General features: G+C 52.4%; 665 protein-coding genes, 21 tRNA genes, 3 rRNA genes, 1 other RNA gene, 7 pseudogenes, 1 CRISPR repeat array and 3 riboswitches (2 of these 701 only partly in view). Of the genes and pseudogenes, 422 read left to right on the top strand and 275 right to left on the bottom strand.

Features of this window, described 5'->3' with window-relative positions; translation table 11 throughout:
- Positions 1 to 477, bottom strand: the beginning of a protein-coding gene (gene gdhA / locus PORAS_RS06675; protein ID WP_004330596.1) for an NADP-specific glutamate dehydrogenase. It extends 861 nt beyond the left edge of the window; only the first 477 of its 1,338 coding nucleotides appear in the window; its start codon is at positions 475 to 477; the stop codon falls past the left edge of the window.
- Positions 478 to 1,107: 630 nt separating this feature from the next.
- Between gdhA and PORAS_RS06670 the strand changes: the two genes are divergently transcribed.
- Together PORAS_RS06670 and PORAS_RS06665 are read left to right on the top strand one after the other, a co-directional pair.
- Positions 1,108 to 2,883, top strand: a complete 1,776-nt coding sequence (locus PORAS_RS06670) for an ABC transporter ATP-binding protein (protein WP_013760663.1) — start codon at positions 1,108 to 1,110, stop codon at positions 2,881 to 2,883.
- Between the two features lie 3 nt (positions 2,884 to 2,886).
- Positions 2,887 to 4,617 carry an ABC transporter ATP-binding protein gene (locus PORAS_RS06665; protein WP_013760662.1) on the top strand — a complete coding sequence of 577 codons (1,731 nt, stop codon included), beginning with the start codon at positions 2,887 to 2,889 and terminating at the stop codon, positions 4,615 to 4,617.
- 261 nt (positions 4,618 to 4,878) lie between these two features.
- On the opposite strand, the gene PORAS_RS06660 is transcribed toward PORAS_RS06665, so the two are convergent.
- The 4 genes from PORAS_RS06660 to PORAS_RS06645 are packed head-to-tail and all read right to left on the bottom strand — an operon-like array spanning position 4,879 to position 10,791.
- Positions 4,879 to 5,475, bottom strand: coding sequence for a GNAT family N-acetyltransferase (locus PORAS_RS06660; protein WP_013760661.1), 597 nt, complete (start codon positions 5,473 to 5,475; stop codon positions 4,879 to 4,881).
- Positions 5,465 to 6,736 (bottom strand): phosphoglycerate kinase, encoded by a 1,272-nt coding sequence (locus PORAS_RS06655; RefSeq protein WP_013760660.1) that lies wholly within the window; start codon positions 6,734 to 6,736, stop codon positions 5,465 to 5,467. Before PORAS_RS06655 ends, PORAS_RS06660 begins: the two co-directional genes overlap by 11 nt.
- Before the next feature lie 35 nt (positions 6,737 to 6,771).
- Positions 6,772 to 9,018, bottom strand: coding sequence for a tetratricopeptide repeat protein (locus PORAS_RS06650; RefSeq protein WP_013760659.1), 2,247 nt, complete (start codon positions 9,016 to 9,018; stop codon positions 6,772 to 6,774).
- A 21-nt stretch (positions 9,019 to 9,039) separates the two neighbouring features.
- Positions 9,040 to 10,791: a phospho-sugar mutase gene (locus PORAS_RS06645; RefSeq protein WP_013760658.1), complete on the bottom strand. Its 1,752-nt coding sequence runs from the start codon at positions 10,789 to 10,791 to the stop codon at positions 9,040 to 9,042.
- 132 nt (positions 10,792 to 10,923) lie between these two features.
- On the opposite strand from PORAS_RS06645, the gene PORAS_RS06640 reads away from it, so the two are divergent.
- From PORAS_RS06640 to PORAS_RS06630, 3 genes are all read left to right on the top strand, one after another.
- Entirely contained in the window at positions 10,924 to 12,444 is a 1,521-nt protein-coding gene (locus PORAS_RS06640; RefSeq protein WP_004330598.1) for a PhoH family protein, read from the top strand.
- A gap of 63 nt (positions 12,445 to 12,507) precedes the next feature.
- Complete coding sequence (gene queF, locus PORAS_RS06635) at positions 12,508 to 12,999, top strand: preQ(1) synthase (RefSeq protein ID WP_004330585.1); 492 nt, start codon at positions 12,508 to 12,510, stop codon at positions 12,997 to 12,999.
- A 12-nt stretch (positions 13,000 to 13,011) separates the two neighbouring features.
- On the top strand, positions 13,012 to 13,908 hold the full coding sequence (locus PORAS_RS06630) for a diacylglycerol/lipid kinase family protein (protein ID WP_004330591.1): 897 nt from the start codon (positions 13,012 to 13,014) through the stop codon (positions 13,906 to 13,908).
- A 314-nt stretch (positions 13,909 to 14,222) separates the two neighbouring features.
- Here the strand turns inward: PORAS_RS06630 and PORAS_RS06625 are convergent, their stop codons facing one another.
- The 5 genes from PORAS_RS06625 to PORAS_RS06605 all read right to left on the bottom strand — a co-directional run bounded on the left by PORAS_RS06625 (position 14,223) and on the right by PORAS_RS06605 (position 23,610).
- A complete protein-coding gene (locus PORAS_RS06625; protein WP_013760657.1) occupies positions 14,223 to 15,863 on the bottom strand; it encodes a hypothetical protein in 1,641 nt (546 codons plus the stop codon).
- Positions 15,864 to 16,225: 362 nt separating this feature from the next.
- Positions 16,226 to 17,458 (bottom strand): peptidase T, encoded by a 1,233-nt coding sequence (gene pepT, locus PORAS_RS06620; protein WP_013760656.1) that lies wholly within the window; start codon positions 17,456 to 17,458, stop codon positions 16,226 to 16,228.
- A 15-nt stretch (positions 17,459 to 17,473) separates the two neighbouring features.
- The gene (locus tag PORAS_RS06615; RefSeq protein WP_013760655.1) at positions 17,474 to 18,736 is read right to left on the bottom strand and encodes an HAD hydrolase family protein; all 1,263 of its coding nucleotides are present in this window, start codon (positions 18,734 to 18,736) and stop codon (positions 17,474 to 17,476) included.
- A gap of 11 nt (positions 18,737 to 18,747) precedes the next feature.
- Positions 18,748 to 20,556 carry a hypothetical protein gene (locus PORAS_RS06610; RefSeq protein ID WP_013760654.1) on the bottom strand — a complete coding sequence of 603 codons (1,809 nt, stop codon included), beginning with the start codon at positions 20,554 to 20,556 and terminating at the stop codon, positions 18,748 to 18,750.
- Between the two features lie 42 nt (positions 20,557 to 20,598).
- A complete protein-coding gene (locus PORAS_RS06605; protein ID WP_013760653.1) occupies positions 20,599 to 23,610 on the bottom strand; it encodes a tetratricopeptide repeat protein in 3,012 nt (1,003 codons plus the stop codon).
- A gap of 694 nt (positions 23,611 to 24,304) precedes the next feature.
- Between PORAS_RS06605 and PORAS_RS06600 the strand changes: the two genes are divergently transcribed.
- The 7 genes from PORAS_RS06600 to truA all read left to right on the top strand — a co-directional run bounded on the left by PORAS_RS06600 (position 24,305) and on the right by truA (position 31,150).
- Complete coding sequence (locus PORAS_RS06600; RefSeq protein WP_013760651.1) at positions 24,305 to 24,703, top strand: hypothetical protein; 399 nt, start codon at positions 24,305 to 24,307, stop codon at positions 24,701 to 24,703.
- A 270-nt stretch (positions 24,704 to 24,973) separates the two neighbouring features.
- Positions 24,974 to 25,201, top strand: coding sequence for a 4Fe-4S binding protein (locus tag PORAS_RS08895; protein WP_004331567.1), 228 nt, complete (start codon positions 24,974 to 24,976; stop codon positions 25,199 to 25,201).
- 13 nt (positions 25,202 to 25,214) lie between these two features.
- Positions 25,215 to 26,294 (top strand): 3-methyl-2-oxobutanoate dehydrogenase subunit VorB, encoded by a 1,080-nt coding sequence (locus PORAS_RS06595; RefSeq protein ID WP_004331587.1) that lies wholly within the window; start codon positions 25,215 to 25,217, stop codon positions 26,292 to 26,294.
- Positions 26,295 to 26,334: 40 nt separating this feature from the next.
- Entirely contained in the window at positions 26,335 to 27,138 is an 804-nt protein-coding gene (locus tag PORAS_RS06590) for a thiamine pyrophosphate-dependent enzyme (RefSeq protein ID WP_004331602.1), read from the top strand.
- Positions 27,139 to 27,157: 19 nt separating this feature from the next.
- Positions 27,158 to 27,703 (top strand): 2-oxoacid:ferredoxin oxidoreductase subunit gamma family protein, encoded by a 546-nt coding sequence (locus PORAS_RS06585; RefSeq protein ID WP_004331637.1) that lies wholly within the window; start codon positions 27,158 to 27,160, stop codon positions 27,701 to 27,703.
- 162 nt (positions 27,704 to 27,865) lie between these two features.
- Entirely contained in the window at positions 27,866 to 30,340 is a 2,475-nt protein-coding gene (topA, locus tag PORAS_RS06580) for a type I DNA topoisomerase (protein WP_013760650.1), read from the top strand.
- A 21-nt stretch (positions 30,341 to 30,361) separates the two neighbouring features.
- Complete coding sequence (truA, locus tag PORAS_RS06575) at positions 30,362 to 31,150, top strand: tRNA pseudouridine(38-40) synthase TruA (RefSeq protein WP_013760649.1); 789 nt, start codon at positions 30,362 to 30,364, stop codon at positions 31,148 to 31,150.
- Between the two features lie 240 nt (positions 31,151 to 31,390).
- On the opposite strand, the gene asnS is transcribed toward truA, so the two are convergent.
- The 16 genes from asnS to PORAS_RS06490 form a co-directional block, all read right to left on the bottom strand.
- Complete coding sequence (gene asnS, locus PORAS_RS06570; protein ID WP_004331619.1) at positions 31,391 to 32,806, bottom strand: asparagine--tRNA ligase; 1,416 nt, start codon at positions 32,804 to 32,806, stop codon at positions 31,391 to 31,393.
- 28 nt (positions 32,807 to 32,834) lie between these two features.
- A complete protein-coding gene (locus tag PORAS_RS06565) occupies positions 32,835 to 34,247 on the bottom strand; it encodes a pseudouridine synthase (RefSeq protein ID WP_013760648.1) in 1,413 nt (470 codons plus the stop codon).
- A gap of 171 nt (positions 34,248 to 34,418) precedes the next feature.
- Positions 34,419 to 35,753 carry an adenylosuccinate lyase gene (gene purB / locus PORAS_RS06560; RefSeq protein WP_004331644.1) on the bottom strand — a complete coding sequence of 445 codons (1,335 nt, stop codon included), beginning with the start codon at positions 35,751 to 35,753 and terminating at the stop codon, positions 34,419 to 34,421.
- A 213-nt stretch (positions 35,754 to 35,966) separates the two neighbouring features.
- Positions 35,967 to 36,314 carry a 50S ribosomal protein L20 gene (rplT, locus tag PORAS_RS06555; RefSeq protein WP_004331643.1) on the bottom strand — a complete coding sequence of 116 codons (348 nt, stop codon included), beginning with the start codon at positions 36,312 to 36,314 and terminating at the stop codon, positions 35,967 to 35,969.
- A gap of 57 nt (positions 36,315 to 36,371) precedes the next feature.
- Positions 36,372 to 36,566, bottom strand: a complete 195-nt coding sequence (rpmI, locus tag PORAS_RS06550; RefSeq protein WP_013760647.1) for a 50S ribosomal protein L35 — start codon at positions 36,564 to 36,566, stop codon at positions 36,372 to 36,374.
- Between the two features lie 158 nt (positions 36,567 to 36,724).
- A complete protein-coding gene (infC, locus tag PORAS_RS06545; RefSeq protein WP_004331669.1) occupies positions 36,725 to 37,354 on the bottom strand; it encodes a translation initiation factor IF-3 in 630 nt (209 codons plus the stop codon).
- Between the two features lie 112 nt (positions 37,355 to 37,466).
- On the bottom strand, positions 37,467 to 39,419 hold the full coding sequence (gene thrS, locus PORAS_RS06540; RefSeq protein WP_013760646.1) for a threonine--tRNA ligase: 1,953 nt from the start codon (positions 39,417 to 39,419) through the stop codon (positions 37,467 to 37,469).
- A 444-nt stretch (positions 39,420 to 39,863) separates the two neighbouring features.
- Complete coding sequence (locus PORAS_RS06530; RefSeq protein ID WP_004331660.1) at positions 39,864 to 41,108, bottom strand: DUF1015 domain-containing protein; 1,245 nt, start codon at positions 41,106 to 41,108, stop codon at positions 39,864 to 39,866.
- A 95-nt stretch (positions 41,109 to 41,203) separates the two neighbouring features.
- The gene (locus tag PORAS_RS06525) at positions 41,204 to 42,124 is read right to left on the bottom strand and encodes an NAD(P)-dependent oxidoreductase (protein WP_013760645.1); all 921 of its coding nucleotides are present in this window, start codon (positions 42,122 to 42,124) and stop codon (positions 41,204 to 41,206) included.
- A gap of 108 nt (positions 42,125 to 42,232) precedes the next feature.
- Positions 42,233 to 43,315 (bottom strand): 3-phosphoserine/phosphohydroxythreonine transaminase, encoded by a 1,083-nt coding sequence (serC, locus tag PORAS_RS06520; protein WP_004331663.1) that lies wholly within the window; start codon positions 43,313 to 43,315, stop codon positions 42,233 to 42,235.
- 485 nt (positions 43,316 to 43,800) lie between these two features.
- Entirely contained in the window at positions 43,801 to 44,916 is a 1,116-nt protein-coding gene (recF, locus tag PORAS_RS06515) for a DNA replication/repair protein RecF (RefSeq protein ID WP_004331673.1), read from the bottom strand.
- The gene (gene dapA / locus PORAS_RS06510) at positions 44,913 to 45,857 is read right to left on the bottom strand and encodes a 4-hydroxy-tetrahydrodipicolinate synthase (RefSeq protein WP_013760644.1); all 945 of its coding nucleotides are present in this window, start codon (positions 45,855 to 45,857) and stop codon (positions 44,913 to 44,915) included. Before dapA ends, recF begins: the two co-directional genes overlap by 4 nt.
- A 21-nt stretch (positions 45,858 to 45,878) precedes the next feature.
- Complete coding sequence (locus PORAS_RS06505) at positions 45,879 to 46,835, bottom strand: NAD(P)H-dependent flavin oxidoreductase (protein ID WP_013760643.1); 957 nt, start codon at positions 46,833 to 46,835, stop codon at positions 45,879 to 45,881.
- A gap of 195 nt (positions 46,836 to 47,030) precedes the next feature.
- Positions 47,031 to 48,659, bottom strand: a complete 1,629-nt coding sequence (locus PORAS_RS06500; RefSeq protein WP_013760642.1) for a fimbria major subunit — start codon at positions 48,657 to 48,659, stop codon at positions 47,031 to 47,033.
- A 341-nt stretch (positions 48,660 to 49,000) separates the two neighbouring features.
- A complete protein-coding gene (locus PORAS_RS06495) occupies positions 49,001 to 49,915 on the bottom strand; it encodes a dihydroorotate dehydrogenase (protein ID WP_013760641.1) in 915 nt (304 codons plus the stop codon).
- Positions 49,909 to 50,727, bottom strand: a complete 819-nt coding sequence (locus tag PORAS_RS06490; protein WP_245528012.1) for a dihydroorotate dehydrogenase electron transfer subunit — start codon at positions 50,725 to 50,727, stop codon at positions 49,909 to 49,911. The genes PORAS_RS06495 and PORAS_RS06490 overlap by 7 nt, the downstream gene beginning before the upstream one ends.
- 661 nt (positions 50,728 to 51,388) lie before the next feature.
- Here PORAS_RS06490 and PORAS_RS06485 point away from each other — a divergent pair.
- Positions 51,389 to 51,886 (top strand): helix-turn-helix domain-containing protein, encoded by a 498-nt coding sequence (locus tag PORAS_RS06485; RefSeq protein WP_013760639.1) that lies wholly within the window; start codon positions 51,389 to 51,391, stop codon positions 51,884 to 51,886.
- Positions 51,887 to 52,677: 791 nt separating this feature from the next.
- On the opposite strand, the gene PORAS_RS06480 is transcribed toward PORAS_RS06485, so the two are convergent.
- Together PORAS_RS06480 and PORAS_RS06475 are read right to left on the bottom strand one after the other, a co-directional pair.
- Positions 52,678 to 53,733, bottom strand: a complete 1,056-nt coding sequence (locus tag PORAS_RS06480; protein WP_013760638.1) for an IS3 family transposase — start codon at positions 53,731 to 53,733, stop codon at positions 52,678 to 52,680.
- Positions 53,720 to 54,109 (bottom strand): transposase, encoded by a 390-nt coding sequence (locus PORAS_RS06475; RefSeq protein ID WP_013760637.1) that lies wholly within the window; start codon positions 54,107 to 54,109, stop codon positions 53,720 to 53,722. Before PORAS_RS06475 ends, PORAS_RS06480 begins: the two co-directional genes overlap by 14 nt.
- 238 nt (positions 54,110 to 54,347) lie before the next feature.
- Between PORAS_RS06475 and murG the strand changes: the two genes are divergently transcribed.
- The 8 genes from murG (at position 54,348) to PORAS_RS06435 (ending at position 64,788) form a co-directional block, all read left to right on the top strand.
- Complete coding sequence (gene murG, locus PORAS_RS06470; protein ID WP_013760636.1) at positions 54,348 to 55,460, top strand: undecaprenyldiphospho-muramoylpentapeptide beta-N-acetylglucosaminyltransferase; 1,113 nt, start codon at positions 54,348 to 54,350, stop codon at positions 55,458 to 55,460.
- 38 nt (positions 55,461 to 55,498) lie between these two features.
- Entirely contained in the window at positions 55,499 to 56,872 is a 1,374-nt protein-coding gene (murC, locus tag PORAS_RS06465) for a UDP-N-acetylmuramate--L-alanine ligase (protein ID WP_013760635.1), read from the top strand.
- A 9-nt stretch (positions 56,873 to 56,881) separates the two neighbouring features.
- Positions 56,882 to 57,634, top strand: a complete 753-nt coding sequence (locus tag PORAS_RS06460) for a cell division protein FtsQ/DivIB (RefSeq protein WP_013760634.1) — start codon at positions 56,882 to 56,884, stop codon at positions 57,632 to 57,634.
- Between the two features lie 54 nt (positions 57,635 to 57,688).
- Positions 57,689 to 59,155, top strand: a complete 1,467-nt coding sequence (locus PORAS_RS06455) for a cell division FtsA domain-containing protein (protein ID WP_004331617.1) — start codon at positions 57,689 to 57,691, stop codon at positions 59,153 to 59,155.
- Between the two features lie 49 nt (positions 59,156 to 59,204).
- Complete coding sequence (gene ftsZ / locus PORAS_RS06450; protein ID WP_004331640.1) at positions 59,205 to 60,626, top strand: cell division protein FtsZ; 1,422 nt, start codon at positions 59,205 to 59,207, stop codon at positions 60,624 to 60,626.
- Positions 60,627 to 60,655: 29 nt separating this feature from the next.
- The gene (gene mtnN, locus PORAS_RS06445) at positions 60,656 to 61,396 is read left to right on the top strand and encodes a 5'-methylthioadenosine/S-adenosylhomocysteine nucleosidase (RefSeq protein WP_013760633.1); all 741 of its coding nucleotides are present in this window, start codon (positions 60,656 to 60,658) and stop codon (positions 61,394 to 61,396) included.
- A gap of 79 nt (positions 61,397 to 61,475) precedes the next feature.
- Positions 61,476 to 62,645 carry a DUF5074 domain-containing protein gene (locus PORAS_RS06440; RefSeq protein WP_013760632.1) on the top strand — a complete coding sequence of 390 codons (1,170 nt, stop codon included), beginning with the start codon at positions 61,476 to 61,478 and terminating at the stop codon, positions 62,643 to 62,645.
- Between the two features lie 118 nt (positions 62,646 to 62,763).
- Positions 62,764 to 64,788: a TonB-dependent receptor gene (locus PORAS_RS06435; RefSeq protein ID WP_013760631.1), complete on the top strand. Its 2,025-nt coding sequence runs from the start codon at positions 62,764 to 62,766 to the stop codon at positions 64,786 to 64,788.
- 216 nt (positions 64,789 to 65,004) lie between these two features.
- Here the strand turns inward: PORAS_RS06435 and PORAS_RS06430 are convergent, their stop codons facing one another.
- The 3 genes from PORAS_RS06430 to PORAS_RS06420 all read right to left on the bottom strand — a co-directional run bounded on the left by PORAS_RS06430 (position 65,005) and on the right by PORAS_RS06420 (position 68,362).
- Positions 65,005 to 66,060 (bottom strand): YeiH family protein, encoded by a 1,056-nt coding sequence (locus tag PORAS_RS06430; RefSeq protein ID WP_013760630.1) that lies wholly within the window; start codon positions 66,058 to 66,060, stop codon positions 65,005 to 65,007.
- A 38-nt stretch (positions 66,061 to 66,098) separates the two neighbouring features.
- Complete coding sequence (locus tag PORAS_RS06425) at positions 66,099 to 66,683, bottom strand: LysE family translocator (RefSeq protein ID WP_245528073.1); 585 nt, start codon at positions 66,681 to 66,683, stop codon at positions 66,099 to 66,101.
- Between the two features lie 236 nt (positions 66,684 to 66,919).
- On the bottom strand, positions 66,920 to 68,362 hold the full coding sequence (locus PORAS_RS06420; protein ID WP_013760628.1) for a C69 family dipeptidase: 1,443 nt from the start codon (positions 68,360 to 68,362) through the stop codon (positions 66,920 to 66,922).
- Positions 68,363 to 68,612: 250 nt separating this feature from the next.
- Between PORAS_RS06420 and PORAS_RS06415 the strand changes: the two genes are divergently transcribed.
- Positions 68,613 to 68,689, top strand: a tRNA-Ile gene (locus PORAS_RS06415).
- A gap of 251 nt (positions 68,690 to 68,940) precedes the next feature.
- Entirely contained in the window at positions 68,941 to 70,482 is a 1,542-nt protein-coding gene (locus tag PORAS_RS06410) for a right-handed parallel beta-helix repeat-containing protein (RefSeq protein WP_013760626.1), read from the top strand.
- A gap of 400 nt (positions 70,483 to 70,882) precedes the next feature.
- Here the strand turns inward: PORAS_RS06410 and PORAS_RS06405 are convergent, their stop codons facing one another.
- Complete coding sequence (locus PORAS_RS06405) at positions 70,883 to 72,763, bottom strand: IS1634 family transposase (protein ID WP_013759745.1); 1,881 nt, start codon at positions 72,761 to 72,763, stop codon at positions 70,883 to 70,885.
- 647 nt (positions 72,764 to 73,410) lie between these two features.
- Here PORAS_RS06405 and PORAS_RS06400 point away from each other — a divergent pair.
- A complete protein-coding gene (locus PORAS_RS06400; protein ID WP_013760625.1) occupies positions 73,411 to 78,330 on the top strand; it encodes a translocation/assembly module TamB domain-containing protein in 4,920 nt (1,639 codons plus the stop codon).
- Positions 78,327 to 80,669 carry a translocation and assembly module lipoprotein TamL gene (gene tamL / locus PORAS_RS06395; RefSeq protein WP_004331661.1) on the top strand — a complete coding sequence of 781 codons (2,343 nt, stop codon included), beginning with the start codon at positions 78,327 to 78,329 and terminating at the stop codon, positions 80,667 to 80,669. Before PORAS_RS06400 ends, tamL begins: the two co-directional genes overlap by 4 nt.
- A gap of 42 nt (positions 80,670 to 80,711) precedes the next feature.
- Here the strand turns inward: tamL and gmk are convergent, their stop codons facing one another.
- From gmk to PORAS_RS06355, 8 genes are all read right to left on the bottom strand, one after another.
- Entirely contained in the window at positions 80,712 to 81,278 is a 567-nt protein-coding gene (gene gmk, locus PORAS_RS06390) for a guanylate kinase (protein ID WP_013760624.1), read from the bottom strand.
- 20 nt (positions 81,279 to 81,298) lie between these two features.
- Entirely contained in the window at positions 81,299 to 82,192 is an 894-nt protein-coding gene (locus PORAS_RS06385) for a YicC/YloC family endoribonuclease (RefSeq protein ID WP_013760623.1), read from the bottom strand.
- 131 nt (positions 82,193 to 82,323) lie between these two features.
- The gene (secA, locus tag PORAS_RS06380) at positions 82,324 to 85,656 is read right to left on the bottom strand and encodes a preprotein translocase subunit SecA (protein WP_004331574.1); all 3,333 of its coding nucleotides are present in this window, start codon (positions 85,654 to 85,656) and stop codon (positions 82,324 to 82,326) included.
- Between the two features lie 11 nt (positions 85,657 to 85,667).
- On the bottom strand, positions 85,668 to 87,224 hold the full coding sequence (locus PORAS_RS06375) for an alkaline phosphatase family protein (RefSeq protein WP_004331629.1): 1,557 nt from the start codon (positions 87,222 to 87,224) through the stop codon (positions 85,668 to 85,670).
- Positions 87,224 to 88,456 carry a lipoprotein N-acyltransferase Lnb domain-containing protein gene (locus tag PORAS_RS06370; RefSeq protein ID WP_245528072.1) on the bottom strand — a complete coding sequence of 411 codons (1,233 nt, stop codon included), beginning with the start codon at positions 88,454 to 88,456 and terminating at the stop codon, positions 87,224 to 87,226. The genes PORAS_RS06375 and PORAS_RS06370 overlap by 1 nt, the downstream gene beginning before the upstream one ends.
- 56 nt (positions 88,457 to 88,512) lie before the next feature.
- The gene (gene dnaJ, locus PORAS_RS06365) at positions 88,513 to 89,667 is read right to left on the bottom strand and encodes a molecular chaperone DnaJ (protein ID WP_013760621.1); all 1,155 of its coding nucleotides are present in this window, start codon (positions 89,665 to 89,667) and stop codon (positions 88,513 to 88,515) included.
- A gap of 35 nt (positions 89,668 to 89,702) precedes the next feature.
- Entirely contained in the window at positions 89,703 to 90,311 is a 609-nt protein-coding gene (locus PORAS_RS06360; RefSeq protein ID WP_004331593.1) for a nucleotide exchange factor GrpE, read from the bottom strand.
- A gap of 288 nt (positions 90,312 to 90,599) precedes the next feature.
- The gene (locus PORAS_RS06355) at positions 90,600 to 91,373 is read right to left on the bottom strand and encodes a response regulator transcription factor (protein WP_013760620.1); all 774 of its coding nucleotides are present in this window, start codon (positions 91,371 to 91,373) and stop codon (positions 90,600 to 90,602) included.
- Between the two features lie 963 nt (positions 91,374 to 92,336).
- On the opposite strand from PORAS_RS06355, the gene PORAS_RS06350 reads away from it, so the two are divergent.
- The 8 genes from PORAS_RS06350 to PORAS_RS06315 all read left to right on the top strand — a co-directional run bounded on the left by PORAS_RS06350 (position 92,337) and on the right by PORAS_RS06315 (position 105,738).
- Entirely contained in the window at positions 92,337 to 92,954 is a 618-nt protein-coding gene (locus PORAS_RS06350) for a TetR/AcrR family transcriptional regulator (protein WP_004331624.1), read from the top strand.
- A 330-nt stretch (positions 92,955 to 93,284) separates the two neighbouring features.
- Positions 93,285 to 95,498, top strand: a complete 2,214-nt coding sequence (locus tag PORAS_RS06345) for an outer membrane beta-barrel protein (RefSeq protein WP_004331628.1) — start codon at positions 93,285 to 93,287, stop codon at positions 95,496 to 95,498.
- A 20-nt stretch (positions 95,499 to 95,518) separates the two neighbouring features.
- Complete coding sequence (locus PORAS_RS06340; protein ID WP_013760618.1) at positions 95,519 to 97,933, top strand: outer membrane beta-barrel family protein; 2,415 nt, start codon at positions 95,519 to 95,521, stop codon at positions 97,931 to 97,933.
- A gap of 358 nt (positions 97,934 to 98,291) precedes the next feature.
- Positions 98,292 to 99,206, top strand: coding sequence for a hypothetical protein (locus tag PORAS_RS06335; RefSeq protein ID WP_013760617.1), 915 nt, complete (start codon positions 98,292 to 98,294; stop codon positions 99,204 to 99,206).
- Between the two features lie 26 nt (positions 99,207 to 99,232).
- On the top strand, positions 99,233 to 100,294 hold the full coding sequence (locus PORAS_RS06330; protein ID WP_013760616.1) for a DUF4837 family protein: 1,062 nt from the start codon (positions 99,233 to 99,235) through the stop codon (positions 100,292 to 100,294).
- Between the two features lie 7 nt (positions 100,295 to 100,301).
- Positions 100,302 to 101,375, top strand: a complete 1,074-nt coding sequence (gene pdxA, locus PORAS_RS06325; protein ID WP_013760615.1) for a 4-hydroxythreonine-4-phosphate dehydrogenase PdxA — start codon at positions 100,302 to 100,304, stop codon at positions 101,373 to 101,375.
- Positions 101,376 to 101,396: 21 nt separating this feature from the next.
- The gene (locus tag PORAS_RS06320; protein ID WP_013760614.1) at positions 101,397 to 102,362 is read left to right on the top strand and encodes a hypothetical protein; all 966 of its coding nucleotides are present in this window, start codon (positions 101,397 to 101,399) and stop codon (positions 102,360 to 102,362) included.
- Positions 102,363 to 102,366: 4 nt separating this feature from the next.
- The gene (locus PORAS_RS06315; protein WP_013760613.1) at positions 102,367 to 105,738 is read left to right on the top strand and encodes a UvrD-helicase domain-containing protein; all 3,372 of its coding nucleotides are present in this window, start codon (positions 102,367 to 102,369) and stop codon (positions 105,736 to 105,738) included.
- A gap of 321 nt (positions 105,739 to 106,059) precedes the next feature.
- Here the strand turns inward: PORAS_RS06315 and rplI are convergent, their stop codons facing one another.
- The 3 genes from rplI to rpsF are packed head-to-tail and all read right to left on the bottom strand — an operon-like array spanning position 106,060 to position 107,265.
- Positions 106,060 to 106,623, bottom strand: a complete 564-nt coding sequence (rplI, locus tag PORAS_RS06310) for a 50S ribosomal protein L9 (protein ID WP_013760612.1) — start codon at positions 106,621 to 106,623, stop codon at positions 106,060 to 106,062.
- Between the two features lie 25 nt (positions 106,624 to 106,648).
- Entirely contained in the window at positions 106,649 to 106,915 is a 267-nt protein-coding gene (gene rpsR, locus PORAS_RS06305; RefSeq protein ID WP_004331634.1) for a 30S ribosomal protein S18, read from the bottom strand.
- Between the two features lie 2 nt (positions 106,916 to 106,917).
- The gene (rpsF, locus tag PORAS_RS06300) at positions 106,918 to 107,265 is read right to left on the bottom strand and encodes a 30S ribosomal protein S6 (RefSeq protein ID WP_004331666.1); all 348 of its coding nucleotides are present in this window, start codon (positions 107,263 to 107,265) and stop codon (positions 106,918 to 106,920) included.
- Positions 107,266 to 107,722: 457 nt separating this feature from the next.
- Between rpsF and pstS the strand changes: the two genes are divergently transcribed.
- The 10 genes from pstS (at position 107,723) to PORAS_RS06250 (ending at position 119,214) form a co-directional block, all read left to right on the top strand.
- Positions 107,723 to 108,796 (top strand): phosphate ABC transporter substrate-binding protein PstS, encoded by a 1,074-nt coding sequence (pstS, locus tag PORAS_RS06295; RefSeq protein ID WP_013760611.1) that lies wholly within the window; start codon positions 107,723 to 107,725, stop codon positions 108,794 to 108,796.
- 223 nt (positions 108,797 to 109,019) lie between these two features.
- Positions 109,020 to 109,910 carry a phosphate ABC transporter permease subunit PstC gene (gene pstC / locus PORAS_RS06290; protein ID WP_004331605.1) on the top strand — a complete coding sequence of 297 codons (891 nt, stop codon included), beginning with the start codon at positions 109,020 to 109,022 and terminating at the stop codon, positions 109,908 to 109,910.
- 7 nt (positions 109,911 to 109,917) lie between these two features.
- Positions 109,918 to 110,796 (top strand): phosphate ABC transporter permease PstA, encoded by an 879-nt coding sequence (gene pstA, locus PORAS_RS06285; RefSeq protein ID WP_013760610.1) that lies wholly within the window; start codon positions 109,918 to 109,920, stop codon positions 110,794 to 110,796.
- Between the two features lie 22 nt (positions 110,797 to 110,818).
- Positions 110,819 to 111,607, top strand: a complete 789-nt coding sequence (locus tag PORAS_RS06280) for a phosphate ABC transporter ATP-binding protein (RefSeq protein ID WP_004331615.1) — start codon at positions 110,819 to 110,821, stop codon at positions 111,605 to 111,607.
- 72 nt (positions 111,608 to 111,679) lie between these two features.
- Complete coding sequence (locus PORAS_RS06275) at positions 111,680 to 112,417, top strand: phosphate signaling complex PhoU family protein (RefSeq protein ID WP_013760609.1); 738 nt, start codon at positions 111,680 to 111,682, stop codon at positions 112,415 to 112,417.
- Complete coding sequence (gene phoB, locus PORAS_RS06270; RefSeq protein WP_013760608.1) at positions 112,398 to 113,099, top strand: two-component system response regulator PhoB; 702 nt, start codon at positions 112,398 to 112,400, stop codon at positions 113,097 to 113,099. Before PORAS_RS06275 ends, phoB begins: the two co-directional genes overlap by 20 nt.
- A gap of 40 nt (positions 113,100 to 113,139) precedes the next feature.
- Positions 113,140 to 114,960 carry a sensor histidine kinase gene (phoR, locus tag PORAS_RS06265; RefSeq protein ID WP_013760607.1) on the top strand — a complete coding sequence of 607 codons (1,821 nt, stop codon included), beginning with the start codon at positions 113,140 to 113,142 and terminating at the stop codon, positions 114,958 to 114,960.
- 187 nt (positions 114,961 to 115,147) lie between these two features.
- Entirely contained in the window at positions 115,148 to 116,194 is a 1,047-nt protein-coding gene (gene ruvB / locus PORAS_RS06260; RefSeq protein WP_004331566.1) for a Holliday junction branch migration DNA helicase RuvB, read from the top strand.
- Between the two features lie 22 nt (positions 116,195 to 116,216).
- Positions 116,217 to 117,716 (top strand): exodeoxyribonuclease VII large subunit, encoded by a 1,500-nt coding sequence (xseA, locus tag PORAS_RS06255; protein WP_013760606.1) that lies wholly within the window; start codon positions 116,217 to 116,219, stop codon positions 117,714 to 117,716.
- A 16-nt stretch (positions 117,717 to 117,732) separates the two neighbouring features.
- A complete protein-coding gene (locus tag PORAS_RS06250; protein WP_013760605.1) occupies positions 117,733 to 119,214 on the top strand; it encodes a bifunctional metallophosphatase/5'-nucleotidase in 1,482 nt (493 codons plus the stop codon).
- Between the two features lie 121 nt (positions 119,215 to 119,335).
- On the opposite strand, the gene PORAS_RS06245 is transcribed toward PORAS_RS06250, so the two are convergent.
- Together PORAS_RS06245 and PORAS_RS06240 are read right to left on the bottom strand one after the other, a co-directional pair.
- A complete protein-coding gene (locus PORAS_RS06245; protein WP_013760604.1) occupies positions 119,336 to 119,593 on the bottom strand; it encodes a DUF1858 domain-containing protein in 258 nt (85 codons plus the stop codon).
- Positions 119,586 to 120,824, bottom strand: a complete 1,239-nt coding sequence (locus tag PORAS_RS06240) for a DUF438 domain-containing protein (RefSeq protein WP_013760603.1) — start codon at positions 120,822 to 120,824, stop codon at positions 119,586 to 119,588. Before PORAS_RS06240 ends, PORAS_RS06245 begins: the two co-directional genes overlap by 8 nt.
- 225 nt (positions 120,825 to 121,049) lie before the next feature.
- Between PORAS_RS06240 and PORAS_RS06235 the strand changes: the two genes are divergently transcribed.
- The 8 genes from PORAS_RS06235 to yihA all read left to right on the top strand — a co-directional run bounded on the left by PORAS_RS06235 (position 121,050) and on the right by yihA (position 134,472).
- A complete protein-coding gene (locus PORAS_RS06235) occupies positions 121,050 to 121,418 on the top strand; it encodes a DUF488 domain-containing protein (protein ID WP_013760602.1) in 369 nt (122 codons plus the stop codon).
- 748 nt (positions 121,419 to 122,166) lie between these two features.
- Complete coding sequence (locus PORAS_RS06225; protein WP_004331580.1) at positions 122,167 to 122,721, top strand: pyruvoyl-dependent arginine decarboxylase; 555 nt, start codon at positions 122,167 to 122,169, stop codon at positions 122,719 to 122,721.
- A gap of 28 nt (positions 122,722 to 122,749) precedes the next feature.
- A complete protein-coding gene (gene rpiB, locus PORAS_RS06220) occupies positions 122,750 to 123,187 on the top strand; it encodes a ribose 5-phosphate isomerase B (RefSeq protein WP_004331585.1) in 438 nt (145 codons plus the stop codon).
- A 19-nt stretch (positions 123,188 to 123,206) separates the two neighbouring features.
- The gene (locus tag PORAS_RS06215; protein WP_013760600.1) at positions 123,207 to 123,695 is read left to right on the top strand and encodes a hypothetical protein; all 489 of its coding nucleotides are present in this window, start codon (positions 123,207 to 123,209) and stop codon (positions 123,693 to 123,695) included.
- 95 nt (positions 123,696 to 123,790) lie between these two features.
- On the top strand, positions 123,791 to 127,240 hold the full coding sequence (gene porW / locus PORAS_RS06210; protein WP_013760599.1) for a type IX secretion system periplasmic lipoprotein PorW/SprE: 3,450 nt from the start codon (positions 123,791 to 123,793) through the stop codon (positions 127,238 to 127,240).
- Between the two features lie 339 nt (positions 127,241 to 127,579).
- On the top strand, positions 127,580 to 133,270 hold the full coding sequence (locus PORAS_RS06205; RefSeq protein ID WP_245528011.1) for an alpha-2-macroglobulin family protein: 5,691 nt from the start codon (positions 127,580 to 127,582) through the stop codon (positions 133,268 to 133,270).
- The gene (locus PORAS_RS06200) at positions 133,263 to 133,823 is read left to right on the top strand and encodes an HD domain-containing protein (protein WP_013760597.1); all 561 of its coding nucleotides are present in this window, start codon (positions 133,263 to 133,265) and stop codon (positions 133,821 to 133,823) included. Before PORAS_RS06205 ends, PORAS_RS06200 begins: the two co-directional genes overlap by 8 nt.
- 37 nt (positions 133,824 to 133,860) lie before the next feature.
- Positions 133,861 to 134,472, top strand: coding sequence for a ribosome biogenesis GTP-binding protein YihA/YsxC (yihA, locus tag PORAS_RS06195; RefSeq protein WP_004331577.1), 612 nt, complete (start codon positions 133,861 to 133,863; stop codon positions 134,470 to 134,472).
- On the opposite strand, the gene PORAS_RS06190 is transcribed toward yihA, so the two are convergent.
- Complete coding sequence (locus PORAS_RS06190) at positions 134,469 to 135,053, bottom strand: outer membrane beta-barrel protein (RefSeq protein ID WP_004331621.1); 585 nt, start codon at positions 135,051 to 135,053, stop codon at positions 134,469 to 134,471. The genes yihA and PORAS_RS06190 overlap by 4 nt on opposite strands.
- Positions 135,054 to 135,691: 638 nt before the next feature.
- Here PORAS_RS06190 and PORAS_RS06185 point away from each other — a divergent pair.
- On the top strand, positions 135,692 to 138,265 hold the full coding sequence (locus tag PORAS_RS06185; protein ID WP_013760596.1) for an adenosylcobalamin-dependent ribonucleoside-diphosphate reductase: 2,574 nt from the start codon (positions 135,692 to 135,694) through the stop codon (positions 138,263 to 138,265).
- 164 nt (positions 138,266 to 138,429) lie between these two features.
- On the opposite strand, the gene PORAS_RS06180 is transcribed toward PORAS_RS06185, so the two are convergent.
- The 8 genes from PORAS_RS06180 to PORAS_RS06145 all read right to left on the bottom strand — a co-directional run bounded on the left by PORAS_RS06180 (position 138,430) and on the right by PORAS_RS06145 (position 147,873).
- The gene (locus PORAS_RS06180; RefSeq protein ID WP_013760595.1) at positions 138,430 to 138,828 is read right to left on the bottom strand and encodes an OsmC family protein; all 399 of its coding nucleotides are present in this window, start codon (positions 138,826 to 138,828) and stop codon (positions 138,430 to 138,432) included.
- Positions 138,829 to 138,876: 48 nt separating this feature from the next.
- Positions 138,877 to 139,887, bottom strand: coding sequence for a tetratricopeptide repeat protein (locus PORAS_RS06175; protein ID WP_013760594.1), 1,011 nt, complete (start codon positions 139,885 to 139,887; stop codon positions 138,877 to 138,879).
- A gap of 3 nt (positions 139,888 to 139,890) precedes the next feature.
- The gene (locus tag PORAS_RS06170) at positions 139,891 to 141,111 is read right to left on the bottom strand and encodes a class I SAM-dependent rRNA methyltransferase (RefSeq protein ID WP_013760593.1); all 1,221 of its coding nucleotides are present in this window, start codon (positions 141,109 to 141,111) and stop codon (positions 139,891 to 139,893) included.
- Between the two features lie 37 nt (positions 141,112 to 141,148).
- Positions 141,149 to 141,769, bottom strand: a complete 621-nt coding sequence (locus PORAS_RS06165) for a 3'-5' exonuclease (protein WP_004331631.1) — start codon at positions 141,767 to 141,769, stop codon at positions 141,149 to 141,151.
- 18 nt (positions 141,770 to 141,787) lie between these two features.
- Positions 141,788 to 142,357: a DUF5063 domain-containing protein gene (locus PORAS_RS06160; protein ID WP_013760592.1), complete on the bottom strand. Its 570-nt coding sequence runs from the start codon at positions 142,355 to 142,357 to the stop codon at positions 141,788 to 141,790.
- 22 nt (positions 142,358 to 142,379) lie between these two features.
- Positions 142,380 to 143,396 (bottom strand): aspartate-semialdehyde dehydrogenase, encoded by a 1,017-nt coding sequence (locus PORAS_RS06155; protein ID WP_013760591.1) that lies wholly within the window; start codon positions 143,394 to 143,396, stop codon positions 142,380 to 142,382.
- A 507-nt stretch (positions 143,397 to 143,903) separates the two neighbouring features.
- Positions 143,904 to 144,095, top strand: a riboswitch (cobalamin riboswitch).
- A 1,165-nt stretch (positions 144,096 to 145,260) separates the two neighbouring features.
- Positions 145,261 to 145,337 (bottom strand) — tRNA-Ala (locus tag PORAS_RS06150).
- Positions 145,338 to 145,452: 115 nt separating this feature from the next.
- Complete coding sequence (locus PORAS_RS06145) at positions 145,453 to 147,873, bottom strand: TonB-dependent receptor (protein ID WP_013760590.1); 2,421 nt, start codon at positions 147,871 to 147,873, stop codon at positions 145,453 to 145,455.
- A 256-nt stretch (positions 147,874 to 148,129) separates the two neighbouring features.
- Between PORAS_RS06145 and gcvT the strand changes: the two genes are divergently transcribed.
- The 5 genes from gcvT (at position 148,130) to dprA (ending at position 157,246) form a co-directional block, all read left to right on the top strand.
- A complete protein-coding gene (gene gcvT, locus PORAS_RS06140) occupies positions 148,130 to 149,221 on the top strand; it encodes a glycine cleavage system aminomethyltransferase GcvT (protein ID WP_013760589.1) in 1,092 nt (363 codons plus the stop codon).
- Positions 149,222 to 149,354: 133 nt separating this feature from the next.
- On the top strand, positions 149,355 to 151,550 hold the full coding sequence (locus tag PORAS_RS06135; RefSeq protein ID WP_013760588.1) for a DUF262 domain-containing protein: 2,196 nt from the start codon (positions 149,355 to 149,357) through the stop codon (positions 151,548 to 151,550).
- Positions 151,551 to 151,566: 16 nt separating this feature from the next.
- Positions 151,567 to 152,289: a 2-phosphosulfolactate phosphatase gene (locus PORAS_RS06130; RefSeq protein ID WP_013760587.1), complete on the top strand. Its 723-nt coding sequence runs from the start codon at positions 151,567 to 151,569 to the stop codon at positions 152,287 to 152,289.
- 72 nt (positions 152,290 to 152,361) lie between these two features.
- Positions 152,362 to 156,063 (top strand): phosphoribosylformylglycinamidine synthase, encoded by a 3,702-nt coding sequence (gene purL, locus PORAS_RS06125; protein ID WP_013760586.1) that lies wholly within the window; start codon positions 152,362 to 152,364, stop codon positions 156,061 to 156,063.
- A 28-nt stretch (positions 156,064 to 156,091) separates the two neighbouring features.
- Complete coding sequence (dprA, locus tag PORAS_RS06120; protein ID WP_013760585.1) at positions 156,092 to 157,246, top strand: DNA-processing protein DprA; 1,155 nt, start codon at positions 156,092 to 156,094, stop codon at positions 157,244 to 157,246.
- A 398-nt stretch (positions 157,247 to 157,644) separates the two neighbouring features.
- Here the strand turns inward: dprA and PORAS_RS06115 are convergent, their stop codons facing one another.
- Positions 157,645 to 160,101 carry a T9SS type A sorting domain-containing protein gene (locus PORAS_RS06115; RefSeq protein WP_155811476.1) on the bottom strand — a complete coding sequence of 819 codons (2,457 nt, stop codon included), beginning with the start codon at positions 160,099 to 160,101 and terminating at the stop codon, positions 157,645 to 157,647.
- 638 nt (positions 160,102 to 160,739) lie between these two features.
- Between PORAS_RS06115 and PORAS_RS06110 the strand changes: the two genes are divergently transcribed.
- From PORAS_RS06110 to PORAS_RS06050, 12 genes are all read left to right on the top strand, one after another.
- Positions 160,740 to 161,120, top strand: coding sequence for a transposase (locus PORAS_RS06110; RefSeq protein WP_013760378.1), 381 nt, complete (start codon positions 160,740 to 160,742; stop codon positions 161,118 to 161,120).
- Positions 161,117 to 162,157: an IS3 family transposase gene (locus PORAS_RS06105; protein ID WP_013760460.1), complete on the top strand. Its 1,041-nt coding sequence runs from the start codon at positions 161,117 to 161,119 to the stop codon at positions 162,155 to 162,157. Before PORAS_RS06110 ends, PORAS_RS06105 begins: the two co-directional genes overlap by 4 nt.
- 560 nt (positions 162,158 to 162,717) lie before the next feature.
- A complete protein-coding gene (locus tag PORAS_RS06100) occupies positions 162,718 to 164,124 on the top strand; it encodes a hypothetical protein (RefSeq protein WP_013760583.1) in 1,407 nt (468 codons plus the stop codon).
- Positions 164,125 to 164,976, top strand: a complete 852-nt coding sequence (locus tag PORAS_RS06090; RefSeq protein WP_013760582.1) for a T9SS type A sorting domain-containing protein — start codon at positions 164,125 to 164,127, stop codon at positions 164,974 to 164,976.
- 469 nt (positions 164,977 to 165,445) lie between these two features.
- Positions 165,446 to 167,239, top strand: a complete 1,794-nt coding sequence (locus PORAS_RS06085) for an Omp28-related outer membrane protein (RefSeq protein WP_245528010.1) — start codon at positions 165,446 to 165,448, stop codon at positions 167,237 to 167,239.
- Between the two features lie 602 nt (positions 167,240 to 167,841).
- Positions 167,842 to 168,435: a hypothetical protein gene (locus PORAS_RS06080; RefSeq protein ID WP_013760580.1), complete on the top strand. Its 594-nt coding sequence runs from the start codon at positions 167,842 to 167,844 to the stop codon at positions 168,433 to 168,435.
- Positions 168,436 to 168,515: 80 nt separating this feature from the next.
- A complete protein-coding gene (locus tag PORAS_RS06075; RefSeq protein ID WP_013760579.1) occupies positions 168,516 to 169,502 on the top strand; it encodes a DUF2764 family protein in 987 nt (328 codons plus the stop codon).
- Between the two features lie 8 nt (positions 169,503 to 169,510).
- Positions 169,511 to 171,280, top strand: coding sequence for a V-type ATP synthase subunit A (locus PORAS_RS06070; RefSeq protein WP_013760578.1), 1,770 nt, complete (start codon positions 169,511 to 169,513; stop codon positions 171,278 to 171,280).
- A 23-nt stretch (positions 171,281 to 171,303) separates the two neighbouring features.
- On the top strand, positions 171,304 to 172,644 hold the full coding sequence (locus tag PORAS_RS06065) for a V-type ATP synthase subunit B (protein WP_004331569.1): 1,341 nt from the start codon (positions 171,304 to 171,306) through the stop codon (positions 172,642 to 172,644).
- 8 nt (positions 172,645 to 172,652) lie between these two features.
- Positions 172,653 to 173,273, top strand: a complete 621-nt coding sequence (locus PORAS_RS06060; RefSeq protein WP_004331622.1) for a V-type ATP synthase subunit D — start codon at positions 172,653 to 172,655, stop codon at positions 173,271 to 173,273.
- Positions 173,270 to 175,099, top strand: coding sequence for a V-type ATP synthase subunit I (locus PORAS_RS06055; protein WP_013760577.1), 1,830 nt, complete (start codon positions 173,270 to 173,272; stop codon positions 175,097 to 175,099). The genes PORAS_RS06060 and PORAS_RS06055 overlap by 4 nt, the downstream gene beginning before the upstream one ends.
- Positions 175,100 to 175,136: 37 nt before the next feature.
- Positions 175,137 to 175,616 carry an ATP synthase subunit C gene (locus PORAS_RS06050; protein WP_004331671.1) on the top strand — a complete coding sequence of 160 codons (480 nt, stop codon included), beginning with the start codon at positions 175,137 to 175,139 and terminating at the stop codon, positions 175,614 to 175,616.
- A 600-nt stretch (positions 175,617 to 176,216) separates the two neighbouring features.
- Here the strand turns inward: PORAS_RS06050 and sov are convergent.
- Both sov and ruvA read right to left on the bottom strand, forming a co-directional pair.
- Positions 176,217 to 183,692, bottom strand: a complete 7,476-nt coding sequence (sov, locus tag PORAS_RS06045; protein ID WP_155811475.1) for a T9SS outer membrane translocon Sov/SprA — start codon at positions 183,690 to 183,692, stop codon at positions 176,217 to 176,219.
- Between the two features lie 174 nt (positions 183,693 to 183,866).
- Positions 183,867 to 184,475, bottom strand: a complete 609-nt coding sequence (ruvA, locus tag PORAS_RS06040; protein ID WP_013760575.1) for a Holliday junction branch migration protein RuvA — start codon at positions 184,473 to 184,475, stop codon at positions 183,867 to 183,869.
- A gap of 419 nt (positions 184,476 to 184,894) precedes the next feature.
- Here ruvA and PORAS_RS06035 point away from each other — a divergent pair, with 419 nt between their 5' ends.
- The 8 genes from PORAS_RS06035 to nagB all read left to right on the top strand — a co-directional run bounded on the left by PORAS_RS06035 (position 184,895) and on the right by nagB (position 192,921).
- On the top strand, positions 184,895 to 185,377 hold the full coding sequence (locus PORAS_RS06035) for an SPOR domain-containing protein (protein ID WP_004331044.1): 483 nt from the start codon (positions 184,895 to 184,897) through the stop codon (positions 185,375 to 185,377).
- A gap of 88 nt (positions 185,378 to 185,465) precedes the next feature.
- Positions 185,466 to 186,509: a UDP-N-acetylmuramate dehydrogenase gene (murB, locus tag PORAS_RS06030; RefSeq protein ID WP_013760574.1), complete on the top strand. Its 1,044-nt coding sequence runs from the start codon at positions 185,466 to 185,468 to the stop codon at positions 186,507 to 186,509.
- 5 nt (positions 186,510 to 186,514) lie between these two features.
- A complete protein-coding gene (lipB, locus tag PORAS_RS09145; RefSeq protein ID WP_013760573.1) occupies positions 186,515 to 188,086 on the top strand; it encodes a lipoyl(octanoyl) transferase LipB in 1,572 nt (523 codons plus the stop codon).
- Positions 188,083 to 188,943, top strand: a complete 861-nt coding sequence (gene ypfJ, locus PORAS_RS06020; protein WP_004331059.1) for a KPN_02809 family neutral zinc metallopeptidase — start codon at positions 188,083 to 188,085, stop codon at positions 188,941 to 188,943. The genes lipB and ypfJ overlap by 4 nt, the downstream gene beginning before the upstream one ends.
- Positions 188,944 to 188,972: 29 nt before the next feature.
- The gene (locus PORAS_RS06015) at positions 188,973 to 189,881 is read left to right on the top strand and encodes a diaminopimelate dehydrogenase (protein WP_013760572.1); all 909 of its coding nucleotides are present in this window, start codon (positions 188,973 to 188,975) and stop codon (positions 189,879 to 189,881) included.
- Between the two features lie 39 nt (positions 189,882 to 189,920).
- A complete protein-coding gene (gene lgt / locus PORAS_RS06010; RefSeq protein WP_013760571.1) occupies positions 189,921 to 190,835 on the top strand; it encodes a prolipoprotein diacylglyceryl transferase in 915 nt (304 codons plus the stop codon).
- Positions 190,836 to 190,868: 33 nt separating this feature from the next.
- The gene (locus PORAS_RS06005; protein WP_004331047.1) at positions 190,869 to 192,083 is read left to right on the top strand and encodes an FprA family A-type flavoprotein; all 1,215 of its coding nucleotides are present in this window, start codon (positions 190,869 to 190,871) and stop codon (positions 192,081 to 192,083) included.
- 31 nt (positions 192,084 to 192,114) lie between these two features.
- Positions 192,115 to 192,921: a glucosamine-6-phosphate deaminase gene (nagB, locus tag PORAS_RS06000; RefSeq protein WP_004331041.1), complete on the top strand. Its 807-nt coding sequence runs from the start codon at positions 192,115 to 192,117 to the stop codon at positions 192,919 to 192,921.
- A 303-nt stretch (positions 192,922 to 193,224) separates the two neighbouring features.
- On the opposite strand, the gene PORAS_RS05995 is transcribed toward nagB, so the two are convergent.
- The 3 genes and pseudogenes from PORAS_RS05995 to PORAS_RS09140 form a co-directional block, all read right to left on the bottom strand.
- A complete protein-coding gene (locus tag PORAS_RS05995; RefSeq protein ID WP_013760570.1) occupies positions 193,225 to 194,709 on the bottom strand; it encodes a leucine-rich repeat domain-containing protein in 1,485 nt (494 codons plus the stop codon).
- A 73-nt stretch (positions 194,710 to 194,782) separates the two neighbouring features.
- Positions 194,783 to 194,977, bottom strand: a complete 195-nt coding sequence (locus PORAS_RS05990) for a hypothetical protein (RefSeq protein ID WP_013760569.1) — start codon at positions 194,975 to 194,977, stop codon at positions 194,783 to 194,785.
- 285 nt (positions 194,978 to 195,262) lie between these two features.
- Positions 195,263 to 195,864 (bottom strand): annotated as a pseudogene (locus tag PORAS_RS09140) (tyrosine-type recombinase/integrase); the annotation flags it as partial.
- Between the two features lie 494 nt (positions 195,865 to 196,358).
- Between PORAS_RS09140 and PORAS_RS05980 the strand changes: the two are divergent.
- The 8 genes from PORAS_RS05980 (at position 196,359) to PORAS_RS05945 (ending at position 206,830) form a co-directional block, all read left to right on the top strand.
- The gene (locus PORAS_RS05980) at positions 196,359 to 197,027 is read left to right on the top strand and encodes an HmuY family protein (protein WP_013760568.1); all 669 of its coding nucleotides are present in this window, start codon (positions 196,359 to 196,361) and stop codon (positions 197,025 to 197,027) included.
- A 130-nt stretch (positions 197,028 to 197,157) separates the two neighbouring features.
- A complete protein-coding gene (locus tag PORAS_RS05975; RefSeq protein ID WP_013760567.1) occupies positions 197,158 to 199,119 on the top strand; it encodes a TonB-dependent receptor plug domain-containing protein in 1,962 nt (653 codons plus the stop codon).
- Positions 199,120 to 199,155: 36 nt separating this feature from the next.
- Complete coding sequence (locus tag PORAS_RS05970) at positions 199,156 to 203,409, top strand: cobaltochelatase subunit CobN (RefSeq protein ID WP_013760566.1); 4,254 nt, start codon at positions 199,156 to 199,158, stop codon at positions 203,407 to 203,409.
- Between the two features lie 3 nt (positions 203,410 to 203,412).
- Positions 203,413 to 204,117, top strand: coding sequence for a hypothetical protein (locus PORAS_RS05965; RefSeq protein ID WP_013760565.1), 705 nt, complete (start codon positions 203,413 to 203,415; stop codon positions 204,115 to 204,117).
- A 24-nt stretch (positions 204,118 to 204,141) separates the two neighbouring features.
- Positions 204,142 to 204,759, top strand: coding sequence for a MotA/TolQ/ExbB proton channel family protein (locus PORAS_RS05960; RefSeq protein ID WP_013760564.1), 618 nt, complete (start codon positions 204,142 to 204,144; stop codon positions 204,757 to 204,759).
- On the top strand, positions 204,743 to 205,081 hold the full coding sequence (locus PORAS_RS05955; RefSeq protein WP_004331057.1) for a DUF2149 domain-containing protein: 339 nt from the start codon (positions 204,743 to 204,745) through the stop codon (positions 205,079 to 205,081). The genes PORAS_RS05960 and PORAS_RS05955 overlap by 17 nt, the downstream gene beginning before the upstream one ends.
- A gap of 316 nt (positions 205,082 to 205,397) precedes the next feature.
- A complete protein-coding gene (locus tag PORAS_RS05950) occupies positions 205,398 to 205,778 on the top strand; it encodes a transposase (RefSeq protein ID WP_013760378.1) in 381 nt (126 codons plus the stop codon).
- The gene (locus PORAS_RS05945) at positions 205,775 to 206,830 is read left to right on the top strand and encodes an IS3 family transposase (protein ID WP_013760377.1); all 1,056 of its coding nucleotides are present in this window, start codon (positions 205,775 to 205,777) and stop codon (positions 206,828 to 206,830) included. The genes PORAS_RS05950 and PORAS_RS05945 overlap by 4 nt, the downstream gene beginning before the upstream one ends.
- A 411-nt stretch (positions 206,831 to 207,241) precedes the next feature.
- Here the strand turns inward: PORAS_RS05945 and PORAS_RS05940 are convergent, their stop codons facing one another.
- The 6 genes from PORAS_RS05940 to PORAS_RS05915 all read right to left on the bottom strand — a co-directional run bounded on the left by PORAS_RS05940 (position 207,242) and on the right by PORAS_RS05915 (position 214,813).
- A complete protein-coding gene (locus PORAS_RS05940) occupies positions 207,242 to 208,198 on the bottom strand; it encodes an NAD-dependent epimerase/dehydratase family protein (RefSeq protein ID WP_004330960.1) in 957 nt (318 codons plus the stop codon).
- Between the two features lie 64 nt (positions 208,199 to 208,262).
- Positions 208,263 to 208,922: a DedA family protein gene (locus tag PORAS_RS05935; protein ID WP_013760563.1), complete on the bottom strand. Its 660-nt coding sequence runs from the start codon at positions 208,920 to 208,922 to the stop codon at positions 208,263 to 208,265.
- A 20-nt stretch (positions 208,923 to 208,942) separates the two neighbouring features.
- A complete protein-coding gene (locus PORAS_RS05930; RefSeq protein WP_013760562.1) occupies positions 208,943 to 210,640 on the bottom strand; it encodes a glutamine--tRNA ligase/YqeY domain fusion protein in 1,698 nt (565 codons plus the stop codon).
- A 138-nt stretch (positions 210,641 to 210,778) separates the two neighbouring features.
- Positions 210,779 to 212,629: an ATP-binding protein gene (locus PORAS_RS05925; RefSeq protein WP_004330954.1), complete on the bottom strand. Its 1,851-nt coding sequence runs from the start codon at positions 212,627 to 212,629 to the stop codon at positions 210,779 to 210,781.
- A 66-nt stretch (positions 212,630 to 212,695) separates the two neighbouring features.
- Positions 212,696 to 213,331: a hypothetical protein gene (locus tag PORAS_RS05920; RefSeq protein WP_013760561.1), complete on the bottom strand. Its 636-nt coding sequence runs from the start codon at positions 213,329 to 213,331 to the stop codon at positions 212,696 to 212,698.
- Between the two features lie 15 nt (positions 213,332 to 213,346).
- On the bottom strand, positions 213,347 to 214,813 hold the full coding sequence (locus tag PORAS_RS05915) for a CCA tRNA nucleotidyltransferase (protein WP_004330941.1): 1,467 nt from the start codon (positions 214,811 to 214,813) through the stop codon (positions 213,347 to 213,349).
- A 367-nt stretch (positions 214,814 to 215,180) separates the two neighbouring features.
- Between PORAS_RS05915 and PORAS_RS05910 the strand changes: the two genes are divergently transcribed.
- Complete coding sequence (locus PORAS_RS05910) at positions 215,181 to 215,441, top strand: RNA recognition motif domain-containing protein (RefSeq protein ID WP_013760560.1); 261 nt, start codon at positions 215,181 to 215,183, stop codon at positions 215,439 to 215,441.
- Positions 215,442 to 215,589: 148 nt separating this feature from the next.
- Here PORAS_RS05910 and PORAS_RS05905 read toward each other — a convergent pair whose 3' ends face one another.
- Positions 215,590 to 216,471 (bottom strand): fructose bisphosphate aldolase, encoded by an 882-nt coding sequence (locus tag PORAS_RS05905; protein ID WP_004330958.1) that lies wholly within the window; start codon positions 216,469 to 216,471, stop codon positions 215,590 to 215,592.
- Between the two features lie 551 nt (positions 216,472 to 217,022).
- Between PORAS_RS05905 and rnpB the strand changes: the two genes are divergently transcribed.
- The 9 genes from rnpB to tgt all read left to right on the top strand — a co-directional run bounded on the left by rnpB (position 217,023) and on the right by tgt (position 229,232).
- An RNA gene (gene rnpB, locus PORAS_RS08600) (RNase P RNA component class A) lies at positions 217,023 to 217,418 on the top strand.
- Positions 217,419 to 217,519: 101 nt separating this feature from the next.
- The gene (locus PORAS_RS05900; protein ID WP_013760559.1) at positions 217,520 to 218,974 is read left to right on the top strand and encodes a YihY/virulence factor BrkB family protein; all 1,455 of its coding nucleotides are present in this window, start codon (positions 217,520 to 217,522) and stop codon (positions 218,972 to 218,974) included.
- A gap of 11 nt (positions 218,975 to 218,985) precedes the next feature.
- Positions 218,986 to 219,903, top strand: coding sequence for a patatin-like phospholipase family protein (locus PORAS_RS05895; RefSeq protein WP_013760558.1), 918 nt, complete (start codon positions 218,986 to 218,988; stop codon positions 219,901 to 219,903).
- Positions 219,904 to 219,906: 3 nt separating this feature from the next.
- Positions 219,907 to 221,604: an alpha-amylase family protein gene (locus PORAS_RS05890; protein ID WP_013760557.1), complete on the top strand. Its 1,698-nt coding sequence runs from the start codon at positions 219,907 to 219,909 to the stop codon at positions 221,602 to 221,604.
- Positions 221,605 to 221,695: 91 nt separating this feature from the next.
- Positions 221,696 to 222,481 (top strand): sulfide/dihydroorotate dehydrogenase-like FAD/NAD-binding protein, encoded by a 786-nt coding sequence (locus tag PORAS_RS05885; protein ID WP_004330938.1) that lies wholly within the window; start codon positions 221,696 to 221,698, stop codon positions 222,479 to 222,481.
- Positions 222,482 to 222,512: 31 nt separating this feature from the next.
- A complete protein-coding gene (gene gltA, locus PORAS_RS05880; protein WP_013760556.1) occupies positions 222,513 to 223,988 on the top strand; it encodes an NADPH-dependent glutamate synthase in 1,476 nt (491 codons plus the stop codon).
- Between the two features lie 25 nt (positions 223,989 to 224,013).
- Complete coding sequence (locus PORAS_RS05875) at positions 224,014 to 226,617, top strand: primosomal protein N' family DNA-binding protein (RefSeq protein ID WP_013760555.1); 2,604 nt, start codon at positions 224,014 to 224,016, stop codon at positions 226,615 to 226,617.
- A gap of 86 nt (positions 226,618 to 226,703) precedes the next feature.
- Positions 226,704 to 228,089 carry a DUF3078 domain-containing protein gene (locus PORAS_RS05870; RefSeq protein ID WP_013760554.1) on the top strand — a complete coding sequence of 462 codons (1,386 nt, stop codon included), beginning with the start codon at positions 226,704 to 226,706 and terminating at the stop codon, positions 228,087 to 228,089.
- Between the two features lie 12 nt (positions 228,090 to 228,101).
- The gene (gene tgt / locus PORAS_RS05865) at positions 228,102 to 229,232 is read left to right on the top strand and encodes a tRNA guanosine(34) transglycosylase Tgt (RefSeq protein WP_004330973.1); all 1,131 of its coding nucleotides are present in this window, start codon (positions 228,102 to 228,104) and stop codon (positions 229,230 to 229,232) included.
- Positions 229,233 to 229,519: 287 nt separating this feature from the next.
- Here tgt and PORAS_RS05860 read toward each other — a convergent pair whose 3' ends face one another.
- From PORAS_RS05860 to PORAS_RS05755, 22 genes are all read right to left on the bottom strand, one after another.
- Positions 229,520 to 229,840: a DUF4387 domain-containing protein gene (locus PORAS_RS05860; protein ID WP_004330985.1), complete on the bottom strand. Its 321-nt coding sequence runs from the start codon at positions 229,838 to 229,840 to the stop codon at positions 229,520 to 229,522.
- A gap of 24 nt (positions 229,841 to 229,864) precedes the next feature.
- On the bottom strand, positions 229,865 to 231,253 hold the full coding sequence (locus PORAS_RS05855) for an acyclic terpene utilization AtuA family protein (RefSeq protein ID WP_013760553.1): 1,389 nt from the start codon (positions 231,251 to 231,253) through the stop codon (positions 229,865 to 229,867).
- A gap of 119 nt (positions 231,254 to 231,372) precedes the next feature.
- The gene (locus PORAS_RS05850) at positions 231,373 to 232,617 is read right to left on the bottom strand and encodes a methylaspartate ammonia-lyase (protein WP_044211379.1); all 1,245 of its coding nucleotides are present in this window, start codon (positions 232,615 to 232,617) and stop codon (positions 231,373 to 231,375) included.
- An 84-nt stretch (positions 232,618 to 232,701) separates the two neighbouring features.
- Positions 232,702 to 234,150 (bottom strand): methylaspartate mutase subunit E, encoded by a 1,449-nt coding sequence (locus tag PORAS_RS05845; protein WP_004331018.1) that lies wholly within the window; start codon positions 234,148 to 234,150, stop codon positions 232,702 to 232,704.
- A 45-nt stretch (positions 234,151 to 234,195) separates the two neighbouring features.
- Positions 234,196 to 235,581: a methylaspartate mutase accessory protein GlmL gene (gene glmL, locus PORAS_RS05840; protein WP_004330963.1), complete on the bottom strand. Its 1,386-nt coding sequence runs from the start codon at positions 235,579 to 235,581 to the stop codon at positions 234,196 to 234,198.
- 1 nt (position 235,582) lies between these two features.
- The gene (gene glmS, locus PORAS_RS05835) at positions 235,583 to 235,996 is read right to left on the bottom strand and encodes a methylaspartate mutase subunit S (protein WP_004330983.1); all 414 of its coding nucleotides are present in this window, start codon (positions 235,994 to 235,996) and stop codon (positions 235,583 to 235,585) included.
- 952 nt (positions 235,997 to 236,948) lie between these two features.
- Complete coding sequence (locus PORAS_RS05830) at positions 236,949 to 237,449, bottom strand: OmpH/Skp family outer membrane protein (protein ID WP_013760552.1); 501 nt, start codon at positions 237,447 to 237,449, stop codon at positions 236,949 to 236,951.
- A 40-nt stretch (positions 237,450 to 237,489) separates the two neighbouring features.
- Positions 237,490 to 238,008, bottom strand: coding sequence for an OmpH/Skp family outer membrane protein (locus PORAS_RS05825; RefSeq protein ID WP_013760551.1), 519 nt, complete (start codon positions 238,006 to 238,008; stop codon positions 237,490 to 237,492).
- Between the two features lie 97 nt (positions 238,009 to 238,105).
- Positions 238,106 to 240,826, bottom strand: a complete 2,721-nt coding sequence (locus PORAS_RS05820) for a BamA/OMP85 family outer membrane protein (protein ID WP_013760550.1) — start codon at positions 240,824 to 240,826, stop codon at positions 238,106 to 238,108.
- Between the two features lie 42 nt (positions 240,827 to 240,868).
- A complete protein-coding gene (locus PORAS_RS05815) occupies positions 240,869 to 241,585 on the bottom strand; it encodes an undecaprenyl pyrophosphate synthase (RefSeq protein WP_013760549.1) in 717 nt (238 codons plus the stop codon).
- Positions 241,582 to 242,316: a hypothetical protein gene (locus PORAS_RS05810; protein ID WP_013760548.1), complete on the bottom strand. Its 735-nt coding sequence runs from the start codon at positions 242,314 to 242,316 to the stop codon at positions 241,582 to 241,584. The genes PORAS_RS05815 and PORAS_RS05810 overlap by 4 nt, the downstream gene beginning before the upstream one ends.
- Before the next feature lie 38 nt (positions 242,317 to 242,354).
- On the bottom strand, positions 242,355 to 243,728 hold the full coding sequence (locus tag PORAS_RS05805) for a DUF6242 domain-containing protein (protein ID WP_013760547.1): 1,374 nt from the start codon (positions 243,726 to 243,728) through the stop codon (positions 242,355 to 242,357).
- A 165-nt stretch (positions 243,729 to 243,893) separates the two neighbouring features.
- Positions 243,894 to 245,009, bottom strand: a complete 1,116-nt coding sequence (locus PORAS_RS05800; protein ID WP_013760546.1) for an Mrp/NBP35 family ATP-binding protein — start codon at positions 245,007 to 245,009, stop codon at positions 243,894 to 243,896.
- A 29-nt stretch (positions 245,010 to 245,038) separates the two neighbouring features.
- Entirely contained in the window at positions 245,039 to 245,833 is a 795-nt protein-coding gene (gene trmB / locus PORAS_RS05795) for a tRNA (guanosine(46)-N7)-methyltransferase TrmB (protein WP_004330974.1), read from the bottom strand.
- A gap of 19 nt (positions 245,834 to 245,852) precedes the next feature.
- Entirely contained in the window at positions 245,853 to 246,185 is a 333-nt protein-coding gene (locus PORAS_RS05790) for a hypothetical protein (RefSeq protein WP_013760545.1), read from the bottom strand.
- Between the two features lie 42 nt (positions 246,186 to 246,227).
- Positions 246,228 to 247,331 carry a methylmalonyl Co-A mutase-associated GTPase MeaB gene (gene meaB / locus PORAS_RS05785; RefSeq protein ID WP_004330971.1) on the bottom strand — a complete coding sequence of 368 codons (1,104 nt, stop codon included), beginning with the start codon at positions 247,329 to 247,331 and terminating at the stop codon, positions 246,228 to 246,230.
- Positions 247,332 to 247,429: 98 nt separating this feature from the next.
- Positions 247,430 to 248,527: a DUF1573 domain-containing protein gene (locus PORAS_RS05780; protein ID WP_013760544.1), complete on the bottom strand. Its 1,098-nt coding sequence runs from the start codon at positions 248,525 to 248,527 to the stop codon at positions 247,430 to 247,432.
- A 124-nt stretch (positions 248,528 to 248,651) separates the two neighbouring features.
- Complete coding sequence (locus PORAS_RS05775; RefSeq protein ID WP_004330988.1) at positions 248,652 to 249,053, bottom strand: DUF1573 domain-containing protein; 402 nt, start codon at positions 249,051 to 249,053, stop codon at positions 248,652 to 248,654.
- Positions 249,054 to 249,729: 676 nt separating this feature from the next.
- Positions 249,730 to 250,101: a fluoride efflux transporter CrcB gene (gene crcB / locus PORAS_RS05770; protein ID WP_013760542.1), complete on the bottom strand. Its 372-nt coding sequence runs from the start codon at positions 250,099 to 250,101 to the stop codon at positions 249,730 to 249,732.
- Between the two features lie 168 nt (positions 250,102 to 250,269).
- Positions 250,270 to 251,025, bottom strand: a complete 756-nt coding sequence (locus PORAS_RS05765) for a succinate dehydrogenase/fumarate reductase iron-sulfur subunit (RefSeq protein WP_004331016.1) — start codon at positions 251,023 to 251,025, stop codon at positions 250,270 to 250,272.
- Positions 251,026 to 251,049: 24 nt separating this feature from the next.
- On the bottom strand, positions 251,050 to 252,993 hold the full coding sequence (locus PORAS_RS05760) for a fumarate reductase/succinate dehydrogenase flavoprotein subunit (protein WP_013760541.1): 1,944 nt from the start codon (positions 252,991 to 252,993) through the stop codon (positions 251,050 to 251,052).
- A gap of 58 nt (positions 252,994 to 253,051) precedes the next feature.
- The gene (locus PORAS_RS05755) at positions 253,052 to 253,765 is read right to left on the bottom strand and encodes a succinate dehydrogenase cytochrome b subunit (protein ID WP_004330972.1); all 714 of its coding nucleotides are present in this window, start codon (positions 253,763 to 253,765) and stop codon (positions 253,052 to 253,054) included.
- Between the two features lie 421 nt (positions 253,766 to 254,186).
- On the opposite strand from PORAS_RS05755, the gene PORAS_RS05750 reads away from it, so the two are divergent.
- The 18 genes from PORAS_RS05750 (at position 254,187) to mutY (ending at position 274,979) form a co-directional block, all read left to right on the top strand.
- Entirely contained in the window at positions 254,187 to 255,539 is a 1,353-nt protein-coding gene (locus PORAS_RS05750; RefSeq protein WP_013760540.1) for an MATE family efflux transporter, read from the top strand.
- 7 nt (positions 255,540 to 255,546) lie between these two features.
- Positions 255,547 to 256,431: a 50S ribosomal protein L11 methyltransferase gene (gene prmA, locus PORAS_RS05745; protein WP_013760539.1), complete on the top strand. Its 885-nt coding sequence runs from the start codon at positions 255,547 to 255,549 to the stop codon at positions 256,429 to 256,431.
- Positions 256,432 to 256,643: 212 nt separating this feature from the next.
- Positions 256,644 to 258,617 carry a DNA topoisomerase (ATP-hydrolyzing) subunit B gene (gyrB, locus tag PORAS_RS05740; protein ID WP_013760538.1) on the top strand — a complete coding sequence of 658 codons (1,974 nt, stop codon included), beginning with the start codon at positions 256,644 to 256,646 and terminating at the stop codon, positions 258,615 to 258,617.
- 9 nt (positions 258,618 to 258,626) lie between these two features.
- Positions 258,627 to 259,472, top strand: a complete 846-nt coding sequence (locus tag PORAS_RS05735) for a glycosyltransferase family 2 protein (RefSeq protein ID WP_013760537.1) — start codon at positions 258,627 to 258,629, stop codon at positions 259,470 to 259,472.
- Between the two features lie 22 nt (positions 259,473 to 259,494).
- Positions 259,495 to 260,511, top strand: coding sequence for a glycosyltransferase family 2 protein (locus PORAS_RS05730; RefSeq protein WP_013760536.1), 1,017 nt, complete (start codon positions 259,495 to 259,497; stop codon positions 260,509 to 260,511).
- A gap of 21 nt (positions 260,512 to 260,532) precedes the next feature.
- Complete coding sequence (locus PORAS_RS05725) at positions 260,533 to 261,642, top strand: glycosyltransferase (protein WP_013760535.1); 1,110 nt, start codon at positions 260,533 to 260,535, stop codon at positions 261,640 to 261,642.
- 59 nt (positions 261,643 to 261,701) lie between these two features.
- Entirely contained in the window at positions 261,702 to 263,702 is a 2,001-nt protein-coding gene (locus tag PORAS_RS05720) for an LTA synthase family protein (RefSeq protein ID WP_013760534.1), read from the top strand.
- Positions 263,703 to 264,138: 436 nt separating this feature from the next.
- Positions 264,139 to 266,607, top strand: coding sequence for an endopeptidase La (gene lon / locus PORAS_RS05715; RefSeq protein WP_013760533.1), 2,469 nt, complete (start codon positions 264,139 to 264,141; stop codon positions 266,605 to 266,607).
- 29 nt (positions 266,608 to 266,636) lie between these two features.
- Complete coding sequence (locus tag PORAS_RS05710) at positions 266,637 to 267,173, top strand: DUF1599 domain-containing protein (protein WP_013760532.1); 537 nt, start codon at positions 266,637 to 266,639, stop codon at positions 267,171 to 267,173.
- Between the two features lie 31 nt (positions 267,174 to 267,204).
- Positions 267,205 to 268,506, top strand: a complete 1,302-nt coding sequence (locus PORAS_RS05705; protein WP_013760531.1) for a BT_3928 family protein — start codon at positions 267,205 to 267,207, stop codon at positions 268,504 to 268,506.
- A 15-nt stretch (positions 268,507 to 268,521) separates the two neighbouring features.
- On the top strand, positions 268,522 to 269,286 hold the full coding sequence (tpiA, locus tag PORAS_RS05700; protein WP_013760530.1) for a triose-phosphate isomerase: 765 nt from the start codon (positions 268,522 to 268,524) through the stop codon (positions 269,284 to 269,286).
- Positions 269,287 to 269,330: 44 nt separating this feature from the next.
- Positions 269,331 to 269,753 carry an SPOR domain-containing protein gene (locus PORAS_RS05695; protein WP_004330986.1) on the top strand — a complete coding sequence of 141 codons (423 nt, stop codon included), beginning with the start codon at positions 269,331 to 269,333 and terminating at the stop codon, positions 269,751 to 269,753.
- A 67-nt stretch (positions 269,754 to 269,820) separates the two neighbouring features.
- A complete protein-coding gene (folE, locus tag PORAS_RS05690; protein ID WP_004331001.1) occupies positions 269,821 to 270,444 on the top strand; it encodes a GTP cyclohydrolase I FolE in 624 nt (207 codons plus the stop codon).
- Positions 270,445 to 270,486: 42 nt separating this feature from the next.
- Positions 270,487 to 271,032: an IS1096 element passenger TnpR family protein gene (locus PORAS_RS05685; RefSeq protein WP_004330977.1), complete on the top strand. Its 546-nt coding sequence runs from the start codon at positions 270,487 to 270,489 to the stop codon at positions 271,030 to 271,032.
- A gap of 18 nt (positions 271,033 to 271,050) precedes the next feature.
- On the top strand, positions 271,051 to 272,025 hold the full coding sequence (miaA, locus tag PORAS_RS05680) for a tRNA (adenosine(37)-N6)-dimethylallyltransferase MiaA (protein ID WP_013760528.1): 975 nt from the start codon (positions 271,051 to 271,053) through the stop codon (positions 272,023 to 272,025).
- Positions 272,025 to 272,828 (top strand): RadC family protein, encoded by an 804-nt coding sequence (radC, locus tag PORAS_RS05675; protein WP_013760527.1) that lies wholly within the window; start codon positions 272,025 to 272,027, stop codon positions 272,826 to 272,828. The genes miaA (PORAS_RS05680) and radC overlap by 1 nt, the downstream gene beginning before the upstream one ends.
- A gap of 65 nt (positions 272,829 to 272,893) precedes the next feature.
- Positions 272,894 to 273,877 carry a 6-phosphofructokinase gene (pfkA, locus tag PORAS_RS05670; protein ID WP_004330957.1) on the top strand — a complete coding sequence of 328 codons (984 nt, stop codon included), beginning with the start codon at positions 272,894 to 272,896 and terminating at the stop codon, positions 273,875 to 273,877.
- Between the two features lie 13 nt (positions 273,878 to 273,890).
- A complete protein-coding gene (gene mutY, locus PORAS_RS05665; protein ID WP_013760526.1) occupies positions 273,891 to 274,979 on the top strand; it encodes an A/G-specific adenine glycosylase in 1,089 nt (362 codons plus the stop codon).
- Positions 274,980 to 275,306: 327 nt separating this feature from the next.
- On the opposite strand, the gene PORAS_RS05660 is transcribed toward mutY, so the two are convergent.
- From PORAS_RS05660 to PORAS_RS05630, 8 genes are all read right to left on the bottom strand, one after another.
- A complete protein-coding gene (locus tag PORAS_RS05660) occupies positions 275,307 to 275,765 on the bottom strand; it encodes a transcriptional repressor (RefSeq protein ID WP_004331015.1) in 459 nt (152 codons plus the stop codon).
- A gap of 33 nt (positions 275,766 to 275,798) precedes the next feature.
- Positions 275,799 to 277,088 (bottom strand): methionine adenosyltransferase, encoded by a 1,290-nt coding sequence (metK, locus tag PORAS_RS05655; RefSeq protein WP_013760524.1) that lies wholly within the window; start codon positions 277,086 to 277,088, stop codon positions 275,799 to 275,801.
- Positions 277,089 to 277,924: 836 nt separating this feature from the next.
- Positions 277,925 to 278,227, bottom strand: a complete 303-nt coding sequence (locus tag PORAS_RS05650; protein ID WP_013760523.1) for a PG0541 family transporter-associated protein — start codon at positions 278,225 to 278,227, stop codon at positions 277,925 to 277,927.
- A 3-nt stretch (positions 278,228 to 278,230) separates the two neighbouring features.
- Positions 278,231 to 281,350, bottom strand: a complete 3,120-nt coding sequence (locus PORAS_RS05645) for an efflux RND transporter permease subunit (protein WP_013760522.1) — start codon at positions 281,348 to 281,350, stop codon at positions 278,231 to 278,233.
- A gap of 34 nt (positions 281,351 to 281,384) precedes the next feature.
- A complete protein-coding gene (locus tag PORAS_RS05640; RefSeq protein WP_013760521.1) occupies positions 281,385 to 282,437 on the bottom strand; it encodes an efflux RND transporter periplasmic adaptor subunit in 1,053 nt (350 codons plus the stop codon).
- A gap of 35 nt (positions 282,438 to 282,472) precedes the next feature.
- Positions 282,473 to 283,924 carry a TolC family protein gene (locus tag PORAS_RS05635; protein WP_044211375.1) on the bottom strand — a complete coding sequence of 484 codons (1,452 nt, stop codon included), beginning with the start codon at positions 283,922 to 283,924 and terminating at the stop codon, positions 282,473 to 282,475.
- Between the two features lie 555 nt (positions 283,925 to 284,479).
- Positions 284,480 to 284,644 carry a rubredoxin gene (rd, locus tag PORAS_RS08855; protein ID WP_004330944.1) on the bottom strand — a complete coding sequence of 55 codons (165 nt, stop codon included), beginning with the start codon at positions 284,642 to 284,644 and terminating at the stop codon, positions 284,480 to 284,482.
- 38 nt (positions 284,645 to 284,682) lie between these two features.
- A complete protein-coding gene (locus tag PORAS_RS05630) occupies positions 284,683 to 284,934 on the bottom strand; it encodes a GlsB/YeaQ/YmgE family stress response membrane protein (protein ID WP_013760519.1) in 252 nt (83 codons plus the stop codon).
- A 272-nt stretch (positions 284,935 to 285,206) separates the two neighbouring features.
- On the opposite strand from PORAS_RS05630, the gene bioD reads away from it, so the two are divergent.
- Together bioD and PORAS_RS05620 are read left to right on the top strand one after the other, a co-directional pair.
- Positions 285,207 to 285,884, top strand: coding sequence for a dethiobiotin synthase (gene bioD / locus PORAS_RS05625; RefSeq protein ID WP_245528009.1), 678 nt, complete (start codon positions 285,207 to 285,209; stop codon positions 285,882 to 285,884).
- Between the two features lie 42 nt (positions 285,885 to 285,926).
- The gene (locus tag PORAS_RS05620; RefSeq protein ID WP_013760517.1) at positions 285,927 to 288,185 is read left to right on the top strand and encodes a RelA/SpoT family protein; all 2,259 of its coding nucleotides are present in this window, start codon (positions 285,927 to 285,929) and stop codon (positions 288,183 to 288,185) included.
- 86 nt (positions 288,186 to 288,271) lie between these two features.
- Here the strand turns inward: PORAS_RS05620 and ribB are convergent, their stop codons facing one another.
- Positions 288,272 to 288,907 (bottom strand): 3,4-dihydroxy-2-butanone-4-phosphate synthase, encoded by a 636-nt coding sequence (ribB, locus tag PORAS_RS05615; RefSeq protein WP_013760516.1) that lies wholly within the window; start codon positions 288,905 to 288,907, stop codon positions 288,272 to 288,274.
- A 103-nt stretch (positions 288,908 to 289,010) separates the two neighbouring features.
- A riboswitch (FMN riboswitch) is annotated at positions 289,011 to 289,131 on the bottom strand.
- Positions 289,132 to 289,239: 108 nt separating this feature from the next.
- Between ribB and nspC the strand changes: the two genes are divergently transcribed.
- From nspC to dnaB, 17 genes are all read left to right on the top strand, one after another.
- Positions 289,240 to 290,406: a carboxynorspermidine decarboxylase gene (nspC, locus tag PORAS_RS05610; RefSeq protein WP_013760515.1), complete on the top strand. Its 1,167-nt coding sequence runs from the start codon at positions 289,240 to 289,242 to the stop codon at positions 290,404 to 290,406.
- 28 nt (positions 290,407 to 290,434) lie between these two features.
- On the top strand, positions 290,435 to 291,394 hold the full coding sequence (ftsY, locus tag PORAS_RS05605) for a signal recognition particle-docking protein FtsY (protein ID WP_004330994.1): 960 nt from the start codon (positions 290,435 to 290,437) through the stop codon (positions 291,392 to 291,394).
- Between the two features lie 18 nt (positions 291,395 to 291,412).
- Entirely contained in the window at positions 291,413 to 292,744 is a 1,332-nt protein-coding gene (gene rimO / locus PORAS_RS05600; RefSeq protein ID WP_013760514.1) for a 30S ribosomal protein S12 methylthiotransferase RimO, read from the top strand.
- A complete protein-coding gene (locus tag PORAS_RS05595; protein ID WP_013760513.1) occupies positions 292,741 to 294,036 on the top strand; it encodes a LysM peptidoglycan-binding domain-containing protein in 1,296 nt (431 codons plus the stop codon). The genes rimO and PORAS_RS05595 overlap by 4 nt, the downstream gene beginning before the upstream one ends.
- 62 nt (positions 294,037 to 294,098) lie before the next feature.
- On the top strand, positions 294,099 to 297,095 hold the full coding sequence (locus tag PORAS_RS05590; RefSeq protein WP_013760512.1) for a leucine-rich repeat domain-containing protein: 2,997 nt from the start codon (positions 294,099 to 294,101) through the stop codon (positions 297,093 to 297,095).
- A gap of 485 nt (positions 297,096 to 297,580) precedes the next feature.
- On the top strand, positions 297,581 to 297,952 hold the full coding sequence (locus tag PORAS_RS05585; RefSeq protein WP_004330945.1) for a CidA/LrgA family protein: 372 nt from the start codon (positions 297,581 to 297,583) through the stop codon (positions 297,950 to 297,952).
- Positions 297,949 to 298,662, top strand: coding sequence for an LrgB family protein (locus PORAS_RS05580; protein ID WP_004330937.1), 714 nt, complete (start codon positions 297,949 to 297,951; stop codon positions 298,660 to 298,662). The genes PORAS_RS05585 and PORAS_RS05580 overlap by 4 nt, the downstream gene beginning before the upstream one ends.
- 152 nt (positions 298,663 to 298,814) lie before the next feature.
- Positions 298,815 to 301,556: a T9SS type A sorting domain-containing protein gene (locus PORAS_RS05575; protein ID WP_245528068.1), complete on the top strand. Its 2,742-nt coding sequence runs from the start codon at positions 298,815 to 298,817 to the stop codon at positions 301,554 to 301,556.
- Between the two features lie 159 nt (positions 301,557 to 301,715).
- The gene (gene sppA, locus PORAS_RS05570; RefSeq protein ID WP_013760510.1) at positions 301,716 to 303,500 is read left to right on the top strand and encodes a signal peptide peptidase SppA; all 1,785 of its coding nucleotides are present in this window, start codon (positions 301,716 to 301,718) and stop codon (positions 303,498 to 303,500) included.
- A 43-nt stretch (positions 303,501 to 303,543) separates the two neighbouring features.
- Entirely contained in the window at positions 303,544 to 304,677 is a 1,134-nt protein-coding gene (lpxK, locus tag PORAS_RS05565) for a tetraacyldisaccharide 4'-kinase (RefSeq protein WP_013760509.1), read from the top strand.
- Positions 304,678 to 304,680: 3 nt separating this feature from the next.
- Complete coding sequence (thiL, locus tag PORAS_RS05560) at positions 304,681 to 305,715, top strand: thiamine-phosphate kinase (RefSeq protein WP_013760508.1); 1,035 nt, start codon at positions 304,681 to 304,683, stop codon at positions 305,713 to 305,715.
- A 428-nt stretch (positions 305,716 to 306,143) separates the two neighbouring features.
- Positions 306,144 to 308,705: a leucine-rich repeat domain-containing protein gene (locus PORAS_RS05555; RefSeq protein ID WP_013760507.1), complete on the top strand. Its 2,562-nt coding sequence runs from the start codon at positions 306,144 to 306,146 to the stop codon at positions 308,703 to 308,705.
- A 211-nt stretch (positions 308,706 to 308,916) separates the two neighbouring features.
- Entirely contained in the window at positions 308,917 to 309,843 is a 927-nt protein-coding gene (locus PORAS_RS05550; RefSeq protein ID WP_013760506.1) for a mechanosensitive ion channel family protein, read from the top strand.
- Between the two features lie 62 nt (positions 309,844 to 309,905).
- Positions 309,906 to 312,395 (top strand): phenylalanine--tRNA ligase subunit beta, encoded by a 2,490-nt coding sequence (pheT, locus tag PORAS_RS05545; protein WP_013760505.1) that lies wholly within the window; start codon positions 309,906 to 309,908, stop codon positions 312,393 to 312,395.
- A 57-nt stretch (positions 312,396 to 312,452) separates the two neighbouring features.
- Positions 312,453 to 313,184, top strand: coding sequence for a YebC/PmpR family DNA-binding transcriptional regulator (locus PORAS_RS05540; RefSeq protein ID WP_004330949.1), 732 nt, complete (start codon positions 312,453 to 312,455; stop codon positions 313,182 to 313,184).
- 110 nt (positions 313,185 to 313,294) lie between these two features.
- Positions 313,295 to 315,082 (top strand): translation elongation factor 4, encoded by a 1,788-nt coding sequence (gene lepA, locus PORAS_RS05535; protein WP_004331022.1) that lies wholly within the window; start codon positions 313,295 to 313,297, stop codon positions 315,080 to 315,082.
- 104 nt (positions 315,083 to 315,186) lie between these two features.
- Positions 315,187 to 316,779, top strand: coding sequence for a replicative DNA helicase (gene dnaB, locus PORAS_RS05530; protein WP_013760504.1), 1,593 nt, complete (start codon positions 315,187 to 315,189; stop codon positions 316,777 to 316,779).
- 262 nt (positions 316,780 to 317,041) lie between these two features.
- Here the strand turns inward: dnaB and PORAS_RS05525 are convergent, their stop codons facing one another.
- The 8 genes from PORAS_RS05525 to PORAS_RS05490 all read right to left on the bottom strand — a co-directional run bounded on the left by PORAS_RS05525 (position 317,042) and on the right by PORAS_RS05490 (position 325,541).
- Positions 317,042 to 317,323, bottom strand: coding sequence for a DUF4834 family protein (locus PORAS_RS05525; RefSeq protein WP_013760503.1), 282 nt, complete (start codon positions 317,321 to 317,323; stop codon positions 317,042 to 317,044).
- Between the two features lie 23 nt (positions 317,324 to 317,346).
- Positions 317,347 to 318,114, bottom strand: a complete 768-nt coding sequence (locus tag PORAS_RS05520; protein ID WP_013760502.1) for a CDP-alcohol phosphatidyltransferase family protein — start codon at positions 318,112 to 318,114, stop codon at positions 317,347 to 317,349.
- Positions 318,115 to 318,153: 39 nt separating this feature from the next.
- Positions 318,154 to 318,828 (bottom strand): phosphatidylserine decarboxylase family protein, encoded by a 675-nt coding sequence (locus tag PORAS_RS05515; protein WP_013760501.1) that lies wholly within the window; start codon positions 318,826 to 318,828, stop codon positions 318,154 to 318,156.
- Between the two features lie 702 nt (positions 318,829 to 319,530).
- The gene (locus PORAS_RS05510) at positions 319,531 to 320,049 is read right to left on the bottom strand and encodes a hypothetical protein (RefSeq protein WP_155811474.1); all 519 of its coding nucleotides are present in this window, start codon (positions 320,047 to 320,049) and stop codon (positions 319,531 to 319,533) included.
- Positions 320,050 to 320,654: 605 nt separating this feature from the next.
- Entirely contained in the window at positions 320,655 to 323,150 is a 2,496-nt protein-coding gene (locus tag PORAS_RS05505) for a TonB-dependent receptor domain-containing protein (protein WP_044211367.1), read from the bottom strand.
- Positions 323,151 to 323,161: 11 nt separating this feature from the next.
- Positions 323,162 to 323,968, bottom strand: coding sequence for an ABC transporter permease (locus PORAS_RS05500; RefSeq protein WP_013760497.1), 807 nt, complete (start codon positions 323,966 to 323,968; stop codon positions 323,162 to 323,164).
- 7 nt (positions 323,969 to 323,975) lie between these two features.
- A complete protein-coding gene (locus PORAS_RS05495; RefSeq protein ID WP_013760496.1) occupies positions 323,976 to 324,878 on the bottom strand; it encodes an ABC transporter ATP-binding protein in 903 nt (300 codons plus the stop codon).
- Between the two features lie 33 nt (positions 324,879 to 324,911).
- Positions 324,912 to 325,541 (bottom strand): TetR/AcrR family transcriptional regulator, encoded by a 630-nt coding sequence (locus PORAS_RS05490; protein ID WP_013760495.1) that lies wholly within the window; start codon positions 325,539 to 325,541, stop codon positions 324,912 to 324,914.
- A gap of 457 nt (positions 325,542 to 325,998) precedes the next feature.
- Between PORAS_RS05490 and PORAS_RS05485 the strand changes: the two genes are divergently transcribed.
- From PORAS_RS05485 to PORAS_RS05340, 30 genes are all read left to right on the top strand, one after another.
- Positions 325,999 to 327,600 carry a CTP synthase gene (locus PORAS_RS05485; RefSeq protein WP_004330831.1) on the top strand — a complete coding sequence of 534 codons (1,602 nt, stop codon included), beginning with the start codon at positions 325,999 to 326,001 and terminating at the stop codon, positions 327,598 to 327,600.
- A 52-nt stretch (positions 327,601 to 327,652) separates the two neighbouring features.
- Positions 327,653 to 329,533 (top strand): membrane protein insertase YidC, encoded by a 1,881-nt coding sequence (gene yidC / locus PORAS_RS05480; RefSeq protein WP_004330829.1) that lies wholly within the window; start codon positions 327,653 to 327,655, stop codon positions 329,531 to 329,533.
- Between the two features lie 24 nt (positions 329,534 to 329,557).
- Positions 329,558 to 331,462, top strand: a complete 1,905-nt coding sequence (locus PORAS_RS05475; protein WP_013760494.1) for an amidophosphoribosyltransferase — start codon at positions 329,558 to 329,560, stop codon at positions 331,460 to 331,462.
- A gap of 28 nt (positions 331,463 to 331,490) precedes the next feature.
- A complete protein-coding gene (gene carA, locus PORAS_RS05470; RefSeq protein WP_013760493.1) occupies positions 331,491 to 332,597 on the top strand; it encodes a glutamine-hydrolyzing carbamoyl-phosphate synthase small subunit in 1,107 nt (368 codons plus the stop codon).
- A gap of 21 nt (positions 332,598 to 332,618) precedes the next feature.
- Positions 332,619 to 335,843 carry a carbamoyl-phosphate synthase (glutamine-hydrolyzing) large subunit gene (carB, locus tag PORAS_RS05465; RefSeq protein WP_013760492.1) on the top strand — a complete coding sequence of 1,075 codons (3,225 nt, stop codon included), beginning with the start codon at positions 332,619 to 332,621 and terminating at the stop codon, positions 335,841 to 335,843.
- A gap of 388 nt (positions 335,844 to 336,231) precedes the next feature.
- Positions 336,232 to 336,966, top strand: coding sequence for a tRNA1(Val) (adenine(37)-N6)-methyltransferase (locus tag PORAS_RS05460; RefSeq protein WP_013760491.1), 735 nt, complete (start codon positions 336,232 to 336,234; stop codon positions 336,964 to 336,966).
- A gap of 811 nt (positions 336,967 to 337,777) precedes the next feature.
- Positions 337,778 to 337,851: transfer RNA gene (locus PORAS_RS05455), tRNA-Asp, on the top strand.
- A 176-nt stretch (positions 337,852 to 338,027) separates the two neighbouring features.
- Positions 338,028 to 338,111, top strand: a tRNA-Leu gene (locus PORAS_RS05450).
- Positions 338,112 to 338,168: 57 nt separating this feature from the next.
- Positions 338,169 to 338,255, top strand: a tRNA-Leu gene (locus PORAS_RS05445).
- A 320-nt stretch (positions 338,256 to 338,575) separates the two neighbouring features.
- The gene (locus tag PORAS_RS05440) at positions 338,576 to 341,605 is read left to right on the top strand and encodes an ATP-dependent Clp protease ATP-binding subunit (RefSeq protein WP_013760490.1); all 3,030 of its coding nucleotides are present in this window, start codon (positions 338,576 to 338,578) and stop codon (positions 341,603 to 341,605) included.
- Between the two features lie 36 nt (positions 341,606 to 341,641).
- Positions 341,642 to 343,711: a molecular chaperone HtpG gene (gene htpG / locus PORAS_RS05435; RefSeq protein ID WP_013760489.1), complete on the top strand. Its 2,070-nt coding sequence runs from the start codon at positions 341,642 to 341,644 to the stop codon at positions 343,709 to 343,711.
- 23 nt (positions 343,712 to 343,734) lie between these two features.
- Complete coding sequence (locus PORAS_RS05430) at positions 343,735 to 347,022, top strand: S41 family peptidase (RefSeq protein WP_013760488.1); 3,288 nt, start codon at positions 343,735 to 343,737, stop codon at positions 347,020 to 347,022.
- 401 nt (positions 347,023 to 347,423) lie between these two features.
- A complete protein-coding gene (locus tag PORAS_RS05425; protein WP_004330817.1) occupies positions 347,424 to 348,359 on the top strand; it encodes a GIN domain-containing protein in 936 nt (311 codons plus the stop codon).
- A gap of 64 nt (positions 348,360 to 348,423) precedes the next feature.
- Positions 348,424 to 349,149 carry a Bax inhibitor-1/YccA family protein gene (locus tag PORAS_RS05420; RefSeq protein ID WP_013760487.1) on the top strand — a complete coding sequence of 242 codons (726 nt, stop codon included), beginning with the start codon at positions 348,424 to 348,426 and terminating at the stop codon, positions 349,147 to 349,149.
- A gap of 19 nt (positions 349,150 to 349,168) precedes the next feature.
- On the top strand, positions 349,169 to 350,170 hold the full coding sequence (gene porQ / locus PORAS_RS05415) for a type IX secretion system protein PorQ (protein WP_013760486.1): 1,002 nt from the start codon (positions 349,169 to 349,171) through the stop codon (positions 350,168 to 350,170).
- Complete coding sequence (gene cmk / locus PORAS_RS05410) at positions 350,160 to 350,846, top strand: (d)CMP kinase (RefSeq protein ID WP_013760485.1); 687 nt, start codon at positions 350,160 to 350,162, stop codon at positions 350,844 to 350,846. Before porQ ends, cmk begins: the two co-directional genes overlap by 11 nt.
- Positions 350,847 to 350,870: 24 nt before the next feature.
- Positions 350,871 to 351,773 (top strand): 4-hydroxy-3-methylbut-2-enyl diphosphate reductase, encoded by a 903-nt coding sequence (locus PORAS_RS05405; RefSeq protein ID WP_044211542.1) that lies wholly within the window; start codon positions 350,871 to 350,873, stop codon positions 351,771 to 351,773.
- 12 nt (positions 351,774 to 351,785) lie between these two features.
- Positions 351,786 to 352,826 carry a hypothetical protein gene (locus PORAS_RS05400; protein WP_013760483.1) on the top strand — a complete coding sequence of 347 codons (1,041 nt, stop codon included), beginning with the start codon at positions 351,786 to 351,788 and terminating at the stop codon, positions 352,824 to 352,826.
- Positions 352,819 to 354,372: a YifB family Mg chelatase-like AAA ATPase gene (locus PORAS_RS05395; protein ID WP_013760482.1), complete on the top strand. Its 1,554-nt coding sequence runs from the start codon at positions 352,819 to 352,821 to the stop codon at positions 354,370 to 354,372. Before PORAS_RS05400 ends, PORAS_RS05395 begins: the two co-directional genes overlap by 8 nt.
- Before the next feature lie 60 nt (positions 354,373 to 354,432).
- The gene (porV, locus tag PORAS_RS05390; RefSeq protein ID WP_004330832.1) at positions 354,433 to 355,614 is read left to right on the top strand and encodes a type IX secretion system outer membrane channel protein PorV; all 1,182 of its coding nucleotides are present in this window, start codon (positions 354,433 to 354,435) and stop codon (positions 355,612 to 355,614) included.
- Between the two features lie 12 nt (positions 355,615 to 355,626).
- A complete protein-coding gene (ispF, locus tag PORAS_RS05385; protein ID WP_013760481.1) occupies positions 355,627 to 356,103 on the top strand; it encodes a 2-C-methyl-D-erythritol 2,4-cyclodiphosphate synthase in 477 nt (158 codons plus the stop codon).
- 185 nt (positions 356,104 to 356,288) lie between these two features.
- Positions 356,289 to 359,228 carry an excinuclease ABC subunit UvrA gene (uvrA, locus tag PORAS_RS05380; protein ID WP_013760480.1) on the top strand — a complete coding sequence of 980 codons (2,940 nt, stop codon included), beginning with the start codon at positions 356,289 to 356,291 and terminating at the stop codon, positions 359,226 to 359,228.
- A 37-nt stretch (positions 359,229 to 359,265) separates the two neighbouring features.
- Positions 359,266 to 360,648, top strand: a complete 1,383-nt coding sequence (locus PORAS_RS05375) for a hypothetical protein (protein WP_013760479.1) — start codon at positions 359,266 to 359,268, stop codon at positions 360,646 to 360,648.
- Position 360,649: 1 nt separating this feature from the next.
- On the top strand, positions 360,650 to 363,019 hold the full coding sequence (locus tag PORAS_RS05370) for an ATP-dependent helicase (protein ID WP_013760478.1): 2,370 nt from the start codon (positions 360,650 to 360,652) through the stop codon (positions 363,017 to 363,019).
- A 79-nt stretch (positions 363,020 to 363,098) separates the two neighbouring features.
- Positions 363,099 to 363,554: a DUF6078 family protein gene (locus PORAS_RS05365; protein ID WP_013760477.1), complete on the top strand. Its 456-nt coding sequence runs from the start codon at positions 363,099 to 363,101 to the stop codon at positions 363,552 to 363,554.
- A 554-nt stretch (positions 363,555 to 364,108) separates the two neighbouring features.
- Positions 364,109 to 366,118: a DUF349 domain-containing protein gene (locus PORAS_RS05360; RefSeq protein ID WP_013760475.1), complete on the top strand. Its 2,010-nt coding sequence runs from the start codon at positions 364,109 to 364,111 to the stop codon at positions 366,116 to 366,118.
- 256 nt (positions 366,119 to 366,374) lie between these two features.
- A complete protein-coding gene (gene mltG / locus PORAS_RS05355) occupies positions 366,375 to 367,376 on the top strand; it encodes an endolytic transglycosylase MltG (protein ID WP_155811473.1) in 1,002 nt (333 codons plus the stop codon).
- A gap of 21 nt (positions 367,377 to 367,397) precedes the next feature.
- Positions 367,398 to 368,141 (top strand): tRNA threonylcarbamoyladenosine dehydratase, encoded by a 744-nt coding sequence (locus tag PORAS_RS05350; protein WP_013760473.1) that lies wholly within the window; start codon positions 367,398 to 367,400, stop codon positions 368,139 to 368,141.
- A gap of 15 nt (positions 368,142 to 368,156) precedes the next feature.
- Positions 368,157 to 368,849: an ABC transporter ATP-binding protein gene (locus tag PORAS_RS05345; protein ID WP_004330820.1), complete on the top strand. Its 693-nt coding sequence runs from the start codon at positions 368,157 to 368,159 to the stop codon at positions 368,847 to 368,849.
- Entirely contained in the window at positions 368,842 to 369,570 is a 729-nt protein-coding gene (locus tag PORAS_RS05340; RefSeq protein ID WP_013760472.1) for a ComEA family DNA-binding protein, read from the top strand. Before PORAS_RS05345 ends, PORAS_RS05340 begins: the two co-directional genes overlap by 8 nt.
- Positions 369,571 to 369,587: 17 nt before the next feature.
- Here PORAS_RS05340 and PORAS_RS05335 read toward each other — a convergent pair whose 3' ends face one another.
- The 10 genes from PORAS_RS05335 to PORAS_RS05290 form a co-directional block, all read right to left on the bottom strand.
- Positions 369,588 to 370,292 carry a phosphatase PAP2 family protein gene (locus PORAS_RS05335; RefSeq protein WP_004330838.1) on the bottom strand — a complete coding sequence of 235 codons (705 nt, stop codon included), beginning with the start codon at positions 370,290 to 370,292 and terminating at the stop codon, positions 369,588 to 369,590.
- Positions 370,293 to 370,351: 59 nt separating this feature from the next.
- Positions 370,352 to 371,191 carry a hypothetical protein gene (locus PORAS_RS05330; RefSeq protein ID WP_044211361.1) on the bottom strand — a complete coding sequence of 280 codons (840 nt, stop codon included), beginning with the start codon at positions 371,189 to 371,191 and terminating at the stop codon, positions 370,352 to 370,354.
- Between the two features lie 216 nt (positions 371,192 to 371,407).
- A tRNA-Arg gene (locus PORAS_RS05325) sits at positions 371,408 to 371,481 on the bottom strand.
- 979 nt (positions 371,482 to 372,460) lie between these two features.
- Positions 372,461 to 372,571 (bottom strand): 5S ribosomal RNA (rrf, locus tag PORAS_RS05320).
- A gap of 129 nt (positions 372,572 to 372,700) precedes the next feature.
- Positions 372,701 to 375,577, bottom strand: a 23S ribosomal RNA gene (locus PORAS_RS05315).
- Positions 375,578 to 375,767: 190 nt separating this feature from the next.
- Positions 375,768 to 375,841, bottom strand: a tRNA-Ala gene (locus tag PORAS_RS05310).
- Between the two features lie 46 nt (positions 375,842 to 375,887).
- Positions 375,888 to 375,961 (bottom strand) — tRNA-Ile (locus PORAS_RS05305).
- Between the two features lie 363 nt (positions 375,962 to 376,324).
- A 16S ribosomal RNA gene (locus PORAS_RS05300) occupies positions 376,325 to 377,853 on the bottom strand.
- Together the 16S, 23S and 5S rRNA genes with 2 tRNA genes alongside form the textbook arrangement of a ribosomal RNA operon.
- Positions 377,854 to 379,430: 1,577 nt before the next feature.
- On the bottom strand, positions 379,431 to 379,772 hold the full coding sequence (locus PORAS_RS05295; RefSeq protein ID WP_013760470.1) for a hypothetical protein: 342 nt from the start codon (positions 379,770 to 379,772) through the stop codon (positions 379,431 to 379,433).
- 743 nt (positions 379,773 to 380,515) lie between these two features.
- Positions 380,516 to 381,298, bottom strand: coding sequence for an ADP-ribosylglycohydrolase family protein (locus PORAS_RS05290; protein ID WP_013760468.1), 783 nt, complete (start codon positions 381,296 to 381,298; stop codon positions 380,516 to 380,518).
- A gap of 808 nt (positions 381,299 to 382,106) precedes the next feature.
- Between PORAS_RS05290 and PORAS_RS05285 the strand changes: the two genes are divergently transcribed.
- The 9 genes from PORAS_RS05285 (at position 382,107) to PORAS_RS05245 (ending at position 398,527) form a co-directional block, all read left to right on the top strand.
- Positions 382,107 to 382,178 (top strand) — tRNA-Arg (locus PORAS_RS05285).
- Positions 382,179 to 382,307: 129 nt separating this feature from the next.
- Positions 382,308 to 382,625 carry a 50S ribosomal protein L21 gene (rplU, locus tag PORAS_RS05280; RefSeq protein ID WP_013760467.1) on the top strand — a complete coding sequence of 106 codons (318 nt, stop codon included), beginning with the start codon at positions 382,308 to 382,310 and terminating at the stop codon, positions 382,623 to 382,625.
- Between the two features lie 19 nt (positions 382,626 to 382,644).
- Complete coding sequence (gene rpmA / locus PORAS_RS05275; RefSeq protein ID WP_004331204.1) at positions 382,645 to 382,902, top strand: 50S ribosomal protein L27; 258 nt, start codon at positions 382,645 to 382,647, stop codon at positions 382,900 to 382,902.
- Between the two features lie 320 nt (positions 382,903 to 383,222).
- On the top strand, positions 383,223 to 383,720 hold the full coding sequence (locus tag PORAS_RS05270) for a ribosome assembly cofactor RimP (protein ID WP_013760466.1): 498 nt from the start codon (positions 383,223 to 383,225) through the stop codon (positions 383,718 to 383,720).
- A gap of 66 nt (positions 383,721 to 383,786) precedes the next feature.
- A complete protein-coding gene (gene nusA / locus PORAS_RS05265; RefSeq protein WP_013760465.1) occupies positions 383,787 to 385,196 on the top strand; it encodes a transcription termination factor NusA in 1,410 nt (469 codons plus the stop codon).
- A gap of 110 nt (positions 385,197 to 385,306) precedes the next feature.
- Positions 385,307 to 388,486, top strand: coding sequence for a translation initiation factor IF-2 (infB, locus tag PORAS_RS05260; protein ID WP_013760464.1), 3,180 nt, complete (start codon positions 385,307 to 385,309; stop codon positions 388,484 to 388,486).
- A gap of 423 nt (positions 388,487 to 388,909) precedes the next feature.
- Entirely contained in the window at positions 388,910 to 390,328 is a 1,419-nt protein-coding gene (locus PORAS_RS05255; RefSeq protein ID WP_013760463.1) for a leucine-rich repeat domain-containing protein, read from the top strand.
- Between the two features lie 91 nt (positions 390,329 to 390,419).
- Positions 390,420 to 392,543: a T9SS type A sorting domain-containing protein gene (locus tag PORAS_RS05250; RefSeq protein WP_013760462.1), complete on the top strand. Its 2,124-nt coding sequence runs from the start codon at positions 390,420 to 390,422 to the stop codon at positions 392,541 to 392,543.
- A 125-nt stretch (positions 392,544 to 392,668) separates the two neighbouring features.
- Positions 392,669 to 398,527, top strand: coding sequence for a C10 family peptidase (locus tag PORAS_RS05245; RefSeq protein WP_013760461.1), 5,859 nt, complete (start codon positions 392,669 to 392,671; stop codon positions 398,525 to 398,527).
- A gap of 387 nt (positions 398,528 to 398,914) precedes the next feature.
- On the opposite strand, the gene PORAS_RS09010 is transcribed toward PORAS_RS05245, so the two are convergent.
- The 3 genes from PORAS_RS09010 to PORAS_RS05235 all read right to left on the bottom strand — a co-directional run bounded on the left by PORAS_RS09010 (position 398,915) and on the right by PORAS_RS05235 (position 400,678).
- Positions 398,915 to 399,178, bottom strand: a complete 264-nt coding sequence (locus PORAS_RS09010; protein WP_155811472.1) for a hypothetical protein — start codon at positions 399,176 to 399,178, stop codon at positions 398,915 to 398,917.
- 82 nt (positions 399,179 to 399,260) lie between these two features.
- Positions 399,261 to 400,301: an IS3 family transposase gene (locus PORAS_RS05240; protein ID WP_013760460.1), complete on the bottom strand. Its 1,041-nt coding sequence runs from the start codon at positions 400,299 to 400,301 to the stop codon at positions 399,261 to 399,263.
- A complete protein-coding gene (locus PORAS_RS05235; RefSeq protein ID WP_013760378.1) occupies positions 400,298 to 400,678 on the bottom strand; it encodes a transposase in 381 nt (126 codons plus the stop codon). Before PORAS_RS05235 ends, PORAS_RS05240 begins: the two co-directional genes overlap by 4 nt.
- Before the next feature lie 1,110 nt (positions 400,679 to 401,788).
- Between PORAS_RS05235 and PORAS_RS05230 the strand changes: the two genes are divergently transcribed.
- From PORAS_RS05230 to PORAS_RS05130, 22 genes are all read left to right on the top strand, one after another.
- Positions 401,789 to 404,305, top strand: coding sequence for an InlB B-repeat-containing protein (locus tag PORAS_RS05230; protein ID WP_004330282.1), 2,517 nt, complete (start codon positions 401,789 to 401,791; stop codon positions 404,303 to 404,305).
- Positions 404,306 to 404,470: 165 nt separating this feature from the next.
- Positions 404,471 to 407,527 (top strand): sensor histidine kinase, encoded by a 3,057-nt coding sequence (locus PORAS_RS05225; protein ID WP_245528008.1) that lies wholly within the window; start codon positions 404,471 to 404,473, stop codon positions 407,525 to 407,527.
- Between the two features lie 4 nt (positions 407,528 to 407,531).
- Positions 407,532 to 408,311, top strand: coding sequence for a LytR/AlgR family response regulator transcription factor (locus tag PORAS_RS05220; protein WP_004330288.1), 780 nt, complete (start codon positions 407,532 to 407,534; stop codon positions 408,309 to 408,311).
- Between the two features lie 250 nt (positions 408,312 to 408,561).
- On the top strand, positions 408,562 to 409,167 hold the full coding sequence (locus PORAS_RS05215; RefSeq protein WP_013760458.1) for a sugar O-acetyltransferase: 606 nt from the start codon (positions 408,562 to 408,564) through the stop codon (positions 409,165 to 409,167).
- A gap of 27 nt (positions 409,168 to 409,194) precedes the next feature.
- Positions 409,195 to 412,041 carry a DNA polymerase I gene (polA, locus tag PORAS_RS05210; protein WP_013760457.1) on the top strand — a complete coding sequence of 949 codons (2,847 nt, stop codon included), beginning with the start codon at positions 409,195 to 409,197 and terminating at the stop codon, positions 412,039 to 412,041.
- 22 nt (positions 412,042 to 412,063) lie between these two features.
- Positions 412,064 to 413,089 carry a radical SAM protein gene (locus tag PORAS_RS05205; RefSeq protein ID WP_013760456.1) on the top strand — a complete coding sequence of 342 codons (1,026 nt, stop codon included), beginning with the start codon at positions 412,064 to 412,066 and terminating at the stop codon, positions 413,087 to 413,089.
- Between the two features lie 111 nt (positions 413,090 to 413,200).
- On the top strand, positions 413,201 to 413,428 hold the full coding sequence (locus PORAS_RS09005) for a hypothetical protein (RefSeq protein ID WP_155811471.1): 228 nt from the start codon (positions 413,201 to 413,203) through the stop codon (positions 413,426 to 413,428).
- Positions 413,429 to 413,941: 513 nt separating this feature from the next.
- Complete coding sequence (locus PORAS_RS05200; protein ID WP_013760455.1) at positions 413,942 to 414,850, top strand: leucine-rich repeat domain-containing protein; 909 nt, start codon at positions 413,942 to 413,944, stop codon at positions 414,848 to 414,850.
- Positions 414,851 to 415,422: 572 nt separating this feature from the next.
- Entirely contained in the window at positions 415,423 to 416,139 is a 717-nt protein-coding gene (gene clpP, locus PORAS_RS05195; RefSeq protein WP_013760454.1) for an ATP-dependent Clp endopeptidase proteolytic subunit ClpP, read from the top strand.
- Complete coding sequence (clpX, locus tag PORAS_RS05190) at positions 416,123 to 417,442, top strand: ATP-dependent Clp protease ATP-binding subunit ClpX (RefSeq protein ID WP_013760453.1); 1,320 nt, start codon at positions 416,123 to 416,125, stop codon at positions 417,440 to 417,442. The genes clpP and clpX overlap by 17 nt, the downstream gene beginning before the upstream one ends.
- Before the next feature lie 101 nt (positions 417,443 to 417,543).
- A complete protein-coding gene (recQ, locus tag PORAS_RS05185) occupies positions 417,544 to 419,745 on the top strand; it encodes a DNA helicase RecQ (protein ID WP_013760452.1) in 2,202 nt (733 codons plus the stop codon).
- 24 nt (positions 419,746 to 419,769) lie between these two features.
- Positions 419,770 to 421,188 (top strand): peptidylprolyl isomerase, encoded by a 1,419-nt coding sequence (locus PORAS_RS05180; protein ID WP_013760451.1) that lies wholly within the window; start codon positions 419,770 to 419,772, stop codon positions 421,186 to 421,188.
- A gap of 65 nt (positions 421,189 to 421,253) precedes the next feature.
- Positions 421,254 to 423,395: an OstA-like protein gene (locus tag PORAS_RS05175; protein WP_013760450.1), complete on the top strand. Its 2,142-nt coding sequence runs from the start codon at positions 421,254 to 421,256 to the stop codon at positions 423,393 to 423,395.
- 208 nt (positions 423,396 to 423,603) lie between these two features.
- On the top strand, positions 423,604 to 425,544 hold the full coding sequence (gene mutL, locus PORAS_RS05170) for a DNA mismatch repair endonuclease MutL (protein WP_013760449.1): 1,941 nt from the start codon (positions 423,604 to 423,606) through the stop codon (positions 425,542 to 425,544).
- 265 nt (positions 425,545 to 425,809) lie between these two features.
- Positions 425,810 to 428,086, top strand: a complete 2,277-nt coding sequence (locus PORAS_RS05165; RefSeq protein ID WP_245528067.1) for a TonB-dependent receptor — start codon at positions 425,810 to 425,812, stop codon at positions 428,084 to 428,086.
- Between the two features lie 240 nt (positions 428,087 to 428,326).
- A complete protein-coding gene (ahpC, locus tag PORAS_RS05160; protein ID WP_013760447.1) occupies positions 428,327 to 428,896 on the top strand; it encodes an alkyl hydroperoxide reductase subunit C in 570 nt (189 codons plus the stop codon).
- A 269-nt stretch (positions 428,897 to 429,165) separates the two neighbouring features.
- Positions 429,166 to 430,719: an alkyl hydroperoxide reductase subunit F gene (gene ahpF / locus PORAS_RS05155; protein ID WP_013760446.1), complete on the top strand. Its 1,554-nt coding sequence runs from the start codon at positions 429,166 to 429,168 to the stop codon at positions 430,717 to 430,719.
- A 658-nt stretch (positions 430,720 to 431,377) separates the two neighbouring features.
- Entirely contained in the window at positions 431,378 to 433,384 is a 2,007-nt protein-coding gene (locus tag PORAS_RS05150; protein WP_013760445.1) for a glycogen debranching enzyme N-terminal domain-containing protein, read from the top strand.
- On the top strand, positions 433,381 to 434,637 hold the full coding sequence (locus tag PORAS_RS05145; protein WP_013760444.1) for a glycosyltransferase family 4 protein: 1,257 nt from the start codon (positions 433,381 to 433,383) through the stop codon (positions 434,635 to 434,637). The genes PORAS_RS05150 and PORAS_RS05145 overlap by 4 nt, the downstream gene beginning before the upstream one ends.
- A 30-nt stretch (positions 434,638 to 434,667) precedes the next feature.
- A complete protein-coding gene (locus PORAS_RS05140) occupies positions 434,668 to 435,924 on the top strand; it encodes a glycoside hydrolase family 57 protein (RefSeq protein WP_013760443.1) in 1,257 nt (418 codons plus the stop codon).
- A 35-nt stretch (positions 435,925 to 435,959) separates the two neighbouring features.
- Complete coding sequence (locus PORAS_RS05135) at positions 435,960 to 438,089, top strand: M3 family metallopeptidase (RefSeq protein WP_013760442.1); 2,130 nt, start codon at positions 435,960 to 435,962, stop codon at positions 438,087 to 438,089.
- 12 nt (positions 438,090 to 438,101) lie between these two features.
- Positions 438,102 to 440,516 carry a lamin tail domain-containing protein gene (locus tag PORAS_RS05130; protein WP_013760441.1) on the top strand — a complete coding sequence of 805 codons (2,415 nt, stop codon included), beginning with the start codon at positions 438,102 to 438,104 and terminating at the stop codon, positions 440,514 to 440,516.
- Positions 440,517 to 440,705: 189 nt separating this feature from the next.
- On the opposite strand, the gene PORAS_RS05125 is transcribed toward PORAS_RS05130, so the two are convergent.
- From PORAS_RS05125 to PORAS_RS05115, 3 genes are all read right to left on the bottom strand, one after another.
- Positions 440,706 to 441,743 (bottom strand): IS110 family RNA-guided transposase, encoded by a 1,038-nt coding sequence (locus PORAS_RS05125; protein WP_013760440.1) that lies wholly within the window; start codon positions 441,741 to 441,743, stop codon positions 440,706 to 440,708.
- 622 nt (positions 441,744 to 442,365) lie between these two features.
- A complete protein-coding gene (gene holA, locus PORAS_RS05120; protein ID WP_013760439.1) occupies positions 442,366 to 443,415 on the bottom strand; it encodes a DNA polymerase III subunit delta in 1,050 nt (349 codons plus the stop codon).
- 18 nt (positions 443,416 to 443,433) lie between these two features.
- The gene (locus tag PORAS_RS05115) at positions 443,434 to 444,210 is read right to left on the bottom strand and encodes an AMP nucleosidase (protein WP_013760438.1); all 777 of its coding nucleotides are present in this window, start codon (positions 444,208 to 444,210) and stop codon (positions 443,434 to 443,436) included.
- A gap of 54 nt (positions 444,211 to 444,264) precedes the next feature.
- On the opposite strand from PORAS_RS05115, the gene PORAS_RS05110 reads away from it, so the two are divergent.
- From PORAS_RS05110 to PORAS_RS05100, 3 genes are read left to right on the top strand one after another with little or no spacing between them, the layout of a single operon-like run.
- Positions 444,265 to 444,741 carry a type I restriction enzyme HsdR N-terminal domain-containing protein gene (locus PORAS_RS05110; RefSeq protein ID WP_013760437.1) on the top strand — a complete coding sequence of 159 codons (477 nt, stop codon included), beginning with the start codon at positions 444,265 to 444,267 and terminating at the stop codon, positions 444,739 to 444,741.
- A gap of 27 nt (positions 444,742 to 444,768) precedes the next feature.
- Complete coding sequence (locus tag PORAS_RS05105) at positions 444,769 to 445,719, top strand: ABC transporter ATP-binding protein (RefSeq protein WP_013760436.1); 951 nt, start codon at positions 444,769 to 444,771, stop codon at positions 445,717 to 445,719.
- 14 nt (positions 445,720 to 445,733) lie between these two features.
- Positions 445,734 to 447,077 (top strand): ABC transporter permease, encoded by a 1,344-nt coding sequence (locus PORAS_RS05100; RefSeq protein ID WP_013760435.1) that lies wholly within the window; start codon positions 445,734 to 445,736, stop codon positions 447,075 to 447,077.
- Between the two features lie 658 nt (positions 447,078 to 447,735).
- Here PORAS_RS05100 and PORAS_RS05095 read toward each other — a convergent pair.
- Genes PORAS_RS05095 through PORAS_RS05080 form a run of 5 tightly spaced genes read right to left on the bottom strand, consistent with a single transcriptional unit; the run spans position 447,736 to position 453,730 of the window.
- The gene (locus PORAS_RS05095) at positions 447,736 to 449,181 is read right to left on the bottom strand and encodes a fimbrillin family protein (RefSeq protein ID WP_013760434.1); all 1,446 of its coding nucleotides are present in this window, start codon (positions 449,179 to 449,181) and stop codon (positions 447,736 to 447,738) included.
- Between the two features lie 34 nt (positions 449,182 to 449,215).
- Positions 449,216 to 450,637: a fimbrillin family protein gene (locus PORAS_RS05090; RefSeq protein WP_013760433.1), complete on the bottom strand. Its 1,422-nt coding sequence runs from the start codon at positions 450,635 to 450,637 to the stop codon at positions 449,216 to 449,218.
- A gap of 36 nt (positions 450,638 to 450,673) precedes the next feature.
- Positions 450,674 to 451,144, bottom strand: a complete 471-nt coding sequence (locus PORAS_RS09095) for a choice-of-anchor J domain-containing protein (protein ID WP_245528007.1) — start codon at positions 451,142 to 451,144, stop codon at positions 450,674 to 450,676.
- Complete coding sequence (locus PORAS_RS05085; protein WP_013760431.1) at positions 451,062 to 452,135, bottom strand: fimbrillin family protein; 1,074 nt, start codon at positions 452,133 to 452,135, stop codon at positions 451,062 to 451,064. The genes PORAS_RS09095 and PORAS_RS05085 overlap by 83 nt, the downstream gene beginning before the upstream one ends.
- A 20-nt stretch (positions 452,136 to 452,155) precedes the next feature.
- Positions 452,156 to 453,730 (bottom strand): DNA/RNA non-specific endonuclease, encoded by a 1,575-nt coding sequence (locus PORAS_RS05080; RefSeq protein ID WP_013760430.1) that lies wholly within the window; start codon positions 453,728 to 453,730, stop codon positions 452,156 to 452,158.
- Positions 453,731 to 454,246: 516 nt separating this feature from the next.
- Between PORAS_RS05080 and PORAS_RS05075 the strand changes: the two genes are divergently transcribed.
- From PORAS_RS05075 to PORAS_RS05065, 3 genes are all read left to right on the top strand, one after another.
- Positions 454,247 to 454,624, top strand: coding sequence for a hypothetical protein (locus tag PORAS_RS05075; protein ID WP_013760429.1), 378 nt, complete (start codon positions 454,247 to 454,249; stop codon positions 454,622 to 454,624).
- A gap of 302 nt (positions 454,625 to 454,926) precedes the next feature.
- Positions 454,927 to 457,059, top strand: a complete 2,133-nt coding sequence (locus PORAS_RS05070; protein ID WP_013760428.1) for a TonB-dependent receptor — start codon at positions 454,927 to 454,929, stop codon at positions 457,057 to 457,059.
- A gap of 11 nt (positions 457,060 to 457,070) precedes the next feature.
- Positions 457,071 to 457,595: a DUF4625 domain-containing protein gene (locus PORAS_RS05065; protein ID WP_013760427.1), complete on the top strand. Its 525-nt coding sequence runs from the start codon at positions 457,071 to 457,073 to the stop codon at positions 457,593 to 457,595.
- Positions 457,596 to 457,803: 208 nt separating this feature from the next.
- Here PORAS_RS05065 and ltrA (PORAS_RS05060) read toward each other — a convergent pair whose 3' ends face one another.
- Both ltrA (PORAS_RS05060) and PORAS_RS05055 read right to left on the bottom strand, forming a co-directional pair.
- Positions 457,804 to 459,084 carry a group II intron reverse transcriptase/maturase gene (gene ltrA / locus PORAS_RS05060; protein ID WP_013759989.1) on the bottom strand — a complete coding sequence of 427 codons (1,281 nt, stop codon included), beginning with the start codon at positions 459,082 to 459,084 and terminating at the stop codon, positions 457,804 to 457,806.
- A gap of 585 nt (positions 459,085 to 459,669) precedes the next feature.
- Positions 459,670 to 461,133 carry an aminoacyl-histidine dipeptidase gene (locus PORAS_RS05055; RefSeq protein WP_013760426.1) on the bottom strand — a complete coding sequence of 488 codons (1,464 nt, stop codon included), beginning with the start codon at positions 461,131 to 461,133 and terminating at the stop codon, positions 459,670 to 459,672.
- Positions 461,134 to 461,296: 163 nt separating this feature from the next.
- On the opposite strand from PORAS_RS05055, the gene PORAS_RS05050 reads away from it, so the two are divergent.
- Genes PORAS_RS05050 through PORAS_RS05025 form a run of 6 tightly spaced genes read left to right on the top strand, consistent with a single transcriptional unit; the run spans position 461,297 to position 465,515 of the window.
- Positions 461,297 to 461,512, top strand: a complete 216-nt coding sequence (locus PORAS_RS05050; protein ID WP_013760425.1) for a hypothetical protein — start codon at positions 461,297 to 461,299, stop codon at positions 461,510 to 461,512.
- 42 nt (positions 461,513 to 461,554) lie between these two features.
- Complete coding sequence (locus PORAS_RS05045; RefSeq protein WP_004330313.1) at positions 461,555 to 462,175, top strand: OmpH/Skp family outer membrane protein; 621 nt, start codon at positions 461,555 to 461,557, stop codon at positions 462,173 to 462,175.
- 55 nt (positions 462,176 to 462,230) lie between these two features.
- The gene (dapB, locus tag PORAS_RS05040) at positions 462,231 to 462,956 is read left to right on the top strand and encodes a 4-hydroxy-tetrahydrodipicolinate reductase (protein WP_013760424.1); all 726 of its coding nucleotides are present in this window, start codon (positions 462,231 to 462,233) and stop codon (positions 462,954 to 462,956) included.
- A 30-nt stretch (positions 462,957 to 462,986) separates the two neighbouring features.
- The gene (lepB, locus tag PORAS_RS05035; RefSeq protein WP_044211346.1) at positions 462,987 to 464,399 is read left to right on the top strand and encodes a signal peptidase I; all 1,413 of its coding nucleotides are present in this window, start codon (positions 462,987 to 462,989) and stop codon (positions 464,397 to 464,399) included.
- Positions 464,383 to 464,868 (top strand): S26 family signal peptidase, encoded by a 486-nt coding sequence (locus PORAS_RS05030; RefSeq protein WP_004330320.1) that lies wholly within the window; start codon positions 464,383 to 464,385, stop codon positions 464,866 to 464,868. The genes lepB and PORAS_RS05030 overlap by 17 nt, the downstream gene beginning before the upstream one ends.
- Entirely contained in the window at positions 464,862 to 465,515 is a 654-nt protein-coding gene (locus PORAS_RS05025) for a WbqC family protein (protein WP_013760422.1), read from the top strand. The genes PORAS_RS05030 and PORAS_RS05025 overlap by 7 nt, the downstream gene beginning before the upstream one ends.
- Here the strand turns inward: PORAS_RS05025 and PORAS_RS05020 are convergent.
- The gene (locus tag PORAS_RS05020; protein WP_013760421.1) at positions 465,512 to 465,856 is read right to left on the bottom strand and encodes a hypothetical protein; all 345 of its coding nucleotides are present in this window, start codon (positions 465,854 to 465,856) and stop codon (positions 465,512 to 465,514) included. The genes PORAS_RS05025 and PORAS_RS05020 overlap by 4 nt on opposite strands.
- Positions 465,857 to 466,096: 240 nt before the next feature.
- Here PORAS_RS05020 and PORAS_RS05015 point away from each other — a divergent pair, with 240 nt between their 5' ends.
- The 11 genes from PORAS_RS05015 to PORAS_RS04965 all read left to right on the top strand — a co-directional run bounded on the left by PORAS_RS05015 (position 466,097) and on the right by PORAS_RS04965 (position 482,669).
- Positions 466,097 to 468,574: a choice-of-anchor J domain-containing protein gene (locus PORAS_RS05015; protein ID WP_013760420.1), complete on the top strand. Its 2,478-nt coding sequence runs from the start codon at positions 466,097 to 466,099 to the stop codon at positions 468,572 to 468,574.
- 520 nt (positions 468,575 to 469,094) lie between these two features.
- Positions 469,095 to 469,676, top strand: coding sequence for a TetR/AcrR family transcriptional regulator (locus tag PORAS_RS05010; protein WP_013760419.1), 582 nt, complete (start codon positions 469,095 to 469,097; stop codon positions 469,674 to 469,676).
- A 16-nt stretch (positions 469,677 to 469,692) separates the two neighbouring features.
- Positions 469,693 to 471,075: a TolC family protein gene (locus tag PORAS_RS05005; RefSeq protein WP_013760418.1), complete on the top strand. Its 1,383-nt coding sequence runs from the start codon at positions 469,693 to 469,695 to the stop codon at positions 471,073 to 471,075.
- A 34-nt stretch (positions 471,076 to 471,109) separates the two neighbouring features.
- On the top strand, positions 471,110 to 472,171 hold the full coding sequence (locus tag PORAS_RS05000) for an efflux RND transporter periplasmic adaptor subunit (protein ID WP_013760417.1): 1,062 nt from the start codon (positions 471,110 to 471,112) through the stop codon (positions 472,169 to 472,171).
- A gap of 16 nt (positions 472,172 to 472,187) precedes the next feature.
- The gene (locus tag PORAS_RS04995; protein ID WP_013760416.1) at positions 472,188 to 475,295 is read left to right on the top strand and encodes an efflux RND transporter permease subunit; all 3,108 of its coding nucleotides are present in this window, start codon (positions 472,188 to 472,190) and stop codon (positions 475,293 to 475,295) included.
- 423 nt (positions 475,296 to 475,718) lie between these two features.
- Positions 475,719 to 475,820, top strand: a riboswitch (TPP riboswitch).
- Positions 475,821 to 475,948: 128 nt separating this feature from the next.
- Positions 475,949 to 476,149, top strand: a complete 201-nt coding sequence (thiS, locus tag PORAS_RS04990) for a sulfur carrier protein ThiS (protein ID WP_004331952.1) — start codon at positions 475,949 to 475,951, stop codon at positions 476,147 to 476,149.
- Positions 476,150 to 476,204: 55 nt separating this feature from the next.
- Complete coding sequence (thiC, locus tag PORAS_RS04985; protein WP_013760415.1) at positions 476,205 to 477,977, top strand: phosphomethylpyrimidine synthase ThiC; 1,773 nt, start codon at positions 476,205 to 476,207, stop codon at positions 477,975 to 477,977.
- A gap of 22 nt (positions 477,978 to 477,999) precedes the next feature.
- Positions 478,000 to 480,021 (top strand): thiamine phosphate synthase, encoded by a 2,022-nt coding sequence (gene thiE / locus PORAS_RS04980; RefSeq protein ID WP_013760414.1) that lies wholly within the window; start codon positions 478,000 to 478,002, stop codon positions 480,019 to 480,021.
- A 25-nt stretch (positions 480,022 to 480,046) separates the two neighbouring features.
- The gene (locus PORAS_RS04975; protein ID WP_013760413.1) at positions 480,047 to 480,829 is read left to right on the top strand and encodes a thiazole synthase; all 783 of its coding nucleotides are present in this window, start codon (positions 480,047 to 480,049) and stop codon (positions 480,827 to 480,829) included.
- Entirely contained in the window at positions 480,829 to 481,935 is a 1,107-nt protein-coding gene (gene thiH, locus PORAS_RS04970) for a 2-iminoacetate synthase ThiH (protein WP_013760412.1), read from the top strand. The genes PORAS_RS04975 and thiH overlap by 1 nt, the downstream gene beginning before the upstream one ends.
- Entirely contained in the window at positions 481,926 to 482,669 is a 744-nt protein-coding gene (locus PORAS_RS04965; protein ID WP_013760411.1) for a HesA/MoeB/ThiF family protein, read from the top strand. Before thiH ends, PORAS_RS04965 begins: the two co-directional genes overlap by 10 nt.
- 472 nt (positions 482,670 to 483,141) lie before the next feature.
- Here PORAS_RS04965 and PORAS_RS04960 read toward each other — a convergent pair whose 3' ends face one another.
- The 4 genes from PORAS_RS04960 to PORAS_RS09090 form a co-directional block, all read right to left on the bottom strand.
- Positions 483,142 to 483,594 carry a PepSY-like domain-containing protein gene (locus tag PORAS_RS04960; RefSeq protein WP_013760409.1) on the bottom strand — a complete coding sequence of 151 codons (453 nt, stop codon included), beginning with the start codon at positions 483,592 to 483,594 and terminating at the stop codon, positions 483,142 to 483,144.
- 145 nt (positions 483,595 to 483,739) lie between these two features.
- Positions 483,740 to 484,549, bottom strand: coding sequence for an abortive infection family protein (locus tag PORAS_RS04955; RefSeq protein WP_013760408.1), 810 nt, complete (start codon positions 484,547 to 484,549; stop codon positions 483,740 to 483,742).
- 44 nt (positions 484,550 to 484,593) lie between these two features.
- Positions 484,594 to 487,662 (bottom strand): type III restriction-modification system endonuclease, encoded by a 3,069-nt coding sequence (locus tag PORAS_RS04950; protein ID WP_013760407.1) that lies wholly within the window; start codon positions 487,660 to 487,662, stop codon positions 484,594 to 484,596.
- Positions 487,663 to 487,676: 14 nt separating this feature from the next.
- Positions 487,677 to 489,800, bottom strand: a complete 2,124-nt coding sequence (locus tag PORAS_RS09090; protein WP_013760406.1) for a site-specific DNA-methyltransferase — start codon at positions 489,798 to 489,800, stop codon at positions 487,677 to 487,679.
- A 474-nt stretch (positions 489,801 to 490,274) separates the two neighbouring features.
- On the opposite strand from PORAS_RS09090, the gene PORAS_RS04940 reads away from it, so the two are divergent.
- From PORAS_RS04940 to PORAS_RS04890, 11 genes are all read left to right on the top strand, one after another.
- A complete protein-coding gene (locus PORAS_RS04940) occupies positions 490,275 to 490,919 on the top strand; it encodes a nitroreductase family protein (RefSeq protein WP_013760405.1) in 645 nt (214 codons plus the stop codon).
- Positions 490,920 to 491,403: 484 nt separating this feature from the next.
- Positions 491,404 to 492,090 carry an outer membrane beta-barrel protein gene (locus PORAS_RS04935; protein WP_004330876.1) on the top strand — a complete coding sequence of 229 codons (687 nt, stop codon included), beginning with the start codon at positions 491,404 to 491,406 and terminating at the stop codon, positions 492,088 to 492,090.
- 6 nt (positions 492,091 to 492,096) lie between these two features.
- A complete protein-coding gene (locus PORAS_RS04930; protein WP_004330868.1) occupies positions 492,097 to 492,624 on the top strand; it encodes an NAD(P)H-dependent oxidoreductase in 528 nt (175 codons plus the stop codon).
- A 25-nt stretch (positions 492,625 to 492,649) separates the two neighbouring features.
- Positions 492,650 to 493,399, top strand: a complete 750-nt coding sequence (locus PORAS_RS04925; RefSeq protein ID WP_004330869.1) for a cell division ATP-binding protein FtsE — start codon at positions 492,650 to 492,652, stop codon at positions 493,397 to 493,399.
- Positions 493,396 to 494,772, top strand: coding sequence for an aspartate kinase (locus PORAS_RS04920; protein WP_013760404.1), 1,377 nt, complete (start codon positions 493,396 to 493,398; stop codon positions 494,770 to 494,772). The genes PORAS_RS04925 and PORAS_RS04920 overlap by 4 nt, the downstream gene beginning before the upstream one ends.
- The gene (gene menA / locus PORAS_RS04915) at positions 494,769 to 495,650 is read left to right on the top strand and encodes a 1,4-dihydroxy-2-naphthoate octaprenyltransferase (RefSeq protein ID WP_013760403.1); all 882 of its coding nucleotides are present in this window, start codon (positions 494,769 to 494,771) and stop codon (positions 495,648 to 495,650) included. Before PORAS_RS04920 ends, menA begins: the two co-directional genes overlap by 4 nt.
- A 23-nt stretch (positions 495,651 to 495,673) precedes the next feature.
- Positions 495,674 to 496,900 carry an aminotransferase class V-fold PLP-dependent enzyme gene (locus PORAS_RS04910; RefSeq protein WP_013760402.1) on the top strand — a complete coding sequence of 409 codons (1,227 nt, stop codon included), beginning with the start codon at positions 495,674 to 495,676 and terminating at the stop codon, positions 496,898 to 496,900.
- 6 nt (positions 496,901 to 496,906) lie between these two features.
- Positions 496,907 to 497,521 carry a ribonuclease HII gene (locus PORAS_RS04905; RefSeq protein ID WP_004330878.1) on the top strand — a complete coding sequence of 205 codons (615 nt, stop codon included), beginning with the start codon at positions 496,907 to 496,909 and terminating at the stop codon, positions 497,519 to 497,521.
- A 41-nt stretch (positions 497,522 to 497,562) separates the two neighbouring features.
- The gene (locus PORAS_RS04900) at positions 497,563 to 498,282 is read left to right on the top strand and encodes an SIR2 family NAD-dependent protein deacylase (RefSeq protein ID WP_013760401.1); all 720 of its coding nucleotides are present in this window, start codon (positions 497,563 to 497,565) and stop codon (positions 498,280 to 498,282) included.
- An 18-nt stretch (positions 498,283 to 498,300) separates the two neighbouring features.
- Positions 498,301 to 499,416, top strand: coding sequence for a peroxiredoxin family protein (locus tag PORAS_RS04895; RefSeq protein ID WP_013760400.1), 1,116 nt, complete (start codon positions 498,301 to 498,303; stop codon positions 499,414 to 499,416).
- Positions 499,417 to 499,418: 2 nt separating this feature from the next.
- Positions 499,419 to 499,880 carry a nucleoside deaminase gene (locus tag PORAS_RS04890; protein ID WP_004330874.1) on the top strand — a complete coding sequence of 154 codons (462 nt, stop codon included), beginning with the start codon at positions 499,419 to 499,421 and terminating at the stop codon, positions 499,878 to 499,880.
- 373 nt (positions 499,881 to 500,253) lie between these two features.
- Here PORAS_RS04890 and panB read toward each other — a convergent pair whose 3' ends face one another.
- The 25 genes and pseudogenes from panB to PORAS_RS04765 all read right to left on the bottom strand — a co-directional run bounded on the left by panB (position 500,254) and on the right by PORAS_RS04765 (position 528,029).
- Positions 500,254 to 501,075 carry a 3-methyl-2-oxobutanoate hydroxymethyltransferase gene (panB, locus tag PORAS_RS04885; RefSeq protein WP_004330871.1) on the bottom strand — a complete coding sequence of 274 codons (822 nt, stop codon included), beginning with the start codon at positions 501,073 to 501,075 and terminating at the stop codon, positions 500,254 to 500,256.
- A 36-nt stretch (positions 501,076 to 501,111) separates the two neighbouring features.
- Positions 501,112 to 502,632, bottom strand: coding sequence for a glutamine-hydrolyzing GMP synthase (guaA, locus tag PORAS_RS04880; protein WP_013760399.1), 1,521 nt, complete (start codon positions 502,630 to 502,632; stop codon positions 501,112 to 501,114).
- Between the two features lie 42 nt (positions 502,633 to 502,674).
- Positions 502,675 to 503,778, bottom strand: coding sequence for a redox-regulated ATPase YchF (ychF, locus tag PORAS_RS04875; RefSeq protein ID WP_004330877.1), 1,104 nt, complete (start codon positions 503,776 to 503,778; stop codon positions 502,675 to 502,677).
- Between the two features lie 179 nt (positions 503,779 to 503,957).
- Positions 503,958 to 504,440 carry a hypothetical protein gene (locus PORAS_RS04870; protein ID WP_013760398.1) on the bottom strand — a complete coding sequence of 161 codons (483 nt, stop codon included), beginning with the start codon at positions 504,438 to 504,440 and terminating at the stop codon, positions 503,958 to 503,960.
- A gap of 69 nt (positions 504,441 to 504,509) precedes the next feature.
- A complete protein-coding gene (locus PORAS_RS04865; protein WP_013760397.1) occupies positions 504,510 to 506,501 on the bottom strand; it encodes a DUF4954 family protein in 1,992 nt (663 codons plus the stop codon).
- 61 nt (positions 506,502 to 506,562) lie between these two features.
- Entirely contained in the window at positions 506,563 to 508,377 is a 1,815-nt protein-coding gene (locus PORAS_RS04860) for a 4-alpha-glucanotransferase (protein WP_004330863.1), read from the bottom strand.
- Between the two features lie 191 nt (positions 508,378 to 508,568).
- On the bottom strand, positions 508,569 to 509,135 hold the full coding sequence (gene efp, locus PORAS_RS04855) for an elongation factor P (protein WP_004330866.1): 567 nt from the start codon (positions 509,133 to 509,135) through the stop codon (positions 508,569 to 508,571).
- Positions 509,136 to 509,276: 141 nt separating this feature from the next.
- Positions 509,277 to 509,930, bottom strand: a complete 654-nt coding sequence (locus tag PORAS_RS04850) for an HNH endonuclease (protein ID WP_013760396.1) — start codon at positions 509,928 to 509,930, stop codon at positions 509,277 to 509,279.
- A complete protein-coding gene (locus PORAS_RS04845; protein ID WP_013760395.1) occupies positions 509,914 to 511,173 on the bottom strand; it encodes an AAA family ATPase in 1,260 nt (419 codons plus the stop codon). Before PORAS_RS04845 ends, PORAS_RS04850 begins: the two co-directional genes overlap by 17 nt.
- Positions 511,174 to 511,208: 35 nt before the next feature.
- Positions 511,209 to 512,252: a coiled-coil domain-containing protein gene (locus tag PORAS_RS04840; RefSeq protein WP_013760394.1), complete on the bottom strand. Its 1,044-nt coding sequence runs from the start codon at positions 512,250 to 512,252 to the stop codon at positions 511,209 to 511,211.
- Positions 512,253 to 513,226: 974 nt separating this feature from the next.
- Positions 513,227 to 514,369 (bottom strand): DegT/DnrJ/EryC1/StrS family aminotransferase, encoded by a 1,143-nt coding sequence (locus PORAS_RS04835; RefSeq protein WP_013760393.1) that lies wholly within the window; start codon positions 514,367 to 514,369, stop codon positions 513,227 to 513,229.
- A gap of 76 nt (positions 514,370 to 514,445) precedes the next feature.
- Entirely contained in the window at positions 514,446 to 515,087 is a 642-nt protein-coding gene (locus PORAS_RS04830; protein ID WP_013760392.1) for a sugar transferase, read from the bottom strand.
- 3 nt (positions 515,088 to 515,090) lie between these two features.
- Complete coding sequence (locus tag PORAS_RS04825; RefSeq protein ID WP_013760391.1) at positions 515,091 to 516,095, bottom strand: glycosyltransferase family 2 protein; 1,005 nt, start codon at positions 516,093 to 516,095, stop codon at positions 515,091 to 515,093.
- Positions 516,096 to 516,118: 23 nt separating this feature from the next.
- On the bottom strand, positions 516,119 to 517,357 hold the full coding sequence (locus PORAS_RS04820) for a nucleotide sugar dehydrogenase (protein WP_013760390.1): 1,239 nt from the start codon (positions 517,355 to 517,357) through the stop codon (positions 516,119 to 516,121).
- Between the two features lie 6 nt (positions 517,358 to 517,363).
- Positions 517,364 to 518,518, bottom strand: coding sequence for a glycosyltransferase family 4 protein (locus tag PORAS_RS04815; RefSeq protein WP_013760389.1), 1,155 nt, complete (start codon positions 518,516 to 518,518; stop codon positions 517,364 to 517,366).
- Positions 518,519 to 518,530: 12 nt separating this feature from the next.
- Positions 518,531 to 519,763 (bottom strand): hypothetical protein, encoded by a 1,233-nt coding sequence (locus PORAS_RS04810; RefSeq protein WP_013760388.1) that lies wholly within the window; start codon positions 519,761 to 519,763, stop codon positions 518,531 to 518,533.
- Positions 519,760 to 521,190 (bottom strand): lipopolysaccharide biosynthesis protein, encoded by a 1,431-nt coding sequence (locus tag PORAS_RS04805; protein WP_013760387.1) that lies wholly within the window; start codon positions 521,188 to 521,190, stop codon positions 519,760 to 519,762. The genes PORAS_RS04810 and PORAS_RS04805 overlap by 4 nt, the downstream gene beginning before the upstream one ends.
- 2 nt (positions 521,191 to 521,192) lie before the next feature.
- Positions 521,193 to 522,083: an ATP-grasp fold amidoligase family protein gene (locus PORAS_RS04800; RefSeq protein ID WP_013760386.1), complete on the bottom strand. Its 891-nt coding sequence runs from the start codon at positions 522,081 to 522,083 to the stop codon at positions 521,193 to 521,195.
- 101 nt (positions 522,084 to 522,184) lie between these two features.
- Positions 522,185 to 523,417, bottom strand: a complete 1,233-nt coding sequence (locus PORAS_RS04795; RefSeq protein ID WP_013760385.1) for an NAD(P)-dependent oxidoreductase — start codon at positions 523,415 to 523,417, stop codon at positions 522,185 to 522,187.
- 46 nt (positions 523,418 to 523,463) lie between these two features.
- Positions 523,464 to 523,751 (bottom strand): annotated as a pseudogene (locus tag PORAS_RS04790) (NAD-dependent epimerase/dehydratase family protein); the annotation flags it as partial.
- 111 nt (positions 523,752 to 523,862) lie between these two features.
- The gene (locus PORAS_RS04785; RefSeq protein WP_013760383.1) at positions 523,863 to 524,444 is read right to left on the bottom strand and encodes a Maf family nucleotide pyrophosphatase; all 582 of its coding nucleotides are present in this window, start codon (positions 524,442 to 524,444) and stop codon (positions 523,863 to 523,865) included.
- Complete coding sequence (locus PORAS_RS04780; RefSeq protein ID WP_013760382.1) at positions 524,441 to 525,223, bottom strand: DUF2520 domain-containing protein; 783 nt, start codon at positions 525,221 to 525,223, stop codon at positions 524,441 to 524,443. Before PORAS_RS04780 ends, PORAS_RS04785 begins: the two co-directional genes overlap by 4 nt.
- Before the next feature lie 123 nt (positions 525,224 to 525,346).
- The gene (locus tag PORAS_RS04775) at positions 525,347 to 526,552 is read right to left on the bottom strand and encodes a DUF6080 domain-containing protein (RefSeq protein ID WP_013760381.1); all 1,206 of its coding nucleotides are present in this window, start codon (positions 526,550 to 526,552) and stop codon (positions 525,347 to 525,349) included.
- Positions 526,536 to 527,126 carry an HAD-IB family hydrolase gene (locus tag PORAS_RS04770; protein WP_044211338.1) on the bottom strand — a complete coding sequence of 197 codons (591 nt, stop codon included), beginning with the start codon at positions 527,124 to 527,126 and terminating at the stop codon, positions 526,536 to 526,538. Before PORAS_RS04770 ends, PORAS_RS04775 begins: the two co-directional genes overlap by 17 nt.
- A gap of 12 nt (positions 527,127 to 527,138) precedes the next feature.
- Positions 527,139 to 528,029 (bottom strand): decaprenyl-phosphate phosphoribosyltransferase, encoded by an 891-nt coding sequence (locus tag PORAS_RS04765; RefSeq protein WP_013760379.1) that lies wholly within the window; start codon positions 528,027 to 528,029, stop codon positions 527,139 to 527,141.
- A gap of 274 nt (positions 528,030 to 528,303) precedes the next feature.
- Here PORAS_RS04765 and PORAS_RS04760 point away from each other — a divergent pair, with 274 nt between their 5' ends.
- The 13 genes from PORAS_RS04760 (at position 528,304) to PORAS_RS04700 (ending at position 546,144) form a co-directional block, all read left to right on the top strand.
- A complete protein-coding gene (locus PORAS_RS04760) occupies positions 528,304 to 528,684 on the top strand; it encodes a transposase (RefSeq protein WP_013760378.1) in 381 nt (126 codons plus the stop codon).
- The gene (locus PORAS_RS04755) at positions 528,681 to 529,736 is read left to right on the top strand and encodes an IS3 family transposase (RefSeq protein ID WP_013760377.1); all 1,056 of its coding nucleotides are present in this window, start codon (positions 528,681 to 528,683) and stop codon (positions 529,734 to 529,736) included. Before PORAS_RS04760 ends, PORAS_RS04755 begins: the two co-directional genes overlap by 4 nt.
- Before the next feature lie 330 nt (positions 529,737 to 530,066).
- The gene (locus PORAS_RS04750) at positions 530,067 to 531,941 is read left to right on the top strand and encodes a heavy metal translocating P-type ATPase (RefSeq protein ID WP_013760376.1); all 1,875 of its coding nucleotides are present in this window, start codon (positions 530,067 to 530,069) and stop codon (positions 531,939 to 531,941) included.
- Positions 531,942 to 532,022: 81 nt separating this feature from the next.
- Complete coding sequence (locus tag PORAS_RS04745) at positions 532,023 to 534,506, top strand: TonB-dependent receptor (protein ID WP_013760375.1); 2,484 nt, start codon at positions 532,023 to 532,025, stop codon at positions 534,504 to 534,506.
- A gap of 341 nt (positions 534,507 to 534,847) precedes the next feature.
- Positions 534,848 to 536,767: a molecular chaperone DnaK gene (dnaK, locus tag PORAS_RS04740; protein ID WP_004331036.1), complete on the top strand. Its 1,920-nt coding sequence runs from the start codon at positions 534,848 to 534,850 to the stop codon at positions 536,765 to 536,767.
- 253 nt (positions 536,768 to 537,020) lie between these two features.
- Positions 537,021 to 537,446, top strand: a complete 426-nt coding sequence (locus PORAS_RS04735) for a Fur family transcriptional regulator (protein WP_004331034.1) — start codon at positions 537,021 to 537,023, stop codon at positions 537,444 to 537,446.
- Between the two features lie 271 nt (positions 537,447 to 537,717).
- Positions 537,718 to 538,494 carry a threonine/serine exporter family protein gene (locus PORAS_RS04730; protein WP_013760374.1) on the top strand — a complete coding sequence of 259 codons (777 nt, stop codon included), beginning with the start codon at positions 537,718 to 537,720 and terminating at the stop codon, positions 538,492 to 538,494.
- Positions 538,494 to 538,982 (top strand): threonine/serine exporter family protein, encoded by a 489-nt coding sequence (locus tag PORAS_RS04725; RefSeq protein WP_044211538.1) that lies wholly within the window; start codon positions 538,494 to 538,496, stop codon positions 538,980 to 538,982. The genes PORAS_RS04730 and PORAS_RS04725 overlap by 1 nt, the downstream gene beginning before the upstream one ends.
- A 15-nt stretch (positions 538,983 to 538,997) precedes the next feature.
- Positions 538,998 to 539,726 carry a DUF6064 family protein gene (locus tag PORAS_RS04720; RefSeq protein ID WP_004331030.1) on the top strand — a complete coding sequence of 243 codons (729 nt, stop codon included), beginning with the start codon at positions 538,998 to 539,000 and terminating at the stop codon, positions 539,724 to 539,726.
- A 123-nt stretch (positions 539,727 to 539,849) separates the two neighbouring features.
- Positions 539,850 to 541,463 (top strand): phosphoenolpyruvate carboxykinase (ATP), encoded by a 1,614-nt coding sequence (gene pckA, locus PORAS_RS04715; protein WP_013760372.1) that lies wholly within the window; start codon positions 539,850 to 539,852, stop codon positions 541,461 to 541,463.
- A gap of 497 nt (positions 541,464 to 541,960) precedes the next feature.
- The gene (locus PORAS_RS04710; RefSeq protein WP_013760371.1) at positions 541,961 to 543,127 is read left to right on the top strand and encodes an NAD(P) transhydrogenase subunit alpha; all 1,167 of its coding nucleotides are present in this window, start codon (positions 541,961 to 541,963) and stop codon (positions 543,125 to 543,127) included.
- A 138-nt stretch (positions 543,128 to 543,265) separates the two neighbouring features.
- The gene (locus PORAS_RS04705; protein ID WP_004331037.1) at positions 543,266 to 543,574 is read left to right on the top strand and encodes an NAD(P) transhydrogenase subunit alpha part 2; all 309 of its coding nucleotides are present in this window, start codon (positions 543,266 to 543,268) and stop codon (positions 543,572 to 543,574) included.
- Positions 543,571 to 546,144, top strand: coding sequence for an NAD(P)(+) transhydrogenase (Re/Si-specific) subunit beta (locus PORAS_RS04700; protein ID WP_013760370.1), 2,574 nt, complete (start codon positions 543,571 to 543,573; stop codon positions 546,142 to 546,144). Before PORAS_RS04705 ends, PORAS_RS04700 begins: the two co-directional genes overlap by 4 nt.
- A 179-nt stretch (positions 546,145 to 546,323) precedes the next feature.
- Here PORAS_RS04700 and PORAS_RS04695 read toward each other — a convergent pair whose 3' ends face one another.
- The 8 genes from PORAS_RS04695 to PORAS_RS04660 form a co-directional block, all read right to left on the bottom strand.
- Entirely contained in the window at positions 546,324 to 546,713 is a 390-nt protein-coding gene (locus PORAS_RS04695) for a GntR family transcriptional regulator (protein WP_025883318.1), read from the bottom strand.
- A gap of 19 nt (positions 546,714 to 546,732) precedes the next feature.
- Positions 546,733 to 547,608: a hypothetical protein gene (locus PORAS_RS04690; protein WP_013760368.1), complete on the bottom strand. Its 876-nt coding sequence runs from the start codon at positions 547,606 to 547,608 to the stop codon at positions 546,733 to 546,735.
- The gene (locus PORAS_RS04685) at positions 547,605 to 548,522 is read right to left on the bottom strand and encodes an ATP-binding cassette domain-containing protein (protein WP_013760367.1); all 918 of its coding nucleotides are present in this window, start codon (positions 548,520 to 548,522) and stop codon (positions 547,605 to 547,607) included. Before PORAS_RS04685 ends, PORAS_RS04690 begins: the two co-directional genes overlap by 4 nt.
- 243 nt (positions 548,523 to 548,765) lie before the next feature.
- The gene (locus PORAS_RS04680; RefSeq protein ID WP_013760366.1) at positions 548,766 to 550,118 is read right to left on the bottom strand and encodes a TolC family protein; all 1,353 of its coding nucleotides are present in this window, start codon (positions 550,116 to 550,118) and stop codon (positions 548,766 to 548,768) included.
- Positions 550,119 to 550,372: 254 nt separating this feature from the next.
- Positions 550,373 to 551,485: an efflux RND transporter periplasmic adaptor subunit gene (locus PORAS_RS04675; RefSeq protein WP_013760365.1), complete on the bottom strand. Its 1,113-nt coding sequence runs from the start codon at positions 551,483 to 551,485 to the stop codon at positions 550,373 to 550,375.
- Between the two features lie 45 nt (positions 551,486 to 551,530).
- Complete coding sequence (locus PORAS_RS04670) at positions 551,531 to 552,790, bottom strand: ABC transporter permease (protein ID WP_013760364.1); 1,260 nt, start codon at positions 552,788 to 552,790, stop codon at positions 551,531 to 551,533.
- A 28-nt stretch (positions 552,791 to 552,818) separates the two neighbouring features.
- The gene (locus PORAS_RS04665) at positions 552,819 to 554,099 is read right to left on the bottom strand and encodes an ABC transporter permease (RefSeq protein WP_013760363.1); all 1,281 of its coding nucleotides are present in this window, start codon (positions 554,097 to 554,099) and stop codon (positions 552,819 to 552,821) included.
- A 15-nt stretch (positions 554,100 to 554,114) separates the two neighbouring features.
- A complete protein-coding gene (locus PORAS_RS04660) occupies positions 554,115 to 554,834 on the bottom strand; it encodes an ABC transporter ATP-binding protein (protein WP_004330419.1) in 720 nt (239 codons plus the stop codon).
- Between the two features lie 1,406 nt (positions 554,835 to 556,240).
- On the opposite strand from PORAS_RS04660, the gene PORAS_RS04655 reads away from it, so the two are divergent.
- The 8 genes from PORAS_RS04655 (at position 556,241) to PORAS_RS04620 (ending at position 566,208) form a co-directional block, all read left to right on the top strand.
- Complete coding sequence (locus tag PORAS_RS04655; protein ID WP_013760362.1) at positions 556,241 to 557,338, top strand: chorismate mutase; 1,098 nt, start codon at positions 556,241 to 556,243, stop codon at positions 557,336 to 557,338.
- A gap of 24 nt (positions 557,339 to 557,362) precedes the next feature.
- The gene (locus PORAS_RS04650) at positions 557,363 to 557,743 is read left to right on the top strand and encodes a 2-amino-4-hydroxy-6-hydroxymethyldihydropteridine diphosphokinase (RefSeq protein WP_013760361.1); all 381 of its coding nucleotides are present in this window, start codon (positions 557,363 to 557,365) and stop codon (positions 557,741 to 557,743) included.
- Positions 557,744 to 557,871: 128 nt separating this feature from the next.
- A complete protein-coding gene (locus PORAS_RS04645; RefSeq protein ID WP_013760360.1) occupies positions 557,872 to 560,070 on the top strand; it encodes a RelA/SpoT family protein in 2,199 nt (732 codons plus the stop codon).
- Between the two features lie 135 nt (positions 560,071 to 560,205).
- A complete protein-coding gene (locus tag PORAS_RS04640) occupies positions 560,206 to 561,345 on the top strand; it encodes an isochorismate synthase (RefSeq protein ID WP_044211331.1) in 1,140 nt (379 codons plus the stop codon).
- A 24-nt stretch (positions 561,346 to 561,369) separates the two neighbouring features.
- The gene (gene menD, locus PORAS_RS04635) at positions 561,370 to 563,088 is read left to right on the top strand and encodes a 2-succinyl-5-enolpyruvyl-6-hydroxy-3-cyclohexene-1-carboxylic-acid synthase (RefSeq protein ID WP_245528006.1); all 1,719 of its coding nucleotides are present in this window, start codon (positions 561,370 to 561,372) and stop codon (positions 563,086 to 563,088) included.
- Entirely contained in the window at positions 563,085 to 563,915 is an 831-nt protein-coding gene (menB, locus tag PORAS_RS04630; RefSeq protein WP_013760357.1) for a 1,4-dihydroxy-2-naphthoyl-CoA synthase, read from the top strand. Before menD ends, menB begins: the two co-directional genes overlap by 4 nt.
- A gap of 6 nt (positions 563,916 to 563,921) precedes the next feature.
- Positions 563,922 to 565,019 carry an o-succinylbenzoate synthase gene (locus PORAS_RS04625; protein ID WP_013760356.1) on the top strand — a complete coding sequence of 366 codons (1,098 nt, stop codon included), beginning with the start codon at positions 563,922 to 563,924 and terminating at the stop codon, positions 565,017 to 565,019.
- A gap of 73 nt (positions 565,020 to 565,092) precedes the next feature.
- Positions 565,093 to 566,208 carry an AMP-binding protein gene (locus tag PORAS_RS04620; RefSeq protein ID WP_013760355.1) on the top strand — a complete coding sequence of 372 codons (1,116 nt, stop codon included), beginning with the start codon at positions 565,093 to 565,095 and terminating at the stop codon, positions 566,206 to 566,208.
- Positions 566,209 to 566,527: 319 nt separating this feature from the next.
- Here PORAS_RS04620 and PORAS_RS04615 read toward each other — a convergent pair whose 3' ends face one another.
- Genes PORAS_RS04615 through cysS form a run of 4 tightly spaced genes read right to left on the bottom strand, consistent with a single transcriptional unit; the run spans position 566,528 to position 573,235 of the window.
- The gene (locus PORAS_RS04615; RefSeq protein ID WP_004330414.1) at positions 566,528 to 568,216 is read right to left on the bottom strand and encodes a tetratricopeptide repeat protein; all 1,689 of its coding nucleotides are present in this window, start codon (positions 568,214 to 568,216) and stop codon (positions 566,528 to 566,530) included.
- A 24-nt stretch (positions 568,217 to 568,240) separates the two neighbouring features.
- The gene (locus PORAS_RS04610; protein WP_013760354.1) at positions 568,241 to 570,733 is read right to left on the bottom strand and encodes a YfhO family protein; all 2,493 of its coding nucleotides are present in this window, start codon (positions 570,731 to 570,733) and stop codon (positions 568,241 to 568,243) included.
- A 28-nt stretch (positions 570,734 to 570,761) separates the two neighbouring features.
- The gene (locus PORAS_RS04605; RefSeq protein WP_013760353.1) at positions 570,762 to 571,727 is read right to left on the bottom strand and encodes a glycosyltransferase; all 966 of its coding nucleotides are present in this window, start codon (positions 571,725 to 571,727) and stop codon (positions 570,762 to 570,764) included.
- Between the two features lie 26 nt (positions 571,728 to 571,753).
- The gene (cysS, locus tag PORAS_RS04600; RefSeq protein WP_174258535.1) at positions 571,754 to 573,235 is read right to left on the bottom strand and encodes a cysteine--tRNA ligase; all 1,482 of its coding nucleotides are present in this window, start codon (positions 573,233 to 573,235) and stop codon (positions 571,754 to 571,756) included.
- Positions 573,236 to 574,681: 1,446 nt separating this feature from the next.
- Between cysS and PORAS_RS04590 the strand changes: the two genes are divergently transcribed.
- Positions 574,682 to 575,995 carry an oligosaccharide flippase family protein gene (locus tag PORAS_RS04590; protein WP_013760351.1) on the top strand — a complete coding sequence of 438 codons (1,314 nt, stop codon included), beginning with the start codon at positions 574,682 to 574,684 and terminating at the stop codon, positions 575,993 to 575,995.
- 314 nt (positions 575,996 to 576,309) lie between these two features.
- A CRISPR array of direct repeats spans positions 576,310 to 578,296; the repeat unit is 33 nt; unit sequence GTTTCAATTCACGCACCCCGTGCGGGGTGCGAC.
- Between the two features lie 198 nt (positions 578,297 to 578,494).
- Here PORAS_RS04590 and cas2 read toward each other — a convergent pair.
- The 11 genes from cas2 to PORAS_RS04535 form a co-directional block, all read right to left on the bottom strand.
- Positions 578,495 to 578,785 carry a CRISPR-associated endonuclease Cas2 gene (cas2, locus tag PORAS_RS04585; protein WP_007364789.1) on the bottom strand — a complete coding sequence of 97 codons (291 nt, stop codon included), beginning with the start codon at positions 578,783 to 578,785 and terminating at the stop codon, positions 578,495 to 578,497.
- Positions 578,785 to 579,816: a type I-C CRISPR-associated endonuclease Cas1c gene (gene cas1c / locus PORAS_RS04580; RefSeq protein ID WP_013760350.1), complete on the bottom strand. Its 1,032-nt coding sequence runs from the start codon at positions 579,814 to 579,816 to the stop codon at positions 578,785 to 578,787. The genes cas2 and cas1c overlap by 1 nt, the downstream gene beginning before the upstream one ends.
- Positions 579,813 to 580,490 (bottom strand): CRISPR-associated protein Cas4, encoded by a 678-nt coding sequence (gene cas4 / locus PORAS_RS04575; protein ID WP_013760349.1) that lies wholly within the window; start codon positions 580,488 to 580,490, stop codon positions 579,813 to 579,815. The genes cas1c and cas4 overlap by 4 nt, the downstream gene beginning before the upstream one ends.
- Positions 580,491 to 580,567: 77 nt before the next feature.
- Positions 580,568 to 581,437: a type I-C CRISPR-associated protein Cas7/Csd2 gene (gene cas7c, locus PORAS_RS04570; RefSeq protein WP_013760348.1), complete on the bottom strand. Its 870-nt coding sequence runs from the start codon at positions 581,435 to 581,437 to the stop codon at positions 580,568 to 580,570.
- Between the two features lie 11 nt (positions 581,438 to 581,448).
- Positions 581,449 to 583,296, bottom strand: coding sequence for a type I-C CRISPR-associated protein Cas8c/Csd1 (cas8c, locus tag PORAS_RS04565; protein ID WP_013760347.1), 1,848 nt, complete (start codon positions 583,294 to 583,296; stop codon positions 581,449 to 581,451).
- Positions 583,293 to 584,009, bottom strand: coding sequence for a type I-C CRISPR-associated protein Cas5c (gene cas5c / locus PORAS_RS04560; RefSeq protein WP_013760346.1), 717 nt, complete (start codon positions 584,007 to 584,009; stop codon positions 583,293 to 583,295). The genes cas8c and cas5c overlap by 4 nt, the downstream gene beginning before the upstream one ends.
- A 4-nt stretch (positions 584,010 to 584,013) precedes the next feature.
- Complete coding sequence (locus PORAS_RS04555) at positions 584,014 to 586,317, bottom strand: CRISPR-associated helicase/endonuclease Cas3 (RefSeq protein WP_013760345.1); 2,304 nt, start codon at positions 586,315 to 586,317, stop codon at positions 584,014 to 584,016.
- 133 nt (positions 586,318 to 586,450) lie between these two features.
- Entirely contained in the window at positions 586,451 to 587,326 is an 876-nt protein-coding gene (gene fic / locus PORAS_RS04550) for a protein adenylyltransferase Fic (protein WP_013760344.1), read from the bottom strand.
- A gap of 52 nt (positions 587,327 to 587,378) precedes the next feature.
- On the bottom strand, positions 587,379 to 588,395 hold the full coding sequence (locus PORAS_RS04545; RefSeq protein WP_013760343.1) for an SPFH domain-containing protein: 1,017 nt from the start codon (positions 588,393 to 588,395) through the stop codon (positions 587,379 to 587,381).
- A 21-nt stretch (positions 588,396 to 588,416) separates the two neighbouring features.
- Positions 588,417 to 588,872: an NfeD family protein gene (locus PORAS_RS04540; RefSeq protein ID WP_013760342.1), complete on the bottom strand. Its 456-nt coding sequence runs from the start codon at positions 588,870 to 588,872 to the stop codon at positions 588,417 to 588,419.
- Positions 588,873 to 588,887: 15 nt separating this feature from the next.
- A complete protein-coding gene (locus tag PORAS_RS04535; RefSeq protein WP_004331275.1) occupies positions 588,888 to 589,373 on the bottom strand; it encodes a glutathione peroxidase in 486 nt (161 codons plus the stop codon).
- Between the two features lie 289 nt (positions 589,374 to 589,662).
- Between PORAS_RS04535 and PORAS_RS04530 the strand changes: the two genes are divergently transcribed.
- Positions 589,663 to 590,034, top strand: coding sequence for a DMT family protein (locus PORAS_RS04530; RefSeq protein ID WP_007364795.1), 372 nt, complete (start codon positions 589,663 to 589,665; stop codon positions 590,032 to 590,034).
- Between the two features lie 37 nt (positions 590,035 to 590,071).
- On the opposite strand, the gene PORAS_RS04525 is transcribed toward PORAS_RS04530, so the two are convergent.
- The 17 genes from PORAS_RS04525 to PORAS_RS04445 all read right to left on the bottom strand — a co-directional run bounded on the left by PORAS_RS04525 (position 590,072) and on the right by PORAS_RS04445 (position 613,577).
- A complete protein-coding gene (locus tag PORAS_RS04525) occupies positions 590,072 to 591,091 on the bottom strand; it encodes a glycosyltransferase family 2 protein (protein ID WP_013760341.1) in 1,020 nt (339 codons plus the stop codon).
- A gap of 8 nt (positions 591,092 to 591,099) precedes the next feature.
- Positions 591,100 to 592,464 (bottom strand): tRNA (N(6)-L-threonylcarbamoyladenosine(37)-C(2))-methylthiotransferase MtaB, encoded by a 1,365-nt coding sequence (gene mtaB, locus PORAS_RS04520; RefSeq protein ID WP_013760340.1) that lies wholly within the window; start codon positions 592,462 to 592,464, stop codon positions 591,100 to 591,102.
- Positions 592,461 to 593,063 carry a chromate transporter gene (locus PORAS_RS04515; protein WP_004331261.1) on the bottom strand — a complete coding sequence of 201 codons (603 nt, stop codon included), beginning with the start codon at positions 593,061 to 593,063 and terminating at the stop codon, positions 592,461 to 592,463. Before PORAS_RS04515 ends, mtaB begins: the two co-directional genes overlap by 4 nt.
- 12 nt (positions 593,064 to 593,075) lie before the next feature.
- Positions 593,076 to 593,606 (bottom strand): chromate transporter, encoded by a 531-nt coding sequence (locus PORAS_RS04510; protein ID WP_013760339.1) that lies wholly within the window; start codon positions 593,604 to 593,606, stop codon positions 593,076 to 593,078.
- An 18-nt stretch (positions 593,607 to 593,624) separates the two neighbouring features.
- Positions 593,625 to 593,822 carry a hypothetical protein gene (locus PORAS_RS04505; RefSeq protein ID WP_004331278.1) on the bottom strand — a complete coding sequence of 66 codons (198 nt, stop codon included), beginning with the start codon at positions 593,820 to 593,822 and terminating at the stop codon, positions 593,625 to 593,627.
- A gap of 12 nt (positions 593,823 to 593,834) precedes the next feature.
- Positions 593,835 to 594,731 (bottom strand): MlaD family protein, encoded by an 897-nt coding sequence (locus PORAS_RS04500; protein ID WP_013760338.1) that lies wholly within the window; start codon positions 594,729 to 594,731, stop codon positions 593,835 to 593,837.
- A 16-nt stretch (positions 594,732 to 594,747) separates the two neighbouring features.
- The gene (locus PORAS_RS04495) at positions 594,748 to 595,854 is read right to left on the bottom strand and encodes an N-acetylmuramoyl-L-alanine amidase family protein (protein WP_013760337.1); all 1,107 of its coding nucleotides are present in this window, start codon (positions 595,852 to 595,854) and stop codon (positions 594,748 to 594,750) included.
- A gap of 266 nt (positions 595,855 to 596,120) precedes the next feature.
- Positions 596,121 to 596,193, bottom strand: a tRNA-Lys gene (locus PORAS_RS04490).
- Positions 596,194 to 596,384: 191 nt separating this feature from the next.
- Positions 596,385 to 596,744, bottom strand: coding sequence for a DUF2023 family protein (locus PORAS_RS04485; protein ID WP_004331257.1), 360 nt, complete (start codon positions 596,742 to 596,744; stop codon positions 596,385 to 596,387).
- 54 nt (positions 596,745 to 596,798) lie between these two features.
- Positions 596,799 to 597,299: a flavodoxin gene (locus PORAS_RS04480; RefSeq protein ID WP_004331260.1), complete on the bottom strand. Its 501-nt coding sequence runs from the start codon at positions 597,297 to 597,299 to the stop codon at positions 596,799 to 596,801.
- A gap of 156 nt (positions 597,300 to 597,455) precedes the next feature.
- The gene (gene hemW, locus PORAS_RS04475) at positions 597,456 to 598,571 is read right to left on the bottom strand and encodes a radical SAM family heme chaperone HemW (RefSeq protein ID WP_013760336.1); all 1,116 of its coding nucleotides are present in this window, start codon (positions 598,569 to 598,571) and stop codon (positions 597,456 to 597,458) included.
- A gap of 3 nt (positions 598,572 to 598,574) precedes the next feature.
- The gene (locus tag PORAS_RS04470) at positions 598,575 to 600,158 is read right to left on the bottom strand and encodes a glycoside hydrolase family 10-like protein (RefSeq protein ID WP_004331262.1); all 1,584 of its coding nucleotides are present in this window, start codon (positions 600,156 to 600,158) and stop codon (positions 598,575 to 598,577) included.
- Between the two features lie 948 nt (positions 600,159 to 601,106).
- Complete coding sequence (gene ltrA / locus PORAS_RS04465; protein ID WP_013759989.1) at positions 601,107 to 602,387, bottom strand: group II intron reverse transcriptase/maturase; 1,281 nt, start codon at positions 602,385 to 602,387, stop codon at positions 601,107 to 601,109.
- 642 nt (positions 602,388 to 603,029) lie between these two features.
- The gene (locus PORAS_RS04460) at positions 603,030 to 605,951 is read right to left on the bottom strand and encodes a T9SS type A sorting domain-containing protein (protein WP_013760335.1); all 2,922 of its coding nucleotides are present in this window, start codon (positions 605,949 to 605,951) and stop codon (positions 603,030 to 603,032) included.
- Between the two features lie 138 nt (positions 605,952 to 606,089).
- On the bottom strand, positions 606,090 to 608,384 hold the full coding sequence (locus PORAS_RS04455; protein WP_013760334.1) for a T9SS type A sorting domain-containing protein: 2,295 nt from the start codon (positions 608,382 to 608,384) through the stop codon (positions 606,090 to 606,092).
- A gap of 92 nt (positions 608,385 to 608,476) precedes the next feature.
- Positions 608,477 to 610,213, bottom strand: coding sequence for a leucine-rich repeat domain-containing protein (locus PORAS_RS04450; protein WP_013760333.1), 1,737 nt, complete (start codon positions 610,211 to 610,213; stop codon positions 608,477 to 608,479).
- Between the two features lie 271 nt (positions 610,214 to 610,484).
- A complete protein-coding gene (locus PORAS_RS04445; RefSeq protein WP_013760332.1) occupies positions 610,485 to 613,577 on the bottom strand; it encodes a thiol protease/hemagglutinin PrtT in 3,093 nt (1,030 codons plus the stop codon).
- Positions 613,578 to 614,319: 742 nt separating this feature from the next.
- On the opposite strand from PORAS_RS04445, the gene PORAS_RS04440 reads away from it, so the two are divergent.
- The 10 genes from PORAS_RS04440 (at position 614,320) to rlmN (ending at position 627,134) form a co-directional block, all read left to right on the top strand.
- Entirely contained in the window at positions 614,320 to 615,279 is a 960-nt protein-coding gene (locus PORAS_RS04440) for an OadG family transporter subunit (RefSeq protein ID WP_013760331.1), read from the top strand.
- Between the two features lie 32 nt (positions 615,280 to 615,311).
- A complete protein-coding gene (locus PORAS_RS04435) occupies positions 615,312 to 616,466 on the top strand; it encodes a sodium ion-translocating decarboxylase subunit beta (RefSeq protein ID WP_013760330.1) in 1,155 nt (384 codons plus the stop codon).
- A 436-nt stretch (positions 616,467 to 616,902) separates the two neighbouring features.
- Positions 616,903 to 619,014 (top strand): ATP-dependent zinc metalloprotease FtsH, encoded by a 2,112-nt coding sequence (gene ftsH / locus PORAS_RS04430; protein WP_013760329.1) that lies wholly within the window; start codon positions 616,903 to 616,905, stop codon positions 619,012 to 619,014.
- Positions 619,015 to 619,118: 104 nt separating this feature from the next.
- Positions 619,119 to 619,964 carry a phosphatidate cytidylyltransferase gene (locus PORAS_RS04425; RefSeq protein WP_013760328.1) on the top strand — a complete coding sequence of 282 codons (846 nt, stop codon included), beginning with the start codon at positions 619,119 to 619,121 and terminating at the stop codon, positions 619,962 to 619,964.
- 4 nt (positions 619,965 to 619,968) lie between these two features.
- Complete coding sequence (locus PORAS_RS04420; RefSeq protein WP_013760327.1) at positions 619,969 to 621,255, top strand: lipopolysaccharide biosynthesis protein; 1,287 nt, start codon at positions 619,969 to 619,971, stop codon at positions 621,253 to 621,255.
- A 191-nt stretch (positions 621,256 to 621,446) separates the two neighbouring features.
- Complete coding sequence (gene pyrH, locus PORAS_RS04415; RefSeq protein ID WP_013760326.1) at positions 621,447 to 622,172, top strand: UMP kinase; 726 nt, start codon at positions 621,447 to 621,449, stop codon at positions 622,170 to 622,172.
- A 33-nt stretch (positions 622,173 to 622,205) separates the two neighbouring features.
- Complete coding sequence (frr, locus tag PORAS_RS04410; protein ID WP_004331190.1) at positions 622,206 to 622,766, top strand: ribosome recycling factor; 561 nt, start codon at positions 622,206 to 622,208, stop codon at positions 622,764 to 622,766.
- Positions 622,767 to 622,928: 162 nt separating this feature from the next.
- Positions 622,929 to 623,873 (top strand): ribosome small subunit-dependent GTPase A, encoded by a 945-nt coding sequence (rsgA, locus tag PORAS_RS04405; RefSeq protein WP_013760325.1) that lies wholly within the window; start codon positions 622,929 to 622,931, stop codon positions 623,871 to 623,873.
- 34 nt (positions 623,874 to 623,907) lie between these two features.
- A complete protein-coding gene (rnr, locus tag PORAS_RS04400; protein WP_013760324.1) occupies positions 623,908 to 626,085 on the top strand; it encodes a ribonuclease R in 2,178 nt (725 codons plus the stop codon).
- A 23-nt stretch (positions 626,086 to 626,108) separates the two neighbouring features.
- Positions 626,109 to 627,134: a dual-specificity RNA methyltransferase RlmN gene (gene rlmN / locus PORAS_RS04395; protein ID WP_013760323.1), complete on the top strand. Its 1,026-nt coding sequence runs from the start codon at positions 626,109 to 626,111 to the stop codon at positions 627,132 to 627,134.
- An 86-nt stretch (positions 627,135 to 627,220) separates the two neighbouring features.
- Here rlmN and PORAS_RS04390 read toward each other — a convergent pair whose 3' ends face one another.
- The 3 genes from PORAS_RS04390 to PORAS_RS04380 are packed head-to-tail and all read right to left on the bottom strand — an operon-like array spanning position 627,221 to position 630,203.
- Positions 627,221 to 627,820, bottom strand: a complete 600-nt coding sequence (locus tag PORAS_RS04390; RefSeq protein ID WP_013760322.1) for a DUF3575 domain-containing protein — start codon at positions 627,818 to 627,820, stop codon at positions 627,221 to 627,223.
- 30 nt (positions 627,821 to 627,850) lie between these two features.
- Positions 627,851 to 628,474, bottom strand: coding sequence for a hypothetical protein (locus PORAS_RS04385; RefSeq protein ID WP_013760321.1), 624 nt, complete (start codon positions 628,472 to 628,474; stop codon positions 627,851 to 627,853).
- 34 nt (positions 628,475 to 628,508) lie between these two features.
- Positions 628,509 to 630,203, bottom strand: a complete 1,695-nt coding sequence (locus PORAS_RS04380; RefSeq protein ID WP_013760320.1) for a SulP family inorganic anion transporter — start codon at positions 630,201 to 630,203, stop codon at positions 628,509 to 628,511.
- An 866-nt stretch (positions 630,204 to 631,069) separates the two neighbouring features.
- Here PORAS_RS04380 and rho point away from each other — a divergent pair.
- Positions 631,070 to 632,941, top strand: coding sequence for a transcription termination factor Rho (gene rho, locus PORAS_RS04375; RefSeq protein ID WP_013760319.1), 1,872 nt, complete (start codon positions 631,070 to 631,072; stop codon positions 632,939 to 632,941).
- Between the two features lie 199 nt (positions 632,942 to 633,140).
- Positions 633,141 to 634,175 carry an HU domain-containing protein gene (locus tag PORAS_RS04370; RefSeq protein WP_013760318.1) on the top strand — a complete coding sequence of 345 codons (1,035 nt, stop codon included), beginning with the start codon at positions 633,141 to 633,143 and terminating at the stop codon, positions 634,173 to 634,175.
- Between the two features lie 50 nt (positions 634,176 to 634,225).
- Here the strand turns inward: PORAS_RS04370 and cls are convergent, their stop codons facing one another.
- Genes cls through PORAS_RS04355 form a run of 3 tightly spaced genes read right to left on the bottom strand, consistent with a single transcriptional unit; the run spans position 634,226 to position 637,466 of the window.
- Complete coding sequence (cls, locus tag PORAS_RS04365; RefSeq protein WP_013760317.1) at positions 634,226 to 635,632, bottom strand: cardiolipin synthase; 1,407 nt, start codon at positions 635,630 to 635,632, stop codon at positions 634,226 to 634,228.
- Positions 635,633 to 635,634: 2 nt separating this feature from the next.
- On the bottom strand, positions 635,635 to 636,081 hold the full coding sequence (locus PORAS_RS04360; protein WP_004331176.1) for an acyl-CoA thioesterase: 447 nt from the start codon (positions 636,079 to 636,081) through the stop codon (positions 635,635 to 635,637).
- A 44-nt stretch (positions 636,082 to 636,125) separates the two neighbouring features.
- On the bottom strand, positions 636,126 to 637,466 hold the full coding sequence (locus PORAS_RS04355; RefSeq protein ID WP_013760316.1) for a U32 family peptidase: 1,341 nt from the start codon (positions 637,464 to 637,466) through the stop codon (positions 636,126 to 636,128).
- 146 nt (positions 637,467 to 637,612) lie between these two features.
- Here PORAS_RS04355 and PORAS_RS04350 point away from each other — a divergent pair, with 146 nt between their 5' ends.
- The 3 genes from PORAS_RS04350 (at position 637,613) to nifJ (ending at position 645,573) form a co-directional block, all read left to right on the top strand.
- On the top strand, positions 637,613 to 640,099 hold the full coding sequence (locus PORAS_RS04350) for a patatin-like phospholipase family protein (RefSeq protein ID WP_013760315.1): 2,487 nt from the start codon (positions 637,613 to 637,615) through the stop codon (positions 640,097 to 640,099).
- Between the two features lie 614 nt (positions 640,100 to 640,713).
- On the top strand, positions 640,714 to 641,898 hold the full coding sequence (locus PORAS_RS04345; RefSeq protein WP_013760313.1) for an AAA family ATPase: 1,185 nt from the start codon (positions 640,714 to 640,716) through the stop codon (positions 641,896 to 641,898).
- A gap of 45 nt (positions 641,899 to 641,943) precedes the next feature.
- A complete protein-coding gene (gene nifJ / locus PORAS_RS04340) occupies positions 641,944 to 645,573 on the top strand; it encodes a pyruvate:ferredoxin (flavodoxin) oxidoreductase (RefSeq protein ID WP_013760312.1) in 3,630 nt (1,209 codons plus the stop codon).
- A 150-nt stretch (positions 645,574 to 645,723) separates the two neighbouring features.
- On the opposite strand, the gene PORAS_RS04335 is transcribed toward nifJ, so the two are convergent.
- From PORAS_RS04335 to PORAS_RS04270, 13 genes are all read right to left on the bottom strand, one after another.
- Entirely contained in the window at positions 645,724 to 646,611 is an 888-nt protein-coding gene (locus tag PORAS_RS04335; protein ID WP_013760311.1) for a glycosyltransferase family 2 protein, read from the bottom strand.
- A 346-nt stretch (positions 646,612 to 646,957) separates the two neighbouring features.
- Positions 646,958 to 648,136 carry a DNA/RNA non-specific endonuclease gene (locus tag PORAS_RS04325; RefSeq protein WP_013760310.1) on the bottom strand — a complete coding sequence of 393 codons (1,179 nt, stop codon included), beginning with the start codon at positions 648,134 to 648,136 and terminating at the stop codon, positions 646,958 to 646,960.
- 137 nt (positions 648,137 to 648,273) lie between these two features.
- Positions 648,274 to 649,878 (bottom strand): DUF5689 domain-containing protein, encoded by a 1,605-nt coding sequence (locus tag PORAS_RS04320; RefSeq protein WP_013760309.1) that lies wholly within the window; start codon positions 649,876 to 649,878, stop codon positions 648,274 to 648,276.
- Between the two features lie 55 nt (positions 649,879 to 649,933).
- Complete coding sequence (locus PORAS_RS04315) at positions 649,934 to 650,752, bottom strand: DUF5689 domain-containing protein (protein WP_013760308.1); 819 nt, start codon at positions 650,750 to 650,752, stop codon at positions 649,934 to 649,936.
- A gap of 23 nt (positions 650,753 to 650,775) precedes the next feature.
- A complete protein-coding gene (locus PORAS_RS04310; protein WP_044211314.1) occupies positions 650,776 to 653,526 on the bottom strand; it encodes a TonB-dependent receptor in 2,751 nt (916 codons plus the stop codon).
- 232 nt (positions 653,527 to 653,758) lie between these two features.
- Positions 653,759 to 653,833 (bottom strand) — tRNA-Val (locus PORAS_RS04305).
- 643 nt (positions 653,834 to 654,476) lie between these two features.
- Positions 654,477 to 655,163 carry a hypothetical protein gene (locus tag PORAS_RS04300; protein WP_013760306.1) on the bottom strand — a complete coding sequence of 229 codons (687 nt, stop codon included), beginning with the start codon at positions 655,161 to 655,163 and terminating at the stop codon, positions 654,477 to 654,479.
- A 248-nt stretch (positions 655,164 to 655,411) separates the two neighbouring features.
- Positions 655,412 to 657,217, bottom strand: a complete 1,806-nt coding sequence (locus PORAS_RS04295) for a hypothetical protein (RefSeq protein ID WP_013760305.1) — start codon at positions 657,215 to 657,217, stop codon at positions 655,412 to 655,414.
- Positions 657,218 to 657,385: 168 nt separating this feature from the next.
- Entirely contained in the window at positions 657,386 to 659,197 is a 1,812-nt protein-coding gene (locus PORAS_RS04290) for a hypothetical protein (RefSeq protein ID WP_013760304.1), read from the bottom strand.
- 534 nt (positions 659,198 to 659,731) lie between these two features.
- Positions 659,732 to 661,102, bottom strand: coding sequence for a FimB/Mfa2 family fimbrial subunit (locus PORAS_RS04285; RefSeq protein ID WP_013760303.1), 1,371 nt, complete (start codon positions 661,100 to 661,102; stop codon positions 659,732 to 659,734).
- Between the two features lie 220 nt (positions 661,103 to 661,322).
- Positions 661,323 to 662,423 (bottom strand): hypothetical protein, encoded by a 1,101-nt coding sequence (locus PORAS_RS04280; RefSeq protein WP_013760302.1) that lies wholly within the window; start codon positions 662,421 to 662,423, stop codon positions 661,323 to 661,325.
- A gap of 14 nt (positions 662,424 to 662,437) precedes the next feature.
- Complete coding sequence (locus tag PORAS_RS04275; RefSeq protein ID WP_169309395.1) at positions 662,438 to 664,042, bottom strand: DUF3868 domain-containing protein; 1,605 nt, start codon at positions 664,040 to 664,042, stop codon at positions 662,438 to 662,440.
- Between the two features lie 419 nt (positions 664,043 to 664,461).
- On the bottom strand, positions 664,462 to 665,049 hold the full coding sequence (locus PORAS_RS04270; RefSeq protein WP_013760300.1) for a DUF3575 domain-containing protein: 588 nt from the start codon (positions 665,047 to 665,049) through the stop codon (positions 664,462 to 664,464).
- 1,200 nt (positions 665,050 to 666,249) lie between these two features.
- Between PORAS_RS04270 and PORAS_RS04265 the strand changes: the two genes are divergently transcribed.
- From PORAS_RS04265 to miaA (PORAS_RS04240), 6 genes are all read left to right on the top strand, one after another.
- Entirely contained in the window at positions 666,250 to 667,188 is a 939-nt protein-coding gene (locus tag PORAS_RS04265) for a ribose-phosphate pyrophosphokinase (protein ID WP_004331179.1), read from the top strand.
- A gap of 153 nt (positions 667,189 to 667,341) precedes the next feature.
- A complete protein-coding gene (locus PORAS_RS04260) occupies positions 667,342 to 668,154 on the top strand; it encodes an outer membrane protein assembly factor BamD (RefSeq protein WP_013760298.1) in 813 nt (270 codons plus the stop codon).
- Positions 668,155 to 668,225: 71 nt separating this feature from the next.
- Positions 668,226 to 668,564: a DNA-directed RNA polymerase subunit omega gene (locus PORAS_RS04255; RefSeq protein WP_004331169.1), complete on the top strand. Its 339-nt coding sequence runs from the start codon at positions 668,226 to 668,228 to the stop codon at positions 668,562 to 668,564.
- 31 nt (positions 668,565 to 668,595) lie between these two features.
- On the top strand, positions 668,596 to 669,057 hold the full coding sequence (locus PORAS_RS04250; protein WP_013760296.1) for a DUF4293 domain-containing protein: 462 nt from the start codon (positions 668,596 to 668,598) through the stop codon (positions 669,055 to 669,057).
- A 71-nt stretch (positions 669,058 to 669,128) separates the two neighbouring features.
- Entirely contained in the window at positions 669,129 to 670,631 is a 1,503-nt protein-coding gene (locus tag PORAS_RS04245; RefSeq protein ID WP_013760295.1) for an IMP dehydrogenase, read from the top strand.
- 77 nt (positions 670,632 to 670,708) lie between these two features.
- Positions 670,709 to 671,650 carry a tRNA (adenosine(37)-N6)-dimethylallyltransferase MiaA gene (miaA, locus tag PORAS_RS04240; RefSeq protein WP_013760294.1) on the top strand — a complete coding sequence of 314 codons (942 nt, stop codon included), beginning with the start codon at positions 670,709 to 670,711 and terminating at the stop codon, positions 671,648 to 671,650.
- Positions 671,651 to 671,663: 13 nt separating this feature from the next.
- Here the strand turns inward: miaA (PORAS_RS04240) and PORAS_RS04235 are convergent, their stop codons facing one another.
- On the bottom strand, positions 671,664 to 672,296 hold the full coding sequence (locus tag PORAS_RS04235) for a DUF4294 domain-containing protein (RefSeq protein WP_013760293.1): 633 nt from the start codon (positions 672,294 to 672,296) through the stop codon (positions 671,664 to 671,666).
- 117 nt (positions 672,297 to 672,413) lie between these two features.
- Between PORAS_RS04235 and PORAS_RS04230 the strand changes: the two genes are divergently transcribed.
- Genes PORAS_RS04230 through PORAS_RS04210 form a run of 5 tightly spaced genes read left to right on the top strand, consistent with a single transcriptional unit; the run spans position 672,414 to position 677,251 of the window.
- A complete protein-coding gene (locus PORAS_RS04230; protein ID WP_013760292.1) occupies positions 672,414 to 673,262 on the top strand; it encodes a head GIN domain-containing protein in 849 nt (282 codons plus the stop codon).
- A 54-nt stretch (positions 673,263 to 673,316) separates the two neighbouring features.
- A complete protein-coding gene (locus tag PORAS_RS04225; protein WP_013760291.1) occupies positions 673,317 to 673,688 on the top strand; it encodes an FtsB family cell division protein in 372 nt (123 codons plus the stop codon).
- Positions 673,689 to 673,732: 44 nt separating this feature from the next.
- Positions 673,733 to 674,110: a hypothetical protein gene (locus tag PORAS_RS04220; RefSeq protein ID WP_013760290.1), complete on the top strand. Its 378-nt coding sequence runs from the start codon at positions 673,733 to 673,735 to the stop codon at positions 674,108 to 674,110.
- A 9-nt stretch (positions 674,111 to 674,119) separates the two neighbouring features.
- Positions 674,120 to 675,133 carry a pseudouridine synthase gene (locus tag PORAS_RS04215; RefSeq protein ID WP_013760289.1) on the top strand — a complete coding sequence of 338 codons (1,014 nt, stop codon included), beginning with the start codon at positions 674,120 to 674,122 and terminating at the stop codon, positions 675,131 to 675,133.
- Positions 675,134 to 675,169: 36 nt separating this feature from the next.
- The gene (locus PORAS_RS04210) at positions 675,170 to 677,251 is read left to right on the top strand and encodes a protein-disulfide reductase DsbD family protein (protein WP_013760288.1); all 2,082 of its coding nucleotides are present in this window, start codon (positions 675,170 to 675,172) and stop codon (positions 677,249 to 677,251) included.
- Positions 677,252 to 677,845: 594 nt separating this feature from the next.
- Here PORAS_RS04210 and PORAS_RS04205 read toward each other — a convergent pair.
- The 5 genes from PORAS_RS04205 to dnaG form a co-directional block, all read right to left on the bottom strand.
- Entirely contained in the window at positions 677,846 to 678,394 is a 549-nt protein-coding gene (locus PORAS_RS04205; RefSeq protein ID WP_004331181.1) for a nitroreductase family protein, read from the bottom strand.
- A 12-nt stretch (positions 678,395 to 678,406) separates the two neighbouring features.
- Positions 678,407 to 679,009, bottom strand: a complete 603-nt coding sequence (locus tag PORAS_RS04200; protein ID WP_004331156.1) for a riboflavin synthase — start codon at positions 679,007 to 679,009, stop codon at positions 678,407 to 678,409.
- Between the two features lie 78 nt (positions 679,010 to 679,087).
- Positions 679,088 to 680,104 carry an acyltransferase gene (locus tag PORAS_RS04195; RefSeq protein ID WP_013760287.1) on the bottom strand — a complete coding sequence of 339 codons (1,017 nt, stop codon included), beginning with the start codon at positions 680,102 to 680,104 and terminating at the stop codon, positions 679,088 to 679,090.
- Positions 680,105 to 680,115: 11 nt separating this feature from the next.
- Positions 680,116 to 681,204 carry a DNA polymerase III subunit gene (locus PORAS_RS04190; RefSeq protein ID WP_013760286.1) on the bottom strand — a complete coding sequence of 363 codons (1,089 nt, stop codon included), beginning with the start codon at positions 681,202 to 681,204 and terminating at the stop codon, positions 680,116 to 680,118.
- Positions 681,205 to 681,270: 66 nt separating this feature from the next.
- Positions 681,271 to 683,301 (bottom strand): DNA primase, encoded by a 2,031-nt coding sequence (gene dnaG, locus PORAS_RS04185; RefSeq protein ID WP_004331178.1) that lies wholly within the window; start codon positions 683,299 to 683,301, stop codon positions 681,271 to 681,273.
- Positions 683,302 to 683,843: 542 nt separating this feature from the next.
- Here dnaG and PORAS_RS04180 point away from each other — a divergent pair.
- The 10 genes from PORAS_RS04180 (at position 683,844) to mscL (ending at position 696,435) form a co-directional block, all read left to right on the top strand.
- Entirely contained in the window at positions 683,844 to 684,176 is a 333-nt protein-coding gene (locus PORAS_RS04180; protein ID WP_044211304.1) for a hypothetical protein, read from the top strand.
- 75 nt (positions 684,177 to 684,251) lie between these two features.
- Positions 684,252 to 684,644 carry an ISAon1 family transposase N-terminal region protein gene (locus PORAS_RS04175; protein WP_013759848.1) on the top strand — a complete coding sequence of 131 codons (393 nt, stop codon included), beginning with the start codon at positions 684,252 to 684,254 and terminating at the stop codon, positions 684,642 to 684,644.
- Positions 684,645 to 684,681: 37 nt separating this feature from the next.
- Positions 684,682 to 685,734, top strand: coding sequence for a transposase (locus PORAS_RS04170; protein ID WP_245528033.1), 1,053 nt, complete (start codon positions 684,682 to 684,684; stop codon positions 685,732 to 685,734).
- Between the two features lie 66 nt (positions 685,735 to 685,800).
- Positions 685,801 to 687,762: a porin family protein gene (locus PORAS_RS04165; protein ID WP_245528060.1), complete on the top strand. Its 1,962-nt coding sequence runs from the start codon at positions 685,801 to 685,803 to the stop codon at positions 687,760 to 687,762.
- Between the two features lie 20 nt (positions 687,763 to 687,782).
- Positions 687,783 to 688,760 carry an OmpA family protein gene (locus PORAS_RS04160; RefSeq protein WP_013760285.1) on the top strand — a complete coding sequence of 326 codons (978 nt, stop codon included), beginning with the start codon at positions 687,783 to 687,785 and terminating at the stop codon, positions 688,758 to 688,760.
- A 246-nt stretch (positions 688,761 to 689,006) separates the two neighbouring features.
- Entirely contained in the window at positions 689,007 to 691,601 is a 2,595-nt protein-coding gene (gene clpB, locus PORAS_RS04155) for an ATP-dependent chaperone ClpB (protein ID WP_013760284.1), read from the top strand.
- A 167-nt stretch (positions 691,602 to 691,768) separates the two neighbouring features.
- Positions 691,769 to 692,443: a 16S rRNA (guanine(527)-N(7))-methyltransferase RsmG gene (gene rsmG, locus PORAS_RS04150; protein ID WP_013760283.1), complete on the top strand. Its 675-nt coding sequence runs from the start codon at positions 691,769 to 691,771 to the stop codon at positions 692,441 to 692,443.
- A 13-nt stretch (positions 692,444 to 692,456) separates the two neighbouring features.
- The gene (locus PORAS_RS04145) at positions 692,457 to 693,110 is read left to right on the top strand and encodes an MBL fold metallo-hydrolase (protein WP_013760282.1); all 654 of its coding nucleotides are present in this window, start codon (positions 692,457 to 692,459) and stop codon (positions 693,108 to 693,110) included.
- Positions 693,111 to 693,115: 5 nt separating this feature from the next.
- A complete protein-coding gene (gcvP, locus tag PORAS_RS04140) occupies positions 693,116 to 696,001 on the top strand; it encodes an aminomethyl-transferring glycine dehydrogenase (protein ID WP_013760281.1) in 2,886 nt (961 codons plus the stop codon).
- 8 nt (positions 696,002 to 696,009) lie between these two features.
- On the top strand, positions 696,010 to 696,435 hold the full coding sequence (mscL, locus tag PORAS_RS04135) for a large-conductance mechanosensitive channel protein MscL (protein WP_004331163.1): 426 nt from the start codon (positions 696,010 to 696,012) through the stop codon (positions 696,433 to 696,435).
- Between the two features lie 342 nt (positions 696,436 to 696,777).
- Here mscL and PORAS_RS04130 read toward each other — a convergent pair whose 3' ends face one another.
- The 4 genes from PORAS_RS04130 to PORAS_RS04115 all read right to left on the bottom strand — a co-directional run bounded on the left by PORAS_RS04130 (position 696,778) and on the right by PORAS_RS04115 (position 702,302).
- Positions 696,778 to 699,417, bottom strand: coding sequence for a fimbrillin family protein (locus tag PORAS_RS04130; protein ID WP_013760280.1), 2,640 nt, complete (start codon positions 699,415 to 699,417; stop codon positions 696,778 to 696,780).
- 121 nt (positions 699,418 to 699,538) lie between these two features.
- Positions 699,539 to 700,618 carry a fimbrillin family protein gene (locus tag PORAS_RS04125; RefSeq protein ID WP_013760278.1) on the bottom strand — a complete coding sequence of 360 codons (1,080 nt, stop codon included), beginning with the start codon at positions 700,616 to 700,618 and terminating at the stop codon, positions 699,539 to 699,541.
- Between the two features lie 53 nt (positions 700,619 to 700,671).
- On the bottom strand, positions 700,672 to 701,604 hold the full coding sequence (locus PORAS_RS04120) for a DUF5119 domain-containing protein (RefSeq protein WP_245528059.1): 933 nt from the start codon (positions 701,602 to 701,604) through the stop codon (positions 700,672 to 700,674).
- Positions 701,605 to 701,618: 14 nt separating this feature from the next.
- Positions 701,619 to 702,302 (bottom strand): DUF3575 domain-containing protein, encoded by a 684-nt coding sequence (locus tag PORAS_RS04115; RefSeq protein WP_245528058.1) that lies wholly within the window; start codon positions 702,300 to 702,302, stop codon positions 701,619 to 701,621.
- A gap of 571 nt (positions 702,303 to 702,873) precedes the next feature.
- Here PORAS_RS04115 and PORAS_RS04110 point away from each other — a divergent pair.
- From PORAS_RS04110 to PORAS_RS03980, 27 genes and pseudogenes are all read left to right on the top strand, one after another.
- Positions 702,874 to 705,681 (top strand): TonB-dependent receptor, encoded by a 2,808-nt coding sequence (locus tag PORAS_RS04110; RefSeq protein ID WP_052306462.1) that lies wholly within the window; start codon positions 702,874 to 702,876, stop codon positions 705,679 to 705,681.
- 22 nt (positions 705,682 to 705,703) lie between these two features.
- Positions 705,704 to 707,020: a DUF4876 domain-containing protein gene (locus PORAS_RS04105; protein ID WP_013760274.1), complete on the top strand. Its 1,317-nt coding sequence runs from the start codon at positions 705,704 to 705,706 to the stop codon at positions 707,018 to 707,020.
- Positions 707,021 to 707,100: 80 nt separating this feature from the next.
- Positions 707,101 to 708,630 carry a DUF6850 family outer membrane beta-barrel protein gene (locus PORAS_RS04100; RefSeq protein ID WP_245528057.1) on the top strand — a complete coding sequence of 510 codons (1,530 nt, stop codon included), beginning with the start codon at positions 707,101 to 707,103 and terminating at the stop codon, positions 708,628 to 708,630.
- A gap of 31 nt (positions 708,631 to 708,661) precedes the next feature.
- Positions 708,662 to 711,103: a hypothetical protein gene (locus tag PORAS_RS04095; protein WP_013760272.1), complete on the top strand. Its 2,442-nt coding sequence runs from the start codon at positions 708,662 to 708,664 to the stop codon at positions 711,101 to 711,103.
- 121 nt (positions 711,104 to 711,224) lie between these two features.
- Entirely contained in the window at positions 711,225 to 711,812 is a 588-nt protein-coding gene (locus tag PORAS_RS04090; RefSeq protein ID WP_013760271.1) for a hypothetical protein, read from the top strand.
- Between the two features lie 24 nt (positions 711,813 to 711,836).
- Positions 711,837 to 712,418 carry a PepSY-associated TM helix domain-containing protein gene (locus tag PORAS_RS04085; protein WP_004331443.1) on the top strand — a complete coding sequence of 194 codons (582 nt, stop codon included), beginning with the start codon at positions 711,837 to 711,839 and terminating at the stop codon, positions 712,416 to 712,418.
- Positions 712,419 to 712,484: 66 nt separating this feature from the next.
- The gene (locus PORAS_RS04080) at positions 712,485 to 713,369 is read left to right on the top strand and encodes an ABC transporter ATP-binding protein (RefSeq protein ID WP_013760270.1); all 885 of its coding nucleotides are present in this window, start codon (positions 712,485 to 712,487) and stop codon (positions 713,367 to 713,369) included.
- Between the two features lie 10 nt (positions 713,370 to 713,379).
- Positions 713,380 to 714,051, top strand: coding sequence for a hypothetical protein (locus PORAS_RS04075; protein ID WP_013760269.1), 672 nt, complete (start codon positions 713,380 to 713,382; stop codon positions 714,049 to 714,051).
- An 11-nt stretch (positions 714,052 to 714,062) separates the two neighbouring features.
- Positions 714,063 to 715,097: a DUF4857 domain-containing protein gene (locus tag PORAS_RS04070; protein WP_013760268.1), complete on the top strand. Its 1,035-nt coding sequence runs from the start codon at positions 714,063 to 714,065 to the stop codon at positions 715,095 to 715,097.
- Between the two features lie 210 nt (positions 715,098 to 715,307).
- The gene (locus PORAS_RS04065; RefSeq protein ID WP_013760267.1) at positions 715,308 to 716,738 is read left to right on the top strand and encodes a DUF4270 domain-containing protein; all 1,431 of its coding nucleotides are present in this window, start codon (positions 715,308 to 715,310) and stop codon (positions 716,736 to 716,738) included.
- 32 nt (positions 716,739 to 716,770) lie between these two features.
- Positions 716,771 to 718,046: pseudogene (locus tag PORAS_RS04060) on the top strand (nucleoside permease).
- A gap of 42 nt (positions 718,047 to 718,088) precedes the next feature.
- Positions 718,089 to 718,844, top strand: coding sequence for an MlaE family ABC transporter permease (locus PORAS_RS04055; RefSeq protein WP_013760266.1), 756 nt, complete (start codon positions 718,089 to 718,091; stop codon positions 718,842 to 718,844).
- A 22-nt stretch (positions 718,845 to 718,866) separates the two neighbouring features.
- Positions 718,867 to 719,586, top strand: coding sequence for an ABC transporter ATP-binding protein (locus tag PORAS_RS04050; RefSeq protein ID WP_425357266.1), 720 nt, complete (start codon positions 718,867 to 718,869; stop codon positions 719,584 to 719,586).
- A 36-nt stretch (positions 719,587 to 719,622) separates the two neighbouring features.
- Entirely contained in the window at positions 719,623 to 720,537 is a 915-nt protein-coding gene (locus PORAS_RS04045) for an HlyD family secretion protein (protein WP_004331436.1), read from the top strand.
- 10 nt (positions 720,538 to 720,547) lie between these two features.
- Positions 720,548 to 721,483: an ABC transporter ATP-binding protein gene (locus tag PORAS_RS04040; protein WP_013760265.1), complete on the top strand. Its 936-nt coding sequence runs from the start codon at positions 720,548 to 720,550 to the stop codon at positions 721,481 to 721,483.
- A 10-nt stretch (positions 721,484 to 721,493) separates the two neighbouring features.
- Positions 721,494 to 722,240 carry an ABC transporter ATP-binding protein gene (locus PORAS_RS04035; protein ID WP_013760264.1) on the top strand — a complete coding sequence of 249 codons (747 nt, stop codon included), beginning with the start codon at positions 721,494 to 721,496 and terminating at the stop codon, positions 722,238 to 722,240.
- Between the two features lie 145 nt (positions 722,241 to 722,385).
- Positions 722,386 to 722,817: an Hsp20/alpha crystallin family protein gene (locus PORAS_RS04030; protein ID WP_013760263.1), complete on the top strand. Its 432-nt coding sequence runs from the start codon at positions 722,386 to 722,388 to the stop codon at positions 722,815 to 722,817.
- A 627-nt stretch (positions 722,818 to 723,444) separates the two neighbouring features.
- Positions 723,445 to 724,134, top strand: a complete 690-nt coding sequence (locus PORAS_RS04025; RefSeq protein ID WP_155811467.1) for a hypothetical protein — start codon at positions 723,445 to 723,447, stop codon at positions 724,132 to 724,134.
- A 962-nt stretch (positions 724,135 to 725,096) separates the two neighbouring features.
- A complete protein-coding gene (locus PORAS_RS04020) occupies positions 725,097 to 725,876 on the top strand; it encodes a ParA family protein (protein WP_004331357.1) in 780 nt (259 codons plus the stop codon).
- Positions 725,877 to 725,900: 24 nt separating this feature from the next.
- Entirely contained in the window at positions 725,901 to 726,797 is an 897-nt protein-coding gene (locus PORAS_RS04015; RefSeq protein WP_013760261.1) for a ParB/RepB/Spo0J family partition protein, read from the top strand.
- Between the two features lie 15 nt (positions 726,798 to 726,812).
- The gene (locus PORAS_RS04010; protein ID WP_013760260.1) at positions 726,813 to 727,667 is read left to right on the top strand and encodes a DUF5683 domain-containing protein; all 855 of its coding nucleotides are present in this window, start codon (positions 726,813 to 726,815) and stop codon (positions 727,665 to 727,667) included.
- A gap of 80 nt (positions 727,668 to 727,747) precedes the next feature.
- Complete coding sequence (locus tag PORAS_RS04005; RefSeq protein ID WP_245528056.1) at positions 727,748 to 729,046, top strand: lytic transglycosylase domain-containing protein; 1,299 nt, start codon at positions 727,748 to 727,750, stop codon at positions 729,044 to 729,046.
- 42 nt (positions 729,047 to 729,088) lie between these two features.
- Complete coding sequence (locus PORAS_RS04000; RefSeq protein WP_004331350.1) at positions 729,089 to 729,559, top strand: PaaI family thioesterase; 471 nt, start codon at positions 729,089 to 729,091, stop codon at positions 729,557 to 729,559.
- 142 nt (positions 729,560 to 729,701) lie between these two features.
- The gene (locus tag PORAS_RS03995; protein ID WP_004331342.1) at positions 729,702 to 730,652 is read left to right on the top strand and encodes a YitT family protein; all 951 of its coding nucleotides are present in this window, start codon (positions 729,702 to 729,704) and stop codon (positions 730,650 to 730,652) included.
- 3 nt (positions 730,653 to 730,655) lie between these two features.
- Positions 730,656 to 731,333, top strand: coding sequence for a peptidylprolyl isomerase (locus tag PORAS_RS03990; protein WP_004331336.1), 678 nt, complete (start codon positions 730,656 to 730,658; stop codon positions 731,331 to 731,333).
- A 13-nt stretch (positions 731,334 to 731,346) separates the two neighbouring features.
- Complete coding sequence (locus PORAS_RS03985; RefSeq protein ID WP_013760258.1) at positions 731,347 to 732,732, top strand: methyltransferase RsmF C-terminal domain-like protein; 1,386 nt, start codon at positions 731,347 to 731,349, stop codon at positions 732,730 to 732,732.
- Between the two features lie 31 nt (positions 732,733 to 732,763).
- Positions 732,764 to 733,735, top strand: coding sequence for an NAD(P)-dependent oxidoreductase (locus PORAS_RS03980; RefSeq protein ID WP_013760257.1), 972 nt, complete (start codon positions 732,764 to 732,766; stop codon positions 733,733 to 733,735).
- A 102-nt stretch (positions 733,736 to 733,837) separates the two neighbouring features.
- Here the strand turns inward: PORAS_RS03980 and xseB are convergent, their stop codons facing one another.
- Positions 733,838 to 734,071, bottom strand: a complete 234-nt coding sequence (xseB, locus tag PORAS_RS03975; protein ID WP_013760256.1) for an exodeoxyribonuclease VII small subunit — start codon at positions 734,069 to 734,071, stop codon at positions 733,838 to 733,840.
- A 109-nt stretch (positions 734,072 to 734,180) separates the two neighbouring features.
- Between xseB and PORAS_RS03970 the strand changes: the two genes are divergently transcribed.
- A complete protein-coding gene (locus PORAS_RS03970) occupies positions 734,181 to 736,301 on the top strand; it encodes a M3 family metallopeptidase (RefSeq protein WP_013760255.1) in 2,121 nt (706 codons plus the stop codon).
- 145 nt (positions 736,302 to 736,446) lie between these two features.
- On the opposite strand, the gene ltrA (PORAS_RS03965) is transcribed toward PORAS_RS03970, so the two are convergent.
- Together ltrA (PORAS_RS03965) and PORAS_RS03960 are read right to left on the bottom strand one after the other, a co-directional pair.
- Positions 736,447 to 737,727, bottom strand: coding sequence for a group II intron reverse transcriptase/maturase (gene ltrA / locus PORAS_RS03965; protein ID WP_013759989.1), 1,281 nt, complete (start codon positions 737,725 to 737,727; stop codon positions 736,447 to 736,449).
- A 1,029-nt stretch (positions 737,728 to 738,756) separates the two neighbouring features.
- Positions 738,757 to 739,464, bottom strand: coding sequence for a hypothetical protein (locus PORAS_RS03960; protein WP_044211294.1), 708 nt, complete (start codon positions 739,462 to 739,464; stop codon positions 738,757 to 738,759).
- Between the two features lie 192 nt (positions 739,465 to 739,656).
- Here PORAS_RS03960 and PORAS_RS03955 point away from each other — a divergent pair, with 192 nt between their 5' ends.
- From PORAS_RS03955 to PORAS_RS03920, 8 genes are all read left to right on the top strand, one after another.
- Positions 739,657 to 741,240 (top strand): lipopolysaccharide biosynthesis protein, encoded by a 1,584-nt coding sequence (locus tag PORAS_RS03955; RefSeq protein WP_044211292.1) that lies wholly within the window; start codon positions 739,657 to 739,659, stop codon positions 741,238 to 741,240.
- A gap of 14 nt (positions 741,241 to 741,254) precedes the next feature.
- Positions 741,255 to 742,364, top strand: a complete 1,110-nt coding sequence (locus PORAS_RS03950) for a polysaccharide pyruvyl transferase family protein (RefSeq protein WP_013760251.1) — start codon at positions 741,255 to 741,257, stop codon at positions 742,362 to 742,364.
- A gap of 185 nt (positions 742,365 to 742,549) precedes the next feature.
- Positions 742,550 to 743,371, top strand: coding sequence for a polysaccharide biosynthesis/export family protein (locus PORAS_RS03945; protein WP_013760250.1), 822 nt, complete (start codon positions 742,550 to 742,552; stop codon positions 743,369 to 743,371).
- A gap of 43 nt (positions 743,372 to 743,414) precedes the next feature.
- A complete protein-coding gene (locus tag PORAS_RS03940) occupies positions 743,415 to 745,919 on the top strand; it encodes a GumC family protein (protein WP_013760249.1) in 2,505 nt (834 codons plus the stop codon).
- A gap of 28 nt (positions 745,920 to 745,947) precedes the next feature.
- A complete protein-coding gene (locus PORAS_RS03935; RefSeq protein WP_004331338.1) occupies positions 745,948 to 746,691 on the top strand; it encodes a tyrosine-protein phosphatase in 744 nt (247 codons plus the stop codon).
- A gap of 113 nt (positions 746,692 to 746,804) precedes the next feature.
- Positions 746,805 to 748,832, top strand: a complete 2,028-nt coding sequence (locus PORAS_RS03930) for a UDP-N-acetylglucosamine 4,6-dehydratase family protein (protein ID WP_004331333.1) — start codon at positions 746,805 to 746,807, stop codon at positions 748,830 to 748,832.
- A gap of 788 nt (positions 748,833 to 749,620) precedes the next feature.
- Positions 749,621 to 749,986, top strand: a complete 366-nt coding sequence (gene rplS / locus PORAS_RS03925; RefSeq protein WP_004331354.1) for a 50S ribosomal protein L19 — start codon at positions 749,621 to 749,623, stop codon at positions 749,984 to 749,986.
- Positions 749,987 to 750,329: 343 nt separating this feature from the next.
- A complete protein-coding gene (locus tag PORAS_RS03920; RefSeq protein ID WP_245528055.1) occupies positions 750,330 to 750,494 on the top strand; it encodes a hypothetical protein in 165 nt (54 codons plus the stop codon).
- Positions 750,495 to 750,582: 88 nt separating this feature from the next.
- Here PORAS_RS03920 and PORAS_RS03915 read toward each other — a convergent pair whose 3' ends face one another.
- Together PORAS_RS03915 and PORAS_RS03910 are read right to left on the bottom strand one after the other, a co-directional pair.
- Positions 750,583 to 751,488 carry a hypothetical protein gene (locus tag PORAS_RS03915; RefSeq protein WP_013760247.1) on the bottom strand — a complete coding sequence of 302 codons (906 nt, stop codon included), beginning with the start codon at positions 751,486 to 751,488 and terminating at the stop codon, positions 750,583 to 750,585.
- Entirely contained in the window at positions 751,485 to 752,081 is a 597-nt protein-coding gene (locus PORAS_RS03910; protein WP_013760246.1) for a hypothetical protein, read from the bottom strand. Before PORAS_RS03910 ends, PORAS_RS03915 begins: the two co-directional genes overlap by 4 nt.
- Before the next feature lie 1,107 nt (positions 752,082 to 753,188).
- Here PORAS_RS03910 and PORAS_RS03900 point away from each other — a divergent pair.
- On the top strand, positions 753,189 to 755,069 hold the full coding sequence (locus tag PORAS_RS03900) for an IS1634 family transposase (RefSeq protein WP_013759745.1): 1,881 nt from the start codon (positions 753,189 to 753,191) through the stop codon (positions 755,067 to 755,069).
- 126 nt (positions 755,070 to 755,195) lie between these two features.
- Here PORAS_RS03900 and PORAS_RS03895 read toward each other — a convergent pair whose 3' ends face one another.
- Together PORAS_RS03895 and PORAS_RS03890 are read right to left on the bottom strand one after the other, a co-directional pair.
- Positions 755,196 to 756,248 (bottom strand): transposase, encoded by a 1,053-nt coding sequence (locus PORAS_RS03895; protein WP_245528033.1) that lies wholly within the window; start codon positions 756,246 to 756,248, stop codon positions 755,196 to 755,198.
- A gap of 37 nt (positions 756,249 to 756,285) precedes the next feature.
- Positions 756,286 to 756,678: an ISAon1 family transposase N-terminal region protein gene (locus PORAS_RS03890; RefSeq protein ID WP_013759848.1), complete on the bottom strand. Its 393-nt coding sequence runs from the start codon at positions 756,676 to 756,678 to the stop codon at positions 756,286 to 756,288.
- Positions 756,679 to 756,891: 213 nt separating this feature from the next.
- On the opposite strand from PORAS_RS03890, the gene PORAS_RS03885 reads away from it, so the two are divergent.
- From PORAS_RS03885 to PORAS_RS03770, 24 genes are all read left to right on the top strand, one after another.
- Positions 756,892 to 757,545 (top strand): PASTA domain-containing protein, encoded by a 654-nt coding sequence (locus PORAS_RS03885; protein WP_013760245.1) that lies wholly within the window; start codon positions 756,892 to 756,894, stop codon positions 757,543 to 757,545.
- The gene (locus tag PORAS_RS03880; RefSeq protein ID WP_004331356.1) at positions 757,529 to 758,653 is read left to right on the top strand and encodes an RluA family pseudouridine synthase; all 1,125 of its coding nucleotides are present in this window, start codon (positions 757,529 to 757,531) and stop codon (positions 758,651 to 758,653) included. The genes PORAS_RS03885 and PORAS_RS03880 overlap by 17 nt, the downstream gene beginning before the upstream one ends.
- Positions 758,654 to 758,683: 30 nt before the next feature.
- On the top strand, positions 758,684 to 759,673 hold the full coding sequence (locus PORAS_RS03875; RefSeq protein WP_013760243.1) for a D-alanine--D-alanine ligase family protein: 990 nt from the start codon (positions 758,684 to 758,686) through the stop codon (positions 759,671 to 759,673).
- Positions 759,670 to 760,848 (top strand): hypothetical protein, encoded by a 1,179-nt coding sequence (locus tag PORAS_RS03870; protein WP_013760242.1) that lies wholly within the window; start codon positions 759,670 to 759,672, stop codon positions 760,846 to 760,848. Before PORAS_RS03875 ends, PORAS_RS03870 begins: the two co-directional genes overlap by 4 nt.
- 133 nt (positions 760,849 to 760,981) lie before the next feature.
- Positions 760,982 to 762,424 (top strand): trigger factor, encoded by a 1,443-nt coding sequence (locus tag PORAS_RS03865; RefSeq protein WP_013760241.1) that lies wholly within the window; start codon positions 760,982 to 760,984, stop codon positions 762,422 to 762,424.
- Positions 762,425 to 762,729: 305 nt separating this feature from the next.
- Positions 762,730 to 766,548: a DNA polymerase III subunit alpha gene (gene dnaE, locus PORAS_RS03860; protein WP_013760240.1), complete on the top strand. Its 3,819-nt coding sequence runs from the start codon at positions 762,730 to 762,732 to the stop codon at positions 766,546 to 766,548.
- A gap of 57 nt (positions 766,549 to 766,605) precedes the next feature.
- A complete protein-coding gene (gene trxA, locus PORAS_RS03855; protein ID WP_004331359.1) occupies positions 766,606 to 766,923 on the top strand; it encodes a thioredoxin in 318 nt (105 codons plus the stop codon).
- Positions 766,924 to 767,068: 145 nt separating this feature from the next.
- On the top strand, positions 767,069 to 767,449 hold the full coding sequence (locus tag PORAS_RS03850; protein ID WP_013760239.1) for a transposase: 381 nt from the start codon (positions 767,069 to 767,071) through the stop codon (positions 767,447 to 767,449).
- Entirely contained in the window at positions 767,446 to 768,501 is a 1,056-nt protein-coding gene (locus PORAS_RS03845) for an IS3 family transposase (protein ID WP_013760238.1), read from the top strand. Before PORAS_RS03850 ends, PORAS_RS03845 begins: the two co-directional genes overlap by 4 nt.
- 468 nt (positions 768,502 to 768,969) lie before the next feature.
- Complete coding sequence (locus PORAS_RS03840; RefSeq protein WP_013760237.1) at positions 768,970 to 770,733, top strand: T9SS type A sorting domain-containing protein; 1,764 nt, start codon at positions 768,970 to 768,972, stop codon at positions 770,731 to 770,733.
- Positions 770,734 to 770,862: 129 nt separating this feature from the next.
- Positions 770,863 to 772,428 carry an Ig-like domain-containing protein gene (locus PORAS_RS03835; RefSeq protein WP_013760236.1) on the top strand — a complete coding sequence of 522 codons (1,566 nt, stop codon included), beginning with the start codon at positions 770,863 to 770,865 and terminating at the stop codon, positions 772,426 to 772,428.
- A gap of 253 nt (positions 772,429 to 772,681) precedes the next feature.
- Complete coding sequence (locus tag PORAS_RS03830; RefSeq protein ID WP_013760235.1) at positions 772,682 to 773,203, top strand: dihydrofolate reductase; 522 nt, start codon at positions 772,682 to 772,684, stop codon at positions 773,201 to 773,203.
- Positions 773,196 to 774,575, top strand: a complete 1,380-nt coding sequence (gene hisS, locus PORAS_RS03825) for a histidine--tRNA ligase (protein WP_004331328.1) — start codon at positions 773,196 to 773,198, stop codon at positions 774,573 to 774,575. Before PORAS_RS03830 ends, hisS begins: the two co-directional genes overlap by 8 nt.
- Positions 774,576 to 774,643: 68 nt before the next feature.
- Complete coding sequence (gene bamJ, locus PORAS_RS03820) at positions 774,644 to 775,234, top strand: BamJ family beta-barrel-assembly machinery protein (protein WP_004331329.1); 591 nt, start codon at positions 774,644 to 774,646, stop codon at positions 775,232 to 775,234.
- 13 nt (positions 775,235 to 775,247) lie between these two features.
- The gene (gene bamJ / locus PORAS_RS03815; protein ID WP_013760234.1) at positions 775,248 to 775,973 is read left to right on the top strand and encodes a BamJ family beta-barrel-assembly machinery protein; all 726 of its coding nucleotides are present in this window, start codon (positions 775,248 to 775,250) and stop codon (positions 775,971 to 775,973) included.
- A 44-nt stretch (positions 775,974 to 776,017) separates the two neighbouring features.
- On the top strand, positions 776,018 to 776,875 hold the full coding sequence (gene bamJ, locus PORAS_RS03810; RefSeq protein WP_004331340.1) for a BamJ family beta-barrel-assembly machinery protein: 858 nt from the start codon (positions 776,018 to 776,020) through the stop codon (positions 776,873 to 776,875).
- A gap of 204 nt (positions 776,876 to 777,079) precedes the next feature.
- On the top strand, positions 777,080 to 778,288 hold the full coding sequence (locus PORAS_RS03805; protein ID WP_013760233.1) for an aminotransferase class I/II-fold pyridoxal phosphate-dependent enzyme: 1,209 nt from the start codon (positions 777,080 to 777,082) through the stop codon (positions 778,286 to 778,288).
- Positions 778,289 to 778,293: 5 nt separating this feature from the next.
- On the top strand, positions 778,294 to 779,007 hold the full coding sequence (locus PORAS_RS03800) for a pimeloyl-ACP methyl esterase BioG family protein (protein ID WP_013760232.1): 714 nt from the start codon (positions 778,294 to 778,296) through the stop codon (positions 779,005 to 779,007).
- A 42-nt stretch (positions 779,008 to 779,049) separates the two neighbouring features.
- Positions 779,050 to 779,826, top strand: a complete 777-nt coding sequence (locus tag PORAS_RS03795) for a methyltransferase domain-containing protein (protein ID WP_013760231.1) — start codon at positions 779,050 to 779,052, stop codon at positions 779,824 to 779,826.
- Complete coding sequence (locus PORAS_RS03790) at positions 779,823 to 780,854, top strand: TlpA disulfide reductase family protein (protein WP_013760230.1); 1,032 nt, start codon at positions 779,823 to 779,825, stop codon at positions 780,852 to 780,854. The genes PORAS_RS03795 and PORAS_RS03790 overlap by 4 nt, the downstream gene beginning before the upstream one ends.
- A 428-nt stretch (positions 780,855 to 781,282) precedes the next feature.
- Positions 781,283 to 782,707: a DNA adenine methylase gene (locus PORAS_RS03785; protein ID WP_004331341.1), complete on the top strand. Its 1,425-nt coding sequence runs from the start codon at positions 781,283 to 781,285 to the stop codon at positions 782,705 to 782,707.
- 13 nt (positions 782,708 to 782,720) lie between these two features.
- A complete protein-coding gene (locus tag PORAS_RS03780; RefSeq protein ID WP_245528054.1) occupies positions 782,721 to 783,569 on the top strand; it encodes a Dam family site-specific DNA-(adenine-N6)-methyltransferase in 849 nt (282 codons plus the stop codon).
- Positions 783,570 to 783,617: 48 nt separating this feature from the next.
- Positions 783,618 to 785,231, top strand: a complete 1,614-nt coding sequence (locus PORAS_RS03775) for an AlwI family type II restriction endonuclease (protein ID WP_004331330.1) — start codon at positions 783,618 to 783,620, stop codon at positions 785,229 to 785,231.
- A 188-nt stretch (positions 785,232 to 785,419) separates the two neighbouring features.
- A tRNA-Thr gene (locus PORAS_RS03770) sits at positions 785,420 to 785,492 on the top strand.
- 435 nt (positions 785,493 to 785,927) lie between these two features.
- Here the strand turns inward: PORAS_RS03770 and PORAS_RS03765 are convergent.
- Entirely contained in the window at positions 785,928 to 788,963 is a 3,036-nt protein-coding gene (locus tag PORAS_RS03765) for a leucine-rich repeat protein (protein WP_013760229.1), read from the bottom strand.
- Between the two features lie 586 nt (positions 788,964 to 789,549).
- Here PORAS_RS03765 and PORAS_RS03760 point away from each other — a divergent pair.
- Positions 789,550 to 790,326: a murein L,D-transpeptidase catalytic domain family protein gene (locus tag PORAS_RS03760; RefSeq protein WP_013760228.1), complete on the top strand. Its 777-nt coding sequence runs from the start codon at positions 789,550 to 789,552 to the stop codon at positions 790,324 to 790,326.
- Here the strand turns inward: PORAS_RS03760 and PORAS_RS03755 are convergent.
- Genes PORAS_RS03755 through PORAS_RS03735 form a run of 5 tightly spaced genes read right to left on the bottom strand, consistent with a single transcriptional unit; the run spans position 790,323 to position 796,015 of the window.
- Complete coding sequence (locus PORAS_RS03755; RefSeq protein ID WP_013760227.1) at positions 790,323 to 791,951, bottom strand: glycosyltransferase; 1,629 nt, start codon at positions 791,949 to 791,951, stop codon at positions 790,323 to 790,325. The two genes, PORAS_RS03760 and PORAS_RS03755, sit on opposite strands and share 4 nt — an antisense overlap.
- A complete protein-coding gene (locus PORAS_RS03750) occupies positions 791,944 to 792,540 on the bottom strand; it encodes a peptidase (RefSeq protein ID WP_155811466.1) in 597 nt (198 codons plus the stop codon). Before PORAS_RS03750 ends, PORAS_RS03755 begins: the two co-directional genes overlap by 8 nt.
- Positions 792,533 to 793,348: a purine nucleoside phosphorylase I, inosine and guanosine-specific gene (locus PORAS_RS03745; RefSeq protein WP_013760225.1), complete on the bottom strand. Its 816-nt coding sequence runs from the start codon at positions 793,346 to 793,348 to the stop codon at positions 792,533 to 792,535. Before PORAS_RS03745 ends, PORAS_RS03750 begins: the two co-directional genes overlap by 8 nt.
- A gap of 30 nt (positions 793,349 to 793,378) precedes the next feature.
- The gene (locus tag PORAS_RS03740; RefSeq protein WP_013760224.1) at positions 793,379 to 794,650 is read right to left on the bottom strand and encodes an amidohydrolase; all 1,272 of its coding nucleotides are present in this window, start codon (positions 794,648 to 794,650) and stop codon (positions 793,379 to 793,381) included.
- A 6-nt stretch (positions 794,651 to 794,656) separates the two neighbouring features.
- Positions 794,657 to 796,015, bottom strand: coding sequence for a dipeptidase (locus PORAS_RS03735; RefSeq protein WP_013760223.1), 1,359 nt, complete (start codon positions 796,013 to 796,015; stop codon positions 794,657 to 794,659).
- 118 nt (positions 796,016 to 796,133) lie between these two features.
- Here PORAS_RS03735 and PORAS_RS03730 point away from each other — a divergent pair, with 118 nt between their 5' ends.
- From PORAS_RS03730 to PORAS_RS03660, 15 genes are all read left to right on the top strand, one after another.
- Complete coding sequence (locus PORAS_RS03730; RefSeq protein WP_245528065.1) at positions 796,134 to 796,820, top strand: hypothetical protein; 687 nt, start codon at positions 796,134 to 796,136, stop codon at positions 796,818 to 796,820.
- Positions 796,821 to 796,893: 73 nt separating this feature from the next.
- Positions 796,894 to 798,117 carry a tyrosine-type recombinase/integrase gene (locus PORAS_RS03725; protein WP_013760221.1) on the top strand — a complete coding sequence of 408 codons (1,224 nt, stop codon included), beginning with the start codon at positions 796,894 to 796,896 and terminating at the stop codon, positions 798,115 to 798,117.
- A gap of 243 nt (positions 798,118 to 798,360) precedes the next feature.
- Positions 798,361 to 798,443 (top strand) — tRNA-Tyr (locus PORAS_RS03720).
- Positions 798,444 to 798,454: 11 nt separating this feature from the next.
- Positions 798,455 to 798,526, top strand: a tRNA-Thr gene (locus PORAS_RS03715).
- A gap of 83 nt (positions 798,527 to 798,609) precedes the next feature.
- The gene (gene tuf / locus PORAS_RS03710; protein ID WP_004331700.1) at positions 798,610 to 799,797 is read left to right on the top strand and encodes an elongation factor Tu; all 1,188 of its coding nucleotides are present in this window, start codon (positions 798,610 to 798,612) and stop codon (positions 799,795 to 799,797) included.
- 274 nt (positions 799,798 to 800,071) lie between these two features.
- Positions 800,072 to 800,144 (top strand) — tRNA-Trp (locus PORAS_RS03705).
- Positions 800,145 to 800,163: 19 nt separating this feature from the next.
- Positions 800,164 to 800,364 (top strand): preprotein translocase subunit SecE, encoded by a 201-nt coding sequence (gene secE, locus PORAS_RS03700; RefSeq protein WP_004331705.1) that lies wholly within the window; start codon positions 800,164 to 800,166, stop codon positions 800,362 to 800,364.
- Positions 800,365 to 800,597: 233 nt separating this feature from the next.
- A complete protein-coding gene (gene nusG / locus PORAS_RS03695; RefSeq protein WP_004331707.1) occupies positions 800,598 to 801,140 on the top strand; it encodes a transcription termination/antitermination protein NusG in 543 nt (180 codons plus the stop codon).
- A gap of 186 nt (positions 801,141 to 801,326) precedes the next feature.
- Positions 801,327 to 801,770 carry a 50S ribosomal protein L11 gene (gene rplK / locus PORAS_RS03690; protein ID WP_004331712.1) on the top strand — a complete coding sequence of 148 codons (444 nt, stop codon included), beginning with the start codon at positions 801,327 to 801,329 and terminating at the stop codon, positions 801,768 to 801,770.
- Positions 801,771 to 801,785: 15 nt separating this feature from the next.
- Positions 801,786 to 802,490, top strand: coding sequence for a 50S ribosomal protein L1 (gene rplA, locus PORAS_RS03685; protein ID WP_004331701.1), 705 nt, complete (start codon positions 801,786 to 801,788; stop codon positions 802,488 to 802,490).
- Positions 802,491 to 802,518: 28 nt separating this feature from the next.
- Positions 802,519 to 803,049: a 50S ribosomal protein L10 gene (rplJ, locus tag PORAS_RS03680; RefSeq protein ID WP_004331710.1), complete on the top strand. Its 531-nt coding sequence runs from the start codon at positions 802,519 to 802,521 to the stop codon at positions 803,047 to 803,049.
- A gap of 50 nt (positions 803,050 to 803,099) precedes the next feature.
- Positions 803,100 to 803,474: a 50S ribosomal protein L7/L12 gene (rplL, locus tag PORAS_RS03675; RefSeq protein WP_004331709.1), complete on the top strand. Its 375-nt coding sequence runs from the start codon at positions 803,100 to 803,102 to the stop codon at positions 803,472 to 803,474.
- A gap of 280 nt (positions 803,475 to 803,754) precedes the next feature.
- Positions 803,755 to 807,648, top strand: a complete 3,894-nt coding sequence (gene rpoB / locus PORAS_RS03670) for a DNA-directed RNA polymerase subunit beta (RefSeq protein ID WP_425357264.1) — start codon at positions 803,755 to 803,757, stop codon at positions 807,646 to 807,648.
- 44 nt (positions 807,649 to 807,692) lie between these two features.
- Positions 807,693 to 812,042 carry a DNA-directed RNA polymerase subunit beta' gene (rpoC, locus tag PORAS_RS03665; protein ID WP_004331713.1) on the top strand — a complete coding sequence of 1,450 codons (4,350 nt, stop codon included), beginning with the start codon at positions 807,693 to 807,695 and terminating at the stop codon, positions 812,040 to 812,042.
- Positions 812,043 to 812,504: 462 nt separating this feature from the next.
- Entirely contained in the window at positions 812,505 to 814,064 is a 1,560-nt protein-coding gene (locus PORAS_RS03660; protein ID WP_013760220.1) for a S41 family peptidase, read from the top strand.
- A 375-nt stretch (positions 814,065 to 814,439) separates the two neighbouring features.
- Here the strand turns inward: PORAS_RS03660 and PORAS_RS03655 are convergent, their stop codons facing one another.
- Positions 814,440 to 816,047 (bottom strand): InlB B-repeat-containing protein, encoded by a 1,608-nt coding sequence (locus tag PORAS_RS03655; RefSeq protein ID WP_013760219.1) that lies wholly within the window; start codon positions 816,045 to 816,047, stop codon positions 814,440 to 814,442.
- Positions 816,048 to 816,642: 595 nt separating this feature from the next.
- On the opposite strand from PORAS_RS03655, the gene PORAS_RS03650 reads away from it, so the two are divergent.
- The 9 genes from PORAS_RS03650 (at position 816,643) to hydF (ending at position 825,705) form a co-directional block, all read left to right on the top strand.
- Entirely contained in the window at positions 816,643 to 818,031 is a 1,389-nt protein-coding gene (locus PORAS_RS03650) for a hypothetical protein (protein WP_013760217.1), read from the top strand.
- Between the two features lie 19 nt (positions 818,032 to 818,050).
- A complete protein-coding gene (locus tag PORAS_RS03645) occupies positions 818,051 to 819,685 on the top strand; it encodes a leucine-rich repeat domain-containing protein (protein ID WP_013760216.1) in 1,635 nt (544 codons plus the stop codon).
- 166 nt (positions 819,686 to 819,851) lie between these two features.
- Positions 819,852 to 819,923: transfer RNA gene (locus PORAS_RS03640), tRNA-Gln, on the top strand.
- A 147-nt stretch (positions 819,924 to 820,070) separates the two neighbouring features.
- Positions 820,071 to 820,141 (top strand) — tRNA-Gln (locus PORAS_RS03635).
- A 57-nt stretch (positions 820,142 to 820,198) separates the two neighbouring features.
- Positions 820,199 to 820,273 (top strand) — tRNA-Val (locus PORAS_RS03630).
- A 265-nt stretch (positions 820,274 to 820,538) separates the two neighbouring features.
- Positions 820,539 to 822,038: a monomeric [FeFe] hydrogenase gene (locus PORAS_RS03625; protein WP_013760215.1), complete on the top strand. Its 1,500-nt coding sequence runs from the start codon at positions 820,539 to 820,541 to the stop codon at positions 822,036 to 822,038.
- Positions 822,013 to 823,062, top strand: a complete 1,050-nt coding sequence (gene hydE / locus PORAS_RS03620; protein WP_013760214.1) for a [FeFe] hydrogenase H-cluster radical SAM maturase HydE — start codon at positions 822,013 to 822,015, stop codon at positions 823,060 to 823,062. Before PORAS_RS03625 ends, hydE begins: the two co-directional genes overlap by 26 nt.
- A gap of 12 nt (positions 823,063 to 823,074) precedes the next feature.
- On the top strand, positions 823,075 to 824,493 hold the full coding sequence (hydG, locus tag PORAS_RS03615; RefSeq protein WP_013760213.1) for a [FeFe] hydrogenase H-cluster radical SAM maturase HydG: 1,419 nt from the start codon (positions 823,075 to 823,077) through the stop codon (positions 824,491 to 824,493).
- A 12-nt stretch (positions 824,494 to 824,505) separates the two neighbouring features.
- Positions 824,506 to 825,705, top strand: coding sequence for a [FeFe] hydrogenase H-cluster maturation GTPase HydF (gene hydF, locus PORAS_RS03610; protein ID WP_013760212.1), 1,200 nt, complete (start codon positions 824,506 to 824,508; stop codon positions 825,703 to 825,705).
- Between the two features lie 265 nt (positions 825,706 to 825,970).
- Here the strand turns inward: hydF and PORAS_RS03605 are convergent, their stop codons facing one another.
- From PORAS_RS03605 to PORAS_RS03580, 6 genes are read right to left on the bottom strand one after another with little or no spacing between them, the layout of a single operon-like run.
- Complete coding sequence (locus PORAS_RS03605) at positions 825,971 to 827,827, bottom strand: ABC transporter ATP-binding protein (protein WP_013760211.1); 1,857 nt, start codon at positions 827,825 to 827,827, stop codon at positions 825,971 to 825,973.
- A gap of 22 nt (positions 827,828 to 827,849) precedes the next feature.
- On the bottom strand, positions 827,850 to 829,808 hold the full coding sequence (locus tag PORAS_RS03600; protein ID WP_013760210.1) for an ABC-F family ATP-binding cassette domain-containing protein: 1,959 nt from the start codon (positions 829,806 to 829,808) through the stop codon (positions 827,850 to 827,852).
- Positions 829,808 to 831,787 (bottom strand): tetratricopeptide repeat protein, encoded by a 1,980-nt coding sequence (locus tag PORAS_RS03595; RefSeq protein ID WP_013760209.1) that lies wholly within the window; start codon positions 831,785 to 831,787, stop codon positions 829,808 to 829,810. The genes PORAS_RS03600 and PORAS_RS03595 overlap by 1 nt, the downstream gene beginning before the upstream one ends.
- Positions 831,788 to 831,792: 5 nt before the next feature.
- Positions 831,793 to 832,359: a peptide deformylase gene (gene def, locus PORAS_RS03590; RefSeq protein ID WP_013760208.1), complete on the bottom strand. Its 567-nt coding sequence runs from the start codon at positions 832,357 to 832,359 to the stop codon at positions 831,793 to 831,795.
- A 26-nt stretch (positions 832,360 to 832,385) separates the two neighbouring features.
- Positions 832,386 to 832,811, bottom strand: a complete 426-nt coding sequence (ruvX, locus tag PORAS_RS03585) for a Holliday junction resolvase RuvX (protein WP_013760207.1) — start codon at positions 832,809 to 832,811, stop codon at positions 832,386 to 832,388.
- A 15-nt stretch (positions 832,812 to 832,826) separates the two neighbouring features.
- Entirely contained in the window at positions 832,827 to 834,449 is a 1,623-nt protein-coding gene (locus tag PORAS_RS03580; RefSeq protein WP_013760206.1) for an ABC-F family ATP-binding cassette domain-containing protein, read from the bottom strand.
- A 542-nt stretch (positions 834,450 to 834,991) separates the two neighbouring features.
- Between PORAS_RS03580 and PORAS_RS03575 the strand changes: the two genes are divergently transcribed.
- The 3 genes from PORAS_RS03575 to prfA are packed head-to-tail and all read left to right on the top strand — an operon-like array spanning position 834,992 to position 838,281.
- Complete coding sequence (locus tag PORAS_RS03575) at positions 834,992 to 835,933, top strand: glucosaminidase domain-containing protein (RefSeq protein WP_044211280.1); 942 nt, start codon at positions 834,992 to 834,994, stop codon at positions 835,931 to 835,933.
- A 49-nt stretch (positions 835,934 to 835,982) separates the two neighbouring features.
- The gene (locus PORAS_RS03570; RefSeq protein ID WP_013760204.1) at positions 835,983 to 837,143 is read left to right on the top strand and encodes an AIR synthase related protein; all 1,161 of its coding nucleotides are present in this window, start codon (positions 835,983 to 835,985) and stop codon (positions 837,141 to 837,143) included.
- A gap of 31 nt (positions 837,144 to 837,174) precedes the next feature.
- On the top strand, positions 837,175 to 838,281 hold the full coding sequence (gene prfA / locus PORAS_RS03565; protein WP_013760203.1) for a peptide chain release factor 1: 1,107 nt from the start codon (positions 837,175 to 837,177) through the stop codon (positions 838,279 to 838,281).
- 157 nt (positions 838,282 to 838,438) lie between these two features.
- Here the strand turns inward: prfA and nth are convergent, their stop codons facing one another.
- The 3 genes from nth to PORAS_RS03550 all read right to left on the bottom strand — a co-directional run bounded on the left by nth (position 838,439) and on the right by PORAS_RS03550 (position 840,587).
- Positions 838,439 to 839,098, bottom strand: coding sequence for an endonuclease III (gene nth, locus PORAS_RS03560; protein ID WP_013760202.1), 660 nt, complete (start codon positions 839,096 to 839,098; stop codon positions 838,439 to 838,441).
- A 15-nt stretch (positions 839,099 to 839,113) separates the two neighbouring features.
- A complete protein-coding gene (pheS, locus tag PORAS_RS03555; RefSeq protein ID WP_004330886.1) occupies positions 839,114 to 840,139 on the bottom strand; it encodes a phenylalanine--tRNA ligase subunit alpha in 1,026 nt (341 codons plus the stop codon).
- Between the two features lie 115 nt (positions 840,140 to 840,254).
- Positions 840,255 to 840,587, bottom strand: coding sequence for a T9SS type A sorting domain-containing protein (locus PORAS_RS03550; protein WP_013760201.1), 333 nt, complete (start codon positions 840,585 to 840,587; stop codon positions 840,255 to 840,257).
- Positions 840,588 to 840,836: 249 nt separating this feature from the next.
- Here PORAS_RS03550 and PORAS_RS03545 point away from each other — a divergent pair.
- Positions 840,837 to 841,986, top strand: a pseudogene (locus PORAS_RS03545) (ISAs1 family transposase).
- A gap of 351 nt (positions 841,987 to 842,337) precedes the next feature.
- On the opposite strand, the gene PORAS_RS03540 reads toward PORAS_RS03545, so the two are convergent.
- From PORAS_RS03540 to PORAS_RS03490, 10 genes are all read right to left on the bottom strand, one after another.
- Positions 842,338 to 842,970, bottom strand: a complete 633-nt coding sequence (locus PORAS_RS03540) for an LPD23 domain-containing protein (RefSeq protein WP_013760200.1) — start codon at positions 842,968 to 842,970, stop codon at positions 842,338 to 842,340.
- A 4-nt stretch (positions 842,971 to 842,974) separates the two neighbouring features.
- A complete protein-coding gene (locus PORAS_RS03535) occupies positions 842,975 to 847,369 on the bottom strand; it encodes a strawberry notch-like NTP hydrolase domain-containing protein (RefSeq protein WP_013760199.1) in 4,395 nt (1,464 codons plus the stop codon).
- Positions 847,370 to 847,602: 233 nt separating this feature from the next.
- Positions 847,603 to 847,848, bottom strand: a complete 246-nt coding sequence (locus PORAS_RS03525) for a hypothetical protein (RefSeq protein ID WP_013760197.1) — start codon at positions 847,846 to 847,848, stop codon at positions 847,603 to 847,605.
- A complete protein-coding gene (locus PORAS_RS03520; protein WP_013760196.1) occupies positions 847,841 to 848,668 on the bottom strand; it encodes a hypothetical protein in 828 nt (275 codons plus the stop codon). The genes PORAS_RS03525 and PORAS_RS03520 overlap by 8 nt, the downstream gene beginning before the upstream one ends.
- Positions 848,669 to 848,925: 257 nt before the next feature.
- Positions 848,926 to 849,348 carry a DUF6557 family protein gene (locus tag PORAS_RS03515; protein ID WP_155811464.1) on the bottom strand — a complete coding sequence of 141 codons (423 nt, stop codon included), beginning with the start codon at positions 849,346 to 849,348 and terminating at the stop codon, positions 848,926 to 848,928.
- Positions 849,349 to 849,413: 65 nt separating this feature from the next.
- A complete protein-coding gene (locus tag PORAS_RS03510) occupies positions 849,414 to 850,937 on the bottom strand; it encodes a GmrSD restriction endonuclease domain-containing protein (RefSeq protein ID WP_155811463.1) in 1,524 nt (507 codons plus the stop codon).
- A 186-nt stretch (positions 850,938 to 851,123) separates the two neighbouring features.
- Complete coding sequence (locus tag PORAS_RS03505) at positions 851,124 to 852,176, bottom strand: transposase (RefSeq protein WP_245528033.1); 1,053 nt, start codon at positions 852,174 to 852,176, stop codon at positions 851,124 to 851,126.
- 37 nt (positions 852,177 to 852,213) lie between these two features.
- A complete protein-coding gene (locus PORAS_RS03500; RefSeq protein ID WP_013759848.1) occupies positions 852,214 to 852,606 on the bottom strand; it encodes an ISAon1 family transposase N-terminal region protein in 393 nt (130 codons plus the stop codon).
- 75 nt (positions 852,607 to 852,681) lie between these two features.
- Positions 852,682 to 852,993: a DUF262 domain-containing protein gene (locus PORAS_RS03495; protein ID WP_044211272.1), complete on the bottom strand. Its 312-nt coding sequence runs from the start codon at positions 852,991 to 852,993 to the stop codon at positions 852,682 to 852,684.
- A 1-nt stretch (position 852,994) separates the two neighbouring features.
- The gene (locus tag PORAS_RS03490; protein WP_013760194.1) at positions 852,995 to 854,845 is read right to left on the bottom strand and encodes a DUF262 domain-containing protein; all 1,851 of its coding nucleotides are present in this window, start codon (positions 854,843 to 854,845) and stop codon (positions 852,995 to 852,997) included.
- Between the two features lie 160 nt (positions 854,846 to 855,005).
- On the opposite strand from PORAS_RS03490, the pseudogene PORAS_RS08765 reads away from it, so the two are divergent.
- Positions 855,006 to 855,857, top strand: a pseudogene (locus PORAS_RS08765) (DUF4372 domain-containing protein).
- 333 nt (positions 855,858 to 856,190) lie between these two features.
- Here the strand turns inward: PORAS_RS08765 and rpsA are convergent.
- The gene (rpsA, locus tag PORAS_RS03485; RefSeq protein ID WP_013760193.1) at positions 856,191 to 857,987 is read right to left on the bottom strand and encodes a 30S ribosomal protein S1; all 1,797 of its coding nucleotides are present in this window, start codon (positions 857,985 to 857,987) and stop codon (positions 856,191 to 856,193) included.
- Positions 857,988 to 858,325: 338 nt separating this feature from the next.
- Between rpsA and PORAS_RS03480 the strand changes: the two genes are divergently transcribed.
- From PORAS_RS03480 to PORAS_RS03370, 23 genes are all read left to right on the top strand, one after another.
- Positions 858,326 to 858,961: a 50S ribosomal protein L25/general stress protein Ctc gene (locus PORAS_RS03480; RefSeq protein WP_004330883.1), complete on the top strand. Its 636-nt coding sequence runs from the start codon at positions 858,326 to 858,328 to the stop codon at positions 858,959 to 858,961.
- Positions 858,962 to 859,524: 563 nt separating this feature from the next.
- Positions 859,525 to 860,106 (top strand): superoxide dismutase, encoded by a 582-nt coding sequence (locus PORAS_RS03475; RefSeq protein ID WP_004331502.1) that lies wholly within the window; start codon positions 859,525 to 859,527, stop codon positions 860,104 to 860,106.
- A gap of 133 nt (positions 860,107 to 860,239) precedes the next feature.
- Positions 860,240 to 861,238, top strand: a complete 999-nt coding sequence (locus PORAS_RS03470) for a malate dehydrogenase (protein WP_013760192.1) — start codon at positions 860,240 to 860,242, stop codon at positions 861,236 to 861,238.
- Between the two features lie 255 nt (positions 861,239 to 861,493).
- On the top strand, positions 861,494 to 863,011 hold the full coding sequence (gene purH / locus PORAS_RS03465; RefSeq protein ID WP_013760191.1) for a bifunctional phosphoribosylaminoimidazolecarboxamide formyltransferase/IMP cyclohydrolase: 1,518 nt from the start codon (positions 861,494 to 861,496) through the stop codon (positions 863,009 to 863,011).
- Between the two features lie 24 nt (positions 863,012 to 863,035).
- Entirely contained in the window at positions 863,036 to 864,058 is a 1,023-nt protein-coding gene (mreB, locus tag PORAS_RS03460) for a rod shape-determining protein (protein ID WP_004331494.1), read from the top strand.
- Positions 864,059 to 864,096: 38 nt separating this feature from the next.
- The gene (gene mreC, locus PORAS_RS03455; protein WP_013760190.1) at positions 864,097 to 865,026 is read left to right on the top strand and encodes a rod shape-determining protein MreC; all 930 of its coding nucleotides are present in this window, start codon (positions 864,097 to 864,099) and stop codon (positions 865,024 to 865,026) included.
- Positions 865,023 to 865,541, top strand: coding sequence for a rod shape-determining protein MreD (mreD, locus tag PORAS_RS03450; protein ID WP_013760189.1), 519 nt, complete (start codon positions 865,023 to 865,025; stop codon positions 865,539 to 865,541). Before mreC ends, mreD begins: the two co-directional genes overlap by 4 nt.
- Positions 865,542 to 865,552: 11 nt before the next feature.
- Positions 865,553 to 867,409 (top strand): penicillin-binding transpeptidase domain-containing protein, encoded by a 1,857-nt coding sequence (locus tag PORAS_RS03445; RefSeq protein WP_004331478.1) that lies wholly within the window; start codon positions 865,553 to 865,555, stop codon positions 867,407 to 867,409.
- Between the two features lie 15 nt (positions 867,410 to 867,424).
- Entirely contained in the window at positions 867,425 to 868,882 is a 1,458-nt protein-coding gene (gene rodA / locus PORAS_RS03440) for a rod shape-determining protein RodA (protein WP_013760188.1), read from the top strand.
- Positions 868,883 to 869,389: 507 nt separating this feature from the next.
- Positions 869,390 to 870,478 carry a mannose-1-phosphate guanylyltransferase gene (locus tag PORAS_RS03435; protein WP_004331465.1) on the top strand — a complete coding sequence of 363 codons (1,089 nt, stop codon included), beginning with the start codon at positions 869,390 to 869,392 and terminating at the stop codon, positions 870,476 to 870,478.
- A gap of 16 nt (positions 870,479 to 870,494) precedes the next feature.
- Complete coding sequence (locus tag PORAS_RS03430) at positions 870,495 to 871,838, top strand: DUF2851 family protein (RefSeq protein ID WP_013760187.1); 1,344 nt, start codon at positions 870,495 to 870,497, stop codon at positions 871,836 to 871,838.
- A 192-nt stretch (positions 871,839 to 872,030) separates the two neighbouring features.
- Positions 872,031 to 872,855: a hypothetical protein gene (locus PORAS_RS03425; protein ID WP_004331498.1), complete on the top strand. Its 825-nt coding sequence runs from the start codon at positions 872,031 to 872,033 to the stop codon at positions 872,853 to 872,855.
- Positions 872,852 to 873,241, top strand: a complete 390-nt coding sequence (locus PORAS_RS03420) for an HIRAN domain-containing protein (protein WP_013760186.1) — start codon at positions 872,852 to 872,854, stop codon at positions 873,239 to 873,241. The genes PORAS_RS03425 and PORAS_RS03420 overlap by 4 nt, the downstream gene beginning before the upstream one ends.
- A gap of 92 nt (positions 873,242 to 873,333) precedes the next feature.
- Positions 873,334 to 874,212 carry an NAD(+)/NADH kinase gene (locus tag PORAS_RS03415; RefSeq protein WP_004331490.1) on the top strand — a complete coding sequence of 293 codons (879 nt, stop codon included), beginning with the start codon at positions 873,334 to 873,336 and terminating at the stop codon, positions 874,210 to 874,212.
- 190 nt (positions 874,213 to 874,402) lie between these two features.
- A tRNA-Glu gene (locus PORAS_RS03410) sits at positions 874,403 to 874,474 on the top strand.
- A gap of 80 nt (positions 874,475 to 874,554) precedes the next feature.
- A complete protein-coding gene (gene rpsT / locus PORAS_RS03405; RefSeq protein ID WP_004331479.1) occupies positions 874,555 to 874,806 on the top strand; it encodes a 30S ribosomal protein S20 in 252 nt (83 codons plus the stop codon).
- 77 nt (positions 874,807 to 874,883) lie between these two features.
- Positions 874,884 to 874,955: transfer RNA gene (locus PORAS_RS03400), tRNA-Glu, on the top strand.
- Between the two features lie 254 nt (positions 874,956 to 875,209).
- Positions 875,210 to 875,482: an HU family DNA-binding protein gene (locus tag PORAS_RS03395; RefSeq protein WP_004331463.1), complete on the top strand. Its 273-nt coding sequence runs from the start codon at positions 875,210 to 875,212 to the stop codon at positions 875,480 to 875,482.
- A gap of 762 nt (positions 875,483 to 876,244) precedes the next feature.
- Entirely contained in the window at positions 876,245 to 877,828 is a 1,584-nt protein-coding gene (locus PORAS_RS03390) for an Rne/Rng family ribonuclease (RefSeq protein WP_004331477.1), read from the top strand.
- A gap of 207 nt (positions 877,829 to 878,035) precedes the next feature.
- Complete coding sequence (locus PORAS_RS03385; protein ID WP_004331492.1) at positions 878,036 to 878,359, top strand: hypothetical protein; 324 nt, start codon at positions 878,036 to 878,038, stop codon at positions 878,357 to 878,359.
- The gene (locus tag PORAS_RS03380; protein WP_004331468.1) at positions 878,359 to 878,691 is read left to right on the top strand and encodes a cell division protein ZapA; all 333 of its coding nucleotides are present in this window, start codon (positions 878,359 to 878,361) and stop codon (positions 878,689 to 878,691) included. The genes PORAS_RS03385 and PORAS_RS03380 overlap by 1 nt, the downstream gene beginning before the upstream one ends.
- A 172-nt stretch (positions 878,692 to 878,863) precedes the next feature.
- Positions 878,864 to 880,492: a ribonuclease Y gene (gene rny, locus PORAS_RS03375; protein WP_425357265.1), complete on the top strand. Its 1,629-nt coding sequence runs from the start codon at positions 878,864 to 878,866 to the stop codon at positions 880,490 to 880,492.
- Positions 880,493 to 880,597: 105 nt separating this feature from the next.
- Complete coding sequence (locus PORAS_RS03370; RefSeq protein WP_013760183.1) at positions 880,598 to 881,683, top strand: LptF/LptG family permease; 1,086 nt, start codon at positions 880,598 to 880,600, stop codon at positions 881,681 to 881,683.
- Positions 881,684 to 881,690: 7 nt separating this feature from the next.
- Here PORAS_RS03370 and PORAS_RS03365 read toward each other — a convergent pair whose 3' ends face one another.
- The 8 genes from PORAS_RS03365 to feoB form a co-directional block, all read right to left on the bottom strand.
- The gene (locus PORAS_RS03365; protein ID WP_013760182.1) at positions 881,691 to 883,145 is read right to left on the bottom strand and encodes a TrkH family potassium uptake protein; all 1,455 of its coding nucleotides are present in this window, start codon (positions 883,143 to 883,145) and stop codon (positions 881,691 to 881,693) included.
- Between the two features lie 52 nt (positions 883,146 to 883,197).
- Positions 883,198 to 884,541, bottom strand: coding sequence for a Trk system potassium transporter TrkA (gene trkA, locus PORAS_RS03360; RefSeq protein ID WP_004331481.1), 1,344 nt, complete (start codon positions 884,539 to 884,541; stop codon positions 883,198 to 883,200).
- The gene (dxs, locus tag PORAS_RS03355) at positions 884,532 to 886,433 is read right to left on the bottom strand and encodes a 1-deoxy-D-xylulose-5-phosphate synthase (protein ID WP_013760181.1); all 1,902 of its coding nucleotides are present in this window, start codon (positions 886,431 to 886,433) and stop codon (positions 884,532 to 884,534) included. Before dxs ends, trkA begins: the two co-directional genes overlap by 10 nt.
- Before the next feature lie 640 nt (positions 886,434 to 887,073).
- The gene (locus PORAS_RS03350) at positions 887,074 to 887,238 is read right to left on the bottom strand and encodes a DUF362 domain-containing protein (protein ID WP_004331495.1); all 165 of its coding nucleotides are present in this window, start codon (positions 887,236 to 887,238) and stop codon (positions 887,074 to 887,076) included.
- 230 nt (positions 887,239 to 887,468) lie between these two features.
- Entirely contained in the window at positions 887,469 to 888,821 is a 1,353-nt protein-coding gene (gene miaB, locus PORAS_RS03345; RefSeq protein WP_013760180.1) for a tRNA (N6-isopentenyl adenosine(37)-C2)-methylthiotransferase MiaB, read from the bottom strand.
- Between the two features lie 24 nt (positions 888,822 to 888,845).
- Positions 888,846 to 890,066: an MFS transporter gene (locus PORAS_RS03340; protein ID WP_004331475.1), complete on the bottom strand. Its 1,221-nt coding sequence runs from the start codon at positions 890,064 to 890,066 to the stop codon at positions 888,846 to 888,848.
- Positions 890,067 to 890,219: 153 nt separating this feature from the next.
- On the bottom strand, positions 890,220 to 890,378 hold the full coding sequence (locus tag PORAS_RS08755; protein WP_081452002.1) for a FeoB-associated Cys-rich membrane protein: 159 nt from the start codon (positions 890,376 to 890,378) through the stop codon (positions 890,220 to 890,222).
- A 10-nt stretch (positions 890,379 to 890,388) separates the two neighbouring features.
- Positions 890,389 to 892,908 carry a ferrous iron transport protein B gene (gene feoB, locus PORAS_RS03335; RefSeq protein WP_004331469.1) on the bottom strand — a complete coding sequence of 840 codons (2,520 nt, stop codon included), beginning with the start codon at positions 892,906 to 892,908 and terminating at the stop codon, positions 890,389 to 890,391.
- A 255-nt stretch (positions 892,909 to 893,163) separates the two neighbouring features.
- Here feoB and recA point away from each other — a divergent pair, with 255 nt between their 5' ends.
- The 5 genes from recA to PORAS_RS03310 all read left to right on the top strand — a co-directional run bounded on the left by recA (position 893,164) and on the right by PORAS_RS03310 (position 898,628).
- Positions 893,164 to 894,300 carry a recombinase RecA gene (gene recA / locus PORAS_RS03330; protein WP_004331486.1) on the top strand — a complete coding sequence of 379 codons (1,137 nt, stop codon included), beginning with the start codon at positions 893,164 to 893,166 and terminating at the stop codon, positions 894,298 to 894,300.
- Positions 894,301 to 894,427: 127 nt separating this feature from the next.
- A complete protein-coding gene (locus PORAS_RS03325) occupies positions 894,428 to 894,907 on the top strand; it encodes an A1S_2505 family phage non-structural protein (protein WP_013760178.1) in 480 nt (159 codons plus the stop codon).
- A complete protein-coding gene (locus PORAS_RS03320; protein ID WP_004331473.1) occupies positions 894,904 to 895,926 on the top strand; it encodes a GNAT family N-acetyltransferase in 1,023 nt (340 codons plus the stop codon). The genes PORAS_RS03325 and PORAS_RS03320 overlap by 4 nt, the downstream gene beginning before the upstream one ends.
- A gap of 31 nt (positions 895,927 to 895,957) precedes the next feature.
- Positions 895,958 to 897,349, top strand: a complete 1,392-nt coding sequence (gene vimE / locus PORAS_RS03315; RefSeq protein ID WP_013760176.1) for a UDP-2,3-diacetamido-2,3-dideoxy-alpha-D-glucuronate deacetylase VimE — start codon at positions 895,958 to 895,960, stop codon at positions 897,347 to 897,349.
- Between the two features lie 13 nt (positions 897,350 to 897,362).
- A complete protein-coding gene (locus PORAS_RS03310) occupies positions 897,363 to 898,628 on the top strand; it encodes a glycosyltransferase (RefSeq protein WP_013760175.1) in 1,266 nt (421 codons plus the stop codon).
- Positions 898,629 to 898,731: 103 nt separating this feature from the next.
- On the opposite strand, the gene rbr is transcribed toward PORAS_RS03310, so the two are convergent.
- The 4 genes from rbr to PORAS_RS03290 all read right to left on the bottom strand — a co-directional run bounded on the left by rbr (position 898,732) and on the right by PORAS_RS03290 (position 900,701).
- Entirely contained in the window at positions 898,732 to 899,313 is a 582-nt protein-coding gene (gene rbr, locus PORAS_RS03305; protein ID WP_013760174.1) for a rubrerythrin, read from the bottom strand.
- A 178-nt stretch (positions 899,314 to 899,491) separates the two neighbouring features.
- Positions 899,492 to 899,674 (bottom strand): 50S ribosomal protein L32, encoded by a 183-nt coding sequence (gene rpmF, locus PORAS_RS03300; RefSeq protein WP_004331464.1) that lies wholly within the window; start codon positions 899,672 to 899,674, stop codon positions 899,492 to 899,494.
- A 15-nt stretch (positions 899,675 to 899,689) separates the two neighbouring features.
- Positions 899,690 to 900,220 carry a YceD family protein gene (locus PORAS_RS03295; protein ID WP_004331457.1) on the bottom strand — a complete coding sequence of 177 codons (531 nt, stop codon included), beginning with the start codon at positions 900,218 to 900,220 and terminating at the stop codon, positions 899,690 to 899,692.
- A 396-nt stretch (positions 900,221 to 900,616) separates the two neighbouring features.
- Positions 900,617 to 900,701, bottom strand: a tRNA-Ser gene (locus tag PORAS_RS03290).
- Positions 900,702 to 901,300: 599 nt separating this feature from the next.
- On the opposite strand from PORAS_RS03290, the pseudogene PORAS_RS03285 reads away from it, so the two are divergent.
- The 3 genes and pseudogenes from PORAS_RS03285 to PORAS_RS03275 all read left to right on the top strand — a co-directional run.
- Positions 901,301 to 902,230 (top strand): annotated as a pseudogene (locus PORAS_RS03285) (IS256 family transposase, variant Zn-binding type); the annotation flags it as partial.
- A 292-nt stretch (positions 902,231 to 902,522) separates the two neighbouring features.
- Complete coding sequence (locus tag PORAS_RS03280) at positions 902,523 to 903,833, top strand: hypothetical protein (RefSeq protein ID WP_013760173.1); 1,311 nt, start codon at positions 902,523 to 902,525, stop codon at positions 903,831 to 903,833.
- 269 nt (positions 903,834 to 904,102) lie between these two features.
- A pseudogene (locus tag PORAS_RS03275) lies at positions 904,103 to 905,032 on the top strand (IS256 family transposase, variant Zn-binding type); the annotation flags it as partial.
- 328 nt (positions 905,033 to 905,360) lie between these two features.
- Here the strand turns inward: PORAS_RS03275 and PORAS_RS03270 are convergent.
- Positions 905,361 to 907,133 (bottom strand): InlB B-repeat-containing protein, encoded by a 1,773-nt coding sequence (locus PORAS_RS03270; protein ID WP_013760171.1) that lies wholly within the window; start codon positions 907,131 to 907,133, stop codon positions 905,361 to 905,363.
- Between the two features lie 525 nt (positions 907,134 to 907,658).
- On the opposite strand from PORAS_RS03270, the gene PORAS_RS03265 reads away from it, so the two are divergent.
- From PORAS_RS03265 to PORAS_RS03200, 14 genes are all read left to right on the top strand, one after another.
- Positions 907,659 to 908,975 (top strand): glycoside hydrolase family 3 protein, encoded by a 1,317-nt coding sequence (locus PORAS_RS03265; protein WP_013760170.1) that lies wholly within the window; start codon positions 907,659 to 907,661, stop codon positions 908,973 to 908,975.
- A 40-nt stretch (positions 908,976 to 909,015) separates the two neighbouring features.
- Complete coding sequence (locus PORAS_RS03260) at positions 909,016 to 910,041, top strand: aminotransferase class I/II-fold pyridoxal phosphate-dependent enzyme (protein ID WP_013760169.1); 1,026 nt, start codon at positions 909,016 to 909,018, stop codon at positions 910,039 to 910,041.
- Positions 910,042 to 910,169: 128 nt separating this feature from the next.
- Entirely contained in the window at positions 910,170 to 910,592 is a 423-nt protein-coding gene (locus PORAS_RS03255; protein ID WP_013760168.1) for a SoxR reducing system RseC family protein, read from the top strand.
- Positions 910,593 to 910,608: 16 nt separating this feature from the next.
- On the top strand, positions 910,609 to 911,544 hold the full coding sequence (locus PORAS_RS03250) for a Fe-S cluster domain-containing protein (RefSeq protein WP_013760167.1): 936 nt from the start codon (positions 910,609 to 910,611) through the stop codon (positions 911,542 to 911,544).
- 9 nt (positions 911,545 to 911,553) lie between these two features.
- A complete protein-coding gene (gene rsxC, locus PORAS_RS03245) occupies positions 911,554 to 912,906 on the top strand; it encodes an electron transport complex subunit RsxC (RefSeq protein ID WP_013760166.1) in 1,353 nt (450 codons plus the stop codon).
- Positions 912,907 to 912,958: 52 nt separating this feature from the next.
- Positions 912,959 to 913,948, top strand: coding sequence for an RnfABCDGE type electron transport complex subunit D (locus PORAS_RS03240; RefSeq protein WP_004330708.1), 990 nt, complete (start codon positions 912,959 to 912,961; stop codon positions 913,946 to 913,948).
- Positions 913,945 to 915,093 (top strand): FMN-binding protein, encoded by a 1,149-nt coding sequence (locus PORAS_RS03235; RefSeq protein ID WP_004330705.1) that lies wholly within the window; start codon positions 913,945 to 913,947, stop codon positions 915,091 to 915,093. Before PORAS_RS03240 ends, PORAS_RS03235 begins: the two co-directional genes overlap by 4 nt.
- 9 nt (positions 915,094 to 915,102) lie before the next feature.
- Complete coding sequence (locus PORAS_RS03230; RefSeq protein WP_004330749.1) at positions 915,103 to 915,693, top strand: RnfABCDGE type electron transport complex subunit E; 591 nt, start codon at positions 915,103 to 915,105, stop codon at positions 915,691 to 915,693.
- A 65-nt stretch (positions 915,694 to 915,758) separates the two neighbouring features.
- Positions 915,759 to 916,340 carry an electron transport complex subunit RsxA gene (rsxA, locus tag PORAS_RS03225; RefSeq protein WP_004330724.1) on the top strand — a complete coding sequence of 194 codons (582 nt, stop codon included), beginning with the start codon at positions 915,759 to 915,761 and terminating at the stop codon, positions 916,338 to 916,340.
- A gap of 350 nt (positions 916,341 to 916,690) precedes the next feature.
- A complete protein-coding gene (gene trxB, locus PORAS_RS03220; protein WP_013760165.1) occupies positions 916,691 to 917,638 on the top strand; it encodes a thioredoxin-disulfide reductase in 948 nt (315 codons plus the stop codon).
- Between the two features lie 54 nt (positions 917,639 to 917,692).
- Entirely contained in the window at positions 917,693 to 918,433 is a 741-nt protein-coding gene (locus tag PORAS_RS03215) for an SIMPL domain-containing protein (RefSeq protein ID WP_004330706.1), read from the top strand.
- Positions 918,434 to 918,729: 296 nt separating this feature from the next.
- Positions 918,730 to 921,699, top strand: a complete 2,970-nt coding sequence (locus PORAS_RS03210; protein WP_013760164.1) for a putative LPS assembly protein LptD — start codon at positions 918,730 to 918,732, stop codon at positions 921,697 to 921,699.
- 35 nt (positions 921,700 to 921,734) lie between these two features.
- The gene (locus tag PORAS_RS03205; RefSeq protein WP_004330745.1) at positions 921,735 to 922,454 is read left to right on the top strand and encodes a rhomboid family intramembrane serine protease; all 720 of its coding nucleotides are present in this window, start codon (positions 921,735 to 921,737) and stop codon (positions 922,452 to 922,454) included.
- On the top strand, positions 922,426 to 922,746 hold the beginning of the coding sequence (locus PORAS_RS03200; RefSeq protein WP_013760163.1) for a rhomboid family intramembrane serine protease. 483 nt of this gene lie beyond the right edge of the window; the window shows 321 of its 804 coding nt (coding positions 1-321); the start codon lies at positions 922,426 to 922,428; its stop codon lies beyond the right edge, outside the window. Before PORAS_RS03205 ends, PORAS_RS03200 begins: the two co-directional genes overlap by 29 nt.

Genomic DNA, 922,746 nt, shown 5'->3' with positions numbered 1-922,746 from the left:
ATCCATGTCCGGCCCAATGTACTTGTAGAGCTCTGTGACATAAGCCTGGCAGAAGCGCATGATCTCGCGCTCGCTCTTTCCCTTTGGAGAGAAGTCAGAGCCACCCTTGCCACCACCCATAGGTAGCGTAGAGAGGGCGTTCTTGAAGGTCTGCTCGAAGCCGAGGAACTTGAGGGTAGAGAGGTTCACCGTGTGGTGAAAACGTGTACCACCCTTGTACGGGCCAATGGCGTTGTTGAACTGTACGCGGTAACCGAGGTTGATCTGTACCTCACCCTTGTCGTCTACCCAGGGGATACGGAAGGTGAAGATACGGTCGGGCTCGACGAGACGCTCGACGATCTTGTTCTTCTCAAACTCTGGATGCTGGTTGTAAATGTCCTCGATAGAAAGGAGGACCTCACGGACAGCCTGGATGAACTCCGGCTCGCCTGGATGCTTTGCCTCTAGCTGGGCAATGATCTCACTTGTCTTCATTTGAATTAATGATTAGGATTATCAGATATGTACCACAAAGTTACGCCTAATTTCCCAATGAAGCAAGCCCTCAGCATACCAAAGTCTAAAAAGCTGAGTCAAGTCCCTCCATTCCTACTTGGGGTGCAGGAAAGAAGCCGTCTGGAGCTGACATCTTGTGCCGACAACTTTGGGGTCATACGAACTATTTGCCAAATAACTCACTAGGAAATCTCAAATCTCTACCGAGAAAAGCCGAAATAGATCGGAAGAGTCAAATAAAACTTCGGAAGAATGAAATGAAACTTCGGAGGAATTTGCCGATTGCTCCCTGAAGAATTTCAATTTCCTCGTGAGAAATCAGTATCTGGGCGCATCTCTCTACTTATAGTATTCAGAATTTAACTAATCGAAGGGAGGAGGCATGATAGGCCTCGAACGATGGATGCTGAACGTTCACATTGCTTTGATATACAATAGATTACCGACTATTTGGTATTGCTGTTCTAACGATTACGCTCTACCTTTGCACAGTGTAAGGGTGTCCATAGGGAGATGCTTTTCACCTCCTCTCTAAACGCTCTTGCACATAGGGGCTATTTCAGTAAAACGGCTCCAAGTATATAACAACGTATATAACAACAGATCAATATGAGACAATCAAACAATCAATCCCTAGGCGCATTGGGACGCCTAGGACGCTCCATGGGGAGCAAGCGACCGCTCGCTTATCTAGGGCTGGTCTGCTCTGCTGTGGCGCACGTGGTGGCACTGGTGCCATTCATCTTTATTTGGCTTATCCTGCGGGAGCTGCTCGGAGGCTCTGTGGACTCAGGCACCATCACGCGATGGGCTTGGTGGGCAGTCGGGACGGGACTGCTCCATATACTCCTCTATGCGGTGGCGTTGGTGCTGACGCATGTGGCAGCCTTTAGGGTAGAGCGTACTCTGCGAGGGGATGCTATGAGGCGTATGCTGGAGATGCCCTTGGGCTTCTTCGATCAGCAGAACCTAGGCAAGCTCAAGAACGTCATCGACGACAATGTTGGTCTGACCCACACTTTCTGCGCTCACCTCTTGCCAGACCTCGTTGGGACGCTGGTCTGCTTTGCTACGCTCTGCGTGATGATGTTTGTCCTAGAGTGGCGGATGGCTCTGCTCTGTCTCATACCAGTCTTGATACAGCTCCTAGCGATGGGCTCGATGATGACCAACAAAGCGTACCGTGAGAGTATGGGTGCCTATATGAATCACCAGCAAAGGATGAGCAGCGAGGCGGTTGAGTATGTGCGTGGTATGCCTGTGGTGAAAGCTTTCCAGCAGTCGATCTACTCCTTCAATGCTTTTCACCAGACGCTCTTGGACTATGCTAAGTGGGCGAAGGTCTATGCCCGTAGTTGTCGGCGTATGTTTAGCATCTACACGGTAGCTTCCTTTGGCTATGCCTTTATCTTGGTACCCTTTGCCTATTATCTCTTGAGCCGAGGCGAAGATATGGTCGGTGTGGTGAGTAGCTTGGTCTTCTTTATCCTCGTGACGCCCTTCATCGGTGAGTGTACGATGCGGCTCATGTATGTGGTCAGTGGCAAGCGTGAGGCTGTGCAGGCTTTGGATAGGCTGGATGCCCTCTGCGATGCCTCTTTGGGGGCAAAGGACAGTACGCCTCTCAAGCTTTCTAGTCATACGATCCAGCTGGAGGGGGTATCCTTTAGATATACTCCAGAGGCTCCTCTGGCGGTGAGTGATGTGACGCTCACAATCCCTGAAGGTGCATGCGTGGCTCTCGTAGGAGCTAGCGGTAGTGGCAAGACAACGATGGCTCGTCTCGTGGCTCGCTTTTGGGATGTGGAGACAGGGCGGATTACTATCGGGGGGGAAGATATAAGTCAGGTTGCCGTCGAGGAGGTGCTACGGCACATCTCTTTCGTCTTCCAGAATGAAAGGCTCTTTAAGAAGTCCATCCGTGACAATGTAGCCTACGGATCTGCTAAAGCTACGGACGAAGAGATCTATGCGGCTCTCGACAAAGCGCACTGCCTAGATCTGGTGCGTAGTCTGCCACAAGGGTTGGACACGGTCATCGGCTCTAAGGGCGTCTACCTCAGTGGGGGAGAGCAGCAGCGGATAGCTCTGGCGAGAGCTTTCCTCAAGGATGCGCCGATACTGCTCCTGGACGAGGCTACCTCTTTTGCCGACCCTGAGAGTGAGCATGCGATCCAGGAGAGCCTGCATCGTCTGATGGCGCACAAGACCGTCCTGATGATAGCGCATCGTCTCTCCTCGGTGGTCAATGCGGATCTTATTGTGGTGATGCAGCAGGGACGCATCGTAGAGCAAGGCACCCACACGGAGCTACTGGCTCGTACTAATGGACTCTACGCCTCTATGTGGCAAGAGTATCAAGAATCTATCAAATGGACTATATAAGCTATGAAGCATCTAAATCTAATCAACTGGATGGAGCGCAAGATGGCGCTCTCGCCTAGAGGAGCGCATAACTTCCTCTCGGCTTGTCTCTGGACTGGTGCGCAAAACCTCTCCTTCATGCTCCCCGTGATGCTCGTCTACCTTCTAATGATGGAGCTCTTTGGCGAGAGCAGAGACCTCACCCTCTGGGGGCTGATAGGGATGGCACTCCTATCTATAATAGGTATGTATCTCATCACTCGCAGACAGTACAACAGTACCTTCCTAGCCGTCTACAGCGAGAGTGCTACTATGCGCATACGACTAGCGGAGAAGATGAGACGACTACCGCTCTCCTTCTTCGACCGCCACGATGCGAGCGATCTGACAAGTCGTGTGATGTCTGACGTCTCATTTCTTGAAAACGCCTATTCGCATGCACTACCGCAGATGGTTGCTTCCTTTATCGTCCTCATCTTGGCGGGCTGTGGATTAGCCTTCTTAGATTGGCGGTTAGCCGTGGCTCTCTTTTGGGCAGCGCCCGTGTCGCTCTTGATCCTATGGGGGTGTATGGCTTCGCAAAAGCGCTCCTTCGTCAAGGTATCCAAGTCGCAACTCTCTGTGAGCGAAAAGGTCGAGGAGGGGCTACAGCTACATCAGACGATCAAGGCATACGGTGGCGAAACGCTCTATATGACAGAGCTGGATACCGTCTTGGCGAGTTATGAGCGCACTTGCTTTAACACCGAGTTGGCTAGCTTCGTCGTGGTCAATGGACTACGCTCTTTGCTACAGCTGGCTATACCGACGCTGGTCATCGTGGGGAGCCACCTTTACCTAGCGGGAGAGGTGTCGCTCGGCATCCTCCTCTTCTTCCTGCTCATCTCTGTGTCGGTCTATACCCCGCTGACTATGCTGATGGCGAATGCGCTCCTAACGCTCTTTGCCTCTGTGCGGATAGATCGTATGAATGAGATCTACAATATGCCGACGCAGGAGGGGCGGACGGACTTTACGCCTAAGAGCTTCGACCTAACGTTTGAGGATGTATCCTTTTCTTACAATGAGGATGCGCAGGTGCTGAATAATGTCTCCTTTACCGCCAAGCAGGGCGAGGTGACGGCTCTCGTCGGTCCGAGCGGTGGTGGCAAGAGTACCTGTGCACGACTAGCCTCCCGCTTCTGGGACTGTCAGAGTGGTACCGTATCGCTCGGGGGCGAAGACTTAACAGCAGTCGAACCAGAGACACTCCTCAAGTACTACGCCATCGTCTTCCAAGATGTGGTACTCTTTAATAATACGGTGATGGAAAACATTCGCATCGGACGCAAAGAGGCGACAGATGCCGAGGTCCTCGAGGCAGCTCGGCTGGCGCAGTGTGACGACTTTGTAGCGCGGCTGCCCGAGGGGTACCAGACGCAGATAGGGGAGAATGGCAGTCGCCTCTCTGGCGGTGAGCGTCAGCGCATATCGATAGCTCGAGCTATCCTCAAGAATGCTCCGATCATCATCCTCGATGAGGCGACTGCGAGCCAAGATGCGGAGAGTGAGACGCAGATACAGCGGGCTCTCTCACAGCTTACGACGGATAAGACGGTGCTAATCATTGCCCATCGTATGCGCACGATACGCAATGCGGACCGCATCGTAGTACTCTCTGGGGGCACGGTCGCTGCCTCTGGTACGCCTGACGAACTGTACGATGTGCCGGGCTACTACCGCACCGCTTGTGACCTGCAGCGGGTAGAGAGCTAGGCAAAGGCAACTTAGCCCTGCAGCTCTTACTGTCCCCCCTTTGGCGAAATCTGAGGAGCGGACTTGGGATCTCTTTGTATCGTGCTGGCTTAGTAGTACATACGAGTTCCAAAAACAGTTCCCCGTTTGGAACTTTTTAGTTCCAGCGGAGGAACTTTTTAGTTCCAAGGGAGGAACTGGGTATCAAAGAGACAAGAAAAGAGGAGACGACCAACTTGTGTGGCCGTCTCCTCTTGTGTTGATTGGGGATGTTGTATCTGTCTAGAAGTGCGGGTAGACTCGATCGACGAGTGTCTGGCAGACTCGCTCGATGAAGTCTCTCTCGCCCATCTCGGACGACATGATGTAGAGCGGGACGCCCTGCTCCTCACGGTGATACGGGGGCTGTAGGTAGTCCCGCTTGACGACTTGGAAGCCGTTGCGCTCGTAGTAGTTGATGCGTCGCCCTGCGATCTCGGAGAGCGTCTCTGGCTCCACCTCAAAGTAGATTGGCTCGTGACCTATGTACTCTTTTATGGTGTGCAGTGTCTGCTCGCCAAGGCGATGGTTACGTAGCTGTGGCAGGATGGCAAAGTGCTCTCCGTAGTAGAAGTCGTCAAAGTGCCACAGTGTGACGAAGCCTACGACTCCTAGCTCGGGATGCTCTAAGATGAAGAAGTGGTAAGCTCCCTGCTCCCCGATGAGCTGCTCTAGGTCACTCCAAGGACGTCGCTCACTATGAGGAAAGGCCTCCTCGTAAAGCTGTCTGAGCGTAGGCAGATGGCTCTGGTGCATCTCATTGCAGAGGTCACACCGCGTCATGCGAACTAGCGAGACGAATGGGGTAGAGGAGGAGCTATCCGGCGAATTACTTGCCATAGTTCGGATCGATGGCTACGATGCCGGGGAGTGCTTTCCCCTCGATAGCCTCTAGGAGTGCACCACCACCGGTGGATACGTAAGATACTTCGTCGCCTAGACCGAGCTTGTTGATGCAGGCGACACTGTCACCACCTCCGACGAGCGAGTAAGCGCCTTGTCGTGTAGCCTCAGCGACTGCCTGGGCGATAGCCTCGGAGCCACGAGCGAAGTTGTCAAACTCAAAGACTCCCGCGGGTCCATTCCACAGGATCGTCTTGCTGGTCAGGATGACCTCACGGTAGTCTGCGCAAGCCTGAGCACCGATGTCCATACCCATGCGGTCGGCAGGGATCTGATTGGTTGGGTAAGTCTCGGCAGGCGCATTGTTGGCAAAGTCACATGTGGCGACCGTATCTGCAGGTAGGAGCAGTCGCACACCCTTAGCTTTAGCACGCTCCATGATGTCTCGTGCCACGTCGATCTTGTCCTCCTCACAGAGGGAGCGACCGATCTCGCCACCCTGTGCCTTGACAAAGGTATAGGCCATGCCGCCCCCGATGATGAGGTTGTCCACCTTGTCCATCAGGTTGAGGATGATGTCGATCTTGGAGGAGACCTTAGAGCCTCCTAAGATGGCGGTAAAGGGGTGCTTAGCACCATGTAGGACACGCTGCACAGCCTCGACCTCTTGTAGCATGAGCATGCCAAACATTTTCTTGTCTGCGGCAAAGTACTGAGCGATGAGAGCTGTCGTGGCGTGTGCTCGGTGTGCGGCACCAAAGGCATCGTTGACGTAGACATCAGCTAGTGTAGCCATCTCCTTGGCGTAAGCCTTCTGACGCTCCTTGAGATCAGCCTTAGCAGCTTTGAGGTCCTCTTCGTTGGTGTATTGGTCAGGGTTGTTTAGCTTGCCTTGCTCCTCTTCCTCGAAGCGTACGTTTTCCAATACAAGGATTTCGCCCGGCTGAAGTGCTTGCGCCATCTCTTTTGCCTGAGCACCACGGCTCACAGGGCAGTGGATGACGGGTACATGGGTGAGCTCCTTGAGATGTGGCACGATGAGCGCAGTAGAGAGCTTGGGATCACGACCCTTGGGGCGACCGAGGTGCGTAGCGATGATGACGCTACCACCATCGGATAGAATCTTGCGTAGCGTAGGCAGGGCGGCACGCATGCGGGTGTCGTCGGTGATCTGCCCCTGATCGTCAAAGGGAACGTTGAAGTCTACACGAACGAGTGCGCGAAGACCTGAGAAGTCGAACTGATGAATATTTGTCATGAATAGAGGTATGTAATTAGTCTGTGTGAATGAACTTAGAAAGTGTTTATGCGCTGATGAAGCCAAGTCTGTATCAGCTCCAGCAGATGACTCGGCACGCCTAGCTGCTGCAGGTCGTACATGCACTCTCCGTAGACGGAGATAAGTCTCTTCTGCTGATGCTCGTCAGCAGTGGCGAGGAGCTTACCTAGAGCTTGTAGCGTGCCCTGTAGGTCTCCACCGATGAGCGTAAAGAGAGCAGGCAGTAGGGGAGTGAACTCTTTGTATTGAAGCTCGAGAGAGTCTTTGTCCAGCTGGTCGTATGAGGTGACGGGGCGACTGGCATAAGCCTTTGCCTCATCCCATCGCTGCGCCATCATGAGGCACCAAGCGATGAGTGGATAGAGCGTGTCGGGATGCTCGTCCTCAAATTCGCATTGTAGCAACAACGGGAGTGCCTTGTCGTAGAGACGGAGCTTCACATAGAGTACGCCGAGTAGTCGTAAGATAGCGAGTGAAGGCTTCGCTGGCTCTGCATGCTGGCGCACTTGCTCTAGCAATGCGATCGCAAGACCTGGTTGCTCCATGCGGTAGAGTATCTGTGCAATAAAGAGCGGACTGGTCTCGCCCGATAGTAGCTGCGGAGGAATCTGCTGCATGACGAAGTAAGCCTGCATGTACTTCTCCTCCTCGTAGTAGGTCTGTGCGAGGCGGTACATGAGCTGAGCACGAGCCTCAGGTTCTGAAGTGCGTCCGAGCTGAAACTGTATGGCAGCTTGCTCGCCGGCATACTCTTTCGTCTGAACGCAATAAGCTCGTAGCAAGTCGAGATGCTTGTCGTATAGCTCCTCTGTTTGCTTTTGGGCAAAGGGGTTGAGCTTGCCAAAGCGTATCTCAAAGGGAGTCTCTGCTGCCACCTTTGCTCCAATGAAGCTATAGATGCGTGCCAGCTGACAGATATACCCTTGCAATGCTTTCGTATAGTCTTCCGCTGCTAGCAGTCGCCGCTCTTGTGGACGGAGGTAAGGGGTACGGTTGATCACATTCTCCATAGCTAGGACGCCCTGCGAGATGCCTTGTAGCACCTGACCAGGCAACTGGCTAATCCTAAAGATGGAGCCGTAGAAGTCTATGTCTACCTGCTGGAAGATAGACTCCCGCAGTAGCGTCATCAGCTGATCCTCACCGAGCTGGTACTCATTGCTAAACTGAGCCATCACAGCTCCTAGCGAACTGTGCTGCAGGTCAAACGGGATGAGCCAGTGCGCCTCATCGTCAAAGAAAGGCCCCTGCAGGAGCGAGCTAGTCGCAAAGGCATTGACATCGAAGCCTCGTGCCACGAGCCGCTTTAGCGCTTCGTACCCATCCTGTACATCGTCTACGAGGGGCAGTAACTCCTCCTCATCCCCGAAGACACTCTCGAAGGTGGCTGGACCCTCTCTATCACCTGTTGAGGAGATAATCTCCTGAAAGCGTTGCTGAAACTCAGGGCTGTTGAATCGCCCGAAGAGCTTCTGCACATACTCTACAACCTGTGGCGTATACTTCATGCGCAGGCGATGGCTCCAGACCATGTCATACTCCTCGAGGGTAATCGCCTCGCCGATCTGCTGGAGCGTATAGGGAAGCTGCTCCTCGTAGAGTGCTAGACGGCTACTATATAGTTCACCAACGAGTAGCACCCCGACGACGGTACGAATGCGCACCATCGTCTGCTCGCCTTGTGTCTTCATGAGCTTAGCGAGGAGCCAGCAAAGCTTGCCCCAATGCCACGAGCGTAGCAAAGATAGGGTGACAGCTGTGAGTGCTGCCTGCTGTACATAGTCGTCGAGCTGATCTAGTGAAGAGGAGATCTCATCGCTCCACTCCTGTGTGTAGAGTAGTCCCATCGAGAGCCTTGTAACCAGCTCGTCGTAGCGCGGACGGTCTACTGTGGCCAGGTTGGACTGAAGTGTCAGTTGCTCGACAACCATCGAGAGCCCACCATTGTCCAGCAGTAGGGAGTAGTACTTCGACTGCTTTTCGTACTGAGGCGATTGAGCTAACCACTCGGTATCTCTCAGAGCATCGGTCACCTCGTAGAGCGTCCGGAGCAGGTAGCTGTAGTTAGTCTCCAGTTCTGGATCTTGTATCGGCGACTCTAGGTATTGCAGCATCGTCTCTAGGATACGCTTTGCCGAGTGGTAGCGATCACGCTGCTCCACAGGAATACGCACATGAGACTGCATCTGCTCGCCTAGTAGCTTGACGGCTGCGGCGATCTGATGCTCAGAGATGAGCTGGTAGATGTCGTCTGTAACCATATATATAATGTGTACCTGCTCTTAGATGCTTAACTGCTCACGTATAGCCTTGATGCGGTCGCGAAGTAGCTGCTCCGGATGATCGCAAGCGGGATCGGAGCCACGCTTGTAGGTGACACCGATGTAGTACTTGATCTTAGGCTCCGTACCTGAGGGACGTATCGAGAGCACTGTTCCATCGGCCGTGTGATACTGTAGTACATTGCTGGTTGCAGGCATCTTGATCGGGAAGGTCTCGCCACTCTTGAGGCACTTACCCTCAAGCGACTGATAGTCTAGGATCTTAACCACGGGACTGCCCGCCAGCTCCTTCATTGGGTTGGAGCGGTAGTCGACCATCATCTGGCTTATCTCCTGAGCCCCCTTGATGCCCTTGCGTACTACACTGACGCCCTGCTCGAGGAAGTAGCCATGCTCGTAGTAGATCTTCTCAAGAAGCATATCAATGGTCAACCCCTTGTCCAGAGCCCACGCCGTCAGCTCTGCAAAGATAGCACAAGCCGACACCGAACTCTTGTCTCGTACGAATGTCTCCCAGAGGTAGCCGTAGCTCTCCTCGCCGCCACCTATATAGCGCCGCTTGCCCTCCTGCTCGCGTATTTCATTAGCGATCCACTTAAAGCCTGTGTAGCAATCCATATAGTCCACTCCGTAGTCCTTCGCAATGGCGGGGATCAGCTCCGTGGTCACAATTGTCTTGACCACAAAGTCATCGGGACGTAGGTCGCCCAGCTCTTTGCGGCGGGCTATTGAGTAGTAGGTCAGCAGAGCGCAGATCTGATTGCCATTGATTAGGTGCATCTCACCCTGCTCGTTACGTACAGCGACACCGATGCGATCGCCGTCGGGATCACTCGCTAGGACTAGGTCAGCACCCGTAGCCTCGGCACGCTCTATCGCCAGCTTCATAGCTGCTGGCTCCTCGGGGTTTGGCGATACGACCGTGGGAAAGTTGCCATCGATCACATCTTGCTCCGGTACATGGATGATGTTCTTAAAGCCAAAAGCCTCTAGCGCACGAGGCACGATGCGCACGCCTGTACCATGAATAGGTGTGTAGACGATCCCCATATCACGATGACGCTCTACCGACTCAGGCGAGAGCGATAGACTACACACATCGTGGATAAAGCGGTCGTCCATCTCGGCACCGATCATCTCGACGAGCGCTGGATTGCCCTGCCACTTCACTTGGTCAATGTTTGTGATGCTCTTTACCTCGTTGACGATTGCTTTGTCGTGCGGGGCTATGATCTGAGCGCCATCGCTCCAGAAAACTTTATAGCCGTTGTACTCCTTGGGGTTGTGCGAGGCCGTCACCATGACACCGCTCTTGCATCCCAGCTGACGGATCGCATAGGAGACCATCGGGGTAGGGCGAAGTGCGTCGTAGAGGTAGACCTTGATGCCGTTTGCCGTGAGCACGTCGGCTGTCGTCTGAGCGAAGAAGGGGCTGTTGTTGCGCCCATCGTAGCCGATAGCGACGGAGATCTCTTCGCCAGCGAAGCATTGCAGGAGATAGTTGGCCAGTCCCTGGGTAGCCATGCCGACGGTGTATTTGTTCATACGGTTGGTGCCAGCGCCCATGATGCCGCGCAGACCGCCCGTGCCAAACACTAGTACTTGGTAAAATGCCTCCACGAGAGGCGTCTTATCCTCAGCTGCAAGGAGAGTCTCTACTTGCTGACGAGTCTCACTGTCGAAGGCGGGTGCGAGCCATTGCTTGGCACGATCTTGTGCCTGTTGTATTAGTTCGGGAGATAAAGTTGCCATAGAATGTTCTGTTGTTAGATTGGTTCTTATTCGATAGTACAAACTTACCAAATATATTTCAAACCAGCGACATCTTTCGCTTGCTCTCTCAGGAAGAACCAGCCTATCTAGACAAAAGATTCTCTCTCCTAGATGCTGGCCGTTTGGAGCAAAATAGCTAACTTTGGGACGAGCAAGAGACAAGCTTGCGAATATGAACTAGAAAAACAGACCAATATGCCAACAGCTCAAAAGAAGACCTCCTCTGCCACTACAGAGCGAAAGAAGACTACCAACAAGAGTCAATCCAAGACGACGCCCCGCTCCAGTGCTAAGAGCAAGGCTACAAGTGTTTCGCACAGTAAGAACTTTGTCCTGGACACCAACGTCATCCTGCACGACTATGAGTGCATCGATAAGTTTGAGGACAACGACATTTATATCCCTATCGTAGTCCTCGAAGAGCTGGACAAGTTTAAGAAAGGCTCTGATCAGATCAACTTCAATGCACGAGCCTTCGTTCGCAAGCTTGATGAGCTGACGGGGGCTGACTTCTTCGAGCATGGAGTTGATCTAGGAGAGGGGAGAGGACGCCTCTACGTCTACCTAGGCAATAAGCCTCATGAGCGTGTGGCGCATGCCTTTGGGGAGAACATCCCAGACCACAAGATCCTGAGCGCCACACTGCACATCTCTGAGGCGAACGAGGGTGAGCAGACGATCCTCGTGAGCAAGGACATCAACCTCCGTATGAAGGCTAAGTCGCTCGGCATCCCTGTCGAGGATTACTTCAACGATAAGGTGCAGACCTTCGACCTCTTTGAGGAGGCTCAGCCAGTCTTCGAGGGGATCGATGCAGAGCTTATCAATCGTCTCTATAACAATGAGCAGGGAGTCCCACTTGATGAGTTTGAGTTTGGTAGCAAGATACTACCTAATGAGTGCTTCGTCCTCAAGAGTGACCAGAGCAGTGTGCTGGCGCGTTACAACCCCTTTGAGGCGATGGTGCGACGGGTCGATAAGTACACCCACATGGGCATCACGCCTAGAAATGCGGAGCAAGCTTTTGCCTTCGACGTGCTGATGGACCCCAACGTGCTCCTCGTAGCACTCTCGGGCAAGGCCGGTACGGGTAAGACGCTCCTAGCGCTTGCCGCAGCTCTAGACCAAGCTGACCGCTATGGGCAGATCATGCTGGCGCGTCCTATTGTGGCTCTCTCAAATAAGGACCTCGGTGCTCTGCCAGGTACGGAGCAGGAGAAGATACGTCCCTATATGCAGCCCCTCTTTGACAATCTGAATGTGATCAAGTCGCAATTTAAGGGCGGTAAGCAGCAGGCTGAGCTGGAGAAGCTACAACAGGACAATAAGCTCATCATCGAGGCTCTGGCCTATCTGCGTGGTCGTAGTCTGGCGGACGCTATCGTGATCGTCGACGAGGCGCAAAATCTAACCCCGAACGAGGTCAAAACGATCATCACACGTGCCGGTGAGGGAACGAAGATGATCTTCTGCGGTGACGTGGAGCAGATCGATTCGCTTTATCTAGACAGCCAGAGCAATGGTCTGGCCTACATGATCGATAAGATGCGTGGCGAGACGCTTTTCGCACACGTCAACCTGATCAAGGGTGAGCGCAGCGAACTCAGTGAGCTGGCTTCGCACCTACTCTAATGCTATAGATACTAGTGCTACTAGAGGCTTAGTAGCACTAGTACAATATCCTAAATCTGTAATATGAAAGAAACTATATCTTCCTCAGGAGCTCGTGACAAAGCTGTCGAGGGGCTCTCCCTCCTAGGCAATAAGCGCACAGTCTACGCACAGGACTACGATCCGAGTGTGCTGGAGGCTTTTGAGAATAGGCATCAAGACCGAGACTATCACGTACGCTTCGAGTGCCCTGAGTTTACAGCTCTCTGTCCTATCACCGGGCAGCCGGACTTCGCCACTATATATATAGAGTATGTCCCAGACGTGCGTATGGTCGAGAGCAAGAGTCTCAAGCTCTATCTCTTTAGCTTTCGCTCGCATGGCGCCTTTCATGAGGATTGTGTGAACATCATCATGGATGACCTGATCCGTCTGATGGACCCGAAGTATATCGAGGTGACGGGCGACTTCTCTCCACGAGGGGGTATCAGCATTGTGCCTTTTTGCAATTACGGTCGTCCAGGCACGCCCTACGAGTCGTATGCTCGTGAACGTATGCTCGCCTTCCACCACTAGAGATCTAGTCGTATGCTAAGCTCTCAAAAGAAGTATCTTGTCATCATCAATCCTATCTCTGGCACCTCTAGGAAGACGAGTCTGCCAGAGCTCGCATTTAATATGCTCTCGGACAATGACAGTGAGTTATACTTCGTCTATACCAATGGAGAGGGACATGCCGATCGCATCATCAAGGATATAGCTGGTCAAGGCTTTGACACGGTTATCGCGATCGGTGGGGATGGTACGATCAATGAGGTAGCCAACGCAGTGCGTCCTACGGATATGTCTCTCGGTATCGTCCCGATGGGTTCGGGCAATGGATTGGCGCGCTCACTAGACATCCCGCTGGACCCCGAAGCTGCCCTAGAGGTTATTCGCCGAGGGTATGTCAAGCGGATTGACTGCTGCGAGGCCGATGGAGTTCCCTTTTTCGTGACCTTCGGCGTGGGCTTTGATGCGCAGGTGACCGCTAGCTATGATCAGAAGAACTTTCGAGGGCCGCTCTCCTACGTTCTCTCGACGGTCGATCAGTTTATCAAGCACAAGTCCTCGCTCTATCGTCTACATCTCAATGGTGAGGTGATCGAGCAGAAAGCCTTCCTCGTGACCTGCGCTAATGCGGATCAGTATGGCAATAATGCGATCATCGCACCTGATGCCGAGCTAGATGACGGACTCTTTGACGTGGTGGTCATTAGAGATATGTCTTTACTCAAAGCTCCTCAAGTGGCCATCAGTCTCTTCACAAAGCGTGTGGATGAGAGTGCCTCTATCGACATTTATCGCACGGATCATCTCATCATAGAGCGTGAGAAGGAGGACTATGCGCAGGTCGACGGTGAGCTCATCGAGCTGGGACGTCGCATCGAGATCACAATCCAAAAGCAGCAACTGCCCATCTTAGTCCCGCTGCCCAAAAGCTAGTATAAGAGCTAGCACTAAGCACTACACCTATCTTTCGTTGTTTAGTTGGGACGTGTAAACGTCTCAACAGAGGTCAGCTTCCTTTCCTCTGTTGGAACGAAACATTTCCTCCCTTGGAAAAGAAAGTTTCCTCCCTTGGAAATTTATTTTTCCAAGCTTGGAAGCTTTTTGGAAAGTTAACAAACGAAGCGCCCGATAGGTGGCTGACGTAGAGAAATAGCGAGATAAAACAAGAGCCTGCCCGCTGATTAGCGAGTAGGCTCTTGCTCTGTTTAGTGCGCTGGAAGTGTCGTACTGGGACGACAGGCTCTTGCTTAGCGGCGTAAGTAGCGCGTGTTTAGGCGGATTTGCTTGCCCGCTTGTGGCTTGTAGTCATCGCCAGGGAAGAAAGACGCAGACATAGTAGAAGATCCTAGCCCCGAGAGCTTCACTATATGTAGTGATACATTCTCCTTGGCGTTGTAGTAGTACCAATATTCGTTGCCTAGACTACTTGTATCCGTACCAGTGTATTGGTAGCCCGCTTTCTCGAGGACAGCTTTGAGCTCCTTGTCGATACCCGTCTTAAACTTCTTAGCGTGGTTGATGGCTAGTCCACCATTATCGTAAACGTGCATAGTGGCCTCGGTGGCATTGTAAGAGGGGTAGTAGTAATAGCCATTAATGGCGGCGGAAGAATCTTTTTGAGGGCTTTTAATTAAGACTTGCAGGTAAGTAGAGGAATAGTCTATCTTGCCATCATCGCCTTTTCCAGGAGCGTTGTAGGTGACGTTCTCCCCCTTAGCCATCTCACTGGTGTAGATAGAGCCTGCGGGTGTCCCCGGGGTAGGCACGTCAGCGGGGTTGAACTTCTCGCCAAAGTTGTAAGAGGGGAAGATGCTGGTGTCCTCTGCGGGGGGTGGTGTGGGAGCCTCCTCCTTGGCAGAGAAGCTAAAGGCGATACCCTGACCACCCTCCATGATGAGGAGCGTGTAGTAGTCGTTTTCGCTGGTGAAGGTCTTGTCGCTAATGTCTGACTTCTGAGGCTTGCTAAAGCCGTTGCGTACAAACCACTCGGCTACATCGGGATTGCTCTCGACCATATCTAGGGTGAGTGCATAGCTGAGTGCCAGGATACCAGGCTTGTAAGTTTCTCCCTTGGACGTGTAGCCCTGTGGGTAGTAAGCGACTAGGTCGAAGTTGCCCTTCTTCTTGTCCTTCGCGATGAAGTTGGCACGCTTGGGATCACTCTGTGCCTTCTCCTGTCTGAGTCCTAGAGCAGCCTCATACTTGCGGATCTCATCGAGAGAGGTCTCCTGAGCTTTCTTGCTGGCGAAGGGGAAGTCCTTGAGACTCTTGTCAAAGTTGCCCGTAGCAACCGACCCAGGCATCGGGATAAATGAGAGCTGCGCAAAGCCTGGAGTGTCAGCTAGAGAGACACCCACGACAAGGTTGCCCTTGCGGTACATAGGCGTCTTACTGGAGTTCTTATCTAGTGCCTCAAAGCCGTCATTGATGGTCATAATGTCGAAGTCTTGTCTGATGGTGCCATCTTCGGCGTAGACAAGCTTTTTGTCTAGAAGTAGGGTGGATACTTGCAGTTTGCCCTGACCCGCATCGCCGACGAGATAGATGCGTAGCGGCTGCTTGCCACTCTTGTCCTGGGTGTTGAAGACGTAGCTCTTGACTTTTTTGTCTTTGAACTCGGATACCTTCTCCGTTTGTAGTATGGCTCCGTGGGCGGCCTCCCACTTCTTGAGCGGCAATTCCCCCGCCGTAAAGTCTACGAAGGGTATCGGCAGATGCTTCAGATTGCCGTCAGCATCTAGCTCATAGATAGGTGTGTACTCGCCCATCGGGATCGTGTCCTTTTTGTTGGGATCGCCACCATCATCTGGAGAGCTGGGGCTACAACTGACTAGCCCAAAGCAAGTTGACAAGATCAATGCAAGGGCCAAATAGATTTGCTTATTCATAGTATTCTAACCTTGTTAGTGTATATATCAGAGCTAAATAGCAAAGGGAGGCACCCACAGCAGATGATCATTGTCATCAAACTGAAGAAATCGACCTCCCCTGCGGACAAAGGTACGAAAACAAAGAGACTCCCCCCTGGTCTGATCAACGGTTCCTCCCTTGGAACTAAAAAGTTCCTCCGTTGGAACTAAAAAAATCCAAAAGGGCAACAACTTTTGAAACTCGTATCTGTCACAAGTTCAGCATGATATGAAGGCTCTTTGACAGCACCTTATTGTAGCAAGGGGCTGCTAAAAAAGAATGTAGCCCGCTGGTAGGAGGGGAGACCTACTAGCGGGCTACAGATTTAATGCGTTGGCTCTTAGTCTAAGGCCTGCGATGCGGCATAGCGACGGACTAGCTGCGTCAGGATGGCGAGGCAGCGCTCCATAGCATCGAGCGAGCAGTACTCGTGGAGGGAGTGGAAGTTGCCCCCACTGGTGAAAATGTTGGGGCAGGGGATGCCTCGCTCCGAGAGAACCGCCCCGTCGGTGCCGCCCCGTATCGGCTGGATGATAGGCTTGACACCGACCGCCTCATAGGCTGCGATAGCGTGCTCGATGACCTCTGGGTGCGGAGCGATGTAGTCGTACATGTTGCGGTACTGGTAGGAGACTTCGACCGCTAGCTGTGCGGTGTGTGGCTCTTCGTTGATCTGCTGAGCTACCTCTCGGATGCGTGCTATGCGCTGCTCTAGGAGCTGGCGGTCGTGGTCGCGAATGATGTACTCAGCAGTTGCGAACGAGACATCGCCCGACATGTGACATAGGTGCAGGAAGCCTTCCCGTCCCTGGGTCACCTCGGGTCGCTCGTGCGTGTAACCTAGTCTGTAGTCGAGCTTGATGAGCGACTGAAGTGCGTGACGCATCGTGTGGTAGGCGCTGCCTGGGTGGACGTTGTGTCCCGTAGCGGTGATGCGTGCAGAGGCTGCGTGAAAGCATTCGTACTCAAACTCGCCCTCGAGTCCTCCGTCGATGGTGTAGGCATAGGTCGCCTGAAGCTGGCTCTCGTCAAAGGTCTCTAGTCCTCGCCCGACCTCTTCGTCTGTCGTGAAGGCTAGTGCGATAGGTCCGTGCGCTAGCTCGGGCTTGCTCTGAAGCTCCGCAGCAAGGGTCATCAAAATAGCGACGCCTGCCTTGTCATCGGCTCCGAGGAGCGTCGTCCCATCGCTCGTGATGAGCGTATGCCCCACATAGCGCAGCAGGTCGGGGTAGTTGCTGGGGTTCAGTGTGCTGCCCTTGAGCTGGATAGTTTTGCCGTCGTAGTTGGGGTGGAGACAGGGTGAAACCCTTTCGCCAGGAGCTTCGGGCGAGGTGTCTACATGAGCGAGGAGAGCGATGCGGGGCACCTCTTCGTAGCCAACGGTGGCAGGGATTTGCGCTATCAGATAGCCTGCATCGTAGCAGGTGGAGGGTATCTGTAGCTCCGTTAGCTCGGTGTGAAGCAGGTGGAGCAAGTCCCACTGACAGGGTGTCGAGGGCTTCGTCGGACTATTCGGATCGGAGGTGGTGTGCACCTTTACGTAGCGGAGAAATCGCTCTAGGAGTTGGCTCATAGCGTGTGCCGATGCTTAGCGCTGCTTGATGATACTGTTGATGACACGGCAAGTGCAAATGAGCTTGCCACTCTGGGTGGAGTAGATGTCTACGTTCCAGACATGCGTGCTGCGCCCCTTGTGAAGTATCGTGGCGACGCCGCGCACGGTGTCTCCGACGACTGTCGAAGAGACGTGGTAGCCACTCACCTGCATGCCGACTTGTATCTCGCCTTCGTTAGCTATGGCTACTGATCCTAGTCCTGCAAGGGTCTCTGCAAAGGCTAGCGAAGCCCCTCCGTGCAGTATGCCCATCGGTTGTCGCGTGCGATTGTCCACGGGCATCGTACCCGTGACATAGCCACGGGCTATCTCCGTGCAGCGCATACCGAGCGTACCCATGAGCGTGTTGGGCATGATCTCGTTGGCATCTTCTGGATCAAAGGGGACTCCGTCGTAGCGCAGCTTGATCTGCTTGGTGATCATGTGGGCTAAGCCCGCAGCATCGCAAGAGGTGGTGATGTAGTCGGCGCAGCTCTTGAGTGGCTCGGGAGCGTTTGCCATAGCTACGCCTAGTCCAGCACGCTGTACCATGGCGACATCCTCTAGGGTAGTGCCGACGGCGATGATGTTTTGCTGGTTGAGGTCTAGTCGGTCGAGGATAAAGTCGAGCGCTCCTCGCAGGCTGACGCCAGAGGCTACGATCGAGAGCTCATTCATCGGCTCATCGTAGAGGGTGGCGGTCAAACCTTGTCCTGCGTTGAGCTGGTCGCTCAGCTTAGCCAGGCGATCTTGTCTGGCTAAGATGAGGGCTCTAAAGATTGGCTCGGCGGGAGCTTTGAAGGGCTCATCTGCCTTGGTCAAGTCTAGGATCGGCATGCTCCAGAGCTTGGCTAGCTGGAGGATACGTGGCTGATGGGTCTTGGTGGCGTAGAGTGCTTTCTCGCCTATGAGCGCCAGCGTATAGTCGCTATCGACCAGCTCATAGAGATGCGTGAGCTGCTCCGCACGGAGAGGACGAGAGGCTAGCTCACGACCCGTGCGACAGTTGTGAATGCGTGCGCCTAGATGGGAGATGATGTAGCCACTGTTGCGTGGTAGCTGCAGCTGCTCCGAGATATTCAGGAGACTAGTCATAGGAGCTTCGCTGGCGACCGCCACACGCAGGGCATACTCCTCCTGCACCTCTAGGAGAGCTTCGCGATCCTCTAGAGCGATCTCGCCATTGCTCCCGAGTAGGCAGTCACGATCTTTGATGGCGAGGAACTTATAGCCGCCACTCTTTGCTTGATTCATCATATTACTCCTTATTATAAAGCGGACCAGTTAAACTGTACACCAATGCGCCCACTGTAGGGCTGTGACATGTCGTAAGCACCTAGTCCATAGTGCTGACTGTCGAAAGTGGCAAAGAGCGTCCACATCTTTGTCAAGCGATACTGCGCCGTCACCTCAGCGGTGAGTCTTGTGAGCGAACCCCTAGCAGCACCCTCGCGAAGCCCTGTTTCGGGAGCTTGGGCGGGGTGCAGGATCTTGGTCGTGAGACTGGTGTCGTAGTAGACCACCCCACGAAGGTCTAGGCGCTTCGTAGGACGGACGGCCAACTTCGCATAGCCTTGGAAGTAAGGCTTGGGGACGCGGAAGGTGTAGTTAGCAAGACGGTTAAACTGCGCTCCGAGGCTTAGCTCACAGACTCGTGCGATGACGGTAGAGAGGTCTAGACCAGCATAGAAGATGTCGAGCTTCGTGTACTCATTGCGCTGCGACTGTAGCCACGAGCCGTAAAGCTCTTCGCCCGTGTAGTAGGGTAGGAGGTTGAAGCCGTAAGTGCGGGCATAGTGATCGTATCCGCCGTACAGTTCGTAAGTGCCTGAGCCAAGCTGGAGCTTGACTCCTGTGCGAGAGCCTAGCTGCTGACGCTCGGGTCTAGGTAGTGCGTCGAGCATGATGCCTGGTATGCGGGCTAGATAGTCAAAGGGGTTGACATCCTGTAGTCCGCCTGACGCCTGCAGGTACCACTCCCAGCTTCTCTGGTCAGAGAGCGATAGACGAACCTCTGGATAAACTAGCACCTCTTGGTTGGCAAAGTCCACGCCCACACCGCCTGAAAAGTCTAGATCGGCAAAGTTAACGAACCCACGATAGCGGAACTGTGGGTGCGCTCCTAGGAGGAAGAGCTGTGACGGCTGGCCTGTGCGGATACGCATATCGGCGCCTAGTCCTAGAGACCAGTCGTCAGAGAGCTGCACAGCGGTGGCTCCATCAGCATCGATCACGTGCATGTACTCGTTAGCGATGAGATCCTTTTGGGCTGGACTGGGCAACGAGTGGGATAGGAAAGCATAGCGCGCACCAAGGTCGAAAGACCAGTTCTGCGCCTGTAGGTTGTCTATGCGTCCCGTCAGACTGTACTCGCGCAGCGCATCTTGCCAGCGGGTGCGGTCTAGTAGGGGTATCGTGCCTAGCTCCATCCTCTGCTGTGTAGGCGTATGCGCAAAGATGTGGCTGCGTATGCCTCCCTGCAGCTTGATCATACTCTCTCGCCAGTGATAGCTGTAGCCTAGGACTCCCTCAGTAGCGTGACGGTACATATTGGTTTGGTCGGGGACTTCCTCGAGGTAGTGATAGTCCGCATCGGACTCATCAATCGGCCCATGCACAGAGCGGTTTGGCCAGTTCTTGCTGAGCGAGAAAAGCTCCGATCGATGCGTCAGATCGAAGGAAAGAACGTTGTGCTGGCTCCCGAAGTGCCACTGACCCGCCAGATCCCCACCGAAGGCAGGCGCATAGCCTCCGAAGAGGCGAGCCATAATGCCATTGTAAGGCTGAGGCACCTCACGGGCAAAGCCCGACAGCTGAGGCGTCGGTGCTGGCGAAAGGGTCGGCGTGAAGTCTCTCGTGGAGCGAGGTGTGGCTGGATTGTAGCGCTCTACCTGAGGCTTCGTCAGAGGTATAGGGGTAAAGATAGGATTGGTGTCATCGATCTGTCTCACCTTGTCGCTCACCACGGTAACCTCACGGCTGATCGTGTCACGCTCGGCCAATGTTTTGGTGTTTTGAGCTAAAGCTGGGAGTAGTGTGCTGAGCAGGATTAGGAGGAGACTATATAGTCGTTTCATCGCTTGTAGACTTAATCGTTGGAATAGTAGGGTAGAGGGATATTAGCGAGCGGTGCTCTGGCGAAGCTGTGCGAGCTTCTCTGCAGCGCGCTGACGTATCGGGGAGGTCTCGTCGGTGTAATTCTTGAGTAGGCTCTCTAGGTATAGTCTTGCCGTGTCGGGGTCTCCCTTGGTGAGGTACCAATCAGAGAGCGTTATGATTGTCTCGGCAGATAGTTCGGGGTCTGGGTAAGCATCGTTGACCAACTTGTCGAGTAGCTGCTTCGAGTAGCTCTGCTGGATCTTGTTGGAGACGTAGTATTGCGCCAATAGAAGCGTCCCCTGAGTGCCGGCGTAGGTCTCTATGCGGGCGACAAGCGGCTTCAGCAGCGACTCGATCTGGTTGCCCCGACCTGTCTTCAAGTAGCTGGTCGCTAGGCGACAAGTCAAGAGGTCTAGTTGCTCTTGGCTCCAACCCTTAGCCTTGTCTAGCTGAGGAGCCACGACCTTGATGACCCATTCATACTGTCCCGCTTGGAGCGCACTCTCAGTAGCCGAAAGCAGTGTCGTCTGATAGCTCGCTGGCTCTAGCGGTAGCGTGAGTAGCTCCTGCTGCAAGGGCAATGCCTGAGCATAAGCTCGCTGCTGAATGCGCATGGCAGACATCTTCTGAAGCAAACCTATGTGCAGCTCTTGCGACAGTTGCTTGCGACTGGGGTAGATGCGCTCATAGAGTGCTAGAGCCTCCTCTTCCTTACCAGCACGATCGTAGATGTCTGCCAGGTAGTAATGCGCTAAGAGCGAAGAGGCTCCCTGCGGCTTCAGAGCTAGATACTCTTTGAGCAAGCGCTCCGCCTGTGGCTGTCGGGACTGGTAAGCACGCTCAGCTGTCTCGAAGGAGATGCTCATCGCCTCACTCTCATTGATGGAGTAGCTTCCGCCAATGCTGTTCGCATACTGGACAAACTCTGTGGAGCGACCCTCCTCGATGTAGATACTCTTGAGGGCTTCGTATGCCTGCTTCGCCTCGCCACTCTGTGGTGCCTCGGCTAGGAGTGCTTTGTAGGTCTCGATGGCTCGGCTCGTCTCATTCCTATTATAATATAGTAGTGCCAACTGCAAGGCAGCCTTGCGTCCATACTCGCTCTGCGGGTACTCTTGTGTCAGGCGTGTGAAGGCTCCGATAGCCTCCGCCTGCTGTCCCGACAGCTCCATAGCACGTCCCTGATCGTACATAGCACGAGGCTTGTAGAGACTATTGGGGTGGCGAGCAACTAACTTATCGAGGGCAGCTATCTGTGCCTTGTAGTCCTTCTTGAGACCCTCAATGTCTGACAGCATATAGAGCGCATAGACCTGATTATCAGGTGCGAGTCTATAAGCCTCCTCGTAGTAGCGTACGGCTGGCGTGTAGTGACCCTGCATGTAGTGCGCATCGCCTAGACGGGCGTGGACATCTGCTTGTAACGTATTGTCGAGCGTGCCCTCTTGGAGTAATATAGAGAGCGTCTGCGTAGCAGCTCCGTATTGCTGCTGCCTGATCTGACTGTAGCCTAGTAGGTAGCGAGCGATCTGTAGCTGCTTGCTAGAGGCTGCGCGCTTACTGAGGATAGCAGTGAGGGCTTGTGCTGCTTGCTTGTAAGCTCCTTGCTGAGAGAGAAGCTGCGCCCCTAGTAGCTCTGCTTCAGTGTGGTGAGCAGACTTTGTGGTAAGCTGCTGCGCCTGCTGGTTATAGCGTTGTGCTAGGGCTAGGTCTCCCGCTTGTTGCGCCTGCTGCGTGAGCTGATTGAGCAGATAGCACTGCGCCTCCACGATAATTGTCGAAGGTCTCTGGATACGTCCTATCGAGGCTAGACTAGTCAAGTAGTCTGGACTGCGGTAGTAGCTCTCAATGAGAAAGTGCTCCATAGCCTCACGGTGTGCCGACTGGGAGAATGTATTGAGAAACTCCTCGCAGAGCCTCACCTCCTGACCAAACGAACCGCTCGCCTTGCTGCGCATCAGCAATACCTGCTCATACATGGCAGCCTCACGGATCGTAGGTGCTACGGCTCTATCTGCCGCCACCTGATAGGAGGCAAGGGCTTCGGAGTAAAGCCCCATATCTCTACGAGCACGTGCTAGGTAAAGGTTGGCCACGCCACTCGTCTCTGCATCGCCACGGGTCGCTAGGAGTAGGTGCGGGATCGCTTGCTCCGTGCGCTCCGTCTCCATATAGGCAGCCGCCAGGATGAGTTGGTCTTCGGGGGTAAGGAGACTAGCATTTTGGTCTGATAGCGGGGCAAGACGTTCGATAGCTTTGCTCGGCTCCTCAAGACGATACCAAGCATTTGCCTCTATGATCTGACTCTCCGCACGCTGCTCCTCCGAGAGACGTGCCGTAGCAAGCGCTTCGGTGTGCGTGAGCACTGACTGATAGTTTTGCCGATAAAGTGCTATCCGTGCCAGTCCTAGACGAGCATCGTACTGCAGATCCCCCTGATCCTGTATCGGGAGGAGCGTGCGCTCAGCCTTGTCTAGGTCGTTTTGCGCTATGTATAGCTGCGCTAGATAGAGTCTAGCCACATCGCTCCAGTAGTCATCACCTGCAGCGGTCATCTCAAAAAGCTGCTCCACCTGCTCCACAGGACGACCAGACAGCAGGAGTGCGTAGGCCATCTTGACCTGCCACTCGCTCCGCATCTCGCTTGTCAAGGTCTGCTCACGTACCTGCTCTAGCGTATGGCGTGCACGATTGTACTCCTTATTATATAGGTAGTGTGTAGCACGAGCTATACGAGCTACTTGCGCCTGACGGGAGATGGGATCTGTGGTGATATACTCCTCCAGCTCGGCAGCAGCGCTAGGACGACCCAGCAGATGCGCCCCGTAGGTGGCAAACCACCCATCAGCCTTGCTCAGACGTTGTGTAGAGGAGAGGAGCGTCGTGGTACGCAGGGGCGAGCCAGCTGCGAGTGTCACCTCGATAGCATGCTGCTCGGTGGGTATGCTAAAGGTCTCTTGCGCCTGCAGTTGGTAGGCTAGTGGCAACTGCCCGCATAGAAGTAACGTATATAGGTATCCTTTGTAGTTCATCGGTAAATGGTCTTACTTAGGGGGCTCAGTCCACTGGATGCGCCCGATCGATTCTAACGCAAATCTACTGAAATAACTGCTGAGAGCAAAATATGCCACCTTCCGCATATTCCACTCACTAGTGCCTTATGAACAGAATCTCTTATCCTCGATACGCTTTTGCCACAAAAAAGCTGATCCCCACGTGGAAATTCTCAAATCCCCACGTGGCAAATAAAAAATCTCCACGTAGGCGAGAAATAAAACTTCGGAGGAATCAAATAAAACTTCGGAGGAATCATTTCGTCTCCACGTGGAGAATGAAAAATATCCACGTGGAGAATGAAAAATATCCACGTGGAGAATGAAAAATATCTACGTGGATATCGAATTAGAGGTTAGAGATTAGAGACGAGTAACCCTGTGTAGGGACGCACGGTTCGTGCATCCGTCCCCGTTAAAACACAGACGCTGTTCCCTTTGACACAACGGACGCACCAAGGTGCGTCCTTACAAAGGGTTGCACGTTTCGTAACCCGCTGTCAAGCGTTTTGCTGTGTGCAACAAAAAAAACTATCTTTGCGACATGGTGATTGTTTCTTGCTTGTTTCATCTTCTGGTACAAGGTGTTGAAGCAACGAGAGACTTCAACGAGAGATCTAAAGAGAGCGAAATGACAACAAACCAACAATACAAACTTCTAAGCTTTATAATTATGAAACATACGACATGGTTATGCGCTTTGCTCCTATTCCTGCTACCACTCGTGGCAAAGGGACAGCAGCAGGTGGTGCTGGATGAATCTCAGCAAGAGATCGTAAAGGTCATAGAGACCGTCATGCATCTATCTGAGCAGGAGGCTATCCTCGATCAGGCGGATGCTACGACACGTAAGGCTGTCGAGGTGGTGCGAGCCCTCACTGGCCAAAAAGAGTACAGCGAGAAAGAGGCTACAAACCTAGCCTCTGCACTTACGCTTGAAGACAATCACATCGTTCTCCTCCCAAAGTATCAGCATCTAGCAGAGACTGCCACGTGGGATGGCGTATCCCTCGCGGAATTCGTGAAGGCGATAGACGACTTTCGCTCGGCTGGGCTAACAAGTCAGCCATAATCGACGGTGTAGTCTGCATCTTTCGCTCTTATCCTTCTAGAGACTGTCGCTTGTCAGCTGCAGTCTCTAGTCGTTTTTTTAGGGGCCTACACATCATCTAAAGAGCCTCTTTATGGAGAACATATCATGAAAACAACCTTTTTCTCTACCCAATGGTAGGTATTCCGAATATTCTTTGTAACTTTGAGGTCGAAGAAAACTAATTGTATCACAGTACTCGACTTTTGTCAGCTGACGGGAGGAGAGTGCAATATCTATAAAGTACTACACATGGCAAAATTTAGAGGAGCAATCGTAGTCAACGAGCAACGCTGCAAGGGGTGCAACCTCTGCGTTGTAGCGTGTCCTACTACGAGTATCTCACTTCACCCAGACGAGGTGAACGACAAGGGGTATCACTACTGCTATATGAGCAGCCCCGAAACATGCATTGGCTGCGCAAACTGTGGCGTGGTTTGTCCCGACGGCTGTATCAGCGTCTATAAAGTAACCCTTTAATCCTATAGCTATCATGGCAGAAGTAAAACTGATGAAGGGCAACGAGGCCCTGGCACACTCGGCAATCCTCAACGGACTGGATGGCTATTTCGGATATCCTATCACACCTCAGTCTGAGGTGCTCGAGACTCTTATGTCGCTACGCCCTTGGGAGAAGACCGGTATGGTCGTCCTACAGGCTGAGAGCGAGGTCTCTTCTATTAACATGGTCTATGGAGGTGCTGGCGCTGGTAAGCGTGTTATGACCTCCTCCTCTAGCCCTGGTATCAGCCTGATGGCTGAGGGTATCAGCTACATCGCTGGTGCTGAGCTACCCGCACTAATCGTCAACGTGATGCGCGGTGGACCTGGTCTAGGTACGATCCAGCCAAGTCAGGCCGACTACTTCCAGACCACCAAGGGTGGTGGACACGGTGACTATCGTCTCATCGTACTAGCTCCTTACTCTGTACAGGAGATGGTCGACTTCGTCGGTGTCGGTATGGATATGGCGTTTAAGTATCGTAACCCAGTTATGATACTGAGCGATGGTATCATCGGACAGATGATGGAGAAGGTGGTTCTACCCGAGCAGAAGCCTCGTCACACCGATGAGGAGATCGCAGCTTCCTGCCCCTGGGCTACTACAGGTCATACACCTGATAAGCGCTCTATCATCACATCTCTCGAGTTAGACTCAGCTGTGATGGAGCAAAACAACCTACGCTTCCAGGAGAAGTATCGCAAGATCGAGGAGAACGAGATACGCTACGAGGAGACGATGACGGAGGATGCTGACTACGTACTAGTAGCTTTCGGCTCTTCTGCACGTATCTGCCAGAAGGTCGTTCAGGTAGCTCGCCAGGAGGGTCTCAAGGTAGGTCTCGTACGTCCTATCACGCTATGGCCTTATCCATACGAAGTGATCACCAAGCTCGCTGAGCGTGGTGTCAAGGGCTTCCTCTCTGTCGAGCTCAATGCTGGTCAGATGGTCGAGGATGTCAGACTTGCCGTCAACGGTCGCTGCCCTGTAGAGCACTTCGGACGTATGGGTGGTATGCTATTCTCTCCAGACGAGGTCCTCAACGCTTTGCGTACGAAGCTCGTCAAGTAAGCTTACCCTTATCAATAACCAGTAATAGACAACAAATATCATGGATATAAAGGATATAACTAAACCAGAGAACTTGGTCTATCAGAAGCCAAGTTTGCTCAACAATAACACGATGCACTACTGCCCAGGCTGTAGCCACGGTGTCGTGCACAAGCTGGTTGCAGAGGTCCTCGAGGAGATGGGCATGGGCGACCAGACTGTCGGTGTAGCTCCTGTGGGTTGCTCCGTCTTCGCTTACAACTATATAGACATAGACTGGCAGGAGGCTGCTCACGGACGTGCGCCTGCTGTAGCTACTGCTATCAAGCGTCTATACCCTAATAAGCTCGTCTTCACTTATCAGGGTGATGGTGACCTAGCCGCTATCGGTACCGCTGAGACAATCCACGCTGCAAACCGTGGTGAGAACATTGTCATCATCTTCATCAACAACGGTATCTATGGTATGACCGGTGGTCAGATGGCTCCTACCACACTACTCGGTATGAAGACTGTCACCTGTCCTGATGGTCGTACGCCAGAGCTCAACGGCTATCCTCTCGTCATCTCCAAGATCCTCTCTGAGCTAGACGGTACTTGCTACGTTACACGTCAGAGTGTACACACAGCGCCTGCTGTACGTAAGGCTAAGAAGGCTCTACGCAAGGCTTTTGAGAATTCACTTGCAGGCAAGGGTACCAGCGTCGTTGAGTTTGTCTCAACCTGCAATACAGGCTGGAAGATGAGCCCTGCTAAGGCTAATGAGTGGATGTCGAAGTTTATGGTCGACAAGTACGCTCTTGGTGACATCAAGGATGTCGAGTCTAAGGGTAGCAACGATGAGGTGGTTACAATGAAAATCTAATCAGACGAAAGGAACAACTATGAATTACGAAATAGTCATATCTGGCTTCGGAGGTCAGGGTGTACTCTCTATGGGTAAGATAATTGCTTACTCTGGTATCATGGAGGACAAGGAGGTATCCTGGATGCCTTCTTACGGACCTGAGCAGCGTGGTGGTACGAGTAACGTTACGGTCATCGTGAGCGATGAGCCTGTTAGCTCGCCAGTTGTCAACGAGTATGATGTCGTCATCGTACTCAATCAACCATCACTCGACAAGTTCGCTCCTCGTGTCAAGAAGGGCGGTATCCTCATCTACGACCCAGCTCTCATCCAGCACAAGTCTGACCGTAAGGATATCAACATCTACGAGGTACCTGCTACTGAGCAGAGCCTAGAGATGGGTAATGATAAGATCTTCAACATGATCATCCTCGGTGGTATGCTCAAGGCTGCTCCTATGCTAAAGCTCGAGAGCATCATCGCAGGACTCAAGAAGTCTCTGCCTGAGCGCCACCACAAGCTGATCCCCCTCAACGAGGAGGCTATCAAGCGTGGTATGGATAGTCTGATCAAGGTCAACTAGTCTAGGGAGAGACCCTCGCACTAACAATGACAAGGCGTCTGTCGATCTACTGTTAGATTGACGGACGCCTTCCCTTTTTTCTGCTAAAGCCTTTGTTTCCTTATAAAAGAGTACCTTTGCACCAATTGAGACTATGGCAATAGTCTCTGATAGCGTGAGATTATGGCAAACCAGAAGAACTTAGTAATAGTAGAGTCCCCCGCAAAGGCGAAGACGATTGGCAAATTCCTCGGTGCTGACTACAAAGTGCTCTCGAGCTATGGACACATACGTGACCTCAAGCCGAGCAGCTTCAGTGTAGACGTGGAGCATCACTTCGCACCTATCTATGAGATCCCCGCAGATAAGCAGCGTCTTGTCTCGGAGCTGCGCAAAGCTGCTAAGGGGAGCGACATCGTATGGCTCGCATCCGATGAGGACCGCGAGGGAGAGGCGATCGCATGGCACCTCTATCAGGTGCTAGACCTTAAGGACAAGGAGACACATCGTATCGCATTCCACGAGATCACTAAGAGCGCCATACAACATGCTATTCAGAATCCACGATCGATCAACGAAAACCTTGTAGATGCCCAGCAGGCGCGTCGTGTCTTAGATCGTATCGTGGGCTTTGAGCTCTCACCTGTCCTCTGGAGACGTGTCGGGCCCTCGCTCTCGGCAGGACGTGTGCAAAGCGTCGCTGTGCGTCTGATTGTAGAGCGGGAGCGCGAGATATTAGCCTTCCAGCCAGAGACCTCTTTTGCTATCACGACACGCCTAGAGACCAAGGGTGGAGACACTTTCTCTGCCACACTCCCTGAAAACCTTCCCTCCGAAGAAGCTGCTCGCCAGCTTATGCAGCGAGCTATCGATAGTCAGTCCACCTTTGCTGTACAGCAGGTAGAGCAAAAGCCTGGACGTCGCTCTCCGTCGGCACCTTTTACCACCAGTACGCTCCAGCAGGAGGCTTCTCGCAAGCTCGGTATGAGCGTCTCCAATACGATGCGTGTGGCGCAGGCTCTCTACGAGCGAGGTCTCATCACCTATATGCGTACCGACTCGGTCAATCTTTCTAGCCTTGCACTCCACGATGCAGAGACAGTGATCCTAGAGCAGTGGGGGGCTGACTACTATCAGCGCCGACACTATCACGCTAAGAGCAAAGGGGCGCAGGAGGCGCACGAAGCTATTCGTCCGACTTATCTGCGCAACGCTACGATACAGGGTACCAAGCAGGAACAAGCCCTCTACGACCTCATACGCAAGCGCACACTCGCTAGTCAGATGGCCGATGCTCGCATCGAGCGGACGATAGCGCAGATCGCTTCGCAAGGCGCTGATTCTGTTCGTTTAGAGGCTCGTGGCGAGGTGATTGTCTTCGACGGTTTCATCAGCGCTTACACGGAGAGTCGTGATGACGAGGAGGATACTAGTGGCAATGTGCTTCCCAAGCTGAGGGAGGGTGACTCGCTACAGCTACGAGAGATAGAGGGGCGGCAATCCTTTACCAAGCCTAAGCCCCGCTACACGGAGGCATCCCTCGTTCGCAAGATGGAGGAGCTAGGCATCGGTCGTCCGTCAACTTATGCTCCGACTATCCAGACGATCCAAAACAGAGAGTACGTGCGTCGTGGCGAGAGCCAAGGCGAGAGTCGCGATGTGCTATACCTTAACTGGCAGCACGGAGCAGGAAATACAACCATCAAGTCGCACAAGCAGAAGGAGCGCTATGGAGGCGATCGCGGACGGCTTGTCCCCACCGATATGGGGATTGTCGTGACCGACTTCCTGATGGAAAACTTCTCCCGTGTCGTCGACTATAACTTCACGGCAGATGTCGAGGAGCACTTTGACAAAGTTGCCGAGGGAGAGGCTCACTGGCAAGATCTGATCGGCACGTTTTACGATAAGTTCCACCCGATCATCGAGGAGCAGAGCCAGTCTGGAGCTAAGCGCTATACAGGCGAGCGACTGCTCGGCACTGATCCTGTAAGTGGTAAACCAGTTATTGCTCGCATCGGACGCTATGGTCCGATGGTGCAGATCGGAGAGGCTCCCGACAGTTCTCTGCCTGAGGAGGAGCGGGAGCGTCTCAAGCCTCGCTTCGCCAGCATCCCGAGCAATCTGCTCATAGAGACGATCACGCTAGAGGAGGCGCTCAAGCTCTTTGACCTGCCCCGCACGGTGGGTGAGTTTGAGGGTGGCGATGTGGTTGCTGCTGTGGGACGCTTTGGCCCTTACTTGCGTCACAAAGGTGCCTTTACCTCAATCCCCAAGAGCAGTGGTCTGACACCCGAGGAAATCACGCTCCAGGAAGCGATCGAGCTCATTGAGGAAAAGCGTCGTAAGGATGCCGCCAGTCTGCTCAAGAGCTTCCCCGAGGACCCTGATATTGTGATCCGTGACGGACGCTGGGGCGCTTACATCAAGGTGGGCAAGAAGAACTACAAGCTCACCAAGGAACAGAAAGCCGAGCCCACGAAGCTGACATACGCCGAGGTCGTCGCTATCATCGCTGAGCAAGATAACGAGACTCCTAAGAAGGGTCGTGCAACAGCAAAGAAGGCTACTAGCACATCTAAGAAGAGTACGACCAAGAAGACGACTAGCACTGCTAAGAAGGCTGCGCCTAAGCGTAGTGCGGCCTCTAAGTCGTGATAGCTATCTACCTTTAAAGCCATGGAGGCTCCCGTACAGCGTGTATTCCTAGAGGTCGCTTACGACGGCACCAACTATTGTGGCTGGCAGGTACAGCCTCGTGGTGTCTCGGTGCAGTCTGAGCTAGAGCGCGCCCTCTCGATGCTCTTCCGCCAGTCGATCTCGGTCACAGGCGCAGGGCGCACAGACGCTGGGGTACACGCCTACAGTATGATGGCGCATGCTGACTTGCCGATCCCGCACCCTCCGCTAGCGCAAATACAGAGAGGCTTGTGCGGCATACTGCGTGGAGGTATATCCGTTCGCTCTGTCACTCCAGTCATCCCGACAGCTCACGCCCGCTTTGACGCCACCTCACGAAGGTATCACTACTACATATCCGCTTGTAGCAACCCCTTTTGGAGCGACTACTGCTGGGAGCGACGCACGCTCCCTGATATGGCGCTGATGAACGAAGCTTGTCGCCACTTCATCGGTGAGCACGACTTCACCTCCTTTAGCAAGCTACACACGCAGACGAAGCACAACCGCTGTACCGTCTACACAGCGCATTGGGAGCAGGTCGAGATGCCTGGTCTGTGGGATGCGATGCGCTACGAGGTGTGTGCCAATCGCTTTCTCCACGGCATGGTGCGTACGATGGTGGGAACGCTCCTCGAGGTGGGCTACGGACAGCGCACGCCAGACTCTATCGCAGAGTTGATTCAGAGCGAAGACCGCTCGCTGGCCGGCTCGGCAGCTCCAGCCCGTGCGCTCTTTTTCGTTGAGGCGACCTATCCCGACTCGATCTACAGCACAGATCCCGAGTAAAAGATTCGTCGGCTACTCACGCTCTCTATACATTGATCCACTACACCTACCAAGGGAGTGTCGTATCTGCGGCAACTCCTTTTTTATTTTACCAATCTATAGTTTCACCCGAGTGGAACTGATAGTTAGCTCATTTCTGCAGGGCAACAAATAGAAAAGGCTGCAGCACCATACGTGGAGGTGCTACAGCCTTGAACGGATAAGATATGATTGCTAGTCCTCTAGCGAGTGGGGAAGGGACTAGAAGTTGGCGTTGTTTGGCGTGCGGGGGAAGGGGATCACGTCACGGATGTTGGTCATGCCAGTGACGAAGAGGAGGAGTCTCTCGAAGCCTAGCCCGAAGCCCGCATGTGGTGCTGAGCCATAGCGACGCGTGTCGAGGTACCACCATAGATCCTTGTCCTTGATGCCGACCTCCTGGGCACGTGCTGTGAGCTTGTCGATGTCGGTCTCTCGCTCGCTACCTCCGATGATCTCGCCAATGTGCGGGAAGAGAACGTCCATACCGCGGACGGTCTTGCCGTCGTCGTTTTGCTTCATATAGAAGGCCTTGATCTCCTTCGGGTAGTCGGTCATGATGACGGGCGCATTGTAGTGCTGCTCGACGAGGTAACGCTCATGCTCGCTGGCGAGGTCAGCACCCCAGTAGACGGGGAACTCGAACTTCTTGCCGCCACGGACGGCCTCCTCGAGGATCGCCACACCCTCGGTATAGGTGGTGCGTACGAATGGACGCTCCACGACGAAGCGGATGCGCTCGATGAGCTCCTTGTCATAATGCTCGGCTAGGAACTCGAGGTCGTCCATACAATGATCTAGAGCCCACTGCAGACAGTGCTTGGTGAATGCCTCTGCGAGGTCTTGGTTGCCTTCATTATCCATAAAGGCGACCTCAGGCTCGACCATCCAGAACTCAGCCAGGTGACGAGGTGTGTTGGAGTTTTCAGCTCTAAAGGTAGGACCAAAGGTATAGATACCGCCTAGAGCCATGGCTCCTAGCTCACCCTCTAGCTGTCCCGACACGGTCAGCGAGGTGTGCTTGCCAAAGAAGTCTTTGCTATAGTCCACACTCCCGTCTTTAGCAAGGGGGAGCTTGTTCATGTCTAGCGTGGTGACGGTAAACATTTGCCCAGCCCCCTCGGCATCGCTTGAGGTGATGATCGGGGTGTGAAGGTAGAAGTAACCACGCTCGTGAAAGAAAGTGTGGATCGCATAAGCCATGTTGTGGCGAATGCGGAGAACGGCTGCGAATGTGTTGGTACGTGGACGCAGGTGAGCGATCTCACGAAGGAACTCTAGTGTGTGCCCTTTCTTTTGCAGTGGATAGCGAACGGGATCAGAGGTACCGTAGATGGTTATTTCGTCAGCTTGGATCTCGTACTCTTGCCCTTGACCCTGTGAAGCGACGAGCGTACCGACGACACCGATAGCGGCGCCTGTGGTGATCTGCTCGAGGAGCTTGGGGTCGGTCTGAGCCTTGTCAATGACAATCTGTATGTTATGTACTGTCGAGCCATCGTTGAGCGCAACGAAGCAGACAGCCTTGTTGCCTCGCTTGGTGCGTACCCATCCCTTGACACAGACGGGCTGGGGGAGCTGACGCTGAGCAAGTTGGGGGAGCTCCTTGATAGTAGTGCGTGGTAGTGAGTTATTCATAGTATCTGCTGATATGGTTTATACCTATTTAGTCTTCTATCTCTTCGGATGCAAAGGGATGATCTGGTGTCTCTTGGTGCTTATGGTAGACTTTGGTGGTGGGTGCTACGCCGTTGTCCTCTTGCTCCTTGACACCCATGCGGAGGTAGCGTACTTCCTCGGGCGTAAGGTAGCGCCAGCGTCCTCGTGGTAGATCTTTCTTGGTGAGACCTGCGTAGTAGACACGGTCTAGGTGCACAACGCGATAGCCTAGATGCTCGAAGATGCGACGCACGATGCGGTTGCGACCCGAGTGGATCTCTATGCCGACCTTGTCGTGGGTCTGTCCTGTGATATAGCTGATGGCATCGGCGTGGATCTCTCCATCTTCTAACTCGAAGCCATGAGCGATCATCTGCATGTGCTCTACGGTGACCTCCTTGTCGAGGGCTACCTCGTAGATTTTCTTCTTGCGAAAGGCGGGGTGCATCAAGCGTACCGCTAGATCGCCATCATTGGTGAGAAGGAGTATGCCGGTCGTGTTGCGGTCTAGGCGACCGATGGGGTAGATGCGCTCGGTGCAAGCGTTGTGCACGAGATCCATGACGGTGCGTCGCCCCTCGGGATCGGTGAGCGTGGTGACGCAGTTCTTCGGCTTGTTGAGTAGTACGTAGACCTTAGCCTCTAGAGAGACCAGCTTGTCATCGACCATCACTTGATCAGTCGGCAGCACCTGCGAGCCAAGCTCGGAGATAACGGCACCATTGACCTTGACACGTCCTGCAGCGATGTACTGGTCTGCCATGCGACGCGAACATAGCCCAGAGTTGGAGAGGAACTTATTAAGTCGTATCGGTTCGCCAGCCTCGACTAGGGGAGAGGCGTAGCGTACGGGCTCGACAGGCGCCTTAGGTGTGCGAGGCTTTGCTTCGCCCTTACGTTGCTTATTAGACCGTTGACCAGTGTTCTTGCGAGGAGCTGAGGAGCGCTTATCTTTACGATCGGTTGTATTGGCTCCTCTCTTGCGTCGTGGTGATGAGGTGCGAGCTTCTTCGCTATGTGCTTTAGGGCGGGTAGCCTTTCCTCTCTGCTTGGCGTATGGGTATATGACAGGGTCATCCTGATTACCTTCGCTTACTACAGACATCGGTGCCGAAACTTTGTGAAAATTGCGCCCTTCATTATGTTGATCGTCGAAGTTATGTCTTCGCTCTAAAGCTTTTTCTGCATTGATGTCACGGGGCTTGACCATCTCGGAGGCATCTATGTTGCGATGCGTCACGGTGGCACTCTCTTCACCACTGACCTTGACACGGATCAAGGACTCACTGACAGCGGGTCGCGCTATGCGCTGACGTTTTCGCTTGCCAGTAGATGCTGACGAGGGCACCTCCGCAGAGGAGTCGGCAGAGGGACTCTTCTTGTGCTGTGCCTCTGATGTAGGATTGCTGTCTATAGACATGAAGCTGTTTAATGACTACACAACAAGCGTGGTCTGTTGCGTGGTAGTGTTCTGTATCAAGGGGTCTCTGTTGTTGCTAAAACAGTATCAACAGACTTTCCTTCGGATCTTACTAACTATGGATCGTACTGTTTGATCGAGCTGAGGCAAAGGTACTAATTTATTGGCAGACTAGAGCCCTACATAGTTATGTGGCGTGATCTGACGAAGCTCTGCCTTGACCGCCTCATCAACCTCTAAGGTGTCGATAAAGTGGGCGATCGTCTCTTGGCTTATCTCCTCACCCGTGCGGGTCAGTGCTTTGAGTGTCTCATAGGGGTGCGGATAACCCTCACGGCGCAGAATCGTCTGGATAGCCTCGGCGACCACGGCCCAGTTGCACTCTAGATCATGAGCGATGCGCTCGGGGTGGATGACAAGCTTGCCAAGACCCTTAGAGAGGCTACTGAAAGCTATCAGCGTGTAGCCCATCGGAACAAGCTGATTGCGTATCACCGTCGAGTCGGTCAGGTCCCGTTGCAGACGAGATATGGGAAGCTTAGAGGCTAGGTGCAGAGCCACTGCATTAGCTAGCCCGAGATTGCCCTCAGCATTCTCAAAGTCAATGGGATTAACCTTGTGAGGCATAGCACTAGAGCCGACTTCTCCCGCCTTGATTTTCTGTCCGAAGTAACCCATAGAGATGTAGCTCCAGAAGTCTCGAGCGAGATCGATGAGGATCGTGTTGATACGAGCCATCGCCTCAAAGAGGGCGGCGAGGTTGTCGTAGTTGGAGATCTGTGTCGTGTACTGCTCACGCTCTAGCCCTAGAGATGAGAGGAAACTATTGCCAAAAGCGACCCAGTCAATGGTAGGGTAGGCGACATGGTGTGCATTAAAATTACCCGTAGCACCGCCAAACTTGCCCGTGATAGGCACCCTCTCTAGAGCTTTGGTCTGCTGCTCCAAGCGGTAGACGAAGACCATGATCTCCTTGCCTAGACGTGTGGGGCTAGCGGGCTGACCATGCGTGCGCGCTAGCATAGCGACATCGTGCCACTCATTAGCGAGCTGACGTAGCTGCTCGATGAGCTTCTGAAGCGTAGGAAGGTAGACCTCGTGCAGTGCCTCGCGCAGCATAAGCGGGAAGGCGGTATTGTTGACATCTTGTGAGGTTAGTCCGAAGTGGACAAACTCCTCAATCTTTTCTAGTCCCAACTGAGGTAGATGACGCTTGATGTAGTACTCGACAGCCTTGACATCATGATTGGTCGTAGCCTCGATATCCTTCACCTCTTGTGCGGCCTCTGCGGACCACTCCTTGTAAAGCTTTCTTAGAGCCTCTTGCTTAGGCTCTGTGAGGGCTTTGCTCAGTGCGGGTATCGCTTGGGTTAACGCTATGAGGTACTCTACCTCGATACGTACACGGTAGCGGATGAGCGCTGACTCGGAGCTGTAAGCTGCTAGGGGAGCCGTTTTGCTCGCATAGCGTCCATCTAGAGGTGAGATTGCTTGAAGAGCTGACATACTATTATGGATTGAAGAGAGTTGTAAGATGACAAAAAGGGGCGTGTCGCTACGCTAGGTCTGCCACAGCTGACGCGATGTGCTGAGCATAACTATAGCGACTCGATAGAAAACAGATTAATGACTAGACGCAAGACTCAAGATCGTGATGCCGTAAAGGAGACATCGTGCGTCCTGTGTCTTGCGCCTAGGCTTTGTTAGAGAGCTGCTCGTTTAGCCTCTAGCCTTTTCGCAGATAGACTTAAAGGCTTCGGGGTTGTTCATCGCGAGGTCAGCGAGGACCTTACGATTGATCTCAATCCCCTGCTTATGTAGGGCACCCATAAGTGTAGAGTAGGTCATACCCTCCAGGCGTGCAGCAGCGTTGATACGCTGTATCCATAGAGCGCGGAAAGAGCGCTTCTTATTCTTACGGTCACGGTAAGCGTACTTCAGACCCTTCTCCCAGCCATTCTTGGCTACGGTCCATACGTTACTGCGGGCACCGATGTATCCGCGTGTTAGCTTGAGTATTCTCTTGCGCTTAGCTCGTGAAGCGACGTGATTTACTGATCTAGGCATTTCTTGTGTCGATTAGTGTGTGTAATTAGTACGTACTAAACTCTGTTAAGTCCTCGATTAAAGGTTGAGCATCTCCTTGACACTCTTCTCATTGTGTGGGTGCACGAGAGCTGTGTAGGTAAGATTGCGCTTACGCTTCTTGCTCTTTTTGGTGAGGATGTGACTCTTGTACGCATGCTTACGCTTGACGCGTCCGCTACCTGTCAGGAAAAAACGCTTCTTAGCGCCTGATACTGTCTTCTGTTTAGGCATTTTGTTTGGATTTTGAATTGTGTGAAACTATTGTTAGATGCACCCTCCTGACCAACTACCTAGAGGCACGCCTATGCCTGTTTGGATAGTCTGCTACGCACTGAGCGAAACTGGTAGGGTAGGTGATTTACTTGCTTATTAATGAGTCTATGTTAGGACTACTCGTCTTCGTTCTTCTCCGATACTTCTTGATCTGTCTGCTCCTCGTTGGTCTGCTTGGGTTCCTTTTTCTTACCCTTAGCAGAGGCTGGCTTAGGAGCTAGCATGATCGTCATGCGCTTGCCCTCTAGCACTGGCATACTCTCGACACGCGCCAGATCTTCTAGATCGTTGGCAAAGCGTAGGAGGAGTATCTCGCCTTGATCCTTAAAGAGGATACTGCGACCACGGAAGAAGACGTACGCTTTCACCTTAAAGCCATCCTTAAGGAAGCCCTCAGCGTGACGAAGCTTGAAGTTGTAGTCGTGGTCATCCGTCTGAGGTCCGAAGCGGATCTCCTTGACGACCACCTTAGCCTGCTTAGCCTTTTGCTCCTTCTGTCTCTTCTTCTGCTGGTAGAGAAACTTCTGGTAGTTAGTCACACGACATACGGGCGGCTCCGCATTGGGAGAGATCTCCACAAGGTCTAGTCCTTGTAGCTCGGCTATACGACGAGCTTGCTGGATAGGGTAGACCCCCTGGTCTACATTGTCACCGACGAGACGTACCTCGCGATGAGGTATCTGCTCGTTGATCCGGTTCGGTTGCTCTTTGATGGGTGGACGTCTGAAATTTCTACTGTTTGCCATTCGTCTGCAATTAGCAGTTAGTGATTTGTTAGCAGTTTGCTAGGTTTGGGTTATTTGATCAAGTGCTTAGATTGATACGACTTATCTTTCTCTTGAGATAAAAGGTAGATGACTACCCCTTGGCATTCATCTGACTCTCTATCTCCTGAAGGATACGCTCGGCAAAGGTACTAATTTTTTCCGTACCAACATCACCCTCGCCTTGCTTACGCACCGAGACAGTGCCGTCAGCCTGCTCCTGCTCACCCACGATCAGCATGTAGGGGATGCGCTTGAGCTCATTGTCACGTATCTTGCGACCGACCTTCTCGTTGCGGTCATCGATCGATACGCTGATGTCATGCTCGCTTAGAGCAACTGCCACCTCATTTGCGTATTCGTTGAAGCGCTCCGAGACTGGCAATATGACGACTTGGTCTGGAGCCAACCATAGGGGGAACTTGCCCGCCGTGTGCTCTATGAGCACCGCTACAAATCGCTCCATCGAGCCAAAGGGTGCGCGGTGTATCATCACGGGGCGGTGCTTCTGATTGTCCTCGCCCGTGTACTCTAGGTCAAAACGCTCTGGTAGGTTGTAGTCTACCTGGATCGTACCTAGCTGCCAGCGTCTACCGAGAGCATCCTTGACCATAAAGTCAAGCTTCGGGCCATAGAATGCTGCCTCATCGTACTCAACATGTGCCGGTAGACCAGCCTCTTGACAAGCTTCGATAATGGCCTGCTCAGCACGATCCCAGTTTTCCTCGCTACCGATGTACTTGCTACGGTCAGTCTGGCTGCGTAGAGAGATCTGTGCCTCAAAGTTCTCAAAGTCCAGTGCTCTAAAGATGATGAAGATAATGTCCATCACCTTGAGGAATTCCTCTTTGACCTGATCAGGACGGCAGAAGATATGTGCATCGTCTTGCGTAAAGCCACGTACGCGCGTCAAGCCGTGTAGCTCACCGCTCTGCTCGTAGCGATAGACCGTACCAAACTCAGCCAGACGTACGGGTAGATCTCTGTAGGAGTGAGGCTTGAGCCTATATATCTCGCAGTGGTGGGGGCAGTTCATTGGCTTCAGCATGAAGGCTTCTCCCTCCTGAGGTGTCGTGATCACTTGAAATGAGTCAGCACCATACTTAGCATAGTGACCGCTCGTCTTGTAGAGCTCCACATTGCCGATGTGAGGCGTCATCACCTGCTGATAGCCGTAGCGCTTTTGGATACGCTTGAGAAAATCCTCTAGCTTGAGTCTCAGCTGCGTACCACGTGGTAGCCATAGAGGCAGCCCCTGTCCGACACGTTGTGAGAAGGCAAAAAGCTCCAGCTCCTTACCTATCTTGCGGTGATCACGTTTCTTTGCCTCTTCGAGCAGCGCAAGGTACTCGTCAAGGAGCTTCTTCTTGGGGAAAGTGATACCATATATACGAGTCAATTGCTTGCGTGTCTCATCACCACGCCAGTAAGCACCAGCCACGCTCAGTAGCTTGACCGCCTTTATAGGCGCTGTGGAGGGGAGGTGTGGTCCACGGCAGAGGTCGGTGAAGGCACCCTGCGTATAGGTCGTGATGGTGCCATCCTCCAGATCGTTGATCAGCTCTAGCTTGTAGCCCTGACCTGTTTTCTTGAAGAAGTCTAGGGCATCGCTCTTGGAGATAGCTTTGCGCTCGAGCGTCTCCTTGCGACGCGCCAGTTCCAGCATCTTAGCTTCGATCTTAGGCAGATCCTCCGACTTGATCACCTCATCACCAGTATCTATGTCATAGTAGAAGCCCGCATCGATAGCAGGTCCTATGCCAAACTGTACGCCAGGGTAAAGCTCCTGTAGAGCCTCCGCCATAAGGTGAGCCGAGGTGTGCCAGAAGGCGTGCTTGCCACCCTCGTCCTCCCACTTGAGGAGCTTGATGTGGGCATCATGCATGAGCGGAGTACGCACATCGATGAGCTTGCCATCGCACTCGGCCGCTAGGACCTCCTGTGCCAGTCGCTCGCTGATGCTATTCGCTATATCTAGCGGGGTCACCCCCTGCTTCATTTCCTTAACACTGCCATCGGGTAGCGTGATATGTATCTGATCAGACATAAGTGGTGTGTTGTAGTCGACTAATTAAAGAGACTGTTGCCATCGGCAACACGCTCCAAAAGGTATATACACCACAAAGGTACAAAAAAAGCTCTCAACCCTCAGGGCTGACGCAGTATAAATTCATTTTGAAAATTTCCTTTGAGGTCATCTATGCTAGTTTTTTCTTCAAATGAAGTGTTGATGAAGCTTTGAGCTCGTCTTTAAGCCTTTGAATTACAGTCAGATTTATTCTGTTCATGATGTTCATGCCCTGAGTTGCGCTGCACGTTCTCTTGGTAGAGTAGACCGTCCTAAAAAGCATATCCAGCATATAGTGTAGCTTGTTTTCCATCTCCCAATGCTTACTGAGCAATCTTGAGTAGCGATTGCCACATAAGAGTAGAAAAGGGGACCGCACCACAAAAGGTACAGTCCCCCCATCGTCTATAGATAAGTTGTGCTCTAGCTGAGCTCGTGGATGACGATACCGGAGCGGAGCTTAGGCTCGAACCACGTAGTCTTAGGTGGCATGATGTTGCCCGTGTCAGCGATGTCCATGATTTGCTTCATCGTGACGGGATAGAGAGCTAGTGCTACCTTCATCTCGCCTGAGTCGACACGCTTCTTGAGCTCGCCAAGACCGCGGATACCACCAACGAAGTCGATGCGCTTGTCACTACGTAGATCCTTGATGCCGAGGATCTCATCGAGGATGTGATTCGATGAGATGGTGACGTCTAGGATGCCGATAGGATCGTTGTCATCGTAGGTGCCTGGCTTAGCGGTGAGCGAGTACCAGTTGCCATCTAGGTAGAGTGAGAAGTTGTGCAGCTTAGCGGGCTTGTAGATCTCTGTGCCCTTCTTCTCGACGACGAAGTCCTTTTCGAGCTTCTTGAGGAACTCCTCGCTGCTTAGCCCATTGAGATCCTTGACGACACGGTTGTAGTCGATGACAGTGAGCTGGTTGGCGGGGAAGGCGACAGCCATAAAGTAGTTGTACTCCTCATCACCACGGTGATTGGGGTTTTGCTTAGCCTTCTCAGCACCTACGAGTGCTGCAGCAGCACTACGATGGTGACCATCAGCGATGTAGAGTGCAGGCATCTGGCCAAATAGCTCGGTGATGCGCTTGATATCCTGATCGTTGTCGATGATCCAGAACTGATGCTGGAAGGTATCGTTGGCAACGAAGTCGTAGACAGGCTTCTCGGCTGTATACTTAGCGACAATCTTGTCTAGCTCATCATTGTCAGGGTAAGCGAAGAAGACCGGCTCAATGTTCGCATTGTTGATGCGGACGTGCTTCATACGATCCTCCTCCTTGTCACGGCGTGTGAGCTCGTGCTTCTTGATGACACCGTTGAGGTAGTCCTCGACATAAGCGCCGATGACGAGACCATACTGTGTCTTGCCGTTCATCGTCTGAGCATAGACGTAGTAGCACTCCTTGTCGTCCTGTACGAGCCAGCCCTCCTTCTTGAAGTGCTGGTACTGCTTGACAGCCTCGTCGTAGACCTTGGGGTCGTGCTCGTCGGTACCTGCGGGGAAGTTGATCTCCGGCTTGATGATGTGGTATAGAGACATAGGATTGCCCTCTGCCTCCTTGCGTGCCTCGTCAGAGTTTAGCACGTCGTAGGGACGAGAGTTGACCTTCTCGACAAGATTCTGTGGTGGTCTGTATCCTTTGAATGGTTTGATTATAGCCATAATAGAGAGTCTTAGTGGGGTGAGAATGAAAAAGAAAGAGAGACTTCAGTCCCCTCAAGTTGTGAGGAGACCAAAGTCTCTAAGTCATTTAGTGATTAGTTGACGCGGAAAGTCTCACAACCATCCTTGATGAAGCCAACGATCTGGTTAGCAGCAGCAAGACCAGCGTTGATGTTTGCCTCAGCTGTCTGAGCACCCATCTTCTTAGCGGTAGCTAGGTAGCGATCCTGTAGCTCCTTCTGGTACTCCTCGTGCATGTCAGGCGCGATATCGGTAGCGTAGCGTACGTCCGTGCGCTCCTTGAGAGCTGCTAGGAAGCACTCCTCATCGATGATCTCCTTACGAGCCGTATTGACGATGAGACCACCCTTAGGCATCATCTTGACATACTTGCCGTTGATGCTCTTGACAGTCTCAGCGGTCTTGGGCGTATTGAGCGATACGATGTCGCACTGCTTGAAGAGATCCTCCTGGCTGCAGTAGGTGAGCCCGAGCTCCTTCTCCTCAGCTGCATCGAGGCGGTGACGCTTGTTGTAGTAAACCTCCATGCCGAAGCCCTGAGCGATCTTAGCTAGGCAACGACCGATGTGTCCGAAGCCCTGGATACCGAGCTTCTTGCCCTTGAGCTCAGAGCCAGACTTGCCGTTGAAGTGGTTGCGAACCATAGCGAGCATGAGCGCAAAAGCAAGCTCAGCAACAGCGTTGGAGTTCTGTCCAGGAGTGTTCATCACGCAGACGTTGTGCTTGGTAGCAGCCTCTAAGTCTACGTTGTCATAGCCAGCACCAGCGCGTACGACGATCTTGAGGTTCTTAGCAGCCTCAAAGACATCAGCCTGGATTTTGTCGCTACGTACGATGATAGCGTCTACATCCTTGACAGCGTCGAGGAGCTGCTGACGCTCTGTATATTTCTCTAGGAGTACTAGCTCAAAGCCAGCACCCTCTACAATCTTGCGAATGCCATCTACAGCGACTGGTGCAAAGGGCTTCTCAGTTGCGATAAGTACTTTAGTCATAGTATTGTGAGTGATATCTTTATTTAGGAGCCTACCCCGTAGACCCCCTATTGGTGTGAGGTGCTGCGGGGTAGGACAGATAGAGTTATGTAAGTGATGAGAGAGAGATTAGTGCTTCTTCTCGAAGTCTTGCATAGCCTTGATCAGAGCCTGTACGCTCTCCATCTCGAGGCCATTGTAGAGAGATGCACGGAAGCCACCTACAGAGCGGTGACCCTTGATACCTACCATACCACGCTCGGTAGCGAAGTTGAAGAAGTCATCCTGTAGCTCTGCATACTCATCGTTGAGGACGAAGCATACGTTCATGCGAGAGCGATCCTCAGCCTCGACAGTACCACGGAAGAGCTTGTTGCGGTCGATCTCTGTGTAGAGAGCGTCAGCCTTCTCCTTAGCACGCTGCTCCATAGCCTTGACACCGCCCATCTCCTTGTACCACTTCATGGTCTGGAGGCAAGTATAGATAGGTAGGACAGGAGGCGTATTGAACATAGAGCCCTTCTTGACGTGCGTCTGGTAGTCGAGCATCGTAGGTAGTGGACGATCGATCTTGCCTAGCGCATCCTTGCGGATTACTACGAAGGTCGTACCGGCAGGACCCATGTTCTTCTGAGCTCCACCGTAGATACAGTCGTACTTGCTGACGTCTACTGGACGAGAGAAGATATCACTACTCATATCGGCAACAAGAGGTACCTTGCAGTCGAAGTCCTTGCGGATCTCTGTACCGTAGATGGTATTGTTGGAGGTGTAGTGGAAGTAGTCCACATCCTCGGGAATGGTGAAATTCTTGGGGATGTAGGTGAAGTTCTTATCCTCTGAAGAAGCGACAACAACTGTCTCCGTACCGAATACCTTGTCTACGAAGCCTGCCTGCTTGATAGCGTTAGTAGACCACGTACCCGTGTTGAGGTAAGCTGCTTTCTTGCCCATGAGGTTGAGCGGTACCATGTAGAACTGGAGGCTAGCACCACCTCCGAGGAAGAGTACCTCGTAACCCTCGGGGATGTCCAGTAGCTCCTTGAAGGTAGCTACGGCCTCGTCCATTACAGCTTGGAATTGCTTGCTGCGGTGAGAGATCTCAAGGAGTGAGAGATCCATGTCAGCAAAGTTCAGCACCGCATCAGCAGTGCGCTCGATCACGCCACGGTTCAGTACCGAGGGACCAGCATAGAAGTTGTGCTTTTTCATCTTACTATATTTATTGTTTTGGGATTATATGCTTGTCTATGTGTGCAATAGGTGGTCTGTGCGACTGCCATTTGCTTTGTTTAGAAGGAGCAAAGAGAAAGCTTTTTAGAGTCTCCTCTCTTTGCCCCTACAAAGATACGCAATTAAAGTTGAGAAACAAACTATTTCGACGGTTCCTTGTGCTAATGTTCGGATAATTCCTGTTTTGAAGTGCTTGGAGACTCAGGTCTGATGCGTTGTATGCAGGGTCTCTTATGCCTTGCAGCACATTTTCCTTCAGAAGGGAGGAAATCCCTACGTGGAGATTTTTAAATCCCTACGTAGGAAATGAAAAATCCCTACGTAGGAAAGAAATGAAACTTCGGAGGAATCAAACGAAACTTCGGAGGAAATGTTTTTCCCCTACGTGGAGAATGAAAAATAGCCACGTGGAAAATTAACGTTTTCCACGTGGCTATCATATGTTATAGTGTCGCCTGACTATATTACCCCGCTGTGACTTCTGTGGGGGAGCCTTTTTGGATCTGGAAGAGGCGGTAGGGGACTTGCTTCGAGGAGATGATCTCATCGAGATACTTGCGATTTGTGTCAGTGATGAAAATCTGCCCGAAGGTGTCCGTAGCGACGAGCTCGATGATGCGCTCTACACGATCGCTGTCTAGCTTGTCAAAGATGTCATCGAGGAGCAGTAGGGGAGCGGTCTGATTCGTCAGGTGCTGCTGCAGATAGCGGTACTCGGCCAGCTTGTAAGCGATGAGGTAAGTTTTGTTTTGCCCTTCGGATCCTATCTTGCGCATGAGGATCTCCCCGAGGAGCATCTCAAAGTCATCTCTGTGGCAGCCGGTTGCTGTGAAGCCATACTCGTAGTCTCTCTGGCGACCATTACGTAGTATGCGTAGCTGCTCCTCGGCGGTGCTGGCACTGCCTGCGCTAAAGGATAGAACCGCACGCTCTACGCCCGCAGCTAGATGCTGATAGATCTGGTCGAAGGTAGGGACGAGCTCCTCGACATAAGCTTGTCGCATCGTGGTGACCGCCAGTCCAGTCGTTGCTAAGGTCTCCTCGAGGATATCCATCAGAGCAGGCTCGTGGATCTGGTTGCGCAGCATATTGTTGCGCTGATCGAGTGCTCTGTTGTAGTTGATCAAGTTCGCCAGATAGGTTGCGTCTTGCTGTGAGAGAATACGATCCACGGAGCGTCTGCGCTCGTCACTACCTCCACGTATGAGCCTCTGGTCATGTGGCGATATGATGACCAGCGGATAACGTCCTATGTGATCACTGTGACGCTTGTAGAGACGACCATTGCGAGAGAGTTGCTTGCTTCGCTCGGTAGAGATACGCAGACTGATCTTGTCCTCCTGACCATCGTCCCATAGGTACTCGCCCTGGATGATCGCCTCCTGTGCCCCCTGGCGTATGGCGTAGCGATCGGTCGTGCCTAGATGCCCACGCACCACCGAGAGGTAGTGGATAGCATCTAGGAGGTTGGTCTTGCCCATGCCATTGCCCCCGAAAAAGCAGTTGAGCTTAGGGGCGAAGTGACAGTTTGCCGTGGCGACATTCTTAAAGTTGATGACACTCAGCGAGCTTAGTATCATAGTCGGGGCTCTATTCCTAACTGCTGCATGGGTACGAGGAGCTCCTCGTGAAGCTTATGTAGTCGGCTCGTGAGTTGCTCCGTAGCATGACACAGAGGCAGGCGCACCGCACTGGTCTCTATGAGCTGAATGGTATGGAGCAACCCCTTGATGCCCACGGGGTTCCCCTCCTTAAAGAGCAACTGATACATCTCCGTAAAGAGTGCATCAATCTCATCCGCCTGCTCTCGCTGCTCCGTAATCAGAGCTGAGACAAGTGCTTTGATCGCTTGAGGATAAGCATTTGCCACGACAGAGACGACTCCATCGCCTCCAGCACGGATGATATCTTTCGTCAGGTGGTCGTCGCCCGAGTAGACGAGCAGATCAGGACGGCATAGCTCACGAATCTCTCCGATTCGCTCCACATGCCCCGAAGCCTCCTTGATACCGATAATCTTTGCCGAGTCACGCTGCAGTCGTGCTACTGTCTCGGGCAGTAGATCGCACCCGGTACGCGAGGGGATGTTATATAGTATGATAGGCTTCTTGCTCGCCTCGGCAACAGCCATAAAGTGCAGATACAGCCCCTCCTGCGTTGGCTTATTATAGTAAGGTACCACTGAGAGGATGGCATCGACATTGTCATAGATCGGGTCACTCATACGCTGGCAGAGATCCTGCGTATTATTACTTCCGACTCCGATCACCAGCGGGCAGCGACCATCGATGGCTCGTCGCACCACATCGATCAGTAGCAGTCGCTCAGGGTAAACGACCGTAGGCGACTCGCCCGTAGTGCCGAGGAGCACCACAAAGTCGCACCCGCCTGAGACCACATGCTCTGTCAGACGACTCAGCGAAGCCGAGTCCACCTGCCCATTCTCTAGAAAAGGAGTAATCAACGCCACACCAGCACCCGTCAGATGGCGATAAGGATGGTAAGTATACTTGTCGTACATATATATAATAAGGTATAGCCCTTAGCAATTTGTCCAGTTCATATCGATCAGCTCCGCACGAGCTGCATTGTACTCAGCAATAAGATTTTCGAAGATCTGAGCCACTGGTTGCACCTGCTCTATCTGTGCAGCCACCTGACCTATCTCTAGCTCACCCTCCTCGAGATCCCCCTCGAAGATACCCCGCTTAGCCCTAGCTCGCCCTAGTAGCTCTCGCAGCTCATCGGCAGAGGCTCCCCGAGCTTGCAGGGTAGCCACCTGTTGGTAAAAGTCGTTCTTCAGCAAGCGTGTAGGAGCGAGCTCCTTGAGGGTCAATATCGTGTCTCCCTCGTCACTCTTGACACACGCCTCCTTGAAGTCTTCATGCGCACTACTCTCCTCACTTAGCGCAAAGAGTGTCCCAATCTGCACGCCATCGGCACCTAGGCTCTGAGCAGCCAATATGGAGCGTCCCGAAGCAATTCCACCAGCCGCTACTAGGGGTAGGTCAATAGCCTGAGCCACAGCTGGTATCAGAGCCATCGTTGTCGTCTCCTCACGGCCGTTGTGACCACCCGCCTCAAAGCCTTCTGCGATCACGGCATCGACACCTGCCTCTTGGCACTTGACCGCAAACTTCGTACTGCTGACCACGTGCATTACCTTGATACCATGCTCATGGAGAAGCGGAGTAAAGCGCTTGGGACTACCTGCCGAGGTGACCACGATAGGCACCTGCTCCTCGACGATGATCTCTATCAACGTATCGATATCCGGGTAAAGCAATGGTACATTGACCCCAAAAGGTCGATCCGAAGCCTCACGGCAGCAAGCTATATGCTCTCGCAGCACCTCTGGGTACATAGAGCCAGCCCCAAGGAGACCCAGCCCCCCCGCGTTGCTCACAGCCGAGGCTAGTCGCCAACCGCTACACCAGACCATGCCGCCGGCGATGATCGGGTATTGTATGCCTAGTAGGTTGCAGAGTCTATTCTTCATATTGTCTTAATTGCAAATTCAAACTTCTTGTACAAAGCTACGCAAATCACGCCACATATCGTTCCCATTGTTTCAAGGAAAAGCATCGAAAGAGTGTAAGCGGTCCGGCAGATCAATGGTTTTACAAAAGAAACGCTACGCTTAGGTACCTAAGCGTAGCGTCTATAATTAAGTATGATGTATTAATAGGGGAGACTACAAATTGGCTTTATTATCGTGCTCTTCAAGGGGCGTGAGCGTTAGCGTAGCAGTGATGGGTTGCTTAGGTATGTACTCATTAGGATGATCCGCTGGTTTCATCAAAACCGGAGTGCCAAAGTCTGAAATGCTTGTGATCTCGATGCGGTAATCGTTGTTTCGAACGATGCCGTAGTGCCCATAACGCTCTTGAGTGGGTGCGTGCTGAACGGGTAAGTAATAGTAGTTGTAGCTCTTCAGGTAGTAGCGCAATCCTTTGTAATCGATAGGATACAATTCTCCCTGGTATTTAGTTCCTGGAATGATCATCTTATCACCTTGAGTAGCTACAAAATCTTCGCATACATCTTGTAAACTCTTTGGATAACCTACTGGTGCAGTTACGGTAGGCTTAGAACTTCCCGTAGTCTTCTTATTGCGCTCGTAGATGGCTTTTAGATAAGTGACAAAGTCACGCCCACGATAGTAGTTTCCATTAAAGCTAACCCATCCCTCGTCTGACTTAAAGTCTCCAATGGCATCCAAGCTAGCAGGATAAAGCTTGTACCCAATGAGCACGGCTGGCAGGAAGTAATAAGTGTTGTGATCGGGATCAACCGTTGTTTCGGAAACGTAATATCCAGATTGAGCAAGATCACACTCATTGATTGTCTTGGGCACGAGCTTGAGAGTCTCTATATTGAAGATCGAGTTACTCCCATTGACAGATCTGTAAGTTTTAAAAAGATCCTCTTGATTACTCTTATTACTACTGGCGATCTCGTGATAACCTGGGGAATAAGCGTATCGATTGGCAAAACTAGAAGCATCTCCAGGCTTTTCCATAGTATTTCCCGCACCTCCGATGAGTGGCGCTAGCTCACGCATCAAAAACGCTACACGAGCTTGACATCCAACCCTAAACGTTCCGCCATTGGTTAAGTCAATCGACATATACTGAGGAACTTTAGGCTCTCCAAACAATCTTACACGGGCGATCGCTCGTGTGAGCGTTACTTGTACCGAAGAGGCTCCTTTGTCAAAGGCACGCTCTTCAATCTGTATAGGGCCTTGATCATTACTCCACACGACAGACGTAACTTTGTTTCCTGACTTTGTGTATAGATCGACAAGTTTGTATGTTGGTTCAAAGAGTTTACTCCACGATAGCCCCTGACCAAACGTACTTTGAATAGCTGGCGTGCCATTAAGTACGGCGACTAAATAATAAGAAGATACGGGCAACGATATAGATAGGGGAGCCTTAGTTGTTACTTCAGCTTTGCTAAATGTGCGGTGAGCCACCATAGTTCGCTCTGCTGGCTCAGACTCGCTCGAAAAAAAGTATAAATCTAATTTCTCAACAGCGGACATAGGATCGTTTTCATCAGCTCTGAGATCTGCCCCTAAGCAGTTCAGCCGTATCGTCAAGTTGCCTTCTGTAGCTACAGGATTGATAGCCTTGGGCGACTTACGACATGATCCCAGTAGCAGTACACTCATACACACCACTAGTGAGATGAGTCTAAGCGTTACATAGTCGTTGAGCCTTTGATGCTTGGGCGTTGCTTTTTGCAAAATGTTCATCGCCATTTGTTGATGAGACTTTTGTTTCTGACTGTCTTTAGTCTTTGATAGTAGCTTCATAGTGTATCCATTGTTCGCGTTAAAAGAGTGGCATTTTATTTGACAGTGCGAAGTTAAACAAAAAACTGAGATTACAAGCACCTTTTCCTCCTATATTGATGATTTTTCGAACTAAACATAAAACTCATTCTGAAATCAGCGTGGATGTCCAACAAAATCTACCCATATTGCTCCATGATCTGTGAAGATCCTGCTGGACAGCCTGAAGAGTTCTTGTAGCACGCCTGGTATAGATGTGTAGATCTGGATGGATTCTGTAGATCTAGATAGATTTGGTAAATCTAGATAGATTGTTCGAAGAGTCTGGTAGCACATATTATAGCCAGAGCCTTTCGGAGTCGTTAAATCGATAAGGCTCCGATCAGTTCTTGGACATCTGAGATGTGATTTTCTTCGAGATAGTTAGATAGCTGGAGAACAAGCTTAGAGGCTATGTCAGGCTCGACGAAGTTGTAGGTGCCAACTTGCACGGCTGTAGCACCTGCTAGTAGGAATTCGATTACATCTTCGATAGTAGCGATACCTCCTAATCCTATGACTGGTATCGATACCGCCTGCGCCACTTGCCACACCATACGAACGGCTATAGGTTTGACAGCAGGGCCGCTCAGTCCTCCAGTGATTGTAGATAGTTTAGGTTTGCGCGTCTTGACATCAATAGCCATACCGAGGAGCGTATTGATAAGCGAAAGACTGTCAGCGCCAGCTTCTTCGGCAGCACATGCGATCGCTGTAATGTCGGTGACATTGGGCGAAAGCTTGACCATCAGATGCCCCTTGTAAGCCTTTCGCACTGCAGAAATCACCTCGTAGGCACTCTCGCAATTGACACCAAAAGACATGCCGCCCTCTTTTACATTCGGACAGCTGATATTTAGCTCGATAGCACGCACCTTCGGGTGATCATTTAGTCGCTCAGCACAAGCGACATAATCTTCGATCGTAGAGCCACTCACATTGACCAGAATCTCTGTATCATAGTGACTTATCTCAGGTAGGATATGCTCTATCAGGTAGTCCACGCCCTTGTTTTGTAGACCTACACAGTTAAGCATACCAGCCGTTGTCTCTGCCATACGAGGGTATGGATTTCCTTGTCGCGGGTGCAGTGTAGTCCCTTTGACTATAAATCCACCTAGCTCATTGAGATCTTGAAATGGAGCAAACTCCAACCCATAACCGAAAGTACCAGAAGCTGTTAGAATGGGGTTCTTAAGCGTAATTCCCCCTCCTATATTGACAGATGTGCTTACCATAATAGTTGATCAAAGTTAAATACAGGACCATCCGTACAGACGCACGTATTGCCCTGGTTTGCAATATTCTCTACACAGCAAAGGCATGCACCCACACCACAAGCCATCAGATTTTCGAGCGAAGCTTGACCAGGCACGTTATGCTTCTTTGCCCAGCCATGGATAGCTCGCATCATAGGACGAGGGCCGCAAGTATAGATCATCGAGTAGTCACCTTGCTCTAGCTCAGGAGCAGCCAAGACGGCTCCTCGAGTACCATAAGACCCATCGTCAGTCGTATAACTATAGGAGCAACCGATCTGCTCAATTTCATCGCGAAGTATCAGTAAAGAAGAGGTGCGAGCTCCTATGATCAAGTGGGGGTGCACTCCTAACAGCTGCTGCAAATGGTGAGCTAGCATAATAATGGGAGCCATACCGACCCCTCCAGCGATTAGGAGCGGACGCTTTCCAGCAATGGCAGGATCTGTTGCAAAGGGCGTGCCTAAAGGTCCGATTATATTGATCTTATCACCCGTTTTTAGATCGCACATATAGCTACTCCCACGTCCCACTCGCTGCACTAGGAGAGTCAGACAGAGCTCTTCGCTAGACCACTTATATATAGATATGGGGCGCCTCAAGAGTATTCCTGCTGGACGACAGTCTATTTGTACGAACTGTCCAGGTTCCACCCCTTTTAGCCACGACACACTAGAGCTAGAGGTGATCTCTAGTCTTAAGTAAAGTAGGTGATAGCGTGGAGCTACCTGCTCATTATTGATGACAATAGCATCAACGCTAACAGGCTGTGATGATTTGGTCCGATCCATATCCATTCATTTGTATGCGTATAAGAAACTATCGAGAGCCACTCTTTGAGACTCCTTGCTTCTGCTGAGACAAAAGTACAGCTTTTTTGCCGTTTGCCCATATAGGCAAACAGTCGAGAGAAGAGGTAATGGCAATTCACAAATGAACTCATAAGCAACTACAAATGAAATTCAATACAATTACACCCGCATAGATACCCAATACAAACGTATTGCGCAATACTTCGCACAAGTAAATCTTCTATTGCGAGCACGCATACGGCGTCGTCGATTTATTTGTAAAACAATCCGTTTCACAATATTATTATTCTGTCCAAATGTTGTATTACTACCTATATATGAGGTTGATATAGCTCGATTGCTAAGTAGATCTTTGCTACTGTATTGAAATATATAGCTATCTAATAATCTCTCCCTACCCTACTCCATCAGGAATATCCGTAACGATCATATACCCAATCAATAGATACCAATATGAGTAGCTGAAGTACAAGTAGAAAACTAGCTGCTTACTGAACAATCCCCTATTTGGATCCTATTTATCCACCATGTTTCTTATTATCTCAATTGTATTTACTACATTTGTATTGCGAAGATGCTTGACACAATTCAATCGCCTGTATTTTCGCATGTCACAAATGTATTACTAAGGGAAAAGACTATGCTAATAGAATCTGAGGGAATTATAGAGCGTGTCCGCTATATGATGGACTCTATGGAGCTAAACGCTACAGCTTTTGCTACAGAGGCGGGGATTACGCCGTCTGTTATTAGTCATATGCTCAACGGGCGCAATCGACCCACCATAGAGACACTCAATAACATCATAGCCGCTTACCCATCGTGGAGCTATGAGTGGTTGCTCTTTGGCAAGGGGACACCTAAGCGTGAGACGCAGAGCACCTCGCTACCCATAGAGAGCAGTCTCTTCGGGAGTTATGAGACCAGTGCATCATCTTCACAGACGGCACAGAGTACCCCCTCTCCCGAGCCAACTTTACAAAGTGGACAGATGTCCATACCATTTACTCCAGAGGAGGTAGAGCAGATACGTCAGATGCTCCTTCAGCAGCATACTGCAGCTCGTGAGGTGAGTGAGATACGTATCTTCTACAGCGATGGGAGCTATGAGATATTCGTTCCTCAGAGCAATCGGTAAGGACGCACGGCTCGTGTTTACTAAGAGGGCGTCTGAGCCCATCAAAACCACAACGCTGTAACCTTTGATACAACGGACGCGCGAGCCCTACAACTGGTTACACGTATCATTGTTATACGGTATCGATGTGGCGCAACAGACGGTCTCTCCCGAGCCGTGTGTCCACCTTGTGAGAGCTTCTAGTAAGTGAAGACCATGCAAAGGTAATATGGAACGACCATCGGGATCGCACTCAAGTGTACTCAAGATCCGTCTGTAGCCTGCAAGCGTTTTAACAGTCCACAAAGAGGCGCGACACAATGATTAGTCTGAGGATATAGAGCACAAAGTCCATAGCGCCAGGTCGGAGTCAGACCAGTCTACCTACCCGAGCGTAATAGTCGGACGCCTACAGCATGATAAGATATTCTCCTACAAAGGGTTACACGTATGATCGTTATACGTCTCGGGTTACTCGTGTCGACTAGGCTACGTATATAATATGGTAAATAGTCCGGAAGAGTCGTCCCATACTTATGGGACGAATTTGTCCCATCCGCATTGGGACGAAAAAATCCCCACCTGGGGATTTTGAAATATCCACGTGGAAAAAGAAAATTCTCCACGTGGAGAAGAAATAAAACTTCGGAGGAATCAAATGAAACTTCGGAGGAAATGATTCACGCCCACGTGGAAAATAAAAAATAGCTCCGTGGAGAATGTCCTCTTCCTGAAAAAAGTACACAGTTGGGGAGGTATTACTGAGATGGTACACGGGCTATTTTTGTTAGTCCTGTGAGTGTACTCATTTGTTAGTTTTGCTCCTGCTGGGGTACACGACTTGGGGTCGTTTTTACTGCGGAGGTACACAAAGATAGGTCTTTGTGTGGAGTTAAGCGGCATGAGCTCGGAGATTTGAGGCTCAGAGCTTTGGGAGAATTGTTCTTAGCTATCTGGTTCTTAGAGGGTTGTGATGTTAGAGGGTTGGGGTAATCTGGTATGAGCATCTGCATCGGAGTCTTCTTGTTGATGGCTCGATGAGGTCGCGCTGTGTTATAGAGAGCAATCGTTTGAGAGAGGATCTCTCGAACTTCATCTATGGGCTTATCCTCGAAGTTGTAAAGCCAGTCGTTCTTGATGATCCCGTTAAGTCGCTCAGCCATAGCGTTGTGAAGGGGGTTACCGGTCTGGGTGACACTGGTTACGATGCCTAGGCTGGCCTCGTAGTCGGTCATCTGCTTGGAGACATATTGACAGCCTCGGTCGCTATGGAAGATAAGCCCTTTGAGGTCAAAGCCATGCTTCTGATAGAAGTCAACGGTCTGTCTTAGTGCGTTGTAGGGACCCTCTGTGGAGAGCGTGGGCTGCAGGTCAAAGCCGGTGATGATGCGGCTATAAGCGTCCATCGTCAGGGATAGATATGCGAAGCCCCCTAAACATTTGACGTAGGTTATGTCTGAGACGGTGAGCCGGCAATGGTCGGTAGCGATGTACTTAGGGATGGTGTTCAGGTGGTCTTGGAAGCCGTGATTAACCACTCCATTGGTCGTCTGGGGTGGACGCTTGCGCTTGCGACTTCTCAGCAGCATGTTGTTGGCTCCTAACACTTTGTACAGCCAGTCTCGACCTACTTGAAAGGTCCCTTTGAAGTATTCGTTGGCACACTGCTGGAGGGTGTCTACGCCTGCTTTGGGGAGCTGACCGCGCACATACTGGCAATAGTGTAGGACGGAGGCTACTTTGACATCTTCGTCTTGCTCGGTGAAGGTGTGCTTGTAGTAGCCTTTGCGGCTGACTTCCAACAGCTGACAAAGGTAGGTTATGGAGAGCTTTTGATCTCTCACTTTGGCGGACTCAAGCTGTCTCACGGCTGCAAATCGGTCTTTTTTTTAGATCAATGTGGTAGCGATTCAAGACCACTTCGAGTAGTGTCTTGTTGACTAATGCCTTGCTCTCAGCCTGGAAGAGGGCTGCTTTGAGACGAGCGTTTTCACGCTTGAGTTCTGCGTACTCTGGATCTACGTCTTTGTTTTTGTTTGTCTTGCTCATAGTGCTACTGCTGCTTTGGTTGGGTAACTCTACACCAAAGGTACGCAACCAATTTCGAATGGTGCGTGTGGTAATGCCGTAGCGCTGGCTGGTGGTGGCAATACTGTCACCTGTGGCTAGGAGGTCGTCAATGACTCTCCACTTGAAATCTAGGGGATATCCCTTTCGTCCTCGGGTACTTTTTTCTTCTTTCATTGTTGTTGGGGTTGGCTTCCCAACTGTGTACTATTTCAGGAGAGGACAGAATTGAAATTTTCCACGTGGATATTGGCGATTAGCCGTTAGCCAGCCAGTGACCAATCGCCAATAGCTAACGAAAGTGGGCAGTTGTGTGCTTTTTCGTACATTTGTAAGCGATTGCGGTCGGGCTATGTGGAGCCGACTGCGACAGACCATTTTTATTTCAGTAGACTTTTATCGATCTCATCGTGCTATGCAAGAGCCAAACAAACCTAGAGTGATCATCAGTGGAGGCGGTACGGGTGGACACATCAACCCCGCCCTAGCTATTGCCGACGAGGTGCGTCGACGCTATCCCGAGAGTCAGATACTCTTCGTGGGAGCCTTGGGACGCATGGAGATGGAGCGTGTCCCCGCTGCTGGTTATGAGATCATGGGGCTGCCTGTCATGGGGATGGATCGTAAGCGTCTCTGGCGCAACTTTAAGGTGCTGCGCTCTCTCATCAAGAGCCGCCTGATGGTTCGCAAGACTTTGACAGAGTTTCACCCCGATCTAGCGGTCGGTGTGGGAGGCTATGCGAGTGCCCCTACGCTCAAGGAGGCACAGCGTAGCGGCATCCCTACCCTCCTACAAGAGCAAAACAGCTATGCCGGTGTGACCAATAAGCTCCTAGCTCGTGAGGCGAAGTGTATCTGCGTCGCTTACCCAGGTATGGAGCGCTTCTTCCCGAGTGATCGGATCATCTTAACGGGCAATCCGGTACGTCACGCTATCGAGTATAACCATACGACTCGTGAGGAGGCTTGTGCGTACTTTGCACTCCCCTCTTCACTCTCGCGTACGATCCTAGTCATGGGCGGTAGTCTCGGGGCTAGGACGATCAATGAGTCGGTCGTGGCTGCGCTACCTGAGTGGAGCAAGCTGGGCTATCAGTTGATCTGGCAGACGGGACGGAGCTATGAGCATGAAGCACAGGAGCTGATCAAGGAGTATGATATTAGCAAGCGAGCTTATGTATCTGCCTACGTAGAGCGTATGGATCTAGCTTACAGCCTCGCCGATGTGGCTGTGTCTCGTGCGGGCGCGCTGAGTGTCTCGGAGCTTTGTCTCTCGGAGCTTCCTGCTATACTGATCCCCTCGCCCAATGTGGCTGAGGATCATCAGACGAAAAACGCTCGTGCACTCTCTACTCGTGGTGCTGCGATCCTTCTCCCCGACAGCGAAGCGGTAGGTCAGATGGGGCTCACCATCACCGAGCTACTCAAAGACGAGACGCGAAGGGATGAGATGAAGGCTGCGCTCCGTGATCTCGCTACACCGCAAGCGGTGGAGCGCATTGTGGATCAGATGGAGCTGCTGTGGTAGTCTCTTATATTACTTTGCAAAGACCCTTTCTCTAACGCATGAATTACGTTTATCTTATAGGTATCGGAGGTGCAGGCATGAGTGCTCTAGCACGTTACTATCATCTCAAGGGGTGCAACGTGTCAGGCTACGACCGCTCGCACAATATGTACACGGACGAGCTGGAGCAGCTAGGCATCGCTATACACTACAACAGTGATGCGGCGTGGCTGGAGACAGCTCCGATGACTCCTGACAATACCCTAGTCATCTACACGCCTGCTATACCGCACGACCACCCTGAGCTGTGCTATCTGCGTAGTCATCACTTCCGTGTCTTGAAGCGCGCTGAGGCGCTGGGGGTCATAGCTGAGAACTATCGTACACTGGCTGTTGCGGGTTCGCATGGTAAGACCACGACGACCAATATGCTGTCACATATCCTAGATGGTGCCCAGGAGGTGGGGTGTACCGCATTCATCGGTGGACTGGCTGTAGATACGGGCTCTAACTTTATCTACTCCGATCACTCCGACCTGCTGGTGGTAGAGGCGGATGAGTATGACCGCTCGTTCCTACATCTGAACCCCTATATGGCTGTCGTGACCTCGACCGATGCGGATCACCTAGACATCTACGGAGACTATGCGGGTTACCTGGCAGGCTTTGAGCAGTTTTGCAGTCAGATAGAGCCAGAAGGTACGCTGCTGATGAAGGAAGGGCTTCCGATCAAGCCACACCTAGCCGAGGGGGTACGCACATTGACCTATGGTCATGCCCCGACGGCGGACGCTTACTACGACCATGTGACGGTCGGCGATGGTACGATCCGCTTCGACTGGCACTACCCAGAAGCGGGGCTTCATCTAGAGCAGGTGCGTCTTGGGGTGCCTGTACGTACTAATCTAGAGAATGCTACGGCTGCTATGACCATCGCTTATCTCAACGGGGTCGCACCGGATGACATCGTACGAGGTGTGGAGAGCTTCCGAGGCACCAAGCGACGCTTCGAGCTGGTACTGCAGACGGATCGTCACCTACTCATCGACGACTATGCGCATCACCCTGTAGAGCTAGACAGCTCCATTCGCTCGATCAAGGAGATCTACGGCTCGGAAGATGTGCTGGCTATCTTTCAGCCACACCTCTACTCGCGTACGGCAGACTTCTATAAGGAATTTGCCCAGAGCCTCTCGCACGTGGATCAGGTGATCGTGCTAGACATCTACCCAGCCCGTGAGGAGCCTATGCCTGGCGTCACATCGGAGCTTATATATAAGGAGTTGACAGCGCCACACCGCTGGCTATGTACCAAGGAGGAGCTACTCCCCTTACTGCGACAGATAGAGCTGCCACGAGTGGTGGTCACGGTCGGTGCGGGAGACATTGACAAGTTGGTCCTACCTATCAGAGATTATCTAGCTACACTATAATAATAAGGTATGCGCTACCTATATCTCTCCTTAGCTTGTCTTCTCGTAGGACTACTCTGCTTCATGGCGGTCTCATCACCACGGACAGCTCCAGTACGTGTCGTCGACGTGAAGGCTGATATTAGCTATGAGGGTGATCGCCCGTTGATGCCTGAGCGAGATCTGGTGAATGAGTTGAAGGCTCTAGGCTTTCGCCCCATAGGTCAGTCGGTAGACTCACTCTCTACGATGGCTATCGAGTCGCAGCTGATACGCAACGGACTCTTTAGTCACATAGATCTCTACACGACACCAGGAGGCGTGCTACATGTATCGATGCTCCAGCGTGAGCCACTCTTCACGCTCCTCACGCCTCAGGGTAATTACTTCGTCTGCAAGGATCAGACGGTGGTGCCGATAGCACGTAGCGAGGATTACTATACGACTTTTCTACCCGTCAGCGGTAGCATATCTGTGGAGAAGGCCTCTCACGAGCTTTACCCGCTGATGCAGCTGATCCTCTCGGACCCTCTCTGGCGCGATCTATTCATACATATCTATGTAGATCCACTCCGAGGGGTTATCGCCACGCCACGAGCTAGCAATACGGAGATAATCCTAGGCACTGGCTCTAACTGGGAGGAGAAACTGGATAATCTAAGACTCTTCATAGAGCAGGTGATCCCCATATTTGGCTGGAATAGCTTTATTTCTGTACATTTGGAGTACAAAAACCAAATAGTAACCGTCCCGTCAGAGGAGGGAGCTTTGCAAAGACCTTGATAAAGTCTCTCGAATCTGCCTTAACATATAATCGAACACGCTCAACGCACTCTAATGTCATACAACGAAGATCTCTACACTGCCATAGACTTAGGTAGTGCTACCATACGGGGTATGGTAGGTACCAAGAAGGATGGCAAAGTCCTCCCTATCGCAATAGCCGAGGTGCCCACAAGCAACGCAATCCGCAAGGGGGTCGTCAACAATATGGAGGAGCTACACAACAAGCTCAAAGTACTCATAGATCGTCTCAACGAGCAGCTCCCAGACCAGCATACAGAGATCAAAAAGGTCTACGTAGGCTTCGGAGGTAAGTCTCTTATGTCACGATCCTACAAGATCAATCATAAGATGGACAACCCAGACGGAGAGGAGATCAGCGACTACCATATCAACCTTATCAATGAGCGAGTCAAGAACTACCGACTCAATGCTCATGAGGTACTGGACGTCTCTGACCCTTACTGTCTCGTCGATGGACGTGTGGAGAGAAATATCAAGGGACTGCTCTGTACGGAGTTTTCGATCCACTTCAATCTGATCACGACTCGCTCTAGCAATGTCAACTTCATCCGTATGGCTATCGAGGATCGTCTAGGACTCGAGCTAGAGGCTATACTCCCCTCTCCATGCTGTGAGGCGGACGTACTACTCTATCCCGATGCTAAGACGCTCGGCGTAGCGCTAGTCAACATTGGCGCTGGCACGTCCTCTGTCGCTATTTATAAAAACGACACGCTCAAGTGTCTACGGGTCATCCCCTTTGGTTCGAAAAATATCACCAACGACTTGATGTCTCTCCATATCACCTACCCCGAAGCAGAGAAGATCAAGCTGGAGGAGGCTCACCCCTTTACCGATGCTTACGACGATGAGTCTATCACGCTCCGCACTGCCGATGGTAGTCGTGAGCGCGAGATCAAGATGCGTGACATCAACAGCCTCGTGACAGCCCGTATGAAGGAGATCACCGCCAACGTATTTCGAGTGATCCGTGACTTTGAGGCTGGTGCTCGACTGGGGTCAGGCATTGTCCTAGCTGGGCAAGGAGCACTCATGAGAGGCTTCATAAACTACCTACAGAACGAGAGCAAGTTTGTCTCACTAGCTCGGGAGTTCAACGATAAGGTGTACAAAGACGATACACCCCTCTCTAGCGATGTGGACTATGCTGGCTGCGCAGGACTTATCTATCGCGCTGATGTCAACTGCGTTGGATCTATCGACATACCTCAGACTACGGTCTCTCCCTCGAGCAAGGTCTCTAGACCGGCTCAGCCTGCAGCTGTACAAGCTGATAGCCCCAAGGAGGCTCCCGAAGAGACGACTAGCACCGCTGCACCTCAGGAAGCTCCTGAGCAGCACCCACAGCAGCAGGCTCAGACATCGCTCTTTGACTTGCCCGATATAGATCAGCCACATAAGGCTACAAAGCGAGAGCCTAAGAGTGCCAAGCGCAAGAAGTCCTTCAACTGGTTCTCCAAGATTAAGGACGTACTGACCAACGACGACATCGACTAGTCCTCCCCGCTCATCTTCAATTTATCTAACCTCTTACCTCTTTCGACAAATGGATAACGCAGACAAGCTCGTCAACTTCAAATACAATAAAGCGGTCGCTCAGAGAAAGCTCATCAAGGTGATCGGCGTAGGTGGCGCTGGAGGCAATGCCGTTAAGCACATACACGCTTCCGGACTCCAGGGGGTATCCTATCTGCTCCTCAACACAGATGAGCAAGACCTCGCCAAGAGCGGGCTAAAAGATGTAGCCGTCATCGGGCAGAAGCTAACCCAAGGACTAGGTGCCGGAAGTAAGATCGAGGTCGGCGAAGAGGCCGCCTTAGAAGATCAAGAGCTCATCCACTCCCTCCTGGACGACAATGAGACGCAGATGGTCTTCATCTGCGCTGGCATGGGCGGTGGCACAGGTACTGGAGCTGCGCCTGTCATTGCGAAGATAGCACGCGACATGGGACTGCTCACGGTGGGCTTTATCTTCATGCCTTTCGTCCGTGAGGAGAGACAGCGTATGATCAAAGCTGCGCAAGGTGCCGAGCGTATGCGACAAGAGGTTGACTCGCTGGTTATCATTGCCAACGAAAACATCAACCAAGTCTACGGAGAGCTACCCTGGAACGAGTCTCTCAACAAGGCAAACGAGATCCTTGCCAATGCGGTACGAGCCATTACGATGGTGATCACCAACGAGATGGAGATGAACCAAGACTTTGCCGATGTGCGTACCACGCTCAAGGACGGAGGCATCGCACATATCAGCATTGGCTACGGTGAGGGAGCCGACCGTGTGAGCAAAGCTATCGACTCCGCTCTCCGATCTCCCCTACTCAACAATGACGATATCACGACAGCCACAAGGCTTCAGCTGGCGATCTTCTACGATCCGTCTGATGCGCTAACGACTGACGAGATGGACGAGATCAAGAAGCTGACCTCCTCCATCCGCAATCTACAGAACAATAAGTCGGGACACGCTTTTAATGAAGAGCTGGGAAACAAGGTGATGGTAGTCATCATCGCTTCAGGCTTCCAAAAAGAGGCGCACATGCCTATGACCGCTATGGACGTAGAGGACTATGTGCGTCAGACGGAGATCGAGAAGGAGCAAAACAAGCTACTCAACCAGTACTACTCTGATTTTGACCTAGAGCCACGCAGCTCCCTGCCTACCTTTGTGCCTATCGTGCTGACCGATGATGAGCTAGACCGTGACGACCTGATAGACTACCTCGATGAGGAGCCCGCTAAGAATCACAGCTACTCAGAGGTCGAGGAGCGACGTGCTAAGTACAAGTACGGCAACCAGACGCCTGCTATGTCGCAGACGCTCGACACGTCAAAGGTCGCTCAGCGCTCCACAACTACGAGGATGCCTAGTGCAGATGTAGAGGAGCTCCCCAACGTCGATCCTACAAAAGAAGGGACAGAGCCTACCACCCCACCAGTCAACCAGCCCAAGATCATCAAGTTCTGAGACAAAGCTCTAGTAGCATGTCCTACTCTATGGTTTTATTGTGCGCTATGGGCAAGGAGCACATGGCGATACAGTCTGCTCTGCAAGCTCTAGCTCCCACTGTCGAGCTGGTAGAGCGCGCCTTGGTCGAGAAGGCCCCTTTTGCCGTCTACCGGTACACTTTACGACTAGAGGAGCGTGCTACTGAGTGGACCTTTCACCTCATTGAGACAGGCATCGGTAAGGTGCACGCAGCTCTTGCCACACAGCGAGCCATAGAGCTTTACCATCCTAAGCTCTTAGTCAATGTCGGTGTGTCGGGAGGACTTTACGCAGGCGCACAGGTTTGCGACCTCTGTCTCTCGACAGCTTATCGCTACCACGATGTGTGGTGCGGTGAAGGCAACGAGCGTGGACAAGTACAAGGCATGCCCGCCCAGTTCTCCGCAGATGTGACAGCCGTTGAGACTATGGCAAAGCAGCTGCACATACCGCTACATCAGGGGTTGCTCCTCTGTGGTGATACATTCATTCCCGATGCGGAGCACCTAAGAGCATTCGCACAGCAGTATCCCGACTTAGTCGCCGTGGATATGGAGAGCGCAGCCATCGCTCAGACTGCTTATCTATACCAGACGCCGCTCGTCAGCATACGCATCGTCAGTGACACCCCACTCACGAGTCAGGACCATGGAAAGCAGTATGCCGATTTCTGGCGGCAGAGAGACTTTTTCTTAGCCCCCTTTGCAGATGCTATGCGACTCGTCTGCTCACTCGCAGAGCGTCTCTAGCAGTAATCTCCACTCAAAAAGTATCTAAACCAATTCGTTTCACTATCTTTGCGACAAAGCAAATTAATCCAATCAAACTATGAATCACTTATATCGCAACTTACTCCTACTCTGCATCCTCAGTCTAGGACTTCTGAACTCTTGTCAAGAGCCAGACGCTATCGTACCCGCCGACTCGGAGGAGATAGCCAATAGTCAGCAAGTCAGTGGTGGAGTCGTAGGCTTCTACCTGCTTAATGAAGGCAACTTCCAGTCAAACAATAGTTCGCTGGACTACATGGATCTCGTCAGTGGTACCTACACACGAAACATCTACGCTACGCTCAACCCCAACGTAGTCAAGGAGCTTGGCGACACTGGCAATGATCTACAGATCTACGGTTCTAGACTATACGCCGTACTCAACAGCTCTAACAAGGTTGAGGTCCTCAACGCTCAGAGTGGCAAGCGCATCGGTCAGGTCAATATACCCAACTGTCGCTACATCTGCTTCGAGGGTGACAATGCTTACGTCTCTAGCTACGTCAGCACCTCAGATACACGAGACGCTCAGGGTCAAGTCCGTGGAGCCGTCTATCGCTTCGACCTCAAGACGCTAGCTATCACGGGGCAAGTCGTCATAGGCTATCAGCCTGAGGAGATGGTCCTCACTGGCGGCAGACTATACGTTGCTAACTCTGGTGGCTATATGAAGCCTAACTATGAGCGTACCGTATCGGTCATCGATCTCAAGAGCTTTACCGAGGTGGATAAGATCGAGGTCGGTATGAACCTTCATCGCCTCAGAAAGGATCACAACGGTAGACTCTGGGTTACCTCTCGTGGTAACTATGGCAATGTACCGTCCAACCTCTACTATATAGACATCGATCCAAGCACTCAAAAGGTTGCGAAGCTCGACTCGCTCAATATACCTTGTGCTGAGATGGCCTTCTATGGCGACAAGCTCTACTACTACAGCAGCGTCTGGGATAGCGCAACTAATAAGATGAAGACAGGCTTCGGACTCGTCGACATCAATGCTGCTAAGCCTCTCTCCGAGAGCTTCATCACCGATGGTACGGATGCAAACATTCAGACCGCCTATGGTCTTGCTATCCATCCCGCCTCGGGCGACATCTACATTATGGATGCCAAGGACTTTGTCTCTAGCGGTACGCTATACTGCTACACACCTGATGGTAAGCTCAAGTGGCAAACAAGCCGCACAGGTATGCTACCTGCTCACATTGCATTCGTAAAGCAATAACTAGACAGCAACAAGGCACACGAGAGGTGCCCATTTCTGTCCGTTTTTTAGACAGTTGCGTAGGGGCGGACTCTAGAGAGTTCGCCCCTACTTTTTTTATATACAGGTCTCTATCTCGATGACTACTCTCATCTTCTCACTCATCCTCCTCTGCGCTGCCACACCTTATATATATGGGCAGCAATATACTTCTCAAGATAGCGTATCCACACACCAACTGGAGACAGTTGTCGTCCGTGCTCCCCGTGAGCCAGACTACAAGCGAGGAGTCATACCCGCACAGCAACTCTCAGGTCAAGAGCTCAAGGCGCTCAGTGCCTTCTCCATAGCAGATGCACTACGCTCCTTCTCAGGCGTTCAGGTCAAGGACTTCGGCGGAGTCGGTGGGCTCAAGACGGTCAACATACGCAGCATGGGTACCCACCACGTTGGCATCTTTTACGATGGCGTCGAGCTGAGTAATGCGCAAAACGGGCAGATAGACCTCGGCCAGTATTCTCTCGACAATATGGAGGCGATACAGGTCTTTAATGGACAGAAAGGCAGCTACCTACAGCCCGCTAAAGACTTTGGCTCTAGCGGTACCGTCTACCTTCAGACACGCAAGCCGATCTTTACAGATGGTGCACAGACCAATCTGAGAGCGAGCCTCAGGACTGGCTCCTTCGATCTCTTTAACCCTGCCATACTGATCGAGCACCGACTGGAGCCCAGGGTCTCCATGTCCTTCAATGCAGAGTGGATCAAGAGTAGTGGCAGGTACAAGTTTAGATACCAGAAGGTCCTTCCCCTCACCCACGAGATAGCTTACGACACCACTGCCGTCCGGCACAACGGCGACATCAACGCCACACGACTAGAGGGCAATCTCCACATCGGTCTACCCGATGGACAGATGCTCGTCAAGGTGTACAACTACAACAGTGAGCGAGGCATACCTGGAGCTATCGTCAATAATGTGTGGCGTCGTGGCGAGCGTCTCTGGGACAACAACAGCTTCGTCCAGACCACCTATGAGCAGCAGCTCTGCGACCGCATACGACTACATGCCATCGCCAAGTATGCCTACTATCAGACCCACTTCGTGCGCAACGAGGCGACAGCGGCTTTTAAGGTAGATAATCTATATAAGCAGCAGGAGCTATACGGCTCCATCGCCTCAGCCTTCCAACTGATCGACCACTGGTACCTCTCCGCTGCCTATGACCTACAGTGGAACAAGCTCGATGCCAACCTCTATGACTTCGTCTATCCGCATCGCTTCACTCATCTACTAGCCCTCGCATCGACCTATACCAACGACTGGATCAATGCACAAGCCAGCATTCTCGGCACGCTAGCTCAGGACAAAGCGCAGCTGCTCACACAGGCTCCCCTCTTTCGCAAGCTCACGCCGGCAGCGATCCTTTCGATCAAACCGTGGCAGGCGGTAGACCTGCGGTTCAACGCTTTCTACAAGCAAAGCTTTCGCCTACCCACCTTCAACGATCTGTACTACACCGAGATAGGCAACATCAAGCTCGACCCAGAGCACACGACCCAGTACAACCTTGGGCTGCAATACCAGCTCGCACCGCAGAGGCCGTGGCTCTACACCCTAGACTTCAAGGTAGACGCCTACTACAACCTCGTGACCAACAAGATCATCGCCTACCCCAAGGGACAGCAGTTCCGCTGGACCATGATCAACCTCGGCAAGGTAGACATACGTGGCATCGATGCGCAGTGTACTTGGAGCCTCGTGCCTGTCCGTGACCTACAGCTATCGCTACGCACCCAGTACACCTATCAGAGAGCTATCGACATCACAAACCCTAAGGATAGTTACTACCAACATCAGATCCCCTACATCCCCTGGCATAGTGGCTCCGCCACGGCAATCGTTCAGTACAAGGGGTGGCAGCTCAACTACAACTTCATCTACGCTGGCGAGCGGTACAGCCAGCTGGAAAACTTCCCCGAGAACCACCTCCAGCCGTGGTACACCAACGACTTAGCCCTCGCCTACGAGCACTCCCTACGAGGGTATAACCTGCGCTTGCAGCTCGAGTGCAACAATCTCCTGAGCCAAGCCTACGACGTCATTGCCAACTATCCTATGCCTCTGCGCAACTACCGCCTCACACTCGTCGTCAGCCACTAAGCTCGCGTCTCTATTAGTGCAAAACTTATGATGCAGATGCATCCATAGCCACGTGAAGAATAGAAAACGCCCACGTGGAAAATAAAAAACGACCACGGAAGAATTTCAAAATTCTTCTGCAGTCGTTTTAGCAGCTTTTATCTATATTGTGAGTAATCTTCTAACTACTTGCCTTATAAGAGTATATTAGAGCTTGGGATCGACTACGCTAGGAGCCTATCCTATTAAGCGGATCAGGCAGTAGCCTCCGATGGTCAGCCAAAGATAGAGCGCACCAGCTAGAAGGAAGGGTTTGCCACCAGCTTTTCTGAAGCGAGCAAACGAAGCATCGCTACCGAGAGCCGCCATAGCCATACAGAGTCCGAAGTCGTCCGCCCAGCGAATACCGCCACAGATCTGCTGGTAGAGTGTGGTCAGACTCTGCTGCTCAGCAAGGTAAGCGATCAGCGTATTGACACAGATCATGATGAGAAACCAAATAGCGAACCAAGGTATCGACACCTTGCGCTGCGCTGTAGCGACTCCACGCCCACCACGATGCAGGACGGAGGTAAGGATCAATAGGAAAGGAGCCAAAAGGATCACTCGTATCATCTTCGTAATGGTGGCTGTCGAGGCAATAGCTTCCCCCATAGCACCACCAGCACCAGCCACGTGAGCCACCTCATGGAGCGTTCCTCCAGTGTAAATAGCCATCTGATGATCCGTCAGTCCGAGCCACCCTGTCGCATGAACGAGTGGATAGACAAACATACTGAGCGTACCAAAGAGCACCACGGTAGCGACGGCTATGACCGTCTTCTCCGAGCTAGCACCCAGCACAGGCTCCGTGCCTAGCACCGCAGCAGCACCGCAGATAGCGCTACCCGAAGCGGTGAGTATAGCGGTGTCTCGATCCATCTTGAGCCAGCGACCGATGAGCACCCCAAGGAGGATCACTGATGAGACGATAATGAGATCATAGACGAAGGCTGTAAGCCCTGCAGCATAGATATCTGTCAGTGTGAGCCGGAAAGCGTAGAAGACGATTGCCAGGCGCAAGATACGCTTCGATGAGAAGGCTAGCCCTGGCACCCATGCGGGATTAAGCTTGTGCCGTAGCGTATTGGCATAGATCATGCCTATCAGGACGCTTATGATGAGTGGAGATATACGGAGCGTCTCTTTAAAGAGTGGTAGCTGCGCTAGTAGGACAGCCACAGCAGCGAAAGCCGCCATCAGGAGTAGACCACACCAGAAACCTTGTGTAGGGCGTGAGATTGCTTTTGTCATAATAAAAAATAAGGTACAGATTAGGTATAGTGCAGCTTTTACAAAGCTACAAATGTGTAGCATAGCGAGACGATCGCTATCACAGCAAAGATAAGGGCAAAGATGCGGTTGAAAGTGCGCAGATTACGCTGACTCACCAAGTCTCTGAGACGAGTCGCTATGTAGGTGATAAAGAGCCACCAAATGAGAGCCCCTAGGGCAATGGAGATGAGTCCGAGAGCAAACATCCCATAGGGAGGCTCGCCGAGCGGATAGACAAAGTTGAACTGACTGAAGAGGACCACATAAACGGGGACAATAAGCAGATTGGGGATGGTCAGCAAGAAGCCACTACCTAGATGAGAGAGGTTACGCTGATTGATGCGCCCGACGACACGCTGCGACACCTCGAGGCGAGGTTTACTGAAGTATAGGTATATAGCAAATGCTAAGAAGAGGAGACTCGCTACAATACGCAGAGGAACCATATTACGATCTATATAGTCCAGCAAAATACCTGTAAAAAGGTAAGTCATAATCGCATAAACAAGATCCCCCAGCGTGGCTCCTATACCTGTTATAACCCCTGCACGTCGACCTTGCTCGAGAGCTCGTCGTAAGCAGAGAATCCCTGCAGGACCCATAGGTGCGGAGATGCAGAGACCTATGATAATCCCTCCAAACAGCTGTAGTATGTACTCTGTAATCAACATGTGTCTATAGAATAAGCAAGGAGAAGAGCCCCACGAAGCCAGCTCCTACTTATCACCGTGCAAAGATACAAAAAGCATAGCGTTACGACGGATTAGAGGTTAGAAAAAGGAGGCCTCTCTCCAATGGTGAGCGGTCTCCTTTGTTCTATATAAGTGAACTCTATCGGCTAAGCTCCGTGGAAGAGGTACTCAGCCTGTATGTCGCGAGTCATCTGCGTGAAGAGTTCCTCGATCAGCGCATCAGCCAGATCGAGCGCACGCCACAAGATCGCATCCGAAGCTTCTTGTAGCATGTCCTGCGCAGCGTGCGTCATACCCTTGTCTAGCATGTGACAGTAGCGACGCTGTATCTCCTCAATGCGCTCATCGCACTCCTGCTCGAAGGCGTGGTAGCGAGCCTTGATCAGCGGAGCATACTTATTATAGTTCGTCATACCGAGTACCTGCACCTTGCGGAAGGTCCAGTAAGCCGACTCCTGAGAAGACTCTCCTCCACCCTTTGTATAAGGCTCTGGATAGGAAGTAACGCCCTGGAAGAGTGGCACGAAGAGACCTAGATCAGCCATACCTAGGCAAACGTGGTTGATGCGACCGACAGCTACAGGGAGCTTAGGCTGCACCTGTAGGATGTGCGTCTGAGTAGTACGGAAGATAGAGACAGGACGGTACACCTCGTGCGGATTGCTGTGAAGGTAAGGATCATGCTCCGTGTCATCGTAGTGAAAGCGGAAAGCGTGTCTCATAGCCTCCATCGTGATCGGTTTCTCAGCCTTAGCATAGACGGGGAAGTCGTTGACAGACACATCTTGCTTCATCGCGGGGGTAAACATCTGCTGAAGTCCCCATACGCGTGGATAGTTGTAGGTAGTGTCTAGCTCCACGTCACGGATGTAAGCTTTGTGAAAGTCGAAGGCGCCCTCCTTCGGATCATACAGTCCATGCTCCTGAGCAAAATCGATGAGGTCGCTGGATGCCATAAAGTGCTCCTTGTCCTTAGGATCATACTGGCGGAAGCGGCTCTGATTGCCCGTGACGAAGTACTGCTCCTCAGGTATGCGACAAGCTAACCAGCGATGCCCCGAGGCGGTCTCTAGATACCATATCTCATCGCTATCGACGAAGCCGATGCCAAAGCCCTCGCTGACGCCATACTCCTCGATAAGCTTGCCGAGACGCTCCACGCCCTCACGAGCCGTGTGGATGTACGGGAGGACGATGTTGAAGACTGAGTTCTCAGCCACGCCATCCTCTACTAGGGGATCGACAGCTAGCGCAGCGTCACTACTAAAGATCGACTCCGTAGCACTCATGCCGACACCAGACTCGTTGAAGCCCGCACTCCCCCAGTGACCTTTCAAGTGGTAGGGAGGTAGAGCCGAGTAGCTCTGCGCTTCGCCAGGCAGATCGCAAGCGAAGGGGCTATCGAATGCGTCAAAGCGCATAGGATCGACAGACCCTGGCTCACCTGGACGATAGATGGTGAGGTTCTTGGCAAACATTGCGTCCCAGTCTTCTGAGCGCGCTACGATGCGTGATCCATCAGCACTCATCCGACTGCCGACGATGATGGTCGTGCACTCAGAGGGTAGATTAGAATTCTTCTTGTTCATAGTAGTTGTGTCTTGATGTATTACTCTAAAGACAAAGGTACCTATTTTACTTCACCTGAGATAGTGCCCGCCATACCCACTCTCAGTGAGTTTTTTTTCTGTGAGGAGGCTCTTATATCAGAAAAAAGCATTACCTTTGCACCACGACAGAGCGAACGGCACTTTCCTACCGCTAGGAATACAGACCACTAGCTCTGCAACGAGGCTCCTCAGAGCCTACAAAGAGACACGCCTCAGAGGCAGGATCTCGGGTCCTATAGCTCAGTTGGTTAGAGCACCTGACTCATAATCAGGGAGTCCTTGGTTCAAGCCCAAGTGGGACCACCACAAGGCACGCTTTGCATCCAGTCCTAGCGAGTGCAATCCAATAATTGTTTGGGTTGCACTCGTTTTTATTTGGAGTAATCTGAATGATCTGAGCCGTCGGAGGAGGTGAGCGGCCCGCAGAGTGAAACGTATGGGAGGTTGCGCCGATCGCTATTTTCAGTACTTTTGTCCGTAGGAGCGTAGTTGCAAATGGCTCAGCGACCTTGAGTTTGCTTTGCTCCACACTTTCTACCCAAGATTACCACTGCCAGATGAACGAAATAAGAAGATCTACCCGTCCTCTGTCAAGGCTGACTAGCATATCCATCTGCGCACTTTGCGCTGCGCTCTTGCTGATAGCATGCGTGCGGTCACCTTGGCAATATGACCGCTCAGAGGGTAACCAGCCCTATCTATCTGTCGACACGATACGACTAGACACGCTCTACAGCTCACTCTCCTCAGCGACCTATGTAGCGATGATCTACAATCAGCACGACCAGCCACTACTTCTTGATGAGGTGGCACTCTTGAGTGGTGGCAATAAAGGGTATCGCATCAACGTAGACGGACGTAGCGGCTCGAAGATGCAAGATATCACGCTGCCTCCTCGTGATAGTATCTATATCTTTATAGAGGCGACCTTTATGGCTGGTGACTCTGATCTGCCGACGCTAGTAACCGACTCGCTCCTTTGGCGCTGTAATGGGGTCACCCACTATACCCGCATCGAGGGCTATCGGCAAAACATCTCTACCCTACCTGCCAACTTGCACATCGCGAAAGACACACTCTGGAGTGGCGAAAGGCCTTACTTGATCGCCGATAGTGTCACCATAGAGCCTGGTGTGCGACTAACGATTGCCGAGGGAGGGCATCTGTTGCTACCTCAGGGGGGCAGGATCATCGTGCGGGGCGCCTTGACACTAGCGGGCTCCGCCTCTCGCCCTATCCTTATAGAGGGTATCAGACGAGACAACCTCACTTCAGATGTCTCCTATCGTCTCCTACCGAACCAGTGGGACTACATACAGTTTACAGCAGAAAGCCAGGGCAATGAGATCCGCTACACGACCATTCGCAATGGACGAGGAGGAGTGACCTTCGTCCAGGGAAACGATCCTCTAGCAGATCGACTACTTCTTCAGTCCAGCACGATAACCAATATGGGCGGAGATGGCTTGACCCTCGCCGGAGGGAGCTATACTCTACGAAACAGTGAGCTAAGCAACGTGGGCGGGACATGCCTATCTATGAAAAAAGCCTCTGTGCAGGCAGAGCACCTAACGGTGGTGAGTGACTACCTATTTGACCACAGACGCACTCCTGTACTCTATGTAGGTGAGGGGGGCAAGCTCCAGATGATCAATAGCATTGTAGATGGGCGGCAGACGATCACACTGCAGAGCGATACGCTTCGTCGCTCAGGCGAGCTAGCGTGGCACCCCTCGGCTCAGTCGCAGCTAGATCTACAGCATTGCTACCTACGACTAGAGCAGGACTCTATTGTAGCTAAGCGGATTATCGAGCAGCTTTTTCCAACTTGTCATCGAGCTACCGTACCCTTTGTAGACAGCTACTGGATGCTAGGCAAAGATTACAAGGATCGCAACAACAGGCAGGTACCATATCACTTTCACTTTGACTTTCATCCTGTGGAGACGGCTGGCTTGCAAGATCTCTCACCTATCGCTCCTACGACCTGTGATCTCGATCGTATGGGCCTGCCACGACGCAAAAATCGACTAGGTGGCTATACCGTGGGAGCCTACGAGGCGGTCACACCGCCTGAGGAGAAGGAGCGGAAGCCATAATCCTGCTAATTCTTATTCTGAAGAATTGGGCGAGCTAGGTCTGATCTGTGACCAGCTAGATCTCTTTTGCGACAGAAAAACAAACGCCCCACGTGGGGTTTGTGTCAAGAGCGATTATAATGTCTTAGCCTTGGCTGGAGACTATTGACTTTTGCAACAGTCTCGCCTGGGCAAATTCAACACTGGCTCATTACAATAATTTAGAGCCAACTACATATCGAAACGGAACCGTGTCGGGGGAAACTGATTTCCACGTGGATATTTCGAAATCTCCACGTGGGGAATTTTTATTTTCCACGTGGGGAAGAAAAAATTCTTCGGAGGAATCAAATGAAACTTCGCCCAAGTTTCACGGGAGGGGACGTGTAACGGCTGCTGGGAGCGGGCGGTAGCGTTTGTGTTATGGACTTTGTGTCCTACAGATTTTGATTTTCCTAAAGGGGGCTTCTCGTAAGCCTAGCTTTTGGTAGATCTCGGTGGCTTGTTTCGAGGGCTTGCTACATTGTCGCATTTCGACCTTTTCGCCCAGCGGATTGACGCCTTCGGTGGTGACTAACTTCTGTGTAGACATACGTCGGACGATCTCCCGCCAGTAGCAGTTCTCGCCCTGCGCTTTGAGTCCACAGCGTATGGTATTGACAACCCAGTAAGCGAGCAGGCCAAAGAAAAGATGGGCATCGCTGCGCTGATCCGTCTGATGAAAGAGCGGGCGCAAGTGTAGATCCGTCTTGAGCTGACGATTCGTGCACTCTATCTCTCGGATCAAGTTGTAGTAGTCCCAGGTGGTGCGCTCGTCTAGTGTACGGACGTTGGTGCGCAGGAAGTAACCGCCGTGACCGCCCTCTACCTTGGAGAGGTCTTTGATCTTCCAAGCCACCTCTTGCATCTCTAGGGGCTTCTCCTCACTGCGGATGTAGTTGATCTCGTAGTAGCGTGCAATCGACGGATAACGCTCTATGGCTCTGCCTGTTCGCTCCACGACCCTTTCGTACTTCTTCGTGCCTCCCTTCTTCTTGATCGCCTCGTTTATCTTGATCAACTCAGCCTCAAAACGACTGCGCCATTGCCTGTTCATAGAGGCTTCGGTCATCGCTTTTGAGGGGGAGGTAATCTCTAGAAAATAGTCCTCATCGGGAGCCGTGTGCACCTCACGAAGCTTGATCTCTCGCTTGCTGGAGTCCTGCACGACGATACACTTGTGGTTCTCTCGGAGGGTGTACTCCTTCAGCCTCGTACGCGAGACGCAGAGGTAGTTGTAGCCCTTCGCTTTGATTTTCGTTAGGTTCTCCTCAGTGGCAATGCCCGCATCCATAACGATCAGCGTCTTTTCCTTTCTGGCAGGGCTTTTCTGAGCCAAGCTCTCAATCATATCGGGCAAAGACTTCGGGTCTGCCGTATTGCCCTCGAGGATCGAAGAGTAGCGAATGAACCCCTCTTTGTTGATGCACAGTGCCAAGACGAGGAGTTTGCAGTCGGAGCGTTTTTCTTTGGATCGACCAAACTTGCTCTTCTGGCTATTGCGCTTGCTTCCCTCAAAGTAGAAGTTAGTCAAGTCAAACAGCATCAGCTTATTGTCTATGTTAAAGAGGTGGTCGGTCATCATGCAGAGATGATGCTCAAGTTGCTCCTTGAGGGCAAAGAGCTGGTCGGTAATCGTGTAAAGCGCATTCCTACCTGGGAGCCAATCGGGGCGACCTGAGTAGAGTTCAGTAGCCGCCGAATTGTCACGCATAGTGAAGTAGGAGGCGTGCTCAGAGGTGGCATAGACGGTGCGAACGATCAGTGCAGAGAGAGCCGTGTGGATGGCCTGCTCCGACCAACCTTGACGCTTCAAAAAGCTCTCCAGCTCTAGCTTATCAATGGTTTGCTTGCAGAGCCACTCGGCTCCCACATTGCGAGCATCGGTGTGCTTGGCGGAGTCCAAGTCGATGTAGTGCTCCGCCTCCTTGCGAGCAGCCTGCTCTCGCTTGTCAAAGCGATCTATCCCGCCCTCCTGAACCATCCTATTCCACCATTCGTCAGCCTTAGCTTGTTCGTGTTCGGTCAACCCATTGAGTCGTTCGGAGAAGAGCGTCGTGGCGTGACGATTCTCAAACCTATTCGTCAGTGCACGAGCGATCTTCTTAGCCTGCAGAGCATCAATGGAGGGGTCGAAGCCGACGTTGAGCAGGATCAGCGAATGGACATTTCCCCGCACATCACGATAAGACTCCTTCAGTCGATAATAAGGAGCCTTCTCGCCGATTGTAGGGTTGAAACGGGTCTGAACATTTGCGTGCATGGCGCAAAGTAACAACAAATATTTCACCCAAAAGTGTCCTACAAATCGGAATCAGCTCCGATCGCCAAAAGCCCCCTTTGACACTCAGCGAGTTACGACTCTCGCCCCCTCAAGTTTCGGGGCAAAACGTCCCGAAATTCATTTTTGCCGTGAAACTTGGGTTCGGAGGAAATGAATGACGCCCACGTGGAAAATAAAAAATATCCACGTGGAGATTTGAGATTTTCCACGTGGATATTCGAGAAAGGAGAGAATCGGACAAATTTCCCCGTAAAGATATGTAAATGGAGATTAGAGGTTAGAAATTAGAGAGAGTCGGAAGTGTCTGAGGTATCGGAGTGGGTCGGAGTGGATCGGAGGGCGCAGTCAGGTGGTGACGTGGACGGGCGGACACATAGGTCCGCCCCTACCGAGGGTTACTCGTCTATGATTTCTAATCTCTAACCACTAACTTCTAATCTCTAACCACTAACCACTAACTTCTAAACTCTCCCCTCTAACCTCTAACTTCTAATATCTAACATCTAATCTCTAACTCCTATTTTCGTACCTTTGTACGCATCTATCCATTTCGTCCTAGGGTGGCTCCACGCAGATCAGACACCGAGGATGTTTTTGGATTATTCAGATGGCACCAAACTTAGCTTATGAACTCCGTACGAAGACGTCGTAAACTCTTTTGGATCCTACTCCTCGTCCCACTGACAGTACTGCTACTATTGGTGGGGTCGATCTACCTGCCTAGTGTACAGCGCTGGGCTGTCGATCGTCTCGTACATACCCTCGAGGAGCAGACAGGCTGGAAGATCACCGTCGAGGAGATGCGCATTAGCTTCCCGCTGCGGGTACGTGTCGACAAGTTACTCGCCACGGAGGGCAGTGACACGATTATATGGGTTGATGAGCTACGCACCAGTCTGCCGCTGATGCCTCTCTTTAATAAGCGCATAGAAGCTCCTCACCTGAAGCTACAAGATGCCGTCGTAGCGATGCCTCTAGATAGTCTCAATCGTAGCCGTATCGATGCTCGTCTAGGTAATATGGAGGCGGGGCATGTGCAGGTAGACTTGAGCTCGATGGATATAGATATCGCAGCAGTCTCGTTGGCAGATGGGTTCTTTGCGTACACTCAGACAGATACTACTGAGAGTAGCGAGCCTGGACCTCCTATGAGTATCAATGTCAATCGTGTGGATCTCACGCGCTTTGCTAGTTATATACACCTCTACCCCTCTGGTGTACATACAGATGCTCTGATCGATCGTGGTGCTATTGACAAGGTGATGGTGGAGATCCCAGACTTTAACCTACTCATAGATCATATTGATGTAGACCTGACTAGGGCAACCTATGCAAGAGATACAGCTACCGTAAGACTCCCCTATGTGGATTACAGTCACATGTCTTATCATGATGCTCATGCAAATATAGACGGACTCGCTATCAACAAGCATGGGTTGGTACAGATGGACATTAACCAGCTGAGTCTACAAGAGCAGAGCGGAGCTCAGATGGAGCAGTTTAGTGGGTACTTTAAGCTAGAGGACAAAGTGATCAGCATGCGCAACTTCTCGCTAGCTACGCCTACGAGCGAGCTGACGGGCGATCTGATCCTGCCCCTAGATCTCTTCTCTGGTGATGAAGAGGCGGTTGTCACAGCTGAGCTCAAAGGGACCTTAGCGCCACAAGACCTATACTACTACACACGCATTAGTCTAGACAGTATGCTCTATAGCCCGGGCGCTCACAAGCAACTGGCCGATGTGCCTCTGTCGATAGACTTACGCTCGCGAGGCTCGCTGAGGACCTTGGATATATACAATCTAGAGTTACAGCAAGAGGGCTTCATAACACTCTCTGCTAGTGGCAAGGCCACAGACATCCTCGATGAGAAAAAGCGCACAGCCTCTCTGCAAGGCAATATACAGACAGAGCCTGCGGCTAAACTGCTCCTAGCCTTAGCTGGGATAGACGAGGCGTCAGGCTCTGTGACGCTACCAGATAGGATGGATCTCGACCTAGACGGCACACTACACGGAGATCAGATCACCGCAGATCTGCATCTAGGCACTCCTAGGGGGGCGCTATCCCTCAAGGGACTATATGCCCTGAATCAGCAGCGCTACAAGATCGACGGCCAGCTCGATGGTCTTGATGTCGCTCAGTTTATGCCACGAGACTCGATCGGTGTGATCTCGGGAAAGATCAAGGCAGATGGCACAGGCTTGTCCCTGAAAACGAAAAACAAGAATGGACTCATTGCTGTAGACCTCGATGAGGTCAACTATCGAAACTATACGCTCCACAACCTCGCACTCGATGGCTTTCTGCGTGGGGACTCCGTTGCGGTCTCTCTACAGGCTAACGACCCTTCGGCACAGCTCGCGGGGGACCTTGCAGGGACGCTTATCACAGCTGGTGGGCAGCCCTCCTTCGGTGGTAAGATAGATCTAGATGTCTCTCATTTAGACCTACAAGCTATGGGGCTGAGCGATAGTATCATGGAGGGTCGCATGAGGTTGACAGCAGATCTCTACAGCGACTTTGCAGAGACTCACATGATCGATGGCAAGCTCTCAGGTCTACACCTTGCTGTCGGCTCACAGCGAATAGATAACGAGCAGATCGACCTACGCCTAGCTAGTGACACAACACAAGTCTTAGCACAGCTCGGAGGCAACGATATCGACTTGAGTGTCACTACGCAGGAGGGTCTAAGCCACCTCTTGACCTCCATATCGGGCATCTCCAAGTGGGCCGGGGAATATCAATTTGACACACCCCGATTGACCGCTTACAGCGACTTAATAGGCGTCCTACCCAATGCTCACATAGCTCTACACATGGGTTCAGAGCATCCGCTTCGATCACTACTAGAGAAGTACAATGTCTCTGTAGAGTCTCTCGATGCGGATCTACTCACCAGTCCTAAGCTAGGGATCAATGGACGTATCGAGCTGCACCAGCTACAGTACGACACGATACAGTGTGACAATGCCCTTCTCCAGCTGACGACACTCTCCCCGAGTCGTCCTATACTCCTAGACCATCTTACCCATGTAAGCCAGCAGTTGCCCTCTGAGGCTATGCGACCGCTGCTCCTGTCGGACCTTTCCGATCAGTTTAGCTCTGAAGAACTCGCCCAGCGATATGTGCATCCGTTGCTACAAATAGATCTAAGCCTCGAAGGGGAGCGACAAGACAAGCGTCCACCATACAAGATCATCGGATCGGCTCAGACAGACCTTGTGGCCATGAATCTAGACTTCGACTGGCTACGAGACCATGAGCTTTACTACAGTTTAGGAGCTAGTGGCTATTACAATGCCCAGGGCTTTGGTGTAAGCCTATCCAACAAGGATATCTATCTCGCTGGTGAGCGGCTTCGTGCGAATGAGGACAATGCGCTCTTTTACTTCCATGAGGACAACCAGATCTTTGCCAACCTCGAGCTGACGAATCCTCAAGGAGCCAAACTCACACTGCATAGTGATCTGGATGAGCCGAGCGATGTACAGAGCTTGCTCTGCAACGTACAGCGACTAGAGCTGAGCGACCTAGCGCGTATCCTGCGCCTACCAGATATGAGTGGACGTACCTTTATGGATCTGCGCATAGAGCGTGTGGACAACGTCTACCGTGCCACGGGCGACCTTTCGGTCAATGACATGACTTACATGGATGGAGATCTAGGCAACGTGAGTGTCGCTTTCTTCTATGAGCCTCGTGACAACGCTTCGCAATATGTCACAGCTCAGGTAAGTAGCAATGGTAATCTAGCACTAACCGTAGACGGTATCTACCATAGCCGTAAGGGTGCAGAGGCTCTCGATATGAAGGCTTCTTTCGAATCCTTCCCGCTACGCCTAGCGAACCCCTTCATGGGTGGCAATCTCATTAGCTTAGCTGGTGCACTTGACGGCTCCATTGCTGTGACAGGGACACCTAAGAGTCCTATTCTCAATGGAGCACCACACATTACCGACGGATCTGTCGCACTCTCTCTGACGGGTAATCAGTACACGCTTGATAGTCGTCCGCTGAATATCGAGCAGAGCCGACTAAACCTCACGGACTACAAGCTAACGCTACAAGGCAAGGAGACCTCTCTCTACCTCGATGGTTGGCTATACCTCTTTGGTCCAGAGGCTCTCAAGAGCGACCTCCGTCTCTATGCCGACCATGCACAGGTGATCGACAGCAAGTATCACAACAAGCAGTCGATCTATGGCCGGGCTATCCTCTCTGCAGACCTACGCCTGCAGGGCTATCTGACAGCACCTCAACTACTTGGATCTGTCACGCTACATGGAGGTACCAATGCGACCTACGTCATGTCTCAAGCAGCTATTAAGGCGCAGGATAATATGTCGGGCGTTGTAGAGTTTGTCAATCTCTCCGACACTACCAGTGTAGAGGAGCCTCAAAAGAGTCGGTCTCAATCTCTCGGTCGTATGGATCTATCTGTGGCGCTCCATATCGAGCCCGCAGTACAGATAGGTGTCGACCTCTCCTCTCGTGGACAAGACTACGTACGCATACAGGGCGGTGGTGACCTCCGTCTGAAGTATCCACCACTCGGCACGATGAGTCTCGTAGGGCGATACGACTTCAATGGTGGTGAGGTACAGTATGAGTTCCCCGTGGTGGGACGTCGACACTTCGACATTAATCCCGAGAGCTACCTTGTCTGGAGTGGAGAGCCCCTAGATCCTTACTTACACTTCATCGCTTCGCAAAAGCTACGTGCCGACGTGACTAGAGGAGAGACAACCAATAAGGTAGACTTTGAGGTATCCATCAAGGCTGATGAAAACTTGAAGGATATGTCACTCGCCTTCGACCTGGCAGCACCCGAAGACCTAGAGACGCAGACTCAGCTCTCCTCCATGAGCGAAGAGGAGCGTGGCAAGCAGGCAGTAGCTATGCTCGTGTCGGGTACCTACCTCGCCTCTGATATGGGACAAATGTCGATGGAGAAAGTACTCAGCAACGTCGCCATGAGTGAGCTTAACAACCTAACGGGCAAGCTACTCCAGGGGACGAATCTATCTCTCGGTATGGAGCTAGGAGGCTACAATCAGTCGCAGCTACAGCAGACGAACTATACCTACAGCTTCAGCCGTCGCTTCCTCAATGATCGCATACGCTTCGTCATCGGCGGGCGCGTAGCTTCGGGCAATCTACCGACCAACTACGAGCAGACCTTCATCGACAACGTAACCTTTGAGTATCGTCTTGATGAAGCGGGCAGACAGTATGTCACGCTCTTCCATAGACGTAACAACGACAATATGCTCGAGGGCGTAGTAACCGAGACTGGTGCTGGTTATTTGGTCAAGCTCAAAGCGCGTCGCTTCGTGGATCTCTTCGATCCTCGCAACTATATGTGGTGGCAAAAGAAGAAAAAGTCCGAAAAGCCTTCCGATCCCAAGAAGCAGCCTGACGAACTAGATAAGATACCGTCAGACAGCACCTCTGTATCGGTCGCCTCGGATAGCCTATCACACGCTACGCCCATCGTACCTGATACCGTAACCTCAACCTCCCAAACTCCACAGCTATGAACCGTAATCTCTACAGCAGAACAAGCATAGCTCATGCGCTACTCCTACTCATCGGCACCATACTGGCTCTGAGTAGTTGCTCTGTGACACAGCACATACCCGAGGGTGAGCTACTATATATAGGTATCGGCAAGACACGCATCAACGGAGACGACGGTAGTGACGCAGCAGATCGCGCTATATCTCACATGGAGAAGGTTCTTAATGTACCGCCCAATGACGCATTCTTCGGAAGTGCTCGCTCTCGCTTTCGCATCCCTATCGGACTTTGGTTTTACAATGGCTTTGTCAACGACAGTACTTGGGTCGGTAAGCGCCTTTATAAACTCTTTGCTGAAGAACCCAAGCTCATTAGCGATGTACGTCCTGATGTTCGTGCCAAGCAGTCTCAATTTATTCTGCACGAGCACGGCTACTTTAATGCAGTCGTGACCGATAGTATAGCACGCTCCTCTAGCGACTCGCTGCAGGCACGTGTCTACTACAAAGCTGATCTAGGAGCACCCTACCTCTACGACAGCATTAGCTACATGGAGCCATGGCTCCTAGGCAGTGGGGAAATACTCAATCATGCTGAACTGTCGAAGATACACAAGGGAGACCAGTTCAACTTCGCTCAGATCCTCCAAGACCGCAACATGCTGGTCACGAACCTGAGAGACCGTGGCTACTACTTCTACGCTCCCGATCTGCTCGTCTATCAGGTAGACACCCTACTCACCCCAGGCAAAGTCTATATGCAGGTACGAGAGCAGAGTGGCTACCCCAACTACACCTTCGAGCCATGGCGCATAGGCTCCGTACACGTCTTACTCACAGAGGACGATCGGCTCGCACTGACGGATACGATGCAGTTTAAGGGGATCACACTGCACTACCGAGAGCATCCGAGGGTGCGTCCCGCAGTCTTTGCCAATAGAGTACAGCTACGCTCGGGCGAACTCTACTCGCAGTCTCTCGAGCAGTCTACCCGTCAGTCTTTGCTGGGGCTAGGAGCCTTTTCCTACGTCGACATGCAGTTTGTCGCTAGTGATACGCTGCACAACCTCCTCGACCTCTACATCACCGCTGAGCTAGACAAGCCGTGGGACTCCTCGCTCTCTGCGGTCTTCACGACCAAGTCCAACAACTTCATCGGTCCAGGGCTCAACCTCTCACTCGGACGTCGCAACCTCTTCGGGGGTGGCGAGCGTCTCTCGCTCGATCTCTACGGATCCTATGAGTGGCAGACCAATCGTACTCGTAGCAATCAGGACGTATCTATATCCGACATCAACAGCTACGAGGTAGGCTCTAACCTCAACCTACAGGCTCCACGCATCTTGCTGCCGTGGCTCTACGATCTGCACCTTACGCACGACGTGCAGACCACCTATACCCTATCTGCCTCTATGCTCAATCGTGCACGCTACTTCCAGATCACCTCTCTAGGACTGACCGCCAGCTATAGCGTACGCAATGCGCAGCATCAGCACATGATCACCCCTCTGAGGATACACTACAACCGACTCTCTCGCCAGTCCGAAAACTTTCAGAAGGTCATCACAGACAATCCTATCTTGGGTCTAAGCTTGCGGAGCCAACTCATTCCTCAGATGAGCTACCAGTACACCTTTGACAATATCTTCACAGGGCTAGGCAGTCATCACCTACACATCGATCTAGGTATCTCTCAGGCTGGCAATATCCTCAACGGGATCTACTCGCTAGCAGGTCGCAACTACCATGAGACTAAAAAGCTCCTCGGCGTCCCCTTCGCACAGTTTGTCAAGGGTACAGCAGAGCTACGCTACACCTACGGCATCGATCGCAACCAGAGCTTAGCCCTGAGAGCCGGCGTGGGGGCTATCTACAGCTATGGCAATATGACGGTGGCACCGTATAGTGAGCAGTTTTACGTAGGTGGAGCAAACAGCATTCGCGCCTTCACCGTACGTAGTATAGGTCCAGGGCGCTTCGTGCCACGCAATAGTCGCTATGCCTTTATGGATCAGATCGGTGAGTTTAAGCTGGAGATGAACGCTGAGTACCGCTTCCGTCTTGCGGGGGATCTGCATGGCGCACTCTTCCTCGACTCAGGCAACGTGTGGTTGCTTCGTCCCGACGAAAACCGTCCTGGAGGATCACTCCAAGAGATCACCGATGCTAAGGACTTCTTCAAGCAGCTAGCCCTCGGCTCTGGCGTAGGACTACGTTACGACCTCAACTACCTAGTCATCCGCTTTGATGTTGGAGTAGGGCTACACCTACCCTTCGAGACCACACGCCAGGGCTATTACAACCTACCCAAGTTTGCCAATTCCATTGGATACCACTTTGCAGTAGGCTATCCCTTCTAATTTCATTCTCGCTGTAAAACTTAGGTTGTAAAGCTTGTAGAGTTACTGGCTGATCGTGTCACGGATGATCTTTGCGACCTGCGAGACGCAAAGCTTGAGGTCATCGTTGACCACCGTATGGTCAAACTGCTCGGCAAAGTTGATCTCATACGAAGCACGACGCATGCGCTCCTCGACCAGCTCGGGGCTCTCAGTGCCTCGAGACTCAAGCCGGCGACGTAGCTCCGCAAAGGTGGGTGGCATGAGGAAGATGCTGACGACCTTGTCTCTATAAGCCTCTTGGATGCGCATCGCCCCAACGGCATCTACGTCAAAGAGGATGTTGCGTCCCATACTAGCCAACCGATCGACCTCGCTACGAAGCGTGCCGTAGTACTTGCCGGGGTAGACCTCCACATACTCTACGAGGCGATCCTCGGCGATCAACTGCTTGAACTGCTCGGGCGTGTAGAAGTAGTACTCCACACCATGCTGCTCATTGCCTCGTGGTGGACGGCTCGTGGCGGATATGCTGAAGGAGAGTCGCAGGCTCTCGTCTTGCATGAGCTGCTTGATGACGGTACTCTTGCCAGAGCCTGAGGGGGCAGAGATAAGGATGAGATGTGACATAACTTTTGGCACTTAGGTTTTTATAGTACGTTGAGGACTTGCTCCTTGATCTGCTCTAGCTCGTCTTTCATCCGGACGACGAGTTGCTGCATGGCGGCATTGTTGCTTTTGGATCCTAGGGTGTTGATCTCGCGCCCCATCTCCTGAGCAATGAATCCGAGCTTCTTACCTCTAGAGGGATCAGGCTCACCTGTCTGGACCAGCACCTCACGGAAGTAGCGGATATGATTGGCAAGACGGTTCTTTTCCTCGCTGATGTCTAGCTTCTCGATGTAGTAGATGAGCTCCTGTTCTAGCCTAGCCTCGTCGTACTGTATGGAGGTGAGCTGGGCTAGTCGCTCCTCGAGCTTGCTCCGTAGGTCTGTGATGCGGCTCTGCTCGTAGGGATCGACCTCTGCGAGTAAGGTCGCTATGCGGTCTAGCTTCTCCACGAAGATGCGCTCGAGCGATGCGCCCTCTTGCTCTCTAAAAGCGTTAAACTGATCAACCGCCTCCCCGATAGCTTGGCGCAGCAGCTGCATATCTTCATCGGTGAGAGGCGTCTCGCCCTGCTCTACGATGACGCCTGGGTAGCTGAGCAAGAGACGTGTCAGATCTTCGGGCTGAGGAATCCCTTCTGCCTCTATGGCGCTATGGATCTGATCGTAATAAGCACGTAGGAGGGGCGCATTGATCTGTACCTGAGGGGTGGTGCCTAGCGAATTATCTGCTGTGCGAATGGTCACGTCGACCTTGCCTCTGAAGAGTGCAGGGATCAAGATACCACGAAGCTCTATCTCTCGGTCTCGTAGGATGGAGGGGAGTCGGAGCGAGAGGTCGAGCTGCTTGCTATTGACGGAGCGGATCGAGACCTCGTAGGTGACACCCTCTAGGAGTAGCTGACTGCTACCATATCCTGTCATGGAGTAAATCATAGTCTTTTGCTGTGTGGGTGGATCAAAGTAAAGGTAGCGTACACACTACCCTACTGCGATCTTGTTGACTTTTTGGGAATAGCTAAAAGGGGCAAAGCTTTATACCAAAGCCTGCCCCTATATGATGATGCCTAGGCGTTGCGCCCGTGACAATTCTTATACTTCTTACCGCTACCACAAGGGCAAGGGTCGTTGCGACCGATCTTCTTATCCTTGACAATAGGCTGAGCCTTAGGCTGTGAAGCCTCTGTGGCGGCTTGTCCAGCTTGACGCTGTGCCTCTTGCTGGCTAGCGATCTCGTCCTTGGTCTCGCGGTACTGAGTACGGTCTGTATGACGCTCCGTCTGCGCCTCACGGACGGAGAGACTAGAGCCGGTCTCATCATTTTCGGGTAGCGGTATGCGACCACGCGTGAGGATCGTAGCGGTCTTACGGTTGAGCCCGTTAAGCATATCGCTAAAGAGATCGTAAGACTCTAGCTTGTAGATGAGGAGTGGGTCCTTGTTCTCGTAGCTAGCGTTTTGCACGGAGTTACGCAGCTCGTCCATCTCACGGAGGTGCTCCTTCCAAGCGTCATCCAGGGTGTAGAGCATGATCGTCTTGTGAAATTCCTTAACGATGCTCTTGCCCTCGGTGCGGTCTGCCTCGGCTAGGTCGCAAGGGATGTTGTATACCTTATTACCATCCGTGATCGGTATGATGATACGCTTGAACTTGTCGCCCTGCGTCTCGTAGAGATTGTGCAGGATCGGGTAAGCGACTGTAGCGATCTTCTCGCCCTTGTGGTTGAGTGCCTGATAGACCGTCTCAAAGGTCTTGTCGACTACCTCATTCGTGTGGGTCGACTTGAAGGCTTCTGGAGTCAGCTCAGTCTCTACGGCTAGCACCGAGAGGAGTTCGTTGCGGAATCCTTCGTAGTCGTCTGCCTCCTTATTCTTATTGACAATCGCCTCGGTCACGTCGTAGAGCATGTTGAGGACGTCCATACCGATGCGCTCGCCCATCAAAGCGTGGCGACGCTTCTCGTAGATACCCTTACGCTGTGAGTTCATCACATCGTCGTACTCTAGGAGGCGCTTACGGATACCGAAGTTGTTCTCCTCGACCTTCTTCTGCGCACGCTCTACAGAGTTGCTGAGCATCTTGTTCTCAAGCGCTTCACCTTCGCCAAAGCCCATACGATCCATCAGCGAAGCAATACGATCACTCGCAAAGAGTCGCATCAAGTGATCCTCTAGAGAGATGAAGAAGACAGAGCTACCAGGATCTCCCTGACGACCTGCACGACCACGCAACTGCCTATCCACACGGCGTGACTCATGTCGCTCCGTACCGATGATAGCTAGTCCACCAGCCTCACGCACCTCTGGCGAGAGCTTGATATCGGTACCACGACCTGCCATGTTGGTTGCGATGGTCACGGTGCCAGCTTGACCAGCCTGAGCAACGATTTCGGCCTCCTTCTGGTGTAGCTTAGCATTGAGCACCTGATGGGGGATCTTGCGCAGCGAGAGCATACGACTGAGTAGCTCACTGATGTCGACCGAAGTCGTACCTACTAGCACTGGACGACCAGCCGCTATGAGCCTCTCGATCTCCTCGATGACTGCGTTGTACTTCTCGCGAGCCGTCTTGTAGATACGGTCGTTCTGATCATCACGGATGACGGGGCGATTGGTCGGAATGACCACCACATCAAGCTTGTAGATGTCCCAAAACTCTCCCGCCTCCGTCTCAGCCGTACCAGTCATACCCGCCAGCTTGTGGTACATACGGAAGTAGTTTTGCAGGGTAATGGTTGCAAAGGTCTGCGTAGCAGCCTCGACCTTGACGCGCTCCTTAGCCTCGATAGCTTGGTGCAGACCATCTGAGTAGCGACGGCCATCCATAAGACGACCCGTCTGCTCATCGACGATCATCACCTTATTGTCTATCACCACATACTGATCATCACGCTCGAAGAGGGCGTAAGCCTTAAAGAGCTGATTGACCGTGTGAACACGCTCGCTCTTGATAGCGTAGTTGGTGATTAGCTCGTCCTTCTTAGCAGCGTACTCAGAGGGAGCGAGCCCCTCACCCTCCAGCTCTGCTAGCTGAGAGGCAATGTCTGGGAGGACAAAGAAGGAGGCATCCTCTGCACCCTTCGAAAGCATCTCGATACCCTTATCGGTGAGGGTGATGCTATTCATCTTCTCGTCGATGACGAAGTAGAGCGGATCGGTCACGATGTGCATCTGGCGCATGTTCTCCGCCATATAGATCTCCTCGGTCTTGAGCATAGAGGCCTTGATACCTGGCTCACTGAGGTACTTGATGAGAGGCTTGTACTTAGGTAGTCCCTTGAAGACCCGGAAGAGCAGTAAGAAGCCCTCGTCTACCTCTTTCTTGTCTTCGCTACCTATCTTCTTCTTCGCCTCTACGAGTAGCTTAGAGACGAAGTCCTTCTGAGCATTGACCACCTTCTCGACATTGGGCAGGTACTCCTCAAAGAGCTGATCCTCTCCCTGAGGCGTAGGACCAGATATGATCAGAGGCGTACGAGCATCGTCGATAAGGACCGAGTCCACCTCATCCACAATGGCGTAGTTGTGCGGACGCTGAACGAGGTCTGAGGGGGCTGTTGCCATATTGTCTCTCAGGTAGTCAAAGCCGAACTCATTGTTCGTACCGAAAGTGATGTCCGCATTGTAAGCCTTGCGGCGCCCCTCGCTATTGGGCTTGTGCTTGTCGATACAGTCGACGCTCAGCCCGTGGAACATATAGAGCGGTCCCATCCACTCGGAGTCACGCTTAGCCAGATAGTCATTGACCGTAACCACATGGACACCATTGCCTGGTAGCGCATTGAGGAAGACTGGCAGAGTAGCTACGAGCGTTTTACCCTCACCTGTCGCCATCTCGGCTATCTTACCTTTGTGCAGTACGACACCACCGATGAGCTGTACATCGTAGTGTACCATATCCCAAGTGATCTCGTTGCCTCCTGCTACCCAGTGGTTGTGGTAGATCGCCTTGTCGCCATCGATCTCCACGAAGTCGTGATCTATCGATAGATCTCTATCCATCTGCGTGGCAGTGACGGTGATCGTCTCATTATTGGCAAAGCGTCGTGCAGTCTCCTTGACAATAGCAAAAGCCGTGGGGAGGATCTCGTCAAGCTTGACCTCGATCTTCTCTAGCACGTCCTTTTCTATCTTATCAATCTTAGACCAAGCCTCCTCACGAGCGTCTATGTCGAGATCTTCGATGTCCTCTTTGAGCTTAGCAATCTCGGCACGCTCCGAGGCGACATACTCGTTGATCTCGTTGCGTAGCTGCTGTGTGCGATCTCTCAGAGCATCATCGCTGAGAGCCTGTATGGAGGGTTCGACCTCCTTGATTTTCTTAATGTAGGGTGTTATCTCCTTGAGGTCTCGCTGAGACTTACTACCAAAGAGCTTTGTGATGATATTACTGAGAGCCATAAAGTGGTTGATTATTTCTGATTGAATAGGGTAAAGAGTGGCGTTCCGTCAGCACTCATCGGCTGAGGGACACAGAGGAGATAAGCGAGCGAAGGCGCAACCGCATCGTACGATATAGGCTCCGTAAGCCTCTGCGAAGCTACGCCAGGAGCCATCAGGATAAAGGGAGCCGTGACACGTCGCTCTCTCTGCTGCTCGACACCTGGCTTCTCTCCTGCCACCTCTGCAAAGGGAGCTAGAGCCAGTAGCACATCGCCCGCATAGCTACGATAACTATGCGAGTACAGAGGCTTAGCCCAGGCAGGCTGTGAGAGTCCCCTCTGTAGTTGATATGCGGGGATTGCCCCGATGACACCTTCCATCTCGGATACAAAAGTAGCAAGATTATTGCTCATATCCTGCATATCGACCTTCTTATCTGCTATCTCCTTCTTATTTAGATGGAGCGTCTGATGGCTGTAGGCGATGACCCAGTCGTTGCGCCCATAGATGGCCGAGAGGTAGAGATTAGCCAGTGCGATACACTTAGCGGGGTCAAAGGTGACGACCGAGCGACGAGAAGGAGCCTTCGGCTGAGCTAAGTTCGCAACAGGGACTCCAACGATATTGAGCGCATAATGGTCTGCACCATATAATTCTTGCAGTAGAGCAGTGATCTGATGTATCTGCTCATTAAGCCGAGCGTAGGCGTCCTGCTGCTCTGGCGAATAGTCCGCATAGGCTACCCCACGAGTGCCTACCTCTAGGTCTAAGACCATAACGAGGAGCGTAGGCGACGTGCGACGTGCTTTGTGAGCGTAGCGTATGAACTCCTTAGATAGGTCCGTGATGGCATCATTAGCAAAGGGCGATGTCAAGAGGTCGCTCATACGCCATGCGCCCTCGAAAGTGTGAGCAAAGCTACCCTCCTTCGAGCCTTTCGAGAGAGGCTTCCAGACGGTCGGTGTAGTGCGTCCGCCCAGCGTGCGCTGCTCATTATTTGCTTTAAGAGCTAAGGCGGGCAAACCGCCGTAGAAGTTGGTCGTAGCCCACCAGCCGCTATGCTTATCGATCCATATAGCGCCCTCGGCATCGTGTCCCGCCACAGCAATGGCATCGTTGGCACGGCTCGCTATGGCATAGACAATCGCATCGCCCTGCGAAGAGCCCCTGAGTACGTCTGTGAGCAGTTCGCTACGTAGGACAGCGGGAGCTAGCTGCTCTGCGCTGTTGATGCCCCGATAGTCTCTATTGGCAAAGGTAGACTCCGACCGCTGTGTCTCCGCGTCATATCGCTCAGCTTGGTACACGCCATGTATCTCCGGCATAGCACCTGCCGAGAGCGAAGCAAGCTGCGCCACCTCGTCTAGTAATGGGTATGGATAGCGAATGTCGGGTGCTACCGTCCCTTGCTTCATCACCCCGTTCAGGCCATTACCACCCCACCCTGCCCGATAACTATCCAGCAGGTCGGTGCGTAGTCCCTTGACATAGATTTGCACCAGTATGTCAGGTCTCGTGCGCTGTGCCGAGAGTGCCAGCGGCAGTAGACAACTTAATGTGAGGAGGAGATAGCGAATAGGTCTCATCAGCGCTGTGTTTGTCGTTTAGAATAGGTCAAATAGGCTACCGAAAGGATAGCTGAGTTAATGGCAAGCAAGATGATGGGCAGCGAAGTGGTCTGCACGGCACAGACGACCAAGATCAGGAAGACCGCTACTGCCAAAGCATTTGCCGAGTGGAAGTACCGTGCGATGCGCTGAGCTTTGCCTCCCCTACCCAAGGCAAACCAAGCCAAGAGGAGGAGTGGATGAAAGACCAGCAAGTTGTAGTTAGGATCGGTGCAGGGATGTATCGAGACAAAGGTTAGGAAGCCCAAGATGCAGCCAGCACAAGCGTAAAGCGTCATCCAGAGCAATGTCCAGTAGCGGCTACGACGCAAGTAGCACAGCACGCCCGAGACGACCATTAGGAGCGACATCCACAGGACAGGCTCCAGCCACCAGTGAGCCACAGGCTGTGGAGCTGGTGTCGGTGTCTCATAAACGATCCGATTGCTCACGAGTGGCTTCGCACCTATCGGAGAGACGAGTGTCGCTTGCTGTAAAAGACGATCCATCTCCATCGGTAGGAAGAGACGATCCTCGACCGTCATAATTGTGTCGGCAGGCGCTCCCAAGGCTAGTTGTGTACCGAGACGATACCACGGATGATAGTCCGCATAGGCATCGATAAGACTGCGTAGCGACTCTTCTTTTGCCACTTGAGGCAGCTCTATGCGCCACCCCTGAGGGAGCGTTTGCTTGACAATAGAGTATGGTCGTGTAGCACAGTTGTCAAAAGCAAAGTTGTAGAGGTAGTACTTATTCTCCTCCTTGATGTTCCACGCTAGGTAGCTGCGTATCGCCTCTTCCTGCTCGGGAGAAAGGTCTAGCTCTAGCTCGTAGATGTTTTGCCCATAGGCATGGTAGCGGTAGAGGAAGTAGTCCCACGGCTCCTGCTGGACAAAGTAGCCGTCCGTCTCACCCTTGATAAACTTCGTGTAGAAGCCTGGTTGGTCGAAGTCAAAGACCCCATAGTTGTACACATAGTCGTCCTCCAGATCCTCTAAGCTACGCACACGCATCGCTGCGTGTCCATAGATCGTGTAGGCATCTGCCTGCGAGGGGGTGCAGAGTAGTATACTGATACGATGACATCCATCGGCAGTCGCACCAATCAGCGAGTCTGTACTGAGCGGCTCCTGCGCCGAGGCTGTGCTGCTCAGAGCGATACAGAGCGATGCTATAAGTAGTGTGAGTCTAGTCCACACAGTGTTCATTCGTACCATACGATTAGCGGTCTTTGTTACCCATACATATAAGGTATAGGAGATGCTTACTCAAGCATCTCCCTATACTTCTTGTCTATAGCCTTACGATCGGCTTCCGTCGGATTAAAGTGCTCCGACTGTGCCAATTGGTCGATCAACTTCTCGTCCTCTGCTGAGGTATGCTGTGGGATGAAGACATTCACATTGACCATCAGGTCGCCACGTCCATAACCCTGTACTGAGGGGAGACCCTTGCCACGCATACGGAGCACCTTGCCGGGCTGCGTGCCTGGCTCTATCTTGAGTCTTGCACTACCGTCGATCGTTGGAACCGTCACCTGTCCACCACGTATCGCTGTGTGGATGGGTATGAGGAGGTTGTAGATCAGGTCATTGCCATTGCGTATGAAGTCCTTGTGCTGCTCCTCTTGGATCACGACGAGTAGATCACCTGGTATACCTTCTTGGGGAGCTGCATTACCCTTGCCCTGCAGCGTGAGCTGCATACCGCCCACGACACCTGCTGGGATGTGAAAGGAGATAACCTCCTCACCCTGCACGACACCCTTGCCGTGACACTTAGCGCAAGGCTTCGTGACCACCTCGCCAGCGCCTCCACAGGTGGGGCAAGTGGTCTGCGTACGCATCTGACCGAAGATCGAGTTCCTCACGTCATACACGACACCAGCGCCTCCACAAGTCGAGCAGCTACGCTTGCCGTCGCTCTCTGTAGTGCCCTGACCATGACAGCCATCACACTGGATTAACTTCTTGACACGTAGCTTCTTGTCTACCCCGCTATTGATATCCTCTAGCGTGAGACGCACCGTAACGCGCAAGTCGCTACCCATAGGACGCTGTGCCCTACCGGAGCCAGTGCCGCCGCCGAAGTAATCGCCAAAACCACCTCCGAAGATGTCGCCAAAACGGGAGAATATATCATCTACCGTAAAGCCGCCACCTCCACTAAAGCCTCCGAAGCCACTAGCTCCGTCTACGCCACTATGTCCAAACTGGTCATAGCGACTCCGCTTGTCGGGATCGCTCAGCACATCATAAGCCTCCGCAACCTCCTTAAAGTGCTCCTCCGCCTCCTTGTCTCCAGGGTTGCGATCGGGGTGATACTTTAGGGCTTGCTTGCGGTAAGCCTTCTTTATCTCATCTGCCGAAGCGTCTCGTGAGACGCCCAGCAGCTCATAGTAGTCTTTCTTCGTTGCCATATATCTATCTTGTGCAGATCAAAGCTTTAAGCCTCTTAGTTGCCGACGACCACATGCGCGTGGCGTAGCACCTTATCGTGAAGCATATAGCCTGTACGGACGCAATCGATCACCTGCCCCTTCTGCTCTGGAGTAGGTGCCGGAATCATTGCCACAGCCTCGTGTAGGTTATCGTCAAAGGGACAGCCCGTCGCCTCAATCATCACGACACCCTGCTTCTCTAGGTAACCGATCAGCTTATTATATATAAGGAGTAGCCCCTCTACGATCGGATCCTCCTCGCTCTTGCTCTCACGGGCATGCTTGACCGCTAGCTCGAAGTCATCCACGATCGGGAGTAGCTCCTTGAGGACACGCTCCCCCCCATTCTTGATCAGGTCGCTCTTCTCCTGTAGCGTACGCTTGCGGTAGTTATCGTACTCAGCCAGCATACGGAGATGCTGATCATTGAGCTTGTCTAGTGACTCCTGTAGCTCAGCAATCTTCTGCGTCTCCTCACACTCAGGCGCCGCAGTGTCCGTCTCAGTAGCTGCGGCCGCATCGCATGCCTGCTCTGGTGTCTCTTGCTTCATCTGATCCTCTGAAGAGGCATCTATATGTTGTGGCTCTGTATGGTTGCCACCCTTCTTATTGTCCTTTTTCATATTAGCTCTATATTTCTATCACGAGACTATACAATAACCCTGCCAAAGAGCAACTACAAGCGTACTTGCCTAGCCAGACAAGTCATTCTGTCACCAAGCCGTAGCGACATATCTCGTAATGCAGGACAAAAGTACAACTAAATTTCAAGCTTCTCCATAAGCCAGACGTTAAGGTTGATCATGCTCTATGAGTATCATCATAAGCGAGCATAGCCTTTTGTCTCGTGAGCGGGCTCTCTGCATACATCATTGTACGCATAGTCTAACGATTAGTCAGACTATGACGACTCAGATTAATCTGCGACTGGTGACTACAGCTATAGCCTCGGAAATATTGCTCACACCAAGCTTCTGAAAGAGAGCCTTGCGGTACCCCTTGACAGAGTCCTCTGAGCGGTGGATGATCTGTGCTATCTCTCCAACGGACAAGCCTTGGTGTGCTAGACTGATTACGGCTTTTTCCTGTTCACTGAGTGTGAGGTCTTCGATCTGCTTCCAGCGACCACTTTTTGAGGAGAGCCTCCATCGCTTACCTGAGTTGACCGCAGAGATATACGCCTCCCCTACCTCTCGTGTGTGAGCTAGAGAGACGAGACAGAGCGACAGCCAAATGTTACCCTCTGAGTCTAGCTTGAGTGGCGTGAGCTGATGATTGATCAAGAGCGGCTCTTTAGACTCGGCGGGTATGATCCGAAAGTTGTAAGCGATGGTGTAGTCAGTACGCTCCGAGACGGCTATCTCCTTAAAGAATTCGAAGCCTGCCCGATTGACACGCTCGAGGAATGCTAGATCCTCCTCAGGCACATGACGATAGTAAAACTGATACCCCTCGCTCATCACTTCGTCTACAGACTCGCCACAGAGGAAGAGCGGGTTACTAGAGATATAGAGGAAGTTCAGCTTGTTGTAATCAATGATATAGAGAGACTTGTAAGTAAGCCGAGCCAAAGCCTTGGCAGACTCCACATAGGGGTGTAGCCCCTGATATAGAGCTTCGTCTACTCGGGGACGTGTTTCTGCTGGAGGACTCAGTCGATCGTTTTCGTTACAAGGGAGACTCATATTAAGGACCACTCTTCTTATGAGCAAGCGACGCAAAGGTACTCATTTCGCACCAGACCCATTACCCGAAAGGGTGAAAAGTACAGGGATGACACATTATATCATTCATTCCTCGCTCATCGCTCATGTGTCGCTCCTAAAAAAACGATTATGATACGTCAGCCATCTCTGGGGAAATTCAACGACGACTCGTTACAATAATTTAGAGCAGCCTACATATCGAAACGGCATCGTGTCGGGGAAAACTGATTTCCACGTGGATATTTCGAAATTTCCACGTGGAGAATTTTTCTTTTCCACGTGGGGAAGAAAAAATTCTTTGGAGGAATCAAATGAAACTTCGGAGAAAATGAATGACGCCCACGTGGAAAATAAAAAATATCCAGGTGGAGATTTGAGATTTTCCACGTGGATCTTCGAGAAAGGCGGGAATCGGACAAATTTCCCCGTAAAGATATGTTATTAGAGATTAGAGGTTAGAAGTTAGAGATTAGGGGGGTGACGCACTAATCGTGCGCTCATCTACCTCTCTATGGAAGAAATCGAAAACACCTCGGTGGAGATCTCTGATTATCCAGTGAGGCGCAGAAAAACTCTTCGGACTTATGATTTCTTTCTTCCGAAGTTTCATTTCATTCTTCCGAACTTTTATTTCGGCCCTCCGTGGAGCTTAAATTCCTCCAATCTCACGAGTGCCCCGATGTAGGAACGCACGGATAGTGTTGAGTCCGAGGGCATCCATTTCCGTTAAAACCGACAGACGCTGTAACCTTTGACCCAACGGACGCCCTCCCGCTAGACACGACCGTGCGTCCCTACAAGTCGCTACACGTCAGCGTGTTGAGTCGTATTTCATGAGATTTGCGAAATTGAACCGCAGGGGTACGCTTTGTCAGTTCGTTTTTTATTTGTAATATTGCGCCTAGAAAGAAAAACCAACCGATACGTATTTGTCTGATCGCTATGGAAGGAAAAGAGACTAAAAAGAAAGCGGCAATAGTCCGAGAGAGCTTTAAGCTCTTTCTCGCACGGGGATACGATGCTGTCAGCTTTACAGATATTGAGCGCGCTGCTCAGGTCACTCGAGGTGCTATATTTCATCATTTCAGTGGCAAGGAGGATCTGTTTAAGCATGTCGCTGACCAATTCATCGATGCATTCCTCGAGGAGGTGGATTATGGTGCGGAGTACTTGACTAGTCCGACGCCCCTCAAAGACTTTATAGACACATGCTTGGCTCTCATAGAGCGACGGATGACCTATTTCCTCAGGGAGGTCGATGTGCGTGTCACGTCTGCCAGCTTTATGAGCTTCATCTTGTACCTAAAAGATCATCACGAGACCTGGAGCGAGCAGGTCCAGGAGTACGAAGCGAAAAAGATAGAAGCTTGGAGCAAGGCGATCAACCTCGCGAAGGATCGTGGCGAGATACGTCCCGACACAGATACGACAATGCTCGCAGAGACCTTTCACCACCTCTACCTAGGGCTCTCTTTCGAAGGAGCGATGATTGACACGCTCTCTATCGCAGCACTACGCAAGCAATGGGAGTACCTATACACCCTACACCATATAAACTGAAAGAGCTAGGAGCTACACCCGAAACCCTGTCAGAGCAGGGGCAAACGGCTTCGGTAGCTCTATGATTACTCTAAAAATGGCTTTCTCGTTTATACACCCCTAATTATGCAGTATATCAATAAAGCTTCCATGTCAAAAGTAACTTCCACCATAGCTATAATACTGTGTTGCCTTGGCCTGTCTCTACAAGCCACAACTGCACAGGAAGTAATAGGTAGAGTCCTCTCAAAGGAGCGTACTCCACTGGAGAATGTGCATGTGTTGCTATATAGTAACCAAGACTCCACATTGCTTACGATGGCTGTGACGGATAGTTTAGGTAGGTATGCGATGAAACTTCCAGAGAAGGCGTTCAGCGTCACCTATTCACTCATTGGAGCTAAGCAAGTCACTATCCCATACGATGTCACACTAGAAGCTTACCGAGAGGTGATTATGGAGGATGATGACACTGCACTCGGAGAGGTAGTCGTCTTAGCGCATCAAGTGCGTACTAAGCCGATCGTAGGTGGCATCGAGTGTCGTATTCTTAATCAAGACTTGATCAGCAATCGTACTGCCGTAGATCTTCTTGCCTATGTGCCGATGATCTCAAAGAAGGGATTGGATAGCTATTCCGTGGTGGGAACGGACGATGTCGTGTTCTTTATCAATGGTCGTCGCTCCCTCATGTCCATGTCGGCCTTAATGAGCTATCTAAAAACGCTATCAGCAAGCCAGATCAAATCGATGAAAGTCCTTTATCAGCCATCACCAGAGTATGGCGTCGGTGAACGTACGGCAGTCATCGACCTTGTCATCGAGGACAACAATGTGGGGTTCCAAGGGAGTCTGCGTGGAGAGGTGATCCGCACTAGAAGGTGGAAGGAGACGCTTAGCACGACACTCGTCTATCAGGCACCCAGATGGCAAGTGCAGCTCTACGCTGGGGCTCGTAACTTGAGAGACTATGAGCGGTCTGAGGGAGAGACTCACTACTTGCAGTCGGGAGTGATCAATACCTCCGAGCAGCTCCGAGACACCCGTCGTCATCAATATGACCTCAACTTGACGGGAGAATACAAAATTGCAGAGGGACATACGGTGGGAGCCTCAATAGATCTCTATCGCTATGGAGGCAAGCCGCGTACTACTATAACCGACCGTTATAGTTCCGTCGGCATAGACTCGACCTTCACGGGACACATCAACAGAGACTACGTGGATAGCTACCTAGGGAGCATCATCTACTACCAAGGCAAGCTCCCCCATGGTATGTACTTGACGGCAGAAGTTAGCGGTCTCTGGAGTGACTACCGCCAGACGATGAGCCAACGCTATAATAGGAGTGACCTGCCAAGTCATCCATCCTACTTGGACTACCAGTCTAACCTCCCGATGGCAACGAGTGGCTACTCCTCTAAGACGCAACTATCGATCCCGCTCTCTGAGAAACTATACCTCTATTTAGGCAACAATAGTTCGCTGAATCGGGCTCGCTACAGTGAGACCTACGACATCCGTGTGATCCCAGGCAGCTTTCGTCCAGCAGACCGCACATTGCATTACAGCGAGATGCTGCATCTCCCTTATCTCTTGGCATACTATCAGCTCCCGTATAATATCTCGCTGTATGGTGGGCTGTATGGACAGTATCATAGTACATCGGGGGCTTATGATGATGGTGCGAGGCAACACTATTCCGGGCGATGGTACCTGCTCCCCTATGCCAGTGTATCTTGGCGGCGAGGTGCATTGAGTCTCTCGTATGGCTTCTCCATGAGTAATAACTACTCCTCCTTTGCATCGTACTCTCCCTTTGTCAAGTGGACTGCAATGAATGCCTACACGCAGGGCAATCCAGAGTTGAGACCAGCTCGCTCTATGTTTCACTCCTTGACGGCTCGCTACCGCAACTTTTATGCTCAAGCTTATTACGGAGAGACGCGAGACAACATCGGTAGCTTTGCTATACTGACTCCTGATCGAGTAATTGCGACTAAGAGCTACAACTACGGTGTCGGTCGGTCGCTGAGCCTTTCTATGGGATATGGAGGTAACATCACCTCGTGGTGGTATGCCAATGCTAATGTGTCGGGACGATACACTCGTAATGAGGTGACCATAGCGGGGCTTCCTCAGTATGGGCACAACTACCGAACCTGGATGGCGGACGGCTCCTTCAACAATGCCTTCACGCTTTCAGACCGCTACGACTGGACAGCAGATGTCAACTTCAGCTACTCATCTCCTTACCACTATCTCTACACCACACAGGATGGGATGATGCAATGCAACATCATGATGAGCAAAGGCATTGGTTCCCGTGTGATGCTGACTTTATGGGCATACAAGTCTTGGAGGCAAAGCCTCAGACACGGCATCCACTCGTGGGGCTTATCAGAGAGTCACACACCGGACTTCGATCGGTGGACGAAGTCGTGGGGTGAGGATATGGGCATCTCGCTATCCATCGCATACTACTTCGGCAAGTCATCGCTCAATCAGAAGATCCAAGCGAAGCGATCTGACGCCTCACGCATTATTTCCAGCGATGATAAATAGACACATACACACGACACACTATGCGACATACACGAACGATCAAGAGACTACTACATCTAGCCATCGGACTCCTCCTGTGGAGCGTCATCGCCTCGGCGCAGACGACTGGGGGTGTCATCACGGGAACTATTAGAAATGCAGAGGGAGTGCTCGAGGGAGCCTCTGTCTTCCTTGTCAAGGATCGGGAGACGCAAGAGATCGTGCAGTTTGCTGTGAGCGATGCTGCGGGGGGCTTTACGATGAATGCGCCTGCGGGGAACTATATCTTCGGCGTGAGCTACCTCGGCTATGCGATGCACACGGAGGAGATTAGTCTCACGCCCGATCCGCTCGACCTAGGCACCATTACCCTAGAGACGAGTGCTGAGGAGCTGCAGACGGTGGTCGTGCGGGGGCAGATCGTTGGGGTGCGAACGCAGCCCGACGGCTTTACAGTCGATGTGCGCGAGATCAGGGAGCGCAGCAACGATGCCTTAGACTTGCTCAAGCATATACCGAAGGTGCAGGTGAAGGGTAACCAGCTCGGTATCCTAGGCAAGGAGCAGGTCTTGGTCAAGATAGGCAACGTCTTGCAGCGGGTCGATGCCTCGGAGATTGCCGGTCTCCTCAAGGGTTATGATGCGGGGCTGATAGACCGTGTGGAGGTCATCACGCAACCACCGCTTAGGTACGACCCCGACGGCAATACGGCTATGATCATCTTGCACACCTCCTCTCTCTTTAAGGAGTATATGGGCGGGGTGATTGGCACGGAAGGCATGTATGCCAACAAGGATAGCTATCGCTACGGAGGCTACGGCTCACTGCTTTACAATCGGCGAGGACTCTTCGCATCGATAGCTCCTTCGATCAATTTCAACGGCTCAGACAATCTAGAGGATGTCACCTACGAGGCAAAAGATTATCGCTACCATACTTACACACCCTCGGTGGGGCGCTATGACTATATGGGTGTGCGTGGCACGCTGCAGTACGCCTACGGGGAGAAAAGCCTGCTGGGCGTGGCGCTCTCGTGGAATAGGAAGAAGTACCATAACATCTTCGAGAGTCAGGAGACGACCACGCAGCCGGGTACCCCAGAGCGGGTCGTGGAGAATAGCAACGGCTACCTAGCTACCGAGCCACGCATCACAGCGACCGCTTACTGGGAGGCAACCTTCGGGGAGCGGGGCGGACAGCTCTGGAGTGAGCTATCTTACTTTAACCTAACGAATGACTCGCAGACGACTTACGTAGGTCAGGAATTGCCACAGAGCGACCCTTTCTTAGCTTATAGTGAAGAGCGGGACCTGCGTACCTCGGGGGCGCATCTGAGTAGCGACTACGCTATTTATCTAGATAGTGACAACCGCTACCTCTTAGAGACTGGTATCAAGGGGGCTTGGAGTAGCTCCGCCAACCACCGAGCGCACAACGATGCGGTGAGTCCGTACCCGCTCATACAGCAGCGCAACGACATCGTCTGGCAGGAGTGGAGTCTCTCACCTTATGTCAGCGGTACGCTTCGCCTCAGCGAACAGTGGTGGATGCGCCTAGGTGTGCGCTACCTCGGGGTCAAGTCGCACCTAGCACAGCAAGGGCAATCGATGACCACAATCCCTGAGCTAGACCGCTATGACGACGCTTGGCTCCCAATGCTACACACCAGCTACACCCCCTCGTCGAGGCATCAGCTGACGCTCACGGTCAATAGCTCCATCGTGGAGCCTAAGTTTAGAGACCTCAACCCTTTCGTCTGGCAGGTCAACGAGCGCACCTTTTATCAAGGGAATGCGCAGCTTCGTCCTGAGCTGCGCTACTTACTGGGTGTCGGCTACACCTTCGACCAAGCCCTCTCTATCCGCGGACGCTTGCGGAGAGGACTGCGGCTGATGACTCCTATATCGACTCTGCAGGGCGAGCGGGTCTACACGCAGATGGAGAATGCGCAAAACAGTCTCTTCCTAGGAGCTGAGGCTGGCTACTACTTTGACAAGCTGCGCTGGGTGAGTGCCAACCTTGAGGCGTACTATGGCCGAAGCATCTACACCTCCACACTGCCACAGCTTCCTCCTAAGATGACGGGCAGCGAGTGGGGCTGCAGCGGCTACCTGGACTTTACCTTCAACGAGAGCCGCACCTGGACTGGCTTCCTCTCGGGCGAGTACACGGGACGGCAGAAGACGACGGTCGTCACCCTAGAGCCGCAGTACAATGTAGGACTCGGCATGAGCTACTTCCTCTTGAATAGACGGCTCGCGCTCTCCATCGCTGGACTAAACCTCCTAGTCTCGAATTATAAGGGAGTGAGCCAGTACGACGGCTACAGCGTCACCTTCGACAATAGCTACGACGACCCGACGCTCTACATATCAATCTCGTACAAATTCTCCAACGGCAAGGACACCTCCTCCACCCGCAGCCAAGGTGCACGAGACATCGAGCGCCGCTTCTAGCACACTTTGGACCTTTACAATGCCTATCAACGTAAGAATACAACAAAGAAACCTAGGATAGGATATACGAAGACTCTTTTTTAGCTCATTGAGCAAGTCAGCGAGGATACATTCCTCCTCTGACTTGCTCAATTGCTTTTTACTCCTTTTTTCTTGTTTCATCGCTGTTGCAGTTGGCTTCTCCAACTGTGTACTATTTTAGAAGAGGATAAATTGGAAAGAATGTGGCACAACATTGCAAAGGAGTCAAAGAATTCACTATCTTTGTGTATCCACATGAAAGATCTGCCACGACGAAGTACGAGCCAAGCAGACTCACCTGTGGCATATAGATTACAGACCAATAGACATATCGATTATGAAAAATGATTTCGCAAGTTGGCTGACACCAGGTCAGAGTGTTCTTATCGTATCGAAGGATAGATCCTTCAGAGGTACCTTCCAAGCAGTTTGTGGCGACTACATAGTCCTCGAGAGTCGTCGTGGTGACCAGCATTTCATCCGTGAGGAGCTGATCGAGTCCTTTACGGTTTACAATAGGAGAGAGAAGACTGCTACCAAAGAGATAGAGGTTATCGAAGAGGAGGATCTTCAGCCCGAAGCAAGCACCGAGACAACGCAATCAGATGAAGAGGCGATAGAGAGTCTGCTCTCCCCGCTTGAAGGCTCGATAGACAAGGACAAAACCTACATCTACAAGCCTGGCGATCGCATCCCGCTACCTAACAAGAATCAGCTCAAGTCACACACCTCTAAGCAACAGAAAGCGGGTTCAAATCGATACCCTCGTAACTCTGCCGACAAGCCTACCCTAAGCGAGATCCTAGACGAGATAGAGGCTAATGAGGATCGGAGCATAATACCTGCCGAAGACCTGCTCTTGGTACGTCCTGCAGGAACGATCAAGATGCGGGAGAACATGAAGAAGTACGGCTTTATTGAGGCTTTTGATGAGGAGAAGACAAACTATTGGTTCCCCTTTAATGCACTGACTGACGAAGATCTCAGCGTGACGGACGAGGTAGTTTTTTGCAAAGGGTCTAACGAAAAGGGCTACACCGCCAGTGGTATCGCTTCGCCAGGTACTATACACCGTCTGCTACTCCTCGTAGACCATATCTTGAAGACGAGATACTACAACTTCCCGATCGTATTACCGCTTCTCGAGACGATGCGGGAGCAGTACCCCGAGAATAAGAGCATTCAGGATAAGTATCAGGAGGTCAAGGAGAGACAGGATAGCTACAGTAAGCGCAAAAACAGCGCTGAGTGATCTACTCGCTATAACGCTACAGACTTATGAGACCCTTATACCAATTTACGTCACTCTTTGCGGCACTACTCACATTACTTGCTATGAGTAGTTGCTCGGGGGGAGGCGGTAGCACTTTTACCCAAGCCAGTGGCAAGCCAAACGAGGTGATGCTCGTCATGGATCGTGACTACCTAGCAGACTCTGTCGGCACGGCTGTCAAGGCGATGCTGCGAAGCTACGTACCTGCCATGCCTCAGGTCGAGGAGCAGATGGACGTGACGACGGTCGATCCGAAGGACTTTGACACCTTCCTCCGCTATGTACGCAACATACTGATTGTCGACATCGATGCGGGACGATATACGCAGAATAGTGTCAAGTACGCTTACGACCAGTGGGCACACGGACAGATCGTGGTGACGATACAAAGCCCTTCGCCAGACTCTGTCTGCTTCCTTATGGCAGATCGTGGACGAGCTGTGCTCAACTTATTCGTACGCCACGAGCTAGCGGTACAAGCGAGTAACTTGGTGAAGAACTTTAGCCGCACGGCTGACCAACTAGCCGTGAAGCATATCGGCTACCATCTCAATGCGCCCGAAGACATCGTCTCCTACAAGGTAGGCGAGAACTGTCTTTGGCTTTCCAACAATACGATGCGTCGGCGCACCGATATGTTGCTCTACAAGGTGCCCTACCATGGCGAGGCACTGACTGTGCCTTACCTTGTAGCCCTACGTGACTCGGTCCTCGCAGCTAACGTGCCTGGTCCTGTCGAAGGGAGTCATGCGGTCACAGCTCCTCATATCTTGATGACGAGACGAGTCGCCATCGAGGGGCAGCCGATGCGTACCGAGCTGCGTGGACTATGGGAACTGCGTGGCGGTGGAGCTATGGGCGGTCCATTTGTACAGCATGCTTTCGTCACTCCTAGCGGAGACGAGCTGGTCGTTGCTGAGGCGTTTGTTTACCACCCCAATGAGGCTAAGCGTGATGTGATGCAGCAGGTCGAGGCAGCACTCTTCTCCGTAAGAGCTGACACGGTCGAGCAGTGGGATGCTGATCAAGTAGCCCAGGCACGCTGGACGGCTTATACAACCTATTGAACATTTTATGACTGACAGAAGAATTGTAGTCGGGATAACCCACGGCGACATCAACGGGACGAGCTATGAGCTACTGCTCAAGCTCTTCAATCGCCATGGCGTGACCGACCTCTTTACACCTATTATATATGGATCTCCACGTATCGCCGCTTACTACAGCAAGGCTCTGGAGATGGAACGTGTCTCGTGGCATCTGATCACTAACGCCGAGGAGGCTGAGCCCAACGTGGTCAACGTGATTGACGTGGTAGGGGATGATATCGATGTGACGCCTGGCAAGGTGACCGAGGCAGCGGGAGTAGCCGCTCTGGCTGCCCTAGAGCGAGCCACGAGCGACATAAACCGTGGAGCTATTGATGTGCTGGTCACTTGCCCGATCAATAAGTCGGCTATGCCTCAAGACCGCTTCCCCTACAAAGGGCACACTGCCTATCTAGGCGTGGCTTGCGGACAGGGCAAGGAGCCGCTGATGATCCTTGCAGCATCTTCGGGTCTGCGGGTTGCTTTGGTCTCGACGCATGATCCGATCAGCCAAGTGTCTCAAGTGATCACTCAGAGAAAGGTGATCAAGACTTTGGAGATCCTAGACGAAGCGTTGCGACGTGACTTTTTGATCTCTTCGCCTCGCATAGCAGTCCTCGGACTCAATCCACACGCTGGTGACAACGGACTGATCGGCTCCGAGGAGCTTGAGGTCATCGCACCATCTATTGCCATTGCGCAGCGTGAGATGGGGATCTATGCGTTTGGACCTTTCTCGGCCGATGGCTTTTGGGGGTCGGGAGCTTATCAGCAGTATGATGCAGTCTTGGCTATGTACCATGATCAGGGCTTAGCGCCCTTCAAGTTACTACACCTACACGATGGGGTCAACGTGACGGCGGGTCTACCGATCATACGCACCTCGCCAGATCACGGCACGGGCTACGACATCGTGATGCAGGGCATCGCCAACGAGCAGGCACTTATGGAGTCTATCTACATGGCTATCGATCTCTATCGCCATCGCATAGCTGACGAGGAGGCTCGCAGTAATGTGCTGCCTAAGCTCTACAAGAACAAACGAGGAGATAACGAGTAAATGCAAAGAGCGACAAAGGATATGGAGCGCATCAATGGACTCATAGCTCGCAAAGGGATCAGACCTATGACAGATCGCATAGCCCATGAAGTGCTGGCGCGTACAGACTTTGCCGAGGCTCACTACATGTCTATGCTGGCGATGCTTATGGGCGTCGTCGCAGCTTTCACACTGATCGATCCGATCTCCCTATGGAGTAGCATCGTCGGCTCGGTAGTCATACTGCTGGCTCTGATACTCAACGAGACCGCTTGGTCGATAGAGCGGCAACGTGTCGCGAGACGTACGATCCCGACGCTCGGCAAGCAGATCGTCTTATGGTACACAGCTACCCCGATTGTCATACAGCTGGCTCTCCTCGTCTCCTTGCCGATACGTATCAGCACTTATCCGCCACAAGAGGCAGAAGCTGCGGGAGTGTCGGGTTGGTGGTACGCAGGGCTAGCACTTAGCATCGTCGTACTTTACCTCTATCAGCTACTCATCGAGTACTTCATCAGGTACTATCAGCGCAGCATGTCTGTACAAGTAGAGGCACAGCACTACGCCCCGCTCTTCGCCTACCGATACCAACGAGGATATCAAGCAACCAATCCTAAGGGACCAGAGAGTCTGCGGACCAGGCGTGCGCTCTATCGCTTGCTCACGCTCTGGGAACTCATTCTCCCGTGGCATTATCGTCTGCAGTCCCTACTCTATCGGCATGCGCATCAGAGCGGCGTGCCAGCTCAGTTTGTTCAGCAGATGCCCCAGTATAAGCGCAGCATCGGTGTCACGCTAGGTCTGCTCAGCAACTACAACCGCTGGATACTGCTCGTCCTCACCCTAGCCTTCCGTTGGGAGCTTTGGTATCTAGTTGTGACAGGCGTCGTCATGACGCTGATGACCCTAGGGGTGCAGCTTTACCTAGAGTCGGAGTATCGCAAGCTCTACGAGGGACTTCTCAGCAACCTACATCGAGAGGAGCAACAAGAGTCTCCACAATAGAGCTATGAGTACAGAGGAAAAGCGACTACATATCTACAAAGCTTCGGCAGGAGCGGGCAAGACCCACACCATGACGGAAGCTTTCCTGCGCCATGTCCTGGAGAAGCCTAGGAGTAGTTACCAAGAGGTGCAGGCGGTCACCTTTACCAACCTAGCGACTAGAGAGCTCAAGGAGCGATTCTTCAAGGAGCTCTACACATTGGCGACAAAGCCTCAAGAGTCGCCTTTCTACGACAGCTTTAACAAGGAGGGTTACAGCGATGCGCAGCTATCCACAAAAGCACGCACGGCACTCCAGTCCATACTCTTCGACTATGGCGGGCTACGAGTCAAGACGATCGACTCCTTCTTCCAAGACATCATCCATGCGCTAGCGATCGAGCTCAAGCAGCGTCCCTCGATGCGCATCGAGCTCTCCACAGATCAGATACTAAGTCTAGCTGTGGAGCGACTCTTTGAGCAGCCCTCCCCCATCGCTCAGCAAGCTATCAAGAGCTTTCTGGTCAATCGCAAGGAGAAGTCTATCTACGCCCTGCGAAAGAGCTTGAAGCTCTTTGCCAAGCAGCTATACAACGAGCAGATACAAGAGCACGCCTTCAATGGGGAGAGGCTTTTTGAGCCTCAGACCTACGACAGCTTCGTTCGTGCTGTCGAGAAGCAGATCGTGGTGGTGCAGGAGCAGATCAGGGATCAGGTGGCAACAGCCCGATCGCTCGTCCCCGAGGGGACCAAGCTCCCAGGTGGCAAGAACTCGCCACTGACGAGGCTCACGGATACAACAAAGGATGAGCCGACGATCGGTGCTACAAACTCCTATATAACCGCTACCACCTGGGATAAGTACTTGAAGAACCTAGATGTCACCGAAGCCCTTGACGATCGCTACACCAAAGGCATCGAAGACTCCCCGCTGATCAGCATCTTTCAGACGATACTCCGCCTCTACACAGATCTCTTTACCCTACGTACTGCGATCAGAAATGGATACGAGCTACAGCTCCTCGGAGAGATACAGGAGAATGTCTACAAAGTATCTGAAGAGCTAGGCATCACGCTCCTAGACGATGCTAAGCGACTCATACGTACCCTTGTGAGCGGCGAGGGGAGCACCGCTTTTATCTATGAGCGGCTAGGCACCAAGCTGACGCATCACATGATCGATGAGTTTCAGGACACTAGTCGCTTTCAGTACGAGAACTTCGTTCCACTCCTTGAGGAGGCGCTGAGTAGTTCTGGTGAGATCTTCATCGTGGGTGATGTCAAGCAGAGCATCTACCGCTTTCGCAATAGCGACCCGATGCTCCTGCAAAACGATCTTAGCAAAGACTTCCCCAAGGACCAGCAGACACTAAACCTACCGAACAACTGGCGTAGCGCTCCAGCGATCGTCTCCTTCAACAATCGCTTTTTCTCGCTTCTACCCTACGCCTCCGAGCTCAAGCTAGAGAGTTCTAACCTGATCCAAAAGGTCTACGATCCTGAAGAGGTACACCAAGAGGTCCCCGATCCAAACCAAAATAAGATAGGTGGAGTCTTCATACATCAATGGGAGAAAACGCCCGAGATATCACAGCCAACAGCAGCAACGGAAGAGGACGACAACGCTGAGACGACTCCTCCAAGTCAGCTCCAGACAAAGATCGACTATCTCCTCCGCCATGTCATCCCCTCCATACGAGAGCGTGGCTATAAGCTCTCGGACATCGCCATCCTAACGCCAAATAACGACACCCTCCAGCGCATCGCTCAGGCTATCATCCTGTACAACAAAGAGCTCGAGAACGACAAAAACAAGAACCAGCACCTGCAGCCGCTTGCCTTCGTATCCCGTGAGATGCTCTCACTAGATGCCAACCCGCTCTACCGTCTCATCGTAGAGATCATGCAGAGCGTCCTAGTCAATGCGGGAGCCAGCGAGGAGCTTTACAGCAAGAGCTTCGAGCACCGACTAGCCGTAACGCACTATGCCGAGCTAGCTCGCAGCCTCAGTGACTCACCCGCCTTAGACCTCGCACGTTGCTACCAGGAGGGACTCAGTGCCTCGCTCTATGAGCTAACCTTACTGATCGTAGAGATCGTACGTCCCCTCATCACCTCCGCCGACCAGTCCTACATAGACGCACTCCTAGACACCGTCCAGGACTACAGCCAGGACAACTACGTAGACCTGCAGGGCTTCTTAGAGTGGCTAGAGACTCACACCCCCAGACTAAGCTTAGAGACACAAGACGCCCTGCAGCTCCTCACCATACACTCGGCCAAGGGACTCGGCTTTCCCGTCGTCTGCCTCCTAGAGTACCAGATGAGGCTACTAGAGCATACGGATACCATCTGGTGTCGCGATGAGGAGATAATGGCCGAACTACATAAGCTCCTAGGCGGAAACGTCGAAATCCCCACCCTACTCCCTATCTCCCCCACCAAAGAGGCTCGAAGCACCCTCTTCCGCGAGAAGATTGTTGCCGAGGAGCATCTTGCTCTCCTAGACCGCATCAATGCGTTTTATGTAGCGATGACACGTGCCAAGAGCGAGATGCACCTCATACTCAGTGAGAACAAGGGGCAGTCGGGGACGAGTATCAACTTCGAGCGACTCATTTCTGAACTAGTCACACAAATCCAAGAGCCCGGCCATAATCAAAAACCTGATTTATTGTCACAGGAGACGATCGACCTCCAATGCTCGGAGCTCAAGGCCTCGCCGTCAGAAGATGCGGAGATTAAGCAAAGGATCTTTTACTATCAGACCGATCCTACCACCGCACCGCCTAAGCCTACGACACCCTCCAGCGACACCTCACGGCTCGTCAGCATACCTGGCAGAGAGCAGATAGGAGCTCTAGCCCAGCTACGTGTGCGTCGCTCCCAGAGCGTCTCCTATCAGGCGCAAGATGCCGTGCGCAATGGTCTCTTCCTCCACGCCTTGCTGAGTGAGATCGACTACCTAGAGCACGATGAGCTAGTGAAGCTACTCGATATGAAATGCCTTCAGGGACTCATCCCCCAAGATCAGCGAGACGCTCTCGCTAAGCTACTAGAGCAGGCACTCACAGACCCGAAGATAGCCGAATACTACGATCGAAGTAGCGGGTGGCAGGTGATCAATGAGCGAAGCATCGTCAGACTCTCACAAGACACCGAGAGCGAGACCAGACAAGCCCGCATAGAGCGTCCCGATCGTATCCTGTACGACGAGGAGCAGCAAGCAGTCATCATAGACTACAAGAGCGGTGGCGAGGCGCAGCAGTACACTGAGCGCCACAAGCGCCAGCTGCGTAGCTACCGCAAGGCACTCCTAGAGAGTGGCTTCAAGAGGGTATGCGCCTACCTCCTCTACCTCTCTGCCGATGGGCACCATATCGTCGAGGTAGACTAACCGGAGACCGTTGCATAAAGGCAAATCGCTGTGTTGCTTTCGGGATTCGGCTTCGGTCACATACGGAGGTATGCTCCCTTCAGACCTCACCCTCAGCGCCTTGCGCTTCATCCTTTCTGCAAAATCTGGACAATCTTGCAAGCAAGATTGTGAGACTGTTGACTTTTGCAACAGTCTCAACCGCATCAAGCCACCGTCTTATCTCCTAGCGGCAAGCACTATGCAATAGGTCATAGCAAAAGGTCGCCACGTATATACTACGTGACGACCTTTTGCTATATATTGTACTGCTCTAGAGTACCCGTAGAGCATACGATTGATTTACTCGGCAGCCGTAGCTGTCTCCTCAGCCTGAGCCTTTGGAGCCTCCTCAGCGCCCTCCTCAGCAGGTGCTTCAGCAGCAGGTGCAGGAGCGGGATTCTCAGACTCGATGACGGCGTGATTCTCCGAGATGACGGTAAAGGTGATCGGAACGATCACATCGCGGTGCAGACGTACCTGAGCATCGTAGTCGCCGACCTCCTTGACAGCCTTCTTGATCTGGATGATCTTGCGATCGATCTCGAAGCCCTTCTCAGCGAGTGCCTCAGCGAGCTGGATGTTCGTTACAGAGCCAAAGATGACACCATACTTAGATGTCTTAGCCTTGATCTCTAGGTGTAGACCATCGATCTTCTCGCCAAGAGCCTGCGCCTCCTGCTTGATAGCTTCGAGCTTGTGAGCTCTCTGGCGTAGCTCCTCAGCAAGCATCTTCTTAGCGCTCTCGCTAGCGATGACAGCCTTCTTCTGAGGGATCAGATAGTTGCGTCCGTAGCCGTCCTTGACGGTTACGATATCATCCTTAAAGCCTAGGTTGATAATGTCTTCTTTCAGTATTACTTCCATTGTCTTATCGGTCTCTAGGTGATGATTACTTCATAAGGTCCGTTACGAAGGGTAGCAGAGCTAGGTGACGAGCACGCTTGACAGCCTGAGCTACACGACGCTGGAACTTAAGGCTATTGCCTGTGATACGACGTGGGAGGATCTTACCCTGATCGTTGAGGAACTTCTTAAGGAACTCGGGATCCTTGTAGTCCACATACTTGATGCCAGCCTTCTTAAAGCGGCAGTACTTCTTCTGCTGTACCTCTCCTGGGAGTGGTCTGCTATAACGACCTCTTCTTGTTCTTGCCATGATTACTTCTCTGCTACAGGGTTACTTTTCAGTGAGCGACGCTTCTCAGCATACGCATGGTGGAACTTGTCCTGAGCGATCGTTAGGTAGCGCAGGACCGTCTCGTCACGTCTCAAGAGTGTCTCAAAGGGCTTGATCACTGAGGGCTCAGCGTCAAACTCTATGAAGTGATAGAATCCGGTAGACTTCTTCTCGATGGGATAGGCGAGCTTCTTGAGCCCCCAGTGCTCATCGTTCACAATCGTGGCACCTGCAGAGGTGAGATGTGAGGTGAACTTATCTACCGCTTCCTTCATCTGAGCATCAGACAAAACGGGAGTTAAAATGAAAACGGTTTCGTAGTGGTTCATATATAGTTAGTAAAAACGCTATTGCCTGCAAAGGTACACATTTTTATTGGATAAACAAGCGATCCATTCTGCCGACCCTTAAGAAAATGTTTTGGTTCAAGCGACTCTTATCCGATATCCACGTGGAAATTCTCAAATCTCCACGTGGATATTTTTCATTTTTCACGTGGGCGTGAATCATTTCCTCCGAAGTTTCATTTGATTCCTCCGAAGTTTTATTTCTCGCCTACGTGGAGAATTTTTATTCTTCACGTGGGGATTTGAGAATTTCCACGTGGAGATCGACACTTTCTAAAGCAAAGGCACCCGATCGCTTAACATCTTCACAGCGCCGTAACATTTTCGTCACAGGGGAATAATCCATTGGCCGTAATATTGCAAACGAAAAGGGAGGTCTCCCCGATAAGATCAGAAGGGACCTCCCATTAAGATAGACAACTAACTTACTGATAGAACTATGAATAAGAGTACACTCAAGGCTTTAGCCTTCATCGCCATCGCCGTCATGACTGCCAGCTGTGCAGGCAAAGGTGGTCAGGTGAGAGAACTAGATGCAGCAGGAGCAACCTTCCCACTACCCTACTATACCGAGGCGTTCAAAGCCTATGAGGAGCAGTCAGGTATACATATTAATTATGGTGCTGTAGGCAGCGGTGGTGGTATACGTAGCCTCAAGGACGAAGTGGTGCACTTTGCTGCTACTGATGCTTTTCTATCCGATGAAGATATGGCCGAGATGCCTCGTCCTGTGGTACATATACCGACCTGCATGGGAGCTGTCGTCATCGCTTATAATTGTCCTGAGATCTCACAGCTGAACCTCACGGGCGAGATCATCGCCAACATTTATCTAGGCAAGATAACACGCTGGAACGACCCCGCTATTGCTGCGATCAACCCCGATCAAAAGCTCCCCGACAAGGAGATCTCACCCGTCTATCGCTCCGATGGTAGTGGCACGACGAACGTCTTCAGCGACTATCTAACGAAGGTGAGCACCGACTGGGCTACACAAGTGGGCAAGGGCAAGTCGCTCAAGTGGCCTACTGGTATGGCTGCCAAGGGCAATCCAGGCGTCGCTGGCGTAATCGCGCAGACGGATGGTGCGCTCGGATATGTAGGTAGTGAGTACAGCTTCTCACTAGACATACCGACAGCCATGGTACAGAATCAGGCTGGCAACTTTGTCCTCCCCTCGCTCGAGTCTATCTCTGCAGCAGCTGCTGGCGAGGTTGCACCCGACACACGTCAGATGATCACCAACTCGTCGCACCCTGAGGCTTATCCTATTAGCTGTCTCACCTGGCTCATCGCCTACCAAGAGATGCAGTACGACAACCACTCAGAGGCTGAAGCTGTCGAGACGGCTCGTCTACTCAACTGGATGCTAAGCGATGAGGCGCAGGCTATCACTTCGCAGATCCACTTCGCACCGCTATCCGCTGAGATGATCGCAGCAGCCAAGGCGCAGCTAGCTAAGCTGACCTATGGAGGTAAGCCAATAGACCTAACTAGCTCTCCTAAGAAGTAGCCCCCCCCTTATACACCAGAAAAACAAAAGAAGAGGCTGCTACGGTCTCTGTAGCAATCTCCTCACGCCAAAAGAACGTCTCTCCTCCCCTCTCAACAGTAGTGCCGTCTGGATAGCTCCGATTAATTAGTGAGTCGCATCCGACCTGTACCGCTCTCTATTCGGAGGAGAGATGTCTCTTTACCTTTCTCTCCTACTCCTTATAAATATAAGCTCTGCCTATATGTCTACCCTCGTCCGTAAAGCGTCACGCCCTATCGGTGACAAGATCTTCCGAGGTCTACTCATGAGCTCGGGGCTCCTCATGCTACTGATCTGCCTAGCGATGCTGATCAGTCTGATTAGTAACAGCATGGAGGCCTTTAGTGAGTTTGGCTTCTTTCGCTTCATCTGCTCCTCCGAGTGGGACCCCACGGCTGGGCGAGAGCAGTATGGAGCGTTGCCCTTTATCGTAGGGACCGTGGTCACCTCGATACTAGCCTTGATCCTGTGCATCCCCTTTTCGCTACCAGTGGCGCTTTTCATCGGGGAGTACTTCAAGGGTAAGCGCATCGCTGGCGTCATCCGTTCGCTGACTGACCTACTGGCGGGCATCCCCTCTATCGTGTATGGTCTGTGGGGCTTCTACACCCTTCGTCCACTCATTGATATGATCGATGGTCCTCAGGGCAATGGCTACGGGATCCTCACTTCGGTGCTGATACTGACCGTCATGATCATCCCCTACGCCTCGTCGCTCACGGCGGAGTTTGTCATGCTCACCCCTAAGTCGCTCAAGGAGGCTGCCTACAGTCTCGGCGCCACCCGCACGGAGGTGATCGGATCGGTCATCCTGCCCAACGCACGGAGCGGTATCGTCGCAGCTTATATCCTCGCTCTGGGACGAGCTCTCGGTGAGACGATGGCGGTAACCATGCTGATCGGCAACACGGACAAGGTGCCTACATCGATCTTTGACACAGGACAGAGCATGGCTTCGCTGATCGCTAATCAGTTCAACGAGGCGCACGGACTCAAGCTCAGTTCGCTCATAGCGATCGCTCTAGTCCTCTTCCTCATCACAGCCATCATCAACGGCATTGTGAAGATTATCCTAAACAAGAAACGAGCCTAAACAGACCATGGCATCACTCAAAGTAAGACAGGGCTGGGACCGCACGGTCTATCTAGTCAATATCGTACTCGCCTGCATCACCGTCATACCGCTCTTTCTCATCATCGGCAAGATCGTCCTAGAGGGGTACCAGCAGATCAACTGGGACTTCTTTACTAGGACGGCACCGACAGCTGTCGAGGCGATGATGGCTAAGCGCGCCAACACGATCGAAGGCTCTCACACGATACTCCCAGGCGGTATCGCTAATGGTATCGTCGGCACCCTTATCATGACCCTCGTAGCCTCTATCATCGCTATTCCTATAGGACTCCTAGGCGGTATCTATCTTTCGGAGAATAGATCCACACGCCTCGCCAATGTAGTACGCTTCGTCACTGACCTACTACAAGGCACCCCCTCGATCGTCATCGGTATCATCGTATACGCTTGGGTGGTACTACCGATGCGAGGCTACTCGGCTCTAGCGGGTGCTGTGGCTCTGGCGATCATGATGCTACCGCTCATCATACGCTCTACCGAGGAGACGCTGGCGCGACTGCCTAAGTCCTTCAAAGAGTCGGCGCTCGCTCTCGGATGCTCTTACCGCAAGATGGTGCTTAAGATCCTCCTCCCCTCTGCTATGGGTGGTCTGCTGACAGGCGTCCTGCTAGCTGTGAGTCGTATCATCGGCGAGACGGCACCACTCATCATGACCGCTCTAGGCAGTGCCCGCATATCGTGGACGCTCGACACGCCTTCGTCGGCCGTGCCGCTACTCATCTGGGAGTTTTACAGTGATCCCAACCTTCAGGAGATGATCTGGAGCTCTTCGCTCTTTCTCCTACTCCTAGTGCTACTTCTAAACTTTATCGCCAAGCGTATCTCCGACCGGACACGCTACTAGTAACTTCTTTTTTGTCCAAAGCATGACTCCAAACTCTATACAGACGACAACGCCCGAAGTGGTCCTCCAGCTAGACAACGTAAGCATCTGGTACACTCCTGAGAAGAGTGCCGTGACCAAGGTCTCTGCGGAGATCTACGACCACGAGATCACCGCCATCATGGGCCCTAGTGGTTGTGGCAAGAGTACCCTGCTACGTGCCATCAACCGCATGCACGAGCTTTACCCAGGTATACGTACCGATGGGCGCATCCTCCTACAGGGAGAGAATATCTTAGAGAAAGACCCGATGGTCGTCCGTCGTATGGCGGGAATGGTCTTCCAGCAGCCGAACCCCTTCCCGACGATGAGCATCGCCGACAATGTGATGGCGGGCTACAAGCTCAACGGCATCAAAGTCTCCAAGGCGCAGCGCGAAGAGATCCTCACCACCTCTCTGCAGTCGGTCGGACTCTGGGAGGAGGTCAAGGACAGACTAGACAAGCGTGGCTCCTTCCTCTCGGGCGGACAGCAGCAGCGACTATGCATCGCTCGCGCCTTGGCTCTGCGTCCTCGGCTACTCCTGATGGACGAACCTACCTCCGCACTAGACCCGATAGCGACCAATTGCATCGAGGAACTGATCCTAGAGCTCAAGAAGGAGATAGCCATCCTCATCGTCACACACAATATGGGGCAGGCCGCACGCATATCCGACCGCTCGATGTTTATGTACCTCGGTGAGCTGGTCGAGTATGACCGCACCGACAAGATGTTTACCAACCCCAGCGATCAGCGCACCGAGGACTACCTACAGGGCAACTTTGGATAAAACATCGTACCTTAGATCTGCCATACAGACAGACACTCACACTATCAAGTAAAAACGTAACTGTCACAACCTATGTCACCCAATATGGATCACCACGTCGTCCTGATCAAGGAAGACTTCAACGTACTCAACAAAGTGATCGCTCGCCAAGTAGAGATCATACAGCAGCTCCTCAGCGGGATCGTCGAGCCTGACGACTACGAGCACATCGAGATGAATGAGACGATCATAGATAGCCTAGAGGTCAAGATAAGGAGCGAGGTCATCAACGGGATCGTACTCTATACCCCTCGTGCCTCTGAGGCCAGACGTATGTTTGCCCTACACGATATGACCAGCTACCTAGAGCGCATAGGTGATCTGCTGCTCAATGTAGCCAACTTCACCCGTACGATCGACTCTAGTAATGGACTCTACCTTCAGTACACTGAGACGCTACAGGAGATGCTCTCGGAGACTTATCAGATGGTCACCGACGCGGTCACCTCGTTCTTTGCCGGAGACTCAGACCTCTCACGACGAGTCATCAGTCGAGATACACATATAGACGATCTACACTATCAGATCAATGACTCACTGCCTCAAGCACTCCTAGACTCGGAGCTAAGCCCCGATGTAGACTCCATACAGGCTTCACTAGCGATCAGCAGCATAGCCTACAATCTAGAGCGCATCGGAGACAATGCGACAAACATTGCCGAGGCTGCTATCTTCCATTCAGAAGGCAAGAACCTGCTGCACGCTAAGAATCAAAAAGTAGAGATCCCCACCGAACAAGAGCTAGAGAACTATGGACAAGAAGAAGTTTAAACTCCTCCTCGTTGATGATGAGGAGGATCTCCGTGAGATACTTACCTTCAACCTTGCTGGCGAGGGATACCAAGTCTCCACAGCAGCCAACGCTGAGGAGGCACTCAAAATGCCGCTCGAGGAGTATCACCTACTCATCCTCGATGTGATGATGCCTGGCATGAGCGGCTTCAAGCTTGCTGAGCTCATACGACGGGATAAGAAGCTCACCACGCCCATCATCTTCCTCACTGCCAAGGGTACTGAAAACGATCTTCTCACGGGCTTTAACATCGGAGCCGATGACTATATGGCGAAGCCCTTCTCCATCAAAGAGCTACAAGCACGCATTCAGGCTATCCTCATGCGCTCCCTGCAGGGCGGACTAGACTTCGAAGAGAGTCAGATAGAGATCGGCACGCTCCTCATTGACCTAGATGCCAAGCAGGTCTTCATCAATGGCGAGCCTATCGATCTAACCAAGAAGGAGCTCGAGATACTCATCCTACTGGCACGCGACCCCAGCAAAGTCTTCTCACGCGAAGAGATTCTCGATCGCATATGGCGGGAAGATGTATTCGTTATGGAGCGCACCATCGACGTACATATCACCCGCATACGCAAGAAGCTACGTGGTAGCGGGATCAAGATCATCAACCGCTCAGGCTTCGGCTATTGCCTCGTCGAGGAGGAGGCACAGTAGTTCCTATTTACCTAACACACCCTATCGTTATCGTCCTACTATGAGTCAGTACAACTATAAGTCCAAAGTCCTTATCTCCGCAGCTCTGCTCTTTATCATCTTTGGCGGGATTATCTACTTCGTACAGCGGGCCTCCGAAAAGGAGATCAAGACCAAAGCGCTCGTGTCATACCTTGAGCAGACCGCTGACTGTGTCGATAGTTACATTGCAGACTACGAAGCGAACCCGCAGGTGCCAGGGCGTGACTCGCTCTCAGCCTTTAGCAACTGGCCAGATCAGGACGATCTAAGACGCTTCCTATCCTACCTCCCGCACAATCTACGCTTTACGATCATCAACCTAAAGGGCGACGTCTACTTTGACAACGTCACCCAGGGGCCAATCCCTGAGAACCACCTCTCACGCGTAGAGCTACAACAAGCTAATTTCAATGGCACTGGCACCTCCAAGCGGTATAGCGAGACGCTCAAAGAAGACTTCTACTACTTTGCCAAGCAGTACCAAGATCAGGGCTACTACATACGTGTAGCCATACCCTATCATATAGACTATGTCAACTACTTTCGCTCCAATCACTTCTTCCTCCTCCTCATCGTCGGTATCTTCAGTCTAGCACTGCTGGCGGTCGTCTTCTTTACCGACCAATTCTCTCGCTCCGTGCGTAAGCTTCACGACTTTGTAGCGAAGGCACAAGCTGGTGAGGAGTACGAGTCCGTCACTTTTCCTAAGAGTGAGATCGGGGAGCTAGGAGAGCAGCTCAAGAAGATCTTTAAGATGCTCGAAGAGAGCAGAAGTCGCTATGAGATCGAGCGCGAGAAGCTCATACAGCACTTCGCCAGCTCCGACGCCGGCATATCTTTCTTTAGTGAGGAGAGCAAGTTTATCTATGCCAATAGCCACTTCATACAGAATCTCAACACCCTCGTCGACACCCCCACCTTTATCATCGATGAGCGCATCCTCGACTACCCAGAGCTTCATCAGGTCAAGACTCTTCTAGCCGACCAAGAGGCTCACCCAGGTGCCGCTCCGCGCTCCACACGATACATCATCGACAAGGATGGGGCGCATATAGAGGTGCGCGCACAGCTCTTCCCCGACAATAGCTTTGAGATCGTCCTGACCAATGTAACTAAGAAGGAAAACGATCGTCGCCTCAAGCACGACATGACCAATAGCATAGCCCACGAGCTACGCACGCCGGTCACTTGCGCCCGTGGTTACCTCGAGACAATACTCAACCAGCCACTTCCTGAGGAGAAGCAGCGCTACTTCATCGAGCGCACTTACAATCAGATGATACGTCTCTCACAGCTTATCAGCGACGTCTCTATGATCACCAAGCTGGAGGAGGCGAGCGACCTCTACGCCTTGCAGGAGCTCACCCCGTACAGTGTCGTCGAAGAGGTCAAAGCAGCCCTAGAGATCAAGCTTCAAAAGGAGCAGATGACCATCTGCAATCGAATTCCTGAGCAAACCACCGTACAGGCCAACCACTCGCTACTCTATGCTGTCTTTGCCAATCTGACGGAGAATAGCATTCGCTACGCTGGCGCTGGCAGTACCATAGAGATCGAGCAGACGATGGAGGACGAGCGATACTACTACTTCACCTTTGCCGACAACGGCCCTGGCATCCCCGAGAGCGAGAGCCTGGCTAAGATCTTCGACCGCTTCTACCGCATCGATGAGGGACGCAGTCGTGAGATGGGCGGATCGGGACTGGGACTCTCTATAGTACGAAATGCTATACGCTTCCACGGCGGTGAGATCTCCGCAAAGAACAGACCCACGGGAGGTCTCGAGTTCTTCTTCTCGCTAGCCAAGAGCGTACCCGACAAGGCAACCCGAGAGGGCTAACACTTCTTTCCGACATAAGTCATAAAAGGCATCCCCAGAGAGCTCAATCGCTGAAGAGAAGCGGTTGAGCTTTCTATTTTTGCTATCCCAGCCCCCTTTTGAGCAAACGAGCCCTATAGGGGCATTTCACCATCCAATTTCACCTTTACGCCTGGGCTATGCCCTTTTTCGCTAACTTTGCTGACGTATGAACGGAGATCCATTTGATATACGCGAGGAGCGTACGCCCCCGCAGAGTTTGTCTGACCTACAGCAGGAGGAGCAGTTGCGCCCCTCCTACTTCGATAGTTTCCGAGGTCAGGGGCATGTCGTGGACAATCTGAAGGTCTTCGTCGAGGCGGCTCGTCGCCGTGACGAAGCACTCGACCACGTCCTCCTGTACGGTCCTCCCGGACTAGGCAAGACGACCCTCTCGCACATCATCTCGCATGAGCTAGGGGTCGGTATGAAGATTACTTCGGGTCCTGTGCTGGAGAAAGCGGGAGACTTAGCGGGACTGCTCACTTCTCTGGAGCCTCGTGACGTGCTTTTCATCGATGAGATCCATCGCCTGAGCCATACTGTAGAGGAGTACCTCTACTCGGCTATGGAGGACTTTCGGATCGATCTCATGATCGACAAAGGGCCAGGGGCGCGTTCCATACAGATAGACCTCAACCCCTTTACACTGGTAGGGGCGACCACGCGCAGCGGTCTGCTGACGGCTCCGCTACGAGACCGCTTTGGCATCAACCTACATCTAGAGTACTACGATGTGGATACGCTTACGGACATCGTGCTACGCTCGGCTCGCATCCTAGAGGTGCCGTGCGAGGAGGAGGCTGCTCGGGGCATTGCGCTGCGTAGTCGTGGCACGCCTCGTATCGCTAACGCGCTCCTGAAGCGTGTGCGAGACTTTGCACAGGTCAAGGGTAACGGTGTCATCGATAGCGACATTACGACGGTGGCGCTCGAAGCGCTGCACATAGATAAGCATGGGTTAGATCATACGGATCACAAGCTGCTGAAGACCATCATCGATAAGTTTGACGGAGGGCCTGTCGGACTGACCACCATAGCCACGGCAATGGGTGAAGACCCAGGCACGATCGAGGAGGTCTATGAGCCGTTTCTCATTCAGGAGGGCTTCATACAGCGGACCCGTACGGGACGGCAGGCGACACGCTTGGCGTATGCTCACTTGGGACGTACCTATCGGCAGGAGTTGCCCCCAGAGGTATCCCTTTTTGACTAAATAAAAGCCGTTTTCCTGCGCCATGTCCTCACTAGAGATGCAAGCTTCAGACCTAGTAGCCAAGCGGTACACGCTAACCGAGCTACTGGGTTCGTTGCAGCGCTGCATTGACCACTATTACAATCGGCTCTATTACGTAACGGGTGAGGTGAGTGGCTACCGTGGACGTAGCCAACGGGGGCATTGCTACTTTAACTTGATAGATAAAGCATCAGACCCGCTACATCCTGAGTTGGGTGGAGGAGAGCTATCGGCGCAGATCTCAGCTGTGATCTGGGCCAGTCGCTACAATCAGATCGCTCAGCACTTTCAGCAGGTGACGGGTCAGCCGCTCACGGACGGGATCAAGATATTGGCGCTCGTGGAGCTCAAGTATGACCCACGCTACGGGCTACAACTAGACATACAGGATATTGATCCAAGCTACACACTGGGTGAGGTGGCACGACAAAGACGTGAGACGCTCCAGCTCTTAGAGCGTATGGGGCTGATGGAGCGTAACAAGCAGTACCCGATGCCGAGACCTTTGCGACGCATCGCCATCATCTCCTCGCCAACGGCTGCCGGCTACCAAGACTTCACGAGACATCTGGAGGAGAGTGCGGTGGCTCCTTTTATAGAGAAGGCTCTCTTTCGGGCGACGATGCAGGGCAAGAGTGCTCCGCAGTCCATCGTCGCAGCACTCGAAAGGGTGCGTCAGCACGAGACGCTCTTTGACCTTGTAGTCATCATACGAGGTGGGGGTGCCACGGCTGATTTGGGTACCTTCGATGACTTTGCCGTAGCTCGTGCCGTGGCGGAGTTTTCGCTCCCTGTGTGGAGTGGTATCGGTCACGATCGGGACGAGAGCGTCGTGGACTTAGTTTCGCACAGAGCCTTCAAGACCCCTACGGCAGTGGCTACCGCTGTGATCGATGCTTGGTGTGCAGAGTACACGCTCCTCGAGGAGGCACATCAGCGACTGGAGCGCGCTTGGCAGGAGGCTAGACAGACGGCGCAAACGGGGCTAGAGCGCTTGGCTCAATTGCTCAGGCAGACAACGCTAGAGCAGCTACATCGTGAGGAGCGCCAGATGCTCTTGCTACGTGAACAGCTCTCCGTCTCTCCTCATACGCTACTGCGCGATCAGCACGCACTGCTGGAGTCGCAACGGGAGCGCCTAGCAGGTGCTGCTCGCTACTTGCCTATGCGCTATCAGCTTCAGTGGGATACGCTCTTAACCCAGTTTAGGCATCGCTATGCGAGTTACCTCACGGCTCAGCTCAACCAGTGGCAAGCTAGGCAGCAGAGCCTGCAGGAGCAGCGCAAGATTACGACCACGCAGCGCACGCAGATAGAGCATCTGGCGCAGATCATCCGAGCGATGGACCCGCAGACGATCCTGCAGCGTGGCTACGCTATCGTGCACCATAAGGGCGAGCTAGTCAAAAGCCCATCGCAGCTCCGTGAGGGCGATGACATAGAGCTACGCCTAGCTAAGGGTACGCTCTCGGCTACGCTGAGCCAATTGAAAGAACCATAAAAAAGCAATCCATATCATGAGAAAGACCTTTAACCATGCACTTTACAGTGCGCTGCTTCTACTCCTCGTGGGGAGCCTGTCGTCTTGCCGTGTCAAGCAGCAGGCGCAGCCGAGTGGCGTGTCAACGCTTGCTGTCGTAGGGCTCAATGACATCCACGCCAACATCGACCAGTTGCCCCGCATCGCCTTTATGGTCGATAGTATGCGGGCGATCTATCCCAATCTGCTCCTACTGGCTGCGGGTGACCTACAGACGGGCAACCCAATCAACGACAACTTCCAGCCAAAGGGGCTACCGATCATCGAACTGATGAATGAGATGCGCTTTGACGCTTCGGCTCTGGGCAATCATGAGTTTGACTTGGGGCAGCACGGGTTGGGTGACATTTCGCATCGGGCTAAGTTCCCTTTCCTTTCGGCCAATGTCTTCCCCTCGCCCTCCTATGGTATTGCGCTGAAACCCTACAAGATCTTCACGATGCCTGACGGCACGAGGGTCTCTGTCGTGGGGCTGCTTCAATTGGGCGAGCTAGGCATTCCCGATTCGCACCCGAAAAATGTACGGGGCGTAGCTTTCACCCAACCACTCGAAGAGGTTAAGAACTACCGCTATCTAGCGGGCTGCTCGGATCTGCAGATAGCTCTTACGCACATTGGCGTGCAGAAGGATACGCTACTGGCGCAGGTGGCTCCTTACCTAGATCTCATCGTGGGGGGACACTCGCACACGCTCATTGATCACCCGAACAACCTGCACGCTGCGGTACCCATCGTGCAGTCTGGCTACAAGGCACACTACATCTCCCTCGCACTGATACAACATAGAGGTGGGCAGGTGCTCTCACACCAAGAGATGCTTCTCCCCGCAGATCCGCACGCTGGTGGGGTCAATGAGAAAATGCAGCGCATGGTAGAAGGCTACAATGCTAATCCGCTTTTTGCCGAAGTGGTGACGACCAATCCAAAACCTATCCAAGACAAATACACGCTGGGGGCTATCTTTGCCGATGCGCAGCGCTGGTATAGTCATGCGGACTTTGCGATGCAAAACCCTGGAGGCGTACGCATTGGTGAATTGCCCCAAGGCAATATCACGCTCAAGGATATCCTGCGTCTAGACCCCTTTGGTAATGAACTGACCGTGCTCACGATGACGGGTCGACAGCTTAAGGAGTTTTTCGTCCATGCCTGGACAACTGACAATAATACGCCAGCTCATACATCGGGGCTACGTGTGGACTATCTGCTTGATGACACAGGCGTGCTGCTGGATTGCACTGTCTATCCCGCTGGTAGCGATCAGCCAGTTGATCCTGACAAGCTCTACACGCTAGCTACTAGCTCTTATGTGCAGGCAGCCTACACCTACCATACTTCGGCTCCTGACAAGAACCAAGGCATCACGACTGCCGAGGTGATCGTCCAGTACCTTAAGTCACTTCCCGAGATGCCCCAGGTGGACTACAAGAGTCGCTACAACATCAGAGTGGCTCGCTAAGGCAACACGCATCATTGCTCTCACGCCACTACTGGCAAAACAAGAGGAGACTCAACCGCTTCGAGCTGCGTTTGAGTCTCCTTTTTCTAAATCTCGTTCCAAGTAGACGAACGTATAAGCCCTACTTTGGCAAGTCAAGCAGAGGCTGTCCGACGGCTTGGCGTAGCGTATTAACCAGTAGGGCTAAGTCCACACCGCCCATCTGAGCTGCGAGCTTGAGCGGAGTACGAGGTGCCACACTCTTGCGCAGTATCGGATTGGTCAGATTTCTATACCGATCCGAGAGCGATACAAGCGTATCGATGAGCTCTGGGTAGCGGTCCAGCATCGTCCCCACTTTGGTTTCAGGGGTGATGAGTAGAGGTGTCGTATCAGTCATAATTCAGAAGAGTCCTAGAGCCTTCCAGTTGCCGTAGCTCAGTAATATCCTGAGAGCACTCGACGACCCCTAGATAGTTACCCTCGGGATCACGCACAGCCGTGTACTCTATATAGATAAATCGCCCACGGAAGTTGCCAATCCAAAATTTAGCACAATTCTGGCGACCACTCTTGAAGTCCGCAAGGATAGTCTCTACGACATGGACACTTTCGGGCGGATGACACATACGCACATCTCTACCGATGATGGATCTATTGCGTACGAAGACTCGCTTGGGGCTGTGAGAGTAGAAGCGCACCTTATCGTCTTTGTCCACAAAGGTGATGTCTATCGGGAGGTGGATGAGTAGAGCCTCTAGCTCCGCTACGCTAAAGGCTCCAGTGGACAGCCGTATAGCATCATGACTCTCGTACTGAAAGTGCAGGTCGTCCGCCTCCACGTCTGCTTGCCATACAGTCTGTGGGTCATATAGGCAGTATCCAAACTCTGGGGTCTCCTGATAGATGTGATACCACTCAGCCTCCGACAGTAGGTCCAGTGTCATTGGGAAGAGGATCATCTCCTCTTTGGTGATCATACTGTCCAGCATCTCCACTGCGGGGTCAAAGGTCTCCACGATGTGAGCTCTCAGAGATGCCATATCTGAAGTCTCCCCAGAGAGTACTGCTATGGCACTCTTGAGTAGCTTCCTAATCTCATCGTGCTTGCCCCACATGACTACAGGAGGTCCAGTCACTCCATGTTGCTCTAAGTATGGGAAGAGGAGGTACTCTTTGCGCAGATAGTGCTTGTCTACATCCATCAGTCGGTTGAAGATAGATCTCAGACTTAGCAAGAGTTCCGAGAGAGGACGCTCGCAGTGCTGCTCTTTGACCTCCTTTGCCAAAGCATAGTACTCGGCGACTACTTCTCCTAGAGCTACATTCTCTGCTCTAAAGGTGTCTATGGGATGCCCCGCAGGCACCTCTTTAGCCCCACTCACATCAATAGCTCCATCTAGGATCTCCGAGTGGTGATCGCAAAAGAGCTGTATCTCATCTGTCGATAGTAGTCCATGAGCTATTAGCTCCTCCTCCACGGCAACGACCTCTTGGTAGGGAATAGCGTGGAGGAGTGTGGAGAGTTGCCGCTTTAGAGTTTCGGGTTGTTCTCCTTGATGTAAGCGCAGGAGTATCTCCTTGAGCATCGCCTTGCGCTCATCAGGTGTGTTATGTAAGAATTCGCTCATACTTCACAGGTTGTTTAAAGTGAATTTATATCAGCCTAATCAAGACTGGCTGGTCACCCCCTTAGGGCTAACCAGTCGCCAGCAAATGTACACATTTTGGTCAGATTATAAGACATACTATCCCGTAGCGTAGATTCAATCAGCAACGCCGTATTATGATGACTTATTCGTACATTTGCCTTTGACCACGAATGAATGAATTCACCTTAAAGGCGACAATACATAATGAATGAATTGAGATACAAGCGAATCTATCAAACTCCAGTTGAAGCAGATGGTTTTCGTGTTCTTGTGGACAAACTATGGCCACGAGGAATGAAAAAGGAAAATGCTGAAATTGATTTATGGGCTAAGGAGATTGCACCATCAGATGGACTTCGAAGATGGTTTTCCCATACTCCTGAAAGATATGATGAGTTTAAACAGAGATACAGACAGGAATTGTCCGAGAACTCAGCATCACAGGAGTTTAAAGATTTGTGTGCGCAGAAGTTGCAAGATCATAATGTGACCCTGCTGTATGGCGCAAAAAACGAGAAATACAATCATGCTGTTGTCTTGAAAGAATGGTTGGCAGAACAGATGCCTCAGTAAGCAACAGTTGATGTGTTTGAGACTGGAGACATAGATGGGGAAAACAAATGTGTAATCAGTGATCATAATGACTGTGTAAGAGGTGCTGTCAAAATGTAGCTTCTCCCTCAGCACCTCAAAATAGGAATTAGCCGTTGTAATCAGGGCTGACGCATTATAATTAGGAGCTACACATTAGCGACAAGTGAGAAATAGATGAGGTCATTAGAATGTAATGTGTCAGCCCATGGATTCTCGCGATCCTCACCTCTTGTGGCTTTACATATATTTACGAAGGAACTCGTCCGATTCCCTCCTTTCTCGAATATCCACGTGGAAAATCTCAAATCTCCACGTGGATATTTTTTATTTTCCACGTGGGCGTGATTCACTTCCTCCGAAGTTTCATTTGATTCCTCCGAAGAGTTTTTTCTTCCCCACGTGGGAAATAAAAATCCTCCACGTGGATATTTCGAAATCTCCACGTGGAAATCAGTTTTCCCCAACATAGCTCCGTATCGATATGTAGTTGGTTATAAATTATTGTAACGAGCCAGCGCCTAATTTGCCCAGTCAGGGCTAACGCATCATAATCGTTCTTTCAGAAGCTACACATTAGCGACAAGCGAGAAATAAGGCGATAGATGAACTCACTGTATATAATGCGTCAGCCCTGCCGTTGTAATGCGTCACCCTGGCTATGTCCTCTTACTTTCGTATATTTGCCAGCGCAAATTAGATATTTTCTAACCCATAAATAACTATCACGATGAGCAACAAGTACTACGGGAACTTGATCCCCAATACATTCTTCACGACAAAAGGTAGCGGTGAGTCCGACCTTGAGAAGCATGCAGGCTCCTACCACATGGCACTCTACGATGCTGGTATCGCCGACTATAATATAATGGTCTACTCCTCCGTCCTCCCAGCTACGGCTCGACTCGTATCTCCCGATGAGGTAGATATGCCTCCCTTTGGCTCAGAGCTCAAGACGATTATGTCTGTCTCGCACGGTATACAAGATGAGTTCGTCAGCGCTGGTGTCGTCTACGCCTGGATGTACAAGGATGAAAACTTCGACGAGAAGGCTGGTGGACTCGTCTGCGAGGTGAGCGGTCGCTACCGTATCGAGGAGCTAGAGTCTCGTCTGATACGTGTCATCAACGATCTGCACCAGAACACTTACAGTCAGTACTACCTTGGTGAGCTCAACTTCATCACGGAGGGTATCACGGTAACTAAGCGCTACGGTACGGCACTGGCAGGGCTTTGCTTCGTGGACTTCGTACTTCCTGAGTCTCCTATGAAGGATGAAGATTAATCAAAACAATATAGAGAATTAGTAGCTTATGAAACTAGGTATTTGCTCTGACCACGCTGGCTATCAACTCAAAGAGCAGGTCAAGGAGTGGCTCGCCGCTATGCAGATCGAGTGTGTCGACTATGGCACTCATTCGGAAGAGCGTTGTGACTATCCAGACTATGCGCACCAGCTAGCCTTTGCGGTACAGATGGGGACGGTAGATCGTGGTATCGCTATCTGTGGCACGGGCAATGGCATGGCTATGACGCTCAATAAGTACAACGTCATCCGTGCTGGGCTCGCTTGGAGCGAGGATATTGCTAAGCTAATCCGGGCGCACAATGACGCTAATGTGCTGGTCATGCCGGCACGCTTCATAGAGACTGCAGAGGCTGAGCGCTGTCTGCATGCGTTCCTCGACACGCCCTTCGAGGGCGGTCGTCACAAGGAGCGTATCGACAAGATAGCACTACCCAGTTGCTAGCTACTGCTGACGCTGAGCTATGGAGGCTCTAGAGATCTTTTTTCTATCTATAGCGATAGGACTGATCGTGCATCTGCTCGTTCGATGGTCTGAGCGACAGAAGTCTCGTGGCACCGACGATGCTTCACAGCAAAGCTCGCAGACGACTGGGAAGTCAGCTCTAGGCTCTGCCCTTGGTGAGGTGGAGCGTGAACTGAAAGAGTCACTCTCTGGCGAGTCGGCTACGAGTCGCTGTGCTGATGATGCGACCGCTTGTGCCAGTTGTACGGACTCTTGCTCCGAAGCTGAGAGAGCGATAAGACGCGCCCCCCGAATCGTCTACTACGATGATGAGGAGCTCGACGTCCTGGCGCACCGTCCTATAGAGAGCTACACCGATGCGGAGCTAGCGATGCTCCGCGAGGTGGCCGAGACGCTCCTCGAGACCGACTATGAGGGGTGGCTCAAGAGTCTCTCGATGCGTGGCATCTTGCTCCCGCCTGAGATCTTGCAGTTGGTCACGCCGTAGGCGCACAGTACAATATATACGAGGTCTGGTACGTTTGTGAGAGTAAAGGTTGTAGCATAGATACGCTCCCTAAGGATTAGAACTTAATTGTAAGCGTGGCAGACAGAGACACATCTTATCGTGGTAAGCTACCACTGCGCTCTAAGCGATGTCTAGGCGTAGTGGTAGCTTTGCTGTGCGTCTTGGGCAGTGCCGTGGGCTGTAGCACCAAGCGCAATGATAGTGCTTCACGCTTTTACCACAATCTGACCACACGCTATAACGTCTATCACAATGGTCAGCTCGCCTTTAACGAGGGGTACAAATCTCTCTACCAAGACCTATCGGAGAGCTACACCGAGCTGCTGGTGCCCGATCCTATCACACGCACAGCTGGGCCGGAGTCATCGGAGGAGACAGCCGTGGGCGGTTCGCTAGGCAAAGCGATCGAAAAGGGGCAGAAGGCAATCCGTGAGCACTCAATACGTACGAAGCCAAAGGTATCGCGAGAAGACCTCCTGCGCAATCCTAAGAAGAAGGCTTTCTACAACAAGATGGAGTACAACCCCTTCCTGCACAATGCCTGGATGATGGTAGGTGAGGCTCAGTTTTACGGTGGGCACTTTATGGAGGCTCTGGCGACCTTCTCCTATATGACGAGGCTTTACAGCACGGAGGATAAGGTGCGGGACGAAGCGCGCATTTGGCAGGCTCGCTGTTACCTTGCCTTGGGCTGGGTAGGCGAAGCAGACGAGATCCTGAACAACCTACCCGAAGAGGGCATCTACAAGAGTCGCAGTAAGATCTATCCACTAGCGGAGACAGAGCTAGCGCTCAAGCAGGGCGACACGCTCTCAGCCATCTCTTACCTGCAGCAGACGATCGATCGCAAGCCTATCAAGGCTCAGCGAGCCAGGCTCTACTACCTCTTAGGGCAGCTCTACAGCAATGAAGGTCGGTGGAGCGACGCCTCTCAAGCTTTCGGGCGTGTGATACGTCTGGCGCCACCTTATCCGCTGGAGTTTGCCGCCACGATGCGCCGCCTAGAGATCGAGGCGCAGGGTAATCCGCAGCGAGTCATACAGCGTCTAGAGCGTTTGGCACATAAGGACAAGAACAAAGAGCTCGTCGACCAGATATACCTCACGCAGGGACGCCTTTACTTGGCGATCCCTGATACGACACATGCCGTCACCGCCTTTACACATGGGGTGGAGCAGAGCACGCAGCGCAGCTTCGACTATATGCTTTGTCAGCTTCATCTAGGCGACATTTACCTAGCGCAAAACAACTACCTCAAAGCACAAGAAGCCTATGCAGGTGCAGCAAGTGTTATTGAGAAAAGCCATCCACGCTACGAGGCTGTGACCAAGCTATCGGCCGATCTAGACCAGCTAGTCTCCTTTGCGCAGCAGGTCTACGAGCAGGACAGCCTGCGGCGCATTGCGGCGCTCCCAGAGACGGAGCGGTTGGCCTATGCGGACAGTCTCATCACCGCTTACAAGAAGGCGCAAGAAGAGGCTCGTAAGCAGGAGCTACTCGCTGAGCAGCAGGGTCAAAACGAAGCGCTCAACCAGCAGGCCGACATCAATATGCCTGGCGGTGGTCGCCCTGGCGGTGTCGGCACACCTCCCTCGATGTCGGGTGGTGGCAATGGCAAGAGTTACTTCTACAATCCTACGCTGGTAGCTCAGGGTAAGGATCTATTCGAGCGCAAGTGGGGCAAGCGTCCACTAGCGGACGACTGGCGGAGACGTAATAAGCAGATCTCCTTTGATGCGAGCGACCCCACGGCTCAGATGGGTGAGACTGGCGAAGAGCCCACAGACTCGTTGTCTTCTGTGGCATCCGCTACGGACAGTCTCTCCTCTGCCACCGATAGCCTGTCTGCAGACCAAGATCCCCTCCAGAGGGAGTATTACCTCTCCAAGCTTCCCACCACGCCTGAGCAGATTGCCGCTTCGGATGAGATTATCCAGACGGCGCTGGTCGGTATGGGCAAAGCGTTTAACGAGCAGATGGAGCGCTTCGAAGAGGCGGTCAAGAGCTACGAAGATCTCCTCAGACGCTATCCCGAGTACGCTGACAGAGCCTCCATATACTACACGCTCTACATGCTCTATCAGCGACTAGAGCGGGCAGACCGGGCTGAGCCGTGGCGACGCAAGTTGCTCGCCGAGCTACCCGAAGACCCACTTGCCGTCACACTACAAGATCCTAACTACATAGCCAAGCTACGCGCCAACATCGGGGCTGACGAGCGACTCTATGACCAAGCCTTCAATGCTTACTTAGCAGGCAGGTCACGAGAGGTGCAGCGGCTATATCGTGAGACGGCTGAGTCCTATCCGCTCTCAGAGACCTTGCCGCAGTTTGCCTTTGTCAATGCGCTCAGCTATGTCTTGCAGGGTGACGAAGCCGCCTTTAGAAAGGGGCTGGAGTCGCTCACCGCATCTTATCCTAAAGAGGAGGTAGCTGTCCTCGCTCAGGAGATGCTCCAGCGTCTATTGCGTGGAGCGCACATCGCTCAGGGTGGCTACCAAGGTATCGCTTGGGATCTGCGCCTTGCATCGCAGGATAGCGTCGCAGGAACATTGGCGGAGCAACCTTTTGCTATCGGAAAGCGTAGCGACAAGTACCAAGCGCTGCTCATCGTGCCACAACGAGGTGACGCTTTGGAGCGCTCTCTGCGCTTCGCCGTCGAGAGCTTCAACTACGCTCAGTTCACCGATTACATCTTGCCCGTAGCTTTTGCACCCTCGGAGCATGAGACCCTCGTGACCATCAGCGACCTACCCTCGGCCACTGTCGCATGGCAGTACGTGACTCGGGCTTATAGTCCTGAGGGCTATCTCTCCGCTTTGGATAGTTCGGCGTTGCTGCTCGTTATGACCGACGACAACTACCATCAGGTCGCTACGGGCGCCAAGAGCATCGGCGACTATATGACCTTTGTAGCTGATAGCTTGGTCGAGCTTTACCCCGCAGCGCACTATCTCGTAGATCGCTGGCTCCTCCTCACAGGCTTGCAAGAAGAGAAGACGGTGAAGAGCGATACGGTCGCTACGCCCGTCATGCCAGCCGTCGATAAGCCGATCACCTTCGAGATAGATCGCTCGCGGATCGCTCTGCCTGCGGTGGAGCTGCAGCTTGACAGCTTACTGCAAAAGCCTGAAGATACGATGCCTGTACAGGATCAACGCACCACGATCCAAAAGGCACGACAAGTGACTCCCGAGGACCTGAAGCAGATGGAGCGCGAGCGCAAAGCGCAAGAGCGTCAAGCGAAGCGCGATCGTGAGGAGCAACTCAAAGAGCGTCAGCGCCAGCGCGATGCGGAGCTCAAGGCTCGCCGTGAAGAGCAGCGCCGCCAGGAGCAACTGCGTCAGGAGCAGATCAAGCGTGTGGAGGCAGAGCGTCGTGCTCAGGAAAAAGCACGCAAGGAGCAGCTGCGACAACAGGAAAAAGAGCGTCAGAAGCGTCTCAAGGCACTCGAGGAGGAGCGTCGTCGTAAGCTCAAAGAGCGAGAGGCGCAGCAGAAAGAGCAGCAGAAGCAGCGCCGCTAACCGCCCCTGATGTGCCACTCCACTAAGGTTACAGCTAAACAATAGACTATAGCTGTACTTCGTCAACGAGGTACAGCTCTTTTTCGATTGTCTCTATCAAATACGATAGCGATCTCTCTAGAGGATCGGCAGTTTTGGAAGTATTCCTAAGCTCTTCAACAAGCAACTGCAGAAGTTCAGAATCATAACTATCAAAGAGAGGCCGTTGCAAAAGTCCTCCTCTTGTTTGTTTATTTCTTTTCGAGTAACTTCGGGGTATCAAAGAAACTAGATTGTATTATGAGACTTCGCACCACACTATGTATATTGTTTGCCACCTTACTATCTGTCACTATGACTATGGCACAGCAACCAGCTACCTCTAGCCAAGCTCTCTACAAGGAGCTACAGGATTTACAGAAGAAGCGTCTGCCCACACAGACGCTCTCCTGCGCTGAGCGACTCGCTACACAGGCTCTCCGTGAGGGCAATCTCTACTACACAATCGAGGCTCTGGAGGCGCACAAGACGGCTCTTCGCAGACTGGACTACAACCGTCTGCTGGAGCAGTTTCCCCTACTCCACACCACATGGCAAGGACGAGATAAGCTGTCGGTGCGGGATCAGCGCTTCCTCGCTCTATACATAGCGAATCAGTATATCAGTCGGAGCTACAGTCAGCGCCTGAGGTCAGAGGGACTAAGCCTCACGACCCAAGAGCAAGACAGTGTCACGCCTCGCTACTGGAGCGATGCGGACTATATGAAAGCTATTGATCCATTGATGGAGATAGCTTTCGCTCCCAGTGCTGAACTCTACAAGGTGATCCCACGACAAGAGGCGAAGCAGCTACCCGATGCGCTTTACGCTAATCGCCTTCCCGAAGAGGGTAGCTATACGCTCATAAGCCACCTGCTGAAGGTTCTTCCGATCTCTCTGTTGCATCAGCTAGAGCAGCAAGTCGGACGCATACCCACTTGGTCGGATCGGCTCGGTGCGCTCCTAACGGAAGATCAACTCCAGCAAGCAGACGAGGGGGCTAGGCTCTATGCCCTTTATCAAGCGGTGACGCTCGAGGAGACAACCCGTGGCACAGCTTCCAGTACCGTAGCGAAGCGGCTAGAGGGCTTACTCCAGCAGAGCCAGCAGATGCACCTTGAGACGATGGAAATATACAAGCGACTCTTCCACTACTACTATGCCAACGGCTCTGACCCTCTGCGTGCTTACCACTTCATCACGCCTTACCTGGAGTGGCTAGACAAGCAGGGCAAGTACCCTGAGTTCTGTAAGGGGATCCGCCGACAACTCTTTACCCCACATCTAAATATCTTCTTCCCTAACTTTATTTTAGCTGACCATCTAGGGTTTGTAGAGGTTCAAATGAGCAATGTGGAGCGACTAGAGCTAAAGCTCTTTGCGCTTACGCCACAAGACGCTATCAAGGCGGAAGGACAAACTATTCCCGAGCAAGCTAAGCTCGTCTGGAGTCACACATATCAGGGGAAGCAAGGTTTGGAGGCGATGGTGCTACAGTGTGACTCGATAGAGCTCCCCACCCTACCAACGGGACACTATCGCCTGCAAGCGGTCGCTCATCACACGACAGAGGCAAAACAAGTAGAGTATATAAAAAAGACCAATACAACTATCCACGACTGCACCATAAGCGACCTATGGACGCTGAACCTCGGCAACGGAAAGACTCAATTGCTGAATGCCCTCACGGGGCAAGCTCAGACGGAGTCCATACAGCTGTGGAGCTATGGGGACAAGCGCTCAGGGTGGCACTCGAACTATAAGCCTACACTGGACAAGATTGGCGAACGAACACCCGACAAGCTCGGTATCTTTGCAACGCCTCAGCCGGCGAAGCGAGATCGTTCTGAAATTTTTCTGGTGGAGAGTGCAGACAATCGGTTGCTCTTACCCACTTGTGGCTACCAGTACAACTACCGTGGCAAGCGTGGCACTTTTCAGCTATCCAAGACGTTAAGCACGGCGCTCCTACAGACCGATAGAAGTATCTACGAGCTGGGTGATGAGATTCAGCTTTACGCTGTCGCTTACCGAAGGGGCTACGACCCGAAGCAAGCGACGGTGCTGCCCAAGCTTGACCTGACCATCAAACTATACACGCCACAGGACGATATGATCGACTCTATCATAGTCCAGACTGATCAGTGGGGACGTCTTCATACGACCCTCCAGCTGCCCAAAGAGGCGATGACGGGCGGCTACACCATTGAGGTCTCTTGTGATAGCGATCTAGATGATTTCGACGAATATGAGACAACCATTCATGTAGCGGAGTATAAGCGTCCGAGCTTTAAGGGTGCCTTGACCCTGCCCGAGGTGGCGATGAAGCTGGAAGACACGATCTCCGTCCGTGGCTCTGCGATGACTTACAGCGGCTATCCGCTCGCAGAGGCTTCTATAACCTACAGCGTGACGGGAAGCTATAGAAACTGGTGGTTCGGTGAGGATGTTCCCGATCAATTACTCACCTCTGGCACGCTCCAGATCAATGAGCAGGATGGGAGCTTTGAGTTTCCGATTACCCTCTCAGACTTACGCACCGAGGCTATGCGTCAGAACCCGCAGCCTTGGAGCCTACACACCTACCATATAGAGGTAACCATCACGGCGCCTAGTGGCGAGACGCAGCGACTAGAGCGATCTATTTGGATCGGCTCGACACCTGTATCTATGGAGTACGAGGGGGCGGAGACCTTCTTCAAGGATGGGCCAGAGGAGGCTCAGACTTTTACCATTCGTGTGACCAACGATGACGAAGCTCCCATAGCCACGATGCTAGAGCTACGACTCACATCGCTCGCTGACACGACAAGCTCTTGGTCGGTGGAGGTGCCCGCCAACGAGAAGCAGCACCTGCCCGCTGAGTGGCTTCGCCTACCCTCGGGTTCCTACCGCTTGACTTACATTTACCACGATAAGACGGGCGAAACGCTAAAGGAAGAGCAAGAGATTGTCCTCTTTGCAGAGCGTGACAAGCGTCTACCGATACAAAGTACGCTCTGGGCAGCTTCGCCCTCGGAGGAATATCCACGAGGTGGCGCACCTACGATATACTACGCCAGCAACGAGAGCGAGCAGTCGATCTACTACGTCATCAATACGGTAGACCAGCCCGCTATCTACGGACAGCTTCCCGCGCTCCCTGCCCAGCAGGTGGGTCGCTGGCAGCCGACGCTCCCCAAGAGTGTCGACCCCAAGGGGCAGATCCGCATAGAGCTCTACTGCGTACGCGACGGACGCTACAGCTCTCAGAGCTTCGAGTATCGCTATACGGCAGACCAGCCGACCCTGCAACTCTCGTGGATCGAGATACCCGACAAGCTCCTCGCTGGCGAGACCCACACATGGCAAGCTCGCCTCACCTACAGTGATGGCACGCCGGCGCGTCGCATCCCCGTCATAGCGTGGATGTATGACGCTGCCTTGGAGAGCCTACGTTCGCACAGCATCGATCGCTTGGCTCAATACATACCACTCTACCTTCATGATGTCAGTCCGAACCCTTGCTTTGGCTTCGATATGAAGGATTACTACCCGATGGCTTATGGCTATGGAGGAGGCGCTTATCCGGAGATGGCTCTTGCTAAGAGCGCCTCCATAGAGGGTGAAGTGATGGGGCTAGCTAATGATGAAGTCTTAGTGGAAGATATGAGCGAAAACAGACTAGCCGAGGAGAAAGTCACAGACGTTACGCCTAATCTGCGAAAGGACTTCTCTCAGACCGCCTTCTTCTTAGCTAACCTCTACACCGATGACGAGGGCGTTGTCACCTTTACGGGCAAGATGCCCGAGGCGCTCTCCAGCTATCGCCTAGCGCTCTTTGGCTACGACAGCCGACTGACGGACTGCGCTGCGACGGCCGACATCAAGAGCTATCGCCAGCTGATGGTCGAGACGCTACAGCCACGCTTCCTCATGCAGGGAGACCAAGCTTACCTGACGGGGTCGATTCGCAACCTCACCGAAGAGGCTCTCAGTGGCAACCTCCGACTAGTCCTCTACGATGCTCTAGCGACGGACAGCACAGCGACACCACTTGCCGACGGCACACGGGAGCTGGCTCTCACCGTTCCAGCCAGTGGCGTGACGCCCTACACCATCGCTCTACCTGCTCTGCCTGACCTCTCGGCACTGCGGGTGCAGGTCTACTTCGTCAGTGGCTCACTCAGCGATGGCGAGGAGTACGTCATCCCCGTACAGCCAGCGACGGTACGCACCGTCGAGAGTATCCCCTTCGCGTGGGACAAGCAGGCGAGCTACTCCTATCCGCTCAGCGCATTGCTAGGGCAGGCAAGCGATCCGTCAGCTTCGCTACACCTACAGCTCTGGAGCAATCCACGTTACTTCGCCTTGCAGCAACTGCCGATCCTCTTTAACAATGAGGAGCGAGACGCTATCAATACGGTCCTCCGCATCTACACTTTGACCCGCACGCAGCAACTGCTACGCCAGTCGGAGATAGCTCAGTGGGTTCAGGCACAAACTCAGGCAACCGAGGGCGCCAACAAGTTGACCAGCAATCGTGAGACCACACTCCTACCGCTAGACGAGACTCCTTGGCGTGCTACCGAGCGGTGGCTCGATGGTGCGCAGGAACAGCTCTGGACACTCTTCAAGGCACCCAATGAGCGCACCACAACTAAGGACATAGCGCAGCTGCGCAACCTACAGACTGCTTCGGGAGAGTGGTCGTGGTACCCCGATATGCCTAGCTCCTCTTACCTCACGCCGCTCATTCTCGACTATCTCGCAGCGGTCAGTGAGCTAGAGCCAAACGAAGAGATAACCTCTATGCTCGCTCGTGGCTGGCAGGCTTACGACCGCACCACGACCAAGCAGATGCAAGAGATGAAGAAAGAACTAGCCAAGAGCAAGCGACAGCCCACCCTCCCCGCATGGGGTGCCGAGTGGCTCTACCTATCCTACCGCTGGCGTGACGCTAAGGCTCTGCAAAAAGACCCGACCACGAAGGCACTCATCGACTACCTCACGCCACTTCTCGTCAAAGAGGCGCAGCAGCTCCCCCTCTACGTCCTGCCACAAGCAGCCTACACGCTCTACAAGCAGGGCAACGTAGCGCAAGCACGACAGCTCGCTGAGATACTGCATGACCATCTATCGTACGAAGTGGCGCAGGGAGCTTTCTTTGCCAACACCCTCGTAGGTGGTTACTTCTGGCGAGACCGCTCTATGTCGCTACAGCGAGAGACTATCGAGCTCTTCAAACTGCTCGACCTCTACCCCGACACGGTACAGCAGATGCGTCGCTGGGCGATGGAGTACCTACGCACCAATCTGCGCGCCTCCAACCTCACGCAGCTAGAGCTCCTGCTCACACTCCTAGAGGAGAGCGCTGAGGAAACAGCTAAGCACGACCAAGTGACCATCTCCATACCTCTTGCCGATGGCACGACCGAGCGCATCGAGACCGACTCCTACTGCGGACTACAGTACAAGCCTAGCCAACTAGACCGCACGGGTAGCATCGTCATCACACACAGCGACCCGCAAGCGATCCTCTGGGGTGGCATCCTAAGCGTTGGCGAGAAGCCACTTAGCGAAGTGTCCGAGCGACAAGGTGAACTGATGATCGAAAGCAAGACTTACGTTCGCGAAGAGATCAACGGTCAACTGCAAGAGCGTCCCATCCAGTCTGGCGAGGAGCTCACCATCGGGACTGTACTCATCACAAAGCTTCGCATCACCACCCGTCGTGACCTAGACTTCGTCACCATACGAGACATGCGTCCCGCATGCTGTGAGCCACTAGAGCAGCTCAGTCACTACGAGTGGCAGAGCGGTCTAGGATACTATGTCGAGGCGCGCCACTATGCGCAGATATACCATATTAATAGCCTACTCCGTGGCTCCTACGAGATCAGCTACGAGCAGAGCGTCGTGCGTCCAGGCACCTACCAGCGTGGTATCACGCAGGCTCAGTGCGCTTACGCTACCGAGTACTCCGCTCAGACCGCTATGCCAACCCCTTACATCGTAATAGCAAATGATTGACCCCATACAGATCATCGAGCGTTACTACCCTACCGACACGCTCGGCTACCGCATCCTGCTAACCCACAGCCAGCAGGTTGCCGAGCTGGCACTTGAAGTTGTACGTCAGCACCCCGAGCTAGCGTGCGACGAGCGATTTGTCTACGAGGGAGCTATGCTCCACGACATCGGCATCTACCTCACTGACGCCCCCACGATCGGTTGCTACGGCACCGAGCCTTACTTACGTCACGGCTACCTAGGCGGCGAGCTACTACGTGAGCTAGGTCTGGAGCGGCATGCGCAGGTTGCCGAGCGGCACACCGGCACAGGACTAGACAGCGAGACCATCCGTGCTCGGGGACTAGATCTCCCGACCGACCGCCTCTATATGCCCCAAAGCATCGAGGAGCGGGTCATCTGCTATGCCGACAAGTTTTACTCCAAGACTCAACTAGAGCATCAGAAGCCCTTAGAGAAGGTACGCACCTCGCTCGCCAAGTATGGCGCCGAGTCCTTAGCCCGCTTCGACCAAATGCACGAGCAGTTTCAGGTGTCCAGCACATTAGTCTAAAGCACCTATCCATTCATCCACCAAGACCCAAACCACAATGTTAATACACTCCGCCACCTTCGTACAGAGTAGTCCTTCAGTAAAGTCTTGCCCTCAAAGTACACTACCCGAGTACGCCTTCATAGGGCGCTCCAACGTGGGCAAATCCTCGCTCATCAATATGCTCACAGGGCACAAAGGGCTAGCGATGACCTCGCAAAAGCCTGGTAAGACGCAGCTCATCAACCACTTTCTGATCAATGAGTCGTGGCACCTCGTCGACCTGCCCGGCTACGGCTACGCACGCAGGAGTCTAGAGCAGCGGGAGCAGTTTCGCAAGCTGATTGACCAGTACGTCACGAAGCGTGAGGCCTTGGTCAACCTCTTCGTCCTTGTAGACATACGCCATGAGCCGCAGCGCATCGACCTAGAGTTTATCAATGAAATGGGCGAAAAAGGCATCCCCTTCAGTATCGTCTTCACCAAAGCAGACAAGATCGGCAAGCAGGTACAGCGGGATGCTGTAGAGGCTTACCAATCTCGTCTACTAGAAGATTGGGAGGAGCTGCCGCCCCTCTTCGTGACCAGTGCATCGACTGGCTTGGGGCGTGACGAACTCCTAGATTATATCGAGCAGCTCAACCGTATGATAGCTGAGCTAGAGGCCTAAAACTCTAGCTCCAATCCGATCATCAGATGCTCTGGGGTGAAGGATAGCCCGAAGCCATTCGAAGGCACACTAGGCTCCTCTCCGTGGAAGCTCTTGCGATAGCCCAAGAAGCCCAAACGCATGCAGAGGCACAATCCCTCCGCAAGATCTACGCAGGCACCAGGACGCAAGCCCACCTCATAACCGTGGTGGCTATTACCCTTAGATGTCTCGTAGCTGTAGCCCACATTGCCGTCTACATAGAGATTGATTGGACCTCTATGCAGGTAGTAGTAGCGGACGAAAGGAGAGAGCGATACCTCGTGTTGTAGTACCTTCTCACCAGTTACCTCGTGCGACTCCAGTCCATAGCCTGCAATGAGTCCCACGGCCCACGTGTCGTTTAGAAAGTAACCGAATTCAGGTTGAAACTCTAGCGATGTCTTCCCGGCATCACTGTCGATCCAAAAACTAGCGACACCACCTACAAACCACGAAGCCTGGTGGTCGTGCTCATCCGTTGTGGTCTGTGCCTGTAGAGAGCCACAGCTCCAGAGGAGGGCAAGTAGTAGCCCTGCGAAAAGTGTAAACAGTTTCTTCATGTTTAATCGTATCTGTGATTATTCGGGGGCAAAGGTCGGAATCTTTCAGAAGATACGCAATACCAATACCCTAGGATCGGTGGCACTCTCGCAAGCAAGAAGCCGATCTCCACGTGAATATTTGGAAATATCCACGTGAGGAAAAATTATTCTCCACGTAGGCGAGAAATAAAACTTCGGAGGAATCAAATGAAACTTCGGAGGAAATGATTCTTGCCCACGTGGCAAATAAAAAATCTCCACGGAGATTTTTAAGATTCTCTACGTGGAAATCTACTGAACGCCTGAGCAAGATCGAGATATTCTTAGAGAGAAGACCTAGACAACCCTAATTGAAAGACCATTTTAAGCCACATAGCCAACCATTTACGCAAGTATTGTGCAGTTTCCCACAAAGGTGAGTTTTCAAAACAGTCAACTTGCGAACACGCACAATATACGTATAAGTCTACATATGAAGTAATTACACTTTTAATACGGACAACTTTTCAACAATTGATGCTTTTCCAGTTGATTTATTTGCCCACGTCAATTATTGGTTGTAATATTGCAGAGGATTTCGCGGAGTCAGATTTAATTTATTTACGATTTGACTTCTAAACAGATTTAATCTTGTAACCCTTCATACACCTATTCAAGTGAAGCAAAAGACATATTCCTTTGATGAGGCTTATCAAGCCACATTGGAGTACTTTGGCGGTGATGAGCTGGCCGCCAAAGTGTGGGTGACCAAGTACGCCCTTAAGGACAGCTATGGCAACATCTACGAGCAGACCCCTCGTGACATGCATCAGCGCATCGCACGAGAACTGGTTCGCATAGAGCACAACTACCCCAACCCGCTCTCTGAGAGTGAGCTGATGGATCTGATGGATCACTTCCGCTACATCGTGCCTCAGGGCAGTCCCATGACTGGCATTGGCAATAATTACCAGATTGCCTCGCTCTCGAACTGCTTTGTCATCGGTCTAGATGGTGAGCCAGACTCTTACGGAGGCATCATCCGCATCGATGAGGAGCAGGTACAGCTGATGAAGCGACGTGGTGGCGTGGGGCACGACCTATCGCATATACGCCCTAAGGGGTCGCCAGTCAAGAACTCGGCCCTCACCTCTACAGGCTTGGTACCCTTTATGGAGCGTTACTCCAACTCCACTCGTGAGGTAGCGCAAGATGGTCGTCGTGGTGCGCTCATGCTGACGGTATCGATCAATCACCCTGACAGCGAGTCCTTTATCGATGCTAAGATGACCGAGGGTAAGGTCACGGGTGCCAATGTCTCAGTACGCATCGACGATGCCTTTATGCAGGCAGTTGTGGATGACAAGGAGTATGTGCAGACCTATCCTATACACTCGAAGGAGCCTAAGTTTACCCGCACCATTCAGGCACGCCAGCTATGGGACAAGATCATCTACAACGCTTGGCGGAGTGCTGAGCCTGGGGTGCTCTTTTGGGACACGATCATCCGCGAGTCTGTGCCCGACTGCTACGCCGATCTAGGCTTCAAGACTATCTCGACCAATCCTTGCGGTGAGATCCCGCTCTGTCCGTACGATAGTTGCCGTCTGCTGGCGATCAACCTGTACAGCTACGTGCGCAATCCTTTTACGGCAGAGGCTTCGTTTGACTTCGACCTCTTCCGTGAGCATGTTGCCAAGGCGCTACGCATCATGGATGACATCATTGACCTAGAAGCAGAGAAGATCGATGCAATCCTCATGAAGATCGCCTCAGATACGGAGACCGAAGAGGTCAAAGCAGCTGAGCGTGAGCTGTGGCGCAAGATCAAGCGCAAGACGCTCCTCGGGCGTCGCACGGGTGTCGGCATTACCGCCGAGGGCGATATGCTCGCAGCTATGGGCATGCGCTATGGTTCGGACGAGGCTATCAGCTTTGCTGAGGAGGTGCAGAAGACACTCTGCCTATCAGCTTACGCAAGTTCAGTAGAGTTGGCTAAGGAGCGCGGAGCCTTTGACCTCTATGACACAGAGCGTGAGAAGGACAATCCCTTTATCCAGCGCGTTGCCAAGGCTGATCCGAAGCTCTATGAGGAGATGAAGAAGTTCGGTCGTCGTAATATAGCGATGCTCACCATCGCACCCACGGGTTCGACAAGCCTTATGACGCAGACTTCGTCAGGTATCGAGCCGGTCTTTATGCCTGTCTACAAGCGCAGACGCAAGGTCAATCCCAACGACAAGAATGTTAAGGTGGACTACACCGACGAGACGGGCGACACCTTCGAGGAGTACACGGTCTACCACCACAACTTCCTCACCTGGATGAAGGCCAACGGCTACGACCCAAACCATAACTATTCGCACGAAGAGCTACAAGAACTAGTCGCTAAGTCACCTTACCACAAGGCTACTGCCAACGATGTGGACTGGGTTGCCAAGGTCAAGATGCAGGGACGCATACAGCAATGGGTGGATCACAGCATTAGCGTGACGATCAATCTCCCCTCCGACATTTCGCAGGAGATGGTTGCTACGCTTTACATTGAGGCATGGAAGGCTGGTTGCAAGGGTTGCACCGTATATCGTGAAGGTTCTCGCTCTGGCGTACTAATCTCGGAGGAGCAGCAGAAGAAGGAGCAGCAAGCGAAGAGTGAGCAGGAGTCAGCGCCCGAAGTTCCCGTAGAGCCCACACCTTTGTCTCAGACGGTACGCAAGCGCCCTAAAGAACTAGAGGCTGACATCGTACGCTTTCAAAATAATAAGGAGAAGTGGATCGCCTTCGTCGGCTTGCTCGACGGCAAGCCTTACGAGGTCTTCACAGGTATCGCTGACGATGACGAGGGGATCATGCTCCCCAAGAGCGTAACGAAGGGTAAGATCATCCGCAGCTACGATGAGGACGGCACGAAGCACTACGACTTCCAGTTTCACAACAAGCGTGGCTTCAAGACCACGGTGGAGGGTCTAGACACGAAGTTCAACCCTGAGTACTGGAACTATGCCAAGCTCATCTCAGGCGTCCTACGCTACCAGATGCCGATAGATCAGGTCATCAATCTTGTCCAAGGCATGGAGCTCAACGATGAGAGTATCAACACCTGGAAGAATGGTGTGGCTCGCGCTCTCAAGAGTTACCTACCCAGTGGTACAAGCGTCTCTGCCGCCTGCTCTAACTGCGGACAGCACACGCTAGTCTACCAGGAGGGTTGTCTTATCTGCACCAACTGCGGCTCCTCAAAGTGTGGCTAGCCAGAGAGGCTCACTCCCCTTTACACTAGGCTCTTGAGAGTCGCTTGACAAGCTTTCCAGAGCTAACCCCTCTAAACTACAAAACCCCACCATTGTACAAACACGATGGTGGGGTTTTGCTTTGACTTGCCGCAGCCTTGCTCTAGATGAAAAAAGCGCGCTCCTTATAGTCGCTCGATGCGATGAGTGAAGGGGACACCAGCACGGTGAAAGAGTCGCCCTACGGGGCAGACCTTCTCGGTCAGCTCGAGGCACTTCTCCAGCTCCTGATCTGTGGCGGTCGTCTTGACTCGTAGCGTGTAGTCGATCGCATCCATCTCGCCCTCTGTGGTCTGTGCCTCTAGATCTATCTCTAGATGCTCGATGGTGAGACGCTTCTTCTCGGCCATCGTGGTAAAGATCGTTGCAATGCAACCATTGAGCGACATGGCGAGAAGCTCGAAGGCGGTGGGGCCCTGATTCGTACCGCCAGAAGTGACTGGGAGGTCGACCGTTACGCTGCTGCCTCGTTGATTATCGATTTGCGAGAGATAAGCTCCCTGCTTGACTAAGTGCGTTTTCATATTCGTTTGTTCGGTTAGCTTGTTATTAAAGTAAGACTTCCTTAGGACTCAAAAGAGCATCTGCTCCTCAGCGACATACTCCGAGAGCGACTCACGAAGCATACCGATGTAGCGTCCACTAGCGTCGTAATGATGTCGATAGAGTAGCTGATTCGCCAGAAAGACACCGCCCTGCGCTGCTTGGCACAAGTAGCGAATAGCCTCCGTACGGCGATTGGGTTGTAGCGAATCTGTTAGGAGCATTCGCCCTATCTCATAGCACGCCTCGGGGATACCCGCCTCGGCAGCTCGCTCCCACAAGGAGACGACACGAGAGCTATAGCAATCTCCATCTTGGTGATACCACAGCTTGCCTAGCAGGTAGCACGCTTCGGGAGCATCTTGCCTAAAAGCTGCCGTGAGCCAGTACTCAACTCGATCCATCTGAACGAAGAGCCCACCCTGAGCATAAGCCCTAGCGAGAGCTATCTGTGCCTCCACGAGCCCCGCCTCGGCAGCCGTCTCTAGGTGATAGAGATACTGCTCGTGACTACGCACCACGCCCAAGCCTCGCTGATACATTTGCGCTAAGAGGAGATGAGACTTCGGATGCCCTAGCTGTATAGCCATACGCAAGCAGTCGCTCGCCTCTCGGTAGTTCTTCCTCAGTCCCGTCTGCGGGCTTGTCAAGTGTAGTGCCAGAGCATAGAGATCCTCGACATTTCCTCGCAATGCTACTCTTTGGCGCAGGTAGCGTCTCAGACAAGTTTGCGCAACCCTATCGGAGTGCGGCTGATAGAGCTTAACTAGGTAGTCGATCGCTGGGAGTGAGTCGTGACGAGCCACACGGTGTAGCCAGTGTAGTCCCTCTGTCTGAAGGAACTTGAGATGATCGGTCGGAGCTTCGAGCTCTTTCTGCAGAAGTCTATAAAGCTTGCCAGAGCGCCGCGTGTCAACGACGAGAGTAAGCTGCTGTGTCATCAAGGCAAAGAGCTGCTCGCAGTCGATACCACCAGCCACGGCACTAGTCGTCTGTGGCGATAGTAGGTCTGAGGTGGGCTCTTTGGGCTTAGGCGACATGGATCAAGAGACATAGAGGAGCAGCCCCTTGAGATACTCCCCCTCTGGGTAAAAGATGTTGATCGGATGACAAGGACTCTGTCCCAAACGCTTGAGGATGCGCACCTCTCGCCCCGCAAGTGTGGCAGCCGTCATCACTGCTAGGGTAAACTCCTCCATCGTAACAGCTTGCGAGCAGCTAAATGTGAAGAGCAGTCCACCACGGGCGATCGCTCTGAGTGCTAATTCGTTTAATCGGCGATACCCGCCCAGACCTTGCTGCTTATGGTTGCGCTGCTTGACAAAGGCGGGGGGATCTAGGACTATGAGGTCGTAAGCACTCGTCTCGATCGCAGATAGGTAGTCGAAAGCATCAGCTACGACCGCCTCGTGTCTCTGGAGCGTCTCTGGGTCAGAAGAGAAGTTGATCGCCACACTTTCCTCGCAGAGTGAGATAGCTCGTGCAGAGCTATCTATTGAGACGACACGCTGGGCACCCCCTCCGAGTGCGTAGACGGAGAAACCACCCGAGTAGCAGCAGATATTGAGGACATTGCGCCCCCGAGCGTACGACTCGACAAGACGTCTATTGTCACGCTGGTCCACGAAGAAACCGGTCTTCTGTCCTCGCTCCCAGTCTGGCAGAAAGCGGTAACCGTACTCCTGCACCGTCCGATCGTACTCTGCCGAGGGAGCCTTGCCTAGGTAGCCATTGGGCATAATCCACTCGCTAGGGGTCTGTGCTGGAAGCGTCTCGACAGACTTGTCATAGACGTAGTGCACGCCTAGCTCTGGCAGCTCGCACAGTACCTCAGCAATCAACTGACGCAGTGGGTAGAGACTCAGCGCATGTATCTGTATCACAGCCACCTCTCGATAGATGTCAATGACTAGTCCAGGTATGAAATCGCTCTCGCCATAACACAAGCGCCAGCAGTCTGTCTGCCTACCATCTTGGCTCTGGAGGAGCGTCTTGCGTAGCTGATGCGCTTGGCTCAGACGTGTGGTAAAGAATGTGCGCCACTCCCCTATCTTCTCCTCACCAAAGGTCAGCATGCGGACGGCTATCGTCCCACCCTCGTAGACTCCCTGCCCGAGTTGCTGAGAGCCATCGTGGTTGAGGATAGTCACTATCGATCCTAGCGGTATGCTCTCCTTGGTGCGCTGCAGTGCGCCCGAAAAGACCCATGGATGATGTCTGAGGAGAGGCTCCTCACGGTGAGGCTTGAGGTATAACTGGTACATAGGGGTGGTGGTAGGTTGTAACTCTTGTGGTAAAGTCCTAGGATGGCTGCTCAGGACAGAGCCCGAAGTGGTGCAGTAGTGGCATTGGCTCCGACTCTAGACGATGATAGATGCGGAGACAAGCGTATGCGTCGAGCGCTGCGTAGCTTTGCTGCGCAGGCGTTAGCGTAGCCGCCTCCCAATTGGTCAGCTGAGCACGCTTGCTAATCTTCTCCCCGAAGAGTATCGCATAGATCTTCTGCAGACCCAAGTCATGGATGCCGTAAGCTGGGGTAAGTCGCTGCAAGTCTACAAAGCCTTGTGGATGTAACTCTGGCGAAAACCTTCTCAGCTGTCTCCGATCACCGCAAAGGTCTAGTCCCACCTTGAGTATGTCCTCACGCTCCAGTAAACCTTGTAGCCGAGGCGGAATGCCTATTTTGTTGATCCTAAAGAGGTAGCAGCAACTCTCGCTCGATAGCTGAATAAGAGCTACAGACTGACGCTCATACTTCTTAAAGACAGGCTTAGACTCTGTGTCCATACCGATTATAGCACACTGCTCTAGAGCTGCTACGGCAGACTCCACTTGCGGGAGCGAGTCCACGACAACGATTTCACCAGTGAAGGTCGCTTTGGCTAGTTTGCCTATCTCCTCTTTAGTAATTGATGACAGCACGATTGTTTACTCTATATATTATTGTATGCTTTCTGTAGCCCAGCGGTCAGTATCCTCCTCTAGCCCCTCGGCATGCTTGTGATAGTGCAGCACACGCAGGGCAGAGAGGAGCGCATCACCCAGGTATGTGTCAAAAGCGTATTGCAGTATCGAGAGCGTCGCAACGAGTAGCTCGCCAGCATCCTCTCTAAGCACCAGCAGCGGCGTACCCAACTCACGGGAGATCAGTACCAGAAGGCGTGAGAGTCGCTCCGGCTGTAGCTCGCCATCTTGCGCTATACCCACAGGGTAGTGAAGGAAGAGATCTAGCTCCTCGCCCAGTAGCGCACGCACCTGCTCCTCGTAGTAACTCACTGTCTCATCTGAGATCACCTGCGTGTAGCCCGTAAGCCAATCCTCCAGCTCCTCCGTAGAGGTCGCTGGCATCTGCGATAAGTAGCTAAAGATCTCTGGGAGGTAGCCGTAAGTGCGCTTTATAAAGTCCGCCCGACTATACTCGGACGCATGCTCTACGAGCGCGCAGTAGTCCTTGCACAGCGTGAGGAAGGCAACTAGCTCCTGCGGATTGCTCTCGGTCATTTGCTCCATATGCACTCTAATGGATCAAGGCTTACTTAGCAAAAGCACCCTCCTGAATCAGGTACTCCGCAATCTGAATAGCATTGAGCGCAGCACCCTTCATGATCTGGTCAGCCACGCACCAGAAGGTGACACAGCCTGGCTCGGCAAGATCAGCCCTCAGACGTCCCACATAGACAGGCTCCTGCATAGAACAGTGTAGAGGCATCGGGTAGCTACGCTTGGCGGGATCATCCATCAAGAGTAGTCCCTTCTGCTTTGACATTGCTTCGCGTACCGCCTCGACCGTAAGTGGCTCAGCACACTTCACCCAGATAGCCTCGCTATGAGCTCGTAGCACGGGGACGCGTACGCAGGTGGCACTGACACGTATCTCATCGTTGTGCAGGATCTTGCAGGTCTCATTGTACATCTTCATCTCCTCCTTCGTGTAGTCATTGTCCGTAAAGATGTCGATCTGCGGAATGAGATTATATAGGAGTTGATTGCCGAAAGCCTTCGTCTGAAGCGGCTTGCCCATCGCTTGGTCACGCACCTGTCCCTCCAGCTCTAACATCGCATCGTGACCCGCACCGCTAGCAGCCTGGTAGGTAGCCACATGAACTCGCTCTATGGGACTCAGAGCGTGGATCGGAGCCAGAGCCACGATCATCTGGATCGTACTGCAGTTCGGGTTAGCGATGATCCTCTTGGCAGGGTGTAGCGCATCAGCCCCATTAACCTCGGGTACGACCAGCGGCACCTCGGGATCCATACGGAAGGCACTCGAATTGTCGATCATCAGAGCGCCATGCTTCGTGATCGTACTGGCGAAGTCTAGTGCCGTCTGCCCCCCAGCAGAGACAAAAGCGATGTCAATATCCTTAAAGTCATCGTTTTGAGCTAGGAGCTTTATCTTGTATTCCTTACCACGGAAAGTGATCTCACTGCCTGCACTGCGAGACGAGCCAAAGAGTCGTAGCTCATCAATCGGGAAGTCTCGATGCTCTAAGAGACGTAGGAACTCACGTCCCACAGCTCCACTGGCACCTACTATAGCTATCTTCATATTATTATCGTTCTGTAAAGTTAGAAATTAAGGTCTATACGATCGTAAGCTCAGAGAGTTGTCTCTAGCTCCAGTGCAAAAGTACCCAATCTACACCAATCGGCAAAAAGTAACCCACCATACATCACCTCGCGCAACTAAGAAAAAGGATCCGTAGACACGACCTTCACTCCGCACACACATCAGAAAGATATCCACGTAGGAAATAGAAAATCCCCACGTGGAGAAAAAAAATTCTCCACGTAGGCGAGAAATGAAACTTCGGAGGAATCAAATGAAACTTCGGAGGAAATGAATCACGCCCACGTGGAGAATTTTCATTTCTCACGTGGAGAATGAGAAATATCCACGTAGGGATTGCATTACTGCACCAATATCTTGCGAGCTCTCCACTTGGAGCGTGTTGGTCCCTTTGAGGAGAGGTTTTCATTTTTCGTCAAAAAAAGGTGCCCGAAGCTTTGATATATTCGAAAGTTATCGTACCTTTGTGGTGGCTTTGTGCTGAGAGTACTCTTTCAACCCTCGAGTAGGGGCTCGGAGTCCTCAAGGCTTAAAAGGGAATCAGGTGAAACTCCTGAACAGTCCCGCTGCTGTAATCCTCGCAAAGCAGGCATCATAACCACTGCACCATGTCTAATTGGTGTGGGAAGGGATGTCTGTATGAGGTAAGTCAGAAGACCTGCAAGGCTTGAAGCGCTACGAGGTATAGCATAAGGAAATAACCGTCACTTTTCAGATCCTAGTCTGAGACTTCTATTCCCTCAGCTGTACGCTCCTCGCTACTCCGAGTCGAGCGCGACAGGAGATGTATGTTACAATGCGAGCGATGCATCTAGGCATCACACCACGATGAGTATTGAATGGGACATCTTGAGTGCCTACCGGCTTTCTTTGATACGAGCAGTAGCTGTGACACAACCTTCCGAGTCAAAAAGCTTTGATCACAGCGATGCACCTAGGAGACTCTTTGGATGCTTATACGAGACTAGATAGGAGGACATTTACTTTAAATAGGGGAACGTTTTCGATAAAGTGATTGAGCAATGTCTTGCTGCTGCGATCTCTATGAGTACCATAAAAGTATGCGTGCTATCACAGCACCCATGCCGCACGAGATCAATTAGGTGTCTGATCGTCACAATAAGAGGAAGCATAAGAGCAGGCTCTCGTCTATGCCGTTGTCCCTATATGCAACTACGCTAGTGCGTGCGAACTAGATCAGTCTGTGTCACCGCAGACTCCGAGCAGAGCGACCACTGTACATACTTACCACTTGAGGAGAAGCTGTAGGTTCTAGTTCGTCTACCCAAGGCTAGGTGATAGACCAATAGATCCTCTTGCCACCCCGAGCAAATCATGATGCGAGTCCTAAGGTGAGGTCACAGCCTCACACTCTCAAGTCGAGAGGATCCACTACTAAGAGACAGGTATGGTGCGTACCACTGGTTACAGGTTAAGTGTGTGTTGAAAAAGACCAGCGACTACCACCCTACTCTCCCACGAAGAGAGTCTCACGTAGCCCAATACCCTCTCCAGACAAGCATCGTGGTCACTGTTCCGCTCTAGGAGAGTCCTGTTGACCAGTTTAACAGACTCTAGGGAGGTCGCTGCAAGGCGCACTACCCTGCTAGAAGCTATTCCACACTATCGTGATGGTATAGCTACCCAAAGAGCATTCGAATAGTTGAAGTCCACACGCAGTACGCTGAGTACTTGTCGTGTGGACTTCTCTTTTTTTTTGATCCCGCAAGTCTTGCGAGTAACGATGATACGTGTAAGCCTTTGACGACTGCATCTGCACGAAGTCCTCTATCGTCACACAAAAAGAGGATGACGCTATATATAATATAGTACCATCCTCCCGTGGTGGAGCATATCGGACTTGAACCGATCACCTCGACACTGCCAGTGTCGCGCTCTAGCCAGATGAGCTAATGCCCCAAGAGTCAGCTCCCAAACAAGGGGGCTTCTGCGAAGTGCTACAAAGGTAATGAAAACTTTTCACTTAACCCAGCACGAGTTTTTTGCCCGATAAGGGAGGCTGACTGTATCCTCGTTATTTTGCGGAGAAAAAGAGCTTGTAAGTAACCATCGGCATAAAGCCCTGCGTGTACATCGTCGAGTACTCACCATTATCGAAGAGGATCGACATAACATTCTTACGATTCGTCACATTCTGCAGGTCTATGGCCCACTCTTGGGTGATGCGCTGACCTATCTGGCGAGCACCTATCTTTAAGTCTGCTCGAAGGTAATCCTTGGCTTGACGAGCATTGACTTGCGTCTTGTCAAGCTCAATGTACCCACTCTGCTTATATAGATCTTCTCGTATCGGTGTATAGCGAATCCCTCCTGCATAGGAAGCCTTGAGATCGGTAAAGAGAGCCCAGTGCTTCGGTAGCTTCCACTCATATCCACCCGTCATATTGACAAGGTATCGACCATCGAAGACAGTACTCCACCACTCTTTCTGAAATCCTGTCGTATAGGTCGAGCTGTAGAGTGATGCGTTGAAGAGCAGGTAGTAGTTGTTGCTATAAAACTTCTCCACCGTAAGCTCTACACCGTAGTTTCTACCACGTCCCTTATTGACTAGATCGCTCTGACGCTCTATGTAGTTTTGTCCAGCACCTCCTATCTCTAGGAGTGTCCATATAGAGTTTGGGTCATTGACCACTGGCACCCTGTATAGCTCCTGATAGTATCCCTCTATCTTAGCATGCCAGTTGGGCGCAAAAGCCCAGTCGTAGTAGAGATCCACCTGCGCACTGCGTGTGAAGTCGACCTGCTTATTGCGATACTCTATACCCTCTGGCGTATAGTGCCGTATGAAGTAGAAGGAGCGAGGGAGCATCTGACTATACAGCCCCGCAGCAAGACCGATGGTGTGAGAGCGAGCTGGCTGATACTGCATGCCCATACGGGGCTCGACAGCATAGCGATCATTGATCGTAAGATACATACCATGTAGCCCCAATGTGGCTGTCCAGTAACTTCCCAGACGATGACGATACTGTCCATAGGCTCGGATTAAGCCATAGAGCGGACTCTCCTCAGCAATCGTTCGCACGCCTTGAGCGAAGGTGCTATCAGCCGTTTGCTCCATATAGTGCGCATCAAAGAGATCACCTCTGATGCCTGCCACGAGTAGCCCCTCCCGACTGGGATGCCATGTAAGATCTGAGTGAAGCGACCACCTATTCTCCTGTGCAGCCTCCGACCACATGACATGCCACTGAGGATTCTGCTTGTCCCCTTGGAGGTTCATCGTATCAACAGGCATACCAGTATCAGAGCGTACGAAGGAGAGCTGCGTACGGAGTGACGTGCGAGAAGAAAATTGTACGCTATGTGTCAGCCCTGCAATGTAAGCTGTCGAATTGATTGCTATGCGCTGTGCGAAAGAAAGCTTACTAAAGTCGTAGTCGGCATATTCAAAATTGTCTCCTAGTTCGTTTGTGGCAAAACCTATATGACTCTTGCTAAATAGTCCAACGAAAGAGAGTGTATGCCCATGCCCTAGGTCGAAGTGGAGCTTCGTCGTGAAGTCTTGATAGCGTGGCACCACTGGCATCTTAAAGCCTAGAGCATGCATGATGTCAGGAACTGAGTAGCGATAAGAAGCAAGGTAAGACGATTGACTCCCCTTACGCAGGTACCCCTCAGCACCTAGCTCTAGTCCAGTGAAGCCTGACTGTATCCAAAACTCATGTCGCTCTAGATTTCCCTGACGCAGATGCAAGTCGAAGATGCCTGAGAGTGCATTGCCATAAGGGGCTGGCCAAGCACTCAGGTGAAAGTCCGAGTTGGTCAGCAGATTGGTATTCAGATAGCTTACCTGTCCACCAGTCATACCGACACCTGTATTAAAGTGGTTGGGGTTACTAATCTCGATACCATCTAGGATCCACTGCACCCCAACGGGCGAATTACCTCGTATGATGATATCATTGCGAGAGTCGTTGACAGGCATGATGCCAGCAAAGCTACGCACCATACGAGCAGGGTCACCTAGAGAAGCAGCGAAGCGATACGCCTCATCAACGCTAAAGCTACGCGCTCCAGCCAAGCTGAGTCTATTCGTAGGAGTACTCTTGTCATACGGAGCTGTCACGACCACGGCATCGAGCTTGGTATCAGATGGTGTCAAAGCTATATGAAGCACGCTCTGCTTGCCCGCTACAACGAGGAGGTCTACCTCCTGTGATTCATAGCCTACACAACTAATCTGCAAGGAGCAACGACCGACTGGTAGCCGTAGAGAGAACTTCTGATCCGCACCTGTCGTTGTCCCTACGAGTGGATCACTACCGACTAATACGATTGAGGCTCCAACAATCGTATCGTCAGGGAGTGTGGAGATGACCTCTCCGCGCACCTCTTGTGTAAAGGGCTCCTGAGCATTCAACCGAGCATTTAGATAAGCGGTAAATGCAAGGGTAATGATAAGTAAGACGAGCTTAGTAAGATGTTTCATACGAGTTTGAGATGATTGATTTCACCCGCAAAGGTACTCCAAAGATGTTAACGATGTGTGACACATACACTTCGGCAGTTTCTATCCTAAAAGGTCTTCATCGCACAAAAAGCATGACACAGATCATCGTTGCATATACATTTCGCTATATGGACTTGTTCCTAAAAGGTTAGTATCTCCATTTTCACTATCTTTGGGGAGCGAACGAGCTTAGCTCACTAATTCAATACAGATCAATCAATAACATCATACCATTATGAAGACTACTCCATTTACAGATCGACACATAGCACTGGGTGCTAAGATGCACGACTTCGCAGGCTACAATATGCCTATCGAGTATCCTACGGGGATCCTTGAGGAGCATATGAATGTGATCAACGGCGTCGGCGTCTTTGACGTGTCACACATGGGAGAGTTTTGGGTCAAGGGACCGAAGGCTCTCGAATTCCTCCAGAAAGTATCTAGCAACGATGCCTCCAAGCTAGAAGTGGGGCAGATACAGTACAGCTGCTTCACGACAGAGCAGGGTACACTCCTAGACGACTTCCTCGTATACCGCTACGAAGAGAACAAGTACATGCTCGTCCCCAACGCTGCTAACGTCGTCAAGGACTGGGCATGGTGCCTCAAGCAAAACGATATGGGTGCTGACCTAGAGGACGGCTCCGCAAAGATCGGACAGCTAGCCGTACAAGGCCCCAAGGCTACACAAGTACTACAGCGTCTGACGGACATCAACCTGCTCGACATCCCCTACTACCACTTTAAGGTGGGCACTTTCGCAGACTGCCCCAACGTGATCATCTCCAACACGGGCTACACGGGTTGCGGCGGCTTCGAGCTCTACTTCTTCCCTCAATATGCAGACAAGATCTGGGACGCTATCTTTGAGGCTGGCAAGCCCGAGGGCATCATGCCGGCTGGTCTGGGTGCACGTGACACGCTTCGTCTGGAGGCTGGCTTCTGCCTCTACGGCAATGACATCGACGATCAGCACACGTCACTGGAGAGTGGCCTAGGCTGGATCACCAAGCTCACGGACAATAAACCCGACCTAGTAGGTCGTGAGGCTCTGCTCAAGCAGAAGGCTGAGGGCTTGACACGCAAGCTCGTCGCTTTCGAAATGGTCGACAAGGGCATCCCCCGTCAGCACTACGACATAGTCAACGAGGCTGGCGAGAAGATCGGTGTCGTCACCTCTGGTACTATGTCTCCCGCACTCAAAGTGGGCATTGGTATGGGCTACGTCTCTACGGAGTACAGCAAGATAGACAGCAAGATCTACATCGCCGTCCGCAAGCGCAACCTAGAGGCGAAGGTGGTCAAGCCCCCCTTCCGCAAGTAATCACACGCTGCGCTAAGCTACTCAAGCTACAAGCAGCACGCTAAGCAAAGCCCTCCACTGAGCATCTCTGCCTCACTCGTGGAGGGCTTTGACAATACGACCTACTCCCCTACCAATTCGCTAATTCCATCCGATGAAGGCCTCAGATACTTCCATTTTTAACGCTCTTAGCCCCAACACGGCGCTATTCTTCATACCTCCCTACCAGAGAGCTTACTCCTGGGAGAAGGAGCAGATATATCGATTCTTCGATGATGTCATGCGACTCGTCCACTCCGAGCTAGACCCCAAGCAGAAGGATAAGCAAGAGCACTTCTTCGGAACGCTCGTCTACAAGTCGGAGCCGACGGGCTCCTTTATCAATCTCAATGTCATCATCGACGGACAGCAACGCCTCACCACCTCACTCCTCTTCTGCATCGCTCTGCGCGACCTCTCCACAGATCCACAAGAGAGGGCTGACATGACCAATACATTGCTAACGAGTAGCAACTCCTCGTTTGAAGATCATGTCAAGCTCAAGCAGGTCACGGCAGACTTCGATGCTTATCGAGCATTGGTGAGAGGCGACGAGGAGCGAGTCCCAGGTAAGGTAACCGATGCCTACAAGCTTTTCATCAAGCTCTTGACTCCTAAGCTACAGATCGAGGGGCTTACCATACGGCACTTCATCACAGCTCTGCAGCGGATCAACGTGGTCACCATCCTGCTTGATGAGAGACCCTACAAGGGCGAGGACCCACAGGTTATCTTTGAGACGCTTAATTCGCTCGGCAAGCCACTCACCCTATCGGACCTTATCCGCAACTACATCTTACTCGGGATGCCTAGCAAGGAGCAGACGAAAACTTACGATAAGGAGTGGCAGCCTAAGATAGAGCAGCCACTGGGAGAAGCTTATCTCTCTAAGTTCTTTCGTGACTACCTCCAGTGCCGAGACAAGAAGCCCTACAAGGTGGTCAACGACAACAACACCAAAGAGCTCTACTACCAGTTCAAAGGGTTCGTCGAGCAGACCTTCACCAGCCGAGACGCCTTTATAAAGGATATACAGTCCTATGTGCCATGCTACCTAAGCATCATAGACCCATCGCACTACGAGGACGCGACCTCGTACAGCGAGACGATCCGAGAGCTCCTGTGCAACATCTTCGAAGACATCACGAGCGAAGCCTTTAAGCCTGTAGTCCTAGAGCTACTGCATATGTATCAAGCCAAGGCTCCAGCGACCACCATCAGTGGTGCCTTGCTGATAGAAACCCTAGAGAGCATACGTACCTACCTGATCCGTCGGCGTGTCCTAAGCTTGACGATTGGGGAGAATATGAACATTCCCCTACTGACCTCTTATCTTCCAGCCGTAGCGAACCAGCAGACATCGCTCATGGATGTTTTAGCCAACCAGTTCTACCACCTACGTTTTCCCAATGACAAGGAGGTGCGAGACACCTTGGAGCGCATCGCTTTTTACAAAGGACTAAATAAATACAGCAAGTTCATCCTAGGCAAGATGGAGGAGCAACACACAAAGGTAGCGGTACCCTTTAAGGACAAGGCTGTCACCATCGAGCACATTATGCCACAGACGCTCAACGAGGTGTGGCGCTCCGAGCTGGGCGAGGAGAAGGCTGAGGAGGTACATCAGCACTATCTGCACAATATCGGCAACCTGATACTCACGGAGTTCAATAGTGAGATGGGCAATAAGTCTTTTGCCGACAAGAAGTCAAGACTCGCCACCTCGACCATACGATACAGCCATGACATCTGTCAGTATGAGCAGTGGTGTGAGGAAAGCATCCTCGACCATCAAGATCGTATGATCAGTCTCTTCTTAGACACCTTCTCACTGCCCGATGAGTACAAGCTAGCTAACAATTGGAGGGACGCCAACAAGCAGGCAACAGAGACACTCTTCTACCCACTGGAGTCTGATCCGACGATCCTCACGGGGCGCAAGCCGAAAGCGGTCGTGCTATTTGGAAGTACAGTTGAAGTCAAGTCTTGGAGGACGCTCTTACTTCTTTTTTTCAAGAATCTCTTCGATCAACACCCTCAGGCCAAGAGTATCTTGTTTGACAATCAAAAAGAGGTTCTTGGGAGAGCCGATGCTCTAATCCTTTGGAAGGATTTAAAGTCAAAGCCGGTAAGCTATAGGCACCTCTACAAGACAATAGATAATAAGGATTGCTATAAGGAAACGAGCGACATTGCTGATGACTGCATTTGTATCAATGCGACGTTGAATACGCAAGCCCTCATCGATCGCATCGCTAGAGTGATGCGACTGCTAGACTTAGACTCCGAGGAGGTCATCATTAAACTATAAACGAGCAGACACACTTATGAGAGAAGTAACTTTTGATATTTGTCCGTGTCCCGCACTCTACCCCTACTACCATCAGGAGGACAGCGTAGTGGTCGTTGTGGACATACTGCGTGCTGGCACCTCGATGGTGGCAGCCTTTGATCATGGCGCTAAGGAGATCATACCCGTGGCGACGACCGATGAGGCGGAGAGCTTTCTCGGCAAGGGCTACGTGGTAGCTGCCGAGCGCAATGCGATGCGTTGCCCGTGGGCTGACCTAGGCAACGATCCCTCCGAATTTACAGCTGAGCGGATCGGCGGACGTAGCATCGTCTTCACGACGACCAACGGCACCCAAGCCATTCACGCAGCTCGGGAGGCTGGCGCAGCGGAGATCATCGTAGGCGCCTTTAGCAATCTCACCGCCGTGGCGCGCCACTGCCAAGCTTCGGGACGTGCCGTGACGGTACTCGCTTCTGGTTGGCAAAACAGCTTCTGCATCGAAGACACGCTCTACGGTGCTGCGCTCCTAGACAAGCTAGAGGAGCTGGGTGCCACCTACCGACTCACCGATAGCAGCCGCACGGCGCTAGAGCTTTACCGCCAGCACCGGGCGCATCTCTACGACTACCTCTACAATTGCGATCACAACCAGCGTCTGATACAGCGTGGCTACCCCGAGAGCTTACGTCTCTGCCTCGAGCAAGACAACTCGACACACATTCCCACGCTCAACGAAGCTGGGCAACTATATGTCTAAACCGCTGCCCTCAACGCTAATTTCCGTACATTTGCACGTAAGTAGTTTCAGACCCATTATACACAACCCGCTATGATTAGTTACTTTGTCCTTGGTGATACGATTTATGCAGTCTCACATACCTCAGCACTCAGCGAGGAGACCTGCGAGCGTCTCTCGTGGCTCTTTGGCGGAGCGCAGCTGGCTCCCGAGTCTCAGCTCGAGGGGACCTTTGTGGGACCTCGTCCTACGCAGGTGACTCCATGGAGTACCAACGCTGTGGAGATAACTCAAAACATGCGCATCTCTGGCATCGACCGTATCGAGCAGCTCACACGTACCCACGAAGCGAAACCGCACTATGACCCGATGCTCCAAGCGATCTACAAGGGGCTAGGTCAGGAGAGCTTCGCTATGACCGCTGAGCCACAGCCGATCCGTGAGATAACGGATCTAGCAGCGTACAACGAAGAGGAGGGACTAGCCCTAAGCGAGGAGGAGATAGCCTACCTACAGAGCGTCTCGGCACGCATTGGTCGTCCGCTGACAGACTCTGAGGTCTTCGGCTTCTCACAGGTCAACTCGGAGCATTGTCGCCACAAGATATTCAACGGCACTTTCGTCATCGACGGTTTGCGACAAAACGATTCGCTCTTTGCGATGATCAAGCAAACCTCCAAGGAGAACCCCAACGGCATCGTATCGGCTTACAAGGACAATGTGGCTTTTGTCAAGGGTCCACGCGTCTGGCAGTTTGCGCCAACGAGCGCGACGGAGCCTTCGCTCTTTACACTACGGGAGCGCAACACAGTCTTGGCACTAAAGGCTGAGACGCACAACTTCCCCACGACGGTCGAGCCCTTCAACGGAGCAGCGACAGGCTCGGGAGGTGAGATCCGAGACCGCATGTGCGGTGGCAAGGGGTCGCTACCACTCTCAGGTAGTGCCGTCTACATCACCTCCTACCCACGCCTAGAGAAGGATCAGAAGCTTAGCCCCGCCAAGCTAGATCCACGTCCTTGGCTTTACCAGTCTCCGCAAGAGATCCTGACGAAAGCGAGTGACGGAGCTAGCGACTTTGGCAATAAGTTCGGACAGCCATTGATCAATGGTTCGCTACTTACCTTCGAGCATCAGGAGGGTGCCGACAGTACGCTCTACGGCTACGACAAGGTGATCATGCTGGCGGGCGGTATGGGCTACGCTCCCCAAGAGGATGCTAAGAAGGAGACCCCACAGCCTGGCGAGACGGTCGTGCTACTCGGTGGCGACAACTACCGCATCGGTATGGGTGGCGGTGCCGTCAGCTCTGTTGCTACGGGCGAGTACAGTAGCGGTATAGAGCTTAATGCGGTACAGCGTGCCAACCCGGAGATGCAAAAGCGTGTTCTCAACGTGGTTCGCGCCATTAGCGAGCAGGGCGACAACCCGATCGTGAGCATCCACGACCATGGTGCTGGCGGACACCTGAACTGTCTCACAGAGCTCATCGAGGAGACAGGAGGACGTATCGACATTGACGCACTACCCGTAGGCGACCCGACGCTCTCCGCTAGAGAGATCATCGGCAATGAGAGCCAAGAGCGTGTAGGTCTGCTCATACAGGAGCGTGAGTACGCGCAGATGGAGCAGATAGCACGACGTGAGGGTAGTCCTATATATAAGGTAGGCGAGACGACCGATGATGAGCGTCTCCTCTTTAGTACAGAGCGGGAGGGACGCGCAGCCATCGACCTAGCCGTGTCCGACCTGCTGGGACAGTCGCCCAAGACGGTTATGGAAGACGAGACGGTCGCTCACAAGTTTGCCCCAGTAAGCTATGACAAAGAGCTGTGGCGCGAATATCTAGACAAAGTCTTGACCCTCGAAGCGGTCGCCTCTAAGGATTGGTTGACCAACAAAGTGGACCGCTCCGTGACGGGTCGTGTGGCACAGCAGCAGTGTGTCGGTGCGCTCCAGCTACCGCTCTCCGACCTCGGTGCTATGGCACTAGACTACGACGGCAAGAGTGGTATGGCTACTGCCGTTGGGCATGCGCCTCAGGTCGCACTCATTGATGCTGGTGCTGGCTCTCGTATGGCTATCGCAGAGGCTCTGACGAACATTGTCTTCGCTCCCATCGAGGGTGGCATACGTGGCATCTCGCTCAGTGCAAACTGGATGTGGCCTTGTCGCAACAAGGGCGAGGACGCACGTCTCTATGAGGCGGTGCAGGCTTGTAGTGAGTTTGCTATAGATCTAGGGATCAATATCCCGACGGGCAAGGACTCACTCTCTATGACGCAGAAGTATCCCGACGGAAAGCAGGTGATGAGCCCAGGCACACTGATCATCACCGCAGCGGCTCCCGTGAGCGACGTCAGGGGTATCGTAACGCCTGAGCTCAAGGCTGCTAAGCAGAGCCGTCTGCTCTACATAGACTTTAGCTTTGCTCCGATGGCACTCGGTGGCTCAGCTTTGGCACAAGCATTGGGACAGCTGGGTGATAGCTTCCCCACAGTCGGCGATACCGACTACTTCGCCACCGCCTTTGAGGCCGTTCAGGAGTTGATCCATAAGGGCTTAGTCCTCGCTGGTCACGACATATCGGCAGGCGGTATGGTCACAACGCTCTTGGAGATGTGCTTCGCCAACACTCATGGCGGTGCTGAGATCTGTCTCGATGAGCTCTCCAATGTGGACCTCGTCACGGCACTCTACAGTGAGAACCCAGGCATCATCCTACAGGTTTCTAAGGCAGAGCAGGCAAAGCGTATCCTCGAAGAGTATGAGATCGCTTATGCCGACCTCGGCGCACCTACAGAGTCTCGCCTGCTGATGATCCATAAGGAGAGCAAAACGTACGAGATCGACATCGATGCTGCGCGCAAGTGCTGGGCAAACAAGTCTTACTTGCTAGACTGCTTCCAGAGTGGCGAAGCTCCAGCAACGAGCCGCTACGAGAACCTAGGCAAGCAGCCTGTACAGTGGCGCTTCCCGCACGCTTTCGCTGGCACCTACGCGGGTCTCGGTCTAGAGCCTCATCGCACGAAGGCTTCAGGCATCAAAGCGGCTATCCTACGTGACAACGGAACCAACGGTGAGCGTGAGATGGCTTACGCACTGCACCTCGCAGGCTTTGACGTGGAGGACATTCATCTGACCGACCTCATCGAGGGACGTACAGACCTAGCCGACGTGCGTATGCTCGTCTACTGCGGTGGCTTCTCGCACTCCGATGTCTTAGGCTCTGCTAAGGGTTGGGCTGCGGGCATTCTCTACAACGAGCGTGCTCGCAAAGCTATCGAAGCTTTCTACGCACGTCCCGACACACTCTCACTCGGTATCTGCAACGGCTGTCAGCTCATGGCTCAGCTGGGTCTCCTCGGCAAGGATGCTCAGGGCAAAAGCCTCTTCAAGCTGGAGCACAACGCTTCGCACAAGTTTGAGTCCAACTTCCTAACCGTAGACATAGCCGACACGGGCGCTATCTTGACACAAGGTCTCGAGGGGTGTCAGCTCGGAGTATGGGTGGCTCACGGCGAGGGACGCTTCGTCTGCCCCACGATACCTGATGAGCAGATCGCAGCGCGCTACCATTACGACACCTACCCAGGTAATCCCAATGGCTCCGAGCGCAGCATCGCAGCGCTCTGCAGTAGCGATGGCCGTCACCTAGCTATGATGCCTCACCCAGAGCGTGCTACGCTCACCTGGCAGTGTGGCTTCTACCCCGAGGAGCGTCGCCAGGAGGATCAAGTCTCTCCGTGGATACAGTTCTTCCGCAACGGCTACGAGTGGCTCGCTAAGCAGTAGCCCCAGCTAGGAGTAGACCAGCTAGCCAATGCCTGAGATAAGCCGTGAGCATCTCTGTATCTACGCCTTGACACAGCTCAAGGGCGTATCGCTACAGCTCGCTCGCCATCTGATAGAGTTTGCTGGATCAGCCACAGCACTATGGGCTGATCCACAAGCTCTGGCAAGGCTCAACGGACATATCTACACGCATCTCTACCCGCTCCTGCGAGATCGGGCTAAGCTCGAGGAAACACAAGCTCAGTTCCAACACACAGCCGACCTAGGCATACGAATGGTCAGCATCTACGATGCCGACTACCCACCCCTACTCCTTCAGTGTGCCGATGCGCCGCTGATACTCTTTTACCTAGGCGACTTAGCACCACTTCATGCGGAGCAGACGCTCAGCATCGTCGGCACGCGCAAGCCTTCGCAGCATGGCGTCGAGGATCTGCAGGCGATCATCAGTCACCTGCCCAACGTAACCGACCGCGTGACCATCGTCAGCGGTCTGGCACTCGGGCTAGACGCTGTCGCACACAAAGCAGCGCTGCAGGCGGGCTTGCCCACCGCTGCCGTGCTGGCTCACGGGCTTCATATGATCTATCCGAGCAATCACCGCAACCTCGCTCGCAATATCGTAACCCACGGTGGCGCTCTGCTCTCCGAGTACCCAGCGGGTGTCAAGCCACAGCGACATCAGTTCGTCTTGCGCAATCGTATCGTGGCGGGGCTCACGCAGGCGACCCTCGTCGGTCAGTCTGCCGAGCGTGGCGGGTCGCTCATCACAGCGCACCAAGCTTTTGACTACGACCGGACCGTCTACGCACTCCCAGGTCGTCCCTCAGATCGTGAGAACGAAGGGTGCAACAACCTTATCTACAACAACATCGCCAAGCTCATCACCTCTGCTGCTCACCTCTGCGAAGACCTCGAGTGGCACAAGCCCGACCATGAGGCGCGCAGTGCCGTCGGCTCCATGTCTCACGAGAGCAAGCTCAATGCTCTGCGTGCTCGCCTAGAGCCTGAGACGCGTTCTCTCCTCGACCTACTCATCGAGAGCGGTGATGGGCTCTCGATCGATGCCTTCTGTGACCAGACGCTCATGGGGGTCGACGAGGTGAGCTTCCGACTCTTCCTCCTCGAGAGCGAGGGCGCCGTCTCGCTCCAGCCCGATGGGCGCTACAAGCTACAGATCTAGCCGCATCTCCATCACAAACAACGCAGAAGTCTTGGAAAGAGCTGTGGACTCTTACCAAGACTTCTTTTTTGTATTGACTCCTGTCCGACAAAAAACTGAAACGACAAAGCGAGAAAACTGTTCCCCACGTAGGAAATCGAAAATTCTCACGTGGAAAAGAAAGATTTCCCACGTGGAGAAGAAATAAAACTTCGGAAGAATCAAACGAAACTTCGGAGGAAATGTTTCTCCCCTACGTGGAAAATCTTTTTTCTCTACCAAGGCATTTGAAAATATCCACGTGAGTATGGTTGCATCGCTCTTCTATGCCAGCACACCCTATGACTAGATACAGCAAGAGGACCTATCTGATGACACGTCCTCTCTGTTGATCCATGAGGCGCCTATGAGTGATCGAACTAGTGTGTCACGATCACCTTGTGCATTTGACCAGCGATCTGCAGGTAGTAGTAGCCACTAGGGAGGTCTCCAAGAACTAGTCGTGCGGTACCCTGAGCATCTGTCTCTGCCTGCAGGACGATCTGCCCGTCAAATGTGTAGAGAGCCACTAGAGTCTGCTGCGTAGCGCCCTCTATGCAGAGGTAATCTGTCACTGGATTAGGATAGAGCTTGATGCGCTCATCAGCACGGGTTGAGACGATATCGATCCCCTCAGGTATCTCGGGCTCGACAAGCCACCCCTTTTCCGTAGCTGTGGCGTGATGAGCTGTGGCTGCCCCTGGAGTCGCATAGACTAGGAGCTTCTTGTGATCCTTGATGTCTGGATCGACCGCTATAGCACTGAGGTCTGGCAGAGCTTCATAGATCGCATCGAGCTGATCAGCTGCTAGCGGGTTGTGGTGGAGCGATACAATGATGAGCTTAGGTAGCCCCGAGAGAGTGAGCTGTGCAAACTGATTGTTATCGAGATAGAGCTTCGTTAGCTTGACATTCTTCGAGAGATCTATCGTCTGTAGCTTATTGCCTGAGAGCTCTAGGATCTTAAGTCGCTCATTGACCTTTAGGTCGATTGACTCCAACATGTTGTCGCTAGCCTCTAAGGTAGAGAGACGCTGCTGCTTGGTGACGTCTAGGATACTCAATCCACAGGCGGCAACATGTAGTCTAGAGATCGAAGCATTAGGAGCAATGTCTAACTGACCGATCTGGTTACCATTGAGTATGAGCTCTATCAGGCTCGTATTATGGCTTAGGTCAATGGATGTCAGAGCGTTGGCAGCAAGGTTTAGGTTGCGGAGTGCCTTTAGCGCCGAGAGGTCTACCTGAGCGATCTGATTGCCCTCGAGATATAACCAAGTGAGCTCCGCATTGTGCTGTAGATCTAGAGATGTGAGCTGGTTAAAGTCTAGGTCTAAGTCTGTGAGCTGACTGTTTTTAGTAATGTCTAGCTCTGTCAACTTATTATTGTCCGCTTGTAGCTCCTCTAGGTTTGTAAGACTCTGGACATTTAGCTGGTTCAGTTCATTGTCAGATAGGACTAGGTTCTTCAACTGGGGGGTGTGAGACAGCTCTAGTGTCGAGAGCTTGTTGCCATTGGCTCTCAGGAGTGTCAGCTCCTTTTGAGCCGAGAGGTCGAGCGAGCTTATGTCGTTCTTATCGATATAAAGTTGTAGCAGAGCGGTCTGACTGCTGAGGTCTATGGCAGATAATTTGTTTTCCGTGAGGTAAAGCTCCTTGAGTGCTGTTAGGGCTTTGAGATCTATCTGAGAGACTCCCTGCTGCGCTAGATTGAGCTTCGTAATAGCCTGAGGATTGCCCTTGATGCGTATCTGCTGCCCCTTGATGGTTCCCTCCTTGCGCTTAGTAATCTGGGCAAAGTCGCCAGCCTCATAAGAGACATAGTTGCCATCACCCCAATCTATATCAAAGGGCTCTGTAGAGGCGATACCGATGTAGCCTGGTGTGCCAGACTGGAGCGTGGTAGTCCACGAGATGGTGTAGTCTGTCACGGGTGCTTCCAGCCGCTCATAGCTGTACGTATAGTTGGCATGCTCATTTTCCTTCTTGTTAATGTCTAGGAGCAGAATCTGCTCAGAGAGACGAGCATAGCGATCTACGGGCGTCTCAGGGAAGTAGCTCTGCGGGAAGCCATAGGGCAGGCAGTCCTCTTGAAGTAGCGTCTTGTCGGAAGTGTATTTATAGATAACCGTCGGAAAGTCAATACCTACCTCATAGACTTCCATTTTGCTGCAAGCGCCATCAGCATCATACTGATAGCGTTTGGTCTTATCGAGCTGGAGCGTAGAGCCTTGTCGTGTATAGACTTTGATCTCTGTGAGCTGACCCTCTGCGGTATAGCTGTAGTCACTCCGTATGGCCTCAGTTAGGCCTTCGGAGGATAGCACCTTGTAATCAGAGAGACGGCTGAGCAGCCCTTGCTCAGTATAGCTATACTCTATACGGCGCATAGTCATATCTCGGCTATAGTCGTAGACCTCGACGGAGCTCTTGCGTCCCTGCTCATCGTAACTGTACTCATAGTCTTCGAGTGGCGTGAGGTCTGCACCATAGTAGACACTCTTGGAGTAACCTGTGAGGAGACCCTGGGCATTGTACTTATAGTCGTAGTGATTAGCTAGGTACCACTGCTTCTTATAGTTACTAAACTGCCACTCGTCAAGCTTGACAAGTCGCTTAGAGGCATCGTACTCAGGGACCTCCTTGAGCATCCACGCTCCCTCCTGCTGGGTGGTGATCGAGTCGAGGAGACGATCCGAGTAGTAGTACGTATAGATCTCCTCTTTGTTGTCTCTAGTGCCAGAGATCTTGGAGAGCTGATAGGCTTGTCCCTTCGTGATGCTGGGACAGAGGAGGGCTCCAAGTAGGAGCGTGAATAGAGTAATGTTTCTAGGCATAGGTGTGCTATTGAGATTATTAGTTAGATGTGTAGCATTCGCCAAGTTCTTTACGACCTCCACGAAGGTAGATATATTTTTTTGATCTAACGGCCAACCAAGTTTCATCTCTGAGCAGCTGACTACCTTCTAGGCTAATTTTTATTTTGAAGTACTGAGAGAGAGAACTAGTCTAGCGCATTCTAATCTGTACCATTTTCAGGAAGAGGACAGGGCAGAGACTATCAGACACGATATAGCCACGTGGGGATTTGACATTTTCCACGTGGCTATTTGGAAATCCCCACGTGAGGAAATCTGACAAGTGACGTTGTGTCAAAACCTGACGTGTAGCGATCTGTAGGGAGGCACGGATAGTATCTAGCTACCCAATGTGTATGCGCAAAAAAAAAACTCAGGGCTGACGTATTATAATCGCTCTTTCAGGAGCTAGATATGAGCCACAAGCTAGGCTTAGATGAGGTTACTATATATAATGTGTCCGCCCTAATCTCTAATCTCTAACCTCTAATCCCTGTTTACATATCTTTACGGGGGAATTCGTCCGATTCCCTCCTTTCTCGAATATCCACGTGGAAAATCTCAAATCTGTCCTCTCCTGAAATAGTACACAGTTGGGGAAGCCAACCCCAACAACTATGAAACAAGAAAAAAGTAAACTAGGACGAAAGGGATATCCCCTAGATTTCAAGTGGAGAGTCATTGACGACCTCCTAGCCACCGGTGACAGCATTGCCACCACCAGCCAGCGCTACGGCATTACCACACGCACCATTCGAAATTGGTTGCGTACCTTTGATGTAGAGTTACCCAACCAAAGCACCAGTAGCACTATGAGCAAGACAAACAAGAACAAAGACGTAGATCCAGAGTACGCAGAACTCAAGCGTGAAAACGCTCGTCTCAAAGCAGCCCTCTTCCAGGCTGAGAGCAAGGCATTAGTCAACAAGACACTACTCGAAGTGGTCTTGAATCGCTACCACATTGATCTAAAAAAAAAGACCGATTTGCAGCCGTGAGACAGCTTGAGTCCGCCAAAGAGAGAGATCAAAAGCTCTCCATAACCTACCTTTGTCAGCTGTTAGAAGTCAGCCGCAAAGGCTACTACAAGCACACCTTCACCGAGCAAGACGAAGATGTCAAAGTAGCTTCCGTCCTACACTATTGCCAGTATGTGCGCGGTCAGCTCCCCAAAGCAGGCGTAGACACCATCCAGCAGTGTGCCAACGAATACTTCAAAGGGACCTTCCAAGTAGGTCGAGACTGGCTCTACAAAGTGTTAGGAGCCAACGATATGCTACTAAGAAGTCGCAAGCGCAAGCGTCCACCCCAGACGACCAAGGGAGTGGTCAATCACGGCTTCCAAGACCACCTGAACACCACCCCTAAGTACATAGCCACCGACCATTGCCGGCTCACCGTCTCAGACATAACCTACGTCAAATGTTTAGGGGGCTTCGCATATCTCTCCCTGACGATGGACGCTTATAGCCGCATCATCACCGGCTTTGACCTGCAGCCCACGCTCTCCACAGAGGGTCCCTACAACGCACTAAGACAGACCGTTGACTTCTATCAGAAGCATGGCTTTGACCTCAAAGGGCTCATCTTCCATAGCGACCGAGGCTGTCAATATGTCTCCAAGCAGATGACGGACTACGAGGCCAGCCTAGGCATCGTAACCAGCGTCACCCAGACCGGAAACCCCCTTCACAACGCTATGGCTGAGCGACTTAACGGGATCATCAAGAACGACTGGCTTTACAACTTCGAGGATAAGCCCATAGATCAAGTTCGAGAGATCCTCTCTCAAACGATTGCTCTCTATAACACAGCGCGACCTCATCGAGCCATCAACAAGAAGACTCCGATGCAGATGCTCATACCAAATTACCCCAACCCTCTAACCACCCAACCCTCTAAGAACCAGATAGCTAAGAACAATTCTCCCAAAGCTCTGAGCCTCAAATCTCCGAGCTCATGCCGCTTAACTCCCAACAAAGACCTATCTTTGTGTACCTCCGCAGTAAAGACGACGACAAGTCGTGTACCCTAGCAGGAGCAAAACTAACAGATGAGAACGCTCACAGGATTAACAAAAACAACCCGTGTATCATCTCAGTAACACCTTCCCAACTGTGTACTTTTTTCAGGAAGAGGACAATCTCCACGTGGAGATTCTTTATTTTCTACGTGGGCGTCATTCATTTCCTCCGAAGTTTCATTTGATTCCTCCGAGGAATTTTTTCTTTCCCACGTGGAAAAGAAAAAATATCCACGTGGAGATTTCGAAATATCCACGTGGAGATCACTTTTCCCCGACATAGTGTCGTTTTGATATGTAGCCAGCTCTAAATTATTGTAGCGAACCAGCGTTGAATTTATCCTGCTAGGGCTGATGCATCATAATCGCTCTATCAGGAGCTGCACATGAGCGACAAGCGAGGAGTAGAGAGGTCGATGAGTTCATTGTATATAATGCGTCAGCCCTGAAAAATCACTGTACCGATGATCCTATGTCTAGAAAAAGCATTATATTTGTCTCACCTAGGTCGAAGATGTGCATTAGCACCTTCCAATCTAAGCCCCCATTCAAAACTTACTAGTTATACGCTTATGAAAAAGATAATTACCCTTCTTCTAGCATGCATCGCTGGGATCCTTTCCCTCCATGCCCAAAGCATCACCCATCCCTTTGAAATCATTGTCAAAGAGGGGGCCACAGAGGTCTCCTTCGAGCTGGGTGGTAAAGCATCCGTTGCCATCGACTGGGGTGATGGCACTAGCGAGACTATTGAAGTCGACGCCGATGCTACCCAAACCATCAACCACACCTATGCCACGCCACTTGCTAAGAATAGCGTCGTCTCCTTCGAAGCAGAAGGCATCGAGCGCTTCAAAAACAGCTTCAAAGAGTCTGGCTCCATCATCGGTGTAGGCAAGGTAGATGCTCCCGACCTTCTCAGCTTCTACTATATGTCGTACAAGGGTGGCACACTAGCACACTCCACAGATGGTGTGGTAGACCTCTCTCTCTGCCCCAAACTCCAGTACATCAGCATTCAGGATGCCCCACGGCTCAAGATAGGGTACCACCCTCAGCTCAAGCACATCATGATCCAGTCGAACTGGAAGAAAGATAGCCCAGCCTACGCTACTCTTGCCAATACCGATCTCGACCTCTCACGCTACCCCGACCTGGAGTATGTGTGGGTAACCGACCAGAAAGAGATCAAGGAAATCAACCTTACTGGTCTTACGAAGATCAACTTCTTCCGGTGGCAAAACGGAGGTATACAAAATGGCATTGGGCTAAGAGAGATCACTCTCAACAACGAAGGGCTCAAGAGACTCAATATCTCGGGGCACCAGCTCCCGCTTAGCAGCCTTCCGCCCAAGAACCCCAACGTCGAATACGGAGAGTACAACTTTACCTATGCCCCAGCGGGCTACTCTATCCCCGAGGAAAACATTGTCGGCACACGCATAGACCTCTCGCAGATGGCGACAGAGTACGACTTCAGCGGTCAGCCACACCACCCCACCATTATATGGAAAGATGCTAATAGTGGAGAAGTGATAGCGGATGATCACTACACCTCGGAAGAGGGGATATTTAAGTTCAAGAAATCACTCTTCGCCGACAAAGATAGCATTACCCTGCAAGCCACCTTCGAGCCCGCTTTCTTCTCCCTCGAAGAGCTTACTGGCTCCGCCACCATTCCTCTCAAGTCCAACGAGGTGGTGCTACACAAAAGCGATATTCAGAATGAAGAGATCAACATCGTACTGAAGACCGAGCTCCCGATTGGCGCACAAATTGCCCTCAACTTGGGAGACAGCAAGGGAGTCGTACTCAATGGTGTCAAAGAGGCCTATCAGCAAGGCGACTACGAAGAGGGACGCTACCTCTACACGATCACGTCGCAGTCCATCTCTATCTCTGGAGATATCACCGAGCTAGACTGCAACGGACAGCAGCTGACAGCAGCACACCTCAAGAACCTCCCCAACCTCAACTAAGTGGAGCTGCACACCAATAAACTTGCCCAATTTACTATCCAAAACTGCCCTGCCATAGAGGAGCTATATATTGGGAAGAACCAACTGGAAAGGCTCGAACTAAGCGATCAAAAAGAACTCTCCACTCTCGACTGCTCCGAGAATGGTCTCGTATCGCTGCAGCTCGGTGACTGTCCAGCACTTAGCAGTCTCTGGTGTCACCGCAATAGGCTCTCCACACTTGACCTCTCTGCTTTTCCCGAGCTCAGCGAACTGATGGCCTACGCCAATCGACTCACTTCGCTCGACCTGGCTCATAACTCAAAGCTCAAGACCCTCAATGTGGCAGACAATCAGCTCCAAGAGCTAGACTTCACCGCGACTCCTCTCCTTATGACCGTGGTGTGCCATACCAATGCGATCAAAGGGGAAAAGATGACCGCTACGATGCAGTCGCTCCCACAAAGAGAAGCCAACGCTATGGGAAAGATAACCATCGTCGACACTAAGGCGAATAACGAAGAGAACATATGCCTCGTGAGCGACGTGACCATAGCAAAAAACAAAAACTGGACTTGCTACGACTTTAGAGGAAGCGTCAACAATACTGTAGAGTACGAAGGAGATACAACCGCTATCGACAAGGTACTCGCAAGTAATCCATCCGTTGTAATCTATCCTAATCCAGCTACAGACTTCGTCTACATTCGCACAAGTGATGCCGCTGTATGGACTCTATACTCCATCACGGGCGAACTGCAACTGACTGGGAGTGGCACTATAGTAGACCTTCGTAGCCTCTCGCAAGGAGACTACTTGCTAGTAATAGAACACAATGGTCTGAGAGAATCCTTACCTCTCTTCAAACGATAAAGAGAGACTAGCGAGCTTGACGCATATGGTACTCTAGAGTACTCGCCCAGGAGACTGTAGCTTTTTTGCCTATTGGTCTATCGCGTAGCAGACTCTACCTATGTTGCCAAGCTCGCTATCCCCACCATAAGGAAAGGAACTAATTGGAACTTACGATATGAGAACTATGAGCAACCTTTGGAGGAGCATAGCTAGCCTTCTCTTATTTACCCCCTTGGTGCTTCTTGCTCAGGGGGAAGCTATGACAGGCTACCCTTCTCAAGGGCTATGGCCCTCCTCACACTCTATCAAGCAATTATTCGATCTTCGCACGACTCCGCATGTTTTCGGTAGAGGGGTAGCTTGCGAGACGTCGGTAAACCTTGTGCCCCTCGTCAAAGGTTTTGGCTATGCTTCTATCGAGCCGTCTCTCACTCACCAAGCACTGGAGTTTGAAGAGGGCGTTGAGGGCATAGTTACACCTTATATTATGCTTCCACTCTTTGACGATATAACGATCAAAGGGATCGAGTGCGTCGTAGACGAAGCGGTTGCGGACGCCCGCGTGGTCGTAGCACGTGTGAGGCAAGACGATACGAATGGCCTGAGTCAAGAGATCCTGGTGAGCCAGCCTGTTACTCTCCAAGAGGGATACAATCAAGTGTTACTGGATGAGCCGCAAAAGGTCTCTGCAAAGGATCTTGTGCTGGTCGGATACTCTTGCCCCGCCACTAGCGTGAAGGAGAGCAAATCCTCGCCTGTATTATACGATGGCGATAATGAGAATAGTCTTCCAGAAGCCAATCTAGTAGCCGTATCCCCCGCCTATTACGAGAAAGGGAAGAGCTACAGTTTCAGCCAGGTGCAGGATACGGAGCCTCTCGAGTTGGGCTCGGCGCTCATTTACGCACTTGTGGACGACCCCCAGGGGCACTACGATTATGTAGTTTATCCTCTTAAGCAGCCACGTTATAGTCTCCTTACTAGCAAAGAATATTTCCGCTACGATATCTTAGTTCGCAATATCGGCTTTAAGGAGATAACAAGTATGACTTTCCTCGAGAAGTACCATCATGCTAACTACGGGATGCGCGAGAAGCAGTATCCCCCCTTTGAGATCCCTGTACCTGTAAAAGGGATTTGCGAGGTTGCCTGGACGCATCCTCCTTATCCAGAAGGTACCTCCAAGGGGTCGGTCGAATTGCTGAGTATCAACGACCAGTCGGTAATCGAAAAAGGAATGATAAAGTGGGTATTTGATGCCTTCAATCCTACTGAAAAGGGCAGTGTGGAGCGCAAGTCGGTACTTGTAGAGTACTACACCTCCGAGAGTGCTCCCGATGCACCGAGGTACAATGCTATGATCAATCAAATGGCAGAGGATCTAGTGGCGAAGGGCTACGAAGTCTCTTGCGTGGCATATCCCGTGGGTGGTGAAGAGGTCGCCTTTGCCAAAGAAGCTTGCAACGAGGAGCTTGCTACGCTCCTAGGGCAAGTCCCGTATCCCACACCTTCGCAGCTCCCCTATTTCTCCATCAATAGGGCTCCCTATCTTTCGGAGCGTAGAGCCTTTGCCTTTGTGTCGAAGGACCGGCTTTTTGGCAAAGATCAAAAGGCTGATGCCGATTTACTGGAGCCCTTCCTTCAAGAGAAGGAGAGAGCGCTCATCTCAGATATCGTATGCCACGACCTACCTGAAGGTAAGACCACTCTAGAGGTAAAGGGGAAACTTCTCTATGACGCCGACCCAGACGACCTCTACCTTACAGCTGTCGTGACCGAAGACAACGTGAAGGCAGAAGACCAAAAAGGTATAGGCACAGGGGAAGAGTATCTGCACCAGCATATGGTGAGAGCTTACTACACGAGCAATATCGGTACTAAGATTATGCCCGAGGCTGACGGGACCTTCGATTATAAATCTCCAGAAATTGCCCTTGATCCCTCGTGGAAGAAAGAGAATCTGAAGGTGGTACTCTTCCTGCATCGCAATGCAACCTACGTCAATAAGATTAGCTGCCATGTCTACAGTAGCAAAACTATACCCTTTGGTGGCTCCTTCTCTGGGGCAACAGCTCCACAAGTCAAAGAGAGCTCTACAAGGCTCTATCAAGATGCCTCGGGACTGCTGCAAATCGAAGGAGATCACGAGAGAGTAGTGGTTTATAGCCTCGAGGGACAATGTGTAGCGGAGAGCCTACCCGCACAGCTACCCCGTGGCAGCTATGTGGTAGTAGTGAGTCACGCCCAAGGTACCACACTCCATAAGGTAGTGGTAAAGTAAAGAACGAAGCATAAGCCCCTAAAGGGCTTCTTCCATCAGAATAGACAGAAAAGGATGTATCCCTGCTTTTGAGGGGATGCATCCTTTTTGACTTTTAGGTCTAAACAGTTGGTCAGGGTGGTCAATCGCAGGCTTGCCTTCGTAAAGCGCAGATATGCTCCATCACCACTGATAACGGGACTGAGTTCACCTACTTCAAGTCTATAGAGCGGGCGCTAGATATCCCTGCACTCTTTGCTAAACCTTACAGCTCTTCTGACAAACCTCTCATCGAAAATATGAATGGATTGATGCGGCAATACATCACCAAAGGGAAAATCCTTTGACGAGATCTCTGACGATGAAATCAGATATATTCAGAATCAACAAAACAATAGACCACGTAAAAAACAAGGCTATAAAACTCCCTACGAAGTCTTCTCACCTACATTTATAACCGTATTGCACTTGACACTGGAATGTGCAACCCCAATTTAGAGGGTCAAATCGTTGTGACTCTTAAATCAAATTATTACCTTTGTCCTCGTAAGCGTAGACGCCTGTGCAGAGACTCGCTGCTGGTGTATTCTACAAGGCAAGCAAAAAACATAGACTACATATAGATGGACTCCAAGATTAAGGAACTCACCGATAAGATCTACCATGAAGGGGTAGAAAAGGGAAATCAAGAGGCTGCTCAGATCTTAGCCAAGGCTAAGCAGCAGAGCGACGAGATGCTCGCTACCGCACAGGCCGAGGCACAGCGCATCGTGAATGATGCCCAGCGTCAAGCAGCGGATCTAACTAAAAACACCCAGTCTGAACTAAAGCTCTACGCTGAGCAGGTGGTTAGCTCTACGCAGAGTACCATCGCAGACAGTCTGACGGATCGCATCGTACGTGACAATGTCAAGGCGATGACGACTGATGCCGACTTTATGCAGAAGTTGATGCTCGCTATCGTACAGCAGTGGACTGTCGGTGAGCCGATGGTCATCGAGACAGCCAATGCCGAGGCTCTAGAGAAGTATATGCTCGGCAATGCTAAAGCACTACTCGATAGCGGTCAGGTGACGATCCGTACGGGAGCGGCTCAGGGAGCTGGCTTTTCTGTAGCACCTGCTGATGGCTCGTACAAGGTCAACTTCGGTGAGGAGGAGTTTGTCAACTTCTTCAAGAGCTTCCTACGTCCTCGTCTCGTGGAGGAGCTTTTCTAAGCAAGCTATATATAAAGTATAGTTAAGGGTGCCTACAGAGCCTCTCTGCACACCACTTGCTGTGCTATAACGACAACATTATGGCAAAGTACTACGCTACCATCGCAGGTCTGCCAAACATTGGTGTAGACGACCGCAAGCTACCGATACAGACGGATGCGCTGCAGGCGGAGCTACGACAGGAGCTCACCAAGCGTGACAGACAGCTCCTAGACCTACTCCTCATGGAGCAGGAACTACCGCAGATCTTGGAGACGATCAATGCGTGGCTCTCGGACGACTCGATCCACTGGGAGGATGACCCCTCAGAGATCGAGCTAGAGCCTAAGGAGCCACTAGAGACGATCGATGCTAAGGAGCTCGCTGACTATATCATAGCTGTACAGCAGCGCACGAAGCGCCCCCGCACGAAGCATCTACCCGACTTCATCAAGGAGTACATCGAGATGCGCCTCCCCGACCCCGAGCTGGAGGAGGAGCTAGAGGAGGAGCGAGCTGAGATGCGCGAGGAGCTACAGCAAGCAGAGGAGCCCTACACGATCTGGCAGCTACGCCTAGAGCAGGATAAGCTCATGGCGATGTACTACGACTATTTGATGCATCAGAAGAATAGATTCGTAGCCGAGTGGGCGGAGTTCAATCTTAACATCAAGAATATCCTGGCCGCCTACACCAGTCGGCAGCTGGGCTTTGACCCTAAGGAGTATATCATCGGAGGAGGCACGCTGCAGCATCATCTGCGTACTTCGCAGGCTGCGGACTTTAGCATCACGGAGGAGCTTTTTCCTCAGATACAGCAGTTGGTCAATATCAGTCGCGAGGAGGACATTGCTCGTCGCGAACAACTGATAGACCGGCTTCGCTGGGATTGGCTCGAGGAGCAGACCTTCTTCAAGCCCTTTGACATAGAGTATCTCCTAGCCTACTACTTAGAGCTAGAGATCCTAGAGCGCTGGGTATCACTCAACGAAGAGACGGGCGAGCAAGTCTTCCGTCAGATAGTCTCTCAGCTCAAGCATGAGAGCACCACCTCGCTAGAGGAGTTCAAACGCAAACAAAAGAAATAATAGATACAATGACAAACGGTGTGGTAAAAGGAATCGTCTCTAACCTCGTCACGGTAGAGGTCGATGGTCCCGTATCGCAAAATGAAATATGCTACATCACCGTACGCGGGGTGGAGCTGATGAGCGAGGTGATCAAGGTGATCGGTGCAAGCGTATATGTACAGGTCTTCGAGAGTACTCGTGGTATGAAGGTGGGCGACAAGGTCTCTTTCACTGGGCACATGCTTGAGGTGACACTGGGACCAGGTATGCTCTCCAAGAACTATGATGGTCTACAGCACGACCTAGATAAGATGGATGGCGTCTTCCTCAAGCGAGGTGACTACACCCACCCACTAGACACGACTAGGAAGTGGGACTTTACGCCTATTGCTAAGGCAGGCGACACGGTACAGGCTGGGTCGTGGCTGGGTCAGGTGGACGAGAATCACCAGCCACACCGCATTATGGTACCCTTCGTTATGGAGGGGAGCTACACGGTCGAGAGCGTCAAGCCTGCGGGTCAATATACTATCGAGGAGACGATCGCTGTCATCGTTGATGCTGAGGGCAAGAAGCATGATATCACGATGATCCAGCGTTGGCCGGTCAAGGTGCCTATCCAGGTCTACAGTGAGAAGCCTCGTCCCTTCAAGCTTCTAGAGACGGGCGTACGAACCATTGACACGCTGAACCCAATCGTAGAGGGCGGTACGGGCTTTATCCCTGGTCCTTTTGGTACGGGCAAGACGGTCCTCCAGCACGCTATCTCTAAGCAGGCGGAGGCTGATATCGTCATTATGGCAGCCTGCGGTGAGCGTGCTAATGAGGTGGTGGAGATCTTTGCCGAGTTCCCTGAGCTCGAAGACCCACACACGGGACGCAAGCTGATGGAGCGTACGATCATCATCGCTAACACGAGTAACATGCCAGTGGCTGCTCGTGAGGCTTCGGTCTACACCGCTATGACCATCGCTGAGTACTACCGCTCGATGGGTCTCAAAGTACTCCTAATGGCTGACTCGACCTCTCGCTGGGCACAGGCACTGCGTGAGATGTCTAACCGTCTAGAGGAGCTGCCTGGACCAGATGCATTCCCGATGGACTTGTCGGCTATCGTGGCAAACTTCTACGCTCGTGCCGGCTTCGTCTATCTCAACAACGGTGAGACAGGTTCTGTAACCTTCATCGGTACGGTCTCTCCAGCAGGTGGTAACCTTAAGGAGCCTGTCACGGAGAATACGAAGAAGGTGGCTCGATGCTTCTACGCTCTAGAGCAGGAGCGCGCTGATAGTAAGCGTTACCCCGCTGTCAACCCGATCGACAGCTACTCTAAGTATATCGAGTACCCCGAGCTTAAGGAGTACATCACAGCAGACCTAGGCTCTGATTGGCTAGACAAGGTAAACGAGATCAAGACACGCATGCAGCGTGGCAAGGAAATCGCAGAGCAGATCAACATCCTCGGTGATGATGGCGTACCCGTAGAGTACCACGTAACCTTCTGGAAGTCTGAGCTGATAGACTTTGTGATCCTACAGCAGGATGCCTTTGACGATATTGACTGCAACACACCTCTAGAGCGCCAGAAGTATATGCTCGACAGAGTGATCAAGATCTGTCATACGGACTTCAACTTTGAGGACTTCAACGAGGTGAGCACTTTCTTCAAGACGCTCATCAACTACCTCAAGCAGATGAACTACTCGGAGTTTCAGAGTGAAGACTTCAAGAAGTACCAGCAGCAGTACGAGCAGCTGATTGAGCAGCAGTCTACGCACGCCACCTCTAATATCTAACCTCTAGTATCTAACGTCTCACAATGGCTACACAAGCTTTTCAAAAGATATATACACGCATCACCAACATTACCAAGGCTACCTGTATGCTCCACGCTACGGGGGTGGGTAACGACGAGCTAGCAACAATCAATGGCAAGCTCGCTCAGGTGGTTAGAATCAATCATGACGAGGTGACTCTACAGGTCTTCGCAGGCACAGAGGGCATCCCAACCAATGCTGAGGTTATCTTCCTCGGTGAGGCGCCAGCTCTCAAGGTGAGCGACCAATTGGCTGGACGCTTCTTCAACGCTTATGGGGAGCCTATCGATGGCGGTCCACAGCTAGAGGGCGAGGATGTAGAGATCGGTGGTCCCTCGGTCAATCCTGTACGTCGTGACCAGCCCTCCGAGCTGATCGCCACAGGTATCGCTGGTATCGACCTCAACAACACGCTCGTGACGGGACAGAAGATCCCATTCTTTGCGGACCCTGACCAACCCTTTAACGAGGTGATGGCACTCGTAGCTCTCCGTGCCGAGAGCGACAAGATCATCCTCGGTGGTATGGGTCTGACGAACGATGACTACCTTTACTATAAGAAGACATTTAGCAATGCGGGAGCTCTGGATCGTATCGTGAGCTTTATCAATACGACCGAAGACCCCTCTGTGGAGCGTCTGCTGATCCCCGATATGGCTCTGTCGGCTGCTGAGTACTTTGCCGTGCAGAAGCATGAGAAGGTGCTGGTCCTTCTGACCGACATGACCAACTACGCCGATGCGCTCTCGATCGTCTCGAACCGTATGGACCAGATCCCCTCTAAGGACTCCATGCCAGGCTCACTCTACTCCGACTTGGCAAAGATCTATGAGAAGGCGGTGCAGTTCCCCGACGGCGGCTCTATCACGATCATCGCTGTGACGACCCTCTCGGGAGGCGACATCACGCACGCTGTGCCAGATAATACGGGTTACATCACCGAGGGTCAGCTTTACCTACGTCGTGACTCTTCTATCGGTAAGGTGATCGTAGACCCCTTCCGCTCGCTCTCTCGTCTGAAGCAGCTAGTTATTGGCAAGAAGACTCGCGAAGACCACCCGCAGGTGATGAATGCAGGCGTACGTCTCTATGCCGATGCGGCCAATGCTCAGACCAAGCTGGAGAACGGCTTTGACCTGACAGACTACGACCAGCGTACGCTAGACTTCGCGAAGGACTATGCCAACGACCTCCTAGCTATCGACGTCAACCTCAATACGACCGAGATGCTCGACCATGCGTGGAGTCTCTTTGCCAAGTACTTCACACCCGCTGAGGTGAGCATACGTCAGAGTCTTGTGGATAAGTATTGGCCTGCAGATAGTAAGGTCGACAAAGCTTAAGGAGAGAGATGGCGATCAAGTTTCAGTACAACAAGACCTCGCTACAGCAGCAGCAGAAACAGCTTAAGATGCGAGAGCGCACCCTGCCCACGATCAAGAGCAAGGAGAGCGCCCTTCGTCTAGAGGTCAAGAAAGCTCGCCGTGAGATAGATGCTCTCAATGAGCAGCTAGAGCAGGGCATACAGGGCTACCAAGATATGGTGGCTCTGTGGGACGAGTTTGACCCTACGCTGGTCAGCGTCACCGATGTGAAGCTATCGACAAAGAAGATAGCCGGTGTCGTTGTCCCTGTGCTAGACAATATAGACTACGAGGTGAAGCCCTTTAGCCTCTTTAGCCATCCCTCCTGGTTTGCTCAGGGTGTCGAGCTACTCAAGGCGCTAGCCACGCTGGGCATCGAGGCGGAGTTTCTCAATCTCAAGCTAGAGTATCTCGAGTATGCTCGTCGTAAGACTACGCAAAAGGTCAACCTCTTTGAGAAGGTTCAGATCCCCGGCTACAAAGACGCTATACTCAAGATCAAGCGTTATCTAGAGGATGAGGAGAGTCTCTCCAAGGCTTCGCAAAAGATCATGCGCACCAATCTAGAGATTCGTGCTGCCAAACAAAAAGAGCGACTAGCACAATGATAGAGAAAATAGATAAGTACCTCTTCCTAGTCTATCACCAAGACTACGACAGCTTCCTCCTCAAGCTACGCGACCTAGGAGTCGTGCATATTAAGGAGAACAAGCCGACCAGTGAGAGCGAACAGATCAAAGAGATCGTTGTGTCGCGTCGTCATCTGTCAGATCTCATCCGTACTCTCTCTCGCAAGCGCTCCGAAGAGCAGCCCATCGGCGCTCCCCGCAAGCCCGCTAGCGCAGAGGAGGGCGAGGCTCTGCTACAGCAGATCGAGACTCTCCTAGAGGATCGTCGCCAGATAGCCTCTCAGATCGAGAGCCAGCAGCGGGAGAATGACTACTGGGAGCCGTGGGGCAAGTATGACGTCCAGCAGCTAGAGCGGCTCCAGCAAGCGGGTTACCCGATACGCTTCTACATCATCCCCACAGCTCAGTATCAAGAGCACTGGGAGGAGGAGCACAACGCCATCATCATCGACACCCGACGCTCGCATCACTACTTCATCACCGTTGGCGACAAGAGCACAGAGCGCATCGAGGCGGAGCAGATCAAAGCCCCGACCCACACTGCCAGCGAACTGGCCGAGCGACTAGCCTCTTTCGAGCAGCGTGCCGAGCAGATTGAGACGGAGATACAGAAATTTATCGATCAGCACCTAGAGGACTTGCAGGGCTACGACCTCCTCCTCCAGGACAAGTATCAGATGAGCAACGCCTTCCTACAGGCTACTGGCGAGGCGGATGACAAGGTCATGCTCCTCGAGGGGTGGATACCGAGCAAGATCGTCCCCGAGGTGCGACAAGAGCTAGATCAGCTCCCCTGTTACTATGCTGAGCAGGAGATACTCGATGAGGACAAGATCCCCATCAAGCTCCAGAACAACCGCTTCAGTCGACTCTTTGAGCCGATCACGCGGATGTACTCTCTGCCGAACTACTCGGAGCTCGACTCGACGCCACTCTTCGCACCCTTTTTCATGCTCTTCTTCAGCTTATGCTTTGGAGATGCAGGCTATGGACTCGTCATCTTCCTTTTGGCGACCCTCTTCAAGCGCAAGGTCAAGGGACAATCGACGAAAGACATTTGCTCTCTAGCGCAGTGGCTCGGAGGCACCACCGTCGTGGTCGGTTCGCTACTAGGCACCGTCTTCGGTATGGTCATGCCATGGGCCAACGATGGCTCCGTACTAGGCAGTGTCCGCAACGACTACTTCCTCAATCAGGACAACCTCATGCTCCTCTCGGTCGTGCTGGGTATCATTCAGATCCTCTTTGCCAAGACCGTGGCAGCCGTCAAGATACAGAAGCAGCGAGGACTCAAGTATGCACTCTCTTCGTACGCCTGGGTCATCGTCATCTTTGCCCTCATCATGGCAGTAGCACTGCCGATGGCTGCCACAGGTATACCGAGCTACGTCACCACCATATTCTACGGACTGGCGATAGCTGCAGGACTCGTTGTGGTCTTCTACAACAGCCCTGGCAAAAACATCTTCCTCAACATCGGCTCCTCACTCTGGGCAAGCTACAACACCGCCTCGGGACTACTCGGAGACACGCTCTCCTACATCCGTCTCTTTGCGATCGGACTGACGAGTGGCGTGCTGGGAGGTGTCTTCAACAACCTTGCAGTCTCTATGTCTGAGGGACTTCCCATCGGGCTTAACTGGCTCGTGATGGTCTTCATCCTACTCTTCGGACACGGGCTCAACTTCGGACTAGCTATCATCAGCTCGCTCGTACACCCGCTACGTCTCACCTTTGTGGAGTACTACAAGAACAGCGAGTTCGAGGGTGGCGGTAAGCCTTACACCCCCTTTAAGGTCAACTAAACAAGCAATAATCAAATCAATAACAGATATACATAACATGAACGAACTAATTGCATACGGAGGCGTAGCCCTCATGGTCATCCTAACGGGTATCGGCTCCTCTATTGGAGTCACCATCGCAGGTAATGCGACCATCGGATCTATGAAAAAGAACCCCGATGCCCTCGGTCAGTACATCGGTCTCTCCGCTCTACCCTCTTCTCAGGGTCTGTACGGCTTCGTCGGCTTCTTTATGGCCAACACCCTCATCAAGGATCTTCTCACCGCTGGTGCACTCGGTGCTGGTGCTGCGTGGGCTATCTTTGCCGCTGGGCTCAGCCTAGGCATAGTAGGTCTCTACTCAGCTATCCGTCAGGCTCAGGTCTGCGCCAACGGTATCAAGGGTATCGGTGCTGGCAACAACCTCTTCGGAGCAACGATGGTCATGGCCGTCTTCCCTGAGCTGTACGCCATCCTAGCCCTACTCGTATCGATCCTAACCTTTGGTGTCGTCAGAGGTCTATTCCTCGCCGCATAGAGACACCCCGTCAGAGTCCCCGTTGCTTTAGCGACATACTCTACACATAGGGGCTACTAGATAGCCCCAACCAACTATCGGACAAGTCCCCGGCAGAGCTATCTCTGTCGGGGACTTGTCTTATGTCTATAGCCCGCCAAGCTCAATAGCAGCTATCCGCTCCCATCCAGTGTTGAATCTCGTATATATAATGGAGTCAGTGCAATACGAGTAACCCTTTGCTTTCTAAGTTCATATGCAAGTAAAATGCGAAGTTTTTTCTCGTTTCGGAAACTCAGTCGACTTCTCTTCGGGTGAACCGCTCGGCGGGGTGGAAGCTTCCACCGTAGGGGCGGACCTGTGTGTCCGCCCGTCCTCACCTGAGCGCAGTCTATTCTGCGGGCGGACACGTAGGTCCGCCCCTACACAAGCTACGTCAGCACGACAATTCCATTCATCAAACGCTGTAACCTCGATCTGTAGGGACGCTCGGTCGAGCGTCCGTCCCCGTTAAAACCACGATGCTGTAACCCTTGACACAACGTTACTCGTCTTGCTTTAACGGAAACGGACGCACGAGCCGTGCGTTCCTACATATCATTATTCGTATCGAGGTGGGTGTTACTGCTGGGTGAGGCTGATGCGGAGGGCGACGCCGAAGGAGGTATTGTTCACGGGGAAGGAGGCGGTGCTCACGAGCGGGTGATTCATGTTCCAGTCGAAGTAGCCTCGTATGGTGAGCATACGGCTGAGGGCGTAGTCGGCACTGAGCTTGATGACGTGCGCCACGTTGCCATTGGTCGCCTGCGTGAAGGCCTCCTGTATCTTGCGAATGAGCATCGAGGAGTGATTGTACGAGTACTCGCAGCGCAGCGTCATAGCACCGCCCGAAGCAAAGAGCGGATTCTCCTTTTTGCCTTCTTGTGCCTGTGCTCCCGTGCGCTGAGGTGCTCGACGCTTGATGCCGATGAGCTTGCTAAAGTCATCGATCTTGTAGTTGATCCCGACAGAGATCTCGTTACGACTGTTTTCGATAACCTGGAAGGAGGTGAGGTTGAGCATCAGGTCTCGCGACTTGTTCCAGCGGGCGTTGAAGCCAAGTCCACTCTGCAGAGTCATCTCGACCCCAATGAGCGGCGCAAAGGACTCACGGATAGAGACCTGCGTGATGTCGTAGGGCGATGAAGCGACACGACGCATCCCATTTGCTCCAGCAGTAGCATCGTCGGCGGGCATCTCTATGTAGCCCATGCGTTGCTCCTGTGCGATCGGTTGCCACGAGATGAAGGAGTTGTAGTTTGCCACACTATAACTATTGCGATAGGTGTGGGAGAGGGAGAAGTTGCGGAAGAGGTCTGCCAAGACGGGGATCTTAGTTAGCCCCGTGTAGGTGATGCTCCAGTTGGGGAGGGTGCGCCAGATCGAGTGGAAAGGCGTCGCCCCGTCTAGACCACGAGCCGTATAAGCTGCAATGAAAGCAGGAATCAACACGTCGGGACTGTTGGGCCGCACCTCGGGCGCATCAGATCCAGCGATAGCGTTGTACTGGTTGGTCAGTCGCTGCACCATCTCCTGCTGGTAACTGAGGAGGTTGTCAAAGGTACTGGTCTTGTAGCCATTGCTGGCATTAGCACTAGCGAAGAAGCCCTTGAGACCGATGGTTCCGGCGGTAAAGGTACCGCTGTAAGTCTCGGGAGCACCCTCAAACATATACTGTGTCTGCACCGCCCTATTGGTATGGTAGTCCCAGGTGAGCGTTACTTTGAGCTCTTTAAGTGGCTCGAGGTTGAGACGTGCCGTGGCATCTTCCGCGAGGGAGTACATAGCGGGGTTGATGTTTTCCGCCTGCTTGAGGAGCCAACCACGCTGTGCTGCCTCACGAACGAAGTCATTGTCTGTAAAGCCAAAAGCAAAGGCAAGGCCAGGAGCCATCACGCCCTGCATCGGGTAACCCTGCCCGCCCGCAGCCTTGATGTCGGGGAGGAAGCCAGGCAAGTGCAGCGACGAAGTGCGGGTGTAAGTGAGCGAGATGTCACGCAGGAAGGTGAGCAAGGAGATACCCGCATCAATGTAGGGATAGATGCGCTCCATACGCATCTCACGAGCTTTGTCGGCAGCATAGACGTTGACCCGTATCGTGACGGAGTCAGTGCCTGTGACGGTGATGCTGTTGGGATTGACCACGGCATACTTGACGGGGTAGTTGTGTCCGAGCGAATCCTTGGCGGTCACCTCGGGCTTAGCACTACCGAGCTGGTGGTTGATGGTAATCGTCGTGTCAGGGCGTAGGACCACCTCCTTAGTAAAGCGCAGTGGCGCAGGCTTCTTGCGCTGTGCTGCTGCGGGAGCTTTGTCCGCAGGCTCCTGATCTGGACGACTGACACGAGCATCTCGGCGAGAGGCGGAGCGGTTGTCACGATTGTTGCTCTTGTTCTGTCGCTTCTCGTAATCTTTGTACCAGTCGAACTTACGGTAGAGAGTCTGGAAGAGGATGTTGACCCGTCCATCGAGCTTCATCTGATTGCGTACCACATTGCCCATGGAGGCACCCTGCTGTGTCAAGGCTCCGCGGTCCCAATTGTACGAAGCCATATAGGTGGCGGTGGCTGAGACGAAGTCCATAAAGGGTATGAGGGCAAGCGGGAGCGTGTAGGTCGCATTGGCAGTCTGGTTGTACTGCATCGGGAGTCCCCAGCTACGTATACTCTGCCAGACGGAGTCGCGCCATAGCGTGTAGTCGTCGGGAGCTAGCTCACGATTGACCTGTACGTGTGGCTCTACGATGCGGGCGTTGGTGCCAGAGTTAAAGGAGAGCTTGAGATTGGTCGTGGGGTTCCAGACAATGTTTGCGGCACGCTGCCAGACGAAGTTCTGCACGAAGGTAGCAGGTAGTGACCAGTCAGCCATAGCACCGCCACCAGGCATGAGGTTGCGCACCTGATGCTCGCTGTAGTTGCGCAGTATGGAGCTGTTGAAAGCAAGTCGTGAGGGGAGGTAGTTGATCTGGTAACCTCTCAGCGTCGAGGAGACCGTGCGGATCGCCTCGGAGGAGCCTTTGCCTTGTTTTAGCTTGGCAAAAGGCTTCCACGGAGCCACCACGGGCGTATACTGATACTGCACCGTAGCTTGCCACGTACGATTGCGGTCGTAGACAATCTCGGGGCTGTTCTTCTCGTCCCAAGACATCGAGTAGCCAAGCGTGAAGTTGGCTGGGTCGTACGGCATCGGGGTCTTGCTCTGTATGTTGACCCCCACGTTGGAGAGCGACAGCGCATGAGCCTGTGTCCGTGTCAGCGCCATCGTCTTGATGGAGTCGCGTACCGACTCGTTGGCGGCATTGTCGAGCGCCTCCGTGAGGAGCAGGTCTTGGTCTAGCGGGTTGTACTGCGGACGGATCACTTCGTCTTGGTAGCTGTAGTAGAGCGGTATGCGCACCTTCGCTTTCTCGGGGAAAAACTTACCGAGCTCCACCTGCGTCGAGAGGTTGAGGAAGCCTGTATCCTCTAGCTGTCTCTGCGCGAGTGACTGATCGAGTGCGCCAAAGCCTGCGGTACGGTAAGAGCCTCGAGCGTTAAACGAGCCTAAGTCACTCAGCTGTACCTGCAGATCGGCATTGGTCGCCCAGCCGCCCTGCTCTTGGTACTCGCTCAGGCGTAGCTCATTGACCCAAATCTCGGCACTCTTGATCTGCCCAGCACTGTTTCGCACACCGATCATGATGGTCTTTACATTGCTCAGCGAGGGATTACCCATCACGGTGATCGTGTTGCGTGGACGCTCAGCATCGGGCACCGAGTAAGGCGTGTAGAGGTCGGTCTCGCCATTAGCCTGCGCAGCGTTGCGTCGCATCTTGAGTCCCGTGAGAAGGTCAAAGCGGAAGTCCACCTTGTTATCCCGTGGCCACACCATCTCTCTATCCTTAGCATTGTCACTGTAAGTGCCGAAGGGGGTCAGCTCTAGAGGGACGCTGTACTCGTAGTAGTTGTTCGTGTAGTCAGAGCCTAAGCGGAGGAAGGCGGTCATCTCGCCATTGCCCGTGGGTGTCCCCTCCTCGGGAAGCTCCTCGGCATGGACAAACAGCTCGATGCGCTTGTAGCGACGTAGGTCTAGCCCCGTATTCTTGTAGACAGCTCGTGCATCGCCTGGAGCTAGTCGCTTGATGCGTAGGCTGAGTGCCTGCTCGTTCTGACGAATGGCTTGCGCCTGACTAGGGCTGACGCTACGAGAGACGCCCGGCGGGAGGATGTAGTTGATCGGCTTGCGGTCACCATTTTCCTCGATATTGACCGTATTGACCTCCATCGTACCATTAGATATAGGCGTTACGGAGGGAGCGTGTAGCGGGCGGTCATACTGTCGCCACTCGCCACGCACCATCTTGAAGGTACCGAAGCGCAGCACGACAGGCTTGTCCCACTGCGTCAAGTAGAGGCGCATAAAGCGGATACTCTTGAGGTCGGCTATGCCCCCTACCCTGCGGGTCGGCTCTCGTACGGGGATCTTGAACTGATACCACTTGACCGTCTCTTGCTTGCCGTTGGCCAGCTTCACATTGACCGAACGCTCATCAACGATGTAGTTGCGCCCCACCTGCATCTCGGCAGGCGAGAGAGCTAGCTCGTACTCGAAGTAACGCTCCTGCTCGTTGAGCGTGTTGTCCTGGTTGATGTCCTCCACATCAGGCACAACACGGCTCGCCACGCTGTAAGAGCCAGTCTCATTGGTCGCCTCAGCACTATTGCCCTCGACTCCGTTGTAATACTTGTAGCGCTCGAGGATAGAAGCCTGAAGCTGGTCATACCGCTCGTCACGATAGTGGCGGAAGCTATCACCCGCTGGATCGTTCAGCGGACTCATAGGATCGCCCTGCCACTGCTCGAGCACCTCGCCCGACACCTTGCCACGGATCGCGGAGAGGTAGTCAGCATAAGCGGGGAAAGCCTTCTCCTGCTCAGAGCTTAGTCCATTGAATCCCACATCTTGCTTGCTACGAGCCCCAGCGGCATTGTCAAAGGAGTAGCCCGCCGTCTGACGAATAGGCACGCGCCCCCAGACTGTCTCGATAGTTGCCGAGGGATCATCGTTGAGCGGCATACCGTTCTCAAAAAACTTCTTCTCATCCTTCAGCACCTCCTCCGATACCTCGCCCAGGTTGAAGAAGAGCTTGCCACTCGTTGGTGCCGTCTCGGGATAGATAAAAGGGTCCATCATCCAGAACTCGATATACTCGATATTGGCCGCCTCAAAGTCGCTCTGGTCTATCTTGCGCATCATACCGCCCCAGTTCTCAGTTGGGTTCATCAGCTTACCATCGCTGCCGATCTGATCGCTATTGAGGTTGTACGGACCACGCTCATTGGGATAGTAAGCGAGGCAGAGCGTCTGGAGGTAGGACTGCTGGGCAAAGTTCTCATCTCTATAGGGGAATAGCTCCGCCATACGCACCTCTCGCGAGTAATGGTTGGAGAGCATATCGGGATTATTGCGCAGGTAAGAAGGCGTCAGCGAAGAGCCAGCACGGTTCAGCATCGGGTCTATATAAAACCAGTTGAGCAAGGCTCGCCGATTGCCGTAGCGCAGATCATTGACCATTCGAGCCTCGGGGAAGAGATCCGCCGCTCCATCTGCCGGGTCGTGCCACGGCGTAGAGCTCAGCATCCAGGCGTAGGGATTGAGCAGATCAATGCTACTCTGCGACGTCTCAAAGTCGTCGATATAGCTATGCCCCTTGGTGTAGCGCCCCTCGTAGTGCCCTGGGATCAGGTGAGCAAACTCCATATTGAGCGCGACCTCCGACGGCTTGGTCAAGTCTAGGAGCGGAATGTAGTCGAGGATACGCGTCAGCCACTGAGACTCGGTGCGCCACGAGAGATTGAGTCCCCAAAGGCTGTTTTGCATCGACTCACGCCCCATGACCGGTTTGGCAGTCAGTGGCATCTCGCTAAGGTACATAAAGGTACCGCCCAGCGTTAGGTCTGGCGTAAAGTGGTAGTTGAGGTCCAAGCCCAGCACCGTCTTGCGCTGCAAGTTGAGGAAGCCCCTATTCTCCAGAGATACATCGACACGCGTGCCACTGTTGAGGATTGCCTCGTTGAGGATCGTGACGGTTCCCATGGCATAGTTGACCGTGTAGTCCACATTCTCCACGAGCGTCGCTCCGCCAGCCGTCACACGCACCGACCCTGGGGTCACATTCATCGCTCCGAGCGAGATCTGCCCGCTATTTGCCGCTTGGTACTCACCTCGCAAGATAAACTTATCGCGCTCAGCGACCTGCTGCGCTGCGACCATCGTCGTGTCGTAGATCTCTCGATAGACGTAGCGCTCGGCAATGGCGGGGTCACCTATCTGCTCAACCAAGTAGCTACCAAAAGGTTCCGTAGAGGTAAAGATGACGAGCCCACGCTCCGCATCGACCGTAAAGCCTGGAACAAAGTCAAAGACACCATCCGGGTGTGGTTCATTGCGTGCATCCAGACGGTCCATACCTAGAACCCGTGTGAGGAGCTGCCCCGCTACCTTGCCCTCATTAATATAAGGTACAGCGGTGCCCGTGCTATCATTGCGGTAGAAGACATCGAGCTTGAAGTGCTCCGCCTTGAGATTGTAGACGCTGCTCCCGAGGCTGTAGACGTTGCGCATCATAAACCGCCAGTAAGGAGCCGTCGGGGTCATCGATGCGCCCTTGAGCAGCTTGACAAAAAGGTTGTCAGCCGTACGATCCGAGCGGTCCGAGCTAAACTCCCCCACCTGATAGACCTTGCCCTGATAAGTGTACTCAAAGGCGACGCCCACCACCTCATCTGGCTGGAGACGCACCTGCAGCGAGAGCGTACCGAGCTGGTCGTTGATGCGGTACTCATTAGCATTCAGACGGCGTGCACTCTCTATCTTCGCATAGTCTACACCACCACGCAGCTGCCCCTCCAGTAGCTGGCTCACCTGATCCACTTGGCGTAGGGCAGGCTGTCCGAGTAGCCAGTTGTAGAGCGAGTTCGCCTGATTGGCGGGCAATCCTTGCGTCGAACCATTCGTCGTAACGCCACGAGCCGTCACACGCTCCGCCTCACCCATATCGGTAAAGGCGACAATGTTGCGCGCCTCGTCAAAGTTGCCTCGCTTATTGGTCACCCACACCTCGATACGATTGATCTTAACGCCCGACGAGATAAAGGGCAGCGTAGACATTGCCTTGTCGTAGTGGTCTCGGAAGTAGTGTCCTAGGTAAAAGTGCCTATTCTCGTCATACTGATTGGCCGAAAACTCAAAAGGTGTCGTCTGCGCCCCACGATCTGTCGAGACACGCTTCGTCTCCGCCTCTTGCTGGCTCACCACGAAATCCACATCAAGCTTGCCAAACTGCAATTTGCTATGGATACCGAAAAGCGATGCACCACCCTGTATCAGCGAGTTCTTAGACTGTAGCGACACATTGCCCGCCTCTAGCACTTTGATGATGTCATCTTCCTCGCCCTCATAGGCCAGCTTGAGTTTCTTACTGTCGAAGTCAAAGGTAGCCTGCGTATTGTAATTCAGATTGAAGTTAAGCTTCGTACCCACTGACGCCTGCACATTGGCCTGGATCTTCTGGTCAAAGTCAAAGAAAGTATGTCTCCGTGAGCGAATCGGTATGGAGGGATTGTCCGTGGCATTGCTCTTGACACCCATCGATACCTCCGCAGAGCCTTGCGTCCGCACCCGCACGCCACCAGGGCCAAAGATCTTCTCTGCAGGTCCCAGTTCGAAGCCAAAGTCAAACGGGTTGAACCCCTTCCCCTCCTGCTCCTTCTCATCTTGCGCAGCACGCTCTAGGAAGTAGCTCTGCACGCCATTACGCTCCACATAAGCGACGTACTGCTCCAGTGTGTAGGGGATCGGCGTGCCTACCTGCTTGCCACCCACCTTAGTGACCAGCAGATAAAGCCCCGTGGCGGGATTGTAGACGAATTCGTGCGTCACCACGCTCGGCGTACGGAGATCGACCGCCGACTCCTGCTCGAGCCACTCATACGACTCAGGCGCTGTCGGCTGCACTGGATAGCGCAGACTATCCGGCTGCGCAGGATGCTCCGTAGCAGATACAGAGAGAGGAGGCATAGCGAGTAACCTCACCACACCTACCAATGCACAGAGCAACGCAAGCCATGCACATAGTATCCTGCGCCTAGGGATCATCTAGTGTCTATCTATATTATAGAGTCAGTTATGTAACGCTCGGGCGTCCGTTTTGTTGTACCAAAGCCCCTAACGTCTAACTTCTAACCTCTAATCTCAGAGCTTCGCCAGCGCCTGCTTGATCACCTGCTCTACAGGCGTGTCGGGCTTGACAGACATAATCTGCTTCACCACCTTGCGCACATTGACCTCCGCAAAGCCCAGCATCTTGAGTGCTGAGATCGCCTCCTCAGCCACCTCACGAGCTGCCCGCGAACCGATACCGGCCGTCACATCGTCACGATCTGTCAGTGTCTCAGGGAGCTTGCCCTTGAGATCTACAATGATGCGCTGCGCCGTCTTGAGTCCGATGCCCTTGACCATCTTAAGCCGCTTATCATCGCCACTCTCGATCACCTCCGCCAGTTCTAGCGGGGCCAGACTAGAGAGGATCACACGAGCCGTAGCGGGGCCCACACCGGAGACGGTGATCAGCTTTGTAAAGAGTGCCTGCTCCTCCCTCGTGTAGAAGCCGTACAGATCACACACCTCGCCTTGACGCATCACCTCCGTGATCCAGAGTCGCACAGGAGCATCACGCTCCAGTCCATGCAGCGTGTCATAAGTAGAGAGGGATATATTGACATCGTAGCCCACCCCACTACAGTCCACATAGGCGTTGGTCGGTGTGAGCGTATCTATCGTGCCACGTAAGTATGCAATCATAATCTTTTCGTACTAAGTAAATATCTACTCTAGAGCTCACGCATCGTAATCTGGGATCTCTCACCAAATCGCTACTAAGGAAATTCGAAATTCCTCCGTAGCTATTTTTTTATCTCCACGTGGGAAATAAAAAATTCCTCGGACTTATCATTTGATTCCTCCGAAGTTTCATTTGATTCCTCCGAAGAATTTTTTCTCGCCTACGTGGAGAATTTTCTTTTTCCACGTGGAGATTTGGAAATTTGTCCGTAGGAATTTACCTCTCCTAAGTCGAAATGCATCGATATACACCCGCAATAATTGGCTTTGCAATGCATCTGCTCTAGTAAGTGACCACAAAGGTAGTGGTATTTCCGCAAAAACTACTACCTTTGTCGTATAGAATACAACGAATCAACAAGTTCAAACAACATACAGATATGAAAAAGGCATTAATCATCCTATCCTCCGCACTACTACTCCTATCAGTGGGTGCTTGTGCCCCCAAGCAGAGTGCTTATCGTCAGGTGTACGAAAAGGCTAAGCAGCGTGAAGTCGCTACTAATCAACAAACTCCTGCACAGACCCCTCCCGCTAGCGTCGTCGTCTCTCGTGAGCCAGCCGCTGACATCCAGCTGCGTCGTGAGCGTCTAGAGGCCGTCAAGGGTGAGGACGCAAACATGCTCAAGACCTATAACGTGGTCGTCGGCTCTTTCCAAAACCACACCAACGCTTACTCCCTCAAGGAGCGTCTACAAGCTCAGGGCTATACACCTGTACTGGGACAAAATGAGGCTGGCATGCTTCGTGTCATTATCACCAGCTTTGACAACCGCAGCGATGCTGAGAGATCTCGCGAAGAGGTCAAGGGTCGCTTTGCTCCTGATTTCCAGGATGCTTGGATTCTAGAGAAGATCCGCTAATCGCTTCTCTGTATCGAACCCACAATCTAAGGAGTCTTAGAGTTTCTATGGATAGACTCTAAGGCTCCTCTTCGGACACTATAAGACTATGGAGATCATACAGCACCACCCGCTTCGGGAGTACCATACCTTCGCCATCGATGCCACCGCCGACTGGTGGATCAACTATAGCAGTGCTGAGGATCTTCAGACTCTGGCACGTGACGAGTACTTTGTTTCGCAGCCCTATCTACCGATAGGTGCGGGGAGCAACCTACTCTTTACGCAGACGCAGTACCGTGGCGTCATCCTCTACTCGCAGATCGATGACCTCCACTACTACGATGAGACCGAGAGTGCACTGACCCACCCAGGGCAGCAGCATGTGCGGGCTGGTAGTGGCATCGTGTGGGATCACTTTGTGGAGCTGATGCTCAGCCGTGGGCTCTATGGCGTGGAGAACTTATCGCTTATTCCTGGCACCGTAGGCGCTGCTGCCATACAGAATATCGGAGCCTACGGGAGCGAGGTCTCTCAGTACATCGTGGCGGTCGATGTGGTCGACTTAGCGACAGGGATGAAGCTCCGCATACCGAGCGCCCTGTGTGACTATAAATATAGGTACAGCATCTTCAAAGACCCGCAGTACCACTCCTACATTGTCACACACGTACACTTCATACTAAGCACCGAGCCAACCTGCAATCTGAGCTACGCCTCCTTAGCAAAAGCTTTCGAGGGTCGCGACACGCTACCTACTCCCGAGGAGATTCGCCAAGAAGTGATACGCATTCGCCGTGCTAAGCTACCAGACCCTGAGGAGATACCAAATGGCGGGAGCTTCTTCATGAATCCGATTGTGCCTCTAGCACAGTACGAGGAGCTGGCGAAGCTATACGACACGCCCGTGCCTCACTACCCTACGCACAACGAAGGGGATGTCAAACTCTCAGCAGCGTGGCTCATAGACCAGGCGGGGCTCAAAGGTTACCGCTCAGGGGCCGTGGGAGTCTACGAGAAGCAACCGCTCGTCCTAGTCAACTACGGCGGAGCGACAGGCCAAGAGGTGGTCGCACTGGCAGAGCATGTGCAGCAGGAGGTGTGTCGTAAGTTCGGCATCTCACTACGTCCCGAGGTGCGCTATATAGACTGAGTCCTATGCTCTCTCGCCTCAACTCCCCCTCGCCACAGATCATCGAGCTACTTGGCTCAGGTACCAGCACAGGCGTACCTGAGGTGGGTTGCTACTGTCGCACCTGTCTCAGCCTAGACCCTCGCGATCAGCGCACCCGCACATCGACTCTAGTGGTCTCACCTTCGGGCAAGCGAATACTGATCGACTGTAGTGCAGACTTCAGACAGCAAGCGCTCCTAGCCGGCATAGACCATCTAGATGCGATCATCCTAACGCACCAGCACTACGACCATATCGGAGGACTAGACGACCTGCGCACTATCTCGTGGCGCACCGAGCTACCGATCTACGCAGAGCCTAACGTACTGGAAGCGATCAAGTCACGACTGCACTACTACTTCGGGCCACATCGCTATCCAGGCACGCCACACTTGACGCTGCACCCCATCTCGTCACTAGAGCCATTTACACTCTACGACCTAACTATAGAGCCGATACGGGTGATGCACGGCAAGCAACCAATACTAGGCTATCGCATCGGAAATTTTGGCTTCCTAACAGACCTCAAGAGCATCGCCCCAGAGGAGCTAGAGAAGCTCCGAGGTGTGGAGCTACTCTTTGTCAATGGGCTGCGCTACACCAAGCCTCACCCGACACATCAAACGATCGAGGAGGCTATTGAGCTGACCGCACGGGTTCAGCCACAGCGCAGCTACATCATTCACCTTTCGCACCATGCGCCACCCACGGCGGAGCTACAAGAGCGACTGCCCAAGTGGGTCTACGTGGGTTACGACGGACTGACCCTGCGCTATACGGAGGGAGCTGGCTATACTGAGGAGGCAGGCTACGCGCCACAGACTATGCAGGGCAAGCTGTCAAGGAGCGGTGCCGAACCTTTTGCCTACAAGGATTGTGGCAGGATCGATTACCAAGAGGCACTGGAGATGCAGTTGCGGCTTTGGCAGGAGCGTATCGATGCCAAGATAGCGCATCAGACAGTGCCTGAGGACGTGCTACTCTTTTGCGAGCATGAGCCGGTGCTGACGATCGGCAAGCATGGCAAGCAGACGAACTTGCTCGTCTCGGAGGCTTTGCTCAACTCTAAAGGCATTCAGCTTGTCCAGATAGAGCGTGGTGGCGACATCACTTACCATGGTCCTGGTCAGATCACGGGCTATCCGATCTTTGACCTAGAGCATTACGGCGTGGGGATCAAGGAGTACATCCACACGATGGAGCAGTGCATCATCGATCTGCTCTACCTCTACGGCATTCGTGCGGAGCGTCTCGAGGGCGCTACGGGTGTCTGGATCGATGCGCACACACCGCAAGCTCGCAAGATATGCGCTATCGGCGTGCACACCTCTCGCTATGTAACGATGCACGGCTTCGCGCTCAATGTCAATACCGACCTGAGCTACTTCCAGCTCATCAATCCGTGTGGCTTTACCGACAAGGGTGTTACTTCGATGGAGCTAGAGATCGGTCGAGGCGAGGTTTACTTTCCCCTAGTCAAGCATCAGCTGGAGGGACTCTTTCGCAAGCACTTCACGCACCTTATGTACCACCTACCTAACGACGATATATTATGAAATGGCTTAGACCCAACGATAGCTCAGCAAACTATCAAGATAGACGTGGACGCATCTCCGGCAGAGGACTAGCCCTCGGAGGCGGCATCGGCGGTATCGTCATCGTCCTCGCCAGTCTCTTCTTCGGCGTGGACCTCACGGGACTAATGCGGGTAGCAGACAATGTCTTGCCCAGCTCACAGACGGAGCAGGTAGACCCCTCGCGCGTCAACGAAAACGAAGAGTTCAAGGTCTTCACGCTACGTGTCTTCAACAGCTGCAACGACGTATGGACAGACCTTTTCACCTCCGAGCTACGACGCTCCTACACGGCACCCACACTCGTGACCTTCACCGATCAGGTGCAGAGCCGTTGCGGAGGAGCCACCAGCGAGGTAGGACCTTTCTACTGTCCGGCCGACCAGACAGTTTACATTGACTTAGACTTCTTCAATCTACTCGCCTCTCGCTTCAAAGCGCCTGGAGACCTGGCCATGGCTTACGTCACGGCTCACGAGGTAGGGCATCATGTGCAGAACCTCCTCGGCATCTCCGACAAGCTGCACCAGCAGCAAGGGCGTGTCTCTCAGGAAGCGTACAACCGCGCCAGTGTACAGCTAGAACTGCAAGCCGACTACCTAGCAGGCGTATGGGCTTATCACGCACAGCGACTCGGCATCATACTCATCGAGCCTGGAGACCTCGAGGATGCACTCACAGCCGCCAACGCTATCGGCGATGATACTTTGCAGAAAGAGGCGCAAGGCTACGCCGTACCAGACTCATTCACACACGGTACCTCAGCACAGCGCATGCAAGCCTTTCGCTCTGGCTTTGAGTCGGGCAGCTTGGATGGTGCGAGCCGTTACCGCTTGTAAGCAACAACCAATTCTATAGCAGATTACAGATGAACCAGAAGATAAAAGTACTCGTCGTAGGCTACGGACACGTAGGCAAGCAAGTTGTGACCACCGTACACACCGCTCCCGACATGGAGCTGGTCGGTGTAGTCCGTCGCTCTAAGAATGATCCTCAAAGCCAAGTATTGACCGCTCACGGCATTGCCGTTTACGGAGAGGATGAAGCCCTCCCCAAGGCAGACGTCGCTATCTTAGCCGTACCGACACGCTCCGTGCCTGACTACGCCAAGCGTTACCTCGCACAGGGCATTTGCACGGTAGACAGCTTCGACATCCATACCCAGATAGCCACACTACGCCACGACTTGATGGCGATAGCTCAGGAGCACCAAGCGGTCTCCATCATCAGCGCTGGCTGGGATCCCGGGAGCGACTCGATCGTCCGCACCTTGATGCAGGCGATGGCACCCGAAGGGATCACCTACACAGACTTCGGGCCAGGCATGAGCATGGGGCACTCCGTGGCAGCACGTGCCATTGCAGGTGTCCGAGACGCACTCTCTATGACCCTACCTGTAGGCTATGGTCAGCACCGCAGACAGGTCTATGTAGAGCTAGAGGCAGGAGCCAACGAGGAGCAGGTGCGCCAAGCGATCCTCGCCGATGATTACTTCGCTCATGACGAGACGATCGTCACCTTCGTCCCCTCAGTCGCTGCCCTAGAGGACGTAGGCCATGGCGTACACATGATGCGCAAAGGGGTCTCGGGCGTAACGCACAACCAGCGTCTCACCTTCGAGATGCAGATCAACAACCCCGCCCTAACCGCCCAAATGATGGTCGCCTCCGCCCGTGCTACGCAGCGCCTCACGCCAGGAGCCTACACGCTCCCTGAGGTGCCAGTCATAGACCTCCTCGTAGGCGACCGCGCTGACTGGATCGCCCATCTAGTCTAATCTCTAACCTCTAAGGTCTAATCTCTAACCTCTAACGACATGTCCAGCACATTACCCCTACTAGCCATCACATGGGACGTCAACCCCGCCATCTTTACCATCGGCTCCTTTGAGTTACGCTGGTACGCCATACTCTTTGCCGTGGGGCTCTTCGTCTTCGGTCCGTGGATCGTGCATCGCATCTGGCAGAAAGAAGGCTTGCCCGAGCCATGGTTTAACAAGCTCTTTTGGTACGTAGCTATCGGTACGATCGTAGGTGCTAGACTGGGGCACTGCCTCTTTTACGATCCCCTATACTACCTCGCCAATCCCGTTGAGATCTTGAAGACGTGGGAGGGTGGACTAGCAAGTCACGGCGGTGTGATCGGTCTCATCATCGTCATGTGGATCTACGCACGCAAAGTGTCGCACAAGCCTATCCTCTGGGGTATGGATCGACTCTGCGTACCCGTAGGTCTCGTGGCAGCCATGATACGTCTTGGCAACCTGATGAATAGCGAGATCTTCGGCTACCCTACCGATGTCGCATGGGGCTTTCGCTTCATACGCTCAGCCGAGTGGCAGACCTTAGCAGGTGGTATGCCTTGCCACCCGACAGCCATATACGAGGCACTCGCTTATCTACTCGTCTTCGCCATCTGCATGTGGCTCTACTGGCGTCGCAATGCGGGCTACAAGTATCAGGGACTCATCGTCGGGACGCTCCTCACGCTCACCTTCATAGCACGTATGCTTATTGAGACGGTCAAGTTCGTTCAGGAGCCGTGGGAGCACAGGTTGATCGACTCCATCGGACTCAACCAGGGGCAATTGCTCAGCATCCCCTTTATCCTCATTGGAGTTGGCATGATCATCTACGCCCTACGCCACCCAGTGCCTCAGGCAGAGGTGGATCGTCTACTCGCTGAGGAGGCACGGCGCAAGGAGCAAGCCACTCATCAGAACAAGAAGTAAATCTATTCACTACTATAAAGCAAGCATTCTATTATGGAATATCGTAATCAGATTACCGATTCAATATACTATATCGGAGTCAATGACCGCACGAAGCGCCTCTTCGAGAGCTCCTGGTCACTACCCCATGGCGTCAGCTACAACTCTTATCTGCTCGTGGGTGAGCAGGTCGTACTCATCGATGGTGTCGAGATAGGCACCGCCGAGAAGCATCTTAGCGAGATCAAAGCGATCATCGGCGATCGCCCCATCGACTACCTCATCGTGAATCATATGGAGCCTGATCACAGTGGCTCTATTGGTCTCCTACGCACCCTCTATCCTGAGATGAAGGTCGTGGGCAATACCAAGACCTTCGGTATGCTCGACTCTTATTTCGCACCAATCCCTCAGGAGCAGCGCGTAGTCGTCTCGGAGAAAGAGCCTCTAGAGGTAGGCGGATTCTCCTTCCAGTTCATCATGGCACCGATGGTACACTGGCCCGAGGTCATGTTTACCTACGAGAGCTCAAACAACGTCCTCTTTACGGCCGATGCCTTCGGCACCTTTGGCGCGCTCAACGGGGCTATCATAGACCGAGATATGAATCTCGACCTTTACTACGAGGAGATGTACCGCTACTACGCCTGCATCGTGGGTAAGTTTGGTTCGTTCGTACAGAAGGCTCTGGAGAAGTACAGCTCTCTAGGTCTGTCGCCACAGTACATCTGTCCGACCCATGGTCCCGTATGGACGGAGCACGGCTTCCCCCAGGCGCTCGCCATCTACGACCAGCTCAGCAAGTACGATACAAGCTGTGGCGCAGTCATCCTCTACGGCAGTATGTATGGGCATACCGAGCAGATGGCCGAGGCTGTCGCCCAGGGACTAGCACAGAGTGGTATCAAGGAGATCGTCGTGCACAACGTCAGCACGGCCGACCCTTCCCATATGCTTCGTGACATCTTCAAGTATCGCGCCCTCATCGTCGGTGCTCCTACCTATAGCAACGACCTCTTTCCCCCAATGCGTGAGATACTCAACAAGGTAGCCCTTCGCGAGGTCAAGCATCACCTCATCGGCTACTTCGGCGGATGCACCTGGGCAGGCAAAGCTGTCAAGATCATGCCCGAGATCCTGGAGAAGCTAGCCTTCGAGCAGGTCACCGATCCTGTAGAGATCAAGGGTGCCGCCACCCCAGAGCAGCTCGCTCAGGGTCGTGACCTTGGAGCAGCTATTGCCCAGAGACTACTAGAACTTTACCGTTAATACCTAAATACCAACAACCAACAAATAATCTATGAGACTTGTTATCGAGCAAGATTATGCTGCCATGTCTACATGGGCAGCAGAGCATGTGATCAAACGCATCAATGAGTTTGCCCCCACAGCTGACCGCCCCTTTGTGATCGGTCTGCCCACAGGCTCTACCCCTATTGGTATGTATCAAGAGCTGGCCAAAGCCTGTCAGGCTGGACGCGTCAGCTTCAAGAACGTAATTACAGTCAATATGGACGAGTATGTCGGTCTAGAGCCCTCACATCCCGAGAGCTATCACTACTTTATGAAGAGCAACTTCTTCGACCACATCGACATCGACCCAAAGAATACACACCTCCTCAATGGTTTGGCTGAAGACACTACCGCTGAGTGCCAAGCTTACGAAGAGATGATCCAGTCTCTCGGAGGTATCGACCTCTTCATCGGAGGTATAGGCTCTGATGGGCATATCGCCTTCAACGAGCCAGGCTCCTCGCTAGCCTCTCGAACCCGTGAGGTGCGTCTGATGCCCGAGACGATCCGTGATAATAGCCGCTTCTTTGACAACGACCTCTCGAAGGTACCCACACGCGCCCTCACCGTAGGTGTCGGCACCGTGACAGACGCCCGTGAGGTGATGATCCTTATCAATGGTTCGAACAAGGCGCGTGCCCTCTGCAAGGCGGTCGAGGGACATATCACCCAGATGTGTCCTATCTCTGCACTGCAGCTCCACTCCGACAGCATCATCGTCTGCGATGACGATGCAGCCGTAGAGCTACAGGTGAAGACCTTCCGCTTCTACAAGCACGAAGAGGAGCTAGCCCGTGAGGGTCTAGCCTACTAAGAGGTAGAGGCTCACACATAGATCGGCGGATGCTCTCGTAGCATACGCCACGACCAGAGAAGGTCGAGAAGCACTCGTTGCTCCTCGACCTTCTTTCTTTATCTCCACGACCCAATCAAACTTTCCTACCTTGGAAAACAAACTTTCCTCCGTTGAAAAGTAAAGTTTCCAGCGTTGGAAAAATAAATTTCCTACCTAGGAAAATTGGAATCCCTCCCTAGGGATTGTCCTCTTCCTGAAAAAAGTACACAGTTGGGTTGGCTTCCCCAACTGTGTACTATTTCAGGAGAGGACAGAGGATTGTTATAGTGATATTTTGCAGACAGTTTTTCCTATATGTACAACATAAACTCCATTGGGTAGGGAGATTGTTGTATGATTGGTTATCTGCCCTTTCCAAACAAGAGTTCCGCTGATGTCATATACATTGACAGATGCAGGCTCATAGTTCACGTTGCCGTTTGCCTCGATATGTAGCGTGCCATCCTTTCCGTACACTTGGTATGCATCGGTCGACATGGTTGGCGTACTGATGGAAGTCGGCCATTGCCAAGCCTCCAACTCTACAATATTCTTGAACTCCGAAAACACCATGGATGTGCGGTAGGCATCGGCAGAACCCTTTGGAACATAAAGAATAGCAGTTTCCATCGGACAAGAGTCGAATGGCAGATATGGGCCATCGCCATTTGTCCATTCTGTAGTCACTGGAGGAACGATAGGACGTGAATAAACTTTCTTTAGATTGCTATTATTCCAAAACGCATTTCTGCCAATAAAGGTCACCCCGGCCGGTATGTCAATGGAGTCCAAAGGTGCGCTGTCAAAGGCGTGTTTCTCGATACGCGTGACAGTGGAAGGAATGTTTATTTTACGGAGCCTGAGATTCCAGAAGAAAGCATGGTCTCCAATTCGTGTGATTTTATCTGGAATATTGACCTCCTCCAAAGCACTGCACCAAGAAAAAGCAAAGTCTCCAATCTCTGTCAATTTATCCGTTAGAATTGTTGCTTTGCGCAACCCTGCCATGCCATGAAATGCATCTCTTAACACTTTCACATTCTTGGGGACCACCACTTCTTCAATTGTACTAATCCCATAATATGGCGAGCCATCCAATATTTCAACCGTTTCGGGTAAGATAGCCACAGAAGGCGAGACTTCAAGGCAATTATAAAAAACACAATCATACATTTCCCGAAGTTTGGAAGGGATATTCACTTCTTTGAGTTTTCTGCATTCTGCAAATAGCAAATCATTCATTACTTCAAGATTGTCTGGAAGTTTCACCTTCTCTATTTCGACACTAAAGAAAAGAAAATTTCGACCAATCTCTTCCACGCTTTCAGGCACAATTAACTCTTTAAGAAGCACATTAAGATAAAAGGCCTCGTTGCCTATTTTTTTGAGCGTTTTGGGTAGCTTACAGTCTCTTAGATAGCTTCCTGCAAAAGCCCTATCAGGCAACGCATCATTCACCATACGAGCATCCTCCATATCCAGATGTCGCAGGCATGTTTTGAGGGTATCTTCCTTCTCCATCGCTATTTTCAGATAACTCTCATCTTTCATGTCTGTGGGCTTTGGAGCAATGGGCCAACACAGGTAATGAAGGAATGCGATGTCTCTGTCGTTAAGTGTTCCTGTCACCCGAATGCGGGTGAGTTCTTCGGCTCCCGGTCCTATCACCTCTTGCAACGTTCCCGGAGTTTCCACATAATATTCCTGTGCTTTGGCTATTGTTGTGAATATCAGCAACAATAATATTGGGTAAAGCTTTGATTTCATCAGTCATCGAGCTTATGATTAATATAAAGGAAGAGAGGAGGTGTTATCAAACACTCCTCTGCTTCGAAAGAATTTATTCCTTAATGAACTTTACGGACTCTCTCGCAAGGATGCCAGATATGTTCCTCGACTCGTCTGTGCTGAATGAGAGGACTGTCTCGTCCTGTGACAAAACCTTCATAATATCTGTCTCAAGGTTCTGTGCCTGCATCTTCAAAACACAGACAAAGACGAAAGCTAAGGTTAAAAACACGTATCTCTTTTTCATAATGACATTAATTGAAAGGTGAAATAGTCAAGTTAACCATAATGATATATCCTCCTTTCTTGAATCATAGTTTTGAGATGAAACGTTCATAATCCATATGTACTACGAGTTTATTTGCTTCAATAATTCCCATCTAGATACGTGAAGTTTCTTCGGCTTCTGCAATCGACCAAATGTTCGTTTCTATCTTTACATTACGCAAATGGCAGAATGATTACCAAATAACATCAAGACAGGGCAAATGTACACATTTGAAAGCATCTCTGCAATACCTGTAAATGAGTGTTTTGCCTTGCGGATATACCGCTTCCCCTCGCTGTTCGTCTCGATTTGCGAAGCTCGTAGCCCTCGTAAATCAACAAATGCCAAGTCTGTAAAGACGGAGAAAAGGAACATTCTTCGGCTTAGTTCTGCCCCTTCATCCTGCAACGGAAATGCCAAGAGCTTTGACACATCGCCCTTACTCAGAAAACGAGGTTTGCGCTCTACGACTTCATACTTCACCTCTTCAAACGGATTGAAGCGTATCGTCCCCTGACTGACGGCTCGATACATCAATCGACTCAACCAACAGAGATGGTTATTTATCGTTGCGGGCGCATATAGCCCTCCCTCTTCAGATAGAAGCGATAATCTTCAAAGAACTCAATCGTAAGAGCCGAAAAGGGGACATCCTGCTCACTGCGACTGCGCACAAAAGAGTTAAGCAGCCTATCGGCATACCGATTGTTTCTATACGTGCCCGCACTACTGCATTCTCGTTGGGCTTTGAGTTTTTCCGCACTAAGAGCAAGCAGGGTCGTTGGAGTTTTCCCGCCCCCCTGCAAGTAGTTCTTCAGCAACTCGGCACTTACTGCTCCATATTTGTAAAGCAAGGTATTGTAGCCTTATATTCTTCCATCAGTTACCTGCTCCTACCTCTTCGTTACCATTCGGAGAATGGGCTAACGATTTGGTAACGGGACTTCTGCATAAATCCACGCTTTCTGCACTTTACCTCGCAGCGCAAATCACTGAGATATCGTGCAAATCCCTCTCATTTCCATTTACTTACACGCAATCCTCTCCCTAATGCCCTTCCCCCTAATAGTTCCTCCCTTGGAACTAAAGAGTTCCTACGCTGGAACTAAAGAGTTCCTCCCTTGGAACTAAAAAGTTCCAAGGGAGGAACCATTATGGAACTTTTACAAAAGCACCCGTCTCCCCACACGAAGCAGCTAGCGATAGCACTACTGACTGCACCGTGCCATAGGACGATTATGGCTAACATTTGGGGGGAGATAAACTTAAATACCGACGTTTGGGTATTGATTTGCGTAGGCTCTCCTTCATACCTTTGCAGTGCAATCAGACAACCAGTTTTTCTAAGCAACCAAAGTATATGAAGAAAACAATCCTACTCTCTCTAGCGGCACTTATGACGCTGCTACTATGCGCTTCGTGCGACAAGGACAATAACAAACCGAAGCCTAATCCCTCACAAGGGGAGTGGGTGACCAAGAAGATCGTCGTAGACGCTTCCGACTACACGAAGTGGGTCTACATCAACTTTGCCAAGGGCGAAGTGGTCAGCGTATCCGCTCCAGAGACGGATCTATCGTGGGATCTAGGTCTGCACCGCTACGACTTCAAGACCAACGGTGGTACCTCTGGTAAGGGCAAGGGGGCTGCCGCTCGCTCGACACAGCAAGACATAAAGGCAGACATCCCTACGCCTAAGGATAGCGAGTGGACTCTAGACCGTGAGGGTATGCTCCTGATGAGGTTTGGTGCCAACCAGGAGGGCAAGCACGATATGGAGTACAAGAAGCAGTCGGCCAACTTCCTGCTCACCTCAGAGCCTAAGGGCGATGGGAAACCTGGCTACCTAAACAAGGGTATCATCAGCATGGCCGGTATGCCTCCCACGGTGACGATAGATCCATCTGTCTATCTCGTCCGCTCGGCAGCTGGTGAGATCGTCCGCATCCGTGTCCTAGACTATCAGAGTGCTACGAAGAAGACGGGACACATCACCCTCGAGTATGCCATGCAGGCAAACAAGAAGTAATCACCCCTTACTAGCTCGGAGCTACTAGAGAGTAAGCATACAGCACTCTCTGTGGCTCCGAGTTTGCTTGGCTCTAAGCGTCTCTTAAGCGCACTGAGCCTATTTCCTTTTACTCCCTAAGCTTCACTATATGAAAAGGTCTCTATACATCCTCCTCTTCCTACTTACCCTCGCAGGAGCTCTCTCCGCTACCCCACTGCTCCCTCAGGACTCGACACTCGTAGATAGTACGAGAGTCAAGTGCCTCGACGCAGTGGTCGTCACGGGTACCCGCACACGCTGTCCGATGAAAAACATCTCCATACCGATCCGCGTTGTCTCGCCCAAAGAGATCGAGGCGGTGCAGGCACGATCTGTAGAGGATCTGCTGCAGATGGTAATTCCAGGCGTGCAGACGAGCACCCACGGCACGCAAAACCGGATGAGCATACGGGGTCTCTCGGCAGACTACTACCTCTTCCTCGTAGATGGTGAGCGCATGACCAACGAGGGCTCGGCCAGTAGTGTAGACCTGGAGCGTATAGACCCCTCCTCGATAGAGCGCATCGAGATGCTACAAGGCTCTAGCTCGGCTCTCTATGGGAGCAATGCCATAGGCGGCGTGATCAACATCATCACGAAGCGGAGCCACAAGAAGCTCGGGGCAAACATCTCTAGCCACTACGACACAGAGAGCATACAGCGCTACAACGGTCGTCTGGTGATGAGACTGGGTCGTGTGACCAGCACCACGACGGGCGGCTATGCCAAGCAGCATGACTACGAGCTCCCAGGCGTCAGTGCCGATAGACCACGCACGATGCCAGGCTTCTACACCTTTCACATGGGAGAGAAGCTCCGCTACCTCTCCCCAGACAAGCGTCTCTCGATCACCGCTACAGGACGCTTTCACTCACGCATGCAGAACTTTGACGATAAGGAGAAGAACCGCTACCAAAGCCCTACCGGCAATCTGCAAGTACTCTACAAACCCACTGATGGACACTCTATAGAGACCAGCTACCACATCGAGGGGTACAAGCGAGACAAGTACTTCTTCCTCGCCACAGAGGAGGAGGGTCCCTGGGAGCCTCAGTTTAACTACCTGACGCAGACGGCGCGCATGCAGTACAACTACGACCCCTCGGAAGATCCCTACAAGCCTACCTTCAATGCGGGCGTCGAGATCCTCCACGAGAACCTCCGTAGCGTACAGGTGACCAATCTCAATGACGTACACCGCGCCTCGACCAAGACGCTCTACGGGCAGATGCTCTGGCGTATGAACAATAACTGGAGTACTACCGTGGGACTCCGTCAGGATATGCACTCGACCTATGGCACGCACCTGACACCTCGTCTATCGATCATGTGGCGCAATCGCAACTATGCCCTACGCATTAGCTATTCCGAGGGCTTTAGGTCGCCTTCGCTCAAGGAGCTCTTTATGGATTGGGACCACAGAGGTATGTTTCGCATCAAAGGCTCTAGCGACCTCAAGCCAGAGATCAGCCACCTCGTGATGATCGCGCCTGAGTACAACAACTCCTTTATGAATCTCTCCCTCTCTGCCTCCTACAATCGTATCAACAACCGTATCTATACGCGTCCCGAGCAGGAGGGCAGTGTACTCCAATATCGCAACGGGGAGAAGCCCCTAGACCTATGGAGCGGTACGGCGATGCTACGGGTCACACCCTTTGCAAACTTTGATATCAATGTCAACTACGCCTTCGTCTTAGAGCAGATGAAGGTGCAGGGCAAGACGCAGTCCTTCCATATCCGCAATACGAGACCTCACCACATCAATGGGTCCATACAATATGGTCATCGCTGGGGCTCGTACACCCTCTCGGGGCAGGTCTCGGGACGCTACCTCAGTGGCGTGACCTCCGCCGTCTACGACAATGCCAGTGACGACTATAAGTACGCCTCCTATCCTGGCTACGCGCTCTTTAGGGCAAGCGTCACGCAGCGCTGGCAGACTGTTCTAGACCTTAGCCTGACACTGGGCTGCGACAACCTTTTCAACTATATGACCCCGATCATCGAGCAGGGCGCTTCGCTTTCGCCTGGACGTAGCTACTTCGTTTCGCTCTCACTGAACTACTAAAAAGGGCTTCCCCCCACCTACTAAGACTCTCTCCCTATGACTTTCTCTAAGAAGCATCTATATTACATCGGTGCCCCGCTACTGCTGGGCATCATCATCCTCTGCGCCTATCTCTTGTGGCCTAAGCCTGTGCGGGTGGCTCTGGTCAATATGCCAGACTTCGTCGCCTCTCGTATGGCGGAGGCTGCCGACAAGAAAAATGTGCGTCTCACAGCCGTCACGGAGCTCTCGGAGCTGAAAAACTACGACGCCATGATCGCCTTCGGCATGGGGCTCAAGTGGACCGACGAGGACCGCGCGCTGATCAAGCAGCTAGGCGAAGAGAAGGGGCTGAAGTACCTCGCCTACATGACCACGACGCCAGAGAATAATATCTCTAACCTAAACTCGCTACAGCAGGAGACGCTGGTGTCTTATCTGGCCAATGGCGGTACGAGCAACTACCGCTCAGGCTTTAACTACATCCGTAAGGAAGTCCTCGGCAAGTCGCTCCGCACGGGGACTATCGAGGAGCCGATAGAGTACGGCTACGACCTGCTCTTTACGGACGAAGACCCCGACCTCGCCTTCGACAGCGTCGAGAGCTTTCAGAAGTTCTACAACGAGCATGGCTACAAGGAGGGAGCTCCTCGCATTGCGCTCTTTACGGGCATCGCAGGCCCCTTCGGATCGAGCCGAGATTACTTAGACGAGTTGATCGGAGCGCTGGAGGAGTCAGGCTTTAACGTCTACCCCATCAGTGCGATGACACGCCGACTGGAGTTCCTCTCGGAGATCAAGCCACAGGCGGTCATCTACTTCGCCCACGGACGCTTCGGCGGCGACCCCGCCATCGCTTGGCTCAAGGAGCACAACGTACCGATCTTCTCTCCGCTCATCGTGTCGGAGGAGTATAGCGACTGGCTACAAGACAAGCAAGGCATGTGGGGCGGCTACCTCAGCCAGACTGTTGTAACGCCTGAGATAGATGGTACAATCCATCCCTTTGCGCTGGTGACACTGCGGGAGAACAAGCAGGGCTTTAAGGAGTTTCACACGATCCCCGAGCGTCTGCCCGACTTCTGTTCACTACTCCACCGCTATGTCAAGCTACAGACGATGAGCAACGCGGACAAGCGGATAGCACTCTTCTACTTCAAGGGCCCTGGGCAAAACAGTCTCGTGGCGCAAGGCATCGAGGTAGTGCCATCGCTCTACAATGTCCTGAAGTATCTACAGAGCCAAGGCTACGACCTGACCGGCTTGCCCGACACTGAGGAAGCTTTTGCCAAAGATCTGATGTCTCGTGGCGCACTCTACAACAACTATGCGGAGGGCAACAAGCAACTGATGCTACGTAGCAACTACCCCGCCTTTGTCTCAACGCAAGAGCTGACGCAGTGGATCGACGACACCTTCCCCCCAGCACTCAAGGACAGCATAGAGACTCGCTACGGCGCAATCCCTGGGCACGACCTTGTCTTAGAGCGTGACGGCGTCGAGGGCATTGCCGTGACCCGACTCACTTATGGTAAGGTAGCACTCCTACCTCAACCTGGTTCTGGTAGCGGAGAGCTAGACTTCAAGATGGTACACGGCTCTACCTCCGTACCCGCTTACCCATACATAGCCAGCTATCTGTGGGCTCGTAACGGCTGGCAGGCTGACGTCTTGATGCACTTCGGCACCCACGGCAGTCTGGAGTTTATCCCCGGCAAGCAGGTAGCTCTGAGCAACTACGACTACACCGACAGACTCGTGCGTGACCTGCCACACATCTATTACTATACGACAGCAAACGTTGGCGAGTGTATGATCGCCAAGCGTCGCTCCTACGGTCAAGCGGTCTCTTACTTAGCTCCGCCCTTTATCGATACGCAACTAGACAAAGAGATGCAACCGCTGCGCGACTTGACCGATCGCTACCTAGCTTCGGAAAAGGATGACGACGCGCTCTCCAAGCGTATCAAAAAGATGACCGTCGCCCAGGGCTTCCACAGAGACCTCAAGCTAGACTCTACGATGAGCAAGCCCTACACGAGAGACGAGATAGAGCTAGTCGCCAGCTTCATTGACGAGCTAGCCAATGCTAAGATCGTAGGCGGTATGTACACGACGGGTGTCCCCTTCAGCTCAGAGAAGATCCGCTCTAGTGTCCGCCTCCTCTCGGTCGACCCGATAGCCTATGCACTGGCTCAGATAGACAAGTCTCGCGGACGGATCACCGATGCTCAGATCAAGGACGATGTCTACTTCAACGCTCGCTACCTCCGTCCTGCCGACCACTTCGTGGCTCGTGTTCAGGATCGGGAGATTGCTTCGGGAGAGGTCGATGCGCTCCTTCAGTCGCTAGGCGTCAGTGGCACCGAGCTGGCTCGTGTCGATCAGTTCCTCAAGGCGCAACAAGAGGAGAGCGCACAATCCGGTATGATGGGCGGAATGCCTGCCGGCATGATGGGTGGCAACAAGGCAAAAGCTAAACCACAGGGCAAGCCTAGCGGTCACCCAGGCGGTATGCCCAAGGGAATGATGGGTGGCAGTATGCCTCCTCACAGCAAGCCCGCCAGTGCCGAGACGAAGCAAGATCCCAAGCTAGTGCTCCTCGCCGAGGGTGTCAGCCTGTTGCGTCGCTCCGTAGCTCAGATACCATATTATAGGCGTATGCTGGCCACTTCGCCACAGCTCGAGCTCGCTTCTCTAGCCAATGCGCTCAATGGAGGCTACACGGCACCTTCGCCAGGCGGAGACTTCATCGCTAGCCCCTCCGTACTACCCACCGGACGCAACCTATACGCCATCGATCCCGAGATGACGCCCACAGCAAAGGCATGGGAAGACGGACAGCAACTAGCCGATGCGCTCCTAGCCGACTACCGCTCTCGTCACAACGACTCGATACCGCGCAAGGTGAGCTTCACGCTCTGGAGCAGCAGCTTCATCGAGAGCGAGGGCACGACCATTGCAGAGATCATGGCACTCCTCGGTGTCGAGCCCGTACGTGACCGCCGTGGCAAGGTGATCGATGTGCGTGTCATCCCCATCAAGGAGCTCGGCAGACCCCGTGTGGATGTGGTCATACAGACCTCCGGCCAACTCCGAGACATCGCAGCCTCTCGACTCTTCCTCTTGCAAAAGGCTATGGACCTCGTCGCAGAGACCAAGGATGGCAACACGCCTAACCAGATAGCCCTCGGACGTGTCGAGGCAGAGCGTGTGCTCCTAGAGCATGGCGTACCCCCCGAGCAGGCTCGTAAGCTCAGCGGTAAGCGCATCTTCGGTGGTCTTAATGGTGCCTACGGTACTGGCATTCAAGAGATGGTCGAGAGCGGTGACCGCTGGGAGAAAGAGAGCGAGATTGCCGAGGTTTACATGAACAATATGGGCGCCATCTATGGCGACGAAGAGCTCTGGGGCGATACTGCCAAAGGAATCTTTGAGGCAGCACTGCAAAACACAGACGCCGTCGTCCAGCCTCGTCAGAGCAATACGTGGGGCGCGCTAAGCTTGGATCACGTCTATGAGTTTATGGGCGGGCTCACCCTCTCCGTGCGTCACGTTACGGGCAAGGACCCCGAGGGCTACTTCACCGATCTGCGCAACCGTCGTCGTGTCAAGACGCAGGAGATCAAGCAGGCTATCGGCATAGAAGCTCGCACCACCATCCTTAACCCCACCTATGTGCGTGAGCAGCTCAAAGAGGGCGCTGGAGCAGCAGACGCTATCGACGAGACCATCCGCAACACCTATGCGTGGAACGTTATGAAGCCCTCTGCCATCGACAAGGAGCTTTGGGATGCTCTCTACGATATGTATGTCGTGGACAAGCATCAGCTCGGCACGGTCGACTTCTTCGAGCGAAACAACCCCGCAGCCCTGCAAGACCTCACCGCCTCCATGATGGAGACCATTCGCAAGGGCTACTGGCAGGCGACTGCTGAGCAAAAGCACACCATCGCTCAGCTCCATGCCGAGAGCTTGTCAAAGGCTGGTGCGGGCTGTAGCGGTATGGTCTGTGACAATGCTAAGCTACGTAAGATGATCCAGGAGCAGCTCCCCCCCGAGCAGCAACAAGAGTACACCGCCGCCCTAGACAAGGCGCTCAAGGTGACCTCTCAGTCTGATCAAAAGCAGCAAGTACTCTCGAAGGACTCAGACAAGGACCAAGGCAAGAAGCAGTCCTCTGGCTCCGCCTCTACAACGGATAGCGAGCAGCTCTACACGACCGAAGTGGTCATCATCGGAGGCGTCATACTCGTCCTCATACTGGTACTCTCCATCCTTTACAGCAGACGTAAGAAGCGTACGAAGTAAGAGATGATACTCATCGTTGCGATCTTTGCGCTCCTAGTGGCGCTCACCACCACAGCCGTACGATCTGATCGTAGGGTGCGACTAGCACATGCGCTCCTTTACATCGTCGGCTTGGTGGCGACTCATCAGGCGACCCTGCGGGTGAGCAAGCTTGCCCTCGACGCTATGCTACGTCAGGCGGAGCAGCTCTCTACACTAGCCATGCTGGTTTCGCTAGAGCTACTGCTCACGATGGCGGTCGTCACCTACCGACCCGCGCGCCGACCTCTGCGTATGATCTATCATCGAGAGGGACTAGTCGTAGCGGTCATGACCGCCTGCCACCGGATAGCCGTATGGCTTCCATCACTACTGATGCTACCTGCGCTATGCTACCTGAGGAGCTTTGTCATCTACAGCATGCCTGGGGTCAATTACTGGGCAGTGACCATAACCTTTGCTGTGGTGCTCCTCCTACTCATCGAGCTGACACCTCGCCTGATACGTGATCGGGAGTTTCTACGTCTGCTCTCGATGCTCTTGGCTGGGGTGCTAGCCGTGGGTAGCGTCGTAGCCTACATGCTCATACCAGGGGGCTCAGCCGTACCAGATGTCCAGCTAGATAGCTCCTCGCCTAGAGAGCTTGGCATACTCCTAGCAACCCTCGCAGGTGGTGTCCTCATCGGCTATGTAGCCATGCTCATTAAGGCAAAGGGCTCACACAAATAAGACAGTTACACACAACAGATTACTATGAAATTCATTTCAGACACCATGTTTCTCCTCTCCAATGGTCTCCTCATACCGGTGATCATTGGGCTACTCCTACTCTTCCTCCTAGCCCTCCTCATGCTAGGCGGACTCATCGAGCGGGCACAGCGCTACAAGCGACTACAGCAGCGATACTTCTCCCATCAGCGTGAAGACGCCAGCGCACTACTCGGCAGACTGCGTCAAGAGCTGGGCGGTGAAAGTCCAGAGACAGCACGGCTAGACCTCTTTGAGGAGCTCCTGCGCTCCCTCCTCGTGGCTCCCGCGGCTGAGCGCAACCTACTCATTGGCGAGTATGAGCTACGCCTCGACAAGCGACTCGTCTACCCACAAGTCTTGACCAAGTTCGGTCCGATCCTCGGACTGATGGGTACCCTGATCCCAATGGGACCGGCACTCGTCGGGCTGAGCAGTGGCGATATGGGTACCATGGCGTACAATATGCAGGTCGCCTTTGCGACCACCGTGCTGGGGCTCTTCGTCTCTGCCATTGGCTACCTGACCTTGCAGAGACTTCACCGCTATCACCACCAAGAGCTCATCTACATCGACTACATCGACGAACTCCTAACCCAAGCTGAAGATGAGACGAAGAAGTAAGCGACGCACCCTGCGCCACGACGACACCGATCCATCATCGCTCGTGAGCAACCTCTTTGACGTGGCGATGGTCTTTGCCGTGGCACTCATGGTGGCCCTAGTGACGAAGTTTAGCATGACCGAGATGCTCACGCAGGAGGACTTTACCATCATCAAGAACCCCGGCAAGGACAATATGGAGATCATCTCCAAGAAAGGCTCCACCATCGAGCGGTACACCCCGACAGACAGCGAGGATGCCTCCAATCAGCGCCGCGGCAAGCGCGTCGGCATCGCCTACGAGCTAGAGAATGGCGAGGTCATCTATATCCCCGAGGAGTAAAACGGACCAGACAGTTCACAGACCGCTAAGCCGCCCCTAACCTATCGCTAAAAGGGCTCTAACCAGCCGCTAAATAGCTGCTAAATCACAACAGCCCCCACGGGACTCTAGTCGTAGAGAGCCGTGGGGGCTGTCGTTTGTGCCGACGCTTCGCTCGCTCTCCATAGAATTAACCGCAAGCCCCTCGGCTGAAAAACTTCGTTTCCCCGTATGCCCATTTAGTTTCATACCTAAGAAACTGGAGTTTCATACCTAGGAAACTGGAGTTTGTCCTCTCCTGAAATAGTACACAGTTGGGAAGCCAACCCCAACAACTATGAAACAAGAAAAAAGTAAACTAGGACGAAAGGGATATCCCCTAGATTTCAAGTGGAGAGTCATTGACGACCTCCTAGCCACCGGTGACAGCATTGCCACCACCAGCCAGCGCTACGGCATTACCACACGCACCATTCGAAATTGGTTGCGTACCTTTGATGTAGAGTTACCCAACCAAAGCACCAGTAGCACTATGAGCAAGACAAACAAGAACAAAGACGTAGATCCAGAGTACGCAGAACTCAAGCGTGAAAACGCTCGTCTCAAAGCAGCCCTCTTCCAGGCTGAGAGCAAGGCATTAGTCAACAAGACACTACTCGAAGTGGTCTTGAATCGCTACCACATTGATCTAAAAAAAAAGACCGATTTGCAGCCGTGAGACAGCTTGAGTCCGCCAAAGAGAGAGATCAAAAGCTCTCCATAACCTACCTTTGTCAGCTGTTAGAAGTCAGCCGCAAAGGCTACTACAAGCACACCTTCACCGAGCAAGACGAAGATGTCAAAGTAGCTTCCGTCCTACACTATTGCCAGTATGTGCGCGGTCAGCTCCCCAAAGCAGGCGTAGACACCATCCAGCAGTGTGCCAACGAATACTTCAAAGGGACCTTTCAAGTAGGTCGAGACTGGCTGTACAAAGTCTTAGGAGCCAACGATATGCTACTAAGAAGTCGCAAGCGCAAGCGTCCACCCCAGACGACCAAGGGAGTGGTCAATCACGGCTTCCAAGACCACCTGAACACCACCCCTAAGTACATAGCCACCGACCATTGCCGGCTCACCGTCTCAGACATAACCTACGTCAAATGTTTAGGGGGCTTCGCATATCTCTCCCTGACGATGGACGCTTATAGCCGCATCATCACCGGCTTTGACCTGCAGCCCACGCTCTCCACAGAGGGTCCCTACAACGCACTAAGACAGACCGTTGACTTCTATCAGAAGCATGGCTTTGACCTCAAAGGGCTCATCTTCCATAGCGACCGAGGCTGTCAATATGTCTCCAAGCAGATGACCGACTACGAGGCCAGCCTAGGCATCGTAACCAGCGTCACCCAGACCGGCAACCCCCTTCACAACGCTATGGCTGAGCGACTTAACGGAATCATCAAGAACGACTGGCTCTACAACTTCGAGGATAAGCCCATAGATCAAGTTCGAGAGATCCTCTCTCAAACGATTGCTCTCTATAACACAGCGCGACCTCATCGAGCCATCAACAAGAAGACTCCGATGCAGATGCTCATACCAGATTACCCCAACCCTCTAACATCACAACCCTCTAAGAACCAGATAGCTAAGAACAATTCTCCCAAAGCTCTGAGCCTCAAATCTCCGAGCTCATGCCGCTTAACTCCACACAAAGACCTATCTTTGTGTACCTCCGCAGTAAAAACGACCACAAGTCGTGTACCCCAGCAGGAGCAAAACTAACAAATGAGTACACTCACAGGACTAACAAAAATAACCCGTGTATCGTCTCAGTAATACCTTCCCAACTGTGTACTTTTTTCAGGAAGAGGACAGTTTCACCCCTAGGGAACTGAGTTTCCTACCGAGGAAAACAGAAATCCCTCCCTTGGGATTGAAACTTTCCTCCGTTGGAAAAGGAACTTTCCTACCTTGGAAATTTTATTTTCCACCGTTGGAAAAAAAGTTTTCCAAGGTAGGAAGCGTTTTGGAAAGTTAACAAAAGCACCCGCCTCCCCACAGAAGGCGGCTATGCGTTCGCTCTAACCGAGCCTTCTCTAGAGGCACAAAAAAAAAAGCGTCACCCCTGAGCTAACTCAAGAGTGACGCATATGGAGGAGACTGTATCAGTCTCTGGAGATCTGTACGGAGGGGTTACTTGCCGTAGCGAGCACGTAGCACCTGGATCATATCCTGACTCATGGTGTCGAGGTCGTAGTGTGGCTGCCAGTCCCACTCACGGCGAGCGCAACTGTCGTCGAGCGAGTTAGGCCACGACTCAGCGATAGCCTGGCGCAGTGGATCGACGTCGTAGGTCATCTCGAAGTCGGGGATGATGCGCTTGACAGCGGCTGCGATCTGGCTAGGCTCGAAGCTCATCGAGGCAATGTTGAAGGAGTTGCGATGTACCAGTCTCGTAGGATCGGCCTCCATGAGCTGCACCATAGCGTGCAGTGCGTCTGGCATATACATCATATCCATATAGGTACCCTCCTTGATGGGGCAGACGAACTTGCCCTCCTTGACAGCTGCGTAGTAGATCTCTACGGCATAGTCCGTAGTACCACCGCCAGGTAGCGTCACATTGGAGATAAGCCCTGGGAAGCGTACCGAGCGGGTGTCTACACCGAAGCGCTTGTGGTAGTAGTCGCTGAGTAGCTCACCAGCTACCTTGGTCACACCGTACATAGTCTTAGGACGCTGTATCGTGTCCTGAGGGGTCTTGTCCTTAGGAGTCTCATTGCCAAAGGCTCCGATAGAGCTGGGAGTAAAGACGGCACAACCCTTCTCACGAGCTATCTCTAGGACGTTAAAGAGTCCACCTAGTCCGATGTGCCATGCAAGCTGAGGCTTGGCCTCTGCCGTAGCGCTCAGGAGAGCTGCTAGGTTATAGATGGTATCGATCTTGTACTTGTCGACGATGGCTGCTAGCTGAGCTGAGTCGGTGATGTCGGCAAGCTCTGCGGGACCACTCTCGAGGAGCTCGCCCTTGGGAGGCATTGCAGCGATGTAACCGGCTACGACTGAACCATTCTGGTACTCACGACGTAGTTTCATTGTCAGCTCGGAACCTATCTGACCGGTCGAGCCAATGATCAATATATTCTTCATGTCTTTATATAGTTGAGCTTGTTTTGCTGTGCAAAGGTACCTAAAATGAGATGATTAAGAGCTTTTAGTCTATGATCAGATTGCGGCGACGCTTACGCTGGACCTGCTTGACGATGTAGATCGTCAGCAACAGAACCACGATGGCTAGTATGGAGTAGCCGATGATGTGGCTGTACTCGCTCGCCTTAGCGACCACCTGCTCCTTAGTTTCGATGCCTGGGACACGTGAGAGGAGCACGCCGATGAGCGTGAGGATACCATTCCACACACCAGCCCCCAGAGCTGTATAACCCACAAAAGCACCTAGCGGCATACGGGCTAAACCAGCGGGAATAGAGATGAGCTGACGGATGCCAGGCACCAGACGACCTACGAAAGTGGAGACAGCTCCCTTGCGAACGAAGTAGTCGTTGGCACGATCGAGCTTCTCGGGACTCAGCAGGAGCATATGCCCTACCTTACTGCCGGCAAAACGGTAGACGATAGGACGCCCCAGCCACATAGCTAAGTAATAGTTGATGAGCGCCCCCACGATCGCTCCACAAGTGGCAAAGAAGAGCACACCCACGATGCTCATCTGCCCATCCGTGGCGGCTAGGAAGGCTGCGGGTGGCACGACCACCTCACTAGGAAAGGGGATAAACGAACTCTCGATGGCCATCAAGAGGAAGACCGTCCAGTAGTTCAGGTGTTCGAAGAACCAAAGTGTCAGTTGCTCCAGCATAGCGTCTTACAGTCTCCTCTCTAGCGACGATCCTTGAGCGATACGGTTCGGTTGAAGACTAGTGCATCAGGACAGCTATCAGGATCGACCGTAAAGTAGCCGACTCTCTGGAACTGCAAGTGATCTCCCACCTGAGCGTCTCGTAGGCACTCCTCGACAAAGGCGTGCTGCACGATGAGCGAGTCGGGATTGAGGTGATCCTTGAGCTCCTCGGCAGGTACACCTGAGGGGTCCTCCTCTAGGAAGAGCCGGTCATAGAGACGTACCTCAGCATCTAGCGCATATGCCGTAGAGACCCAGTGTATGGTAGCCTTGACCTTGCGATTGCTACCCTCCATGCCTGTCTTGCTGTCGAGGTAGACTTCGGCAAGGACGGCAGTCACGTTGCCCTCGGCATCCTTTTCGCAACCAGTACACTTGATGATGTAGCCACCACGTAGGCGCACATCTCTGCCACCAGGGCTCAGGCGGTAATACTTCTTCGAAGCCTCCTCCATAAAGTCGCTCCGATCGATCCATAGCTCACGCGTAAGGTGCTGAATATGCGTACCCTCCGATAGATCTTCCGGGTTATTGACCATCTCTAGCTCTTCGTCGTGACCCTCGGGGAGATTGGTCAGGATGAGCTTGACAGGATCTAGGACAGCCGAGACACGTGCTGCGTGCTTGTTCAGGTCATTGCGCACAGCATGCTCTAGGAGCGAGAGATCTATCGTACCCTCATAGCGGGTGTAGCCGATCATACTGACGAAGTCACGGATCGACTGCGGCGTGTAGCCTCTACGACGCAGACCACAGAGGGTCGGCATACGCGGGTCGTCCCAGCCAGTGACTAGCCCCTGCTGCACGAGACTGAGGAGCTTACGCTTGCTCATCATCGTGTAGGTGAGGTTGAGGCGATTGAACTCAAACTGATACGGTCTGTAAGTGGTGCCCTCGGGCATCAAGAGCTCCACAAGGTAGTTGTAGAGCGGACGATGCGGTACGAACTCCAAGGTACAGATCGAGTGAGTCACCCCCTCGAAGTAGTCGCTCTGTCCATGCGCGAAGTCGTACATAGGATAGACCTGCCACTCTGTACCGGTGCGGTGATGCGGACGCTTGATGATGCGGTAGATGATCGGGTCGCGGAAGTGCATGTCGTCCGAAGCCATATCGATCTTAGCCCGGAGCGTCATAGCGCCCTCGGGGAATTCGCCCGCATTCATACGATGGAAGAGATCCAAGCTCTCCTCAGCAGGACGATCACGATAAGGGCTATTGATACCAGGGGTCGTGGGCGTCCCCTTCTGCTGGGCAATCTCCTCAGCGCTCTGCTCGTCGACATATGCATGTCCCGTCATGATAAGACGCTCAGCAAAGGCGTAAAGCTGAGGGAAGTAGTCCGAAGCGTAGCACTCCTTACCCCACTCGAAGCCGAGCCAGTGTATGTCCTCACGGATAGCGTCTACGTACTCCACATCCTCTTTGATCGGATTGGTATCATCAAAGCGTAGATTGCACACGCCTCCATACTTCTGTGCGATGCCAAAGTCAATGCAGATAGCCTTGGCGTGACCTATGTGTAGATAGCCATTAGGCTCTGGAGGGAAGCGTGTCTGCACACGTCCATCATACTTACCGCTCTGGATGTCCGCTACGACAACCTGCTCTATAAAGTTTAGTCCCGTGCTTTCTGCGCCATTGCATGCAGCATCCTCTAGTGGAGTCTTGTTCATTGCATCTATATCTTATCGGAGACCCTTGCGCCGTGAGGCAGTCTCCCTCGGTTATCTATTTGAGTACAAAGGTAGATAAAAAAAGCACGCTACTCGACGTTGCTGGGCATTTCTACTCTATAGGAGCGAGATGAGCAACTAAGGTTTTCGATGAGCTATCGTTCTATACTTCTGCATAGGGTCATTCTTTTCAGTTGAAGACATAGACAGAGCACACCCCAATAGTGGGTCTATATAGACTCTCTTCATGCGATACCTATCTCTGAAGCCAAGCATTGTAGATATTTCTATAAGCGTCCTAGGCGTTTCGCAAAACTCTAGTATCTGCAGAGCAATCTTCTTCGTACGACCACTCCATGCCGACATCTCTATCTCAGAGCCGTCCGCTCCATACCATACGGCATCAAGGTAGTCCTTGACTTCTACTCCTTGACTTTTACTCCTTGACTTTGTGGTTACTCCTTGACTTTTACTCCTGGACTCTGTCTCCTCTACGTAGCGAGTATTGATAGAGTAAGTTGTCCACCTAGCCTTGCCCGATGAGATGAGCAGGCGCTTATTCACCATCGCATAGAGTAGCTTGCCTGCATCTAGTGGATTCATATCCAATTGCAACTGGACAATATAGTTCGTTACACTACCCTCAGACAGCGCAGATGCGAGTACAAACTGTTCTTTCTTAGGAAGCGTGTTATACAGCTCTCCATATATGCTGACCAACTTCTTTTCTATCACTGGCGATATGAGAGAAACCATCGAAACTGTCAAGTCAACCGACCTCATGTCTGAGTGCTCTATAAGAATGGGTTTATACCAATTCTCTTTTTTGCACGCCTCTATCATTGTCGGAAATCCTGATCCTATGTTCTCCCCCATACCTATCATGCGTAGCATCGTTTGAATCTTAGGATTACGTGCTCGCGAATTGCCCCCTCTATAAATCTCTTCTATCGGTATCTTGAGCGAGCCTGGATTAGAGAAGACTAGACAATCATTGTTTCTCTCGACTTTCAGAACTCCAACATCCATATAGTCTGCATGGATTATCATATTGGTTAGAGCCTCTCGAATGAGCTTATGGACGGGAGAGTCATCTACTCTTACTACACCAGACAATTTAAATGGGCGCTTGATACCATCAAACAGCTTAGACATCACCAGCATGAAGAAGTTGTACAGGTTGTTCTCCCAGCGCCCGTCATACGTAAGTCGATCACTCCAGCGACTACCTTGCTCCAAGCCTGTTCGATCAATATAATCCATACGGATATTATCAAGCCGATCCCGGATAGAGAGCCCTGTGCCAAACATAAGGAGACCCGCCAGAGTCAGCCCCTCTTGAGATGTAGCTCTATCTATGGTATATCCACCTATGTTGAGCAAGAAGGTTCTATCATCATAGCCATTCCACACATGGTCGGGGTTTTGAAGAGCAAATCTATTTCTATAAGACGCTAGAGTGGGAGCATCTATATCGTCCATTCCGTAGTTTTCGACTAAAAGGCCATCGTTACCCTGCTCATTTGAGTCTCGTATCATCGCTCGGATTTCGTCCTCTGCGCAGTGATAGTCTCCCTCGTAGTTCCTCTTAAAGGTACCTTTCAATGGGTTCCCGTTTATATAAATAGGGCGTTGCCTATAGTCAGCTTGAGGGATGGTGATACATAATACAACCTTGTCATCAAACGGGACTTCCACGACCTCCTCGTCGGTGAGTATATTTCGACTCACCTTATCACTGTTCAACGTATCAAAGAGTTCTTTCCTAATCTTTGAGACGCCTTGAACTCCTACGACTTCAAATCTTTCTCTTCTATCTGATACCGTTACGTCCTCCTTAACTCCTAAAAGCACTATGCCCCCAATAGTATTTGCAAACGAAGAATATGTCTCCCAAAAAGACTTCGGAAGACCTTTCTCAGATCTCTTACACTCTAGAGAGATGCGCTCTCCGACTTCCAGCAAAGACTCAATGTCAGACTTGTTCATAACAGACTCTTACACGCCACTAATAATATGTGACCATCGCAGGACTAGGATGATCAGCAAAGCACGCTACTCGACGTCACTGGAGGTGTGCCCCACTAAGGTTAGGCTAAAGCCGTAGCGATAGCGGTCAGCGCCATCGCTCTTGCGGATCATCTCTTGCGTCTGCTCCCACTGCTTGACCCAGAGAGGACATACCTCTTCGCTCTCCTCCTCGGCAGCGTCATGTGGCATCTCCACTAGAGCGACCTCGACCTGTTCATCAGGAGCTATCTCCGTCCGCAGGATATACTGTATCAAGCTCATAGCGAGCATATCGAGCCACAGCTCTTTTGGCACCTCAATGGGTAAGCCTTCGAGCCTTTGATCCAAGCTAGGATCTGTCACGATGAGCGTCAGATAGCCCTCACGCACCTCCTCTACGGGTATGCCCATAGGGTACTGCAGAGACACCTCCATGTGAAAGTCCTCGTCCGCCACTAGCTTAGCAAGGCGTCGTGAGAGTACCTCAAAGAGGGCGTCCGCTAGACTATTTGTATAGAGAAGTTGAGGATAGACTCCCTCGAAGGGAAGCTGCTCGTAGAGCGTGCGCCAAGGGTAATAAGGGAGAAAGTGCCCCACGGGAGCCGTGGGCATATAGATATTATGTGAGCCAAAGTGATGTGGCTCAGCTAGCTCTTCCGTTATCTTCGTCTGATCTGTCATAGTTTTATCTGTCTGTCATTCATTAGTCGGTTGTACGGGCTCACCCTCTTGTAGCTTGAGTCCACGCTCTGCAGCCTCCTTGAGTAGTAGCTCACGAGCTGGCTCATATTCGTTGGGGATCTCACCGTCGAGGATCGCATTCTTGATCCGCTCCTTGAGTGTCCCCACGATCTGCGAGGGCGGGAGACCAAAGAGACGCATGATCTCGTCACCATCGATCGGAGGAGCGAAGTTGCGAATGCGATCCTTCTCCTCCACCTCTTGGAGCTTGCGTCGTATCAACTGATAGTTGTCTAGGACCTGCTGTACGCGCTTGGGGTTCTTGCTCGTCACATCGCTCTCCACCAGCGTCATCAAGTCCTCTATATCATCGCCTGCATCAAAAAGTAGACGGCGTATAGCCGAGTCGGTCACTCCCTCATCAACGAGCGAAGAGGGACGCATGTGTAGGTCTACGAGCTTAGCAACATACTGCATGTGGCTATCCAGCGGGAGCTTGAGGCGGCGAAACATGCGCGGCACCATCTTAGCTCCTATATAATTATGGTTGTGAAAGGTCCACCCCTGCTGCGCATCCCAGCGCTTCGTCTTAGGCTTCGCAATGTCGTGCAGCAGAGCCGCCCAGCGGAGGTAGAGGTTGTCACTCTTTGCGGCCAACTGGTCGACCACCTGATAGGTGTGCGCTAGATTATCCTTATGCCCCACCCCAACGACCGTCTCGGTACCACGCAGTAATTGAACCTCTGGCAGAATCAGCTCGAGTAGTCCCGTCTGCTCCATCAGGGATAGCCCCACACTAGGACGAGGTGAGAGCATGATCTTGTTTAGCTCCACAATGATACGCTCCGCAGAGACTATCTTGATGCGCTCTCGGAGCTTCACAATAGCGTCAAAGACAGCATCATCGATAAAGAAGCCTAACTGCGAGGCAAAGCGCACCGCACGCATCATCCGAAGCGGATCATCATCGAAGGTAACCTGTGGATCGACCGGAGTACGGATCATATAGTCTTGCAGATCCTCCAGTCCGTAGAAGGGGTCTACCAGCTCGCCATAGGTACGTTCGTTGAGCGAGATAGCCATCGCATTGATGGTGAAGTCTCGTCGCTCCTGATCATCTTCGAGCGTACCATCCTCGACGATCGGCTTGCGACTATCTCGCTGATAGCTCTCACGACGAGCTCCGACGAACTCCACCTCTACGCCTTTGTAGCGCAGTTGCGCCGTACCAAAGTTCGCAAAGAGATGCACCTGGCACTTCGGTCCTATCTCCCGAGCCACCGCTTTAGCTAAGGCTATTCCACTACCAACGCAGACTATATCTATATCATCGCTAGGACGCTGCAAGAAAAGGTCACGTACCCATCCACCGACCACATAGGTCTCTAGATCGAGCGTATCAGCCACACGCCCCACCAGCGCAAAGACGGGATGGCGCAGGTACGAGCTGTAGTCGGCATAAGGGTCAAAGGGTATTGGCATATTTATTTATCTATATCATAGTACGAAGGCTGTCGCACAAGGACTAAAGCCTCCAGTGAAGCGTTACAAAGGTAATACAAATTAGAGACTGTTGCCTTGGCAATAATGTCAAAAATGTTGCCACGTCAATAATTATACTTACATTTGCACTCAGCAAACGGAAGAAAGCATCGACGGCTATGGCACACATTAAGAATTTGGATAGTCGCTCTTTCTTGCCTACTATATCATGACGACAGATATCGCCGTAACAATAGATGGCAGTATGGTAGCAAATCAGACAGTTTGAGATCTGTATCACACTCGTGTGATGTCTCTCTCTCCCAATGCTTCACTAATTATTTTCCCTTTTTCCCTTTTTCCCTTTATGACCCTATATTTAGGCAACTTAAGCTACCGAGTTCGTGAGAACGACTTGGAGCAACTACTCAGCGAGTTCGGAGAGGTCTCCAACGCTCGTGTCGTCATGGATCGCGCCACTGGGCGTTCACGCGGGTTCGGCTTTGCCGATATGGCTGACGAGGATGCTCGTCGTGCTATCGAGGCTCTTAGCGAGCAGGAGTTCGAAGGTCGTCGTCTCCTCATCCGTGAGGCAGAGGATCGTCCTCGCCGTGAAAGAAAGTTCTAAAGAGCATTCTGAGCAAAGTCGAGCCGTAGTGAAGCGAGACTAGATATCTCTATCTCACGATACGGTACGGTCTAAACCAATCCAAGTTAAAGAGGAGCTACCACCCATACGGGCGATAGCTCCTCTTTTTTCGTATCTATAATTAGGTTTACTTGATAGAAGCCTGATAGACATCATCGACCGACTTCTCGATCGTAGCGTTGAACTCCTCATCGCTCTGCTGTGCGGACAGACCCTCAGCGAGTGCGCGAGAGAAAGATGCGATCACGCCCTTATTGCGAGCAAGTAGCTCATTAGCGTGCTCACGGCTATAACCGCCAGATAGAGCCACTACACGAAGCATATTAGGATGCTCGATGACCTCCTTGTAGAGATTGTCCTCAGTGGGGAGTGTGATCTTGAGCATGACAGGACGATCCAGCTTATCTAGGTGTGCGAGGATCTCACGCTTGAGGATCTGCTCAGCCTCAGCCTTGTCGGGGCAGTGTATGTCCACCTCAGGCTCTAGGATAGGCACGAGATCGTGAGCTAGGATCTGCTTACCCCACTCAAACTGCTGATCGACGATAGCCTTGATACCCTTCTCATTAGCCTCCTTGATGACACTACGCATCTTAGTGCCGAAGATATGGTATTTGGTAGCATCATTGAGCAGATCATCGAGTCCTGGGAATGGCTTCATCAGCTGTACGCCATCCTGTAGCTCCTGTAGTCCCTTGTCTACCTTGAGGAAGGGGACGATGCTCAGCTTCTCCCAGAGATAGTCAGCCGTATTCATGCCATCGATCTGACCACGCATCGTGCGCTCAAAGAGGATCACACCCACAAGCTTGCCCGTAGCAAAGGCGGGACTCTTGATCATACGCGTACGCATCTGGTGGATCAGATCAAACATCTCATCCTCATTCTTCCAGGCATCCTCTGTTAGACCGTAAGCCTTCAGAGCCTTGGGCGTTGAGCCACCACTTTGGTCGAGCGCTCCGACGAAGCCACGACCATTTTTCATCTGTTCTAATTGCTTCTGATTCATATTGTGTAAAAAGTAAGTTAGACGCTTATCAATCGCTTGGCTCTTCTCTAGTAAAGAAGTTCGAAATGCGACCCATTGCCACCATCTCGGCCTTAAGCTCCTCAAAGGTAATAAAAATATGTCACATAGGTCAATCGATCTTTTCCACCTCACCTGGCTAATTCCTATTTTGAGATGCTGGGAAAGCTTTAGGATGAAGTATTCTAATCAACTGAGACTATAAAACAGAATATCCACGTGAAGATTTTCGATTTCCCACGTGGATATTTTTTATTCTCCACGTAGGGACGAAACGATTCCTCCGAAGTTTCGTTTGATTCCTCCGAAGTTTCATTTCATATCCACGTGGAGATTTTTTATTCTTCACGTGGAGATTTGAGAATTTCCACGTGGGGATCGACCTTCTCCCCAGCACATCAAAATAAGAATTAGCCGATCACCTCTTATCGTAAGACTGAGCGATCACCTCTAATCGCTTCATTTTGTATCTTTGCACAGTGAGAGCGTGCTGCTCTAAAGTGACAGGCTCTCGGTGACGTATCATGGATATGGCAGTAGATCGGCTTGTCGCTGTCGTAAGAGGGTGAGAGCCTCGGCTCCGCCCGCAAGCGAGAGAGGAAAGTCCGGGCAACGCAGAGTACCATACTCCCTAACAGAGAGCTATCCGCGAGGGTAGGTGACGTGTAGAAGAGAATGACCGCCTAGAGCTGCCTACGGCACGCTAGGTAAGGGTGAGAAGGTGAGGTAAGAGCTCACCAGCAGTGTGGGTGACCCACTGGCTGTACACACTATGGGTTGCAAGATCAAGTATACCGACGCTATGAGGGCTACTCGTCCTAGTCGGAGGGTAGATTGCTAGAGGCACTCGGCAACGGGTGTCGTAGATAAATGACAAGCGCCACTCCTCGTGACTGGCACAGAACCCGGCTTATAGACCTACTGTCCTCTCCGTGACTCGCTGCGTGAGCGCAAGGTGAAGCCATGCCCAGCAAAGCACACCTTCCTTTCGCACCAAAATACATACATATAATATAGTATCGCTAACTTCATGCCACAGCACTCCAACTCTACACATCATAAGCACGAAGGCTCTAAGCAGGCTACAACCGTAGAGCACGCCGCTCGCAAGCCCTCCACCTGGGTGCGCAAGCTCAAGGTGGGAGCCTATAAGGTGGTTCGCTTCGTCACGAGCGATATGTGGCACATACAGCCACAGGAGGTGCGAGGCTTTCGACGGCTCTACATCAATACGCTCAAGGCTCTCTATATGGCCATCAAGGGCTATATAGACCAACGATTGAGTCGCCATGCCTCGGCGCTAACCTATAGGACGTTTCTTTCTATCGTGCCGATGCTGGCACTTCTTGTAGCTTTTGCCAAGGGGTTTGGTTTTCAAGACACCATCTATGACTTTCTGATGACCTATATGCCAGGGCATCAGAACGAACTGGACACGATGATGGGCTTTGTGGAGAACTATCTAGGACAGGTACAAGGAGGGCTCTTCTTAGGGGTCGGCTTGGTACTGTTTCTCTACACGATCTTCCTCCTTTTGGACACGATCGAGCAGACCTTCAACGTCATCTGGGGAGTGCCTCGAGGGCGTTCGATAGGACGCAAGCTAACAGACTACATCACGATGGTCGTGCTACTGCCTATCTTGATGACGCTCTCATCGGGACTGACCGTGATGATGGCGACGATAAAGAATACTTGGTTCAACGACTACATCTTCTTCACGCCTGTATGGGAGTTTATGCTCAAGTTGTTCCCGTACGTCATCCTCATCTTCATGTTTGCAGGTATATTCATGGCACTCCCTAACACTCGGGTCAAGTTCCTCCCAGCACTCATCTCTGGAGCCATAGCAGGTAGCGCCTTCCAAATCCTACAGGCACTCTACGTTAGCGGTATCTTATGGATCTCTAAGTACAATGCTATCTATGGTGGATTTGCAGCTATACCGCTCTTGCTCTTATGGCTACAGGTGGTCTGGTCGATCACCCTCTTTAGCGCTAAGCTATGCTTCTCCATACAGAATGTGGTGAACTTCACCTATGCCAAGGATGCGACCAATGTCTCCCCTCGCTACTCAGACTTCCTGACGGTTCTAGTGATGGGACACATCGTGCAGCGCTTCCTCGATCACACCGAGCCTGAGCCTCATGATATACCTTCGCTCTCAGAGGCTTGTCACCTGCCGATCAATCAGACCAGTGAGATCATCGCTAAGCTACTCGAGGAGGAACTCATCATCGAGGTAGTCTATAGCTCTCGTGACAAGGAGCTACACTACAACCTAGCCGTCGATCCCGACCTGCTGACCGTGGGGTACCTCCTCGATCGTATGGATCGCTCGGGACATCGTAACCATATGCTCACGCAGCAGCAGTTTGCCGAGGAGTGGGAGCTGGTGGTCGCCTCACGTCGTGCCTTTACTGAGCCACCGCTGACGACACTCCTGGCAGAACTACCTCTGGGCAGAAAACCCTCAACCATCTAAACAAACCAGATATGGCACTCAATCCTTCTGACCTAAAAGCTCAGGGAGAGCGGCTCATCGAGCGCGGCTCTGCCCTCATATCCACTTCGCTCGATAAGCTGGTAGAGCGTGTCCGCACATGGACTTACGGCAGTAGACCCACCTTCGGTCTAGCTCTCTGTGGGGGTAGTGCTCGTGGGCTGGCCTATATAGGTGTCTTTCGCTTTCTAGAGGAGCATAACGTGCGGCCTGACATTATCGCTGGGACTAGTGTAGGTTCGCTCATGGGTGCTCTCTATGCAGACGGCTACAGCAGTGAGGAGATCTATGACCTGTCGTCACATTTTGGCTTCATGAATATGACCTCGCTGACCACTCCTAGGCTCTCTCTACTCAAAACCAATAAGTACCGACAATTCCTCAAAGAGACCCTACGCCATGAGCGTATTGAGGATCTACCGATCCCCATGCATATCATCGCGACGAATCTCAATAGAGCCGAGGCGCGTGACTTTACAGAGGGAGATCTAGCCTCTGCCGTGGTGGCCTCCTGCTCGATACCGATCCTCTTCGAGCCCGTTGTCATCGATGGCGAGCAGTATGTCGATGGAGGGGTCTTTATGAATCTACCCGCACGTCCTATCCGTGAGTCGTGTGACTTCCTCCTTGGGATCAATCTAAGCCCCGAGGTGGACAATACGCCTACAAAAAATATACTTCGCCTCTCCGACCGTCTCATACGCATCATGATGCGTGCCAATGTGACTATCGACCTAGAGCTATGCGACGTCGTGCTCCAGTCTCCCCTACTCTCTCATTTTGGTGCCTACGATGTCTCTCCCGTAGACATCATCTCAGACATTGGCTACCAGCTCATCAGCAAGGCGTACGAAGAGGAGGAGCAGTTTAGAGAGATCATCGATCTACTCTCACAAAAGGGCAAAGCGTAGGCTATGCGCACCATAATCTACTCCACACTAGTACGTCTATGGGGTAATAAGAAGGCGCACGCTCAGCTGACGCCTCATGGCACTCTAGAGCAAAACGGCACGGGCACGCTCGAAGACTTTGACGATGCAGCACTTGACTACCTTGCTTCGCTAGGAGTCTCTCACCTATGGTCGATCGGGATCATACGCCACGCCATCCAGACACCTCTGAGTGGCTGGACTGACTGTCCTAATCAGCACCCCGACATTGTCAAGGGACAAGCGGGGTCACCGTACGCTATCACTGACTACTACGACGTACACCCGACCATCGTGCGAGAGCCGATGGGGCGGCGAGAGATTTTTCGCTCTTTCGTAGACCGCTGCCATCGTCATGGGTTGAAAGTGATCATAGACTTTGTCCCCAACCATGTCTCACGACAGTATGATGGGGCTCACACGCCCCTAGGGACTACACCCCTAGGGGCTAAGGATGATAGGAGCAAAGCATTTGATCCAGACAACAACTTCTACTACCTACCTGGCTCCTCGCTCCAACTACCCAATCGCTCCTCTAGTTATCTCGAAGAGCCAGCTCGTGTCACGGGCAATGACTGCTGGTCTGCCGCTCCCTCTGCCAACGACTGGTACGAGACGATCAAACTGAACTATGGCGTAGACTACCGCCCCGATGGCTCTCGTGTCTCACACTTTGACCCGATACCTGCCACGTGGATCCAGATGCGAGACATCCTCTGCTACTGGGCTGCCGAGGGGGTAGACGGCTTTCGCTGTGATATGGTCGAGATGGTGCCGGTGAAGTTTTGGCACTGGGTCATACCGCAGGTGCAGGAGCAGTATCCCGTCACCTTTGTCGCAGAGATCTACCAGATAGATAACTACCATAGATACTTAGAGGAGGGAGCCTTCGACCTACTTTATGACAAGAGCGGACTCTACGACACGCTCTATCAAGTAATCACCCAAGAGCACTCGGTCTCTGCTATCGAAGAGCAACTCATCCATAATAATAAGGAGTACGCTCCCGACACGCTACTCTACTTCCTAGAAAACCACGACGAGGTGCGTCTTGCCTCGCCTTACTTTGCCGACTCAGCACAACGAGGGCTCACCGCCATGACGCTGCTTGCGCTCGCTACCCCTAGCCCATTACTTCTCTACGCTGGGCAGGAGTATGGAGAGAGAGGCGTCGATGCCGAGGGATACAGCGGTACTGACGGGCGTACCACGATCTTTGACTACTGGAGCATCCCCGCTCTAGGTCATCGTGACCCTGCCGACCCGATCTTTCAGAGCTATCTTCGGCTGATGCAATGGGCGCAGCACCCAGTCATACTGAGGGGAGCTTTTCACTCGATACAGGAGCAGGCTCGTCGGTGGGGAGGCTTCAATGCTGAGCGCACCTATGGTTACCTACGACTACTAGATCCCGCAGAGCAACAGACCAGCGACACGATCGGGATAGCCGTCCTAAGCAACTTTACGGCCGACCTACAGCGCTATCCACTCTTCCTCCCAGTCTCGAAGGAGCGTGATGACCCGCAGCAACTGATGCGTGTGACGACACACACCTATCTAGAAGCTCCCCAAGAGCAGCTCTACGCCTTCCAGCCATGGGCTCCGCTGACTATAGAGCTAGCCCCTTACAGTGTGCGGATCATCGAGCTACGAAATGCAAACTCTAGTAGAATTAGTGGCTAGGTGGTGAAAAAGTCGTACCTTTGGCAATACCTACCTCTAGGTACCCTATCGAGACCATTCTTGATTAGCTTATATCATATCACACAACGCTATGAATCGTATAGTCAGTAAGACTTTTCTCTCCGAAAAAGTAGCCAAGCTGGTTGTCGAGGCACCTTTGATTGCCAAGTCACGCCGTGCTGGACACTTTGTCATCGTACGTGTCACCGATCACAGTGAGCGCGTACCCTACACTATTGCCGATGCTGATGTAGATGCCGGCACAATCACGCTGATCGTTCAGGCGGTCGGTGAGTCCTCTCAGCGACTAGTCGCTCTAGAGGCTGGGGACATGATCCACGACATCGTGGGACCCCTAGGACAAGCTACTCACATTGAAAACTTTGGCACCGTAGTCTGTGCTGGTGGTGGTGTCGGTATGGCTCCACTCTACCCTATCGCTCGTGCACTCAAGGCTGCTGGCAATAAGGTGATCGTCGTCGCTGCGGCACGTACTAAGGAACTCATCATCCTAGAGAAGGAGTTTAGAGAGTTTGCTGACGAGATCATCATCATGACTGATGATGGCTCCTATGGGACTAAGGGACTTGTGACCGATGGGGTCGAGTCTGTCATCAAGCGTGAGAAGGTAGACCTCTGCGTAACGATTGGGCCCGCCATCATGATGAAGTTTGTCGCTCTGCTAACTAAGAAGTACAACATCCCCACCACCGCCTCTCTCAATACCATCATGGTTGACGGCACTGGCATGTGCGGTGCTTGTCGTATCACCGTCGGAGGCAAGACACGCTTCGTATGCGTCGACGGACCTGAGTTTGACGCTCACCAGGTAGACTTTGACGAGCTACTGATGCGTCTGAATACCTATAAAAAATAATCGTATCACACTGAGCTAACCACATATTACAATGTCAGAACAAAAGGATCTGATCACTGCTCGTCGCAACGAACCTTGGCGCGAGGAGCTTCGCAAGGCACATACCGGCAAGGAGCGCATGGCTATACCTCGAGTCAAGATGACTGAGGTCGATCCACACGAGCGTGCGCACAGTCTAACCAAGGAGGTCAACTGTGGTCTCACCGAGGCTGAGGCTCGTCAGGAGGCTATTCGCTGTCTCGACTGTGCCAATCCCTCTTGTATGGAGGGTTGCCCCGTATCAATCAATATCCCCTCATTCATTAAGAATGTAGAGCGTGGAGACTTTGCCGCAGCTGCGCACATCATCCGTGAGAGTAGTTCTCTGCCCGCCGTCTGCGGTCGTGTATGCCCTCAGGAGAAGCAGTGTGAGAAGCATTGTATCTACACGGAGAAGATGAAGCGCGATGCCGTAGCCATCGGTTATCTAGAGCGCTTTGTAGCAGACTATGAGCGAGAAAATGGGCTATACGAACTACCCGAGATGGCTCCCGCCAATGGGAAGAAAATTGCTGTCATCGGGAGTGGTCCCGCCGGACTCTCTTTCGCTGGCGATATGGCGCGCTGGGGGTACGATGTGACCGTCTTCGAGGCTCTGCACGAGGTCGGTGGCGTGCTGAAGTATGGCATCCCCGAGTTCCGCCTCCCGCTACGTGTCGTCAACGCCGAGCTCAAGATCTTAGAGCAGATGGGTGTACACTTTGAGACCAACGTCGTCGTAGGTCGTACGCTCTCTTACGAGCAGCTACAGGAGATGGGCTTCGTAGGCATCTTCGTGGGTAGTGGCGCTGGCTTGCCAAACTTTATGAATATCCCTGGGGAGAACCTCGCCGGTGTCATGAGCTCTAACGAGTACCTCACCCGTGTCAATCTAATGGGTGCTGGCACTGAGGGCTCTGAAACGCCTATCTATAAGGGAGACGTGGTCGCTGTCATCGGAGGTGGTAACACCGCTATGGACTCAGTCCGTACGGCACTCCGTCTTGGAGCTAAGCGTGCTATGATCGTCTATCGTCGTAGCGAGGAGGAGATGCCTGCACGTCGTGAAGAGATCCTGCATGCTAAGGCTGAGGGCGTCGAGTTCCTCACCCTACACAACCCCATCGAGTACGAAGGCAACGAAAAGGGCAAAGTGTGCCGTATGAAGCTACAGCGCATGGAGCTAGGCGACCCCACACCCGATGGTCGTCGCAAGCCTGTACCCATACCAGGAGCTATCGATGAGGTAGATGTGGATGTGGTTGTCGTGAGCATCGGTGTCTCGCCGAACCCACTCATACCACGCTCTTTCCAAGGTCTGGAAGTCTCTCCTAAGGGGACCGTCATCGTCAACGAGCAGAACCAAAGCTCTATCAATGAGGTCTACGCTGGTGGCGACATCGTCCGTGGCGGTGCGACAGTCATCCTCGCTATGGGTGACGGACGCAAGGCTGCTGCCAATATGCACGCAGCTCTAAGCCAGCAGTAACTCAGCATAGCCAGTAGCTCTGCCTATGCTGGCTCGCATCATCCTACCCCTAGCCCTCGAGGAGGAGTACACTTATCGTGTGCCCGAGGCGCTGTGTGAACAGGCGAGGGTGGGTATGCGTGCGCTAGTGCAGTTTGGCAGTAAGCGCTACTACTACGCTATCATATCTCAGCTGATCGAGGAGTCGGATAGACCTCTCGGTCAGCTGAAGTCTATTATAGCTCTACCCGATCGTGAGGCGATAGTGACCCCAAGAGAGGTCGACCTCTGGCGCTGGGGAGCCTCCTATTATATCTGTTCGCTAGGAGCTTGGCTCACGGCAGCTATACCAAGTAGCTACCTACCCTCCAGTGAGACGCAGGTAGCGTGGCGAGAGCCTGACGAGACGACCGAGGGCGATCAAGCGACCGACTACAAAGCAACCGAACTATCAGAAGCGATACGCTGTGAGCTAATCTCCATGCGAGGTCATCAGGCGAAGGTGAGCAAGCTGGCGAAGATCCTTGGCGACCGCATCTACCCTGAGATAGACCGGCTTCTTCACGCTGGCGTACTCATCGGTAGCGAGTCTATACCACGTTACAGCCGATCTGTGCAGGTCGGCTCGCCAGCCGTGCAGTTGGCTGAGGAGCTATGCTCCGAGGAGGCACTCTCCGAGGTTGTCGAGAGCCTCTCCCGGGCCAAGGCGCAGAGAGCTATGGTAGAGCTGCTGATAGACCTTCTCTACCAGCATGAGTTGCCTCTAGACACACCCCTACTCAGAGAGACTCTCGTCGGGAGAGACAGTAATAAGCAGGCTACACTTCGCACGCTCATCAAGCGGGGCATATTACGAGAGACCGCTACACTCTTCGATCCGCTCATACGCCCCACGACACAGAGCATTACTTCGACAGATGGGGACAACGGACAAAGCCAACTTTTCGAGAGTCTCATCGGCGAAATGACTCGCCCCGTACTCTACCAAGCTACAAGCAATGAAGAGCAAATAGAGATGGTCGTCTCGATGGTCGAGCAGATGCTCCAGCGCAACCCTGCAGCACAGGTAACTATCTACGTGCCACAGCTCTTTCTCTTTGACCAAAGCCTTCTCTATAGTGCCCTGCAGCAGCTAGCCAGGAGCAGCAGAGAGAGACGACTGGCAACTCCCTTCGATCTAGTCCTCTACAGCTCCTCCACGACAGACGCTGAGCGGATGGCGCTTCGAGCTAGACTCCTCGGGCTGACACACCGAGAGCGTGGACTCATCGTCCTCACCTCTCGCATGGGCAGTCTCCTACCCCTCTCACGCTGTGATTTAGTCATCGTCACCGACGAGGAGAGCAGTCGCTACAAGCAATCCGAGCCAGCCCCGCGCTATCATGCTCGTGACCTAACAGTAGTCGCCTGCAAGAATAGTCAGACGCCTCTCCTACTGACCACCGTCGCACCCTCTGCCGAAGCTCTATACAACGTAGAGCGGGGATACTACCATTCGCTCAATCAGCTTGATACACAGACCACTGCCACCCCAAGAACACCACGCCCCTTCGAGCTGATCGACCTATCCCTACAGCGCAAGCAGGGCAAGCTCCCGTGGGGGCAAATGCTCTCCATCGAGCTACGCAAAGCTCTCCTAGACCAGTGCCAGGCGGGACGAAAAAGCATCCTCCTACTCAATCGTCGTGGGTACGCACCGCACCTAGTCTGTAGACATTGTCAGAAGACGCTCCAATGTCCCAACTGTGATGTGGGGCTTGTCTACCACAAGTCCACGCAGAGCGTCAGCTGTAGCTACTGCGGCTTCACAGCATCGGCTCCTCGCATCTGTCCCCATTGTCATCAGAGTGACCAGGTGCCTCTAGACAAAACTGAAGTTGCGATAGACAACAGCCGGGGAGCCTTTAGCATACAGGGTTATGGTGTAGAGCGTATCGCTGAGGAGCTCACGCTCTTCATTCCACCAGAGATCCCTATCCTAGAGCTAAGTGCCTCGCAATACTATAATAAGGAGGCACAGCAACAGATGCGCCAGCTAATACGCAGCGACGAGCCTGCCATACTGGTCGGCACCTCAAGTCTTATCTACCTAGATGCCATTCGCAACGTAGGGCTCATTGGCTTAGCAAATCTAGACCAGCTGATCGTTGGCGATGACTTCAGAGCCAACGAGCGAGCCTATGCAGCGCTCCGTCGCTTCGGAAGTAACTATCCGACAGCACAACTCTACATACAGAGCTACCAGACCGACACACCCCTCCTCGACAGCCTGCAGGGAGGAGCCACTGCAGAGCCTTATGGCATAGGCGAGCTGGCAGAGCGTGAGTACCTCCACTTCCCCCCCTACGTACGCCTCATCTACGTTTACGTACGAGGAGCCTCCGAGGGGGATGTCTGCTATACCGCAGCGGCTCTATCACGCACGATGCAGACCGAGCCGTTTCACTCACTCTGGCAAGCCTCTGAGCCCAATGCTCCCTACGTTTCCTGGGTACGTATGCGCCATATTCGTTATATTTGCATGAAAATTCGTCCTTCTACCCCTTGGCGGGAGGTACGAAGACAGATTTCTCATATTATCTCTACGATACAAAAGAGTGCTCTCCAAGCTCGGAGGGTGCAGATCTACTGCGATGTAGATCCTCTTTAGCGCCGTAACGAATCAACACCTCAGCCTATCGTGCGGGATTGTGAGATCTTTGTATTATACCCATTAGAGATCCCTGAGTAGTATCCATGTATCACTATCACCTTACTTTCTTATTATCACTCATCGCCCTTATCGGGGCATACCCCTTAACAGCTCAGACAACTCTCTCGACAGAGATCCAGAGCGAGACTGACAGCGTTACGGCATCCACCGTCGAGCTCACGACCCTCAAGGTGCAGTATCTCCTCAACCGCTCCAACCCCGTGGCACCACTGCCCAAAGAGGTCCTCCCCACCACTCTACTGCTACAAACTCCCCTCTCATCAGCCGTAAGCGTCATCCCCACTATCCAGAGCCCTGAGCTATCTATAGACTTAACCCCGAGCCTAGTAAGCAACGGCGATCCACTCGCCACAGCATTGCACAGAGAGGAGCTACAGCTACCCATCCTACAGCAATATTATGAGCGTAGCTTGCAAAGCGTCAATCAGCTCAAGCTTGCGATCCCCACACTCATCACACGCCGGGAAGGTGACCTACTGGCACACCGTATAGATATGACCACCGTCGGGAGCTCGAAACCAGCCGTTGATGCAGCTATCAATACCCCCTTTGCTGGCGTTAATGCGTCAGACCAGCTCCACGGAGTAACCTTAGGCAGGAAGTATTGGTTCCCAGGACTAGAAAGCAATATACAGTTTAGCCAAACCTATATCTCGCCCAACTGGCATAAAGGTGGTAACAGCGCCCTTGCTCTCCATAGCAAGCAGCTCCTCCGCCTTAGCTATGAAAAGGACAAAGTCAACTGGCTCAACGAACTGGAGTGGCGCATCGGGCTCAATGCCGAGATACGTGACTCACTCCAAGGATACAACATCTCCGACGACCTCCTCCGCCTACGTAGCAACCTAGGTATCAAAGCCTTCAAGGGGTGGTACTACTCACTAGACGTAGAAGCTCGCACGCAAGCCTTCGAGCAGAAATCAGAAGACAAGACGGTGATCTACTCTGCCTTTGCCTCGCCACTCACACTCACCGCTGGTCTCGGTATGAAGTGGGTCGTAGACAACAAGTCCAAGACACACTATGGGCGCCGCTTCCGACTAGATCTCAACATCGCTCCCCTAGCCTATGACTTCAAGTGGTCCGCTCGCAAGGATATAGATATGACCCGACATGGATTTGAGGAGGGCAAAAACATCTACAGTGCCATCGGATCTATGCTACGTGCCAATATGATCTGGGACTTTACCGACACCTTCGCTTGGGAGTCTCGGCTCTACTACAACACCAGCTACAAGCGTGTCGAGACAGAGTTTGAAAATTCTCTCATCTTTGCTTTCAATCGTTACTTCTCCACCCGTGTCAACGTCCTACTACGCTACGACGATGCCGTACCACTCACTCCAGAGAATAGATCCCGCCTACAGATCTATGAGATGCTGACCGTTGGCTTCGACCTTAAGATTTAACCAGCTAGCCCTATGCAGTTTACCATAGACCACACCTGCCCTCATAGCGATGCACGCACTGGAGTCATCAAGACTGACCACGGAGATATACAGACCCCCGTCTTCATGCCTGTGGGTACCGCTGGAGCGATCAAAGCAGTCACGATGGAGCAGATGGAGCAGGAGACCGATGCACGGATCATCCTCGGCAATACTTACCACCTCTACTTACGTCCTGGCATAGAGATACTCAAAGAGGTAGGAGGTCTGCACCGCTTTGGTACATGGAGCAAGCCCATCTTAACTGATAGTGGCGGCTACCAAGTCTTCTCGCTAGCAGCCATGCGACGCATCACCCCCGAGGGTGTCACCTTCGCCTCGCACATCGACGGCTCCAAGCACCTTTTCACACCCGAGCGGGTTATGGAGATAGAGCGCGCTATAGGAGCTGACATTATGATGGCTTTCGACGAGTGCTGCCCTGGAGATGCCAGCTACGCCTATGCCAAGCAGTCGCTAGACACCACCGAGCAGTGGCTCGACCGCTGCATCAAGCACCTCGAACATACCCCGCCACTCTATGGCTACGAGCAGGCTCTCTTCCCGATCGTGCAGGGATGTGTCTACCCTGACCTAAGACGTCGAGCTGCAGAGCACATAGCTTCGCTAGGAGCCCCAGGCAATGCCATTGGCGGACTGGCCGTTGGCGAACCTACCGACAAGATGTACGAGATGATCGAGCTGACCAATAGCATCCTCCCCAAGGATAAGCCACGCTACCTCATGGGCGTCGGTACACCAGCCAACATTCTAGAGGGCATCGCACGAGGTGTCGATATGTTTGACTGCATCATGCCCACACGCAACGCCCGCAATGGTCAGCTCTTCACGTGGCAAGGTACTATCAACATACGCAATGCTAAGTGGCGCACCTGTCACGAGCCGATAGATCCCGAGGGCACAGCCTCGACCGACCACCGCTACACCCGCGCCTACCTCTACCACCTATTTAAGGCGCAGGAGATCACGGGACTCACACTGGCTAGTATCCACAACATCGCCTTCTACCTTGACCTGGTCAACCAAGCACACGACCACATCGTAGCAGGCGACTACACCGACTGGATGCGCAGCGTCCTTCCCGCCCTCACCCGCCGTCTCTAGCCTCATAACTTCCTGCAGCTACCAGGGTACTGTCGCAATCTTTGTCAAAACATACTTACATAGCTACGTAGCCCAAGTTTTTGCCGTAAAACTTGAGCTAGAGCTGATTGTGCCATCGGAGCTTCTTTTTCTTTTCTGAAAAGTCAGCAATGTCGCTCTAATTTAGCTCGAGGACTTAGTCTCAAGAGATAAATGAAAGCCCCCACACGACTCTAAGAGCGTGCGGGGGCTAACGCTATATTTAGGAGCTATTAAAGCTCTATTTAATCTGATCTAAATGGTCAGGTTTAGTACTTGATGGAGAGACCCATCAGAGGCGCATGCTGCTGCGCACCATAGACGTCACGCTCACCGAGGTTGCCCGAAGGGATAGGACGGACGATGGTACACTTGATCGCCTTGGCAGGATCAAAGTAGACAATCTTGACGATGTGGTCAGGCTTGATGTGATAGAGATCACAGAAAGTCTGCTCAGTAATCGCCTTAGCTGCCTTCACCTGATTATATATATCGAAGTCCTTGAAGATGATATCGAAGGTGATCTCATAGGGACCCGAGTTCTTGCTCCGGATGACGGAGGCTATATCCATTAACTTGTGCTGTGTCATTGCTTGATACAATCTAAAGGTTCATTATTTACGCTGACCATCAGCATACTCTATATACTCGACGGGGAAGTACTGCGTAGGATCCTCCGCCTTGAGCAGGTGATAGAGGCTAAACTCGTAGACCTCACCCATGTGGCAGTCTGAGGGCGAGAAGGGGAAGGCGAGGTTGCCCGCCGTAGCGATACGTCCCTCGTAGCCGAAGTGTAGCATCGTACTACGTGCGAAGCTACAGATCGTGTCGGCCTCCTTCTGCGTCTTAGCAACAGCCTCGATGACGACCATAAGCTCTGAGCCTATATGACCATCGATGCCCTCGAACATGCTCATGACGCCGTTCTTGCCGTAGATCTTAAAGTCGAGGTAATAGTCCTTGATCCCGTAGTTGTCGAAGTTGTCCTTGACACGAGCCTTGACACTCTCGATGATGGAGTCGATCTTGCTGATCATGATCGGGTCTGTCGTAGCCGCAACAGAGATGGTGCGGTAGCCTACAAGACGGGTACCCTCGAGCTTGAGGAAGTAGCCATCGGTGGGCTCGAAGACGGTACCAGAGATCTTGACCTTGTTGTCGTCAATCTGCTCGAAGTGACATCCGTGCAGATCGAGCGCACCACCAGGACCAGGGAGATGGTAAGGATCGGTCTTCTCATAGAGCGTGTGACCAGCTACGGAGAGGGTCGTACACTTACGATCCTTGGAAAGTGGCTCAAGGACAAAGTGATCCTTGCGCAGATAGCCAAACATACAGTCACTACCGCTACCGGGCAATGCGCAGATAGCAGCGCACTCGAGGATCTTACCCATGTGCAGTGCGAGTGCACGGTCAAAGCCCTCCTTGATCGGTAGACAAGCGAAGACGCTAGGATCGTACGAACGGCCTGCGATGATAACGTCAGCGCCACCCTTGAGAGCCTCTACAAAAGGCTCCTCGCCCATCTGAGCGACGATGCGGACGGACTCTTCGATGTCCTTCTTTGTAGCCTCGGGAGCTGGTGCCAGGGGCGTGATGTGTCCCTTGTCAAACTCACGGAGGATGGTCTCTTTGTCAAACTCAGAGCGGATGACGGCTAGGCGTAGCGAGAGCTTCTTGTCAGCAATGATCTCTCGTACGATCTCTAGCACCCAGTCCACATGAGCATTGGCGCCAGAGCCACCGGCAGAGCCGACGACTACGGGGACCTTGTTCTCGACACCAGCCTGGATCATGATCTCTAGGTCACGCTTCACGGAGTTGCGATCGGTGAAGCTCACGCCAGCCCCTAGGTAGTAAGGACCTGGATCTGTCGAACCAGCATCTGCTGCGATGACGTGGGGCTTGCGCTTCATTCCCTCACGAAAGGATGCCTCGGGAAATCCATATCCGAGGATCGCTGTCGTGGAGAGTACTCTTATTTCGTCTGTTATTGGAGTCATATCTCGATATTATATTTTACTGTTAGCTAGGGACACTAGTGGCTCTAGTGATTCTAGTGGCACTAGCGACCCTAGGTAGAGGCTCTAACTTCTAAAGTCTAGCCTCTAACTTCTAAAATCTACTTCAGCACATCCTTGAGAGCGAGTACACGGCTCATCTCGTTGAAGATGATCATGTATCCCTCATCGACACCCATACCAGGCTTAGCTAGGCACTGGCAGGGAGAGGTAGCCATAGCGATATTGGCACAAACCTCTGCTGAGCGGTTGGTCTCATTGCAAGTACCACCTAGATAAGCGCGCATATTGTGCTGCTTGCAGTAGAGGACAGCCTCGATAGCATTATTGACACCACCGAGGTCAGGCGTCTTGATCTGAACCATGTGTCCAGCCTTGCGCTCAGAGAAAGCGATGATATCCTCGAGCGTGTTGCACCACTCATCAGCGACGATCTGGCACTTAGAGCCCTTGGCATCAAGTAGCTCACGGATCTTAGCCAGTGCCTCGATCTGTGGCTCACGACCGTCCATATCTACAGGACCCTCGACACGAAGCTCGAAAGGAGCAACGATCTCAGAGAGTTCGTTCAGATAGTCAGCGATGCGCTGGAAGTCGTTGTTGAAGACGATGCTCAGCGTACCATATACGTCGATATGGATAGCGGGCTGGTAGTTGGGGTTCTGACGCTTCGTGACGATACGGTCGCGGAGCCACTGGAGGTACTCCTTGATCTTCTCACCTTTGAGGCCGACCTTGGTCTCTACATTATTGAATAGAGCGTGTGGCAGTACGCCTACCTCCTTCATGATCATCTTATCGACGTTGAGATAGCGGTCGTCGCCACTCTGCGAGAAGATGGGCACCATCGTGTCAGAGATCTTCGTACCATACTCATCAGCGACTACCTGCGCCATCAGCTTGTGCTGGCTCTTAGCGACAGCATCTAGACAAGCCTGTGTGACACCGTAGCGGATTGCCGTGTGGTACTTCTTACCGTCTGCATTGACGTGCTTGTCAACGAGGTCGGCCATCTTGCGGAACGTCGTGATCTCCTTGCCCTCATAGAGCGGAGCGATCTCCTTCATGATGACTGGAATAAAGCTCTCGGCGAGGAACAGTGGATCACGACCACCAGCCCCTGAGTACTGTACAGCTGCACAGTCACCGTGAGCTATCGAACCATCCTCTAGGATAAAGAGGACAGAGATAGACTCACCAGCCTGACGTACAGACGTAAAGCCTGGGGTTACGGGGTCTCCAGAGTAAAAGGCTCCATCATTTTTAGCGCCCTTCTTGATGGCCTTCTGGTCGTCAAAGAAGAATCCTGTCTTGCCTGGGGCACAGACTACCTTCTTGATCTTCATATTATTAGGATTTATTGGATTGTTAGAATTGATTGCTAGAAATAGTGCTACCCCCATGGGAATAGCACTGTTATAGATTGAGGGTTAGGGTCTACCGACGAGGAATCCCTTGCCGATGGCGTAAACATCATCGATAACCATCTGGAAGCTCACGGGACGATTCTCAAAGCGTGAACGCTCCTCAAGTCTCTCACGGTGGAACGCCTTGAGATCCTCCGTAAAGGGTAGATTACCGGTGTCGAGGATACGTACGGCACCATTGTCATCACGAGCTGGTAGTACCTTGCCCGCATTGTAGCGACTAGGCGCAAAGGGGATGTCCAGTACGCCTGCCTCAAAGGCAGCGACCGTACCGAGAGCTAGATCGCCCTTGCCCAGCTCAAAGACCTTGTCCAGGATGCACTTCGTCTCTCGGACGATCACATCTGACTCTTGCTCTACCACGGGGATGTCTATGAGTGACTGGTCACGAAGCATAGAGATAACCTGCTTAGTAGCACGTAGTCCGGCTGCGTTTGCTTCCTTCGTGGGGACACCCATCGCCTCGTGTGGCGTCTTGACAATAACCTTGGTAGCCTTCGCCAGAGCAGCCGTAGCCGAGCCCCACGAGATGACGCCAAAGGCCTTTGCCTCATCCTGTGGGAAGCCACCCATCCACTGGTGGAAGACGGTCGTAATACGCACGTCGTCGTAGCCATACTGCTTGAGGTAGCTATTGGTCAACTCACGGAGCGAGCGAATAGCAGCGACATCCTGGATGATGTTACCGCACTGGCCATAGCCGACGGTGATATCCTTAACTCCCTGCTCAGCAGCGAGAAGCGTCTCAATGACGGCGACTGCGTTGGAGATACAGGGAGGAATGAGCGTACCTGTCAGAGGTCCAAACGGCTCGCGATTGATGCTTACGCCAGCCTCCTCGTACATACCGACAAGGCGATCCGTGTACTGCCAGTACATGATAGTCTTCTCGAGGGAGAAGTTCTTAGAGTAAGGGATATTGTATGAGATACCGCCACCCTCATAGGAGGTAAAGCCACCAGCGATAGAGATCTCAGTCAGCAGACGTGCATCAGGCGTACCGTGGCGCACCTGTACCGGGTTCTTGAGTGCAGAGGTGACCGTACGGCAGATCTTCGTACCGTAGTTGACGATCGGGAAGCCGTTGAGCATAGATCGTCCCGACTCCTTACTCTTGATGATGCCGTTCTCAGCCTCGTGGTAGCGGTTGAGACGTGTGTAGCTATCGACCGTCGAGGGGAGCAGATCAGCACCGCCCTCCTCTTCTAGAAACTGCAAGAGCTTGATATGCTCCGTATATAGAGCCACACCAGCACGAGGCTGTATGAGCGTGCGCCCCTCAGCGTCTGCCTGAGCCAGTTTACGACCGAAGATCTTCTCCTCGGGAATTGATTTTTGAAATTCGACAGCCTCTTCAAAGTTGACATCTTTGCCCGTAGGCCATGAGGCGAGTACCTCCTTACGCTCCTTGTAGAAGGTATCGTTGTCTATACGCTTGTTCCTAAGTTCCATGTAATAGGGGAATCTGTATGAGTGATTGAGTCTTTTGTATGTCTGTTATATAGGTAGTACCTCTCGCTGGAGAATCGTGAGAGCCACCTCGGGAGCTACCTGACTGAGTAGTCCCATGCTCGCTATGATGTAGCGCTTGTCCAGGTAAAAGTCTGGCTCCTTGGGCTTCGCATACTCGTATCTCTGAGGATTAAAGCGACTTCCCGAGAGAATACGAGCTGGGTCAGAGCTATTGATCAGCGCACCGCCGATGCCAATGAGTCGTGGCACTTGCGTCAAGTCTTTGCCAACGAGGGTAAACATCTCACCTATCGGCGTGTAAACCTTGCTAATGACGCCTGCATGTCGCTCCACGGCTATGTCTACAGCACTATATGCTAGAGCCTCCTCGATTACCTGCTCTTGCGAGCCAGGCTCTGCGACCGTATCAGGATTAGCTGCACAGCGCTCTACCCAGTCGACGATAGCCTCAGGCGTGACCCCGTAAGCTCGTGCTAGAGCCTTGACGTCGGTCTCGTCCTCTAGAGCCTTCAAGCTATAGCGCATTCCGAGGTCACCCTCTACGGTGCGCTTGCTGTAAGGCTCGGGGATGCCTTTGATCAGGACATTGTCCATCGACGGAGCTCCGTCAGTCATCGAGTAAATATCGGTCGTAGCTCCACCTAGATCCACAGCCATCAAGTCGCCCCATCCTGGGTGCTCCTCGTCGATGCCTTTGCTCAGTAGCTCGCACGCCTTGAGGACCGCAAAGGGAGTCGGGATAATCTCTAACTCGGCACGCTTCTGCACCTCGCCCAGTCCCTTAGCATCGATGATGCGACTGATGAAGAGATCCATAATGCACTGGCGAGCGGGCAGAATGTTGATCTGCCCAAACTCAGGCATCACATTCTCCGTGACGACGCACTTCTTGTCACACTGCGCAAAGATACCCTCGAGGTCATAGGAAGCGGACTTATTGCCCGCAGCGATAATTGCAAAGGGTCTATCAATCTCTGCCAGACGACGCGCATTAGCAAGAATCACCTCCTTGTTGCCGCCATCAGTACCACCGCATAGGAGTACAAGGTCAGGATTGATCTCATAGATCTCCTCCTGCTCGGCGTGAGAGATCTCATAAGCATAAGTCTTGACCACCTTAGCGCCCGCTGAGGAAGCTGCCATCTTGGCCGCTTTAGAGGTGAGCGAGGGGACCAGCCCCAAAGCTACCATTTTGAGTCCTCCAGCCGCACTACTACAAGAGAGCAGGCGATCGTAGTGAGCATCAGGGTGCTGCGCTAGTATCTTCTGCCAGGCGTTGTTAAACCCCTCCAGCACATCTGTCGTGATGGTAGTGAAGGCAGAGGCTGTCGCCACTATCTGCGCATTGGCTACATCTATCAGAGTCAACTTCGTGTAGGTACTACCGAAGTCTACCGTAAGATAGTGCATATTACTTATCTGCGAGTATTGAATCTAGATAAGCGATGGTAGTCTCGATCGGTGTGCCAGGAGGATAAACCTTGGTAAAGCCCATCGCCATAAAGCGAGACTCTACATCAGCAAAGTCTTGCTTACCCACGACTAGGTTGCCTCCAGCAACTAGTGGGATACCCTTGAGACCAGCCTCATCGCACTTCTCGCGCAGACCCTGACAGTCTATCTCTCCGTGTCCATAGAGTGAGGAGACGAGGATAGCATCTGCTTTAGTCTCGAGAGCGGCCTCTATGTACTCTTCTTGAGAGACCATGACACCGAGGTTAACCACTTTGTACCCTGCATTGTTGAGGGCATAGGCGATGATCTTGTTGCCGACAGCATGCGCATCAGCACCAATCACACCTGTGACTATAGTTTTTTGATTCATAATAGGGGAAATACGTATACCACGTTTTTGATGATTGAGCTATAGTTAGTATATAGGAACAAGGGGTAACTCTTGGGGATGAGCCACCACCTCTGCCTACACAGTACATAATCTTACTGCCTAAATGTGCAGTAATCCTATGTAAAACGACCTCTCAGAAGGGAAAAAGAGAGTCAATCTTTCACTCTTCCTCAAAACCGCTCTACAAAGGTACTTAATAATTCTGTAATGGCCATTGTGGAGTGATAAAACTCACACAACATAGGGCTAATTCCTATTCTGAGGTGCTGGGAAAACTTTAGGATGACGTGTTCTAATCAACTGAGACTATAAAACAGAATATCCACGTGGAGATTTTCGATTTTCCACGTGGATATTTTTTATTCTCCACGTAGGGACGAAACGATTCCTCCGAAGTTTCATTTGATTCCTCCGAAGTTTCATTTCATATCCACGTGGAGATTTTTTATTCTCCACGTGGAGATTTGAGAATTGCCACGTGGGGATCTACCTTCTCTCCAGCACCTCAAAATAAAAATTAGCCCAACATAGCACTGTAAGCTGATTAAGGATTGAGACTTGCAAAGTTCTTATGGTGTGATAACGGGTAGTCTTCACGGGGAAACCAAAAAATATCCACGTGGAGAAAAAACATCTCTCACGTGGACGAGGAATAAAACTTCAGAGGAATCAAATGTAAAGTCCGAAGAAACTTTTCTTTCCTCCGTGGGAAATCTTTTTTTCTCACATACGTATTGGAGAATTCTCACGTGGAGAAAATTGAAGAGCATGACAGTCTTCATCATTGGCAACGAAGGGCTCTTCCGGTTACTACCGTGTAAGTGTGAAAGAAGCCCCACGTCTGACAAGCAGAGCGTGGGGCTTCTGATAGTTACAGCTTTACGAGACTATTACTTAGTTCGCAGTCTCTCTAGGCTGGTCTATTGGTATGCTAGATGCCTAGCTGCTTCTTGACCTGAGCCGTAATGTCTACCGCAGAGGGTCCTGAGTAGAGCATCATCGTCGCCTCCATGACGTAGGTGTAGCCCCCCGCATCGCCGACCTTCTTGATAGCTTCGATGATCTTCTGCTGGATAGGAGCCATCAGCGTGCCTTGCTGCTTCTCCATATCTTGTTGCATAGCTTGATAAGAGCGCTGGATGCGATTTTGCAGATCGGTAAGCTCCTGCTCGCGGCTCTTGAGGAGGGCATCGGAGAGACCCTCCTTATCCTTCATATAGAGCTCGAGCTTCTTCTGATACTCGTCGTTCATCGTCTGCATCTCTGCCGTATACTTTTTGTCCAGCTCTTGGAGGCGATCCTGAGCTGACTTCATCTCAGGCATAGCCGTGATAAGCTCCTGTGAGTTGACAACTGCTATCTTCTGCTGAGCCGTAGCTACTACAGGTAGCAAGAGTAGGAGTAGGGTTAGAAACAGATTGTTTGTCTTCATTGTTCTGTATTTAAGTTATTGATGATGCGTATGTATATCATTAGTGTGCACGACCATAGCCTAGTTTCTCTAGAACCTGATCGCTGATGTCGATAGATGGATTGGCAAAGACGATGCCTGCCGTGGAGCGGTCGAGGACTAGCTGGAATCCACTCTGCGAGGCGATCTCCTTGATTGCTTGCCATATCTCGTCCTGTAGAGGCTTGACCATCTTAGAGCGACGCTCGAAGAGCTCACCTTCAGGGCCGAAGTACTTGCCCTGTAGCTCGGTGGCCTGCTGCTCGGTCTTGACAATCTCCTCCTCACGCTGACGCTTCTGCTCGGCTGTGAGGAAGACAAGATCGCTTTGATACTTCTTGTAGAGCGTCTCAGCCTTGTCTTGAAGTGTCTTGACTTCCTGCTGCCAACGCTTAGAGACGGTCTCGAGCTGCTCATTCATCATCTCGTAGTTGGGGATGTTCTTGAGAATATACTGCATATCCACAAGCGCAAACTTCTGTGCAGATGCTCCCAGCGTAAGGGCTAGGAGGAGTGTGAGGAGATATAGATGCTTTCTCATAATATTGATGTTTAAAAGGTCTGTACTAATATATATAGATGGCTTGGAGACTTATTTGTTTAAGAAAGACAAGCCACGTACTCACACGCTAAGAAGGCTAAAACTCCTGACCCATGACAATATGTATGTTGCTACCGCCACGCTGTGAGGAGCCGTCGGGCTTGTCAAAGCCGTAACCCCAGTCAAGTCCTAGCATTCCAAGGAAAGGCAGCGTGATACGGAAGCCAACACCTGCCGAGCGCTTGAGGTTGAAGGCGTTAAAGCTACTGATATCTCGCCACGCATTACCCGCCTCAAGGAAGGCAACTCCCCACACATTGTACTGCCCCTCGAAGAGGATCGGCACGCGCAGCTCAGCCATCATACGCATATAGGCATAAGCGTAGTCATAGTTACCACCAGCGATCGATCCGTTGCTATATCCACGGAGCGGAATAGTTTCGTTGAGGAAGTTGCCTACGTATCCACTCATATTGTCTCCACCCATGTAGTAAGTACCAAAGGGTGAGCGCTTGAACGGTGTATAGTGACCGATAAAGCCTGCATCGAGACGCGTCATAAGGACTGGCGTATACTTCACCGTAACTGGGTTCATGAGCGGTGTAAAGACCTTGCCTGAGAACTTCCACTTGTGATACTCCACAAAGCGGTAGCGATCCTCCGACTTGAGGTTGATATTGGAGTAGTCGATGCCGTCCCAGAGGGAGTATGGAGGAGTGGCACTGACTGATAGCGTAAAGGATGACCCACGACGGGTATAGATCGGATTATCGATCGAGTTACGCGATAGAGCCAGTGTGAGACTTATGTCGTTAGCATGACCATTGTGAAAGCCCTGGAAAGTCTCGTAGACCCAATCACGGAGATAGTAGTGGGTATAGTTGAGCGTAGCATTGACATTGAACCAATTGTCAGGCCAGTTGAGACGCTTACCAAACCCGACCGTGGCTCCGAAGATGTGCATCGACTGATTAGGATTGTAAGAGTTTTCCATCAGCGACTGCCTATACCCCCCATCGTAACCATAGCCTCCGTAACCGCCATAGCCTCCATAGCCGTAACCACCATAGCCACCGTATCCGCCATAGTAGCCTGGATAGTAGCCCATACCCTGCGTACGATTGTTATAGTAGCGAGTATCGATAGCGGTCTGCATAGAGTAGAAGAGCGACGCTGTAAAGAAGTTCGGACGCTTACCTCCAAACCAGGGATCGGAGAATTGTAAGCTAAACGAGTGATAGTAGCGACCATTACTCATCGCATTGAGTGAGAGGGTCTGCCCATCGCCCTGCGGTATGAGACCACGGTATGCCTTCGGGTGGAAGAGGTTGTAGATCGAGAAGTTGGTAAAGTTGATACCTGCACGCCCGATGATACCCGCCTGAGACCAACCGAAGGAGAGCTCAAACTTGTCATTGTTTCTGCGCTGCAGCGAATACTCTATATCTACGGTACCCTCTTGCGGGTTGGGGATTGGCGTGGGGAAGCTCTTTTCCGGATCAAAGTGCCCGAGCTGGTTGAGCGTCATCCAGGAGTTCATCATATCCTCCTTGCTGAAGAGCTTACCCGGCTTCGTAAAGAGCTCACGACGCACTACCTCCTCGTAGATGTCATGGTTACCACGTATGATCACCTTATCGATAGTAGCTTGCGGCCCCTCGACAATGCGTAGGTCAAGCGATACAGAGTCGCCCTCGACGTAGGTCTCTACAGGATCTATGCCTGAGAAGATATATCCATTGTTGTAGTATAGGTTGGCGACAGCATCATCCTCGACGTAGAGACGCTTCGTAAGACGATCCTGATCATACACATCACCATGCTGCATACCGAGCATAGCCTCTAGGAGCGGCGTGGGAAACTTCGTATTGCCCACGAAGTTGATATCCTTGATGTAGTAGCGGTGCCCCTCCGAGAGGTTGATAAAGATGTCGATCTGCTTGTCATTTTTCGGATTGCGAGCGATGGAGTCTGATAGGATCTCTGCATCACGATAGCCTGCTTTATGGTACGCCTCTAGGATGTTGTGCAGATCCTCACGATAGACATCCTGGATAAATTTCTTGCTCTGGAAGAGCTCTAAGAAGGAGTTCCACAGATTACCACGATTGAGACGGAAGGTCTCGTTCGTCTTCTTCATCGCCTTGCGCAGGTCCGTGTCAGAGAGGGCCTTGTTGCCAGAAAAGTAGATGTTAGCGATCTTCGTTTTGTACTTCTTATCGACCGAGATGCCGAGCTTGACATACCCCTCACGAGATAGGTCTGGCTGCTGATCGAAGGTCACCTCCATCTCGCTATATCCCTTCTCATTGTAATACTTCTGTATCAGCTGCTCAGTGCGATCTAGGACGTTGGGCGAGAGCTGCATACTCTCTCGTAGACCTGTCTTAGTCTGTAGGTCTTCCTGCTCCGACTTCTTGATATTGTGGAAGGTCACCGAAGCAATACGAGGATGCTGCTCCAGCTGCACCTCTAGCCATACCTTGTCTCCCACATACTTAGTCACGAGTACGCGTGCATTGGCAAAAGTACCATTGCGTGTGAACTGCTGCACTACAGCAGTTGTAGCAGCTCCTGGTATCTCTATGCGCTCCCCTACCTTGAGACCGGTATAGCCTAGCAAGACCTCCTGATCATATCCTTGTGCACCTGTTATGGTCACACCTGCGATGGTCTTGGTGACGGGACGAGCGTAATCGATCGAGGGGGCATAGATCGTGTCAGCAGGAGTAGTAGCAACTTGTGCGCTCACGGAGGTGGACGCAAGGAGCACTATAAGTGCGAAGAGTATGTTGTGGTATCGTTGCATTGTCATCATTAAGAGGTCAGAAGGGGTCTGTGATATATGGGTCTGTGTTTTTTACTGTAGCACTTTGCCAAAGCGTCGCTGGCGTGAAGCATAGTCTGCCAGTGCCTTGTCGAGCTCTGCCTCATCAAAATCGGGCCATAATGTATCTGTGAAGTAAAGCTCTGTGTAAGCAGATTGTAATAGGAGGAAGTTCGAGAGTCTCTGCTCTCCACCTGTACGAATGAGCAGATCGGGCATTGGCATGCCACTGGTATATAGGTAGTCATTGATCAGCTCGGGACGTGACAGATCGTCGCTGCTGAGTCGTCCGGACTGCACATCTGCGACGATATGTCGTATCGCATGGCTAACCTCCGTGTAGGAGGAGTAGCTGAGTGCGATGCATAGCGTGATCCGCTGCCCATCCTTAGTCTGCTCCATGGAGTCTCTAAGCTGCGCCGCTGTCTGAGCGGGTAATTGGTCTATATCTCCGATAGCTCGTAGTCGCACGCCCTCCTTGATGAAGCGTGGCGTATACTCGTGTAGTCCCTCTGCGAGGAGCTGCATGATATAGTTAACCTCGGACTCTGGGCGACTCCAGTTTTCTGTACTGAAGGCATAGACTGTCAAGTACGGGATACCTCGATCTGCTACAGCTGAAAGAGTCTTCTCTAGCACATCGGTACCCTGCTTATGGCCGTAACTGCGAGACAAGTCTCTGCGCTGAGCCCAGCGACCATTACCATCCATGATGATGGCTATATGCTGCGGTGTCTGTTGTTTCATCATTTTGGTATCTGCCAGTTAGGGTAGCTATCCGATCCGTGACAGGGTTCGCTACGCTTGCCAAACTCATAGGTGATACTCACGATCAAGCCTATCGTGGCATCGCCACCCTTGATCCAGTCCACCGGCATCCCGTAGGGGTTGTTGAGCCAGCCCGACTGCTCTGTGGGGGTGTCCAAATGAGAACTAAGATAATAGATCCCTTGCAGTGCGGCGATCAGGTTAAGCCTATTGCGGAGCTTGTACTTGATGCCTGTCTTGATGCCAGCTCCTGGCAGGAAGGCCATCTTATGAGCTGCTAAGGACGTTCCGACACTGAGACCGGCACCTATATAAGGTACCAGAGAGCGTGTCTGCAGATAGCGAAACTTGTCACTATAGTGAGCAAAGTTATACTCCACCCAGCCATTCAGCGCTAACAGATGAGAGGCTCCACGGGTAGCTTGATCAGCCTCCCTAGCCTGCGGATAGTCCGTCTGTGCATAGCGACAGTCGAAGGGAAGAAAGCTGTAGCCGAGTTCACCCGAAAAGGCTAGTCTGAAGTTGTGATTATAGCGAAAGACCGCTCCTCCCGTCCCACCTATCGGCACAAAAGGGATACGTCTATTAGCATTCCCTAGATAGGACGCAGCACCTACAGATCCTCCCATCTCATAGCGATACTCCTGCGCAGTGAGTGTGACTGCACAGAGCATCAACGTGATGAGTAGTGGCTGACGTAGGGTTAGCTGCATAGATCAGTGAAAACGCCTAGATAGCGTGCTACGTAATATTACTGAAAGCGTATCGGCTGTCCGATCCAAAGCGTAGGAGCACCGCCCTTGATTCCTCCGAAAAGGTAAACTCGTCCATCATCGCCACGGTAGAGTGCTAAGCCTTGCTGATGCTTCTGACCCTTTTCATAGTAGGACGATGGAAGTATAGACTCTTCCGTAAGCTGCTGCCAAATGGCGCCATAGTCTAGCGATACGTAAGCACGCATCGCAGGCTGCTCAGCTTGCTTAGGACGAGCCGCAGGCTTGACGAGTAGTATGGTCTGGTCTTGTGGCTCGTAGATCATCGCTCCAGGCAAGTCGCTCGGCCAGATTTTGCTCACGACACCGGCATCGTGAGGTGTGAGCCAATCAAGTCCATTGGAAGTGCTGTAGACAAGTGCCGTCGTATCAGCGACAGAGCCTCCGACCACGAGTCCTACTGGATGATGCTCTACAATAAACGAGAGACGTGCATTCTGCTCTAGAGGAAAATCCGCTGGGACTCGTATGCCTCCCTCACTATTGAAGTGTACCCCATCAGCAGACTTCACAGCTACGAGGAGCTTATTCTCCCCTCTATGGTATAGATTGCCCAAGAGATAGGATGCTCTACCTGGCAAAGCATTACTCTGCCCCCAGTCTCCTCCATTCGCATGGTCGTAGTAAGCGTACTGACCACTTTCTTGTAGGCAGAGGATCGCATCTCTACCCCCCTGCTCCACGATGTCTATGATGGGAGAGTCGAGCGTCTTAGGTATCGTAACCTCTTGCCATAGCTCAGGCTCCTTGTGAGAGGCACGCCATAGATGACTCTCACTAGTAGTACGTGTGAAGTAATAGTAAGCCTCTCCATTGTCCACAAGACGACTCAACACGATGCCATCACTCGTAGCAGAGGCTGGCGCTGGGTGTGCGGACTTCGTCCAAGTGTGGGTGTAGGGATCACGATCATAGATGTTGATCTTGAGCTGATACTCCTTAGTCAAGGAAGCGTTCTTTCGATGTTGCATGACAATACGCACCCCCTCAGCATGATTGGACATATTGACCGTATCTAGACCTGACATAGAGGGCTGCTCGACACCTCCTATGTAAATCTTAGGAAAAGCATCGGGCGAGGCTACAATCTGTAGCTTGACCGTTCCTATTTTAGTTCCCTTAGGTAGCGGACGAGCATTGTATATCAGTCCTTTGCGCTGATCTATAGAGAAGAGTGTCTTCTCCAGCTCAGGGACAGACTTGTCACTCATCTTGAGCTCTGAGATAAGTACGCTCTCTATCTGAACATCCTCGACAATCGACTTGCGCTGGCAGCTAGGCAAGCTGATAAGCGGTAGCAGAGCTACGACGAGGAGTAGGTATCTATGGAGTGATTGTATAGTGCGAGTCATATAGAATTGTTGATATGAAGACAAAGATACTACTTCCCACGAAATTAGAGGTTAGACTTTAGAGATTAGAGGTTAGAGAGACTACACGCCAAAGGATACGAGAAGAGGTCTAACTTCTAACCTCTAATTTCTAATCTCTAACCTCTAACTTATTATCTCTAACCTCTAATGCGACACATGTACCCGTTTTGTGGCGGGAGCCATCGACAGTCTCTCCTGCACTCTCTCCGTTACAGCCGTAGCTAGCTCAGCAAAATAATGGCTCATCACTTGGTCACTCTGCGCTGCTATCGGCTCGCCCGCATCGCCCGCCTCGCAGACACTCTGTACGAGCGGGAGCTGACCCAGGAGCGGTATGTTAAATTGCTCAGCCAACCGCTTACCACCGTCACGACCGAAGATGTAGTACTTATTGTCGGGCAACTCGGCAGGCGTAAACCAAGACATGTTCTCCACCAAACCGAGAATAGGCACATTGACCGGGTCAGTCTGGAAAAGGTTAATTCCTTTCATCGCATCAACGAGAGCGACCTCCTGCGGTGTGGTCACCACGATAGCGCCTGTGAGTGGTAGCGTTTGGACCAGCGTCAGAGCTATATCTCCCGTCCCAGGAGGCATATCAATGAGTAGATAATCTAGCTCTCCCCAGTGCCCCTCTGTAAGGAGCTGTTTAAGCGCATTCGAAGCCATCGTACCGCGCCATAAAAGTGCTTGATCAGGACGTACGAAGAAGCCGATCGAGAGCATCTTGATACCCTCTGTCACAACAACGGGTGCAATACGATCCTTGCCATCGACTTCCTCAGCGACAGGACGAGCATCCTCACAGTGAAACATCTTCGGCATCGATGGCCCATAAATATCGGCATCGAGGAGTCCCACTCTATACCCTTGGCGAGCTAGAGCCACCGCTAAGTTGCTCGTGACCGTACTCTTACCGACCCCGCCCTTGCCACTGAAGATGGCGATGGTATTAGAGACCATTGGGAGCGGATTCTCCACCTCAGGTTGCTCAGGCTCTTCTCTAAAAGTTGCCTTGATACGCCCCGTCACATCTGCCTCTGCATCGAGGAAAGTGAGGATGGCGGTCTCAGCTGCTTTGACCACGGAGCGAGCAAAGGGATCTCGCACACGGGGGAAGTGCAGCGTCAGAGAGATCTGTCGTCCCTCTATCTGTATGTCGTCTGTCACGATGCCCGAAGAGACAATGTCTGTACCCGTACCAGGGTAACGCACATTGCGCAGCGCATCGAGTACTTGCTCGGTTGTATAGCTATTCATATCTTGTTTCTATTTTTTGATCTAAGCTTTTATTCCTCCTGAGCAAAGGCTTGCTCCACCTGGTGCAAGAGACCACCAGGGACTTGCGACCAACTGGTATAGTCGTCATGCTCTGGCTCACACTCGGGCTCCAACCATTGCGCTCGCTCTGGCAGAGCAAATCGGATATATTTAATCATCTTACCCCTACCCAGCCACTGCTTCTCATAGTGGGTCAGGACGCGCGGTATGTCATACTGTGTCAGCACCTGCTCCTCTTGGTATAGATCAGGCAGAGCCACTAGGGGGTGGATATCATTCACCTCTAGCAGACTCAGAGTATACTCATAGAGGAAGGTGCTATCCGTCTTAAGATGCACCACCCCGTCAGGCTTGAGATAGCGATTGTAACTAGCGAAAAAAGCTGATGACAGCAGCCTGGATCGTGTACGCTTCATCTGCGGATCGGGGAAGGTGATCCACAGCTCACTCACCTCACCTGGAGCAAAAGCCAGCGGGAGGAGATTGATATCGGTACGTAGGAATGCAGCGTTGGAGAGTCCTTTGTCCAAGGCCTCTGTGGCTCCATGCCACATGCGTGCGCCCTTGCGGTCTACACCAATATAGTTGTGCGTGATATCTTGCTGAGCTAGGGCGACCGTGTATTCGCCTCGTCCGCAGCCCAACTCTAAGATGAGCGGGCGATCCGCATCAAAGGCTCGCTCGCTCCACCTACCAGCTATTTGTCTTGCCACTTCAGGAGAAGAAAGCTCTGCATAGCCATACTCATACACATTGGGATAGCTATGCAGATCGGCAAATTTCTCTAGTTTACGTCTAGCCATAGGCGTACCTCAGCATCGATTACTTCTGCTCCTCATCAGCATCGAGGATGTCGACTAGCCCCTCCTCGGCATAATAGTCATAGAGCGTGGAGATCAGATCATACGCATCATCTTCGTGCATCTTGACACCCATATCCTCGCTCAGACGATCAGAGACAAAGTCAGCCATCTCATCTATGTTAAGATAGCCCTCCTCATCATCTATTCCCTCGGAGTACTCGTCACAGAGATCCATGACGTAGAGAAAGATCTCGTCATCATTATACTCCTTGACAAAGGAGGGATCTAGATGGTTGCGCAGATACTGGATCGCATTCCGATCGAGCTGCTCAAAGTCTAAGTCTGCCATCATACTATATTATCGTGTAAGTTATAAGTCTGCAGCCAATTCATATCACTTCAGCGACTGGTAGAAAGCCTCTAAGAGTCGTCCCGCCCCCACAAAGGGTGTGATACGATTCTCCAAGACCTCTCGCTCGACAGTCTCTTGAAGCTGCTTGACCTGCTCATTGTCGTAGAAGGAGCGGCGCAACTCTTCGTTGACTGTCTCGTACATCCACCACTTCTCCTGGCGGCGACGATTATAATCAAAGTAACCACTCTCCTTAGTCGTCTGACGGTACTCATCGATCATATCAAAGATCTCCTTGATACCTATCCCCTTCAGTCCTGAGTAGGTCATAACCTTCGGCTCCCAGCCCGACTCGGTAGCGGGAAAAAGCTGTAGCGCATTACGAAAGTGCTGTGCAGCAAGACGAGCTTTGTCTACATTGTCGCCATCAGCCTTATTGATAATGATTCCGTCGGCCATCTCCATGATACCACGCTTGATGCCTTGTAGTTCATCGCCCGTACCTGCCAGCTGGATTAGGAGGAAAAAGTCGACCATCGAGTGCACAGCCGTCTCACTCTGCCCTACTCCCACCGTCTCGACGAAAACCGTATCAAAGCCTGCTGCCTCACAGAGGATAATGGTCTCACGGGTCTTGCGCGCTACGCCACCTAGAGAAGAGCTACTAGCACTAGGACGGATGAACGCACGCTCCTCACGAGAGAGTCGCTCCATACGTGTTTTGTCGCCTAGGATACTTCCCTTAGAGATCTCGCTACTAGGGTCAATCGCCAGCACAGCCAGCTTGTGCCCCTGCTTGATGAGATGCATTCCGAAGGCATCTATCGACGTACTCTTACCCGCCCCAGGCACGCCAGTGATACCTACACGCATTGAGTGCCCACTGTAAGGGAGGCACCCCTCTAGTATCTGCTGTGCCTTGAGCTGGTGGTCATGACGTGTGCTCTCAACAAGCGTCACGGCACGAGCGAGAAAAGTGCGATTGCCCGCCAAGATCTCCTCAATATAACGCTCAGCGGAGTAGTCCTCGCGTAGCACCCGTTGCTGGCGCAGATAAGGATTGACCATAGGCTGAGCAGAGACACCTTTATTCACCTTGAGACCTGCGTACTGAGGGTCATTTTCAGGATGATCATTCGTGAGCATGAGGAGAGAGATTAGAAGTTAGAGATTAGAGGAACTAAGTATTTCTAGGAGCTCTAGTGGCACTAGGAGCACTAGAAGTGCTAGCTAACAGCCAAGAGCTACCGCTTAGGTATGACGATCAGGACATTGCGTAGCGGCGCGTTCGGATCATTCAGCAGCAGGTCAAAGTTTGCCTTCAAAGCTCCACGCGAGCGATCAACTTCCTCCAGATTAAGCCGATAACGTATCTCAGCACGCTCTCCGGGAGCAATCGTCTCGGGATACTCTAAGATCGTTAGGAAAGCTGTATTACTCTCCGCCGAGTAGATATGCATCGGTGCCTTGCCATCATTCTTTAGAGCAACTGCACCCTCATACACCGTTGCTTCTGGAGATAAGTCTGTAAGACGCTGATAAGTCTTTAGATCCGCAAGCGGTGCTGCGGCCCCCTTGTCAAAATGCGGGGGCATCACAAGGCGTACCATCACCCCACCAGAGAGATCTGGCTCGCTATTCTGCGTTCGTACCGTGATGCCTATCCACCCTTTATGAATGCCAGGAGCCACCGTCCCATCAGTATGCGCCGTCAGGAAAATTTCCTCAGGCTCATAAGCAGCCAGTGTAGCGTGACGTACACTACTAGATAGGAAGCTAGGAAGCGTGTCCAGTGACACCTCTAGGGGGCTATTGGTCGGATTGTTGAGCATCAGACGAATCGTGTTCTCTTCGCCAGCAGGCTGCAAGGGGAAGTCTAGAAAGAGATTACTCACTTGCAGTGCACCTATCTCTTGCTGGTAGCGTGCATTCGTTGGGGTCTGTCTGCCTAGTGTAGCTACATTCCCCTTGATCGTCAGCTTGATAGGCTTACTCGGATCTACAGAAGTGTAGACACGCGTATACTTAACGAAAGAACCTGGACGATTTAGCGGATTATAGGTGATCAAGATAGGTATCGAATCACCAGGAGCTACAGCAGTACGATCATAGGTAGGCGTCGTACAGCCACAATCCGTATTGACACGCAGTATGACCATCTGCTGGTCAGACACGTTTCTCAAGGTAAAGCTGTGCGACACAGTCCCCCGCTCTTCAGCAATCGTGCCGAAGTTATGTATTGCCGAGAGCGAGTCGATCATCTCCTTAGGCTGCTGCGCACACACTACACTTAGAGTCGCAGTGAGACATATCAGGAGAGCCAACAATCTTCTTGTAGCCATAACTATCTCTTTTAGTTCACTTGAGACACGCCCCTACAACCCATCGCCTTCATAATGAAGGCTCTGAGGTCGTAGCGTATGTTTCATCAAGAGACTATAAGACCTTCTCTTTAGTAGTACGATTTTACTCGACAACGCCCTTAATGCGTAGGATATAGCTACCATCCTTACCATTGCTATAGATAGAGATGGTCTTGACAAATTGTCCAGGGCGTCCGGCTGGATTATAGGTCACCTTGACCGTTGTAGTCTTACCTGGAGCGATAGGAGCTGTCTCGAACTCAGGCTTCGTACAGCCACAAGAGGCTACGACACGAGTGAGGACAAGCGGAGCTTTACCTGTATTTTTGATCGTGAAGGTATGACTGACAGGTCCGTCCACCTCCTTGATGGTGCCAAAGTCAAACTCAGTCTCCGTTGCTGTGATCTGAGCGCCAGACTGCTTGCCTGTGGCCTGCTTGTTCTGAGCTCCAGCTAGCGTAGCACAGAGTAGGAGGATCGTTGTAAGGATTGCAATGCGTTTCATAACTTTGTCGTTTAAGATTATGTTCATAGTTAATGTGTTAAGCAAGGGGGATGTCTACACTACACAGAGCTCGCTCGCTCCATACGTGCAGACCCCTCTGCCCTGCAAATGTACTCTTTTTTAGTCATACAAAGGCTATACCAGTTGATAAATCACTACTTAGACACGCTAAAGTGTCAATCTGAAGCAAAGAGATAACCTCTCAAAAGCTCGCAGACGTCGACGAAGATCAGAGGCTTCGAAAGAGATCGGACTCCACTGACAACTCCCCCCCTTCCCCATTATTTGAAGACAACGTCCTCCATCTCGACGATCCGATCTATTCCCCACGTGGAAATTCTCAAATTCCCACGTGGAAATTCTCAAATTCCCACGTGGAAATTCTCAAATCTCCACGTGGAGAATGAAAAATATCCACGTAGGCGAGAAGTAAAACTTCGGAGGAATCAAATGAAACTTCGGAGGAAATGTTTCTTCCCTACGTGGAGAATAAAAAATAGCCACGTGGATATTTGAAATTTTCCACGTGGCTATCGAATTAGAGGTTAGAAGTTAGAGATTAGAGGTTAGGGACGGATAGTGATATGTAGATACGCACTGCTCGAACATCCATTGTATCAAAGCACGACAGCGCCACTCTCATCTCCTATGAGCCTTTGGCTTCAGCCACCTCCTATCAAGGAGTGATGGTGCGCGACAAGCACACACCAGCCCAGAGAGCGAGCAGACCGATCAGCACGCTACCCACAATATAAAGGACGGCTAACCCATAAGTGCCCTCACGAAGCATTGCGTAACTCTCTGCTGTAAAAGTCGAGAAAGTGGTGAACCCGCCGCAAAAGCCTGTGATAAAGAGCAACCGAAGATACGCTGTATCACTACATAAGCCGATCAATAGACCTATGAGAAAGCAGCCCAAGACGTTGACCACAAGCGTAGCCAAAGGTATAGAGCCCGTATAGTGACGAGCTAGCAGAATGGCTGTAAGGTAGCGTAGAGCACTCCCGAGAGCACCGCCTAGAGCTACGAGAAGAAACTGTTTGAGCATACTACATTCTGAGTCGAAGTCTATAACCTTATCGACCTACCTAGACGAACCTATTGCCTGTGCCGTAGTCGCAAGATCCTATAGACACTGATAATCAAAAAAAGGTAGCACTCTCTCTGAATGGGAGAGTACTACCTATATATTTATAGGATGAGACATCCTGTCTCGCTAATCGCTCAACTTAGCGCCTATGAACTGACGGTTGAGGCGTGCTATGTGGCTGATGGAGACGCTCTTGGGGCACTCCATCTCGCAGGCACGTGTATTCGTGCAGTTGCCGAAGCCTAGCTCATCCATCTTGGCGATCATCGCCTTAGCACGCTTGTGTGCCTCAGCTCGTCCCTGTGGCAACAGGGCCAACTGACTTACCTTGGCAGAGACAAAGAGCATTGCGGAGCCGTTTTTGCAGGCAGCAGCGCAAGCGCCACAGCCGATGCAAGAGGCAGCATCCATTGCTTCGTCAGCCTTGTGCTTGGGGATGGGGATCGAGTTAGCATCAGGTACACCTCCCGTATTGACAGAGACGTAACCACCAGCCTGTATGATCTTGTCATAAGCAGAGCGGTCGACCATCAAGTCGCGAATGATCGGGAAGCCCGCAGATCTCCATGGCTCGACAGTGATGGTGTCACCATCCTTAAAGGTACGCATGTGTAGCTGACAAGTGGTGATGGCGCTGACAGGACCATGTGGATGCCCATCGATGTACATAGAGCACATACCGCAGATACCCTCACGACAGTCGTGGTCGTAGATAACGGGTTCCTTATCCTCGGCAATGAGCTGCTCGTTGAGTATGTCGATCATCTCAAGAAAAGAAGCGCTCTGAGGCACATCCTTGAGTGCATAGGTCTCAAAGTGGCCCTTTTCGCGGGGACCTCTCTGACGCCATACCTTGACTTTGATATTTATATTGTGATCCATTGCTATGATTATCTACAGGGTTGCTTAGTTCTTATAGTTACGCTGGAGACGCTCGGTGAATTCGTATACCAGTGGCTCCTTGTGCATGACAGGGTCTTGACCCTCACCTTGATACTCCCAGCAGGAGACGTAAGCGAAGTTCTCATCGTCACGCTTTGCCTCACCTTCCTCAGTCTGATGCTCTATGCGGAAGTGCCCACCACAGCTCTCCTCACGATCGAGGGCGTCGTGTGCCATCAGCTCACCGATCTCTAGGAAGTCTGCTAGACGCAGAGCCTTCTCTAGCTCGATGTTAAGATCATCTACCTTACCTGGTAGGTGGAGGTCACTCCAAAAGACCTTGCGTAGTGCCTTGATCTTCTCAATACCTGTCTGCAGGCTCTCCTTAGAGCGTGCCATACCGACATACTCCCACATGATATGTCCTAGCTCCTTGTGGATGCTATCGACCGAACGCTTACCATGCATTGAGGCAATGCGCTGGATGCGCTCCTTGAGCGCCTTCTCAGCCTCGTCAAACTCCTTGTGGTCTACGCTAAAGTGCGGTACCTGAATCTGATCCGAGAGGTAGTTCTGTATCGTATAGGGCAGGATGAAGTAACCATCTGCTAGACCCTGCATAAGGGCTGAAGCACCGAGACGGTTAGCCCCGTGATCGGAGAAGTTTGCCTCACCAATGGCAAAGAGTCCAGGGATAGTGGTCTGTAGCTCGTAGTCGACCCATAGACCACCCATCGTGTAGTGGATGGCTGGGTAGATCATCATCGGAGTCTCGTAGGGATTGTCGGCAGTGATCTGCTCGTACATCTGGAAGAGGTTGCCGTACTTGTCCGCAACGACATCACGTCCCATACGCTCGATGGCATACTTAAAGTCTAGGAAGACGGCAAGGCCCGTATTGTTGACTCCAAAGCCAGCATCGCAGCGCTCCTTGGCGGCACGGCTAGCGACGTCACGAGGTACTAGGTTACCGAAGGCGGGATAGCGACGCTCGAGATAGAAGTCACGATCCTCCTCGGGGATATCATTTGCCTTTTTAGTACCAGCCTGTAGCGCCTTAGCGTCCTCCAGCTTCTTGGGGACCCAGATACGTCCATCATTACGGAGAGACTCCGACATAAGCGTTAGCTTGGACTGGAAGTCTCCGTGCTCTGGGATACAGGTCGGGTGGATCTGCGCCATACAAGGATTGCCGAAGTATGCACCCTTCTTATAGCACTGCCAAGCGGCTGATCCATTGGAGGCGATAGCGTTTGTGGTGAGGTAGAAGGCGTTGCCATAGCCACCTGTAGCAATCACTACAGCATGAGCAGCAAAGCGCTCGATAGCACCTGTAACTAGGTTGCGAGCGATGATACCTCTCGCACGACCATCGATGATGACTAGGTCTAGCATCTCGTGGCGGGTGTAGAGCTTGACACTCCCCTTGTGTACCTGACGGCTGAGTGCTGAGTAAGCTCCAAGGAGTAGCTGCTGTCCCGTCTGACCACGGGCATAGAATGTACGGGAGACCTGCGCACCACCGAAGGAGCGGTTGTCTAGCAGACCACCGTACTCACGTGCGAAGGGGACTCCCTGAGCGACACACTGGTCGATGATTGCGTTTGACACCTCTGCAAGGCGATAGACGTTCGCCTCACGAGCGCGATAGTCGCCACCCTTGATAGTGTCGTAGTAGAGACGGTAGACGGAGTCACCGTCGTTCTGATAGTTCTTTGCAGCGTTGACACCACCCTGTGCTGCAATGGAGTGTGCACGTCGTGGAGAGTCCTGTATACAGAAGTTTAGCACGTTGAAGCCGAGCTCTCCTAGAGAAGCTGCTGCAGAGGCTCCAGCTAGACCAGTCCCCACGACAATAACGTCGAGTAGACGCTTGTTGGCGGGGTTGACCAGCTTCTGATGATCCTTATAGTTAGTCCACTTCTCAGCTAAGGCACCTGCTGGGATTTTGGCATTTAGTTCGCTCATATCTCTGATAGTTAAGATAGTTCGTAGATTAGATGATAGGAAGAGTTGCTAAACCAGCCTAAGCGTAAGGGATAGCCTCTGTAAGGCTCTCGGGACCTGAGTAAATGAAGCCAAAGTAAACGACTACAATGGCAAAGATAAGGACCAAGAGTGTGGCAACGATGTAGCTGATGACATGTAGGCGGTTGAACCACTTCTTATTGTTCCACCCAAGCGTTTGGAAGGCACTCCAAAAGCCGTGCGTGAGGTGAAACCAGATGGCTGCTAGCCATACAAGGTATAGGATAGATACCCATACGTTGCTAAAGGTTTGCACGACGAGCTGGTAGCCCTCGGCACTCTCTCCGCCGGTCCACTCTTGTAGCTGCATCTTGCTCCAGAAGTGTGTCAGGTGAAAGACCAGTAGCCCCAAGACGATGATGCCTAGGACAAACATGTTCTTGCTGGCCCAGTCTATCTTAGCACGTGTGAAGATGGCATAGCGATCATTACCACGCGCCTTACGATTTAGTAACGTCAACCAGGCCGCATAGATAATGTGTACGATGAAGCCCAGCGCTAGGACGGGCACCATGATCTGTACCAATATGTTGGTACCCATGACGTGACAGGCTTGATTGTACAGCTCCGTAGGGAACTCGCTATTCACATTGATAGCATCGTAGACGGCTAGTAGGTTGATACTGCCATGTAGCAATAGGAAGATGATCAGGAAGAGCCCCGAGAGACTCATGATGAACTTTCTCCCAATCGATGATTTAAAGATCCACATATTTGTTCGTTTGGTTACTTAAGTGAAGTTATCAGTTACTATTGGTCTGTCTAGACACGGCAAAGAGCTACATAAAAGTGCTCTTGAGAGCGCTCTCCTAAGTCTTTACGATGTGAGACTTGTCCTTTGCTCCACAAAGATACAAAATACCTACAATTAACTACCATCGGAAATTTGGCTAATTTCTATTTTGAGGTGCTGGAGGAGAAAACCATCCCTAGAATTCTAACTGATTTGCACGCATCTTTGATGTCGGCACAAGCAGGTTGTCTAAGAGTATCCGGCTAGTTTTCTAGGAGTAGCTTCTTCCCCATCACCTCAAAAGGGTGGCATGCTGTGCTGCCCCCTTTTTTGATACCTTTGCACCGAGTTTGTAAACGGGGCTATCGCTCTAGACGACGCTCCTAACAAGAAGGCAGAAGTGACCAAAACAGAGACTATAAACTTTACTCAAGGACCAATCCGCAAGCAACTGCTGCGACTGGCAGCTCCTATTGTCGCCACCTCGTTTGTCCAGATGGCGTACAACTTTACCGACATGGCGTGGCTCGGACGTCTCGGCAGTCGGGAGGTGGCCGCCGTCGGGGTCATCGGCGTACTCCTATGGATTGCCACCTCGATCGCTCAGCTCACCAAGACTAGTGCCGAGGTGTGTGTCTCGCAGAGCCTTGGAGCACGAGACAAACCACTAGCGATCAAATACGCCCGTCACTGTACCACCTGGGCACTCATCGTCGGTACTCTCCTTGCACTTGTCTATCTGCTCTTTGGCTCTCCCATCGTGGGGATCTACAACCTAGAGGCAGACGTGCACCATATGGCACTCAGCTATCTACGCATCGTATTGATCGGCTTGCCAGGCTACTTCCTGACTCTATCCATGAGTGGCATTTACAATGCTCATGGACGGAGCATGACCCCATTCAAGATTAATTCACTGGGTCTACTGCTCAATATGATCCTCGACCCACTGCTTATCTTCGTCTGTCACCTAGGAGTCGTCGGAGCAGCTTTCGCTACACTACTCTCTCAGCTGGCCGTCTGCGCTATCCTCTACTATCGTATGCAGCACCAAGACAAGATACTCGAGGGGGGCTCTATCGTCACAAAGCTGGCAAGAGATCAGAGCCGGCGCATCTTCGCTATTGGTGTACCGGTGGTGCTCCTCAACTCGCTCTTCGCTCTGATCAGCATATTTATGGGTCGCTTAGCCTCTGAGCAGGGTGGTGCCATCGGCGTAGCGGTCATGACGACTGGCGGACAGCTAGAGGGCGTGACGTGGAATGCATGCCAAGGCTTCTGCACAGCCCTAGCGACCTTCGTAGGGCACAACTATGCGGCACGTCAGTTCGATCGTGTGTGGCGGGGATACAGAACGACTATCTTCATGACGCTATCGATAGGTCTCTTCGGGACGCTGCTCTTCCTCTTTCTGGGCGAAGCCTTTTTTGCATTGATCGTACCAGATCCTGAGACTTACATAGAGGGTGGACGATACCTTTACATCGCTAGCTTCTCTCAGCTCTTTATCATGACCGAGATCACTACGCAGGGGCTTTTCTATGGTGTAGGCCGGAGCAACACGCCAGCCGTGATCAGCATCGTGGGCAATCTGCTACGTATACCGCTAGCTCTCCTACTGATATACCTAGGATGGGGACTGCCTGCTGTCTGGTGGGCTATCTCCCTCTCATCGATCGGCAAGGGGATCACAGCCATCATCGTACTACTTATCAAAAGGAACAAACTAACCCCAATGAGCTTAGTCGCTTAGCACCTTTATGTATCACCACTACACCTTTACCACAGAGCAACTTAGCGAGACGGAATGGGCGATGCCTTTGCTAGCTCAGACGCTAGCCGACTGGGGCTTCGAGAGCTTTCAAGAGGAGCCAGACAAGGGGCTGCTTAATGCCTACATATCCGATGACGCTTGGCATGAGAGCAAGGAGATCTCCACTCAACTTGCCACAGATGCGGGTGTCTTGACACTATATAATATAGCATGGCACTATCACCACAAGCTGGCGTCCTCTAGTGACTGGCTAGCAGCGTGGCGCAGCACGACCTTCGAGCCTATATCGCTACGGGGACGCATGCTGGTCACCACCCCTGAGCTGGTACCGACCCCACAGACGCATGAGCTACAGCTACTCATCGAGGCGTACAATGCCTTTGGCTCGGGTGAGCACCACACGACACGTATGATCCTAGAGCATCTACTTGATTACGATGTGAAGGGAGCTCAAGTGATCGACATGGGATGCGGTACGGGCATCCTCGGCATAGCGGCTCTGCTACTCGGTGCCGGCTCGCTCGTAGCAATAGATACCTCGTCTGAGTGCGTGACCAATACAAGACACAATCTCCAGCTCAACGGCTTCGCACCATCGGAGCACATTAGCGTACTGCATGGTGACGCTGCGCAACTCTCCGCCTACCCCGGTGAGGCTGATCTGCTCTTTGCCAATATACATCGTAACATCATCTTAGAGGATCTGCCCCGTTACGTAGCAGCGGTACGATCAGGTGGCGAAGTGTGGCTCAGTGGCTTCCTCCTCTCCGACCGCACGGTCATCTATCAAGCCCTAGAGGCTGTGAAGCTTGAGGTCGTTGATGAGGCTACCTCCGAAGAGTGGATCTTCGTGCGTACCCGCAAAGGATAACGAGAGATTCTCCCTAGATTTCCCCGATGGAAAGTGACCTAGAGACGCTGTAAAGTGAGACGAAAACAGCAACCGTATAAAGCTTCAAAGTAAAGATTGAGAGATTATCCTCGCATTTTCTGTATCTTTGTAGAGTTCAAGACACTTAACGGGAGGAAGAGCTGGTTCACTAGATAGCCCTTTTCACTTCCATTGACGATAAGCCAATAACAATGAGCGAACAAGAGAAAGACATCATGACTACACCTCAGGAAAAAGGTGCTTACTCAGCCAGTAGTATACAGGTACTCGAAGGACTAGAGGCGGTGCGCAAGCGTCCCGCCATGTATATCGGAGACATCAGCGAGAAGGGACTCCACCACCTTGTCTACGAGGTGGTCGACAACTCCATCGATGAGGCTCTGGCAGGCTACTGTACCGAAGTGCTGGTTGAAATCCTATCAGATAATTCAATCCAAGTGACTGACAATGGTCGTGGTATCCCTGTCGATATGCACGCCAAGGAGGGCAAGAGTGCCCTCGAGGTGGTCATGACGGTACTGCACGCTGGTGGTAAGTTTGACAAGGGGTCCTACAAAGTCTCAGGAGGTCTCCACGGTGTGGGTGTCTCCTGTGTCAATGCGCTCTCCGAGTCGCTCATTGCCGAGGTACATCGTGACGGCAAGATCTATCGTCAGGAGTACAGCCGAGGTAAACCTCTGACGGGCGTTGAGGTGGTCGGTAAAGCCGACGACACAGGTACCCGCATCACCTTCAAGCCTGACGACACAATCTTTCGTGAGACAATATATAGTAGCGAGACGCTCTCACACCGTTTGCGTGAGCTCTCCTATCTGAATGCTGGACTTCATCTCAAACTCATCGACCACAGAGTACACGATGAGGAGGGACAGCCAAAGTCCTGGATCTTCTACTCGGAGAATGGACTGAGCGAGTTCGTCCGCTACGTAGATGGTGCTAAGGAGTCGCTCATTCATGATGTCATTCATCATACGACGGAGAAGCAGGGCGTACCCGTAGAGGTAGCACTTACCTACAACACCTCTTATCAAGAGAATGTCTACACCTACGTCAACGACATTCACACTATCGAGGGCGGTACGCACTTGACAGGTTTCCGTCGTGGACTAACTCGCACACTCAAGAAGTATGCGACCGACTCGCACCTTCTAGACAAGATCAAAGAAGAAATATCGGGCGATGACTTCCGTGAGGGCTTGACCGCTATCGTCAGTGTCAAAGTCGCTGAGCCACAGTTTGAAGGACAAACAAAGACGAAGCTTGGTAACAGTGAGATCGTTGGTGTCGTCGACGCAGCCGTTAGCGAGGCTCTAGAGATCTACCTCGAGGAGCACCCCACAGAGGCTAAGCTCATCGTAGACAAGGTCATCCTAGCAGCCCAAGCACGTCACGCAGCACGACGAGCTCGTGAGCTGGTACAGCGTAAGTCTCCCCTCACAGGAGGAGGACTACCGGGCAAGCTAGCAGACTGCTCGAGTAAAGACCCTAGCGAATGCGAGCTATTCATCGTGGAGGGAGACTCCGCAGGTGGTACCGCCAAGCAGGGACGTGACAGCAAGTACCAGGCGATCCTACCCTTGCGTGGTAAGATCCTCAACGTAGAGAAGGCTATGCAGCACCGTATCCTAGACAATGCGGAGATCAAGAACATCTACACAGCCCTTGGCGTGACGGTCGGTACGGAGGAGGACTCCAAAGCTCTCAACCTTTCCAAGCTCCGCTACCACAAGATCATCATCATGACCGATGCCGATGTCGATGGAGCCCACATTGCGACGCTGATCCTCACTTTCTTCTTCCGCAATATGCGTCCGCTTATTGAGAACGGCTATGTCTACATTGCCAATCCGCCCCTCTACCTCTGCAAGAAAGACCGTATCGAGGAGTACTGCTGGACAGACGAGCAGAAGTCAGACTTCGTCACTAAATATGGTAATGGACAGGAGAACCGCATCAAGATACAGCGATACAAAGGTCTCGGTGAGATGAACGATGTACAGCTCTGGGATACAACGATGAATCCACAGACGCGTACCCTTCGCCAGGTGACCATAGACAACCTTGCGAGTGCCGACTCTGTCTTCTCCATGCTGATGAGCGAAGATGTCGAGCCACGACGCGAGTTCATCGAGGAGAACGCTACCTACGCCAACATTGACGCCTAGCACCTAGCTATGAAAACCAAGCGTGTCGCAGCCCTGACCATGGTGCGCAACGATGACTTCTACCTGCGCAAGTGGACAGCCTACTACGGCCGAGAGCTGGGCGAGGAGCATCTATACATCTATCTAGATGGTAAGGATCAGCCTCTACCCGATTGGTGTCCTCAAGCTACGATCGTAGCGGTAGATAAGATTCAAGGGCAGGTGGTCTCTGCTGAGAAAGAGCGACTAGCCTTCCTCTCCGAGCGTGCTAAGGAGCTACTCACCACTGGTGGCTACGACCTCGTCATCGGAGTCGATGCTGACGAAATACTCGTCGTCGACCCACTCGTTGGGGTGGGACTTAAGGAGTACCTAAGCCAGCGTCATATAGGTGTCAGCGTCTCAGGACTGGGCGTCGATGTAGGGCAGCATCTTGAGAAGGAGGAAGACATTCGAGAGGATCTACCCTTCCTCCAGCAGCGTCACTATGCGCGGCTATCGACACGCTACACGAAGCCATGCGTCATCGCACAGCCAGTTGTCTGGGGTTCGGGCTTTCATCGCATCAAGGGACACAACTTCACCATTGACCCGCAGCTTTACCTATTTCATTTTGGCTACTTCGATATGAAGCGTATCGAAGCGCGCTTTGCCGATCCAGATCGACGAGAGGCAGGCTGGACTAAGCACATAGCCAAGCGGTCGAAGACCATCCAGCAGGTGACCAAATACAAGGCTCGCTCGTGGGACTCCACAGCACGCCTAGCACGCGCGCTTCAGACCTATATACGTCCTCCCTATGCGTGGAATAAGCCCGCTATGCTGGGGCTCTGTCTCATTGTTGAGATCCCTGAGCGCTTTCGCAATATCGTCTGAACCATCTACCGAATAGTCTTTTATGCCTAAGATCTCCGTCATCATCCCTATATATAATGTAGAGAAGTACCTACGACGCTGTCTAGACAGTGTCGTGGCGCAGACCTTCACCGACTGGGAGGCTATCTGTGTTAATGATGGGAGCCCTGACAATAGTGCGCAAATCTTAGCAGAGTACGCTGAGAGGGACCCACGCTTTAAGATCGTCACGAAGGAGAATGGCGGACTTTCAGACGCTCGCAATGCGGGCATGGCCGTTGCTAAGGGTACTTACGTCAACTTCTTAGATTCAGACGATCTGATCCATCCACAGACCTTTGAGATCGCCTACGCTTTGATCCAGCAAGAGGATGCCGATATCGTCTCTTGGTACAAAGATCCGCTCTTCCGCCCTCGGCTACTCGTACGTCATGCTCTAGGCTTTAACATTGATAAGACGATGCCTCGTGGTCTCAAGCGACGCTTCACACTAGACAAGGTGAAGTATCACACGACCGATGATGTCTTCGCTCACGTCACAGAGTATAGCCATACGAGGATCGAGTACCCGATCAAGCACTTTTACGTGTGGCGACACTTGCTTCGGAGAAGCCTGGTGGAGGATGTCCATTTTCTCAAAGGAGTGATCTTCGAAGACTTCCCCTGGTGGAGTGAGGTGATCCTCAAGAATCCCCGGACGGTCATCACGGATCTGCCCTTTTACTACTACTTCCCCAACATCGGATCGATAGACCGCTCTGCTCACCGAACTAAAAAAGTCAAGAACTGGATCAAGGGTTTGGAGCACTCTTACCAGCTCTATGAAGAGCGCGCTACGCCCTACCAAAAGGAGCATTGGCAGCGTGAGTGCATGTGGGCTGTGATTGGCAAGCAAATATGCTCTAAGTTAGAGCGACGTGTCACCGATCCCGCAGATCGACAGGAGCTGGCTCAGGATCTAGATAGACTGAGCAAGCTGGGGGTCTTTGACCATCCCCTTACGATCGAAGGTGTCAAAGCTCGTCAGCGCATCCTGCGTTTTATCGATCGATACCAGTAGTCCCCTAATCGCACCAAAGAGATGAACATAGCTTTCTTCAATTGGTATGCGATCGATCTGCTCTTTAGTGGCATCGAGAAGGTCTCTCATCGTATAGCTACAGCTCTGGAGCAGCGAGGACATCATCTCTGCTACGTATGCGTAGACCATGGCGATAAGGCTTCTGTCAGACAGGACACCCTCATACTCCCCAATCCCTCTAAGATCAATTCGGAGGAAAACCGCATCGCCCTCTGCGACTTCCTATGCGCTCACGAAGTCTCCATCTTAGTCTCACACTCTGCTTATAGTCGTAGACTAGCAGTTATGCTCCGAGAGGCGACCGATGAGGCAGGAGCCAAGCTCGTACAGGTACTACACACCACCCCCGACTCGTATCACTATCGACACTGGAGGCACAAAGTGGTCAATCGGGTCGTCAGAGCCTTTATGAATCGCAAGTGGGGCAACTCTTGGCGAAAGATCTACGATCTCTCCGATGCTTTTGTTGTGCTGTGCAAACCTAGTGCTGACTTTATCGCACAGATTGCTCACATCAAAGACACCTCGAAGTTTGTCGTCATACACAATGCCAATACGTATCTCCCTACAGAGCTAGCCCCCGCCTATGACAAGGAGCCTATCGTACTCTACGTGGGTCGTCTCGTCAAGGGCAAAGGTATAGAGCACATCCCCGCTATCTGGCGGCAAGTATCAGCAGCGCATCCAGACTGGCGACTGGTCGTACTCGGTGATGGTCCCTACCGAGCTACTCTAGAGCAGGCACAATTGGAGCACTGTGATATCTTAGGCACGCAAGAGCCTAAGCCTTACTACGAGCGGGCTGCCATCTCGATCTTAACCAGCGATGCTGAGGGGTGGTCGATGGTTCTCACAGAGGCCATGCAGCACGGAGTCGTTCCCGTTGCTTTTGACTCCTTTTTAGCCACTGGAGTAGTCCTAGATGAAGGGCGTGCTGGCGTGCTGGTGCCTCCGTTTGACCTCAACCTCTTTGCTCGGGAGGTCTCCTCGCTGATAGCAGATTGCGATAGGCGCAAAGCTATGGCAGCACACGCTACACAGTATGTGCAGACCTTTGATATAGGCCATATTATTACAGACTGGGAGAGACTCTTTGAGAGCTTATCATAATCCGTAGAGCTGGGAACACTCTACTAGTAAATCCGAACTTAAAGCTTCTATCATATCGAATGATTACAACCAAATCACGTTGGGTAGCGATCGCCTGTCATACCCTCTGGGCGATTGTCCTAATGCAGCTGTGTCGACTGCTCTACTTCTTCTACAATCAGTCCTTCTTTCCCTCGGTAGATGGCTGGCAATTGCTCCATCTTATGCAGGGTGGCTACATACTAGACATGGTCGCCATCGCATACGGACTGCTACTCTACTACCTGATGATGATCGTAGGTGCTTACCTACCTAGGCGGATCGAGATGAGTAGCTGGTATCGCTGGATACGCCATATAGCATATATCTTGCCACTCGGATTCTTCATCTTCCTCAATGTCTCAGACACTGGCTACTATCCGTTCGTATTGAGGAGAGCAAATAGTGACATCTTCCGAGAGTTCCAGGGGAAGAGTATGTTTAGTTTCTACAAAGACTTCGTTGCAGAGTTTTGGCCTCTCACGGTAGCTTTCTTCGTCTTACTAGCTCTAGCCATAGCCGGCTATTGGCTGGTACAGTATCAGCGCGAGGAGCGCTCCTCTCGCCGCTCTTATTGGGTAGACGGCACCTGTACACTAGGTGTGGTCATATTTCTCTTTTTCAGTATGCGAGGACGTTGGGACTTCGTTGGTAAACCGGTATCGACGATGCAATTCTTCTCCTATACGACAGATCCACAGCAATTTCCCATACTGCAAAATACTCCCATCGCCCTGACAAAAGATGCCGCCTCACGACAGCTCTTCACCTTCTATACAAACGAAGAGCTGCCTACCATCTTCACACCCTACTATCAGGCGGCCCCACTCTCAGAGAGTGATACACTCTTTGGCTCTATGCAGGGGCGCAACGTGGTCGTGATCATCTTGGAGAGTATGGCGCGAGAGTACACTGGCTACCTCAATAGGTATATCGATGGGTACCCGAGCTACACTCCCTACCTCGATAGCCTGATGCCACACACGCTCTATGCGCAGTACGGCTTTGCCTCTGGCAAGCGGTCCGTTGAGTCCTTCCCCTCGATCTTCGTCTCACTACCCTCGTTTGGTGGCACCTTTGACGATGAGGCGTGGACTATGGATAACTACCAGCACTTTAACTCCTACGACACTGGACTACCACTATCACTAGGAGATTACGGCTATCACCTCAAGTTTTATCATGGTGATGAGGCGGGAGCTATGGGCTTCTACTCATTTCTCAATCGTCTAGGTGTCCAGGATCAATACACCGCTCAGGACTATCTAGCAGCATACCCCGATAAGTCTAAGACTAATGTCTGTGCATGGGGTATCCACGACCTACCCTTCGAGCAGGCTATGGCTGAAGATGTGAAGTCGCTCCAGGAGCCCTTCGGAGCTTTCTTCTTCTCGCTCTCTAATCATAGTCCTTTTGATATGCCCATAGACTACAAAGGTCACTTGAAGCAAGGTACGCTCCCGATCCATCAGACAACTCAGTATGCCGATGAAGCTCTCCGAGAGTTTTTCGAGCGGGTCAAAGATGAGCCGTGGTATCGCAATACGCTCTTCGTCATCACGGCCGATCACACAAGCCTTAGTGATCACCCTATGTATGCCAACTTAGCGGGACATGCTGCAGCACCTATCTTCTTCTTTGACCCTCAGGGCAAGCTACAAGGAGAGGTCAGCAACTATGTCGTGCAGCACATAGACATCCTCCCCACCCTCCTCTACCTGCTCGGTATCACGGAGCCAGTACTGAGCTACGGGAGTAACATCTTCGACCAGCAGGCTGAGCACTATGCCCTCAACTTCTACCACAACCAGTACCTCTTCTTCACGAAGACACTCACGCTCACGATGACCGCCGACGGTCAGATTAGCGTTCAGAAGCCAGCAGCTTACCTGCAGACGGAGCCTGATCGAGCCACCGCCCCCACCCCGCCAGAGGTAGCGCACTACACAGCACTCTTTAAGGCGATCGTACAGGACTATAACTACCGCGTCCTCAAGAGCTCCTTCTCAATCAGAGATGTGACACCAAAGTCATCAAACTAGCCCGGCGACATCTTCTTATTTTGAGGTGCTGAAAGGGGATCGTACTGACATATGATCGACACGATCTCTTAGGTCCCGATGCGATCTTCCTTTAGAAGGGGTAGATCCCCACGTGGAAATTCTCAAATCTCCACGTGGCAAATTAAAAATGCCTACGTAGGAATGAAATGAAACTTCGGAGGAATGAAATGAAACTTCGGAGGAATCGTTTCGTCCCTACGTGGAGAATAAAAAATATCCACGTGGAGATTTGAGAATCCCCACGTGGATATTCTGTTTTATAGTCTCCGTTGATTAGAATACGTCAGTCTAAACTTCTCCCAGCACCGCAAAATAGAAATTAGCCCTCTTCCTCCCTTCCACCTAGTCGGATAAATGTGGTATATTTGCAGAGAATACAAGCAGATTTGCGCAATAGATAGTTGATATCGCTCATATGAAAGAAGACAATTACGACTTTGCAGAGACATCTTTACCTAACGTAGGTTCTGGAGGCATGGCCATCCCTCTGCCGAGCGTTATAGATGAAGATGAGCTACTTGACGATGAACGAGAGGCTCTTATATCACCACTGTTAGGAAACACCTATCCCGTGCTACCAGTCTTTAACACCGTCATCTTTCCTTGCGTCTTACAGGCCGTTATGCTGACTGATGATAAACAGATAGACGCAGTGAATAATGCGATGTCCAAGGGGCAATACATTGTCGCGACAACAGCTATATCAGACGATCCCGATGATCCCATCACGCCAAAGTCACTCTCTAAGCAGGGCGTGCTGTGTTATGTCGAAGATGTGATCCACCCATCGCCAGACAATGTCGTAGTGATCTTACGAGGCATCATACGTGTCCATACCAGCACCTATACGCAGACAAATCCTTACTTGCGCTGCAGAGTCGAGTCGCCACTTCCACTACCTCGTTCGGAGAGGGATCTGACGAGAGACACAGAGCTTTTTGTAGCTTTCAACAAGCTACGCTATGAACTGGTCGAGCTGGTCAAAATACGACGCATGGAGGGTGCTGAGGACTTCATCAATACAATCAATGCGCAAAACAACCTCCCCTTCCTGATCAACTTTACGGCTGCTTATCTCTCCTTAGTGCCTAAGGCTAAGCTGGAGCTCCTCAAGATCTCCGACACGAAGCATCTCGTCATGGAGCTAATCACCTACGTACGTCAGACGACCGAGTTGGTACAGATCAATGAGAAGATCGCAAAGCAGACTCAGTCTGACATGGACGAGATGCAGCGCAAGCACTTTCTAGAGCAGCAGATACGCACCATACGAGAGGAGCTGGGCGAGGGTGACTTTGCAGACCAAACCATTGAGGAGCTGCGAGAGGCTGCTACGAAGAAGCAGTGGAGCGAAGCGGTGCAGAAGGCCTTCGATCGTGAGCTAGGCAATCTAGAGCGTATCCCGACACAAGCTCCTGAATACTCCATACAGCTGCAGTACCTGCGCCTGATGATTGACCTGCCGTGGCAGGAGTATAGCCAGGATCAGTTTGATCTACAGCATGCTGAGGAGATACTGAATCGTGACCACTTCGGTCTGGAGCGTGTCAAAGAGCGTATCCTAGAGCATCTAGCAGTCATCAAGCTCAAGAATGATCTCAAGTCCCCAATCCTCTGTCTCTATGGCCCCCCAGGAGTGGGTAAGACTTCACTAGGCAAGAGCATAGCCGAGAGCCTGGGACGTAAGTATGTACGCATCTCCCTCGGAGGTCTACACGATGAGGCGGAGATACGTGGACACCGACGTACCTACATAGGAGCGATGTGCGGTCGTATCATAGACAGCATCAAGAAGGCAGGCACAAGCAATCCAGTCTTCGTGCTAGACGAGATCGACAAGATTTCTTCGGACTACAAGGGCGACCCCGCAGCTGCACTCTTAGAGGTGCTAGATCCAGAGCAGAATGTGGCCTTTCACGACAACTATCTAGACATAGACTATGACCTGAGCAAGGTACTTTTTATAGCTACCGCCAATACGCTTAGCACCATCTCACGTCCGCTCCTAGATCGTATGGAGCTGATACAGGTGTCGGGCTATCTGCTGGAGGAGAAGGTCGAGATAGCTCATCGTCATCTAGTGCCCAAGGAGCTGGAGGCACACGGACTGACAAGCGATCAGTTTGACATAGACACAGCTGCCTTAACCTATCTCATCGAGGGCTACACCCGGGAGAGTGGTGTGAGAACGTTACAGAAGAGCCTTGCAGCACTCATGCGCAAGCAGGCTAAGCGGGTAGCTATGGGGCAAGAATACAGTGTGCAGATTACACCTGAGATCATACAGCAAGACCTACGCACACCACCCTACACGCGAGATATATGGCAAGACTTTGGTATGCCAGGCATCGTCACGGGTCTAGCGTGGACCGAGGTGGGGGGCGAGATACTTTTCATCGAGAGCTCCACACATCGTGGTAAAGAAGGCAAAGTAACACTCACTGGCAACCTAGGAGATGTGATGAAGGAGAGTGCCGTCATCGCTCTAGACTATATCAAGGCACACTGTGAAGAGCTAGAGATACCTGAAGACACATTTGACAAGTTGGAGATACATCTACACGTCCCCGAGGGGGCTATTCCGAAGGATGGTCCGAGTGCAGGTATCACGATGGCGACATCGCTCGTCTCTACCTTGACCCGGCGCACGGTGAAGCCTCGCATTGCTATGAGTGGAGAGATAACGCTCACAGGGCGTGTGCTCCCCGTGGGAGGTATCAAAGAGAAGATTTTAGCAGCTAAGCGGGCTGGCGTCAAGACGCTGATCCTGAGCAAAGAGAATGAGAAGGATATCTTAGACATCAAGCCTATATACATTGAGGGCTTGACCTTCTCTTATGTAGAGACGATCAAGGAGGTACTAGACCTCGCGCTCAACGATTAGCCCCACCGCACCCTAAAGCTTTAGAGCCTATGAATACAGAGCAGCAGTACCATGAAGTAGTCGCAGAGTGTAGGACGCTTTTTGCCCAAAAGCTACACGACTATGGAGCTTCGTGGCGCATACTACGTCCTTCATCACTCACAGATCAAATGATGATCAAGGCGCTACGCATACGCTCCCTCGAGATCAAAGCGGAGCAGCGTGTCGATGAGGACGTGGACAACGAGTATATCGGCATCGTCAACTATGGCATCATCGGTCTCATACAGCTAGAACGCACTCCGAGCGACAAGCCCGACCTATCTTCCGAAGAGGCACTTGAGCTGTATGATCAGCTCATCGAGGAGACTTACCAGCTGATGATCGACAAGAACCATGACTACGATGAGGCCTGGCGCAAGATGCGCATTAGTTCGATCACTGACATCATACTGACGAAGATCTTTCGCACCAAGGAGATCGAAGATCTCGCTGGTAAGACCCTTGTGAGCGAAGGCATAGCGGCTAACTATCAGGATATGATAAACTACGCTATCTTTGCACTGATCAAGTTACGCTTTGACTAGGCATAGCAAACTTTCATTTATAGATAATCCTATGAGCCGTCAACGAGTCCAATATATCCTATCCGAACTCTCTCGCATCATACTAGTGGCTCTGCTACTCTTCTCAGGCTTTGTCAAGGGAGTAGACCCTATGGGAGGTGCTATCAAGATTGAGGAGTACCTCAGAGTGATGGAGCTGGGGAGTTTGAGCGTTATGGCACCAGCATTTTCAGTCGCACTCTGCTCCTTTGAATTTCTCCTCGGTGGTCTCCTCTTAATGGGATTGTGGAGGAAGATTACAGCATGGGCTACCACCATCTTTATGGGTGTAATGACGCTCTTGACACTCTATCTAGCCCTCTTTAACCCTATTAGCGATTGTGGCTGCTTTGGAGATGCACTCAAGCTCACCAATTGGCAGACCTTTGGCAAGAACGTCTTCTTCATGGCGATCACGATAGTTTACCTCCTGACCTATCGCAGGGTGAGTCATCCTTTGCGAGGCACAACGGGCTTTGTGGCAGCTACCATACTACTCTTAGGCTGGGGTATTTTCGTCGGTGGTAACCTAAGGCATCTACCACTTATAGACTTTCGTCCTTACAAGATCGGAGCTTCGCTGCGAGAGTTGACGATGATCCCTGAAAACGCTCCTCAAGAGGAGATCGAGTACCTTTTTATCTATGAGAAGAATGGACTGCGGGAGACATTCAACATGGAGGATCTCCCCGACTCCACATGGACTTACATTGACCGCCAAGAACGAGTCATCAAGGAGGGTTACGAGCCTCCCGTCATGGACTTTGCGATCTATGCGGGGGGAAGCTCACAGCAAGCGACAGAGCGAGAGGTAACCCAGACGATGCTACTCAATGAGAGTCCGCAGATATGGGTTATAACGCCAAACTGGGAGACGACGCCCATACAGATCGGGCGCAAACTCAATGCGCTCTACGAGTGGGCTGAGTCTGTCGGTGTCGCTATGTACGGCATCTCTGGCAGTAGCCCCGAAGAGCGCGGACGCTGGCGCAATAAGACGGCAGCAGCCTACCCCCTTTACTTTTGTGATGGTACAACCATCAAGACCATGGCACGGGCTCAGCCCTCTGTCATGCTTATCTCTGACGGAGTTATATTAGACAAGAGAGCGGTTAGAGACCTGCCTGACAAGTACACAAATCAGGATTACGAAAAGCTCTCCTCACTACTACGACAAGCACCTCACGCTAGACTACACATAGAGCGTTGGGGACTTCTCGCTGCTTGGATCGTATTTTGCCTTGTTATGCTGATCCAAAGCATCCAGTGGGAAGACAAAAGCAAGTACTCAGAATATCAAATCAAGACTAAATAATCAAACACATATATCATGGACAAGAGAACACTCATCGTAGCCGGGAACTGGAAAATGAACATGACCCTGGACGCCGGGCTCCGACTCATCACGGACATCAAAGAGCAGGTGGCAAAGCTCAGCAACCCTTGTAAGGTTATCCTAGCTCCTCCCTACATTCACCTAGGTGCGATGAAGGGACTACTCGCTGGGAGCGACATCGAGTATGCTGCACAGGACTGCTCAGCACACGATGCTGGAGCTTACACAGGTGAGGTATCTGCTGAGATGATACGTTCCTGCGGCTGCACCTACGTCATCATCGGGCACAGTGAGCGTCGGGCTTATCACAAAGAGAGTGCCGAGCTACTAGCCCAAAAGATTGATCAGGCTCTCGCTCATGGTCTGAAGGTCATCTTCTGCGTTGGCGAGCAGCAAGCAGAGCGTGAGGGCAATCGCTACTTCGAGGTGGTCGATGAGCAGCTGCGTGGATCCTTAGGACATCTCTCACACGAGCAGATGGAGCAGATAGTCATAGCTTATGAGCCTGTATGGGCTATCGGCACAGGCTTGACAGCAACGCCAGATCAAGCACAGGAGATGCACCAACATATTCGCCAAACGGTAGCATCGCTCTTTGACCAGAAGCTAGCAGATCTCACCACAATCCTCTACGGAGGTAGCTGTAAGGCTTCGAATGCTGAGTCTCTCTTCTCACAGCCCGACGTCGATGGCGGACTCATCGGAGGAGCTGCCCTCAAAGCCGATACCTTCTTACCTATTATCACAGCAAACAAATGAGGCTCTCATCGCCCATAAGGCATTCACTAGTCCTACTCTTGAGTGTGACCATACTCTCTGGCTCGCTTGTGGCTCAGGAGCGCGCTCAAGAGCAGGACATCTTTACCCATATAACCACGCAAAGCAGTGGGGGTCAAGTAACTATCACTCAGCCCAACTGGTTACGATCTGTCGTAGGCAAGTCCTTCCATACCCCAAGTGGCATCATCACGGGGTATCGCATACAGGTCTATACGAGCAATATGCGCGGTGCTAAGCAGGAAGCATATCGCTTAGCTAGCCAGCTAAGGGGAGCAGCACCTGAACTCTCTTCTTACGTCACTTATAGCGCGCCATTTTGGCGTCTATCACTAGGTGACTACGCTTCACGACATGAAGCTCAGCAACAACTCAACGCCCTGCGTGCATCCCATCCACGCTTAATGAGAGAAGCTTACATAGTGCGGGAGAAAATACGAGTGCGTTAAGATTTACCCGTAACCATTTCCATAGACTTATCAATCAATCCCTTTTTCTGAAAACCATCTTACATACATGGAAGAGCCCCAGCAGATACTACATACCAATCAAAACTACGAGGTCAACGACTTTCTACCCGAGACACAGCTAGAGCGGATGAAAGATCACGTCAAGGAACTCCTCACAGAGCTAGGCGAAGACCCAACTCGTGAAGGGCTACTCAAGACTCCCGAGCGAGTCTCCAAGGCACTCCACTTCCTCACCAAGGGCTACCAGGAAGATCCCTTAGCGATCCTACGCGCTGCCACATTTAGAGAGGATTATCAGCAGATGGTCATCGTACGGGATATAGACTTTTACTCTCTCTGCGAGCATCACATGCTACCTTTCTTTGGTAAGGTGCATGTAGGCTACATTCCCAACAAGTATATCACGGGACTGAGCAAGATACCTCGCATTGTCGAGGTCTTCGCCCGTCGTCTACAAGTGCAGGAGCGACTGACTACACAGATCAAAGACTGCATCCAGCAGGCACTCTCACCACTAGGCGTCATTGTCGTCATCGAGGCACAGCACATGTGTATGCAGATGCGTGGTGTCCAGAAACAAAACTCGCTCACTACGACGAGTGACTTCACGGGAGCCTTCAAAGAGTCGAAGACTCGTGAGGAGTTTTTCAACCTAGTACGTAAGGGTTAGCTTGGCATATTCATTTAGTTCACACGGCACGACATTCTCTTTATGATACATCACTATCACGTAAGCTCCGAGGTTGAGGAGACCTTCTCTCTAGACTTTGAGATACAGGCTGATGCTACCTTTGCACAGCTTATGGATCTGCTGATCGATACTCTAGACTTCGATCCTGCATCGATTGGTATGTTTTACCTTTGCGATGATCGCTGGCAGAATATAGGACAGGTAGCCTCCAGTGACTTCTTTGAGACTGACGCAGGCAATCAATATAATATAGAGAGCTCTCGTTTAGAGGATCTACTTGACGAGACTGGAGCTCGAGTGCGTTATCTTTATGACCTCTTTGAGGATCGCTATCTACGCCTTCAGCTGGTCAAGATACATAGTGGCTCTCTGTCTACTCCTCAGATCATCTCTCTAGAAGGCAAGAAACCACGACAGACTGACCCAGACGAATTTGTCGGAGGTTTGGGCGGTGACGCACTCTCTGTCGATACTCCCTTAGGAATGATGGACGAAGCCTTCGATGAGGAACTCTTTAATGCGGACGAGCTCTCCAGCGATGGCTTTAGCATCGTAGATGAAGAGTAAGACCTAGCGTCCTCTCCGATGAGCTGCTGCACAGGCAAACTAAAGGAGGTCTCCCCTACACTGATTGTACTCACAGGAGCTACAGGCGTAGGGAAGACCTCCTTTGCTATAGCACTGGCACGTTATCTAGGCTCCGACTCTAATCCCCTACCTATCCTCTCGGCAGACTCTCGGCAGATATACCGTGGCATGCCGATCGGCACCGCCACCCCAACGGAAGAAGAGCAACGCTTAGCTCCACATTACTTCGTCGCTACCCATGAGATCACCGAGCTGTATAGTGCCGGACGCTATGAGCTAGAGGTGATGGAGCTCCTAGAGCGACTCTTTCGGGAGCAACCAGTCGTCATCCTTTGCGGAGGCTCTATGCTCTACATTGACGCTATCTGTAGTGGCATAGACGACATTCCTTCTGTTGATCCAGAGGTACGAGCGCAGCTTCACGAGCGTTATCAGAAAGAGGGTCTAGCAGGTATCCTAGCAGAGCTACAGCTCGTCGATCCGCTATACTATGATAAGGTAGATCATTGCAACCACCGTCGTGTGATGCATGCCCTAGAGGTGTACCTCAGCAGCGGGGCTCCACTCTCCTCGTACCACTCAGGCGAAGATGCCGAGCGCCCCTTCCGTCTGCTTACCTATGCCCTGACACGACCCCGTGAGGAGCTGTACCAGCGGATCAACCAACGCGTGGAGATGATGATCGAGGAGGGCTTGGTCGATGAGGCTAAGGCGCTCTACCCTCATCGACACCTTAATGCGCTCAACACCGTAGGATACAAAGAGCTCTTCGCACACTTCGATGGGCAGTACGATCTGACAGAGGCTGTACGTCTCATACAGCGCAATAGTCGTCACTTCGCTCGCAAGCAACTCACCTCGCAGCGACGCCATCACGAATTCGCTCCGCTTGACCTATCCACACCCTGGGAGCCCCTCCTAGAGCGTATCCAGCAAGACTTACTCACCCCCAGCTCTCTACAGACTAATTGATGAAAGCAGATACTCCCCTTCAGCCAGCCAAGCTATTGTCCAAAAGCACTACCAAAAACACCATCAAGCAGTGGAGCGAGGAGGATCGCCCTCGGGAGAAGCTCCTCAGACTTGGCGCTCGTCATCTCTCAGATGCTGAGTTACTGGCTATATTCATCAATTCCGGTACTGAACAAGACACCGCTCTAGACTTAGCAAAGAGACTCATGACTGGCCTAAACAACGAACTGGGTCGGCTCCTAGAGATAGATCATGCATACCTCACAGGTTGCGAACCTGGGGAAAAGAAAAAGCGATTTGCAGGACTAGGCGATGCACGCGCCTGTACCATACTGGCAGCCATCGAGCTGGGACGCAGACTACGAGACACACCACCACCTCTGCGCACTCCTATCACTTGTAGCCTAGACGCATACCGCGTTTTAAGACGTCAACTAGAGAGTTTAGACCATGAGGAGCTAAGGTGTCTTTACCTAGATGCTTCAGGGCGGGTCATCAAGGACGAACTAGTCTCCTCAGGAGGGGTCAGCCACGCTGTAGCCGATCTGCGACTCATATTGGCTCCCGCTATCACACACTACGCCTCTGCTATCATCCTAGCACACAATCACCCGACAGGTCACCTACAGCCTAGTGCCGAGGATATAGACCTCACCAAGCGAGTCAAGCAGATAGCCTCTGTCTGCAACATACGTCTCAATGATCACCTCATCCTCGGCCGTTACCACGCCTCGGTAACCTCTGACGGTGAGCGCTCCCACTTCTTGAGCTTTGCAGACAATGGTCTACTCGCATCGCTCTAGCTCCTCACTTGACGTAAAAAGTGCTACCTTTGTAGCATAGATCACTATCTAACTAACACTTGAGCATGAATCGCATCAAACGCATTGGCGTACTCACTTCGGGCGGTGATGCCCCTGGCATGAACGCAGCTATACGGGCCGTCGCTAGAGCCTCTCTGTATCACGGCATCTCCGTATGTGGCATCATAAAGGGCTATACAGGACTTATCGAAAACAATATCATCGAGCTCACCGTCGAGAACGTAAGCAATATCATACAGCGTGGAGGCACTATCCTCAAGACAGCACGAAGCCATGAATTTGAGACTCCCGAAGGTCGTGCTCGTGCCTACCAAGTTATCCAGGAGAATGAGATAGATGGTCTCGTTGTCATCGGAGGTGACGGCTCTCTCACGGGCGCACGACTCCTAGCCAATGAGCACAACCTACCCATTGTAGGCATCCCTGCCACCATTGACAATGACCTCGCAGGCACCGACCTCACGATAGGTTATACGACAGCTCTCAACACCATTATGGATGCTGTCGACAAACTAAGAGACACAGCCTCAAGCCATGAGCGCATCTTCTTTGTTGAGGTGATGGGACGTGAGTCTGGATTCTTGGCACTCAATGGTGCCATTGCTACTGGATCAGAAGGAGCTCTAATCCCCGAAGACCCAACCAGTACCGAGTCCCTCAAGAAGATGATCGAGAGTGGCTTCCGCAAGACCAAGAGTAGTAGCATCATCCTCGTCACTGAGAGCGGTGAACGCGAGGGGCAAACACTCTTCATCGCAGATGACTTCAAGCGTCGCTACCCCAACTTTGACATTCGTGTCACCATCTTAGGGCACCTACAGAGAGGTGGTATACCGTGCGCTACCGACCGCATCATGGGTAGTCGTATGGGCGCCGCTGCCGTACAGGCACTCCTCGATGAGCAGCGCAATGTAATGATCGGCTATGACAACGATGAGATCGTCTACGTCCCATTTGTCAAGGCGACAAAAAAGCAAAAACGCATCGACCCAGACCTCATCGACTTGCTACATATGCTCTCTATCTAAAGAAGCGCCTCTTTTGAGTACACTACTCAACAAGCTACACTGCTGGTACCAAGAGAATCATCGTAAGCTACCCTGGCGAGACATACACGATCCCTATCGTATATGGCTCAGTGAGGTGATCCTACAGCAGACACGGATAGATCAGGGGACGAGCTACTACTTACGATTTGTCGAGCACTACCCCACCGTCTCAGACCTCGCCGCAGCACCTCTTGACGAGGTTCTTAAGCTCTGGGAGGGTCTGGGCTACTATAGCCGTGCACGCAATCTGCATCGTGCGGCTCAGATTATCGTTCAGGATCTGGGAGGCACCTTCCCGACAGACTATAAGTCAGTGCGCGCTCTCCCAGGTATTGGAGACTACACAGCTGGAGCCGTCCTCTCCTTTGCCTATGATCAGCCATACCCCGCCGTCGATGGCAATGTGCTCCGTGTCCTGAGTAGGCTCTACGCCTCTGAGGAGCCGATAGACACCACTCAGGGAAAGAAGTACTACACCGCCCTAGCCAAACAATTGGTCGAGAAGGCTCCGCATCCAGGGCTACACAACCAAGCGATGATCGAGCTAGGCGCACTCATCTGCACCCCTCAGCTATGTGACTGCACCCGCTGTCCCATCCGCAGCGAATGCCCCTCTGCCGATAGCCCTGAGCGAGCAGGCTTACCACGCAAAGCGCTCAAGCTCTCCGTCCAGCCCCGACACTTAGGCTACCTCTTTGTACTCAAGGGGGGACCAGACCATTGGCAGACGATACTCTACCAGCGTCCTACGGGCGATATATGGGCCAAGCTCTACCAGCCCACACTACTGTACGACCAGCCTGCAGCTCCGCAAGAGGAGCTACTCCTACAATCACTGCCTGCGCTACCTGCCGCATTAGAGCAATGCCAGCTACACCCCTTCAGACGTTATAAGCATCGACTCACACACCGACAGCTCTACATCGACTGTTACTACACCATAATACCCCACAGTAGAGCCCTATCGCTACCCGATGGTGGCACATGGGTACCACTATACGATGAGAGCGAGTGGCTGGCACTCCCCATCACGCTCAAGGAAGCACTCCAGCAGCTCACCACCCTTATCGACACTATGTAGCCCAAGCTTCACGGCAGAAACAAGTTTCGGGACATTTAGCCCCGATAGTTGAATAGGAGATAGTCGTAACTCGTTGAAAGTCTTAGAAAGCTCTTCACTGAGTCGGTCGGATTTTGATCTGTAGGACACAAAGTCCATAATTCAAGCGCCACAGCTCGCTACCAGCGACAATTATACGACCCCTTCCGTAAAACTTGGGTTAGATAGACATCAGTCTTCATATAGAAATTGCAAAGGGGCTCTTTATGAATCTGATAAATGGATGGTTGCTTTAACTTCTCCACGCGCCCCCCGTACTACATTGTATAGTCGTACTGACGGGTAGCTCTACCGTCTTCCAATACGGTAGCACTGAGGACATACTCCCCAGTAGAGCAGTAACGGCGTGACATCACTATAGCGAGGAGGTGTGACCGTCTGTAGCTCCGTCAGTGCCGCAGTACTACGATAAAGCAATGCAGAGCCACAGTGCCGGCAAAGCAGCAAAGCCTTGCTATGACACAGTGACTTCCGCACCAATGATCCTGCTAGCCCCATTGGCAGAGGCAACAGGATCCCAATCTTGACAAAAAGGTCTACGCAAGTATAGATCGTCGTCTCTCCGATAGCCATCTCGCGCTCCTTAGCGAGAGCTATCAGATCCTCTGGCGAGAAGATCCCCATCTGCTCCCCTATCAACTCTAGGATAGCTTCGCGTGTGCGGCTACGATTCAGCCCCTGCTCCTCGATATAGTTTTGTAGCAAGAGGCGCTCCTTAGCCTTGAGACTCTCTGAGAGACGAGACATAGACCTAGCAGTGATTAGAGTTCAAACTAGAGATCATAGTCCAAACTCTTGCCTTATCCGCTCCACATAGTCCAGCTTCTCCCAGGGGAATAGCTCGACCTCCATCTCTATGGTACCTCTGTGAAAAGTCTCAAAGCTCTTCTTGACCCAACGCACATCACGTCCGAAGTGACCATAAGCTGCGGTCTCCTCATAGATTGGCTTGCGCAGATCAAAGCGCTGCTCGATAGCATAGGGTCTCAAGTCAAAGATGCGCAAGACGTGCTGCGCTATCTCGCCATCGCTCATGTCTATGGTCTTGCCCGAGGTACGGACGTAGATACTCACAGGCTCTGCGACACCGATAGCATATGAGAGCTGTACCAGCATCTCTGAGCAAACGCCTGCAGCGACCATGTTTTTGGCGATGTGACGTGCGGCATAAGCACCAGAGCGGTCTACCTTAGAGCAGTCCTTGCCCGAGAAGGCTCCACCACCATGGGAAGCGCGCCCACCGTAAGTATCCACGATGATCTTACGTCCTGTGAGTCCCGTATCTCCGTGAGGGCCACCGATGACAAACTTACCCGTGGGGTTGACCAGCAGTCGATACTCCTGCACCTCAAAGAGGTTGGCGTACTGCGGGTAGTACTTCTCCACACGAGGGAGCAGGTAGCGGCGTATATCCTCTGTGATTTGCTCCTGCATCTTAAGGTCGGCAGCATGCTGCGCCTCGTAAGAGCTATCGGCAGGCTTGATGAACTCATCGTGCTGCGTGCTCAAGACAATCGTATCGATACGCACGGGGTGATTTTGCTCATCATACTCTACCGTCACCTGACTCTTAGCATCAGGTCGTAGGTAAGGCATCAGCTCAGGCTCCTTCTTGCGTATCTCTGCAAGCTCGAAGAGAAGCGCATTGGAGAGGTCTAGGGGCAGAGGCATATAGTTGGCCGTTTCTGTCGTTGCATAGCCAAACATCATCCCCTGGTCGCCAGCTCCCTGCTCCTCAGGGTTGCCGCGATCCACACCACGGTTGATATCGTTACTCTGATCATGGATAGCGCTCAGTATGCCACAGCTACGAGCGTCAAAGCCATACTCAGGCTTGTTGTACCCGATACGATCTACCACACGTCTCACGGTCGCATCTAGATCGACATACGCATTGCTGCGCACCTCGCCCGACACGATCACCTGTCCCGTAGTGACAAGCGTCTCACAGGCGACGCGCGAATTAGGATCACCAGCCAGTAGCTGGTCTAGGATGGCATCGGATATTTGGTCTGCCACTTTATCTGGATGTCCTTCAGACACCGACTCGGATGTAAAGAAGTAATTCATACTACTGATATACTATTGATATAAAATATATTGAGTCGAGGCGACTTGACTACACAAGGACCTCTCGCCACAACAAGAAAGCACCCCACCAGTCTGACGGATCAGCTCGTAGGGTGCTTTGATATCTCTATGCTTGCTTAAAAAGATCCTCCTGCTACGGTCTCTATTAAAGAGCGGCTAGGAGGTAAGTTTTTAGCATTTTTCTAAGTGGTTGCAAGCTTATCAAATCCATCCACTACGATCCCAAGACCTCTTTGGAGCTTCTTGTCATCACGTGGGTGCAAAGGTAAGACAAACTTTTCAATTTCGCAAATGCGCACTTCGCACATTCAGGACCATCGCATTATCCGTATCGGCTAATTCCTATTTTGAGGTGCTGGGGAAACTTTAGGATGACGTGCTCTAATCAACTGAGACTCTAAAACAGAATATCCACGTGGAGAATTTCGATTTTCCACGTGGATATTTTTTATTCTCCACGTAGGGACGAAACGATTCCTCCGAAGTTTCATTTGATTCCTCCGAAGTTTCATTTCGTCTCCACGTGGAGAATTTTTATTTCCTCCGTGGGGATTTAGAAATCTCCACGTGGAGATCTACCTTCTTCCCAGCGCCTCAAAATAAAAATTAGCCTCCGTATCAACACTAAATTGGAGTGTAAGCGACAAACTCGCTACCTATGTAATACAGATAGCCAGATGAGGATATGTTGAGACATATACGACATCTGATGGATCAAGGGGAAGCTACCCGCTCACCTTCCTCTACAAGACGAAGAAAGCGTCAGCCTCGCTCGTGCGAGACTGACGCTTTGTGTTGTGCTAGTGCTGTATTCGTTAGATCATATCGGTGACCTCCCAGGCGAAAGCTCTCAGCCCTTGCTTCGGATTGTCTTGGTCGATCTGATGCAGTGCTGCAAGGAGTCGCTCGGCTCGCTCAGCATTCGTGATAACCATCATAGCGCCATTGGTCGTTGGCCAGGCGTGGCTACCGAGATGCGGTTCGCCCGTCGCGGAGCCACGTCCGTAAACTTCGCTCCACTCGGTATAGCCCTTGGAATTGTGCTGCTCGAGGGTGCGCAGGACGAGCCCATGCAGGGCGCTGTTGTAGACGATGAAGATTGCCTTTTGTCTATTCATAGCTTAGTGGTGGTTTTTGAGACTTTTCTTGCGCCGACGCCGTATCTGACGGCGAGAGACCAGCGCATAAACACAGGGGATCAAGAGGAGCGTGACCAGCGTCGAGATGGTCAGTCCGAAGGCTACCGTGACACCCATCGGCTGCCACATCTCGCTACCCTGTCCGATGCCGATAGCCATCGGGATCATACCGAAGACGGTCGTGAGGGTCGTCATCAGCACGGGGCGCAGACGCGACGCTCCCGCATGGAGTAGCGCTGTGCGTACGGACATGCCACGCTCACGATTGAGTATGGCGTAGTCGATCAGGACGATACCATTCTTCACCACGATACCGACGAGCATGATCGCTCCGATGAAGGCGATGATACTCAGGGGGACTCCCGTCACGAGCAAACCGATGATAACGCCCGTAAAGGCAAAGGGCACGGAAAACATAATGACAAACGGGGAGGCCAAACTCTCAAACTCCGCAGCCATCACGATGAAGACTAGGAAGACAATGAGGAGCAGAAGCGTCCCTAAGTCTGCAAACGCCTCTTGCTGCTGCTCGAAAGCTCCCGTGATCTCGTAACTCACGCCCTCGGGCATATCAATTTCGTCAAGGGTCTTCCGAGCCGTGCGGACGAGGTCTGAGAGCGCAGCCTTGGGCGCTGGCGTAAGCGCAATGGTAACGACACGAGAACGGTCTTTCTGGTAAATGGCGGGAGGCGCAAAGTGCTCCACGACATTGCCCAGTTCGCCTAGTCGTACGCTCGTTCCTTGCGGGGTGCGTACGAGTGTCTGAGCGACGTCGTCTAGCGAGCGTCTGAACTCAGGCGCCAAGCGCACACGGATCTCATACTCCTGGCCATCCTCACGATAGAAGGAGGCGGTGGCTCCGTAGATACTGTTGCGCAGATAGCTCGCTGCCATACTATTGGTCAGCCCATGCTCAGCAAGTCGCTGCGGGTCGAAGATGACCTGGTACTCAGGCATAAACTCGTCCCGATTGCTCAGTGCCTGAGCACAAGCGGGAGACTTACTAATCTCTGCCATAAACGCTTTGGAGATCTGATCGGTGACGGCAAAGTCGTGTCCATAGATATCAACATTGACAGTGCTCTGCTGTCCTCCGCCACCTGTCTGAGCAGAGACATTGTACTGCTTGATGCCAGGCATGACGCTTAGATCACGACGCATCTCGGCAGCAACCTCCTTAGAGGAACGCTTTCGCTCGGAGGCATCGACCAACTTGATATTGAAGGAGAGGATATTGTCGCCATTATCCTGAGCCAGCGTCGAGGCACCAGACTGAAAAGCATCCGCCTGCCCCGTGGAGAACTGCAGCATCTCTATCTCGGGGTACTTCTTGTGCCACTCCTCGGTGAGGCGATGCCCCTCAGCGAGCGGACGATCTATAGTAGTGCCTACGGGGTAGTACGCCTTGACAAATATATAGCCACCGTCTCCCTGCGGCATGAACTCGGTCTTAACCAGCGAGCCGAGCGTGAGCGATAGTGCGAAGATGCCTAGAGACAAGCCTACCGTGAGCCACTTGTGTCGTAATACCCAGGCGAGCGTGCGCTGGTAGAAGACCGTCAGTCGCTGGATGAAATCGTTGAAGGGACGTAGGATCTTTTGGGATACTTTTCCCTCCTGGCGCTGACGATTAGCTCGCAGCATGTGGGCGCAGAGCGTAGGTGTCAGGGCGAGCGCACAGATGGTCGAAACGATCATCACGATACTAACGATCCAGCCGAGCTGACGGAAGAGTAGTCCCGCCATGCCCTGCATCATCACCATCGGGAGGAAGACGGCCAGCATCGTCAGCGTAGAGGCGATGACTGAGAGCGCGACCTCATTGGTCGCATGAACGGCCGCTTGCTTGGGATAGCTTCCCCGCTCGATGTGGTTGGTAATATTTTCAAGCACCACGATCGCATCGTCCACCACCATACCGATGGCTATGGAGAGCGAGCTGAGCGAGATGATGTTGAGCGAGTTGCCCGTCAGCAGTAGGTATATGAAGGCCGAGAGCAGCGATATCGGGATCGTCAGAACGATGATAAAGGTGGCGCGCCATCGGCCTAGGAAGAGCAGTACGATGAGCATCACGACGCAGAAGGTGATGCCGATCGTCGAGCTCAGACTATTGATCGAGCGCACGATGAAGTCGCTCTGATCCATAATCACCTCTATCTTGATGTCCGTGGGGAGGTTCTTCACGATCTGCGGGAGTGCCTTGAGGACACGCTTATTCACCTGAACCGTGTTAGCACCCGACTGCTTCATCAGCATGAGCATGGCGCCCCTCTGGTTGTCCACATAGGCGAGCGTTTGCTGCTCAGGGTCTCCATCTACGACGCTCGCCACGTCTCGCAGATAGATGGTCCGGCCAGCGAAGCTCGTTATGGGTAGCTCCTCTAGCTGCTTCGGTTCAACGATCTCACCGATAGCTCGTAAGGAGATTTTACTCGTTTCTAGGTTCATCGACCCAGCCGAGATGTTGCGGTTTGCGACCGCTATGAGGTTGCTCACATCACTGACCGTGATGCCGTAGCTCTCGAGCTTGTGCGGATCACAGTAGACGTTGATCTGTCGTTGTCTAGCGCCTAGCAGGTTGACGCCTCCCACCCCGTCAATGCGTCCTAGAGGGGTTATCAACTGATCATTTAGGATTTTGTAGAGCGACTTGGAGCTAGCGTCCGACTTGATCGAGAGCATGAGGATAGGCAGGTCATCCATGCCAAACTTGATAATGTTTGGCGTGCCAGCTCCGTCGGGGAGCACCTCCGTGATAGCACTGATCTTGTCGCGAGTATCGTTGATCGCATTCTCTATGTCCAGTCCCTCTCGGAGCTCCAGCGTTACGACAGAGACATTTTCCTTGCTTTGCGAGGTAATGTGCTTGACTCCGTTGATGCCGTTGAGGACGTTTTGGATGGGCTTAGTAACGTTGTTCTCCACCTCTTCAGGAGCTGCTCCCGAGTAAGAGGTGACGATCATGACCCGATTGATCTGCATATCGGGCAGTAGATCTATCGGCAGGCGTGTCAGGGCAAAAAGACCCAAGACGACCACCCCGACAAAGATCATGATCGTGGTGACAGGACGACGTACGGCTGATTGATAAAGACTCATAAGCTAAAGGCGAGGATCTGTGTGATGGGAGAGATTACTTCTGAGCCTGCGAAATCTGTACAGGCATCTGATCGGATAGGATGCTGGCTCCAGTGGTGACTACGACATCGCCTGAGGAGACACCCTCGCTGATCGCTGTGTACTTGCCGACGGTACGCTCTACGACGACTACCTGCCGATGGGCGATGCCGTCTCGTACGATGTAGACGCACTGCTCAGCGCTGCCTATCTGCTTAACAATGCTCTCTGTGGGGACTACCGTGTACTCCTTGTCACCTAGGTTGATCGAGACGCGAGCGTACTGTCCAGGCACCAGCTTGCGCTCAGGATTGGTTGCCTCGACTTCCATCGTAAAGGTGTGAGTCTGTGGATTGATCGTCGGATACTTCAGCGAAATCTTACCAGCAAAAGTCTCGTCAGGCAGGGACTCCGAAGTGATCGTCACCGGCATCCCTTTGGTCATTTGCCCGTAGTAACGCTCCGAGGGATTGACCCGTAGCACCACTGGGTTGACCTGCTCCACGACGAGCAGAGGCATCTGTGGCGACATCATATCGCCCGCATCGTAGTTGCGCGCTGTGACCACCCCTGAGATAGGGCTACGAAGCTGTGTATTCTCCCTTATATTATTGTAGCTCGTCTGAGCCAGTGTGAGGGCTCGCTGCGTCGCCTCCCAGTCCGACTGGGAGATACCGCCTATCTTGTATAGTTCGTCTATACGAGCCAGTGCACTCTTGCGCTCCTCGAGCTGCAGACGTGCCTGCTCCAGCTGACTGTGATCCATCTCAGCGAGGAGCTGACCACGAGAGACCTGCTGCCCCACCTCTACATAGATGCGCTTGATGCGGGAGGCCATCTGCGGAGCTATCTTGTTAGTCACCTTAGCCTCGACCGTGCTGGTGTACTCTTGCAGGTCTGGGAGCGTCTGCACCGATACGGTCGCCACCTCTACATGCTTGATGTCTGTCGAGTCGATCGTGTGCGAAAAGGTCGTCTTGCCCTCCTTGCTCGCCGACTGACAACTGGTAAGAGAGACAAGTGCTAGGCTCAGTGCTATCGGAGCAAGTGTACGTATAGAGAGAAACATAGGATATTGTTTTTGGCTTAATAGGATATATGGCGTTAGAAGTATCGTGTCATTCGTTTGATCGAGTTGAGACGCTCCTCGTAATCATCGCTTCTGTCGGAGGAGAGTGGTGTCTCGGGGGCTATGAGCTGCTCTATCTCCACACCCGCTATTAGGTAGTCGTAGAGCGCTTGTGTCTGGTTGAGACGAGCTTGTAGTAGTGCCAGCTCAGCATCGTTGACCTCTAGGAGCGTACCCATGCCCTTGTCGTACATACGCTGCGCGATGGTGTAGCCCCGCTCGGCTGTCGCCTGTATCTGTGTCGCTGTACTGTACTGCTCCTGCGCCTTACGTGCTTTGTCTCGCTGGCTCTGCATACCGAGCGTGAGCGACCGCTCAGCATCTTGTCGCTGGAGCTTCAAGAGCAAAGCGCGCCCCTTAGCTTGTCGCGTCGTGTAGTAGTTCTTCAGCCCTGTAAAGATGGGAAATTGAAACTGCAGGCTCACGACGGAGAAGGGAACCCAGAGACGACTCTTCGAGAGGTCAAAGTCGTTTGACGAGAAGTTGTAATTGTAGTTTGCTCCTAACGATATCGAAGGCACCCAGCTCAGCTTGGAAAGCTTGATACTCTCGTCCGCTATCTGCTGCTGTAGCTCTAGTGCTCGCAAGGTTGGATTGGTCGTAAGCCATAGCGAGTCGGTCGTTGGCACCTGCGCTATGAGTTGCTGGCTCTCGGCTTGGTAGTCCTCGAGGTGCCCCACCAGTCGCAGACCTGTGTGAGGGTCTAGTCCTAGTAGCACCGCCAACTGCATATAGGCTAGGTCAACGCCCTGCTCTGCCTGCAGCACTGAGGGCTTGATGTTGGCGTACTGTACCTCAGCGCGCATCTTGTCGTACTCCGCCACGAGCCCCGCTTCGTACCGCTGCGTGACGCGCTCGAGGTTCAGCTCCGCATTGCGCATGCTCTGCTGCAATGTCTCACAAGACTCCTGTGCGAGGAGCACTGTATAGAACGCTTTCTTGATCTGCCCGACCAACTCCTGACGAGACTGAGTAGCTTGCTGTAGTGCTAAGTCAACTTGCTTGCGGTTGATCTGCAGTGCCTTCCAGAGCGTCGCATTGACGAGTGGCATACCAGCTTGTAGCCCCAGCTGTATATTGTGCGTACGTCCCACCTCAATACCATCTTCCATACCAGGCATAGAGCCCATACCAGGCATCCCGTCGAAGTAGATGCGCTGCTTCTTGAGCGTATAGCCGTAGTTGCCCGAGAGCGATAGCTGCGGGTAGAGTGCACTCTGCGCCTCCCGCTCGGCATACATCTGATTGACCAGAGCGACATCCTTACCCAGCACCATGGGGCTCTGCTCCAGTCCGAGAGCGATGCTCTCGTCTAGCGTCAGCACGAGTGTGTCAGGTTGCTGCGCCGAGAGCGTCAGCGTCAGCAGTAATAAGTACGGTAGCATCATATAGCGCCACCCAGAGATGAGATGTGTCTGTTGTCTCATATATATAATAAGGTGTATAGCGAACCCCTCTCCAGAGCTAGAACGCCCGAGTCGGGTTCTTCAAGAATATCAACTTAGAGGGGGATAGGACTTTTTCGTTTAATCTGGGAACAACCTTTTGATGCTTCCGTAGTGTTTCCTTAATCAACCAATGCCCCTAAACTCATCTTAGAGTTTCCATCGTGCAAGGTTTGACTATTCAGTAACACTTCCGTATAAAACGCTCACAGCCACGTGGAAAATCTCAAATCTCCACGTGGCTATTTTTTATTCTCCACGTGGGGACGAAACGATTCCTCCGAAGTTTCATTTGATTCTTCCGAAGTTTCATTTCATATCCACGTGGAGATTTTTTATTCTTCACGTGGAGATTTGAGAATTTCCACGTGGGGATTTCATAAAGTGTCGTTAAGGAGGAGCCTATCTAACCTTTTTTCAGAATTAATCTTCGACTCTTACTCGACAACAAAAAAGAGCGTGTCCTACGAACCAGTCTGTTCATAGGACACGCCTCTCTTGGATTATGTCATCTAGAGGTGATGACGTTGGCTAGAATTAGTCCTCCATTGGAGAGAACTGATCCTTTGATACGCCACACAGTGGGCACTCCCAATCATCGGGCAAATCCTCAAAAGGTGTGCCTGGAGCTATACCGCTATCGGGATCGCCCTCTGCAGGGTCATATACATGGCCACATACATCGCAAACGTACTTTTTCATAATTTCTTGGTTGAGGTAATTGTGTGTATGGAAGAGGACTACTTTTTCTTCTTATTAAATAGCCCTACGACAAATAGGATGACACAGGCTCCTACGACAGCACACACGAGTTGTGCCCACCAGGAGGTTCCTTCAGTTGCCCCAAAGAGCGTGTAGACCCAGCCTCCGACGACACCACCGAGCATACCGATGATGATGTTCCATAAGAACCCTAGAGACTGTCCACGCATGATCCAACCTGCGATGGCTCCCGCAGCTAGACCTATTAGTAAACTCCAAAGTAATCCCATAATATTGTGTTTTAATTGTTAGTGTGCATTTGTATGACAGTGTCGCAGTAGATGCTTCTAGTAACCTATAAGAATCCTCTGCATTGGCAAAGTTAATCTAATCTTGTGACATAGACAACCCTTAAGCCAGTCCTCAATTTCGCAAATCATTATTCGTAAGCTTTACGGCATTTAAGCCCGTCTAGATTTGCACGGTACATTCGCCGATTGAAAGCTATTCTGTACCTTTGTAGATGGAGGAGATTGCCCTCCCCCACTTAGTAACTAATACTATGAAGAGTAACACACGACAATTACTATCCCCTCCTGATCGGCTCTACGTATGTGGTATCGACACAGACATCGGCAAGACCTATGGCACAGCCTTCCTTATACGTACGCTCAGAGAGGCTGGCTATACAGCCTGTACCTCTATGAAGTTGGTGCAAACGGGATGTCACGAGATAAGTGAAGATATAGAGACACATCGTCGTCTACTCGGAGAGCCTCTCTCGGAGTGGGACCATCAGGGGCTCACCTGCCCCTATCTCTACAGTTACCCCTGCTCGCCACATCTTGCAGCACGTATGGATGGTGGAGAGATAGACCCCAAGCGACTCAACGAAGCTACCCGTCATCTGCAAGAACTGGGAGCTAAGCCACTACTCGTAGAGTGTGCTGGCGGACTGATGGTACCACTCACTGAGCAGCTCCTCACGATAGACTACATAGCGCAGCAGGAGGATCCACAGGTAGCACTCGTCACCAATGGCAAGCTGGGTAGCATCAACCACACGCTACTCAGTATCGATGCTTGCATGCACCGGGGCATTGAGGTGCGATACCTTATGTACAATGTGTATCCTGAGCAAGACGCAACGATAGAGCATGAGACCATCACCTATCTCCAGGGATGGCTCGAGGAGCATCTGCCCTCTTGCCTCTTTATGAAGATGCCTATAGTTGGCTAAATGTATAGAGCTACTGTCTAACCCTTTTTTGTTCCCCTTACTATGGAAGACATTTACCCTGTAGATTATAGTAACTCGACACTCTCCGATGAGGAGATGATACAGCGAGAGTACGATGCGCTGATCTATGACTATGAGCACTCAAATCACCGCAAGAAGGTGGAGGTGATACAACGTGCCTTTACCTTCGCACGGATGGCTCACGAGGGGGTTAGGCGCAAGAGCGGAGAGCCTTACATCATGCATCCGCTCGCAGTAGCTCGTATCGTGTGCCGTGAGATAGGACTCGGCTCTACATCTATCGTCTCTACCCTACTCCACGATGTGGTAGAGGATACAGAGTACACGGAGGAGGATATAGAGCAGCTCTTCGGTCCCAAAGTGGCACAGATCGTGATCGGACTGACCAAGATAAGTAGCGAGATACTGGCCGAGAGAAACATAGAGAGCCTCCAGGCGGAGAACTTTCGCAAGCTAATCCTAACGATGAATGCAGACATTCGTGTGATCCTTATTAAGATTGCCGACCGTCTGCACAACATGCGTACCCTGAGCTCAATGCCTGAGCATAAGAAGCTCAAGATAACGGGGGAAACTCTCTACATCTATGCTCCGCTAGCTCACCGTCTAGGGCTTTTCGCTATTAAAACGGAGTTAGAAGAGCTAGTCTTCAAGCATGAGCACCCGAAGGCTTACGAGGATATCTGCAACCAGATTATCGACACGGAGCAGTCTCGTGCTGAGCTATTCAAGCAGTTTAGCACGCCTATTCACCCCCTTCTCAAAGCTCGTGGACTAGACTATGAGATGAAGACGCGTGTCAAGTCTTGCTACTCGATCTGGAAGAAGATGCAGAAGAAGCAGATCCCCTTTCAAGAGATATATGACCTCTATGCGGTACGTATTATCTTTGAAGAGACGCCTGGACTCAATGTCAAGGAGACTTGCTGGGGTATCTACACCGACATCACGAGCCTCTATCGTGTCAATAATGAGCGGACTCGTGACTGGGTCGCGCAGCCTAAGAGCAATGGCTACCGAGCATTACACTTTACGGTCATGGGACCCACGGGTAAGTGGATCGAGGTACAAGTGCGCAGTCGCAGGATGGACGAGATAGACGAGCGTGGACTAGCAGCTCACTGGAAGTATAAGTCCGATGGTGTGGAGGAGGATCAGGAGATCACCAAGTTCCTAGACCAAATCAGCGAGCTTCTAGAGAACCCCGACTCGAGTGCTATGGACTTCCTCGATACGATCAAGCTCAATCTCTACGGAGATGACATCATGGTCTTTACGCCTAAGGGGGATCCGATCACGCTTCCTCACGAAAGTACCCCGCTAGACTTTGCCTATGCTCTCCACTCGACACTCGGACAAACTTGTATCGGTGCCAAGGTCAATCATAAGCTGGTACCTCTCAGTCATACATTGCAGAGTGGAGACCAAGTGGAGATCATCTCTAGTAACAACCAAAAACCATCGGCTCTATGGCTCAAGTATGTCAAAACGGCCAAGGCTAAGAGCAAGATCAATGAGTTCCTCCGCATAGAGCGTCGTAAGCTAATCAGCCAAGGTGAGGAGAGTGTGATCAACTACTTCGAGCAGCACGATCTCTCTGTCGATGCGGGACATATGGATCTCGTCGCATCTCTCTTTGGCTTTCACAAGCGTGAGGACCTTTTCTACGCTGTCGGCTCTGGCACGGTCAATCTTGTGGACTCGCTCTACAAGCGGATTAAGTCGAGCAAGAGCAATCGCTTCTTCAAGTCGGTCAAGGAGGCGCTCATGGGCAAGCAAGACGCTATACCCAAACCTACAGAGTCCATCTCTCAGATCAGTGAGATAGACTACAAGAAGCCTTACCTCCTTCAGAGCGACGCCATCAAGAGCAACTACGTCATGGCTGACGACTGCAATCCCCTACCGGGAGATGAGGTGGTAGCCTTCGTCATAGACAACCAAGTCGTAGTACACCGACGCACCTGTACCGAGGCTATGCGCCTCAAAAGCAGCACCGGCAATAAGCTCCTCTCGACTATCTGGGGCGATCAGGGCGCTACCCTCTTCACGGGCTCTATAATGATCGAGGGTATCGACTCTAAGGGTATCCTCAATGGGATCGTACAGGTGATCACGGAAGACTTTCTGATCAACATCGCCTCCGTACAGCTTCAGACGCAAGATGGCATCTTCGGAGGAAAGGTGGGACTGGAGGTGCACTCAGCTGAGCAAGTGGAGCAACTGTGCAATGCGCTCAAGCAGGCTCCAGGCATTAGCAATGCCTACCGTATCTACTGATACGCGGCGAGACTACAGAGCAAAGAAGGAGACTATCACTCGTGGGCGATAGTCTCCTTCTTTATTGGTTTTGCTGACAAGTAGTTTTAGCTTTGCTGACGATAGGTGACGATATCCTCAATCGTGAGGACAGGCATATTGTGCGCTGCGCCAAACTTCTGGATCTCTGGCATACGTGCCATGGTTCCATCCTCGTTGGTTAGCTCGCAGAGGACGGCCGTATCGCCTAGCCCTGCAATGGAAACTATATCTATACTGCCCTCTGTGTGTCCTCGGCGCTCTAGCACGCCACCCTCTCTGGCTTGTAGCGGGAAGACGTGTCCTGGATGCACTAAGTCCTCAGGCTTGGCGTCAGCTCGTGCAGCCGTTGTGATGGTCACGTAGCGGTCATGTGCTGAGACACCTGTCGTGACCCCTTCCTTGGCCTCTATAGAGATCGTGAAAGCGGTGTTGTTGACACAAGTGTTGTGCTGTACCATCTGAGGAAGATTGAGCTCTTGGCACTTCTTCGACTTGAGGCAAAGGCAGATGATGCCACTGCACTCACGGATCATCAGCGCGATGTTTTGTGGAGTAAGTCTCTCTGTGGAGAAGATGATGTCGCCCTCGTTCTCACGGTTTTCATCATCTACGAGTAGGATGCCACGCCCATCTCTGAGGGCTTGGACGGCAGCTTGGATGCGAGCCTCTACGGCTGGGGAAATTGTTTTGGTCTGTCCCATTTCCTTGTTACTTTGAGATTATATAAAAAGCACGAGGATCTGTGGTACACAAAAGTAGATGCGTCGACCTGTAGAGCCGAAGCCCCGATAGGGTCAGCGGCATCTTGATTCGAATACCATCCGGACTATCACCGTCGGTTATGGAGTTACACCATATCAGTCCCGCTATGGGAGTTGTGGACTATACCACCGGTAAGGAATTGCACCTCTCCTCTTGAATCAGGCGCAAAGGTACAAAAAAGCCTCCTATCGTCATAGTCAGTAGCAAGGAGGTCGTGGCGCTTTTTGGTGCTACACTTGCTATTTAGTACCTTTGCAGGAGATTAAGTACTATGCTCCGTATGCAACCCCACAAGATGACCACACCCTACTACCTCCTAGAGGAGTCTCTCCTGAGACGTAACCTCGAGCTGATACGATCCGTAGCAGAGCGGGCGGGCGTGGAGATTATCTTAGCCTTCAAGGCGTACGCCCTCTGGCGCACCTTCCCTATATTTAAGGAGTACATCCACGCTAGCACAGCTAGCTCGCCGTGGGAGGCTCGCCTAGGCTACGAGGAGATGGGAGCTCCCGTACACGCCTACACACCAGCTTACAGCGAGGACAATATCACGGACTTTGTACACTACAGTAGTCACATCACGCTCAACTCGCCCACCCAGTGGCAGCGCTTCGGACCAGCTTCGCCTTACGCAGCCGAGCAGATCTCTTACGGTCTGCGGCTAAACTTAGCCTACTCGCCTGTCAAGACGGAAATCTACAACCCCGCCCTGCCAGGGACACGCTTCGGCGTGAGTGCCGAGACGCTAAGACAAATGGAGCAAGAGGGCGCTTTGACAGGACTAGAGGGTGTGCATCTGCATGTTCTTTGCGAGGGTGATGACGAGCAGCTGGAGTTAGTGCTAGAGCGTCTCGAGGAGCGCTTTGGCTTTATCCTAGACAAGGTGCAGTGGCTCAACCTTGGTGGTGGACACTTGATGACGCATCGTGAGTACGATACGGAGCATCTGGTGGCGTTGCTACGCGCTTTCCGTGAGCGTCACCCGAATCTGCGAGTTATTATGGAGCCAGGCAGTGCTTTCGCTTGGCAGACGGGAGATCTCTACGCTCAGGTGGTGGACATTGTGACCAACGACGGCATCAAGACAGCGATTATGAACGTCTCCTTCGCCTGCCACATGCCTGACTGTCTCGAGATGCCCTACCATCCAGTCGTGGAGGGAGCGACACAGTGCGACACGCCCGAGGCAGGCACGCACAGCTACCGCCTAGGGGGCAACAGCTGTCTGAGTGGTGACTATATGGGCTACTGGACCTTTGACCATCCGCTGGAGATTGGCGAGACGCTCGTCCTGAAGGACATGCTACACTACACGACAGTCAAGACAAACATGTTCAACGGCGTACAGCATCCCGCCATTGCGCTACGTCATCTCGATGGCTCGGTGGAGATGCTCCGCAGCTTTGACTATTCGGACTACAAGTCTCGCATGGACTAATCATTAAACCTAAAGAAAGAGACCAACTATGGGACTATTCGGACTATTCTCAAAAAAGAAGAAAGAGACACTCGACACAGGTCTAGAAAAGAGCAAGACCTCGATGGTAGACAAGCTGACTCGTGCCGTAGCTGGCAAGAGCAAGGTCGATGATGAGATCCTCGACGACCTGGAGGATATACTCGTGACGAGTGATGTGGGTGTGGACACGACGCTCAAGATCATCAAGCGCATCGAAGAGCGTGTGGCTCGAGACAAATATGTCGGCACGAGCGAACTCAAAAGCATCCTGCGTGACGAAGTGGCGGCACTCCTTGCGGAGAATGGTACGACCGATGGAGAGAGCTTCACACTCCCCGCAAATGCGCATCCCTACGTAATCATGGTGGTCGGTGTCAACGGCGTGGGCAAGACAACCACCATCGGCAAGCTCGCCTATCAGTTTAAGCAGCAGGGCAAGCGCATCGTACTAGGCGCTGCAGATACCTTCCGTGCAGCCGCCATCGAGCAGCTAGAGATCTGGGGAGAGCGTGTCGGCGTGCCAGTCGTCAAGCAGCAGATGGGCTCGGACCCCGCTTCGGTAGCCTTCGACACGCTACAGTCGGCTGTGGCGCAAGACGCCGACGTGGTTATCATCGATACGGCCGGTCGTCTACACAACCAGGTGAGCTTGATGAACGAGCTCTCTAAGATCAAGCGTGTCATGGCAAAGGTGGTCCCCGATGCTCCACACGAAGTACTCCTCGTACTCGACGGCTCTACGGGTCAGAACGCCTTCGAGCAGGCGAAGCAGTTCACCGCAGCCACCGACGTCTCTGCGCTTGCCATCACGAAGCTCGATGGCACGGCAAAGGGCGGTGTCGTCATCGGCATCTCTGACCAGTTTAAAGTACCTGTCAAGTATATCGGACTAGGCGAGAAGATTGAGGATCTACAGGTCTTTCGTAAGCGCGAGTTTGTCGACTCCATCTTTGGCGATGAGCTTTAGTCCAGTAGCAGCTCCGCGATGATTGCCAACCAAATAGATGTCATCAGTCTAGGTTGCTCTAAGAACCTCGTTGACTCCGATGCGCTCATGCGTCGGCTCGCTCAGTACGGCTACACGCTACGACACGATCCCGAGGAGCTGACTGGCGAGATAGCCGTCGTCAACACCTGTGGCTTCATACAGGCAGCTCAGGAGGAGTCGATCAACCTCATCCTCTCCCTCATTGAAGCGAAGAAAGAGGGACGCATCCGGGCTATCTATGTGATGGGCTGTCTTGGCGAGCGCTTTCGTGAGGAACTAACCGCCGAGCTTCCTGAGGTGGACAAGATCTATGGTAAGTATGACTGGAAGCAACTTATCACCGACCTAGGACCCGCACTCAGCGCAGACGATGCGACACCACTATCCTACCGAACGCCTCCGCCTAGCGTCACGCCACAACACTACAGCTACATCAAGATCTCCGAGGGGTGTGACCGCACCTGCTCTTACTGCGCTATACCGCTCATCACTGGCCGTCATCACTCCCGTCCCATGGAGGAGATCGTCCGAGAAATCGAAAAGCGCGTTGCCACAGGCTGTCGGGAGTTTCAGATCATCGCTCAGGATAGCACTTATTATGGTGTAGACCTTTACCAAGAGCAAGCCATAGCCACCCTACTCGATCGCCTAGCTCAGGTAGAAGGCGTTCACTGGCTCAGACTACACTACGCCTATCCGAACCACTTTCCCATCGAATTGCTTGATGTGATGGCGAAGCATGACAACATCTGCAAGTACCTCGACCTCGCGCTCCAGCACAGCAGCAATCATATGCTTCAGCTGATGCGTCGGCAGATAACCCGTGAGGAGACTATTGCCCTACTAGAGCGCATCCGCAAGCAAGTGCCCGGCATCGCCTTACGCACCACGATGATGGTTGGGCATCCAGGAGAGACAGACGAAGACTTTGCCGATCTCCTTGACTTCGTCAGCCAGATGCGCTTCGAGCGACTTGGCGCTTTCCAATACTCACACGAGGAGGGGACCTATGCCTACAAGCATTACCAGGACGATGTCCCGCCAGAGGTCAAGCAAGAGCGATACGATGCCCTGATGTCTATCCAAGAGACCATCTCCACCAGCATTAATAGCCGTAAAGTCGGCACCACACTCGAAGTAGTCGTTGACCGTGAGGAAGAGGACTACTACGTCGGGCGCACCCAGTACGACTCCCCCGAGGTAGACGGCGAGGTGATCCTCAGTAGCGACAGCCCGCTCCGTGTCGGCTCCTTCTACCAAGCCGAAATCACAGGCATAGAGGAGTACGACCTCATCGCGACCACATCCCCAGAGCACCTCATCCTATGATTACGACCGAACAGTGGATTCTAGAGGTCTCCGAGCAGAGCCAGCTCGCACAGACCACCTGCCAGCAACTATGGAGCGATCTCACCTCGCTCCTCATTGGGCGACTCACTCAGGGGAGTACCAGCTATATGCGTAGCGTCGGCTTGTGGTCCGCAGAGAGCCACAGTGCCTCCATCGTCTTATTGCCTAGTGGTGAGCGCTACTTGATGCCCCCAAGCGTCACGCCACGCATCACCAACCAAGAGCAACCGCTCTCTGCCGAGGAGATCGGCGAACTCCTAGCAAAAGGAGCGACCCAGATACCGCAAACGATCCAGAGCTTCTACAGTTGTGTCACGAAGCTCTTTGAGATGCACGAGCGACTAGGTCACACCCTAGAGTGGGCTTCTCTAGGGACCTTTGCCCCACAGTCCATAGATAGCGAAGGAGCACGTAGCGAGACCAGTTACGCCTTCACCCCTTCCGACGAATTGCTCAAGCAGGTCAACAAGCCCTTTGAGATGTTTGCGCCCACACTCCTCAAGGAGGGCGTTCACTGGCCCGATGTTGAGGAGCACCCAGCCGAGAGCCTTGAGAAGGCTTACCCGTCCACCATCTCCAGCCGTATCGCCGAGCGCATAGTCGCACCCCAACCCGCAAGTACGCCACCCGCTTGGACGCCTCAGCCCCAAGCCGAAACTCCCGCGACGCCACCACCTCCCCCACCCCCCATACCAACGAGCGAAAGCAGCGAGCCAGAAGCCGTCGTCGCCACGCCACCACCTTACAGGAGAGAGGAGCCACAAGAGAGTCAGCCCACCCCTTCCGAGCGAACGAACCGCAGGCTGTGGCTTTGGATCGTCATCCCGCTAGTCACTGTCCTACTGATGGCTCTACTGCTGTGGTTCTTCGTCTTCGGCAGAGAAGAGAGGACTCAGTGCCCTATCGCCACGCCAGCTCCCAGTACTACGGCACCCATTGAGACGGTCCCAACAATAGATACCATCGCCCCCATCGATAGCGTCGCACCACCTGCAGACACGACCGCTCAGCAGGAGATCCTCACTACCGTGACACTTGGCTCTGGCGACTATCTAGCGCGCTATGCACGTCGCTACTTAGGTCGTAGTGAGTACTGGATATACATCTACCTCGCTAATAAGGAGCAGATCGAAGACCCCGACAACATTCCCCTTGGCACCGAGATCCAGATTCCCTCGCCCCCAAGCGTAGGCATCACGGGTGACGAAAAGGCCGACCTCACCGAGGCAAAGCGCCTCATCCACGACTACTACAGCAGCAAGGTCAAGTAGCCTGCCATACCTCATATTACACACAATCCCCTATAATACAAATCACCCTATACAGAAACAGAATGAAGAAAACCAACTTCCTACTCTTCCTCCTGCTGTCTCTCTGCGGTGTAAGCCTACTTACAGCTCAAACGTCCGAGATACAGATCAAAAGCGACAAAGCCTTTGGTTCTGAGGTAACAATCTACCCCAAAACCAATTCTTATGATACCCCCATCATCGTCGACTGGGGAGATGGCAATACCGAAAGCTACAACGTCGATCCTAACACCTCTGGATACTTTGCCAAAGTCTCTGGAAGCATCAAGGGCAAGACCATCCGCATCCTCTCTAGCCTCACCAGCTTAGAGGCCGATGAGCTCGAGATAACCTCCTTTGTCGCTATAGGACAGACAGAGCTGAAGTATCTAGATCTCTCTAAGAATAAGCTGACAAAAGATAACTTTGCACTCAACGAAGATGCTCCACTAGAAAATCTAAACCTCAAAGAGAACGACTTCACAACCCTAGATCTACGTTCCTATACAAGTTTAGCTTCTATCGACATCTCTGGGAACCCACGACTCGGTACCATGCTTGTGTCTGATGGCAGTCAGACCATCGAGCGCATCTATGCAAACGACTGTGACATCAGTCACTTCTACCCCGTCTCTCTGCCAGCACTTACGACGCTATCGCTAGAGAATAACTCGCTGATGGATCTAGAGATCGGTGACAACTACCCCAAGCTCTCTTCGCTATCTATCTCTCACAATGAGATCTCTGAGATCGATGTCACCAAGCTTCCCCTGCTATATAAGCTAGAGATAAACTATAACAACATCTCTAGACTAAACCTCAAGAACAATACTGAGCTGACCAACCTCTTCTGTAGCAAGAACAAGCTAACAAACCTAGATCTCTCAGCAAATAGTAAGTTGACCAGCATAGCTTGTGACAGCAATGCTCTGACTGTTCTTGATGTGTCCATGCTTACAAAGCTCACCACGCTAAGCTGTGCTGGTAATCAGATCACGCTACTAGACCTCACACAGGCGCCCTATATGAGTCGCCTCACAGCTCATAGCAATCAGCTTACCTTCCTCGATTTTAGCGCTTGCTATCAGCTTCAATATCTAGACATTCGCTCTAACCCTACGATGACACCCTGTGCCATCAACTATATGCTACGCTCTATGTGGGATAATCCACGCAAGCCATATGGAGATAATTTTAATCTACTACTCAAAGGGTCTAACGCAGAGACCTCTGATGCAGGCCTTATCAAAGAAAACTGGAAGGCAGACGTCGAGGGCGATGGCTCCGCAGAGTGTGCTAATGTCTCTGTGACACTCATTCAAACCGAAGGCAAGATCACACTCCAAGAGCGTATGATAGACACTGATCAGTCACTCAAGGCCATCGGTGATAGCGTGCTCGCTGGCACTCCGCTCTACGTTCAGATTGATGAGATACCTGAGGGCAAGGAGTACCTCGGAGTCAAGGTGAACGGCACACTCATCAAGGAGCATGTATTTGTAGTCACCCAAGATCCTACCACCGTAGAGCCTGTTTTTACCAAGCCCTCTATGATGCAGATGGGTACCAAGGTAGGTCATGAGATATCTTTCGCAATAGCAGCTCCGCAAGAGGGCACTGAGATCCTCATTGACTGGGGTAACGGTGTACCAGAGCGCAACATCATCGGGCAGACGACCAAGCGTCTCGACGGAAAGGCTCTAGGAGACTATATCAAGGTCTCTGGACCGATCATCGAGGCTGACCTCTCTAGCTATCCAGGGCAGGGAATTTGGGACAACGAGTTCTCCAGTCTTCAGCTCGTACAGCCCGATCTACAGATCCTCTACACCTATATGAACCCGATCGGCGACATCGATCTTAAGGATTGTCCTAATCTAACCCTCCTCGATGTAGCCTATACAGGGATTTCTGAGCTCGACCTCACTAACTGTACTCAGTTAGACACGCTCCTATGCTATGGGAACATTCTCTCTAAGCTAGATCTATCTAAGCTCACAGGTCTACGAAAGCTAGACGCCAAGAAGAATCAGCTCACCAGCATTGATCTATCTTCGTGTGTCAATCTTGGCTACCTAGACCTGCAGGGCAATCAGCTCTCTGAGATAGACCTATCTATGCTCACGGGACTGCATACACTAGCACTCGGAGCCAACAAGCTCTCCAAGATAGACCTAGCCAACCTGCCCGAGATCGAGACGCTCCTCGTCAATGACAATCAGCTCAAGGTGCTAGAGCTCTCGAAGCTTACCCAGCTAGCCACGCTATACTGCAATGGGAACCAGCTCACCAAGCTCGATCTATCGAATCAACCTCTGCTTCAGATGCTACAAGCCTACGGCAACCAGCTCACAGCTTGTGATGTCAATGATCTATACGCCTCTCTCTGTAGCTATCCCAAGGGTGTCACACTTCAGATGCCCTACAGCCTCTACATCACCAACGACAAGAGCAATCCTGACAATGATGCTCAGCATGCTGATCCGACGATTGCAACGATCAAGGGGTGGCGCGTGAATACAGAAGGAGATGCCTCTGGCTGTGATCAGGTCTACGTAGAGGTCGCACCCACCACACATGGTAAGATCCAGCTCGCAGACAAGCAGGGCAACGTGATCAAACCTGTATGGAGCACGCTTCCTACGCACCTGGGCTACCACAAGGTCAATAAAGATCAGGAGATCAGTCTCATCATCAAGCCCGAAGAGGGTTACACGATAGACCGACTCACCGCCAATGGCGAGCAGATCTCTGGCACCAGCTTGACACCACAGCGCTACACACGTATCAATGCTCTGTTCAAGTTAGACAACGCCGTGATTGCGCCAGCACAGAGCCGCTGCATAGCTATCTCCTCTGAGGGTATCACTACGCTAGCTGACCTAGCTATGCTGACCATCTTTACCATAGATGGACAGACATACTACCACCAGCCCATCGGCCGTGGAGAGCTAGTCACCTTACCACAAGGCAGCTATCTTGTCACCGCACAGGCTGTCGCAGCTGATGAGACTGAGGTGATGCAGGTGCTAATTCCATAAGAACTCATCGGAGACTGCCGAATAACTCAGTAGTCTCAGAAGATTAGATTCAAGTAATAACAGAATAGCCACCGAGGAAATTGGATTTTCCTCGGTGGCTATTTTTTATTCTCCACGTAGGCGCGAAACATTTCCTCCGAAGTTTCATTTGATTCCTCCGAAGTTTCATTTCACGCCCACGTGGATATTTTTTATTCTCCACGTGGAGATTTACGATTTCCTACGTAGGAATCGCAGAGTTCCTCCCTTGGAACTAAAAAGTTCCTCCCTTGGAACTCGAAAGTTCCCCCCTTGGAACTAAAAAGTTCCAAAAGGAGAATTACTTTTGCAACTCGTATGTGCGACAAAATCAACATAATAGAGTAACATCTTCTATATGAACTCACGGCTCTAACTTCTACCCTCTACCCTCTAATCTCTAACTTCTAATCTCTAATTTGCTACCTTTGCAGGCAAGTTTTTGAGTTTAGATTGATTTTATAGAGATGAAGTCTCTTGTACAATGCTTTTGGGTGCTCTTTTTCTTTGCCGTGGGTGAACTGATCGGCATGATGATCGGGCACTTTCTACCAGGGAGTGTGATCGGGCTGATACTGCTCTTTCTAGCCCTAGAGACTAAGCTGATCAAGCCTGACAAAGTGGACAGCGTCGCTAAGTTTCTCACCCTCAACATGGGTCTCTTCTTCGTACCAGCTGGCGTGGGGCTGATCACCCAGGTGGAGCTTATCCAGCAATATTGGGCTGCTATCGTGATCTCGATGGTGGTCAGCACGGCACTAGTCTTGGTGGTCGTGGGACGTATGCAGCACCGCTTCGAGCGGCACCATAAGGGACAGATACCTAACGACAACGCATGATGGATCTCGTCACACAACTACTGAGCAAGCCTATCTACTGCTTGCCGCTCACCATAGGCGTTTACTTCCTCAGTTTGCTCCTATACCGCAAGGTGCGGATCGGTCTCTTTCATCCTCTGATTGTTACCATAGGGCTCATCATCTTAATGCTTGACCTATCGGATACAACGTATGAAGAGTATAAAGAGGGTAGCCAACTGATCGACTTCCTCTTAGGTCCCTCAGTCGTCTCACTGGGCTACATCCTATACGAGCAGTCTAAGTACCTCCGAGGACGCGTCGTCTCTATCATGGTCTCGCTCTTTGTAGGCTCTCTAATCGGCATACTCAGTGCCGTAGGACTAGCTTATGCACTAGGCGCAGGCGACGCGATCGCCTACTCGATGGAGTCCCGCTCGGTCACGACCCCTATCGCTATCGCACTCTCTGAGCAGTCGGGAGGTATCCCCGCCTTGACCGCAGTGGTGGTCGTCATCTCAGGCATCATCGGAGGCGTGATGGGGCCTCCACTCTTTAAATGGCTCCACATAGAGAGCAGTATCGCTAAGGGACTGGCTCTAGGTGCTGCAGCGCATGGTGTAGGCACCTCGGTAGCTATTCAAATGGGGGCTCTAGAGGGGGCTATCGGTGGCTTGGCTATTGGTATCATGGGAGTTTTTACCTCCATACTGATACCTATCATCCACTATATCGCTCAGATCTTTGTTTGAGATCGTATGTTGTTGGAAAAGGGTACCTTTACAACATCAAAAACAGTATATCCATGATTAGTATTACTCGAAAAATACTCTTAGCAACGCTTTGCTTGCTCTGCGGTATTACCTTGGGGCAGGCGCAAATCTCTTTCGGTGGGGCACCTGTGATGACATCTCAATCACATCGTGTGGTCGAGGTCGTTCCACCGTTCAATGCTCAAGACTTGCGCGCAGCAGAGCATTGGCATCAAGTGGACGATGGTGCGCCGCTCATCGTGGGGCGCATGCTACCGCTCTCGGGAGACTTCTACCAGCAGGCAACCCACGAAATGATCCAGGGGCGGAGTATCTATCATCTAGAGTTCACAGCTCCTGATGCACAAGGCTTGTCGCTCTCATTTGACAAGCTAGCACTGCAGCCTGGTGACCGCCTCTACCTCTTTGATCCTACTAGAAAGCAGATTTTGGGAGCCTTCACGAGTGAGAGCAATCCCGATGGTGGAGTCTTCGGCACCAACCCTATTGCGGGCAATTCACTGGTCATACAGTATGAGCCAGCGGGAGCTTTGGCCGATATACGTCTGAAGCAACTCGGCTACTTCTTTGAGTCGGTTGCGGCTCCTCAGAACATCTCTGGCGAGGGAGCTTCAGGTGTCTGCAACGTCAATGTCAACTGTCCTGAGGGAGCTGATATGCAGGATGTCAAGAATGGTATCGCCCAGATTATCGTTGTACTCAATGGCAACATTGGCTTTTGTAGTGGCACACTGGTCAACAACAGCAACGAAGATTGGCGACCACTCATCATGACCGCTTACCACTGTACCTTCGCCAAGAGTCCTCTGACGGGCAAGGTCATCAATGCGACTGAAGAGGACTTTCGTCAGTGGGTCTTTAACTTCCACTATGAGCGTCCCGAGTGTGCTAACAATCAGTGGATAGGCGAGCCAGCTTACTCCATCAGCGGTGCTAAGCGTCTGGCTGCTGTGCCGATGGATCACGGGAGCGATGCATTACTCGTGGAGACGCTAAACCCGATACCTGACTACTACGGGGTCTACTACAACGGCTGGGATCGCTCGGGTACCCTAGAGCCTACCGCTAAGGGCCTACACCACCCTAGTGGCGATGTAATGAAGATTTCGACGATCACCGAGCCGCTCAAAAACGGCACTTGGTTGACAGATAACAATGCTGGAGCACGTGATGCACACTTTGCGGTGCGCTATGCCAAGACGGAGAATGGGCACTGCGTGACTGAAGGAGGTAGCTCTGGTTCGGGACTTTTTAATGATAAGGGGCTACTCATCGGAACCCTCTCAGGCGGAGCTGCCGAGTGTGACAAGGGGATCAATGCTCTAAACATGTATGGCAAGCTGAGTGAGCACTGGGCACGATCCACGCAAGATAACTCACAACAGTTACAGCCACTCGCACAGATACTAGACCCCAAGGGAGATGGCACAGCTATGACGCTGCGTGGCGCTTACAAGCCTGGTGCCACGCTGATAGCTTCTGTGACTAAGCTACAGGGCGTCTATCAGGATGGTCAGGCAGCTCTATCGTGGCAGCCGATGACAGTCCTGCCTACGGGCGTCACTGCTGAGGTGCAGATCTTGCGCAATGGCAAGGAGCTAAAGCGTCTACCCGTGAACACGGGACACTACACAGATAGTCAGGCAGGAGACGAGAGCGGTATCGTGACCTACACGCTACGCTACCAATATACCATCGGAGAGGAAGCTACACAGCACTACACGGCTCCTCGTCATATCTCTTTCCTCACCTCAGACCTAGCGGGAGTCTCGCAGTTTGACCAGAAGAAGGAGGGAAGCCAAGTGACTCTCACCTGGCATAAGCCAGTGAATCGTCAGCTGATCTCTCAGCTGACACTCTCTAGCGAAGGGGAGGCTCAGGCAGTTGCTCCCCTAGAGTACCCTGGCTTAAACCCTGAGTACAAAGAGGTCTACCTTGGCGTCCGCTACGATGGACGAGACTTTGCTTCCTTAGGACAGACTCGCTTGGCAGCAATGCGCTTCATCCCAGCACGTACACCTCGTATGCACACCTACACACTCTTCGTGCGCAATGGGCAGAACATAACTGTGACCTCTGCTGGTCTAGAAAAGGATTGCTACGAGGTGATTGCAGACGATGCCACCACGACACTAAACTATCCTATAGGAGATAAATTCGAGCAGAAGAAGTGGCTCTGGGTGCAGGGCTTTACGCCAAAGGTGATACGACCCGAGGAGATGCTCATCGTAGGTTATAAGATCCAGACACGCACTGACTTCACACGTGATGTAGCTATGATCGACCCAACGCCTGCGACTGAATGGAGCAGTCGTCACAATGTACTATCCTTTGATACGCACTACTGGATGCCCGCAGATATTGAGCGATCCCTCCCTACAAAGGATGGCGCTTTTGCCATTGAGTTTATGATAGACGATGGAGAGCCTGGAGCACCTGTTGATGTAACGGGTACGATAGCTCGCGGCTTCCACCCAGCGCAGTGGCCCGTAGTCAAGGAGTATATCATCTATGCCGACGGCAACGAGATAGGACGTACACAAGACCTCAGCTACATAGTCACCAATGCGACAGGCAAGGAGTACAGCGTCAAGCCACTCTACGAGAATGGTTTGATCTCAGCCGTCGAAGCTCTGTCTACTGCACCTGATGCCGTCCATGTCTACCCGACGATCTGCACGGATCATCTGACTATTCAGACGAATGGCCTGACAGGTAGTTACCAGCTCTACACGCTCGACGGCACGCGTATCTCCGAAGGCGTACTAACGGATCGCTCTATCGATACCTCATCGTGGGCAGTCGGCAGCTACCTCCTACAGGTAACCCTCTCAGACGGCACGACGACGCTCCACCGCATCGTCAAGCGATAGCTTCTACAGATCCGTCATCCCCAAAAAGCAAAGGCACTCCTCTCACGAAGAGTGCCTTTACTACTATAAAGGGAGAAGCAAATGTAGCTTATTCAATATCTATTTGTTACCTTTGTGGTGCTAACACTCGCTAATGGACATATTATACGTAAACACTTTATGAATTCATTCTGGAAGACCTTCTTTGCAACACTATTAGCTATCGTCGTAAGCTGTGTCATCTTTGCTTCTCTAGCGGTCATCGTACTGATCAGCTTTATAGCGGCTCTGAGCGCTAACATAGCTAATAACACACAGCAGATCAAGGATGGGAGCATCCTCAAGATCGAACTAGCACACATCTCTGACACTTATGTGTCAAACCCTTGGTCTGATCTCGGATTGAACAAAAGTGATGGTAGTCGCGATCTGCCTCTCTCTTATGTCCTTGAGGCTATTGATGAGGCTAAGAATGATGATCGTATCAAGGGTATCTATCTCAATGTGACGGATCCAGGCTGTGGCTATGCTTCGGCAGAGGCGCTCAGAGGGGCTCTAGAGGATTTCAAAGAAGATGGCAAGTTCATCGTTTCATACTCAGACTTCTACTCACTCAAGGGGTATTACCTTGCCTCTGTCGCTGACCAACTCTATGTCAATAAGGAGGGGTCTATCGCTTTCGATGGCTTAGCTGGTGGGGCTGTTTTCTTCAAAGACTTGCTAGACAAGATCGGAGTGGAGATGATGGTCTTTAAAGTAGGTACATTCAAGAGTGCTGTCGAGCCTTATATACTCAATAGTATGAGCGAGGCAAATCGCACTCAGATCACCTCTTACCTTGGCGATATCTGGGGACGCATCTTAAGCGAGGTCGGTGCCAGCCGCAACTTAGACAGTGTACGCCTGCAGTCTCTAGCAGACAGTATGCAGTCTGTACGACCGACCGACTCTTACCTAGCTAATGGACTCATTGATGGAGCACTTTATCAAGATCAAGCTTTAGAGACCCTCTGCTCACTGGTAGGAGTAGATGAGAAAGATGATCTACACTTCGTATCTCTAAGCGATGTGTATGCGACGCGTGGCTCTGGCCGTAAGGGAGGAGCTAATGTGGGCGTCCTCTTTGCTGAGGGCGAGATCAATGTCGAGGTCGCTGACTCTCCCTTTAACACCAAGAAAGTGGTCTCCGACCGACTCGCTGACCGTATCCTCGAGATGGGCGAAGATGACGACTACGACGCACTTGTAGTACGTGTCAACTCGCCTGGTGGTAGCAGCTACATCTCTGAGCAGCTCTGGTACGCAGTCCATAAGGCTAGCGAAAACAAGCCAGTCGTCATCTCTATGGGAGACTACGCAGCCTCGGGAGGCTACTATATGTCTTCGGGCGCTAGCTACATCTTTGCAGAGCCCTCGACGATAACGGGGTCTATCGGTATCTTTGGCGTTGTGCCTAATGCGACCAAGCTCGCTAACAAGATCGGTGTACACCAAGATGTGGTCAAGACAGGTCAGCATGCTGACCTGGGCGCTCCCGATCGTCCATGGACAGAGGAGGAGCGCGCGCTCTTCCAGCAATATGTCAACCGAGGCTATGCACTCTTCCTCAAGCGAGTCTCTGAGGGACGCAATATGACCACAACTCAGGTCGACTCTATCGCTCAGGGACGCGTATGGACAGGTGCTCAGGCTTTAAGTCTAGGGCTCGTCGATGAGCTTGGCGGTCTACAAGATGCAATCGCTTATGCTGCTTCGCAGGCTGGATATGACACTTACCATGTGACTTACACAAAACGTGAGGTCAATGTACTCCAAGAACTATTTAGCTCATCAACGCAAGCTGTACGTATGAAGCTGATGACCTCATGGTTTACCGATGAGGAGATCCGCTACATCGACCAGATGCGCGAGCTACGTGCTATGTCGGGTCTTCAGGCTCGTCTACCCCTAGTAGTGGATCTCTAGTCTCTGGGAGCAACACAGACTATCCTCTCGACTCTCTTACAGTATGGATCAGACACCCAAGATCAATAGATGGCTGCTACCGCTCTCAGGTATTTATGGAGTGGGCGTATCGCTACGCAATAGCCTTTATAATATGGGGCGTCTGAAGAGTTACGCCTTCCCCATTCCCATCATCTGTGTAGGCAATCTAGCCGTAGGAGGTACAGGCAAGACCCCGATGATAGAGCATCTCATACGGATGCTTATGGGCGATCTGCGGATTGCTATCGTCTCGCGTGGATATAGGCGCAAATCATTTGGGCTTAAGGTTGCTGAGCTAGGGGATAGTGCCAGTCGCATAGGTGATGAACCAGCACAGCTCCTACGTAAGTTTGGCGACAAGATACAGATCGTCGTAGATGGCAATAGGGTGCGAGCGATCAATCACTTAGTCAATCAGCCCTACTCGCAGCGTCCCGATGTAATTCTGATGGACGATGGCTTCCAGCATCGCTCTGTGCGGCCCTCCCTCTCGATCCTTCTGTCCAGTTACAACAGACTTATAACAGATGACGTGCTGCTCCCCGCCGGGCGCCTGCGTGAGCCTGCACGTGCACGCTATCGTGCCGATGTGGTGGTCGTGACCAAGTGTCCTACCCTACTTAAGCCGATAGACTGCACCTTTACGGAGCGCAGGTTAGATCTCTACCCGCATCAGAAGCTCCTCTTTAGTGAGGTAAAGTACGACAATCCTGTCCCCATCTTTCAGAGAGATGCAGAGCCTACTAAGATAGACACCAATGCGGTTGTTATTGCCATATCCGGGATTTCTCACCCTGAGGAGTTCTTTGCCTACGTAGAGCGCGGCTTCTCACGTGTAGTGACACTACCCTATGGAGATCATCATCACTACTCTAGACGCAATGTCACCACGTGGGAAAACATCTTGACAGACTATCTATTGCGTGGTGCAGAGGTAGTGTTTCTTTGTACAGACAAGGACGCTGTCAAGATCTTCGAGCTAGAGTCTTATATGAGTCGTGAGCTACGTGAGCGATTCCTCCGACTACCTATACAGGTACGCTTTAGGGCTCATGGTGAGGAGGATCTGCGCGAGTTAGTCATGAACCATATAGCTCAGTTTACATCAGAGCAAGCTCAAAAAGAGGAGCAGGAGGGGAACGAGGAAAAGGAATAATCTATGAATACACCGATCTCTGACTTGGGTGAGTTTGGACTAATCCGAAAACTCACCGAGCAGTTTGCCATTACATCTCCCAACCGTGTCCGCATGGCTGTAGGAGACGACGCAGCTATCTTACAGATGCAGCCTGACGAAGAGCTGTTGGTCACGACCGATATGCTCCTCGAGGGGGTACACTTTGACATGACCTATATGCCGCTCAAGCACCTAGGCTACAAAGCGGTCGTGGTCAACGTCTCCGACATCTGCGCTATGAATGGCATCCCTCAGCAGATCACCGTCTCTCTAGGGATCTCAGCAAAGTACACAACTGAGATGATCGAAGAGCTCTATAAAGGGATCGAACTAGCCTGTCAGCACTACCAAGTCGACCTAATCGGTGGAGACACCTGCGCCTCACGAAACGGACTCGCCATCAGCATCACATGCCTAGGCTCCGTGCCTAAGGGAGAGGCTGTCCTGCGCTCTGGCGCTCAGCTTAACGATCTCATCTGCGTGACGGGTAATCTAGGGGCAGCCTACATGGGCTTCCAATTGCTAGAGCGTGAGCATCGCACCTTCCTCAGCGCACCGACAGAGGAGTTTGAGCCACACTTCGAAGGGTACGAATATCTCATCGAGCGTCAGCTCATGCCGTCAGCACAACGCTGGTTGCGTGACAAGCTAGCCGAGCAAGGTGTCACACCGACGGCAATGATAGACATCAGCGACGGTCTAAGCTCCGAGTTGCTCCACATAGCAGAACGATCACAGGTAGGTGTACGGGTCTATGAAGATCGACTACCTCTCGATCGTGAGACGCTAGCTCTCTGCGAAGAGATGAATATGTCGCCCATCACGGCGGCTTTCAATGGTGGTGAGGACTACGAGCTCCTCTTCACCGTGCCACTGGCTCAGGTCGGTCAAGTATCGACCATCGAGGGAGTCTCTATCATAGGGCACGCCACAGAGGCCTCTGAGGGCTGTCGCTGGATCTCGACCGATCGTGCCGAGCATGAACTCAAAGCCCAGGGCTGGAACGCCTTCTCCTAGCCCCCACCCTCCTGAGTTCGTCTCAAGTCATAAGCTTGTTCTAAAGCTCACACAGGGGGTGTCTATCCTACTTTGTCAATAAGGAACCTCCTCTATAGGTTTCCAAAAACTTTCCAGCCTTGGAAACTTAGTTTTCCACCCTTGGAAATTCCAAGCTCCTCCCTTGGAACTCGATATTTCCTCCCTTGGAACTAAAAAGTTCCAAGAGGGAAATTGTTTTTGGAACTCGTACGTATAACATATTCAGCACGATACAGACGGCGCGGACAACATCCCCGCTTGATGACTCCTCTCAGACAAGGGTTAGCAGGAGGGCGTCCCTATAGATCGTTACTCGTAAGGTTTGCGGAGTTGAGGGATAATTGCGTTGTCGTATGGGAGGAGTAAAATTCGTACCTTGGCGCTCTCAAACTTTTATGTTACATTTTATGAAGCGACTTCTACTCCTTCCCGTACTCTTCTTGAGTATCCTAACCTCCATGGCGCAAGAGGCGACAGTCCGTCTGCTTATCAAGCCCGATGCGACAGAGGTCACGTTTGTCTATCGCCTCGCTCAGCAAGGAGCGACCGCGCAGATAGACCTAGGTGGCGGTGAGACCGCTACGCTAGAGCAACCCGAAGCTGAGAAGCTACAAACCTTTAAGCACACATTTGCAGAGCCTAGTAGCACACAGCGCACTATTACCATTTCGGCAGATCAGCTAGTCACACTACGCTTTACAAGTAGCAAAGCTATCTGCGGAGTCACACAGATTGCTGCGCCCCTCCTAGAGCGCTTTAACTGTGACTTCACACCTCTGATGGAGAGCGAAGAGCTAGACTTCTCCGCTTGTCCTAAGCTTGAGGAGATCACACTCAATGGCGCCGAGGTCTCTCGAGTCATCCTACCTCCCAATAGAGGCTTGCTCAAGACCTTCCAGTGGGCTACGCCACTACTACCCACCCCTGACAGTAGACAGCTAAAGGAACTAGACCTATCTGGCTGCACAGCTCTGGAGAGTCTATCTCTACAAGGTACCACGCTGCGTACCATCGATCTAACCGATACGCCACTTCTCAAGCAGCTAGTCATCACAGGTCTCAGTAACAAGGCATATCCTCGTCAATTGATCGGGGGCAAGGCTTTGACTCATCTAGAGATGGTGACTCTGCAGTTCTGCGCCTTCACCTATGATATGCTTCCAGACCTCAACGAGACGCCATTGGACAACTTTAAGGTCTCGAAGATGTACTACGCTCATGTCGATCGCTCGCAGTATCGAGACATGACAGTCGACCTCTCCAACATGGCCTCTGCTAAAGGTATCGCGCAGGCACCGACACCCACGACCTTCACATGGTTCTATAAGGATGCAGCCAATAAGTGGCAGCCCATACCTACCGACAAGGTGGTAGCTGGCGACAAGCCTGGGGTCTATACCATTGACGAGTCCTTGCTAGACCCTACCACGCACCAGATTACGGTACGTGCCAAGCTCTTTAATGCTGGCTATCCCGACTTAGCCTTCTATAAGGGAGGACTGCACACTTATAACATCACGCTACCCTACAAGCCCACGACGATGTCTCTATCTGTGACTACGGAGTCTCCAGGTCAAGATGAGGATGGCTATGACATTGATGAGATAGATCTGTCTCTCCAGATAGCTGCTGCTAAGGCCCAGACCAAGGTGCAGATCGACTGGGGCAGTGGCCAGCTTAGCGACTATACAATTCCCAAGGCTAATGAGCCTTTTACCGTCCCCCAAACGGTAGACCTTGGGGCTAAGATCAAGCTTTATGGTCCCGTGACTCTCGTAGACGCTACGGCTAGCAAGATCGTCGCAGTAGCCTTTGAAGATGCCGCAACAATTGAGACACTCCGTCTCTCTCGCAACAAGATTGAGCAGATAGACCTCTCTCGTCTGCCCAACCTCAAGGAGCTGCAAATCACGGACAATAAGCTCGCCGAGCTATCACTCTCTGCTACTCCCAAGCTTGAGGAGCTGTACTGCGGGTACAACAAGCTCACGCAGCTACATGTAGAGCAGACTCCACTCCTGAGCGTCCTAAACTGCAACGACAATCAGATCTCCGCTCTAGCTCTAGCATCTCTGCCTAAGCTGGAGATAGCTGTACTGAGTGGCAATGCCTTTGGCGAAAGTCTAGATCTCTCGGCCAACGAAAAGCTACGTGTACTAGACATTGAGAATTGTCAGCTCTCTAAGGTAAAGCTCGAGAGCGAGTACCTAGAGCGCATCAAGGCTAATGGCAATAAGCTCACTGAGCTACAGCTCATCCCCTACCCAGGACTGGCTCTCAATCTGCATAGCCTAGACGTACGAGACAACAGCTTCACCGCTTGTGATCTCAACGACCTGCTCATACAGCTACCCCCCGCAGGTGACACCAGCGAGGGTCTCTATCGAGTTCAGCTCAGTGGCACGCCAGGAGCAACGACCTACGACAAAGTTCTGCTCAATGGTTGGATCGCTGATAGCGAGAGCACCAGCGAAGGGTGTGAGACAGCGAAGATTTTTGACGCCTCGACGAAGTCTCATGGACATGCTTACATAGCAGTCGGAGACAAGAAGTTCAACTTTGCAGAACCTATCAAGAGGTCAGTAGGAGGCTCTATCGTACTGGTCCCAGACGAAGGCTATATACCCGATTACTGCAAGTGGAGTACGAGCAAGCTCACAGCAGAAGATGAGGCTGGGACTATATACTTCTTCGTCCTGTCCAACAACATCTTCGTCTCTTACGCCTTTAAGAAAGATACTGGCGTCGCTCCTGTGACCGACCGTCCTAATGTTTGGGTGATTACTCCGACAGCTACGGGCTGGGATATAGAGACGCCCTACAGCCAGACGAGCTATGAGCTGTACGACCTGGCAGGACAGCTCCGAGCACATGGCGTAACGGACCAGACGGGACGTCTCTCTTGCGAGCTCCCCGCAGGAAGCTATATACTCTCTATCGCAGGAGCTACGATCAAGCTGATACGCTAAGCATCTAAATAGCTCCAAAGCAAGCGAAGCCCCATACTCCGACCCTGTGAGTATGGGGCTTTTATATGCACACACCGAATGTGTTACGCCTTGCAGGTCTATCTACGCTATGCTTTGCGGTGAGGTTAGGTTGTCGCTTTTTTGTACCTTTGGCTCTGCTAACTGAGTGCTATCGCAAATAAAAGCGACAGCGTCAACTGTGTAGAAGCATATGCCTGAAATAAATCCAGAAAACATTATTCTCCCCGACTCGACGGCTCTCACGAAGGAGGAAATCGTCGATAGTATCGTCAACTTTAACCTCGCTGACACCCTAGGATCATGGGTCGATAAAGCACTTGACATAGGTATCCGCGTACTGCTAGCTATCCTAATATTTTATGTAGGTCGCTGGCTGATAGGTCTTATCATGAAGGGCGTCACTCGACTCCTTGATAGGCGTGTCGAGGCGCTTGGCTTGCGACACTTCATCCGATCGATAGCTCGTGCTGGTCTTTGGATCGTACTGATTATCGTGGTGATCAATATCCTGGGCTTTGCCGCTGTATCCTTTGCGGCCTTGCTTGCTTCTGTTGGTGTCGCCATTGGTATGGCACTCTCAGGACAGCTACAGAACTTTGCGGGTGGTGCTATCATCCTGATCACGCACCCCTTCCGCATTGGCGACTACATCGTCTACCAAGATGTCGAGGGTACGGTACAGGACATCGGAATCTTCCACACTTCTATCACTACTACGGACAATACAAAGATTTACCTGCCTAATGGTAATCTAAGTACGAACATAATCAAAAACACCTCTGAGATGTCCACTAGACGGTGTCAGTGGAAGTTTCTCGTGGACTACGACGTGCCGTTCGAGCGTGCTAAGAGCATCCTCATGACGGAGCTACTCAAGGATCCACGCATCCTACAGGATCAAGGCGTGCTAGCCGTGATCTCTGATATGACGGAGAGCAACTACACGATCATGATCCGTGTATGGTGTACTAATGCGGATATGTGGGATCTCTTCTGGGACTTCAACGGTAGAGCTACCGAGCTCTTTGCTGGCGAAGGCTTTCCACGTCCATACTCCAAGGTCGAGCTGCGCAACAGCACACCATATAATAATAAAGAGACTGAGTCTCACGACTAGTCTCTTCTGTATCGCTTTATAACTCTATTCATCGGCTCCTAGAGAGCCTATGTCTGATTCGTATGAATATATCTTTCAACTGGTTACAGCAATACCTACCTCGTCTAGAGGGTTATAATCCAAATGAAGTGGCGGAGACGCTCACAGCCATCGGTCTTGAGGTGGCTGGCGTCGAGCAGACGGAGTCTGTACGAGGCGGTCTGCGTGGTGTCGTCATAGGGCGCACACTCACTTGCATCCCCCACCCTAACTCCGACCACCTGCACGTCTGCACGGTCGATCTCGGCGAGGAGGAGCCTGTGCAGATTGTTTGTGGAGCACCTAACGTGGCTGCAGGCCAAACGGTCATCGTCGCAACTGTCGGCACGACTCTATACGGGCCCGATGGCGAGTCTTTTAAGATCAAGAAGTCCAAGCTACGTGGCGAGCCTAGTATGGGTATGATTTGCTCGCAAGTCGAGATAGGTATGGGAGCCGACAGCTCTGGCATTTGGGTGCTAGACGATGAGACGGTGAAGCCTGGGACACCGGCGGCTGACTACTTTGACCTAGCCAGTGATACCGTCATAGAGATAGACATAACACCTAACCGTGTCGATGCGACCTCACACTATGGCGTAGCACGCGACCTAGCGGCTTACTACTCCTATCGTGAGGGGCAGGTAATCCGTGCGGAGCGTCCGACCCTGACGAAGCCTCAGTCGGTCGATGCGAGGGCTTCTGCCATTCAGGTTGAGATGGAGGTATCCGCTGAGGACTGCCCCCGCTATCAGGGAGTGACCATACGTGGCCTGAAGTGTGTCGAGAGTCCTGACTGGCTCAAGGAGCGACTTCAAAGCATCGGTCAGCGTCCCATCAATGCGGTGGTAGATGTAACCAACTTCGTCTTACACGAGATCGGGCAGCCACTACACGCTTTTGACGCTCAGAAGATCGCTGGCGGTCTGCTGCGCATAGCTCATCTACCTGCAGGCACGCCTTTTACCACCTTGGATGGCGTAGAGCATAAGCTCACAGGTATGGAGAATATGATCTGCGACAGCCAGCTCACACCGCTCTGCATAGGTGGTGTGATGGGTGGACTCGACTCGGGCGTGACGATGGAGACGACAGACATATTTATAGAGGCAGCGAACTTCAATCCGACGATCACACGTCGAGCTGCTAGAAGCCACGGACTGAGCACCGACTCCTCCTTCCGCTTCGAGCGTGGGCTAGATCCCGAGGCGACCGACTGGGCGCTCCAGCGTGCTGTATCGCTCATTTTGGAGATTTGCGGGGGAAAGTTAGCAGAAGAGACGGTGGATCACTATCGTATGCACCTTGATCCCGTAGAGTTGACGATCTCTACGGACTATGTCTCTCGGGCTATCGGTCGTGAACTGACGGCTGACCAGCTACAACTCATTTTAGAGGCTCTAGAGATGTCTCCTAAGGCTGTGGAGGGTGATGCTTTTGCCATTTCTGTGCCTCGCTATCGCTACGATGTGACACGTCCAGTAGATGTCGTCGAGGAGGTACTACGCATCTACGGCTACAACGCTGTCCCGCTATCGGGCTATGTGCATGCGAGTCTCTCTAAGCAGAGCGACCAAGACCATATCTATCACGCTCAGCTCAAGCTTTCGGAGCTACTCACAGGCTTTGGCTATCGAGAGATATTGAACAATTCGCTCACCTCTCGTCAATACTTTGAGGGGCAAAAGGCTTTTGACCCTAACCAGCTCGTCCCGATAGAGAATCCGCTAAGCCAAGAGCTCAACGTGCTACGCCCCACCCTGCTCGTGGGCGGTCTAGAGACGATCTCTGACAATGTGCACCGCAAGCAGCCCTACTGCGCGCTCTATGAGTGGGGCAACGTCTACCGCTACAAGCAAAACGATCTGGCGGCTACTCCCCTGGACCAGTACACCCAAGCTCACAGACTAGGATTGTGGCTCTCGGGGACGCTCATGCCCAATAGCTGGACGACCGCTGGCGAAGCTACCTCTCCTTACATGCTACGAGGGGTTGTCGAGAAGCTCCTAGCGCACATGGGCTTTACGACAGAGGACTACTCGGTGACTACACCAGCCGAATGCCACGACCTATGGAGCGACGTAGTTTGCTACACCGATCGAGAGGGCAAGAGCCTCGCTTACGTAGGTGTCGTGAGCAACTATTGGCTCACCAAGTGCGACATCAAGCAGTCGGTCTACTATGCTGAGCTATACAGCGACACTTTGATGGCATATCTACTACAGCACAAAGTGGTCAGCACGGAGCTAAGCAAGTACCCAACGGTGAAGCGTGACCTAGCTCTCCTCATCGACAACGACATCTCCTACGAAGCATTAGCTCGCACCGCCAGCAAGGCCGAGCGCAAGCTACTTCAGCGTATCGAGCTCTTTGACGTTTACACAGGCAAGGAGCTACCTAAGGGCAAGAAGAGCTACGCACTCAGCTTCTACCTACGTGACGACAAGGGCACCCTACGAGACGCACAGATCGATGCTGCCATGAAGCGCATCTGGCAAGCCATCGAGCAGGAGTACCACGCCACGCTACGCTAGCCTATCCAATCATCAGACATATAAATCAACTAACATAGTTAAGTATCCAATCCAATCATGGGAAGAGCATTTGAATATCGTAAAGCACGCAAACTAAAGCGTTGGGGCAACATGGCTCGTGTATTCACTAAGCTAGGCAAGGAGATTACCATTGCCGTTAAGGCCGGCGGTCCCGATCCTGATACCAACCCACGACTACGCGTCCTCGTCCAAACGGCAAAGAAGGAGAACATGCCTAAGGAGAACGTAGAGCGTGCTATCAAAAAAGCTACCGACAAGGACAGCAACACCGACTACAAGGAGATGAACTATGAGGGCTATGGTCCGCATGGCATCGCTATCTTTGTAGAGACAGCAACAGACAATACGACTCGCACGGTCGCCAACGTGCGTAGCTACTTTAATAAGTTTGGCGGCAACCTCGGTACGACTGGTAGCTTGGAGTTTCTCTTTGATCACCGATGCGTCTTCCACGTCCAGCCCAAGGAGGAGATAGACCAGGAGGAGTTGATCTTAGACTTGATCGATTACGGTGTAGAGGATCTAGAGCAAGAGGAAGAGGAGTGGGTCATCGAGGGAGACTTCTCTCAGAATGGCGCTCTCCAAGCCAAGCTCGAGGATCTAGGATTTGAGATTAGCTCGGTCGAGTTCATCCGCGTACCCAAGGATACACGTCCAGTCTCAGCTGAGGAGCGCGAAGAGCTCAACAAGCTCATCGAGAGACTTGAAGAGGATGAAGATGTGCAGAACGTCTTCACCAATATGGAGGACGAGGAGGAGGAAGAGTAATCGACTCCTCTACGCTCCTCACAGCTTCGCACCGCCCTTTATTTCCTTTCTTACAGCAGATAGACTGTAGCACTGTTGCCCTTTATTTAGCGCACGAATCCCTTTAGCACATGCAGCACATACGTAACTTTTGTATCATAGCTCACATTGATCACGGCAAGAGTACCCTCGCCGATCGCCTTTTGGAGTACACAGATACCGTCCAAAAGAAAGATCTGCAGGATCAAGTCCTTGACAATATGGATCTAGAGCGTGAGCGTGGCATCACGATCAAGAGCCACGCTATACAGATGTCCTATACTAAGGATGACGTAGAGTACACGCTCAACCTAATTGACACACCAGGACACGTGGACTTCAGCTATGAGGTGTCTCGCTCCATAGCTGCATGTGAGGGAGCATTGCTCATCGTGGACGCTTCGCAGGGCATACAAGCACAGACCATCAGCAACCTCTATATGGCGATCGAGCATGACCTGACGATCATACCAGTAGTCAACAAGATCGACCTGCCTGGAGCTTCTCCCGAAGAGGTACAAGACCAGATCGTCAGCCTGCTGGGAGTAGATCCAGACGAGGTGCTCTTTGCCAGTGGTAAGACGGGACAAGGTGTCAACGAGATCCTGGATGCCATCGTAGAGCGTGTGCCAGCCCCTGTGGGAGACCCCGACGCTCCGCTACAAGCACTCATCTTTGACTCCGTCTTCAACCCCTTCCGTGGGATCATCGCCTACTATAAGATTGTCAACGGGTCTATAGCCAAGGGAGACAAGGTCAAGTTCATCAATACAGGCATGGAGTACGACGCCGATGAGGTGGGCGTGCTCAAGCTTGACATGATGCCTAGAGATCGGGTCAACACGGGTGACGTGGGCTACATCATCTCTGGTATCAAGACCAGCAAAGAGGTCAAGGTAGGTGATACGATCACACACATACAGCGCCCTGCCTCAGCAGCTATCGCAGGCTTTGAGGAGGTCAAGCCGATGGTCTTCGCGGGTGTCTACCCCATTGACACGGAAGACTTTGAAGACTTACGCGCTTCACTCGAGAAGCTACAGCTCAACGATGCTTCGCTCACCTTCACGCCTGAGAGCTCGGCAGCACTAGGCTTCGGCTTCCGCTGTGGATTCCTTGGTTTGCTCCACATGGAGATCATTCAGGAGCGTCTCGACCGTGAGTTCAATATGAACGTCATCACGACTGTTCCCAACGTCTCCTACCTCGTTTACGACAAGAAGGGCGGCGTGACCGAGGTACACAACCCGTCAGGTCTGCCCGATCCGATGCAGATTGATCACATCGAGGAGCCGTACATACGAGCCACGATCATCACAGATACCGCCTACATCGGTCCTATCATGACGCTCTGCCTCGACAAGCGCGGCATCCTCATCAAGCAGGAGTACATCAGTGGCAACCGTGTCGAGATCTACTTCGATCTGCCTCTCGGTGAGATCGTCATCGACTTCTATGACAAGCTCAAGAGCATCTCACGAGGCTACGCTTCCTTTGACTATCACCTGAGCGACTTCCGTCCCTCTAAGTTGGTCAAGCTAGATATCCTCCTCAATGGCGAGCCCGTCGATGCGCTCTCGACGCTGACGCACTTTGACAATAGCGTCCCCTTCGGCCGTCGTATGTGCGAAAAGCTCAAGGAGCTCATCCCGCGCCAGCAATTTGACATAGCTATCCAAGCCGCTATCGGTGCTAAGATCATCGCTCGTGAGACCGTCAAGGCGGTGCGCAAAGATGTGACTGCCAAGTGCTACGGCGGTGATATTAGCCGTAAACGCAAGCTACTAGAGAAGCAGAAAGAGGGTAAGAAGCGCATGAAGCAGATCGGCAACGTAGAGATCCCACAGAAAGCCTTCCTCGCTGTCCTCAAGCTCGACTAAAGCCACTATTACAGCTCCTTCCATCTCCACAGCCTAGGCTCCTCGTCTAGGCTACCCGCTTGCCCCCTACACGTAACAATTCACCTAGCCAAACGAACTAACGCATGCCACCCCTAAAGACGACACAACAGAAGCAGCTCCGCAGGCCACAAGCCTCGCTCGATCGCACGACCGAGGGACGTGTGCCACCTCAAGCGACAGACATAGAGGAGGCTGTACTAGGTGCCATACTACTGGAGAAAGAAGCCTTCTCTGAGATCAGCACGATCCTGGAGCCCGAGAGCTTCTACGTCAATGCGCATCAGACCATCTTCGAGGTCATGCGCGACCTAAGTCTGGAGGAGCAGCCCATAGACCTGCACACGGTCAGTCAGAGACTACAGCGTGAGGGCAAGCTGGATCAGGTAGGGGGAATGCCCTTTCTCGTCGAACTAAGCAACCGTGTCATCAGTGCGGGCAACCTAGAGTACCACGCCATGATTGTGGCGCAGAAAGCACTGAGCCGCAATCTCATCAAGTTCTCTACCGAGGTACTTACCTCTGCGTACGAAGACACCATCGACATCGAGGATCAGATGGAGAGTGCTGAGGGGGCTCTCTTTGCGCTCTCGCAGAAGCATCTACGCAAGGATGTGCAGCCCATTGATACCGTACTCAAGATTGCTATCGACGACATCAAGGCTGCTGCCAATAGTGCCGAGGGTATCAGTGGTATCTCCTCAGGCTTTGACGGCATCGATGCGATGACCGCCGGGTGGCAGAAGTCAGACCTCATCATCATCGCAGCGCGCCCCGCTATCGGTAAGACAGCCTTCGTCCTATCTATGGCTAAGTATATCGCGGTGGACAATAAGATCCCCGTTGCCCTCTTTAACCTTGAGATGAGTAGCGTGCAGCTGGTCAAGCGTCTTATCAGTAACGTCTGTGAGCTCCCGGGTGAAAAGCTCAAAAGCGGTCAACTCGAGAACTTTGAGTGGACACAGCTTGACGAGCGTATCAGCGTCTTGGAGAATACGCCCCTCTACATTGACGATACGCCTAGTCTCTCCGTCTTCGAACTACGTACTAAGGTGCGCCGGCTCGTGCGGGAGCACGACATCAAGATCATCATCATCGACTACCTCCAGCTGATGAACGCTAGTGGTATGAACTTTGGCAATCGTGAGCAAGAGGTCAGTACCATCTCGCGCTCGCTCAAGATGCTTGCCAAGGAGCTAGACATCCCCATCATCGCCCTCTCACAGCTCAACCGTGCTGTCGAGCTGCGCAAGAACGATAGCGGTACAAATAGTAAGGTGCCACAGCTCTCCGACCTGCGTGAGTCAGGAGCTATCGAGCAGGATGCCGATATGGTTTGCTTCCTGCACAGACCCGAGGTCTATGGCATTATGCAGGATGACAACGGAGATACAAAGGGTATCGGTTACTTCATCATTGCCAAGCATCGTAACGGACCGATCGGCGATGTGCGTATCGGCTTTCGTGGCGAGTTTGCTAAGTTCTACCCTCTCGAGGAGGCTAACATGCACTACACCTCTCAGATCAATGGCGGTAGACCTCGCTCCGCTGCTACATCGACACCTGGTGGCTCTTCTACGGGCAGTGCACCCCACCCCTTCGATCAGTCGTTTAACGCTGGAGCCTCAGACTTCAACCCGATGGGCACTGACGACGAGGAGAGAGACTTCCCCTTCTAAGACTGTTGCAAAAGTCAACAGTCTCGCAATCTTGCAAGCAAGATTGTCTAGACTTTGCAGAAAGGATGAAGCGCAAGGCGCTGAGGGTGAGGTCTGAAGGGAGCATACATCCGTATGTGACCGAAGCCGAATCCCGAAAGCAACACAGCGATTCGCCTTTATGCAACAGTCTCCCTACTAAGACATTTAGTCCGCTACTAAAGCAATCCATTGACGAGACTGTCACCTTACCGTGGCAGTCTTTTTTTGTTTGCACTCCCTCTTACTCCTCCTCAAAGTCTATGTACTCCCCTTGGTCCTTCTCAAACTTCTTCTTCGCTATATCCTTCATGTCTAGCTTGCCCTGCTGTGACTGTGCGTCCGCTGAGCTTTGCTGTGAAGCGGCTGAGTGCCACCCCTTGCGAGGAGCTTGTCGTGACTTAACGTGCGGATCAGCCTGCTGTATATAGCGCTTCACCATCCACTGTAATATGCGAGGCGCAAAGTATCTCAGGAGCAGGTACGTAAGCCCTATGACAACGATCAGACCAAGTAAGAATTCCATATCGGGGTTAGATTAAGGGGTTATTATTGTTGAGCCGCAGCATCGATAGCGTCCGAGTTACTCTTGATCTGGCGACCGATGACCAGCGAGACGAAGATGTAGAGCATCATCACTAGGCGCAGGGTACTCGCTACAGAGCCTAGCCACATATAGAGACAGCCCGCAGGAACTAGGATCACGCCCCATGCGATGAGGATGATCCTACCGTGGGGCGCTTTCATCTGTGCGCTTAGATGCTTCAGCGAGAGCATTGGCATACGGCTCACCATCAAGATACAGGAGAGAAGCAGCAATCCGTAGCTAGTCACCAGCGAAAGGGTATCCACCGCACAGGCGCAAGTGGAGAGCGATATGCCGATCCACAAGAGCGCAGAGGCAGGTACCGGTAGCCCACGAAAGTAGTTGCTCGACCCCATATCATTATTAAAGAGTGCCAAGCGGTAGGCTGCAAAAGGTAGGATCAGGAGAAAAGGTAGCGACATCATCAGAGCCGTAGACGCTGCATAGCCACTCGCCAAGAGTCTCCCCTCCATCGTGCAGAGAGCCAGGAGTGCCGGTGCTAAGCCAAAGGTCACCACATCTGAGAGCGAGTCTAGGTCAGCGCCTATTGGAGAAGTCGCATGCAGGAGACGCGCCACCATACCATCGAGCAGGTCAAAGAGAGCACCCACAGCAATCCAGATGGCACCCATCTGGTACTCCTTATAGTATAGGATTGAGATGATAGCTGCCGCCCCCGAGAGGATATTGCACAGCGTTAGGAGATTGGGGATAAATTGTCTTATCTTCATCACAGCGTTGTTTTGATCATCATACAGCAAGAAGCGTGCCTACTGGGGCAGATAGCCCAGCGTGGTCTCACCGCCCACCACTTCGTCGCCTATCTTGATCGCTATCTCCGTACCCAGTGGCAGGTAAAGGTCGATGCGTGAGCCAAACTTGATGAAGCCGAGGAAGTCCTCGACCGTCACCTCATCGCCCACCTTCGGATAAGTGACGATACGACGTGCCACAGCACCAGCGATCTGACGCTCTAGCACCTCATGACCACCATCTGTACGAATGATCACCGCCGACCGCTCATTGAGCACGCTACTCTTAGGGAGAAAAGCCTTGTAGTAAGCACCGCTCTGATGCTCCACATGGGTGATCGTGCCATTGCAGGCGACCCAGTTAGCATGCACATTGTAGAGCGACATAAAGATCGAGAGCTTGAGACAGCGGCGTCCCAGCAGCTCAGGCTCTTCGACCTCCTCCATGACCACCACTTTGCCATCGGCCGGTGCTACGATGACACGTCTATTGGCCGCCTCGCTGTTGCTACGCCTAGGGAAGCGAAAGAAGTTTAGCGCTAGCCCCATCACCACGAGCGACACCAGTAGAGTCAAGATAAATACCCCCTTAAAGGGCACAAAGACAAAGGTTGCCCAGCAAGCCAACGTCAGTATGAGGAAGAATGAAATGAGGAGCCCCACCCCCTCGCGATGTAGTCGTACCTTTTTCATTATAATAGGAATCGGCAGTAATTATGATAGGCAAAGATACAAAATAGCCCCCAAAGCTCTACCCCACTCCCCCATCCACAAAGTCGTGGAGCCCGCTGAAACGTGTAGCCCGCTATAGGGACGCACGGCATCCGACTCCTGTAGGGACGCACGGGTGTGTTAAGTCGGAGGGCGTCCGTTGTGTCAAAGCGAGACGAGTAACGATGTGTAGGGACGCACGGCTCGTGCGTCCGTTGCATCAAATGTTACATTGTTAAGATCGGTCGACAATGGAGGCGACCGCTTGCGGTCGGACGCATCGTAGCCCCCAGTCGGAGGGGCGACAGCCCCGAACGACTGGAGGGTAAGGAGTATCACACGAAGCAAGCGACCACCCCTTGTGGGAGGTCGGACTGAGACTGTAAGCTTCGTCTAGTCCGACCCACAAGGGGTCGACCTTCTACCTCTTTCGCCTATCCATCGGTCGTTCGGGGCTTGTGTCCCTCCGACCGACGGCTACGATACGTCGGACCTCTTGCGAGGTCCTTTCTTATCAGAGTGATCGAAGGGGTTTAGAGGTTAGAGATTAGAGCGAGACGAGTAGCGATGTGTATGTGTAGGGACGCACGGCAAGATGATAACAACAAGGAGAAGTGTTCCCTTCTATCTAGACACTTCTCCTTGTTTTTACAGACAATCCGATAGAGGATTGCTCACCTCAGATTATAAGGTCTCTGCGTATCTTGCTATAGTTTCGTGCGTTTTCCCGCTCTCGCTTATCACGACCTTGATCTGCGAATCCTTCTCGAACTTATAGGGGGCAATAGGAATAAGCTCGAAGAGGTAACTGAAAGACTGATAGTCAAGTAAAGTCAGGTCTTCCACCGTCAACGACGAAAGAGTCTTATTGACAAGATAATCTCTCGGACCATACTTACTCGGCATGCCATCAGTTTTTGGCATCTCTACAGATTCCCGATCTTTGTACCCGCTCTTTATATAGGGCAAGAAGGTCAAAGCTCTCAGTACTACCTTGGAAGAAACATCGACCAGCTCTCCCGTTGATGACATTTCATAGCACTGCACTTTAGATAGAGGTTCAGCTAAGGCTCCATTGCTATTAGGCGCTGGAATCGGACGATTATATGACAAGTCGTTGTAACGCTTGGCATAAGTAAGGAATCGTTCAGGCTCTCTCTTGTAATTAACTACGTGAGTTTCAGCTCCCTCGTCTTCATTCACTTTGACCACCACGACAAATTGCCCAGTGGAGGTTTTGCTTTCGGCTTAAGATGGGACGGCCCAAATTGCCGACTTGAACTCAGGCCTCTCTACATATTGTTGAATGTAGTGAGGTTGGGGAGATTCGGATCCTTTGACAGCAGAGGATTTTTGGCAGGAAAAGAAACTCACAAGCACGGATAGTGCAATGAGAGCCAATCCCATAAAGGACACTACTGAAGACTTTCTTCTATTCATAATGTTTTTGAGTTTAGTCGGTTAGTATATTCTGTTCCTGTTTAGTTGAGCGTAGCTGTCAGGCGCAACCTTGTTTGCCCCTACTCTGATAAGGGGCTCGGGTGCTACTGTCTTACAAAGGCAAAGGTCGGCATCTTTTGTCCCCTTCACAATACCCGAAAGGGTAATTCTGCTCCTGCGATCTGTTTTTACCGAGACGGAAGAGCCGACGAACAGCGTCGCTACAAGACGGGTCGCTCGAGTGAGAGCGTCGCTGCGCCTTCCTGTGCGCTAAGCCATTGTCCTGCGATAACGAGCAGGAGGACGAAAACTACCTTCTTCATTTGAAAGCTTAACTTATTATTATCTACGAGTTGCTCACAATGATACTACTGCACACCAGTCCTCTGGTCTAGGTCGGAGGTGGCGAGAGACTCGTTGCGCGTCACCTTGCGGCTCTTGCCCGAGTTGAAGTTGTACGTGATCTTCAGACCGATAGCACGCGCTTGGATCATATTCCTTTGGTTATACTCGAAGTCATCACCCCACTGCTTCGTCTCGAAGCGTATGTATTTCGAGAAGGGGTGCTGAGCCGTCAAGGTTAGATCCAGCTTGTCGTCCCAGAAGCTCTTCTTCAGGTAGAAGCTGTACCCGTGGTTGTATGAGTAGGTCGTGCGGAGTGTCGGCGGATTGGCATAGTAGTACCACGAAGCTCCTAGGTACCACGACTTGGGGAGCGTGACATCCACATTGGCGGAGAGCATATGCTCCCAGTTCCGCTGAGAGAGTCCTTCGATAGGATAGTCGAAGAGGTGATACCTAGAACTTCCAAAGAACGTAAGCGAGAGGGGCATGATAGGACGCCAGTTTAACCAAAGCGAAGCGTTCGGCACACGGTGCAAGCCAGCATTAGCAAAGGTATGATACAGTATCTCTGGACTCTTGGGGTCTCTATACCTTACGGGCATAATCGCATTGTTGGTTTGCTCATAGCCCGTCGTTAGACTGAGGTAGAGTTGGTTCGAAAAGAATGTATAGGAGAGGTCTACATTGTGATGTAGCTCCGACTGCAAGTAAGGATTGCCAAAAGAGATGTCGTATGTTGTCATCTGACTTCGATAGGGATTGAGACGCCAGATGGAAGGACGGATAGGGTTCATCTTGTAAGAGAGGGAAAGTTGCTGGCGCTCAGTCAGCATATAGGAGAGCGTAGCCGTAGGGATCAGGTCTACGCCTGTCTTGTGAAAGTCTCCCTCACTGTTTTGCGAGAAAGTTATCTTGTCATAGACCAGCGTGCCTCGTGCCCCAGCGGAGAGAGCGAAGCGTTCACCCTGCCAAGCGTAGTTGGCATAAGCTGACGTAAGGCTCTGCAGCTGACTCATGTCTCCCTGACGGTAGAGCGGATTATTCACCTCTTGCCAGTCGCCCTTGCCTTCGTTCCAGAGATGGTACTCAGGGCGAGAGCTACCCAGTCGTAGCACTTCCTTGACACCTACCTGCAGAGCGTGTCCTCCGCTCCAGATAAACTGATAGTCGCTCTGTAGAGCATGCTCGCTCAGACCTCCGCGTGAACGCTCCATACGTCGTGTCTCATCATAGAGAGAACTCTCCCAGCTGGTGAAGCCATCTCGGTACTGACGCTCAGTCCACTCCTTGTACCTCTGGTCTGGGTTGTAAGCGTAGCGATAACCTATCGAGAAGCGGGGCTGCTTGTCCGCAGCATAGAGATTGCGATAAATAAGGTTACCCTCTACAGAGCCAGAGGTCAAGCGCATCTGATTGAGCGACGTGGCATATCGTGTAGGCTCATTAGGACGATCGAAAGTCTGCTGAGACAGCCCTGTGGTGTAGACCGATGAGACGAAGAGGTGCCCATCAGCATAGAGGCTATTCAGGCTATCTATGGCGTACTCTCCCATCAAGCTACCGACATGGTTTTGGAAGACACCATCATTGTTACTACCAGCTACCTCGGAGGACTTGAAGAGGCTGGTCGTCTTATCCCCTTGGAATGTACGTCTAGACACATCCACAGGCTGATCCTTATGACGCGTATAGTCATAGTTGTAGTTGAGCGCTACGCTAAGCTTACCCTTAGTGAGAGTCAGACTTGAGGTGCCATTGATATTGGGGATTGTAGAGCCCATCAGAGAGACTAGGCCACTGTACCCATCTAGGCTCTTGCTCTCAGTGATGATATTGATGATAGCATCTCCAGCAGAGGCATCGTAGCGAGCATCCACCTGTGTGATCACCTCTATACCCTTGACACTACTGGCGGGGATACCTCGCAGGACCTCCGTGGGGTTCATCGAGGCAACACGAGAGGGCGATCCATTGATGTAGACGGAGAAGTTTGACGACCCCTTGACACGTATATTTCCCTCTCCATCTACAGTGACGAGAGGCACCTTGCGCAGGGCAAAGAGGAGATTGTCGGTCTGAGCCAAGACGTCGTTTTTCATATCATAGGTCAAGCCTTTGGGAGAGAGTTTGATGAGCTTGCGACGCGCCACCACCTGCACCTCGTCTAGAGTCTGAGCATCGGGTGCTAGGTAGATCGTGTCTAAACTGTTCTGTCCCGCCTGCGTCGTGACCCGCATTTGTTTAGTCTGAAAGCCAACCGACCTAATCGTCAACTGGTAGCTACCCATACGGGGCAATGTCATCTCGAAGTGTCCCTGCTCATTGCTCACCGCACCGCCTGTCAACTGCTCGTCTAATAGTTTGTACTCAATCGTAGCGTAGGCTATCGCCTCGTGACGTGTGGAGTCTATAACGACGCCACTGATCTGACAAGGAGATGTCTGCGCCGTGGCGGATAGTGCGACAAGCAATAGCCCCGTCACTAGGAGGGCTTTGCGGATAAGGGTTGATTTCATCATATTGTGTGAGTTTAATGTTTGCCCCATAGTTGTTTCTTCTCAGGAGTAAAGCAGAGATAACCTATCACTAAGGCAATCCCCCAAGAGAGGAGGTTTACCACATCTCTCAGAGCGAAGCTTGTAAGCTCCTCCACAGGTCGTATCGAAGCTAAGTATGTAAAGGTAGCAAAGGGAAGATAGGCTCCCGAAGGTTCGTTGGTCATAAAAACAGCAAAGGCGGTCAAGAAGAATCCCAGCAGGATAGGTAGCGTGAAACTACGCGTTAGCAAGCTAACAATAAGTCCCAATGCTCCAACGCTGAGCGATGCGAGTAGAATGCGTCCCAATAGCTGTATCGAGCCAATCCAAATGGAGTAGTCTGTAAACTTGTAAGCAGGTATCAAAAGCCCAAGTAAGTATCCTCCCAAGATGAAGCCAAGCCAAGTAACTAGACACAAGATTACCGTGAGTAGCGAGAGCGAAAGGACTTTGGATAGATAGAGTTTCCACTTAACAATAGGGAGTGCAAAGAAGGTTCTGATATTATCGTTTTGAAACTCCAACTCGCATACCATATAAGATAGGATCACGATGGCTGGTGGTAGCACGAAGGATAGTAGAGGAAGTGTATAGCGAGACCAAATCATCAGCCACGGATTACCATCATAGACAATCGCCGTAGCATCTAAAAGCCCCGTCCGTCCCTTGTAAATAGCATAGAGGAGTATCAGTAGATAGAAAACTAGTGGCGATAGCAAAATCGTCACAATGCGTCTATTGCGCAGAGTCTTATAAACCTCTGCTTGTAGTATGTTGGATAGTGATATGAGAGACTTCATAGTGGCACTATTCGGTAAGGTGGATAAAAGCATTTTCAAGAGCCGAACCCCTATGCGTTACGTTGTAGATAGAGACGCCGTCTTGACTAAGTGTTGCGAGTAGGCGAGCAAATTCCTCTTCGTCCTTTACCTCAAACTCGACATGATGCGTATCACATACCCGCAGCAGTGTGAATCTAGAGTCGTATCCTAGTTGCGTCATCAGTGCGCTATCGCCCAGCTTGAGACATACGATATCGGGTTGCTTTTGGGTAAGCGCTTCGATGCCTCCTTGATAGAGTATCTTACCCTCCTTAATGATTGCGACTTGATCAGCCAACTTCTCCAGCTCCTCTAGGATATGACTAGAGAGAAAGATGGTCACCCCCTCCTCTTGATTAAGTCTAGACAAGATATTCCTAAGCTCATAGATCCCCTGAGGATCGAGTGCATTAAGAGGCTCATCGAGGATCAGCATCTCAGGACGCTTGAAGAGACACATAGCCAGGCCTAGACGTTGCTTCAGACCCGACGAGAGTGCTTGTGCCTTCTTGTCGGCATGCTCGCTGAGACTAAGGAGAGACAAGACTTCGTCCTTTCGCTCCCGTCCCATTCGAAAGATTTGGTCTAGATAGTCAAGGTTCTCAGAGACGGTGAGAAAAGGATAGTAAGAGGGGTGTTCAATCATGCCACTAGCACTGGAGCGTAGCAGTAAGGGAGAGTTCTTAAGGTTTACACCCTTAAAAAGTATCTCCCCCTCATCCAATGGGAGCAGTCCCAAGAGTAGTTTAATCGTCGTAGACTTGCCCGCTCCATTTTTACCCAAGTAGCCGAATATAGAGCCCGCAGGGATCTCTAGATCCACCCCTCGGAGTATTGGATTGCCTTGGTAACCAAAGCGCAAGCCTCTTATAGAGAGTATACTGTCCATTATCTGTTTTGGTTATTGTAGCTCCTAGCTCTTTCAGTTTATATGGTGTAGGGTGTATAGGTACTCCCATTGCTTGCGCAGTGCTGCGATAGAGAGCGTGTCAATCATCGCTCCTTCGAAAGAGAGCCCTAGGTAGAGGTGGTGAAAGGTCTCTGCGAGCATTGTCGTATCTGTGTCGGGACGTATCTCGCCTCGCTCCTTCGAGAGGTTGATCGCCTTGCTCCAAGCTTCTATCTTTTTGGCTTCGTACTCCTGCAGTTGCTCGCTCCAGGTCTCGTGATGATCTTTTAGGTACAAGATGAAGCTCATAAAGCTGGCAGAGGTGACACGCACATCGACATCCTTGAGGAAATAGGTCATCCGTCGCTCTATGAGAGCTAAGCCGGTGTCCATAAAATCCTTGAGGGGCGTCTGACTAGTCAAGTATTCCGCACCATAGTCCACCTCCTCGAGGAATGTATCGAGGAATGCATCGATGAATTGGTCAGCGACATGCTTAAACAGATCCTCCTTGCCACTGAAATGATGAAATATAGCACCTCGAGTGACCTGTGCTGCGCGCTCGATATCTGTAAAGCTGACAGCATCATATCCCTGTGCGAGGAAGAGCTTAAAGCTCTCTCTGACTATTGCCGCTTTCTTTTTAGTCTCTTTTCTTTCCATAGCGATCAGACAAATACGTACCGGTTGGTTCTTCTCTTTCTAGGCGCAATATTACAAATAAAAAACGAACTGACAAAACGTGCCCCTGTGACTCCTGTCGGGGAAACACGATATATCTTCGCTTATAAAGCAGAAAAAGATTAGAGGCTCTTCAGAAAACGACAATCTCCACGTGGAAAATTTCAAATACCCACGTGGATATAAAATATTCTCCACGTGGAGACGAAATGAAACTTCGGAGGAATCAAATGAAACTTCGGAGGAATCGTTTCTTCCCTACGTGGAGAATAAAAAATAGCCACCGAGGAATTTGGGATTTCCTCGGTGGCTATGCCATCATAAGGAGAGCGCACAGATTTATATAGAAATGGTGAGGTCGTAGTGGTCACTATTTAGTACCTTTGCACAGACTTCAGTTTTAATGGAGTATAGTACCTCTATATTATATAGCACTGTTATGACCGATACACGATACATCTTTGTGACAGGAGGCGTGGTCTCCTCGCTTGGCAAGGGCATTGTAGCCGCCAGTCTTGGTAAACTGCTTCAAGCTCGTGGATACAAGGTTACGATCCAGAAGTTTGACCCTTACATCAATATAGACCCAGGGACGCTCAATCCTTACGAGCATGGCGAGTGCTATGTGACGGAAGATGGCCATGAGGCGGATCTAGACCTGGGACACTATGAGCGCTTCCTCAATATCCGCACCTCTCGGGAGAACAACATCACCACGGGACGTATCTATCAGAGCGTGATCAATAAGGAGCGTCACGGTGACTACCTTGGTAAGACGGTGCAGGTGATCCCGCACATCACGGATGAGATCAAGCGGAGCGTACGTCGTCTAGGCATGAAGCATCACTACGACTTTGTCATCACCGAGATAGGTGGTGTGGTCGGAGACATCGAGTCACTCCCCTTCCTAGAGAGTGTACGTCAGCTCAAGTGGGAGCTCAAGAACCATTGCGTCTGCGTCCATCTGACTTATGTACCCTTTATCGCAGCGGCCAAGGAATACAAGACGAAGCCTACGCAGCACTCGGTCAAGCAGCTCCAAGAGGAGGGTATACAACCCGACATCTTGGTGCTTCGTACGGAGCATAAGCTGAGCGAAGAATTGCTAGACAAGGTGGCGCTCTTCTGTAATGTATCTAAGGAGAGTGTCTTCCAGAGTATCGATATGCCATCGATCTATGAGATACCACTACTCCTACAGGAGCAGGGTCTAGACCGTCAGGTGATCCAGCAGGCTGGTCTAGAGGTAGGCGAGACGCCTAAAATGGAGGGATGGCGCAACTTCGTTCACCGGATGAAGTCGGCGACCAAGGAGCTACATATAGCTCTCGTCGGCAAGTATGTAGAGCTGCAAGATGCCTACAAGTCTATCGATGAGGCTCTGCTCCAGAGTTGTGTGTACCATGATCGCAAGCTCAAACTAACCTCGATACATAGCGAGAGCATCACAAAGGATAATGTGGATAAGCTGCTAAGTGGCTACGATGGTGTCGTGGTGGCTCCAGGCTTTGGCTCTAGGGGTGTAGAGGGCAAGTTGATCGCCCTAGAGTATACCCGTACGCATCAGATCCCGACGCTCGGTATCTGCCTGGGTATGCAGTGCATGGCTATTGAGTTTGCCCAAAATGTACTGGGTCTAGAGGATTGCAATACGACCGAGATCAAGCCGACAGCGGCCAATAAGATTATCGATCTGATGGATGAGCAGAAGGCTATATCAGACTTAGGCGCCTCTATGCGACTAGGGGCCTATGAGTGCGAACTCAAGGAGGGCTCTAAGCTGGCAGCCGCTTATGGTAAGCTACTGATCTCGGAGAGACATAGACACCGCTATGAGTTCAATAGTCAGTACCGCGCAGCCTTTGAGGAGGCTGGCTTTAAGTGTGTAGGTACCAATCCCGAGACAGGTCTCGTCGAGGCTCTGGAGCTAGAGGGTCACCCTTGGTACATCGGTGTGCAGTACCACCCAGAGTACAGCAGTACGGTCCTGCAGCCTAGTCCGATCTTTATGGCCTTTATCTCAGCAATTAGCAATCGATAGGGGCACACTTCTCAAGCAGTTTCTTTTACACCCGACATACTCTATACTTTAGATGAATAAATCAAACCTCATAGGTATCGTTCTGATTGGCGTGGTCATCGTCGTCTACTCAGTCTTCCTACTACCTAAGCAGAAGCCTGCCTCCACACCTACCTCTACGACTGATACCACTCAGGTCCAGACAAATACAGCTGTAGCCGCTACAGAGGAGAGCCAAACGACTTCAGATGCAGTAAAGCCTGCCCCTGTTGACTCGCTCTACGCTTTTAGTCAGTTGATGAGCCAGCCGGTTAAGGAGTACACGCTACAAAATGAAAAGCTGTGCGTTACCTTCTCCACGCAAGGAGCTATGCCTGTCTCGGCTGAGCTGGCAGACTATCTGAGCTACGACAGCACACAGGTGCGACTCTTCGCTCCTGGCGACTTTATGCTCAACTTGCCTATACGGACGAACCAAAACCAAATTTTAGAGACGAAAGATCTGATCTGGCAGGCAAATCAGCCTAACGACTCAACGCTCTTGATGACGCTACCGATAGACTCATCGAGCTATCTGCGCATCATCTACACGATGCCTCACGAGGGCTATATGCTCGGTATGGCTATCGAGGCGCAGGGCTTAGGCTCGCTACTGCAGAGCAACAATGCGATACAAGATCTAGAGATGAGCCTGCGCATACCGCGGCAGGAGCGCTCTTGGAAGTTTGAGAATCAGTACTCCACTATATATTATAAGTATCCTGCAGACGATGTTGAGAAGCTGAAGGAGACCAAAATGGAGCAGGAGAAGGATGTCCGCGAGAAGATCCAGTGGGTGGCAATGAAGGATAAGTTCTTTAGCACCGTACTCATAGGTCTGGGAGATACCCGACTAGAGGGGAATAAGATGTCCTTCAAGACTGAGCCTAAGGAGACGGACTATATCAAGGTTTGTAACTATAAAGGTTCTTTTGCCATGGACATACGTGATGGGCGCAAAGCGGACTTTGCACTCTTCATGGGGCCTCTAGACTACAACATGCTCAAGGGGATGGACGCTGGTGTAGACAAAGCACAGCGACTAGACCTCAAGCGCATGATCTATGTGGGTGGCTCGCTCTTTAGATGGATCAATGTCACCCTGATTCGTCCGCTGATTGACTTCCTTCAGGGCTTTATCTCTAACTGGGGTATCATCATCCTTTTGCTGACACTCATTATCAAGCTGGTCCTCTCGCCACTTACCTTCAAGAGCTATATGTCGCAAGCTAAGATGCGTGTCTTGAAGCCGCAAGTGGAGGCGATCAATGCTAAGTATGCGGGTGATGATCAGCAGATGATGATGAAGCGGAGTCAAGCGACGATGCAGCTTTATCGCAATGCGGGAGCTAGCCCGATGAGTGGTTGCTTGCCGATGTTGCTGCAGATGCCTTTCTTGATAGCACTCTACATGTTCTTCCCGACGGCTATAGACCTACGTGGGGAGAGCTTTCTCTGGGTCAAGGACCTCTCGACCTATGACCCGATCATCTCGTGGAGCACGGACATACCCTTTATCACGGGGCTGCTGGGTGGTAACCATATCAGTCTCTTCTGCTTGCTATGGGCTGTCACCAACATCATTTACTCCCGCTATACGATGAGCATGTCCGCAGGCGCGGACAATTCGCAGATGAAGATGATGCGCTTTATGCCTTACATCATGACGATCATGTTCTTCATCTTCTTCAATAGCAATGCAGCTGGTCTGACCTACTACTACTTTATCTCTACGCTGATCACGATCTTGCAGTTTGTTGCTAGTCGACTACTGATCAATGAGGAGAAAGTGCTGGCACGTCTCGAGGAGAACCAAAGAAAGCCCAAGAAGAAGAAAGGCTTTATGGCGCGTCTCGAGCAGATGCAGAAGGAGCAAGAGAAGCTCATGCGTGAGCAAAACAAGAAGCGTCGCTAACTAAGATATAACCCCTGCGGATCTATGGAACCTCTCAAGCACGAGTGCGGGATAGCACTCATACGACTACGCAAACCCCTAGAGTACTACGCAGAGCACTATGGTACGACCCTCTACGGGTTGAACAAGCTCTACCTCCTGATGGAGAAGCAGCACAACCGCGGTCAAGATGGTGCTGGGCTGGCTGTGGTCAAGACTCAGGCACCTCCAGGTGATGAGTATATCTATCGAGAGAGAGCTCTCGGCAGTAACGCTATTACGGAGATCTTCAAGACGGTACATGAGACCATAGCCATGGCTCACGATGGTACGACGCCTACTGTAGAGCAGGCGACGCAAGCTGAGCGCTATACGCCTTTCCTCGGTGATTGCTACATGGGTCATCTACGTTACAGCACGACAGACTTGGCGGGCTTGACTTTCGTACACCCGATGATACGCCGTAGCAACTGGAGAGCGAAGTCGCTCGCCGTGTGTGGTAACTTCAACCTGACCAATGTGTCGGGTATCTTTGACGAAATCACAGCCATCGGTCAGCACCCTCGTACCTCTAGCGACACACATATTATATTAGACCAAGTGGGTCACCGTCTAGACCGTGAGGTGGAGCGTCTCTACAAGATCGCTCACGAGGAGCAGGGGCTAGAGGGGATGGATATAACGCACTTCATCGAGGACAATCTTGATCTGACCAACGTGTTGCATCGTACCAGTCCTATCTGGGATGGGGGCTTTGTGATGTGCGGTATGACGGGATCGGGAGATTCCTTCGTCCTGAGAGATCGCAACGGCATCCGCCCCGCATTCTACTACATCGATGACGAGATCATCGTCGTAGCTAGCGAGCGTCCCGTGATCCAGACGGTGATGAATGTGACCTACGACAAGGTTCTCGAGCTAAACCCTGGCGAGGCGCTCACCATAGACAACAAAGCTAATCCGAGTATCACGCAGATCCTGGAGCCTGGCGAACTGAAAGCTTGCTCCTTCGAGCGTATCTACTTCTCTCGTGGTAGTGATCGAGACATCTACCGGGAGCGTAAGATGCTAGGGCAACTCCTCACGCCAGCTATCCTCAGAGAGATAGACGGCGACTTGACTCATTCGGTCTTCTCCTTTATCCCCAACACCGCCGAGGTCGCTTACTTCGGTATGCTGGAGGGACTAAACTTAGAGCTTAACAAGCGCAAGGCGGAGCAGATCGAGCAGGTGCTGGGAACTCCCGACTTTGACGCACAACTAAAGCATATCCTCTCGCAGCGCATACGTAGTGAGAAGGTCGCCATCAAGGATATCAAGCTACGCACCTTCATCTCCGAAGGCAATACGCGCAACGACCTAGCGACGCACGTCTATGACGTCACCTACGGCTCCATCGAGCGTGGCGTGGACAACCTCGTGGTCATCGACGATAGTATCGTACGAGGCACCACGATACGTCAGAGCATCCTCACGATCCTAGACCGCTTAGGACCGCGCAAGATAGTCTTCGTCTCTAGTGCTCCACAGATTCGCTATCCCGACTACTACGGCATCGATATGCGTCACGTGGATGAGTTTATAGCCTTTAGAGCTATGATCGCACTCCTTCAGGAGCGAGGCCAGCAGCGTATGCTTGACGAGGCATACCGTGAGGCGATAGCTCTCAGGGAGCGTCCGCTCACGGAGTATGTACCCAACGTGATCAAGACTCTTTATGCGTCCTTTACGGAGGAAGAGATCTCTGCTAAGATCGCTGAGTTAGTCAAATCAGACGGCATCAAGGCAGAGGTTAGCATTGTCTACCAGACAGTCGAGACACTACACGAAGCTATCCCACATCATCCTGGCGACTGGTACTTTACGGGCGACTATCCTACGCCTGGAGGGTCCCATCTCGTCAACGATGCTTTCATTGCTTATTACGAGCAGCAGTACAATCGCAAATAGACATAGACGCTCTTTTCAACTAATAATCATGCAAACATCCACACAGCGCAAAGCTACGCTCACGCTACAAGACGGATCTACCTACACGGGCTGGCACTTCGGTGCGACTAGACAGTTGGCCGGGGAGGTAGTCTTTAATACAGCCATGAATGGTTACACCGAGTCGCTCACCGATCCCAGCTATATGGGGCAGATCTTGGTGATGACCTATCCGATGGTGGGCAACTATGGTATCCCCGCTGCTACCCGAGATGAGTACGACATCCCAAAATACTACGAGAGTGACGGCTGTCTCATGCGTGCTCTGATAGTCAATAGCTACTCGCCTGAGTACTCACACTGGAATGCGGAGCAGTCTCTAGGAGACTTCATGGCAGAGCAGGGCGTCGTGGGGATTACGGGCATCGATACACGAGCTCTGACCAAGCATCTGCGTGACCATGGTATCCAGGTCGGCACAATAACTATCGAGGGCGAGACCTCTCCCATAGAGCCTGCCATCGGAGAGCAAAACTTAGTTGCCCAAGCCTCTTGCTCCGAGCCGCGCATCTACGGATCGGGCGATTGTCATATAGCTCTGATCGACTGTGGACTCAAGGACAACATCCTTCGCTCGCTCATCGATGAGCGCTTCACCCTCCATCGCGTTCCTTGGGACTATCCTTTGGAGCAGATCGAGGGGCTGCGAGGTGTCTTCATCAGTAATGGTCCTGGCTCGCCGACTTGCTGCAAGGAGACGATCAGACAGATACAGTATGCCTTCGAGCGTCAGCTCCCCACTTACGGCATCTGCATGGGCAATCAGCTTATGGCGCTCGCCTCTGGTGCCAAGATCTATAAGATGAAGTACGGACACCACGGGCACAATCAAGCTGTCCAGTTGGTCGGCTCACCCCAGTGTCTCATCACCAGCCAGAACCACAGCTACGCTGTCAACTCAGCGACACTCCCTCAGGGATGGGAAGAGTGGTACACCAACCTCAACGACGGCACCAACGAGGGGCTAATGCACACCGACCTGCCATTTCGCTCGGTACAGTTCCACCCAGAGGCAAAGGGCGGTCCACTAGATGCGCTCAACTTCTTCTCAGACTTTCAGGACACCGTCTTGAACTACCCACAATTGTCGAAATAACCCATCAAGCTCGACCAAACCATGACTCAGCGTAAGCAATACAATAAGATACTCCTACTCGGATCTGGCGCACTCAAGATCGGAGAGGCTGGCGAATTTGACTATTCAGGCTCACAAGCTCTCAAAGCTGTCAAAGCGGAGGGTATCAAGACCGTTCTCATCAACCCCAATATCGCTACGGTACAGACCAGCGAAGGCGTTGCTGATGCGGTCTATTTCTTACCCGTCACGCCTTACTTCGTAGAGCGTGTCATAGAGCGTGAGCGTCCCGACGGCATCATGCTAGCCTTCGGTGGGCAGACAGCGCTCAATTGTGGTGTCCAGCTCTTTCAGTCGGGCGTCCTAAAGCGTTACGGCATCGATGTACTCGGCACACCCGTCGAGACCATTATGGCGACCGAAGACCGCGAGCTCTTTGTCGAGAAGCTTGACGAGATAGAGGTCAAGACGATCCAGAGCCACGCCGTCACTACGATGGCGGACGCTCTCGTCGCTGCCAACCAACTAGGCTACCCCGTCATCGTACGAGCTGCCTACGCCTTGGGAGGATTGGGTAGTGGCTTCTGTGACAATGATGAGGAGCTTAGAGTCCTTGCTGAGAAAGCTTTCGCCTTTTCCCCACAGCTACTGATCGAGAAGAGCTTGCGCGGCTGGAAAGAGATCGAGTACGAGGTGGTGCGAGATGCTTATGACAACTGCATCACCGTCTGTAATATGGAGAACTTTGATCCGCTCGGCATCCACACCGGCGAGAGTATCGTCATCGCGCCCTCACAGACCCTCTCCAACGATGAGTATCACAAGCTCCGCACGATCGCTATCAAGATCATCCGTCACCTCGGTGTCGTAGGCGAGTGCAATGTGCAGTACGCCCTCGACCCCTACAGTGAGGACTACCGCGTCATCGAGGTCAATGCGCGTCTCTCTCGCTCCTCGGCACTAGCCAGCAAAGCTACCGGCTATCCCCTCGCACACGTTGCTGCCAAGCTAGGACTAGGCTATGGACTCTTTGAGGTGCAAAATGCGGTGACAGGCTCCACGCCAGCCTTCTTCGAGCCTGCACTAGACTACTGCGTCTGCAAGATACCACGCTGGGATCTCGGTAAGTTCCATGGTGTGTCTCGTCAGCTCGGCAGTAGCATGAAGTCTGTCGGCGAGGTGATGGCTATCGGTCGCACCTTTGAGGAGGCAATCCAAAAGGGACTCCGCATGATCGGGCAGGGTATGCACGGCTTCTGCGAAAACAAAGAGCTCGTCATCCCCGACATCGATACAGCTCTGCGGGAGCCAACAGACACCCGCATTTTCGTTATCAGCAAAGCGTTCCGTCAGGGATACAGCGTGGAACAGATCCACGAGCTTACGAAGATCGACCGTTGGTTCCTCTATCGCCTCAAAGGCATCCTAGAGACCTCCGAGACACTAGGCACTTGTGACTCCATCGAGAGTCTCCCCGCCGAGCTACTACGACAAGCTAAGGAGCAAGGCTTCACCGACTTCCAGATCGCTCGTGCCGTCACCAAGGAGTACAAGAAGCCCCTACACAAAGAGGCTGACCAGGTACGCCAGCACCGCAAGAGCCTCGGCATACTACCTTATGTCAAGCAGATCGACACGCTAGCCGCCGAGGTACCTGCCGAGAGCAACTACCTCTACCTCACTTATCATGGCGAGGAGCACGACATAGCCACAGAGCAGGACGGCAAGTCGGTCATCGTGCTAGGCTCGGGAGCTTATCGTATCGGTAGCTCCGTCGAGTTCGACTGGTGCGGTGTCAATGCGCTACACACCATTCGCAAGGCGGGTCTGCGCTCTATCATGATCAACTACAATCCAGAGACCGTCAGTACAGACTTCGATATGTCAGACCGTCTCTACTTTGACGAGCTCACCTTCGAGCGCGTCATGGATATCATAGACCTAGAGGCTCCCAAGGGTGTCATCCTAGCTACGGGTGGTCAGATCCCCAACAACCTGGCACTACGTCTTGCCGCCAATGGGGTCACCATCCTAGGCACGCAAGCCGAAGATATAGACCATGCGGAGGATCGTCATAAGTTCTCCGCCATGCTAGACGAGCTAGGCATCGACCAGCCCGAGTGGAGCGAGCTCACCACCATTGAGGACATCGACCGCTTCGTGGATCGTGTGGGCTATCCCGTCTTGGTGCGTCCTAGCTACGTCCTCTCAGGAGCTGCGATGAATGTCTGCTCCAATCAGGAGGAGCTACTCCGCTTCTTGCAGCTCGCAGCCAATGTGTCTCAAGACCACCCCGTGGTCGTGTCACAGTTTGTCGAGCATGCCAAGGAGATCGAGATGGATGCCGTTGCTGACCATGGCGAGATCGTCGCCTATGCGATCAGCGAGCATATCGAGTTCGCTGGTGTCCACAGTGGCGATGCGACCATTCAGTTCCCCGCACAGAAGCTTTACGTCGAGACCGTACGACGCATCAAGCGCATCTCGCGCCAGATTGCCGAAGCACTACACATCTCAGGCCCGTTCAACATTCAGTTCCTCGCACGAGGTAACGAAATCAAAGTAATCGAGTGCAACCTCCGCGCTTCGCGTAGCTTCCCCTTCGTGAGCAAGGTGCTGCGACTCAACTTCATCGACCTAGCAACCAAGATCATGCTAGGACTGCCCTATGAGCACCCGACGAAGGATGCCTTCTCGCTAGACTATGTGGGGATCAAGGCTTCGCAGTTCTCCTTCTCCCGCTTGCAAAAGGCTGATCCCGTGCTAGGTGTCGATATGGTTTCCACGGGCGAGGTGGGTTGTATCGGTGAGGACACCGAGGAGGCTATCCTCAAGGCGATGCTCTCCGTAGGGCATCACATACCAGAGCGTGGCGTCCTCCTCTCGACAGGTGGCGCCAAGCAAAAGGCCGACCTCCTCGAGGCATCACAGCTCCTCCACAAGAAAGGCTACAAGCTCTACGCTACGGCGGGCACGCAGCACTTCCTAGAGGAGAACGGAGTCCCTGCTACGCTCGTTCACTGGCCCGACAGCACCGAGCAGCCACAAGCACTCGACCTGTTGCACCGGCATGAGGTAGACCTCGTGGTCAACATCAATAAGAACCTCTCTACGGGTGAGCTGACCAATGGCTACAAGCTACGCCGTGCAGCAATCGATCTCAACATCCCGCTGATCACCAATGCTCGCCTTGCTGCTACCTACATCAAGGCGTTCTGCACGCTCTCGCTAGAAGAACTCGAGATCAAGAGCTGGCAAGAGTACTAAGAGGTTGTAGAACAGCGAGACGAGTAACGATTTGTAGGGACGCACGGCTCGTGCGCCCGTTGTATCAAAACGAGACGAGTAATGATGATACGTGTAACCCTTTGTAGGGACGCACGGATAGTGTTTAGTGGGAGGGCGTCCGTTGTATCAAAGCGAGACGAGTAATGATGACACGTGTAACCCTTTGTAGGGACGCACGGATAGTGTTTAGTGGGAGGGCGTCCGTTGTCGAACGATCTTAATGATGTAACCTTTAACGGGGACGGACGCACGAGCCGTGCGTCCCTACATATCGTTACACGTCAAGTGTCTCCGTTGTATCAAAACGTAACGAGTAACCCGATTTGCAGAATTGAGAAGAGCTAACAGCCAACAGCCAAAAAAAACTATGGACAAGCCCTTCTGCATGCGACACTACGCTCTCATGCAGGGGGCTTGTGCTATGCGTATCTCTACCGATGCGCTCTTCCTCGGAGCGTGGGCTAGGACGGCTCACACGGCCAGCCAAGTCTTAGACGTGGGAACAGGCACTGGCATCCTATCACTGATGCTCGCGCAGACCTATCCCAGCGCCATGGTCACCGCCATCGACATCGATGACGAAGCGGTCCGAACCGCTCAGGACAACTTCTCACGATCTCCCTACGGCGATCGGCTCACGGCACTGTCGTGTGACATCACCGCGCCTGAGCTAGCTTTGCCGCCCCGTACCTACGATCTCATCATCTCCAATCCCCCTTACTACGACGGACTCCAGCCCGCTACTGCACCGCTCCGCCAGGCGCGCCACACGGAAGAGGGCTTTGCGCCACACCTGCTCTTTCGTTACCTAGAGGCATTCGTGGCGCCTGAGCCAACGCTCTGCCTCGTCACGCCCGTCGAGGCGTTGCCTCTCTTGCGTCGGGAAGCGGTGCTGCATCGCTACAACCTCACACGTCTCTGCGGGCTGCACCACCACGTAGGGCAGCCCGCCATACGACTCCTGACGCAGTGGCACCGCTCCGCGACACCTCCACCACCCTGTCGCTCCGAAAGTTTAGCCATACGCACCGCGCAGCAGCACTACACAGCCGAGGCGCAAGACCTCCTGCACCCATACTTACTCGACGAGTACCTTACGTAAGGAACTCGTTAGCCCCAGACCTTACTCTGGTCAGTATCACGTATCCCCCCGTACTTATGTGGACAACTTTTGATCTTAAGATTCGTCCCCACATGAGCCACAACTCGTTTCGGAATATATTTGACACAGTGCTCTGCTCGGTCTACACGTTGGTGCGTTGAGCTATTCTGAGATTGTTGCAACAGTCGACAGGCTTTCTCCATGCAAACAAAATTGTCCTGACTTTTATCAGACACCAGTAGATCTTTTTGTCAGCTTCTCTTTGCGTTGAACTATATCCACGTGGGGATTTTGAAATATCCACGTGGAAAATAAAAATTCTCCACGTGGATATGAAATGAAACTTCGGAGGAATCAAATGAAACTTCGGAGGAAATGATTCGTCCCTACGTGGAGATTTCTTTTTCTTCACCTGGGAATTTTGAAATATCCACGTGGACGTCTCTAATTTCAGTTTATGAGGCGACAAAAGCACCGCCAATAAAATCTTTCTATCACAAGAATAGATGTTTCATCACCACAGGGTCAATCGATAAAAGTCTATTTAACAGAGATCTAAGTCGCAAAGATAGCGTACGCTCTTATCACGGTCGTAACTTACGGAGTAGAAATTGACGAGGAAGCAGTTGTTAGTTTCAAAAATTGTCGTACCTTTGTCACCGCTAAGGAGCAGAGGAGCGTTGCTCTCACTTTCTATACCTAGGCTAGTGAGCCTATTTTGAAAGGTCTCATTTGGAGCTTCGCAAAAAAGATCACCTCAGCTATTGCAGTGTTGATATTTTTTTGTACCTTTGCAGAGCAAAACAACCGAGGTGCGGTAGTTCAGCTGGTTAGAATACCTGCCTGTCACGCAGGGGGTCACGGGTTCGAGTCCCGTCCGCACCGCTCTGATTCCTCATACGAGGTCACAACTTCTTGACAAGATGGTCAGCAAGTGTGACGGAGTAAGAGGATTCTTAGTCTTAAGGAGGTAGCGATCTCCTGATTACAGCACTCTTTTTAGACTCCCCATTACTACTATGGAGAGTTTATTATATGTACACAGGTAGTCACTGCTACAAGCCCAAGTGGCGGAACTGGTAGACGCGCTAGTTTCAGGTACTAGTAAACGCAAGTTTGTGCAGGTTCGATTCCTGTCTTGGGCACCTAAGATTACTTTAGGCGTAGTAGTTGCTGTAAGAGACTATAATAATATATTGTATGCGCAGGTGGTGGAATTGGTAGACACGCTACTTTGAGGGGGTAGTGCCAGCAATGGTGTGTGAGTTCGACTCTCATCCTGCGTACCACGAGAGAGACCTATTGGATGACCTTATGCAGATGAGGCTTCAGTAGGTCTCTCTCTTTTTACCCTACCTTTGCCTACATCATTGGGTCAATTTGTCCTATCCGCTTTCTCGTCTGTCTATTTAGTCTATCGACGACATGAAGCGAGTTGATACCAGCTGTATTCCTTGCCGTGGTACAGTTTTTGAGTACCTTTACACAGCGAGACTATTACATTAGGGTGCCTAGCTGTGCTGTGCACCTGCATATATCGCCCAGTGCTAGTACCCTTGAAGCGGTACCAAGCATAACATAATTCACTCTCAAGAGATAATATATACGCATGAATTTCACGCCATACCAAATAAGTAATCAAGTGGTCAGAGCTTTTTCTAGAGCTTGCGCTATCGGACTACGTTCGGGGGAGCAACTAGACATCTCTAGACCGCTTTTTATCGACTTAGCTCGCAGTAAAGACACCTTTCCTAGTGCCTTCATCTTGCGAACTCTGAATATACCGCTCTCTCAACTCCAATACACGCTCTTTGAGGAGCCTGCGAAGAGTGGGTACTACAAGCAGATCCAGAGCATCTTCGACCAGGGTCACTACACGATGCCTAGTGCAGAGCTCATACGCTACTACCACGATCAGGTAAAGTCTATCCTTGAGGGGGCGTGGGAGATCTTCCCCAATCATGATGACTTTCCCGTGATTGACGCACCGCGTATTGTCGCTTACATGCTACACGAGGGGCGACTGGACATCTACCCATGGCCATACATCACCTCTCGTCCCGCTAAGGAGGAGATCCTAGCTAGCTATGTACAGAACAGTCTAGAGCATAGCTCTAAAGCGACCTCTGTCGAGGTGCAGGCGATAGCCAGTGTCGAGGCGGAGGAGCAGATGCTTCAGACGATCCTCTCCGCAGCTATGACGGGGATGCCTGATGCATTGACAGAGGAGATGCGCCAAGAGCTAAATGTCGCTGCATGGCAAGCTCCCTTTGAGAAGATTTTCTCAGGCGTATTAAGCTCAGACGCTACCCAGACGAAAGAGCCTGCTAGTGAATTGGATCCTAATTCCATTGTAAAGCAAGTAGAGGTCTTCGTATCTCAAAATGATCCCAATGGGGATACGGACAAAAGCTCTATGCGCGCTGTGCCACTAGAAGAACTGCCCGAAGAGATACAAGAGCATATCAAGGCGATCATACGTCACGAGCAGCGCAAGGTAACGCAAAACTCGGGAAGCAACCCCTTCGACCTAAATGCCGATGATGAGGGCGACAAGGAGGAGAAAGCCTCTAACAAGTCTAGCAAGCGCTCTAAGACACCTGCGCTAGATGCCTTTGCGACCAACCTTAACCAGCTCGCTAAGGATGGCAAGCTAGACCCGATGATTGGTCGTGCTAAGGAACTAGAGCGTATCACACATATACTCTGTCGCCGACAGAAGAACAACCCCGTGCTGATCGGCGAGGCGGGTGTCGGTAAGACAGCCGTCGCCGAGGGCTTAGCACAGCTCTTAGCGCGCGACGAGGTGAGCTACAAGCTTCGTGGCAAGGTGCTCTACAGCGTAGACTTGGCACAGATGCTAGCCGGCACACGCTACAGAGGAGACTTTGAGGAGCGATTTAAGGCACTACTCAAGGAGGCTGAGATGCTGGGTAATACGATCCTACTCTTTGACGAGATCCACACGCTGATGGGCGCTGGCTCGACAGAGGGCAGTATGGACGCTTCCAATATGCTCAAGCCGGCTCTGGCGCGTGGCACGATACAGGTGATCGGCGCCACCACACTAGATGAGTATCGCAAGAGCATTGAGAAGAACGGAGCCTTGGCGCGTCGCTTTCAGAAGGTGATGATCGAGCCAAACACACCCGAGGAAACGCTTGAGATACTGCGTCAACTGAAGGATCGATATGAAGAGTTTCACCATGTACACTACAGCGACGAAGCTTTGGTCGCTATGGTGCGCCTGACCAATAGATATATCTACGACCGCTACTTCCCCGACAAGGCTATTGACGTCCTGGACGAGGTGGGCGCGAGTATGCACCTCAAGGGCAAGATGGGTGAGAGCGACAAGGTCGCTTCGCTCCGACAGCAGCTGCGTACCTATCGCGCTTCTCGTGACAAGGCAGTGCGTGAGAGCAACTACGACACCGCTATGACCCTCAAAGTGCAGGAAGACTTAGTCCAGAAAGAGGTGGACGAGGAGCTGGAAAAAGCACATGCCCAGGAGGCTGCCATCTATCTACCTGTAGATGAGGAGGCGGTCGCCAAGACGGTCTCTATGATGAGCGGGGTGCCTATCTCCAACATTAGTCAGGAGGAGCACGCTAAGCTACGCCAGATGCGCCAGACGCTTAAGGATATAGTGATCGGTCAGGATGATGCGATCGACAAGGTGGTCAAAGCGATACAGCGTAACCGCCTCGGCTTGGGTAGCGACAAGCAACCCATCGGGAGCTTTCTCTTCCTTGGTCCAACAGGTGTCGGTAAGACCTATCTAGCTAAGAAGCTTGCCGAGCTACTCTTTGACGATGAGGACGCACTCATACGTATTGATATGAGTGAGTATATGGAGTCGTTCAACGTCTCTCGTCTCGTGGGCGCCGCTCCTGGCTACGTCGGCTACGACGAGGGCGGACAGCTCACAGAGCAGGTAAGACGCAAGCCTTACTCGGTCGTACTCTTTGACGAGCTAGAGAAGGCGCACCCGGACGTTTATAATATACTCCTGCAGATCCTCGACGATGGCTTTATCACCGCTGCCGATGGTACGCACGTGAGTTTTAAGAATACAGTCATCATACTGACGAGCAACATTGGTACGCGCCAGCTCAAGGACTTTGGCGCTGGCGTCGGCTTCCGTCAGGAGGTGCAGCTCACCCAGACGGAGCAGGAGGCTTTGCTGAGCAAGCAGCTCAAGAAGCACTTTAGCCCTGAGTTCCTCAACCGTCTTGATGAGACGATCTACTTCGCCAGCCTAGAGAAGGAGGACATCCGCAAGATCGTAGATGTGGAGCTTCGTCCTATCATGGCGCGTATCACCGAGCAGGGGTACAACCTCGTAGTCACGCCCTCGGCAAAGGACAAGCTCGCCGATGTGGGCTTTGACCTAGAGTACGGTGCTAGACCGCTGAGACGTGCTCTACGTCACTGGATCGAGGACAAGCTAACGGATCTCATCCTCGATGGTGAGGCAAATGTAGGCGACACGGTGCGTCTGCGTGTCTCTGAGGGCGAACTCCTCATGGAGGTGGACAAGCGTGTACCGCAAAAGGAGTCGCAAGCAAAGAGCGATGAAGCAACACTAGGCTTCGCCCTACCCTCGTTCACCTCTTCTAGCCAGAAGGGCGACTAGCGGTAACCATTCAAATCAGACAAATAATTCAAGCTTATGAATAGTAATAAAGGACAAATCGGGGTTACGAGTGAAAACATATTCCCCGTCATCAAGAAGTTTCTCTATAGTGAGCATGATATATTCCTTCGTGAGATCGTATCCAACGCAGTCGATGCGACAACCAAGCTACGCGCTCTGATAGCTCGTGGCACGGAGGTAGGCAGCACTGAGGATCTCCGTGTAGAGGTCCTACTAGATAAGGAGGCGCGTACACTCACCGTACGAGACTACGGTATCGGTATGACTGCCGATGAGGTAGAGCGTTACATCAATCAGATAGCTTTCTCTGGAGCAGAGGACTTCCTGGAGAAGTACAAAGATGCTTCCGGCAATATCATCGGGCACTTCGGACTAGGCTTTTACTCAGCCTTTATGGTCTCCGAGCGTGTCGAGATAGACACCCTCTCCTACCAGCCAGATGCACAGCCAGTCCACTGGAGCTGTGACGGTTCGCCTGCCTACGAGATGAGTACGGGTATCCGCACCAAGCGTGGTACCGACATTATCATGCATCTGGACGAAGAGAGCAGCGAGTTCCTCGAGCAGGCACGCATCGAGGAGCTACTGACGAAGTATTGTCGCTTCCTCCCGATCCCCATTATCTTTGGTAAGAAGCAGGAGTGGAAGGACGGCAAGATGCAGGATACCGAGGAGGACAATGTGATCAACGACACCAACCCGCTCTGGCTCCGCAAACCTCAAGACCTTACGGACGAGGACTATCGTGAGTTCTACCGCAAGCTCTACCCAGGAGCTGACGAGCCGCTCTTTTGGATACACCTTAATGTGGATTACCCCTTCACCTTGACAGGAGTACTCTACTTCCCCAAGGTGAGCAACAAGGTGGATCTGCAGAGCAACAAGATCAAGCTCTACTGCAATCAGGTCTTTGTGACTGACGAGGTGGAGAGCATCGTGCCTATGTACTTGACCTTGCTCCATGGTGTGATCGACTCACCAGACATCCCGCTCAATGTGTCGCGCTCTTACCTACAGTCTGATAGCAATGTCAAGAAGATCAGCAGCTACATTACTAAGAAGGTGGCCGACAAGCTGGAGGAGATCATGAAAAATGACCGCCCCACCTACGAAGCTAAGTGGCCCGATCTCTCCGTCTTCATACATTATGGTATCCTCACCGATGAGAAGATGGAGGAGCGTGCGCTCAAGTCACTACTCCTCCTGGAGGATGTGGCGGGAAAGTTCTACACGCCCGAGGAGTATCGTGAGCTGGTCAAGAGCAATCAGACCGACAAGGACGGCAAGCTCGTCTACCTCTACGCCACCGATCCTGAGGCGCAGTACAGCTACATACAGGCTGCCGAGGCTAAGGGGTACAACGTACTCCACATGCACGGCATGCTCGACACGCCCCTACTCAACCATCTAGAGCAGAAGTGGGAGAACACACACTTCGTACGTGTAGACAGTGACACGGTCGACCAATTGATCCAGCGTGACGACACGACGACCGACGCTTCCGCACATGAGACCGAGATCATGCGTAGTCTCTTTGCCAAGGCGCTCCCCACAGGCGAGGTCAACTATCAGATCTTCCTGCGTAATATGGGTCAGGATGCTCAGCCAGCAGTGGTCACGCGTATGGAGTGGATGCGCCGTATGAAAGAGATGTCGCAGTATCAGCCTGGGGCTTCCTTCTACAACTCACTCCCCGACAGCTATTCACTCGTACTCAATGCGGATCACCCGCTCATCAAGAGCTTGCTAGAGGGTGAGGGCAAGGAGCTAGAGCCACAGCTTGCGTCCCTGCGCTCCCAGCTCGCCACGCTCCAAGAGCAAGTCACAGAGCTAGACAAGGAGGCCAAGGAGCAAACCGAGCCTACCGAGGAGCAAAAGAAAGAACTACAAGAGAAGAAGGAGGCTCTCCACAAGCAGCAAGAAGAGCTACACGGCGAGATGCAAAGCTTCTTCGACCAGTATGCCGAGAAGCAGCCTATGATACGTCACATCGTCGAGCTGGCTCTACTCTCTGCTGGTGAACTACGAGGCGTTGCCCTACAAGAGTTCATCAAGCGCACTACCGAACTTCTATCGTCTAAGTAAATACCCCTAAGAATATCCGTTTTATGAAGAGGAACACTTCCCTTTGCAAGCGTCTCCTACTCCTACTAGCCCTCTCAGCCACCTGGCTCGTGGGGGCTGTAGCGCAGGAGACACCCCGTTGGCTACGCTACGCCCAGATCTCACCAGATGGTAATCAGATAGCTTTTTGCTACCAAGGCGACATCTACATTGTCGACGCGATCGGTGGCGAGGCTCGTCTCCTGACCGGCTCCGATGGGTACGAGTCACACCCTACATGGAGTCCCGATGGCAAGCGTATCGCCTTCATGAGCAATCGTGATGGGCACCGCTCCATCTACACTATGTCAGCCCTCGGTGGCGATGTCAAGCGCATCACGCACCACTCGGGCAATAGCCATACCGTCGAGTGCTACACACCCGACGGTCGCTTTATCATTATGTCCGAATCTCTCCAGCAGCCTGCTACCAGTGCGCTCAATCCTTCGGGCATCCTCTCGCAGCTCTATATGATCCCTGTCGATGGCGGCACGCCTATGCTCTACAACGCTCGTCCTCTGGAGGCTGTCACCTTCAGCCATCGTGGCGACCGCTACGTAGCGCAAGACATCAAGGGCTTTGAGAATAAGTGGCGCAAGCACCACACCAGCTCCGTCACACGAGACATTTATATAGTAGACCCCAAGACAGGAGCCACCACCGCCTGCACACTAGAGCCAGGCGAAGACCTCTCACCCGTCTTCGGACCTGATGACCAGACCGTCTTCTTCATCAGCGAGCGAGGCAAGAGCAATTCGCTCAACGTCTGGAAGCAGCGCATCGGCGAGCAAACCGCTCAGCAGGTGACCAGCTTCCGCAATCACCCCGTACGCTTCCTCAGTATCTCACGCTCCGGACGGCTCTGCTTCGCCTACGATGGCGATCTCTACACCATGACCGAGGGACGCTCCCCGCAAAAGGTGCAGATCACCCTCCGCACCGAGGGTCCTAAGGACAAAGTGTACCGCCGCACAGCCAGCAGTGGAGGGAGCTCCTTCACGCCCAGCAGTGACGGCAAGCAGCTAGCCTTCATCATGCGTGGTGATGTCTACGTCACCTCTGTCGAGCATGGCACGACGAAGCGCATCACCCAGAGCGCCGGCGCCGAGGAGAGTGTCACCTGGAGTCCCGACAGCAAGACGCTCGTCTACGACTCACGCCGTGACGGCAAGCATATCCTCTACAAGGCGACCATCGCCTCAGACAAGGAGCTAGACTTCGCCTCTGCTACCATTATCAAGGAGGAGCCCCTCATGCCCGAGTGCAAGATGGAGCAAGCCCTCCCCCAGTACTCACCCGATGGCAAGCTGATCGCCTTCGTTGGAGACCGCAAGCGCATCTATACATATAATGTCGAGAGCAAGAAGCTCACACAGGTTACCAGTGGCAAGGATCAGCCCGAGATGCACGGCTACATAAGCTACGAGTGGAGTCCTGACAGTCGCTGGATAGCCTTCGGATATACACCCAATGTCCATGCACCCTTTGGTGACGTAGGCTTGGTAAGAGCGACTGGTGGCGAGGTGATTAACCTGACCAATACCGGTTACTTCAGCGACCTCACGGGCTGGGTTATGGAGGGCAATGCGATCCTCTTTACCTCAGACCGATATGGTATGCGCAACCACGCTTCGTGGGGCTCCATGAGCGATGCTTTCCTCGTTTTCCTCAATCGCAAGGCGTACGAGAAGTTTAGCATGACACCCGAAGAGCGCGACCTCTACGACCGTGCTGGACTAGACACGCTACAGTATGGATCTGATCCCGTTCCCACTGATAGTGCTAAGAAGGACGAGACCAAGCCTATCATCGTTGAGGTCAAGGGCATCGAGGACCGCATCGTACGGCTCACGCCCAATTCGAGCGACCTAGCAGACGCTTATGTAGATGCCGATGGTAAGAACCTCTACTACCTCTCAGCCTTTGAGGGTGGGTACAACCTCTGGCAGACAGACCTACGCGAGGGCAATACCTCCATGCTACGTCAGCTAGACCTCTCGGGCAGTGCCTATATGCGCCCCACTCCCAAGGGGGATAAGATCTTCGTCATATCCTCTGGACGGGTGCAGTGCTTTACGCCCGCCTCGAAGAAGTTTGAGCCAGTCAACTACCGTGCTCGTGTGGAGCTAGATAGCTACGCCGAGCGTGAGGCGATGTACGACTTTATGGTTCGTGAGGAGGGGCTACGCTTCTACCGCACAGATATGCACGGCGTAGACTGGAAGGGGCTGACTGACCACTACCGCCAGTTCTTGCCCCATATCGCGACGAACGAGGACTTCTCCGAGATGCTCAGCGAGATCCTGGGCGAACTCAACGTATCGCACACCGGCTCGGGTTACAGACAGAGCTCTAGCGAGCCAGCTACGGGACATCTGGGACTACTCTACAACTGGTACTCCCTACCCCTCGAGGGGATCATCGTCGATGAAATCGTTACGGGCGGTCCCTTTGACACCTACCTAACCAAGCTACAGCCTGGCGACCGCATCGTCGCGATCAATGGCACACGCATCGACCACCACACCGACTGGCGTGACCTCCTCGCAGGCACTACGGGCACGCTCACAGCTGTCACCTTCTATAGTAATAAGGAGCAAAAGGAGATCACCGAGGCCGTTCGTCCGATCTCTTCGGGCCGTTTCTCGGGACTACTCTACAAGCGCTGGGTCAAGGCTCGCGAAGCTGAGGTACAGCGTCTCTCAAACGGTCGTCTCGGCTATGTACACATTCCGAGCATGGGCGACGACGAGTTCCGCACCGTCTATAGTGAGGTGATGGGCAAGTACTACCAATGCGATGGTATCGTCATCGACATCCGCTACAACGGTGGTGGTCGTCTGCACGAAGACCTCGAGACCTTCTTCAGCGGCAAGGCTTATCTGCAGCAAGAGGTTCGTGGGCAGGACTACTGCACGATGCCTAGCAAGCGATGGACCAAGCCCTCAGTCATGCTCGTCTGCGAGGCTGACTACTCCAATGCACACGGCTCTCCATGGGTCTACCAGACCCTCGGCATGGGCAAGGTCGTCGGCATGCCAGTACCAGGTACTATGACCTCGGTCAACTGGGTCACCATGCAGAACCCGCTGCTCTTCTTCGGCATCCCCGCCGTAGGTTATCGCACCCAGCAGGGAGACTTCCTCGAGAATAAGCAGCTCGAGCCCGATGTCGTGGTACCGCTCGACTACAACCGCGTCCTCGAGGGACATGATAGTCAGCTAGAAGCAGCCGTACGCGTACTCCTGGAGGAGGTCAAGGCGCATCCGCAGCCTACCTTCCCCAAGCGATAAGCAGCAAACGGAGCAAGCACCGCCTAGCCTGCGGTACAAGCCAACATACACAGTGAGGAGCATCGCATCTCCCCACTAAATCCCCCAAGAGAGGAGATGTCATCATCGGCATCTCCTCTCTTTTTGTTGTCTCGTCTGCCTCTTCCCTTGGTTCCATCTAGTGAAAATCCAGTGCCAACCCCTATTGGCACTCCAGTTTCATACGGGAGAAACTACAGCTCCATATGGGAGAAACTACAGTTTCATGGGGAGGGAACTCCAGTTTCATGAGGAGGGAACTGTTGGCGTCTCTACTCTTTTTTGTATCTTCGTAGCTACAAATGAGGAGCTTCGTATCTTGATGTGGAGTCATCCTCATGGCAATACTGGCAAACCAACACCTACAAACATCCAGCATCTCTATGAAAAAACGCAATATATCCCTCTCTCAGTTCACCCCTAAGCTCTCAGACATACCGATTCCCGAGCGTCTGCGCAGATGGCGACAAGGAGCTGTCGCTGGTGGCACCCTCGCCTCAGGCGTGGCTGTGACCGCCCTGGCTCTCGTTTACTGGCAGCGTCATAAGCGTAGCAAGAGTTATAGCTACGCTACTAGGACCTTTGACACGTTAGAGGTGGGGACGGGCGTTCAACTACAGATCAAGTTTGACACCGTATCACACGCCTCGCTCAGAGTCTCCTATCCCAATGCGCTACGACGTCGTGTGAAGGTACGCATAGCGGACAAGACGCTATCCATCAGACGTCTACCCTATCGCAATCGTTGGGTACCCGGAGAGGTCTTTGCCGAGCTCACATTACCCTCGATCAACCAGCTGCGCGTGGTCGGGGATGCCAAGGTGGTAGCGACGGGATGCAACAAGCTCGATACGCCCTTTGACCTGCTACAGATTGGTGGGCAGGTAGAGGGTTTGACCATCGATGCGCACTATGCAGAGGTACAGCTGCGTGGCAATGCAAAGGCAGATCTTTACCTCTCGTGTGACCAATCCTTCATAAGCTATAGTGGCTCTCCGGAGGTACGTGCGGTGCTACAATCTGAGGGTCAGGCTCATATCACAGCGACTGGCTCAGGAAGTGCTACACTCCTCGGACAGACCAAGGAACTCACCCTGACAGCCTCCGATCGCTCTGTGGTGCGGGCTGACACACTGACTGTCGAGGCGGCTAACGCACTGCTCTCTGACAGCGCTGAGTGCTACCTACAAGTGACTGATCGACTCTCCTATACACTCTGCAACGACTCCAAGCTAGGACTCATCCAGCAGCCCAAACGCATAGTGAAAGCGGAGGTCCTAGACTCGGCAACACTGGAGACACTAGATGGGAAGCGTTAAACTTCTCTCTCGCTATCCTATCTGATACTGACGAAACAGTATAACACTTTGATATCACAATCTTATGACAACACCCCCTCCCTACAATCCCTCTGACTATACGACACCACAAGGGCAAACCTATATGGTCACTCCTATGGTTGGCAAGGTGATGCGCAAGACCTTCGGCTGGATGGCTATGTGTCTGCTGATCACAGCGCTGACCGCTATGGGAGTCGTAAACTCAGGACTCTTCTACCAAATAGCTTCATCGGGAGCTATGTGGCTACTCATCATCGCTGAGCTAGTACTGGTCTTCGTCCTCTCGGCTCGCATCAACAAGATGAGCGTGACGACTGCTACCATTATGCTGATTGTCTACTCGGCACTCAACGGTGCAACGCTCTCTTTCATCTTCCTGGCGTATAGTCTCGGGTCTATTGCGAAGACCTTCTTCATAACCACTGGTATGTTTGGCGTGATGGCGCTTGTGGGTGCTACCACCAAGCGGGATCTATCTAAGATGGGCTCTATCTTACTGATGGCGCTGATAGGTCTCATCATCGCTTCGCTGGTTAACATATTCCTTCGCTCGAGCGGTCTGGACTGGATCATTAGCCTCATCGGAGTGGTACTCTTTACCGCTTTGACCGCTTATGATGTGCAGCGGGTGAAGCGTCTAGCTACTGAGAGCGACCTCTATGACGATACGCAGGTGGGACGATTGGCGGTGATTAGCGCACTGTCGCTCTATCTAGACTTTATCAACCTATTCCTATACCTCTTGAGGTTCTTCGGACGTAACGACTGATAGCCCCTACTGCAGATCTATGCCTCGAGCATCTCACTGGAGTCCAATACTCCTATTACTTTTCGGCCTCCTCCCCTATACTATTGTACGGGGACAGGAGGCTCATACTTTTGGCTTCCTACTACAGCCCCCCTCGGCACAGTCGCTCGCTATGGGCGGCAAGGTGATCTCCTATATAGATGCGAACCCAGGGTTAGCTCTAGACAACCCCGCACTCTACGGGCATGAGGTGGCGGGACGAATGTTTCTCTCCTACTTCAACTACATGCGTGGCACGCACAGTGCCAATGCGCTCTACGGACTACCTGTCGGTGAGCGTGGCGCTTGGGCGGTCGCTCTGCGGAGCACCTACTACGGTAAGATGCAGGGATACGATACGCAGGGGGTAGCGACAGCTCCTTTTCAGGCGATGGAGATGGCGCTCTCGGGGCTGTACAGCTACGACTTGACCGACAGACTGCGTGGTGGATTGGCTCTTAAGATGCTCTACGGACAGATTGAGCATTACTCAGCCTTTGCCCTCGTAGCCGACGCAGGGCTGAGCTACTACCGCTCCGACTGGGGCACCTCGCTAGGGATGACGATCTCCAATGTGGGCGGCATGCTCAAGAGCTACGGACTCTCCCGTCGTATGCCGCAGTGGGACGTACGTCTCGGCATGTCACAGCGGCTGGCACATGCTCCGATACGCTTTCACCTCACGATACAGGGGCTGACTCCTTATAATATACAGACGTGGGGTGCGGGGCGGTCGACGGGCATACGTATAGCGAGTCACTTTGCTGGTGGCGTGGAGTTTGTGCCGTCTGAGCAGTTTTGGGTAGGCATCGGGTACAATGCGAAGCAAGCGGTAGACCTCTCAGAGCGAGGCGCCAAGAGCCTAAGTGGTCTGTCCGCTGGCGTGGGTTTTAACCAGAGGCACTACCGCCTAGCACTTGGCGCGACTTATTATAATCCACAGATGTTGGGGCTGATGTTTTCATTCTCCACAACCTTTGGCAATGACAAGTATGTCTACTAAAAAGATACAGATAGCGATAGATGGTTATAGTGCCTGTGGCAAGAGTACGCTAGCACGTGCGCTCGCCAAGGATTTGGGCTATACATACGTGGATAGTGGTGCGATGTACCGTGCCGTGGCTCTCTTTGCGATGCGCCGTGGACTATGGGATGGCGATCAGTTTGACCTAGATAAGCTACGTGAGGAACTGGAGGGGGTGCAGGTAACCTTCGATCCTAAGACGGGACACACGCTCCTCAATGGTGAAGACGTGGAGTCTGAGATCCGCACGCTAGAGGTATCTCGTCCGGCTAGTGTCGTAGCGAGCTATGACTTCGTACGTACGATGCTTGTGGCTCAGCAGCGTCGTCTGGGCGAGGCAGGCGGTATCGTGATGGATGGTCGGGATATTGGGACGGTTGTCTTTCCAGAGGCTGAGCTCAAAATCTTTCTCACAGCAACCCCAGAGGTGCGTGCACAGAGACGATACGATGAGCTACGTGGCAAAGGCGATCAGACGACAACGATCGATATGGTATCGGCTGACCTAAAGGATCGCGACTACCGAGACTCACACAGAGCGATCAATCCGCTCCGCCAAGCTGAGGATGCAGTCGTTATAGATAATAGTGTACTCTCTATAGATGAGCAGGCTGCAATGGCTCTAGCTCTAGCACGACAGAGAGAGCAGAAATAGATAAGTGTGAAAGCAAATAATCAGATAGGTCGTGTCGAGATAGACCCCGAGTCGGGCTTTTGCTTTGGGGTCATCAAGGCGGTCTCTCGTGCGGAGGAGATCTTGCGTCAGGAGCAAGGCGAGCCTCTCTACTGTCTAGGAGACATCGTTCACAATCGTGCTCAAGTGGATCGCTTGGAGTCTCTCGGCATGCATACGATAGATCACGAGCAGTTTAGCCGTCTGAGCAATGCCCGGGTACTATACCGAGCTCACGGCGAGCCGCCCTCCTCTTATACTTACGCCGCAGAGCATGGCATAGAGGTGGTCGATGCAACTTGCCCTGTCGTGCTGAGACTACAGCAGAAGGTGAGACAAGCGTACCTCCAGCACTTAAAGGATGATACGCAGATTGTCATCTTCGGCAAGCCTGGTCATGCGGAGGTCAATGGGTTGGTCGGGCAGACCGATGGGAAAGCGATTGTAGTGCGAGAGCCTAAGGACTTAGACTTGATTGACTTCTCACACGCTGTCGAACTCTTTTCGCAAACTACCATGCAGGAGGATCAGCTCGAGGAGATGCTTTCGCTCATCAAGAGCCGTCTGAGTGGCACGGCAACGCTCATTTATCACAACACCATCTGCCAGCAGGTAGCGCGTCGCATTCCCAATATCCGAGCCTTTGCCAAGAGCCACGATCGCATCTTTTTCGTTTCCGATCAGAAGAGCTCCAACGGGCGTGTCCTCTATCAGAACTGCCTCGAGGTCAATCCTAATACGACCTTTATAACCTATCCCTCCGAACTGACCTACGACTTAGTTCCCTCACACGAGGAGTCTGTCGGCGTGTGCGGAGCCACCAGTACCTCGCGAGAGCAACTGCAAGAGATCGCTGAGATCATCGAGCGCTGGATGCGACAAAGACAAGATGCTAATCAGTCTAACTAAAATACACACCCTATGAGACGACTGCTCCACACCTTTAGCATACTATTGCCGACCCTCACCTGCCTGCTCCTACTCGTATCTTGTGGTGGTCAGGTGAAGATTGAGATCGACAGCGGCAAGGCGGACAACACGGGTTACACAGCGCTTCTCTACACGCTACAGAGTGGCGGAGCACAGATTGACACACTCACCTTTACCAAGGTCGGGGAAGCTTTTTCCTACACCTTCGACCGGGACTCTATCTATGAGGCGTACCTCGTTGTGGGCTCCTTCGAGCAATACTATCCGCTAGACTTGCATAGCCGGAGCAAGGTACGCTTTCACCTAGAGGTCGCTTCACCGCACAACTGCTACGACCTTGATGAAGCTAAGAGGACCGGCTACAAGGACTTTCTAAAGGAAGCTGCACCGCTCCTACGCTCTTATGACAAAGCGGTCGCTGACAACGACTTCGACAATGCCAATAAAGAAGCAAAGTTGGTGATGCAGCAATTCATCGCCTTTGCGTCAAACCTCAAAAAGAAGGAGCAGACACGCTATGCGGGACAGATGGACTGGGCGCTAGAGATCATGTCGCTTTATGAGGACGGCATGTCGCAGTTTCGTCAGGCACTCACGGATGGCACCATAGACTCAGGGCTTTTCACGCCTGAGATCTATCAGTTTGTCGTTACCTCCTCGTCCGCTGCACAAAAGGAGTACCCCACGCTACGCGCTATCAACAAGCAGGACACGATCACATGGCAAGCCACCAGCTATCCACAGGGGCGCATACTCTTTGGCGCAGATATCGAGTGGCGAAAAGTGCGCGTACCGCAAGGCTCCCAGCAGTCGATCACACTTCTGCTGCCCCTAGGGAGCGTAGACTCGCTAGCTCAAATAGCCAATCGCCTTGGCGCTTACAACTATATCATTGATGCGCCTGAGCCTCTCCGTGTGCAACTCTACAGAGCTTTAGCTCCAGACAGACAGGCTGGCGTGATGCACTACCGTACCGACAGTAACCACACGCTGGTTGTAGACTCCATCTCTTATTTTCAGTACAATGAGTAAGCTCGTCAAGACCTATTCCTCAGCCCTCGTCAGCCTCGATGCGCTCCTCGTCACTGTCGAGCTCAGTGTCTCCAAGGGGTTTAACATCAGCATGGTAGGACTGCCCGATGCCGCCGTACGGGAGTCGCTCTCGCGTGTCTACACTGCCTGCGATTCCAGCAATGCACATCCCAAGAGCCACAACACGGTCATCAACCTAAGTCCAGGCGATGTGCGCAAGGAGGGGACAGTCTTTGACCTCCCCATCGCTGTGGCACTCCTTGCTGCTAATGAGATCATCCCCGATGAGCCTCTGGCAAACTTTGTGATGGCTGGCGAACTATCTCTCGATGGCACCCTACAGCCTGTCAAAGGAATACTCCCGATGGCTATTATGGCGCGAGAGCAGAAGTTCAAAGGAGTCATCGTGCCCAAAGAAAACGCTCGCGAAGCGGCTGTCGTCAACGACCTAGAGGTGTACGGTGTCGAGTCGCTCAGAGAGGTGATAGACTTCCTCGCAGGGAGAGCTAAGCTAGAACCGACGGTAGTCAACACCCGCGAGGAGTTTGCCCAGCAGCAGTGCGTCTCTTCGGTAGACTTCAGCGAGGTCAAGGGGCAGCCCGCCCTCGTTCGAGCCATGGAGGTCGCAGCTGCAGGAGGGCACAACATCATCATGATCGGCTCGCCTGGATCGGGTAAGTCAATGGTCGCCAAGCGTCTCCCCACGATCCTACCGCCGCTCACCCTCCACGAAGCACTCGAGACGACCAAGATATACTCCGTAGCGGGCGCTCTCAAGGGAGGTGTATCCCTGATGAAGAGTCGCCCCTTCCGTTCGCCGCACCACACCATCTCCAATGTAGCGCTTGTTGGAGGCGGTACGACCCCACGTCCAGGCGAGGTGAGCTTGGCACACAACGGGGTCCTCTTCCTCGACGAACTGGCCGAGTTCAATCGTGTAGCCCTCGAGCTGCTACGTCAGCCGCTTGAAGACCGCACCATCACCATCTCTCGTGCCAAGGCGACCTTTAGCTATCCCGCCTCCTTCATGCTGGTGGCGGCGATGAACCCCTGTCCTTGTGGCTACTACAACGACCCCAACCGTGAGTGTACCTGTCCTCCTGGTGCACCCGCTAAGTATTTGCAAAAGCTCTCTGGTCCTCTTCTAGACCGCATAGACATACAGATCGAGACCCGTCCCGTAGACTTTGACGCTCTCTCAGACCGTCGCCCCTCTGAGAGCAGTGCTGCGATCCGAGAGCGGGTCATCAAGGCTCGAGAGATACAGCTCCGACGCTTCGCTCCCTACCCGGGCATCCATTGCAATGCACAGATGACCCCACGCTTGATGAAACAGTTCGCCTACGTCGAGGGCGACGCTATGAAGATACTGCGTCAGGCGATGATACAGCGCGACCTCTCTGCGAGAGCCTACGATCGCATCCTCAAGGTGGCCCGCACCATTGCCGACCTCGACGGCTCTGAGCAAATATCGCTCAAGCATATCAGCGAGGCGATCAACTACCGCAACCTCGACCGCTCCTCCTGGGGCATCGTATCGGTCTAACAACAAGTAATACAATAAACAGCCTTCCTCCGCCGTTAGTTCAGTAAATCAATAGACTCTATGAAACTTCGCAATCTACGCATAACTACCCTCCTACTCCTAGCCTTGGGGGCGCTAAGCTCTCACCTCACAGCTCAAGAAGTGAGCCAAGACAGACGCTTCAATCCAGTCCTCACCTCAGTACCCTCACTCAATATCAACCCGAGTGCCCGTGCTGCAGGTCTAGCCGATATGGGTGTCTCGACCACACCTGACGTACAGTCTCAGTACTTCAACCCTGCTAAGTACGCTTTCCTCAGTAGCAAGGCGGGGATCAGTATGTCCTACACACCTTGGCTCGCTAAGCTGGTCAAGGATATCAAGCTCATGGAGCTAGTCGGCTACTATAAGATAGGTCGTGAGAGTAACCAAGCGCTGAGTGCCTCGGTACGCTACTTCTCTTTTGGTGCTATCGAGCAGTTTGGACCTATGTCCGAGTCTCTCGGTGAAGCGCACCCCAATGAGTTTGCCGTAGACTTTGGCTATGGTCTACAGCTCTCTGACAGTTACTCGATGGCGGTCGCTCTGCGCTACATACGTGCTGACAACAACCTTGCAACGGGTGAGAAGAGCGCAGGCAATGCCTTTGCAGCAGACATCGCGGGTTTCTACAATCGTTACTTTGACCTAGGCTCTGCCGAGAGCTTGTGGACCTTCGGCTTCAACATTAAGAACATCGGTACCAAGATCTCTTACGACAACGGCGGCACCAGTATGTTTATCCCGACCAATCTATCGCTCGGTACAGGACTCCTCTACCCCTTTGATGAGTACAATGCACTAGCCTTCAATGTGGAGGCGAGCAAGCTACTCGTCCCAACCCCTCCGGTAAAGGATCAAGCTAACCCCGAGGCGTACGATGCTGCTCGTGAGAAGTATCTCAACACCTCCTCCATCGCAGGTATCTTCACCTCGTGGGCCGATGCTCCTGGCGGCTTCAAGGAGGAGCTACAAGAGGTCTCCCTCCGACTCGGTGCTGAGTACAGCTACAACAACCGCTTCTTCCTACGTGCGGGTTACCACTACTTACACCCTGACAAAGGTAATCTGCAGTACTTCACCGCTGGTGCGGGCTTCAAGATGAACGTCTTCAGTATCGACGCCTCTTACCTCGTCTCGACCGTCCAAAGCAACCCGCTCGACCAGACGCTCCGCTTCACCATCGCCTTCGACTTTGACGGCATTCGTGAACTACTCAAGTAACCCATCGCAAGCATGACCTGCAGCTATCGCATAGGCTCTGGTTACGACATCCATCGTACCACACCAGACCGACCGCTCGTCCTCTGTGGCATACGCATCCCCAGCCCGCTAGGACTCCTCGGTCACTCCGATGCAGACGTAGCACTGCACGCCTTGATGGATGCTCTCCTCGGGGCTATCGGTCAGCGAGACATCGGCTACCACTTCCCCGACACCGATGAGCAGTACCGAGGAGCCGACAGCACTCAGCTCCTCGCCACCGTCATGCAGATGGTTCGCGAGGCGGGCTATCAAGTGGTCAATGCCGACCTCACCATCATCGCTCAGCAACCTAAGCTATCAGGTCATATACCGCAGATGATAGCGCGCCTTGAGGAGCTACTCGACACTCCTTGCGTCAATGTCAAGGCGACGACCCATGAGCATCTCGGACCGCTAGGCAATAGCGAGGGTATCGCAGCGCAAGCTGTCGTACTGCTTACTCGCTGATCCCCACGCCATATTAGAACCCCAATAGCCACGAAGGAGATACCGACATCCTTCGTGGCTATTCTGTTTTATCGTCTCTGATGATCAGAGCCGCTAACAGCCAACAGCCAACAGCCAATAGCTAACCACCTCCTTGTCGTAGAAAAGCACTATATTTGTAGGCTATGAACCGCATCTCTAGATAAATGGATCAGAATAAGCAGATAGACGCTCACACCGATAGGCCTAACGACAGCAACACACACGCCTCAGCTTCTGAGCAGGAGCTATGGGCGATGGGTGCCATCGAGGTACATGGAGCTCGTGTACACAACCTGAAGAATATCGAAGTCTCGCTGCCTCGCCATAAGTTGACCGTCGTGACAGGACTCTCAGGGAGTGGTAAGTCTTCGCTTGCCTTTGACACGCTACTAGCTGAGGGACAGAGACGCTATCTAGATACTTTCTCCTCCTATGCGCGTAGCTTCATCGGGGGCGGTGGCGGGCGACCCGACGTCGACGAGATCGTGGGGCTTAGTCCCGTGGTAGCTATCGAGCAGAAGAGTGCCTCGACCAATCCTCGCTCTACCGTTGGCACCGTGACGGAGATCTACGACTACCTACGTATCCTCTATGCACGTGTCGGCACCCCTTACTCCTACCTCACGGGCAAGGAGATGGTGCGCTACACCGAGGAGCAGGTCGTGGAGCATATTATGGAGCAGTACGCTGACGAGGGGATCTACATCCTGGCTCCCGTCGTGGTCGATCGCAAGGGTCACTACCGCGAGCTCTTCGAGCAGATGAGGCGTAGAGGCTTCCTACACGCTTACATTGACGGTGAGGTATGCGAGCTGACGCCTGGCATGCGACTCAACCGCTTCTCCATACACTACGTCAGTGTCGTGGTGGACAAATGTACCGTACGGGAGAGCAATAAGCAGCGCATCACCGAGGCGGTGGGCATAGCGATGAAGCTCGGAGAGGGGGTCATCGATGTGATGCGACGTGATAGCACAGAGATACAGCATCTGAGCAAGCGACTGATGGACCCCGAGAGTGGTATCGCCTATCCAGACGCTTCGCCAGCCGACTTCTCGTTCAATTCGCCTCGTGGCTACTGTAAGCGCTGTAAAGGCCTAGGGCGTGTGGGCGTACTAGACATAGACAAGGTGGTGGCCGATCCGAAGATCTCCATACGTGAGGGTGCTATCGTACCCATCGGGCGCTACAAGAAGCGCAGCCTACTCTTTACCTCTATTGAGGAGATCTTGAAGGAGTATGGCTGCACGATAGACACACCATTTGAAAAGATCCCCGAGGAGGCGGTCGAGCAGATATTCTTTGGGGTCGACTCAGACGAAGAGGACGACGAGGGCGAGGCACACTTCACCTTCGATGGGGTCTCTCAGTATGTGCGGGAGCTGGCGGAGGATGACGACGCTACGGCATCTATGCGCAACTGGGCGGAAGAGTTCCTGACGGAGCAAATCTGTCCCGAGTGCAACGGACAACGCCTCAACCCGATAGCCCTCAGCTACAAGCTCGCGGGCTACACCATCGCCGACCTGACGGAGCTAGACCTAGACCGTCTGGTAGAGCGACTACGTGAGATCGAGGGGCAGCTAACGAAGAATCAGCAGAAGGTAGCCCACGAAGTGATCAAAGAGATCTTGCTGCGGGTCAACTTCCTACTAGATGTGGGGCTCTACTACCTCACACTCGCTCGTCCCTCCGCTTCGCTCAGTGGTGGCGAGTCACAGCGCATACGTCTCGCCACGCAGATCGGTACTGGGCTGGTTGAGGTACTCTATATACTAGATGAGCCAGGCATCGGCCTGCATCAGCGCGACAACCGCATGCTCATAGATGCCCTCAAGAAGCTTCGCGATGCGCAAAACACGGTCCTCGTCGTAGAGCACGACCGCGACATGATGCTCGCAGCCGACTACCTGATCGATATGGGACCAGGAGCGGGTCGTCTCGGCGGGCATGTGACCTATCAGGGGCCGCCCTCTGCGATTGGCGACACGCATACGCTCACCTGCGACTATCTGACCAATAGGCTAGCTATCCCGCTACCAGCAGCCTACCGACAGCCTACCGAAGAGGCATGGCTACGACTCAAGGGCTGCGCGGGTAATAACCTTAAGAACGTGGATGTCTCTATACCGCTAGGACTCTTCGTCTGCGTCACAGGCGTGTCGGGGAGCGGTAAGTCTTCGCTCATCAACGGCACCTTGGTGCCGATCATCTCACAGCACCTCTATCGTAGCAAGCAGGCACCGCTCCCCTATGCTTCTGTCGAGGGCTTGGAGCTGATTGACAAGATAGCTTTCGTCGATCAGTCACCACTAGGACGCACCCCGAGGAGCAATCCAGCCACCTACACCGGTCTTTTTAGCGAGATCCGCAACCTCTTTGTCAAAGTTCCCGAGAGCCGTGCGCGAGGGTACAAGCCAGGGCGCTTCTCCTTTAATGTCAAGGGCGGAAGATGCGAAGAGTGCAAAGGCAACGGCTACAAAACCATCTCAATGAACTTCCTCCCCGACGTGACCATCCCGTGCGATGTGTGCCGTGGCAAGCGGTACAACCGTGAGACCCTCGAGGTGCGCTACAAGGGTAAGAGCATAGCCGAGGTGCTAGACATGACCTTCAATCAGGCGGTCGAGTTCTTCGAGCATATCCCCGCCCTCTACCGCAAGCTCTCTACGCTGCAGCGGGTCGGGCTGGGCTATGTCAAGTTAGGTCAACCCTCCACAACGCTCTCGGGCGGTGAGAGCCAACGTGTCAAGCTGGCGACCGAGCTGTCGAAGCGAGACACGGGACGCACCCTCTACGTCCTCGATGAGCCGACGACAGGTCTACACTTTGAGGACATACGTGTCCTGCTCAAGCTGGTCAATGAGCTCGTAGACCGTGGCAATACGGTACTCATCATCGAGCACAATCTAGATGTGATCAAGAGCGCTGACTACCTCATTGATATGGGACTAGAGGGCGGGCGCAATGGCGGCGAGGTCATCTTTGCGGGCTCGCCACAAGAGATGGCGCAGAGCCCCGACACGCAGAGCTACACAGCGCACTACCTCAAGGAGGAGATGCAGCGCACCCCAATGACAGAATCAGACGAGCAGGCTTCCTAAGCCGCTCAATCATCTATACCTATTTATCTACTAAACTATGCAACAGACAGATCCCAAGAAGCTCTCCAACCGCTATTGCCCCGAAGGCATGAGCGTCGAAGCCTGGCAGATAGCGCTCCGCAAGCAGTTTGCCGAGCAAAACGACTTTACCGTCACCCACTTAGACAAGAATCGTATCTGGGGAGACTACATGGTGCAGAGCGGATCAAACCACTACCGTGTCGCCTTCCGAGGCGTACGGAGCGACCGCAACTACTGCGCTTGTCTAGACTTTCGCACCAGCGGGCTAGGCACTTGCAAGCATATCGAGGCGGTCGCCAACTACCTCTCGGAGGTGGTGCCAGGCTACCCCTGGGGCACCACGCCCTTCCAGCCCGACCGCACCTCTATCTTCATCAGTTACAAGGGGGGACGCACCATCGAGTGCAGTATAGGCAAGGGCAAAGAGGAGCTGTACGCCGATTGGCAGGCGCGCTACTTCGAGGGGACCCTGCTCCCACCCAAGCATTACCATCTCATCGATCAAATAACCCGAGAAGCAAAGGAACTCTCCAGTACCTTCCAGTGCTACGACGATGTCTACGAGATGATACGTGGCTACCTGCGTCTCAGCAATTGGCGTGAGCTAGTAACCAAAAAGCTCCCCACGGGCGAATTGTCACAGCCTTACGTACAGGCTGAGAGTAGCCTCGAGATGCGACAGACACTCTACCAGCTCCTGTGGCAGAGCTACGGCATCATCCCAGCGCCTCACAGCGAGACCATCATCGAGCCTATGATAGCGATGATGCGCTTCGTCTCCGTTCACGAGCCAGGGCGTATGCTCATCATCGTACATGACGAGGAGGAGCAGAGCCTGTGGCACGAAATACTAGAGATGCGCGGTGTGACTGAGGGAGTCTCCGTAGCGCTCGCCTCCGAGGTGACTAGACAAAACGCAAGCATCTCAGGCGCCTACAGCTTTGTCTACGTAGCTTGTGGCGAAAAGCTCAGCAAGTGGACCGATCCCGTCTCCATAGCGATCAAGCGACTCGTGATCAGCCACCTTTACATCTCTGTGCCGCACCTATCGCTCTTCACGCCCCTGCAGTTCTCCTCCGTAACGCAGCATATCGACCCCTATCTGTTGGGACCGACTTACCTCTTTATAGAGGATGCCAAGCAGTTCTTCCCGATGACCGACCTGCCCGAGCGATTGCCGCAGCGGTTAGAGGGCTTGATCACCTTCCTGCCCGACGACCCCACCATACGCACCTACGAGCCACAGCAGCCGACCACACCGAGCGAGGAGCCTGTGTACGACGATGAGGCACTCCCCCACCAGCTTCTGCAGGCGCTACGAGACGCCATCGCCGACCCCAAGCGACGCATACGCCTGCTCGAGACGCTAGACGCAATCCTCCAGGAAGAGCAAGAGTAATATGGTAGACCTCACTGCACTCAACGAAGCACAGCGAGCTGCCGTCGTCTATAACGAAGGACCCGCCCTAGTCATCGCTGGGGCAGGCTCAGGCAAGACCCGCGTCATCACCTACAAGCTGGCACACCTCGTAGACCAAGGGTGGAACCCCCAGCGACTCTACGCCCTCACCTTTACCAACAAAGCAGCCGGCGAGATGCGTTCACGTGTTAGCGACATGCTCGGCGAGAGCATCGCTTATAGGCTACGCATGGGTACCTTTCACGCCATCTGCGGACGTATCCTGCGGCGCTACGCCCCACTGCTTGGCTATAGCCAGGACTACTCCATCTACGATACCAGTGACACCAAGGCACTCATACGCAACTGCATCAAGGAGCTAGACCTCAGCGACAAGAACTACACCCCGACACGTGTCCTCAAGCGCATATCCGATGCGAAAAACATGCTCATCTCCCCACAAGCCTATGCCGCCAATCAGGAGATACGCAAGTACGATACGATGAATCATGAGGGTGAGCTCTACAAGCTCTACAGCCTCTACACGCAGCGATGCAAGGAGAGCAACTCGATGGACTTCGACGACCTCCTCTTCCTCCTCAACGTCCTCATACGCGACTTCCCCGAGGCGCACCAAGAGATCAAGAGTGGCATAGACTTCCTCCTCATCGATGAGTATCAGGATACAAACACCTCACAGTTTGAGCTAGCCCGTCACCTCGTCGCCGACCACAACCGCATCTTTGCCGTGGGCGACGATGCCCAGAGCATCTACTCCTTCCGAGGGGCGCGCATTGCCAATATTCTGAGCTTCAAGCAAGCTTTCGCCGGTGCCAAGCTCTTTAAGCTAGAGCAAAACTACCGCTCCACGGGCCATATCGTGAGCAGTGCCAATGCTCTCATCGAGCACAACCAGCAGCGCATCCCCAAGGAGGTCTACACCGACCTCGGCGAGGGCGAGAAGCTACAGCTCTACCACTACACCTCGTCCGACGAGGAGGCGACACGACTCATCGACATCATCACCCAGCGACACGATGAGGAGCAGATACCGCTCTCTGACCAGACCATCCTCTACCGCACGAACGCTCAGAGCCGTAAGTTCGAGGAGGTCCTTCTCTCGGAGGGCATCCCCTATGTCATCTACGGAGGTATGGCCTTTTACGCTCGTGCCGAGATCAAAGATGCCATAGCTTACCTCCAGCTCATCATCAACCCGCACAACGAGCTGGCACTGCGCCGAGCCATCGCCTATCCACGCAAAGGCATTGGCGACAAAACCCTCGAGAAGGTAGCTCTCTATGCCAAGCAGCAAAGCCCGCAGCTATCCCTCTACGACGCGCTCTGCGCCGCTATCGACAGTGCCGACCCCGTCGGTCTCAGCCGAGGCGTGCGCAACAAGATAGCCTCCTTTGTCAATCTCATCGACTCGCTCGCCACCGCTTATCAGCACTATGCCAAGCTGGAGGAGTGGATCGCACACATACTACGTGAGAGCGGTATCGTCGCTGAGCTCACACGCGAAGACACCGTCGAGAGCCAGGCGAAGCTCGACAACCTCAAGGAGTTTGTCAGCAGTGCCTCCGAGTTTGAGGCTCGCTACCGACAGGACCCGCTCAACCTCTTTGCCGAGGAGCCACTAAGCACCGAGATCCTCAGCGCCTTTGCCCAGCAGATCCCCCTCTTGACCAACCAAGATCAGGACAACGTCGAGCAGCATAGCGGAGCCACCCCGCAGGATCGACTACAGCTCATGACCATCCACGCCGCCAAGGGACTCGAGTTCCCCTACGTCTACATCGCGGGTGTCGAGGAGAACCTCCTCCCCTCCTCACGCAGCCTCGACACCGCCGAGATGATCGAAGAGGAGCGCCGACTCCTCTACGTCGGCATCACACGAGCCCAAAAGCTCTGCACCCTCAGCTATACCAGCATACGCACGCGCAACGGTAAGACCGAGCTCATGATCCCCAGCCGCTTCATCGCCGAGCTACCACGGGCGCACTACACCCTCCACGAGGAGGCAGACCCCATCGGGACCAGCGTGAGCAGCTATGCCACAAGCTACCAGCCGACCAACTACAGCTCACCCGCCACAGCACAGCGACCCACCACCAGCGCAACTAGCACCAGCACCAGCTCCAGCTCCAGCACCGCCACGGCGCAACAGATGCTCGCGAAGAGTTCGCCCGTCAACGCCCTCGAGAGCATCGACGGCTACCACGTCGGTGACCGCGTGCGCCATCCACGTCATGGCGACGGCAAGATAGAGCGCATCGAGAGCGCTATGGGCGGCAAACTCACCATCCACTTCGACGACGGCAGGACCCGCGAAGTACTCATCCGCTACACCCACCTAGAGCATATATAGGAGCCTCTAACTAACCCCAGACTAACCCTAATCTAACCCTGAAAGCACAATAAACTGATTTACTAAACACAAAAAACTTATGGAACACGCTAGTTGTTACACACCACGATGCACCCGACGAGAGCAGTGCACCCTCTGGCACAACGCTCTCAAAGAAGTCGAGCACAGCAATAGCTTGCTCACCATCACCAATCCCCAGCTCATCGACAAGGCAGGCGGATATGACCACTGCCCCAACTACCACGAGCACAAGCTCAGACGCTATGCCCGTGGACTCGTATGGAGCTACAACGATCTGACCCTAGGGCAAAAGGAACAAATAGAGGCGCAACTCAATGCTCACTTCGGCAAGAGTGGTGTCATACGTATGCGCTGTGGCTACGAGGCGATCAGCCCCGAGGAGCAAGGCTTCATAGCAGAGACCTTCGCCACCCACGCTCCCGCCGTCGAGCCACGGTACCAAACATACGAAGAGCATTACGTCAAGCCCCCACGCATAGAGGGTCGCGCAGCTCACAAGCTACTCAAGGGCTAGCCACTACACGCACACACACTCGTAGGGACGCACGGTCTAGACATTGACCGTGCGTCCTTTTTTTCGTCAAAGCGAGACGTAATCCTGTAGGGGCGGACCTATGTGTCCGCCCATTGTCGTCGGAGCGTTGTATGCCATGTGGGCGGACACGCAGGTCCGCCCCTACACAAACCACATCAACACAAAAAGTCTAGCCATCAGACGCTGTAACACCAGTAACGGACGCACAGACCGTGCGTCCCTACAGCCGTTACACGTCTCCCGACCATACGTTCCGATCGTTACTCGTCAAGTGTCTCAACCTTTCCAACGGTGGAAAGAAAAGTTCCCTCCGTTGGAAAAAGAAATTTTCAGCGTTGGAAATTTTATTTTCCAAGGCTGGAAAGTTTTTGGAAAGTTGACACTTTGCGCAAATAGTCCCCCAATCGCGAAGAATTAGTTATCTTTGCATTCAGAGCAGCATTAGCTGAATGAGCAAACGAGGAGCCTGTACGCTGCGCTGACGCATACGGCGACTCCTCGATATTAGTTATACATCTAGAATCATCTCGAAAATGAATCTTATCCCACAAGAAGAGAACAACACAGAGCAGACCTCTGCTCTCGACCAGACGACTACTACACCATCGACGCAGGAAGCGACGACATCCCAGGCTAACACTCCAGAGACCTCTCCATCGCCCGAGGCGGTGGCTGAGACGACTCCAGAGAAGTCTGTCGCTACGGAGGAGACCACCGAGACGATTCAAGCTGAGACGACGGCACCGGCCGAGCTATCGGAGGAGGAGCGACAGTATCAGGAGCTACTCAACAAGAGCGACGCAGACATTGCTAAGATGAGCTGCGCACAGATCACTGACGATGTGGTTCTCCTCCTGCAGAGCGGTGAGCTGCCTCCACGCTCTATCATCGATCGCTACAAGAATGTCTTCTACAGCAAGATGAATAGCTACCTGAACACGGTCTCTGAGGAGAATGCTAAGCTACGTGCTGACGCTGAGGCACAGGAGATACGTCTCAAGGAGCTACTCAATGACTTTAAGGAGCGGAATCGCAAGCGCCAAGAGGAGATAGCTGAGGAGCAGAAGGCTAATCTAGCTACCAAGCGTGACCTTGTGGAGCGTCTGAGTAAGCTGCTCACGTCGAGCGAGAGCTTTAGCATCATCAGCAAGGAGTATCGTGAGATCACGGAGAGCTGGCGCAACACGGGTGCTGTGCCTCCTGGTGATATGCGTCAGATACAGGGTGAGTTTGAGCATCTGAGGGAGCAGTTTTACGATCTGCAGCAGATCAATAACGAGTTTCGCGACTATGACTTCAAGAAGAACCTTGAGGCTAAGGAGGCAATCATACAGCGTGCTAAGGAGTTGGCAGAGTCTACCGATGTAACGCAAGCTGCTCGCGAATTGCAAGATCTACACCACCGCTGGCGCGACGTGGGTCCTGTGGCTAAGGAGCTTCGCAAGGATCTGTGGAAGCAGTTTCAGGAGCTTTCGGCAAAGATCAACAACAACAACCAGGAGTATCGTAACCAGCAGCGCACGCAGGAGGGTGAGAACGAAGCGATCAAGCGGGGTATCATCACGCAGATCGAGGCGATCAATCCGAACGATATACATACCTTCAAGGATTGGCGCACCTACACGGATCAGATCAAGGAGCTGCAAGATCAGTGGCGTAAGACGGGTCGTGTGCCTCGTGCGGTGAGCGAGGAGCTATACCTGCACTTTAGGACGGCGTGTGACATCTTCTTTGACAAGCGCAAGGAGTTCATGCGTGATCGCAACAAGCTGATCAGTGAGCAGGGCGACCGCAAGCGTGCGATCATCGAGGAGATCGAGCAGATCGTCGCTGAGGAGCGCTGGCCTGAGGGACATAGTCGCATACAGGAGCTTCAGACGGAGTGGAATGAGATGATCCACACGAACAAGCACCAGGCTCTCTTCAAGCGCTTCCGTGCTGCTTGCGACACTTACTACACGCATCACAAAGCGCTCTATCAGGCTCAGCGTGAGGAGAGCAAGGAGTCGGTGGCTACGGCTAAGCAGCTCTTAGCTCGTGCACATGAGCTGGCCGCTATCGAAGCACCGAGCGATGCTGATCGTGAGGAGGCGGTGACCCTGCAGAGAGACTTTAACCAGCTGGGCTACATGCCTCGCAAGACGCGCCGTAAGCTACAAGATGAGCTGAAGGAGCAGATGGATGCTTTCTTCAATAAGCTGAGAGCTAGCGACAAGCCTCGTGGCGACAGACGTGGTAACCGCAACAATAACCGTCGCAACTTCGGCCCCGCTAGTCCTTATGGTGAGGAATACGATCGTATACAGCGCCGCAAGGAGCAGCTGGAGAGCGACCTGCAGACTTACAGCAACAACAAGGAGCGCCTGAGTGTGACGAGCCGTGCGGGCGAGAATCTGCTCAAGATGCTTGAGGAGCGTTGTGACTCGATGCAGCGAGAGATCGACGAGCTAGATCTCAAGCTACGTGATATACGTAAGGAGCAGAGAGCACAGCAAGGGGCTGATGAACCAGCTGACGCTCCTGAGCAGAGTAAGGAGGAGTAAAGCCTTACTGCTCTCCCCTATGATATGACAAAAAAGAAAGTACCCACAAGAGACTACCCCACTCCTCTATGAGTGTGTATCATCCCTTGTGGGTACTGCTTTACCTGCTCGTCTTTACTAACTGATTAGACTCTTACTCTATATGTCCCGCAGTCGCAGATCTAAATCTAAACAATGGCGTCCTTCATACTTCAACGACACTTCGCACAGGAGTCATCACCATGGGTCGTCTAGACGCATACGTACGTGGATACGCTTGACGCTACTCATTGTCATACTGCTCTTACTCTCGTGGGCAGCTTACCTCTTGCTGCGTCCTGCGGGGCGCACGAGTCAGCAGGAGTGCTACGCCTACATCACGGACACGACTAGTAGCGAGGCGCTGATAGCGACTATCACGAAGGAGCTAGAGGTCAAAAACCCCACACTGCTCCGTAGCGTGGCTCGTCTCGTACGCATTGAGGAGAGACTGCGCCCAGGCCGCTACCGGCTAAGCCCCGACATGAGCATCCTCTCCATCTGCAAGACGATCAAGTATGGAGCTCAGTCTCCGGTCAGACTCTCTTTCTCCTCTATCCGTACGCAGGAAGAGCTGATCGACAAGCTGACGGCTCCCCTAGAGATGAGCGCCGATGAGCTACGCACGCTACTGCGAGACTCTGTCTACTGCGACTCGCTAGGGTTCACGACCGAGACGATACGCTGTATGTTTCTCCCAGACACGCACGAGGTCTACTGGACGGTCTCCCCTAAAGAGCTACTGCACAAGTATGAGCAGAGCTACCACAAGTTTTGGGATCAGAAGCGTACCGCACTGGCTCAGGAGATAGGGCTCACGCCGGTAGAGGTCTCTATCGTAGCTTCGATCGTCGAGGAGGAGTCGAGCAAGACGGACGAGTACAGCGACATCGCGGGGCTTTACATCAATCGTCTGCGCAAGGGCATGGCACTGCAGGCTGACCCGACGCTTAAGTTTGCCTCGGGCAACTTCACGGCGCAGCGTATCGGTGGAGAGCTACTCAAGGCTGACTCGCCCTACAACACCTATAAGTATAAGGGTCTCCCCCCAGGTCCTATCCGCTATCCACAGATGACGACGCTGGATGCTGTGCTGCATCACACGGCGCACGACTACCTATACATGTGTGCTCGGGCAGACTTCTCGGGGTATCATGCTTTCGCGGCTAATTACGCAGATCATATGCGCAATGCTAGAGCTTATCAGAAGGCTCTAGATGAGCGGGGCATCACAGAGTAACGACACTTGATAACGACACCTATGGACGACGTACCACACTGGCTGGAGCGTACGGAGCTACTCCTCGGGAGCGAGACGTTGCGAGGCTTTGCTGACAAGCATATCCTGGTCGTGGGGCTAGGCGGTGTGGGGAGCAAGGCGTGCGAACTGCTAGCGCGCTCTGGCATCGGTCGCTTTACGCTCGTAGATCACGACAAGGTCGATGAGACGAATATCAATCGCCAGGTGATCGCCTTTAGAGATACCATAGGGCGTCCTAAGGTGGAGGTGGTGGAGGAGCTACTGCATCGGATCAATCCTACCATAACGGTGGAGACTCACGCTGCCTATCTCTCTGGCGACAACATCCCCACGCTCCTCTCGACACATCACTACGACTATATACTGGACTGCATCGATACGCTCACGCCTAAGTGCGAACTGATCCTCGCTGCGCATCAACTGGGCATCCCGATCATCAGCGCTATGGGTGCGGGTGCTAAGCTAGATCCACGGCAGGTCTCCGTAGCTCCGATGAGTAAGACGCATATCTGTGCCTTGGCACGCTTCGTACGCAAGCGACTTCGCCAGCTAGAGGCACCGCGTGCCGTCTTTGCCACGCCCTGTGTCTACAGTAGCGAGCCGTCACACGAGGAGGCTATACGTGCCCTACCCCACAGCGACCAGAACAAGCGTAGCATCGTCGGGACGATCTCTTACATGCCCCAGCTCTTTGGGCTCCATATGGCAGCCTACGTACTACAAGACCTCTCTACGCCTCAGTAAAAAACGACAAAGCCTATGCCCACGCCTCTCGTCACCCTAGACTCTATCTGCAAGTCCTTTGGCTCGCTGCAAATACTCAAAGAGATAACTCTCTCGATACATCAGGGGGAGATAACCTCTATCGTCGGTCCTAGCGGTGCAGGCAAGACGACGCTCCTACAGATCATCGGGACGCTGCTTAAGCCGGACAAGGGAGAGCTATCGATCAACGGGGTCAATCCTTTTACCCTCTCAGCTCAGAAGCAGGCGCACTTTCGCAATAAGCAGATAGGCTTCGTCTTTCAGTTTCACCAGTTGCTGCCCGAGTTCACAGCTGCTGAGAATGTTGCCATACCTGCTATGATCGCAGGCATGAGCAAGCGACAAGCACTCAGCGAAGCGGAGCAGCTACTCACACAGCTGGGGCTGGCCGATCGTCTTAAGCACCGCCCGGCACAGCTCTCGGGTGGTGAGAAGCAGCGCACGGCCGTAGCACGTGCCCTGATCAATCGCCCCACGCTGATCCTAGCCGACGAACCGTCGGGGAGCTTAGACACACAGCGCAAGGAGGAGCTCATAGAGCTATTCTTCGAGCTACGAGATCAGCTCGGACAAACCTTCCTGATCGTGACACACGACGAAGACTTTGCACAGCGAGCCGACCGCACCATCTCACTACAAGATGGGCGCATCATAGCCGATACGTACGCTCCTGACCAGCATGAATAGCTTCAAGAGAGGACGCACAGAGACCTGGGTGCTGATAGCCGTTAGCCTGATCATACTCGCTGCCATCGGCAAGATACTCTGGGACAATAATTACCAGGCTCAGTCGCTCGCCCCACTGGCGGGACAGACGATAAGCGAGCAACTAGTCTCTCTCCCCACAGACTCCATACAAAGGCGAGCTAGCGGAACCTACGCGCCTCCTCTACAGCCTGACAAGTCACAAAAAGATGTAAGCGGGGCCTCACAGGGGGTCGAGCTTTCGGCAGACTATGTCGGTGCGCCTGAGCAGCAGAAGTACAGCTCCCAGCCGAAGCTCCGCAAGGGACAACGCATCGATCTCAACAGTGCCGACACGCTTACACTGCAGCAGGTCCCAGGCATTGGACCTAGCTTTGCTAGACGCATTGTTAAGTATCGTGATCAGCTAGGCGGGTACTACACGGTACTGCAGCTGCAAGAGATCTACGGCATGGAGCCTGATCGGTACCAGCGCATCAAGCCTTTCTTCTATATTGGTGTAAGGAATTACAGTACCCCCTTTGACGCTCTGCGTAGTGACAGCATCCCTTCACATCCCTACCTCAACTACCGGCAGCAAGCAGCACTAGCACGGAGCATTCGTAAGAACGGCACCATTGATTCGTGGCACCGCATTATGAGCTTAGAGGAGTTCAATCGGGATGACAGTGTGCGTCTCTCCCACTACTTTCACTTTAAGTGAGCCGGCTTACGACCTCACTACCAGCCAGCCTGCCCTTTCATCACGCCCATCAGCTCGCCAGCAAAAGCAAATAGGAAGAGGATAAAGACGCAAAGGAATGAGGTCAAATATCCGATCGTTGAGGCGCAGAGACGACTCTGAGACTCCGAGGGGTGTACGTTGTATAGCTTCACACGCAGCCAGCGATAGAGTAGATAGACTAGATACCCCAGCAAGAGCCCCACACAAGCCCCAGGCACCACATCTGTGATAAAGTGCACGCCGAGATAGATGCGACTATAAGCTGTGGTCAGTGCCAGCACGAAGACCACCACCGTATACCAACGATTGCGGAAGGCCAATGCGGTAAACATCGCTAGTGCCATAAAGTTCGTCGCATGCCCTGAGATGAAGCCGTAGCCCCACGCTTTATATCCGTAGACCGACTGCACTAAGTCTGCCGTAAGTGGATGATAAGAGGGTCGCAGCCGCTCGAAGTAAGGCTTGATCAAGCCACTAGAGAGTTGGTCGGCTACGGTAATCAAGAGAGCAATCATCAAGACGAGAAGGATCGACTCACGAAGCGGCTTTTTGACAAAAAGAAAGATGACCAGTCCAAAAGCAACGGCGATCCACGGCCAGCGCGAAGAGATGAGATACATAAAAGCGTCCCAATAAGGCGTGTGCGCTGCATTGATGGCTAAAAAAGCGTCCCGCTCCCAGAGTGCTAACTGCTCAACCATAGTTTCTAACCTTTCATCACCATAGGGAGTGCTTTACCAGCTGGGGCACTCCTGTGTTTTTACTTTTGAGCACTGACGACCTTTTCTATAGCCGTACGTGCTATCTGTCCGGAGATGCCATCAGGCAGAGTCACAGCTAGATAAGCTTGCCCACGATCCTCGACATCGATACACATCTCAGCACCGTCATAAAGCTCCATCATCGGGGTAGCTACTGACGGATCATCCTCTAGAGCATAGAGCGGAGCCTTGACACTGCAGAGTACCGCCACATCTGTCTGCTGATCGTAGTGACGACGATGTAGTATCATGAGTAAGGTACAGCCCCACAAGACGATCAGGGCTAACATCGCATAAAACGATCCTCGTCGCACCCGCCTAGAGTGTCCCAGGAAGAAAGCCAAGCAAGTGACTATGCTCGCCACAAAAAGCACAATTGATGCAACGAGCCACCCATTCATCGGGACCGCATAAGCGCATGCATCAGACCAGCGACGCACGATCGGGTACTCCATAGCGGGCATATTCATCCTCGCCTCCTCGACCAAACGCAGATTGTGCCGCGCCTCTGAGTAGTCAGGAGCCAGTAGCAAGGCTCTGCGATAGTTCACTATCGCTCTCCCCCTTTGCTCCACATCATTGTAAGCAACGCCAGCACGATAATAGCAGAGACTCTGCAGACTCTCTTGTTCCTCAGACTCCTGAGCCAGATGACTATACATCTCGGCAGCTTGCTCGTAGCGACCATTAGCATACGCAGCATCAGCCTGAACAAGAGCTTCAGGCTGTGCACCCTCTACGAGATCTGCACGACTACAAGAGCATAGCACGAGGAGCTCCACAAGAAGCATCATCATCACACCACACCCTAACCTACAGCCTCTATGTCGTACTATCATATCCTTTTACTCTTCAAACTGCACACAGGCACACATAGCCTCCGTTGCTCGGACTCAAGACAGATCGTCCACCATCAACACCTTAGTATGAGAGCGTGAGAGAAGCCCCTAGCTTATGACCTTATATAGATATGGTGAAGCACAACCCACTGGGAGGAAGAGCCTTTGATACAGGGCAATAAGAAGCGCGCTCAAGACTAGAGTCTACGCAACGTGTGATCGAGTTGGGATTCGAACCCAAGACCTACTGCTTAGAAGGCAGTTGCTCTATCCAGCTGAGCTACTCGACCTATTATTAATGGTATCACACAGCGACCTCTGATCTGTCGTGTCAAGAGGTAGCTGATACGCCTTGCACATGCGCACTACCGCTACGGCTCGACAAAGGTACAAAAAACTATTCGCCCCCCAAAATAGGAATTATCCACACTACCCTTTTATCAGAAAAAGCGGAGGTTGTCCTAAACGTTTTTAAGCGAATAAGTGCCTAGTGTAGCAGTCAAGAGCAATTGAGATCCTTGGCGAAATGCTCAAAAAGAGGGGATCCCCTCTATATGTTAACAAGTTCTCCCGAAGGAGGCGTAAATGGTTCGTTTTAGCCACTTCTCAAAGTTCATTTTGGTAAAGGTGTTTAACCGAAGGGAGACAATAAGATTGGCAAGCCCTCCATTTGTATTTGGCAATATCCTTAAGCCAACTGATCACGCCTTTGGTCGTCTAGGGTGGACGCTTGCTTCTTGTTTCATTACTGTTGGATTTGACTTCCCCAACTGTGTACTATTTCAGGAGAGGAGAGAGCGTCCGCCCTCGTCCTTCCTCGTCAAAGCAATACGTCACCCAGTAGAGACGCACCGCTCGTGTCTAGCCAGAGAGCGTCCGTCCCCATCAAAGCAACACCGCACCCTGTAGGGACGCACCACTCGTGTCTAGCCAGAGAGCGTCCGTTCCCGTCAAAACAACACCGTACCCTGTAGGGACGCACAATCTGTGCGTCCATCCTCGGCAAAGCGAAACGTCGTCAAGATCGTTCGACAACGGACGCCCTTCGGCTAGATACTCTCGTGCGTCCCTACAGGACTCAGTCACGGCTAGTGTCGAGTCATAGTGCGTCCATTGCTTCAAAAGTTACAGCGTCGTAACCCTTAACGGGGACGGACGCTCAGACCGAGCGTCCCTACAGGGCGCAGTAGTAGCTAACAGCCAAAAGCCAACAGGACAAAAAAAGAGTCCCCAGACAGGTGTCATACCTATCTGAAGACTCTTCAATGGGAAAGGCGGTTACCTACTCTCCCGGTTTTACTCAGTACCATCGGCGCTATTGGGCTTAACTGCTCTGTTCGGAATGGGAAGAGGTGGATCCCCAACGCTATAACCACCTTAATGGGTGACATACGTAGACTTATATAGTTACTCTAGATAATTTACGAGTCAGCGAGTCTATCAAACTCTCGAATACGCTGCTTCGTTTTTAGGCGTACACTCTAAGTAAGTCGTATAACTCAACTCTCTTAGCGAATCGTTCGGGTAATTAGTACTACTCGGCTTTGACATTACTGTCTTTACACCTGTAGCCTATCAAGGTCATCGTCTTTGACCACCCTCAATGAGATCTTATCTTAGGGTCGGCTTCGTGCTTAGATGCTTTCAGCACTTATCCTAGCCCGACTTAGCTACTCGGCATTACACCTGGCGGCATAACCGATAGACCAGCGGTCGGTCCAACACGGTCCTCTCGTACTAGTGTCAGAGCCCTGCAAATCTCTACGCCCACAACAGATAGAGACCGAACTGTCTCACGACGTTCTGAACCCAGCTCGCGTGCCACTTTAATGGGCGAACAGCCCAACCCTTGGAACCTTCTCCAGCCCCAGGATGTGACGAGCCGACATCGAGGTGCCAAACCGCTCCGTCGATATGAGCTCTTGGGAGCGATCAGCCTGTTATCCCCGGAGTACCTTTTATCCTTTGAGCGATGGCCCTTCCATACGGAACCACCGGATCACTATGCTCTAGTTTCCTACCTGTGCGACTTGTTTGTCTCCCAGTCAAGCACCCTTGTGCCATTACACTCTACGACCGGTTACCAATCGGCCTGAGGGTACCTTTAGAAGCCTCCGTTACGCTTTTGGAGGCGACCACCCCAGTCAAACTACCCACCATACAGTGTCCTTGCTATTCGCAAGTTAGTACCCAAACATCAAAAGGGCCGTATTTCAACAGCGACTCCTGAAGCACTGGCGTGCCCCACTCTCAGTCTCCGGCCTATCCTACACATCTGATACCCAAGTACAATGTAAAGCTATAGTAAAGGTTCACGGGGTCTTTTCGTCCCGTTGCGGGTAATCGGCATCTTCACCGATACTACAATTTCACCGAGATCGCGGTTGAGACAGTGCCCACATCGTTACACCATTCGTGCAGGTCGGAACTTACCCGACAAGGAATTTCGCTACCTTAGGACCGTTATAGTTACGGCCGCCGTTTACTGGGGCTTCAATTCAATGCTTCTCTTGCGATGACATCTCCTCTTAACCTTCCAGCACCGGGCAGGTGTCAGGCTGTATACTTGATATTTCTATTTCGCACAGCCATATGTTTTTGTTAAACAGTCGCATGGGCCTATGCTCTGCGGCCAGTGTCGCCACTGGCGTCCTTTATCCCGAAGTTACAGGACCATTTTGCCTAGTTCCTTAACCGCGAATCTCTCGAGCGCCTTAGTATACTCAACCCAACCACCTGTGTCGGTTTGTGGTACGGGTAATATATCAATTGTTTAGCGGGTTTTCTTGGGAGCTGGCTTACCTACATTATCACTTTGTGCATGCACGCAGTGTACTCTCAGGTTCGACTCGGTCTGCGGATTTGCCTACAAACCAATTATCTACACCCTTTAACCAACTATTCCGTCAGTCGGCAGTAGTGTCACTTCTCCGTCTCCACATCACTCAATATATTAGTACTGGAATATTAACCAGTTCTTCCATCGGAATCGCCATTAGGCTTATCCTTAGGCCCCGACTAACCCTGATCCGATTAACGTTGATCAGGAATCCTTAGTCTTTCGGCGAGGGGGTTTCTCGCCCCCTTTATCGTTACTTATACCTACATTTGCTTTTCCTATCGATCCAACACAGGTTGCCCCTGTATCTTCTGCTCAATAGGAATGCTCCCCTACCGATGTATTCACATCCCACAGCTTCGGTACACCACTTATGCCCGATTATTATCCACGCCAAAATCCTCGACTAGTGAGCTGTTACGCACTCTTTAAATGAATGGCTGCTTCCAAGCCAACATCCTAGCTGTCTTCGCATCTTGACTTCGTTTGTCCAACTTAGTGGTGATTTCGGGACCTTAGCCGATGGTCCGGATTGTTCTCCTTTAGGACATGGACCTTAGCACCCATGCCCTCACTCCTTGGCTTTGACTTGTACGCATTCGGAGTTTGTCTGGACTTGATAGCCGGTGAAAGCCTCGCATCCAATCAGTCGCTCTACCTCATACAAGAAACACCAAAGGCTGCACCTAAATGCATTTCGGGGAGTACGAGCTATCTCCAAGTTTGATTAGCCTTTCACCCCTACCCTCAGTTCATCCGAAAGCTTTTCAACGCTTACCGGTTGGGTCCTCCAGATAGTGTTACCTATCCTTCAACCTGACCAAGGGTAGATCACTTGGTTTCGCGTCTACCTCTACCGACTAATCGCCCTATTCAGACTCGCTTTCGCTCCGGTTCCGTACTTACCTGTACTTAACCTCGCCGGCAACGGTAACTCGTAGGTTCATTATGCAAAAGGCACGCAGTCACCCCTCAGGGGGCTCCTACCGCTTGTAAGCAGATGGTTTCAGGGTCTATTGCACTCCTCTTATCGAGGTTCTTTTCACCTTTCCCTCACGGTACTTGTTCACTATCGGTCTCTTGGAAGTATTTAGCCTTACGGGATGGGCCCCGCAGATTCACACAGGATTTCTCGTGTCCCGCGCTACTCAGGTGGTAGCTCTGTCTACAAACATGTTTCAAGTACGGGACTGTCACCCTCTATGGTCGGACTTTCCAATCCGTTCTTCTACACGTTTACAGTACATTAGTGCTACTCCTACAACCCCGTAGATGCCGAAACATCTGCGGTTTGGGCTACTCCCCGTTCGCTCGCCACTACTAAGGGAATCACTTTTGTTTTCTTTTCCTGAGGGTACTGAGATGTTTCAGTTCCCCTCGTTGACCTCTCTTGCGAGATACTAGACCTCCAGTCTAGTGGGTTGCCCCATTCGGATATCTGCGGATCAATTCGTATGTGCCAATCCCCGCAGCTTTTCGCAGCTTATCACGTCCTTCTTCGCCTCCAAGAGCCTAGGCATCCGCCATCTGCCCTTATAACTTTTCGCCTTGAGCATTGCATCAACTTACGTCGATACAATCTCTGTTGAGTTATACTACTTAGCGCACGATCTAAAATCGTTACTCGCTTTGTATTCTTTATTTGTTCGTACTTATTTCTAAGCACGCTCGTTACTCGTTTCTATTGTTTCTATTGCTACGTATGTCAAAGATCACTTGATGCTGTTAGCATCCGTGTGGAGAATATCGGATTCGAACCGATGACCCCCTGCTTGCAAAGCAGGTACTCTAGCCAGCTGAGCTAATCCCCCGTCCATCTTGCTTAAGATATACTAGCCCCGTGGTGCCGCCCTATCGTAGTCCCAGGCAGAGTTGAACTGCCGACCTCTACATTATCAGTGTAGCGCTCTAACCAACTGAGCTATAGGACTCTCTCGACAACCATACCGCAGTATGATCTGAGCCGTATATCCTATCATGGGTTTATCGCTCTACACGTGGACGACGTCTCGAGACCGCTCTCTATTCCTGCCTGCCTAGCTTAGACCGACAGCCTCTGAGCGTTGCCTCAGGGTCGCTCTCGCTTCATCGATTCTCCATGTTATATGGATTTCATAACTAATTCTACCTTCATCGTGTGTGTTACCTACTGACGATCTCCTATCCGTGCCTCACTGCGTCTGATAGACTTGTAAGAAAAAATAGCACCAATCTTAGAGATAGGTCTTGACGAGAGCTCTAGACGAAGGATCAACCCTCTTGTCTAAACCTCTCAGAGAGCCTCGTGTCTCCAGAAAGGAGGTGTTCCAGCCGCACCTTCCGGTACGGCTACCTTGTTACGACTTAGCCCCAGTCACCAGTTTTACCCTCAAGCGCTCCTGTGACGGTCACGCTCTTCAGGTACCCCCGACTCCCATGGCTTGACGGGCGGTGTGTGCAAGGTCCGGGAACGTATTCACCGCGCCATGGCTGATGCGCGATTACTAGCGAATCCAGCTTCACAGAGTCGAGTTGCAGACTCCGATCCGAACTGGGATAGGGTTTATAGATTAGCTCTCTGTCACCAGATGGCTGCTCGCTGTCCCTACCATTGTAACACGTGTGTCGCCCCGGATGTAAGGGCCGTGCTGATTTGACGTCATCCGCTCCTTCCTCACGTCTTACGACGGCTGTCTCGATAGAGTCCTCGACTTGACTCGTTAGTAACTATCGACGCGGGTTGCGCTCGTTATGGCACTTAAGCCGACACCTCACGGCACGAGCTGACGACAACCATGCAGCACCTACATAGAAGCCCCGAAGGGAAGAGACCTCTCAGCCTCATGCATCTACATTTCAATCCCGGGTAAGGTTCCTCGCGTATCATCGAATTAAACCACATGTTCCTCCGCTTGTGCGGACCCCCGCCAATCTCTTTGAGTTTCACCGTTGCCGGCGTACTCCCCAGGTGGAATACTTATCGCTTTCGCTTAGACCCATACTGTATATCGCATAGATCTAGTATTCATCGTTTACTGCGTGGACTACCAGGGTATCTAATCCTGTTGGATACCCACGCTTTCGTGCTTCAGTGTCAGTTGTAATGTAGTACGCTGCCTGCGCAATCGGAGTTCTGTGTGATATCTATGCATTTCACCGCTACACCACACGTTCCACGTACCTCCAGTACACTCTAGCTAGAGAGTTTCAAAGGCAAGACCATAGTTGAGCTACAGCTTTTCACCCCTGACTTCCCTTGCAACCTACGCACCCTTTAAACCCAATAATTCCGGATAACGCTCGCATCCTCCGTATTACCGCGGCTGCTGGCACGGAGTTAGCCGATGCTTATTCGTATGGTAACTGCAAACACCTACACGTAGGTGACTTTAATCCCATACAAAAGAAGTTTACAACCCTTGCGGGCAGTCTTCCTTCACGCGACTTGGCTGGTTCAGGCTCTCGCCCATTGACCAATATTCCTCACTGCTGCCTCCCGTAGGAGTTTGACCCGTATCTCAGTGTCAATGTGGGGGGTCAACCTCTCAGTCCCCCTATCCATCGTTGCCTTGGTAAGCCGTTACCTTACCAACTAGCTAATGGAACGCAGGCCCATCTCTTAGCGATTAATCTTTCCTCCTCTTCTCATGGGATCTAAGGAGTATATGGTGTATTAGTCCGACTTTCATCGGGTTATTCACCACTAAGAGGTAAGTTGCATACGTGTTACTCACCCATTCGCCGGTCGCCGACGACGTATTGCTACATCTCGCTGCCCCTCGACTTGCATGTGTTAAGCCTATCGCTAGCGTTCATCCTGAGCCAGAGTCAAACTCTCCATTGTTAGTATTTTGTTTGTTTGTTCTCTGTTATAACACAAGACCCTATTATCAGTAGCTTTCGCTACCGCAAGCCTTGTCTCTAAGATGATTATTGTGCTATTATGCTTATTGTCCTCGCAGTGTAGACCTAGATTGGATTGTCTTAGGTATTGTTTCATCTAGAGCATCGCAGCTCTAGATCACTACACTTTGATTGTTTAGTTATGAAATATATCAAAGATCGCTTCTATTATCCCCGTAAGCGTAGCCCTCTTAAGAGCCCCAGATCAACGCCTCTTCACCTGTGAAGAGCGATCTGCTTTTTCTTGCGGGTTGTGAGTGCAAAGGTACGACAAGTTTTTGAAACCACCAAATATTTGGAGAAGTTTTTTTTTTCGCCGATCGTTTTTTGTCAGTCGATGAACACTCATACGAGCAAGTGCTTCATTGAGTCTCTAAATCAACCTGGCAAGCGAGTCATCACATAGACTCAGCAAGCGTTTCGATCAGCTACCATCGTAACCAAACCCCAATCGTGCGCCGGACACTTCCGACCACCCTTTCTTTGAGGTTGCGAATGCAAAGGTACGACAACTTTTTGAATCCACCAAATTTTCGGAGAAGTTTTTTTTCGAGCTCCTCGCTCGTGCGTCTTACACCTATTATATATAGGGTCGCCAAGCGATGCTCTTAACATCAAAAACCTACTCGCCTCTCATGAGGCTCAGACACTTCCGAAACCCCGTTCTTTTGAGTTGCGAGTGCAAAGGTACTACAACTTTTCCAATCCACCAAATGTTTGGCAAACTTTTTTCGGCGAAGGACACAACGAGCCAACTCAGTATGCTGATGCATAGGGATTTGTATGCGTTGCGGGACAGGTGACGGACGCTCAGGCCGAGCGTTACTATAGGAGTCGTTTCGCTGTGATACAACGGACGCCATCTTGCTGTGATACAACGGACGCTCAGACCGAGCGTCCCTACAAAGGGTTCTCGTCTCATCGTTACTCGTTTCGCTTTGACACAATGGACGCACGACCATGAGTCCATACAAATACTGGCATTACAGCATTTGATGGCTGGATTTGTCGTGTTGATGTGATTCGTGTAGGGGCGGACCTGCGTGTCCGCCCGCAGAATAGACTACGCTCAGGTGAGGACAGGCGGACACATAGGTCCGCCCCTACGGTGGAAGCCCCCACCCCGCTGAGCGGTTCACCCGAAGAGCAGTCGACCGAACTTCCGAAACGAGAAAAAACTTCGCTTTTTACTTGCATATGAACTTAGAAAGCAAAGGGTTACTCGTTCGAGAAGTCGAGATGAGAAGAGATGACGTTTACCCCGACACTGACCTGACACGTACTCAGGAGCCGTAGATATAACTATCACCTCTCCATCGCAAAGGTCCGAACTAACGAGCGACAGACAGTATGGACGAACTCAAAAAGGGTTTGCACTAAACATCCTAAAGATGTTGTGAACTCGTATAGCTTCACTAGGCTAGCTTAAGCGAAGAGATTTTTAAGGGGATTAGGCAGGGAGGAGTCAAACGCACTACTTCATATAGGCTCTGCTAGGTGAAGGCGTTCGCTCGATAGTCATTCTTGTAGATAGGTCCTTTGGAGCCAAGTCACAAAACTAGCGACATCTTCCTCCAAAGACTGATAGCCTCCGAGCCAATGCACATAACGATTGAAGAGCAGTTGCTGAAGAGATACGGGGACAGAAGAGAACTCTCCCCTATTAGCCATCGCGACAGGCGGGAAGGCAAGGTAACTAGACTGAGTCATTTGCTCGTCAATATAGTCTCCCTTAAATTTATTCACCCAGATATATTCATACGACCAAAAGGCAGTCTTGTCTTGGTCTACTCCGTCAAAGGGGCACTCTTCCTCTCCTTTGTAGTATCGGCATTGCTTGATCAGTTCGTCTCGTGTCATAGTTTATCGTGTCTTGCACTCCAAAGGTACGAACTTGCTATAGACACCGCAATTATCCAAGCTAAACAAGTCGACGAGTTATCAGCTGTACGAGCACTCGCCTCCCTCAACAAGTAAGAAACTCTTATGAGCTAACTAGGCAATGTCTGTCGTCAAGGAAGTACTGAGAGCCGCTCAAAACTGAGCGACAAAAGAACAGCCCCTACTGAGAGAGTAGAGGCTGTGTGCTTTTGAGACTTCGGACTGCAACCGCTATCGTCTCGGGTGAAGAAGACCGCCAATGGCGATGAACTCCACTGCAAAGATACAGACCAACGAGCTACTGAGCAAGCGACCGCACACTTGCGAACCAGCCATCAGTTGACTGCTGTATCTTTATTGTAGGTTAGAGATCTGAGAAGAACTGAAGCCTTTGTAGCACGTGAAGGCAAGCAACGTAGGATATTAAGACGATACTCCGCTCTCAAGATAACCATCAACTAGTTCGTAAAAGGTCGAAAGACTTTTCTTTAAGTCATAGGTGTATTTTCCCCATGATGTGAACATCACAATGAGAAGAGCGTATGGAATACTCTTATATCTTTTTCCGCCAATGCATTCATAATCTAAATGCATCGGAAGTAAGAGACCTTCATTCTCCACGAATACGCGCTCCATATCCCAATACCAAGTTATCTCTTGAGGATATTTTGAATCATCAAAGGGGCACCCTTCCTCGCCTTTGTAGTATCGGCATTGCTTAATCAGTTCGTCTCGTGTCCTCGGATCGTCTGGCGGAAGCTGTCGATGACCTGGCGCATATCCTCGGGGAGATAAGCGAGGGTACGCTGCTCTATCTCGGAGGGTATACCGAAGTGCGCCTCGGCGAGGCTCCCCGCGATAGCGCCTATGGTGTCGCTGTCGCCACCAATGGAGATGGCTAGGCGAATAACCTCCTCGAAGGTGCGCCCCGCTAAGAAACAGACGATCGCTTGCGGCACGGTCACCTGACAAGTCTCGTCAAAGCTGTTGTGCTCCCGGATGTAGTCGACCCGCTGTGTGAGGTCATAGTGATAGGTCTCCTCGATATGCTTCTTGAGGTTGGTTTTGCTCGCCCCACCTCTGAGCTGGTAGATGGCGTCTGCGATAGAGACCGCCCCTTTTATCCCCTCGGGGTGGTTGTGGGTGCACTCGGCGCTGGCCTTAGCTTGTGAGAGGACGGTATCGCGAGTGGAGAGCCAGCCACAGGGTGAGACGCGCATGGCACTGCCATTGCCAAAGCTGCGATACGGCACTGGTGGGGTCGTGTAGATCCACTGATGAAAGCGTCCGCCGTAAGCCCCCTTAGGATGGGGGTAGCGTCTGCACCACGCCTGCAAGGTATCAGCAAAGTTCGCTCCTCTCAGCAGCGCATCGGCAACGGCTACGGTGCAGATTGTGTCGTCCGTATAGTCGCACCCATCGGCAAAGAGCTCGAAGTCTGTGCGGTAGGTATTTGCAAACTCAAATCGTGAACCGACGATGTCTCCTACTATTGCTCCTAACATAACTTGCTTGTTGTTTGGCACAAAGATAATGTTTCTCTGCGAGTAATGGAGTGTCTACGCTCTGGGCTAGATTTGGGCTTTTGCGAAGAGGGCTGACGCATTATAATCGCTCTGTCAGGAGCTACACATAAGGACAAGCGAGGCATAGATGAGTGCACTATATATAATAATGTGTCAGTCCTGCCCTCTAATCTCTAATCTCTCCCCCTCCGAACTCTCCGATTCCTCCGATGCTCTCCGATCCCTAATTTCTAATCCCTAATTTCTAATCTCTAACTTCTAATCTCTACTCTCTATTTACATATCTTTACGGGGAAATTCGTCCGATTCCCCCCTTTCTCGAATATCCACGTGGAAAATCTCAAATCTCCACGTGGATATTTTTCTTTTTCCACGTGGGCGTCATTCATTTCCTCCGAAGTTTCATTTGATTCCTCCGAAGAGTTTTTTCTTCCCCACGTGGAAAATAAAAATTCCCCACGTGGAGATTTTGAAATATCCACGTGGAAATCACTTTTCCCCGACGCAGTGCCGTTTTGATATGTAGTCAGTTCTAAATTATTGTAGCGATCCGGCATCAACTTTTCTCAGCCAGGGATGACGCATCATAATCGGATTTTCAAGAGCCACACAGAACGATAGACGAGGAATAGATAGGTAAACGAGCTCATTGTACATAATGCGTCAGCCCTGGCTTTTGCGAAGCAAAGGTGCGGCGGTACGTTTTTATTGCGTACCTTTGCGGAGGCGATTGTACAAGGCAGTTTGCAGAGAGCTGTGGCACACGCTATGGTGCAAGTATGCAGAAGCCCCTGTAGTTCAACGGATAGAATAGAAGTTTCCTAAACTTTAGATCTGAGTTCGATTCTCAGCGGGGGTACGCTTGCGGGGTGTCAAGTTTTTTGTACCTTTGCAGTCGGTTTACTTCCTAAGTAAGGTTTGTCAAGCGCTAGTCGATAGTAGGCAGCCACCTTACGGGACTATATAATAATAGTAACAGACAAACGTAATGTACGCAATTGTTGAAATCCAAGGTCAGCAGTTTAAGGTAGAGGAGGGTCGCAAGCTCTTCGTGCATCATATCCGCGAGGTGGAGCAGGGTGCAGAGGTTACCTTTGACCGGGTTATGCTCCTCGACAAGGACGGAGCAGTCGCAGTAGGTGCCCCGACGATCGAGGGCGCACAGGTAGTATGTGAGGTGGTATCTCCACTCGTCAAGGGTGAGAAGGTGCTGATCTTTCATAAGAATCGGAGAAAGGGCTATCGCAAGCTCAGAGGGCATCGCCAGCAGTTCTCCGAGATACTAGTAAAGCAAATCGTAGGATAATTAAAGACTCTAAGGAATCATGGCACATAAGAAAGGTGTAGGAAGCTCCAAGAACGGACGCGAATCCGAAAGCAAACGCCTAGGCGTTAAGATCTTTGGAGGCGAAGCCTGTAAGGCTGGTAACATCATCGTACGTCAGAGAGGTACGCAACACCACCCAGGTGAGAACGTGGGCATGGGCAAGGATCATACCCTCTATGCACTGACAGACGGTACGGTCGTCTTCACTCAGACGAGAGGAGATCGTAGCTTCGTCTCTGTAGCGACACACGAGTAGTCATCACTTAGTGACACATCGCTAAGCTCTACGCTACACGATACAGCAGCCCCTCCGCCTCCTATCCCTTCGTTTGATAAGGGTTATGAGGTAGAGGGGCTTGGCATTTTTCATTCTTCCATCATTACCTAGGCGGATCCTCTAGATTATTTACCGTGCATCGGGTAGACAGTGTGCTATCTAAAGAAATATTACTATCTTTGCATCGTAATGAACCGGTTGAGGTCGTACGGCTCACAAGCAGTTATCTCAGCTTAGGTATGGAGGAGGAAGCCATGCGACAGCGGTTCCCTCCTTTTTGTATATAATCATCGAGTATCATGATAGATCTAGCAGTACTCCGCACAGAAATAGAGCAGATGCTCCACGAGGACGAGTTTGTCGTGGAGATAACTAGTAGTCCAGGGGATCAGATCCGAGTAGTGGTTGATGTCATGGGTGGCTTGCCCATCTCTCGTTGTGTCGAGATCTCTAGGGCCATCACGCAGCTACACGATCGTGACGAGGAGGAGGACTACGCCCTAGAGGTGTCATCGCCGAGTCTCTCCGATCCGTGGCAAGTCTACGAGCAGTACACACGTCATCTAGAGGCACCCGTGCAGGCGGTCGATGCGTCAGGTATGAAGTGGCACGGCAAACTCATAGAGGTTGGTGCCCGAGGTGCTGATCAGCTCCCTGAGTATGTCGTCCTAGAGATAGAGCGCACAGAGACCGTACAGGATGGTAAGAAGAAGAAAAAGAAGCAGGTCATCGAGCCACACCGCATCGACCATGATCAGCTCAAGCGCATCTCATACGATCTAGACAAAGCACTCTGATAGAGATCCCCTCCCCCATCATTACTTAGATATACTAGTCCCACAGAAGAGACCCAACATACATATATGGCTAGAAAGAAAGAATCAACGAGCTTAAAGGTTCTACTCACCGAATTCAAAGAGCTGAAGAACATAGACGAGGAGACGATGCTCCACGTATTAGAGGACTCCTTCCGGAGCATCCTCGCTAAGATGTTTGGCTCAGACGACAACTTTGACGTAATCATCAATGCGGATAGCGGAGACTTTGAGATCTGGCGCACCCGCGAGGTGGTTGCTGACGATGCTGTCGAGCGGGAGAACGAGCAGGTAGCCTACACAGAGGCTCGTGAGATAGATCCCGAGGCTGAGATCGGAGATGATGTGACCGACTCGGTAGACTTCCTCTCCTTCGGTCGGCGTGCCATAGTCAATCTACGCCAGACCCTCTCAAGCAAGATCTTGGATCTGCAGAAGGAGCACTTCTACCAAACCTTTATAGAGCGTGTAGGAGAGCTGATCACGGCTGAAGTCTATCAGGTATGGAAGCGTGAGACTCTACTCGTTGACGAGGATGGCAACGAGCTCATCATGCCCAAGAGTGAGCAGATCCCTGACGAGTACTTCCGCAAGGGTGATAGCGTTCATGCCGTCATAGCTCGCGTGGATAATGAGAACAACAACCCTCGTGTCACGCTCTCACGCACTAGCCCAGAGTTTCTCAAGCGTCTCTTCGAAATCAATGTCCCCGAGATCGCTGATGGTTTGATTACGATCAAGCGTGTAGCACGCATTCCTGGTGTCCGCGCCAAGATTGCCGTCGAGTCTTACGATGATCGCATCGATCCTGTAGGTTCTTGTGTCGGCATGAATGGTAGCCGCATACGTGGCATCGTCCGGGAGCTACATGGGGAGAACATTGACGTCCTCACCTACACGGCAAACGATAGTCTATTCATACAGCGTGCACTGAGCCCTGCGAAGATCTCTTCGATCGAGCTTTATCCAGAGACTGCCAAAGCAGAGGTTTACCTACGTCCAGAGGATGTACCTCTAGCTATCGGTAAGAACGCCAGCAACATCAAGCTAGCGTCCGTTCTGACAGGCTTTGAGATTGAGGTATTCCGTGATGCAGCGGATACGACTGAGGAGGATATCTACCTCTCCGAGTTTAGTGATGAGATCGAGGACTGGGTCATCAAGATGCTTCTAGACATTGGGCTCAACACGGCTCGTGCCGTCCTAACCACTTCACGCACAGAGCTTCTTAAGAAGACTGATCTCGAGTTAGAGACCATCGACCGTGTCCTCCGCATCCTCTCGTCCGAGTTTGACCTTGAGGAGCTAGAGGAGATGGGACTACCACAGGAAAACATTGACCTGCTCAAGAGCCCTGTACCTACGCAAAAGGAGATCGCGCAGGCGATCATCGAAGACCTCAAGGAGGACGAGACGACCGCTGAGCCTCAGCCAACAGACGAAGCTACTGAGGAGTAAGCAGAGCACACTACCAGCTAGTCACAGTATAGGGGTTACAGTGACTGGGACTATTCATAACGATAAGAAATACCGAACCCCACCCGTAGACGAGCAATCAAGAGAAATATATGTCCATAAAACTGTTTAGCCTAGCCAAAGAACTCAACATCGGAGTCAATTCGCTTGTCGCCTTCCTTCACGACAAGGGAAAGGAAGTCGACAACAACCCTAACACACGCATCACGGAGGATGAATTTAATCTGATCCTGCGTAGCTTCACGCCGACCTTTGATGAGGAGACTGTAGGAAGAGCCAAGAAGAAGTTCCTTCGCAGCAAGAGCGCTCCTAAGGCTAAACCAGAGGAGCCTACGAAGACTGCAAAGTCTGAAGCTAATAACGCCGAGGCGCAGTCCACAGAGGCAAAGACTCCAGCAGCTAAAAAGGGGCAGGCAGAGCCAGACATCCCCACCACGGCCAGCACCTCGCAGGTCAACGTAGTGGGGCGGATAGAGCTCGATAAGCACAATAACCCAGTCTCAACCTCTACATCCAAAGCCTCTACGGCTACTCAAGAGGAGCCCACCAAGACGAAGGTAGCAACTAAGGCTAGCAAGCCAAAAAGCACGAGCACAACTAAGCAAAAGGCAGCTACTCAGGAGGAGCCTACCAAGACGCAGGCAAGCACGACAGCTGAGCAGCCGAAGGTCGCTACGCCTGCCAAGGAGACCAAGGAGACGAAAAAGGCTCCCGAGACTAAAGAGACAAAGAGCGAGGCTAAGCCCGTAGAGAGCGCTAAAACCTCTACGAAGGTCTTGTCTAAGGAGCAGGACACATCTAAGGCAGCACCCGTTGTTTCTAAGGAGCCTGCACAGAGCGAGGTCAAGCCAATCGCTGCTAAGGAAGAGCCAGTGAAGGAAGAGCCGAAGCAGAAGGCTACCGAGCAGCCAACCGCTGCCGCATCAGAGCCTGCAGCCCAAGAGCCAGCCGTCAAAGAGCCAGCAGTCCAAGAGCCCCACACCCCTACGCCCAAAGCAGGTGTGCCCACCGAGACTACTCCCGAGACCAAGGGTGAGGATGCGACAGAGATCTTTCGCATTGCCAAGAAAGAGGACGAGCCACAGCTCAAGGTGGTCGGCAAGATCGACCTCAGTAGCTTTAGCAACTCTCGCAAGTCTAGCAAGTCTAGCAAGGACAAAGAGAGCAATCGTCGCAAGCGCAAGCGCATCTCCTCAGGAGCTGTCGATGTCAAGAGCGAAGGCGCCAAGATACAGGATGATCGCTCTGGCAAGAAAGGCAGTCGCACAGCAGCTCCACAGCGTAATGAGCGCGGAGGACGCAATGAGCGTCGTAATGGACGTAAGAGCAAGCGTCAGGAGCCAGTCTTGACCCCCGAGGAGCAGGACGAGCTAAGAGCTAAGCAGGTCAAAGAGACCCTAGCGCGGCTCAACAATAAGCAGACAGTCTTCGGACGTGCTGCTAAGTCTAGACGTGAGAAGCGCGAGGCACGTCGTGCCGAGTTTGAGCGTGAGCAGGAACTCTCCACGCAAGACGACAAGGTACTCAAGCTGACCGAGTTCGTCACCGTCAGCGATCTTGCCAACATGATGGACGTGCCCGTCACCGACGTCATCTCGACTTGTATGAGTATCGATATGATGGTGTCGATCAATCAGCGTCTTGATGCCGAGACGATCAATATCGTTGCCGAGGAGTTTGGCTACGAGACCGAGTTCGTATCGGCCAACGTCGTCGAGGCTATCTCAGCCGACGAAGAGCCAGACAAGCCTGAGGATCTAGAGCCTCGTCCACCTGTCATCACCATCATGGGTCACGTAGACCACGGTAAGACTTCGCTGCTCGACTGCATCCGTCGTTCGGACGTTACTGCAGGCGAGGCGGGAGGTATCACACAGCACATCGGTGCGTACAATGTGACCCTCTCCGATGGTCGTCGCTTGACTGTCCTAGACACACCAGGTCACGAGGCCTTTACCGCTATGCGTGCTCGTGGTGCGCAGATTACAGACATTGTGGTCATCGTCATTGCAGCAAATGATGCTGTGATGCCCCAGACCATCGAGGCGCTCAACCATGCGAGCGCCGCAGGTGTGCCGATCATCTTTGCGATCAATAAGATCGATGTCAACGGGGCCAACCCCGATAAGATCCGCGAGCAGCTCGCTGGAATGAACTACCTCGTCGAGGATTGGGGTGGTAAGTACCAGGTACAGGAGATCTCTGCTAAGAAGAATATCGGCATCCCCGACCTGCTAGACAAAATTTTCCTTGAGGCTGAACTTCTCGAGCTTAAGTCCAACCCTCATCGTCGTGCCTCTGGCTCGGTCATCGAGTCTTCACTAGACAAGGGCAAGGGTTACCTCGCCTCCGTCTTGATCCAGCGAGGCACCCTTCACATCGGAGACTTCATCCTAGCTGGTAGCTACTACGGACGTGTCAAGGCTATGTACAACGAGTACAACAAGCGTGTCGACACCGCTGGGCTATCCTCGGCAGTCTCCATCCTCGGCTTCAATGGAGCACCGACAGCAGGCGATGACTTCAACGTTATGGAGAGCGAGCAGGAGGCGCGTGAGCTAGCGGTCAAGCGTGAGCAGTTACAGCGCGAGCAAGGCTTGCGTACGCAGAAGATGCTTACCCTCGACGACATCGGTCGTCGTATCGCTGTGGGCAACTTCCAGCAGTTTAACCTCATCATCAAGGGTGACGTGGACGGCTCCGTACAGGCACTGGCCAACTCACTCATCGAGCTCTCGACGAAGGAGATCCAGGTGAGCGTCATCCATCAGGGTGTTGGTCAGATCACCGAGTCAGACATCCAGTTGGCGACAGCTTCAGAGGCTATCATCATCGGCTTCCAGGTTCGTCCTAGTGCTCAGGCTCGTAAGCTAGCAGAGCAGGAAGGTGTCGAGATCCGCACCTACTCTATCATCTACGATGCTATCGAGGACGTACACGATGCGCTCGAGGGCATGCTCTCGCCAGACATCCGCGAGCAGGTCACGGCCAATCTGGAGGTGCTTCAGACCTTCAAGGTAAGCAAGATCGGTACCATCGCAGGCTGTATGGTCACCGATGGCAAGATCAAGCGTACCGACAAGGTGCGTGTCATTCGCGACGGTGTGGTCATCCACACAGGCGAGCTAGAGTCGCTCAAGCGCTTCAAAGACGAAGCCAAGGAGGTGGTCTCTGGACTTGAGTGCGGTATCAACATCAAGAACTACAACAACCTAGAGGTAGGCGATATCATCGAGTCCTTTGAGGAGATCGAGGTACGGCGCAAGCTCTAGGCCCCTACCCCAACATATTTGTCCAGGTGGCGACTGCTTCTCACAGAGGAGCCGTCGCCACTTTTCTTTTGCCGCTCCCTCACTTCAGCTAGGTTCATACGGGTGAAACTACAGTTTCATAGGTAGGGAACAACAGATCCACGTACATCCGAGTGTCATGTAGACCACGAAACAACGTTTTGGTTTGCGATTGATCCTAAATTCTGCCAAATCTTGGAGAAACCATATCGGATTCTGCTGTATTTGGACAAATCCCGAGAAGTGCCCTTTTTGCTCTTGATTGATAGCCCTTAAGGCTTGTAACTTTGTGCTGTCTATAAGCCTCTTCTTTAGTATCCCCTAGAGGGTATTTATGCACTCTCTAGGGGGTATTTAGAATCGCTAGAGCCTGGACAACGACACTAATCAAAACCAAATATAACAATGAAGAAATCCAAACTACACCTGATGTCTTGGCTCCTACTACTAGCCAGCATCCTACTCATCTCATGCAAGAAGGATGAGCCAAATCAAAAGAAAGAGACCCCTCGCAATCCCGAGGTGGTAGCACAGGAGCAGGAACTCCTCAAGCTCCTCGGAGAGGACGAGGGCATCGCCTTTGCCTCTGGCATGAAGGTGGGTGACACCATCTCTATGGGCATCTGGGCTGAGGGAAAGCTTGAGTTTAAGGGGATGAAACCCTCGGAGTACCCCTCACGCTATCCTAACATAAAGGAGTGGGTCTGCTATACCATCACCGACCCTAATGTAGTCATCAAGGGTAATGTGATCGGGTTCAATATTCATGAAGCTCCACTCACTGCATTTGTGGCATCTCAGGCTCCTAACTTGAAGCACTTTTATATGATTGGTTGTCCTAATATTACCGATCTAGACTTCTCTCAGTGCAAGGGTCTTGGATCTATACGGACAAGCAAGCTCAACAACCTAACTAGGATAGCACTACCTACAGAGCCTATTCTCAAGGAATTAAGTTTGTGGACTTCTCCCAAATTAGAGCAACTAAATCTATCTAAGGCTACTGAACTAAAGGTTCTTAACTTAGTTAGAACGTCTCTCAAAGAGCTAGACCTCACGCATTGTAATAAGCTCATAGAGCTATATCTAGAAGAATCCTCTACTCCTATACCCGACATAAGTCATCTCAAGCTAGAGGCTCTATCCCTCAGAAATAAAAATCTGACTTCACTAGATGTTTCTAAGCTCCCTGCGACATTAATCGGTTTAGACCTTGGAAAAAATAAGCTCCAAAGCTCTCTAGATCTCTCGCTTCTGAAGCGCCTCAACGTCTTATACATATCAGATAATCAACTATCTACGCTCAAGCTCCACCATGTCCCAGCTCAGCTCTATGCTCAGAGAAATCAGCTGACATCCATTGAGGTAGCCGAAGCAGAAAATAAGTACTACGAAGAGGACTGGTATGATGAAAAGCAACAGAAACAAAGGTGGTACACTACTCTTTTTGTGGATCTGACATTCAATAAGATGTCAGAAGAGGCTATCACACAGTTCCTCGACAAGCTCTTTACAAATGAAATCCCTAATAAATTGCAAGGACTCTTTCTTGTGGCAACTCGTGAGAATGAGAACGATGAATTCTCTTTTGGTGAGAATGCTTTCACTTCCCAACACTTAGAGCTGATTAAAGCCAAGGGATGGATGACCGTAGGGTATACAAAGAGTACAGGAGACCTCTATTTCGTTAGTCCCGCAGTATACACAGCAGAGCTGCCCACTCCTATGATGTCACAGGGCTACCCCTCTCTAGAGCTGATGCGAGAGAACCCGATTGATGCTAGCAATGAGTCCGATGCTAGAGCGTTTACTCCTCATCTCTAAGCTCTCCTAAACGAATAGACAAGACACAGCTCCTCGGGGCGTGTCTTGTCTCATATCATCATCTATCAACTCCTCTAATATGACAAGTAATATGACAAGAAGACTACACCACTGGGCGTGCGTCCTACTCTGCACGCTACTCACCACGATAGGGCTACAAGCCGAGGTGACACCCTCTATTACCAACCTCCCCTCTGAGTCCCTCCGCACTGGTAGTGACGGTGTCATCACGATGACCACCTCTGGGGCAGTAGGCGAGCAGATTATGCTGGCGGTGAGTCCCGTCGAGGGGCAGAATGTCATCGCTGAGGGTCTCAAGGAGCCGCTGGTACTCGATGGCACGGAGCATCTCTATACGCTCACGAGCCAGACAGTCACCCTTCGGGGTAACCTTACACACCTAGCATGTGATGAGATGAAAGATTCAAGTATCCCAACTGGTCATAGGAATCAATTGACCAGTTTGGATGTGTCAGGATGTAAGACGTTGACTTACCTCGACTGCTCCAACAATCTCCTCCAGAGCTTGGACATTACGCACAACGAAGCTCTTACCGAGCTATTCTGTATGGACAATCAGCTGACCAGTCTAGACCTGTCACAGGCTCGTGGCTTGGAGATGTTCGCTTGCAGTGGCAATGCATTGACACAGCTAAATCTGTCTCAGTGTACTAATCTAGTGGGTCTAGGAGTAAGTCGTAACCAACTGACCGACATAGATGTGTCGCAACTCAAGAAGTTGAAATTCCTCGAGTGTGACGATAACCAGCTGACCCGCCTTGATGTGTCGCACAATGGTGAGTTGCAGGGTCTTGCTTGTTATGGTAATCAGATTAAAGATGAGGCGATGACAGAGCTAGTCAATGGTCTACCTAGTCGCATAGGCAAGGACCCTCATGGTCAGTTTGTCGTAGTAGGAGAGGATGCTAAGGCAGATGGCAATATATGTCTCAAGAGTGATGTACTCATTGCTAAGCTTAAGAACTGGAGTGTCCTAACCAGCGATTTCAGAACCGAATACGATGGGGAACCTGATCCTGCTCCTAATCCTAACACTCCAGTCGGTGACGGTGTCATCACGATGACCACCTCTAGGGCAGTAGGCGAGCAGATTATGCTGGCGGTGAGTCCCGTCAAGGGGCAGAATGTCATCGCTGAGGGTCTCAAGGAGCCGCTGATACTCGATGGCACGGGGCATCTCTATACGCTCACGAGCCAGACAGTCACCCTCCGGGGTAACCTGACACTCCTATGGTGTGATGGTGCTGTAGATATGGATACGCCCCCCTCGCATGAGAATCAGTTGACGAGCTTAGACATAAACTGCGAGACGCTTACACTGTTGTCCTGTTCGGGTAATCCGCTGACCAGTCTAGACCTGTCACATGCTCGTGCATTGACTACCTTGGCGTGTTATGAAAATAAACTGACGCAACTCGATCTTTCTTCGTGTACTAAGCTGACTGGATTAGGTGTCGGGGAGAACCAGCTGACCCACCTTGATGTGTCACATAATGGCGAATTGGAGATCCTTGATTGCTATGGTAATCAGATCAAGGGTGAGGCGATGACAGAGCTAGTCAATGGTCTACCCGATCGTAGGGGCAAGGAGCCTGGCATATTTCAAGTTATAGGCATGGATGCTCAGACAGATGGCAATATATGTCTCAAGAGTGACGTAGCCATCGCCAAGGGTAAGAATTGGAGTGTCCAGTCCTTCTCTGGCGACTACGAGGGAGAAGACCCTACCTACAGCGTCACGCTCACGAAGGAAGGAGAGGGTACCCTCACAGTCACAGGAGCAGACGACCTCGATGCAGTACCCTACGATACGGAGCTTACCGTCATTGCTACTCCAGCTGAGGGGTACGAGCTTACGGCACTTACTGCCAATGGCACAGACATCCTCGCTACGAAGAAGTTCGTTGTAAAGGGTGCTACCGAAGTGAAGGCCACCTTTGTCGATCATACCTCTGTCGGGGAAGTAGGTACAGAGACTATGCGCCTCTACCCCAATCCTGCTAGAGAGTACATTATCGTAGAGGGTACACTCCCCGCTACATTAGTGACCTTATATAGTATGGAGGGTATGCGCCTCTACGAGGATGAGACCGATGCCGAGGGGACGCTTCGCATAGATCTCTCTGCTTATGCTGAGGGTACTTACCTCCTCCGCATAGCCGACCAAATACACCGTATCATAGTCCAGCACTAAGGATTAGGTGACGACCTGTAGAGGCGGACATATTGCTTCGTCTCTACAGGTCATCACCTTGTCATATAAAGCGATGCGACTAGCCTCATTCTAATCAATCTCGACAACATTCTAATCAATCATATATGAACTCTCTACAAATTCGTTGGCGACATTTGCTTGCCCTCTCGCTCATACTACTCTGTAGTGTGAGTGCGCTCTTTGCTCGGCCTCTGAGCGAGCGTGAAGCTCGACACCTCGCCGAGCAGTTTTTCCATCAAGTTGCCTATGCACATAAGGTGTTGGCTCCTGCGCAACAACCGCTCAGTCTCGTATCAGCTCCGATACGTCAGAGTGCTGGTGTAGAGCTACGCACCCTATCGGGCGACAAGGCTCGCTACTACTATATTTATAATAGAGGTAGCAATGCTGGCTTCGTCATCATCGCTGGTGATGATGAGCTGACACCCTATATCGGCTACGCTACGACTGGACAAGTCCTTGAGCAGGATATGCCCGAACAGCTCCGAGCCTTTCTCAAGGCTTGTCAGGAGCGTATCGATGAGCTTACCTCTAGTGTAGGTTTGCGTAGCTCTCTCAGACCTACACCCCTAACCGCTACAGAGCCAGCACAGATTGCTCCTTTGTTGGGAAACATACAGTGGAATCAGAGTGCCCCGTGGAATAATCAGACTCCTACCGACAATCAAGGAGAGCATATGCCAGTCGGTTGTGTCGCAACCGCCTATACGCAGGTGATGCGTTATTATCAGTGGCCTACGCAAGGTGAGGGATCTTTCTCCTATACGGAAGAAAGAAGTAACCGCCAGCATAGTGTAGACTACGGGGCTACTACGTATGACTGGGCGCATATGCCTGAGCGGTATAACGACCCATCGTCTGCGACCTCTGAGGAGACCCAAGCACTCTCTACGCTTGCCTACCATGCTGGTGTCGCTGTCGAGATGATGTACGCACCCAGTGGTAGTGGCTCCTATACGCCCCTTGTAGCACGAGCTTTGGCAGATCACTTCCGCTATGACAAGAGGGTGAGCTTCAAGAGTCGAAGCAATTATACTCAGTCCTCTTGGGAGCAGATGCTACGTGCCGAGCTGATAGCCGCTCGTCCTGTAGTCTATAGTGGTACTGGTAGTGGCGGTGGTCATGCTTTTGTCTGTGATGGTTACGATATGGAGGGACTCTTTCATATCAATTGGGGCTGGGGAGGCATGAGCGATGGCTACTTCAACCTCAACTACCTGGTCCCTTCAGACCTAGGCATCGGTGGTGGAGCCGGTGGTGGCTTTAGCCTAGGGCAGGGAGCGGTCATCGGGATTAAGCCTGATCGTACGGGTACCTCTCAGCGGACGGCGTCTTCCGTAGTCACCACTTGGCGCTTCAGTATGCGCTTTGACGAAGGCACACTAGACGCCACTGCAAACTACGAAGTATTTCTCGCAGACGATGCGACACCTTATGATGACCTCATTACCTATGGTGTCACACGTCTAGGCTCTGCCGATACGACTTACCTAGATCAGTATGCACTCAATGCACATATAGAGACTCTCTATAATGGTGCAAATGTTGAATCTCAAAGACTCCAGCTCAGTCGCTATATAAACGAGGGTACGTGGGACTTCTTCCTCGCCTATCGAGCTAAAGACGCAGCTGGTTCTGCTTCGTGGAGACCTTGTGGGCAGCATGAGCGTGCCAAGGATCAGTATCGTCGCACCTTCACCATCTCACGAGAGAGCGATGGCTCCTATACAGTTACCGAAGATGCTAGCTCCAATCAATCTAAGCTAGAGTTCGTTGCAGGATCTGATCAGAACCGTATCGTAGGCTATGAAAAGAGTCAAGTCTCCCTCCAGCTACGAAATACGGGACGCTTTGAGTACTTTAATCAGTTATACCTCTTCGCAAGAAAGGCGGGCGAAAATCAGTATCAACCGCTCCTCAATATCCTACCAGCCATTGAGGCTGGAGGTCAGGAGCGTGTGACCTTTGACATAGATCGCTTCCCCTATGGCTCAGGAGATGTAGAGCTAGAGGTGGGCTATTTCGTGGGAGGGAGCTTTACCTCTGTTTGGTCTAATACGGTTTCCATTCAGCCAGCTACCGAGGTACGCACGGCTTACGTCCTCTCATCGGATCAGCCCGTCACAGCCAACCTATCTACTGGAGACCTCTCACAGATACGCATACGCAATGTCGGGACGACAACGCCTTCTTCGCAAGGTCGCTTTTTCTATCGCTGGGAGCTTAGCAAGGGTGATAATAAGCAAAGCACTCGGTGGACAAAAACAACTTCTATCCCAGCGGGAGACGAGGTCACCTTTACACCTAATCTAAAGGACGAGCTTCGTTATATCAATGCTAAGGTTGGCGATGAGCTCACCCTCACAGCGACCTTTATTGAGGTAAACGATGAGGGATCTCCAATTGGTCTCATCCCTATGCTAGAGCAGGGCTCACTCGCAGTCACCTGTACGAAAGACCTCATTGTTGGCGACGGCGTCATCACGATGACCACGGCGAAACCTGTCGGAGAGAGCATCAAGCTTTATTACGATGCAGATGGAGATGTCTCTATCGAGGGAGCAGAGGGCACCCCTAGACCAAGCGATTTTGTAGACTACAAACTCACCAATCAGCAAGTGACTATGCGTGGAGATATCACAGCATTGTATTGCTTTGAAAATAGATTGACAGATCTAGATGTTTCCCAATGTAGCTCTTTAAGTGTTCTTCTCTGCATTGCCAACGAGATCAAAGGGAAGTCAATGCTACAACTAGTCAATAGCTTGCCTGATCGCACAGGTCTAGAGAATGGACTCTTCGTTGTCTACTCAGACGGTTCTTTGGGACCAGACGACAATGTGTGTCTGAATAGTGATGTCGCCATAGCTAGGGCTAAGAATTGGGAAGTAGCTCAGGCAGTATGGGAAAACGGAAAACTGAAACTATACCGCTACGATGGCGAGGATCCGACAAAGACCTTTGCCGTAACGCTCACAAAGGATGGCGAAGGTACGCTCACAGCCATCGGAGCTGACGATCTCAACGCAGTCCCCTACGGTACGGAGCTCACAGTTGAAGCAACACCAGCCGAAGGCTACGTGTTGACCGCTCTAACGGCTAATGGCAAAGACATCCTAGCGACGAAGAAGCTGATCGTCAGGAAAGACACCGAGATCAAGGCAACCTTTGCGAAGGGCGACGGCGTCATCACGATGACCACGGCGAAATCTGTCGGAGAGAGCATTAGGCTTGCTTACTCTGCATATGGAGATGTCTCTATCGAGGGAGCAGAGGGCACTCCTAGACCAAATTATTATTATGTAGAGTACGCACTCACCAACCAGCAAATTACTTTGCGTGGATATATTACAGAATTGGATTGTTCTACGCAGCTATTGACAGATCTAGATGTTTCCCAGTGTAGCTCTTTAAGATTTCTTTTCTGCTCTGCCAACGAGATTAAAGGGGAGTCAATGCGACAACTGGTCAATAGCTTGCCTGATCGTACAGGGCTAGAGGGTGGCATCTTCGTTGTCTACTCAGACGGTTCTTTGGGGCCCGAAGGCAATGTGTGTCTGAAGAGCGATGTCGCCATAGCCAGGGCTAAGAATTGGGAAGCAAATCTGGCAAGAGTGGAAAACGGAAGGCTGTACCTATCCAGCTACGATGGCGTGGACCCAACAAAAACCTTTGCCGTAACGTTCGCGAAGGTAGGCAAAGGGACGCTCATAGCTACGGGAGCTGACGATCTCAACGCAGTCCCCTATGGTACGGAGCTCACAGTTGAAGCAACACCAGCCGAGGGCTACGAGTTGACTGCTTTAACGGCTTATGGCGAAGACATCCTAGCGACGAAGAAGCTGACCGTCAGGGAAGACACCGAGATCAAGGCAACCTTTACGAAGGTTGGCGACGGCGTCATCACGATGACCACGGCGAAATCTGTCGGAACGAGCATCCGTCTTGCCTACTGGGCAGACAGTGATGTCTCTATCGGGGGAGCTATTGGTGACCATAGATCATCGATCTCGGTTGACCTCACACTCACCAACCAGCAAGTGACTATGCGTGGAAATATCACAACATTGTATTGCAATGCAAATAGATTGACTGATATAGATGTTTCCCAGTGTAGCTCTTTAACAACTCTTCTCTGCTATGTCAACGAGATCAAAGGGAAGTCAATGCTACAACTAGTCAACAGCTTGCCTGATCGCACAGGGCTAGAGAATGGATTCATCATTGTCTCCTCAGACGGCTCTTTGGGGTCCGAAGGCAATGTGTGTCTGAAGAGCGATGTCGCCATAGCTAGGGCTAAGAATTGGGTAGTAGGTCTAGCAACAGTGGAAAACGGAAAGCTGGAAGTATACCGCTACGATGGCGAGGACCCGACAAAGACCTTTGCCGTAACGCTGACTCAGAGCGACAACGGTACCATCTCAGCCACTGGCGCAGACGATCTTAATGCCGTACTGGAGAGTACCGAGCTAACCATCACAGACAGCCCCAAGAGGGGTTACGAGCTGATCGCTCTAACGGCTAATGGCGAAGACATCCTAGCGACGAAGAAGCTGAGCGTCAGGGAAGACACCGAGATCAAGGCAACCTTTGCGAAGAAGAAGAACTACACCGTGACATTCACGAAGGAAGGTGAAGGGACGCTCACAGCTACGGGTGCGGACGATCTCAACGCAGTCCCCTACGGTACGGAGCTCACAGTCGAGGCTGCACCAGCCGAGGGCTACGAGTTGACTGCTCTGACGGCTAATGGCGAAGACATCCTAGCGACGAAGAAGCTGAGCGTCAGGGAAGACACCGAGATCAAGGCAACCTTTACGAAGAAGAGCTATACCGTGACATTTACGAAGGAAGGCGAAGGGACGCTCACAGCCACCGGCGCTGACGATCTCAACGCAGTCCCCTACGGTACGGAGCTCACAGTCGAGGCTGCACCAGCCGAGGGTTACGAGTTGACCGCTCTAACGGCTAATGGTGAAGACATCCTAAGCTCCAAGAAGTTCACCGTGAAGGAGACGGTTGAAGTGAAGGCAACCTTTACGAAGAAGACTTTTGCCGTAACGTTCACAAAGGAGGGCGAAGGTACGCTCACAGCCACCGGCGCTGACGATCTCAACGCAGTCCCCTACGGTACGGAGCTCACAGTCGAGGCTGCACCAGCCGAGGGCTACGAGCTGACCGCTCTGACGGCTAATGGCAAAGACATCCTAAGCTCCAAGAAATTCACCGTCCAGGGAGCCACCGAAGTGAAGGCAACCTTTACGAAGAAGACTTTCGCTGTCACCTTCGACAAGGAGGGTGAGGGTACGATCACCGCTACGGGTGCGAGCGACCTCAACGCAGTCGCTTACGGCACAGAGTTGACCATCAACGCTACACCTGCTACGGGCTACGAGCTAACAGCGCTTACTGCCAACGGCACGGACATCCTCGCTACGAAGAAGATCGTTGTCACGGATAATGTGACCGTCAAAGCGACCTTTGAGAAGAAGACGTTTGCAGTGACGCTGACGAGTAACGAGCATGGCGAGATCACGATCGTTGAGCCAGTAGACCTCAAGGCAGTGCCGTATGGTACGACTCTGACGGTGAAGGCTACGGGCAAGAATGCGCAGTGCGTCCTGACGGAGCTGACGGCCAACGGCGAGGATATCCTCGCTACAAAGAGCTTTGTGGTCACAGATGTGACGGAGGTCAAGGCGACGTTTGTGGATCATACGGGCGTGGAGACGACCGTCACGCAGCAGGTGAAGCTCTACCCGAACCCAGCGACTGACTATGTCATCGTGGAGGGTATAGCACCTGCTAGCGAAGTGACGCTGCACAGCATGACTGGCGAGCTACTGTGCGCTATGCAAGCAGATGCAGAGGGGCATCTACAGATTGACCTGACAGCTCTCAGCGATGGTGTCTACCTTCTCGTAGGCACTGGGTGGCAGGAGCGACTAGTGGTCAAGAAGTAGGGCTACCCCCTTTTCTATAGTAGAGACTGCGGCATGGTGGCAAGCGATTAAGCTCACCATCGTGTGGCAGTCTCTTTTAGTTTCTCCCGTATGAAACTGGAGGGCTGACGCATTATGAGACTGTTGACTTTTGCAACAGTCTCACAATCGTGCTTGCAAGATTGTCTAGACTTTGCAGAAAGGATGAAGCGCAAGGCGCTGAGGGTGAGGTCTGAAGCTCACATACCTACGTATGTGACCGAAGCCGAATCCCGAAAGCAACACAGCGATTCGCCTTTATGCAACAGTCTCATCATAATCGCTCTGTTAGGAGCTACACATGAGCGACAAGCGAGGAATAGATGAGGTCACTATAATATAATGTGTCAGCCCTCTAATCTCTAACCTCTAATAACAGATCTTTACAGGGAAATTCGTCCGATTCCATTCTTTTTCGAATATCCACGTGGAAAATCTCAAATCTCCACGTGGATATTTTTTATTTTCCACGTGGGCGTGATTCATTTCCTCCGAAGTTTCATTTGATTCCTCCGAAGAATTTTTTCTTCCCCACGTGGAAAATAAAAATTCTCCACCTAGATATTTCGAAATATCTACGTGGAAATCAGTTTTTCCCGATACAGCGCTGTCCTCTTCCTGAAAAAAGTACACAGTTGGGAAGGTGTTACTGAGATGATACACGGGTTGTTTTTGTTAATCCTGTGAGCGTTCTCATCTGTTAGTTTTGCTCCTGCTAGGGTACACGACTTGTCGTCGTCTTTACTGCGGAGGTACACAAAGATAGGTCTTTGTTGGGAGTTAAGCGGCATGAGCTCGGAGATTTGAGGCTCAGAGCTTTGGGAGAATTGTTCTTAGCTATCTGGTTCTTAGAGGGTTGGGTGGTTAGAGGGTTGGGGTAATTTGGTATGAGCATCTGCATCGGAGTCTTCTTGTTGATGGCTCGATGAGGTCGCGCTGTGTTATAGAGAGCAATCGTTTGAGAGAGGATCTCTCGAACTTGATCTATGGGCTTATCCTCGAAGTTGTAAAGCCAGTCGTTCTTGATGATCCCGTTAAGTCGCTCAGCCATAGCGTTGTGAAGGGGGTTTCCGGTCTGGGTGACGCTGGTTACGATGCCTAGGCTGGCCTCGTAGTCCGTCATCTGCTTGGAGACATATTGACAGCCTCGGTCGCTATGGAAGATGAGCCCTTTGAGGTCAAAGCCATGCTTCTGATAGAAGTCAACGGTCTGTCTTAGTGCGTTGTAGGGACCCTCTGTGGAGAGCGTGGGCTGCAGGTCAAAGCCGGTGATGATGCGGCTATAAGCGTCCATCGTCAGGGAGAGATATGCGAAGCCCCCTAAACATTTGACGTAGGTTATGTCTGAGACGGTGAGCCGGCAATGGTCGGTGGCTATGTACTTAGGGGTGGTGTTCAGGTGGTCTTGGAAGCCGTGATTGACCACTCCCTTGGTCGTCTGGGGTGGACGCTTGCGCTTGCGACTTCTTAGTAGCATATCGTTGGCTCCTAACACTTTGTAGAGCCAGTCTCGACCTACTTGGAAGGTCCCTTTGAAGTATTCGTTGGCACACTGCTGGATGGTGTCTACGCCTGCTTTGGGGAGCTGACCGCGCACATACTGGCAATAGTGTAGGACGGAAGCTACTTTGACATCTTCGTCTTGCTCGGTGAAGGTGTGCTTGTAGTAGCCTTTGCGGCTGACTTCTAACAGCTGACAAAGGTAGGTTATGGAGAGCTTTTGATCTCTCTCTTTGGCGGACTCAAGCTGTCTCACGGCTGCAAATCGGTCTTTTTTTTTAGATCAATGTGGTAGCGATTCAAGACCACTTCGAGTAGTGTCTTGTTGACTAATGCCTTGCTCTCAGCCTGGAAGAGGGCTGCTTTGAGACGAGCGTTTTCACGCTTGAGTTCTGCGTACTCTGGATCTACGTCTTTGTTCTTGTTTGTCTTGCTCATAGTGCTACTGGTGCTTTGGTTGGGTAACTCTACATCAAAGGTACGCAACCAATTTCGAATGGTGCGTGTGGTAATGCCGTAGCGCTGGCTGGTGGTGGCAATGCTGTCACCGGTGGCTAGGAGGTCGTCAATGACTCTCCACTTGAAATCTAGGGGATATCCCTTTCGTCCTAGTTTACTTTTTTCTTGTTTCATAGTTGTTGGGGTTGGCTTCCCCAACTGTGTACTATTTCAGGAGAGGACACGCCGTATCGATATGTAGTCAACCTTAAATTATTGCAACAAGCCAGCGTTGAATTTCCTAGCCAAGGTGAAGCATCATAATCGTTTTTTCAAGAGCTGCACATGAGCGACAAGCGAGGAGTAGAGAGGTAGATGAACTCATTGTGTATAATGCGTCAGCCCTGTATGAAACTAGAGTTTCTTTCCTATGAAACTAAACATGTCTCCCTTCAAAAAATGATTTCCCTAGATTCCACAAATCTTACGAGTAGTGACCAGTAGGAACGCTCGGCTTAAGTGTCCGCCCCTACAGATCGGGGTTACAGCGTTTGATGAGTGGAATTGTCGTGCTGACATAGCTTGTGTAGGGGCGGACCTACGTGTCCGCCCGCAGAATAGACTGCGCTCAGGTGAGGACGGGCGGACACACAGGTCCGCCCCTACGGTGGGAGCTTCCACCCCGCCGAGCGGTTCACCCGAAGAGAAGTCGACCAAGCTTCCGAAACGAGAAAAAAACTTCGCTTTTTACTTGCATATAAGCTTAGAAAGCAGATCGGGGTTACAGCGTTTGATGAGTGGAATTGTCGTGCTGACGTAGCTTGTGTAGGGGCGGACCTACGTGTCCGCCCGCAGAATAGACTGCGCTCAGGTGAGGACGGGCGGACACACAGGTCCGCCCCTACGGTGGGAGCTTCCACCCCGCCGAGCGGTTCACCCGAAGAGAAGTCGACCAAGCTTCCGAAACGAGAAAAAAACTTCGCTTTTTACTTGCATATAAACTTAGAAAGCAGGTCTTTACTCGTTTAGATATCCCTACTCGTGAGCGTTACGGCATCGAGTCCAAGAGAAGAATTTCGTCCAAATCTTGGAGAAACCATATCGGATTCTGCTGTATTTGGACAAATCCCGAGAAGTGCCCTTTTTGCTCTTGATTGATAGCCCTTAAGGATTGTAACTTTGTGCTGTCTATAAGCCTCTTCTTTAGTACCCCCTAGAGGGTATTTATGCACTCTCTAGGGGTATTTAGAATCGCTAGATCCTAGCCAACTACACGAAGCAATCATCTATCAACTACCAATTAATATGACAAGAAGACTACACCACTGGGCGTGCGTCCTACTCTGCACGCTCCTCACCTCGATAGGGCTACAAGCCGAGGAATCCTCCCAGCCCTCGTCTACTACCTCCGATGCACTCCGCACTGGTAGCGAGGGTGTCATCACGATGACCACCTCCAAGGCCGTCGGAGAGAAAATCACATTAGAAATTTGGGGTGGCAACGTCACCATCGAGGGTGTCAAAGAGCCGTTTTCCAGAGGCTCCGCTCCCTACACACTTACCAGCCAAACTGTCATCATTCGAGGCAATGTCACAAAGTTTAACGGTTGGAACAACAAACTGACCAATTTGAACGTGTCTAGTTGCACTATCTTGACATCGCTTAAATGCTTCGGCAACAAACTGACCAGCTTGGATGTATCGGGCTGTACCGCCTTGACAGAGCTTAAATGCAACGACAATCAACTGACCAGCTTGGATGTCTCGAGCTGTACCGCCTTGAAAGACCTTTACTGCCACCGCAACAAACTGACCAGCTTGAACGTCTCGGGCTGTACCGCCTTGACAGAGCTTAAATGCTACGACAATCAACTGACGGCATTGGATGTTTCCCAAAACACCGCCTTGACAAGGCTTGACTGCTACGACAATCAACTGACGGCGTTGGATGTTTCCCAAAACACCGCATTGACAAGGCTTGACTGCTACCGCAATCAACTGACGGCGTTGGATGTTTCCAAGAAAACCAAATTGGAAACACTTAACTGCCAGCAAAATCAACTGACCGCATTGGATGTTTCCAAGAATACCAAATTGGAAACACTTAACTGCCAGCAAAATCAACTGACCGCATTGGATGTATCCCAAAACACTGAGTTGACAAATCTTAACTGCCAGCAAAATCAACTGACTGCATTGGATGTTTCCCAAAACATCGTGTTAACAAAGCTTTCCTGCTCTGACAATAAGCTGACGGCATTGGATGTTTCCGAAAACACCGTGTTAACAAAGCTTTTCTGCGGCATCAATCAGCTGACTGCGTTGGATGTATCCCAGAATACCGCACTGATATGGCTTGACTGCTTCAACAATAAGCTGACCATGTTGGATCTATCAAAGAATACGGCTTTGACAACCCTAGGTTGCTTCAACAATAAGCTGACCGCATTGGATGTATCCCAGAATACCGCACTAGAAAAGCTTTACTGCTCTGACAATCAGCTGACCGCATTAGACGTATCAAAAAACACTGCGTTGACAGAACTTTTCTTCGACGGCAATAAGCTGACCGCATTGGATGTCTCCCAAAACACCGCATTGATATGGCTTGTATGCTACAACAATCAACTGACGGCATTGGATGTTTCCAAAAATACCAAATTGGAAACACTTAACTGCCACGGCAATCAAATCAAAGGCAAAGAGATGACCCGCTTGGTGAACAGTCTACCAGACCGTACCGGAAAGAATGCTGGTAAATTTACCGTAGTGCAAGAACCGGCTCCTGAGGGCAATATTTGCCTTAAATCCGATGTCGCTATTGCCAAGGGAAAGAACTGGAATACGCTAAAGTACAAATCCAATACCCAAAAGTATGTTGCCTACGAGGGCGAAGAGGAGACACAACCCTTAAAGGTAACGCTGACTAAGGAGGGCGAAGGCACGCTCACCGCTACCGGTGCGGACAACCTCAACGCCGTTCCGGAGGGTACCGAGCTGACCATCGTAGCGACACCGGCTGACGGCTACAAGTTGACAGCTCTCACGGCCAACGGCACAGACATCCTCGCGACGAAGAAGTTCGTTGTAAAAGGTGCTACTGAAGTAAAGGCAACCTTTACGAAGATGGCGTTTGCCGTGACGCTGACTAAGGAGGGCGAAGGTACGCTTACCGCTACGGGAGCCGACAATCTCACAGCTGTCCCCTACGGCACAGAGCTAACGATTGCCGTTACTCCAGCCGAGGGATATGAGCTTACTGCTCTTACTGCCAACGGTGAGGATATCCTCGCTACGAAGAAGTTCGTCGTCAAAGGTGCTACTGAAGTAAAGGCAACCTTTACGAAGATGGCGTTTGCCGTGACCTTAACGAGCAATGAGCATGGTACGATTTCGATTGTCGAGAACGTAGATCTCAAGGCTGTACCCTATGGGACTCCCTTGACAGTTCAAGCTACGGGCAAGAACGATCAATGCGAGCTGACCGCCCTCACAGCCAACGGAGAGGATATCCTTGCCACGAAGAAGTTTGTCGTCAAGGGTGCTACCGACGTGAAGGCAACCTTCGTAGACCATACGAATATAGCGGAAGTCAATACCGAAGCTATTCGCTTTTACCCCAATCCTGCTAGAGAGTACATTATCGTAGAGGGAGTAGACCCTGCTAGCGAGGTCACGCTCTACAGTATGACTGGCGAGCTACTGTGCGCTATGCAAGCAGATGCAGAGGGGCATCTACAGATTGACCTGACAGCTCTCAGCGATGGTGTCTACCTCCTCGTAGGCACTGGATGGCAGGAGCGACTAGTGGTCAAGAAGTAAACGATCAATCCTGCTTATTAGACTGCTGCATTGAAGTGAATGAGTATCACGTCAGTGTAGCAGTCTTTTTTGAGACTTTTGCAACAGTCTCTTTTTTATCTCTTCTCTGCGACACAAGAGCTTCTGAGCTTAAAGTCAAAATCTTAGTCGCTCTAGTCTCTAAATATGTATCTTTGTGAACCGATGAAGTCTTATCATCTACAACAATACACTCCTATTATGACAATCCTAGCCCTATGGCTACTAGTCATAGGAACTCTTCAGGCACAAAGCTTGGAGGGGGTGCAGAGCATACGCTACTCCAAGGAGCAGGGATTGCCACAGTGTCAGGTGACTAAGTTGATGCAAGATAGTCGCGGGTATATATGGGCTGGGACGAAGGCTGGTGTGGGTCGATTTGATGGCGTGCGGTTTCACCCCTTTACGGCATCTAGGGAGGGGTTGTCAGCTGGAGAGGTCGTCCATCTTGAGGAGGATGAAGATGGCTTTGTATGGATCATTACGACGCAAGGTGTCTCAAAGATCAGTGGCGATAGTGTACAGACACTCCCTGTACCTCTGGCGGGACTATATGCCGCAACCTTAGGTGGAGAGCGTACCCTGTGGTATGCCAAGCGGGATGCATCGTCTCGCTTTGTAGTCGGTCACTATGCAGAGGGGAGGCTGCAAGAGACGCCTCTCTCTCCAGGGGTCACCTCGGTACACTCTCCGATGCGCTATGATAAGCTACACCACGACCTCTACCTCGTAGGTTCGTATGATGATGACTCTGAGAGGCTATTGCGGGTGACGAGAGAGGGGCGTATCACAACCGTTGACCTCCCTAAGCAACTACAGCAACAGTCTAAGCGTCTGCTCTATGGGCCTCGGGGCGAGGTCTGTATAGCCTTTAGCCGAGAGGTGGGGACGGTGGAGCTTTATGCTCTCTCTGCTAAGGGGCTTAGTCGTATAGCTTCTTCTGTAGGAGGGCGTTGGGTAGAGCCACTCCCGATAGCTTGGTATGGGGTAAGCAATGTCATACTGCCGGGCTTACATTTAGGAGAGTTACAGTTCCTAAATTATGGCGAGCTGATAAATCTTAGTAAGTATATATCGCAGTGGGGGTATATCACAGATATGGTCGTTAACCATCAGGGGGGCATCTATCTTGGTACAGAGCGCGGTATGCTACAGGTATTGCCTGATGCGATTCAGCTCTACGATGCGAAGCTACTGCCTGAGGTGTGGGGCTGTGTCGCTGGCGATGATGGCACAATATACGCTAGCTCCTTTACGCACGAGATCAAGCGCATCCGTGGCGATCAGGTAGAGTCGCTCTCACTTACTAGCGAGCTAGATCAAGGGTACTACTTTCATCCTGTACGAGATAGCCGTGGGGTGCTTTACTTTCCACACTCTAAAGGAGTGATACGTTATAATCCGAAGAGTGGTAAGGTCTCAGAGCTAGAGCGTACAGGGGTGCATGAGCAGCTCTGCTTCTATACCTATTACGACGCTCAGCGTCGGCTTATATGGGGAGGAGGTATGGGTAGCTTTGCTATATGGGACGAAGAGGGTAAAGTACAGCGTACAGTCACACAATATAAGAGTGTCACAATACAGGGTAATATACTCTCCATCACACGGGACTCTGTCGGGAGCTACTGGCTGGGTGGTAGAGAGATTTACCGCTATGACTACGACACAGGAGCGTTAGTTAGGTATGCTAACGAGCGAGGCGCCCCATACTTCTGTATGGAGATGGCGACAGATGCGTATGGCACGACTTGGTTTGCCACTGATATGGGACTATGCTACTACGATGCTAAGCAAGATCAAATCTGCGTAGTAGATGATCCCGAGTTCCAAGAGGTGACCGCCCTCGTCCTACCGATAGATAGCGAGCGACTACTGGTGTCGCAGGGCGATCGGCTCTGTATCATCGATCTCAAAGCATTTCATCATACGAGACGAGTGAAGCTGTGGGGCTATATCGATGCGTCCAATGGTTTTCGTGTAGAGGAGCCTGGGCAGGCTGGCGCATATATGGACTCTCAGGGCAACATTTGGGTGACTAGTAGTTCGCAGCTAGCGTCTATTCGCCCCAAACTATTAAGACCGACAGCTACGCACGGAGCCAAGCTCTTCTTCTCCTATTATAATAACACGCCTATACTATATAATCAGCGACGAGTGAGCCTCCCGACCAATAGATCGTCTGTGACCATTTCGCTTACGACGCTGGCCTATAGTCGTCCCTATCCGCTGGTGTATCGCTATCGGACGAGTAGCACAGCACCTTGGAGCAAGGCTCAGGATGAGGATTATATCGTCTTGACCAACTTGCCTCATGGCACGACGACACTGCAGGTGCAGGTGCTATACAAAGGGACTGATAAGGTCTGCTCAGAGCAGGAGCTATATGAACTAGAGATATCGGTAAGGCGAGCCTTCTATAATCAGGTGTGGTTTGTCCCGAGCATTGTCCTCTTACTGCTGCTAGCCATCGTGGGGAGTGTGCTCCTCCTGCTACGTACTAAGCGACGCCTCTCTGAGACTATTACGCAAGCTCAGGTAGCTGAGATGGATACGATACAAGCTCAACTCAATCCACACTTTGTATACAATGTCCTGACCTCGGTACAGGCTAAGGTACACTTACAGAAAACCGAAGAGGCAGAGCGACAGTTGGTCAGTCTGAGTCGGCTCATACGAGCATTCCTCCATAGTTCGATACAAAGCTCTGTAAGTGCGCTAGACTCTACACTAGCACAGCACTGGACTACGCTACAGCGAGAGCTAGAGCTGACGGAGCAGTTTGTGAGCTTTCAGCAGGAGCTACACCCAGATGCTTTTGCCTTTCAGATTACCATTGAGGAGGCTATATCTTCCGATCAGGTTTGTATACCTCCGATGCTCCTGCAGCCCTTTGTGGAGAATGCTATAAGTCACGGACTACTGCCTCTCAATGATGCCCGTAGAGCGATGCTACAAGTCTCCATCTCTCTAGACCAACAGGGTGGAGCCATATCCATCCAGATAGCTGACAATGGTATCGGCATACAGCAAGCCCAAAAGCTACAACACAAGTCCAAGCTCAGCTATCACTCCTATGGTCTGGAGCTAACGAAGAAGCGTATCCACCTCCTCAATCGACTAGGCTATGCGATAGACCTCGGTATAGACTCTTCGGAGCAAGGAACCACCATCACACTACGCTTACCACCTCATTATCGCCTATAAATCTATGTTTACAACTATCCCACCACTACGGACCATAATCGCTGACGACTCTCCCGAGATCTTGGCTCTGATGCGTTCTCTAGTCGAGGAGGTAGCCCCAACGCTAGAGATTGTTGCGACTTGTACCTCTCTGGCAGAGGTAGATCTAGCCATCAAGAAGTTTGCCCCCCAGCTACTCATCTTGGACATACAGTTTGCTCCTGAGGGGCGGACCGCCTTTGACCTACTAGAGGAGTGGCAAAACTTCCGACAGTTTCAGCTCATCATCTTCTCTGGGCACTGTGAGTTTAAGTATGCGCAACAAGCAATCTATGAGGGAGCCGTTGCCTTTCTCGACAAGCCTATAGACAAGGAGTCGCTACACTCAGCTATCGAAAAGGCTGCTCAGCGTATCTATCAGTCCCAAGAGACGAGTACTGCATCTACCCCAAGCGACCAGACTGGTAAGTGGCTACAAATCTCCACAGCGGTAGACACGCGCATCTTCCATAGTAATCAGATCGTATACATACAGTCTAGTGACGGGGGGTGTAAGATCTATCTGTCTGATGGTGAGGAGATCTACAGCTCTAAGAACATAGGTGTCTACGATAGAGAGCTACAGGGACTACACATCTTCGTTAGGACGCATCAGAGCTACATCGTCAATCTTAACTACATCCAGGGCTACACAAATCGCACCGAACGCAAGCTCATACTGCGCTCTCCTTTTCCTCAGTTACCCAGCTCCAAGACTGGCTTCAAGAACCTCAATCATTTCTTCTCCCAAAACCGAGAAGACTAGCGATAAGTCGTAAGCTCCTTTTTGCCGTGAAGCTCCAGTGCCAATCCCTATTGGCACTCTAGTTTCATGCGGGTGAAACTGCAGTTTCATCTAGGAGGAACTACAGTGCCAGCGAGAGGAAAAAGAAAGGAGAGGGGATTTATTGTTACCTTTGTGCTAGGAGACTGTTGCCATAGTCTCCGCAGAGGATTGCTCTGCAGGCTCCGTGGCGGAGATGATCAGCTCCTCTCTGCTTTTATCGATTTACCATATGTCTCACACGACTCCCCCATTATCGTTTGTGCCCTCTCCGCAGCCCGAGGGTTACCGCTACTATAATATACAGAGCGACACCGACCGTCAGCTCTTGGCTAGTCGGTGCAAAGAGCGACTGCAAGCCCTGCACCGCATACCCGTCGAGGAGCGGGCACAGTATCATCGTGCGCTGCAGGAGCTACTCGGAGCGCTAGGCGAGGAGAGTTGGCTGGTGACCCCATTCTTTTGCGACTATGGGAGCGAGATTGAGGTGGGGAGTCATACCTTCATCAATAGTGGCTGCACCATGCTCGATGGCGGACATGTGACCATAGGCGACCATGTGCTCATCGGCCCCTCCGTGTCGCTCTACAGTGTGGGGCATCCGCTCGACCTCGAGGAGCGCGCTGCCGGCTGGGAGTTTGGCATCCCGATCATCATCGAGGATCATGTCTGGATCGGCGGTGGCTGTACGATCCTCCCCGGCGTAACCATCGGCCGAGGCTCCGTGATCGGCGCTGGTAGTGTCGTCACCAAGAGCATCCCCCCGATGAGCCTGGCCGTGGGCAATCCCTGCCGTGTCATTCGCTCGCTCAGCAACCCCACCGAGCCTCAAGATTAACCCGTTACTTTTTACCCTATTTGAACTATGCCTACGCTCTATCTGCTTGACGCTTATGCCCTGATTTACCGAGCTTACTACGCCTTCATCAACCGTCCCCTCGTTGACGCGCAGGGACGCGACACGAGTGCACTCTACGGCTTCGCCTCCACGCTACAAGACATCATTGACAAGGAGCGACCCGACTACATTGCCGTGGCTATAGATATGCCGGGGGGAACCTTTCGCCACAAGGAGTACCCTGAGTACAAGGCCAATCGCCCCGAGACGCCCGAGACGATACGCTTTTCCATGCCTTATATCAAAGAGTTGGTGCAGGCTTACCAGATACCTCTGCTAGGGGTCGAAGGGTACGAGGCGGACGACCTGATCGGCACGCTGAGCCGCCAAGCTGTCGAGGCAGGCTACGAGGTCCGCATGGTCACACCAGACAAGGATTACGGGCAACTCGTCGGACCGCATGCGCAGATGTTTGCGCCACAGCGCACGGGGTCAGGCTTTGAGCTACTCGGTGCTGAGGAGATTACCGCTAAGTACGGCATACGCTATCCGCTACAGATGATTGACTACTTGGGACTGGTGGGCGATAGCTCAGACAATGTGCCCGGCTGTCCAGGCATCGGCAAGGTAGCAGCGCAGCGACTCCTCGAGGAGTTTGACTCGATCGAAGATATCTACGCACGCATTGACCAGGTGAAGCCGACCTATGCGAAAAAGCTCCTCGCAGCCAAGGAGCAGACGATTCTCTCGCGGCATCTCGTCACCATCGTGACTGACGTACCAGGAGTCACCTTTGACCCAGATCAGATGAAGTGGCGGGGGCCCGACCATGCCGCTGTGGAGCGCATCTTCAAGGAGTTTGCCTTCACCTCACTGCTCAAGCGCATAGGCAAGCCCGCAGAGAGCACCCCTCAGGTGGGTCTCTTTGACCTTGGCGGTAGTTCGACGCCAGCTAGTTCGCCAGCCACGATTGAGGTGACGGGCCCAGTTAGCGCTGCAGCTCCTCTAGAAAACTACAAGACAGTCGGCGCGACCTTTACCGAGGTGCAGGGTTACGAGGCTGTGAGCCAGCTCGCTAAGCAGTTGGCGGGCATCTCCGTTGTCGCCTTTGACACCGAGACCGATGGCCTCGATGCGCTCTGTGCGGGCATCGTCGGTATGTCGCTCTGTGCCGATGAGCAGCAGGCTTACTTTATTCCGCTACCTGAGTCCGCTGAGGAGGCTGCGCATATACTTTCTCCGCTTAAGGATCTGATGCAGGACGAGCGTGTGCTCAAGGTGGCGCACAATGCGAAGTTTGACCTAGAGGTGCTGACACGCTACGGACTGCCCGAGGCGCACCCACTCTACGACACCATGCTGGCGCACTACCTGATCGACGCCGACCAGGGGCATAGTCTCGACGAACTGGCAGGCGGCTTGCTCCGCTACGACACAATACGCTACAAAGACCTCGCGCCTCAGGAAAGCTTTGCGCTACGCACCGACGTAGACCCCAAGCTCCTCTGTGATTACGCTAGCGAAGATGCCTACGTGACGCTACGCCTCTACCACGCCCTGCACAAGCAGCTCTCCCCTACCGAGCAACGACTCCTCACCGAGGTGGAGATACCGCTCCTCTACGTGCTGATGCACATGGAGCAGCGTGGCATCGTCCTCGACATCGAGGCACTGCAGCGCTCCCGTCAGGAGCTTCTCGAGAGCGTCCTCCGCCTAGAGAAAGAGATACAGAGCTACTCCTCACGAGGGCTTAACCTCAAGGTCAATAGCCCGAAGCAGATCGGCGAATTGCTCTTTGATGAGCTTAAGATTATGGAGAAACCTCGCAAGACCAAGACGGGCAACTACGTGACCAACGAAGAGACGCTCCTCCCGCTTCGCTCGCTCCACCCCGTCGTCGCGCTCATCCTAGACTACCGCGAGGCGCGCAAGCTGCTCAACACCTATATAGATCCGCTGCCCAAGATGTGCTATCCCGATGGTAAGCTGCACACTTCGTACAATCAGGCGGTCACCGCCACGGGCAGGCTCTCCTCGAGCAATCCTAATCTGCAAAACATCCCCATCCGTAGCGACCTCGGGCGTCCCCTACGTCGTGCTTTTGTCGCTGATCCGTACTACACCCCACGCCTTTCGGCTTGCACTCCTGTGGATCACACCCATGAGGAGCCGATCGGCGCTGTCCTGCTCAGTGCGGACTACTCGCAGGTGGAGCTGCGTGTTATGGCACACCTAAGCCAAGACCCAGCGATGATACACTCCTTCCTCTCGGGCGACGATATCCACACGGCGACAGCCGCTAAAGTCTTTAAGGTGGCCCCCGAGGAGGTGACCCCACTGATGCGCAGCAAGGCGAAGACGGCCAACTTTGGTATCAACTACGGCATCACGCCCTATGGTCTGAGCCAGCGTCTCAACATCCCCGTTGGCGAGGCTGCCGAGCTGATCAAGGAGTACTTCGCCACTTTTACTCATATACAGGCCTTTATGAATGAGGCTATAGCGCTGGCCACCGAGCGAGGCTATACGGAGACCGCCTTCGGTCGTCGTCGGCAGCTGCGCAACCTCCGCACGGCGCGTGGAGCCCAGCGTGGCAATGAAGAGCGCAATGCGATCAACGCACCGATCCAAGGCACCGCCGCTGACATCATCAAGATCGCTATGATACGTGTCGAGGAGGAGCTGACGAAGCAGCAGCTACGCAGCTACCTCGTCCTGCAGGTGCACGACGAACTGGTCCTCAACGTCTATCTCGACGAACTAGATCGTGTCACTGCCCTCGTTCGCGAAGCGATGGAGGGCGCCTGGCCCGAGTGCTCCGTACCGCTCGTCGTCGAGATCGGCACCGGCAAAGATTGGCTCGCAGCGCACTAATTCGCCCGAGACAGAGAGGACAATGAACCCGCTCACCCACGCCACACAGCGTCTAGCTCGCACCCTGAGCCGTAAGGGAGGAGATCGCCTTAAGCTCCTCTCCGTCCTCGGTATGCACCTCTTGAGGAGACGCTACATAGGCGTTTTCATCGACCCTATCTTAGCCTGCAACCTCCGCTGTCAGATGTGCTACTTTAGCGATCCTGAGTATAGAGCTACGCTGCGTGGCAAGCTGACCACGGACGACTGCGAGGCGATAGCGCCTCACCTCTTTCCCCAGGCACTCAGGCTACAGATCGGTTGCGGTGCCGAGCCGACGCTCACCCCAGAGACGATGCTTCGCCTCGTACAGCTGGGCCAGGAGTACCACGTTCCTTGGATCTCTGTCATAACAAATGGCAATGCCCTGACCGAGGAAACCCTGCGGGCACTCGTGACAGCGGGACTGAGCGAGCTGACGCTCTCGCTGCATGGCACCACGCAAGCGACTTATGAGCGGCTGATGGTAGGTGCCGAGTGGCAACGATTTGTCACGCTACTAGAGTGGTTGAAGGCGCTAGACAACCCACCCGCCGTACGGCTCAACTACACGGTCAATCGAGACAATCTGGAGGAGCTAAGCCGTCTACCCGACTTAATCCGTGACTATCCCGTCCGAACGGTGCAGATACGCCCCGTACAGAAGATCGGCGAGAGTGCCTACAAGGAGTTCGACATGACTCCCCTCGTAGCGGCCTACGAGCGGGTCATAGCGACTACCGTAGAGCGGCTTCGTGCTGAGGGGATAGAGGTCATTTGCCCCAGCAGTAAGAAGATGAGCCAGACAGCCAAGCCGCCCCGACGCTTGGCAAAGCTCTTTGAGGAGGCGACCTATTACTACATCTCACCGCAAAGCTTCGGGCCTCATGGTGTGGACTTTCGCGCGGTCTCGCTCAAGAGCTATGCTCGCCAGTCGCGCCTCGTCGGGCGGCTGCTTCGCGCCATCTTCACCCAGCGCAATGCCTACGCCGAGCGCAATACGCACACGACCAAAAAGCTAAACTACTAGCCACCCACTCCGCTCCTTCAACCGAAAGCGTACGGGTCACGAAAGACGATATACACCCCCAAAACCAATAGTCTCATTAGGGCAAAGTCACCACCGACCTGTTACAATAATTTGAAGTCGACCACATATCGAAACTATGCTGTGTCGGGAAAAACTGATTTCCACGCGGGGATTTTGAAATATCCAAGTGGAGAATTTTTATTTTCCACTTGGGGAAGAAAAAATTCTTCGGAGGAATCAAATGAAACTTCGGAGGAAATGAAAGACGCCCCCGTGGAAAATAAAAAATATCCACGTGGAGATTTGAGATTTTCCACGTGGATATTCGAGAAAGGATAGAATCGGACGAATCCCCCCGTAAAGATATGTGAATAGAGACTAGAGGTTAGAAACTAGAGAGGAGATGATCGGAGCTGTCGGCAAGTAAAAAGCAAAGGGTTACTCGTATCATCGTAATACGTCTCGCTTTGACACAACGGACGCACACACCTACGACTCCTATAGGGACGCATGGTCGTGCGTCCGTTGTCGAACCAGCCGACGAGTAACGGTTGTAGGAACGCACGGCTCGTGCGTCCGTTGTCGAATCAGCCGACGAGTAATGGTTGTAGGGACGCACGGTCGTGCGTCCGTTGTGTCAAAGCGAAACGGCGTCAGGGTTTTAACGGGGACGGACGCCCTCCCGCTAGACACTCCCGTGCGTCCCTACTGGGTAACGTCTCCCCCCTAACCTCTAATTTCTACCCCCTTGCACAATTCGAAACAAAGGTATAACTCCGCAGGAAACATCACTCACACGTCAGAGTCCTCACAGCTTCCCCCCACTTCTACCCCCTAATCTCTAGCTACATTATGAGCAAACATCTACGCATCTGGCTCTTCGCCCTTCTCGGCACGCTTCTAGCGTCCACCACTCTCCTCGCCCAAGGCGTCATCACCATGACCACATCCAAGGCCGTCGGAGAGACAGTCAAACTGAGGATTGAGGCCAATGGTAACGTCACCATCGAAGGTGTCAAGGAACTACCTCAGCTAGGCAAGGATAAAAAAAACTATACCCTTACCAGCCAAACGATCACCATCCATGGCGATGTAACAAAGCTTGACTGCTCCGACAATCAACTGACCAGCTTGGACTTGCCAAAGAGTACCGTCTTGACATGGCTTTGGTGCTCTGGCAATCAACTGACCAGCTTGGATCTGTCAAATAACACCGCCCTGACAACGCTTGGCTGCTCCAACAATCAGCTGACCAGCTTGGACTTGCCAAAGAACACCGCCTTGACAACGCTTTACTGCGACAGGAATCAACTGACCCGATTGGACGTGTCAAAGAACGCCGCCTTGACAGAGCTTGGGTGCTCCGAGAATCAACTGACGAGCTTGGACGTGTCAAAGAACACCGCCTTGACAACGCTTTTCTGCTTCGAGAATAAACTGACCAGCTTGGACGTGTCAAAGAACATCGCCTTGACAGAGCTTTACTGCTCCAACAATCAACTGACCAGCTTGAACGTGTCTAGGTGTGCTAGATTGAATACTCTTTATTGCGACAGTAATCGTATCAATGGCAAGGCTATGAACAAGCTAGTGAATAGTCTTCCCAATCGAAGGAGAAAGAGTAGTGGTGCTATTTTACTAGTAGATAACTCCCCTGAGAAAAGGGATAAAAACAGGTGTAGCCCTGCTGACGTAACTACTGCAAGGAGGAAAAATTGGGAAGTTCTAAAACTGGAAAGTTCTAAAATAAGAGCGTTCTAACTGGGGCTGTAGCCGTTGTCTAGTCCGACCCGCAAGGGGTCGACTTTCTACCACGTCCGCCTTTCCATCGGTCGTTCGGGGCTGTAGCCCCTCCGACCGACGGCTACGATGCGTCGGACCTCTTGCGAGGTCCTTTTTATCAGAGCTATCTGAGGTATCAGAGTAATCGGACGTGTAACCTGGGGTAGGGACGCACGAGACGAGTAACGAAGTGTAAGGACGCACAGACGTGTAACGGTTGTAGGGACGCACGATCTGTGCGTCCGTCCCCATTAAAAGTTACGATGTCCAGTTTGTATGATGACTGGGTTATGCGTCTCGCCTTGACACAACGGACGCACGAGCCGTGCGTCCCTACAACCGTTACTCGTCCCGGGAGTCCCCACGAGTCGCACACTCGTGATATTTGCGGGATCTACGACGTGAGGGGTGTGGCGTATGTGCAGAAATAGCGTTATCTTTGTTTCTGAATCAAACTAGGAGCGCTTCACTCGCTTAGCTGTTAACTTTCGAATGTGAGGCTTAGCTCCCCTTTTAATCTATAGTAAATCTTTCAACTCTGCTTCATCAATATGACAGACTACAATAAGGACTTCGTCCACTATGCACACGCTCATCTTCGGATGAATACCAATGCACTCAACGACTACATAACCGCCTCCACTGGCTACATCAACCCCACGATCATTGAGGAGCGCCAGCTCAACGTGGCGCAGATGGATGTCTTCAGCCGCCTGATGATGGATCGTATCATCTTCCTCGGCACGGAGGTCAACGACTACACCGCCAATGTGATACAGGCTCAGCTCCTCTACCTAGACAATGCAGATCCGGGCAAGGATATCTCGATCTATATCAATAGCCCTGGTGGGTCAGTCTATGCGGGCTTTGGTATCTACGATACGATGCAGTATGTGGGTTGTGATGTCTCGACGATGTGTACCGGTATGGCTGCCTCGATGGCCGCTGTCCTCCTCGTAGCGGGCGCCGAGGGCAAGCGCTACGCACTGCCCCACTCACGGGTGATGATTCACCAGCCGATGGGCGGTATGCAGGGTCAGGCGAGCGACATAGAGATCGCTGCTAAGGAGATCCTCAAGGTGAAAGCCGAACTATACAAGATCATTGCTGATCACTCAGGTCGCTCTGTCGAGGATATCGAGCGAGACAGCGATCGTGACAAGTGGATGACCGCCTCTGAGGCTCTAGAGTATGGTATGATCGACAAGGTACTCACATCTACTAAGCAAGTAGCGAAGGACAAGAAGGCAGATGGCAAAGAAAAGTAACTCGATAGAGCGTCGATGCTCTTTCTGCAATCGCCCTGAGAGCGAGGTGCCTATACTAATAGGTGCCGAGGGCTCCGCGCAGATCTGTAGTGATTGCGCAGAGCAGATCTACACGTTGCTCTATCAGAACGGGCTGGTCTCTGCACCTAAGCTTGACCCTAATGAGCCGAGGAAGCAGGGAGACAAGAACTCTACCTTTGCGCCACTCACCTATGAGTCGCTGCCTAAGCCGCAGGAGATAGCTGCCTATCTAGATCGCTACGTGATCGGGCAAACTGATGCTAAGAAGTATCTCTCGGTAGCTGTCTACAACCACTACAAGCGTATCTTAGCTAGCCAAGAGAAGGGCGAAAAGAGCGACGAGAGCTCTAAGCTAGACGATGTAGAGATTGCCAAGAGCAACATCATCATGGTGGGGCCGACTGGGTGCGGTAAGACGCTCCTAGCACAGTCGATAGCTCGTATGCTGCAGGTGCCCTTTGCGATGGTCGATGCGACCGTCCTGACACAGGCTGGCTATGTGGGAGAGGATATAGAGAGTATCATCTCTCGCCTACTGCAAAACTGCGACTACGACGTAGCAGCCGCAGAGCGTGGCATCGTCTTCATCGATGAGATTGATAAGATAGCGCGCAAGGGCGACAACCCCTCCATCACCCGTGATGTGAGTGGCGAGGGTGTGCAGCAAGGCCTTCTGAAGCTGCTCGAGGGGAGTGTCATCAATGTACCCCCTTATGGAGGTCGCAAGCATCCCGAGCAGAAGTTTATCCAGGTCAATACGCAGCAGATCCTCTTCATCTGCGCTGGCGCCTTTGACGGCATAGAGCGAATCATTGGCTCTCGCCTCAACACCCGCGTGGTGGGCTACAAGGAGCAGCAGATGGACTATCAGACGATCCAGAACAACCTGCTGGCACACATTACTCACCAAGACCTCCGACGCTACGGGTTGATCCCCGAGATCATCGGACGTCTACCTATCCTCACCTATCTAGACGCACTAGATAGTGATTCGCTCCTGCGTATCCTCGTCGAACCTAAAAACGCTATCACAAAGCAGTACCAGAAGCTCTTTGAGATGGATGGCGTACGACTGACTTTCGATGAAGACGCACTCAAGTATATCGTCCATGTCGCTGTCGAGACAAAGCTAGGGGCTCGCGGACTACGCTCGATCGTGGAGAAGATTATGATCGACGCTATGTACGAGATACCCTCTCTCAAGCGTAAGACGCTACGTATCACAGAGCAGTATGCCCGCTCTAAGGTGACCCCGAGCATGACTGCCTCTCTAGCAAACTAAATCTACCTCTGACACAACCCAGTGCATCCTCTTATGTAATCGTTAATCCACCTATGGAGAGCGCATCTCAAAGACTCTCCTGACGACCAATCTCACAAACCATGACACACAATCTGACAGAACTACTGAGTAAGATCTTCGGCTTTGAAGAGTTCAAGGGTAATCAGAAAGAGATCATCCAAAGCCTGCTAGAGGGTCATGACACTTTTGTCTTGATGCCTACGGGTAGCGGTAAGTCTCTATGCTATCAGTTGCCTGCACTCATCATGGAGGGGACGGCTATCATTGTCTCCCCGCTGATTGCTCTGATGAAGAATCAAGTCGATGCCCTGCGAGAGACGACTGGATCTAACGATATAGCGCACGTACTGAACTCTTCGCTCAATAAAGCACAGCTCGATCAGGTCTACCACGATGTCTCCTCTGGTGATACGAAGCTGCTCTATGTGGCTCCCGAGTCACTCGGCAAGGCTGAGAACATAGAGTTCTTCCGTCAGGTCAAGATCTCTTTCTTTGCGATCGACGAGGCACACTGTATCTCTGAGTGGGGACATGACTTTCGCCCTGAGTATCGCAAGATACGCCCTGTGGTCGATGAGATAGGACGTAGACCTATCATCGCACTGACAGCGACAGCTACACCTAAGGTGGAGCACGACATTCGCAAGAATCTGGGCATCCTCGATGGTCGGATCTTTAAGTCCAGCTTCAACCGTCCTAACCTGTACTACAGTGTAGAGAAGAAGGGCGAAGATGTCAATGCGCGCATCATCCGATTTATCCGCAAGAGACCCAATAAAAGCGGCATCATCTACTGTATGAGCCGTGAGAAGGTGATGAACCTCTCCAAGCTGCTTCAGATGAACGGCATCAAGGCGCTCCCCTACCATGCTGGGCTAGACGCTAAGGAGCGTTCGGCCAATCAGGATGCTTTCCTAAGCGAGGAGTGCCGTGTGATCGTTGCCACGATAGCCTTTGGCATGGGTATCGACAAGCCCGATGTGCGCTACGTCATACACTACGACATGCCTAAGAGCCTCGAGGGCTACTATCAGGAGACGGGACGTGCAGGTCGTGATGGTGGCGAGGGATATTGCTTAGCCTTTTATAATGAGAAGGATATACAGAAGCTGGAGAACTTTATGCAGGGAAAACCTATCGCCGAGCAGGAAATAGGTAGGCAATTACTCGCAAAAACTTCTACCTTTGCACTCACGCCCATGTGTCGACGGGCATATCTGCTCTATTATTTCGGAGAGAGATATGACCAGGAGAACTGTGGAGCGTGTGACAATTGTGCAAAAAACAGACAAACAATGGAGGCTAAAGAGCTTTTGAAACAACTGCTCCAAACGGTCTTGGAGCTCAAAGAACAATTTAAGAAAGATCACGTCATCGACGTGATCCTAGGTTGCGACACCGCTCCTATTGAGGACTTTCATCACGACAAACTTGATTCTTACGGCATAGGTAGCGACTACTCACGAGATGTATGGGAGCTGGTCGTAGAGCGAGCATTGGTGCTACAGTACCTCACCGAGAGTACAGAGACATATGGTATCCTGAGCGTCACACCGAGTGGTAAGAAGTTTATCAAGAAGCCGACCTCGTTCAAGATTGTGACTCCCGATGAGGAAGATCTGGATGACGATGAGGATCTTGATGATGATGAGGAGATGGATAGCTCCGTATCTGGAGGACGTGGTCGTACAGCCTCTACAGACCCCGCTCTATACAATATACTCAAGGACATGCGCAAGAAGCTCAGCATCAAGCTCGGGCTGGGACCCAATGGGGTCTTCCCTGATTCAGCTCTTGAGGAGATGTCTACCCTATACCCGATTACGTTGCCTGAACTTAAGAACATATCGGGCATCAACGTAGAGCAGGCTGATCGATATGGAGAGGATTTCGTCCGTGTCATACGTAACTATGTCGAGGAGTATGAGATCGAGAGACCCGAGGACTACAAGATCCGCACACTACCTAACAATACCAAGCAGCATATCTCTATCGTACAGCAACTAGACCGTCAGGTGATCCTCGAGGACATTGCTATCTCGCACTCTATCAGTACCGATGATCTGCTCACCGAGCTGGAGCGTATCGTCAAGTCTGGTACCAAAGTCAAGCTCAACTACCTCATAGCCTCCGAGCTAGGCGAGGATAGCTATGATGAGCTGAAAGAGTATCTAGAAGATCACCCAGGATGTACTCTAGACGACCTCATCAGCGAATACGAAGACTTCTATAGTGAAGCGGAGCTACGACTCGCTATGATCATCTTCTCCTGCAATCAATAAGACCACTTTAGCAATACAACTCTTATGTCTATCTATAGATCATCTACATCACCCGCACGCTGGATGATAGCATCCATGCTCTTGTCTTTGTTGGCTAGCCTCCCTCTGACGGCTCAGACTCCACAGCAAAAGACTTCCGCAGGATCTGTCGTCGATGAGGTTATATGGACCGTGGGCGATGAGCCTATCCTCAAGTCTGAGATAGAAAACCAGAAGCTCTACATGCGATCTCAGGGAATGCCTCTCGAGGGAAACCCTGACTGCTATCTCACGGAGCAACTAGCTGTCCAAATGCTCTTCCTCAATCAAGCTAAGATCGATAGTATCTCGGTGGATAATACTAAGGTAGACAGATTTGTGGACAACTTTATGGAGAGCCTCGTGCAGCAGATCGGCTCCCGTGAGCGTCTTGAGGAGTACTTCAATCGCCCCTACTCCAGCATTCGTGAGCAGCAGCGCATCATGGCGGTCAATAATGAGATCGTCCGACAGATGCAGCAGAAGATTATCCAGGGAGTGGCGGTAACACCTACAGAAATCCGCTCTTACTACGCTCAGATACCACAAGACAGCTTGCCATACATACCAGACGTCGTCGAGGTACAAGCGCTTCGGATCACTCCTGACATCGAGCTAGCAGCTATCGATCAGATCAAGGAGCAACTCAGAAGTTACTCCGACGATATAGTCGCTGGGCGTCGTGACTTCTCTACGATCGCACGACTCTACTCACAGGACTCCCGCACCTCTCTTCGTGGTGGTGAGTATGGTTTCGTGGCTCGTAGCTCTCTAGAGCCTGAGTTTGCTCAGGTAGTCTTCGCACTATCCGACACCAAGCAGGTCTCTCCTATCATACGCACCGCCACGGGCTATCACATCGTACAGCTTATCGAGAAGCGTGACAACACGATCAACTTCCGTCACATACTCCTCAAGCCCAGTGTGGCTCCTGACAAACTCCAGCAAGCCGTCAACAAAGCAGACTCTGTCGCTGTGCAGGTACGCAATGGCAAGACCTCCTTTGACGAGGCGGTCGTACTATGCAGTAATGTCGATGAGACGAAAAACAACTTTGGTCTCCTCCTCAACGAAGACTACGAGAGCGACCGATACGGTACGGCTCTCTTTACCATGTCCGAGCTACAGCAAGACTTTGCCTCTTATGTGGACAAGATGCAGGTAGGCGATATTTCTCCAGCATTCGTATCACAGGATGCAAACGGCAATACGCAGGTAGTACTTCTCAAGCTCAAGCAGCGCATCTCTGGTCATCGTGCGGACATGGCTACCGACTTTCAGCTCATCAAGCAGCTAGCTCTGCAGGACAAGAAGCAGAAAGAACTCGACAAGTGGATCGTCCAGCACCAGAAGAGTACTTATATACGCATCAGCCCTGACTATCAGCAGTGCGACTTCAAGTATCCAGGTTGGATCAAGAAGTAGTACCTACTCTTCTACAGGGAGACGATAGAGTACACACATCTCTGCCCATTAGACTATAAAGTTTCATGTCTTATCAGCCTAGCGAAGTGACCACCACACGGCGACTACTACTCACCCTCAGCGGGTTGCTAGCGGTCGCTGTGCTACTCTTTGTGGGGCTGCCTCTATGGGGCGGGACGGCAAGACTACACCCCTCGACTCATATAGCGGACGCTCCAGCACCTCCTCCTACGATGGTGCGAGGCAAGCGTCTTATCGTCCTCGATCACGCCGATGTACTCAGTCACGATCAGGACATACACCCAGACATTGTCATCCTAACGGGCAATGTGCGTCTCAGGCATGGCAGTTGGATTATGACCTGCGATAGTGCCAATCTCAACGAGACGACCAATTCCTTTGATGCTTTCGGTCATGTGCATATACAAGAGGGAGACTCGATCTCGATCACTGCTGGAGAGATGCTATACGATGGTATGACCGCCCTCGCGGAGCTGCACGACAATGTGATATTGACGAAGAATGTGACGACACTTTTCACCGAAAGTCTCTTCTACGATCGCAACCAACAGGTCGGTTACTACGACAACTTCGGGACCCTTGCCGACTCAGTCAACACGCTCACCTCTATCTATGGTGAGTACAATACCAGCTCTGATGAAGCGCTCTTTCAGAATGAAGTACACCTAGAGAACGACCGCTTTACCCTCGACACCGACATACTGCACTACAATACGAAGACCTCAATCTGTCGTATCGTCAGCCCCACCCTTATAGAGACCAAAGACTCTGTCAGGATAGAGACCGACCGAGGCTTTTACAATACAAACACCGAGCAGAGCATCCTCCTCGACCGCTCTCTCATTACGCATCCCGATGGTACCATGACGGGCGACTCGATACTCTATGACAAGAAGAGACAGATCAGCCAAGCCTACTATGATGTGGTAATAGACAACCAAGAGGACAAGGTAACCTACTTCGGTGACTATGGCTATATGGACGAGGCAAACGGCTATGTCTACGCCACAGGACGAGCCTACGTCATGGACTACTCCGAGAAGGACACACTATATATGTCTGCCGAGATCATGGAGGGGATCAAGCGTAACCTGCCCCCGTCCCCAGGCACTACCGACTCGCTAGAGGTCAAGTACACCAAGGGGTACCACGATGTGCGCCTGTACCGCAGGGATATACAGGCCATCGGGGACTCTATACACTACTTTTCCGTTGACTCGCTCATCAAGCTCTTTGGCAGTCCTATCTTGTGGAACGACTCGACACAGCTCAAGGGAGACACCATCTATGCCCACCTTGCTAACGACACGATCGATCATGCCTTCGCTTGGCAAAATGCCTCGACAGTGCGCTGGATCGATAATATCAAGCAGGATCGTGTCAAGGCCGATACGATCCAAGCCTACTTTTGCGAAGGTACTCTTGACCACGCTTTCTATCGCTCCAATGTAGAGTCACGCTACTACCTTCAGCAGGAGAAGACGAAGCATTACTATGCCCTCGCTCAGGTACAGAACCCGCAAATGGACGTTTACATTGTCGATGATAAGCTCGATCGTATCTTCTGGCATGGTAAAGCGGAGGGGACGATTCACCCGATCCAAGACCTCACCGATGCTTTGCGTCAGATGAGTGGTGCCGAGTGGCATGGCGACCAGCGTCCGCTCACGCCCGAAGATGTTATCCCTGACCGCACAGCACCGCTACAATCTACCGACTCGCTCGCTACCCTGCAGAATCAGAACAGCAAAATGAGCCAAGGCTTCGACGGACTAGCCGCATGGCAAGCCTTCTACAAGGAGTACCAGCAAGCCATCGAGAAGCCTAAGCCAGCAGACGTTCAGATGACAGTCCCCGACACGACTGCCGTAGCCGAGACGCCACTCTCCATCTACATACGTCGCCCGCTAGAGAGCGACACCAGCTCCGTACAGTCTCTTGCAGACTCGCTACAGAGCTACATACACCTTTTACCACTATACTCATGGGACTCATATTCAGACCACGACAACCGCGCAGCTTCAACCACCAGCCCATCTATTGGGATCCTAAGAAGGAGCAACTCCAGCGACGCATCGAGCAGATCAGACGAGAGCTCGAAGCTGCCGAAGGCTCCGAGACCGAAGCCCACACCGACAGCAGCACAGCTTGCGACGATACCGACAGAGCCCGCAAAGAGCAAGTAGAGGCCGACTATGGTTCTGGCGAAGCGTTTCGTGAGAGCCTCTCGGAGAGTCTCTACGGAGGCACACGTCATCTCAAGAAGCAACGCGATCGAGGCATAGATAACTACGCTCGCTCGGGCATCATCCTGCGCTCTATCCTGACACTCATCCTCTTAGGCTTCATCGTCTGGGTACTATACTACAGACAGGGTCCCCTTTTCTCCTTCCTATGAGCGAAATCATACACCTCCTCCCCGATAGCATCGCCAATCAGATAGCCGCTGGTGAAGTAATCCAGCGACCAGCCTCTATGCTCAAAGAGCTAGTCGAAAACGCTATCGATGCCCATGCCACACAGATAACCATCGAGCTACAAGATGCAGGCAAAGAGCTCATGCGTGTCATCGATGATGGCGTCGGTATGAGTCCACTAGATGCTCGCATGGCCTTCGAGAGGCACGCTACCAGCAAGATCTCCTCCGTCGACGACCTCTTCACGCTTCGCTCCATGGGCTTTCGCGGCGAGGCGCTTGCCTCCATCGTGGCAGTAGCTCAGATCGAGCTAGTCACACGACAGGTCGACAGCGACATAGGCTACAAGCTCCTGATCAACGGCTCGGAGGTTATCAGCTCCTCCCCCACCGTTGCCGAGGTAGGCACCTCTATCACGGTGAAGAATCTCTTTTATAACGTCCCCGCACGGCGACGCTTCCTCAAAGGCTCCGAGACAGAGCTGAGACACATCTACCGCCAGTTCGAGCGGATTGCATTGGTCTACCCCGAGATCGCCTTCACCCTCTACTCCGAGGGCAAGCTCATACGCAACCTCCCCAAGAGCGACCTGCAGCATCGCATCGTAGACCTACTAGGCAAGAGCTACTCCAAGCAGCTCATTCCGATCGAGTACCAAGGGCCGCTAGCAAACGTCTCAGGCTTCATCACCCTGCCACGAGATGCTAAGCGCAGAGGCGCCCAGCAGTTCTTCTTTGTCAATGGACGCTATATGAAGCACCCCTACTTCCACCGTGCGGTCATGAACGTCTTTGAGGATCTCATCGCGCCAGGTAGCCAGCCCAACTACTTTATCTACTTCCAGGTAGACCCCAGTCGCATCGATGTCAATATACATCCGACGAAGACGGAGATCAAGTTCCTCGATGAGCAGGCTATCTTCAAGCTCCTCATGGTAGTGCTACGCGAGCACCTCAGCACCACCAGTGCTATGCCCGCCATCACCTTTAGCACCGACCAGCTCATCGAGATACCAGCCTACGATGCCACACGACAGAGTAGCAGTACGCTCCAGCCACCGCCCGTGCAGATAGACCCTGAGTACAACCCCTTTAAGGCGATCTCTACAGACGATCAGCGACCCCTCGACCCGCTCTCCTCGATGAGTAGTGGCTCTCCCGCTCATTGGGAAAACTTCATCGACGACTTCCAGCAACGACGAGGCGAGTCAACGCTTTCCACAAGCCAACCCACGGGAGCAGCCCCCACAGCGATAGATCCACTCTTTACGGTATCTCCTAGCTCCCCTCAACCGGCTGCCAATAGCACCAACCTGGTCTACACCTTTCAGGAGCGCTACCTCTTTACCACGATGAGTGACCGTCTTGCAGTCATACAGATTGATCGCGCGCTGCTACGCATCTACTACGAGCAGCAGATAGCCACCCTCACGCTCGAGCCCGATCAGGCGCAGCCGCTACTCTTTGCCGAGGAGCTATCGCTACCCAGCGAAATCTACCCGATGCATCACGAGTTGGTCGAAAGCCTGCGACAGATTGGCTTCGAGATCACACCGCAAGAAGAAGCCTCCGCAGGCACAGACGAAAACGTCTACCTCATCACCTCTGTACCCAAGCCGCTCCGCCCCATCGGCGTCGCTGATATGATCACCCAGACACTCGGTGAGTACCTCGATCAGCTGGAGCGTGAAGAGACCGATACAGAGCTCTCTCAGGCGACGCAGCTCGCGCAGCTCTTCCTCTCCAGCGAAGCCCTGCGCCAAGCCAGCGAACTGGTGCGCCACACACTCCACGCACGTGCAGCGCAGCCCAGTCAGATCATCTCCGACCTCTTTCTGACGCCCAACTCGCAGTTCGATCCGCTCGGACGCTCCATCATGGTCTCGCTCACCTCCGAGGAGATCGACAAGTGGTTCTAATCCTCCCCCTGCAAATCTCACGAGCAACGTGTTACTCATGAGATTTGCAGAATTTCAGAAAGTCGTAAACATTGTATAGAGACACAGAATTACCCTTTCGGGTATTGTGCAGAGCGTAAAGCCTATCTAACTTTGCAGGCGTATAAAGAAAGTGTCCTGGGGTGGGGTCTGTTCTTTGCGTAAGCCCCCCTCAGATACCTATAGCTCTCTATCAAGACAACAAGAAGCGATGACCGAAAGCCCTTTCCCTGCGAAGGATCGTAAGATGACGTTCGTGAGACTCATACTTTCACTTCTCCTCGTGGTGGTCTCAGCCGTGGCATCGCTCGCACAAGAGCGCATCGGCACCGTGACTGGGGAGGTAACCACGACAACGGGCGAGGCACTGGTCAATGCTGTGGTTCTCTTCACCAGCAGTCAGGACTCCACGCACTGCTTCCCCGCTGTCTGTGATGGGCAAGGGCGCTTTTACCTAGAGCTCCCCCTAGGAGCTTATTCGTATAGAGTCTCTTCCCTCGGCTCCAATTACACCCCTGAGCGAAATCATGTAGAGGTGAGCAAGGAGCCTACAAACCCTCTGAGCATCGTCATAGCGCCTGCCGCTCAAGCACTCGATGAGGTGGTCATAGTTGCCAAGCGTCCGTTTGTCACATACAGTAGCGGCGTGGCTCGCTATAACCTTTTGGCTAATCCTGCAGCCATCGGCGGGAATCTTTTGGACGGGCTTAAGCTAATCCCGGGGGTACAGGTGGAGGAGCGTGGAGGGCTCTCTGTCTATGGCTTCTACACACTCACGGTAGCTGTCAATGGTCGTATACTGCGTCTCTCCCCTGAGGAGGTCCAAGCTTACCTCAGCTCTCTGAGCGTGGAGGATGCCGAGCGGGTGGAGCTCATTCGCCATCCAGGGCCCGAATATGGCGTGCAGAGCGGTGCCGTCCTCAACATCGTCACAAAGGGGAACCCTCGAGAGGGTCTCAATGCTTTCATCTCTGCCGACGCGAGCTATCGGAGGAGGGTGTCGGAGGGCGGTCGGCTCAGACTCAACTACAATAAGGATAATAAGCGAAGCTACATAGCGTACCAAATCTTTGACAATCGTCGTATAGAGTCCCTCACGACTACACTGGGTGCTGACACGACGAGCACATCGCCTCATCGTGGACAGGCTATGCAGGCGGGCTTTGAGTGGCAGATCTCTCCGCAGCAGCTCTTTGACATACGGCTTCACGGATCACTCTCAGATGAGCATATAGACTATAGTCGAGGGTATCACACCGATATGAGACGTATGGTCGGGGCTGTCAATCTCTATCACACCCTCTCTGCTGATCGCTGGGCCTGGAAGAGCTATGCCGACTACACCTCCAGTAGCAATCATCGCACCTACTCTCACAGTGACAGCGAGCTACAAGATCGGTATCACTACCTTCGTCTATCGACAAACTATACCTACCGCTTTACCCCTTCACTACTGGGACTCCTCGGGGTAACGCAAAACAATATCTGGTTTGCAACACAAGCCCCCACAGCTTCCAGCGGAGTCAATGAGCGGTACTATGAGAGCAACAGCTCTGCTTACGTCACGCTGCGCTACCACAAAGGAGCACTCGACAGCTACGGTGGAGTACAGCTCAACTACGACCACCGCACGAGCCAAGCTCAGGGGACTCGCCTACTATCTGACCAAGCGGTGCGCTGGCAACCTTACCTCAACGTGGCCTACGATATAGCGCGCAACCATCGTCTAGCACTCTCCTTGCAAACCTACTACCAGCGTCCTGCGCTAAGAGATCTGATGCCGTATGCCTCCTATGCGGGATTTCTCTATCGTGTCGGCAATGATCGTCTGCAGAGTAGTATGCGCCACAACCTTGCGCTCAACTACAGCTACCGACGGGCTGCGATGCTAGAGGTAAACCTCTCCAACGAGCAGCGCCCCATCGTTGAGTACTTGACACCATATCAAGGAGGCTATGCCATTACCAAAGGGAACCTGGACTACAGTCGCTACCTGCGCATCGTAGCGGGGGCACCCATACCTATCATCTACCGAGACAACGGCTTGCAGTGGATCGTCACCACTTATCTAGCTTGGCACTTGCAGCGTGACAAGGGGACTATAGACAGGAGCGAGTGCGACCGCACCTTTCACGCATACTATCTCCAGCACAAGCAGTCGCTCAACCTCCCTGCTCAGTGGTACCTTGACGCTCAGGTTACCTATTACAGTCCGCTATTTGTCGGAGTCTACAAGACTCAGAGCCAGTGGTGGATCAATCTATCTATTAGCAAGCGCATCGCCTCCTGGAAGCTCTCCCTCTCGTGCTACGACCTACTGAATAGCAATGTAGCACGGGGCGAGATCATGGGTCTCTCCCAGCCGATAGCCTTCGTCCAGGACTGGTACAGTCCGAAGGTCACGCTCAGCATCAGTTGTACGCTAGGCAATAAGCGCCTCAAGAGCTCTAGCCGTCAGACGATCAATAGCGAGTCTCGTCTCACCGATTCCGCCAACGAAGGGCTCTCATTTAGCAAACCTTAAATAGCCATTTAGGAGGCTCTACGGGAGTAGAGCTTTCCTCTCCGTGGGCACAGTCTATGTCCATACGGAAGAACCTTCAGTTTCATACGAAGGGAACTACTCGCCTTAGGGGGAAATACCTTGTTCTAGGTATGTGTTTTACTTTTTATTTCAAGTGCTTACGCCTATCTTTGTGACTGTTGGTGGGGATGTCCGACCAACGTCAATCAATCTTTATCTAAAACTCAAATGCAAATGACTATGCAACCTATTATCAATAGCAGCTTACCAGAATTCAAAGTACCCGCATATACCAAGTCCAAGGGCTTTCACGAGGTCTCTAACGAGGATCTCAAGGGGCGCTGGAGTGTACTCTTCTTCTATCCTGGCGACTTTACCTTCGTATGCCCTACGGAGCTAGCTGACCTCGCCGACAACTATGCTGAGTTTCAGCAGATCGGCGTAGACATCTACTCTGTGAGCACTGACTCGCACTTCGTTCACAAGGCTTGGCAGGATGCCAGCGAGGCGGTCAAGAAGGTGCAGTACACGATGCTCGCTGATATGCGCTTCGAGCTGGCTCGTGCCTTCGGCGTGATGATCGAGGAGGCTGGACAGGCTTACCGTGGCACTTTTCTCATTGACCCAGACGGCAAAGTGCGTGTGGCTGAGATCCATGACAACGGCATAGGCCGTGACGCTCAGGAGCTACTGCGCAAGGTGCGCGCGGCTCAGTTTATCTATGAGCACCCAGGCGAGGTGTGCCCCGCTAAGTGGAGACAAGGCGATGCCACTCTCAAGCCTAGCATAGACCTAGTTGGTAAGATCTAACACATAGATCCACAAGAGACTGTTGCATAAAGGCGAATCGCTGTGTTGCTTTCGGGATTCAGCTTCGGTCACATACGTAGGTATGCTCCCTTCAGCCCCCACCCTCAGCGCCTTGCGCTTCATCCTTTCTGCAAAGTCAGGACAATCTTGCAAGCAAGATTGTGAGACTGTTGACTTTGCAACAGTCTCACATATCAAGACGAGAGGGTTGTGTCGTATACTCACACGAGCGGCACAGCCCTCTACTCTTTCTAAAAAACAGCACAACCATGAGACTAGACCAAGATACCTTACAGCAACTGCAAAGCATCTTTGCCTCGCTAAAGCATCGATACACACTTAGAGCGAAGGCTCCCGAGGGTGACCACTACGGGGAGCTAGAGCAGCTCCTCGGCGACTTCGCCTCGACCTCTCCGCAAATATCGCTAGAGATGAGCGTGGGCGACAAGCTGAGCGTGGAGATACTGTGTGACGACCAGCCCACGGGGATAACCTTTAGAGCAATCCCCTCGGGGCATGAGTTTAGCAGTCTGATACTGGCCATATACAATGCGGATGGTCAGGGGAAGAACCTCCCCGATGTGGCTATCTGCGACAAGATCCGTTCACTACGCAAACCTATTCATCTACGCAGTTACATTTCGCTCAGCTGTACCAACTGCCCCGATGTGGTGCAGAGCCTTAACCTAATCACGCTCATAGCGGGTGAGGGGGTGACCCACGAGATGGTCGACGGAGCTCTCTACACGGAGGAAGCTAAGGAGCTAAGCATATCGGCCGTACCGACGGTCTACCTGGGAGATCAGGTGCTACATATAGGTAAGAGTTCGCTGGGTGAGCTACTCGGCAAGCTAGCCGAAGCTGTCGGAGTGGAGCCATCGTCCGTCACGGCAGAGCGCAAGGAGTACGACCAGATCGTCATCGGTGGTGGTCCTGCGGGTGCAGCTGCTGCACTATACTCTGCTCGCAAGGGACTGCACGTGGCACTTGTGGCAGACCGCATGGGTGGTCAGGTGAATGAGACAACGGCTATCGAAAACGTCCCCTCCGTGCTTCACACCACAGGGACGCAGCTTGCCGAAGATCTGCGCCAGCATGTGCTACACTACCAGGTAGAGATACTAGAGCAGAGACATGTCGAGCAGATCAAGCTTGTCGACACCCAGAAAGAGGTAGTCACCTCGCTCGGCGAGACGCTCGTGGCACCGCAAGTGATCATTGCCACTGGAGCCTCCTGGCGCAAGCTAGGTGTGCCAGGTGAGGCGGAGCATATTGGTCGCGGGGTAGCCTTCTGTCCGCACTGCGACGGGCCGTTCTTCAAGGGACAAGACATAGCGGTCGTGGGCGGTGGTAACTCAGGCATTGAGGCTGCTATCGACTTAGCGGGCATCTGCAAGCATGTGACCGTCTTGGAGTTTATGGAGAGCCTCAAGGCAGACACTGTACTGCAGGAACAGCTGGCTAAGCTACCGAACGTGACCGTCCACACGAACGTGGCAACGGAAGAGGTCATCGGCGACGGCAGCAAGGTGTCCGCACTGCGCATAGCTCCTCGTGACGGGAGTGCTCCCTTCGAACTCGCTGTCGCTGGGGTCTTTGTGCAGATCGGGCTCAAGGCTAATACGGATGTCTTCGATGGTCTGGTTGAGCGCAACCGCATGGGCGAGATCATCATCGACGACCACTGCCGCAGCTCCGTAGCGGGTATCTATGCCGCAGGCGACTGTGCCAGCATCCCCTACAAGCAGGTGGTGATCGCTATGGGCGAGGGTGCCAAGGCTGCTCTCTCGGCCTTCGACGATCGCATTCGCACGAAAGGATGAAGCATGCTCCCCAACACGAAAAAAAGGAGACTCCCCCACAGCTGGACACGATCCAACCGAGGGGGAGTCTCTCTTATTGTTTTTATCGCAGGGAGGGAGGCTTACCCTTCCGCTAGCAGACCTAGATCTTTCATTTCATAGACTTATTCCTATTTTGAGGAGTTCGAAGGGGACCGCTCTGAGATGTGATCGACAGGATCTCTTAGGCTCCGATACGATTTTCCTTTAGAAGGGGTAGATCCCCACGTGGAAATTCTCAAATCTCCACGTAGCAAATTAAAAATGCCTACGTAGGAACGAAATGAAACTTCGGAGGAATCAAATGAAACTTCGGAAGAATTGTTTCGCCCCCACGTGGAAAATAAAAAATATCCACGTGGGAAATCGAAATTCTCCACGTGGATATTCTGTTTTATAGTCTCAGATGATTAGAATATGTCATCTTAAAGTTCTCCCAGCACCTCAAAATAGGAATTAGCCGTTTCATAGGGAAACGATTCGTTTAGCGGGAATTTAACCTCCATTCAGCGGTTAATTCGTATCTTAGCAACGCAGAGAGGACTATCCTCTAGACCGCTCACCACCTCGCTAGACTACGCTTGTCTCTGGCGCGCGTCGAGGAGCGATCGCATCATAACTCCCAAGTAATTTACTATCTATGAGTTATCTCAAGTTTGACCGCACGACACTCTCTAATCTAGACCGCTCGCTACAGCTGGAGCATATACGCTCGAACCGTGGGGGGGCCTTCAACTGTACGACCCTCGTGGGGTGCAACACGCGCAAGTATCACGGTCTGCTCGTGGTGCCACTGCCTCACCTGAGCCATCACAACCACGTCCTCCTCTCGTCGCTAGATGCTACAGTGATACAGCATGGGGCAGAGTTTAACCTCGGGGTGCATCTCTACGGTGATGGCACGGTCTATCCCAATGGACACAAGTACATACGAGAGTACAACATAGACAAGATGCCCCGCACGATATACCGTGTGGGTGGGGTGGTCCTACAGCGGGAGTCGATCTTCTGCCACTACAAGAATCAGGTGATTATCAAGTTCACGCTCCTCGACAGCCACAGCGAGACCACTCTGCGGTTGCGCCCTGTGGTCGCCTTTAGGGATGTGATCCTCCTATCGCATGAGAACGAGACCGCCCACACGACCGTCTACCCTGTCGGCACGACGGGTGTGCGGACCTGTCTCTATGAGGGTTACCCCGATTTATATATGCAGGTGGATGCCCCCTCGCATTGGGTCGATGAGGGCTACTGGATCAAGAATCTGCACTACCCTAAGGAGCAGATACGAGGGTACGAAAGCTGCGAAGACCTCTATTCGCCGGGCTACTTCGAGATGGAGCTACGCAATGGTGAGTCAGTCTACTTCACCGCACAGCTAGAGGAGGTAGACGTAACCACGTTGCCCGCACTCTTTGACTCAGAGGTGGCGCACCGCAAGGCGCGGGTGGGCCTACGGAGCTGTCTGCGCAATGCTTGTAGCCAGTTTTACTACAAGCCTGTCTCCAATCGGCACTATATCTTAGCGGGCTTCCCCTGGTATGGGGTGCGGGCGAGGGATGAAATGGTCGCTTTGCCTGGGTGCTCGATCTACAGCGATCACCCAGAGCGCTTTCACAATGTGATGAGCACCTTCATACGGAGCAGCATCAACTTCATCAAGCAGATAGCGCTCCCGCTAGATATGGAGGGGGTGCGCGACCCCGATGTGGGACTCTGGGCAATACGTGCTATACAGCTCTTCCTCGCTGAGTATCCAGACGATAGCCACCGCTCCTTCTACCTAGACTTCGTGGGGCGCATCATCGACTACTACCTGAGCGACCGCCACCCGATCCTGCGCATCGAGCCTAATGGACTGCTCTATGCCGAGGGTAGTGGCACGCCTCCAGTCACCTGGATGGACTCAACGATAGCGGGGCAAGCGGTCGTACCACGACGGGGCTATCTGGTGGAGGTGAACGGCTTGTGGTACAATGCGCTCTGTTTCTATCGTGAGGCACGTGGCGAAGAAAACTTTCCCGAGGAGCTGGCGGGTGTGATCGAACGCTTAGGACCGGCCTTCGAGCAGACCTTTGTCAATCCCTATGGCTACCTATATGACTACGTGACCAAGGAGGGGTATCGTGAGCGGGCTGTCCGACCCGATATGCTGATAGCTATCTCGCTACCGTTCTGTCCGCTGAGCCGTGCTAAGCAGCGACAAGTGCTAGGGATCGTAACCTCTGAGCTACTCACGCCAAAGGGGATTCGCTCGCTGAGCCCCCGCAGTGAGGGCTATGTGGAGCAGTGCAGCGGACTTCAGGAGCAGCGAGAGCATGCTTACTACAACGGCTCCGCTTGGCCGTGGTTACTGGGAGCCTACACGGATGCCTATCTGAAGATAAATGGTCGTAGCGGTGTGACCCACCTGGCGCGCTTGCTCGGGGATATACAGGATGAGCTACAGCATCACGGCATCTCGACACTGAGCGAGCTGTACGATGGCAACCCGCCCTACGATAGTCACGGCGGTATCTCCTTTGCGATGAGCTGCGCAGAGGTCTTGCGCGCCTTGGTGACCCTGGAGCGGTACAACAGTGAGGAGACCCCTCTAGCTAACTACCTATACTATACAACCAGCAACGAAGAGCGTCCTACAAGATGAGAGTATTGATGTACGGGTGGGAGTTTCCCCCACACATTTCAGGCGGGCTAGGCACGGCTAGCTACGGCTTGACCAATGGTATGGCCGAGCAGAGCGATATGGATATAACCTTTGTCGTGCCTAAGCTGTATGGCGATGAGGACACTTCGCACATAACGCTGGTTGGCGCTGACCGCACGCCGATTGTTTACCATGATCATAGTACCGACTACCTGCGCTCACGGCTACACAATGAGGCGGAGGTGAACTACTACCAAGCTGCTAGAGAGCATATCTACGATGACTTCCGCTATCGCTGTCCCAACGACTTGGGCTGTCTGGAGTTTAGCGGAGCTTACCCGGACAACCTGCTGGAGGAAATCAACAATTACTCGATCGTGGCGGGTGTCATAGCGCGAACAGTGCCATGCGACATCATTCACTCGCACGACTGGCTCACCTACCCAGCGGGGATCCATACGAAGATGGTGACGGGAAAGCCGCTGGTGATCCATGTGCATGCGACCGACTTCGACCGCAGTCGTGGCAATGTCAATCCGCAGGTCTATGCGATCGAGCGACAAGGGATGGACTACGCAGACGCTATCGTCTGTGTGAGCAACCTGACCCGACGTACCGTCATCGACAAGTATGGTCAGAGCCCCGACAAGGTCTTTACGGTCCACAACGCTGTCGAGCCGCTTAGTCCAGAGCTACTAGCCCTGCCCAATGAGCAGCATACGGGCGACAAAGTAATCACCTTCCTCGGGCGTATTACGATGCAAAAAGGGCCTGAGTACTTCGTCGAGGCAGCCCACAAGGTGCTACAGCATACCGACGGCATTCGCTTTGTGATGGCGGGCAACGGCGATATGATGGACAAGATGATCGACCTCGTGGCTCGCAAGCGTATAGCCGACCGCTTTCACTTCACAGGCTTCCTACGGGGGCGGCAGGTGTATGAGATGCTTCGCTCGAGCGATGTCTATGTGATGCCCTCGGTGTCGGAGCCTTTTGGCATCTCGCCGCTAGAGGCTATGCAGTGTGGCGTGCCGAGCATTATCTCCAAGCAGAGTGGCTGTGCCGAGATCCTGCGCTACGCGATCAAAACCGACTACTGGGACGTAGACGCTATGGCCGACGCTATGCACGCACTCGTCTCCTATCCGACCCTCCACCAGCATCTCAAGCAAAAGGGCATCGAAGAGGTCAACAACATCGTTTGGAGCAAAGCTGGACTGCGCCTCAGAGCTATCTATGACCGACTTGTATAACCCTTTGATAAACGACTTCTCCACCTTCCTATGATACAGATTATACTTCACTTCTACCTACACCAACCGTTTAGGCTCAAGAACTACCCTTTCTTCAATATCGGTAGCGACCACTACTATTACGACGACTTTGCCAATGAGGAGATACTGCGTCAAGTGGTAGACCGCTCCTATAGACCCGCACTCGAACTGATCGAGCAATTGATCGAAGCGCATCCCGACTTTAGGGTTGCTCTCACACTCTCAGGCTCGGTGCTCACGCAGATGGAGCTGCACACACCGGACATGATTCAGCTGCTCAAGCGACTGGTCAAGAGCGGGCGCATAGAGATACTTGGCGAGCCGATCTCGCACGGACTCTGTGGACTGTACGATGAAGAGGAGTATGCGAACCAGCTGCGCATGTATCGCACCCGTATCAGTTCGCTCCTAGGCGTTGCTCCCGTGACGCTCTCCAATCCTGAGCTAATCTACAGCGACCGCATCGCACAGATAGCTCACAGCCAAGGTTACAAAGCAATCGTCACTGAGGGCGCCAAGCACCTCCTAGCGTGGAAGAGTCCCAACTACCTGTACAACGCTACGACCGATGGCGTAGCGCTCCTGATGCGTCACGCGGCGCTCTCCGATGCGATCGCTCACGACTTCGCACGGTACGACAGTCCACTCTATCCCTACACGACGGAGCGCTTCTTTGCGACGCTGGAGGCTGAGCAGGGCGACTATGCGCTGGTCTCTCTACCTCTGGAGACGCTTGGATCGATATGGAGCCGTGAGACTGGCATCTTTGAGTTCCTCCGCGCTCTTCCCGAGCAGGGTTCTAAGCGTGGCTTCACCTTTACAACGCCCCAAGAGGTTGCCACGCACTGCACCCCGCAAGACACGATACAGGCGACCTATCCAGTGAGTCGTATGGGCGAAGAGCGAGACACCTCGCTATGGACAGGCAATGAGCTGCAGCAATGCGTCATACAGAAGCTCGAGGAGTGGGGCGAGCGCATCCGTCTCTCACGAGACCAGCGACTACTGGAGGACTGGATCAACTTGCAGGGCTCCGACCACCTCTTCTACATGACCACTAAGTTGGGCGGTCCAGGCGCATTCTCGCCATACGAGACGCCTTACGCGGCTTTTACCAACTATATGAATGTCCTGAGCGACTTCCTCCTCCGTGTCTCTGCCGAGTACCCCACCTCTATGGGCAATGAGGAGCTCAGCGCACTCCTGCAGACGATCGAAAACCAAAACAAGAAGATAGCTCAGCTGGAGGATCAGCTGGCTAAATAGACCAAACGAACCCAACTCTACCCGACTCCTTATATATGACCGCAACCACGCCTCAGGCGACAGCACTGCTAAGCAAACTCTTCACCGCTCCCGAGACACCCTACGGGAGCTTCCCCTTTGATCAGTTTTTCGACATCTCCTCCTCCACCGCCATAGAGCAGACGATGAAGACCTTTCGCACGGCTATGCAGGAGGCGATCACGTTACATCGTGCGGAGATTGATGCGATCACGGCACAGAGCGAGCCGGCAACCTTTGACAATACGATCCGCCGCTTCGAGGAGAGTGGAGAGGCACTAGAGGCGGTCACGGCAGCATTCTACAATCTGCTCTCTGCCTACTCTTGTCCCGAGATGATGCAGCTCTCGGAGACTTTTTCCGACTGGCTTAGCAAGCTGTCAACAGATACGCTCCTCAACGAAGCGCTCTTCGCCCGCATTCGCTCCGTCTATGACCAGCGCAAGGAGCTACACCTAGACGAGATAGACCTGCGTCTTCTGACCGAGAGCTACGAGGGCTTTGCGGACAATGGCGCTCTGCTCGTGGGTGCCGAGCGGGAGCGATTTAGAGAGATCAATGAGCAGCTCAGTCAGTTGACCACACGCTTTGCGCAAAACAAACTTTGCGACGAGGAGTCCTGGACACTCTTCGTGCCTGCTGACGAAAGCGACCGACTACGTGGCTTGCCCCAGCAGATCCTAGACGATGCCCAGGAGAAGGCACGCACCGCCTCCGAAGCGCATGGCGAGGGCTACCTCTTTGATCTGTCGGCTCCGCATGTGGGTGCCATCATGAAGCATTGTGCCGACAGAGAGCTGCGCTACAAGATGTACCTAGGACGGGGCAGCGTGGGCAATCGAGACAACGAACAGAACAACCGGCAGATCGTTCGCCAGATAGCTACACTTCGTGGCGAGCTGGCACGACTACTAGGACACCCCAACTACGCGACCTACCGCCTCAAGCATCGTATGTGCAACACTCCTGAGCAGGTGGAGCAACTCCTCGACGACCTGACGAAGTATTACCGACAGACTGCGCTCGATGAACTAGACGAGCTGGACCATGAGGCGGGCTTCGAGCTAGAGTCGTGGGACCTATCTTATTATATGGAGCGGCACAGCGAGCAGACCTTTGGGGTCAAGGAAGAGGAGCTACGTCCCTACTTCCCGCTCTCGCAGGTCCTCTCGGGCGTCTTTGCCATTGCCACACGGCTCTACGGCATCACCTTCGCACCCGCCGAGGATGTCGCCGTTTACCATCCCGACGTGCGTCCCTATCAAGTGCTAGACAGTGACGGAGCGCATCTCGGACTACTCTACCTAGACTTCTTCCCCCGCAAGGGCAAGCGCAGCGGTGCCTGGATGAATAACTTACGGGAGTGGACGCCCACGCAGCGCCCGCATATCCTCCTCGTGATGAACTTCACCCCGCCGACGGCTGGCAAGGAGGCTATGCTCACCCTCTCGGAGGTGCATACGCTCCTCCACGAGTTCGGTCACTCGCTCCACGGCTTGCTCACACAGACGCGCTACAGCTCCATGTCGGGGACCAATGTGGAGCGTGACTTTGTGGAGCTACCGAGCCAGTTTATGGAAAACTATCTCCTCCAGCCCGACGTGGTCACCGAGCTGCTCTCTAAGCACTACCAAACGGGCGAACCGCTCCCCGCTAAGCTCCTCAACAAAGCAATCCAGGCGACTCAATACCCCGTTGGTTACAGCACCATCAGACAGGTGATCTTTGGCAAGCTTGATATGGCTTACCACACTTTAGCCGAGGGCGAGAGCCTACCCGATGACCTCTACACCTACGAGCGTGAGACCCTACGAGGCACCACCCTGCGAGACAAGGAGCGAGACCCAGAACATCCGAAGCATATCATCGCTACCGCCTTCAGTCACATCTTCGCAGGAGGCTATGCCGCTGGCTACTACGGATACAAGTGGAGCGAGATGCTCGCCACAGACGCTTTCGAGCGATTTAGCGAGGAGGGTATCTTCTCTCCTACAGTCGCTACCGACTTCCGGCATCAGATTTTGGAGCGGGGTGATGAGCTAGACCCGATGGAGCTTTATGTACGCTTCCGAGGGCGCAAGCCTACGCTCGCCGCAATGCTCAAGCGTGATGGCATTACGCCGCAAGAGGAGGTCCCTGCTAACTAAAGGAGAGAAGCTATGCGCCTTCACTGGATCTGGTTCGCTCTCATCTTAGGAGTGCTCAGCAGTTGGCCCGTCATGGGGCAGTGGCAGGCGCACTTTGCCGATAGCGTTTCGCTCTCTTCCTCCGTATGGCAGGGGACGCTCGACAAGTTTCGCTGCGATCCTATCAGAGGGCTACAGCTCAACGACAGCAAGGCTAGTGGCACGACCAACTATGCCTACATCAAGGCGGACGTTTTCCTCAGCAAGCAGATGACCTGGCATGGCAAGGTACAACTAGACTACACCCCGACCAAGGACAACAAAGTAAAGCTCCTCCTCTACTGCTACGAAGCTCTGACAGACGGCACCTTCAACTATGTGGTGCTCAACATGAAGGACAATCAATACTTGCGTCTCTCTGAGTGTAACCTTTCGCTAGAAAGCACTGGGCGGGTGAAGATCATCTCGACCAACGAAATCTTAGCCTACAACTACTTTGATGAGATGCGCCAAGGTGGCGGAGTCGTTGACTTTGTCATTCAGTATGATCCGACGGCTGAGGCTCGCTGGTCGATGTGGGTGCGGCACCGAGCGAGCGATCTCTACAAGTATGTGGGGAGTGCAGGAGATACGCCCTCGACTCCTAGCAAATACAAGCAATTTTCGCTCCTCTTCGCTTGCGAGTACAGCAAGTCTCGTGCACAGAGCAGTTCGCTAGAGTTCCTAGACGTTTACCCCTCATTGGTCTCTCCTGAGGATTTGAGTCGTGAGCGCAACGTGATACCAGCGAGCCAATTTTACAAAGAGTTTCGTCAGAGAGATCCGCACACGGTCGAGATGCTCTGCTCCGAGCCGGCCGACCTCTCGGAGGCAATCATTACTGTAGCTCCCTCGTGGGGCAAGCTCACCACCGCTACCGAGGGCAAAAGCATCTATATAAGGAGTGAGGCAGCAATTCCTGCGGGAGAGTATGCGCTCTCCTTACGCGGTGTACGGACTGCCAGCGCCACTAAGGTCGAGAATGCGATCTACAAGATAGCTATTGAGTATGACCAGCCGCAGCCTCGTCCAGATAGCATGGTGCTCACCTTCAGCGAATTTATGGCCAACCCGCTCTCGGGTGCCTCTGAGTATATCGAGCTGCACAACCCCACGGGTCAAACGCTCGATGCCAGTGACTACTCGGTCGGTATGCTGCGACAGGGCAAGGTGTCCACATGGTACCCGCTAAGTAGTCGTCCCTGTCCAATCCCTGCGGGCGGGTACCACGCCTTCACCACTTCGGTAGAGGGCATCACCGCCTTCTATGAGGCACCGCGCGACAGCCTGACGCAGAGCAAGACGCTGCCACAGCTCGCCAACAAAGGCTTCACCATCGAGTTACTACGTCATGCCGACTCAACGGTTGTAGAGACCTTTCGCTACGACCCGGGGCTCCTGGGTCAGCGACGCAATCAGCGTGGCGTAGCCCTCGAGCGATACTTCTCCCCCACGGGCGACAAGACTCAGGAACAGTGGGGCGCAGCCACCCCGCAGGCGCACTTCGCTACCCCGGGGCAGCGAAATAGCATACAGACCGCAGGCAGTTCGCCTAGTGAAACGACCCACAGCGAAGCTCCCCTACCGCTCTACATCACCGAGATCATGGCGCGTCCTACGGTCGACGGCTCCGAGTACATCGAGCTCTACAACCCCAACGACACCACGGTCAAGACGGACCACCTCGGACTGGTCATCGTACGGTCGGGGCACCCCTCCAAGGTCTATCCGCTCCCGCCTCACCCCACGGGTGGCATCCCCCCACGGGGCTACCTCGCACTCACTCCCAGCACGCATCCGCTCGAACGTCTGTACTATGCCAAGCCCGACAGCTTGCTTCTCTTCCCCGAGATGCCTCAGCTCCCTGATAGCGAGTGCGCTATACGGCTCGTACACTTGGCAAACGACAGCATCGTTGAGGAGGTTTACTACGATATCAAGACCTTTCCCAAGGCTCTGCAAAAGGTTCAAGGGGTAGCTCAGGAGCGCATCATCCCAGACAAACAGTCACAAGACTTGAGCAACTGGACGGCTGCTGAGGCGTGGGCTAACTACGGTACGCCAGGGCGGCAAAACAGTGTCTACGGACGCACCGCCACCTCTGACGACAGTCTAGACCTTCCGAAGCGACGCACGCTCCTATCGCTACCGCAGCTCGCCAGACTGGTACTCCAAGAGATCTCAGACGGTGAGACCCGCTGCACAGCAACGCTATACGCCGTGGCGGGCTATCGGCTGGTACAGTATGACCACGCCGGTACCGAGGCCCTCTGCCGAGCCATCGTAGAGCGGCAGAGCCTCGCGGAGCTCTTGCCTGCGACACTCACTACACGCGCTATCCTCCTCGTCGAGCTACGCCACCCCGACCGCAAGCGCGCCTACCCGCTCGTCAGCATTATTGTCAACTAAACACGCCCGTTGTGTCAAAACGAGACGAGTAACGATTTGCTTTCTAAGTTCATATGCAAGTAAAAAGCGAAGTTTTTTCTCGTTTCGGAAGTTCGGTCGACTGCTCGTCGGGGAACCGCTCGTCGGGGTGGGGGCTCCCACCCCTTGCCGCGGAGGCGCTCCCCGAGCGGAGACTTTCCTTCCCTTGGACTAGGCTCGAGCAGTTCTCTTCGTCTCGTGGTCTAGCTCAAAGTCGCAGTCGTGCAGAACCAAAGAGAAGAGAATGTGTACGAGCTTGTTGTTGACATTGTTGAGGATAACCCCGTAGGGCTTGCCTTGGGCTTTCATGCGTAGGTAGTATTGTCTTAATGTTGGGTTATGCGTTATGGCACTTCGGGCTGCTTGGGTCAAGATTCCTTTTAGCCGTCGGTTACTGTAGCCACCTGTGTTGGCCTTGTGAAAAACTGAGCTCCCAGAGCTCTCGTAGAAGGGCGCTATACCGCAGTAGCTAGCCATCTTCTTGGCATTCCAGCCCTTGAAGTTGTCGGTATAAATGATCAGCATGACGGAGGTGACGAGACCCACTCCTTTGCAGGAAGTGAGGTGCAGGTAGTTGCGGTACATCTCCTCGTCTTCCTTGATGATTTCAAGCATTCGGTGCTCGCACTCTTTGATGCTTTTGGTCAAGATGTCGATGGCCTTTTGGGCATCTCGGTAGATGAATTTGTCGACTTTAGACTTGCTAGAGATGTGCCGTTTTTCCTTGGCACTAACTAGCTTGGCCTGCCTATCGGCAACCAGTGACTGCCTATAGAGAAAGAGGTCACGTAGGCTGCGCATGTTCCCGTCCAGAGGTTTATAGAGAGTGGCTTTGGAGCGGAAGCGTAGGGCATAGTAAGCGATCATCTCAGAGTCGGCTTTGTCGTCTTTGCCTTTGCGGAGACCCATGCTGCGCTTGATCTGCAAGGCGCTCTCGCGCCAGATGTTTAGACCGTTGCCGTAGAGCCAGTCGCAGAGTGCACGATCGTATCCTCCTGTAGTCTCACAGCAGAAGAGCATGGCATCGGTCTTGACTCCTCGACCAGCGTTCTTCTTGCTCCAAGAGACGAGGCTCCGGAACCCTTTAGGGTTGTTTTCTACAGTGGTGTAGGCGAGCTGTTGCTCGCTGTCTGATTTGGATTCGTAGTGAATCAGGGTGGCGTCCAATTTTTCTTTGGAAACGTCGATGCCAATGAAAAAGTATTTCATAACTTTGTACTTGAATCTTGATAAGGCAGCTAGGCTACATTAGGCTATTACTTTAATTAGGCTCTGAGCCTTCCTTTCTAATAAGTCTCGAGTAGCTGAACTCCAGAGGGTCTCTAACAGAGCTTAGGCTCAAGGCCTCGTAGGGACGATAGATTACCCTCTGGTTGCTGTCCTTACCTTACTACAACAAAGGTAAGAACAACCCGTTCAACTGACCTATTCTCGGGTCGATTCCTTTTCACTCTGCAAACTTAAAGTAGGGGCGGACCTATGTGTCCGCCCGTTCTTGTTGAAGCACAGTATGACCTGTGGGCGGACACGCAGGTCCGCCCCTACAACGAGTTACTCCTATCTCTTTGACACAACGGACGCCCTCCCACTAGACACAATCCGTGCGTCCCTATATGACGATGTCTTCACTATTCGTATCATGCTGAACTTATTGTACATACGAGTTCCAAAAGTTGTTCCTCCTTTGGAACTTTTCGGTTCCAACGTTGGAAAACAAAATTTCCTCCGTTGGAAAAGAAACTTTCCAAGAGAGGAAAACAAAATTTCCAGCCTTGGAAATTTATTTTTCCAAGGCTGGAAACTTTTTGGAAACCTGAGAGAGCAACTTCGTTTAGTACTTCAGCGCAAAGATCTGCGTCAAGAGGTCTAGGTAGATGGTGCGTGCTGAGGCATTGACCCCATGGGCGCCTTTGGCGTCGCCGTCGGCACGTCGTATGGCGGAGATGATGTTGAGCGTCTGCTGCTTAGAGTAGAGGCGCATGGCCGACTGGTACATGCGTGCCATCGACTCATACTTCAGGTTGAGCGCTTCCTGTATGTTTTTCTGGCTATTGGACGGTAGGTAGTGCGCTACCATCAGATTGGCAAAGAAACCGTAGAGCGAAGCGATGATCTGCGGTACAGGGTATCGCTTTTCGTCCTCCGCCATGGCTAGTGCTATCTGCAGTGCCTCATCGTCCTTGCGTCGCTGCACCGCATTGAGCAGATCGTAGGGACCGTACTTGCGCGACTTGCTCACCACCTGCTGCACCATAGCACGTGAGATGAGTCCGCCGGCGCTCTTGGCTGGTATGGCGAGCTTTTGCAGCTCCGAGTAGAGCGTCTCTAGGTCATATCCGACCCGCTCGATCAGCGTCGAGATCGCTTGCGGAGCCAGCTGCAAGCCTAGCCCCTCAGCCATATGGATCATCGCCTCTCTCAGTTCGTTGTCACGCCTGACGGGTGTCGACTCGATAAGCGCCACCTGCGACTTGAGCGCCTGCGCATTCTTCTTAGCAGCTGCTGGGAGCGCATCGTGGTATAGGATAAGGAGTGTGGTGCCCTCGGCAAAGGTTGTCGCATCGCGTATCAGCTCGGCAATGCCGTACGGCTTCTTGAGGACGCTGCTCTTCTTGAGATCCTGCGCATCACGCAAGACGATGAGACGCTTCGGTGCAAACATCGAGAAGGTCTGCGCCTGCTGAAGCACCTCGGGAGCCGTCGTCTCGGAGCCGAAGTAGACGACCAGCTGGGTCGTGCGCTCCTCCTGAGGAATGTAGTTCTCGACAACCAGTTCCTCTAGGCGATTGATATAGTAGCTCTCCTCCCCGTAGCCAAGCACGAGAGGCGGGAGCGGTTGACCCGATCGGATCAGGTCACTAATCTGTACGAGTTCAGTCATAGCTGTTTGGAGTCTCTATTACCAGTCAAAGACGATACTCTTCATTTCCTCGGGAGATTGGAGGAGGCTCTCGACGGTGCGAATGCCGAGCTGGAGATGCTGCTCGGCGAAGTGTGCCGTCACGTAGCTATCGCTCTCGTCACTTTTGACCCCCTCGGGTGTCATCGGCATATCACTCACCATCAGGAGAGCTCCCGTCGGGATACGGTTCGCATAGCCCACGGTAAAGAGCGTAGCCGTCTCCATATCGATGGCGTCCGCATGGGTCGTGCGGAGGTACTCCTTGAAGTGCTCGTCATGCTCCCAGAGCCGTCTATTCGTCGTGTAGACCGTCCCCGGCGCATACGATATGCCCGCCTCGAGGAGCGCATTGCTACAAGCTTTGAGCACATTAAAGGAGGGGAGCGACGGCACCTCACGAGGCATATAGTCATCGCTCGTTCCCTCGCCACGTATCGCTGCAATCGGGAGAACGTAGTCCCCCAGCGTCAGCTGTGACTTAAGCCCGCCACACTTACCGAGGAAGACTACCGCCCGGGGCTCAATGGCCGAGAGCAGATCCATGATCGTCGCCGCATTGGGACTCCCCATACCAATGTGTATCATCGTCATCTCCGCATTGCCACAGTTTGGCATCGAGGCACTCTCGCCTAGGATCGGCTCGCCGATCTTCTTGGCAAAAGCTTGCAGGTAGCTCGTGAAGTTGGTCAGGAGTATGTGTGGCGCAAACTCCTCGAGGCTCCGTGTGGTGTACCTCGTTAACCAATTGGTAGCAATCTCTTTCTTTGTTTTCATTGGTGGAAATGGTAACTTTGCACCGTCTAATAGCAGTAGTGCGAAGCAAAGTTAATGAAACCCCTCCACTTACCCTCTTACCCTGCTCTCATTGAGGAGCAGTCAGGGCGTTCGGTCATATACGACGTTTATCGTCAGAGTATGGTCGCTCTGACCCCTGAGGAGTGGGTGCGTCAGCACTTCCTGCACTATCTCTCGGATCATCTAGGCTACCCGCGCCTCTCCATACAGGTGGAGAGCCTCGTCGCCAGCTCCATACGTCAAGACCGCTTTGATGCGATGATCTACGGTCCTGGCGGACGAGTCCTCGCCCTCATCGAGTGCAAAGCTCCCGAGGTGCCACTCTCACAGGATACGGTCAACCAGATATCGCGCTACAATGCGCACTACCACGCACCGCTCCTGATGATGACCAACGGGCTTACCCACCTCGTCCTGCAGATAGACTACGCCACCGCCACGGCAAAACCGCTCGCCGAGATCCCCTCTTACCAGCGAGCCCTCGACATACTCCAAACCTCTAAGGTCTAATCTCTAACTTCTAACCTCTAAAGTCTCATGCCATACTTACTAGAAGCAGAGCATATCGTCAAGCGATACAAGAACCACCTCGCCCTCGACGATGTCTCCATACAGGTACAGCCCAATAGCGTCTTCGGACTCCTCGGTCCCAACGGCGCTGGCAAGAGTACCCTCATCAAGATCATCAACAAAATCCTCCTAGCCGACAGCGGCACCGTACTGCTCAACGGCCAGGAGATGACCTACGAAGATATACGCCATATCGGCTACCTCCCCGAGGAGCGAGGACTCTATAAGAAGATGAAGGTCGGTGACCAAGCCATCTACCTCGCTCGCCTGCACGGACTCTCCCGACAGGAGGCGCAGCAGGAGCTGAGGCACTGGTTTGAGAAGTTTGACATTATGCCCTGGTGGCATCGTAAGGTTGAGGAGCTATCTAAGGGAATGCAGCAGAAAGTTCAGTTCATCTGCACCGTCATTCACCATCCCAAGCTACTCATCTTCGACGAGCCCTTTAGCGGTTTCGACCCAGTCAATGCAGAGCTTCTCAAGCGTGAGATCCTAGAGCTGCGGGACAACGGCTGTGCCGTCATCTTCTCCACGCACAATATGCAGTCTGTCGAGGAGATCTGTGACGACATCGTCCTCATCAACAAGAGCAAGGTAGTGCTCCGTGGTGATGTGACCGAGGTCAAGCGAAGCCACTTCGACGGCGTCGCCTCGCTACTCATCGCAGGTGAGGGGTATCGCCCCAACTGGGTCGAGTCTCTGACCGAGCAACAGATCGAGCTACTCGAGATCAAGCGGGAGGGACACGATATGCGCGTCCGCCTCAAAGACCCGCAGCAGCGGGACGTACGCGCCCTTGCGGGACTAGTCCCCACCGACCTGCACCTCCTAGAGGTCGCGCAAGAGATACCCTCCATGCAAGACATCTTCATCCGCACCACCACGGCTCAAGCTCAGCCCGCTACGACCACCCTCTAACAAGACCCACTCTTATGAAAAAGAAATCAGCCTCCAAGCTCTCCATACTCATCGAGCGAGAATACATGGTGCGTGTCAAGAAGAAGTCCTTCATCGTCACCACCCTCCTCGTCCCGATTATCCTATTTGCGATCTTCTTTATCGTTATCTACATCAGTATGAGTTCGCTCAGTGACGAGCGTGTCGCCGTCATTGACGAGACGGGACTCTATAGCGATGTGTTGGTCGATGACGAATACTACACCTTCATTCCAAGCTCCGAGCCGCTTGAGGCTTATACCGACAAGGCGAAGCTCGAGGAGGAGGGACTCACAGCGGTCCTCTACATAAAAGACACGCTGATGAACAATCCCAACGGCTGGAGTCTTTACTCTTACAAGAAGCTTCCCAGTGGTATCGTTAACTACATCGAAGATGCTTTTACCGAGCGACTCAAGGAGCAGCGCATCGCTCAGTACGATATAGAGGGACTGCCCGAGATCATCGAAGATGTAGAGACCACCATCTCCGTACCCACCTATCAGTGGGATGCCAAGGGCGAGGAGGCTAAGTCTAGTGGCTCGCTAGCTGGTATCATCGGTATGATTCTCTCTGTGATCATCCTCAGCTTCATGTCCAACTATGCGGGGCAGGTGATGAGTAGCGTCTTAGAGGAAAAGAAGAACCGCATCATAGAGGTCATCGTCAGCACCGTACGACCTATCGATATGATGATCTCAAAGATTATTGGTGCGTTCCTCGTTGGACTGACACAGGTAGCTATATGGCTGGTCTTCGGAGGAATTATCTTTGTCGTCGGCTCACTGGTTGCCGTGGGTGGCGTCTACGACCTCTCGGCACTCTCGCAGCTAGACCCCGCACAGATGGGTGGGCTCGCTGGCGGTATGAGTATGGACTCCGTCGCCGAGATGCAGTCTAGTCTAGAGGTGCTACAAAGTATCAACTTCGTACAGCTCATCATCATGCTCCTTGTTTACTTCATCGGAGGTTACCTCCTCTACGCTTCGCTCTTTGCAGCGATCGGGTCGAGTGTCTCGAGCGACGAAGATGCCAGCCAGTTTATGATGCCGTTTCTCCTCGTCATGATGCTCGGCTTCTACATCGCTATGGGTAGCATGGACAATCCTGATGGCACGATGGCCTTCTGGGGCAGTATCATTCCCTTCTCCTCGCCCTTCGTGATGATGGTTCGACTACCCTATGGGGTCGCCATGTGGGAGCTCATCCTCAGCATCGTGCTCCTCTACCTCACCGCCTTTGGGATCGTCTGGCTAGCCGCACGTATCTACCGTGTCGGCATCCTATTCACGGGCAAGAAGCCCTCTCTGCGCGACCTCTGGAGCTGGATACGGATCTAGTGATTAGTATTTAGCGAAAGCAACACAGCCCCAGCGACTCACGGCATCAGCCCCCTCACCGCTCAGCAGGTGAGGAGGCTGTTTCTTTCTCCTCCGTTGTAGCACGGCTAGACGAGTAGCGATCTGTGTTCCCCGTGACGTGTAACCCTTTGCTTTCTAAGTTCATATGCAAGTAAAATGCGAAGTTTTTTCTCGTTTCGGAAGCTCGGTCGACTTCTCTTCGGGTGAACCGCTCGGCGGGGTGGGAGTTCCCACCGTAGGGGCGGACCTGTGTGTCCGCCCGTCCTCACCTGAGCGCAGTCTATTCTGCGGGCGGACACGCAGGTCCGCCCCTACACAAGCTACGTCAGCACGACAACTCCACTCATCAAACGCTGTAACCCCGATCTCCGTAGGAACGCACGGTCGGTGCGTCCGTTGTAGCACGGCTAGACGAGTAGCGATCTGTGGGGATCTAGGGCTAAACGAACAGTTTCATACCTATGGCACTAGAGTTTCACCTAGGTGGCACTGAGGTCTAACGGACTTTTAGCCCTTTGTCGGGATGTACGGGATAAAATGAACGTAGGGACACACAGCGCGATGCCGTACGTCCCTACGTTATTCGTTAGCGGATAGCCTCTCGCGCTAGGCGATGGAGGCTCTCTGGTGTGACTGACTACTCGATCGTAAAGTCATCAAGGTAAAGATCCCAAGCGACACCCTTACCTACCTTGAATGCAAAGAGTTTATCACTCTTAGCTAGTGCCTTACCACTGATATCGAGCGTTACCTTAACCCAGTCAGCAGCGTTGATAGAACCATTGTAACTGTTCCAAATCTGCCCTTGTGCATTAGCAGTGGCTGCCTGAATGGTAACATCACTACTTACGTCACCCAGATTATAGACGTAGTATGCGTCGCCATTCTTCTGAACAGATAGTCCAGGCTGTGACTTATCAGCAGGGAACAGATTGATAGATATGCTCTTACCAGCAGCTGTACCCTTCATATAGAATGAGATCTTGGTCTTGCCAGAGAAGTCCTTACCTGCATTGTTCATAGCGGTAAAGACGTAGTCATTGCCTTTAGGCGTACCATTGATATGAAGTGCTGTACTGCCGTTGCGACCAGCACCTGCAGCTGCAGTTGCATAGGGCTGAGGAGCCTTCATTAGCGTACCCGTGAAAGCAGCGAAGTCCTCGAAGTCAGCACCAGGGAAGAGTAGCTCACCCGTAGTGGGCTGTGGCTCTGGCGTAGGCTCCGTACCACCATTGTTGTCGGGATTAACGATGATGTCATCACCATCTACGACCTCCCAGTCAGAGATCTGACCATTGACCTGATCTACTGTGATGGCACCAGCGGCGAGGGTGACGTTGAACTTGTGGTTCTTGCCAGACTGGAGAGCGAGGCTTGCGAAGGTGTAGCTGTAGCTCTTGCCGTCGCTGAGCGTGATGACTAGCTTAGCGTTGCTATTGGTAGCTGGGATGACGATCGTTGGAGCGAAGGTGCCAGCAGCAAGCTGTAGCTTTTGCGTAGCCGTTGCCGTGCCGTTGGTGAGCGCACCGTCAGCAATCTTCATCGAGCTGGTGGTGACGATGCCCTCTAGCTGAGCTGAGGCGATAGTCGTACCAGCGGGTAGACCGGCCATGGTGAAGCTCACGAGCGCCAGCTTGTGCGTAAACTGTAGTACGTGGTTAGCACCCGTAGCGTCCTTAGCCGTCTTGATGCCCGTTAGATTATTGGAGTAGAGGACATCGGTCTGAGCGTTGGTCAGGTCGATAGCTAGATCGGTCGTAGCGCTAGCGCTGTAAGGATAGTAGCTGACGAAGTTGACCGTCTGCCCCTCGGCAAAGGTTAGTCCAGTAGCGGCAGGTGCAAAGGTAGCTGTAGCACCTCCTGCGGTGGTCTTGTACTCTACGTTGGTAGCGGTAGCGTCTCCAGTCATAGAGATACCGATAGCATCGTTTGCCTCGAAGGCGTTGTTTGCCATACGGAGGTTGAGCGCTGGGATGTTTGACCCAAACTGCATCGCCTCCTGCTGGAGAGCGGGCTCCTTGTTGTCCTGGTTACAGGCCGTGAGTGCGAGTAGTGCGAGTGCACCGACAAGTAGTTTCTTCATATCTTGTTCTATTTAGGTGTTTATTGAGTATTTGCTATTTCACAGTTAGAGCTTCGACTTGATAAGTCGTCGTGTGGAGAGGCTCCTGCGAAGCCTCATAGAGGATAGCGATGTATCCAGCCTCAGCAGAGCCTGCGATAGCGTAGCTCTTCTTGTAGTGCTGATTGCCATAGCCACGCGGGGAAGTGCTATCGTTGATGACCTCTAGCGTCTTGACGAGTGCGCCATCCTTGTCTAGCTGCTGGACAGTGAGCGTAGCACCATTGGTGTGTCCCGAGCTGTATGTTAGCTCTACCGTATAGCTAGATCCTGCGGTCATCTGCAGACGTGGCGTGATGAGGACACATTTGTTTACGGGATCTGTAGACTTATAGGCACTGGCCTGAGCATAGTGCACACCACCATAAGAGCGCTTCTGGAAGTCACGCGTACCAACGAGTGCTTTGTTGAGCCAACCAGGTAGTGCAAAGGGATCGTAGTCCTTGCCCCCCTTAGCGAAGTCATCACTGAGCGGTAGTGTGCGAGCCGTCTGTGTGAGGTCTACATTATAGACATTCTCACCAGCTGGTTCTGGATTGGGATTGGGCTCAGGCTCCGTACCGCCATTGTCGTCAGGATTAACGATGATGTCATCACCATCTACGACGTCCCAGTCTGAGATCTGACCATTGATCTCGTCAACCGTAAGTGCGTTAGATGCGAGGGAGACGTTGAACTTGTGGTTCTTGCCAGACTGGAGAGCAAGGTTAGCAAAGGTGTAGCTGTAGCTCTTGCCGTCGCTGAGTGTGATGACTAGCTTAGCATTGCTATTGGTAGCAGGGATGACGATCGTTGGAGCGAAGGTGCCAGCAGCGAGCTGTAGCTGTTGTGTAGCGGTCTTCGTGCCGTTGGTGAGCGTACCGTCAGCGATCTTCATCGAGCTGGTGGTCACGATGCCCTCTAGCTGAGCTGAGGCGATAGTCGTACCAGCAGGTAGACCGGCCATGGTGAAGCTCACGAGCGCCAGCTTGTGCGTAAACTGTAGTACGTGGTTAGCACCCGTAGCGTCCTTAGGCGTCTTAATGCCCGTTAGGTTATTGGAGTAGAGGACATCGGTCTGAGCGTTACTCAGGTCGATAGCTAGATCGGTCGTAGCGCTAGCGCTATAAGGATAGTAGCTGACGAAGTTGACCGTCTGCCCCTCGGCAAAGGTTAGTCCAGTAGTGGCAGGGGCAAAGGTAGCTGTAGCACCTCCTGCGGTGGTCTTGTACTCTACGTTGGTAGCGGTAGCGTCACCAGTCATAGAGATACCGATAGCATCGTTTGCCTCGAAGGCGTTGTTTGCCATACGGAGGTTGAGCGCTGGGATGTTAGACCCAAACTGCATAGCCTCCTGCTGGAGTGCTTCACTCTTGTTGTCCTGGTTACAGGCCGTGAGTGCGAGTAGTGCGAGTGCACCGACAAGTAGTTTCTTCATGTTTTGTTAGGTGTTTAGGTAATAAGTAATTGATTGTTATTTCACAGTTAGCGCTTCGACTTGATAAGTCGTCGTATGAAGAGGCTCCTGCGAAGCCTCATAGAGGATAGCGATGTATCCAGCCTCAGCAGAGCCTGCGATAGCGTAGCTCTTCTTGTAGTGCTGATTGCCATAGCCACTCGGGGAAGTGCTATCGTTGATGACCTCTAGCGTCTTGACGAGTGCGCCATCCTTGTCTAGCTGCTGGACAGTGAGCGTAGCTCCGTTGGTGTGTCCCGAGCTGTATGTTAGCTCTACCGTATAGCTAGAGCCTGCGGTCATCTGCAGACGTGGCGTGATGAGGACACATTTGTTTACTGGATCCGTAGACTTATAGGCACTGGCCTGAGCATAGTGCACGTCGCCGAAAGAGCGCTTCTGGAAGTCACGCGTACCGACGAGTGCTTTGTTGAGCCAACCAGGTAGTGCAAAGGGATCGTAGTCTTTGCCCCCCCTTAGCGAAGTCATCACTGAGCGGTAGTGTGCGAGCCGTCTGTGTGAGGTCTACATTATAGACATTCTCACCAGCCGGCTTGGGGTCCGGCGTAGGCGTTTCGGTCGGTGTAACCACAATATTAGAAACAGTGCCATCGTCCTCCCAATCCACGATCTGCCCATTGACTAGATCTATAGATATACCCCCTTGCTGCTCGTCGAAGGTGATGTTATAGTAGTAGATCTTGTTGCTAATGATGTCCAGCTGCTTGATTGCCTTGGTGTAGGTGCGTCCATTGCTGAGCGTGAGCTGCAGCTCTACATCTACAATATCTTTCGGAAGAATAAGAGTCGAGGCAGAGCGCTGGTCTGCACCGATGGTGAGGGGTAGCGTCTCCTTCGAACTATATGGTGTGCGTAGCTCGCCCGTGAGGACGTCAAAGTCCCCCTCGACGACCAGGCCTTGTAGCTTCATCGATTGCAGCATTACACCTGCGGGAAGTCCCTGGACGGTGAAGACGATGCGTGAGAGGACGTGTCCGAAGAGGAGCGTGTACTCCTTCTTCTCTACACGAGGTGCCACCTCCCGGTGATGAGCCCAGAGGAGGTCGATGGGTTCCTTGATCAGATTCAGATGTATAATACCCTTCTGAACGGCTGTGCGGTAGGGAGCGTAAGCGTAGAAGTCTAGCTCCTTAACGGTGCTGGGGTAGATGCGGTCAGCAGTTGTCGTGGGATGAAAGATCGCTATCTCTCCCCCAGGGATGGCGTGGTAGTGTAGGTTATTGCGCTCCTCAGCACCACGCGCATAGACACCGATCTGGTCGCTCACGTCAAAGCGTTCGTTCGTGGCGCGCACCTCCTTGTCGCTCAGACGTATATTACTCTTGAAGACTATGTAATCCTTAGCTTGCGCTCCGTCTGCATCGGGGCAAGTGGTACAGCGAGACTGCTCCTTGGTACAAGAGGTAGCTAGGAGTAGTGTCGTGAGTAGTATAGATATTGTTGTCAGTAACTTATTCATAGTAATAGCTGGGCTGCAGATTAATTATCAAGTACGTTGACCTCATTAAGCGCAGGGAAGAAGTCAAAGCCAGTCTTCGTCTCCATCGCACTGAGCGTAGTCTGGTAAGGGGCGGGACTCCCTTTGAGCGGCTCGTGTGGTATGCACCACGCCTTGGAGTGCCAGCGCTCCTGCCTATCGCGCCATACAACCACCTTATAGAAGTAGTCAGGTATCGGACAGTCGACCCCACTTCGATCCTGTGTGTACTGATAGTTTGTATCATCAAAACCTACGCCCGTCACTACATAGAGCGTGTCGACACCACGAGCAAGCGTACGTACCTGGTTCTCTAGATTGCCCCAGATACCACTATTGTGGATTTGATTTTGAGGAACCATATTGGAGTAGTAGAACGTGCTGGCGTTGTCATCCCGAGAGGAGAGTCGATCTGCACTGGGTATTTGGTGCCCTCTAGAGTATCCTCTATTATAAGCCCCCGTCAGGTTTGGTTGATACGCTTCTGAGATCATCGGATCATACCCCCAAGCATTCGTGCGATCAACCTTTTTCTCCATTACATCCTTGTACAGCGGATAAGCCACATAGTGAGCTAGGTGCATCTTCGTATCATATAGTAGGAAGTAGTTGCGTGCCGAGGAATTGCTCGGGAGCATATGCTGCACCTCCATCGTGTTGGGGAGCGCCTTCTTGGCAGGTAGCTCTAAGTATTGGCCGACCTCTGCGACCTTGCCCGTACCGGTATCCTTGAGCGTGATCGTGTGGGTGCGTTGCTGCCCCATGACGAGGCTCTGACCCGCACGCAGTGGCCAGGTGTAGGTACGTCCGTTGGGTAGCGTGAAGAGTACCTTCATCTCGCTCGTGGTCGTCTCGATAGGTAGGAGCAGCGCAGTAGCCGTAGCGGTAGCTCCCAACACGAGGACCGGCACTGAGATCTCGGTCGTAGAGCTCGCATCGGCCTGCCACTGACGACTATAAAGGTCTAGCGTACCCGTCGTCGGCATACCAACGATGCGCACCTTGACTCCCTCTAGAGAGCCCCCATCCTCACTGCGCATCTCAAAGCGGAGCGAGGCGAGTGCCTGACGGAAGGCTAGCTGCTTCACATCATCGGGCGCAATGGCGGAGAGATTGTCCGAGATAAGCAACGGCTTGATCGTAGCCTGATCAGCGACGCTGTAAGCGATCTTGCCCTCCTGCGTCTGAGCATTGTAGGGGTAGTAAGCGAGGATGTCATACTTCATTGATGAGTCCCACTGCACCTTCTGCTGATCATCAGCTGGATCGAAGGTAGCGATGCCCCCACCACGGATAGTCTTGTAGTGTAGGTTACTATGCTGTAGTTGCTCAGCCGACCAAGTGGTACTCTGCGCTGTGCGACGTACGTAGATACCTATCTGGTCGCCAGCCTCCCATGCGGTGCCAGCGACACGCAGGTCATAGTCCTGCTGTGATGCTAGAAATGTCTGGTTGGTCTCACGCTGAGGTTGCTCCGCACCTTCTTGCCTACCGTTGGGCTGACAAGCAGCTGTCAAGAGTAGCCCCCAAGAGAGTGCTAGTAGTGTGAAGAGTAGACGATATGTCCTATTTGTCATAGATTAACTGGGATATCAGATTAACTGAGATACATGATGCCGTAGCAACTAGCGGAGGTCGCCATAAGCCCACCAAGACACAATGCAAAGGTAGCCTACATTGATCTCTCTATCGTTACTACGATATTACAAAGCTACTAAAAAATGGACTGCCAGCCAATGAAACGCAATATCCCTACACATCGTTACTCGTCTCGCGGGGATACATATCGCTACTCCTCTCTAACCTCTCATTCGATCGCCACGTGGAGATTTGACATTGCTCACATGGATTTTTTTTATTCTCCACGTGGGGAAGGAAAATTTCTTCGGAGGAATCAAATGAAACTTCGGAAGAAATGATTCTCGCCTACGTGGGAAATATTTTTTCTCCACGTGGAGATTAAAGAATTCCTACGTGGAGATTGAATTAGAGATTAGAATTTAGAGACAAGTAGCCCTTTGCGAAATTGAAAAGCTAGGCGGGTCGCTTGCAAGAAAAAAATATTTTTACTACCTTTGCGAGCGATACAGTTTATGAGAAGACTCGCACATATCGATATGCCGACTCGAATGACGGCTTTGCTATTGGGGCTAGTATACGTACTGGCTCTGATGGGACAAGCTGTGCACCAGCACGACGCAGGAGCCTTCTCGGTGATAAACTGTGCTACAGCTCAGTCTGACACAAACGATGATGAGCGGAGTGAAACGAGCTCGAAGGTTTATCTGGTCAACAACGTGACCTGCCCTATCTGCGAATTTCATCTCGGCATCACCGACCAATGTGCCATAGCACCTTCCTTTGCAGTGGACGAGTGGGATGCCCCCACTCCCGTACTACAACCCGAAGCTGTGCACCTAGCCCTGAGAGAGGGCAAAGCTCTAAGAGCCCCACCAGTGAGATACTGCTAGCCACACTTCTATCGACTATGTGGCTATGAGCGGATTAGCTCTACGCTTATACTCCGCTTTATGCGCTTACCTTGGCTGACTGCCAAAGGTGTGAGTGACCACGATGTCACTCTGATCCCCCTAGCATAGCTAGACCATATCTCTACGTGACGCAATCCCCTACGTACGCCTGGCTCCTCCGCTGTGTGTGAGCTAAGCTATCGGTGTAGTGGGGCGCATGATCTCCTTATATTTCACTGGTTAATAACATTCTTGCGATGTATTGTCGATACATTTGCTATCTATTACTATATCTCACCCCGATGGTTGCTCTAGCTGAGCCGTCCGCCTTGAGACCTGATAGCGTTGCGCTAGAGCCTCACAGCTTTGACGAGACGCTCCAGACGGTGGAGGTGCGTGCTAATAGCAAGCGGCTCCAGACCATGCGTATCGGTCAGACGATCGAGTGGCTTGACAGCACCTATCTGACGCAGCACTTTACGGGTAACTTTGCAGCGACACTGAGCAGCCTCCCCGGGGTCAATGTGATCACGATCGGCTCTGGCTACGGTAAGCCTGTGATCCGTGGTCTAGGCTTCAATCGTATCGCCTATGTCGATGGCGGACTCAAGCAAGAGGGGCAGCAGTGGGGTGCTGACCATGGGCTGGAGGTAGACGCCTTCGACCAAGACCCCGTACAGGTGATCAAGGGTGCTGGCTCCCTACTCTACGGCAGTGATGCCCTAGGGGGAGTCATCGTGAGGCTGCCGGCTACACCTCCTCACAAGCAAGGCCTTTACGGCTCCTATACCATGATGGGGCAAAGCAGCACAATGGGCGGCGGGGGCAGTCTCATGATGGGCTACCTGCATGGAGCGCACCACCTCCGCCTACGTATGAGCGGTCAGTATCACGGCGACCGCAATGTGACGGCAGACAGCATCACCTACCTCACGCGCTGGATACCTATATATAATGGTAGGTTGAAAAACAGTGCTACACAAACCTACGCTTCGCAACTACGCTACGAATGGCTAGGAGAGCAGGTCAAAGCTTCGCTGCAAGCCTCTGTCAATGGCGAGCGCAGTGGCTTCTTCCCAGGAGCGCATGGCATACCAGACCTCAAGCGTGTGCTTCCTGACGAGAGCCGATACAATATCGAGCTACCATACAGCACCGTGCGTCAGATCTCGACACAGGGTAGCCTCCAGTGGAGGCTTTCTCCGCAGTGGCAAGTGATCGGCGAGCTAGGCTGGCAGCAGAACTTGCGCCGTGAACTTAGCGCCTTCCACACGCACTACGGGACGATGCAGCAACCTGAGCGGGACGCTGACTTAGAGTTTGAGTTTGACCTCAAGACCATCTCAGCACGCTTGCAGGCAAGCTACTATGCCCCGTGGGGTGGCAAGTGGACGCTAGCCACTGATGGGCAGTATCAGTGGCACAAGCGGAGAGGCTATGGCTTCCTCTTACCAGACTACCAGCGGGCGACGAGCGGCGTGAGCCTAACCTATCAGGGACGCATAGCTCAGGGGCTACACCTCACCAGTGGTCTGCGCTACGATCTAGGCTACATAGCGATGAGTCCCTACCATGACCCTTACCTAGCTGACTACCTCCAGGAGCGTGGCGAGTCCTCGGCAACCTTGTCGCAGTACTACTACAGCAGTCAGGAGGGCGAGCGGAGGTGGCACGACCTTTCGGGTAGTGTCGGCTTAGCTTGGCAGATAGACCGTCATTGGCTCTGGAAGGTTAATCTAGGCAGGAGCTTTCGCCTACCAGGCATCTACGAGCTTGCGGCAAATGGCATCCACCACGGCACCTTTCGCCACGAGGTGGGCGACCCTTCGCTGGGCAGTGAGCAGGGGTGGCTACTAGATAGCGAGGTAGGCTTTCACAATGACCTGTGGAGCTGTACGGTCTCTCCCTTTGTGACCTACTTTACCAACTACATCTTCCTACAACCCTCGGGTGAATGGTCTATACTGCCCCACTCGGGACAGATATATCGCTACCAATCCACACGAGCGCTCTTCACAGGCGTTGAGCTGGAGGGTACTTGGCATCTGCACCCGCAGTGGGACTACCACCTGCAGGGTGACTACGTCTACACCTACAATGTGGCAGACGGCTTAGCTCTTCCCTACTCGCCACCAGCTCGCTTTAGCCACGACTTGACCTGGCACCCTGAGCATTGGGCGCTTTCGCTCAAGCATCGCATCATAGCTCCTCAGCATCGCATCGCGCGCAATGAGGAGCCGACACCTGGCACAGCGTCCTTACTGGACCTAACTGTGACCTACGACGGACAGCTCAGACAGAGCAACTACCGCATCTCTCTAGCTATCCAAAACCTTTTGAACAGCCGCTACTATGACCACATGAGTTACTACAGGCGAGTCAATCTCCCTGAGGCTGGACGAAACGTACTACTAACAATCAATCTATCATTCTAATCTTCAATACTATGATGAAAAGAACAATCTTCGCATCAATCACGCTCCTCAGCTGTCTCGCTCTAGCGACAGCCTTCACCGCTTGCAAGGAGGAGCCTAAAGACACAACCAAGCCTATCATCGAGCTAATCGAACCAGAGGATCATGATAAGCTCCTCATCGGCGATGAGACCGGCGTCCACTTCGAGATGAAGCTCTCGGACGATGATCTCGTCAAGTCGTACAAGATCGACATCCACAACAACTTCGATGGGCACTCGCACACCCGCGACCTACGTCACGGTGATGACAAGACGAAGCCTTTTACCTTTAACAAGGAGTACACCGTCAATCAGCGCAACGCCTCTATCCACCACCACGACATCAAGATACCGGCCAATGCGACTCCTGGCGAGTACCACCTCCTAGTCTACTGCGTGGATCGCTCGGGCAACGAGTCGATGGTGGCTCGCACCATCATCCTCTCGACGGATGCTCCTGGTGATCATCACCACGACCACGACCATGACCATGACCACGACCATGACCACGAATAAGGCGGGTCAGAGATATTAATTTGTTTAGTGTATGTGATAGGGAGGGGTGTTACCGTGATGGTAGCACCTCTCTCGCTTTTTCATTGTTTCCGCTTACGTGTCGTAGGAGGAGCACAAAATCGAGTAGGTCGGGAAACGAAAGTTTTCTGACCTACTTTCGTTTCCTTTCCTCTCACACCACCGTACGTGCCGTTCGGCATACGGCGGTTTAATTCGTTTTCAAAGAGTGTCTAATCGCATAGTAGTCCAAACAGCTTACGAGGCCTCTGCGGGCTAGCACATCTTTCGATATTGCTCGTACCACGCATGTACGTCTCACCACCCATTCGTAGCGGTCTCCGCTGCACGAGGTGAGCTTGGCTAAGTCGTTGCAGATACCAAGCTTGCGTAGCCCCCAGGCTCGCTTTCGAGGTGTTTTCCATTGCTTCCATATCACCTTACGTAGCATCGTGCGCAGATGTTCGTCTATCCCTACCATCTTGCCTTTCATAGCTCCAATGGCAAAGTAGTTTATCCATCCACGTATCACTCTGTTCAGCATTGTGATACGGGCAGTCATGGAGATGCTCCACGAGCGTTTGCATAGTTTCTTCAGCTTCCTGACAAACTTCGCTACGGAGTCCTCGTGAGGTCTTGCCGTCCACTGCTTGGTCTGAGGGGATTTGTAAAATCCAAAACCGAGGTACTTAAGTTTGCTCGGTCGGCAGACGTGCGTTTTGGTGGCATTGACCTTAAGCCCGAGGACACGCTCTATCCATTGGGTGACAGAGTGCATCACTCGTTTGGCACTTGCTTCGCTTCTTACTGCTATGACGCAGTCGTCTGCGTATCGAACATAGCGCAGCCCCCGTCTGACCATTTCCTTATCTAGCTCGTTGAGCATCACATTGCTCAACAAGGGGGACAAATTGCCACCTTGGGGCGTGCCGAGTTCTGTGGCTTCGTAAAGACCATTCTCCATTACGCCCGACTTCAGATACTTGCGTATCAGACTTTCGGTGTCTGGGTCATGGATCACACGACCCACATAACTCATCAGTTTGTCTTGTGGAACATTGTCGAAGAACTTCTCCAAGTCTATGTCAACTATCCACTCCGCTCCCTCGTTGAGGTATTCCAAAAGCTTCTGAACGGCTTGCTCACAGCTCCTGCCGGGGCGGAAGCCGTAGCTGTTCTCTTGAAACTCTGCCTCGAAGATGGGAGTCAGGACTTGGACAATCGATTGTTGAAGGGTTCGGTCGACAACGGTCGGGATACCGAGCTTGCGTACGCCTCCGTTGGGCTTAGGTATCTCAACCCTCCGTACGGGGGCTGGCTTGTACCTACGCTCTAGGATCGACTGCTTGATGCTCGTCCAATTGGCGTTCATATAGTCGCGGAGCTCCTCGACTTTCATACCGTCTATACCCGAGGCGCCCTTGTTGCTCACAACACGATTGAGTGCCTCGCGTACATTATTCTTGGCGAGTATCTGTTCGATTAGTTTCATCTTCCGTCTTTCTTAATTTCCGCTTCCGATGCTCGCGTGCTTAGCTCTATGTGGTCGATCGCATTGACGTTTTGACCGTTGCCACTCGTCAGCAAAAACATCGGAACATACATTCTTGATTAACGTTACGAATTATTCGGTCCTTCGCCTTGTTCTGCGCGAGAACGGCTACTTCGACCTCTGCTGACTCCTCGACATTCGTTGTTACTATCCTTGAGGACTGCCGAGGCCTCACGGGATAAGCCATACATCTTTCATCGTTTACCTGCCTAATTTACGCATCAAGGTTACGGTTGCCTTTTGGAGCTTCACTGTCGCGTGCCAGCTTGTCCGCTTGATACGCCTTGGTATTAGGTTTCTGTTCGTCAGGCCACGAATTCGCTATTGCTTCTTCTCTCCCAAGGGTCACCCCTTGAAACTTGCAAGTCGCTATGGGGTTCGTTGGCAACTACGCCCCGTGTGGACTTTCACCACAGATGTATGACATGCCCGTCATACGCGCAGAAGGCTCAACCGCATCACTGCGACTGAGCCTTCTCGTTGTTTTTATTCTGCCGACTGGTAGGTCAGCAATCTTAGCTGTGATTACTTGCGCTTAGGAGCGTTCTTGAGGATCGCTACGAGGTGACGCCAGAACATCTCCACCGTCTTGATCTCCATGCGCTCTGCGGGTGAGTGCACGTCACGCATCGTCGGACCAAAGGAGACCATGTCGAGGTAAGGATACTTCGCGAGGAAGAGTCCGCACTCGAGACCTGCGTGGATGGCCTTGACCTCGGGATCCTTGCCGAAGAGCTCGCGATAGGTGCTCTCAGCGACCTTTAGGATCTCAGAGTCGGGGTTAGGTGCCCAGCCAGGATAGCCGTCACGAACCTCAGTGCGTGCGCCTGCTAGCTCGAAGAGTGCAAGGAGCATATTGCCTACATCCTCCTTGAGCGACTCGGTAGAGCTGCGCTGACTCGTCTCAATGCTGATCACATTGCCCTCCTGCATCTTGACACTGGCTAGATTGGTAGAGGTCTCTACGAGTCCCTCTAGCGAGTGGCTCATACCCATCACACCATGAGGGCAAGCGTAGAGCGTGCGGATGACCGTGTCAGCCGTCTTAGCATCGACGACCTCCTTAGGCGTTGTGGTCGTCTCCACACGGAGGTTGACATTAGGATCAACCTTCTTGAGCTCATTGCGGAACTCAGCGTCCATCTCGTTTGCCCAGATAGCTAGATCCTCCTTGCGATTAGCAGGGATGGTGATGACAGCCTTAGCCTCACGAGCGATAGCGTTGTGTAGATTACCGCCATCGATCGTAGCGAGGCGCATCTCAGGCACCTCCTTGAGTACCTTATATAGGTAGCGCACGAGGAGCTTATTGGCGTTGCCTAGACCGACATGGATATCGCCACCGCTGTGTCCGCCCTTGAGACCGCTTACCTTCACCTCGAGAGCTATCTGCCCAGCAGGCGTAGCCTCTGTGGTGTAGTCAAAGAAAGCCATCGTGCCCATACCACCAGCGCAGCCGATGAACATCTCGCCCTCATCCTCACTATCGAGGTTGATGAGGATGCGCCCCTGGACGAAGCCTGGCTCGATACCCATGGCACCGGTCAGACCTGTCTCCTCATCTACTGTAAAGAGGCACTCGACTGGTCCATGCTCTACGGTGGGATCGGTCAGGACAGCGAGCCCTGCAGCGACACCAATACCATTATCAGCGCCTAGGGTCGTACCCTCAGCGTGAATCCATCCGTCGGTGATCTTGGTCTTGATAGGATCCTTGTAGAAGTCATGCTCTACGTCACTATTCTTCTCGCAGACCATATCTATATGTCCCTGGAGGATGATGGTCTCGCGATCCTCCATACCAGGCGTAGCACCCTTGCGGATGACGATATTGCCTGTCTTATCCTGCGCATAGTCTAGGTTATGCTCCTCGGCAAACTTCTTGAGGAAAGCCAGTATCTGCTCCTCATGCTTTGAGGGGCGAGGGATCTTGGTGATTTCGTAGAAGTGCTGCCAGATGGGCATGTTAGTTAGATCTGTTATTTGCATCGTTTATTGCTTTGAAAAGTTAGAATATTAGCTGGTTAACTACCACACGGCCTCAGTTTGTTTTATCAAATGCGTGCGTAAGTCCGACAAAAGGTATACCTTTGTCTACCTGAGAGCTGTAGCACCGTGCTACTCTCCCTCTGCAAATATACTAAGAAAAACTATGAAACTCATCATCATATCCATTATCCTCATCGGACTCGCCGTAGTTTTACTCGCCTTGCGACTGATCGTCAAGGGCGACAAGAACCCCCAAAGTTCACACATTGAGGACAGTAAAGCTCTTAAGAAGAGAGGTATAGGATGTGCCAACAAGCAGATGGCAGAGCTAGCCACAAGGCAAAACTTAGCCGACCGTATGGCCGATGATCCGCAATAGTCCTCTCTTCTATCACTCTCGTCAATCAACACTATAGCTTATATGAATCAGAAATCAATCCTCCTACTCTCCCTACTCGTTGCGTCTCTTCTATTCGGTAGCTGCCAGAAGAAGCAGTCCGATGGGCAGCCCGCTACCTCAGAGCCGCTCACAGAGACCACTCCTACTAGTGATCACACGCTTAAGATAGGTGTAGTATCTCTCGACTCGCTTTACAAGAACTACGAATACTATACCCAAGCAAACAAGCAGATAGAGGCTCAACTCAAGCGCAATCAGCAGACTCTTGCCAACAAGGCTCAGAAGGCTCAAGAGGCCTACGCAAGCTATATGGAAAAGGCTCAGAAGGGTCTCTTCACCTCCCAGGCTCAAGTTGATGCTGAGGAGAAGCGCATCACGGCTATGCAGCAAGAAGGTGCTCAGTTGGAGCAGCGTTATGCCGAGGAGGCGATGAAAGTACAAGCAGATGCTCAGAAGGCTCTACACGATGAAGTGGTCGCTCAGCTCAAAGCCTTTAACGCAGATAAGAAGTATGACCTGATCCTTACCTCCGCAGGTCTAGAAGGGGTTATGTACGCTGGCGAAAGCTTTGACATTACCCAAGAAGTCCTAGACTTCCTCAACGCTGCCTACAAGGCTAAGGCTAAGGAGACTAAGAAGTAACTCACACATCCCGTGTGTTGTGAGCCACGCACACTCGCTGTAATACTTACCTACTATGAAAATCGCTATACTCGGATACGGACGCATGGGGCACATGATCGAAGAGGTCGCTACCCAGCGCGGACATGAGGTGGTCGCTCGTATAGATAAGACTGATGCGGCCTTACTGGAGGATGGCTCTCTGCGAGAGGCCGATGTCGCCATTGAGTTTTCCACCCCTGAGAGTGGCTACCAGCTTTGCCAAGCTGCCCTAAAGGCGGGACTACCCGTGGTCACGGGCAGTACAGGCTGGAAGGAGCAACTAGAGGCGCTAAAGGCTGAGGTGCAAAGCTCTGGCCGTGGGGGACTCTTTGCTGCGTCCAACTTTAGTCTCGGGATGAATCTGATGATGATCCTCAATGAGCAACTCGCACAGCTCATGGCTCCCTATCCCGAGTACACGCCACGCATTCAGGAGACGCATCACATACACAAGCTTGATGCGCCTAGTGGCACTGCGATCACACTTGCCGAGGGGCTGATCAAGCAGACCCCCTCACTACACGACTGGCATCTAGGAGTAGAGACTCATGACGGTTCTCTCGGCATAGAGGCAATCCGTGAAGGCGAGGTCCCAGGCATCCACACCGTCATCTATCACTCTGACATCGACGAGATAACGCTACGCCACGAGGCTTATAGCCGTCGGGGCTTTGCGCTAGGAGCCACCCTCGCTGCGGAGTATCTCCTGCAGCACCCCGTAGGCGTTTGGTCTATGCGTGACCTCATCCTACACAAATAGCTGTACCCACACACCCTTCACGCTATGAAAATGAAGCTTCACTGGCAAGATAAGTCCCTATTTCAGAAGATTGTAGCGATCATCGTACCGATCCTCTATCTCCTCTTTTGTATCCTCTGGGCCGGTCCCTTTTGGCTGATCTTCCTCCCCTTTATCGTGGACTATTACTTTACCAAGCTCATCAATTGGTCTTGGTATCGCAACATCAAGAACAAGACGCTGCGAGGCTTCGTATCGCTATTGGCAGACCTCCTCTGGGCAGTCATCGGCGTGCATCTACTCAGCATCTTCTTCATTCAGAACTTCGCCATCCCCACCTCTTCACTAGAGAAGACGCTCCTCGTGGGTGATTACCTCTTTGTGGACAAAGTGACCTACGGTCCCCGTATGCCGATGACTCCGCTGCAGGTGCCATTAACGCAAAACCGCTTTCTCGGCCGTGAGTCTTATCTCAGCAAGCCACAGCTCTCCTACAAGCGTCTCAAAGGCATCCGAAAGGTACAGCGTGGCGACCTTGTCGTCTTCAACTTCCCCACGGGCGACACCGTCACGACCAAGGTAACCAATCCCGACTACTACTACCTCAAGGAGATGTATGGCGGACGGGCTGCCCTAGAGGCTCAGCCCGAGGTCTTTGGCAAGATTGTCTACCGTCCCGTGGATCGTCGTGACCACTATGTGAAGCGCTGTGTGGGACTCCCCGGCGACCTCATCGAGATACGCAACAACGATATCTATATCGATGGCAAGCTACAGGAGCGCCCCGAGCATATGCAGCTCAACTACTGGGTCTGCACCCGTGGAGGACGATTCTCCGCTGAGGAGCTCAAGCATCTAGGCATTAGTCTCGATGACCAGCATATAGTCTCTGCATCACGGCTCACGACGGCCGATCTAGAGGAGATGGGCTTGACAGGCGTTGATCTGAGCGACGTACAGGCACTCTACTTGCTTCCTCTCACGGAAACGATGCGCCAGCAACTAGCCAGTGATAGCCGTGTCGCTAAGATCGTTGTGTCGCAAGATCCCAATACCAATCTCTACCCCGTAGGTTATGACCTCGGCTGGACTCGTGACAACTACGGACCGCTACAGATACCACGCAAGGGGCTTACCATCGAGCTCACGCCCGACGCCTTAGCACTCTACAGCCGATGCATACACAACTACGAGGGGCACGCTCTCGAGCAGCGTCCCGACGGCACCATCCTCATCGACGGACAGCCCGCTACGCACTACACCTTTGGGATGGACTACTACTATATGATGGGTGACAATCGCCACAACTCGGCCGATAGTCGCTACTGGGGCTTCGTTCCTGAGGATCATATCGTAGGGCGTCCCGCTCTCCTCTGGCTCTCGCTAGACAAGGATCTAGGTCTCTGGAACGGCAAGATACGCTGGAGACGTATGATGCACACGATACATGGTCAGCCACTCTGACATAGCGACGAGGAGACGAGCCACCTGGCTACGCTGGGTACTTCCGACGATCATGGTAGGACTCATCATCGTCGGGCGGCTCTTCTTCTTTGTCTATCGCCAGCCCACACCTAGCGGGAGCAACTACCACCTGATGAGCCGCATCGCACAGCCACATCGAGGCGACAATGTGCTCCTCACGCTAACAGCCGACAGTTTAGCTGGGAGTAAGCTCATGCTACGAGTTGTGGGCGAGCCAAGCGACACCCTGCGCTTTACCGAGGGCAAGCTCCTGGTCCTGGGCAAGCGTGGCCGGCAAACCTTTATCATGCCACTCCCCCAGCCTTTACAGCAAAGCACTTACGAAGTGGTCTTGGCAGCCGATGAGTACTGGCTCCTAGCCAAGCCCCCGCTCACGACAGAGACGATAGACTCGCGCCTCCTCGGACCGATCCACCGCTCAGAGATCACAGCGACCGTAATATGGTAGTACTCCCCACGGCATACGCTCCCTCAGTCGCCTATATGAGCTATCTACTGGACAGCTCCACGCGTATAGAGGCACACGAGTATTATCAGAAGCAGACCTACCGCAATCGCTGCGCCATCGTAGGTGCCGAAGGGGTGATGAAGCTCTCTATCCCCGTCCTAGCGGGCTCCTCACAGCAGTGCCCTATCCAGTCCGTGCAGATCGCTGAGCATGACAACTGGCGGCACAAGCACTGGTACACTATAGAGACCTGCTACGGCGCATCACCTTACTACGAGTACTACGCTCCCGACCTAGCACCACTCTACCTCGACAAAGAGCGCCGAGCCACATCGCTCTATCAGCACAACAAGCGGCTCATCATGCGCATCTGCCAACTCATCCACCTTCCCTACCAATGGCGAGAGACAGAGCAGTATGTCGGCACCTCAGTTGGTGTATGTTCACAGCTCCTGCCACCCATCGCCACCGCCAGCACAGCGACCGAAGAGGCTATCGCCTCCGTTCCGTACTATCAAGTCTTCGTGGGTTCGCTCGGCTTCGTTGCCAATCTCAGTATCTTCGACCTGCTCTTCAATATGGGACCCGAGTCGCTCCTCGTCTTGCGACAGCTCCACAACCAGCTCTCTGGCATCTCGCTTCTCTAGGGATGAGCGTAGCCATCGGCCACAACCACCGTCATAAAGACGCCGAAGATTAGGACGAAGATTATTAGCCAAAAGAAAGAGATACAGGCCCCTGCAATGGCTAGACCTCGTGGCTTACGAAAGATGCCAATAGTAGAGAAGATGGCTCCTAAGACCCATACAATCCAACCTACGACGGGGAACCAACCTACGACTAGGGCGACCAACGACAAGGCGAAGCCCGTCGTCCCTAGAGAGTTCTTGCGCGGAGTCGGCACCACGTTCTGGACGTAGACATTTGTAACAGGCTTGTCCTGTTGCTCCTCATTTCGATTTTCGTAGGGAGGAGTATTTACTTCCATAAGAAACTAGTTGATAATGTTTTGCTGTACCAAATGTACGAAAAGCTATCAATAGAGACTCCATAACTCTACGACATGGAGGGATCCTTAGTACTAGATTGCACCCATAGTAACATACCCTTCACATCATCAGCATACCTTTGTCTCCGCAACTGCTCTAGTGGGCAGTACCTTGTGGTGCGCTCTAGCTAGAGACTGCGCATCATCAAGCCTGATCATCATAAACATTTTCACTTTACTATGAGACAAAGACTTTACCTCTTCACCTTACTACTCCTAGGACTACTGAGCTCCTCACACGCTCAGAGCAATCCCTACGGAGTAGATCCGACAGCCACCCCTATCGCCTGCACGACGATAGACCTAGACTTCGAAGATGGGCAACTCCCTACTGACTGGCTCAATGTATCTCTAGAGGGATCACGCCAGTGGGTCCTTAAGACCTTTGACGAGAATACGGCTCTACGTATGACAGCTTACCAATCGGGGAGCAAGTGTACCACAGCTTTCGTATCCCCTCTGATTGAGTTCCCTGCGAATGAGGGGCGGGGCTATCAGCTAAACTTCTGGAGTCATACAGGCTATGCCAATGGAGCAAAGCTCGTGACGAAACTACTCGATCGCAATGGCAATGTGGTACAAGTCCTCGAGGAGTTCATCAAAGAAAGTCATCCAGACTGGGCTCCCTTTTGGGATGAGCACACACTCTACCTACCTGACACGACAAAGCCAGGCTATATATGCTTTGAGTACATCGGCAATGACGACAACACGCAAGGACCTATCATGACCACGACCTACGAGATCGATGACATCGTCATAGAGCCTGCCAACGCTGAGCAAGAGCTCACCGCCTCCGTAAGTAGCTACGATTTCTATAGTCGTGCGATCAATGAGGATCACACCTACACCATCACCTTCCTCGGACGCAACCTCCCTGAGGACATACAGCTCTCACTCACTGACAGCAGCAAAGTATTTACCCTGAGCACCACCACCCTACCTAAGGAGGGTGGTGAGCTGGTCATCACTTATCATCCCACAGAGGGCGGCAGTCACTCAGCCTCTCTCTCCGCAACGGCTGGAGATCTTTATGAGGGGATTATGCTCTACGGACGCGGTTTGGACCCCTCTAATCCCTACAATGTGAACGTCACTATGACCCCGCAAGCTCTCGATGAGGACTTTGAGCCATACGGATGGGACGACTCTGGCTACAATCTACCCAAGGGGTGGAGTCAGATTCCTCTCAAAGGTCGTGTAGCGTGGGAGGTTCGAGATTACAACAATAATATGTTCCTACAGATCAATCCCTTTGGTCTAGGTGTAGAGGTCGAGACGGCCGTAACGACACCTCTGATCGATATGGATCCGACAAAGAGCTACACGCTATCCTTCGACTACAACTGGGGCTTTGCCAATGGAGCTGAGCTATCTGTCCTACTTTTAGACAAGGCGGGCAAGGTTGTCAAGGAGCTCACGACACTCTCCCACACCGACAATGTACTGTGGAGGGATGACTTCACTCCAATGGAGATCTTGTTACCCTCAGGCTGTGATGATAGCTTTATCACCTTCTTGTACAGGGGGCTGGACAGTGACGACAAAAGCCTAAAACGCACGACCGCTTATCGACTAGACAATGTCAAGGTGTATGCTGAGAGCGACCAGCCCTCATCGGGTAGCATCAAGGCGAGTGAGTCTCGTGTGGACTTTGGAGAGTTTCTCGTTGGAGAGAGAGATGAGTATCAGATCTCACTCACTGGAGAGGACTTAAGCGAGGATATGACTATATCGCTAGAGGGTGATGAAGGCTTTACCATCAGCCCCACGACCCTACCCAAGGAGGGTGGAGATATAACAATCGCCTTTGATGCTAAGAAGTCGGGATCGTTTACGACCAAGATCCTAGTGAAGAGTGGCGAGGCATCTCTCGCGATTCCTGTACTAGCTACCGTAGAGGGCAACGAGGGCGATGATGACGATGATCCGACCCCAGCCTCCTACCACTTTGACACAACGGCAACACCTATCTCTCTCAATGAGGACTTTGAGTCGGGCTCCTTACCCGAGGGGTGGAGTTCACAGGCACTAGTCGGTACTCGCCAATGGATTATCAAGGAGTACAACAGTAATCAGTATGCCCAGTTCTCAGCATTTAAGAGTGGAGAGCAACTGACCGTAGGACTTATTACGCCTCTTGTAGCGATAGACGCTGCCAAGGAGTACAAGCTGCAGTTTGACCTCAAGAGCGGATTCTGCAATGGTGCAACCCTCAAAGTCTGCCTCTACGATGCTCAGGGACAATTGACTAAGGAGCTTAAGACATTCACCGCCACGGAGCCTGAGCAGGGATATGCTGACAACTTTACCACAGAGACTATCGTCTTGCCTAAGGGCATCAGCAATAGCTTCATCCTCTTCGAGTACAAAGGCGATGATAGCTCTCAAAGCAAGCGAACCACAACCTATCAGGTAGACAATGTCAAGGTAAGCCAAATCACATCACTGCAAGATGTCGTCACAACGCCTGCCTACACAATTGATGGAGTCAAGTTGACCCTTACAGGTCATAGTTCTCTGACACTCTACACAGTAGATGGTACGATGGTGGCTCACGGTGATTACCCTGCTATGAGCCAGCTCACACTTGAGCCGAGCAAATGCTACATACTGCTACTAAACGGCATCACCTACAAGCTTATGACTCGTGAGTGATCACAAGTAGTTGCGACTTAATATCTAGACAGGGGCAAGTCCCCTTGACAATAATCGGTGACTAGCAGAGAGCCCTCTTGACAGAGTAGCTAAGGAGAACCGCGCAAAGCGGGTTACTCTATCACCAGTACACCTCTAATAGAAATAGCCACGTGGAAAATCTCAATTCTCCACGTGGCTATTTTTTATTTTCCACGTGGGCGCGAATCATTTCCTCCGAAGTTTCATTTGATTCCTCCGAAGTTTTATTTCGCCTCCACGTGGGGATTTTTCTTTTTCCACGTGAGGATTTTCGAATTCCTCCGTGGAAATTCCTTTTTTCTTCCTAGATGCGCTTTAATACTAGCTTTTCGTCACTTGAAAGGACGATCTTGTCCGACTGTCTTTCCTCTTTTTCAGCAAATATCTTGGAATAAACTACACGTATTACACTTTTGTAATAGAAAAAGTGTACCTTTGCGTCGTAATATAAGACGAAACAGTGCTAGTTATAGACGCAAGCACATTAAATATGGCCAGTATGAATACAAATAGTCGCAAGGATAAGTATGTAGCTAAGGCGATCAGCATACTCAAGCAAGAGGGCTTCAGGCTATCGCTCGATGAGATGGCTACCAAGATGGGGATCACAAAGAAGACCCTCTACAATAACTTCAGCTCCAAGGAGGAGCTACTCAAGGAGTGCGTGCACGCTATCGCAGGAGACTTCCAGCGTGTACTCTCGATACTCGATGACGAGGAGGTGAGCGCCATAGAGAGCTTGACGAGATGCTTCGCACAGCTAGACGAGCTCTTCGTAACGCTCAACCCCGTCTTCTTCTCCGACCTGATGCGTAGCAATCCCGACCAGGCGATGCTGGAGCATGTCATGGGGTCTCATTACTTCAGCGAGAAGATGACAGCCAATCTGCAGCGTGGCGTCCAGGCGGGTCTCTATAGAGCCGATCTAGACATCCCCTTCGTGTGTGAGTATATGTCTTACTCGATATTTGGCTTTTACATACAGGCGGTGATTCGCAGCAAGCCGTTGCCCTCGGGGAGCTACTTTGCCTCCATACTGCAGTATCACTTACGAGCTATCGTCTCGACACAAGGAAATTAGTTTATACACCACAATCATGATAAGATCTAATCGTCGCACCGGGCTGCTCCTCATCAGCCTGCTCCTGCTTGTATCCTCAGGCTATGCTCAGGAGAGCTACTCGCTACAGCAATGCCTCAACTATGCTGTGCAGCACAACAGTAATGTCAAGAAGTCGTCCTATGATCAGGAAAAAGCTAAGCAAGCTCGCAAAGAGGTAATCGGAGCTTTAATGCCTCAGATCAGTGGGTCAGCTGCGCTAAATGACAACGTAAAGAAGGCTAAGTTCATCATGCCGAACTTTATGAACAATATGCTCCCCGAGAAAATGCGCGACCCCAACGCTTCTCAGTATATGACCATCGAGATGGGCACGCAGTACAGTGCCAACGCTGGAGTTGCTGTCAATCAGCAGATACTGAACATGTCGCTCTTTAACACGCTCGACATTGCCAAGGTCTCTGAGCGTATGGCGACACTAGCTGCGACCTCGACCGAGGAGGATGTGATCGCACAGACAGCGACACTATATTATGGAGCTCAGGTCACACAGTATGCGGCCGAGCAGATGGAGCATAGTGTAGAGCTCGTGGACAAGATGCTCCGCACGATGGAGGCTAGCTACTCCAGTGGTCTGATCAAGAAGGTAGACGTGGATCGTCTCAAGGTCAACCTGACCAACCTCAAGACACAGCAAGCTGCCATCGAGAGTGGTCTGGAGGTGCAGAAGAACCTCCTCAAGCTACAGATGGGACTAGAGGTCACAGAGCCGATCGTGATAGCTCCGCTAGACCTAGATCTACTAGCTCAGCAGGAGATCGCCGAGAGTGGCGCAGCAACCTTTGACCCCGCGCAGCATATCGCCTACCAGCAACTACAAGAGCGTGAGAAGATGGCGCAGCTACAGGAGCGCTCTAAGCGATATGACTACATCCCTACCCTATCTCTCGCCTTCAATGCTCAGTACAACTACATGAGCGACAAGCTCTTTGGCGGTGGCAATACACAGTACAGTTACCCGACAGCGATGCTGGGGCTGAGCCTGCGGGTGCCTATCTTTAGCGGTCTATCTCGTCTCTCCAAGGTGCGCGAGAGTCATATGGATCTCCTTAAAGCGCAGGAGGATCTGCGCTCTCTCGACCAGTCGCTCCGCATGGCACATCTCAACGCTTCGCTCAAGCTACAAGACACACAGCGGACGATCTCACTGCAAAAGGAAAACCAAGCCCTCGCAGCACAGGTCTTCGACCTAGCACAGCAAAACTTCACCCTCGGTGTAGCTTCGCTCTCAGATGTGCTCAATGCGAGTCAGTCGCTCGTACAGGCGCAGATGTCTTACGCCAGCGCCCTCGGAGACTATATCAAAGCCTACATAGATCTCAAGAAGAGCAAAGGAGAGATCAGAGACCTTATGGAATAACAGAACAACTCAATAGCATCACACTTATCTAGTTATGAAACGAAAAGTCTATCTACCGATAACCATCGTACTAGCTATCGGACTCATCGTACTAGTCCTAGTACTGAACAAGAAATCCACCACCGCCAAGACACAAGCCCTCCTCGCTGAGGAGTCGGCCGTGGCTGTACGCACAGAGGTAGTCAGCGAGAGCGACTATACCGCAGACTTCACTGCCAATGGGCTCGTGGAGGGTGTACAAGATCTATCCTTCGTCTCTAGCCTCGGCGGACGCATCGTCTCGCTCTATGCCGACGAGGGCGACCATGTATCCAAGGGCAAGCTCCTCATACAGCTCGATGCCGAGACACTTCGAGCCGATGCCGAGGCTAGTCGTGTGGCTTACGAAGCGGCTAAAAAGGACTACGAGCGCTTCCAGCAAGCGCACGATCAGGGTGGTGTGACCGACCAGCAGCTCTCGACGATGCACACACAGATGGTTGCAGCCCAGGGGCGATATATATCTAGCCGCAGTCGCCTTACTGATGCCTCTATCAAGGCGCCTATCTCAGGACAGATCTACAAGCGCTACGTAGAGGTCGGTAGCTATGTCAACCCAGGCACGAAGCTCTTTGACATCGTCGATGACTCCCAGCTCAAGGCTAGCTGCTTCGTAACCGAGCGCCAGCGTTTGCAGCTTACCAAGGGGCAGACGGTCACCGTGGAGAGTGAGCTTTATCCAGGTCAGACGATCACGGGTAAGATTTCAATGGTAGGTGACAAGGCAAACCATGCGCTCGCCTTCCCCGTGGATGTGACGCTAGACAAGCAAAGCGCCGAAGGGCTTCGCCCTGGTATGTATGTCTCCGTATCCTTCGGCAGTCAGCAGGAGACACACGGCATCTTGATACCCCGCCGCGCTATCGTCGGCAGCGTCAAGGATGCACACGTTTATGTCGTAGAGCAGGGCGAGGCTAAACAAAAAGCGATCACCGCTGGCTCTCTCATCGGTGACCGCATCGAGGTGCTGAGCGGACTACAAGCTGGCGACAGCGTCATCGTAGCCGGACTCATCAATGTATCGGACGGACTTCCCGTCAAGACTATCAACGAGTGACTTAGCGGACGACAGCATGAGAATCGTAAAGTTATCTATCCAACGACCCATCTACGTCACAGTACTCTTCATACTGCTGACCGTGCTGGGGTACTTGAGCTTCAAGAGCTTGAGTGCAGAGCTGATGCCTAAGTTTACACCGCCTCTGCTCAACGTACAGATCATCTACCCAGGCGCTTCGCCTAGCGAGGTGGAGAACTCGCTAACGCAAAAGGCCGAGGAGGTGCTCTCCAGCATGGAGGGTATCGACCAGATGCAGTCCTACTCTTTCGAGGGTATGTCGATGATTATGGTCTCCTTTGACTTTGGCACCGACATAGACAAGGCTATGACCGAGGCGCAAAACCGTCTCGCCGCCAAGCGTGCCGAGCTACCTCGTGAAGTTTTTGCTCCTCGTATCTCTAAGGTGTCGGTAGACGAGAAGCCTATCCTGATACTCTCCGCCAGAGCCGACATCGGCTCCACAGAGCTTTATGACCTTGTCGACAAGCGTATCGTCCCCGAGCTATCGCACATCAAGGGTATCGCCAATGTAGACCTCGTCGGCGGCGTAGAGCGTGAGATACAGATCAACCTAGACAAGGGGCGCATGCAGGACTTCGGCATCACACCGATGATGGTGCAGGGAGCCATCAGAGCGTCCAACCTCGACTTCCCGACGGGTTACCTGCAGAGCGACCTGACGCAGATGGCCGTACGTCTCTCGGGCAAGATCACCTCTATCGAGGAGCTACGCCGACTCATCCTGCGCAACGTCTCTGGGACACCTATACGTCTAGAGGATGTCGCTGAGGTGGTAGACGGAGTCAAAGATCCCGTCAAGATGGGACGTGTCAATGGTCAGGAGGCGATCCTGCTCAACATACTCAAGCAGTCCGATGCCAATGCACTCCAGGTGAGCGAAGCTGTCGGTAAGCAGATCCAAAACCTTGAGGAGCAGTACGCCTCTGAGGGGCTCAAAGTGGAGGTAGCGCAAGATACAACAACCTTCACACGCAATGCCATCAGCTCCGTGCTGACCGACCTCCTCCTAGCGATCCTACTCGTATCGCTCGTGATACTACTCTTCCTGCACAACGTGCGCAATGCGCTCATCGTGATGGTCGTCGTGCCGGTCTCACTCATCTCTTCCTTCATCGGGATGCGCATCTTCGGCTTCACGCTCAATATGATGTCGCTCCTAGCCCTCTCGCTAGTCATCGGCGTCCTCGTCGATGATGCTATCGTGGTCATCGAGAATGTCTACCGCCATATGGAGATGGGCAAGAACCGTGTCCGAGCCACTTGGGACGCGCTCAACGAGATCGGTCTCACCGTCGTCTCTGTGACCCTCGTCCTCGTGGTGGTCTTCCTACCGATCATCTTTACCAATTCGCTGGTCTCGGACATCTTGCGTCAGTTCTGCGGAGTCATCGTCATCTCCATCCTCTTCAGCCTGCTCGCTGCCCTCACCTTGGTGCCTCTGCTCACCTCTAGGCTGGGCAACATACAGCCGCTACGTGACGATCGTCCGCTGGGTCGTATGCTCACGGGCTTCGAGCGGGGCATCAGTCGCTTTGCCAATGGTATTTCGTCACTCACACGCTGGGGTCTAAGCCATCGCTGGGCTTTAGCAGGCATCGTTGTCGTGCTGATGGCTGCGGTGCTGATGCTCTTCCCCTTGGGCTTTATCAACTTTGAGTTCCAGCCCTACATGGACCGCCAGGAGTGTATCATACAGCTCGAAATGCCTAAGGACATCTCTATGGCTGAGTCTAACCAGCTCGTGCGCAAAGCTGAGAACTGGCTCATGCAGCGCCCCGAGGTGGAGAAGGTGGTGACCATGGTCGGACTAACAAGTGACAACAGCCAGAGCAACAAAGGCTCCCCCTACCTTGCTGAGCTAGATGTCAAGCTCCGGAAGACACCCGAAGGTACTGAAGCCTACGTGGCTCGTATCCGCAAGCCTCTGACCGACTACCTCGTCGATGCGCGTGTCAATGTCTATAGTGTGAGCATGACTGGTACCGTCTCCAAGGCGGCTGTCGAGTACATCATCTCAGGTGCGGACAAGGACTCCGTGGCTCGCTATGCGGACAAGGCTCTGGCGCTCCTGAGCTCCGTGCCTGGAGTCATACAGCCTACCCTTTCGGTCGAAAACGCTACCCCCGAGATTCTCGTGCGGGTGGATCGCGACAAGATGTCCAATCTGGGGCTAACGCTAGACAACGTGGGGGGTATGATGCAGACCCTCTTCCAGGGCAATGACCAGCTCCGCTACACGCAGGGAGACTACGAGTATGCGATAAATATACGTGCCGACAAGGCCTCTCGTCGCTCTATCGAAGATGTGGCAAGTCTCACCGTTGCCAATCCACAAGGCGACCTGATACAGTTGTCGCAGTTTGCCGATGTCACGCTCGGCATCGGGCCTAGTCGCTTGGAGCGCTTCAACCGCAACAGCTCGGTGACCCTGCGCGCACAAGCCTACGGCGTGCCAGCAGGCGCTATCGCCAAGCAGTTTATGAGCCAGCTCAGCGAGGAGCAGATGCCCCAAGGCGTACAGATACAGACCGCTGGAGATATGAAGAAAATGTCAGACTCGATGAGCGTCCTCACCACTGCCATCCTGCTCTCTCTACTCTTTATCTACCTAGCTCTCGTCTTGCTGTACAACAACTGGACAGACCCGCTCGTCGTCATGATCGCTATCCCGCTATCTATCGTGGGGGCTCTTCTCGCCTTAGCTATGAGCAATACCGCCATGAGCATCTACGCTATGCTCGGCATGGTGATGCTGATCGGTCTCGTTGCTAAGAATGCGATCCTACTGGTGGACTTTGCCAACGAAGCTCGTGGCGAGGGCTTGCCCGTAGACGAAGCGCTCATTCAGGCGGTCAAGCTTCGTACACGACCGATCCTCATGACGGCACTGTCGACCATCATCGGTATGCTCCCCGTAGCGCTCTCACGCGGCTCGGGTGCTGAGCTACGCACCGGTATGGCGTGGGTCATCATCGGCGGTATGGCGCTCTCCACGTTGCTGACGCTGATTGTCGTGCCAGCTCTCTACAAAGCCTTCCACGCTAGGCAGCGTACCAGCGCCAAGCCAGAGGTCGATATAGAGGCACTGATGCAGGAGTAACCCGCACGGAGTAGCAACCCGCATCTAGTTTACTTTGTCTTAGTCACGCCTAGGAGCGACCGCACTCCTGGGCGTGACTTTTTCATGCTCTCTTCGTCAGGAGGAGAGTTTTCCTACCTAGGAATCAAAAAGTTCCTCCCTTGGAACTAAAAAATTCCTCCGCTGGAACTAAAGAGTTCCTCCCTTGGAACTTTTTAGTTCCAAAAGGGGAACGACTTTTGGAACTCGCATATATAACGAAATCAGCACGATACGAAGAGCACGAACGACGTCCGCGCTCTATAGAGACTCCTAGATAAGAGTTAGCGTGGGGAGGGCGTTGTTGCAAGAGAAGACCAACAACCACTCGGCGTGTAACACCTTCCTCCCGATCGAGGAGTTGCAGGAGGGTTGGCTACTCTGATATTTTTCATTACCTTTGCAGGTGACTCTTAGGGGTGCCACGGTGCGACTGCATGGTGGCTGAGATGAGACCCTCGACCTGATCCAGATAATACTGGCGTAGGCAAAGAGAACGACTACACGCTGATCGTGCAGACTCTCATACTGGGACACCCTACTTGTCAAGCCTCTTGGACTTGGCAGTACACACTAAGAGTTTTACATACTAGACTGATGAAGGTATGTAGGCTCTTTTTCTTTTTATATGGCTTATGCAAGTAACGATCAATAAGACTCCACACGACCTGCCTGCAGGTATCTCGCTTCTAGAGGCGATATCGCCTGTCGTCGCTACGCTCGACCACACGGCACTAGCGGTCAATCATCGTGTCATACCACGTGATGCTTGGGCTACGCACCAGCTCTGTGAGGGTGATGCCGTCACGATCATTACCGCAGCGATGGGTGGTTAATGCATCCTACTGACTCTTACGAACCTTTATCAATCACACTTAATCTCTTTACTCTATGAAGCAAAAAGATCAAACGGACAATCTAAACATCTCTCAGGGTCCACTCCCTGGCTCTACTAAGATATATGTCACTGGCTCTCGCCCCGACATTCGCGTGCCGATGCGTCGCATCACACTCTCTGACACCATCGACGAGGAGGGTGTACGACACAACAACGGCTCGGTCGTAGTCTACGACACCTCGGGACCCTACACCGATCCCGACTATCATGTCGATCCGCACCAAGGGCTACCTAAGATACGCCAGCAGTGGATCGAGGAGCGTGGCGACACGACGAGACTGAAAGAGCAGAGCTCGGAGTATGGTCGCAAGCGGAGACAAGACGCTTCGCTAGATCATCTGCGCTTTGCCCATCTCAATGATCAGCCGCTCATAGGCACCGAGGAGCATCCTGTCACGCAGCTATACTATGCTCGTCAGGGGATCATCACCCCCGAGATGGAGTATGTCGCTATCCGTGAGAATCAGCTCATGGACGAGATCCGAGAGCAGTACCCGCAGCATCCAGGCGAGAGCTTTGGAGCTAATATTCCTGAGCGCATCACCCCTGAGTTCGTTCGTGACGAGATCGCTGCTGGACGAGCTATCCTCCCCAACAACATCAACCACCCGGAGAGCGAGCCGATGATCATCGGACGCAACTTCCTCGTCAAGATCAATGCCAACATTGGCAACTCGCCCATCACCTCCTCTATCCAAGAGGAAGTCGAGAAGGCGGTCTGGGCTATCCGCTGGGGTGCTGACACCATCATGGATCTCTCCACAGGACGCAATATCCACGAGACGAGAGAGTGGATCATTCGCAACTCGCCAGTACCTGTAGGCACCGTGCCTCTATACCAAGCTTTGGAAAAGGTCAAGGGACAGGCAGACAAGCTCACCTGGGAGCTCTACCGAGACACGCTCATCGAGCAGGCGGAGCAGGGTGTCGACTACTTCACCATCCACGCCGGCTTACGCTGGCAGTTCGTTCCGCTAACGATGAAGCGCCTCACCGGTATCGTCTCTCGTGGCGGTGCCATCATGGCGAACTGGTGTACGACGCACAAGCAGGAGAGCTTCCTCTACGAGCACTTTGACGAGATCTGTCAGATCTGCGCTCGCTACGACGTAGGTATCAGTATCGGTGACGGCTTGCGTCCTGGCTCTATCGCTGACGCCAACGATGAGGCGCAGTTTGCCGAGCTACGTACGCTGGGCGAACTATCTCGCATTGCGGACAAGCATTGCGTGCAGGTCCTCATCGAGGGTCCTGGTCACGTACCTATGCAGCGCATCAAGGAGAATATGGACTTGCAGCTAGACCTTTGCAACGAAGCTCCTTTCTACACGCTCGGGCCGTTGGTCACCGACATTGCCCCAGGCTATGACCACATAACTAGTGCCATAGGTGGTGCTATGATTGCGTGGCGTGGCACAGCGATGCTCTGCTACGTGACCCGCAAGGAGCACCTAGGTCTGCCCAACAAGGACGATGTCAAGGAGGGTGTCGTCACCTTCAAGCTAGCAGCCCACGCTGCCGACCTCGCCAAGGGACACCCAGGCGCTTACTACCGTGACTACGCTATGAGCAAGGCACGCTATGAGTTCCGCTGGAAGGATCAGTTCCACCTAGCACTCGACAGCGAGACAGCACTGCAGTATCACGACGAGACACTACCCGCTGAGGGGCACAAGGAGGCACACTTCTGCTCGATGTGTGGCGAGCACTTCTGCTCGATGCGTGCTAGTCGTCAGCTGCAGAAGCGCATTGAGGATGACAAGTAATCATTAACCGTCCAGTCGCCCCATGATCGTCATCACACCGCCCGAACGTCAGTATATCGAAGGCTTAGCTAGCGATATCATTGATGTGGCGAGCAACTGTATCTGTAAGGTACACCTGCGCATACCGGGAGCTTCTGAGACAGACTTTAGAAAGGTCTTAGACAGTCTAGAGCCCGCCTATCACCAGCATATCGTGCTGTGTGATCACTATGCGCTACTGGCGGAGTATGACGTGGCGGGCGTCTACCTACCCTATCGTCGTGTGGCGGAGTGGAGGGATATTCCTCTCGCTCCTCACCAGACGATAGCGGTCGGTGCGCATTCGCTTCAAGAGCTACAGGAGCTACCTTTCACACCAGACTACGCCTTGCTCAGCCCGCTCTTTGATAGCATTAGCAAGGAGGGCTATCAGGGCAACTCCGCCTTACTCTCTTGTCGGGAGGAATTGCTCAAGCTCCCTTACCCCGTCTACGCTCTTGGGGGCATCACCCCCGAGCGGCAAGAGACCGTCGCAAAGGCGGGCTACGCTGGGGTCGCGGTACTGGGAGACATCTGGTCGCAGCCGCAGGAACGACGACAAGAGCGTCTGGATCAGTACCAAACGCCCGCCATCCTGACCGTTGCGGGTCACGATCCTACATCGGGAGCTGGTATCGGTGTAGACACCCGCATCGCAAATGATCTGAGCGTGCAGTGCTACAGCGTTATCTCTACGCTCACGGCACAGAGCCTACGTCGCTTCGTCTGCGCTACCGCTACACCGTCCGACCAACTTCAGACATCACTAACAACGCTTCTCACCGACCACCCCGTCACCGTGGCTAAGATCGGTATGGGGCAGAACTTGCAGCAGGCGGTGCAGATCGTTGCGCAGATGAAGGCGCTAGGCGTCAAGCGAATCATTTGGGACCCTATCCTCCAGCCCACAGCCGCCGAGGAGACGCAGCCCCACCTTTGGACAGAAGAGCAGGACAAGCTCGCAACCCTATTGCATGAGGTGAGCCTCGTCACACCCAACAAGCCTGAGACTCAGGCGCTCTTCGGTACAGACGATCCCACAGAGCTCCAGCGCATCGCTCAGGAGCACGGCGTGGCTATCCTCCTAAAGGGTGGACACGATACCACTTCGCCACATCTTGTGGTCAACCAACTGATCACCCGTGACGGCATCTATCCCTTCTATACGCATCGCTATGACAAGTCAATCCACGGCACTGGCTGTATGCTCTCCGCAGCGATCGCCAGCTACTGGGCTATGGAGTACAGCCTCGTAAACTCTGTGCAGCGGGCTTGTCACTACCTCACCACTATCTTTGCGGGGCAACCAAACCGTCCTGGGCGACAGCTACTCTGTCCCAAGATATTTAGAGAGGATCGGAAGAAGCAGCATCTGTACGCACACTTTGCCCTACAGTATGTGACCAACGAGTCAGACCCCGACAGACTATATAATAAGGTATCGCAATACCTTGAGGCGGGCGGGCGCTGGGTGCAGCTACGACTCAAGGAGGCGACCACCGAAGAGCGCATCGAGATGGGCTTGCGCCTGCGCACGCTGACCGACCGCTACAACGCCTGCTTACTCATCAACGACGACATCATCGCCACCATCGCTGTAGACGCTGACGGGGTCCACCTCGGCAAGCGCGACTGCCCTCCGCAAGAGGCGCGGCGCACCCTAGGCAATAAGTACATCATCGGCTATACGGTCAATAGCCGTGACGACCTACCCCGTGCCTTGGCAGCCAACATTGACTACATCGGTGTGGGTCCCTATCGAGACACACAGACCAAGGCTCTCCTCGCTCCTATCCTGGGCTTAGAGGGGATCTCGCAGATCGCTCAGCAAGTTCAAGAGACGGATCGCAGCTACACCACTCCTCTGATCGTAGCTATCGGAGGCATACAGCCAGAAGATGCTGAGACGCTCTTAAGCAAGGAAGACATTGACGGCATCGCTGTGAGCGGTGCCATCGAGCACGCCACCGATATGGCTCATACCGTATCGCAGTTACAGTGTGGCACATCAAACTATCCAAGATAAACATACATTCTAATCTACTATACACATGCAGACTAAGTCATTGAAAATCGGAGATCACGACTTCACCTCGCGCCTCTTCATCGGAACTGGCAAATTTGCCAACAATCAACTAATGTCAGACGCACTAGATGCCTCTGGCAGCGAGCTTATCACCGTCGCGCTTCGCCGAGTAGAGACCTCTGCAGGCCTCCACGATACACTCATTGAGAGCATCACACGCCCCAATGTCATCATCCTTCCTAATACCTCTGGCGCACGCACTGCCGACGAGGCGATCTATGCAGCACAGCTAGCCCGTGAGGCGCTACAGACCAACTGGATCAAACTAGAGGTACACCCTGACCCTAAGTACCTTCTTCCCGATGCTATGGAGACACTCCGCGCCACCGAGCAGCTCGTCAAGGAGGGCTTCATCGTCATGCCATACATACAGGCAGACCCTGTACTCTGTAAGCGACTCGAGGAGGTCGGTGCACCTTGCGTCATGCCCCTCGGCGCTCCAATCGGGAGCAATATGGGACTCACCACGCGAGACATGCTACGTATCATCATCGCCGAGAGTACCGTCCCCGTAGTTGTAGACGCCGGTATCGGTCGCCCCTCACACGCAGCCGAGGCTATGGAGCTTGGTGCCGATGCGGTACTCGTCAATACCGCTATCTCCACCGCTGCCGACCCTGTAGCTATGGCCACCGCCTTTAGAAAAGCTGTCGAGGCTGGTCGCTCAGCTTACGAAATGGGTCTGCACCAGCCCGCCACCGATATGACCGCCACCGCCACTTCACCACTCCAAGGATTCTTTGACTAATGACATTCTACGATTATAAGCAACAGTACAATTGGGAGCAGGAGTGTGCTGAGTTTGACACCTTTACTGCTCAAGATGTAGAGCACGCCATCGCCACAGCCACGCCTACCCTACGCGACTTCAAGGCTCTCATCTCCCCCGCGGGAGATGCTTACCTAGACGCTATGGCGACCAAAGCGCAGCAACTCAGCATCGAGCGTTTTGGCAAGACCATACGCATGTATGAGCCTCTCTACCTCTCTAACTATTGCCACAACCACTGCGTCTACTGTGGGTTCAATCAGGAGAACAAGATCGTTCGCAAGGTACTCACCATGGAGGAGGTGCAGGCTGAGGCAAAAGCTATTGCCGACATGGGCTTCACCCATATCCTCCTCGTGGCTGGCGAGTCCCCCAAGCATGCAGGCGTCGAGTACTACCGTCAGGTCATCGAGCTCATCCGCCACATGTTCGCGCAAATATCCATCGAGGTACAGCCTATGTCTGTCGAGGACTACAAAGTTCTTGTCGAGGCGGGCGCACACTACGTCTGCGTCTATCAGGAGACCTACAACGAGGAGAGCTATCCACGCTTTCACCCCAAGGGGCTCAAGGCCAACTACCGCTTCCGCCTAGAGACACCCGACAGAGCTGCCGAGGCTGGCTTTCGCAAGGTCGGTATCGGTGCCCTCCTAGGACTAGACAACTGGCGCACGGACGCTTTCTTTACCGCACTACACCTAGACTATCTAGAGAGCCACCACTGGCAGACCAAGTACTCTATCTCACTACCCCGCCTGCGTCCGCACGTAGGCTCCTACATGCCCGCAGATCCGATCAACGACCGTCAGATGGTACAGCTCATCTGCGCTTACCGCATCTTCGACCCAGAGGTCGAGATCTCGCTATCCACACGCGAGAGCAGTGCCTTCAGAGATATGGCCGTACGCATCGGTGCCAACTCTATGAGCGCCGGAAGTAGCACACAGCCAGGCGGTTATGTCAATCCCAATCCCGAGCTAGAGCAGTTCTCTATCAACGACTCACGCTCTCCCGAAGAGATGATCGCTGCTATCAAAGCTCAGGGATACGAAGTCATCTGGAAAGACTGGGACCAGTGGATGTAACTCGCACGCCCCAAAACAGCACTGGCAACACGGGCATCGCTGACAGCGCACGATACGCACGTCAGCTACAGCTCCCCGAGATAGGTCCCGAGGGTCAGCGACTCCTCGCTCAGACGAGCGTGGCAGTCGTTGGCGCTGGGGGCTTGGGTGCTCCTATACTCTACTACCTTACGGCAGCAGGCATCGGGCGCATCGCCATCATCGACTGCGATGTCGTCTCCCCGTCCAACCTCCAGCGTCAGATCCTCTACTGTGAGTCCGACCTCGCACAGCCCAAAGCTATCCAGGCGCAAAAGCGTCTCACCGCACTCAATAGTACCCTTCAGATCGAAGCGATCACCGAGCGACTCAATGAGACCAATGTGGCGACCCTACTGGCCGACTACCAGATCATCGTCGACGCTACGGACAACTACCCCACACGCTACCTCCTAGACGACTACACCCGCAGCACCGCCAAGCCGCTTGTGCATGGTGCCATCGAGGGATGGAGGGGACAGTGTACCATCTTCGCACCCTCTAGTAGTCTGCGCTACCGTGACCTGTACAGCGAGCCGCACAGCGCAGAGGAGACCGTACCGCCTGGCGTCATCGGCGCCACCGCTGGCGTCATCGGCAGCATCCAGGCGAGCCAAACGCTCCAGCTAGCCTTAGGGCAGACACCTGCCCTCCTCGGCAAGCTCCTCACCGTCGACCTGTGGCACGGCTCGTGGCACACCTTCGACCTCGCCTGACACGACTCCACCATCCGTTCCTCACCAGCTAGAGCACCACAAATATCAGACAATCGTGTCCGAGCTAGTATCCTTCTTCGCCGCAAAGGTACTACATGCTCCACGTGAGCTCTTCCTCTCCTGCTGTCAAAGGTCACGAGCAAGCCTCGAAGACAACCCACCACCCCGAGTAAGCGCACACATATAGCGCTTCGCCTACTAGAGAGAATGGCTAATATCCCGAAAAGAGCAAAGATCATCTCACTACACGCTCTCCTATTATATATATCTTCTGAGCTAAACAAGGGCCTATCAAAGAAAACATGTACCCGTTTTGCCTTTTTCGGGTACATATCGGAGACGACGTGTACCCATTTTGGCGCTTTCGAGTACATATCCGAGCGTGGCGAGTAGCGGATATGACACATCAAGGCGGACTAGACACTGTCGTCTAGCCCGCCTTGTGCGTTATTGTTGTGTGCTAGCTAGCGGATCACTTGTGATAGACGCGTACCTCGGTGATCACCCCCTGAGGCGTGACGTAGACGTACTCATCTTGCTGACCTCTACGCTCTATCTCAAAGCGATAGTAAGAGCCACGAGGCATCTCTACGAAGTCAATATCGTCAATGCGAGCATTGGGATACTTCTTCTGGAGCGCCTTCATGACGACGGCGGGGACATTTCTCCGAGCGACATCCCAGCTCGTGGAGATCCACTCGCAGGAATTGGTGAAGAGCACCTCCTTATCCTTCTTATCGTGCCGTATCTCCACCTCGACCATGCCATCGTTGTAGTCCACCTCTAGGATGCGTGCGTTAGCGTAGCGCTCATTTAGGAATTTCGAGCACTGCTCACTAAGGTGCCAATCCTTCGTTGTTCCACAAGAGGCAAAAAGTGCAGCACTGCAAGTCAGCAGTAGCGCCATAAATAGGATTCTTTTCATAGGTTCGTTATAGGCTTATTAGATTCGTAGTGGAGGAAAGAAAGATCCTTTCCCCCAACCGCAAAGGTAAAACTAATTTTCAACAGCTCTCGGCTGACCATGAGTTCTCAAGGAGCTGATCAGGCCATAAGTTTCTAGAGGTTCTTTAGGGGTGTAATTTGTTTCGCTCGTGGGTGTCGCAGATAAACTGAATCAAAACAATTGCACTACCAACGGCTAATCTTGCGTGTCTTTGTTGTAACCCTTTATATGAAGAAGTTTTACCATGACCACTTCCATAGAAGTTTCTAAGCTCTGCCAATCCCTGAGTTATAGCTTTTAGACTACCTAAAATCTGCTTTATAGATTTAGCTCCTTTGATATCGTCCTCTATATCACTAGGCATTAGCTTGAAGTGCTTAAAGAGTTCATCTACTAGCTTTGTCATGTTCCATTTAGGATCTACCGCTATCTTCTCTTCTTCTAGTATCGTCTTACAATAACTTTCGATTAGCTCTTTCGCCTTCCCGATAGCCTCTGTCGGATTGGTCTCTTGAAACTTTCTCATCAGGTCAATCTGATCCCTAATGTATTCACTATTAAAGGAATTTGGATCTGACAAGTCTAATGGCTTTTCACCAAGGGCATTGAATTCCCTTTCTATAATAGCCTTACAATTCTCATATTGTTGGTACCGCTTGGGATTGTTGCTACGATCATTCTGAAGAGCTTCCGATAATTCGTAGTGTCTTATTAAAGCTGCAAACAGCTTGATGACATTCCTTTTAGGAGTTTCGGAATCATAGACATACGCCATCAAAGATTTTCCTCTAGACTCTTGGTATGTCTTGCACACAGGCACACCAATCTCTCTAGCAGTGAACTCATCAAAATCTTTTTTTCCGAAGTCTAGAACACACCCCCGATCATTGAAAAAGTTCAAACATGCATCTATCTCTACATCTAGACTGCTCATACCCGCTTGTTAACGAATTTCCAAATCGATTTTTTAGGTCTCCACTACCCCTCCATCACCTTATCCATCAGAGCTTGATAGCTATTGACCACGTCGTAGACCACGTTGTCATGCTCACTGATCGCCTCAAAGTGGCGAGCGGCGCACTCCAGCTTGGCATCCTCAGCACCACGGAGCTCAGAGCGCTCCCACGAGATGCCTTTAGTCTCTGCTATGAAGTAGATATGCTTGATATCCTTATGCTCATCAAAGGCGATAGCCCAGTCTGGGCTATACCTTCCCATAGGCGTGTTGATGTAGAACCCCTTCGGGAGCTTCGTGTAGACCACCACGTCGCTACTATCCTCTAGATCCTCCGCAAATGAGCGCTCCACCTGACTGTCTATACGTACCAAATCATAGAGAGACTTAGCACTTCGGATGACATCCACACCGATACGACCACAGATCGTCTCTTCCGTAAAGACATTCGTATCGTACCGCTGCTCCGTACGGTGGTAGCTGATCTGCTCTACCACAGCTAGTGCCATCTCATCCTTGATGATGCGAGCAGATCTCTGGATGAACTCCTCGGGGTTGCTCTTGAACTTGTCAAAAGTCTCCCTCCTCACCCCTTTGAGGATCTCTACGATCGTGCGTCGTGTCAAGCCCGTTGCAGAGACTAGACTACCCACTAGGTCATACTGTACATGCTGACTCACTGTCTCCTGCAGATGATAGGTAGTAGCCTGCTCACGCACCATAGCAGTACCCTGATGCAGAGCCTCCACATCTTCTATCTGATTCATCTCTCCACGCTCTACCACAAGACGTATAGCCGTCACACGGAGACGATCGTCTAGCGCTGTGATCGCCTTGGTGATCAGCTCAGACGTATCAAAGTCTACCTGATAGACGCTTCGCACATTGATACGACGCCACAGCTCCTGAAACTCTCGGCGCTTCAACTGCTCCTCGACGACATGCCCAGACTTGTTGTCTCGACTATTATCTAGTCGCCATGAGCTCGGGTCGAAGACACGCTCTAGCGTACGGATGATCACAGCACTCATCGGTGCCAGATCATCGCCAAAGCTTAGCTCGCCACGCTCCTTCGCCTCGTGATACGCCGGCGTCAGTAGACCCGCATCATCTACGTAGTCATGCCGTAGCAGAGCACGATAGATCTTGCGTGCCACCTCGGGGGTAATCACCTCCTTGTCGCCAGATGCTGTTTCGTACTCTACCCCTGTGAAGAGACCCTCCGTCACCTCTCTCGGACGATCCTTGACCACCTCCGCTATCTCATGCTGTAGCTGCTCTGCAAAGCTCTCGTAGCTCTGACTAGCTATCACCGTCAGCACGTTTATGTCAAAAGTGCTGCTCCAGCCCAGCTCTTCGGCATCCTGTCGCTTGCCTTCGCTATTCACACAGAGACGCATACCGCGTCCCACCTCCTGACGCTTTTTGATCTCGCTGTCTGTTTCACGGAGCGTGCAGATCTGGAAGACATTCGGATTGTCCCACCCCTCGCGCAGTGCCGAGTGCGAGAAGATAAAGCGTGTCGGCTCCTCAAGACTCAAGAGTCGCTCCTTATTCTTCATAATCAGGTCATAGGCATCCTCATCATTGCTGCCCCCCTCGCCACGGTTCACCTTGGAGTCAATAAATTTACCACGCTTGTCTCGTGAGAAGTAGCCATTGTGTACCTCCTCAGCAGTAAAGCGAGAGAGATAGTCTCGGTACGACGCATCATAGCGACTTAGCTCGTCATCCTTCAGCTCCTGTACCAGCTGCCTATACTCATCCTCAAAGATCTCCGCATAGCGTCCCTTGTAGGTCGCATCACCTTCATAACGACGATAGTTATCCACATGGTCGATGAAGAAGAGACTCAGCACCTTAATCCCTTTAGGGTACAACTCCCGCTCCCGCTCGAGGTGCGTCCGTATCGTCTCACGGATCTGCACACGACGCATAGCCTCCTCTGTGACTCGCCCCACGGCATCACCCTCGTAAAGTTCTAGACCGTTGAGCAGCTGTATCGTGCCCGAGAGCCCATCGATAGACTCTATCACGTAGAAATCCTGATACTCCGCTAGCTCTCCACTAAGCGCATAGAGATCATCCCCCTGTCTCACAAGGCGGCTCACCTGACGCGTACCAGTAGCAGTCTTTATGTCCAGTGATATTCGCGCTTTGGGAGCACGATCTTTACGTATCACCACCTCCTCTAGATATAGGTATCCACTGGTTGCGCTGTTGCCTTTCTGGCTGATGCCTTTCACCTGAATCTTTTTCACCAGACGCTTGTTGTAAGCATCGATAGCATCAAGTCGGTAGACCATATTGAGTACCTCACGGTGTGTCGCCGAGTAGCGTAGTAGCATGAGTGGGTTAAAGAGCTTGATCCCCTTTCGTGTCTTATTTCCTCTGTTAGCACCCAGCACGCTCTGAGGCTCATCGATGATCATGATCGGATTGGTCTTTGCCAAGATATCAATAGGACGACGACTGCCAAACTCATCGCGACGAGAGAAGATGATACGTGCATCCTTATTATTCTTCGTCTCGTCAAAGGAGCTGTTGAACGCCTGCATATTGATGATCATCGCCTGCATATTAGATTCGCTGGCGAAGGCGTCGATACGGGTCAACTGCTTGGAGTTGTAGACGAAGTGCTGTATACTCTGTGTCTCGTAGAGCTGTGCGAAGTGCTCGCTCATCGACTCAAAGCTCTTGGCAACGCCCTCACGGATGGCAACGCTCGGCACTACGATGATAAACTTACTCCAGCCGTACGCCTTGTTTAGCTCATACATCGTCTTGATATAGGTGTAGGTCTTGCCCGTACCCGTCTCCATCTCAATGGTTAGGTTGATGCCCTCCCCTTCGAGCTGGTCAATAGGCTTGATCCCCTGTTCTATCTGTATCGTACGTACATTTTTACGGATAGTCTCATACGGTATCTGTAGCGGTGCATTGCCAAAGCCCGTACTCACGAGACTATCTGCGCACTCGCCTTGATCCATCTGGTGCTCATAGCGGTCATACTTAGGCTGCCCCTGGAAGGCGCGCACGACGCTCCGTGCCGCCTCCTCTTGAAATGATTGATGCTTGTATTGGAGTTGCATAGGATTAGTGGCACTTAAATAACTCTCACCTTATCGAACGCCTCCTTGTCGTCCCAGTTGAGGTGCTGTTTGAGTAGCTCGAAGGTGTTTATCTTCTCCTTGTCTGAGGCGAAGCTACTATCACGTAGTAGCACACGTTTGGGCTGCATATCGGCGATAGCCTCGATGACCGCCGTGGGGATCGCCTTAGCAAAGCATGCCACCAGGGCACCCTCGTCCACGTTGTAGATCTCACAGCCATCTACCACCGTGACCGCCTGCGGTAGTGAGAGCGACAGTCCCCACGAGAGCATCGCGCCGTAGAGTAGGTCCTGTCCACTTCGATCATTCTTTACATTGTCTAGCATTAGATCCAACTCACCCTGACCAAGCTCTGCAGGGGTGCGCTTTACATCGATAAAGTTGCTCGAGTCTAGTCGAAAGACGCGGAAGCCAGTGTCCAGGGACTCTTTTCTTTTATCAATTGAGTCCAGTCTCTCTTGGGCTTGGTTACGCTCTGCGTCGTCATACAGATTGTCCCACAACTCTGGATCTTTATCCACATCCTCCCCCATCGCCACTTTAGCAAGCTTAGCTTGCGCTCTAATCTTTTCGGTTTCAAGATCATTACGAATGGCCACTGCTGCACGTCGTATGCGCTCCTTGGCAATATCGGGAATAGTCTTGTAGCCCGCCTTACGAGCCTCACTACCATCAGGCGTCTCCTCAGCAAGCTGTACGCAGATAAACTTGCGATGCCCTCCGTCCTCTGCGTTGAGCTGCATCACCGCATGCGCCGTCGTCGCCGACCCGCTGAAAAAGTCGAGAACGATGGAATCTGGATCGGAGCCTATTCTTAAAGAATCAATGACAGCATATAGAGACTTAGGATAATCAAAACAATTTGTTCCAAGGAGATTCTTCAGTAAATTAGCACCATACTCCGTTGACGAGTACCTTTTGTCATCCCAAACGGTTAAAGGCAACATTCCCTCTTCATTCATTCTTGATTTGATGTAAACTGAAGGAATTCCTTTTCTATCCCTCCTTACAGACATCTCTGAAGAGCTCGACAATGCTCTTTCTAACCCCCACTTCCATCTTCTAGCTCTACCTTGATCGTCAATAGGCCATGATATAAGTTCGTCTTCTTCCACGGGTTCTAAGATAGTATACTCTTTGTCCTTTTCATTCCACTTCATCTTAGGTATTCTAAAGCCTGAACCATCAACCTTAACATATATAGGATAATACATAGAAGGCGCATCCTCTCTATATCCTCCATGTTTTCTAAAGTTGACCCATTCATATGCACCTAAATTATCCATCTCTTTATACCTGGCAATTTGATCATCATTTCTCGGCAATCTTCCTAAAACAGTACCCTCTTTTACTCCATAAAAGAGAGCATATTCATGCGCTATAGAAACTCCCTTTGTTGTTGAACGACCAGAAGGATTGTTTTTAACTACTATTGTCGCCAAATGATTTGACTCTCCAAAGATCTCATTCATGATTGAAATTACATTTTGGACTTCACTGTCATCAATCGTTAAGCAGATAATACCATCTTCTGACAACAGTGATCTAGAGAGTAAAAGACGAGAATAAATCATAGAACACCAATCCGAGTGAAAACGTCCATTGGTAGATTTATTGCAATACAACCAACCTTCATTATCACTATAGACCCCAGTACTTTCAAGATATTCTTTGGTATCTGTATAGAATCTGTTTTTGTAGATGAGGTTTTTGCCTGTATTGTAGGGCGGATCGATGTAGATCATCTTGACTTTGCCTACATAGCTACGCTGTAAGAGCTTGAGGACAGACAGGTTGTCCCCCTCGATGTAGAGATTCTCCGTATTGTCCCAGTCAACAGAATCCTCCAGCACGGGCCGTAGGGTATCTGTGATGGGGGTGGCAGCTTCACGTCGTGCAGATTGCTTGCCAGGCCAGATGAAGCTATACATCTCGGTACCAGCCTCGATGGTCTGGTCGCCTAGGAGGGTGCGCAAGACGTCAAAGTTGACGACCTGACGTATAGCTCCACTCTGGGGGTCTTTGACTTCGGTTATGCAGGAGGGTGCTATCTGACGTAGCGCCTCGATGGTCAGCTCGCTACCATCTGGAGAGATAGAGGTTAGTCGTTGGGGCATTGTTAGTAGGTAGTAGGTAGTGGGTAGTGATGGGATCTTGATTTTGGTTAGGCAAATATACGAATTATAGAGTGCCTAGAGATCTCCCCAAGCGTAGACTCGGCAAGTCCTCTGATATGTCTACCTCAATTTTATCTTGTGCCATAGCTGTCGTACTACTCTGCAAAGATAACACTCAAAGAAAATAGCCACGTGGAAATTTGGCGTTTTCCACGTGGCTATTTTTTATTCTCCACGTGGGGACGAATCATTTCCTCCGAAGTTTCATTTGATTCCTCCGAAGTTTTGTTTGTCGCCTACGTGGAGAATTTTCATTTTCCACGTGGCGATTGGCGAATATCCACGTGGGGATTGGCGAAATCGGGGGCGGGTGGGGTGTTTTTGCTGTGGGGAGCTTTTCGTATATTTGTGGGTAGAGGGCTTTTGTCGCAAGGGACAAGGGCTTATATGCTAACGAATCGATACTAACTGACTATGCTACGTAAATGGATGCCGCTGACGATGACGATGATACTGCTCCTCGTGGGAGCTGCCGCTTGTCAGAAGGCTACGACAACAGATCAATCAAACACTACAGAAGAGACTATGCGTATGACAACTCAAGAGAAAATGGACATCTTCCTAACACGCCGGAGTATACGTAGGTATAAGCCTGAACTACCGTCTCAGGAGCTACTAGACAAGGTGCTCGAGGCGGGTACCTATGCGCCCTCGGCGATGGGTAAGCAGTCGGTCACGATCGTGGCTGTGACCAATAGGGCTGTGCGCGACCAGCTCTCGCAGCTGGCTAACAAAGCTCGCGGTGGGGACAAGGATCAGTTTTACGGGGCTCCAGCGGTCTTCGTCGTGCTGGCGGACAAGTCGCTATCGAACAATTACCTGCAAGACGGTGCTCTGGTAGTGGGCAATATGCAGAATGCTGCTCATGCGCTAGGTCTCGGCACTTGCTGGGTCAATGCGGCTAAGGGGATCTTCGAGCTGGAGGAGGGTCAAGCACTTCTCAAGGAGTGGGGACTGGAGGGTGACCTCGTGGGTGTCGCCTGCTGTATCATCGGCTACCCCGACGAGTCGCCTGAGCCGGCACCCCGCAAGGATCGCTATGTGATACATATTGACTAGGAGAGCCCGCAGGTGTAGGGAAGCACGGACGAGTAACGATTTGTAGGGACGCACGGCTCGTGTCTAGCCGGAGGGCGTCCGTTGTATCAAAGGTTACAGCGTTATGGTTTTGATGGGGACGGACGCACGAGCCGTGCGTCCCTACAGATCGAGGTTACAGCGTTTGATGAATGGAATTGTCGTGCTGACGTAGCTTGTGTAGGGGCGGACCTACGTGTCCGCCCGCAGAATAGACTGCGCTCAGGTGAGGACTGGCGGACACTCAGGTCCGCCCCTACGGTGGAAGCTTCCACCCCGCCGAGCGGTTCCCCCGAAGAGCAGTCGACCGAACTTCCGAAACGAGAAAAAACTTCGCATTTTACTTGTATATGAACTTAGAAAGCAAGTCGTTACCCGTAAGACTGGCAGAGCCTACGAGGCTCATCTCGCAAGATTGTTGTACTTTTGAGGAGTAATTACAACTTTAGCTTATACAGATATTACTATGACAAGACTACGTACACTACTACTCTCACTCGTGGCGCTCTGCGCGCTCGGTGGCACGGCTCAGGCTCAGATGCCTCTGCGCATTTACGTGGATGCAGCTCCGCTCTTTAACCTTTCACATGCTAAGACGCTCCAAGATGTCTCTGAAAACAAGGTTTTCGTTGGCTACCGCCTCGGCGCTGGAATAGATGTCAACGTTAGCAAGATGATGTACGTCGGCACAGGACTATCTCTTGCGATGAAGGGAAATCAATATACTTTCCTCTCACCAAAGGGTGAGGGCGACATAAAGATTTACAGCCACTACATGCAGATCCCCGTAAATGTAGGTGTACGTCTAAACTTGACTCCTACTATTGGTGCCTCAGTAGAGGCTGGTCCTTACTTCGCCTACGCTCTGGGAGCTACCGTTAGCCAGGGGAAGATCCTAGACGATATACAGGAGACTTACAATGTGTACAAGGACGGAATCCTCGGGATGGATGGTGCCAAGCTCAAGCGCTACGACATCGGTCTGGGTGCTAAGGCTAAGGTAACTTTCGGCTCCTGGTACGGTATGGTCGGTGCTGACATGGGCTTCGTCGATGAGCTGAAGCTCGAGAAGAATGATCCCAAGCTAGAGAAGCTTGGTCAGAAGGCGATGCGTAATACCTCCTTCTACCTAGGTGCTGGCTTTACATTTTAATTGAATATGGAGAGACATAACACGCTGATCATCGTAGCGCATCCCGACTTGGAGCACTCTGTCATCAACAAAGCTTGGATGGAGGCGCTCACGGGACACGCTACGATACATAGTCTCTGTGACGCTTACCCCACGGGGACGCCTATAGATGTGGCGCATGAGCGTGCGCTCGTGGAGCGTCACGATCGTGTGATACTGCAATTCCCCCTCTACTGGTACTCCGCACCAGCGATCCTGAAGCAGTGGACTGATGAGGTCTTTGGCGAGGGGTGGGCCTTCGGTGAGGGTGGCGACGCATGGGTGGGTCGCCAGCTGGGTGTCGCTGTCTCTTGTGGTAGTGCTGAGGTAAACTTCTGCGAGGGCGGGTCCCAAAAACACACGCTAGCGACCTTCCTCACACCTTACGAGGGGCTAGCCGCTTTCGCTCGAGCTGACTATATAGGTCATCATGCCTTTTACGACACTTATAGCGATACGGTCGCCGAGAGACTGCCGGCAAACTGTGAGGCGTATCTACGCTTTGCGCTACAGTAACCAATTAATCTAGACGTTAGCCACTATGAGTACGATCATTGACCTACAGGGCGTCACCGTATCACGCTACGAGCATGAGCTACTACGAGACGTCACACTGTCGCTCGAAGCGGGGGACTTTGCCTACCTTACAGGACCCGTGGGGAGTGGCAAGAGTTCGCTCCTAGAGATACTCTATGGCGAGCTGGCGCCTAAGGGAGGCGTCGCTAAGGTGCTGGACTACAACCTGCACCACATGTCTGTACGCCAGCGACAAGCTCTGAGACGCTCTCTGGGGATCGTCTTCCAGTCACAGGCGCAGCTACTATATAACTATACGGTGCAGGGCAACCTAGACTTCGTACTTCGTGCCGTGGGTGTGAAAAAGCGCGAGCAACGTGCTGCGCGTATCGAGGAGGCACTGACGCAAGTCGGCATGGAGGGCAAGCACTACAAGTATCCCCACGAGCTAAGTGGTGGTGAGGCCGAGCGTATCTGCATAGCGCGTGCCCTGGTCGTACGTCCACGACTGATCCTACTCGATGAGCCTACGACGGGGCTAGATAGTGAGACGTCGCTGCTGATCGGTCAGCTGATCCAGTCTCTGGCTAAGGAAGGCGTGGCGGTGCTGATGAGTACGCACAATGAGACGCTCATACAGGAGCTACCTGCTACAAGATACCATATCAATCTAGAGAGTCGTACGCTGGAGCGCATCGACCTATTCCCCACCCTAGAGCACGTTGAGGAGCCTAGCTCAGAGCCTTTTGTCAATCCTATAGAAGCTGCACTATGATCGTACTGAAGTTTGGCGGCACCTCTGTCGGCTCACCTGATCGCATACGCTCGGTAGCGCATCTAGTGGCTAATATACCTGGGCGCAAGGCCCTAGTACTCTCAGCTATGGCTGGCACGACGAACGACCTCGTGACGCTGACTGAGCTGATCACCTCTGGCGAGCGTGACCGCGCGACCCGTCATGTGGAGATGCTACGTAGTCGCTACATAGACAATGTGGTACCGGAACTATTTGCGGGGCATGAGCTACACCAGCAGCTGGCAGAGGAGGCGTTGACTCCGATCTTGGACAGTCTCCTGCTGCAGACGCTCAACGAGGCTTTTACCCACAACGACGAGAAGCAGATCCTCGCATGCGGTGAGATGATGTGTACCGCCCTGATGGCGCTCACGCTACAGCTCTACGAGGGGATCACACCGCACAAGCTGCTAGCTCTAGACTTCATGCGGATTACCCACGAGGGGCGACCCGACATCGAGTACATCGCTCAGCGGTTGCGCCCGATGGTCGAAGAGGTACGCGATGCGGAGGCACTCTTCCTCACGGAGGGGTACATCTGTCGCAATGCTTTCGGCGAGGTGGACAACCTGCGTCGTGGCGGTAGCGACTACAGTGCTACGCTCATTGGCGAGGCGGTGCAAGCTGAGGAGATACAGATATGGACCGACATTGATGGACTGCACAACAACGATCCACGGGTGGTCAATATGACGTCGCCCGTGCGTCGTCTGAGCTTTGGCGAGGCTGCCGAGCTAGCGCGTTGTGGTGCTAAGATACTGCACCCAGCCTGCATCGAGCCGGCACGACGTGCGGGCATACCTGTGCGGCTACTTAACACGCTCGATCCTTCGGCCCCTGGCACGCTCATATCTCATGTGACAAACAGAGATATGATCAAGGCGATCTCGGCAAAGGACGGGATGTGTGTCGTGACGCTCCTGCTGAAGCATTTGAGCAATAGCGATGTCTCTACGGGGCAGTTCCTCGTTACACTGACGGAGGCTATGCACCGCCTGCACATAGAGCCAGATATCTTGATGGCTTCGGGCGATGGCTACGTCATCGTCGCGGAGGAGGACTCGGAGGCGATCCCTGCTTTGATCGAGGAGATGACGCCCTGGGCTGAGGGCTCTGTGCAGAGCGACCTCTCGATCCTGGCGATCGTAGGAGATATGGGGTGGCATCGCATAGGCTTTGAGGCGCGCATCCTCGAGGCGGTAGACGATGTCGCTGTGCGGCTCATCTGCTACGGGACTAGTAGCAATAGCATCGACCTGGTCATCGCTACGGAGGAGAAGAAGCGGGCGATGATCTATCTCTCGGATCACCTCTTCGCTCATCTGCGCACCCCAGGTCCAGAGCTACTATGACCCTCAAGCAATTCATCTCGGTCTCACGACCGTACAGTTGGCCAGCATCGCTAGCTCCGATAGCCGTTGCTATCACTTTGGCTTGGCTACAGGGGGGCTCTAATTGGCTCATAGCGGTGCTCTGCCTTGTCGTGGGACTGTCGGCGCAATCTTTCTCTAACTGCTGCAACGACTACTACGACTTCAAGCGTGGTGCTGATGGTGGCGAGCGTGTAGGCTTTAGCCGTCCACTTGCTTCGGGTCAATTGCGAGAGCGGGACATCATCGGGGTGGCACTCTTCTGGGGTCTTATCGCAGCTGTGGCGGGCGTGACCCTTTGCCTGCTGACCAACCCGTGGCTCCTCCTCCTCGGTGCACTCATCATACTCTTCGCCTGGATGTATACGGGCGGTCCCTATCCGCTAGCCTACCTAGGGCTGGGCGATGTGGCGGTGATGACCTTCTACGGCTGGGTCGCAGTGATGACCACTTATTACCTCCTGACGGGAGCGATCACGACACAAAGCTTTCTCGTAGCGACAGCCATGGGCGCCGTGGCGGTCAATATCCTTGTGGTCAATAACTACCGAGACTACGAGGAGGATCGCAAGAACGATAAGCGAACGAGCATCGTGCGTCTTGGTCAGGAGTTTGCTCCAAAGTTTTACTTGGCAAACATACTCCTTGCATGGCTGCTCTCCATCGTCGCCTTCAAGGGAAACATCTGGGGCATCGTCCTACTCCTCCCCTACCTCCTCTACGCTCTATCCGTATACCGTCAGATGATCCATGTGACAGGCAGCCAGCTCAACGCTGTGCTCAGGCGCACCTCTATGGGTGTCGTCTTGCTAGCCGTCGTACATATAGCAGCCTACCTGATTGACGGGCTGTTGCTTTAGTCGAATATTTCCCCTTTATCCTTATGTCTTCTACAGACCTCTCCTCATATCGTCTAGACTTCCCGCTCATACAGCACTACGCCTCAGCGCAGCCTGGCTGGGTCTACCTAGACAGTGGTGCCACTACGCAAAAGCCCCAAGTGGTCATCGATGCTATCACCGAGGGCTACACACGATACAATGCCAACGTCCACCGAGGTGTCTACCAGCTCAGCCGTGAGGCGACTGATCGCCACGAAGCGGCGCGTGCCACACTGGCGCACTTTATCGGGGCGTCTGACCCTAACGAAGTGATCTTCACACGCGGCACCACCGAGGGGCTCAACCTGCTAGCCTCTACGGCTGGCGAAACGCTCGTCGGACCCGATGACGAAGTGCTGATCACCGCTATGGAGCACCACGCTAACCTCGTACCGTGGCAACAGCTCTGCCTACGCAAGGGAGCGCATTTACGTGTCGCTCCGCTGCTAGCGGACGGTTCGCTAGACCTACCCGCCTTTGAGGCTCTACTCTCCGACCGCACCAAGATCGTCTCCGTAGCGCATGTGAGCAACGTCCTCGGCACGGTCAATCCCGTCGCACAGCTGGCCCGTCTGGCTCACGACAAGGGAGCTATCTTCATCGTCGACGGAGCGCAGTCTGCGCCCCACATGTCGGTCAACGTTCAGGAGCTAGGCATCGATGCTTACGTCTGCTCCTCTCACAAAGTGTACGGTCCTACAGGCATCGGCATCGTATGGGGACGTCGTAAGCTCCTCGAGCAGATACCGCCCTACCAGTATGGTGGCGAGATGATCGAGCATGTATCTTTTGAGGAGACTACCTTCAACGAGCTACCGTACAAGTTTGAGGCAGGCACGCCCGATTTCATCGGTTCGCACGCCTTTGCCACAGCCGTTGAGTACATCTCAGCGATCGGTCTCGACCGCATCCATGCTTACGAGACGGAGCTCCTAGAGCATCTCACGCAGATCATCAGTCAGGAGCCTTCGCTCGAGATCCTCGGCACCGCCCCTGGCAAAGGAGCCGTCGTCACCTTCATCAGCCACCAAGCACACGCTTACGACCTCGGCCTGCTCCTAGACCAGCAAGGCGTAGCACTCCGCACGGGGCATCACTGCGCTATCCCGCTCATCGAGGGGATGGGACACCACGCCACGATCCGAGCTTCTCTCGGGCTGTACAACACGCACGAGGACCTAGAGATCTTTGCGAAAGCGTTACGACGTGCTCTCACCATGCTAGGCTAAAGGAGCATGCCCTTACTACATCGCTACGCATCGGACGGACTCATCGAGTGTGGCTGTGACGAGGCTGGGCGAGGAGCCCTCGCGGGAGACCTCTATGCGGCAGCGGTCGTCTGGCCCGACACGCTAGACCATCCGCATCTGCGAGATAGTAAGAAGCTCACGGCTAGGCAGCGTGAGGAGCTACGCCTCTTCATCGAGGAGCATGCCACAGCGTGGGCGGTAGGCGTGGCAACCATTCAAGAGATCCAGCAAATCAATATCCTCCACGCCTCTATGCTCGCCATGCAGCGCGCCATCGAGGCATTGCCCTGCACACCCGAGCGTCTGCTCATCGACGGCAACTACTACGACCCGCGTCCCGACGAGGTCGAGTACCACACGATCGTCAAGGGCGATGACCGCTACCTAGCCATCGCTGCCGCTTCTATCCTTGCCAAGACGCACCGAGATGCGTATATGACTCAGCAAGCACAAGAATACCCGCACTACGGCTGGGAGCAAAACAAAGGTTACCCGACAGCACAGCACCGTGAGGGGATACGCCAATATGGCTCCTGCCCCTTGCACCGACAGGGCTTTCAGCTCTTGCAACCCGAACCTCTATTTGACCTTGAGAAATAAGTTTCGTATCTTAGGTGCACACTATAAAGAAGACAGACATCATGAATAACCCAAACAATCAAGCGAAGCGCAAGCTGGTCATCCTCACAGGCGCTGGCGTCAGTGCCGAGAGTGGTATATCAACCTTTAGAGATAGTGACGGGTTGTGGGAGAACTACCCCGTCCAGGACGTAGCCTCTATCGAGGGCTTTATACGCAATCCCAAGCTGGTGCTAGACTTTTACAATGCACGTCGTCGCGACTATGTGGGCTGCGAGCCTAACGCGGCACACTACGGGCTAGCTGAGCTGGAGCGTCAGTACGATGTAACCGTTGTGACGCAAAATGTAGACAACCTCCACGAGCGTGCGGGCAGCAGCAAGGTGATACACCTCCATGGCGAGCTGATGAAAAACTGCTCCGTACGCAATACGCAGAAGACTTACCTCGTCGATCCCAAACACCCCGACCTGCATGTGGGTGATCTCGCTCCCGATGGGTCGCAGCTGAGACCCTTTATCGTATGGTTTGGCGAGGCGGTGCCAATGATCGAGCCAGCCATTCGTGAGGCTAGCCAGGCAGACATCATGGTGGTCGTCGGCACTTCGCTCAACGTTTACCCCGCTGCGAGCCTCCTAGCCTACGTTCCCAACGGCACCCCCATCTACCTCATTGATCCCAAAGAGGTCAACACGCACGGCATCGCTCATGTTACTCATATCCAGAAGGTAGCCACACAAGGGGTCCAGGAGCTACTAGAGATCTTGATGCCCGAGTCGTAATAAACCGTTCCTCCTCTCATGTCTACCCGCACGCCATCACTGCTCTGTCGGCAGCATCTCACGAGGCTGCTACTGCTCTCTTTCGTTGCAATGACTCTCTTCTATAGCTGCCAGCAGCAGAAGAAGTACCACATATCGGGATACACCAATGCGCAGGAAGGTGCCGACCCCCCAATAGTCAAGCTAGTACTAGGCGGTAAGACTATCGACAGTGGCTTTGTACACAAAGGGCAGTTTCTCCTCAAGGGCAACTATGTGGACAGTATGAGCAAAGACATCGCTTACCTAGAGGTAACAGGAGAGCAACCTATCCCAGTCATTCTCACGACGCAGCCGCTCTCCATTGACTTCATCAAGCGTAGACTACTCGAGGGGGACTATCTCAATAAAGAGCTCAACCGCCTCTATGACTCCCTAGACAGCCTAGGCACTGAATTCAAGCTAAAGCTCGCTGCTATACCTTCTGATAGTGCGCTCTATGACGCTTTCGATCAGAACTTTAAGAGCTCTATCGATGACTACATAGTACTCGCTAAGGAATATTGCCTACGCCACCCCAACGACCCTGTTGGGATCATCTCCTCCGTGATGCTCCTGACGATCAACTATGAGAGTCTCCTCGAGACGGTGCCTTTCGTTCGTAAGTATATGGGACCTGTCGTGCTGAACAATAGCGAGATAGCCCTCTATTTACTCATCTACGACAATTATTATCGTACCGCTCCTGGCACGCCAATGGTTGACCTGACTCTAGAGACCCTCCAAGATGATACGACCCGTCTCTCAGATCACATGCCCCCAGGCTGCTACACCCTCCTGCACTGCTGGTCAGGCTGGTGCAAACCTTGCCTCGACGAGATGCCCAATCTGATCAAAGCTTACGACATCTACCATGATCGAGGGCTAAACATGATCGGCATTTTCCTCTGGGACGAGGCATACAACCAAGATCTGCTCCTTGAGGACTATCAGCTACCATGGACGCAACTCTACGACCCATCATCCCAGACCTCTATCGCTTACGGCATCTATAGCATTCCCGAGATCATGCTGATAGCTCCCGATGGGACGATCATAGCTCGCTCTCTGCGTGGCGCCGAGCTCTTCTCCACGCTAGACTCTATCTTTGGCTAAGTATGATCGCGCTGCCTCCCATAGATCCCCGTCTAGACGAGCGCATGATGCAACTAGCTCTCCAGCAAGCTCTCGTAGCTTACGAAGCCGACGAAGTACCCATCGGGGCAGTCATAGCCGTCGGCACACGCATCTTAGCAAAGAGTCATAATCAAGTCGAGCTGCTCAACGACCCCACAGCTCATGCCGAGATGCTCGCCATCACGCAGGCGACGGCAGCCATCGGAGGTAAGTACCTACCGCAGTGCACGCTCTACGTCACCGTCGAGCCGTGCCCTATGTGCATGGGAGCTTTGCGCTGGACACAGATAGGGCGTATCGTCTATGGTACCGCCGACCCCAAGGGTGGCTATATGCATTATAGCGATGCGCTCCCCCACCCCAAGAGCATCATCGTGGGGGGTGTCTGCGAGGAGGAGTGCCGTGAGCTGATGGTCTCCTATTTCAGACGAAAGCGACGCTAGAAGAGAAGCAACCGACCCAGAACGGGTAACGATCTGCAGGGACACATGACAGACAATGTAGGAACGCACGACCATGCATTCCTACACTTTAAAACCACGATGCTGTAACCTTTGACGCAACGGACGCCCTCCGACTCGGTACTAGCTGTCCGTCCATCCCAATCGTCACAAGTGGAGACTGTTGCATAAAGGCGAATCGCTGTGTTGCTTTCGGGATTTGGCTTCGGTCACATACGGAGGTATGCTCCCTTCAGACCTCACCCTCAGCGCCTTGCGCTTCATCCTTTCTGCAAAGTCATGACAATCTTGCAAGCAAGATTGTGAGACTGTTGACTTTTGCAACAGTCTCAAGTGAGATTTGCGGAGTTGAGACTTAGTAAGACTCTTCCTCGTTGGGGAAGTTTTGGCTCTTGACGTCTGCTATGTAGTGCTGCACCGCCTCGGTCATCATAGAGCCCAGGTCAGCGTAGCGACGCAAGAAGCGCGGGCTAAAGCCTTGCGTGATGCCGAGCATGTCGTGCATGACGAGGACTTGTCCGTCTACCCCACCGCCTGCTCCGATGCCGATGACGGGGATCGTTAGCTCAGAGGCGACCTTGGTAGCCAGAGGTGCTGGTATCTTCTCCAGTACGAGGGCAAAGCAACCTAGCTCCTCGAGAAGATGTGCATCGGCCAGCAACTTGTCAGCCTCCGCCTGCTCCTTGGCACGTACAGCATAAGAGCCAAACTTATTGATCGACTGAGGAGTCAGCCCGAGGTGTCCCATAATCGGGATACCAGCCGAGAGGATACGCTCTACCGACTCACGGATCTCGCTACCGCCCTCGATCTTGATCGCATCAGCATGGGTGATCTTCATCACTTTGATCGCACTCTCTAGAGCGATCTTCGAGTTGCCCTGATAAGAGCCGAAAGGAAGGTCTACGACGACCAGTGCACGCTGCACCGCTTTCATCACACTCTTGCCGTGGTATATCATTTGGTCGAGCGTGATAGGCAGCGTAGTCACATTACCCGCCATCACATTACTGGCTGAGTCGCCTACGAGGATCACATCCATACCGGCAGCATCGATGATCTGTGCTGCAGAGTAGTCGTAGGCAGTAAGCATAGAGATCTTCTCCCCACGCTCTTTCATCTCGAGTAGTCGTCGGGTGGTCACCTTGCGACTATCGATAGCTTTATAGGTAGACATATTGAATAGGTATTAAATAGTAGACTGAGCGAAGCGTTACTCCCACTCAATCGTTGCGGGTGGCTTTGACGACACATCGTAGCAGACACGATTGACGCCACGCACCTTGTTTATGACTTCGTTAGAGACCTCTGCGAGGAAGTCGTACGGCAGCCGAGCCCAGTCAGCGCTCATCGCATCGACGCTCGTCACCGCCCGTAGTGCCACCGTGTACTCGTAGGTGCGCTCGTCACCCATGACCCCTACGCTCTGCACCGGCAGTAGGATAGCTCCCGCCTGCCACACCTCGTCGTAGAGGTTGTACTTGCGGAGCATGTCGGTGTATATCTTGTCAGCCTGCTGGAGGATAGCCACCTTCTCAGGAGTCACCTCGCCTAAGACACGTATGCCTAGACCCGGGCCTGGGAAGGGATGGCGAAAGATCATGTGTCGTGGCATCGATAGTGCCAAGCCAACACGACGCACCTCATCCTTAAAGAGATGCTTCAGCGGCTCCACCAGCTTCAGGTGCATACGCTCAGGCAGTCCACCCACGTTGTGGTGGCTCTTGATCACCTTGCCCGTGATGTTAATAGACTCGATGATGTCTGGGTAAATAGTTCCCTGCCCCAGCCAACGAGCCTGCGGAAGCTTCTTAGCTTCAGCCTCAAAGACCTCGATGAAGTCCCTACCGATCACCTTACGCTTAGCCTCGGGATCACGAACACCAGCTAGATCTCCGAGGAACTTCGCACTCGCGTCGACCTTGATACAGCCTAGTCCGAGTGCCTTGTAGTCTGCCAAGATCTGCTCCGCCTCGCCTAGTCGCATCAAGCCATGATCCACAAAAATACAGGTGAGCTGATTGCCGATAGCACGATGTAGGAGGACCGCTGCGACCGAGCTGTCCACGCCTCCGCTGAGCGCCATGATGACCTGCTCGTCACCTACCTGCGCCTTGATTGAGGCGATGCTGCTCTCGATGAAAGACTCAGACGACCACTCGCCCTTGATGCCACAGAGCGTGACAAAGTTGTCAAGGAGCTTCGTACCCTCCTCACTGTGATGTATCTCTGGGTGAAACTGTACGCCCCACGTCTCCTCACCCGCTATCCTATAAGCGGCATACTGCACCGAGGGAGTCGAGGCGATCACCTTAAAGCCCTCAGGAAGACGGGTGATCGTGTCACCATGCGACATCCAGACCGTGTGCTGTGGCGAAAGCCCTGCGAGTAGCGGGTCGCCCTTGTCCACCAGTTGTAGCGTAGAGGCGCCGTACTCACGGGTATTGGAGTTCTCCACGGAGCCTCCATTCTGATGCACCATCAACTGCGCTCCATAGCAGATACCCAAGATCGGTAACCGCCCACGGATAGCTGCTATGTCTGCGGTAAAAGCCTCCTCAGCATAGACCGAGTAAGGGCTTCCCGAGAGGATGATGCCTCGGACGCCCGTCAGGTCTGTCGGGATCTTGTTGTAAGGGACTATCTCGCAGTAAGTGTTGAGGTCTCTCAGACGACGACCTATGAGCTGTGTAGTCTGCGACCCAAAGTCTGCGATAATTATTTTGTCCGGCATAGGTTGATTCTGTTTCGGTGTTAATACTTTGTACTAGAGGCGCTATACGTTAAAGCGGAAGTGCATGATGTCTCCGTCCTGTACAATGTAGTCCTTGCCCTCGACCGCCATACGGCCAGCCTCCTTGACAGCCGTCTCGGAGCCGTAGTGCACGTAGTCCTCATACTTGATCACCTCAGCACGTATGAAGCCACGCTCGAAGTCGGTGTGTATGATCCCTGCACACTGAGGAGCCTTGCTCCCCTTGACAAAAGTCCAGGCACGGCACTCATCAGGCCCCGCCGTAAAGAAGGTCTCGAGGTTGAGCAACTTGTAGGCAGCACGGATCAAGCGGTTGACACCCGTCTCCTCTAGTCCTAGCTCCTGCAGGAAGAGCTGACGCTCCTCATACTCCTCCAGCTCCGCTATCTCGCTCTCGATATGCGCCGATACGACCAGTAGCTCGGCATCCTCATGAGCGATAGCCTTGCGAACGGCCTCCACATAAGCATTGCCCGTGGCGGCACTCGCCTCGTCAACATTGCAGACGTAGAGGACGGGCTTAGCCGTTAGGAGGAAAAGGTCTCGCAACACCTGCTCCTCGTCCTTGCTTTCTGGCGTCACCGAGCGCGCGTTAAGGCCTTGTAGCAGTGCCTCTTCGAGACGCTTGAGGAGCGCTACACGGATCTTCGCCTGCTTGTCGCCCCCCGTCTGAGCCTGCCGCTCGGACTTCTTGAGCTGCGTCTGCACCGTCTCCAGATCCTTGAGCTGTAGCTCCGTGTCAATGATCTCTTTGTCCCGCACAGGATCTATAGAGCCGTCAACGTGTGTGATGTTGTCATCGTCGAAGCAGCGCAGCAAGTGTATGATCGCATCGGTCTCGCGGATGTTGGAGAGGAACTTATTACCCAGTCCCTCACCCTGGCTAGCACCCTTGACCAGTCCTGCTATATCGACAATCTCCACTGTGGCAGGCACCGTCCGCTTAGGGTGCTCCATCTCGACCAACTTATTGAGACGCTCATCCGGCACGGTGATGACCCCGACGTTGGGTTCGATCGTGCAGAAGGGGAAGTTGGCCGACTGCGCCTTAGCGTTCGACAAGCAGTTAAACAAAGTGGACTTACCGACGTTGGGTAGTCCTACGATACCGCACTGTAGCGACATATATTATAAGGATAAGTATACAACGTAACGACGCCTCGCTGTCGTGACAGCTCGGCTCTCCTGCAAAGGTACTAATTATCTTGCTGTCACGCCTTGTTTTGATGACTCCATAACACACACAACCACATTGTCCCGATCGGGGGGCAATGTGGTTGTGATCGTTAGGACTAGTATAAGTCTTAAGGTACCCTTTTGAGGGTTATGAAGACCTCTGCTCCTGGTGTCCTATAGAAGGACAGCTCATCTTCAGTAGCTCTTTTTACAAGCCAATAGCCATGCAAAAGATGTTTTATAGCGGTTACACAACCTTGGTCTCCTGAGTATTCAGACATATCTGCATTAAACTCAATGTAAGAGTCTCCCTCCGAGTATGAAAAGGGGATTGTAACTTCCCAAACAGTTCCGTCCTCTTTACGGTTATCCCATCGACCCTTAACGATTGGGAGCGTAGCTTCTCCTTTTGCGTCAGAAAAGAAAATAATCTTATATGGAAGGGACTCCTCATATTCGGTGTCCGTAATAGATCCCTCCCAGTGGGTTCCTGCAAGCTGGGGAGTCTTGCTGACAGGCTCCTTATTGTCCTTCTGACAGGACGGGAAGATGCCTAGGACAGCCCCTAGTAGAGCTATGGTTAGGATAACTTTAAGCTTCTCTCGAATCATACCACATTATGTTTTTCGGTTCACTACAAAGGTATATTTCCAAGTGGTACTATACAATAGTCTACGGGATCACTCGGGGAGCGCGTCTATCTGCGCTAGGATCGTCTCGCCGAGGAGCTTCTTGCGACGTATATGGTCGTGAACCTCTGCAACGAAAGCATTGTCCTCATAGCTGCCTCGCACCTGCTCAAAGTCGATACGACGATTATGCTCTCCGTTGAGATCTATGCCGAAACCTACCTGCGTGAGCATCTCAAACTCCTTGTGAGCATCCTTGAGCAGACACTCGTCTAGTGCGATGACGGTCTCTTGCCACTCTTTGACAATCTGTATGACCCGCTCCACGGTCAGATCTTTGGCTGATATATCGTACCAACGCAAGAGCAGATCGTATGCCCAGTGCCACTCGATCTCATAATAGCGACTATGTATGGAGCGGATGGCGACATTGACCTCTTGGAGCGTCTTGATCTGCCCCTCTTTGATTTGTGTGATCAGGCTGCGTATGAGTCGGCGTGGAGCGATCATACCCGCTAGGTCGAGCCAGTCCGAGAGGCCCTCATTGCTGGTGGGCGACAGGCAGGTGACTAGCTCACGCTTGCTCTTGGGTGCTTGGGTCTGGATGCGCTGGATGAGTGAGTTGCCGAGGAACTTGACGATACCCATCTCGTAGTAGCGACACCCCTTGACGAGAGAGCTATGACGGATATGCATGTCGTGATAGATATAGGTCGCATTGGAACTGCCGAGGTGTGTCTCAAGCGCTTTGAGCTTGTGCCACCCTTTGTACATTTTACCGACCGTATAGGGCGAGAGGAGGTTGAAGTTGATGCAGTCGAGTTTTTCCTCTGGGTGACGCTTATCACGCTTAGGCCACTTCTTGGTATCACGGATGGTACCGACGCTACGCAGGTTAGTGCCAGGCACGAGGTAGGTCTGGTTGTCATTCTCTATAATATAAGAGAAGGGGAAGTCTGACGAGTCAATATGATCCACGTGACGCCCCATGATGAGGCTAAAAGCACCAATACGCGATGGCCACAAGACATACGAATCAGAGGTGGTCTTGCTGCCACGCTCTACGACCCCCTGGTGAATGGGGCCGAGCTTGTACAAGTGGTTGCTCTGGTTAGAGCCACTGCCCGCATTAAGGAAGGAGTAGTAACCAGCGATCAGAAGGCTACTCTTGTGCATCGTAACGGTAAAGGGACCTGCAAAGACGGCACAAGCCTCACCGTTTTCGCACTGACAGTTCGCAAAGAATAGCGAGTCATGCGCACTGAATAGGTGTGTCACCGAGCAACCCTGACCAATAAAGCAGCGGGAGACATTAGAGCCGTCAGCCACAACGCAGCCAGCCGAAAAGACAAAGTCCCGACAGATCACTCCGTAGCCGATCCGTGTGGGACTCAGCACCGTACTATTTACCGAGCCATTCTCCAGCACAGAGGCCCCAATGATAGAGCTGTGAGGGCCCACCTTGATGTTGGTCATAAGACCACAATGCTTGATCTGCGAACTCTCACCGATAGTGCCACGATCCGACCGCACAGAGGCTGTGTACTTCTCGACGAGCGTAGAGAGCGCCGCCTGCAGCTCCTTGTCGTGACGATACATCGCCAGCATATATGCAGTCTGAGCCGTCAGGATATCGCAGATAGGCACCTCACGACCACCCGTCTCGTTGAGCACCTCCACGAGGGTTCCATTGCCAAAGGAGGTCTCGCCCATCACCTTGAGAGTTGCTATGTCGTGGATGACCACATCGTCACCGATGTCGTAATGCGAGATGCAGTCCCGCACGCCGTCGATGATGACTCGATCGCCGATGGTACAATTGATCAGCTTAGCGTGAGCTAGGCGGTAGGGCTCGACGTAGCTAGGCTCCTCCTCGGAGGGGCGACCACCACGATTATCACCTATCTCGCACTTACCGATGAAGTGTACCTGCTGACAGCGACTAGCATCAAAGTATCTATGAACGCGAATCAAGGACCAGTCTTGCGCTTGGCACCCTTGCTCCGTAAGTTGTTTGATTTCTTTTGTATTAAGCTTTCGCATAGGTTATATGTAGGGTTGTTGTTAGAAGTTTTTTGAGGGGGGGAAAAATAGGATGACGATCTTACAGCCGATGAGTCTCTGAGATCATCTGTCGAAGCTGTCGTATCCAGTCGTCAGGGAGCTCCTCGACACGGATAGGCATACGATAGCTCCAGACATGATGGGGATTGCTAGGATCATTAATCTGCTCGCTATGAGGATCGACCGTGGCGCAGTGCTCAGGGCTCAGGGCTAGCCAATCTTGCAGCGGCAGTATGCAGAGTCGTGAGGGACTCTCTAAGTGCCGGCGTACGATGATCTCTGCCAGCTCAGGCGTGAGCGTGGTGTCGTAGGAGACGCCGTAATCAGCGAGGAAGTAGTCGTAATAGCGACGTGACCGCGCAGCATCTTCCGCCCACCAGAGGCGTAGTGGCGCACAGTCGTGCGTCGAGGTCGTGGCGACACTATCCTCGGAGAAGTAGGGAGCCGCCTCAAACTCGATGCCGGCACTCTTAGGCATGCGCTCCACATACAGCTTGAGGATGCCCAGCTCCTCTAGGACGGGGTAGACACACTGAGGCACCATCCCCAGATCCTCAGCACAGAGATGGATGCTCGTGAGCTTCTGCATGAAGGATAGACGCTCCAGTCCACGCTCGCGCCATAGCTCCTCATTGGCACTATAATAGTACTCTTCGCAGACAGCCCGCATACGCTCCTGCAGATCGGGCGACAGCGTCGCAAAGGGCGCAGCACTCGCCACGTCGTAGCGCGGCACGTAGCCGCCATCGAGACGTTCGATCCAAAGGACCTGCGTCGTTGCAGGATTTTTGGTCGGCGCTATCCACTCCGGTCGTAGCGTCTCGGCCAGCCCTAGCCTGGCGATCTCCCGCTTCAAGTAGCGTCGTGAGGGAAGAAAGTAGCCCAGCATCCCAGAGCGCCCGTCACGTGGTATGGACCAGATGCGGAAGAAACCCAGCACATGATCCACGCGCAGGTAGTCATAGAAGCGATCTAGATAGTCAAAGCGCTCACGCCATAGCGTTTTCCAATTCCTGCGACAGGTTACGATACCCCAGTTCTGCCCATCTGGAGAGAAGTAGTCGGGAGGAGCTCCGCAAGAGAGTCGCTTGTTAAATTGGGCCGGGTAAGCAAGCGTGTCCGCTGCATGCGGATCTACCCCCACGGGCAGATCGCCCATGAGCGCCAGCCCATGCTGACGAATCGTGGCTACGGCACGGCGCATTTGTCGCTGCGCCACCATGTAGCAGTAGACATAGAAGTTGCCCGTACGGACGACCAGCTGTTTGTTTTCCTGTTCCAGCTCATCAACCCGCTTCATCGCATCCCAAAAGTCCCACTCCTCACGATCTAAATCGGGAAATAGGTCTAGAATCATTCGCTCGCAAACCCAGTAGTGCCAGATAGGGGTACTCTTAAAAGGAGCATACCTAAGCGTCAGCCGGGCATAGCGATTGATCATATCGGTGAAGTACCGCGAAGCGTCCGCCTGCTCCGTAAAGGAGGCCCACAGCCAGCGTCGCTTGAGTTGCCACACCTGCGTATAGTCGAAGGTCTTTTGAGCACTCAGCCGCTCAGCCTCCGCACGTAGCTCCTGCTCCAGCTGCTGATCCGCAAGCGGGGGCAACTGATCTACCGCTATGTAGATAGGATTGAGTACCGTAGAGGCTATCGGCCGATAGGGATAGGAGTCACGACTATCCCCATAGAGGGTGGTGTCTTCCAGCGGGAGCAACTGTATGATGCTCATCCCCATCCGCTCCGCCACTGGCGCAAACGCCTCCAGAGCGGCAAAGTCACCACAGCCCGCATCGCCGTGGCGACGCAGACTAAAGAGGGGGATGGCCACCCCAGCTAGACGGGAGAATGCTTCCATAAAGATCAAACGGCAGGAACAAACGACTCACCGAGAGAGAGTCTGTTGACTTTTGCCACAGTCATCGAGAGCCTCAAGCTTAGTCAGTAGCCTCATCAGGAAAAGCCGTGTAGCTCCATCAGATTTGGGGAGAGCTGCACGGCTTTTTGCTGCATCACACTTTGATGCTTATTAAGATGTCGGAGAGAGGGTTACTCCTTGACACGCCCCACGTAGGAGCCGTCACGTGTATCTACCGTGACCACATCGTCCTGATTGATAAAGAGCGGTACGCGGATCTCAGCGCCCGTCTCGACGGTAGCAGGCTTGAGACTATTGGTCGCTGTATCGCCCTTGATACCAGGCTCCGTATGAGTGATGCGCAGATCTACGTGTGCCGGTAGCTCGCAGGTCAGCACCGTCTCGCTCTCAGCATGTACCATCGCCTCGACCATATCGCCCTCCTTGAGGAAGCGGACACCCTCGATCAGCTCGCCATTGATAGCGATCTGGTCAAATGTCTCGGGGTGCATAAAGTGGTAGCCCATATCATCATTGTAGAGATACTGATAGGGACGACGCTCGATGCGCACCTCGTCTACCTTGACACCACTATTCCACGTCTTGTCGAGGATGCGACCCGTAGCAACATTGCGCAGCTTCGTGCGAACGAATGCAGGACCCTTGCCCGGCTTAACATGGAGAAACTCTACGATGAAGTAGTACTGCCCATCAATGTCTAGGCACATGCCATTGCGAAAGTCTGCTGTTGTAGCCATATACTATTTGTCTATTCTGTGAAGTTACTTACCAGTGCAAAAGTACTAAAACCTCAGCTACTACACAAATAGCAAGCGCAGCTAACAGCCAAACCTTCTTTTGCTCCATCTCTCTGTCTTTTTTTCAGATCAAGGTCTATTTCAGATTTCATCCCTATTCCACTGACAAAAAGAAAGAAAGGTTTTTTGCAACGTCTGATTTGATTGAATAATCCAATATTTGAATCCAAGGAACTCTTGGTCTGCCTTTAAAAGCTCACAAACTATCCGTTTATGTTGCTCCGTTTTATTCGCTAGAAATTGATTACAAGCCTTTTGAAATAGAGTAATCCGATGGAAAAAGTACTCATAAAATTTCTCTTCCCGCACTTGCCGAGCAGGAGTCTTCCCATTAAACACAGAGGAAAGCAACTTGATAGTCTCATCTATACCTACAATCTCTCTATCATCGGGACCCTCAAAGATTGCGACGTTCCTCTGGTAGTCCACTTTCTGCTTGATGAAAGTTTCGATAGGATGTCCTAGAGGATTGATTATTTGGTCGTAAGCGTTGGACTTCTTCTGATTACAATAAGAACATGTCAGCAATAGGTTGCTCCAATCGGTCGTTTTATCAGAATGTTGCGCCTGACTGAGTAAGTGATCTATATGATAGTCAGTTACAACTTTCTTTTCGCAGATATAGCATTTACTATTTTGGTCTATAAGTAGCTGTTCCTGTACATCTTGACCATTGTACTGAGTCCCCGTATCAAGGGATTTAGGCGAAGTGGAGGACTTATAGATTTGAATCATAGTCTCGAATCTCGATAAGTTTATCAGCCCACTTAATTTTCAACTCTTCGTATTCGCCTGCTATCTTTGGGGAGACACTCTCAGATACTTTGTCAAGATCTTTGATTAGTTCTTTGACCTCAAATCGCTCTGCAATGTCTAGGTCTGCTTGCTCTAGGAGCTCTGTAAGACGATTCAGCTGTTGCTCTAGGTAACTCGAACGAGTACTGACCTCAAAATACCCCTCGGCCAAAGCCTCATAAGAGTAGTCAGACAGATTAGTCAATACCTTTTGATGCTCCAAGTCATAAACAGAAGCAGACGCAATGGAGTTGAGGACAAAAGGTGAATGTGTCGTGACTATGAATTGGATATTTGGAAAAACCTTAGTCAGTAAAGGCATCACCTGTCGCTGCAAAGAAAGATGCAAGTGGGTCTCCACTTCATCTATCAAGACGATCCCAGGTATATCGTAGAGCTGCATCGTGCGATCGCTTATCGAGCTCATCTTTAGGATTAGGTCAGATATGATATCTATCACCGCAGCAAATCCATCTGATAGCTCGTTGAACTTAAAGCTCTTGCCTTCGGTCTCTATATGAAAAGAGTAGTCCTTGTAGTTGAAAGAGAGTTTCAGGCCACTATCGCCAAAAATTTTCCCTAGTAACGCTTCGAACGAGACAAACCAATCGTTGATTCGGTCTGCATCTTCCGTCTGATGCTCATTTCGGGCAAGAGCCTCTTGGATCTTCAGATCAGAGAGATAGTTGAGAAATTGATCTGAGGCTCCTTGATTGATAAGCCACTGGTCTCTGAACGTCGGCTTCGTTGGGTTGAGTGGCTCTAACATTCGAACCTCTCTACTAGCGGCATACATCGCACAGATAAAGAGCTTGTCAGAACTATGGAATACAATCTGAGTAGGGTCTTCAAACTCCACACGCACTGCCCCATATAGCTCATCAAGCCTTTCCTGCCAAAAAGCTAGCTTTTGCTCTAGTTCTGCTTTCCTTAGAGGGTCTGTACAGCTAGATAGTTGCTGGGCGTAGTATTGTATTTGCTCGTCATACTTTAAGAAATCCAAGCTCTGCCCTTTTTGCAGGAGAGCAATATGATCTCGTATAGCCTCCAGCAAAGAGGTCTTACCACTTCCATTCTTACCCGTGATCAATAGATGTGGATGCTCGTCATCAGGTATATAAATGTCAAGATTATGTAGATGACGTACCTTATTAATATGGATGGACTGTATATAGCGTTGCATAGGATTGTAGGTATTCTCTGACGACAGCTTGTCCTCTACTCGTCTGTGTCACGAGGCGCGGCCGTGCGAGGCTCGCGAGCTAGCGTACGACTCGTCATCGCTGAGGAGTCGATAGCACGGAGAGCGATGTCTCTGACCGTCTCCTCCGAATTGGCAACCTTGACTCCAGCCTCCTTGAGCTGACTCTCTATCTCCTTGATCTTTTGCTGCAAGAGCTCTATCTGCTGATCCTTGAGTCGTAGCTGACCCTCTGTCTCCTTCTGAGCTAAGTCAAACGCAAAGCGATGCTCCCTGTTGAGACGCTCCTCTGTCTCCTGGACAGCTTTGGTCTGCACCTCTTGCATACGACTCTCCAGGCTCTCGGCCAACTGACGTAGGCTCTGCAGCTCACCCTCAGCATCGGCTAGGACACGCTCTCGCTCGGCAGAGGTTCGCTCGAAAGCTTGCTTGCGCTCCGTCAGCTCACGCTCCTCAGCCTCTAGACGCTCTTGGAAGGCATCCTCCTCTTTCCGACGCTGCTGACTCGTCGTATAGTCATACTCCTCCTCTTCGCGCTTACGGAGGAGGGCTATGTTTGCCTTCTCCTGCTTGACAGAGTCATTGTATTGCTCACGCTCGTGACGCCACGCCTCACGAGTCTCTTCGATCTCACGCTCCAGCTTGGCACGTGTCTCCTCTAGCTCGACCTGAGCCTCTTCTTTCTGCTTCTTCTGTGCTAGAATCAGTGTAGAGAGTGAGTCCGCATTGCTTTCGATGGCATAGAGCTCCTTGATCCACTCCTCCTTGAGCTGGATGGTCTCATTAAGCGTTCTGAGCTTTTCGAAGCCCTCCTTGAGTTGCTTCTGAAGCTGCGTGACGGATCGCTCGAAGCCACCCATCACCTCACGAGCGAAAGCATCTAACTCGTCAGCCGATAGCGCCTCAGCCTGTGCCACAACCTTCTGCTCGGAGACCCGCTTCTGCTCCTCTTTAGGGTTCTCTAAGCTCTTAGCCTGCACCTCTGCTAGCAACGCCTCATAAGCCTCCAGCATCTCCTTCTTCGTATTCGACATGCTGATCTGTACTCTCTCCTCACTCATATCATTGCCTGTTCTAATGGTTTGTCTTGACTTAGTTGCCTACAAATGTAATGAAAAAGGGGCTGACCTCAAGCTTTTCGAGAAGCTAGAGATTAGAAGTTAGGCGGTTAGAAGTTAGAGATTAGAGGTTAGAAGATAGAGATTAGTAATTAGAAATCCGATTACTCCGATAGCTCTGATCACTCCGATAGCACTAGTGCCACTAGCCCCTCTCCCTCTAACCTCTAATCTTCCTCCCCGATCACTCTGATAAGAAGGGACCTCGCAAGAGGTCCGACGCATCGTAGCCGTCGGTCGGAGGGGCAAAAGCCCCGAACGACCGATGGATAGGCGAACGTGGTAAAAAGTCGACCCCTTGTGGGTCGGACTAAGCAAAGACGCAGTCCCAGTCCGACCTTCCACACCGGGGAGGTCGCTTGCTTCGTATGGCTCCTCTACCCCTCCAGTCGTTCGGAGCTTCGCTCCTCCGACTGGGGGCTATGATGCGTCCGACCGCAAGCGGTCGTCTAACTTCTAATCTCTAACCTCTCCCCTCTAATCTCTATTTACATCTCTTTACAGAAAAATTCGTCCGATCCCATCCTTTCTCGAATATCCACGTGGAAAATCTCAAATCTCCACGTGGATATTTTTTATTCTCCACGTGGGCGTCATTCATTTCCTCCGAAGTTTCGTTTGATTCCTCCGAAGTTTCATTTCGTTCCTACGTAGGCATTTTTAATTTGCCACGTGGATATTTCGAAATATCCACGTGGAAATCAGTTTTTCCCGACACAGCACCGTATCGATCCGTAGCCAACCTTAATTTATTGTAACAGGTCAACCCTAAATAACGAGCGCGACACGCACCGTCGCCGCATACACTCGAAAGGAGACTGTTGACTTTTGCAACAGTCTCAAACGAAGAAAGCGTAGATCTGTGGGAAGCTAACTCCTCACAGATCTACGCCTTGCGACGCATCGCAACCGTCCTCTTACCTGCCCAAACTACGGATCACAGCCACAACCCGCTGCAGATCCTCCTCCGTCACCAGCGTACCGCTAGGCAGACAGAGCCCCCTATCGAAGAGCTGCTCACTCGTACCATCGACATAGCGTGGTGCCTCAGCAAAGACAGGCTGCAGGTGCATCGGCTTCCACAGCGGACGGCTCTCGATAGACTCAGCCTCCAGCTGGAGCCTCAGATCCTCACGTGTGAAGCCCGCTTTCTCAGGATCAACTAGGACGCAGGTGAGCCAGTAGTTGCTATTATACTCCTCAGAGGGAGCGCACTTCACCTCTACCCCAGGGCAGTCAGCGAGCAGAGCGCAGTAGCGAGCATGATTGTGCCGACGCTTAGCTACATGCTCCTCGAGGACGAGCATCTGCCCACGACCTATACCTGCCGATATATTGCTCAGACGGTAGTTATAGCCGATGTGCGTGTGCTGGTAGTGTGGCGCATTGTCACGAGCCTGCGTAGCGTAAAAGAGCACACGTCGAGCCGTCTCCTCACTGGGACAGATCAGAGCTCCACCACCCGACGTGGTGATCATCTTATTACCATTGAAAGAGAGTGCTCCGTAGCGACCTAGCGTACCGCACTTGTGCCCCTTGTACTCAGAGCCGAGCGCCTCGGCAGCATCCTCGAGGACAGGTATGTTGTATTTCTCAGCGATCGCTAGTATCTCGGTCATCTTGGCGGGCATGCCATACAGATGAACCGGTATGATCGCCTTAGGCTTGCGCCCAGTCTGAGCGATGCGATCCTCGATAGCTTGACGTAACAGGGCTGGAGACATATTCCACGTGTCAGGCTCGCTATCGACAAATATAGGCTTAGCCCCTTGATTAGTAATTGGATTGGCCGAGGCTGAGAAGGTAAAGCTCTGACAGATCACCTCGTCATCACGCCCCACACCCAGCATGACCAGTCCTAAGTGCAGTGCAGCAGTGCCGGCACTAAGTGCTACGACATGCTTGCCCAGCGCTCCGAGGTAACGTGTCAAGTCCTCCTCGAAGCCATTCACATTGGGTCCCAGAGGCACCACCCAGTTGGTGTCAAACGCCTCCTGTATAAACTCCTGCTCTCGTCCGCCCATCTCAGCGAGTGAGAGCCAAATCTTCTTCTGTTCCATACCTGTTAGCTCTGATTTAATTGCCTACAAATGTAATGAAAATGGGGCTGATCCCAAGCCCCTCGAGAGGAAATCTCTAGAGATTAGCTTTTGGCTTTTGGCCGTTAGCTTTTAGCCCATCAACAGCCAACAGCTTCCCCCCACACACCGTCCTCACGATGTACCTTATATCTTGCCAGAAAGACCAATTGTAGTAATATTCCTTATTGATTCTTACCTTGTCGGGGAAAATCACTTCATCATTGTACCTGATCGGATCCTCCACAGTAGCCAGAAGAGTCTCCTCATCTCTATACTTTAGGGAGGCGGGGCCAGTGATCCCTGGACGTAGCTTCAGTATCACACGATCCTCACCCACGAGCTTATCTGTATAACCTGGTACATCAGGACGAGGACCTACGAAGCTCATATCGCCGATGAATACGTTCCACAGTTCGGGGAGTTCATCTAGCTTGTACTTACGTAGCTTAGCCCCTAGCGGGGTGATGCGCGACTCCCCAGCGACAGAGACACTACTACCACCATGCGCCACACTCATACTGCGAAACTTGACCATCGTAAAGAGCTTTCCCTCTTTGCCTACCCTCTTTTGTTTGAAAAGGACAGGACCACCTGGCATCTTCACTCGAATCAATATCGCCACGACAAGTAGCACAGGGCTAAGTATAATCAGCCCTACGAGCGACATAATCCGATCAAATAACCACTTCGCCCACATACTCTATCTATTAGCTTCAGCGACGAAAGAGCGATTGAAGAGGAGGCGCAAGATACCATCAAGGTAACCGATACCATAGTTGACATGGATGACGGGATAGATGCAGAGTAGCCATAGAGCAACCTTTGGCTTGGCTATATGCTGCAGCGATGCCACAATATCTATCAGTAGATAGAGAAGCAAGGGGATAGCAAACCAAAGGGTCAACTTCGGCAGAATGATACTCAGCACTACAAAAAGTATTAGATAGAGTACGAAGAAGAGTGGCACCATACGTCTCAGCGAGGTGAACTGCCCCAGCTTCTTATCTACCAATGGGTTGAAGAGTCCATACTGATAAAACATCCGTCCACACTTCCTTACCGTGGGACGTGCATAGTAATCTATAAGCAGGTCAGGGAGCAGAAAGATGCGCCCCCCATGCTGCTTGAGACGCGAGTTCAGCTCGTTGTCTTGATTGCGTGTCAGCTCCTCGTCGTAGCCCCCTATCTTGTCAAAGACCTCTCGACGATAGCACCCGAAGGGGACGGTGTCTACCTCCTTTACCTCTTTGGCACCTAACCGATATTCGGCATTGCCCATACCAAACTTTGATGTGAGAGCAATGGCGATTGCTTGAGCTTGAGCAGAGCTATTAGCTGGTAGGGTGTTCCATACGCCCCCAACGTTGTCTGCCTCTGGATGGGTTTCCATAAACTCAATGAGACGGCTAAAGTAGTTTGTTGGATAGGTGCAGTGTGCATCTAGTCGGATGACATAGACTCCTTGGGCTTTTTCGAGACCCATATTCATCGATATTGGGACTATCTTCCGAGGGTTGTGCAAGAGCTTTACTTGAGGGAACTTCTCTCGGATGATTTCTGCGGTTCGATCGTGGCTATTGCCATCTACTACAATCACCTCTAGTAGCTCCTTGGGATAGTCTTGCTGATAGACCGAATTGAGACAATCCTCTATAAAGCGTTCCTCGTTGTATGCGGGAATGATTACAGATACTGTAGGACACATAGGTGCAATAAGTTGTTAGCTGTTTAATCGCAATTGAATAGATCTCGTGTATAAACCTTACCTTGCACATCTTCAAGTTCTGGCTCGTAGCGATTGGCTACGATGACTTGAGACATATCCTTGAAGGTTGATAAATCGTTTTCTACGACACTTCCAAAGAACGTAGAGTGATTTTCTAGAGTTGGTTCATAGATAACAATCTTAGCTCCTTTCGCCTTGATGCGTTTCATGACTCCTTGGATAGAGGACTGACGGAAGTTGTCACTGCCTTTTTTCATTGTCAAGCGAAAGACTCCTATGACGCACTCTTTTTCTTTTTGTGGGGCAAACTGCCCTTCGTCATAATAGTCATAGTAACCAGATCTCTTGAGTATTTGATCTGCGATAAAGTCCTTTCTGGTACTATTACTCTCGACGATAGCACTCATCATATTTTGGGGCACATCAGCATAGTTTGCTAAGAGCTGCTTGGTATCTTTAGGTAGACAGTATCCTCCATATCCAAAGGATGGATTGTTGTAGTGGTCCCCTATTCGAGGGTCAAGACATACACCCTTGATAATTTCTCGAGTGTTTAAATCCTTCAGCTCTGCATAGGTGTCTAACTCGTTGAAGTAAGAGACCCGCAAAGCTAAATAAGTGTTGGCGAAAAGCTTCACCGCTTCAGCTTCTGTAGAGCCCATCTCAAGAATAGGTATATCTTCCTTTACAGCTCCCTCATAGATGAGCTGAGCAAACTGGTGAGCCTTTTCTCTCAGAGAATCTGAACCATGATCAAAACCCACGATAATACGTGACGGGTAAAGATTATCATAGAGAGCCTTACTCTCCCTAAGAAACTCTGGAGCAAAGATAATGTTCTGGGCATCCAGTTCCTTCCTAACTGCTTGAGTATATCCGACAGGTACTGTGGACTTAATAACGATCGTGGCTAATGGATTAATTGTCATTACCAGCTTGATAACCTCTTCAACAGTAGAAGTATTGAAGAAGTTCTTAGCACTATCATAATTTGTCGGAGTAGCAATGACAACAAAGTCCGCATTGCCATACCCCTCCTCAGCATCAAGCGTAGCTTTAAGTCTTAGAGGCTTTGAGGCAAGAAACTCCTCGATATAGTCATCTTGTATAGGAGACTGCCTCTTATTTACCAATTCGACACGCCTTGGATCAACATCTACTGCAATCACATTGTTGTGTTGCGCAAGCAGGACTGCAATAGAGAGTCCTACATATCCTGTTCCTGCTACTGCTATATTCATATCTTTTTATCTGTTACAGTTTCGTGTTGTTTTTTTGTCTAGCTCCATTATAGCGAGATATTTGTCTGCGACTATATCCCAATCAAAATGCTCCTTTAAATAGGAATCATCGATAGAATACTCTTCATAGTGACTTAGCATCCTTTCCAACTTCTCTGCGATGTCCTGGACACTTTTTGGATTGCATCTCTCCCCATAAGAAGAGGAGAAAAAGCCATCGACTCCCTCTCCTTCAGTATAGAGAATGGGCAACCCCTGAGAGAGAGCTTCTACGTAGACTAAGCCAAAGGTCTCTGTTAGAGAAGGCATAGTGAAAATATGGCACTGTTGCATTATGGCGCGAATCTTTTCTTTGTCTTGAACCACTCCATGCAGATAAAACACTTCTGGATGCCTCTTTGCTAGAGTTTCAATACGTTTTGTGTCATCACCTTTACCTCCTACAATATGAAGATCCAAACTATCCCCTTTATCTTTTAAAGAAAGAATGGCCTGCATAAGCCGGGGAAGATTCTTACGCGAAGTGAAGCGCCCTACGTAAAGGAAATGCCAAGTATCACCTCGCTGATGAGACTTCAAATCGCACGAGATCTGTTCAAGCCAGTAACTATTGACACCATTAGGTATATTGACTGTCTTAGATGCAAACTCACGAGGACAAGCTCTCCAAGCCTCGACCCTTTTTATATGAGCAGGAGAGATACAGACGACCTTATCTGCATTTTGTATTACAGCCCACCCGATATACCAAGTGTGCCACATCCACTTCATAAAAACATTAATGTCTGTATCGCGTATTGTGACGGTATAGGGTATTCCATAGTCCTTCTTGAGCTTTAAGGCTAATACGCCATCACTAAAAAGCGTATGAGCATGAACGTGTGTAATGGTTTTGGGATCTATTGATCGAAGTAAATGCTTATAATTGCTTCTAGTCTTTAGTCTAAAAAACGCTCGATGCCACGGACGCCAATTGTCAGAATAATAGATAGTAGATCCATCTGTAGCAAAATCTACAGCGTTTTTCCCTTTTCCATCCTCACTTCGTATTGTCGTAAAGATAGTTTGCTGCACTCCTCGCAGGTCAATCGCTTGAACCAGCTGATTATAAACCCGAGATCCTGGGAAGTCGTTAGCTAGATGTAATATATGAAGTGCCATAGGCGTCTGTTTTTAAACTAAAGATTGTAGTTGTCTCAAGTAAGCACCAAATAACAAGTAGGCTAAAAATAGAGCGCTAATAGGGGAAAACGGGTAAGAATACTCATTGAAACTAACGATGAAGAGAAATAGCATCAAAAAGGGCGTTACGTCATATCTATTCTCAAGACGCTCCTTTCTTTTCAAGCATCGTGCTACGACCTTGCCTAGAAAGATAATATAGAGTAAAATGATAGGGAGTGATAGTATTCCTCCGTATTCAATCCATAGGTTCATCAAGAATAGGTGTACTATACCTCCATCATATTGCTCTCCCCACAAAGAGCCAACCAAAAGATTATTACCCCTTGAAAGAAAGTCTAATCCGTCAGAAATACGCGATACTCTACCCGATGAGATAGTGTCGAGGTCTGTTCCTTGTTTTCCCGCTATGAAAATCTCAGAAATCAGCTCTATGTTTGAAGCTATAAATGCCACTAGTACACAAGTGACTAAAACCTTAACCCATATTGAAACCTTCTGAGAGCTAAAGAGGTACAGCATAGTACAAAAAAGAAGTGCGACTAATGCTGTACGTGATCTCAGAATTCCAATAATAGTAATCAGCAATAGAGCACTAAGGATCATTAATAACTTTCCCCTCTTGATATAAATGGAATGTGATACGGCGAGTAATGCTAGAATGGCGAAAAGTGGGGCAATCTGATTTTTGTAATCAACTATATACTGATCGTGTATTTCAAATCCAAACACGGCTACATACGAGTAAGCTGAGACTGCTCCTAACACAATGTAGAGCATCGTAAATCTCGCAAAAAACGTGGAGTCTATTTGCTTATGGTAGCCAATAAGCAGGACACCAAGAGTTATAGTTACATCTCTTAAGGTTCCAAAAGTGAGTGTAGCACCAAAGGCGTATGCGGTTAATGTTCCAATTCCAAAAAACAATGCACAGAATAACCATACTCTCAACAGCTTTACCTTAGTCAGAGCTTGTTGTATTTCCAGAGAGCGTACAGTGACTAAGAATAATATTGCTACCAAGCCAATAATGATGTCCCTTAGTATCCCATAGGCAGGGTTTTGCATACCCCAAAACGAATACTGAAGGACATTTGCACTAAGGATTAGATATAGGATACTATTTGAGATATGGTTTCTTACTGTAGATCCTTGAGGCCTTAGTTTATGAGGAGCTGAAGGCAACTCTTTACCTGATACTGTATCGATTTGAAAATATGTCATTTTATTCGTCTTAATAAGGCTCTAAGCTCTGATGTACTTGTCAATCCTAGCAGGCTACAAAATAAAAGAACACTACAGCTTGGTATTACTAGTCCTATTAGAATTTCCACTATAAGATTTGAAAATGCTATAAAGTTCAGTAGATAGTTTGTAGCTATGATTACAGCTCCTTGGAGGAGGAGAATAGGAAATACATCACTTAGTTGTTCCTTTATCGTGATAGGAGCTAGCCTACTGACATAATAGATATTGAACAGGAAGTAAGCGAGATTGAGTCCGACCAATCCCCAAAGTGTCTCATACATTCCTATGCCACTGAGTATAACTAGAGTGACAATACCGATGACACGTTCGATAGTTACCAAGACAAAGTAGCTCTTAGCCTTGCCTACAGAACGAATAAGTAAAGTGGGGATAAAGGAGAGAACAAGGAAAAGTCCTACAGGAGTCAATATTTTCAGCATTGGAACTGAGGGTAACCACTTATCTGTAAAAAGTAGAACTACTAAAGGCTCAGCGGTCAGGAAGAGGATGCTAAAGCCTAAGACGCTTAAGATAGTTAACAAACGCAGGTTCTTTCTATACCGCTCTTTGAGTATATCTGGTGAAGATTGATAGCGAGAAAAGTCTGGAAATAAAACTTGATAACCCACCTCTTGGATTGCCTGAGACGGAACCATTTGTAGTTTATTCGCTTGGGTATAGTAGCCTAGAGTTATTGCGCTGAATCGTTTTCCCAAGATCATTGCTAATCCATGAGTATAGGCTTGGTTGATAATCGTCGCTAAGTAGATAAATCCACTATAAGGAACAAGCTTCTTAAAAGAGCCTTTGTTAATTCCTAAGGCTGGATAAACCTTGGTAGTTAACCACAAGCCTATTGTTTGGAAGAGATAAAGAGCTAAAGTAGCTACAACTAAGCTCCAAACGCCCGCTCCACTCCTTGCTAAAATAACGCCAATAGTATATCCTAGAGTACTTGAAATAAGGGTAATCAGACAAAGCCTTCGTAGTTGAGACTCTCGTAAGGCAATATTATATTGAACGATAAAAAAGGAGCAGATGATTAATTGAATGCCTAGCACCCTAAGGACCTCTTTTAGAATAGGCTCTCCATAAAATACTGCAATGGCAGGTGCTGCAACATAGAGTATGGCATAGACAATTAGAGCTAAAACTAGGTTGGAGGTAAAGACGGTGTTAATGTCAGCTTGTTTGAGATCCTTGGTCTGAATAAGAGACTGGCCGAATCCCGCAATTACAGTAGTATAACCTAAGGATATGAAGATTTGTAGCATCCCGATGATTCCGAACTCACGAGGAGAAAGGAACCATCGCGCCATTACGAGGTTGAAGAGGAAAGCAAGCGTAATCCCCCCCACCTTATCTATTGTTGCCCATAGATAGTTACTCCGTGTTTTGCTCACGATTAACTTTTCTTTTGAATAAGACTAAGATTCAACTTATTACCCATCATAAGCTGTGTCTGAGGTAGTCTTGCGATGTCAAATCCTCCTCCTGGAGTAAATGTAAGCTCGCCAAAGTAAACTTGTTGTGGCGTGTCATAAAAGTCTACTCTCACAAAGGGAAATCTCTGACTTAAAACTTCAGCATAGTGAAACATCTCGTCAAGGTGTTTGGGTTTCGGTAACGAGAATCCTTCAGGAGCAGCTAATCCATTGGGATTAATTCGTTGAAGAGTCCAATCTCTATCAAAGAAGTAAAACTTAGGAGTCCCTGAACTTCGATCTTCACAAGTGAATAAGAATTCTGGCTTGCCATGAAAACAGTAAATCTTATAGTCTATAGGAAGTAGCCCTCGCTCAGACTCTATAAACTTCTCGATGATTATTTTTTTCTCTGCATGCTTGTACTGCACTTCTCCAGTCTTAAGCCATGGCTCTTCCTTTCCCCACATTCTCAGCCTATTGATAGTCTGAGGGATGTTTAGATTGTTCTTATCATGACAGATGATATTGTAGCCATTACCGAAATTCCATTTGAGAGCAAATTTCTGAGGGAGTTTCTCCCACTCAATCTCTTCAGGTGTATCGTAGACCGCGATCAATTCATTGAGTATCTCTGGACATCCACAAGACTTGATATACTCTCTAACCTTATATTTATCGGCACATTGAGTATAGATAGGATCCTGATGATAGCCATAAAGATGAACTTTCATCCATTGAATCTTAGCATCTAAGGTTTGAGGATTCTTTAAGTCGAGTTTTTTTCGGAAGTAATAAAAGTAACGCAACTTTAGGCTTAAAGCTAAGTTCTTTTTAGTCAACCAATATAGTACACTGCGTAGTATATTCATATCTATTCTTTGTTAGAGTTGTGTCTATTCTTGAGTACTCTTATCGTTTTTATTTCTAACTTTAGAGTGAAGAAGTTAAAGATTGAAAGAGTGGGCCTGCTTTATTCTACAAAGCTTGACAAATAGGAGAATCTAGAGGTTAGCTGACCATCTCTTATAATAGTTGCTCTATTAATAGCCTCTTTAGATTCTTGATTTTCTTCTAGTAAGCCAGGAATTATAAGTTCCATATATTTGCTTCCAAAATACACACTTGACGTTATAGGGATAGCGTTGGGTAGCGTATCAACAGCCATTATTGTAATATTGGATGGGCTACTAAATGCGTCCTCTTCCTTATTTGAGAAGGGATTATAGTCATAAAAAGGGTTTGCGTGCGTTGATGATCTAATCGTACATTTAAAGCCTCCTGAGATATCACATGTTACGTCTGCTACTAGTTTAAGTTTCCCTGATAGCTTTATAAGATCTTCTTGATTGAGATAAACGGGGTCTTTTTCTCCCCAGAAATGACATGGAATAAGAACGGGGAAGCCCTCTAGCTTTGGAAGTAGACAACTTACATACTCTTCGGGATGGTTGGAAAAGTCAATTCGACTGAATGGTTTACCATCTATTCTTTGAACTAAATCCTTTAATAGGAGGTTTACAAAAAGAGGTTTTGTTTCGTATGACTTTCTTATAGTATAATCCTCTATTGTCGTTTCTTCGTATCCTATGGCTGTAAGAAATTCCCGGCACCCTTTGGCTACATTTCCATTTCCTGTAAAAAGGATATTGGGTAGTTTTTCGATATTGATGAGTTTAACAGCCTCGAGTAACTTTTCAACAACTCCCAGAGAATTAGGTGAGGATAGCGCATATTGCTTTTCCTTTAGACCATAACCCCAAATTGCGTTATAAGCACCCACTATTCCAGCGTATCTACCAAAAGCGCACAACCGCTTATTTGAGTTATCAACTAGGTATTCATGATCTGTAAACGTGTTTTTGTTAGAGAGCAAATGCTTTGCTAAGGATCGATTGTATTCTTGTTCCTTAGCAAAGTGTCCAAAAAAGACATAGTGTCTATTGGGAATGATATGGGTCAGTTCCTGCTCTTTTATTCCAATGATTATATCGCAATCTACAGATGTGAGGTTGTCAACTACTTGTATACCCATATCTTGATATTGTCTGTCGGGAAAACACCGTACAGCACTTGACTCTACAATAATTTCTATTGGATATCTGAGCATAATCTCAGCAGCTTGATCTGGAGAGAACATGACTCTGCCATCGACAGGAGTTTTTGTTTCTTTAGGTAGTCCTATCGTAAACTTATTCTTCTTCATGATGAGGGGGGATTATTACTTGCTTTTTAAAGACATCTCGCTAATATTCGATTGCACGTAGCGAATGGTAGATAGATCGGGGCACAGAGCCTAAGGCTGCTTCGTGCAGTACATACTCCATACCGTCGACTGCCTTGCGGCAGTCGTCTAGTTTGCGTATATCGCCGACGATGAGCTCGAAGCGGTCGGGATAGGTAGCTAGGAGCGGTAGGATGTTGGCGGGCTTACCCGTCGCAAAGTTGTCGAGACAGCGGACGGTGTGTCCTTCACGGAGGAAGTGCTCACAGAGGTTGGAGCCTATAAAGCCTGCTCCGCCAGTGATTAGTAGGTTCATGTTTGTGTGTGAAAACGGGGGCCTAGAGAGAACTCTTTGACATTCAAGTGCAAATGTACCTATTTCTGTGCAAAGTGGCAAACAAAAAAAGCCGCAACAGCTAACGGCTGCTTACGGGAGGAGGTCGGCATCTCGTAGCTCGCGGTAGAGGCGCTGCACGGGGAGCCCCATGACGTTGTAGAAGGAGCCCTCGATGTACGAGACGCCGATGTAGCCGATCCACTCCTGTATGCCGTAGGCACCCGCTTTGTCGAGCGGACGGTAGTGCGTTACGTAGTGGTCTATCTCGCTTTCCGTGAGCGGTGCGAAGGTGACCCGCGTATGGCTGGCGAAGGAGCGTTGCCACTCGGTCGTGGTGAGCGAAACGCCCGAGACGACCTCATGCTGGCGACCGCTCAAGAGTCGTAGCATACGACGGGCGTTGTCTAGGTCGTGTGGCTTGCCGAGGATCTGCCCATCGAGGAGGACGACCGTGTCGGCCGTGATCAGCAGTTCGTCAGCTTGAAGCGTGGAGCGTAGTTGCTCCGCTTTGAGCTGGGAGAGGTAGCGTGGCACCTCTTCGAGCGGTAGCGTCTCCGGGTACGCCTCGCTGTGTCCCTCGATGGTACGTATCTCAAAGGGGTGCCCGAGGGTGGCGAGGAGCTCTTTGCGGCGTGGCGATTGGGAGCCTAAGATCCAGCGATAAGGTTTCATAGTGGGTAGTCGTCTAGGATAGCTTCGGTGAATAGGTTGTAGAGCTGTGACACCTCTTGCAGCTCCTTGGGCAACTGCTCGAGGAGTGCACGGTGGCGAGCGATAGTCTCTAGATCGTGGCGTCGTGCGGGTCCCGTCTGCGCTGCGTAAGGATCGATCGTGGTCGCCTTGGAGGCGGTGCGCAGGATCAGTCCGTCGAGCAGGTCTGTGGGGAGGTCGGCTTGTGTCAGCAGACGGTGCGCGAGCGTGTAGAGGCGGTTGGTACAGTTGGAGGCCAGTACGCCTGCGAGGTGTAGCCAGAGGCGTTGGTCGCGTGTCGAGGGTATCGCCTCGACCTGCAGGAGGTCATTCCACTGCTGAAGGGTGGTCAAGCCCTCTTCAGAAGCTAGTTGGTAAAGGACCTTTTGTCCTTCGAAGGGTACGATGACCTCCTTGGCAAAGCTATTGAACGGGTACCAGACGCCATAAGCACGCTGCCCGCTGAAGCATTCGATCGGGGTCACGGCAGAGGTGTGTACGACCAAGCCGTCTAGCGGAGGGAGTGCCTTGGCGACCTCTGCGATCGCACGGTCACTGACGGCGATGATGTAAAGGTCGGCTGCGGGGAGCTGCTGCAGACTATCGGTGACGGGACAAGCGAGTGCAAAGCGCTCACGGAGAGCCTCGGCATGCGCCAGCTGACGACTGTAAATACCGCAGAGCGATGCGGTAGCGTGACTGGCTAGTGCAGCCGCTAGGGAGGTAGCTACGCCTCCAGAGCCTATGAGAACGATCCGCATAGAGATAGAGATAGAGATTAGAGGTTAGATATTAGAGATTAGATATTAGAGATTAGATATTAGAGGTTAGAGGTTAGAGATTAGAGGTTAGAGGTTAGAGACCGCAGTCGCAAGACTGTGGTCTCATTTTATATGTAGTAAGATGATGGAGAGGTTGTGCGTACACATATATATAGATAGGAGTAGCAGCGCTAGATCCATATATCGGTACGCCTGCTTAGGCACCACAAGGTAGAGCCAGCCCAGCGCCATAGGGACTAGGAAGACCCAGTGTCCCCCGAAGATAACCGCTTCGTCTAGCCCGTAGCCACCAATGAGATGCACCGCCACATCGACCGCTAGATAGAGCGGTATGGCCCAGGCCAAGGGGTAGCGTCGTCCGATCCAGATCATCGAGAGCAGCAGTAGTACGACCCCCCACGGGAGCAGTTGCATAGCCCAGCAAGCATAGGGCGTAGGTCTCAGCACTGTCTCGCCATGCAGCTCACGCATCTCTAGATCGCTGATGAGGAGCGGATGACCGAAGAAGTCTGGCACGAGATCGGCCGACCTCGTCTGAAAGCGCAGCAGATCGTTGACCTGAGCCGTGAGCATCGGTTCCTCAGCCCCTTGACTAGTCCCTCTCTGCTGGTAAAACCACCCCACCGCCACAACGAGTGTCAGCAAAAGGAGTGTCGGGAGAAAAGCTTTGCGCGCCCGCTGCCAGAGCGACTCTTCTTTGCTCAAGAGGAGTAGCGAAAGTGGCTTGGCAAAGTTTGTCAGCGTCACGCCACCCAGTAAGAGACTCCAAAGTGTAACATGCCAGCCCGACAAGCGTTTCTCCTGCTTCAGCTGACTACTCAGGCAGAGGAGAGAGAGAACCAGTAGTGCCATCGAGAGCGGATAGCTCTCTACCGTAAAGGAGAGCGTCATCACCGTAAAGGTGGAGAGGAGGAGCCCCGAGAGGAGCAGACTGCGTCCCGTATCGAGCTGCACCACATGCCGCAGATAACCGCAGCAGCCCGCCACGGCAATAGCCATCAGGAGTGCAGAGGCGAAGAGTATGCCGACGAGTGCGCCCCCCTCGCCCAGGAGCGGTACTAGAAGCACCCTATTAATAAGGTATAGCGGCGTGATCAGCGGGTGGCTCACGTCCCACGCACCGCCACGCGTCGTAAAGCGGAAGTAGTTGTCATACCCGAGGTAAGCACCGATAGCGTCATCCTGCGGCATCAGCAGCCCTGTGCTATAGATATAGAGTGCTAAGAGGGCGAGTAGCACCCACACGCCCAGTGCGCATAGTAGCTCCACCCGCCACCGCTCTAGTAACTGCTTATTCAAAAGTCCCATAGTAATGCTTCGTACATAGTGCCAAGAAGTTTCGATCACTCGCGCTGTCACCATAGCCATAAGTTGTGACCGTTCGCCACTCGGGGAGGGCTAGATCCAGCCGGCGCACCTTTTCGGCACCCTTACAGTTGGGCGTGGCAAAGCGTCCCGTATAGAGGCCCTCCGCCAGCTCCAGCTCCGTGGCTAGCACCAAGTCAAAGCCACGACGCCTAGCCCACGACGAGACCGCCAGATCTGTCGAAGCGGTCAGCAAGATCGTACGATGTCCGTCACGTTGATGCTGCTCCAGCCTACGTATAGCCTCGGGGCGGAGCATCTGGTCTATCTGATCTGCAAAAGCCGCTCCCCGCTGCAGGCCCTCTTCATAGCTCCAGCCTCGCACCACCGTGCCAATGATGCGCTCTTTGTAGCGATCAGCCACACCACCGCTCAGCCGATAGGCAGCATACTGATAGAGATAGTAAGGCAGATGCCACACGAACGAGCCGCACGACTGCATCTGCACCAGCCACGGCAAGAGCGTGTCCCGCCGTGTGAGCGTACCATCAAGGTCAAAGATTGCTATCGTATCCACGCGCTTACCCTTTTATACCACATAGCGTAATAGACCAAAGAGCACGCCCCACACCACAACGCAGATGCCGATGATAGCATCCCGATAGACCACCTGCGTAGGACTACCGCTTCGCTCCTCGACTAGTGTGATCTGGAGGTAGCGCAGTAAGCCCACGAGGACTGGGAGTGCTGTCAGGTAGAGATAGTCGCCGCCAGGCTCCTCATGCACCTCTGCCGAGAGCGTGTAGAGGAGGTAGCAGATGAGTAAGACGCCCACGATCATCGTCAACGTATGATCTAGGAAGGCTCGATTGTACCCCTTGATAGCTTGTCGCATCGCTACCCCACTGCGCTCATAGATGAGGTAGTCGTCGCGCCGCTTGGCTAAGGCTAGGAAGAGCGATAGGAGCAGCGTCATCACCACGAGCCACTCCGAGACCACCACCCCAGTGACGACTCCTCCGAGTAGCACCCGCAGCACGAAGCCCACCGAGATAGAGACCACGTCGACCACCGCTATCCGCTTGAGCAGGTAACTGTAGCAGACGTTGAGCAGCCAATAGCCACCCATGATCCAGAGCGTCTGACACCAGAGCGTACGAGGCAGGAGCGCCAGGGGCAAAGCCACAGCGAGGATCAGTAAGAGTGCTGCCATGATCCACGCGACCGGTATCGAGATCGACCCAGAGGCTATTGGGCGCAAGCGCTTCTTAGGGTGCAGGCGATCACGCGCTTGATCCACAATGTCGTTGACGATGTAGATCGATGAGGAGAGTAGCGAGAAGGCAAAAAACGCCACCACCAAGCCGCCCCAGAGCGACGAGTCTAGGAGCACCCCTCCGAAGAAGGCGGGCGCTAGGACAAAGAGGTTCTTGATCCACTGATCGCAGCGTAGCAGACGTGGTAAGGTAGCAACATTCATCTAGTAGTGACGGTTGATAGGATGAGCTATGAGTCTGCACAAAGGTACTTAGAAGTTAGAGATTAGAGGTTAGAGGTTAGAGCGAGACGAGTAACGATGATGTAGGGACGCACGGCTCGTGCGTCCGTCCCCGTTAGAGCCACGACGCAGTAACCTTTGACACAACGGACGCTCGGCCGAGCGTCCCTACAAAGGGCTACCCGTATTGTGCTGATTTCATAGCATATGTCCTCTCCTGAAATAGTACACAGTTGGGAAGCCAACCCCAACAACTATGAAACAAGAAAAAAGTAAACTAGGACGAAAGGGATATCCCCTAGATTTCAAGTGGAGAGTCATTGACGACCTCCTAGCCACCGGTGACAGCATTGCCACCACCAGCCAGCGCTACGGCATTACCACACGCACCATTCGAAATTGGTTGCGTACCTTTGATGTAGAGTTACCCAACCAAAGCACCAGTAGCACTATGAGCAAGACAAACAAGAACAAAGACGTAGATCCAGAGTACGCAGAACTCAAGCGTGAAAACGCTCGTCTCAAAGCAGCCCTCTTCCAGGCTGAGAGCAAGGCATTAGTCAACAAGACACTACTCGAAGTGGTCTTGAATCGCTACCACATTGATCTAAAAAAAAAGACCGATTTGCAGCCGTGAGACAGCTTGAGTCCGCCAAAGAGAGAGATCAAAAGCTCTCCATAACCTACCTTTGTCAGCTGTTAGAAGTCAGCCGCAAAGGCTACTACAAGCACACCTTCACCGAGCAAGACGAAGATGTCAAAGTAGCTTCCGTCCTACACTATTGCCAGTATGTGCGCGGTCAGCTCCCCAAAGCAGGCGTAGACACCATCCAGCAGTGTGCCAACGAATACTTCAAAGGGACCTTTCAAGTAGGTCGAGACTGGCTGTACAAAGTCTTAGGAGCCAACGATATGCTACTAAGAAGTCGCAAGCGCAAGCGTCCACCCCAGACGACCAAGGGAGTGGTCAATCACGGCTTCCAAGACCACCTGAACACCACCCCTAAGTACATAGCCACCGACCATTGCCGGCTCACCGTCTCAGACATAACCTACGTCAAATGTTTAGGGGGCTTCGCATATCTCTCCCTGACGATGGACGCTTATAGCCGCATCATCACCGGCTTTGACCTGCAGCCCACGCTCTCCACAGAGGGTCCCTACAACGCACTAAGACAGACCGTTGACTTCTATCAGAAGCATGGCTTTGACCTCAAAGGGCTCATCTTCCATAGCGACCGAGGCTGTCAATATGTCTCCAAGCAGATGACCGACTACGAGGCCAGCCTAGGCATCGTAACCAGCGTCACCCAGACCGGCAACCCCCTTCACAACGCTATGGCTGAGCGACTTAACGGGATCATCAAGAACGACTGGCTCTACAACTTCGAGGATAAGCCCATAGATCAAGTTCGAGAGATCCTCTCTCAAACGATTGCTCTCTATAACACAGCGCGACCTCATCGAGCCATCAACAAGAAGACTCCGATGCAGATGCTCATACCAGATTACCCCAACCCTCTAACATCACAACCCTCTAAGAACCAGATAGCTAAGAACAATTCTCCCAAAGCTCTGAGCCTCAAATCTCCGAGCTCATGCCGCTTAACTCCACACAAAGACCTATCTTTGTGTACCTCCGCAGTAAAAACGACCACAAGTCGTGTACCCCAGCAGGAGCAAAACTAACAAATGAGTACACTCACAGGACTAACAAAAATAACCCGTGTATCGTCTCAGTAATACCTTCCCAACTGTGTACTTTTTTCAGGAAGAGGACAATATATGAGTTCCAAAAGTTGTTCCCCTCTTGGAACTTTTTAGTTCCAAGGGAGGAACTTTTGATTTCCTAGGTAGGAAAAAGAAATTTCCAACGGAGGAAAAAGAAATTTCCAACGGAGGAAATTTATTTTTCCAAGGCTGGAAAGTTTTTGGGAAACTGATGCGAGACGAACTTTTGCAACGGAGTTGCACCCAGATAGCTCTACCTTTGCCTCCGTAACAGTACATCTATATCTTATGAAGAGAAAACTAATACGTATCATACTCACAGCCCTGCTACTCATCGGGGCCTATATCGTCGAGCGCACCTGCGCACTCCCGATGTGGCAGCTCCTCTTGGTCTACCTCGTGCCATACCTTATTATAGGGTATGACGTGCTCGGCGAGGCGGTCGAGGGGGTGGCGCATGGCGAACTCTTTGACGAGCACTTCCTCATGAGCATCGCCACCATCGGGGCACTCTGCATAGGCTTCCTGCCGGGTGCCGAGGCGCAGTTCCCCGAGGCGGTCTTTGTGATGCTCTTCTTCCAGCTAGGCGAACTCTTCGAGGGATACGCCGAGGGCAAGAGTCGTCGTGCCGTTTCCCACCTTCTCGAGATACGTCCCGACACGGCACACGTGCTGCGTGACGGAGTCGAGCAGACAGTTGCACCTGAGGAGGTAGCCGTGGGCGAGACCATCATCATCAAGCCTGGCGAAAGGGTTCCACTTGATGGCTTCATCGTGGAGGGCTCCTCAGCTCTTAATACGGTCGCACTCACCGGCGAGAGCGTACCCCGCAGCGTTGCTGTCGAGGACGAGGTGATGTCTGGCTGCGTCAACCTCTCGGGTCTGCTCACCGTCCGTGTCGCCAAGACCGCAGGCGACTCCACCGCCTCTAAGATCATCGAGATGGTCGAGCACGCTACCGATCATAAGTCACGGAGCGAGACTTTCATACGTCGCTTCGCCCGGATCTACACTCCTGTTGTGGTGATCGTAGCGCTCCTGCTCGCTTTCATACCGCCACTTCTGACGGGCAGCTTCACCGACCACTTCGCCACCTGGCTGTACCGTGCGCTGACCTTCCTAGTCATCTCCTGCCCCTGCGCTCTAGTCATCTCTATCCCGCTCTCCTTCTTTGCCGGTATCGGAGGCGCTTCACGGGCTGGTATCTTGGTCAAGGGAGCCAACTATATGGACGCTTTGGCCAAGGCGCGTGCCGTCCTTTTTGACAAAACAGGCACCCTGACGAAAGGCTCTTTTACCGCCAATGCGGTGCATCCGACAGACTGCGAGGCGAACCATCTGCTGCACATGGTAGCTCACGTGGAGCGTCACTCCACACACCCGATCGCAACCTCGCTGCGTAACGCCTACCCCAACGAACAAGACGACTGCTCTATCGAGGAGGTCGAGGAGTTGGCCGGGCGAGGAATCAAGGCACGTGTCAACGGCTCTGAAATTCACGTAGGCAACGTAGCGCTGATGGAGTCCATCGGGGCTAAGTGGCAGCCCTGTGACCATGCGGGCACCATCGTACACGCCGCTATCGATGGCAACTATGCGGGACATATCGTCGTGTCTGACACCATCAAGGAGGAGTCTAAACAAACGATCGAAGAGCTGAGCCACTTAGGCATTCGCCAGCTAGTCATGCTCACAGGCGACCACGAGGAGGTGGCCCGTGAGGTGGCGCAGCAGGTGGGCATCACCGAGTACTACGCGGATCTGCTCCCTGCGGACAAGCTGGCACGCCTCGTGACGATCCTCGAGCAGCCAGCTCGTGGCACCGTCCTCTTCGTAGGCGACGGTATCAACGATGCGCCTGTCCTAGCGCGCGCCGATGTGGGTATCGCTATGGGCGGCCTAGGCTCTGACGCTGCCATAGAGGCAGCCGACGTGGTAATCATGGACGACAATCCGCTCAAGATCGCTACCGCCATACGGATCGCTCGTCGTACGGTCAGCATCGTCCTCCAGAACGCTTGGTTTGCCATAGGTATCAAGATATTGGTACTGCTCCTTGCGCTGCTCGGTGTAGCCTCCATGTGGATGGCGGTCTTCGCTGATGTAGGCGTGACCGTCCTCGCTGTGCTCAATGCTATGCGCGCCTTGCGCCCTGTCAAGTAAACGTCTCTTCGCTGATCTTCAGCTTTGAAACTAGAGATCTCATCGCTCACAACTTGCGACTTTTGTCTACCTTTGTAAGCGATGAGATCACTTTACCACATCGTCTTACTGCTCTGCCTCCTACTACAGGGTAGCGTGCTGGCTCTTTACGGCCAGACGACAGGACAGTCGACCGGCGCAACGACCGACACGACGACCGTCGCGACGCCCCACCGTGTGGCACTCACAGGTTACGTCTTAGATCGTGACCGTGAGCCGATCGAGTTTGCCTCGGTACGTGTCGAGGGTACGGCCATCGGCACCTGGAGCGACCTCACGGGCGCTTACCGCTTGGAGCTATCCCCGACGACCGACAGCGTGGTGGTCACCTACAGCTCTATCGGTTATCAGACGGTGCGCCAAGTGTACCCGCAGGGTATCTCACGAGACATGCACTTTAACCCGATGCTGGGTGAGAGTGCTATAGCCTTAGGTACCGTGACAGTGCGGGGCGAAGCGCGTCCACCCAGTATGGAGCGGATCACGACACAGACGCTCGCCATGGAGGCTTCGCCGACACGTAGCATCGAGTCGATGGTGGCGACCTATGCGGGGGTCACGCAGCACAACGAGCTGAGCACGCAGTACAATGTGCGTGGGGGCAGCTTCGATGAGAACCTCGTCTACGTTAACGGCATCGAGGTGTACCGTCCGCTATTGGTGCGCTCAGCCGAGCAAGAGGGTTTGAGCTTTGTCAATACCGATCTGGTGGAGCGGGTTTACTTTTCGGCGGGAGCCTTCGATGCGCACTATGGCGACCGGCTCTCCTCGGTTCTAGACATACAGTACAAGCGCCCTACGAAGCTGGAGGGCGCTGTCACCCTCGGGTTGATGAATAATAGTCTCTACGTGGGGGGCAAGCATGGACGCTTTACCCATGTCACGGGCATCCGCACGCGCACCACGCAGCAGATGCTCTCGAAGATGGAGACCCGCGGCGAGTACAACCCTTTCTATGCGGATGCGCAGACCTATCTGACCTACACCTTTAATGATCGCTGGCGCATCGAGGGCATCGGCTACTACTCTTGGACACAGTACCGCTTTCGTCCGCAGCAGCGTGAGACGACTGTCGGCTCCCTGCAAAATGCGAAGCACTTTACCGTCTACTTCGATGGACAGGAGCGGGATCGCTTCTCCACCCTCTTTGGAGCCTTGACGCTACACTGGCGCCCCAACAGTCGAGGAGCGCACAGGCTGGACCTAAGCCTCTACAACAGCCACGAGCGGGAGAGCTACGACATAACGGGCGCTTACTATCTGCAGAAGGAGGCTGACCCGACGACTGGAGGCGAGGAGCAGGAACTGCTCGCTACGGGTGTCAACCATGAGCATGCCCGCAACCTACTCCGCTACTCGGTCGCGGCACTCGCTTATAGTGGCAACCAGCGTCTCAACGAGACGCATCGCCTTATGTGGGGTGCGGAGCTGCGAGGCGAGCAGATAGCAGACTACATCTCTGAGTGGGTCAAGCTCGACTCGGCTGGCTACAACCTACCGCGCGACCCCGATCTGATCAAGATGCAGAGCAATCTCTACTCCAACGTCTCGCTACGCTCGGCCCGTGCCTCGCTCTACCTGCAAGATGAGATGCAGTGGCAGACGCCCTCGGGGAGCTATCATCTGACGGCTGGCGTGCGGGGAAACTTTTGGTCGTTCAATAAGAAGGCAGACTTCTCACCTCGTCTGGTCGCTTCGTGGCGACCGAAGGAGCTGTCCGACCTCTTGGTGAGAGCAGCTGGAGGACTTTACTACCAGAGCCCCTTTTACAAGGAGATACGCATCATCGAGGCTGACGCTATGGGCAATCAGTCGGTACTGCTCAACGATCAGGTTCGTTCGCAAGGATCGGCACAAGCCTTGGTCGGTGTGGACTACAACTTCCTCGTGGCGGATCGCAAGTTTCGCCTCACTGCCGAGGGCTACTACAAGCATCTCTTTCGCATCAATCCCTACTATGTGGACAATGTCAAGCAGCGCTACCTAGGTCAAAACCTCGGCACCGGCTACATCGTGGGGCTAGATGTCAAGCTCTTTGGCGAGTTTGTTCCTGATGTAGACTCGTGGTTTACCGCCTCGGTAATGCGTGGCCGGCAGACCATCGAGGGGTATGGCGAGATGCCACTACCACACGTGCCAGACTACAACTTGTCACTCTTCTTCCAGGACTACTTCCCCGGCTACAAACGTATCACGCTCAGCTTGCGAGGCGTGCTAACGGGAGGACTCCCACAGCTTAACGCTGCCGAGGGCTTTGGTCGTCCGCTCTTCCGTGGCACGGCTTATAAGCGTGTCGACATCGGTATGCAGTACACGCTGTGGGATCGTGCTGAGGCAAAGCCCAGTGCGTGGCGCTGGCTACAAGCACTCAGCAAGGTATCTATCGGGGTGAATATCTTCAACCTCTTTGACATGACCAATATCGGCTCTTACTACTGGCTCTCGGACGCTTACCGGAACCAGTACGCCGTGCCCAACTACCTGACGGGACGCCAGTACGACGCCTCGCTCATCGTCCGCTTCTAACCAAAATGGTAAAGACGCAGTGAGGCGGACGTGTAACGATTTGTAGGGACGCTCGGTCGAGCGTCCGTCCCCGTTAAAGGAGACGACATCAATACTTGTCTTGCCGTTCTACAACGGACGCACGAGCCGTGCGTCCCTACACAGGGTTACTCGTCCGTGCGTCCAAACAAATCAGCTACTCGTCTCGCTTGGACTTGGTGGCACTTTGACATAATGTCGCAAGGAATAGTTTTGTGGCACAATGTTTGATACCTATGTGATGTAAGCGTCTGACCTACGGATGAACCAGGTCAGCCGACAGAGACATTAACAAATAAGAAATCAACAAACAACACAATACTATGGGTAAGATAATTGGTATAGACTTAGGAACTACAAATTCATGTGTAGCAGTTCTGGAGGGTGGCGAGAGCAAGGTCATCCCCAACAGCGAGGGACGTATGACGACTCCCTCAGTAGTAGCATTCGTAGAGGGTGGTGAGCGCAAGGTGGGTGACCCCGCTAAGCGTCAGGCTATCACGAACCCAACGAACACGATCTACTCTATCAAGCGCTTCATGGGTGAGACCTATGAGCAGATACAGAAGGAGGCTGAGCGCGTCCCCTTTAAGGTGGTCAAGGGTGATAACGACACTCCTCGTGTAGACATTGACGGACGTCTCTACACGCCTCAAGAGATCTCGGCGATGATCCTTCAGAAGATGAAGAAGACGGCTGAGGACTACCTCGGCACGGAGGTTACGGAGGCTGTCATCACGGTGCCCGCTTACTTCAACGACTCACAGCGTCAGGCTACTAAGGAGGCTGGCGAGATCGCTGGACTCAAGGTACGTCGTATCGTCAACGAGCCTACGGCTGCTTCGCTAGCTTACGGCCTTGACAAGAAGGGCTCCGATATGAAGATCGCAGTCTTCGACCTCGGTGGTGGTACGTTCGATATCTCTATCCTAGAGCTCGGTGATGGCGTCTTTGAGGTGAAGTCCACGAATGGTGATACGCACCTCGGTGGTGATGACTTTGACCATGTGATCATCGACTGGCTCGCTGAGGAGTTTATGAAGGACGAGGGTGTCGATCCGCGCAAGGACAATATGGCACTGCAGCGTCTCAAGGATGCTGCGGAGCGTGCCAAGATAGAGCTCTCTAGCTCGACCTCAACGGAGATCAACCTACCTTACTTGATCCCTGTAGATGGTATCGCTAAGCACCTCGTTCGTACGCTAACACGTGCTAAGTTTGAGCAGCTAGCTGATAAGCTGATCCACGCTTGCGTAGCTCCTTGTGAGCAGGCTCTCAAGGATGCAGGACTTACGGCGAGCGACATCAATGAGGTGATCCTCGTAGGTGGTTCGACACGTATCCCCGCTATCCAGGAGATCGTCAAGAAGACCTTTAACCAAGAGCCCTCTAAGGGTGTGAACCCCGATGAGGTGGTCGCCTGCGGTGCAGCTATCCAGGGTGCTGTCCTAACGGGCGAGGTAAAGGATGTCCTACTCCTCGATGTGACTCCTCTGTCACTCGGTCTGGAGACGATGGGTGGTGTGATGACTCGTCTGATCGATGCGAATACAACGATCCCAACGAAGAAGAGTCAGATCTTTACCACAGCTGTGGACAACCAGCCTTCAGTAGAGATCCACGTCCTACAGGGTGAGCGTTCGCTTGCTAAGGATAATAAGAGTATCGGTCGCTTTAACCTAGATGGTATCGCACCGGCACCTCGCCAGACGCCGCAGATCGAGGTCACCTTTGACATTGATGCAAATGGTATCCTCAACGTCACGGCGGTCGACAAGGCTACTGGCAAGCAGCAGAACATCCGCATCGAGGCTTCGAGCGGTCTGAGCGATGACGAGATCAAGCGTATGAAGCAAGAGGCTGAGGCAAACGCTAAGGCTGACGAGGAGGCTAAGAATCGTATCGACAAGCTCAACCAAGCAGACAGCATGATCTTCTCTACAGAGAAGCAGCTCAAGGAGCTGGGCGACAAGATCCCTGCTGACAAGAAGGCACCGATCGAGGCTGCTCTGGAGAATCTGCGCAAGGCGCACAAGGCGGAGGATATCCCCGCTATCGACAAGGCTATGGAGGAGCTGAACACAGCCTTCCACGCAGCTACCGAGCAGATGTACAATCAGGCTAACGCTCAGCAGCAGGCTGGTCCTCAGCCAGGTGCTAACGCACAGCCTAATGACAACTCTTCTGCGAAGGGCAACGACTCTGGCGATGTAGCTGACGCAGACTTTGAGGAGATCAAGTAATCTCCGATCCCTTACAAAACAAGCGGGTGGGTCAACGATGGTTGACTCACCCGCTTGTTTTATTAGAGATTAGAAGTTAGAGCTTAGAAATTAGAGGGAGGATGGGTGGCTAGTGGCACTAGTGCTCCTAGTAGGTCTAGTGTTTCTAGGGACTAGAGTCTAATCTCTAACTTCTAATCTCTAATCTCTAACTTCTAACTTCTAATTTCGTACCTTTGGGGTGACAGATCTTCACAGCAAAAGCCACTAAGCGATGACGAGACATGATGACTTAGCAGAGTACTTCAAGCAAAAGGGAGTACGTACCACGGCAAACCGCATCTTGGTGCTGCGCGCCTTGATGACAGCGACGCAACCGATGAGTCTCAACGAACTTGAGACGACGCTCTATCCGATGGATAAGTCGAGCATCTCACGGGTGCTGACACTCTTTCTGGCGCATGACATCGTCCACGCCTTTGAGGACGGGCGAGGTGTGTGCAACTATGAGCTCTGCGCCAGCGATGGTGTCTGTCTCGGTGAGGATGAGCACATACACTTCTACTGCGAGCGATGCCAGCACTCTTACTGCATGGAGATGCTCGAGGTGCCTCCGCTACGCCTGCCCAAGGGATACAGTGCCCACGCCATCTCCTTCGTCATCAAGGGCGTCTGTCCCCATTGCCAAAACAAGCGATAGTAAAATCGGCATAAACGTGTGGCGAGGTGTAGGGACGCTGGACTAGTGTCTAGCGAGAAGACATCCCTACTCATCGTTACTCCGTCTCTTCTAATGGCTAATTTCTAATCTCTAAATTCGTACCTTTGCCATCTGGTGTATAGGCTCATCAGCAGGTGATCACACCTGCTCTGAAGATGGGTCGTGACACTAGGGGAACGAAAACATGCATTACAGAGTCAGGTGAGCTGCTAGTGATGGCACTTAAACCGACTCTCAGAGAAGAACGACTATGGAAAACGATCTTCACGGTAATAGTCTGAAGGCTGTCGGGACCTTTCTCTCAGCCTACGCGACACACATGATGGGCTGTGGCGTGCACACCTCTCGTGTCGTGCGCTGTACGCAGCGCATAGGCGAGAGCTACGGCTATACCGTTGTGACGATGATGGTACAGAAAGGGGTCCTGATCAAGCTGTATGACCCTAAGAGCAATACACACTTTGCTATCCAAGAGGCGATACCTCCGCTACCGATCAGCTTCGAGCACAACGCTCGTTTGAGTGCCTTGAGCTGGGAGGTGGTCGATGAGCATCTGACGCTGGACGAGCTACGTGAGCGGTATGAGCAGATCCTAGCTGCGCCTCGTACTCATCCGCTGTTTGTATTGATCTTGGTGGGGCTGGCAAACGCTTCATTTTGCCGACTCTTCGGAGGTGATCTACCTGCTATGGGGATCGTCTTTTGGGCTACGGTCGTGGGTTTCATCTGCAAGCAAAAGTTGATCCAGGAGCACGTAAACCACTATATAGCCTTTATGACGTCAGCCTTTGTAGCGTCACTCTGCACAAGTATCTCTCTGATCTTCAACACCGACAGTGAGATCGCTCTGACTACGAGTGTACTCTATCTAGTGCCTGGGGTGCCGCTCATCAATGGTGTGATAGACATCGTGGAGGGGTACATACAGACGGGCTTCTCAAGACTTGTGGAGGCTTTCTTGCTAATAGGTTGTATCGGGTGGGGCTTTTCGATCACACTCTTCATCTTTAGGAGTAGCTTGCTATGATGATGCTTGTCGACATATTCTTAGATGGGCTCTTTGCAGCGATGGCTGCCATGGGCTTTGGTGCGATCTCTGACCCTCCGCTGAGGGCTTATCGCAGTATCGCTATACTAGCAGCCGTGGGGCATGCGCTACGCTTCGTCTTGATGACGGAGTGTGGGATAAATATCGCTATCGGCTCTCTCTGCGCCTCGCTGACGATCGGCTTTGGAGCACTCTGGTTGGGGAAGCGGATACAGACGCCGATCACCGTCCTCTCGATCCCAGCACTCCTACCGATGATCCCGGGGAAGTATGCGTACAATATGTTTTTTGCGCAGATTATGTTTCTCCAAAATCTAGATAATATAGCGGGGCAGCAGAGGTATATGGAGATGTTTTTCTTCAATAGTATCGTAGCCATCACGGTCATCTTCGTCCTAGCTGCGGGGGCTACACTTCCTATCCTACTCTTCCCTAAGCGAACCTTCTCTCTAACACGTAAGAAATAATAGGTGCTGAGCTCTATGAATACCTTTTGGAATACAATCGCCAAGTACAATACAGCAACCTGGCCGATACAGCTACTCCTAGTCATCTCTGCCGTTGTGGTCTTGTACCTCCTTGTAAAGCGTCCATCACGTAGCAGTACGATCATTGCTAAGTCCTATCTGATACTCCTATATATATGGATCGCTGTGGCATACTACGCTATCTACTGTGCAGAGCGTAGCTACTCTGTCCTCCTCAGCATATACTGGGGCATACTGGCTCTGGCGTGGGTTAAGGATCTCGTGGAGGATGATACACAGTTTGCCCTACGAGATAAGTTCAAGCCTTTTGGGGTCTTCGTCCTCATACTGCCACTGATGTACCCCCTCGCTTCGATTATGAGGGGTCTATCCTTCCCCTATATCACAACGCCTGTGATGCCCTGCACAGTGGCTATCTATACGATCGGACTGCTGCTACTCTTCACAAGTCGGGTCAACATCTTTATCGTCCTACTCCTCCTCAACTGGGCTATGGTGGGGGTCACGAAAACTTGGTTCTTCGGGATACCAGAGGACTTCATCCTAGTACTCACGGCGATACCGGCTCTCTACATTTTCTTCCGAGAGTACTTCGCTCTAGACCTGCATCAAGACTCGAAGCCGCAGGCGAAGTATATCAATGCGCTCTTGATCCTAGTCTGCATAGGGGTCTGCATCGCACTCTGCTGGGCGCTCTTTGCTCAGATATCTCAAGACTTCTGAGGTCTCCTCTGCGACTAGGTTGCGATATCTCTGTTTTTTTATTACTTTTGCTAAGTCCTCTCCTTAGAGGGCTGGGGACGACATCTGATATATAAAGAATCTACAAACAAACACTCTATAGCTATGGCACAGAACAACATTGATCTCTCCCAGTATGGCATCAAAGAGCCTGCTGAGATCATTTATAACCCCTCGTACGATCAGCTCTACGAGGCTGAACTACAACCAGATCTAACAGGCTATGACCGCGGGCAGCTTACCGAGCTAGGTGCTGTCAACGTGATGACGGGCGTCTACACGGGTCGCTCACCAAAGGACAAGTTCTTCGTCCTCGATGACACCACGCGTGACACTATCTGGTGGACGACTCCCGAGTATCCCAACGACAACAAGCCCACCAGTCAGGAGACGTGGCAGGAGCTTAAGAAGATTGCCACCAAGGAGCTCTCGGGCAAGAAACTTTACGTCGTCGATGCCTTCTGCGGTGCTAACCCAGACACGCGCCTCAAGATCCGCTTTATCATGGAGGTAGCTTGGCAGGCTCACTTCGTTACCAATATGTTTATACGCCCCACTAAGGAGGAGCTGGCAAACTTCGGCAAGCCAGACTTTGTCGTGATGAACGCTTCAAAGGCTAAGGTGACCAACTACAAAGAGCTCGGGCTGAACTCCGAGACGGCTGTCGTCTTTAACCTGACGGAGAAGATACAGCTCATCCTCAACACCTGGTACGGTGGTGAGATGAAGAAGGGTATGTTCTCCTATATGAACTACCTCAACCCGCTCCGTGGCAATGCCTCGATGCACTGCTCTGCTAATACGAACCAGGATGAGACGGAGACCGCTATCTTCTTTGGGCTATCTGGCACGGGCAAGACAACGCTGAGCACCGACCCCAAGCGTAAGCTGATCGGCGACGACGAGCATGGTTGGGATGACAATGGTATCTTTAATTACGAGGGCGGCTGCTACGCTAAGGTGATCAACCTAAGCAAAGAGTCTGAGCCAGACATCTACAACGCTATCCGCCGTGATGCACTGCTAGAGAATGTGACGGTAGATGCCAATGGTAAGATAGACTTCTCTGACAAGTCTGTCACGGAGAATACACGTGTCTCCTACCCTATCTACCATATTGACAACATTGTCAAGCCGGTCTCTAAAGCGGGTCATGCCAACAAGGTGATCTTCCTCTCGGCAGATGCTTTCGGTGTCCTACCTCCTGTCTCGATCCTCGACCCTGAGCAGACGCAGTACTACTTCCTCTCAGGCTTTACGGCCAAGCTGGCTGGTACAGAGCGTGGCGTCACGGAGCCTACGCCAACCTTCTCGGCATGCTTTGGTGCAGCTTTCCTCTCACTCCACCCGACCAAGTACGGTCAGGAGCTGGTCAAGCGTATGAAGGCTGTCGGTGCTAAGGCTTACCTCGTCAATACGGGCTGGAACGGTACGGGCAAGCGTATCTCTATTAAGGATACCCGTGGCATCATCGACGCAATCCTCGATGGCTCGATCGACAAGGCACCGACGAAGACACTACCCCACTTCAACTTCGCCATTCCGACGGAGCTACCGGGCGTAGACCCCGCTATCCTCGATCCTCGAGACACTTACGCTGATCCCGCTGAGTGGGAGACGAAGGCTCAGGATCTGGCAAAGCGCTTTGTCAAGAACTTCGAGAAGTTTGCCACCAACGAGCATGGCAAGAAGCTCGTCGACGCAGGTCCTAAGCTCTAATAGAGCTAACTCATAACTAACAAGCAGAGGTCCCACTCTCCCGTGAGTGAGACCTCTGCTTTTGTTTGGCTAATTCCTATTTTGAGGTGCTGGGAAAACTTTAGATTGACGTATTCTAATCAGCTGAGACTATAAAACAGAATATCCACGTGGAGATTTTCGATTTCCCACGTGGATATTTTTTATTCTCCACGTAGGGACGAAACGATTCCTCCGAAGTTTCATTTGATTCCTCCGAAGTTTCATTTCATATCCACGTGGATATTTTTTATTCTTCACGTGGAGATTTGAGAATCCCCACGTGGGAATCTACCTTCTTTCCAGCACCCCAAAATAAAAATTAGCCTTTTATTTTTCGTTACATACGGCGTTTTGCTCTTGTGACTTTGACGTTAAGTGTGTATATTTGCGAAATGAAGGAATGTAGGTGCGGCACGGTTGTTTCGTGTGCGCCCCATTCTATACCTATGACTATTCATTCTCTATATAATTGAACTATGATAATAGGCGTACCTAAAGAAATCATGCACGATGAGGCTCGCGTCGCAGCGAGCCCCGAGGCAGTGAAGCAGTATGTCGCTGATGGACACACTGTACTATTTGAGCGTGGAGCTGGCGAAGGCGCAGCATACCACGACGAGGACTATCAGGCAGCTGGTGCTGAGCTGATACAAGGACCTGAGGAGATCTACCGCCGTGCGGAGATCATCATCAAGGTCAAGGAGCCACTCTTTAACGAGCAGCTTGGCAAGCATGAGATCGACATGATGCACAAGGGGCAGTACCTGATCACCTTCATCCACCCAGCCTCTCCTGTGAACCATGACATGGTACGCAAGATGGCTGCGCAGGGGGTCGTAGGTCTCACCCTAGATGGTGTACCTCGTATCTCTCGTGCACAAAACCTCGATGCACTTACCTCTATGAGTACTTGCGCAGGCTACAAGGGTATCTTGATGGCTGCCAACGACCTCTCCTTCTTTATGCCACAGATGTTTACCGCTGTCGGCAAGATCGAGCCCGCCAAGGTACTCGTCATCGGTGTCGGTGTGGCTGGTCTACAGGCACTCGCTACGGCTCGTCGTCTAGGCTGTATCACCTACGCAGCTGATATACGCCCCGCAGCTTCTGAGCAGGCTACCAGTCTAGGTGCTAAGCCTATTGATCTGGGCATCCCCGCTGACAAGGCTGTCGCTCCTGGTGGCTACGCCCTACACTTGAGCCCCGAGCTACTAGAGCATGAGCGTCAGGTGCTGGCTGAGCATGTCAAGGACATGGACGTCATCTTCTGTAGCGCCCTCGTACCAGGCAAGATCGCTCCCGTAGTCATCACCGAGGAGATGGTCCAGTCTATGAAGCCCGGCTCTGTCATCGTTGATATCGCTATCGATCAGGGTGGTAACTGCGCTATCACGACTCCAGGTGAGCGTGACGTCAAGCACCACGTAGTCATCGAGGGTATCAAGAACATCCCTGGTATGCTACCACAGAGCGCTACCTGGATGTTCTCACAAAACATGTACAACCTCGTCAAGTACCTTGTCAAGGATGGCAAGATGCACCTCGACATGAGCGATCAGATCACCTCTTCTATCGTCGTCACGACAGAGGCTGGGGAGATCATCCACGAGGGTACCCTCGAGGCTATGGGACTCAAGAAGTAGCCTAGTTTACAAGAACTTGACTTTTCCCTATCGCTAGAGGTTAGACGTCAGAGCATATGGTCCTAAGGGGTCATACTCTGACATCTAACCTCTAATTTCTAAATCTCTAACCTCCAATCTCTAATTTCTAATTTCTCAATGAACCCACTGATCCTCGTCGCCATCTTCCTTGTGGCGACCTTCGTCGGCTACAAGCTCATCAGCAATGTGCCTAGCTTGTTGCACACCCCCCTCATGTCGGGGATGAACGCCCTGAGTGGCGTCACCATCACGGGAGCGCTCGCAGCTACTGCCACAGCTATCATAGCTCCAGACGGTAGTCTCTTCCAGCAAATATTTGGGGTTATAGCCGTCATCCTAGCCACCATCAATGTCGTCGGGGGCTTTGGCGTGACCAACCGCATGCTCCGTATGTTTACCAAAAACAAGAAAGGAGGCAAGGCATGAATACACTCATAGAGATCTCTAATCCCGTATACTACGTCATCTGCGCGGTCCTCAGCATCCTCGTGCTCGTAGGCATCGCTATGATGAGCAAGGTCAAAACCGCTGCTCGTGGCAACGCACTCAGTGCTACCGCCATGGGACTAGGCGTCCTCGTCACGCTACTCAAGCTACAGGTCGTCACCTTCCCCTGGCTCATCGGGGGTATCCTCATCGGTGGTATCATCGGTGTCCTACTCTACACACGAGTCAAGATGATCCAGATGCCGCAGATGGTGGCTCTGCTCAATGGTATCGGCGGTGGTGCCTCAGCACTCGTCGGTGCTTTGACACTCTTCCAGCTTCCTGTGAGCAATGTCTACTTCACGCTGGTCACCGCTTTCCTCGCTATCATCATCGGTATGCTCACACTCGTCGGGAGTCTCGTCGCAGCGGGCAAGCTCCACAGAGTCCTGCCACAGAAGTCAGTCGTCTGGCCTTTTCACAATGTAGCGACCTCACTCACGCTCGTTGTCGCCGTCTTCTTCCTACTCATCGGCACGCTCAACTACGTTGTTCCCTCGGCTCTCATCTACGCCATGATCGGCACGATGCTCTTCAGTGCGCTCTTCGGTCTTTACTTCTCCATACGTGTGGGCGGTGCTGACATGCCGATCACCATCAGCTTGCTCAACTCTCTGAGCGGTGTGGCTGGTGCTATCGCCGGTATGGCCATTGGCGACATCTTCCTCGTCGCTGTCGGTGGTGTCGTCGGTGCTTCGGGACTCCTCCTCACGCAGATCATGTGCCGTGCGATGAACCGCTCGCTCATCAACATCCTCATCCCTCACGGCAAGGCAAAAGCTCCCGCCAAGGCAACGGCTCCCGCCAAGGCTGCCGCACCAGCCCCCAAAGCTCCCGCTGCGCCTCAGCCTAAGCAAGAGAGCTCTCCTATCGATCAGGCTGTTGCGATGCTCCGTGGTGCTAAGCGCGTTATCATCGTGCCGGGCTACGGTATGGCACTAGCGCAAGCACAGCAGGAGGTCAAGCAGCTAGCCGACAAGCTCGCTCGAGGCGGTGCTGATGTTAAGTACGCGATCCACCCTGTGGCTGGTCGTATGCCAGGGCATATGAACGTACTCCTTGCCGAGGCTAATGTGGACTACGATAGTCTCTACGAAATGGAGGCGATCAACGATCAGTTTGCCAATACCGATGCGGTCATCGTCATCGGTGCTAACGACGTGCTCAACCCCGCCGCTCGCAATGCCGAGGGAACGCCTATCTATGGTATGCCGGTCCTCAACGTAGATCAAGCCAAGCAGGTGATCATCTGCAACTTCGATCTCAAGCCTGGCTACGCTGGTGTCGAGAACCCGCTCTACAGCCGTGGTGAGGGCGTAGCGCTCTGCCTAGGCGATGCTAAGGCAACGATTGATCAGATCCTCTCTGGTCTAGAGAGCTCAGCAGCGACCGCACAGCCCGCTAGCAGCAGTTCAGCTAGCGATCCTATCTCACAGGCAGCAGATATGCTCCGTGGTGCTAAGCGTGTCATCATCGTGCCAGGCTACGGTATGGCTCTAGCGCAAGCACAGCAGGAGGTCAAGCAGCTAGCCGATAAGCTCGCCAAGAGCGGTGCCGATGTTAAGTATGCGATCCACCCTGTGGCTGGTCGTATGCCTGGACACATGAACGTACTCCTTGCTGAGGCTAATGTGGACTACGATAGTCTCTACGAGATGGAGGCGATCAACGACCAGTTTGCCAATACCGACGCGGTCATCGTCATCGGTGCTAACGATGTGCTCAACCCAGCGGCACGCAATGCCGAGGGAACGCCTATCTATGGTATGCCAGTCCTCAACGTAGATCAAGCCAAGCAGGTGATCATCTGCAACTTCGACCTTAAGCCTGGCTACGCTGGTGTCGAGAACCCGCTCTACAGCCGTGGCGAGGGCGTAGCGCTCTGCCTAGGCGATGCTAAGGCAACACTCTCCAACCTGATGGATCGTTTGGATCATGCGGAGAGTACCCCGGTAGCCCCTGCGGCTTCGTCTGCTTCGTCAGCTACCAGCAGCGCAACGCCACTCCAGTCCGCTACGGAGGTACTGCACAACGCTAAGAGCGTCATCATCGTGCCGGGCTACGGTATGGCACTTGCGCAAGCACAGCAGGAGGTCAAGCAGCTAGCCGACAAGCTCGCCAAGGGCGGTGCCGATGTTAAGTACGCCATCCACCCTGTGGCTGGTCGTATGCCTGGACACATGAACGTGCTCCTTGCCGAGGCTAATGTAGACTACGATAGTCTCTACGAGATGGAGGCGATCAACGATCAGTTTGCCAATACCGACGCAGTCATCGTCATCGGCGCTAACGACGTGCTCAACCCAGCGGCACGCAATGCCGAGGGGACGCCTATCTATGGTATGCCAGTCCTCAACGTAGATCAAGCCAAGCAGGTGATCATCTGCAACTACGATCTCAAACCCGGCTATGCTGGTGTCGAGAACCCGCTCTACAGCCGTGGCGAGGGCGTGACGCTACTCATTGGAGATGCCAAGAAGACGCTCAGCGACCTGATCGACACGCTCTAGTTGAGATTGTTGCAAAAGTCAATAGTCTCTAGTTAGCAACCATACAGCGGCAAAGGCTCTCAGCCTTTCGCCAGTAATAATAAGAAGAGACTGCCGCTCCTAGGAGTAGCAGTCTCTTGTTTTAACTAACGCTGTTTTTGAAAAAGTGAAGATTGCTGATTAAAGCGGAGGCAGGCGCGCTAAGCGTCAGGATCTCCCTGCTGCTTGACCCAGTCGGCGTGCCGTCTGACCACCTCTAGGATGTCCATGTTAAGCACTTTGAGTTGAGCAAAGAGCTCGGGGAGTTCCTCCTCGGTTAGCACGCGATAAGCCTCATCGCGTAGGAGCATCTCGGCCGTTTCGGAGACATAGAGACCGAGCCCTTTCTTCGGATAGATGAGCCCCTCGTTCTGTAGGTTCTCATAAGCTCTGAAGATCGTATTGGCATTGGTCTCCAGCTCGGCAGCTAGCTGGCGCACGCTCGGGATCTGCGTCCCTGCGGGGTACTCTCCCGAGAGGATCTTCTCCTTGATGCGCTGCTCTATCTGAGCGTAGATGACTACTTGCGGATTAAAACGTGGTGTGATCATGATCATTAGATTAGAGAGGTTACGCCGTGACCTGCTTGCGTCGTAGCGAGCGCAGGCCGAGCCAGACCATCGCAAAGGCGTAGAGGTAGATCGGTATCGTCAAGGCGAGGAGCGAGATGCTGAGCTCATCGCCATTGCCCAAATAGAAGACAAGATAACGCAGTGTATCGTCAGGACGTATAGAACCAATGTCTAGCAAATGCATCAGCATGCTCACGCCAAGCACCGAGACGATGAAAATAACAAAGCCGATGCCCATAAAGCGCAGGACTGCACGTAGGGGTTTGCGCGCCGATATGATACAGTAGAGGTAAGTGGCATAGCCCGCCAGCTGCATAGCGATCATCAGGCTTAGAGACCACCCATACTGTAGCAATGTATTGTCGTAGTTTAGCGGATCTGTGAGGGCCTCTGAGTAGAGGGCGAGTACCTGACTCCCATCTACCAGTGCCCATATAAGCATGTAGACAGTCCAGGCGACCGCTCCTAGAAACGGTGTGATGATTTGCAGTGCCAGCGTCAGGAGGAGAAGCGATATGTACTTCTCCGTTGCTGAGGCGGGTATCTGTAGGTAGAGCGGCGAGAGCGAAGCATTGACACGCTGGTTGTAGCTGATCATCGCACCGAGAGAGACCGCCAGGAAGCTACAGTATAGGCAGGCTAAGTAAAGGCTTCGAGCCTCATTCGCACTCCATCCCATACCAAAGAGCAAGCCGCTCAGTGCCGACACGATCACCGGTATAGAAGCTGCGAGGAAGCCACCGATCAGAATCTGTAGCCACTGTCTATGGTGAAAGGCGAAGTCCAGTCGCAGGAGCTGGCCGAGACGCTTGAAGCTAAAGGAGCTGACACCTGTCTTAGGCGCAGCGGTCGTTAGATTAGCAGATTGGTTCATAGTGAGAGAGGGGCTTGTGGGGTGAGTGTATCGTTTGCTGGTTGGGATAAATGCTGTAGTACCGCTTGGGTGTTGTACATCAGAGCGTTGAAGAAGAGCTCCATCGAGAAGCCTCCCGTCTCGGCAGTCTCTGGCGTACGGGGCGTCATCACGACCTCTCCCCATACGGAGGGCTCGCTATAGAGCGGCGCTACGTGAGGCGCCTCGGCGGCGGTGCCACAGTAGAAGGTGCTCTCGAGGCGAGCGATCGTCTCATTGCAGATGATCTGGTTTTGGTGTAGCACGACCAGACGATCTATCATTTGCTCTAGGTCACGCACCTGGTGGGTGCTGATCAGCACGGTCTGCTCGTCAGAGATGTGCTGCACGAGGAGCTGGCGAAACTTGCTCTTCGACGGTATGTCCAGTCCATTGGTCGGTTCGTCGAGGAGGAGCAACGGCACCCGCAGAGAGAGCGCCAGCACGAGCGCTACCTTCTTCTTCTGTCCCATCGAGAGGCGACGCAGATTGTTAGTGGGTGGCACGTCAAAGTCCTGCAGCAGTTGACGAGCCAGCGTGGCATCATAGTTTGGGTAAAACTGTCCTGCGCCGTCGAGGTACTGGACGGCAGAGGTGGCGGGTAGCTGCACCTCCTCGGGAAGGTAGTAGAGCTCTCGGAGAAGTGGCACCGAGCGCTTTCTGCTGGAGTGCCCGAGCACGGAGAGCTCACCACCCTTAGCTAGGAGCAGTCCTGAGAGCAGCTTGAGGAGGGTCGTCTTACCCTCGCCATTTTTGCCTAGAAGCCCGGTGATAGAGCCTGCGGGCAGGGTAAAGCTTACACTCCTAAAGAGCGGGTGCCGACCATAAGAGAAGCATACCTCCTGAGCCTGAACCAGAGGCTCTGCGGTGAGGTGGGTATCTGAGTTCGAATACATAACTGTTGCGAAGTTTAGGGGTCTTATTCTATATGTTGTGTAGCGATATGGAGGAGACGAGTAACCCTTTGTAGGGACGCACGGTCGTGCGTCCGTTGTGTCAAAGGTTACGGCATCGTGGTTTTAACGGGGACGGACGCACGACCGTGCGTCCCTACAAAGGGTTACTCGTCTCTCTGTTCGGGGACGGACGCACGAGCCGTGCGTCCCTACAAATCGTTACTCGTAAGTGTTGTGAAGACATTACTTAGTTTCCTCTGCGGGAGAGATGTAGCTGTGCAGTACGAGCACACGGTAGAGGTAGTCGTAGCGAGCGCGGAGCTCTTCGCTCTGAGCGACGAAGTGACGGTTTTGCGCCTCGGCCAATTCGTACGAAGAGGCACGTCCCGCCTCGTAGCTGATCTGCGCATAGTGCAGCGCCGTCTCGGCCGACTCGGTTGCCCGCTCGGCAGCTGCTATCTGACTGTAAGCGGCACGGGCGTTGATCTGAGCCGTGTAGAGCTGCTGCGTGAGCTCTTTGTCCACCTTGCGCAGAGCGATCTGCTGATCGGAGTAGCGGAGACGAGCCTGCGCCACATTGTCTGCCGTGCGCATCGCATCAAAGATGGGTACAGAGAGCGAAAGCCCAACGAAGTAGCGTCCGTTGTTGCGCATCTGATCCCCAAAAGGCTGGTTATACTGCCGTAACTCCTTATTAAGGATGTAGTAATAGCCCGTGTTGTAGCCTGCGCCAAAGGAAACCTTCGGTATGTAGCCCGTCTGCTCCAGTCCGATCTGTCGCTCCGCCACTTGTAGCTGTAGCCTTGCCTGCTCCATCTCGGGACGCATCGTGCGTGCTTGCTCGAGGAGCGCATCGTCAGCCAGTGCCAGCTCAGGAGCGGGCGTAGCGCTGAGGCTCTTGACATCGGGCAAGGTGATCTGCAGCTCTGTGTAGTCGGGCAACTCAATGATGAGTGCCAGCTGATGACGCGCCAGCTCCGTATCGCTGCAGGCACGGAGGTAGTTGACGCTGTCCTTAGCGAGTTGCGCCTCCACCTCGGCGAGCTTGTCACGAGACCACTTACCCGCCTGAACCATTGCGGCCGTCTTCGTGAGCGTCTCGCGGGTTAGCTTGAGCTGTTCATCGGCTACGTGGATTAGCTCTTGGCGAAAGAGCAAGTTATAGTACCCCTCAGCCACCTGTAGCCCGATCTGCTCCTTAGCATAGGAGAGTCCAGCGGTTGCAGCGTCTAGATTGAGACGCGCTATCTCCGTTGCCTTAGGACGAGCCATGCCAGAGAAAACGTCCCACGAGAGGTTTGCCCCAAAGGAGGTGCTGCTCGAGGACTGGTCGCCGATGACGCCCGTCTTGTCGGCACTACGTCCGAGGCTGACGCTCTGGCTAGCACTCGCCGAGAGCGAGGGCAGGTAACTGTGCTGCGCGGTGGAGAGCTGCTGCTCACTCCCGGCCAAGCGTAGGCGCGCCTCCTCGACCGTGATGCTGTGAGCGACGGCGTGATCGATGCACTGCTGCAGCGTCCAGCTCTGCTGCGCTGCTAGGGTAAAGCTCCCCGCGACCAGTAGGGCTAAGGGAAAGATATGACGAAGTGTAAGCATAGGATTGTCTTGTCTAAATGATTTGCGTGCGCTACGGCTGTCTGATGATCGGAGTAGGTCGGGTTCTGGCGGCTTGCTGGGAGAGCTTTCGCTTTCCTCCGTTGGAAAGAAACTTTTCCTCCCTTGGAAAGTTTATTTTCCTCCCTTGGAAATTTATTTTTCCAAGCGTGGAAAGTATTTTGGAAAACGTCATCGGCTCAGCAATTTAGCCGAACAAGCCAGACAGCGCAGGGCTATAAATGATCTTCGGTCGGTTAGGCTGCTACTGGAGTACCCTTGACCTTTTCGCCCTCCTTGAGACCACTCTTGACCTCGATGAGGCTACCGTTGCTGATGCCAGTCTTGATCTCACGGCGCTCCGTCTCTAGATGCTTCGGGTCGGCATCGGAGGTGACCACCTCGACATAGACCTTGTCGCCCTCAAACTGTAGAGCGCCCTCGGGAACAGCCAGGACGTTAGAGACTTGGTCGGTGATAAGCTCCGCATTGGCACTCATATCGGAGCGTATGCGACTGTAGTCGTCGATGGTGATGGCAGCCTTGAGCTCGTACTGCGTGCCTTGCTGCTGCTGGATCGTCTTGGGCGAGATGTACTCCACGACGCCCGAGAAGGCGGAACCCTCGATCGCTCCGATGCGCACCGTGACGGGTAGTCCTGTAGCGACACGAGCGATGTCGACCTCGTCCACCTTGCCGATGAAGATCATCTCCGTCATGTCGGCGATGGTGGCGATGGTGGTACCAGCGTTGAAGGAGTTGGCCTGAATGACCGAGTTACCCTCCTTGACTGGTATGTCGAGGATCGTCCCGTCTACCGTGCTGCGCACGAGTGTCGTAGAGCCCTGAGCGTTGCGCTGGCTCATACCAGTGAGGACGATGTTGTAAGCATCCTTAGCGCTCGCAAGGCGCTCCTTAGCCTGTAGGTAGTTAGCCTTGGTCGTGGCATACTCCTCCTCGGCTACGATCCCTTGCTGGTGTAGCTCGGTCGCTATCTTGTACTTCTGCTCTGCCTCGTCGAGAGCTATCTTTGCTATCTCGACCTGCGACTCTGCCTGATTGACCGAACCCATCTCGGGCACCACTTTGATACGAGCGATGATGTCGCCCGCCTTGACGAGGTCGCCGGGCTTCTTCATAATCTCGGCGATGATGCCGTTGAGCTGTGGCACGATCATCACCTCGTTGCGAGGAGCTATCTTGCCAGTGAGGATGATAGACCGTTGGATAGAGGGGACGCGGGTCACCGTCTCTACCGAGTAGATGGTCGCCTGGGGCTGTGCCTTCTTATAGAGGAAGACGAAGGTCATGACAACGAGCAGGCCGAAGATGACCCAAAGGGAAAGTTTGAAGATACGCTTAGCTTTCATAGTTCTTTATGTTGTGTTTGTTTTTACCTAAAGTTGATTGTTGGTTTACTCCTCACGAATCGCTTCGATGGAGCGAATCTCGAGCGCTTTCTTGAGCGGCAAGAGACCGCCCACCACGCCTCCGATGACGATGAAGAGGAGTGCGCCAATCGCTGTGCCAAAGGGGATCAGCGGATTGACCAGCATCTCGTTTTCCATGGAGGCGGTGATCTGCGAGACGATAGACATAATCCCCACACCGAGGAGAAGACCTAGGAGCCCCGCGAGGAGGCTCAGCATGCCGCTCTCTAGGAGGATGAGTCGTATGATGTCTTTGCGCTGGGCACCGAGTGCACGACGTATGCCGATCTCACGGGTGCGCTCCTTGACGGAGACGAGCATGATATTGCTAATGCCGATGATGCCCGAGAGGAGCGTGCCGATACCGATGAACCAGACGAAGACATTGACACCCCACAGCATAGAGTTTTGGGCGGTGAAGATCTCTGAGATGTTGAACTCACCTATGGCGCTCTCATCGTCTGGTGCTATGTCGTGGGTAGAGCGGATGTAGGCTTTGATGCGGTCGTTGATCGCTTTGCTATCCTTACCATCGCCATGGAGCGAGTAGAGGAAGTGGTAGACCTCATTGCTTTGGCCGAGTGATGCGCTAAGGATCGTATAGGGGATACGCACCTTTTGCTCTTCAGAACCATTGATATTCATCCCTTTAGACTTGCCCTTGAGGACTCCCACGACGGTGTAGTAAGAGCCGTCAATATTGATCACCTTGCCCAATGCCTCCTCGTGCGAAGCGAAGAACTTCTGGCTCACCTCCTCACCGATGGTACAGTTGCGACGTCGCTGCTGCTCGTCGCTCTCGTTGAGCCGTCGTCCCGCCAGGAGGGTCGAGTAGACGATCTGGTCATAAGAGGTCCAGGCGGAGTAGAGCGGTGCTGTCGTACTCTTGGTGCCGTAGCTGACGGCGGTATCCCATGCACCTTGCTGGATAGGAGATATCGTCTCTATCTCGGGGAAACGCTTCTGGAGGTTGTCTATATCGCTCACTGAGAGCGACCACCAGCGATCGGTGGGGTAACCTTTGTACGGTTTACTGGTTGTGGAGCAGTAAAGCATCGTGGTATTGCTTGAGATACCACCTAGCTGCTTGCGCATGCCGTTGGAGAAACCTTGGCTCAAGCTCATCAAGATGACCAGCATCAAGATGCCCCAGAAGATGCCGAAGGCGGTTGCGATGGAACGCTTGCGATTCGTTCGTAAGGAGTGAAAAGCTTCACCCCAGATATCTCGATCAAATAGTCTCATAGTACAGTCTTTACGCTAGGGTGTGTCACTAATCTCTCATCGCTTCAATAGCCGAAATACGTATCGCTCTACGAGCTGGCGTGTAGCCCGCCACGATCCCCGCAATGATCATCACAACGAGGATGCCCAGCGCCATCTGTGGCGAGAGGACTGGCGTGTCAAAGAGGTGGATCGTCTCGCCCATAATGGAGAACTCGCCAATGTGGTAAGCGGTCACGAGGTAGTCGCCTAGAGCGACGAGCCCCACGGCAATGACCAGACCGATAGCACCCGCCACCGCCGTGATGAGGAGGCTCTCGACCATAATCATCGCTAGGATGTCACGGGGCTTAGCGCCCAGAGCCTTGCGTATGCCGATCTCTTTGTATCGCTCCCGCACCGTGACCAGCATGATGTTGCTCACGCCAACGATTCCGATGAGGAGCGTGCTCAGCCCGACGATCCAGAGGAAGAGGTAGAAGTAGTTGACTACCTTATTATACTGCTCGTTGTTGACATAGTTTGAGTAGGAGTACATCGCCTGATCATCATCGGGCGAGAAGGAGAGTATCGAGCTGAGTGCTTTGAGGAGCTCTTTGTCGAAAGCCTCGAAATCCTTCTTGCTCCGTATCGTAGGCGCATAGATATAGCCACCATCGATACGCTGATCATTGGAATCAATCATGGTAAAGGTGCTGCTCGGCATATAGGATGCCGATTGGTTTTGCTGAGCTTCGTAGACACCCACCACGGTAAAGGAGACATTGTCGACGGAGACAATCTTGCCTAGTGCCTCACCGTACTGATCTGTGCCAAAGAGCTTGAGCGCATCGGAGGAGCTAATGAGGAGTGTCTTCTCCCTATTATATACGTCGTTGCCATTGATGCTACGTCCCGCCAGCATCTTGACACGAGTCTCGAAGTGTCCGAAATAGTTGGCACCGATACCCTTTACCGACCCCTCGGTCACCTGTGATGCGTAGGTTATCTTATTCCAAGATCTGAATCTGGGTGTGATGTCCTCAATAGCCGGCACCATCTCCTGCAACTGTGCGAACTGCGACTCAGCGAGGAACAGCCACCGACCGGCTGGGTAACCCTGGTAAGGGAGGTTGGTCATCCAGACGCCAAAGTATATGCCGTAGTTTGGCTCCGTGTCGCCCGCGTTGGCACTCTTAGAGATACCACGATTAAGCCCCACGCCGATGCTAAGGAGGATGACTAGAAAGATGATTCCCCACGCTACGGCAAAGCCTGTCAGGAAGGTGCGCAGGCGGTTGCGCTTGAGATTGTCTATGATCTCGGAGAAGTATTCGTGTCCTATACGCATAATATGTGATCCTCTTTACTCAAACACCTCCTCGGGCAGACTGCTCGTCAGACCGCCCCCCTCGATCAGCCCATCCTTGATATGTATCGTGCGGTCACACATCTCGGCTACGCCAGGCTCGTGCGTCACGATAATCATCGTCAGGTGCGACTCGCGATTGATCTCTCGCAGTAGCTCCATCACCTCGATGGTGGTCTTGCTATCCAAAGCTCCCGTCGGCTCATCGGCTAGGATGACTGAGGGCGTGGTGATGAGGGCTCGTGCGATTGCTATGCGCTGCTTCTGTCCTCCCGACATCTCGCTCGGCAGGTGCTCCGCCCAGTCGGCTAGCCCCATACGGGCGAGCAACTCGGCAGCACGCTTGGTGCGCTCCTTGCGACCTACTCCTTGGTAAAAGAGTGGCAGGGCAATGTTGTCCAGCGCATTCTTGAAGGGGATAAGGTTAAACGACTGGAAGACGAATCCTATTTGTCTAGAACGGATCTCGGCGGCGCGGTTCTCCGAGAGGCTATTGCTCAGTAGCTCCTCTCCTAGATGGTAGCTCCCCTCGTCGTAGCTATCGAGGAGCCCGAGGATGTTGAGGAGCGTACTCTTGCCCGAGCCCGAAGCTCCCATGATAGCGACCATCTCGCCTGGGAAGATGTCGAGGTTGATCCCCTTGAGGACATGTAGCGGCTGCGCGCCCTGGTAGGTCTTGTGCAGATTGCGTAGCGATATGACTGGTTTAGCATTCATAAGCTTGTTTGCTTAGCGTTTGTCTTAAGTAGTACACTGCAAAGGTAGTACAAATATTTGAATCTGCAATAGGAAAAACGCAACAGTGTACAACTTGAACCAAACAGCTCTGTCGAGCAATCTCATAATCAGCCGTCTAAAGGAGCCTGAAAAGCTTAAAACGGCACTATACAGCCCATCTATAAAAGGATCTCCACAGGAGTGTGTCACGGCAGACGAACACCTATAACACAATAGCCACGTAGGAAATCTGAATTTCCTACGTGGCTATTTTTGTTTTTCCACGTGGCGGCGAAATGATTCCTCCGAAGTTTCATTTCATTCCTCCGAAGTTTTATTTCTTCTCCACGTGGAGAATTTTCTTTTTCCACGTGGGGATTTGCAAATTCCTACGTGGGGATCATTTCATCCCTCCCTTGGGATCATTTCATCCCTCCCTTGGGATTTTTCGTCCCAACGCGGGTGGGAGATTTTCGTTCCATCAGTATGGGACGACCCTTCCGGACTATTTACCTTATTATATACGTAGCCTAGTCGACACGTGTGACCCTACGTGTAACCCTTTGCTTTCTAAGTTCATATGCAAGTAAAAAGCGAAGTTTTTTCTCGTTTCGCAAGCTCGGTCTACTTCTCTTCAGGGGACCGCTCGGCGGGGTGGGAGCTCCCACCGTAGGGGCGGACCTGTGTGTCCGCCTGTCCTCACCTGAGCGTAGTCTATTCTGCGGGCGGACACGCAGGTCCGCCCCTACACGAATCACATCAACACGACAAATCCAGCCATCAAATGCTGTAATACCAGCAACATAATAGACAGACGCACACAGAAGGACCTCGTGAGAGGTCCGACGCATCGTAGCCGTCGGTCGGAGGGGCAAAGCCCCGAACGACCGATGGTGGCAATATGGTAATAGTTTATCGACCCCTTGTGGGTCGGACCAGACAAGGACTACAGCTCCAGTCCGACCTCCCACAAGGGGAGGTCGCTTGTTTCAGGTGACTTCCCTACCCCGCAGTCGTTCGGGGCGTTGCCCCTCCGACTGGGGGCTACGAAGCGTCCGACCGCAAGCGGTCGTCTGCTCTCCGTAAAGACGCCTGAGACGGGTAGCCTGGTGTCTTGACGTACGGGACGAGTAACCCTGTGTAGGGACGCTCGGGTGTGTCTAGCGGGAGGGCGTCCGTTGTCGAACTAGCCTGACGCAGTAACCTTTTACGGGGACGGACGCACAGACCGTACGTCCCTACAGGAGTCGTCTCGCTGTACTACAACGGACGCACAGACCGTACGTCCCCACAAGGTGATGTCCCCTCCGCCAGACACTATATTAATAATGTATCCGATCCGAGTGCCTCTAGTCGGAATAGTTTTAATACCTTTGTAGCGAGTAAACGAGTATACGACCTTAGATATGGATGATTCGTCCGCCCATAGTACCCTTGAGGAGCCTCCAGCGAGTCAGATGCTGGTAGCGGGTCCCTGCAGTGCAGAGAGCCGCGAGCAACTGCTTGAGGTCGCTCAAGGACTAAAGGCGCAAGGTGTCACACATTTTCGGGCTGCCTTGTGGAAGCCTCGTACCCGTCCGGGATCCTTCGAGGGTGTCGGAGTGGAGGGACTTGCTTGGCTCCAAGAGGTGCAGACCTCTACGGGTCTCAAGGTGGGCACCGAGGTCTGCCTGCCTGAGCAGGTCGAGGCAGTGCGCACTGCAGGCGTTGACTTCGTATGGATCGGTGCTCGCACAGTGAGCAATCCCTTTATGGTAGAGGCGATCGCCGAGCAACTAGAGGGAGCAACACAGACCGTCCTGGTCAAGAATCCGATCAGTCCCGATGCCCCCCTATGGATGGGTGCCTTAGAGCGTATCAAGAGTCGAGGCGTCGCCCAGGTGATGGCTATCCTGAGAGGCTGTACACCAGTTTACACCAAGCAGCTACGCAATAGTCCGCATTGGGAGATGATCGCCCAGCTGCGCACGCTCTACCAAAAGCGTTATGGCACGGGGGAACACCTACCCATCTTACTTGATCCGAGTCACATCGCAGGACGAGCAGACCTCCTAGAGGCGGTCTGCCGCACAGGACTACTCTACCCTATCGATGGCTTTATGATCGAGTGTCACTGCGACCCCGAGCACGCTTGGACAGATGCTCGTCAGCAGATCACGCCTGAGCAGCTACACCAGTTGCTCGAGTCGCTACAGCACCCCAGCGATGACCACGAGGCGATGCTTCGCCCGATGCGCTATCAACTGCGAGATCTAGACGCCGCACTCGTAGAGCTATTAGCGGAGCGCTACAAGCTCACGCAAACCATAGGACGCTATAAGACGGCCAACCATCTAGGCCTCTATCAAGCTGAGCAACGAGCAGCTGTAGAGGCTCACTATATAGAGCTAGCGACTCAGTATGGACTAGATCCGCACTGGGCGGCGCAGCTATACAACCTGATCCACGACTACTCCCTACGAGGACAAGAAGCTGTGGACCCTGAAGAAGACAATAACTTTTAGACGCTAGACTACCAATAATAAGCAATGAAAAACAAAGCGATCATCAGCATAGGCAGTAATGAGCATCGCACGGCCAACGTTAAGGAGGTTATGGAGATACTCACGAAGCACTTCCCCACGATACGCTTTTCGACGCCTCAGCTCACGGAGCCTATGGATATGCCCGAGGATGCTAAGGCTTTTCTCAATCTGATCGCGCTCTTTGAGACCGACCTAGATAGAGAGACTCTAGAGGCTAAGCTAAAGAAGCTAGAGACTAAGCTCGGACGTGACCACGATGACGACGAAGAGGGTATCATACCGATGGATCTAGACATCATCGAGTGGAACGATGAGGTCTACAAGCCACAAGATATGGTCCGCCCCTATGTCGTCGCAGGACTAGAAGAGCTAGATGAGTTGTAGGATTTAGAGATTAGAAATTAGAGATTAGAAGTTAGAGATTAGACTTTGGTTCTAACCCTTCCTAGCTTCTCTCCCCTCTAACCTCTAACCTCTAACCTCTAATTTCTAAAATCTAACCTCTAAGCCCCATGCCGACCCATCACAGAGATGATCAAGAGCTCATGCGCTACCTCCTCCGGACAGCAGATCAGCTGGGGGTGGCGAGCTATGTGGCACCTTATCGGGAGCTACTCGAGCGACTCATACGTGAGGGGCAGTATGGAGCTAATGCCGGGGAGGACGATCGGGAGACCTTTATGGAGCAAGCTGAGATGGCTCAGCTGCTCTGCGACGAGATAGGGCTGGGTGTCGTCTCAATCTCGGCTGTCCTATTAGAGCCCCCATACATCCGCGGATCTGTCACGGCGCAAGAGGTCGAGGAGCTTTGCCCGCCTGGCACGCTTCCCCTCATAGAGCGTCTGGCGCAGACACATGAATTGTATCACCGCTACGACCTACGTCAGGCGAATCAGGGAGAGGAGTTTCTCCTGACCATCGCCGAGGATATACGTGTCGTCTTGATACTCCTCGTGGAGTGCCTCAATAAGTTGGTCTACGCCAAGGAGCGCATGGACGAGAGTCGCAGGGTGCTACTAGCTCAGGTGGCGCAGGTACTCTTCGTGCCGACAGCTCATCGTCTAGGGCTTTACAAGATCAAGAGCCAGATGGAGGACTTGATCTTTAAGTACACCGACCCTAAGCATTACTACGAAATCAAAGAGCTGATGGGGCAGACCATCGTGGCGCGCCAAGAGTATATGGAGGCGTTTGTGGCTCCCATTCAGGCCAAACTTGAAGAGCTCCCCCTTCGCTGGCCCTACACAATCAAGTCGAGGAGCAAAACATTTACCTCCATCATGAACAAGATGCGCAACAAAGGGGTCTCCTTTGAGGAGATCCACGATCTCTCCGCCATGCGCATCATCATCGACGCCCCGCCCGAGGAGGAGTATGAGGCGTGCTGGCTCGTCTACTCGATCGTGACGGATCTATACACACCCAATACGAAGCGCCTCCGCGACTGGATCTCGCAGCCCAAGGCAAACGGCTATGAGTCGCTACAGATCACCGTACAGGGGCCTGAAGGCAAGAGCGTAGAGATACAGATCCGCACCACCCGTATGGATCGCATCGCTGAGAGCGGTATGGCTGCACACTGGCGCTACAAGGGCGTCTCAGGAGAGGCTAGTCTCGACTCGCAGCTCACCAGTATGCGGCAGGTGATCGAAGACTTGGCGGGAGATAAGGAGAAGGCAAGTACACTGGCCTCACTCAGAGTCGAGTCGAGAGATATCTTTGTCTTTACCCCAGCGGGGCAGATGATACGTCTGCCAAAGGGGGCTACGGTCCTAGACTTTGCCTTTGCGATACACTCTAATGTGGGGCTGATGGCGCAGAGCGCACAGGTCAATGGCAAGCGCGCTAAGCTGAGAGACAAGCTGAAGAATGGCGATGTCATCAACATCACCACGGCAAAAAACCAGCGTCCCTCCGTAGACTGGCTCCAGTCGGTCACCACCCGCAAGGCTAAGAACAAGATACGCCAAGCGATACGTGACCAGCAGGAGAGCGGACTGCAAGCGGGCAAGGAGCTGCTCGAGAGACGCTTTAAGAATAGACATCTCGTCTACCAAGAGTCTATCTTCACCACCCTCTTACGCAAGATGGGGTACAAGGGGAATATGGACTTCTTCATAGACCTCTCCGAGGAGCGGATCAATGTGCCGAACTTCCTCGATCAGTATGCGGAGCTTTGTGCCGATGCGGAGGCACGTGCTGCCGAGAGCAGACGGGTGGCTCCGACACCAACGGCGATCAAGTCGACAGAGGCTCCCGACGGACGGGAGATTGTGGTCTCCACAGCAGACTTCAAGGGGCTGGAGTACACACTGGCTAGCTGCTGCAACCCTAAGATGGGCGACGAGATCTTTGCCTACCCCTCCAAGTCGGGACTTAAGATACACACCCGCAACTGCCCCAACGCCATCGACATTTTAGGTCGTCACGGAGATCGTGTCCTACCAGCGCGTTGGCGCGGTATGGAGAGTTCTACGGTGGTGGCGACGCTCTATGTGACGGCTCTCCATGACGCTGTCGCGATAGGACGTGTTATCTCTACGCTGCATCAGGCGGACGAGTGTGTCCTACTCAACGAGGAGCAGCAGCTCGACGGAGGGCTCTGGCACGGCACCTTTACCTTTAGAGAGGGGGAGCGACAAGCACTCTTTGCCCTACAAGCGCAACTACAAAGTATCAAAGGGGTGCAGCAAGTGCGCCTCGAGCAGTAGTCACCGACAAGTAGCTCTTGGTCTAGCTGTCCGTATACACATTCCAGTCTAAGGTCGTAGCGCAGATTAGGCTGTTAGCCCATAAACCGCTAAATTTGTAGGACAAGCAAGTTTGACCCCAACAGAAATAGAGCGGTGCGTAGCATAACATCTCATAAAGAGCAAAGAGGTCGTAGCTGTAATGGCGACGAACTGACCACACTGGTGGAGGAGCGCATGAATGGCTGCTCCCCTTTTGCCTGCTTTCGCCTACCTGGCGAGGGACGTACGGTGCGTGAGATTGGGCTCGATCACCCAGCTCGGGTCGTGGCGACTACAGCTGAGAAGCTAAGGGAACAGGAACATCTAGCAGGTTTCTTGATGGCCCCCTTTGCGGTGACGGCTGAGACGCCAATGCTATGGATCGAAGAGGAACAAGAGGCGAGGGTGCTGCAACTCACAGAGTGCGACGAAAAGGCACTCGAAGGCTTCCCGCCTGTAGCTCCGATACCGCAAGCGTTGCCCGACAGTTATCGCACCACCTTCGATCGCTTTATGAAGCATCTAGAGGATGGGACGGCGGAGAAGCTGGTCTTGGCGCATCGTGTCGAGCTGCCCAGCATCGCTACGGCACAAGTGGTTACAGCCTTTGACACAGCCTTGACGCACTATCCGAATGCCTTCGTGTCGCTCTGCTACACGCCTCAAGCGGGACTGTGGCTCTGTGCCACACCAGAGATGCTCCTCAGAGGTGATGGCACGCGCTGGCAGACGGTGGCACTGGCTGGGACGATGCCTCGGCAACGAGATGGCGAGCCGCCCCTCTGGAGTGAGAAGAATAGGCGGGAGCATCGCTACGTGCAGCGCTTCATCGGAGAGCTACTAGAGCGGGAGGGGATCCCCTACCATGCGCTTGCGGTCGAGACGACAACGACAGGTGCGTTGCAACATCTGCAGGCGCGCTTCGCTTTGCAGCTCCCCGACGGCTATGCGCCGATCACCCTAGCGGAGCGCCTGCACCCCACACCAGCGATCTGTGGCACACCCCAACGGGTAGCGCAGCGTCTGATCCTTGAGGAGGAGCCTGCCGAGCGCTCTTACTACGCAGGCTTTCTAGGGTGGTATGAGCCTGAGCGGTGCGTCGATCTCTTTGTCCAAATACGCTGTCTGCAGTTGCTCCCCGAGGAGGCACTACGACTCTATGCGGGGGGCGGCATCGTGCGTGGATCAAGTCTAGAGAGCGAGTGGCAAGAGGTGCTGCACAAGCTCTCGGCAATATACAGTCTTATAAAGTAAAGGAGGAGAAGCGTGATGATACCGATGGAAGATCCTGTGATCAGCGAACTAGTCGCTCTGCTTCAGGCACACGGCGTGTGTGACGTGGTGCTCTGCCCAGGCAGTCGCAATGCGCCACTCGTGCATGCGCTCAGCCACCAGCTTGCGGGAGCCACCTGCCACTCGATCATCGATGAGCGGAGCGCAGGCTTCTACGCACTCGGCTTGGCTCTCGCCACGCATAGAGCGGTCGTGGTCTGCTGTACCTCTGGCACTGCCGTGGCAAACCTTCACCCAGCTGTCGCGGAGGCTTACTATCAGGGGGTGCCGCTGATTATCCTATCGGCCGATAGACCTGAGCGATGGATCGGACAGTGGGCTGGACAAACGCTGCCTCAGCCAGGACTCTTCGGCTCACTGGTGCGCAAAGCGGTGCACCTCCCAGAGCCTCACACCGAGGAGGAGCGGTGGTACTGCAACCGTCTGATCAACGAAGCACTCCTCGCTGCACTGGCTCCACTCCCTGGGCCCGTGCAGATCAATGTCCCGATCAGCGACCCGGGCGTCTCCTTGCTTCCGCCAACTCTAGCAGAGCACACCCCTGGGTCCAGTGATAGACGACCCATTGGGATGCAGCCAGGGCGTTGTATCCAGCAGCTTTATCCGTGTCGTATCGATGCGCAGGCGGTTGAGCCCTTGCTACAGCGACTCGTCACGTTCGAGCGCAAGATGATACTAGTAGGACAAGAGAGTTGGTCTGCTGCGACGAGCACCAGGAAGACTTTTCCACAAAGCTTGCGGGAGCAGTTCCTCTGTATCGGCGAGTCGCTATCGAATAGCCCCGTGTCGATCTGTTCGCTCGATGCGCTCCTAGCGTCACTCAGCGAAGCGGATCGACGAGCACTACAACCCGACCTGCTGATCACCCTCGGCGGACACATTGTCTCCAACAAGATGAAGCAGTACCTGCGCACCTACCCGCCACGGGAGACGTGGCACCTGTCGCCTGATTCCACGGTGGTAGACCTTTTCTGCAGTCTCACCGAGCAGATCATCGCACCTATCGGACCATTCCTTGATACACTGGCGCATGGCTTGGCGGGTCTCGCTAGCTCTCCCTATGCACGTCACTGGCGGGAGCGGATTGATCAACTCCCCTCTCCGACACCACGATACAGTTCTCTGGCAGTGGTGGGGAGCCTCCTAAGCCATCTACCCGAAGAGCTTTGCGTGCTACACCTGGCTAACAGTTCGTCGGTGCGCTATGCGGAGCTTTTTCGCAAGCCTCGTCGGCTCCTCACACTTTGCAACCGAGGGACCAGTGGCATAGATGGTTCGCTCTCGACCGCCTTAGGCTTCGCCCGCCAGAGAGCCGAGGAGCGGCACTTCATCGTCATTGGCGACTTGAGCTTCTTCTACGATCTCAATGCACTAGGACTGCCCGAGGTGGGGAGCAATGTGCGGGTGCTACTGCTCAACAACCAGAGAGGGAGCATCTTCCAGAGCCTGCCAACCTTAGAGATGGACCGCCTTGCGCAACGGTACATCACCGCCGAGCATCAGCTACAAGCGCAGGGCTGGGCGGAGAGCTGTGGCTGGGAGTACCTGTCGGTGCACGAGGCGAGCGAACTAGAAGAGACGATTACTTACTTCGTCGGACCCGCCGAGCGTCCGCGTCTCCTCGAGGCTTTTGTCTCCTCAGAGGATGAGATCGCCGAACTACAAACCTATTTCAAGCAATTACAACCAAGAGAAGAGTTATGAGTGAAAAGAACCAAAGGGCATGGAAGCCCCTCAAAGCGTACGAAGATATCCTCTTCGACTACTACAACGGCATTGCTCGCATCACGATCAATCGTGAGCGTTACCGCAACGCTTTTACACCGACCACAACGGCCGAGATGAGCGACGCTCTGCGCATCTGCCGTGAGGATCAGAGTATCAACGTGGTGGTCCTGACAGGTGCTGGCGACAAGGCGTTTTGCTCCGGTGGAGATCAAAACGTCAAGGGGCGGGGTGGCTACATTGGCAAGGACGGGGTGCCTCGCCTGAGCGTCCTCGACGTGCAGAAGCAGATCCGCAGTATCCCCAAGCCGGTCATCGCTGCGGTCAATGGTTACGCCATCGGTGGCGGACATGTCCTTCACGTGGTGTGCGACCTCTCGATCGCTTCGGAGAATGCTATCTTCGGTCAGACGGGGCCTCGTGTAGGCAGCTTCGATGCAGGCTTCGGCTCTTCCTACCTCGCTCGTGTCGTAGGACAAAAGAAAGCGCGTGAGATATGGTTCCTCTGCCGCCAATACTCCGCTCAGGAGGCTCTCGACATGGGGCTGGTCAACAAAGTGGTGCCTCTCGACCAACTAGAAGATGAGTACGTGCAGTGGGCCGAGGAGATGATGCTGCTGAGTCCGCTGGCACTCCGTATGATCAAGGCAGGACTCAATGCCGAGCTGGATGGTCAGGCAGGTATCCAAGAGCTAGCGGGCGATGCGACGCTGCTCTACTACCTCACGGACGAAGCACAGGAGGGCAAGAACGCTTTCCTCGAGAAGCGCAAGCCCAACTTCGAGCAGTACCCTAAGTTCCCCTAGCGACCGATGTCACCAGAAGAGAGCATCCTCCACCTCCCCACACTACTGTCTCAGATAGCTGAGCGGGTGACCATAAGCGTGGAGCCGTACACCCTGCGCTTCCGTCGTCCTGCCAAGACCTCCCGTGGCGAATACGAGACGAAGCGCGTCTACTACCTACGTCTTCAGAGCCTCAAGCAGGCAAGTCATGTGGGCTATGGCGAGTGCGCCCCGATGCCTCAGCTCAGCTGCGATGATCTGCCCGACTACCAAGCGGTACTGGAGCAGCTGGCGGGGCAGCTGGCGCAGGCTCCCGATCAGTTTGACGTAGTCTCGCTACGCCCCTACCCTTCCATCGCTTTTGGCTTAGCCACGGCGATCAATAGCTTCCTCGCTGCTTGCCATAGGGGCGAGGCGGAGACGACACCTCCCTTTTGCGACACCCCATTCACGCATGGCGAGATGGGCATCCCGATCAATGGTTTGATCTGGATGGGCGACAAAGCCTATATGTACGAGCAGATCCAGGCTAAGCTGGCGCAAGGCTTTCGATGCTTGAAGCTTAAGATCGGCGGAATAGACTTTTCCGAGGAACTAGAACTACTCCGCTATGTGCGGCAGCACTTCTCACCTGAAGAGATGGAGCTGCGGGTGGATGCCAACGGAGCTTTTGCCCCGGAGGTGGCTCTAGAGCGACTAAAGCAGCTGAGCGACTTTCACCTACATTCGATCGAGCAACCGATACCTGCGAGCAATCAGTGGGACGACCTAGCGAAGCTCACGGCAGCGTCGCCACTCCCCATAGCGCTCGACGAGGAGCTCATCGGGATCCACACCCGAGAGCGCAAAGCCCAACTACTAGATGAGGGCAAGCCGCACTATATCATCCTCAAACCGTCACTCCATAGCGGGGTCGATGAGTGGATCGAGCTGGCCGAGGAGCGCGGCATCGGCTGGTGGGCGACCTCAGCACTAGAGTCGAACGTAGGACTTAGCGCCATCGCTCAGTGGGTCAGCCAGTACCCGATCGCCCGCCCGCAAGGGCTCGGCACAGGAGCACTCTATCTCAATAACAAGCCCTCCACGCTACGACTCGTCGGCGACCAGATGTTTTTTAGAGATTAGAGGGTTTAGAGATTAGATATTAGAAGTTAGAAATTAGAGCTCCGATTCATCCCGATAGCCCCAGCCCACGACCATGTCCGAGCACCTATATATAGATAGCGTACGAGTAGATGCGGAGAGCTTAGAGCTGTTCGCTCAGGGGCTAACGTCCGAGCGCAGAGCCGTGCTACAGCCACTCCTCGCCTTTCTCAGAGAGTGGTGGAGCAGTGAGGAGTGTGTGGTCGTTCAGACCTCTGGATCGACGGGCACACCTAAGCATATCAGACTAACGAAGTGCGCTATGCGACGCAGCGCGCTCAGGAGCAACCGCTACTTTCATATCGAAGCTGGCACACGGCTCCTCCTAGCGATGAATCTGCGCTACATAGGCGCTAAGATGATGGTGGTACGCACACTGCTCGCTGGTGCCGAGCTGATGGTGGTACCACCTTCGAGCCACCCGCTGGCGACACTCAGCGTGGCACCGCAGTTCGTCTCACTTGTACCCCTACAACTACACCACACATTGGAGGTGCCAGCTGAGCGTGAGCTACTCAGTCAGGCAGAGCAACTGATCATTGGAGGCGGAGCCATTCATCCCGCTGTGGAGGCGCAGCTCAGCACGCTACCTGTTGCGGCTTATGCTACCTACGGCATGACCGAGACCATCTCGCACATCGCCCTACGACGGCTCAACGGCCCCCACGCTTCTCCCCTCTTCTATCCCCTCGAGGGGGTGCATCTCTCCCAAGGCTCCGACGGCGAACTCATTATCGCGGATCGCCTGCTCTACCCCGAGGGACCCAGTCTCACGACTCATGACCTCGTCGAGCTACACCCCGATGGCGGCTTTACCATAGAGGGTCGAGCCGACAACATCATCAATAGTGGTGGTGTCAAGATCAGTCCCGAGCCAATCGAGCGACAGCTCTCTGCGACACTCGCCATACCGCTCGCCATAAGCTGGGTAGCCGATGCTGCACTAGGACAAAAGCTCGTACTCGTACTGGAAGGCGACAGCCTCCCCGAAGCTTTGGCGAAGAGGCTAGACGAAGCGTGCGAACAGCTCCTACCTCCCTACCACCGCCCCAAAGAGATCCGTTGCGTAGCGCAGCTACCGCACAATGACAACGGCAAGCTCGACCGACGAGTCCTCCAGCAGCTCCTCGGTGCCACCACAACGCCACCACTGCCCTCCCCCTCAAGATGATATAAGGGCAAAACCGAATCTCATTCATTACTTGGCAGATCCCTCGTAAACAGACGATGCAAAGATAGTATACGAGCACTGGACTCTGGCGCTCTACTGTACCCAATGGCTCTCTGTAGCCTGCAAACGTTCCAACAAGACGCCACAGCCAGCAGCCCACACCAGCACCCGAAACACAACACCTTCCGTAAGAGTCTGGGCAACACAGCGATTCACCTTTATGCAACAGTCTCATAATAAGAGAGAGGAGCTATCCGTCTAGGCGGGTAGCTCCTCTCGTCTGTTGAGGGTGACGCACGATTACGTCACAGCTGTTGGATTACTTGACCAGAGCGACAAACTCGGGTGTCTGGCTGAAGGCTGCGAACTCGAGGTCACGCTGTGCACGCAGTGCGTAGCTGCGATCCTGTGCAATAGCTGAGCGGAGGTTGCTGATGAGTGCCTGCAGATCGTTCGTGCGAGCTGCGACGACTGCCTTGAGGTAAGCGGTCTCGCCATTAGGCTGTGCGACAGCTGCGAGGGTGCGTGTAGCATCAGCGTACTGACCCTGCATGATCTGAGCGATAGCTAGCGTATTCGATGGCGTATTGCCAAAGGAGCGGATAGCGTCAGCATACTTACCCTCGTGCATCTGTAGGAGTCCGATGCCCTGACCAGCCTCGGGGACCTCTACGGCACTACCCATGAGGCGCTGAGCCTCTGCTAGGTCGCCACGGTTGAGAGCGAGGAGCGCTTCGTTCATATTAGAAGCTGCGTTGGGCTGGATCTTCTGAGCCTTTGCGAAGTAGTTAGCAGCCTGCTCGTAGTTGCCCTGAGCGAGGTAGAGCGTACCGATGTTGTTGTACGCACGGTAGTCCTTTGGATAGAGCTGCGTAGCCTGCTGGTAAGCATTCATCTGATCCTTAGCATTGTCATAGAGCGTAGCGGTGTAGAGGATCTCCTCGATGGTGAGACGACCTGGGCGCTGTGCCATAAACATCTTGAGCTCGTCATCGCTCTTGCCGATGATGCGGACGTTCGCATTGAGGCGTGAGCGGCGTAGCTCAGGGAGGATCTCGTCAGCAAGCTGTGTGAAGACGTGTGAGAGGTTGCGTATCTCACGCTCGCGATCTTCGGGGTCGGGATACATAGAGAGGACGCGCAGGACTAGCTCCTTGTCCTGTATGTTGCTCGCCTCAAGAAGCTTCTGGAAGCCGTCCCAGTCCTCAGCCGTGTAGTGTGCATTGACCTCGATCTTTTTCTTGCCCAGCTGGCGCGCTACAACACTAGAAGTATTGCGCTCACGCTGTGCCGAGAGACGCTCGTTGAAGTCCTGAGCACCATCGGGAGAGGCATAAGCCTGGATCTCGATGTCTACCTCCTGGTTAGGCACCTGATAAGCGTTGTCGACGACATCTTGCCAGTCCTTGACCTCACGCTTGTTAAGCTCAGCCGCACGTACCTCAGCACGATTGATGAGGAACTTAAGGTCGGCCGTGTACTGCTCCTTGATCACTCTCTGGAAAGCATCACGAGCCAGAGCTGGTGTAACATCGCTAATGCTAGCTAGACCGGCAGTCATAATCGTACCACGAGCCACCTTGATAGCGGGGAGGTTGACCTTCTTGCCTTTGATCGTAGCGGTAAAGGTGAGGTAAAGGTCGCTCTGCTCCATGCCAGGCTTGTACTCAAAGGCAAAAGGTACGATGACGCTACCGCCACGCTCGTAAGAGATGGTCTGGTAGTTGTCACGGACGTTCTCGCCCTGTATGGTGACAGTCTGACCTGTCACGCTAGTACCAGCGTAGCGCAGCTGGGGGGTGATATTGACGATAGCACGCTTGTGGCACCACTTAGCAGGTAGCGTCAGACGGACCTGCCCAGGGATCTGCGTACCCACCAGTGTCAAGGGGTTGGGGTCTACCTGAGCTGCAGAGCCATTGAGAGGCTTGAGTCTGCAAGCACACGAAGAGACCAAGACCGCTAGAAGTAATGCGGTGGTGATCTTTAGTAAGTTTCGATAAGTCATAGTTTGATCTATATATAAAGGTAATTAATTCGTTTGTGAGTCTGTGGAGGCTTTCTTGCCTTTGCCCCAAGGTCTGATGCGCCACACGATAGAGCCGATGAGCGCTAGCAGGATCAGGGCTAAAGCTGTAAAAGCTATGCTCTCGGTCACAGTTATGGAGCGTGGTGCAAAGGTGAGCGCCAGCTGGTAGTTGCCTGCGGGCAGTGAGACGGCACGAAGCACGTAATTAGCCCGTGCTATCGGTATCTCCTGGCCATCGATGGTGGCGTGCCAGCCGTGCGGGTAGTAAATGTCTGAGAGGATCGCTACGCCAGGCGCCTCGGCCGATACGTCGTAGACCACCTGTCGTGGCGTGTACTTGGAGACGGTGATACTACGCTGAGCCGTGCTGTCGGGCAGCATCAAGGGCTGCGGCAGCTCCTCGCCAAAGCGGCGGTCGACGATGCCGACGTGACGCAGGTCTGCCGTCGAGAGTGCCTCCATCTCCTCATTGGCATTAGCCACCCAGCGAAGGCTATCGACAAACCAAGCTGCCCCGAAGGCATCCGGGTTGGTCACCGCCATCGGTGCTTTGGTCTCTGGGTTGGGGACGATGAAGTACTTCGTATTGAGCATATCATAGACCTGCATGTTGCCCGTAGAGAGCTGGTAGGTGATCAGGTCTTGATAGCGCTGTAGCTTGGCTGCGTGGTAACCGCCCACGCTGTGATGCCAGCGAGAGGTGGTGGCATCGTTAAAGCTATTGACCGTCTGGTTGAAGACACGATAGCCCAGGCTCTTGTCCTGAAGGATTGCTCGATCCGCCTCCGTCATAGGAGCCGCTTGTTGCTGTACCAGTCGCGAGGAGATGAAGTCGTCATCAGACAGGTAACGCTTGTCCACCTGCCATAGGTCTACGAGCGTCAGCCCAACGAGGATACAGCAGAGCCACGGCGCCTTGAGATACCCCTTGGCAAAGAGCCATAGCGGCACCACACTCAGCACGATAAAAAGCAAGCTGCGCCACACATCGGCACGGAAGATGCCCATGCGCATCGTCTCTAGCTGATCTTGTAGCATCAAGTAGCGAGGATCTTGTGTAGCTAGCTCGGCAAACATGCCCTTCTCCTGCTGAGATAGAAAGCCGAAGAAGAGATCGGGCAGCAGAGCAAAGAGGAGCAACAACAGCACGGGCACTCCGCCTGCTATCCAGACACGCTTGCTGCGTAGGAGCCGCGGCTCCTTGATGAGCTGCACAAGAGCCAGTACGGCTAGCGTGGGGATCGTTAGCTCGGCGATGACCAGGATCGAGGAGACCGCACGAAACTTGTCGTACATCGGCATCCAGTCGATGAAGAGATCCGTCAGCGGCATGAAGTTCTTACCCCATGCGAGCAGTATCGAGAGGATCGTAGCAACGAGCAGTCCCCACTTGATCGGCCCCTTGACGATGACACAGCCGATGATGAAGAGGATGCAGACGAAGGCGCCTACATAGACAGGTCCTGAGGTAAAGGGTTGGTCTCCCCAGTAAGCATTCATCTGTCCCAGCATCTGCTGGTACTCATAGGGAGCCTTGGCGAGCTGCTTAGCGTGACCCTGAGCTAGAGACTCGGTTGCACCGCCCTTGGTATTGGGTACGAGGAGCGTCCAGGTCTCGCCGATGCCGTAGCTCCACTGCGTGATATACTCTTTGGAGAGTCCCTTACTATTGACTTCAGCTCCCGTTTGTTCGGGAGCGTGTGGCAGTGCGATCGTCAGCTCACTGCCCCCACGCATCGTCTCCTGAGCATACTGGTAAGTGTGGTAGAGGTTAGTTCCATTGACCGCAATGGCGAGGAGCCCAGCGAGGATGAGCACACCCGTAGACTTGAGGAAGTCCACAACCTGCCGCTCTCTAATGGCCTGCACCAAGAAGGTCATGACTAGAACAGCCATCAAGAGCGCAAAGTAGTAGGTCATCTGGACATGGTTTGCCAAGAGCTGCAGCGCCATAAAGAAGGCAAAGAGCGCCCCACCCCAGAGCCGCTCGCCACGGTAGCACCAGATGAGTCCAGCGATCGTGGGGGGTACGAAGCAGAGTGCGGTCAACTTCCAGATGTGTCCCGCCTGAATGAGGATGATGAAGTAGCTCGACAAGGCCCACATGACCGCTCCCAGCACGGAGGGCAGAGGGTCCACCTTGAGCGAACGCATGAAGATATAAAAGCCCACGAGCAGCGCAAAGATCAGCCACGGATAAGTGCCTAGTATGCTCAGCGGCTTGCGCAGCGTCAGCACATCTTGCAGGTATTGCAGCGGCTTGGTCGAGGGATAAGAGGGACTGATCTGATACATCGGCATACCGCCAAAGAGCGAGTTCGTCCAGTAAGAGGTCTCGTCGCTAGCCTGCACGTCGGAGCCATTGCCCGAGACACCCGCCACGTCCGCCTGAAAGAGCGTCCGACCCTCAAAGTGCGCGGGAGTAAAGTAACCAAGTGCAACGATGATGAAGAACCCAAAGATGAGCAAGATGCGCTGCCAGGGAATCTGTTTCATAAGATAACTCAGAGATAGAGTTTGAAGATTAAGCTTTGCACCGTTTGACCCGTTGACTGAGGTAACCGATGCCATAGCCCGAGAGCTGAACAAAAGAGGCTACAACAGCTCGCCAAGCGACCGCCATCGAGTGCGTGCGGTAGAGAGCGTCTGCAAAGATAGAGACAATAAAGAGCAAGTGGTAGAGCCAGAACCAGGGACACCACAAGGCAAGCAGCGTGACCACGAGCGTCGTCACCACAAAGAGCGAGGGGAGCAGGTAGGTCAAGCGCATCGACCCTGGATGTCTCCGCGAGAGCTCTACACGAGCCGTGCCTGAGTGCCACACCTGTCGGTAAAACTTGCGCAAGTCCACGCGCCGCTTGTGATAGAGCACCGCCTCCGGAAGAAGCACGACACGACTGCCCGCCTCATAGAGACGCATACTAAAGTCTATATCCTCGCCATAGCGCATCGTCTCATCAAAGCCCCCGAGAGACTCAAAGAGAGCCCTGCGACAGCCCAGATTGAAGGTGCGTGGGTAGAACCGCTTCGTCAGCCGCTTGCGACCGCCACGTATGCCACCCGTCGTGAGCGGCGAGGTCATCGCATAGTTGATCGCACGCTGCCACATACCGAAGGAGCCATCCTGTAGCGACGGAGCCGCATCAGGACCACCCCACGCATCGCACCCGTCCGCAGCGATCGCCTGCGATACATTATATAGGTAGTCAGGCGGTAGCACCACGTCCGAGTCGAGGATGATGATCCAGTCGCCCGTAGCGTGGCGCGCCCCTATGTTGCGCGCCCGAGAGGGGCCCCCGTTAGGCACCACCTCATACTGTATGCTCATCAGATCACGATAGCGATCCACGACCGCAGCGCAGGGCTCCGTACTCCCATCCTCTACGATGACAACTTCGTAGGACGGGGGCGTCTGCTGCTGAGCGAGCGAGTGCAGTAGCTCCTCGACCTCGTCAGGGCGGTTGTAGACAGGGATAATGAGTGAGAGCATTAGAGACTAATCAGGGGTAAAGCGTCTTACAGGACCTTCCACTCGGCACCGCTCTTGGTATCTTGTATCTCAAAGCCTAGAGCGGTCAGTTTGTCGCGTATCAGGTCACTCGTCTCCCAATCCTTGCTTGCCTTAGCCTTAGCACGAATCTCTAGGAGCAAGTCCATCGCTCCGGCGAAAGCCTCCTGCTGGCTACCGCTCAGATCAGCCGTCTCCGTAGCCGACTGCATACCGAGTATGTCGTGCAGGTAGAGGTCGTAAGCACGGCGTAGCTCCTCCAGTTGCTCGCTCGTGATCTGCTCGTGTCCGTCGTGGATTGAGTTGATGAGACGAGCCGCATCAAAGAGCGCAGCGATCACCATCGGCGTATTGATATCATCGTCCATCGCCTCCTTGCAACGCTCCGCTAGATCGATCTTTTCGATGGTTGAGGTAGCCGAGGGCTTGAGTGACTGAAGCTTAGCATCAGCGTCCATAAGACGTTGGTACCCTTTCTCAGCAGCTTGCAAGGCGCTATTGCTAAAGTCCACCGTACCACGGTAGTGTGCACTCAAGACGAAGAAGCGGATGGTCATCGGGGCGTAAGCCTGCTCCAGTGCTGGGTGATCGCCCGTGAAGAACTCCTCGAGGGTGATGAAGTTGCCGGCACTCTTCGCCATCTTCTTGCCGTCTACCGTGATCATGTTGTTGTGCATCCAGTACTTGACCATCGGCTCTCCCTGCGAAGCGACCGCCTGTGCTATCTCACACTCGTGATGCGGGAAGGTCAAGTCTAGCCCACCACCGTGGATATCGAAGTGTGCGCCTAGGTACTTACGTCCCATAGCGGTACACTCGCAGTGCCACCCGGGGAAGCCCTCACTCCAAGGCGAAGGCCACCGCATGATGTGGTTAGGCTGCGCCTTCTTCCAGAGGGCGAAGTCCAGCGGATTGTGCTTCTCGTCTTGGCCGTCCAGCTCGCGCGTGTTGGAGATCATATCCTCCACATTGCGTCCGCTCAGGATGCCGTAAGGGTGATCAGCGTGGTACTTGAGTACGTCAAAGTAAACACTCCCCTGGCTCACATAGGCGTAGCCCGCATCGAGGATCTGCTGCACCAGCGCGATCTGCTCGATGATGTGTCCCGAAGCAAGTGGCTCGATAGAGGGTGGCAGCACGTTGAGCAGGCGCAGGCTATCGTGATAGCGTGTGAGGTAGTAGTAAGCCACCTCCATCGGCTCGAGTTGCTCGAGCTTAGCCTTCTTAGCTATCTTGTCCTCGCCATCATCTGCATCATGCTCTAGATGCCCCACATCGGTCACATTGCGCACGTAGCGCACCTTGTAGCCGAGATGCTTGAGATAGCGAAAGAGTATGTCAAACGTAATGGCCGAGCGAGCATGCCCTAGATGCGGATCTCCGTAGACGGTCGGTCCGCAGACGTAGAGCCCCACATGCGGTGGTGCAATAGGCTCGAAGGGCACTTTAGCCCGCTCCAGAGTGTTGTAGATATATAGTTGGCTCATAATTCTTTTTTATAGTCCAGAGGTCATAGTATAGTGCATATACACCAATGCTTTCGCAAAGATAAGGATTTTAGCGATACCTGAGACCGCACCCTGCATGGACGCCAAGGCTGACACATTATATATAGTGAACTCATCGATCTCCCTATGCCTCGCTTGTCGCTAATGTGTAGTTCCTGACAGAGCGATTAGGATGTATCAGCTCTAGCTGAAAAAAAAAATCCAACGCCAGCTCGCTACAATAATTTAGACCCAGCTACATATCAAAACGGCGCCATGTCGGGAAAAAGTGATTTCCACGTGGATATTTCGAAATATCCAGGTGGAGAATTTTTATTTTCCACGTGGGGGAGAAAAAATTCTTCGGAGGAATCAAATGAAACTTCGGAGGAAATGAATGACGCCCACGTGGAAAATAAAAAATATCCACGTGGAGATTTGATATTTTCCACGTGGATATTCGAGAAAGGAGGGTATCGGACGAATTTCCCCGTAAAGATATGTAAATGGAGATTAGAGGTTAGGGTGCAGGGGTGACGCATCTCTCACGAGGAGCGACTTGTCGGGACGTACGGCTCGTGCGTCCGTTGTATCAAAGGTTACAGCATAGTGGTTTTAACGGGGACGGACGCACCGACGGTCTGCGTCCGAGCCGTGCATCCCTACAAATCGTTACTCGTCAAGTACCCCATCGCATCAAATCAGGACTGCGCCCTGTAGGGACGCACGGCTCGTGCGTCCGTTGTATCAAAGGTTACAGCGTTGTGGTTTTAACGGGGACGGACGCACCGACGATCTGCATCCGAGCCGTGCCTCCCCACAAATCGTTACTCGTCAAGTACCCCATCGCATCAAATCAGGACTGCGCCCTGTAGGGACGCACGGCTCGTGCGTCCGTTGTATCAAAGGTTACAGCGTTGTGGTTTTGACAGGGGACGGACGCACGAGCCGTGCGTCCCTACAAATCGTTACTCGTCAAGTACCCCATCGCATCAAATCAGGACTGCGCCCTGTAGGGACGCACGGCTCGTGCGTCCGTTGTATCAAAGGTTACAGCATAGTGGTTTTAACGGGGACGGACGCACCGACGATCTGCATCCGAGCCGTGCGTCCCTACAAATCGTTACTCGTCAAGTACCCCATCGCATCAAATCAGGACTGCGCCCTGTAGGGACGCACGGCTCGTGCGTCCGTTGTATCAAAGGTTACAGCGTTGTGGTTTTGACAGGGACGGACGCACCGACGGTCTGCGTCCGAGCCGTGCCTCCCCACAAATCGTTACACGTTACAGCGTCCGTTGTATCAAAGGTTACAGCGTTGTGGTTTTGACGGGGACGGACGCCGCCGCGCTCTCATCTGACCCAATGCGTCCGTCACCGTCAAAAAACACTAGCACCACTAGAGCCACTACCCTCTCTTTTCGTACCTTTGCTCTCGTGCTGGAGCCGTATGAGCCTCAGCCTACCCTATCAGATGAACCGACCTCCCCTTCCCGCACCGAAGCGCCTCCTCCAGAGACTAAGCTCTATGGTCAGAGGTAATAGACTAGTCCTAGAGAACTTCCTCTCTCTCGGACTGATCAACGTGCTGAACTCCTCCTTTCATCTGATCATCTACCCGATACTGATTCATCGTGTCGGTGCCGAGGCGTACGGAGCCTATGTCTACGCTTTTTCGATCATCACCTACTTCACCACGCTAGTGACCTACGGACTAGATATGATCGGCACACGCTACCTAGCGCACTACGACAAGGAGCGCGACCTAGCTGGCAAGTCACACATCACCTCGCTGATCATCTCTAGTCGACTCTATCTGCTCCTCCTCTCCTTCCTGCTCTTTCTGCCTATCGTCCTATGGGTCGGAGCCTTGGCGCCTTACCGCACGCTCCTCTGGGCGAGCTTCCTTTCTGTCGTGGGCTGTGTCTTCATGCCTAACTGGTACTTCATCGGCATCCAGCGCACACGCATCTACCTTTACATACAGATCGCCACCAAGGTGCTCCTAGCCGTCGCCATCATACTCTGGGTACTCACGCCACACCATATGGCACGCTACGTCTTACTCGCCTCGGTGAGCAATATACTCGCGGCGGGGATCGCTTTTGGCTATATTCTATGGCGCGAAAAGCTCTCGCTCCACCTCGTAGCACTGCGCAAATGCTTTGCCCTCCTGCGAGAGGCTACCCCACTCTTTCTCTCCTATCTAGTGATGACGGTCAAGTCGGCCGGGCTCAACCTGGTCATCGGTTCGCTCTTTGGTATGACCTCCCTGACCGGTTACGACTTCTCGATGAAGATCGTTAGCGTCGTCATGTATATCACCAAGCAGCTCAATGTGGCGCTCTTTCCCTCGGTCAGCACCAGTTATACGACAGAGCGCATACGCAAGATACTGCGTGGCGAACTGCTGATGGGCATCGCCTGTATGGCGGCGCTCATGCTGGCTGCTAAGCCGATCATATGGATCATGGGCAATGGGCCCATAGAGGATCTCATCTTACCAGTCTTCCTGCTGATGACCGCACTCATACCTATATGGCTTATATCGGGCTTTTTCATCGAACTGGTCCTCACCGCCAATGGGCGCAATCGTGAGGTCTTCGTCAACCAACTCCTCTCGCTAGCGGTCATCGCGCTTGGCGCCTGGGTCGCCGTGCTGCTGCAGGTTGAGCTGACCGCCTTCGTCGTCATCGTCATCCTCTCGGGGCTCATCGAGATCGCCTTCCTCTACGCCACCGGTCGATGCCGCGCACTCATCTGACCGCCCCTTGCCTAACAACAATCGTCTAGCCCTTAGAGATCAGGAATAGGGCTATCCCATGCGTAGCGTACCTTCGAGACTAAATCAGCTTTTCAGTGAAAACCAAGACTCGTCGTCTCACAGTCTGGTGAGCGTAAAGTTCCGCTTTTCATTGTTTAGCTTGTATTAGTTTTCCAAACATAAAGACAGCCTCCATAAGCGTCTCCGCTCATGGAAGCTGCCATCGTGCTTGTACCAACATCGTGTTTGAGCCAACTGCATGTTTGTCTCGACTGCAAAATCACTCTCCTGAAGAACCGTAGCCAGCACCTACATCGTCAATTCACGCACCCCGTGCGGGGTGCGACGCGAGACCACAAGACGCACCGACCTCTCAGACGGGTTTCAATTCACGCACCCCGTGCGGGGTGCGACTATGTTGCTGTAGTGCAAATATAAAGCTTTCCACTGTTTCAATTCACGCACCCCGTGCGGGGTGCGACCAGCATCGCACCGACAATCGTCTGTACCATCTGGTTTCAATTCACGCACCCCGTGCGGGGTGCGACTCACAGCCGTGTACCCCCCCCACACTTGTTTAAATGTTTCAATTCACGCACCCCGTGCGGGGTGCGACACGAGAATGCGCGCTACATACAAGACCGTAAGTCTGTTTCAATTCACGCACCCCGTGCGGGGTGCGACTGACTCTTATGTGCTTAATGTGTCAGATGTTGACCGTTTCAATTCACGCACCCCGTGCGGGGTGCGACGTATCTATATTCATCGTAGCGAGGCACATAACCGTTTCAATTCACGCACCCCGTGCGGGGTGCGACTTTTCGAAAGTGCAGGTTTGCCTCGTCCTGATAATGTTTCAATTCACGCACCCCGTGCGGGGTGCGACTGTGCATCTTCGTAAGCTCTTCGGCCTTAGTTTTGGTTTCAATTCACGCACCCCGTGCGGGGTGCGACTTACTCCGTGTTGGTGGAAAGTACGTTAATTACATGTTTCAATTCACGCACCCCGTGCGGGGTGCGACGTCTGTTTATTGGGATGCTGTTTTTGGTCCTGTGTTTCAATTCACGCACCCCGTGCGGGGTGCGACTTCACGCCATATATCAGGCACAAGCTTCTTAAGATGTTTCAATTCACGCACCCCGTGCGGGGTGCGACCGAGGTATATACAATAGACCTCAACAGCCTCAAGTTTCAATTCACGCACCCCGTGCGGGGTGCGACCGTTTTCGCAAAGAATTTCTGAGAATCTTTCATTCGTTTCAATTCACGCACCCCGTGCGGGGTGCGACACTTGTTTCAACCACTTTGCGAGGTACTTTTTTGCGTTTCAATTCACGCACCCCGTGCGGGGTGCGACAAAACAACCAGCAGTGATGAGCAAGACAAATAGAGTTTCAATTCACGCACCCCGTGCGGGGTGCGACCTTCGTAAGCGGTGGCAACACAAGCACCTACAAGTTTCAATTCACGCACCCCGTGCGGGGTGCGACCATCGTGCAAATTACGATAGTTATAGACGAGGAGGGTTTCAATTCACGCACCCCGTGCGGGGTGCGACCCACGCTGGTTGTCTTGCTAAACTTCCTCGGCACGTTTCAATTCACGCACCCCGTGCGGGGTGCGACAAGAGGAGCAAGAGACGGCACTCGCAACGCCTGAGTTTCAATTCACGCACCCCGTGCGGGGTGCGACTCAGGTTAAGGATCCTAAGTTTTTATTTATGGGTGTTTCAATTCACGCACCCCGTGCGGGGTGCGACTGTGGTTGTTGTTGGATAGTCCGTATACCTGCAGTTTCAATTCACGCACCCCGTGCGGGGTGCGACATACCAAGTATATACAACCCAATACAACGACCAACGTTTCAATTCACGCACCCCGTGCGGGGTGCGACCCATAGGCTTAGCAGTATCATAAGGCACCTCAGAATGTTTCAATTCACGCACCCCGTGCGGGGTGCGACATTAGTTAAGTTAATCATTAATGAGTTTCGTGATGGTTTCAATTCACGCACCCCGTGCGGGGTGCGACATGTGGATAACTTGCTTGCTAAAGTCCAGCCAGTGTTTCAATTCACGCACCCCGTGCGGGGTGCGACTTAGATTAGGCATAGCTTATAGATCTTCTATTAGTGTTTCAATTCACGCACCCCGTGCGGGGTGCGACTGATGCTTTATCCTCTCAGTTTTCTTTGAGTAATGTTTCAATTCACGCACCCCGTGCGGGGTGCGACTAACTGATACTGACTTACCGTAACTCTCACCAACAGTTTCAATTCACGCACCCCGTGCGGGGTGCGACATCGATGCCCAAAGGTACGCATAAATAGAAGGTTAGACGTTGATCCATTGCGAATAGAAGACTACAAGCGGGTATGTCGGTGCGTTGGCGGTGATTGCGAGGCGGTATGTGCTTGTATATCAACCTGTGCGAGTAGTCTGCCTTTTCTCTGATCGCTTGGCATTCGCAGAGAAGTACAAGGGAGAACTTGTCTGAGTGCTATATGAGCAACACGCCCTCGGGATCTACGCCTTTCGTCTTGCCAATGGTGGTGATCTTAGACTGGTAGTTGGTGCCGAGGTGGTAGATGCGCAGGGAGTCGCTCGATAGGTTGATCGTGTCCGTGAGCGCAGCCTCCAGCTCTACTCTTTGGGCAGGAGAGACGAGACATTCGAAGACTGAGTTTTGGACACGCTGGCCGTAGTTTTGGCATATCTTCGCCACTTGGCGAAGTCGCTTAGCTCCGTCAGGCGAGGCGGTATTCACGTCGTAGGTTACAAGTAGGTACATCAGCTTTGGATTAGAAAGACAGGGTAGTCATCGAGGTCTCCTCGTAGGCATCGGGCTAGGAGCAACGCCTGAGCATAGGGGAGCAGTCCTATGGGTATGCGCTCCTGAAGGAAAGGGTGCATGATCTCCTCTCGTTTGCGCTGCTGCCACGCGGCTAGGAGTTCTTTGCGGGGCTCGTCTCTGAGGATGTATCCGTTTTCGCCCTGGGCGATAAAGTCTGAGGGTGCGACCTGTCGCTTGTTGATGACGGTCAAGACGAAGCGGTCCACGAGGTAGGCGCGTAGCTCCTCCATAAGGTCTAGAGCAAGGCTTGCTCTGCCTGGTCTGTCCGTATGGAGGAAGCCCACGTAGGGGTCCAGCCCTACGGTCTCAAGTGCTGCCGTGACCTCATGGGCGAGGATGGTGTAGAAAAATGAGAGCAATGCATTGGTCTCATCGCGAGGCGGTCGTCGCGACCGTCCCTCGAAGGTGAACTCTGGTCGCCGTATGAGGTGGTGAAAGAGAGCAAAGTATTGCTGCGCCGCTAAGCCCTCTACGCCCATAACGGTCATGCGGTCTCGCTTGTAAACTAAGCTTTTTTGCAAAGACTTTAGTTGGCTGAGTGCCTCCTGGAAGCTCACCTCCACGCTCTCCGTCGGGTGGTAGTCACGCAGGTAGCGACCCAGAACTGATCGCTGGTTGGCTATCTTGGCCGAGATAAATAGTGCGGCGAAGTGCGCTGCAGCTGGTTCGTCGTCAGCGATGCGGAACTGCGTACGTCTCAGGAGGACGTTGCCCCTCGTGGGTCCCTCTAGCGAACCGATATAGCGACCTGTGGGTGTAAGGAATGTGAGCTTGACACCCTCCTGCACGCAGAGCTGCATCAGCCCTGGCGAAGCACCCATATAGGAGAATGTGATGATCCCCTCGAGGTTGTGTATCGGTATACGAAAGGTTTCCTCGCCATCTATGCGCGCCACGACATTGGTGCCGTCCTTGAGCAGGTAGACATTGGGCGTAAGGATATAGAGGGTGTTGAGTAGCTTTCTCATAAGGTGAGTATGTCGTGATGCTTTAGGTAGCTCTTGGCCGATCGGTGTGATGCGATACGAGGCATGCACTCATCGATGAGAGAGCAGGAACGGCACTGACGGGTGTAGTGCGCTGGTATAGGCGTGCGCTGCGCAAAAGCCTCGTGCATCTTACGCGCGACCTCGTAGCACGCTGCCCGCAGGGTGTCGTCCATTTCGACCTGTAGGCGATGCCGTGTCTCTCCATAGTAAAGAGCTCCGTAGGGAATAGTGACTTGGTACATCTCTTCAAGAGCTATGACCTGAGCGCAGAGCTGTAGTTTGTCTGCGAGGTGAGTCTTAGGCTTGCCACGCTTGTATTCGACAGGAGTCGCCTGCCACGCCCCGGGGTACTTAGGGTGTCGGAAGGGGCGCAAGCTATGATCCCGTAGCGGGGTCAGCTCGACCGCATCGGACAGCCCGTATAGTCCCAAAGAGTAGGAGACGAGCGGCACCCGCCTCATAGTGATCGTGTCCCCCACACGAGCACTCAGCTCCGGCTGATCTACACGCTTGTGGAGGATCTGCCCTAGCGCAGTGAGGTGGTTGTCGTGCCATAGCTGCTCTAGGGTGATCAGTTGCCACTGACGTGGACAGAAGCAGTAGTGCTGTATCTCGGAGATCGTCAGTAGCTCCTCGTCGCTGTAGTGTCTCATGAGGAAGATGGTCGTTTTAGAGAAAAGCCCCTCCGTAGTGGCGTGCGCTACGAGAGGGGCTTTTGTGTGAAAGCGGGCTAGACGAGCTCGATGTCATCGACCTGGACACCCTGGAGTCCGTCGCGATCGATCTGGACGGTGTAGTCGGAGAAGTCTCGTGCGGGGCTCGTGAGTCCCTCTCGCCGTGCTATGGTGACACGCTCGAAGAGCTTGTGCGCAGGCGCATTGCCCAGAGGCGAGTCGTGCTTAAAGACGATCAACTTCTGCAGGCTCATGAGTCCACGGGCTGCTGAGTGATCTAGGTCGAACATATTCTTGAGTGCCTCCCAGAAGAGCTGCAAGTCATCCTCCGTAAAGCCTGTATCCTCTGCAAAGTGTGGCGTCACGAAGCCATACATTTTATATAGCCCGTAGGGTACTGTAGCTTTGCGCCCCATAGTGCGGTTGCCACCCTTGTCGTCAGCCTCTTCGTTGGCCTTCTGCTCCTTAGTATCTGTGGCAGCCATACGTGTGATGGTATGCTCGTGAGGGAAGATCGGATCAATGGAGCGCGCAAAGGTTAGCTGAATGGGACCACGCACCTGACCAGCGTTGTTGCCCGTGGAGAGGACGGCTCCGAAAGCTCGTATGTCGTAGTACTTCTGACACATAAGAGCACGCGCCTTGTCACGGTCTGTAGCGTTTTTCGTCTTAGCATCTTTGCCTGTAGCCTCTTCGACCGCCGCATTGATGGAGTCATTGAGGACGGAGTTCTCTCTGACGAAGATACCTTGATCAGTTGCCATCTGTATGTAGTTGCGCACCTTGCGCTTGATACACACATCAGTGACGAGTCCCTCGCCAGTCTCAGGGTCTACACGAGGCAAGTTGTCACTATCGGGATCTCCATTTGGGTTGCCATCCTTGACGTCAAAGAGCAGGATGAAGTCATATCTATTCTGTAGCATAATTATATGGGTTATTGTTCTGTTTCTTCGGTTGAGTTATTTGTATCTTCCTTCTTGTACGTGTCGACTTTCTGATGATAGTAGCCTACTGCAAAGAGGCTCTGCTCATCTAGTGAAAAAGTCGCCGGGAATGTGGGGACCTCTGCAGGAATCAGTGCGAAGATCTCTCCGAGGAGCTTCTCGAGATTCACGGCTAGTCCAGGCTTCTCCTTGCGTAACTTGCTTAGGTGGTGGTTGGATAGTGCGATGAGTCTTCCCATCACCATATTGGGACGTGTGGAGGCACTGGTGTAAAAGCGATCTCGGATGGTCGCATTGACTCCCTTACCTAGTGAAGCTTGCTGGATCTGCTCGAGGACAGCAAAGAGGCGTCCTGCGAGGTAAGCGATGTTGTCGTTTTGCTTGTCTAAAGCCATATCTAGTTCTTTTAGATGTTTGTATATTCTTGCTTTGCGGTTGATGCAACCCTTGAGGATGGCTGCTCGTAGTTCGGAGACCGCACGCTCCTTCGTGATACGGTTGATGCAGGCCTGCTGGAGGGTCATAGGGTAAGGGGTACCATTGAGAACGCTCTCAACGATGCTTTGCACAAGGTTCATGGCAAAGGTGCTAGACTTGGAGGGCGAGGAGACACTCTTCACGATACCATATAGGGAGCGTAGGGGCGGGTTCTCCTCGTCCACGTTGCCATCCCTGCGAATGATGTTCATATCGACAAGGTGCTGGTAGACTCTGTCGAAGATCTCCGACACCGTTCCCTGCTGCCAATACTTGATGGTGATGCGTCCGCCAGCTGTGAGTCCGAGTACGTAAAACTGTCTCTCATCCTCCCAATGCTGCCCTTGACCTCGATTGCCACGAATAGCTTTGAACTGCTCAAGTACTTTGTAGGTTTCCCGCGTCGGGTTCGGAGCTTTCTTTTTACTCTTCCCTTTTCGCTTAGGTTGCTCATCATCTGTGTCGGACGGCTCCTGGGCATCGTCATCCTTTACGCCTTCGAAGATTACGGTACGAAAGGTCTCATTGATACTAGGATCGTCAAGATTCGAATTCCAAAAGACATAGCTTATATCTCCAAGCGTATAGCGTGTCTGCTCATTGCGGAGCAAGTCGTTGAGAGCCGTGGTGTGGGCAAAGGATGCGTACTTAGAGATTGGCGCATTCTCGCCCTGCTTCTTACCATAGGAAAGGTAGGCTGGATCGTTGAAGCTAGCTATCGTTGCACCCGCCTGAGAGCCAGGGGCTACAATCCGAGCGTGAAATGACGCTAGGGACTTTTTCTCTCCCGTGATGAGACATGTGCCTAGGTTTTCCTCTGTATTATAGGCTTGAGCGGTATAATCATGTGCATCATCTTGTGTAGCTAAGAGCTCTGTGTCACCTTGTAGCTGGAAGGTCATCCAGTCTGACGCTAAGATGCGCTCGGTGTGAGCATCCTCGGGCAGAGGCATCTCGTCGCCGAGGTAGTGCTCGTAGAAGCGACAGACCGCCTGAAAGCTGGCATTGTCTGGGTACAGTTCAGCGATCTCAGCCATGAGTCGCTTGAAGTCCTCTAGTCGATCCGTGCAGGGTGACACCCCTTCGGCACTCTCTTCATACCCTAGGATATACTTGCGATTGTCCCAAAAGGGTTGTGCAGGTGGACACTTACCGCTACGCTTTAGTCCAGCTGGAACTAGATAGTCCTGCCCCTTGCTCTTCTTGTCGCTTGGATCTTTGAGGTTTTTCAGTCGAACGAAAGATCCATCTTCTCGAATGACGATAACCCAGCGAATGGGCTTGACCTCTAGTCCAGGAGTTGCTATACGATGAGCCTTGCGCATCGCCTCGTAGTAGTTGTATAGTGCTTGTAGGATCATCTCAGTATCTCATTACTATCCATCGGGGGAACGAGGATGACGCCCTCGGTCATCTGCGCATGGTAAAACATAGCTGGGGGATTCTTCCGATCCCGCTCGAAGTCCATATCGTAGAGCATGATGCTCAGGTCGCGACTCTCAGGAATAGGCTTGGGCTCTAGGGATGTCTCACCATGCTCTAGGTCTACATACTCAAAGGAGCAGGTGAACTCACGGCACCCTAGGTAAGGCATCGTGAAGCATTGCCCAGCCTTGGCTCTGCGCTCGAAGATCTCTTGGTACTTTCTGGGGTTCTCCGCCTTGCGCTCGGCTTCGCTGTACTCCTCGTTGTAGTGCTTCTGACAGCTAGCTGAGCGGTTCCTCACGGGTATGTAGACCATCTTAGCATAGATTCGATAGTCCACGTCACGTAAAATGTAGGAGGCACGTTGTCTACGATCCTCTGAAATGTTGATGCCTGTGCTCCCTTTGCTCATAATAGAGGCCACCTCATTTCGCTTGATGGTAAACCGCTTGATTGGGGCTAGCACCTCTATCTTCGTGATCTCCCAGCGTATGGCGGGCTTCCAGTAGATTGCCTGAAAGATGGCTCGCGCTGCACTAGGCGTGATCACATCATAGCTGACACGCTCCACCTTCATCTCGGGGCGTGTGAAGCAAGCGAAGGGACCACGCACACGCAGGCAGTACTCCTTATCTATATACTCTTCCATATATTTATGCTGTCGTGAATATTAATGTCCTGTCGATTATCTGTATTCCAGTCTCCGTGCTGTAGAGCTTATCATCGGTTAGATAAGCGATGCCACTATCACTCACTGAGACACTTCCCTCCAAAGTTAAACAATCTTTTCGTTTTAGACCAACGGTAAGACGATTCATTTGTCGGTACTCTTGTCGTGTCAACGGAAGGTTGTTTTGGAGCTTCTTGATGATCGCTTTCCCCTCATCGGTGTAAGGAATGACGATCGGAATATCCTGATTCTCTATGTATCTAAAGTTCTCGCTCGCTGTCTCATAGTCGAAGCGTAGCCCTTCACATCGATCGTCATTCACATTCCAAAGCAGTTTGGAAACTTCCTTATCTCTCTTATTGTCGAAGCAGTCGACATCATTATAGAACGCCTTGTAGTAACGCTCGATCTCCTCTCTCTGTGGAGCTCCCTGCTCAGCCAGCCGATCAAGGAGATCCTCCAGAGCACCTTGCGCCCAGCTCATTTCACCCAGGCTGACTGTTTCATCAAGGCGAAAGATGTAGACCTCGCCAGGCTCTGCCATACGTCCTTCACGGTTGCACCGCCCAGCGGCCTGCATGACCGAGTCTAGACCCGCCATCGCTCGGTAGACCACGGGGAAGTCTAGGTCTACGCCAGCCTCGACCAGCTGCGTGCTGACGACGCGCACCGGCTCTCCAGCCTTCAGGCGACGGCGTATCTCCTCTATGCGCTCCTGAATGTGTGCCGAGCACATCCTGCGTGAGAGATGTATCAGCCCCTCGCCCGACTTGTCTTGAGCTTGCAGAGCGGTATAGAGACGAGCCGCATCCTTGCGACTGTTTACGATACAGAGGAAGCTCTCGTGCTGTGCCAATCGCTCCGCTAACTCCTCCGTAGAGAGCTTAAGTAGGTCCCAATGGTAGCGAACCTTGTCAAAGGGTGCAAAGCGCTCGGCATCATACGGTACAACCTCCTGAATGGGTTCCTCGAGGAAGAAGAACTCATGACCGATCCGCTTGCTGTCTGACAGGATATCTTTGTCAAAGACTGGTAGCGTGGCGGTACAGAAGAGAGGCTCCACACGGAAGGCGAAGTGCAGACTCTCCACCACACGCAGGATCGGGTTGAGTAGCCGAGGGGGAAACATCTGGACCTCGTCAAAGACAACGACCGAGTTGCAAATGTTGTGTAGCTTGCGACAGCGACTCACACGGTGAGCATAGAGCGACTCGAAGAACTGCACGTTGGTCGTCACGACGAGCGGCACGTCCCAGTTTTCCGTCATAAGCTTGGTGTACTCCATAGCTTCGTCAGGTCGCTCCTTGGCATCTACATCTGAGTGATGCTCCAGCACTTGATCCGCCCCAAAGATGTCCCTAAAGGTTTGCGCTGTCTGGGTGATGATCGAGGTGTAGGGGATGACGTAGATGATGCGCTCACACCCTTGCGCTATGGCATGTTCTAGAGCCCACATCATCGAGGAGACCGTCTTGCCGGCACCCGTGGGGAGCGTGAGCGAGTAGATCTTTCGCTGAGCCGTGCGTCCATGGTTGCGACACTGGTCAAGGAAAGCTGCTCGCGCCTCATTGATCCGTCCCTCACGGTTGAAGTGTGACACATACTCCTCTAGCTGTGCGCGCATCTGCTCTAGCGAAGCTTTAGCACTCTGACGGACAAGACTCTTGTCGGGAGTCATAAACCGCTCCGTGTCGAGGAAGTCGGCGTCTACCAAACAGGAGAAAAGCATACGAACCAGTAGCTGGTAGTCATCCTCCTCGATCTTGTTCCATGCCTTAGTAGCCTTGTCCAGAGAGGCTTTGTGGAGAAGCTCCTCAAGCTGGCTCGCCTCAGGTCGGAGTCCCTTGACTAGGTTTGCCACTGCTCGCTTAGTATCACTAGAGTCAACAACTTGTCCTCGCCACTCGGAGTCATCGTAGAGTCCTCGATGGTGAGCCCCGATGCAGAGCGAGAGGATCTTGAGAAGCTGCTGATTACCGCCCACTTGCTTTAAGTTGTAGGCGTAGCGTGCTCCTGCGGGGCTGTGCGGGGTGCGCCACCCGTTGAGCGTAGGATCTAAACCGGACTGCTGACGTATGTAGCGCTGGAAGCCCTCCTGGTACTTGCCCAAGTCGTGCAGGAGTCCCAGCAGGTAACCGATCTCGCCAAGCTCTGGGTCATCGGTGATGCGCTCAGCATAGCTCTGCGCCAGCTCCGCGACTCCGTGTAGATGATCTAAGAGAGGCTGCGTCTCGTAGGAGCCATCCTCTAGAGCCCTTACGTGGGCTATCTGCTTTGTGTTGCTCATGTGTAGGTATTCTTTACTCGTATTGTTTTAATACAACGGACGCACAGACCATAGCCCTACTACGAGGCGATACGTCTGTGCGTCCGTTCCTGCGACAACACTTCATAGTCGTCAATCTTTATCTTAGGGGGACTCAGTCTTCTTGCTCGTAATAATACGAGTAGTCGATCCCCTTCATAAAAGTCTCTCTATCGTTTACCTTATCCGTAAGCGCAGCGTGTAGTAGACATTTCAAGCTTGTGGCATCTGCCACACTGGCTCTCATAGCTTCGAGATAGGTATATTTATCCACTTGGCTCCAGTCCACACACAGCCCAAGTTGCTTCTTGAGCATTAAGTCGAGCCAAATACGTGTGGCACGCCCATTACCTTCCCTAAAAGGATGAGCGATATTCATCTCCACATACTTATCAATAATCTGCTCCCATGTCTGCTCTGGCATTTGCTCTATACTAGTAAGGGTGTCAGGTAGGTACTGAGCCATAGCAAACTGAAATCCACCTTTGGCGATATTGACTTGCCTGATCTGTCCTGCAAAGTCGTAAAGTCCACCGAATAGATAGGCATGTATCTGTTGCAGCCCTTGCACCGTACCCACTTCGATACTGTCTAAGAGGTTGCTTTCAAAAAGGGCATACGCTTTGGAGCGACTGCGCCCATCAATAGTTTCCTCTCCGCCCACAAACCACTTCACGAAGCGCATAGCCCGATCATTGGGAAAGCTCTGTGCGAGAGCCACGACTCCTTTGTCATCGAGGGTGTCCGTTAGTCGCTTCTTTCCATCGGGAGCGAGGAGTTTCAACTGGTTAGTGGCACTAACCACTTCACTTTCCTTCCTCTTGAGTTTCGTCTTTAGATACTTCCAGTAGTTCCTGTTTTTGTTGTAATCGTCTTGGTCGTTGAGCACTCCTATGATGTCCAACACAGAGAACCACCACTTAGACTCAGTCTCGTCCCAAACGGCTCGCACCTCTCGGTCATTGAAAAATCGTATCGAGATCTTGCTCATACGCTTCGTGTGAGTTTGCTAGGCCTCTATGGCATACTGTGCCAAGGAGGGATTAGTGCTTGCCCACCTTGGTGAGGAGGTTGCCCACCTCGCTGGCGGAGACCTCCTTGATGCCTCCGAGGGCAGAGAGGATGCCCGTCGCCTCGTAGGGGAGGAAGAGCGTCTTGTCGGAGCTGTTGCGTCCGATCTTTTCGAGCGTGTCTAGATAGCGCATCGCTATGAGGTACTGCGTAGGATTGCTGCCCGTGCTGGCGACAGCTGTGGTGATGCGCTCGATGGCCTCTGCCTCAGCCTCTGCACGGAGGATGGTAGCGCGTGCGTCAGCCTCAGCTGCGAGGATCTGCGCTTTCTTCTCACCCTCGGCATGGTTGACCGACTCAGTCATGCGACCCTCGGACTCACGGATCATAGCCTCCTTCTGACCTTCTGCGGTGAGTACCTGCGCACGCTTGTCACGCTCGGCACGCATCTGCTTTTCCATAGCATCGCGGATGTCTCGGGGCGGGTTGATGTCTTGCAGCTCCACGCGATTCACCTTGACTCCCCACTTATTGGTCGCTTCGTCTAGGATGTCGCGCAGCTTGTTATTGATCGTGTCACGGCTGGTGAGCGTCTCGTCGAGATCCATCTCACCGATCACGTTACGTAGCGAGGTCTGCGTGAGCATCTCGATAGCTACGGGGAGGTTGGAGATCTCGTAGACCGCTTTGAGTGGCTCGACGATCTGGAAATAAAGAACCGCGTTAATCTCCGTGACAACGTTATCACGGGTGATGACGCTCTGACGGGCGAAGTCGTAGACGTTCTCTCGTAGGTCGATGCGGTCAGTATTGATAAAGCGCACGAGCGTACCGCCCTTGCTGGATGAAGCTGTGATACGCCAAACCATAGGGCGTGGCTTATCGATGAAAGGAATGATCAGGTTGATACCCGAGGGAAGGGTCTTGAGATAGCGTCCGAGCCGCTCTATGATCATCGTCTCAGACTGCTGGACGATGACTAGCCCCTTGGCGATGATGTAGATGACGAGCAGGACGAGTACGCCCAGTACGATGAGGGATGCTTCCATATATGTGTAGTGTTTTAGTTGTTATTCAGCTGTTTCTGTGATAGGCTCGACGATCATGACGATGCTGTCATTGCTGACGATGCGCACCATCTCGCCACGTGGGATCACCATATCGGGTGCCACCGTGCGGGCGCGCCAATTGTCCCCGTCCACGGCGACGCGTCCCGTTTCACGACTAGCGTCTATGCACTCGGTGACACGTGCCGTGCGCCCGTAGAGTGCCTCTATGCCGGTACGGGCGGTCTCCTTGTTGCGACTGAGGCGACAAACCATAGGACGCAGGAGCAAAAGGGCGAGGATCGATCCGATACAAAAGGTAATCACCTGCCAAGTAATAGAGGCTCCGAGAGCTGCGGGCAGGATCGCCAGCAAAGCTCCTATGCCAAAGCAGGCGACGACGAAGCCGGGCGTGAGTAGTTCAACGAGTAGGAGCAGTAGCCCAGCGATGAGCCAGAAGTAGATGGGAGAGTTAAACATAGCTTTAGTCGTGGATTAGAGGAGAGCTTCGATGTCCTTGGCTAAGTTCTTAGGTAGCTTAGCCGATCCGTAGCGGGTTATGTCGGTGCCGTCACGGGAGATGAGGAACTTGTTGAAGTTCCACTGTATCGGCTTGACTGGCAGGTCTGAGTCTTGGCTCGTCTCCTCCTTGAGGAACTTAAAGAGCGGGTGGGCGTGGGGCCCGTTGACCTCTACCTTCTGCATGATTTGGAAGGTGACGCCATAGTTGACCTGACAGAAGTCTCGTATCTCCTCATCGGTGCCAGGGTCTTGCCCGCCAAACTGATTGCAAGGGAAGCCGAGCAGGACGAGCCCCTTGTCGTGGTACTGCTTGTGTAGCTCCTCGAGCCCAGCCAGCTGAGGCGTGTAGCCGCACTTGCTCGCGGTATTGACGATGAGGATGACTTTGCCGCGTAGGTCGGCTAAGTTTAGCTCCTTGCCCTGAGAGGTCAGGGCGGTGAAGTCGTATATAGTTGCCATAGTATTTAGAGTTCTGTTTACACTATGACAAAGATACACTTTAGCCAAGAGAACTGCAACAGTCTTGCTTGGTTCCACCGTTGGAACTAAAGAGTTCCTCCGCTGGAACTAAAAAGTTCCAAGAGGGAAACTGTTTTTGGAACTCATATATGCTACGAAGACAGCACGATACGTCGAACAAGGATGGTGGGCTTTGCGCTACGGACTCGGTAGCGCTCGCCACTCGACGAGAAGTGCGGTAAGGTTACTAACTTTGCACTCCGTAATGTCTTATCTACAGATCTATTCTATGAATCCTTGGTTAACGGTCGCTCTGCTGGTTGTCTCTAACGTCTTTATGACCTTCGCATGGTACGGACACATCAAGCTGGAGCAGATGCGGGTCATCACCGACCACACACCACTCTATCTAGTTATCTTGCTGAGCTGGTGCTTGGCACTTTTTGAGTACTCCTTTCAGATCCCGGCCAATCGCTACGGCTACGTCGGCAATGGCGGAGCCTTCAGCTTGATGCAGCTCAAGGTGATCCAGGAGGTGGTGTCGATTACTGTCTTTACACTCTTCTCGGTGATCTTCTTCCGTGGGGAGCCGTTGCAGTGGAACCACTTAGCCGCTTTCGCCTGCCTTGTCCTAGCGGTTTACTTTGTCTTCCTAAAGTGAAACTGTTGCAAAAGTCAACAGTCTTAAAGTAAGAGGCTCACAAGGGGAGCTGGTCGTAGGTGCGCCGACGACGAAGGTGGTACTGCCAGAGGAGCGAGTAATGCGCTATGGGCGGGGTCGCTGTGCCCTGGAACCAGGGCTGGTCGGTGGAGAGAGCGAGCTGGCGACGGGTGCGGTAGAAGTCTCGCACGGCTCGTAGCACGGCTGTGGCGTGTCGTGGCTGCTTCTTGACGAGGTAGGTGAGGGCAGCGAGCAGGTCTAGCGGCATACGACAGAGGAGGATGCGCCTGCGGGCATGCCGTGTGGGGAGGTTCTTGTAGAGCATGCGGAGGTTGTTGCGAAAGTTGAGGTAGCTCTTCCTCGGGCTGCCCATCTCGAGCGTAGCTCCTCCGAGATGGTAGACGACGCTGTCGGGAGTGTAGAGGATACGACCGCCCGAGAGCCAGAGCCGCCACGAGAGATCAATCTCCTCCATGTGAGCGAAGAAGCTCTCGTCGAAGCCCTCTACTCTCCAGAACGCCTCGGCACTGACGAAGTAGCAGGCGCCTGTCGCCCAGAGGATCTCGCACTCATCGTCATACTGTCCGTGATCTAGCTCGACGGTGTCGAAAAGACGCCCCCGACAGAAGGGATAGCCCCAGCGATCTAGCTCACCACCAGCAGCGCCAGCGTACTCAAAAGCTTCGGTCTGGCGGTCACTGCGCAGCTTAGGTTGTACGGCAACGCAGCCCTCCCTCAGCAAGGCTAGTGGCCGGCCGCACCAGTGGGGCGAGACACGTACGTCGCTATTGAGGAGACAATAATAAGGGTAGTCGAGCTGACGAAGCCCTTGGTTGTAGCCCCCTGCGAAGCCGTAGTTCTCAGATAGACGAACGAGCTTGACTTGCGGGAAAGCCTCCTGCAGGTAAGCGAGTGAGTCGTCTGTCGAGCCATTGTCTATGACCACGAGGTCAGCCACTTCGGGCGGTGTGTGCGCCACAAGGGGCGGGATGTACTCCTCGAGGAGCTTGCGCCCATTCCAGTTAAGGACGACGATGGCTAGGTCGGGACGGTTCATAGGTCGGCTTATGGCTTGGTGCTGAAGGTTTGTCGCCGCACGCTCCAGTGCGCTAACCGTGCGGGGGTGATGGCTCCGACGAGCTCAGGATTGTACGGCTGGGCGACACGTATATAGTTGTCGGTGAAGCCCTCCATCATCTCGCCGTGGCGTGTCTCCTCCCAGAGAACGGGACGGACGGAGCCAGTGAAGGGGGCGCAGAAAGCGTTGTGCCGCTCGCTGGAGAGAGCGAGGAGCTCCTGCGTGCGAAGTTTCTTTTCGGCTGCGGGCACAGCGGGCTTGATCTCAAGAGCTTTGGTGCCTTTGCGCTCGCTATAGGGGAAGACGTGCAGCTGGCTCCACGGTTGCTCTTTGAGGAAAGCCAGCGTCTCAGCGTGATGCTCGGACAATTCGCCTCGCATACCCGCAATGACATCGATACCGACGAAAGCATCGGGGATCAGCTCGTAGATGAGCTTGAGTCGCTCGGCAAAGAGTGCCGTGTCGTAGTGCCGCCGCATCAAGCGCAGCACCTGGTCGGAGCCTGACTGGAGGGGGATGTGGAAGTGTGGCATGAACTGCGCTGTCTCAGCGACGAACTGGATGATCTCTGGGGTCAGTAGCTCTGGCTCGATGGAGCCGATGCGGTAGCGTGCGATGCCTGCGACCTGTGTCAGCTGGTGAAGAAGCTCTAGGAGCGTCTCGCCTGTGGTGCGCCCGAAGTCTCCGATATTGACACCTGTCAGGATGATTTCTTTGCCACCTAGCTCAGCGACACGCTCTGCCTGCGCCACCAGTGAGGCGATAGAGCCGTTGCGGCTGATGCCTCGAGCCGCAGGTATGGTGCAGTAGGTGCAGTAGTAGTTGCAGCCGTCTTGGACCTTGAGGAAGTGGCGCGTGCGATCGTCTGAAGAGACGCTCGGCTCGAAGTGTTGTAGCTCTCGGCGGGCGGTAACGTGGGGTGTGGCGACTTGGGGCTGGGTGCGCTCTTGGTTGCGCTTTTGGTAAAGCTCGGTAAGGAGCGATACGATCTCGCTCTTGCGCCCCGACCCGACGACGAGGTCTACGCCAGGCATCTGTGCGATCTGCTCGCCTTGCAGCTGTGCGTAGCAGCCAGTCACGACGATGAGTGCCTCTGGGTACTCACGATGCAGACGATTGATGAGACTGCGGCACTTCTTGTCCGCTGTGTCGGTCACCGAGCAACTGTTGACGATGCAAATGTCGGGTACCACCTCCGTCGTGTGGTGATGCTCGTCAGAGATGCGCTCCACGCCCACGGTAGCTAGCTGCCGTGCGATAGTTGAGGTCTCGGCATAGTTGAGCCGACAGCCTAAAGTGTAGAAAGCAGCTCGCTTGCCAACGAGGGGATGTAGTCGAGGGGTGATCATCATAGAGAGTAGAGCAAAACACCAGCTATGCCCGCCAGGACAATGAGCAGGATGGGATGAACCCACTTCTTGTATAGGAGGAGTCCCGTCACGGCAAAGATGATGAAGCTTCGGTAGTCGATGAAGTTCTCCGTGACGATGATATTATCCACGGTGATCGGCGTGCCAGCGGGGAGCGTGAGGAGCGTCCAGAGCCCAGGCTGTATCATGAGCATCAGCGCAGCGGCCGCTATGAGCCCAACACTGGCGGGGCGTATGCCGAGGAAAGCAGCATCGACGTAGCGATTGCTTCTAAAAGCTTGAAAACTTCGGGAGATGATGAGACAGAGTACGAAGGAAGGGAGCATCACGGCGGTCGTCGCTAGGAGCGAACCAAGGATATTGCCACCCGTGACGGTGTAACCTATATAGGTGGCACTGTTGATCCCGATAGGGCCTGGGGTCACTTGGCTCACAGCTACGATGTCGGTGAACTGCTGGTTGGTGAGCCAGCCATACTTGTAGACCACTTCGTTTTGAATTAGCGAGAGCATCGCATAGCCTCCCCCGAAGCCGAAGAGACCGATCTGAATGTAGACCCAAAAGAGCTGTAAGTATATCATTGTCTTGCCGTCCTAATCCCTTCTCATAACACTATAGATGATCCCTCCGAGGGCAGAGCCGAGGATGATCCAGACGGGTGAGACGCCCATGAGCCACACCAGCAGAGCCGATAGGATCGGTATCCAGACGATGCGCCAGGTGCCTTTCATCGCGCGCCAGGTGGTGATGACGGGGATCGCAATCATCGCCACGACTGCAGGGCGTATGCCGTACATGACCCGCTGTACCCAGACATTGTCGTTGACCTCTTGGTAAAACATCGCCAAGAGCAAGATGATGATAAAGGAGGGCAAGGTCGCACCAATAGCACAAGTCACCGCTCCGATATAGCCCTTCAACCGATAGCCTATGAAGATGGACATATTGACCGCAAAGACCCCTGGCAGCGATTGCGACACGGCAAAGAGGTCGATGAACTCTTCGTTGGTCATCCAGTGGTTCTTCTCCACGACGTCATGCTGTATGAGCGAAAGCATAGCATAGCCCCCACCGAAGGTAAAGCCCCCGATGCGAACGAAAGTGATGAAGAGTCTCCAAAGCATCTTATAGTCCCAGCTCACTTATAGTCTGTTGCGTCGTGCGAAGTAGAGGACGAAAAGTAGATTGAGCACAAGCAAGCCGCCACCACCGAGGAGGATGTAGAGCTTAGCTCCATCAGCGACAGAGAGTGCTACGATCATCCCTACGATGACGAGGAGCATCAGGACGAAGAGTGTCTTATCGAGCCAGTTGAGTGGCTTCTTTTTATTGCGTGTCATAGAGATTAGCGATTAGAAGAGCGAGAGCTTGACATACTTTTTGGGGTTCGCCTTGATGTCTTGGATCAGAGCATCAAGACTGGACGTGACGCTGTCGATGCGGTTGTAGAGTCCATCCTCATTGAGGAGCCTGCCGACGGTTCCATTGGACTGGTTGAGCCTCTGGGTGAAGCTCTTGAGTTCACGAGAGGTACTCTCTAGATTGGCTATCGTCTCTTGTAACTGCAGCGAGTCAAGCCTAGAGGCAAAGTTTGCCACATCTACCGAGGTGTCGTCTATACGCCCCATAATTGAGGGAAGTGAGCGCAGCGATTGCTGTAGCTGAGCTGACGAAGCGTTGATATGCTGTGCCGACTGACGTACATCAGAGAGCGTCGGCTCTATGTTGGGGTTCGAGAGGATCGCGTTGGCCTGTAGCAAGACGCTATCCATACGGCTGAGCGTAGTAGAGAGTCGCGGCACGAACTCGTTTTGTAGCTGCTCCAAGCTCTTGGCAGATCGGCGAGTAGACATAGGTATGGTGTCTCTTGCATTGATATAGGCACCCGTCTCTACCTCAGGAAGAACTAGGTTGACCAGTGCACCACTGAAGAGCGTCTGGGCGACCTGCACCTGTGTACCTTGTGGTAGCTTGATGTCAGGGTCTAGCGTGAGCGTGAGGATCGTCTCGCCATTGTTGCGGTAGTCATACTTCATCTCCCGTACAGAGCCCACCTTGTAGCCATTGACGAAGACCCGTGTAGCCACATTGATCCCCGTCACATCATTCATAGCGACATAGTAGGTCTTAGAGCGAGCCGATAGGGAGAGCCCCTTGAGGTAAGTGATCCCTAGATATAGGATTACAATCGCTAAGAGGGTGAAGAATCCTATTTTAACAGTCTGTCGTATGAGTCTTTTCTGTGGCATGATGCAGCTGTGTCTCTTAGTAAATTTCTTTATCTCTTACGCCCTTGCGGTAGCGTACGATGTAGCAGTCTGGATAGCGCTTAGCTAGTCGTCGCTGAGCCTGACGCGCCTCACTGAGAGAGCTGCACTGCTCAGCCGTATAAAGGTAAAGCTTGCCACACTGCTCACGCTGTACATCGCTTACATTGCGAAAGTAAGGATCACTCGTCTTGAGCGGTTGGCGAGAAGAGGCGATCTGTATGCGGTAATACTCCCCACTCTCTGAGGTCGTAGTACTACTCTGCTGCGCTGTAGACTCTTCATCAGATGCTGACTCGGTGGTCTCTTGCTGCTTCCGTCGCTGGGTGCTGGTAGCTCGTACAAACTTCTCATAGTATCTAGAGAATCCGTCTGCGATACCTCTCGCCAGCTCCTTACGACCACTCTGACTAGCGAGGTAGTCGGACTCAGCTTTGTTTGTGATGAAGCCTAGCTCCACGAGGATACTCGGCATAGCCGTCTCTCGTATCACGAGGAAGGGACCTTGTCGCACACTACGGTTGCCTCGGCCCAGCTTGACAAAGGACTTCTGCACTTCGCTGGCCACATCGATACTCGTCGCAAGGTGCACGTTTTGCATAAACTCAAAGATGATGTAGCTCTCCGTGCTGTTTGGATCAAAGCCCTCGTAAGTCTCCTTATAGTCCTTCTCTAGGAGGATCACCCGATTCTCACGCTTAGAGACCTCTAGATTATCATTAGCACGGCGCAAACCCAGCACATAGGTCTCTGTGCCAGAGGCTTTGGAGCTCGAAGCCGAGTTGGTATGGATACTGATGAAGAGGTCAGCCTTCTTCCTATTAGCAAAGTTAGCACGTTGCTGCAACCCGACGAAGACATCGGTAGATCGGGTCATATAGACCTTGATCTCAGGATGTGCCTCCTCAATATATTTGCGAGTCAAGAGCGCTACCGCCAGATTGATATCCTTCTCCTTACGTCCGAAGGCACAAGCTCCCGCATCATGTCCGCCGTGACCAGCATCGATCACGATCGTATACGTTTTTTGCTGTGCTAGCATGTCCAGCGGACAGGCTATTGTAGCTAGAAGTATAGTGAGGACAAGTTTGACTAGAGACTTCATAAGGTAGCTGATAGTACTGAGAGCAAAGATAAGAAATATAGCGCAAAGCAGCAGAACAATATCGCACCCAAAGGACTGAAACGACTACTTTTGCTGTTATTGCCACGTGAAGATTGGGATTTTTCCCCCACACGATGAGCTACTACTCCCACGGAGGCTGACGACGGATGTATTACCGCTAGCCATAGATACAAAAAAGCCTCCCAGTAAGCTACCGAGAGACCATCTGAAGTGTTGTATCACTATAAAGTATCCGAGGTCGTCTGTGAGCCGCATGGGATTCGAACCCATGGCCCCAACATTAAAAGTGTTGTGCTCTACCAGCTGAGCTAGCGGCTCGCCCTTATTTTGAGATCATAGCGTGTGCACTGATCCCCATTTGGGCTAGAACGTGATGCAAAGGTACGAAAAATATGGATACTACAAACAATCTTCCTAACCTTCCATCCTACAAAACAATCGGGTGATGACGAGTAGATCAAACTACTACGCCATCACCCAACGATCTAACTATGTGACGCCAAGTCGTGTTAGCTAGCGGCTACCTGTCTCATGCTTTGCTTACGTCGCTGATAGCGCTCACATTGCTGACAAGTGTCGTAGCCGAGCAGGGTACCGAGGATAAAGTCTTCCTCTGGTGAAAGCATTGTCAAGGATCGTCCTCTCACCATCTCAGAGATAATGGCGATACATAGCTTCTTGCCAAAGAAGAGATTGACACGCGGTGACACACTAGAGATCTCCTCTAGATGGTAAGCTATGCCAGCACGCTCCAAGCGTCTCATCAGAAGAGGTGCTACCTCTCTGCTTACGGTACAGAGAAATAGAGGTCGTATCCCTTTCTGAAACTCGTAAACCTTATCACTCAGCATCACCCACTCGGTCGACATACACACTTAACTAACAGAAAAAAAGAATTATGAAGGAAGCCTCGCAGATATGCGTTATGCCTTTTGGATAGCTTGTACCCACGTATCGAGACGATCGTCCGTCTCGTCACTCTCGTTGTCTTCGTCTAGACAACAGCCGATGAGCTGACCGTCCACCTCACAGCGCGTAGCCTCGTAGCTATAACCTTCTGCAGGGATCTGCCCTACGAGCGTCGCTCCAGCAGCAGTAACCTGCTCAGCGATTTCGGCCATAGCATCGCAGAAGGTGTCTGGATAGCTGCTTGAGTCACCACAGCCGAAGACAGCAAACTGCTTGCCCGAGAGATCTTGCTTAACAAGCTTGGGGAGGAATCCCTCCCAATCGTCTTGTAGGTCGCCATAGCCCCAAGTAGAGGAGCCGAAGATGAGGAGATCGTACGCCAGGGCAGACTCTGGGGTAGCATCTGCTACGTTGTGTACATTAGCTGCATCAATCCCTAGTAACTGGGCAACCTTATCTGCGATGCCCTCGACATGGCCCGTAGAGGAGCCGAAGTATAGTCCGGTATTCTTCATTTGCTTTGAAACGTTATGTTGGTATTTCTGTTTGCAAAGGTAGACGCTATCTCTGAGTCTGTCAATACCTTAACCTAGGTAAAATGAGCCTATCGCATAGCTTCCCCACTCCCCACTCTAGACACACGACACACCTATGACCGCAGCGGTAGCGTGCTAGCAGAGTGCCGTACAGATGCGGTCACACCAGATCAGGCCTTCGTGGGTGAGACGCAAGTGATCATCGGCGGTGTAGGTGAGTAGTCCCTGATCGAGCCACGGCGTGGCACGATCCATAAGCGGGACTCCCTGCAGCACGGGCCTACGGAGGTCTATACCACGACTAGTACGTAGCCCCAGCATGATGCACTCTTCGGATAGCTCAGTCAGTGAGAGCCACTCCTCATCAGCGATCGGGAGTGTGTCTTGCTGCAGTCGCTCTATATATAGGTGTATGTCGGAGAGATTCCACCAGCGATGCCTCGCCATGTAACTATGTGCGCTAGGTCCTAAACCTAGGTAGGGCGTACCGTCCCAATAAGCGCTATTGTGCTGAGAAGCAAAGCCAGGGAGCGCCCAGTTAGACAATTCGTAATGCGTAAAGCCTGCCTTCCGACAGGCTGCGACTAGAGCATAGTACTGCTTCACGTAGGTCTCTTCGCTCGAGGGGGTCACCGCTCCGCTCTCCCGCATACGATCCAGGCGTGTGCCACTTTCGTAGGTCAAACCATAGGCAGAAAGGTGTGTCACGGGCAGTACTAACGCATGTGCCAAGCTCTCGAACCAGTGCTGCTCATAACCCTTAGGTAGCGCAAATATCAGATCGATGCTCACATTGCTAATGCCTGCTTCGCGTATATAGCTGATCGCCAGCTCGGCTTGTGCAGCTGAGTGGCGACGCTGTAAGAAGCGTAGCGTCTCATCGCTCAAGCTTTGCACCCCTAGGCTGATGCGGTTGAAGCCTAGCTGCGCTACGCCCCTAGCCCACTCTGGCGACACATCCTCGGGGTTTGCCTCAATAGTGATCTCGATCGACTTATCTAGTCTCCAAAGCGAGTGTATATGCTGCATGAGTCGCTCTAGGAGCGGGAGCGGGAGGCTACTAGGCGTACCTCCGCCGAGATAGATGGTACGAGGAGCTGTAGCCCACAGCCCTCGGTCACAGTAGATCGTTAACTCACGACAGAGAGCCTCCACAAAGGCACTCTGTAGCGACAAGTCGCTCTGCGAGTAAAAGTCACAGTAGATGCACCGTGTGGGACAAAACGGGATATGCAGGTAGAGCCCCCACATACACTATTTCTTTAGCTCACGGGAGTTGTAGTAAAGCGCTCCCGCAGAGAGCTTGCCTGTATGTCCACTGAAAGCCGCCGGCTCTACAAAGAACTCGACCAAGACATCCTCTGGTAGGAAGTCTCGCGAGATAGTCGCCGAGCGTCCTGCAAGGTTTTGCCCGAGTAGTACCAGTGGACAGTCGAGATGCGATCCGTAGAGACGGTAATAGAGATTGAAGGTGTGCCCCGTCGGCTCCTGGAGGTCATAGCTCCACGAGATAGTCAGCCGCTCACCTTGATCCACGATCTCCTCAACCTTTGCCATACCAAAGGGGATACGGGGCTCCGCTCCGAAGGCGGGACGACGTGTCGGCAAGAGGAGCTGATCCTGACGCTCTGCCGGTAGCTGATCATACATCTGCAAGAACTGCTCAGCTCGGTAGTAGCTCACCCCTGAGAGTCCATAATGCGACAATGTGTCGAGCTGATTGTAGATGTCTTGTAGCTTCCACCGCGAATTGTCATAGAGGCGATAGACACCTAGTCCAGCTACGATGGGTCCGTAGGGCGCGATGCGCTTAGCCCAGTCTGCTATATAGTAGTTGAAGTGCGCATCCTTGTAATAAATCATCGGCACGATGAAGTCCACGATGCCCCGCTGAAACCAGACGAGCGGATCTTGCGACACATCATTCTTGCAGAAGTAGCCCCCAGGGGCAGGCTTCGGCAACTGCTGATACTTACCGATGCAAGCTGTCGAGAGCGCCACCTCGGGTGCTACCTCTTGCAGCGTACGGTGGAGCGTATCGATCATAGCTGTCACATTCGCCTCACGCCACTCCATACGAGGGAGTCGCTTGGGGTTCATGCGCTGGTAGCTCTTGAGATCGTCAAACTTCTTCGGACCATCGGGGTAACGGATATAGTCTAGGTGCACGCCATCCACATCGTAGCGCGTGACTAAGTCTCGTACCAGCTGAGCCATGTGCGTACGTACAGCGGGCTGCGCGGGATCCATAAACCAAGCGTTGCCCTGTCGGAGACACAGCTCAGGATGTGCTGCGTAGAAGCCTTTACCCTGCTTAGCTAGCGAGCGCACATGATCATTCGTGCCTAGTGGATAGACCACCATCCAGGCATGTACACTCAGACCACGATGATGACACGCATCGATAGCATACTGGAGGGGATCATAGCCATTGGGCAGCGCACCCGTCTTGCTAACCGTAGGAGAGAGCGGCTCGACACTGCTCGGATAGAGCAAGTCACCACGCAGACGTACCTGTAGGAAGACCGTATTGATCCCCGCCTGCACAAAGGCATCTAGCATCTTGTCGAGCGACTCCTGCTGCCGTACCATACCTGAGTAAGTATCTGCAGAGACCTTCGGCCAGTCTAGTCCAAAGATCGAGGTGAGCCACACAGCGCGCATCTCAGCTCCAGGCAGCTGAGGCACCGAGTAGGCGTCATCACTGATGCTGCACTCGGGTAGCTCGACATGCGGTCGCCGTGGTGTAGCCTTACGTGCACCGCACTGGCTAAAGAGGAACAGCGTCAGCAATAGCAGTGCTGACTGACAAAGTGTGGAGATAAGTCTCTTAGGCATCGCTCTTATATAAATTGATAGACGCCACAAAGATACGAAATCACAGCGTGAAGCTGACCGTCTCGGCTAGCCCGATGAGACGAGTAAGCCGCCGTAGGGACAACACGGGATGTGCATCAAGGCGAGACCTATTGCCGATTTGCGAAGTTTTGAGGTTAGAGGTTAGAGATTAGAGGTTAGAGATTAGAGGTTAGACACTAGACTCTAGGAGCACTAGACCTACTAGGAGCACTAGTGCCACTAGCCCCTCTAACCTCTAATCTCTAACCTCTAATCCCTAATTACATATCTTTACGAGGAAATTCGTCCGATTCCCTCCTTTCTCGAATATCCACGTGGGAAATCTCAAATCTCCACGTGGATATTTTTTATTTTCCACGTGGGCGTCATTCATTTCCTCCGAAGTTTCATTTGATTCCTCCGAAGAATTTTTTCTCCCCTACGTGGAAAATAAAAATTCTCCACCTGGATATTTCGAAATATCCACGTGGAAATCACTTTTTCTCGACATAGCGCCGTATCGATACGTAGTCGGATCTAAATTATTGTAACGAGTCGGCCTCCGATCGGAGGTCTCCGTTGTAGTACCGCAAGACGTGTAACCCGCTGTAGGGACGCACGGTTCGTGCGTCCGTTGTATCAAAGGTTACAGCGTTGTGGTTTTGACGGGGACGGACGCACGAGCCGTGCGTCCCTACAAAGGGTTACACGTATCATCGTTACACGCACGGTTCGTGCGTCCGTTGCATCAAAAGTTACAGCATCGAAGTTTTAACGGGAACGGACGCACGAGCCGTGCGTCCCTACAGCAGGCTACCCGAGAGATGTGCGGAGTTGAGGACGTAGATGGACTCTATAATCGAGTAGGTCGGGAAACGAAAGTTTTCTGACCTACTTTCGTTTCCTTTCCTCTCACACCACCGTACGTGCCGTTCGGCATACGGCGGTTTAATTCGTTTTCAAAGAGTGTCTAATCGCATAGTAGTCCAAACAGCTTACGAGGCCTCTGCGGGCTAGCACATCTTTCGATATTGCTCGTACCACGCATGTACGTCTCACCACCCATTCGTAGCGGTCTCCGCTGCACGAGGTGAGCTTGGCTAAGTCGTTGCAGATACCAAGCTTGCGTAGCCCCCAGGCTCGCTTTCGAGGTGTTTTCCATTGCTTCCATATCACCTTACGTAGCATCGTGCGCAGATGTTCGTCTATCCCTACCATCTTGCCTTTCATAGCTCCAATGGCAAAGTAGTTTATCCATCCACGTATCACTCTGTTCAGCATTGTGATACGGGCAGTCATGGAGATGCTCCACGAGCGTTTGCATAGTTTCTTCAGCTTCCTGACAAACTTCGCTACGGAGTCCTCGTGAGGTCTTGCCGTCCACTGCTTGGTCTGAGGGGATTTGTAAAATCCAAAACCGAGGTACTTAAGTTTGCTCGGTCGGCAGACGTGCGTTTTGGTGGCATTGACCTTAAGCCCGAGGACACGCTCTATCCATTGGGTGACAGAGTGCATCACTCGTTTGGCACTTGCTTCGCTTCTTACTGCTATGACGCAGTCGTCTGCGTATCGAACATAGCGCAGCCCCCGTCTGACCATTTCCTTATCTAGCTCGTTGAGCATCACATTGCTCAACAAGGGGGACAAATTGCCACCTTGGGGCGTGCCGAGTTCTGTGGCTTCGTAAAGACCATTCTCCATTACGCCCGACTTCAGATACTTGCGTATCAGACTTTCGGTGTCTGGGTCATGGATCACACGACCCACATAACTCATCAGTTTGTCTTGTGGAACATTGTCGAAGAACTTCTCCAAGTCTATGTCAACTATCCACTCCGCTCCCTCGTTGAGGTATTCCAAAAGCTTCTGAACGGCTTGCTCACAGCTCCTGCCGGGGCGGAAGCCGTAGCTGTTCTCTTGAAACTCTGCCTCGAAGATGGGAGTCAGGACTTGGACAATCGATTGTTGAAGGGTTCGGTCGACAACGGTCGGGATACCGAGCTTGCGTACGCCTCCGTTGGGCTTAGGTATCTCAACCCTCCGTACGGGGGCTGGCTTGTACCTACGCTCTAGGATCGACTGCTTGATGCTCGTCCAATTGGCGTTCATATAGTCGCGGAGCTCCTCGACTTTCATACCGTCTATACCCGAGGCGCCCTTGTTGCTCACAACACGATTGAGTGCCTCGCGTACATTATTCTTGGCGAGTATCTGTTCGATTAGTTTCATCTTCCGTCTTTCTTAATTTCCGCTTCCGATGCTCGCGTGCTTAGCTCTATGTGGTCGATCGCATTGACGTTTTGACCGTTGCCACTCGTCAGCAAAAACATCGGAACATACATTCTTGATTAACGTTACGAATTATTCGGTCCTTCGCCTTGTTCTGCGCGAGAACGGCTACTTCGACCTCTGCTGACTCCTCGACATTCGTTGTTACTATCCTTGAGGACTGCCGAGGCCTCACGGGATAAGCCATACATCTTTCATCGTTTACCTGCCTAATTTACGCATCAAGGTTACGGTTGCCTTTTGGAGCTTCACTGTCGCGTGCCAGCTTGTCCGCTTGATACGCCTTGGTATTAGGTTTCTGTTCGTCAGGCCACGAATTCGCTATTGCTTCTTCTCTCCCAAGGGTCACCCCTTGAAACTTGCAAGTCGCTATGGGGTTCGTTGGCAACTACGCCCCGTGTGGACTTTCACCACAGATGTATGACATGCCCGTCATACACGCAGAAGCGTGATAAGGATCTCTGTCCTTACCACGCTTCTATCTATAGATAATGGGGTCGTGCGCGCTTAGTCTGCTCTGGGTCGCGCTAGATCCCTGATGAGACCAAAGGTCTTATGGCGTCATGGTCTCGTAGAGTGACTTTACTTGGTGATGTACTGTGTGAAAGTACCAGCTGCCGTCTGCATCACGACAACATACTGACCAGCAGGTAGTGTAGAGAGATCTACGACGCGGCCTGGCTGGTCAATCTGCATCACGTTAGTACCATCGACGGTTAGGACACGGAGCGTCAGCACCTCAGCACTGTTCTCTACGTATAGCTGTGCCGTAGCATCAAGCTGCGTAGGATAAGCGACAGGCTCGAGACTACGCTCTACCTCGCTGACTCCTACAGGAGCATAAGCACCACCATCTTCGTAGACAACCTCTACGGTGTAGCTGTCGGTCGTATTGCCCGTAGCATCTTGATACTCATTGGCAGTGAGACCCTCAGCGATGACCTTACCATTCTTGAGGAGCTTATAGCTCTTGACCTTGGGGAATGGTACGGGTACCTTACCCTTGGCAAAGCAAGTGAAGTCGTTGTGCTTCTCTACATTCTCAGAGGGAGCGAAGACGAAGCGCATAGCGTGATACTCCTCAGGCACTGTGGAGCCCTTGTACTTGGACTCAGGGTATGGCACGGACCTTTGACCAGAAAGCAGGAAGGCGTCCACGTAAGGACGTAAAGCGTCGTTGGTGTTCTTGACACAGACGACACCTGCAGCGTTGTCATTGTTGGTGATACCATAGCCGATGAAGAGATCATTCATAGGATTGATCCTGAAGGGCTTGTCTAGGACTACCGTAACCCACTCACCGGGCTTCCAGTCTTGTGGTACGTTGAACATCTGCTCATACGTAATACCAGCGATACCACCCACCTTGTCATTACGCTCAGTACCATTGCGCAGGATGATCGTGTAGCGCTGAGCATCCTTAGCATCAGGGACATTGATCAGTGAGTCAGGTACCAGACGTACGGCATAGAGCGTAGGAGTAGCCTCACCGACAAAGCGATCACTGGCGATACGAACCGTCAGGTTGTAGCGGTTTGGCGTAGTGTAACGACCTTTTAGCTCAGCTTTAGGATGCTTGTAAGTAATGAACTCCATCTTGTTGGGGTAACCAAAGAGAGAGACCTCCTGTAGGTTAGCCGGATCATGCCAAGAGACGAGGACACCATTGCTACTAGCCTTGGCGGTAGCAGGCATCGTGTGTACGGCATTGCCCCAGAAAGCGCCCTGCTCGATGAGATCAGATTCGCCGGAAGTATATGCGGCACCCCCATTATAACCATCATCGGGTAGCGTCTTACCTCCGTAGTCGTAGCGCACCTGTACGCCATAGACGACAGAACCCTCACGAGCCTTGTCTCCGAGAGCGACCTCACGTGACTCGGTGTACTTATTCTCTGTAACCTCTGTGATAAAGGCTCCATTGCGATAGATGCGATAGAAGACCTTCCACTCAGCAGGGATCGTGTTTTTGTCAATAGCTGTCCAAGAGAGGTGAGCCTCCGTATTGGTCACCTGTACCTTGAAGTCGGACACAGGCTGCAGAGGCTTCAGGCCATTGCGCCACGTACCCTCTAGCTTACGAGCTGAACCCCCTTCCTTAGGATCGAGGTAGATGTCCATACAGTCGATCGAATCATTCTTCTTAAAGTGATCCCAGTGGAACTTGAGACGTCCGTAGAAGTCATCACCCCCTGTACGACCACCAGTCAGCGTACCGACGACTAGGTGCTCGGCACTAAAGAGTGAAGAGCCAGAGGATCCACCCTCAGTAGCACCATGTGTATATTGGAACTCGAAGTGAGCCTTCTCAGCTCCGGCCTCTCCATCGCCTGTGTCCCACTGACCTATTCTGATAGGACCATCTGCGATAGAGATCTTCTTAGCATCTCCCATAGGGTGATGTATGCCTACAGCAGGAGTCTTGGGCAGTACAGACCAGCGATCCCAACCGTTGTAGTAGACACGATAGTTCTCAGGTACCTGTGTATGTGCCTCGAGGAGTAGACCATCACTCATACCCAGGAAGGGAAGGAACGTACGTACATCACAACCTACGACAGACTTGCCTCGATTGAGCGCTACAGAGCCATTGCTACAAGTGGGCTTCTCATAGTGGAAGACGAATGTCCACTTGTCTAGATACTTCTGCGCTACCTCTTGCTTGGTGGTCAGAGAGATACAGTGTGCAGCGGAGAGAATAAAGGGTCTGAAGTCTAGATTGGTATTGTTCATCAAGTTACCCGAGCAGAGTCCGATGCCCTCCTCATCATACATGATGAGCTGGCAGACACCAGCCTTTTCAGTTTGCCACTCAGCACCCTCAGGGCAGTTGATACCGATCTGAGGGATCGGATCACCACTCTCATCCTCACCTGGATAAAGCATACGGAGCTTGTTGGTCCCGTTGTCTACTCTAGCATCGTAAATGTAGCCAACACCAGAGACTAGTAGCGTGGGCATTGCTCCTGTACGTCCTGGCTCATACTCCATAATTACTTCATCACCATTCAGAGGCTCATTAGCGAAGCCACCATGCTTGGGATGGGTCTCATAGGTGTAAGCTCCTAAGAGTACAGAGCGATCAGGGGTATAGATGTAGAGACGACCTCCATCATTAGGAATGAAGAAGTCATCATAGAGGAGCGTCATAGCCTGAGCTCCTGGAGAGGAGATACGCAGGCGGTAGATAACCTTGCCATACTCTAGCTCGGTAGCCTGAGCCTGACGAGAGAAGTCGATAGAGGTCTCTAAGACACGACCGATGGTAAGGCGCTTGAACTGTACCTGTCCCTTGTTCCACTGGTGTGCTGTCTTGAAGTCCTGGACGTTGAACTCGGGGAGGACACGAATGACAGGCGTAGCTCCAGCCGAGCGAAGCTCTGTCGTGGAGGCTGTGAAGCCAGCTGGTACGCCTCCAAAGGACTGCTGTGCTACAAGCCCTCCAACCCAAGAGAGGGCTACGACACCCACAGCTAGTAGTTTGGATATAAATGAATGATTCATAAAGCGGTGTAAACTGTGCTTTGTTTGATTAGATATAACTATAGAGTCTAGTCACGACCCAAACATAAGATACAGTGTGGAGCAACATAACTACTGTGCATCCACACTGTACCTTATATTATAGAGTCGTCCTTGTCATCAACGACGTATGATCAGCTTGCGAGGATCATTGCCGATGAGGACAATGTAAGTACCCTCGGGTAGATCAGCTACTGATAGCTCTGCATAACCCTCACGACTGGTAGCATAGCTACGAACGAGCTCGCCTGAGAGCGTGTAGACGTTAACCGTCGTAGCAGGCTGTGCACCAGCGACGGTGACGAAGTCTGTAGCGGGGTTAGGATAGAGCTGAGCCTCCTCAGAGCTTGGTACGGTTGGCATGATGACACCGAGCCACTGCTCGCCATCCCATGTGACAGTATCTCCAGGCTCCTCACCGTTTTCATTTTGGAACTCGGCGAAGACCTCCATATCGTCTGTCAGTTTAAAGCTCTTTGAGCTAAGAATGTTGGTTTTCTTACCCGTCTTAAGGTTGGTCAGTTTAAGGTCAGAAAGCTCCCAGTCGGAAGTTTCGCTAGTCTCGGCAACGAGCTCGATCTCCATACCACGAGGTAGACCTCTCGTATCGAGACCATCACCCTTGAGCTTGAGGGTACCCTTGCCAAGCTTCTTCAGGATCACCTTGCAGACATCATCTGTAAAGGTAGCAACCACCTCTACATCTGCATCCGTAGCATAGAAGTAGCGATCCTTAAAGATATCAATAGTGTCACCCTTGGAAACCTTCTTAAGAGTATTCAGAGCGTATCCACTCTCGTGATTGTCTGTGATCACAATCTTAGTGTCGGAGTAAACCTCGTCTAGCTGTGCCTTACCATTGACCATAATAGAGCCACCCTTACCTACAGTCTTGGTCGTAACCTTGCAGATTGCAGCTCCATCATAGTTGCTCCAGGTACGCTTGTCATAAACGCCCCAGCCTAGCTCGTGAGCAGCATCTACGTGCTCCTTGAGGCAGATGTTCTGCTCCTTATCACTGCGTGTCTCGACAGCATAAATGCTACCAGAGAATGAGCCCGTGAGGACCTCCTTCTTAGGTAGAGACTTCATAAGAGCCATCATAGCGTCTCCCTGGAGGTTGTTGTTCTCAACATAAACCTCTCCAAGAGCAGGTAGCTCAGGAAGTTTCAGACTCGTAAACTTGTTGTTTCCGAGATTCAGACTGTATAGATTGCTACATCCCTCTAGATTGACAGAGGTGAGCTGGTTATTCTCAGCGCTGAGCGTAGATAGGCTAGCAAAGCCTGACATATCAAGAGTGGTGAGTTGGTTACCACCAACATATACATCACTTAGATTTTCCTTACCACCTGTTAGATCTATAGATGTGAGGAGGTTGTCACTGACGACAACTGAGCTGAGACTAGGACAATCCTCTATGGAGAAGTTTGTAAGCTTATTATATCTCAAGTTGATGCTGGAGAGTTCCTTTAGTCCCTTGAGGTGCATCTCTGTGAACTCATTGTTATTCAGACTGAGATACTGTACAGCAGGACAGCCCTTGAAATCAACAGAAGAAAGCTTGTTGTTACTCAGATCTATGTCACCGAGCTCACTATTCTCACCGAATGTAATCTTAGTCAGGCTCCCAGCGTGCAGATCTAGAGACTCAAGAGCAGTTAGACCTGTGAGATTTATCTCTCCGAGCTTAGTCGTCTTAGCACTTAGTGTTTTTAGAGAGGTACAGCCAGTTAGGTTGATCGATGTGAGCGGGTTAGAAGATACGCTAAGCCACTCAAGGTTTGAGGTCTTAGACAGATCTAGAGAGGTAAGTGCGTTGCTAGAGAGGTCTAGTGATGCACAGGAGACACCGTTTAGATCGATCTCTGTCAGTGAATTGATAGGCAGAGAGACAGACTCTAGATTAGGTGCTCCAGCAAGATTGATGCTCTTAAGCTTATTCGCATCAGCCTTGATTGTCTTCAGCTTGTCATTGCCACCGAGCTTGATCGTGTTGATCTCAGCTGTAGTACAGTTCAGAGACTCTAGAGCAGGTAGTCCTGTCAAGTCTAGCTGCTTGAGCGCATTCGTACCACAGATCAGATCGTAAAGGTGAATACAGTTATCAAAGTCAAGCGTCGTAACGCGAGACATCGTACACTCGAAGGTGTAAATATCACCTGAAATAGACACAGGCTTTTGTGTGATCTCATAGGCGATCTTACCCTCCACCATAACAGGCTTGGCACCATCGACAACGATATCCTTGCTCGTGCCATCGGGACCGGTGAACATGAGGTTCATTCTGTCACCGACATTGAGTTCGGTACCAATGGTGATCTTACCAATGGTGGGTTCCTGAGCGGAAGCTCGGAATGCGGTTAACCCCAACACGCTTACTAACGTGAGGAGAAGGAGTAGTTTTGACTTCATATCCTTATAATAAATAGTTGGTTGATTAGTATCTAATCGTGGTAGCACTCTAGAGATGCTCAGAAGAGGAGCGACTCTAGAGTGCTATGCATTTAGTCTACGAGGACCTTTGTGGTTTCAGAGCCGTAGGTTACTAGATAGAGACCTGTAGGAAGTGCGATCTGTGTCTCTAGCGCAGAAGTCGTGTAGACGACCTGACCATCGAGTGTGTAGATGGCTATAGGAGCTACCTCAGGCGCCACGATCGAGAGGAGACCTCCTGCTACGCTAATCTGTAGTGGCGACACTGGCTGGACTAGCTCATTACCTACTGGATAGATCTTGCGGAACTTCTTCCAGTTTCTATCATTCTGATAGGCTTCTCTAGCCTCTGCAGGGACCTCTAGCGTGACTTTTTTGTAAAAGTCTTTGCCCATGTCGTAGACTTTACCATCGTTGTCCTTGCCCACGGCTGGAGGTGTGACAGCTAGTATCTGTAGCGTGCCACCCTTTGTCTCCAGCAAGTCATTGCCAGCAAATGCTTGATCCTCGACCAGCGTGACGTTCTTACCAAGAGTGATCTTCGTAAGCTTCTTACAGTCACTGATGCTGTACTTAGGGATCACCCGAACCTTTTCGGGGATCTCGATCTCAGAGATTCTCATATCCGAAAAAGCTGTCTGTCCTATACTGTCGACAGATGAGGGGAGCTTAACCGCAGCGGTCCAGCGACAAGATAGGAAGGCATATGGCTCAATTATCTTAATTCCCTCTGGGACGGTAACATCTTTAGTCCCCTTGTAGAGGCAGGTAACAAGCGAATTCTTGGTCTTATTGATCAGTAGCTTACCCTCATTGACGCCGTCGGACTTAGCCTCAAAGGTCTTATTGCCCTCTGCGACCTGGATCTTCTCACACTCTTGGAGCAGTGTGAGTGCCCTATAGCCGATCTCCTGTACGGAAGCAGGTATCGTCAGTTCTGTGAGCCATGAGCAGTTAAAAAGGGCTTCATCGCCTATCCGCTCCAAGCCCTCGTTGAGGATTAGCTCCTTAATATAGATACAGCTTAGGAAGGCATAGTCCTCTATTTCCTTCACCGTATTAGGTAGCACCACCTTAGCCGTTCTAAGCTCAGAAGGGCAGAGGTAGAGCTTCGTCATATCCTTACTATATAGGATGTTGTCTTGTACAGTTAGGATTGTATTTTCGGGAGCAACTGTAATGGTTGCAAGGTTTTGGCAGTTCTTAAAGGGCGTTTCACCCATACTCTTAAGCCCCTTACCGATCTCTATTTTGGTAATGGCCTTACAATCTTGGAATACATTGTCCCCGATCTTCTCAATCTGGTCTGGGATGATGCCCTCCTTGAGGGTAGCTAGACGGAAGACTCTATCCTTAAGCTCCTTGCAGGTCGCAGGATACTGCACCGTGTAGACCTCATTGAATGCAAAGGCAGCCTGTCCCACAGCTACGACTGTGCAGGGAACCATATCGTTACCCTTCTTGACATTGAGAGTCTCAGGGATTACGACATTCTTGTAGTAAACACCCTCCTTAAGACGATCGTCCGCACTCTGCGCTGGCGCTATCTCGATGGTGTTGTCCTCTTCCTTGACAAAGCGGACGAAAAAGCCCTCCTTGGTCGAGTAGATGGGACGCGTGTCTGCCGCCTTGACATCTTGCGACTTGAGTTGATGACCTGTCTTGAGCTCGTAACGAGAGCTGTAGGAGGTCTCTTTTACTCCCCCATTTCCTTGATTGGAGAGATTTACTGTTTGGGCTGATACTTGTAGCGAGAGTCCACTCGTTGCCATAATTAGCCCTGCGGTAATTAGTAGTTTTTTGATCATATAATGTTATTGCTTAGTACTATCTAAACTCTATCTACGTGATTTCCAAATCCGTATGAATTGCTCGAGGTTGGAGAATCGGCGTCGGTTCTCAAAAGTGGTGGCAAGTTACGAAAAACTAGCGACATAGCCAACCAACAGCAGCTTTTCGCAGTTCCGCAAATTGCGAGATTGAGGTTATATATCATAGGAGGAGACTCTGTAGCGGGTGCCACAGAGTCTCCTTTTGTATTAAGCTGCAAGGTTAGTTTCTACCTTACATAATATATAGCTAGCGACGGACGATGAGACGATGCGTCTCACCACCTACTCGTAGTATGTAAGCGCCCTCCTGTAGCTGTGTGAGGTCGATGCGTAGTGTGTCACTAGTGCTCTCTACCTGATACATCAGCTCACCCTCTAGCGTGTAGATCGCTACTGTAGCTCCTGATGGTATACCCTCGAGGAGTACGTAGTCACGCGCTGGGTTAGGATAGAGACGTAGCTGCTCTGCGACAGCGCTCTCGACGCTTGTATGGTCTACAAACTCAGCCTTGACCTCCGTATTAGCGATCACGGTAAAGCTCTTTGTAGCCAGGATGTCCTTACCATTAGCGGTAAGCGTCTTGAGCTCGCACTTGTCGTTGTTGCCACGAGCCTCTACCGTTAGCTTCGTGCCGTAAGGTACTGCATTTAGATCGATATCCTCTTTGATGCTGATCGACCCATACTCGTTGCTCGTTAGTTTGACGGTAAATATTTTCTCCTTGGTGAAGACAGCCTTTACCGTCGTAGCGGCAGATACTGTAAAGCTCTTTGTGGCCAAGATATCCTTACCATTAGCCTCAAGGGTGGTCAGCTCATAACCAGCAGCAGGTCTAGCCTCGACGGTCAGCTTAGTACCATCAGGCACAGCCGTAAGGTCTTCGTAGCCCTTGATGATCAGTTCACCTTCACCCTCGATCTGCTTCGTGACAGGATAATCCTTTTGTACTGCAGTGCCCTTCTTGCAGGTTACCTCTATGATAGGATTCTCTAGGATCGCCATACGATGCTTTCTGTCATCACCCATCTCGAAGAAGCTCATCGTCAGCTGGATCTTATTACCACCGACGACACCTAGTCTCTTTACTAGCTCGGGTAGCTTTGGCGTGAGGATCTGCTCCCCTTGTGGTGAGATAGAGATCGTCTCCAAGTCGGTCCACACCTGCTCGATACCATACTTAAGTATGTAGCGGCACTTCACCTCATGATCAGGAGCTATGGTACCGACATTCTTAACACGGATCTGTGAGAACTCACCCGTACCTAGGTCTACCTCCATAGGCTCAGCTTTAGAGGCAGGCTCGATGACGTAAGCCGTTCTGATAGCATCAGAAGCCTCAATGGTCACATCAGGTAGCTCGAAGTACTGCATCTTACCCATATCCTCTGTCTGGTAGGAGACACGGAGAGAGATCGTACCCTGGGCGTAGGGGCAGCGCTCAGCGTTGAAGGTCACCTCTTGCGTCTCCCCGACCTGTATGGCAGGTAGGATATCAGAGTAAGCACGCCACTCTCCGTCCTCATGCTTGACCTCGAGGTAGAGTGGTCTGAAGAACTCACCACGCCCTGTATTCTTGAGCTTCAGGGAGATAGTACTCTTTTCGTAGGCCTTGAAGGTAGCGTGAGCACTATCCTCTACCATTTCAAGCTGGGCAAAGGGGTGCGTGAGGTCCTCCTTGACCTTCCAGCCGAGAGCATCCTTCTCAATGGTAAAGGTGTGACGACCCTTGCCATTCTCATTATTACCCTCGCGCACGTCCATAGCACAAGGTCTCCACTCCTTCGTACCATCAGGGAGCGTCACCTCATAGACTATGAAGATGTCCCACGTACCCTCAGAGAGGTACTTAGTCACATCTAGGTCAGCTTGGAACTCCGGCACGAGGTCATAGAGACCGACTAAGAACTTAGACTTCTTGTACTCGTCCATATAGACCGTATCGGTCGTACCAAGCTTGGCAGCAGCGATGGTCGTGAAGCCAAAGTAGTTGTAATCGGCTTTGCCCTCATCATCTAGGGTAGGTACATCGCTAAGCCAGACAGAGTAGTTGGCATCAAGTATCCTGATTGTTGAGCCACCCGTGAGGTGTGTGGTAAACTTACGTGTGGTCAGGAGAGGTAGCTCGGTATCCTTAGAGCTACCGTCACGATCAGGCGTGATGCCTACGACGATACCCTGCTCCATACTAAAGCCTCCTCCGAAGCCTCCACCGATACCTAGGTCGTCGGGCTGTAGGAAGTTAAGGTTGAAGTATCCATTAGCGAGACCGCTCCAGCCCCAGTTGATGTGATAGAGTCCCTCGTCGTTGTAACCATCGCATACGAATGCGTGACCACCACCAGTACCTGTACCACTGTATACGACAGGACGCTGCGCAGCGAGCTCCGCACGCATGATCTTATCCCACTCCGGCTGGGTATAGTTGACACGTCTCTTGAAGGTCACCTGCTTGTTGTAGCGGAAGTTATTGCGCAGAGCACGTACGATCAGAGGAGCAAAGCTACCACTAGCCGATGGATCATAGTCCGTCTCGATAGCAACGCCTGCATGATAGCATAGCGTGCCTAGTGCCTCAATCTCCGCGGCCGTTGCTTTAGTAGGATCTTCATAAGCGGCTGGCATATTAGCCCAGTCGTAGGTCGTCGTACCAAAGTTCACCTTATGCTTGCGAGTCTTGTATGGCTCTTTGTACTCAACCTTACCCTCACCCTTGACAGGCCACTGATAGTAGCGCATCACCTGAGCGTAGGCAGTAGCGACACAGCCCACGGGCATGTGCTTACCCTTGCCATCTACTGGAGTCTTTGAGTTCCACGGAGCAGACTGATCCCACTCGATCTCGCCTAGCAGCGGAGCCACCTCTGCAGGCTCTCCAGCCATTGGCAGCGTCGGTGCCAAGCGTGTCTGCCAGGCTACCTGCCCCATCAGCTCATCAATACGCTGCTGACAAGCCTCTAGAAAGGCAGCGAGGTTGTCCGGCATCGCTTCGACGGAGAAGGATCCCGTCGTAGCATAGCCTATATAAGGAGCTAGGCGATCATCACCAGAGATAATCACGAAGCCACGTCCCTCACCTCTATTATATACATAGTAATAGCGAGCCGGCTCACCTGTCGATTGTAGTTCATAGCCATTGGATGTACAAGCGGGTGCTGACACAAGAGTCAGCTCAGCAGAGCGCAGTTGCTGCATCTGCGTGTTCTTTTGAAAAAACTGCTCTGCGAGCAGCCGAGCCTCTTGCTCTCGTAGTGGGCGTGCAAAGATCTGCACCACGCCACAGAGCAGTAAGCATAGTGTCATGGTCAGCATTCGTGACCGACCGAGTAGCGGGTAATTCATAAGCAAGTAGTTTTGTTAGTCAATTGCATTTTGCAAAGATATAAAAAACAGAGATATTGCCATTTTGGAGCTGTGCAATTTTTCAGGGCGGTACATTCCACCCGCTAATGCAATTTCTCACTAATGTGTAGCTCCTGAAAAAAAAAAAACGATTATGATGCGTCAGCCCTAGCTGGGCAAATTCAACGTCGACTCGTTACAATAATTTAGAGCCGACTACATATCGATACGACGCCATGTCGGGGAAAAGTGATTCCCACGTGGATATTTCGAAATCCCCACGTGGAAAATTTTTATTTCCCAGGTAGGAAATAAAAAACTCTTCGGAGGAATCAAATGAAACTTCGGAGGAAATGAATGACGCCCACGTGGAAAACAAAAAATATCCACGTGGAGATTTGAGATTTTCCACGTGGATATTCGAGAAATGGGGGGATCGGAGGAACTGTCCCCGTGAAGATATGTAAAACTGCAAGGCGTGAGAATAGCGAAAATCTAGGGGTGACACATTATATATAATGATCTCATCTATTCCTTGCTTGTCACTAATGTGTAGCTCCTGCAAGAGCGATTATAATGCGTCAGCCCTGTGCGATTTTTGATTTCGTAAAGCTCTTGAGTTGTTTGCCACGTGGAGATTTAAATCTCCACGTGGATATCTAGAAATCTCTCGAAATGCTCTTACTTTGCCAAAGAAAACGTACCTTTGGAGGTCTAATCTTAGCAATATATATGTGAGCTTATGCAACGAGTCACACTGCCTGCTTTACAGAGACTATTACTACTCTCTACTATAGCTGCCCTATGGTCATCCCTTCCGCTCTCATCACAGAGTATCACAGCGGCACGGATCAATGAGGTGATGATAGATAATGTAGATAACTACATAGACAACTACGGGAAGCGTAGCCCTTGGATCGAGATCTACAACTCCTCTGCGGGATCGATCGACCTAGCGGGCTGCTTCCTGACAGATGATCCGCAGAATCTTAAGAAGTATATGATCCCTAAGGGGGATGTGCTGACAGCTATTAAGCCACGTCAGAGCGTCGTCTTCTTTGCTGATGAGATGCCGCTACGAGGCACCTTCCACCTGAACTTCACGCTAGCACCTGACACTCCGCACTATCTAGCTTTGATAAGCAACGATGGGAGCACTATCATCGATGAGGTGGAGGTGCCTGCATCACTCCCCGCCAATCACTCCTATGCTCGTATCGATGACGGGGTGCGGACGGTTGAGCCAGCCGAGGCTTGGCATATCACGCAGCACACGACGCCTGGATCCAACAATGTGGTCAAGGACAAAAATGAGAAGATGGACCGCCTACAGGAGGCCGATCCCAATGGCTTTGTGATGACCATCACCGCTATGCTGGTGGTCTTCTCGGGGCTACTGATCCTCTTCTTGGCCTATAAGCTGGTCGGGATCATGGCAATGCGTCTCGAGGGGCGTAAAGAGAGCCTCAACAGACGACTCAACAGCCGTCTACACCAAGAGCCTGCGGAGAAGGCCAGCACGACTGAAGATCCGCTCGTGGCTGTCGCTATCTCACTGGCACTGACGAGTGAGCTAGAGATGGGCGGTGGGGAGGCTCCAGGACGACTGACGATACGCCCTCGCACGCTACCCTACACGCCATGGAGTGATAAGAGCCAAATGATGCGTCCTACGGTGGACTGCAAGCGACTGAAAGCGTAACATTAGACCTAAGCGATTAACGAGATAGCCTTATGAATTTCTGGAACTTCCTTGTTGAGAATATAGAGATCTTCTCTACCTACACTGGCTTTGCCAATGTGACGACGGGTCACGTGATCATGATATTGGTCGGTGCTCTATTTATCTTTCTAGGCATACGCTTTAGGTTCGAGCCACTGCTCTTGATCCCCATTGGATTTGGTATGCTGATCGGCAATATCCCCTTTAAGGATGCGGGCTTGCAGATCGGCATCTATGAGGAGGGATCTGTCCTAAACATCCTCTACCAGGGGGTGAGACAGGGGTGGTACCCGCCACTGATCTTCCTCGGCATCGGTGCTATGACGGACTTCTCGGCGCTGATATCCAATCCTAAGCTGATGCTGATCGGTGCGGCTGCACAGTTTGGCATCTTTGGGGCCTATATGATCGCCTTGCAGCTAGGCTTCGAGCCAAATGCTGCAGGTGCTATTGGTATCATCGGAGGTGCTGATGGTCCGACAGCTATCTTCCTCTCATCAAAGCTGGCTCCCGATCTACTCGGCGCTATCGCTGTCTCGGCATACTCCTATATGGCATTGGTGCCGATCATACAGCCGCCCTTTATGCGTCTGCTGACAACCGACAAGGAGCGACGCATACGTATGAAGCCCCCCCGCAAGGTGTCTCGTATAGAGCGTATCCTCTTCCCTATCTTCGGACTTCTCTTGACGGGATTCCTCGTTCCCTCTGGACTACCGCTACTGGGTATGCTCTTCTTCGGAAATATCCTCAAGGAGAGTGGTGTCTGCGATCGTCTAGCTCGTACGGCTCGTGAGCCACTCATCGACATTGTCACGATCCTTCTCGGTGTGACAGTGGGAGCCTCGACACAGGCGACACACTTCCTCACGCTCGACTCGGTAAAGATCTTTATGCTCGGTGCACTTTCCTTCATCATTGCGACCTGCTCGGGAGTACTCTTTGTCAAGGTGATGAACCTCTTCCTCAAGGAGGGCAACAAGATCAATCCGCTGATCGGCAATGCGGGAGTCTCGGCCGTTCCTGACTCGGCTCGCATATCGCAGATTGAGGGCGTCAAGTATGACCGGACGAACTACTTGCTGATGCACGCGATGGGACCGAACGTTGCTGGCGTCATAGGCTCTGCCGTAGCTGCGGGTGTCCTCCTCGGCTTCCTCTCCTAGGTGCATTACGTGTAGCGACGAGACGTGCGTCCCTACAGATCGAGGTTACAGCGTTTGATGAATGGAATTGTCGTGCTGACGTAGCTTGTGTAGGGGCGGACCTACGTGTCCGCCCGCAGAATAGACTGCGCTCAGGTGAGGACGGGCGGACACACAGGTCCGCCCCTACGGTGGAAGCTTCCACCCCGCCGAGCGGTTCACCCGAAGAGAAGTCGACTGTGTTTCCGAAACGAGAAAAAACTTCGCATTTTACTTGCATATGAACTTAGAAAGCAAAGGGTTACACGTCTCGCTTTGATTTATAGCGTTAATCGCCTTTTAGACACGAAGTCTCTACAGGGTTATTTTGTACCTTTGCGGGCAAAGGTGTGCCAATAGGTCTGCAAAGTAGATTGTGGTACGCTTTTTGAAAGGTGAACTAGAAAGGAATCTATTGATGAATAAGCATATTAAAAACCCGCTGGGTACCCCCACTCCTAACCCGCAGGGGTCGGATCCACGACGCGGTAAGCGTCGCTTTAATCCGATGTGGCTCTACCTATCGGCCATTCTGATATTGGCAATGCTCTTCTTCCTTCCGTCTGAGCAGCCTACTAATAATAAAGAGGTGGACTGGACGGAGTTTCAGCAATTGCTTCGCAAGGAGGTCGCTACCAAGGTAGAGGTCAACCGCACCAAGGGTGTCGCTATCGCTACGCTCAATCCCAAGAAGGTGGGCATGGTCTACAGCGAGCAGGAGCTACAAAACATTGAGCAGCGGGGCTTCCCCTTTCGCATGGTCAATGCGCAGTATCAGGTCAAGTGTACCCTTCCGTCGGTAGATCGCTTTGACGAGTTTGTCCAAAGGGAGGAGGTCGCCATAGATGTCAAGTATAAGACCGACAGCATGAGCTTTTGGCTCATCCTAGCCAACTGGCTTCCGCTGATCCTGCTTCTTGTCTTCTGGATATGGGTCTTCCGTCGTATGAGCGCTGGCCCTGGAGGGAAGAACGGTGGTCCTGGCGGAGTCTTTAACGTCGGTAAGTCTAAGGCTAAGCTCTATGACAAGAAGGAGTCGCACGTCACCTTTGACGATGTGGCAGGACTTCACGAAGCTAAGCAGGAGCTACAGGAGATTGTCGAGTTCCTCAAAAACCCCGACAAGTACACCAAGCTGGGCGGTAAGATCCCTAAGGGCGCGCTCCTCGTGGGCCCTCCAGGCACTGGTAAGACGCTCTTTGCTAAAGCGGTCGCCGGCGAGGCGCATGTACCGTTCTTCTCAATCTCTGGTTCAGACTTCGTGGAGATGTTCGTCGGTGTAGGAGCTTCACGCGTCCGTGACCTCTTCAAGCAGGCTAAGGAGAAGTCGCCCTGTATCATCTTCATCGACGAGATCGACGCCGTGGGGCGTGCACGAAGCAAGAACGCCGGCTTCAGCAGTAATGATGAGCGGGAGAACACGCTCAACCAGCTCCTCACCGAGATGGACGGCTTCGATGGCAATAGTGGGGTGATCATCCTCGCAGCGACGAACCGTGTGGATATCCTCGACAAGGCACTTCTACGTGCTGGACGCTTCGACCGTCAGATCTACGTAGACCTGCCCGACCTGAACGACCGCAAGGAGATCTTCCTCGTACATATGAAGGGTCTCAAGCTAGGTCCAGACGTATCGGTGGATCAGCTGGCACGACAGACGCCTGGATTCTCAGGGGCTGACATAGCAAACGTCTGCAACGAGGCGGCGCTCATAGCGGCACGCCACGACAAGCAGGCGATCGAGAAGCAAGACTTTATGGATGCGGTGGATCGTATCATCGGAGGTCTGGAGAAGAAGAACAAGATCATCACCGAGGACGAGCGTCGCAGCATCGCCATCCACGAGGCGGGTCACGCCACCATCAGCTGGATGACGGAGTATGGCAACCCCTTGGTCAAGGTCACCATCGTACCTCGTGGCAAGGCTCTTGGTGCCGCTTGGTATATGCCTGAGGAGCGACAGATCACCCACACGCAGGTACTCCTCGACGAGCTCTGCTCGCTGCTGGGCGGTCGTGCTGCTGAGGAGCTATTCCTCGATCGCATCTCGACAGGTGCCGCCAACGACCTAGAGCGTGTCACCAAGCTCGCCTACGCTATGATCACCTACTACGGTATGAGCGACAAGCTGCCCAATCTCAACTACGCTGACTCGCAGAGCGACGGCTATACCTTCCAAAAGCCGTACAGTGAGGAGACGGCAGTCATCATCGATCAGGAGGTCTCCAAGCTCATCGCTACACAGTATGCCCGTGCCAAGGAGATCCTGACACAATATGCCGAGCAGCATCACCAGCTAGCGCAACTACTCCTAGAGCGTGAGGTGATCTACACGGAAGATGTAGAGACGATCCTCGGCAAGCGCCAGTGGATCTCACGCTCAGACGAGCTAGATGCGCTCAATGAGGCTGCGCGTGCCAAGAGACTCGCTAGTGCTACCCCTCCGCCCTATATTAAAAAGGAGGAGGATCAGCCTACACCCGATTCCTCAGATGAAAAAAAGGATGAGGAGCCTACAGATCACGAATAGTCCTATCTAGAAGTCGGACAGAGATACTCACCGCTGAGCGTCTCTGTCCGACTGACTTATTAAGCTCTACGTAACACACGACAATCACTGAATACAACGCTACCATGTCGACCTTCACCACTCGTCTTATATCGGGCACTGTCTACGTAGCACTGATCGTGCTAGCCTTAACACTCTCCATGGTCTGGGGATTGTGGATCTTGCTCTCCTTCTTTGCCGTGGCAGGGATCATCGAGTTCAACCATCTGACGCGAGTCAATCAGACCTACATCTTTCGTATCGTACTAGACTGCGTGGCAGCCGTCTGGCTTCTCTACGCCACGGCGCAGTATGGCATGGCGATCAGTCATGAGTTCGGCATTTTCATTCCTTACCTGCTCTACCTGCTCTATGTGGTCTGTCGCTCCACATTCCTTCCGCACAAGGATATGCTCCCCAGTCTCGGCAACAGTCTCATCGGACAGCTCTACATAGCCGCTCCCCTCGCACTGACCATCAGGCTGACGCTTGTGGCCGATCCTTTCTCCTCCATGACGCAGTACAACGGGTTGCTCCTGCTCGCCATTTTCATCTTTATATGGGTCAATGACACGGGTGCCTACCTCGTCGGCTCACGATGGGGAAAAAGAAGACTGGCACCCAGCATCTCACCAAAGAAAAGCGTCGAAGGCTCCATCGGAGGTCTCCTCCTCGTCCTCCTCTCAGCAGTCGTCTTACGCCTGCTTCTATTCCCAGAGCTAAGCTGGCTACGCATCTTGCTCATCGCGGCGGTGGTCGCCATCTTTGGTACCATTGGGGATCTCTTTGAGAGTAGCCTCAAGCGTCAAGCGGGTGTCAAGGATTCGGGCAAGCTCATCCCGGGTCACGGTGGCATCCTCGATCGCATAGACAGCCTACTTCTAGCGGTGCCAGCCGTCTATCTGCTCCTCGCCATCTTCGATCTATACTAAAGCTGTGAAAGTGCCCCGACCACTGCGCTCCATACTAGCCGATAGCGGTCTACTCCTCTCTGTCGGCGTCGGGGTACAGCTGATAGCCCTACTTCTCCTACCGTGGGTCAGTAAACTATACGCACCAGACACGCTAGGCGACCTAGCACTCATTCTCTCCATCTCTACGCTGCTCAGCATCGCCGTCGGGGGGCGCTACGAGCAGGCTATCGTCATCTGCCAAGAGCCCTTAGAGCGAAAGCACTTGCTACGCCTCACCCTTTGGATCACAGCTCTAGTGACGCTCGCTCTACTTGCTCTCACCCCAGCCATCGAGCCGTGGATAGGGGCCACCCGCTACGCTACCCTGCAGGGCAAGCTCTGGCTCATTCCGCCCGTTGTCTGCACCTTGGGACTGTGCGCTACACTAAGCAACTATGCGCTAAGTCTAGGTCACTTCAAGCGCATCGCCACCAGCAAGGCGGTGCAAGGACTGGGCAATAATGGACTCAAAGTGGACTTCGGACTCTTCTCCCCCTCCGTCTGGAGCTTGTGGGGGGCGCAAATAGCCTCGACGTTGCTCGCGCTCATTCCACTCCTACAACCTCTGAAGCATAACAAACAAACCAGGGTCCCAACTAGCCGTAGAGAGCTAAGTCAAGTGGCTCGAAAGTACAGAGCCTTCCCCCTCTTTAGCCTTCCTCAAGCAGCCATCACCACCCTCCTCGGGTCGATCTTGATCCTCATGCTGCCGCTAGGCTACACGACTGTAGAGGTGGGACTGGTCACTATGGCAACGATGCTGGCACGCCGTCCCGTACAGCTCATCGCAGACAGCGTCAGTCAGGTCTACTTCAACCGTCTCTCCGTAGCACACCACGCGCAGGCACCCTGGCGGCCGCTCGTCCGTCCGCTGCTCCTGGTGACGCTCGTAGCAGGCCTCCCCACACTCGTACTCCTCTGGTGGGCTATGCCTTATCTAGTTCGTTGGTTCCTAGCCCCCGCATACGTAGCCTGCACAGAGATCATACGCGCTATGCTCGTTTACCTGCTCGTCCTCTTCTTCACCTCCATCATCAACGTCATCCCCGACATCATCGGGCGGCAAAGAGCGCACCTACAGATCCAACTGCTCAACCTCTTCCTACAAGTTGCCCTCCTGGTGCTACTCATCTACATCTTGCGTGTGCCCTTCGTCGAGACCGTCTCCACTTACTACTTAGTCATCGCACTCTACCACCTGCTCTACGGGGGCTGGCTCCTCTACCTCTTGCGCCGACACGACCAGCAGCTCCAGCGGAGCAACGACTAAGTCCTATTTTGAGGTACTAGGGAACTACGATTTATCCTTAGAAAAAGGGTAGATCTCCACGTGGATATTCTGTTTTATAGTCTCAGTTGATTAGCTTAGCCATGCTAAAAGTTCGCTTGCCTTACCGCTTCGCTTTACTGCTAATCTCTTTTTGTCTATCTTTGTAGAGGATACAATGAGATAAGACCATTATGGCTCAATACAAACGAGTACTACTCAAGCTCAGCGGCGAGTCGCTAGCTGCTGGCTCCAAGCAAGGCATCGACACGACACGCCTCCACGACTACGCCTCGCAGATCATCGAGATCAGTGATATGGGCGTCGAGGTGGCTATCGTCGTAGGCGGTGGCAACATATTCCGAGGTATGGCTGGCTCTGCCGAAGGGCTGGATCGTGTGTCGGGCGACCGTATGGGCATGCTCGCCACGGTCATCAATGCGCTCGCCATCAGTGCTGCGATCAATGCACAGTGTCCCTCCATACAAGGCACACCTCGTGCGGTCGTCATGACCAGTACGCCGATGGAGCCCTACGCGCGCTACTACGATGCGCTCACAGCTCGCCAACTGCTGGCGCAGGGGCATATTGTCTTCGTCGCTGGCGGGACGGGCAATCCATTCTTTACCACAGACTCTGCCTCAGCACTGCGTGGCATAGAGCTACAAGCTGACATCATGCTCAAGGGGACCCGTGTCGACGGCATCTACACAGCCGATCCTGAGCGCGATCCCTCAGCGACGAAGCTCTTTCGTCTCACCTACCAAGAGGTATACGATCGTGGGCTCAGGATTATGGACCTGACCGCTATGACGCTTTGTCAGGAGAACCACCTGCCAATCATCGTCTTTGACATGGACACAACGGGCAACCTGGCTCGTGTGATGCGTGGCGAGGAGATAGGGTCCATCGTTTCCTAATCAATAAAATCTAGAAACCAATCACAACGAAATATGAGTACAAGCCAATTTACCAAACCTGCTGAGCAGTCTATGCTCAAAGCTGTCGAATTCCTTCAGGACAAGCTAGACCGCATACGTGCGGGCAAGGCGAATCCTGTCCTACTAGACGACATTACCGTCGAGGCTTATGGGGCGCCGATGCCTCTCAATCAGGTTGCGACAGTGACTGTACCCGATGCGCGTACGCTCGCTATCACACCGTGGGACAAGAAGCTCATCAAGGATATCGAGAAGGGAATCCTCGACTCCAACCTGGGTATCACACCGACGAACAATGGCGAGATGATTCGCATCGCTATGCCACCGCTCACCGAGGAGCGTCGTAAGGAGCTTGTCAAGCAGTGTAAGGCTGAGAGCGAGGAGGCTAAGATCAGCATCCGCAACGCGCGCCGTGACGCTATCGACGCTGCGAAGAAAGCGGTCAAAGCTGAGGACCTACCAGAGGATACGATCAAGCAAACGGAGAATGACGCTCAGAAGCTCCACGACAAGTACATCGGTCGCGTCGAGGAGGCTCTAGCGGCTAAGGAGAAAGAGATCATGACGATCTAATCCCCCGCCCCCTCCCTATCACATTTTACCCTTATGCAAGTCACACCTACAGCCTGAGACGGCAGGCAGAGCGGAGAGACTATTTCCGCATTGTCTGCCCCTTCCATCCTCTCAAGCTGTGGACTGTGGCTTTGCTCACATTTTCCCCATTCCCCCTATCCTATGCGAGGCAGAGTCATCAAGGTCATCGGCAATAACTGTGCAGTGCACGTGCCCGAAGAGGAGCGGGTCTACTCCTGCCTGATCAAAGGGCGGGTTCGCATCCAGGGCATTCGCAGCACCAATCCCGTAGTGGTCGGTGACTGGGTGCACTTCACGCCAGATCCACAACAGGACGTTTCCTATATAGAGTCTCTCGAGCCACGGCGCAACTACATCATACGACGCGCCACCAACCTCTCTAAGGAGTCGCACATCCTTGCGGCAAACATTGACCTAGCGCTCCTGATGGTCACCATCGCTCGTCCTCGCACTTCCTACACATTCATCGATCGCTTTTTAGCGACGGCAGAGGCGTACCGCATCCCCACCGAGATCCTCATCAACAAGGTCGACGACCTTAAGCCCGACGAGGAGGAGGTGATGCGCGAACTGACCGAGATCTACACCCCACTAGGCTATCCCTGCCACCCCATATCGGCACTGCAACATCAAGGCACCGACGCACTCCTATCGCTGCTCGAGGGCAAGTGCACGCTCATCGCCGGGCACTCAGGCACCGGCAAGTCGACCCTACTCAACAGCTTGATACCCGACCTAGACCTAGCCACGCAGGCTATCTCTTCGCTCTATGAGACGGGGCAGCACACGACTACTTACTCGGAGATGTATCAGCTACCGGCCCCGCACTCGGGCTGGATCATCGACACGCCTGGGATCAAAGCTTTTGGCACGCTAGAGATGAGCGAAGAGGACACGAGCCACTTCTTTCGTGAGTTCTTTGCCTATTCGAGCGACTGTCGCTTTGCCAATTGCACGCACATCCACGAGCCGGGCTGCGCTGTCCTCAAGGCGCTTGAGGAGGGACGCATTGCCCCCTCGCGATACAAGAGCTATCTGAGCATCCTCCAGGACGAGCACAGCGGTCCCTACCGACCCGAGCAGTAAGCCCACAACGCATACACACATTAACCAAACCATTATGACGAAAACATCTAGAAAGAAAAGCACACCCAAGAAGAACCCCACCAAACGCTCCGGCGCTAAGCGGCTTAACCTCGATGAACTGACACGCGCTGTCGTCAAGCTCTTTGCCGCAAATCCAACTCACACGTGGAACTACAAGCAGGTCTCCAAGCAGCTCGACATCACGGAGCAACCGATGCGCCAGACCATCAGCCGCATCCTAGAGGTACTGGAGATGGACGACACGCTCATACGTGTCAAGCCTGGCACCTATCGCTATAATCTCTCGGGAGCTCTGCTCTTCGGCACTTTCGAGCGTCGCTCTAACGGACGCAACGCGCTCATCTCTGATGAGGATGGCAAGAGCATCTTCATCGCCGAGCGCAACTCTATGCATGCGCTCAACGGCGATCGTGTGCAGGCGCGGCTCTTTGCCAAGAGACAGGGCGGAGAGCTAGAGGGTGAGGTGATCAATATCATCGAGCGCTCGAAGCATACCTTCGTAGGGCGACTAGAGTTCAAAAAGGACTGGGCCATCTTCATCACCGAGGATCGCACCCTCTCGACCGATATATTGATTCCACTCAGCGAACTAAACGGAGCTCAGCGAGACTCCAAGGTAGAGGTGGCTATCACCGAGTGGCCTAGCTCGGACAAGATCCCCACGGGACGTGTCCTCAAGGTACTCGGCAAGGCGGGCGACAACGACACCGAGATGCGCGCCATACTGACCGAGTACAATATAGACTACGGCTACCCACAGGCAGCTATCGACGAGGCTGAGCAACTCTCGGGCGAGATAACCCAAGAGCAGCTAGCACAGCGAGAGGACTTTCGCGAGGTGCCGACACTTACCATCGACCCTGCCGATGCTAAGGACTTTGACGATGCGCTCTCTTACCGTGACCTCGGCGACGGCCGGCACGAGGTAGGCGTACACATTGCGGATGTCTCTTACTTCGTCACCGAGGGATCCAAGATTGACGAGGAGGCTTACGCACGTGGCACCAGTGTTTACCTCGTTGACAGAACCATACCAATGCTCCCTGAAGCACTGTGCAACAATCTCTGTTCGCTACGCCCCAACGAGGATAAGTACGCTTACTCCTGTATCCTCACGCTAGACAATGCGGCGCATGTACAGCAGTACCGCATCTGTCGCACCGTGATACGGAGCGATCAGCGTATGACTTACGAGGAGGCGCAAGATGTGATCGAGGGGCGTAGTGACACCCAGCAGGCGATCATTCAGCCGCTCTTCGAGCTATCCCAGCAGTTGCGTAAGCGCCGCTTTGACGAGGGTGCGATCAAGTTTCAGAGCCAAGAGGTGCGCTTCGTTCTAGACCCCAAGGGTCGTCCCACAGGTGTCGAGGAGGTGATAGACAATGAGTCGCACCACCTTATTGAGGAGTTTATGCTCCTGGCTAACCGCACCGTTGCCGAGGACATCGGACTGGTTCGTGCCAAAGGCAAGAAAGCGAAGAACTTCGTCTATCGTGTCCACGCACAGCCTAGCGAAGAGAAGTTGATGGCGCTTGCTTCTTTTGCGGGTAAGTTCGGCTACAAAGTCAATCTCAGTGGCGAGAATCGTCAGGTAAGTCGCTCCTTCAACAAGCTCCTCGACAGCGTCCAGGGAAAGCGTGAGGAGAGCCTCATCGAGACACTTGCCATCCGCTCTATGACCCGTGCCGAGTACTCACCAGACAACATCGGCCACTACGGGCTCTCCTTTGCTTATTACACCCACTTCACCTCACCCATACGTCGTTACCCCGACCTTATGGTGCACCGCCTCTTGACACGCTACTATGCGGGTGGTCGCTCTGTGACAAAGGGCAAGCTCGAGGAGCAGTGCCAGCACTGCAGCGAGCAGGAGCAGATAGCCACACAGGCAGAGCGTGACTCGATCAAGTACAAGCAGGTGGAGTATATGAAAGCTCGTATGGGACAGGTCTTCGATGGAGTCATCAGCGGGGTCGCCGAGTGGGGACTTTATGTGGAGCTCAAGGGGTCGCACTGCGAGGGACTCATACCGATCCGCAAGCTCGAGGACGACTACTTTGAGTACGACGAGAAGAACTACCGTCTCCGTGGGCGACGCACTGGCAAGCGCTACAACTTAGGCGACCCGATCACCGTACGTGTCGCTCGTGCCGACCTAGAGCAGCGACAGCTCGACTTTGACCTCGTCTGATAAGACCACTTAGTCAAGCCCTTATGACAGCAACTCATCAGATCCTCGGCAAGACGCCTGCGCAGCTCACGGAGCTAGCCGTTGGCCTAGGACTGCCCAAATACACAGGCCAGCAGATCGCTGACTGGCTCTACCAGAAGCATGTCTCCACGTGGGACGAGATGACCAATCTGAGCAAGAAGGCGCGTGCACTGCTCGCCTCGCACTACGAGATAGGTCGTGCTGCGCCTCATCTACAGCAGACTTCACGAGACGGGACGGTCAAGTATCTCTTTGCTGCTGGTGGAGGCTTCGTCGAGACAGTCATGATCCCCGAGGGAGATCGTGCCACGCTCTGCGTATCGTCACAGCGAGGCTGTAAGATGAATTGCCTCTTCTGCATGACGGGTAAGCAAGGCTTCGGCGCCAACCTCTCAGCGAGCGAGATTCTCAATCAGATCCTCTCCGTGCCTGAGGTCAATGAGCTGACCAACATAGTCTTCATGGGAATGGGCGAACCGATGGACAATATAGATACGCTCCTGCAAGTGATCCGCTGCCTAACCGATCCGAAGGGACTAGCGATGAGTCCGAAGCGCATCACCGTCTCGACCATCGGGCTAAGACCCGGCTTGGAGCGCTTTCTAGAGGAGTGCACCTGTCATCTGGCTATCAGCCTGCACAACCCACTGCCGGAGGAGCGTCTAGCGATCATGCCGGTAGAGCGCGCTATGCCCCTCGCCGACACGGTGGCACTCCTACGACACTACGACTGGAGCCGGCAGCGTCGCCTCACCTTCGAGTATATCGTCTTCTCAGGGCTCAACGACACACCCCGTCACCTTGCAGCCCTCAAGCGTCTACTCTCCCAGCTCGACTGTCACGTCAACCTGATCCGCTACCACCGCATCCCGCACATCGACCTGCCTAGCTCCGATATGACCCGCATGGAGTGGCTCCGCGATCGGCTCTGCGAGGCGGGCATACCGACCACCATCCGCACCTCCCGTGGCGAAGACATCAGCGCCGCCTGCGGTATGCTCAGCACCCAGGAGCAGCAGGGCGCATAAGCTCTCACACCCCTATTATGACAAAAGGTTCTAGCCTCACGAGAGAGGTTAGAACCTTTTTTGTTTCGTCCAAAGCTTGACACTCACTAGAAGCGGTACCCCACAGAGATCGCAGGGTATATGTAGGCAAAGTTCTTTTGAGCAGCCTCTACTAGATTGACACCCATGCGCAGACTCGCCTCTGCACTCCAACCCCTTCGCGTCACATACTTAAACCCAGCCCCTAAACCTATACCGCACGAAGTTCCGCTCACTATCTCTTCCGTCCTCTTCAGGTTCATCCAAGGTCCAGAGTAATGCACATTTTTCAGTTTGTCATAGTAGCCAATAGCACTATTCACCTCTATCAAGAAACCTGCATTGGGGCTCGTAATAGAGAACCACTTCCCGCCAAAGTACCAGCGTCCATAAGGCATCACCCCAAAAGTCGGAAAGGAGAGTCCACTAGCAGACTCATCACCTATGTAGGCACTCACTGCGCAACCAATACTAAAGGGTGACGCTGTTGCATACTCATACTCCGCAGAGAGCTCCGAAGCATATGGCAATGCTAAAAGATTAAGCCGAACTTCGTGATACTTGACTGGATGTGAAGGCACCACGACCTCCTGAGCCACTATCCCGAGTGAGCCTAGTGTCAGAATGATCGTCAAGAGCGTTAGTTTCGTCCGTAGTCGCGACATCATCGTACTCTTTTGAGTTCTATCTCAACATTACTAGAAGCGGTACCCCACAGAGATCGCGGGGTATATGTAGGCGATGTTCCAGTCACACACCTTCACAAGATTACGACCTAGACGCAGGCTTATCTCTCCGCTCCAGTTGTTTCGAGAGACTAGCTTGAGACCTGCTCCGAGACCTATACCCCACGAGACACCGCTCCGCTCTTCAAGTGGATTTTCGGGATCTTCAGTGTACGTCTCATCTTCATCATCTCGTACATTGGCTAGATTATCATTGTAGGCTAGAGAGCTATTAGCCTCTAGAAAAAAGCCTGCATTAGGCTTTGTCATAGAAAACCAACGACCACCAAAGTACCAGCGACCATAAGGCATCACGCCCACCGTAGGAAAGAAGATCACGTTAAAGCGATTACTGCTAAAGTAAGCACTCGCCATAGCTCCCACACCCACATCTTGCGCCACCGCACGCTCGTACTCCAAAGATAAAGTTTTGTGTACTACTGGAGCGTAAAGGTTCAGTCGTACTTCGTTGCGCTTTTCGGGCGTCGGAGGCTCAGGCTCTCCAGGCACCACAACCTCCTGAGCAGCTAGCCCAAATGAGCTTAGTGCTAGTAGGATCGTGCTAAGGATTAGCTGTGTCAGTCGTTCTTTCATCATAGCAATGTCTTTGAGTTATGCTCCAAAGTTAATACTATTTCTGATATTTAGCCGCTGTCGCACTGATTTGCTCGTAAAGCGCCCAGGCACGCTCCTGCGCCTCGGCAAAGGTCGGCAGCACATTCTCCGGTCCCAGCTGATCGATGATACCTGTCTGCTCCAGATGCGTATAGACCGCAGGACGCACACCACTCAAGATGACGTGCACGCCACGCTTGCGCTGTCGCTCCAAGACCATCTGCAGGTTGTAGAGCCCGGTACTATCGATAAAAGGCACACGACGCATACGGATGATGCGCACCTCTGGGTGATCGTGAACCGTCACCATCACCTCCTCAAACTTATTGGCAATACCGAAGAAAAACGGTCCTTCTACCTCATAGACCTCCACTCCTGAGGGTAACTCCAGATGCTCCTCAGCCAGAGGCTCGTCCGTGATCTCGCCCACCCCGATCTGCTCGACAGAGCTCACATCGAGGATGCGACGGAAGAGCAGAGCTATCGCCAGCAGCATGCCCACCCCGATCGCCACTGTCAGATCGGTCATCACCGTCAGTAGGAAGGTCACCAGGAGGATAACCGTATCCCCTCGTGGGCCCTTAAAGATCGAGACAAACGATCGCCAGCCACTCATATTATAGGAGACCACCACCAGCACACCCGCCAGCACCGCCATCGGTATATGCGCCGTCAGAGGCGAGAGCAGGAGCATGATCAGCAGGAGCACCACCGCATGGATGATTCCCGCCATAGGAGTCCGTCCACCGCTATTGATATTGGTCATCGTACGAGCGATAGCCCCCGTCACCGGGATCCCTCCGAAGAAAGGCACCACCACATTAGCTACGCCCTGACCGATCAATTCACTGTCAGGATTGTGCTTAGACCCGATCACCCCATCCGCCACCGAGGCCGAGAGGAGGCTCTCCATAGCGCCCAGTAGCATGATCGTTAGAGCAGAGGGAAAGAGCGTCACGATACGCTCCACCGTGATCGTCGGCATCACAAAGGTAGGCAGTGCACGCTCTATCGTATAGTTGTCCCCAATATTCTCCGGTCTAAGGTAGCCCAGCTGCTGGAGCCCAAAGCTAACCAGCGTGAGCAGCACCAGAGCCACCAGCGTGCTAGGGATCTTTGCATTAACCTTAGGCAGTAGCCAGATGATCAATATCGTACAGACTGCAAAAGCAAAGGGAATACACGACCCCGTAGCAAAGTTCGCAATCAGCACCTGCCACTTGCCGATGAAGTCTCCCGGCATTGACTCGATCTGTAGCCCGAAGAGGTCAGCGATCTGCGTCGTGAAGATGGTCACCGCAATACCCGCCGTAAAGCCCACGATAATCGGATAAGGGATGAAGCGCACCAAGCCACCCAAGCGCAAGAAGCCCAAAAGCATCAGGAGCAAGCCCGCCATAATGGTCGCAATGGCTAGCCCGTCCAAGCCGTGCTGCTGGATGATCCCATAGACGATCACGATAAATGCGCCCGTTGGTCCTCCGATCTGCACCTTGCTACCACCTAGTAGCGAGACGAGGAAACCACCGATGATAGCCGTCAGCAAGCCCTCCGTCGGTGAGACCCCGCTAGCGATACCGAAGGCGATAGCTAGTGGCAGGGCGACGACCCCAACGATGATACCCGCTGTGAGATCCTTGACAAAGTTCTGTCGTGAGTAACCACGTAGAGAGAGAAAAAACTCAGGCACGAGTCCCTTCATGATAGACATAAGCGTAAGAAAAATGGTTGGTACTGTTACAAAGATACGAAATTAGAGGTTAGAAGTTAGAGATTAGAGGTTAGAGATTTTTCTAGTGGCACTAGTGCCTCTAGCCAATCGTCAACAGCCAATCGCTTTCCTACGTGGAAATTTTCAAATCTCCACGTGGAGAATAAAAATTTCCCACGTAGGGACGAAATAAAACTTCGGAGGAATCAAATGAAACTTCGGAGGAATCGTTTCGTCCCCACGTGGAGAATAAAAAATATCCACGTGGAGAATTGAGAATCCCCACGTGGATATCCTGTTTTATAGTCTCAGTTGATTAGAATATCCCCCCTAGCTCTCCTCCTGTCCCTTTCAATGAGAGTGATTCCCGATGAACCATCAATTACGCAAATCGCTATTTGTCTTATCGGGCTACCCAATCTGCTATTTGACCTGAGAGAGAGAAGAGATGCTTTATTTGAACACTTTTTCGTACCTTTGTCTCTAGAAGTGGATGAGTCACTAGATCGACGCACTCCTGAGCTGTACAGATACAAAGAGTTGCACAATAGGACACAGCTTGTATGGAGAGGCTTCCGATCTGCTGCGGAAGTAGCTCTGGCTCTGTATCGACCTAGATGACAACGACCGAGCAGAGCGTCCCATATCAGACAGGACTGACCCATCACTCAGCCTATTCACACATTACACACCTTACTTAGGTCGGTCATTATGCTAGCCAGCTGTCTCGCCACAGCGCCTGCTAGACAGTTGATTCCGTTGCCTCTATCATCTCACATGTAGCTTTCTGAGGCTCAGCATTGTAGCATGATAGCCCTTTGCAACAAGCCGTAAGGTGCATTTATCCAGCATAACATAAGTACATCATGCAGAAGTACACCATCGTAGATCTCAATGGTATGACGGAAGAGCAGCTCAAAGAAGTTGCTTCCCAGCTAGAGATTACCAAGATGGCCTCCGAAAAGAAAGAGGTCATTTACCAAATTCTAGACGCTCAGGCAGAAGCTGTAGCCACCCAAACAGTAGAGCAGCAGCAGAGCAATAAGCGCAAAGAGCGACAGAGCAACTCCCGCAATAACCGTTCAAACAAAGAGGAGAAAACGGACGCTAAAGACGAGAAAAACAAGCCTGAGCAAAAGGATCGATCGAACTCGCGACAGAACAAGCGCACCTCTAAAACGGACAAAGGCGATGCAACCAACCAGCCCACTGAGATAGATCGCCAAGCAGCTATCGCTATCGTTGAGAAGGCAGCGGCTACTCAGTCCGAAGAGAAGGAGCCAGAGACGGAGACTAAGGCTCAAGAGTCTAACCGTCCGAAGCGTAACAATAATAAGGAGCGCAACAATCGGAATAACAAACGACAGGAGCCAACGAACCAGTCTGACAAGTCTGATAAAGAGGAGAGGCGTCCTCAAGCTAAGCAAGACGCAGAGGAGGAGCAACAGGAGGAGACTCCCATGGTCTTTACCCATCCCGATGCGGACTCACTACTTGGTGAGGTACTAGGCGAGTCTCACAAAGAAGCTAACTCCGACGAACCGGCACAAAAGGGCAAGCAGCAGAATAACAAAGTCAAAGAGGAGGAAGAGGAGACTTCATACGACTTCTCCAACATACTGACCGCTAGCGGACTGCTGGAGGTTTCCCAAGAGGGATACGGCTTCCTCCGTAGCTCAGACTACAACTACTTCCCCTCACCAGACGACATCTACGTCCCAGCCGACATGATCAAGAAGTGGCACCTCAAGACGGGTGATGTCATCGAGGGAAGCATACGCCCACCCAAGGGTAGCGAGAAGTACTTCCTACTACAGAACATCCTACTCGTCAATGGACGTCATCCTAAGGACAATCTGGATCGTGTCTCCTTTGACATGCTGACGCCTCTCTTCCCAGAGGATAAGTTTAAGCTAGAGTCTCAGGGCATCGCAGCAGTCTACGACAAGACCGCCATGCGCATCGTGGATCTAGTCACCCCCATCGGCAAGGGACAGCGTGGACTCATCGTCGCTCAGCCTAAGACGGGTAAGACAATGCTACTCAAGGATATTGCTAATGCGATATCTGCCAATCATCCTGAGGTCTATATGATCATCCTCCTGATCGACGAGCGTCCCGAGGAGGTGACCGATATGGCACGCAATGTCAATGCTGAGGTCGTCGCCTCGACATTTGACGAACCCGCTGACCATCACGTGAAGCTCGCTGAGCTGGTACTCGCCAAGGCTAAGAGTATGGTCGAGAGCGGTCACGATGTGCTCATCATGCTAGACTCGATCACGCGCCTCGCACGTGCTTACAATACAGTACAACCTACCTCGGGCAAGATCCTCTCAGGTGGTATCGAGGCTAATGCACTGCAAAAGCCGAAGCGATTCTTCGGAGCTGCACGAAACATCGAGCACGGCGGTAGTCTCACCATCTTAGCGACGGCTCTGACGGAGACGGGCTCCAAGATGGATGATGTCATCTTTGAGGAGTTCAAGGGCGCTGGTAACATGGAGCTACAGCTCGACCGTCGTTTGTCCAATAAGCGTATCTTCCCCGCTATTGACATCCTCGCTAGTAGCACCCGTCGTGATGACCTCCTACTAGACTCGACGACGCTGCAGCGTATGTGGATCCTACGCAACCACCTATCTGACATGAATACGGTAGAGGCGATGGAGTTCCTCAAGCAGCGCATCGAGCTGACGGAGACCAACCTTGAGTTCCTCGCCTCGATGAATGACTAGGTCTTGATGAGCCACTAGCTCCCAAAGACTTAACGAAATCTACCAGTACTTCCGCTCTGCACCACACGCTCCAGTTCGTGGAGATTGCTTAACTTTGTGGTGAGGAGCGGGAGTCTTCTGCCTACTCTGTGGAGGTGGCCGCACAATGTAGCCGCCCCTGACTCGTCTGTAATCATCCACTCTTAGCCTGTACATCTCAATGTATCGCATCGGAGATATCTTAGAGCAAGCTCTACTACTGCACGACTGCGTCGTACTACCCACGATAGGAGCCTTCATCGTGGAGCAAACGCCTCCACTCTATGACAAGGATCTCAATGTCATCACGCCAGCAGGACAGCGCATCTCATTCAACGCATCTCTAGTAGATCGTGACGGCATCCTAGACAGTTGCTACGCACGCACCCTAGGGCTATCCGTACGCAGAGCGCGCCTCGTGGTAGACTCCGACGTGACCGTGATCAGGCATCAGCTATATCAGTCAGGGTCTCTAACTATCGGCTCCAACCTCGGCACCCTCACGCTGCAGGAGAGTGGCGAGCTACTCTTTACTCCCGTACAGGAGCGACAAGGCCTGAGATCGATACACTCTTACGGCCTCTACCCCCAGAGCTGCTTGCTCCCAGCCATCGCCCCTGTCGATCATACCACTGCCGAACCTGCTAGTAAGGCGAAGAGTGATCGGAAGTATTGGACGATACGTATCAATCGGACTGCGGCCAATTGGGCTGCAGCAGGTGCTATATGTTTCCTCTGCCTACTACCCATCAGCTCAGACAGTCACCCAGATCGTTACAGTGCGGGCTTCGTCCCTTACGGCTGGCTTGATGAGGCAAGCGTAGTGACGCCAGAGCAAAAGCAAGCCTCGTCGGGTAGCGCGACAACTGCCACACAACCCAACAAGGCTACAGAACAAACGGAGATCGTCTCTGCGACTCCGGAGCATGCCGCAGCTTCGTCTCTACTGATCACGCATGACGAGGCTTTACAGCAAGGGAGTCATGCTATCGTCGTAGGTGTTTTCAAGGGGCCTAAGCGTGCAGAGCGATTTATCGAAGAGATAACAACTGATCAGCCTCAGACCAAAGGGGTCTCGCTACAAGTCATCCAAGAGTCCTCTCGCTGTCTTGTCATCGCAGGCATCAGCTCCTCTGAGGAGCGTGCTGGCGAACTACGCCGCACCGTCTCCGCACTATCCGACAGCTTCGCAGGAGCGTGGATCTACGCACTCTAGTAGCGTCTTACCGCCGCTACACGAACTCTTAAACAAGCGATAAGAGCCTCTCATATCAGAGGCGTAAGCAGACGCATCACGCCATGAACGATACGTCTCCACAGCCTATTGCGTCGTAGGGTTATCCTACGACAGAGGGCAAGTGTTGCCTCAAAGCTATCGACAAACTGCCGTGCGACCTCCGAAGAATAGGCAATGGTGGTCAAGTCGAAGTTGTACTCAAAGCTTCTAAAGTCTAGGTAAGGTGTTCCCGTCACCACACGCTCCTTATCTATCACCGCATAGGTCGCTTCTCGTAGGCCGTCATAGTAGTATATCTCCACACCAGCTCGTAGCAAGTCGGTAAAGAAAGCGTGCGAAGCCTTAGGAGCCAGCCAGCTACGCCCACGGCGAGGTAGGATCACCCGTACCTGCACCCCAGAGAGTGCCGTGGAGATCAGTGCCTGCTGTATGCTAGAGGTGGGGATCAAGACAGGCGACTCGATGTAGAGCGACTGACGAGCCTGCAGGAAGGCGTGCGTGAAGATCATCTCTAGCGAGGGAAAGTCGTCCGTAGGATGCGTCGGGAAGATCTGCATCTTGATAGGCTCGGCCATCGTCACGGTAGAGGAGCTCTGCTGTGGCGAGAGCAATTGCTGCGTCGCTACGTACCAGTCCAGCGCAAAGCTGTATTCCAACTGACGTACCACTGCGCCACTCATACGCAGATGAGTCGTCGCCAGAGGTTGCGCACCTTGAGGCAAATGCTGTAGCTCCGAGAGTAGCACATTGCCCCCTGTAAAGCCTACAGCACCATCTACCACCACGAGGTTGCGATGGTTGCGATAGTTCACGCGGCTCGTAAGAAGCCGAAAGCGTACGGGGAGAAAGGCAGCAACCTCTCCGCCCAACTGCTCCATCCGCTTGCGATAGCGTCGACTCAGACTTCGCGACCCAACGTCATCATAGAGCCAGTAGAGAGCTACGCCCTCCTGAATGCGCTCTGCGAGCAGATCTAGCAGAGCGTCCAGCCACGGGCCCTCCTCGATACGATACAGCTCGATGTAGATGTAGTGCTGCGCCTGTACGACAGCTTCACGACAAGCAGCAAGCCACTCGCGACTATCGTCATAGAGAGTCAGCTCATTAGCCGTGGTCAGTGGCGTATCGGTCAGTCGCTCTATGAGAGAGGATAGCGACGTAAGTTTACGACCTGCTCTCTCTTCAACCTCCGTGCTAGGCAGCGACTTAGTTTCTACAGTAGCATTCGAGAGGGCCCGCCTCACCCCCACATCGATTAGTTGCTTACGCCTCAGCGAGTAGCCAAAGATAATATACAGCAGGAGCCCGACGACAGGGAGAAAGATGACTACCAGTATCCACGGGATCGAAGAGACCGCACTACGCTCCTCCCCGAGCACAATAACGATACCTCCGATAACAGAGAGGAGATAGAGGACGAAGAGGAGCTCGGCCATCACTAGAGAATCGTTAAGTCATACGGATGGCTCTCGCTGTAAGCCTCAGCACGAGCCATGATCCCATCGAAGCACTCTCCACGGGTCGTCCGTCCGTTCTGCACCGCGACCGCCTCGATCACACCTGAGGCGCACTTCACGCCATCACTACGTACGATGACCTGGTCGAAGATGAGCTTAGCCCCCTCACGTCTGGCACGCAGTGCCGTATGAAAGGTATCACCACTACGCAACGAGCGATGATAGGTTATAGAGACCTTGTAGACGAAGAGATCAAGCCCCTCTTCGTGCATCTCAGCAAAGCTATCGCCCAGTGCCAGCCAAAACTCGTGGCGTGTATGCTCCATGTAGCACTGATAGTTGCTGTTGTTGACCACCCCCTGGAGGTCGCACTCGTAGTCTCGCACCTTGAGCGTGAGACCATACTGATATTTGATTGGTTGTTTCATATGATATGTAAGTATCTTGGGTAAAATGATTCTATGCAAGTCCCCTACCCCTTGAAATGCTGTACCTCCGTACGCTCTCTAAAGAGGTAGAGCCGGTCATTCGCCCGCACCTTACGTGGCACAGGGATGGAGATACGTTGCCCCTTGATGGCATGAGAGACCGGCTCCAGCTCGTAGCGCATCTCCGAGAGCGTCATATCGACCACGCCTGTCGTCGGTCCGATGATCAGAATGCGATCTCCCAGTGCCAGCTCGCCACTCTCTACCTCCACCTCGGCGACTCCTATCTTGCTAAAGTACTTAACGATGTGCGCCACGTACTCCTTCTCACGCACAGCACTAGAACCCGCAAAAGGTGTCCACTCGCCCAGTCGCTGACCGAGATAGTAACCATCCCAAAAGCCTCTGTTGAAGACTTCTCGTAGTCGCTCATTCCACTGCGCTATTCGAGCCTCATCGTAAGTACCCGCACAGACAGCATCGATAGCCTCACGGTAGCACTGCACCACCGTAGAGACATACTCCGGGCCACGGGCGCGCCCCTCTATCTTAAAGACCGTGACACCCGCCAGCATCATCTTATTGATGAAGTGAATCGTCTTCAGATCCTTCGGCGACATAATGTTCGGGTGCGTCACCTCCAGCTCGACCCCTTGGCGGTCATCATAGACTCGGTAGCCACGGCGACAGATCTGTGCGCAACTACCTCTATTGGCACTCGTAGCTTGATGGTGCAGACTCAGATAGCACTTGCCCGAGACCGCCATGCAGAGCGCTCCATGGGCAAACATTTCTATCTCCACCAGTCTCCCCGACGGACCGACGATCTGCTCCTCAGCTATCTTACGTTTGATCTCCGCCACCTGATCTAGGTTCAGCTCACGAGCCAAGACCACCACATCGGCAAACTGTGCGTAGAAGCGCAAAGCCTCCCAATTGCTAATATTGAGTTGCGTAGAGAGATGCACCTCCAGCCCCAAGCGATGCGCCTCCATCAGCGTCGCCACATCGGCAGCGATCACCGCCGTGACCTGTGCCTGGTGCGCATGGTAGAGGATCTCGCGAAGCAGCGTCAAGTCCTCATCGTAGATGATCGTATTGACCGTCAGGTAACTCTTCACGCCACTCCTCCGACAGATCTCCACGATACGATAGAGGTCGTCTGTCGTAAAGTTGTAGGCAGACTTAGCCCGCATGTTGAGCGCCTCAATGCCAAAGTATATACTATTCGCTCCCGCACGTATCGCAGCGCTCAAGCTCTCATACGACCCCACAGGAGCCATCACCTCATAGCGACTAGGATCACGCAGCTCCTCGGGGAGCGTCACCAACTCACGCTTTATGATCGAATCGGTCGTCTCTATTCTTTCTGCACGTTCATTCATAGGGACAAAGATACAAACTTACCCTCAAGCGACTGCATCGTAGATCTACATGCTAGCACTCCATTTGCCAAAAAGCGTACATTTGTATCCCGCACTGCTCGTTGACCATGAGCTGATCTCTCCACACTACAAATGACACACGACCTATGATCTCGCGTATCTATACGAAACAACCATCGATCCTACTCTCCAGCCTCATCTTATGTATGGTAGCTCTCTGCGCTCCCGCCACTATGCTGGGGCAGAGCGACGAGGTCTGCGACAGCACTCAGATGCGCTGTGGCTTGGTCCTTAGTGGCGGAGGAGCCAAGGGACTAGCACACATTGCCCTCCTTGAGCTGATCGACTCACTGCAGATACAGGTAGACTACATCTCTGGCACCTCTATGGGTGCCGTCGTGGCAGGGCTCTACTCAACGGGCTACAGTGCTGCTGAGATCAAAGAACTGGTGCGTCAGGAAGACTGGGGGCGTGTCTTGAGCAATCGTCTGCCTTACGACAAGGTGGATATGTGTGAGAAGGAGGATTACGGGACTTATACCCTAGAGTTCCCCATGCGTCGAGGTATCCCTAAGGTTCCCTCCTCACTTATTGAGGGGCAGTACTTGATGGAGGTACTGATGCGCTACACCTTCCCCGTGCGGCATATCAAAGACTATGCACAGATGCCGATACCGCTACAGCTCGTAGCTTCGGATGCTGGGAGCGGCGGAGCCTGCGTGATGACCTCAGGGACATTACCATTATCTATACGGGCTAGTCTAGCGATTCCGGCCGTCTTCGCCCCCACAATTGTCGATGGCAAGCTACTAGTCGATGGAGGTCTAGATCGCAACTTCCCCGTCGAGGAGGTGCGTGCTATGGGGGCAACCTTCGTCATCGGCAGCTATACGGGAGCTAGACTACGAAATGTGGAGGAGCTAGAGCACAGCTCCATTGATGTCATCCAGCAGTCCTATGCGCTCCTGACAAAAAAGGAGGTAGAGCGTCAGGTAAGTCAAGTAGATGTGATGCTTGACTTCTCTCAGGCACTCAGAGGCTACACTTCGGCAGACTTTAGTCAGCGGGAGCAGATCATAGCCCTCGCAGAAGCGGAAGCTCACAAGCTCTTGCCACAGCTCGTCGCTCTCAAGACTCATCAAGTCGCACAGGGCATCAACTATCAGAAGCAACAGCTCGCCACGGTCTCCATCCCGATCCAGCAGGTCAAGATCACGGATCAATGGGGTGCTCCCCTAGAGCAAGCCGAGACAGAGTTCATTCGCAGTGTGATCGGTGAGGATCTCTCGCTCCTCGACTCTGTCGACCTCCTCCAGCAGCGCATCGACATGCTTATGGGTTACAACCGCTATGCACAAGTTTACTATACCTATGAGTCAGACTCGACTGCGACGAGAGGCAATGAGGTAAACACACTACACTTCTTTATCAAGAAGAAGCCACAAGCACTCCTCCGCCTCGGGGCCTACTACGACCCCTACGAGTCAGCAAATATCATCCTCAACACTTCACTTAGAGATCTACTCCTATCTAACTCACACCTCTCAGCCAAGCTCGCCATATCTCAGTACCCCAAGCTGCGTGCCAGCTACTACAAGTGGTTCGACGATAGCTACTCCTACTGGGTGAGTCCCTACATCTCCCTTCGCCTAGATCGCAGTGACAACCTCCATCTACGCTACCTATCGCAGATAGAGAACCATACCGAGGCAACCTTCTATCAGGGCTCCATAGCCACTGGCGTGAAGATGGGCTATGCCCTATCACCTCAGTCTGAGATAACACTCGGTGTGCAGTACGGCTTGATGTATGTGTGGCAACCACAGACGCCCTTTGACCATGAAATGAGAGGGTCAGCACAAGCTGCCGATCTTGAGCAAATACCCCTCAACTACTTCAACCAACTCATGCAGGCTAACAACCGACCTAAGCTAAGCTATCGCCATGGTACCTGGACGATGAACCTAGCTTACCAGCAAAACAGCTTGAATCGGAAAGCTTTTGCTACACGGGGTAACCACCTCGCCCTAACGGCTGAGCTGACGCTAAAGAACTCCTATGCGCTCTCCCCTCTCCCTGAGGATGCCACAGAGAGCCAGAAGCAGATCCACAATATACTCAATCCCGAGGAGAGCATATCCCCACAGCGGGGTCCCCTACTACATCTCTCTGTCTATGAGCACGTAGTCGCTCCTCTGAGCAAAAGGGTGGCTCTGCACGGTCGCCTCTTCGGTGGGGTCAATCTAGACCTCGGTAAGCCCTGGCGGGATAGCTTTCACTACGACAGTTACCTCTTCTTAAGTCAGAAGTTTCACCTCGGGGGCTTTGCCAATCTAGGGGTGCACAATCAGACCATCTTCTCAGGGCTACGATACAGAGAGTACCCTGTCAACAACCTCGCAGCACTCTACCTAGGCATCCAGTACACCCCGATCAAGTCTCTCTACATCACCCCGCACGTCAGTGTCGGTATGGACATCCAGGCGCCCAATCTGCAGGACAGCGACCTCCTCTACGGCGCGGGCATCGACCTAGACTACGACTCCATGATAGGTCCTATCAAGCTCTCCTTCAGTCGGTCGAACGTCCTCCGCGCCTCACGCTTCTTCTTTAGCCTCGGATATGCTTTCTGACAAGCGGGGATCTCAACTCTCGCAATCCCGGTCGTGTCAAAGCGAGACGAATAACCCACTGTAGGGGCGGACCTATGTGTCCGCCCGTTCTCGTCAGAGCGTTGTATGCCATATGGGCGGACACGCAGGTCCGCCCCTACACAAACCACATCAACACGAAAAGTTCAGCCATCAGACGCTGTAACACCAATATTTATAGGGACGCTCGATCAGTATCTAGCGAGAGGGTGTCCCTACATCGGATTGCTTGTCTTGCTGTGCTACTGCTCCTCCACGTGGAAAATAAAAAATCCCCACGTGGCAAATTCGAATTTTCCACGTGGAGATGCCAGCGTTACTTGTCGAAAGCAATGACACTCGGCTACAAGTCACCTCAACTATCGACAAGATCACATTACAACCGCGAGCCTCTAGTGAAACTGCTTGTTTACTCAGTATCAAGTGGTAAGTGGTGCCTACTCCTTGCTAGTCTATGGAGGGTTACTTGTCATCTGAATGGGGCAGTTCACTCGTTTTGCTAAGATTTTTGCCAAGAGCACTTGTCAATTAAAGAAGTTTGCGTACCTTTGCCATACCAAGATATAGGTATCTAGTCCAAGCATCAAGATAAAGTAGTGGAGGCACTCTATAGAACACACGATTACCTGCTGCGCAACCTGAGCAATCCGATACAGCGTAGCCTCTTTGGCGAGATTGACTTCTCCGCCCCGCTGATCGGCATCTATGGCTGTCGTGGCGTGGGCAAGACCACCTTCCTCCTGGACTACGCTGCGAGGACTTTTGGGTCGCTCAATAGGAAGTGTCTCTATGTCAATCTCAACAACTTCCTCTTTACGAGTGAGACGCTTGTAGACTTTGCTAAGACCTTTTACGACCATGGCGGGCGACATCTGCTGCTAGACCAGATATATAAGTACCCCTCGTGGCACGAAGATCTGCTGGCTTGTATGCGTCTGATGCCCGACCTGCAGATTATCTACACCACATCGATCGTACAGTACGACTCGGCGCTTCCCATCGAGGAGCAGCTGCCAGGAGCTGTCTATAGGCTAGATGGCTTTTCGCTCCGTGAGTTCATACAGCTCAAGACGGGACTCAACCTCCCGCAAGTCACGCTAGAGGAGATACTGAAGGATCACGAGACCATCTCTCGCGAGATCATGGGAATGGTCAATCCGCTCAACTACTTGGCGGACTATACGCATCACGGCTACTACCCCTTCTTCCTCGAGGATCGCAACTACTCAGAGAATCTGCTGAAAAACATCAACATGATGCTGGAGGTCGATGTGAGCTTCCTACGCAACCTCGACCAGCGTCTCCTACCCAAGCTGCGCAGGCTACTCTACGAGCTGGGTCGCACGACACCCACCTCGCCAAATATCTCTCAGCTCTCGCAGATGATCAGCGCCTCACGCGCTACCATCTCCAACTATATGCACATCCTCTCAGATGCGGGTCTCGTCACGCAGCTATACCGTGTAGGCTCCGAGGCGACCACACGCAAGCCGGCTATGTGCTATCTACAAAACACCAACATAGGCTACGCACTCGTCCCCGAGCCTGTGACCAGTCCTGAGCTTTACTCCACCTTCTTCCTGACGCACTTACATCATGCACACCAAGTCAATGCAGGGGGGCGGGCACAGGTACACTTCGTCCTGGACGAAACTTATGAATTTCGCATTGACAAGGAGCTGGGCGGGCGCTATCGTCCCGACCGCTACTACGCAGTGCAAGGCATCCCCATGGGACATGACAATGTCATCCCGCTATGGCTCTTCGGCTTTATCTACTAAAGCAACTTACTAACAACAACACACAAGGAATATCAATATATAGAAATGGCTAATCCAACTAAAAAGACAATGACCTGTGACGGCAACCAAGCGGCCGCACACGTCGCCTACATGTTTAGCGAGGTAGCTGCTATCTACCCTATCACCCCCTCCTCCACGATGGCGGAGTATGTCGATGAGTGGGCAGCTGCAAAGCGCAAGAACATCTTCGGAGAGATCGTCGAGGTACAGGAGATGCAGAGCGAGGCTGGTGCTGCTGGCGCTATGCACGGTGCTCTACAGGCTGGTGCTCTCGGTGTCACCTTTACCGCATCTCAGGGACTGCTCCTGATGCTTCCTAATATGTACAAAGTAGCTGGTGAGCTACTCCCAGGTGTCTACCACGTAGCTGCTCGTACGATCGCTTCACAAGCGCTCTCTATCTTTGGTGATCACCAGGACGTGATGAGTGCTCGTATGACGGGTCTCGCACAGCTCTGCACGGGTTCTGTACAGGAGGTCATGGACCTCGCTGCTGTAGCACACCTCACAGCGATCAAGAGCCGCGTACCTTTCATCCACTTCTTCGACGGCTTCCGTACATCACACGAGATCCAGAAGATCGAGTACTTCTCTAACGAGGATCTCGAGCCACTCATCGACCAGAAGGCTCTGCGTCAGTTCCGTGAGCGTGCACTCAGTGCGCATGCTCCTGTAGTACGTGGTACTGCTCAGAACGGCGACATCTTCTTCCAGGCTCGTGAGGCTTCCAACTCCTTCTACGATGCAGTCCCCGCTATCGTACAGGAATATATGGATCAGCTAGCTAATATCACGGGACGTCACTACCACCTCTTCGACTACTACGGAGATCCCGAGGCTGAGCACGTCGTCATCGCTATGGGATCTGTCACAGAGACCATCCGCGAGTCTATCGACTACCTACGCGCTCAGGGCAAGAAGGTAGGACTTGTAGCCGTACACCTCTATCGTCCATTTAGCGTAGAGCACTTCCTCGGTGCACTGCCCAAGAGCGTCAAGCGTATCGCTGTCCTCGACCGCACCAAGGAGCCAGGAGCTGCTGGTGATCCACTTTACCTTGATGTCAAGAACGCTCTCTACACACAGCCCAACGCACCCCTAGTCGTAGGCGGTCGCTATGGTCTATCGAGCAAGGACACGACACCTGCTCAGATCATCGCCGTCTTTGACAATCTAGCGATGAACGAGCCGAAGGATCAGTTCACCGTTGGTATCGTCGACGATGTGACCTTCAAGTCTCTACCCCTAGGCAAGGAGGTCGAGCTCGAGAGCGATGCATACGAGGCTAAGTTCTTCGGACTAGGTGCTGACGGTACGGTCGGTGCTAACAAGAACTCCGTCAAGATCATTGGCGAAAACACCAACAAGTACTGCCAGGCTTACTTCGCATACGACTCTAAGAAGAGCGGAGGCTTTACCGCCTCTCACCTACGCTTTGGCGATCAGCCCATCCGTAGTACATATCTAGTCGTACGCCCCAACTTCGTCGCTTGCCACGTGCCTGCTTACCTACGCATGTACGATGTCCTCGCAGGACTTCGCAAGGGCGGTACGTTCCTCCTCAACTCTGTTTGGGATCTAGACAGCATCGAGGAGCACCTACCTAACCACATCAAGCGTTACCTCGCTGAGAACGAGATCTCCTTCTATATGATCAACGCTACCGAGATCGCTCAGCGCATTGGTCTAGGCAACCGTACGAACACGATCCTACAGAGTGCCTTCTTCAAGATCTCTGGCGTCATACCTTACGATCTAGCTGTAGAGCAGATGAAGAAGTTCATCGTCAAGTCTTACTCTCGCAAGGGTGAGGATATTGTCAATAAGAACTTCGCAGCTGTCGACGAGGGTGCCAACGTTGTCCAGGTTCCCGTCAAGGCTGAGTGGGCTAACCTACCCGACGAGCCTGCTGTCAAGCACGCTGGCGACACCGACTTCGTACAGAACGTAGTACGTGTCATCAACGCTCAGAAGGGTGATACACTCCCCGTCTCTGCTTTCGCAGGTCGCGAGGACGGTACTTGGGACTCTGGTACGGCCGACTCCGAGAAGCGTGGTGTCTCTGACCTCGTACCGGTATGGATCGAGGACAACTGTATCCAGTGCAACCAGTGCGCTTTCGTCTGTCCTCACGCTACGATCCGTCCATTCCTACTCAACGAGCAGGAGGCTCAGGGTACCAATGTAGCTCTACTCGATGCTACGGGCAAGGGCTTCAAGGAGGCTGGTCTCAAGTTCCGCATTCAGGTCAACTACCTTGACTGTCTAGGTTGCGCCAACTGTGTCAACACTTGTCCAGGCAATAAGCAGGGCAAGGCACTCAAGATGGTTCACCTCGACGAGGTTCGCGACAAGCAGTGCGACTGGGACTACATGCGTCATCAGGTGACCAACAAGTCTTACATGGTCGACGTACAGTCCAACGTCAAGAACTCACAGTTTGCACAGCCCCTCTTTGAGTACTCCGGAGCATGCTCTGGTTGTGGTGAGACTCCTTATGTCAAGCTACTAACGCAGCTCTTCGGAACTCGTCAGGTAGTAGCAAACGCTACAGGCTGCTCCTCTATCTACTCAGCATCAGCGCCCTCTACTCCCTACACGACCAATGAGCGTGGCGAGGGTCCTGCATGGGCTAACTCTCTCTTTGAGGACAATGCTGAGTTTGGTATGGGTATGTACATCGCCTCTAGCTCCAACCGCAACCGCCTCGTGCACCTCGTCAAGGAAGTTCTAGAGGAGGGCAAGGAGCCTATTAGCGATGAGCTACGTCAGCTACTCAATGAGTGGATCGAGCAGCGCTTCGATGGTGATGCTTCACAGCAGCTTAGCTACAAGATCCTACCTCTGATCGATGCTGAGGCTAAGGGTCACATGCACTACATCTACAACCTGCGTCACCACTTCGTCAAGCCCTCACAGTGGATCATCGGTGGTGATGGTTGGGCATACGATATCGGCTTCGGCGGTCTCGACCACGTACTCGCTTCGGGCAAGAATGTCAACGTCCTCGTACTCGACACGGAGGTCTACTCTAATACGGGTGGACAGTCTTCTAAGAGTACACCTCTAGGCGCTATCGCTAAGTTTGCCGCATCAGGTAAGCGTGTCCGCAAGAAGGATCTAGGTCTCATCGCAACCACCTACGGCTACGTCTATGTAGCTCAGATCGCTATGGGTGCCAACCCCGCTCAGACGCTCAAGGTACTCCGCGAGGCTGAGGCTTACGAGGGTCCCTCACTCGTGATCGCTTACTCACCCTGTATCTCACACGGTCTCAAGGGTGGTATGGGCAATGCTCAGAACGAGCAGAAGCGCGCTGTAGAGTGTGGTTACTGGCACCTCTGGCACCACGACCCACGTCGTGAGCAGGAGGGTAAGAATCCCTTCGTACTCGACAGCAAGGAGCCGGACTTCTCGAAGTTCAAGGACTTCCTCAAGGGCGAGGTACGCTACGCTTCACTCTTCAAGATGTACCCAGAGATCGCTGAGGAGCTAGCCAACGAGTCACTTCGCTCCGCTTACAAGCGCTACAGCACCTACGTACGTATCTCATCTACCGAGTGGGAAAACAACTACGGTCCTCTCGCTGACATCCTCGATGCCAAGCCCGAGCCCACCACGCCTGAGGAGGTACATGCCGTAGACCTCACCTAGTCTGTCTGACTATACCGAGCCTGCGGCGTAAGCCCCAGCAGGCTCCCCAACATAGCAAAGCCGTGTAGCCATCAGAGCTACACGGCTTTTGTTGTGCTTGTCCAAGGCTTCACGAGATGTGTAGCGTAGTGGTCGCAGGAGGTGAAAAGATCAATCTCGAAAGGTGCAGAGGTGGAGGAGCTTGTAGAGGGCGAAAAGGCGTAGCGAGGGGTGACGCGACGTGAGCTGTCTCCGTAGCAAGGGCTTAAGCCGTGGAGCTAGAGCACCGAAGAGCGGGACGAGCTTAGCGCGCTCTAGCCGTAGATAAAGCTGGAGGAGACGTATCGGATAGGGAGCAAGCAAGGCACGATGTCGGTAGAGGTTCTCCACATAGCGCTCGGTGGTGTCGAGAAACTGGTCGCTGGTCTCCTTGAGCGCATGGATGACGGGGTTGTCAATATGCGTGATGGCGACACCCCGCTCGGCTAGTCGATAGCCGAGGTAAGCGTCTTCGTAGCCCATACCCATCTCCGTGGGGAAGCCCTCCTCTAGAAAGATATGACGAGGAACCATGAAGCTCATACTGACGAATGCATCTGCTGGTGCCGCCTGTCGATCGGCGAGACTACGTGTCTCGACCTTGTGGCCATACTTATAGCGCAATAGTCTGTCGCTGGAGGGCCGCTCGGTGGGATAGCAAAAGCCACCTACCACGACCCTATCGTCATGTGCTGCTTGCAGGTAGTCCACGATGAAGCGCTCAGAAGCGGGCATCGTATCGGAGTCGATGATGAGAAGTTGATCACCATCGGCTTGCTGCGCTAGGTAGTTGCGCATACGTCCCGCACCGAGATGTGTCGTGGGGCGGACAAGCTGTATGAGTCCCTCCTGCTGGAGGGTGTCGTAGAGCTGAGCGTAGTAGGAGTCAGAGGAGTCGTCGCCGAGGATGATCTCGCCATCTATATGCGCCTGAAGTAGCTGACGGTGCAGAGTCTCTACGAGAGGACGGCAGTCGTAGTTGCGTGTGGGGATCAGGATGGAGATTTGCTTTGCTGGCATAGGATAGCTAGTAGGAGACAATTTCATGGAGTAGGCGGACGGCGCTCCACAAAAGTACTCATTTCGGGCTGTATAGACACGACAAGAGCTACTTTATCAAAGAGCTACGGCTGGGATGACTGAGTAATCCGGTCCTTGATCAAAATACGAATAACCCAATTTGCGAAGTCTAGGGGATTGAGGAGTGACGAGCTTTTTGACGATCTGTCGAGACCGATTGCAGGCTATAGAGAGCCGCAAGACACCCCAAAGAGCCTCTTTGCCGTCTACCTTCTCTCCTTTGCACTGTCTATGATTGCTATCCGACAGCTGAACTAGAAGCTCTGCCTAGAGCAGCCAACCTGCGCTAGATGCCAGGCCAGAGCGAGAGGTCGTCCGTGGGGTGCGCCGCCTCGACGCGTGTCTCAATATTGTCGGGCAGGTTGTGAAAGAAGTCTAGACCTGTGCGCTCCTCCAACTGGTCTATAGAGATAGCGATCGTGCGAGGACGATCAACCTGAACTGGATTGGTGTGATCTGCCCAGAAGGCGATCGCCTGGTAGTGGTCACCCCGCTGCGCCAGGATAGCCATCCAGTAGTAGCGCGGCACGGTGATGCCGCCCACGGTGACGCCGATGGTCTCGCCCTCTCGCAGGGTACCCCCCTTGACCACATAAAGCTTGTCACGCAGACGACTATTGCGTGCCCAGCCCTGCACTAGTTGCTCGAGCTGTAGCCACACGCCCGTATTGAGGTTCCGTCGCTGCGGGCTCATATTCGTATAATAAAAGGTCTGCTCGTTCGCCTCCTCGGAGTAAAGACGGTCAGCCGATGCGACGATATGTCCTCGATCATACCCCTTAAAGTCTCTCTGCGTCACCTCGTACTGGCTAGGTACAAAAGGATCCCAGCTCCAAGCGTCACTGCGCCCTGTGCGTCGCTGGCTAGTGTACTCATCGGCACTGTAACAGACCCAGATAGGATGGTGGTAGACGACATCATACTCGACGGAGTAGTTGACACGCTGTCCCTGCTCTACACGATGGGTGATATAATAAGCGGAGCTACGCCCCGAGAGCTTAGGAGCCTCTAGGAGAGAGACGTCGCCTAGGATTGTCTCACTACCATACTCGCCACTGCCACCCGTATGCCCGTCCGCTTGCTGCTGGGTGATGGCGTAGGTGACGCTTTTGCCATCGGCTGAGAGTGTCAGCTGTGCCTTGCGCTCCCCACCTTCGTTGGCGGAGACTGACACGATCACCTCCTGCTTGCCCGCACTGCCCTCGCTGGGGGATACGGAGAGCCACGTCTCGGGTGATGCGGTGAGCGTCCAGCGAGTCGGCGCCTCAACAGTCACGAAGAAGTCTAACGGCTCAGCACTCACGACCCGCATCGAAGCGCCTGTACGATCGTAGAGGGCTAGCTCTGTGGGTAGCTCGGGCTGTGACGTACCTTGCGGCTTACAGCCGACGAGCAGGAGCGCCACCCAGCCCACGAGTAGGAGCATCTGGCGAGATAAGCGTCTATTATATAGAAGTGAGGACATAGCTCTTTGGAGTAAAGTGGATAACAAAAGGCAGAGCCTCTGAGACTACCTTTCGGAGAGACCTACCCCGCTCGGGGGAACAGGGTCTCAAGGTTAAGCTCAGAGGCTCCGCTTGCTTGAGATAGCTATAGGAGAAGCTACTTGACCGTGAGAGCCTCCACTTGGTAGGTGGTGGTGTGGTCAGGGGCTTTAGCCGCATAGAGGACTGCTATGTAGCCAGCATCGGCAGAGCCTGTGATCGTGTAGCTCTTCTTGTAGTGCTGGTTGCCGTAACCGCTAGGACTGCTCTGGTCATTGATCACCTCGAGCGTCTTCACCAGCTTGCCGTCCTTGTCTAGCTGCTGTATCGTGAGCGTAGCGCCATTGGTATGGCCTGTGCTATAAGTCAAGTCGACCGTATAGCTACTCCCCGCCTTCATCTGTAGGCGTGGCGTGACGAGGACACACTTATTCTCAGGATCAGCAGAGCCAAACGCATTGGCCTGCGCATAGTGCACATCGCTGAAAGATCTCTTTTGGAACTTACGTCCACCCACTAAGGCTTTGTTGAGCCAGCCTGGCAACTTAAAGTCTTTCTTATCCTCACCTCCCTTAGAGAAGTCATCTGCAAAGGGTATCGCACGAGCCGTCTGCGAGAGATCAACGCCATAGAGGTTGTCCTGAGTGTTAGGATCGGGCTGAGTGCCACCACCTACATCAAAGCGTGGCTGGTCGAGCTTGATGTCGCTACGCAGCGTAGGGCGGAGGTTGAAGAAGGTCTTATTGACCGTCACGACTGCCGTGATGCTACCGCTGCCAGATGGAATCTTCTCGTCACGGAAGGTGGCTGTCTTCCAAATCTCTACGTTGGTCTTCTTACCACTCTTGTCGGTGATCTCACGACGTGTAGAGGAGTAAGTGCTAGCTGGGTCAAAGAAGGGCACGTCTGTCTGGACAAACTGGACCTCCTTGACACGTACATATTGATTCGGGTGCTTGCCTGTGATGACCTCAGCGAGCGTAGTCTCGATCGGTTCGATCGGCTTGTTGGGCACGATAGACATCTGTGCGTGTGAGACCTGTAGCTGTATGGTTCCGTTGAAGTTAGAGATCTTAGCGCCCTTGAGCTTAGCGGTTACCTCATCGCCAAACTTCAATGGATCTTCGCCCTTGGGCACCGTCAGGACGAGCGCATTGCCCTCAGCGTCCTGTATGTAGTGGAAGCCAGCAAAGGGGAACTGTTTCGTCTCGGCATGAGTCGTGACCGTAGCGCGAATGCGGAGGTCTTGGTCGATGGTCTTGCCGTTTCTGTCTAGCCCCTCACCTAGCTTAGCAATCTCAGCGAGCGAGGTGTAGGTGATTCCCTTGCCGGTACTGCCGAGCTGCATGATGAGATAGACGTGCTGTGTCGTAGAGGTCTTGATGATCATCTGAGCCTCACGAGCATCTTCGCCTCTATTGGGGAGTGCCGTGATGGTGATCTGGTGCGTTCCCTCGGTCGCCTCCATAGGCGTAGCCGAGACCCACTCGGCTCCCTCGCCGAAAGTGATCGAAAAGCGTCTATTGGTCTCGATAGTTAGCTGCTGCGTACCACCATTCTGCTTGAAGGGGATCGTGTTATCGGTAAAGGTCGGTGAGAGCGTCACATAGGGCTGCTCATAGTAGTCCATCTCATCCTTACAGCTGGTTACAGCGAGCAGCGTAGTGATGGAGAGGATCGCGAGGAGTAATCGTCTCGTCGCAAGTTTATTGAGTGTCTTCATATCTGGATCTAACTCTGTTTCTTAAATTCTTGAGCGAAGCTCCGTGGAGCCTCCGTTACTTGGTCGTTTGAAATCGTGGACTGGTGAAGTTAATGTCACTCTCTAGGCTGATGAGGAGCTGAGGCTTCCCATTGAAGTAACCGAGGATGGCGGTAATATTGCCAGAGCCCTGAGGAATCTGCTTACCAGCAAAGAGCGCGTAGCTACTCGAGCGTAGCACGACACGGTTGCCCTGCTGGTCTTCGATCTGACGCTCCACAGCGGGGACGCTCGTCTTATTGTCCGCATCGGCATAAGTCTGGCCTAGCTCGCTATCGACGAACTGTACGCCCTCAAGACGTATCAGCGTATTGGCATACTCAGGCGAAAGAGTCGGAATGGTGAGCGTACGGTAGACGAGAGGCTGACGATTGTTGTCACAGCGCACCAAGCGGGGCGTCATCTGCTCGGGGAGATAGGCATTCTCGTACTTCTCCTCTGTGGAGTTCTTGCCCAGCGTGACGACACCACCATACTTACCGAGCGTTAGCCCGTGACAGCGAATCGCTATCTTGGAGCCGCGCTTGTAGAGAAGGTTCGAGTTGACGAGTCCCGCCTTGAACTCGATACCACCCGTCTCGTCCTGTAGGTAGATAGACTTGTAGATGTTGCCCTCACTATCGTCCGAGATGACTTGACCGACGATCACCGCATCGGGTACAACCTGTACAGGCTTCGACTGGTAGAGCGCTTTGAGCTCTTGGATCGTCATCGTCCGCTCCCAGAGGGGTCGTGGCTTTGGCTCCTGTGGCGGGTCGATCTTGTTGTACTGACAGCTCGTCAGCAAGGCGAGCATGCCGACCACTACGATGAGTCTATTATATATATGTGTCATACTATTCATCCGTTTTAAGAGGGTTAGAACTGTAGTGCAGCGTTGAAGAAGAAGGTCGTGCCGTACATATAGAAGTAGCGACTATCGAAGGGTCTCATCATCTTGCCATCCTTGGTGTAGCGGACACGTAGCTGCTCGTAACCACCACTGCGGAGGGTCTTCGTATTGAGCAGGTTAGAGGCCGATAGGTTGAGACGTAGGTAGACGCCCGACTTGATACGCCACGAGTAGCCCACGTTGGCATCAAGCGTGAAGCCGCCTGGGAAGACCTCCTGACGAACGTAGTCGTAGGGGAGGTTAGCACGAGCCTTGTCCGTACGACGTATCGGGTTCAAGCTGATGAAGCTACGCCCGAAGTAGTTGAGATCAAGCCCCGCCCACATATAGAAGGGGAACTGATACGAGACGCTTAGGTTCGCTGCCGTCTGTGGTGTGCCAGAGACGTGGAAGCCCTTCCAGTAGACGCGATCCTGCTCTAGGAGCTTCTGACTGTTGTCGACCGTCTGGACGTAGTCAGGATTGTTGGCATAGCGATACTGTCCGTAGCTCACGACGGCGATAGCGGTCAGAGCCGGCGTGATCTTAAACTCCATACCAGCCTCGACACCCATATGGGTCGACTCGATATTTGTCAAGACATAGTTAGAGAAAGCTCTGTACCCGTCATCGTAGAAGCTCATATTGTCCGTCTTGTCGTAGAAGTGCGTATAGAAACCGGTGATACGCCCCTTGACAAAAGGCGAGCGCAATACGTAGCTCACATCACCCGACAGGATGCGCTCGGGACGTGGATCAGTCACATACTGATTGCGTGTACGAGGCGACACGAAGATGTCTGCGAAGTAGGGCGCACGCTGCATCCACGCGGCGTTTGCTACAAGGTAGTGACGACCTGTGATCTTGTAGGTGACACCTCCCTTGACACCATAGTTGAGGAAGTTCAGATGCTTCGAGTCTCCGAAGGAGTTATCAGGGAAAAGTCCTCTACGCTGCAACCCCTCGCGGTGCATACCCGTCCAGCCTGCAGTAAAAGCTAGGTAGCCGTCCACATGACGAGACTGTCCCCACAGGTTGCCCCATAGCTCAGCCTCCTGTATGTGCGCTAGGTAGTTGTGACCATACTTGTCCCCTACCCCGACCACTCTGTTGGGATTGTCGAGGTCTACCTGAGACTTCGAGGGATCCTGAGCGAAGTCTCGCTCGGAGTACTTGTCGATGTCTAGCCAGTAATCTCCGCCGAGAAGGTCGGCGATGACATTAAAGTTTGCCGTGCGATTCAGGCGATAGTTGGCCCCTAGGTCGAAGCGGAGATGCTTGTTGATGAGTGCATTCCAAGTGGTAGCGAAGTTAAACTGACGCTGATCCGACCGTCTATCCTCGACGACGTAGATACTCCGGTTACCCTCGGCGATCTGACGTCCCTTCTCATCGAAAATGACTTGATAGTTGTTCCTATTAATATTGTATAGTCGATCCCAGTCAATGTAGCGCATGTTGCAGTCTGAGTGCCAAAGCTCCTCGTAGTAAGCCGCCATATCGGGATCTTGCGTCTCGCTCATGTAGCCGTAGTAGCTAGGCAAGTTGCGGTAGTAGTCAGGGCGTGGATCAGGACCATTGCCCCAGTTGAGGGCAGAGTAAGCATTCCAGCCGAAGCGGTAGCCGACGCCCGTGGTCAGCTTGTTCTTATCATTGATCTGCCAGTAGTGTTGCAGCTGTATGATCGGCTCATGATTAGAGCGCACACGCGCATTGCGCAGGTAACCACCTTGGAAGCCCACGTTCGGATTGTAGTAGTTTGACCCGACCAGATCATACACCTCCTGCGTCGTACCTGAGGCGACACCACGCTCCGTGGGAGCAGCTAGGACCACCAAGCCCAATGAGTGCTGCGGGGTAAACTGCTTCTCAAGTGAAAGGAAGTAACCCCACGCATCGTAAAACTGTCCCTGCACGTAAGAGTGATTACCCCACCGACGTGAGGCACTCGCGGTGATCGCCCACCCCTCAGGCATCATGCCCGTGGCGTGCGTTATCATCGTGCGGTAGTTGTAGGTGCGGTTGCTCCCAGAGAACGTAAGCGTCGTACCAGGACGGTAGCCCGAGGCACGAGTCAGGATATTCATCGTTCCGCCAATGTTACCGAAGGAGTAGTCGATCGGCTGCAAGCCATCCTCATTATTCTGCACACGAGTCACATTGTTTAGTCCATTCCATAAGGAGTAAGAGGAGTAGCCATTGTTCATATTATTCATCTGCATACCGTTGAGGTACTGCGACTGGTAATATGAGTCGTAGCCACGCACCCTAAAGCGCATCGGGCTAAACTGAAAGCCCGCCTTATTCGTATAAGGGTCTCTCGAGGCGGTCAGAAGTGGTGATATATCTCCAGCCGTCACGCCATCATCGCCCATCACGAAGTCCGTCGTCGTAAGATCCGCCATATCACTAGCCGTCAGCATCGGCGTGAGCGTGACACGCTCTAGGCGGTTAGCCTCACGAGGCCACTCCAGTTCGAGAACCTCAGCACGGTAGCCCGACTTATTGAAGATGACCGTGAGCCGCCCCGTGCCACTATAGGATATGGTATAAGCTCCCGAGGCATCAGTACGCACCTGCGAGGTGACCCCCTCAGCAGTCCAAGTCACATCAACGGCAGGTATAGGGGTACCCGTCTGCTCCTCGTAGACTGCACCTTGAGCTTCATCTATCTGCTGCGCTTGAACTCCATACAGAGCTACTAGCATCAAGCATATAATTTGTACTATTCGTCGCATTTGCTATCTCTATTGTATTCGACATTTTCTATGCTAGGCGGATAACTCGTACCCAACCCCCGCAATGCAAAGATAGAGATATTCTTCCGACCAAACAGCCTGTCAACGACATATTATCTGTTAGTTCACACTAACGAGACCTCCTCTAAACAATCAAAAAAAAACGGAGACTACCGCAACACAGCGATAGTCTCCGTTCATTCGTAAAACTAAAACAACAAACTTAGTTCTGTGAGTCTTGGCGGATTCGAACCGCCGACCCCCACCCTGTCAAGGTGATGCTCTAAACCAGCTGAGCTAAAGACTCGATAATTACCCAACAAGAAGGCCCCACGTTCGGGACCCGTTTTTACTTGGTACCGCAAAGTTACAACAAAATTTCGACCCCACCAACTCTCCGCCGGTGCCATTTCGACCATTTCGACCATGGAAGCGCCATCTCCACGTGGATATTTTCAAATTCCTAGGGAGGAAATAAAAATTCTCCACGTGGAGATGAAATGAAACTTCGGAGGAATCAAATGAAACTTCGGAGGAATCGTTTCTTCCCTACGTGGAGAATAAAAAATAGCCACGTGGAGATTTTAGATTTTCCACGTGGCTATCGGATTAGTGATTAGATAGAGCTGTAGATTCGTTTAGTCCGACCCTCAAGGGGTCGATAGACCTGGCGCTGTCCAGCATCCGTGGGTCGTTCGGAGCTTTGCCCCTCCGACCCACGGCTATGATTCGTCGTGTTGGTGTGATTCGTGTAGGGGCGGACCTGCGTGTCCGCCCTCAGGGCATACAGCGCTCTAATGCGGACGGGCGGACAGCGCTCCAATGCGGACGGGCGGACACTTAGATCCGCCCCTACAGCGGATTACTCGTATCGCTGTACTACAAAAGAGTACTCGTATCGACCGTCCGGCTTGATAGGACGATGTATTGGCTTGGACGTCACAGCCTCCCTAGGAGAGCTTCTGACGAAGCTCTTGTTGAAGTTTGTCGAGCTGGTCCAGAGCCGCTATCGGGCAGAGACGCTGCATGGGGAGCTTCAAGATACAGTACACCAGCCAGTCACAGAGACTCGCTTTGTCGTCTAGCGTCAATTCGTAAGAGACACTCTTTGCGATCATGGATAGAAACTCTTGCTCCGACTCCTGCTCTAGATCTTGTAGCAACTCCGATAGGTTACTGCACACACCCAGCTCTTGAGACGAATTAACCGTGGAGGCTTTAGGAGCGTCTCCCTCGCCTTGTGTAGGAGATGTAGGAGACGTAGGCGACGTAGGCGGAGTCGTGGCGGCGCCCTTACCACGCACAGGAGTATAGCGAAGACACCACTCATCATACGACTCGGTGAGAGTGGCTTTTGCACTTCTTGAGGGGGTGTAGCGCAGCACCTGACTATCAGCTAGCGCATCGCACTTTGCCTTCGCCGAGGAGCTCGAGAGCAACTGCACTGGGAAGCTCACCATATAGTAGCGCTTATTGATTCTCGTATTACGCAGAGAGGTCACCTCAAATGGGTATACCAAGTGGTAGAGGAGATAAGCCGAGTAGTTAAACGCTTGATAAAATAGGCCACGACGATAGAGATAGATGTGTGCTCTATTCGTCTGCTCTTGCTGTAGTATATCGCGAATGGTTAACATAACAGGTAAGAAGGAAGGGGGCATTTCGAGTAAAGGCTCAAGTTTCCTCAGTGGGTTGCGGATCAGCGTGTCACCCGCTAGGGGGGAATATGCATATTCGAGCGACTGCGAGGCAGCCGCTCGAATACGACTAGAAGCGTCTCATAGAGACTTCGTCTCACTAGCCAAACCCATTGACGAAAGAATCATAACTGAGACGCTGTTGTTGCGGGCGGAGCGCTGTAGCGCTCCGCCTACGGTTGAGGGTATTATATTCCTTGGAAGGGGCGCACCGCGCCGCGAAACGTCTGACTGTAGTTGTAGACGTACGCGTACGTGCTGCTGAAGCCCACGCCGTAGGCATAGCTACTGCTGTACTCCGTGGCAGACCAGTAGTACCCGTAGGAACCACGACCGAGGCCAGAGCCCGAACCATTCTGGTTGTAGCCGTAGCCAGTTGTAGGCAGGTAGATCGTCTTGACATACTTGCTTACCTTAGGCTTAGCAAACCAATCCTTATTGAGCTGCTCTATCGTTAGACCCGCCTTGACAGGCACAGACTCAATCTTTAGCGCCTTCTGACCAGCGATAGGACCATCTACCCAAGAGTAACGCCAAGCTGAGCGATAGGTATCGTTGTCCTTATAGCGGATCATATAGGTAGCAGACTCTGCGCTAACCTGCTTGTAATCCTGCAGGCAAGCCATCGTTGTAACCGTAGAACTTGGCTCTACGGGGATCTGAACCGTTAGAGAGACATCCTTCTTAGCGTCGTTTTGGTTGAAGTAGACAGCGATCAAATTATTGGGAGCATAGTTGTCAGAACCTAGGATAGCTGTCCACTCGTAGCGAGTAGGTAGGTGATAGCCAGAAGGCATCGTGAGTGCCTTAGCCTCTGTCCAAGTGAAGTAACCGGTGTTACCAGCTTCGTTGGTCTGGCTCGTGGTAAACTTCGTCCCTGTGATGTCAATGTTGTACTCAGCGACAGCATTGAGGAGGTTCGGCCCTGTAGGATTGACCGTATTGCTTAAATCTAAACTACCTTGATTTGCTAGATCCTCATCGCTGTAGTTGGCGAGGTCGGCAGCGGCTTCGTTCCAGTCGATCACCTTGACGGTTACCTTCCATGCGGAAGTAGGATCATCTGGATTGATTGGCTTACCATCGTCTCCTGCGGGCTTGATGATGATGCGGTAGCAGTAGTTGCGCTGGACAGCGATAGTCTCTCCGTTTGTGGCATCCTTGAGATCTACCTTGATGTCTTTGATTGCCTTACCACCGTAGTTACCTTTGAGCGTGAAGGAGGTTGCGTTTGCCGTACCACCCTTGTTGGTGTTCTGGTAGCTGTAGATCTTATGAAGTAGCTGCTTGCCACCTGCCACAGCATAGTCGGTAGCCGTTGTGGCTAGCGTGCCGGTCTCATTTACATTGAGTAGCGTAGAGGTGGTGACACGCTTAGCAACAGAGATAGTCGTGAGTTGGAGCCCTGGCACCTCGCTGATCACGTCAAAGCGTGCTGCTAGACGCTTTAACTTGATAGCATCTGCGACCTTATAAGGTGTTCCACCCACAGCGGGTAGCATCACGTTCATAAGCTCTGAGGTCATAATGAACTTGTCGGGAGCCGTAGTATTGTTCCCTAAAGCGTTCTCGACAACAAGCTTCTGCACTTCGTCTAGCGTGCTTGCTGTGGTGAGTCCCTCGAGCTTTGTCTTGAGAGCATCCTGCACGTTAGCGATGACAAACATCTGTGCTGCGCCCTCAAAGTCTGCCTTAATCATATACTCTCCCGAGGAAGCCTTAGTGGCTGGCTTAGCCTCTTTGACAGTCTGTGCGCTTGATCCTGTCGGGGTGACGAAGACGCACCAAACGCTTGCCGGGTTGACCTCCTTCTCAAATGCCTCGGCAGGAACGCTACGTAGCGCATCGTTGTCGAGCTTGAAGGTGAGCTGACCTGCACCAGCTTGTTGCTGATCCTCTGGGGCTAGCTGGCTCTCCTTAGAGCAGCTCCCTATGGTTAGTAGTAGGAGTACCATCGCTACGGTGGCACTCGCTATGCGATATATTTTGTTCATATCATTGTTCTGTAATATTGTAGTATAACTTATCTCGCCTCTGTTACTTCGCACTTTGATCTAATGGTGAAACGTCTCATCAGAGCAAGAGACAGCTAACAGAGAGAGACCGCATGGCGGGCGGAGCGCAACGCTTATCGTCTAGCGCTCCGCCTACGGTTGAGGGTATTATATTCCTCGGAAGGGGCGCAGCACGAAGCGAAGCGTCTGACTGTTGTAGCTGACGCTCGCGTACAAGCTGTAGAAGGCCACGAGGCTGGCTTTGCTACTGCTGCCCTCCGTGGCAGACCAGTAGCCCCCGTGGGAACCACGATAGTCGCCAGAGCCCGAACCATCCCGGTTGTAGTTGTAGCCAGTTGTAGGCAGGTAGATCGTCTTGACATACTTGCTTACCTTAGGATTAGCAAAGTAATCCTTATTGAGCTGCTCTATCGTTAGACCCGCCTTGACAGGTACAGACTCGATCTTGAGCACCTTCTGACCAGCGATAGGACCATCTACATAGGAGTAGCGCCAAGCGGAGCGATAGGTATCGTTGTTCTTATAGCGAATCATATAGGTAGCAGACTCGGTACTAACTTGCTTGACATCCTGCAGGCAAGCCATCGTCGTAACCGTAGAACTTGGCTTTACGGGGATCTGAACCGTTAGAGAGACATCCTTCTCAGATTCGTTTCGGGAGAAGTCGACATAGACAGTTGAGCTGCTATTTGAAGCATAGTAGTCAGAACCTAGGATAGCTGTCCACTCGTAGCGAGTAGGTAGGTGATAGCCAGAAGGCATCGTGAGTGCCTTAGCCTCTGTCCAAGTGAAGTAACCGGTGTTACCAGCTTCGTTGGTCTGGCTCGTGGTAAACTTCGTCCCTGTGATGTCAATGTTGTACTCAGCGACAGCATTGAGGAGGTTCGGCCCTGTAGGATTGACCGTATTGCTTAAATCTAAACTACCTTGATTTGCTAGATCCTCATCGCTGTAGTTGGCGAGGTCGGCAGCGGCTTCGTTCCAGTCGATCACCTTGACGGTTACCTTCCATGCGGAAGTAGGATCATCTGGATTGATTGGCTTACCATCGTCTCCTGCGGGCTTGATGATGATGCGGTAGCAGTAGTTGCGCTGGACAGCGATAGTCTCTCCGTTTGTGGCATCCTTGAGATCTACCTTGATGTCTTTGATTGCCTTACCACCGTAGTTACCTTTGAGCGTGAAGGAGGTTGCGTTTGCCGTACCACCCTTGTTGGTGTTCTGGTAGCTGTAGATCTTATGAAGTAGCTGCTTGCCACCTGCCACAGCATAGTCGGTAGCCGTTGTGGCTAGCGTGCCGGTCTCATTTACATTGAGTAGCGTAGAGGTGGTGACACGCTTAGCAACAGAGATAGTCGTGAGTTGGAGCCCTGGCACCTCGCTGATCACGTCAAAGCGTGCAGCTAGACGCTTCAGCTTGATAGCATCTGCGACCTTATAAGGTGTTCCACCCACAGCGGGTAGCATCACGTTCATAAGCTCTGAGGTCATGATGAACTTGTCGGGAGCCGTAGTGTTGTCCCCAAGAGCGTTCTCGACAACAAGCTTCTGCACTTCGTCTAGCGTGCTTGCTGTGGTGAGTCCCTCGAGCTTTGTCTTGAGAGCATCCTGCACGTTAGCGATGACAAACATCTGTGCTGCGCCCTCAAAGTCTGCCTTAATCATATACTCTCCCGAGGAAGCCTTAGTGGCTGGCTTAGCATCTTTGACAGTCTGTGCGCTTGATCCTGTCGGGGTGACGAAGACGCACCAAACGGTTGCGGGGTCGACCGCCTTCTCAAACTCCTCGGCAGGAACGCTACGTAGCGCATCGTTGTCGAGCTTGAAGGTGAGCTGACCTGCACCAGCTTGTTGCTGAGCATCTGGGGCTAGATGGTTCTCCTTAGAGCAGCTCCCCATGGTGAGTAGTAGGAGTACCATCGCAAGGGTGGCACTCGCTATGCGATATATCTTATTCATATTATTGTTCTTGTTCTTTAGAGTGCTTGTTTGTAGAGTTCTTATCTGTAGGAGACTCCGCAAATCTCTTACGAATAACGATCTGCTTTCTAAGTTCATATGCAAGTAAAATGCGAAGTTTTTTCTCGTTTCGGAAGCTCGGTCGACTTCTCTTCGGGTGAACCGCTCGGCGGGGTGGAAGCTCCCACCGTAGGGGCGGACCTGTGTGTCCGCCCGTCCTCACCTGAGCGCAGTCTATTCTGCGGGCGGACACGTAGGTCCGCCCCTACACAAGCTACGTCAGCACGACAATTCCACTCATCAAACGCTGTAACCCCGATCTCTGTAGGGACACACGGCTAGTAGCTAGCGGGATGACGTCCGCACCCATTAAAGGGTACAACGTCAACACCTTGACATCAAAACTCGTTCTGTCTTGATACAACGGACGCTCTCCGACTAGACACTAGCCGTGCGTCCCTACGGGTTACTCGTCTCATCGAGCTACTCGATTGGCGGAGTTAAGGGTGTATTGTATGAGCACTCTTGCTCTTATTACTTCGCACCCTGCTTTACTAGGATCTGATACTGGTAGGCTGGATTAGTGCCTGTGACGGTCACAAGACCATGGCGTGCGGTCGTAGCAGCTTCGGAAACTTCAATCTTGACCTTGCCACTACCATCAATGCTTGCCTTAAGCCAGCTAGCTGCTGAAGCCTCTGCCGTTGCGGTAAAGGTGGGAGCGGTCCCGAAGTTGTGCGAGGTGGTGAAGTAAGCTGTGCCTGCGGTCTTAGGAGCGGTGAGTTCGTGCTTCTTAGCATCGTAACTAAAGCCAGTAGAGGCTGTGCCGTCAAAAGCTACAGTGATAGCGTCCCAAGTAACGACCGTGTTGACTGGACCGTCCCAATCAGTCACCTCAATTGAGAAGGTGAGGTTGTACTTAGTGTTGTCTGTACCAAGTACGATACGATAGATAGTGTTACGGACGATGTCGATACCCTTGTTCTTGGCTTTGTCAAAGAAGGGGATCTTGTACTCCTTCTCTACACCACGATATGTACCTTTGATTACTACATAGGTAGCCTCATCAGCGGTCGTACCGGCTTGGTTGCCCTCATAGAGATAGAAAACCTTATTATGCTCCATACGTGCTGCCCCTGGGGTGAAGAGGAAGGGCTTGACACCACCTACCTTCGTGCTAGCAGCGGGTACGTTGGAAATATGATCATCGACAAGGATGCTCTTTGAGTTAGCATTCTCCAGGGTAACTGAAGTGATGTTGAGCTGATTGTCGGCGACATTGTTCTTGATGTCGATACGAGCGACGATACGCTCTAGTTCGACTGTTACGTTTTGCTTGAAGAGCACAACATCCTCCTTGACTCCGACCATAGGGATCTTGTCGGTAGTGCCTGTCGTGCCGTCTCCGTTGACCACGAGGCTGGATGACTCATTGGCTTTCTGCTCTCCCTTGGCGAGCTGAGCCGTAAGCTTGCTAACCGCATCGCCCTTAGCGAGCGGTGTCGTGATATCCTCATTGGCGACAGCGTAGATGGTGACGAGGCCCTGTGGGATCTTGTTGTCCGTAGAGCTGTGCGTGTAGACCATCGCTGTAGGATCCTGAGGATCTGGCTGCAGAGCGGGGTTGTTGATGGGGATAGGATCAAGCGCTAGCTTGCCATCCTCAAAGACGTAGAGCATGACCTTGTCGATCGTGTACTCTCTCTCGTCTTGTATCCGACGCAGGTCGTACTTGACGGGATCACCCGAAGGTACTGAGAAGCGGATGGTAAACGTGTTGGGCTCCTGATAGGTCTCAGCGAGCTGATCCCCCTTAGGCGCCTTGTTGTCTGACTGGCAACTGCTTGTTAGAGCTACCAGAGCTAGGACTCCAATGGTTAGGAGTGCCTTGATTTTTTTGTTCATAATACTATTGGTTAATAATACTGTTGGTTAATTAGTTTAATGGATAGTGGATACCTCGTGTACCCACTTTGGTTTCTTAGTTTTGTCGTTTGGTGATTGGCGATTGGTGATTGGTGGTTAGCTAGTGGCGGTTGGCTAGTGACTCTAGTGCTCCTAGGGTCACTAGTGCTCCTAGGGTCTAATCTCTAACTTCTAACCTCTAATCTCTAACTTCTAATCTCTAATCACTCATTCCCAGCGTACCACCATCGACCCAGTCTAGCACGTTGCCTGAGACCCACTGGCTCACGGTGACACTCCCATCGGGGTGAATCAAGATCTTGATACGGAAGAGCTGCGCTGGCATAAGATCGGGGTGCCAGCGCCACTCCTTAAAGGCCTTGCTCAGATCTATCTCGGTCGTGACGGGCTCTCCCTGATAGTAGAGTCGCAACACAGGAATCGCATCATCTCGATAGCGTAGCGAGATAAGGTCGTAGTAAAGCTTCATGTCAAAGAGCTGACGCTCCTGATAGTGGGTAATCATCTCTCCCCGCTCTGTGGGGAAGTGATGCACCACATCGGTTAGCGTAGACTCGGTCGGCGTATGACCATTGCCACGTGCTATCACGATAGGCTCGCCATACCATCTGCCTAGATCGTAAGCCGCTGCTATACGACTAGCGCGTAGCTCGTAGGATCCGCTAAGATGCTTGGGGGTATCCTCCCACTCTACCTGCACCTGCAGATGACAGTGCACATTAGATAGGTCACAGTAATAGCGGATCGGGGTGTCTCCATTGGTGCGGAAGGCGCGCAGGTTATAAAAGAGCTCTTCACTGTTCTGATAGAGACCCGCAGTCTGCTCCAAAGCCTTGGCTAAACGTAGCTGTGCCTCGCCTAGCGTAGCCCCTGGCTCGAAGTGCTCTAGCAACGTACCTGCTGGCGAACTATTGGCTACGGTCAGCATCAGATAAGCGCCAGGGGTGAGGTTAGAGAGACGGACATACTGAGGATTGTCTCTCTGGGCATAAACCTCTCTTAGGTAGATACTATCAGCACTATAGAGGAAGTGTCTCATACCTCCTCTGATCTCCTGCTGGTACTGATCGCCTTGTGCGGGTGAGGGGACGTAGCGATAGATTAGGTCTACACGCTTGCAGCAGAGATCTTGCGGGTCGTCCATATCACAGCTGGTCAACCCCACCAGGCTCAGCAGGAGCAGAGCAGGCACCCCATAGCGACCTACAGCTAGGCGCATGACACGTCTGAAAAGGACGCTTAGCGAGGCACTACTGAGGGTGACTGGCTTAGCTCGTAAAGGGATGCTTCTATATACCATAGCCGTACTATCTCTTAACGTGTCGTCGTAGACTTGGTAGCCCCAGACGCGGCTTTATGCTGCTGCTGTAGCGCCTTGCGCTGCTGCTGCTCTTGGAGCATCTGTGTGAGGTTGCGCTGTGCCATCTCTTGACTCTCTTGTGGCACCCTACGGAAGTAGTCGGCTGCCTGGTCATACTCCTGACGCATCCAGTGATAGACGCCTAGATTGTTGTAGGCACGTGGATCCTGTGCTACACGCTCGAGGTACAGATGGGCTATCTCTAGCTCCCCACGTATGAGGGCTGCTGAGGAAGCGTTGATCTGAGCGATCGCATCCTTGGGGAAGTAGCGTGCGGCTATGTCGTACTCACGACCATAGTTGCTCCGCTGTGTACGAGCCACGGCATCGCTATTGCGCATATGCGCTAGATCATAGATCTCTCGCTGTGAGAGGTCTTGAGGGCGGGTCTCAATGATTGTAGCAACCTCACGCTGCTCGAAGTCTCGTACGCCATACTGTAGCGTCATATCTATACGACGCAGGAGCGGATAGATATCTCCCAGCAGCGTCTTATAGGTTCGTCCCCCACGGAGACGCTTGAGCTGCTGATCACGAGCATCGTAGCTGATACTCTCACGATCTATGATACGAAGTATCTCGTCTCGCTCGGGGAGTGACGACTCGACGATGTGCTTACGGAGCCCCTCCCAGTCCTCACTACGTCCCTGCACATCAAAGGTGGGGATACGGGACATACCATAGATACGCTCTAGATAGTTCCTAAAGCCATAAGCTCGTGACTCGGAGAGGTTCCGATTGTATTCATACCCCCCCTCGGGAGAGGCGTACCCATAGATGCTGGCCTCTCGCACGGTATAGGTACTATCATGGTCTGTCAAGAGAGGACGTATCTCACGATCTACCCGTGTCAGCTCAGCTCGGTTATTGGCAAAGTTGGGCAAGACCTCAGCCTTAGCCACCTCAAAGGTAATCCGTACGGAGAGACTCTGGCTACGCACCTTAGCCTCTTCCTTAGCAGGTCTGATGAAGGAGACATTGGATGCGTAGAGATCAGGACGTGCTATCTCTAGAGGCTTGGGTGCCTCAATACGCACGGTGTCAGAGACGGTCTGCACGATACGCACCGTGTCTGGCGCTGGCAAGATGTGAGGTGCTATCGCATAGTCCTTACTAGCTACGGGATAGAGCTTACAGCAATCCTCTACCTCTAAGTCTAAGCGTAGGCTACCTCCTGTCTTGTAGTTGGCTAGTGGCATACGATAGCTATATCGGGCACTATTGGTTATAGTGTCTAGCATATGTCGTGGTGTAGCAATGGTGGTCAGCAATAGCGGCTTGCGCTGCTCGTACTCCTGATGACTCCAAAAGGAGACCTCGCGACGATAAGCTCTGGCCCGTTGACGCCCATTGATACGTAGCTGTGGCAGACGTACCTCGCCTAAGGCCTCTGGCTGTACATAGACTGGGGTCACAAGGAGCGCCTCACGAGAAGCAACGACACGCTCTCCATAACGCGCTACAAAGGAGACAACAAGAGCCGACCCATCGGCACTATAAGCGGTCTTCACATCAGCTATATGCAGTCCATCGGCTACTGCCTGACGATGCCTACGCATAGTCGAGGAGACTGTGACACTGTCTGTGACCACCAGCTCTCGCTGCTCTTTGACAACGAGACTATCTATAGATGTCTTATCAGATGTCTTATCAGATGCCTTATCGAGAGCTTGCGTACTATGAGTCGCTATAGTGTCTGTAGCTATAGTATCTCTCGCTACAGTATGAGGATGAGTCTGTGCTAGTGCGGTGCTATCAGGCTGAGCTGTCGTACTCTGAGCCAATGTCACAACAGGCGAGAGCAGGCAAAGGATCAAAAGACAGACAGCACCCATGAAAGCACGACACAGAAACGAGATCAGCTGTGCACCCCTAGAAGAGTCGTCATATTGTGACTCTCTACTCTGACTCCCCATACTGTATCGCAGGGGGCGATACGATGATTTACTTTTCATACGACAGTTACTCTTCAAAGTGATTAGCGGATGTAATAAATAAAGTCTATGGCAGCCTTCGTGGGTCCTACATAGTGACGGGTGTAACTACCCTCACGCTCTCCACACTGCCAGCACTGATACTTATCATACTTCATAAAGAGATAGCCCACGCCTATGGAGAGCTCTAGCCCCCAGCGATCTCCAAGAGGCCACTGATACCCAGCACTCAAACCTGCTCCTACACCATACCCCTGATAGCGATAGTCGGCTAAGGGCTTGATGAATCTCATCCCGCCCACATTGTACTGCGTGGCGATGGCATGGAGTCCGAGATTCCAATATTCAAAGCGTCGGCAGAACCAATACTTAACCTCGGGCATCAGCGTCCAATGAAACATCTTGGGGTGGACGCGCTCTCCACTCTCGGGGTGGTCATAGGATCTGAAGCGCCAAGGGTTCCAACCAGCATGCAAGCTGAGGCTCCACTGCTCTCCGACACCTAAGGTTACCCCTGCATTGGGGGTCGTTGTTGCCCAGTAGAGGGTGTTTGTCTGCACACCAACCTGCTGTCCGCTCACGGTGAGGGACAGAAGGGTCAGCAACGAGATGATAAGTAGGATTCGTTTCATAATAGCTTATTGTAAGGATCAGATCTCATAGGCATGCAGCGTGGAGCGCATAGTAGCTAACCATATCTCTATGGAAACTACAATGCGCCCCACCCTGCTTACCATAAATCAGCTTATAAAGGATATCAGACGACCATAAACGCACACAATCTCGAAGCCTCTCAAGTATCGGACGGCTCATCAGCTTACCGCTACTTGACGAATCCACGAGTTGAGGCAGGAGATGCGATGTCGCACTCCTATATGTATTATTGTATGGCATAGACCACGACGACCAAGAGACAAAAAAGTGGGTGTACGATGGTTGCCCACATACACCCACGAGGAGTTGCCTCTCGGACGAAGAGAGTCTATGAAAAGAGTGTTGCTACTAGAAGACGCCTCGCCTGTCGATATGGTAACCAGACGAGATAAGGAGGAAAAAGCAGATCGATAGAGTGCGTATAAGGAGCCGCTTCTGAGGGTCGCGTGCGACCTCAGAAGACCTGTATCAAGCTCTAGATGAGATGCATAGAGATGCTCTCTCTCTCTCTCTCTCTCTCTCTCTCTCTCTCTCTCTCTCTCTCATATACGGAAAATATTCGAGACTACCAAACTTTTGACCTACTTTATTTCAACTAGAGGAGCCTTCGACCAGAGAAGGGTACACTAAGCCGCCCTACGTAGAAAATCGGAATTAAAATCGGAAAAGCGATGAGTGGTAAATCCGTTGTATTTGCTAGTGTGTTATTATACTGATCTATCTTCTTCTAGTTTACGAGACACTGCCCGAGCATCCCGAACATTTCTCTAAGAGTGGTCACGATAGAAAACCACCTTTCCGCCACAAAGGTACAATAAATATATACACCCTCCAAACAAAATACGCAAAATTCTGGTTACTCTTACCTTAGAACACGGGATAAATTCTAGAGCTAACGGCTTATAAAAGAGAATTACTGACGCTAGGAAATGATTGAAGAACTAAAAGGGTCATTCTCCACATGGAGATTTAGAATTTTCCACGTGGCTATCGAGTTAGAAATTAGAGATTAGGGGGGGGGCTAGTGGCACTAGTACTCCTAGTAGGTCTAGTGCTTCTAGAGCCTACAGAAGGGTTTTTCGTGAGATGTGCGAAGTTGAGGAGCGAAGCATCGCAACCGCCGTTTATTATTAAAGTCGTACCTTTGTGCCACTGATTGTCTCTATACTGATAACATAATGAACGAACTACCCTACCTAGTATTTGCTGGCTCAGCCTCTCAGAACCTCGCCGAGAAGATCTGTGACTCACTGGGCTGCCCCTTGGGCAAAATGCGTATCGAGCACTTTGCCGATGGCGAGTTTGCCGTATCCTACGAAGAGAGCATCCGTGGCAAGGACCTCTTCCTCGTCCAGTCGACCTATCCCAATGCCGACAACATCATGGAGCTCCTACTTATGATCGATGCGGCCAAGCGTGCCTCCGCACACTACATCACAGCGGTCATACCCTACTTCGGATGGGCTAGACAAGATCGCAAAGATAAGCCTCGTGTCTCCATCGGCGCTAAGCTCATTGCCGACCTACTCTCCGTGGCTGGCATCACCCGCCTCATCACGATGGATCTACACGCAGACCAGATACAAGGATTCTTCAACGTTCCAGTAGACCACCTATATGGTTCTACCGTCTTCACAGAGTATATTGAGCACAACATACCCGTGGACAACCTCTGCATCGCTACCCCTGACGTGGGTGGTACAAAGCGTGCCAACAGCTACGCACGCCACTTTGGCGTACCTATGGTCATCTGCCACAAGCGTCGCGCTAAGGCAAACGAGGTGGCCGAGATGACGATCATTGGTGATGTCACAGGCAAGGATGTAATCCTCGTCGATGATATCGTCGATACCGCTGGCACCATGACCAAGGCTGCAGACCTCATGCTAGAGCATGGCGCTAAGTCTGTCAGAGCCTTTGCGACTCATGCCGTCATGAGCGATCCAGCTACGAAGCGCATTGATCAGTCTGGTCTGACAGAGATGATCTTCACCGACTCAATCCCCTACTCTAAGAAGAGCGAGAAGGTGCGCATCATCAGCGTCGCCGAGCTCTTTGCCGAGTCTATCCGTCGCGTCTGTAGCCACGAGTCTATCAGCTCGCTCTACACCTTCTAGACGCAGGTAATCTATACAAGGATACCCTAGCCGACTCATCGATGAGACGGTTAGGGTATCTTCCATTTTTCTATAACCGGGGACTATGAGCGATCTCGTTCTAATCTCTTTTTTCGTACCTTTGCGTGCAATGGTATCCTGTAGGTATTAAGTATGACAAGACAAACGCTCCTCAGCCTCTTAGCTCTCAGCTGGCTCCTGCTCACTAGTAGTTGCGCTGAGTATATGCGCATACAGAAGTCCAAAGACCCCACGCTCCGCTACTCTTATGCCAAGAAGTACTACAACGAGGGTAAGTATGGCCGCGTGGCTGAGCTCATGGTCGATGTCTTACCTCACTACGAAGGCACGCAGGAGGGCGCACAGGCTCTCTACATCATGGCCGACGCACTCCTACAAAACAAGCAAGAGTCTAGTGCTGCCGAGTACTTTCGTAGGCTATACACCAAGTATCCACAAGATCCGCGAGCCACAGAGGCACACTACAAGACGGGACTAGCACTCTATCGTATAGCTCCCGACCCACGCCTAGATCAGTCTGTCACTTATAGTGCGCTCAAGGAGCTACAGAGCTTCCTAGAGACTTATCCTCAGAATGAGCATCGTAAGGAGGTCGAGCAGATGCTCTTCGATCTGCAAGATAACCTAGCCAAGAAAGAGCTAAACACGGCTGACCTATACTACAATCTAGGCACTTATCTAGGCAACAACTACATCTCAGCCATCATCACGGCTCGCAATGCGCTCAAATCTTACCCCTACACCAAGCATCGTGAAGATCTACTCTTTATCATTGTGGAGGCTTCTTATCAACAGGCGATCAATAGTGTAGAGAGCAAGAAGCAAGGGCGACTACGCGAGGTCATAGATGCTTACTATAACTATGAGAATGCTTTCCCCGATGGGAAGCACATCAAGCGTGCTAAGACCCTACGTGATCGTGCACAGCGCATGATCGTCAGCTAGACAATGGCTGCATGACGGAGGGGTTCCTCCGCCTGCACTATACTCACATACTAAGACTCCAATTTCGCATTATGACAACAAAAAATAAGAAGCTATCCGTACCACAGACTACGATCACCCGCTCCCTTCCAGAGCTTTGGGAGCAGACTGGGAATATTTACGAGACTGTCCGTATCATCTCTAAGCGTGCTAACCAGCTATCCGTAGAGATGCGTGACGAGATACGAGAGAAGATACAAGAGGTTGCCAGCTACCAAGAGAATCTCGATGAGACTCCAACGGAAAATAGAGAGCAGATTGAGATCTCTAAGTACTACGAGCAACTACCCAAATCAACGCTCGTAGCCACCACCGAGTTTCTCAATGGTGAGGTGTACTATCGTCTGCCAAATGAGGAGTCACAAGACTAAGTAAGGCAAACCTCTAGATCGTACCTTCACTATGTGGCAACGCATTCAGACTCTATACCTATTTCTCAGTGGGGTGACCGCAACCCTACTACTGCTCTTCACGCTCTTCACCGTCACACAGTCTGATCCGGAGACTATCTATGCAGCCAACTTTACAGGGCTCATCGTCAGTGGGTGGACTAGTATTAAGTACTTTAATCTAGTCTCGTTCGTTCTGACCTCATTGGTGACGATCATCTCCTTTGTGACAATCTTCCTCTACAAGAGACGTAAGTTACAGATACGTCTGACGATCATCGGTCTCCTCCTGATGGTGGCTGCTATCGTTGCCTTCGGCTATATGCTCTGGCGACAGACTGATCTCATGCAGGCGACGACCCAGATACGGTTTTGGATCATACTGCCGATCATCAATCTACTGTGTCAGTACCTGGCTATGCGCAATATCATCAAGGATGACATCCTCGTACGAGCCTCCAATAGACTACGCTAGTACAAACGCCTATCTAGATAGCTCTCGTAGGAGCTTACACCATTCACCCACCACTATTCATTCGCTTTCTTATGGCAATCATCTTCCCTGACACGTCACACACCTTTGGCGAGTATCTACTCATCCCAGGACTGACAACGCCCGAGTGCACTGTGGACAAGATCTCCCTACGCACCCCACTGGCTAAGTATAGCCCTGCAAAGGAAGAGTCTCGCATCAATCTTAATATACCTTTCGTATCGGCTATCATGCAGAGCGTCAGCAATGACACGATGGCTATCGCACTAGCACGAAACGGTGGACTATCCTTCATCTTTGGGTCACAACCCATCGAGGAGGAAGCAGAGATGGTAGCTCGTGTCAAGAAGTTTAAGGCGGGCTTCGTACGGAGCGATGCCAACGTTAGTCCTAAAGATACGCTCGCTGATGTGCTAGCTATCACACAGCGTATGGGGCACTCTACCATCGGTGTGACTGATGATGGCACGCCTGATGGCGTACTATGCGGCATCGTCACCAGTAGAGACTACCGACTATCGACAGACTCACTGGATCGCAAGGTGGCTGACTTTATGACGCCCTTCGAGCGTCTGACCACAGGATGCAAAGGGATCTCGCTAAGCGAGGCAAATGACATCATCTGGGCGCACAAGCTAAATGCGCTCCCGATCATTGATGAGGAGCAGCGACTCTGCTACTTCGTATTTCGCAAGGATTATGATAGTCACAAGGAGAACCCACTCGAGCTACAGAACCCGCACAACAAGACGCTGATGGTCGGTGCCGGCATCAACACCCGTGACTACAAGGAGCGCGTACCAGCGCTAGTAGAGGCAGGAGCTGATGTGCTTTGTATCGATTCGTCTGACGGCTTCTCTGTATGGCAGCAGGAGACCATCGCTTGGATACGTGAGCAGTATGGCGACAGCGTCATCGTAGGCGCAGGCAATGTGGTCGATCGGGAGGGCTTCCGCTACCTCGTAGAGGCTGGCGCAGACTTTGTCAAAGTCGGCATCGGAGGTGGCTCTATCTGCATTACACGCGAGCAAAAGGGCATCGGACGTGGGCAAGCTACGGCGGTTATCGACGTTGCCAAAGCACGTGACGACTACTACCATGAGACAGGCATCTATGTACCTATCTGTAGCGATGGTGGTATCGTACACGACTACCACATGACGCTCGCGCTGGCTATGGGTGCCGACTTCCTTATGATGGGACGCTACTTCGCTCGCTTCGACGAGTCCCCAACAGAGAAGCTCCGCATCGGCAACAATATTGTCAAGGAGTACTGGGGCGAAGGGTCAAACCGTGCTCACAACTGGCAGCGATATGACGGCGGAGGAACCTCCACGACGATGAAGTTTGAGGAGGGCGTCGACAGCTATGTCCCCTACGCTGGTCCGATGAAGGATACACTCGATCAGACGCTCAGCAAGATCAAAGCTACGATGAGTAGCTGTGGCACAGTCGATCTGAAGTCTCTCCGTAAGAATGCTAAGCTGACACTTGTCTCCTCAACCTCTATCATCGAGGGAGGCGCACACGATGTCATTCGCAAGGATCGCACCTAATGCGTACCCTCTCTGATCAGCAGAGCGTGTGATCCTTGATCAGTAGATAGCTCCTCCTCGCCGAAGTATCATATTTAGTGTACTACCCCGAGTTACTCACAGTCGTTGGTCCTACCGCTTGCGGTAAGACAGCTCTAGGCGTGGCTCTAGCTGAGGAGCTGCATGGAGCCATACTCAGTGGTGATAGCAGGCAAGTCTTCGTCGGTATGGATATAGGCACTGGCAAGGATCTAGATGCCTATACCACGGAGCGTGGCTCCATACCTCATTACCTCATCGATATTGTCCCGGCGGGGTATCCGTTCAACCTCTTTGAGTATGTGCACCTCTTTGACGAAGCGTACCATGAGATCGTCTCTCAACAACTCAAGCCGATCTTCGTCGGAGGGTCAGGACTCTATGTCGAGCAGGTGCTACAGACGAGACCTATGCACCGAGTGCCGCCCGACACCGCGCTGCGACAGGAGCTAGAGCAGCTTAGTCTAGCCGACCTGCGAGCTATACTTAGTCGCTATCCACGCATAGAGCATGTAGACCTAAGCTCAGCACGTAAGTGTATCCGAGCCATTGAGGTGGCACGGCACTATGCGCAGTATCCTGAGCAGTATCAAGCCTACCAAGAGGCTCTTAGTGAGTCTAAGCAACAGAAACCACCACTCATCATCGGGCTACGCTTAGCTCGTCAAGAGATCATACGACGCATAGACCAGCGACTGCGGAGCAGACTAGAGGAGGGGATGGTTGCTGAGGTAGAGCGCCTGCTCGACGAGCATGTTCCCGCGGACACCCTCATAGCGTATGGTCTAGAGTATCGCTTCGTCACCTTATATTTACAAGGTAAGCTCAGCTACTCAGAGATGGAGGAGCAGCTAGCGACCGCTATTCATCAGTTTGCTAAGAGACAGATGACTTGGTTCCGAGGTATGACACGCCGAGGACTACCCATACACTGGATCGACGGACATCAATCGGTCACCTACCAGCGAGACCGAGTGCTTCGACTAGTAAAAGGCTCGTAAGGAAGGGCTCGTGCTAGAGCAAGCCGTTTTTCCATAGGTAGATGATGCGCTCCGTGACAGCATCGTCCTCTACATGCTCAGGATCAAACTTCATATTTAGGTTGCCCCCGTACAGCTTTGCAAAAGCATTGTACCACGTAGCGGTGAATCCGCCATAGATCGACTTAACAATCTCATACCCCGTAGAGCCCGTCTCTCTATTCACCAACTTGATGAGGAGCAGCCCCTGTCCGAGGGTCAGATCCTTCATGCGAGGCGTATACTCCTTGACCAGTTCTTTCTTGACACGAGACAAATGCTCACGGCGCTCACGCTCTGTGGGAAAAGTCTCTACATATTCATACGTCTCAATAATCATCCCGCTAAGCTCCTCTGCGATAGGTAGCACCTTCTTGACATCTCGCACACGACGCCAATAGGCGTAGCGCTCAGACTTAGTGAGAGGCTTATGAGGGGTCCCCGAGACTCTTACTTCAGGTAGGAGTATACTGACGATATCTTCTTCGGCAAGCGTGTCAGGAGCTTGCATAAAAGACTCAGACATGTCGCTATAAATAGGTGGCACGTCAGCACCCTTCAGTCCTTTAGCAGAAAGAAGGCTGAGGAGTGACAATGAGCAGATAAAGATCTTAGAGAAATATTTCATAGTTACAAATAGAGCATCTTATGAGAGAATTTGTTACCTTTGACGACCAGTAGGAAGTACCTGACAAAGGTACAACTAATTAAAGTTCCTCATATCAAACTATTGATGGATCCAGTTATGTCTTACAAATCTATACTAACCCCTTCTCTGCTCCTTCTTGTCATCCTCTGTGGATGCTGTACCTCTAGCTGCGTCTACAAGAAAGGTTCTAAGGCGATGACACAACAAGAGGTCAACTTCAGGGACTTCACGGCGATCAATGCTAATCGCGGTCTCGACCTCGAGATCACGCAGGGCGCTGAGTACTCGGTGTCTATCTCTGCTCCCGAGAAATATAAGGACGATGTCAAGATCGAACAGAAGGGTGAGACCCTCTACATTAGCTTGCAGCAAGATGTCAAGTACCCCTTTGACTCTGACGACATCACCATCCATATCACGATGCCCTACATCACCAAGATGGACTTGGCGGGAGCTACGGAGGCTTGTTTCATTGGGCAGTTTGAGGCACCACAGTTCACAGCTCATCTGTCAGGCTCCTCAGAGATAGAGGATCTTGCTATCGTAGCTGACGAGGTGAGCCTCGAAGCTTCTGGAGCAAGTGAAGTATCAGGTAGTATACAGGCCAAGCGAGCTATGGCAAACCTAACAGGAGCCTCCAAACTCGATCTGATCGTTAATCAGCTAAGCCAGCTGACCATGCAGCTCTCAGGCAGCTCAAGCAGTGAGCTAAAAGGCAGTATCACCAACCTGCAGGCTACACTCTCAGGTGCCTCTGAGATTGATGGCGAGGAGCTAACCGTTTCAGATCTAGACATCTCACTAGCTGGTGCCTCCTCTGCAGAGGTTCGCAATAGCGGTAACCTGCGCTATAAGCTAGCCGGAGCCTCTGAGCTCACCATCTACGGTTCTCCTCGTGTCCTCGACTCGCAGAGTGATCGCTCTTCATCAATTGATATACGCTAGCCGACGCTTTCTCACGTCATATAGTTCACCTCTTACCAACTTCATCTAGAAGCTATGGCCTCTATCAAAGAGCTTATAGGTCGCCTCAAAGGTCATATCAAGCGCTTAAGTGCTGAGCATCCCAAGCGGGCACAAGCCTTCCTCTGTGGCTTAATCGTCTTGGGAATGGGTCTCTATACCTTTGTTATAAGCGACTCCAACCTCGGCAAGCAGCTCCGCTACTCGCATCGCATTCAGACACTCACCGATGAGTGTAAGCGACTCGAAGAGGCATACCGTAGTGACAGCCTGAAGATAGACAGCTATAAGCAGGACAAAGCTTCGCTAGAGCGTATTGCTCGTGAAGAGTATCGTATGCAACGACCTGATGAGGTCGTCTTTATCATCAAGGATAGGCCCGTCTCAGAGGACGATGAGGACAAATGAGCTCACTTAACCTTCTAGACCCATACCCTTCTAATTAGCACTCTATGTCTCAGCAAGCATCCTCGCGTCAACGGGCGATCAATCTCTGCTTTAAGCTTGGGCTCATTCTTATGTTTATGAGCTTACTCCTACATCTCTTCTATCCTGGAGTACTCTTTGGCTATCTGCTTATGGCTGGATCGCTACTCTACACAATGAGTCAAGCACTCGTTGACAAGAATGGTGTAGACCTCCGTACGAAGCGACTACGAGGTATAGCACTCCTAGCGGGAGTCCTCTTTGTCGCAGGGTCTTACCTTTTCATCGTAGATCAGTCATATTGGAGACTCGTACTCATGATTGCTTCTGTTTTACTGCTTTACTCGAATACAGTCCTCCTATATCATAAGCCTTGCAATCAAAAGGATCATCAAGCAGACTAATTTCTCTCTATGCCTCCAAAACCCGCTCAGAATATCAGAAAAGCTCCTCAACGTGAGTGTATCTATACCTTCACAGCGAAGGAGTCGGGAGCACTCCTCGAGCTACTCTTCGCACTACTTCCAGATTTAAGTCGCACCACTGTCAAGCAGTATCTGCGCAATCGATGCGTCTTGCTGGCAGGAGTGACCACTACTCAGTTTGATGCACCCGTCATCGCCGGAGACACCATAGAGATCTACAATATAGGCACTGCCGAGGCGGTTCAGCATCCGCTCATAGAGGAGCTGTATCGCGACGAGCAGTTCATTGTCTTGCACAAGCGTCCCGGCATCCCTACCATCTCCGTCGGAGGAGCTAGCAAGAGTAGTCTCTTTCAGGTCGTGACGCATCATCTCAAGAAGGTCGATCCCAACGAAAAGATCTTCCTCCTGAACCGTCTCGATCGAGACACCGAGGGCATCATCATCGTAGCTCGTGATCGACAGCTACAGCAAGACCTACTAGCCGAGTGGCGTAGCTTCGTCCTCTCCAACAGCTTTGAGGCAGTCATCCTAGGCGCTCTCGACACCAGCAGTGGAGAGCTAACGACCCGCCCGACAAAGGACAAGAAGAGAGGTCCCAACAAGCGACGCACTGCTAGGTCGTCCACTAGAGATAGTAAGCCCGCTACCTTTAGAGCTAGCTACGAGGTCCTCACCACGGGTCCTTATATCACGAGAGTAAAGCTCTCCTTACTCACACGCAATAACAGTATCCGCTCCACGCTCGCTAGCATAGGGCACCCGCTCCTTGGGGATCATCGCGCCAGTGAGTCCATCGCGCCAGAGCTCAGCAAGTACCTAGCGCTACGAGCCACCGAGCTAACCATCTTCCACCCCATAAGGCGACAGAAGATGCAGTTCACCCTAGACACCCCGTTTGTCAACCTAGACAAGATCTCACAGACTCGTCTCACCGCAGCCCAAAAAGAGGCTCTTCTCATGGAGGAGACAGCGTCATCTAAAAGCATAAAAACTCACTGATAAGTAACAATCACACTAGTATTACTCTGATAAATTATGAAGCAACGGATAGCGTATATACTCCTGCTATTTAGCATTCTCTTTGCCACGGCTCCTAGCCTTGTAGCACAATCTGGTGGCATGGTCACCCCCGTCAAGTTCTCTCACAAGATTACTGACGATGGTAAGCAGAGAGCGATCGTCTCCATCACAGCCCGCATCAACAACGGCTGGCACTTCTACGATCAGAACCTTCCAAAAGGGGGCCCCGTACCACTCGTGTTTCACACCGACAAGCTGGTCGGAGCAAAAGCTCTTGGCGGCTTCAAGGCTAACAAACAACCCAAAAGCTACATCGACGACATTTTCCAAGTAGAGGTAAGGGAGTTTGAGGGGACCGTTACTTTCTCTCAGCAGCTAGAGATCACCGATCCCAAAGCATTCGTCTATGAGGGTTACCTCAAGGGACAAGCCTGCCAAGACAACTGTGTGCAGGTAGACTACGACTTTAGCTTTAACTCGAAGCAACTCTCCAAGTCCATGCTCGCTGTCGCTGCAACCGAACCCGCAGAGACAACTAACGAGGAGACTTCTACTGAAGCTGAGACAGATAGTACAGAGACAGCACTGCTCGCCACAACGGACACACTCTCCGCTGGGGCTACCTCAACGAGTGTCTCAGAGTCCAGCTACTGGGCACCCGTCGTAGATCAGCTCAAGGCGTATGGCGATCGCAACCAGAAGCAGTCTACCGCAGGTCTTCTGTACATCTTCATCTACGGCTTCCTCGGAGGTCTCATTGCGCTCATCACCCCATGCGTATGGCCTATGATCCCGATGACCGTGAGCTTCTTCCTCAAGCGCACCAAGTCTCGCAAAGCTGCTATACGAGATGCGATGATCTACGGGCTCTCCATCATAGTCATCTATGTAGCTCTAGGACTGATCATCACCGCTATATTCGGCGCTAGTGCCTTGAACAATCTAGCAACCAATGCGGTCTTTAACATCATCTTCTTCCTCATCCTAGTTCTCTTCGCCGTCTCCTTCTTTGGAGCCTTCGAACTAGTTCTACCTGCTAAGTGGACCAACAAGATGGACTCTAAGGCAGACAGCACCACGGGTCTACTCTCCATCTTCTTCATGGCGTTTACCCTCGTACTCGTCTCCTTCTCTTGTACAGGTCCTATCATCGGTACCCTCCTCGTACAGGCTGGTACCTCAGGCGAGATCGTCGCTCCGGCCATCGGTATGATCGGCTTTGCACTAGCACTAGCACTACCCTTCTCGCTCTTCGCTATCTTCCCCAACATGTTGCAAAACATGCCAAAGAGTGGAGGCTGGCTCAACTCAGTCAAGGTGGTCCTCGGATTCCTCGAGCTGGCACTCTCGCTCAAGTTCCTCTCCGTCGCCGACCTCGCTTACGGCTGGGGTATCCTAGACCGTGAGACCTTCCTAGCACTCTGGATCATCATCTTCGCACTGCTAGGCTTCTATCTCCTCGGCAAGATCCGACTACCGCACGACACGCCTCTGGAGAAAATCAGCGTCTCTCGCCTCTTTATGGCGATCATCTCCCTAGCCTTCTCCGTCTATATGATCCCTGGTCTATGGGGCGCTCCGCTCAAGGCTATCACCGCCTTTGCTCCGCCACTCTACACGCAAGACTTCAACCTATACGACGGTGAGGTGCATGCTAAGTTTGACGACTTCGACGCTGGTATGCGCTATGCTCAGGAGACGGGAAAGCCGGTTCTACTAGACTTCTCAGGCTTCGGCTGTGTCAACTGCCGTGAGATGGAGAACTCCGTATGGATCGACCCGACTGTCAAGGGGCTCCTCGAGGATGACTATATCCTCATCACCCTCATGGTCGATGATAAGACCGCTCTGCCTAACGTCATTGAGGTAGAGGAAAACGGCTCTGTCAAGAAGCTCCGCACCGTCGGCGACAAGTGGAGCTACCTGCAACGTAGCAAGTTTGCCGCCAATGCACAGCCTTACTACATCGCAATCGATCCTGAAGGCAACCCGCTGAGTGCATCGTATGCACATGATACCAATATCAGCAACTATATCGACTTCCTCAAGGGCGGTCTCAAGGAGTACGAAGTACGTAAGAAGGAGCTGGCAAAGTAACCAGTCCTCCTAACAAATAGTCACTTAAAGAAGAGAGTCTCTATCGCTACAGCGGTAGAGACTCTCTCTTTTTTGGCCCAATATCTCGACAGGACCTCTTGAGACTGTTGCAAAAGTCAACAGTCTCACAATCTTGCTTGCAAGATTGTCTAGACTTTGCAGAAAGGATGAAGCGCAAGGCGCTGAGGGTGAGGTCTGAAGGGAGCATACCTCCGTATGTGACCGAAGCCGAATCCCGAAAGCAACACAGCGATTCGCCTTTATGCAACAGTCTCCTCTTATGTCAGGTGCTGGGAGGCTCTAGACTGACACAACATAAAGAGACACTCCTATGCCCCGAGACGCTTTAGCTTCAGAAAAAGCAGATCTCTACGTGGCAATTTCCAAATCTCCACGTGCAGAATAAAAATTCTCCACGTAGGCAAGAAATGAAACTTCGGAGGAATCAAATAATATGTCCGAGGAAATGATTCTCCCCTACGTGGAAAATGAAAAATAGTCACGTGGAGATTTGTCATTCTCCACGTGGCTATCGAATTAGAGGTTAGAGACGAGTACAAATTGCTACCCGTAAGATTTGCAGCGTTGAGGGGCTCACCACTTGTTCCAGTGGATCACCTCATCGGGACTCTTGCGCTTCTTCTCACGGGTCGGCTGCTCCGAGTAGCCAATGAGGATGTCTAGAACCACCTGACGCTTGTCTGGTATGCCCAGCTCTTTGCGCACGGCAGTATCGTTGATCCAGCCTAGTATGCAGCTCCCGACACCCTCCGCCTGAGCTGCGAGGACGATGTGTGCCACGAGGATACCTAGATCTATGGGTCGATAGTCCACCTTCATCACGCGGCTACCCATGCGGGCTACCCAGCGCCCACGCTCCGCTACGATCAGTAGGTGTACGGGGGCCTCGAGGGCAAACTTATTCATATTGGTCACCCCCTTGATGACCGCCTGCCCTACACGCTGCGCAGCCTCTGGCTCAGAAACTGCTACGATACTCCAGGGCTGCTGATTGGTCGCAGAGGGAGCCAGCAGGGCGTTGTTCAGAATACGCTCCAGCACCTCCTGCGGTACAGGGCGGTCAGCAAATCTGCGATCGCTCTGACGCTCCCGATAGAGAGCGTATAGATCTTCAGGATTCATAGCTACAAGGATTTAGTCAAACGAACGTAGGCGAGCGATATACTTGCCTAAGATATCAAACTCGAGGTTGACCACGCTTCCCTCCTTCAAGTAACCGAAGTTAGTATGCTCTAGTGTGTAGGGGATGATCGCTACCTCGAAAGAGTTTTCCTGCGAATTGCAGACGGTGAGGCTCACGCCGTTGACCGTCACGGAGCCCTTCTCGACCGTCATATATCCCTGGCGCATCATCTCACGATCCACCTCATAGGCAAAGGTAAAGTAGTGACTGCCCTCCATCTCACGGATAGCCGTGCAGCGAGCCGTCTGATCCACATGTCCCTGCACGATATGACCGTCCAGACGACCACCGAGCATCATACTGCGCTCCACGTTGACATAGTCACCCACCTGTAGGAGGCCCAGGTTGCTGCGGTCGAGTGTCTCCTGAATGGCGGTCACCGTGTAGCCCCCCTCCTCGAGCGAGACGACGGTGAGGCAGACGCCATTATGTGCGATGCTCTGATCTATCTGTAGCTCTGCGGCAAAGTCGCAGGCGAGTGTGATGTGCAGGTTGCTTCCTTCGCGGGTTAGGCGGCGCACCTGTGCCATACCTTCTACTATTCCACTAAACATATATCTATTCGGTTTGCTCTATTGATTGGTTACTTCGCAAAGATACGAAATCATTGCTGTCTTGTAAAGGCTTTTCCTCTAGACCAGTGATCGTAGTAGTGGCACCTTGCGGATCAAAGCGGTGACCCCTAGTGAGATGAGTGCTATGAGGAGTATGCGCAGCGGGACGCTTACGGCAGGGCAAGCGGTCAGTGAGGGGAGGAATAGCTCGAACAGCTTGAAGACGACCTGCAGCACCGCAAAGTGTACCAGGTAGCCCCCCATCACATAGGGATAGAGCCTACTTGTCGAGACGAAGAGACGTACCGTGGGGCGCCATCGGTAGCAGAGGGCAAAGAGCGCGACAACCTTAAGGACGACCAGCGGAAAGAAGTTGACACCCACCCGCCCTAACAATTGGTAAGGCACGTAAATGAGCAGAGCTCCGTGTAGCAACATACTCCCGATGAAGAGTGCCAAGAGCCAGCCTTTGCTCGGCAACCGACTAATGGTGCGAGAGATCAGAGAGCCCGCTAGGTAGTAAGGAAGGTACTGCACCCACCAGAGTAGGCAGATCTGCTGAATGCCGTACGAGCGGTAGTAAACATCTACCATAAGCGCCACGAGATAGCTCCCGAGCGTCAAGATCAGTAGTCCTCGATTGCCCCCATAGGTGGGACTATCGCTACGCTCGATCCGCTCACAGAGCCAGCGCAGCATAGGAGTCACCACGTAGAGACCTGCCAGCATCACAAGATACCACAAATGATACCACTGGAAGGCGATCCACGCCTGCTCCTTAGCACAGTGCCAGAAGTAATAAACCACCGACCAAACGAGTAGCGGCAAGAGTATCTTGCGCCCTACGCTACGCTTGTAAAAGTGTGCCAAGCCCCCGATCTGCCGCTCAGGCGACAGCATGAAGGCTCCGCTCAGCATCACAAAGAGCGGCACGGCACCCACCGAAAGCGCATACCATGGAGCGGCCTGCCAACACTCTGACCGCAAAGACTCTCCCATAAAGTAGCCCCCAGCCGTGTGGATGCCGATCACCATCACGACCGAAAGAAGCCGTAAGAGGTCCAGACCTTGGTGGCGTAGCGTCTGCTCTGACATCCCGAGTAGCCTTAGTTGCGCAGCGCAAGCAGCATTCGCAGGAACGTGTCGAAGAGTACCATCTTCGTCAGCACATTACCACGGATCTCTCGCATCGCCTCCTCGAGGAGCCGATAGCAAGCCCCCATTGCCTTATTGTTGACTCGTAGCTCTCCCACATGCGACTCGCCACGGAGCGCACGGTGCCACTGCCGTCCCACTAGCTGCATCAGTAGTTTGAGAAAGGCTACCGCCCCCTCGCGTCCCATCTTGTCCACCTCCTCGCTGAGTAGCTTCAGGCGCAAGATGTCGGCTCGCAATGTCGCATCATACCACTGCTGCGCCAGTTCTTGTAGTTTGTCTTGTGAGGCGGAGCTGTCGAGTAGCCGTAGAGCATCGCTCAGATTGCCGTCTACTAGGGGGATCATCGCTTCAAGCGCGTCAGTCGCCAGCTCGGGGTGTAGAGCTGTCAGTGCCTCTCTCATTTCTTCCTCCGTCATCGGGGGCAGTTCGAAGCGCTGCACACGGCTCAGGATCGTGTCGAGGAGACGATCCGAGTGTGCTGACACTAGGATAAAGAGCGTCTCCGCGGGAGGCTCTTCGAGCGACTTAAGAAGTTTATTGGCCGCTGCATCGTTCATGCGCTCAGGTTGGTAGATGATGATCGTGCGCCAGCCCCCTTCGGTGGTTGTGACTGAGAGACGAGACAGGAGACTATTGATCTCATTTACGTAGATAACAGGCTGACTATTGCCCGCCTCTAGCACCTCGAGCCAGTCCTGCTCAGTGATGTAGGGCGACCGCTCGAGGAGCATACGCCACTCGTCGAAGTATCGCTCCGTGGGGGTCTCGTCTTGTGCTGCTTTGATCACTGGATAGACAAAGATAACATCAGGGTGCGCACTGGCAGCAACCTTCTTGCAGGAGGCGCACTCGCCACAAGAGTCCTCGTCCGTAGGAGACTGACACTGTATGTACTGCGCCCAAGCCCACGCGAGGTGAAGCCCCGGGTAGCCTTCCTGTATCTCGAGCAGCACAGCGTGGGGCATTTGACCTGATCGGGTTAAATGTACGAACTGCTGCTTGAGGGCTCGGTATCCATATATATCGGCAAACTGCATGACTGCGCTTTCTTATCTAGATTGGTAAAAGGGTTAACGGATACTTCTTCACGCACACTCCTCAGCTCACGAAATGACCACACGCTGACCGCTAAACTGGGCAAACGCCTTGCGAATCTCTTGCCATGTGGATAGCTCCTGGAGGAGTGGCTGGTAGCTCTCATAGTCCGCCTCTGGGTGCTCCTGCTGTAGCGCCTGTATCTGCTGCGAGATCTGCTGACAGTGCTCCTCAGCGTACGCTAGCTTGTAGGTGTATAGCACCTTAAAGGTCATATCCCGCACCCACTCATCGGGTACTTTCTCATCATCGTCATCTGGCATCTGTAGCTCCTCGCGAGCCTTGCGAGAGAGTCTGTATGGGGTTGCGTAGAGATCCACCGCCAATGCTGCCACTTGCGGAACCTCCGAATTGCAAAGAAAAGAGCCACAGCGATGCTTCGACTCGCCATCTTCCGAGTCGCTCAGCTCCTCCAGCATCATCTTGTTGCTATCATTGAGAATGCGCTTGACAAGCGGATGCTCGATGACTATATCATCCTGCTTGAGCTCCTGATAGACGAAGTTAGCCACTGCGACCTGTATCACCATAGGCTCTGCCCCCTCACCAGCCTCCTCATCCTGCACAGAGATCTTTAGCTTCCGCTCTCCGTAGCGCACTACGAGGCGGACCAGATCCAGTGCTTCATTGCTCATCGGCGCATCTAGAGGCGAGACCTCTTGTGGTGTCTCCTCAGGAGCACGCTCCTCGGGTGTCGCTGCCGCTGGAGGGGCATACTGATAGACCCGTCCACGGCTAAAGCGCTCCTGCTTGATCTGCTGCAAGAGCAGATCCTCCGCCACGCCATACATCTGAGACATCTGCTGTATGTAGACGATGCGCTCGAGGCTGTCGGGAATCGTGGCAATGCTCTGCAAGATGTCTCGCATCAGCTGCGTCTTGAGCTGCGGATCACTCGCCATCTGCGGAGCGTAGAGCTGCGATTTGAAGGTAAGGAAGTCCTGCTCATGGGCAGCAAAGTACTCCTCCACCTCTGTGCGACTACGCTTAGCAACAAATTCATCGGGATCCTCTCCATCGGGCAGTACCAAGAGCTTGATCTGCATTCCCTCAGCGAGGAGCATATCGATCGAGCGCAGTGCCGCTTTGACACCCGCCTCATCACCATCGAAGAGCACCAGCACATTACGAGAGAAGCGTCGCAAGAGCTGTATTTGACTCTCCGTAAGTGCCGTGCCCGAAGTTGCCACCACATTCTCTATCCCTACTTGGTGCATGGCGATCACATCGAGATACCCCTCGACGATGATGCTTCGATCTAGACGCCCGATGGCCTGTTTCGCCTGGTAAAGACCGTATAGCTCGCGGCTCTTGTCATAGATGATACTCTCGGGCGAATTGATATACTTGGCGATCTTGTCCGCCTTGCGCATGGTGCGCCCGCCGAAGCCGACGACCCGCCCCCCCACATTGTATATCGGGAAGATAACCCGCTCGTGATAGCGATCACCACTCGGGCGACCCTCGCTCGGAGCGTAAAGCAGCCCCGTCGCCACAAAGCTCTCCATGTCGTAGCCATGCTCCTCGACATACTTCGCCAGAGCACGTCTATCACTAGGTGAGTAGCCCAGCCCAAAGGCTTGTATCGCCTCCGACCGAACGCCACGCTGCGTGAAGTAAGGCAAGGCTATATCTAGCCCCTCCTCGCTGCTGAGGAGCTGCTCGGTAAAGAATTTTGCTGCCACTTCATTGGCGAGGTAAAGCGCCTCACGCTCATTCTTTCTCTGCTGCTCCTCTTCGGTCATCTCCCGCTCTGGCATGGGGATATTATACTTCTGAGCGAGGTAGCGGAGTGCCTCGACGAAGGAGCAGTTCTGTATCTTCATGATGAAGGAAATTGGTGTACCGCCTGCACCACAAGCGAAGCACTTGCAGATATTCTTGGACGGAGTGACAATAAAGGAGGGGTGACGATCCTTGTGAAATGGACACAGCCCTACGAAGCCCGACCCCTTGCGCCGTAACTGCACGAAGTCGGACACAACATCTTCGATGCGTGCCGTATCTATGATCAGTTGCTTGGTCTGTTCGTCAATCATCCGTCTATTTCTCTTACTCTGCAAATGTACTCATTTCACGTCAAAGCCTCCGTTCCCCCTCCAACTAGGTTCTAGATTCTGCAGATCTCATTACGAACTAGCTCCACATAAAGATGCACGATCGTGCGCCCTTACATGTAGATAACTCGTAAGATTTTGCAGAAGAAAGAGAGACATGACGTATCTTGCACCATCTCTACGTGAGTATTCTCCTTTCTCACCAAGAGATCTGGGCCTCTAGCCTTACTCTATTAGGCTTCATATCAAGGAGTAACCAAAATATAACTTTGTCACCAGAGGCTACCTCTAGTGTCGTCTAGAGGAGCTACGATATGGAAGTTTCTCACAACTCGGATCAATTAGAGTTGTTTTGTATCAATACTTTTTCATACCTTTGACAGCGAATACACTAAGATAGTACGCTCAGCTCCCCTCGGCAAGTAGTCTATTCACAGTGTCTACCACGGTAGAGGAGCAGTGAGACTATCTTCCATTTTACACTCTAATCACTAAGCATTATCAACCACTTTAATAGTTTGACTATGAATAAAAAAATCCTACTTCTATGTACGGCTCTTGTAGCTCTTCTGAGCTTCAACGGGGCCAAGGCACAGGTCAAGGATGCCAGCATCACCGTCGGTGGTGGCTTTCAGTATGAATTCCTTGACGATGCACTCAACATCGACAACGCTATGCTATGGGGCGTACGCGCTGGTTTTGGCTTCGGCCCGATCGTGGAGCTACGTGGTGTCTATGATCGCTCTTTTGGCATCAAGTCCAAGCTCAGCGATCCTAATGGTGAGTGGAATGTAGATCCTATCTTGGCTAATTCCTATTTTGAGGTGCTGGGGGAGAAGCCACACGCAAAAAACTAACTGAAGTGAATTGATTAACTTGCACCCCCAAATGAATGAGGAGAGCTTTTCGCCCTCCCCCTTACCACCTCAAATATGACTAAAGAACTAGATTGGATTGAGCTATTCGCTCCACAAGAAATTCTCCGAGACTTTAACTTCGAGAAGTTGGTTGAAGAAAACGGCATTTACCGCATCTTTATGGTAGAGAAAGATGACGCTGCCCATATCCCCGCAGAGTTGAAAAAAGAGGTCAACGGAGATCTTTCAAACATAGTCCTAGACGGCTATACGAACTACATTGAGTTGCAGACCTTCCCAGCTATGGGCAAGGAGGTCTTCCTCTACCTCAAGCGTCGTCGCTGGAAGGTAAAACAGGACCAGCGACAAGAGGAAAAGAGCTACTCCAACAGCTACTCATACAATGAAAAAGGCATGAAAGCGACCAAGGCTTTCGGCAATTTTTTAAAAGAAATTGATTGGGTCTAAGCCCACCAGTATCGGGCAAGTCGCCTACTGTATGGGGATGAGCTCGAAGAAACTCTTTCGCTGGTACAAAGATGTCTTGAGCGGATACAAAAGCCCAGGGCACCAACGCCATTTGCAGAAGACTGGAGCCTCACGATCTCTAGGGTCTTCTGCTAAAAGCCCTGTAAGTTCTGATCTAAAGATCCCCATTCTCAATGAGAAGAATATGGGATCCATCATCTGCATAGACGAAAAGAACATCAACGGGGATTGCTACACCATCGTGTCGAACCCAGAGACGAATAAAATCGTCCTGATGGTCAACACGCTCCGAGCCTCCCAGATCGTCTATCTAATGAGATCAAACATCTCCCAAGAAGCACTTTTCGCAGTCTCTTGCGTAACCCGTGATATGGCTCCAAACTACGACTGGGTGGCTCGTGAACTCTTCCCCAATGCCTATCAAGTTGCGGACAAATTTCACGTTGTCAAAAACATCATTGATCAAGTCCAGTCAGTAAGAATACGCTACCGCCAAGAGCTTCTACGCAAGCAACGGGAGCTGGAGGAGGCGAGTCGCAAACGGTCTAAACTGCAGCCCGCCCCCAAAATCCAGCAAGAGCTCAAAGAGTTCAAAAAAGAGCTGTCCAATGGAGATACCCAGCTACAGCTCCTCCAGCGCAGCAAAGGGTTACTACACAAGCTTCACAACGAGCAGACAGCCAGTCAAAAGCTACGCGCTCGGCTACTCTTTAGACTTTTCCCAGACATCAAAGAAGCGTACAAATTCTCCGTAGCGCTACGGAAGTGGTACCAACGTCCTATGCGAAATGGTACCTCCATAACACCCTCCCGACACCTGTTGGAGTGTAAGAAAAAAGCACTTCTAGAGATCATCACTAATCACCTCAGTAGTCCATGTGAAGAGGTCAAGAACATCGCTCACTTTATGGTCAAGCACATAGGAGAGATCTGCAACTACTTCCTCGGCTATAAGACCAACGCTTCAGCAGAAGCACTCAACCAGAACCTCCAACGCTTTATCGCCATCAACTATGGAACCCGAAATAGTGACTTCTTCCTCTACCGCATCGCCGTTCACTTCAGTTAGTTTTTTGCGTGTGGCTTTCTCCCCAGCACCTCAAAATAGGAATTAGCCCCTATCTTCAAAGATCAGATGAGCGATCGTAAGATCGACATCGAGCGCTATGGTGCTGAGCTTAAGTTCAACCTCCTCGATGGCTATATCCTAGCACCTTACCTACTCGTCGGAGGTGGTATCCAAAACATGAAATACGAGCTACCTATCGCTGATAAGAAGATCGAGATGATGAAGACGGATCACCTATACTTCTCTGGAGCACTAGGCTTTAAGATCAATCTAGCACCTCGTATCGCCCTCAACCTATCAGGTAACTATCTAGGCTTCCGCACGGATCTACTCAACCCATACGTCAATTTAGCAAAGGCTAGTAAGAAGGTCGACAAGCATGGTCTAGCTCTGATAAACAACTTCTCAGCTCGCGCTGGTCTCTCTTTCTACCTCGGTGGCTACGACCCCAGAGGTGGTAACGAGGTAAGCCGTGCTTACAGAGACTTCTTCTCCAATGGATTCCGTGGGATGGTCTTCACGATCGAGCCCTCTATCCTATATGTGGACTTCAATGACCACTCTTACTGGAACACCCGCGACTCATGGTTCTATGGTGGTCAGGTAGGTCTAGACTTCAACAACACCTTTGGTGTACGTGGATTCTACTACCAAGCTGGTAAGCCTGGCAAGAGACTCGACTTCGACTTCGACAAGGAGCGTGCTATGTATGGTGGTTACTTCACCGGCCGTCTCAACCTACCTCGTGGTGTAACCCCTTACGTCAACCTCGGTGCTGGTTACCTCGATGCTAAGCTCTCTCAGGAGGCTACTGAGCTAGACAAAGCTAACCTACATGACGTCGTCTTCGGTATGGCTGGCGTCGGTCTAGAGGTACCCCTCTTCCGCTATGTCAGTGTGTTCGGTAGTGCCAACTTCATCGCACACCCAGCTCCTGGCATCAAGACAGCTTCTGTCACAAAGAGATCTGAGATCGTTGCTAAGAATATGGCTTACCAGCTCGGAGTACGCTTTAACCTAGGCAAGCCCGCTCGTCACTACGAGTTTGAGACGGTTGAAGACGAAGAGGTTCAAGACAAGGTCAACGATATGCGCGATAAGGAGTATCGCGAGTACCGTGAATACCGATACTACGGTGAGGACCGTGACGATGAGTATGTACGTATGACTCCATCTGAGATCGAGGATATGGCACAGCGCATCATCGATCGCAACCGTAGCAAGAAGGGTCATTCTTGCCAGAAGGGCAACGTCTACCGCCAGCCCAACGATGACGCACTCACTCCACTAGAGCGTGAGCTAGTACATGCCCTCATCGGCAACTCTCCTCAGTACATCGCTCAGCAGCAGATGCTCGCTAATCAGCAAGTAAAGGCTCAGAACGGTACTACAACCACTACCTCTGATCTAACGGAGCAGAACGAGAAGATCCTTGATCGTCTTGACGCGATCGATAGAAAGATCGAGACCAACGATGCTCGTATGCAGCAGTATCAGGCTACACAGCCTGCAACGACTGTCGTAACGACACCTCCTACGCATCCTGCTTATCAGGCTCCTGCTACATCCTCTGCTGTAACTATGGATAGCAGCGCTACACCTGTTGACAACAACTCTAAGAGTCTCATCAGACTAAACTCTGTAGGACTCCTCGTCGGTGCAAACATTGTTAAGCCAAAGGAGGAGAATGCTTTTGGAGCATTCGCAGTCGGTGTACGTGCTTTTATGCCTATCAGCAATACGAAGCTTGACTTCATTCCTGAGTTCTTCGTAGGCTTTGGCAAGAAGACTACTTTCGGTCTTACTGGTAATGTCGTCTACAACTTCCAGTTTAAGGAGCTTGGCAACTTTGTACCTTACCTAGGTGCAGGTGTCGGCTTCTATACAGACACTCAGTTTGGTGCTAACTTCCTACTAGGTACTTCATACAAGCTACCCGAGCTCAACAGTGCTATATTCCTAGACTATGGTATACGCACCTCAGGGCGCAACCACAGCATAGCTCTAGGATACCGCTTCTACTTCTAATCCCTTATCACTACAACAGTATGACTAAGAAATCATTTATAGTCGGGCTGTGCGTGATCCTACTATCAGCTGCTGTCTCCACTCCTGTGGAGGCACAGCATGATGGACGTCAAGCACCTCGCCAGAAGCGCGACCGCACGGAGCGCGTCGAGAAGGGAGAGCGTGATCGACGTGAGAAAAAGGTGGTAATGACAAAGCAAGAGTTAGCCACGCTCATCAATGCTATAGTCACCGCAGCCGAAGAGGATGAGATGAATGACGCATGCCCCCAGCAACGTGACATAACAATCACAAACAATAAGGACAGAGATCTACTCTATCTACTCCTACAGTATCACAACCTCAACGCTATGAAGGCAGCTCCAGTCTATACACAGCCAGGACAGCCTATCAACGTCGGAGGACAACTATACTACCCAGCTGGTAGTAATCTCGTCGTAACTCAGGGCGCTCAAGGAGCTCTGCCTACTAACGATGCAGACAAGATCAAAGCACTCGAGGAGGAACTAGCTCGCCTTAAGGCTGCTCAGCAAAATCCGCAGCGTGACGATGATCAGATAGCTCAGCAACTCGCTGCTCTACGTAATCAGCTGAACGAGCTAGAGAAGGCTTCTGAAAAGGCTCCTGTGTACAACTACGATAACCGTCGGGTGATCCACCAAGACCGCTCACGCAACAACGTGCAGCTCAGTCGTAGCGTATTCTTTAAGGTCAACTCGGACGTCCTCAATGCAGAGGGTCGCGAGGCTGTGCGCAACGTTGCTGACTTTGTCATCAACGATCCACGCGCCCTCGTACTCGTATACGGCTATGCTAGTATCGATGGCCCCGTAGACTTCAACAACAAGCTTGCTGCCAAGCGTGCTGCTAGTGTCATCAAGGCACTCCAAGAGGCAGGCGTACCCGCAGCTGCTATCAAGCGTTACGATAACGGTGTCGACACGACTCCGGCCAAGCGTACCGATGCACGCCGTGTAGACATGGACGTCATCTACTAATGGTTGGCAGACTACCCCGCCAAGGGTAGCTCAAGCGACCTTAGATAATTCTAGAGAGGAGGAGAGCTCAGCGAGTTCCCCTCCTCTCTCTTTCTGTCTTCACTCTTAACATCGCAGCTAACAGCCAATCGCGAGCAGCTAACAGCCAACAACTAAAGGCTAACAGCCGACTAAGACAATTTGTCACACTCTCCTATCCTTTGGCACATCTGTTGCTTGAGTTAGTCAAAATCAAACCTTAAAAACATGAACATAGATAAGTACACCATTAAATCGCAGCGGGTGATCCAAACGATGATCGCCCAAGCGCGTCAGCAGGAGCATCAGGCTCTAGAGCCGATATGCCTCCTAGATGCGCTGCTACGTGAGGGTCGTGACGTCGTCGAGTATGTCGCTACCAAGGCGGGGGCCTACATGCATCAGATAGAGCAGTCGGTAGCGCAGCAGCTAGAGCGTCTGCCTCACGTATCTGGTGGAGAGCCTTACCTCTCTAACCAGACAAACCAAGTGCTCACCCAGTCGGAGCAGATAGCTAGCGAGATGGGTGACCAATACATAGCTGTGGAGCACATCTTCCTAGCACTCCTCAAGGTACCTAGTGATGCGCGTCAGCTACTTCTCGACGCAGGTCTGACCTACGCTGACGCTGAGGCTGCTATCCGTGAGCTTCGCAAGGGGCGCAAGGTAGACTCCGCAACAAGTGATCAGCAGTACAACGCACTCGGCAAGTACGCTATCAACCTCTGCGAGCGAGCTCGTGAGGGCAAGCTGGATCCTGTCATAGGTCGCGACGAAGAGATACGTCGTGTCCTGCAGATACTCTCCCGCCGTACGAAGAATAATCCTATCCTCGTCGGTGAGCCAGGTGTCGGTAAGACCGCTATCGCCGAAGGCTTGGCGCACCGCGTCATACGTGGTGACGTGCCAGAGAACCTCAAGGACAAGCTCATCTACTCACTCGATATGGGAGCTCTCATAGCAGGAGCAAAGTATCAAGGAGAGTTTGAGGAGCGTCTCAAGTCAGTCGTCAACGAGGTGACCGCCTCCAATGGTGAGGTGATCCTATTCATCGATGAGATCCATACGCTCGTCGGTGCGGGAGCTTCGCAAGGTGCTATGGATGCGGCAAACATCCTTAAGCCTGCCCTCGCTCGTGGTGAGCTACGGGCTATCGGTGCCACCACCCTCGATGAGTACCGTAAGTACTTTGAGAAGGACAAAGCGCTCGAGCGTCGCTTCCAGATGGTGATGGTCGATGAGCCTGACGAGATGAGCAGTATCTCTATCCTCAGAGGACTGAAGGAGCGGTACGAGAACCACCACAAGGTGCGTATCCAAGATGACGCCATACTGGCTGCCGTACAGCTGAGCGAGCGATACATCACCGACCGCTTCCTCCCCGACAAGGCGATAGACCTTGTGGACGAGGCTGCCGCACGACTACGCATCCAGATAGACTCGATGCCCGAAGAGCTAGACGAGCTGGAGCGTCGTATCAAGCAGCTAGAGATAGAGCGCGAGGCGATCAAGCGTGAGCACGATGAGCCTAAGCTGGCGGCACTCTCCAAGCAGATAGCCGATCTAGAGGAAGAGCGCAATGCTCTGGCCGCTCAGTGGCATGGCGAGAAAGACTTGGTCAATGAGGCGCAGCAGCTGAAGGTGGAGCGTGAACAGACATCTATCGAAGCGGACAAAGCTGAGCGCATGGGCGACTACGGTCGTGTGGCTGAGCTACGCTACGGACGACTCAAGGAGATCGATGATCAGATAGCTCAGATCAATAAGAAGCTTGCCGAGCAGCGTGCCTCTGGCACCGCACTGATCACCGAGGAGGTGACAGCCGAAGATATCGCTGACATCGTAGCTCGCTGGACCGGTATCCCCGTGAGCCGTATGCTTATGAGCGAGCGGGACAAGCTACTCAACCTAGAGGAGGAGCTACACAAGCGTGTCGTCGGTCAGGAGGAGGCGATCACCGCCATTGCAGATGCAGTGCGTCGTAGTCGTGCAGGCTTGCAAGATCCCAATAGACCGATCGGCTCCTTTATCTTCCTCGGCACGACAGGTGTCGGTAAGACTGAGGTAGCTAGAGCCTTGGCGGAGTGCCTCTTTGACGATGAGCACATGATGACCCGTATCGATATGAGCGAGTATCAGGAGAAGTTTAGTGCGACTCGTCTCATCGGAGCGCCTCCTGGCTACGTCGGTTACGATGAGGGCGGTCAGCTCACTGAGGCTATCAGGCGTAAGCCCTACTCGGTTGTGCTCTTTGATGAGATTGAGAAGGCGCATCCCGATGTCTTCAACCTACTCCTCCAGGTACTGGACGATGGTAGATTAACGGACAATAAGGGGCACGTGGTCAACTTCAAGAACACGATCATCATCATGACTAGCAACCTAGGCTCCGACCTGATCCGTCACAACTTCGAGCACATCGACGAGCAGAACCGTGAAGAGGTCATCGAGCGTACCGAGGAGGAGGTCAAGACGCTACTCAAGCAGACGATCCGTCCTGAGTTTGTCAACCGTATCGACGAGACCATCGTCTTCACACCGCTGACGAAGGCTCAGATCGCTCAGATCGTACGTCTACAGCTCGACAAGGTGGCTCGCACACTCCAGGAGAACGGCGTGACGCTCCACTACAGCGATGCTGCCATCGACCTACTAGCCGAGCGAGGCTACGACCCCGAGTTTGGTGCACGTCCTGTCAAGCGCGTCATACAGCGACTCGTCCTCAACGAGCTCTCGAAGGCACTTCTAGCTGGCACCGTAGAGCGCACGAAGCCTATCACGCTAGATGTAGGAGCTGACGGACAGCTCACCTTCCTAGACTAACTAGACTAAAGGGAGTAAACAGTTCCCTACACTTTACTGCGACTTCTAGTAGAAGTGCAGCACGAAAAGATCAAGAGCACAACTCACAGGACTGTGGGTTGTGCTCTTTTTTCGTACATTTGTAGGGACGTATAACGTTTTCCCTCTACTAATTGTGCGTTTTAGAGATGCCCACGACACCAAGCACTACCCCCACGGAGCAATTGGATAGGCTCCTGAGGCAGTTTCCTGCACTCTCCCCAACTGCCCAGCAGCAGTTGACCGCTCTCTATCCGCTCTACAAAGAGTGGAACGCACGCATCAACGTCATCTCCCGACGAGACATAGACAATCTCTACCTACACCACGTGATGCACTCACTGGCGCTCGCTTGGCTTCTGCCTGATGAGCCGACCAGCTACACCATCGCCGACGTAGGCTGTGGCGGCGGCTTCCCCAGCATCCCGCTAGCTATCCTATATCCTCAATACCAATTCCTGCTGATCGACAGCATTGCCAAGAAGCTCCACGTAGCTCAGGCCATTGCGGACGAAATAGGTCTAACCAATGTCTCTACGCATCACACCCGTGTCGAGAGCTGCGAGCTCCGTTGCGACTACATCGTCTCACGCGCTGCGATGCCTTTAGGGCTGCTTTATGAGTACACGCAGCATATGCTCCACGGCTCACAAGCTCCCCGCTCTGGCATCTACTGTCTCAAGGGAGGCGATCTCAGCGAGGAGATCGCTCAGTCTGGAGTCTCCGCACAACTCACTGCGATCACCACGCTCGCGGACTACCCCGACTACTATCAGGACAAATGGATCGTCTATGTCGCTAAGCAGGACAAACGAACCAACTAACAGAAAAGAACTTATGAACTGCGAAGTAGCCACATTCGTATGTAACGTCATACAGGAAAACACTTACCTCCTCTCGACCAGCGACGGTCACGCAGCCATCATCGACTGCGGATGTGCCACCACAAGCGAGCAGGAGCGTCTCGCACAGCGCATCAAGCAGTGGGGGCTAAGCGTAGACCTACTCCTCTTCACTCACCTGCACTTCGACCATCTCTGGGGCTTGTCCTGGGCGCTCCAGACCTTTCCCAAGGCACGGGCGTATGCACACCCTATCGAGCTAGCGCAGGCGGTCTCTCCCGAGGCGCAGATGCGCGCTTGGGGCTTTGAGGTACCAGAGAGAGCTTTCGATCTCTCTCAGATCCGTCCACTGCCGAGCGATCAGCCGCTACGACTGGGCGAGATACCTATCTACGATCTCTTCGTGCCAGGACATACAGCAGGTCATGTCGCTTACTACCTCCCGAGCGAGCGGATCGTCTTCACAGGCGACGTGCTCTTCCGAGGCGACATAGGTCGCAGTGACCTACCAGGCGGAGACTACCAGACGCTCCTCCACAGTATCAAGACCCAACTGCGTCCCCTGCCCGATGACACCATCGTTTATCCAGGGCATGGGCCACACACAACCATATACAACGAAAAAAGTAATAACCCTTATATCAACTAATATAGATGGATACAAGAAACTTTGCCTATCGTCACATAGGTATCTCCGAGGCTGACCTGCCTGAGATGCTCAAGGTTGTCGGTGTAGACAGCGTAGATGCGCTGATGCACAAGGTATACCCCGAGGGGATCTTCCTCGAGAAGCCTCTCGATCTACCCGAGCCGATGACTGAGCGTGAGCTCAGCGAGCATCTCTTCGAGCTAGGGTCTCGCAATCGTATCTTCACCTCATACATCGGTATGGGCTGGTATGATACCGTAACCCCACAGCCTATCATCCGCAATGTCCTAGAGAATCCCGTATGGTACACCAGCTACACACCTTACCAGGCTGAGGTATCGCAGGGTCGTCTCGAGGCGCTCTTTAACTTCCAGACAGTCATCACCGATCTGACAGGACTTCCTCTGACCAACTGCTCGCTACTTGACGAAGCTACTGCAGGCGCCGAGGCGGCGCTCATGCTTTACAACGAGCGGTCCAGAGAGCAGAAGAAGGCAGGTGCCAACCAGCTCTTCGTCGACAAGCGTGTTTTTGCCTCTACGCAGGCAGTCATCCAGACGCGCGTTCCCCAGCAAGGTATGGAGATCGTCGTGGGCGACTACGAGACCTTTGACTTTACAGACAAAGTCTTCGGAGCTATCATTCAGTACCCAGACGAAAAGGGAAGCATTCACTGCTACCACGACTTTATGGAGCGCGCTAAGGCTGCTGGCGTACGTGTAGCCGTAGCAGCCGACTTGATGAGTCTCGTGCTCCTCACACCTCCAGGCGAGTGGGGCGCAGACATCGTCTTCGGTTCGGCTCAGCGCTTCGGTATCCCCATGTACTTCGGAGGTCCTAGTGCTGGCTATCTCGCCTCAACGATGGACTATAAGCGCACCATCCCTGGACGTATCATCGGCATCTCCAAGGACACCTATGGTCGTCCCGCTTACCGTCTAGCGCTCCAGACACGTGAGCAGCACATCAAGCGCGAGCGTGCCACCAGCAATATCTGTACAGCTCAGGCTCTGCTCGCTACAATGAGCGGCTTCTACGCTGTCTACCACGGACCCGAAGGACTACGCGACATCGCTCACCGCATCCACGCTTATGCAGGCTATCTAGCTGAGCAGCTTGAGGCGATGGGCTATAAGCAGCTCAACGACAACTTCTTCGACACCCTATACATCGAGCTACCCGAGGGACTAGCTGCCGAGAAGCTCCGTGAGATCGCACTCGACTGTCAGGTCAACCTACGCTACTACGAGGATGGTCGTCACATCGGTATCAGCATCGATGAGACCACGCTCGAGAGCGACCTCTCAGTACTCCTCTACATCTTCGCACAGCTCCAGGGCAAAGAGGGCGACATCGAGGGCGTTGAGGTCGACGAGACGAAAGTTTACTTCGACAAGCAGTTCGCTCGCCAGAGTGACTTCCTACAGTATGAGACCTTCCAGAAGTATCACTCCGAGACCGAGCTGATGCGCTACATCAAGCGACTAGACCGCAAGGACATATCGCTCGCTCAGTCGATGATTTCGCTAGGCTCCTGTACGATGAAGCTCAATGCAGCTTCAGAGGTAGCACAGCTGAGCAACCCACAGTTTGCCAATATCCACCCCTACGCTCCCGATGATCAGGTCGAAGGCTACCTAGAGATGATACGCAATCTGTCCGCTCTCCTCTGCGAGATTACGGGTATGAAGGGTGCTTCGCTCCAGCCCAACTCCGGTGCTGCGGGTGAGTACACCGGTCTGCGTGTCATACGTAGTTATCTACAAGCTACGGGTCAAGGCGCTCGTGACCTCATCATCCTACCCGCCTCTGCACATGGTACCAACCCTGCCAGTGCTGTACAGGCAGGCTTTGACACGATCACCGTTCGCACGGCCGACAATGGCGACATCAATATGGATCACTTCATGGAGCTCACCGAGCAGTACAAGGATCGTATCGCAGCCATCATGATCACCTACCCCAGTACGCACGGCATCTTCGAGAGCAATATCCGCACCATCATCGACCGCATCCACGAGATCGGTGGGCAGGTTTATATGGACGGTGCCAACCTCAATGCCCAGGTAGGCTGGACCAACCCTGGCTATATGGGAGCTGACGTCTGCCACCTGAACCTGCACAAGACCTTTGCGATCCCGCACGGTGGTGGCGGTCCTGGTGTCGGTCCGATCTGTGTCACTGAGCACTTGGTACCCCATCTACCCAAGCATGTAGAGCGCTGGTCTGATGCGACAAACCAAGTATCGGCAGCCCCCTTCGGTAGTGCTGGAGTCTTTGTGATCACCTACGCTTACATTCGCCTCCTAGGCTACGAAGGCTTGCGTCAGGCGACCGCTATGGCGATCCTCAATGCCAACTATCTGAAGGCACGCTTCCACGACAACTATGGCGTCGTATACACGGGCGATCGTGGCTTCGTCGGACACGAGATGATCCTCGACTGTCGGGGCGTCAAGGCTCAGGCAGGCGTCGACGAGGGCGATATCTCCAAGCGTCTGATGGACTTCGGCTATCACGCTCCGACGGTCTCCTTCCCCGTTCACGGCACGCTCATGATCGAGCCGACCGAGAGCGAGAGCAAGGCTGAGCTAGACCGCTTTGTCGCTGTGATGAATCAGATCTACCAAGAGGCTCAAGACATCGCCTCGGGCAAAGCTGATGCAGAGGACAACGTCATCAAGAACGCACCACACCCCCAGTACGAGGTCTGTGCCGACGAGTGGCATCACGCTTACACACGTCAGCAGGCAGCCTTCGCACTACCCTACCTTGAGGACAATAAGTTTTGGGTCAATGTATCTCGCATAGACAACGGCTTTGGCGATCGCAACCTGATCCCAGCTTTTTGTGCTTGCACCCCCGAAATCATTGATCAACTCAATAAATAAACGACCCTATGGCTAGTTTCAAGCAAGAATTCAAGGAGTTTGTCCTTCGTGGCAACGTCATGGACATGGCGGTCGGTATCATCATCGGCGGAGCCTTTGGCAAGATTGTCTCCTCTCTCGTTGACGACATCCTGATGCCGATCGTCGGACTCTTTACTGGGGGCATCAATTTCACCGAGCTGAAGTGGGTCATCAAGCCCGCTGAGATCAATGCTGCCGGGGAGGAGATCGTTGCAGCCACGACGCTCAACTATGGTCTCTTCATTCAGAATATCGTCGACTTCCTCATCATCGCTCTTGTCATCTTCATGATGATCCGTGCGATCAATAGTCTGAGAAAGAAGCAGGAGGAGCCCGCAGCACCCGCACCCGAGCCCTCTGACGAGGTCAAGCTGCTGACCGAGATCCGCAACCTACTCGACAAGAAGCAATAAGCCGACTCGATCTGTAGGCTACAAAACTAAAGCACCGTCCTCGTAGGTCTCTCCTACGCAGGCGGTGCTTTTTTGTCTCTTGTCACTTCGCAGAGACCTCCACGTGGAAAATCGAAAATGCCCACGTGGAGAATAAAAAATCCCCACGTGGGCGAGAAACATTTCCTCCGAAGTTTCATTTGATTCCTCCGAAGTTTTATTTCACGCCCACGTGGGAAATGTTTTTTCTCCACGTGGAGATTTTCGATTTCTCACGTGGAGATCCAGAGATGTTCGTCTGCCGTCGCTACAAATGGGGCATTATCTCCATTTATTGTCATCTGATGCTGTCTCCACACCCTCCTAGGGCCACTGCTCACGAATGGGTCGAACGCCAAAACCAAAAGACTTTGCTTTCATATCATCTTTAAAGCCCGACTTATCCTTGATTAGAGCATAGCTCTGTTCATTGAGGTCAAGATAAACATATGGAGAGCTAGACCAATAGTTTATTCCATCCCCTATTGCTGCACCCGCCGTACACCATATAAGCCCAACGTTTAGGTAACTACACTCTGCCACACCTATATTATTACCCCACAATCCATTGGGAGGAACTATATAGCCCACGGGCGATGGGTCGTAGACACTCTTACGACCTATACCATACGATATCTTTAATGAGACTTTATCTTCTTGCTGGGTATTCCATAGTGCATAGCCTCGCACCTCACTCCACTTATACCATGTATAGACTTGTACACCTCCACGGGTTACAAATGAGGTCGGATTTCGAACTGATTCATAGAGAGACACGGCTCGATTTATCGTCGATGTGACGCTAGTGCTTTCTTCGATCAGTCGATAGTACTTGGTTGAGAAGGGATCTTTGCGTCCCCACTGATACAGACAAGCATACTCTCTAGAAGGGGCAGTGGGTATATATATCTCCTTTAAGACGTGTAAATAAGCGACCCGTGGTGTATCTGAGACACCTCCCTGCTGGGTAAAGCGTACGATAACTTTTCGCTCGGGATAGCCACGTCTGTAGTCGTAATGACCTAAGGCGTAGTTCCACAGATGATATGTATATCCATTATTGCTCACCTCCCGCTCACTAGCTTGGTGCTCATAGCCTGAGCGATAGTGCGTCACCCAAATATGCCAGCTCCAGATGATTGTACCAGTTGCATCTTTTGCAGCTATCACGGCATTGGCTTGATAGATCTCCGTAGGTATGGTAAACTGTATGTAGTCCACTCCGTCTCCTTTAGGATTTTTGACTAGCTGTACATTTTGCACTTGAGGCTTGAGCTTATATGGAGCTACTGGTTCGCAGCCGTCATCCCATAGTAGCGCCACTTGGCTAGCGGATCTTAGATTAGGGCTAGAGATCACATTGTTGAGACCATCTCTAAAGGGATTAGGAGCATCTCTACCAGAGCAGGTGTAGGCAGTAGCATTCACCTGTCCATCTCGATAGGCATTGCCATAGACCATAGGGAAGCGATAAGTGCCTGGAGCATGCACCAAGTAACAGTTTGCCGTAGTGCGTCCCATCACGTGTCCGTTGCTATCACGATGCCCCTCAGAGAGATCTACGATACCACTCTGTGGGGGAGCTTGCCGTAACGTATAGTCTCCTAGATAGACTGGACTGGGCTGAAGCTGTATCTGAGCCGTATGGGGCTCCTCCGCTGATTCACTATCCGTGCCAGGGCCACTCTGTGGGAAGCCCACGAGCCAGCTAGGAGGCGTGGAAGACCAGCTAGCCCCCTCATCGGTAGAGAACTCAGCCCTCCACGATAAAGGCTTGTAGGTGGTCTTCTGAGATGAGACAATCTTCGTATAAGACTTGACCCTAAAGGGCAGGTCAACGTAGTCTGCAGGTTGCCACTGTCGAGTCACGTGAGCTATGGTGTCATACTGACTCTGCGCTTCATCATAGAGCTGTAGCACGCTCTCAGCAGAGATAGACGAGAGCGACACTTTGTAGGTCATCATCTTGCCCGGCTCCCATTTTTGCCCAGCCAGTGAGGCTGTGAGTGTATACTCCTCTCCAGAGATGCTATCCCTATACCCGACCTCTATTTTAGATCGCTGATTGATCGCAACGAAGCGCTGAGGAATCATCATAAAGGTCTCAGCCTCAGAGCCAATTGCTGCACCAGGCTGCCCCGTGAGAGCAATCTCCTGATCTAGACTGAAAGTATTCGTCGGCATAGGAGCCACTCCTTGTGGTGCCCAGGTAGCCGTAACGAAGTTATAGACTCTCGTAGGCATCACGTTCTTTAGGTGAATGCGTGTGATCGTACCTGGGAGTATCCCCTTATCTCCAACCTTAAACCTAATACCTGTGAGGATATGCTTGAACGTAAGCTGTACAGGCTGTCGCGAGTCGCCAGCTAGATCCATAGCGGTAGCGACGACGATGTCCTTTTGGTCAGCTACGCTCGTAGGTGTACTGTAGGTAATGGAGGGATCGGCTGTGGGGTTACCATCTATTGTCACCCCCATCGCATTGTACGGAGCATAGCAAAAGAATGAAATCTTCTTATCCGCTCCTGGCCAGTAAAGGCCCGTATTCCACCTAGAGGCTCGAGTTACCTCTAGATTGTTCATAAAGGTCTGACGACTTGAGGAGCCCTTAAAGGTCTCTGATGCAGCATATGTGTAGGCGTATGATCCTACGCTTGTGAGTCCATCTGTAGTCAGAGGGGCTGCACGTAATGTATTTGTGGTCTCCGTATTTGCTAGGTCGCTCTCATATAGATGCAGGTAAAGCTGAGGCACACCTGGCGCATCACTCTGTAGTGGTATGACTCCGACACAACGCTCCTCGGCACGCTCAGAGCCTTCCTCTAGAGTTCGCAAAGCTTCGGTCGTGGGAGCAAACCCTATCTGCTCCATATTAGGACACAGCTCCCTGCTCTCGGAGACACACGATGAGAGTAGTATGAAGATGCTAGATGATAGTATGAGGGCAATGCGATGTCGTAGCATAGAGTCTATTGAAATTAAAATATGCTGGTCGGTCAAGCTGGACACCCGACCGACCAGCATGGTGGTTATATAGCGATCAAACTGCTGATTACTTACAACAGTGTCATAGCTACAGATTAGATTAGATGAGCTCTATATCACCTGATACATCTGTCCAGTCCTCAACGGTGCAGTCGTACAGAATAGGCTGTAGGATAGGCTTACCATCCTGATCATAACCACCACCGAACTTAAGGGTGTAGATATACTTCTTACTGGGAGCCCAGTCCTCTCCGCCGAATGGTACGTAGACGGTGCCGTAAGATGTCGCATCTCCTACTAGATAGACTCCGCTCTGCTTGATCTTGACACTGAGAGCTAGATAGCACTCGTGGTTAGTGTCAGCCGTAGCAATAGTTACTGCAGTAGTTGGAGTCGTCGTCCACTTAGTAGCCGTCTGAGGTAGGATCAGGTAAGCGCCATCAGCTGGTGATAGCTCCTGAGCAGTTGCGTCTTTGACTACAGTTGTATTCGTTGCATTGGTATACTTCTGATCAGCCTCTCCTGATAGAGTCCAAGTGCCAGCGGTAGAGCCAGCTGCTGTCGTGACCGTAGGAAGCGTAAAGGTACCCGCACCCTTGACATTAGCGATTGTGATCTTCTCTACCTCTACCTCTAACGTATTAGAGATGGTCTGCCCCTTGAAGACAATCTGTGAGAGGGCGTGCTTGAAGTAGAGTGGTACACGTGTGATCTTAGATCGATTCTTATCTACAGCGTACATTAGGTCGATCTGCTTAGCATTAGAGGCACCTCCATTGTCAGGGACAGTGTAGGTTAGCGTCTTAGCAGATGCAGTAATGCCTGGTGTTACAGCACCGTTGTTTGCTGGATTGATTGCGTAGAAGTCTAGGCTCTCTGAGGGCCAGTAAGCTAGATCTGCAGCGTTTGTATACTCCCAGGAGGTGCCTTGATAAGAGATCTCAACACCCTTTACATACTCCGTGGCTGGAGTAGCATTGAGATAAGCCCAGACCTTAAAGTTAGGAGCCTTAGTGGTAAGGTTTGCCGTTGTGACAGCAGTACCACGGAGAGCCCCATCAGAGAGGACGTTAAATCCTATCTGATCCTCTTGCTGCGTGCGGATGGTCTCCTGCTTGGAGCACCCAGCAGCGATTAACATAGTCGCTATGAGAGCGACAAGCATCATTTGTTTCTTCATAGTAAAAACGTATTTAGTGAGTAGTTATTCATTAGTATTCTGTTTCTTCTTTGTTATAGGTCTATATCCTGCTCCTCATCGTCCCAACCCTCTACATCAGGGTTAAAGGCTCCATCAGATCCTCCAATAGGCTCTGGTAGCTCCCAGTAGGTATCGATGAGTAGGTGTATCTTGATGATGTGATCTTTTGGATCGAGCTTTGGGATCTGCTCGGTAACGTCAAAAGAGCGTGACTGCACTCCCAGAGCTGTGCGTACATATAGTGTCAATAGTTGCGTCTGCCCATCAGGTATGCCAAAGAGGTAGCAAGCCCCCACCACCTTGCCTTCCGAAGGCTTAGCCTCGAGTGTCATCTGCGCATTACGATCTGTGCAGAGTCCTTGCCTTAGCCATAAGCCCCGTGACACATTAGAGAGTGATGCGACCATAGGGTAAGTGACCGTTGATCGGAGGTTTTGTACGCCTCGTATCTCGTAGTCACAATAGTATAGAGCCTCTTCGGGAGTTATGGTAATGATGCGCTCAGACCCACACTCCTTTGGGGTGATAACTAGGGGCTGAGAGAGCTCACCTCTGCAGAGCCAGTCGGGTGTCTCATAGACATTGGAGGCTCCTGATTTGGGAGAGATCTTAAAGTTTCTAGCAATTGCTGAGGGGATCGTTGTGAGGAGTAGGTCTAGATCTCCGCTAGAGTCCATTTTGTAGTGATAAAGGACGTTTTCAGTATCCGTATTGTAAGAGACTACGTGATACTCTCCGGTAGGTAGTGTGACCACCCCTCCCGAGTGTCCCTGTAGGTCGTACACAATAGGCTCCTGAGCCGATCCATCTATCGGATAGAAGAAGACCCTCATAGACTGAGCTTGCCTAGAGGTCTCACTCCAATCAAAGAGCACCTGCACCTGACACAGCTTCCTATTGATATAGCACAAGTCCTTATGGACACAAGAGACCAGCATAGTCAGGCTCATCAGAGATAGTAGCATATACCTTAGTCGTCTCAAAGGGTACCTCCTCTCTGTCGCTTATCGCCTAGATTTAATAGCCAGACGAGCGCTATCTCAGCTTTATTAGGGCCCCAATAGCTATATCGCTTAGTCTCCTGCCAAGCATAGCACCCTCCCTGAGGGATGTAACGATCATAGTGCCCCGTTGTATAGCCGACACCCAGGAGCAGTTCGATAGCCCAGTGATCGCTCAGCGGATATGTGTAACCATAGGAGAGTCCACAGTAAGGTCTCCAGTTCCTACCTAGATAACCTGTCCCCCCTAGCTCGCAGTCGAAGGTGTACACCCCGCCATAGATCCCTATATGATGTCCCAGCAAAGGATTGCTACGACCTCCCGAGCTCTCGACACCGCTACGATAAGTATCAGGAATATGGTAGCGAACGCCTAGATCACCGCCATAAAATCTCCAATATATATGCTTGCTGTCTATAGTCCACCATGAGTGAGTCCAGCTACCTGTGATACTCCACCCATCGCCTAGATAAGACTCTGAGCTGATATTCGGTAGGAGCAGCAAGTCTGAGAGTATGTTGCTCTTGACAGCCTGATAAAGAATAGGCTCTCTCTGCTCCTCAGTCTTTACGACAGCCACCGTCGGTCTCTGCTCGACAATGATTGAGTCGATAACAATCGAATCGATAACAATCGAGTCGATACGCTGAGCGCTTAGCATCTGACCACCCACACTCCATAATATAAGATATAGGAATAGCCTCCTCCAAATTTTGCCATGCAAGACATCAGTTGGAGGCATGATCACCTTTGACATACACGACTCTACCCGCATTTTGTCAAGATGATCTTCGCAGATCCCACTACGCGTAGTTTGTGTGAGAGTGTGTGTATGCATCGTGTGCAAAGGTACACATATTTTTTGTCCCCCACAACTAATTCTTCTTTTCTCGGCTATTTTTTGTTTTGAGGTGCCAAGAGACGGGGTACTCTAGGAATAGGCTATTTTAGCCAAGCGAGATGAAGAGACGACCTCCACGTGGAGAATGGCAAATTGCCACGTGGAAATCACTTTTCCCCGACACGGTGCCGTATCGATATGTCGTCAACTCTAAATTATTATAACGAGTCGGCGTTGTATTTGCCCAGCTAGGGAGCAAGCCGAACCTTTGACTCCTTGTTCACAGCTCCTACCGACGATTAATGAGTGAGAGAGACCAAAATACCTAATAGTAGTTATTTTATTGGAGATGAAGCCGACGTACCTTTGCAGGGGTTTTTATGCTTCTCCTATGAGTAGGTCTATCCGTAGAGTTCTTCTATCCTACATCCTCTTTTCATTGCTCTCCTGGAGTCTATATGCTCAGGGTGCCCGTCACACCCTCACGGGAGTGGTGTACGATGCGACTACTAGCGAGCCGATAGCCTACGCTCTAGTGGCTCTCTCTGCCGAGGGGCATAAAGATGTCGTGACCTATACGGATGATGACGGACGCTTTGCCTTTCAGTCTGTACTAGCGGGGCGATACCGCCTACAGGTACGCTACGCAGGTCTGCGCAAGGAGCAGACGATCACCTTGCAGCGAGACCAATACCTGCGCATCCCCTTTAAGCTGGAGCAGATACTCGGTGAGGTGGTCGTGACTGCGCAGGAGGGACGACAGCTGACCAGCTCATCGACGATCGAGCGGGCAGCTATCGATCATCTGCAGCCTAGTAGCTTCTCCGACCTGACGGCACTACTACCTGGTGGCAAGAGTAGCATACCTAATATGAGTGGTGTCAATAACCTCTTACTCCGTGAGACGGGGACGATCAATATGCAGGGCAATAAGACGAACAACCAAGACTACGCTATCAGTTCGCTGGGTACCCTCTTTATGGTAGATGGAGCTCCGCTCAATACGGATGCGGATATGCAGTACACCGCCTCGCCGTCAGGCTCGCTCCTTGGTGCTGGCAAGGTCAATGTGAATCGTGGTGTGGACATGCGCACGCTACAGACGGACAATATAGAGCGGGTTGAGTTCATACGAGGCGTCCCCTCCGTAGAGTATGGCAATATCACCTCGGGTGTGGTGCTGGTGCATCGTAAGCGACAAGCTTCGCCTGTGCTGAGTCGCTTTAAGGTAGATGGTTATAGCAAGCTGGCCTCTGTGGAGAAAGGCTTTGCCCTCACACCCTCCCAGCACCACATCCTCAATGGGGACATAAGCTATCTAGATGCTAAGCCTGACCCGCGTGTCCCCTTTGAGACTTATAGACGACTGACAGGGTCACTGCGCTATCACGGCACGAGTAGTGACCAAGCGCATAGATGGGAGGTGAGCGGAGACTATACGGGTACCTTTGACAAGAATAAGGTAGACCCCGACCTCTCCTACGGACGCACCGATGAGTATCGCACAGACTACAACCGCATAGCACTCACCTCGCGCTATATATACGCTCCGTCAGGTCGCAGGGAGGGCTTACAACGGGTGGAGCTAACACTATCCGCTGCGCAGCAGTTTGACTACCTACATCAGCGTCGTCTCGTAGCTCCAGACCGCATGTCTATAACCCCTACGGGCGACCAGGCTGGCGAGCACGAGGCTAGACTGATCGGCGGTGAGTATATAGCAGACTATGTGAGCGATGGTAAGCCGCTGACGCTTTTTGCCAAGGGCCAGACACTATATAATATAGAGTGGGGAAGAGCTTCGCATAAGTTGAAGGGAGGCTTTAACTATGAACTGTCCAAAAACTTCGGTCGCGGGCAGGTCTACGACCTCTCCTATCCACTCTTTCCCAAAGCGTGGGACAGTCGTCCACGACCCTACTACCAGATCCCAGCCTTGCAGCAGCTAGCACTCTATGCGGAGGATCTATATAAGCAGCCGCTCGGAGCGCATACACTCCAGCTAGAGGCAGGCGTACGGCTCTCTATGCTCTTAGGCTTAGCACCACAATACACGCTGAGCTATAAGCCTTACCTAGATCCACGCGTCAATCTGCGCTGGAGCTTGCCCGCCTGGGAGCTACTATCACGAGACCTCAAGCTCTCACTCGATGCCGGCTGGGGGCTGACGACTCGTATGCCTACGCTCAACTATCTATACCCTGACCCGCGCTACATAGATATAACGCAGCTAGCTTACTACGACATCAATGCACCCTATGAGCGCAGCCTATACTACGTCCGCACCTACATAGAGGACGCAACGAACTATAAGCTACGTGCTACGCGCAATCAGAAGCTAGACCTACGTCTCTCTGCCGAGTGGGGACGCAACAAACTCTCCGTGAGTTACTTTCGCGAGTTGATGACCACGGGCTTTAGATACCGATCCACGGCACAGGTCTATGCCTATAATAAGTATGACACCTCGGCGATCGACTATACCCAGCTGACGGGACAGCCCGACATCTCTACCATCCCCTACACTCCCGCGGCGCGTATCGAGTCGACGAGTCGCCCAGAGAATGGCAGTATGATTCGCAAGGAGGGTGTAGAGTTTCAACTTATGACGGAGCGCATCCCCGTGATCAATACGAGTCTGATCCTCGGGGGCGCATGGTTTCGCTCTACCTACTCGAATAGCGTACCGCTCTTCTATGCCGTCTCTGGAGTCTACGGAAATGTGATCCTATCGGATCAATACTTAGGGCTCTACAACTGGCAGGATGGATCGGAAAATCAGTCGCTCTCGACTAACCTACTCCTCGACACGCAGATCCCGCAGTGGGGACTTATCCTGACGACTGCCATAGAGAGTACTTGGCTGGTCTCTCGTCGCCGCCTCCCCCAGGATGGTCGTCCGATAGCTTACCTAGATGTGCACGACGGCAAGCTGCACCCCTACACAGCGGAGTCAGAGCGAGACCCCTATCTGCAGCATCTCTTGATACGCTATAGTGACACGCTCTTTAAGCCGAGTCGCATACCTCTAGCTCTTGGGATCAATCTAAAAGTATCCAAGCAGCTGGGCAAGCTCTTTACGCTATCGCTCTTTGCCAACAACGTCTTAGACTACCTGCCCGACTACAAGGTGGGGACGGCTACGCTCAGACGCACTGCCACGCCTTACTTTGGCATGGAGCTACGCATTAAGATATAATCAACTCAACAAATAGATCTCTATGAAACGATTACTATATATACTACTCTTACCAGCCCTGCTGGTCACTGTGACCGCCTGTCGTCCAGACCCAGTCACGCCAGACAATCCCAAGGAGCAAAAGTCGATAGCTTGTCTCTTCGAGCGCACACTGCCTGAGGATGTCACGGACTTGACTATACAAGATGAGCTCCTCACGATACACAACACCACCACAGGTCAGGACGTGGAGTATAAGACGCTAGAGGGTATCAAGCTCGCTCCTGGACTGTACAACCTAAACTACACAACGACCTGTCGCTATAAGCTACACGGTGTCGCAATGGAGGGACGGCTGGTCGCACAGATTGAGAATATGGAGGTGACCGATCAAACGACCGATCCTCTCAAGCTTCGCTTAGAGCTACGCATAGTGCCTACCGTTCAGGACTTTGTCATTCAGGAGATATTCTTTACGGGCACACTGACCCCTGCAGGCAAGCAGTATCATGGGACCAGCTATGTGGTTCTCTACAACGGGACAGACAGAGTACTCTATGCTGACGGGATCGCCTTCTGTGAGAGCGGATTTAACCCTGCACGCAAGTTTGACTACAAGCCAGACATACGTCAAGAAGCCATGGCGGTACACGCCGTCTATGTCATCCCAGGCAGTGGTAAGGAGCACCCCGTGAAGCCTGGCGAGCGACTGATACTCTGTGATATAGGCATCGACCACAAGGTAAATAATCCAAATGCTTTCGACCTCTCCAAGGCAAACTTCGAGTGGTATGATGAGTCTAGCTCACCGGCACATCAAGACTTTGATAGTCCCACAGTGCCTAACCTAGATAAGTGGTATTGCTACACGAAGTCGTTTTTCATCCTACACAATAGAGGCTTTGCATCGTACGCTATAGCCCGTATACCGATAACTAAGGAGGAGTACCTCAAGGACTACAAGTATGACTACACCTACGTCTTGACTCACAATGGGAATAGCTATGATATGTCAGGCTCATGCTATAAGCTACCCAACGACTGGATCATAGATGGTGTCAATTGCAGTGTCGAGGCGGTGCATCAGTGGACGATCCTACCTGAGACGATAGACGCTGGCTATACAAACTGTGGTACGGTAGACGGACAGAAAGATCGCTACTTCCACAGCGTACGACGTAAGTACCTAGGCAAGGATGCCGAGGGACATGTGATCCTGCAGGACACCAATAACTCGTTCGAGGACTTCAATCCGATGGTCACGGCCTCGCTCATTGAGGAGCAAGGTACTGCGATCAATGCTAAGGGTACACCCTGCACGACCAAGACTTATGATGGGGTCGTGCCTATTAAGCAGTAAGGTCTCTTCGATAGATTATGGTGCATCATTCTTCGGATTGTTTTAGCAGATCTCTTGCGCTCTTACTCTGTCTCCTAGGTGTGCTTACGAGCTCGCTCTATGGGCAGCAGCAAGAGCCAGAGATGATCTCACTACCTGCTGACACCCTCTCGGTGGCGGGGTCGCTTCTAGAGCAGAGGCGACCTGGCTACGACCTATCGGTATCGCCAATAGTGTCGCCGCTCTACTTTTTCTCAGAGCGAGGCTCTCGTACAGACCTCTCACTGGGCGGAGCTATGCGGCGAGATAGAGGCGAGACAATGATCCCGCAGCTGGGCAAGCAAGACATCGATGGGTCGGTGCATATCGAAAGTGCTTTGCGTCAGCGCAACAACTTCGCTTGGGGTGCTGCCTCCTACACTTATCGTGCTACGGAGGGGATACGCTTCAACGAGACGACAGACTACCCCCTCCTCGCACCTTACATCATGGGAGACACGGCGCATACAGCGAGTCTGCACCAAGATCTCTACACCTTTGGGGCAGGTACGGTGCATCGCCTTGGCAATTGGCTACTCTCCCTGACAGCTGACTATCGCGCCACCTTTGCCTACCGCACGCAAGACCCTCGTCCTCGCAATCTGGCTACACACCTGGAGGGGCAGATCGGCATCGGCTATCAACTTACCGACTATGCGCTAGCCCTAGCAGGTACGCTAGGTCGCTACAAGCAAAACAATCAGGTAGGCTTCTTGAGTGAGCTCGGAGTGGCTAGTGAATATCACTTTACGGGCATCGGGGGAGACTACTATCGCTTTAGGGGAGGTAATACGTCGCTCTTCTATCAAGGACTGTCTTATGGTATCTCGCTCGGGCTAACCCCTACTAGTGAGGCGCGTCAAGGCTTCTATGCTCTGGCTGCGTGGCATCTGCTGACTACCGACCGTATCATACGAGAGCTCAACAACCTCCCCCTCTCGACACTCTCCAGTCACACGATAGATCTGCAGGCGGGGTACACCGCTCGCTCAGCACGACTGGGGCGTTGGGGCGTAGCACTCTACACACAGGGCGACATACGTCGAGGTGCTGTCCACCTCTTCGGTGATCCTAAGGGAAATATCTACCCACGCATAGCCACGGAGCGGTCATACTATGGTCAGACCTTAGAGTTTGGTGCTAAAGGCTTTTGGGATAGTCAGGACACACCTCGCACGCCTTGGTCGTGGGGCATATCCACCTCGCTTGGCTATCGACTACACGAGGAGGACTTGCTACCTCAGGCAGAGCGGCTCTTCTACCATCTAGGCGGGACATTGGCTCCGCATGTTAGCTTTCATCGCGGGCAGTACTTTGTCTCTCTGACACCTACTTATAGTGTATGGGCAAAGACGGGACACCCTTCGCTACAGTTAGCACCTCAGCATCAGCCTATACCTACTTATGCTGAGACACTGGAGCGAGCCTTCCAGATAGCTAGTTCCACGCAGATGACCTATGGGCTCTCTATGACTCACGGCTATCAGCTTAGCAGTAGCTATGCGCTGTGGCTCTCACTAGACTACCTCCATACGCAGACGAGTCTGTGTGGTAGCAACTACGGAGCCATACGCTGTGGCATCTCATTCTAATAGTAAATCCAAACAATCAAATATCTTCAGTATGCGAAAACAACTACCAGTATTACTTATGCTCCTCACGCTCTTCTGTACGGCGAGTGTGACGATAGCTCAGACTCCAGACGAGGGTGTCGCAAAGAACTTCCTCTGGTACCGTCTTGTATCCAATAGTGTAGAGCGTCATCAGATACCTCAGCAAGTGGTCGCCTCTATGGATGGCAATCTCTTTGCGAGCAATGCCTTCTACAGCAAGGAGCGCACTGACGCTAGCTCAGTCTTCAACTTTGACGCATCCAGCGATGCCGACAAGGCGATCTCCTATGGCGATGACGGCTCGGCTACCAACGGCAACACCGCCCTCACTATCTACAAACTGACTCCTGAGGGCAAGCTACTCTGGTACATATACAACAGCCGCGGAGAGATAGCAACCAATGTCAACTGTATCACGGCGACTCCCGACGGAGGCTTTGTGACCATCTTGATGGCACGGGATGCTCAGTCTAAGTCTAAGAGCAATACAGACACGCTGCGCCTAGTACAGGCAGACGGCACGCCTTACGATATAGAGATAAAGTCTCTATTTGTCGGAGTTGGCGACGACGCCTCTGCCGGAGCTACGCGTCGCAAGATCATGCCACTCCTTGTCAAGGTTAGTGCTGCGGGACAGATCGAGTATCACAAAGCTTTCGAAGTAGACCACACCCCTATGCCCGATGCAACTCGCTATAGCTACGGCACCCCTACGGGTTGCGACTTCAAGGGCACAACTGTAGATCCCGAGGGCAATGTCTATGTCTGTGGCTCCGTCCGCACGGCCATAACCATCGGCGAGACTACTATCAAGGCAAAGAACAATGTCAAGTGGAATGGAGACTCACAGAAACAGATGGGAGACTTCTTCATCCTCAAGTTTGACAGCAAGGGCAATCTTGTCAAGACGCTTACCGAGCAGGGAGACCCCATAGGACGCTCCATGCTGACGGTCATCAAGTATCAAGACGGCAAGCTCTATACAGCTGGACGCTTCACAGGAACTAAAGAGAAGACCCCTATCACCATCGATGGCAAGCAACTCATCCCCAGCGACAAGGAGAGCCTTGTCACACTCTGCCTAGACACAGATCTAAAGGTGTCGTGGATCTCTCAGATTGATGTCAAGGCTGTACCCGAGCACACTTCGACGCTTGCTTTTGTCGATGGAATAGCTGTCGGCAAGGACAAGGTCTACATAGCGGGACGTGGTGCTGGAGCTTTTTGCGATGCTGAGGGAAATGTGATCCTCGAGCAAAAAGTCAAGGGACACAGAGGCTATGCTCTAGCAATAGACAAAGCTACAGGCAAGCCCAATGCGGAGTGGCATACGCTCCTCCCAGAGAAGGGGATCTCCAACTGTACGGCTATCTCCACTCAGGGAGATCGTGTCATCTTGCATGCCTATGCTCTAGGAGGGCAGACCTATTATCGTGTGCTGGATCTCAACCTCTCTGAGGGCTCTGTACAAGACTACCCTATGGTAAGTAAAGCTATGACCTCATTCGGTGGCGATGTCGTTGCCAATAGCTATGTGGCAGGTGCGCGTTGTCGCAATAGTGCTAAGCTCCTTACGACCGAGGGCTATAAGGAGATGACATACAAGGACTGGTTTAGCCTCTTTGTTGCCCACAAGCTCCCCTTCCCCTCAGTCTCTGCTAGCTGCAAAGCTCTCCACCTATCAGAGGGCAAAGGGACTCTACAAGTCTTAGCGTCAGACCTGACAGATCCGCTCCAAGTAACATGCTCTGGCGAAGGCTTTACGGCACAGCTCAAGGAGCTACCCGCTACGGGTGGCGCTCTCGAGGTACAGTTCAAGACAGCTGTCTCCAAGACGCCCGAAGAGCGTATCGGCAAGCTCACCCTCACCTCTGGCGGTGCTAGCTACGAGGTCTACCTCTACGCAATGACAGAGACAGAGCAGTACATCAAGGTATCTCAGAGCGAGATCGACTTCACGATGATACCTGTCGGTGAGCATAAGTCTGTCGATCTGACCGTCACACAGAAGAACCTCATGGACGCTATCACCTGTACGATCGAGGGTGAGGGTGCTAAGTACTACTCTGTGGACAAGAGCGAGATCGCCGTCTCCAATGAGCCTGCGACCCTCAAGGTCACCTACACGCCTGACAAGACCATCGCAGCTAATGCCAAGGCTACAGCTCAGCTCGTCCTAACCTCTGGCGATGTCAAGACGATTGTCACACTATCTGGTCAGACCAATACAGCTATTGAGAAGGTTGCAGCAGCCAAGCTCTCTATCGCTACCGCTGCTGGTACGCTCTACGTACATAGCGACGAGGCGCGTCCAGTAGCTATCTACACGTCAGCTGGTGAGATGGTTGCACAGCAACTACTCTCTGGTGACATGGAGCTCTCACTACCTGCTGGTATCTACTTCATCCAGACAGATCGTGAGGTCTATCGTGTCTACATCCCCGGTATCTAATCTGTTTCGTCCCTCTTCTCTCTATGTAGAGGAGAGGGACTATCCTCTTTTATAAGCAAATCTGTGAAGCTCGCACTTCACACCCTATTGCTTCAAAACACAATTATCACATCAACACAGTATGAACAATAAATTATCTCTCGTACTCCTCACAGCACTACTTTCCTTAGCACTTATCGGGTGCAATAAGCAAAAGCAAGATCAGTCCGCAACCGCAGAGACAGAGGCTCCGACCTACATGGAGGTGGACGCACTCCTCGCCTCTGCCGATAGTCTCGTCGGTCAGACGGTTACCGTGCAGGGCGTCTGCACCCACCTCTGCAAGCATGGTGCTAAGAAAGCCTTCCTCATGGGCAGCGACGACACCAAGGTGATCCGCGCTGAGGCTAGTGAGGAGATGGGCGCCTTTGCTCAGGAGTGTATCAATAGTATAGTCACCGTCACAGGGCAACTTGTCGAGGATCGTATCGATGAGGCTTATCTGCAAAACTGGGAGGAGCAGCTCAAAGCTCAAGCCGCCAAAGAGCATGGCGAGGGCAAGGCAGGCTGCGCCAACGAAAAGAAGGCTCGTGGCGAAACGGCCGACACACCGGAGGCTCGTATCGCAGACTTTCGCAAGCAGATCGCTGAGCGCGAAGCTCAGGAGGGCAAGGCATACCTCTCCTTCTATCACATCGATGCTACAAGCTATAAGATAGAGGATCAGTAATCCATCTGGGACTGACAAGACTCTATGAAAGTAAACTTCAAGAAAGTAGGTAGGAGCGTGCGTCGCTGGAGTAGATTACTACACCGCGACCTATCCTTCTTACTTGCTGCACTTATATTCATCTATGCCCTATCGGGTCTCTACATGAACCACCGAGACTCGATCAATCCACACTACATCATCACTCAGCGGGAGTATCAGATCCCGCTAGAAGAGCTGCAAGCTGCTGGACGCCTTGACGCATCTGCCGTCCGTAAGCTCCTAGACGAGATAGACCTGTCAGGTAGCTATACCAAGCACTACTACCCTGACGACCACACGCTCAAAGTCTTCCTCAAGGGACGTGCCACCCTACTCCTCGACACATCAACGGGGGTAGCTGTCTACGAGTCGATCGAGCGACGCCCGCTCATCAGCTCTATGACACAACTGCACTACAACCCGGGGCGCTGGTGGACGATCGTCGCTGATGTGCTAGCCATCGGCCTTATCCTCATCACCCTCACGGGACTACTCATCGTGCCGGGGAGACGCGGGCTCATAGGTCGTGGAGGCATCCTCTTACTGATCGGTCTGGCGGTACCACTACTCTTCCTTTTCCTATAAAGACAAGATACATCCACTACTGCCGAAAGAGTAGCCCACACCCTCCCCTTATACCACTTAACTAATATGGACAACTTAATCGAGTGTCAAAACTTGACTCACTACTACGGCAAGCGACTGATCTACCGCGATCTCTCCTTTGCTGTGCCTCGTGGTCGCATCCTCGGTCTGCTTGGTAAAAACGGTACCGGCAAGACCACAACAATCAATATACTCAGTGGCTTCCTCCGCCCCAAGTCGGGCGTCTGTCGCATCCTAGGCGAAGACATAACCCGTATGCCTGATCGATTGAGACAAGATATCGGGCTGCTCATCGAGGGGCACGTCCAGTATAGCTTTATGACTATACGGCAGATAGAGCGCTTCTACGCTCCTTTTTACCCTAAGTGGCGCAGAGAGGCTTACTACGAGCTGATGGAGCTACTCAAGGTCACCGAGAGCCAGCACCTCAGTCGTATGTCTTGTGGACAGCGCTCACAGGTTGCGCTCGGACTGCTCCTAGCGCAAAACCCCAAAGTCCTCATCCTCGACGACTTCTCGATGGGATTAGACCCAGGCTATCGCAGGCTCTTTGTGGACTACCTGCATCACTATGCCAAGGAGCAGGGGACAACGATCTTCCTCACATCCCACATCATCCAGGATATGGAGCGACTGATCGATGACTGCATCATCATGGACTACGGCTCTATACTCCTGCAGCGCCCAGTCGCTGAGATACTGAACGAGGGGCGACTCTACAGATGCACCCTCACAGACGATCGTCCTCTCCCTGAGATCGACGGGCTGTACCACTTTGAGGCGCACCACAGACGTGGGGAGTGCTACTCATTTCTCCCCATGCCAGAGGTCGCCGAGCGGCTCACTCAGGCTGGCGTCCCCTACCAAGATCTCACAGCACACGAGACGACGCTCGAGGATGCCTTCATAGGACTCACCGGTAAGTATTAACGCTATCTATATGTTTGCCTCTATAATATATAAGGAGTGGCTCAAGCTCCGACTATACGCACTACTATCGACACTTGTCGCACTGGCTGTACCGCTCTACAGCGTGATACGCATACATCGAGCCATCGCCCTACAAGGCGCTGACCATATCTGGCTCGTGATGATACAGAAAGGGGTAGTCTTCGTAGAGAGTATGCGCTACGTACCCCTCATCCTAGGTTTGCTCTGTGCCATCGCTCAGTTTGCGCCAGAGCTCTCTCGTCGTAGTCTTAAGCTCACCCTGCACCTACCTCAGTCACCGCTCCGCTCGACCTACCAGATGCTTGCCTGCGGGGTGACGTTACTACTGTGGCATACCCTATTATATATAGGTGTCCTCTTCATCGGACTGCAAGGAGTCCTCGCTTACGAACTCCTCTCCTACGTCCTCTCCGCCACACTGCCGTGGATCTTGGCAGGCTTCCTCGGCTACCTCCTCATGAGCTGGATACTCCTAGAGCCCACTTGGCGCAGACGCATCCTCTACACCCTCATCGCTGTGCTCTTGATGCGTCTCTGCTTCATCTCTCCCACAGCAGGAGCTTACGTACCCTTCCTACCTACGCTACTTATCTACACCATCCTCTCCTCGACACTCGTGTGGCTCTCTGTGAGCCGCTTCAAAGAGGGGAGACAAGACTAAACAACCATTTTATGAAGCGCATAGCCACAATACTCCTATACATCACCGTAGCACTACTCATCGCCTGGCAGATCCCCTGGTGGTACAACTACCTCCGAGCCGATGCAAGCCGTGAGCCATTCACTATCTATAGTCAGCTACTAGGCGACTTCATCGTCACAGGTCATGATGAGGGAGCGATAACCTACCGTAGCGGTAAGGGCGTGCAGTATAGTCGTGAGGAGGTAGACAGCTTGCTCCCCACCTTCTACTACCGCCAGCTCCTGACTGATGGTCGCCTACCCGACACGCTCTATGGAGAGGCAGTGACCCCACAGCTTATACAGCGGAGTGGCGTCACCTTTCGTAGCTCACCACGCACCCTCTCTGCACCTGCCGTAGCGCTCTACCCCCTCCTGGAGAGTGCCTCACGGAGAGTCAAGTTGGAGATGCCCGAAGATCTCTTTCGCATCACCGACCAGGCGATCGAATTTGTAGATATGCAGAGCAATCAGCTAGACAAGGCGAAGAGTGCTAGCTATACGAAGCTCTTTCAGGAGAAAGGCTTCGCCTTCCCCGCACAACGGGTTGCTGGCAATGCAACTGCCCAAAAGGAGTATGACAACGGCTACCTCCTCATTGATCAGCAGGGTAAGCTCTTTCACCTCAAGCAGATGGCGGGCAAGCCCTACCTGCGGGCTATTGACTTGCCCGAGGGCGTAGAGGCTGCCGAGACCTTCGTCTGGGAGCTACCTAGTCGTCGGCATATCGGTCTCGTCTCTACCCGAGACCATCAGCTTTATCTGATCGAACGTGAGGGCTATCGTCCCTGTCGCCTTGAGATACCCTCGTGGGACCCACTCCGTGAGGATCTCACCATCATCGGCAACGACCTAGACAGCTACACCCTCAAGGTATCCACTGCCGATGCCACAAGCTACTATGCACTAGACGCTACGAACTATACGCTACTGAGCTCGCTACAAGTAGATCACCCTGAGCGGGCTATGCCGGGACTGCACTTCACCTCGCGCCTAGATGGCTGGGTCAAGCCTCGACTAGACTAACCGCGAGGACCCTTCTGCCCCCTTCGGGAGGGAGGGGCATAGATGAGGTCATTATATAATGTGTCAGCCCTGTGGCGAATGGTAGGAATGTGCGGTCAAATAGTTTTTTTCCTTACCTTTGGAGCTGGATCACATGTTGGGTACTGTCGAGAGGTCTCTAGCTCATCTACCAAGGCCACTGGCAAAGCACCCGACACTTAGACTGAATCTATGAATCGGACTTTACTAAATACCCTCCAGATACCACTCCTAATCTGCATCTTATGTGCTTTGGGGCTGGTCTCTTGCAACGATGCTTACTCCACACTCGGAGGTAGTCTGCGACCTGAGCGAGATCTCGTCACAGCTCGTGGGGACTCGCTGCTCTTTCGTGCTGAGACGGTACCTCTAGACTCTATATATAGTCGTAGTGCTATCTCGCTACTGGGACAGATCTCAGATCCCGTCTTTGGGGACTTTGAGGCGTGCTATATCAGTCGGTTGCAGTGTGCTCCAGGCTTCACCTTTACGAAGACACCTATCAAGGATCGCATCGACTCAGTAACTATCGAGCTATCCTACTTGAGTGCCGTAGGCGACACCACAACGTGGGGCAAGGCTCAGGTCTATGAGATCACACAGCCTCTGCCTAAGAGCCGCTACTCAGTAGACGACTTGACGCCCTATACACAGGGGGCTAAGCTGCTCGGTGAGGTGACTTACCAGCCCTCCGATACGACTGGTTTCAAAGGGCTTGTAGTACGTGTACCGAACGAGCTGGGAGAGCGTTTTCTAAAGGCTTCGCGTGAGCACCCCGAGTGGTTTACCTCACAAGAGGCTTTTGAGTCCAACCTACTCCGAGGACTCTATGTCACCTCGACAACGGGTACGGGGCATATTCTCTCGATCTACTCGACCGCTCTCCGTATCTTCTACACCTTTGAGACTACACAAAAAGCCTCCACAGGAAAGGACTCGACAGTCTACAAGCCAGCGTGGGAGATCTTTAGCAGTAACAAGAGTCTCTACGCTCTGAATAGTCTCAAGCACAGCCACCTCGAAGAGCTACTCAAGCCTTCACCTGATGGCAAGACCTATATCAAGTCACCCGCCGGTGTCGTCACCAAGCTCACCTGCAGCAAGGAGGAGCTCAGCCGACTGCTTCACGAGTATGAGGCTATGAGCAAAGACAAGCAAGACTTCGGATGGGTGATGAATGAAGGCAAGCTACAGATATCGGTAGATATCCCGAATGTGGATACGCACTTTAATCCACCGCCTCAGCTACTTCTGATACCACGAGACAGTGTGGCACACTTCTTTGTCAAGAGTATCAACGACCCCTTGGTCGCCTCTACTTCGTTTGTCTCTGGGCGTTACAGCGTCTTGGATCGCAACTATACGTTTAGCAATATTAGCCACCTCATTGAGGCACATATGCGGGACAATATGGCGACCGATGCGGACGGCAATCATCGTGTGACCAAAGACCTAGAGCTACTCCTGATCCCCGTAGCCACAGAGCTCGCATCGACCCCTAGTTCGTCTGGACAAACTGTTGCGATCACCAACCTACTCTATCCCTCAGCGGTACAGCTTCGTTGGGGTCCCCAAGGCTTCAAGCTGGGAGTCATCGGGACTGGATTTTATAATCGGCGATAGAGCTGAGAGAAGGTACATTAGCGACTAAAGGTATGACTAAAGAAAAAGAACAGATCAAGCTCAAGCTGATTGTGATGAACTTCCTCCAGTTCTTCATCTGGGGGGCATGGCTCATCTCTATGGGACGCTACATGGGCAATGTGATGCAGTACGACGGGCAGGAGGTCGGCGGACTCTTTGCTACGGCTGGCTTCGCAGCGATCATCACGCCCGCACTGACGGGTATCATCGCTGACCGATGGATCGGTGCCGAGCGGCTACTCTCGATCTGTCATCTACTCACGGGAGCCTGTCTGATTGCGGTCGGCTGCCTACCTATGGGGACACCCTTTGCGACTACCTGGCTAGTTATCTTTGGGGTCAACCTATTCTTTATGCCTACCTTATCACTCTCCAACACGGTCGCTTATCATGCTCTTGGCACAGTGCAGGCTGACATTGTCAAGGACTTTCCCCCGATACGTGTCTGGGGTACCATCGGCTTCATCGTAGCGATGTGGCTGGTCAACCTATTTAAGTGGATGGACAGCCCGATGCAGTTCAACCTGGGAGCCCTTGCGGCCATCGTCCTAGCGATCTACGCCTGGACACTACCCGCAGTACCGCATGGAGTCAAGAAGGCTCAGGAGGGGCGTCGCTCTCTCCTATCCATACTGGGGCTCGATGCATTGGTACTCTTTAAGAATAGGCAGATGGCGGTCTTTTTTACCTTCTGCATACTCCTCGGTGCAGCACTACAAGTGACCAATGCTTATGGTAAGTATGTATCTCGACCACTTCAAGGGGGTCACTGAGTATGCCGATAGCTTTGCGGTCAAGTATCCAAACATCCTACTATCACTCTCTCAGATCTCGGAGACACTCTTTATCCTAGCGATCCCGTTCTTCTTAAAGCGCTTTGGCATCAAGGGGGTGATGACGATGAGCTTTGCCGCGTGGTTTCTACGCTTCGGGCTCTTTGGCATAGGTGACCCAGGGATGCCGGGCATCATCGCACTCATTCTCTCGATGGTAGTCTATGGTATGGCATTTGACTTCTTCAATATCTCAGGCTCCATGTTTGTCGATCAGTCCGTATCGCCCTCGATGCGTGCTAGTGCTCAGGGGCTCTTCCTCCTGATGACCAATGGACTAGGTGTCGTCATCGGATCGCTAGGTGCTGGCTGGGTCGTCGAGCACTACACCACGTCTGGCGTAACTGCGTGGACGACCGTCTGGTACATCTTCGCAGGCTATGCACTTGTCACGGGACTACTCTTCTGGATTTTATTTCACCCCAAGCAGCTCTCGACAGCTCAATCCGCTTAAGATAAAGCCCCAGTCCTAGGAATCATACGAGTCCGCTAAGCAATGGCTAATCCAATCGGCAATGCTCTCAGTGTCATGGGCGAGTACACACTCCTCATGGTGCAAGTCTTCAGAAGACCTAAGAAGTGGGGCATCTTCTTCAAGCAATTGATCCGAGAGATGGCTAAGTATGGTCTTGACTCGATATGGATCGTTGTGATCATCAGTTTTTTCATTGGCACGGTGATCACGATCCAGCTCTCGATCAATATGAGTTCACCGCTCATACCACGCTTTACGATCGGCTACGCAGGGAGAGAGATCATGTTTCTCGAGTTCTCCTCCTCTATCATGTGTCTTATCCTCGCTGGCAAGGTAGGCTCTAGTATCGCCTCGGAGCTAGCTACCATGCGCGTGACCGAGCAGATAGACGCGATGGAGATTATGGGGGTCAACTCCGCCAACTTCCTCATCCTCCCTAAGATCCTCGGTCTGATGCTTTTCATCCCAGTGCTAAGCGTTATCAGTATGGCTACAGGGCTCGTGGGTGGATACTTGGCGACTTTCTTTATCCCGTCAATCACGCCCTCGGACTTTGAGATGGGGCTGCAGACATTCTTTGTTGTGAAGAATATCTTCTACTCGATCATCAAGTCGCTTGTCTACGCCTTCATCATCTCATCGGGTGCTAGTTACTTCGGCTATACGGTCAAGGGGGGTGCCCTCGGCGTAGGACGTGCCAGCACCAATGCGGTGGTCTCAAGCTGCGTGCTGATCCTCCTAGCCGATGTCGTGCTCACCAGTCTATTGTTTATGTAAGGCTATGAGAGAAGGGACTAAGATCATAGAGGTCAGAGGACTCAGCAAGGCGTTTGACGACAAGGTCGTCCTGAATGAGATCAATGCCACCTTTAAGCCAGGGAATATCAACTGCATCATCGGGCGTAGTGGTGCGGGCAAGACGGTCTTGCTCAAGAGTCTCATAGGTCTCATACAGCCCACATCGGGCGAGATACTTTTTGCTGGGCACAATATGATGCTCTTGTCCAAGGAGGAGCTCAAGCGACTAAGACAAGTCACGGGCGTACTCTTTCAGGGGTCAGCGCTCTTCGACAGTATGACCGTCTTGGAGAATGTTCTCTTCCCGCTGCAGCTCTTCTCCAAGCTATCGCCTCGAGAGCGCAAAGCACATGCTATGGCACTCCTAGAGCGGGTTGGTCTAGAGGGCGCTCAGAGCAAGTTCCCCGCAGAGATCAGCGGGGGTATGATGAAGCGTGTCGCCATAGCTCGTGCCGTGGCGCTTAACCCGCACTATCTCTTTTGCGATGAGCCAAACTCAGGGCTAGACCCTACTACCTCGGCATCGATAGACAAGCTACTCAAAGAGCTCACCGAGGAGTACCAGATCACAACGGTGGTCAACACACACGACATGAACTCCATCAAGACTATCGCTAACCATATCCTCTATCTAGACAAAGGACAGGTGGCGTGGCAAGGGGCACGTGAGGAGCTCAGCGGAGATATTCCAGCTTCTCTCAAAAACTTTCTTTACCTTTGATACGTTCCTTCCTTTTTTCTCTTTTTGGCAAATAAGATGACACACGCTAAGCGATATACAGGTTACCTCTTCCTCCTCACCCTCCTACTCTCATGGGGGTGCAAAGATCACAGCAGCGACTATTCCGCCCAGGGTATCTTTGAGGCGGAGGAGATCGTTGTCTCGGCCGTCACCTCCGGCGAGTTGCTGCGGCTAGACGTATCTGAGGGTGATCAGCTAGAAGAGGGACAGGTCGTAGGACTGATCGACACCACCTTCCTCGCACTGCAAAAAGATCTCGTCGACACGCAGCAGGCAACGATCAATGCAGCGGGACATACCAATGCAGCGACACAAGTCGCCCCGCTAGAGGCTCAGCTCAAAGCTCTCGACAAAGAGCGAAACCGCTACGCCCCGCTTGTAGCTCGTGGCGTCGTGGCACAGCGCACGCTAGACGAGATAGATGCTAAGATCTCTGCGGTCAAAGGGCAGATAGCCGCCGCACGAGCTACCATCGGACAGCAAAACCGCTCCACCAGTGGTAGCGGCGACGCTCTCTCCGTACAGGAGAGTCAGGTCGACCAGATGATCTCTCGGAGCTTCATCAAGGCGCCTATCTCGGGGACGGTGCTCACCGTTTACCTCCATCAGGGCGAGCTGGCAGGACAAGGCATGCCGCTCTTTCGCCTAGCCAACCTCAAGCAGATGTATCTGCGCGCTTACGTCACAGCGGAGCAGCTAGAGCATGTGACACTCGGGCAAGAGGTCTCCGTCTATAGTGACATGGGCGAGGAAGAGGCACAAGCCTACACAGGAGAAGTAGTCTGGATCTCCGACCGAGCTGAGTTTACCCCTAAGAACATACAAACCCCTGACGCCCGCGCCTCGCTCATCTATGCGATCAAGATACGAGTCCCCAACGACGGCAAGCTACGCATCGGACAGTATGGGCGTGTGGTACTAGACCAGTAGCAGTAGACCTATGTCTTTAGAGCAGGCGACCCAACCAGCAGTATCTTGCCAGGGTGTATGCAAGAGCTTTGGCAAGACCGTTGCGCTCCAGGGCATCGACCTCAGCGTCCGTGAGGGCGAGCTGCTCGGACTCATCGGTCCCGACGGAGCCGGCAAGACAACCCTCATACGCATCATCGCCACGCTCCTCAACCCCGACGCTGGCGCGGTCACCGTCTTAGGGCACGATGTCAAGCGCGACTACCGTCCGCTGCGTCATCAGATCGGCTACATGCCCGGTCGCTTCTCCCTCTACCAAGACCTCACCGTGCGGGAGAACCTCGAGTTCTTTGCCACCGTCTACAAGACGACCGTCGAGGAGAATTACCACCTCATCGAGGACATCTATAAGATGCTCCTCCCCTTCGAAAAGCGTCCCGCTGGCAAGCTCTCAGGCGGTATGAAGCAAAAGCTTGCTCTCTCCTGCGCACTCATTCACAAGCCACGACTGCTCCTCCTCGATGAACCGACCACAGGCGTCGATCCCGTCTCACGCCGTGAGTTCTGGCAGATGCTCTCCAAGCTACGAGAGCAAGGCGAGATCACGATGATCGTCAGCACCCCCTACATGGACGAGGCGGTGCTATGCGACCAAGTAGCCCTGATGAAAGATGGTCAGATCCTCTCCATAGACACCCCCGATGGGCTCGTATCAAATATGGATCGTGCGCTATGGTCCGCCACCGCAGAGGATATGGGCGACCTACTCCTCAAGTTGCGCAGCCTCCAAGGAGTGCTCAGCAGCTTTGCCTTTGGCGAGGCGCACCACTTCACCTTCGACGAGCAGCTCATCACCCCCGAGGAGATCCACACGCGCCTCCTAGAGCAAGGCGTCAAGGGACTAGACATCCGCAAGATCCCTCCCTCCATCGAGGACTACTTCCTCATCATCTCTCAAGAGTCTTAATCCACGCCCCATGCCCTCCACCGAGTATAGTATATTGGCCAATAAGCTCACCAAGCGCTTCGGCGACTTCACCGCTGTCGATGAGATCACCTTCGACGTCTTGCCGGGCGAGATCTTCGGCTTCCTAGGAGCCAATGGTGCTGGCAAAAGCACCGCCATACGTATGCTCACCGGACTGCTCAAGCCCACCTCAGGCTACGCCGAGGTCGCAGGCTATGACGTGCGCAAAGAGACCGAGCTGATCAAGCGAAACCTCGGCTACATGAGTCAGAAGTTCTCCCTCTACGACTACCTTTCTGTCGAGGAGAACATCTTCCTCTACGGACGCATCTACGGGCTCTCGCGACGCATCATACAGAGCCGTATGGAGCGACTCCTCGAGGAGCTCAACTTCTACGATCAGCGCAAGCTTCGCGTGGGCAGCCTACCCCTCGGGTGGAAGCAGAAGCTAGCCTTCTCCGTTGCTATCTTTCACCGCCCCAAGATAGTCTTCCTCGATGAGCCTACGGGAGGCGTAGACCCCGTAGCACGGCGACGCTTCTGGGAGCTTATCTACAACGCTGCCGCCGAGGGCATCACCGTCTTCGTCACCACTCACTATATGGACGAGTCGGAGTACTGCGACCGCATCTCTATCATGGTAGACGGGCAGATCAGAGCCCTAGACACCCCGCGAGCCTTAAAGCGACAATTTGACTGTGACTCGATGGATGAGGTCTTTTACCAGTTAGCCCGCGGTGCCAAGCGCTCGGAGTAGCCTCGCCAGTCACCCATTTGCGACAAATTGTCGCACTTCCAGTCGTTGGCTTACCCTTTGCTAGATAGTTAGTGCAGGTCACCCCGAGAGATCGGAAGCCCTGCACAGAGTAAGCATATAAACACCTATTAAAATCAATACTACTATGACACTATCAAGAAGAGACAACAACTGGATGCCAGCTCTATGGAGCGACCTACTAGACAACAACTGGATGATACGCCCTAACGCCACAGCGCCCGCTATCAACGTACTAGAGACTCCCAACGAATTTTGCGTAGAGCTAGCAGCTCCGGGCATGAAGCGCGAAGACTTCAACATCGAGATCAACGAGGAGCATGACCTAGTCATCTCCATGGAGCGCCACCACGAGGAGGAGCAGCACGACAACGAGCAGAGCCGCTACCTACGTCGCGAGTTCTCCTACAGCAAGTTCGAGCAGACCCTCATACTTCCAGACAATGTCGACGAGGAGCGCATCCAGGCACGCATGGCCGATGGCGTCCTCACCCTCTCGATCCCCAAGATCAGCGAAGAGGATCAACAGAAGGCTCGTCGCTCTATCGCTATCGAGTAATAGCACCACACCGCTAGACCTGAGCCTATCGCTCTAGTCTTACCATAAAAATCTAACACACCTAGTAGCCCCGCTTGGTTCGCACCGAGTGGGGCTACTACTTTTCGCCCCTGAGGAGACTGTTGAAAAAGCCAACAGGCTCTTTTGGGTCAAAGTCCTGCCGTTACACTGTCGCCTCATAGGCTATAGACGATGCAAAGGTAATAAGTATGACAAGTGAGGCTACTCGCTACTGCCCTCTAGAGCATTCAACGAAAGATTCTATCCTGCAAACGTATCAACAGCCCCCAAGAACTGAAGCAACCAAAATCTGTAGGACACCAAATCCATAGCTCGCACCACCCTAAAGAGCAATATGCTTCAAACTTCTAATGCTATTGCCCTGTTACACAAGCCCCAAAACCTCTACAATTCATTTTTTGTATCTTAGTTGGCGTAAACAAGATGTGTCTCCGTATGAAAGCTCATAAATCTCTCCGATGCTCCCTGTTGTGTGGGTGGCTACTCCTCTCACTCCACCTCCTCTCATATGCCCAACAGACAGAGCTACAGATCTACGGTCTTGTCAGCTCTAACGCAACGACACCTACTGAGGCCTATTCACCTCGTAAGGTGCAACAACTCTCTATGAGAAATATGCAACGAGGGAAGCCTCTCCAGATAAATCTCGTCTACAAGGATGATGCCCCGATGAAGATGGGGTACAAAGAGGTACTAGAGCATGCCACCAAGATGTGGGGTGACAACCTAACCGTCTCCGAGCAAACGAGGGGGCTTCAATTGGCTGGATGTATAGGGGACGAAAACGGGTGCCTATTAGAAATAGAAGTCACTCCAGAAGGGAATTGGTACACCCTCCCTATAGAGTATGTCCAAATAGGACAGGCATATCTTTATGATGGAAAGATTGTAAAGACATCTCTGAGTGAGAGTATAGAAGTAAATGACCTTGCGACATATGCTCTTACTCCTATTCATAAACTGTGTCCTTATGAATTTGATGACATCCTCGTCACACTATACGTACATAAAAAGGATGCGGTAATAGCATCGTCCCCTTTATCTTTGAGAAAGCTCTTTACCTCAAACTCCTCCCCTACTTCTAAAGGGTCGTCTTTTACTATGACCTTAACCTCTTCATCTGCCTTGCAGATAACATTTCAGGATTTGGAAGAACATCAGATTCGACTGCATAGCTTATCAGGAGAGTTTTTTATTTCTGAAGAGGCTCTAGGCAGTACAACCTTAACACTGCCGACCACCTTAGATATAGCTCACTATATCCTCCAAGTAGATAACAAAACCATCAAACTATAGTACGATCTAGTCATCACGATGGAGCGCCACCACAAGGAGGAGCAGCAGAAGGCTCGTCGCTCTATCGCTATCGAGTAATAGCACCACACCGCTAGACCTGAGCCTATCGCTCTAGTCTCACCATAAAAATCTAACACACCTAGTAGCCCCGCTTGGTTCACACCGAGTGGGGCTACTTGCTTATAGGGCTTTCTGACCGCTCCCCCAGGGGCGGGGAAGTCGCCGATCTGCTTTCCCAAAAGTTTCCTCCCTTGGAAAAATAAATTTCCAACGCTGGAAACTTTATTTTCCTCCGTAGGAAATCTCGAATTCCTCCGCTGGAACCGAAGAGTTCCTCCCTTGGAACTTTTTAGTTCCAAACGGGGAACAGCTTTTGAAACTCATATCCGTCTCAAAAACAGCACAATACGAGTAACCCTTTGCTTTCTAAGTTCATATGCAAGTAAAATGCGAAGTTTTTTCTCGTTTCGGAAACTCAGTCGACTTCTCTTCGGGTGAACCGCTCGGCGGGGTGGAAGCATCCACCGTAGGGGCGGACCTGCGTGTCCGCCCGTCCTCACCTGAGCGCAGTCTATTCTGCGGGCGGACACGCAGGTCCGCCCCTACACAAGCTACGTCAGCACGACAATTCCATTCATCAAACGCTGTAACCTCGATCTGTAGGGACACACGGTCTGTGCGTCCGTTCCCATTAAAGCCCCGACACTGTAACCCTTGACGCAACGGACGCACGGGCCGTGCGTTCCTACAAATCGTTACACGTATCACAGTACTACAACGGATGCCCTCCCGCTAGACACTTCCGTGCGTCCCTACTTTATCGTTACTCGTCTTTGCACCTCTACAAACCGCTTTGCGTCTCGCTTTGCCGCGATTCTGAGGAATCCAAGTTATCAACAACTAAGCGTCTATGTCTAGATTATTCTGTAGCTTTGACGCGTTATTTATGACTGATATGTATCATGGGTAGAATCATCTCTCTTGCTAATCAGAAGGGTGGAGTCGGCAAAACAACCACTACGATCAACCTCGCAGCCTCTCTGGCTGTACTCGAGAAGAAGGTGCTCGTCGTCGATGCCGACCCGCAGGCAAACGCTTCGTCGGGACTGGGCGTCAACTCCACGACCCTCAGCGAGACTATCTACGAGTGTCTCATTGGTGGACTACCGCTCGACAAGGTGGTGCGCCCCACGCATGTGGACAATCTCTTCATACTCCCCTCACACATTGACCTGGTCGGAGCAGAGATAGAGATGCTCCAGCTCAAGGATCGCGAGACAGTCATGAGAGAGATGCTCCGCCCTGTCGTGGATCAGTATGACTACATCCTCATCGACTGCTCGCCCTCACTCGGCATCATCACGGTCAATGCTCTAGTCGCTAGTCATGCGGTGATCATCCCCGTGCAGTGCGAGTACTTTGCACTAGAGGGTATCTCTAAGCTCCTCAACACGATACGTATTATCAAGAGCCGGCTCAACCCGGCGCTAGAGATCGAAGGCTTTCTCCTCACTATGTACGATAGCCGTCTGCGACTGGCTAATCAGGTGTACGATGAGGTCAAGGAGCACTTCGGGCAGCTTGTCTTCGACACGGTCATACAGCGCAATGTCAAGCTAAGCGAGGCCCCTAGCCACGGCTTGCCGGCACTCCTATATGATGCCGACAGCAAGGGGGCGATCAATCACCTTCAGCTGGCCGAGGAGCTGATCCGTCGCACGGCTCAGCGTGCTGCGCTATAAACACACCCTACCCCCACGATCATCATGACGAACAAGAAGAAAGAGAACAAAGTAATAGGCAGAGGACTAGACGCTCTACTCGGAGATATGAGCAACTCCTCTAGCATTAGCGAGATAGCTATCGACCAGATCGAACCTAATCCAGATCAACCTCGTAGGCACTTTGACCCAGAGAGTCTCGAGGAGCTGGCGGCCTCCATACGTGCCCTCGGCATCGTGCAGCCTATCACGGTGCGGGAGCTGACCGATGGACGGCATCTCATCATATCGGGTGAGCGTCGCTGGCGTGCCTCTAAGCTGGCCAACCTGACCTCTATCCCGGCATACATCGTCAAGGCTGATGACGAGAAGGTGGTCGAGATGGCACTAATCGAAAACATCCAGCGCGAAGACCTCAACGCTATCGAGATAGCACTCACCTACAAGCGTCTCCTAGAGCACTCTGAGGGGACGCAAGAGGAGCTCGCAAAGAAGGTAGGCAAGACGCGCTCCTCGATCAGTAACTACCTGCGTCTCCTGCGCCTGCCCGCAGAGGTGCAGCTGGGACTGACGGAGAAGAAGATCGACATGGGTCACGCTCGTGCCATACTGAGCCTGACCGACCCAGCACAGCAGCTGAAGCTTTACCAGACCACGCTCTCGGAGCATCTGAGTGTGCGACAGGTAGAGGCTCTAGCCAATGAGATGCAAGAGCCGAGCCAAGAAACTACACAAGCGAGCAAGAAGAGACAGACGCTCTCCAAGCTCGCTTCCCATGGCAATGATTATGCTCCTCTAGCTAAGCAGCTGAGTAGCTTCTTCGGTACGAAGGTCTCCCTACGCTGTAAGGAGAGCGGTAAGGGAAGCATCACGATCCCCTTTAGCTCTGAGGAGCAGCTCATAGAGATCTGCTCGATCCTAGAGGGCGGAGCTAACCACTAGTCAGCAGCCTAAGAGATGCTCCGCACTGCTCTGACCCGCTCACTACTCGTCCTCGTGATGAGCTGCGCTATAGCTTGCTACAGTGGCACGGCTCTCCATGCGACCGCACTCGTAATGTCACAAGACACGACTACGGTGGCGGTCGACACGTTGGGCACGAGTCTGTCCGACACGCTCCGCACGAAAGCTTCGAGCGAACAGGTCTCCGTCCCGACAGCTACCCAGGCGAAGCGTCAAGTTGCTGGAGACTCTACCACAACGGCAACGATGCCTGCGAGTTCGCCTGAAGCTTTGCAGCGTACCACTGCGGCGCAAGTGACCAAGCAATCGAGAGGCGTACCTTTTATCCATAAGATGGCCAGGTGGTTCACACGCTACCCCAACTCGGGCGTAGCTCTCATCTGCTCCATCGTACCTGGCGGCGGTCAGCTCTACAATCAGCGCTACTGGAAGATACCGATCGTACTCTCAGCTATGACTGCTGGTGTCTATGCGATTACTTGGAATCAGCGACTCTACCACGAGTACCACACCGCCTACGCTGATCTGCTGAGCGAGAATCCGCTCGATCACACCTCCTGGCAAGCCTTTATACCGCCTGGTGCTGATCCTACTAAATATGTCTCCGATGGTAACCTACGCTCGCGTCTAGAGCGTGGCTCCAAGCAGTACAAGGAGAGTAGAGACCTGAGTATCGTCATCTCGGCGGCACTCTATCTCCTCTCAGCGCTAGACGCTTATGTCGATGCGGAGCTATACTACTTTAATGTGTCCCCACAGCTCACGATCGATATGGGCGAGGGACTACGTGACAAGCCTTCAGGGCCTCGACCTCAAAGTGTGATGGTCGGTGCCTCTGTGCGTTTTTAGACAAAAAACTCTTTATGAAGACCCCTATCCTGAGACACGCTTGTGTCAGAATCACGACCTATATAATTCTCATTTGTTGCTTGCCAACACTCCTAGCAGCGGCACCCTGGTATGAATCCCTGGACAGTGTAGACACGGAGGGCGCCATCGAGCTAGACGCTGTCACAGCTCGCAAAGAGCTCCGGGAGAGTCTGCCGAAGAGTCTTGACACTGATCTAGGTCTGCTCATGGAGACCTGGCGTACGGGCTATGCGACACAGCAACGCTTTGAGGTGCCGTGCGGCTCCTACAAGACAGAAGACATTCGCTCACTGAGTGATTCCGTACTGATCTCACGACTGAAGGCTCTACCTACCGTCATACCGATCCCCTACAACGCTATGGTCAAGGAGGGTATAGCTACCTACATCTCTGACCGTCCTCGGCTGATACGTGTCATCCTCGCTCTCGGAGACTACTACTTCCCCATTATGGAGGAGATCTTCGACCGTAACGGACTACCGGTCGAGCTGGTTTACCTCACAGTCATAGAGTCAGCGCTCAATCCCTTTGCCGTTTCACCTGCTGGCGCTTCTGGACTTTGGCAACTGATGCTCCCCACGGGACGCAGCTTGGGGTTAACGATCAATAGCCTTGTCGACGAGCGATTTGACGTTTATAAGAGTACTGAAGCAGCGGCGATCTATCTCAAGCAGCTCTACGGGCTCTTTGACAATTGGCTCCTAGCTATCGCTGCGTACAACTGCGGTCCGGGCAATGTCACCAAAGCCATCCGACGCTCTGGGGGGAAGAACACCTTCTGGGGAGTCTATCCCTATCTACCCCGTGAGACACGCAACTACATTCCGCTTTTCATCGGAGCCTATTACGCCTGCTACTACCACAACGAGCACAACATCTGTCCACAGGCACAGTCTATGCCGCTTGCGACCGACACGCTAGCCGTGCAGATACCGCTCACCTTTGCCCAGATCTCTCAAAGCACAGGCATACCCACCGAACAGATACGCACACTCAACCCGCAATACAAGCGAGGAGTCATCCCCGCCGCTGGAGCGACACCCTACACCATCCGACTACCACTAAAAGGCATCTCACGACTCGATGAGGCGCTCATCTACCTGCGACGTAATCATAAGGAGGAGCTATCCAAGCAAATATCCGAAGCGCGAGAAGAGATCAAGCAAGCACCCGCTCCCACACAAAAGAGCAAAGCTACCAAAGCTCGCTACAAGACTTATAAAGTACGTCGTGGCGACAGTCTTGCCAAGATTGCCAAGCGACATGGGGTCTCTGTCGCTGCCCTCAAGCGAGCCAACGGACTCAAAGGTCGTAATCCCAAACTTCGACCTGGACAACGACTGAAGATCCCCAAATAAATCTAACCTCTAAAGTCTAATCTCTAACTTCTAAAGTCCAGTATGTCCGCCATCCAAGACCTCTACGCTCCCGAGTACAGCCACTGCTGGGGCTGTGGAGCAGCACACCCTTACGGTCTGCATCTCAAGAGCTATCTCAGCGACGATCACGCTTACTGTTACTGCCATCACACGCCCGATGCTGTCTACACAGGCGGGGTCCCCGACAACCTATACGGAGGCTTCATCGCCATGCTCTTCGACTGCCACGGCACAGCCGCAGCCGCTGCTCTTTACTTAGCAGCTCACGAGGAGGAGCTGACGGCTGAGAGCCTCCAGCGCTTCATCACCGCACATCTAGAGGTGGACTACCTCGCTCCGACTCCGATGGGTGTCGAGCTAGAGATCCGTGCTTACCCCGTAGAGGTGACCGATCGTAAAGTCATCCTATCACTCGAGCTGCACTGTGGCGAGCGCATCACCGCTCGTGGCAAGATGGTCGCTGTTAAGCATCGCCGTCCCGCTGCAGAGTGAGCAAGTCTTAACAAGCAAAGTCGCACAAGTCTGTAGAGTCTACGAGATTGAGTAACTTTGTGAGCCTGCTGAGGGTACAGCCTTACCATTGTGGGGCTTCGTGCGCTCTTCTTAGCATTGGATACATTATTCATTAGCACCCATGCCTACATCTACGTCCGGCTCCACGCTATCTGCTCCTATCAAGAAAGCTATACCGCCACATGAGCGACAGACCTTCACTCCGAGACGCTCTCCACTAGCCGTGGAGATACTTTACCTCGTCCTCGGTGCTATCTGTCAGGCCGTCGCTTATGCCTGCTTCATAGCTCCCGCCAACATTGTCCCTGGAGGATGCTATGGACTCAGTATCACGATCAACTATCTGACGCAGGGGACCTTTGAGGCGTTTCCTGAGGGGCTACCGATTGGTGCCGTGGCGCTCTGCTTCAACGTACCCTTCTTCCTCCTAGCGGCTCGCTCTCTAGGCTTACGAAGCGGAGGCAAGACGATCGCTACCTTTCTCCTCATCTCTATCTGCACCGACCTGATCACCACGATGACACGAGACATGGTCATCGTGAGCAACGATAAGTTTCTCTCTTCCGTCTATGGCGGTGCTATCCTCGGACTAGGCGTGCTACTCACCTTCAAGGCGGGCAGCACCAGTGCCGGTACCGATGTCATCGCTCGCGTACTCTCTAAGGGCAACAACCTCAAGACTAGCCACATGATCATAGCCGTAGACTCTGCTGTGGTACTCTTCGGACTGGTCGCTTTTGGAGATGTCAGCGTGCCGCTCTACTCCTGGATCACCATCTTTGTCTATGGTAAGGTGGTGGACTTCCTACAGCCTGAGAACCCCAACAAAGCGATCTTCATCGTCTCCGACCACACCGCTGAGCTACGCACGCTTATCATTGAGCAGCTTAACCTCCGCGGCACCTTCCTCCATGGTAGCGGTATCTACGCTGGAGCGGAGCGTGACATTATCTTTATGATTGTGGAGCGCAAACATGTCAACAAGCTCAAGAAAGCCGTACTCCTCGCTGACCCCAAAGCCTTTATCGCAACAACCAATGCGACCAACGATACAGCTCCAAAGATTATCTAGTTTATGAAACAGTTTGCCACCCTCTTACTCCTCTTAGCACTTTGCGTCACCTCGCTCACGGCTCAGACAGAGAGCGAGGCACTACCCGCAGGGCGACGGGTGCTTGTGGAGACTTCACAGGGAGACTTCACGCTCTTGCTCTATGACGACACGCCTCTACACCAAGCTGCCTTCCTAGAGCATGTACGTCGAGGAGACTACGAGGGAGTCTTGATGCACCGTGTCATAGCTCAGTTTATGGTTCAGGGAGGTAATCTCTCGACCCGTGGAGCGACACGCCAGACGGATGTCTCTATAGACACCCTCTCGACCACCATCCCTGCAGAGATCCTGCCCAACCATATCCATAAGCGAGGAGCACTAGCAGCAGCACGTGTCGCTGGTGAGGAGAATCCTGAGATGCGTTCCTCGGGCAGTCAGTTTTACATCGTCACGGGGAGCTACTATACAGACTTTGACCTAGATGATATAGCAGCTCAGCGTGAGTGGGACTACACGCCTGAGCAGCGCCAGGAGTACAAGTTGCAAGGTGGCGCTCCTTGGTTGGACAGGCAGTACACCGTCTTTGGCGAAGTGATCGATGGCATGCGCACGATCACCAAGATCGAAGACCTCCCGACCGACGAAACCAACCGTCCTAAGCGAGATGTGATCATCAAGCGCATGACGCTCTTGCCCTAACTTCACCGACACAATGCATACTCCCGTCCCGTCAGAATTAAGAGCAAAGCTACAACTAGACTACCCTGAGCATGCCGCCCGCATTGTCGAGGCACTAGAGACGCTCCCCACGGTCTCTCTGCGTCTTAACCCAGCCCGCACACTGACCACCCCACCCCACGCAGAGCTTCGAGACGGTGCTATACCGTGGCTACCGGCAGAGCTCGAGGGCTACTGGCTCAGCGAGCGACCCACCTTTGCACTAGATCCACTGTGGCACGCTGGCGCTTACTATGTGCAGGACGCTAGTGCTATGACACTCGCCACCATCTGGGAGCGACTCGACTGGCACACAGCGCCTCGGCTAGCACTAGACCTCTGCGCAGCACCTGGAGGCAAGAGTACGCTCCTCCGCGACCTGCTCCCCGAAGAGACACTCCTCGTGAGCAACGAAATACTACCCAAGCGGTGCAAGATCCTTGTGGAAAACCTAGTCAAGTGGTGCGGTGCTGACCAAATGATCATCACACAAGAAGACCCACAGCAGCTCACGCCCCTACTACGAGGAGCGTGTGACCTCATACTGGTCGATGCTCCCTGCAGTGGCGAGGGACTGATGCGCCGTGACGAAGAGGCGAGACGTATGTGGTCGCCTCAGCTCGTCTCTGACTGCGTGACCCGCCAGCGGGCGATCCTACAGGAGGCGATGCGTATGCTGGCTCCCGAGGGTATACTCCTCTACGCCACTTGCACCCTCAATCAAGAGGAAAACGATCAAATGGTTCAGTGGCTCCTTGACCACTATCCCTGCGAGCTCATTGACCTCTCCCGCTCTGCTGAGCGCATCGCAGGAGCTTATGCCACTTCGTATGGTCTGCACCTCTGGCCAGGCATCGTACGAGGAGAGGGCCAATACCTCGCTGCACTACGCCTCACCGACATCGTTGAGACCCCGAGCGAAGCGCGCAAGGCAAAAGGCTTAACACGCACCAGCCGACAGGAGTTAGCCGGTCTCTCTTGGCTCAACGAACCAACATCCGCCGATTACTACACCATCGGTGAGCGCATCTACCAGCTCACGCCCGAGGCGGCTCAGCTCGTTGCTGAGGCGTACAGAGAGCGTCTCGCCGTTGCCACGCCAGGACTAGAGATAGCCTCCATGCGCCACCAGGCGAAAGGCTACGAGCCCTCCTTTGCCCTGCTACACCATAAGCTATATAATGCGACGAGCCTGCCCGCTCTAGAGCTACCTCTGCAAGAGGCCCTACGCTATCTGCGCGGCGAGGCACTCACGACAGAGACCCCGACAGAGCGAGGCATCACCATCATCACTTATCGAGGCATCCCCTTAGGCTTGGCACACAGCACAGGTACACGGCTCAACAACTTATACCCTAAGCCGTATCGCCTACGCATCTAAAGACAAAACACCTAACCTGATATACAACATTATGGACAAGAAAAAGAAAGTACTCATCTCCTTTGATACCGTACGCCCCGGCTTCGAGGAGCTGGCCGAGTGGGCCGATATGACCCGTCGCCCCGAGGGCGAGAGCTTCACACGTGAGGAGATGATGGAGATAGGCGCACAATATGATGCGCTCGCCACGCAGTTTACCTTCCCCGTAGATCGTGAGCTGATTGACGCTTTCCCAAACATCAAGCTGATCGCCAACTATGGTGTCGGCTATAACAACATCGATGTCGCCTATGCGCATAGCAAAGGGATCACCGTAACCAATACCCCTCGTGCCGTCATCCAGCCTACGGCAGAACTAACCATGGGACTACTCCTGAGCTGCAGTCGCAAGATCGCTATGTGGGATCGTCACATGCGCCGCACCAAGAGCAGTAGCAAGTCGCTCTCTGACAGCTCAGGTATGGCGACCAACCTCTGTGGCAAGACCATCGGCATCATCGGCTATGGCAATATAGGTCGTGCCGTGGGACATATGGCACAAGCCTTTGGTATGACCGTCCTCTACAACAAGCGTCACCAGCTTGATGCTGGGACCGAGCAAGAGCTAGGAGTTACCTATGCCGACCTGGACAAGATCTTTACAGAGAGTGATGTCGTATCCCTCCACACCCCTTACAATGAAGACTCGCACCACTTAGTCTCAGCTAGTCGCTTAGCGCAGATGAAGCGCTCAGCTATCCTCATCAATGCAGCGCGCGGAGCAGTTGTTGACGAGGCTGCCCTCGTGCATGCGCTCCAGACAGGCGAGATAGCTGCTGCGGGGCTAGACGTCTTCGAGCATAGCGACAACCCGCTCCCCGAGCTGTACGAGATGGAGCAGGTGACTATGACGCCACACGTCGGCACGCAGACCTACGAAGCGCGAGTCGCTATGGCGCAGGAGCTGTGCAACTGCATCATCGGCTACTTCGAGGGGGACCGCCCCATCAGCATCGTTCGATAAAGGTAAGTCCCTCACTACAAACACACAGCAGTAACTCCACGGAAGGTGTCCCGCCACGCCTTCCGTGTTTTTTTTGTTTCTCTCAGACCACTACTCGGACTACTATTCTGAGCTCTCGTCAAGCTGCTGGAGGAGCTGTGAGACCTCCTTATCGATAGAGGTGAGCCGTGTGGAGCAAAACTGTATCAAGCCGGTCGCCTCCTCGATGAGCTTGGTCAGTTCGTCCACCTCTATATCGCCCGTCTCAAGGAGCCTCACGATCTCCTGAATACGTGTGATAGCCTCTTGGTAAGTCTGCTGTGGTTGCTCCGTCTGGGCGTTGCTCGCGTCAGTCATAGGGATATGTGTTTAATTATTAGTATCTTTGTCTCGTGTAGTATCTCGTCAGGATACCTCATCGCTATGCAAAAGTAACTATATATATCATACCAAACGAACTAAGACTATGCGTAGACAAGTAATTATGCTACTAGCCATCGCCATGATGCTGACCGCTTGTAACAAGCAGAAGCAGCAGCAGACTGACCTGGCTGACAATCCATTCGTTCATCCAAGTGAAACTTACATGAATGCACCCGACTTTACCAAGATCAAGGCAGAGCACTTTGCGCCCGCCTTCGACGAGGGTATGCGTCAGCACAACGAGGAGATAGCAGCCATCGTAGACAATGCTGAGGCACCTACCTTTACCAATACCATCGAGGCGCTCGAGCGTGCTGGACAGGTACTCCAGCGCACCTCAGCTGTCTTCTTCGCACTGACCAGTGCCGACACCAACGATGAGCTACGCGCCATCGAGGAGGAGTACGTACCCAAGCTCACGGCACACAGCGACGAGATTATGCTCAACGACAAGCTCTTCGCTCGCATCAAGACCGTCTACGAGACTGGTCTCGAGGGACTACAGCCCGACCAGGTACGACTCACCAAGCAGTACTACGACAACTATGTCAAGGCTGGTGCTAACCTATCCGCTGAGGATAAGGAGAAGCTCAAGAAGCTCAACGGCGAGGAGGCTGAGCTCACCGCTAAGTTTGGCAATATGCTGACCGATGCAACGAATGTACCCGTCTTCTTTACCGACAAGGCTCAGCTCGACGGTCTCTCTGACAGCGAGCTACAAGAGGCTGCCGACCTAGCTAAGGAGGAGGGCAAAGAGGGCCAGTGGGCTATACGCCTAGTCAATACGACCCAGCAGCCCGTCATGGCTAAGCTCAACAACCGCGACACACGCAAGGCTATCCTCGAGGCTTCCATCAATCGCTGCAACAACGGCGATAAGTACGACACGCAGGAGATCATCAAGCGTCTCGCTACGCTCCGTGCTGAGAAGGCTCAGCTACTAGGCTTCAAAACCTTTGCTGACTGGACGCTACAGGACGCACTCGCTAAGAATGGGGAGACAGCTCGCAACTTCCTCGATCGTCTTGCTAAGCTCTACCAGCCTAAGGCTGCTGAGGACGCTAAGATGCTAGAGGAGTTCGCACAGAAGAGCGAGGGCCCCGACTTCAAGCTCGAGGCTTACGACTGGGCTTACTACGCAGAGAAGATGCGCAAAGAGCAGTACGACATTGATGAGACACAGCTCAGCGAGTACTTCGTCCTAGACAACGTACTACATGACGGTGTCTTCTACGCTGCCAACAAGCTCTATGGTCTCACCTTCGAGCAGCGCACCGATGTTTCTGTTTACAACCCAGACGTGACAGTATATGATGTCAAGAATGAGCAGGGCGAGGTGATCGCACTCTACTACTTCGATCCCTATGCACGTCCCTCTAAGAGCGGTGGTGCCTGGATGAGCAACTTCGTCGAGCAGTCTACCCTCCTAGGCAACAAGCCAGTCATCTACAACGTCTGCAACAATAAGAAGCCCGCTGCCGGTCAGCCCTGTCTGATGACTTGGGATGAGGTGACGACCCTCTTCCACGAGTTCGGTCATGCGCTACACGGTATGCTCTCTACGCAGACCTATCCTTCGATCTCTGGGACTAATGTCTCAAGAGACTTCGTCGAGTTCCCCTCACAGTTCAACGAGCACTGGGCTTCTGAGCCTACTGTCTTTGCCAACTATGCTAAGCACTACAAGACAGGCGAGCAGATGCCTGCTGAGCTACGTGATAAGATGATTGCTGCTGGCAACTTCAACCAAGCTTACTCAATCGGTGAGAACATTGCCGCATCACTCATCGACCAGTGCTGGCATGCACTCGCTGTAGGTGATAAGGTTGATGACGTTCAGGCTTTTGAGCAGGAAGCACTCACTAAGTACGGAATGCTCAATGCACAGATCCCACCCCGCTACCGCTCACCTTACTTCCGTCACATCTGGAGCAACGACTACTCAGCAGGTTACTACTCCTACCTCTGGAGCGAGGCTGTAGACAACGAGGTCTACGCTTGGATCGAGGCTCACGGAGGTATGACTCGTGAGAACGGACAGCGCCTAGCCGACATCCTCCTCTCTCGTGGTAACAGCGAGGACCTGATGGTACTCTTCGAGCAGTTCACCGGACACAAGGAGGTCGACATCGAGCCACTCCTACGCTTCCGCGGTCTCCGCTAATCATACAGCGCGGCTAGCCGAGTAAATCGTAGCTAGCGCTAGATCAATACAGACAATCGAGTAGGTCGGGAAACGAAAGTTTTCTGACCTACTTTCGTTTCCTTTCCTCTCACACCACCGTACGTGCCGTTCGGCATACGGCGGTTTAATTCGTTTTCAAAGAGTGTCTAATCGCATAGTAGTCCAAACAGCTTACGAGGCCTCTGCGGGCTAGCACATCTTTCGATATTGCTCGTACCACGCATGTACGTCTCACCACCCATTCGTAGCGGTCTCCGCTGCACGAGGTGAGCTTGGCTAAGTCGTTGCAGATACCAAGCTTGCGTAGCCCCCAGGCTCGCTTTCGAGGTGTTTTCCATTGCTTCCATATCACCTTACGTAGCATCGTGCGCAGATGTTCGTCTATCCCTACCATCTTGCCTTTCATAGCTCCAATGGCAAAGTAGTTTATCCATCCACGTATCACTCTGTTCAGCATTGTGATACGGGCAGTCATGGAGATGCTCCACGAGCGTTTGCATAGTTTCTTCAGCTTCCTGACAAACTTCGCTACGGAGTCCTCGTGAGGTCTTGCCGTCCACTGCTTGGTCTGAGGGGATTTGTAAAATCCAAAACCGAGGTACTTAAGTTTGCTCGGTCGGCAGACGTGCGTTTTGGTGGCATTGACCTTAAGCCCGAGGACACGCTCTATCCATTGGGTGACAGAGTGCATCACTCGTTTGGCACTTGCTTCGCTTCTTACTGCTATGACGCAGTCGTCTGCGTATCGAACATAGCGCAGCCCCCGTCTGACCATTTCCTTATCTAGCTCGTTGAGCATCACATTGCTCAACAAGGGGGACAAATTGCCACCTTGGGGCGTGCCGAGTTCTGTGGCTTCGTAAAGACCATTCTCCATTACGCCCGACTTCAGATACTTGCGTATCAGACTTTCGGTGTCTGGGTCATGGATCACACGACCCACATAACTCATCAGTTTGTCTTGTGGAACATTGTCGAAGAACTTCTCCAAGTCTATGTCAACTATCCACTCCGCTCCCTCGTTGAGGTATTCCAAAAGCTTCTGAACGGCTTGCTCACAGCTCCTGCCGGGGCGGAAGCCGTAGCTGTTCTCTTGAAACTCTGCCTCGAAGATGGGAGTCAGGACTTGGACAATCGATTGTTGAAGGGTTCGGTCGACAACGGTCGGGATACCGAGCTTGCGTACGCCTCCGTTGGGCTTAGGTATCTCAACCCTCCGTACGGGGGCTGGCTTGTACCTACGCTCTAGGATCGACTGCTTGATGCTCGTCCAATTGGCGTTCATATAGTCGCGGAGCTCCTCGACTTTCATACCGTCTATACCCGAGGCGCCCTTGTTGCTCACAACACGATTGAGTGCCTCGCGTACATTATTCTTGGCGAGTATCTGTTCGATTAGTTTCATCTTCCGTCTTTCTTAATTTCCGCTTCCGATGCTCGCGTGCTTAGCTCTATGTGGTCGATCGCATTGACGTTTTGACCGTTGCCACTCGTCAGCAAAAACATCGGAACATACATTCTTGATTAACGTTACGAATTATTCGGTCCTTCGCCTTGTTCTGCGCGAGAACGGCTACTTCGACCTCTGCTGACTCCTCGACATTCGTTGTTACTATCCTTGAGGACTGCCGAGGCCTCACGGGATAAGCCATACATCTTTCATCGTTTACCTGCCTAATTTACGCATCAAGGTTACGGTTGCCTTTTGGAGCTTCACTGTCGCGTGCCAGCTTGTCCGCTTGATACGCCTTGGTATTAGGTTTCTGTTCGTCAGGCCACGAATTCGCTATTGCTTCTTCTCTCCCAAGGGTCACCCCTTGAAACTTGCAAGTCGCTATGGGGTTCGTTGGCAACTACGCCCCGTGTGGACTTTCACCACAGATGTATGACATGCCCGTCATACACGCAAGAGCCTGTCACGACCTCTCGTGGCAGGCTCTTCTTTTATGCGAGAACGCACGGTTTGTGTATAGGGCAAAGGGTTACTACACGTCTCCGATTACTCCGATATTCTCCAATTATTTCGACACCTTCCGATTGCTTCGAAACTTCCACGTGGAAATTTTCCAATAGCTCGCTGGAAAATAAAAATTCGCCACGTAGGCGAGAAATGATTTCTCCGAAGTTTCATTTCATTCCTCCGAAGTTTTATTTCGTCCCTACGTGGGGATTTTTCTGTTCCTCCCTAGGAATTTGGAAATCCCTAGGGAGGGATTGGGAAACTCCTCGTGGAGGATTTCAATCTTCTCCGATAAAATGGGCTGGAGATTCGGACTTAGAGATTAAAACGAGACAAATAACGATTGACTAGGACGCACGATTGTGAGATTTGCAGCGTGGAGCTGAAGCGGAGGATCGGTGGCTGGTCGTACGATTTCACCACCTTTGCAGTGGTGAGGCTGTCACTGAGCCATCGTATCGCTCTCGTAGCCTATCAGCCTTCACGCTTTATCTCAATGAGATATGGCTGTCCATAACCTGTACAAGCTTGTAGTTCGAAGGTCGTTGGACCACCCGCTGCGACCGTGAAGGTCTTCTCAAGGTCGTCAATCGTGATGCCCTTTGGATTACCAACTACATTGAGTCCGAAGTTGCAATCACCGAGATCGCTCTCCTTAACGACGTTACCATCAAAGTCTGTAATATACATCGTCCCTATCACTTTACCAGACCCGCCCTTCGAGGTAAATTGACTTGGCTCGGCTTTGAAAGAGAATCTCCATCCGCCACGCATTATGAGGATGGTCTGCTTACAGCCCTTACCCTTGCCACTGATGACCTCAGCTTCAATCTTAAAGGTCTTAGCATTTATACCCTCTCGGACAAAAAACTCATTAGGTCGATACGCACAAGGCTCTATCTCAGAAGAATACTTCTCAAAGTGCAGTGTAAACTCTGAATTCCCCAGCGGGGTCTCATGGAGTAGCTCTCCGCTGGGAGATAGTTCTTGTAGCACTCCGTGAACCTTCCCATAGCCTCCATAGCCTGAGAAGGAATTGGGCGTGGCCATAAACTTGGCTTTGAAAGTGTTCTCTTGTGGCTCCTGAGGAGTCGGTGGCACACTTTTACTGCAAGAAGTGGCTAGTAGCAAAAGCCCAAGAAGAGAAGCTGCGCATATCATATAGGCAATGTACTTCATCATTGTTATAGGGTTTTAGTTTGTGAATATCTAGCGTATTACGCCTACAAATATAGAGAAATAATTCACGGAGAGCTACATATTTTACATTTGCCAGTCTAGGTGATGGGCGAGGTGGCTGATTGTGTGATTTCACTACCTTTGTATCGGAGAAACCTTTACCAAGGTGTCACCCCCTACTGCTCTGCAGATCCCATGGCACAAGATCTACACAACAAAACTACCGACGAGCGCTCTATGCAATCGTCTCGCTCGCAGCGTATCGCCCGCAATACGCTCTTCCTCTTTGTGCGTATGGCGGTGGTCACCCTCCTCTCGCTCTACATCTCCCGTGTACTCCTAGCTGCGCTCGGAGCGGAGGACTTCGGTATCTACCAGGTGGTGGGGAGCTTGGTGACCGCCTTTGGCTTTATCAATGGAGCGATGGTATCCGCCACACAGCGTTTCTACTCCTACGAGCTGGGACGAGGCAATCTCTCAGGCGTAGGGCGCATCTACAGTGTCTCCATCGTTGTGCAGCTCCTGCTGGTCTTGCTGGTATGCGCTATCGCGATCCCCTTCGGTCTATGGTACGTGCCAAACAAGCTTGTGGCACCGCCTGAGCGCATGACTGTGGCACTCTGGATCTACTTCATCTCTTTGGGGACCTTTGTGGTCAATATGATGCTTACCCCGTTTCAGAGCCTCATCGTCTCACATGAACGGATGAATCTCTTTGCTCTGCTCAGCATCGTGGACATCGCTCTGCGACTTGGTGCCGTGCTACTCCTGAAAAGCTACGCTGGCGATCAACTCCTCCTCTACCCGATCCTGCTCCTTGCCGTCAGCGGCGTGATGGCTCTCTGCTATGTGGGGAGCACAAGACGACTCTTTCGTCAGGTGCACTTTCGCTGGGTACGGGATAGGCCGGCCTATCGCGAGATACTATCCTACTCGGGGTGGAACCTCTTTGGCAATCTAGCTGCTGTGGCTCAGACGCAGGGCATCAACATCGTCTACAACTACTTCTTCGGGCCACTTCTGAATGCAGCTTTTGGCATTGTCAACTCAGTGCGTAGTACGTTACTGATCTTTGCAAATAACTATCAGATGGCGGCTAATCCGCAGATCATCAAGTCGTACGCTGCTGAGGAGTATGGCTATCTCCACAAGCTCATCTGCGCCAGTGCTAAGATCTCCTACCTGCTGATGCTCTGCGTGGTGATTCCCTTTGCGTTAGATCTAGATCTGCTACTTCGCTTATGGCTGGTCAAGCCGCCTGAGTATGCCTCGCTACTGCTCCAGCTGACGCTCATCGTACTGCTCATAGAGAGCCTCTCGGGGGCGCTGATGACAGGTATTCAGGCGACAGGACGTGTGCGCACCTACCAAGTGCTGGTCGGAGGAATGATCATCATGATCCTACCGCTCTCTATGCTCGCCTTCTGGCTGGGTGCTCCACCAGAGTACTCGGTATACATTAATATAGTAGTCTCTATAGCGTGCCTAGCGGTGCGTCTAGTGCTCTCCTATAAGTATCACGCACTAGGCGTCGGCTACTACCTCAAGCGTGTGGTGCTGCCCATCTTACCGCCGACCATCGTCATGCTATTAGGAGCTTACCTCTATCGGCGTTGGCTCCCCTATGTCGGCTCTATTTGGGGACTATTGGTAGCCTCTATCTTACTCGGAGGGCTATGTGCCGTAGTGATCCTAACACTCTCACTGACAGGCGAAGAGAAGCGACTCGTCAAGGGCTATCTGCATCTTTCTAAGCGGCGGCAGGCTCCAAACGACTGACTTGACCAAATAAAATGACGACAAAACGGATCCATATACTGACACACCCCCTAGGAGCTAACTATGGCGGTATCATGCAGGCATATGCATTGCAGCAAGCCTTGCGCCAGTTGGGCTACGATCCTGTGACACTAGACATCCCCTTCGACCAGCGATCTCCACTAAGACGGTGGGCTAAGTCACGACTCTTAACACTAAAGCAGATCCCCTACGACCAGTCTAGAAAAGCGGAACGTATCATACAGCAGCACACATCCCGCTTCGTACAGCAGCACATCACGCTCTCACCACGACTCCGCAGTGCCAAAGAGCTACGGGAGTACTACCGCCAGCAGCCCGCTCATGCTTATATCGTGGGAAGTGATCAGGTGTGGCGACAAGCGTTTGTCCCGATGCTCGACGACTACTTCTTTCGCTTTATTCCCGAGTCAGACCCCGTGCGACGCATCGCCTATGCTGCTTCCTTTGGCGTAGATCCGATCGATATTGCTCCCGAGCGAACGGCTCGTTATAGCGACTTACTAAGTCGCTTTGTAGCGATTTCGGTGCGTGAGCTCTCTGCTGTGCCAATCCTGAAACAGCAGTTTGGCGCTTCGGCGCAGTGGGTACTGGATCCGACGATGCTCCTCACGAGAGAGGAGTATATCGACCTATTTGGATTGCGAGTGGAGCCTTCGAGCGGGGTGTTCGCCTATATGCTTACCGATACACCACACAAGGAGGCGCTCGCTCAGCAGATAGCGCAGTCGCAGCATACTACCTACCAGCTCTTCTCTCCGTGGCGGCACTGGACCGCACGCGGCGAGAGCCTGGAGGAGTGCATCTTACCTCCCGTAGAGGCGTGGCTCGAGGGGATTCTCAACGCCCAGTATGTGGTGACAGACTCCTTTCACGGTGTGGCCTTCTCACTCATCTTTGGCAAGCCTTTTGTTGCTATCGTCAATAACCATGGTGGTTGCAGTCGCTTTGACACGCTTATCAAGACCTTCGGTTTGGAGAGTCAGCAAGAAGGAGCCTATGAGTTGGTTAGCTCGCCTGAGCGCTACGATGTACAGGCTATAGCACAGAAAATGTCACAACATCGAACGGACTCTATGGACTTTATAAAGAATGCCTTAAGATAAGGGTGTGCATATCTCGTGGCAAGAAGAGTTTCTTGAATCACTTTTTATACGTATCTTTGCCTCTGCTAAATGACTAATCTATAGTAACTATCCGAAGGGAGAAGCTTTCAAACAAGAAAAAAGGGGGGCTTTGCCTCTTTTGGAGCGAGCTCTCTAAGCAAACAATATAACGCATCTACTTAAGAATGAAATCTTTAGTTCGCCTTAACACACCCTTCTTTGGAGTTCTTCTGGTAGCGACACTCTGTCTTATAACGACCTCTTGTGCATCACGCAAAGATGTTGTCTACCTACAAGATGCCTCCATAGGCTCCCAGAGCCAGTACAGTGTGCCTGTCCTACATATTGCTAAGGGTGATATGCTCGGTATCACCGTCAACTCCAAGAATCGAGAGCTCTCTGATCCCTTCAACCTTCCAATGGTCGGTTACTATAGTGCTTTCGGCATTTCAGCAGCTAATACCCAGCAGGGCTATCTTGTGGACGATGAGGGCTACGTAACATTCCCAACTTTAGGTCGAATTAAGGCAGAGGGACTAACCCGCAATGAGCTAAATAATAAGATCGCTACAGCGCTCCGTGATCAAGGTCTTCTCAACGATGCCACCGTTACGGTCTCTCTACTCAATGCACAGATATCTGTACTAGGCGAAGTGGCTCGTCCAGGTCGCTTTCCTATGGTGAGTGATCAGGTCTCCATCTTAGACGCAATCGCTATGGCAGGTGACCTAACGATACAAGGACGCAGAGACAACGTATTGGTCATACGAGAGATCAATGGAGAGCGATACATCATCGCACACGATCTACGTAGCAACAATATATTTGAATCTCCCTGTTACTTCCTCCGTCAGGGAGACATCGTCTATGTGGAGCCAAACAACGCAAAAGCACAGACAGCTAGCATCAACCCCAACAACAATGTGGGGACTTGGCTAAGCGTTGTCAGCACAGCGACTTCTTTGACAACCTTTGTCTTCACAATTATAGCTAGCCAGAAGAAGTAAGCACTTCTAGCTCTAACTTCTACACTCAGCACGGTTTATTAGAATGGAATATCAAACAGCTTCTACCCAGCAGGAACCTATACGTTCCTCCGAGGAGGTCAGCACATTCTCCTTACGAGATATTCTGATGATCCTCAAGGCCAACTGGCTATTTATACTTCTATCGTTCCTCGTTTGTCTCGCTCTAGGATTTCTCTACATCAAGTCCTCTTCCCATCAATACAGTCGATCTGCGAGTCTCTTGATCAAGAGCGAAACTTCGATCAACTCCGCCATAGAGAGGCTAGCGCAGTTTACAGGAGACAAGCACTCCTACAGCGATGATGTCTCCAACCAGATCATAATCTTAGGGACCGAGCGTGTCGTCAGCGAGACCGTCCGTCGTCTCGGACTAGATGTACAGTATCATTATGATGCGGGGTTGCGAGAGAAAGATCTCTACAAGCAGTCGCCCGTATCTATCCGCTTTGTCAATGCAGACCCTGACGAAAAGATTTCCCTCCGTATCAAGTCTGACAAAGAGGCGCACAATCAAGTGATCCTCTACGATATCAAGAGCTCACTGATTGGCAAAGTTCAAGAGCCTATCGCTGCTACTCTAGGAGATACCATAGCCACCCCCATTGGCAAGGTTGTTGTAGAGGCTACACCGTACTACAGCAACTTTCCAAACTATGAAGTGCTGAAGGTGCAAAAAGACAACTTCAATGCTGTCGTGCGCAACTACATGAAGGCTCTTCAGGTATCCCTTCAGCAGAAAGACGCATCCGTCATCAAGCTCACCATACAGGCGGGCAATCCTCTACTTGCTGAGGACTTTCTCTCCACGCTCATCCTTGTTTACACAGAGCTAGAGCGCTCTGATAAAGTCAAGATAGCGGAGAGTACCCAGCGCTTTGTCGATGATCGTCTAGCTATCATCAGTTCCGAGCTGGGACAGGTCGATGCTGAGATCGAAGACTTCAAGCAGTCCCAGCAGATTGCCGATATACAGGCCGAAGCACAGGAGTACATTAAGGGAAGCTCTGAAGTCAAGACACGACTAGTCGAACTGAACAATAGTATCTCCATCGCTCAGTTTGTCCGAGGGCACCTTAAGGACAAGAATCAAATGGAGTCTCTCATTCCAGCTAATGTGGGCATTGCCTCCCCTTCCATCGAAGCGGCTATCGCTAAGTACAACGAGTTTCTACTCAAGCGTGACCAGCTACAAGCTAACTCTAGTAGCCAGAACCCGCTCGTTCAGGAACTTAACACACAGCTCGCAGCACAGAGACTCTCTATCATCACTTCCATAGATAACCTCATATCTACACTCGAAGTGGAGCGTCAAGGTATTCTCTCCGAGCAGTCCAGCTATAAGGGTCGCATCACCTCTGTGCCTATGCAGGAGCGCATCGTAGGAAGTATCTACCGACAGCAAAAGATCAAGGAGGAGCTCTACCTCTTCCTCCTCAACGTACGAGAGCAAAACGCACTCTCTATCGAGGCTGCCGAGTCAAACGCACGTCTCATCCAAACGCCTACAGGACCTACTGAGCCTGTTAGCCCTCGTGCTCCTATCATCATGCTGGCCGCTGGGTTGCTTGGTCTGCTGATTCCTATGGGCATACTATACATACGTGGCATCGCCAATAATAAGATACGAGGTAAGGCAGACATAGAGCGTTACACCTCAATCCCCGTGCTAGGTGAGATCCCCCACTACAAGGCATCCAAGAAGCATATCAAGCAGGTCGAGGAGCAGATCAAAGATCAGCTTGTAGGACTAAGCAGTAAGGAGCGAAACGAGATCATAGACCAAGCAGCTCGTATGTTCATCGTCGGGCATCACAGGCGCAGTGTAGTCTCCGAGGCTTTCACAGTCGTACGCTCCAACATATCCTTCCTGACGCCCAATAGTACACAGCAAGTCAAGCGCATTATGATCACCTCTGCGATACTGGGATCAGGGAAGACTTTCTCCTCCTCCAATCTAGCGTTAAGCTTAGCTCAAGCTGGCAGTCGCGTATTGCTGATAGATTGCGACCTGCGCAAGAACACTCTATCTAAGGCTATTGGTATGCATCGATCGGGGTTGGATGGTCTATCCACTTACCTATCTGACAGCAAGGTGGATCCACAGAAGATTATCTGTCCAACCACTGTTGCGGATAGTCTCTTCTTCACCCCAAGTGGTCCTATACCACCCAATCCTACAGAACTGTTTATGTCTCCTCGCTTTGAAGCCCTGCTAGACTATGCCGACAAACAGTTTGACTATATAGTATTGGATACCATTCCCGTGCTCAATCTTGCAGATACTCGTGTAATCAGCCCACTTGCAGACATTACAATTATGATCGCACGTGAGAACCACCTGCCACGTCGCTTGCTACCTGAGCTGGAGACCCTCTACCGAGAGCGTTTGCTCAAAGGGCTTAGCATCGTAGTCAATGATGCTGGTGTCGGAGCCTCTTCTTATGGCTATGGTTACGGTTACGGCTACGGTTACGGCTACGGTTACGGTTACGGCAGCGAAAGCGAGCATGATAGCAAGTCTAATTAATTAGTTTAGTTCAGACTAAGGGAGCTATATGTGGTGGACAAGAAATAGGACTGTAGACATCATCGCTGCGGGGTGGCTCGAAGGAATGACAGACATACACTGTCACCTTGTTCCTGCAGTTGATGACGGCAGCCGTTCGCTAGATGAAACCCGCCAACTGATCGAGACAATGCACTCTATCGGCATTCAGCGCATCATCACCACACCACATATCTACAGGCGCTACCCACACAACGATAGCAATACACTCCAGCAAGAAGTAGAGCGACTGCTCCCTGATCTATCGGATCTAGGAGTACCGCTCACGCTCGGAGCTGAATATATGATGGACGAAGGCTTTGAGGCACAGCTATCCAAGCCACTGCTCACTCTGGGGAGTAGCAAGTTCTTGCTCGTGGAGACTTCGTTTATAGGTGCTCCCCTAGACCTCTACCGGCTCATTCAGCTTGTCATCTCGGCAGGTGCGATCCCAATGCTAGCTCATCCTGAGCGATACCTCTATATGAGCGATGGAGCGTATAGCCGCTTGAGAGGTGCTGGTTGTGCTTTCCAACTCAACCTTTTCAGTCTCACTGGAATGTACGGAGAGCAGGTTCAGAAGCGAGCTCAGCAGCTCCTCGAGCGTGGGTTCTATGACTTTGTAGGCACTGATACTCATCGGATAGATTTCTTCCGAAAGACGATCTCATCCGCTAAAACTTACGCTCGGTACGAAGAGCCTATACGCGCTCTCATGAGCAACAACCAAACACTAGTAGCTACACGCGAATAATAAACATCTAGTGCAATTTATGTAGTAAATTCATATAGAAAATTAGTATACTCCGCCCGCCTATGCAAGTCTGCCCCCCCCCCCCCCGCAAAACTAATAGAAGCTTGGTTACTGTGAAAACAAAAGAGTTCTTACGTAAATGTCTAGGTAGTCGTTATGTCAACTACCGCATTATTGCGCTCATTGACTTACTTCTGAGCATTATAGCCTCGCTGTCTGCTATATTCATAACTAGTTACACGCTTCTTACGCTCACTGGGGTTTACTTCCATGAGACTATCATAGAGTACACAGGACTGACACACCCTACCCTTTCTTTTTTGGGACTTTCGGGAGTTGTTTCGCTGATTGTACTGCTCATCTTTCCCGTTTACAAGGGGATCATCCGCATTCGGACCTTCTCTAATGGCTTTAACTATCTATGGTTATCACTGAGCAAAGCGTTCGTTCTGGGGCTAATCTCGGGCATTCTGTCTAGAGGATGGCTCTTTGGCGTGCTATACTTTGCATTAGACACATTCTTCACACTCTTCTTTTTGACGGGCTTCAGAATCGTCGTGCAATTTGTTTGGAGGTTTGTCAATGGAGTTCCCTCGACGATCAGTCGCACACCCGCACTCATCTTTGGGGTCAATGATAGATCCTCACAGCTTGCGGAGAAGCTCTCCAACTCTTATCAGGACAAAGGGCTCTATGTCATAGGGTACGTCGAGACAGAGCAACCTGCTAAAAGCATGACCGTCGGTGGCAAACCAATCTTCTACGCTCCAGACACCGACAGCTTCTCCGCACTACTAGAGAAGCATCACGTCTCCGTACTCCTCTTCGCTGGTTACGATGTGCTGCACGAGAATGCCCCCTTTGCATCGATCTGCATAGACCGCAAGATTCGTCTCTTAGTCGATCAGGAGCCACGACGCATACTCAATGTAGATAGTCGTCCACCCATCGAGGAGATACAGATAGAAGATATACTAGGTCGTGAATCCATCTTCCTCAACATGAAGCCCATATCGGATGCTTTGCACGACAAGACGATCCTTGTGACAGGAGCTACAGGTTCTATCGGTAGCGAGATCGTCCGTCAGCTCGCTCGCCTAGAGCCTCAACTGATCGTGCTCTTTGACATAGCGGAGACACCGATGCACGAGCTGCGACTAGAGCTACAGCGCTGCTGTCCGAATGGACGCTTCGCCTATGTTATGGGAGACATACGCAATCCTCAGCGACTAGACTTTGTCATGCGCAAGTTCCACCCCGACAAGGTCTTTCACGCAGCAGCCTACAAGCATGTACCACTCATGGAGGAAAACCCATGTGAGGCGGTTGCCACCAATATCGTTGGCACCTTCAACATAGCGAGCAAATGTCTCGAGTATGGTGTCGATCAGATGGTTATGCTATCGACAGACAAGGCGGTCAACCCCAGTAGCGTCATGGGAGCTACGAAGCGTTTCTGCGAAATGATCGTCCAGAGCTTAGACCTAGCGATCAAACGAGGAGAGGTGCAGACGACCATGACGACACGCTTTGCGACGACACGCTTCGGCAATGTCCTTAACTCGGCGGGTTCCGTCATCCCCACCTTCAAGCGTCAGCTACAGCGTGGAGGACCTCTCACCGTCACCGATCCACGCATCGAGCGCTACTTTATGACCATTCCAGAGGCTAGTCAGCTCGTCTTGGAGGCCAGCATGCTCTCGCATGGAGGAGAGGTCTTTGTCTTTGACATGGGTGATCTCGTCAAGATCGCCGACCTCGCTGAGCGTATGATACGCCTAGCGGGCTACGAGCCTGATAAGGACATCAAGATCGTCTACACAGGTCTGCGACCTGGTGAGAAGCTCTACGAGGAGACCATCCACGACAAGGAGAAAGACCTACCCACGGCACACAATAAGATTCACATCGTACAGACCCGTGAGGAGTCGTTCGAGCGGATCCACCGGATGGTGCTGCTCTTCCGGCAGTTGGCACACCAGGGAAATGTCGATGGAGTCGTCTACCTTCTCAAGCAGGCGATCCCAGAGTATAAGAGTCTCAACAGTGAGACCTTTGCTTCCTTCGAACGTGGTGAGCATATACCCTTCGATCTCGAGGAGGAGCTAGGCAAAGTCGCAGCAGAGCTACCACATAACTAGCCCGGGGATCCCGTCCCCGTCGGGGTCCTTCGACGATTCCGAAGTATTGCTGATATAGGCGTGATCCATAGTTATTATATCACCCTTGATGAAGTTAGAGAGCTGTAGCATAAAGTTGTCATTTGTGGCAGCCGATGTAAAGCGAACATCTGATTTTGGCAAACACTTTCGACACGACTCAAATCATTTCGCTAGTTGAAAAAGCAGGACTTTCAGAAAGAACGATGATATTAGCCGACAAGGGCTATACCTCACAAAAGAATCGCACAGCTTTGAAAAAGCATCATTCTTGAGAAAATGGCATTAGCGGGTGGAATGTAGGCTAATTCCTATTTTGAGGTGCTGAGAAAACTTTAGGATGACGTGTTCTAATCAACTGAGACTATAAAACAGAATATCCACGTGGAGATTTTCGATTTTCCACGTGGATATTTTTTATTCTCCACGTAGGGACGAAACGATTCCTCCGAAGTTTCATTTCATCTCCACGTGGAGATTTTTTATTCTTCACGTGGAGATTTGAGAATTTCCACGTGGAGATTTGAGAATTCCCACGTGGGGATCTACCTTCTCTCCAGCACCTCAAAATAAAAATTAGCCGGAATGTACGGTGAAATGTACGCGCCTTGAAAGTAGTTGTTGATTACCAAGAATTTTGTACCTTTGTCGTCAGCTTTGCGTAATCTCTGACAGGAAGAGAGACCAGGGCACTAGATCTAGGTCTCGTCAGTCGCCTGTGTATATTACGTTTAGCTCATAGCTAATCAAAAAAGTAATACATCATTATTATGGACTTTATCAAGCTAGTCGAAGAAGACTTTCAGAGCGGCAAGCAACTACCTAAGTTTGCCCCCGGTGACACGATCGTTGTGGACTACCGTATTAAGGAGGGTAACAAGGAGCGTATCCAGAAGTTTCGTGGTACGGTCATCCGCATCAGCGGTCATGGCGATCAGCGTCGCTTCACCGTGCGCAAGATCTCAGATGGGGTGGGCGTAGAGCGTATCTTCCCATTCAATAGCCCCTTTATTGAGGAGATCCACGTCGAGCGTCACGGTAAGGTACGTCGTGCTAAGCTCTACTACCTACGCAACCTCCGCGGTAAGGCTGCTCGCATTCGTGAGCGTCGTACGCTATCAGCTAGCGTTAAGTAGTAAGTTGGCTCAAAGACAAATAAAGAGAGGCATCCCAATGCGGGGTGCCTCTCTTTAAGTTATTAGATGTTAGAGACTAGAGGGTATCGGAAGCTTCGGAAATTATTGATGTCCGATAAAAATCAGAAAGAGCATACCGAGGGGGCTCAACCGTAGATTTGAAGCGGTTGGGCTTTCTATTTTTGCCGTGAAACTTGGGTTAAGCTACAGGAGCTACATGTCATCGCTCGCTAGGATCTTACTCATATCCCCGATGTAGCAAGCACAAGCACCACACCGATGGCACGACAGATCATCTTACACCTTGGCGATCGAATTGCTTTCCGACAACTGCGCTATCGTGATGAGCTCCTGCACTCCGTGCTACTCCTACCACGACCATAAGCGAGGCGTCGAACTAACGCCTTGGCATCACGACGAACCTCCACACACGCTCTACTACTCAGGCGCGTGGCACCTCATCGAAGACGATAATGCCGACCACCACTACCTACTACGCCACGAGTAGCTCGCGAAGAACAAAATAGGGAGAACCTTTATAAAGGTTCTCCCTTATTCTACATACAACAAGCCAAACCACAGAGCCATAAACTCTGTTATTGGATCGGCTCTCCTAGTCTTATTGCTACACCTACATTAAGGACTGGTAGGAACTGTGCTTTGTAGACTACATCCTGCACCGAGGCATCAAAGTCAACGAGTACGTTAGGATCTCCAGCGATAACGTTTGGAGAAGCAATGCGAGCCTTTCCCGCCAGTAAAACGCCTAAGTCGATGAAAAATGAGACAGGCTTGTCTGATGGAGCCATCTGACCATACCCGATTCCTATGTAAGGTCTCACAGTACGACCTAAAGTGGCCGTAGCATCAAGCGCCGCTTCACTACTAGGCTGTATGGTGACACTTTGACTTGCATCATTGTCGTCGGAGATGGTGATACTAGGCATATTGTTTGGATCAAGGCTACTTTCTTGCTTCATAATTGACTCTTTCGTCTTAGCATCGATCATCATGCCATGAGCATGCACCTTGGGAGCTCCTAGATAGATGCCCCCTGAGACACGGAAGCCGTTTTCCATCGGGTGCCAGTCAAGCATAAGCTGCCCATTGAGGTTGCTATAAGCAGCATTCGTGTACACCTGAGGCGTGTAGCCTAGTGCATCTCGGTAGCTTTGCATCTGAGCAGCATCACCTAGGTCAAAAGTTCTTTTATAGACCTGTAACTTAGGGAAGAAGCCAACGCCTGCACGTATGGTGAGCTGAGGGATGATACGCACGGCACACTGAGCCGTAACACCATCAGGCACTGACACGCCTAGAGCAAGTCCTACGGGCATTTCATCCTCTTGGGATACTGCTCGATGAGCTTTTCTAGGCTTTTCAGAGACATAGCGTCCATTGGGAAGACGCTTGTAGGTGGAGGTCTTCTGAGCTGATACCCCCGTGCAGAGAAGGAGCGAAGTAGCCGCTCCTATTAGGATACGATAGAGGATTCGGTTCATTTTGCTCGAACTGTACTTGTTATAGAAAGCGTAATCTTCACATATACGTTTGTATCTCCATATGGCCACTCAGAGATCTTGTCTCTCGTTGTGGAGATACGTATCGGCAGTTGATCAGCTGTGATGTACTGTGCTAGATCCTTCTCATGTAGTACTAAATCTAGCAGATTAGGATGAGCATTCTCCGCATTTGTCTCTGCAATCAACTTGTAGTTTTGTCCTGCATAGAGACGCATAGGCGCAAACAAAGTCAGGTCTACGCCTTCGGGCTTGATGCACTCGATTGTCATTTTGTCAAGTCGGATACTTTTAATCTCCGCTTGAGAGAAACCACTAGAGTTGATGACATCGCTCATATCCCAAGAGAGGCAATCTTCATATAGCACTTTCTCCTGAGCATCTCTCAAATCTAGCGTAGTTTTTTGGCTGACATCGAGAGCGCTAGACACATCTAGCGGTATCTCAAAGACCTTGACTGAAGGCACTGTAGCCTCGACTACAGGCTTTCTCACAGGAGTCTTAGGATCGCAACTCTGCAATGCAAAGAGCGTAAACGCTAGCACTAGGACAGCATAAAAGTGTTTGTTGGTCATAGCATTATAGTGTTTAGTATTAGTAGTTATTAGTTTTCGTGATTTACTGATAAGTCCTTACGTTACATCTTGACAACCCAAGTCATTTCCTCACGTATCTGTCAAAGCTTCATCTAGATGAGCCCACACTTAAGGTTTAGACCTTTGAGGAACTTACTCTAGCTGCGTGAAATCTATCTATTTACTCTTCACTGTTCATTTTGATCTTTTTCATTTGTCGACTCTGAGCGTTAAGCTAGAAAGACATTCCATTACCAAGCTCATTACGCCTACAAATGTAATAAAAATATTTATACATATAAACAAACAGTCCAACAACTGTCTTAATTTGAAAAAAGTTTACTCGTAAGTAAGATAACCAAGGGTACAATGAAACAGAGAAAATACACGTAATCGATGCCCGCATAGGCTTCAAAAAATCGCCCTACCAAGGGACATGCCACAATGGTCGAACGAATTGAGACTCTAAAGCGCTATTACATAACTGGCTACTCAACCAAGCTTCTAGCAAACTAGTAGCAGGGGACATTATGGACGGATCGCAATTGAATTCGCACCTTTGAGCAAGAAAACCCTATAGTGGCTAAAGAGATAAACAAAAAGAGAATACCCCCACAAAGCGCCTCCTCTGAGGAGCTCAGCAACGACGACTGTGCCACCATGAAGGCACGTATCCTAGAGCTCGAAAAAGCTCTTCACCAAGCATGCTTAGAGCGAGATGTCTTTAAGACCTGCTTGGAGGTATACGGCGAAAAGCAGAAAAAAGAGGCTCCTCATCGTGACAGCCGTGCGAGATCAATATAAATATCAAATCAAGAAGGTCTGTAAGAAGCTAAATAAAAGCCCACAAGCCTATTACAAGCATCTCAAATCCGACACGTCCTTGAGAGAATCAGAGCTCGAGTTTATAGAGACAAGCTATATTATCGGACATCAATAAATTTAGCCCAAGTTTCACGGCAAAAATGAATTTCGGGACGTTTTGCCCCGAAACTTGAGGGGGCGAGAGTCGTAACTCGCTGAGTGTCAAAGGGGGCTTTTGGCGATCGGAGCTGATTCCGATTTGTAGGACACTTTTGGGTGAAATATTTGTTGTTACTTTGCGCCATGCACGCAAATGTTCAGACCCGTTTCAACCCTACAATCGGCGAGAAGGCTCCTTATTATCGACTGAAGGAGTCTTATCGTGATGTGCGGGGAAATGTCCATTCGCTGATCCTGCTCAACGTCGGCTTCGACCCCTCCATTGATGCTCTGCAGGCTAAGAAGATCGCTCGTGCACTGACGAATAGGTTTGAGAATCGTCACGCCACGACGCTCTTCTCCGAACGACTCAATGGGTTGACCGAACACGAACAAGCTAAGGCTGACGAATGGTGGAATAGGATGGTTCAGGAGGGCGGGATAGATCGCTTTGACAAGCGAGAGCAGGCTGCTCGCAAGGAGGCGGAGCACTACATCGACTTGGACTCCGCCAAGCACACCGATGCTCGCAATGTGGGAGCCGAGTGGCTCTGCAAGCAAACCATTGATAAGCTAGAGCTGGAGAGCTTTTTGAAGCGTCAAGGTTGGTCGGAGCAGGCCATCCACACGGCTCTCTCTGCACTGATCGTTCGCACCGTCTATGCCACCTCTGAGCACGCCTCCTACTTCACTATGCGTGACAATTCGGCGGCTACTGAACTCTACTCAGGTCGCCCCGATTGGCTCCCAGGTAGGAATGCGCTTTACACGATTACCGACCAGCTCTTTGCCCTCAAGGAGCAACTTGAGCATCATCTCTGCATGATGACCGACCACCTCTTTAACATAGACAATAAGCTGATGCTGTTTGACTTGACTAACTTCTACTTTGAGGGAAGCAAGCGCAATAGCCAGAAGAGCAAGTTTGGTCGATCCAAAGAAAAACGCTCCGACTGCAAACTCCTCGTCTTGGCACTGTGCATCAACAAAGAGGGGTTCATTCGCTACTCTTCGATCCTCGAGGGCAATACGGCAGACCCGAAGTCTTTGCCCGATATGATTGAGAGCTTGGCTCAGAAAAGCCCTGCCAGAAAGGAAAAGACGCTGATCGTTATGGATGCGGGCATTGCCACTGAGGAGAACCTAACGAAAATCAAAGCGAAGGGCTACAACTACCTCTGCGTCTCGCGTACGAGGCTGAAGGAGTACACCCTCCGAGAGAACCACAAGTGTATCGTCGTGCAGGACTCCAGCAAGCGAGAGATCAAGCTTCGTGAGGTGCACACGGCTCCCGATGAGGACTATTTTCTAGAGATTACCTCCCCCTCAAAAGCGATGACCGAAGCCTCTATGAACAGGCAATGGCGCAGTCGTTTTGAGGCTGAGTTGATCAAGATAAACGAGGCGATCAAGAAGAAGGGAGGCACGAAGAAGTACGAAAGGGTCGTGGAGCGAACAGGCAGAGCCATAGAGCGTTATCCGTCGATTGCACGCTACTACGAGATCAACTACATCCGCAGTGAGGAGAAGCCCCTAGAGATGCAAGAGGTGGCTTGGAAGATCAAAGACCTCTCCAAGGTAGAGGGCGGTCACGGCGGTTACTTCCTGCGCACCAACGTCCGTACACTAGACGAGCGCACCACCTGGGACTACTACAACTTGATCCGAGAGATAGAGTGCACGAATCGTCAGCTCAAGACGGATCTACACTTGCGCCCGCTCTTTCATCAGACGGATCAGCGCAGCGATGCCCATCTTTTCTTTGGCCTGCTCGCTTACTGGGTTGTCAATACCATACGCTGTGGACTCAAAGCGCAGGGCGAGAACTGCTACTGGCGGGAGATCGTCCGACGTATGTCTACACAGAAGTTAGTCACCACCGAAGGCGTCAATCCGCTGGGCGAAAAGGTCGAAATGCGACAATGTAGCAAGCCCTCGAAACAAGCCACCGAGATCTACCAAAAGCTAGGCTTACGAGAAGCCCCCTTTAGGAAAATCAAAATCTGTAGGACACAAAGTCCATAACACAAACGCTACCGCCCGCTCCCAGCAGCCGTTACACGTCCCCTCCCGTGAAACTTGGGTTAGAAGAGGGCAATTCGTGGCTAATTCCTATTTTGAGGTGCTGGGGAGAAAGCCACACGCAAAAAACTAACTGAAGTGAACGGCGATGCGGTAGAGGAAGAAGTCACTATTTCGGGTTCCATAGTTGATGGCGATAAAGCGTTGGAGGTTCTGGTTGAGTGCTTCTGCTGAAGCGTTGGTCTTATAGCCGAGGAAGTAGTTGCAGATCTCTCCTATGTGCTTGACCATAAAGTGAGCGATGTTCTTGACCTCTTCACATGGACTACTGAGGTGATTAGTGATGATCTCTAGAAGTGCTTTTTTCTTACACTCCAACAGGTGTCGGGAGGGTGTTATGGAGGTACCATTTCGCATAGGACGTTGGTACCACTTCCGTAGCGCTACGGAGAATTTGTACGCTTCTTTGATGTCTGGGAAAAGTCTAAAGAGTAGCCGAGCGCGTAGCTTTTGACTGGCTGTCTGCTCGTTGTGAAGCTTGTGTAGTAACCCTTTGCTGCGCTGGAGGAGCTGTAGCTGGGTATCTCCATTGGACAGCTCTTTTTTGAACTCTTTGAGCTCTTGCTGGATTTTGGGGGCGGGCTGCAGTTTAGACCGTTTGCGACTCGCCTCCTCCAGCTCCCGTTGCTTGCGTAGAAGCTCTTGGCGGTAGCGTATTCTTACTGACTGGACTTGATCAATGATGTTTTTGACAACGTGAAATTTGTCCGCAACTTGATAGGCATTGGGGAAGAGTTCACGAGCCACCCAGTCGTAGTTTGGAGCCATATCACGGGTTACGCAAGAGACTGCGAAAAGTGCTTCTTGGGAGATGTTTGATCTCATTAGATAGACGATCTGGGAGGCTCGGAGCGTGTTGACCATCAGGACGATTTTATTCGTCTCTGGGTTCGACACGATGGTGTAGCAATCCCCGTTGATGTTCTTTTCGTCTATGCAGATGATGGATCCCATATTCTTCTCATTGAGAATGGGGATCTTTAGATCAGAACTTACAGGGCTTTTAGCAGAAGACCCTAGAGATCGTGAGGCTCCAGTCTTCTGCAAATGGCGTTGGTGCCCTGGGCTTTTGTATCCGCTCAAGACATCTTTGTACCAGCGAAAGAGTTTCTTCGAGCTCATCCCCATACAGTAGGCGACTTGCCCGATACTGGTGGGCTTAGACCCAATCAATTTCTTTTAAAAAATTGCCGAAAGCCTTGGTCGCTTTCATGCCTTTTTCATTGTATGAGTAGCTGTTGGAGTAGCTCTTTTCCTCTTGTCGCTGGTCCTGTTTTACCTTCCAGCGACGACGCTTGAGGTAGAGGAAGACCTCCTTGCCCATAGCTGGGAAGGTCTGCAACTCAATGTAGTTCGTATAGCCGTCTAGGACTATGTTTGAAAGATCTCCGTTGACCTCTTTTTTCAACTCTGCGGGGATATGGGCAGCGTCATCTTTCTCTACCATAAAGATGCGGTAAATGCCGTTTTCTTCAACCAACTTCTCGAAGTTAAAGTCTCGGAGAATTTCTTGTGGAGCGAATAGCTCAATCCAATCTAGTTCTTTAGTCATATTTGAGGTGGTAAGGGGGAGGGCGAAAAGCTCTCCTCATTCATTTGGGGGTGCAAGTTAATCAATTCACTTCAGTTAGTTTTTTGCGTGTGGCTTCTCCCCCAGCACCTCAAAATAGGAATTAGCCCAATTCGTCTGATACCTTTACCTTGATGATGCGACACTATCAAATTATCGTTACCTTTGCATAGTCTCTGCTAATAGATATACCCTATGCGACGTCCTTCTCTTTTGATTCACATTGGTTTGATGATCCTAGCGTCAGTCATCATCGTCGTCCTGGCGCTCGTCTGGATGAACCTTTTCACACGCCACGGATCATCTGTCGAGATACCTAATATATATGGTCTCCCTGCGAGCGAGGCGGTGCAGCTCCTGGACAAAGCTGACCTGCGCTACGAGGTGATCGACTCAGTCTACACGACAGAAGTACCCAAGGGGGCTGTCTATGATTTAAGCCCTAAGGCGGGTAGTCGGGTCAAAGCGGGACGTATCATCTTCCTCACGCTCAACGCCTCCTCTCCTCGCAACGGCATCATTCCCTCGCTCGTCGATGTGTCCGAGCGACAAGCACGAGCACGTCTCGTCAGCCTAGGTTTCGAAAACATCACTCCCAGTTACGTAGCAGGATCCTTTGACGACCTAGTCATGGGCGTGCAGCTGCCCTCAGGGCAGACCCTTGCACCCGGTACACGCATACCGCTCGCCACGCCGCTCATACTCCTAGTCTCTGTGGCTACTAGTGACAGCATACCTCATGGCGCCTTCGGGCCTTACGACTCGATCACGGGAACGGGTGGACAAGTCCTACCCACCGACTCGACGAAACACATTCTAGAGCCTGATGAAGATGAGTCCTGGATGTAATCCCGATAGGGAGTCACTTCCCCTCGAGGAGCAGGAGCTAGAGGCTGACCTCATCGCTACTGACGAGGAGGATCAGTGGGTCGCAGGGGCACACGGTGAGGAGCTCTACGAGCATTACCGTGTGCAGGTAGATCCTGGACAAACTCCGCTACGCATCGACCGCTTCCTAGTGGATCGCATGCCACACACTTCGCGCCATCGCATACAGCTTGCCGCCAAGGCGGGACTCATCTGGGTGGATGGCGAGCCAGTCAAGAGCAACTACAAGGTCAAGCCGCTGGAGACCATCACAATGATGCTGGCGCATCCGAAGCAGGACTGGTCGATCACGCCGGAGGATATACCGCTTGACATAGTCTATGAGGACGATCAGCTGCTGGTGGTCAATAAACCTGCGGGTATGGTCGTACACCCAGGTCACGGCAACTATAGTGGCACACTCGTCCACGCCCTCGCTTACTACTTACGTAACGACCCACTCTACGATCCGAACGATGCTTCCGTAGGACTGGTGCACCGCATTGACAAAGACACCAGTGGGCTACTTCTAGTGGCAAAACGTACGGAGGCTAAGATACGACTAGCAAGACAGTTCTTCCTCAAGACTACGGGACGACGCTATCAAGCACTCGTCTGGGGCAAGCTTGACCAGCCACAAGGGACGATCGAGGGCAATATAGCTCGTGACCCGCGGGACCGTACCCGTATGACCGTCTATCCCCCGACGAGTGAGATAGGCAAGCCGGCCGTGACCCACTACACGCAGCTAGAGCGACTGGGCTTTGTGACACTCATAGCGTGTGAACTGGAGACGGGGCGAACCCATCAGATACGTGCTCACATGAAGTCTATCGACCACCCGCTCTTTGGTGATGAGCGCTATGGCGGTGACCAGATCCTGTGGGGACAGCGCACCAGCTCCTACCAGCAGTTTGTCAATAACTGTCTCAAGATCTGCCCCCGCCAAGCATTGCACGCTGAGACCCTCGCCTTCGACCACCCCACGACGGGTGAGCGGATGCACTTCTCGGCACCACTACCCGACGATATGAGGCAGCTCATAGACAAGTGGAGACGCTATGTGGCACCGCTCGAACTCTCTAACTAAACGAACCATTGCAATATCCCATTATACCCTATGGACAAACCCAATATTGCGATCATCTGTGGCGGATACTCTGGCGAGGCGGAGGTCTCGCAGCGTAGTGCCCAGACGATCCTCAAGCAGATCGATCAAACCCTCTTCACCCCTTACCTAGTCACCATCACAAGAGACGCATGGAGCGTGACCGATGCTGAGGGGAAGGCTGGAACGATAGATCATGCGCTAGTTGCACGCTTTGGTACGGCCGAAGTAACCTTCGCACTAGCTTACATTACCATCCACGGCACCCCTGGAGAGAATGGCCTCCTACAGGGTTACCTAGATATGCTCGGCATACCCTACACGACAGGCGGAGTGCTCTGCGAGGCTTTGACCTTTAATAAGGAGGCGTGCAACGCTTATCTAGCGCATCACGGCTTGCGCATCGCTCGCTCCCACTGCCTTCGCAATCATACTAGAGAATTCTCGTCCGAAGAGCAAGAACTGATCCAATCTCGCCTGCGTCTGCCACTCTTTGTCAAGCCCAATACAGGCGGCTCCAGCATCGCCACGACACGCATTGACCAGTGGGAGCAACTTTCCACAGCCGTGGCAGACGCTTACACAGCGGCACCCGATGTCCTCATCGAGGAGTGCATCGTCGGCACCGAGGTGACCTGCGGTTGCGTGGTCTTACCCGACGACTCTTTTGCCCTGCCTGTCACAGAGGTGGTGGCGCACGACACCTTCTTCGACTATGACGCTAAGTACTACGGCAAGAGCGACGAGATAACCCCCGCACGCATCTCGCCAGAGCAGACACAGCGCGTACAGGAGACCTCGCTGACGATCGCCCACCTACTAGACTGCTACGGCTTCGTACGTATAGACTACATCATCGAGGCGGACGGCATACCCACACTTCTAGAGGTCAACACGACCCCAGGCATGACGGAGGCCAGCTTCATTCCTCAGCAGGTACGTGCAGCTGGTCTACAGCTGAGCGACCTCATCACACGTATCATCAAGAGCAAACTATCATGACCACACACACAGCCCCACAGCCGTACGAGTACGACTCTATACGTCCCTACCTCGACGAGGAGGTGCCAGCTGTCGTTGCCCAGCTAGCCAACCAGCCTGAGCTACATTATGTTCTATCGGCACTGCTCTCGGAGGATGAGACGACTGCGCTCCTACAGCACCTAAAGAGCATCCAGAGTGTTGATGCCTTTAAGGAACTCATCTCCTACCCCCTCGTGGTCAAACTAGCAAAGCAGACCACTTTCTCCGTATCCCTTAGCGGAGCCAGTAGACTAGGAGGGGATCTGCCCACGACCTTTGTCACAAATCACAGAGACATCATACTAGACTCCGCATTTCTCAATCTAGTCATGCGAGAGCGCAACTATCTGATGCCACGCATCGCTATTGGTGACAACCTCTTCGGCAGGCCATGGATCGAGGCGGTGGTCAAGCTCAACGACTCTTTTGTCGTGCGTCGCTCGCTACCGATCCGACAGATGCTCCTAGCAGCTCAGGCGCTCTCCGCCTTTATCGACCAGAGCATACAGCAGGATCACAAGTCGGTATGGATAGCCCAGCGTGAGGGGCGTGCCAAGGACAATAGCGACCAAACACAGCCGAGCGTCCTCAAGATGATCGCTTCCTCACAAAGCAACGATCCTCTGACCCAACTGATGCGGGTCAACATCGCCCCCACGACCATCAGCTACGAATACGACCCTTGCGACATCCTCAAGGCGTGCGAGCTCCTCTGGCGCAAGCATCACCCCAACGAGCAGTATGTCAAGGGTGGCGAGGAGGACCTGATCAATATGAAGACAGGTCTACTCGGCTACAAGGGACGCGTACACTTTGCCATAGGCACGCGCCTCAACGAGCTGATCACTCCTGAGCTAGAAGCCGAGCTACGAGCTCTCCCCAAGCAGCAGCTCTACCCGCACCTCGCCACAATCATCGACACGGAGCTACATAGCAATTACCGCTTCTACCCGATCAACTACATCGCTTACGACCTCCTTCACCCTGACAAAGCGCACCCAAAGGAGCTCTACAGCGAGGCTGACAAGGAGAAGACGCTTCGCTACCTCGAGGAGCAGATTGCGAAAGCACCGACCGACGCTTACAGTGCCGACGAACTACGCACGCAGCTCCTCCAGATGTACGCTCAGCCGCTGCTCAATGCCCAGCACTAGCGATTGGCTAGAACTACTAGAGCCACTAGATCTCTAATATCTAACCTCTAATATCTAATCCCCAACTTCTAATCTCTTTTTCGTACCTTTGTTCCCTATAACTGAATATACACGCATATAGCATCTTAGTCCTATGAACATATCACACGAGCTTAAGGAAGATCAGGTTCTCTTGAACATCACGCTCACCAGTGACGAAATTAAAGAGCAGGTCACCGATCAGTTGAAGCATCTGCGCAAGACGGCTGAAACGCCAGGATTCCGCCCAGGCAAGACCCCAGCAGCACTCATTGAGAAGAAGTACGGTCAGGCTGTACGCTTTAGCGTTGTCAGCAAGGCTACATCCAATGAGGCAGTCAGCTACCTTAAGGAGCAGGGCATTAAGACGATCGGAGGTTTTCTCATGGAGCAAGACGACAATAGCTATACGCCCGAGCAGACCGACTACCAGCTACAGGTGTCGACGGGACTACTGCCTCAGTTCCCTGAGACGATCGATAGCAACGTGACACTCCCTTACTACACCGTCCAGGTCGACGATGCCGAGATCGATCAGATGATCAGCAACGCTCAGGAGAGTGCCGGCGAGCGCAACGAGGTAGAGGATGTACAGGAGAAAGATGTCCTCTACGTCTCTGTACAGGAGCTAGACGACAAGGGTGAGCACGCCTCTGAGGGCATCGCACTCGAGGAGAGCTTCCTCATGCCACAGTATGTGACCAATGAGGAGATTCGCGCAGAGATCCTAAAGGCTCACAAGGGTGACACACTCACCATAGACCTCCAAAAGGCGTATGATGGTAGCGAGGTCGAGATCGCCTCTTTCCTCCAGATCAAGCAGGAGGAGGTCAAGGATCACACCAACGCTTTTGAGATCAAGATCAACCGCATCCTACGCAACACGCCACATGCTATCGATGAGAAGCTCTTTAAGCTGATGCTCGGACCAACGACTGAGGTAACCAACGAGGAGGAGCTCAGAGCTGAGCTAAAGCGGATGCAGGAGTCGCGCAACGCATCGATGGCTAACGATATCTTTACCACGGTCGTCTCTAAGTATGTCGTTGAGAAGATCCAGGGTCTACCCTTCTCTGATAAGCACCTAGCACTCCTACTCAACGAAAAAACGGAGGAGGAGACTCAGGAGGAGTACGACGAGCGGATCAACCAGGTTATGCCATACGTACGCTACCAGTGCATGGTCGCTGATCTCAACAAGCAGCTAGGCGTTGAGGTCTCCGACGGGCTGGTTCGCAAGATCGTAAGAGAGGGTGTGATGAGACAAGTACAAGCTGCTGGTCTCGGTCAGCTACTCTCCAACGACGACTTCATCGAGAGCCTTGTCAACAATGCTATGGAGCAGAACAACGATCAGCTCTTTGCCGCTAAGGAGCAGGCCAAGGAGCAGGCTCTCGCAGCAAAGGTAAAGGAGCTGGTCACGCTTGACGAGCAGGAGCCTCTCTCCGTCGAAGAGCTTTACAAGATTCACACCAAGCTACAGAGGGAGATCAACACGCTACTCAAGTTCTACGACGAGGAGTCAGAAGACGAGGAGTCAGCGCCAGAGGAGGAGTAGCCTAGCACCTTTCCCCCCCCCAAAAAAACATACCGATAGCGGGATCATCTCACGAAGGTGGGGTGGTCCCGCTCTCTGTTTGTTCCAACGGCTGCGCTCAGAGAGGTGCAGCGCCACAAAACGATCAACACCTGCCCAGTCCCAAACGGCACCACCCGTCAAACTTGGGTTAAAATAGCGTCCTCATCGGGGATCATTTGCGCCGAATAGTGTATCTTTGTGGGGAGGATCCACGATCGCATCGTTGCGCCCGAGAGAGCGACTTGCAGCTCGCTCTTGCCTCTTTATATCTCACGCTCAGTCTCATGAATCACACTCCCGACACTCCCCATAGTCCCTCGGCTGGGACACGTATGTACGTGCCGCTGCACGTTCACTCGCACTACTCTATACTAGATGGTATGGCACCCGTCGAGAAGCTCGTCGACAAGGCGGTCGCCTGCGGTATGCCGGGCATTGCACTCACCGATCACGGTGCTATGTATGGGATCAAGAACTTTACCAACTATGCCAATGATAAGATCAACGGCGACAAGCTCGCCCAGATCAAGTCGCTCCGCAAGCAGATCAAAGAGCTAGAAGCCGAAGCGTCCAACGCTGATGAGATCGCTCGCATCGAGGGGGAGATCAAGACGATCGAGCAGAGTCTCTTTAAGGCGATCGTGGGCTGCGAAGTGTACGTGGCGCGCCGATCGCTCGAACTGAAGGACAAAGATGCCAAAGATCCCGACAACCCCACCCGCAGCATAGACCGCAGCGGCTACCACCTGATCCTCCTAGCCAAGAACCTCCAGGGCTACCGCAACCTCATCAAGATGGTCTCCATAGCGTGGGAGCATGGAGAGTACTATAAGCCACGTATCGACAAGAAGCTGCTGTCAGAGCATCACGAGGGGATCATAGCCTCCAGTGCTTGCCTCGGCGGTGAGATCGCACAGCATATCCTGCATGGTCGTCTCGATGAGGCGCGTAAGACGGCACTATGGTACAAGGAGACCTTTGGCGAGGACTACTATCTAGAGATCATGCTCCACCCGAATAGCGATCCGCTGGGGGGGCAAGAGACCTACCACAAGCAGCTGCAGGTGGCTCAGGAGGTGATCAAGATGGGACAGGAGCTGGGCATCAAGGTCATTGCGACGAATGACACCCACTTCCTGAACGAGGAAGATGCCGAGGCGCACGATCACCTGATCTGTATGACGACCAATTCGCCTATCTCCGACCCCAATCGTATGCGCTACACCAAGCAGGAGTGGCTCAAGTCGCCCGAAGAGATGACAGCACTCTTTGCCGACTATCCAGACGTACTGGAAAACACGCTAGAGATCTGTAACAAGGTGGAGTACTACAGCATCGATCACGCCCCGCTGATGCCCCACTTCGAGCTTCCCGAGGGCTTTGCTAGCGAAGACGACTATCTGCGCCACCTCACCTACGAGGGTGCCAAGAAGCGCTACGGCGACCCCGTTCCTCCAGAGGTGCAGGAGCGCATCGATATGGAGCTGGGCGTGATACAGAACATGGGCTTCCCAGGCTACTTCCTCGTCGTGCAGGACTTCATCGCAGCAGCCCGACAGCTGGGAGTGCGTGTCGGCCCAGGTCGTGGTTCTGCTGCCGGCTCTGCGGTCGCTTACTGTCTGTCTATCACTCAGATTGAGCCGATTAAGTACGGCTTGCTCTTCGAGCGCTTTCTCAATCCCGATCGTATCTCCATGCCAGATATCGACATCGACTTTGACGATAAGAACCGCTGGCGTGTCCTCGAGTGGGTGACCAATAAGTATGGCCGCGATCATGTCTCCAACATCATCACGCTCACCACGATGGCTACCAAAGGTGCGATCAAAGGGGTGGCACGTGTCGAGGAGCTACCTCTAGACCAAGCCAATAGGCTTTGCAAACTCATTCCCGACAGAGCACCCGAGGGGGTCAAGCACCTCACCCTAGACTGGATGGTGCAAAACAACCAAGAGTTTCGCGAAGCATCCGTTAGTCAAAACGAGCAGCTAGCCAATACGATCCGCTATGCCCGTCAGTTAGAGGGCACGGCCAGCACTACGGGCGTACACGCCTGCGGTGTCATCATCAGCGGGCCGCCCGTCAGCGATGTCGTCCCGCTCTCGACAGCCATCGATCCAGACACCAACGAGCGCAAGCTGGTCGCGCAATATGAGGGTAAGGTGATCGAGCCCACGGGACTGATCAAGATGGACTTCCTCGGTCTGCAGACCCTCAGTATCATCAACGATGCCCTGCAAAACATCAAGATGAGCTACGGCATCGACCTAGACATCGACACGATCCCTGTCGATGATCCCAAGACCTTCGAACTCTACTCGCGCGGTGACACCGTCGGCACCTTCCAGTTTGAGAGCCCAGGCATGCGCAAGTACTTGCAGCAGCTAGAGCCCACCGAGTTTAAGGATCTAGTAGCTATGAACGCGCTCTACCGCCCAGGGCCTATGGACAATATCCCCACCTTTATCGAGCGCAAGCTCGGTCGTCAAGAGATCACCTACGATCTGCCCGAGATGGAGCCTTACCTCAAGGACACCTACGGCATCACCGTCTATCAGGAGCAGGTGATGATCCTCTCTCGTGTGCTAGGCGACTTCACACGAGGCGACAGCGATAGCCTGCGTAAGGCGATGGGTAAGAAAAAGGAAAAGGAGATGGCTAAGTACCGCATCAAGTTTGTCGAGAACGGTGTCGCCAAGGGACATCCTCGTGACACGCTCGAGCGCATCTACGACGGGTGGCAGAAGTTTGCCAGCTACGCCTTCAACAAGAGTCACTCCGTCTGCTACGCATGGGTCGCCTACCAGACCGCCTACCTCAAGGCGCACTACCCCGCACAGTTTATGGCAGCACTTCTGACCTGCAACCAGAGCAAGTCAGACAAGCTCACTAAGTATCTCGAGGAGGTGCAGCATATGGGTCTGGAGGTCAAGGGGCCAGACGTCAACGAGAGCTTTACTGCTTTCTCGGCAAACAAAGAGGGTGTCATACGCTTTGGTCTCGGAGGCATCTCACACGTGGGGCTATCTGTCGCGGAGGCTATCATACAGGAGCGCGAGGAGCATGGCGCCTATCAAGACGTGTACGACTTCTTCCAGCGCACCGACCTGAGCAATTGTTCACGACGTGCACTCGAGGCGCTCATACTGTCGGGCGCTTTCGACAACTTTGGCATCGAGCGAGAGGTTTACTTCGCACCCATTGCTAAGAGTGGCGTGAGCAGTCTCTCCTATGGCAAGGATGAGACCTTCCTCACAGCACTCATGCAGTACGGTAAGATCCTCGAGAGCGAACGCACACAGGTCCAGGCCTCCCTCTTTGGCGATAGCGATCCCAGTGTCAAGCTTCCCAAGCCACTGCCCCCCAAGGATGTAGAGCCGTGGAGCCATCTAGAGCGACTGACCAAGGAGCAGACCTATATAGGGATGTACCTGAGCGCACACCCACTAGATCCTTACGCCTTTATCATCGAGTATCTCTGCAACTGTCCCGCCTCCGAGCTAGACCAGTTTGCTGAGCTAGGGCTCACGCAGCTTACCTGCGCTGGTCTAGTCACCAAGGTGCGTCAAGGCATTAGCAAGAGAAACGAGCCTTACGCCATTATCCAGATCGAAGATACTTCGGGTACTGGCGAGATACCGCTCTTTGGCCAGGATTACGTGAATTTCGGTAACTTTGCGCAGGAAGGACTAGCCATCTTAGCGAAGATGAGCGTCACGCCGAGCCGATATGACCCGAATCGTCTTTACCGCTCTGTGCAGAGCATACAGCTCCTCTCAGACATCACCGAGGATGCCTTCAGGAGCATTCAGCTGACGATCGATCTGAGTCAAGGCGAAGATGCGACCCCAGCTGGATCATACGAAGAGGGCGCCGACGGCGAGGAGGAGATACTCGACCGCCCCAACACCCTCGAGGGAGCTATCGAGCTGGGCAACGCAATCAAGGATCACCCCGGTAAGACGGAGCTAGAGATAACCTTCTGCTCCTCTATGGTACCCTACACGACCACCATGTATGCACCCAGCATAGAGCCCGGCAAGTGGCTCCTAGAGATCGTCAAGAAGAACCAGATCCAGTGTACCGTGCAGACGGCTAAGTGATAGCCCCCCACCTATATATAGAAGACATTTCATACTAACTCTAAATACACAAGAACTATGGCAATGGAAATAACAGATGCGAATATAGCCGGTCTGATGGCTGAGGGCAAACCAATGATCCTAGACTTTTGGGCTACTTGGTGTGGTCCCTGTCAGATGGTTGGCCCGATGATTGACGAGATCGCTGAGGAGTTCAACGGTAAGATCATCGTTGGCAAGGTCAACGTCGACGAAAACAGCGACCTGCCCAGTCAGTACGGCATCCGCAACATCCCAACGATCCTCTTCTTCAAGGGCGGTGAGATGGTGAGCAAGCTCGTCGGTGCACAGAGCAAGGCTAAACTACAGGAGGAGGCTCAGAAGCTCCTCGACTAGTCACTGCGACTGTCGTCATCGTAATCGGACAGCGTCCGAGTCATACACAATAGCCACGTGGAAAATTCCAAATTTCCACGTGGCTATTTTTTATTTTGTCCTCTCCTGAAATAGTACACAGTTGGGGAAGCCAACCCCAACAACTATGAAACAAGAAAAAAGTACCCGAGGACGAAAGGGATATCCCCTAGATTTCAAGTGGAGAGTCATTGACGACCTCCTAGCCACCGGTGACAGCATTGCCACCACCAGCCAGCGCTACGGCATTACCACACGCACCATTCGAAATTGGTTGCGTACCTTTGGTGTAGAGTTACCCAACCAAAGCAGCAGTAGCACTATGAGCAAGACAAACAAGAACAAAGACGTAGATCCAGAGTACGCTGAACTCAAGCGTGAAAACGCTCGTCTCAAAGCAGCCCTCTTCCAGGCTGAGAGCAAGGCATTAGTCAACAAGACACTACTCGAAGTGGTCTTGAATCGCTACCACATTGATCTAAAAAAAAAGACCGATTTGCAGCCGTGAGACAGCTTGAGTCCGCCAAAGAGAGAGATCAAAAGCTCTCCATAACCTACCTTTGTCAGCTGTTAGAAGTCAGCCGCAAAGGCTACTACAAGCACACCTTCACCGAGCAAGACGAAGATGTCAAAGTAGCTTCCGTCCTACACTATTGCCAGTATGTGCGCGGTCAGCTCCCCAAAGCAGGCGTAGACACCATCCAGCAGTGTGCCAACGAATACTTCAAAGGGACCTTTCAAGTAGGTCGAGACTGGCTGTACAAAGTCTTAGGAGCCAACGATATGCTACTAAGAAGTCGCAAGCGCAAGCGTCCACCCCAGACGACCAAGGGAGTGGTCAATCACGGCTTCCAAGACCACCTGAACACCACCCCTAAGTACATAGCCACCGACCATTGCCGGCTCACCGTCTCAGACATAACCTACGTCAAATGTTTAGGGGGATTCGCATATCTCTCCCTGACGATGGACGCTTATAGCCGCATCATCACCGGCTTTGACCTGCAGCCCACGCTCTCCACAGAGGGTCCCTACAACGCACTAAGACAGACCGTTGACTTCTATCAGAAGCATGGCTTTGACCTCAAAGGGCTCATCTTCCATAGCGACCGAGGCTGTCAATATGTCTCCAAGCAGATGACCGACTACGAGGCCAGCCTAGGCATCGTAACCAGCGTCACCCAGACCGGAAACCCCCTTCACAACGCTATGGCTGAGCGACTTAACGGGATCATCAAGAACGACTGGCTTTACAACTTCGAGGATAAGCCCATAGATCAAGTTCGAGAGATCCTCTCTCAAACGATTGCTCTCTATAACACAGCGCGACCTCATCGAGCCATCAACAAGAAGACTCCGATGCAGATGCTCATACCAAATTACCCCAACCCTCTAACCACCCAACCCTCTAAGAAACAGACATCTAAGAACAATTCTCCCAAAGCTCTGAGCCTCAAATCTCCGAGCTCATGCCGCTTAACTCCACACAAAGACCTATCTTTGTGTACCTCCGCAGTAAAAACGACCACAAGTCGTGTACCCCAGCAGGAGCAAAACTAACAAATGAGTACACTCACAGGACTAACAAAAGTAACCCGTGTACCATCTCAGTAACACCTCCCCAACTGTGTACTTTTTTCAGGAAGAGGACATTTCCCACGTAGGAAAGAAAAAATTCCTCCGAAGTTTCATTTGATTCCTCCGAAGTTTCATTTGATTCCTCCGAAGTTTTATTTCTTCCCCACGTGGAGAATTTTTATTTTCCACGTGGATATTCGCGATTTTCCACGTGGAGATCCACTAGGTCTGCCTCCAAAACGCCTAAATTATAAGCCACCCGATAAAGCTATCAAAAACATCTTCCTCGAGAAATCGCACCAGTGGGCGGAATGTACGGCCGATTTGCGGAATTTTCAGGTTTGCTTTTTATAAATATATTGCTTAGTTTTGCTTTCGATGACGCTAGGCACATCACAACGTCACACTAGAGTTTCCCCTTTCGCACATTCAAATCAAGCTGTATAACTTATGAGGAACTTAATCACACGCTTAGCTCTAAGCCTCTCGCTCATTGGAGGTATGCTCCTGCCAGTGACCACGGCTACGGCACAGCAACAGCTCGCAAATAGTAACCCGCAGTTCGTTGGGACTACACCACTACGAGCAGAGCAAGCTGATGACCTGATCGACCTCCGCACCTCTCAGTATGTCGTCAAGGACATCAATGGCGAGGAGCACGACATCGATGCTATCCTTAAGTCTGGCAAGGCTATCCTGATAGACTTCTCAGCCACTTGGTGTAGCCCCTGCTGGTCTATACATAAGCTTGGCGTGTTGGACAAGATCTATGAGACGTTTGGTCCTAATGGGACCAACCAGATTGAGATCTTCTGGGTAGAGGCGGCAAATGAGCCCATCGAAGCGATCAAGGGTGACACGCTCACCTATAAGGCGGGACGCACGAGAGGAGACTGGACGAAGGACACCAACGGCAACCCTATACCTTATCCCATCATATCGGATAGCGAGCTAGCTATCCGGACACTCGGAGTACACTTTTCCTCCTGGCCTACTTTCGTACTCATAGGGGCCAATAAGAAGTGGGCTAACTGCGATGATGCGATATATGACTATAATGATCAGGGTGTTATGATCTTCGACCATGACTTCAAGATGCTCACGCAGATGCTCACCCTCTTCCCCACACAAGATGACAAGCCTGAGGAGGTGGGCTTCTCTGGTATGACAGATCTCTATCTAGGTGAGTCTGCCACGCTAACCCTGCACTACACCAGTGTCGCACCCATCACCTCTATCGAACACAATGCGCCTGAAGGTCTGAGCGTCACGAAGATCAGTGACACACAGTACAAAGTCACCGCACAGCATGTCGGCGATTATGAGATCTCAGTAAGCGTAACCAACAAAAACGGTACGACAAGCGAGCGTGTCGCCGTGTCCGTCTCTGAGCCCATATCCAGCTACCCCTTCTTCGCTCCTATGGACCATAAAGACAAGCTCGACAAGGGGTGGCGCTCCGTAGATCATGATGGAGACGGATTCGCCTTTGACTCAGCGCTAGGACGTGGCTACTATGAGCGCGTTAGACTTTCTCCCGCGGAGACCTTTACGGGCGCTGAGGATAGTAACGATTGTCTTGTCTCTTGGGGTACATTCTTCCCCGTGATTATGGACGATCACGATCGTCTACAGGGCTACGACATCACTCCTCAGAATGAGCTACGCTCAGCCCCCATGGTCATTGAGGTCAATGCGACCCGCCCCACCTTCTCTTGCTATATCAAAAACTTCCTATGGGCTGAAAAGACGGACGGGCTCAAAGTGATGGTCTCTGAGCCAGGCGGCACACCCGTAGAGCTACTGGTGCCTCAGACCGCCACCGAGGAGTGGACGCAAATCCAAGCAGATCTCTCGGCCTACAAGGGTAAGACCATCTACCTCTCACTAATACCCGTCGTTAACGGGCCTAGTGGCATCGCTGTAGACCAGCTCCGAGTGACGATGGACGGATCGACAACAGAGGTCGAGACACCTACACACACGATCCAGACATCGCTCTATCCCAACCCGGCTACCGACCTCATTACCGTCCGAACGGTCGTAGGTAGCACTATCGAGCTCTTCGCCAGCGATGGGACAATGGTAGCTACGACTCAAGCGACTAGTGCTGAGACTACGATGACCATAGCACAGCTTCCCGCCGGGCGCTACCTAGCCCGCATCACAGCACCTGATGGTCAGATCATACGACGTCCCATCATCATCCGCTAAGCTCTAGCAAGTATCGCTATCCACTCATACACCCATAGGGAGTAGAGCGTATGTATGGGCAGTAGCTTTTCCGCCGAGAAGAGACATAATACGTAACATTAACAACTTAACCCTATCAATAAATAGTTTATGAAACAGATCACCTATCTAATCGCTACACTGGCACTCCTCCTTGGAGTCGCTAGTTGCCAGTCAAACAGCCCAGATGTATCCCCAACGAACATCTCAGTAGAACCTAAGTCAATCACAATGCACGTAGGGGATACGCAGGCTCTGCAGGTCTCTTATGAGCCTAAGGATGTGACCTTCGCCATCTCGTATGAGAGCCAGTCGCCAGAGATCGCCACTGTGACAGAGCAAGGGGTCGTACAGGCTGTCAAGGAGGGGCAGACTAGCATCATTGTACATGTCGGAGACAAGCAGGCTACCTGTCCTGTTTCGGTAGTCGCTAAGGAGGCTCCCGTCGAGACTGTCCTAACGATTACAACGCCTGAGATCACAGTCCAGAAGGGCGAAAAAGCAACTATCGGCTACACCGTCACACCACAGGAGACGACCGTCACCTTTGAGTCTGACACCCCTGAAGTAGCCACGGTCAGTGAGACTGGCGAGGTGACAGGTCTCCTCATGGGATATGCTACCATCACGCTGAAAGCCAATGACAAGAGCGCAACTTGTACGGTCATCGTAGAGGACGACCCAGCGAACATCAAGCAGGAGATGCCTCTCTTGAAGTTCTCTGCTAAGTACAACAAAGAGCTACACATCACAGACCCAGAGGTCCTAGCCTACGAGAAGGCTCTAGGACGTACGGAGCAAGGCATTGACTTCACCAATCATCAGAACTTCCTAGGCTTTGTCAATACCAACCTCACAACCATCACTGGAGTTCTCTACGGACTACGTGCTAAAGGGGTGGCCGACTACATCGTAGGCTATAGCAAGGAGAATCTAGATGAGTGTCCACGCACGAAGGCTATGCTCAACAAGCTAGGCTTTAAGGACTTCAAGGAGACTGTCGTCGCTGTCGATGATCGTCAGGAGAAAGCTCTAGTAGCTGTCTGCGAGAGCGATCCTGAAGTCTCCGTAACTATCTACAATGACCCCAATCCTAAGCTCAAGAGCATACTATACGTACAGTTTGCCAAGCAGCTACCACCCGATCCTATCCAGACCAAGCACGCTATCCTGACCGATGCTAAGGACTTCCCCTCTGTGACAGACTTTGCTACACTCGATCCTGACAAGATTAAGGCTTTCGAGAGCAATCTCGGACTACGTACTTACGACGATCAGAAGTCCTCTACAGGGACCACCCTTTACTTCAACACTAAAGAGGATATGATCGCCAAGAGCAACATAGAGTACGTAAGCTACTTGCTAGAGCCACCGCTCTTTCCACCCGTCTTCATCAGCTGTCGCCTACTATGTGTGGGTAGTCAGGATGACCTAGAGTCCGAAGAGCTGAAGAGCTATCTCAAGGCCAACGGATTTGACCAGAATTACAAAATCACGGAGTACAAAGAGGTCGAGGTCTACAACGCTCAGGGAGATCAATGCGTCGTCGCCATCAGAGACTACGAGAATCCTCCTATCTGCGCCATGACCATCACACTCAAGAAAGACTTGCAGAGTAAGTCCAGAGCTAAGCGTGCCATGCGCTCCTATCCAAAGATCGCACAGTGCGTTAGGTAAGTAAGGAGTCTCCTCAGCAACAGAGCTGACACCTTACTATACTATATAATAGTAGCATAGCAGGAGAGGCACCCCGCACATATGATAGGGATGCCTCTCCTTATATATACCACCTCGGATGGCGACGTCGCAGACCGCCTCTCTAACCTCTAACCTCTAATCTCTAACTTCTAATCTCTAACCTCTAACCTCTAACTTCTAGCCTCTAACCTCTAATTTTCGTACCTTAGCTCCCAAATTAGTTTGTCTGGATATGGAAGTATGGATTATAGTGGCGACGGCGCAGGACCGTGCGATAGGGCGTGATGGCACGATGCCGTGGCGTCTGAGAGATGATTTGCGCCGATTTAAGGCGACTACGACGGGACACGCAGTCATTATGGGGCGACACACTTGGGACTCCATCGGCGCTCGTCCACTGCCCAACCGCTACAATATAGTGGTCTCTCGCACCTTGACCGAGGGCAATGCCGAGACGCACTATGTCGCCTCCACCCTAGAGCAGGCACTACACCATTGCCAGCAGGCGGGCTACGAGCGCGCCTACATCATGGGAGGCGGGGTGCTCTACAAGAGTGGTCTACCCTACGCTACGCACCTCAATCTGACAGTGATTGACACGGTCGTACCTGATGCTGACACACATTTCCCAGAGATCAACCTAGCGGAGTGGTCCAAGCTCGAGGAGACGCACTATCCAGCTGATGAGCGCAATGACTACCCCGTGACACAAACGCTATACAAACGAATCGCAACGGCTAAACGCTATGAGTAAACCTTCGATACCTAAGGGAACAAGAGACTTCGGTGCTGAGGAGATGCGCCGACGCAACTATATATTTGAGACGATACGCTCCGTCTTCGCGCTCTACGGCTTCGAGCAGATAGAGACGCCCGCTATGGAGCAGCTTACTACGCTCACGGGCAAGTATGGTGTAGAGGGAGACCGACTACTCTTTAAGATCCTCAACTCGGGCGACTATAAGGCGGGGATTGACGCTGAGACCTTTACGGAGGAGTCTCCCGCAGCCTTGGCGGCTCGTCTTTGTGATCGTGGGCTACGCTACGATCTGACCGTACCCTTCGCTCGCTATGTGGTGATGCACCGCAACGAGCTAACCTTCCCCTTCAAGCGCTACCAGATGCAACCCGTATGGCGTGCCGACAGACCGCAGAAGGGTCGCTATCGCGAGTTTTACCAGTGCGATGCCGATGTCATCGGTACCGACTCGCTGATGCCTGAGGTGGACTTTGTCTATATGATCGACGAAGTCTTCCGTCGGCTTGACCTGCGTACCACACTACTACTCAACAACCGCAAGATACTGGCGGGCATTGCTGAGGTGATCAAGGCTCCTGACCGCCTAGCCCAGTTGACCATCTGTATGGACAAGCTGGACAAAACCTCTGTGGAAGCTGTCTTGGCGGACCTCGTCGAGAGTGGCTTTGATCCAGACTCGCTAGAACCCGTTCGCAAGGTGCTGACGCTAGAGGGGAGCAATCGTGACAAGGTGACAACGCTCCGACAGCTGCTCGCTGACTCCGAGATAGGGCTCAAGGGGCTGGAAGAGCTCGAGTACGTCCTGGACCATGTCGACACGAGCGACCTGATGACAGATCTAACCTTCTCGCCTTCGCTGGCACGTGGCCTGGACTACTACACAGGCGCTATCCTAGAGGTCAAGTCGCTCGATGCCCCGATGGGATCTATCTCCGGTGGCGGACGCTACGACAATCTGACGGGTATCTTCGGGCTGGATGGCGTCTCAGGCGTCGGCATCTCTTTTGGCGCAGAGCGTATCTACGACATTATGCTTTCGCTGGGTAAGTTTGAGACAGCGATGGCTCCCGAAGAGCGCATCATCATAGTCAACTTTGGCGAGGAGGAGCTGCAGAAGCTACTCCCCATAGCACGTCAGCTACGCCAGGCGGGACTCCCCACGGAGGTTTACCCTTCAGCAGACAAGATGAAGAAGCAGCTCTCTTACGCCAATAGTCGTGGCTGTCGCTACGTCATCATCGCTGGAAGTCAAGAGCTGAGCGATGGCAAGGTCTCGATCAAGGATATGACCCTCGGCACGCAGCAGGAGTGTCCACTCGAGGAGATCGTTTCTCGCCTGAGGGAGTCGCTCTCCGTTGGTCATTAGATAGCTCATCTCGTGAAGAATTGCTACCTTTGCAGGAGTATTTCTCATCTAAAAACAGAATAACCCCTATGCCACAAGACGAAGTAAGCTACGCACTAGGCCTAAGCATCGGTCAGAACTTCAAAGCGTCCGGAATCAAGGCGATCACCTCTGAGGACTTTATCGCAGGTCTCCAAGACGCTCTAGCTGAGCGTGAGCCACAGATGACCACCGAACGAGCTCGTGAGGTGATCAACCAACTGTTTATGCGCCTGCAGCAAGAGGAGTCAGAGCTCAACGCAGCTGCTGGCAAGGAGTACCAAGAGATCATGCGCCACAAGAGTGGTGTCGTGACGCTCCCCAGCGGACTACAATACGAGATCATCAAGGAGGGCTCTGGCGCTAAGCCTAAGGCTACCGACAAGGTGCGCGTACACTACCACGGCACGCTCATCAATGGGGTCGTCTTCGACAGCTCCGTAGAGCGTGGCGAGCCAGCTGAGTTTCCACTCAATGCGGTCATCCCAGGCTGGACGGAGATCCTACAGCTGATGCCCGTGGGCAGCAAGTGGCGTGTCGTGATACCCTCCGAGCTAGCTTACGGCAGCCGTGGCGCTGGCGACGTGATTCGCCCCAATATGACGCTGATCTTCGAGATCGAGCTACTAGACATCGTATAGACACACTAAAGATATGACACATCGCATCTTGACCGTTGCGCTGACGCTACTCATAAGCGTAGGCGCACTCACGGCGGCTGAGCCTCCACGTCTCATCTCATCAGCTGATACAGCTGCCTATGCACTAGGCGTGGCTAATGGCGTAGGCTTTGCACAAAACCTATCTCAGATGCCTGGCGACCCTATCAATAAGGAGTTGCTTTTGGCCGGCTTCACGGCAGCTTTTCTAGAGCAACCTACAGCTATGACCAATGAGGAGGCGCAGGCTTTCCTCTCCAAATACTTCCAGCAGCTCCAAGAGCAAGAGATGCAGAAGACAAAGGAAAAGAACGAGGCATTCCTCAAGGGCAATGGAGAGCGTCCTGAGGTCAAGACGACCCAGAGCGGACTACAGTATGAGATCATCTCCGAGGGCAAGGGCCCTCGTCCCACGGTCGAGGATACGGTCCGTGTACACTACACGGGTACGCTCATCGATGGCACGAAGTTCGATAGCTCCGTGGATCGTGGCGAGCCTGCTAAGTTTGGGCTCTTACAAGTAATCCCAGGCTGGACTGAGGGACTATGTCTACTGCCTGAGGGCAGTAAGGCTAAGCTTTACATCCCCGCACGTCTTGCATATGGTGAGCGTGGAGCGGGTAATATGATCCCGCCTTATGCGACGCTGATCTTCGAGATCGAGCTACTAGAGGTGATCAAGGGCGAGCCTATTCCCCTCGCTACCCCAACGGATAAGTAATCTGAACAATACATCGCGAACAAATATCTTAAATACAACTTACAATGAAGAAATCAATTCTCTCACTCCTCGCAGTGGTGGCAATGGTCTGCACCTTTGCTAGCTGTAACAAGACGGCTCAGAAGAGTGACACAAACGACGAACTATCATCTATGACTGATAGTGTAGCTATGATCCAGGGCTATATGACTGGTCAGCAGCTCGGTCAACAGTTTATGATGATGGCTATGCAAGGCATGCCTGTAGACACCGTTGAGTTCCTCAAGGGCTTCAAGAAGGGTATCGCCGACACAACGAAGTTCTCTTATTACGCAGGACAGATCCAGGGAGTACAAACTGGCATGGGTCTTGCTAAGGAGGGCATCGATGCTAAGATCTTTGCCCAGTACCTCGAGTATGCTCTCAAGGGCGACACGACTAAGATGACAATGGATCAAGAGACAGCGTACAACTATATTCAGAACTACTACAATAAGAAGCAGGAGATCGAGAATAAGGAGAAGTACGGCAAGAACATCGAGGAGGGCAAGAAGGCCATCGAGGACTTTGCTAAGCAAGATAACGTCATCACGACAGAGTCTGGTATCGCTTACCGCTACGCTACGAAGGGTACGGGCAAATCTCCTGTAGATGGTGACAAGGTGAAGGTGACCTATCGTGGTACACTGGTCGATGGCACTGAGTTTGACAAGAGCGAAGAGCCTATTGAGTTTGGTGTGAACCAGGTGATCCCAGGTTGGACCGAGCTTCTCAAACTGATGAAGGAAGGCGACCAAGTGATCGCTTACATTCCTTACAACCTAGCTTACGGGGCTAATGGTAGTGGGGCTTCTATCGAGCCATTCTCCACGCTTATCTTCGACGTGACACTCCTAGAGGTTATCCCCGCAGAGAAGAAGTAATCAGCGCGACGCACTGTCGCCATGCATGAAGACTTAAGACATTCATGCGTCTGACTGATCTGGACCTACACAGTATCTAGAGTTGGCACACGTCGTGCTACTAGATTCCGTGTAGGTCTATTCACAAGAGAAGAGAGGGCTTATCAATGGGCTCGCTCAAGTATTACAATTCTGACGAAACGCTCTCCATACTAGCTAAGGGTTATGTCTCACTTCGAGTCACATATAGAGCAGATCCTCGCCACGCTACGTGACGAGCGGGCTCTCCGTTCGCTCTCCCCCATTGAGCCTCTAGAGGATGGACGTTACCAAGCCCTCGAAGATGCGCAACAGCAACCGCTCATTAACCTCAACAGCAACGACTACCTAGCTCTCCACGACGCTACCTGTCACTTTGCCGATGAGACCGATCTGACCGACAGCCTACAGACGCTCTCTGCGAAGGATGTCGGCTCTACCTCTTCGCGCTTGCTCTCGGGAGACAGGGCAGTGATGCACCAGCTGGAGGATCTCATCGCAAAGTCGTTACAGCACGAGGCTGCCTTGCTCTTCAACAGTGGTTACCACGCTAACGTCGGAATCCTGCCAGCACTCAAGCTACCAGGTATGGTGGTGATAGCCGACAAACTGATCCATGCCAGTATGATCGATGGGATACGTCTCTCTGGACTGCCCTTCGAACGCTTTCGTCACAACGACGTAACGCAGCTCCAGCGTCTCATCGAGAAGCATCACAGCTCCGAGAGTTGCCAGCATATCATCGTCATGGCCGAGAGCATCTACAGCATGGATGGTGATCTCGCCCCGCTACAAGCTCTCGTGGCTCTCAAAAAGCAATACCCCAAGGTGGCTCTCTATATAGACGAAGCGCACGCCATCGGAGTTCGTGGAGCCCATGGCTATGGTCTCTGCGAAGAGCTAGGCTTACTTCCAGAGATCGACCTACTTGTCGGCACCTTTGGCAAGGCTCTCGGATCTATGGGCGCTTATGTCGCTTGCTCTGAGGCGGTACGCACACTACTCATCACACGCTCACGAAGTCTCATTTACTCGACCATGCTGCCTCCACTCATCATTCAGTGGGTACTAGCAGTCTGGCAAGCTCTCCCCACACTCTCCCAGCGAAGAGCGCACCTAGCTACGCTACAACAGCTGCTGACCGATGAGCTAGCTTCACTCCCGGAGCAACTCCTACCCACTCCACACAGCCATATCATACCACTCCTCTGCGGGAGTCGTGAGCGAGCTAGAACCGTGGCGCAAGCACTACACGAGGAGGGTTACTTCATCCGCCCCATCATGTCTCCGACCGTACCTGTCGGCTCTGAGCGTCTGAGGATCTCACTCACGGCAGGCCTAACCTCGTCAGACGTCAAGCGACTCTGCCAAGTCATCCTAGCACACCTTGCCTAGAGCTTATGCAGTACATCTTCCAGCGAAACAGTGACCAGGCTCCCGCCCGCCAACTCATCATATACTTCTGCGGATGGGGTATGACGCCTGCGACGGTTTCGCACCTGACATTGCCTGATCGGTGTGACTTACTCGCACTTTACGATTATCGGACCCTCGAGCTGAGCATCGACCTCACAGATTTACCTTGGGACTCTTACCAGGCGGTCACCATCGTAGCTTGGTCGCTAGGCGTTTGGGCTGCCGAGCAGGTCATACCGCATTGGTCTATACTGCCCAGCACACGGCGTCTGATAGCAGTCGCCGGTTCGCCCTATCCTATGCACGACCAGTGGGGGATTCCTAGCCAAATATTCGTAGGTACCCTAGAGGGACTAACCGACGAAAACCGCCAGCGCTTCAACCGCCGTATGTGTGGCGGCAAGCGATACAAGCAGCTTTACGATATCCTATCCGAGCGACCCACCACAGAGCTTCGCGACGAACTGCAATCGGTCTACGACAGCCTAGCTACTACTGAAGCACCCGAAGCAACGCCCCACTCTAGCCTAGCCTGGGATCTAGCGATCATCGGAGAGCGTGATCAAATCTTCCCAGCGAAAAACCTCTCCACGCTATGGGATGCGGTAAATGTTCCGACACTACTACTTCCCGATGGCTACCATTACCTCTTTGACCTATGGCACTCGTGGAGTGAGCTATGGGAGGCCTTAGAGTAAAACTAGAGAGTCCTTACAACTTCCCCACCCCACCCAACCATTATGACAGCATCTCTCGCCCATCAGTTCGACCGTGCAGCAGCTCATTACAACGAGGCTGCCGAGCCACAGCGACTAGTGATCGATCGGCTCGTTCAGTTGCTCGAGGAGCATTTATCTAAGACGGAGCGTCACTTTGCTCACGCCTTTGAGATGGGAGCGGGATCTGGACTACTGACGGAGCGTATAGATCAGCTCGTTGAGGTCGACCATTGGACCCTCGCCGACCTATCCCCAGCACTTCTGGCGCAGGTCCCTAGACTGAGAGACCCACACCCAGAGCTATGCGTAGGAGACGCCTTCGAGCTCTCTCTAGAGGGACTCGGCATTGATCTCTTCGTTTCCAGCAGTGCCATGCAGTGGCTCACAGACCCTTGCGCCTACTTACAGCGCACCGTCCGAGAGCTCGCAGCACAGGCGACAGTAGCCGTCAGCACCTTCGGACCAGACAACCTTCTCGAGCTACGACAGCTCACGAGACAAGGACTACACTACCCCTCACTAGCCACATGGCACAATACCCTTCAGGAGCTTGGCTACCCCTACGAGATCCATGCGGAGCGACTCGTCATCCCCTTTGCTGACCCTCTAGCTGTACTACAGCATCTGCGCCATACAGGCACCGCACAGCTACCCAACGCTCCTCAGCAGATACACACATCCAGACAACTCAAAGACTTTACAAAAAAATATATTACTAACTTTGCAGACGAGACGGGTCGAGTCACACTCACCTTTCATCCGGTTTATATCATCATCAACAAACATCCTATAATATGAAACGAACACTATCCCTTTCCTCTCTGCTGATCGTGCTAGGCACGCTCTTGGTGCTTAGCAGCTGTAACCGCAACGATCAGAAGACGACGCTACAGCTCCATGGACTAGGGGACAACCTGTCTGGTCTGACAGCTTATCTTTATGATGAAGCTGACCCCAAGACGCCCATCGACAGCATCGTCATTCACGACACCATCGCCAGTCTATCCTTAGACAACCTACAAAAAGGGTACCTCTACCTACTCTCTTGCGAGGGTACACCACTCAACGCTCAGTTTGTCTACGAGGGGACCTCACTAGACTATAACCTCAACGATGGGCAAGTCAGCGGTTCTCCCGCCAACGATGCTTGCAACGCCTTCGAGCAAGACATTATGGTAGTCATGCAGGCTGACTCCATCGACCAGGCTGCTGGTCAGGAGATAGTCCGTAAGTACATTGCCGAGCAAAAGGACAACCCCCTCGTACTACGCGCTATGCAGTATGCTATGTATCTCTTCGATGATCTCTCTGAGTTTCAGAAGCCTCTAGAGGAGATGGGCGAAAACGTCAAGCGCCTTCCAGCCTATACAACCCTAACGGAGCAGATCAAAGCAATGATCAATACCAAAGCAGGTCAACCCTTTGTAGACTTTGCGGGCATCACCACAGAGGGTGAGCAGGTCAAGCTCTCTGACTACGTAGGTCAGGGGCAGTATGCACTCGTTGATTTCTGGGCTTCTTGGTGCGGTCCTTGCCGTCGCGAGATCCCCACGCTCATCCAGATGCACAAGAAGTACAAAGACAAAGGACTACTCGTCCTCGGCGTCGGTGTATGGGAGGATAACCACGACACCCATCTACAGGCCGTCAAGGAGCTCCAGATCCCCTATCCACAGATCTATGATGATCAAAACAATCACGCCACCTCTCTGTACGGCATCATGGGTATCCCTCAGATTATGCTCATAGGGCCTGACGGAGTCATCATGCAGCGTGATCTTCGTGGAGAACAGATCGAGCAGATCCTCAGCGAGATATACAAGTAGTCGACATTACTATAATAGTCAATGTCTCTAGAGTAGTCTAAGGACAGAGTCTCTCCTTCTCTTAATCTTGACAAAGCAGTTAGAACCTTTCGAGATTAAGCGAAAGAGAGACTTTTCCTTATAATAGTTTTTACACCTCAAAACATTAAGAACTAGTTGCTCTATTACTCTTGCGTTTCTCCGATTTGCTAATTCAGTAGCTCAGAGGGAAGATTCACCCGCTGGCAGACATCCCTGCAAAGATACGACTGACAACTATAGAGGGCTTTCTTCTAGTGCTGTTTTCCGACTTTTGAATAAACCAACAATTAGCCAGACACGCTGATGAAGACTCTCGGTGGTTAGGTAATTAAGAGACGATAGGGAGCCTAGATTGTCGTTGATTTCGTATCATCTTATTCCGCCCTTACGTACAATGATGAGGTTAGATGAAAAACAAGTATATTTGCCGCCAGCAGATATCAGTGGACACTCTAGAAAAGATGAATAACATAAATCAGATACTCAAAGAGATTCGTGCGGATCGCAGATTACAGCTATTGGAAGTTCAACGCCGAACGGGTATCGAAAGTACTCTCATTAATAAAATCGAGACTGGTATCAAGATGCCTACCTCAGATCAAGTAAGTAAACTTTCCAAGGCTTATGGACTCGATCCCGAAGAACTCCTTGAGCCATGGAAGAAGGGTCAGGTTTCAAGCAGCCTAAAATATCCGCCCCTTGATTTTTCCGTGCCCAAAGTGGCTGAAAAGGGATTACAATATGAGATTCAATACATCCCTTTATTTCAAGAATACACCCTTCCAAAGACTCTCAGTATAGAAAGCCGTCGATACATTGGCAATAAAGCTAAGCTGACAGGCTGGATCATGGAGACCATAAAAAAGGAGACTACAGGAGTACATTCTTTTTGCGACCTCTTTGGTGGGACTGGCGTAGTAACCAGCTGTGCTCTTAAGACTTACGACCAAGTGATTGTGAACGACTTCCTCTACACCAACCACATTATTTACACAGCCTTTTTTGATCAAGGTCAATGGGACAAGGAGAAAGTGCAGGGGGTCATTAATTCTTGGAATGTCCTTAACCCAGACGAGCTGACAGACAACTATTTCTCGACACACTTTGGAGGCAAATTTTTTGGCGAAAAAACAAGCAAAGTGATCGGACATATCCGACAGCAGATTGAAGATCTGCGAAATGAACTCACTGGTAAGGAGTATGCCATCCTCCTCTCCGCACTTATCTATAATGTAGATCGATTGTCTAATACTGTAGGACATTTCGATGCCTATATTAAGAAGCCCATTACTGAGACAAGACCATTCTTTCATATGATTGACGCACAGGAGTACGAAGGAGTGGAAATTTACAGAGAAGATGCCAATTGTCTAGCAACAAAAGTGGAGGCAGACCTATTCTATCTTGATCCTCCTTACAACTCGAGACAGTACTCTCGATTTTATCATGTTTACGAGACTTTGGTAAAGTGGGATGAACCAAAGCTCTATGGGGTAGCTCTAAAGCCAGCTCCTGAAAATATGAGTCGCTATTGCACTGTGAAAGCTGTAGATGCTTTTCGGGATCTCGTCTCAAAGATGAAGACTCGATACATAGTCGTCTCATACAACAATACCTATAATTCCAAGAGCAAGTCTAGTGAAAACAAAATCAGCCTAGAGGAGATAGAGTGCATACTCTCCCAGGCGGGAGAGACCAAAGTCTTCGAGCATAGGCACCAAGCTTTCAATACGGGGAAGACTGAATTTAAAGACCACAAGGAGTTGCTTTTTATCACAAAAGTGAATGAAGACAAAAGAAATAAGGCGTTCTCCCCTCTTTTACGTAGGTGACAAGTTCAGACTAATGCCTTCGCTACTACCTCTCTTTCCAAAGGAAATCAGCACTTTCATCGAGCCTTTTGCAGGTGGAGGTACAGTTATGCTCAACGTCTACGCCGATCACTATATAGAGGGTGATATAAACCCCTTTGTAGTGGGACTGCATCGTCATCTGATTCAGTATGCAGGAGAAGGGACATCATTCTTATCTAACTTGTTTGATACCGCCAGGCATTATGGTCTCTCCTGCTCTTTTTTAAAAGATGAGATTCCAATGACTCTAAGGCAGGCTTACCCCAAGACCTATTTTGCGAAGTATAATAAAGAGGCCTACCTAAGGCTACGATCCGACTTCAATCGTAGTAACCCCAAAGACTTTACACGATTATATCTCTTACTCATATATGGCTTCAACCACATGATTCGATTCAATACTAAGGGAGAATTTAATCTACCCGTAGGTAATGTCGACTTCAATAAAAATGTAGTCTCATCTCTAGAAGGCTATTTCGAGGCAGTAAAGGACAAAGATATCAGTTGGCATGTATCAGACTTTCGAGATTTACTAACCTTATCCAATCCACAAGTTGGTGATTTCGTCTACCTAGACCCACCTTATTTAATTACTTTTAGCGAGTACAATAAGTTTTGGAGCATTCAAGAAGAAAAAGCTCTTCTTCAAACCTTAGACAAGCTAAATGATAAGGGAGTGGCTTTTGGTATATCTAATGTGACTCACTATCGAGGTCGAGAAAATCAGACGTTTATCGAGTGGTCAAGACGATATAAAATGCACGAAATCAAGAGCAACTACATCAGTTATCACGATAATACACAGAAGCAAAGCCGAGAGGTTTTTGTAACCAACTATTAGGTCATTCTAAACAGCGAGGAGTACCCTCAAAAAAGACTAGCCCTTTATATGAATACGACTAAGAAAAATCGCAGAGCCCCTGAATACAAACCTCTCCTCTATACGACTACAATTAGAAACCCAGAGCGCTACAAGGATTTGATGCATATACTATTGAGATACGATGATGTAGTGCTAGATGAGTCCAGTGTAGAGGCTATCGAAAAGGATCTCTTTCGTGTTGGACTATATCGTCCTATGAGGCGACTAGACTCTATTTCTGACAAGTGGAAAGGGGCAAACAAAGGCGATGTCGCACTTTACGCCTTAACTGATGAAGAGACAGACTTTCTCTATAAAGCAAATAAGCAAAACCACAAAGAGGCTGGCTTCCCTGCTGGCTGGCTTAGTAGATTTGACACCCAATTCAAGCTTATGAAGGTCTTAGGTCTTGTCTATTACAACCTCGGAGATAAGATCGAATTTTCAACTGCTGGTCGATTACTAGCAAATAGTGTATCTATAGAAATAGAAGCCGGCTTAATCACAAGAAAAATGCTCCACCCCCATTATGAGCGCCTCGTGTTTTTGAACGCCTTTGCACGACATCAAAGAGGAAATCCTTTCATCCGTGAGTTAAATCGGAACATTCCTCTTGTAATGCTACTTCAAGTGATAAAGCTACTCAACGCTGACCCTGAGTACAACAACACAGGCATTGGATACCACGAGTTACCCCTTGTGCTCTTTTGGAAGGACGATAACGCTGAGGCACTATACCAGCGCATCAAAAAGCTCAGACAAGAGTGGCGCTATACCCCCTCAAGCGAGACTATTAAGCAAATTTGCACGGAAGAGATACTTGGTGGATTCAAGAAGTTTACACTCAGAAGCGTAGTTTCAGAATACCCTGACGACTTTATACGTAAGATGCGTCTCACAGGACTTATATCACTACGTGGAGCAGGACGCTTTATAGATATCAATCACAATGAGGATCAAACTATTAACTATATCCTAACTCATTACAAGGAGTGGTATCATCCTTTTTCTGATGAAAAAAAGTACTTTGAGTATGCTAGTACTATTGTACCATACTTCGACAAAGCATGTACCGCACTAACGATTAAGACAGATGCTGGCAAGGCTTTGAAGAGACTTTCTTCTCTTAGCGAGTATGCTCCCGATATGGTCAAAAAAGAGCTTTCTATCATCGAAAAGGGTAGGAGTTCAAAACACCCAACACTGCGGTTTGTTCCAGCACCTGCTAGGCTCGAATTTCTCACTGCTTTAGCCATCTGTCAGACATTTGAAAAAGTTGCTGTATCGCCTAACTATCCATGTGATGACGAAGGGCTTCCCCTCTCCACCGCAGGTGGTGACAAGGGGGATATCGAATGTATGGAAGGCTCCCGAGGTGTTCTTGTAGAGGTTACCACAGCTGGAGGACGCACTCAGACGATGATGGAGTGCTGGCCCGTCGGTCGGCACCTTGAGACTTTTGCTAAAGAGTCTGGGGACTTTAATGCAGAGGGTGTTTTTGTTGCCCCTACGCTATACATCGACACGATAGACCAGTTTTCTTGGCTTAAGGAACGTAAGGGGCTAGTTGTGAGGTCTTACAAGATCTCAGACTTCATCTCTTTTCTCGAAAAAAGCACCACTTTAATCTCCATTTCCTAGTGATTTTAGGGCGGTTATAAAGGTTCGAATCAAAACAAAGGTCCGATAAGACTTGCAGATTAAGAAAATTGTCGTACCTTTGTGATCCGGGCGAGTGCCACACGGCCAGCTCCCTGTGAATCCCCTAGGGCTTGACCGCAGCAAGGGTAGCGGGTCGTAGCGGCGCGATGTGGATTGCTCGCCCTTTTGCCTCTTTAGCTCAGTTGGTAGAGCACGTGATTTGTAATCTCGGGGTCGTTGGTTCGAGTCCGACAAGAGGCTCTCTTCAAGACTAGTCCTAGAGACTATATCCACAATTGACCAGCAGATTGCTAAGCTTAGCAGTCTGCTCGTTTTTTGTATTCAGATCAAACGACCTCAGGGGACAGCAATTCCGCTGATCTCACGAGTGACCCGTTGTAGGGACGCACGATCGTGCGTCTACACATATCGTTGCTCGGCTCGTTGGGGTTACCTGACCTGCGGTGTTGAAGACCTTTTGCACACCGTCCCGCTTGGTGCCAGTATGCGCATCTAGACCATGACGTAAAAAAGGTGGCGAGTGCCTCACGATCGAGGTCCTCGCCACCTTTTTCTTTTCGGATAAAGCTCTACCAGTTCACACGATAGAGCTCTCCCTCCGTATGATAGCTCGAGAGCTTCTAACCAGCGCGGTAGCGTCTGCCACAAGAGCGACAGACACTACACAACTGGATCTTACTGCTTGACCACGAGACGGTCAGCACCTGATACGCGTACCACGTAGGTGCCAGCGGGATAGCTAGCGAGGTCTACCACAGCACTACCCACAGCATCAGTACGAGCCGTACCAACGAGCGTACCCGTCATGTCGTAGAGCAGGATGTCACTGTTAGCGACTGCGCCTGCCACGTTGAGTAGCTCCTGTGTCGGGTTCGGGTAGAGTTGTATGGCAAGCTCATCGATGGCAGCCACAGCGAGGTTATCCTCCTCAACTATATTACCAAAAATACGCCAGCCCTTAGCCTTGCTGTAAGCCTCCTTAGCGCCCTTCTGTACATAGAGCGTAGCCTCCTTGGGACTATAAATATCCCCAAAGGTTGCCTCGTTGATGACAGGAGGCTCTACACTATAAGCGTAAACAGCACTGATAATCTGACAGCCAGTGAACGTATTAGCCTCTATTGAGCAACCTGCTGGGATATGTACCTCCTTAAGGGCAGAAGCTAGTCCAAAGGCAGCCTTGCCAAATGAAGTACAACTAGGCATATAGGGAACCGTCTCTAGCGAACGATCATAGTAAAATGCAGAGTCTCCGACCGAGACAAGCTGAGGTGTGACACCCTCAGCCCATGCGAAGGACTTCATAGCCGCATTGTAAGCGAGAGCCATCGCATCGATGCGCTCTAGAGATACCGGGAGTATCAGCTCCTTGAGCCTAGGATTGTACGCTAGGGCGAGGCTCGATATCTCTTTGAGTCCTTCTGAGAGAGCCAGCTTACCTTCCAGTTCGATCGTTTGACTGCCTATAGGTAGGTAGAGCAGCTTCGAGCCATCTGCCGTGTAGAGGATACCATTGACACTCTTAAGCGCCGTATTGCCCGTGGCAACCTCGACAGCATTCAAGTGTATCGGCGTTAGGAATGCTCCAGGCTGTATCGAAGTAACCTTAGCCCCTAGAGTATAGCTATCAGCCTTGAGACCTGCGGGGTAAGCGATGAGTCTCGTCTGATCCTTGCTGTAGAGGACACCCTCTATCGTTGAGAACGACTCATTAGCCTCAGGCACGACAAACTTCGTCATAGCCGTGCAGAAGAGGAATGCACGATCACCGATGCCCTTTACCTTATTATTGAGCGTCAGCGAAGTCATCTGGTTGGCACCCTCGAAAGCTAGCGGAGCAATGTAAGTCACCTCATCGGGTAGGACTGCATCGCCCTCAGCCATCCACTTATAGAGTACACCATCGACGATCTCAGGCTTCTTATCTGTACTCGAAGCTGGGCTGCAGACCATATTCACCTCGACATCCTCCTTGAGGCTCTCGATCGTGTAGGTTAGTTCACGGTAGTTAGGAAGCGTCTCACCATTGAGCTGCCACTCATCGACAGCATAGCCCTCAGCAGGGTGTGCCGTAAAGACGAGCTTGCTACCAGCCTTGACTGCCTGACCTGTTTTAATCTCGACACCATCAGCCGTAGCAGTGAGCGTGCCGGTCTTCTCATTGAAAGAGGCAAACTTCACTCTAAAGTGTCCCTCGATACGGTCAAAATCGACCTCTATCTCACGTGCATCGGGCACTTCGCAGCGATAGGTGGACTGACCATTCTGTCCCTCTATCGGCTTAAACTCGCTGCCTCCTATCTCGACCTGCTCGAACCAGTCTCCGATGCGATAGCCCTCCTTAGGAGTAGCAGTAAAATTCAGCATCGTACCTGTAGGCACACGATCGCCAGACTTCACCTCTGTGCCGTCATCTAGTGCGCAGGTTAGGGTACCCATCTGAAGGTCACGACTACGGAAGTAAACGTCAGCACCCTCTGGACGAGCCTCAAAGGTTACCGTCACCGTCAGATCACTAGTTAGATCTTTGACCTCATAGATTTGAGGGAACTTTGGATCACCCTCGACCTTCACGACAGAGCCATTGACACGCCACTCCTTGATCTGCTGCTCAGCCCGAGGGCTTGCCTTAAAGCTAACAGAGGAGTGCTCTAGAAGCATATCACCATTATTGACATTCTGAGCTCCAGTCGTCCAAGCCTCCAGCTGACCATCTCCGGTAAAACTGTAAGTTACTTTATAGCGTTGCTGTGTTCCTGCGGGAGCACCGACGATGATCTGGCACTTCTTCAGTTTCTGTGCTAGCTCCGTCTTGATCGCCTCACTAGCTACATAAACAGTTGTCGTATTATTGTCTGGCCAAAGTGTCTCCAGACCAGAGATGGAATTACTCAAGTGCAAGTCTACGATACGCAGTGAGCCTACACCGCTGAAAGATAACCAGTCCCTCTTCATACGCTCCAAGCGTGGCAGATAAAGCTCGGTGAGCTTAGTGCAGTTGACAAAAGCACCTGTACCTATCTCCTTGGCGTAAGGTAGCTCTAGACGCTCCAAAGCTCCACAGCCAAAGATAGCGTTATCACCGATAGCCTTGCACTCCTCACCAAGGGTCACCTTCTGGACACCACCAGCCAGCAGTCGTAGCACACCATCAGCACGAGAGATGAGTGCGCCCTCGGTTGCGAGGTAGTTAGCGCATCCCTCCTCAAGCGTTAGCGAGGTGAGGCTGGTACTGTTTTGGAAGGGGTTGCCCACGATAGACTCGAGCGACTTGCCTAGTGAGAGTGAGGTCAGTGCGTTTGCATTCTCAAAGGCCTTCTCCCCGATCGTCTTAATCATCGGCAGTTCGAGTGCCTCCAGAGCCGTACACCCCTCGAAGCTGTGGCTACCCACGCTCTCTAGCTTAGGAGCCTTGATGGTTTTGATGCCCGTGCAACCCTTGAAGGCGTTGTCACCGATCTTTGTCACCCCGTTGAGATCTACGCTAGTGATATTGGTATTGCTGATAGGGTCTGTAGAGCCCCACCCGTTGGGATCATCCTCTCCAGGCGTGTAAAAGCAGTTTGCAGCAATCTCAGTCACCCCGTCAGGGATCCTGATAGCTCCAGTAGCATCTCCCCAAGAGGTCAATACGTTACCCGACACTGACTGCGCGACAAGAGCCGTCGCTGAGAGGACGAGTAGCAGTAGTAAGTTTGTTATTCGATTCATAAAGTAATCTGTTATTGAAATATTAAGTAGTAGTGCACTTTCGTGCATAGAGACTCCAGATATACGGAGCCGTCAGGACTAAGTACTGGGTAGCATCTAACCCCAAACTTAGCGAATAGGTGGAGGCAAAGGTACAGAAAAAGAGTTACAGACAAACGGCAAATAAGGAGCAATGTCTCACTATTAGAGGATGTTAACTTACACATTCGTATCTTTATAGTTGAGTTCCCTTCGTGTAGAGTCGAAGGAAATTAGAATCTCCACGTGGATATTTCAGATTCTCCACGGAGTAAACAAAAAATCTCCACGTGGGCGAGAAACATTTCCTCCGAAGTTTCATTTGATTCCTCCGAAGTTTTATTTCTTGCCCACGTGGAGATTTTTTGTTTCCTCCGTGGAGAATTTTCTTTTTCCACGTGGCGATTTGAGAATTTCCACGTAGGAAAGCGATTGGCTAGAGGCACTAGTGACACTAGGAGTACTAGTGCCTCTAGAAAAATCTCTAACCTCTAACTTCCAACCTCTAATCTCTAACTTCTAATCTCTTTTTCGTACCTTTGGCGCATCTATAAGTCTTTTACTAGATATGCATATGCTTCACAGCTCTTCATTTAGATGGTTGATACTCTTGGTAATACTCGTGCCTAGCTACGTAGCTGGGTCTGATGTCTCTCTGTGGGACATACCTCCTACGGGACACCGTGTGACGGTCGTACCCACCTCAGCAGAGCGACAGCAGATCCGTCAGCTCTATACGCAGATGGGACTAGAGGGAAGGCTCTCGTTTGAGGCCTTTAGCCTAGGTGTGCGGGGATACAATCAGATCTCAAACAAGCATCGCTCACGACTCACCATTGTGGACTTCTCCAAGCCCTCGACTCAGGAGCGCATGTTTGTCATCGATATGGAGCAGGGCAAGCTCCTCTATGCTACGCTCTGTGCGCATGGACGTGGTAGCGGGGAGAACTATGCCACCTCTTTTTCCAACCAACCTAACTCACATCAGAGCTCTCTGGGCTTCTACCTAACCAATGAGACTTACAGCGGGAACAACGGCTACTCGCTACGTCTCGATGGACTAGAGCGTGGGTACAACGATCAGGCGCGGGCACGGGCTATCGTCGTACATGGTGCTGCCTATGTCAATGATCAGATCATACGACAGGGACGTCTCGGGCGTAGCTACGGTTGCCCCGCAGTACCTCGTGCACTGGCGCGCCCCATCATCGATGCGATCAAGGGGGGTAGCGTCCTATACATCTACGCCAATCGTCCTGACTACCTCGCCCAGAGTATGGTACCACGCTCCGAGATGGAGCCTACCAGAGCCGATCAGAATAGTCGCACACAACTGATCAACTAGTCAGACGTCATCATCTGACGGTAAGCCTCTATGTAGTAGTCATAATAGTGTGCCCAGAGCGCATGGGAGGCGGTCTTCCGTGCCTGCTTGTAGCACGCCTTCGGAAGCCCTGCAGTAGCGCGCTCTAGGATCGTCGCCAGTGCTTTCGTCACAGTCGCATCGTCATAATCACGACGCAGGATAACCTGCACACCATGATGCAGGCTTTCTGTAGCACGCTCTCCATAGAGCTCTAGAATCGCCTGACCGAAGCCAGACAAGTCGGTCGTCACCGTTGGCACCCCATAGGCGATACTCTCCAGCGGGGTGTAGCCCCACGGCTCATAGTAAGAGGGGAAGAGTGTCAGGTCAAGGGCACTCAGCAGATCATAATAAGGTAGGTCTAGGATACCGTCGTGACCATCGAGGTAGGTGGGCACAAAGATCGGATAGATGCGCTGCTCTGTCGCTCCTCTTCGGAGGAATTCGCCGAGACGATTAGCAAGCGTATCCTCTCGCAGATTGTGTAGCCAGTGCGTTAAGTAAGGATACTGTAGCGGGGACTTGCTAGTCCCTAGGTCGGTATGGCTGAGCTGGTAAGCGATATCTGCTCTTGACTCAGCAACCCAAGCAGGAATAAAGAAGTAAAGGATCAGATCAAACGACAGCTTCGTCTGCTGCTGGAGGAGGCTATCAATAGAGGAGACAATGAGATCGATCCCTTTATTGCGATACTCGTAGCGTCCTGAGGTAGCGACAAGCGTCGTGCTCTCAGAGTCAAAACTCTCGCCATAGAGAGCACTGGCAACGTCTAGTAACCGCTGGCGAGCCTTTGACTTGAGTCGGCTTGTAGCCAATGCGTGGAAGCCATTGGGCAAGACCACTGGCGTACGCTCCAAGAGCTGCGTACACTCTAGAGCGGTAACCTCGCTGACCGTCGCAAAGATGGTCGCGGTATGGGCAGCTGCCTTCTCTAGCGCATGCTTTGCCTCGACATGTAGTTCGCTCGCCATCTGGTCTCCATGGTAGCCCGTGAAGTAGCGGTAGAGATCCTTGCCATTGCTACAGATAGAGCGCCCCACGGTCGTGGCATGGGTGATAAAGAGCGAGCGCAGGTCGGGCTGCTGCAGGTGATGATAGAGCAGACCCATGCCAGTGATCCACTCATTATAAATGGCTATCGGCTGACTACTAGGCGGCGCAAGCTGCGGTGTCACGACGAGCAGTGTCGCTGCCGCTGCAACGGCAAAGAGACAGGAGTCATCATAGTCGCCATAGCCTAGATCGGACTGGATGCCGTACTGCTGCCACATGAGGTAGTAAAGCTGGTCACGGACTGTGGCGAGCGGCTTGTAGTCCACAAGGATCGTTTGCGCTTCGCCCCCAGGGGTGAGCCAGTAGCCCTGGGTGATCGGCAGCTCCACCCCTAGTAGCGATATATGACTCGGCAAGGTGATGCAAAAGGTCTCCGAGCGAAAGTCCACCATCTCCTCCGTCGGTCGTAGATGAGGACCTACAAAAAGAACCTGCTCCGCCCCGTGGCGATGCATCATCTCGCCCGCCCGTGACGAGAGAACGGTGTAGATACCACCCACCTTATTGGCGACCTCCCACGACACCTCTGTAATAAAGTATGCGTCAATCATTGCTTGCTGTGCGCTCTTCTAATGTAATCAACAGGTCATACGCCACACGACGACAGTGCATCGGTAGCTCTTCGGCAGAGACATACGACTCCAGAACTTCCGTCAGCTTCTCTGACAAAGGCTTGTCGGGCTGTCGCTTCGTATAGTTTGCGATGGTGAGGAGCGCCACGTAAAGCCTCGACTCATCAGTAGCGCTGCTTAAGACAACTTCCTCCGCCCAGCGAATGGCACACGGGGTATACGATAAGAGGTTAAAGGCTAGCTGCTCCTGTAGCTCCACATTGTCGGCCTTCTCTAGGAAAGCCGCTACGTCTTGCTCCGTAAGCTCCTCTCGGGGGAAGAGCATCGTGGAGAGGATCAGCAACTCCCGCACGGAGGTATCCCGCAGAGCCTCAGCGAGCTGTCTGGAAGGCTGGTACTGCGCAGCAAGCTCTAGGAGATAGCCTCGTGTCCAGCCCCAATTATAGCGGTAGTCCAGTCCAGACTCCCGCATCGACTGCGCCACAGAGCCGTCCATACGTGTGCGGAGCGCAGCACGTATGTCGGCAAGCTGTGAGGCTATCGTCTCTTCGTCTATCGGGTTAGGCACGGGAGATGAGCTCTGCGATGAGACCACCCATACGCTTGGAGGCAGCATTGGCAGCAGCGACCACCTCGTCGCCATCGTTCGTGTAGTCCCCCTCGAAGTGCCACCCTTCGTTGGTGATGACCGACATACCGAAGACTCGGATACCTGCATGGCGAGCCACAATCACCTCAGGCGTCGTGCTCATACCGACCGCATCGGCACCGACCGTCTGCCAATACTTATACTCTGCGGGCGTCTCATAGGAGGGTCCCGTGAGGCTTACGTAGACACCCTTTTGGAGTGCTAGCTTTTGCTCCTGGGCGATGGTCTCAGCGAGAGCGATCAGCTCACGATCGTAAGCACGTGTCATATCGGGGAAGCGGACGCCAAAGTTCTCGTCATTAGGACCAATGAGCGGGTTGGGCAGCATATTGATATGATCCCTGATGATCATCAGGTCACCCACATGGAAGTTCGAGTTGATCCCGCCCGCAGCGTTGGAGACGATGAGGATCTCGATACCGAGGAGCTTCATCACCCGCACCGGTAGTGTGACCACCTCCATCGGGTAGCCCTCATAGTAGTGGAAGCGGCCCTGCATCGCCACCACGGGGACACCGCCCAGCGTACCAGAGATAAAGTTGCCCTTGTGACCGATAGCGGTCGAGTGTGCGAAGTTGGGGATCTCGCTGTATGGTATGACGATCGGGTCAGCGATCTCGTCGGCTAGTCCGCCTAAACCGCTACCTAGTATGATGCCCACGCGGGGCTGTGCCGATATCTTGCTCTTAATATAGTCGGCTGCTTGCTGATATTTTTGGAAGTCCATAGTGTATTGCGTTTGATAGTGAAAAGGAAATTAGCCCTTACGATGTAGTAGATCGTGAGCTGTGCGACGAGCCATCTCGATGATGCGCTCCATACCGACGATCTCACGGTCACGCATGAGGATTGCTCCGTCCACGATGGTCGTCGAGACGATTGTCGAGGAGCCTGCGTAAACTAGATTCGAAGTAAGATTGTGACAAGGCACCATGCTCGGGGCCTGGAGATCTATGAGACAAAGATCGGCCAGATAGCCCTCCTCGATGCGTCCACCCTTGAGTCCCAGCATAGCATAGCCCACCTCCGTCGCCGAGCGGTAGATGTCGGTCGCACAGACCGCTGTCGGGTCGTAGCGCCATACCTTGCCAAGGAGCGAAGCCATACGCATAGCGATGTACATGTCTAGGTCGTTGCTTGAAGAGCATCCGTCGGTGCCGATAGCTACTGGGATGCCTCGCTCCTTCATCTCTTCGTAGCGGAAGCGTCCCCCACTAGCCAGCTTCATATTGCTCGCAGGGTTGTGTACTAGTGTACAGCCGTGACGTGCTAAGATGTCTAGCTCCTCATCGTCTAGCCATAAGCTGTGCGCCATAATGCAGCGTGGTGAGAGCGCATCGATCTGCTCTAGGTAGCGCACAGGTGTCGTGCCATGCTCAGCAATGCAATCCTTCACCTCACGCTCTGTCTCGGAGAGGTGCAGGTGAATGGGGATCTCATGCTCCTCGGCAAACTCCTTGGCAAAGTGCAACTGATCGCCCGAAACGGTGTAGATAGCGTGTGGCCCCACACTCCAGCCGATCCGCTCAGGGAGCTCAGCAAAGAGCTGCTCATAGCGGTAGCAGTTGTCCCGATCTAGCTGCGCCCGCTCCGCATCGCCACGGTCGAAGAGCGTGTAGCTCAGATTGGCTCTTATGCCAGTCTCCAGCACCGCACGAGCGGTCGCCTCAGGCGCTGTGTACATATCGAGGAAGCAGGTCGTACCGCTCTGGATCATCTCCACACAGCCGAGCAAAGCTCCGACGTAGATGTCCTCCTCAGTCATATGTGCCTCCACTGGCCAGATGTAATCCTCCAGCCAAGTCTGCAACGGCAGGTCATCGCCATACCCTCTAAAGAGCGTCATAGCACAGTGTGTGTGTCCGTTGCAGAGTCCTGGCACGACCGCCTTATCACGGCCGTCGAGAATGATCGTATCCTCATCGATCGGGAGCAGATCCGTACCGATCTTGTCGATACGGTTGTCCACGATCAAGAGGTCTTGCGTCGCCCCTCCGATGAGCGACTCCTTAATTAGTATACTACTCATGCCAGCTTAGTTAAATAGTCGGTAAAACTCAGCTACCGCCTCGACACCCTTGCGGAAGACGCCTACCGAAAAGCTCTCATTGGGCGAGTGGATCGCATCCTCCTCTAGACCAAAGCCCATCAGCACTGTCTTGAGCCCGAGGATCTCCTCAAAAGCGGCAATGATCGGGATACTACCACCACTGCGTATCGCTAGAGGAGCCACCCCGTAAGCCTTCTCGACCGCCCGAGCTGCTGCTTGGTAAGCGGGTAGGTCTAGCGGACAGTAGTAGCCCGCACCGCCGTGCATCGGTGTCACCTTCACATGGACAGACTTAGGCGCAATCTGCTCGATGTACTCTTTCATCAGGCGGGAGATCTCCTCGTGATCCTGATTAGCCACTAGACGACAAGAGAGCTTAGCGTAAGCCTTGGAGGGTAGCACCGTCTTGGCGCCCTCGCCCTGGTAACCGCCCCAGATACCGCACACGTCAAAGGAGGGACGACAGCTGTTGCGCTCTAGCGTGATATAACCCTCCTCTCCCTGCGTCTCACGAATGTCAAGCGCACGGCAGTAAGCCTCCTCAGAGAATGGTGCCTTGCGAATCATCGCACGCTCCTCATCGGAGAGCGGCAGCACCTTGTCATAGAAGCCTGGCACCGTGATACGTCCCTTGTCGTCTACGATCTGAGCAATGATCTTGCACAGCTCATTGATCGGGTTAGCGACAGCACCTCCGAAGTGACCTGAGTGCAGATCCCTATTAGGGCCCGTCACCTCCACCTGCCAGTAGGAAAGACCACGCAGCCCCGCCGTGATGCTCGGTGTCTCCTCGCTCAGCATCGTCGTGTCAGAGACGAGTATCACGTCAGCTGCCAGCAGATCTTTATGCTTCCGACAGAAGGGCGACAAGCTCCCTGAGCCGATCTCCTCCTCGCCTTCGAAGATAAACTTCACATTGACCCCGACTAAGCCCAGTGCCTTGGCGGTTTCAAAGCCTTTGAGCTGGATCATGATTTGCCCCTTGTCGTCATTGGCACCACGGGCGTAGATGCGTCCATCGCGTATCTCAGGCTCGAATGGCTGGCTCTCCCATAGCTCTAGGGGCTCCACGGGCATCACGTCGTAGTGACCGTAGACGAGGATGGTCTTCGTTGCTCCAGGCTGCTTGTAGTGTCCGAAGACGATGGGATTACCCTCCGAAGGCATCACCTCCGCCTCCTGCACACCTAGTGAGAGCAGGTGGTCGCGCAGATACTCGGCAGCACGCTGCATGTCAGCCTTGTGCTCGCTCTGTGCACTGATCGATGGGATACGAACGAGACCATATAGATCCTCGTGAAAGCGGTTCTCGTGCTCCGCTATATACTCTTTGATATTTGCCATAGTAACGTTTTCTTGTTTTTCGATTGCCCCGTAAAGATACAAAAAAGCTCCCAACCCTCAACTTCGTATGGTAGGACTCTTTCCCCACTTCATTCTCTCTATTTTACTACCTTTGCGCATGACACTAGGCTCTACGACTATGCAGCACTTTACCATAAAGACTCTCCTCTTACAGCTTCTCCTACTCCTAGGAGCAACCTATACCATGGCGCAGGTGCGCGCCATCACGAGCAACGGCGATGAGGTGATGCTCTACCCCAACGGTACGTGGGAGTATATCAGCAGACAGCCCAATCCGTATGACTATCAAGAGCCCTCGGCAACTGTCGGAGCTGGCATCTCTGGCCGACATATCGGTGTCATAGTGCGCAAGCAGCTGCTCTTTGTCTTGCGCGATGGGGTCCTAGAGGATGTCATCGTCTATGACACAAAGGGTCAGCCCGCCTACTCCTATCGTGAGGGGGTTTACCAGCTCCCCTATGGGTGGCAAGTGAGGTACGAGCCTCTCTCCGACCGAGTGGCTCAATTCGGTCCCTACACATTTAAGTACCAGATGCTCTCGGATCGACTGGAGCGGGTCGGCACCTGCGAGATAGACTACGAAATGTTTTCCGACCGCATCAGACGGATTGGAGGGCACGAGATCCGCTACAACTCCTTCTCTAACCTCATCAGAGGCGTGGGCAAGATAGAGATCCTGTATGATGCCTTCAACGAGCGAGTCACAGGTCTTCGTGGGCAAGATCCCAACCTCGAGATCTACTTCATGCGTGACGGCAAGAATTGTCCACTCCCTCTGCTGTAACGCCTAGTGGGGATATGTAGTCTAAATGTTTCGCGCTCCATATCAATCTATATAAGTGACTAATCACGATCGTATGGATCACATCATGCTGACCGAAGAACTGGAGCAGACGCTAGAAGCCTTTATAGAGTACCTGCGACTAGAGCGAAACGCCTCTCCGCTCACGCTCAACACCTATCGTCCCGCCATCACTTCTTATATGGAGTGTGCTCTAGAGCTGGCAAGCGATGAGTGGCAGCCCAGTGACGCCGATCGGGATCTCGTGCGCAACTGGATCATGCAGCAGATGGACGACGAGCTGACCAGCACAACGGTCAATAAGAATCTGAGTGCCGTCAAGTCCTTCTACAAGTATCTCCAGCTACGAGGAGTCGTCGACAACAATCCGACCCGCTATCTGCGAGGACCCAAGCGAGAGCACACACTCCCCTCCTTCCTCACACAAGCCCAAATAGAGGAGGCTCTAGAGACGATCCCGACCGACCCAGAGGACTTTCTCGCAGTACGCAATCGACTCATCATAGAGACTATCTATCAGACAGGGTTACGCCGTGCTGAGGTGGCTAGCCTAGAGACACAGCAAGTCGATCTCGCCTCTATGTCGCTGCGTGTAGTGGGTAAGGGGCGCAAGGAGCGTATAGTCCCCTTTGGAGAGGCTCTAAAAGAGCAAATGAAGGCTTATCTCACATTAAAGGAGCAAAAAGTGGGTCAGTCTCGTTATTTTTTTGTTACTTTGAAGTGCAGACCGCTCTCAGGAGCTGACGTCTATCAAGTGGTACACAAAGCACTCGATATAGTGCCAGGATTGCCCCGCAGAGGAGCTCACACGCTGAGACACTCCTTTGCCACCGAGATGCTCAATGCTGGAGCTCCAATCACCTCCATCAAAGAGCTACTAGGGCACAGCAACTTAGAGACGACCACACGATACACTCACACCTCCTTCGAGCAGCTCAAACAATTGTATCACGCTCACCCTAGAGCACAAAGTCAAGTACCATCTATGATTAACGTACACATCCAGTCTCTACAGTTTGATGCCAGTGAGGCACTTCAAGAGTTTGCAAAAAAGAAGATCGACCGTCTCGCTCGCTTTGACGATACCATCATCAAGGCTGAGGTCACCTTGCGACTAGACAAGTCCAATGTTACCCAAGGCAAGATCGCTGCCATCCGTCTATTCGTCCCTGGTTATGACCACTATGCTGAAAAAGGGGCTGCTACCTTCGAGGAGGCTATCGATGAGTCTATCGATGCGCTAAAGCGTCAGATAGATCGCGCTAAAGCAAATAAATAGTCAGCACGTAGCTACTCAGTAGATAGTGGGTAGTGAGCAACGCTAATCAAGATCTGGAGTAAACCCTCATCATCCACTATCTACTACGCACTACATACTCTCGAAACGCTCTTTTTGAAAAGAAAGTTGCCCGAAAGTTTTGGTGTTTCCAAAATAGTTTGTACATTTGCACTCAGTTTGTGACGCCATTCATCTTTCTCAAGTGTGAAAAGTGACTAGGCAGCACAAACTGAAGTAGCAATCGGGCAGTTACCAGAGTGGCCAAATGGGGCTGACTGTAACTCAGCTGGCGTAAGCCTACGGTGGTTCGAATCCATCACTGCCCACAGATCAATATGCCTATGTAGCTCAGTGGTAGAGCACTTCCTTGGTAAGGAAGAGGTCCCGGGTTCAAATCCCGGCATCGGCTCTAAATATGGCAGCACCTAGCTCCTCGAGAGGGTGGATGCTCCTTGCAACGAATAAGATTAAGACAAACATAAGAACAAGGTTATGGCTAAAGAACATTTTCAAAGGACGAAACCACACGTCAACATCGGTACCATCGGTCACGTAGACCACGGTAAGACTACGCTCACCGCAGCAATCACCAAGGTGTTGGCTGACGCAGGCTTTACAGAGGCTCGTTCGTTCGACTCTATCGACAACGCACCTGAGGAGAAGGAGCGTGGTATCACCATCAACTCTTCACACGTTGAGTACGAGACAGCAAATCGTCACTACGCACACGTAGACTGCCCGGGCCACGCCGACTATGTCAAGAACATGGTTACTGGTGCTGCTCAGATGGACGGTGCTATCATCGTAGTTGCTGCAACTGATGGTCCTATGCCTCAGACGCGTGAGCACATCCTACTAGCACGTCAGGTCAACGTACCTCGTCTAGTTGTCTTTATGAACAAGTGCGACCTTGTTGATGACGAGGAGATGCTCGAGCTCGTAGAGATGGATATGCGTGAGCTACTAAGCTTCTATGACTTTGACGGCGACAACACTCCTGTCATCCGTGGTTCTGCTCTTGGTGCTCTCAATGGTGAGCCTAAGTGGGTAGAGAAGGTTATGGAGCTCATGGAGGCTGTAGACACTTGGATCCCACTACCTGAGCGCGACATCGACAAGCCTTTCCTAATGCCTGTAGAGGACGTATTCTCTATCACAGGTCGTGGTACTGTCGCTACTGGTCGTATCGAGACTGGTGTCGTTAAGGTCAACGATGAGGTTCAGATCATCGGTCTAGGTGCTGAGGGTAAGAAGAGCGTCGTAACTGGCGTGGAAATGTTCCGCAAGATCCTTGATGAGGGTGAAGCTGGTGATAACGTAGGTCTCCTACTCCGTGGTATCGACAAGGACGAGATCAAGCGCGGTATGGTCCTAGCACACCCAGGTCAGGTCAAGCCTCACGATCACTTCAAGGCTGAGGTCTATATCCTGAAGAAGGAAGAGGGTGGTCGTCACACACCATTCCACAACAAGTACCGTCCTCAGTTCTACATCCGTACGCTAGACGTAACGGGCGAGATCACACTCCCAGAGGGTGTAGAGATGGTTATGCCTGGTGATAACGTCACCATCGATGTCAAGCTCATCTCTCCAGTAGCTTGTAGCGTAGGTCTACGCTTCGCTATCCGCGAGGGTGGTCGTACCGTCGGTGCTGGTCAGATCACAGCTCTAGAGGACTAATAACCTACAGCTGACTTAGCCTCTCTTTGGCTCGTCTAGAGTCCACTTAAGGCTAGACAGCAACTTTACTTCTCCCAACTCCCTCCCCCACTAAATATAGATTCGCTCCCCTTGGAGCAAAGATCCTAGTGGGAGGGGGAGTTACGAGGAGTTTTCACCTCCACACTCATCATCTCTAGCAGATTGTTGTCTCCTGACTGACAGGGTACACACTGCACTAGATCCGTCCTATGCAAGTTAAGCAGTCGGACATATTATGAGATGGTGCTAACATACGGGTTTAGCTCAGTTGGTAGAGCACAGGTCTCCAAAACCTGGTGTCGGGAGTTCGAGCCTCTCAACCCGTGCAAACTATAAGATGCTCTTATGAATTTTTTCAAGCGTATAGGTACCTACACCAAGAACTGCTACAATGAGTTGGTACATAAAGTTAGCTGGCCCACTCGTAGCGAACTGATCAATAGCACAGTGGTCGTTATGATCGCTTCGGTGATCATTGCCATCTTTGTCGCTGGCGTAGACTTTATCTTCCAGCAACTTATGCAGCTAGTGTACGGTCTTGTATAGACTGCGCATCCAGTATAGAGCATTGACATATAAGCCTCGAGAGATAGACAACGTCTAGAAGCAAGCGTGCGACACAAGCATGGCTAACTCTAGATAGGGCTTGTGAAGCCCCTATAGCGATGTCGTTTATCTACAACTTAGTAAAGGCTTTACCGAATAGTCACAAACGGATCAACCGTATTCTATCATCGAATCTAATCTAAACTAAAGACATGAGTCAAGATTCACAACCCATGAGATTTTACGTTCTTCGTGTCCTCAGTGGACAGGAAAAGAAAGTCTGTGAGTATATAGAAGCGGCTAAGTCCAATGGAACTTTAGGCTCGTACGTACGTCGTGTATTAGTACCTACCGAGCAGGTGGTCTCACAGCGCAATGGCAAGAAGGTGGTCAAAGAGCGCCCCTACATGCCAGGCTATGTACTAGTGGAGGCTGCTCTCGTCGGAGATACAGAGCACACGCTGTGTACGATACCTAACGTAATAGGTTTCTTGAACTCTCGTATGAGTGATGGTCAGCTATCCCCAGAACCCCTACGTACTCAAGAAGTACAGGATCTCTTGGGACAAGCAGATCGCGACGCTGAGGGTGCTGGACGCTTTGACGTTGAGTACAGCGTCGGCGAGTCTGTACGGATCATTGATGGTCCATTCTCAGACTTCTCAGCAACTATCGATGAGGTCAAGAGTGATAAGAGAAAGCTCAAGGTGATGGTGAAGATCTTCGGAAGGAAGACTCCACTGGAGCTTGATTACACACAGGTCGAGAAGGAATAGAAGATTGTTACGGATCGAGCATACCGACTCATATTTGCTCACATAGGTGTAGTGCTAACTCTCGGACAGCATCGAGATGCGGTCTAGCTTCCAACTTAAAGACCTCTACTCGCTCCACGAGGATACTACCCTAGATGCAGTAATGACCTCCGTGTGTATCTGTTTATAATATAATCGAATAACAAAATGGCAAAAGAAGTTGCAGGGCAGCTTAAGCTGCAAATCAAAGGAGGGGCCGCTAACCCCTCGCCTCCTGTGGGCCCAGCACTTGGTGCTAAGGGTATCAACATCATGGAGTTTTGTAAGCAATTTAATGCCAGGACTCAGGATCGCGCTGGTAAGGTGTTACCAGTAGTGATAACCTACTATGCTGACAAGTCCTTTGACTTCATCGTCAAGACACCTCCCGTAGCCGTACAGCTACTAGAGGCTAGTAAGGCTAAGGGTGGCTCAGCAGAACCCAACCGAATCAAAGTCGCTAAAGTCACTTGGGATCAAGTTCGGACTATAGCAGAAGATAAGATGTCTGACCTCAACTGCTTCGCTGTCGAGTCGGCCATGAAGATGGTCGCTGGTACAGCTCGTAGTATGGGGATTAGTGTGACGGGTACGAAACCTGAGAATCTCTAATCGCAATCAACTGAAATGAGTAAACTAACAAAAAATCAGAAGATAGCAGCGAGTAAGGTCGAAGCAGGCAAGTCCTATTCACTAGATGAGGCTTCCAAGCTTCTGAAGGAGATTACCTTCACGAAGTTTGACGCTTCAGTGGACATAGACATTCGTCTGGGTGTCGATCCTCGCAAGGCTAATCAGATGGTGCGTGGCACTGTCTCACTGCCTCATGGTATCGGTAAGGAGGTACGTGTCCTAGCACTCTGTACTCCAGACAAGGAGGCAGAGGCGCAAGAGGCTGGGGCTGACTATGTCGGTCTCGATGAGTACATCAACAAGATCAAGTCTGGATGGACTGACATTGATGTGATCATCACCATGCCTAGCGTCATGGGCAAGATCGGAGCTTTGGGTCGTGTACTAGGACCGCGTGGTCTGATGCCTAACCCCAAGAGCGGTACCGTAACAAATGATCTCGGTGCTGCAATCAAGGAGGTAAAGGCTGGTAAGATCGACTTCAAGGTCGACAAGGCAGGTATCATACATACCTCAGTGGGTAAGATATCTTTCGAACCTAAGCAAATTAGAGAAAACGCCAAGGAGTTCATCGACACGGTGGTACGCCTGAAGCCGGCCTCTGCTAAGGGAACCTATATCAAGAGTATCTACCTCTCTACATCAATGAGTGCAGGGATCAAGATAGATCCCAAGTCAGTCGTATCCGTAGTAGAATAACGTCTCACCAACTAAGAAACACAATTCTATGAAAAAGGAAACGAAGTCAACTGTCATCGAGCAGTTACACTCTTATATAGAGAGCTACCCCAACTTCTACTTGACTAATATCGAGGCGCTCAATGCTGAGAAGACGAGCGAGCTACGCCGTCTTTGCAACAAAAGTGGCGTCAAGCTGGTCGTAGTCAAGAACACACTGATGCGTCGTGCACTCAGCGAAATCGACTCTGTCGATTACGCAGAGCTCTACGAGTCTCTCAAGGGTAACACGGCCGTCATGTTTTCAGAGGTTGCTAATGCTCCTGCTAAAGCGATCAAAGCTTTCCGCTCTGACAATAAGGAACTCGGACGTCCCGACCTAAAGGCTGCGTACGTTCAGGAGGGCTTTTACATCGGAGCTGACCAACTCGAGACTCTGGTCAACATTAAGAGTCGCGAGGAGCTCATTGCTGACATTGTAGCTATGCTGGAGGGCCCAATCCAGGGCGTACTCGGGCAGCTTGATTCAGCAGCTGGCACTATCCATGGGGTCTTAGATACCCTAGCCGAGAGGCAATAAACATCTAAGAAATCACTTCAATCAGAAACAAATATAACATCAATACAGACATGGCAGATATAAAGGCTATTGCAGAGACTCTTGTTAATCTCACAGTAAAAGAAGTAAGCGAGCTCAAGGAGCTCCTCAAGGAGGAGTACGGTATCGAGCCAGCAGCTGCAGCTGTCGCTGTCGCTGGACCTGCAGCTGGTGCTGCAGCAGAGGCTGAGGAGAAGACCTCTTTCGACGTTGTACTCAAGAGCTTTGGTGCTGCTAAGCTTGCAGTTGTTAAGGCTGTTAAGGAGCATGCAGGTCTTGGTCTCAAGGAGGCTAAGGAGCTAGTCGACGGTGCGCCTACGAACGTTAAGGAGGGTGTTGACAAGGCTACAGCTGAGGCTCTCAAGGCTGCACTTGAGGAGGCTGGTGCTGAGGTTGAACTAAAGTAAACCCGCTTGACACCTGTCTGACACAGGTCATATTGGTTAAGGATTCCCCCCTTGATACGTATGGGGGGAGTTCTTAGCCTTTTCGCATCTTTTGCTCTCTGGAGGCACCACTCACAGATGAAGTTGTCACAATGCTGCGTGACACTTCCTATACGTTGAGGAGGTGTCTTGGATTGTCAGATAGGCCTAGATACAAGTCTCTAGAGCTAGACACCCATAGCTCGATCTCTCGAGTAGTAGCTCACTGCACCCAGTAAGCACCTGCTCCCCGCCTCTCTCGATGAGAGCAGCTCCTCTCCCCTACATTTACCATTTCTCTCTGAAGCATACGATGGCATCCAAACCAACTAATACTAGAAAGAGCTTTGCATCTATTGCTCATCCAATGGAGTACCCTGACTTCTTGGAGGTGCAGCTCAAATCTTTTCAGGACTTCTTTCAGCTCAACACTCCTGCCGAGAGTAGAAAGAAAGAGGGATTATTTAAAGTCTTCTCTGAGAACTTCCCCATCGAAGACACTCGCAACAACTTCAAGCTCCTATTTGAAGACTACTTCGTAGATCCTCCTAAGTATTCGATAGAGGAGTGCTTGCGCCGTGGTCTGACCTATAGTGTCCCCTTGAGGGCTAAGCTCAAGCTCACCTGTGAAGACCCCGAGCACGAAGACTTTGAGTCTACCGTACAGGACGTTTTCCTGGGCTCTATCCCCTATATGACACCTGCGGGTACGTTTGTCATCAATGGTGCGGAGAGAGTAGTCGTATCTCAGCTACACCGCTCACCAGGCGTCTTCTTTGGATCCAGTCTACATAACAACGGGACGAGGCTATACTCGGCTCGTATCATCCCATTCAAGGGTTCTTGGATTGAGTTTGCTACTGATACGAACAACGAGCTATACGCTTACATCGACCGTAAGAAGAAGCTCCCCATCACGACCCTCCTACGTGCCATCGGCTATGAGACAGACAAAGACATCCTTGATCTCTTTGGCATCGCTGAGGAGATCCCTGTCACGCTAGAGTCACTACAAGCGAACTATGGGCGACAGCTAGCTGCCTCAGTCATACTAAAGTACTACGATGAGGAGAGCGAGGAGGAGACAGGAGAGACTGAGACCTTCGCCCGATACAACACGCTCGTAGAGCAAAATGCTATCCTAGACGAAGACAACGCTCAGGTCATCCTAGAGAATGGTATCGAGACCATCCTGCTACGTCGTGACTTAGCCACATCCGATCAAGAGTCTACAGACCAAGAGGTCATGGACTACTCGATCATCTTCAACACGCTCAAGCGTGACTCAGCCAATTCTGAGCAAGCTGCCTACAATTTCATCTATAACCTCCTGCGCAACTCTACTCCACCCGATGATCAGAGTGCTAAGGAGATCTTCAACAACATCTTTTTCTCAGAGAAGCGTTATGATCTAGGCGATGTAGGGCGCTACAAGATCAATAGCAAGCTAGGACTAGACATAGATCCCGACGTCAAGATCCTCACAGCTGAGGATATCGTTGCGATCATACGTCACTTGATCAAGCTCGTCAATGGTAAGGCTCCAGTCGATGATATCGATCACCTATCGAATCGTCGTGTCAGAACCGTCGGAGAGCAACTATACAACCAGTTTAGTATAGGACTGAGTCGTATGGCTCGTACGGTCAAGGAGCGTATGAACGTACGTGACAGTGAAGTCTTCACACCCGTCGATCTAGTCAACTCCAAGACAATCGCATCGGTTGTCAACAGCTTCTTTGGGACCAACGCGCTCTCACAGTTTATGGATCAGCAGAATCCACTCTCTGAGATCACGCATAAGCGCCGTCTATCGGCACTAGGTCCAGGCGGTCTGACTCGAGATCGTGCTGGCTTTGAGGTGCGAGACGTACATTACACCCATTACGGTCGTCTCTGCCCTATCGAGACGCCTGAGGGTCCAAACATTGGACTTATCTCCTCGCTATGCGTCTACGCTAAGATCAACGAACTAGGATTCATCACAACTCCTTATCGTAATGTCAAGGATGGTACTGTAGACTTTGAAGACTCCAAGCTAGCCTACTTTACCGCTGAGGAAGAGGAGGACAAGACAGTGGCTCAGGGCAACGCACCTCTAGACGATGATGGACACTTCATCCGCTCGCGTGTCAAGGCGCGCTATGGCGCAGACTTCCCCGTGGTGGAGCCTGAGGAGGTAGATCTGATGGACGTCTCTCCGACGCAGATCGCTTCGATTGCAGCTTCGCTCATTCCATTCCTCGAGCACGATGATGCAAACCGTGCTCTCATGGGATCTAACATGATGCGTCAGGCTGTACCTCTACTAACACCCGAGGCTCCTATCGTAGGCACGGGCATCGAGCGCAGACTAGTCTCAGACTCTCGTACTCAGATCGAGGCTGCGGGCGATGGCGTAGTCGTTTATGTCGACGCCACCAAGATCGTGGTCGACTATGACCGCACAGAGGAGGAGGAGCTTGTCAGCTTCGAGCCCTCAGAGGTTACATATAGTCTTCCCAAGTATCGTAAGACCAATCAGTCTACAACGATAGATCTAAGCCCCATCTGTCGCAAGGGAGACCGAGTCGTCAAGGGACAAATACTCTCCGAGGGCTTCTCCACACAAGATGGTGAGTTAGCACTCGGCCGCAACATTTTGGCCGCTTACATGCCTTGGAAGGGGTACAACTACGAGGATGCGATCGTGCTCAACGAACGTGTCGTCTCAGAGGATCTCTTCACTTCTATACATGTCGATGAGTACTCACTCGACGTACGTGAGACGAAGCGTGGTATGGAGGAGTTTACAGCAGACATCCCCAACGTAAGTGAGGAAGCTACCAAAGACCTCGATGCCAACGGTATCGTTCGTGTCGGTGCTCGCATTGTCCCAGGCGACATCCTAGTAGGTAAGATTACACCAAAGGGTGAGTCTGACCCCACTCCTGAGGAGAAGCTCCTCTTAGCCATCTTTGGCGACAAGGCAGGTGATGTCAAGGACGCTTCGCTCAAGGCTTCCCCCTCGCTCAAGGGTGTCGTCATCGACACGAAGCTTTACTCACGAGCCAATCGTAAGGGAGGTATATCAGCTACGCGCAAGATCACACAGCGCTATGAAGAGGAGCTCTCCAAGCTTCAAGCTGCACTCAAGGAGGAGCTAGTCTCCAAGCTTCAGATCATACTCAAGAAGCACAAGACCACGGCAACGGACTTCGTCGACTACATCGGTGTCGTCAAGGTCAAGGCTGGTACACGCATCTCCAAGTCTCTGCTCCTCGAACTAGACTACAATGATCTGAGAATGTCTGACTGGACCAATGACGAGCATACTAACGAACTTGTCAAGCAGACGATCGCTAACTATATCAAGAAGGACAAGATCACGATTGCAGAGGTTAATAGGCGCAAGCTCGATGAGACTCTCGGTGATGAGTTGCCTTCAGGTATCATCCAGACCGCTAAGATCTTGATCGCTAAGAAGCGCAAGATACAAGTCGGCGACAAGATGGCTGGACGTCATGGTAACAAGGGTATCGTCTCCAAGATCGTACGTCGTGAAGATATGCCTTACCTGCCAGACGGTACGCCAGTAGACATCTGTCTTAACCCGCTAGGTGTGCCTTCACGTATGAACCTAGGACAGATCTTTGAGGCTGTTCTAGCATGGGCTGGGCGAAAGCTCGGAGTCAAGTTTGCGACCCCTATTTTCGATGGAGCCACGCTTGATGACCTCAATGCATGGACGGACAAAGCTGGTCTACCACGAGGTGGTCAGATGAAACTCTATGATGGCGGTACAGGCGAGCCCTTTGATCAGGAGGCGACCGTAGGTGTCACCTACTTCCTCAAGCTCGGTCACATGGTCGACGACAAGATGCATGCTCGCTCTATCGGTCCGTACTCACTGATCACACAGCAACCTCTCGGTGGTAAGTCCAACTTCGGAGGTCAGCGCTTCGGAGAGATGGAGGTGTGGGCACTTGAGGCCTTCGGTGCGGCACATGTCCTCCAGGAGATCCTCACCATCAAGAGTGATGACGTCGTAGGTCGCTCTAAGGCTTACGAGGCGATCGTACGTGGCGACAACATGCCCACGCCAGGTCTCCCCGAGTCTCTCAACGTGCTACTCAATGAGCTCAAGGGTCTAGCCCTCAGCGTACATATTGAGTAACCCCTCCCCTATCCTTACACACTATATATAGTCAGACTTAAGTTATGGCATACAAGACAGCCCCTAAGAGCAAGACCACCTTTTCATCCATTAGGCTCTCCCTGGCATCCCCTGAGGAGATCCTAGCGGCATCACATGGAGAGGTTACGAATCCGAATACTCTTGACTATAAAACATACAAGCCAGTACGTGACGGACTCTTCTGCGAAAGAATCTTCGGTCCAGTCAAAGATTACGAGTGCAACTGTGGTAAGTTCAAGCGCATACGCTTCCGTGGTACCATCTGCGACCGTTGTGGTGTAGAGGTTACGGAGAAGAAAGTGCGTCGTGAGCGTACTGGACATATCAAGCTCGCTGTACCCGTAGCTCATATTTGGTACTTCCGCAGTCTACCTAACAAGCTCGCCTCTCTGCTCAATCTCAAGTCGAAAGATCTTGAGGCGATCATCTACTACGAGAAGTATATCGTACTGCAGAGCGGTGTCTCTGATCTAGAGGTCAATACAATACTTACCGAGGAGGAGTATCAGGCCAAGCTAGACGAGATCGATCAGAGCCATCCAGACAACTACGACCTGCCAGAGAGTGACCCAGACAAGTTTGTCGCAAAGATCGGTGCAGAGGCACTCTATGAGATGCTCTCCAATCTAGATCTAGACACTCTCTCCTACGAGCTCCGTGACAAGGCTCAGACCGAGACCTCACAGCAGCGCCGTCTAGACGCACTCAAGCGACTCAACGTCGTCGAGTCCTTCCGAGCTTCCAAAGATATCAACCGTCCCGAGTGGATGATCCTCAAGGTGGTACCAGTCATACCGCCCGATCTACGTCCACTTGTACCGCTCGATGGTGGTCGCTTTGCAACAAGCGATCTCAACGAGCTCTATCGTCGTGTCATCCTGCGTAACAATCGTCTCAAGCGACTTCTAGAGCAGAGCGTCCCCGAGGTGATCATTCGCAATGAGAAGCGCATGCTCCAGGAGGCTGTCGACTCACTCCTCGACAACTCACGTAAGTCAAGTGCATTCAAAGGCGAAAACAACCGTCCTCTCAAGTCTCTCTCAGACAGTCTCAAGGGTAAGCCCGGTCGTTTCCGTCAGAACCTACTCGGTAAGCGTGTAGACTACTCTGCACGTTCCGTCATCGTCGTCGGCCCTGAGCTACAGATGCATGAGTGCGGTCTACCCAAGGATATGGCTGCTGAGCTCTACAAGCCCTTTATCATTCGCAAGCTCATCGAGCGTGGAGTCGTCAAGACAGTCAAGAGCGCTAAGCGTATCGTAGATCGTCGTGACAACGTCATCTGGGAGATCCTTGAGAACGTTATGAAGGGGCACCCCGTATTGCTCAACCGTGCTCCGACACTACACCGTCTAGGTATACAAGCCTTCCAGCCTAAGATGATCGAGGGCAAGGCTATTCAGCTACACCCCTTGGCTTGTACCGCTTTCAACGCCGACTTCGATGGTGACCAGATGGCTGTACACCTACCCCTAGGCAACGAAGCTATCCTCGAGGCTCAGCTACTCATGCTCGCCTCACATAATATTCTCAACCCTGCCAATGGTGCACCTATTACCGTGCCTTCACAGGATATGGTCTTGGGACTCTACTATATCACCAAGATCCGCAAGGGAGTCAAGGGTAGCGGGCTCACCTTCTATGGAGTCGAGGAGGCTAGGATTGCATACAACGAGGGTAAGCTAGACATTCACGCTCCGATCAATGTCCTGATCCATAACGTCCTCGAGGGCGACCAGCTCGTCAGCAAGATTATCGAAACCTCTATGGGACGTATCATGGTCAATGAAAACGTCCCCACCGAGGTTGGTTACATCAACGAGACCCTAGGTAAAGGCACTCTCCGCTCCATCATCTCCAATGTGATCAAGGTGTGTGGCTTTGCCAAGACCGCACAGTTCCTGGACAAGATCAAGAACCTCGGATACCACATGGCATTCAAGGGAGGTCTCTCATTCCGTCTGCAAGACGTCGTCATTCCTAAGGACAAGGAGAAACTCGTTGCTGAGGGCAATGAGCGTGTCGAGGAGATCTTTGCTCAGTACAACGAGGGCTTTATCACCAATACGGAGCGATACAACCAGATCATCGATACGTGGAGTAATGTGTCGAACAAGATAACTGCTTCGCTAATGAGGCAGCTAGCTCAGGACGACGAGGGCTTCAACAACATCTTCATGATGATGGATTCTGGAGCTCGTGGATCGAAGGAGCAGATTCGTCAGCTCGCTGGTATCCGCGGTCTGATGGCTAAGCCTCAGAAGAGTGGTTCAGGCGGTGGACAGGTCATTGAGAACCCTATCCTCTCCAACTTCAAGGAGGGACTCTCCGTGCTGGAGTACTTTATCTCCTCTCACGGTGCTCGTAAGGGTCTAGCCGATACCGCCCTTAAGACGGCAGATGCTGGTTACCTGACCCGTCGTCTCGTAGACGTTTCGCACGATGTCGTCATCTCTGAGGAGGACTGCGGCACACTACGAGGCATCGAGATGTCTGACGTGATGAAAAACAGTACCGTCGTCGCTACTCTAGGTGAGCGCATCCTCGGTCGTACCTCCGTTCATGACATCAAGCACCCCGAGACTGGAGAGTACATCGTACGTGCTGGTGAAGAAATCAACGAGACGGTTGTGGCTGCTATCAACGCTGCTGGCATCGAGACCGTCGAGGTACGCTCTGTACTCACCTGCGAAACGAAAAACGGTGTCTGCGCCAAGTGCTACGGTCGCAACCTCGCTACCAACAAGCTCGTACAGCGCGGTGAGGTGGTCGGTGTCATCGCAGCGCAAGCTATCGGTGAGCCTGGTACACAGCTGACGCTACGAACCTTCCACGCTGGTGGTACCGCGAGCAACCAGGAGACCGATGCCACCATACGTGCACGATTCTCTGGGGTCATCGAGTACTCAGACATCCGCTACGTAGACGTGGAGCGTGCTGGACGAGATGGCAATATGCGGTCCGCACACATCGTGGTCAATCGTACCGCTGAGCTCCGCATCCTAGACCCCAAGACTGGCGTCATACTGCAGCATGAGCTGGTACCCTATGCCAGCACCATCTTCTTTGCCAACGGCGCTACCGTCAGCAAGGACGACACGCTGCTCAACTTTGACCCACACAATACAGCTCTTATCTCTGAGTTCTCTGGGCGTCTTGTCTTCGAGAATCTTGTCGAGAAGGTCACCTTTGAGTACGAGACTGACGAGAGTGCTTCGCACAAAGAGATCGTCATCATTCGCAAGCAAGGTGTCAAGAACAATCTCATCCCGACGGCTCAGATACTAGACGACAAGGGCAATGTACTGCGCTCGTACAATCTCCCCGTCGGTGCTCACCTCGTCAAGGAAGATGGCGATATGATCACACAGGGTGACATCATCACCAAGACGCCTCGCGCTATCTCGGGTGCTGGTGATATCACGGGTGGTCTACCTCGCGTTCAGGAGCTCTTTGAGGCACGCAATCCTTCAAGTCCTGCTGTCGTAGCAGAGATCGATGGTACCATCGACTTCGCTGGTGTCAAGCGTGGCAATCAGGAGATCTCCATCACCTCCCGTCTAGGTGAGATCCGTAAGTACTTCGTACCACTTACGAAGCAGATCCTCGTACAGCCAGGCGACTATGTACGTGCCGGCATGCCCCTCTCGGAGGGTGCTGTCACGCCAGCCGACATCCTCGCCATCCAGGGTCCCACGGCCGTGCAGGAGTACATCGTCAACGAGGTCCAGGACGTCTATCGTCTACAAGGTGTGAAGATCAACGATAAGCACTTTGAGGTGATCGTCCGTCAGATGATGCGCAAGGTACAGGTCATCGATCCAGGAGACACCCTCCTAATGCCACAGCAGATTGTAGACAAAAACGAGGCTTCTGAAGAAAACGACAAGCTCTGGGGCATGAAGGTAATCACCGACGCCGGTGACTCCACCACCATGAAGCCTGGACAGATCATCTCTAGCCGTAAGCTACGTGATGAGAATAGCTCCCTCAAGCGTCGTGACCTCAAGCCCGCTATAGCACGTGATGCGATGCCTGCTACGACCAATCAGATCCTACAAGGTATCACAAAGGCTGCGCTACAGACGAGAGGATTCATCTCAGCAGCATCCTTCCAGGAGACCTCTAAGGTACTCAACGATGCTGCCATATCGGGCAAGGAAGACAAGCTCGAGGGCATCAAGGAGAATGTCATCTGCGGTCACCTGATCCCTGCCGGTACAGGTCTACCCGAGTATGACAAGCTTCTCGTAATGTCGCAGAAGGAGCATGAAGAGATCGAGGCTCAGAGCCGTCAGACAGGATCTGACGCCAGCTACCGCGCCAAGAAGCTCGACGAGGAGAAAGTCTCCGAGACAGCTCCCGCTAAGTAACAAGTGCCTCACAGATCTTCTCGCACGACAGCTCTAAAGTAAAGATTATCTCAGGAGCGCTCCCTATAGCCTCCTAACAGATATAAGCAACGAAAAGGAAGGCTCGCCTCAAAGGTCCACACGACCTCATGAGGCGAGTCTTCCTTTTGTTATGCCCCTTCGACCGAGCACAAATATCGGAAGACGAGACGAGTAGTCCGCTGTAGGGACGCTCGGACAGTGTTTAGCGGGAGGGCGTCCGTTGTAGTACAGAGAGACGTATTCCATTGCAATCAAATCTTGACGTTGTAACCTTTGACACAACGGGCGCCCTTCCACTCGATACTCACCGAGCGCTCCTACAGCGGGTTACTCGATTTGCGAAATTAAGTGTTAGGCTCCTTCACAAGTTCTTAGTACCTTCGCCCTAGCACTCAATCTATCAAGTGCATTCACCCATCAATCACACAAAGTCCTACCATTATGACGAGTAGATTTGTCCCCTACTTACTGAGATCGCTATGTCTATGTCTGTTAGCGTTCAATACTTACGCTCAAGACGTTATCACATTTGCAGACAGCCCCAGCCCAGCTACTCTAACCCAAGAGGAGAATGCCACACAAAGGGATCTACAAGTGCTTGGCAAACTTCTAAAGGAGAGTCACCCCAAAATGCTTGAGGAGAGCTTTGCGATTAGTCTGGATAGTGAACTAGCTAAGTTTTATCAGCTAGCCAAGCATATCGATACCCCTTCCGATTCGTACCTTCTTCTTCAGCAATTTACGAGTTTGATGGGTGACGGTCACACTACGCTGACTCTTGACACCGCTCTGTTTAAGACTTACTACCCAATTAGGCTAGGGATCGAAGAGTACCCTACCGTGCGTCTCATGACAGCCCCTAAGACCCTTCAGAGCTATGTCGGAAAGGAGATTAAGTCCATCTGTGACATCCCCATCCTAGATGTTGTCGACACACTCAGACGCTATATTAGTGCGGACAATGTGCAGTACTCGCTCTCGCAAGTAAGTGCTTTGGGTTCATTCTGTATCTATTGGAGATCTCTAGGCTTGGATACTTTGAAAGTTACATTTGCTGATATGGACTCCATCTTTATCTCGCCCATATCTGTGAGTGATAGAGTGGAGTTGTATAGCAGCCCAAATGCGAAACATTACAGCACGCTTACTGCTCCACGAAAAGCTCTGTACTGGTATGACGTGATGGCAGCTCCAGGAGTTGCTTACCTCCAGATGAACGCTATGAAAGACTATCAGTCTGAGTATAGTCGCATTACTAGTTCTAAGCCAAGTGGCTATAAACTAACCCCTCAAGAGGAGGCATACCTATCCTCTCTACCTCGCTTTTCGGACTTTATTGATCAGATGTTTCAAGAGATGGATTCGCTTCATACGCACACACTGATCATAGATCTTCGCTACAATTCAGGAGGGAGTAGCATGCTTGGCGATATGCTACTTGAATACTTGCCCACGCAAAGAGAGAGCACTTCAAACTATACATATCACCTACGAGTATCTGAGTTATGGAGAAGTAACTGCCCCTCCCTGTCCGAGAGGATTCCGAAAGCGTACTCTGGGAAGATGATCGATGGAAAGACTTTTAGTGACCTGATCCTTACAGATGGTCAAAGTCAAATGTCTCGCGCTCAGAGCCACACTCCTCGACGAACTTTTAAGGGAGATGTCTACATATTCGTTGGAGAGAAGACCTTCAGTAGTGCTGGGATGCTCGCAACTGTAGCACAGGATGCAGGGGTGTCCCTTATCCTTGAAGATGCTAGCTCACCTTGTGCCTTCGCCCCTTGCCACTATGGAGATGTAATCGGATTCACGCTACCCAACAGTGGCTTTAAGGGTTATACTAGCAGTAAGTCTTTTGTGCGTCCAGATCAGACAAGATGTGGAGAGAAGAGACTTGTTCCCGATAGATCTATTCCTCAGACTAAGGATACGACCCAGCTTGGAGCGGATCCGCTGTGGGAATATGTCATCAAAACAACATCAGAGACAAAAGAGTAGAGCCTACGATGCGCTCGCTCTCATTTCGAGCTCGCTCTTACGGGACGATCACCTTGCGATTGTCCACGATATAGACACCTCGTGGTAGATCACGCATCGCCTCATTGTAAGCTGGGATTATTAGAAAGAGAGAGAGTTTTTGCTTAGACGTAACTCCTATCTTTCTAAGTTTAACTGCAAGAGAAACGCGAAGAATTGCTAGCCATACTGCGAAGTAGAAGCCTAACTCAACTGAGCCTAAAGACAGACCCCGTAAGTCTCATCCACAACAGATTAGTCATGGGTGGACCTACGGGGTCGAGGGGGGGAGAGACACTCCGCAGAGCTACGATGTTGACATAAGCGGAGCGTGTCGGGAGGCTCTAGTCAACTGTGTTATCGGACGATGAGCCATCCGTTATGCTCCTCGGCGATCACAAGGTACTTACCCGATGGATAACTAGACAGGTCTATCTCGCCTTGTCCCAGATCATCCGCCTGAATGGTTGCCATGCGCTTACCTTCCTGTGTATAGATAGAGATGTCGCTGTAAGGCTTGAGGCCATACACTCTGGCTAAGTCTCTTGCAGGATTGGGCGTAATCGTGAGCTCCTGTCTCTTAGTCGGATCAGCTATGCTCTTGACACGATGAAATGTGACAGTGATCTCTACATCCTTGGTGACTAGGTAGACTTTGTCTTCCGTTATGTCCTGATCTCCAGCCTTGATGCTCTCTAGCTCATAGCCTTCGTCAGGTGTCGCCTCTATCTTTATCTCTGTAGCAAAGGGGACCCGCTCAGGATCAGTCACCTCTAGGACTTTTGCTGTGCCACCCTCTCCGACAGATAGTGTCACGTGGAGGAATGTCGTATCGCTTCCCTCATATGGGATGAGATCCTTAGTCTCAGGATTGAAATCGTAGACAGTCCATCCCTTGGCGTTTGCCTCTGCTACTTGTGCTTTGAGGATTACGTTTTGCTCTTTGTCGCTATGTGTATTGACAGCGACCAGTTTGGCACCCTCTTTTTGCAGCAAAGATGTCACGAGAGCCTGCATATCGTTGGGGTAGATGCGGTTCTCTATGCACCAGATACTTTTCAACTCGGGATTTTGAGACAAGTCCATCGTCTTTATGACGTTATGCTCTACAGACATCACCTGTAGCTTAGGGCAGTGAGACACGTCGATGTCTTGTAGCTGGTTGCTCTCGGCGGCTAGTACAGTGAGCTGCTCGAGCGGAGAGAGGTCTAGTGAGGAGAGCTGGTTGTTATAGCAGTCTAGTCGTACGAGCTTGGTCTGTGCAGAGAGGTCTATATCCGTGAGCTTGTTGTTGGCTACGAGCAGCCAGGTAATAGCTCCATTGTTGGCTAGGTCTAGGTGGTCTATATTGTTAGTCCCTAGGTCTACCACCTTTACGTTAGGACATCCACTCAGATCGATGGCTGTCAGCTGATTGTTAGCAGCCTTGAGCATTGTAAAAGAGGGAAGGCTAGCTCCTAGCTTGAGGCTCTGAAGCTGGTTATCAAAGCAATAGACCTCGTATAGATCCTTACATTTGGATAGGTCCAGCTGCTGGAGCTTGTTTTGCTGACAGTAAAGCATCGATAGGGCTGTGTTATCTCCTATATTTAGCTCTGTGAGCTGGTTGCCCGAGCAGTTGAGCTGTTGTAGACATGAGATACCTGATAGATCTATTGCTGTGAGCTTGATCTCTTGGCATCCCAAGTCGGTTATCTCCCCCATGAGCTTGATGGTAGGCGAGGTTACCGTATACTGATTACCAGCGAATGTTGATTCGCCCGTGGGTGTGAGTCCCTCGATAATTGGATCCTCCCAATCATCCGTCTCGAAGGAGAGCCAAATGGTGTCTCCGACGGAAGTCTCTGTGGTGAGCACAATCGTCGGAGTTGTAGTCTGTGTCTCATCGCCAGTAGCCTGAGCGGTAGCCAAGAGTGGCAATATCAGAAGCAAGGCACAGAACAATGTTTTTGTAGCTGTTTTCATGACTTATATCTGTTTTAGGTTGGTAATTTGTCTCTTGATAAGAAGCAAGGAATGAAGGAGTATCTCAAACTATTCACAAGCAAATATACGTAATTGGATGGTACTATGCTACAAGCATTTATCGGTCTGGATTTCGCAAATTGGTAGTCCGATGAAACGAGTAACGATGATGTAGTGACGTCCAGCGTGGGGGCATCCGTTGTATCAAAGCAATACGAGCCGTACGTTCCAACAAATCGCTACACGTCTCTAATTTCTAACCTCTAATTCAATAGCCACGTGGAGAATTCCAAATCTCCACGTGGCTATTTTTTATTCTCCACGTAGGGACGAAATGATTCCTCCGAAGTTTCATTTGATTCCTCCGAAGTTTCATTTCTCGCCTACGTAGGGATTTTTCATTTCCTCGGTAGAGATTTGAGATTTGCTCGGTAGGAATTGGAGCGAAACCGAACATTCTCACAGTAATCGGAGCTGACTGGTCGCTCTCGCCTATACTAAAAAAACGTATCTTTGTGATCATAGCAAGGGAGATCGAAGAGCTAGAACAGAGGCCTCACTCCTATGCCTAACCCTCTAACTACTAGATATACTTATGACACGCTCCTTACTTCGACCCCTGCTAAGCGGGCTGCTGACCCTCCTCACTTTAAGTTATTCACTATTGGCTCAAAATGAGGTCCCCAAGCAATTGGTCATCTACTCTCACGATCAGAATCAGCAGGTCATCAAGAGGACGTTTGACATTGCTGAGGTGGACAGCATACGCTTCATAACGGTAGAGACCCCTGCGATCACAACTTTCGAGATCAAGGATGTCTCTGCGACGGCTTCGTCTGTCACCTTATCTGTCGTACCCTCAGACAGTAAGACGACTTACTACATCGGGCTGGACAATAAGGCGCACTACGACAAGACTTTCTCTACTGAAAAAGCTTATCTAGACAACCAGATTCAGGTACTACGTACGATGGCAAAAGCCAACGGGAAGGAGTTCACCGACTATCTAAAGGAGATCCTCAAGCAGGGACCAGCCACGCATACCGAGGAGGATCTGTATAGCGAGACTGAGTACTATATCTGCGTCTTCGGGCTGGATGAGACAGGACGTGTGACGACTCCGCTGCACAAGCAGGTGGTGACTACCGCCGCTCTCACGCCGATAGATGATACTACCTTTGAGCTACTTGCGACAGAGCAGACGTCTCAGTCCCTAACCATACAGGTCACGCCTTCTAACCTGAGCACCTCTTACTTTTGGGGATACTTTACCAAAGATCAGTACGCTGAGTATGACTCTGACGAAAACGCTGTCGCTGATATCATCTTCAATGCGGAGATGTTTGACGATGTCGACTGGAGCAAGCCTGAGAGTACCTTAAGAGGTGTGCAGTCTATTACGATCTCTGACTTGAAGCCTAATACGGAGTATGTCTTGCTCGTCTTCGGCATATCTGCAGAGGGTAAGCAGACGACGAAGGTGGCAACCCTACAGCTGTCTACTGCAGGCGCAAGCGGTGCGATCCCTGAGAGTCCCATACCCTTTGGCTCTAACAAGGAGCAGATAGCAACCTATGAAGCGTCTGCGGGGACGACCTTAGACAGTGACTTGTCTGGTTCTCAAGGGTTTGAACATATGTATGTGTACCGAGTCAATCAGTCTCCGATTATCATGCGTATCTACTTCGTCTCCAAGGATGGAGCTGGAGAGCTCAACGAGTACTGGGCTGTGCTGGACAACTATGATAAGGTCTTTCAAGAGGCAGACGGCAAGGTCTCGCTCACGGAGAGCTTCGTAGCGAGCCTCACAGAGAGTGGCTATACAACTCCGACAGCTAGCGAGGAGGGCACATTTCTCTCTAGCAAAGGCGACCAGTACGATCTCATGATCATGCCTGGCACGGGTGGAGACCTAGGGATCGAAGTGGATAAGATTGTAGTTCTAGACTTTGCACCTCGCGGAGAGTTTCTACCCAAAGAGTAATCATCTGAAGAGATAATCTATGAGACGGACGACAATCTTCCTGCTGAGCCTCCTGCTCCTCACTATGGCAGGGGCGCTTGCTCAGGATACACCGGCCATCACGATACACACGACGCTACCAGAGGGGAGCATCTTCACCCTCGGGATCCATTGTCGCCAGCCTATTGCCATCGACTGGGGTGATGGCGAGCAGGTAGACTATGAGTCGGACAACTATGGCGTCGATGGCATACAAGGTGAGGTGCATGGAGACGGCTGGATACGCGTCTGGTGTGAGGCTCCCGAGGGTATTCTATCCCTTTATATAGGCAGTGATCAGAGGTCTCAGCAGGTGGATAGTCTAGATCTCTCTCAGCTGCAAGGGCTGAAGTTCCTCTACTGTCAGAACAATCTCCTCAGCCGACTAGATGTCACAGCTTGCTTCCGTCTGATGGAGCTCAACGTGGCTGCCAATCGGCTCTCGGAGCTCGATCTGAAGAATGCCCCTCTTCTAGATATGCTGGTCTGCCAAAACAACCAACTTAAGGAGCTTGATCTATCTCCTGTACAGAGCCTTATAGCGCTGCGCTGTGAGTACAACGAGATCTCTGCACTAGATCTGCGGCACTTCAAGCAGCTGACCGTGCTACATTGTGAGGGCAATCCCTTGACTCAGCTAGACATCTCACAAAACGGAGCACTCCAGCAGCTCTTTGCTCACGACACCCAGATCACTACGTGGGATCTAACTCCGCACAGCGACCTTAGAGTGCTCGACCTCTCAAACATCCCTAGCGTATCCATCACTTGGGGAGCTAAGGACGAGCTGAGACAGATATTCCTCAATAACAATGAGCTAACGGGCCTCTCGCTACCTCTCTTGCCTCAGCTAGACAGACTAGAAGTTCAGGACAACGACTTGACCTCTATCAGTCTTGCGGGTATCCCCATGCTCAAAGACTTCCGATGTAGTAACAACCAACTTCAGCAACTGGATCTTACGCCCGTGGGGCAGCTTGACTACCTTTTTGCCGAGGGCAACCAGTTGTCGCATCTAGACCTATCTCCCGTCAAGGGGATCAAAGAGCTCCTGCTCTCCTACAATAAGCTCTCACAGCTAGACCTGTCTCACAGCCCCGAGCTATACCTCTTGTGGCTCACGGACAATCCGATTCAGGAGTTAGACATACGCCCCGTACCGAAGCTCTTCTCTCTATTTCTAGACGGGTGCATGCTGTCTGACTCAGCTCTAGAGGCTATACTGAAGGCGCTACCGGATATCCACACCATAGAGGCTAGCGAGCGTACAGCTTGGTGGAAGAAGTGGCTACTCATCAAGAGAAATCCACTCGCCCAGACGCCCGACGCACAGCAGGCTGTCACGAAGGGGTGGAAAGTGGATCTACTAGATGCCTGGCCTGGCAGGGATAATGGGATCTCCAACGTACTAGAGGCGACTCAGACACGTATCATTCGCTCAGGAGAGCGTCTCGCTCTCTACCCGAGTGAGTACACGCCGTCTGACTTCTCCCTCTACCTATATGATCTGTCAGGAGTGCTCGTAGCTACAGCTACGCAACTCTCGCAGCTCTCTGAAATACGACTAGGAGATGCGACACAGCACTATCTGTGCATCACAATCATCGACGGAGCGACCCAGCGAGTTCTCTTGTAAGACGATGCTTTTGTCTCTATAGGCGTACGCTCGGTCGGTTGTAGCGGGTAGGAGTGCGTGGGGGGAGAGAAAAATTTCTCCACGAAATATTTGGTGGTTTGGTTTTTTCTTTCTACCTTTGCACTCACAAACGATGACAGAAGTGTCTGTCGGTAGTAAAAGGATTTGTCCCATGGTGTAATGGCTAGCACTACAGGTTTTGGTTCTGTCAGTCAAGGTTCGAATCCTTGTGGGACAACAACTCCCGCAGGGGGCGGACGAAGGTGCAACTCCCACCTTACTACGATATCGTGATACAACGCATTTACTTCTCTCTAAGAGAGACTCTGTGATTGGGTGTCACACACGATGGTGACGAGCTAATCGACAGTAGGTTGATACAGATTGTCCTATGGTGTAATGGTAGCACAACAGATTCTGGTCCTGTTTGTCAAGGTTCGAATCCTTGTAGGACAACTGCCGATCACATTTACACTGTCGCTAGAGTATCTCGGAGAGCTAAGATATCTGAAAGGGCCCATAGCTCAGCTGGTTTAGAGCATCTGTCTTACAAACAGAGGGTCATAGGTTCGAATCCTATTGGGCCCACAAATTCTTTTTAGACAAATCATCTTTTCGAACAGAACTGAGAGAGCTTCACCCGTGAGGGTGAGGCTCTCTGCTTTTTCGTCTATCGATATAGGATAGCCACCCCCTCTTAGTCGCTCTACTATGAGAGAGTCACAAGAATAAGGTATTTTGACATGTGGAACTAGCAATATATAGTGATTGATTGAGATATTAATCGTATCTTTGTGGAGAGTTTGGACCCCGCCCTATGTGAGGGTCAAAAGCTGAAACATAACGTGACCCTATGACCTATATAAACAATGTAATGATCGTGCGCCATAAGCTCCTCTCCACCATGGTAGCTAGGTGGCGTCAAGACCAATTGATTAAAACGATAGATCGGATCCCTCTAGAACTGAGCCCTCGTAAGCAGCGCAATGTGCTGGGACGTTGCTGCCCCCATAAGGAGCGTGCTGTATGGAAGTATAAGATGTTTCCTCTCCTAGGCTTTGACATGCGAGATGAGCAGGATGAGCTGACACCGCTGTCTGAGTACGCTCACACGGCACTGCACCGTCCGCAGCCAACTAAGGAGAATGTCCTCTGCGTCATTGATGAGGCTTGTACCTCGTGCGTCCAGATCAACTATGAGGTGTCTAACCTCTGCCGTGGCTGCGTAAGTCGTGCCTGCTCGAGCAACTGCCCGAAGAGCTGTATCTCATTCAAGAAGAATGGTCAGGCACAGATCGATCACGAAATCTGCATCAGCTGCGGTCAGTGCCACAAGAACTGCCCCTATCATGCGATCGTCTACATACCCGTGCCTTGCGAGGAGTCTTGCCCCGTGGGTGCTATCAGCAAGGACGAGGATGGTATCGAGCATATAGATGAGTCTAAGTGCATCTATTGTGGCTCTTGTCTGAATGCTTGCCCCTTTGGTGCGATCTTTGAGATCTCGCAAGTCTTTGACGTACTAGGTGCTATAGAGCGTGGCGAGCAAGTCGTAGCTATCGTGGCTCCAGCAATCCTAGGTCAGTTTAAGGCAAGCCGTGAGCAGGTTTACGGAGCCATCAAGAAGATAGGCTTCTACGATGTCATCGAGGTGGCTCAGGGAGCTATGGACACAGTGAGTCATGAGGGAAAGGAGCTTGTGGAGAAGATCGAGGCTGGTCAAGCCTTTATGACCACTTCGTGCTGTCCCTCCTTCTACGAGCTGGTGGATAAGCATGCTCCTGGGCTCAAGCCTTTTGTCTCTAGCTCACACTCGCCGATGGTCTACACGGCAGAGCGTGCACGCAAGCTTTACCCCGATAGCAAGATCGTCTTCTTTGGTCCTTGTGTGGCTAAGCGCAAGGAGATCAAGCGTCCCAACGTGGATGTCGATATGGTGGTTACCTTTGAGGAGCTAGGCTCTATCCTAGAGGGACTGGATATAGACATCAACACGGTAGAGGGCTACAAACCAACCGTCGAGTCGGTACGTGAGGCACACGCCTTCGCTCGTAATGGCGGTGTCAAGGATGCCGTCATCTCCTATCTAAGCAATACGGAGGAGTACAAGGACTTCGTAGGTCGTCTCACTGCTGAGGAGATCGCAGGACTGGACAAGAAAGCCGTCGCCAAGCTCAAGGCTTACGGCAAGCGCGGCAAGGCGGACACGCAGTTTGTCGAGGTGATGGCTTGTCTCGGAGGTTGCGTAACAGGTCCGAGCGCCTTCAACGATGTACTCGCTGGTCGTCGCCAGCTACTCAAGGAGGTGGAGAAAATCGACCTCACCTATGCCAACTATAAAGAGAAGGAGTGATACGCTAGACCAAGTAGCAGCAGCTTCCATCCCTGAGCTGAAAGCTCTATTAGACAGTAACGACACGCACCTCGAGCATGAGCTTCAGGTGCGTGCCGAGGCTATTGCAGAGCAGCATTTCGGGCGGAAGATCTATCTGAGAGGTCTTGTAGAGATATCAAACATCTGTCGCAACGACTGCTACTATTGTGGTATACGCTCTAGTAATGAGCATGTCACCCGCTATCGACTTACTGCCGACGAGGTGATGTCGGCCTGTGCAAGAGGATACGAGATAGGCTTTCGTACCTTCGTGCTACAGGGTGGCGAAGATCTCTATTGGCGGGGAGAGCGTCTGCTCTCGCTCGTGCGTAGCATTCGATCTAGTTATCCAGAGTGCGCTATCACGCTCTCACTCGGAGAGATGGAGTGTGAGGAGTACGAGGCACTCTATCGAGCTGGTGCTAACCGCTACCTGCTGCGTCATGAGACTTACAACCAGGAGCACTACCAAAGGTTACACCCCAGCACGATGGCGCAGGAGCATAGGCTACAAGCCCTGCGGGACCTCAAGCAGATCGGCTATCAAGTGGGGACGGGCATCATGGTCGGTTCACCAGGTCAGACGACGGCACACTTAGCGCAAGACTTAGACTTCATTCGCCAGTTGCAGCCCGAGATGATCGGCGTGGGTCCCTTCATCCCTCATGAGGATACACCGCTAGGGACCTACCCTGCGGGGAGCTTGTCGATGACGCTTCGCTTTCTCGCCCTCTGTCGGCTCCTCAATCCACGGGCTCTGATCCCGGGCACGACAGCTGTCGCGACGCTCCACCCTGAGGGGCGACTAGCCGCCATACGATCAGGATGTAATGTGGTGATGCCCAATCTATCCCCATTAAACCATAGAGCAGACTACGCTCTCTATAACAACAAAGCCTACTCAGGCTCTGAGGCTGCCGAGGGTGTCGCCCTCCTACAGGCACAGCTTGACACGATAGGTTACAAAATAGACTGGGGGCGTGGAGACGCTCCCTCTAGCTAATCAAGTGAAAGTATGAGTTACAATAAGCAATCGCACGATGCCTGTGACTTCATCAATCATGATGAAATCATCGACACCCTCCGCTATGCGGAACAACACAAAGATGATGAGAAAATGATCTCCGATATCCTACGCAAGGCTGCGGAGATGCATGGACTAGATCACCGAGAGGCTGCCGTACTCCTCCTCGCTGAGGATCCTGCGACACGACAACGAGTGGCACAACTGGCTGAGCAGATCAAATTACGCTTCTACGGTAAGCGCATTGTACTCTTTGCTCCGCTCTACCTCTCTAACTATTGTATCAATGGCTGCGTCTACTGTCCTTACCACGCTAAGAACCGGACCATTCCTCGCCACAAGCTGACCCAGGAGCAGATACGGGAAGAAGTGATTGCCCTACAAGACATGGGGCACAAGCGTCTTGCCCTCGAGGCGGGCGAAGACCCACGCAACAACCCGATCGAGTATATCCTTGAGTCGATCCAAACGATCTACTCGATACATCATAAGAATGGGGCTATCCGTCGTGTCAATGTCAACATCGCCGCAACCACTATCGAAGAGTATCGCATGCTTCACGAGGCAGGAATCGGCACTTACATCCTCTTTCAGGAAACTTACCACAAGGAGCACTACGAGGAGCTACACCCGAGAGGTCCTAAGAGTGACTACGCCTATCACACCGAGTCGATGGATAGAGCGATGCAGGGTGGCATCGACGATGTGGGGCTAGGGGTGCTCTTTGGTTTGAGTACCTATCGCTATGACTTCGTCGGGCTAATGATGCATGCGGAGCATCTGGAGGCGACCTTTGGCGTAGGTCCTCATACGATCAGCGTACCACGTATCTGTCCGGCTGATGACATCTCGCTCGACTCCTTCCCCGAGGCAATTCCTGACGACACCTTCCTCCATATTATAGCAGTAGCCCGACTGGCAGTACCCTACACAGGTATCATCGTCTCGACCCGTGAGCGTGAGGTCGTACGGCAGAAGGCTCTCCACGTAGGGGTGTCACAAATCAGCGGAGGCTCCCGCACCTCTGTGGGAGGCTATGCGCAGACGACAGAGGCAGCCCACTCAGAGCAGTTTGAGGTGAGCGATCCACGCACACTCGATGAGGTGGTCTACTGGCTTCTCCAGCAGGGACACATACCGAGCTTCTGCACCGCGTGCTATCGCGAGGGTCGTACTGGTGACCGCTTCATGTCGCTCTGCAAGAGTGGTCAGATCTCTAACTGTTGTGGTCCTAATGCCCTTCTGACACTGCAGGAGTACCTAGAGGATTACGCTTCACCTACAACCCGTGAGCTGGGACTAGAGATGATCGCACAGCAACTCCCCACGATCCCCAATGAGCGGGTTCGTGCCATTGCTCAGCAGCGTCTCCAGCAGATCAAAGCGGGAGAGCGGGACTTCCGCTTTTAATGGACAAAGAGTATGACACCAAGTGCAAGAGAGACCAGCGAACGTAAGCGACTGCTCCTCGTAGGACAAGTAAACAGTGGCAAGTCTACGCTCTTCAACCGCTTGCTACGACAAGAGCGGTCGCTCGTATCCGACCAAGCTGGCACCACGACCGACAGCGTGGAGAAGCTCTTCGAGCTGCCCAGCGTGGGGCCCATTCTACTGGTCGACACTCCAGGGCTAGCCGACGACACCCCCCTCGGAGCCGAGCGACAGCGAGTCACGCAGCTAGCACTGAGCTCTGCCGATCTAGTTCTCTACCTACTCAGTTGCGAAGATTCTCTCGACACGCCCATCATAGCAGCTTTGCGAAAGGCTAATGTGCCGACGCTCCCAATCATCGCTCGTGCCGATTTGCCAGAGCAAAGCTCTTGGCTAGAGCGACAAGAGGAGATCGTGCAATGCTTCGGTCATGCTCCGCTTTCGCTTCGTCAGAACGATGACGAGAGCCTCGACACACTACTTGAGAAGATCAAGCAGACGCTGCACAACGTGTCCGAGCCGACGCCCTCACTCCTAGGGAATCTCTGTCAGACGGGCGACCTCGTACTCCTCGTGATGCCACAAGACAGCGCAGCCCCCGCAGGACGACTGATCTTGCCACAGGTGCAGACCATTCGTGCACTACTAGATAGAGGTTGCCATGCCCTATGTGTCACACCAGAGCAGCTCCCCACAGCACTGTCACAGCTAGCAGCTCCGCCTCAGCTCATCATCACAGACTCACAAGTCTTCGCCACGGTCGAGCCTCTAGTCCCTGAGGGTTGTCGGCTCACCTCTTTCTCTATCCTTATGAGTGCCCAGCGTGGCGATCTCCAGCGACTTGTCGCAGGCGCTGCTACCATAGGTCAGCTCACTCCCTCCAGTCGTCTACTCATCGCAGAGGCCTGCACCCACGCTCCTGAGGGCGAGGATATTGGCACGGTCAAGCTGCCCCGCCTTCTACGCAAACGCATCGGCGAGACGCTCACCATCGAGCATGTGTCAGGGCGAGACTTTCCCGAGGATCTTACACCCTATGACCTCGTCATCCACTGCGGCGCCTGCATGTTCAACCGACGCATGCTCGTCTCTCGCCAAGACCTCGCTACGGCTCAGCAAGTGCCTATGACCAACTACGGGCTGGCAATCGCCTACCTGACGGGCATCCTCAACAAGGTGGCCCTCCCGTAGTCCCTTTTCGTAGGTGACACGTTCTCATTCGAAGATCTGCGCAAGTACCCACCGAGAGAAATCCAAATTTATCGGAGCTACCTTATGAGAGATCGTACCGCTTCGGTTATCTCTCGTGACTTTTCGTCGTCTCCCCTACTAACCCGACTCGCTCAGCGAAGGACCATTCTTGACACTCAACGAATTACGGCTATCACCTCCTCAAATATTGGAACTAAGCTCCCCGGGACTCGTTTTTGCTACGAAACTCGGGCTAAGGGAGACTTTACTCTTTGAACTGTATCTGGTAAAGCTGGGCATAGAGTCCACCGCGCTCTAGCAGCTCTGTGTGCGTACCCTGCTCGACGATCTGCCCCTCCTGCATGACGCAGATGAGGTCAGCGTGCATGATCGTGGATAGTCGGTGGGCGATGACGATGGTGGTGCGGTCGCTGACGAGACGCTGGATAGCCTCCTGGACTAGTTGCTCGGAGACGTTGTCGAGTGCCGAGGTCGCCTCATCGAGGATGAGGATGGGCGAGTCCTTGAGCAAGGCTCGTGCTATGCTAAGTCGCTGACGCTGACCTCCGCTGAGCTTGCTACCACCGTCACCGATGTTGTACTCAAACCCCTCGGGGAGCTGGTCGATGAATTCGGTTGCATTGGCTGCCTCGGCAGCGGTGCGTATCTCCTCATCGCTGACGGGGTGCTCCATGCCGAAGGTGATGTTATTGCGTATCGTATCGTTGAAGAGGATCGGCGTCTGATTGACATAGCCTATGAGCTCCCTTAGCTCGCTCGCCCGCACCTGTCGTATGTCGGTGCCGTCGATGGTGATGCGCCCAGAGGTGACATCGTAAAAGCGAGGAAGTAGGTCTACAAGCGTACTCTTGCCAGCACCCGATGCTCCCACAAGCGCAACCATTTGACCTTTGGGTATGGTGAGCGACAGGTTGCGCAGCACCCACGGCTCTTCGTAGCGGAAGGAGACATCTTCGTAAGAGATGCTCTGCTCGAAGGTGACGGGCAGCGGCTCCGCGGGATCTGTGATGCGCTCGGGGTAGTCGAGGATAGTTTGTATGCGAGTCATCGAGGCTAGTCCCTTTTGGATCGAGTAGGAGGCACGACTGAGCTCTTTGGCGGGATTGATGATGCTGTAGAAGACTACAAGGTAGTAGATGAAAGCATCGGCCGTGATGGAGCTATTGCCCGCAAAGATCAAGTTACCACCGTACCAAAGGATGATCGCAATGGCGGTGGTGCCGAGGAACTCGCTCATGGGGTGCGCTAGGCCTTGGCGTGCATAGACCTGCGAGATGGTGCGTCGATACTGTTCGTTGGCTTTAGTAAAGCGGTGAGAGATCTGTTGCTCTGCATTGAACGCCTTGATGATGCGCAGCCCCGAGAGGGTCTCCTCGACCATGCTCATGAGTCTCCCCCACTGCGTTTGCCCCTCGAGGCTGTCTCGCTTGAGTCGCTTGCCCACGGCTCCCATGACGTAACCGGCTATCGGCAGGACAATGAGGACGAAGAGGGTGAGCTCCCAGCTGATCGCAAAAAGCGCCACAAGGTAGATGATGATGAGGATGGGGTTCTTGATGAGACTCTCTAAGAGGTTGATGATGGAGTACTCGATCTCGGCGACATCTCCTGAGAAGCGAGCGAGGAGGTCACCTTTGCGCTCTTCGCTGATCATGGAGATAGGCAGACGGAGGAGCTTCGCATTGAACTCATTGCGCAGATCTCTGACTACTCCTGTGCGGATCGGCACGAGCATATAGATGCCGCCATAGGTGACGCCAACCTTGATGAGTGTCATGACGACGAGGTAGATGCAAAGGAGGAGGAGCGTGCGGGCAGGACCGTACTGCTGGATGAGCTGGTAGACGTAGTAGTTGAAATTGCCCACGATATAGTCTATCGCCACGCTCCACTCAGAGGGGCGTAACCAGTTGATGCCGTCGAGCGCCTGGTAGACAGGTGTAGTCTGATCCATGCCAAAGAGGATACGCAGGATCGGCATGATGAGCGAGAAGGCGAGCAAGTTGAGCAGCGCCGAGAGTATGTTGGCAATGATGCCACCTGTTACGTAGTGACGATAAGGGCGGATATACTTGCCGAAGAGCTTGAGGAATTGTCTCACGGGGCGGTTGGCTGGCTAATTACTACTGTTGGATCTCCTCCTCGTACTCCATCAGGGCAAACTCGGCTTCCTCCCACTGAGGGGTGATCTCTTGGATCTTTTTGTTGACCAGGGTGTACTGATCGATGAGCTGCGGGGTGGCTGCCGTGGCGATCTGCTGCTCTAGCTCAGCAAGGCTTTTCTTAAGTTGCTCCAACTGCTCACCAAGACTCTCGGCGGTGCGGCGGAGGGTGCGCAAGCGCTTCTGCTGCTCTTTCTGCTGCTGGTAGTCGAGCTGGGGCTGGACTTTGGCTGTTGGCTGCGGATTGTTAGCCGTTGGCGATTGGCTATTGGCTGTTAGCTGTTGGCTGTTGGTTGAAGGCTGTTGGTTTAGCTCTTCATGAAGGGTAGCTAGATAGCCGTCGAGACCGTCCATACACTCGCGTACGGCTCCATGACTGAAGGAGAAAATGCGATCCACGAGCCCAGAGAGGAAGTAGCGGTCGTGCGAGACAACGATGACGGTTCCTGGAAAGGCTGCGATGGCACGCTTGAGGATCTCTTTGGTTCGGATGTCCAAGTGGTTTGTCGGCTCATCGAGGATGAGCAGGTTGGCAGGCTCTAGGAGCATCTGCATGATAGCGACACGAGCGCGCTCGCCACCACTGAGTACGCTGATGGGCTTGTCGGCCACCTCTCCGCCAAAGAGGAAGGCACCCAACATATCATTAATATGTAGTCGTATATCGCCACGCGCCAAGCTATCGATAGCGTCACGGATCGTCTGATCAGCTGGCAGCTCCTGCGCTCTATTCTGAGAGAAGTAAGCGATCTCTACGCCATGCCCTATCTGAAGCTTGCCGGTGTACTCCTCTTGTCCCATGATGCAGCGCATGAGGGTTGACTTGCCAGAGCCGTTTTTCCCAACGAAGGCGACCTTTTCGCCACGCTTGATAGTCATCGAGACGCCTCGTAGCACCGAGAGAGAGCCGTAGCTCTTGTCCAGATCCTCGATGATGACTGGATAGTCGCCACTGCGCCCTGCCATCGGGAAGGTGAAGTTGATGTGCCGTGTGTCTATCTCGTCGAGCTCGATCTCCTCGATCTTGTCTAGCTGCTTGATGCGACTCTGCACCTGTGCGCTCTTCGTCGGCTTATAGCGAAAGCGCTCGACAAAGGACTCGATGTCTTGGATCTTCTTCTGCTGATTCTCGTAAGCTCGCTTCTGCTGCTCCAGGCGCTCCTCACGTAGCGTGACGTAGTGGCTATAGGAAGTCTTGTAGTCGTAGATGCGTCCCAGCTCGATCTCGATGGTGCGGTTGGTGACGTTGTCGAGGAAGGTACGGTCGTGCGAGACGAGCAGGAGCGTGACTCCACGGGCGATGAGGAAGTGCTCGAGCCAGTCGATGGACTCGATGTCTAGGTGGTTCGTTGGCTCATCGAGGAGGAGCAGATCGGGATTGCTCAGCAGCACCTTAGCCAGCTCGATACGCATACGCCACCCGCCGGAGAACTCACGCGTCGGTCTGTCGAAGTCGCTCCGCTCGAAGCCTAGCCCGAGGAGCGTGCGCTCCATCTCGGCAAGGTACTGCGACGGGTGGTGCATCTGTATCAGGTCGGTGAGATGTCCGTGACGCTCGATCAGCTCTAGATACTCGGGCGAGTCGTAGTCGGTGCGTGTCGCTAGCTCTTCGCTCAGACGGTCGTACTGATCATTGAGCGACTGCACATCCTTAAAGACCTCCTCGACCTCCGCACGCAGCGTGGTGTGGTCGACAAGCTCTTTGACTTGTGGCAGGTAACCTATGGAGAGGTCTCGGGGACGGCTGACGGCACCACTCGTCGGTTGTTCAATGCCGACGAGGATCTTCATCAAGGTTGACTTACCCGCCCCGTTATGCCCGACGAGTGCGACTCGCTCGCCCTTGCTGATGACAAAGTTGATCGAGTCAAAGAGAAGTTGCTTACCAAAGTCTACCGTAAGGTCTTGAACGGATATCATCAGCGTGTCTGGATAGTGTGGATGAGAGAATAAGCCTGATAGATGCCCAGCTCGCCTGCACGGCTCAGGTCATCTATCGCCTGCTCATGCTGCCCCTGCTGCTCCAGGAGCAAAGCTCGATTGTAGTAAGCTTCGCCAGCTTGGGGTAGTAGTTCGATCGCCTTGGTGTAGTCTGCGATCGCTTGATCCATATGTCCCAGCGACTGGTGTAGGTGCGCACGGTTGTAGTAGAGATAGCCTATCTGCGGGGCGTGCCCGATGGCGGTGGTGAGCTGACGCATCGCTAAGTCGTACATGAGCGTTTGTTGCTTAGCGTCTGTGAGTGTCTCTGCCTGCATGAGGCGCGCCGTGCTCAGTGCGAGAAGCGCGAGTGGCTGCTGAGGAGCCAGCTCGAGACAAGCGTTGAACTGTGAGACCGCCTCGCCGATGTCTCGCATCAGTAGCTTGTCGATCCCCATACGCAGGTGCCAGTCGGCCGTTTGCTCCGCTTCACTAGCCTGCAGATGTGCTATATCCTCCAGCACGACATGAAGCTGCGTGCTGTCTAGCGACTGCGTGCCGACGGCAAGCAAGAGGCGAGGCTGGTAGCCCGTGCGCTCGTTGTACGCCTCCAGCTCTGCGGAGAAGTTGGAGCGAGGCAAGAGCTTGTCGTGACTCTTCTGCACGAAGTAGGTCAGCTCGTAAGCGGGGCAAGCCTCTGATGAAGTGGCTTGCTCTTGGATCGATCCGCGTAGCGAATTGCTCCCCGTAGTAATCGAAGAGGGCGTCGCGTCGCTACTCGCAGACTGTAGCTCTGCGTGATGATCTAGTGCGTATAGTTCTTCGCTAGCTACACTCGAGGCGGTGCTGTCGGCAATGGTTGGCTTGGGTGCTTTGACCTGCCCACGCTCTAGCTTGTAGGCGAACCAGTAGTCTCTGTCAGCTCCAGCAGCATCCCCGAGCAGACGCTTCACCTCTGAGCGCTGATAGTAACCTGAGAGGAACTCAGGTCGACGTCCTAATATATAGTCTAGCGTCTCGATCGCCTCACGGTACTGCCCCGTCTGAGTCTGTACCAAAGCTAAGTTAAAGTGTGCCGTCAGATTGGTCGGCTGCAGCCGCACCACCTCTAGCAGATCTTCGCGAGCTCCCTGTAGGTCGCCCACCTCGATACGCAGCAAGGCTCGGTTGTGTCGAGCGACCGCATCATGAGGCGTCAGGAGGAGCGCCTGATTGTAGTCCTCCATAGCGCCACGATACTCCTTGAGTTTGTAGCGTGTCAGTCCACGGTTGATGTAGTCGCTAGCTTGGCCAGGCTCCTGCTCTATGCTCTTGTCGTGGTAGCGTAGTGCCCCCTCGTAGTCTCCCCGCAGGTAAGCAATCGTCGAGAGCATCCGATAAGGCGCAGCGCTCAGCGAGTCTATTGCCAGGCCCTCGGCTATCCGTCCCTCCGCCGCGACCGTGTCTTGCCGTCGCAAAGCTATCTCCGCTGCGAGGAAGTAGCCCCGCGCCTCCTTCGGATGACGCTGCGTCAAGGCGAGCGCTGCCGAGTCGGCACGCTCATACTGCTCGGCACCATAGAGCGAGCCAGCTAAGTTGAACGAGAGGTAGAAGTCGTCAGGCGTGATCTTGAGCGCTTGCGCATAGTCAGTCGCTGCCTCCGCATAGTGCTGCAGATTGTGCCGTGCCGCCCCCCGTACCATGTAGGCTCTAGAGAGGAAAGGGTTGCGCTCGATGCACAGCGTTGCGTCTCGCTCGGCACCCGCATAGTCGCCCAGCATAAGCTTGGCAAAAGCTCTGTAGTAATACGGGTCTGCCATCGTGGGCGCCACCTCGATCACTTGGTTAAAGTGCTCGATAGCGACCACATAATCCTTGAAGCCTATCGCATTGCGCCCGATCGTCATCACCCGCTCCGTATCTATCTGCGACCAAAGCGTAGCACTCCACACACAGAGCGTGCAGAGCAGCAGAGAGAGTGATCGTAGTAACGGACGCATACGGGCTAATGTATCGGATTGCGCATCACAGGGTAGTCGACACGTACCCGCCCTTCAGCTATATGCTGTAGCTTCTTCTTGATCATACGCTTGCGCATCGCTGAGATATGATCTACAAAGAGCTTGCCATCTAGATGATCATACTCATGCTGCACCACCCGAGCAGCAAAGCCCGAGAGTTCTAGATGCTGTGGCTCAAACTGCTCATTCATATAGTCCACCACGATCGACTCCGGTCGTACGACCCGCTCGTTAATGCCCGGCAAGCTCAGACAACCCTCAGGCTCCGAACAGGTCTCCTCGCTCAGAGACTGCATATGCGCATTGATCATAACCAGCTTGAGCTGGGCACACTCAGGGTACTCCTCAGCAAGAGGCGTTGCGTCGATCACCTGCAGACGTATGTTGCGCCCGATCTGGGGAGCCGCCAGTCCGACGCCATCGCTCTCATACATCGTCTGCCACATGTCAGCGATCAGCTCTGAGAGGTTCGGGTAGTCAGGCGTTATATCCTCGCTCATATTGCGAAGCACAGGGTGTCCGTAAAGGTATATAGGTAAGGTCTTAGCCATAAGAGTGAACGGTTAATTTTCTGTTTTTAGTGAAGCATACTCAAGCTCTCCAGATAGCTCTGTAAGATAATGGTCGCACTGACTCGATCCACCAGCCCTTTGTCCCGCTGTCTGCGCTGCTTGCCGATACCCGCCTCGCGGATCGTCTGCTGCGCCAAGACAGAGGTAAAGCGCTCGTCCACATACTCTAGACGTATCTGAGGATAGAGATGTTGCAGCTTCTTAGCCAAAGCTTGTATTGCCTGCCACGTCGCCGAGGGCGTTGCGTCCATCTGTGTCGGCTTGCCGAGGACGATCGTCTCCACCTTCTCACGTCCCAGGTAGTCCGCCAGATAGTTGAGGAGCTGATGCGTAGGCACCGTGTCGAGCGCCCCTGGAGTGATCTGTAGCGGATCGGTCACCGCCAGCCCCGTGCGCTTCGTGCCGTAGTCGATAGCGAGGATACGAGCCATAGGCGTGTGGTCTCTTTATGCGTTGTAGTACTTCTCGCGGAGCTCAGCGACCTTCGGGTCGGTGATGTAATCGTCGTAGTTGATGATGCGGTCGATGATCCCGTTTGGCGTGAGCTCGATGACTCGATTTGCCACCGTGCGGATGAACTCGTGGTCGTGGCTCGAGAAGAGCACATTCCCCTTGAAGGAGATGAGCGTATTATTGAACGCTTGTATCGACTCCAGATCCAGGTGGTTCGTCGGTGTATCAAGGATTAGCACATTAGCCCCTGGGGGGAGCATCATACGGCTGATCATACAGCGCATCTTCTCACCTCCCGAGAGGACCGAGGCGCGCTTATTCACCTCCTCACCGCTGAAGAGCATACGCCCTAGGAAGCCCTTGAGGTAGACATCGTTCGTATCCTTGGCAAACTGTCCGAGCCAGTCGAGGATCGTCATATCGGTGTCGAAGTAAGCACTGTTGTCCAGTGGCAGGTAGGCGGTTGTGATCGTCTGTCCCCACTCGTAGCTACCTTGCTGCGCCTTGCGGTTGCCATTGATGATCTCAAAGAGTGCGGTCATAGCACGTGGGTCGTGGCTGATGAAGACGATCTTGTCGTCTCGCTCCACATTGAAGGTCAGTCCCTTGAAGAGTACCTCCCCCTCGTCCGTCACAGCCGATAGATCGTTGACCTCTAGCACCTTATTGCCCGGTTCACGCTCAGGCTGGAAGAGGATGCCTGGGTAGCGGCGTGACGATGGCTCGATCTCGTTGATATCAAGACGCTCCAGCATCTTCTTGCGGCTGGTCGTCTGCTTGCTCTTTGCTACGTTGGCACTAAAGCGACGGATAAACTCCTCGAGCTCTTTCTTCTTCTCCTCGAGCTTCTTATTCTGCTGCTGTTGCTGTCTGAGTGCCAACTGGCTAGACTCGTACCAGTAGCTGTAGTTACCGGCGAAGAGTCTCACCTTGCCAAAGTCTATATCCACCGTGTGGGTCGATACGGCATCGAGGAAGTGACGGTCGTGGCTCACCACGAGGACGGTGCTCTCCGTCTCGGCGAGGTAGTCCTCGAGCCAAGAGACGGTCTCTAGGTCTAGGTCGTTCGTCGGCTCATCGAGGAGTAGGTTGTCTGGCTTGCCAAAGAGACAGCGTGCTAGTAGCACACGCACCTTCTGCTTACCGCTAATGTCGCCCATCAGACGGTAGTGCAGATCTTCCTTGATGCCGAGACCGCTCAAGAGGGCTGCCGCCTCGCTCTCAGCGTTCCACCCATCGAGATTGGCAAACTGCTCCTCCAGCTCAGCAGCTTTGACACCATCTTCGTCGGAAAAGTCTTCCTTAGCGTAGATGGCGTCCTTCTCCTTCATGATCTGCCAGAGCTTATCATGTCCCATCAGGACGGTATCGATGACCGTGTACTCATCAAAGGCGAAGTGATCCTGACTCAGCACCGAGAGTCGCTCATCGGGCCCGAAGGTGACGGTACCACGTGTCGGATCTAGATCACCGCTGATCATACGAAGCATGGTCGACTTGCCGGCGCCGTTGGCACCGATGATGCCGTAGCAGTTGCCTGGGGTAAACTTAAGATTGACATCGGCAAAGAGTACGCGCTTGCCAAACTGTATCGTGAGGTCGTTGACTATAATCATCTTTCTATACTATCTTCTGTCTTGATCTGATAAGGGAACGAGCCCATCGCAGCCTCATCGCCAGCCCTACCCATAGGCGGGCTGCACATAGAGATGGGCTAATCTGCACAAAGGTACACATTTTTGAGGCGTGACACCTCATCGTCGCCACCGATTACTCCGATCTCCACGTGGATATTTCCAAATATCGCACTGGAAAACAAAAATTCTCCACGTAGGAGAGGATAAATTCTTCGGACATATCATTTGATTCTTCCGAAGTTTCATTTCTTCCCTACGTGGAGATTTTTTGTTTCTCCCGTGGAGATTTGATAATGCCTACGTGGGGATTAGCTCCTTCTCACGAAAAGGTATCCCGGACCGCAAACGACTAGAGAAGTAGTCGCCCCGGTCCAATCGATTTGCCACAAATCTTATCAAACGAATCAGTGACTACCAATCTATTTAGTACCTTTGTAACTCAAGTGGCTCTTACTGCCCTACCAACTCCCCAAAGCGGGGAGTCCCTGATGCTTAGCTACACACCTCTAGAATTAAGCCCTATGAAGCTCCTTACCGATTTGTCACGCTCTCTGCTCTCGATAGTCTGTCTGCTTTTGCTCTGCACGACTGCATGGGGGCAGGCGCCTATGGATCCGCGCTACCAGACCTACATACGTACCTATGCCGATGAGTGCATACGCCAGATGAAGCGTCACAAGATCCCCGCCAGTATCACCATGGCACAAGGGCTGATCGAGACGGCTGCTGGATCTAGTAGGCTGGCGCGTGAAGGTAATAATCACTTTGGCATCAAGTGTCACCGTGCTTGGCAGGGACAGCGTATCTATGCCGATGATGACCTCAAGGGGGAGTGCTTTCGCAAGTACCGCTCCGTGGGAGACTCCTATGAGGATCACTCCAACTTCCTCAAGCAGCCACGATACCAAGTACTATACACCTACCACATCACGGACTATCAGGCTTGGGCTAAGGGACTACAGCAGTGTGGCTATGCAACGAACAAGGGCTACGCCAACATGCTCATCAAGGTGATCGAGCAGTACGAGCTCTACGAGCTGGATCGTGGACGCTATCCGCGCTGGATGTCGGGACGCCCGGCACCATCTTACACACCCTCTGACGATGACCCCGAGATGCGGCTCACGCATGAGGGATACTTCAGCTATGGACTCCTATATGTACTCGCCAACGAGGGAGACTCGCTCGAGTCGATCGCTCGCGAGATGGGCATAAGTCTCAAGCGCTTAGCAAACTACAACGATATGCCGGTAGACTTCCCCATTCAGGCTGGAGATGTGATCTACCTAGAGCGCAAGAACAAGCGCGCCACGCCAGACTACCCTGACCATGTGGTGCGGGTGGGTGAGTCGATGCACGACATATCCCAGCGCTACGGCATACGCCTGGCTCGTCTCTATCGTATGAACCATCTAGACTACGACTACGTCCCCGAGGAGGGCGACGTACTCCGACTCCGCTAAACTCTAACTCCTAAACTCTAAGGTCTAACTTCTAACCTCTAAGGTCTCTATGAACCGATATATGCGCCGTGGCGTTTCTGCCGCAAAAGAAGATGTACACAAGGCTATTGCTCACATAGACAAGGGGCTCTACCCGCAAGCCTTTTGCAAGATACTCCCTGACATACTGGGCGGGGATCCCGACTATTGCAATATCATGCATGCCGATGGAGCGGGCACGAAGTCTTCGCTAGCCTATATCTACTGGCGAGAGACGGGCGACCTCTCCGTGTGGCGAGGCATTGCTCAGGATGCGATCGTGATGAACCTCGACGACCTCCTCTGCGTGGGAGCTACCTCAGGAATGCTCCTCTCCTCGACCATCGGACGTAACAAGCAGCTCATCCCTGGAGAAGTGATCGGAGCGGTCATCAACGGGACCGAAGAGATCTTATCGCAGATGCGCGATCTCGGGGTGGAGATCTACCTTACTGGTGGCGAGACAGCGGACGTGGGCGACCTAGTCCGTACGATCATCGTAGACAGCACCGTGACCTGCCGTATGCGTCGGAGCGACATCATCGACAATGCGCACATCGCTGACGGAGACGTGATCGTTGGCTTCGCCTCCTATGGACAGGCAACCTACGAGGAGCGTTACAATGGCGGTATGGGGAGCAACGGGCTTACCTCTGCACGACACGACATCCTCTCTCACACACTCGCTGAGAAATTCCCCGAGAGCTACGACCCCGCTGTACCTGATGACTTGGTTTACAGTGGTAGCCGTGAGCTACTTGCTGAGGTACCAGGGACGGGACTGACAGTCGGCGAACTGATCCTCTCCCCCACACGTACCTACGCCCCGCTTGTAGCGAAGTTGCTCAAAGAGATGAGACCCGCCATACATGGACTGATCCACTGTACAGGGGGCGCACAGACCAAGGTGATGAACTTCGTCACCAACAAACATATTATCAAGGACCATCTGCTCCCTGTCCCTCCGCTCTTCCAGATGATTGCCGAGGAAAGTGGAGCCGACGCTGCGGAGCTGTATCAAGTCTTCAACATGGGGCATCGCCTAGAGGCTTACATGCCCGCCGAGCAGGCAGAAGAGGCTATTGCAGTGGCTCGACACTTCAACATCGATGCGCAGATCATCGGTCGTGTCGAGGCGGCCGACCAGAACCGCCTGACACTCGTTACGCCGTTTGGCACGGTGGAGCGATAGCCCTTGACCTTACATCACTTAGCAGACCTATATGAACAATCTACTCAACCGCATAGAGGCTCTGGTGGCACGCCACGAGGAGCTAGAGACTTTGATCACAGACCCTAATGTCATCGCCGATGGCAGACGCTTTGCCACCCTGAGCAAAGAGTACACCCACCTGGGGGAGATCCTCAAGGCTGGCGGGCAGTACAAGCAGCTCCTGACACAGCAGGAGGAGGCTGAGAGTACGCTCCAAGATACCGATAGCGATGAGGAGCTAAAAGCGATGGCGCGCGAACTGCTCGCTGAGGCTAAGGAAGAGATTCCCAAAATGGAGGAGGAGATCAAGCTGCTCCTCCTACCGAATGACCCTGAAGATGACAAGAACGCTATCCTGGAGCTACGCGCTGGCACGGGCGGTGACGAGGCGGCGCTCTTTGCGGGTGACCTCTTCCGTATGTACTCGCGCTACTGCGAGACCAAGGGATGGAATGTCACCGTCAGCAGCTACACAGAAGGAGGTACAGGAGGCTATAAAGAAATTGTCCTCAATGTCACAGGTACGGGTGTCTACGGTACGCTCAAGTATGAGAGTGGCGTGCATCGTGTGCAGCGTGTCCCGCAGACGGAGACGCAGGGACGTATCCACACCTCGGCAGCGACCGTGGCGGTACTGCCTGAGGCTGACAAGTTTGAGGTAAACATCAACGAGGGAGAGATCAAGTGGGACACATTTCGCTCTAGCGGTGCTGGTGGACAGAATGTCAACAAGGTGGAGTCGGGCGTGCGCCTGCACTATCCGTGGCGCAACCCCAACACAGGTGTCGTAGAGGACATAACGATCGAGTGTACCGAGACGCGTGACCAGCCGAAGAATAAGGAGCGTGCGCTGTCTCGGCTTCGCACTTTCATCTACGATAAGGAGCATCAGAAGTATATCGATGAGATAGCTTCACGTCGTAAGACGATGGTCTCGACGGGCGACCGTTCGGCCAAGATCCGCACCTACAACTTTCCGCAGGGTCGTGTCACCGATCACCGCATCGGTCTGACGGTGCACAACTTGCCAGGCGTACTCGGCGGTGACCTACAGCCGATCATCGACGCCCTCATCGTCGCAGAGAATACCGAGCGCCTCAAAGAGGCAACACTCTAAACAGACATACAGCCAGCAACACGCGTCAGTGCTACTGGCTGTACAGAGGGATCTATAGAGGGAAACAGAAAAAAGAAGTCTAGACTTGGTTAGGTCTAGACGAGATAGGCTTTGGACTCGGTTAGGTTAGCAAGCTAACCCGTTTGACGGTTTATTGTTAGCCGACCGATTGCTTTTTGGCAGCTACGGCGTAGTGGCGACAGCAAGCGTGGAGCGTACACTCTGCGCAGAGTGGCTTGCGCGCCTTGCAGATATAACGTCCTAGCAAGATGAGCTGATGATGCGCACGTATGAGCTGCGCCTGAGGGATACGCTTGACGAGCGCTTGCTCGACCGCTAGAGGCGTGGTGGCGCGTGAGGAGGCAAGACCGATGCGCTTAGCCACACGATAAACGTGTGTATCGACCGGCATAGCTGGCGTCTCAAAGCAGACAGCTAGCATGACGCTGGCACTCTTGCGTCCTACGCCTGGGAGCGCTTCTAGCTCTTCACGCGTTGAGGGGACTATGCCGTGATGCTTCTGCGTGATCCGCTCGGAGAGTCCGATGAGATGCTTCGCCTTATTGTTTGGATAGCTGACACTCCCCATGAAGGCTAGCAGATCATCGACCGAGGCACGCGCCATCGCTTCGGGCGTCGGGTAGTGCGCCATAAGTTGTGGCGTCACCATATTGACCCGCTTGTCGGTGCACTGTGCCGAAAGGACGACCGCTACAAGTAGACTAAAGGGGTCGTGGTAGATCAGCTCCGTATCGGCATTGGGATAGAGCTGAGCAAGCCCTTCCAGCGCCAAGCGATAGCGTTCGTCGAGCGTCATTTTGCAGAGAAGCCCTTAGAGTGGTGTGGTGTGTGCGGTAAACTGCGAGAGGAAGTCTAGGTTGTTTTCCGAGAAGTATCGCAGATCCTTGACATTGTACTTGAGGTTGGCAATGCGCTCCACGCCTAGTCCGAAGGCGTAGCCACTATAGACGGAGCTATCGATGCCACAGTTCTCTAGCACATTGGGATCGACCATACCACAGCCCAAGATCTCGACCCAACCGGTATGCTTGCAGAAGCCACAACCCTCGCCATGGCACAGCCCGCACGAGATATCCATCTCAGCACTCGGCTCGGTAAAGGGGAAGTAGGACGGGCGCAAGCGTATCTGCGTATCGGCACCAAAAAGCGACTGAGCGAAGAAGAGCAATGCCTCTCTCAGATCGGCGTAGCTCACGTTGCGGTCGATGTATAGTCCCTCTATTTGGTGGAAGAAGCAGTGAGCACGAGCAGATATAGCCTCGTTGCGATAGACTCGTCCAGGGCAGAGGACTCGTATGGGAGGCTCTTGGCTCTTCATGACACGCGTCTGCACCGAGGAGGTGTGGGTGCGGAGGAGTATATTGCTCTTGTGATCCACAAAGAAGGTATCCTGCATGTCTCGAGCGGGATGGTCTGGCGGGAAGTTGAGCGCCTCAAAGACGTGCCAGTCATCCTCCACCTCAGGTCCCTCAGCTATGCTAAAGCCCATCCGCTCGAAGATATTACAGATCTCCTCCTGTATGAGTGTGAGCGGGTGACGCGAGCCTTGTGGATAAGGTACGGCGGGACGGGTCAGATCGATCGTCTGCTGCACCGACTGCGTAGCGACAGAGGCTAGGATCTCCTTGATGCGTACAGTGGCTTCTTGCTTGAGCTCATTGAGTGCTGCTCCTAGCTGTCGCTTCTCCTCGGGGGGAAGCTGACGAAACGACTCAAAGAGCTGGGTGATGCGTCCTTTCTTACCTAGATAAGCTATGCGTAGTTGCTCTGCCTCTTCGGGTGTAGAGGCTGCAAGGTTGGAGAGTGCCGATTGAAGTTGCTGGATTTGATCAAGCATAGGATAGGATATATTACAAGAGAGCTACCCTCCACGTGAGTCTAGCTAACGATAGCACAGCACGACGCGGATAGCTCTCGACAAATGGACTACATGAATAGCTGTAGCAGTAGGATTAGCGTATGACTACTTTGAGCGTGTAGGTTTCTCCCTGCACGACAAGACGCACGAGGTAGACGCCTGACGGCAAATGCTCGTTGCGTACCTCCTGTCCCATGACGTTAAAGACCTGCATCTGCTCATACTCGCAGAGCGGTATGATAGATCCGTCTCGCACCTCTACCTTTGGCGCAGACTGCTCGTTGCTGAAGGCTTGCGCTACCTGCATGGTGAGAGCGTGGTCGGATAGCTGCTCGGCGGCTACGCACCGATCACTAGCGAATGCCCCGCAAGGCAGTAGTAGAGCGCAGACGACAAGAGTATATATAGTATGTAGTAGTTGCTTCATAAGCGTATGGTCACTAGTAGTAGTGGCAAATATACAAACAACTTTTGAGATAGCGGTCAAACCGAACTCCTAATCCAGGGCTGACGCATTATAAATGACAAGCTGATTGTGATCTTAAGAGGGGAGAACGAAGGGCCTAAAAAGTGAACTCAATATAGTCGCAAAAACTCTTCATTTTTTCTCCTCAAAAATCTTGTCCATGTTGTAAATTTTTCGCACCTTTATAGCTGATAAACAACACAATGAGTAATATCTATGAGCATATTCAATCAGCTTCTAATGGTCGAAGATCCACGCATAAATCGATGCAAAAAGTTCCCCCTAGGATACATCCTTACGACGGTATTCACAGCTACTCTCTCTGGCTGCTCCTCTTGGTACGAAATAGAAGACTACGCAGAGGAGTACAAAGATGATCTAGTGGCTCTATATGAGCGTATATCAGGAGAATCAAGCTCCTGGGGAGTCCCCTCTCACGACACGCTCAATCGTGCCATCAGTCTTCTTGATCCCAAGCAAGTAGAGCAAGTTTACAAAGCCTTTCTAGAGGAAAGCTTTGAGATAACAACGGGCAAGCACATCTGTCTAGATGGTAAGACGATGAGAGGAGTTAAGAAGCTAGACTTTGATGCCGACAGACATTGCGTCACAGCCTTTGATCCCCAGCAACAAGCCTCACTGGCTCAGGTATATATCTACTAAGTCTAACGAAATCAATGCCATCAAAGAAATTCTCAAGGCTCTAGATCTACGAGACACCGTCATCACCATTGACGCTATCGGCACTCAGACTGAGATCGCAAAGGCAGTAGTTGAAAAAGAGGGCGACTACATACTTCAAGTTAAAGACAATCAGAAACTAACGAAGGAAGGGGTGCAAAGCTTCTTTTGTCCCCTCTACGATGCTCACATAGTGCATCAAGAGCAAAAAGACTTTGGCCATGGGCAAATAGAAACACGCACGATGAGTAGCATCGTAAACCATTTATCTCTAGACCCAGACTCGACTTTAGACAAATGGGCAGGGCTCAAAAGTATCCATATGATGACGAGAGTACGGACAGACAAGAAGACCGATAAATCCACCAGCGAGACCACCTTCTATATCTCTAGCCTGACAGACGGGACAGAAGTCTTCAAGTTGATACGTGAGCATTGGGCTGTGGAAAACAAGCTACACTATATGCTGGACATGCTTTTCAGAGAGGACTACTCTACCAAAAGAGCTGGCAACGCTGCTCAGAATATGAACATCATAAACAAGATAAACCTAACTATCATTCAACGGCTTAAAGACAAGCTCAAAGCCACATCAACGCTCCGACTGAGGAAAAAGCTCTCTCGAATCAATAGTGTCCTAAACGTTTTGCAGGGTAAAGAGAAAAGGGTAGGTTTGTAATTGAAACAAAGCACAGCTAGTGAAAGCTGTCACAAACCACCCTTTTCAATAGCATAGGGGGGGTACCCCCGTTTTTACCGCAAATGTCAAGGGGCGATTGACCCGCTTGACAACTATCTTACACCCTTCGCCCACCAAAAACGTTTAGGACACTATTGGCTCAGAGCCTAATTAAAGTAATAGCCTACTATAGCACTTAGCTGACTTATCAACATTCAGCCACAACGTTATGAAAAACCACTCCAAAACCACACTCTATAAACGGCTAATTCCTATTTTGAGGTGCTGGGTGGCTTTCTCCCCCAGCACCTCAAAATAGGAATTAGCCGCCATATTAAAGCATATCTTTCTTTATCTCACGATTATTTGTCTTTCGTCGGGCACGTCTTGGGTATCTGAACGGAGTTTGGCACGGCGATTCTCTATCGAGAGGCTGTGGCGTATCACCACATTGCGGGCTTCCACTTCGCCTGCAAGACGAAGATAGCGGGAATATCCTTGAGATGTGTTACCACCTTTGGCAAAACCTTCTGCCTCCTGTATTAAATGTTGTACTTCGTGAAGCAACACGCCTTCAATCTGTTGGTCGAAGGGTGCATTGGGGGTTCCGATTGTCACCACCATACCATAATTGATGGGGTCAAAGTAGCCCAACGTGCCTCCTCTCGAAGTGTAAGAAGAGAACAATCTTAGCCGATTAAAGGCGGGATATGCCGAAAGCAAGGAGGTATCAGCCATACATAGAGCTATGTTTATTGGTTCGCCGTAATGTCTTTTTACGTGATCTTCGATGACGGCATTGGGGTGGAATGGGTCAGGGTATTCAAACTTCCACAAACCCTCCACGCCAAGTTCCCAACCTGTCCGCATTTTAATGCAAGACATGGTTGTCCCCATACGCATTTCCTGTTTAGCCGTGTGAAGTGCCGCCTTTAGGACTTCTGCGTTTTCTGTATTTGCGATGCCTTTTTCGCCAAGATACATTTGTTTAATCCATTATTACGTCAGTCTCTCCGTCAAGGTATCTTCTCAAAGACTGCACTATATGCTCAAGACGGTTACTACAAGGGCAGTTGTTAAGGAACTCCATAACCTGTTCTCGTGGTGGAGACATGAAAAGAAATTCTTCTTTGAAGCGTTCTCTAATACTCGTAACAACATCGAGACGTTCCTTGCAACTTGCCTTGTATAATCTATCGTAACAAGCCAAACTAATCTTATCGGTCGGTTCAATCAGGGCATGGCGCAGTTCGTCCAATACGGCACGACGTAACGAACGTTCATTGTCTTCAAGATGAGAGCAAGAACGCCAGTTGAAATAGAGGCTTCTGGACTGCAATCTTGTTGCCATATCCTTCATACTGCATCCTTCCAACTTTAATGTGGCTTTGCAAAGAGTCACAAATGGCGAGTATGATTGTACGTCCAGACCTTCATCATCGTCTTTCAGCATGGGTGGTGTGATGTGTAGAAGAACCTCACGATACGAGGGCGGAAGCGGTTGTTCTGTCTCGTTTTGCCAGTCGAGAACAGGCCAAGCCATGTTCTCTTCATGAAGCGATTGCGATTCAAATTGTTTAAGTTCACCGATGGTAATCTGTTCGCGTGGTACGACAATCATCGCTTTATTCTTTACCCAAAAGGCAATGATGCTCTGCATGGGCTCACTCTCAAAACGCAGATTGTCCGTATAGTATCTCATACGAGTTTTGCGTTGCTTCGGGTTGTTTGAAGCTTTGTCACGTTCTGACCATTTGGAAGACACTGGCTCCGCTATGAATAAAGAGCGTATTGGAGCATAGAGTTGCTCAAATGCCTTGGTACTTCTTTCATCCACACTGATACGAAATTTCAGTCCATCGTTTGATTTTTCACGGATGGGCATAAGCAAGAATGTGACATCCAAACCAGTAACATAATATACAGAAGATGTTGAGTTTGCATAACGCAATCCATCAGCTAATGGCAGTGTCACATTTTTCAACACTTCACGCAGACGCACCTCGTCGAGAGGCATCAGTAGGCCATGAGCTACAGTCTTTTTTCCGGCCTTATCTGGGGCGAGTGTAAAAGTGATGAAACGAGGTTTTAATTTGGCTATGGCTAGGTCGCTATAAGCTCCGAGTATATTGCCTGTGACGATTTTGCGCTCTATAATCCGGTTGTTATATTTGGCTATTTCTTCGTTCCAAACCATTGCATCGAAGGGATATGGCTGTCCATATTTCATGATACTTTCCAGTTTGCTGTAGTTGCTGTTCTTTTCAGAATGCACTAGATTGATGGTGATTTCACGCATACCAGCAGACAGAGCAAATACCAATTCCACCTTGCCCGGAAGGAATTTCTTCTCAATGTCTTGGCCAAAGCGAATGTCTTTTAAGACACCAATGACATAATCGCATTCAAATTCCAGTTCAACACAGCCGCTCATATCATATGAAAAGCCCAGTTTAGCAGCCGAAAGAATGGTGCGCAGACGTTTACCTTCTTCGCTAATCTTCTTGAGGTTCTTGTCAAGGCGCTGCGCATTGGCCATCCATTCATTAGAATAGGATTTCAGACGGCGCAGTATTGTATTCCGCATATGCAAGCCCTTTACTTTTTCTTTTGCCATACCACACCATGACTCATAGGGCTGTTGTGCTATGGCTATCAGTTCATCTACCAACTCGTCATTCGTGATATGTTTCTTCAGAGACTCACGAACATTCAGCGTTAGGATATCCTGACGTTGTGCGATGCGCTCTCGCACTTTCTTGCGTTGCAGTCTGTAGTATGCATCCACCTCCTTATGCAATACACTATTCTCTCTGAATGGTAGGCCATATTGTTGTTGGGCTTCTATTATGGCCTTTTGGAGAGATTTTGAATCATAGGGGAAAGTGCGATGGCGGCAGCGGTAGGTAGTGAGGTACGACCCTCCGCCTAATCGAGAGTCATCGAGCGCAGCCGTAAAGAACTCATCACGAACAAAAACAGCCTCAAAATCGCGATGCTCTCGTTCGAGATCCCATTGATTGATGCGGCGCAAGTCCGTTTCAAGTGCTTGGTAAGCAGTAAAGAGTTCGTCGATGGCATCCTGTTGTGCAGTAACGCTAAGCATGGCAAGGCGTGCCATCAGGCGGCTTGCAGTAAGAGAAGATGTTGGCTTCAGACCTAGCACAAAGGACAACTCCGTATGTGCTTCAAGAAACTCACGTGCCACCTGATTGCCATATTTATTGCTCAAGTCAATAAAGTCGGCTTGCTTGCGATCCTGGTCCTGATTGGCCGCAGTATTTGCACTCAGTAGTCGCAATTTGGCGCGAAGCATCATATTTAGCCTTTTCTCTGACGGGATGGAGGTGATGATATATTCGTAAAGGGGAGGTAAGTCCATGCGCTGTCCTGTGCGGTTGATACGTCCACGCTTTTGGAGGTCTATGTTTACATCCAGGTCTGTCTGCACAATGAGCATCTTGCGCTGACGCACTTGCGATTCGGGCACCTCTGCTGTGGCTATGGCATGGGCACTTGCTCCGATAGCACCACATGCGTTGATAAGGATTACATCAAGTTTGTTGTTCTGAAAATCGTTAAAGATACGGTTACTGTGAACCTTACGTCGTGACACGATGGTAGCCGCACAGAAATCGTCCTCTCCGTCAGGCCATGTGTATTCCAACTGGTGGACACGGCCTGTACACTCTTCAAAGCGAATATGAATAAAACGCCCGTCTGGAGCCTCAAAGGTCTCCCTTGTTATCAATCGTCTAATGACATCAATGGGCGAAAGAGGCAGATGAAAGGTATCTTCCTTAATGCCATGTTTGAGTAGTTCATAGAAATTTTCCACCTCAGCAATAGCATTTGCGACTTCTTCTGCTCCTGGTAAGTCCATATCAAAAGTGAGTTTGAACAGAGACATATAGGAGTGGGTGTCTATGACCGTCTTCTCCAATAAACGAAGCAATATAGCCGAAAAATCGCCAAAGCAATTACCTTTCTCATCCTTCACCACATCCTGCAGCACGCATTCCAACGTATCGCTCATTCCGATAACCACGCTACGTCCCTGCCTAACCTCCCCAACAGCTGCGTCGGCGATAGTCTTGGCTTTCAAGGCAATCAATAGGATCTTGTTTACATAAAACAACTGTCCGCGTGTAGGATAACATCCCCAATCAGCTATGAGTTGGTAGAGCCTTCCAAGCGCAATAGTCTGATGAACCATTTGACTCAATGTTACCAACTCGCGAAACCAATACATTACCCTGTCAAACAGCTCGGAGTGTACCACCAAATCGTCATCAAGATAGGTGTAAATAGGGTCAGGAATACCTTCGTTTGAATGTTCACGCCGTATCATCTGCCCATCTGCAGCCAAGGTTGAAGATACAAATTCCTGCATGGGTACACCTCCGCTGGCAAAAGCAAGTTGAAGCGTTGCTTTTGTGGCCAAAGCACTCAAAGCAGTGCGCTGCATAAAGGTTATCAGGCATTCAGGACGTTTGGCAAATGTTGCTGAAAGGAAAACGCATTGGGCTTCAGCACTATTTTCCAACACAGAGTTTATGCATTGGGTGATGACAGACACATTGCCAGCCGAGACACTACTGCTGCGGTGTGCTTCGTCAAAGATGAAAAGCAGACGATGCTTTTCGCAAAGCGCATTGAGGAAATCGAGTCGTGTCTTGTCTTTCTTGGCATCCTTTAGTTGAGAATAGGTCATCATCAAATACTCGTAGCAACCTTCAGGAATGTCTCTTTTGCTGTATATGATTTCCATCTCACGTTTCTTCAGCGATTTATATACAACCTCATATTGCTTTTGGTAGAGTGTCATCAATCCGCTGTCATCAGCCTCCTCATCCTCACCGATTGTAGGAGACCAAATTTCGTCAGGCGCATCAGGCATTGACTCGGGTTCTATCACTTTGTCAAAATCTACAACCGAGACACCGCTATTCACTATCAACGGTCGTGCCTCTTGTATGCCCAACGCCTTGCAATCACGATACATATCGCTAAAAAGCGTATAGCGGTCAGTGAAGAAAACGGGCAGATAGCCGGACAACATACCATAGCGTATCATAGCCGCAGCTTGTCGCCCTTTACCTATGCCAGTCTGGTCTCCAATGATAACGGCCTGACTCCGCATTTCGATATTATAGATAGCCATGGCCACACTGTCTATCTGCTCCATAGCCAATGCTTGAAACAGTTCTTTTTGAGAAAAGTGAAGTCGTTTGGCCACAAATCCGCTAACATCCCCGCCTAGGGCATCTCGCAGTTTTTCAAGCGCATGTGTGGTGTCATTGGCCAACTGGCTTGGCACTTTAGTGCCAAGCTCTTGAGCACCAGCGGATATGCCTTTGTATTCTGTAGAAAGGACCTCCATACTATACTCTGGGTAAATTAGCAGCAGATATTCTTACACGCACAATATGTTCTGTTTCTTGCCATATCAGAAGTCTTTGTTGATGTTCCTCATCGAACCAGCCCGCAAACCAATCTGGGTAGAAGTAGATGAGAGCGTACCGTAAGGCAGAAAAGACTTCAATGATAACAAGCCATTTGAAGATATACCACACTGTTCTTGCAAACTTGCTCGGCGGAGTGTCGGGTCTGTTATTAGCGTGAAGCATCTGCTTTACCTGCTGTCGGAATGTTGTTGTGCTCATATTTCAGTTGTTTGATTACTTTGTTCCATCGTTCAAATGTGGCTTCCGGCTCTTCATAGAAGTAGTCGGTATGACCATTAAGTATTTCAATGAGTTGGCAGAACCGCAAATGCTTGCCATCCCCGTGAAGGCATTCCTCCAGCAGGTGCAACACTCTTATGTTGTCCTCCTGGCATTTCTTGTCAAAATCACTCATTGTCCTTGGTTATGTCTTTGTTTCGCCGACCGGCCTGGTCTGTTAGCCGTTGACAAACCAATTGAACATTCACATCAAAACTGTTGATGCGCACGATGTCGGCCAGCGAATAAGGGTTATGGCTATAGAGGGAATGGAATGCGTACCCAAAGCAGATATGTTTTAGATCATCGCGATGCAGGCACTCGTCCCAACTGGTGCCATCGTCCAAATCTGCGAAGTCAACGACAAGCAATTCCTTGTCCGTCATGTCTGGCGTGTTTCCTTCTTCGTGCCGCAAACAACAGTTGTCGATGTAGCCAAGAGCGTAACGCCTTTCTTCTTCGTTGTTTGCGATGACGTAAAGCATATAGGCGAAGTCAGAGCCATAGTAAGCATCGTTTTCCAGATGCAGGACGGTTCCGTAATCGCCCTCTTTGCTGTCATATTCCACTCCTACGGTCAGTTTACCTTCCACCTCATAGTCATCATCGAAACTTTTGTCAACGCCATGAGCCAGCAAGGTGCGATACAATGCACAGGTACGCCGATACATATTCTTCCGCAAGTCGGTCAGGAGCGTGTTCACCTGCTCCATACGTTCAATCTCGTCGGGAGCATAGGTGAACATCTTGTCCAGTATCATTGTTCTCAGACCGATGTAGTTGTCTATTTCTTCCATGGCCTGTTGTGAAGGACGTTCAAGATAGAAACTCAATGGATCGTTTCCGACAATACCCTTTATATCTTCTTCCACTGACAGCAATAACTCGCGCAAGGTTGCGACATCCTTGCCCGCTTCAATGCGCTCAATATTGATTGTGCTCTCTTTTCGTGTCATTGGTCGTTCTCTTTAAGTTGTTCTTTCTCTTCTTCTGTAAGATGACGCCATTTGAGCGTTTCGCCGGTTGCAGAATACATTGTCAAGATGTCTCCGTTCCTGACGATGAAATCGTCCTCACCGACTTGAACCGGCACACCGATTATTTCGCGAGAGGTGCGCTTCTCGGTAAAAGGGTTGTCACCAACCCAAGTGTAGGTTCTCGTGCCTATGTCCTCTTTGCGGCATTTGCTGTCGTGCTCGCGCTGGGTAAGATGTCACCATTTGAGGAGATAAGGATTGCCATTGGTGGGAGGTCTTCTATCCTCTTGCCACACGTCAAATGTTTCTTCCCTATCTTCTGGAGTGAAGCCCCAGAAGGTTGCATCAAAGAGGACAACCGCGATTATCTCTTCCAAAGGAGCAGAGACATTGGTGCCAATAATCACTTCGCGCCCAACAACCGTCTCCCAATCGGCATTATCCGAATGAAATGCCGCAAGACATGGATCCTTGGCATCCTCAATATAATACTCCACCTTGACATTTTCGCCATCAAGATTGGACGGTATGGTATTCCTCATGCCGTCAAACGCTTCTTTGAAACCAAAGAGGCACTTTGCCATATCAGGATAGTGCTGCACTATATAGGGTGCAACATCGTCAAACTCAACCTTGTTCAGTAGTTCTTTCAGTGTCATGCGAGTCAATTTTGGTGCAAAGGTATGAATCCGTCTATGCCAAATCGAAGCATTGCCACCTAATTTCATTCTGTAATGCAGAGTATAGTCGCCCGTTTAGCTAATAGACTTAACAAATCGTTGTAATGGATTCTAATGTCTTCCTCATCCCATTCAAAATGGTGAACTTCCGTAATAAAGTACATAATTTGACGGTTTGCGCCCATATTCTTGTTCTTATACGTTTGCACTTTCTCCTTAACGTCTCGGTCATTAAGACGTGAGTTGGCACCTTTGCTGATTAAGCAAAGGTTCCCCAGATTGTCAATATATTCGTCTGCACCATCTATATTCTCTGCTTTTTTACGGGCAAGGTGGTGTTCTACCGAGTTCCAATATCGGAAAGAAAAATCTTTCAGCTTGTCTGTATGTGGTATCTGGTGGCAGGACTTGTGTATAAACCTTTCTACCCAATAGAGATAATCTATCAGATTGAAAAGGAAATGTGGTGTGCGCACACCATCGGACATGCTATTGTTGCGGCAAAGGGACTGATTAGGAGCGATGGGTTCATATTCATTTATGTGCATGTCTGACGAGTCGGCACGTTGCAAAATGTATTCGTCCAAGAAGGTAATGTATTCGTTTGCGTTTACAGATATATTGTCAGCTTTTGCGAACCATCGTATTGCTTCTTGTAGCCAATTCTTGTATTTGCGCGTGCGAAACGTTACCTGAAGCATGGATAGTGCTTTAACTATGCGCTTTTGTATATCTCCTTCAAACGTATTTCTGAAATACATTTTATTGCCACTTTGCTCAGGACGTATAAGTTTCCAATTCACGGCCTCGTCGTCATCGCCCTTCTCTGACTCTTCCACCGCTACTGTTCTTACTACGTAACGGTCAAAAAACGTCTTTGTACGAAGCATATTCCCGATAAATTCTTCTGGGTCTATGGCATCATTAAGCTCATCAAAGACGTGCAGCATATATTTGGAATCCAACGGAACAAGACTGTCTGTTCGTTTCTCGTAATTTGCTTCATAAAAAGCTTTAAACAGGTGCATGATGAAGTTGGGAAAGTCGATGATGGATGAATAATCAGTTTCCGTTGGAAATTCAATATCATCATCTTCGGACTTTACATCATGAGACGCTGTTCCACAAGCGTTTCCGTTTAGAATTTCCTCAATGGTATAACCAACAAGTTCCGTGGATTTCTCGCCACTCTCAGTCAAACCATGAAATTTGTAATCGCAGAATCCGTCACCGAAATAACACCTGCGCCGTGAAGGAGGAACAGCCTTCTGTATTGGCACATCTATCTGGGAACATGCGTCCCAGATAAGTGCAAATTCTTGCTGCTTGCCGATATCGTCAATTTTACCAATCAACAACGCTTTGAGAATCTCGTGCTCTTGCAACTGTTCTCCACGGTTATTCATAATCTCGAAATATGTAGTCACATCGGTGTCTTCTGGGATTTCAACTCTGACCAGTATAACGTGGTTGGCAAAATACTGAGCAAAATTCTCGTCTTCACCTAATTTTACGAGCTTATTGCCTGGCATACCTTCTGCGAGATTTGCTGAGGCAATAGTATTCACAGCCTCCTTGAGATATGTTATAGATGGGTGGTTTACGCTGGCCGTTAGAGGGTTCGCGTAAAAAGCTTTAAGATATTCCACCACATATGGCCGCGAATCGTAATAAAGGCAGTTGTTACTATTAATGCCGAGAAAGCGGGCTAATTCCTATTTTGAGGTGCTGGGGAGAAAGCCACACGCAAAAAACTAACTGAAGTGAACGGCGATGCGGTAGAGGAAGAAGTCACTATTTCGGGTTCCATAGTTGATGGCGATAAAGCGTTGGAGGTTCTGGTTGAGTGCTTCTGCTGAAGCGTTGGTCTTATAGCCGAGGAAGTAGTTGCAGATCTCTCCTATGTGCTTGACCATAAAGTGAGCGATGTTCTTGACCTCTTCACATGGACTACTGAGGTGATTAGTGATGATCTCTAGAAGTGCTTTTTTCTTACACTCCAACAGGTGTCGGGAGGGTGTTATGGAGGTACCATTTCGCATAGGACGTTGGTACCACTTCCGTAGCGCTACGGAGAATTTGTACGCTTCTTTGATGTCTGGGAAAAGTCTAAAGAGTAGCCGAGCGCGTAGCTTTTGACTGGCTGTCTGCTCGTTGTGAAGCTTGTGTAGTAACCCTTTGCTGCGCTGGAGGAGCTGTAGCTGGGTATCTCCATTGGACAGCTCTTTTTTGAACTCTTTGAGCTCTTGCTGGATTTTGGGGGCGGGCTGCAGTTTAGACCGTTTGCGACTCGCCTCCTCCAGCTCCCGTTGCTTGCGTAGAAGCTCTTGGCGGTAGCGTATTCTTACTGACTGGACTTGATCAATGATGTTTTTGACAACGTGAAATTTGTCCGCAACTTGATAGGCATTGGGGAAGAGTTCACGAGCCACCCAGTCGTAGTTTGGAGCCATATCACGGGTTACGCAAGAGACTGCGAAAAGTGCTTCTTGGGAGATGTTTGATCTCATTAGATAGACGATCTGGGAGGCTCGGAGCGTGTTGACCATCAGGACGATTTTATTCGTCTCTGGGTTCGACACGATGGTGTAGCAATCCCCGTTGATGTTCTTTTCGTCTATGCAGATGATGGATCCCATATTCTTCTCATTGAGAATGGGGATCTTTAGATCAGAACTTACAGGGCTTTTAGCAGAAGACCCTAGAGATCGTGAGGCTCCAGTCTTCTGCAAATGGCGTTGGTGCCCTGGGCTTTTGTATCCGCTCAAGACATCTTTGTACCAGCGAAAGAGTTTCTTCGAGCTCATCCCCATACAGTAGGCGACTTGCCCGATACTGGTGGGCTTAGACCCAATCAATTTCTTTTAAAAAATTGCCGAAAGCCTTGGTCGCTTTCATGCCTTTTTCATTGTATGAGTAGCTGTTGGAGTAGCTCTTTTCCTCTTGTCGCTGGTCCTGTTTTACCTTCCAGCGACGACGCTTGAGGTAGAGGAAGACCTCCTTGCCCATAGCTGGGAAGGTCTGCAACTCAATGTAGTTCGTATAGCCGTCTAGGACTATGTTTGAAAGATCTCCGTTGACCTCTTTTTTCAACTCTGCGGGGATATGGGCAGCGTCATCTTTCTCTACCATAAAGATGCGGTAAATGCCGTTTTCTTCAACCAACTTCTCGAAGTTAAAGTCTCGGAGAATTTCTTGTGGAGCGAATAGCTCAATCCAATCTAGTTCTTTAGTCATATTTGAGGTGGTAAGGGGGAGGGCGAAAAGCTCTCCTCATTCATTTGGGGGTGCAAGTTAATCAATTCACTTCAGTTAGTTTTTTGCGTGTGGCTTCTCCCCCAGCACCTCAAAATAGGAATTAGCCAGAAAGCGTGTAATAAGACTCAGAACTGTCAAACGTTGCTGGCCATCTATCACCTCAAAGTCATCATCGCGGCGTTTCCGGACAACAAGGCTGCCAATAAAGTAATTACCTTCGGGATTAGTCGTATATGCTTCGTATATATCCTGAAGCAGCCGTAGAATCTGTTCTTCCCGCCATGCGAAATTACGTTGGTACAAAGGTATAATGTAGCGAGCACCGAAGATTTCAGTGATGCTCTTGTTGAGATTCTCTGTTTTCATATTATACTTTCAGAATGAGGTCTTTTATATTTTGTGGCACTTTATCGCAAGTGCTTTTTATTTCCTTCAGCTTGTTTGCCAGCATGTCATCCAATCGCGAGAGGGATGCCATGTCTTTGGCTCGGTATATCAGTTCGAAATACGAATGAGGCAGTTTGTCAGCGGTCTTGTATCTTACCTGCTCATGCGTTATTCGCTCAACATATACGAGACGATAAAGGGTCTTGTAGTAGCGAACCAAGGCTTTCTCTCCAAATTTGTAGAACAGGCATATTATCAGCGATTTATACACCTCTCTCAAATATCCGTCTCCATTACGAGCCGCATCTCCTTTGGGCTGATGCGCATACGGTTTCTTGCGCATCGCTTCTGGATCTGAACATCTGTAATCAAGACAATACTGATAGTAGAATCGCTTGAAGCCTGCAAGTTGGTGCGTACCTAACTCGATGAACAGTCGTTTGTATAGTTCAACATACGTTTCAACATATTCAAAAAACGACTTTCCATTCACAATGGTTTGGTTTATGTTTGCAAACGGGTCAACGTTTTCAGGATCGCCATGCAAAAAGCGATTGGCCGTGGCGATTGTGCCCTTCAACGTGCTTTCGTAGAATTTTGCTGTAAGGTACAAGAGCAACTGTGGATTTTGGAAGGGGAATTCAGCTAGATGGTTTTTATCTATAGTACATCCCTTAAATTCGCCGATTTTCGCTTTGGAGAACTTCTTGGCTTCTGTCGTGCGTATCCACCGACGTGAACGATAAAGTTGCTCATTGAATATCTGGCGTAGAATGTCGATACTACCATCGTCTGGAATCAACGGGGTTGCGTCATATTGCGTAGCGGCTTCCCATCTTACGTCACATGCGATGCGTTCCTCCTGACTATTTTGTTCCATAGCTCTAATATGGAAAGCTTTGAGTAAATTATAAGCTTCCAGTTCCTTGCCTCGTCCGTTTTGAGAATCAAACATCTGGAAGGCCTCCGATTGCTCAGAAACGATAATCTGTACAAACTCACAGTTATCCATTACATAATGCGCAAATTCCTCTCGGTCTTTTCCAGTTTCAACATTTTCTCTAAGCCAATCAGCTATAACCTGGCGATTGTTACGAATGGATTTTAGCGAGTCGGCATGGGCGTATCTAAGAGTCTTCATTGCCGGTGTGGGCATCGCACATTCATGTAATAGCAACGCAATCGTGGTGATGCGCTGCTGCCCATCCACAATGTCGTTGAATTCACCATCTGTGTGGAGAATTACACTGCCTATCCTATATGTCTGCTTTTCAGTTTTCCAATTGTCGCGGATATCTTTTAATAATTGCAGTACGTTGTTCTTTGTCCAACGATATGGGCGTTGGTAATATGGTATTCGCAATTGAGCAGTCAGTGTCTCGCCGACAGTTTGTATTGAAGAACGTAACTTGTTACTTTCTTCTGCCTCTTTCACGCCACGTTCAATCTGAAGTCCCCTCTCATACTGTATAATATGATATTCCAAAGCATCACGAATATCTTTGAATGCTTGATAAAAATCCGACTCACAGGTAATCTCTGTCTTTAATGTCCATGCCCCATTTTGGCGTCCCCACCAGCCTTTTGGGGTTATGTTAGCATAAGGAGCATGTGCATTAAGATAGTTGCGAATCCCTCTCCAAGTTCCTGGTTCACTTTCTATATGCAAGCTGACCTTGCCTCCATTAAATTCATAATGAAGGCAATCACCCAAATGAGTTCCTGCTTGGACAAAGCACCAATCACCGTTCCAACTGTAGGGTTGGTTAGGAAATTCCTTTGCGCAGAATGCCGCGAAGGCTTCTTTTGTTGTTATCTCTATCAGTTTCATATTATAAAAAACTCGTCGCAAAATTAGGTATATACTTATGCCAAAATGCAGCGTTGGACCAATAGTGTCCTAAACGTTTTGCAGGGTAAAGAGAAAAGGGTAGGTTTGTAATTGGAAACAAAGCACAGCTAGTGAGAGCTGTCACAAACCACCCTTTTCAATAGCAAATATAACACTATTCGCACAAGTAATCCGACTCATACCTCGAGAAATCATCCAACGATTAGTCAAGAAGCATGACACAGACAAGCATGCAAAGGGCTTTAACTCGTGGAGCCACTTGGTGACTATGATCTTCAGCCAATTCTCGGGTAGCGTGTCGCTACGTCAAATCTCAGAGGGGCTACAAATCTGCCACGGGCAATCTCAATCATCTAGGTCTATCACGAACTCCCTCCAAATCCAACATCAGTTACCAAAACGCCAATAGGACTTCTCAGTTCTTCGAAGATGTCTTTTATGCACTCTTCCAATATTTGGGACAGCACAGGGGTTGTTTTCATCGTCAGAGGAAGAGACAACATCCAATTTGAATCAATAAGGGAGAGAGATTTGCCTGATACGACATCTCAAGAGATACTGATAGATGAAGAGGTGAGACTGACAGGAGTAGAGAAGCAAGTACCCTAAGAAGATTCGTAGGATAGGCATCTACAATGTTCAAGGAGGCTATACGATTGATCTGTATACCAATGACTTTAAGCACGCAGCCAGCACTATTGCAGCACTATATCGTTCACGTTGGAAGATTGAGATCTTCTTTAGAAAGCTCAAGCAAAACCTGCACATCAAGAGTTTTCTAGGAACCTCTCAAAACGCTGTTGAGATTCAGATTTGAACGGCTTTGATTACGATTCTCCTACTTCAATATCTCAAGCGAATAGCAAAACACCCCTGGAGTCTCTCCAACTTAACAGCCTCTTTGAGACTCAACACTTTCACCAAAATCGACCTCTTTCAGTGGATAAATGATCCGTTTCCACCGCCTCCAGACGAGCCCGAAATAGCATAGGGGGGATACCCCCGTTTTTACCGCAAATGTCAAGGGGCGATTGACCCGCTTGACAGCTATCTTACACCCTTCTCCCGCCAAAAACGTTTAGGACACTATTGCTCTCGAATGACTCCAGAGGAAATCTTCGAAATGGAATTATAATGCGTCAGCCCTGACTCCTAATCTACGGAAGAGAGAGCCGTCGGCAGCGGACTTCCTCAGGACTGTATGAGCTACATATGAAGAGAGGTGACGATCCCTTGGGGATGTCACCTCTCTAATTATTTACTGCCGACCTATTCCAGTGGGCTTTACAGCCTCACCAAAAGATCGTTACATCTTTTGCACGGATTACTCAGCACTCTCTAGACGCTCCTTGAGAGCAGCTAGCTCGTCAAGGTCTCCTAGAGTAGCACGCTCTACGCTCTGCTGTGTAGCAGCTACAGCGGCAGCGTCACGTACCTGCTGGTTGCGCTCCTCGGTAGCAGCCTGACGACGCTCGGCACGCTCAGCATCCTCGTGGATGCGGCTGTGAGAGACGATGATGCGCTGCATCTCGGGGTTGAAGTCTAGGATCTTGAAGGGAAGCTTCTCGTCTAGTGCGACGCTAGAGCCATCCTCCTTGACTAGATGCTTAGGAGTAGCAAAAGCCTCTACACCATAAGGTAGTGCGATGGTGGCACCCTTCTCGTTCATACGGATGACGGTACCCTCGTGGATAGAGCCTATGGTGAACTCCTTAGCGAACTCATCCCAAGGATTCTCCGTTACCTGCTTGTGACCCAAGCTGAGACGACGGTTCTCCTTGTCGATCTCTAGTACCTGTACCTCGATCATCTGACCGACCTTGACGAACTCATTGGGGTGCTTGACCTTGCGTGTCCAGGATAGGTCGCTGATATGGATCAGGCCGTCGATACCCTCGTCGAGCTCAACGAAGACACCGTAGTTGGTGAAGTTGCGTACGCGAGCCTCGTGGTTAGATCCTACAGGGAAGCGTTGCTCGATGGTCTCCCATGGATCGGGCTTGAGCTGCTTGAGACCAAGGCTCATCTTGCGATCCTCGCGGTCGAGCATGAGGACGACAGCGTCTACCTCCTGACCTACGGTGAGGAACTCCTGAGCACTGCGTAGGTGCTGCGTCCAGGACATCTCGCTGACGTGGATCAGACCCTCGACACCTGGGATTACCTCTACAAATGCACCGTAGTCTGTGATAACGACGACACGGCCATGGATGATGTCGCCCTCCTTCAGGTTAGGATCGAGCGCATCCCATGGGTGAGGCATAAGCTGCTTGAGACCAAGAGCGATACGTGTCTTCTCCTCATCAAAGTCGAGGATGACCACGTTGATCTTCTCATCGAGAGAGACCACCTCAGAGGGATCTCCGATACGACCCCAAGAGAGGTCGGTAATATGGATCAGACCGTCTACGCCACCGAGGTCGACGAAAGCACCATAAGAGGTGATACCCTTGACGACACCCTCGAGGACTTGACCCTTCTCGAGCTTGGAGATGATCTCCTTCTTCTGCTGCTCGAGCTCTGCCTCGATGAGGACCTTGTGTGATACGACTACGTTGCGATACTCGGGGTTGACCTTGACGATCTTGAACTCCATCGTCTTGTCGACAAAAGCATCGTAGTCCTTGATAGGACGTACGTCGATCTGTGATCCTGGGAGGAATGCCTCGATGCCAAAGATGTCGACGATCATACCGCCGTTGACACGGCTCTTGATGTAGCCTAGGATGACCTCGTCATTCTCCTGAGCAGCTGCGATCTTCTCCCAAGCACGAGCTGCACGAGCCTTGCGGTGAGAGAGTTGTAGCTGACCGAAGCGGTCCTCCTTGCTCTCGACAAGTACCTCAACCTCGTCTCCGACCTTGAGATCCTTGTTGTAGTTAAACTCGTTGGCAGAGATGATGCCTGCACTCTTGTAGCCGATGTTGACTAGTACCTCGCGCTTGCTGATAGACATGACCTTACCCATGACGACCTCGTTCTCTTTGATCGTCGTCAGAGTCTTGTCATAAATCGCCTCGCGCTCTTTGCGCATCTCAGGAGAGATGTCAGTGTCCTGTGCGTAGCCAGACCAGTCGAAGTCTGCGAGTGGCTGGATACGATCCGTTGGATTGTTACTCATTTAGTAAGTTGTGGTGATTTAATAGGTAAAACTGTATGTATAGTTACTCTGTACAATGGCGCAAAGGTACAAAAATCTTATCTAATAACGCGTTGCGAGATCAAGGATCTGAAATTCTTAACGTCTGATCGATAGAAAATTTGTACCTTTGCAGACGGTTTTCCTATGAATCCAATTGTACACCCCCTCTTGCGGGATGGGGATCTTTGGTCTCTAGTGGAGCTGACGCGAAGGTTGACACGACTGTCCGACACCCGTCACAGAGGCTCTAACAGTGCACCACAGTGTAATGGGAGATTAGCGAGACTAATTTTGAGTAACACTAACTATTTGTACTAATGAAGCATTTTAAGCTCAGCGCCACCGTGCGCAAGGCCGACCAGCTCGGCAAGAAAGCTACCAAGGGGCTCCGTTCTGAAGGGCTCGTACCTGTAGTCCTCTACGGAGGTAGCGAGACACAGCACCTTATCGTCAAGGCTGACGATATCAACAAGCTGATCTACACACCTGATATCTATCTCATCGAGCTAGACATCGAGGGCAAGCAGGTCAAGGCTGTACTGAAGGAGGTGCAGTTTCACCCAGTAAGTGACAAGACGCTCCATGCAGATCTCTACGAGGTAAGCGAGGATAAGCCTATCGTCATGAGCGTACCTGTCGTACTCGATGGTCACGCTGTCGGTGTTAGAGCCGGTGGTAAGCTGGTACGTGAGAAGCGCAACCTACGCGTACGTGCCATCTATGACAAGATCCCTGAGACTCTGGTCATTGACGTAACCAACCTCAAGCTAGGCAAGACGATACAAGTTCACGAGCTATCCTTCGAGGGTCTCGAGCTTGTAGACGCTCCACAGGCTGTCGTCTGCGCAGTCAAGCAGACACGTGCTGCTCGTGGTAAGGATGCTGCTGGGGGTGAGCTTAGCGAGACCGAGGAGGGCTCCGAGCACGCTGAAGAGCACAAGGACGCTGAGTAACGCGCCTGTGCGTCCGGCCTCACACCTAAGGTGTCTCTAGCAGCACACCTAGACAGAGGTCTAGCCGAGAGTAGACACTCGATCGTCTAGCAAAGAGAGCCTACAGTCCCAGTGAGGATTGTAGGCTCTCCTATTATATTATAGTGTCTCGCTAGGGAATGAAACGCACTTTGACCCAAAAGATCGAATCTCCACGTAGGAATTTTGGATTCTCCACGTGGAGAATAAAAATTCTCTACGTAGAGATGAAATGAAACTTCGGAGGAATCAAATGAAACTTCGGAGGAAATGTTTCTTCCCTACGTGGAGAATAAAAAATATCCACGTGGAGATTTGATTTTTTCCACGTGTCTATCGAATTAGAGGTTAGGGATTAGAAGTTAGAGCCGTAGGACCTTACAGCGGGCTACTTGTAAGATTTGCGGAAGATCCTCCTAAGGGGACTTGTATTTGTAGCTCTTTTTATATACCTTTGTGATGCAGTCTAGGCTGGTAGCTCCAGATATATGAGCTGCGAGACTAGAGATGCATCTGTAACACTTAACATAAACAAATAAAGCAACATGACACACGAACTAATAAAGCTCCCCTACGCAAACAATGCACTTGAGCCTGTAATCAGCGCTGAGACGATTCAGTATCACCACGGCAAGCACCTCAAGGGCTACGTAGATACACTCAATAAGCTACTCCCCGACTCTGACCTGAAGGATGCCTCTCTGGAGGATCTCGTCCGCAAGGCTGAGGGCAAGCTATACAATCAGGCTGGCCAGGTGATGAATCACAATATGTACTTCCTACAGTTTGCTCCCAAGGCGGGTGGTCAGCCCGAGGGCAAGCTCGCTGAGGCTATCAAGCGTGACTTCGGCAGCTTTGAGGAGTTTCAGAAGGCTTTCAACGAGGCCTGCACTTCACTCTTTGGCTCAGGCTGGGCGTGGCTAGCTAGTGACAACCAGGGCAAGCTCTCAATAGAGAAGGAGCCAAACGCTGGCAACCCACTACGCAAGGGTCTCAAGCCTCTGATGTGCTTCGACGTATGGGAGCACGCTTACTACCTAACCTATCAAAACCGCCGTGCCGACCACGTCAAGGATCTCTGGTCTATCATCGACTGGAAAGAGATCGCTCGTCGCTACGAGGCTTAAATAGGATAACACTCTAGTGGAGAGATCGGGAGCTAGTGCGTACGACCCTTGCAGGTCTGATGACCGGCTCTCGATCTTTTCCTGTTCTAGACAAGAGATAGCGTATCAATCATTTCAACAAGTATAAGACACTATGAGTTTCGTAACACAAGACAAGCTGGTCATCATCGGTGCTGCCGGCATGATCGGATCAAACATGGCGCAGACCGCTGCCATGATGCGCCTTACCCCAAACATCTGCCTCTACGACCCCTATGCTAAGGGTCTCGAGGGTGTCTGGGAGGAGATGCGTCACTGTGGCTTCGATGGAATCAATCTAACCTTTACCTCTGACATCGCAGAGGCTCTACGAGGAGCTAAGTATATCGTATCTTCTGGTGGCGCACCTCGCAAAGAGGGCATGACACGCGAAGACCTCCTTAAGGGGAACTCCGAGATAGCTGCTGAGCTGGGGCGCAACATCAAGCAGTATTGCCCCGATGTGAACCATGTAGTCATCATCTTCAACCCCGCAGATATCACGGGGCTAGTCACGCTGATACACTCAGGCCTTAAGCCTTCACAGGTGACTACCCTTGCTGCGCTTGATAGTACACGTCTACAGAGCGAGCTAGCTAAGCACTTCGGGCTCCGGCAGAGTCAGGTAACGAATACTCGTACCTATGGTGGTCACGGAGAGCAGATGGCCGTCTTCGCCAGCACAGCCCGCATCGACGGGAAGCCTCTGACGGATCTCATCGGCACCGATCGCCTCACGCATGACCAGTGGGCTGCACTCCAGCAGCGTGTCATCAAGGGCGGTGCAAACATTATCGCACTACGTGGTCGCTCTAGCTTCCAGAGCCCCGCTTACGTCTCCATAGAGATGATTCGCGCGGCTATGGGCGGTGAGCCATTCCGCTGGCCCGCAGGGTGCTTCGTCAGTGACCATCGCTACAAGAACGTGATGATGGCGCGTGAGACTACCATAACTCGTGAGGGCGTGACCTACAAGGAGGTAGACGGTCTACCCGAGGAGGAGGCTGCTCTAGACAAGAGCTACAAGCATCTAGAGGGTATGCGCGAGCAGATCATCGAGATGGGCGTCATACCGCCCGTTGCCGAGTGGCATAAGGTCAATCCGAACCTATAAAGTTTCGTATAGACTGTCTGACAAGACGATGACTCACCCTTTCATCTAGGGGGTGAGGACAATTAATTAGCGGTCACGTGAAGATGTCAAACCTTCACGTGACCGCCTTTTTTAAACGAACCACTAGCAAGAAGCTCTCTTTATCCGCTCTTTTTACTACCTTTGTAGCTACTGTAGCTATGACCGACATCTTGCTCTTCTCAGGGGCTACCTAGGAGAGCTACTATTTACCCTATACCACACGCCACAAGCACTATGACTACAAGACCTATCCGGCGAGCCCTCATATCAGTCTACCACAAGGAGGGCATCGATCGCATCGCACGTATACTACATGCAGCCGAGGTAGAGATCGTCTCCACGGGAGGCACTCAGCAGTATATCGAGTCGCTCGGGATACCCTGCACACCGGTAGAGGCTCTGACCTCTCTGCCCTCTATCCTAGGAGGACGCGTCAAGACACTCCACCCAATGATCTTCGGAGGTATCCTTGCACGGCGAGACAATGCGCATGATGAGGAGCAGGTAGCGCAGTACACCCTCCCCCTGATAGACCTTGTCATTGTGGATCTATACCCCTTTGCTGAGACGGTCGCTAGTGGTGCCAGTGAGGAGGAGATCATTGAGAAGATCGACATCGGCGGTATCTCCCTCATACGTGCTGCGGCAAAGAACTACCACGACGTGCTTATCTGCTCGCATCGTGATCAGTACGACGGGCTCATAGAGCTGCTGGAGCGTGACGGCTGCTCTACAACGCTACCAGAGCGAAGGAGCTATGCGCTGCGTGCTTTTGAGGTGACAGCGACCTACGATAGTGATATCTTCAATTACTTTGATGCAGGCGCTCATACGGCACTACATATCTCCGGGCGCAACCCACGAGTCCTACGCTATGGCGAGAATCCTCACCAGATGGGCTTCTACTATGGCGACCTAGATCACTACTTTGACAAGCTACAAGGCAAGGAGCTATCCTACAACAACCTACAGGATCTAGACGCTGCCGTGCATCTCATTCAGGAGTTCGAAGCGCCCACCTTTGCGGTACTCAAGCACACCAACCCGTGCGGTATCGCTTCACGCGAGACGATCTCGGAGGCTTGGCAAGCAGCTTATGAGGCGGACACGGAGTCTGCCTTTGGCGGTATCCTAGTGGCAAATAGAGCAATCGACAAGGAGACAGCAGAGCAGATCTCGCATGTCTTCTTTGAGGTACTCATAGCTCCAGACTTTGACACTGAAGCTTTGCAGATATTGGGTCAGAAGTCGAAGCGCATCCTCCTACTACAGAAAGCTCCCCTACCCGACCTAGACAGCATCCGCACAGCTGCGGGTGGCTACTTGGTACAGACGCCTGACATACTCTCCGAGCCAGTCGTCTACACATCTGTCACGGAGGCTACGCCCTCCGAAGATGAGATGGCAGACATCCGTATGGCCGAGAGCATCGTCAAGTACTGCAAGAGCAATGCGCTGGCTATCGTCCGTGACAGCCAACTACTAGCGACAGGTATCGGCCAGACTTCTCGTGTTTCTGCTCTCAGACAAGCGATCCAGAAGGCGCACACCTTTGGCTTTGACCTCAAGGGGGCTGTCCTGGCGAGCGACGCTTTCTTCCCCTTCCGTGACTGTGTGGATCTAGCAGCCACAGCCGGCATCACAGCAATCGTACAGCCTGGAGGATCGATACGAGACCAGGAAAGCATCGACGCGTGCAACGAGCAGGGCGTTGCCATGGTGACGACAGGTATTCGCCACTTTAGACATTAATCATTAGTCACAACCAAACAATATATGGGACTATTCAAACTACGACAAGAATTAGCTATTGACCTCGGCACAGCTAATACGATTATAATGAAGGATGGGAAGATCGTTTTCGATGAGCCTAGTGTCATCGCTTTCGATCGGCGCAACGACGAGGTGATTGCCGTGGGTACGAAGGCGCGAGAGATCTATGAGAAGGGACACGAGTACATTCGCTCGGTGCGTCCTCTCAGAGATGGCGTCATAGCGGACTTTGACGCAGCCGAGAAGATGATCCGAGGTATGGTCAAGCAGATCAATAAGAAATCGCACTCGCTCTTCTCCCCCTCACTACGTATGGTAGTCAGTGTACCCTCGGGCAGTACTGAAGTAGAGATACGCGCCGTCAAGGACTCGAGCGAGCACGCTGGCGGTCGTGACGTCTATATGCTCTATGAGTCGATGGCTGCCGCTATAGGCATCGGCATAGATGTCCTCGCCCCTGAGGGCAACATGGTAGTCGACATAGGCGGTGGTACGACCGAGATAGCTGTCATCTCGCTCGGTGGTATCTCCTCCAAGCAGTCGATACGTGTAGCCGGTGACGAGTTCACCCACGACATTATGGAGTACATGCGCCAGAAGCACAATGTACGTGTCGGTGAGCGTACCGCAGAGCAGATCAAGATCGAGGTAGGTAGTGCTCTCGCTGAGCTAGACAACGCTCCCGAAGACTTTATCGTCACGAGTGCCGACCTGATGGACTCTCTGCCACGACAGATCAGCGTCTCCTATCAGGAGATCGCTCAGTGTCTCGACAAGTCTATAGTCAAGATCGAGAGCGCTATCCTCAAGACACTAGAGAGTACGCCTCCTGAGCTCTACTCCGATGTAACGCAAAACGGTATTTCCCTGACAGGCGGTGGTGCACTCCTGCGTGGTCTGGCGGATAGACTGACACGTCGCTTCGCGATACAGTTCAACGTCCCCGAGGATCCACTACGCGCTGTGGCTATGGGTACCGACAAGGCGCTCAAGAATGTAGATAGTTACAACTTTCTCATTCACTAGAGGGTAGTCACGTGGCACTATAGCAATAAGAGATAACCATGCGTCGTCTCCTCGAACTCCTTCGTGCGAACCTGCACTGGGTGCTCCTAGTGGTGTGTGAGGCGGTCGCCTTGCTCCTACTCTTTCATGGCAGTCTCTACCACTCATTCGTGGGAGCGGCTGCCAGTTCGTCTGTCGTGGGGAGGATTCATACCGAGGGGTCACGCTGGCGCTCCTACTTATCGCTACAGCAGCAGAACCAACAGCTCACGGCACAGCTGGCAGCGCTCGAAGGGCGCTACCTCTCCCTGCAGAGGCAGTTCGAATACTTCCTCGCAGACACCGTCGTACCACAGGTGCTGACACCTTTAGACACCTTAGACACCATCGTGCGGGAGGAGCCTAGCTTTACCTTTGTGACGGCACGGGTCGTCAGCTTGACCTATCTCAAGGCAAACAATATGATGACCATAGATCGTGGCGCTCGTGACGGCATCAAGCCCAATATGGGGGTCGTCTCCCAGAGCGGTGTCGTAGGCATCGTTGCTCAGGTAGGGGCTCGCTACGCTACGGTCGTACCGCTCATCAACGAGAGCCTGACCCTCAGCTGTATGACACTACGCGAAAGGCATGTGGGAAATCTCTCGTGGCGACAAAAGCTCTCTCCCTCGGAGAGCATCGTGCGGGGCTTGCCCAAGCATGCGCATCTAGCCGTCGGGGACACGCTCGTGACGAGTGGCTACTCTGCGATCTTTCCGCCAGGCATGGTGATCGGCAGACTAGAGGGCGAAGGCGCTGAGGGTACGCCCCTGACCTATCGCAAGGAGCTCCCTGTGCTTCTCGCGACAGACTTCGGGCAGCTACACCACGTCTATGTGATAACGGGTGGCTATACGATCAATCTAGAGGAACCTAAGAACCTAGAGGAGCCCAAGAACCAAGAGAAGCCCAAGAACCAAGAGAAGCCAGAGAGCAAAGAGGATCTATGAGACTACAAATGATATGGACCACCCTAGGCATCGTACTGCTAGTACTGCTACAGGTCGAGGTCTTTAACTACATACAGCTCTTTCGCTATGCGACCCCGTCGGTCTATCTCTTTGCGCTACTACTCTTTAGCGTAGATACTCCGCGAGAGTGGCTCACACTCGTCGGAGCACTCGTCGGACTCTCCGTCGATCTCCTCAGTGGCACCCCAGGGCTACACATGGCCTCCTTGACGCTCGTCGGCTTCCTACGCAACTACCTCCTAGCTCCTGCCGTAGATGTCGAGAGCAACTTACGCCGCGCTCCTTCCATGCGCATACATGGTTGGGGCATCTGGCTCGTTATCCTAGAGATGGTCGCGATCCATCAGTTTGTCCTCTTCACGCTAGACTCACTGCGCGGCTTCGACTGGGGCTATTACTTTCTCAGGATGGGTAGTAGTATGCTCCTGACCTATCTCATCGTGATGATCCTGCAGATGCTCTTCCTCGAGCACCTGCCACGGCATCAGAGCTAGCGGATAAATATATGGAGCGTTCACGCCATCGACTACGCATCGCCGTCCTCCCGATGATCGCTATAAGCATCGTGGTGCTATATGTCATACGGCTCGGCTATCTGCAGCTCGTAAGCTCAGAGTACAAAGAGCGCGCTATGCGCAATGCTCTTTATGAAGAGGTCATCTTCCCTGACCGAGGCGTCATCTATGACCGCAAAGGGACACTACTCGTCTACAACGAGCCAGCCTACGACCTCCTCGTCACTACAAAAGAGCTCGCCGACACCCTCGACATGCCCCTACTGTCCAGCCTCCTCCACACCTCCGAGCTCGAGCTCAAGGATCGCATGACGGCACTGCGGGATCGCTCGATCAATCCCGGCTACTCGCCCTTTACTCCGCAACTCTTCTGGTCACAGCTCACCAGCGAAGAGGCGGGTTTCATACAGGAGCAGCTCTTCCGTCTACCAGGCTTCACACTTCGTCCCCGCGCTGTACGTCGCTCCGACCAGCCCAATGCCGCACTGCTACTCGGATACCTAGGCGAGTCCAGTCCCGAGGAGCTCAAAGCCGATAGTACCCTCGCTCTCGGACAATATGTAGGCAAGAGTGGCGTCGAGCGCACCTACGACAGCATCTTACGAGGGCGCAATGGTGTCAACCTCCTGCTCCGAGACGCCCGTGGTAGGATCCAGGGGAGCTACAACGATGGTGCTGACGACATCGAGGCGATACCTGGCGAAGATCTGACCCTCAGCATCGACATAGGTTTGCAGAGCCTAGGCGAAAAGCTCCTGCAGGGCAAGCGTGGTGCTATCGTCATGATCGAGCCCAAGAGTGGCGAAGTGCTCTGTCTCGTCTCTTCACCCTCCTACGACGTGCGCCTGCTGCAAGGCAAGAGCTTAGGCAAGGCACACCAGCAGCTAGTCCTACAGGAGGGCAAGCCTCTCTTCAACCGAGCCATCATGGGTACCTACCCCCCCGGCTCTACCTTCAAGCCCGCCATGGGCGCCTTGATGCTTCAGGAGCATCTCGTCACCCCCTCCACGCTCCTCTCCTGTGCTCATGGGTATCCTCGTATGCGAGGACGTCCCGCCTGCCACGGTCATGCCTCCCCGCTCAATCTGCGCAGTGCGCTAACCACCTCTTGCAACGCTTACTTCTGCTGGGGACTGCACTTCCTACTAGACGATCGCACACGCTACCCCAGCGTGCAGGATGCGCTCAATAAGTGGCGAGACTATATGGTAGACTTTGGCTTCGGCTACAAGCTTGGCGTCGACCTAGCGGGCGAGAACCGTGGCTTCATACCCAATAGCTCCGTCTACGATCGCGTCTATCGACGCTGGAACTCCTCCACCATCATCTCCCTCTCCATCGGTCAGGGCGAGGTGCTGCTCACCCCCCTCCAGATGGCAAACCTCGCAGCTACCATCGCCAATAGAGGGTACTACTACAAGCCCCATGTCGTCCGCAAGATCGAGCACTCCCCACTAGACTCCATTTATAGGACACCGCACCATACGATCGTCTCGCCAGGTTACTGGGAGGAGATCGCACAGGGGATGCACGGCGCCGTCCTAGCGGGCACTTGTCGTCGGGCTAACTTTGCTCCAGGCGAAATCAACGTATGCGGTAAGACCGGTACAGCCGAAAACCGCTTTGGCAAAGACCACTCCGCCTTCATCGGCTTTGCTCCTCTCGAAGACCCCAAAGTGGCGATCAGCGTCTATGTTGAGAACGGCGGCTTCGGAGCCATATACGGCGTACCTATCGGGCGCGTCATGATGGAGTACTACCTACGTGATGGCGAGCTCTCAGGGACTTCTCAAGCCATTGTGGAGCAGATCAGCCGACAGAAGATCTTCTACACACACGACACCTAAGAACCAACAAGCAGCATGCCATACCTTAGTAAGCAGCGACGTAGCAACCTACTGATGCGCCTTGACTGGCCGCTCATCATCCTCTATCTCCTGATGGTAGCTGGGGGGTGGCTCGCTATCTGTGGCGCCACGTACGACTTCACGCCGGGTCATCTGCTAGAGATGGGAGGCCGACCGATGCAGCAGCTCATATGGATCTCTCTAGCTCTGGGGCTAGGCGGGATCGTGCTACTCATCGACGAAGATCTCTTTGAGTCTGGGGCGCCATACCTATACATCGCCTTTATACTCCTGCTCATCGTAACTGCTATCGTGGCACCTGACATCAAAGGCTCCCGCTCGTGGCTCGTCATAGGTCCCGTCAGGGTGCAGCCCGCTGAGTTTGCCAAGCTCGGCACCGCACTCATGCTCGCCTACTGGCTCAATCGTCCCGAGTTCAAGCTCACCACCCTGCGCGGCTATCTAGAGGTCTTTGCGATCATCCTCTTGCCCATGGCGATCATTATCCTGCAGAGCGAGACAGGGTCGGCACTCGTCTTCTGCGCCTTCTTCTTAGCACTCTATCGTGAGGGACTCTCAGGAGCCTTCCTTCTACTCGCCTCGCTAGCGGTGACGCTCTTTGTGGTGTCACTCATGCTGGCCGACGTGAGCTGGGGTGCGACCGACGCTAGTCGGCTCCTCATCTGTAGCATCATCTCAGCAGCTACGCTCCTCTACCTCAGTAGCATCGTACGGTGGAAGCCACGTGAGCGGCGCATCTTGTGGATCGTCACCGCCGTATACTTCGTCGGTATGTATATCTCTCTGCGCTGGCTGCAGATCGATTACAGCTATGTCGCCTTAGTACTGATGAGCTGCATCATCCTCTTCTGCTTCGTTCGCGCTTTGCTACATTACTCCCGCTCCTACCTCTTAGTCGGCTTAGCCAGCTTAGGCTTGCTGGCCTTCTCGCTCTCGGTAGAGTACGTCTACAACGACATCCTCGCACCGCATCAGCAGACCCGTATAGCGGTATCCCTCGGCATCGAGCAGGATCCACGCGGAGCTGGGTACAATGTGGATCAGGCAAAGATCGCCATCGGTTCAGGCGGCCTCACAGGCAAAGGGTTCCTCCAGGGCACCCAGACGAAGCTCAAGTATGTCCCCGAGCAAGACACCGATTTCATCTTCTGCACCATCGGCGAGGAGCAAGGCTTTGCGGGATCCGTCGGTCTGCTTCTACTCTTCCTCGCTATGATCCTACGCATCATGTGGCGAGCGGAGCAACACCCCTCCACCTTCGGGCGGGTCTATGGGTACTGCCTAGCGTGCGTCCTACTCTTTCACCTTATGGTCAATGTGGGTATGGTGCTGGGGCTGGTGCCCGTCATCGGCATCCCGCTCCCCTTCTTCAGCTATGGAGGCTCCTCGCTCTGGGGCTTCTCACTGATGCTCGCACTCTTCCTCAAGATCGACGCCTCGGGCAAGCGATAGACACAAACTCCGTCCCCCGAACGACCCAACAGACCAATAGCCACGTGGAAAATCTGAAATCTCCACGTGGCTATTTTTTATTCTCCACGTAGGCGAGAAATAATTCCTCGGACATATCGTTTGATTCCTCCGAAGTTTCATTTCACGCCCACGTGGAGAATTTTCCTTTTCCACCTGGATATTTCAAAATTCCTACCTGGGGATTTGAAAATCCCTCCGTGGGGATTTTTTGATTCCAATGCGGGTGGGACAAATTCGTCCCATGAGTATGGGACGATCCTTCCGAGCTATTTGCTCTATTATATAAGGTAGTTCGCCCGACACGCGTGACCCGCTGTAAGGACGCACGCCAGTGTCGAGTCGGAGGGCGTCCGTCTCCGTTAAAAACCGCGATGCTGTAACCTTTGACACAACTGACGCAGCATGAGCCGAGCATGCCTCTCTCATTGCGTGGCACCCTTTTTATTAGTAGCTTTGTAACAGCAAACTCAATACAACTCAATTCTCATGGAGCATTACTATTGTGTCATCATGAGTGGCGGGGTGGGGAGTCGCTTTTGGCCTATCTCACGTCAGTCACGACCCAAGCAATTTCTAGACTTCTTCGGCACGGGAAGTTCACTCCTACAGGACACTTACAAGCGGTTCCTACGGATCGTCCCTGAGGATCATATTTACATCGTCACCCATGCCGACTACGTCGATCTGACTCTCGAGCAGCTTCCAGGGCTCAAGCGAGACCAGGTCCTCACCGAGCCTTTACGACGCAACACAGCCCCATGTATCGCTTACGCCTGCTACCATATCCAGCAGCGAGACCCTAAGGCTTCGATCGTTGTGGCGGCTTCGGATCATATCATTATGAATGAGGACAACTTCGTCCAGACCGTCAGCCAGTCGCTCCGCTTTGCAGCGCTACACCCTTACCTCCTGACGCTAGGCATCAAGCCCACAGCGCCCGAGACGGGATACGGGTACATACAGGTGGACTCTAGCGAGATGCCTCTCGACGGACAGTATCACAAGGTGAAGGTCTTTACCGAAAAGCCCAATCGTGAGATGGCCGAGATATTTGTCTCCTGTGGCGAGTTCCTCTGGAACAGTGGTATGTTCGTCTGGCACGTCAAGACGATCCTCGATGCTTTTGCCAAGTATATGCCCGAGGTGAGCAGACTCTTTACCGAGCGGGCGAGCGACTTCGGTACCGCCCGCGAGCAAGAGGCGATCGAGGAGATCTATCCATACTGCCCTAGTATATCCATCGACTACGGGGTCTTGGAAAAAGCGGACAATGTGCTGGTCACTCCCGCGACCTTTGGCTGGGCTGACCTAGGCACCTGGGGAGCTCTTTATGATCAGAGCTCCAAGGATCAGACGGGCAATGTGACAAATCACGAGAAGACCCAATTCTACGAGTCGATGAATAATATCCTCTACATCGATGACCCAGACCTCCTGGCAGTCGTGCAAGGCGTCGACGACTGTATCATCGCTAAGCATGGCAACGTGCTGCTCATCTGCAAGCGTGAGGCGGAGCAGAGTATCAAGAACTATGTCACCGATGTGGAGATAGAGGCTGGACAGGACTACATCTGATCTGACCACATAGACGATGCAGGAGACGTGGCTACACCAGATATGGGGCAATAGGCTCTACGAGTCGCTCACCTTCGAGCCACACCCCTGCATCCCCGAGGGGGTGACGCCGATCGTCATCGACCCGGGACGATACAATACCAATGGCGGGCCCGACTTTAGCAATCTTAAGCTGCGTATAGGCTCCCTGACCTGGGCGGGCAATGGCGAGATACATTGCCATACGACAGACTGGCTACGCCATGGGCACCAGCTAGACCCAGCTTACAATAATGTACTGCTACATATCGTACTGCAGGACGATGGTCCCATCTCTCTGCAGGCTGGCACGCCGCCTATCACCTGCCGTATGCAGATCAATCCTGACTTGCTGGCCATAGCGCAGCAACTCACCGAGGCTCCGCAGATACCGCGCTGCGGGGAGGCTTGTAGCCAGCTTCCCGAGGAGGTGCAGGACGACTGGTTTGCACAGCTTACGCATGAACGACTGGACAAGAAGTGTCAGCAGATAGAGGCAGCGATGAGCTTTTTCAAGGGAGATCTAGCAGCGGTAACACACCTCTTCCTGATGCGTTACCTAGGAGCCAAAGTAAATCACGATGCTTTCGAGCAGATCGCTCGCCGGCTCTCCCCCTCGATCCTACTCAAGCACAAGAGCTCGCCTCTAGCCCTCGAGGCGCTCCTCCTAGGTATGGGCGGACTGCTAGAGAGTGACCCGATCTCTCCAGAAGTAGATCAGTATAGGGAGCGACTGGGAGAGGAGTTTACCTTCCTAGCACATAAGTACCACCTGTCACCCCTACCGCCAGGCACCATCCGTATGCTACGACTGCGCCCGAGCGCCTTCCCGCATCGTCGGCTTGCCTATCTAGCAGCGCTGTACTACCATAGTGACAATCTGCCAGGCGAGCTGCTCCGCACATCCTCGTTGGCCCATCTCGAGCAGCTACTCATGGTGACCCCCTCCGACTACTGGCAGCGACACTACCACTGGGGGAGCGAGTCGCATGCACAGCTCGGCACCATAGGACGTGCTACCATCGAGAGCATTGCGATCAATGTGGTCATACCGCTTCAGTACTACCTCACGAAGGAGCGTGACCTGCTTGGTCTCTCCTTAGTGAGCGACTCGCTGATGAGTGCACACGACCTCCCCGCAGAGCGCAATAGCGTCGTGCGTCGCTTCGTCCACGAAGGATTGCACCCCCGCAGTGCTTATGACACGCAGGCACTCCTAGAGCTCTACGGAAGCTACTGTGAGCCACGTCGCTGCTGGCTATGTCCCGTAGGGCGGAAGCTCCTACAGAACTACGGCGCCATGACCCTACCACCCTCTATCGGTGAGGAAAAGTGTAAGTAGTGAGCACCCGCTGACGTCAGAATCTTGACACAGGCCCCTACAGTAGTCTACACTTTTTTTGCAAACGTCTTTTGCTACCCGACACAGACTTTTCTTAACACGATTGGCCTGCTGTGGAGGCACTCAGGATATTTGCCTTTCCCCTAAAAACGTTACCTTAGTCCACAGATTAGCTCTAACAGACGGAATGCGATGACAGACATGAACCCGCTAGCATGCTCTCCAGAGTATCAGAGGCTTCGGGAGCAGTACGAGACACTCGTCGTAGCCTACACGGCACTCGTCTCCCAGTATCAAGAGATGACGGATCACGAGGCGCCTCACCTCTCTGCGCTCTATATGCACTACTTCGGCAAGTTGCTCTACACCCAGTTACGGCTAGGGCTCTCCCTAGCTACGCTCCGCTTGAGGCGCTCACTCCTACAGGCTTACATCAATCGTGACGAAGCACCCGACCTCGTCGAGATAGACAAGCAGATGGCGCAGCAGCGGCTAGAGTTTCATCAGCTGCTGGAGAAAAAGCTGGCTCAGCTCAAGGCTGCCAAGGAGTATTGGGACAGACCGCACCTATCTTCCCAAGAGACTAAAGAGCTCAAGGAGATCTACAAGGCCCTCGTCAAGCGACTCCACCCTGACCTTAACCCACACTACACAGAGGAGGATAAGCGACTCTTTCTGATCACCGTAAAGGCTTATCAGATCGGAGACCTGCCTCAGCTACGAGCTCTGTTGGCCCTACTGAACAAAGAGAAGCCCCAAGAAGAGCTCCCCTCAGACCCTGAGGCACTCTTGGCAGAAGTCGAAAAACTGCAAGAGAAGAAGAGTACCCTCGAGATTAGAATAGCCAAGCGGTCGGAGAGCTTTCCTTTTGATCAGAAAGAGTTACTGTCAAGCCCCGTAGCGATCCTAAAGAAGCAAGCTGAGCTAGAAGCGATCATCCAGGAGCTCCAGACGAGCGAGAAGGAGCAGCAGACGATCGTCACACTCATGGAGGAATATAAGTCACATAACCTATGAGTCACGAGATCATACCAGTCAGCCCAGAGCTACTAGCGCTCATTGGGACTGAAGGAATCAACGCATTAGGACTACCCAAGCGGGAGATCTTCCTCCTAGACATTGTAGTCGCTGGGACCTCCTTCTGCCCTATCGTACAGGAGCTTTACCCTACGCTACTGCCTGACACAGTGCTACGTATGGTACGACAGCCGCCAAACGAGCACGACGAAAACGCCATCGCCATCTACTACGAGGAGCACCGCATAGGTTATGTGCCCCAAGAACTCAATCTGGTCATATCACGGCTGATGGATGCTGGTAAAGAGTTTTACGCTCGGGTCGTCCAGGTTAAGAAGATCCACGAGTGGGTGCGCATATCGGCCAAGCTCTTTATGATCGAGTGAGCTCTAGACGCTCGATCCTTTTGTGGGAGGCTCCTCTTTGGGGATCTGCCCTCTTTTAGGTACTTTTGTAGCGATGCAATCAGACAGCCCCGATGGATAGGCATAAGATAAATACGATAGCAGTATATGGTAGCCACGCTACGATGCGTCTCACGGACGATGTGACAGCACTACTGACAGCACTGGCAGAGCATGGTGTAGACCTTTATATAGAGGCTCCGCTTTGGGAGGCACTGCAACTAGCGGGTATCCCGGAGGGTTATCCGCAGATGCGACTAGGTGGAGAGACGCCCTATGGCGACATAGCTCTAAGTCTCGGAGGTGACGGTACGCTCCTGAGAGCTGTGCACAAGCTGAGAGACGTGGAGCTGCCTATATGGGCGATCAACTGCGGGCACCTCGGCTTTATGACCGAGATGGAGCCACAGGAAGCTCTGCATCACCTCGATGATCTGCTGGCTGGACAGTACGATATAGAGACCCGCTCGCTGATCGATGTGAGTGTGGCGGGAGAGCATGTCGGCACTGCGCTCAATGATCTGGCGGTGCAAAAACGAGAGACAGGATCTATCATCAAGATACGCGTAGATCTAGACGGCAACTTGCTGGCTGAGTACGCTGCCGACGGCTTGGTCGTGAGCACTCCCTCCGGCTCGACCGCCTATGCGCTTAGCCTAGGAGGCCCTATCGTGACTCCTCAGTGTCAGACCTTGCTGCTAGTGCCTATAGCACCTCATACGCTCAATATGGCTCCGCTCATCTTCCCCGACACCAGTGTGCTGACGATGAGAGTCTCTTCGCTACACCCCACTTTCTCCATTGTAATCGATGGTAATCTGCGAGTCTACGACTGTGGTGTCGAGATCGTCGCCCGCAAGAGTGACAAGCGAGCCCACCTGCTACGTCTCTCGCACAAGCCGTATGCCCAGGTCATCCGCGAGAAGCTCCTTTGGGGCCGTGACTTGAGATAGAAAGTTTGTTTTGACCAAACATTTCGTAAGAGTGTGACTATCAACCCACTGGATCTCATTTTCTGAGATAAACGAAGTCTTTTGGGATATTTTCTTGCGAGAATCTTTTGTCAGAAGAAAAATTTGTATTACCTTTGCATCACAATTGCCTGAGAGCCGAACAATCGGTGGCAGTTTACAAGTAGTTGCTGGCCCTTTCGTCTAACGGTTAGGACGTCAGATTCTCATTCTGAAAATAGGGGTTCGATTCCCCTAGGGGCTACAAGTAATAGTTGATATGAAGTACTTCGCGTAGCGAGTCTCGCATATCGATAGTACACCAAGTAATTAAGTATCACAAGAATGGCAAATCATAAATCAACGCTGAAGAGAATCCGTCAGAGTTCCACACGTCGCCTTCGCAATCGCTATGCGAGCAAGACGTCGCGTACGATGGTCAAGCAGTTTCGTGCTATGACCGATCGTCAGGAAGCTGAGCAGGCTTTGCCGAAGGTGTATTCTACGCTAGATCGTCTAGCTCGTAAGAATATTATCCATCGCAATAAGGCTGCGAATCTGAAGTCTAAGATGGCTCTTCACCTCAAATCTCTCTAGTCTACGACGACACATCGCAATACTGTATCAGTTCGCTGAGGATATAACTCTACATTAAGGATACTGGCGCACGATTTGGCCCTTTCGTCTATCGGTTAGGACGCCAGGTTTTCATCCTGGAAAGAGGGGTTCGACTCCCCTAGGGGCTACATAGAGAGCCTTGCCAGCCACCTCCCTTTCCTCCAAGTCGCTTTATGACACAAGGCTGATACCACGAGCGAGCATATATCAAAAAAGAAGAGGAGTGTTCTTGGGCGAGATCGAGAGCACTCCTCCGTTTTTTTACGTCAGAGCAGGTTGGTGTGAGTTGCTTTTTGTATATTTATCCACCGTGCGTGCGCTCTCGGAGTGGTAGCATGATGCCTCATCGCAAATCATTATAAGACCCATTACTTAAGAATACATGACTAAAGCAGAAGTTGTAAAGAGTATAGCCGACACGACAGGCTTAGACCGACAGGAGGTCCTGCAGGTTGTAGAGGCCTTTATGGATACAGTCAAGAACGCCATGAGCCAGGGAGACAATGTCTACCTCAGAGGCTTCGGTAGTTTCGTCGTTAAGGAGCGCGCAGAGAAGACTGCACGCAACATCTCCAAGCAGACGACGATCATCGTACCAGCCCGCAAGGTTCCCACGTTCAAGCCTTCGAAAGCATTCACAGCCATAATCAAATAGTATCCCAGGGGGTGAGTCGAGGCAGATAGTCCTGAGGACGACAACGGTCGCTCCATCGTAGTAGTGGCTAGCTACGGACCTCATGACCTTGGATCCAATATAGACCAATTCAAAAGAAACAATTATGCCAAACGGTAAGAAGCACAAGCGTCGCAAGATGTCGACGCACAAGCGTAAGAAGAGACTACGTAAGAACCGTCATAAGAAGAAGTAGTAGGCAAGCGGTCGAGGACGACCGTATGTGATCCCTCCTAGGACGAGCAGATCGTCCAGGAGAGTCATAGTCTACACACTAGATAGCCATCGTAATATGTATGGCAATCTAATCGTGACGAACGAAACGTACCAAGCAAGCCGCCATAATCGACCTCTCACCGATGAGAGGCTGGTTGTGGATGGCTTTGTTGCATAGCAACTCATCCCATCACCCTGCAGTAGTCACCCCTCACGGGCATCTGCCGAAGTCTGTCGTATCAATCAGCAGACTAATAAGAAGGGATCGCCCGTGATACGAGTGCTACGGCAGCATCTGTAGATCTCCCCTCTCTGTGTATCTATAGACTCGCTCAAGAGTCGCCATCGAGATGCGCATAGAGACCAGCTACTCTCAGTAGAGGTGTAGCGATTAGGTACTTCGAGAGCTCACCAGCTCGGGGCAGTGCAGTGGCACGACGTAGCTGTGAGACGGAGAAGAGAAGAGGCGGGTCATACTAGACCTCTACACGTTTCCAATCTATTAATGCACAGATTATTTGAGACACCGTGAATAGTGAACTAATCATCGATGTAAAGCCCAAAGAGGTGTCTATGGCAGTGCTCGAAGATGACGAGCTCGTAGAGCTACGGACGGAGAATAGAAATATCCGTTACGCTGTTGGAGACATCCTGCTTGGCGAGGTAGACAATGTCGTCAGAGGCAATAACGCCGCCTTCGTCAACATAGGCCCCATGAAAAACGGCTTCCTTCACTACAATGATCTAGGCAAAGTATTTGGAGCGACAACTCACTTATTAGAAGATATAGCGGAAAAGAAGAAGGTACCCCCCATTGACAAAGTCAAAGAAGGTACCCCCCTTCCTAAGGATGGCAATATCATCAACTCGGGACTCAAGAAGGGTGACAAGATCCTCGTCAAGGTAACACGTGAAGCCTTCGGGACGAAAGGACCTAGTCTCTCTGCAGAGCTCTCCATAGCGGGTCGATTTCTAGTCCTAGTACCCTTTAGCGATCAGGTAGCCATCTCTAGCGAGATACGCTCCACGGAGGAGCGTACGAGGCTTAAGACGATCGTGCAGAGTGTCATCAAGAGTGGCTACGGAGCCATCATCCGAACGCAAGCTGCTGGGAAAAAGACCCAAGAGCTCGTCGAGGAGATGATGGATCTGATAGATCGATTCGAGACAAGTATCAAGAAGTTGGTCCGTGCCAAGGCTCCTACACAGATTTATGAGGAGCGAAATCGTGCTATCAACCTTATCCGAGACTCCTACAACAAGACCTTTACGAAGATCATCGTCAACGATCCAGACTACTACAAGGAGCTCAGAGGTTACGTAGCAGACATCGACCCAGGTAGAGAGCAGATCGTCACGCTCTATGAGGATGACAGTAAGCGCCCTCTCTTTGATGCTTGTGGTGTGACAAAGCAAAAGAAGACTCTCTTCGGGCGCAAAGTCACCCTACGCAATGGAGCCAACATCATCATCGAGCAAACCGAGGCTATGCACGTCATCGACGTCAATAGTAGCAAGAAGGCTCGTAGGACCTCTGGACAAGAGGAGACCGCCTTTGATGTCAATATGGCCGTCGCAGACCTCATAGCCCGACAGATCAGACTGCGAGATCTCGGAGGAATCATCGTAATCGACTTCATCGATATGAATGAAGCAGCTCACAACAAGGAGCTATACGAGCACATGGTGAAGCTTATGGCAAATGACCGAGCTACCCACAAGATACTTCCTCTGAGCAAGTTCGGACTCATGCAGATCACACGACAGCGCGTACGCCAGGCTACCATCATACGCACCGAGGAGACCTGTCCTACCTGTCAAGGCTCGGGAAAGATCAAGACCTCCATCACCTTTACAGATGATCTAGAGGAGATCATAGCCCAGCTGACCTCTGGCGACAAGCCCATTCGCAACTTTGCCATGCATCTACATCCCTACGTCGTCGCTTATATCAAGAAGGCTCCCCTCTTGGGATCTTCTATCTTTACTAAGTGGAAGAAGAAATACTCCAAAAACATCAAGCTGATCGAAGATCAAGATGTAGCACTCCTAGACTACAAGATCTATGACAAAGATCGTAATCTAGTGGAGCTAGAGAAGCTAGAGAAGTGACCACTGGCTACACTCATTTAGTGGTAGCTATACAATAAATAAATGAAGAGTCCCTACGAGAGCATACACGCCCTCGTAGGGACCTTTTGTTTACGTCGTCTCGTACGCCTAAATCATGCAAGTAAGGTAGCCCAATGTAGGGGGCTGAGACAAATTATTAGGACGAGTCTTTTTTTTCTGTACCTTTGTGATACACATGGTGACGAAATGACGCACGACGAGCAACTACAGGTGGATGCACTCTACCAAAATGCTCTGCGACTCATCGAGCAGCGGAATGCGCTGCAACAAGAGATCGAGACGCAGCGCAGGGAGATAGCAGACCTCAAGGCACGGCTCAGTGAGCAGTGTGATGAGCTGGAGGGACTCGAGAGTCGCAACCGGCAACTCTTGATGGCGCGCGCACTTATCGTCAGTGGTACTGATATGGGCATCGCTAAGGAGCGACTGTCCCAGATGATCAAACGAATGGACCAAAGTATAGCTCTCCTAGAGCTACAACATAGTACAGCTACAACTCAGCCACACTAATGGCACAAATGGATCAGCATAGCAACAGTCTAGAGCATCGTCAGAGCGAGATGCAGAGCATCACGCTACTGGTCGATGGTATCGCTATCCCCATTGACGTGCCACGCAGCGAGGAGCCTTACTATCGTCGTGCACAGCATACGATATCAGCTCTCGTCAAGAAGTATCGTGCTGCTTACCCACAGCCCGCAGAGAGCGAGGAGCAGCTTCACTGGCTTATGGCGGCCGTGGATATCGCCGTGCAGTGCGAGGTGCTCAAAGAGAGTAAAGACACGACAGAGCTACTGAAGCGTCTCTCTGAGGTAAATAGCCTTCTAGAGCGACAGTTGTAGGCTAAGGAGGGCGTCTCTTTCCTTTTTCAGAAAGGACTAGATCTGTCGCTCGAATCTATACGTTTGACCACTGGGACATCTCTCAGTAAGGTGAGTCTGTATCTCTATCGATCATGGCGGAGACTTTGTGACTGATTAGATATACACACTTTAGTAAGAACGATTTATGCAGATTAGCATATACCTATTTAGTTTACTCATATTGTTGGCTCTCATCATCGGTGGGGGCATCGTATGGGTTGTAGTGATGCGACTCCATAAGCAGCGAGCGGAGCGCATCCTACAGGAGGCTCAGGAGAGTGCCGACAAGGTTATTCTCGAGGCACATAAGACAAAAAAGAAAGAGCTACGTGAGGCTGACAGCATCCTAGAGAAAGCTCAGCAGGATGCCGAGATACTCAAGCAGCAGAAGATGATCGAAGCCAAGGAGTACGCCTTGCAGCTCAAGGGAGAGCTGGAGGAGCGCTTAGCAGATCGCACAGCACAGGTGCAGAGTCGAGAGACGACCCTACAGCAGCTGGAACAGACGCTCACAGCACGTACCAAGCAACTAGAAGATGCTTCGTCTGACCTCGAGCATGAGCGCAAGCAGATGGCACAGCAGGAGCAGCTAGTCGCTCAGAAGCAAGAGGAGCTAAATGCGGCCATCCTCAGCCAGCAAGCTAAGCTGGAGGAGATAGGTGGACTATCCGCTACCCAAGCTCGCGAGCAGCTCATCGAGTCCCTGCGCCTAGAGGCCCGTGATCAAGCGGCTGCCTACACAGCGGAGGTGATCGAAGAGGCTAAGATGAATGCTTCGCAAGAAGCTCGACGACTCATCGTAGCGACGATACAGCGCATCGCTACGGAGACCTCCGTGGAGAACTCGGTCTCAGTCTTTCATATAGACAATGACGAGGTCAAGGGACGCATCATCGGTCGTGAGGGACGTAACATACGAGCTCTCGAGGCTGCCACGGGTGTGGAGATCATCGTAGACGATACGCCAGAGGCTATCGTGCTCTCAGCCTTTGACCCTGTGCGCCGTGAGGTAGCTCGCCTAGCTCTGCATCAACTGGTACAGGACGGACGTATCCACCCGGCTCGCATTGAGGAGGTGGTAGATCGTGTGAGCAAGCAGATCGAGGAGGAGATCATCGAGACGGGCAAGAGGACGATCATCGACCTCGGTATCCATGGTATGCACCCTGAGCTGGTACGTCTAGTGGGCAAGATGAAGTATCGCTCCTCCTATGGGCAGAACCTACTGCAGCATGCTCGTGAGACGGCCAATCTCTGTGCTACGATGGCTTCTGAGCTGGGGCTTAATGCTAAGAAAGCTCGTCGTGCCGGCTTGTTACACGACATTGGCAAGGTGTCTGACGAGGAGCCTGAGCTACCACACGCTATCCTCGGCATGAAGCTTTGTGAGAAGTACAAGGAGAAGCCCGACATCTGCAACGCTGTCGGTGCTCACCATGAAGAGATAGAGATGGAGACGCTCCTAGCGCCTATCGTGCAGATATGTGACTCGATAAGCGGTGCTAGACCAGGGGCTCGTCATGAGATCGTCGAGGCGTACATCAAGCGTCTTAAAGACCTCGAGCAGCTGGCGCTCTCTTATCCAGGTGTGGTCAAGACCTATGCGATCCAAGCGGGTCGTGAGCTACGTGTCATCGTCGGAGCCGAAGAGATCGACGATCAGGCCACCGAAACGCTCTCGGCAGACATTGCTCACAAGATACAGACCGAGATGACCTACCCAGGGCAGGTCAAGATTACGGTGATCCGTGAGACTCGTGCCGTGAGCTATGCTAAGTAGTAGGCTCATGACCAGCTTGGAAGCTGATTCATACCAAAGCCCTCGGAAGAATCTCCTCCCGAGGGCGCAAGCTACTATGTAAAGATCAAACATCTAGAGAGACAGATGCGTCGCAAGGTAATCTCTACGGTCGATAGGTACATCTTCACCCAGTTCCTGGCTACCTATTTTTTCTCCATTGTCCTGATCTTGGCGGTGGCGATAGCCTTCGACGTGACCGAAAAGCTAGACAAGCTCCTACAGCCAGAGGTGCCACTACGAGCTATCATATGGGACTACTACGCTAACTTCGTCCCTTACTATGCGAACCTCTTTAGCCCACTCTTTGTCTTCATAGCGGTCATCTATGTGACCTCGCGTCTGGCAGAGAATAGTGAGATCATTGCAATCCTAAGCTGCGGTGTGAGCTTCCGACGACTCCTCAAGCCGTACATGCTGGGCGCTGCCGTGATTGCGATACTGACTTTCCTCTTGAGTAGCTTCGTCATACCTCCAGGCAATCGCATTAGAATAGACTTTCAGAATAGATATATCAAGGACAAGCGCATCACCTACGCCAATGCTATCCAGATGCAGGTGGCACCTGAGACCTTTATGTTTATGTCCTATTACAATGATGAGAGCAAGGTCGGGTATACCTTTTCGATGGATCGCTTTGAGGGTAAAGATCTCAAGAGCCGTATGATGGCGAATAGCATTGTCTACGACACCCTCCACAACTGGCAGCTGCAGGACTATACGATCACATACTTCGGTGAGAGACAAGACTCGCTCCTTAGGGGTAATCAGCTAGACACGATCATCCCGATCACGCCAAAGGACTTCCTCGTCACCGAGGGAGATGTCGAGATGCTCTCCACGCCACAGCTATACCGCTCCATACAGCAGCAACGTATGAGAGGTGCAGCAACACAGCTCTACGCTATCGAGCTACACAAGCGCATCGCGATGATCCCCGCCTCCTTCATACTGACGCTCATGGGCGTCTCGCTCTCGGCTCGCAAGCGCAAGGGCGGCATGGGGCTAGCCCTCGCTGTGGGACTGTCGCTCAGCTTCCTCTACATCCTCTTCATGACGGTCACCTCCTCCTTTGCGGTTACGGGGGCTATGTCGCCAATGGTCGCAGCTTGGCTGCCGAACTTGGTTTACCTAGGCATCTCCTTCGTGCTCTACCGTCTTGCGCCACGCTAGTAAGAGACTAGCGACGCCAGAATGCTGGTGCGAAGAGACTCAGCACGGTAAAGAGCTCGAGACGACCTGCCAACATGAGGAAGCTCAGCACAAACAGGTCAAAAGAAGAAGCGCTCGAAAAGTTGAAAACATAGTCACCAAAGGCAGGTCCCACGTTGCCGATGGCCGAGACAGAGGCCGTGCCAGCGGAGATGAAGTCATTGCCCGTGAAGGTGAGACAGAAGGTGCCTAGGAAGATGAGCGCGATGTAACCAAAGAAGAAGCCCATCACCTTGTAGACCGCTTCATCAGGGACGCTCTTGCCATTGATCCGTAGTGGAGCCACAAGATTTGGAGAGACGCGATGAGCGATTTCCTTGGGGAGTGTCTTCGACATGATGACGAAGCGGATCACCTTGAGACCTCCCGCCGTGGACCCCGCACAGCCACAGATGAGCATGACGAAGAGTCCGCACAGCATAAAGAAGGGTCCCCAGCTACCATAGTCCGCATAGACATAACCCGTGGTAGAGATGAGCGAGACAATCTGGAAGAAAGCGTCGCGGATAGCTTTCCCTAGATGAGGCTGTATCTGGCTGATGACAAGGTGTAGGGTCACGAGCATAGCTGTGACAAGGATGATGCCGAGGAACCAGCGCGTCTGCTCGTCCTTGAAGAGTTGCTTGACCTGCCCCTTGAAAGCGAAGAAAATCAGTGTCATGTTAAGGCCACCGATCACCATAAAGATCATCAGTATCGTCTCAAAGTACGGACTATTGATCACCTCAAAGGGCTGATCATAGATCGAAAATCCACCTGTCGAGAGACAAGTTAAAGCCATGCAAGTAGCATCGAACAAAGGTATCGGCGTGAGCCGTAGCAGCAAGATCAGCACGATCGTCAGGAGCGTGTAGACAGCTGCCAGTCGTATAGCGACCTCCTTGATGCGTGGCATAAAGCGGTCATGATCTACGCCCGTCACCTCGGCTTGATAGAGGAGTCCGATGTCTTTGCCCAGCACAGGACTCAGCGCCAGAGAGAAGACGACGACCCCGATGCCACCCTGCCACTGCATGATCGAGCGCCAGAAGAGGATCCCCTTAGGGAGATGCTCCACAGAGGTAAAGGTCGAGGCGCCCGTAGTGGTAAAGCCCGAGACCGACTCAAAGAACGCATTACTAAAGCGTGGCAGATAGCCTCCCACGAGGAAGGGGATCATACCGATCAGTGCCACCACCAGCCACGTCATCGATACGGCGAGCATAGCCTCACGACGCCCGAGTTTGTCACTATGCTTCAGCCGTCCACAGAGGAGTAGCACTATGCCCACCAGCAGTGCTATGCCTAGCGTGACTAGAAGTGGTACTACGGTGTAGTCCCGCATGATGAGCGATACGACGATACTGAGGAAGAGAAAGATACACTCGATCAGACAGATCCCCCCCACGATGCTCCCCACGAAGGGAAGATTGATACGTCTCATGAGCTTGATTGAGTCAAAAAAAGGATTAGAGGTATTAGATAGCTATGGAGCTTTAGTCAAAGAGCTTAGAGAGTTGCTCCATAGGCGTATTGGTACAGAAGACCACGACACTGTCGTAGGGCTGTATCTCCATATTACCGTCAATCAGCATCGGCACGCCGTTACGCACCAGACCTCCGAGGGTGATACCCTTCGGTAGATCCAGCTCTTTGACCGGACGCTCCGTGATGGCAGATCCGCTCTTAGCTTGCAGCTCCGCCACATCGGTGTGAGCGATGGTGAGCGACTTGATAGACTTCGTGTCAGAGCCGAGGAGCGCGTGAAAGATGTTGCCCGCAGCGATCACCTTCTTATTGATGATCGTACCGATGTCGAGCTTCTCGGCAAGGGGTATGTAGTCAATGTTCTCCTCTTTAGCAATCGTCTTAGCCACTTGAAAGCGCTTAGCAGCGAGACAAGCAAGGATGTTCGTCTCCGAGTTCTCCGTTAGCGCCACAAAGATACTCTCCTCGTCTAGTCCTATCTCGGAGATAAGGTTGAGGTCACGCCCATCGCCATCGTAAAGCTTGACATTGGAGGGGATCTCATCTTCGATCTCCTTGATGCGCTCTAGATCACGCTCGATAAGGTGGAAGTCGATATTACTCGGTGCCTTGGAGACGGTGCGAAGCGCTATGAGGCTCCCCCCGAGGATGACCACCCTCTTGATAGGACGTAGATCCTTGTCGCAGTACTGGCGGACGAGATCTATATCTTTATTGAGACAGGTGAAGAAGACCACATCACCATGCTCTATGACTGTCTGACCATCAGGTATGAGCGTCTCCTCTCCGCGCTTGATAGAGACCACGTGAAAGGCTTTGTCGTCTAAACCCTTCGTCCAGCTCAGCGGACGCCCCACAAGGATACTACCCTTGCGTACCTTGACGCCCACAAGGACGAAAGCCCCATTGAGCAGCTCCACGTAGACTCTCGCCCAGGGGTGCTTGAAACTGTTGGCTATCTCCTCAGCGGCTAGCTCCTCTGGATAAATTAGCTGATCCACACCGAGACTCCCGAAGAAGCGACGATAGTGCTCCGCCAGATAGCGGTGGTTATTAATACGGGCGATAGTGCGCTTGGCACCAAGCTGTGCAGCAAGCATACAGGCGAGTAGATTCTCCGCCTCGCCAGGCATCACGCTGACAAAGAGATCGCAGTCATGCACCTCCGTCAGCTGCAGATCCTCCAGCTTCGTCGGGTCACCCACGATCGTATAAGCATCGAACTTGCGCTGTACACGACGCAGTAGCTCCTTGTCAGAGTCAATGAGTGTCGTGGACTGCTGCTCTTCGCCCGATAGCCTGTAGGCAAGATGGGTTCCCACCTCGCCAGCTCCAGCAATAACTATTCGCATAGCTCAGCTTTGATTCTATTATATATAGTGTCGACATCAATGCCACAGTAGCGGCGCTGCTCGGCAACAGTGCCTTGCTCGATAAACGTGTCGGGCAAACCGAAATGGATCATCCGCCCTCGGAAGCCCTGACGCTGAGCTAAGGCAGCGATCCGCTCACCTACGCCCCCGATGAGCGTACCCTCCTCAAGCGTGGCAATGCGGTCGTACCTCTCTAGTGCCGTTGTGATTAGCTCTTCGTCTAGAGGCTTCGCAAAAATCAAGTCATAGTGCGCTACTTCAATACCCTCAGCGAGCAGACGCTCACGCACCTCCTCTGCGGTCACGCCGATGGTGCCGATAGAGAGCAGAGCGATACGTCCACCCTCGTGCAGTACACGCCCCTTGCCTATCGGGAGGAGCTCAGCCGGACAGTGCCAGTCGACTAGCGATCCCTCGCCACGCGGGTAGCGGATCGCCATTGGCCCCTCCTGCCCTTCGTAAGCGGTGCGCATCAGATGACGCAGGTAGTGCTCATTCATCGGAGCTGCCACTGTCATATTCGGGATAGTACAGAGATACGCCAGGTCAAAGGCTCCCTGATGGGTCGCTCCATCCTGCCCGACCAAGCCGGCACGATCGATGCAGAGGACTACGTGGTAGCCCGGCAGAGCTACATCGTGAATAAGCTGATCGTAAGCACGCTGCAAGAATGAGGAGTAGATGACACAAAACGGGATCATCCCCTCACGCGCCATTCCTGCGCTAAAGGTCACCGCATGCGCCTCTGCAATACCCACATCGTAGCTGCGCTCAGGAAAAGCTTGCATCATCACACTCAGCGAACTGCCCGAAGGCATGGCTGGCGTGATCCCCACAATCCGCTTGTCCTCGGCTGCGAGCTCGGTGAGCGTCTTCCCAAAGACATCTTGAAACTTCGGTGGGTGGGCGCCTCGCTCGCTCTTGATGCGCTCCCCCGTCTTCACGTCAAAGCATCCAGGAGCGTGCCATACGGTCGCATTCTCCTCAGCCGGTTTGTACCCTTTACCCTTGATTGTCCTGAGGTGTAGGATCTTCGGTCCCCGCATCGGGAGGATACGTCGGAGCGTCTCCACGAGATGCTCTACGTCATGGCCATCGACGGGCCCGAAGTAGCGGATCCCTAGGCCGTCAAAGAAGGAGGAGTGGTTTTGTGTCAAGAGCGACTTGACACTGTTGTTGATCCGCTGGATGTTTTTCTTGCGACGATCACTCATCAGGTTCATCTGTCGCAAGCCTCGGTAGAGGTCGTAGCGGATCGTGTTATAGGCGTGGCTGGTGTTAAGGTCGACGAGATACTTGTTGAGCCCGCCCACATTGGCATCGATCGACATGTTATTGTCATTGACCACCACAAGCAGATCATTGGGATAAGAGCTGGCATTGTTGAGCCCCTCGAAAGCTAGTCCACCCGTCATCGAGCCATCACCAATGACAGCCACAACGTGACGCTCCTCCTGCTTGAGCTTAGCAGCGATCGCCATACCAAGAGCTGCGGAGATAGAGTTCGAGGCGTGCCCCGCGGGGAAGGTGTCGTACTCACTCTCGCTCGGTAGCGGAAAGCCCGAGAGCCCGCCCCACTGTCGTAGCATCTCAAAGCGATCTCGACGCCCGGTCAAGATCTTATGCCCATAAGCCTGATGCCCCACATCCCAGACGATGCGATCGTAAGGAGTACGGCAGACGTAGTGTAGAGCCACCGTGAGCTCTACCGCACCTAGGCTAGAGCCCAGGTGGCCCGGCACGTGTGAGAGCACCTCCAGCTCATAGCGGCGCAACTCACGGCACAGCTCTGAGAGCTGAGAGAGAGGGAGTTGACGTAACTGATGAGGTGTATCAATCTGCGAGAGTATAGGGTATTCGCTAGCGTTCATGATGTCGTGTGTATCTGTGTGAAGAGCGGCTCCTCCGCATCGGCAGTCGCTGACTTACGTAGCAAGCTTCCGTCAGATGCCTACTCTTCTTATCTTATGCAAAGATACTAATATGCAACAACACCTCATAGCCTCGCCAAGATTTCGCAAAGCTCACGTGTAACGATCTGTACCGACGCCCTCGCACTAAACATACTCGTGCCGCCCTACAAATTGTTACCCGTCTCTAATTTCTAACCTCTAATTCAATAGCCACGTGGAAAATTTCAAATCCCCACGTGGCTATTTTTTATTCTCCACGTAGGCGAGAATCATTTCCTCCGAAGTTTCGTTTGATTCCTCCGAAGTTTTATTTCGTCCCTACGTAGGAAAAAGTTTTTTCCTACGTGGGAAATTTCGATTTCCTCCGTGGAGATTTTTCGTTTTCAAGACCATCGCTAAGGTAAGACGACGCATCCGATCTAAGCGCTGCTAGGAAGAGCAGGGTATACATACGAGACCGTCCCCCACCCAAGTGCATCAGCACTCAGATGGGGGACGGCTTGCTGTCTAGTTAAGTGTGTAGCGACCGTGTGTGACGGCTACACGCTAGAGGGTACGGGAGGAGCGCAGCTCTAAGACCAGCTTCTCCGTGTAAGTCTTAACCCTCGATAGCGCCTGCAGGGCAAGCAGCAGCGCATGCGCCGCAATCGATGCAAGTATCAGCATCGATAGAGTAGATATCGCCCTCAGAGATTGCGCCTACGGGGCACTCATCGATGCAAGTGCCACAAGCTACACAGCTGTCAGTGATTACGTGTGCCATAATTCTATTGGTTTTTAGTTTGAGTATTAAGATTATCTATGATGTTACCACCGCCTTGGGACACCAAATAGGACGTCTCTCATGCTTTGGTAGTGCAAAGATACAACAAACTTCTGAGAATACCTACTTCTAGGTATTGGAATGGTGTTTTTTTCTTCATAAAGAGCGAAGGTGAATGGCAAACTCCCCCGCTGATACCTGCTTGTTGGGATGTCTCTCCAGGTTGTCCCCTACCCTTCGACCTCGCTACCGATCATCGTTGCCGAGGTAACACGCTCCACACGCACGGTCACTAGCTTGCCGATCTGGTTATGTCCCTTGGGGAAGACGATTACCTTGTTTTGTTGGGTACGCCCGAAGAAGTCATCGTGCGAGCGCTTGCTATAACCCTCGATGAGTACCTCAAAGCTCTTGTCCACATCACGCTCATTACTCTCGAGGCTCAGCTCGTTTTGCAGGGCAATCATACGATTGAGCCGCTCCACCTTGACCTCCTCGGGGACATCATCGACGAGATGACGCGAGGCGTAGGTGCCGGGACGCTCGGAGTACTTAAACATGAAGGCGCTATCCAGCCGTGCCTGCCTCATCACCTCGAGCGTCTCCTGAAAATCCTCCTCCGTTTCACCCGAGAAGCCACAAAAGACATCGGTGCTCAGTCCGCAGTCGGGCATATAGTCACGGATACGCTCCACACGCTCTAGGTACCACTCACGCGTATAGCGGCGATGCATACGCTCTAAGATACGATTGCTCCCGCTCTGCAGGGGGAAGTGGATATGGCGACAGATGTTGGGATAAAGGCTCATCACTTCGAGCGTCTCATCCTTCATATCCTTGGGGTGAGGCGAGGTAAAGCGAATGCGCATCGTCGGCACCGCCTCAGCGACCTTTCGTAGTAGATCAGCGAATGTGTAGCTCACGCCCGTCTCTGACTGCCAGCAGTAAGAGTTGACATTTTGCCCTAAGAGGGTCACCTCACGATAACCCTCCTGAGCCATGCGCTGTACCTCACGAACGATACTCTCGGGGTCACGGCTACGCTCACGACCTCGCGTGTAGGGGACGATGCAGTAGGTGCAGAAGTTGTCACACCCACGCATGATCGAGACAAAGCCACTGATGTGTAAGCCGGGGAGTCGCACAGGGATTACATCGCTGTAAGTCTCACTCTTCGACAGCTCGATGCTAATAGCGGGCTCGCCCGCCTCAGCGGCAGCGATCAAGTGCGGCAGATCGGTGTAAGCGTCAGGCCCAGCCACCAGATCCACGCCATGATCCTGTATGAGCGTCTCCCGCACACGCTCCGCCATGCAGCCCAGCACGCCGACGATCTGCGGATGCCCCGAGCGTCTGCGCTGCCCGTTGAGATTATCTAGACGATGTATGATACGCTGCTCTGCATTGTCTCGCACCGAGCAGGTATTGATGAGTACGGCATCCGCCTCATCGATCTGGTCGGTGAGCTGATAGCCCGCCAATTGCATCTGCGCAGCTATGATCTCGCTGTCAGCCACATTCATCTGACAGCCGTAGGTCTCGATGAAGACCCGCTTGTTCTCTTGCTCTACTCTCTCGGTCATAACAAGCGCAAAGGTACGAAAAGACTAGTTGCTGAGCCGCTCCCTCTGGATCCGCTTGTAGAGGACTACGTATAGAGCGACCGCTGCGCCCTCAGAGAGGATCGTCATAGCGACGATGATCGGCTGCTGCTCCAAGTCGTAGAGCCACCCCATGAGAAAGGAACCGAAGAGCAGCGACAGACCGTAGATCGTATTAAAGATGCCGAACCCTATGCCACGCTTACTGAATGGCGTGATGTCGGCAATAGCCGATCTCATGACCGTCTCGTGCGCTCCCAGCACGACACCCATCAGAATCATTCCGACCCAGAGCATCCCCATAGAGTGAGACAGGGTCAGCAGTGGCACAAAGGCTGTCAAGATAGGGACGATGAGCAGGATCAGCACGCCTCCCGTCTTGTGCCCCAGCTTGCGCTTCAGACGATCGTAACCCTTCCCGATGAAGATCGCGACGAGGGCGTCCACCGCCATGGCGACAGCATACAGGATCGGCACCATCTCATCAGAGACTATCTCCTGCGTCTTAAGATGATAGCCTATCAGGCTGAAGTTGATCAGTCCGAAGGCAACGAAAAAAGTAAATGCCGAGTAAATCCAGAAGATCGGTTGTAAGCGAGGTGGCTTTTGGGAGGTATCCACCCGTGGGGTGAGCTCCTCTCGTACGAACTTGCGATGCACTAAGGCTAGGACCACCATCAAGATGATAAAGGGGATGACCAATAGCTGGTAGCCTAGCTGAAAAACCTCTAGTCCACTACTCCCCACGAAGTAGAAGAGTGCCGTAAAGATCAAAGGTCCCAGGAATGCGCCCAGCTGATCCAGCGCCTCCTGAATGCCGAAAGCGTACCCCAGACCGATCTGATTCTCTGCGACGGCTGAGAGGATCGTGTCTTTAGCTGGGCTGCGCAAAGCTTTGCCTATTCGCTCGAGGAGGATAAAGGTGTAGAGCCACCCCCACGAGGTGGTTAAGCCCATCAATGGGATCACCAGATGCACGCCATAGCCCACAAAGAGGAATAGCCAGTAGCGCTTGCTCTTGTCCAGCCAAGCACCTGAGAGCAGGCGCAACGCATAGCCTAGGAATTCGCCTAGTCCGAAGACTAACCCCACCTGCGTCGCCGAGAGTCCCACCAAGCTGAGGTACTGCCCATTGACACTGCGAGCAGACTCATGCACGAGATCTCCCAGCATGCTGATCACGCCAAAGAGGAGCACGATCGTGAGCGCAGGAGAGCTACTGCGCAAACCTATCTTTCTTTGTTGCCTTGCCACTGCTTATGCTACTAGAGTTCAGTCTAGTAGTTGACCTGCTAGGCTGTCTGATTACATCGTTAGGTCAAAGTTACGACTATAATCTCACACCTTCCAACCAGTCAGCGCTATTCGTAGCACTCGTCGCTAGTCTCTCGACTTCGCTCTCGGCTTGTGGTCGCAGGCGGAGCAACCGGCACAGCCTGCTGCTCCTCGAGGGCGACGGATCAGTCGCCACACGCTACGGATTATGTAGAGCAGTGCAACAAGCAGTATGAGTAGTACAGCGATTGTCTGTAGATTCATAGCGACTATATTATATAATGAGTAGTCCTATCAGTCGTGCTAGATAAGCCACAATCCAGGCTAGTACGCAGGTGTAGACGACTACAAAGAGTCCCCACCAGCCACTGTTGAGCTCCTTAGAAACGGCCACCACGGTGGCAACGCAAGGCATATAGATGAGTACGAAGATGAGGAAGCAGATCGCTATCAGTGGCGTGTATAGAGGCTCCCCAGTGACGGGGTCTTTCTCTTGGCGCATCTGTCGGGAGAGTGCCGAGCTACCCACGGCAAAGTCGTCGTTCTCCTCGTCCACCGTCTCATTACCCGTATAGATGACGCTGAGGGAGCTGACAACTACCTCTTTGGCCGGTAGACCAGCCACAAGTGCTACGCTGAGCTTCCAGTCGAATCCGAGGGGTGCTAGGACCGGTTGTACTGTCTGCCCGATACGTCCTAGGTAAGAGCCCTCTTGCTGCTTCATATGCGCTTGGCGCTCTATCTCAGCAACCTGCTCGCTGCGCTCGCTGTCAGAGAGGGTGCTCTGCTGCACCTGAGCTATCTGCTCCTCCGCACGAGACATCACCTCTTCACGTGGATAGTAGCCCAGAGCCCATATGATGACCGAGGCAACGAGAATGACCGATCCCATCTTGTGGAGGTACTCGCGCGCCTTATCCCACATGTGTATGCCCACGGCGCGTGCCATCGGGATACGGTACGGCGGTAGCTCCATGACGAAGGGGAGATCCTCCGACTTGAAGAGTACGCGGCGGAAAAGCTTCGCCATAAGGAAAGCCAGCAGCACCCCAAGGGCGTACAGTCCGAAGAGAACCAGCCCAGCATGCTGGGGGAAGAAGGTACCCGCAATGAGGATGTAGACCGGTAGTCTAGCACTACAGCTCATGAGCGAAGTGACTAGCACCGTGATGATGCGACTCTGCCGGCTCTCGATCGTGCGAGATGCCATCACGGCAGGTACATTGCACCCAAAGCCCATGATGAGCGGGATGAAGGACTTGCCGTGCAGACCCATGTGGTGCATCAGTTTATCCATGAGGAAGGTGGCTCGAGCCATATAGCCCGTGTCCTCCATGAGGGATATGAAGAGATAGAGGATGAGGATGTTTGGCAAGAAGACGAGAACTCCGCCCACACCGCCTATGACACCCGTCACCAGTAGGTCTCGCAGAGGTCCTGGAGCCATCATTCCGTAGATCCACGCACCGAGAGCGTCCACGCCCTGCTCGATCCAATCCATCGGGAAGGCACCCAGAGCGAAGGTCGCCTCAAACATGATAAATAGGAAGGCGAGGAAGATCGGATAGCCCCAGATAGGGTGTATGAGGAGGTTGTCTATACGATCCGTTATGGAGCGTATGCGACGCTTGTTCGGGCGGTAGGTCTCTCTAAGCGCACCCGCGATGAAACCGTACCGCTGATTGATGATATAGTTCTCTAGATCCTCTTCGTTGGAGTGGTTCTTACGCAGTCTGTTCTCCTCGTAGGCTGTGGCGGTGAGTAAGAAGTCGCCCTTCGCTTGTTGCTTGATGAAGCTGTGCGTGTGTGGGTCTCCCTCGAGGAGCTTGACCGCCAAGTAGCGGGGAGATAGGTGGTCGGGGAAGGTCGCATGCTCGATGAGCTTCTTCTGAAGGGTTGCTATGCTCTGCTCTAGGTCCGTCCCGTAGTTTATCTGCAGGAAGCGACGATCCGCATAGAGATTTTCGTCAACGAGCTGACGCACCTTGTCAAAAAGCTCGAAGACCCCTACTCCCTTGCGACAAATGGTCGGAACCATCGGCGTGCCGAGGAGGTCTGAGAGCTGCTGTATGTCGAGCTGATTCTTCTTCTGCTCGAACTCGTCCCACATGTTAAGTGCGATAACCATCGGGATACCCATCTCACGAACCTGCACAGCGAGGTAAAGCTGACGCTCTAGATTGGTCGCATCAAGTACATCGATGACCACGTCGGGACGTGTCTCCTCATTGGTCAGATAGTCACGGATGTAAAGCTCCTCAGGCGAATAGGGAGATAATGAATATGTACCGGGTAGATCAATCAGCACGTAACGAACGCCCTGATAGTCGAAGTGCGCCTCCTTAGCCTCGACAGTCACCCCGCTATAGTTACCAACACGCTCATGCGCTCCACTAGCATGGTTAAAGAGAGTCGTCTTGCCACTATTGGGATTACCGATAAGGGCAATACGTAGCGAGCGAGATATAGCAATGCGTTCAGAGGCTACGGGCTCTGCAAGTGGGGCACCTGGTCCTCCATGGACAAACGCGTGCTCCAATGGAGGCAGCTCCTCCGAAGAGGAGGCTGGATCAACGAGTTCTACCGTGATCAGCCCAGCCTCTTTGCGACGCAGCGAGACGTTGTAGTCCATCAGCCGATAGTAGACAGGATCCTTCAGCGGGGCTGCTTGAATTACCTCCACCACCTGCCCCTGTACGAAGCCCATCTCTAGGATACGCTTGCGAAAGGCTCCATGCCCACCGACCGATAGGATACGAGCTCGGTCACCATTATGTAACTCCGACAATTTCATGCGCCACAAAGATAGCAAAAGCTGGCCGAGCGACCTGCACGAGATAGTACCTAATACTAGGTATCTCCTACTTTTTTTGGGCGAAACATCGACCGATGAACCGTGTAGCCTTACAGGTCGTTATTCGTAAGATTTGGCGGTTTGTGCAAAGATTTACTGAGCTGTTCCTTTTTTCATTACCTTTGTATGGGAGGCTGTCTATACTGAGAGCGAGCGCTCACAGACCTCCTATATTCAACTAAATACTAGGTATATATGGCAAAGAAAAACGAGAAGACTGTCGTCACTCCACCGATCACAGACACTGCGGCAAAGATGAAGGCGCTGGAGACTACGATGGGACGCATACAGAAGCAGTTTGGCAAGGGTGCTATCATGAATATGGCAGATGATGCCGTGGAGGATGTGAGTGTGATCCCCTCGGGGAGCTTGACGCTCGACATAGCCCTCGGTGTCGGGGGCTATCCTCGTGGGCGTATCATAGAGATCTTTGGTCCGGAGTCTTCGGGTAAGACGACGCTGGCTATCCACGCTATTGCCGAGGCGCAGAAGCTGGGCGGTATTGCTGCGATCATCGATGCGGAGCATGCTTTTGATCCGACTTATGCACAGGCTCTGGGGGTAGACATTAGTCGTCTGTGGATCTCTCAGCCTGATGATGGTGAGCAGGCGCTCGACATTGCCGAGCAGCTGATTCGCTCGTCGGCGGTTGACATCCTCGTAGTGGATTCGGTAGCTGCTCTGACTCCCAAGGCGGAGATAGAGGGTGAGATGGGAGATACGCAGGTGGGTCTGCATGCACGTCTCATGTCTCGTGCTATGCGCAAGATCACAGCTGCGGTGAGTCGCTCTAAGACTTGCTGTATCTTCATCAACCAGCTACGTATGAAGATCAGTAGCGGCTATAGTCCTACGGGACCTAGCGAAGTGACGACGGGTGGTAATGCGCTGAAGTTTTACTCCTCTGTGCGTCTAGACATACGCGCTTACAAGCAGATCAAGAAGGGCGACGACGTGGTCGGTAAGGTGACGAGCGTACGTGTCGTCAAGAACAAGGTGGCTCCACCCTTCCGTCGTGCTGAGTTTGACATACTCTTCGGTCAGGGCATCAATCGTGTAGGCGAGATTATCGATGCTGCTACCGATATGGGTATCCTCAAGAAGAGTGGCTCGTGGTACTCCTACCAGGGAAATAACATCGGCCAAGGTCGTGATGCGGTCAAGGAGCTGCTCGATGACAACCCTGAGCTGGCAGATGAAGTGGCGCAGCAGGTGATGGATCAGCTAGCTCATGAGGGTAAGCTACATCTCTCTCAAGAGACCTCTGAGGGCGAGGAGGGCGAAGATCTAGACACGACAGATCAGCTGGTCGACGAGGACTTTGAGATATAATATATAGTCAGAGAGGCGTGAGGTGCATGAGTGATGGCTGTAGCACCTTGCGAGTCTCTCTGATCTACGCTATCAGACAGAGTTGGGTCTACTGCGATCCAAGCATAAATTCAACAGCATAGTTACAATGACAGCTCGACAACTCCCTAATGGTTGGCAGCAGCTCTCCGATCGCTCTGACAGTCAGTATACGCCAGAGTGTATCTCTGTGCTCCAAGAGAACGAGATATTTATCTTCGGCAGTAATCTGCTAGGACGTCACATGGGAGGTGCTGCACGGACTGCACACCGAGTCTTTAACGCAGAGATGGGTGTCTTCGAGGGCTTGACGGGGCAGGCTTATGCTTTGCCGACGCTGGACAAGGATATGCATCCGGTGACACCAGAGGCGCTGCGTGCGAGCTTCCATCGTTTGCTTCTCTTTGTCTTAGATCATTCGAAGCTCACCTTTTACCTCACAGAGGTGGGGTGCGGTATCGCCGGGTGGCCTATTGAAGATGTGAGAGACTTGCTGTGGAAAGCTGTACGTGAACTCTCTGAGGAGGCTTACGAGCTGCGAGCTATGCCAACTAATCTCTTGATCCCAAAGCGGTTTAGTAAGTCGTGAGTTCCTCCGTTGGTCGTCTCTTGCTCTCGGGTGAGCAGTACACTCGATGGTGTGCTGAGACACCCTCGCTACCGCTCTATGTGCAGCCCTGGTGGCTCCTAGCAGCATCTGGGAGGGAGGAAATGTCTGTACTCGCTACGATAGGGACTAAGGAGGGTGCTCCGATGCTTATGTGGCCACTCTTTATGCCTACACGACGCCACCTGATTGTGCCCCCTGGCTGTCAGTCTGCTGGTCCTCTAAGTGATCGCTCGGGGACGGTGGGAGGTCATTCTTTCGATCGGGATCGATACATTGCTCATCTAGCAGCTATGCGAGCGCTGGGTGAGGCACTACCTTCATCGCTACGCTATATAGAGGCGCACCTACCGCTGGACTACTGGGACTGGCTCCCGTATGAAACGCCGGCGGGTGTATGGCGCAGCTCGGTCGCCTATACCCATCTTCTAGACTTGACGCTAAGCTCGCCTCAAGAGCTGTACAATAACTTGATCCGACGGAAAATTCGCCGCGCCACCACCTTAGGTCTGCAAGAGCTCTGGAGTGATGAAACGAATGTGACAATCTGTGTGGAGATGCTGCTGAAGCTCTGCCGTAAGAGTCTGCAGCGCAGCGGAGGAGATCGTCTCTGTGCCTCCTCGCTGAGACGACTCATGACGGCTGCTGTGGCGCGTCGACAGGGTACCGTCTTGCTCCTGCTCTCGCCACATACGGACGAGCCTGTGGCAGGGGCCTTCGTGGCGCATCATGCTGGCACCGCATACTACATTGCGGGAGGACAGGTGAGAACGCCTGAGGGTGAGGATGCGATGGCTCTACTACTGGATAGACTCATCTCGTGGAGCCAAGAGACGGGGTGTCATACCTTTGACTTTGAGGGGTCTATGCAGCGTGGCATTGCTTTTTTCTTTCGCAGCTTTGGAGCTGTACCACACCCCTACCTGCGTCTACAGGCAGGGCGACAGACGCTCACTATGCGTCTGCAGCTGCGTCGGTACTATCTACAGCATCTCTACTGAGTTCGTTTGACTTGTAAAGCTATCGATCTATATGCGACACGACGAGGCGTCAGAATATATCTTATCTTTCCTACTTGGGGATGCGATCCCGCTCGATATCTCGGGCAAGATCCGCATCTCGCGACACACTCAGGTGCAGCGCTCACCAGACTACGTCGCCTACTGCCGTCCTGAGGAAGCGGAGCCATATCATCGTGTGGTGATCGTGCCATCGGGCTTTTTTGACTATGATCAGTATGGTCGTGCTGAGTCGATGCCGGCGTTGCCGCTGGCAGAGTGGCATGGGATGCCTCTGCTCTTTGGAGAGCCTCGTGAGGAGTATCTAGACACACCTTATGGTAGGCGGCTGGTAATCTATGCTGATCTAGTGGCAAGTAGCTTCTTCCTACTATCACGCTACGAGGAGATATACTATCGTAGGCGGCGAGATGAGCATGGTCGCTTCCCTGGACGGGAGTCGCTGCCCTATCGGGCCGGCTTTTTGGAGCGTCCGCTGGTAGATGAGTATGCTGCGGAGCTACGACGACTAATGAGCGAGATAGGTCTGGCGGTGCAGCCGATGGTACCTGGATTTAGCTCGATCTCTCTGACACATGATCTAGATCAACCGTACTACAGCTCGGGTGTGCGGGGATTCCTGCGCTTGCTCCTCAAGGAGCGTCTCTCTCTACGAGCTGCCTATCACAATACATTCTCACGAGCTAGTGAGGATCTCTTCTTTAGCTATAGTCGCTTCCTCGATTGGAATGTGGAGACACAGCGTAAGTGTGCTGCACTCGTGCGTACGATCTTCTTTATCAAGACTCCCAGCCCGCATCCCCTAGACAAGCCTAACTATACGCTGCGTAATCGTAAGATAGCGGCTATCATGCGCCTGGCGCGAAGGCGTAAGGTGGAGTTTGGGCTGCACCTGAACCTCTACTGCTCTGAGCATCCTGAGGCAGTGGAGGCTGCTAAGGTAGAGCTAGAGAAAGAACTGGGCCAGTCAGTCATCTACTCTCGCCATCACTACCTAGCGGTGCGTGAGCCTGAGGACTACAATGCGCTCCTCGGGGCTGGTATCTATCATGATTACTCTATGGGGTATGCAGATGTGGCCGGCTTTAGGCTAGGTACCTCACGACCCGTACGCTTTATCAATCCGCAAAGCATGGAGGTTACGGACCTGATCCTGCATCCGCTTACGGTGATGGACTACACGCTACACGATGAGAAGTATATGCACCTAGACTACGCAGAGGCTGAGCGTGTCGCTGTGGCAATGATCAATCAGACGCACAAGTATCATGGAGAGGTGACGCTACTCTTTCACAATGAGAATCTGCTGCTAGACGATCCGCACATTTACCACACACGCCTATACCGAACTTTGCTGCGCCAGATCATCAAGCTTTCGCCCGCACCTGACATCGTAGGGTTATAGTCCTAGCTCTCCTATGCGCCCTCATCGTATCCTGCTACTGACTGACTTGCTGCCCCCGCAGTTTGCGCCCCGTATCACGGCACTCCTGCAGCGGCTCCCCGAGCGTGACTGGCAGGTCGATGTGGTGAGCGAGGAGATACGAGGGGATCACCTAGGCTCTCACGGCTCTGTGGAGCGTCTGAGTAGCTTGCCCGCGCATCGTCTAGAACGTGTGACACTAGCGCCTACGAGGGGCAGGTCTCTCTATGCGCTTGCTGATGCCCTATGGCAGGTGAAGAGCAGGCTCTTCGTACGTCACTTGCGACGACATTACGACTTGACACAGTACGCACTGATCGTGGGAATGAGTTATCGTACCTTCCCGCTACCAGCGGCAGCTCGCTTGGCACGGCAGACGGGGCTCCCCGCCATCATGGACTGTCGAGACATCGTCGAGGAGTATACGCCTGAGGGCTTTCTACCAGCACCGCTACCTCGTTGGTTACCTCTGCGTAAAGAGGCTTATCGTTGGCTGCGAAGACAATTTATCAAAGCTCGTACAAAGGCTCTGAGGGCAGCCACAGCCATCACGACTGTCTCTGAGTGGCATCGTGACCAGTTGCAGCAGTTGCACCCGGACCAGCAGGTCTTCTGTATCCCGAATGGTTATGACGAGAGACTCTTTGTCGCATCGCCTGAGGTGGCTCCTCAATTGCCTCTGCGCATTGTTTATACAGGACGACTACTCTCTCTAGATATGCGCGACCCGACGCTGCTCCTAGAGGCGCTGCAAGAGAGTGCGCTGAGTAGGTGGGTGCGTCGTGGCGCTGTCGAGGTTCACTGGTACTGTGACAACGCTTCGCAGCAACTTCTAGAAAGCCTCCTGGGGCGTTATAGCGATGAGGTGCGAACCTGTCAACACTTTCACGCGATGGTGCCTTATGCTGAGGTGCCTAAGCTGCTGGCTCAGGCAGACATACTCCTCCTCTTAGGACGTCGTGAGCAGCCCGAGGGTCCTCACGGGATGGTTACGACGAAGCTCTTTGAGGCGATGGCTATGCATCGACCGATCCTGATGGTGGAGAGCGACGAAAGCGTTGTAGCTCAGATCCTCAGAGCGCATGCGGGATCGCTTGCTGCTACTGATGTGGCGCAGGTCGTGCAGTTTGTCGCTCACCACTTGGAGCGTCTAGAGCGTGGCGAGGTGCTACCGGTAGATACCTTTACCGACCACTACCAGCAGTACACACGTGCAGCGATGGCGGAGGCTTTTGCGCAGCTCTTCGGCACACTTGTATGAGTATCCCGCTCTGTCTAGGGGAAAATATATGAATCAAGCCCAGCAAACGCATCGTCTGCTGGGCTTGATGTGTCTAGGCTGTTTGCCTATGCGTCACTTATTATTAGTAGTTGTCGCGCATTGGCTCGAAGAACTCCTGTGGGTGATCGCAAGCTGGGCACTTAGCGGGTGCCTTCTTAGCCTTAACGACGAAGCCACAGTTGCGGCACTGCCAGTAGATCTCCTCGTCACGCTCGAAGAACTTGCCAGCCTCGACACGCTCTAGGAGCTTGAGGTAGCGCATCTCATGCTCATGCTCAGCCTTAGCTACGTTGCGATAGACGGCTGCAATCTCCTTGAAGCCCTCCTCCTCAGCGATGTCGGCGAACTCAGGATAGAGCTCCTCAGCCTCGCAGTGCTCACCAGCAGCGGCAGCCTTTAGATTCTCAGCTGTGGTGCCGATGACACCAGCAGGATAAGAAGCAGTGATCTCTAGATCACCACCCTCGAGAAACTTGAAGAAACGCTTAGCGTGCTCCTTTTCCTGATCAGCAGTCTCCTGGAAGATAGCCTCGATCTGACGATAGCCTTCATCCTTCGCTACGCTAGCGAAGTATGTATAGCGATTCCTAGCTTGTGACTCTCCTGCGAATGACTTCAGGAGGTTCTGCTCGGTACGTGTACCTTTGATTGATTTCTTACTCATAGATAGGTATTCTTAAAAGGTTAAATGGTTCTATTACCACTACAAAGATACCTATTTATTATGACTCGTGCAAACATGCGCCTGCGAGATTGGCGCCCGCATCATACAAGTAAAGCCCCTAGAGCGATCTGAAGATCGTCTAGGGGCTTCCGTCTTATCGCTTAGCAGTGTGGGGCGATTATGCCTCCTCCTGCTCGATAGCTAGTTGTCCACGGTAGTAACCACACTCAGGACAGATGGTGTGATATACGTGCCATGCTCCACAGTTGCTACACTTAGCTAGTGTGGGGGTTGCTGCTTTGTCGTGCGTTCTACGCTTGGCAGTGCGCATCTTGGACTGCCGTCTTTTGGGATGTGCCATTGTTTATCTATTTTATTATTTATCCTTCTCTTGTTGTAGTGAGTCACGTAGCGCATCGAGCTTAGCCCAGCGACCATCCTTTTCGCCCTCTGCGGTGGGATCGAGATCATCTAGGATGGCCTGCATATCCTCTGCACACGCTCCATCGGGATGCATCCGGCTGATGGGGAGTGAGAGCACGATCAGATCGTAGATCAGGTCAGCGCAGTCGAGCGAGGGGCTGTGATGCGGTACGATAATCTCCTCATCGCTCACCTCCTCGTACTGGTTGCCCAGCTTGACGACAAGATGCTGAGTCATATCAACGCGCATCTCTAGGGGTGCTAAGCATCGATCACAATGCGTCTCCACTGAGCCCGAGAGCGTCAGCTGAAGGTCGAAAGTGTCTCCGACACGATCTATGCGAATGGCGCATGCCACGGGACCTCCGCTGAGGTCAAACGTAGGACGTGACTCTAGAAAAGCTGAGTCCGCAACAAAGTCTTCGGTCGAGACGCCTTGTGGCAATCCCTTGAAATGTATCGTATAGTGACCTCCGTGAGACATGACGTGCTACAAACTTCTCTAAAATGACTCTAGAGAGACACCATAAGGTGTACTCTAGGGGTATGAGCGCAAAGGTACAGAAAATTCAGTAGACGGCAAGCGCTAGTTTTTGCACATTTCAACTTACCGGCTCACTCTGGTCATCGCTTTTACAGAACAATCCGCCTAAAGAGATTGGTCCAACGGCAATTAGTAGCTCGCTCTAACTCTATGCGACTCAAGTGTTTTTGAAGAGAAGTGTAGCCATTGGAGCGTATTTTTGGGCGTTTCGGCTATCTCTGTAACTACTCTGAAGAGGTAGAGGTCTATAAAACAAAAGTATCGTAACTCGTTAGAATTACGATACTTATACTTTTTCGGTAGTGCTCTCTGGCGGTGCTGCCAGAGTACTTAAAGCGGAGAGGGAGGGATTCGAACCCCCGGACCCGTGAAGGTCAACGGTTTTCAAGACCGCCGCGATCGACCACTCTGCCACCTCTCCTTGCTTGACGACTGACTGAAGGAGTAATCCTCCTCAGTTCGCGAGCACACATCTCCTCCGATGTGGTTGCAAAGGTACTACAATTTCTCAAATAAACAAGTCTCCACCTTTGCAATCAACTGGCTAGTTTTTATTTTTGAGGTGCTGGGAAGAAGGTAGATCCCCACGTGGAAATTCTCAAATCTCCACGTGGAGAATAAAAAATCTCCACGTGGATATGAAATGAAACTTCGGAGGAATCAAATGAAACTTCGGAGGAATCGTTTCGTCCCTACGTGGAGAATAAAAAATATCCACGTGGGAAATCGAAAATCTCCACGTGGATATTCTGTTTTATAGTCTCAGTTGATTAGAATACTTCATCCTAAAGTTTTCCCAGCACCTCAAAAATAGACTTATAGGTCAAAATGGTGGGTGAGTTAAAGGTCTTTTCTAGGTATAGAGAGACATATAAGGGTTTGAAAAGCTTTGAAGTGTTAAAAGTGAGCCAATGCGAATGTATAGGTCAAAACGGTGGGTGATACAGGGGGATAAGCCAGTGTTTATCGTATCTTTGAGCATTTGAAAAGGCGAAAAAATGGACCAAAAAATGTCCGAAGTGTGGGAGCCTCAGTGTGATTAGTCATGGACGCAGGGGTACACACAAGAGATATTTGTGCAAGAACTGTGGCTCATCGTTCACAGGAAAAAGGCACATAAGTAAGGAGCAGATATGGGACTTGTACCAGAGTGGCTTATCGCAGGCTAAAATCGCGGAAGCACTTGGAGTAAGTCCGAGCACGATAAAACGGAGACTTCAGGAGGTCTCAGTTGACTTTAAGACGCCCATATTAAGCGAGGGAGTTATTCACATAGATGCGACGTATTGGGGTAGAAACCAAGGACTAATCGTTGCGTTGGACGATAAAAGTGGTTGCGTACTCTATCGGGAGTGGATCTCTCACGAAAGCAAAGTGGACTACGCAACAGCCCTTAAAAAGATAGAGGAAGGGGGCTATAAGATATTGGCAGTGGTAACTGATGGAGGAGTCGGTCTTGACGTGGCACTGAAGCATTTTCCCACACAAATGTGCCAGTATCACTTTATCGCAATCGTCCGACGAAAACTTACTCTTCGACCCAAACTACCTGCGTCTCAAGAGCTTCTGGCACTTGCTATGAGTGTAGGAAAGATATCCCGTATCACATTCTGCTCGCAGCTCAAAAAGTGGGAGACCAAGTGGGATACTTTTCTCAAGGAGAAGACCATAAATGATGAAAACGGCAAATGGCAATACACGCACAAATCACTTAGATCAGCCCACTTTTCCTTTCGTCAATACCTCCCTACACTCTTTACTTACGAGGAACATCCGGATATACAGATCCCTAAAACCAATAACGCCATTGAAGGGCTATTTACTGCACTCAAAAGCCGTCTTAGAGCGCATAATGGAATGTCCCAAGCTCACAAGAAACGATTCGTGGATGGTTTTTTTAGGCATAGGGATATCGCCCAGTTTACATCCAAAAAAGAGGAGGGGCAATAGTACCCCTCCCCTGTCAGTGTAAACTGTTCTGACTCCATTGACCGTATCCCTCACCGGTTGCACCCCTGCAGAGCCGGCTACGTTTCAGGTCAACGAACAAAGGTATCTGTTTTTTTCTTCTACTTCGCCCACCATTTTGACCTATACTTCAGTACGAAAATGGCTATTAGGCTGTTTTACCCACCATTTTGACCTATACGCCTTATTTTATTACCTTTGTAACGTGGTTATTGAGTTGCAATACAGGTTGCATAGATAGCCGATTACCTATCCTATTCATTTCGTTATTATCATGAAACTGGCATATAACTTATCGATCCTGATCGGGCTTATGATGCTTCTCTCAGGCTGTGGCTTGATGAAGCTCTTCACCTCGGAGCCAAGGGATGTCTGCAAGGCGCAATTGGAGACCAAGGAAGGAGCTACCTACACAGGGTATCTTAGGATGCCTATGTCGGGGGACAAGGAGCTCAAGCTCTTCGATGACCTCGCCCTCGCCCATTCAGCCGGCACCTTCAAGTCCGAGGACCTGAAAGGCATCGAGCTAAGCAACCCCAAGAAACCGGACTCGAGCTATCGCTTTGAGTACAAAAAGTTCTCCACCTTCCTGCAAAGCAATGCCGCATGGATGACTCTCGTAGATAGGGGACCTGAGCTTACGGCCTACCTCCTGGCCTCTTCGTACAAGATTGATGAGAATGGGGACATCTTCTTCATCGGCAACGAGCAGCGGATCATACGTAGTGGAGGAAGTATGGCTGTGGTAAAGCCCAGCTTCCCACTATTCTTGGAGAAACGCGGAGGTATCCTAAGAAAGGTTGCTCTGGTACACGGGATCAACTATGAAGGATCTCAGTTTAGAGGCGGAGTGGTCAGATTCCTTGCCGATGATCCGGAGCTCTGTAGCTATGTGAGAGGACTGAAGTGGGAGTTTGAGGACATAGATAAGGTGGTGAAGTACTACGATCCTCACCGCAAGGGTGAGCTGGTCATTAAGGATGACCGGGGTCAAGTCCTCGCTCTGCCACCACATAAGATGGTCACGGGTGCGCTGTCAGGCGAGCTTATCTACACTGCGGATCTGGCTAAAAACCTAACGCCACACTTTGGGATGGCCTCCTACCTCGGGCTCCGCTCATCCCTCGGGACGTACTTCACTTATGGCGGGTCTGTAGGGTTCAATCAGCCCTGCCTCGTGGATGATACGGCACTGATAACGGAGGATCCGAGCTTCTTGTCGAAAGATCGCAAGGAAGTGGAGGTACCTCAGGAGTTCATCAAGCGAGTGACCCTTTTTAGCTTCAATGCTTTTGCGGGTCTGCAGGTGCCGCTTGACCTAAAGTCTGTATATGTCATTCCTTCCCTGAGTGGATGTGTTACCGGTGACCTTCACTCCGACTACAGCCTGATCAGTGCTGGACCGCTCGTAAGGTGCGACTTTGGCATCCCCTTGAAGTATGGGAATATGCTCTTCTTCGGTGCCGGATACAAGTATGGCTTCCCCATCAAGGATGCAGATGAGATGGCAGCTGACAACTACAAGAATGTGACCCCTTATGGTCAGTCTCATACCGTCTTTCTGTCCATCGGTTATATGTATTGACCCGTAGATCTTCCTTAAATAAGGGAGCGAAAGAGATTCTCTTTCGCTCCCTTATTATTATAGACTTATAGGTCAAAATGGTGGGTGAGTTAAAGGTCTTTTCTAGGTATAGAGAGACATATAAGGGTTTGAAAAGCTTTGAAGTGTTAAAAGTGAGCCAACGCGAATGTATAGGTCAAAACGGTGGGTGATACAGGGGGATAAGCCAGTGTTTATCGTATCTTTGAGCATTTGAAAAGGCGAAAAAATGGACCAAAAAATGTCCGAAGTGTGGGAGCCTCAGTGTGATTAGTCATGGACGCAGGGGTACACACAAGAGATATTTGTGCAAGAACTGTGGCTCATCGTTCACAGGAAAAAGGCACATAAGTAAGGAGCAGATATGGGACTTGTACCAGAGTGGCTTATCGCAGGCTAAAATCGCGGAAGCACTTGGAGTAAGTCCGAGCACGATAAAACGGAGACTTCAGGAGGTCTCAGTTGACTTTAAGACGCCCATATTAAGCGAGGGAGTTATTCACATAGATGCGACGTATTGGGGTAGAAACCAAGGACTAATCGTTGCGTTGGACGATAAAAGTGGTTGCGTACTCTATCGGGAGTGGATCTCTCACGAAAGCAAAGTGGACTACGCAACAGCCCTTAAAAAGATAGAGGAAGGGGGCTATAAGATATTGGCAGTGGTAACTGATGGAGGAGTCGGTCTTGACGTGGCACTGAAGCATTTTCCCACACAAATGTGCCAGTATCACTTTATCGCAATCGTCCGACGAAAACTTACTCTTCGACCCAAACTACCTGCGTCTCAAGAGCTTCTGGCACTTGCTATGAGTGTAGGAAAGATATCCCGTATCACATTCTGCTCGCAGCTCAAAAAGTGGGAGACCAAGTGGGATACTTTTCTCAAGGAGAAGACCATAAATGATGAAAACGGCAAATGGCAATACACGCACAAATCACTTAGATCAGCCCACTTTTCCTTTCGTCAATACCTCCCTACACTCTTTACTTACGAGGAACATCCGGATATACAGATCCCTAAAACCAATAACGCCATTGAAGGGCTATTTACTGCACTCAAAAGCCGTCTTAGAGCGCATAATGGAATGTCCCAAGCTCACAAGAAACGATTCGTGGATGGTTTTTTTAGGCATAGGGATATCGCCCAGTTTACATCCAAAAAAGAGGAGGGGCAATAGTACCCCTCCCCTGTCAGTGTAAACTGTTCTGACTCCATTGACCGTATCCCTCACCGGTTGCACCCCTGCAGAGCCGGCTACGTTTCAGGTCAACGAACAAAGGTATCTGTTTTTTTCTTCTACTTCGCCCACCATTTTGACCTATACGCCCAAAAATAGGAGGTAGCCAATCAATGCCGCAAAACTCACGAGTGACGATTTGTAAGGACGCCCTCCGACTAAAGGCCAGCCGTGCATCCCTATAAATCGTTGATCATCTCATCGGGGCACCCGACCTGTGGCTTTTAGGGAACCACAAACTTTGAGATACTACTAGGATGTGGAGATGTTACTTGACAACTTTCATAGCGATATCTCCTGCACGCACGATGTAGACGCCTTGTGGGATCGTGCTGATGTCTATGCTGTGACTCTTGGAGACCACGAGTGTGCGACCTGTGGTATCACAGATGCTAATCGGAGTACCATCTTCGAGTCCACTGATCATAAGTGATGATCCATGATCCATGAGACGTATAGAGATGCTGTCTCGTGTGATGGATTGCGTGCCGTTGTATATAGCGACTCCGACCTCGGTGTCTTTCTCTACGGTTAGGATAAAGAGAGCTTTATCTTTTGTCTCTGCTACCGCATTTCCATCTACAATCCAACTATCTACAAGCCACTTAGAGTCACCTTGTGTATAGACGAATACGATGTCGGTGCCGGCTGCAATGTCGGTACCACTCAGATAGGGCTCTCCATTTGCTTTTACAGTTATGTGGTCAGCCACTTCACTAGGGAAGGAGTAGGTAACCTTATAGGTGTCTACGGCACTCTTGCGAAAGAGGGCGCTGATAGTCGTTGGCTCTGAGACGATTATATTCTCTAGTAGCACTATTCCGAAGGCATTAGGCATTAGCGCATCGCCCTCATAGACTTTGTCACCGATGGTTACGGAGGCGGTCTCGTATCCGTCCTCGTCAGGGATTGCTTTGACCGTTATGCTACTTCCTTTATCCACTTGATCTCCACTAGAGAGGAGTTGCTCTCCCTGAAGCACTTCGAGGGCACCATGTTCGCAGGGCGCGATCGTGATGGGGACTTTTTCGACCTGTTGCTTCTTGTCAAAAAGCGCGGAGATGGTTGTAGACTCGGTCACCTCTAGTTGCATCGTAGCTATACCCTCTTCATTAATAGTTAGTCCGTGACCCTCGGTGTACTCTGTGCTGCCTACCTTGACGTAGGTTACGTCGTACTGATCCATAGGTATAGCCGTTATGGTGATCTGCTGCCCCTTTTCGATGGATAGGATTCCATTGACAGGTCTTAGGTTCGCACCATTTGAAGAAATGATCAGCATACCTGTTTCAAGGTCTGGGGTGATGACTGTTATGTCTACGTTGTTCGGCTTATACTCTTCGAAGAGGGCACTAATGACCATCGAGGCATTGACAGTCTTGAACTTGGTCACGACACCTGTCTCTGCGTCTGGGTGTAGTGCGTCCTTGCTATAGAAGTCGTCACCGATCCTTAGGAGAGATACTTTGTACCCTTCGTCTGGAGTTGCCTTGACGGTGATTACGGAGCCGTCTTTGACAGGCGAGCCTGACGCAATAGGTGTGATACCGTCGTAGTCAAAAAGCTCTATGTGACCATTCTCTGAGGGCTCTATCGTGAGGATTAGATCTCTTGGCGTATTAGGATCGCTCTCTTCAAAGTCAAGGGAGATGGTCGTGTCATAGGGCTTCATCGTCCAGTGCTTCAGGTAAGAACCGTAGAAGTCGTCTGCAGCTGTAATGGGTAGCTCTTCCGACTGTGGGGTGCCGTCTTCGATCCATGTGACATGGAAACTCTTAAGTTGGTACTTGCCACCTTTTACGGTAGCCATCAGGTTGAGAGAAGTCCCCGCAGGTACTAGATCTCCGCTCTGAATTAAGTTGTTGCTGGCATCAAAGACGTTGATCTCGATGTTGTTGTCAGCATAGTTCTTTTGGAAAGAAAGTGTATTGCCAGCTGCGGTAATGCTTAGTTCCAAATGAATTGCGTCAGCTTCATTGGCTGCCAAGAGGGTTGCTCCCCCCACCAGCAGTGCGGTGACCCAAAGCAGTAGTTGTCTCATAATCTCTTATATTAATGTTGTTTACAGGATCATTTTCGACTATGGCAAGTTTGATCGCGGATCTTGCGACGGGATCTCGGCACCAAGTTGTAGCAAATGTAGTCCTTTTTCAGAAAAATGTCAATAGCGTACGACTCTTTTGGTAAAGCGTGTTTAGTTTGTCTGAGATCAGTGTACTATAGACAACTTGTAACCTAATCCTTCGGGATTGCGCTCACGAAAAGAAGGATCCCCTACGAAGGAATTCGGAAATACCCACGTGGAGATCACCCATTTCCTGCGATGCCATGCCGATGTGGTCTGATCGTCATGCCGAGCGTCTTGACCTCCACCATCTCTTCGGGTGTCAGACGGGAGTGTCGTCTGGAGGGGAAGCTATTCGTTTGCACCGATTTCTCTATCTTTGCACAGAGAGCGCATTGGGAACGGGGTGTGTCCTTTGGGATAGGTCTCGGACTCTCGGATGTGTGGGCGTCGCACACTTTATTTTATACCCATTAGGTTAGCAGCAGTTATCGTGGCAGTATGAACTATCTCTTGCGATCGGATCGTTGGCTTGTCTCGCTCTATGCGAGGGTACGAGGATGGAGACCTTCGGGGCGTCTGGTCTCGTCGGTGTCTCTATTGCTGGTGCTACTCGTGGGGTGCGCTGGTGCCGATACGGCGGCACAGCAACTGCCGACCCATCTACTAGATATATATGATCAACGCACCGACAGCCTGCTACAAGAAGCGACGCGACAGCTCCAGAAGATGACGATCGAGGAGCAGATCGGGCAATTGATCATCCCGATCTGGGAGCCTCGCTACGACTCGGCTTCTCAAGCGCGCTATCTGCAGCTTATCGACAAGATTCGTCCAGGTGGCATCCTTTTTCGCAAGGGAGAGGCCTACGATCAGTATCGGCTCACCCGTCTCCTTCAGGAGCGCTCACGCATACCGCTGCTGATCACGGCCGATGCGGAGTGGGGACTGGCGATGCGTCTCCAGGGGACGATACGCTATCCGCGTATGAAGCTGCTGGCCGATCACTGCACGCCAGAGGAGATGTACACCCTCGGGCAGCACATGGCGCTGCAATGCCGTGTGATGGGCATCCAAGTGAGCTTTGCGCCAGTGCTGGATGTCAATAACAATCCGAAGAATCCGGTCATCGGCACCCGCAGCCTAGGCGCTACGCCCGACATTGTGATCTCGCATGGACTGGCCTTGGCGAGGGGCATGGAGGATGGCGGGGTACTATCGGTCGCTAAGCACTTCCCGGGGCATGGCAATACGGACAAGGATTCGCACAAGACGCTCCCCACCGTGTCGGGCAGTCTAGAGGAGCTCCAGCAGGTGGAGCTAGCACCCTTCCGCGCCTACATAGAGGCCGGTCTCGGGGGAATCATGGTGGCGCATCTCTCGGTGCCAGCTCTAGAGCCTGATGTAACCTGTCCCTCCTCGCTGAGTCACGCTGTCGTGACGGAGTTGCTGCGTGAGCAAATGGGCTTTAAGGGGCTCATCTTCACCGATGGACTGGAGATGCGGGGCGTACAACGTGCTGAGGGTTTGCCCATATCTGTGGCGGCTATCTTAGCAGGCAATGACTTGCTCCTCGGGCCACTAGACCCGCTACAGAGCTACAAGGAGCTACTCTCCGCTTATCATGCTGGGATCCTCTCAGAGGAGACGATCCGGGATCGCTGCCTGCGTATCCTCTGCTACAAGCTCTTACTTCATGCGGGAGAGATGCTAGAGCGTTCTATATATAATAAGGAGGAGCTATACGAGGCGCTGCACACGCCTGAACTGGTCTCTTTTGCCGAGCAACTACAGAACAAAGTATCTCATAAGAAATAACATACAGCGCACACTTAGCTATCTAAATAAGCCTAGTACGATGAAAAAGAACACTCCAAGCAGTACGACTACAACGTGTCCACCCTTACAATTTGACACCTCCACCTGGTTTGCCCCTGAGCTCACGAAGCTCTCAGAGCATCTCAACGATCGCATGGTCGAGATGATGCGCTTCTATCCAGAGAGCGACTACAAGACACTACGGACTATGATCTCCAAGCGCAATGCGCTACATATAGACAATATAGTGATCACGGCTGGCCGTACGGCAGCTTTCTACGCTATTGCAGAGGCTTTTGCAGGAAAGAAAGGAGTGATCCTCGTCCCCTCCTATCAGCACTACGAGCTGGCCACCAAGCGATACGGATGGCAGCTAACCTATCTGCCAGAAGATATTGAGACGCAGGAGATACAACTCGAGGGTCAGGAGTTTTGCTGGATCTGCTCGCCAAATAATCCTACGGGACGCTTGCGCTCTCGCGCTGAGCTGCTGGAGCTCATAGGGCGCTACCCATCGGTCTACTTTGTGATCGATCAGTCTTACGCAACCTTTACGACCCAGCCGACGCTTACACTGAGCGATGTAAAGGGACACCCTAACATTATTTTCGTCAGTTCGTTCACGCAGACGTATGGTCTGCCAGGACTACGCATCGGCTACGTAACAGCCGACAAGAAGATTATCAAGGAAATACAGAAAGTGGTCGACCCGTGGTCGGTCAGCACGATGGCCGTCGAGGTGGCTAAGTATATCCTGATTCACCCTGCACAGTTTACGCTCCCGATCCGCAAGTGGCAGCGCAATGCGCTCGAGCTAGAGACCAAACTTCGCCAGATAGATGGCCTCGAGGTGATGCCGAGCGATGCACCTTTCTTCTTAGTTCAGATACACTGTGCCACAGCCGCTGAGCTGATCAAATACCTGCTCGAGGAGCACAATATAGCGCTCTACGATGCGACCAATCTACGAGGGATCAAGGGCGAAATGGTGCGTATCACCTCTCGTGATGCGACAGACAATGCGAAGCTCTTAGAGGCTATCACAGCCTTCTGTGAGTCTAGGTAAGAGGCTCTGAGAGGGCTTTTCGGAGGAATGTGCGATAGCATTTTGTACCCGACTACCATACTTAGACTAATTATTTATTGCTACCTTTGCGATTGCGAAGGTTGCAGCAATGCGAATCCATAGAGTCGATGAAGTCTGAATGTATAGAACGAAATGCCACCGTAACTGCCATACAAGGCGGAGAAGTGCGTCTCACGGTGCTACGTCCATCTGCTTGTAGTAACTGCGAGGCTGCGGGGCATTGCCACGCCTCAGAGAGCCGTCTGGAGACGATCACGATCGATCGCTCACAGCTACCAGACGAGGTGGCTGTCGGTGATCAGGTCTCTCTAGAGATGCGTAGCTCGCTGGGTATGCGTGCCGTACTCCTCACGATGATCATCCCTACGATTCTAATCATTGCTATAACCGTCCTCCTAAGCTACCTAGAGGTAGGTACGCTGGCTCAGATATTGATCGCTCTGGGTGTAGCCGCCGCATATATGCTCCTGCTATGGCTCTTACGTGACCGGTTTGAGCGAACCTTTGCCTTTATCGTGCGAAAAAAGTAAGTTCATACACACTCCTATGACAATACTACCCACCATACTTGTCCTTGTAGTGATAGCACTCATAAGTGCCGTCCTACTCTTTATTACCTCCAAGAAATTTGAAGTAAAAGAAGATCCGCGCATCGGCGAGGTTGCTGAGGTCCTTCCTCAGGCCAACTGCGGTGGCTGTGGTCACCCTGGCTGTGCCGGCTTTGCCAAGGCTTGCTGCGAAGCCTCCTCTCTTGAGGGGCTCTGGTGCCCCGTGGGCGGAGAGCCCGTTATGACCAAAGTGGCAGCGATCCTCGGTCAAAGCGTTGCCAAGAGCGACCCACTCGTAGCGGTCGTGCGCTGTAATGGTACCTGCGAGGCACGTCCACGAGTCAATACTTATATAGGAGCTCGAAGCTGCAAGATCGAGTCGACTCTGTACAGTGGCGAGACGGGATGTAGCTACGGCTGTCTAGGCAATGGCGACTGTGTCGCTGTGTGCGACTTTGACGCGATCCACATGAACCCCGAGACGGGGCTCCCCGAGGTAGACGAAGATAAGTGTACCGCCTGTGGAGCGTGTGTCAAAGCTTGTCCGAAGATGATCATCGAGCTCCGCAAGAAGGGTCCCAAGGGACGCCGTCTCTACGTCAGCTGCGTTAATAAGGACAAGGGTGGCGTGGCACGTAAAGCCTGCGCCAACGCGTGTATCGGATGTAGCAAGTGCTTTAAGGTATGCCAGTTTGAGGCAATCACGATAGATAACAATCTCGCTTACATAGACCATCAGAAGTGTCGTCTATGTCGCAAGTGTGCGGCCGAGTGCCCGACGGGAGCTATCCATGAGATCAACTTCCCGCCACGCAAAGAACCTGCAGAAAAGCCAGCGCCAGCCGACAAGCCTGCTCCCGCCATGGCAACAGCCGCTGCCTCTGCAGCTCCTGCTGCTACCTCCTCAACAGCATCTGTACCTCAGAAAGATTAACACGAAGCTATGGCAAAGACATTTAGAATAGGGGGTATCCATCCCCATGACCATAAGATCAGCGCCGGGGTACCTATCACCGTTGTCGCTCCTCCAGACGAGGTGGTCATCACATTAGCACAGCATATTGGTGCGCCCGCCACCGCTGTCGTCAACAAAGGCGACAAGGTGCGCGTAGGTACGCTCCTAGGCAAGGCTGGCGGTTTTGTCTCCGCAAATATCCACTCCTCGGTCTCTGGCACCGTTACTAAGGTAGATCAGATCACTGACGCTAGCGGCTTTAAGAAGCCCGCCGTCTTTATCAAGGTCGATGGTGATGAGTGGGTGGACTACATTGACCAGACAGACACCCTTGTCACAGACATTGAGCTTGATGCCAAGCAGATCATCGACCGCATCGCTGAGATGGGCATCGTCGGTATGGGCGGTGCGACCTTCCCGACGCATGTTAAGCTGTCGCCGCCTCCTGGTCAGAGTGCCGACTACGTCATCATCAACGCCGTCGAGTGTGAGCCCTACCTCACGAGCGATGATGCGCTCATGCGTGTCAAGGCGATGGAGATCATGGTAGGCTGCGCGATCATCATGAAGGCTGCCAATGCTCCTCGCACGCTCATAGGCATTGAGAATAACAAACCCGACGCTATACGCATCATGCGTGACGCTGCGGAGCGTGCCAAAGAGTTCCTTCCCGAGGGACAAAGCATCGCCGTCGTACCGCTCAAGAAGCGCTACCCGCAAGGTGGCGAGAAGCAACTCATCGACGCCCTGATCCGCAAGCAGGTTGCCTCAGGTGCGCTACCTATCTCTACAGGTGCTATCGTGCAGAATGTCGGGACCACCTTCGCTATCTACGAGGCGGTCATGAAGCACAAGCCACTCATCGAGCGCATCATCACAGTCACCGGACGAGCTATCGCACGTCCGTCCAACTTCAAGGCACGCATCGGTACGCCTATGCAGACGCTTATCGACGCTGCGGGAGGTTATGCTGAGGAGCCTGGCAAGATCATCGGAGGTGGTCCTATGATGGGACGAGCACTTGTTAGCACCGACATACCCGTAGCCAAGGGTTCGTCAGGACTACTTATCCTCTCCGCCAAGGAGTCAACGCGCCCCGAGATGCACGACTGTATACGCTGCGGTAAGTGCGTATCGGTCTGTCCGATGGGCCTCAACCCCGCCTTCCTCATGCGTGACACGATCTACAAAGACTGGGAGAGTACCGAGCACAACTACATCGCCGACTGCATCGAGTGCGGCTCTTGTAGCTACACCTGCCCAGCAGGACGACCGCTCCTCGACTACATACGTGTCGGCAAGCAGACCGTCATGGGTATCATGCGAGCCCGCAAGAAGTAATACACACTGAGACAGATCACCGATCCTCATCATCGACTACGATATATAGCTTATGGCACAACAAGTCATCGTATCACCCTCACCGCATATCCATAGCGGTGACACCATTAGCAAGAATATGTATGGGGTGCTGATTGCTTTGATACCAGCATTCCTCGTCATGCTCTACCAGTTTAGGACAGACGCTCTACTTATCACCGCTATCTCGGTAGCCTCCTGTATGCTCACGGAGTGGGTCATCACCCGCTTCTTCCTGCATCGTCCCTGTCGGCTACTAGATGGGTCAGCGCTCCTGACAGGCGTCATCCTAGCCTTCAACCTTCCTGCCTCGCTCCCCTGGTGGCTCGTCCTCATGGGTGGTGTCGTCGCCATCGGCATTGGCAAGATGGCTTTTGGCGGACTGGGCAATAACATATTCAACCCCGCACTCGTCGGACGTGTCTTCCTCCTCATCTCCTATCCTGCGCAGATGACCACGTGGAAGCTGCCCGCCCGTCTTGCTGAGCAAGCTCCCGATGCGGTCTCTGCAGCGACGCCTCTAGGCATCCTCAAGTCAGGCGCTATCGATCAGCTACCCGACTCATTGCAGCTCCTCGTCGGCTTCAACTTCTCCTCCATGGGAGAGGTGAGTGCCATCGCTATCCTCCTCGGCTTAGCTTATCTACTCATCCGACGCATCATCACGTGGCATACGCCCGTGGCTATCATCGTCTCCGCCTTCGTACTGAGTGGCATCATGCACCTCTACGACCCAGCGATGTATGCTAGTCCCTTCTTCCACCTACTGACTGGTGGTCTGCTCTTTGGTGCGGTCTTTATGGCGACCGACTACGTCACCTCGCCTATCTCGCATCGTGCGCAGCTCATCTACGGCTGTATGATCGGACTACTCACCGTCATCATCCGCTTGTGGGGTTCTTACCCTGAGGGTATGTCCTTTGCCATCCTCATTATGAATGCGTTCACCCCACTACTCAACAACTACATCAAGCCACGGCACTTCGGTCATGTGGTCAAATCTAGAAAGGAGGCTAAAAGATGAAGAAGCTACCCTCTACACTCCCCAATATGATCCTCTCACTCGGGATCATCTGTCTGATCATCGCTGGCATCTTAGCCTTGGTCAATGTAGCGACCAGAGACACCATCGCACAGGCCGAGACGAAAGCTAAGGTCGAAGCGATCAAAGAGATCGTCCCAGCCTTTGACAATAATCCTTACGAAGAGCAAGACACTGTCGCACTCGAGAGCGAGCCTCGTCCACTCATCGTTTATCCCGCCATGCAGGGCGGTCAGCCCGTCGGCTATGCCATCGAGACCTATACCGATGCCGGCTTTGCTGGTCACATAGATATCATGGTAGGCTTTGATATGCAGAGCCAGATCGTCGGCTTCAAGGTGCTCAAGCACGAGGAGACGCCAGGACTAGGTGCTAAGATACAAGAGTGGTTCACCTCTCCCGCTCCGAATGCTGATCTCATCCGTGACGTGCGCGGATTAGATATGAGCCAAGCTTCGCCACTCAAGGTCTCTAAGGACGGCGGTAAGGTCGATGCCATCACCGCAGCGACCATCTCCAGTAGAGCCTTCATCGATGCCATCGAGCGAGCTTACCGAGTCTATCAGAGCGTTGTCGGCGAGGGCGGCCCCACGGCACAGCCCACCGAGAGCAACTGTTCGCTCCCCGAGCGAGAGGTCATCGACAGCCTCTTCAACACGCTGCTCCCCGCTTATCGCCTTGTGAACAAGGAGAAGACCGGCACCGCTGACGACGGCACTCCTTGGCTGATCCAGAGCTACGGCACCAACGATATGAGTGAGACCATAGGTCTACTCGTTGTCACCACCAGTGATGACGACTACGAGGGGCGTTGTCTCCCGATGCTCGTCTGCTTTGACAATAGCGGCGCACTCACAGCCTTTGCCATAGCTGATGTCAATGCCACGGGCAAGCTCATCTCCATCAGTGAAAATTACGGAGGCAACCAAGACCCCGCTACCACCAAGCCCTCGAAGAAGTCCCTTATCGGCAAGAAGGTCACACCCGCTAGCCTCAAGCTACGTGAAGATGGCGGATCTATAGACGCTGTCTCAGGCTCTACGGTTTCTTCGCGCGCTATCCTACAGGGCATCGCCCGTGCGCAGCGCATCTTTGTAGAGGCTTCTGCCAACGAATCAACTAAGTAATGCACCGCCATGAATAAGTATATCAAGACAATTACCAATGGTATCATTACGGAGAACCCCACCTTCGTGCTTCTCCTCGGTATGTGTCCTACCTTGGCGACCACCACGTCGGCCATCAACGGACTCAGCATGGGACTAGCCACCACCTTTGTGCTTATCTGCTCCAATGTGATGATCTCCCTTCTGAAGCGACTCATACCCGATGCGGTACGTATCCCCGCCTTTATCGTTGTGATCGCAGGCTTTGTGACCGTACTACAGATGATTATCAAGGCATACCTACCAGCACTCGATCAGAGTCTCGGCATCTTCATCCCGCTGATCGTGGTCAACTGTATTGTCCTCGGACGTGCCGAGTCCACCGCCTCTAAGAGTAGCGTCGGCATATCCTTCTTCGACGGTGTCGGTATCGGACTAGGCTTCACCATCGGACTAACGCTCCTAGGCATCGTACGCGAGATGCTCGGAGGCGGTTCATTCTTTGGTCTGAGCGCTTATCCCAACGACTTCTCCGCACTACTCTTCGTGCTGCCTCCAGGAGCCTTCATCGCTCTAGGACTACTCATCGGTATCTATCACGCTATCACTAAGAAGCAATAGATCAAGATCTATGAGATGCAAAGGCTAACCCGTAGCCACTGCTAACCACACAGACACTTACTACTATGAAATTTCTTATCATATTCATCGTTGCTGTCTTTGTCAACAACGTAGTCCTCTCCCAGTTCCTCGGCATATGCCCCTTCTTAGGAGTCTCTAAGAAAGTCTCTACCGCCACGGGCATGGGAGCAGCCGTCACCTTTGTCTTGCTTCTAGCGACGATGGTCACCTGGCTCGTACAGACCTATATACTGGTTCCTCTAGGACTCGAATTCCTACAAACCATCGCTTTCATCCTTGTCATCGCCACGCTCGTGCAGATGATTGAGATGATCATTAAGAAGATCTCCCCCGCGCTCTATCAGGCGCTCGGTGTCTTCCTCCCGCTGATCACGACGAACTGCTGTGTACTCGGTGTCGCCATCCTCGTTATCCAGAAGGAGTTCACCTACGCTGAGTCGCTTATGTACGCCGTTTCCATCGGTATCGGCTTCCTCCTCGCTATGGTCATCTTCGCCGGTATCCGCGAGCAGCTCGCCAAGACCGGCAGCACGCCTCGGGCTATGAAGGGTACTCCCATCGCCCTCATCACCGCAGGCATCCTAGCGATGGCCTTCATGGGCTTCTCAGGTCTAGCCAGTCTCTAATATCTAACTTCTAGTATCTAACTTCTAGTATCTAACCCGATAGCCACGTGGGAAATTGAAAAATTCCTACGTGGCTATTTTTTATTCTCCACGTAGGCGAGAATCATTTCCTCGGAAGTTTCATTTGATTCCTCCGAAGTTTCATTTCGTCTCTACGTGGAGAATATTTTATCTCCACGTGGAGAATCGAAAATATCCACCTGAAGACCATTCGCTGAGGTGGCGAAGTGTGATGACAAGCGTCCAGTGATGAAATATTGTTGCTGAGAGAGGAGTTACTTGGTAAGATTTGTATATCTTTGCGGTAGGTACATTTTCATCACCCATCATCTAACGAATCTATTATTGACATGTCACAAGACAAGACTATACGCTGCCTGATCATCGGATCAGGACCTGCTGGATATACAGCTGCTATTTACGCTTCACGGGCTAATCTCTCCCCCATACTCTATCAGGGACTACAACCTGGAGGACAGCTCACTACGACCACTGAAGTGGAGAATTTCCCCGGCTTCCCCGAGGGCATCACGGGTCCTCAGCTCCTCGAGCAGATGCGCCAGCAAGCAGAGCGTTTTGGCACAGACATACGCTCAGGCGAAGTCACACGCATAGACCTATCGGCGCGCCCCTTCAAGGTTGAGATCGACGGCTCTACAGAGCTGACAGCTCATTCCGTCATCATCGCCACGGGTGCTCGCGCTAAGTATCTCGGGCTAGATGACGAAAAGAAGTATGCCGGCATGGGTGTCTCGGCATGCGCTACGTGCGACGGCTTTTTCTATCGCAAGAAGCGTGTAGCCGTCGTAGGTGGTGGCGACACAGCTTGTGAGGAGGCGCTCTACCTAGCAGGCATTGCAGAGCATGTTTACCTGATCGTGCGCAAGGATCATCTGCGCGCCTCTAAGGTAATGCAGGAGAGACTCTTCGCACGGGAAAACATTGAAGTGCTCTTCGAGCACAATACGGTCGGACTCTTTGGCGACAACGGCGTGGAGGGTGCCCACCTTGTGTATAAGAAGGGGACACCCGAAGAGGCTAAGCGTGATATAGCAATCGACGGTTTCTTCCTAGCTATCGGACATAAGCCCAATACCGACTTCCTTGCAGGGCAGCTGGAGCTCGATGCGGCAGGCTATATCGTAACCCGAGAGGGTAGACCGCTCACCAGTGTCGATGGCGTTTTTGCTGCTGGCGACGTCGCTGATCCACGCTACCGACAGGCTATCACCTCTGCCGGTACTGGCTGCCGCGCTGCGCTCGAGGTAGAGAAGTATCTCCTTGAGAAGGGTCTGTAATGCTACACCAGCTAAGCTCATCGCTCTAACTAAAAATCATCTAACACAATCGATATGGATATGAATAAGCAGTGGACCTTTTGGGCAGCCTTGGTACTGGCTATCGCCTTTGTCCTAGGCATTTGGATCGCAGGCTCGACTTACCTATCGGTGCGCAAGCAGCGTATCGTCTCGGTTACGGGCAATGCAGAGCAAGACTTCGAGAGTGATCTGATCGTGTGGAGTGCTTCCTTCCGCGTGCAGCGTGCTACGCTGAGCGAGGCCTACACGGAGATAGAGCGTGAGCGCACGGTCGTACAGGATTACCTCCAGCGGTCTGGCTTGAAGCCTGACGGCTACTCCTTCGGGAGCCTAGATGTATCGCAAAACTACAGCAGTGGCTACGATACGCATGGCAACTATCAGCAGGTACCCAACGGTTATGTTCTCACGCAGAGCGTGACCATAACGAGTGGCGACCTAGATGGTGTCGAGGAGCTCTCCAAGAGTATCTCCTCGCTCATCTCGCAGGGGGTGGAGATAACGAGCCAAGCGCCCGCCTACTACTACACGAACCTCGACGACCTCAAGCATCAGATGCTACGTCAAGCCTCTGAGGATGCACTAGATCGTGCCGAGGAGATCGCCTCAGGAAGCCGTGGTAAGGTGGGCAAGCTACAGAATGCCTCGATGGGCGTCTTCCAGATCGTTGGCAAAAACGCTGGTGAAGACTACTCGTGGGGTGGCGCTTTCAACACCTCCTCACGCCAGAAGACGATCTCCGTAACTGTCCGCGCTACCTACGCGCTGCGCTAGGAGCATAGAGAGATAAAAGCATAACGGCATAGGCGCAGTTTGTTGGGGCGCTCGTTGTTGACAAAACAGAAATATCCCGTTGTAAGGGCACATAATTCGTGCACCCCTACAACGGGATATTCGCGTTTGCAATGACATTTAGACTACACGTCGCTAGACCTCAGCTCTTTGAGCATTCTTATGGTGAGACTTGAGCTGTCGAGCGGTATGGCTAGATATATCGTTGCACGTCACTATTTAGTACCTTTGCCAGCGGTTGATGCATCATCACAAGCCAGCTCGCGTTATTATTGCTCATGTCTAGCTCTGTCATAGTCCCTCGCTCGCTCTTGCGACTGCTCCTCCTACTCTGCGTGGGTGTGGCGGTCGTGTCGTGTGCGACGCAAGTGCGACGTACTGAGCCGCCTGCAGCTACACCGTCACAGACAGAGTCGCTAGACACGATCGTAGCAGACCTATCGGCAGATACGACCCGCCAGCAGGATACCCTACCCTCACCCCTAGCTAGAGACTCTGTGGCAACGACCGTCGACAGCCTCGCCATCAAGGCGGATACGACGCTGACGCCTACCGCTATAGATACGTTGGCTAGTGACGCTGAGACACCTGTCGCAGAGAGCGACTCGGTAGAGCTTTTTAGGCTAGAGGCGCCTGTGACCTTCTCGGCAGAGGATTCGCTCGTCATGACGGGCGATAATATGATGTACTTCTTCGGTCCGAGCGAAGTCAAGTACCAGACGATGAGCATCGAGGCGAACTACCTCAAGATCGTCTCCGATAGCTCTGAGGTCTATGCTCAGTATGTCTTGGATAGTCTAGGGCAGCCGACGGCTAAGCCGAAGTTTGCCGATGGGGATCAGAAGTTTGAGAGTACGACGATGAAGTACAACTTCAAGACGGGGCAAGGCTTCATCACGGACGTGACAACCCAACAGGGCGAAGGCTATCTGACAGCTACGCAGACGAAGCGTCTCAAAGACAATACGATGTACCTCAAGGATGGTCGCTACACTACTTGCGACCAGCACGAGCATCCGCACTTTTACATCAATCTGACTCGTGCCAAGGCTAAGCCTGAGGACAAGATCGTTACGGGGCCTGTCTACCTAGTCATGGCTGACGTGCCGCTCTACTTCATCGGATTACCGTTTGCCTTCTTCCCCTTCAATGAGAAGCAGACTTCGGGCATCATCATGCCGAGCTACGGTATCGACCAGACACGAGGGCTCTACCTGACGCATGGTGGCCTTTATCTCAATCTGAACGACTACTGGGATCTGACGCTCACGGGCGATGTCTATACAAACGGCTCCTGGGCGCTCAATGCTTCATCAAACTATCGCAAGCGCTATAAGTACAACGGTAGCGTGCAGGCGGGATACATATCGACGGTCCAGGGAGACAAGGATATCCCCTCGACCTACAGTCGATCGCAGGATATATCGCTTAGGTGGACTCACTCACAAGACCCCAAAGCAGATCCGCTACGCAACTTCTCGGCATCGGTCAACTTCTCGACCAGTAGCTACAATCACAACGCCACCCAGGCGGTCTACGACCATCAGCGGCGTGCCGAGAATACTAAGGGCTCTAGCATTAGCTACCGCCGGAGCTTTGTGAGCATACCACTCTCACTAACGGGAGCCTTCAACATTGATCAGCGCTCACGCGACTCGACCATCAGTGTGACCCTGCCGAACCTCTCGCTCTCGCTCTCGACGATCTACCCCTTCAAGCGAAAGAACCGCGTCGGCAAGGAGCGTTGGTACGAGAAGATCTCGCTCAGCTACAACGGCTCGCTACGTAACAGCATCACCACCAAGGAGAATCTGATCCTCAAGAGCAATCTGATCAAAGATTGGCGCAACGGTATGCAGCACTCGATACCTATCTCCGCCTCTTTCGATCTCTTTAACTATATCAAGATCTCTCCCTCGATCAACTATACTGCCTACTGGTACACCTCACGTGTAGAGAAGCAGTGGGACGAGGCGCAGCAGCGGATCGTCGATGCCGACACGACTTACGGCTTCTACCACCTGAACAACTTTAGTGCGTCACTCTCAATGAGTACGACGCTCTACGGCTTTTACCAACCATGGCGGAAGCTCTTTGGCGATCGTGTGCAGATGATCCGTCATCGTCTGACACCCTCCATATCGCTCTCGTATGCTCCAGACTTTGGCGATCCTTTCTGGGGCTATTATCGTGAGGTAGACTATGTCGATACGCTGGGGCAGGCTCACAATTTCGTCTATACTCCTTACGAGCGTGGCATCTTCGGATACCCAGGACGAGGCAAGACCGGGTCGATCAACTTCTCCTTTGACAATAACGTGGAGATGAAGTGGCGCCTGCCGAGTGACTCGACGTCCGATGAGGAGCAGTTTAAGAAGATCTCGCTCATCGATCAGTTTGGTCTTCGCTTCTCCTACAACATGGCTGCCGACTCCTTCCGCTGGAGTAACCTCAGCACCAACCTGGCGATAAGGCTCACGAAGACTTTCGTGCTGCGTCTCTCCGCCGCCTTCGATCCTTACGAATGGGACTACTACACCGACCCACAAGGCAACGTGAGACCCTACCGTGTGGACAAGCTGCGTCTACTCAATGGGCACGGTATCGGCGCCTTCCTAGGCACGGGGACGAGCTTTAACTACACCTTTACACCGCAAACCTTCGAGAAAATCGGTAACTGGATCGGTGGGATCTTTAATAAGAAAAAGAAGCCGTCCGCTACAGACGATGAGGCTGCTAAGTCGCCAGCGGATGACCCCACCGCAATGGGCGATAGACCAGGGGTCGACAGGATGGGATTCGATGGCTCTTCTGGTGGCAGTCCACGCAGTAGCTACAACCAAACGGATAGCTGGGACGACGATGGATACTTGAAGTTTGACGTGCCGTGGAGCTTCTCCTTCAACTATAGTATTAATGTAGCGCAGGATAGACAGAAGTTCAACACGCACCGACGGGAGTTTGAGTATAAGTTTACCCAAAACCTCTCCTTCCGCGGGCAGCTACAGCCTACGCCCAACTGGAACTTCTCCTTTGATGCCAACTACAACTTTGACCTAAAGAAGCTGACGGGTATGACGATCAATATCACGCGTGACCTGCACTGCTGGTCTCTCACGGCGAGTGTCATCCCCCTCGGAGCCTACAAGTCGTACAACGTCGTGATCGGTGTCAACGCCTCCCTGCTCCGTGATCTCAAGTGGGAGCAGCACAGCCTGCCCACCTATGGTGGCGGTGGCTGGTACTAACACTTTATACAACGCAACGATTAGAACATAACGCTATGCACTCATTCGATACAACACCTCGGATACAGATTCCTCCCGTGACGCTCAACCTGCTCATCATCAACCTGATCTTCTACATTGCTCAGCAGGTGGTGCCTCGTACAGGGATAGACCTGACGGGACTCCTAGGGCTGCACTACGTGACGGCTCAGGGCTTCCACATCTGGCAACCCGTGACCTATATGTTCCTTCACGGGAGCTTCACGCACCTCTTCTTCAATATGTTTGCGCTCTTTATGTTTGGCGTGACCATCGAGCGCACTTGGGGTGCTCAGCGCTTCCTGCTCTTCTACCTCGTCTGCGGACTGACCGCTGCGCTCTCGCAGGAGCTCGTCTGGGGCTTGACGACCGTCCGGGAGGTGGCCGGGTATGAGGTGATCGCCTTCCCCGACGGCACTCGTATGGCTACGGAGTTCTTTATCAATCAACTCCTCACGATAGGCGCTTCGGGAGCAGTCTTCGGACTCCTACTCGCCTTCGGCTGGCTCTACCCCAATGCTGCGATCTACCTCTTCTTCATCCCCATACCGATCAGAGCTAAGTACTTTGTCATCGGCTACGGAGTGATCGAGCTCTTCCTCGGCGTAGCAAATCTACAGAGTGACGTAGCTCACTTCGCCCATCTAGGGGGTATGCTAGGTGGTCTGCTCCTCATACTATTATGGCGTAAGCAAGGCAAGCTGTACAATGCGTTTGGCGAAGCGTATAGATCCTGACAAACAAATCCTATGGAGCATCACGCTCCTACTGGTAATGTTTTGGCTGGTGGACTTTATCGTTCGTCAGCTCCCTGCTCCGCTACCCACGCAGTGGACACGCGGGGTCGTGGATCAGCTCTACCTCTCCTGCTCGCCTGATGCTCTGTGGCACCGACCCTGGACCATCGTCACCTATACGCTCCTACACAATAGTGGTCTACACCTCCTGCTCAATCTACTGCTCCTATGGCTCTTTGGCGAGATGCTGCTACGCCTCAGCGGATGGCGACAGTTCGTCTGGAGCTATCTC

Source organism: Porphyromonas asaccharolytica DSM 20707, from assembly GCF_000212375.1.
Taxonomy (GTDB): domain Bacteria; phylum Bacteroidota; class Bacteroidia; order Bacteroidales; family Porphyromonadaceae; genus Porphyromonas; species Porphyromonas asaccharolytica.
Note: the sequence above shows the minus strand (reverse complement) of the source record. Positions and strands in the feature narration are given on the sequence as shown.

Coding starts and splice junctions, on each gene's coding strand:
- PORAS_RS03515 (WP_155811464.1), bottom strand. CDS start 849,348: ATGACACTGAAAGAACTACTGAACAAGGTTGAGTTTGACGATGTTGCA.
- PORAS_RS05015 (WP_013760420.1), top strand. CDS start 466,097: ATGAGACAAAGACTTTACCTCTTCACCTTACTACTCCTAGGACTACTG.
- nusA (WP_013760465.1), top strand. CDS start 383,787: ATGGCTAGAAAGAAAGAATCAACGAGCTTAAAGGTTCTACTCACCGAA.
- mutL (WP_013760449.1), top strand. CDS start 423,604: ATGAGCGAAATCATACACCTCCTCCCCGATAGCATCGCCAATCAGATA.
- PORAS_RS03520 (WP_013760196.1), bottom strand. CDS start 848,668: ATGACACGAAAAGAGAGCACAATCAATATTGAGCGCATTGAAGCGGGC.
- PORAS_RS04290 (WP_013760304.1), bottom strand. CDS start 659,197: ATGAATAAGATATATCGCATAGCGAGTGCCACCCTTGCGATGGTACTC.
- PORAS_RS05780 (WP_013760544.1), bottom strand. CDS start 248,527: ATGGCTACAAGAAGATTGTTGGCTCTCCTGATATGTCTCACTGCGACT.
- PORAS_RS04690 (WP_013760368.1), bottom strand. CDS start 547,608: ATGAACCAATCTGCTAATCTAACGACCGCTGCGCCTAAGACAGGTGTC.
- PORAS_RS04105 (WP_013760274.1), top strand. CDS start 705,704: ATGAAACGATTACTATATATACTACTCTTACCAGCCCTGCTGGTCACT.
- PORAS_RS03370 (WP_013760183.1), top strand. CDS start 880,598: ATGCGTCGCAAGGTAATCTCTACGGTCGATAGGTACATCTTCACCCAG.
- PORAS_RS05005 (WP_013760418.1), top strand. CDS start 469,693: ATGATAAGATCTAATCGTCGCACCGGGCTGCTCCTCATCAGCCTGCTC.
- PORAS_RS04385 (WP_013760321.1), bottom strand. CDS start 628,474: ATGATGAAAGAACGACTGACACAGCTAATCCTTAGCACGATCCTACTA.
- PORAS_RS06505 (WP_013760643.1), bottom strand. CDS start 46,835: ATGAAGAATAGACTCTGCAACCTACTAGGCATACAATACCCGATCATC.
- PORAS_RS05635 (WP_044211375.1), bottom strand. CDS start 283,924: ATGAGACAACAGACACATCTCATCTCTGGGTGGCGCTATATGATGCTA.
- PORAS_RS04320 (WP_013760309.1), bottom strand. CDS start 649,878: ATGAAGACACTCAATAAACTTGCGACGAGACGATTACTCCTCGCGATC.
- PORAS_RS04315 (WP_013760308.1), bottom strand. CDS start 650,752: ATGACACATATATATAATAGACTCATCGTAGTGGTCGGCATGCTCGCC.
- PORAS_RS05495 (WP_013760496.1), bottom strand. CDS start 324,878: ATGGACAGTATACTCTCTATAAGAGGCTTGCGCTTTGGTTACCAAGGC.
- PORAS_RS06645 (WP_013760658.1), bottom strand. CDS start 10,791: ATGGCAACTTTATCTCCCGAACTAATACAACAGGCACAAGATCGTGCC.
- PORAS_RS05150 (WP_013760445.1), top strand. CDS start 431,378: ATGAGTTATCTCAAGTTTGACCGCACGACACTCTCTAATCTAGACCGC.
- mtnN (WP_013760633.1), top strand. CDS start 60,656: ATGGTTTTATTGTGCGCTATGGGCAAGGAGCACATGGCGATACAGTCT.
- PORAS_RS04775 (WP_013760381.1), bottom strand. CDS start 526,552: ATGGGACTTTTGAATAAGCAGTTACTAGAGCGGTGGCGGGTGGAGCTA.
- prfA (WP_013760203.1), top strand. CDS start 837,175: ATGAACAATCTACTCAACCGCATAGAGGCTCTGGTGGCACGCCACGAG.
- carA (WP_013760493.1), top strand. CDS start 331,491: ATGCAAACATCCACACAGCGCAAAGCTACGCTCACGCTACAAGACGGA.
- PORAS_RS03840 (WP_013760237.1), top strand. CDS start 768,970: ATGAGGAACTTAATCACACGCTTAGCTCTAAGCCTCTCGCTCATTGGA.
- PORAS_RS05645 (WP_013760522.1), bottom strand. CDS start 281,350: ATGAGTCTTTATCAATCAGCCGTACGTCGTCCTGTCACCACGATCATG.
- PORAS_RS06405 (WP_013759745.1), bottom strand. CDS start 72,763: ATGCACGCAAATGTTCAGACCCGTTTCAACCCTACAATCGGCGAGAAG.
- PORAS_RS04175 (WP_013759848.1), top strand. CDS start 684,252: ATGACTAAAGAACTAGATTGGATTGAGCTATTCGCTCCACAAGAAATT.
- PORAS_RS03310 (WP_013760175.1), top strand. CDS start 897,363: ATGCGCCCTCATCGTATCCTGCTACTGACTGACTTGCTGCCCCCGCAG.
- PORAS_RS05065 (WP_013760427.1), top strand. CDS start 457,071: ATGATGAAAAGAACAATCTTCGCATCAATCACGCTCCTCAGCTGTCTC.
- PORAS_RS05515 (WP_013760501.1), bottom strand. CDS start 318,828: ATGAAAAAGGTACGACTACATCGCGAGGGGGTGGGGCTCCTCATTTCA.
- PORAS_RS04440 (WP_013760331.1), top strand. CDS start 614,320: ATGCAACGAGTCACACTGCCTGCTTTACAGAGACTATTACTACTCTCT.
- PORAS_RS03725 (WP_013760221.1), top strand. CDS start 796,894: ATGGATCACATCATGCTGACCGAAGAACTGGAGCAGACGCTAGAAGCC.
- PORAS_RS03800 (WP_013760232.1), top strand. CDS start 778,294: ATGCAGTACATCTTCCAGCGAAACAGTGACCAGGCTCCCGCCCGCCAA.
- PORAS_RS05725 (WP_013760535.1), top strand. CDS start 260,533: ATGAACATAGCTTTCTTCAATTGGTATGCGATCGATCTGCTCTTTAGT.
- PORAS_RS05180 (WP_013760451.1), top strand. CDS start 419,770: ATGTCTATCTATAGATCATCTACATCACCCGCACGCTGGATGATAGCA.
- dnaJ (WP_013760621.1), bottom strand. CDS start 89,667: ATGGCAACGAAGAAAGACTACTATGAGCTGCTGGGCGTCTCACGAGAC.
- PORAS_RS04350 (WP_013760315.1), top strand. CDS start 637,613: ATGATCTCGCGTATCTATACGAAACAACCATCGATCCTACTCTCCAGC.
- hisS (WP_004331328.1), top strand. CDS start 773,196: ATGAGTAAACCTTCGATACCTAAGGGAACAAGAGACTTCGGTGCTGAG.
- PORAS_RS03230 (WP_004330749.1), top strand. CDS start 915,103: ATGAATAAGTATATCAAGACAATTACCAATGGTATCATTACGGAGAAC.
- PORAS_RS04780 (WP_013760382.1), bottom strand. CDS start 525,223: ATGCGGATCGTTCTCATAGGCTCTGGAGGCGTAGCTACCTCCCTAGCG.
- thiH (WP_013760412.1), top strand. CDS start 480,829: ATGACATTCTACGATTATAAGCAACAGTACAATTGGGAGCAGGAGTGT.
- yihA (WP_004331577.1), top strand. CDS start 133,861: ATGTTAATACACTCCGCCACCTTCGTACAGAGTAGTCCTTCAGTAAAG.
- PORAS_RS04460 (WP_013760335.1), bottom strand. CDS start 605,951: ATGAATCATTCATTTATATCCAAACTACTAGCTGTGGGTGTCGTAGCC.
- PORAS_RS05860 (WP_004330985.1), bottom strand. CDS start 229,840: ATGACACAGCACAAGTTAATGGATATAGCCTCCGTCATCCGGAGCAAG.
- mscL (WP_004331163.1), top strand. CDS start 696,010: ATGGCTAGTTTCAAGCAAGAATTCAAGGAGTTTGTCCTTCGTGGCAAC.
- PORAS_RS04645 (WP_013760360.1), top strand. CDS start 557,872: ATGCCGACCCATCACAGAGATGATCAAGAGCTCATGCGCTACCTCCTC.
- PORAS_RS04865 (WP_013760397.1), bottom strand. CDS start 506,501: ATGCGAAAGCTTAATACAAAAGAAATCAAACAACTTACGGAGCAAGGG.
- PORAS_RS04890 (WP_004330874.1), top strand. CDS start 499,419: ATGATCGCGCTGCCTCCCATAGATCCCCGTCTAGACGAGCGCATGATG.
- PORAS_RS03915 (WP_013760247.1), bottom strand. CDS start 751,488: ATGAACCGAATCCTCTATCGTATCCTAATAGGAGCGGCTACTTCGCTC.
- ltrA (WP_013759989.1), bottom strand. CDS start 602,387: ATGAAACTAATCGAACAGATACTCGCCAAGAATAATGTACGCGAGGCA.
- PORAS_RS03645 (WP_013760216.1), top strand. CDS start 818,051: ATGAGACGGACGACAATCTTCCTGCTGAGCCTCCTGCTCCTCACTATG.
- PORAS_RS04745 (WP_013760375.1), top strand. CDS start 532,023: ATGAGATCACTTTACCACATCGTCTTACTGCTCTGCCTCCTACTACAG.
- sov (WP_155811475.1), bottom strand. CDS start 183,692: ATGCCTCCTCTCTCTGTATCTGCTACGGAGCATCCTGCGCAGCCGGAT.
- ahpC (WP_013760447.1), top strand. CDS start 428,327: ATGCAACCTATTATCAATAGCAGCTTACCAGAATTCAAAGTACCCGCA.
- rplK (WP_004331712.1), top strand. CDS start 801,327: ATGGCAAAAGAAGTTGCAGGGCAGCTTAAGCTGCAAATCAAAGGAGGG.
- ltrA (WP_013759989.1), bottom strand. CDS start 459,084: ATGAAACTAATCGAACAGATACTCGCCAAGAATAATGTACGCGAGGCA.
- PORAS_RS03265 (WP_013760170.1), top strand. CDS start 907,659: ATGAACTATCTCTTGCGATCGGATCGTTGGCTTGTCTCGCTCTATGCG.
- PORAS_RS04040 (WP_013760265.1), top strand. CDS start 720,548: ATGTCTTTAGAGCAGGCGACCCAACCAGCAGTATCTTGCCAGGGTGTA.
- trkA (WP_004331481.1), bottom strand. CDS start 884,541: ATGCGAATAGTTATTGCTGGAGCTGGCGAGGTGGGAACCCATCTTGCC.
- PORAS_RS03990 (WP_004331336.1), top strand. CDS start 730,656: ATGAAACAGTTTGCCACCCTCTTACTCCTCTTAGCACTTTGCGTCACC.
- PORAS_RS05105 (WP_013760436.1), top strand. CDS start 444,769: ATGCCATACTTACTAGAAGCAGAGCATATCGTCAAGCGATACAAGAAC.
- secA (WP_004331574.1), bottom strand. CDS start 85,656: ATGGCTCTCAGTAATATCATCACAAAGCTCTTTGGTAGTAAGTCTCAG.
- PORAS_RS05915 (WP_004330941.1), bottom strand. CDS start 214,813: ATGCCAATACCCTTTGACCCTTATGCCGACTACAGCTCGTACCTGCGC.
- PORAS_RS05340 (WP_013760472.1), top strand. CDS start 368,842: ATGAATAGCTTCAAGAGAGGACGCACAGAGACCTGGGTGCTGATAGCC.
- PORAS_RS04165 (WP_245528060.1), top strand. CDS start 685,801: ATGAGCGATCGTAAGATCGACATCGAGCGCTATGGTGCTGAGCTTAAG.
- PORAS_RS03445 (WP_004331478.1), top strand. CDS start 865,553: ATGGAGCGTTCACGCCATCGACTACGCATCGCCGTCCTCCCGATGATC.
- rpoC (WP_004331713.1), top strand. CDS start 807,693: ATGGCATACAAGACAGCCCCTAAGAGCAAGACCACCTTTTCATCCATT.
- rplA (WP_004331701.1), top strand. CDS start 801,786: ATGAGTAAACTAACAAAAAATCAGAAGATAGCAGCGAGTAAGGTCGAA.
- PORAS_RS05295 (WP_013760470.1), bottom strand. CDS start 379,772: ATGACACGAGACGAACTGATCAAGCAATGCCGATACTACAAAGGAGAG.
- PORAS_RS06595 (WP_004331587.1), top strand. CDS start 25,215: ATGGCAGAAGTAAAACTGATGAAGGGCAACGAGGCCCTGGCACACTCG.
- PORAS_RS04210 (WP_013760288.1), top strand. CDS start 675,170: ATGAAGCAACGGATAGCGTATATACTCCTGCTATTTAGCATTCTCTTT.
- PORAS_RS04940 (WP_013760405.1), top strand. CDS start 490,275: ATGCTACGTAAATGGATGCCGCTGACGATGACGATGATACTGCTCCTC.
- PORAS_RS06005 (WP_004331047.1), top strand. CDS start 190,869: ATGGAATATCGTAATCAGATTACCGATTCAATATACTATATCGGAGTC.
- PORAS_RS05760 (WP_013760541.1), bottom strand. CDS start 252,993: ATGAGCGAACTAAATGCCAAAATCCCAGCAGGTGCCTTAGCTGAGAAG.
- PORAS_RS06275 (WP_013760609.1), top strand. CDS start 111,680: ATGTCACCCAATATGGATCACCACGTCGTCCTGATCAAGGAAGACTTC.
- PORAS_RS05790 (WP_013760545.1), bottom strand. CDS start 246,185: ATGATGGCAGACTTAGACTTTGAGCAGCTCGATCGGAATGCGATCCAG.
- PORAS_RS06340 (WP_013760618.1), top strand. CDS start 95,519: ATGCGACATACACGAACGATCAAGAGACTACTACATCTAGCCATCGGA.
- PORAS_RS04625 (WP_013760356.1), top strand. CDS start 563,922: ATGTCACCAGAAGAGAGCATCCTCCACCTCCCCACACTACTGTCTCAG.
- porV (WP_004330832.1), top strand. CDS start 354,433: ATGAAACTTCGCAATCTACGCATAACTACCCTCCTACTCCTAGCCTTG.
- PORAS_RS05810 (WP_013760548.1), bottom strand. CDS start 242,316: ATGCAGCTAACCCTACGTCAGCCACTACTCATCACGTTGATGCTCTGT.
- bamJ (WP_004331340.1), top strand. CDS start 776,018: ATGAAGAAATCAATTCTCTCACTCCTCGCAGTGGTGGCAATGGTCTGC.
- PORAS_RS06155 (WP_013760591.1), bottom strand. CDS start 143,396: ATGAAGATAGCTATAGTAGGTGCCAGTGGAGCTGTGGGACGTGAGTTC.
- PORAS_RS04080 (WP_013760270.1), top strand. CDS start 712,485: ATGGACAACTTAATCGAGTGTCAAAACTTGACTCACTACTACGGCAAG.
- PORAS_RS04215 (WP_013760289.1), top strand. CDS start 674,120: ATGCCTCCAAAACCCGCTCAGAATATCAGAAAAGCTCCTCAACGTGAG.
- rpsA (WP_013760193.1), bottom strand. CDS start 857,987: ATGAGTAACAATCCAACGGATCGTATCCAGCCACTCGCAGACTTCGAC.
- dapB (WP_013760424.1), top strand. CDS start 462,231: ATGAAAATCGCTATACTCGGATACGGACGCATGGGGCACATGATCGAA.
- PORAS_RS06425 (WP_245528073.1), bottom strand. CDS start 66,683: ATGGGTCCTGCAGGGATTCTCTGCTTACGACGAGCTCTCGAGCAAGGT.
- mreC (WP_013760190.1), top strand. CDS start 864,097: ATGCGTCGTCTCCTCGAACTCCTTCGTGCGAACCTGCACTGGGTGCTC.
- gcvT (WP_013760589.1), top strand. CDS start 148,130: ATGAAGACTACTCCATTTACAGATCGACACATAGCACTGGGTGCTAAG.
- PORAS_RS05030 (WP_004330320.1), top strand. CDS start 464,383: ATGGTCAGCCACTCTGACATAGCGACGAGGAGACGAGCCACCTGGCTA.
- cas1c (WP_013760350.1), bottom strand. CDS start 579,816: ATGAGAAAGCTACTCAACACCCTCTATATCCTTACGCCCAATGTCTAC.
- PORAS_RS04610 (WP_013760354.1), bottom strand. CDS start 570,733: ATGAAACAGATTCCCTGGCAGCGCATCTTGCTCATCTTTGGGTTCTTC.
- PORAS_RS04355 (WP_013760316.1), bottom strand. CDS start 637,466: ATGAATGAACGTGCAGAAAGAATAGAGACGACCGATTCGATCATAAAG.
- gyrB (WP_013760538.1), top strand. CDS start 256,644: ATGAGCGAACAAGAGAAAGACATCATGACTACACCTCAGGAAAAAGGT.
- PORAS_RS05845 (WP_004331018.1), bottom strand. CDS start 234,150: ATGGAACTTAGGAACAAGCGTATAGACAACGATACCTTCTACAAGGAG.
- ribB (WP_013760516.1), bottom strand. CDS start 288,907: ATGGGACAGACCAAAACAATTTCCCCAGCCGTAGAGGCTCGCATCCAA.
- PORAS_RS04950 (WP_013760407.1), bottom strand. CDS start 487,662: ATGCAACTCCAATACAAGCATCAATCATTTCAAGAGGAGGCGGCACGG.
- PORAS_RS04075 (WP_013760269.1), top strand. CDS start 713,380: ATGTTTGCCTCTATAATATATAAGGAGTGGCTCAAGCTCCGACTATAC.
- PORAS_RS06440 (WP_013760632.1), top strand. CDS start 61,476: ATGAATCACTTATATCGCAACTTACTCCTACTCTGCATCCTCAGTCTA.
- PORAS_RS05115 (WP_013760438.1), bottom strand. CDS start 444,210: ATGAAAACAAAGAAAGAGATTGCTACCAATTGGTTAACGAGGTACACC.
- PORAS_RS04200 (WP_004331156.1), bottom strand. CDS start 679,009: ATGTTTAGTGGAATAGTAGAAGGTATGGCACAGGTGCGCCGCCTAACC.
- PORAS_RS03420 (WP_013760186.1), top strand. CDS start 872,852: ATGAGTCACGAGATCATACCAGTCAGCCCAGAGCTACTAGCGCTCATT.
- miaA (WP_013760528.1), top strand. CDS start 271,051: ATGAGCTGCTGCACAGGCAAACTAAAGGAGGTCTCCCCTACACTGATT.
- PORAS_RS05290 (WP_013760468.1), bottom strand. CDS start 381,298: ATGTTAGGAGCAATAGTAGGAGACATCGTCGGTTCACGATTTGAGTTT.
- PORAS_RS05940 (WP_004330960.1), bottom strand. CDS start 208,198: ATGAAGAATATATTGATCATTGGCTCGACCGGTCAGATAGGTTCCGAG.
- PORAS_RS06320 (WP_013760614.1), top strand. CDS start 101,397: ATGGAGCGCATCAATGGACTCATAGCTCGCAAAGGGATCAGACCTATG.
- cmk (WP_013760485.1), top strand. CDS start 350,160: ATGTCTACTAAAAAGATACAGATAGCGATAGATGGTTATAGTGCCTGT.
- PORAS_RS05225 (WP_245528008.1), top strand. CDS start 404,471: ATGTATCTTTGTGAACCGATGAAGTCTTATCATCTACAACAATACACT.
- PORAS_RS05965 (WP_013760565.1), top strand. CDS start 203,413: ATGATACTCATCGTTGCGATCTTTGCGCTCCTAGTGGCGCTCACCACC.
- rsxA (WP_004330724.1), top strand. CDS start 915,759: ATGAAATTTCTTATCATATTCATCGTTGCTGTCTTTGTCAACAACGTA.
- PORAS_RS06015 (WP_013760572.1), top strand. CDS start 188,973: ATGAACCAGAAGATAAAAGTACTCGTCGTAGGCTACGGACACGTAGGC.
- rpiB (WP_004331585.1), top strand. CDS start 122,750: ATGAAACTAGGTATTTGCTCTGACCACGCTGGCTATCAACTCAAAGAG.
- PORAS_RS05165 (WP_245528067.1), top strand. CDS start 425,810: ATGACGTTCGTGAGACTCATACTTTCACTTCTCCTCGTGGTGGTCTCA.
- PORAS_RS04750 (WP_013760376.1), top strand. CDS start 530,067: ATGAAGAGAAAACTAATACGTATCATACTCACAGCCCTGCTACTCATC.
- PORAS_RS05995 (WP_013760570.1), bottom strand. CDS start 194,709: ATGAAATCAAAGCTTTACCCAATATTATTGTTGCTGATATTCACAACA.
- PORAS_RS05075 (WP_013760429.1), top strand. CDS start 454,247: ATGAGAAGACTCGCACATATCGATATGCCGACTCGAATGACGGCTTTG.
- PORAS_RS04225 (WP_013760291.1), top strand. CDS start 673,317: ATGGCCTCTATCAAAGAGCTTATAGGTCGCCTCAAAGGTCATATCAAG.
- PORAS_RS06245 (WP_013760604.1), bottom strand. CDS start 119,593: ATGACTGATACGACACCTCTACTCATCACCCCTGAAACCAAAGTGGGG.
- pstS (WP_013760611.1), top strand. CDS start 107,723: ATGAATAAGAGTACACTCAAGGCTTTAGCCTTCATCGCCATCGCCGTC.
- nth (WP_013760202.1), bottom strand. CDS start 839,098: ATGACGCTCGACGAACGCTATCGCTTGGCGCTGGAAGGGCTTGCTCAG.
- PORAS_RS05095 (WP_013760434.1), bottom strand. CDS start 449,181: ATGAAGAAACTACTTGTCGGTGCACTCGCACTACTCGCACTCACGGCC.
- metK (WP_013760524.1), bottom strand. CDS start 277,088: ATGAATTACTTCTTTACATCCGAGTCGGTGTCTGAAGGACATCCAGAT.
- PORAS_RS05270 (WP_013760466.1), top strand. CDS start 383,223: ATGATAGATCTAGCAGTACTCCGCACAGAAATAGAGCAGATGCTCCAC.
- PORAS_RS04810 (WP_013760388.1), bottom strand. CDS start 519,763: ATGACATATTTTCAAATCGATACAGTATCAGGTAAAGAGTTGCCTTCA.
- PORAS_RS06145 (WP_013760590.1), bottom strand. CDS start 147,873: ATGAAACATCTTACTAAGCTCGTCTTACTTATCATTACCCTTGCATTT.
- PORAS_RS04695 (WP_025883318.1), bottom strand. CDS start 546,713: ATGATCACACCACGTTTTAATCCGCAAGTAGTCATCTACGCTCAGATA.
- cas8c (WP_013760347.1), bottom strand. CDS start 583,296: ATGATCCTACAAGCACTATACAACTACTACGAGGCGATGCGCAAGGCT.
- PORAS_RS05550 (WP_013760506.1), top strand. CDS start 308,917: ATGCCTGAAATAAATCCAGAAAACATTATTCTCCCCGACTCGACGGCT.
- PORAS_RS03900 (WP_013759745.1), top strand. CDS start 753,189: ATGCACGCAAATGTTCAGACCCGTTTCAACCCTACAATCGGCGAGAAG.
- PORAS_RS05055 (WP_013760426.1), bottom strand. CDS start 461,133: ATGCAAATAACAGATCTAACTAACATGCCCATCTGGCAGCACTTCTAC.
- PORAS_RS06615 (WP_013760655.1), bottom strand. CDS start 18,736: ATGATGAATCAAGCAAAGAGTGGCGGCTATAAGTTCCTCGCCATCAAA.
- PORAS_RS05245 (WP_013760461.1), top strand. CDS start 392,669: ATGAACTCTCTACAAATTCGTTGGCGACATTTGCTTGCCCTCTCGCTC.
- PORAS_RS03760 (WP_013760228.1), top strand. CDS start 789,550: ATGCATATGCTTCACAGCTCTTCATTTAGATGGTTGATACTCTTGGTA.
- tpiA (WP_013760530.1), top strand. CDS start 268,522: ATGGACAAGAGAACACTCATCGTAGCCGGGAACTGGAAAATGAACATG.
- PORAS_RS06420 (WP_013760628.1), bottom strand. CDS start 68,362: ATGAACAAGAAGAATTCTAATCTACCCTCTGAGTGCACGACCATCATC.
- PORAS_RS04545 (WP_013760343.1), bottom strand. CDS start 588,395: ATGGAAGCATCCCTCATCGTACTGGGCGTACTCGTCCTGCTCGTCATC.
- dnaB (WP_013760504.1), top strand. CDS start 315,187: ATGCCACCCCTAAAGACGACACAACAGAAGCAGCTCCGCAGGCCACAA.
- PORAS_RS03525 (WP_013760197.1), bottom strand. CDS start 847,848: ATGAGTGATTTTGACAAGAAATGCCAGGAGGACAACATAAGAGTGTTG.
- PORAS_RS05475 (WP_013760494.1), top strand. CDS start 329,558: ATGGAACCTCTCAAGCACGAGTGCGGGATAGCACTCATACGACTACGC.
- PORAS_RS08895 (WP_004331567.1), top strand. CDS start 24,974: ATGGCAAAATTTAGAGGAGCAATCGTAGTCAACGAGCAACGCTGCAAG.
- PORAS_RS05575 (WP_245528068.1), top strand. CDS start 298,815: ATGACATCTCAATCACATCGTGTGGTCGAGGTCGTTCCACCGTTCAAT.
- PORAS_RS06250 (WP_013760605.1), top strand. CDS start 117,733: ATGAGAAAGACCTTTAACCATGCACTTTACAGTGCGCTGCTTCTACTC.
- PORAS_RS04955 (WP_013760408.1), bottom strand. CDS start 484,549: ATGAGCAGTCTAGATGTAGAGATAGATGCATGTTTGAACTTTTTCAAT.
- PORAS_RS06215 (WP_013760600.1), top strand. CDS start 123,207: ATGGAGGCTCTAGAGATCTTTTTTCTATCTATAGCGATAGGACTGATC.
- PORAS_RS03745 (WP_013760225.1), bottom strand. CDS start 793,348: ATGGACTTCCAAAAATATCAGCAAGCAGCCGACTATATTAAGAGCAAG.
- PORAS_RS05775 (WP_004330988.1), bottom strand. CDS start 249,053: ATGAAACGCATTGCAATCCTTACAACGATCCTCCTACTCTGTGCTACG.
- PORAS_RS03550 (WP_013760201.1), bottom strand. CDS start 840,587: ATGAAGCAACTACTACATACTATATATACTCTTGTCGTCTGCGCTCTA.
- PORAS_RS04250 (WP_013760296.1), top strand. CDS start 668,596: ATGTGGCAACGCATTCAGACTCTATACCTATTTCTCAGTGGGGTGACC.
- PORAS_RS06070 (WP_013760578.1), top strand. CDS start 169,511: ATGACAAACGGTGTGGTAAAAGGAATCGTCTCTAACCTCGTCACGGTA.
- rsgA (WP_013760325.1), top strand. CDS start 622,929: ATGCGAGGCAGAGTCATCAAGGTCATCGGCAATAACTGTGCAGTGCAC.
- rimO (WP_013760514.1), top strand. CDS start 291,413: ATGATTGCCAACCAAATAGATGTCATCAGTCTAGGTTGCTCTAAGAAC.
- PORAS_RS06330 (WP_013760616.1), top strand. CDS start 99,233: ATGAGACCCTTATACCAATTTACGTCACTCTTTGCGGCACTACTCACA.
- PORAS_RS06660 (WP_013760661.1), bottom strand. CDS start 5,475: ATGGCAAGTAATTCGCCGGATAGCTCCTCCTCTACCCCATTCGTCTCG.
- PORAS_RS04975 (WP_013760413.1), top strand. CDS start 480,047: ATGCAGACTAAGTCATTGAAAATCGGAGATCACGACTTCACCTCGCGC.
- cas5c (WP_013760346.1), bottom strand. CDS start 584,009: ATGGAAGAGTATATAGATAAGGAGTACTGCCTGCGTGTGCGTGGTCCC.
- yidC (WP_004330829.1), top strand. CDS start 327,653: ATGAATAAATCAAACCTCATAGGTATCGTTCTGATTGGCGTGGTCATC.
- PORAS_RS04935 (WP_004330876.1), top strand. CDS start 491,404: ATGACAAGACTACGTACACTACTACTCTCACTCGTGGCGCTCTGCGCG.
- cas4 (WP_013760349.1), bottom strand. CDS start 580,490: ATGAGACACTACAGCGACGAGGAGCTACTGACGATCTCCGAGATACAG.
- ychF (WP_004330877.1), bottom strand. CDS start 503,778: ATGTCGCTACAGTGCGGTATCGTAGGACTACCCAACGTCGGTAAGTCC.
- dapA (WP_013760644.1), bottom strand. CDS start 45,857: ATGTACGACAAGTATACTTACCATCCTTATCGCCATCTGACGGGTGCT.
- PORAS_RS06430 (WP_013760630.1), bottom strand. CDS start 66,060: ATGACAAAAGCAATCTCACGCCCTACACAAGGTTTCTGGTGTGGTCTA.
- PORAS_RS03425 (WP_004331498.1), top strand. CDS start 872,031: ATGACAGACATGAACCCGCTAGCATGCTCTCCAGAGTATCAGAGGCTT.
- uvrA (WP_013760480.1), top strand. CDS start 356,289: ATGGATCAGAATAAGCAGATAGACGCTCACACCGATAGGCCTAACGAC.
- PORAS_RS06280 (WP_004331615.1), top strand. CDS start 110,819: ATGACTCCAAACTCTATACAGACGACAACGCCCGAAGTGGTCCTCCAG.
- PORAS_RS04665 (WP_013760363.1), bottom strand. CDS start 554,099: ATGCGTATAGGACACGAATACTTCTCCGAGATCATAGACAATCTCAAG.
- PORAS_RS04070 (WP_013760268.1), top strand. CDS start 714,063: ATGAAGCGCATAGCCACAATACTCCTATACATCACCGTAGCACTACTC.
- fic (WP_013760344.1), bottom strand. CDS start 587,326: ATGAGCAAGATCTCGATACGATTTTTCAATGACCGAGAGGTGCGAGCC.
- PORAS_RS06375 (WP_004331629.1), bottom strand. CDS start 87,224: ATGAGACCTATTCGCTATCTCCTCCTCACATTAAGTTGTCTACTGCCG.
- clpB (WP_013760284.1), top strand. CDS start 689,007: ATGAACATAGATAAGTACACCATTAAATCGCAGCGGGTGATCCAAACG.
- PORAS_RS03960 (WP_044211294.1), bottom strand. CDS start 739,464: ATGATGAAGTACATTGCCTATATGATATGCGCAGCTTCTCTTCTTGGG.
- PORAS_RS03240 (WP_004330708.1), top strand. CDS start 912,959: ATGGCACAACAAGTCATCGTATCACCCTCACCGCATATCCATAGCGGT.
- rsxC (WP_013760166.1), top strand. CDS start 911,554: ATGGCAAAGACATTTAGAATAGGGGGTATCCATCCCCATGACCATAAG.
- PORAS_RS04190 (WP_013760286.1), bottom strand. CDS start 681,204: ATGCAGTTTGCCGATATATATGGATACCGAGCCCTCAAGCAGCAGTTC.
- pstC (WP_004331605.1), top strand. CDS start 109,020: ATGTCTACCCTCGTCCGTAAAGCGTCACGCCCTATCGGTGACAAGATC.
- asnS (WP_004331619.1), bottom strand. CDS start 32,806: ATGAATAACTCACTACCACGCACTACTATCAAGGAGCTCCCCCAACTT.
- PORAS_RS03380 (WP_004331468.1), top strand. CDS start 878,359: ATGGCACAAATGGATCAGCATAGCAACAGTCTAGAGCATCGTCAGAGC.
- gmk (WP_013760624.1), bottom strand. CDS start 81,278: ATGTCACATCTCATCCTTATCTCTGCCCCCTCAGGCTCTGGCAAGAGT.
- tuf (WP_004331700.1), top strand. CDS start 798,610: ATGGCTAAAGAACATTTTCAAAGGACGAAACCACACGTCAACATCGGT.
- PORAS_RS03980 (WP_013760257.1), top strand. CDS start 732,764: ATGGACAAGAAAAAGAAAGTACTCATCTCCTTTGATACCGTACGCCCC.
- PORAS_RS06335 (WP_013760617.1), top strand. CDS start 98,292: ATGAAAAATGATTTCGCAAGTTGGCTGACACCAGGTCAGAGTGTTCTT.
- pheT (WP_013760505.1), top strand. CDS start 309,906: ATGAATATATCTTTCAACTGGTTACAGCAATACCTACCTCGTCTAGAG.
- PORAS_RS03920 (WP_245528055.1), top strand. CDS start 750,330: ATGAGCTCCTGCACTCCGTGCTACTCCTACCACGACCATAAGCGAGGC.
- PORAS_RS03325 (WP_013760178.1), top strand. CDS start 894,428: ATGACAGCTCGACAACTCCCTAATGGTTGGCAGCAGCTCTCCGATCGC.
- PORAS_RS05730 (WP_013760536.1), top strand. CDS start 259,495: ATGCCTAAGATCTCCGTCATCATCCCTATATATAATGTAGAGAAGTAC.
- PORAS_RS05935 (WP_013760563.1), bottom strand. CDS start 208,922: ATGCTGGAGCAACTGACACTTTGGTTCTTCGAACACCTGAACTACTGG.
- PORAS_RS03885 (WP_013760245.1), top strand. CDS start 756,892: ATGCGACGTCCTTCTCTTTTGATTCACATTGGTTTGATGATCCTAGCG.
- PORAS_RS04245 (WP_013760295.1), top strand. CDS start 669,129: ATGGCAATCATCTTCCCTGACACGTCACACACCTTTGGCGAGTATCTA.
- thiE (WP_013760414.1), top strand. CDS start 478,000: ATGATCGTCATCACACCGCCCGAACGTCAGTATATCGAAGGCTTAGCT.
- PORAS_RS04765 (WP_013760379.1), bottom strand. CDS start 528,029: ATGAATGTTGCTACCTTACCACGTCTGCTACGCTGCGATCAGTGGATC.
- ftsY (WP_004330994.1), top strand. CDS start 290,435: ATGGGACTATTCGGACTATTCTCAAAAAAGAAGAAAGAGACACTCGAC.
- PORAS_RS05490 (WP_013760495.1), bottom strand. CDS start 325,541: ATGGAAAGAAAAGAGACTAAAAAGAAAGCGGCAATAGTCAGAGAGAGC.
- PORAS_RS06625 (WP_013760657.1), bottom strand. CDS start 15,863: ATGAATAAGCAAATCTATTTGGCCCTTGCATTGATCTTGTCAACTTGC.
- PORAS_RS03490 (WP_013760194.1), bottom strand. CDS start 854,845: ATGAAACTGATAGAGATAACAACAAAAGAAGCCTTCGCGGCATTCTGC.
- PORAS_RS06200 (WP_013760597.1), top strand. CDS start 133,263: ATGATTGACCCCATACAGATCATCGAGCGTTACTACCCTACCGACACG.
- PORAS_RS03495 (WP_044211272.1), bottom strand. CDS start 852,993: ATGAAAACAGAGAATCTCAACAAGAGCATCACTGAAATCTTCGGTGCT.
- PORAS_RS06565 (WP_013760648.1), bottom strand. CDS start 34,247: ATGTCTATAGACAGCAATCCTACATCAGAGGCACAGCACAAGAAGAGT.
- PORAS_RS05135 (WP_013760442.1), top strand. CDS start 435,960: ATGACCGCAACCACGCCTCAGGCGACAGCACTGCTAAGCAAACTCTTC.
- frr (WP_004331190.1), top strand. CDS start 622,206: ATGAGTACAAGCCAATTTACCAAACCTGCTGAGCAGTCTATGCTCAAA.
- PORAS_RS04910 (WP_013760402.1), top strand. CDS start 495,674: ATGTCTTCTACAGACCTCTCCTCATATCGTCTAGACTTCCCGCTCATA.
- rlmN (WP_013760323.1), top strand. CDS start 626,109: ATGACAGCAACTCATCAGATCCTCGGCAAGACGCCTGCGCAGCTCACG.
- PORAS_RS04090 (WP_013760271.1), top strand. CDS start 711,225: ATGAACAATAAATTATCTCTCGTACTCCTCACAGCACTACTTTCCTTA.
- thiC (WP_013760415.1), top strand. CDS start 476,205: ATGAAGCAAAAAGATCAAACGGACAATCTAAACATCTCTCAGGGTCCA.
- PORAS_RS03475 (WP_004331502.1), top strand. CDS start 859,525: ATGACACACGAACTAATAAAGCTCCCCTACGCAAACAATGCACTTGAG.
- rho (WP_013760319.1), top strand. CDS start 631,070: ATGCAGAAGTACACCATCGTAGATCTCAATGGTATGACGGAAGAGCAG.
- PORAS_RS06180 (WP_013760595.1), bottom strand. CDS start 138,828: ATGAAAACGCACTTAGTCAAGCAGGGAGCTTATCTCTCGCAAATCGAT.
- PORAS_RS05045 (WP_004330313.1), top strand. CDS start 461,555: ATGAATCAGAAATCAATCCTCCTACTCTCCCTACTCGTTGCGTCTCTT.
- PORAS_RS03955 (WP_044211292.1), top strand. CDS start 739,657: ATGGCACAAGATCTACACAACAAAACTACCGACGAGCGCTCTATGCAA.
- rnr (WP_013760324.1), top strand. CDS start 623,908: ATGACGAAAACATCTAGAAAGAAAAGCACACCCAAGAAGAACCCCACC.
- lipB (WP_013760573.1), top strand. CDS start 186,515: ATGCTCTCTCGCCTCAACTCCCCCTCGCCACAGATCATCGAGCTACTT.
- rplT (WP_004331643.1), bottom strand. CDS start 36,314: ATGCCTAGATCAGTAAATCACGTCGCTTCACGAGCTAAGCGCAAGAGA.
- trxA (WP_004331359.1), top strand. CDS start 766,606: ATGGCAATGGAAATAACAGATGCGAATATAGCCGGTCTGATGGCTGAG.
- PORAS_RS06130 (WP_013760587.1), top strand. CDS start 151,567: ATGAGAGAAGTAACTTTTGATATTTGTCCGTGTCCCGCACTCTACCCC.
- PORAS_RS06225 (WP_004331580.1), top strand. CDS start 122,167: ATGAGCAACAAGTACTACGGGAACTTGATCCCCAATACATTCTTCACG.
- PORAS_RS05230 (WP_004330282.1), top strand. CDS start 401,789: ATGACAAGAAGACTACACCACTGGGCGTGCGTCCTACTCTGCACGCTC.
- PORAS_RS05825 (WP_013760551.1), bottom strand. CDS start 238,008: ATGAGAAAGCATCTATATCTCCTCACACTCCTCCTAGCCCTTACGCTG.
- murB (WP_013760574.1), top strand. CDS start 185,466: ATGGAGATCATACAGCACCACCCGCTTCGGGAGTACCATACCTTCGCC.
- PORAS_RS04020 (WP_004331357.1), top strand. CDS start 725,097: ATGGGTAGAATCATCTCTCTTGCTAATCAGAAGGGTGGAGTCGGCAAA.
- feoB (WP_004331469.1), bottom strand. CDS start 892,908: ATGAAATTGTCGGAGTTACATAATGGTGACCGAGCTCGTATCCTATCG.
- PORAS_RS05925 (WP_004330954.1), bottom strand. CDS start 212,629: ATGAACAAGTCTGACATTGAGTCTTTGCTGGAAGTCGGAGAGCGCATC.
- PORAS_RS05420 (WP_013760487.1), top strand. CDS start 348,424: ATGACAACACCCCCTCCCTACAATCCCTCTGACTATACGACACCACAA.
- pepT (WP_013760656.1), bottom strand. CDS start 17,458: ATGAGCCAACTCCTAGAGCGATTTCTCCGCTACGTAAAGGTGCACACC.
- vimE (WP_013760176.1), top strand. CDS start 895,958: ATGCGACACGACGAGGCGTCAGAATATATCTTATCTTTCCTACTTGGG.
- PORAS_RS03870 (WP_013760242.1), top strand. CDS start 759,670: ATGACCACACACACAGCCCCACAGCCGTACGAGTACGACTCTATACGT.
- prmA (WP_013760539.1), top strand. CDS start 255,547: ATGTATCACCACTACACCTTTACCACAGAGCAACTTAGCGAGACGGAA.
- PORAS_RS05970 (WP_013760566.1), top strand. CDS start 199,156: ATGACTTTCTCTAAGAAGCATCTATATTACATCGGTGCCCCGCTACTG.
- dnaG (WP_004331178.1), bottom strand. CDS start 683,301: ATGATTGACGAACAGACCAAGCAACTGATCATAGATACGGCACGCATC.
- PORAS_RS05235 (WP_013760378.1), bottom strand. CDS start 400,678: ATGAAACAAGAAAAAAGTAAACTAGGACGAAAGGGATATCCCCTAGAT.
- glmL (WP_004330963.1), bottom strand. CDS start 235,581: ATGCACTATCTTACGGTAGACTTCGGTAGTACCTACACGAAGTTGACT.
- PORAS_RS05830 (WP_013760552.1), bottom strand. CDS start 237,449: ATGAAGACAAACAATCTGTTTCTAACCCTACTCCTACTCTTGCTACCT.
- rpoB (WP_425357264.1), top strand. CDS start 803,755: ATGAGAGCAGCTCCTCTCCCCTACATTTACCATTTCTCTCTGAAGCAT.
- PORAS_RS04605 (WP_013760353.1), bottom strand. CDS start 571,727: ATGCTCTCACTCATTATCCCTGTCTACAACCGCCCTGACGAGGTCGAG.
- PORAS_RS04800 (WP_013760386.1), bottom strand. CDS start 522,083: ATGAATATACTACGCAGTGTACTATATTGGTTGACTAAAAAGAACTTA.
- PORAS_RS03830 (WP_013760235.1), top strand. CDS start 772,682: ATGGAAGTATGGATTATAGTGGCGACGGCGCAGGACCGTGCGATAGGG.
- PORAS_RS06475 (WP_013760637.1), bottom strand. CDS start 54,109: ATGAAAGAAGAAAAAAGTACCCGAGGACGAAAGGGATATCCCCTAGAT.
- porQ (WP_013760486.1), top strand. CDS start 349,169: ATGCCTCGAGCATCTCACTGGAGTCCAATACTCCTATTACTTTTCGGC.
- PORAS_RS04130 (WP_013760280.1), bottom strand. CDS start 699,417: ATGCTACGACATCGCATTGCCCTCATACTATCATCTAGCATCTTCATA.
- tgt (WP_004330973.1), top strand. CDS start 228,102: ATGCAGTTTACCATAGACCACACCTGCCCTCATAGCGATGCACGCACT.
- cls (WP_013760317.1), bottom strand. CDS start 635,632: ATGGCCGAGCTCCTCTTCGTCCTCTATCTCCTCTCTGTTATCGGAGGT.
- PORAS_RS06605 (WP_013760653.1), bottom strand. CDS start 23,610: ATGAACTACAAAGGATACCTATATACGTTACTTCTATGCGGGCAGTTG.
- PORAS_RS06455 (WP_004331617.1), top strand. CDS start 57,689: ATGTCATACAACGAAGATCTCTACACTGCCATAGACTTAGGTAGTGCT.
- PORAS_RS05950 (WP_013760378.1), top strand. CDS start 205,398: ATGAAACAAGAAAAAAGTAAACTAGGACGAAAGGGATATCCCCTAGAT.
- PORAS_RS05555 (WP_013760507.1), top strand. CDS start 306,144: ATGAAGCGACTTCTACTCCTTCCCGTACTCTTCTTGAGTATCCTAACC.
- PORAS_RS04425 (WP_013760328.1), top strand. CDS start 619,119: ATGTCGACCTTCACCACTCGTCTTATATCGGGCACTGTCTACGTAGCA.
- PORAS_RS03780 (WP_245528054.1), top strand. CDS start 782,721: ATGCCTTCGCTACTACCTCTCTTTCCAAAGGAAATCAGCACTTTCATC.
- PORAS_RS03805 (WP_013760233.1), top strand. CDS start 777,080: ATGTCTCACTTCGAGTCACATATAGAGCAGATCCTCGCCACGCTACGT.
- PORAS_RS03250 (WP_013760167.1), top strand. CDS start 910,609: ATGACAATACTACCCACCATACTTGTCCTTGTAGTGATAGCACTCATA.
- PORAS_RS05130 (WP_013760441.1), top strand. CDS start 438,102: ATGCGCCTTCACTGGATCTGGTTCGCTCTCATCTTAGGAGTGCTCAGC.
- secE (WP_004331705.1), top strand. CDS start 800,164: ATGAATTTTTTCAAGCGTATAGGTACCTACACCAAGAACTGCTACAAT.
- PORAS_RS05900 (WP_013760559.1), top strand. CDS start 217,520: ATGCCACAGCACTCCAACTCTACACATCATAAGCACGAAGGCTCTAAG.
- ruvX (WP_013760207.1), bottom strand. CDS start 832,811: ATGGCTCGTATCCTCGCTATCGACTACGGCACGAAGCGCACGGGGCTG.
- PORAS_RS04670 (WP_013760364.1), bottom strand. CDS start 552,790: ATGAGACTATTTGATCGAGATATCTGGGGTGAAGCTTTTCACTCCTTA.
- PORAS_RS06160 (WP_013760592.1), bottom strand. CDS start 142,357: ATGGAGCAAATGACCGAGAGCAATCCGCAGGAGCTAGTTGCCTTCCTC.
- rpmF (WP_004331464.1), bottom strand. CDS start 899,674: ATGGCACATCCCAAAAGACGGCAGTCCAAGATGCGCACTGCCAAGCGT.
- PORAS_RS06490 (WP_245528012.1), bottom strand. CDS start 50,727: ATGGATCGGACCAAATCATCACAGCCTGTTAGCGTTGATGCTATTGTC.
- PORAS_RS04160 (WP_013760285.1), top strand. CDS start 687,783: ATGACTAAGAAATCATTTATAGTCGGGCTGTGCGTGATCCTACTATCA.
- carB (WP_013760492.1), top strand. CDS start 332,619: ATGACTCAGCGTAAGCAATACAATAAGATACTCCTACTCGGATCTGGC.
- glmS (WP_004330983.1), bottom strand. CDS start 235,996: ATGAATCAAAAAACTATAGTCACAGGTGTGATTGGTGCTGATGCGCAT.
- PORAS_RS03215 (WP_004330706.1), top strand. CDS start 917,693: ATGGATATGAATAAGCAGTGGACCTTTTGGGCAGCCTTGGTACTGGCT.
- PORAS_RS06460 (WP_013760634.1), top strand. CDS start 56,882: ATGCGCTACCTATATCTCTCCTTAGCTTGTCTTCTCGTAGGACTACTC.
- PORAS_RS03790 (WP_013760230.1), top strand. CDS start 779,823: ATGAAACGAACACTATCCCTTTCCTCTCTGCTGATCGTGCTAGGCACG.
- PORAS_RS03865 (WP_013760241.1), top strand. CDS start 760,982: ATGAACATATCACACGAGCTTAAGGAAGATCAGGTTCTCTTGAACATC.
- PORAS_RS04265 (WP_004331179.1), top strand. CDS start 666,250: ATGAACGAACTACCCTACCTAGTATTTGCTGGCTCAGCCTCTCAGAAC.
- PORAS_RS04030 (WP_013760263.1), top strand. CDS start 722,386: ATGACACTATCAAGAAGAGACAACAACTGGATGCCAGCTCTATGGAGC.
- PORAS_RS04125 (WP_013760278.1), bottom strand. CDS start 700,618: ATGAAGAAACAAATGATGCTTGTCGCTCTCATAGCGACTATGTTAATC.
- PORAS_RS03740 (WP_013760224.1), bottom strand. CDS start 794,650: ATGAGTAGTATACTAATTAAGGAGTCGCTCATCGGAGGGGCGACGCAA.
- thiL (WP_013760508.1), top strand. CDS start 304,681: ATGAATACACCGATCTCTGACTTGGGTGAGTTTGGACTAATCCGAAAA.
- PORAS_RS06400 (WP_013760625.1), top strand. CDS start 73,411: ATGAACTCCGTACGAAGACGTCGTAAACTCTTTTGGATCCTACTCCTC.
- PORAS_RS04145 (WP_013760282.1), top strand. CDS start 692,457: ATGAACTGCGAAGTAGCCACATTCGTATGTAACGTCATACAGGAAAAC.
- PORAS_RS04710 (WP_013760371.1), top strand. CDS start 541,961: ATGATAATAGGCGTACCTAAAGAAATCATGCACGATGAGGCTCGCGTC.
- purL (WP_013760586.1), top strand. CDS start 152,362: ATGATTAGTTACTTTGTCCTTGGTGATACGATTTATGCAGTCTCACAT.
- PORAS_RS04370 (WP_013760318.1), top strand. CDS start 633,141: ATGTATCGCATCGGAGATATCTTAGAGCAAGCTCTACTACTGCACGAC.
- PORAS_RS05080 (WP_013760430.1), bottom strand. CDS start 453,730: ATGACAAATAGGACATATCGTCTACTCTTCACACTACTAGCACTCTCT.
- rpsR (WP_004331634.1), bottom strand. CDS start 106,915: ATGGCAAGAACAAGAAGAGGTCGTTATAGCAGACCACTCCCAGGAGAG.
- PORAS_RS06055 (WP_013760577.1), top strand. CDS start 173,270: ATGATAGAGAAAATAGATAAGTACCTCTTCCTAGTCTATCACCAAGAC.
- PORAS_RS06350 (WP_004331624.1), top strand. CDS start 92,337: ATGGAAGGAAAAGAGACTAAAAAGAAAGCGGCAATAGTCCGAGAGAGC.
- PORAS_RS04930 (WP_004330868.1), top strand. CDS start 492,097: ATGGAGAGACATAACACGCTGATCATCGTAGCGCATCCCGACTTGGAG.
- PORAS_RS06435 (WP_013760631.1), top strand. CDS start 62,764: ATGACTACTCTCATCTTCTCACTCATCCTCCTCTGCGCTGCCACACCT.
- PORAS_RS03595 (WP_013760209.1), bottom strand. CDS start 831,787: ATGCGTCCGTTACTACGATCACTCTCTCTGCTGCTCTGCACGCTCTGT.
- PORAS_RS03985 (WP_013760258.1), top strand. CDS start 731,347: ATGCATACTCCCGTCCCGTCAGAATTAAGAGCAAAGCTACAACTAGAC.
- dnaK (WP_004331036.1), top strand. CDS start 534,848: ATGGGTAAGATAATTGGTATAGACTTAGGAACTACAAATTCATGTGTA.
- recA (WP_004331486.1), top strand. CDS start 893,164: ATGGCAAAGAAAAACGAGAAGACTGTCGTCACTCCACCGATCACAGAC.
- nspC (WP_013760515.1), top strand. CDS start 289,240: ATGCTCCGTATGCAACCCCACAAGATGACCACACCCTACTACCTCCTA.
- PORAS_RS04455 (WP_013760334.1), bottom strand. CDS start 608,384: ATGAAGTCAAAACTACTCCTTCTCCTCACGTTAGTAAGCGTGTTGGGG.
- PORAS_RS03970 (WP_013760255.1), top strand. CDS start 734,181: ATGCGTAGACAAGTAATTATGCTACTAGCCATCGCCATGATGCTGACC.
- PORAS_RS05425 (WP_004330817.1), top strand. CDS start 347,424: ATGAAAAAACGCAATATATCCCTCTCTCAGTTCACCCCTAAGCTCTCA.
- PORAS_RS04685 (WP_013760367.1), bottom strand. CDS start 548,522: ATGTATTCGAACTCAGATACCCACCTCACCGCAGAGCCTCTGGTTCAG.
- ypfJ (WP_004331059.1), top strand. CDS start 188,083: ATGAAATGGCTTAGACCCAACGATAGCTCAGCAAACTATCAAGATAGA.
- PORAS_RS05175 (WP_013760450.1), top strand. CDS start 421,254: ATGTCTTATCAGCCTAGCGAAGTGACCACCACACGGCGACTACTACTC.
- PORAS_RS06345 (WP_004331628.1), top strand. CDS start 93,285: ATGAAACTTCCAGAGAAGGCGTTCAGCGTCACCTATTCACTCATTGGA.
- PORAS_RS05755 (WP_004330972.1), bottom strand. CDS start 253,765: ATGTGGATCTTTAAATCATCGATTGGGAGAAAGTTCATCATGAGTCTC.
- PORAS_RS05100 (WP_013760435.1), top strand. CDS start 445,734: ATGAAAAAGAAATCAGCCTCCAAGCTCTCCATACTCATCGAGCGAGAA.
- PORAS_RS05990 (WP_013760569.1), bottom strand. CDS start 194,977: ATGAAAAAGAGATACGTGTTTTTAACCTTAGCTTTCGTCTTTGTCTGT.
- ispF (WP_013760481.1), top strand. CDS start 355,627: ATGACCTGCAGCTATCGCATAGGCTCTGGTTACGACATCCATCGTACC.
- PORAS_RS06385 (WP_013760623.1), bottom strand. CDS start 82,192: ATGATTTACTCCATGACAGGATATGGTAGCAGTCAGCTACTCCTAGAG.
- PORAS_RS04905 (WP_004330878.1), top strand. CDS start 496,907: ATGCCCTTACTACATCGCTACGCATCGGACGGACTCATCGAGTGTGGC.
- PORAS_RS04860 (WP_004330863.1), bottom strand. CDS start 508,377: ATGGAAGCATTCTCCCGTCTAGCTGGGGTGGCCATCCCCCTCTTTAGT.
- PORAS_RS03875 (WP_013760243.1), top strand. CDS start 758,684: ATGGACAAACCCAATATTGCGATCATCTGTGGCGGATACTCTGGCGAG.
- thiS (WP_004331952.1), top strand. CDS start 475,949: ATGCAAGTAACGATCAATAAGACTCCACACGACCTGCCTGCAGGTATC.
- thrS (WP_013760646.1), bottom strand. CDS start 39,419: ATGTCTGATCAGATACATATCACGCTACCCGATGGCAGTGTTAAGGAA.
- rplL (WP_004331709.1), top strand. CDS start 803,100: ATGGCAGATATAAAGGCTATTGCAGAGACTCTTGTTAATCTCACAGTA.
- PORAS_RS04480 (WP_004331260.1), bottom strand. CDS start 597,299: ATGAAGAATACCGGACTATACTTCGGCTCCTCTACGGGCCATGTCGAG.
- rpmA (WP_004331204.1), top strand. CDS start 382,645: ATGGCACATAAGAAAGGTGTAGGAAGCTCCAAGAACGGACGCGAATCC.
- PORAS_RS06670 (WP_013760663.1), top strand. CDS start 1,108: ATGAGACAATCAAACAATCAATCCCTAGGCGCATTGGGACGCCTAGGA.
- PORAS_RS05975 (WP_013760567.1), top strand. CDS start 197,158: ATGAAAAGGTCTCTATACATCCTCCTCTTCCTACTTACCCTCGCAGGA.
- PORAS_RS04540 (WP_013760342.1), bottom strand. CDS start 588,872: ATGTTTAACTCTCCCATCTACTTCTGGCTCATCGCTGGGCTACTGCTC.
- PORAS_RS06190 (WP_004331621.1), bottom strand. CDS start 135,053: ATGAAGAAACTGTTTACACTTTTCGCAGGGCTACTACTTGCCCTCCTC.
- PORAS_RS03600 (WP_013760210.1), bottom strand. CDS start 829,808: ATGATATCCGTTCAAGACCTTACGGTAGACTTTGGTAAGCAACTTCTC.
- hemW (WP_013760336.1), bottom strand. CDS start 598,571: ATGTGGGGGCTCTACCTGCATATCCCGTTTTGTCCCACACGGTGCATC.
- PORAS_RS05110 (WP_013760437.1), top strand. CDS start 444,265: ATGAAACCCCTCCACTTACCCTCTTACCCTGCTCTCATTGAGGAGCAG.
- infC (WP_004331669.1), bottom strand. CDS start 37,354: ATGGCAAACAGTAGAAATTTCAGACGTCCACCCATCAAAGAGCAACCG.
- nusG (WP_004331707.1), top strand. CDS start 800,598: ATGAGATTTTACGTTCTTCGTGTCCTCAGTGGACAGGAAAAGAAAGTC.
- PORAS_RS04205 (WP_004331181.1), bottom strand. CDS start 678,394: ATGAATCCTGAAGATCTATACGCTCTCTATCGGGAGCGTCAGAGCGAT.
- PORAS_RS05350 (WP_013760473.1), top strand. CDS start 367,398: ATGGACGACGTACCACACTGGCTGGAGCGTACGGAGCTACTCCTCGGG.
- PORAS_RS03580 (WP_013760206.1), bottom strand. CDS start 834,449: ATGATTATAGTCAACGACCTCACGATACAGTTTGGCAAGCGCGTACTC.
- PORAS_RS06585 (WP_004331637.1), top strand. CDS start 27,158: ATGAATTACGAAATAGTCATATCTGGCTTCGGAGGTCAGGGTGTACTC.
- mreB (WP_004331494.1), top strand. CDS start 863,036: ATGGGACTATTCAAACTACGACAAGAATTAGCTATTGACCTCGGCACA.
- xseB (WP_013760256.1), bottom strand. CDS start 734,071: ATGACTGACGCGAGCAACGCCCAGACGGAGCAACCACAGCAGACTTAC.
- ftsH (WP_013760329.1), top strand. CDS start 616,903: ATGAATAAGCATATTAAAAACCCGCTGGGTACCCCCACTCCTAACCCG.
- PORAS_RS03890 (WP_013759848.1), bottom strand. CDS start 756,678: ATGACTAAAGAACTAGATTGGATTGAGCTATTCGCTCCACAAGAAATT.
- pdxA (WP_013760615.1), top strand. CDS start 100,302: ATGACTGACAGAAGAATTGTAGTCGGGATAACCCACGGCGACATCAAC.
- PORAS_RS04325 (WP_013760310.1), bottom strand. CDS start 648,136: ATGTCCTCACTTCTATATAATAGACGCTTATCTCGCCAGATGCTCCTA.
- PORAS_RS05890 (WP_013760557.1), top strand. CDS start 219,907: ATGCGCACCATAATCTACTCCACACTAGTACGTCTATGGGGTAATAAG.
- PORAS_RS05220 (WP_004330288.1), top strand. CDS start 407,532: ATGTTTACAACTATCCCACCACTACGGACCATAATCGCTGACGACTCT.
- PORAS_RS04235 (WP_013760293.1), bottom strand. CDS start 672,296: ATGAAATATTTCTCTAAGATCTTTATCTGCTCATTGTCACTCCTCAGC.
- PORAS_RS05090 (WP_013760433.1), bottom strand. CDS start 450,637: ATGAAGAAACTACTTGTCGGTGCACTCGCACTACTCGCACTCACGGCC.
- PORAS_RS04010 (WP_013760260.1), top strand. CDS start 726,813: ATGCTCCGCACTGCTCTGACCCGCTCACTACTCGTCCTCGTGATGAGC.
- PORAS_RS09090 (WP_013760406.1), bottom strand. CDS start 489,800: ATGCCCCAACGACTAACCTCTATCTCTCCAGATGGTAGCGAGCTGACC.
- PORAS_RS04390 (WP_013760322.1), bottom strand. CDS start 627,820: ATGATGTCGCGACTACGGACGAAACTAACGCTCTTGACGATCATTCTG.
- PORAS_RS05850 (WP_044211379.1), bottom strand. CDS start 232,617: ATGAAGATCAAGAAGGTAGTCTGTGCCCCAGGCAAGACAGGATTCTTC.
- PORAS_RS05685 (WP_004330977.1), top strand. CDS start 270,487: ATGATACATCACTATCACGTAAGCTCCGAGGTTGAGGAGACCTTCTCT.
- PORAS_RS04055 (WP_013760266.1), top strand. CDS start 718,089: ATGGCTAATCCAATCGGCAATGCTCTCAGTGTCATGGGCGAGTACACA.
- PORAS_RS06630 (WP_004330591.1), top strand. CDS start 13,012: ATGCTAAGCTCTCAAAAGAAGTATCTTGTCATCATCAATCCTATCTCT.
- PORAS_RS06235 (WP_013760602.1), top strand. CDS start 121,050: ATGAATGAATTGAGATACAAGCGAATCTATCAAACTCCAGTTGAAGCA.
- PORAS_RS05640 (WP_013760521.1), bottom strand. CDS start 282,437: ATGTTTCTCTCTATACGTACACTTGCTCCGATAGCACTGAGCCTAGCA.
- mtaB (WP_013760340.1), bottom strand. CDS start 592,464: ATGATGATCACCCCTCGACTACATCCCCTCGTTGGCAAGCGAGCTGCT.
- tamL (WP_004331661.1), top strand. CDS start 78,327: ATGAACCGTAATCTCTACAGCAGAACAAGCATAGCTCATGCGCTACTC.
- recF (WP_004331673.1), bottom strand. CDS start 44,916: ATGATACTAAGCTCGCTGAGTGTCATCAACTTTAAGAATGTCGCCACG.
- PORAS_RS05050 (WP_013760425.1), top strand. CDS start 461,297: ATGAAACTCATCATCATATCCATTATCCTCATCGGACTCGCCGTAGTT.
- sppA (WP_013760510.1), top strand. CDS start 301,716: ATGAATTCATTCTGGAAGACCTTCTTTGCAACACTATTAGCTATCGTC.
- PORAS_RS05125 (WP_013760440.1), bottom strand. CDS start 441,743: ATGAAATACTTTTTCATTGGCATCGACGTTTCCAAAGAAAAATTGGAC.
- PORAS_RS04450 (WP_013760333.1), bottom strand. CDS start 610,213: ATGATCAAAAAACTACTAATTACCGCAGGGCTAATTATGGCAACGAGT.
- PORAS_RS05960 (WP_013760564.1), top strand. CDS start 204,142: ATGAAATTCATTTCAGACACCATGTTTCTCCTCTCCAATGGTCTCCTC.
- phoB (WP_013760608.1), top strand. CDS start 112,398: ATGGACAAGAAGAAGTTTAAACTCCTCCTCGTTGATGATGAGGAGGAT.
- lpxK (WP_013760509.1), top strand. CDS start 303,544: ATGGATCAGACACCCAAGATCAATAGATGGCTGCTACCGCTCTCAGGT.
- PORAS_RS04535 (WP_004331275.1), bottom strand. CDS start 589,373: ATGGCAACTATATACGACTTCACCGCCCTGACCTCTCAGGGCAAGGAG.
- rplJ (WP_004331710.1), top strand. CDS start 802,519: ATGAAAAAGGAAACGAAGTCAACTGTCATCGAGCAGTTACACTCTTAT.
- PORAS_RS04895 (WP_013760400.1), top strand. CDS start 498,301: ATGTCTACCCGCACGCCATCACTGCTCTGTCGGCAGCATCTCACGAGG.
- clpP (WP_013760454.1), top strand. CDS start 415,423: ATGACAGACTACAATAAGGACTTCGTCCACTATGCACACGCTCATCTT.
- PORAS_RS03940 (WP_013760249.1), top strand. CDS start 743,415: ATGGAATATCAAACAGCTTCTACCCAGCAGGAACCTATACGTTCCTCC.
- PORAS_RS05255 (WP_013760463.1), top strand. CDS start 388,910: ATGAAGAAATCCAAACTACACCTGATGTCTTGGCTCCTACTACTAGCC.
- PORAS_RS04255 (WP_004331169.1), top strand. CDS start 668,226: ATGACAACAAAAAATAAGAAGCTATCCGTACCACAGACTACGATCACC.
- PORAS_RS06100 (WP_013760583.1), top strand. CDS start 162,718: ATGAAAAAGATAATTACCCTTCTTCTAGCATGCATCGCTGGGATCCTT.
- PORAS_RS04065 (WP_013760267.1), top strand. CDS start 715,308: ATGAATCGGACTTTACTAAATACCCTCCAGATACCACTCCTAATCTGC.
- PORAS_RS05930 (WP_013760562.1), bottom strand. CDS start 210,640: ATGAACAAGACTCCACTAGAGGATGCTGCATGCAATGGCGCAGAAAGC.
- ftsZ (WP_004331640.1), top strand. CDS start 59,205: ATGGATAACGCAGACAAGCTCGTCAACTTCAAATACAATAAAGCGGTC.
- PORAS_RS06205 (WP_245528011.1), top strand. CDS start 127,580: ATGGCACAGCAACCAGCTACCTCTAGCCAAGCTCTCTACAAGGAGCTA.
- PORAS_RS05855 (WP_013760553.1), bottom strand. CDS start 231,253: ATGACTCCAATAACAGACGAAATAAGAGTACTCTCCACGACAGCGATC.
- PORAS_RS04295 (WP_013760305.1), bottom strand. CDS start 657,217: ATGAACAAAATATATCGCATAGCGAGTGCCACCGTAGCGATGGTACTC.
- PORAS_RS05025 (WP_013760422.1), top strand. CDS start 464,862: ATGGTAGTACTCCCCACGGCATACGCTCCCTCAGTCGCCTATATGAGC.
- PORAS_RS05430 (WP_013760488.1), top strand. CDS start 343,735: ATGAAGAGGAACACTTCCCTTTGCAAGCGTCTCCTACTCCTACTAGCC.
- PORAS_RS03880 (WP_004331356.1), top strand. CDS start 757,529: ATGAGTCCTGGATGTAATCCCGATAGGGAGTCACTTCCCCTCGAGGAG.
- PORAS_RS04920 (WP_013760404.1), top strand. CDS start 493,396: ATGATCGTACTGAAGTTTGGCGGCACCTCTGTCGGCTCACCTGATCGC.
- PORAS_RS04995 (WP_013760416.1), top strand. CDS start 472,188: ATGAGAATCGTAAAGTTATCTATCCAACGACCCATCTACGTCACAGTA.
- bioD (WP_245528009.1), top strand. CDS start 285,207: ATGAAGAGTAACACACGACAATTACTATCCCCTCCTGATCGGCTCTAC.
- PORAS_RS04730 (WP_013760374.1), top strand. CDS start 537,718: ATGGAAAACGATCTTCACGGTAATAGTCTGAAGGCTGTCGGGACCTTT.
- pckA (WP_013760372.1), top strand. CDS start 539,850: ATGGCACAGAACAACATTGATCTCTCCCAGTATGGCATCAAAGAGCCT.
- PORAS_RS05815 (WP_013760549.1), bottom strand. CDS start 241,585: ATGATGAAACAACAGACACCGCAGCATATAGCCATCATCATGGATGGT.
- PORAS_RS04960 (WP_013760409.1), bottom strand. CDS start 483,594: ATGAAAAGAATCCTATTTATGGCGCTACTGCTGACTTGCAGTGCTGCA.
- purB (WP_004331644.1), bottom strand. CDS start 35,753: ATGTCAGCTCTTCAAGCAATCTCACCTCTAGATGGACGCTATGCGAGC.
- trxB (WP_013760165.1), top strand. CDS start 916,691: ATGTCACAAGACAAGACTATACGCTGCCTGATCATCGGATCAGGACCT.
- PORAS_RS05000 (WP_013760417.1), top strand. CDS start 471,110: ATGAAACGAAAAGTCTATCTACCGATAACCATCGTACTAGCTATCGGA.
- PORAS_RS04655 (WP_013760362.1), top strand. CDS start 556,241: ATGGATGATTCGTCCGCCCATAGTACCCTTGAGGAGCCTCCAGCGAGT.
- pheS (WP_004330886.1), bottom strand. CDS start 840,139: ATGCTTGATCAAATCCAGCAACTTCAATCGGCACTCTCCAACCTTGCA.
- PORAS_RS05885 (WP_004330938.1), top strand. CDS start 221,696: ATGAATCGTATAGTCAGTAAGACTTTTCTCTCCGAAAAAGTAGCCAAG.
- PORAS_RS05595 (WP_013760513.1), top strand. CDS start 292,741: ATGATTACGACCGAACAGTGGATTCTAGAGGTCTCCGAGCAGAGCCAG.
- clpX (WP_013760453.1), top strand. CDS start 416,123: ATGGCAAAGAAAAGTAACTCGATAGAGCGTCGATGCTCTTTCTGCAAT.
- PORAS_RS04675 (WP_013760365.1), bottom strand. CDS start 551,485: ATGAAAGCTAAGCGTATCTTCAAACTTTCCCTTTGGGTCATCTTCGGC.
- PORAS_RS06610 (WP_013760654.1), bottom strand. CDS start 20,556: ATGAAACGACTATATAGTCTCCTCCTAATCCTGCTCAGCACACTACTC.
- phoR (WP_013760607.1), top strand. CDS start 113,140: ATGAGTCAGTACAACTATAAGTCCAAAGTCCTTATCTCCGCAGCTCTG.
- PORAS_RS05505 (WP_044211367.1), bottom strand. CDS start 323,150: ATGATGAAATCAACCCTTATCCGCAAAGCCCTCCTAGTGACGGGGCTA.
- PORAS_RS03505 (WP_245528033.1), bottom strand. CDS start 852,176: ATGAGCTCGAAGAAACTCTTTCGCTGGTACAAAGATGTCTTGAGCGGA.
- pfkA (WP_004330957.1), top strand. CDS start 272,894: ATGAATCGCATCAAACGCATTGGCGTACTCACTTCGGGCGGTGATGCC.
- PORAS_RS06315 (WP_013760613.1), top strand. CDS start 102,367: ATGAGTACAGAGGAAAAGCGACTACATATCTACAAAGCTTCGGCAGGA.
- PORAS_RS03785 (WP_004331341.1), top strand. CDS start 781,283: ATGAAAAACAAGTATATTTGCCGCCAGCAGATATCAGTGGACACTCTA.
- PORAS_RS04220 (WP_013760290.1), top strand. CDS start 673,733: ATGTCTCAGCAAGCATCCTCGCGTCAACGGGCGATCAATCTCTGCTTT.
- PORAS_RS03995 (WP_004331342.1), top strand. CDS start 729,702: ATGCCTACATCTACGTCCGGCTCCACGCTATCTGCTCCTATCAAGAAA.
- PORAS_RS05805 (WP_013760547.1), bottom strand. CDS start 243,728: ATGACTCGCACTATACAATCACTCCATAGATACCTACTCCTCGTCGTA.
- PORAS_RS05705 (WP_013760531.1), top strand. CDS start 267,205: ATGAGCCGTCAACGAGTCCAATATATCCTATCCGAACTCTCTCGCATC.
- PORAS_RS05820 (WP_013760550.1), bottom strand. CDS start 240,826: ATGATGACAATGCAACGATACCACAACATACTCTTCGCACTTATAGTG.
- PORAS_RS03660 (WP_013760220.1), top strand. CDS start 812,505: ATGACGAGTAGATTTGTCCCCTACTTACTGAGATCGCTATGTCTATGT.
- pstA (WP_013760610.1), top strand. CDS start 109,918: ATGGCATCACTCAAAGTAAGACAGGGCTGGGACCGCACGGTCTATCTA.
- PORAS_RS03730 (WP_245528065.1), top strand. CDS start 796,134: ATGACACTAGGCTCTACGACTATGCAGCACTTTACCATAAAGACTCTC.
- PORAS_RS04510 (WP_013760339.1), bottom strand. CDS start 593,606: ATGCTTTGGAGACTCTTCATCACTTTCGTTCGCATCGGGGGCTTTACC.
- PORAS_RS04280 (WP_013760302.1), bottom strand. CDS start 662,423: ATGGTATATAGAAGCATCCCTTTACGAGCTAAGCCAGTCACCCTCAGT.
- topA (WP_013760650.1), top strand. CDS start 27,866: ATGGCAAACCAGAAGAACTTAGTAATAGTAGAGTCCCCCGCAAAGGCG.
- PORAS_RS04650 (WP_013760361.1), top strand. CDS start 557,363: ATGAAAAACAAAGCGATCATCAGCATAGGCAGTAATGAGCATCGCACG.
- recQ (WP_013760452.1), top strand. CDS start 417,544: ATGACACACAATCTGACAGAACTACTGAGTAAGATCTTCGGCTTTGAA.
- PORAS_RS05020 (WP_013760421.1), bottom strand. CDS start 465,856: ATGGAAGTAAATACTCCTCCCTACGAAAATCGAAATGAGGAGCAACAG.
- PORAS_RS04785 (WP_013760383.1), bottom strand. CDS start 524,444: ATGAAACCTTATCGCTGGATCTTAGGCTCCCAATCGCCACGCCGCAAA.
- PORAS_RS03270 (WP_013760171.1), bottom strand. CDS start 907,133: ATGAGACAACTACTGCTTTGGGTCACCGCACTGCTGGTGGGGGGAGCA.
- mreD (WP_013760189.1), top strand. CDS start 865,023: ATGAGACTACAAATGATATGGACCACCCTAGGCATCGTACTGCTAGTA.
- PORAS_RS06035 (WP_004331044.1), top strand. CDS start 184,895: ATGAAAAAGGCATTAATCATCCTATCCTCCGCACTACTACTCCTATCA.
- PORAS_RS04620 (WP_013760355.1), top strand. CDS start 565,093: ATGTCCGAGCACCTATATATAGATAGCGTACGAGTAGATGCGGAGAGC.
- PORAS_RS03850 (WP_013760239.1), top strand. CDS start 767,069: ATGAAACAAGAAAAAAGTACCCGAGGACGAAAGGGATATCCCCTAGAT.
- PORAS_RS04495 (WP_013760337.1), bottom strand. CDS start 595,854: ATGAAGTCTCTAGTCAAACTTGTCCTCACTATACTTCTAGCTACAATA.
- PORAS_RS06170 (WP_013760593.1), bottom strand. CDS start 141,111: ATGTACCAGTTATACCTCAAGCCTCACCGTGAGGAGCCTCTCCTCAGA.
- PORAS_RS05200 (WP_013760455.1), top strand. CDS start 413,942: ATGAGCAAACATCTACGCATCTGGCTCTTCGCCCTTCTCGGCACGCTT.
- PORAS_RS04195 (WP_013760287.1), bottom strand. CDS start 680,104: ATGTCAGAGCAGACGCTACGCCACCAAGGTCTGGACCTCTTACGGCTT.
- PORAS_RS05590 (WP_013760512.1), top strand. CDS start 294,099: ATGAAGAAAACCAACTTCCTACTCTTCCTCCTGCTGTCTCTCTGCGGT.
- PORAS_RS06640 (WP_004330598.1), top strand. CDS start 10,924: ATGCTGGCCGTTTGGAGCAAAATAGCTAACTTTGGGACGAGCAAGAGA.
- lgt (WP_013760571.1), top strand. CDS start 189,921: ATGTCCAGCACATTACCCCTACTAGCCATCACATGGGACGTCAACCCC.
- hydE (WP_013760214.1), top strand. CDS start 822,013: ATGCCAACTATAAAGAGAAGGAGTGATACGCTAGACCAAGTAGCAGCA.
- PORAS_RS05345 (WP_004330820.1), top strand. CDS start 368,157: ATGCCCACGCCTCTCGTCACCCTAGACTCTATCTGCAAGTCCTTTGGC.
- PORAS_RS05085 (WP_013760431.1), bottom strand. CDS start 452,135: ATGAATAAGTTACTGACAACAATATCTATACTACTCACGACACTACTC.
- rbr (WP_013760174.1), bottom strand. CDS start 899,313: ATGAGTAAGAAATCAATCAAAGGTACACGTACCGAGCAGAACCTCCTG.
- PORAS_RS03415 (WP_004331490.1), top strand. CDS start 873,334: ATGGATAGGCATAAGATAAATACGATAGCAGTATATGGTAGCCACGCT.
- PORAS_RS06665 (WP_013760662.1), top strand. CDS start 2,887: ATGAAGCATCTAAATCTAATCAACTGGATGGAGCGCAAGATGGCGCTC.
- rplI (WP_013760612.1), bottom strand. CDS start 106,623: ATGGAAGTAATACTGAAAGAAGACATTATCAACCTAGGCTTTAAGGAT.
- PORAS_RS04380 (WP_013760320.1), bottom strand. CDS start 630,203: ATGTCTATCATGAAGGGACTCGTGCCTGAGTTTTTTCTCTCTCTACGT.
- PORAS_RS04900 (WP_013760401.1), top strand. CDS start 497,563: ATGAATAACCCAAACAATCAAGCGAAGCGCAAGCTGGTCATCCTCACA.
- PORAS_RS04720 (WP_004331030.1), top strand. CDS start 538,998: ATGAATACCTTTTGGAATACAATCGCCAAGTACAATACAGCAACCTGG.
- PORAS_RS04260 (WP_013760298.1), top strand. CDS start 667,342: ATGACAAGACAAACGCTCCTCAGCCTCTTAGCTCTCAGCTGGCTCCTG.
- PORAS_RS05920 (WP_013760561.1), bottom strand. CDS start 213,331: ATGACAGATCAGACGAAGATAACGGAAGAGCTAGCTGAGCCACATCAC.
- PORAS_RS04500 (WP_013760338.1), bottom strand. CDS start 594,731: ATGCCACAGAAAAGACTCATACGACAGACTGTTAAAATAGGATTCTTC.
- ruvB (WP_004331566.1), top strand. CDS start 115,148: ATGAACGGAGATCCATTTGATATACGCGAGGAGCGTACGCCCCCGCAG.
- PORAS_RS03500 (WP_013759848.1), bottom strand. CDS start 852,606: ATGACTAAAGAACTAGATTGGATTGAGCTATTCGCTCCACAAGAAATT.
- PORAS_RS04110 (WP_052306462.1), top strand. CDS start 702,874: ATGAGTAGGTCTATCCGTAGAGTTCTTCTATCCTACATCCTCTTTTCA.
- PORAS_RS04700 (WP_013760370.1), top strand. CDS start 543,571: ATGAATACACTCATAGAGATCTCTAATCCCGTATACTACGTCATCTGC.
- PORAS_RS05365 (WP_013760477.1), top strand. CDS start 363,099: ATGGAACACGCTAGTTGTTACACACCACGATGCACCCGACGAGAGCAG.
- PORAS_RS03795 (WP_013760231.1), top strand. CDS start 779,050: ATGACAGCATCTCTCGCCCATCAGTTCGACCGTGCAGCAGCTCATTAC.
- PORAS_RS04095 (WP_013760272.1), top strand. CDS start 708,662: ATGCGAAAACAACTACCAGTATTACTTATGCTCCTCACGCTCTTCTGT.
- PORAS_RS03430 (WP_013760187.1), top strand. CDS start 870,495: ATGCAGGAGACGTGGCTACACCAGATATGGGGCAATAGGCTCTACGAG.
- lon (WP_013760533.1), top strand. CDS start 264,139: ATGAAAGAAGACAATTACGACTTTGCAGAGACATCTTTACCTAACGTA.
- PORAS_RS06085 (WP_245528010.1), top strand. CDS start 165,446: ATGCTTCCACTCTTTGACGATATAACGATCAAAGGGATCGAGTGCGTC.
- PORAS_RS03950 (WP_013760251.1), top strand. CDS start 741,255: ATGACGACAAAACGGATCCATATACTGACACACCCCCTAGGAGCTAAC.
- dprA (WP_013760585.1), top strand. CDS start 156,092: ATGCCTGAGATAAGCCGTGAGCATCTCTGTATCTACGCCTTGACACAG.
- PORAS_RS04045 (WP_004331436.1), top strand. CDS start 719,623: ATGACACACGCTAAGCGATATACAGGTTACCTCTTCCTCCTCACCCTC.
- PORAS_RS05765 (WP_004331016.1), bottom strand. CDS start 251,025: ATGGATCACAATATAAATATCAAAGTCAAGGTATGGCGTCAGAGAGGT.
- PORAS_RS05910 (WP_013760560.1), top strand. CDS start 215,181: ATGACCCTATATTTAGGCAACTTAAGCTACCGAGTTCGTGAGAACGAC.
- PORAS_RS05485 (WP_004330831.1), top strand. CDS start 325,999: ATGACCGATACACGATACATCTTTGTGACAGGAGGCGTGGTCTCCTCG.
- gltA (WP_013760556.1), top strand. CDS start 222,513: ATGTCAGAACAAAAGGATCTGATCACTGCTCGTCGCAACGAACCTTGG.
- PORAS_RS04310 (WP_044211314.1), bottom strand. CDS start 653,526: ATGCGACGAATAGTACAAATTATATGCTTGATGCTAGTAGCTCTGTAT.
- PORAS_RS04360 (WP_004331176.1), bottom strand. CDS start 636,081: ATGAAACAACCAATCAAATATCAGTATGGTCTCACGCTCAAGGTGCGA.
- hydF (WP_013760212.1), top strand. CDS start 824,506: ATGACACCAAGTGCAAGAGAGACCAGCGAACGTAAGCGACTGCTCCTC.
- murC (WP_013760635.1), top strand. CDS start 55,499: ATGAATTACGTTTATCTTATAGGTATCGGAGGTGCAGGCATGAGTGCT.
- PORAS_RS05460 (WP_013760491.1), top strand. CDS start 336,232: ATGGACAAGCCCTTCTGCATGCGACACTACGCTCTCATGCAGGGGGCT.
- bamJ (WP_004331329.1), top strand. CDS start 774,644: ATGCCACAAGACGAAGTAAGCTACGCACTAGGCCTAAGCATCGGTCAG.
- PORAS_RS05660 (WP_004331015.1), bottom strand. CDS start 275,765: ATGTCTCGTCTCTCAGAGAGTCTCAAGGCTAAGGAGCGCCTCTTGCTA.
- polA (WP_013760457.1), top strand. CDS start 409,195: ATGCCTACGCTCTATCTGCTTGACGCTTATGCCCTGATTTACCGAGCT.
- PORAS_RS06080 (WP_013760580.1), top strand. CDS start 167,842: ATGGACTCCAAGATTAAGGAACTCACCGATAAGATCTACCATGAAGGG.
- PORAS_RS03575 (WP_044211280.1), top strand. CDS start 834,992: ATGAAGCTCCTTACCGATTTGTCACGCTCTCTGCTCTCGATAGTCTGT.
- PORAS_RS05525 (WP_013760503.1), bottom strand. CDS start 317,323: ATGGAATTCTTACTTGGTCTGATCGTTGTCATAGGGCTTACGTACCTG.
- PORAS_RS06485 (WP_013760639.1), top strand. CDS start 51,389: ATGCTAATAGAATCTGAGGGAATTATAGAGCGTGTCCGCTATATGATG.
- rodA (WP_013760188.1), top strand. CDS start 867,425: ATGCCATACCTTAGTAAGCAGCGACGTAGCAACCTACTGATGCGCCTT.
- PORAS_RS05895 (WP_013760558.1), top strand. CDS start 218,986: ATGGCACTCAATCCTTCTGACCTAAAAGCTCAGGGAGAGCGGCTCATC.
- cas7c (WP_013760348.1), bottom strand. CDS start 581,437: ATGCTACAGAATAGATATGACTTCATCCTGCTCTTTGACGTCAAGGAT.
- PORAS_RS05875 (WP_013760555.1), top strand. CDS start 224,014: ATGCTGGCTCGCATCATCCTACCCCTAGCCCTCGAGGAGGAGTACACT.
- menB (WP_013760357.1), top strand. CDS start 563,085: ATGAGTGAAAAGAACCAAAGGGCATGGAAGCCCCTCAAAGCGTACGAA.
- PORAS_RS05500 (WP_013760497.1), bottom strand. CDS start 323,968: ATGAAGTCTCTCATATCACTATCCAACATACTACAAGCAGAGGTTTAT.
- PORAS_RS05520 (WP_013760502.1), bottom strand. CDS start 318,114: ATGAAGATAAGACAATTTATCCCCAATCTCCTAACGCTGTGCAATATC.
- PORAS_RS06240 (WP_013760603.1), bottom strand. CDS start 120,824: ATGAGCGAATTCTTACATAACACACCTGATGAGCGCAAGGCGATGCTC.
- PORAS_RS04120 (WP_245528059.1), bottom strand. CDS start 701,604: ATGCTACTATCTCTGATGAGCCTGACTATGCTGGTCTCTTGTGTCCAT.
- PORAS_RS04795 (WP_013760385.1), bottom strand. CDS start 523,417: ATGAAGAAGAATAAGTTTACGATAGGACTACCTAAAGAAACAAAAACT.
- PORAS_RS05800 (WP_013760546.1), bottom strand. CDS start 245,009: ATGAATAGCTATACAACCGAGCAAGTACTCGATGCGCTGCGCAATGTG.
- PORAS_RS03385 (WP_004331492.1), top strand. CDS start 878,036: ATGACGCACGACGAGCAACTACAGGTGGATGCACTCTACCAAAATGCT.
- PORAS_RS04845 (WP_013760395.1), bottom strand. CDS start 511,173: ATGCAACGCTATATACAGTCCATCCATATTAATAAGGTACGTCATCTA.
- holA (WP_013760439.1), bottom strand. CDS start 443,415: ATGACTGAACTCGTACAGATTAGTGACCTGATCCGATCGGGTCAACCG.
- PORAS_RS05710 (WP_013760532.1), top strand. CDS start 266,637: ATGAATACAGAGCAGCAGTACCATGAAGTAGTCGCAGAGTGTAGGACG.
- PORAS_RS03365 (WP_013760182.1), bottom strand. CDS start 883,145: ATGAGACGTATCAATCTTCCCTTCGTGGGGAGCATCGTGGGGGGGATC.
- PORAS_RS05370 (WP_013760478.1), top strand. CDS start 360,650: ATGGTAGACCTCACTGCACTCAACGAAGCACAGCGAGCTGCCGTCGTC.
- PORAS_RS05720 (WP_013760534.1), top strand. CDS start 261,702: ATGATTACAACCAAATCACGTTGGGTAGCGATCGCCTGTCATACCCTC.
- PORAS_RS04445 (WP_013760332.1), bottom strand. CDS start 613,577: ATGAATTACCCGCTACTCGGTCGGTCACGAATGCTGACCATGACACTA.
- PORAS_RS04820 (WP_013760390.1), bottom strand. CDS start 517,357: ATGAATATAGCAGTAGCAGGAACAGGATATGTAGGACTCTCTATTGCA.
- PORAS_RS04815 (WP_013760389.1), bottom strand. CDS start 518,518: ATGGCACTTCATATATTACATCTAGCTAACGACTTCCCAGGATCTCGG.
- PORAS_RS04335 (WP_013760311.1), bottom strand. CDS start 646,611: ATGCCAGCAAAGCAAATCTCCATCCTGATCCCCACACGCAACTACGAC.
- meaB (WP_004330971.1), bottom strand. CDS start 247,331: ATGCTCACGAATGATCATCCTGAAAATGACCCTCAGTACGCAGGTCTC.
- PORAS_RS08755 (WP_081452002.1), bottom strand. CDS start 890,378: ATGAATCTACAGACAATCGCTGTACTACTCATACTGCTTGTTGCACTG.
- PORAS_RS04850 (WP_013760396.1), bottom strand. CDS start 509,930: ATGATTCAAATCTATAAGTCCTCCACTTCGCCTAAATCCCTTGATACG.
- miaB (WP_013760180.1), bottom strand. CDS start 888,821: ATGACCGAGAGAGTAGAGCAAGAGAACAAGCGGGTCTTCATCGAGACC.
- PORAS_RS04435 (WP_013760330.1), top strand. CDS start 615,312: ATGAATTTCTGGAACTTCCTTGTTGAGAATATAGAGATCTTCTCTACC.
- PORAS_RS06410 (WP_013760626.1), top strand. CDS start 68,941: ATGAACGAAATAAGAAGATCTACCCGTCCTCTGTCAAGGCTGACTAGC.
- PORAS_RS03205 (WP_004330745.1), top strand. CDS start 921,735: ATGCACTCATTCGATACAACACCTCGGATACAGATTCCTCCCGTGACG.
- PORAS_RS04825 (WP_013760391.1), bottom strand. CDS start 516,095: ATGTGTCCTACAGTATCTGTAATCATTCCCGCATACAACGAGGAACGC.
- PORAS_RS03775 (WP_004331330.1), top strand. CDS start 783,618: ATGAATACGACTAAGAAAAATCGCAGAGCCCCTGAATACAAACCTCTC.
- PORAS_RS03435 (WP_004331465.1), top strand. CDS start 869,390: ATGGAGCATTACTATTGTGTCATCATGAGTGGCGGGGTGGGGAGTCGC.
- PORAS_RS04530 (WP_007364795.1), top strand. CDS start 589,663: ATGAATCCTTGGTTAACGGTCGCTCTGCTGGTTGTCTCTAACGTCTTT.
- pyrH (WP_013760326.1), top strand. CDS start 621,447: ATGGCTCAATACAAACGAGTACTACTCAAGCTCAGCGGCGAGTCGCTA.
- PORAS_RS03755 (WP_013760227.1), bottom strand. CDS start 791,951: ATGATTGACGCATACTTTATTACAGAGGTGTCGTGGGAGGTCGCCAAT.
- PORAS_RS03835 (WP_013760236.1), top strand. CDS start 770,863: ATGAAACAGATCACCTATCTAATCGCTACACTGGCACTCCTCCTTGGA.
- PORAS_RS05335 (WP_004330838.1), bottom strand. CDS start 370,292: ATGGTTGAGCAGTTAGCACTCTGGGAGCGGGACGCTTTTTTAGCCATC.
- PORAS_RS04035 (WP_013760264.1), top strand. CDS start 721,494: ATGCCCTCCACCGAGTATAGTATATTGGCCAATAAGCTCACCAAGCGC.
- PORAS_RS03650 (WP_013760217.1), top strand. CDS start 816,643: ATGACACGCTCCTTACTTCGACCCCTGCTAAGCGGGCTGCTGACCCTC.
- PORAS_RS03280 (WP_013760173.1), top strand. CDS start 902,523: ATGAAACTGGCATATAACTTATCGATCCTGATCGGGCTTATGATGCTT.
- PORAS_RS06175 (WP_013760594.1), bottom strand. CDS start 139,887: ATGTCGCCTAAGCCCAAAGAGCCCACCTCAGACCTACTATCGCCACAG.
- lepA (WP_004331022.1), top strand. CDS start 313,295: ATGCAGCACATACGTAACTTTTGTATCATAGCTCACATTGATCACGGC.
- def (WP_013760208.1), bottom strand. CDS start 832,359: ATGGCTAAGACCTTACCTATATACCTTTACGGACACCCTGTGCTTCGC.
- dnaE (WP_013760240.1), top strand. CDS start 762,730: ATGAATCACACTCCCGACACTCCCCATAGTCCCTCGGCTGGGACACGT.
- PORAS_RS05010 (WP_013760419.1), top strand. CDS start 469,095: ATGAATACAAATAGTCGCAAGGATAAGTATGTAGCTAAGGCGATCAGC.
- PORAS_RS03655 (WP_013760219.1), bottom strand. CDS start 816,047: ATGAAAACAGCTACAAAAACATTGTTCTGTGCCTTGCTTCTGATATTG.
- PORAS_RS04660 (WP_004330419.1), bottom strand. CDS start 554,834: ATGAATGCTAAACCAGTCATATCGCTACGCAATCTGCACAAGACCTAC.
- PORAS_RS04180 (WP_044211304.1), top strand. CDS start 683,844: ATGAATAAAAAAATCCTACTTCTATGTACGGCTCTTGTAGCTCTTCTG.
- PORAS_RS04115 (WP_245528058.1), bottom strand. CDS start 702,302: ATGCTAAGCGCTCAGCGTATCGACTCGATTGTTATCGATTCGATTGTT.
- PORAS_RS06370 (WP_245528072.1), bottom strand. CDS start 88,456: ATGAACACTGTGTGGACTAGACTCACACTACTTATAGCATCGCTCTGT.
- PORAS_RS03765 (WP_013760229.1), bottom strand. CDS start 788,963: ATGAATCGAATAACAAACTTACTACTGCTACTCGTCCTCTCAGCGACG.
- PORAS_RS05650 (WP_013760523.1), bottom strand. CDS start 278,227: ATGAATAGACAAAAGGCAATCTTCATCGTCTACAACAGCGCCCTGCAT.
- PORAS_RS03540 (WP_013760200.1), bottom strand. CDS start 842,970: ATGTATCTTGGCGAAAAAGGCATCGCAAATACAGAAAACGCAGAAGTC.
- PORAS_RS03570 (WP_013760204.1), top strand. CDS start 835,983: ATGAACCGATATATGCGCCGTGGCGTTTCTGCCGCAAAAGAAGATGTA.
- rsmG (WP_013760283.1), top strand. CDS start 691,769: ATGCCCACGACACCAAGCACTACCCCCACGGAGCAATTGGATAGGCTC.
- PORAS_RS04830 (WP_013760392.1), bottom strand. CDS start 515,087: ATGTGGGCGAAGTGGTTATTTGATCGGATTATGTCGCTCGTAGGGCTG.
- PORAS_RS04275 (WP_169309395.1), bottom strand. CDS start 664,042: ATGCGTAGGCATCGTCAGGCAGTAGCCGATGGACTGCATATAGCTGAT.
- PORAS_RS06525 (WP_013760645.1), bottom strand. CDS start 42,124: ATGACTAAAGTACTTATCGCAACTGAGAAGCCCTTTGCACCAGTCGCT.
- PORAS_RS06360 (WP_004331593.1), bottom strand. CDS start 90,311: ATGAAAAAGGACAATAAGAAGGGTGGCAACCATACAGAGCCACAACAT.
- PORAS_RS04170 (WP_245528033.1), top strand. CDS start 684,682: ATGAGCTCGAAGAAACTCTTTCGCTGGTACAAAGATGTCTTGAGCGGA.
- PORAS_RS06115 (WP_155811476.1), bottom strand. CDS start 160,101: ATGCCTAGAAACATTACTCTATTCACGCTCCTACTTGGAGCCCTCCTC.
- PORAS_RS05980 (WP_013760568.1), top strand. CDS start 196,359: ATGAAGAAAACAATCCTACTCTCTCTAGCGGCACTTATGACGCTGCTA.
- PORAS_RS04515 (WP_004331261.1), bottom strand. CDS start 593,063: ATGATATACTTACAGCTCTTTTGGGTCTACATTCAGATCGGTCTCTTC.
- PORAS_RS03255 (WP_013760168.1), top strand. CDS start 910,170: ATGAAGTCTGAATGTATAGAACGAAATGCCACCGTAACTGCCATACAA.
- PORAS_RS04735 (WP_004331034.1), top strand. CDS start 537,021: ATGACGAGACATGATGACTTAGCAGAGTACTTCAAGCAAAAGGGAGTA.
- PORAS_RS04525 (WP_013760341.1), bottom strand. CDS start 591,091: ATGAACCGTCCCGACCTAGCCATCGTCGTCCTTAACTGGAATGGGCGC.
- PORAS_RS05145 (WP_013760444.1), top strand. CDS start 433,381: ATGAGAGTATTGATGTACGGGTGGGAGTTTCCCCCACACATTTCAGGC.
- PORAS_RS06495 (WP_013760641.1), bottom strand. CDS start 49,915: ATGGTAAGCACATCTGTCAATATAGGAGGGGGAATTACGCTTAAGAAC.
- PORAS_RS05580 (WP_004330937.1), top strand. CDS start 297,949: ATGATGGATCTCGTCACACAACTACTGAGCAAGCCTATCTACTGCTTG.
- infB (WP_013760464.1), top strand. CDS start 385,307: ATGTCCATAAAACTGTTTAGCCTAGCCAAAGAACTCAACATCGGAGTC.
- PORAS_RS03470 (WP_013760192.1), top strand. CDS start 860,240: ATGAGTTTCGTAACACAAGACAAGCTGGTCATCATCGGTGCTGCCGGC.
- PORAS_RS05140 (WP_013760443.1), top strand. CDS start 434,668: ATGATACAGATTATACTTCACTTCTACCTACACCAACCGTTTAGGCTC.
- PORAS_RS05540 (WP_004330949.1), top strand. CDS start 312,453: ATGGGAAGAGCATTTGAATATCGTAAAGCACGCAAACTAAAGCGTTGG.
- hydG (WP_013760213.1), top strand. CDS start 823,075: ATGAGTTACAATAAGCAATCGCACGATGCCTGTGACTTCATCAATCAT.
- PORAS_RS03945 (WP_013760250.1), top strand. CDS start 742,550: ATGAAATCTTTAGTTCGCCTTAACACACCCTTCTTTGGAGTTCTTCTG.
- murG (WP_013760636.1), top strand. CDS start 54,348: ATGCAAGAGCCAAACAAACCTAGAGTGATCATCAGTGGAGGCGGTACG.
- panB (WP_004330871.1), bottom strand. CDS start 501,075: ATGTCTACCTATAAAGCTATCGATAGTCGCAAGGTGACCACCCGACGA.
- PORAS_RS05620 (WP_013760517.1), top strand. CDS start 285,927: ATGGAAGACATTTACCCTGTAGATTATAGTAACTCGACACTCTCCGAT.
- PORAS_RS04025 (WP_155811467.1), top strand. CDS start 723,445: ATGAGAAATATGCAACGAGGGAAGCCTCTCCAGATAAATCTCGTCTAC.
- PORAS_RS03735 (WP_013760223.1), bottom strand. CDS start 796,015: ATGGCAAATATCAAAGAGTATATAGCGGAGCACGAGAACCGCTTTCAC.
- PORAS_RS04725 (WP_044211538.1), top strand. CDS start 538,494: ATGATGCTTGTCGACATATTCTTAGATGGGCTCTTTGCAGCGATGGCT.
- menD (WP_245528006.1), top strand. CDS start 561,370: ATGGAAGATCCTGTGATCAGCGAACTAGTCGCTCTGCTTCAGGCACAC.
- gcvP (WP_013760281.1), top strand. CDS start 693,116: ATGGATACAAGAAACTTTGCCTATCGTCACATAGGTATCTCCGAGGCT.
- rpsT (WP_004331479.1), top strand. CDS start 874,555: ATGGCAAATCATAAATCAACGCTGAAGAGAATCCGTCAGAGTTCCACA.
- PORAS_RS03350 (WP_004331495.1), bottom strand. CDS start 887,238: ATGGCACACGTAATCACTGACAGCTGTGTAGCTTGTGGCACTTGCATC.
- efp (WP_004330866.1), bottom strand. CDS start 509,135: ATGGCTACAACAGCAGACTTTCGCAATGGCATGTGCCTAGACATTGAT.
- htpG (WP_013760489.1), top strand. CDS start 341,642: ATGAATAGTAATAAAGGACAAATCGGGGTTACGAGTGAAAACATATTC.
- serC (WP_004331663.1), bottom strand. CDS start 43,315: ATGAAAAAGCACAACTTCTATGCTGGTCCCTCGGTACTGAACCGTGGC.
- PORAS_RS06065 (WP_004331569.1), top strand. CDS start 171,304: ATGGCTACACAAGCTTTTCAAAAGATATATACACGCATCACCAACATT.
- PORAS_RS09095 (WP_245528007.1), bottom strand. CDS start 451,144: ATGACTTCGCTAAGGGGGGGCAAAGACTACGATCCCTTTGCACTACCT.
- PORAS_RS04230 (WP_013760292.1), top strand. CDS start 672,414: ATGTCTTACAAATCTATACTAACCCCTTCTCTGCTCCTTCTTGTCATC.
- PORAS_RS03480 (WP_004330883.1), top strand. CDS start 858,326: ATGAAGCATTTTAAGCTCAGCGCCACCGTGCGCAAGGCCGACCAGCTC.
- ahpF (WP_013760446.1), top strand. CDS start 429,166: ATGAGACTAGACCAAGATACCTTACAGCAACTGCAAAGCATCTTTGCC.
- bamJ (WP_013760234.1), top strand. CDS start 775,248: ATGACACATCGCATCTTGACCGTTGCGCTGACGCTACTCATAAGCGTA.
- PORAS_RS03535 (WP_013760199.1), bottom strand. CDS start 847,369: ATGGAGGTCCTTTCTACAGAATACAAAGGCATATCCGCTGGTGCTCAA.
- PORAS_RS04300 (WP_013760306.1), bottom strand. CDS start 655,163: ATGTTAACCATTCGCGATATACTACAGCAAGAGCAGACGAATAGAGCA.
- PORAS_RS05375 (WP_013760479.1), top strand. CDS start 359,266: ATGCAACAGACAGATCCCAAGAAGCTCTCCAACCGCTATTGCCCCGAA.
- PORAS_RS03625 (WP_013760215.1), top strand. CDS start 820,539: ATGACCTATATAAACAATGTAATGATCGTGCGCCATAAGCTCCTCTCC.
- PORAS_RS06590 (WP_004331602.1), top strand. CDS start 26,335: ATGGATATAAAGGATATAACTAAACCAGAGAACTTGGTCTATCAGAAG.
- xseA (WP_013760606.1), top strand. CDS start 116,217: ATGTCCTCACTAGAGATGCAAGCTTCAGACCTAGTAGCCAAGCGGTAC.
- PORAS_RS04085 (WP_004331443.1), top strand. CDS start 711,837: ATGAAAGTAAACTTCAAGAAAGTAGGTAGGAGCGTGCGTCGCTGGAGT.
- PORAS_RS05905 (WP_004330958.1), bottom strand. CDS start 216,471: ATGAATCAGAAGCAATTAGAACAGATGAAAAATGGTCGTGGCTTCGTC.
- queF (WP_004330585.1), top strand. CDS start 12,508: ATGAAAGAAACTATATCTTCCTCAGGAGCTCGTGACAAAGCTGTCGAG.
- PORAS_RS04505 (WP_004331278.1), bottom strand. CDS start 593,822: ATGACACGCAATAAAAAGAAGCCACTCAACTGGCTCGATAAGACACTC.
- guaA (WP_013760399.1), bottom strand. CDS start 502,632: ATGCCGGACAAAATAATTATCGCAGACTTTGGGTCGCAGACTACACAG.
- crcB (WP_013760542.1), bottom strand. CDS start 250,101: ATGCTCAAACAGTTTCTTCTCGTAGCTCTAGGCGGTGCTCTCGGGAGT.
- folE (WP_004331001.1), top strand. CDS start 269,821: ATGGAAGAGCCCCAGCAGATACTACATACCAATCAAAACTACGAGGTC.
- PORAS_RS03235 (WP_004330705.1), top strand. CDS start 913,945: ATGAAGAAGCTACCCTCTACACTCCCCAATATGATCCTCTCACTCGGG.
- PORAS_RS05330 (WP_044211361.1), bottom strand. CDS start 371,191: ATGATAGTACGACATAGAGGCTGTAGGTTAGGGTGTGGTGTGATGATG.
- PORAS_RS04925 (WP_004330869.1), top strand. CDS start 492,650: ATGAGTACGATCATTGACCTACAGGGCGTCACCGTATCACGCTACGAG.
- PORAS_RS05395 (WP_013760482.1), top strand. CDS start 352,819: ATGAGTAAGCTCGTCAAGACCTATTCCTCAGCCCTCGTCAGCCTCGAT.
- nifJ (WP_013760312.1), top strand. CDS start 641,944: ATGGCTAATCCAACTAAAAAGACAATGACCTGTGACGGCAACCAAGCG.
- PORAS_RS06650 (WP_013760659.1), bottom strand. CDS start 9,018: ATGGTTACAGACGACATCTACCAGCTCATCTCTGAGCATCAGATCGCC.
- rd (WP_004330944.1), bottom strand. CDS start 284,644: ATGAAAAAGTACGTTTGCGATGTATGTGGCCATGTATATGACCCTGCA.
- PORAS_RS06355 (WP_013760620.1), bottom strand. CDS start 91,373: ATGAGTCTCCCTTGTAACGAAAACGATCGACTGAGTCCTCCAGCAGAA.
- PORAS_RS04470 (WP_004331262.1), bottom strand. CDS start 600,158: ATGCCTAAGAGACTTATCTCCACACTTTGTCAGTCAGCACTGCTATTG.
- PORAS_RS05400 (WP_013760483.1), top strand. CDS start 351,786: ATGAGACGACTGCTCCACACCTTTAGCATACTATTGCCGACCCTCACC.
- PORAS_RS05870 (WP_013760554.1), top strand. CDS start 226,704: ATGTATCACTATCACCTTACTTTCTTATTATCACTCATCGCCCTTATC.
- truA (WP_013760649.1), top strand. CDS start 30,362: ATGGAGGCTCCCGTACAGCGTGTATTCCTAGAGGTCGCTTACGACGGC.
- ltrA (WP_013759989.1), bottom strand. CDS start 737,727: ATGAAACTAATCGAACAGATACTCGCCAAGAATAATGTACGCGAGGCA.
- PORAS_RS05440 (WP_013760490.1), top strand. CDS start 338,576: ATGAATTTCACGCCATACCAAATAAGTAATCAAGTGGTCAGAGCTTTT.
- PORAS_RS06075 (WP_013760579.1), top strand. CDS start 168,516: ATGGCAAAGTACTACGCTACCATCGCAGGTCTGCCAAACATTGGTGTA.
- ruvA (WP_013760575.1), bottom strand. CDS start 184,475: ATGATTGCATACTTACGTGGCACGATAGATACGCTCACACCGACCAAC.
- PORAS_RS04590 (WP_013760351.1), top strand. CDS start 574,682: ATGAGCCTCAGCCTACCCTATCAGATGAACCGACCTCCCCTTCCCGCA.
- PORAS_RS05215 (WP_013760458.1), top strand. CDS start 408,562: ATGTCTCACACGACTCCCCCATTATCGTTTGTGCCCTCTCCGCAGCCC.
- PORAS_RS04555 (WP_013760345.1), bottom strand. CDS start 586,317: ATGAGCAACACAAAGCAGATAGCCCACGTAAGGGCTCTAGAGGATGGC.
- PORAS_RS03935 (WP_004331338.1), top strand. CDS start 745,948: ATGTGGTGGACAAGAAATAGGACTGTAGACATCATCGCTGCGGGGTGG.
- PORAS_RS06530 (WP_004331660.1), bottom strand. CDS start 41,108: ATGGCTATAATCAAACCATTCAAAGGATACAGACCACCACAGAATCTT.
- rplS (WP_004331354.1), top strand. CDS start 749,621: ATGGACTTTATCAAGCTAGTCGAAGAAGACTTTCAGAGCGGCAAGCAA.
- PORAS_RS03295 (WP_004331457.1), bottom strand. CDS start 900,220: ATGTCTCACGGAGGTCACTATACGATACATTTCAAGGGATTGCCACAA.
- dxs (WP_013760181.1), bottom strand. CDS start 886,433: ATGAACGCTAGCGAATACCCTATACTCTCGCAGATTGATACACCTCAT.
- PORAS_RS04840 (WP_013760394.1), bottom strand. CDS start 512,252: ATGAGTGAGGAGAGAGTACAGATCAGCATGTCGAATACGAAGAAGGAG.
- PORAS_RS05955 (WP_004331057.1), top strand. CDS start 204,743: ATGAGACGAAGAAGTAAGCGACGCACCCTGCGCCACGACGACACCGAT.
- menA (WP_013760403.1), top strand. CDS start 494,769: ATGACCCTCAAGCAATTCATCTCGGTCTCACGACCGTACAGTTGGCCA.
- PORAS_RS06600 (WP_013760651.1), top strand. CDS start 24,305: ATGAAACATACGACATGGTTATGCGCTTTGCTCCTATTCCTGCTACCA.
- PORAS_RS06110 (WP_013760378.1), top strand. CDS start 160,740: ATGAAACAAGAAAAAAGTAAACTAGGACGAAAGGGATATCCCCTAGAT.
- PORAS_RS05205 (WP_013760456.1), top strand. CDS start 412,064: ATGAACCCGCTCACCCACGCCACACAGCGTCTAGCTCGCACCCTGAGC.
- PORAS_RS06655 (WP_013760660.1), bottom strand. CDS start 6,736: ATGACAAATATTCATCAGTTCGACTTCTCAGGTCTTCGCGCACTCGTT.
- PORAS_RS05585 (WP_004330945.1), top strand. CDS start 297,581: ATGAAGTCTCTTGTACAATGCTTTTGGGTGCTCTTTTTCTTTGCCGTG.
- PORAS_RS04870 (WP_013760398.1), bottom strand. CDS start 504,440: ATGATTCGAGAGAAGCTTAAAGTTATCCTAACCATAGCTCTACTAGGG.
- PORAS_RS05630 (WP_013760519.1), bottom strand. CDS start 284,934: ATGGGATTACTTTGGAGTTTACTAATAGGTCTAGCTGCGGGAGCCATC.
- rplU (WP_013760467.1), top strand. CDS start 382,308: ATGTACGCAATTGTTGAAATCCAAGGTCAGCAGTTTAAGGTAGAGGAG.
- PORAS_RS04270 (WP_013760300.1), bottom strand. CDS start 665,049: ATGAAACGAATCCTACTTATCATCTCGTTGCTGACCCTTCTGTCCCTC.
- lepB (WP_044211346.1), top strand. CDS start 462,987: ATGAAGCTTCACTGGCAAGATAAGTCCCTATTTCAGAAGATTGTAGCG.
- PORAS_RS03210 (WP_013760164.1), top strand. CDS start 918,730: ATGTCTAGCTCTGTCATAGTCCCTCGCTCGCTCTTGCGACTGCTCCTC.
- radC (WP_013760527.1), top strand. CDS start 272,025: ATGAAAGCAGATACTCCCCTTCAGCCAGCCAAGCTATTGTCCAAAAGC.
- rpsF (WP_004331666.1), bottom strand. CDS start 107,265: ATGAACCACTACGAAACCGTTTTCATTTTAACTCCCGTTTTGTCTGAT.
- PORAS_RS03910 (WP_013760246.1), bottom strand. CDS start 752,081: ATGACCAACAAACACTTTTATGCTGTCCTAGTGCTAGCGTTTACGCTC.
- PORAS_RS04705 (WP_004331037.1), top strand. CDS start 543,266: ATGAACCCACTGATCCTCGTCGCCATCTTCCTTGTGGCGACCTTCGTC.
- PORAS_RS04000 (WP_004331350.1), top strand. CDS start 729,089: ATGTCCGCCATCCAAGACCTCTACGCTCCCGAGTACAGCCACTGCTGG.
- PORAS_RS06135 (WP_013760588.1), top strand. CDS start 149,355: ATGAAGGCCTCAGATACTTCCATTTTTAACGCTCTTAGCCCCAACACG.
- PORAS_RS06500 (WP_013760642.1), bottom strand. CDS start 48,659: ATGAAGCTACTATCAAAGACTAAAGACAGTCAGAAACAAAAGTCTCAT.
- PORAS_RS03260 (WP_013760169.1), top strand. CDS start 909,016: ATGAAAAAGAACACTCCAAGCAGTACGACTACAACGTGTCCACCCTTA.
- PORAS_RS04835 (WP_013760393.1), bottom strand. CDS start 514,369: ATGGAACAGAAGAAGATTTGGCTCTCACTCGCTGAGATGGGCGGACGA.
- cas2 (WP_007364789.1), bottom strand. CDS start 578,785: ATGTACCTACTTGTAACCTACGACGTGAATACCGCCTCGCCTGACGGA.
- PORAS_RS05070 (WP_013760428.1), top strand. CDS start 454,927: ATGGTTGCTCTAGCTGAGCCGTCCGCCTTGAGACCTGATAGCGTTGCG.
- PORAS_RS04760 (WP_013760378.1), top strand. CDS start 528,304: ATGAAACAAGAAAAAAGTAAACTAGGACGAAAGGGATATCCCCTAGAT.
- PORAS_RS05250 (WP_013760462.1), top strand. CDS start 390,420: ATGACAAGAAGACTACACCACTGGGCGTGCGTCCTACTCTGCACGCTA.
- PORAS_RS04015 (WP_013760261.1), top strand. CDS start 725,901: ATGACGAACAAGAAGAAAGAGAACAAAGTAATAGGCAGAGGACTAGAC.
- PORAS_RS03895 (WP_245528033.1), bottom strand. CDS start 756,248: ATGAGCTCGAAGAAACTCTTTCGCTGGTACAAAGATGTCTTGAGCGGA.
- PORAS_RS03395 (WP_004331463.1), top strand. CDS start 875,210: ATGACTAAAGCAGAAGTTGTAAAGAGTATAGCCGACACGACAGGCTTA.
- rpmI (WP_013760647.1), bottom strand. CDS start 36,566: ATGCCTAAACAGAAGACAGTATCAGGCGCTAAGAAGCGTTTTTTCCTG.
- PORAS_RS05735 (WP_013760537.1), top strand. CDS start 258,627: ATGAAAACCAAGCGTGTCGCAGCCCTGACCATGGTGCGCAACGATGAC.
- PORAS_RS06060 (WP_004331622.1), top strand. CDS start 172,653: ATGGCGATCAAGTTTCAGTACAACAAGACCTCGCTACAGCAGCAGCAG.
- PORAS_RS04680 (WP_013760366.1), bottom strand. CDS start 550,118: ATGCTTACACTTCGTCATATCTTTCCCTTAGCCCTACTGGTCGCGGGG.
- trmB (WP_004330974.1), bottom strand. CDS start 245,833: ATGGCTAGACGTAAACTAGAGAAATTTGCCGATCTGCATAGCTATCCC.
- PORAS_RS04285 (WP_013760303.1), bottom strand. CDS start 661,102: ATGAACAAAAAAATCAAGGCACTCCTAACCATTGGAGTCCTAGCTCTG.
- PORAS_RS06050 (WP_004331671.1), top strand. CDS start 175,137: ATGAACGAACTAATTGCATACGGAGGCGTAGCCCTCATGGTCATCCTA.
- PORAS_RS05360 (WP_013760475.1), top strand. CDS start 364,109: ATGAATCTTATCCCACAAGAAGAGAACAACACAGAGCAGACCTCTGCT.
- purH (WP_013760191.1), top strand. CDS start 861,494: ATGACTACAAGACCTATCCGGCGAGCCCTCATATCAGTCTACCACAAG.
- PORAS_RS04615 (WP_004330414.1), bottom strand. CDS start 568,216: ATGACTTATCGAAACTTACTAAAGATCACCACCGCATTACTTCTAGCG.
- nagB (WP_004331041.1), top strand. CDS start 192,115: ATGAGACTTGTTATCGAGCAAGATTATGCTGCCATGTCTACATGGGCA.
- PORAS_RS04485 (WP_004331257.1), bottom strand. CDS start 596,744: ATGTCGACCGAGTGGGTGATGCTGAGTGATAAGGTTTACGAGTTTCAG.